The 887,951-nt window shown below is 69.2% G+C and carries 855 protein-coding genes, 11 tRNA genes, 3 rRNA genes, 3 pseudogenes, 2 CRISPR repeat arrays and 1 riboswitch (1 of these 875 cut by a window edge); of the genes and pseudogenes, 317 read left to right on the top strand and 555 right to left on the bottom strand.

The annotated features are described in order from the left end of the window. A protein-coding gene (fliF, locus tag ACQY9S_RS20670; RefSeq protein WP_428422381.1) for a flagellar basal-body MS-ring/collar protein FliF crosses the window boundary here: on the bottom strand, nt 1–665 show its beginning. 1,024 nt of this gene lie to the left of the window's left edge; 665 of the gene's 1,689 nt are visible here — the first part of the coding sequence; the start codon lies at nt 663–665; the stop codon falls past the left edge of the window. Nucleotides 666–848: 183 nt separating this feature from the next. Here fliF and fliE point away from each other — a divergent pair, with 183 nt between their 5' ends. Further along, nucleotides 849–1,181, top strand: coding sequence for a flagellar hook-basal body complex protein FliE (fliE, locus tag ACQY9S_RS20665; protein WP_428422379.1), 333 nt, complete (start codon nt 849–851; stop codon nt 1,179–1,181). A gap of 311 nt (nt 1,182–1,492) precedes the next feature. Here fliE and ACQY9S_RS20660 read toward each other — a convergent pair whose 3' ends face one another. The 3 genes from ACQY9S_RS20660 to ACQY9S_RS20650 all read right to left on the bottom strand — a co-directional run bounded on the left by ACQY9S_RS20660 (nt 1,493) and on the right by ACQY9S_RS20650 (nt 5,685). Next, the gene (locus ACQY9S_RS20660; RefSeq protein WP_428422377.1) at nt 1,493–1,855 is read right to left on the bottom strand and encodes a translation initiation factor Sui1; all 363 of its coding nucleotides are present in this window, start codon (nt 1,853–1,855) and stop codon (nt 1,493–1,495) included. Nucleotides 1,856–1,932: 77 nt separating this feature from the next. Further along, nucleotides 1,933–3,060: an alanine--glyoxylate aminotransferase family protein gene (locus ACQY9S_RS20655; protein ID WP_428422375.1), complete on the bottom strand. Its 1,128-nt coding sequence runs from the start codon at nt 3,058–3,060 to the stop codon at nt 1,933–1,935. Between the two features lie 114 nt (nt 3,061–3,174). Next, nucleotides 3,175–5,685: a DEAD/DEAH box helicase gene (locus ACQY9S_RS20650; RefSeq protein ID WP_428422373.1), complete on the bottom strand. Its 2,511-nt coding sequence runs from the start codon at nt 5,683–5,685 to the stop codon at nt 3,175–3,177. A gap of 93 nt (nt 5,686–5,778) precedes the next feature. On the opposite strand from ACQY9S_RS20650, the gene ACQY9S_RS20645 reads away from it, so the two are divergent. From ACQY9S_RS20645 to ACQY9S_RS20635, 3 genes are all read left to right on the top strand, one after another. Then, nucleotides 5,779–6,204, top strand: a complete 426-nt coding sequence (locus tag ACQY9S_RS20645) for a CopG family transcriptional regulator (RefSeq protein ID WP_428422371.1) — start codon at nt 5,779–5,781, stop codon at nt 6,202–6,204. A 31-nt stretch (nt 6,205–6,235) separates the two neighbouring features. Then, nucleotides 6,236–7,504, top strand: a complete 1,269-nt coding sequence (locus ACQY9S_RS20640) for an extracellular catalytic domain type 1 short-chain-length polyhydroxyalkanoate depolymerase (protein WP_428422370.1) — start codon at nt 6,236–6,238, stop codon at nt 7,502–7,504. Between the two features lie 525 nt (nt 7,505–8,029). Then, nucleotides 8,030–10,534, top strand: coding sequence for an HD domain-containing protein (locus tag ACQY9S_RS20635; protein ID WP_428422368.1), 2,505 nt, complete (start codon nt 8,030–8,032; stop codon nt 10,532–10,534). A gap of 401 nt (nt 10,535–10,935) precedes the next feature. On the opposite strand, the gene glmS is transcribed toward ACQY9S_RS20635, so the two are convergent. Then, complete coding sequence (gene glmS / locus ACQY9S_RS20630) at nt 10,936–12,795, bottom strand: glutamine--fructose-6-phosphate transaminase (isomerizing) (RefSeq protein WP_428422366.1); 1,860 nt, start codon at nt 12,793–12,795, stop codon at nt 10,936–10,938. A 153-nt stretch (nt 12,796–12,948) separates the two neighbouring features. Between glmS and ACQY9S_RS20625 the strand changes: the two genes are divergently transcribed. Then, entirely contained in the window at nt 12,949–13,437 is a 489-nt protein-coding gene (locus ACQY9S_RS20625; RefSeq protein ID WP_428422365.1) for an Lrp/AsnC family transcriptional regulator, read from the top strand. A 69-nt stretch (nt 13,438–13,506) separates the two neighbouring features. On the opposite strand, the gene ACQY9S_RS20620 is transcribed toward ACQY9S_RS20625, so the two are convergent. After that, entirely contained in the window at nt 13,507–14,040 is a 534-nt protein-coding gene (locus ACQY9S_RS20620) for a J domain-containing protein (RefSeq protein WP_428422363.1), read from the bottom strand. A gap of 85 nt (nt 14,041–14,125) precedes the next feature. After that, nucleotides 14,126–15,508, bottom strand: coding sequence for a bifunctional UDP-N-acetylglucosamine diphosphorylase/glucosamine-1-phosphate N-acetyltransferase GlmU (glmU, locus tag ACQY9S_RS20615; RefSeq protein WP_428422362.1), 1,383 nt, complete (start codon nt 15,506–15,508; stop codon nt 14,126–14,128). Between glmU and ACQY9S_RS20610 the strand changes: the two genes are divergently transcribed. Beyond that, complete coding sequence (locus ACQY9S_RS20610) at nt 15,498–16,382, top strand: DUF6279 family lipoprotein (protein WP_428422360.1); 885 nt, start codon at nt 15,498–15,500, stop codon at nt 16,380–16,382. The genes glmU and ACQY9S_RS20610 overlap by 11 nt on opposite strands. 43 nt (nt 16,383–16,425) lie before the next feature. Here ACQY9S_RS20610 and ACQY9S_RS20605 read toward each other — a convergent pair whose 3' ends face one another. From ACQY9S_RS20605 to ACQY9S_RS20590, 4 genes are read right to left on the bottom strand one after another with little or no spacing between them, the layout of a single operon-like run. Then, nucleotides 16,426–17,055 carry a DUF4136 domain-containing protein gene (locus ACQY9S_RS20605; protein ID WP_428422358.1) on the bottom strand — a complete coding sequence of 210 codons (630 nt, stop codon included), beginning with the start codon at nt 17,053–17,055 and terminating at the stop codon, nt 16,426–16,428. Nucleotides 17,056–17,074: 19 nt separating this feature from the next. Beyond that, entirely contained in the window at nt 17,075–18,016 is a 942-nt protein-coding gene (gene ttcA / locus ACQY9S_RS20600; RefSeq protein ID WP_428422357.1) for a tRNA 2-thiocytidine(32) synthetase TtcA, read from the bottom strand. Further along, on the bottom strand, nt 18,013–18,414 hold the full coding sequence (locus ACQY9S_RS20595; RefSeq protein WP_428422355.1) for a dihydroneopterin aldolase: 402 nt from the start codon (nt 18,412–18,414) through the stop codon (nt 18,013–18,015). The genes ttcA and ACQY9S_RS20595 overlap by 4 nt, the downstream gene beginning before the upstream one ends. Nucleotide 18,415: 1 nt before the next feature. After that, nucleotides 18,416–19,201 carry an SDR family oxidoreductase gene (locus ACQY9S_RS20590; RefSeq protein ID WP_428422353.1) on the bottom strand — a complete coding sequence of 262 codons (786 nt, stop codon included), beginning with the start codon at nt 19,199–19,201 and terminating at the stop codon, nt 18,416–18,418. A 20-nt stretch (nt 19,202–19,221) separates the two neighbouring features. Here ACQY9S_RS20590 and ACQY9S_RS20585 point away from each other — a divergent pair, with 20 nt between their 5' ends. The 5 genes from ACQY9S_RS20585 to ACQY9S_RS20565 all read left to right on the top strand — a co-directional run bounded on the left by ACQY9S_RS20585 (nt 19,222) and on the right by ACQY9S_RS20565 (nt 21,479). Beyond that, a complete protein-coding gene (locus ACQY9S_RS20585; protein ID WP_428422351.1) occupies nt 19,222–20,352 on the top strand; it encodes a class I SAM-dependent methyltransferase in 1,131 nt (376 codons plus the stop codon). A gap of 9 nt (nt 20,353–20,361) precedes the next feature. Beyond that, nucleotides 20,362–20,556 carry a DUF2905 domain-containing protein gene (locus ACQY9S_RS20580; protein WP_428422350.1) on the top strand — a complete coding sequence of 65 codons (195 nt, stop codon included), beginning with the start codon at nt 20,362–20,364 and terminating at the stop codon, nt 20,554–20,556. 102 nt (nt 20,557–20,658) lie between these two features. Then, nucleotides 20,659–20,735 (top strand) — tRNA-Met (locus ACQY9S_RS20575). A gap of 134 nt (nt 20,736–20,869) precedes the next feature. After that, nucleotides 20,870–21,118: a hypothetical protein gene (locus ACQY9S_RS20570; protein ID WP_428422348.1), complete on the top strand. Its 249-nt coding sequence runs from the start codon at nt 20,870–20,872 to the stop codon at nt 21,116–21,118. 112 nt (nt 21,119–21,230) lie between these two features. Beyond that, nucleotides 21,231–21,479 (top strand): hypothetical protein, encoded by a 249-nt coding sequence (locus ACQY9S_RS20565; protein WP_428422346.1) that lies wholly within the window; start codon nt 21,231–21,233, stop codon nt 21,477–21,479. Nucleotides 21,480–21,530: 51 nt separating this feature from the next. Here the strand turns inward: ACQY9S_RS20565 and ACQY9S_RS20560 are convergent, their stop codons facing one another. Next, nucleotides 21,531–22,022, bottom strand: coding sequence for a hypothetical protein (locus tag ACQY9S_RS20560; protein ID WP_428422345.1), 492 nt, complete (start codon nt 22,020–22,022; stop codon nt 21,531–21,533). A gap of 312 nt (nt 22,023–22,334) precedes the next feature. Here ACQY9S_RS20560 and ACQY9S_RS20555 point away from each other — a divergent pair, with 312 nt between their 5' ends. Then, nucleotides 22,335–22,709: a hypothetical protein gene (locus tag ACQY9S_RS20555; RefSeq protein WP_428422344.1), complete on the top strand. Its 375-nt coding sequence runs from the start codon at nt 22,335–22,337 to the stop codon at nt 22,707–22,709. After that, nucleotides 22,706–24,079, top strand: a complete 1,374-nt coding sequence (gene miaB / locus ACQY9S_RS20550) for a tRNA (N6-isopentenyl adenosine(37)-C2)-methylthiotransferase MiaB (RefSeq protein ID WP_428422342.1) — start codon at nt 22,706–22,708, stop codon at nt 24,077–24,079. Before ACQY9S_RS20555 ends, miaB begins: the two co-directional genes overlap by 4 nt. Nucleotides 24,080–24,114: 35 nt before the next feature. Here the strand turns inward: miaB and trhA are convergent, their stop codons facing one another. From trhA to ACQY9S_RS20515, 7 genes are all read right to left on the bottom strand, one after another. Then, nucleotides 24,115–24,759 carry a PAQR family membrane homeostasis protein TrhA gene (gene trhA, locus ACQY9S_RS20545; protein WP_428422340.1) on the bottom strand — a complete coding sequence of 215 codons (645 nt, stop codon included), beginning with the start codon at nt 24,757–24,759 and terminating at the stop codon, nt 24,115–24,117. Nucleotides 24,760–24,864: 105 nt separating this feature from the next. Further along, nucleotides 24,865–26,055 carry an 8-amino-7-oxononanoate synthase gene (gene bioF, locus ACQY9S_RS20540; RefSeq protein ID WP_428422339.1) on the bottom strand — a complete coding sequence of 397 codons (1,191 nt, stop codon included), beginning with the start codon at nt 26,053–26,055 and terminating at the stop codon, nt 24,865–24,867. A 20-nt stretch (nt 26,056–26,075) separates the two neighbouring features. Next, a complete protein-coding gene (gene bioD, locus ACQY9S_RS20535; protein ID WP_428422337.1) occupies nt 26,076–26,765 on the bottom strand; it encodes a dethiobiotin synthase in 690 nt (229 codons plus the stop codon). Next, nucleotides 26,762–28,084, bottom strand: a complete 1,323-nt coding sequence (bioA, locus tag ACQY9S_RS20530; protein WP_428422335.1) for an adenosylmethionine--8-amino-7-oxononanoate transaminase — start codon at nt 28,082–28,084, stop codon at nt 26,762–26,764. Before bioA ends, bioD begins: the two co-directional genes overlap by 4 nt. A gap of 60 nt (nt 28,085–28,144) precedes the next feature. Beyond that, on the bottom strand, nt 28,145–28,534 hold the full coding sequence (locus ACQY9S_RS20525; protein ID WP_428422333.1) for a 6-pyruvoyl trahydropterin synthase family protein: 390 nt from the start codon (nt 28,532–28,534) through the stop codon (nt 28,145–28,147). Nucleotides 28,535–28,678: 144 nt separating this feature from the next. Further along, nucleotides 28,679–29,314, bottom strand: a complete 636-nt coding sequence (gene queE / locus ACQY9S_RS20520) for a 7-carboxy-7-deazaguanine synthase (protein WP_428422331.1) — start codon at nt 29,312–29,314, stop codon at nt 28,679–28,681. A gap of 10 nt (nt 29,315–29,324) precedes the next feature. Continuing rightward, complete coding sequence (locus tag ACQY9S_RS20515; protein ID WP_428422329.1) at nt 29,325–29,600, bottom strand: hypothetical protein; 276 nt, start codon at nt 29,598–29,600, stop codon at nt 29,325–29,327. 119 nt (nt 29,601–29,719) lie between these two features. Between ACQY9S_RS20515 and hemA the strand changes: the two genes are divergently transcribed. From hemA to ACQY9S_RS20485, 6 genes are all read left to right on the top strand, one after another. After that, on the top strand, nt 29,720–31,060 hold the full coding sequence (hemA, locus tag ACQY9S_RS20510) for a glutamyl-tRNA reductase (RefSeq protein WP_428422327.1): 1,341 nt from the start codon (nt 29,720–29,722) through the stop codon (nt 31,058–31,060). Nucleotides 31,061–31,125: 65 nt separating this feature from the next. Beyond that, nucleotides 31,126–32,208, top strand: coding sequence for a peptide chain release factor 1 (gene prfA / locus ACQY9S_RS20505; RefSeq protein ID WP_428422325.1), 1,083 nt, complete (start codon nt 31,126–31,128; stop codon nt 32,206–32,208). Beyond that, a complete protein-coding gene (gene prmC / locus ACQY9S_RS20500; RefSeq protein WP_428422323.1) occupies nt 32,208–33,047 on the top strand; it encodes a peptide chain release factor N(5)-glutamine methyltransferase in 840 nt (279 codons plus the stop codon). Before prfA ends, prmC begins: the two co-directional genes overlap by 1 nt. Before the next feature lie 173 nt (nt 33,048–33,220). Beyond that, nucleotides 33,221–33,910: a hypothetical protein gene (locus ACQY9S_RS20495; protein ID WP_428422322.1), complete on the top strand. Its 690-nt coding sequence runs from the start codon at nt 33,221–33,223 to the stop codon at nt 33,908–33,910. A 102-nt stretch (nt 33,911–34,012) separates the two neighbouring features. After that, nucleotides 34,013–34,345, top strand: a complete 333-nt coding sequence (grxD, locus tag ACQY9S_RS20490) for a Grx4 family monothiol glutaredoxin (RefSeq protein ID WP_428422321.1) — start codon at nt 34,013–34,015, stop codon at nt 34,343–34,345. A gap of 74 nt (nt 34,346–34,419) precedes the next feature. Then, nucleotides 34,420–34,983 (top strand): UbiX family flavin prenyltransferase, encoded by a 564-nt coding sequence (locus ACQY9S_RS20485; RefSeq protein ID WP_428422319.1) that lies wholly within the window; start codon nt 34,420–34,422, stop codon nt 34,981–34,983. Between the two features lie 77 nt (nt 34,984–35,060). Here the strand turns inward: ACQY9S_RS20485 and ACQY9S_RS20480 are convergent, their stop codons facing one another. Beyond that, complete coding sequence (locus ACQY9S_RS20480; protein ID WP_428422317.1) at nt 35,061–35,681, bottom strand: lytic transglycosylase domain-containing protein; 621 nt, start codon at nt 35,679–35,681, stop codon at nt 35,061–35,063. After that, entirely contained in the window at nt 35,681–37,426 is a 1,746-nt protein-coding gene (locus ACQY9S_RS20475; protein WP_428422316.1) for a proline--tRNA ligase, read from the bottom strand. Before ACQY9S_RS20475 ends, ACQY9S_RS20480 begins: the two co-directional genes overlap by 1 nt. A gap of 150 nt (nt 37,427–37,576) precedes the next feature. Between ACQY9S_RS20475 and ACQY9S_RS20470 the strand changes: the two genes are divergently transcribed. Then, complete coding sequence (locus tag ACQY9S_RS20470) at nt 37,577–38,173, top strand: RNA pyrophosphohydrolase (RefSeq protein WP_428422315.1); 597 nt, start codon at nt 37,577–37,579, stop codon at nt 38,171–38,173. An 18-nt stretch (nt 38,174–38,191) separates the two neighbouring features. Here the strand turns inward: ACQY9S_RS20470 and ACQY9S_RS20465 are convergent, their stop codons facing one another. From ACQY9S_RS20465 to rplU, 5 genes are all read right to left on the bottom strand, one after another. Next, nucleotides 38,192–39,097 carry a DMT family transporter gene (locus ACQY9S_RS20465; protein WP_428422314.1) on the bottom strand — a complete coding sequence of 302 codons (906 nt, stop codon included), beginning with the start codon at nt 39,095–39,097 and terminating at the stop codon, nt 38,192–38,194. Between the two features lie 75 nt (nt 39,098–39,172). Then, nucleotides 39,173–40,291: a glutamate 5-kinase gene (proB, locus tag ACQY9S_RS20460; protein ID WP_428422313.1), complete on the bottom strand. Its 1,119-nt coding sequence runs from the start codon at nt 40,289–40,291 to the stop codon at nt 39,173–39,175. Between the two features lie 32 nt (nt 40,292–40,323). Next, entirely contained in the window at nt 40,324–41,433 is a 1,110-nt protein-coding gene (gene cgtA / locus ACQY9S_RS20455) for an Obg family GTPase CgtA (protein WP_428422311.1), read from the bottom strand. A 102-nt stretch (nt 41,434–41,535) separates the two neighbouring features. Further along, complete coding sequence (gene rpmA, locus ACQY9S_RS20450) at nt 41,536–41,793, bottom strand: 50S ribosomal protein L27 (RefSeq protein WP_428422310.1); 258 nt, start codon at nt 41,791–41,793, stop codon at nt 41,536–41,538. 27 nt (nt 41,794–41,820) lie between these two features. Then, nucleotides 41,821–42,132 carry a 50S ribosomal protein L21 gene (rplU, locus tag ACQY9S_RS20445; RefSeq protein WP_428422309.1) on the bottom strand — a complete coding sequence of 104 codons (312 nt, stop codon included), beginning with the start codon at nt 42,130–42,132 and terminating at the stop codon, nt 41,821–41,823. A gap of 271 nt (nt 42,133–42,403) precedes the next feature. Here rplU and ispB point away from each other — a divergent pair, with 271 nt between their 5' ends. Together ispB and ACQY9S_RS20435 are read left to right on the top strand one after the other, a co-directional pair. After that, the gene (ispB, locus tag ACQY9S_RS20440; protein ID WP_428425832.1) at nt 42,404–43,333 is read left to right on the top strand and encodes an octaprenyl diphosphate synthase; all 930 of its coding nucleotides are present in this window, start codon (nt 42,404–42,406) and stop codon (nt 43,331–43,333) included. Between the two features lie 37 nt (nt 43,334–43,370). Further along, nucleotides 43,371–43,447: transfer RNA gene (locus tag ACQY9S_RS20435), tRNA-Pro, on the top strand. A 106-nt stretch (nt 43,448–43,553) separates the two neighbouring features. On the opposite strand, the gene hscB is transcribed toward ACQY9S_RS20435, so the two are convergent. From hscB to nifH, 7 genes are all read right to left on the bottom strand, one after another. Further along, nucleotides 43,554–44,072 (bottom strand): Fe-S protein assembly co-chaperone HscB, encoded by a 519-nt coding sequence (gene hscB, locus ACQY9S_RS20430; RefSeq protein WP_428422307.1) that lies wholly within the window; start codon nt 44,070–44,072, stop codon nt 43,554–43,556. A 27-nt stretch (nt 44,073–44,099) separates the two neighbouring features. Continuing rightward, a complete protein-coding gene (locus tag ACQY9S_RS20425) occupies nt 44,100–44,585 on the bottom strand; it encodes a hypothetical protein (RefSeq protein ID WP_428422305.1) in 486 nt (161 codons plus the stop codon). A gap of 19 nt (nt 44,586–44,604) precedes the next feature. Continuing rightward, on the bottom strand, nt 44,605–44,841 hold the full coding sequence (locus tag ACQY9S_RS20420; protein ID WP_428422303.1) for a hypothetical protein: 237 nt from the start codon (nt 44,839–44,841) through the stop codon (nt 44,605–44,607). A 103-nt stretch (nt 44,842–44,944) separates the two neighbouring features. Further along, nucleotides 44,945–45,271, bottom strand: a complete 327-nt coding sequence (locus ACQY9S_RS20415) for a hypothetical protein (protein WP_428422302.1) — start codon at nt 45,269–45,271, stop codon at nt 44,945–44,947. A gap of 142 nt (nt 45,272–45,413) precedes the next feature. Next, nucleotides 45,414–46,973 carry a nitrogenase molybdenum-iron protein subunit beta gene (gene nifK, locus ACQY9S_RS20410; protein ID WP_428422301.1) on the bottom strand — a complete coding sequence of 520 codons (1,560 nt, stop codon included), beginning with the start codon at nt 46,971–46,973 and terminating at the stop codon, nt 45,414–45,416. Nucleotides 46,974–47,102: 129 nt separating this feature from the next. Then, nucleotides 47,103–48,566, bottom strand: a complete 1,464-nt coding sequence (gene nifD, locus ACQY9S_RS20405; protein WP_428422300.1) for a nitrogenase molybdenum-iron protein alpha chain — start codon at nt 48,564–48,566, stop codon at nt 47,103–47,105. Nucleotides 48,567–48,625: 59 nt separating this feature from the next. Continuing rightward, entirely contained in the window at nt 48,626–49,507 is an 882-nt protein-coding gene (gene nifH, locus ACQY9S_RS20400) for a nitrogenase iron protein (protein ID WP_428422298.1), read from the bottom strand. Nucleotides 49,508–49,886: 379 nt separating this feature from the next. Between nifH and ACQY9S_RS20395 the strand changes: the two genes are divergently transcribed. The 9 genes from ACQY9S_RS20395 to ACQY9S_RS20355 all read left to right on the top strand — a co-directional run bounded on the left by ACQY9S_RS20395 (nt 49,887) and on the right by ACQY9S_RS20355 (nt 55,972). Beyond that, nucleotides 49,887–50,315, top strand: a complete 429-nt coding sequence (locus ACQY9S_RS20395) for a group II truncated hemoglobin (RefSeq protein ID WP_428422296.1) — start codon at nt 49,887–49,889, stop codon at nt 50,313–50,315. 14 nt (nt 50,316–50,329) lie between these two features. After that, a complete protein-coding gene (locus ACQY9S_RS20390; RefSeq protein WP_428422294.1) occupies nt 50,330–50,920 on the top strand; it encodes a hypothetical protein in 591 nt (196 codons plus the stop codon). A gap of 2 nt (nt 50,921–50,922) precedes the next feature. Then, entirely contained in the window at nt 50,923–52,596 is a 1,674-nt protein-coding gene (locus tag ACQY9S_RS20385) for a nitroreductase (protein WP_428422293.1), read from the top strand. Beyond that, complete coding sequence (locus ACQY9S_RS20380) at nt 52,589–53,317, top strand: ankyrin repeat domain-containing protein (protein ID WP_428422292.1); 729 nt, start codon at nt 52,589–52,591, stop codon at nt 53,315–53,317. The genes ACQY9S_RS20385 and ACQY9S_RS20380 overlap by 8 nt, the downstream gene beginning before the upstream one ends. Before the next feature lie 13 nt (nt 53,318–53,330). Beyond that, the gene (locus tag ACQY9S_RS20375; protein WP_428422290.1) at nt 53,331–53,762 is read left to right on the top strand and encodes a hypothetical protein; all 432 of its coding nucleotides are present in this window, start codon (nt 53,331–53,333) and stop codon (nt 53,760–53,762) included. A gap of 21 nt (nt 53,763–53,783) precedes the next feature. Continuing rightward, nucleotides 53,784–54,020, top strand: a complete 237-nt coding sequence (locus ACQY9S_RS20370; RefSeq protein ID WP_428422288.1) for an FmdB family zinc ribbon protein — start codon at nt 53,784–53,786, stop codon at nt 54,018–54,020. 49 nt (nt 54,021–54,069) lie between these two features. Further along, complete coding sequence (locus ACQY9S_RS20365) at nt 54,070–54,507, top strand: Ohr family peroxiredoxin (protein WP_428422287.1); 438 nt, start codon at nt 54,070–54,072, stop codon at nt 54,505–54,507. A gap of 70 nt (nt 54,508–54,577) precedes the next feature. Further along, nucleotides 54,578–54,823 (top strand): hypothetical protein, encoded by a 246-nt coding sequence (locus ACQY9S_RS20360; protein WP_428422286.1) that lies wholly within the window; start codon nt 54,578–54,580, stop codon nt 54,821–54,823. Between the two features lie 66 nt (nt 54,824–54,889). After that, on the top strand, nt 54,890–55,972 hold the full coding sequence (locus ACQY9S_RS20355) for an IS630 family transposase (protein WP_428421530.1): 1,083 nt from the start codon (nt 54,890–54,892) through the stop codon (nt 55,970–55,972). A 44-nt stretch (nt 55,973–56,016) separates the two neighbouring features. On the opposite strand, the gene ACQY9S_RS20350 is transcribed toward ACQY9S_RS20355, so the two are convergent. From ACQY9S_RS20350 to ACQY9S_RS20330, 5 genes and pseudogenes are all read right to left on the bottom strand, one after another. Then, nucleotides 56,017–56,463 (bottom strand): SRPBCC family protein, encoded by a 447-nt coding sequence (locus ACQY9S_RS20350; protein WP_428422284.1) that lies wholly within the window; start codon nt 56,461–56,463, stop codon nt 56,017–56,019. A gap of 103 nt (nt 56,464–56,566) precedes the next feature. Then, on the bottom strand, nt 56,567–57,112 hold the full coding sequence (locus ACQY9S_RS20345; protein ID WP_428422282.1) for a cytochrome b: 546 nt from the start codon (nt 57,110–57,112) through the stop codon (nt 56,567–56,569). A gap of 51 nt (nt 57,113–57,163) precedes the next feature. Continuing rightward, nucleotides 57,164–57,484: a hypothetical protein gene (locus ACQY9S_RS20340; protein ID WP_428422280.1), complete on the bottom strand. Its 321-nt coding sequence runs from the start codon at nt 57,482–57,484 to the stop codon at nt 57,164–57,166. A 137-nt stretch (nt 57,485–57,621) separates the two neighbouring features. Further along, entirely contained in the window at nt 57,622–57,939 is a 318-nt protein-coding gene (locus ACQY9S_RS20335) for an addiction module antidote protein (RefSeq protein ID WP_428422279.1), read from the bottom strand. 127 nt (nt 57,940–58,066) lie between these two features. Further along, nucleotides 58,067–58,207: pseudogene (locus tag ACQY9S_RS20330) on the bottom strand (type II toxin-antitoxin system RelE/ParE family toxin); the annotation flags it as partial. Nucleotides 58,208–58,376: 169 nt separating this feature from the next. On the opposite strand from ACQY9S_RS20330, the gene ACQY9S_RS20325 reads away from it, so the two are divergent. Beyond that, nucleotides 58,377–58,598, top strand: a complete 222-nt coding sequence (locus ACQY9S_RS20325; RefSeq protein ID WP_428422277.1) for a hypothetical protein — start codon at nt 58,377–58,379, stop codon at nt 58,596–58,598. A 151-nt stretch (nt 58,599–58,749) separates the two neighbouring features. On the opposite strand, the gene ACQY9S_RS20320 is transcribed toward ACQY9S_RS20325, so the two are convergent. Continuing rightward, a complete protein-coding gene (locus ACQY9S_RS20320; protein ID WP_428422275.1) occupies nt 58,750–59,301 on the bottom strand; it encodes a hypothetical protein in 552 nt (183 codons plus the stop codon). Further along, nucleotides 59,298–59,507 (bottom strand): hypothetical protein, encoded by a 210-nt coding sequence (locus ACQY9S_RS20315; protein ID WP_428422273.1) that lies wholly within the window; start codon nt 59,505–59,507, stop codon nt 59,298–59,300. Before ACQY9S_RS20315 ends, ACQY9S_RS20320 begins: the two co-directional genes overlap by 4 nt. 313 nt (nt 59,508–59,820) lie before the next feature. Here ACQY9S_RS20315 and ACQY9S_RS20310 point away from each other — a divergent pair, with 313 nt between their 5' ends. Next, nucleotides 59,821–61,044, top strand: a complete 1,224-nt coding sequence (locus ACQY9S_RS20310; RefSeq protein WP_428422272.1) for an MFS transporter — start codon at nt 59,821–59,823, stop codon at nt 61,042–61,044. A gap of 55 nt (nt 61,045–61,099) precedes the next feature. On the opposite strand, the gene ACQY9S_RS20305 is transcribed toward ACQY9S_RS20310, so the two are convergent. The 4 genes from ACQY9S_RS20305 to ACQY9S_RS20290 form a co-directional block, all read right to left on the bottom strand. Then, the gene (locus tag ACQY9S_RS20305; protein ID WP_428422271.1) at nt 61,100–61,321 is read right to left on the bottom strand and encodes a hypothetical protein; all 222 of its coding nucleotides are present in this window, start codon (nt 61,319–61,321) and stop codon (nt 61,100–61,102) included. Between the two features lie 32 nt (nt 61,322–61,353). Next, nucleotides 61,354–63,141, bottom strand: a complete 1,788-nt coding sequence (locus tag ACQY9S_RS20300) for a thioredoxin domain-containing protein (RefSeq protein WP_428422269.1) — start codon at nt 63,139–63,141, stop codon at nt 61,354–61,356. 6 nt (nt 63,142–63,147) lie between these two features. Further along, the gene (locus tag ACQY9S_RS20295) at nt 63,148–63,861 is read right to left on the bottom strand and encodes an HD domain-containing protein (protein WP_428422268.1); all 714 of its coding nucleotides are present in this window, start codon (nt 63,859–63,861) and stop codon (nt 63,148–63,150) included. 444 nt (nt 63,862–64,305) lie between these two features. Further along, nucleotides 64,306–64,473, bottom strand: a complete 168-nt coding sequence (locus tag ACQY9S_RS20290) for a hypothetical protein (RefSeq protein ID WP_428422266.1) — start codon at nt 64,471–64,473, stop codon at nt 64,306–64,308. A gap of 42 nt (nt 64,474–64,515) precedes the next feature. On the opposite strand from ACQY9S_RS20290, the gene ACQY9S_RS20285 reads away from it, so the two are divergent. Both ACQY9S_RS20285 and ACQY9S_RS20280 read left to right on the top strand, forming a co-directional pair. Beyond that, complete coding sequence (locus ACQY9S_RS20285; protein WP_428422265.1) at nt 64,516–64,818, top strand: DUF6156 family protein; 303 nt, start codon at nt 64,516–64,518, stop codon at nt 64,816–64,818. A gap of 99 nt (nt 64,819–64,917) precedes the next feature. Beyond that, nucleotides 64,918–65,127 (top strand): hypothetical protein, encoded by a 210-nt coding sequence (locus ACQY9S_RS20280; protein ID WP_428422263.1) that lies wholly within the window; start codon nt 64,918–64,920, stop codon nt 65,125–65,127. Between the two features lie 114 nt (nt 65,128–65,241). Here the strand turns inward: ACQY9S_RS20280 and ACQY9S_RS20275 are convergent, their stop codons facing one another. Both ACQY9S_RS20275 and ACQY9S_RS20270 read right to left on the bottom strand, forming a co-directional pair. Then, a complete protein-coding gene (locus ACQY9S_RS20275; protein ID WP_428422262.1) occupies nt 65,242–65,559 on the bottom strand; it encodes a Rieske 2Fe-2S domain-containing protein in 318 nt (105 codons plus the stop codon). A gap of 11 nt (nt 65,560–65,570) precedes the next feature. Further along, the gene (locus ACQY9S_RS20270) at nt 65,571–67,136 is read right to left on the bottom strand and encodes a DUF2779 domain-containing protein (RefSeq protein WP_428422260.1); all 1,566 of its coding nucleotides are present in this window, start codon (nt 67,134–67,136) and stop codon (nt 65,571–65,573) included. A 118-nt stretch (nt 67,137–67,254) separates the two neighbouring features. On the opposite strand from ACQY9S_RS20270, the gene ACQY9S_RS20265 reads away from it, so the two are divergent. Next, nucleotides 67,255–67,899, top strand: a complete 645-nt coding sequence (locus tag ACQY9S_RS20265) for a glutathione S-transferase family protein (protein ID WP_428422258.1) — start codon at nt 67,255–67,257, stop codon at nt 67,897–67,899. A 76-nt stretch (nt 67,900–67,975) separates the two neighbouring features. Here the strand turns inward: ACQY9S_RS20265 and ACQY9S_RS20260 are convergent, their stop codons facing one another. Together ACQY9S_RS20260 and ACQY9S_RS20255 are read right to left on the bottom strand one after the other, a co-directional pair. After that, the gene (locus ACQY9S_RS20260) at nt 67,976–68,950 is read right to left on the bottom strand and encodes an AraC family transcriptional regulator (RefSeq protein ID WP_428422256.1); all 975 of its coding nucleotides are present in this window, start codon (nt 68,948–68,950) and stop codon (nt 67,976–67,978) included. A gap of 10 nt (nt 68,951–68,960) precedes the next feature. Next, the gene (locus tag ACQY9S_RS20255) at nt 68,961–69,494 is read right to left on the bottom strand and encodes an OsmC family protein (RefSeq protein ID WP_428422255.1); all 534 of its coding nucleotides are present in this window, start codon (nt 69,492–69,494) and stop codon (nt 68,961–68,963) included. Between the two features lie 305 nt (nt 69,495–69,799). On the opposite strand from ACQY9S_RS20255, the gene ACQY9S_RS20250 reads away from it, so the two are divergent. The 6 genes from ACQY9S_RS20250 (at nt 69,800) to ACQY9S_RS20225 (ending at nt 75,075) form a co-directional block, all read left to right on the top strand. Continuing rightward, nucleotides 69,800–70,144, top strand: a complete 345-nt coding sequence (locus ACQY9S_RS20250; protein WP_428422253.1) for a DUF4242 domain-containing protein — start codon at nt 69,800–69,802, stop codon at nt 70,142–70,144. A gap of 30 nt (nt 70,145–70,174) precedes the next feature. After that, nucleotides 70,175–70,987 carry a class I SAM-dependent methyltransferase gene (locus ACQY9S_RS20245; protein ID WP_428422252.1) on the top strand — a complete coding sequence of 271 codons (813 nt, stop codon included), beginning with the start codon at nt 70,175–70,177 and terminating at the stop codon, nt 70,985–70,987. Nucleotides 70,988–71,024: 37 nt separating this feature from the next. Continuing rightward, complete coding sequence (locus tag ACQY9S_RS20240; RefSeq protein ID WP_428422251.1) at nt 71,025–71,867, top strand: class I SAM-dependent methyltransferase; 843 nt, start codon at nt 71,025–71,027, stop codon at nt 71,865–71,867. A gap of 224 nt (nt 71,868–72,091) precedes the next feature. After that, entirely contained in the window at nt 72,092–73,129 is a 1,038-nt protein-coding gene (locus ACQY9S_RS20235; protein ID WP_428422250.1) for an efflux RND transporter periplasmic adaptor subunit, read from the top strand. A gap of 6 nt (nt 73,130–73,135) precedes the next feature. Next, complete coding sequence (locus ACQY9S_RS20230; protein ID WP_428422248.1) at nt 73,136–74,380, top strand: ABC transporter permease; 1,245 nt, start codon at nt 73,136–73,138, stop codon at nt 74,378–74,380. Continuing rightward, on the top strand, nt 74,377–75,075 hold the full coding sequence (locus tag ACQY9S_RS20225) for an ABC transporter ATP-binding protein (RefSeq protein ID WP_428422246.1): 699 nt from the start codon (nt 74,377–74,379) through the stop codon (nt 75,073–75,075). The genes ACQY9S_RS20230 and ACQY9S_RS20225 overlap by 4 nt, the downstream gene beginning before the upstream one ends. 25 nt (nt 75,076–75,100) lie before the next feature. Here ACQY9S_RS20225 and ACQY9S_RS20220 read toward each other — a convergent pair whose 3' ends face one another. Next, nucleotides 75,101–76,486, bottom strand: a complete 1,386-nt coding sequence (locus ACQY9S_RS20220; RefSeq protein ID WP_428422245.1) for a UDP-N-acetylglucosamine-peptide N-acetylglucosaminyltransferase — start codon at nt 76,484–76,486, stop codon at nt 75,101–75,103. Nucleotides 76,487–76,734: 248 nt separating this feature from the next. Between ACQY9S_RS20220 and ACQY9S_RS20215 the strand changes: the two genes are divergently transcribed. Further along, nucleotides 76,735–80,139 (top strand): PAS domain-containing protein, encoded by a 3,405-nt coding sequence (locus ACQY9S_RS20215; RefSeq protein ID WP_428422244.1) that lies wholly within the window; start codon nt 76,735–76,737, stop codon nt 80,137–80,139. 12 nt (nt 80,140–80,151) lie between these two features. Here ACQY9S_RS20215 and ACQY9S_RS20210 read toward each other — a convergent pair whose 3' ends face one another. The 20 genes from ACQY9S_RS20210 to nifB form a co-directional block, all read right to left on the bottom strand. Beyond that, nucleotides 80,152–81,129 (bottom strand): LLM class flavin-dependent oxidoreductase, encoded by a 978-nt coding sequence (locus tag ACQY9S_RS20210; protein ID WP_428422243.1) that lies wholly within the window; start codon nt 81,127–81,129, stop codon nt 80,152–80,154. Nucleotides 81,130–81,153: 24 nt separating this feature from the next. After that, nucleotides 81,154–81,510 carry a hypothetical protein gene (locus ACQY9S_RS20205; RefSeq protein ID WP_428422241.1) on the bottom strand — a complete coding sequence of 119 codons (357 nt, stop codon included), beginning with the start codon at nt 81,508–81,510 and terminating at the stop codon, nt 81,154–81,156. 70 nt (nt 81,511–81,580) lie between these two features. Beyond that, nucleotides 81,581–83,290: an ATP-binding protein gene (locus ACQY9S_RS20200; protein ID WP_428422239.1), complete on the bottom strand. Its 1,710-nt coding sequence runs from the start codon at nt 83,288–83,290 to the stop codon at nt 81,581–81,583. A 20-nt stretch (nt 83,291–83,310) separates the two neighbouring features. Beyond that, a complete protein-coding gene (locus ACQY9S_RS20195; RefSeq protein ID WP_428422237.1) occupies nt 83,311–84,765 on the bottom strand; it encodes a protein adenylyltransferase SelO in 1,455 nt (484 codons plus the stop codon). Then, nucleotides 84,762–86,282 (bottom strand): (Fe-S)-binding protein, encoded by a 1,521-nt coding sequence (locus tag ACQY9S_RS20190; RefSeq protein WP_428422235.1) that lies wholly within the window; start codon nt 86,280–86,282, stop codon nt 84,762–84,764. Before ACQY9S_RS20190 ends, ACQY9S_RS20195 begins: the two co-directional genes overlap by 4 nt. 109 nt (nt 86,283–86,391) lie before the next feature. Then, on the bottom strand, nt 86,392–88,089 hold the full coding sequence (locus tag ACQY9S_RS20185) for a flavin monoamine oxidase family protein (RefSeq protein ID WP_428422233.1): 1,698 nt from the start codon (nt 88,087–88,089) through the stop codon (nt 86,392–86,394). 80 nt (nt 88,090–88,169) lie between these two features. After that, nucleotides 88,170–88,475, bottom strand: coding sequence for a 2Fe-2S iron-sulfur cluster-binding protein (locus ACQY9S_RS20180; RefSeq protein ID WP_428422232.1), 306 nt, complete (start codon nt 88,473–88,475; stop codon nt 88,170–88,172). Nucleotides 88,476–88,519: 44 nt separating this feature from the next. After that, complete coding sequence (locus ACQY9S_RS20175; protein ID WP_428422231.1) at nt 88,520–89,362, bottom strand: SIR2 family NAD-dependent protein deacylase; 843 nt, start codon at nt 89,360–89,362, stop codon at nt 88,520–88,522. A gap of 13 nt (nt 89,363–89,375) precedes the next feature. Further along, entirely contained in the window at nt 89,376–90,578 is a 1,203-nt protein-coding gene (locus ACQY9S_RS20170) for a DegT/DnrJ/EryC1/StrS family aminotransferase (RefSeq protein WP_428422229.1), read from the bottom strand. 4 nt (nt 90,579–90,582) lie between these two features. After that, nucleotides 90,583–90,840, bottom strand: coding sequence for a hypothetical protein (locus ACQY9S_RS20165; protein WP_428422228.1), 258 nt, complete (start codon nt 90,838–90,840; stop codon nt 90,583–90,585). Between the two features lie 11 nt (nt 90,841–90,851). Next, entirely contained in the window at nt 90,852–91,070 is a 219-nt protein-coding gene (gene nifT / locus ACQY9S_RS20160) for a putative nitrogen fixation protein NifT (RefSeq protein ID WP_428422227.1), read from the bottom strand. A 111-nt stretch (nt 91,071–91,181) separates the two neighbouring features. Beyond that, entirely contained in the window at nt 91,182–92,357 is a 1,176-nt protein-coding gene (locus tag ACQY9S_RS20155; RefSeq protein WP_428422226.1) for a cysteine desulfurase family protein, read from the bottom strand. Next, the gene (locus ACQY9S_RS20150) at nt 92,354–92,755 is read right to left on the bottom strand and encodes a hypothetical protein (protein ID WP_428422224.1); all 402 of its coding nucleotides are present in this window, start codon (nt 92,753–92,755) and stop codon (nt 92,354–92,356) included. Before ACQY9S_RS20150 ends, ACQY9S_RS20155 begins: the two co-directional genes overlap by 4 nt. After that, nucleotides 92,752–93,036 (bottom strand): nitrogen fixation protein NifZ, encoded by a 285-nt coding sequence (locus ACQY9S_RS20145; protein ID WP_428422222.1) that lies wholly within the window; start codon nt 93,034–93,036, stop codon nt 92,752–92,754. The genes ACQY9S_RS20150 and ACQY9S_RS20145 overlap by 4 nt, the downstream gene beginning before the upstream one ends. A gap of 33 nt (nt 93,037–93,069) precedes the next feature. Continuing rightward, entirely contained in the window at nt 93,070–93,405 is a 336-nt protein-coding gene (locus ACQY9S_RS20140) for a nitrogen fixation protein NifZ (protein WP_428422221.1), read from the bottom strand. After that, nucleotides 93,398–94,183, bottom strand: a complete 786-nt coding sequence (locus ACQY9S_RS20135; RefSeq protein ID WP_428422219.1) for a 4Fe4S-binding leucine-rich repeat protein — start codon at nt 94,181–94,183, stop codon at nt 93,398–93,400. Before ACQY9S_RS20135 ends, ACQY9S_RS20140 begins: the two co-directional genes overlap by 8 nt. Further along, a complete protein-coding gene (locus ACQY9S_RS20130; RefSeq protein ID WP_428422218.1) occupies nt 94,180–94,749 on the bottom strand; it encodes a hypothetical protein in 570 nt (189 codons plus the stop codon). Before ACQY9S_RS20130 ends, ACQY9S_RS20135 begins: the two co-directional genes overlap by 4 nt. A gap of 20 nt (nt 94,750–94,769) precedes the next feature. Further along, a complete protein-coding gene (locus tag ACQY9S_RS20125; protein WP_428422216.1) occupies nt 94,770–95,174 on the bottom strand; it encodes a HesB/IscA family protein in 405 nt (134 codons plus the stop codon). Nucleotides 95,175–95,209: 35 nt separating this feature from the next. Further along, nucleotides 95,210–95,404, bottom strand: a complete 195-nt coding sequence (locus ACQY9S_RS20120; protein WP_428422214.1) for a 4Fe-4S binding protein — start codon at nt 95,402–95,404, stop codon at nt 95,210–95,212. Nucleotides 95,405–95,448: 44 nt separating this feature from the next. Next, nucleotides 95,449–97,035, bottom strand: coding sequence for a nitrogenase cofactor biosynthesis protein NifB (nifB, locus tag ACQY9S_RS20115; RefSeq protein ID WP_428422212.1), 1,587 nt, complete (start codon nt 97,033–97,035; stop codon nt 95,449–95,451). A 225-nt stretch (nt 97,036–97,260) separates the two neighbouring features. Here nifB and ACQY9S_RS20110 point away from each other — a divergent pair, with 225 nt between their 5' ends. After that, entirely contained in the window at nt 97,261–97,683 is a 423-nt protein-coding gene (locus tag ACQY9S_RS20110; RefSeq protein ID WP_428422210.1) for a response regulator, read from the top strand. Between the two features lie 44 nt (nt 97,684–97,727). On the opposite strand, the gene ACQY9S_RS20105 is transcribed toward ACQY9S_RS20110, so the two are convergent. From ACQY9S_RS20105 to ACQY9S_RS20025, 17 genes and pseudogenes are all read right to left on the bottom strand, one after another. Next, nucleotides 97,728–98,426, bottom strand: coding sequence for a hypothetical protein (locus ACQY9S_RS20105; RefSeq protein ID WP_428422208.1), 699 nt, complete (start codon nt 98,424–98,426; stop codon nt 97,728–97,730). A gap of 13 nt (nt 98,427–98,439) precedes the next feature. Then, complete coding sequence (locus ACQY9S_RS20100) at nt 98,440–99,846, bottom strand: selenium-binding protein SBP56-related protein (protein ID WP_428422206.1); 1,407 nt, start codon at nt 99,844–99,846, stop codon at nt 98,440–98,442. Nucleotides 99,847–100,251: 405 nt separating this feature from the next. Further along, complete coding sequence (nifA, locus tag ACQY9S_RS20095) at nt 100,252–102,012, bottom strand: nif-specific transcriptional activator NifA (protein WP_428422205.1); 1,761 nt, start codon at nt 102,010–102,012, stop codon at nt 100,252–100,254. Nucleotides 102,013–102,268: 256 nt separating this feature from the next. Continuing rightward, nucleotides 102,269–102,592, bottom strand: coding sequence for a (2Fe-2S) ferredoxin domain-containing protein (locus ACQY9S_RS20090; RefSeq protein WP_428422204.1), 324 nt, complete (start codon nt 102,590–102,592; stop codon nt 102,269–102,271). Nucleotides 102,593–102,727: 135 nt separating this feature from the next. Beyond that, nucleotides 102,728–103,273: pseudogene (locus ACQY9S_RS20085) on the bottom strand (Rrf2 family transcriptional regulator); the annotation flags it as partial. A gap of 93 nt (nt 103,274–103,366) precedes the next feature. Continuing rightward, entirely contained in the window at nt 103,367–103,663 is a 297-nt protein-coding gene (locus ACQY9S_RS20080) for a ferredoxin family protein (protein ID WP_428422203.1), read from the bottom strand. Further along, complete coding sequence (locus tag ACQY9S_RS20075) at nt 103,660–104,964, bottom strand: FAD-dependent oxidoreductase (RefSeq protein WP_428422201.1); 1,305 nt, start codon at nt 104,962–104,964, stop codon at nt 103,660–103,662. Before ACQY9S_RS20075 ends, ACQY9S_RS20080 begins: the two co-directional genes overlap by 4 nt. Before the next feature lie 63 nt (nt 104,965–105,027). Then, nucleotides 105,028–106,128 (bottom strand): electron transfer flavoprotein subunit alpha/FixB family protein, encoded by a 1,101-nt coding sequence (locus tag ACQY9S_RS20070; RefSeq protein ID WP_428422199.1) that lies wholly within the window; start codon nt 106,126–106,128, stop codon nt 105,028–105,030. Nucleotides 106,129–106,250: 122 nt separating this feature from the next. Then, nucleotides 106,251–107,099: an electron transfer flavoprotein subunit beta/FixA family protein gene (locus ACQY9S_RS20065; RefSeq protein ID WP_428422197.1), complete on the bottom strand. Its 849-nt coding sequence runs from the start codon at nt 107,097–107,099 to the stop codon at nt 106,251–106,253. Nucleotides 107,100–107,123: 24 nt separating this feature from the next. Then, entirely contained in the window at nt 107,124–107,462 is a 339-nt protein-coding gene (gene nifW / locus ACQY9S_RS20060) for a nitrogenase stabilizing/protective protein NifW (protein ID WP_428422195.1), read from the bottom strand. Between the two features lie 26 nt (nt 107,463–107,488). After that, entirely contained in the window at nt 107,489–108,643 is a 1,155-nt protein-coding gene (gene nifV, locus ACQY9S_RS20055; RefSeq protein ID WP_428422193.1) for a homocitrate synthase, read from the bottom strand. Between the two features lie 570 nt (nt 108,644–109,213). After that, entirely contained in the window at nt 109,214–109,600 is a 387-nt protein-coding gene (gene fdx / locus ACQY9S_RS20050; RefSeq protein ID WP_428422191.1) for an ISC system 2Fe-2S type ferredoxin, read from the bottom strand. A 17-nt stretch (nt 109,601–109,617) separates the two neighbouring features. Continuing rightward, the gene (gene hscA / locus ACQY9S_RS20045; protein ID WP_428422189.1) at nt 109,618–111,528 is read right to left on the bottom strand and encodes a Fe-S protein assembly chaperone HscA; all 1,911 of its coding nucleotides are present in this window, start codon (nt 111,526–111,528) and stop codon (nt 109,618–109,620) included. A 23-nt stretch (nt 111,529–111,551) separates the two neighbouring features. Continuing rightward, on the bottom strand, nt 111,552–111,875 hold the full coding sequence (locus ACQY9S_RS20040; RefSeq protein ID WP_428422188.1) for a HesB/IscA family protein: 324 nt from the start codon (nt 111,873–111,875) through the stop codon (nt 111,552–111,554). A gap of 111 nt (nt 111,876–111,986) precedes the next feature. Continuing rightward, entirely contained in the window at nt 111,987–112,406 is a 420-nt protein-coding gene (gene erpA, locus ACQY9S_RS20035; protein ID WP_428422186.1) for an iron-sulfur cluster insertion protein ErpA, read from the bottom strand. Between the two features lie 37 nt (nt 112,407–112,443). After that, nucleotides 112,444–112,887, bottom strand: a complete 444-nt coding sequence (gene iscU, locus ACQY9S_RS20030; RefSeq protein ID WP_428422184.1) for a Fe-S cluster assembly scaffold IscU — start codon at nt 112,885–112,887, stop codon at nt 112,444–112,446. 73 nt (nt 112,888–112,960) lie between these two features. Then, nucleotides 112,961–114,184: an IscS subfamily cysteine desulfurase gene (locus ACQY9S_RS20025; RefSeq protein ID WP_428422182.1), complete on the bottom strand. Its 1,224-nt coding sequence runs from the start codon at nt 114,182–114,184 to the stop codon at nt 112,961–112,963. A 314-nt stretch (nt 114,185–114,498) separates the two neighbouring features. On the opposite strand from ACQY9S_RS20025, the gene ACQY9S_RS20020 reads away from it, so the two are divergent. Then, nucleotides 114,499–115,005 carry a hypothetical protein gene (locus tag ACQY9S_RS20020; protein WP_428422180.1) on the top strand — a complete coding sequence of 169 codons (507 nt, stop codon included), beginning with the start codon at nt 114,499–114,501 and terminating at the stop codon, nt 115,003–115,005. Between the two features lie 34 nt (nt 115,006–115,039). On the opposite strand, the gene ACQY9S_RS20015 is transcribed toward ACQY9S_RS20020, so the two are convergent. Further along, nucleotides 115,040–115,393 (bottom strand): hypothetical protein, encoded by a 354-nt coding sequence (locus tag ACQY9S_RS20015; protein WP_428422178.1) that lies wholly within the window; start codon nt 115,391–115,393, stop codon nt 115,040–115,042. A 62-nt stretch (nt 115,394–115,455) separates the two neighbouring features. On the opposite strand from ACQY9S_RS20015, the gene ACQY9S_RS20010 reads away from it, so the two are divergent. Together ACQY9S_RS20010 and ACQY9S_RS20005 are read left to right on the top strand one after the other, a co-directional pair. Then, nucleotides 115,456–116,031, top strand: coding sequence for a GNAT family N-acetyltransferase (locus tag ACQY9S_RS20010; RefSeq protein WP_428422176.1), 576 nt, complete (start codon nt 115,456–115,458; stop codon nt 116,029–116,031). Between the two features lie 43 nt (nt 116,032–116,074). Further along, a complete protein-coding gene (locus ACQY9S_RS20005; protein WP_428422174.1) occupies nt 116,075–116,287 on the top strand; it encodes a hypothetical protein in 213 nt (70 codons plus the stop codon). Between the two features lie 48 nt (nt 116,288–116,335). Here ACQY9S_RS20005 and modD read toward each other — a convergent pair whose 3' ends face one another. From modD to ACQY9S_RS19975, 6 genes are read right to left on the bottom strand one after another with little or no spacing between them, the layout of a single operon-like run. Further along, nucleotides 116,336–117,178, bottom strand: a complete 843-nt coding sequence (gene modD / locus ACQY9S_RS20000) for a ModD protein (RefSeq protein ID WP_428422173.1) — start codon at nt 117,176–117,178, stop codon at nt 116,336–116,338. A gap of 21 nt (nt 117,179–117,199) precedes the next feature. After that, complete coding sequence (locus ACQY9S_RS19995) at nt 117,200–117,565, bottom strand: hypothetical protein (protein WP_428422172.1); 366 nt, start codon at nt 117,563–117,565, stop codon at nt 117,200–117,202. Between the two features lie 30 nt (nt 117,566–117,595). Further along, nucleotides 117,596–118,690 carry a molybdenum ABC transporter ATP-binding protein gene (modC, locus tag ACQY9S_RS19990; protein ID WP_428422170.1) on the bottom strand — a complete coding sequence of 365 codons (1,095 nt, stop codon included), beginning with the start codon at nt 118,688–118,690 and terminating at the stop codon, nt 117,596–117,598. After that, the gene (gene modB / locus ACQY9S_RS19985; protein ID WP_428422168.1) at nt 118,687–119,370 is read right to left on the bottom strand and encodes a molybdate ABC transporter permease subunit; all 684 of its coding nucleotides are present in this window, start codon (nt 119,368–119,370) and stop codon (nt 118,687–118,689) included. Before modB ends, modC begins: the two co-directional genes overlap by 4 nt. Before the next feature lie 3 nt (nt 119,371–119,373). Continuing rightward, the gene (gene modA, locus ACQY9S_RS19980; RefSeq protein ID WP_428422166.1) at nt 119,374–120,144 is read right to left on the bottom strand and encodes a molybdate ABC transporter substrate-binding protein; all 771 of its coding nucleotides are present in this window, start codon (nt 120,142–120,144) and stop codon (nt 119,374–119,376) included. Nucleotides 120,145–120,193: 49 nt separating this feature from the next. Then, the gene (locus tag ACQY9S_RS19975; protein WP_428425830.1) at nt 120,194–121,009 is read right to left on the bottom strand and encodes a TOBE domain-containing protein; all 816 of its coding nucleotides are present in this window, start codon (nt 121,007–121,009) and stop codon (nt 120,194–120,196) included. A gap of 266 nt (nt 121,010–121,275) precedes the next feature. On the opposite strand from ACQY9S_RS19975, the gene ACQY9S_RS19970 reads away from it, so the two are divergent. Further along, a complete protein-coding gene (locus tag ACQY9S_RS19970; protein ID WP_428422165.1) occupies nt 121,276–121,710 on the top strand; it encodes a TOBE domain-containing protein in 435 nt (144 codons plus the stop codon). A gap of 34 nt (nt 121,711–121,744) precedes the next feature. Here the strand turns inward: ACQY9S_RS19970 and ACQY9S_RS19965 are convergent, their stop codons facing one another. The 15 genes from ACQY9S_RS19965 to ACQY9S_RS19895 form a co-directional block, all read right to left on the bottom strand. Then, entirely contained in the window at nt 121,745–122,146 is a 402-nt protein-coding gene (locus ACQY9S_RS19965; RefSeq protein WP_428422163.1) for a hypothetical protein, read from the bottom strand. Next, nucleotides 122,143–123,030: an NRDE family protein gene (locus ACQY9S_RS19960; RefSeq protein ID WP_428422161.1), complete on the bottom strand. Its 888-nt coding sequence runs from the start codon at nt 123,028–123,030 to the stop codon at nt 122,143–122,145. Before ACQY9S_RS19960 ends, ACQY9S_RS19965 begins: the two co-directional genes overlap by 4 nt. Before the next feature lie 10 nt (nt 123,031–123,040). After that, complete coding sequence (locus ACQY9S_RS19955; protein WP_428422159.1) at nt 123,041–123,904, bottom strand: class I SAM-dependent methyltransferase; 864 nt, start codon at nt 123,902–123,904, stop codon at nt 123,041–123,043. Nucleotides 123,905–123,908: 4 nt separating this feature from the next. Further along, the gene (gene cysM, locus ACQY9S_RS19950) at nt 123,909–124,877 is read right to left on the bottom strand and encodes a cysteine synthase CysM (protein ID WP_428422157.1); all 969 of its coding nucleotides are present in this window, start codon (nt 124,875–124,877) and stop codon (nt 123,909–123,911) included. A 20-nt stretch (nt 124,878–124,897) separates the two neighbouring features. Then, nucleotides 124,898–125,587 (bottom strand): nitrogen fixation protein NifQ, encoded by a 690-nt coding sequence (locus ACQY9S_RS19945; protein WP_428422156.1) that lies wholly within the window; start codon nt 125,585–125,587, stop codon nt 124,898–124,900. 12 nt (nt 125,588–125,599) lie between these two features. After that, nucleotides 125,600–125,908 carry a ferredoxin III, nif-specific gene (fdxB, locus tag ACQY9S_RS19940; protein WP_428422155.1) on the bottom strand — a complete coding sequence of 103 codons (309 nt, stop codon included), beginning with the start codon at nt 125,906–125,908 and terminating at the stop codon, nt 125,600–125,602. 28 nt (nt 125,909–125,936) lie between these two features. Further along, nucleotides 125,937–126,137 (bottom strand): CCE_0567 family metalloprotein, encoded by a 201-nt coding sequence (locus ACQY9S_RS19935; protein WP_428422153.1) that lies wholly within the window; start codon nt 126,135–126,137, stop codon nt 125,937–125,939. Further along, on the bottom strand, nt 126,130–126,621 hold the full coding sequence (locus ACQY9S_RS19930; RefSeq protein ID WP_428422151.1) for a NifX-associated nitrogen fixation protein: 492 nt from the start codon (nt 126,619–126,621) through the stop codon (nt 126,130–126,132). The genes ACQY9S_RS19935 and ACQY9S_RS19930 overlap by 8 nt, the downstream gene beginning before the upstream one ends. Further along, nucleotides 126,618–127,037, bottom strand: a complete 420-nt coding sequence (nifX, locus tag ACQY9S_RS19925) for a nitrogen fixation protein NifX (RefSeq protein ID WP_428422149.1) — start codon at nt 127,035–127,037, stop codon at nt 126,618–126,620. Before nifX ends, ACQY9S_RS19930 begins: the two co-directional genes overlap by 4 nt. A gap of 24 nt (nt 127,038–127,061) precedes the next feature. After that, nucleotides 127,062–128,525, bottom strand: coding sequence for a nitrogenase iron-molybdenum cofactor biosynthesis protein NifN (gene nifN, locus ACQY9S_RS19920; protein WP_428422147.1), 1,464 nt, complete (start codon nt 128,523–128,525; stop codon nt 127,062–127,064). Nucleotides 128,526–128,545: 20 nt separating this feature from the next. Next, a complete protein-coding gene (nifE, locus tag ACQY9S_RS19915; RefSeq protein WP_428422145.1) occupies nt 128,546–129,991 on the bottom strand; it encodes a nitrogenase iron-molybdenum cofactor biosynthesis protein NifE in 1,446 nt (481 codons plus the stop codon). A gap of 266 nt (nt 129,992–130,257) precedes the next feature. Next, nucleotides 130,258–131,607, bottom strand: a complete 1,350-nt coding sequence (locus ACQY9S_RS19910) for a type II toxin-antitoxin system HipA family toxin (RefSeq protein WP_428422143.1) — start codon at nt 131,605–131,607, stop codon at nt 130,258–130,260. A gap of 32 nt (nt 131,608–131,639) precedes the next feature. Then, nucleotides 131,640–131,903, bottom strand: a complete 264-nt coding sequence (locus ACQY9S_RS19905) for a helix-turn-helix domain-containing protein (protein ID WP_428422141.1) — start codon at nt 131,901–131,903, stop codon at nt 131,640–131,642. 128 nt (nt 131,904–132,031) lie between these two features. After that, nucleotides 132,032–132,664: a class I SAM-dependent methyltransferase gene (locus tag ACQY9S_RS19900; RefSeq protein ID WP_428422139.1), complete on the bottom strand. Its 633-nt coding sequence runs from the start codon at nt 132,662–132,664 to the stop codon at nt 132,032–132,034. 178 nt (nt 132,665–132,842) lie between these two features. Beyond that, a tRNA-Ile gene (locus ACQY9S_RS19895) sits at nt 132,843–132,919 on the bottom strand. A 168-nt stretch (nt 132,920–133,087) separates the two neighbouring features. Here ACQY9S_RS19895 and ACQY9S_RS19890 point away from each other — a divergent pair. Together ACQY9S_RS19890 and fumC are read left to right on the top strand one after the other, a co-directional pair. Further along, nucleotides 133,088–133,663 carry a hemerythrin domain-containing protein gene (locus ACQY9S_RS19890; protein WP_428422138.1) on the top strand — a complete coding sequence of 192 codons (576 nt, stop codon included), beginning with the start codon at nt 133,088–133,090 and terminating at the stop codon, nt 133,661–133,663. Between the two features lie 122 nt (nt 133,664–133,785). Continuing rightward, nucleotides 133,786–135,180: a class II fumarate hydratase gene (gene fumC / locus ACQY9S_RS19885; RefSeq protein WP_428422137.1), complete on the top strand. Its 1,395-nt coding sequence runs from the start codon at nt 133,786–133,788 to the stop codon at nt 135,178–135,180. Nucleotides 135,181–135,236: 56 nt separating this feature from the next. Here fumC and hrcA read toward each other — a convergent pair whose 3' ends face one another. Next, entirely contained in the window at nt 135,237–136,265 is a 1,029-nt protein-coding gene (gene hrcA, locus ACQY9S_RS19880; protein WP_428422135.1) for a heat-inducible transcriptional repressor HrcA, read from the bottom strand. 86 nt (nt 136,266–136,351) lie between these two features. Between hrcA and ACQY9S_RS19875 the strand changes: the two genes are divergently transcribed. The 8 genes from ACQY9S_RS19875 to ACQY9S_RS19840 all read left to right on the top strand — a co-directional run bounded on the left by ACQY9S_RS19875 (nt 136,352) and on the right by ACQY9S_RS19840 (nt 144,144). Continuing rightward, nucleotides 136,352–137,257 (top strand): NAD kinase, encoded by a 906-nt coding sequence (locus ACQY9S_RS19875; protein WP_428422133.1) that lies wholly within the window; start codon nt 136,352–136,354, stop codon nt 137,255–137,257. 33 nt (nt 137,258–137,290) lie between these two features. After that, nucleotides 137,291–138,991, top strand: coding sequence for a DNA repair protein RecN (recN, locus tag ACQY9S_RS19870; RefSeq protein WP_428422132.1), 1,701 nt, complete (start codon nt 137,291–137,293; stop codon nt 138,989–138,991). Nucleotides 138,992–139,088: 97 nt separating this feature from the next. Then, nucleotides 139,089–140,000, top strand: a complete 912-nt coding sequence (gene rapZ, locus ACQY9S_RS19865) for an RNase adapter RapZ (protein WP_428422130.1) — start codon at nt 139,089–139,091, stop codon at nt 139,998–140,000. Nucleotides 140,001–140,042: 42 nt separating this feature from the next. Beyond that, nucleotides 140,043–140,660, top strand: a complete 618-nt coding sequence (locus ACQY9S_RS19860; RefSeq protein ID WP_428422128.1) for an LON peptidase substrate-binding domain-containing protein — start codon at nt 140,043–140,045, stop codon at nt 140,658–140,660. Nucleotides 140,661–140,662: 2 nt separating this feature from the next. Continuing rightward, nucleotides 140,663–142,141, top strand: a complete 1,479-nt coding sequence (locus tag ACQY9S_RS19855) for a pyridoxal phosphate-dependent decarboxylase family protein (protein WP_428422127.1) — start codon at nt 140,663–140,665, stop codon at nt 142,139–142,141. A 38-nt stretch (nt 142,142–142,179) separates the two neighbouring features. After that, entirely contained in the window at nt 142,180–142,806 is a 627-nt protein-coding gene (locus ACQY9S_RS19850; RefSeq protein WP_428422125.1) for a YitT family protein, read from the top strand. 357 nt (nt 142,807–143,163) lie between these two features. Beyond that, nucleotides 143,164–143,571: a hypothetical protein gene (locus tag ACQY9S_RS19845; RefSeq protein ID WP_428422123.1), complete on the top strand. Its 408-nt coding sequence runs from the start codon at nt 143,164–143,166 to the stop codon at nt 143,569–143,571. Between the two features lie 84 nt (nt 143,572–143,655). Continuing rightward, a complete protein-coding gene (locus ACQY9S_RS19840; protein WP_428422122.1) occupies nt 143,656–144,144 on the top strand; it encodes a hypothetical protein in 489 nt (162 codons plus the stop codon). An 88-nt stretch (nt 144,145–144,232) separates the two neighbouring features. Here the strand turns inward: ACQY9S_RS19840 and ACQY9S_RS19835 are convergent, their stop codons facing one another. Further along, nucleotides 144,233–145,096 (bottom strand): LysR family transcriptional regulator, encoded by an 864-nt coding sequence (locus ACQY9S_RS19835; protein WP_428422120.1) that lies wholly within the window; start codon nt 145,094–145,096, stop codon nt 144,233–144,235. An 85-nt stretch (nt 145,097–145,181) separates the two neighbouring features. Here ACQY9S_RS19835 and ACQY9S_RS19830 point away from each other — a divergent pair, with 85 nt between their 5' ends. Next, a complete protein-coding gene (locus ACQY9S_RS19830; protein WP_428422119.1) occupies nt 145,182–146,099 on the top strand; it encodes a DMT family transporter in 918 nt (305 codons plus the stop codon). A gap of 33 nt (nt 146,100–146,132) precedes the next feature. Here ACQY9S_RS19830 and ACQY9S_RS19825 read toward each other — a convergent pair whose 3' ends face one another. Continuing rightward, complete coding sequence (locus ACQY9S_RS19825; protein ID WP_428422117.1) at nt 146,133–146,813, bottom strand: septal ring lytic transglycosylase RlpA family protein; 681 nt, start codon at nt 146,811–146,813, stop codon at nt 146,133–146,135. 235 nt (nt 146,814–147,048) lie between these two features. Between ACQY9S_RS19825 and ACQY9S_RS19820 the strand changes: the two genes are divergently transcribed. After that, entirely contained in the window at nt 147,049–147,732 is a 684-nt protein-coding gene (locus tag ACQY9S_RS19820; protein ID WP_428422115.1) for a hypothetical protein, read from the top strand. A 30-nt stretch (nt 147,733–147,762) separates the two neighbouring features. On the opposite strand, the gene minE is transcribed toward ACQY9S_RS19820, so the two are convergent. The 17 genes from minE to ACQY9S_RS19735 all read right to left on the bottom strand — a co-directional run bounded on the left by minE (nt 147,763) and on the right by ACQY9S_RS19735 (nt 169,921). Further along, the gene (gene minE / locus ACQY9S_RS19815) at nt 147,763–148,026 is read right to left on the bottom strand and encodes a cell division topological specificity factor MinE (protein WP_428422113.1); all 264 of its coding nucleotides are present in this window, start codon (nt 148,024–148,026) and stop codon (nt 147,763–147,765) included. Nucleotides 148,027–148,030: 4 nt separating this feature from the next. After that, a complete protein-coding gene (gene minD, locus ACQY9S_RS19810; RefSeq protein ID WP_428422111.1) occupies nt 148,031–148,846 on the bottom strand; it encodes a septum site-determining protein MinD in 816 nt (271 codons plus the stop codon). A gap of 30 nt (nt 148,847–148,876) precedes the next feature. Beyond that, nucleotides 148,877–149,638, bottom strand: a complete 762-nt coding sequence (gene minC / locus ACQY9S_RS19805; protein WP_428422109.1) for a septum site-determining protein MinC — start codon at nt 149,636–149,638, stop codon at nt 148,877–148,879. 127 nt (nt 149,639–149,765) lie between these two features. Next, nucleotides 149,766–155,669 (bottom strand): excinuclease ABC subunit UvrA, encoded by a 5,904-nt coding sequence (uvrA, locus tag ACQY9S_RS19800; RefSeq protein WP_428422107.1) that lies wholly within the window; start codon nt 155,667–155,669, stop codon nt 149,766–149,768. Nucleotides 155,670–155,834: 165 nt separating this feature from the next. Further along, a complete protein-coding gene (locus ACQY9S_RS19795) occupies nt 155,835–155,984 on the bottom strand; it encodes a hypothetical protein (RefSeq protein WP_428422106.1) in 150 nt (49 codons plus the stop codon). A gap of 13 nt (nt 155,985–155,997) precedes the next feature. After that, nucleotides 155,998–157,674 carry an MFS transporter gene (locus ACQY9S_RS19790; protein WP_428422104.1) on the bottom strand — a complete coding sequence of 559 codons (1,677 nt, stop codon included), beginning with the start codon at nt 157,672–157,674 and terminating at the stop codon, nt 155,998–156,000. 293 nt (nt 157,675–157,967) lie between these two features. Further along, entirely contained in the window at nt 157,968–160,133 is a 2,166-nt protein-coding gene (locus ACQY9S_RS19785) for an exonuclease domain-containing protein (protein ID WP_428422102.1), read from the bottom strand. Next, a complete protein-coding gene (locus ACQY9S_RS19780) occupies nt 160,130–160,501 on the bottom strand; it encodes a response regulator transcription factor (RefSeq protein ID WP_428422100.1) in 372 nt (123 codons plus the stop codon). The genes ACQY9S_RS19785 and ACQY9S_RS19780 overlap by 4 nt, the downstream gene beginning before the upstream one ends. Next, nucleotides 160,498–163,149, bottom strand: a complete 2,652-nt coding sequence (locus ACQY9S_RS19775) for an ATP-binding protein (RefSeq protein WP_428422098.1) — start codon at nt 163,147–163,149, stop codon at nt 160,498–160,500. Before ACQY9S_RS19775 ends, ACQY9S_RS19780 begins: the two co-directional genes overlap by 4 nt. 13 nt (nt 163,150–163,162) lie before the next feature. Then, complete coding sequence (locus ACQY9S_RS19770) at nt 163,163–163,366, bottom strand: hypothetical protein (protein ID WP_428422096.1); 204 nt, start codon at nt 163,364–163,366, stop codon at nt 163,163–163,165. A gap of 24 nt (nt 163,367–163,390) precedes the next feature. After that, nucleotides 163,391–164,821, bottom strand: a complete 1,431-nt coding sequence (locus tag ACQY9S_RS19765) for a putative nucleotidyltransferase substrate binding domain-containing protein (protein WP_428422094.1) — start codon at nt 164,819–164,821, stop codon at nt 163,391–163,393. Between the two features lie 87 nt (nt 164,822–164,908). After that, entirely contained in the window at nt 164,909–166,630 is a 1,722-nt protein-coding gene (locus tag ACQY9S_RS19760; protein WP_428422092.1) for a cation acetate symporter, read from the bottom strand. Continuing rightward, on the bottom strand, nt 166,627–166,935 hold the full coding sequence (locus ACQY9S_RS19755; RefSeq protein WP_428422090.1) for a DUF485 domain-containing protein: 309 nt from the start codon (nt 166,933–166,935) through the stop codon (nt 166,627–166,629). Before ACQY9S_RS19755 ends, ACQY9S_RS19760 begins: the two co-directional genes overlap by 4 nt. A gap of 721 nt (nt 166,936–167,656) precedes the next feature. Next, entirely contained in the window at nt 167,657–168,298 is a 642-nt protein-coding gene (locus tag ACQY9S_RS19750) for a 2-hydroxychromene-2-carboxylate isomerase (RefSeq protein WP_428422088.1), read from the bottom strand. Continuing rightward, nucleotides 168,295–168,507 (bottom strand): DUF1289 domain-containing protein, encoded by a 213-nt coding sequence (locus ACQY9S_RS19745; protein WP_428422086.1) that lies wholly within the window; start codon nt 168,505–168,507, stop codon nt 168,295–168,297. Before ACQY9S_RS19745 ends, ACQY9S_RS19750 begins: the two co-directional genes overlap by 4 nt. Then, entirely contained in the window at nt 168,504–169,001 is a 498-nt protein-coding gene (locus tag ACQY9S_RS19740) for a YbaK/EbsC family protein (RefSeq protein WP_428422084.1), read from the bottom strand. The genes ACQY9S_RS19745 and ACQY9S_RS19740 overlap by 4 nt, the downstream gene beginning before the upstream one ends. Continuing rightward, nucleotides 168,998–169,921: a hydroxymethylglutaryl-CoA lyase gene (locus ACQY9S_RS19735; protein WP_428422082.1), complete on the bottom strand. Its 924-nt coding sequence runs from the start codon at nt 169,919–169,921 to the stop codon at nt 168,998–169,000. The genes ACQY9S_RS19740 and ACQY9S_RS19735 overlap by 4 nt, the downstream gene beginning before the upstream one ends. Nucleotides 169,922–170,063: 142 nt before the next feature. Between ACQY9S_RS19735 and ACQY9S_RS19730 the strand changes: the two genes are divergently transcribed. Further along, nucleotides 170,064–170,486: a hypothetical protein gene (locus ACQY9S_RS19730; protein ID WP_428422080.1), complete on the top strand. Its 423-nt coding sequence runs from the start codon at nt 170,064–170,066 to the stop codon at nt 170,484–170,486. Nucleotides 170,487–170,512: 26 nt separating this feature from the next. On the opposite strand, the gene ACQY9S_RS19725 is transcribed toward ACQY9S_RS19730, so the two are convergent. The 5 genes from ACQY9S_RS19725 to ACQY9S_RS19705 form a co-directional block, all read right to left on the bottom strand. Beyond that, entirely contained in the window at nt 170,513–172,552 is a 2,040-nt protein-coding gene (locus tag ACQY9S_RS19725; RefSeq protein ID WP_428422078.1) for an acetyl/propionyl/methylcrotonyl-CoA carboxylase subunit alpha, read from the bottom strand. 371 nt (nt 172,553–172,923) lie between these two features. Then, a complete protein-coding gene (locus tag ACQY9S_RS19720; RefSeq protein ID WP_428422077.1) occupies nt 172,924–173,583 on the bottom strand; it encodes a DUF4126 domain-containing protein in 660 nt (219 codons plus the stop codon). 4 nt (nt 173,584–173,587) lie between these two features. Then, nucleotides 173,588–174,379 carry an enoyl-CoA hydratase/isomerase family protein gene (locus tag ACQY9S_RS19715; RefSeq protein WP_428422075.1) on the bottom strand — a complete coding sequence of 264 codons (792 nt, stop codon included), beginning with the start codon at nt 174,377–174,379 and terminating at the stop codon, nt 173,588–173,590. 40 nt (nt 174,380–174,419) lie between these two features. After that, entirely contained in the window at nt 174,420–176,042 is a 1,623-nt protein-coding gene (locus ACQY9S_RS19710; protein ID WP_428422074.1) for a carboxyl transferase domain-containing protein, read from the bottom strand. 15 nt (nt 176,043–176,057) lie between these two features. Then, the gene (locus tag ACQY9S_RS19705; RefSeq protein ID WP_428422072.1) at nt 176,058–177,233 is read right to left on the bottom strand and encodes an isovaleryl-CoA dehydrogenase; all 1,176 of its coding nucleotides are present in this window, start codon (nt 177,231–177,233) and stop codon (nt 176,058–176,060) included. Between the two features lie 254 nt (nt 177,234–177,487). Here ACQY9S_RS19705 and ACQY9S_RS19700 point away from each other — a divergent pair, with 254 nt between their 5' ends. Beyond that, the gene (locus ACQY9S_RS19700; protein WP_428422070.1) at nt 177,488–178,198 is read left to right on the top strand and encodes a TetR/AcrR family transcriptional regulator; all 711 of its coding nucleotides are present in this window, start codon (nt 177,488–177,490) and stop codon (nt 178,196–178,198) included. Between the two features lie 21 nt (nt 178,199–178,219). Here the strand turns inward: ACQY9S_RS19700 and ACQY9S_RS19695 are convergent, their stop codons facing one another. The 9 genes from ACQY9S_RS19695 to can form a co-directional block, all read right to left on the bottom strand. Then, complete coding sequence (locus tag ACQY9S_RS19695) at nt 178,220–178,828, bottom strand: 2-hydroxychromene-2-carboxylate isomerase (RefSeq protein ID WP_428422068.1); 609 nt, start codon at nt 178,826–178,828, stop codon at nt 178,220–178,222. A 44-nt stretch (nt 178,829–178,872) separates the two neighbouring features. Then, entirely contained in the window at nt 178,873–180,882 is a 2,010-nt protein-coding gene (locus ACQY9S_RS19690; protein ID WP_428422066.1) for a TRAP transporter large permease subunit, read from the bottom strand. Continuing rightward, the gene (locus ACQY9S_RS19685) at nt 180,879–181,499 is read right to left on the bottom strand and encodes a TRAP transporter small permease subunit (protein WP_428422064.1); all 621 of its coding nucleotides are present in this window, start codon (nt 181,497–181,499) and stop codon (nt 180,879–180,881) included. Before ACQY9S_RS19685 ends, ACQY9S_RS19690 begins: the two co-directional genes overlap by 4 nt. 90 nt (nt 181,500–181,589) lie before the next feature. Further along, on the bottom strand, nt 181,590–182,708 hold the full coding sequence (locus ACQY9S_RS19680; protein WP_428422062.1) for a TRAP transporter substrate-binding protein: 1,119 nt from the start codon (nt 182,706–182,708) through the stop codon (nt 181,590–181,592). Nucleotides 182,709–182,880: 172 nt separating this feature from the next. After that, complete coding sequence (locus ACQY9S_RS19675; protein ID WP_428422060.1) at nt 182,881–183,531, bottom strand: LysE family translocator; 651 nt, start codon at nt 183,529–183,531, stop codon at nt 182,881–182,883. Nucleotides 183,532–183,577: 46 nt separating this feature from the next. After that, nucleotides 183,578–184,021, bottom strand: a complete 444-nt coding sequence (locus ACQY9S_RS19670; RefSeq protein WP_428422058.1) for a MaoC family dehydratase — start codon at nt 184,019–184,021, stop codon at nt 183,578–183,580. Nucleotides 184,022–184,032: 11 nt separating this feature from the next. Further along, nucleotides 184,033–185,217 (bottom strand): acetyl-CoA C-acyltransferase, encoded by a 1,185-nt coding sequence (locus ACQY9S_RS19665; RefSeq protein WP_428422057.1) that lies wholly within the window; start codon nt 185,215–185,217, stop codon nt 184,033–184,035. Nucleotides 185,218–185,364: 147 nt separating this feature from the next. Beyond that, on the bottom strand, nt 185,365–187,224 hold the full coding sequence (aceK, locus tag ACQY9S_RS19660) for a bifunctional isocitrate dehydrogenase kinase/phosphatase (RefSeq protein WP_428422055.1): 1,860 nt from the start codon (nt 187,222–187,224) through the stop codon (nt 185,365–185,367). After that, nucleotides 187,224–187,895 (bottom strand): carbonate dehydratase, encoded by a 672-nt coding sequence (gene can, locus ACQY9S_RS19655; RefSeq protein WP_428422053.1) that lies wholly within the window; start codon nt 187,893–187,895, stop codon nt 187,224–187,226. The genes aceK and can overlap by 1 nt, the downstream gene beginning before the upstream one ends. A gap of 143 nt (nt 187,896–188,038) precedes the next feature. On the opposite strand from can, the gene ACQY9S_RS19650 reads away from it, so the two are divergent. Beyond that, complete coding sequence (locus ACQY9S_RS19650; protein ID WP_428422052.1) at nt 188,039–189,127, top strand: MBL fold metallo-hydrolase; 1,089 nt, start codon at nt 188,039–188,041, stop codon at nt 189,125–189,127. Nucleotides 189,128–189,625: 498 nt separating this feature from the next. Here ACQY9S_RS19650 and ACQY9S_RS19645 read toward each other — a convergent pair whose 3' ends face one another. The 6 genes from ACQY9S_RS19645 to ACQY9S_RS19620 form a co-directional block, all read right to left on the bottom strand. After that, nucleotides 189,626–190,579 (bottom strand): M48 family metallopeptidase, encoded by a 954-nt coding sequence (locus ACQY9S_RS19645; RefSeq protein WP_428422051.1) that lies wholly within the window; start codon nt 190,577–190,579, stop codon nt 189,626–189,628. Nucleotides 190,580–190,632: 53 nt separating this feature from the next. Next, a complete protein-coding gene (locus tag ACQY9S_RS19640) occupies nt 190,633–191,400 on the bottom strand; it encodes a lysophospholipid acyltransferase family protein (protein WP_428422049.1) in 768 nt (255 codons plus the stop codon). Continuing rightward, nucleotides 191,397–192,029, bottom strand: coding sequence for a D-glycero-beta-D-manno-heptose 1,7-bisphosphate 7-phosphatase (gene gmhB / locus ACQY9S_RS19635; protein ID WP_428422047.1), 633 nt, complete (start codon nt 192,027–192,029; stop codon nt 191,397–191,399). Before gmhB ends, ACQY9S_RS19640 begins: the two co-directional genes overlap by 4 nt. Then, nucleotides 192,026–194,185: a glycine--tRNA ligase subunit beta gene (glyS, locus tag ACQY9S_RS19630; protein ID WP_428422045.1), complete on the bottom strand. Its 2,160-nt coding sequence runs from the start codon at nt 194,183–194,185 to the stop codon at nt 192,026–192,028. Before glyS ends, gmhB begins: the two co-directional genes overlap by 4 nt. Continuing rightward, nucleotides 194,182–195,138, bottom strand: a complete 957-nt coding sequence (gene glyQ / locus ACQY9S_RS19625) for a glycine--tRNA ligase subunit alpha (RefSeq protein ID WP_428422043.1) — start codon at nt 195,136–195,138, stop codon at nt 194,182–194,184. Before glyQ ends, glyS begins: the two co-directional genes overlap by 4 nt. A 126-nt stretch (nt 195,139–195,264) precedes the next feature. Continuing rightward, nucleotides 195,265–196,725, bottom strand: a complete 1,461-nt coding sequence (locus tag ACQY9S_RS19620) for a cytochrome P450 (RefSeq protein ID WP_428422041.1) — start codon at nt 196,723–196,725, stop codon at nt 195,265–195,267. Between the two features lie 226 nt (nt 196,726–196,951). Between ACQY9S_RS19620 and ACQY9S_RS19615 the strand changes: the two genes are divergently transcribed. The 3 genes from ACQY9S_RS19615 to ACQY9S_RS19605 all read left to right on the top strand — a co-directional run bounded on the left by ACQY9S_RS19615 (nt 196,952) and on the right by ACQY9S_RS19605 (nt 202,982). Beyond that, nucleotides 196,952–198,391, top strand: a complete 1,440-nt coding sequence (locus tag ACQY9S_RS19615) for a TolC family protein (protein WP_428422040.1) — start codon at nt 196,952–196,954, stop codon at nt 198,389–198,391. Continuing rightward, a complete protein-coding gene (locus tag ACQY9S_RS19610; protein ID WP_428422038.1) occupies nt 198,388–199,644 on the top strand; it encodes a hypothetical protein in 1,257 nt (418 codons plus the stop codon). The genes ACQY9S_RS19615 and ACQY9S_RS19610 overlap by 4 nt, the downstream gene beginning before the upstream one ends. A 161-nt stretch (nt 199,645–199,805) precedes the next feature. After that, nucleotides 199,806–202,982 carry an efflux RND transporter permease subunit gene (locus tag ACQY9S_RS19605; protein WP_428422037.1) on the top strand — a complete coding sequence of 1,059 codons (3,177 nt, stop codon included), beginning with the start codon at nt 199,806–199,808 and terminating at the stop codon, nt 202,980–202,982. 462 nt (nt 202,983–203,444) lie between these two features. Here the strand turns inward: ACQY9S_RS19605 and lnt are convergent, their stop codons facing one another. Together lnt and ACQY9S_RS19595 are read right to left on the bottom strand one after the other, a co-directional pair. After that, nucleotides 203,445–205,010: an apolipoprotein N-acyltransferase gene (gene lnt, locus ACQY9S_RS19600; protein ID WP_428425828.1), complete on the bottom strand. Its 1,566-nt coding sequence runs from the start codon at nt 205,008–205,010 to the stop codon at nt 203,445–203,447. 2 nt (nt 205,011–205,012) lie between these two features. After that, nucleotides 205,013–205,924, bottom strand: a complete 912-nt coding sequence (locus ACQY9S_RS19595; RefSeq protein ID WP_428422035.1) for an HlyC/CorC family transporter — start codon at nt 205,922–205,924, stop codon at nt 205,013–205,015. A gap of 181 nt (nt 205,925–206,105) precedes the next feature. Here ACQY9S_RS19595 and ACQY9S_RS19590 point away from each other — a divergent pair, with 181 nt between their 5' ends. The 5 genes from ACQY9S_RS19590 (at nt 206,106) to hslU (ending at nt 212,080) form a co-directional block, all read left to right on the top strand. Next, nucleotides 206,106–207,140: a CobW family GTP-binding protein gene (locus ACQY9S_RS19590; protein WP_428422034.1), complete on the top strand. Its 1,035-nt coding sequence runs from the start codon at nt 206,106–206,108 to the stop codon at nt 207,138–207,140. A 137-nt stretch (nt 207,141–207,277) separates the two neighbouring features. Further along, nucleotides 207,278–208,192: an RNA polymerase-binding protein DksA gene (gene dksA, locus ACQY9S_RS19585; protein WP_428422032.1), complete on the top strand. Its 915-nt coding sequence runs from the start codon at nt 207,278–207,280 to the stop codon at nt 208,190–208,192. A gap of 40 nt (nt 208,193–208,232) precedes the next feature. Next, complete coding sequence (locus ACQY9S_RS19580; RefSeq protein WP_428422031.1) at nt 208,233–210,056, top strand: hypothetical protein; 1,824 nt, start codon at nt 208,233–208,235, stop codon at nt 210,054–210,056. Nucleotides 210,057–210,161: 105 nt separating this feature from the next. Then, the gene (hslV, locus tag ACQY9S_RS19575) at nt 210,162–210,716 is read left to right on the top strand and encodes an ATP-dependent protease subunit HslV (RefSeq protein ID WP_428422029.1); all 555 of its coding nucleotides are present in this window, start codon (nt 210,162–210,164) and stop codon (nt 210,714–210,716) included. Continuing rightward, on the top strand, nt 210,713–212,080 hold the full coding sequence (gene hslU, locus ACQY9S_RS19570; protein WP_428422027.1) for an ATP-dependent protease ATPase subunit HslU: 1,368 nt from the start codon (nt 210,713–210,715) through the stop codon (nt 212,078–212,080). Before hslV ends, hslU begins: the two co-directional genes overlap by 4 nt. A 530-nt stretch (nt 212,081–212,610) precedes the next feature. On the opposite strand, the gene ACQY9S_RS19565 is transcribed toward hslU, so the two are convergent. Next, nucleotides 212,611–213,387 (bottom strand): type III pantothenate kinase, encoded by a 777-nt coding sequence (locus ACQY9S_RS19565; RefSeq protein WP_428422025.1) that lies wholly within the window; start codon nt 213,385–213,387, stop codon nt 212,611–212,613. Nucleotides 213,388–213,404: 17 nt separating this feature from the next. Then, entirely contained in the window at nt 213,405–214,355 is a 951-nt protein-coding gene (locus ACQY9S_RS19560; RefSeq protein ID WP_428422023.1) for a hypothetical protein, read from the bottom strand. Nucleotides 214,356–214,815: 460 nt separating this feature from the next. Between ACQY9S_RS19560 and xoxF the strand changes: the two genes are divergently transcribed. The 7 genes from xoxF to ACQY9S_RS19525 all read left to right on the top strand — a co-directional run bounded on the left by xoxF (nt 214,816) and on the right by ACQY9S_RS19525 (nt 221,235). Further along, nucleotides 214,816–216,636, top strand: coding sequence for a PQQ-dependent ethylene glycol dehydrogenase XoxF (gene xoxF / locus ACQY9S_RS19555; RefSeq protein ID WP_428422021.1), 1,821 nt, complete (start codon nt 214,816–214,818; stop codon nt 216,634–216,636). 129 nt (nt 216,637–216,765) lie between these two features. Beyond that, nucleotides 216,766–217,173: a c-type cytochrome gene (locus tag ACQY9S_RS19550; RefSeq protein ID WP_428422019.1), complete on the top strand. Its 408-nt coding sequence runs from the start codon at nt 216,766–216,768 to the stop codon at nt 217,171–217,173. Next, the gene (locus ACQY9S_RS19545) at nt 217,170–218,048 is read left to right on the top strand and encodes a substrate-binding domain-containing protein (protein WP_428422017.1); all 879 of its coding nucleotides are present in this window, start codon (nt 217,170–217,172) and stop codon (nt 218,046–218,048) included. The genes ACQY9S_RS19550 and ACQY9S_RS19545 overlap by 4 nt, the downstream gene beginning before the upstream one ends. A 26-nt stretch (nt 218,049–218,074) precedes the next feature. Next, on the top strand, nt 218,075–219,097 hold the full coding sequence (locus tag ACQY9S_RS19540) for a trypsin-like peptidase domain-containing protein (protein WP_428422015.1): 1,023 nt from the start codon (nt 218,075–218,077) through the stop codon (nt 219,095–219,097). Further along, on the top strand, nt 219,094–219,816 hold the full coding sequence (locus ACQY9S_RS19535) for a hypothetical protein (RefSeq protein WP_428422013.1): 723 nt from the start codon (nt 219,094–219,096) through the stop codon (nt 219,814–219,816). The genes ACQY9S_RS19540 and ACQY9S_RS19535 overlap by 4 nt, the downstream gene beginning before the upstream one ends. A 5-nt stretch (nt 219,817–219,821) precedes the next feature. Next, nucleotides 219,822–220,217, top strand: coding sequence for a hypothetical protein (locus ACQY9S_RS19530; RefSeq protein WP_428422011.1), 396 nt, complete (start codon nt 219,822–219,824; stop codon nt 220,215–220,217). Nucleotides 220,218–220,251: 34 nt separating this feature from the next. Further along, entirely contained in the window at nt 220,252–221,235 is a 984-nt protein-coding gene (locus ACQY9S_RS19525; RefSeq protein WP_428422010.1) for a quinoprotein relay system zinc metallohydrolase 2, read from the top strand. A gap of 587 nt (nt 221,236–221,822) precedes the next feature. Here ACQY9S_RS19525 and ACQY9S_RS19520 read toward each other — a convergent pair. Next, nucleotides 221,823–223,004 carry an MFS transporter gene (locus ACQY9S_RS19520; protein ID WP_428422008.1) on the bottom strand — a complete coding sequence of 394 codons (1,182 nt, stop codon included), beginning with the start codon at nt 223,002–223,004 and terminating at the stop codon, nt 221,823–221,825. A gap of 121 nt (nt 223,005–223,125) precedes the next feature. On the opposite strand from ACQY9S_RS19520, the gene ACQY9S_RS19515 reads away from it, so the two are divergent. Both ACQY9S_RS19515 and fusA (ACQY9S_RS19510) read left to right on the top strand, forming a co-directional pair. Continuing rightward, nucleotides 223,126–224,682, top strand: a complete 1,557-nt coding sequence (locus tag ACQY9S_RS19515; RefSeq protein WP_428422007.1) for an AMP nucleosidase — start codon at nt 223,126–223,128, stop codon at nt 224,680–224,682. A gap of 121 nt (nt 224,683–224,803) precedes the next feature. Then, complete coding sequence (fusA, locus tag ACQY9S_RS19510) at nt 224,804–226,870, top strand: elongation factor G (protein WP_428422006.1); 2,067 nt, start codon at nt 224,804–224,806, stop codon at nt 226,868–226,870. A gap of 187 nt (nt 226,871–227,057) precedes the next feature. Here the strand turns inward: fusA (ACQY9S_RS19510) and ACQY9S_RS19505 are convergent, their stop codons facing one another. The 6 genes from ACQY9S_RS19505 to ACQY9S_RS19480 are packed head-to-tail and all read right to left on the bottom strand — an operon-like array spanning nt 227,058 to nt 233,607. Continuing rightward, nucleotides 227,058–230,279: a pilus assembly protein gene (locus tag ACQY9S_RS19505; protein WP_428422005.1), complete on the bottom strand. Its 3,222-nt coding sequence runs from the start codon at nt 230,277–230,279 to the stop codon at nt 227,058–227,060. A 51-nt stretch (nt 230,280–230,330) separates the two neighbouring features. Continuing rightward, nucleotides 230,331–230,954, bottom strand: a complete 624-nt coding sequence (locus ACQY9S_RS19500) for a pilus assembly PilX family protein (RefSeq protein WP_428422004.1) — start codon at nt 230,952–230,954, stop codon at nt 230,331–230,333. A 1-nt stretch (nt 230,955) separates the two neighbouring features. Next, entirely contained in the window at nt 230,956–232,173 is a 1,218-nt protein-coding gene (locus ACQY9S_RS19495) for a PilW family protein (RefSeq protein WP_428422003.1), read from the bottom strand. Continuing rightward, nucleotides 232,170–232,634, bottom strand: coding sequence for a type IV pilus modification protein PilV (gene pilV / locus ACQY9S_RS19490; RefSeq protein ID WP_428422002.1), 465 nt, complete (start codon nt 232,632–232,634; stop codon nt 232,170–232,172). Before pilV ends, ACQY9S_RS19495 begins: the two co-directional genes overlap by 4 nt. Continuing rightward, nucleotides 232,634–233,161, bottom strand: a complete 528-nt coding sequence (locus ACQY9S_RS19485; protein ID WP_428422001.1) for a GspH/FimT family pseudopilin — start codon at nt 233,159–233,161, stop codon at nt 232,634–232,636. The genes pilV and ACQY9S_RS19485 overlap by 1 nt, the downstream gene beginning before the upstream one ends. Further along, on the bottom strand, nt 233,155–233,607 hold the full coding sequence (locus tag ACQY9S_RS19480; protein WP_428422000.1) for a type IV pilin protein: 453 nt from the start codon (nt 233,605–233,607) through the stop codon (nt 233,155–233,157). Before ACQY9S_RS19480 ends, ACQY9S_RS19485 begins: the two co-directional genes overlap by 7 nt. A 287-nt stretch (nt 233,608–233,894) precedes the next feature. On the opposite strand from ACQY9S_RS19480, the gene ACQY9S_RS19475 reads away from it, so the two are divergent. After that, nucleotides 233,895–234,743, top strand: coding sequence for an HDOD domain-containing protein (locus ACQY9S_RS19475; protein ID WP_428421999.1), 849 nt, complete (start codon nt 233,895–233,897; stop codon nt 234,741–234,743). Here the strand turns inward: ACQY9S_RS19475 and ACQY9S_RS19470 are convergent. Next, entirely contained in the window at nt 234,691–235,239 is a 549-nt protein-coding gene (locus ACQY9S_RS19470) for a hemerythrin domain-containing protein (protein ID WP_428421997.1), read from the bottom strand. The two genes, ACQY9S_RS19475 and ACQY9S_RS19470, sit on opposite strands and share 53 nt — an antisense overlap. Before the next feature lie 234 nt (nt 235,240–235,473). Between ACQY9S_RS19470 and ACQY9S_RS19465 the strand changes: the two genes are divergently transcribed. From ACQY9S_RS19465 to ACQY9S_RS19445, 5 genes are all read left to right on the top strand, one after another. Continuing rightward, complete coding sequence (locus ACQY9S_RS19465; RefSeq protein ID WP_428421996.1) at nt 235,474–236,085, top strand: methyltransferase domain-containing protein; 612 nt, start codon at nt 235,474–235,476, stop codon at nt 236,083–236,085. 128 nt (nt 236,086–236,213) lie between these two features. Continuing rightward, nucleotides 236,214–236,513 carry a hypothetical protein gene (locus ACQY9S_RS19460; RefSeq protein ID WP_428421994.1) on the top strand — a complete coding sequence of 100 codons (300 nt, stop codon included), beginning with the start codon at nt 236,214–236,216 and terminating at the stop codon, nt 236,511–236,513. Between the two features lie 136 nt (nt 236,514–236,649). Next, entirely contained in the window at nt 236,650–237,645 is a 996-nt protein-coding gene (locus tag ACQY9S_RS19455; RefSeq protein WP_428421992.1) for an XdhC family protein, read from the top strand. Nucleotides 237,646–237,733: 88 nt separating this feature from the next. Next, a complete protein-coding gene (locus ACQY9S_RS19450) occupies nt 237,734–238,513 on the top strand; it encodes an ABC transporter ATP-binding protein (protein ID WP_428421990.1) in 780 nt (259 codons plus the stop codon). After that, nucleotides 238,514–239,332: an ABC transporter permease gene (locus tag ACQY9S_RS19445; protein WP_428421989.1), complete on the top strand. Its 819-nt coding sequence runs from the start codon at nt 238,514–238,516 to the stop codon at nt 239,330–239,332. Between the two features lie 102 nt (nt 239,333–239,434). Here the strand turns inward: ACQY9S_RS19445 and ACQY9S_RS19440 are convergent, their stop codons facing one another. Further along, the gene (locus ACQY9S_RS19440; RefSeq protein WP_428421988.1) at nt 239,435–240,055 is read right to left on the bottom strand and encodes a c-type cytochrome; all 621 of its coding nucleotides are present in this window, start codon (nt 240,053–240,055) and stop codon (nt 239,435–239,437) included. A gap of 559 nt (nt 240,056–240,614) precedes the next feature. Between ACQY9S_RS19440 and ACQY9S_RS19435 the strand changes: the two genes are divergently transcribed. The 4 genes from ACQY9S_RS19435 to ACQY9S_RS19420 all read left to right on the top strand — a co-directional run bounded on the left by ACQY9S_RS19435 (nt 240,615) and on the right by ACQY9S_RS19420 (nt 241,507). Next, nucleotides 240,615–240,797, top strand: a complete 183-nt coding sequence (locus tag ACQY9S_RS19435; RefSeq protein WP_428421987.1) for a hypothetical protein — start codon at nt 240,615–240,617, stop codon at nt 240,795–240,797. A gap of 94 nt (nt 240,798–240,891) precedes the next feature. Next, nucleotides 240,892–241,122, top strand: coding sequence for a hypothetical protein (locus ACQY9S_RS19430; RefSeq protein WP_428421986.1), 231 nt, complete (start codon nt 240,892–240,894; stop codon nt 241,120–241,122). After that, on the top strand, nt 241,119–241,334 hold the full coding sequence (locus ACQY9S_RS19425) for a hypothetical protein (protein ID WP_428421985.1): 216 nt from the start codon (nt 241,119–241,121) through the stop codon (nt 241,332–241,334). Before ACQY9S_RS19430 ends, ACQY9S_RS19425 begins: the two co-directional genes overlap by 4 nt. Beyond that, a complete protein-coding gene (locus ACQY9S_RS19420; protein WP_428421984.1) occupies nt 241,331–241,507 on the top strand; it encodes a hypothetical protein in 177 nt (58 codons plus the stop codon). Before ACQY9S_RS19425 ends, ACQY9S_RS19420 begins: the two co-directional genes overlap by 4 nt. Nucleotides 241,508–241,510: 3 nt before the next feature. Here ACQY9S_RS19420 and ACQY9S_RS19415 read toward each other — a convergent pair whose 3' ends face one another. The 31 genes from ACQY9S_RS19415 to ACQY9S_RS19265 form a co-directional block, all read right to left on the bottom strand. Beyond that, the gene (locus tag ACQY9S_RS19415; RefSeq protein ID WP_428421983.1) at nt 241,511–242,074 is read right to left on the bottom strand and encodes a hypothetical protein; all 564 of its coding nucleotides are present in this window, start codon (nt 242,072–242,074) and stop codon (nt 241,511–241,513) included. A 2-nt stretch (nt 242,075–242,076) separates the two neighbouring features. Continuing rightward, nucleotides 242,077–242,313 (bottom strand): hypothetical protein, encoded by a 237-nt coding sequence (locus tag ACQY9S_RS19410; protein ID WP_428421982.1) that lies wholly within the window; start codon nt 242,311–242,313, stop codon nt 242,077–242,079. Nucleotides 242,314–242,390: 77 nt separating this feature from the next. Beyond that, nucleotides 242,391–242,753 carry a M15 family metallopeptidase gene (locus ACQY9S_RS19405; RefSeq protein ID WP_428421981.1) on the bottom strand — a complete coding sequence of 121 codons (363 nt, stop codon included), beginning with the start codon at nt 242,751–242,753 and terminating at the stop codon, nt 242,391–242,393. 7 nt (nt 242,754–242,760) lie between these two features. Beyond that, nucleotides 242,761–243,084: a hypothetical protein gene (locus ACQY9S_RS19400; RefSeq protein ID WP_428421980.1), complete on the bottom strand. Its 324-nt coding sequence runs from the start codon at nt 243,082–243,084 to the stop codon at nt 242,761–242,763. Then, nucleotides 243,081–243,494, bottom strand: a complete 414-nt coding sequence (locus ACQY9S_RS19395; protein WP_428421979.1) for a hypothetical protein — start codon at nt 243,492–243,494, stop codon at nt 243,081–243,083. The genes ACQY9S_RS19400 and ACQY9S_RS19395 overlap by 4 nt, the downstream gene beginning before the upstream one ends. Nucleotides 243,495–243,581: 87 nt before the next feature. Further along, complete coding sequence (locus tag ACQY9S_RS19390; RefSeq protein ID WP_428421978.1) at nt 243,582–243,947, bottom strand: tail fiber assembly protein; 366 nt, start codon at nt 243,945–243,947, stop codon at nt 243,582–243,584. A gap of 77 nt (nt 243,948–244,024) precedes the next feature. Continuing rightward, the gene (locus tag ACQY9S_RS19385) at nt 244,025–247,720 is read right to left on the bottom strand and encodes a phage tail protein (protein ID WP_428421977.1); all 3,696 of its coding nucleotides are present in this window, start codon (nt 247,718–247,720) and stop codon (nt 244,025–244,027) included. A 3-nt stretch (nt 247,721–247,723) separates the two neighbouring features. Beyond that, nucleotides 247,724–248,161 carry a hypothetical protein gene (locus ACQY9S_RS19380; protein ID WP_428421976.1) on the bottom strand — a complete coding sequence of 146 codons (438 nt, stop codon included), beginning with the start codon at nt 248,159–248,161 and terminating at the stop codon, nt 247,724–247,726. Beyond that, nucleotides 248,158–249,033, bottom strand: coding sequence for a DUF2163 domain-containing protein (locus tag ACQY9S_RS19375; protein WP_428421974.1), 876 nt, complete (start codon nt 249,031–249,033; stop codon nt 248,158–248,160). Before ACQY9S_RS19375 ends, ACQY9S_RS19380 begins: the two co-directional genes overlap by 4 nt. Nucleotides 249,034–249,050: 17 nt before the next feature. Then, nucleotides 249,051–249,644, bottom strand: a complete 594-nt coding sequence (locus ACQY9S_RS19370; RefSeq protein WP_428421972.1) for a DUF2460 domain-containing protein — start codon at nt 249,642–249,644, stop codon at nt 249,051–249,053. Nucleotides 249,645–249,662: 18 nt separating this feature from the next. Beyond that, a complete protein-coding gene (locus tag ACQY9S_RS19365) occupies nt 249,663–252,095 on the bottom strand; it encodes a hypothetical protein (protein WP_428421970.1) in 2,433 nt (810 codons plus the stop codon). Next, the gene (locus ACQY9S_RS19360) at nt 252,092–252,277 is read right to left on the bottom strand and encodes a hypothetical protein (protein WP_428421968.1); all 186 of its coding nucleotides are present in this window, start codon (nt 252,275–252,277) and stop codon (nt 252,092–252,094) included. Before ACQY9S_RS19360 ends, ACQY9S_RS19365 begins: the two co-directional genes overlap by 4 nt. A 41-nt stretch (nt 252,278–252,318) precedes the next feature. After that, on the bottom strand, nt 252,319–252,717 hold the full coding sequence (locus tag ACQY9S_RS19355) for a hypothetical protein (RefSeq protein ID WP_428421967.1): 399 nt from the start codon (nt 252,715–252,717) through the stop codon (nt 252,319–252,321). Further along, nucleotides 252,714–253,475, bottom strand: a complete 762-nt coding sequence (locus ACQY9S_RS19350; protein ID WP_428421966.1) for a hypothetical protein — start codon at nt 253,473–253,475, stop codon at nt 252,714–252,716. Before ACQY9S_RS19350 ends, ACQY9S_RS19355 begins: the two co-directional genes overlap by 4 nt. A gap of 34 nt (nt 253,476–253,509) precedes the next feature. Next, on the bottom strand, nt 253,510–253,956 hold the full coding sequence (locus tag ACQY9S_RS19345; protein ID WP_428421964.1) for a hypothetical protein: 447 nt from the start codon (nt 253,954–253,956) through the stop codon (nt 253,510–253,512). Between the two features lie 3 nt (nt 253,957–253,959). Continuing rightward, nucleotides 253,960–254,259, bottom strand: a complete 300-nt coding sequence (locus ACQY9S_RS19340) for a head-tail joining protein (RefSeq protein WP_428421962.1) — start codon at nt 254,257–254,259, stop codon at nt 253,960–253,962. Nucleotides 254,260–254,265: 6 nt separating this feature from the next. Further along, on the bottom strand, nt 254,266–254,613 hold the full coding sequence (locus ACQY9S_RS19335) for a hypothetical protein (protein WP_428421960.1): 348 nt from the start codon (nt 254,611–254,613) through the stop codon (nt 254,266–254,268). 100 nt (nt 254,614–254,713) lie between these two features. Beyond that, on the bottom strand, nt 254,714–256,726 hold the full coding sequence (locus ACQY9S_RS19330; protein ID WP_428421958.1) for a phage major capsid protein: 2,013 nt from the start codon (nt 256,724–256,726) through the stop codon (nt 254,714–254,716). Continuing rightward, nucleotides 256,719–258,323 (bottom strand): phage portal protein, encoded by a 1,605-nt coding sequence (locus tag ACQY9S_RS19325; protein ID WP_428421956.1) that lies wholly within the window; start codon nt 258,321–258,323, stop codon nt 256,719–256,721. The genes ACQY9S_RS19330 and ACQY9S_RS19325 overlap by 8 nt, the downstream gene beginning before the upstream one ends. Further along, on the bottom strand, nt 258,323–258,856 hold the full coding sequence (locus ACQY9S_RS19320) for a hypothetical protein (protein ID WP_428421954.1): 534 nt from the start codon (nt 258,854–258,856) through the stop codon (nt 258,323–258,325). The genes ACQY9S_RS19325 and ACQY9S_RS19320 overlap by 1 nt, the downstream gene beginning before the upstream one ends. A 1-nt stretch (nt 258,857) precedes the next feature. Next, nucleotides 258,858–260,492, bottom strand: a complete 1,635-nt coding sequence (locus tag ACQY9S_RS19315) for a hypothetical protein (RefSeq protein WP_428421952.1) — start codon at nt 260,490–260,492, stop codon at nt 258,858–258,860. A gap of 11 nt (nt 260,493–260,503) precedes the next feature. Continuing rightward, complete coding sequence (locus ACQY9S_RS19310; protein ID WP_428421950.1) at nt 260,504–262,075, bottom strand: right-handed parallel beta-helix repeat-containing protein; 1,572 nt, start codon at nt 262,073–262,075, stop codon at nt 260,504–260,506. A gap of 15 nt (nt 262,076–262,090) precedes the next feature. Continuing rightward, complete coding sequence (locus tag ACQY9S_RS19305) at nt 262,091–262,606, bottom strand: phage tail fiber protein (protein WP_428421948.1); 516 nt, start codon at nt 262,604–262,606, stop codon at nt 262,091–262,093. Nucleotides 262,607–262,626: 20 nt separating this feature from the next. Beyond that, nucleotides 262,627–264,699 (bottom strand): terminase gpA endonuclease subunit, encoded by a 2,073-nt coding sequence (locus ACQY9S_RS19300; RefSeq protein ID WP_428421947.1) that lies wholly within the window; start codon nt 264,697–264,699, stop codon nt 262,627–262,629. After that, nucleotides 264,686–265,309, bottom strand: a complete 624-nt coding sequence (locus tag ACQY9S_RS19295) for a hypothetical protein (protein WP_428421946.1) — start codon at nt 265,307–265,309, stop codon at nt 264,686–264,688. Before ACQY9S_RS19295 ends, ACQY9S_RS19300 begins: the two co-directional genes overlap by 14 nt. A gap of 134 nt (nt 265,310–265,443) precedes the next feature. Then, nucleotides 265,444–266,169, bottom strand: coding sequence for a hypothetical protein (locus tag ACQY9S_RS19290; protein ID WP_428421944.1), 726 nt, complete (start codon nt 266,167–266,169; stop codon nt 265,444–265,446). A gap of 131 nt (nt 266,170–266,300) precedes the next feature. Beyond that, nucleotides 266,301–266,711 carry a hypothetical protein gene (locus ACQY9S_RS19285; RefSeq protein ID WP_428421943.1) on the bottom strand — a complete coding sequence of 137 codons (411 nt, stop codon included), beginning with the start codon at nt 266,709–266,711 and terminating at the stop codon, nt 266,301–266,303. Further along, a complete protein-coding gene (locus ACQY9S_RS19280) occupies nt 266,695–266,964 on the bottom strand; it encodes a hypothetical protein (RefSeq protein WP_428421942.1) in 270 nt (89 codons plus the stop codon). Before ACQY9S_RS19280 ends, ACQY9S_RS19285 begins: the two co-directional genes overlap by 17 nt. Before the next feature lie 231 nt (nt 266,965–267,195). After that, nucleotides 267,196–269,604, bottom strand: a complete 2,409-nt coding sequence (locus ACQY9S_RS19275) for a VapE domain-containing protein (RefSeq protein ID WP_428421940.1) — start codon at nt 269,602–269,604, stop codon at nt 267,196–267,198. An 84-nt stretch (nt 269,605–269,688) separates the two neighbouring features. Beyond that, complete coding sequence (locus ACQY9S_RS19270) at nt 269,689–269,985, bottom strand: hypothetical protein (RefSeq protein ID WP_428421939.1); 297 nt, start codon at nt 269,983–269,985, stop codon at nt 269,689–269,691. Beyond that, nucleotides 269,982–270,356 (bottom strand): helix-turn-helix domain-containing protein, encoded by a 375-nt coding sequence (locus ACQY9S_RS19265; protein ID WP_428421937.1) that lies wholly within the window; start codon nt 270,354–270,356, stop codon nt 269,982–269,984. Before ACQY9S_RS19265 ends, ACQY9S_RS19270 begins: the two co-directional genes overlap by 4 nt. Nucleotides 270,357–270,509: 153 nt before the next feature. On the opposite strand from ACQY9S_RS19265, the gene ACQY9S_RS19260 reads away from it, so the two are divergent. Then, on the top strand, nt 270,510–270,704 hold the full coding sequence (locus tag ACQY9S_RS19260; RefSeq protein WP_428421935.1) for a hypothetical protein: 195 nt from the start codon (nt 270,510–270,512) through the stop codon (nt 270,702–270,704). Here ACQY9S_RS19260 and ACQY9S_RS19255 read toward each other — a convergent pair. Together ACQY9S_RS19255 and ACQY9S_RS19250 are read right to left on the bottom strand one after the other, a co-directional pair. After that, nucleotides 270,685–270,864, bottom strand: coding sequence for a hypothetical protein (locus ACQY9S_RS19255; RefSeq protein WP_428421933.1), 180 nt, complete (start codon nt 270,862–270,864; stop codon nt 270,685–270,687). The two genes, ACQY9S_RS19260 and ACQY9S_RS19255, sit on opposite strands and share 20 nt — an antisense overlap. Nucleotide 270,865: 1 nt before the next feature. Continuing rightward, entirely contained in the window at nt 270,866–271,096 is a 231-nt protein-coding gene (locus ACQY9S_RS19250; protein WP_428421931.1) for a helix-turn-helix domain-containing protein, read from the bottom strand. Between the two features lie 161 nt (nt 271,097–271,257). Between ACQY9S_RS19250 and ACQY9S_RS19245 the strand changes: the two genes are divergently transcribed. Continuing rightward, complete coding sequence (locus ACQY9S_RS19245) at nt 271,258–271,854, top strand: LexA family protein (protein ID WP_428421929.1); 597 nt, start codon at nt 271,258–271,260, stop codon at nt 271,852–271,854. Here the strand turns inward: ACQY9S_RS19245 and ACQY9S_RS19240 are convergent, their stop codons facing one another. After that, entirely contained in the window at nt 271,855–272,583 is a 729-nt protein-coding gene (locus tag ACQY9S_RS19240) for a hypothetical protein (RefSeq protein ID WP_428421928.1), read from the bottom strand. A gap of 117 nt (nt 272,584–272,700) precedes the next feature. Between ACQY9S_RS19240 and ACQY9S_RS19235 the strand changes: the two genes are divergently transcribed. The 17 genes from ACQY9S_RS19235 (at nt 272,701) to ACQY9S_RS19155 (ending at nt 283,026) form a co-directional block, all read left to right on the top strand. Then, nucleotides 272,701–272,904: a hypothetical protein gene (locus tag ACQY9S_RS19235; protein WP_428421927.1), complete on the top strand. Its 204-nt coding sequence runs from the start codon at nt 272,701–272,703 to the stop codon at nt 272,902–272,904. After that, entirely contained in the window at nt 272,901–273,275 is a 375-nt protein-coding gene (locus tag ACQY9S_RS19230; protein WP_428421925.1) for a hypothetical protein, read from the top strand. The genes ACQY9S_RS19235 and ACQY9S_RS19230 overlap by 4 nt, the downstream gene beginning before the upstream one ends. A gap of 31 nt (nt 273,276–273,306) precedes the next feature. Next, the gene (locus ACQY9S_RS19225; RefSeq protein ID WP_428421924.1) at nt 273,307–273,447 is read left to right on the top strand and encodes a hypothetical protein; all 141 of its coding nucleotides are present in this window, start codon (nt 273,307–273,309) and stop codon (nt 273,445–273,447) included. Beyond that, a complete protein-coding gene (locus tag ACQY9S_RS19220; protein ID WP_428421922.1) occupies nt 273,444–273,884 on the top strand; it encodes a hypothetical protein in 441 nt (146 codons plus the stop codon). Before ACQY9S_RS19225 ends, ACQY9S_RS19220 begins: the two co-directional genes overlap by 4 nt. Continuing rightward, nucleotides 273,881–274,315: a hypothetical protein gene (locus ACQY9S_RS19215; RefSeq protein WP_428421921.1), complete on the top strand. Its 435-nt coding sequence runs from the start codon at nt 273,881–273,883 to the stop codon at nt 274,313–274,315. The genes ACQY9S_RS19220 and ACQY9S_RS19215 overlap by 4 nt, the downstream gene beginning before the upstream one ends. Continuing rightward, a complete protein-coding gene (locus tag ACQY9S_RS19210) occupies nt 274,315–274,674 on the top strand; it encodes a hypothetical protein (RefSeq protein ID WP_428421919.1) in 360 nt (119 codons plus the stop codon). Before ACQY9S_RS19215 ends, ACQY9S_RS19210 begins: the two co-directional genes overlap by 1 nt. Then, nucleotides 274,671–275,231: a hypothetical protein gene (locus ACQY9S_RS19205; RefSeq protein ID WP_428421918.1), complete on the top strand. Its 561-nt coding sequence runs from the start codon at nt 274,671–274,673 to the stop codon at nt 275,229–275,231. The genes ACQY9S_RS19210 and ACQY9S_RS19205 overlap by 4 nt, the downstream gene beginning before the upstream one ends. Further along, complete coding sequence (locus ACQY9S_RS19200; protein WP_428421916.1) at nt 275,228–275,860, top strand: hypothetical protein; 633 nt, start codon at nt 275,228–275,230, stop codon at nt 275,858–275,860. The genes ACQY9S_RS19205 and ACQY9S_RS19200 overlap by 4 nt, the downstream gene beginning before the upstream one ends. Next, nucleotides 275,857–276,462 (top strand): hypothetical protein, encoded by a 606-nt coding sequence (locus ACQY9S_RS19195; protein ID WP_428421915.1) that lies wholly within the window; start codon nt 275,857–275,859, stop codon nt 276,460–276,462. The genes ACQY9S_RS19200 and ACQY9S_RS19195 overlap by 4 nt, the downstream gene beginning before the upstream one ends. Before the next feature lie 35 nt (nt 276,463–276,497). After that, nucleotides 276,498–276,989: a hypothetical protein gene (locus ACQY9S_RS19190; protein ID WP_428421913.1), complete on the top strand. Its 492-nt coding sequence runs from the start codon at nt 276,498–276,500 to the stop codon at nt 276,987–276,989. 19 nt (nt 276,990–277,008) lie between these two features. Beyond that, a complete protein-coding gene (locus tag ACQY9S_RS19185; RefSeq protein ID WP_428421911.1) occupies nt 277,009–277,377 on the top strand; it encodes a four helix bundle protein in 369 nt (122 codons plus the stop codon). Nucleotides 277,378–277,658: 281 nt separating this feature from the next. Then, entirely contained in the window at nt 277,659–278,750 is a 1,092-nt protein-coding gene (locus ACQY9S_RS19180) for an RNA-directed DNA polymerase (RefSeq protein ID WP_428421909.1), read from the top strand. A 15-nt stretch (nt 278,751–278,765) separates the two neighbouring features. Then, nucleotides 278,766–280,475, top strand: coding sequence for a ParB/RepB/Spo0J family partition protein (locus ACQY9S_RS19175; protein WP_428421907.1), 1,710 nt, complete (start codon nt 278,766–278,768; stop codon nt 280,473–280,475). Continuing rightward, the gene (locus ACQY9S_RS19170) at nt 280,472–280,660 is read left to right on the top strand and encodes a hypothetical protein (protein WP_428421905.1); all 189 of its coding nucleotides are present in this window, start codon (nt 280,472–280,474) and stop codon (nt 280,658–280,660) included. The genes ACQY9S_RS19175 and ACQY9S_RS19170 overlap by 4 nt, the downstream gene beginning before the upstream one ends. 1 nt (nt 280,661) lies before the next feature. Next, nucleotides 280,662–281,108, top strand: coding sequence for a hypothetical protein (locus ACQY9S_RS19165; protein ID WP_428421904.1), 447 nt, complete (start codon nt 280,662–280,664; stop codon nt 281,106–281,108). After that, on the top strand, nt 281,105–281,296 hold the full coding sequence (locus ACQY9S_RS19160) for a hypothetical protein (RefSeq protein WP_428421902.1): 192 nt from the start codon (nt 281,105–281,107) through the stop codon (nt 281,294–281,296). Before ACQY9S_RS19165 ends, ACQY9S_RS19160 begins: the two co-directional genes overlap by 4 nt. 113 nt (nt 281,297–281,409) lie before the next feature. Next, nucleotides 281,410–283,026: a recombinase family protein gene (locus ACQY9S_RS19155; RefSeq protein WP_428425826.1), complete on the top strand. Its 1,617-nt coding sequence runs from the start codon at nt 281,410–281,412 to the stop codon at nt 283,024–283,026. On the opposite strand, the gene ACQY9S_RS19150 is transcribed toward ACQY9S_RS19155, so the two are convergent. The 36 genes from ACQY9S_RS19150 to rpsL form a co-directional block, all read right to left on the bottom strand. Next, nucleotides 282,983–283,059, bottom strand: a tRNA-Met gene (locus ACQY9S_RS19150). The genes ACQY9S_RS19155 and ACQY9S_RS19150 overlap by 44 nt on opposite strands. Before the next feature lie 44 nt (nt 283,060–283,103). Next, entirely contained in the window at nt 283,104–284,966 is a 1,863-nt protein-coding gene (dsbD, locus tag ACQY9S_RS19145; RefSeq protein WP_428425824.1) for a protein-disulfide reductase DsbD, read from the bottom strand. 295 nt (nt 284,967–285,261) lie between these two features. Next, complete coding sequence (gene rplQ, locus ACQY9S_RS19140; RefSeq protein ID WP_428421900.1) at nt 285,262–285,657, bottom strand: 50S ribosomal protein L17; 396 nt, start codon at nt 285,655–285,657, stop codon at nt 285,262–285,264. 125 nt (nt 285,658–285,782) lie between these two features. Continuing rightward, nucleotides 285,783–286,784 (bottom strand): DNA-directed RNA polymerase subunit alpha, encoded by a 1,002-nt coding sequence (locus tag ACQY9S_RS19135; protein WP_428421898.1) that lies wholly within the window; start codon nt 286,782–286,784, stop codon nt 285,783–285,785. Nucleotides 286,785–286,941: 157 nt separating this feature from the next. Beyond that, on the bottom strand, nt 286,942–287,565 hold the full coding sequence (gene rpsD, locus ACQY9S_RS19130; RefSeq protein ID WP_428421896.1) for a 30S ribosomal protein S4: 624 nt from the start codon (nt 287,563–287,565) through the stop codon (nt 286,942–286,944). A 228-nt stretch (nt 287,566–287,793) separates the two neighbouring features. Then, nucleotides 287,794–288,195 carry a 30S ribosomal protein S11 gene (rpsK, locus tag ACQY9S_RS19125; protein WP_011830993.1) on the bottom strand — a complete coding sequence of 134 codons (402 nt, stop codon included), beginning with the start codon at nt 288,193–288,195 and terminating at the stop codon, nt 287,794–287,796. A 54-nt stretch (nt 288,196–288,249) separates the two neighbouring features. Then, nucleotides 288,250–288,615, bottom strand: a complete 366-nt coding sequence (rpsM, locus tag ACQY9S_RS19120; RefSeq protein WP_428421894.1) for a 30S ribosomal protein S13 — start codon at nt 288,613–288,615, stop codon at nt 288,250–288,252. Nucleotides 288,616–288,648: 33 nt separating this feature from the next. After that, the gene (rpmJ, locus tag ACQY9S_RS19115) at nt 288,649–288,762 is read right to left on the bottom strand and encodes a 50S ribosomal protein L36 (protein WP_009548427.1); all 114 of its coding nucleotides are present in this window, start codon (nt 288,760–288,762) and stop codon (nt 288,649–288,651) included. 45 nt (nt 288,763–288,807) lie between these two features. Beyond that, the gene (gene infA, locus ACQY9S_RS19110; protein ID WP_011830996.1) at nt 288,808–289,026 is read right to left on the bottom strand and encodes a translation initiation factor IF-1; all 219 of its coding nucleotides are present in this window, start codon (nt 289,024–289,026) and stop codon (nt 288,808–288,810) included. Nucleotides 289,027–289,049: 23 nt separating this feature from the next. Further along, complete coding sequence (secY, locus tag ACQY9S_RS19105; RefSeq protein ID WP_428421891.1) at nt 289,050–290,360, bottom strand: preprotein translocase subunit SecY; 1,311 nt, start codon at nt 290,358–290,360, stop codon at nt 289,050–289,052. Between the two features lie 34 nt (nt 290,361–290,394). Then, nucleotides 290,395–290,826 (bottom strand): 50S ribosomal protein L15, encoded by a 432-nt coding sequence (gene rplO / locus ACQY9S_RS19100; protein ID WP_428421890.1) that lies wholly within the window; start codon nt 290,824–290,826, stop codon nt 290,395–290,397. Nucleotides 290,827–290,851: 25 nt separating this feature from the next. After that, the gene (gene rpmD, locus ACQY9S_RS19095; protein WP_428421889.1) at nt 290,852–291,034 is read right to left on the bottom strand and encodes a 50S ribosomal protein L30; all 183 of its coding nucleotides are present in this window, start codon (nt 291,032–291,034) and stop codon (nt 290,852–290,854) included. A gap of 17 nt (nt 291,035–291,051) precedes the next feature. Then, nucleotides 291,052–291,570: a 30S ribosomal protein S5 gene (gene rpsE / locus ACQY9S_RS19090; RefSeq protein ID WP_011831000.1), complete on the bottom strand. Its 519-nt coding sequence runs from the start codon at nt 291,568–291,570 to the stop codon at nt 291,052–291,054. 46 nt (nt 291,571–291,616) lie between these two features. Next, nucleotides 291,617–291,982 (bottom strand): 50S ribosomal protein L18, encoded by a 366-nt coding sequence (rplR, locus tag ACQY9S_RS19085; protein WP_428421887.1) that lies wholly within the window; start codon nt 291,980–291,982, stop codon nt 291,617–291,619. A gap of 11 nt (nt 291,983–291,993) precedes the next feature. Beyond that, nucleotides 291,994–292,527 (bottom strand): 50S ribosomal protein L6, encoded by a 534-nt coding sequence (gene rplF, locus ACQY9S_RS19080; protein ID WP_129448836.1) that lies wholly within the window; start codon nt 292,525–292,527, stop codon nt 291,994–291,996. Nucleotides 292,528–292,544: 17 nt separating this feature from the next. Continuing rightward, nucleotides 292,545–292,940: a 30S ribosomal protein S8 gene (rpsH, locus tag ACQY9S_RS19075; protein WP_011831003.1), complete on the bottom strand. Its 396-nt coding sequence runs from the start codon at nt 292,938–292,940 to the stop codon at nt 292,545–292,547. A gap of 30 nt (nt 292,941–292,970) precedes the next feature. Continuing rightward, a complete protein-coding gene (rpsN, locus tag ACQY9S_RS19070) occupies nt 292,971–293,276 on the bottom strand; it encodes a 30S ribosomal protein S14 (protein ID WP_428421885.1) in 306 nt (101 codons plus the stop codon). A gap of 8 nt (nt 293,277–293,284) precedes the next feature. Then, entirely contained in the window at nt 293,285–293,839 is a 555-nt protein-coding gene (gene rplE, locus ACQY9S_RS19065) for a 50S ribosomal protein L5 (RefSeq protein ID WP_428421883.1), read from the bottom strand. 14 nt (nt 293,840–293,853) lie between these two features. Next, a complete protein-coding gene (gene rplX, locus ACQY9S_RS19060) occupies nt 293,854–294,171 on the bottom strand; it encodes a 50S ribosomal protein L24 (RefSeq protein ID WP_428421881.1) in 318 nt (105 codons plus the stop codon). 19 nt (nt 294,172–294,190) lie between these two features. Next, complete coding sequence (gene rplN, locus ACQY9S_RS19055) at nt 294,191–294,559, bottom strand: 50S ribosomal protein L14 (RefSeq protein ID WP_056668504.1); 369 nt, start codon at nt 294,557–294,559, stop codon at nt 294,191–294,193. Between the two features lie 272 nt (nt 294,560–294,831). Further along, nucleotides 294,832–295,341, bottom strand: a complete 510-nt coding sequence (locus ACQY9S_RS19050) for a peroxiredoxin (protein WP_428421878.1) — start codon at nt 295,339–295,341, stop codon at nt 294,832–294,834. Nucleotides 295,342–295,461: 120 nt separating this feature from the next. After that, nucleotides 295,462–295,734 carry a 30S ribosomal protein S17 gene (rpsQ, locus tag ACQY9S_RS19045; RefSeq protein WP_428421877.1) on the bottom strand — a complete coding sequence of 91 codons (273 nt, stop codon included), beginning with the start codon at nt 295,732–295,734 and terminating at the stop codon, nt 295,462–295,464. Continuing rightward, nucleotides 295,731–295,931, bottom strand: a complete 201-nt coding sequence (gene rpmC, locus ACQY9S_RS19040) for a 50S ribosomal protein L29 (RefSeq protein ID WP_428421875.1) — start codon at nt 295,929–295,931, stop codon at nt 295,731–295,733. Before rpmC ends, rpsQ begins: the two co-directional genes overlap by 4 nt. A gap of 20 nt (nt 295,932–295,951) precedes the next feature. Next, on the bottom strand, nt 295,952–296,368 hold the full coding sequence (gene rplP, locus ACQY9S_RS19035) for a 50S ribosomal protein L16 (RefSeq protein ID WP_428421873.1): 417 nt from the start codon (nt 296,366–296,368) through the stop codon (nt 295,952–295,954). Between the two features lie 2 nt (nt 296,369–296,370). Next, nucleotides 296,371–297,282 carry a 30S ribosomal protein S3 gene (rpsC, locus tag ACQY9S_RS19030; RefSeq protein WP_428421871.1) on the bottom strand — a complete coding sequence of 304 codons (912 nt, stop codon included), beginning with the start codon at nt 297,280–297,282 and terminating at the stop codon, nt 296,371–296,373. A 14-nt stretch (nt 297,283–297,296) separates the two neighbouring features. Next, complete coding sequence (rplV, locus tag ACQY9S_RS19025) at nt 297,297–297,626, bottom strand: 50S ribosomal protein L22 (RefSeq protein WP_428421869.1); 330 nt, start codon at nt 297,624–297,626, stop codon at nt 297,297–297,299. 10 nt (nt 297,627–297,636) lie between these two features. Continuing rightward, a complete protein-coding gene (rpsS, locus tag ACQY9S_RS19020) occupies nt 297,637–297,912 on the bottom strand; it encodes a 30S ribosomal protein S19 (RefSeq protein WP_428421868.1) in 276 nt (91 codons plus the stop codon). A 12-nt stretch (nt 297,913–297,924) separates the two neighbouring features. After that, on the bottom strand, nt 297,925–298,749 hold the full coding sequence (gene rplB, locus ACQY9S_RS19015) for a 50S ribosomal protein L2 (protein WP_129448840.1): 825 nt from the start codon (nt 298,747–298,749) through the stop codon (nt 297,925–297,927). Next, nucleotides 298,749–299,063, bottom strand: a complete 315-nt coding sequence (rplW, locus tag ACQY9S_RS19010; RefSeq protein WP_428421867.1) for a 50S ribosomal protein L23 — start codon at nt 299,061–299,063, stop codon at nt 298,749–298,751. The genes rplB and rplW overlap by 1 nt, the downstream gene beginning before the upstream one ends. Next, nucleotides 299,060–299,680 carry a 50S ribosomal protein L4 gene (gene rplD, locus ACQY9S_RS19005; protein ID WP_428421865.1) on the bottom strand — a complete coding sequence of 207 codons (621 nt, stop codon included), beginning with the start codon at nt 299,678–299,680 and terminating at the stop codon, nt 299,060–299,062. Before rplD ends, rplW begins: the two co-directional genes overlap by 4 nt. Beyond that, a complete protein-coding gene (rplC, locus tag ACQY9S_RS19000) occupies nt 299,680–300,360 on the bottom strand; it encodes a 50S ribosomal protein L3 (protein ID WP_428421863.1) in 681 nt (226 codons plus the stop codon). Before rplC ends, rplD begins: the two co-directional genes overlap by 1 nt. Before the next feature lie 187 nt (nt 300,361–300,547). After that, nucleotides 300,548–300,859: a small ribosomal subunit protein uS10 gene (gene rpsJ, locus ACQY9S_RS18995; protein WP_428421862.1), complete on the bottom strand. Its 312-nt coding sequence runs from the start codon at nt 300,857–300,859 to the stop codon at nt 300,548–300,550. Nucleotides 300,860–300,958: 99 nt separating this feature from the next. Beyond that, nucleotides 300,959–302,149, bottom strand: a complete 1,191-nt coding sequence (gene tuf / locus ACQY9S_RS18990; protein WP_428421841.1) for an elongation factor Tu — start codon at nt 302,147–302,149, stop codon at nt 300,959–300,961. Between the two features lie 124 nt (nt 302,150–302,273). Next, nucleotides 302,274–304,376 carry an elongation factor G gene (gene fusA, locus ACQY9S_RS18985; RefSeq protein ID WP_428421860.1) on the bottom strand — a complete coding sequence of 701 codons (2,103 nt, stop codon included), beginning with the start codon at nt 304,374–304,376 and terminating at the stop codon, nt 302,274–302,276. 75 nt (nt 304,377–304,451) lie between these two features. Next, nucleotides 304,452–304,922: a 30S ribosomal protein S7 gene (rpsG, locus tag ACQY9S_RS18980; protein WP_428421858.1), complete on the bottom strand. Its 471-nt coding sequence runs from the start codon at nt 304,920–304,922 to the stop codon at nt 304,452–304,454. A 171-nt stretch (nt 304,923–305,093) separates the two neighbouring features. Further along, nucleotides 305,094–305,471: a 30S ribosomal protein S12 gene (rpsL, locus tag ACQY9S_RS18975; protein WP_011831022.1), complete on the bottom strand. Its 378-nt coding sequence runs from the start codon at nt 305,469–305,471 to the stop codon at nt 305,094–305,096. Nucleotides 305,472–305,722: 251 nt separating this feature from the next. On the opposite strand from rpsL, the gene ACQY9S_RS18970 reads away from it, so the two are divergent. After that, complete coding sequence (locus ACQY9S_RS18970; RefSeq protein WP_428421857.1) at nt 305,723–306,190, top strand: PIN domain-containing protein; 468 nt, start codon at nt 305,723–305,725, stop codon at nt 306,188–306,190. 81 nt (nt 306,191–306,271) lie between these two features. Here ACQY9S_RS18970 and rpoC read toward each other — a convergent pair whose 3' ends face one another. The 19 genes from rpoC to gph all read right to left on the bottom strand — a co-directional run bounded on the left by rpoC (nt 306,272) and on the right by gph (nt 326,028). Continuing rightward, on the bottom strand, nt 306,272–310,495 hold the full coding sequence (gene rpoC / locus ACQY9S_RS18965; RefSeq protein WP_428421855.1) for a DNA-directed RNA polymerase subunit beta': 4,224 nt from the start codon (nt 310,493–310,495) through the stop codon (nt 306,272–306,274). A gap of 12 nt (nt 310,496–310,507) precedes the next feature. Further along, on the bottom strand, nt 310,508–314,635 hold the full coding sequence (gene rpoB, locus ACQY9S_RS18960) for a DNA-directed RNA polymerase subunit beta (RefSeq protein WP_428421853.1): 4,128 nt from the start codon (nt 314,633–314,635) through the stop codon (nt 310,508–310,510). 346 nt (nt 314,636–314,981) lie between these two features. Further along, nucleotides 314,982–315,359 (bottom strand): 50S ribosomal protein L7/L12, encoded by a 378-nt coding sequence (gene rplL / locus ACQY9S_RS18955; RefSeq protein WP_428421851.1) that lies wholly within the window; start codon nt 315,357–315,359, stop codon nt 314,982–314,984. A 42-nt stretch (nt 315,360–315,401) separates the two neighbouring features. Then, nucleotides 315,402–315,932, bottom strand: a complete 531-nt coding sequence (gene rplJ / locus ACQY9S_RS18950; protein ID WP_428421849.1) for a 50S ribosomal protein L10 — start codon at nt 315,930–315,932, stop codon at nt 315,402–315,404. A 302-nt stretch (nt 315,933–316,234) separates the two neighbouring features. Next, the gene (gene rplA, locus ACQY9S_RS18945) at nt 316,235–316,942 is read right to left on the bottom strand and encodes a 50S ribosomal protein L1 (protein WP_428421847.1); all 708 of its coding nucleotides are present in this window, start codon (nt 316,940–316,942) and stop codon (nt 316,235–316,237) included. Nucleotide 316,943: 1 nt separating this feature from the next. Beyond that, on the bottom strand, nt 316,944–317,375 hold the full coding sequence (gene rplK / locus ACQY9S_RS18940) for a 50S ribosomal protein L11 (RefSeq protein WP_428421846.1): 432 nt from the start codon (nt 317,373–317,375) through the stop codon (nt 316,944–316,946). Between the two features lie 172 nt (nt 317,376–317,547). Next, the gene (gene nusG, locus ACQY9S_RS18935; protein WP_428421844.1) at nt 317,548–318,126 is read right to left on the bottom strand and encodes a transcription termination/antitermination protein NusG; all 579 of its coding nucleotides are present in this window, start codon (nt 318,124–318,126) and stop codon (nt 317,548–317,550) included. 17 nt (nt 318,127–318,143) lie between these two features. Next, nucleotides 318,144–318,524 carry a preprotein translocase subunit SecE gene (gene secE, locus ACQY9S_RS18930; protein WP_428421842.1) on the bottom strand — a complete coding sequence of 127 codons (381 nt, stop codon included), beginning with the start codon at nt 318,522–318,524 and terminating at the stop codon, nt 318,144–318,146. A gap of 157 nt (nt 318,525–318,681) precedes the next feature. Continuing rightward, nucleotides 318,682–318,757, bottom strand: a tRNA-Trp gene (locus ACQY9S_RS18925). 19 nt (nt 318,758–318,776) lie between these two features. Continuing rightward, on the bottom strand, nt 318,777–319,967 hold the full coding sequence (tuf, locus tag ACQY9S_RS18920) for an elongation factor Tu (protein ID WP_428421841.1): 1,191 nt from the start codon (nt 319,965–319,967) through the stop codon (nt 318,777–318,779). A gap of 52 nt (nt 319,968–320,019) precedes the next feature. After that, a tRNA-Thr gene (locus ACQY9S_RS18915) sits at nt 320,020–320,094 on the bottom strand. Nucleotides 320,095–320,202: 108 nt separating this feature from the next. Beyond that, nucleotides 320,203–320,276 (bottom strand) — tRNA-Gly (locus tag ACQY9S_RS18910). A gap of 96 nt (nt 320,277–320,372) precedes the next feature. Further along, nucleotides 320,373–320,458: transfer RNA gene (locus ACQY9S_RS18905), tRNA-Tyr, on the bottom strand. Between the two features lie 59 nt (nt 320,459–320,517). Then, on the bottom strand, nt 320,518–321,228 hold the full coding sequence (locus ACQY9S_RS18900; RefSeq protein WP_428421840.1) for a uracil-DNA glycosylase: 711 nt from the start codon (nt 321,226–321,228) through the stop codon (nt 320,518–320,520). A 37-nt stretch (nt 321,229–321,265) separates the two neighbouring features. Next, the gene (gene trpC, locus ACQY9S_RS18895; protein ID WP_428421839.1) at nt 321,266–322,069 is read right to left on the bottom strand and encodes an indole-3-glycerol phosphate synthase TrpC; all 804 of its coding nucleotides are present in this window, start codon (nt 322,067–322,069) and stop codon (nt 321,266–321,268) included. Beyond that, nucleotides 322,066–323,103 (bottom strand): anthranilate phosphoribosyltransferase, encoded by a 1,038-nt coding sequence (gene trpD / locus ACQY9S_RS18890; protein ID WP_428421837.1) that lies wholly within the window; start codon nt 323,101–323,103, stop codon nt 322,066–322,068. Before trpD ends, trpC begins: the two co-directional genes overlap by 4 nt. Next, complete coding sequence (locus tag ACQY9S_RS18885; RefSeq protein ID WP_428421835.1) at nt 323,104–323,673, bottom strand: anthranilate synthase component II; 570 nt, start codon at nt 323,671–323,673, stop codon at nt 323,104–323,106. It lies immediately after the preceding gene. A gap of 2 nt (nt 323,674–323,675) precedes the next feature. Further along, nucleotides 323,676–325,151 carry an anthranilate synthase component I gene (gene trpE, locus ACQY9S_RS18880; protein WP_428421834.1) on the bottom strand — a complete coding sequence of 492 codons (1,476 nt, stop codon included), beginning with the start codon at nt 325,149–325,151 and terminating at the stop codon, nt 323,676–323,678. Between the two features lie 193 nt (nt 325,152–325,344). Continuing rightward, nucleotides 325,345–326,028 (bottom strand): phosphoglycolate phosphatase, encoded by a 684-nt coding sequence (gene gph / locus ACQY9S_RS18875; RefSeq protein WP_428421832.1) that lies wholly within the window; start codon nt 326,026–326,028, stop codon nt 325,345–325,347. A gap of 284 nt (nt 326,029–326,312) precedes the next feature. On the opposite strand from gph, the gene ACQY9S_RS18870 reads away from it, so the two are divergent. Then, nucleotides 326,313–326,627 carry a hypothetical protein gene (locus tag ACQY9S_RS18870; protein ID WP_428421831.1) on the top strand — a complete coding sequence of 105 codons (315 nt, stop codon included), beginning with the start codon at nt 326,313–326,315 and terminating at the stop codon, nt 326,625–326,627. 28 nt (nt 326,628–326,655) lie between these two features. Here ACQY9S_RS18870 and rpe read toward each other — a convergent pair whose 3' ends face one another. Beyond that, nucleotides 326,656–327,333 carry a ribulose-phosphate 3-epimerase gene (gene rpe, locus ACQY9S_RS18865; RefSeq protein WP_428425822.1) on the bottom strand — a complete coding sequence of 226 codons (678 nt, stop codon included), beginning with the start codon at nt 327,331–327,333 and terminating at the stop codon, nt 326,656–326,658. Between the two features lie 60 nt (nt 327,334–327,393). Between rpe and apaG the strand changes: the two genes are divergently transcribed. Continuing rightward, the gene (apaG, locus tag ACQY9S_RS18860) at nt 327,394–327,768 is read left to right on the top strand and encodes a Co2+/Mg2+ efflux protein ApaG (RefSeq protein ID WP_428421829.1); all 375 of its coding nucleotides are present in this window, start codon (nt 327,394–327,396) and stop codon (nt 327,766–327,768) included. Between the two features lie 101 nt (nt 327,769–327,869). Next, nucleotides 327,870–329,867 (top strand): site-specific recombinase, encoded by a 1,998-nt coding sequence (locus tag ACQY9S_RS18855; RefSeq protein ID WP_428425820.1) that lies wholly within the window; start codon nt 327,870–327,872, stop codon nt 329,865–329,867. Between the two features lie 3 nt (nt 329,868–329,870). On the opposite strand, the gene ACQY9S_RS18850 is transcribed toward ACQY9S_RS18855, so the two are convergent. After that, entirely contained in the window at nt 329,871–330,035 is a 165-nt protein-coding gene (locus ACQY9S_RS18850) for a hypothetical protein (RefSeq protein WP_428421828.1), read from the bottom strand. On the opposite strand from ACQY9S_RS18850, the gene mltA reads away from it, so the two are divergent. Then, nucleotides 329,983–331,206 carry a murein transglycosylase A gene (gene mltA / locus ACQY9S_RS18845; protein WP_428421826.1) on the top strand — a complete coding sequence of 408 codons (1,224 nt, stop codon included), beginning with the start codon at nt 329,983–329,985 and terminating at the stop codon, nt 331,204–331,206. The two genes, ACQY9S_RS18850 and mltA, sit on opposite strands and share 53 nt — an antisense overlap. On the opposite strand, the gene ACQY9S_RS18840 is transcribed toward mltA, so the two are convergent. The 9 genes from ACQY9S_RS18840 to ACQY9S_RS18800 form a co-directional block, all read right to left on the bottom strand. Further along, entirely contained in the window at nt 331,196–332,086 is an 891-nt protein-coding gene (locus ACQY9S_RS18840; protein WP_428421824.1) for a Pnap_2097 family protein, read from the bottom strand. The two genes, mltA and ACQY9S_RS18840, sit on opposite strands and share 11 nt — an antisense overlap. Then, nucleotides 332,083–333,369, bottom strand: coding sequence for an MSMEG_0569 family flavin-dependent oxidoreductase (locus ACQY9S_RS18835; protein WP_428421823.1), 1,287 nt, complete (start codon nt 333,367–333,369; stop codon nt 332,083–332,085). The genes ACQY9S_RS18840 and ACQY9S_RS18835 overlap by 4 nt, the downstream gene beginning before the upstream one ends. Nucleotides 333,370–333,392: 23 nt before the next feature. Beyond that, nucleotides 333,393–333,677: an MSMEG_0570 family nitrogen starvation response protein gene (locus ACQY9S_RS18830; protein WP_428421821.1), complete on the bottom strand. Its 285-nt coding sequence runs from the start codon at nt 333,675–333,677 to the stop codon at nt 333,393–333,395. 26 nt (nt 333,678–333,703) lie between these two features. After that, the gene (locus ACQY9S_RS18825; protein WP_428421819.1) at nt 333,704–334,969 is read right to left on the bottom strand and encodes an MSMEG_0565 family glycosyltransferase; all 1,266 of its coding nucleotides are present in this window, start codon (nt 334,967–334,969) and stop codon (nt 333,704–333,706) included. Beyond that, nucleotides 334,962–335,996, bottom strand: a complete 1,035-nt coding sequence (locus ACQY9S_RS18820) for a sll0787 family AIR synthase-like protein (protein WP_428421817.1) — start codon at nt 335,994–335,996, stop codon at nt 334,962–334,964. Before ACQY9S_RS18820 ends, ACQY9S_RS18825 begins: the two co-directional genes overlap by 8 nt. 13 nt (nt 335,997–336,009) lie before the next feature. Further along, nucleotides 336,010–336,564 carry an MSMEG_0567/Sll0786 family nitrogen starvation N-acetyltransferase gene (locus tag ACQY9S_RS18815; protein ID WP_428421816.1) on the bottom strand — a complete coding sequence of 185 codons (555 nt, stop codon included), beginning with the start codon at nt 336,562–336,564 and terminating at the stop codon, nt 336,010–336,012. 140 nt (nt 336,565–336,704) lie between these two features. Then, nucleotides 336,705–337,784 (bottom strand): MSMEG_0568 family radical SAM protein, encoded by a 1,080-nt coding sequence (locus ACQY9S_RS18810; protein ID WP_428425818.1) that lies wholly within the window; start codon nt 337,782–337,784, stop codon nt 336,705–336,707. Then, a complete protein-coding gene (locus ACQY9S_RS18805; RefSeq protein ID WP_428421814.1) occupies nt 337,747–338,823 on the bottom strand; it encodes a Nit6803 family nitrilase in 1,077 nt (358 codons plus the stop codon). Before ACQY9S_RS18805 ends, ACQY9S_RS18810 begins: the two co-directional genes overlap by 38 nt. Nucleotides 338,824–338,965: 142 nt before the next feature. After that, nucleotides 338,966–339,448, bottom strand: coding sequence for an MSMEG_0572/Sll0783 family nitrogen starvation response protein (locus tag ACQY9S_RS18800; RefSeq protein ID WP_056318373.1), 483 nt, complete (start codon nt 339,446–339,448; stop codon nt 338,966–338,968). 413 nt (nt 339,449–339,861) lie between these two features. On the opposite strand from ACQY9S_RS18800, the gene ACQY9S_RS18795 reads away from it, so the two are divergent. After that, nucleotides 339,862–341,259, top strand: coding sequence for a PLP-dependent aminotransferase family protein (locus ACQY9S_RS18795; protein WP_428421813.1), 1,398 nt, complete (start codon nt 339,862–339,864; stop codon nt 341,257–341,259). A gap of 500 nt (nt 341,260–341,759) precedes the next feature. Here ACQY9S_RS18795 and ACQY9S_RS18790 read toward each other — a convergent pair whose 3' ends face one another. The 9 genes from ACQY9S_RS18790 to ACQY9S_RS18750 form a co-directional block, all read right to left on the bottom strand. Continuing rightward, nucleotides 341,760–342,173 (bottom strand): DUF6691 family protein, encoded by a 414-nt coding sequence (locus ACQY9S_RS18790; RefSeq protein WP_428421812.1) that lies wholly within the window; start codon nt 342,171–342,173, stop codon nt 341,760–341,762. An 11-nt stretch (nt 342,174–342,184) separates the two neighbouring features. Next, on the bottom strand, nt 342,185–342,628 hold the full coding sequence (locus ACQY9S_RS18785; protein WP_428421810.1) for a YeeE/YedE family protein: 444 nt from the start codon (nt 342,626–342,628) through the stop codon (nt 342,185–342,187). A gap of 91 nt (nt 342,629–342,719) precedes the next feature. After that, on the bottom strand, nt 342,720–343,190 hold the full coding sequence (locus ACQY9S_RS18780; RefSeq protein ID WP_428421809.1) for a DUF1348 family protein: 471 nt from the start codon (nt 343,188–343,190) through the stop codon (nt 342,720–342,722). A gap of 135 nt (nt 343,191–343,325) precedes the next feature. Beyond that, the gene (gene cynS, locus ACQY9S_RS18775; protein WP_428421807.1) at nt 343,326–343,769 is read right to left on the bottom strand and encodes a cyanase; all 444 of its coding nucleotides are present in this window, start codon (nt 343,767–343,769) and stop codon (nt 343,326–343,328) included. 78 nt (nt 343,770–343,847) lie between these two features. Then, on the bottom strand, nt 343,848–344,777 hold the full coding sequence (locus tag ACQY9S_RS18770; RefSeq protein WP_428421805.1) for an ABC transporter ATP-binding protein: 930 nt from the start codon (nt 344,775–344,777) through the stop codon (nt 343,848–343,850). A gap of 414 nt (nt 344,778–345,191) precedes the next feature. Continuing rightward, nucleotides 345,192–346,079: a nitrate ABC transporter permease gene (gene ntrB / locus ACQY9S_RS18765; protein WP_428421804.1), complete on the bottom strand. Its 888-nt coding sequence runs from the start codon at nt 346,077–346,079 to the stop codon at nt 345,192–345,194. A gap of 15 nt (nt 346,080–346,094) precedes the next feature. Then, a complete protein-coding gene (locus ACQY9S_RS18760; RefSeq protein ID WP_428421802.1) occupies nt 346,095–347,489 on the bottom strand; it encodes a CmpA/NrtA family ABC transporter substrate-binding protein in 1,395 nt (464 codons plus the stop codon). Between the two features lie 133 nt (nt 347,490–347,622). Then, nucleotides 347,623–347,871 carry a PDZ domain-containing protein gene (locus ACQY9S_RS18755; protein WP_428421801.1) on the bottom strand — a complete coding sequence of 83 codons (249 nt, stop codon included), beginning with the start codon at nt 347,869–347,871 and terminating at the stop codon, nt 347,623–347,625. Next, entirely contained in the window at nt 347,868–348,383 is a 516-nt protein-coding gene (locus tag ACQY9S_RS18750; protein ID WP_428421799.1) for a trypsin-like peptidase domain-containing protein, read from the bottom strand. The genes ACQY9S_RS18755 and ACQY9S_RS18750 overlap by 4 nt, the downstream gene beginning before the upstream one ends. A gap of 505 nt (nt 348,384–348,888) precedes the next feature. On the opposite strand from ACQY9S_RS18750, the gene ACQY9S_RS18745 reads away from it, so the two are divergent. Together ACQY9S_RS18745 and ACQY9S_RS18740 are read left to right on the top strand one after the other, a co-directional pair. Further along, on the top strand, nt 348,889–349,332 hold the full coding sequence (locus ACQY9S_RS18745) for a universal stress protein (RefSeq protein WP_428421797.1): 444 nt from the start codon (nt 348,889–348,891) through the stop codon (nt 349,330–349,332). Between the two features lie 53 nt (nt 349,333–349,385). Further along, nucleotides 349,386–349,754 carry a TraR/DksA family transcriptional regulator gene (locus ACQY9S_RS18740; protein WP_428421795.1) on the top strand — a complete coding sequence of 123 codons (369 nt, stop codon included), beginning with the start codon at nt 349,386–349,388 and terminating at the stop codon, nt 349,752–349,754. A 15-nt stretch (nt 349,755–349,769) separates the two neighbouring features. Here ACQY9S_RS18740 and ACQY9S_RS18735 read toward each other — a convergent pair whose 3' ends face one another. Both ACQY9S_RS18735 and ACQY9S_RS18730 read right to left on the bottom strand, forming a co-directional pair. Further along, on the bottom strand, nt 349,770–351,026 hold the full coding sequence (locus tag ACQY9S_RS18735; protein WP_428421793.1) for an MgtC/SapB family protein: 1,257 nt from the start codon (nt 351,024–351,026) through the stop codon (nt 349,770–349,772). Beyond that, nucleotides 351,023–352,378, bottom strand: a complete 1,356-nt coding sequence (locus tag ACQY9S_RS18730) for an MBL fold metallo-hydrolase RNA specificity domain-containing protein (protein WP_428421792.1) — start codon at nt 352,376–352,378, stop codon at nt 351,023–351,025. The genes ACQY9S_RS18735 and ACQY9S_RS18730 overlap by 4 nt, the downstream gene beginning before the upstream one ends. Before the next feature lie 291 nt (nt 352,379–352,669). Here ACQY9S_RS18730 and ACQY9S_RS18725 point away from each other — a divergent pair, with 291 nt between their 5' ends. After that, nucleotides 352,670–355,375 (top strand): EAL domain-containing protein, encoded by a 2,706-nt coding sequence (locus ACQY9S_RS18725; protein WP_428421790.1) that lies wholly within the window; start codon nt 352,670–352,672, stop codon nt 355,373–355,375. Between the two features lie 34 nt (nt 355,376–355,409). On the opposite strand, the gene ACQY9S_RS18720 is transcribed toward ACQY9S_RS18725, so the two are convergent. From ACQY9S_RS18720 to ACQY9S_RS18700, 5 genes are all read right to left on the bottom strand, one after another. Then, the gene (locus ACQY9S_RS18720) at nt 355,410–356,087 is read right to left on the bottom strand and encodes a response regulator (RefSeq protein WP_428421789.1); all 678 of its coding nucleotides are present in this window, start codon (nt 356,085–356,087) and stop codon (nt 355,410–355,412) included. Then, a complete protein-coding gene (locus tag ACQY9S_RS18715; protein ID WP_428421787.1) occupies nt 356,084–357,364 on the bottom strand; it encodes a PAS domain S-box protein in 1,281 nt (426 codons plus the stop codon). Before ACQY9S_RS18715 ends, ACQY9S_RS18720 begins: the two co-directional genes overlap by 4 nt. A 127-nt stretch (nt 357,365–357,491) precedes the next feature. After that, complete coding sequence (locus tag ACQY9S_RS18710) at nt 357,492–358,178, bottom strand: hypothetical protein (RefSeq protein ID WP_428421786.1); 687 nt, start codon at nt 358,176–358,178, stop codon at nt 357,492–357,494. A 92-nt stretch (nt 358,179–358,270) separates the two neighbouring features. After that, on the bottom strand, nt 358,271–358,633 hold the full coding sequence (locus ACQY9S_RS18705) for a DUF1304 domain-containing protein (protein ID WP_428421785.1): 363 nt from the start codon (nt 358,631–358,633) through the stop codon (nt 358,271–358,273). Nucleotides 358,634–358,741: 108 nt separating this feature from the next. Then, the gene (locus ACQY9S_RS18700; protein ID WP_428421783.1) at nt 358,742–359,323 is read right to left on the bottom strand and encodes an Lrp/AsnC family transcriptional regulator; all 582 of its coding nucleotides are present in this window, start codon (nt 359,321–359,323) and stop codon (nt 358,742–358,744) included. 202 nt (nt 359,324–359,525) lie between these two features. Here ACQY9S_RS18700 and ACQY9S_RS18695 point away from each other — a divergent pair, with 202 nt between their 5' ends. Further along, entirely contained in the window at nt 359,526–363,086 is a 3,561-nt protein-coding gene (locus ACQY9S_RS18695) for an indolepyruvate ferredoxin oxidoreductase family protein (RefSeq protein WP_428421782.1), read from the top strand. 92 nt (nt 363,087–363,178) lie between these two features. On the opposite strand, the gene ACQY9S_RS18690 is transcribed toward ACQY9S_RS18695, so the two are convergent. Next, the gene (locus ACQY9S_RS18690) at nt 363,179–364,261 is read right to left on the bottom strand and encodes a phospholipase A (RefSeq protein ID WP_428421780.1); all 1,083 of its coding nucleotides are present in this window, start codon (nt 364,259–364,261) and stop codon (nt 363,179–363,181) included. A gap of 185 nt (nt 364,262–364,446) precedes the next feature. Between ACQY9S_RS18690 and ACQY9S_RS18685 the strand changes: the two genes are divergently transcribed. The 3 genes from ACQY9S_RS18685 to ACQY9S_RS18675 are packed head-to-tail and all read left to right on the top strand — an operon-like array spanning nt 364,447 to nt 366,241. Next, a complete protein-coding gene (locus ACQY9S_RS18685; RefSeq protein WP_428421778.1) occupies nt 364,447–365,007 on the top strand; it encodes a cytochrome b in 561 nt (186 codons plus the stop codon). A 17-nt stretch (nt 365,008–365,024) separates the two neighbouring features. Continuing rightward, nucleotides 365,025–365,618, top strand: coding sequence for a YceI family protein (locus ACQY9S_RS18680; RefSeq protein ID WP_428421777.1), 594 nt, complete (start codon nt 365,025–365,027; stop codon nt 365,616–365,618). 53 nt (nt 365,619–365,671) lie between these two features. Next, a complete protein-coding gene (locus tag ACQY9S_RS18675) occupies nt 365,672–366,241 on the top strand; it encodes a YceI family protein (RefSeq protein WP_428421775.1) in 570 nt (189 codons plus the stop codon). Here ACQY9S_RS18675 and ACQY9S_RS18670 read toward each other — a convergent pair. Then, nucleotides 366,231–368,060, bottom strand: a complete 1,830-nt coding sequence (locus ACQY9S_RS18670; RefSeq protein WP_428421773.1) for an ATP-binding protein — start codon at nt 368,058–368,060, stop codon at nt 366,231–366,233. The two genes, ACQY9S_RS18675 and ACQY9S_RS18670, sit on opposite strands and share 11 nt — an antisense overlap. An 82-nt stretch (nt 368,061–368,142) precedes the next feature. On the opposite strand from ACQY9S_RS18670, the gene ACQY9S_RS18665 reads away from it, so the two are divergent. From ACQY9S_RS18665 to cas2, 4 genes are all read left to right on the top strand, one after another. Then, nucleotides 368,143–368,727 (top strand): YceI family protein, encoded by a 585-nt coding sequence (locus tag ACQY9S_RS18665; protein ID WP_428421771.1) that lies wholly within the window; start codon nt 368,143–368,145, stop codon nt 368,725–368,727. 168 nt (nt 368,728–368,895) lie between these two features. Continuing rightward, nucleotides 368,896–372,072 carry a type II CRISPR RNA-guided endonuclease Cas9 gene (gene cas9 / locus ACQY9S_RS18660; RefSeq protein ID WP_428421769.1) on the top strand — a complete coding sequence of 1,059 codons (3,177 nt, stop codon included), beginning with the start codon at nt 368,896–368,898 and terminating at the stop codon, nt 372,070–372,072. A gap of 8 nt (nt 372,073–372,080) precedes the next feature. Then, nucleotides 372,081–373,007: a type II CRISPR-associated endonuclease Cas1 gene (gene cas1, locus ACQY9S_RS18655; RefSeq protein WP_428421768.1), complete on the top strand. Its 927-nt coding sequence runs from the start codon at nt 372,081–372,083 to the stop codon at nt 373,005–373,007. Nucleotides 373,008–373,017: 10 nt separating this feature from the next. After that, a complete protein-coding gene (cas2, locus tag ACQY9S_RS18650) occupies nt 373,018–373,344 on the top strand; it encodes a CRISPR-associated endonuclease Cas2 (RefSeq protein WP_428421766.1) in 327 nt (108 codons plus the stop codon). Nucleotides 373,345–373,414: 70 nt separating this feature from the next. Then, nucleotides 373,415–377,084: a CRISPR direct-repeat array (repeat unit 36 nt; unit sequence AGTCTAGATGCTCGGGATATGAGCTCTGGCCGGAAC). A gap of 62 nt (nt 377,085–377,146) precedes the next feature. Here the strand turns inward: cas2 and ACQY9S_RS18645 are convergent. Beyond that, nucleotides 377,147–378,229, bottom strand: coding sequence for an IS630 family transposase (locus ACQY9S_RS18645; protein WP_428421530.1), 1,083 nt, complete (start codon nt 378,227–378,229; stop codon nt 377,147–377,149). 62 nt (nt 378,230–378,291) lie between these two features. Then, a CRISPR array of direct repeats spans nt 378,292–378,857; the repeat unit is 36 nt; unit sequence AGTCTAGATGCTCGGGATATGAGCTCTGGCCGGAAC. 82 nt (nt 378,858–378,939) lie between these two features. Further along, nucleotides 378,940–379,164 (bottom strand): hypothetical protein, encoded by a 225-nt coding sequence (locus tag ACQY9S_RS18640; protein WP_428421764.1) that lies wholly within the window; start codon nt 379,162–379,164, stop codon nt 378,940–378,942. 35 nt (nt 379,165–379,199) lie between these two features. On the opposite strand from ACQY9S_RS18640, the gene ACQY9S_RS18635 reads away from it, so the two are divergent. Genes ACQY9S_RS18635 through ACQY9S_RS18625 form a run of 3 tightly spaced genes read left to right on the top strand, consistent with a single transcriptional unit; the run spans nt 379,200 to nt 383,419 of the window. After that, the gene (locus tag ACQY9S_RS18635; RefSeq protein WP_428421763.1) at nt 379,200–380,510 is read left to right on the top strand and encodes a hypothetical protein; all 1,311 of its coding nucleotides are present in this window, start codon (nt 379,200–379,202) and stop codon (nt 380,508–380,510) included. 22 nt (nt 380,511–380,532) lie between these two features. Next, nucleotides 380,533–381,930, top strand: a complete 1,398-nt coding sequence (locus ACQY9S_RS18630; RefSeq protein WP_428421762.1) for an AAA family ATPase — start codon at nt 380,533–380,535, stop codon at nt 381,928–381,930. Between the two features lie 7 nt (nt 381,931–381,937). Continuing rightward, nucleotides 381,938–383,419 (top strand): VWA domain-containing protein, encoded by a 1,482-nt coding sequence (locus tag ACQY9S_RS18625; protein ID WP_428421760.1) that lies wholly within the window; start codon nt 381,938–381,940, stop codon nt 383,417–383,419. Nucleotides 383,420–383,918: 499 nt separating this feature from the next. Here ACQY9S_RS18625 and ACQY9S_RS18620 read toward each other — a convergent pair whose 3' ends face one another. Beyond that, on the bottom strand, nt 383,919–384,095 hold the full coding sequence (locus ACQY9S_RS18620) for a hypothetical protein (protein WP_428421759.1): 177 nt from the start codon (nt 384,093–384,095) through the stop codon (nt 383,919–383,921). 103 nt (nt 384,096–384,198) lie between these two features. After that, the gene (locus ACQY9S_RS18615; protein WP_428421758.1) at nt 384,199–385,773 is read right to left on the bottom strand and encodes an alkaline phosphatase D family protein; all 1,575 of its coding nucleotides are present in this window, start codon (nt 385,771–385,773) and stop codon (nt 384,199–384,201) included. Between the two features lie 172 nt (nt 385,774–385,945). Here ACQY9S_RS18615 and ACQY9S_RS18610 point away from each other — a divergent pair, with 172 nt between their 5' ends. Further along, nucleotides 385,946–386,179 (top strand): hypothetical protein, encoded by a 234-nt coding sequence (locus ACQY9S_RS18610; RefSeq protein WP_428421757.1) that lies wholly within the window; start codon nt 385,946–385,948, stop codon nt 386,177–386,179. Nucleotides 386,180–386,253: 74 nt separating this feature from the next. Here the strand turns inward: ACQY9S_RS18610 and ACQY9S_RS18605 are convergent, their stop codons facing one another. Further along, nucleotides 386,254–387,192, bottom strand: coding sequence for a LysR family transcriptional regulator ArgP (locus ACQY9S_RS18605; protein WP_428421756.1), 939 nt, complete (start codon nt 387,190–387,192; stop codon nt 386,254–386,256). Nucleotides 387,193–387,287: 95 nt separating this feature from the next. Here ACQY9S_RS18605 and ACQY9S_RS18600 point away from each other — a divergent pair, with 95 nt between their 5' ends. The 4 genes from ACQY9S_RS18600 to ACQY9S_RS18585 are packed head-to-tail and all read left to right on the top strand — an operon-like array spanning nt 387,288 to nt 390,735. After that, nucleotides 387,288–387,941, top strand: a complete 654-nt coding sequence (locus ACQY9S_RS18600; protein WP_428421754.1) for a LysE/ArgO family amino acid transporter — start codon at nt 387,288–387,290, stop codon at nt 387,939–387,941. Nucleotides 387,942–387,959: 18 nt separating this feature from the next. After that, on the top strand, nt 387,960–389,291 hold the full coding sequence (locus ACQY9S_RS18595; protein WP_428421752.1) for a D-amino acid dehydrogenase: 1,332 nt from the start codon (nt 387,960–387,962) through the stop codon (nt 389,289–389,291). A gap of 44 nt (nt 389,292–389,335) precedes the next feature. Beyond that, nucleotides 389,336–389,605, top strand: a complete 270-nt coding sequence (locus ACQY9S_RS18590) for a MoaD/ThiS family protein (protein ID WP_428421750.1) — start codon at nt 389,336–389,338, stop codon at nt 389,603–389,605. Between the two features lie 38 nt (nt 389,606–389,643). Beyond that, nucleotides 389,644–390,735 carry a WD40/YVTN/BNR-like repeat-containing protein gene (locus ACQY9S_RS18585; RefSeq protein WP_428421748.1) on the top strand — a complete coding sequence of 364 codons (1,092 nt, stop codon included), beginning with the start codon at nt 389,644–389,646 and terminating at the stop codon, nt 390,733–390,735. Nucleotides 390,736–391,002: 267 nt separating this feature from the next. Here ACQY9S_RS18585 and ACQY9S_RS18580 read toward each other — a convergent pair whose 3' ends face one another. Further along, nucleotides 391,003–391,950 carry a LysR family transcriptional regulator gene (locus ACQY9S_RS18580; protein ID WP_428421747.1) on the bottom strand — a complete coding sequence of 316 codons (948 nt, stop codon included), beginning with the start codon at nt 391,948–391,950 and terminating at the stop codon, nt 391,003–391,005. A 114-nt stretch (nt 391,951–392,064) separates the two neighbouring features. Here ACQY9S_RS18580 and ACQY9S_RS18575 point away from each other — a divergent pair, with 114 nt between their 5' ends. After that, entirely contained in the window at nt 392,065–393,585 is a 1,521-nt protein-coding gene (locus ACQY9S_RS18575) for a CoA-acylating methylmalonate-semialdehyde dehydrogenase (protein WP_428421745.1), read from the top strand. Nucleotides 393,586–393,621: 36 nt separating this feature from the next. Here ACQY9S_RS18575 and ACQY9S_RS18570 read toward each other — a convergent pair whose 3' ends face one another. Both ACQY9S_RS18570 and ACQY9S_RS18565 read right to left on the bottom strand, forming a co-directional pair. Next, a complete protein-coding gene (locus ACQY9S_RS18570) occupies nt 393,622–394,050 on the bottom strand; it encodes a hypothetical protein (protein ID WP_428421743.1) in 429 nt (142 codons plus the stop codon). Nucleotides 394,051–394,318: 268 nt separating this feature from the next. Next, complete coding sequence (locus tag ACQY9S_RS18565; protein WP_428421742.1) at nt 394,319–396,226, bottom strand: PhoX family protein; 1,908 nt, start codon at nt 396,224–396,226, stop codon at nt 394,319–394,321. A 74-nt stretch (nt 396,227–396,300) separates the two neighbouring features. Here ACQY9S_RS18565 and ACQY9S_RS18560 point away from each other — a divergent pair, with 74 nt between their 5' ends. Then, nucleotides 396,301–397,053, top strand: coding sequence for an SDR family oxidoreductase (locus ACQY9S_RS18560; protein ID WP_428421741.1), 753 nt, complete (start codon nt 396,301–396,303; stop codon nt 397,051–397,053). A gap of 26 nt (nt 397,054–397,079) precedes the next feature. Here the strand turns inward: ACQY9S_RS18560 and ACQY9S_RS18555 are convergent, their stop codons facing one another. Together ACQY9S_RS18555 and ACQY9S_RS18550 are read right to left on the bottom strand one after the other, a co-directional pair. Continuing rightward, the gene (locus ACQY9S_RS18555) at nt 397,080–398,117 is read right to left on the bottom strand and encodes a septal ring lytic transglycosylase RlpA family protein (protein WP_428421740.1); all 1,038 of its coding nucleotides are present in this window, start codon (nt 398,115–398,117) and stop codon (nt 397,080–397,082) included. Between the two features lie 270 nt (nt 398,118–398,387). After that, nucleotides 398,388–399,464 (bottom strand): lipid A deacylase LpxR family protein, encoded by a 1,077-nt coding sequence (locus tag ACQY9S_RS18550; protein ID WP_428421738.1) that lies wholly within the window; start codon nt 399,462–399,464, stop codon nt 398,388–398,390. Nucleotides 399,465–399,688: 224 nt separating this feature from the next. On the opposite strand from ACQY9S_RS18550, the gene pcaD reads away from it, so the two are divergent. Together pcaD and ACQY9S_RS18540 are read left to right on the top strand one after the other, a co-directional pair. After that, nucleotides 399,689–400,966, top strand: coding sequence for a 3-oxoadipate enol-lactonase (gene pcaD, locus ACQY9S_RS18545; RefSeq protein WP_428421736.1), 1,278 nt, complete (start codon nt 399,689–399,691; stop codon nt 400,964–400,966). 112 nt (nt 400,967–401,078) lie between these two features. Beyond that, a complete protein-coding gene (locus ACQY9S_RS18540) occupies nt 401,079–401,903 on the top strand; it encodes a CsgG/HfaB family protein (RefSeq protein ID WP_428421734.1) in 825 nt (274 codons plus the stop codon). Nucleotides 401,904–402,306: 403 nt separating this feature from the next. On the opposite strand, the gene otnI is transcribed toward ACQY9S_RS18540, so the two are convergent. Genes otnI through ACQY9S_RS18525 form a run of 3 tightly spaced genes read right to left on the bottom strand, consistent with a single transcriptional unit; the run spans nt 402,307 to nt 405,762 of the window. Continuing rightward, the gene (otnI, locus tag ACQY9S_RS18535; protein ID WP_428421732.1) at nt 402,307–403,086 is read right to left on the bottom strand and encodes a 2-oxo-tetronate isomerase; all 780 of its coding nucleotides are present in this window, start codon (nt 403,084–403,086) and stop codon (nt 402,307–402,309) included. Nucleotides 403,087–403,120: 34 nt separating this feature from the next. Further along, the gene (gene cueR / locus ACQY9S_RS18530) at nt 403,121–403,567 is read right to left on the bottom strand and encodes a Cu(I)-responsive transcriptional regulator (RefSeq protein ID WP_428421730.1); all 447 of its coding nucleotides are present in this window, start codon (nt 403,565–403,567) and stop codon (nt 403,121–403,123) included. After that, nucleotides 403,564–405,762, bottom strand: a complete 2,199-nt coding sequence (locus ACQY9S_RS18525; RefSeq protein WP_428421728.1) for a heavy metal translocating P-type ATPase — start codon at nt 405,760–405,762, stop codon at nt 403,564–403,566. The genes cueR and ACQY9S_RS18525 overlap by 4 nt, the downstream gene beginning before the upstream one ends. 147 nt (nt 405,763–405,909) lie before the next feature. On the opposite strand from ACQY9S_RS18525, the gene ACQY9S_RS18520 reads away from it, so the two are divergent. Beyond that, nucleotides 405,910–406,110: a heavy-metal-associated domain-containing protein gene (locus tag ACQY9S_RS18520; RefSeq protein ID WP_428421726.1), complete on the top strand. Its 201-nt coding sequence runs from the start codon at nt 405,910–405,912 to the stop codon at nt 406,108–406,110. A 149-nt stretch (nt 406,111–406,259) separates the two neighbouring features. On the opposite strand, the gene ACQY9S_RS18515 is transcribed toward ACQY9S_RS18520, so the two are convergent. Further along, complete coding sequence (locus ACQY9S_RS18515) at nt 406,260–407,339, bottom strand: substrate-binding domain-containing protein (protein WP_428425816.1); 1,080 nt, start codon at nt 407,337–407,339, stop codon at nt 406,260–406,262. A gap of 123 nt (nt 407,340–407,462) precedes the next feature. Here ACQY9S_RS18515 and ACQY9S_RS18510 point away from each other — a divergent pair, with 123 nt between their 5' ends. From ACQY9S_RS18510 to ACQY9S_RS18495, 4 genes are all read left to right on the top strand, one after another. After that, nucleotides 407,463–409,184, top strand: coding sequence for an NADH-ubiquinone oxidoreductase-F iron-sulfur binding region domain-containing protein (locus tag ACQY9S_RS18510; RefSeq protein WP_428421725.1), 1,722 nt, complete (start codon nt 407,463–407,465; stop codon nt 409,182–409,184). Beyond that, nucleotides 409,181–412,051, top strand: coding sequence for a formate dehydrogenase subunit alpha (fdhF, locus tag ACQY9S_RS18505; RefSeq protein WP_428421723.1), 2,871 nt, complete (start codon nt 409,181–409,183; stop codon nt 412,049–412,051). Before ACQY9S_RS18510 ends, fdhF begins: the two co-directional genes overlap by 4 nt. Before the next feature lie 273 nt (nt 412,052–412,324). Continuing rightward, nucleotides 412,325–413,002, top strand: a complete 678-nt coding sequence (locus ACQY9S_RS18500; protein WP_428421722.1) for a hypothetical protein — start codon at nt 412,325–412,327, stop codon at nt 413,000–413,002. A gap of 233 nt (nt 413,003–413,235) precedes the next feature. Beyond that, entirely contained in the window at nt 413,236–414,420 is a 1,185-nt protein-coding gene (locus tag ACQY9S_RS18495; protein ID WP_428421720.1) for a methyl-accepting chemotaxis protein, read from the top strand. Nucleotides 414,421–414,472: 52 nt separating this feature from the next. On the opposite strand, the gene ACQY9S_RS18490 is transcribed toward ACQY9S_RS18495, so the two are convergent. Further along, the gene (locus ACQY9S_RS18490; RefSeq protein WP_428421719.1) at nt 414,473–415,318 is read right to left on the bottom strand and encodes a fumarylacetoacetate hydrolase family protein; all 846 of its coding nucleotides are present in this window, start codon (nt 415,316–415,318) and stop codon (nt 414,473–414,475) included. A gap of 73 nt (nt 415,319–415,391) precedes the next feature. On the opposite strand from ACQY9S_RS18490, the gene ACQY9S_RS18485 reads away from it, so the two are divergent. The 5 genes from ACQY9S_RS18485 to ACQY9S_RS18465 are packed head-to-tail and all read left to right on the top strand — an operon-like array spanning nt 415,392 to nt 419,569. Next, nucleotides 415,392–416,726 carry a class I SAM-dependent methyltransferase gene (locus ACQY9S_RS18485; RefSeq protein ID WP_428421717.1) on the top strand — a complete coding sequence of 445 codons (1,335 nt, stop codon included), beginning with the start codon at nt 415,392–415,394 and terminating at the stop codon, nt 416,724–416,726. Between the two features lie 12 nt (nt 416,727–416,738). Continuing rightward, the gene (locus tag ACQY9S_RS18480; RefSeq protein WP_428421716.1) at nt 416,739–417,062 is read left to right on the top strand and encodes a DUF1840 domain-containing protein; all 324 of its coding nucleotides are present in this window, start codon (nt 416,739–416,741) and stop codon (nt 417,060–417,062) included. A gap of 33 nt (nt 417,063–417,095) precedes the next feature. After that, nucleotides 417,096–417,734 carry a YbhB/YbcL family Raf kinase inhibitor-like protein gene (locus tag ACQY9S_RS18475; protein WP_428421714.1) on the top strand — a complete coding sequence of 213 codons (639 nt, stop codon included), beginning with the start codon at nt 417,096–417,098 and terminating at the stop codon, nt 417,732–417,734. After that, nucleotides 417,734–418,435 (top strand): histidine phosphatase family protein, encoded by a 702-nt coding sequence (locus ACQY9S_RS18470; protein WP_428421712.1) that lies wholly within the window; start codon nt 417,734–417,736, stop codon nt 418,433–418,435. Before ACQY9S_RS18475 ends, ACQY9S_RS18470 begins: the two co-directional genes overlap by 1 nt. Before the next feature lie 15 nt (nt 418,436–418,450). Further along, a complete protein-coding gene (locus ACQY9S_RS18465) occupies nt 418,451–419,569 on the top strand; it encodes a DSD1 family PLP-dependent enzyme (RefSeq protein WP_428421711.1) in 1,119 nt (372 codons plus the stop codon). Between the two features lie 21 nt (nt 419,570–419,590). On the opposite strand, the gene ACQY9S_RS18460 is transcribed toward ACQY9S_RS18465, so the two are convergent. After that, on the bottom strand, nt 419,591–420,646 hold the full coding sequence (locus ACQY9S_RS18460) for a class I SAM-dependent methyltransferase (RefSeq protein ID WP_428421709.1): 1,056 nt from the start codon (nt 420,644–420,646) through the stop codon (nt 419,591–419,593). 317 nt (nt 420,647–420,963) lie between these two features. Here ACQY9S_RS18460 and ACQY9S_RS18455 point away from each other — a divergent pair, with 317 nt between their 5' ends. Next, nucleotides 420,964–421,446 carry a copper chaperone PCu(A)C gene (locus tag ACQY9S_RS18455; RefSeq protein WP_428425814.1) on the top strand — a complete coding sequence of 161 codons (483 nt, stop codon included), beginning with the start codon at nt 420,964–420,966 and terminating at the stop codon, nt 421,444–421,446. Between the two features lie 33 nt (nt 421,447–421,479). On the opposite strand, the gene ruvB is transcribed toward ACQY9S_RS18455, so the two are convergent. From ruvB to ptsP, 7 genes are all read right to left on the bottom strand, one after another. Further along, nucleotides 421,480–422,541: a Holliday junction branch migration DNA helicase RuvB gene (ruvB, locus tag ACQY9S_RS18450; RefSeq protein WP_428421708.1), complete on the bottom strand. Its 1,062-nt coding sequence runs from the start codon at nt 422,539–422,541 to the stop codon at nt 421,480–421,482. Nucleotides 422,542–422,698: 157 nt separating this feature from the next. After that, a 5S ribosomal RNA gene (gene rrf, locus ACQY9S_RS18445) occupies nt 422,699–422,811 on the bottom strand. A gap of 118 nt (nt 422,812–422,929) precedes the next feature. Next, nucleotides 422,930–425,805, bottom strand: a 23S ribosomal RNA gene (locus ACQY9S_RS18440). A gap of 255 nt (nt 425,806–426,060) precedes the next feature. Beyond that, a tRNA-Ala gene (locus ACQY9S_RS18435) sits at nt 426,061–426,136 on the bottom strand. Between the two features lie 11 nt (nt 426,137–426,147). Then, nucleotides 426,148–426,224: transfer RNA gene (locus ACQY9S_RS18430), tRNA-Ile, on the bottom strand. Between the two features lie 143 nt (nt 426,225–426,367). Beyond that, a 16S ribosomal RNA gene (locus tag ACQY9S_RS18425) occupies nt 426,368–427,898 on the bottom strand. Together the 16S, 23S and 5S rRNA genes with 2 tRNA genes alongside form the textbook arrangement of a ribosomal RNA operon. Before the next feature lie 433 nt (nt 427,899–428,331). After that, nucleotides 428,332–430,068 (bottom strand): phosphoenolpyruvate--protein phosphotransferase, encoded by a 1,737-nt coding sequence (gene ptsP / locus ACQY9S_RS18420; protein ID WP_428421707.1) that lies wholly within the window; start codon nt 430,066–430,068, stop codon nt 428,332–428,334. Nucleotides 430,069–430,235: 167 nt separating this feature from the next. On the opposite strand from ptsP, the gene ACQY9S_RS18415 reads away from it, so the two are divergent. Then, nucleotides 430,236–431,087: a GNAT family N-acetyltransferase gene (locus tag ACQY9S_RS18415; protein ID WP_428421705.1), complete on the top strand. Its 852-nt coding sequence runs from the start codon at nt 430,236–430,238 to the stop codon at nt 431,085–431,087. A gap of 27 nt (nt 431,088–431,114) precedes the next feature. Here the strand turns inward: ACQY9S_RS18415 and ACQY9S_RS18410 are convergent, their stop codons facing one another. From ACQY9S_RS18410 to ACQY9S_RS18350, 13 genes are all read right to left on the bottom strand, one after another. Beyond that, complete coding sequence (locus tag ACQY9S_RS18410; protein WP_428421704.1) at nt 431,115–431,486, bottom strand: YidH family protein; 372 nt, start codon at nt 431,484–431,486, stop codon at nt 431,115–431,117. Between the two features lie 470 nt (nt 431,487–431,956). After that, nucleotides 431,957–432,301, bottom strand: a complete 345-nt coding sequence (locus tag ACQY9S_RS18405; protein WP_428421702.1) for a hypothetical protein — start codon at nt 432,299–432,301, stop codon at nt 431,957–431,959. Next, nucleotides 432,294–432,782 carry an N-acetyltransferase family protein gene (locus tag ACQY9S_RS18400; RefSeq protein ID WP_428421700.1) on the bottom strand — a complete coding sequence of 163 codons (489 nt, stop codon included), beginning with the start codon at nt 432,780–432,782 and terminating at the stop codon, nt 432,294–432,296. Before ACQY9S_RS18400 ends, ACQY9S_RS18405 begins: the two co-directional genes overlap by 8 nt. A gap of 21 nt (nt 432,783–432,803) precedes the next feature. Then, nucleotides 432,804–433,658, bottom strand: coding sequence for an amidohydrolase family protein (locus ACQY9S_RS18395; protein ID WP_428421699.1), 855 nt, complete (start codon nt 433,656–433,658; stop codon nt 432,804–432,806). A gap of 96 nt (nt 433,659–433,754) precedes the next feature. Beyond that, nucleotides 433,755–434,597, bottom strand: coding sequence for an ABC transporter ATP-binding protein (locus tag ACQY9S_RS18390; protein WP_428421697.1), 843 nt, complete (start codon nt 434,595–434,597; stop codon nt 433,755–433,757). Nucleotides 434,598–434,681: 84 nt separating this feature from the next. Continuing rightward, nucleotides 434,682–435,506, bottom strand: coding sequence for an ABC transporter permease (locus ACQY9S_RS18385; RefSeq protein ID WP_428421695.1), 825 nt, complete (start codon nt 435,504–435,506; stop codon nt 434,682–434,684). Between the two features lie 3 nt (nt 435,507–435,509). Next, on the bottom strand, nt 435,510–436,373 hold the full coding sequence (locus ACQY9S_RS18380; RefSeq protein WP_428421694.1) for an ABC transporter ATP-binding protein: 864 nt from the start codon (nt 436,371–436,373) through the stop codon (nt 435,510–435,512). Further along, complete coding sequence (locus ACQY9S_RS18375) at nt 436,373–437,710, bottom strand: ABC transporter permease subunit (protein WP_428421693.1); 1,338 nt, start codon at nt 437,708–437,710, stop codon at nt 436,373–436,375. Before ACQY9S_RS18375 ends, ACQY9S_RS18380 begins: the two co-directional genes overlap by 1 nt. Nucleotides 437,711–437,801: 91 nt before the next feature. After that, nucleotides 437,802–438,944, bottom strand: coding sequence for an ABC transporter substrate-binding protein (locus tag ACQY9S_RS18370; protein WP_428421692.1), 1,143 nt, complete (start codon nt 438,942–438,944; stop codon nt 437,802–437,804). A gap of 121 nt (nt 438,945–439,065) precedes the next feature. After that, nucleotides 439,066–439,794 carry a cyclic nucleotide-binding domain-containing protein gene (locus ACQY9S_RS18365; RefSeq protein ID WP_428421691.1) on the bottom strand — a complete coding sequence of 243 codons (729 nt, stop codon included), beginning with the start codon at nt 439,792–439,794 and terminating at the stop codon, nt 439,066–439,068. Between the two features lie 9 nt (nt 439,795–439,803). Further along, nucleotides 439,804–440,841 (bottom strand): 2Fe-2S iron-sulfur cluster-binding protein, encoded by a 1,038-nt coding sequence (locus ACQY9S_RS18360; protein WP_428421690.1) that lies wholly within the window; start codon nt 440,839–440,841, stop codon nt 439,804–439,806. A gap of 23 nt (nt 440,842–440,864) precedes the next feature. After that, nucleotides 440,865–441,326 carry an aromatic-ring-hydroxylating dioxygenase subunit beta gene (locus ACQY9S_RS18355; protein ID WP_428421688.1) on the bottom strand — a complete coding sequence of 154 codons (462 nt, stop codon included), beginning with the start codon at nt 441,324–441,326 and terminating at the stop codon, nt 440,865–440,867. Nucleotides 441,327–441,363: 37 nt separating this feature from the next. Continuing rightward, complete coding sequence (locus ACQY9S_RS18350; protein WP_428421686.1) at nt 441,364–442,572, bottom strand: aromatic ring-hydroxylating oxygenase subunit alpha; 1,209 nt, start codon at nt 442,570–442,572, stop codon at nt 441,364–441,366. 564 nt (nt 442,573–443,136) lie between these two features. Between ACQY9S_RS18350 and ACQY9S_RS18345 the strand changes: the two genes are divergently transcribed. From ACQY9S_RS18345 to ACQY9S_RS18325, 5 genes are read left to right on the top strand one after another with little or no spacing between them, the layout of a single operon-like run. Next, on the top strand, nt 443,137–444,963 hold the full coding sequence (locus ACQY9S_RS18345) for a SulP family inorganic anion transporter (RefSeq protein ID WP_428421684.1): 1,827 nt from the start codon (nt 443,137–443,139) through the stop codon (nt 444,961–444,963). A 35-nt stretch (nt 444,964–444,998) separates the two neighbouring features. Further along, nucleotides 444,999–447,911 (top strand): molybdopterin oxidoreductase family protein, encoded by a 2,913-nt coding sequence (locus ACQY9S_RS18340; protein WP_428421682.1) that lies wholly within the window; start codon nt 444,999–445,001, stop codon nt 447,909–447,911. Between the two features lie 36 nt (nt 447,912–447,947). Beyond that, nucleotides 447,948–448,688 (top strand): 4Fe-4S dicluster domain-containing protein, encoded by a 741-nt coding sequence (locus ACQY9S_RS18335; RefSeq protein WP_428421680.1) that lies wholly within the window; start codon nt 447,948–447,950, stop codon nt 448,686–448,688. Between the two features lie 57 nt (nt 448,689–448,745). Further along, nucleotides 448,746–449,687, top strand: a complete 942-nt coding sequence (locus ACQY9S_RS18330; protein WP_428421678.1) for a dimethyl sulfoxide reductase anchor subunit family protein — start codon at nt 448,746–448,748, stop codon at nt 449,685–449,687. Between the two features lie 43 nt (nt 449,688–449,730). Then, on the top strand, nt 449,731–450,471 hold the full coding sequence (locus ACQY9S_RS18325) for a sulfite exporter TauE/SafE family protein (protein ID WP_428421676.1): 741 nt from the start codon (nt 449,731–449,733) through the stop codon (nt 450,469–450,471). Between the two features lie 17 nt (nt 450,472–450,488). On the opposite strand, the gene ACQY9S_RS18320 is transcribed toward ACQY9S_RS18325, so the two are convergent. The 4 genes from ACQY9S_RS18320 to ACQY9S_RS18305 are packed head-to-tail and all read right to left on the bottom strand — an operon-like array spanning nt 450,489 to nt 453,673. Then, a complete protein-coding gene (locus ACQY9S_RS18320) occupies nt 450,489–450,947 on the bottom strand; it encodes a cyclic nucleotide-binding domain-containing protein (protein WP_428421674.1) in 459 nt (152 codons plus the stop codon). A 19-nt stretch (nt 450,948–450,966) separates the two neighbouring features. Further along, on the bottom strand, nt 450,967–452,427 hold the full coding sequence (locus ACQY9S_RS18315; RefSeq protein WP_428421672.1) for a sigma-54-dependent transcriptional regulator: 1,461 nt from the start codon (nt 452,425–452,427) through the stop codon (nt 450,967–450,969). Next, complete coding sequence (locus ACQY9S_RS18310) at nt 452,424–453,473, bottom strand: sensor histidine kinase (RefSeq protein WP_428421671.1); 1,050 nt, start codon at nt 453,471–453,473, stop codon at nt 452,424–452,426. The genes ACQY9S_RS18315 and ACQY9S_RS18310 overlap by 4 nt, the downstream gene beginning before the upstream one ends. Before the next feature lie 5 nt (nt 453,474–453,478). Then, a complete protein-coding gene (locus tag ACQY9S_RS18305) occupies nt 453,479–453,673 on the bottom strand; it encodes a hypothetical protein (protein WP_428421669.1) in 195 nt (64 codons plus the stop codon). Between ACQY9S_RS18305 and ACQY9S_RS18300 the strand changes: the two genes are divergently transcribed. After that, on the top strand, nt 453,660–454,247 hold the full coding sequence (locus ACQY9S_RS18300; protein WP_428421667.1) for a TetR/AcrR family transcriptional regulator: 588 nt from the start codon (nt 453,660–453,662) through the stop codon (nt 454,245–454,247). The genes ACQY9S_RS18305 and ACQY9S_RS18300 overlap by 14 nt on opposite strands. 30 nt (nt 454,248–454,277) lie before the next feature. Here the strand turns inward: ACQY9S_RS18300 and ACQY9S_RS18295 are convergent, their stop codons facing one another. From ACQY9S_RS18295 to ACQY9S_RS18275, 5 genes are all read right to left on the bottom strand, one after another. Then, complete coding sequence (locus ACQY9S_RS18295; RefSeq protein WP_428421665.1) at nt 454,278–454,883, bottom strand: c-type cytochrome; 606 nt, start codon at nt 454,881–454,883, stop codon at nt 454,278–454,280. Further along, nucleotides 454,870–456,120 (bottom strand): sulfite dehydrogenase, encoded by a 1,251-nt coding sequence (gene soxC, locus ACQY9S_RS18290; protein WP_428425812.1) that lies wholly within the window; start codon nt 456,118–456,120, stop codon nt 454,870–454,872. Before soxC ends, ACQY9S_RS18295 begins: the two co-directional genes overlap by 14 nt. 536 nt (nt 456,121–456,656) lie before the next feature. After that, nucleotides 456,657–456,926 carry an HPr family phosphocarrier protein gene (locus tag ACQY9S_RS18285; RefSeq protein WP_428421663.1) on the bottom strand — a complete coding sequence of 90 codons (270 nt, stop codon included), beginning with the start codon at nt 456,924–456,926 and terminating at the stop codon, nt 456,657–456,659. Beyond that, nucleotides 456,895–457,365, bottom strand: a complete 471-nt coding sequence (locus tag ACQY9S_RS18280; protein ID WP_428421660.1) for a PTS sugar transporter subunit IIA — start codon at nt 457,363–457,365, stop codon at nt 456,895–456,897. Before ACQY9S_RS18280 ends, ACQY9S_RS18285 begins: the two co-directional genes overlap by 32 nt. A gap of 160 nt (nt 457,366–457,525) precedes the next feature. Further along, nucleotides 457,526–458,056, bottom strand: coding sequence for a hypothetical protein (locus tag ACQY9S_RS18275; RefSeq protein ID WP_428421659.1), 531 nt, complete (start codon nt 458,054–458,056; stop codon nt 457,526–457,528). 43 nt (nt 458,057–458,099) lie between these two features. Between ACQY9S_RS18275 and ACQY9S_RS18270 the strand changes: the two genes are divergently transcribed. Further along, on the top strand, nt 458,100–459,365 hold the full coding sequence (locus tag ACQY9S_RS18270; RefSeq protein WP_428421657.1) for a CaiB/BaiF CoA transferase family protein: 1,266 nt from the start codon (nt 458,100–458,102) through the stop codon (nt 459,363–459,365). A 106-nt stretch (nt 459,366–459,471) separates the two neighbouring features. Beyond that, nucleotides 459,472–460,578, top strand: a complete 1,107-nt coding sequence (locus ACQY9S_RS18265; RefSeq protein WP_428421655.1) for a hypothetical protein — start codon at nt 459,472–459,474, stop codon at nt 460,576–460,578. A 27-nt stretch (nt 460,579–460,605) separates the two neighbouring features. Here the strand turns inward: ACQY9S_RS18265 and ACQY9S_RS18260 are convergent, their stop codons facing one another. After that, nucleotides 460,606–461,292 (bottom strand): DUF4197 domain-containing protein, encoded by a 687-nt coding sequence (locus ACQY9S_RS18260; protein WP_428421653.1) that lies wholly within the window; start codon nt 461,290–461,292, stop codon nt 460,606–460,608. An 11-nt stretch (nt 461,293–461,303) separates the two neighbouring features. Here ACQY9S_RS18260 and ACQY9S_RS18255 point away from each other — a divergent pair, with 11 nt between their 5' ends. Then, a complete protein-coding gene (locus tag ACQY9S_RS18255; RefSeq protein WP_428421652.1) occupies nt 461,304–461,804 on the top strand; it encodes a TlpA disulfide reductase family protein in 501 nt (166 codons plus the stop codon). 138 nt (nt 461,805–461,942) lie between these two features. Here ACQY9S_RS18255 and ACQY9S_RS18250 read toward each other — a convergent pair whose 3' ends face one another. From ACQY9S_RS18250 to ACQY9S_RS18195, 12 genes are all read right to left on the bottom strand, one after another. Beyond that, complete coding sequence (locus tag ACQY9S_RS18250; protein WP_428421651.1) at nt 461,943–463,067, bottom strand: HPP family protein; 1,125 nt, start codon at nt 463,065–463,067, stop codon at nt 461,943–461,945. Nucleotides 463,068–463,087: 20 nt separating this feature from the next. After that, entirely contained in the window at nt 463,088–464,104 is a 1,017-nt protein-coding gene (lipA, locus tag ACQY9S_RS18245) for a lipoyl synthase (RefSeq protein ID WP_428421649.1), read from the bottom strand. 18 nt (nt 464,105–464,122) lie between these two features. Next, a complete protein-coding gene (lipB, locus tag ACQY9S_RS18240) occupies nt 464,123–464,791 on the bottom strand; it encodes a lipoyl(octanoyl) transferase LipB (RefSeq protein ID WP_428421648.1) in 669 nt (222 codons plus the stop codon). Between the two features lie 5 nt (nt 464,792–464,796). Then, nucleotides 464,797–466,116, bottom strand: coding sequence for a hypothetical protein (locus tag ACQY9S_RS18235; RefSeq protein ID WP_428421646.1), 1,320 nt, complete (start codon nt 466,114–466,116; stop codon nt 464,797–464,799). Next, a complete protein-coding gene (locus tag ACQY9S_RS18230; protein ID WP_428421645.1) occupies nt 466,113–466,982 on the bottom strand; it encodes an ABC transporter ATP-binding protein in 870 nt (289 codons plus the stop codon). The genes ACQY9S_RS18235 and ACQY9S_RS18230 overlap by 4 nt, the downstream gene beginning before the upstream one ends. A gap of 95 nt (nt 466,983–467,077) precedes the next feature. Continuing rightward, a complete protein-coding gene (locus ACQY9S_RS18225; protein ID WP_428421643.1) occupies nt 467,078–467,353 on the bottom strand; it encodes a DUF493 family protein in 276 nt (91 codons plus the stop codon). Nucleotides 467,354–467,447: 94 nt separating this feature from the next. After that, a complete protein-coding gene (locus ACQY9S_RS18220; RefSeq protein WP_428421642.1) occupies nt 467,448–468,359 on the bottom strand; it encodes an aminotransferase class IV in 912 nt (303 codons plus the stop codon). A gap of 54 nt (nt 468,360–468,413) precedes the next feature. Then, nucleotides 468,414–469,568, bottom strand: coding sequence for a D-alanyl-D-alanine carboxypeptidase family protein (locus tag ACQY9S_RS18215; RefSeq protein ID WP_428421640.1), 1,155 nt, complete (start codon nt 469,566–469,568; stop codon nt 468,414–468,416). A 42-nt stretch (nt 469,569–469,610) separates the two neighbouring features. Then, nucleotides 469,611–470,237, bottom strand: a complete 627-nt coding sequence (locus ACQY9S_RS18210; RefSeq protein WP_428421638.1) for an alpha/beta hydrolase — start codon at nt 470,235–470,237, stop codon at nt 469,611–469,613. 36 nt (nt 470,238–470,273) lie between these two features. Then, entirely contained in the window at nt 470,274–470,597 is a 324-nt protein-coding gene (locus tag ACQY9S_RS18205; protein ID WP_428421637.1) for a (2Fe-2S) ferredoxin domain-containing protein, read from the bottom strand. A gap of 21 nt (nt 470,598–470,618) precedes the next feature. Beyond that, nucleotides 470,619–471,722: a VanZ family protein gene (locus ACQY9S_RS18200; RefSeq protein WP_428421635.1), complete on the bottom strand. Its 1,104-nt coding sequence runs from the start codon at nt 471,720–471,722 to the stop codon at nt 470,619–470,621. Between the two features lie 28 nt (nt 471,723–471,750). After that, entirely contained in the window at nt 471,751–472,179 is a 429-nt protein-coding gene (locus ACQY9S_RS18195; RefSeq protein ID WP_428421633.1) for a CopD family protein, read from the bottom strand. A gap of 335 nt (nt 472,180–472,514) precedes the next feature. Between ACQY9S_RS18195 and hemB the strand changes: the two genes are divergently transcribed. Both hemB and ACQY9S_RS18185 read left to right on the top strand, forming a co-directional pair. Continuing rightward, entirely contained in the window at nt 472,515–473,522 is a 1,008-nt protein-coding gene (gene hemB / locus ACQY9S_RS18190) for a porphobilinogen synthase (RefSeq protein WP_428421631.1), read from the top strand. 7 nt (nt 473,523–473,529) lie between these two features. After that, nucleotides 473,530–474,630: a magnesium transporter CorA family protein gene (locus ACQY9S_RS18185; protein WP_428421630.1), complete on the top strand. Its 1,101-nt coding sequence runs from the start codon at nt 473,530–473,532 to the stop codon at nt 474,628–474,630. A gap of 242 nt (nt 474,631–474,872) precedes the next feature. Here the strand turns inward: ACQY9S_RS18185 and ACQY9S_RS18180 are convergent, their stop codons facing one another. The 4 genes from ACQY9S_RS18180 to tsaB all read right to left on the bottom strand — a co-directional run bounded on the left by ACQY9S_RS18180 (nt 474,873) and on the right by tsaB (nt 479,485). Further along, the gene (locus tag ACQY9S_RS18180; RefSeq protein ID WP_428421628.1) at nt 474,873–477,296 is read right to left on the bottom strand and encodes a sensor domain-containing protein; all 2,424 of its coding nucleotides are present in this window, start codon (nt 477,294–477,296) and stop codon (nt 474,873–474,875) included. Between the two features lie 128 nt (nt 477,297–477,424). Continuing rightward, the gene (locus ACQY9S_RS18175) at nt 477,425–478,267 is read right to left on the bottom strand and encodes a uracil-DNA glycosylase (protein WP_428421626.1); all 843 of its coding nucleotides are present in this window, start codon (nt 478,265–478,267) and stop codon (nt 477,425–477,427) included. Then, complete coding sequence (rimI, locus tag ACQY9S_RS18170) at nt 478,254–478,748, bottom strand: ribosomal protein S18-alanine N-acetyltransferase (protein ID WP_428421624.1); 495 nt, start codon at nt 478,746–478,748, stop codon at nt 478,254–478,256. Before rimI ends, ACQY9S_RS18175 begins: the two co-directional genes overlap by 14 nt. Beyond that, nucleotides 478,745–479,485: a tRNA (adenosine(37)-N6)-threonylcarbamoyltransferase complex dimerization subunit type 1 TsaB gene (tsaB, locus tag ACQY9S_RS18165; protein WP_428421623.1), complete on the bottom strand. Its 741-nt coding sequence runs from the start codon at nt 479,483–479,485 to the stop codon at nt 478,745–478,747. Before tsaB ends, rimI begins: the two co-directional genes overlap by 4 nt. 280 nt (nt 479,486–479,765) lie before the next feature. Between tsaB and dacB the strand changes: the two genes are divergently transcribed. Both dacB and ACQY9S_RS18155 read left to right on the top strand, forming a co-directional pair. Beyond that, nucleotides 479,766–481,304 (top strand): D-alanyl-D-alanine carboxypeptidase/D-alanyl-D-alanine endopeptidase, encoded by a 1,539-nt coding sequence (gene dacB, locus ACQY9S_RS18160; protein WP_428421621.1) that lies wholly within the window; start codon nt 479,766–479,768, stop codon nt 481,302–481,304. Next, a complete protein-coding gene (locus ACQY9S_RS18155) occupies nt 481,301–481,588 on the top strand; it encodes a SemiSWEET family sugar transporter (RefSeq protein ID WP_428421619.1) in 288 nt (95 codons plus the stop codon). Before dacB ends, ACQY9S_RS18155 begins: the two co-directional genes overlap by 4 nt. A gap of 81 nt (nt 481,589–481,669) precedes the next feature. Here ACQY9S_RS18155 and ACQY9S_RS18150 read toward each other — a convergent pair whose 3' ends face one another. The 4 genes from ACQY9S_RS18150 to purE are packed head-to-tail and all read right to left on the bottom strand — an operon-like array spanning nt 481,670 to nt 485,495. Next, nucleotides 481,670–482,716, bottom strand: a complete 1,047-nt coding sequence (locus tag ACQY9S_RS18150; RefSeq protein WP_428421617.1) for a hypothetical protein — start codon at nt 482,714–482,716, stop codon at nt 481,670–481,672. A 49-nt stretch (nt 482,717–482,765) separates the two neighbouring features. Beyond that, a complete protein-coding gene (locus tag ACQY9S_RS18145; protein WP_428421615.1) occupies nt 482,766–483,776 on the bottom strand; it encodes an L-threonylcarbamoyladenylate synthase in 1,011 nt (336 codons plus the stop codon). 2 nt (nt 483,777–483,778) lie between these two features. After that, nucleotides 483,779–484,972 carry a 5-(carboxyamino)imidazole ribonucleotide synthase gene (locus tag ACQY9S_RS18140; protein WP_428421614.1) on the bottom strand — a complete coding sequence of 398 codons (1,194 nt, stop codon included), beginning with the start codon at nt 484,970–484,972 and terminating at the stop codon, nt 483,779–483,781. Nucleotides 484,973–485,015: 43 nt separating this feature from the next. Then, nucleotides 485,016–485,495 (bottom strand): 5-(carboxyamino)imidazole ribonucleotide mutase, encoded by a 480-nt coding sequence (gene purE / locus ACQY9S_RS18135; RefSeq protein WP_428425810.1) that lies wholly within the window; start codon nt 485,493–485,495, stop codon nt 485,016–485,018. Between the two features lie 108 nt (nt 485,496–485,603). Here purE and ACQY9S_RS18130 point away from each other — a divergent pair, with 108 nt between their 5' ends. Next, nucleotides 485,604–486,545, top strand: coding sequence for a tetratricopeptide repeat protein (locus ACQY9S_RS18130; protein ID WP_428421612.1), 942 nt, complete (start codon nt 485,604–485,606; stop codon nt 486,543–486,545). A gap of 91 nt (nt 486,546–486,636) precedes the next feature. Here the strand turns inward: ACQY9S_RS18130 and ACQY9S_RS18125 are convergent, their stop codons facing one another. The 11 genes from ACQY9S_RS18125 to def form a co-directional block, all read right to left on the bottom strand. Continuing rightward, complete coding sequence (locus ACQY9S_RS18125; protein ID WP_428421610.1) at nt 486,637–487,752, bottom strand: hypothetical protein; 1,116 nt, start codon at nt 487,750–487,752, stop codon at nt 486,637–486,639. 28 nt (nt 487,753–487,780) lie between these two features. Next, nucleotides 487,781–488,680: a phosphoribosylaminoimidazolesuccinocarboxamide synthase gene (locus ACQY9S_RS18120; RefSeq protein WP_428421609.1), complete on the bottom strand. Its 900-nt coding sequence runs from the start codon at nt 488,678–488,680 to the stop codon at nt 487,781–487,783. A gap of 92 nt (nt 488,681–488,772) precedes the next feature. Next, entirely contained in the window at nt 488,773–489,837 is a 1,065-nt protein-coding gene (gene fba, locus ACQY9S_RS18115; protein WP_428421607.1) for a class II fructose-bisphosphate aldolase, read from the bottom strand. A 106-nt stretch (nt 489,838–489,943) separates the two neighbouring features. Beyond that, complete coding sequence (pyk, locus tag ACQY9S_RS18110; RefSeq protein ID WP_428421605.1) at nt 489,944–491,374, bottom strand: pyruvate kinase; 1,431 nt, start codon at nt 491,372–491,374, stop codon at nt 489,944–489,946. A 61-nt stretch (nt 491,375–491,435) separates the two neighbouring features. Further along, complete coding sequence (locus ACQY9S_RS18105) at nt 491,436–492,629, bottom strand: phosphoglycerate kinase (protein ID WP_428421603.1); 1,194 nt, start codon at nt 492,627–492,629, stop codon at nt 491,436–491,438. Nucleotides 492,630–492,696: 67 nt separating this feature from the next. Then, on the bottom strand, nt 492,697–493,029 hold the full coding sequence (locus ACQY9S_RS18100; protein WP_428421602.1) for an AzlD domain-containing protein: 333 nt from the start codon (nt 493,027–493,029) through the stop codon (nt 492,697–492,699). Further along, on the bottom strand, nt 493,026–493,829 hold the full coding sequence (locus tag ACQY9S_RS18095; protein WP_428421600.1) for an AzlC family ABC transporter permease: 804 nt from the start codon (nt 493,827–493,829) through the stop codon (nt 493,026–493,028). The genes ACQY9S_RS18100 and ACQY9S_RS18095 overlap by 4 nt, the downstream gene beginning before the upstream one ends. 80 nt (nt 493,830–493,909) lie before the next feature. Further along, nucleotides 493,910–494,284 (bottom strand): hypothetical protein, encoded by a 375-nt coding sequence (locus ACQY9S_RS18090; protein ID WP_428421599.1) that lies wholly within the window; start codon nt 494,282–494,284, stop codon nt 493,910–493,912. Between the two features lie 113 nt (nt 494,285–494,397). Then, complete coding sequence (gene htpX, locus ACQY9S_RS18085; protein ID WP_428421597.1) at nt 494,398–495,258, bottom strand: zinc metalloprotease HtpX; 861 nt, start codon at nt 495,256–495,258, stop codon at nt 494,398–494,400. An 82-nt stretch (nt 495,259–495,340) separates the two neighbouring features. Continuing rightward, on the bottom strand, nt 495,341–496,285 hold the full coding sequence (fmt, locus tag ACQY9S_RS18080) for a methionyl-tRNA formyltransferase (protein ID WP_428421595.1): 945 nt from the start codon (nt 496,283–496,285) through the stop codon (nt 495,341–495,343). A 5-nt stretch (nt 496,286–496,290) separates the two neighbouring features. Continuing rightward, nucleotides 496,291–496,803: a peptide deformylase gene (gene def, locus ACQY9S_RS18075; protein ID WP_428421593.1), complete on the bottom strand. Its 513-nt coding sequence runs from the start codon at nt 496,801–496,803 to the stop codon at nt 496,291–496,293. Nucleotides 496,804–497,039: 236 nt separating this feature from the next. On the opposite strand from def, the gene ACQY9S_RS18070 reads away from it, so the two are divergent. The 3 genes from ACQY9S_RS18070 (at nt 497,040) to ACQY9S_RS18060 (ending at nt 499,894) form a co-directional block, all read left to right on the top strand. Then, entirely contained in the window at nt 497,040–498,206 is a 1,167-nt protein-coding gene (locus ACQY9S_RS18070) for a LysM peptidoglycan-binding domain-containing protein (protein WP_428425808.1), read from the top strand. Nucleotides 498,207–498,249: 43 nt separating this feature from the next. Beyond that, nucleotides 498,250–499,347, top strand: coding sequence for a DNA-processing protein DprA (gene dprA / locus ACQY9S_RS18065; RefSeq protein WP_428421591.1), 1,098 nt, complete (start codon nt 498,250–498,252; stop codon nt 499,345–499,347). A 94-nt stretch (nt 499,348–499,441) separates the two neighbouring features. Further along, a complete protein-coding gene (locus ACQY9S_RS18060; protein WP_428421590.1) occupies nt 499,442–499,894 on the top strand; it encodes a DUF494 family protein in 453 nt (150 codons plus the stop codon). 42 nt (nt 499,895–499,936) lie between these two features. On the opposite strand, the gene ACQY9S_RS18055 is transcribed toward ACQY9S_RS18060, so the two are convergent. The 13 genes from ACQY9S_RS18055 to ACQY9S_RS17995 form a co-directional block, all read right to left on the bottom strand. Further along, on the bottom strand, nt 499,937–502,255 hold the full coding sequence (locus ACQY9S_RS18055; protein ID WP_428421588.1) for a DUF1631 family protein: 2,319 nt from the start codon (nt 502,253–502,255) through the stop codon (nt 499,937–499,939). A 42-nt stretch (nt 502,256–502,297) separates the two neighbouring features. After that, nucleotides 502,298–503,332, bottom strand: coding sequence for a protein translocase subunit SecF (gene secF / locus ACQY9S_RS18050; RefSeq protein ID WP_428421586.1), 1,035 nt, complete (start codon nt 503,330–503,332; stop codon nt 502,298–502,300). A 15-nt stretch (nt 503,333–503,347) separates the two neighbouring features. Further along, entirely contained in the window at nt 503,348–505,228 is a 1,881-nt protein-coding gene (secD, locus tag ACQY9S_RS18045; protein WP_428421584.1) for a protein translocase subunit SecD, read from the bottom strand. Between the two features lie 134 nt (nt 505,229–505,362). Continuing rightward, nucleotides 505,363–505,689 (bottom strand): preprotein translocase subunit YajC, encoded by a 327-nt coding sequence (gene yajC / locus ACQY9S_RS18040; RefSeq protein ID WP_428421582.1) that lies wholly within the window; start codon nt 505,687–505,689, stop codon nt 505,363–505,365. A gap of 227 nt (nt 505,690–505,916) precedes the next feature. Next, nucleotides 505,917–505,992 (bottom strand) — tRNA-Phe (locus ACQY9S_RS18035). Between the two features lie 54 nt (nt 505,993–506,046). Continuing rightward, nucleotides 506,047–506,733, bottom strand: a complete 687-nt coding sequence (locus ACQY9S_RS18030; RefSeq protein ID WP_428421580.1) for a response regulator — start codon at nt 506,731–506,733, stop codon at nt 506,047–506,049. A gap of 45 nt (nt 506,734–506,778) precedes the next feature. Further along, nucleotides 506,779–509,121 (bottom strand): ATP-binding protein, encoded by a 2,343-nt coding sequence (locus ACQY9S_RS18025; RefSeq protein ID WP_428421579.1) that lies wholly within the window; start codon nt 509,119–509,121, stop codon nt 506,779–506,781. A gap of 25 nt (nt 509,122–509,146) precedes the next feature. After that, nucleotides 509,147–509,761, bottom strand: a complete 615-nt coding sequence (locus ACQY9S_RS18020) for a DUF4390 domain-containing protein (protein ID WP_428421577.1) — start codon at nt 509,759–509,761, stop codon at nt 509,147–509,149. 43 nt (nt 509,762–509,804) lie between these two features. Next, complete coding sequence (gene rsmB, locus ACQY9S_RS18015; protein WP_428421575.1) at nt 509,805–511,151, bottom strand: 16S rRNA (cytosine(967)-C(5))-methyltransferase RsmB; 1,347 nt, start codon at nt 511,149–511,151, stop codon at nt 509,805–509,807. 64 nt (nt 511,152–511,215) lie between these two features. Then, complete coding sequence (locus ACQY9S_RS18010; protein WP_428421574.1) at nt 511,216–512,040, bottom strand: hypothetical protein; 825 nt, start codon at nt 512,038–512,040, stop codon at nt 511,216–511,218. 11 nt (nt 512,041–512,051) lie between these two features. Next, nucleotides 512,052–512,693: a LemA family protein gene (locus ACQY9S_RS18005; RefSeq protein WP_428421572.1), complete on the bottom strand. Its 642-nt coding sequence runs from the start codon at nt 512,691–512,693 to the stop codon at nt 512,052–512,054. Nucleotides 512,694–512,800: 107 nt separating this feature from the next. Then, the gene (gene queC, locus ACQY9S_RS18000) at nt 512,801–513,508 is read right to left on the bottom strand and encodes a 7-cyano-7-deazaguanine synthase QueC (RefSeq protein ID WP_428421570.1); all 708 of its coding nucleotides are present in this window, start codon (nt 513,506–513,508) and stop codon (nt 512,801–512,803) included. Between the two features lie 36 nt (nt 513,509–513,544). Further along, on the bottom strand, nt 513,545–514,834 hold the full coding sequence (locus ACQY9S_RS17995) for a glutamate-5-semialdehyde dehydrogenase (RefSeq protein ID WP_428421569.1): 1,290 nt from the start codon (nt 514,832–514,834) through the stop codon (nt 513,545–513,547). A gap of 194 nt (nt 514,835–515,028) precedes the next feature. Between ACQY9S_RS17995 and ACQY9S_RS17990 the strand changes: the two genes are divergently transcribed. Then, nucleotides 515,029–515,466, top strand: a complete 438-nt coding sequence (locus ACQY9S_RS17990; RefSeq protein WP_428421567.1) for a universal stress protein — start codon at nt 515,029–515,031, stop codon at nt 515,464–515,466. 472 nt (nt 515,467–515,938) lie between these two features. Here the strand turns inward: ACQY9S_RS17990 and ACQY9S_RS17985 are convergent, their stop codons facing one another. Then, the gene (locus ACQY9S_RS17985) at nt 515,939–518,530 is read right to left on the bottom strand and encodes a DNA topoisomerase III (protein WP_428421566.1); all 2,592 of its coding nucleotides are present in this window, start codon (nt 518,528–518,530) and stop codon (nt 515,939–515,941) included. A 134-nt stretch (nt 518,531–518,664) separates the two neighbouring features. Here ACQY9S_RS17985 and ACQY9S_RS17980 point away from each other — a divergent pair, with 134 nt between their 5' ends. From ACQY9S_RS17980 to ACQY9S_RS17970, 3 genes are read left to right on the top strand one after another with little or no spacing between them, the layout of a single operon-like run. After that, nucleotides 518,665–519,186 (top strand): SET domain-containing protein, encoded by a 522-nt coding sequence (locus tag ACQY9S_RS17980; protein ID WP_428421565.1) that lies wholly within the window; start codon nt 518,665–518,667, stop codon nt 519,184–519,186. Nucleotides 519,187–519,191: 5 nt separating this feature from the next. Beyond that, a complete protein-coding gene (locus ACQY9S_RS17975) occupies nt 519,192–520,064 on the top strand; it encodes a biotin--[acetyl-CoA-carboxylase] ligase (RefSeq protein WP_428421564.1) in 873 nt (290 codons plus the stop codon). Continuing rightward, nucleotides 520,058–520,759 carry a hypothetical protein gene (locus ACQY9S_RS17970; RefSeq protein ID WP_428421563.1) on the top strand — a complete coding sequence of 234 codons (702 nt, stop codon included), beginning with the start codon at nt 520,058–520,060 and terminating at the stop codon, nt 520,757–520,759. Before ACQY9S_RS17975 ends, ACQY9S_RS17970 begins: the two co-directional genes overlap by 7 nt. A gap of 47 nt (nt 520,760–520,806) precedes the next feature. Here the strand turns inward: ACQY9S_RS17970 and ACQY9S_RS17965 are convergent, their stop codons facing one another. From ACQY9S_RS17965 to tkt, 3 genes are all read right to left on the bottom strand, one after another. After that, nucleotides 520,807–522,762: a S8 family serine peptidase gene (locus tag ACQY9S_RS17965; RefSeq protein ID WP_428421561.1), complete on the bottom strand. Its 1,956-nt coding sequence runs from the start codon at nt 522,760–522,762 to the stop codon at nt 520,807–520,809. 283 nt (nt 522,763–523,045) lie between these two features. After that, nucleotides 523,046–524,062 (bottom strand): type I glyceraldehyde-3-phosphate dehydrogenase, encoded by a 1,017-nt coding sequence (gap, locus tag ACQY9S_RS17960; RefSeq protein ID WP_428421559.1) that lies wholly within the window; start codon nt 524,060–524,062, stop codon nt 523,046–523,048. Between the two features lie 122 nt (nt 524,063–524,184). Further along, complete coding sequence (gene tkt / locus ACQY9S_RS17955; RefSeq protein WP_428421558.1) at nt 524,185–526,245, bottom strand: transketolase; 2,061 nt, start codon at nt 526,243–526,245, stop codon at nt 524,185–524,187. Between the two features lie 69 nt (nt 526,246–526,314). Here tkt and speD point away from each other — a divergent pair, with 69 nt between their 5' ends. From speD to ACQY9S_RS17940, 3 genes are read left to right on the top strand one after another with little or no spacing between them, the layout of a single operon-like run. Then, entirely contained in the window at nt 526,315–526,692 is a 378-nt protein-coding gene (speD, locus tag ACQY9S_RS17950; RefSeq protein WP_428421557.1) for an adenosylmethionine decarboxylase, read from the top strand. After that, on the top strand, nt 526,689–527,393 hold the full coding sequence (murU, locus tag ACQY9S_RS17945) for an N-acetylmuramate alpha-1-phosphate uridylyltransferase MurU (RefSeq protein WP_428421555.1): 705 nt from the start codon (nt 526,689–526,691) through the stop codon (nt 527,391–527,393). The genes speD and murU overlap by 4 nt, the downstream gene beginning before the upstream one ends. A 26-nt stretch (nt 527,394–527,419) precedes the next feature. Next, nucleotides 527,420–528,115, top strand: a complete 696-nt coding sequence (locus ACQY9S_RS17940; protein ID WP_428421553.1) for a hypothetical protein — start codon at nt 527,420–527,422, stop codon at nt 528,113–528,115. A 132-nt stretch (nt 528,116–528,247) separates the two neighbouring features. Here the strand turns inward: ACQY9S_RS17940 and ACQY9S_RS17935 are convergent, their stop codons facing one another. Beyond that, nucleotides 528,248–529,240 (bottom strand): potassium channel beta subunit family protein, encoded by a 993-nt coding sequence (locus tag ACQY9S_RS17935; RefSeq protein WP_428421551.1) that lies wholly within the window; start codon nt 529,238–529,240, stop codon nt 528,248–528,250. A gap of 108 nt (nt 529,241–529,348) precedes the next feature. Between ACQY9S_RS17935 and ACQY9S_RS17930 the strand changes: the two genes are divergently transcribed. Beyond that, complete coding sequence (locus ACQY9S_RS17930) at nt 529,349–530,713, top strand: aminopeptidase P N-terminal domain-containing protein (protein WP_428421549.1); 1,365 nt, start codon at nt 529,349–529,351, stop codon at nt 530,711–530,713. A 23-nt stretch (nt 530,714–530,736) separates the two neighbouring features. On the opposite strand, the gene ACQY9S_RS17925 is transcribed toward ACQY9S_RS17930, so the two are convergent. The 9 genes from ACQY9S_RS17925 to ACQY9S_RS17885 all read right to left on the bottom strand — a co-directional run bounded on the left by ACQY9S_RS17925 (nt 530,737) and on the right by ACQY9S_RS17885 (nt 539,959). Beyond that, nucleotides 530,737–531,045, bottom strand: a complete 309-nt coding sequence (locus ACQY9S_RS17925) for a hypothetical protein (RefSeq protein WP_428421547.1) — start codon at nt 531,043–531,045, stop codon at nt 530,737–530,739. Nucleotides 531,046–531,433: 388 nt separating this feature from the next. Next, nucleotides 531,434–531,658: a DUF2788 domain-containing protein gene (locus ACQY9S_RS17920; RefSeq protein WP_428421545.1), complete on the bottom strand. Its 225-nt coding sequence runs from the start codon at nt 531,656–531,658 to the stop codon at nt 531,434–531,436. Further along, entirely contained in the window at nt 531,655–532,401 is a 747-nt protein-coding gene (locus ACQY9S_RS17915) for a DUF2189 domain-containing protein (RefSeq protein WP_428421543.1), read from the bottom strand. Before ACQY9S_RS17915 ends, ACQY9S_RS17920 begins: the two co-directional genes overlap by 4 nt. A gap of 11 nt (nt 532,402–532,412) precedes the next feature. Then, nucleotides 532,413–533,549: a tartrate dehydrogenase gene (locus tag ACQY9S_RS17910; RefSeq protein WP_428421541.1), complete on the bottom strand. Its 1,137-nt coding sequence runs from the start codon at nt 533,547–533,549 to the stop codon at nt 532,413–532,415. Continuing rightward, entirely contained in the window at nt 533,546–535,213 is a 1,668-nt protein-coding gene (locus ACQY9S_RS17905) for an FAD-dependent oxidoreductase (protein ID WP_428421540.1), read from the bottom strand. The genes ACQY9S_RS17910 and ACQY9S_RS17905 overlap by 4 nt, the downstream gene beginning before the upstream one ends. Next, entirely contained in the window at nt 535,210–536,775 is a 1,566-nt protein-coding gene (locus tag ACQY9S_RS17900) for a polyamine aminopropyltransferase (RefSeq protein ID WP_428421538.1), read from the bottom strand. The genes ACQY9S_RS17905 and ACQY9S_RS17900 overlap by 4 nt, the downstream gene beginning before the upstream one ends. A 63-nt stretch (nt 536,776–536,838) precedes the next feature. Beyond that, nucleotides 536,839–537,063 (bottom strand): DUF350 domain-containing protein, encoded by a 225-nt coding sequence (locus ACQY9S_RS17895; RefSeq protein ID WP_428421537.1) that lies wholly within the window; start codon nt 537,061–537,063, stop codon nt 536,839–536,841. A gap of 33 nt (nt 537,064–537,096) precedes the next feature. After that, the gene (locus ACQY9S_RS17890) at nt 537,097–538,722 is read right to left on the bottom strand and encodes a DUF4178 domain-containing protein (protein WP_428421535.1); all 1,626 of its coding nucleotides are present in this window, start codon (nt 538,720–538,722) and stop codon (nt 537,097–537,099) included. A gap of 199 nt (nt 538,723–538,921) precedes the next feature. Then, on the bottom strand, nt 538,922–539,959 hold the full coding sequence (locus tag ACQY9S_RS17885; protein ID WP_428421534.1) for an SPFH domain-containing protein: 1,038 nt from the start codon (nt 539,957–539,959) through the stop codon (nt 538,922–538,924). Between the two features lie 131 nt (nt 539,960–540,090). Between ACQY9S_RS17885 and ACQY9S_RS17880 the strand changes: the two genes are divergently transcribed. The 5 genes from ACQY9S_RS17880 to ACQY9S_RS17860 all read left to right on the top strand — a co-directional run bounded on the left by ACQY9S_RS17880 (nt 540,091) and on the right by ACQY9S_RS17860 (nt 545,905). Next, nucleotides 540,091–541,356, top strand: coding sequence for an FAD-dependent monooxygenase (locus ACQY9S_RS17880; RefSeq protein WP_428421532.1), 1,266 nt, complete (start codon nt 540,091–540,093; stop codon nt 541,354–541,356). 66 nt (nt 541,357–541,422) lie between these two features. Further along, on the top strand, nt 541,423–542,505 hold the full coding sequence (locus ACQY9S_RS17875) for an IS630 family transposase (RefSeq protein ID WP_428421530.1): 1,083 nt from the start codon (nt 541,423–541,425) through the stop codon (nt 542,503–542,505). A 291-nt stretch (nt 542,506–542,796) separates the two neighbouring features. Continuing rightward, nucleotides 542,797–543,987, top strand: a complete 1,191-nt coding sequence (locus ACQY9S_RS17870) for an HD-GYP domain-containing protein (protein WP_428421528.1) — start codon at nt 542,797–542,799, stop codon at nt 543,985–543,987. Nucleotides 543,988–544,290: 303 nt separating this feature from the next. After that, nucleotides 544,291–544,656: a response regulator gene (locus ACQY9S_RS17865; protein ID WP_428421526.1), complete on the top strand. Its 366-nt coding sequence runs from the start codon at nt 544,291–544,293 to the stop codon at nt 544,654–544,656. After that, nucleotides 544,646–545,905 (top strand): EAL domain-containing protein, encoded by a 1,260-nt coding sequence (locus ACQY9S_RS17860; RefSeq protein WP_428421524.1) that lies wholly within the window; start codon nt 544,646–544,648, stop codon nt 545,903–545,905. Before ACQY9S_RS17865 ends, ACQY9S_RS17860 begins: the two co-directional genes overlap by 11 nt. Nucleotides 545,906–545,933: 28 nt before the next feature. Here the strand turns inward: ACQY9S_RS17860 and ACQY9S_RS17855 are convergent, their stop codons facing one another. After that, the gene (locus ACQY9S_RS17855; RefSeq protein WP_428421522.1) at nt 545,934–546,353 is read right to left on the bottom strand and encodes a response regulator transcription factor; all 420 of its coding nucleotides are present in this window, start codon (nt 546,351–546,353) and stop codon (nt 545,934–545,936) included. A gap of 13 nt (nt 546,354–546,366) precedes the next feature. After that, nucleotides 546,367–548,025: an ATP-binding protein gene (locus ACQY9S_RS17850; RefSeq protein ID WP_428421520.1), complete on the bottom strand. Its 1,659-nt coding sequence runs from the start codon at nt 548,023–548,025 to the stop codon at nt 546,367–546,369. Nucleotides 548,026–548,298: 273 nt separating this feature from the next. Here ACQY9S_RS17850 and ACQY9S_RS17845 point away from each other — a divergent pair, with 273 nt between their 5' ends. Further along, a complete protein-coding gene (locus tag ACQY9S_RS17845) occupies nt 548,299–548,802 on the top strand; it encodes an SRPBCC family protein (RefSeq protein WP_428421518.1) in 504 nt (167 codons plus the stop codon). 9 nt (nt 548,803–548,811) lie between these two features. On the opposite strand, the gene ACQY9S_RS17840 is transcribed toward ACQY9S_RS17845, so the two are convergent. The 6 genes from ACQY9S_RS17840 to ACQY9S_RS17815 all read right to left on the bottom strand — a co-directional run bounded on the left by ACQY9S_RS17840 (nt 548,812) and on the right by ACQY9S_RS17815 (nt 556,296). After that, entirely contained in the window at nt 548,812–549,288 is a 477-nt protein-coding gene (locus ACQY9S_RS17840) for a cupin domain-containing protein (RefSeq protein ID WP_428421517.1), read from the bottom strand. A gap of 10 nt (nt 549,289–549,298) precedes the next feature. Beyond that, complete coding sequence (locus tag ACQY9S_RS17835; RefSeq protein ID WP_428421515.1) at nt 549,299–549,946, bottom strand: RNA polymerase sigma factor; 648 nt, start codon at nt 549,944–549,946, stop codon at nt 549,299–549,301. 315 nt (nt 549,947–550,261) lie between these two features. Then, nucleotides 550,262–551,161 carry an alpha/beta hydrolase gene (locus ACQY9S_RS17830; RefSeq protein ID WP_428421513.1) on the bottom strand — a complete coding sequence of 300 codons (900 nt, stop codon included), beginning with the start codon at nt 551,159–551,161 and terminating at the stop codon, nt 550,262–550,264. Nucleotides 551,162–551,377: 216 nt separating this feature from the next. Next, entirely contained in the window at nt 551,378–552,835 is a 1,458-nt protein-coding gene (locus ACQY9S_RS17825) for a virulence factor family protein (protein WP_428421512.1), read from the bottom strand. Continuing rightward, complete coding sequence (gene mprF, locus ACQY9S_RS17820; RefSeq protein WP_428421511.1) at nt 552,832–555,432, bottom strand: bifunctional lysylphosphatidylglycerol flippase/synthetase MprF; 2,601 nt, start codon at nt 555,430–555,432, stop codon at nt 552,832–552,834. The genes ACQY9S_RS17825 and mprF overlap by 4 nt, the downstream gene beginning before the upstream one ends. Before the next feature lie 159 nt (nt 555,433–555,591). Beyond that, on the bottom strand, nt 555,592–556,296 hold the full coding sequence (locus ACQY9S_RS17815; RefSeq protein ID WP_428421510.1) for a hypothetical protein: 705 nt from the start codon (nt 556,294–556,296) through the stop codon (nt 555,592–555,594). Nucleotides 556,297–556,765: 469 nt separating this feature from the next. On the opposite strand from ACQY9S_RS17815, the gene ACQY9S_RS17810 reads away from it, so the two are divergent. Both ACQY9S_RS17810 and ACQY9S_RS17805 read left to right on the top strand, forming a co-directional pair. Continuing rightward, on the top strand, nt 556,766–558,772 hold the full coding sequence (locus ACQY9S_RS17810; RefSeq protein WP_428421509.1) for a putative bifunctional diguanylate cyclase/phosphodiesterase: 2,007 nt from the start codon (nt 556,766–556,768) through the stop codon (nt 558,770–558,772). Between the two features lie 79 nt (nt 558,773–558,851). Continuing rightward, nucleotides 558,852–559,670, top strand: coding sequence for a class I SAM-dependent methyltransferase (locus tag ACQY9S_RS17805; protein WP_428421508.1), 819 nt, complete (start codon nt 558,852–558,854; stop codon nt 559,668–559,670). Nucleotides 559,671–559,836: 166 nt separating this feature from the next. On the opposite strand, the gene ACQY9S_RS17800 is transcribed toward ACQY9S_RS17805, so the two are convergent. The 4 genes from ACQY9S_RS17800 to ACQY9S_RS17785 all read right to left on the bottom strand — a co-directional run bounded on the left by ACQY9S_RS17800 (nt 559,837) and on the right by ACQY9S_RS17785 (nt 567,548). Continuing rightward, entirely contained in the window at nt 559,837–561,480 is a 1,644-nt protein-coding gene (locus tag ACQY9S_RS17800; protein ID WP_428421507.1) for a GDYXXLXY domain-containing protein, read from the bottom strand. Between the two features lie 8 nt (nt 561,481–561,488). Beyond that, complete coding sequence (locus ACQY9S_RS17795; RefSeq protein WP_428421506.1) at nt 561,489–562,469, bottom strand: DUF2157 domain-containing protein; 981 nt, start codon at nt 562,467–562,469, stop codon at nt 561,489–561,491. Between the two features lie 91 nt (nt 562,470–562,560). Next, a complete protein-coding gene (locus ACQY9S_RS17790; protein ID WP_428421504.1) occupies nt 562,561–563,379 on the bottom strand; it encodes a carbon-nitrogen hydrolase family protein in 819 nt (272 codons plus the stop codon). Then, nucleotides 563,376–567,548 (bottom strand): YhdP family protein, encoded by a 4,173-nt coding sequence (locus ACQY9S_RS17785; RefSeq protein WP_428421502.1) that lies wholly within the window; start codon nt 567,546–567,548, stop codon nt 563,376–563,378. Before ACQY9S_RS17785 ends, ACQY9S_RS17790 begins: the two co-directional genes overlap by 4 nt. A gap of 353 nt (nt 567,549–567,901) precedes the next feature. Here ACQY9S_RS17785 and glnE point away from each other — a divergent pair, with 353 nt between their 5' ends. After that, nucleotides 567,902–570,718 (top strand): bifunctional [glutamate--ammonia ligase]-adenylyl-L-tyrosine phosphorylase/[glutamate--ammonia-ligase] adenylyltransferase, encoded by a 2,817-nt coding sequence (gene glnE / locus ACQY9S_RS17780; RefSeq protein WP_428425806.1) that lies wholly within the window; start codon nt 567,902–567,904, stop codon nt 570,716–570,718. A 12-nt stretch (nt 570,719–570,730) separates the two neighbouring features. Next, the gene (gene rrtA / locus ACQY9S_RS17775) at nt 570,731–571,309 is read left to right on the top strand and encodes a rhombosortase (protein WP_428421501.1); all 579 of its coding nucleotides are present in this window, start codon (nt 570,731–570,733) and stop codon (nt 571,307–571,309) included. 40 nt (nt 571,310–571,349) lie between these two features. Here the strand turns inward: rrtA and rfaE2 are convergent, their stop codons facing one another. Both rfaE2 and ACQY9S_RS17765 read right to left on the bottom strand, forming a co-directional pair. Continuing rightward, entirely contained in the window at nt 571,350–571,829 is a 480-nt protein-coding gene (gene rfaE2 / locus ACQY9S_RS17770) for a D-glycero-beta-D-manno-heptose 1-phosphate adenylyltransferase (protein WP_428421500.1), read from the bottom strand. 91 nt (nt 571,830–571,920) lie between these two features. Then, the gene (locus ACQY9S_RS17765; RefSeq protein WP_428421499.1) at nt 571,921–572,796 is read right to left on the bottom strand and encodes a ferritin-like domain-containing protein; all 876 of its coding nucleotides are present in this window, start codon (nt 572,794–572,796) and stop codon (nt 571,921–571,923) included. Nucleotides 572,797–573,068: 272 nt separating this feature from the next. Between ACQY9S_RS17765 and ACQY9S_RS17760 the strand changes: the two genes are divergently transcribed. The 6 genes from ACQY9S_RS17760 (at nt 573,069) to ACQY9S_RS17735 (ending at nt 578,416) form a co-directional block, all read left to right on the top strand. After that, a complete protein-coding gene (locus tag ACQY9S_RS17760) occupies nt 573,069–573,677 on the top strand; it encodes a glutathione peroxidase (protein ID WP_428421498.1) in 609 nt (202 codons plus the stop codon). A 382-nt stretch (nt 573,678–574,059) separates the two neighbouring features. Beyond that, complete coding sequence (locus tag ACQY9S_RS17755; RefSeq protein ID WP_428425804.1) at nt 574,060–575,382, top strand: NAD(P)/FAD-dependent oxidoreductase; 1,323 nt, start codon at nt 574,060–574,062, stop codon at nt 575,380–575,382. Between the two features lie 131 nt (nt 575,383–575,513). Further along, the gene (locus ACQY9S_RS17750) at nt 575,514–576,332 is read left to right on the top strand and encodes a DUF1365 domain-containing protein (protein WP_428421496.1); all 819 of its coding nucleotides are present in this window, start codon (nt 575,514–575,516) and stop codon (nt 576,330–576,332) included. Between the two features lie 7 nt (nt 576,333–576,339). After that, nucleotides 576,340–577,587 (top strand): class I SAM-dependent methyltransferase, encoded by a 1,248-nt coding sequence (locus tag ACQY9S_RS17745; RefSeq protein WP_428421494.1) that lies wholly within the window; start codon nt 576,340–576,342, stop codon nt 577,585–577,587. A gap of 11 nt (nt 577,588–577,598) precedes the next feature. Continuing rightward, nucleotides 577,599–577,901 (top strand): DUF3833 family protein, encoded by a 303-nt coding sequence (locus ACQY9S_RS17740; RefSeq protein ID WP_428421492.1) that lies wholly within the window; start codon nt 577,599–577,601, stop codon nt 577,899–577,901. A gap of 74 nt (nt 577,902–577,975) precedes the next feature. Next, nucleotides 577,976–578,416 carry a nuclear transport factor 2 family protein gene (locus ACQY9S_RS17735; RefSeq protein WP_428421491.1) on the top strand — a complete coding sequence of 147 codons (441 nt, stop codon included), beginning with the start codon at nt 577,976–577,978 and terminating at the stop codon, nt 578,414–578,416. A gap of 8 nt (nt 578,417–578,424) precedes the next feature. Here the strand turns inward: ACQY9S_RS17735 and ACQY9S_RS17730 are convergent, their stop codons facing one another. Both ACQY9S_RS17730 and corA read right to left on the bottom strand, forming a co-directional pair. After that, the gene (locus ACQY9S_RS17730) at nt 578,425–579,603 is read right to left on the bottom strand and encodes an MFS transporter (RefSeq protein ID WP_428421489.1); all 1,179 of its coding nucleotides are present in this window, start codon (nt 579,601–579,603) and stop codon (nt 578,425–578,427) included. Nucleotides 579,604–579,640: 37 nt separating this feature from the next. Beyond that, nucleotides 579,641–580,597 (bottom strand): magnesium/cobalt transporter CorA, encoded by a 957-nt coding sequence (gene corA, locus ACQY9S_RS17725; protein WP_428421488.1) that lies wholly within the window; start codon nt 580,595–580,597, stop codon nt 579,641–579,643. A gap of 368 nt (nt 580,598–580,965) precedes the next feature. On the opposite strand from corA, the gene hpf reads away from it, so the two are divergent. The 3 genes from hpf to hprK all read left to right on the top strand — a co-directional run bounded on the left by hpf (nt 580,966) and on the right by hprK (nt 583,016). Beyond that, nucleotides 580,966–581,310: a ribosome hibernation-promoting factor, HPF/YfiA family gene (gene hpf, locus ACQY9S_RS17720; RefSeq protein WP_428421486.1), complete on the top strand. Its 345-nt coding sequence runs from the start codon at nt 580,966–580,968 to the stop codon at nt 581,308–581,310. A gap of 223 nt (nt 581,311–581,533) precedes the next feature. Next, nucleotides 581,534–582,004 carry a PTS sugar transporter subunit IIA gene (locus ACQY9S_RS17715; RefSeq protein ID WP_056320386.1) on the top strand — a complete coding sequence of 157 codons (471 nt, stop codon included), beginning with the start codon at nt 581,534–581,536 and terminating at the stop codon, nt 582,002–582,004. A gap of 55 nt (nt 582,005–582,059) precedes the next feature. Next, a complete protein-coding gene (gene hprK, locus ACQY9S_RS17710; RefSeq protein ID WP_428421484.1) occupies nt 582,060–583,016 on the top strand; it encodes an HPr(Ser) kinase/phosphatase in 957 nt (318 codons plus the stop codon). A 36-nt stretch (nt 583,017–583,052) separates the two neighbouring features. On the opposite strand, the gene fur is transcribed toward hprK, so the two are convergent. Further along, on the bottom strand, nt 583,053–583,484 hold the full coding sequence (fur, locus tag ACQY9S_RS17705; RefSeq protein ID WP_428421482.1) for a ferric iron uptake transcriptional regulator: 432 nt from the start codon (nt 583,482–583,484) through the stop codon (nt 583,053–583,055). A gap of 119 nt (nt 583,485–583,603) precedes the next feature. On the opposite strand from fur, the gene ACQY9S_RS17700 reads away from it, so the two are divergent. The 7 genes from ACQY9S_RS17700 to holA all read left to right on the top strand — a co-directional run bounded on the left by ACQY9S_RS17700 (nt 583,604) and on the right by holA (nt 590,594). Further along, nucleotides 583,604–584,149: an outer membrane protein assembly factor BamE gene (locus ACQY9S_RS17700; RefSeq protein ID WP_428421481.1), complete on the top strand. Its 546-nt coding sequence runs from the start codon at nt 583,604–583,606 to the stop codon at nt 584,147–584,149. Between the two features lie 53 nt (nt 584,150–584,202). Further along, the gene (gene dapB / locus ACQY9S_RS17695; RefSeq protein WP_428425802.1) at nt 584,203–584,973 is read left to right on the top strand and encodes a 4-hydroxy-tetrahydrodipicolinate reductase; all 771 of its coding nucleotides are present in this window, start codon (nt 584,203–584,205) and stop codon (nt 584,971–584,973) included. 73 nt (nt 584,974–585,046) lie between these two features. After that, nucleotides 585,047–585,721: a MotA/TolQ/ExbB proton channel family protein gene (locus ACQY9S_RS17690; RefSeq protein ID WP_428421480.1), complete on the top strand. Its 675-nt coding sequence runs from the start codon at nt 585,047–585,049 to the stop codon at nt 585,719–585,721. Nucleotides 585,722–585,724: 3 nt separating this feature from the next. Beyond that, nucleotides 585,725–586,162: an ExbD/TolR family protein gene (locus tag ACQY9S_RS17685; RefSeq protein WP_428421478.1), complete on the top strand. Its 438-nt coding sequence runs from the start codon at nt 585,725–585,727 to the stop codon at nt 586,160–586,162. Nucleotides 586,163–586,278: 116 nt separating this feature from the next. Continuing rightward, entirely contained in the window at nt 586,279–588,972 is a 2,694-nt protein-coding gene (leuS, locus tag ACQY9S_RS17680; RefSeq protein WP_428421476.1) for a leucine--tRNA ligase, read from the top strand. Between the two features lie 11 nt (nt 588,973–588,983). Then, on the top strand, nt 588,984–589,484 hold the full coding sequence (gene lptE / locus ACQY9S_RS17675) for an LPS assembly lipoprotein LptE (RefSeq protein ID WP_428421474.1): 501 nt from the start codon (nt 588,984–588,986) through the stop codon (nt 589,482–589,484). An 18-nt stretch (nt 589,485–589,502) separates the two neighbouring features. Beyond that, nucleotides 589,503–590,594 carry a DNA polymerase III subunit delta gene (gene holA / locus ACQY9S_RS17670; RefSeq protein WP_428421472.1) on the top strand — a complete coding sequence of 364 codons (1,092 nt, stop codon included), beginning with the start codon at nt 589,503–589,505 and terminating at the stop codon, nt 590,592–590,594. Nucleotides 590,595–590,698: 104 nt separating this feature from the next. Here holA and ACQY9S_RS17665 read toward each other — a convergent pair whose 3' ends face one another. From ACQY9S_RS17665 to ACQY9S_RS17640, 6 genes are all read right to left on the bottom strand, one after another. After that, nucleotides 590,699–591,628, bottom strand: coding sequence for a 2-hydroxyacid dehydrogenase (locus ACQY9S_RS17665; protein ID WP_428421471.1), 930 nt, complete (start codon nt 591,626–591,628; stop codon nt 590,699–590,701). Then, nucleotides 591,625–592,131, bottom strand: a complete 507-nt coding sequence (locus tag ACQY9S_RS17660; protein WP_428421469.1) for a CinA family protein — start codon at nt 592,129–592,131, stop codon at nt 591,625–591,627. The genes ACQY9S_RS17665 and ACQY9S_RS17660 overlap by 4 nt, the downstream gene beginning before the upstream one ends. A 29-nt stretch (nt 592,132–592,160) precedes the next feature. After that, complete coding sequence (locus ACQY9S_RS17655) at nt 592,161–592,712, bottom strand: phosphatidylglycerophosphatase A family protein (protein WP_428421467.1); 552 nt, start codon at nt 592,710–592,712, stop codon at nt 592,161–592,163. Next, nucleotides 592,709–593,680, bottom strand: a complete 972-nt coding sequence (thiL, locus tag ACQY9S_RS17650; RefSeq protein ID WP_428421465.1) for a thiamine-phosphate kinase — start codon at nt 593,678–593,680, stop codon at nt 592,709–592,711. Before thiL ends, ACQY9S_RS17655 begins: the two co-directional genes overlap by 4 nt. Nucleotides 593,681–593,754: 74 nt before the next feature. After that, entirely contained in the window at nt 593,755–594,432 is a 678-nt protein-coding gene (locus tag ACQY9S_RS17645) for a response regulator transcription factor (protein ID WP_428421463.1), read from the bottom strand. A gap of 94 nt (nt 594,433–594,526) precedes the next feature. Next, nucleotides 594,527–596,659, bottom strand: a complete 2,133-nt coding sequence (locus tag ACQY9S_RS17640) for a PAS domain-containing sensor histidine kinase (RefSeq protein WP_428421462.1) — start codon at nt 596,657–596,659, stop codon at nt 594,527–594,529. Nucleotides 596,660–596,791: 132 nt separating this feature from the next. Between ACQY9S_RS17640 and ACQY9S_RS17635 the strand changes: the two genes are divergently transcribed. From ACQY9S_RS17635 to ACQY9S_RS17625, 3 genes are all read left to right on the top strand, one after another. Then, nucleotides 596,792–599,086 (top strand): NADP-dependent malic enzyme, encoded by a 2,295-nt coding sequence (locus ACQY9S_RS17635; protein WP_428421460.1) that lies wholly within the window; start codon nt 596,792–596,794, stop codon nt 599,084–599,086. A 312-nt stretch (nt 599,087–599,398) separates the two neighbouring features. Continuing rightward, nucleotides 599,399–599,740: a ribonuclease domain-containing protein gene (locus ACQY9S_RS17630; protein WP_428425800.1), complete on the top strand. Its 342-nt coding sequence runs from the start codon at nt 599,399–599,401 to the stop codon at nt 599,738–599,740. A 40-nt stretch (nt 599,741–599,780) separates the two neighbouring features. Then, nucleotides 599,781–600,176: a barstar family protein gene (locus ACQY9S_RS17625; RefSeq protein WP_428425798.1), complete on the top strand. Its 396-nt coding sequence runs from the start codon at nt 599,781–599,783 to the stop codon at nt 600,174–600,176. A gap of 262 nt (nt 600,177–600,438) precedes the next feature. Here ACQY9S_RS17625 and rsmA read toward each other — a convergent pair whose 3' ends face one another. The 3 genes from rsmA to ACQY9S_RS17610 all read right to left on the bottom strand — a co-directional run bounded on the left by rsmA (nt 600,439) and on the right by ACQY9S_RS17610 (nt 604,949). Continuing rightward, nucleotides 600,439–601,209, bottom strand: coding sequence for a 16S rRNA (adenine(1518)-N(6)/adenine(1519)-N(6))-dimethyltransferase RsmA (gene rsmA / locus ACQY9S_RS17620; protein ID WP_428421459.1), 771 nt, complete (start codon nt 601,207–601,209; stop codon nt 600,439–600,441). Nucleotides 601,210–601,237: 28 nt separating this feature from the next. Continuing rightward, nucleotides 601,238–602,482, bottom strand: coding sequence for a peptidylprolyl isomerase (locus ACQY9S_RS17615; RefSeq protein ID WP_428421457.1), 1,245 nt, complete (start codon nt 602,480–602,482; stop codon nt 601,238–601,240). A 76-nt stretch (nt 602,483–602,558) separates the two neighbouring features. After that, nucleotides 602,559–604,949 (bottom strand): LPS-assembly protein LptD, encoded by a 2,391-nt coding sequence (locus tag ACQY9S_RS17610; RefSeq protein ID WP_428421456.1) that lies wholly within the window; start codon nt 604,947–604,949, stop codon nt 602,559–602,561. A gap of 230 nt (nt 604,950–605,179) precedes the next feature. Here ACQY9S_RS17610 and ACQY9S_RS17605 point away from each other — a divergent pair, with 230 nt between their 5' ends. The 3 genes from ACQY9S_RS17605 (at nt 605,180) to ACQY9S_RS17595 (ending at nt 607,573) form a co-directional block, all read left to right on the top strand. Next, nucleotides 605,180–606,235, top strand: coding sequence for an aminoglycoside phosphotransferase family protein (locus tag ACQY9S_RS17605; protein ID WP_428421454.1), 1,056 nt, complete (start codon nt 605,180–605,182; stop codon nt 606,233–606,235). A 13-nt stretch (nt 606,236–606,248) separates the two neighbouring features. After that, nucleotides 606,249–606,986 carry a 16S rRNA (uracil(1498)-N(3))-methyltransferase gene (locus ACQY9S_RS17600; protein ID WP_428421452.1) on the top strand — a complete coding sequence of 246 codons (738 nt, stop codon included), beginning with the start codon at nt 606,249–606,251 and terminating at the stop codon, nt 606,984–606,986. Between the two features lie 167 nt (nt 606,987–607,153). Continuing rightward, a complete protein-coding gene (locus ACQY9S_RS17595; protein ID WP_428421450.1) occupies nt 607,154–607,573 on the top strand; it encodes a YidB family protein in 420 nt (139 codons plus the stop codon). A gap of 99 nt (nt 607,574–607,672) precedes the next feature. Here ACQY9S_RS17595 and ACQY9S_RS17590 read toward each other — a convergent pair whose 3' ends face one another. The 15 genes from ACQY9S_RS17590 to ACQY9S_RS17520 all read right to left on the bottom strand — a co-directional run bounded on the left by ACQY9S_RS17590 (nt 607,673) and on the right by ACQY9S_RS17520 (nt 620,299). Next, the gene (locus ACQY9S_RS17590) at nt 607,673–608,089 is read right to left on the bottom strand and encodes a F0F1 ATP synthase subunit epsilon (protein WP_428421449.1); all 417 of its coding nucleotides are present in this window, start codon (nt 608,087–608,089) and stop codon (nt 607,673–607,675) included. An 80-nt stretch (nt 608,090–608,169) separates the two neighbouring features. Then, on the bottom strand, nt 608,170–609,585 hold the full coding sequence (atpD, locus tag ACQY9S_RS17585) for a F0F1 ATP synthase subunit beta (RefSeq protein WP_428421447.1): 1,416 nt from the start codon (nt 609,583–609,585) through the stop codon (nt 608,170–608,172). 62 nt (nt 609,586–609,647) lie between these two features. Continuing rightward, nucleotides 609,648–610,523 carry a F0F1 ATP synthase subunit gamma gene (atpG, locus tag ACQY9S_RS17580; RefSeq protein WP_428421445.1) on the bottom strand — a complete coding sequence of 292 codons (876 nt, stop codon included), beginning with the start codon at nt 610,521–610,523 and terminating at the stop codon, nt 609,648–609,650. 53 nt (nt 610,524–610,576) lie between these two features. Then, a complete protein-coding gene (gene atpA, locus ACQY9S_RS17575; protein WP_428421443.1) occupies nt 610,577–612,130 on the bottom strand; it encodes a F0F1 ATP synthase subunit alpha in 1,554 nt (517 codons plus the stop codon). Between the two features lie 90 nt (nt 612,131–612,220). Continuing rightward, nucleotides 612,221–612,754: a F0F1 ATP synthase subunit delta gene (locus ACQY9S_RS17570; protein ID WP_428421442.1), complete on the bottom strand. Its 534-nt coding sequence runs from the start codon at nt 612,752–612,754 to the stop codon at nt 612,221–612,223. A 2-nt stretch (nt 612,755–612,756) separates the two neighbouring features. Continuing rightward, the gene (locus ACQY9S_RS17565; RefSeq protein ID WP_428421440.1) at nt 612,757–613,227 is read right to left on the bottom strand and encodes a F0F1 ATP synthase subunit B; all 471 of its coding nucleotides are present in this window, start codon (nt 613,225–613,227) and stop codon (nt 612,757–612,759) included. Between the two features lie 38 nt (nt 613,228–613,265). After that, nucleotides 613,266–613,514, bottom strand: a complete 249-nt coding sequence (gene atpE, locus ACQY9S_RS17560) for a F0F1 ATP synthase subunit C (protein WP_011827793.1) — start codon at nt 613,512–613,514, stop codon at nt 613,266–613,268. A 59-nt stretch (nt 613,515–613,573) separates the two neighbouring features. Next, nucleotides 613,574–614,446, bottom strand: a complete 873-nt coding sequence (gene atpB / locus ACQY9S_RS17555) for a F0F1 ATP synthase subunit A (RefSeq protein ID WP_428421438.1) — start codon at nt 614,444–614,446, stop codon at nt 613,574–613,576. A 3-nt stretch (nt 614,447–614,449) separates the two neighbouring features. Continuing rightward, on the bottom strand, nt 614,450–614,956 hold the full coding sequence (locus tag ACQY9S_RS17550) for an ATP synthase subunit I (protein ID WP_428421436.1): 507 nt from the start codon (nt 614,954–614,956) through the stop codon (nt 614,450–614,452). Nucleotides 614,957–615,127: 171 nt separating this feature from the next. Beyond that, nucleotides 615,128–615,967 (bottom strand): HpcH/HpaI aldolase family protein, encoded by an 840-nt coding sequence (locus ACQY9S_RS17545; RefSeq protein WP_428421434.1) that lies wholly within the window; start codon nt 615,965–615,967, stop codon nt 615,128–615,130. A gap of 138 nt (nt 615,968–616,105) precedes the next feature. Further along, complete coding sequence (locus ACQY9S_RS17540) at nt 616,106–616,615, bottom strand: GNAT family N-acetyltransferase (protein ID WP_428421432.1); 510 nt, start codon at nt 616,613–616,615, stop codon at nt 616,106–616,108. A 180-nt stretch (nt 616,616–616,795) separates the two neighbouring features. Beyond that, nucleotides 616,796–617,638, bottom strand: a complete 843-nt coding sequence (locus ACQY9S_RS17535) for a PhzF family phenazine biosynthesis protein (protein WP_428421430.1) — start codon at nt 617,636–617,638, stop codon at nt 616,796–616,798. Continuing rightward, nucleotides 617,635–618,837, bottom strand: coding sequence for a PLP-dependent aminotransferase family protein (locus ACQY9S_RS17530; protein WP_428421428.1), 1,203 nt, complete (start codon nt 618,835–618,837; stop codon nt 617,635–617,637). The genes ACQY9S_RS17535 and ACQY9S_RS17530 overlap by 4 nt, the downstream gene beginning before the upstream one ends. A 187-nt stretch (nt 618,838–619,024) precedes the next feature. Then, complete coding sequence (locus ACQY9S_RS17525) at nt 619,025–619,336, bottom strand: cupin domain-containing protein (protein ID WP_428421427.1); 312 nt, start codon at nt 619,334–619,336, stop codon at nt 619,025–619,027. A gap of 9 nt (nt 619,337–619,345) precedes the next feature. Beyond that, nucleotides 619,346–620,299, bottom strand: a complete 954-nt coding sequence (locus ACQY9S_RS17520; RefSeq protein ID WP_428421425.1) for a DMT family transporter — start codon at nt 620,297–620,299, stop codon at nt 619,346–619,348. A gap of 95 nt (nt 620,300–620,394) precedes the next feature. On the opposite strand from ACQY9S_RS17520, the gene ACQY9S_RS17515 reads away from it, so the two are divergent. Together ACQY9S_RS17515 and ACQY9S_RS17510 are read left to right on the top strand one after the other, a co-directional pair. After that, nucleotides 620,395–621,828, top strand: a complete 1,434-nt coding sequence (locus ACQY9S_RS17515) for a PLP-dependent aminotransferase family protein (protein ID WP_428421423.1) — start codon at nt 620,395–620,397, stop codon at nt 621,826–621,828. Between the two features lie 77 nt (nt 621,829–621,905). Then, complete coding sequence (locus tag ACQY9S_RS17510; protein ID WP_428421421.1) at nt 621,906–622,640, top strand: hypothetical protein; 735 nt, start codon at nt 621,906–621,908, stop codon at nt 622,638–622,640. 85 nt (nt 622,641–622,725) lie between these two features. Here ACQY9S_RS17510 and ACQY9S_RS17505 read toward each other — a convergent pair whose 3' ends face one another. The 8 genes from ACQY9S_RS17505 to ACQY9S_RS17470 form a co-directional block, all read right to left on the bottom strand. Continuing rightward, nucleotides 622,726–624,594 carry an ATP-binding cassette domain-containing protein gene (locus tag ACQY9S_RS17505; RefSeq protein ID WP_428421420.1) on the bottom strand — a complete coding sequence of 623 codons (1,869 nt, stop codon included), beginning with the start codon at nt 624,592–624,594 and terminating at the stop codon, nt 622,726–622,728. Between the two features lie 63 nt (nt 624,595–624,657). After that, nucleotides 624,658–625,608: a glutathione synthase gene (gene gshB / locus ACQY9S_RS17500; protein WP_428421418.1), complete on the bottom strand. Its 951-nt coding sequence runs from the start codon at nt 625,606–625,608 to the stop codon at nt 624,658–624,660. Between the two features lie 21 nt (nt 625,609–625,629). Next, complete coding sequence (locus ACQY9S_RS17495; protein WP_428421416.1) at nt 625,630–626,799, bottom strand: benzoate/H(+) symporter BenE family transporter; 1,170 nt, start codon at nt 626,797–626,799, stop codon at nt 625,630–625,632. Nucleotides 626,800–626,839: 40 nt separating this feature from the next. Further along, nucleotides 626,840–628,726 carry a potassium transporter Kup gene (locus ACQY9S_RS17490; RefSeq protein WP_428421415.1) on the bottom strand — a complete coding sequence of 629 codons (1,887 nt, stop codon included), beginning with the start codon at nt 628,724–628,726 and terminating at the stop codon, nt 626,840–626,842. A gap of 140 nt (nt 628,727–628,866) precedes the next feature. Continuing rightward, on the bottom strand, nt 628,867–630,162 hold the full coding sequence (gene gshA, locus ACQY9S_RS17485) for a glutamate--cysteine ligase (RefSeq protein WP_428421413.1): 1,296 nt from the start codon (nt 630,160–630,162) through the stop codon (nt 628,867–628,869). A gap of 160 nt (nt 630,163–630,322) precedes the next feature. Continuing rightward, nucleotides 630,323–631,855 carry an ammonium transporter gene (locus ACQY9S_RS17480; protein ID WP_428421411.1) on the bottom strand — a complete coding sequence of 511 codons (1,533 nt, stop codon included), beginning with the start codon at nt 631,853–631,855 and terminating at the stop codon, nt 630,323–630,325. A gap of 25 nt (nt 631,856–631,880) precedes the next feature. Continuing rightward, nucleotides 631,881–632,219 carry a P-II family nitrogen regulator gene (locus ACQY9S_RS17475; RefSeq protein WP_011827772.1) on the bottom strand — a complete coding sequence of 113 codons (339 nt, stop codon included), beginning with the start codon at nt 632,217–632,219 and terminating at the stop codon, nt 631,881–631,883. Nucleotides 632,220–632,239: 20 nt separating this feature from the next. Further along, a complete protein-coding gene (locus ACQY9S_RS17470; protein WP_428421410.1) occupies nt 632,240–632,992 on the bottom strand; it encodes a TorF family putative porin in 753 nt (250 codons plus the stop codon). A 229-nt stretch (nt 632,993–633,221) separates the two neighbouring features. On the opposite strand from ACQY9S_RS17470, the gene ACQY9S_RS17465 reads away from it, so the two are divergent. Continuing rightward, nucleotides 633,222–634,739 carry a YifB family Mg chelatase-like AAA ATPase gene (locus tag ACQY9S_RS17465; protein ID WP_428421409.1) on the top strand — a complete coding sequence of 506 codons (1,518 nt, stop codon included), beginning with the start codon at nt 633,222–633,224 and terminating at the stop codon, nt 634,737–634,739. A 116-nt stretch (nt 634,740–634,855) separates the two neighbouring features. Here ACQY9S_RS17465 and ACQY9S_RS17460 read toward each other — a convergent pair whose 3' ends face one another. Both ACQY9S_RS17460 and metH read right to left on the bottom strand, forming a co-directional pair. Then, the gene (locus tag ACQY9S_RS17460) at nt 634,856–635,449 is read right to left on the bottom strand and encodes a glycine zipper 2TM domain-containing protein (protein WP_428421408.1); all 594 of its coding nucleotides are present in this window, start codon (nt 635,447–635,449) and stop codon (nt 634,856–634,858) included. A gap of 108 nt (nt 635,450–635,557) precedes the next feature. Then, complete coding sequence (metH, locus tag ACQY9S_RS17455) at nt 635,558–638,329, bottom strand: methionine synthase (RefSeq protein ID WP_428421407.1); 2,772 nt, start codon at nt 638,327–638,329, stop codon at nt 635,558–635,560. A gap of 63 nt (nt 638,330–638,392) precedes the next feature. After that, a riboswitch (S-adenosyl-L-homocysteine riboswitch) is annotated at nt 638,393–638,493 on the bottom strand. 105 nt (nt 638,494–638,598) lie between these two features. On the opposite strand from metH, the gene ACQY9S_RS17450 reads away from it, so the two are divergent. Next, entirely contained in the window at nt 638,599–639,129 is a 531-nt protein-coding gene (locus ACQY9S_RS17450; protein WP_428421405.1) for a hypothetical protein, read from the top strand. Between the two features lie 35 nt (nt 639,130–639,164). Here the strand turns inward: ACQY9S_RS17450 and ACQY9S_RS17445 are convergent, their stop codons facing one another. The 7 genes from ACQY9S_RS17445 to ACQY9S_RS17415 form a co-directional block, all read right to left on the bottom strand. Further along, the gene (locus ACQY9S_RS17445) at nt 639,165–640,238 is read right to left on the bottom strand and encodes a homocysteine S-methyltransferase family protein (protein ID WP_428421404.1); all 1,074 of its coding nucleotides are present in this window, start codon (nt 640,236–640,238) and stop codon (nt 639,165–639,167) included. 43 nt (nt 640,239–640,281) lie between these two features. Then, a complete protein-coding gene (locus ACQY9S_RS17440) occupies nt 640,282–642,618 on the bottom strand; it encodes an AAA family ATPase (RefSeq protein WP_428421402.1) in 2,337 nt (778 codons plus the stop codon). A gap of 209 nt (nt 642,619–642,827) precedes the next feature. Further along, a complete protein-coding gene (locus ACQY9S_RS17435; protein ID WP_428421400.1) occupies nt 642,828–644,090 on the bottom strand; it encodes an NAD(P)/FAD-dependent oxidoreductase in 1,263 nt (420 codons plus the stop codon). A gap of 121 nt (nt 644,091–644,211) precedes the next feature. Further along, entirely contained in the window at nt 644,212–646,239 is a 2,028-nt protein-coding gene (locus tag ACQY9S_RS17430) for a M13 family metallopeptidase (protein WP_428421399.1), read from the bottom strand. Between the two features lie 160 nt (nt 646,240–646,399). Beyond that, nucleotides 646,400–647,728 (bottom strand): NAD(P)/FAD-dependent oxidoreductase, encoded by a 1,329-nt coding sequence (locus tag ACQY9S_RS17425; RefSeq protein WP_428421398.1) that lies wholly within the window; start codon nt 647,726–647,728, stop codon nt 646,400–646,402. Between the two features lie 117 nt (nt 647,729–647,845). Further along, nucleotides 647,846–649,432, bottom strand: coding sequence for a malate synthase A (gene aceB / locus ACQY9S_RS17420; protein ID WP_428421397.1), 1,587 nt, complete (start codon nt 649,430–649,432; stop codon nt 647,846–647,848). A gap of 25 nt (nt 649,433–649,457) precedes the next feature. Then, the gene (locus ACQY9S_RS17415) at nt 649,458–650,168 is read right to left on the bottom strand and encodes a haloacid dehalogenase type II (RefSeq protein WP_428421395.1); all 711 of its coding nucleotides are present in this window, start codon (nt 650,166–650,168) and stop codon (nt 649,458–649,460) included. Between the two features lie 109 nt (nt 650,169–650,277). Here ACQY9S_RS17415 and ACQY9S_RS17410 point away from each other — a divergent pair, with 109 nt between their 5' ends. After that, entirely contained in the window at nt 650,278–651,192 is a 915-nt protein-coding gene (locus tag ACQY9S_RS17410) for a LysR family transcriptional regulator (protein ID WP_428421393.1), read from the top strand. Between the two features lie 111 nt (nt 651,193–651,303). Here ACQY9S_RS17410 and ACQY9S_RS17405 read toward each other — a convergent pair whose 3' ends face one another. Continuing rightward, nucleotides 651,304–651,603 carry a PsiF family protein gene (locus tag ACQY9S_RS17405; protein ID WP_428421392.1) on the bottom strand — a complete coding sequence of 100 codons (300 nt, stop codon included), beginning with the start codon at nt 651,601–651,603 and terminating at the stop codon, nt 651,304–651,306. Between the two features lie 170 nt (nt 651,604–651,773). Next, complete coding sequence (locus ACQY9S_RS17400) at nt 651,774–653,117, bottom strand: serine/threonine-protein kinase (RefSeq protein ID WP_428421390.1); 1,344 nt, start codon at nt 653,115–653,117, stop codon at nt 651,774–651,776. Nucleotides 653,118–653,247: 130 nt separating this feature from the next. Between ACQY9S_RS17400 and argS the strand changes: the two genes are divergently transcribed. From argS to ACQY9S_RS17365, 7 genes are all read left to right on the top strand, one after another. Then, nucleotides 653,248–654,933: an arginine--tRNA ligase gene (argS, locus tag ACQY9S_RS17395; RefSeq protein ID WP_428421389.1), complete on the top strand. Its 1,686-nt coding sequence runs from the start codon at nt 653,248–653,250 to the stop codon at nt 654,931–654,933. 11 nt (nt 654,934–654,944) lie between these two features. Next, a complete protein-coding gene (locus ACQY9S_RS17390; protein WP_428421387.1) occupies nt 654,945–655,574 on the top strand; it encodes an SPOR domain-containing protein in 630 nt (209 codons plus the stop codon). 59 nt (nt 655,575–655,633) lie between these two features. After that, nucleotides 655,634–656,278, top strand: a complete 645-nt coding sequence (locus ACQY9S_RS17385) for a thiol:disulfide interchange protein DsbA/DsbL (RefSeq protein ID WP_428421385.1) — start codon at nt 655,634–655,636, stop codon at nt 656,276–656,278. Nucleotides 656,279–656,385: 107 nt separating this feature from the next. After that, complete coding sequence (lptA, locus tag ACQY9S_RS17380) at nt 656,386–656,997, top strand: lipopolysaccharide transport periplasmic protein LptA (protein WP_428421384.1); 612 nt, start codon at nt 656,386–656,388, stop codon at nt 656,995–656,997. Further along, nucleotides 656,994–657,749: an LPS export ABC transporter ATP-binding protein gene (lptB, locus tag ACQY9S_RS17375; RefSeq protein ID WP_428421382.1), complete on the top strand. Its 756-nt coding sequence runs from the start codon at nt 656,994–656,996 to the stop codon at nt 657,747–657,749. The genes lptA and lptB overlap by 4 nt, the downstream gene beginning before the upstream one ends. Further along, nucleotides 657,749–659,272, top strand: a complete 1,524-nt coding sequence (locus ACQY9S_RS17370; RefSeq protein ID WP_428421381.1) for an RNA polymerase factor sigma-54 — start codon at nt 657,749–657,751, stop codon at nt 659,270–659,272. Before lptB ends, ACQY9S_RS17370 begins: the two co-directional genes overlap by 1 nt. Nucleotides 659,273–659,423: 151 nt before the next feature. Next, nucleotides 659,424–660,689 (top strand): THUMP domain-containing class I SAM-dependent RNA methyltransferase, encoded by a 1,266-nt coding sequence (locus ACQY9S_RS17365; RefSeq protein WP_428421380.1) that lies wholly within the window; start codon nt 659,424–659,426, stop codon nt 660,687–660,689. 39 nt (nt 660,690–660,728) lie between these two features. On the opposite strand, the gene ACQY9S_RS17360 is transcribed toward ACQY9S_RS17365, so the two are convergent. From ACQY9S_RS17360 to ACQY9S_RS17320, 9 genes are all read right to left on the bottom strand, one after another. Then, entirely contained in the window at nt 660,729–661,499 is a 771-nt protein-coding gene (locus ACQY9S_RS17360; protein ID WP_428421379.1) for a DUF4399 domain-containing protein, read from the bottom strand. A gap of 30 nt (nt 661,500–661,529) precedes the next feature. Further along, entirely contained in the window at nt 661,530–662,036 is a 507-nt protein-coding gene (locus tag ACQY9S_RS17355) for a TPM domain-containing protein (RefSeq protein WP_428421378.1), read from the bottom strand. After that, nucleotides 662,036–662,926, bottom strand: coding sequence for a TPM domain-containing protein (locus ACQY9S_RS17350; protein ID WP_428421377.1), 891 nt, complete (start codon nt 662,924–662,926; stop codon nt 662,036–662,038). Before ACQY9S_RS17350 ends, ACQY9S_RS17355 begins: the two co-directional genes overlap by 1 nt. Before the next feature lie 39 nt (nt 662,927–662,965). Continuing rightward, entirely contained in the window at nt 662,966–663,571 is a 606-nt protein-coding gene (locus tag ACQY9S_RS17345) for a LemA family protein (RefSeq protein ID WP_011827746.1), read from the bottom strand. A gap of 297 nt (nt 663,572–663,868) precedes the next feature. Continuing rightward, on the bottom strand, nt 663,869–665,170 hold the full coding sequence (locus ACQY9S_RS17340; protein WP_428421376.1) for a biosynthetic peptidoglycan transglycosylase: 1,302 nt from the start codon (nt 665,168–665,170) through the stop codon (nt 663,869–663,871). Between the two features lie 215 nt (nt 665,171–665,385). Beyond that, nucleotides 665,386–665,994, bottom strand: a complete 609-nt coding sequence (locus ACQY9S_RS17335) for a hypothetical protein (protein WP_428421374.1) — start codon at nt 665,992–665,994, stop codon at nt 665,386–665,388. Then, complete coding sequence (gene xrtQ / locus ACQY9S_RS17330) at nt 665,978–666,832, bottom strand: exosortase Q (RefSeq protein ID WP_428421372.1); 855 nt, start codon at nt 666,830–666,832, stop codon at nt 665,978–665,980. Before xrtQ ends, ACQY9S_RS17335 begins: the two co-directional genes overlap by 17 nt. 15 nt (nt 666,833–666,847) lie before the next feature. Then, a complete protein-coding gene (locus ACQY9S_RS17325; RefSeq protein WP_428421370.1) occupies nt 666,848–668,998 on the bottom strand; it encodes a VIT and vWA domain-containing protein in 2,151 nt (716 codons plus the stop codon). 173 nt (nt 668,999–669,171) lie between these two features. Continuing rightward, nucleotides 669,172–669,816: a helix-turn-helix transcriptional regulator gene (locus ACQY9S_RS17320; RefSeq protein ID WP_428421368.1), complete on the bottom strand. Its 645-nt coding sequence runs from the start codon at nt 669,814–669,816 to the stop codon at nt 669,172–669,174. 93 nt (nt 669,817–669,909) lie between these two features. Here ACQY9S_RS17320 and ACQY9S_RS17315 point away from each other — a divergent pair, with 93 nt between their 5' ends. Further along, the gene (locus tag ACQY9S_RS17315) at nt 669,910–670,770 is read left to right on the top strand and encodes a hypothetical protein (protein ID WP_428421367.1); all 861 of its coding nucleotides are present in this window, start codon (nt 669,910–669,912) and stop codon (nt 670,768–670,770) included. Nucleotides 670,771–670,853: 83 nt separating this feature from the next. Further along, a complete protein-coding gene (locus ACQY9S_RS17310) occupies nt 670,854–671,309 on the top strand; it encodes a DUF6998 domain-containing protein (RefSeq protein ID WP_428421365.1) in 456 nt (151 codons plus the stop codon). 29 nt (nt 671,310–671,338) lie between these two features. Here ACQY9S_RS17310 and creC read toward each other — a convergent pair whose 3' ends face one another. Both creC and creB read right to left on the bottom strand, forming a co-directional pair. Then, nucleotides 671,339–672,835 (bottom strand): two-component system sensor histidine kinase CreC, encoded by a 1,497-nt coding sequence (gene creC, locus ACQY9S_RS17305; RefSeq protein ID WP_428421363.1) that lies wholly within the window; start codon nt 672,833–672,835, stop codon nt 671,339–671,341. A 154-nt stretch (nt 672,836–672,989) separates the two neighbouring features. Next, complete coding sequence (gene creB, locus ACQY9S_RS17300; protein ID WP_428421361.1) at nt 672,990–673,757, bottom strand: two-component system response regulator CreB; 768 nt, start codon at nt 673,755–673,757, stop codon at nt 672,990–672,992. 36 nt (nt 673,758–673,793) lie between these two features. Between creB and hemE the strand changes: the two genes are divergently transcribed. Both hemE and priA read left to right on the top strand, forming a co-directional pair. Continuing rightward, nucleotides 673,794–674,906, top strand: coding sequence for a uroporphyrinogen decarboxylase (gene hemE, locus ACQY9S_RS17295; protein ID WP_428421360.1), 1,113 nt, complete (start codon nt 673,794–673,796; stop codon nt 674,904–674,906). A 346-nt stretch (nt 674,907–675,252) separates the two neighbouring features. Next, nucleotides 675,253–677,400 carry a replication restart helicase PriA gene (gene priA, locus ACQY9S_RS17290; protein ID WP_428421358.1) on the top strand — a complete coding sequence of 716 codons (2,148 nt, stop codon included), beginning with the start codon at nt 675,253–675,255 and terminating at the stop codon, nt 677,398–677,400. Nucleotides 677,401–677,496: 96 nt separating this feature from the next. On the opposite strand, the gene ACQY9S_RS17285 is transcribed toward priA, so the two are convergent. From ACQY9S_RS17285 to ACQY9S_RS17275, 3 genes are all read right to left on the bottom strand, one after another. Then, complete coding sequence (locus tag ACQY9S_RS17285) at nt 677,497–678,249, bottom strand: amino acid ABC transporter permease (protein WP_428421356.1); 753 nt, start codon at nt 678,247–678,249, stop codon at nt 677,497–677,499. A gap of 33 nt (nt 678,250–678,282) precedes the next feature. Continuing rightward, entirely contained in the window at nt 678,283–679,134 is an 852-nt protein-coding gene (locus ACQY9S_RS17280; protein ID WP_428421354.1) for a basic amino acid ABC transporter substrate-binding protein, read from the bottom strand. Nucleotides 679,135–679,249: 115 nt separating this feature from the next. Continuing rightward, nucleotides 679,250–680,080 (bottom strand): porin, encoded by an 831-nt coding sequence (locus ACQY9S_RS17275; protein WP_428421352.1) that lies wholly within the window; start codon nt 680,078–680,080, stop codon nt 679,250–679,252. Between the two features lie 10 nt (nt 680,081–680,090). Between ACQY9S_RS17275 and ACQY9S_RS17270 the strand changes: the two genes are divergently transcribed. Together ACQY9S_RS17270 and ACQY9S_RS17265 are read left to right on the top strand one after the other, a co-directional pair. Beyond that, on the top strand, nt 680,091–682,163 hold the full coding sequence (locus ACQY9S_RS17270; RefSeq protein WP_428425796.1) for an ATP-dependent helicase: 2,073 nt from the start codon (nt 680,091–680,093) through the stop codon (nt 682,161–682,163). A gap of 151 nt (nt 682,164–682,314) precedes the next feature. Beyond that, nucleotides 682,315–683,253 (top strand): CysB family HTH-type transcriptional regulator, encoded by a 939-nt coding sequence (locus ACQY9S_RS17265; RefSeq protein ID WP_428421350.1) that lies wholly within the window; start codon nt 682,315–682,317, stop codon nt 683,251–683,253. Between the two features lie 442 nt (nt 683,254–683,695). On the opposite strand, the gene ACQY9S_RS17260 is transcribed toward ACQY9S_RS17265, so the two are convergent. From ACQY9S_RS17260 to ssb, 15 genes are all read right to left on the bottom strand, one after another. After that, complete coding sequence (locus ACQY9S_RS17260; RefSeq protein ID WP_428421348.1) at nt 683,696–684,754, bottom strand: sulfate/molybdate ABC transporter ATP-binding protein; 1,059 nt, start codon at nt 684,752–684,754, stop codon at nt 683,696–683,698. After that, nucleotides 684,751–685,662, bottom strand: a complete 912-nt coding sequence (gene cysW / locus ACQY9S_RS17255; protein ID WP_428421347.1) for a sulfate ABC transporter permease subunit CysW — start codon at nt 685,660–685,662, stop codon at nt 684,751–684,753. The genes ACQY9S_RS17260 and cysW overlap by 4 nt, the downstream gene beginning before the upstream one ends. 1 nt (nt 685,663) lies before the next feature. After that, nucleotides 685,664–686,500, bottom strand: coding sequence for a sulfate ABC transporter permease subunit CysT (cysT, locus tag ACQY9S_RS17250; protein ID WP_428421345.1), 837 nt, complete (start codon nt 686,498–686,500; stop codon nt 685,664–685,666). A 100-nt stretch (nt 686,501–686,600) separates the two neighbouring features. Further along, the gene (locus tag ACQY9S_RS17245) at nt 686,601–687,614 is read right to left on the bottom strand and encodes a sulfate ABC transporter substrate-binding protein (protein ID WP_428421343.1); all 1,014 of its coding nucleotides are present in this window, start codon (nt 687,612–687,614) and stop codon (nt 686,601–686,603) included. Between the two features lie 173 nt (nt 687,615–687,787). Then, nucleotides 687,788–688,801, bottom strand: coding sequence for a sulfate ABC transporter substrate-binding protein (locus ACQY9S_RS17240; RefSeq protein WP_428421342.1), 1,014 nt, complete (start codon nt 688,799–688,801; stop codon nt 687,788–687,790). A 135-nt stretch (nt 688,802–688,936) separates the two neighbouring features. Further along, nucleotides 688,937–689,542 (bottom strand): RBBP9/YdeN family alpha/beta hydrolase, encoded by a 606-nt coding sequence (locus ACQY9S_RS17235; protein ID WP_428421341.1) that lies wholly within the window; start codon nt 689,540–689,542, stop codon nt 688,937–688,939. 7 nt (nt 689,543–689,549) lie between these two features. Further along, nucleotides 689,550–689,768, bottom strand: coding sequence for a TOBE domain-containing protein (locus ACQY9S_RS17230; protein WP_428421339.1), 219 nt, complete (start codon nt 689,766–689,768; stop codon nt 689,550–689,552). Nucleotides 689,769–690,055: 287 nt separating this feature from the next. Next, nucleotides 690,056–690,424 (bottom strand): thioredoxin family protein, encoded by a 369-nt coding sequence (locus ACQY9S_RS17225; RefSeq protein ID WP_428421337.1) that lies wholly within the window; start codon nt 690,422–690,424, stop codon nt 690,056–690,058. 119 nt (nt 690,425–690,543) lie between these two features. Then, nucleotides 690,544–691,503: an ATP-binding cassette domain-containing protein gene (locus tag ACQY9S_RS17220; protein WP_428425794.1), complete on the bottom strand. Its 960-nt coding sequence runs from the start codon at nt 691,501–691,503 to the stop codon at nt 690,544–690,546. Further along, a complete protein-coding gene (ssuC, locus tag ACQY9S_RS17215) occupies nt 691,500–692,345 on the bottom strand; it encodes an aliphatic sulfonate ABC transporter permease SsuC (RefSeq protein ID WP_428421336.1) in 846 nt (281 codons plus the stop codon). Before ssuC ends, ACQY9S_RS17220 begins: the two co-directional genes overlap by 4 nt. 16 nt (nt 692,346–692,361) lie before the next feature. Then, nucleotides 692,362–693,552, bottom strand: a complete 1,191-nt coding sequence (ssuD, locus tag ACQY9S_RS17210) for an FMNH2-dependent alkanesulfonate monooxygenase (protein ID WP_428421334.1) — start codon at nt 693,550–693,552, stop codon at nt 692,362–692,364. A gap of 73 nt (nt 693,553–693,625) precedes the next feature. Beyond that, nucleotides 693,626–694,618: an aliphatic sulfonate ABC transporter substrate-binding protein gene (locus ACQY9S_RS17205; protein WP_428421332.1), complete on the bottom strand. Its 993-nt coding sequence runs from the start codon at nt 694,616–694,618 to the stop codon at nt 693,626–693,628. 9 nt (nt 694,619–694,627) lie between these two features. Next, a complete protein-coding gene (locus ACQY9S_RS17200; protein WP_428421330.1) occupies nt 694,628–695,650 on the bottom strand; it encodes a sulfonate ABC transporter substrate-binding protein in 1,023 nt (340 codons plus the stop codon). Nucleotides 695,651–695,809: 159 nt separating this feature from the next. Continuing rightward, nucleotides 695,810–696,421, bottom strand: a complete 612-nt coding sequence (ssuE, locus tag ACQY9S_RS17195) for an NADPH-dependent FMN reductase (RefSeq protein ID WP_428421329.1) — start codon at nt 696,419–696,421, stop codon at nt 695,810–695,812. A gap of 242 nt (nt 696,422–696,663) precedes the next feature. Continuing rightward, on the bottom strand, nt 696,664–697,188 hold the full coding sequence (gene ssb / locus ACQY9S_RS17190) for a single-stranded DNA-binding protein (protein WP_428421327.1): 525 nt from the start codon (nt 697,186–697,188) through the stop codon (nt 696,664–696,666). A 165-nt stretch (nt 697,189–697,353) separates the two neighbouring features. Between ssb and ACQY9S_RS17185 the strand changes: the two genes are divergently transcribed. Next, the gene (locus ACQY9S_RS17185; protein WP_428421325.1) at nt 697,354–698,742 is read left to right on the top strand and encodes a chloride channel protein; all 1,389 of its coding nucleotides are present in this window, start codon (nt 697,354–697,356) and stop codon (nt 698,740–698,742) included. A 33-nt stretch (nt 698,743–698,775) separates the two neighbouring features. On the opposite strand, the gene ACQY9S_RS17180 is transcribed toward ACQY9S_RS17185, so the two are convergent. From ACQY9S_RS17180 to ACQY9S_RS17165, 4 genes are read right to left on the bottom strand one after another with little or no spacing between them, the layout of a single operon-like run. Further along, nucleotides 698,776–699,714: a hypothetical protein gene (locus ACQY9S_RS17180; protein WP_428421323.1), complete on the bottom strand. Its 939-nt coding sequence runs from the start codon at nt 699,712–699,714 to the stop codon at nt 698,776–698,778. Next, nucleotides 699,711–700,610, bottom strand: coding sequence for a sterol desaturase family protein (locus ACQY9S_RS17175; protein WP_428421322.1), 900 nt, complete (start codon nt 700,608–700,610; stop codon nt 699,711–699,713). The genes ACQY9S_RS17180 and ACQY9S_RS17175 overlap by 4 nt, the downstream gene beginning before the upstream one ends. A gap of 14 nt (nt 700,611–700,624) precedes the next feature. Beyond that, complete coding sequence (locus ACQY9S_RS17170) at nt 700,625–700,969, bottom strand: cysteine rich repeat-containing protein (RefSeq protein WP_428421321.1); 345 nt, start codon at nt 700,967–700,969, stop codon at nt 700,625–700,627. Nucleotides 700,970–701,027: 58 nt separating this feature from the next. Next, a complete protein-coding gene (locus tag ACQY9S_RS17165) occupies nt 701,028–701,423 on the bottom strand; it encodes a hypothetical protein (RefSeq protein WP_428421319.1) in 396 nt (131 codons plus the stop codon). A 182-nt stretch (nt 701,424–701,605) separates the two neighbouring features. On the opposite strand from ACQY9S_RS17165, the gene ACQY9S_RS17160 reads away from it, so the two are divergent. From ACQY9S_RS17160 to ACQY9S_RS17145, 4 genes are all read left to right on the top strand, one after another. Beyond that, nucleotides 701,606–702,298: a response regulator transcription factor gene (locus tag ACQY9S_RS17160; protein ID WP_428421317.1), complete on the top strand. Its 693-nt coding sequence runs from the start codon at nt 701,606–701,608 to the stop codon at nt 702,296–702,298. A gap of 6 nt (nt 702,299–702,304) precedes the next feature. Continuing rightward, nucleotides 702,305–703,621 (top strand): sensor histidine kinase, encoded by a 1,317-nt coding sequence (locus ACQY9S_RS17155; RefSeq protein ID WP_428421315.1) that lies wholly within the window; start codon nt 702,305–702,307, stop codon nt 703,619–703,621. 109 nt (nt 703,622–703,730) lie between these two features. Then, nucleotides 703,731–705,683: a RecQ family ATP-dependent DNA helicase gene (locus ACQY9S_RS17150; protein ID WP_428421313.1), complete on the top strand. Its 1,953-nt coding sequence runs from the start codon at nt 703,731–703,733 to the stop codon at nt 705,681–705,683. Between the two features lie 41 nt (nt 705,684–705,724). Beyond that, nucleotides 705,725–706,387 (top strand): hypothetical protein, encoded by a 663-nt coding sequence (locus ACQY9S_RS17145; RefSeq protein ID WP_428421312.1) that lies wholly within the window; start codon nt 705,725–705,727, stop codon nt 706,385–706,387. Here the strand turns inward: ACQY9S_RS17145 and ACQY9S_RS17140 are convergent. The 4 genes from ACQY9S_RS17140 to ACQY9S_RS17125 all read right to left on the bottom strand — a co-directional run bounded on the left by ACQY9S_RS17140 (nt 706,324) and on the right by ACQY9S_RS17125 (nt 713,401). Then, on the bottom strand, nt 706,324–707,433 hold the full coding sequence (locus ACQY9S_RS17140; RefSeq protein WP_428421310.1) for a DNA-methyltransferase: 1,110 nt from the start codon (nt 707,431–707,433) through the stop codon (nt 706,324–706,326). The genes ACQY9S_RS17145 and ACQY9S_RS17140 overlap by 64 nt on opposite strands. Nucleotides 707,434–707,554: 121 nt before the next feature. Further along, nucleotides 707,555–711,094 (bottom strand): hypothetical protein, encoded by a 3,540-nt coding sequence (locus tag ACQY9S_RS17135; RefSeq protein ID WP_428421308.1) that lies wholly within the window; start codon nt 711,092–711,094, stop codon nt 707,555–707,557. 267 nt (nt 711,095–711,361) lie between these two features. Continuing rightward, nucleotides 711,362–711,754: a hypothetical protein gene (locus ACQY9S_RS17130; protein WP_428421306.1), complete on the bottom strand. Its 393-nt coding sequence runs from the start codon at nt 711,752–711,754 to the stop codon at nt 711,362–711,364. 90 nt (nt 711,755–711,844) lie between these two features. After that, a complete protein-coding gene (locus ACQY9S_RS17125) occupies nt 711,845–713,401 on the bottom strand; it encodes a VWA domain-containing protein (RefSeq protein WP_428421304.1) in 1,557 nt (518 codons plus the stop codon). Between the two features lie 179 nt (nt 713,402–713,580). On the opposite strand from ACQY9S_RS17125, the gene ACQY9S_RS17120 reads away from it, so the two are divergent. From ACQY9S_RS17120 to uvrA (ACQY9S_RS17110), 3 genes are all read left to right on the top strand, one after another. Beyond that, entirely contained in the window at nt 713,581–714,237 is a 657-nt protein-coding gene (locus ACQY9S_RS17120; RefSeq protein WP_428421302.1) for a sigma-70 family RNA polymerase sigma factor, read from the top strand. Next, nucleotides 714,234–715,442 (top strand): hypothetical protein, encoded by a 1,209-nt coding sequence (locus ACQY9S_RS17115; protein WP_428421300.1) that lies wholly within the window; start codon nt 714,234–714,236, stop codon nt 715,440–715,442. Before ACQY9S_RS17120 ends, ACQY9S_RS17115 begins: the two co-directional genes overlap by 4 nt. Before the next feature lie 70 nt (nt 715,443–715,512). Further along, nucleotides 715,513–718,569: an excinuclease ABC subunit UvrA gene (uvrA, locus tag ACQY9S_RS17110; protein ID WP_428421299.1), complete on the top strand. Its 3,057-nt coding sequence runs from the start codon at nt 715,513–715,515 to the stop codon at nt 718,567–718,569. Nucleotides 718,570–718,641: 72 nt separating this feature from the next. Here the strand turns inward: uvrA (ACQY9S_RS17110) and ACQY9S_RS17105 are convergent, their stop codons facing one another. Next, nucleotides 718,642–719,142: an OmpA family protein gene (locus ACQY9S_RS17105; protein WP_428421298.1), complete on the bottom strand. Its 501-nt coding sequence runs from the start codon at nt 719,140–719,142 to the stop codon at nt 718,642–718,644. A gap of 160 nt (nt 719,143–719,302) precedes the next feature. Here ACQY9S_RS17105 and ACQY9S_RS17100 point away from each other — a divergent pair, with 160 nt between their 5' ends. From ACQY9S_RS17100 to ACQY9S_RS17090, 3 genes are all read left to right on the top strand, one after another. Then, nucleotides 719,303–725,227 (top strand): CHAT domain-containing protein, encoded by a 5,925-nt coding sequence (locus ACQY9S_RS17100; protein WP_428421296.1) that lies wholly within the window; start codon nt 719,303–719,305, stop codon nt 725,225–725,227. Between the two features lie 170 nt (nt 725,228–725,397). Further along, nucleotides 725,398–726,003 (top strand): 2-hydroxychromene-2-carboxylate isomerase, encoded by a 606-nt coding sequence (locus tag ACQY9S_RS17095; RefSeq protein ID WP_428421294.1) that lies wholly within the window; start codon nt 725,398–725,400, stop codon nt 726,001–726,003. A 79-nt stretch (nt 726,004–726,082) separates the two neighbouring features. Then, nucleotides 726,083–728,899 (top strand): ATP-binding protein, encoded by a 2,817-nt coding sequence (locus ACQY9S_RS17090; protein WP_428421292.1) that lies wholly within the window; start codon nt 726,083–726,085, stop codon nt 728,897–728,899. A gap of 268 nt (nt 728,900–729,167) precedes the next feature. On the opposite strand, the gene ACQY9S_RS17085 is transcribed toward ACQY9S_RS17090, so the two are convergent. After that, nucleotides 729,168–729,533, bottom strand: a complete 366-nt coding sequence (locus ACQY9S_RS17085; protein ID WP_428421290.1) for an SWIB/MDM2 domain-containing protein — start codon at nt 729,531–729,533, stop codon at nt 729,168–729,170. A 129-nt stretch (nt 729,534–729,662) separates the two neighbouring features. On the opposite strand from ACQY9S_RS17085, the gene ACQY9S_RS17080 reads away from it, so the two are divergent. From ACQY9S_RS17080 to ACQY9S_RS17065, 4 genes are all read left to right on the top strand, one after another. Next, nucleotides 729,663–729,809: a hypothetical protein gene (locus tag ACQY9S_RS17080; RefSeq protein WP_428421289.1), complete on the top strand. Its 147-nt coding sequence runs from the start codon at nt 729,663–729,665 to the stop codon at nt 729,807–729,809. 54 nt (nt 729,810–729,863) lie between these two features. Further along, nucleotides 729,864–730,412 carry a MarR family winged helix-turn-helix transcriptional regulator gene (locus ACQY9S_RS17075; RefSeq protein ID WP_428421287.1) on the top strand — a complete coding sequence of 183 codons (549 nt, stop codon included), beginning with the start codon at nt 729,864–729,866 and terminating at the stop codon, nt 730,410–730,412. A gap of 39 nt (nt 730,413–730,451) precedes the next feature. Continuing rightward, nucleotides 730,452–730,880, top strand: a complete 429-nt coding sequence (locus ACQY9S_RS17070) for an organic hydroperoxide resistance protein (protein WP_428421285.1) — start codon at nt 730,452–730,454, stop codon at nt 730,878–730,880. A gap of 136 nt (nt 730,881–731,016) precedes the next feature. After that, a complete protein-coding gene (locus ACQY9S_RS17065; RefSeq protein WP_428421283.1) occupies nt 731,017–731,373 on the top strand; it encodes a phage holin family protein in 357 nt (118 codons plus the stop codon). A gap of 52 nt (nt 731,374–731,425) precedes the next feature. Here the strand turns inward: ACQY9S_RS17065 and ACQY9S_RS17060 are convergent, their stop codons facing one another. The 3 genes from ACQY9S_RS17060 to tfpZ are packed head-to-tail and all read right to left on the bottom strand — an operon-like array spanning nt 731,426 to nt 735,920. Then, nucleotides 731,426–733,495 (bottom strand): tetratricopeptide repeat protein, encoded by a 2,070-nt coding sequence (locus ACQY9S_RS17060; protein WP_428421281.1) that lies wholly within the window; start codon nt 733,493–733,495, stop codon nt 731,426–731,428. Between the two features lie 36 nt (nt 733,496–733,531). Then, nucleotides 733,532–735,112, bottom strand: coding sequence for a M48 family metalloprotease (locus tag ACQY9S_RS17055; RefSeq protein ID WP_428421279.1), 1,581 nt, complete (start codon nt 735,110–735,112; stop codon nt 733,532–733,534). Beyond that, the gene (tfpZ, locus tag ACQY9S_RS17050; RefSeq protein WP_428421278.1) at nt 735,102–735,920 is read right to left on the bottom strand and encodes a TfpX/TfpZ family type IV pilin accessory protein; all 819 of its coding nucleotides are present in this window, start codon (nt 735,918–735,920) and stop codon (nt 735,102–735,104) included. The genes ACQY9S_RS17055 and tfpZ overlap by 11 nt, the downstream gene beginning before the upstream one ends. 108 nt (nt 735,921–736,028) lie before the next feature. Here tfpZ and moaC point away from each other — a divergent pair, with 108 nt between their 5' ends. After that, nucleotides 736,029–736,544 carry a cyclic pyranopterin monophosphate synthase MoaC gene (moaC, locus tag ACQY9S_RS17045; protein ID WP_428421276.1) on the top strand — a complete coding sequence of 172 codons (516 nt, stop codon included), beginning with the start codon at nt 736,029–736,031 and terminating at the stop codon, nt 736,542–736,544. A gap of 32 nt (nt 736,545–736,576) precedes the next feature. Here moaC and ACQY9S_RS17040 read toward each other — a convergent pair whose 3' ends face one another. Then, on the bottom strand, nt 736,577–738,262 hold the full coding sequence (locus ACQY9S_RS17040; RefSeq protein ID WP_428425792.1) for a Wzy polymerase domain-containing protein: 1,686 nt from the start codon (nt 738,260–738,262) through the stop codon (nt 736,577–736,579). Between the two features lie 263 nt (nt 738,263–738,525). On the opposite strand from ACQY9S_RS17040, the gene ACQY9S_RS17035 reads away from it, so the two are divergent. From ACQY9S_RS17035 to ACQY9S_RS17015, 5 genes are all read left to right on the top strand, one after another. Further along, complete coding sequence (locus ACQY9S_RS17035; protein ID WP_428421275.1) at nt 738,526–740,772, top strand: tetratricopeptide repeat protein; 2,247 nt, start codon at nt 738,526–738,528, stop codon at nt 740,770–740,772. 112 nt (nt 740,773–740,884) lie between these two features. Next, complete coding sequence (locus ACQY9S_RS17030) at nt 740,885–741,298, top strand: pilin (protein WP_428421273.1); 414 nt, start codon at nt 740,885–740,887, stop codon at nt 741,296–741,298. 275 nt (nt 741,299–741,573) lie between these two features. After that, nucleotides 741,574–741,987, top strand: a complete 414-nt coding sequence (locus tag ACQY9S_RS17025) for a pilin (protein WP_428421272.1) — start codon at nt 741,574–741,576, stop codon at nt 741,985–741,987. A 288-nt stretch (nt 741,988–742,275) separates the two neighbouring features. Next, complete coding sequence (locus ACQY9S_RS17020; RefSeq protein ID WP_428421271.1) at nt 742,276–742,689, top strand: pilin; 414 nt, start codon at nt 742,276–742,278, stop codon at nt 742,687–742,689. Between the two features lie 89 nt (nt 742,690–742,778). Next, on the top strand, nt 742,779–743,108 hold the full coding sequence (locus ACQY9S_RS17015) for a hypothetical protein (protein ID WP_428421269.1): 330 nt from the start codon (nt 742,779–742,781) through the stop codon (nt 743,106–743,108). A 28-nt stretch (nt 743,109–743,136) separates the two neighbouring features. Here ACQY9S_RS17015 and ACQY9S_RS17010 read toward each other — a convergent pair whose 3' ends face one another. Further along, the gene (locus ACQY9S_RS17010; RefSeq protein WP_428421268.1) at nt 743,137–744,825 is read right to left on the bottom strand and encodes a glycosyltransferase 61 family protein; all 1,689 of its coding nucleotides are present in this window, start codon (nt 744,823–744,825) and stop codon (nt 743,137–743,139) included. 52 nt (nt 744,826–744,877) lie between these two features. Between ACQY9S_RS17010 and ACQY9S_RS17005 the strand changes: the two genes are divergently transcribed. The 4 genes and pseudogenes from ACQY9S_RS17005 (at nt 744,878) to ACQY9S_RS16990 (ending at nt 748,910) form a co-directional block, all read left to right on the top strand. After that, nucleotides 744,878–745,648, top strand: coding sequence for an acyltransferase (locus tag ACQY9S_RS17005; RefSeq protein WP_428421267.1), 771 nt, complete (start codon nt 744,878–744,880; stop codon nt 745,646–745,648). Next, on the top strand, nt 745,648–746,052 hold the full coding sequence (locus ACQY9S_RS17000; protein WP_428421265.1) for a sugar 3,4-ketoisomerase: 405 nt from the start codon (nt 745,648–745,650) through the stop codon (nt 746,050–746,052). Before ACQY9S_RS17005 ends, ACQY9S_RS17000 begins: the two co-directional genes overlap by 1 nt. Further along, complete coding sequence (locus ACQY9S_RS16995) at nt 746,049–747,173, top strand: DegT/DnrJ/EryC1/StrS family aminotransferase (protein ID WP_428421264.1); 1,125 nt, start codon at nt 746,049–746,051, stop codon at nt 747,171–747,173. The genes ACQY9S_RS17000 and ACQY9S_RS16995 overlap by 4 nt, the downstream gene beginning before the upstream one ends. Nucleotides 747,174–747,519: 346 nt before the next feature. After that, a pseudogene (locus tag ACQY9S_RS16990) lies at nt 747,520–748,910 on the top strand (IS701 family transposase). 184 nt (nt 748,911–749,094) lie between these two features. Here ACQY9S_RS16990 and ACQY9S_RS16985 read toward each other — a convergent pair. Beyond that, nucleotides 749,095–750,054, bottom strand: a complete 960-nt coding sequence (locus tag ACQY9S_RS16985) for an IS5 family transposase (protein WP_428425790.1) — start codon at nt 750,052–750,054, stop codon at nt 749,095–749,097. A 128-nt stretch (nt 750,055–750,182) separates the two neighbouring features. On the opposite strand from ACQY9S_RS16985, the gene tnpA reads away from it, so the two are divergent. Further along, a complete protein-coding gene (gene tnpA, locus ACQY9S_RS16980; protein WP_428421262.1) occupies nt 750,183–750,590 on the top strand; it encodes an IS66-like element accessory protein TnpA in 408 nt (135 codons plus the stop codon). A 75-nt stretch (nt 750,591–750,665) separates the two neighbouring features. Continuing rightward, nucleotides 750,666–752,207 (top strand): IS66 family transposase, encoded by a 1,542-nt coding sequence (gene tnpC / locus ACQY9S_RS16975; RefSeq protein ID WP_428421261.1) that lies wholly within the window; start codon nt 750,666–750,668, stop codon nt 752,205–752,207. Nucleotides 752,208–752,605: 398 nt separating this feature from the next. Here tnpC and ACQY9S_RS16970 read toward each other — a convergent pair whose 3' ends face one another. The 4 genes from ACQY9S_RS16970 to ACQY9S_RS16955 form a co-directional block, all read right to left on the bottom strand. Continuing rightward, nucleotides 752,606–754,333 carry a class I SAM-dependent methyltransferase gene (locus tag ACQY9S_RS16970; protein ID WP_428421259.1) on the bottom strand — a complete coding sequence of 576 codons (1,728 nt, stop codon included), beginning with the start codon at nt 754,331–754,333 and terminating at the stop codon, nt 752,606–752,608. Continuing rightward, nucleotides 754,330–755,007: a glycosyltransferase gene (locus ACQY9S_RS16965; protein WP_428421257.1), complete on the bottom strand. Its 678-nt coding sequence runs from the start codon at nt 755,005–755,007 to the stop codon at nt 754,330–754,332. The genes ACQY9S_RS16970 and ACQY9S_RS16965 overlap by 4 nt, the downstream gene beginning before the upstream one ends. Then, complete coding sequence (locus ACQY9S_RS16960) at nt 755,004–755,513, bottom strand: DUF2919 family protein (RefSeq protein WP_428421256.1); 510 nt, start codon at nt 755,511–755,513, stop codon at nt 755,004–755,006. Before ACQY9S_RS16960 ends, ACQY9S_RS16965 begins: the two co-directional genes overlap by 4 nt. Before the next feature lie 79 nt (nt 755,514–755,592). Further along, entirely contained in the window at nt 755,593–755,958 is a 366-nt protein-coding gene (locus ACQY9S_RS16955) for a hypothetical protein (RefSeq protein ID WP_428421254.1), read from the bottom strand. A gap of 63 nt (nt 755,959–756,021) precedes the next feature. On the opposite strand from ACQY9S_RS16955, the gene ACQY9S_RS16950 reads away from it, so the two are divergent. Together ACQY9S_RS16950 and ACQY9S_RS16945 are read left to right on the top strand one after the other, a co-directional pair. After that, entirely contained in the window at nt 756,022–756,270 is a 249-nt protein-coding gene (locus ACQY9S_RS16950; protein ID WP_428421252.1) for a type II toxin-antitoxin system Phd/YefM family antitoxin, read from the top strand. Nucleotides 756,271–756,273: 3 nt separating this feature from the next. Continuing rightward, nucleotides 756,274–756,660 (top strand): type II toxin-antitoxin system VapC family toxin, encoded by a 387-nt coding sequence (locus ACQY9S_RS16945; RefSeq protein ID WP_428421251.1) that lies wholly within the window; start codon nt 756,274–756,276, stop codon nt 756,658–756,660. A 37-nt stretch (nt 756,661–756,697) separates the two neighbouring features. Here the strand turns inward: ACQY9S_RS16945 and ACQY9S_RS16940 are convergent, their stop codons facing one another. The 8 genes from ACQY9S_RS16940 to sucC all read right to left on the bottom strand — a co-directional run bounded on the left by ACQY9S_RS16940 (nt 756,698) and on the right by sucC (nt 764,248). Beyond that, a complete protein-coding gene (locus ACQY9S_RS16940; RefSeq protein WP_428421249.1) occupies nt 756,698–757,501 on the bottom strand; it encodes a 3',5'-cyclic-nucleotide phosphodiesterase in 804 nt (267 codons plus the stop codon). A gap of 196 nt (nt 757,502–757,697) precedes the next feature. Then, on the bottom strand, nt 757,698–758,363 hold the full coding sequence (locus ACQY9S_RS16935) for an FHA domain-containing protein (protein ID WP_428421247.1): 666 nt from the start codon (nt 758,361–758,363) through the stop codon (nt 757,698–757,700). 84 nt (nt 758,364–758,447) lie between these two features. Next, nucleotides 758,448–759,257: a Stp1/IreP family PP2C-type Ser/Thr phosphatase gene (locus ACQY9S_RS16930; RefSeq protein ID WP_428421246.1), complete on the bottom strand. Its 810-nt coding sequence runs from the start codon at nt 759,255–759,257 to the stop codon at nt 758,448–758,450. Between the two features lie 35 nt (nt 759,258–759,292). Further along, complete coding sequence (locus tag ACQY9S_RS16925) at nt 759,293–760,510, bottom strand: serine/threonine-protein kinase (protein WP_428421244.1); 1,218 nt, start codon at nt 760,508–760,510, stop codon at nt 759,293–759,295. Between the two features lie 56 nt (nt 760,511–760,566). Next, the gene (locus ACQY9S_RS16920) at nt 760,567–761,274 is read right to left on the bottom strand and encodes a TerC family protein (RefSeq protein ID WP_428421242.1); all 708 of its coding nucleotides are present in this window, start codon (nt 761,272–761,274) and stop codon (nt 760,567–760,569) included. 41 nt (nt 761,275–761,315) lie between these two features. After that, the gene (locus ACQY9S_RS16915; protein WP_428421241.1) at nt 761,316–762,011 is read right to left on the bottom strand and encodes a TerC family protein; all 696 of its coding nucleotides are present in this window, start codon (nt 762,009–762,011) and stop codon (nt 761,316–761,318) included. Between the two features lie 157 nt (nt 762,012–762,168). Beyond that, complete coding sequence (gene sucD, locus ACQY9S_RS16910) at nt 762,169–763,062, bottom strand: succinate--CoA ligase subunit alpha (protein WP_428421240.1); 894 nt, start codon at nt 763,060–763,062, stop codon at nt 762,169–762,171. A 19-nt stretch (nt 763,063–763,081) separates the two neighbouring features. Then, nucleotides 763,082–764,248, bottom strand: coding sequence for an ADP-forming succinate--CoA ligase subunit beta (gene sucC, locus ACQY9S_RS16905; protein ID WP_428421239.1), 1,167 nt, complete (start codon nt 764,246–764,248; stop codon nt 763,082–763,084). A 210-nt stretch (nt 764,249–764,458) separates the two neighbouring features. Here sucC and argC point away from each other — a divergent pair, with 210 nt between their 5' ends. Next, nucleotides 764,459–765,382, top strand: a complete 924-nt coding sequence (argC, locus tag ACQY9S_RS16900) for an N-acetyl-gamma-glutamyl-phosphate reductase (protein ID WP_428421237.1) — start codon at nt 764,459–764,461, stop codon at nt 765,380–765,382. A 44-nt stretch (nt 765,383–765,426) separates the two neighbouring features. On the opposite strand, the gene ACQY9S_RS16895 is transcribed toward argC, so the two are convergent. Then, complete coding sequence (locus ACQY9S_RS16895; protein WP_428421235.1) at nt 765,427–765,936, bottom strand: regulatory protein RecX; 510 nt, start codon at nt 765,934–765,936, stop codon at nt 765,427–765,429. Nucleotides 765,937–766,048: 112 nt separating this feature from the next. Continuing rightward, nucleotides 766,049–767,125 (bottom strand): recombinase RecA, encoded by a 1,077-nt coding sequence (gene recA, locus ACQY9S_RS16890; protein WP_428421233.1) that lies wholly within the window; start codon nt 767,123–767,125, stop codon nt 766,049–766,051. A 140-nt stretch (nt 767,126–767,265) separates the two neighbouring features. On the opposite strand from recA, the gene ACQY9S_RS16885 reads away from it, so the two are divergent. The 3 genes from ACQY9S_RS16885 to ACQY9S_RS16875 all read left to right on the top strand — a co-directional run bounded on the left by ACQY9S_RS16885 (nt 767,266) and on the right by ACQY9S_RS16875 (nt 770,957). Beyond that, nucleotides 767,266–767,937: a response regulator gene (locus ACQY9S_RS16885; protein ID WP_428421231.1), complete on the top strand. Its 672-nt coding sequence runs from the start codon at nt 767,266–767,268 to the stop codon at nt 767,935–767,937. Nucleotides 767,938–767,970: 33 nt separating this feature from the next. Then, a complete protein-coding gene (locus tag ACQY9S_RS16880; protein WP_428421230.1) occupies nt 767,971–769,497 on the top strand; it encodes a sensor histidine kinase N-terminal domain-containing protein in 1,527 nt (508 codons plus the stop codon). Between the two features lie 86 nt (nt 769,498–769,583). After that, entirely contained in the window at nt 769,584–770,957 is a 1,374-nt protein-coding gene (locus tag ACQY9S_RS16875) for a patatin-like phospholipase family protein (protein WP_428421228.1), read from the top strand. Here the strand turns inward: ACQY9S_RS16875 and rodA are convergent. The 5 genes from rodA to ACQY9S_RS16850 form a co-directional block, all read right to left on the bottom strand. Beyond that, nucleotides 770,954–772,111 (bottom strand): rod shape-determining protein RodA, encoded by a 1,158-nt coding sequence (gene rodA, locus ACQY9S_RS16870; RefSeq protein ID WP_428421227.1) that lies wholly within the window; start codon nt 772,109–772,111, stop codon nt 770,954–770,956. The genes ACQY9S_RS16875 and rodA overlap by 4 nt on opposite strands. Further along, a complete protein-coding gene (gene mrdA, locus ACQY9S_RS16865) occupies nt 772,108–774,117 on the bottom strand; it encodes a penicillin-binding protein 2 (RefSeq protein ID WP_428421225.1) in 2,010 nt (669 codons plus the stop codon). Before mrdA ends, rodA begins: the two co-directional genes overlap by 4 nt. Nucleotides 774,118–774,142: 25 nt before the next feature. Then, nucleotides 774,143–774,664, bottom strand: a complete 522-nt coding sequence (gene mreD, locus ACQY9S_RS16860; protein ID WP_428421224.1) for a rod shape-determining protein MreD — start codon at nt 774,662–774,664, stop codon at nt 774,143–774,145. After that, complete coding sequence (gene mreC / locus ACQY9S_RS16855; protein WP_428421223.1) at nt 774,661–775,596, bottom strand: rod shape-determining protein MreC; 936 nt, start codon at nt 775,594–775,596, stop codon at nt 774,661–774,663. The genes mreD and mreC overlap by 4 nt, the downstream gene beginning before the upstream one ends. A gap of 85 nt (nt 775,597–775,681) precedes the next feature. Next, on the bottom strand, nt 775,682–776,725 hold the full coding sequence (locus ACQY9S_RS16850; protein WP_353092054.1) for a rod shape-determining protein: 1,044 nt from the start codon (nt 776,723–776,725) through the stop codon (nt 775,682–775,684). Nucleotides 776,726–777,013: 288 nt separating this feature from the next. On the opposite strand from ACQY9S_RS16850, the gene gatC reads away from it, so the two are divergent. From gatC to gatB, 3 genes are read left to right on the top strand one after another with little or no spacing between them, the layout of a single operon-like run. Continuing rightward, nucleotides 777,014–777,313, top strand: a complete 300-nt coding sequence (gene gatC, locus ACQY9S_RS16845; RefSeq protein ID WP_428421221.1) for an Asp-tRNA(Asn)/Glu-tRNA(Gln) amidotransferase subunit GatC — start codon at nt 777,014–777,016, stop codon at nt 777,311–777,313. Further along, entirely contained in the window at nt 777,310–778,812 is a 1,503-nt protein-coding gene (gatA, locus tag ACQY9S_RS16840) for an Asp-tRNA(Asn)/Glu-tRNA(Gln) amidotransferase subunit GatA (RefSeq protein ID WP_428421220.1), read from the top strand. The genes gatC and gatA overlap by 4 nt, the downstream gene beginning before the upstream one ends. Before the next feature lies 1 nt (nt 778,813). Then, nucleotides 778,814–780,286: an Asp-tRNA(Asn)/Glu-tRNA(Gln) amidotransferase subunit GatB gene (gene gatB, locus ACQY9S_RS16835; protein WP_428421219.1), complete on the top strand. Its 1,473-nt coding sequence runs from the start codon at nt 778,814–778,816 to the stop codon at nt 780,284–780,286. Between the two features lie 49 nt (nt 780,287–780,335). Here the strand turns inward: gatB and ACQY9S_RS16830 are convergent, their stop codons facing one another. Both ACQY9S_RS16830 and pyrE read right to left on the bottom strand, forming a co-directional pair. Beyond that, nucleotides 780,336–781,049, bottom strand: coding sequence for a hypothetical protein (locus ACQY9S_RS16830; RefSeq protein ID WP_428421217.1), 714 nt, complete (start codon nt 781,047–781,049; stop codon nt 780,336–780,338). A gap of 27 nt (nt 781,050–781,076) precedes the next feature. Continuing rightward, nucleotides 781,077–781,781, bottom strand: a complete 705-nt coding sequence (gene pyrE, locus ACQY9S_RS16825; protein WP_428421216.1) for an orotate phosphoribosyltransferase — start codon at nt 781,779–781,781, stop codon at nt 781,077–781,079. Nucleotides 781,782–781,801: 20 nt separating this feature from the next. On the opposite strand from pyrE, the gene ACQY9S_RS16820 reads away from it, so the two are divergent. The 7 genes from ACQY9S_RS16820 to ACQY9S_RS16790 all read left to right on the top strand — a co-directional run bounded on the left by ACQY9S_RS16820 (nt 781,802) and on the right by ACQY9S_RS16790 (nt 797,846). Further along, nucleotides 781,802–782,593, top strand: coding sequence for an exodeoxyribonuclease III (locus ACQY9S_RS16820; protein ID WP_428421214.1), 792 nt, complete (start codon nt 781,802–781,804; stop codon nt 782,591–782,593). A 148-nt stretch (nt 782,594–782,741) separates the two neighbouring features. Further along, nucleotides 782,742–786,092 carry a DUF6603 domain-containing protein gene (locus tag ACQY9S_RS16815; protein WP_428421212.1) on the top strand — a complete coding sequence of 1,117 codons (3,351 nt, stop codon included), beginning with the start codon at nt 782,742–782,744 and terminating at the stop codon, nt 786,090–786,092. Nucleotides 786,093–786,137: 45 nt separating this feature from the next. Continuing rightward, on the top strand, nt 786,138–789,785 hold the full coding sequence (locus tag ACQY9S_RS16810; RefSeq protein ID WP_428421210.1) for a hypothetical protein: 3,648 nt from the start codon (nt 786,138–786,140) through the stop codon (nt 789,783–789,785). A gap of 12 nt (nt 789,786–789,797) precedes the next feature. Then, complete coding sequence (locus tag ACQY9S_RS16805) at nt 789,798–794,828, top strand: hypothetical protein (protein ID WP_428421209.1); 5,031 nt, start codon at nt 789,798–789,800, stop codon at nt 794,826–794,828. Nucleotides 794,829–794,865: 37 nt separating this feature from the next. Beyond that, nucleotides 794,866–796,830: a hypothetical protein gene (locus tag ACQY9S_RS16800; RefSeq protein ID WP_428421207.1), complete on the top strand. Its 1,965-nt coding sequence runs from the start codon at nt 794,866–794,868 to the stop codon at nt 796,828–796,830. Between the two features lie 136 nt (nt 796,831–796,966). Further along, complete coding sequence (locus tag ACQY9S_RS16795; RefSeq protein ID WP_428421205.1) at nt 796,967–797,185, top strand: hypothetical protein; 219 nt, start codon at nt 796,967–796,969, stop codon at nt 797,183–797,185. A gap of 13 nt (nt 797,186–797,198) precedes the next feature. Beyond that, nucleotides 797,199–797,846 carry an MBL fold metallo-hydrolase gene (locus ACQY9S_RS16790; RefSeq protein ID WP_428421203.1) on the top strand — a complete coding sequence of 216 codons (648 nt, stop codon included), beginning with the start codon at nt 797,199–797,201 and terminating at the stop codon, nt 797,844–797,846. Between the two features lie 28 nt (nt 797,847–797,874). Here ACQY9S_RS16790 and ACQY9S_RS16785 read toward each other — a convergent pair whose 3' ends face one another. Both ACQY9S_RS16785 and ACQY9S_RS16780 read right to left on the bottom strand, forming a co-directional pair. Beyond that, nucleotides 797,875–798,891, bottom strand: a complete 1,017-nt coding sequence (locus tag ACQY9S_RS16785) for a M48 family metallopeptidase (protein WP_428421202.1) — start codon at nt 798,889–798,891, stop codon at nt 797,875–797,877. A 5-nt stretch (nt 798,892–798,896) separates the two neighbouring features. Then, complete coding sequence (locus ACQY9S_RS16780; RefSeq protein WP_428421200.1) at nt 798,897–800,423, bottom strand: MFS transporter; 1,527 nt, start codon at nt 800,421–800,423, stop codon at nt 798,897–798,899. A 327-nt stretch (nt 800,424–800,750) separates the two neighbouring features. Between ACQY9S_RS16780 and ACQY9S_RS16775 the strand changes: the two genes are divergently transcribed. Beyond that, the gene (locus tag ACQY9S_RS16775) at nt 800,751–801,389 is read left to right on the top strand and encodes a phosphatase PAP2 family protein (protein WP_428421198.1); all 639 of its coding nucleotides are present in this window, start codon (nt 800,751–800,753) and stop codon (nt 801,387–801,389) included. Nucleotides 801,390–801,435: 46 nt separating this feature from the next. Here ACQY9S_RS16775 and ACQY9S_RS16770 read toward each other — a convergent pair whose 3' ends face one another. The 3 genes from ACQY9S_RS16770 to ACQY9S_RS16760 form a co-directional block, all read right to left on the bottom strand. Then, a complete protein-coding gene (locus ACQY9S_RS16770) occupies nt 801,436–802,089 on the bottom strand; it encodes a DNA-3-methyladenine glycosylase I (RefSeq protein ID WP_428421196.1) in 654 nt (217 codons plus the stop codon). Between the two features lie 111 nt (nt 802,090–802,200). Continuing rightward, nucleotides 802,201–802,515, bottom strand: coding sequence for a hypothetical protein (locus tag ACQY9S_RS16765; protein WP_428421194.1), 315 nt, complete (start codon nt 802,513–802,515; stop codon nt 802,201–802,203). 110 nt (nt 802,516–802,625) lie between these two features. Next, on the bottom strand, nt 802,626–803,204 hold the full coding sequence (locus tag ACQY9S_RS16760; RefSeq protein ID WP_428421192.1) for an NnrU family protein: 579 nt from the start codon (nt 803,202–803,204) through the stop codon (nt 802,626–802,628). Between the two features lie 110 nt (nt 803,205–803,314). On the opposite strand from ACQY9S_RS16760, the gene ACQY9S_RS16755 reads away from it, so the two are divergent. Further along, nucleotides 803,315–803,977: an alpha/beta hydrolase gene (locus ACQY9S_RS16755; protein ID WP_428421190.1), complete on the top strand. Its 663-nt coding sequence runs from the start codon at nt 803,315–803,317 to the stop codon at nt 803,975–803,977. A gap of 6 nt (nt 803,978–803,983) precedes the next feature. Here the strand turns inward: ACQY9S_RS16755 and ACQY9S_RS16750 are convergent, their stop codons facing one another. From ACQY9S_RS16750 to ACQY9S_RS16740, 3 genes are all read right to left on the bottom strand, one after another. Further along, nucleotides 803,984–804,799, bottom strand: coding sequence for a transglutaminase-like domain-containing protein (locus tag ACQY9S_RS16750; RefSeq protein ID WP_428421188.1), 816 nt, complete (start codon nt 804,797–804,799; stop codon nt 803,984–803,986). Between the two features lie 148 nt (nt 804,800–804,947). Further along, a complete protein-coding gene (locus tag ACQY9S_RS16745; protein WP_428421186.1) occupies nt 804,948–805,757 on the bottom strand; it encodes an alpha/beta fold hydrolase in 810 nt (269 codons plus the stop codon). Beyond that, on the bottom strand, nt 805,754–806,788 hold the full coding sequence (locus tag ACQY9S_RS16740; protein WP_428425788.1) for a M14 family zinc carboxypeptidase: 1,035 nt from the start codon (nt 806,786–806,788) through the stop codon (nt 805,754–805,756). The genes ACQY9S_RS16745 and ACQY9S_RS16740 overlap by 4 nt, the downstream gene beginning before the upstream one ends. Before the next feature lie 161 nt (nt 806,789–806,949). On the opposite strand from ACQY9S_RS16740, the gene ACQY9S_RS16735 reads away from it, so the two are divergent. Further along, on the top strand, nt 806,950–807,081 hold the full coding sequence (locus ACQY9S_RS16735) for a hypothetical protein (protein ID WP_428421185.1): 132 nt from the start codon (nt 806,950–806,952) through the stop codon (nt 807,079–807,081). Nucleotides 807,082–807,103: 22 nt separating this feature from the next. On the opposite strand, the gene ACQY9S_RS16730 is transcribed toward ACQY9S_RS16735, so the two are convergent. Further along, on the bottom strand, nt 807,104–807,835 hold the full coding sequence (locus tag ACQY9S_RS16730; RefSeq protein ID WP_428421183.1) for a sigma-70 family RNA polymerase sigma factor: 732 nt from the start codon (nt 807,833–807,835) through the stop codon (nt 807,104–807,106). A gap of 162 nt (nt 807,836–807,997) precedes the next feature. Between ACQY9S_RS16730 and ACQY9S_RS16725 the strand changes: the two genes are divergently transcribed. Then, the gene (locus ACQY9S_RS16725) at nt 807,998–809,089 is read left to right on the top strand and encodes an IS630 family transposase (RefSeq protein WP_428421182.1); all 1,092 of its coding nucleotides are present in this window, start codon (nt 807,998–808,000) and stop codon (nt 809,087–809,089) included. Here the strand turns inward: ACQY9S_RS16725 and ACQY9S_RS16720 are convergent. Continuing rightward, a complete protein-coding gene (locus ACQY9S_RS16720) occupies nt 809,086–809,709 on the bottom strand; it encodes a 3'-5' exonuclease (RefSeq protein ID WP_428421180.1) in 624 nt (207 codons plus the stop codon). The two genes, ACQY9S_RS16725 and ACQY9S_RS16720, sit on opposite strands and share 4 nt — an antisense overlap. 122 nt (nt 809,710–809,831) lie before the next feature. Here ACQY9S_RS16720 and ACQY9S_RS16715 point away from each other — a divergent pair, with 122 nt between their 5' ends. Genes ACQY9S_RS16715 through ACQY9S_RS16705 form a run of 3 tightly spaced genes read left to right on the top strand, consistent with a single transcriptional unit; the run spans nt 809,832 to nt 812,883 of the window. Next, complete coding sequence (locus tag ACQY9S_RS16715) at nt 809,832–810,611, top strand: endonuclease/exonuclease/phosphatase family protein (protein ID WP_428421178.1); 780 nt, start codon at nt 809,832–809,834, stop codon at nt 810,609–810,611. Beyond that, entirely contained in the window at nt 810,608–811,858 is a 1,251-nt protein-coding gene (gene clsB / locus ACQY9S_RS16710; RefSeq protein ID WP_428421176.1) for a cardiolipin synthase ClsB, read from the top strand. The genes ACQY9S_RS16715 and clsB overlap by 4 nt, the downstream gene beginning before the upstream one ends. Further along, nucleotides 811,858–812,883 carry a lysylphosphatidylglycerol synthase domain-containing protein gene (locus ACQY9S_RS16705; RefSeq protein ID WP_428421174.1) on the top strand — a complete coding sequence of 342 codons (1,026 nt, stop codon included), beginning with the start codon at nt 811,858–811,860 and terminating at the stop codon, nt 812,881–812,883. The genes clsB and ACQY9S_RS16705 overlap by 1 nt, the downstream gene beginning before the upstream one ends. A 1-nt stretch (nt 812,884) precedes the next feature. On the opposite strand, the gene ACQY9S_RS16700 is transcribed toward ACQY9S_RS16705, so the two are convergent. Further along, a complete protein-coding gene (locus ACQY9S_RS16700) occupies nt 812,885–813,364 on the bottom strand; it encodes an SET domain-containing protein (RefSeq protein ID WP_428421173.1) in 480 nt (159 codons plus the stop codon). Nucleotides 813,365–813,528: 164 nt separating this feature from the next. Between ACQY9S_RS16700 and ACQY9S_RS16695 the strand changes: the two genes are divergently transcribed. Next, nucleotides 813,529–813,828 (top strand): hypothetical protein, encoded by a 300-nt coding sequence (locus ACQY9S_RS16695; RefSeq protein ID WP_428421172.1) that lies wholly within the window; start codon nt 813,529–813,531, stop codon nt 813,826–813,828. Between the two features lie 186 nt (nt 813,829–814,014). Beyond that, the gene (locus ACQY9S_RS16690; RefSeq protein ID WP_428421171.1) at nt 814,015–814,161 is read left to right on the top strand and encodes a hypothetical protein; all 147 of its coding nucleotides are present in this window, start codon (nt 814,015–814,017) and stop codon (nt 814,159–814,161) included. Between the two features lie 25 nt (nt 814,162–814,186). Here the strand turns inward: ACQY9S_RS16690 and ACQY9S_RS16685 are convergent, their stop codons facing one another. From ACQY9S_RS16685 to ACQY9S_RS16670, 4 genes are read right to left on the bottom strand one after another with little or no spacing between them, the layout of a single operon-like run. After that, nucleotides 814,187–814,831, bottom strand: a complete 645-nt coding sequence (locus tag ACQY9S_RS16685) for a PqiC family protein (RefSeq protein WP_428421169.1) — start codon at nt 814,829–814,831, stop codon at nt 814,187–814,189. Then, nucleotides 814,828–816,540 carry an intermembrane transport protein PqiB gene (locus ACQY9S_RS16680; protein WP_428421167.1) on the bottom strand — a complete coding sequence of 571 codons (1,713 nt, stop codon included), beginning with the start codon at nt 816,538–816,540 and terminating at the stop codon, nt 814,828–814,830. Before ACQY9S_RS16680 ends, ACQY9S_RS16685 begins: the two co-directional genes overlap by 4 nt. Then, on the bottom strand, nt 816,537–817,385 hold the full coding sequence (locus ACQY9S_RS16675) for a paraquat-inducible protein A (protein WP_428421166.1): 849 nt from the start codon (nt 817,383–817,385) through the stop codon (nt 816,537–816,539). The genes ACQY9S_RS16680 and ACQY9S_RS16675 overlap by 4 nt, the downstream gene beginning before the upstream one ends. Then, complete coding sequence (locus tag ACQY9S_RS16670) at nt 817,382–817,984, bottom strand: paraquat-inducible protein A (RefSeq protein ID WP_428421164.1); 603 nt, start codon at nt 817,982–817,984, stop codon at nt 817,382–817,384. The genes ACQY9S_RS16675 and ACQY9S_RS16670 overlap by 4 nt, the downstream gene beginning before the upstream one ends. 123 nt (nt 817,985–818,107) lie before the next feature. Here ACQY9S_RS16670 and ACQY9S_RS16665 point away from each other — a divergent pair, with 123 nt between their 5' ends. Then, nucleotides 818,108–818,737: a hypothetical protein gene (locus ACQY9S_RS16665; protein ID WP_428421162.1), complete on the top strand. Its 630-nt coding sequence runs from the start codon at nt 818,108–818,110 to the stop codon at nt 818,735–818,737. A 32-nt stretch (nt 818,738–818,769) separates the two neighbouring features. Here ACQY9S_RS16665 and ACQY9S_RS16660 read toward each other — a convergent pair whose 3' ends face one another. From ACQY9S_RS16660 to ACQY9S_RS16650, 3 genes are all read right to left on the bottom strand, one after another. Then, a complete protein-coding gene (locus tag ACQY9S_RS16660; protein ID WP_428421160.1) occupies nt 818,770–819,468 on the bottom strand; it encodes an SDR family oxidoreductase in 699 nt (232 codons plus the stop codon). 91 nt (nt 819,469–819,559) lie between these two features. After that, nucleotides 819,560–820,180 (bottom strand): TetR/AcrR family transcriptional regulator, encoded by a 621-nt coding sequence (locus ACQY9S_RS16655; protein WP_428421158.1) that lies wholly within the window; start codon nt 820,178–820,180, stop codon nt 819,560–819,562. Nucleotides 820,181–820,268: 88 nt separating this feature from the next. After that, nucleotides 820,269–820,649: a hypothetical protein gene (locus tag ACQY9S_RS16650; RefSeq protein ID WP_428421156.1), complete on the bottom strand. Its 381-nt coding sequence runs from the start codon at nt 820,647–820,649 to the stop codon at nt 820,269–820,271. Nucleotides 820,650–820,950: 301 nt separating this feature from the next. Here ACQY9S_RS16650 and ACQY9S_RS16645 point away from each other — a divergent pair, with 301 nt between their 5' ends. Continuing rightward, on the top strand, nt 820,951–821,619 hold the full coding sequence (locus ACQY9S_RS16645) for a ProQ/FINO family protein (RefSeq protein ID WP_428421154.1): 669 nt from the start codon (nt 820,951–820,953) through the stop codon (nt 821,617–821,619). 394 nt (nt 821,620–822,013) lie between these two features. On the opposite strand, the gene ACQY9S_RS16640 is transcribed toward ACQY9S_RS16645, so the two are convergent. After that, complete coding sequence (locus ACQY9S_RS16640; protein ID WP_428421152.1) at nt 822,014–822,238, bottom strand: DUF2805 domain-containing protein; 225 nt, start codon at nt 822,236–822,238, stop codon at nt 822,014–822,016. A 159-nt stretch (nt 822,239–822,397) separates the two neighbouring features. On the opposite strand from ACQY9S_RS16640, the gene ACQY9S_RS16635 reads away from it, so the two are divergent. Next, entirely contained in the window at nt 822,398–823,900 is a 1,503-nt protein-coding gene (locus tag ACQY9S_RS16635; protein WP_428421150.1) for a DUF3943 domain-containing protein, read from the top strand. 33 nt (nt 823,901–823,933) lie between these two features. Here ACQY9S_RS16635 and ACQY9S_RS16630 read toward each other — a convergent pair whose 3' ends face one another. The 4 genes from ACQY9S_RS16630 to ACQY9S_RS16615 all read right to left on the bottom strand — a co-directional run bounded on the left by ACQY9S_RS16630 (nt 823,934) and on the right by ACQY9S_RS16615 (nt 827,117). Then, nucleotides 823,934–824,734 carry a hypothetical protein gene (locus ACQY9S_RS16630; RefSeq protein ID WP_428421148.1) on the bottom strand — a complete coding sequence of 267 codons (801 nt, stop codon included), beginning with the start codon at nt 824,732–824,734 and terminating at the stop codon, nt 823,934–823,936. 391 nt (nt 824,735–825,125) lie between these two features. Next, nucleotides 825,126–825,917 carry a hypothetical protein gene (locus tag ACQY9S_RS16625; protein WP_428421146.1) on the bottom strand — a complete coding sequence of 264 codons (792 nt, stop codon included), beginning with the start codon at nt 825,915–825,917 and terminating at the stop codon, nt 825,126–825,128. A gap of 5 nt (nt 825,918–825,922) precedes the next feature. Next, complete coding sequence (locus tag ACQY9S_RS16620) at nt 825,923–826,414, bottom strand: TIGR02391 family protein (RefSeq protein WP_428421144.1); 492 nt, start codon at nt 826,412–826,414, stop codon at nt 825,923–825,925. Further along, on the bottom strand, nt 826,398–827,117 hold the full coding sequence (locus ACQY9S_RS16615; RefSeq protein ID WP_428421142.1) for a DUF5343 domain-containing protein: 720 nt from the start codon (nt 827,115–827,117) through the stop codon (nt 826,398–826,400). The genes ACQY9S_RS16620 and ACQY9S_RS16615 overlap by 17 nt, the downstream gene beginning before the upstream one ends. A gap of 592 nt (nt 827,118–827,709) precedes the next feature. Here ACQY9S_RS16615 and ACQY9S_RS16610 point away from each other — a divergent pair. From ACQY9S_RS16610 to ACQY9S_RS16585, 6 genes are all read left to right on the top strand, one after another. After that, nucleotides 827,710–827,961, top strand: a complete 252-nt coding sequence (locus tag ACQY9S_RS16610; protein WP_428421141.1) for a DUF3297 family protein — start codon at nt 827,710–827,712, stop codon at nt 827,959–827,961. A gap of 131 nt (nt 827,962–828,092) precedes the next feature. Further along, the gene (locus tag ACQY9S_RS16605) at nt 828,093–828,515 is read left to right on the top strand and encodes a VOC family protein (RefSeq protein ID WP_428421139.1); all 423 of its coding nucleotides are present in this window, start codon (nt 828,093–828,095) and stop codon (nt 828,513–828,515) included. A 104-nt stretch (nt 828,516–828,619) separates the two neighbouring features. Beyond that, complete coding sequence (locus tag ACQY9S_RS16600) at nt 828,620–828,976, top strand: YciI family protein (protein WP_428421138.1); 357 nt, start codon at nt 828,620–828,622, stop codon at nt 828,974–828,976. A gap of 125 nt (nt 828,977–829,101) precedes the next feature. Continuing rightward, nucleotides 829,102–829,518, top strand: coding sequence for a YciI family protein (locus ACQY9S_RS16595; RefSeq protein ID WP_428421136.1), 417 nt, complete (start codon nt 829,102–829,104; stop codon nt 829,516–829,518). A 23-nt stretch (nt 829,519–829,541) separates the two neighbouring features. Beyond that, on the top strand, nt 829,542–830,069 hold the full coding sequence (locus tag ACQY9S_RS16590) for an SRPBCC family protein (RefSeq protein ID WP_428421134.1): 528 nt from the start codon (nt 829,542–829,544) through the stop codon (nt 830,067–830,069). Between the two features lie 35 nt (nt 830,070–830,104). Then, entirely contained in the window at nt 830,105–831,403 is a 1,299-nt protein-coding gene (locus tag ACQY9S_RS16585) for an RNA polymerase sigma factor (protein ID WP_428421132.1), read from the top strand. A 33-nt stretch (nt 831,404–831,436) separates the two neighbouring features. On the opposite strand, the gene ACQY9S_RS16580 is transcribed toward ACQY9S_RS16585, so the two are convergent. Next, nucleotides 831,437–832,276, bottom strand: coding sequence for a universal stress protein (locus tag ACQY9S_RS16580; RefSeq protein WP_428421130.1), 840 nt, complete (start codon nt 832,274–832,276; stop codon nt 831,437–831,439). A gap of 208 nt (nt 832,277–832,484) precedes the next feature. Here ACQY9S_RS16580 and ACQY9S_RS16575 point away from each other — a divergent pair, with 208 nt between their 5' ends. Continuing rightward, nucleotides 832,485–833,894, top strand: a complete 1,410-nt coding sequence (locus tag ACQY9S_RS16575; protein WP_428421128.1) for a phenylacetate--CoA ligase family protein — start codon at nt 832,485–832,487, stop codon at nt 833,892–833,894. Between the two features lie 25 nt (nt 833,895–833,919). Here the strand turns inward: ACQY9S_RS16575 and ACQY9S_RS16570 are convergent, their stop codons facing one another. Continuing rightward, on the bottom strand, nt 833,920–834,243 hold the full coding sequence (locus tag ACQY9S_RS16570) for a DUF883 family protein (RefSeq protein ID WP_428421126.1): 324 nt from the start codon (nt 834,241–834,243) through the stop codon (nt 833,920–833,922). Nucleotides 834,244–834,529: 286 nt separating this feature from the next. On the opposite strand from ACQY9S_RS16570, the gene ubiM reads away from it, so the two are divergent. The 4 genes from ubiM to ACQY9S_RS16550 all read left to right on the top strand — a co-directional run bounded on the left by ubiM (nt 834,530) and on the right by ACQY9S_RS16550 (nt 838,984). Then, nucleotides 834,530–835,804 (top strand): 5-demethoxyubiquinol-8 5-hydroxylase UbiM, encoded by a 1,275-nt coding sequence (gene ubiM, locus ACQY9S_RS16565; protein WP_428421125.1) that lies wholly within the window; start codon nt 834,530–834,532, stop codon nt 835,802–835,804. Between the two features lie 194 nt (nt 835,805–835,998). Continuing rightward, nucleotides 835,999–837,048, top strand: coding sequence for an extracellular solute-binding protein (locus ACQY9S_RS16560; protein WP_428421124.1), 1,050 nt, complete (start codon nt 835,999–836,001; stop codon nt 837,046–837,048). Beyond that, nucleotides 837,045–838,772, top strand: coding sequence for a diguanylate cyclase domain-containing protein (locus tag ACQY9S_RS16555; RefSeq protein ID WP_428421123.1), 1,728 nt, complete (start codon nt 837,045–837,047; stop codon nt 838,770–838,772). The genes ACQY9S_RS16560 and ACQY9S_RS16555 overlap by 4 nt, the downstream gene beginning before the upstream one ends. A 53-nt stretch (nt 838,773–838,825) precedes the next feature. Then, nucleotides 838,826–838,984: a hypothetical protein gene (locus tag ACQY9S_RS16550; RefSeq protein ID WP_428421122.1), complete on the top strand. Its 159-nt coding sequence runs from the start codon at nt 838,826–838,828 to the stop codon at nt 838,982–838,984. Between the two features lie 19 nt (nt 838,985–839,003). Here the strand turns inward: ACQY9S_RS16550 and ACQY9S_RS16545 are convergent, their stop codons facing one another. Further along, complete coding sequence (locus ACQY9S_RS16545; protein ID WP_428421120.1) at nt 839,004–839,882, bottom strand: LysR family transcriptional regulator; 879 nt, start codon at nt 839,880–839,882, stop codon at nt 839,004–839,006. A 131-nt stretch (nt 839,883–840,013) separates the two neighbouring features. Between ACQY9S_RS16545 and ACQY9S_RS16540 the strand changes: the two genes are divergently transcribed. Beyond that, the gene (locus ACQY9S_RS16540; RefSeq protein ID WP_428421119.1) at nt 840,014–840,982 is read left to right on the top strand and encodes a DMT family transporter; all 969 of its coding nucleotides are present in this window, start codon (nt 840,014–840,016) and stop codon (nt 840,980–840,982) included. Nucleotides 840,983–841,210: 228 nt separating this feature from the next. Beyond that, nucleotides 841,211–842,329 (top strand): MBL fold metallo-hydrolase, encoded by a 1,119-nt coding sequence (locus tag ACQY9S_RS16535; protein ID WP_428421117.1) that lies wholly within the window; start codon nt 841,211–841,213, stop codon nt 842,327–842,329. A gap of 200 nt (nt 842,330–842,529) precedes the next feature. On the opposite strand, the gene ACQY9S_RS16530 is transcribed toward ACQY9S_RS16535, so the two are convergent. The 4 genes from ACQY9S_RS16530 to ACQY9S_RS16515 form a co-directional block, all read right to left on the bottom strand. Then, entirely contained in the window at nt 842,530–844,341 is a 1,812-nt protein-coding gene (locus tag ACQY9S_RS16530) for a BTAD domain-containing putative transcriptional regulator (protein WP_428421115.1), read from the bottom strand. 15 nt (nt 844,342–844,356) lie between these two features. Then, nucleotides 844,357–844,632 (bottom strand): DUF4242 domain-containing protein, encoded by a 276-nt coding sequence (locus ACQY9S_RS16525; protein ID WP_428421113.1) that lies wholly within the window; start codon nt 844,630–844,632, stop codon nt 844,357–844,359. A gap of 84 nt (nt 844,633–844,716) precedes the next feature. Next, nucleotides 844,717–845,004, bottom strand: a complete 288-nt coding sequence (locus ACQY9S_RS16520) for a DUF1127 domain-containing protein (protein WP_428421111.1) — start codon at nt 845,002–845,004, stop codon at nt 844,717–844,719. Between the two features lie 90 nt (nt 845,005–845,094). Then, complete coding sequence (locus ACQY9S_RS16515) at nt 845,095–845,517, bottom strand: DoxX family protein (RefSeq protein WP_428421110.1); 423 nt, start codon at nt 845,515–845,517, stop codon at nt 845,095–845,097. Nucleotides 845,518–845,595: 78 nt separating this feature from the next. Between ACQY9S_RS16515 and ACQY9S_RS16510 the strand changes: the two genes are divergently transcribed. Further along, the gene (locus ACQY9S_RS16510; RefSeq protein WP_428421108.1) at nt 845,596–846,480 is read left to right on the top strand and encodes a LysR family transcriptional regulator; all 885 of its coding nucleotides are present in this window, start codon (nt 845,596–845,598) and stop codon (nt 846,478–846,480) included. A gap of 51 nt (nt 846,481–846,531) precedes the next feature. Here ACQY9S_RS16510 and ACQY9S_RS16505 read toward each other — a convergent pair whose 3' ends face one another. Together ACQY9S_RS16505 and ACQY9S_RS16500 are read right to left on the bottom strand one after the other, a co-directional pair. Continuing rightward, nucleotides 846,532–848,217: an FAD-dependent oxidoreductase gene (locus tag ACQY9S_RS16505; protein WP_428421107.1), complete on the bottom strand. Its 1,686-nt coding sequence runs from the start codon at nt 848,215–848,217 to the stop codon at nt 846,532–846,534. Nucleotides 848,218–848,325: 108 nt separating this feature from the next. Beyond that, complete coding sequence (locus tag ACQY9S_RS16500) at nt 848,326–848,907, bottom strand: Fic family protein (protein WP_428421105.1); 582 nt, start codon at nt 848,905–848,907, stop codon at nt 848,326–848,328. A 121-nt stretch (nt 848,908–849,028) separates the two neighbouring features. On the opposite strand from ACQY9S_RS16500, the gene ACQY9S_RS16495 reads away from it, so the two are divergent. After that, complete coding sequence (locus ACQY9S_RS16495; protein WP_428421104.1) at nt 849,029–850,159, top strand: ImmA/IrrE family metallo-endopeptidase; 1,131 nt, start codon at nt 849,029–849,031, stop codon at nt 850,157–850,159. Beyond that, on the top strand, nt 850,156–850,749 hold the full coding sequence (locus ACQY9S_RS16490) for a hypothetical protein (RefSeq protein ID WP_428421103.1): 594 nt from the start codon (nt 850,156–850,158) through the stop codon (nt 850,747–850,749). Before ACQY9S_RS16495 ends, ACQY9S_RS16490 begins: the two co-directional genes overlap by 4 nt. 59 nt (nt 850,750–850,808) lie before the next feature. On the opposite strand, the gene ACQY9S_RS16485 is transcribed toward ACQY9S_RS16490, so the two are convergent. Next, a complete protein-coding gene (locus tag ACQY9S_RS16485; protein ID WP_428421101.1) occupies nt 850,809–851,096 on the bottom strand; it encodes a hypothetical protein in 288 nt (95 codons plus the stop codon). 64 nt (nt 851,097–851,160) lie between these two features. On the opposite strand from ACQY9S_RS16485, the gene ACQY9S_RS16480 reads away from it, so the two are divergent. Then, nucleotides 851,161–851,325 carry a hypothetical protein gene (locus tag ACQY9S_RS16480; RefSeq protein ID WP_353094699.1) on the top strand — a complete coding sequence of 55 codons (165 nt, stop codon included), beginning with the start codon at nt 851,161–851,163 and terminating at the stop codon, nt 851,323–851,325. Nucleotides 851,326–851,381: 56 nt separating this feature from the next. Here ACQY9S_RS16480 and ACQY9S_RS16475 read toward each other — a convergent pair whose 3' ends face one another. From ACQY9S_RS16475 to dnaA, 9 genes are all read right to left on the bottom strand, one after another. After that, the gene (locus tag ACQY9S_RS16475) at nt 851,382–851,690 is read right to left on the bottom strand and encodes an ATPase with chaperone activity (protein ID WP_428421099.1); all 309 of its coding nucleotides are present in this window, start codon (nt 851,688–851,690) and stop codon (nt 851,382–851,384) included. 78 nt (nt 851,691–851,768) lie between these two features. Then, on the bottom strand, nt 851,769–854,918 hold the full coding sequence (locus tag ACQY9S_RS16470) for a type I restriction endonuclease subunit R (protein ID WP_428425786.1): 3,150 nt from the start codon (nt 854,916–854,918) through the stop codon (nt 851,769–851,771). An 11-nt stretch (nt 854,919–854,929) separates the two neighbouring features. Continuing rightward, nucleotides 854,930–856,045 (bottom strand): SIR2 family NAD-dependent protein deacylase, encoded by a 1,116-nt coding sequence (locus ACQY9S_RS16465; RefSeq protein ID WP_428421097.1) that lies wholly within the window; start codon nt 856,043–856,045, stop codon nt 854,930–854,932. Beyond that, complete coding sequence (locus tag ACQY9S_RS16460) at nt 856,042–857,259, bottom strand: restriction endonuclease subunit S (protein WP_428421095.1); 1,218 nt, start codon at nt 857,257–857,259, stop codon at nt 856,042–856,044. The genes ACQY9S_RS16465 and ACQY9S_RS16460 overlap by 4 nt, the downstream gene beginning before the upstream one ends. Then, entirely contained in the window at nt 857,256–858,365 is a 1,110-nt protein-coding gene (locus tag ACQY9S_RS16455; RefSeq protein ID WP_428421093.1) for a Fic family protein, read from the bottom strand. The genes ACQY9S_RS16460 and ACQY9S_RS16455 overlap by 4 nt, the downstream gene beginning before the upstream one ends. A gap of 140 nt (nt 858,366–858,505) precedes the next feature. After that, complete coding sequence (locus tag ACQY9S_RS16450; RefSeq protein WP_428421092.1) at nt 858,506–860,185, bottom strand: type I restriction-modification system subunit M; 1,680 nt, start codon at nt 860,183–860,185, stop codon at nt 858,506–858,508. Nucleotides 860,186–860,280: 95 nt separating this feature from the next. Next, the gene (gene gyrB / locus ACQY9S_RS16445; RefSeq protein ID WP_428421091.1) at nt 860,281–862,836 is read right to left on the bottom strand and encodes a DNA topoisomerase (ATP-hydrolyzing) subunit B; all 2,556 of its coding nucleotides are present in this window, start codon (nt 862,834–862,836) and stop codon (nt 860,281–860,283) included. A gap of 123 nt (nt 862,837–862,959) precedes the next feature. Further along, entirely contained in the window at nt 862,960–864,078 is a 1,119-nt protein-coding gene (gene dnaN, locus ACQY9S_RS16440; protein WP_428421090.1) for a DNA polymerase III subunit beta, read from the bottom strand. 234 nt (nt 864,079–864,312) lie between these two features. Then, nucleotides 864,313–865,722 (bottom strand): chromosomal replication initiator protein DnaA, encoded by a 1,410-nt coding sequence (gene dnaA / locus ACQY9S_RS16435; protein ID WP_428421088.1) that lies wholly within the window; start codon nt 865,720–865,722, stop codon nt 864,313–864,315. A gap of 312 nt (nt 865,723–866,034) precedes the next feature. On the opposite strand from dnaA, the gene rpmH reads away from it, so the two are divergent. The 6 genes from rpmH to ACQY9S_RS16405 all read left to right on the top strand — a co-directional run bounded on the left by rpmH (nt 866,035) and on the right by ACQY9S_RS16405 (nt 870,702). Beyond that, complete coding sequence (gene rpmH / locus ACQY9S_RS16430) at nt 866,035–866,169, top strand: 50S ribosomal protein L34 (protein ID WP_309626229.1); 135 nt, start codon at nt 866,035–866,037, stop codon at nt 866,167–866,169. Nucleotides 866,170–866,194: 25 nt separating this feature from the next. Beyond that, a complete protein-coding gene (locus tag ACQY9S_RS16425; protein WP_428421086.1) occupies nt 866,195–866,626 on the top strand; it encodes a ribonuclease P protein component in 432 nt (143 codons plus the stop codon). After that, nucleotides 866,623–866,961: a membrane protein insertion efficiency factor YidD gene (gene yidD / locus ACQY9S_RS16420; protein WP_428421084.1), complete on the top strand. Its 339-nt coding sequence runs from the start codon at nt 866,623–866,625 to the stop codon at nt 866,959–866,961. The genes ACQY9S_RS16425 and yidD overlap by 4 nt, the downstream gene beginning before the upstream one ends. After that, nucleotides 866,958–868,625, top strand: a complete 1,668-nt coding sequence (yidC, locus tag ACQY9S_RS16415) for a membrane protein insertase YidC (protein ID WP_428421082.1) — start codon at nt 866,958–866,960, stop codon at nt 868,623–868,625. The genes yidD and yidC overlap by 4 nt, the downstream gene beginning before the upstream one ends. Before the next feature lie 97 nt (nt 868,626–868,722). Then, nucleotides 868,723–870,135 (top strand): tRNA uridine-5-carboxymethylaminomethyl(34) synthesis GTPase MnmE, encoded by a 1,413-nt coding sequence (gene mnmE / locus ACQY9S_RS16410; RefSeq protein ID WP_428421080.1) that lies wholly within the window; start codon nt 868,723–868,725, stop codon nt 870,133–870,135. Between the two features lie 108 nt (nt 870,136–870,243). Next, nucleotides 870,244–870,702 carry a cyclic nucleotide-binding domain-containing protein gene (locus ACQY9S_RS16405; protein WP_428421078.1) on the top strand — a complete coding sequence of 153 codons (459 nt, stop codon included), beginning with the start codon at nt 870,244–870,246 and terminating at the stop codon, nt 870,700–870,702. An 85-nt stretch (nt 870,703–870,787) separates the two neighbouring features. Here ACQY9S_RS16405 and ACQY9S_RS16400 read toward each other — a convergent pair whose 3' ends face one another. Continuing rightward, on the bottom strand, nt 870,788–871,327 hold the full coding sequence (locus tag ACQY9S_RS16400) for an adenine phosphoribosyltransferase (RefSeq protein ID WP_428421076.1): 540 nt from the start codon (nt 871,325–871,327) through the stop codon (nt 870,788–870,790). Between the two features lie 94 nt (nt 871,328–871,421). Then, nucleotides 871,422–873,419 carry a monovalent cation:proton antiporter-2 (CPA2) family protein gene (locus ACQY9S_RS16395; protein ID WP_428421075.1) on the bottom strand — a complete coding sequence of 666 codons (1,998 nt, stop codon included), beginning with the start codon at nt 873,417–873,419 and terminating at the stop codon, nt 871,422–871,424. A gap of 154 nt (nt 873,420–873,573) precedes the next feature. On the opposite strand from ACQY9S_RS16395, the gene ACQY9S_RS16390 reads away from it, so the two are divergent. Genes ACQY9S_RS16390 through ACQY9S_RS16375 form a run of 4 tightly spaced genes read left to right on the top strand, consistent with a single transcriptional unit; the run spans nt 873,574 to nt 876,627 of the window. Further along, on the top strand, nt 873,574–874,533 hold the full coding sequence (locus ACQY9S_RS16390; protein ID WP_428425784.1) for a KpsF/GutQ family sugar-phosphate isomerase: 960 nt from the start codon (nt 873,574–873,576) through the stop codon (nt 874,531–874,533). Next, nucleotides 874,533–875,135 (top strand): KdsC family phosphatase, encoded by a 603-nt coding sequence (locus ACQY9S_RS16385; RefSeq protein WP_428421074.1) that lies wholly within the window; start codon nt 874,533–874,535, stop codon nt 875,133–875,135. Before ACQY9S_RS16390 ends, ACQY9S_RS16385 begins: the two co-directional genes overlap by 1 nt. Continuing rightward, nucleotides 875,132–875,821, top strand: a complete 690-nt coding sequence (gene lptC / locus ACQY9S_RS16380) for an LPS export ABC transporter periplasmic protein LptC (protein WP_428421072.1) — start codon at nt 875,132–875,134, stop codon at nt 875,819–875,821. The genes ACQY9S_RS16385 and lptC overlap by 4 nt, the downstream gene beginning before the upstream one ends. Beyond that, nucleotides 875,818–876,627: an SDR family oxidoreductase gene (locus tag ACQY9S_RS16375; protein ID WP_428421070.1), complete on the top strand. Its 810-nt coding sequence runs from the start codon at nt 875,818–875,820 to the stop codon at nt 876,625–876,627. The genes lptC and ACQY9S_RS16375 overlap by 4 nt, the downstream gene beginning before the upstream one ends. A 90-nt stretch (nt 876,628–876,717) precedes the next feature. On the opposite strand, the gene ACQY9S_RS16370 is transcribed toward ACQY9S_RS16375, so the two are convergent. Continuing rightward, nucleotides 876,718–877,227 (bottom strand): RNA recognition motif domain-containing protein, encoded by a 510-nt coding sequence (locus ACQY9S_RS16370; protein ID WP_428421069.1) that lies wholly within the window; start codon nt 877,225–877,227, stop codon nt 876,718–876,720. 273 nt (nt 877,228–877,500) lie between these two features. On the opposite strand from ACQY9S_RS16370, the gene ACQY9S_RS16365 reads away from it, so the two are divergent. The 7 genes from ACQY9S_RS16365 to ACQY9S_RS16335 all read left to right on the top strand — a co-directional run bounded on the left by ACQY9S_RS16365 (nt 877,501) and on the right by ACQY9S_RS16335 (nt 884,927). Continuing rightward, nucleotides 877,501–878,139: a MarC family protein gene (locus ACQY9S_RS16365; RefSeq protein WP_428421068.1), complete on the top strand. Its 639-nt coding sequence runs from the start codon at nt 877,501–877,503 to the stop codon at nt 878,137–878,139. Continuing rightward, a complete protein-coding gene (locus ACQY9S_RS16360) occupies nt 878,136–879,776 on the top strand; it encodes a GMC family oxidoreductase (RefSeq protein WP_428421066.1) in 1,641 nt (546 codons plus the stop codon). The genes ACQY9S_RS16365 and ACQY9S_RS16360 overlap by 4 nt, the downstream gene beginning before the upstream one ends. Before the next feature lie 377 nt (nt 879,777–880,153). Beyond that, on the top strand, nt 880,154–880,915 hold the full coding sequence (locus ACQY9S_RS16355) for a sulfite exporter TauE/SafE family protein (RefSeq protein WP_428421064.1): 762 nt from the start codon (nt 880,154–880,156) through the stop codon (nt 880,913–880,915). Between the two features lie 37 nt (nt 880,916–880,952). Further along, nucleotides 880,953–882,446: an alpha/beta fold hydrolase gene (locus ACQY9S_RS16350; protein ID WP_428421062.1), complete on the top strand. Its 1,494-nt coding sequence runs from the start codon at nt 880,953–880,955 to the stop codon at nt 882,444–882,446. After that, nucleotides 882,443–883,228: an ATP-binding cassette domain-containing protein gene (locus ACQY9S_RS16345; RefSeq protein ID WP_428421060.1), complete on the top strand. Its 786-nt coding sequence runs from the start codon at nt 882,443–882,445 to the stop codon at nt 883,226–883,228. The genes ACQY9S_RS16350 and ACQY9S_RS16345 overlap by 4 nt, the downstream gene beginning before the upstream one ends. Next, nucleotides 883,225–884,418, top strand: coding sequence for an ABC transporter permease (locus ACQY9S_RS16340; protein WP_428421059.1), 1,194 nt, complete (start codon nt 883,225–883,227; stop codon nt 884,416–884,418). Before ACQY9S_RS16345 ends, ACQY9S_RS16340 begins: the two co-directional genes overlap by 4 nt. Before the next feature lie 38 nt (nt 884,419–884,456). Then, nucleotides 884,457–884,927: a GNAT family N-acetyltransferase gene (locus ACQY9S_RS16335; RefSeq protein WP_428421057.1), complete on the top strand. Its 471-nt coding sequence runs from the start codon at nt 884,457–884,459 to the stop codon at nt 884,925–884,927. A gap of 22 nt (nt 884,928–884,949) precedes the next feature. On the opposite strand, the gene ACQY9S_RS16330 is transcribed toward ACQY9S_RS16335, so the two are convergent. After that, nucleotides 884,950–885,402, bottom strand: coding sequence for a hypothetical protein (locus ACQY9S_RS16330; protein ID WP_428421055.1), 453 nt, complete (start codon nt 885,400–885,402; stop codon nt 884,950–884,952). Between the two features lie 81 nt (nt 885,403–885,483). Here ACQY9S_RS16330 and ACQY9S_RS16325 point away from each other — a divergent pair, with 81 nt between their 5' ends. The 3 genes from ACQY9S_RS16325 (at nt 885,484) to ACQY9S_RS16315 (ending at nt 887,946) form a co-directional block, all read left to right on the top strand. Then, nucleotides 885,484–886,278, top strand: coding sequence for a helix-turn-helix transcriptional regulator (locus ACQY9S_RS16325; protein ID WP_428421053.1), 795 nt, complete (start codon nt 885,484–885,486; stop codon nt 886,276–886,278). Between the two features lie 131 nt (nt 886,279–886,409). Beyond that, nucleotides 886,410–886,574 carry a hypothetical protein gene (locus tag ACQY9S_RS16320; RefSeq protein ID WP_428421052.1) on the top strand — a complete coding sequence of 55 codons (165 nt, stop codon included), beginning with the start codon at nt 886,410–886,412 and terminating at the stop codon, nt 886,572–886,574. A gap of 214 nt (nt 886,575–886,788) precedes the next feature. Further along, a complete protein-coding gene (locus tag ACQY9S_RS16315) occupies nt 886,789–887,946 on the top strand; it encodes an HlyD family efflux transporter periplasmic adaptor subunit (protein WP_428421050.1) in 1,158 nt (385 codons plus the stop codon). Nucleotides 887,947–887,951: the final 5 nt, after the last annotated feature.

Below are 887,951 nucleotides of genomic sequence, written 5' to 3'. Positions count from 1 at the left end.
TCGAGCACGGTCACCGCCTTCGGGTCCATTTCGGGCACGCTGGAAGACACCAGGTGCACGATGCCAGCCACCTGCGTGCGGTCCAGCGTGCGGCCGGGGTGCAGCGTGAGCAGCACCGAGGCGCTGGGTTTCTGCTGCTCGCGGAAGAAGCCGTTCTGGTTGGGCAGCGCCAGGTGCACGCGCGCGCTCTGCACCGCCGCCAGGGCGCCGATGGAGCGGGTCAGCTCGCCTTCGAGCCCGCGCTGGAAGGTCAGCCGCTCCTGGAACTGCGTCTGGCCGAACTTGGCGTTGTCCATCAGCTCGAAGCCGACGATCGAGCCCTTGGGCAGGCCGGCGGAGGCGAGCTTCAGGCGCACGTCGTGCACCTGGTCGGCCGGCACCAGGATCGCGGCACCGCCGTCGGCATGCTTGTAGGGCACGTTCATCTGCGACAGCTGGGCCAGGATCGCGCCGCCGTCCTTGTCGGACAGGCCGGCGTACAAGACCTTGTAGTTGCCCTGCGAGGACCACATCGACATCGCCAGCGCAATGCCGACCAGCGCCGCGAGGCCCAGGCCCAGCGTCAGCTTGCGGCCGGCCGGCAGGACGGCGAGGCGCGCGCCGAAGCCTTCAGCGTTCGCCGGGGTGAGCGGCAGGGTGTTCACGGTGGCAAGTGCGGTGTCCATCGGCTTCGTTCGGGCGTCGCGGCGTGTCCGTGTTGGATCGTGGATCGGGGCGCGACGAGACCATTCCCGTCGGCGCCTCGGCATTGTTTCGTTACCCTTGAGCCGGAAAAGCGGCGAACAGGCCGGCCAAATCCGGCCAGTTCCCACCATCGTGGCGCCGGCAGCTGGCTACGATCTGCTTCCATGGACGTGAAGCTCAAGCCCTTCGACTTTGCCCAAGCCGCAGCCCGCGCCGGGATGCCGCAGGTGGCCGAGCGCGTGCGTCTGGCCACACAGACGCAGGGCACGGAAGCCGCCAGTTTCCAGACCAGCTTCAGCCAAGCACTGAAGGCCGTGAGCGCCTCGCAGAACCAGGCCACCGAACTGCAGCAGCAGGTTCAGCTCGGCAATTCGTCGGTCTCGCTCGAAGAGACGATGGTCGCGATGCAGAAGGCGCAGATCGGCTTCCAGGCGACGCTGCAGGTGCGCAACAAGCTGGTGCAGGCCTACACCGACATCATGAACATGCAGATGTGAGGCCCGCGGCGAGGGCGCCGCCACCACCGCGGCTTGTCAGAGCTTGAATACCTTCGCAGGCGGGCAATGCCGAGTGCTGGCGAGGGCGTCGGGTGAGCGGCGTAGCGAAGTTAAGGAGGAGGGGTCGGCCTTCAGGCCGACCCCGGGGGACATGAGCGGAGCCGTTCGCCCGGCGTCCTCGCCAGCAACGCGCGGTACCTGCAAGCGGCCGGCCGGCGGACGCCTCGAACCTCGGCAACCTCACGCACACGAACGGCCGCAACGCGCCCTGGTCCCAGCTTCAATCGGATGCGCTTGAATGCAATTCCGTATCAGCCGCCGGCACGCTTGACGGTCCAGCCCTGCGCCTCGAGCTGCTCGACGATGCGGTCGCGGTGATCGCCCTGCACTTCGATCACGCCGTCCTTCGCCGTGCCGCCGGAGCCGCAGGCCGCCTTCAGTTGCTTGCCGAGTTGGGCCAATGCGGCCGGCTCCAGCGCCAGCCCCCTGATCACGGTGACGCCCTTGCCGTTGCGGCCTTTCGTTTCGCGGGACACACGCACGATGCCGTCGGACACCGGGGCGGCACTCGCCTTGCTGCAGACGCACTGCGCCAGCGCCTGGCGGCAGGCGGGACAGGTCCGCCCCAGCTCGGTGGAGTAGACCAGCCCGCCGGCGGACGGCTTGCCCTTCATGCCGGCCGACCGGCTTGTGGCGGCCGGCGGCGGGACGGCACCGCGGGCGCGGCGGACCACATGCGCATCGACATCCGCTACAGGATGCGGCTCAGCGCCTCGTCGAGGTGCCGCACCGTGCGCTCGATGTGGTGCAGCTTGTCCAGCCCGAACAGGCCGATGCGGAAGGTCTGGAAGTCCTCGCCCTCGTCGCACTGCAAGGGCACGCCGGCGGCCACCTGCAGACCCAGACCGACGAACTTCTTGCCGGACTGGACGGCCGGGTCCTCGGTGTAGCTCACCACCACGCACGGCGCCTGGAAGCCTTCGGCCGCAACGCTGCGCAGCCCCTTGCGGACCAGCAGCGCACGCACCTTGTCGCCCAGCTGCTGCTGCTCGGCGCGGACCTTCTCGAAGCCATAGGCCTCGGTCTCCTGCATCACGTCGCGCAGGCGGGCCAGGGAGTCGGTCGGCATCGTCGCGTGGTAGGCATGGCCGCCGGCCTCGTAGGCCTCCATGATCTGCAGCCACTTGCGCAGGTCGCAGGCGAAGCTGGTGCTCTGGGTGCCATCGATGCGCTGGCGCGCCAGCTCGCTCATCGCGATCAGCGCGCAGCACGGCGAGCCGCTCCAGCCCTTTTGCGGCGCGCTCACCAGCACGTCGACGCCGGTGGCGACCATGTCGACCCACAGCGTGCCGGAGGCGATGCAGTCCAGCACGAACAGGCCGCCGACCTCGTGCACCGCATCGGCCACGGCGCGCAGGTAGGCGTCGGGCAGGATCATGCCGGCCGAGGTTTCGACATGCGGCGCGAACACCACGTCGGGGCGGCCCGCGCGGATCGTGGCGACGACCTCCTCGATCGGTGCCGGCGCAAACGGCGCCTGCTTGCCCGGGCCGATGCGCCGCGCCTTGAGCACCGTCGACTCGGCGGGAATGCGGCCCATGTCGAGGATCTGCGTCCAGCGGTAGCTGAACCAGCCGTTGCGGATCACCAGCACCTTGCGGTCGGTGGCGAACTGCCGCGCCACCGCCTCCATGCCGAAAGTGCCGCTGCCGGGCACGACGACGGCCGACTTCGCGTGGTAGACACGCTTGAGCGTGCCCGAGACGTCCCGCATGACGCCCTGGAAACTCTGCGACATGTGGTTGAGCGCGCGGTCGGTGTAGACCACTGAATATTCGAGCAGACCTTCGGGGTCCACGTTCGGCAACAAGCCAGGCATAGGTCGCTCCGCTGAAGAAGGAATTCGGGCACGCAGACCTCCTGTGTACCAAAAACTCCACCCGACAACCGGTGCGGTCAACCCGAATGCCCCGGCGGCAGCGGGGCCGGCCGGTCACGCCAGGGGTGCCAGCAGCCCCTGCAGATCCGCGGCGCTGAACTTGGCCGCCGCCGCGGTGTCGTGCCCCAGCACCCCTTCGGCCAGCGCGGCCTTGCGCGCCTGCAGCGCGAGCATGCGCTCCTCGATGCCGCCCTCGACCACCAGCTTGTAGACGAACACCGGCTGGTCCTGACCGATGCGGTGCGCGCGGTCGGTGGCCTGCTGCTCGACGGCCGGGTTCCACCACGGGTCGAGGTGGATCACGGTGTCGGCGGCGGTGAGGTTCAGGCCCACGCCACCGGCCTTCAGGCTCAGCAGCATGATGGGCACCGCCCGCTCCTGGAACTGCCGCACGACGGCGCCGCGCGCGCGCACCGGCGTGTCGCCGGTGAGCACCAGGCAGGGCAGCTCGAGCGCCGCGAGCTCGGCCTCCACCAGCGCCAGCATCTCGGTGAACTGCGAGAACACCAGCACGCGCCGGCCTTCGTCGACCAGCTCGGGCAGCATGTCGCGCAGCCACTCCATCTTGGCGCGCTCCATGGTCGGCGCCATCTTCGTGCCCTTCACCAGCCACGGATCGCAGCACACCTGGCGCAACTTGAGCAGCGCGTCGAGGATCGCGATCTGCCCGCCGGCGAAGCTCTGGCGCTGCAGCACGCGGCGCACCTGTTCGTCGGCGGCCACGCGCACGCTTTCGTACAGCGCGCGCTGCTGGCCCTGCAGCTGCACGCGCCGGACCACCTCGGTCTTGGGCGGCAGCTCGGTGGCCACGTCCTGCTTGCGGCGGCGCAGGATGAACGGCCGCACGCGCTGCGCGAGCAACTGCGCGCGCAGCGTCTCGCCGTTGGTCTCGATCGGCTTGCGCCACTGGCGCACGAAGCTGCGCGCATCGCCCAGGAAGCCGGGCATCAGAAAATCGAAGTGCGCCCACAGCTCGCCGAGGTGGTTTTCCAGCGGCGTGCCGGTCACGCACAGGCGGTGGCGCGCCTGCAGGCGGCGCAAGGCGCCGGCGGCGCGGCTGCCGGCGTTCTTGACCATCTGCGCCTCGTCGAGGATCAGCACATGCCAGGGCTGCGCCTGCAGCGCCTCGCTGTCGCGCCACAGCAGCGGGTAGGTGGTGAACACCACGTCGTGCCCGGCGATGCGCGCGAAGTCGCGCGCCCGGGCCGCGCCCTGCAGGGTCAGCACGCGCAGCGCGGGCGCGATGCGCGCGGCCTCGGCCTGCCAGTTGGCGATCAGCGACGTGGGCAGCACCACCAGCGCCGGCACCTCCAGGCGGCCGGCCTGCTGCTCGATGAGCAGGTGGGCCAGCACCTGCGCGGTCTTGCCCAGCCCCATGTCGTCGGCCAGGATGCCGGCGAGGTGGTGTTCGCGCAGGTACTGCAGCCAGGCCACGCCGTGCAGCTGGTAGGGGCGCAGCTGCAGCCCCAGGCCTGCCGGCGGCGCCACCGGCGCCGGGCTGCCGGCGGTGCGCAGCCGCTGCGCCAGCGCCGCCAGGCCGGCGGCGCCCTGCAGCTGCCAGGCGCCGTGCACGCCGGCGCGCGCGCGCTGCGTGTCGAGCAGGCCCAGGCGCATCGCCTCCACGCGGTGCGCCTCCCAGGTCGACAGGCGCAGCGGCCCCGCGGCCTGCGCCTCGCGGCGCGGGTCGGTGAGCAGGTCCACCATCGCGCCGACGATGGCCTTGAGCGGCGCGGCCGGCGCCTCGATGCGCTTGCCGCCCGGCGCGCGCAGCAGGATCAGCGCGCCATCGTCGATGGCGGCGATCTCGCGGGCGTCGAGCCAGCGCGCGTCGCGTCGCAGCAGGTCGGCCAGCAGCGGCGCCAGGTCCAGCGTCTCGCCGTCCACCTCCACGCCCAGGCTCAGCAGCCACGAGCCTTCGCGCGGCGGCTGGCGCAGCGCCGCCAGGGTCTGCACGCGCGGGCCCAGCGGCGCCACCAGTTCACGGCCCTGCTCGTCGCCGGTGTCGGGGTCGATGACGAGGCGCCACGCGTCGACCGGCACGCTCTGGTGCGCAAAGCCCGGCTGCACGACGATGGACCAGCCGCGCGCCTGCAGCCGCGGCACCTGCTCGGCCCAGAAGTCGCCGAAATGCGGCTCTTCGGCCAGCGTCCACAGGCCGTCGTGCCCCTCGCCCGCTTCGCGGTTGCGCCATTGCAGCGCCTGCGGCGACAGCGGGCGCAGGCCGGTGCCCCACAGCGCGTCGCGCGCGTCGGCCTCGGCGGCCAGGTCGCGCTGCAGCAGCTCGCGCTGCTCCCAGGCGCCGCGCAGCAGCTGCGTCGGCTTGGGGCGGGTGTTCAGCACGCGGGTGGGTGCCGGCGTGTCCCAGCGCAGGCCGCCGGGCGTGGTGTAGGTCCAGTCGACGCGGGCCACGGTGAGCATCGCGCCGCGCGGACCGAAGCCGGGCACCGCGCGCATGCCGAGCAGGCCGTCGCCGCGGGTCAGCGTCTGCAGGGTCAGGCGCGGACGGAAGACACCGCTCACGGGCGCATCCGGGTTCGCAGGCGTGGCGGGGGAGGCAGCGGGCATGGGCCGATTCTCTGGCCTCGGCATGCCGACTCGCCCGGCAGGCACAGAAAACCCTCCATAAACCATCCATATGGATGGTGTTAGGATGGTCCCATGAACCAGAAGGCCACCGCCCTCCCCGCCCAGCCCAAGGCGGCGGACTCCGAGAAGATCACCATCAACCTCGGTTTCGTCGACCTGGGGCAGATCGACCTGCTGGTGGCCGAAGGCTTCTACGGCAACCGCACCGACTTCATCCGCACCGCCATTCGCAACCACCTCGGCACCCACGCCGAGGCGGTGAAGCAGGTGGCGGCGCGCAAGATGCTCGTGCTGGGCCTGCAGCACTTCAGTGCCGACGAGTTGCGCGCCGTGAAGGCAGCCCGGCAGACGCTGCAGATTCGCGTGCTCGGCCTGGCAACGATTGCGCACGACGTGAGCCCCGAGCTGGCCCGGGCCACCATCGACTCGCTCGACGTGCTGGGTGCGCTGCATGCCAGCCCGGCGGTGAAGGCCGCGCTGGCCGACCGCCACCGCTGACCCCAGCGCAACCCCTCCACACAAGGACGGCATGAACGACACCCTCCAGAACCTGATGCGCGCCGCCGCGCGCCTGACGCAGGCGGGCCGCCTGAACGAAGCCACCCAGGCCCTCCAGCGCGCACTGCGCGGCGCCGCAGGCGCCGACGCCATGCGCCCGGCGACCGCGCGCACCGGCACCCCCGGCATGCCCGCGGCCGGCACCGCGGCGCCCGAAGCGGAGCCCCTGGTCATCGACGGCTGCGTGTTCGAAATGGACGCACCCGCCGCAGCCGCCGCGAGCGCACCGCCCGCAAGCGGCAGCTCGCCGGCCGATGGCCCGCAGGCACGCACAACGCCCGCACCGCAAGGCGATGCCGAGGCCACGCCCCCCACCGGGCGCGGCGAGTTCACCGGCGGCTCCTACACGCACGGCTCGCAGACGCGCCGCTACAAGCTCTACAGCCCGCCCGGCCCGGCCGGCCGGCGCTTGCCGCTGGTGGTGATGCTGCACGGCTGCACCCAGGACCCCGACGACTTTGCCGCCGGCACCGGCATGAACGAGCGGGCCCGCGAGCAAGGCTTCTTTGTGCTGTACCCGGCGCAGTCGCAAAGCGCCAACCCGCAGCGCTGCTGGAACTGGTTCAAGCACAACCACCAGCAGCGCGACCGCGGCGAGCCGGCGCTGATTGCCACCTTGACGCAGGCGGTGATGAAGCAGCACGGCATCGACCCGCGGCGCGTGTACATCGCCGGCCTGTCGGCCGGCGGGGCCATGGCCGCCATCGTGGCGGCCGCCTACCCCGACCTCTTTGCGGCGGTGGGCGTTCACTCGGGCCTGCCGGGCGGCGCGGCGAGCGACGTGGCCGGCGCCCTGGCGGTGATGAAGACCGGCGTTGCGGGCCCCGGCCTGAAGCCCAGGGCGCGCACCCCCGGCGCAGCGCCCGCCACGGCGGCGCCGACGGGGCACGTGCCCACCATCGTGTTCCACGGCGACCAGGACCCGACGGTGCACCCCCGCAACGGCGAACAAGTGATCTCGGCCGCGCTGGACAGCGCCGCCGCCGGCGCCGGCGCCTCACCCACGGCCGCCGCGAGCAGCCCACGCGTGGAGCGCGGCGTGTCGGCCCGCGGGCGGCACTACACGCGCTCCGTACACCCGGGTGGCGAGGGCCGGGCACTGGCCGAGCACTGGCTGGTGCACGGCGCCGGACACGCCTGGTCGGGCGGCCAGGCCGAGGGCAGCTACACCGATGCCAGCGGGCCGGATGCCACGAGCGAGATGCTGCGGTTCTTCTTCGAGCATCCGCGTGGGCATTGAGGGGCAGGCGACGCTGCGGGGGCGGGCATGCGGGCGACTGGCGTTGGTGCGCAGATGCGCACGGTTGACCTGGCAGTAGACGGAACGCGGCATATCGAGGCGGACGGGGTCACGGAGACTCCAACAGCCGCGGTTCGTTGCCGTCAATGACCGAGACGCATGCCCCATGTGGACCATGACGTAAAGCGGCACGCGCGTTACTGCGCAAGGACTCCGCTTGACCAGCCGTTCCCCGCTCGTTAATTGACGGGCTGAGAACCAGTCGTTCGTAGGCACCCGCACTCGGCCAGTAGGCGTCATTCGGGTGCGTCTCCTTCGCGGTACCTCAATTGTCATGACGCGTGGCTTCGCTGGCCCGCGACGAGCTACGCGGCACCAATGCCGCCGGCACTTCACCCTATCATCGGAAGGACGAAACGAAGGACCGGTGGTTCTATGGCAATCGGAAGCGTGATGCAGACAAGCTTGTGGCGATCGACACTGGGTGCTCGCACCGATGATCCCTTTCAATCGGAAAGGGCCCGATTGAGCACGGCGTTGCTCGCGTTCCGCTCGAACATCGAACCCATTGTTCAACGAATCGCACACGTCCTGCCCGGCCTCACCGTTCATGACGTGACTCATCTTGACGCGCTTTGGGACACGGCAGGTGTCATTTCGGGTGTGGGCTATCCGCTCAACCCTTTGGAGGCATTCGTCTTCGGCGCAGCCGTACTGCTTCACGATTCAGCAATGTGCTGGGAGGCATTTGAACGCGGAATAGATGGGGTCCGAGGTTCTATCGAGTGGCGGGACGCGTATGCGGCTGAGTGCGATGCTGCACCCGATAACGAGGAGGCAGGACGGCTGGCGTCCGCGGACTTTTCTGCACTGCGCGCGCTTCACGCTCATCAGGCTGCCAAGCTGCCAGAAATGGTTTGGACGCATCCCGACACCGGCGACGCGATTCATCTCATTGAGGACGTACAACTGCGGACGGATCTGGGTCGACTAGCTGGTCGCATCGCATCGAGCCACCATTGGGACATTGATGCTCTCGCCCCCAGCCTTGGCGAACAGTTCAATGCCCCGTCACCGTTTCCCTCCGAATGGGCGATTGACCCGGTAAAGGTCGCCTGCTTATTGAGGTGCGCTGATGCGGCGCACATCAATCAAGCGAGAGCGCCGCTATTTCTGTATGCATTAGTCAAGCGGCAAGGAATCTCTCTCCAGCATTGGACTGCGCAGAGCCGGATGATGGGACCTTCTCTGGATGTCGGGGATTTGAGTGGGAGCGCGATCGTCTACACCGCCAGCCGCCCCTTCAAGGAGAGCGAGGCTTCGGCCTGGTGGATCGCCCACGATGCTGTTGTAACAGTAGACCGAGAGATTCGGCAATCTAACGCGCTACTGAGAGGTCGACAGCGCCCCGCCACGGCCCCTGAGTTTCAAGTGAGGCGAGTCACCGGCGCCGACTCCATTGAGGACCTTACTCAACATCTGCCCGTCGAAGGCTGGACGCCCTGCAAAGCAGAGCCTCACGTCAGCAATGTTGAATCGCTTGTTAGGGAGCTCGGTGGAGAAAAGCTCTATGGCGCTGGGGGAGAGAGCTTTCAGGTAGTGCTACGCGAACTTCTCCAGAACGCGCGCGATGCAATCGTTGCAAGACGCTTTGTCGAAGAGGGTTTCGCCGGCGAGTTGACGGTCCGATTCACAGAGAGCGACGACCAACTTTGGCTGTTCGTGGAAGACAACGGCGTTGGAATGTCACGTCGGGTCATGATGGGACCGTTGTTGGATTTCGGTCAGAGCTTTTGGAAGTCGTCGCTCATTCAGACTGAATTTCCTGGACTTCGTTCTTCCCGGTTTCGCTCGATCGGGCGATTCGGGATTGGCTTCTATTCGGTGTTCATGGTCGCCAGTCGGGTCGAAGTCACCAGCAAACAGTGGGACAAAGGCCTCGACGATTGCAATAGCCTGATTTTTGGAGATGGCGTTTCCTTGCGTCCGATCCTTCGCAAGGGGCGAGTACCCGGCCTCTCCTCTCAAGTTTCAACGAGAGTGGCCCTCAGGCTGAAAGATGGATGGCTGCGCCCGACTGGAGACATCGAGGTCAAGCCTGCGTTTATGGGTGCAGCGGCGATACCTGTGTCGGTGTATGAATACGTTGCGGCGTTAGTGGTGGGCCTCGACGTACGCGTAGCTGTCGACAGCCCTTGGGGTGGGAAGCGTGAGGTGCATGGCGGGGAACCGGGCACTGCGCCGGACTCGACCGAGATATTGCACCGCATTGCATTTTCCGGTCATCAGTGCAGTTCTGTAGTCGACCAAGCTATCGCACGCAACCACGCGCGTCTCCGCCCGATTCGATCAGGTGATCACACGTTCGGCGTAGCCGCAATTTCTACTGTTCAGAATTCAGCCTTCCTCCTATTGGGTCTGCAAACTATTGGTGGGCTAGCGACATCAATTCAGGCGCGGCATGCTGGATCATTTGTCGGCTACATCGACCACAAAGCCGGATCTGCCAGACGAGATGCGTCCGTATTCGAAGCGCCCACAGAGGTCATGCAGGCATGGGGAGCAGAGCAATTGCGTCTGCTAGAGGACTCGGCTCTAGATGATCTCGAGCGAAGTATTGCTGGAGTCCATGCGCTGGAGTTTGGCTGCGACCCCACCGCGTTTGGTCGCCTCCTGATATCCGTCGATGGGCTCGGCCAGAGGTTCATGACGTATGCCGAAGTCGCAACACTGGCCGCGAGCTGCCCTGTCGGCTTCTTAAAGATGCAGCATATCGACCATATTGAATCCCACACTCCGGTCCCGCAACTATCGGGGATAGCGCTATTTGTTCCGCTCGTCAACAGCAAGGCCTTGAACGTGAAGATTGTTGGGGGCCAACCGTTTGACTTGCACACCGTCGTCGGATGTCTTGATCGAGCGATTGCTGCGTCAGGTCGACTAACCAATTGGGAAGTTCGCCAGGCAGGTTTCGCTTCGACCGTGGGTGGATCGTTGGAAATTCTGAGCGTCTCTTCCAGTTCTCTGTAGATCACGGAGTACCAAAACAAAGCTAGAACTTGGCAGCCACCAACATTGATAACGATGCCAGCGGAGAAAGCGCAGGCATCGTTGCAGTCGAACATGCGGAGGAGCCCCGACAAATATGACCGCGAAATTGGTGGTGCGAGCGTCTTCCCAGCGATCCTGGTCTCGTCGGTCCGTGACGAGCGAGCTACTTGCGCCCAAGGCTTCCAGATTCTCCAAGGACCCCTGTCGGGGGGTCTATTCGCGACGCCGACCGGCAGCTCTGGGTCGAGTGCTGCCTGCAGATTCGGCGAGTTGGAACGCCAAAAGCCGTCACCGTCGGCCAGAACTGTCAGTCTCCGGCTTCAATGCGCCACCTCATCAGGCCTCAATGGCAAAAATCAGCCTCACGCACAGCGGCCGCATCACTCCACCGTAACGCTCTTCGCCAGGTTCCTCGGCTTGTCGACGTCCGTCCCGCGCGCGCACGCGGTGTGGTAAGCCAGCAGCTGCAGCGGCACCACGTGCAGCAGCGGCGACAGCGCGCCGTAGTGCTCCGGCATGCGGATCACGTGCAGGCCTTCGCCGCTTTCTATGCGCGTGTCGGCATCGGCGAACACGAACAACTCGCCGCCGCGTGCTCTCACCTCCTGCAGGTTGCTCTTGAGCTTTTCCAGCAGCGCGTCGTTGGGGGCCACGGTCACGACCGGCATCGCGCTGGTCACCAGCGCCAGCGGGCCGTGCTTCAGCTCGCCGGCCGGGTAGGCCTCGGCGTGGATGTAGCTGATCTCCTTGAGCTTGAGGGCGCCTTCCAGCGCCACCGGGTAGTGCAGGCCGCGGCCGAGAAAGAGCGCGTGCTCCTTGCGCGCGAACTCCTGCGCCCAGGCAATGACCTGGGGCTCAAGCGCCAGCACCGCCTGCAGGGCCACCGGCAGGTGGCGCAGCGCCTTCAGGTGGGCGGCCTCGGCGTCGGCGTCGAGCCGGCCGCGGGTCTTGGCCAGCATCAGCGTCAGCAGGAACAGGCCCGCAAGCTGGGTGGTGAAGGCCTTGGTCGATGCCACGCCGATTTCCACGCCGGCCCGCGTGATGTAGGCTAGTGCACACTCTCTAACCATGGCACTGGTGGCCACGTTGCACACGGTCAGCGTGTGCTTCATGCCCAGCGAGCGGGCGTGCTTGAGCGCGGCCAGGGTGTCAGCCGTTTCGCCGCTTTGCGTGATGGTGACGACCAGGGTTTTCGGGTTGGGCACGCTGTCGCGGTAGCGGTATTCGCTGGCCACCTCCACCTGCGTGGGGATCCGCGCAATCGATTCCAGCCAGTACTTGGCGGTGCAGCCGGCGTAGTAGCTGGTGCCGCAGGCCAGGATGAGCACCGAGTCGATCTCCTTGAACACGCGGTGCGCGCCGTCGCCAAACAGCTCGGGCACGATGCCCTCCACGCCTTCCAGCGTGTCGGCAATCGCGCGCGGCTGCTCGAAGATCTCTTTCTGCATGTAGTGGCGGTAGGGGCCCAGCTCGGCCGCGCCGGTGTGCGCATGCACCGTGCGCACCTCGCGCTGCACGCGCTCGTGGCGGCCGGTGGCGGGGTTGCGCGCCACGATCCAGTGCTTGCCGAGCTGGAGGTCGACCACGTCGCCCTCTTCCAGGTAGACGATCTGGTCGGTCACGCCGGCCAGCGCCATGGCGTCGGAGGCGAGGAAGCTCTCGCCCTGCCCCACGCCCAGGATCAGCGGCGAGCCTTCGCGGGCGCCCACCACGCGGTGCGGCTCGTCGCGGCAGAACACGGCAATCGCGTAGGCGCCCTTCAGGCGCTGCGTGGCCTGCTGCACGGCGTCGAACAGGTCGCCGTCGTAGAGGGAATCGACGAGGTGGGCAATGACCTCGGTGTCGGTCTGGCTGGCAAAGACGTAGCCGCGGCCTTGCAGCTCGGCGCGCAGTTCATCGTGGTTCTCGATGATGCCGTTGTGCACGAGGGCGATGCGGTCGGGCCGGTTGCCGTCGGCGCCGGGGCCGCTGGAGAAGTGCGGATGCGCGTTGTGCACCGCCGGCGCCCCGTGCGTGGCCCAGCGGGTGTGGGCGATGCCGGTGCTGCCCTGCACGGCATCGGCCACGACCTGCGTGTCGAGCTCGGCCACGCGCGAGGTGCTGCGGCTGCGGCGCAGGGCGCCGTTCTGATGCACGGCAACGCCGCAGGAGTCGTAGCCGCGGTACTCGAGCCGCTTCAGGCCTTCGACCAGGATGGGAACGATGTTGCGCGCGCCTACCGCGCCGACGATGCCGCACATGGGGTTGCCTCGGTGAGCTGCTGATGCCCGGGATCGTAGGCATGGCAATGGCAAATATGTTTCCTAAATCTCGTTCAGTTCGGTATAAAAATCCAAACCTTCAATAAATCGGATCAATAATTCTCAGAACACCAGATTCTGAAATAACTTTCCGTGAAAGACATCGCCCTCGACGCGCTGGACCTGCGGCTGCTGGCGCAGTTGCAGCGCGACGCTTCGCTGTCCAACCAGGCCCTGGCGGCCGCGGTCCACGTGGCCACGGCCACCACGCACCGCCGCGTGCGGCGGCTGCACGCGCTGGGCCTGATCGAGCGGGTGGCCGCGCAGTTGTCACCGCAGCGGCTGGCGGAGGCCGGCCTGCCGCAGCTCACCGCGCTGCTCGAGGTCACGCTCGACGTGCAGGCCAGCGAGCGGCTCGACGCCTTCGAGGCCCGCGCGGTGGCCGATGCCGACGTGCAGCAGTGCTGGCGGGTCTCGCCCGGCCCCGACTTCGTGCTGGTGGTCGCGGTGCCCGACATGGCGGGCTACCAGGCGTTCGCGGCCCGGCTGCTGAGCGCCGACGCGAACGTTCGCAACGTGCGGGCCTTCTTCAGCATCAAGCGCGCCAAGTTCGGCAGCGAGCTGCCGCTGCCGGCCCGTTGACGGCCTCGGCGCGCCGGGCCGACCGAACGCCCGGCCGCGCTGCGGGCCGCCGCAGCCACCCGCCGCCACTCAGTGCGGCCCTGAAGCGGGGTCGTCCGCGGCAGACAGGGCCTTCGGCAGCGCAGGCGGCGGTGTCAGGCCCTTGAGCACGTCGTTGCGCGGCAGCAGCAACACCACGGTCCCGCCCAGCAGGGCCGCCAGCGCCACCACCCCGACGGTGCCGAACACCAGCCGCTGCGCACCCGTGAGGTAGGCGAGCCAGGCATCGCCGAACGACAGCCCCCCCTGGCGCACGCCGGACCACAGCAGCTTGAGCCGCAGCGGCAGACCGGGCGCGTCGCGGATCACGGGCTCGCGGTAGCCGATGCGCTCTTCTTCGCTGCGGATCCACTGGTCGTGCGCCGCGCGCCGCTCGGGGTCGAGCAGCACCTCCTGCGCCTTGTTCAAGGCGGTCAGCACGAGTTCGTGGCGCACGCTGCCGCGATGGCGGTCAGGGTGGTACTTCTGCGCCAGTGCCTTGTACGCGGCACGGATCACCTCGGGCGGCGCATCGGGCGCCACCTTCAGGCGGCCGTAGTAGTGGGGAATCTTCGGGCGTTGCATCGGTTTCCGATGCTACCGGCCCGCTGTGCCGCTGCGCCGTGCAGAGTTGGCGCTGCACACACCACCGTTACCCGCGTAACAACTGCTAGCCTTTCTTCGCGGGTCGCTGCCAGCCTGCGATCACGACCTGCCGCGCCCGCGCAACACTCAGGTGGCCGGGCGGCACGTCCTTGCTGATCGTGCTGCCGCCGCCGATGGTCGCGCCTGCGCCCAGCGTCACCGGCGCGACCAGCACGCAGTTGCTGCCCACGTGCACGTCGTCGCCGATCACGGTGCGGTGCTTGTTCGCGCCGTCGTAGTTGGCGGTGATGCTGCCGGCGCCGTAGTTCACGCGCGCACCGACCGTCGCGTCCCCGAGGTAGGCCAGGTGGTTGGCCTTGGCGCCGCGCGCGAGGCTGGCGTTCTTGACCTCGACGAAGTTGCCGATGTGCACCTCGGCCCCGAGTTCGGCGCCGGGGCGCAAGCGCGCGAACGGCCCGACCACCGCGTCGGTGCCGACCACCGCGCCGTCGATGTGCGTGAACGGGTGGATCACCGCACCGGCGGCGATGCGCGCATTGCGGACCACGCAGTTCGCCCCGATGCGCACGCCATCGCCCAGCTCGACATGGCCCTCGAACACGCAGTTGACGTCGATCTCGACATCGGCGCCGCAGTCCAGCGTGCCGCGCAGGTCGAAGCGCGCCGGGTCGGCGAGGCGCACGCCGGCCTCCAGCAGCGCCTCGGCCTGTGCATGCTGGAAGCGGCGCTCCAGGTGGGCGAGCTGCAGCGGGCTGTTGATCCCCAGCACCTCCTTCTCGCTGGCTGGCTGTGCCGAGACCACCGGGACGCCGTCGGCGACCGCCATCGCGACGATGTCGGTCAGGTAGTACTCGTGCCGGGCGTTGTCGTTCGAGAGCCGGGCGAGCCAGCGCTTGAGCGCCGCGGTGGGCGCCGCCATCATGCCGGTGTAGACCTCGCGGATCGCGCGCTGCGCGGCGCTGGCGTCCTTGTGCTCGACGATGCCGAGCACCTTGTCGCCGCGCCGCTCGCCGTCGCGCAGGATGCGCCCGTAGCCCGTCGGGTCGGCCAGGTCGATGGTCAGCAGCGCGAGCCGCGTGCCGCCGCTGGCCTCGACCAGCGCACGCGCCGTGGCGGCCTCGATCAGGGGCGTGTCGCCGTTGAGGATCAGCGTGGTGCCCGCGTCGTCGAGCACCGGCACGGCCTGCTGCACCGCATGCCCGGTGCCGAGCTGAGGCTCCTGGCGCACGAAGGCGAGCGGCGCGTCGGGGAAGGCCGCACGCATCGATGCCTCCACCTGCTCGGCGCCGTGCCCCGTGACCGTGACGAGCCTTTGCGCGCCCAGTCCCGCAGCCGTGGCCAGCACGTGCTGCAATAGGGCTCGCCCGGCCAGGGTGTGCAACACCTTGGGCCGGCTCGATTTCATGCGGGTGCCTTTGCCGGCAGCCATGATCACGATGTCCAACATGCTGAGGGTCGGGGGGTTCAGGGGTTGGAGAATTATCGCGGTGAGCCTGCTGCTGGCCGTGAGCGGCTGCAGCGCGCTGCACTTCGCGTACACGCAGGCCGGCGAGCTGACCTACTGGTGGCTTGATAGTTACGTGGATTTCGATGGCGCGCAGACGCCGCGCACCCGTGAGGCCATCACGCAATGGTTCGCATGGCACCGCAAGACCCAATTGCCGGATTATGTGGCGCTGCTCGACCGCGCGGCCACCGAGGCGGAGCACGACACGACGCCCGCGCAGGCCTGCCGCTGGCTCGATGACATCCGCACGCGCGTGGACCGTGCCGTCGAGCACGCGCTGCCCGACGCGGCAGCGATCGCGGCCACCTTCAGCGCGAAACAGCTGAGCCACCTCGAGCGCAAGCAGGCGAAGAAGAACGCCGAGTTCCGCGACGAGTTCCTGCAGCCCGATCCTGCCAAGCGGCTCGCCGGCTCCGTCGACCGGGTGGTCGAGCGCGCCGAGCAGTTGTACGGGCGGCTCGACCGCTCGCAGCGCGAGCGCGTCGCGCAGGCCCTGGCCGTTTCGCCGTTCGACCCGGAGCGCTGGCTGGCCGAGCGCCAGCAAGGCCAGCGCCACCTGCTGCAGACGCTGCGGCGGCTGCAGAACGGTGCGCTGCCGCGCGCCGCCGCGGTCGAGGCCCTGCGCCTGCATTGGCAGGAGGTCCAGCATCCGCCGGACGAGGCCTATGCGCGCTACCAGCAGCGCCTGGACAGCGCGAACTGCGATCTGCTGGCGCAGATCCACAACCACACGACGCCCGGGCAGCGCCGGGAAGCGCAGCGCCGGCTCAGGGGCTGGGAGGCCGATCTGCGGCGCTTCACCGCACCCGCCTGAGCGTGCCGGTCGGCCGCCCGGCGCGCGGGGGCGGCAAGCCGGGTCAGTGCGCCTGCGGCAGCGCGACCGTCACGGTGCGCGGCGTGAGCGCCGGGAGCGGAAAGTCCTTCATCGAGGCCTCGAACATCGCCGGCAGCAGCGCGTCGGACGTCCAGCGGCTCGTGTAGGCCGCGCGCGTCTCGTAGACGATTTGCTGGCTGCGCCGGTCGCGGATCAGGACGCCGACCTCGCGCTGGTAGTCGGGGAAGTCGTAGTGGTCGTAGCCGAAGCCGGGGCCGAAGCCAAAGCCCGGGCCGTAGAAGAACGGCCGCCGGCCGCCGTAGAACCACCAGTCATTGCGCCAGGCCCAATGGCCCATGTAGGGATCGCGGCGCAGGACCTCGGACACCCGGGCACCGACCTGGATCAGCAGATCGGCCTGCTCGGTGGGCGCACGCGTGAAGCCCGCCGCCTCGATGGCGGGCAGCGCGGCGGCCTCGATGCGGTCCTGCTCGGCCGCGTTGGCCTGCTGCGAAGGCAGGCGCTCGATCGCGTAGCTGCCGGGCTTGCGGTCGGCCGGCCAGCTGCCCTGGCTGGACACGTCGACGGCCACGCTGTTGATGGCGGCGCACCCCGCGAGCACCGCCACCGCGGTGAATGCGGCGAGCGGGGCAAAAACCTGGCGTGCTTGCATGCTGCCTCCTTGCAATGCCTCAGTCCTGGCCGTGCCAGCGGATCGGAACGCCCGGCGCCTGGGAGGCGCCGGGCGGGCCGGCGGGCGCGCAGCCTTCGTCTTCGTCGAAGGCCTTGTCGCCCTGCGCGTCGGGCAGGCCAGAGGCTTGGAGCGTGGCGAACGGGTAGAGGTTCCGGTCCTGCAGGTGCGAGGGCACCACGTTGGCCAGCGCGCTGGCCATGTTGTCGAGCCGGCCCGGGTGCTGGCGCTCCCAGTCGCGCAGCATCTGCGCGATCTGCTTGCGCTGCAGGTTCTCCTGGCTGCCGCACAGCGTGCACGGGATGATCGGGAACTGGCGGTGCGCGGCCCAGGCCACGAGGTCGTGCTCGGGCACGTAGGCCAGCGGGCGGATCACGACGTGCTTGCCGTCGTCGCTGACCAGCTTGGGCGGCATGCCCTTGAGCTTGGCGCCGAAGAACATGTTCAGGAACAGCGTCTGCAGCATGTCGTCGCGGTGGTGGCCGAGCGCGATCTTGGTCGCGCCCAGCTCGCCGGCCACGCGGTACAGGATGCCGCGCCGCAGCCGCGAGCACAGGCTGCACATCGTCTTGCCCTCGGGCACCACGCGCTTGACGATCGAGTAGGTGTCCTGGTTCTCGATGTGGAAGGGCACGCCGCGGCTCGCCAGGTAGTCGGGCAGCACCTCGGCGGGGAAGCCGGGTTGCTTCTGGTCGAGGTTGACCGCGACCAGCGTGAAGTCGATCGGCGCGCGCTGCTGCAGGTTCAGCAGGATGTCGAGCAGCGCATAGCTGTCCTTGCCGCCCGACACGCAGACCATCACCTTGTCGCCCGGCTCGATCATGTTGAAGTCGCCGATCGCCTGGCCGACGAGCCGGTGCAGACGCTTGCTGAGCTTGTTGGCTTCGAACGCGGGCTTGCCGGCCTGCCGCTGGCTGAGGCCGGGGTCGATGACGGCGCTCATGCTGCGCTCTCCTTGATGTGGAACACCTCGACCCCGACCGCGGCGCAGTCGGGGTAGACGTCGGGCTTTTCGGTCGACACGCGCACCGCGCAGACCTCGGGATGGGCCAGCATGCGCGCGGCGATCTCGTCGCACAGCGTTTCCTGCAGGCCGATGTGGCCTTGCGCCACGCGCTCGGCGATGACGCCGCGGATGAAGTCGTAGTCGACCACCTCGTCGAGCCGGTCCTCGTGCGGCGTGCTGGCCGCCAGGCTCACGTACAGATCGACATCGATCAGCAGCCGCTGCGGGCCGCGCCGCTCGAAGTCGTGCACGCCGATGCGCACCGGCAGCTCGAAGGCCTTCAGGAACACGCGCCGGCACGCGGCCAGCCGCGGATGCATGGGCCAGCCCGGCATCTCAGATCCCCTCGCCGTCGCGCGCAAGGAACAGCACGTCGCGCGACTGTGCCGCCAGGTGCTGGCCGCCGTCGACCAGCAGCGTGGTGCCGGTGATCGCCGGCGACTCGATGAGGAAGCGGACCGCGCGCGCCACGTCTTCGGGGGTCGACGAGCGTCGCAGCGGCGTCATGGCGTGGGCGCGCACGAACTCGGCGTTGTCCATCGGACCCGATGGCAGCGTGACGCCCGGTGCCACGCCGACCACCCGCAAGGTGGGCGCAAAAGCCTGCGCCAGCAGGGTCGTCGCGGCCTCCAGCGCGGCCTTCGACAGCGTGTACGAGAAGTGGTCCGGGTTCGGGTTCCACAGTTTCTGGTCGAGCAGGTTGATCACGCAGCCGCGGCGCGCGGTGCCCGCGAGTTGCGCGTGCAGGGCCGCGGCCAGCAGCACCGGCGCAGCGGTGTTGACCTGCCAGTGGGCGGCCATCGACGCGTGGGAGCAATCGGCTGCGCTGTCGTAGTCGAAGCGCGAGGCGTTGTTCACGACCGCGTCGACGCGCCCCATGCGCGCCGCGACCGCCGGGAGCAAGGCGCGGCAGGCCGCTTCGTTGGCCAGGTCGGCCACGAAGGCTTCGGCCCGCGCACCCGATTCGCGCGCGGCGTGCAAGGTGTCGCCCGACTCGTCGCTCGCCTGGTGGCTGTGCACGGCGACGTCGAAACCGTGCGCGGCGAGCTCGAGCGCGATCGCACGACCGACGCGCCGGGCAGCACCGGTGACGAGCACCACGGGACGGGAATCAACACTCATGCGTGCGGGACAATGGGGGCGTGGAAGCGAGCCCTGTCAGTGTAGCCAGCCCCCCTTCGCAGAGCCCGCGCGAGGCCTTGTCGGCGCGGATCGCCGACGCAATCGGGCAGGCCGGCGGCTGGCTCGGCTTCGAGCGCTACATGGAGCTGGCGCTGTACGCGCCGGGCCTGGGCTACTACGCCCGTGGCGACCGCCAGTTCGGCCTCATGCCCGGCTCGGGCAGCGACTTCGTCACGGCGCCCGAGCTGAGCCCGCTGTTCGGCCGCGCGCTGGCGCGCCAGCTGGGCCAGGCGCTGGAGGCGACCGGCACGCGCGAGGTCTGGGAGTTCGGCGCCGGCTCGGGCGCCCTGGCGGTGCAGCTTCTGGAGGCGCTGGGCGACCGGATCGACCGCTATGTCATCGTCGATCTCTCGGGCGCGCTGCGCGCCCGGCAGCAGGCCGTCGTCGCCGAGCGCGTGCCGCGACACGCCGCCAAGGCGATGTGGCTGGACCGGCTGCCGGCGCATATCGACGGCGTGCTGGTCGGCAACGAGGTGCTCGACGCGATGCCGGTGGCGCTGCTGCACTTCGACGGCGTGCAGTGGTTCGAGCGGGGCGTGTCGGTCGATGGCGGCCGCTTCGTGTTCGCCGACCGGCCCACCGCGCTGCGGCCTCCCGTGGACGCCGGCTGCGTGCCGGGCACGACCACCGAGCTGCAGCGCCAGGGCGAGGCCTTCATCCGCACGCTGGCGGCGACGCTGCGGCGCGGCGCGGCCTTCTTCATCGACTACGGCTTCCCGGAGGCCGAGTTCCATCACCCGCAGCGCCTCGGCGGCACGCTGATGTGCCACCGCGCCCACCGCGCCGATGCCGACCCGCTGAGCGACGTGGGCGAGAAGGACATCACCGCGCACGTCAACTTCACCGGCATTGCGCTGGCCGGCCAGGAGGCCGGGCTCGCGGTGCTGGGCTACGCCACGCAGGCGCGCTTCCTGATGAACTGCGGGCTGCTGGCCGACCTGCAGGACGCCGACCTGCGCACCATTGCCGCGGCGCAGAAGCTGCTGACCGAGCACGAGATGGGCGAGCTGTTCAAGGTGATCGGCTTCGCCGCCGGCGAGCCCTTCGACGCCCTCGGCTTCGCCGAAGGCGACCGCAGCCACACGCTCTGAGAGCCGGCGATGCTGCGCTGGCTGATCGTCGTCGTCGTCACGCTGATCGTGTTCAACGGGCTGCGCCCGTGGCTGGAGAAGTTCGGCCTGGGCCGCCTGCCCGGCGACCTGAACTTCCGGCTCGGCGGTCGCGACTGGTCGCTGCCGATCGCGACCACGCTGCTGCTGAGCTTCCTGGCGATGGTGATCGGGCAGTTGATCTGAACCGCGCCTCGGTGTGCGATCGGCTGTCGATAGCGGCTGCCTTTGCGGGTTCGGCAAGCGTGCACTGCAGCGCGGAAACGGCTCGCTATAATGCCCGACTTTGGCGCTTTAGCTCAGTCGGTTAGAGCGACGGAATCATAATCCGCAGGTCCGGGGTTCGAATCCCTGAAGCGCCACCAAGACACCCGGCCCCGCACTCGCGGGGCTTCTCGTTTGCGCAAGCAACTCGCCGATCCCGCGCCCTCGGTCCGTGACCCGCATCTGCGGGGCCCGCGAGCACGGGGTACTGCTCGCACCGACGAGGGCAGACACTGTGGCCATGCGCCACGACACACATGCCTTCAGCTGGGAACAAGAGCAGGCCGATGACCGGCCGAGCGAATTCAGAACGTCGACCTCGTACACCCTGCTCCATGGCGAGGACGACACGCGGCATCAGCCTCGCCGCGTCCCGCGGCGCCACCACAAGTCCAGTTCGTCCGGCGCCTGGCGCTTGCTGACGCTGGTCCTGCTCGCCGGCAGCGCAGTCATCTTCGTGTTCGCCACCCATGTCCGTGGCTGAGCTTCGCGAAGCTCCCCCTTCCGGGCGGACGCCACAGAGGGATGGCCGCCTTCGAGCGGATCGCCGATGCTTCGATGTGCCGTCGGCAACCGCGGCCGACAAGGAGCTCTGGATGGACTTGCAAGAACGTGAGGTCGGCGATTTCCGCATCTACGCCGGCGCCCTCGACGCAGCGCGCGGCGGCTACACGGCGGCGGTCGAGGTGCATCGCATGCGCGGCTCGGATCAGCCGCCGGAGGTGGTGTTCAGCAGCGATCGTGTTTCCGGCGGACACCGCTTCGACGCACCGGCCGCGGCCCTGAGGCATGCGCTGGACATCGGCCACCAGGCGATCCGGCTGCGCGAAGCCGTGGCGTCCTGATCGGCCGGCAGCGCCGCGTGCAGCGCAGGCTTGCGGCGGCCGGCGGCTCGCTCAGAGCGAGCTCGCCGCCTTGACGAGGTAGTTGGCGTTGGCGGCCTTGCCGCGCTTGTCGGCCGCCGCCGCCATGGCCCGCTCGGTCTGCTCGACGATCTCCTTGGCCGTGGCGGCGTCGTAGACGAACAGATTGCGCTTTGCAGACGCACGCATCTGCGTGGTGGACTTGCTCATCGCTTCCAGCTCGATCTCGATGCTGCGGTCCGCGTAGCTTGCCTTGATGAGCTCTCCGCCGTCGGTCTTGTCGATCCCGGCGACGGTGATGCCCATCTTGCTCAGGGCTGCCAGCGAGGCGGCCTTCACCTGCGGGGCGGTGGCTGTGAACGTCCGGTAGCTGACGCCGCTGGCCGTGTGGGAAACGCCAGCCGAGGCGCCGACACCCAATGCCGTGATGGCCAGCGCGCCGCAGCCCGACAGCCCGGCCGCGACCGACAGCAAGGCCAGCACACGAATCCACGACACCACGGCAGGACGGGGGTTCGTTGACATTTCGCGCTCCAGCACCTGAGGACGAACTCGCTGCAGGCAACTTCCACGCCATGGACCGGCCGCCCGGCTCATCGCTGCCCCACCGCGAAAGTCGATCCCGGTTCGTGACGAATGTGGCATCTGCGCAGCCGGGCCCCGGTACGTTTGAAAACATGTCCGACAGGCTCTTGCCGCCCGGCAGCGCGTTCCGTCCGCGGCGGGCAACGGTCGATCCGCGGTGTGCGGGGCGCAGGAGCGATCACTCACCGGTGCTGCCGGCCCGGTCACTACAATTTCGGTGTTCCTGCCTCTTGCAGCCACTGGATCCACACCATGTACCGCTGTGCCTTGCTCGCGCTCGCCTTGAGCACCTCCTTTGCTGCCTCCGCCCAGGTGCAGCGTAATTTCCCGTACAACGCACTGCGCGGCGAGATCACGATGGTGAATCCGCCCGACGTGCTGCTCAACGGCAAGGAGGCCCGGCTCGCACCCGGCGCCCGGCTGCGCGGCACCGACAACCTCGTGCAGGTGTCGGGGGCCCTGATCGGCCAACGCTTCACCGCTCACTACACCGTCGACACGCTGGGGCTCGTCAAGGATGTGTGGGTGCTGCGCACCGAGGAGAAGACCGGCTTGTGGCCGAAAACCGCCGACGAGGCTGCCCGCTGGGCCTTCGACCCGGCCGCGCAGACCTGGACCAAGCCATGAGCGCCCCCGTCGTCGGCAAGAAGGTCTACATCAAGACCTTCGGCTGCCAGATGAACGAGTACGACTCGGACAAGATGGCCGACGTGCTGCGCGCCGCCGAGGGCTACGAGCCCACGACCGATGTCGAGCAGGCCGACCTGATCCTGTTCAACACCTGCTCGGTGCGCGAAAAAGCGCAGGAGAAAGTGTTCAGCGACCTCGGCCGCGTGAAGCACCTGAAGGCCAAGGGCGTGAAGATCGGCGTGGGCGGCTGCGTGGCCAGCCAGGAAGGCGCGGCGATCATCGAGCGCGCGCCCTACGTGGACATCGTGTTCGGGCCGCAGACGCTGCACCGCCTGCCCGAGATGCTGGCCCGGCGCGACGCGCAGAACCGCGCGCAGGTGGACATCAGCTTTCCCGAGATCGAGAAGTTCGACCACCTGCCGCCGGCGCGCGTCGACGGCGCGACCGCCTTTGTCTCGATCATGGAAGGCTGCTCCAAGTACTGCAGCTACTGCGTCGTGCCCTACACGCGCGGCGAGGAGGTCTCACGGCCGTTCGACGACGTGCTCGCCGAGGTGGCCGCACTCGCCGACCAGGGCGTGAAAGAGGTGACGCTGCTGGGCCAGAACGTCAACGGCTACCGCGGCCGCATGGGCGACACGGCGGAGATCGCCGACTTCGCGCTGCTGCTCGAGTACGTGGCCGAGATCCCCGGCATCGCGCGCATCCGCTACACCACCAGCCACCCGAACGAGTTCTCGCAGCGGCTGATCGATGTCTATGCCCGCGTGCCGCAGCTCGTGAACCACCTGCACCTGCCGGTGCAGCACGGCAGCGACCGCATCCTGAGCGCGATGAAGCGCGGCTACACCTCGCTCGAATACAAGTCGCGAGTCCGCAAGCTGCGCGCGATCCGGCCGGGCATCTGCCTGTCCACCGATTTCATCGTCGGCTTCCCCGGCGAGACCGACGCCGACCACGCCCGCACGATGGCGCTGATCGAGGACCTGGGCTTCGACCACAGCTTCAGCTTCATCTACAGCGCCCGCCCCGGCACGCCGGCCGCCGCGCTGCACGACGACACACCGCATGGCGTGAAGCTGGCGCGGCTGCAGCAGGTGCAGGAGGCGATCGAGACCAACGGGCGGCGCATCGGCGCGAGCCGCGTCGGCACGGTGCAGCGCATCCTGGTCGAAGGGCCGTCGCGGCGGCCGGAGCTGGGCGCGGGCAAGGAGATGATGGGCCGCACCGAGTGCAACCGCATCGTCAACTTCGCGGGCCCAGCGCGGCTGGTCGGCCAGCTGATCGACGTGACGATCACCGAGGCCTACCCGCATTCGCTGCGCGGCGAGGTGGTGGTGCGGGAGCCCAGCCCGCAGCCGGCCTGATCCCGCCTGATGCCTCTGGCCCTGGCCTGAGCCGCTCACACCGGGGGGCCCAGCGCCGCGACGAAGTGGCAGGTGCTGCCGACCAGCACGAAGAGATGCCAGACGAAGTGGCCGAAGCGCAGGTGCGAGTCGAGCACGAAGAAGACCACGCCCACCAGATAGGCGAGCCCGCCGGCCAGCAACCAGGCCAGGACGGTGAAGGGCATGTCGCGCAGCACGGGGCCGGCCGCGAACACGGCCAGCCAGCCCATCGCCACATAGAGCCCGGTCGACAGCAGCGGATTCGACAGACGCCGGTTGATCTTCAGCAGCGCGCCGATGACCGCCAGCGCCCACACCAGCCCCAGCAGGGTCCAGCCCGGACCGTCGGGCAGCCTGCCGAGCGCAACCGGTGTGTAGCTGCCTGCAATGAACAGGTAGATCGCCACGTGGTCCAGCGTGTTGCACCAGCGCTTGGCTCGCCCCCGCGGCAGCGCGTGGTACAGCGCCGACGCGAAGTACACGAGGATCATCGTGGCCGAGAACACGCTGACACCGACCAGCCTCACCAGGCTGCCGTGGCGCGCCGCGAACTCGACGACGACCGGCAGGGACGCCAGCGCCAGCAACAGACCCAGTGCATGGCTGGCCGCATTGGCCAGCTCCTCGGTGGCAGTCTGTGGGCGCTCGGGCAGGACCATGGCGCACGCTCCGGCTTCTTCGCATCGCAGCGTCGTGCTGCGATGAGCCGATTGTGCGAAGCATTGACATCGGTGGTGTGGCCGAACCCCCTCGATGCGGGCAGCTCAGACAGGGGGCGTCGTAATCCCTGCCTCGGCCAGCGCGGCGCACAGCCGGTCCACGTCGTCCAGCGTGTGCGCGGCCGACAAGGAGATGCGCAGCCGCGCCGTCCCCTCGGGCACCGTGGGCGGTCGGATCGCCGGCACCCAGATGCCGCGCGCATCGAGCGCCGCCATCACGGCGAGCGCGGTGCCGTTGTCGCCGAGCAGCAGCGGCTGGATCGCACTCTGCGAGGCCGGCGCGGGCCAGGGCAGCACGGCCAGGCCGGCCGACAGGCGAGCGCGCAGCTGCAGCAGGCGTTCGCGCCGCCAGCCTTCCGCCTCGATGACCTGCAGGCTGGCGCGCAGCGCCTCGGCGATCATCGGCGGCGCGCCGGTGGCGAAGAAGAAGGTGCGTGCCCTCTGTGTCAGCCATTCGATCAGCGCCGGCGCGCCGGCCACGAAGGCGCCGGCCACGCCGGCGGCCTTGCCCAGCGTGGCCATGTAGATCAGCCGCGACGGCATCGCACCGGCATCGAGGCCCCAGTGCGACAGGCTGCCGCGCCCGCCCTCGCCGAGCACGCCGAAGCCGTGCGCATCGTCGACATACAGCCAGGCATCGAAGCGCTCGCACAGCGCCAGCATCTCCGGCAGCGGTGCCAGGTCGCCGTCCATGCTGAACACGGCGTCGACCACCACCAGGCGGCGGCGCGCGCCACGGCTCGCGACCAGCGCGCGTTCCAGCGCCGCCAGGTCGTTGTGCGGGTAGACCGTGAGCTCGGCACGCGACAGGCGCGCGCCGTCGATCAGGCAGGCATGGTTCAGCGCATCGGAGATCAGTGCGTCGCCGCGCTCCACCAGCGCCGGGATCGCGCCGGTATTGGCCGCATAGCCGGCATAGAAGTACAGCGCGCGCGGCAGGCCCACGAAGCGCGCCAGCTCCTGCTCCAGCGCCTCGTGCGCCGGGCTGTGGCCGCAGATCAGCGGCGAGGCGGTCGCGCCGACCCCGTAGCGCGCCGCGCCGCGCTGGGCGGCCTCGATCAGCGCAGGGTGCTGCGACAGGCCCAGGTAGTCGTTGCCGGCGAAGGCCAGGCGCGGCTGCCCGTCGGCCTGCACCCTGGCGCCGTCGAGCGGCGCGACCACGCGGCGGTGGCGGCGCAGTTGCTGCGCATCGAGCGCCGCCACGGCGGCTTCGAAGACGTCGGTGATGTCGGGCATGGGGAAGGGTTCCGTCGGGCTCAGTCGGGCAATCGCAGTGCCAGCGTGCACGGGTGGGCGCCCGGCTGCCATGGCCAGTCGGCCAGCAGGGGCGCGCCGAGGCGCTGCCGCAGGTAGTCGACGTTGGCATCCTGTTCGGGCATCGCAGGGTCGAGCCGGTTGGCGACCCAGCCGGCCAGCCGCAGGCCGCGGTGGGCAATGGCCTCGTGCGTCAGCAGCGCGTGGTTCAGGCAACCGAGGCGCAGGCCGACCACCAGGATCACCGGCAGCGCCAGTGCCGCCGCGAGGTCGGCGCCTGTCGCGGTGTCGGACAGCGGCACGAGGAAGCCGCCCGCCCCTTCGACCACCACCGCGTCGGCCTGCGCCGCCAGCGCATGGTAGGCAGCCACGAGGGGGTCGACCTCGATGCGGCGGCCCGCGCGCCGCGCGGCGATGTGCGGTGACATCGCATCGGGCAGCAGCACCGGGTTGTCGAGCGCGGCGGGCACCGCAACATTGCTCGCCGCGCGCAGCGCCAGCACGTCTTCGTTGTTCCCGGCGCCGTCCTCGCCGGCTTCGGTGCCGGCCGCCACCGGCTTCATGCCGGCGCAGCGTGCATGGCGGGCGCGCAGCGCCTGCAGCAGCGCGACGCTCGCGCGGGTCTTGCCGACGCCGGTGTCGGTGCCGGTCACGAACCAGCCGCGCGCAACGCCCGCCGCCGGGGCCGTCATGCCAGCACCGCGTTCAGCGCGCGCCGCGCGCCGCCGGCGAGCTGCTCCAGGGCGTCGTCGTCGAGCACGTAGGGCGGCATGAAGTACAGCGTGCTGCCGATCGGCCGCAGCAGCAATCCCTGCTCGCGCGCCGCAAGGTGGTAGGCGCTGGAGAAGCCGGCCCTGCCGCCATCGTCGATCTCCCAGGCCCACAGCATGCCGAGCTGGCGCACCGAGCGCACGCGCGGGTGGGCGCTCAGCGGCTCGCACAGCGCCGTTAGGCGGGCCGCGGTCCGGCGGTTGTGCGCCAGCACCGGCTCGCCGCCGAGCGGCTGCTCGAACAGATCGAGCACGGTCAGCGCGGCGCGACAGGCCAGCGGGTTGCCGGTGTAGGAATGCGAGTGCAGGAAGCCGCGCGAGGCGAGGTCGTCGTAGAAGGCCTCGTAGACCGCGTCGGTCGTCAGCACCGCCGACAGCGGCAGCGTGCCGCCGGTCAGGCCCTTCGACAGGCAGATGAAGTCGGGCCGGATGCCCGCCTGCTGGTGCGCGAACAGCGTGCCGGTGCGGCCGAAGCCCACCGCGATCTCGTCGCAGATCAGGTGCACGTCGTAGCGGTCGCACAGCGCCCGCGCGCGCCGCAGGTACTCGGGGTCGTGCATGCCGAAGCCGGCGGCGCACTGCACCAGCGGCTCGACGATCAGCGCCGCCGTGCGCTCGTGATGCCGCTCGAAATAGTCCTCCAGTGCGGCCGCGCAACGCAGCGCGCAGGCCACGGCATCCTCGCCCGGCGCCGCATGCCGCGTGTCGGGCGACGGCACGGTGGCGCTCAGGCGCACGAGCGGCGCATAGGCCTCGCGGAACAGCGCGATGTCGGTCACCGACAGCGCACCGACGGTCTCGCCGTGGTAGCCGCCCGCCAGTCCGACGAACTCGCACTTCTGCGGCCGGCCCCGGTTGCGCCAGCTGTGCGCGCTCATCTTCAGCGCGATCTCGGTCGCCGATGCGCCGTCGCTGGCGTAGAAGGCATGGCCCAGGCCAGTCAGCACGCCCAGGCGCTCCGAGAGCTCGACCACCGGCTCGTGCGTCAGGCCGGCGAGCATGACGTGGTCGAGCGTGGCGAGCTGCTCGGCCAGCGCGGCCCGCAGCCGCGGGTGGCCGTGGCCGAACAGGTTGACCCACCACGAACTGACCGCGTCGAGGTAACGCCGCCCGTCGGTGTCGATCAGCCAGGGGCCCTCGGCGCGTGCGATCGCCAGCAGCGGCTCGCGCTCGTGGCGCTTCATCTGCGTGCACGGATGCCACACCGCGCGCCGGCTGCGCTCGGCCAGCGTGTCAATCATCGGAGTTCCTTGCCGAACGGGGACATCCGCCGATCCCCCACGCGGAGGCCACCAAGCCACTCATCGCCGGCGGTCCACCGGCGCCGGCCGGTAGGTGCAGCGGTCGCCGCTGCTCTGCCGACCGACGCTGACGCTGGCGATGCCCGGCACCGTCGGGAGCAGTCGGTCGTGGATGAAGCGGCACAGGCTCTCGAGCGTCGGTGGCCCGAGGCCGGACACCTCGTCGAGAAAGTGGTGGTCGAGCTGCTCGCGCACCGCGGCAATGGCGGCGCGCAAGTGGGCGAGGTCCACCACCATGCCGCTGGCCGGGTCGACTTCGCCGCACACCGTGACCTCGGCGGTGTAGGTGTGGCCGTGGACGCGGCGGCTGCCGTCGGCCTCGTTGCGCTCGACCTGGCGGCGCAGCGTGTGCGCCGACTCGAAATAGAAGGACTGGCTCAGTTCAAACATCTCAGTGGTCCATTGCGCTCCGCGCCACCCGCGCCCCATGAGCCGGCAAAAGCCGAGCAGCCGCCGCGGACCGGCTCGGCCGGGCTGCCAGCGGCTCCCCCTCGAGGGGGAGCGGCGAAGCCGCAACGGGGGTGGTTCATATCTTCAGCGGATGCCGAGGAGTTTGTGGGTCTGCAGGCTGAGCTGCCAGCGCGGGTGCGCGAGGCACCAGCGCACGGCCCAGTCGGTGTTGGCGGCGAGGTCCGGGCCGTCCATCGGCTGCACGCGGCGTTGGGCGAAATCGAGCGCGTCGAACTCGCCGAGGTCGATGCCGCGCTGCGGCACCACCACCTTCAGCTCCTGGCCCGAGCGCTGCAGCAGCGGCGCGCCGGCCTTCGGGCTGACGCACAGCCAGTCGATGCCGGCCGGCGCGGGCACCGTGCCGTTGGTCTCGACCGCGATCTCGAAGCCCTGCGCGTGCAGCGCATCGATCAAGGCTGCGTCGACCTGCAGCAAGGGCTCGCCGCCCGTGAGCACGACGAAGCGTCGGCCCGTGTCGTCGGCCGGCCAGTGCGCGGCAGCGTGCGAGGCCAATGCCTCGGCGATCGTGAACTTGCCGCCGCCAGCCCCGTCGGTGCCGACGAACTCGGTGTCGCAGAAGCGGCAGACGGCGCTGTCCCGGTCGGCCTCGCGGCCGCTCCACAGGTTGCAACCGGCGAAGCGGCAGAACACCGCCGGGCGGCCGGCATGGCTGCCTTCGCCCTGCAGGGTGTAGAAGACCTCCTTGACCGCGTAGCTCATCGCGCCGACCTCAATGTCGTCCCCAGCCGGCCCAGCCCAGCGCGGCGGCACAGGCCAGCACCATCGCGCCGTAGGTCAGCATCGCACCGTCGCGACCGGTCAGCACCAGGCCGCCCAGCAGCGCCACCGTGGCCGCGCCACAGGCCCAGCCGGCCAGCCGCCGCAGCGGAACGGCCTTCAGCGCACGGAACCAGACGAGCTTCGCCAAGGCCGCGGCAATACCCCCGAGGAGCGCGGCCGGCAGCACGAGGTTCAGCAGGTGGATGAGAGCGTCGAGCGCGGTCATGGATGGGCAGTTCAGCGTACGCGCCGGTCCGCGAGCCGCTGCGGCCCGCGCCCGGGGGGTGCCAGGGGCTGCTGGAAAGTACGGCGCTTCGAAACAACGGCCGATTTTATAATCAGCGCATGTCGGTGTTCACCCTGGGCCTGAACCACACGACCGCGCCAGTGGATTTGCGCGGTCGTTTTGCGTTCACGCTCGAGCAACTGGCGCCGACCCTGCACGCCTTGCGCGAGCGCTTGACCATGGCGCAACGGCCCGGCGCACCGGAGGCCGCGATCCTGTCGACCTGCAACCGCACCGAGTTGTACTGCGCCGCCGAGCCGCAGCTGGTGCGCCCGGCCATCGAGTGGTTGGCCAGCGTCGGTGGCGTCAATGCCGACACCCTGAGCCACCATGCCTACATGCTCGAAGGGGGCGAGGCCGCTCGCCACGCCTTCCGCGTGGCGAGCGGGCTGGACTCGATGGTGCTCGGCGAGCCCCAGATCCTGGGCCAGATGAAGCAGGCCGTGCGCGAGGCCGACGCCGCGGGCACGCTGGGCAGCACGCTGCACCAGCTGTTCCAGCGCAGCTTCGCGGTCGCGAAGGAGGTTCGCACCTCCACCGAGATCGGCGTCCATTCGATCAGCATGGCGGCCGCCTCGGTGCGCCTGGCCGCCCAGCTGTTCGAGGACCTGCGCGAAATCCGCGTGCTGTTCGTCGGGGCCGGCGAGATGATCGAGCTGGCGGCAACGCATTTCGCCGCGCGCGCGCCGGCCCGCATGGCGGTGGCCAACCGCACGCTGGAGCGCGGGGAGAAGCTGGCGTCGCGGTTCGGCGCCGAGTCGATCCGCCTGTCGGACCTGCCGCTGCGCCTGCACGAGTTCGACGCCGTCGTGTCTTGCACCGCCAGTTCGCTGCCGCTGATCGGCCTGGGGGCCGTCGAACGCGCGCTGAAGACACGGCGCCACCGCCCGATGTTCATGGTCGACCTGGCCGTGCCGCGTGACATCGAGCCCGAAGTGGCGCGGCTCGACGATGTTTACCTCTACACGGTCGATGACCTGTCGGCCATCGTGCAGAGCGGCGGCGAGAAACGCCAGGCCGCCGTGGCCCAGGCCGAAGCGATCATCGAGACCAGCGTGCAGAGCTTCGTGCACTGGCTGGACCAGCGCGGCACCGTGCCGCTGATCCAGGCGCTGAACGCGCAGGCCGACAGCTGGCGCGAGAACGAATTGCTGCGCGCGCGCAAGCTGCTCGCCCGGGGCGAAAGCATCGACGCGGTGCTCGACGCGCTGTCGCGCGGCCTGACTCAGAAGATGCTGCACGGCGCCCTGGCCGAGCTGCATGCCTCGGACCCGACCCAGCGTGCGCAGTTGGCCGCGACGGTGTCGCGCCTGTTCCTGCGCGGCACGCTGCCGCTCGCCGCAGTGCGTTCCGGCCGACCGCCCGCCGAGCGCAGCGACGACCTCGACGGGACGCTCTAGCCCACCGGCCCTGCCGGTGTCTGGTGGCCGGCCCCGGCTGCCGGTCCGGCGCCCCCCTGCCCTACATGAAAACTGCCCTGCGCCAGCAACTCGACCGCTACGCCCGTCGCCTCGCCGAACTCGACTCGCTGCTCGCCGACCCCGGGACGATGCACGACGCGGCGGGCTTCCGGTCGCTGAGCCGCGAGCACATCGAGGTGTCGGGCATCGTCGAGCGCCACCGGCGCCATGCGCAGCGCGAGAGCGACCTGGCCGCGGCCCGCGAGATGGCGGCCGACCCGGAGCTGGCCGGCCTGGCGGCCGAGGAGGTCACCAGCGCCGAAGCCGAGCTCGGGCGCCTGGAAGCCGAACTGCAACGCCTGCTCCTTCCACGCGACCCCGATGACGCCCGCCCGGCCTTCCTCGAGATTCGCGCCGGCACCGGTGGCGACGAATCGGCGCTGTTCGCCGGCGACCTGCTGCGCATGTACACCCGCTACGCCGAGCGCCAGGGCTGGCGCGTCGAGCTGATGTCGGCCAGCGACAGCGAGCTGGGCGGCTACAAGGAGGTCGTGGTCCGCATCGAGGGCGACGCGGTGTTCGGCCACCTCAAGTACGAGTCCGGCGGCCACCGCGTGCAGCGCGTGCCGGCCACCGAGACCCAGGGCCGCATCCACACCAGCGCCTGCACCGTGGCCGTGCTGCCCGAGCCCGACGAAGCCCAGGAGGTGACGCTGAACCCGGCCGAGCTGCGCATCGACACCTACCGCGCCAGCGGTGCCGGCGGCCAGCACGTCAACAAGACCGACTCGGCCGTGCGCGTCACCCACCTGCCGACCGGGCTGGTGGCCGAGTGCCAGGACGACCGCTCCCAGCACCGCAACAAGGCCAAGGCGCTGGCAGTGCTGGCCGCGCGGCTGCGCGACAAGGACCGACTCGAACGCCAGGCGAAGGAAGCGGCCACGCGCAAGAGCCTGATCGGCAGCGGCGACCGCAGCGACCGCATCCGCACCTACAACTTCCCGCAGGGGCGGCTCACCGACCACCGCATCAACCTGACGCTCTACCAGCTCGGCGCGATCATGGATGGCGACCTCGACCCGGTGGTGAAGGCGCTGGTCGCGGCGCGCGAGGCCGAGCTGCTGGCCGAACTCGAGATCGGCGACTGATGAGCCACGCGGCACCCGAGGCCGGCAGCGTCGCGGCGCTCCTGCTGGCAGCCCGCACCGCGGGCGTCGACCGCCTCGACGCGCAGGCACTGCTGAGCACCGTCACGGACCGCCCGCGCAGCTGGCTGCTCGCGCACGACGATGCGCTGCCCGACGCCGCGGCGTGCGAGCGCTACGGCGTCCTGCTCGCGCGCCGCGCCGCGGGCGAGCCGCTGGCCTACCTGCTGGGCGAGCAGGAGTTCTTCGGCTTGCCGATCGCCGTCACGCCTGACGTGCTCATCCCGCGTCCCGATACCGAGACCCTGGTCGAGTGGGCGCTCGAGCGACTGGCACCGACCGCCGACGCCGCCGTGGCCGACCTCGGCACCGGCAGTGGCGCCATCGCGCTGGCGATCGCCTCACAGCGCCCCTTGGTCCGCGTGACCGCGCTCGACGCCAGTCGGGCCGCGCTCGCAATCGCCGAGGCGAACGGCCGCGAGCTGGGTCTGGCGGTCGAATGGCTGCACAGCGACTGGTTCGACGCGCTGGCCGGGCGGCGCTTCGAGCTGATCGTGAGCAACCCGCCCTACATCGCCGAGGGCGACGCCCACCTGGCCGCACTGCACCATGAGCCGCAACAGGCGCTCACCGCGGGCCGGGACGGACTGGCCGCGCTGCGTCACATCGTGGCCCACGCTCCGGCACATCTCGGGGCGGGTGGCTGGCTGCTGCTCGAGCACGGCTACGACCAGGCTGACGCCGTGCGCGCACTGCTGGATGCCGCCGGTTTCGACGAGATCGCCACGCGCCTCGACCTCGCCGGACAACCGCGCTGCACCGGGGCACGCCGAGGCGGCTGAGCGGCAAGGCCGCGTCGAGCCGGCCGTTCGTGCGAAACCTCGCACCGCGCAGCCGCTGCCTGTTGCGCCGCGGCGACCCTCATCCCACAAGGCGGCCCAGCGGCGTAGGATCATTTTCCGGGAGGCCGAGACGAGCCGCGCGAGGCCACCCGGGTCTGCCCGAGGAGCCTGCCATGAACGTGTGCTGCACCTTGTTCCGTCCGACCCTGCCGGTGGTCTGTGCGCTGGCTGCAGCCTTCACGCCCGCGCTGTGCAGTGCGCAGAGCGCGTCCGAATCCACCCCCGGCGGCCTCGGCCTGCGCAGCAGCAACACGGCGTGGCCGCGTTGGCAGGGCCGCCTGGACCTGACCAGTGGCAGCAATGCCGCGCTGGCAGGCGGGCGCTACGACCCGGGCCTCGACCTGTCGAACCCCTACAGCGGCACCCTGCGGCAGAGCCTGAGCCTGTTCGGCGACTACTACTTTCTCCAGCACGGCGCCGCCGGGCGCGACTACAGCGGCGGACTGCGGGCGACCGGCGGGCTGATCTACGGCCCGCGCGGCGCGGCATGGTCTGCCCTGCCGGCCTCTGTGTCCACGCTGGGCAGCGGTTTCAGTGCACAGCGTCGCAACTTCAGCCTCGCCACCCCGGGGCTGGTCGCGGACGACGGCGGCAACGGCTCGGTGCCGTACGTGGGTGTCGGCTACACCGGCCTGAAGTCCTTGCGCGCCACTGGCGGCGGCTGGGGCTTCAGCGCCGATGTCGGCGTGGTGGCGCTGCAACCGCGCTCCGTGGTGCGCTTCGGTCAGCAGGGCCTGATCGACAGCCTGCGCGACCTGCAACTGAGCCCGTTGCTGCAGCTCGGCGTGTCGTATTCGTTCTGATGTTCTCGCGACTCCGGGTGGGGATTTGACGGCGATCCGGAGGGAGCGGGCCGGCTTTGCCGTATAACCGCAGCTGTTCCCGAATTTCTGCCGCGAGCCATCATGACCCAAACCACGACCACTGACGTTCAGCAACGCATCGACCAACTGGTGAAGGCGCACCGGGTGGTGCTGTTCATGAAGGGCAGTTCCCAGTTCCCGATGTGCGGTTTCTCCGGCCGCGCGGTGCAGATCCTCAAGGCCTGCGGCGTCACCGACCTGGCGACCGTGAACGTGCTCGAAGATGAAGGCATCCGCCAGGGCATCAAGGACTATGCGAAGTGGCCGACGATCCCGCAGCTGTACGTGAACGGCGAGTTCGTCGGCGGCTCGGACATCATGGCCGAGATGTACCAGTCCGGCGAGCTTCAGCCGCTGTTGAGCGCCAAGGCCTGACGGCCAGCCTCCCCCGCCCTGACCGGTGGCGCCCCGCGCCTCGCAGGGCAGCCGATCACGCGAAGGCACAGCAAATGACCCGACGGCTCGTGGTCGGCATCACCGGAGCGACCGGTGCGGTGTACGGCACACGACTGCTGGCGCGCGCCCGTGCGCTGGGTGCCGAAACCCATCTCGTCGTCACGCCGGCGGGCGTGCTGAACGTGCACCACGAACTGGGGCTGGACCGGCAGGCGCTGGAGGCGCTGGCCGACCATGCGCATGCGCCGGGAGACGTCGGCGCCTGCATCGCCAGCGGCAGCTTCGCGACCGCGGCGATGGTCGTTGCCCCCTGTTCGATGAAGTCGCTGGCGGCCATCGCCCACGGCTTTGGCGACAACCTGCTAACGCGCGCTGCCGACGTGACGCTGAAGGAGCGCCGCCGGCTGTTGCTGCTGGTGCGCGAAACACCCTTCAATCTGGCGCACCTGCGCAACATGACCGCGGTGACCGAGATGGGTGGCATCGTGTTCCCCCCGCTGCCGGCCTTCTACCACCGGCCTGCGAGCATCGACGAGATGGTGGACGACACCGTGGAGCGCGTGCTCGCGCTGCTGGGACTCGACGCCGCAGCGCCCAGGGCCTGGTCCGGTCTCTGAACCCATGGTGGCTGCGGCGTAGCGCAGCCACCCCCGCGGGAGTCCCGGCCGGCTCGGGGACGGCCCCGCGCCGCCGTTCAGTCCTGTTTGTATTCCCAGCGCTTGCGTGCGGCGAACACCGCGTTCGGATATTCGGGCCGACCCCGGCTGCCGTTGTAACGGCCGAGCGCCAGGTAGAGGTCGCCGCGCTCGCGGTCGAGGTAGTGGCGCAAGATCACGCAGCCGAAGCGCAGATTCGTCTGCAGGTGGAACAGGCGCCCGACATCGCCGTCGCCGATGGTCCGCATCCAGAACGGCATCACCTGCATGTAGCCGCGAGCACCGGCGACCGACACCGCGAACTTGCGAAAGCCGCTCTCGACCTCGACCAAGCCGAGCACCAGCCCCGGATCCAGTCCGGCCCGCCGGCTTTCATACCAGAGCGTTTCGAGGAACTCGATGCGCGTCAGGTGCTCGGTCTTGCGCTTTTGCAGACGCTGGCTCATCGCACCGAGCCAGCGCAGGTAGGCCAGCCGCGATTCGGTGCTGGCGAAGGTGGGGTGCGGCGGCGCGCCGCGGGACACCGCGGCCGACAGCGCCGTGCGCACGGCGTCCGCCAGCGGCTCCTCGATCTGCGAGCCGGCCCGCGCCGCGCCAGGCCGCAGGCCGGCGACGAGTCCCAGGCTCGCGAGCAGTGCGAGGCGGCGCGCCCTTTGCATCAAGCGCGCAAGCGTGTGCGCAGCTGCGCGACAACGTCTGCCAGCGCCAGCTTGCTCGCCTCGGCCTCCTGCCGGCCTTGCAGTTCGACCTGCCCCTCCTTGAGCCCGCGGTCGGAGATCACCACGCGCTGCGGGATGCCGATCAGCTCCCAGTCGGCGAACATCGCGCCCGGGCGCTCGCCGCGGTCGTCGAGCATCACGTCCAGGCCGAGCGCCTGCAGTTCATCGTGCAGCGCGTCGGCCGCCTGCTTGACCTCGGTGGAGCGGTCGTAGCCGATCGGACAGACGACCACCTCGAAGGGCGCAATCGAGGCCGGCCAGACGATGCCGCGCGCATCAAAGCGCTGCTCGATCGCCGCGCCGAGGATGCGCGTGACGCCGATCCCGTAGCAGCCCATCTCCATCAGGCGCGGCTTGCCGGTCTCGTCGAGGTAGGTGGCGTTCATCGCGGCGCTGTACTTGGTGCCGAGGTAGAACACATGGCCGACCTCGATGCCGCGCTGGATCGCGAGCACGCCCTTGCCGTCCGGCGACGGATCGCCTTCGACGGCGTTGCGGATGTCGGCCACGAGGTCGGGCTCGGGCAGGTCGCGGCCCCAGTTGACGCCGGTGTAGTGGAAGTCGGCATCGTTGGCACCGCAGACGAAGTCGCCCATGTGCGCGACCGTCCGGTCGGCGATCACGCGCACTGGCTGCTTCAGGCTGATCGGCCCCAGGTAGCCCGGCTTGCAGCCGAAGTGCGCGTCGATCTCGCCAGCCGTCGCGAAGCGGAAGCCCGCCGTCAGGCCGGGCAGCTTGCCGGCCTTGACCTCGTTGAGCTCGTGATCGCCCCGCACCAGCAGCAGCCAGACGGTGGTCTTGACGATGTCGCCGCCTTCGCTCTTCTCATCGGTCGCCAGCACCAGCGACTTCACGGTCTGCGCCAGCGGCAGGCCGAGCAAGGCGGCCACCTCCGCGCAGGTGGCCTTGCCGGGCGTCGGCGTCTTGTCCAGCGGCTGGGTCGGTGCCGGCCGTTGCGCCGCGAGCGGCAGGCACTCGGCCAGCTCGATGTTGGCGGCGTAGTCGCTGGTCGGGCAGTAGACGATCGCGTCCTCGCCGATGTCGGCGATGACCTGGAACTCGTGCGAGCGGTCGCCGCCGATCGCGCCGGTGTCGGCCGCCACCGCGCGGTAGTGCAGGCCGAAGCGATCGAAGATGCGGCCGTAGGCGGCGTACATCGCCTCGTAGCTCTTGCCGGCAGCGGCTTCGTCGCGGTCGAAGGAGTAGGCATCCTTCATCGTGAACTCGCGCCCGCGCATCACACCGAAGCGCGGCCGGCGCTCGTCGCGGAACTTGGTCTGGATGTGATAGAAGTTCTTCGGCAGCTGCCGGTAGCTGCGCAGTTCCTGGCGCGCGATGTCAGTGACGACCTCCTCGCTGGTCGGCTGGATGATGAAGTCGCGGTCGTGACGGTCCTTCACGCGCATCAGCTCCGGACCCATCTTCTCGAAACGCCCGGTCTCCTGCCACAGCTCGGCCGGCTGCACGACCGGCATCAGCAGCTCGATCGCACCGGCGCGATTCATCTCCTCGCGGATGATGGCCTCGACCTTGCGGATCACCCGCAGCCCCATCGGCATGTAGCTGTAGATGCCGGCGCCGAGCCGCTTGATCAGGCCGGCGCGCATCATCAGCTTGTGGCTCGTGATCTCGGCATCGGCCGGCGCTTCTTTCAGGGTGGAGACAAAGAACTGTGAGGCTTTCATGGCGGCGGCCGAAGGCGTGCGAAGAAATGCTGCGTGACGTGCTGCGGGAGCGATGCCGCCGGGCCATCCCCGCACCCTGGGGCAGGCGCGGGCTTGCATCGCAGAGGCCCGGTGCAATAATGAATTCAAGACTGAATTCGAGGTTTCATTATGCTCGACCGTGAAGGCTTCAGGCCCAACGTCGGCATCGTTCTGCTCAACCAGCGGAACCAGGTGTTCTGGGGCAAACGCATACGCACCCACTCCTGGCAGTTTCCGCAAGGCGGCATCAAGTACGGTGAGACGCCCGAGCAGGCGATGTACCGTGAGCTGCACGAAGAGGTGGGCTTGCAGCCCGAGCATGTGCGCATCCTCGCGCGCACGCGCGACTGGTTGCGCTATGAGGTTCCCGATCACTACATCCGGCGCGAGGCCCGCGGCCACTACCGCGGTCAGAAGCAGATCTGGTTCCTGTTGCAGCTCACCGGCCGCGACAACGACATGAACCTGCGCGCCTGCGACCACCCGGAGTTCGACGCTTGGCGCTGGAACGAGTACTGGGTGCCGCTCGAGGTCGTGATCGACTTCAAGCGCGACGTCTACCAGATGGCGCTGACCGAACTGGCGCGCTTCCTGCCGCGCGCCAACCACCACAACCGCTATCTCCGCTCGGGGATGCGGGCGCACCGCCGCGACGACGAAGAGCGGCCGAACGAGCAAGCCCCTGCCGACGACGCGGCTGCGCCGGAGCCCGGTCAAGGGGACTGACGCGCCGCAGTGGCGATGTCAACCGGACCGGCGATTCAGCAGGCCGAGCCCGACCGCCACGGCCCCGAGCGCCACCAGCAGGTCGGCTCCCACCGACTCCCCGAGCAAACCGGCCGCGAACACCGCGCCGAACACCGGCGTGAGGAAGACGAAAGCCTGCACTCTGGTCGCCGGGTAGCGCGTGAGCAGCCAGAACCACAGCAGGTAGCTCGCAAAGGTGACGATCACCGCCTGATAGAAGAGCGAGCCGACGGCCAACAGGCTCCAGGCGGCGGGCCAGGGTGCGCCGCTCGCCCAGGCTGCCACCGGCGACGCCAGCGCCGAAACGAGCAGCTGGTAGGCCAGCGTCTTCTCGGGGGCTGCGCTGCGCAGCACGCTGAACCGGATGATCACGGTGGTCAGGCCCCACAGCACGGCGGCAACGAGGATCAAGGCATCGCCCAGCCAGGGCCAGGCATGGCCCTGTGGCGCCGGCTCGGCAAATGCATACGCCACGCCGGCAAAGGCGACGGCCAGACCGACCGTCTGCAAGGGCCGCAGCCGCTCGGCGGGGACCAGCCAGGCCAGCGCCAGGGCCACCACGAAGGGCGAGGTGTTGATGAACACCACCGAGCGCGCTGCCGTCGTGTACTGCAGCCCGATGAAGATGCAGCCGAACTCGATCGCGAACAGGGCGCCGGCGATCAGGCCCGGCACCAGGCTGCCGTCACGCCAGTTCCAGCCGATGCCACGCCAGCGCATCCAAGCCAGTACCAGCGCCAGCGCGACGACGCTGCGAACGGACAGTTGGACCAACGAGCCCACTTCGGGCAGCGCCGCCTTGATGGCAACCTGATTGAGGCCCCACAGCGCGCAGCACAGGACCAGGGCCGCAGCGGCCCGCCCGTCGATGCGTGCGGCACGCGAACCGGCACCACCTGTCATGCGATCCGTTGCTTTTTGGAGGTGGCGCACCGGGCCAGGCGCTCGCAGCAGCAGGCAGCTCGCAAGAGGCCGCGGTCAGGCCAGCACGAGATTCGTGCGGTGAATCATCTCGGCTTCGTTGCTGTAGCCCAGCAGGCCCTCGATCTGCGAGGACGGCTTGCGCGCGATCAGCCGCGCTTCGCTGCTGGCGTAGTTGGCCAGGCCACGGGCGACCTCGACACCGCCCAGGCTGCGCACCGCGATCACGTCGCCGCGCACGAACTCGCCCTGCACCTCGACCACGCCGATCGGCAGCAGGCTCTTGCCCTCGTCCCGCAGCTTCGCCACGGCACCGTCATCGATGAGAACCGCGCCGCGGAGCTGCAGGTGGTCGGCCATCCACTGCTTGCGCGCCGCCAGCTTCGGGGTGCTGGCGACGAGCAGCGTGCCGATCGCTTCGCCGGCGGCCAGGCGCAGCAGCACATCGGGCTCGCGGCCCCAGGCGATCACGGTCGAGGCGCCGCTGCTCGCCGCGCGCTTCGCGGCGAGCACCTTGGTGATCATGCCGCCGCGGCCGATGGTGGAGCCCGCACCGCCGGCCATGCGTTCGAGTTCGGGCGCGCCGGCGTGCGCCTCGCGGATGAACCGGGCCTGCGGGTCCTTGCGCGGGTCGGCCGAATACAAGCCGGGCTGGTCGGTCAGGATCACCAGCGCGTCGGCGTCGACGAGATTGGCCACCAGGGCGCCGAGCGTGTCGTTGTCGCCGAACTTGATTTCGTCGTTGACGACCGTGTCGTTCTCGTTGATGACGGGAATCACCTTCAGCGACAGCAGCGTCAGCAGGGTCGAGCGGGCATTCAGGTAGCGCTCGCGGTCCGCGAGGTCGGCGTGCGTCAGCAGCACCTGGGCACTGCCGATGCCGTGCTCCGACAGCTTGCTTTCGTACATCTGCGCCAGGCCCATCTGGCCGACGGCGGCGGCGGCCTGCAGTTCGTTGAGCTCCTTGGGCCGGGCGCTCCAGCCCAGGCGTTTCATGCCTTCGGCAATCGCCCCGCTGGACACCATCAGCAGCTCGCGGCCCTGGCCGGCCAGCGCCGCGAGCTGCCGGCACCAGTTGCCGATCGCGGCGGCATCGACGCCCCGCCCCTCGTTGGTCACGAGGCTCGAGCCGACCTTGACGACGATGCGCCTCGCACCATGCAGCACTTCAGGCATGCAGCCTCTCTATCGAAGAAAGCGTTCGCGCCTCAGCGAAAGCGCGGGTCGTCCGCCTGCGGCGCGAAGCGGGGTTCTTCATCCGCCTCGCCCTCGGGTTCGGCGAAACGAACGTCGGGGTCGACGTAATGGGTCTGGTAGCTGGCCACGTGCTGGAAGATCGCCTTCACCAGCGGCTCGCAGCCCTCGCGCGTCAGGGCCGAGATCTCGAAGACCGGGCCCTTCCACTTGAAGCGCTTGACAAAGTCCTTCACCCGCGCGGCACGCTCCTCGGCCGGCACCACGTCGAGCTTGTTGAGCACCAGCCAGCGCGGCTTGTCGTGCAGCGCCGGGTCGTACTTCTTCAGCTCGGCCACGATGGCCTTGGCCTGCGCGACCGGATCGGTGTCGTCGAACGGCGCCATGTCGACCATGTGCAGCAGCAGCCGGGTGCGCTGCAGGTGACGCAGGAAGCGGTGCCCCAGCCCGGCTCCCTCGGCCGCACCTTCGATCAGGCCCGGGACATCGGCGACGACGAAACTCTGCTCCGGCCCGACGCGCACCACGCCGAGGTTGGGATGCAAGGTCGTGAACGGATAGTCCGCGATCTTCGGACGCGCATTCGAAATCGCGCTGATGAGCGTGGACTTGCCGGCGTTGGGCATGCCCAGCAAACCCACGTCGGCCAGCACGCGCAACTCGAGCTTGAGCTTCCTGTGCTCGCCGGGCCAGCCGGGCGTCTTCTGCCGCGGCGCGCGGTTCGTGCTGGTCTTGTAGTGCAGGTTGCCGAAGCCGCCATCGCCGCCCTTGACGATCAGGATCTTCTCGCCCGGCTCCAGGAGCTCGGCGACCGGCGCACCGGTTTCAGCGTCGCTGATGATGGTGCCCACCGGCATGCGCATCACGATGTCTTCGGCGGCGGCACCGAACTGGTCGGAGCCTCGCCCATGCTCGCCATGACGCGCTTCGTGGCGCCGTGCGTAGCGGAAATCGATCAGCGTGTTGAGGTTGCGATCGGCCTGCGCGTAGACGCTGCCTCCGCGGCCGCCATCGCCGCCGTTCGGCCCGCCGAACGGGATGAACTTCTCGCGGCGAAAGCTCACGCAACCGTTGCCGCCGTTGCCGGCGATCACGTCGATGTAAGCCTCGTCAACGAATTTCATGGGAAGTGTGCCTGCTGCTCTGGCGAGCGGCTCGATGTTATCTGGAGCACCGCAACAAAAAAGCCCCGGCTCGCCGGGGCTCCGTCGCAGCGCTGAATGCGCTCAGGCCGGCTCGACGAACACCGTCCTGCGGTTGCGCTCGCCCTTGACGGCAAAGCTCACCTTGCCGTCCACGAGCGCGAACAAGGTGTGATCCTTGCCGATGCCCACGTTGCTGCCTGCATGGAACTGGGTACCGCGCTGGCGCACGATGATCGAACCCGCCAGGATGGCCTGACCACCGAACACCTTGACACCGAGCATCTTCGGCTGGGAGTCGCGGCCGTTGCGGGTGGAACCGCCGCCTTTTTTCTGTGCCATTTCTTAGCTCCTTCTCGGTTGCAGGTCTCAGCCGTTCACCGCGCTGATTTCCAGCTCGGTGAAGTTCTGGCGGTGACCCTGCCGCTTCTGATAGTGCTTGCGGCGACGCATCTTGAAAATGCGCACCTTGTCGTGCCTGCCATGCGCCACGACCGTGGCCTTGACAGTCGCGCCGACAACCAAGGGAGTGCCAACTTTGAGGTCCGCGCCGCTGCCGACGGCGAGCACCTGGTCGATCACGATCTCTTGGCCAACGTCCGCAGCAATCTGTTCTACTTTGATTTTTTCGCCTGCGGCAACCTTGTATTGCTTGCCGCCGGTTTTTATGAGCGCGTACATATCAGCCCTTTCACTCGAATGACCTGAGCGGCTCCTGCCGGCGCCACACCAGTCTCCGCAAATTTTTGCAGAGCCCGAAATTGTAGCACCGCTTGCGCCTTGCCCGGCAAACTGCGGGCGCCCTGCGGCAGCGGTCGGATCGCACCGCGATTCCCTTCCTATAATTGGGGCGCTCGCGCTTCCGCGAGCAACCTACCTTTCCTTCAGCGTGACTGCCGTCTCGAACGCCACTGGGTCGACCCTTTCTTTCGCTGACCTGGTCGCCACGGACATGGCGGAGGTCGATGCGCTGATCCGGCGCCGGCTGGCCTCGGATGTGGTCCTGATCAACCAGATCTCGCACTACATCATCAGCGCCGGCGGCAAGCGGATCCGCCCGATGCTGGTGCTGCTCTTCGCGCAAGCACTGGGCTTTCGCGGCTCCGAACGCTTCGAGCTGGCCGCCACCGTCGAGTTCATCCACACGGCGACCCTCCTGCACGACGACGTCGTCGACGAGTCGGCGCTGCGCCGCGGACGCGACACCGCGAATGCGCGCTTCGGCAACGCCGCCAGCGTGCTGGTGGGGGATTTTCTCTACTCGCGCGCCTTCCAGATGATGGTTTCGGTGAACCGCATGAAGGTCCTGGAGGTGCTGGCCGACGCGACGAACGTGATTGCCGAAGGTGAGGTCCTGCAGTTGATGAACATGCACGACCCCGACCTGCCGATCGAAGACTACCTGCGGGTGATCAGGTTCAAGACCGCCAAGTTGTTCGAAGCCAGCGCACGACTGGGTGCCTTGCTGGCCGATGCCCCTCCCGCCGTCGAAGCGGCATGCGCCGACTATGGGCGTGCGCTCGGCACGGCGTTCCAGTTGGTCGACGACCTGCTGGACTACGAAGGTGCCACCTCGGCGCTGGGCAAGAACGTCGGAGACGACCTGCGGGAAGGCAAGCCGACCCTGCCCCTGCTGGTGGCGATGACCCGGGGCACGCCCGCGCAGCGCGACGTGATACGTGCCGCCATCGAGCATGGCGAAGTCCAGCGCCTGCCGGAAATCATCGAGATCGTCCGGGCGACCGGCGCCCTGGAGGCCACCAGGGAAGTGGCCCGCGCCGAAGTCGAGCTGGCGTGCAATGCCTTGTCCGTCTTGCCGCCGTCCGTGTACCGCGAAGCTCTGCTACACTTATGTGCTCAGTCGACAGGGCGCTCTTCGTGAATGTCTGCTGAAGCGGTCAACGTCTGCTTGACCCAATCGGGGTGTAGCTTAGCCTGGTAGAGCGCTACGTTCGGGACGTAGAGGCCGGAGGTTCGAATCCTCTCACCCCGACCAAGTTTCCCATCCGAGATCAGCCCCTGGTGGCGCACTTCGACACCGTCTTGTCGAGGACTTCGAAAGCGGTCTGTGCCAAACCTGCGACAGCTTTCGTCGCAGACGGCTACCGGCTCAGCACATCGAGGCGCTGATCAAGGTCTTGCGCCATGCGCGCGATGAACATCAAGGCCCTGATGAGTGAAGCCGCGCCCGACCAATCCTGCCGCTCGTCGATCAGGACGACGAGTTCGTCTTGCAGGCTGCGCTGGCGGTCGCTCACCTCGGCGGCCAAGGCTTCGATGCCGTCCGGCGTGCCGTCTGCCTCCAGGGCTTCGCGCCATGCCATCTGCTGCATCAGGAAGGCGGCCGGCATGGCCGTGTTGGTCTGCGCATCGAGCGCCTGGCCATGCAAGCTGCAGAGATAGGCGGCCCGCGCCAGCGGGTCTTTCAAGCGCTGGTAGGCCTCGTTTACGCGGATCGCCCACTGCATCGCCACGCGCCGCGCGGCCGGCCCCTCGGCGGCAAACCGGTCCGGGTGCACTTCCGACTGCAGCGCTTTCCAGCGTGCGTCGAGCACTGCGCGGTCCTGCACGAAGCGCGGCGCGATGGCAAAGAGCGTGAAGTCGTCGTCGTCGATCTTCATCGTGCCGCCCGCACCGCACCGAGCGGCTCACAGGTCATCGGCAAGCGCCTCGACCGCGATGAGCTGCTGGCGCAAGGCCCAGCGCGCGCGCCAGCCTCCGGCCCGGTCGAACAGGGCATCGGGCTTGTCGACGGCGATCAGCGCGTGCTGTTCACCCTCGTAGAAGCGCCACTCGCCGCCGCGCGCGCGCAGCGCGGCGCGGCAGGCATCGACCAGGCGCACGGGTTCGGGCGCATAGAGCCCGGGCTCCTGCAGGTAGTCGGCGCGGAACAGCGGGGTCTCCCAGCCGCATTCGAGTCCGAGCCTGTGGATGCCGGGATAGCGCTCCTCGACACCCTTGCCATCGGGTCGCTCGTCGAACAGATCGAGCAGCTCGCGCGCGCTGGCGCTGTCCCAGATCTCGTGCGCCGCCCTGGCGTCATCCGTGGCGACCTTGCGCAGCAGGTCGTCCTCGTCGAAGGCGAACCAGGCATGCGCCTCGCCTTGCTGTGGCACCTCGACGACGTAGATCATGGTTTCGATCGATGGCGGCTCAATTGGGGTCGTGCATCAGGGTGCTGAAGAAGCCCACCTTCTCGGGCGCGAGCAACTCGCGCTGGCCGACGGTGCCGCACTTGACGCACTTCTCGTTCACCTCGAAGCCCTGGCTGCTGCAGATGCCGGGCTTGTTCTGGGTGCAGCCGGTGGCACCGCAATGCGTGCAGCGGTACAGCGAGGCGTTGCAGCGCAGGGAAAAGCCGTTGCGGGCGCCGTCACAGCGGATGGTCATGTCGTACTCCTCGAACTGAAAAACTCGAGCGGCGCCGGGTCGCTCCAAGGCGGCCGAGTGCCCTCTCGGGCGGCGGCGGCCGGTGGGGCCCGGGGGCACTCATTCACTCGGCGCCTTCGGCGAACACCTTCTGCCAGATGGCGTTGCGCAGCCGCTCGCTCACGGCATGCGGGCTGCCATCGAAGGTGTCGTGGGCACGCCGCAGGGCCGCCTGTGCCATCGAGGCTTGCGGCATGGTCAGCGGCACGCGCCCGGCCACGTGGGTGGCCCCCGGCACGGCGCGCAGGATGGCCTGGCGATTCGGGTGCTCGTCGATGACGACGAGGTGGTCAGCCTCGGGCTGACCCTCGATGCAGACGTGGCGACCGATCACTTCGACGACACGATCGTCCGACAGGTGCTTCACGTAAACGGGCGTGGTGGCAGTCATGGCGCTGGCCTCGGCAGATGAAACGAAAGATGCCCCCCGCGGTCGTCTCGAGCGCGACGCGGCCCAGCGCCGGGCCGCTCCCAAGCGGGCCGCGACCCCCTCGGGGGGTGGTTGCGGTAAGCCGCAACCGGGGGTCCCATCCCTAGCGGATGATGTCGTAGCTGTAGTCCGTCTTGCCCGGAATGATCGTGTTGGCATCCAGGGTTTCGAAGAACTCGTCCAGGAACATGATCAGCGTGCGCAGTGCACCGTCGTAGCCCCAAATCGGGTAACGGTGGTAGTGGTGGCGATCGAAGATCGGGAACACCATGCGGATCAGCGGCACGCCGGTGTCGCGCTCCAGGTACTTGCCGTAGGTGTTGCCGATCAGGAAGTCCACCGGCTCGGTGTGCAGCAGCGAGCGCATGTGCCACAGGTCGCGCTTGGGGTAGACCTGGCAGGTCTTGCCGTAGGGCGAAGCATCGAACAACGCCTGCACCTTCTTGGCCCAGCCGTCGTTGCCATTGGTGGCCAGCACATGGGCCGGCTCGGCGCCGAGTTCGAGCAGGAACTGCGTCAGGCCCAGCATCATGTCGGGGTCGCCGTACAGCGCGTAGCGCTTGCCGTGCAGGTGAGCCTGGCTGTCGGCCATGGCGTCGACCAGCTGGCCGCGCTCCTTCTCGAGCTGCGCGGGCACCGGCTTGCCGGTCAAGCGGGCCAGCTCCATCACGAACGCGTCGGTGCCGGCCACGCCGATGGGGCTGTTGAGCACCACCACGTCGTGACCCTTTTCCTTCAGGTACTTGATGGTCTTCTCGCAGCTGTATTCCTGGAACACGATCGTCGCTTTCGCGTTCAGCGCGCGAATGACCGTTTCCTTCGTGGTGCCGCCCTCGTACATGCGGAACTCGCCGTCGGTGGGCGTGTTCCAGGTTTCCGACGGATCGCACAGCACGTTGTAGTCGCACTCGAACAGATCGAAGATCCGCTTGATCTCCTTCATGTTGCCGACGACGAAGCCGTCGAAGCCGCCGATGAAGTTGATGCTCTCGTCGGGCGTGCGCTCCAGCGCCGGCACGGTGCCGGCCTTGCCGTCCCAGAAGTGCTGCAGGATGCCGAGGATGGCGTTGTCGTAGCCGGTCACGTGGCTGCCGACGAAGGCCGGCGTGTGCGCGAAGGGCACGTCGAACTCGGCCGGCACGCTGCCTTTTTCCTTGGAGGTCTTGATGAAGGCGTTGAGGTCGTCCCCGATGACCTCGGCCATGCAGGTGGTCGACACCGCGATCATCTCGGGCTTGTACAGGTTGAAGGTGTTGGCCAGGCCGTCGATCATGTTGTTCAGGCCACCGAACACCGCGGCGTCTTCCGTCATCGACGAGGACACGCAGGACGTCGGCTCCTTGAAGTGGCGCGAGAAGTGCGAGCGGTAGTAGGCCACGCAGCCTTGCGAGCCGTGCACGAAGCTCATCGTCTTGTGGAAGCCGTTGGCCACATAGACGGCGCCGAGCGGCTGACAGGCCTTGGCCGGGTTCACGGTCAGCGCTTCGCGGGCGAAGTTCTTGTCCTTGTATTCCTTGGTCTTGGTCCAATCCTTGATCTCGGCGATCCTGTCGTCGGAGTGATTGAACTCGAACTCGTTCTTCTTGCGGGCGAAGATGTCTTGGTATTCCGGCTCGCGGAAGAGCATCTCGTGGTCAATGACCTTGTCTGCGTTTTGGGGCATGGCAGTTCTCCAGGCAGGGGATGAGGTGGCGATGGCGTGGCCCCTCACCCCGGCCCTCTCCCCGCAAGCGGGGTGAGGAAACGGGCCCCCTCGCCCGCTTGCGGGAGAGGGTTGGGGTGAGGGCCGGTATCAGGCAGCTTTCTTCCAGGGGGCCTTGGTTAGCGCCCAGACCGGCGAGCTGATCGCCATGTCCATGTCGCGCGCGAAGATCGCGAAGCCGTCGTAGCCGTGGTACGGGCCGGAGTAGTCCCAGCTGTGCATCTGGCGGAACGGCACGCCCATCTTCTGGAACACGTACTTTTCCTTGATGCCCGAGCCGACCAGATCCGGCTGGACCTTCTCGACGAACTTCTCGAACTCGTAGCCGGTCACGTCGTCATAGATCAGCGTGCCGTCCTTAACGTAGTGCGTGGTGCGCTGGTAGTCGTCGTTGTGGCCGAACTCGTAGCCGGTGCCGACCACGTCCATGCCCAGGTCCTCGTAGGCGCCGATCACGTGGCGCGGGCGCAGGCCGCCGACGAACAGCATGACCTTCTTGCCCTGCAGGCGCGGCTTGTAGCGGGCGATCACCGCGTCCATCAGCGGCTGGTACTTCTTGATGACGTTCTCGGCATTGGCCTTGATGGTGTCGTCGAAGTGCGAGGCGATCTCGCGCAGCGACTTCTCGATCATGGTCGGGCCGAAGAAGTTGTACTCGACCCAGGGCACGCCGTACTTCTCTTCCATGTGCCGGCTGATGTAGTTCATCGAGCGGTAGCAGTGCAGCACGTTGAGCTTGGCCTTGGGCGTGTTCTCGAGCTCGGCGATCGTGCCGTCGCCCGACCACTGCGCGATCACGCGCAGGCCCATTTCCTCGAGCAGGATGCGGCTGCTCCACGCATCGCCGCCGATGTTGTAGTCGCCGATGATGGCCACGTCATAGGGCGTCGAGACGAAATCGGGGCGCTTGTTCGGATCGACCTTGTCGAACACGTAGTCGCGGATCGCGTCGTTGGCGATGTGGTGGCCGAGCGACTGGCTCACGCCGCGGAAACCCTCGCAGCGCACCGGCACGATGGTGTGGCCGGCGTATTCCTTGGTCTTCTTCTTCGAGACCGCTTCGATGTCGTCGCCGATCAGGCCGATCGGGCATTCGCTCTGGATCGAAATGCCCTTGTTCAGCGGGAACAGGTCCTGGATCTCGTCGATGATCTTGTCGAGTTTCTTGTCGCCACCGAAGACGATGTCCTTCTCCTGGAAGTCGGAGGTGAACTGCATCGTCACGAAGGTGTCGATGCCGGTGGTGCCGATGTAGTAGTTGCGGCGCGCCGCCCACGAGTACTGGCCGCAACCCACCGGGCCGTGCGAGATGTGGATCATGTCCTTGATCGGACCCCAGACCACCCCCTTGGAGCCGGCGTAGGCGCAGCCACGGATCGTCATCACACCGGGCAATGACTTGATGTTGGACTTGACGCCGCAGTCCGGTTTGCCTTCCTCGAACTGGCCGAGGTGCTTGGCGCGGCGCTTGGCCATCTTTTCGGGATAGGCCTTCAGGACTTCGTCGATCAAGGCCTTGTTCGCGGCCTTGCGGTCTTCAACCGTCATGCTCATGGTGTGTGCTCCGTGGGTGCTGCGCGGGGTGGCGCTCGCGCGCCACCCTTCAGGGTTGCTTAAGCGACGAGTTCAGCGGCGGTCTTGCCGACCTGGCTTTCGTCGACCGCCTTCATGATCCCGTGCTCCATCAGCAGGTCTTCCAGCTGGTCCATGGTGATCGGGGTCGGGATGGTGCCGTTGCCGGCGTTAGCGTGGATCTTCTCGGCCAGCGTGCGGTACTCCTGTGCCTGCTTCGAGTCCGGCGCGTATTCCAGCACCGTCATGCGGCGCAGCTCGGCGTGCTGCACGATGTTGTCGCGCGGCACGAAGTGGATCAGCCTGCTGCCCAGCATCTTGGCCAGCGAGTCGGCGAGTTCGAGTTCCTTGTCGGTCTGGCGCTCGTTGCAGACCAGGCCGCCCAGGCGCACGCCGCCGCTGTTGGCGTACTTCAGGATGCCCTTGGAGATGTTGTTGGCCGCGTACATGGCCATCATCTCGCCCGACATCACGATGTAGATCTCCTGCGCCTTGTTCTCGCGGATCGGCATGGCGAAGCCGCCGCAGACCACGTCGCCCAGCACGTCGTACGAGACGTAGTCCACGCCTTCATAGGCGCCGTTTTCCTCGAGGAAGTTGATCGAGGTGATCACGCCGCGGCCGGCGCAGCCGACGCCCGGCTCCGGACCACCGGACTCGACGCAGCGGATGTCCTTGTAGCCGACCTTCATCACGTCTTCGAGCTCCAGATCCTCCACCGAGCCGGCTTCGGCGGCCAGCGACAGGATGGTGTCCTGCGCCTTGGCGTGCAGGATCAGGCGCGTCGAGTCGGCCTTGGGATCGCAGCCGACGATCAGGATCTTCTGGCCCAGGTCGCTCAGCGCGGCCAGGGTGTTTTGCGAGGTGGTCGACTTGCCGATGCCACCTTTGCCGTAGAAGGCGATTTGCCGAAGCTTTGCCATTTCAGTACTCCAGTTTCATTGAAGATAGAGGGTGACGAGACACCAACGGTGTCCGCGATCTCGATGCAGCCTTCGGTGCCTGTATGGGTCTTCTTATGAAGGTCCCTCGGGGCCTGACATGGGGTCCGCGCAGGCCATCCATCGCAATGCGCGTGCCATGCCTCCCGGTATCACCCAAGTGCTTGTTTTCACGGGGAAAACCGTGCTTTTCGAGCCTGTCGGAAGTGCCGTTGAATTTGTTCGGAACCCGACAAAGCTCGGTCGGCGGCAGCCGACACAACGGCCTCGCGCCCCGCGCGCGCGCCACGGCTTTCATGGTCAGGCACGCGTTTGCGGCCGGTGCGCACCGGCTGGTACGGCGGTTGCAGTGAGGGCAGCCATGGACCCTCACGCGCCTGCTCCCGACACCAACCCTCACTACGAGCGGCTGGGTGGCCACGCGTCGGTCGTGCGGCTGGTGGACGCCTTCTACCGCGCGATGGACACGGGGCGGGACACCGCCACTATCCGCGCGATGCACGAGCCGGATCTCGCGCACACGAAGGCCGTGCTGGTGAAGTACCTCAGCGAATGGCTGGGCGGCCCCAGGCTCTACAGCCCCGAGCGCGGCGCGCCGAGGCTGCGCCGTCGCCACCAGCCGTTCGCGATCGATGCCGCGGCCCGCGACGCGTGGATGCTGTGCATGCGCCAGGCGCTGGCCGAGGTCTGCACCGACGCGGGCCTGCGCGCCGAGCTCGACGCGGCCTTCTACAAGGTCGCCGACTTCATGCGCAACGCCGAAACCGTTTCCCCGTCTCCCCACCACTGAAGAGAACCCTCACCATGACGACCATCGACCAAACCGCACTCGGCCGCCTCGACGCCGAGGGCCGGCTGCTCAACAGCGTGTTGAAAGCCCCCACCAAGAAGGCCGGTCGCATCGGCTTTCGCGGCGACATCGCCCTGAAGTTCCAGGCCAAGATGGCCGACGAGGCCCGCCCGCCCGAGACCAGCTGCGAGCAGGTGATCGCCGCCGCGCAGGAAGGCGAGTCGCACATCTGCTTCCTCGCCGGCTTCCTGCTGAGCTTCGAGTACCTCGCGCTGCTCGCCGAGGTGCTGGGCGATGCGCTGTCGCCGCAGGGCAAGTACTTCCTGTTCTGCGACAACATCGACATCTCCAAGCGCTACCAGGTGGAGTTCGGCGGCGCGAGCTTCTACGTGCTGCCGATCGACGAGGCCACGGTCTACAACGAGACCCTGGAGCTGCTCTACCTCGAGAAGAACGACCTGAAGAAGCTCGACACCGCGGGCAAGGTCGACGCCGTGGTCGACAAGGCGCTGGGCTTCAGCCAGAGCTTCCCGAAGATCAGCTACGAGGACGGCCTCAAGCTGATGGGGCCGGTCCGCAACGTCTACGAGAACCGGCCGGTCTGATCATGCTCGGCCCGCAGGAAGACGCTGTGCGGGCGTACCACCAGCGCAGCAAGCACCGGCTGCAGCGCTACGCCGCCGGACCCGAGACGCTGGACTGGGACGCGCAGCCCGACCCTTTTCGCCGCTGGGCCGGCGCGCCGCTGGCGCTGCTGCCGCTGGTGGCCGACACGCTGCGCACGCCCTGGGCCGATCTGCCCGGCGGCGTGCCCTCGTGCCCGGTGAACCGCAGCGCGATCGGCGCGCTGTTCGAGCTGAGCTTCGCGCTCACCGCCTGGAAGCAGCACGGCCCCGACCGCTGGGCGCTGCGCGCCAACCCGTCGAGCGGCAACCTGCACCCGACCGAGGCCTATCTGCTGGCCGCCGGCGTCACCGGCCTGGACGACGGCCTGTACCACTACGCGCCGCGCGAACACGCGCTGGAACTGCGCACTCCGCTGGCCGCCGGCTGCGGGCACGGCGCGCCGCAGCTGTGGATCGGCCTGAGCTCGGTCCAGTGGCGCGAGGCCTGGAAGTACGGCGAACGCGCGTTTCGCTACTGCCAGCTCGACACCGGCCATGCCCTGGGCGCACTGCGCTATGCCGCGGCCACGCTGGGCTGGCAGGCGCGCGTGGTGAGCGGCATCGGCCGCACCGAACTGGCCGCGCTGCTGGGCCTGGACCGCGAGGCCGACTTCGGCGGCGCCGAAGCCGAGGAACCCGAGTTGCTGGTGCAGCTCGGGCCCGTCGTGCCCGAGCCTCCCGCCCTGCCCCGCGGCTGGACGACCACCGCGCAGTGGCAGGGCCGCGCCAACCGCCTCGATGCACGGCCGATGTACCGCTGGCCCGTGATCGACGAAGTGGCCGCTGCCACCCGCGAGCCGGCCCGCCGGGCCGCGGCCGAGGCGTCGCCGGAACCGGCGGGCGCCCCCTGCCTCGACACCCCGCTCGCGCCCGCCGGGCCCTCGGCCCTGCCGTCCCCGACCCTCGGCACGCTACCCGCGGCCACGCTGATCCGCCAGCGCCGCAGCGCCCAGCACTTCGACCGCCGTGCGTCCATGCCCATCGCGGCGTTCCTGCGCATCGCCGCAGCCGTGATGCCCGACGCCGGCCTGCCCTGGGATGCCTGGCCGCACCCGCCCCGCGTGCATGCGGTGCTGTACGCGCACCGCGTCGACGGCCTGGCGCCGGGTGCCTATGTGCTGCCACGCAGCGGCGCCGGCGCCAAGGTTCTGGCCGAAGCCTTGCAGGCCGGAGAACCCTGGCAGCCGGTGGCCGAAGCCCCGACCGGCGTGCCGCTGGCGCGCATCGCCGAGCACCCGGCGCTGGCCGGCACCCTGCGCACGCTGAGCTGTCATCAGGCCATTGCCAGCGACGCATGCTTTGCGATGAGCCTGCTGGCCGAGTTCGAGGCCCCGCTGGCCAGCGCGCCCTGGCGCTACCGCCAGCTCTTTCAGGAGGCCGGCCTGATCGGCCAGGTGCTGTACCTGCAGGCCGAGGCCGAGGGCTTTCGCGGCACCGGCATCGGCTGCTATTTCGACGATGCGGTGCACGAGCTGCTGGGCCTCGCCGGCGAGCGGCTGCAGGTGCTCTATCACTTCACGGTCGGCATGCCCCTGGCCGACGCGCGCCTCGGCCTCGAAGCCCCGTACGCCGACCGTGCACCGATCGCCGCACCCGATGGATCCAACCATGAATGACCCACGCCGATTCCAACGCCTGAGCGCGCAAGACCTGCCCGCCTGGCTCGCCGCCCACCCCGAGGCCCTGCTGCTCGACGCGCGCGAGGCACGGCACCACGAGCAAGGCCACCTGAGCGGCTGCCTGCGCCTGGACGGCCGCAACCACGAGCGCCTGCTGATGCGCGAGCCCAAGGACCGGCCGGTCTTCATCTACTGCTACCACGGCAACGCCAGCCGCAGCTACGCACAGATGTTCGTGGACTTCGGCTTTCACACGGTGTTCGACCTGGTCGGCGGCTGGGAGGCCTGGCAGCAGCACGCCGCCACACCGCCGAGCCACGACACGCAGGGGCCCGGCGAGCATGGCAACACGCCCCTGATGCAGGCCGCCTGGCGCGGCGACACCGCCGGTGTCGAAGCCCTGCTGGCGCAGGGCGCGAGCCTCACCGCCACCAACGGCGACGGCAACAACGCCCTGTGGCTGGCCTGTGTGGCCAACGACCCGGCGCTGGTGACGCTACTCGTGCGCGCCGGCGTGCCGATCGATCACCAGAACCTGACGGGAGCCACCTGCCTGATGTACGCCGCCTCCAGCAGCAAGCCGCAGGTCGTGCGCACCTTGCTCGAGCTGGGCGCGGACCCGCATCTGCTGACCCAGGACGACTACACCGCGCTCGACATGGCCGCGAGCGTGGAGTGCCTGCAACTGCTGCGCACGGCCACGCGCACGGCCGCCTGAACCGGAGGGCGACATGGTGCAGATCGTGTTCTACGAGAAGCCCGGCTGCGGCGGCAACGCCCGGCAGCGGGCCCTGCTCGAAGCCGCCGGCCACACACTGCAGCGGCGCAACCTGCTCACCGCGCACTGGACGGGCGAGCGGCTGCTGGCCTTTCTCGCGCCGCTGCCGGTGGCGCAGTGGTTCAACCGCGCCGCGCCGCGCGTCAAGAGCGGCGAGATCGTGCCCGAACAACTGGATGCCCCGTCGGCACTGGCCCTGCTGCTGGCCGAGCCGCTGCTGATCCGCCGCCCGCTGATGCAGCGCCTCGATGACGGCGCCTGCCTGGTCGGCTTCGGTACCGCCGAGGTCGAGCGCTTCGTCGGCATGGGCGCGGCCGCCGTGCCGGCTTCGATGGAAGGCTGCGCTGCGGCCTCGCCGCGCACCCGGTGTCAAACCCCTGACTGACCCGCCCCGAGGGACCCCACCATGCCGCTCTACGACTACCACTGCAAAACCTGCCATTCGGCGTTCGAACTGCTGGTGCGCGCGAGCACGCTGCCCACCTGCCCGCAATGCAGCTCGACCGACCTGGAACGCGCCGTCTCGCGCATCGCCCCGGCCGGCAAGATCGAAGCCATCCGGGCCTCGAACCGGCGCGCAGCCGCCCGGCAGGGCCACTTCAGCAACCTGAGCCAGGCCGAGCGCACGAAGCTGCTCAAGTAGGCCTGCGCCGGCCCACCCGACCTCGACCTTTCCTCAAGGAGTACTCACGATGGACCTCGTCTACAAAGCCGAAATGCTGACCCAGGGCGGCCGCAGCGGCACGATCCAGAGCGAAGACGGCAGCGTCAAGTTCAAGCTCGCGGTGCCCACCGCGATGGGCGGCAAGGGCGACGGCCCGAACCCCGAGCAGCTGTTCGCCGGGGCCTTCGCGGCCTGCTTCGAACACTCGGTGCGCCACATCGCGAAGAAGGGCCACGTGCCGCTGCGCGGCTGCTACGTGGAAGCCGAGCTGTCGATGTTCGTCACCGACGAAGACGCCTACCGCATGGCCCTGACGCTGACCGTGCACATGGCCGGCGCCCTGGAGCAGGCCGACGCCGACAACCTGATCGAGCGCGCCAAGGGCATCTGCCCCTACGTGGACGCGACCAAGAACAACGTCACCCTCAATCTCAAGGCCATGCTCGACACGCCGGTGGCGGCTTGAGAGGGCGGCGCACCCAGCGCCGGCCTGAGACCTGAACACCCCCTTCTCCAACCCGAATCCGCACGCTGAGATGAACATCCCCGAAGGCTATTTCGTCGACTGGAACGGCAACGTCCGCACGACCACCGACCCCGGCGGCGGCTACGTCTGCGACGTGGACACCGGGGCGCGCTACGTCGGCGTCAACACCCGCAGCGGCATCCTGATGCACGAGGCCACCTTCTACAAGGACCTGGCGGCCATCGAGCGCGCCGGGATCAAGGCCGCGCTGGTGCCCGGCAGCCACCCGTGGGGAAACAAGGACGAAGGGTTCTAGTGTGGTGCGCGTGAAGTAATAGAACTTACTTGCGCCGGCATACTCCAACCGCCCAGGAGGTGGGCGATGCGGGTTGCCAAGAAGATCGAGTTGGATGTGCAGACGGAGCGGGAGCTTCGTGCGCTGTCGCAGCGCAAGCGCATCGAGGTGCGGCTGCAGCAGCGCGCGCGCATCGTGCTGCTGGCGGCCAAGGGGATGCAGAACAAGGACATCGCCGCGGACGTCGGCCTGGACAGGCGGCAGGTGGCGCTGTGGCGAGCCCGCTTCCTCGAAGGCGGCATCGAAGCGTTGAGCAAGGACGCGCCGCGCTCCGGGCGCCCGGACAGCGTGATGGCCGAGATGGAGTCGCGCATCGTGCAGACCACGCTGCACGAGAAGCCGGCCAATGCCACGCACTGGAGCACGCGCACGCTGGCTGAGCACCTGGGTGTCGGAGCGACGACCGTGCGGACTGCGTGGCGCAACAACGGCCTGAAGCCGCATCTGAGCCGTACCTTCAAGGTCTCGCGCGACCCGCGCTTCGAGGACAAGCTACTGGACGTTGTGGGCCTGTACCTGAACCCGCCCGAGCATGCGCTGGTGCTCAGTTGCGACGAGAAGAGCCAGATCCAGGCGCTCAACCGCACGCAGCCCGGCCTGCCGATGAAGACCGGGCGAGCGGGCACCGTCACCCACGACTACAAGCGCCACGGCACGACCACGCTGTTCGCTGCGCTGAACACACTGGACGGCCGCGTGATCTCGATGTGCCAGCCGCGGCACAGGCACGAGGAGTGGCTGAAGTTCCTGCGCCTGATCGACCGCAAGACGCCCAAGGGGCTGACGTTGCATCTGGTCGTGGACAACTACGCCACGCATAGCCACCCTGAGGTTCAGGTCTGGCTGGCCAAGCACCCGCGCTTCGTCATGCACTTCACCCCGACCAGCGCGTCATGGTTGAACATGGTCGAGCGATTCTTCCGCGACATCACCGACAAGCGCATCCGCCGCGACAGTTTCACCAGCGTGCCCGAACTTGAGTTGGCTATCGACCTGTACGTCGCGCAGCACAACATCGAGCCTAAGCCCTTCATCTGGACTGCCTGCGCTTCCGACATCTTGGCCAAGGTCACGCGAGCAAAGGCAGCCCTGGCAGCAGCCTCAAGATAAGTACAGAACAGCACGGCGCACCACACTAGCCAGCTGATCAACCGCTAGTCCGGGATCACGGGCTCGACCAGGGTCGCCAGCTGCGCGAGCGATTCCTGCCAGCCGAGGTAGCACATCTCCGGTGGAATGACGTCTGGAATGCCCTGCTGCGTGATGTTCAACTCCGTTCCACACGAGACCTGCCGCAGCGACACGGTGGTCTCCAACTCGCCGGGGAGGTTGGGATCGTCGAACTTGTCGGAGTAGCGAATGCGCTCGTGCGGCACCAGTTCGCGGTACTCGCCGCCGAAGGAGTGGCCGTGGCCCGTCGTGAAATTGGTGAAGGACATCCTGAACGTGCCGCCGACCCTGACATCCATGTGATGCACCTTGCACGTGAAGCCGTAGGGCGGCAGCCACTTGGCCGTGGCGTCGGCATCGAGGAAGGCGCGGTAGACCCGCTCCGGGCTCGCCCGCAGGACGCGGTGAAATCGTACGGTGTTCGTCGCCATGATCAGCCTTGAAGCAGAGGAAGGCCCTCGGACTGTACGACGATCAAGGCGGGCCGGAATCGACACGGACAGGCGGCCAAAGGCCTGGGCCTCACCGGGAATTTCAATTCCGGTGCGGAAGCATCGACCGGAGGACACCGTCCTTGAGCGCGTAGTGGTGGAACAGCCCGGCCGCCGCGTGGGCTCCCGCGAGCCAGAGGATGGCGTCACCGAGCCACGTGTGGACTTCTGCAATCCTGGCGCCGAGCGCATGCGATTCGGCCAGTGGAGGCGCAAGCTCCACGCCCGCGAGCAGGCTGAGCGCATGCCCCTCCAGCCAGGCGCCGCCGATGGCGGTGAGCGGCACGGCGAACAGGAGCACATAGAGCGCCGTCTGGACCAGGCCGGCGGTGAGGCTCATCCAGCGTGCAACCGGTGGGGGCTCGGGGCGTTTGTCGAGCGCTCGCCACAGGATGCGGAGCACGACCAGCGCCAACACGCAAAGACCGAGCGTCTCATGCAACTGCCGCTCGAAATCACCCGCTGCCGCGTAGACGCGCTCCTCCGAGCCCCCCGGACCGTAGATGAACGCAATCAGCACGAGAACTGCGGTCAGCCAGTGCAAGACCTGGGTCGGTGCGCTGTAGTGGGTGATGGTTTCGCGTTCCATCGTTCATTGTCGCGCACGTACGCGTACGCGCGGCAATGAAGCGGAACGTATTTACTTCCTTGGAAGACCGATGACTTGCCCGCCTTCCGAAGAGGCCTCGCGCACAGGCTTGATCTTTCGCAGAAAGTTCGGAGCTACTGTCCAGTGCTGCCCCGTTTCAGTGATGACGGTGACTGACTTTCGGTTGTACTTCGTGATGACCCCGAACAGGACAGGGTGCCCGTCTGGTTGGAATGAAACACGCTCGCCGAGACTGAACTCCAGCATCGACGCATGAGCTCGCATTTGCTGAAGGAACCTCAGGCGAGCGACTATGCGGTTGTTCAGATCGACCAGTTCCGGCTCGGTCAGCCTGTCAATGTCTATTGCCACTGGGCCACTCCTTCTGCACGCAAGCCCTGCATCTTACGGACGGCTCGACCACTTTGCCGGGGTGTTTCTCTACTGACGCCCAACGAGACTGCGCAGATTGAAAGGTTGGACATCACTGGCACAGATTTTCCCCAAACCTAAGCTGCCTCTGCGTGAAGACGTACGCCGAGCGCACGTGCTACCTTCAGGATCGTCGCGAAGCTCGGGTTACCGTTTTCACCGAGCGCCTTGTAGAGACTTTCGCGACTGAGGCCCGCGTCGCGGGCAACTTGGGTCATTCCTTTGGCGCGAGCAATATCACCTAGCGCACGAGCGATTCCCGCAGCATCTTCCGGGGCTTCTACCAGCCAAGCGTCTAGGTAAGCCGCCATCTCTTCGGGTGTACGGAGTTGCTCTGCTACATCGTAGGCAAGAGTCTTCGTCTTCAGATTTGCTTTTGCTGCTGACTTGGCCATCTTGATCACTCCTAAAGATTCCTGGCCAGCTCGATGGCTGCCTTGATGTCTTGCTGCTGACTTGATCGCCACCTCTCTCGGTGTAGTAAACGCGGTACCCAGGCCCGACGTCGATCTTTAGTTCAGAGACGCCATCTGTGAGGTGACGATGCCGACCCGGATTACCGTGCGCAAGACGATCGACCCGCACTTGGATGCGCGCTCGGCTGGTGCGATCTTTGAGCCCATTGATCCAATTTCGGTAGACCTCTGTGATCTGGATGCGCATGACGAACTGTAGTCTATGGGATACGTTTTGTCAACCTCGGCGGGTCTTGAATGATGCCCAACAGGGCTGCAGGAAATCCATTCCGCTGCATGACAAGAGCCCGATCAAGAAGGCCGGCTCACTGTACGGGCCGCAGGACTTCGAGTTCGACCGGTAGGCCCACACCTGTGTGTGCCCGGCCGGGCAAGCGCTGTACGCCAATGGATGGGAGTGCCGCATCGGTGGCTACATCGCCATCAAGTACCGCGGCAGCGAAGGCGTCTGCGGTCCTTACACGCAGCGCGACCAATGCCTGCGCACGCCGGACAAGACCCTGACGTGGCAGGTTACGTTCTTCACCGGCAAGCTGCCTGGCAAGAACGCTCACACCGAACGATTGGCGCAGCGCTGACACAGATTCCATGTCGGCACGGGCACGCACAACACAGCCCACATCAGATGCCGGATATACGACTGCAGGCTCAACCCTTCGTGCACTTCACAGATCGATCAGTCACTGGCGTTGGCGGGGAAGTCCCTGTAAAGGGTTAGGCGCCACTGCGCTACGCTTCTTGAGCCCTCTTCAAGAAGACTACGAGGCCAACCAAGAACAAGAGGGATGCGCAGAACAATGCTAGGCCTACGAAGGCCAGACCTGCTCGTCGCTTCAGCAGTGCTTCTCGTTCCGCACGAATGCTCTCTATCTCGTTTGGATGAAGCGTTGCGTGCCTCGGATAGTAGCCAAGAGCAAAGAGGACAGAACTCAACAGCATTAGAAGGGCTGGAACCATTAGTAGCCAACCAGGGCCAGCAGGAATCTTTGCGTCCTTGTCGCCCCAGACAAGTATTGGCACCAGAGTGGTTATTGCAGAGCCAAATGTCGCTGAAACACCAAGCATAGTCTTGTGAAAGTCGAGCGATGTTTCGACCGACTTGAGAACAAGCTGCTTGGCGTACTCAACAAGCGCCAACTCCGTGGGGGTAGGAGCGCGGGCCTTGAGAGTCTTTGGAGCATGCGGCTCCGCGGCAGTTGGCGACGGCGGCGCAGTGGCGATCGATGGTGCGCCTTCCGTCGCATTGGCAGCCTGACCGGTTGGTGGCGTCGACTCGTTCACTTTATGGACACCAGAGTTTGGCCGGATGTCAGCAGAACCGGGACATCCACCATCAGTGTCTGTCCCTTGTCCGGGCAAGTGACCGCACAAGTCTTGACCTCGGTGCGCATGGTGAACATGTGCATGACGCCAATGGTTTCGTCAATCACAGCTTGCAGGTCAAACTGATGACTGGCTCCGCAGTGAGGGCAGTCCGTCACGGTCACGGTTTCGGTCTTTCGGCTTCGGACAGTCCGCATGTTGCCTCCTTCTGGCGAGATGAACGCAGGCTGACCTGTGGCGCCTAGATTTAGACATGCGTGACCGTACTGGCGCTGTTGATCTAACGCAACCCCCTCGTGGGGGCTGGCGCGTGCACGACGCCCCGTGGAGGGCGCCTTCTTGGCTCATCACGTCGGCGATTTGGGCGGCCTAAATTTTGCGGATGCCTGAGCCCACTGCCTCCGCCGACCAGGGTGCGTTGTGAGCGGCCCATCAAGCGGCATTCAAGAGCCCGCCCCGTCGCACAATCAGCCCCCGATGAGCCGCCACACTCCGCGCCCCCCGGCGCCTGCCGGCGCCGCGATCTACATCGCGGTGGTGCAGTTCCTGTTCGTCACCACCTGGACGATCTATGTCCTCTTCCTGCCCCGGCTGCTGGAATCGGCCGGCCTGCCGGCGGCCTGGGCGCTCTGGTTCCTGGTGCTCGACCAGCTCGTGTTCATGCTCGCCGACGTGGCCAGCGGCGTCTTCGCCGACCGGGTGCAGCGCACGCTCGGGCGCATCGGGCCCTTGATCGTCGGCGCGACGGTGGTTTCCTGCCTCGCGTTCCTGCTGTTGCCGCATGTGGTGCTGCTCGGCGGCGCGGCGCCGGTGCTGGCGCTCGGGCTGATGGCGGTCTGGACCACCACCTCGTCGGCGCTGCGCGCGCCGCCCTGGGTGCTGCTGGGCAAGTACGCCGCGCGGCCGGCGCTGCCGTGGCTGAACTCCTTGACGCTGATGGGCCTGGCCGCGGGCGGCGCGGTCGCGCCCTTCCTCGGCGTGGCGTTGAAGCACATCGATCCGCGCCTGCCGTTCGCGCTGTCCAGCCTGGCGCTGCTGGCCGCCACGGCGGGCATCGTCGGCGTCGAACGCGGCCTGGCGCGCCGGCCGGTCGAGGCGGCCCCGCCGCCGCAAGCGCCGCGGGTGCTGAACGCGCGGCATGCAGCGTGGATGCTCGGCGTGCTGCTGCTGGCCACGGCCTTCCAGACCCACTTCTCGCTCAATGCCGCCGCGCAGTACCTGCGCTTTGCGCCGCCGGCCGCGCTGGAATGGCTGGTACCGCTGTTCTGGGTCGGTTTCGGCGTGGCCATGGTGCCTGGCGGCGCGCTGTGCCGGCGCCACGGCGCCTTGCCGGTCACGGCGGTGGCCGCGCTGCTCGGCGCCGGCAGCGCGCTGGCGGCGGCCCACGCGGTGTCGCTCGGGCTGCTGATCGCGGCCCAGCTCGTTGCCGGCGGCGCCTGGGGCTGCATGCTGGTGGCCATCTACTCGTCGGCCGCCGAGCTGGGCCGCAGCGGGCGCGAGGGCCTGGCGCTCGGCACGATGTTCGCCATGCTCGCACTGGCCACGATCGTGCGCATCGGCGCGGTGCTTGCCGGGCTGCCGAACAACGCCGCGCTGGCGCCGGCGCTGGCCTGGGTGCCGGTGGCGCTGTGGGGTGCCGGTGGCGTGGTCATCGGCATGCTCGCGCTGCGTGCGCCGCCGCCCGCGCCGGCCGCGGCGTGAGGCCGACCCGAGCCGCTGACGAGTGTGTGCTACCGCCGGGGCGGGCCCTGCCGGCTCACTCCGGCTCGATCTGCAGTCGCACGCGCTCGGCCTGCTGGCGCAGGCGCTGCAGTGCCGCCTCCTGGCCGGCGTGATCGAGAAAGGTGGCCAGCCGCGCGATCGCGCGGTCGAACTCGGCCAGCAGCGGGTCGGCGGCCGGGTGCATGCGCACCAGGGCCAGCATCACGGCCTCGAGCACGTGCACGCGGGTTTCCAGGGTGTCGAGGTCGGCGGGCATGGCGCGGTGTCGTGGGCTGCCGGCGGCGGGCGTCATGCCGACAGCGCGGCCTGCAGCAGGCGGGTGTGGCTGGCCGGGTCGTGCCGCACGGTGGCGGCAAAGAGGTCCACGCAGCGCTCGGCCGCCGCGAAGTAGCGCGGCACGTCGAGGCGCCGGCCCAGGGCCTGCAGCGCCAGCGCGGCGGTGCCGTTGCCCGACGGCGTGGCCGCGTCCACGCCGGTCTTGGGCCGGTGGATCAACGGCGCGGCGTCGTGGCGGGTGTAGAAGAAGCCGCCCTCGACGGGGTCTTCGAACTGCGCCAGCAAGGCCTCGGCGATCGCCGTCGCGAACGCCAGGTCGTCGGCGTGCGGGTCGGCGTCGTGCAGCGCGAGCACCGCTTCCAGCAGGAAGGCGTGGTCGTCCAGGAAGGCGCTCTGGCCGGGCCCGGCCAGCAGCCGCCCGCCGTGCCAGCGCTCGGCCTTCAGGAAGGCCAGCGCCGCGCGCGCCGCCTGCAGCCAGTCGGCACGCTGGCACACCGCCGCGGCGCGGGCCAGGCCGGTGATCATCAGCGCGTTCCAGCCGGTCAGCTGCTTGTCGTCGCGCGCCGGGCGTTCGCGCGGGTCGCGCTTCTCGCGCTGCGCCAGCAGCTTCGCGCGGGCCGAGGCGATCAGCTCCTCCACCATCGCTTCGGGGCGGCGCAGCGTGGCGGCCAGGGCCGCGGCGGGGCGGGCCACGCGCAGCTGCCAGTAGCGGCCCTCGAAGTCGGGCGCATCGAGCAGGCCCCAGTGCGCCGCGCACACATCCCATTCGTTGGGCGACAGCGCCAGGCGCAGCGGCTCGGATTCCCAGACGTAGGCGCGCCCTTCGTGCCCCTGCGCGTCATCGGCTGCCAGCGAGGCATGGAAGCCGCCCGCGGCGGACCGCATGTCGCGCAAGGCCCAGCCCACGGTGTCTTCGACGACGCGGCGGAACAGCGGCTCGCCGGTGAGCGCGAGCGCCTGCGCATACAGCGCCAGCAGCACGCCGTTGTCGCAGAGCATCTTCTCGAAGTGCGGCACGCGCCACTGCGCATCGACGCTGTAGCGGAAGAAGCCGCCGCCGATCTGGTCGTACAGGCCGCCTTCGGCCATCTTGCGCAGCGTGAAGAGGGCCATGTGGAGCGCCTGCTCGTCGCTCTCGTCGCGGCCGCGTTGCAGCAGGAAGGCCAGGTCGGTGGGGTGCGGGAACTTCGGCGCCGCACCGAAGCCGCCCTGCTCGGCGTCGAAGGCCGCCGCGAGCTGCTGGCAGGCCGCGTCGCGCACGGAGGCATCGAGCACGGCGCGCGCGTCGGCGTGCGGCTCGCTGGCGGCCAATGCGGACCGCAGCGCGTCGTCCTGCCGCGCCAGCGCGGCGCGCTGCTCGCGCCAGACCGTGCTCACCGAGCCCAGCACATTGCGAAAGGCCGGCTGGTCCGCCTGCGCCTCCCGCGGGAAGAAGGTGCCGCTGTAGAACGGCAGGCCTTGCGGCGACAGGAAGATCGTCAGCGGCCAGCCACCGCTCGTGCGGCGCAGCAGCTGGTGCACCTGCTGGTAGACCTGATCGAGGTCGGGGCGCTCCTCGCGATCGACCAGGATGCAGACGAAGCCCTCGTTCATCAGGGCGGCGGTGGCCGCGTCGGCAAACGACTCGCGTGACATCACGTGGCACCAATGGCAGGCCGCGTAGCCGATCGACAGCAGGATGGGTTTGTCTTCGCGTTGCGCGCGCGCCAGCGCTTCCTCGCCCCAGGGGTACCAGTCGACCGGCTGGCCGGCATGCTGGCGCAGGTAGGTCGACGACTCGGCGGCGAGGTGGTTCGGCATGGCAATTCAAGACAGGCTGGCGCTGCCCCGCAGCGTGTGCGCGATCGCCTGGGCGCGCGCGTGCAGGGCCGACTCGGGCGTCAGGCCCGCGACATCGGCGCCGGCATAGGCCGCCAGCGCACGGCGCAGGCGCGGCGCCTTCGGATACTCGGCGGCGCTGTGGCCGGGATAGACCGCGTAGTCGAAGCTGCACACGCACAGCAACTGCTCGAAGCGCTCGGGCCGCGCCAGTGCCTGCACGCGCTCCAGCAGCGCGGCGATCGGCCCGGCGCGCAGGTCGCTGACACGGTGCACGCGGTCGCATTCGTCGATCGCCAGGCGGGCCAGGTCGAGTGCCGCGTCGGGCACCTCGATGCGCTGCGCCAGGCCGTCGAGCAGGGCACGGCCACGCTGCTCGTGCCGGTGGTGGCTGGGCAGCATCTCGCGCGGCGTGCCGCCCTTGCCGATCTTGTGCATCAGCGCGGCGAAGCGAACCGCCAGCGGCGCCTGGGCGCGCGCCAACTCGTTGACGAGGCGCAGCTGGTGCACGCCCACGTCCACCGGCTCGGGGCCGTCGCAGAGCTGCGGCACGCCGAACAGGGCATCGAGCTCGGGCAGCAGGCCCTTCAGCTCGGCCCGCACACGCAGCGCCTCGAAGAACAGCGCGGGGCGGGGGCCCATCAGCGCCGCGGCCAGCAGGCCCCAGCGCCCGGTGGGCGTGAGCCGCTCCAGGCCGCTCATCGGCACCGCACCGGGCCACGCGGCTTGTCGGCTTTGCGACAAACCTGCCCCCCCGGCTGTGCTCGTGTGCGCCATGCGGCACGGGGCGCAGGAAGCATGCCATCGGCCGCGGGGGCGCTGTGCCGGGTCGCTGTGTTGCGTTCATGTCCCCCGGGCCGGGCTGTCGCCCGGCCCTCCTCCTTTACTTCACTCCACACAGCAACCCGTCCCAGCGCTGCCACCACCGCGGCCTGTCGGGGTTCGACGGCCTGCGCAGGTGGCGACGGTGAGTGCTGGCGAGGGCGTCGGGTGAGCGGCGTAGCGAAGTAAAGGAGGAGGGGTCGGCCTTCAGGCCGACGCCGGGGGACATGAGCGGAGCCGCTCGCCCGGCGGCCTCGTCAGCAACGCGCGGTCGATGGCCCTTTCGGGCGGCAGGAGCGAAACGACATGGGCGCGGTCATCTCGTCAATCAGGCGTCATGTCCGGCTGCAGCAGCACCTCGTCGGGCAGGCCGCCGCCATTGCTCACCACGGCGACGCCGCCCAGCGGCGAATAGCCTGCGTCGCCTTCGAGCAGCACGGTCGCACGCGGTGGCAGGCTGCTCAAGGCCTGGATCAGTTGTTGCACGGTCATCGCAGCTCCCCTGCTGTCCTACACCATGAACCCACAAGCAACATGTTGACCACCACCGACGCACCCCACCTGCGCTACTTCCTCACCTACCGCGGCATGACGCTGCCGCTGTGCCTGGTCGAGGAGTTGGCGCCCGAGGCCCTGCGCAACCGCAACACCTATTTCCGCGCCGCCTACGACGCGGCCGGCCGCATGGTCTGGCTCGAGAAGCTGGTCTATGCCGAAGTCGAGCTGCGCCACGACTACCGCTACGGCAGCGACGGCACGCTGTGCGGCGCCACCATCAGCACGCCGGACGAAGAGCCGCAGCAGCTGCAGATCGGCTCCGCCGCGAACGAGCATTGAGCTCGCTCAATGCCCCAGCTTGCCCATTGGGTTAGGCGGCGTTGCTACTGTGGAATCACGCCTTCGCGGTGAAGGCGCAACCGCTTCAGGAGTGACGATATGGCATTGCAGACCTTCAGCTTCGCAGCCGATGCGGCCAGTGGCGCAGCAGCCGGCGAATACGTTCCCGCCGACGTGGCACAGCGACTCGAACAGACCTTGTCCAAGCTCGTGTGGACGGTGCTGTACGGCAAGGCGCACGACGCTTCCGGCCTGGCGGTGGGAGCGGAGCAGTTGCTCGGCACGCTGAAGTCGGCAAAGGCGGCCTGACGGCGCATGGCGCGCAGCGTTCGCGGCGGCGCCGGTTCCGAGAGTGAAAACTCGCCCCTTCTTCGTCATGAAGATGTGCGGGTCTTGCGCCGCGTCAATGCTGGCCCGCCCCGATCAGGCGGCGTCGAGGTCGATCTCCACCAGGCCTTGCGCCATGCGCAGCGGGAACTCGGTGAGCCGGCACCCGGCGGGGCTCAGGCCCTGGCCGTCGCGGCCGTCGAAGACCCAGCCGTGCACGGTGCACACGAGGATGCGGCCATTGAAGTCGGCGTTGTTGACCAGCGACTGGCCTTCGTGCGGACACACGCCCTCGAAGGCGCGCGGCTGCCCGCCGTCGGGCCACAGCACGATGACCTCGCGGCCGCCCAGCATGAACGGCACCGACTCGCCCTCGGCCAGGTAGCGTTGCTTGCAAAGGGTCTGGTACGTCACGGTGTTGCCTTTCAGGAACCGGCCCGGGCCGGCGATGCGGGAGCCGCGCCCTCGAACAAGGCCACCATGCGGCGCAAGGCCTCGGTCTGGCGCTGGCCGTGAGAGCGCAAGGCGTCCTGCAGCCGCTGCAGGGTCGCGGCGTCCAGGCCGCGTTGCAGCGAACGGGCGAACGCCGCCTGGGATGAAGGCTCGCCGTCGCACTCGAACCGGGCGGCGTGCAGCTCGGGGGCGATCGCGCCGAATACCGACTTGAACGACCACGAGCCGCGCATCAGCGGGTGGTAGTAGTGGGTGCGTGCGATCTGGAACAGGTCGACGATGCGCGGCAGCAGCGCCTCGAGCGCGGCGGCCAGGTCGTCGAAGCGCAGCGCCAGCTCGCGGATGCGGTTGCGCTCGAAGCCCGCGTTGTAGGCGAACACCGGCCCGCTGTCGCCCAGCGCCTGCAGCAGCGTCTGCGCAAAGGCGCGGCGCGGGTCGCCCCGGGCGTCGGCCAGAAAGGCCTTGCGCAGCAACTGGCCCGGCGCGGGTTCGACATCGCAGGTCCATTGGAAGGGCAGCACCTGGTAGGGCTGGGTGCCGGCCCACACCGGCACCGCGAAGCCGATGGTGTCGAAGCGCAGCGTGCGGCGCGGGTAGCCCTGGGCCTGCATGAGGGCCGCGACCGCCGGCTCCAGCACCGGTGCACCTTGCTGAATGGCGCGCAGCGCGCGGCGGTGGCGCGCATCGGCCAGGCGGTGTTCGGGCACGCTGCGCAGGTCGGCATGGCCCTCGTGGCGCAGCTCGGCGGCGAGTTCGCGGCCGACGATCTCCAGGCTCGCCTGCCCCGCTGCCTTGGCGTGCGCCGGGCCCTGCGCGTCGCCGTGCGCACGGCAGTGGTCGATGAAGTCGCACCCGCCGTGTTGCGTGCACTGCGCCCCGGTATCGGCCTGCGGTTGCGGCCCGCGGTCGCAGGCCTGCATCGCCGCCAGCCACGACGCCACCGGCCGCGAGCCCAGCACCGGGCCCAGGTCCACCTCGCGGAACAGCCCGGCATAGCAGCCGTGGCCGGGGTAGGTGAACTCGGTGTCCACCAGCAGCAGGCCCACGCTCTGCACGCGCAGGCCGCCACGCGCCGCGACATGGGCCCACAGCGCCACCACGTCGACATCGGCTTCGTCCGCGACCGTGGCATAGCGGACCTTGAACAGGCGCAGTCCGTGTTCGCCTTGCGTGAGCACATCGATGCACACCTGCGCCCCGTCGCTGCCGGCCAGGCAGGCGCCGAACAGGGCCCGGCCTTCCTGATGCATGCGGCGTTCGGACAGCCGGGCCGCGGTGTCCCGCACGGCGTGCGCCCACTCGGCCGGCGTGCCCGGTGCGCTGATGCCCACGGCGCCGGGGAACGTGGCGCGCAAGGCATCGCCGGGTGCCGGGCCATGGACCACCGCGGCTTCGGCGCTGGCGTCGGCAGCCGGATCGTCCCCCGCGGGCGCGGCCGGGTCGTTCGCTGCGCTGCGCCGGCGGTGCAGCCAGAAGCGGCGCGCGCAGGCGCGCCAACGGCGCAGGTCGTCGTGGTTCAGGTGAGGGTCGGCGAGCATGGGCACAAGTGGACAAACGCGACACCGGGGCAAGCCTCGCCGGCGGTGGCTGCCCCTCTCAAGCAAGCCCCGTGCAGGGCCCGGCGGGTGCTGTCACGCAACTTGCAAGGCACGGTGCATGAATCCGATGTTCTACATGACACCCGGCTCGTGCTCGACGGGCATCCACATCCTGCTCGAAACCCTGGAGCTGCCCTTCGAGGTGACGGTACTGAACCTGCCCGCGGGCGATCACCGCCGGCCCGAGTACCTGGCACTCAACCCCAAGGGCACGATCCCGGCGCTGCGGCTGTCCGACGGCCGCGTGCTCACCGAGTTCCAGGCCATCGCCTACTGGCTGGCCCGCCAGCACCCGCGCGCGCGCCTGCTGCCCGACGACCCGCTGCAGGCCGCCTCGGCCATCGAGCTGATGGAGCACGTGGTGGGCAGCGTGCACGGCCAGGGCTACACGCGCGTCTTCACCCCGGACAACTACCTGCCGCCGGGTCTGGACGCCGCCGCCCGCAGCGCAGGGCGCGACGCCATCCAGGCACGCGGCCGCGAGATGGTCGGCGAGGCCTTCGCGATCGTCGAGGCGCGCCTGCCCGAGGCGGGCTTTGCGCTGGGCGCGGATTTCTCGATCGCCGATGCGGCGCTGTTCTACGTCGAGTTCTGGGCCGACAAGATCGGCCTGGCGCTGCCGCCGCGCTGCGCCGCGCACTACCGGCGCGTGCGTGCGCGGCCGGTGGTGCAGCGCGTGCTGAGCGAGGAAGGCTACCGGTGAAAGCGACGGCGGGAATCGCCGCGCCCCGGCCTGCGTGCGGCGCCAGCCGGCCCGCGAGGTGCCCGCGCGGGCGAGTTCATTGAACCGGATCGCGAGCCGACTGGCTTCGACGCCACGCCGCCGGCGGTGCGCCGTATTCGCGCCGGAACGCCCGGCTGAAGGCGGTGTCGGTCTGGTAGCCCACGTCCTCGGCCACGCGCGCCAGCGGGGCATTGCTGCGCCGCAGGAGATTGGCGGCCAGCAGCATGCGCCATTGCGTCAGGTACTGCATCGGCGAGCTCCCCACCAGATGCGCAAAGCGCTCGGCCAGCACCGACCTCGAGGTGCCGGCCGTGCGCGCCAGTTCGTCCAGCGTCCAGGCCTGCGCGGGATTCTTGTGCAGCGCGTTCAACGCGGCACCGACGATCCGGTCGCCCACGCCCGCCAGCCAGCCGGTACGGCCCTCGCTGCGCTCGTTCATGTACAGGCGCAGCACCTCGATGAACAGCACCTCGGCCAGCTTGGCCAGCACCCCCGCGCCGCCGGGCCGCGGTGAGCGCGCCTCGGCCAGCGCATAGCGCACCGAAGCCTCCAGCCAGACGCCGGCATTCGAGCCGCGCACATTGACCTTGAGCAGCGGAGGCAGCCCCGCCAGCAGCATCCGCGCCAGGCGGGCATCGCAAGCGAGGTAGCCGCACACCAGACGGGTCGTCGAGCCGCCGCCGCCGTAGGCCAGCTGGCGCGGACGGCGCGACAGCACGGTGGCCAGGCCCGCGCCGCCGGCGGCCGGCGCCAGACCGGGCTGGGACGTCATGCGATGCGCGTGGCCCTGGGGAAAGACGACGACGTCGCCTGCGATCAGACGCACCGGCGGGTCGCTGCCGAGCTCGACATGGCATTCGCCTTCAGTGATCAGGTGGAAGATCACCACGCGATCGGCACCGGGCTCCAGCAGCGGCGCCGCCGTGTCGGCGCTGGGTGACTGGTAGCACCAGGGCGCGGTGAACCTGCCGTTGATGAAGATGGCACCGACCAGCCGCACGACGCGAAGGGTCTCCGACAAGGCATCCATCACCCGGCCCTCATTCGGTGGCGATCTCGACGCGCAATGCCACCGGCACGGCGTTCTCCAAGGCGCAAACCGTCGGTGAACAGCGATAGCTCTCCTCGACCAGCTCGCGCAGACGCTGCGCAGGGACACGGGGCGCGGAGATCCGCACGCGCATCTGCACGTCGCTCGGTCCGGCAGGCACTGGTTCGCCATCGGCGTCCGCCAGGCCCAGCAGCCCGCGCGTGTCCGATCGGCTGCTGGCCAGCACCTCGAGCGCTTGCAGCTCGATTCCCTGGGCAGCGGCGGCCATGGCAATGCGGGTGGCGGTGCAGGAGGCGAATCCCGCCCGCAGCAGCCAGCCCGGCGAGACCTGGTCGCCGCTGCCGCCCAGTTCTGCCGGCATGTCGGTCAGCACCTGTGTGCCGTTCGCGTGGCTCGCGACAACCCTCGTGCCGCCATCCCAGCGCGCCGTGGCCGGCGCATCGTCGCACAGGCCGGCCTCGGGGCGCCGCCGCAACACGGCTTCCACTCGATGCCACGCCGTCGCAATGTCTCGCGCTGTCATGCTTGCTCTCCGCGTCGGTTCCACAAGCCTTCGATTCTGGGCGCGTCGGTGCGCCGTGCCTAGGGGCGCGACGGCCCGCCGGGGCCGGCCGGACGAATGGACAGCCCTCCCGGACCTTGGGTCAGCAGCAAGGCACGCCGCAGGCGAAATGCGGACGATCGGACAAGCCTGGCCGACGCACAGGCAGGACGCCACCGCGCCGGCGCGCGACAGTTCAACCCAGGACGACGGCCGATCGACAGCCACCGTCCTTCGCCGCAAGATCACCCGTGTCGGCTTGTCGACCGGGGATCGAGCACTCAGGGGTGCATTCATCCGACCCGGCCGATGCCGACGTGAACCGTGCACCTCTCGTCAACCACGAATTGGAGATTGCCATGCCGAAGTTTGTCATCGAGCGCGAGATTCCGGGAGCTGGACAGCTCTCCGAGCGGGACCTGAAAGCGATCTCGCAGAAGTCCAACAAGGTCCTCAGCAAGTTGGGCCCGCAAGTGCAGTGGCTGCAAAGCTACGTCACCGGCGACAAGGTGTACTGCGTGTACATCGCACCGAACGAGGAGATGGTCCTGGAGCACGCCCGGCAAGGCGAATTCCCCGCGAACCGCGTTTCGCAGATCACGGCAGTCATCGATCCCACCACGGCGGAATAGCGCCGCCCGGTCAGCAAGGAGACAAGCACCATGAATGCACCGCCCGACCTCAATGCACTGAAAACCCGCCAGCAGACAGCGTGGGCCAGCGGTGACTACGCCGTCATCGGCACCACCTTGCAGCTCGTCGGAGAACAGCTCGCCGAAGCCTGCGACCTGCGCTGCGACGAACGCGTGCTCGACGTGGCGGCCGGCAACGGCAATGCCACGCTGGCCGCGGCGCGCCGCGGCTGCCAGGTGACCTCGACCGACTACGTGGCCGCCCTGCTCGACCGGGGCGCCGAGCGGGCGCGGGCGGAGCGCCTGGACGTGAAGTTCCAGGTGGCCGACGCCGAGGCACTGCCCTTCGAGGACGCCAGCTTCGATGTCGTGCTGTCGACCTTCGGCGTGATGTTCTCGCCCGACCAGGCCCGGGCGGCCGCCGAGCTGGCGCGGGTGTGCCGGCCGGGGGGCCGGATCGGCCTGGCCAACTGGACCCCGGAGGGCTTCATCGGCCAGGTGTTCAAGACGCTGGGGCGCCACATGCCGCCGCCGGCGGGTGTGCAGCCGCCTTCGCTGTGGGGCGTCGAGAAGCATCTGCAGGCGCTGTTCGGCGAATGTGCCGCGCGGGTGGCGGTGACGCCGCGGCTGTTCCACTTCCGCTACCGCTCGGCCGCGCATTTCATCGAAGTCTTCCGCACCTGGTACGGGCCGATACACAAGGCCTTCGCGGCCCTGCCCGCCGACGGCGCGCTGGCACTGGAGCGCGACCTGAGCGAGCTGCTGAACCGGACGAACCAGGCCGGCGCAGGCTCGCTGGTGGTGCCCAGCGAGTACCTCGAAGTGGTCGTCACGCGGCGCTGAGCCCGGCCTTCGAGCCAGCCACCAAGCACCGTTGACGATGGATGCGAAGCTGCAACGGCGCCTCCAGCGCTACGGCTGGGATCTGGCGGCCCGCGACTACGAACCGCTCTGGCAAGCGCAGCTGGCCGGCGCCCAGGCCGCACTGCTGGCCTCGGCGTCGCTGGCGCCGGGCGAGCGCGTGCTCGACGTGGCCTGCGGCACCGGGCTGGTCACGCTCGACGCCGCCTGCGCGGTCGGTCCGCACGGGCGGGTGCTCGGCATCGACCTGTCCGGGCAGATGGTCGATGCCGCGGCGCAGCGGGCTTCGGCACGGCAGTTGCCGAACGTCGGCTTCGCGCGCATGGACGCCGAGCGGCTGGCCCTGCCGGATGCCGGCTTCGATGTCGCGCTGTGCGCGCTCGGCCTCATGTACATGCCCGACCCCGAGCGGGCCTTGCGCGAGATGCTGCGGGTCCTGCGGCCTGGCGGTCGCCTGGTTCTCGCCGTGTGGGGAGAGCGCGCGCGGTGCGGATGGTCGGCGCTGTTCGGCATCGTGGACGCCGAGGTCGCGAGCGACGTGTGCCCGCTGTTCTTCCGCCTGGGGCAGCAGGACACGCTGGCCCGAGGGTGTGCCGAAGCCGGCTTCGAGGGCGTCGTGCACCGGCGCATCGCAACGGCACTGCGCTACGCCGATGCCGACGAGGCCTGCAGCGCGGCCTTCGTCGGTGGCCCGGTGGCGTTGGCGTGGTCGCGCTTCGGCGCCGACGCCCGAACGCGGGTCCGCGCCCGGTACCTGGCGGCGATCGAACCCTGGCGGCACGGTGCGGGCTACAGCGTCCCGGGTGAATTCGTCATCGTTGCCGCGGTCGCGCCGGCCCGGCTTCCCGAGGGGCCGGGGTGAGTTCTCGACGCGGACCCGGAGGCGGCGCTGTCACGGGCCGCTCGACGATGGACAAGGCACGGCCAGAGCGCACACTGCAGCGGTGAAACCGGGCCCGTCCTGTTGCAGGCGCGGTTCGCGCACCGGGCACGAGCAGCACGCTTGATTCAGATCACGGATCGACCGCGACCGCGCGCACGCGCCATGCGATAGTGCCCCTGCACCCAAGGGAGGCGGAGGAGCGCTTGCAGCGAAAAACGGGAGTCGTCGTCGGTCTGGCCGCGTTGGCGGCGGTGGCGACCGCCATCGTCTGGTGGCAATGGCCCGCGCGCGTGGAGACCGCATTGCCCGCGCGCGGCCCGGCGATCGAGGCGGTGTACGCCACCGGCACGGTCGAGCCCACCGTGATGGTGCCGGTGGCGCCGCGCGCTGGCGGTCGGCTGCTGACGATCGACGCCGAGGAAGGTGCGCCGGTCCGGCGCGGACAGGTGCTGGCGCGCATCGAGTCGAGCGACCTCGATCAGACCGTGCAGGAGATGCGCGCGCGCGAACAGCTGGCCCGCCTGCAGTTCGAGCGCACCAGCGACCTGGTGGAAAAGCGCTTCGTCGCGCCGGCCGAGCTCGACCGCACGCGCAGCGAGCTGCACGCCGCGCAGGCCGCCACCCGGCGGGCCGAGGCCCAGCGCGCCTACAACCAGCTGGTCGCCCCGGCCGACGGCATGGTGCTGCGCCGCGACGGCGAAGCCGGCCAGTTCGTGCCGGCCGGCCAGGCCGTGTTCACGCTGGCCTGCTGCGCCCCGCTGCGCGTGGCGGCCGAAGTCGACGAAGAGGACATTGCCCGCGTCGTGGTCGGCCAGAAGGTCACGATGCGCAGCGATGCCTTGCCCGGGCGCCTGTTCGACGGCGAGGTGGCCGATATCACGCCCAAGGGCGATCCGGTGTCGCGCAGCTACCGCGTGCGCATACGCCTGGCCGACGCGCCGGCCGTCAACGCCGGCCCGATGCGCAGCGGCATGACGATGGACGCCAACCTGATCGTGTCGCGCCGCGAAGGCGCGCTGCTGGTGCCGAACCGCGCGCTCAAGGGCGACGCGCTGTGGGTGCTGGCGCAAGGCCGGCTGCAGCGGCGCACGGTGGGCAAGGGGGTGGTCGGCGGCGAGCGCACCGAGATCGTCGCCGGGCTCGCCGACGGCGAGACGGTGGTGCTGTCGCCCGCCGAGGCCCTGCGCGACGGGCAGCGCGCGCGCAGCGTGCCCGCCGCGGCGGCCTCGGCCGCACGCTGACACAGCATGACGATCACGCTCGATGTCGCGCTGGCCCACCTGACGAGCCGCAAGCGGCAGACGCTGGTGTCGCTCACCGGCGTGGTGCTGGGGGTCGCGTTCTTCCTCGCCGTGTCGGGCCTGATGCGCGGCTCGGAGAACGACTTCCTGAAGCGCCTGGTCGACAACAGCCCGCACATCACGGTGTACGACGATGTGCGCCAGGGCCGCGCGCAGCCGGCCGCGCTGCGCTGGCCCGAGGCGGCCGTCAGCGTGCACAACGTGAGGCCGCTGCGCGAGACGCGCGGCATCCGCGGCTGGCCGCAACGCCTGGCCTTCATCGAGGGCCTGCCCGGCGTGCGCGCCGCGCCGGTGCTGGCCGACGCGGCGGTGCTCACCTTCGCGGGGCGCCAGCAGGGCGTCACGCTGTCGGGCGTGGTGCCCGAGAAGATGAAGCATGTGACGACCATCGAGGAGAAGATGACCGAGGGCTCGCTCGATGCGCTCGCCGCCGACCCCAACGGCGTGGTCGTCGGCCGCGGCCTGGTCGACAAGTTCAGCCTGCGCCTGGGCGGCACGCTCACGGTGCTGGCCGCCGACGGCAGCAGCCGGGCGCTGCGCGTGGTCGGCATCTTTCGCACCGGCAACGCCACCTACGACGAGGGCCAGGCCTTCGTGCTGCTCAAGCGCGCGCAGTCGCTGCTGGGGCGCGAGAACCGCGTCAACCGCATCATCATCCAGCTCGGCGACCCGTACGCGGCGCAGAGCGTGGCGCAGACCATCGAGGCCGCCGGCGGCTACAAGGCGGTGTCGTGGATCGAGGCGTCGGAGGACCTGCTGAGCCTGCTGCTGGTGCGCAACGTCATCATGTACAGCGTGGTCGCGGCGATCCTGGTGGTGGCCGCGTTCGGCATCTACAACACCATCTCGACCATCGTGATGGAGAAGACGCGCGACATCGCGATCATGAAGTCGATGGGTTTCCATGCGCGCGACCTGCGCCGCATCTTCCTGCTCGAAGGACTGATCGTCGGGCTGATCGGCAGCGCGCTGGGCCAGCTGCTCGGCCTGGCGCTGATGCAGCTGCTCGGGCAGATCGAGATCCGCCCGCCCGGCGTGACCGAGGTCGTGCACCTGCCGATCTTCTGGGGCGTCGGGCAGTTCGCGCAGGCGGCCGCGTTCGCGATGGCCTCGTGCGTGGCGGCCTCCTACCTGCCGGCGCGCCGCGCCGGGCGCGTGCACCCGGTGGACATCCTGCGGGGCGCGGCATGAGCGCGCCGGGCCCGGTGATTCGCGTCGAGCACGTGAGCCGCACGCTCGCCGGCGAGGTGCCGGTCACGCTGGTGAACGACGTCAGCCTCGAAATAGCACGCGGCGAGTTCGTCTGCGTGATGGGGCCCTCGGGCTCGGGCAAGTCCTCCTTGCTGTACCTGCTGGGCCTGCTCGACGTGCCCACGCAGGGGCGTGTGTGGATCGATGGCGAAGACACCAGCGGCTTCGACGACGACCGGCTCACCGACTTCCGGCTGGCCCGGCTGGGCTATGTGTTCCAGTTCCACTTCCTGCTGGCGGAGTTCAGCGCGCTCGACAACGTGGCGCTGCCGATGCGCAAGCTCGGCCGCGTGTCCGACGAGGCGGCCCGCGCGCGGGCCGCCGGGCTGCTGGACCGGTTCGGCCTGGAGGGCCAGCACCACAAGCGGCCGAGCCAGTTGTCGGGCGGCCAGCGCCAGCGCGTCGCGATCGCCCGTGCGCTGGCGAACGACCCGCTGGTGATCCTGGCCGACGAGCCGACCGGCAACCTCGATTCGGCCGCCAGCGCCAATGTGCGCGACATCCTGCGCAAGCTGACCCGCGAGTTCGGCAAGACGGTGGTCGCCGTCACGCACGACGCCGACTTCGCCTCGGCCGCAGACCGCCGCATCGGTATCGTCGACGGGCGCATCGACATGGCATGGCGGCCGGGTTGACGCCCACGGCCGGACCACCGTTCACTCAACCCCCCAGGGCCTGCGGCGGCAAACCCGCGCAGTGGCGTGACCACATCGCGGCGTACAGCGCCTCGAGGTCCAGCGTGTAGCCCGCCACATCGAACAGCGGCGCGGCGAGCCGCTGCCTGGCGAGCTTGCCGCGCAGCGCCTGCAGGCGCTGCGGGTCGCCCGCCAGCCGCAGCGCGAGCGCGCCGTAGTCGTGCAGGCTGTGCGTGACCAGCTCCGGCAAGCCCACCGCGTGCAGCAGGCTGCCCGCCACGCGCGAGGCAAAGGTGTCGCCGGCGCAGGTGACGAGCGGCACACCGGCCCACAGCGCGTCGCTGGCGGTGGTGTGGGCGTTGTACGGCAGGGTGTCCAGCATCAGGTCGGCCAGCTGCAGCCGGGCCAGGTGCTCGGCCTGCGGCAGGTCTTCGGCGAACACCAGGCGGTGCGGCGCGATGCCGCGCTGCATGGCTTCGCGGCGCAGGTTGCCTTCGGCCTGCTCGGTGCGCAGCAGCCACAGCACGCTGCCCGGCGTGTGCGCCAGCAGCATGCACCAGATGTCGAAGACTTCGGGGGTGAACTTGTAGGCCTGGTTGAAGCAGCACAGCACCAGGCCCTCGCCGGGCAGGCCGGCGGCCTGGCGAGTGGGTGCGGGGCCGACCTCGGCGAGCCGCCCGCGCGGCTGGTAGCTGTGCGGCATCCTGGCGAGCGCTTCGCTGTAGTCGGCCGAGGCGCCGGCCGGGGTGATGAAGCGGTCGCTGACGACGTAGTCGCAGAACGCGCCCCCCAGGGTGCCCGGATAGCCGAGGTAGCTCACCTGCAAGGGGGCCGGCCGGTAGGTGAGCAGCGCGGTGCGCGTGCCGGCCGTGTAGCCCTTCAGATCGACCAGGATGTCGATGCCGTCGGCGTGGATGGCACGTGCCGCCTGCAGGTCGCTCAGTGCGGTGATGTCGTTGAAACGCTCGAACGGCCCCTGCAGGCGCTGGCGCATGCCCTGCCCGTCGTCGGCACCGTAGCTGTAGGCATGCAGCTCGAAGCGGCGGCGGTCGTGGGCCTCCAGCATCTCCACGATCAGCAGCGCGGTGGCATGCTGATGAAAGTCGCCGGAGAGGTAGCCGAGGCGGATCTTCGCGTGCGGCGGCGCCGCCTGCAGGGCCCGCACGGCCGCCGCGGCGGCGAACTCTGCCGCCAGCACGGCGCGGTCGTGCGCGCTGGCGAGCAGGCGATCCGCCATCCAGCGCGTGGCAAACGCCTGCTGCTGGGCCGCGGTGATGCCGGGCAGGGACAGCAGGTGGAAAGGCGACAAAGCCGCCACATCGGGATCCGACAAAGCCTGCAGCGCATGCGGTTGCCAGGTGTTGAAGTCCTGCCACTCGCACCAGGCGCGGCTGCGGGCATAGTGCTTCATCGTAGGGCTGCTCGTGCGCAATGCGGTGGCCATGGCCAGGTGCCGCAAGTTCTGCGCCCTCGCCGCACGGGCCGAAGCCTGCGGGCGGTGTAGCCCTTGCAAACTGCGCTGAGCCGGGTCGCTGTGTTGATGCCGCTCCGTTGCGACGGGACGGATAATGCCGAGACCCCGCCGCCGGACGGATCGCTGCGTCGCCGCCGAGGCCCTGCGCGGTTGCTGCGCGGACCTCTGCAACAGTTCAGGAAGACATGCGTCCGCCTCCCCGTGCATCCGCGTTGCGTCCGGCCGACTCGAAGGGTCTCGCCGAGCGCGGGCGGACGGGGCGGCTCACCGCTTGCCTGCTGGGCGCGGCCCTGGCGCTGGTGGCGCTCGTCGCCGCGGCGGCCCCCCTGCAGGGCCGCACGCTGGTGGTGGGCAGCGAGCAGAACTACCCGCCGTTCGCGATCGGGATGACCGACGACACCGCCGACGGTTTCACCGTCGCGCTCTGGAAGGCGGTCGCCCGGGAGCAGCGGCTGGACTACACGATCCGTGTCCGCCCTTTCGACGAACTCCTGCAGGGCTTCAAGTCCGGCTCCATCGATGTCCTGATCAACCTCGCGCAGTCCGACGAGCGGCGTCGTTTTGCTGATTTCTCGGTCACGCACGTGGCGGTCGGCGGCGCCATCTTCGTGCGCCACGGCGACCGGCGTGTGCGGTCCGAGGCCGATCTGGCCGGCAAGTCCGTCATCGTGCTGAAGGCCGATCTGGCGCACGACTACGCCATCGGCAAAGGCTGGCAGGCGCAGTTGGTGCTGGCCGATACCGCCGAGCAAGGGTTGCGTCTGCTGGCCTCCGGCCGGCATGACGCGATGCTGATCAGCAAGCTGGCGGGGCTGCAGACGATCCGAAGCCAGGGCATTCCAGGGCTGGAGGCGCTCGACGTCGGGGTCGGCTTCTCGCAACGTTTCGCCTTTGCGGTCCGCAAGGGCGACGCCGAACTCCTGGCCCGCGTCAACGAGGGTCTGGCGCTTGCAAAGACCGATGGTGACTACGATCGCTTGTACGAGAAGTGGTTTGGCGTGTACGAGGTCCGGCAGCGCGGCTTGCGCGACGTCTGGCCGTGGCTGGCCGCGGCCGGCCTGATCGTTGCGGCGTCATGGGCGATCACGTTTCGCAACCGACGCCGGCGCGACCGGCGCGCGGCAGACAGCCTGCGCGAAAGCGAGGAACGCTGGAAGTTCGCGCTCGAGGGCGCCGGCGACGGCGTTTGGGACGCGGATCTGAGCACCGGCACGACCCTGTACTCGCGGCGCTGGAAGGAGATCCTCGGGTACGCGGACGGCGAAATCGGGACCGGCGCCGATGAATGGTCCAAGCGCATCCATCCCGATGACTTGCGCCGCGTGCTGGACGAGAACCAGGCCTGCCTGGCCGGCCAGACCGACGGCTTCTTCAGCGAATTCCGGATGCGGGCCAAGGACGGCGGCTGGGTGTGGATCCTCGACCGCGGCAAGGTCGTGCGCAGATCGGCCGACGGCAAGGCGCTGCGCATGATCGGTACGCACGCCGACATCAGCGAGCGCAAGGAGGCCCAGGCGCGCGAAGCGGCTCACGCCGGCGTCATGGCCCTCATCGCCACGGGCGCGTCGCTGCCGGTGATCCTGGAGTCCATCGTGCGCGGTGTCGAGTCCCTGCGCGACTGGCAGTGCAGCATCCTGCTGCTCGATGCGACCGGCGAGCGGCTGCTGACGGCTGCCGCGCCCAGCCTGCCCGACTTCTACAACCACGCCATCGATGGCCTTCGCATTGGCGCCGACGTGGGCTCCTGCGGTACGGCGGCCTACACCGGGACCCGTGTGGTCAGCGAGGATGTTCGCACCGATCCGCGGTGGGCCGGATTCCGCGAGCTTGCCGAGAAAGCCGGACTCCGTGCCTGCTGGTCGGAGCCGATCCTGGGTGAAGGCGGCATCGTCCTCGGCAGCTTTGCCACCTACCATCGCCGGCCCCGTGTGCCGTCGCGGGCGGACATGGACCACATCGCCGAGACGGCGCAGATCGCGTCGGTCGCCATCGAGCGCAAGCGCGGCGAACAGGCGCTGCGCAGCAGCGAAGAACGTCTGCAGCGTGCACTGAATGCCTCGCAGCTGGCCTTGTGGGACCTGGATCTGACGACGGGAAGTGTCTACCTGTCCAACGCCTGGTCGGAGATGCTCGGCGGCCCGGGCACCGCCGTCAGCACCACGTTCGACGCGCTGACCGTCATGGTCCCCGACGAAGACCAGCCCAGGATTGCGGCGGCCATGAGCGATGCCCTGCGCGGCCTCACCCCGGACTACTCGGTCGAACATCGCGTGCGCAGGCCGGACGGCCAGGTGATCTGGGTCCTCAGCCAGGGGCGTGTCGTCGAACGCACCGGCGATGGGCGCGCGGTGCGCGCCGTGGGAACCAACCGCGACATCACCGAACGCAAGCGCGCCGAGACGACTCAGCGCCTGCTCGAGTCGCAGCTGCGCGAAGCACAGAAACTCGAAGCCATCGGCACATTGGCCAGCGGCATCGCGCACGACTTCAACAACATCATGGCGGCGATCCTGGGCAACGTGGCGTTCGCCCGGCAGGACGTCGGCAAGAACCATCCGGCGCAGGGCTACCTGGAACAGATCAACAAGGCCGGTCTGCGCGCAAGAAGCCTGGTGCAGCAGATTCTCGCCTTCAGCCGCAAACAGGCCAACGAGTTCGTGGGTCAGTCGCCGCGGCCGATGGTGGAGGAGACCGTGATGATGTTGCGCTCGGTGGTGGGTGCATCGGTGCAGCTGAGCGCGGTGCTGCCCGAGCGCAAATTTGCCGTGATGGCCAACCTGACGCAGATGCAGCAGGTGCTGATGAACCTCGGCACCAACGCCTGGCAGGCGCTGCCGGGCGGCGCCGGTCACATCGAAATCGGCCTGGGCGAGACCGTGTTCGTCGACGATGGGTCGCCGCGGCCGGCGGGTCTGGCGCCGGGACCGTATGCCCATCTGTGGGTGCGCGACGATGGTTGCGGCATGGACGAGCACACACGGCAACACATCTTCGAGCCCTTCTTCACCACCAAGCCGGTCGGACAGGGCACCGGCCTGGGCCTGGCCGTCGTGCACGGCATCGTGGAGGCGCATGGCGGCGCCATCACGGTGACGACCGCGGTCGGGCGGGGAAGCACGTTCAGCCTGTACCTCCCGCTGATCGACTACGAGAGCCGGCCGATGCCGCTGGAGACGATCGAAGCCAAGCCCCTGCGCGGCCACGGCGAGCATGTGCTCTATGTCGACGACGACGAGGTGATGGGCCTGATGGTGCACGGTCTGCTGGAGCGCCTGGGCTACCGCGCCACCTGCACGCTGGACGCGCGCGAAGCGATCGCGCTGGTGGAACGCGACCCCCAGGGGGTCGACCTGGTCGTGACCGACTACAACATGCCCAACTGCTCCGGGCTGGATGTCGCGCGCGCACTGGCCCGCATTCGGCCCGGTTTGCCGGTGGCGATCAGTTCCGGCTACGTCTCCGACGAACTGCGCGCCAGCGCATCGGAGCTCGGCGTGCTCGGCGTGATGCAGAAGGAACACACGCTCGAAGAACTCGGCAGCCTGGTGCATTCAGCGCTGGCCGCGCGCGCGCCTGACCGTCATCGGTGAGGCCCGTCGCACTCATTCGTCGAACAGCGGCCGCACCTCGTCGACGAAGTCGGCCAGGATGTGCTTGTGGGTGTCGAACTGCGCGCTGGTGGGCACGATGGCCACGCGGCTCGCGCCGTAGGCGGTGCCCAGGGCGTGGAACTGCGCCGCCACCTCGGCATGGCTGCCCACCAGCGACTCTTCGACGAGGGCCTGCACGTCGCCGGCGATCGAGCGTTCGCGGCTCGTTCCCCAGCCGGCCGCCCGGGCCTTCGCGGCAAAGGTTTCGAAGTATGGTCGGGCAATGGTCAGCGCTTCGTCGCGCGTGGCCGCGGTGCAGGCAAAGCGCGCCAGCACCAGGGCCGGTGCGCGGCCGCCGCTGGCCTCGGTGTAGAGCTGCACCGCGCGCCGCACGCGCGCCCGGCTGTGGGTGGCGGCGGCCATCAAACCCCAGCCCTGGCTGGCAGCGTGGCGCAGGCTGGCTTCGTCGTCGCTGGCGATCCACACCCGCAACGGTCTTTGCGCCGGCATCGGCACCAGGGTCACGGGCCGGGCCGCATCGCCCCCCGGCAAGGGCTGGCCGCTGAGCAGGTCTTGCACGAGCGCCAGCGAGCTGCGCAGCCGCTGGCGCGCCTCGGCGGGGCCGAGGCCGCAGGCGCTCAGCGTGTTCGCAAAGGCCACGCCGCTGGCCGCGCCGAACTCGAAGCGGCCCTTGGAGAGCAGGTCGATCGTGGCCACGTCCTCGGCCAGCTGCACGGCGTCGCGCAGTGCCGGCGTCAGCACCATCGCGCCGATGCGCGCCTTGGAGGTGACGGCCGCCAGGTGGCCGAGCAGGGCCGTGATGGCGCCGGTCGGCCAGGCGCGGTCGAAGTGATGCTCGCCGAGCCAGATGTCGTCGTAGCCCATGCGGTCGGCCTCGCGCACCAGCACGAACTGGCGGACCAGCGCACGGCCTTCCTCGCCGCTCGGGTTCTCGCTCAGGCACAGGTAACCGAGCTTCGGTAACGCCATCGCACTGTCCTTCCCAATCCGCGATCAATAGCCGACTTCGAACCACACCGGTTGCCTGCGGCGCAGCTCTTGGAGCAGGCTCATGGTCTGCGGCACCAGGCCGTTGACGGCATACCAGATCTCTTCGCGGCGCGGCTGGACGCCGTTGCGCAGCTTGTCGTGCAGCACGGCCCAGCCGGGCCAGTCCACCTGCATCAGGCGCTGGTGCAGGGCCGGCGTGACGTTGCCCAGCGTGTGGGCCATGATGAGCAGCTGCGCCTCCACGGCACGCAGCGTGAGCGTGCTGGCGAACAGCTCGTCCTCGCCCTGCATCTCCTTCGTCAGCAGGCCGATGGAGCGGCCGGTCTCCATCACGATGTCGTAGAGCGAGCGGTGGTACATGCGGCCCCCTAGGCGCTGCGCGCCGGCCCCCCGAGGGGGCGCGGGCATCGTGGCGCGGCCCGGCGATGCATCAGCGCACCTCGACCGACGTCGCGTCGAGCGCACGGAACATCGCGCAGCGCGCGAACACGTCGAGCGTCGGCAGCGCCGCCTTGTGGCCGCAGAACTTGGCGACCAGCTTGGCCAGGCCCTTGATGTCGCGCCCGCTGGCCCGCGGGTAGCTGGCGGCCAGCGTCGTGATCAGCGCAGCGTCGAGCGCCAGGCCGAACTGCTCGGCCATCACGCGCCAGATGCGCTCGCGCGCCGCCTGGTCGGGGGCGTGGTAGCGGATCAGCGCGATGCAGCGCGAGACGATCGCTTCGTCGATGTCGTCGATGCGGTTGGTGGTGAGGAACAGCAGCCCGTCGAAGTACTCGAGCACGCGCAGGAACACGCCGACCACGGCGTTGGCGGCGATGTCGTCGCTGCGCTTCCTGATGTAGACATCGGCCTCGTCGATCAGCATCACCGCGCCCCAGCGCTGCGCGCGGGTCAGCGCTTCTTTCAGCGCGGCCTCCATCGCGCCCACGCTCAGGCCCAGCTGGCCCGAGTGCACGCGGTACAGCGGCCGGCCGGTGACCTCGGCATAGACCTCGGCGGTGAGCGTCTTGCCCACGCCCGGCGGGCCGGCGCACAGCACGGTGGTGCCGCCGCCCTTGCCCGCGACCACGTCGTCCTGCAGCACGTCCATCTCGGCGGTGAGGATGTCGATCAGCTCGGTCTGGTCGGGCGGCAGCACCAGCTTGTGCTTGAGCTCGGGCTGGTAGACGTAGGGCGCGATGTCGTCCACGTGCACCCACAGGTGCTGGTGCAGCTCGAGGTGGAACAGGAACAGGTAGGCCTGCACCGGCAGCTGCGTGAACAGCTTCGCGGGCAGGCTGGCGGCCAGCGCCTTGACCTCCTCTTCGCAGTCGTAGTCGCTGCTCTTGGCGGCGCGGCGCAGGTAGGGCGCGAGGATGTCGCCGGGCGATTCGAGCCCGGTGCTGCGCGGCGGCAGGATGCCTTCGTCGTTCACCAGCCGCGCCGCGCCGCCGCCGGCGCTGAGGATCACCTGGTCCTTGCGGGTCCAGTCGGTGTCGCGGTGGGTGGCGCTGGGGTCTTCGGCGAGGAAGGCCACGCCCTGACCGGAGAACTGGCTGCCGTAGCGGCCGCGCCAGTCGAAGTAGCGCGCGGCCGAGGCATCGTAGGCGGCCAGCAGCGCCGGCGTCTCCTTCAGGAAGCCCTTGGACGCCAGCAGCTCGGCGACTGATTTGCCCTGCAGATCGGCCTCGGTGAAGCGCAGCGACTGCGAGACCAGCACGCCGCGCGCATTGGCCTTGAGCTCCAGCATCACCTTGCCCAGCTCTTCGGAGGAGCCGATCACGAAGTCGATGCGGGTGGGCACCCAGGCCAGCGGCTTGCCCGCGACATTGGCCGCGAACAGCCAGCCGCGCTCGCTGTCCTGCGCGAGGTAGCGCACCACGGCCGGCAACACGGCCTCGAGCGCATCGCCGGGGCCGAAGCGCGGGGCGTCGCTGCGCAGCGCCGCCACCAGCCCACGCAGTTGCGCGGCGCGGCCGGCCAGGGCGGCACCGGCGTCTTCGTACAGGCGGGCCAGGAACTCCAGCGCCTCGATCGGCAGCGTGTGAGAGCGCAGTTCGATGCGGTGGCCGAAACGCAGCTGGTCCTGCAGGCCGTCGCCGAGCGCGGGAAACCGCTCGGCCAGCGCCAGCACGTGGGGGCGGTCGAGCTGCAGCTTCATGGTCGTGGCCCGTGGCGGGCTCAGGACGAGCAGGACACTTCGAGCGCCGGCTGCCCGGCCGGCGCCGGCTGCGCAAAGCGGGCGCTGGCGGCGTGCTCATCGAACGGCCGCTGCAGCACGCGCAGCAGGTCCTGCAGTGCGCTCGCATCGCCCCGTTCGGCGGCCTCGGTCGCGGTCTGGGCCAGGTGGTTGCGCAGCACGAACCGGGGGTTGACGCGGCGCATGCGTTCGCGCCTTTCGGCCTCGCCCACGCCTTCGCTGGCGGCGCGCAGCTGCCAGTCGGCCCACCAGGCGTCGAAGGCCGCGGGCTCGGAGTAGCGGGTGCGCAAGGCGCCGAGGTCCTGGTCGCCGAGGGCGCGGAAGCTCAGCGTGAAATCGCAGCGGCCTTGCTGCATCAGCGTCAGCAGGCGGTTGACCAGCGCCGCGTCGCCTTCGCGGGCCTCGTGCAGGCCCAGCTTGGCGCGCCAGCGTTGCATCACCGTGGCGTTGTAGGCCCGCTCGTAGGCCGGCAGGATGGCGCGCGCCCGTTCGCCCGCCGCCTCGGGTTCGTCGTGCAGCAGGCTCGCGCAGGCATCGAGCAGGCGCGCGCAGTTCCATTGCCCGATGGCGGGCTGGGCCCGGTAGGCATAGCGGCCTTCGGTGTCCGAGTGGTTGCACACATGGTGGGCGCGGAAGCGCTCCATGAAGCCGAACGGCCCGTAGTCCAGCGTCAGGCCGAGCACGGAGCAGTTGTCGGTGTTCATCACGCCATGGCAAAAACCCAGCGTCTGCCACATCGCGATCAGACGCGCCTGGCGCTCGACCACTTCGGTCAGCCACTGCGCGTGGCGCTCGCCGGGGGCGGCCACGTCGGCCAGGTGCGGGAAGTGCTGCGCGACCACGTGGTGGGCCAGCACCGCGAGCCGCTCGAACTGGGCGCTGTGCGCGTAGTACTCGAAATGACCGAAGCGCAGGAAGCTCGGCGCCACGCGGCACACCACGGCCGCGGTCTCGGTGCGCTCGCGCTGCACCGCAAGCTTCGACGTCACCAGCGACAGGGCCCGCGTGGTCGGCACCCCCAGTGCGTGCATCGCTTCACTGGCCAGGTATTCGCGCAGGGACGAACGCAGCACGGCACGGCCGTCGGAGCCGCGCGCATAGGGCGTGGGCCCGGCGCCCTTGAGCTGCAGTTCCCTGCGCCCCTGGCCCGTGTCGAGTTCGGCGATCAGCAGGGCGCGGCCGTCACCGAGCTGGCGCGTGTAGCGACCGAACTGGTGACCGGCATAGACCGTTGCACGCGGGGCATAGCCCGGCCAGGGCCGGTTGCCGGCGAACAGTTGGGTGGCCTCGGGCCCGTGCCACGCCTGCGGCGCGAGGCCCAGCTCGGCGGCCAGCGCGTCGTTGCCGATCAGGCGCTCGGCGCCCGGCAGCAGCGTGGCCGACGCCACGGTGGCGTAGGGCGGACCGAGCGCCGCCAGCGTCATGCGGGCGCTCATCGAAGCCCCTCTCCCGACGGGCACGCCGAATGGCCGCCAGGGGCCATGAAGGGCCAGCTCGTCGCCCTCGGCGCACTGGCCGGCGGACCGGCCGCTCGCTCGGCCCGGCGCCCGGCGCGCGCCGCCGCTTCGGCCGGCACCAGCAGGCGTTGCAGCAGCTGCGCCAGATGCAGCGGTCGGCGCCCTGCCCCGTCGCGGATCTGCTGCCGGCAACTGGTGCCGCTGGCAACGATCAGGGCCTCGGGCGGCGCGCCGCGCACCGCAGGCAGCAAGGCCAGCTCGGCCATGCGCATCGACAGGTCGTAGTGCTCCGCTTCGAAGCCGAAGCTGCCGGCCATGCCGCAGCAGCTGGCCTCGATCCAGTCGACCTGCAGGGTCGGCAGCGCCGCCAGCACCTTGCGCAAGGCCTTGAGGGTGCCGAAGGCCTTCTGGTGGCAGTGGCCGTGGACGAGGGCCCGTGCCGCCGGCCCCCCCTGCGGTGGCGTCCAGCGCCTGGCGTCGAGTTCGCGCGCGAGGAACTCCTCCAGCATCAGCGCGGCCTTCGACACGGCCTGAACGGGGATCGCATCGAGCCCGAGCTGGTGGGCTTCATCGCGCAGCATGCTCAGGCACGAGGGCTCCAGGCCGATGATGCTGCGGCCCGCCGCCGCATGCGGCGCGAGCGCCTCCAGCAGGCGCCGCGCATGGCCGCGCGCCGCCGCGATCTGCCCCGCGGAGAAGGCGCTGCGGCCGCAGCACAGCGGCGCGCTTCCCGCGGCGGGCCGCAGCAGGTGCACGCGGTAGCCGCTGGCTTGCAGCAGGTCCAGCGCGGCGTGGGCCACGTCGGGTTCGAGGTGGTTGGCGAAACAATCGACCAGCAGCACCACCTCGTGCTGCGCGCTGGCCGCCGGCGCGGGCGAGGCCGTGGCCTGCGCCAGAAAGGGCCGGGCCGCCGGCCTGGGCACCGACCGCCGCGCGGCGATGCCCAGCGCGCGCTCCATTCCACGCGCCAGCGCGGGCACTCGCTCGCGCAGTGCCAGCGCGGGCAGCAGCAGCCAGCGCCAGGCGTGCAGTCGCGGCAGCCAGTGGGGCAGCGCGGCGAACAGGCGCGTGCGCAGCGGCAGGCGCGTGCCGCCCGCCCAGCGCTGAGCCAGGGTCTCGGCGCGCAGCGCGGCCATGTCGACCCCGTTGGGGCATTCGCGCTTGCAGCCCTTGCAGGCCACGCACAGGTCCATCGCGGCGGCCAGCGCGCCGTCGACGAAGGGCTGCGCGCCGAGCGTGCCGTTCAGGGCGTCCCGCAAGGCCGCCGCGCGACCGCGCGTGCTGTGCAGCTCGTGCTGCGTGACGCGAAAGCTCGGGCACATCACGCCCTTGTCGCCGGCCTGGCCCCCGGCCTTCTGGCACTGGCGGCTGCCGATGCACAGCGCGGCGGCCTTGCCGAAGCCCTCGCCCTGCGCCGGCACCGCGGCATAGGCGTCGCCCTGGCCGTAGCTGTCGTAGGCGCTCCAGTCGAGCTGGAGTTCGAGCTTGCGCGTCATGCCCGCCCCTCGCCCGAGGCGTGCAGCGGACGATCCCCGAAGGCCACGAAGAGGCCCCTGCGGGGCCTCGCGATGCGGGTCGTCCTGGCGGGCTCGGCCACGACCTGCCTCACGCGGCGGCGACCGCGCCGGCCTTGGCCAGCAGGCGCTCGTTGGCCGCCGCGGCGAAGACCTGCCAGGCGGCTGCGAGCTCGCGCCGGATGCTGCGCAGGTAGTCGCCGCTCGGACGGTGCTCGAACGGGAAGTTGGACAGCGCACAGGAGGTGTTGTTGAAGATCACCACCTCGGCGAGCAGCTCGTCGGCGCAGTCCGTCAGGGGTTCGAGCACGCGCGATGTCAAGGCCGCGCGGCCCGGTTCGCCGGGCAGGTGCGCGCTGGCCAGCGGCAGTCGTTCGAGCTGCTCCAGGGCCGCCGCGTAGAGCGACTCCAGCGCCCCCAGCACCGCCCGCTGCGTGAGCCGGGCATCGTCTTGCCGCGACAGGGCCTGGTGCATCCGTTCGCGGTAGCGTGCCATCGCATGGCCGCGCTCGGCGCGCACCCAGGCGCCGAAGCGGTCGAGCTGCCGTTCGTTGTCGGCCGCCGCCTGCTGGAGGCGGTCCGGTGCTTCGTTGGCTGCCTCCTGAGGCCGCAGGCCCGCCGCGCTGGCCGCCAGCAGCTGGCCCCGCAGACGGCCCGCGGCGGCCAGCGCGCCCTCGAGGTAGCCGCCGCCCTGGCGCGCGGTCTCGGAGCCGCCGAAGTGCAGGCGCCCCTGCCAATACGCCTCGGCCAGCAAGGGCTCGCCGTAGTGCGGGTGGCTGCCGGCTTGCAGGCTCTCTTCGGCGAGGTCGGCCGGGCTGCAGGTGTGCGGCTCGGTGGCCCAGTCCTGCCAGAAGCGCTCAGGCTTCAGGGCCGGGTCGGCCGCGTCGGGGCCGAAGAGCATCACCACCTGGCTCTCGAGCAGCAGCTCGCGGCCGCGGCTGAAGCTCTCGCGCTGCGCGCTGCCGAGTGCGGCGAATCCGGCCAGCGCCGCACCGGGGTAGCGCGCGGGGCCCGCTTGCGGCCCGCAGGCGTCGAAGACTTCGGCCAGCATGGCCTGGGCATGGCTGACCCAGGCATTGCCGGTGTGGCCGGCTTCGCGCCAGAACGGGCGGGCGTAGGCGAAGCCGGCCTTGGCGGCGGTGGCCATCCAGGTCGGCGTGGCCTGCAGCGCCGCGTGCAGCTCGGGCGCCAGCGCGGGCGTGAACCGCACGCTGGCGGCGGCCACCCGCGGCGGCAGCGCCAGCACCACGCGCCGGGCGTTCACGGAGTACGACGCCTCGCCGAAGCGCAGGCGCAACTCGACGAAGTCGCCATGGTCGACCACGGCCTCGAGGCCATGCCCCAGGCGCAGGCGCGCGGCCGGCAGCGGCCGGGCCAGTGCCTCGATCACCGCACCGATGCCGCCGGCCACGCGCCGCGCACCGCCGTGCACCGCACCGGCCGACGCGGGGGCCGAAGGGTCGTCGGCCGGGACCAGCTGCTCGGTCAGCGCGACCGTCTGCGGCACCCGGTTCGGGTCCGAGAGGTGCAGCACGCGGCCATCGTCGTGCTGCTCGAAGCTGCTCAGGCCGAGGTCGGCCACGAGACGCGTGATCGCCGGCTGGGTGCCGGGCCAGAACCAGGTGGCGCCCAGATCGATCGGTGTGCCGTCGCTCGCCCGCACGGTCAGGGCCCGGCCGCCCAGGCGCTCGCGCGCCTCGAACAGGCGCCAGTCGCGCCCGCGCGCCTGCAGGCTGTGCGCCAGCGCCAGGCCGCACAGGCCGCCACCGATGATGGCCACGTCCAACATGAGAAGCTCCTCGAGAGTGAACCCAGCGATCAGTGGCGCGGCACGCCTCGGGAGGTGCGCCGCGGCACGGGGTCGTCGTGTCAGCCGGACATCGCACCCAGCAGCTCGACCGTCACCGGCTCGGTACCCAGCAAGGTGATCTGACAGGCCAGGCGCGACTTGCTGCCGATGCCGACGATGGTGTCGAGCTTGGCGTTCTCGGCCGGCGTCATCTTCGAGATGCCCTTGCGGCCTTCGGTGACGAACAGGTGGCAGGCGCCGCACTTGGCCTCGCCGCCGCACTTGCTGACGAGCTTTTCGCCGGCATCGAGGATGGCCTTGAGCAAGTTGGTGCCTGCCGTGAATTCGGTGGTCTTGCCGGAAGGGAGGATGGTGAGCGTGGTCATGGGAGGCTCCGTGGGTCTGCGGGGTAAAGAAGGCGAAGGGGGCGTCAGGCGGCGAGCTCGGCGCTGGCCATGAGCTGCCCGGCGGCCGCGGCCAGCGGCAGCGCGATGCGGGTGATGCCCTGCTCGTCGAGGAAGCGCGCTTCCATGCGCGTGGGCTCGTCCGGCAGCACGGCGTAGTGCGGGCCTCGGGAGCGCTTCATGATCTGGCGCGCGAAGGCACGCGGCAGCTGGTCGTTGAAGCGGCAGCCGAGGAAGACGAAGCCCAGGCTCGCGCGGCGCTCCTGGACCAGAGCCGGGATCGGTGTCTGGATGTCGATCTCGGTGAGCACCTCGACGTAGTCGGTGTCGGAGACGAGGTAGTTGCTGGCCGGCCCGCGCGCGCCCCAGGGCTTGTAGAGCACCGTGGTCGCCCCGATCGGGTCGGGGCTCAGGGTGCCTGCGGCGGTGTACCAGCCGGTCCAGGTGCCGAAGTGCTCCGACTGCGACAGGCCCTGCACTTCGGCCCAGTCGCTGCGCGCGGCCAGCGCGCCGCGCATCGTGTTGTCGTACCAGGTGTCGACGATCAGCGGCGCGGGCAGCGTGGCCAACCAGCCATGCAATGCCGAGGGCGGCGGCGTGGCCGCGAAGGCCTCGTCCATCGCCGCCACCAGCGTGCGGCGGTGCTTGAAGTTTTCGATGAACTGCGCCACCGCGGTGAGCCGGTTGCGGATCTTGCCGGGCACCGAGGTCTTGGCGTTGAGAAAGCCCGCCAGCTCCAGCGGCGCGGCCGGCACCGGCACGGCGGGACACAGGCTCAGCATGTCCGGGCCCAGGTAGGGCGCGAGCGTGCCGGCGTTCAAGGCCTGGACGAGCGAGTCGGGCAGGGATTGCAGCGTGGTGTAGGTCATGGCCTGTCCTTCTTCAGTAGATCGCGGCACCGGCGCCGACGTTGAGCGAGCTGTCCTTCATCGTCGTGACGATGAACTTCACGTGGTCGGCTTCGAGGTGGGTGTGGAAAGGCAGTGCCACGGCGCGGTCGGCAATGCGCTCGACCAGCGGAAACTGGCCGCGCTTGTAGCCCTGCTGGAGGTAGTGAAACTGCTGGTGCAGGGGCTGGCAGAACAGCACGGCCTCGATGTACTGGGACGCCATGTCTTCGATGATCTGCTCGCAGGTGCTGACCGAGAAGCGCTTGCCCAGGTGCACCGTGTAGATCATCCAGTGCACCTCGTCGACATCCGGCGCCACATAGGGCGGCTTGATGCCCTCGAAGGTCTGGATCTGGGCCAGGTAGTAACCCTCGACGCGCCGGCGCTTGGCGAGGATGTCGTCGATGCGGGCCAACTGGCCGGCGCCGAGCGCGGCCGTGAGCTCGCTGATCGAGGCCTGCAGGGGCACGCGCGAACCGACCGAGACCGAACGGCGGTCGCGGATGGAGCGCGAGCGCAGGTAGCGCAACTCCCGGGCCAGGTCGTCGTCGTCCGTGACCACCATGCCGCCCTCGCCGCAGCACAGCGCCGAGGGCTGCGAGAAGTCGAACACCGAGAGGTCGCCGAAGCTGCCGACCCTGCGGCCCTGGTAGCGCGAGGCGATCGCTTCGGTGGAGTCTTCGATCAGCTTCAGGCCGTGTTCTTCGGCGAGCGCGCGAAAGCCGTTCCATGCCGCCGGGTGGCCGTTCACGTTGCCGACCAGGATGGCCTTGGTGGCCGGCGTGATCTGGGCCGCCGCGCGCACCGGGTCCAGGCAGCCCGACCAGTAGTTGATGTCGGCGAAGACCACGCGTGCGCCGGTCAGGCCCACCGCATGCGCCACCTGGTGCCAGCCGTAGGGCGAGGCGATGACCTCGTCGCCCGGGCCGATGCCGAGCACGCGCAGCGCGAGCCAGGTGCCCAGCGTGCCGCTGGCGACCGCGACGGCGTGCTTGCGCCCCAGCCACTGGGCGAAGTTCTTCTCGAAGTGCTGGACCATCGCCCCGGCCGACAGGCTCGGCTCGCTCAGCGCGGCCTGCACCAGCTCGAGCTCGACCTCGCTGAGGTCGGGGTCGGACAGCAGGAACCACTCGTCCGGCAGGTCGAGGTCCGGCCCGGCGGCGGGCGCATCGTTCAGGGCGGGCAAGGCGCTCATGGCATCAGCTCTTGTCGGTGAGGAAGAAGCCGGCGGCCTGCGCCGGGTCGCTGGTTACCTTCCAGCAGTGGCCGTCGCTGGCGCCGTAGTACAGCGTGCGCGTGTCGCCCTGGGCGGCGGGGGTTTCGCCGCGCATGTCGAAGGCGTCGACCACCACGACGCGCAGCGGCGCATAGCGCTCGCGCAAGGCCTGGGCCGCGTCGCGCACGGTGGCGGCGGCCTCGGCCAGCGCGAGGGCTTCGGTGACGACCTGGGCGTCCATGGCAGGCCGCCTCAGTCGACGTCGCCGGACAGGCGCCGGGCCTCGACGGTGATCGGCAGGCTGGTGCCGAGCGCCATCTCGGGCAGCGACAGCACCCAGCCATTGGCCAGCGTCACGGTGCCGCCCCAGAGATCGGGCTTGTCCTGCGAGACGATGGGCTCCTCCAGGTCCTTCTTCGGCACGTAGGCGGAGAGCACCCCGGCGGAGCTTCTGCGGATCATCACTTTCATGGTCGGGTACTCCGTCAATTAATAGACCGTCAGCCGGCGCCGAGCCGCCTCAAGGCGGCTGACCGCCCCCTCGGGGGGCAGGAGCGAAGCGACGTGGGGGTTGTCATCGTTTCACGCGGCCTGCGGCTCGGCCGCCGGCCGCGCGGGTTCGAGCAGCGGGCCGATGGCCTGCACGGCCGCGGTGATGGCGCGGTCGATGTCGTCGGCGCGGGTCTCGCGGCCCAGCGAGAGGCGCACGCTGGCCTTGGCCTGCAAAGGGGTTTCACCCATCGCCAGCAGCACGTGCGAGGGCTGCGTGCCGCTGGCGGTGCAGGCGGCCCCCGAGGAGGCGACCACGCCACTGCGTTCGAGCCTGCCCAGCACCTGCTCGGCATCGAGCGTGCCGAAGCGCAGGCAGCTGGTGTTGGGCAGGCGTTCAGCCTGCGCGCCGTAGAGATGCACGTCTCCCAGGGCCGCGCGCAAGCCGCCTTCGAGCCGGGCCTGCAGGCTGCGCATGCGGGCCAGGTCGTCGGCCAGGGTGAGCCCCGCGCGCTCGGCCGCCGCGGCGAAACCGAGGATGCCCGGCATGTTCTCGGTGCCGCCGCGGCGCTGGCGCTCCTGGCGGCCGCTGAACAGCGCCGGCCAGACCAGGCCCTTGCGCACGACCAGCGCGCCGATGCCTTTGGGGCCGTGCAGCTTGTGCGCCGAGACCGACCACAGATCGGCCCCGCCGGCATCGAAGCGCGCGGTCGTCTTGCCCACCAGCTGGGTGGCGTCGACGTGCAGCGGGCTGCCGGCCGCATGGGCCAGTGCCGCCAGCTCGGCGACCGGCATCAGCACCCCGGTCTCATTGTTGGCGCCCATCACGCTGACCAGGGCCACGTCGTCGCGGATCAGCCCGCGGGCGGCCTCGAGGTCGAGCTGGCCCTGCGCGTTCACCGGGATCAGGTCCACCGGCTGGCCCTCGGCCTTCAGGCGTGCGGCCAGCGCCAGCAGGCCCGGGTGTTCCACCGCGCTCAGGACCAGGCGCGTGCGCCCGCGCTCGCGGCCCAGCGCCAGCGCGCCCAGCACGGCCATGTGGTTGGCCTCGGTGGCGCCGCTGGTGAAGACCAGCTCCGCCCCCTGGCAGCCGAGGAAGGTGGCAACGCGGGCCCGCGCGTCGGTCAGGGCGCGCCGCGCGGCCTGGCCCGGCGCATGGGTGGACGAGGGATTGGCCCAGACCGTGCGCAGGCTGTCGAGCATTTCCTCGAGCACCTCGGGGCCGGGTTGCGTCGTGGCGTTGTGGTCGAGATACACGGGCTCGTTCATTGCCAGAACTCCCGGTCGGGATCTGCGCACAGGTGCGCCAGCGCCGCGGGCAGCGAGGCCTCCCGGCGGCGCATCTGCCAGCAGTCCTGCGCGTGGTCGCGCGAGAACAGCAGCCAGCCCTCGCCGTTGTTGGGCACCAGCCAGGCGATGTCGATCTCGCCGCCCTGCGGGTCGATGTTGCGCGAGCAGTTCGGGCTCACGACCTTCCAGCCCAGGCCTTCGCGTTGCACGCGCGGGTGCACGTACTTGTAGCGCGCCCGCGCCTCCAGGGCGTTCTGGATGCGGCGGGCATCGAGCGAGAGCACCCGCCCGCCGGCTTGCGGCGAAGGCGGCTCGGTCGCGCCATCGGCCGGGCCGCGCGAGCGGCGCCGCCTGCTCGGCGCCTTCAGGGCTGTCATGGAGCGACCTCTTCGCTCGGCCGCGCCAGCGCGCCGAGGTCGGTGCCTTCGACGGCGATTTCCTCTTCCATGCAGCCGATCACGGCGACGCCGAAGTCCACCATGTAGACGGGCACGTTGGCTTCGGCGTGGTGGCCGATCTGGACGATCTCGCCCGGGCCGCCGGCCACGACAAGCAACTGGTCCTCGGGCACGTCGGGGTGGCTGCCGTCGTTGTACAGATCCACGGCAGCCACCACGGGCTGACCCCATTCGTACTTGGGCTGGCGTTGGTCGATCATGGTGGGCTCTCGGGAGGGGGGTGAGAACGGGGCCTAGCGCAGGTCCTGCAGCCCGGCGGCCTTGTCGCCCAGCTGCGCCAGCACTTCCTCGGGCAGGTGATCGATGGTGCACAGCTCCTTGGCACGCATGCCGACGCGGTGGCCGGAGTCGACGAACTCGACCGCGTAGATGTAGAACTGCTGCAGGAAGGTGCCGATCGAGGTGATGAAACCGATCTCGCCCTTGTTCACCAGCACCTCGCCGATGTCCTTGCCGTTGTAGGTGCCGTCGTTGCGGATCACGGTGCGGCTGATGACGCGCTCGCCCATGTTGAAGCGGGGCGGCGAGGCCACTTCGATGGCGTCGTCGTCGCGGTTGATGTCAGCCATGTTCGGGCTCCGTGCTGGGGTGGCTCTGCAGTTCGGCCAGGCGGGCCAGGGCGCGTTCGCGGATGTCGGCCTCCGGGTCGCGGGCCAGCCGGTCGAGCACCGGGCCCAGGGCGCGGCCCGCCGCTTCCCAGCGCACCAGCAGATCGGGGTCGTCGACGAAGGCGTCGAGCAGCGGCGCGGGCAGGCGCTCGGCCACGATGCGGCGCACTTCGGGCTCGGCGTCCTCGACCATGCGCCACAGCGCCGGCATGGGCACGCGGCGCGCCACTTCACGCTTCACCATCAGGTCGGGATCCTTGATCAGCAGCGGCAGCAGCGCCTCGGGCAGGCGGCGCGCGACCGTGGCCCGCACGTGGTAGTCCTCGTCGCGCAGCATCGAGGCCAGCTGGTCGACGGCCAGGCCCTGCGCCACGCGGATGCGGACTTCGCGGTGCGGGTCCTGGCGCATGCGCATGAGCTGGCGTTGCGGCAGGCGCAGCGCCAGCTGCAGGCGCACGGTCTCGTCGGGATCGTCCATCAGGGCGGGCAGCTGGAACACATCGGCATGGCGCGCGGCGATGGCGCGCACCTCGAAGTACGCATGGCCCAGGTGCTGGTTGGCCAGCCCGGGATGGGTGCGGAAGAAGCGGTCGATGCGCCGGGCATAGGCATCCTGCATGCACATGCGGCCCGGCTCGCAGCCGCCCTCGGCGCGCAGCAGCTCGTGGGCGCAGCCCGCGCACTCCAGCGCACCGCCTTGCCAGTGCTGCGCCGGGATGTCGTTCCAGTCGGCTGTCATGTCTGCCCCGTCGCCGTGACGCGGGCCCAGGCGGCGGCACCGAAGACCGGCAGCGCGGGACCTTCGTCTTCGTCGCCGCCCCGGTCGCGGCGCTGGCGCACGGCCTCGAGCAGGGCCGCGCCGACGCGATCGTCGGGGTCGAGCTGGCGCAGCTTGGCCAGCGCATCGCGGGCCTCGACGGGATCGTCGAGCCGCAGGCTCAGGTAGGCATAGCCCTTGAGCACCCACAGGTAGAAGCGCGTGGCCACGTCGTCCCTGGCGCCGGCCAACGGCTGCCCCGGCACCTCGCGCCAGACCAGCGGCAGGCCCAGCGACCGCGCAGCGACCACCAGGGTCTTGCGCGCCACCGCGCGGGCCAGCCGCAGACGGTGGCTGTAGAAGTAGTGCCGGTAGAAGGCGATCAGCACCGCCGGATGCTCGGGCGCGAGGGCACCGGCGCGCATCAACGCCGCCATCGCGAGGGACGGGTCGGCGCGCGCTGCGCCGGCTTCGCGCAGCGCCTGCTCGACCTCGGGTGGGAGCCCGTGGCCGAGAACCGCGTCGTCGAAGTCGGTGCCTGCATCCACGGTGACGTGCTCGCGTCTCGTCAGCGGCCGGCGGTGGCCGCGGGCTTGCGCGTGATCGAGCTGACCGACACGGTGGCCTGTGCCGGCGGCGCGGCCGACTCCCCGGAGCTCGAGCAGCCACAGGCGGCAGCGTTCGGGTTGATGAAGGTCAGCCCGCTCTTGGTGGGCGTGTCGGCGAAGTCCACCGTGACGCCGTCGAGCATCAGGCGGCTCTCGGCCGGCAGGTAGACCTTCACGTCCCCCACCAGCAACTCGCTGTCGCCGGCCGTCGGCGCGGCCTGCACCGTGAACTCGCTGTTGTAGCCCGAGCAGCCGCCCGGCGACACCGTGAGGCGAAAGCCGCCGCTCGGATGGTCCGAGAAACGCACCATGCGACGGATGAACTTTTCAGCGGCGGGGGTGACGGTCACGTTCGGTTGGATCATGGTTGTCTCGCTTGCTTTCTTTCGGACGGTGGAGGTCACGCGGCCTTGATGCAGTTGTCGACCGGGCACACGGCGACGCACTGCGGCGAATCGAACTGGCCTTCGCATTCGGTGCACTTGGCCGGGTCGATGATGAAGGTGCCGCCCTTTTCGCGGATCGCGACATTGGGGCATTCGGGCTCGCAGGCCGAGCAGCCGGTGCACATCGAGGCAATGATCTTGAGGGCCATGGGGAACTCCTTGGAGCGTGAACTGGAGGACGGGTTGAAGGGTTTCAGGCCGCCTGTTCGGCCGTGCCGGAATAGGCGCCCTGGCGGATCTGCGCATCGCCGCGCACCTGGTGCGTGACGAGGCCCTTGGCGATGCGCTCGCGGTAGCCACCGAACCACGACAGCGCCGCCTTCTCGATGAACTCGTGCGCGTATTCGTCCACCGGCTCGATGCCGGCCGCCTTGAGCTCGTCACGCGGGCAGGCGCCGATCTTGGACACCAGCACTGCGTGGCAGTCGTTGATCGCGCTGACGACCGACGGCAGCGTTTCCTCTTCGCCGTAGCCGCCCTGGCAGTACAGGTCGACGCGGCGGTGGCCGACGAACAAGGCCTGGGCCTTGCTCACCTCGAAGATCTGGAACTCGGTGGCATGGCCGAAGTGCTGGTTGACCTTGCCGTGGCCTTCGGTGGCCACCGCGATCAACACCTTCATGTCGGGGTCGACGCCGTCGTCGACGCTCGCCGCGGCCAGTGCCGCGACCTTGGCCGCATGCTGGGCCTGGCGCTCGGCCTCGACCTTGTCCTGGTAGGTCTTGCGCTTGTCGAGGTCGTAGACGACTTCCATCTCGTCGATCTTGTCGAGCGTGAACTCCTCGCTGCGGTCCTCGCCGAGCAGGCCCACCGCGTCGGCGCGGCACTGGCGGCAGTGGCGCATCAGGTTGGCGCCGCCCATGCAGGCGTCCTGCACCGCCTTGAGCTCCTGCGCCGACGGGCCGCGCTGGCCGGTCAGGCCGAACACGGTGCCGTGCTCGGGCTCGCTGATCAGCGGCATGATGTTGTGCAGGAAGGCGCCGCGCTTCTTGACCTCGCGGTTGACCTCGATCAGGTGCTCGTCGTTGATGCCGGGGATCAGCACCGAGTTGATCTTGGTCAGCACACCGCGCTCGGTGAGCATCTCCAGACCCTTCATCTGCTGCTCGTGCAGGATCGTCGCGGCCTCGATGCCGGTCACGCGCTTGTGGTTCCAGAATATCCACGGATAGATCTTCTCGCCCACCGCCGGGTCGACCATGTTGATGGTGATGGTGACGTGGTCGATGTTGTACTTGCAGATCTCGTCGGCCAGCTCGGGCAGCGCCAGGCCGTTGGTCGACAGGCACAGCTTGATGTCGGGCGCCTGCTCCTGCAGCATGCGGAAGGTGTCGAAGGTCTTCTTCGGGTTGGCCAGCGCATCGCCCGGGCCGGCGATGCCCAGCACCGTCATCTGCGGGATCTCGCTGGCGACCGCGACCACCTTCTTGACGGCCTGCTCGGGCGTGAGCTTCTGGCTCACGACGCCGGGGCGCGATTCATTGCTGCAGTCGTACTTGCGATTGCAGTAGTTGCACTGGATGTTGCAGGCCGGGGCCACCGCCACGTGCATGCGCGCATAGTGGTGGTGGGCTTCTTCCGAATAGCAGGGGTGGTTCTTGACCTTGTTCCAGATCTCTTCGGGCATGTCGTCCGGCCCGCCCGAGGTGCCACAGCTGGCCTTGCCCTCGCCGCCCGTCGTGCCGCAGCCGCCCGAGGCCGCGGTCTCGAGAATCTGACTGACCGCCTGACGCGATTTGCCAAGTTGGGAAGCGTCTACGTAAGCAGTGTTGGGCGACATCGGCAGACCTCGTGCTGTGTGGGTGGTGGATGGGCTCCCATTGCGAGACGCGTGCCAAGGCGAATCCCTTGTAAATCAGGCACTTGCATTGTTCGTCGGGTGTTCGGATGCCGACAAACACAACATGTGCCGAGGTCACACGGACAACGGCCCCCGGTGGCGCGCACGGGGGCACGGCGCTTGCTCCGGCAGCCCCATCAGCCCTCAGCCTTCAAGGAGCCTCCAATGCAGATTGGTGTCGACACCCAGCGCGCCGTGGAAACCAAGCGCGCGTTCATCATCGACAGCGACGACATCAGCGCGATGGCGCTGCAGTTCATGCTCGCCGACGAACTCGAAGTGAACGTGGTGACCTCCAGCGCGCAGGCCATCGCGCGCGCGCAGGGCATGGCGCTGGACGTGATCCTGCTCGGCGCCAGCGTGATCGAGGCCGAGGGTGCGCCGGGGGTGAGCGCGCTGCTCGCCGCGCTGCCGGGCGTGCCCGTGATCGCCTGCGGCCCGGCCGGCGACGCCGGGGTCGCGCAGGCGCTCGCGCTGGGCGCGCGCTCGACGATCACGCGCCCGTTCAAGGTCGAGGCGGTGCGCCAGAAGGTCAACGCCCAGATCGGGCGCCGGGCGGTGCTGACGATCCCGGTGGTGCTTGGCTAGGGCCAGCTCACGCGAGCGGAGGGCTCGGGACCCGGCCCGCGCGATCAGCTGCCGGGCATGGACTGCGACAGCGCCATGGCAACCGCGGCGGCGCCCGATGCGATCAGGCAGAGCGCCCACAGCTTGTCCAGGTTGAACCAGGCCGACCGCAGGGCGCGCAGGCCGAGGTATCGGTAGACGATCCACGCGGCGGCAAACCCGGCGACGATCATGGCGGCCGAGTGCAGCAGCGAGACCGCGACCGCCGTGCCCACGCCCCGGCGCATCAGCGCCATCACGGCTTCGTGATCGAAGGCGCCTGGCGAGAGGCTTGCCGCAGTCGCCGGCGCCTCGCACAAGCCCATGAGAACGGGCAGCAGCATCAGCGCGGCACCGTGCGCCGTGGCCATCAGCAGCGACCACAGCACGAGCTGCGTCGGCCGCACGCGAACGAGCCAGCGCGGATGGCGGCGCAGGAACAGCCGCGACACGCCGAACAGCACGACCAGGATCCCTGCGCCGACGCGTATCTCGCGGCTCCACGTGACCAGCCACGACAGCAGCGCGAAGGGCACGAGCACGAGCATCATCGCCAGCAGGTGGCCGGCGCCGAGCGGCACGAAGGTGCCGAGCAGCGCGGCGGCGCGCTTCTCGGCCAGGCCATTGGCCACCGCCAGCGGCCAGCCCATCGCCGGATTCAAGCCGTGATAGGCGCCGATCAGCACGACGCCCGCCCACAGCGTCGCGGTGGCGCCGGTGGTCACTGCGGCGGCGGCGTCACGCCGACGGATAGCAGAACGAATCGGTCGAGCAGTCGCCGCCCTGCAGGCGGATCTGGTGCGCGCCGTAGTTCGGCCCGAAGTCGACGACGAACCGATCGTCGAGCGTGATGCCGCCGTCCTTGCCGACATTGCACATCACCTGCCGGCCCGGCACGCCGTCCGGATAGAACTGCCTGTCCCAACTGCTGTAGAGCGAGTTCGTGAAGTACACGCGCTTGCCGTCGCGGCTGATTTCGGTCATCTGCGGCCCGCCGCCGAAGCTGCTGCCGTTCGGATGCCTGCCGCGCCGGGCGATGCCGCCGATGTGCACGCTGCCGGCCAGCCGCGGCTTCATCGGATCGGACACCTCGTACTGCCGCAACTCGCCGGTGCCCCAGCACGCCACGTAGAGAAAGCGGTCGTCCAGCGACAGGTCGATGTCGCTGATCAGCGGCGGCACCGCGCCGAAGCCCTTGAGCAAGGGCGGCAGCAGCGATGCATCGGCCGGCTCGGGCGGAATCACCGCGGTCTTCGCGGCGTGGAATTTCCCGCCTTCGCGGTACCAGGTCCAGATCGAGCCTTCGAGGTTGGTCGTGTCGACCACGACGCCCAGAAAGCCGTATTCGCGCGTCGGATCGTGCGCCGGGCGGATCTCGAGCGCCATCTGGTGGTTTGCGCCGAGGTCGATGGTCTGCGTGTGGCGCCGCGCGCGCAGATCCCAGAAATGCAGTTGATGCCCGTAGCGATTGCCGAGCAGGTCGTCGGCGACGATGCCGTTCTCGAACTGCGGCGGCAGGCCCCATTCGCTGGAGACCATGTAGTCGCGCGGCAGGTTCCACCAGAAGTCGTAGTGCAGCTTCTGCGGGCCGCGATCGATCTCCCACTTGCCGAGGATCTCGAAGCTCTCGCAGTCCATCAGGAACACGCCGGCCGGTCCGTCGGTGCCATCGACGCCACCGCCGCCGAGCGTGCTGATGTAGATGCCCTCGGGGCCGCAGTGCACGGTGTGCGGACGCGAATAGCCGGTCTTGCGCATGACCTCTTCGGGTTCGATCACGCGCGCGATCGTCGGCCGCGCCGGGTCGGGTTGCGTGTCGACGATGTACAGGCGTGACGAGCGGATGCCCGGAATGACCAGGTAGCGCCGCTTCAGGAATGCGTGGCCGGACATCGGCGACAGCGCGGAACTGCACGCATTCCAGCCAAAGTGGTGGAACTCGTCACCCCGATGGGGCATGTCGAGCCGATGCAGCAGGCTGCCGTAAGTGCTGGAAGCCGGATTGACATCGACCACGGCCAGCGCGTCGGGGCGCGAGGCATCGGGCGACAGCAGCGCGGTGTAGGCGATGCGCTCCGGTTCGGCCTCCATCGCCAGGCGCGGCGACGGGTGGAATGTGGGGTCGGGACGCAGCGATTCCAGCATGGCGGTCTCCGGTGAAATTGCGATCGAGCGGCTGTCGCCTGCGGGCCTCGGCAGCTGTCGAACTCCAGGGGGCGACCAGTGTGCGCCTCGTCATGGTCGACGTCAAAGACCGGCACGTCAGCGTGGGCGCCGGGGTTTGACTGCCGTGGCAGGCGGCGATAGTGAGTGCTGGCGAGGGCGTCGGGTGAGCGGCGTAGCGAAGTAAAGGAGGAGGGGGCGGCCTTCAGGCCGACCCCGGGGGACATGAGCGGAGCCGCTCGCCCGGTGGCCTCGCCAGCACCGCTCGGTGCCGGCAGGCGGCTGGCCAGTAGACGCTTTGAACTTCAGCGACAACCCACGCCCACGAACAGCTGCGACGAGTTGAAAGACACCGGGTGATTCGACAGGTTCTAACGCGAGTTGGCATCAGAACTTGTGCACCTCGATGCTGTACTTGCGCAGCGCGTAGCCGAGCTGGCGTGGCGTGACCCTCAGCAAGCGCGCGGCCTTGGCCTGGACCCAGGCGCACTGTTCCATGGCCCAGATCAGCCGCTCGCGCTCGCCCTCGGGCGGCTCGTTGCCGAACTGGCGCGGCGCGCCGTTCAGGTGCTCGGTCGGGCCGATGCGCAGCACTTCGTCATCCGCTCCCGGCTCGTCATCGCCCCAGTCCTCGCCGGCATCGGCGCCCGCCGGGCGCGGCGGTTCGTCTTCCACCGGGCGCGGCAGTTCCCTGCCCGTCGGCCGCACCGGGATGCGCAGCGACGTCGGCATGCGGACCGGCGACACCGCGTCATCACTCTCGAGGTGGTGCAGCGTCTGCGTCAGGCAGCGGTTGTGGCGACACGGAAACGCGACGCCGCGGATCACGTCGCCTTGCACCATGGTGGCGGTGCGCTCGATACAGTTCTCCAACTCGCGCACATTGCCCGGCCAGTAGCAATGCGTGAGCACCTCCATCGCGTCGGCGGCGATCTTGAGCTTGCGGCGGTTCTCCTTGTTGTAGCGGTCGACGAAGTGCGCCACCAGCGGCGGGATGTCCTCGCGCCGCTCGCGCAGCGGCGGCAGCGCGATCGAGACCACGTTGATGCGGTAGTAGAGGTCGGCCCGGTACTCGCCGCGCTTGACCATCTTCTCCAGGTCGCGGTTGGTGGCGCAGATCAGGCGCACGTCGACCTTGATCGTGCGGTTGCCGCCCACGCGCTCGAACTCGCGCTCCTGCAGCACGCGCAGCAGCTTGGCCTGGAACGACGGCGACACGTCGCCCACCTCGTCGAGGAACAGGGTGCCGGTGTGGGCCTGCTCGAAGCGGCCCTTGCGGTCGCCGACCGCGCCGGTGAAGGCGCCGCGCTCATGGCCGAAGAGCTCGCTCTCCAGCAGCGACTCGGTCAGTGCCGCGCAGTTGACCTTGATGAACGGTGCGTCCTTGCGCGGCGACAGGTAGTGGATGGCGCGCGCGATCGCTTCCTTGCCGGTGCCCGACTCGCCGCGCAGGAGCACCGTGGCACGCGAGGGCGCAGCCTGGTGCACCTCGCCGAAGACCTCCTGCATGGCGCGCGAGACGCCCACCACGTTGTCGAGCGCGTAGCGGCCGCGCGGCTCGGGCGCCAGCGCCTTCTGCAGGCGCGTGGTCTCCAGCTGCAGCCGCTGGTGCTCTTCGGTCACGGCACGCGACAGCACCAGGGCCTGCGCCATCAGCGAGGCGGCCATCGTGAGGATGCGCTGGTCGTCCGACAGCCGTGCATTGCCCTCGACGGTGCGCTGCGCCGCCAGCACGCCCAGCTTGATGCGCTCGGTCTTGATCGGCACGACCATGAAGGACATCATGCGGCCCTCCTGGGCACTGAAGGCGCCGGTGCGGTCGATGAACTCGGCCGACTGGGTGACATCGGGCACCGTCACCGGCACGCCGGAGCGGTAGACGCGGCCGATCACGCCCTCGCCGCTGTGCCACACGCCGCGCTTGACCTGTTCATTGTCCAGGCCCACCGCGCTGTGCACGCGCAGCGGCTCGCCGTCATCGTCGGCCAGCACGATCATCGCGCGGGGCAGGCCGATGTGGGCGGTCAGGACGTTCAGTGCCTCGCGAAAGCTGCGCTGCAGATCGAGCGATGCGCCGAGGATGCGGCAGATCTCGTAGACCGTGATCAGCTCCACATGGGAGCGTTCCTGCTGACTCGTGCGGACCATGGACGACCTCACTCACCGTTGCGCACGCGGGGGATGCATGGTGGTGCACGCCGGTGCATGTTGCGCGTCAACCCGGGGCGCTGACGGTCGCTGCACCGGGTTGCAAGGCTCGGGGTGCAAGAACCCGGCCCGACCCGGTGCCGCAGAGGGGCACCGTCGCGATTCGTTCCCTGGATTTGATCCAGGTCAAAGGTCGTTCACTTGCGCCTGCGCCCGTGCTTGCGCGCCGTCGTCGTTTGGTGCGCCGGATGCAGGCTCACCACAGCGCGGCGTCGGCACGCAGGCGCTCGACCACCTCGCCGCCTTCGAGATGCCGGTCGAAGACCTCGGCCACGTCGGCCGGCGTGACGCCGCGGTAGAGCACGCCCTCCGGGTAGACCAGCACGTTCGGGCCACCGTCGCAGGGGCCGAGGCAGCCCGAGTAGGTGATGGCGATCTGCTCGTAGGCCTGGCGCTTCTGCAGCTCGGCCCAGAAGGCCTGCAGCAGCGGCGAGGCCCCGGCTGCCGCGCAGGAGCCGCGCGGGTGGTTGGGCGGGCGCTGCTGGCTGCAGACGAAGACGTGGCGCAAGGGTTTGGTCATGGCGGATCTTGGTTGAGGCAGGGGCTCACGGGGTCATCGCGCCCACTGTGCGCGGGTCGAGCGGCGCGGCCGCGCCGCCAGCGGCGCCAGGTCGGGCCGTGCGCGGGCATCGTCATCATCATCGTCATCGCGTCGCTTCGACAGGGCCTTGCCCAGCGCGAACACCGAATTGGGTGCGGTCACCTTGATGGGCTTGACCACCGGTCGCAGCGAAATGGCGCGCTTGACCGGTGGGGCGTCATCGACCGACACGCCCTTGGCAAGCTGCTCGTCGACCAGCGTCTTCAGCGAGACGGAATCGAGGCAGGCGATCAGCTTGGCGTTCAGGCCGCTCCACAGGTCGTGCGTCATGCCGTGGCCGGCGCTGTCGCCCTTGCTGCCTGTCTTGCGGGGGCGGTCGACGCTCTCGCCGGACTTGTCGACGGCGACCGCGACGATGATGTCGGCGACGCTGATCTCTTCGGACTTGCGGCCCAGCGTGTAGCCGCCGCCCGGCCCGCGGGTGGCCCGCACCAGGGCATGGCGGCGCAGCTTGCCGAACAGCTGCTCCAGGTAGGACTGGGAGATCTCCTGGCGCCGGCCGATGACGGTCAGCGCCACCGGCCCGGAGCGCGACTGCAAGGCCAGGTCGATCATGGCCGTCACGGCGAAGCGGCCCTTGTTGGTCAGCGTCCGATGCATCCAAGCTCTCCTTCAAAAAAGAGGGGCGAGAAGGTCACCCTTCTCGTCCCCGGTGCGCGGGCTCGCGGTCCGCATCGATCTCGACTCGCGCGCTCAGCCGAACTTGAACAGGATGCCGTGCCCGCCGCGCGGGTACTCCCAGGCCACGTTGGTGTGCTCGGTGCAGATGACGCGGCAGCTGCCGCATTCGAGGCAGCCGTCGGTGATGAGGGTCACCGCGCCGTTGCCTTCGGCCTTGTAGCAGGCCGCCGGGCACACGTAGGTGCACTGCTGCGACTCGCATTCGTTGGAGCAGATCGCCGCATCCTTGATCTTGATGTGCGGCCGGCCGTGGTCGACCTTGTAGCGGTTCTGGAACAGCTTGTCCTCGACGTTCAGCACGGTGCTCATCGCGTGGCCCTCCAAAGTTTGAATGCGTCGCCCACCAGTCCGGTGAGCTTGCGGGCCGCCTTGAAGCTGCCCGTGATCTCGCGCTGCTTCGTCATCTTGTCGATGCCGTCGACGGTGAACATCGTCTTGGCCGCCCGGTTGACGAGCCCGGGGTAGGTGGTGAAGAACTGCGGGCTGGTTTCCAGCACGTCGGGCAGGTGGCGGTACTTCTTCAGGTCCTTCATCACGAAGCTGTCGTCGAGCGCGTCCTTGTAGGCCTTCAGCGTCTTCGCGCTCATCGCCTTGCCGGCAGCCCGGGCGGCGATCACGGTCTCGGCCGCCAGCCGTCCGGTGGTCATCGCCAGGTTGGAGCCTTCGCGGTGCGCGGCGTTGACGAAGCCGCCCGAGTCGCCGACGATCATCCAGCCGTCGCCGAAGATCTTCGGCACCGCGTTGAAGCCGCCTTCCGGGATCAGGTGGGCGCAGTACTCCTTCATCTCGCCGCCTTCGATCAGCGGCGCGATCGACGGGTGGCGCTTGAGCTTCTCCAGCAGCGCGTACGGCGTGGTCTTGTTCGGGTTGGACTTGAAGTCGCCGAGCATGCAGCCCACACCGATCGTCAGCGAGTCCTTGTTGGTGTAGAGGAAGCCGGTGCCGACCATGCCCTCGGTGACCGAGCCCATCATCTCGATCACCACGCCCTCTTCCTCGTTGATGTTGAAGCGGGCCTGGATCGTCTCTTCGGGCATGAAGAGGATCTCCTTGACCGCGAGCGCGACGTTCTTCGACGAGAGCTCGCCGTGGAAGCCGGCCTTGCGCGCCAGCGTCGAGTTCACGCCGTCGGCCAGGATCACCACGTCGGCGAACACGTCGCCGCCCATGCGGTCGCAGTGCACGCCGATGACCTTGTCGCCGTCCATCAGCAGGTGCTCGACGGTGGTCTCGCAGATCAGCAGCGCGCCGGCTTCACGCACCTTCGACGAGAACCACTTGTCGAACTGCGCGCGGATGATCGTGTAGCGGTTGTAGGGCGGCTTGTTGTAGTCGTCGCTGCGGTAGTGGGTGCCGACGAAGCTGTGGTCGTCGAGCAGCCACATGCGCTGCTCGATGATGTGGCGCTCCAGCGGCGCGTCGTCGCGGAAGTCGGGAATGATCTGCTCGAGCGCCTGGGAGTACAGGATCGCGCCCTGTACGTTCTTCGAGCCCGGGTACTCACCGCGCTCGATCTGCAGCACCTTCAGGCCCGCTTTGGCCAGCGTGTAGGCCGCGGCGTTGCCCGAAGGGCCTGCGCCGACCACGATCGCATCGAATTTTTCAGCCATCACAGAACTCCTTGATCGAGCGTCTTGCCAAGTGAACGCCGCAGGCGCTTCGGGGGTGGGCCATCACGCAACCTTGCGGATGCGCTTGTCGAGATAGCTGCGGAAGGTTTCCGTCAGCACCGGCAGCACCTGCATCGCGTTGCCGACGATGCCGTAGTGCGCGAACTCGAAGATCGGCGCGTTCGGGTCGGTGTTGATCGCGACGATCACGTCCGAGCTCTCCATGCCCACGCGGTGCTGGATCGCACCACTGACGCCGGCGGCGATGTAGAGCTTGGGCCGCACCGTCTTGCCGGTCTGGCCGACCTGGCGATCGGCCTCGATCCAGCCGGCCTGCACCACCGGGCGCGTGCCGCCGACCTCGGCGCCGAGCACGCGCGCCAGGTCCCAGATCAGCTTGAAGTTATCGGGCTGCTTCATGCCCTTGCCGCCGGTGACGATGACGTCGGCATAGGCCAGGTTCACGGTGTTGCGGTTGGCATCGGGGATGAATTCGAGCAGCTTGGTGACGATGTCGGTCTCGATCATGCCGAGCGGCATCTCGACGCCGTCGCCGCTGCGGCTGTCGTCGCGCCGGGGCATCTGCATCACGCGCGGCCGGATCGTCGCCATCTGCGGCCGGTAGGCCAGCGTCATGATCGTGCACAGCAGCGAGCCGCCGAAGGTCGGGCGGGTGGCGGCCAGCGCGCGGCCGTCGATGTTGAGCTCGGTGCAGTCGGCCGTCAGGCCGGTGCCGAGCGTGGTGGCCACCGAGCCGGCCAGGTCGCGGCCCATCGTCGTGGCACCGAGCAGCATGATCTCGGGCTGGTGCTTGTTGACCAGGTCGGTCAGGCCCTTGGTGAAGGGCTCGTTGCGGTAGCCCTTCAGGACCGGGTCGCGCACGAAGTAGCAGCGGTCGGCGCCAAACGCGTAGGCGTCTTTCGCGAAGGCGTCGAGCGGCTCGTCGGGGCCGCCCATCAGCACGCCGGCCACATCGACCTGCAGCTTGTCGGCCAGCTTGCGGGCCTCGCCCATCAGCTCCCAGCTGACCGGGTTGACATGGCCGCGGTCGTGCTCGATGAAGACCCACACGCCCTTGTAGGCCTTGAGCGCTTCGGACAGCTCGGTGTTTCGTCCGGCTCTGCCGGCAGGCCGGGCAGGCGCGGGTTTCGGGGCGTCGCTCATGATGACGACACCCCGCTCGCCGGGTACGTCGATCGACCCTCCGGGAGGGTCGGGCCTTGCTTGGGGCGGCCCGGCGCGGCGGCCCGCCATGAGCGTGTGGTCACAACGTTCATATCTGCTCCTTAGGCGCTGAGGCGTTCCACCAGCTCGTCTTCGAGCGTCGGGTGGGCGGTGAAGATCTTCTGCAGCAGGTTCAGCGTCACGTCCTGCACGCTGGTGTCGGCGACGGTCTGGACGTCGGCCTTGCTGCTGCGCGGCGTGGGGCCGAAGACCTTGCTGACAATGGTGGGCGAGCCTTTCAGACCGATCTTCGCGAGGTCTTCGATGCCGGCGTCTTCCTTGTTCCACTTGCGCACCGGGAAGCGCGCGGCGCGCAGCATGTCTTCCATCGACGCGAAGCGCATCTCGTTGGTGCCTTCGAGCATCGTGATCAGCGACGGCAAGGTGGAGTCCAGCACCTGCACGCCGCCTTCGGCGCGGCGCTCGACCTTGAGCCGGCGCGCGTCGAGATCGACTTCCCGGATGCCGCTCACGTAGGTCAGCAGGTTCAGGCCCAGGCGCTTGGCGATGCCGGGGCCGACCTGCGCGGTGTCGCCGTCGATCGTCTGCTTGCCGGTGAAGACCAGGTCCACCGCCTGCTCCTGGCCGATCTTGCGGATCGCGGCAGCCAGCGCGTACGACGTGGCCAGGGTGTCGGCACCGGCGAAGGCGCGGTCGGTCACGAGGATCGCATCGGTGGCGCCGAAGCTGATGCACTTGCGCAGCGCGTCCTCGGCCTGGGGCGGGCCCATGCACAGCATGGTGACGCGGCCACCGAACTGGTCCTTCAGCCGCAGCGCTTCTTCCAGCGCGAACAGGTCGTAGGGGTTGACGATGGCCGGCACACCCTGGCGCATGATGGTGTTGGTCACCGGGTGCACGCGGATCTGCGCGGAGTCCGGAACCTGCTTGATGCAGACGACGATGTGCATGACGGTGCTCCGTGCGTTGGATGCTCAGGCGGCGCGGCGCGCGCTCAGGCTCGACCGCAGCGCATCGACGGTGACGTGTTGCTTGCCGTCGGTGTCCTGGAAGACCTTGAAGACCTTCTCCTGCGCTGCGCTCGAGGCGGTGAAGTCTTGATAGGCCTGCACCAGCATCTCGCGGTAGCGGCGGAACATCTCGACCTCGTCCAGCGCGTCCAGGCCCTCGGCGCGGTGCAGGTACTGGTAGAAGCGCTTGAGGATGTGCAGGCGATTCACGTGAACGACACGCTCGTCGTAGTCGATACCGAAGAAGTCGAGGAACTCGTTGGCGCTGGAGAGGGCCTTGAGCTTTTGGATCAAACCGTCCATGGCGGGCTTTCTGCGTGGGTTGAGGATCAGGCCGCCTGCCGCATCCGCGGCAGCACGTCGAGGTACAGGCGCTTGAGTTCGGCGTCGTCCGGCGCGCGCTTGGTGCGCATCGCGTGATCGCGGATGCGCTCGATCAGCCGGGGCACCGACTCCTCGGTGAGCTGCAGGTCCAGGCGCCCGAACGCGGCCCGCACGCCGGCCGAGCCGGAGTGCTTGCCCAGCACGATGCGGTGGCTGCGGCCCAGCTCGGCGGGGTCGAAGCTTTCGTAGTTGCGTCGGTCCTTGATCAGGCCGTCGACATGGATGCCGGATTCGTGCGAAAACACGGCCTCGCCGACGATGCACTTGCCCGCGGGCACCGGGCGGCCGGCGGCGGTCCCGACCAGCTCCGACAAGCCCGGCAACGCACGGCTGTCGACGCCGCACTCGACGCCGTGCAGGTGACGCAAGCCCATCACGATCTCTTCGAGCGCCGCATTGCCGGCCCGCTCGCCGAGGCCGTTGACCGTGGTGCTCGCATGCGTTGCGCCGGCGCGGAACGCGGCCAGCGTGTTGGCCGCGGCCAGCCCCAGGTCGTCGTGCGCATGGATCTCGATGTCGATGTCGGTGGCACCGCGCAGCTCGGCGATGCGCTCGAAGGTGCCGAAGGGATCGAGGATGCCGAGCGTGTCGGCGTAGCGCACGCGCACCGCGCCGGCAAGCTGTGCGGTTTGTGCCACCTGCGCCAGGAAACCACGATCGGCGCGTGACGCGTCTTCGAGCCCGACGCTCGGCGTCAGGCCGGCATCGCGGGCCGCGCTCACGCAACGCTGCACCATGCCGAGCACCCAGCCGCGGTCGCGCGAGAGCTTGCGTTCGATCTGCTGGTCGGAGACCGGCACGGCCAGGTGAACGATGTCGGCCGCGCAGTGCGCCGCGGCGCGCAGGTCGAGTGCCGACATGCGCGCCCACACCATCGTGCGGGCCCGCAGGCCGGCCTGCGTGATGGCGCGAATCAGCTCGATCTCGGCCTCACCCATCGCGGCCGCGCCGACCTCGATCTCGGGCACGCCGGCATCGTCCAGCGCCTGCGCGATCGCGAGTTTCTCTTCGCCCGTGAAGACCACGCCCGCGGTCTGCTCGCCATCGCGCAGGGTCGTGTCGTTGAGGGTCAAGGGCCAGGAAGGGCTGGGGACGTACATCGCGGGCTCCGAAGGTCGGCAACTGCTTCTTCGCAAGCGCTGTGCCATCTCCCTGGGCGTGCTAAGTCATTGAAAAGATGCAGGTTTTTCGCTTCGAGATAGGGTGTGCCGATTGTTCGGTTGTCGACAGCCGCGCCACGCGGGACCCTCCACAACGCAGAAGATGGCCATGAGGGCCACCTGCAGGTACCGCGCGGTGCTGGCGAGGCCCCCGGGCGAGCGGCTCCGCTCATGTCCCCCGGAGTCGGCCTGAAGGCCGACCCCTCCTCCTTAACTTCGCTGCGCCGCTCACCCGACGCCCTCGCCAGCACTCACCATCGCCGCCTGCGAAGGTATTCACGTCCGAGAAGGCCGCGGTGGTGGCGGCGCTGGGGCGGGTTGCTGTGTGGAGTGAAGTAAAGGAGGAGGGGGCGGCCGTGAGGCCGGCACCGGGGGACATGAACGCAACACAGCGACCCGGCTCAGCGCCCCCGCTGACCTTGGACAGTCAGCTTTCCCGACAAGACACCGAAGACCGCAACGAGCCCTCGCCCGACATCCAATCGGATGCGTTTGAATGCAACGGCCGTATCACTTCTCGCGGGCGTGGTTCTTCGTGTAGAGCGGCAGCTCGATCACCAGGGCCGGGCCCTTGACCTTGACGCAGCACGACAGGCGCGACTGCGCATCCAGGCCCCAGGCGTCGTCGAGCTGGTCCTCTTCTTCGTCGTCGGCCGGCACCAGGAACTCGGCGCCCGAGCGCACGTGCACATGGCAGGTCGCGCAGGCACAGACCTTCTCGCAGGCATGCTCGATCGCCACGCCCTGGGCGAGCAACTCGTCGACCAGCTTGCGGCCGTTGCGCGCCTCGAAGACCAGGCCTTCGGGGCACAGGTCGGGATGCGGCAGCACCGTGACTTCGGTGCCGGGCTTGACCACGCCGTGCGGCGCCGGCGAGAGTTGGACCGAGGCAGTCATGCGAGTCTCCGGTGGATTCAGACGTCGAGCTGTTCGAGGCTGCGGCCCGACAGCGCCTCGCGCACCCGCGCGTTCATGCGCCGCGCGGCAAAGGCCGTGGTCGCGGCATTGAGCGCTTCGGTGGCGTGGCGCAAGCCTTCGCGCAAGTCCTTCTGCTCGCCCAGGTTGCCGCCTTCGTCGGTGGCACATTGCTCGAGCAGGTCGGCGACATCCTGCATCGTGCGCAGGATCTGGAACTGCTCGCGCGGCAGCAGCAAGGCCTCGTCCGCGCCGAGCGCGCCATCCACCGCATCGAGCAGCCGGCGTGCCTCGACCTCGGCCTCGCGCAGCATGCGTGCGGCGGCATCGGCTTCGGCGCTGGTCAGCGCGCTGCGCAGCATGTCGGCGACGGTGTCGTGGCCCAGGCCGTAGCTGGGCTTGACCTCGACGTGCGTCTGCACGCCGGTGGTCTGCTCGGCGGCGCTCACCGACAGCAGGCCGTCGGCGTCGATCTGGAACGTGACGCGGATGCGTGCGGCACCGGCCACCATCGGCGGGATGCCGCGCAGCGTGAAACGCGCCAATGACCGGCATTCGCTGACCAGCTCGCGTTCGCCCTGCACCACATGGATGGCCATCGCGGTCTGGCCGTCCTTGAAGGTGGTGAACTCCTGGGCGCGCGCGGTCGGCACCGTGGTGTTGCGCGGAATGATCTTCTCGACCAGACCGCCCATGGTCTCCAGGCCCAGCGACAGCGGGCACACGTCGAGCAGCAGCAGGCCCGCGTCGCCGACGGCGCGGTTGCCGGCCAGCTGGTCGGCCTGGATCGCCGCGCCCAGCGCCACCGCCTGGTCGGGGTCGATGTCGGTGTGCGGCTCGCGGCCGAAGAATTCGCTCACCGCGCGGCGCACCTGGGGCATGCGGGTGGCCCCGCCGACCAGCACGATGCCGTCGATCTCGGCCGCCTTCAGGCCGGCATCGCGCAGCGCCCGCTTGAGCGGCGCGATGCTGCGCTGGACCAGCGCGCCCGTCTGGGCCTCGAAGACCTCGCGGGTCAGCCGTGCGGTCTGTGCGACGCCGTCGCCGCGCTCGCAGTGCATCGTCACCTCGAGCTCGCTGCTCAAGGCTTCCTTGGCGCTGCGGGCCGCTGCGTTCAATGCGGCGGCATCCTGCTCGCTCCATTCGAAGCGCGGCTGCTGCTCGCAGAACCAGCGCACCAGGCAGGTGTCGAAGTCGTCGCCGCCCAGCATCGCGTCGCCGTTGGTGGACAGCACCTCGAACACGCCGCGCGCGAGGCGCAGGATGGACACGTCGAAGGTGCCGCCGCCCAGGTCGTACACCGCGTAGATGCCTTCGTTCGCGGTGTCCAGGCCGTAGGCCACCGCGGCGGCCGTGGGCTCGTTGAGCAGCCGCAGCACGTTCAGGCCGGCGCGCTGCGCGGCGTCTTTCGTGGCCTGGCGCTGCGCATCGTCGAAGTAGGCCGGCACCGTGATCACCGCACCGACCAGCGGGCCGCCCAGGGCCGCTTCGGCGCGCTGCGCCAGCGCGCGCAGGACCTCGGTGCCGACCTCGACCGGGCTCTTCACACCGGCCCGTGTGGGCACGCCCACCGCGCTCGCGCCCAGCGCGCGCACGGCGTAGGGCACGGTGCCGGGGCCGATGTCGCCGGGCGCGCGGCCGATCAGCCGCTTGGCCGAAGCGATGGTGTTCTGCGGGTCGCGCAGGGCCAGCGCGCGAGCCGCGTCACCGACGATGATCCCGCCGCCCTCGGCGTAGTGCACGACCGAGGGCAGCAGCGTGCGCCCGTGTTCATCGGCCAGCACCGTGGGCACGCCGCTGCGCAGCGTCGCGACCAGCGAGTTGGTGGTGCCGAGGTCGATGCCCACGGCCAGGCGGTGCTGGTGCGGTGCCGCCGCGCGGCCGGGTTCGGCGATTTGCAGCAGGGCCATGTCAGTCCCTCGGTGCGCTGTGTCTAGACCGCGAACGACTCGCCGCAGCCGCAGCTTGCCGTGGCGTTCGGGTTGTTGAACTTGAAGCCTTCGTTCAGGCCCTCGCGCACCCAGTCGAGCTGGGTGCCATCGACCATCGGCAGGCTCTTGGCGTCGACCAGCAGCTGCACGCCTTCGCTCTCGAAGCTCAGGTCTTCGGGCGACGGCGCTTCGGCGAACTCCAGCGCATAGGCATAGCCCGAGCAGCCGCTGGTCTTCACGGCCACGCGCAGGCCGTAGCCGCCGCCGCGTTGGTCGAGGGCCTTGCGGATCTGGCGGGCCGCCTTGGGGGTGACGCTCACGCTCATGACAGCCCCCCGTCCACCGGGTACGCCGGCCGGCCCCCCAGGGGGGTGCGGGCCGGCTTGGGAGCGGCCCGGCGCTCGACCCGCTGAATTGTCTTGTGGTTCATGTCGGCCTCACACGCTGAACGAACTGCCGCAGCCGCAGGTGCTGGCGGCGTTGGGGTTCTTGATGACGAAGCGCGAGCCTTCGAGGCTTTCCTCGTAGTCGATTTCCGCGCCCATCACGTACTGCAGGCTGGAGGCATCGACCAGCACCTTGATCGTGCCGACCTCGACGCACAGGTCGTCGTCCTTGGCCTCGTCGTCGAAGGCGAAGCCGTACTGGAAGCCGGAGCAGCCCCCGCCGGTGACGAAGATGCGCAGCTTGAGGTTGGGGTCGCCCTCCTCGCTCAGCATCGCACCGACCTTGTTGACGACGGCATCGCTGACGGTCAGCGGCGTGGCGCCTTCGGGCAGCGTGAAGGGCGCGGCCGGCGGCGCGGCGCCGGTCGAACAGGAGGAACCGGCGTTGGGTTGTGATTGGCAAGAGGACATGATTCGACGCTCCTTGGGCAGAGGGTTGTGCGTGGGTTCAGGCGTTGACCTGGGTCGGATTGCAGGCGGGTTGCTCCAGCATGCCGTCGGGGTGCTGGCCGTCCTTGCGCTGCCGGTAGTCCGCCACCGCGGCCTTGATGGCGTCTTCCGCGAGGATCGAGCAGTGGATCTTCACCGGCGGCAGGGCCAGCTCCTCGGCGATGCTGGTGTTCTTGATCGCGAGGGCCTGGTCCAGCGTCTTGCCCTTGACCCACTCGGTCACGAGGGAGCTCGACGCGATCGCCGAGCCGCAGCCGTAGGTCTTGAACCTGGCATCCTCGATCAGCCCGGTCTGCGGGTTGACCTTGATCTGCAGTTTCATCACGTCGCCGCAGGCCGGCGCGCCGACCATGCCCGTGCCGACATCGGCATCTTCGGCGGTGAAGCCGCCGACATTGCGCGGGTTCTCGTAGTGCTCGATGACTTTTTCGCTGTAGGCCATGGTGGGTCCCGTTCGGTTGTCGACGTTGATTGCACGGCCCCGGCCGCGGCATCCCGCGGCCGGGGTTCCATTCCTAGTGTTCAGCCCACTGCACGGTGCTGAGGTCGACGCCGGCGCAGTGCATGTCCCACAGCGGGCTGAGTTCGCGCAGGCGCTCGACGGTGCTCTTGACGCGCACCAGTGCAGCGTCGATGTCGGCTTCGGTGGTGAAGCGGCCGAACGAGAAGCGGATCGAGCTGTGGGCCACCTCGTCGGACAGGCCGAGCGCACGCAGCACATAGCTGGGCTCCAGGCTGGCCGAGGTACAGGCCGAGCCCGACGACACGGCGATGCCCTTCATGCCCATCAGCAGCGATTCGCCTTCGACGAAGGTGAAGCTGAGGTTGAGGTTGTGCGGCACGCGCTGCGTCAGGCTGCCATTGACGAGCACCTCGGGAATCGCCCGCGCGCCGGCCAGCAGGCGATCGCGCAGTTGGCCGATGCGTTCGTTCTCGGTGTCCATGTTGGCACGCGCCAGCCGGTAGGCCTCGCCCATGCCGACGATCTGGTGCGTGGCCAGCGTGCCCGAACGCATGCCGCGCTCGTGGCCGCCGCCGTGGATCTGCGCCTCGATGCGAACCCGCGGCTTGCGGCGCACGTACAGCGCGCCGATGCCCTTGGGCCCGTAGGTCTTGTGGGCCGACAGGCTCATCAGGTCGACCGGCAACTCGCTCAGGTCGATCGCGACCTTGCCGCTGGCCTGCGCCGCATCGACATGGAAGAGGATGCCCTTGCTGCGGCACAGCGCGCCGATCGCCGGGATGTCCTGGATGACGCCGATCTCGTTGTTCACGTACATGACCGAGACCAGGATCGTGTCGGGGCGGATGGCCGCCTTCAGCACGTCGAGATCGAGCAGGCCGTCGGACTGCACGTCGAGATACGTCACCTCAAAGCCCTGGCGTTCGAGCTCGCGCATCGTGTCCAGCACCGCCTTGTGCTCGGTCTTGACCGTGATCAGGTGCTTGCCCTTGCCGGCATGAAACTGAGCCGCACCCTTGATGGCCAGGTTGTTCGATTCGGTGGCGCCCGAGGTCCAGACGATCTCGCGCGGATCGGCACCGATCAGCGCCGCGATGTGCTCGCGGGCGATCTCCACCGCCTCTTCCGCCGCCCACCCGTAGGCGTGGCTGCGCGAGGCCGGGTTGCCGAACTGCTCGTACAGGTACGGCACCATCGCATGCACCACCCGCGGGTCCACCGGCGTGGTGGCGGCGTAGTCCAGGTAGATCGGTTTGGCATCCAGCTTCAGGTCCATCGCGTGACTCCCACTAAGGCTCGTGCCCTTCCTTCTCAAGGAACGTGCCAGTTCCCTGCGGCGCTCGGTGCGATGCGGAAAAACGGCCTCGCAGCAGGCACTTGGCGTGCTTTGCGGGCCGTGGCGTGGTTGCCCGGGCCGGCGCGGCGATGTCGCACCGTTGTCGGCTTTGTCGCAACCCCGACGAGGAACGTGGGCCTCTCGCCCACGCTGCGGCACGGCCGCCCCCCTCGCCACCCGAGCGGCCCTTTCACGGTCCTTGCCGGGCCCGTGGCTTGCGTTGGTTTCCCGCAGACCCTCGAGACCCACAGACCATGAACCTGTTCACCGGTGATTCAGCCGACGAATTCTTCGGCGGCGCCCTGCCCGAGTCCGCGCGCGACCTGCTGCACCAGGCGGCGCAGGCGCCGCGCGGCGAAGTCGGCGCGCTGCTGTGGACGGCCCAGGCGCTCGCGCCGCAAGGGCTGGGCATCTACTACGCGCTGTACAAGCACCATGCCGGCCGGCGCGAGTTCGAGCAGGCCGAGCGTGCGGCACGCCGCGGCTTGCTGGAGTCGGCGCAGCAGGCCGGCCTGGCCGAAGACTGGCGCCGGGTCACACCGGGCAGCGTGCCCGCCGGCGTGGACTTCAGCCGCACCGGCCCGGCGCGCTTCTGGCTCTTCACGCTCAAGGCGCTGGCCTTCATCGCCCTGCGCAGCGAGCGGCCCGCCGAGGCCCGCGAGCTGCTGACCCGGATCGCCGCACTCGACGGCCAGGCGCGCATCGGCGACGACGTCATCGCCACGCTGCTGGCTTCGGTGGCAGATGGCTCCGCCACCTGATGACGTGACAACAGCCCGCCGGGGCCCGAGTCCTTCAGTGCCAGGCCTGGAACAGCTCCGGATGCGATTGCCGGTACACGCGCAGCCAGCTCAAGGTGGCCGGCACCAGCGACTGCACCGCGAACCACAGCGCCTCGTCCTGCCCGGCGCCGGGCACGGGCAGCGCCAGGCGGGTGGCGCGCCAGCCGGCCCAATCGATTTCGGGCATCAGGTGACGCAGGGCATCGGGCGCGTCCGCCAGCGTGTCGGCCAGGCGCAGCAGCTGGCGCTGCACCTCGGCCCGCGTCAGGCGCGAACGCAGGAGTTCGGTCTGCTGCAGGCCCTCGGTCAGGATGAGAACGGCTTCGCCGGCGTCGTGGGTCAATTGGAGCATCGGTGCGGTGATCATGATCGGCGCGGTCTTGCAGCTTTCGCGCCAGGCCGGCGCACCGGCGCCGGCCGCCGCGCGCGATGAAGCGCGTGCTGCACACCGAGCGGCTGCGGCTGCGCGCGCCCCAGCCGGGCGACGAGCACGCCGCCTTCGCCGGCTGGGCCCAAGACCTCGACGTGCTGCGCTACCTGGGATGGCGGCCCCACGACGGGCTCGCCGAAACCCGCGCTCAGCTCGGCTGGGACCAGGCACGCTGGCTCAAGCGCAGTGCCTGGACCTGGCTGCTCGTCGAACAGCGCGGCGCCGCCGCGGGCCCGGCTCACGGCGCGCCGATCGGCCTGGTTCAACTCATTCCGCAGCGCTTCGACGGCCCGGCCCACCACCTGCGCCTGGGCTACCTGCTGGCGCGCGCCCATTGGGGCCGGGGGCTGATGCGCGAAGCCGTGGCGGCGGTGCTGGCCGAGGCCTTTGCACAGGCGCCGGTGCGGCGCGTCGACGCCTTGTGCGATGTCGACAACCACGCCTCGGCGCGCTTGCTCGAGGCCCTGCGTTTTGCGCAGGAGGGCGTGCTGCACCAGCACAGCCTGCATCCCAATGTGAGCAGCGAGCCCCGCGATGTCACCTTGTATGCCCAGCTGCGACCCGCTGGCCCGTGAATTGCATTGCCCCTGCATCGCATGTTTTTGCCAGGAGGTCCGGATGAGTCCGTCGAGCGCCAGTGTCATCGGCTACGAGCTCCGCTTCCAGTCGCTGTTCCATGCGGGACGCGCCTTCAGCTTCCCCTGCGATGCGCGCGGGCGCGTGCTGCTCGACGCGATGAGCGAGCGCGCGCGCCTGGCCTACCAGAAGGCCCACGCGCTGGTCGGCCGCGAGTACGCCATGCCGGCGGTGCTGCGCAGCCCTCTGCACTGACGAAGCGGCGGCGCGGCGCGCCCGCTTCGGGCCCAAGCGCCTGCGCTGTCAGCCCGGCGTGAAGCGCACCTGCACGTCGGCCGGCGGCGCGTGGTACGGCGCCGAGCTGACCAGGAAGTCGGCGCCGGCCTCGGCATAGGCGACGGCATTGGCAGCCGTGACCCCGCCGGCCGGCGCCAGCAGCGGCTGCAGCCCCCGGGCCTGCAGCGCACGTTTCAGTCGACGCAGCGCGTCGGGCGTGAAGCGCTCGAGCTGCAGCACCTCGGCCCCGGCGGCGGCCAGCGCCAGGGCCTCGGCCTCGTCGCCCACCTCCACCACGAGGCGCTTTTCGGGCTGCGCGACGCGCAGGCCCGCCAGGCGCGCGGGCAGGACCTCGGGCGACAGGAACAAGCGGTGCTCGGGAAACACCAGCAGCGACTCCGACAAGCCCAGGCGGTGCATCACGCCGCCGCCGGCCAGCACCGCACGCACCGCCAGCGCACGGCCGCCGGGCGGCGTCTTGCGCGTGCAGGCCAGGGGCTGCGGATGGCCGGCCGCGCGCAGCAGACCGAGAATCCGGGCCGTCTCGCCGGCGATGCCGCTGGCCACTTCCATGCCGGTCTGTGCCACCTTCCAGGCCAGCAGCAGGCCGGCGGCGGCGCCGGCCGCGCTCAGCAGCAGATCGCCGGCCTGCGCGTCGGCCCCGCTGGGCCGGTGCACCTCGGCCGAGCCGCCGCAGAGCTCGAACAGCCGCGCCGCTTCCTCGACCAGGGCCACGCGCAGGGCCTGCCGCGCCCGGAACTGCAGCTGCGCCGGCGCAGTGCCGATGCCCAGCGCACGGGTGCTGAGGTCGCCGTGCGGCGCATCCTCGCGCAGCCAGCCGTGCAGCACGTCATCGCTCAATCGTTCCATGGGTCTCTCCTGCGGGCCGGGTCACAGCCGCGGAATCTGCTGGGGCGGCACGACCTCGAAGCCGCCGTCGTGTGCGCCGCTCCCGCACTGCCCAGGCCCTTCGACGGCCTGCACGCGCCGCAGCCACTGGCCGTTCAGGCAGCGCCAGGCCTCGAAGCTCTCGCTGCGCAGCATGCGCATGCAGGGCTCGTCTTCGTCGTCGAAGCTGTAGTCCCACTGCGCATAGTGGTGGCGGTAGTAACACAGCTGGCCCAGCGCGTCGTAGCCACGCCATTTCGAGGCCGGCACGCCGTCGTCGTGGTGCGACTCCACGCGCACCGGCCAGAACACATGGGCCTGCAACTCGGCCGGCAGCCGGGCCTGCCAGGAATCGTGATCGCGTTCCATCTCTCGACAGTCCTTTCTTTTCTTGTTGACTCATCGCATCAGCGACACGCCCTTGATCTGCGCATACAGCGCGTCGCCCGGCCGCAGCTGCAGGGCCTCGAGCGAGCGGCGCGTGATGCGTGCCAGGAGTCGCGGCACCTGCGGCAGCGCGCCATTCGCCGCCGGGTGCCCCAGGCCCAGGCCCAGCAGCGCGGTGGCCGGGTCGGTGTTCAGGCCCAGCAACGTGACCGGCAGCACATTGAGGATGCTGCTGTCCGAGGGCGCGCTGCGCACGACGCTGACATCGCGCGCCAGCACCCGCGCCCTGACCGGCGTGCCCACCGGCTGCGCCACCGCCCCCACCCACAGCGCGGCGTCGTCGAAGGCCAGGCGGGTCAGGCCGTAGGGCTGGTCGTGCTCCAGCACGCGGGCCTGCAGCACCACGCCGGCCTCGTCGGCACCGGCCAGCGGCAGGTCGGTGCGCACCAGCAGCTCGGCCAGCGGCCCCGCGGCGCGCACGCGACCGGCCTCCATCAGCACCAGGTGGTCGGCCAGGCGCGCCACCTCGTCCATCGCATGGGTGACGTAGACGATGGGCATGGCCAGCTCGCCGTGCAGGCGCTCCAGGTAGGGCAGGATCTCGGCCTTGCGCGCGGCATCGAGCGCGGCCAGCGGCTCGTCCATCAGCAGCAGCCGCGGGCTGGTGAGCAGCGCGCGCGCGATGGCCACGCGCTGGCGCTCGCCGCCGGACAGCGTGGCCGGCGCGCGCTCCAGCAGGTGGCCGATGCCGAGCAGCGCCATCACCTTGTCGAAGGGAATGTGGCGCTCGCCGGACGCGATGCGTTGCAGGCCGTAGTTCAGGTTGCGCTGCACGTTCAGGTGCGGGAACAGCGCGGCCTCCTGGATCACGTACCCGATCGGCCGGCTGTGGGTGGGCAGGAACAGGGCTTGCGCATCGTCCTGCCACACCGCCTCGCCCACGGCGACGCGACCGCGCGCGCGCTCCAGGCCGGCCAGGGCCCGCAGCACCGTGGTCTTGCCGCAACCCGAGACGCCGAACAGCGCCGTGATGCCGCGCTCGGGCAGCTGCAGATCGACGTCGAGCGTGAAGTCGCGGCGCGGCAGCCGCAGGCGCGCGCTGATCATGCGGCCGGCTCCGTCTTGCGCGGCCGGTTGACCAGCTGCAGCGTCACCAGCACCACCAGCGCAAACGCGACCATCGCCGCGGCCAGGCGGTGCGCGTCGGCGAACTCGGCCGCCTCGACGTGGTCGTAGATCGCCACGCTGAGCACCTGGGTCTTGCCGGGGATGTTGCCGCCGATCATCAGCACCACGCCGAACTCGCCCACCGTGTGCGCGAAACCCAGCACGGCCGCCGTCACCAGGCCGGGCCGCGCCAGCGGCAGGGCGATCGTGAGGAAGCGGTCACCGGCCGTCGCACGCAAGGTCGCGGCGGCTTCGAGCAGGCGCGGCGGAATCGCCTCGAACGCCTGCTGCAGCGGCTGCACGACGAAGGGCATCGTGTACAGCACCGAGGCCACCACCAGGCCGGCGAAGCTGAACGGCAGCCGCCCCAGCCCGAGCGCCTGCGTGGCCTGCCCGACCCAGCCCTGCGGACCCATCAGCAGCAGCAGGTAGAAGCCCAGCACCGTGGGCGGCAGCACCAGCGGCATGGCCACCAGGGCCGACCACAGCGGCTTGAGCCGCGAGCGCGTGCGCGCCAGCCACCAGGCGATCGGTGTGCCGACCAGCAACAACAAGGCGGTGCTCAGCGCCGCCAGTTCGGCGGTCAGGCGTATCGCCACCCAGTCGGCCGCGGTGAACATCGCTCAATGCCCGTAGCCGTAGGCCTCGACCACGGCCTGGGCCGGTGCGCTCTTCAGGTAGTCGAGCAGGGCGGCGGCGGCGGCGTTCTTCTCGCCGGTCTTGAGCAGCACCGCGTCCTGGCGGATCCGGCCATACAGCGCCGACGGCACCAGCCAGTACGAGCCCTGCGCGGGCTTGCCCGGCACCGCCACCTGCGAGAGCGCGACAAAACCCAGCTCGGCATTGCCGGTGGACACGAACTGGTAAGCCTGCGCGATGCTCTCGGCCGTCACCAGCCGGGGCGCCACGGCGTCGTACAGCCCGCGCGCCTTCAGCACCTCGACACCGGCGGCGCCGTAAGGCGCGAGCTTGGGGTTCGCGATCGCCAGGTGCTCATAGGCCTTGCCGGCCAGCACCCTGCCCTCGGCATCGACGAAATCCGGCTTGGCACTCCACAGCACCAGCTTGCCGATCGCATAGGTGAAGTTGCTGCCCGCGACCGCGAGGCCTTCGGCGACGAGCTTCTTCGGCGTTTCATCGTCGGCCGCGATCAGCACCTCGAAAGGCGCGCCGGCCTGGATCTGGGTGTAGAACTTGCCGGTCGCGCCGGCCGACACGACGAGCTTGTGGCCGGTGGCCGCGGTGAAGGACTCGGCGATCCTGGCCAGCGGACCGGCGAAATTGGCGGCCACTGCCACCTGCACCTCGCCCGCGTGCGCCACACCGGCGAAACCAACCAGGCCACCCAGGATCGCGGCCAGTCCCTGCCGCAGGAAAACAGCTCGTTTCATCATTCCGCTCCGTTGAAAGCACCACACGTCAAAGCACGGCACCGGGGCCTCGTTACCCCAGCACCAGGAGAATCACGTTGGAGGCCTGGAACACCGCGGCCACGGTGCTGCCCTCGGCCAGGCCGAGGTGCTGCACCGAGTCGTGGGTGATCACCGCGATCACGGTGCGGCCGCCCCCGATGTCGATCTTGACCTCGCTGTTCACCGGCCCTTCATGCAGGCGCGCCACCGTGCCCCACAGCTGGTTGTCGGCGCTGATGCGCTGGTCCGGGTCGGTCATCAGCAGCACCGAAGACGACTTGATCAGCGCCAGCACCTGCATGCCGATGGCCAGCCCCAGGGTCTGGGCCGACTCGCGGGTGATGACGGCCTTGAGCTCGGTGCGCTCGTCCAGGCGCAGGTAGATCTCGTAGTCGACCTCGCCTTCGCGCAGGCCGCTGACGGTGCAGGCGAGCTGGTTGCGCGCGCTGGTGCGAAAGGCCATGCGCCGCAGCAGCTGCTGGAAGCTGCGCACCGAGTGGGCGCCGCCTTCGGCTTCGTGCGCCTGTGCCGCCAAACGGTCCAGCGCAGCCTGGTACTCCAGCTCGACCGCACGGTACAGCGCGACCATGCTGCGGCCATGATCGGTCAGCCGTGTGCCGCCGCCCTGGCGGCCACCGGCCACGCGCTCGACCAGCGGCTGCTCCGCGAGGTTGTTCATCGCATCCACCGCGTCCCAGGCGGTCTTGTAGGACAGCGGCACGTGCTTGGCCGCCTGCGAGATCGAGCCATGCTGCTCGATCGCCTCGAGCAGGCGAATGCGGGTGTCGCCGAGGAAGCTGCCGAGCTCGGTGTTGACTTCGAGCTTGCCGACCAGGCGCGGGGGCATCGGAACGGGCGACATGGCGGGTGAGCGGTAGGTCTTGGTCATCTATGGTGAATCTTATATAGAAAAGCCAAAACCGTGCCAGGTTCGTGCTCCAGACCGATCGCGGCAACGGATTGCACAGCGATTTTCATGGGGCGCTATGGTTGTGTCTGCACGACCTCCCCGCCTAGACTCGCGCTCAAGCCTTGCGCGACCCTGTCGCGCTTATTTGTAGCCTTGTCTACATAACGACAGCAATGTCGACCCCACCGCACAGGAGCATCGCCATGGCCACAGGACTGAGCAGCCGCAACCGGTTCGAAGGCCGCATCACGGCCTTGCAGCCCGGCGCGATCAACACGGAGGTCGAGCTCACGCTGCCGGGCGGCGACGTCATCGTGGCGGTGATCACGCAGTCCAGCGCCAGGTCACTGGGGCTGACGGTGGGCATGCCGGCGGTGGCCCTGGTCAAGGCGCCCTGGGTCATCGTGCAAGCCGGCGTGCCGACGCTGAAATTCAGCGCCCGCAACCAGCTTGCCGGCACCGTCAGCGCCGTGCAGGCCGGCGCGGTCAACAGCGAAGTCGCGATCACGCTGCCCGGCGGCAGCGTGGTGCTGGCGATCATCACCAACGACGCGGTGACCGAGCTCGACCTGAAGCCGGGGGTGGCCGCGACCGCGCTGATCAAGTCCAGCCACGTCGTGTTGGGCGTGCCCAGGTAGGGCCGCCAACGCCGCGGCCTGCGGCGCCCTGGGTTCAGATCTTGAACCGCCACAGCCACGGCAGCTGGCGGCGGTAGAGCCGCAGCTCGCGGCCGGCGGACGGCAGCCAGGCGTCGATGACAGCCCAGACCATCGTGCGCGCCGCCTCGTCGCGTGGCGGCAGCAAGGCCCCCAGCTCCTCCCAGCTCTGCCAGTCGACCTTGGGCATGCGCTCGCGCACGGCCGGCGGCAGCGCCTGGGCGGACCGGGTCATGGTGCGCAGATGCTGTTCGACCGCCGGGCGGGCCAGGCGCGAGGCCTCGTACTGCGCCCGGCTCGCATCGCCCACCAGCACCTGGATGGCCCAGCCGGCCTCGAAGAAATTGGCCAGCAGCGAGGCCACATAGAGCCCGGCCGCCGGGAACACCGCGCCGCTGTCGGTGACCGCGGCATTCATGCGGGGGCTCCGAACGCGGCCGGGTCCTGCTGCCACTGCTCGAGCACCCGGCCACAGGGCGCGCCGTCGGCGCCGAAGCTGCGCTCTTCGAAGTGCAGGCTGCCGTCGCGCCCCATGATGAAGACGGTGCTGCTGCGCGTGCCGTGCTCGCCGCCCGCGACGAACACCGCCGAGCGGCGCTGCTCCTCGGCGCCGGCGAGGCCGGTCTCGGGCCAGCCGGCGTCGGCGGTGTGGCGATCGGCCAGCATCACGAACGCGGCCGCGGCGATGTCGGCCGCGCGGAGTTCCTCGTCGGGCATCGGCAGCTCGCAGCCGTACAAGGCCTGCGCGTCGCGCAAGCGCGGATAGCCATCGAGCAAGGTGGTGAAGCCGCCGGTGGCCTTGATGTAGGCGCCGAACAAGGTGCCCAGGCGCTCGGTCTGGGGCCAGCGCTGGTCGAGCAGGCCGTTCGACAGGGTATGCAGACCCTCGGTCAGCGCCAGCGGCAGGCGTGAACGCGTCGCCGCGTAGTGGGCCTGGCGCGGGTTGCCGACGATGAGGTTGAACGGCGCATACGGCCCCTTGTCGCGCATGAAGCGCCGCGCGAACACCACCGGGTCTTCGCCCGAGGCCAGGTAGGCCAGCGGCAGCTCGCCGCGGCTGGGTGCGCCGGCGGGCGGCGCGGCCGCTTCGCGGTAACCGGTGACGAGGGCGAAGCGGCCGTCGTCGCGGCTCACCGCGAGCCAGCTGCCCTGCCCTTGCAGGTCGCGACCGGCCAGAACGTCAGCGGGGTCGGTCCACCACGCGGCCGGTGCCGTCGCGCGGGCGTGGGCTTCGCTGCGGTTGTAGAGCAGCACCAGCGGGAAATAGGGGTGGGCACGCCAGGCGATGGCCACAACGCTCATGTCGTTCTCCTCATGGGCCGGGCCCGGATCGTGGCGCCTGCGCGGGCTGCGGCAGCGGCTTGCAGGCGATGGCCACCAGGTGCATCGCATCGTGGCGGATGCCCTCGGGCCCCCGCAGGGCTTCGAGCCGCCGAACGATCTCGGCGCGCGCGCGAACGCGCAGCGCTTCGGGCAGGTGCATCAGGAAGTGGCCCCAGGCGCTTGCCTGCATGAACTCGATCGCGCCGTCGCCGCTGGCGTGCAGGATCACCTCCGGCTGCGCGTCGACGCACACCGGGGCGAACCCGGCCCGCCGCAGCAGGCCATCGAGTTCGACCGCGCCGACGGCGTACCGGCGGCCCTCCTCGGGCGGCGCGTGGCCGGCGTAGGGCGGCTCGGCCAGCAGCGCGGCCTGCACCTGCTGCGCCGGATGCGGGTGCGTGCCCGCGGGGGTCACGAGCCCGAGGCGCCCGCCCGGCACCAGCAAGCGAGCGCATTCGGCCAGCGCGCGGGCCGCATCGGGCCAGCCGTGCAGCACGCCGTTGGCGACGATGGCCTCGAAGCTGCCCGCCCCGAAGCGGGCCAGCTGGTACACATCACCGACCTGGAAGCGCAGGTTGTGGCGACTGCGCTGGTGCGCGATCTGCACGCGCAGCGGCAAGGCGTCGAGCCCCAGCACCTCGCCTTCGGCGCCGACGCGGTCGGCCAGCTGCGCGGCCAGCAAGCCGGTGCCGCAACCCAGCTCGAGCACGCGCTCGCCGCGGCGCAGGCCCATGCTCGCCGCCAACGCGCGGCCGGCCTTGAGGTGGCGGTCGAGGGCGATGCGCTCGTAGTGCGGCGCCAGCGACGGGGCCGGCGCGGCCGACGTGTTCGAGGCGGAGCCACGTTCACCCATGTGATCAACCGCAATGTGCAGTGGCCGGAAAGACGCCGGTGGACAGATAGCGGTCGCCCCGGTCGCAGACGATGAAGACGATGGTCGCGTTCTCCACCGTCCTGGCGATCTGAAGCGCCACCCAGCAGGCGCCGGCCGCCGAGATGCCGGCGAACAGGCCTTCTTCGCACGCCAGCCGGCGGGCCATGTCCTCGGCGTCGGCCTGGCCGACGAGCACCAGTTCGTCGACTCCCGCCGGGTCGTAGATCCGCGGCAGGTAGGCCTCGGGCCATTTGCGGATGCCCGGGATGCGCGCGCCTTCGGCGGGCTGCGCGCCGATGATTCTCGGCGCCGGGCTCTTTTGCTTCAGGTAGCGCGAGACGCCGGTGATGGTGCCGGTGGTGCCCATGGCGCTGACGAAGTGCGTGACGCGGCCGCCGGTGTCGTTCCAGATCTCGGGGCCGGTGGTCTCGAAGTGGACGCGCGGGTTGTCGGCGTTGGCGAACTGGTCGAGCACGCGGCCCTTGCCGTCCCTCTGCAGTTGCTCGGCCAGGTCGCGCGCCTGCTCCATGCCGCCCGCGGCCGGCGTGAGGATCAGCTCGGCACCGAAGGCCCGCATCGTCTGCGCGCGCTCGACCGACAGGCCCTCGGGCATGACCAGCAGCATGCGGTAGCCGCGGATCGCCGCGGCCATGGCCAGCGCGATGCCGGTATTGCCCGAGGTGGCTTCGATGAGCGTGTCGCCGGGCCGGATCTCGCGGCGTTCCTCGGCGCGCCGGATCATGCTGAGGGCCGGCCTGTCCTTCACCGAGCCGGCCGGGTTGTTGCCTTCGAGCTTGCCGAGGATGACGTTGCCGCGCCGCTCGTTGTCGGCGCCGGGCACGCGCTGCAGCCGCACGAGCGGCGTGGCGCCGATCACGTCTTCCAGCGTCTTGTAGGGGGGTGCTGCCGATCGGAGCACTGCCCGCTCGGCCGTGGCGTTCGGTGCATTCATGGGCGCACCACGCCGCGCCTTCAGGCCGCGGCCGCGTCCTCCGGGCCGAAGCAGTGTGCGTAGTCGCTGCACACGCTGCAGCTCGGGGCGCGGCAGATCGGGAGTTGGGCCTTGTCGCAGAGTTGCTTGTAGAGGAACTTCTTCCACTTCATGTCGCGGTCGTTGCGCGCGGCCAGCTCCGGGAACCAGCGCGTCATCAGCGCCGAGAGTTCGCGCCGCGAGGGCAGGTGCAGGTCCTGCCACAGGTGGTTGTCGCCCAGGCTGGCCTGGCCCAGCGCATGCGCCAGCCAGCGCATCTCCTCGTGCGCGCCCGCGGCCGGTGCACCGCATTCCATCAGCAGCGCGACCAGGTCCTCGATCTCGTCGTAGCGCGGCTCCGTGCGCTCGGCATGGGCCAGGGCCTGCCAGTCCAGCTCCAGCACCGGGTCGGCCCCCGGGAACCAGCGCGCGATCAGGTGCCGCGTGGCGGCGGCACCGAGTCCGGCCAGCGGCAGCAGCCGGGTGCCGTGGGTGTCGAAGGCCGTCGCCAGCACCCCGGCCACGGCCTGCACCTCGGGCGCTTCGGTGTCGGTGGCGCAGCCCATCAGCGCGCTCCAGAGCGCCAGGCGCGACCCGCCGGGCAGCGCGCCATGCACGCCGCCGGGCGTGGCCTGCAGGTACAGGCCCACGACCGTGCTGCGCGGTGCTGCTCTCCTGACCTGGGCTCGCATGGCGAATTGCCTTCAGGCTTCCACGGCGGCGTGCGTGTAGCACTTCTTCGGGCAGATCTTCGAGCACGCGGTGCAGCCGATGCACATCTCCTGGTGCGCGATCGTCATGACCTTCTTTTCGTACTCTTCTTCGTCGTCATCGTCGTCCTGCGAGACGCCGACGCGCTCGCCGTCCTCGTTGAGGCCGACCATCGCGAGCACGCCGCGCGGGCAGACCTTGAAGCAGCGGCCGCAGCCGATGCAGGTTTCTTCGTTGATGTTCTGGACGAACTTGGGCGTCCAGGTTTCGCCGCTGGGCAGCGTGACGGAAAAACTGCTCATGTCCCTTCTCCTCGCTGGTGCGTCGGGCTCAGGCCGGCGTCGCGGCGGCCAGCTGCTTGCGTACCGCCATCAGCGCGGCGTGCGCGTCGTGGGCGACCTGCGCCACTTCGAGAATCCTTTCCCAGTTGGTGGGCAGTTCCTCGGACAGGTCGTGCAGGTCCATCTTGGCTTGCGTGGCCTTGGCGTTGAGCTTCTTGGCTTGCGCCTTGAGGTCTTCGAGCTCAGCCATAGTTCGCCACCTCCTTGTAGGCCTCGACCATGCCGACGCCTTCGGCCACCAGCTTGCCGCCGGCCTCGGCCAGCTTGGCCAGGCTGGCATAGCCGAAGCGGTGCACGTCGCGCAGGTGGCGGTTCACGACGATCAGGCGGCCGGCGGTGAGCACGGCGCGACCGAAGCCTTCGTGGCTCATCTTCATCATCGGGCTGACCATGCAGCCGGTGGCGCGCTCGATCGACAGGCCGATGGCGTTGTGGAACAGCTCCAGGCGCCACAGCGTCTCGGGGTCGGGGTCGCCCATCATCGGCAGCGCGCGGCGCTGCTCGGCGCTGAGGATGTAGGGCTCGAGCAGCTTGGCGTCGCTCTTGCCTTCCCAGGTGCCGTGGGTGTCTTGCGCGCGGATCTGCTTGACCAGCTCGCGGATGAACGGGTCCTGCAGCAGCGCCTCGTCGGTGGCGGGGGTGCCGGGTGCTTCGACCGTGGTGGCTTCACTCATGACTTCACCTTTTCTTCATCGTCGTCTTCGAAATCGTGGGCCTTCGCCTGGTCTTTCAGCAGCGCCTTGCGCAACCAGGGGGGCGGTGTGCCCTTGAGCACCTCCTGCATCTTGTCGAGCAGCTCGAGGATGGGCTCGGGCTGCGTCACCTTGATGGGGTGGATCTTGGTGGCCACCACGCGCGCCGCGGCCGAGCCGCCGATCGCCGCGACGTAGACGATCGCGCAGTCCTTGATGGCCTCGAGCTTGGGGGCGAGCTTGTCCTCGTTGCCGTCTTCGGCGAGGTCATCGCCGAACGGGTAGGCCTGCACGAACCTGTAGCCGGCGGCATCGATCTCGTAGACCGCGAGGTGCTTGGCCCAGCCGAAGTGCGCATCGACGCGCTGCTGGTCCTGGGTGGCGAAGGCGATCTTCATCAGGGCTCCTTTGGGGGCTTGGATTCAGGCGGCGGCGGAGGCGGCCGCTTGGCTGCCGTGCGACAGGCGGGGGATCTCGGCGCTGACATGGGCCACGCCCGGCTCGGGCACGGTGCTGAACAGCGGCATGACCACGCCGCGCGCGGCCGCCACCGCGGCTTCGGGCAGCGGCCAGTCGCCGGGGCCGTGGTGCGGAATCTGCTCCATCAGCACATTGCCCACCTCGTAGACGAAGTTGCGCGTGCCGCGGTAGCCGACATAGCACTTGTGCGCATTGCCGATGCGGTCGAAGGTCGGGATGCCCAGGCGAAACAGCGGCCTGCCCAGGCGCTCGGCGGCCTGGCGGCCGTGCGAATGCGTCATCAGCAAGTCGCAGCCGGTGGCCTTGGCGGCCTGCTCGAAATCTTCGAGGTCGCCGATCACGACCTCGGCAGTGGGCATGCGCTCGAGCAGCGGCGACGCCGTGGTGGTGACGCAGACCGCGAGCTCGGCGCCCATCTCGGTCAGGAAGCTGCCCACGGCGAACAGCAGGTCGGGCTCGGCGCCGAGCGCGACCTTGACGTTGCCGAAGTGGAAGTGGCCATCGAGCATCGCATCGACGAGCTGGCTGCGCTGGCGGCGCAGGCGCTGCGGCACGGCGCGCCCGGAGAGCGTGCTGAGGCACCGCACGAAGGCGTCGGTCGCGGTCAGGCCGGTGAGGCGATCGAACAGCGTGAAGGGCACGCCGCAGCGCGCTTGCAGGGCCTCGGCGGCGGGCCGCATCTGCTCGCCGATGGCCAGCGTGTGGACCGCACCGCCGAGGCCCTGCAGCGCCGCCAGCGGCGTGCCGCCGATCGTGGTGCCGAGCCAGTCGTCGGGGATGTGGCCGTCGAGCGAGCCCGACACGTCGGGCACGAACACCGGCTGCAGGCCGAAGGCCTCGATCAGCTCGCGCAGCTCTTCGATGTCGCCCGGCGTCAGGTGGCTGCCGGGCAGCACGTTGACGCAGCCTTCGCGGCGCGGCGTGTCGGTCTTCGGCAGCTGCTTCACGAGCGTGGTGACCGCCTTGGCCCAGCCGTCCTGGAAGGCGCCGGCGTAGTCGGGCGTGGAGACGTAGACGATCTCGGTGTCGGCCAGCTCGGGGTGCTTCTGGCGGGCCAGGGCGATGTAGCCGTCGACGTCGTCGCCCTTGGTTTCGGTCAGGCCGGTCGAGCAGATCGCGATGAGCTGCGGCTTGGCGCGGCTGCGGATGTTGAGCAGCGCCTTCTCGATGTTGTCGTAGCCGCCCATGATGGTGGTGGCCTCGTTCATCGCGGTGGTCTGCAGCGGGATCGCCTCCTTGAAGTGGCGCACCAGCACGACCAGGCCGAACGAGGTGCAGCCCTGCGAGCCGTGCATCATCGGCATGCAGGACTCCAGCCCCATGAACGCATAGCTCGCGCCCAGCGGCTGGCTCATCTTGAGCGGATTGACCGTGCAGGCCTTCTTGGACTCGACGACGTGGGCCATGATCGTGTGCTCCTGCCGCCTCAGGCCGGCTGCGCTTCGCTGGCGAGCTGTTCGGCGCTCTGCTCGATCAGCAGCGTGTCGACGGTCTCCCAGGGCGCGGGCGTGCGCACCTCGGCCCACATCGGGTTGAAGAGCGCCTTGTCGATCTCCGCGATCATCGTGACCATGCCTTCGTAGCCGGCGAAGGCATGGTGGCGCTCCTGGTTGATGTCCATCCAGGGCATGCGCGCCTTCAGCGCCACGAACTGGCTGCGCCCGCCGCTGAGCATGATGTCGGCCTTGGCGTCGCGCAGCATCGCGTACATCTGGCGCGGCGTCATGTCGTCGATCATGTGGGCGTCGTCGCCCATGATCTCCTTGATCTTTTCCTTGTCTTCCTTGGTGCTCTTCTTGATGCTGGTGCCCACCACCTCGAGCCCGGCCTCCTGCAGCGCGGCCACCACCGACCAGCTCTTCACGCCGCCGGTGATGAGCAGCACCTTCTTGCCGGTGAGGCGCTGCTTGTAGCCGCGGATGCGCTCCCAGGCGCGTGCCTCTTCCACCGCGATCAGCGCTTCGGTGCGCTCCTTCAGCTCGGCCGGCGCGCCGCGCTCGACCAGCAGCCGCGCGATCTCGCGCAGGGTTTCGCTCATGTCGCCAATGCCGTAGAACGAGCCCTCGAAGTACGGGATGTCCCAGCGCTGCTGCATCTTGGTGGCGATGTTGATCATCGACTTCGAGCAGACCATCATGTTGGCCTTGGCGCGGTGCGCCGAAGCGACCTCCTTGTACCGCCCGTCGCCCGAGATGCAGCTGAGGATGCGCACGCCCAGGGCATCGAGCAGCGGCTTGACCTGCCACAGCTCGCCCGAGAGGTTGTACTCGCCGATGATGTTGATGTCGTAGGGCGTGGTGGTGTCGGGCTCGATGGTGCCGACCACGTAATCGAGCAGGGCCTCGGCGCCGAGCTTGTTGCCCAGGTTCTTGGGGCCGGCGAAGCCCGGCGCGTTGACCGGGATCACCGGCTTGTTGAACTTCTCGGCGGCGCGCTTGCACACCGCCTCGATGTCGTCGCCGATCAGCCCGGTGACGCAGGTCTGGTAGACGAAGATGGCCGGCGGGTCGTACTTCTCGCAGATCTCGCGGATCGACTTGAACAGGCGCTTCTCGGCGCCGTAGATCACGTCGAGTTCGTTGATGTCGGTGGTGAAGCCGGTGCGGTAGAGCGTGGAGCCCGACGAGGCGCTGTGCCGGTTGTCCCAGGAGTTGCCCTCGCAGGCGATCGGCCCGTGCACCAGGTGCGCCACGTCGACGATGGGCTGCAAGGCGATCTTGGCGCCGTCGAAGGCGCAGCCGCCGGCGGCGGCACCCGGCGTCAGTTGCTTGGTGCAGCCCTTCTTGCGCTCCTTCTCGCTCTTGCCCTGGTTCTTGTCGCAGCCAGGCTCCTCGAAGACTTCGGCAATCTTGGCTTTGAGCGACGCGGACATCCGGGGCCTCCTGTGCTGGGCTGCGACATCGAACGGTGGGGTTCGAGTGCCCTATTGCAGCTTCGATGCCAGGGGCGGAAATCCTTAGGAATCAAGCACTTGGCACTTTGGGGCCGGCCTTGCGGCGCAGCGGCGCGACAAGCCGGCTGCTGCGATTGGCGGGTTTGCGACAAAGCCCGGCCGACGGGCACGAGCCGCGGGACGGCGAGACGGACATGGAGGGCGGGCGGACCCTCAGCAGCCACTGCCTCAGGCGACAACGGCTGTCACGCTGCAGCCCGCAGGAACTGCGCCGCATGTCGCCGCAGGCCTTTGGCGACGGGCTCCCAGACACTGCCGGGAAACCCCTTCGGCAGGCGGTGCTCGACGCTTTGCAAGGCGCCGTCCGCGCTCTCGACCAGGGCCGCCATGCGCGCCCACGCATCAGGGCCACAGAGGGAGGCCAGCCGCTGCCAGTGCCGGAGGTCGATCTCGCGCAGGCGGTAGTGCGCGTTCTTGCCCCGCACGGCCATGGCCAGCTTGGCCCGCTGGTAAGGCAACCGGTTCGGGCCGCTCCCGATGATGGGCCAGGCCGACAACACGTCGTACAGCGGCGCCAGACCGAAGCGGCCACCGCGCCGGTGCTGGATCGAGAAGTTCTTCGCATGGCCGTCGGTCGCGGCCAGCAGCCAGAACGCCAGTTGCGCCAGCGCGAACGTGGTGCGGTCCGCCATCGCCTGTTCGCTGTTGGCCAGCACCGCCAGGCAGTCGGCTACCGACGGGCCGCCCTCGCTTTCGTACTTGCGCTGGGGCGCGATACCCAGTGCCTGGCAAAAGTCTTCCTGCGGCAGGCGCGCAATCCAGGCGCCCTCGGGGGGCTTGAAGCGCGGCTTGCGTTCGGCGCCTGCGGGCACGCCTTGCCAGCGGCGGTCGAACCGCGTGACGACCAGCGCCTTGGTGTCGCCGAAGCTTGCAATCGACGTCTCGGCCGTGGCGATGCCCAGCTCGTTCATGAGTTCGGCGCACAGCCACTCGTTCTCGACCGAGCCGGTCATGTCGGCGCGCAGGTTGCCGACCCGGCCGAGCGGCAGCTTCAGGATGTGCGTGGTGGGCGTGACGCCCTTTGGCCGGTACCAGCGCCCGGCCATCCGCAGCAGGGCTGTCTTTTCCTGGGCGCCGGCAATGGAGATCCGCAGGTCGTCTTCGCCTCGCTGCCCCAGCGGGGCGTCCGACGTCACCGCGGCCAGGATCCGGTCGACGTCGGCGTCCTTCAGGGGCTCGGCTTCGACGCGGTTCCAGCCTTCCGGTTCGGCGCCCGGCGGCAGCAACTGCACGGCGCCCACGCAGTCTCGACCGATGGCCCGCAGCAGGTCGAAGGGGTCGTCGGAGCGGGCCTGGAACCGCCGGCGCAAACGGCGCCGGATCTCGGTGCTGTCGGGCAGCAGGTTGTCGAAGTAGTTCGTGACCGCATCGCCGCGGTGCTCCAGCCCCACCGTGAACGGCAGCGACAGCGACAGCGCCCGCCCCTCGTCCGACTGCGCCCAGGCCTCGTGGTAGCGCAGCACGGGCGTGCCCGTGCGCAGCGTGGCCCACACGGCCACGGCCCTGCCGTTCATCCAGACCTGAAGCTCCGCCATCCGTGGCCGCTGTGGTTGGCTATGAGGGGTGGTTACCAGGGCTCGTCCGGCGGGCGGCCCCGGGCCGCAGCGGCCCGGGGCTCGCTGGGGCGCAGCACCATCTGCACCCCCAGCGCCCCCAGCAGGCCAAGCAACTGCTCGACGCTGATGGCAGTGGGATCGTGCTCGATGCGCGTGATGCGGGTCTGTCCGACGCCCAGCACCGCACCCAGCTGCGCCTGGCTCAGGCCGCGCGCCTTGCGCAGCGCGCGCAGGTGGGCCGAGAGCTGCCCGGGAGACTGGATCGGATAGTCCATGGGAATGCAGCTTATGCCTCATTCGGCATTTTTACAATAAATGCCTCAAGAGACATACTGGCACGATATGCCTTTTAAGGCATATCACCCCACCAGCGCTGCAACTTGCCGGGGCGCCAGGGCCTGCGTCACCCTTCCGGCTTGCGCCACACGCTCGCCAGCCAGGGCTGTTGCTCGATCGGCACGCCGGTCGGGCGATAGAAGTGAGCCAGTTCAGCGAAGCCGGCCGCACCGAGATGCGCCTGCCAGGCGGGCCAATCGTGGAACGCGCCGTAGCGATCGCCGGTCCAGCCCTCCTGGCCGTCGCCGCGGGGGTTCGAACTGAAGAGCACGCCGCCGGGCTTCAGGCTCCGGTGCAGTTGCCGCAGGACGCGCGGCAGTTCCTGGCCGGGAACATGGAACAGCACCGCGTTCGCGAACACGCCGTCGTAGCGGTCGTGCGGCAGGTCGAGCTGCAGGAAGCTCTGCTCCAGCACCTCGCACCCGCTGTGGGCGCGCGCCATCGCTGCGAGCTGCGGCGACCCTTCCAGACCGACGGCGCGATGTCCCAGCGCCTTGAAGGTGTGCAGGTCGCGTCCGGGCCCGCACCCGAAGTCCAGCAGATCGAACGGCGGCGGCACGCGGATGTGCGCCAGGAAGGCGCCGATGTTCTGGCTGACGTCGTGATCGCGCGTGCCTTCCCAGTAGGCCTGGGCGCGCTGGTCGTAGTGCGCCACGGTGCGGGCGGCGATCCGGTGCAGGTCTTCAAGGCTCAGCGTCATGCCGCATCATTCCACGCGGTCGCCGCTGCCCGGTGGATCGGCCTGCCGCAGCGGGTGGCAAGGCTTCGAGCGCACGTTGCCCTTGGCAGATGGTGGACCGCTATGCCAAGTTTGCAACTGAGAATCTGGTGGTCGCTGCGTCTCGGATCGAGACGGTGCGCGGCACCGTTGATCTGACTGGTAGGCCGTGTTGGACTTGAACCAACGACCAAAGGATTATGAGTCCTCTGCTCTAACCAACTGAGCTAACGGCCCCCGCGCGACGCAGTGTAGTGGCTGCTCCGCAGGGCCCCGGCCACTGCGCCGGGAACAGCGGGCCGCAACGGCCTCCGCGGCCATGGCGGCCGTTTGATCCAACGCAATGCACGGCCCCGTCGGGCGACCAGAATCGAACCGACGATCCCGCTGAGACCAGGAGTTGCCATGAACCCGATGCCGGATGCCCTGACCAAGACCGCGCGGCCTGCGCCGCGAAGCGCACCGGAGGACGGCTTCGCGGTGCTCGATGCCTGCCACCGCAGCACGCTGACCGTCGTCGGCGCGCTCGAGGAGCTTGTCGCGACGATCGACCGCGACGGCATCACCCCGGCGGCCCAGGTGTCTGCGGCGGCGATCGCCAACTTCCTTTCGACCACGGCCCGCGCCCACCACGAGGACGAGGAGTTGCATGTCTTTCCGGCGCTGCTGGGCAGCGCCGATGCGGAGCTCGTGCAGACCGTGCTGCGATTGCAGCAGGACCATGGCTGGCTCGAAGAGGACTGGCTCGAGCTCGAGCCCCATGTGCAGGCCATCGCCACCGGCTACGGCTGCTGCGACCTCGACACCCTGCGGCTGGGAACGACGGTCTTCGCTGCGCTGTACCGCGACCACATCGACCTCGAGGAATCGATCGCCTACCCGCAGGCGCGCGCGCAGATCAGCCCGGCCGTCCGGCAGGAGATGGGGCGCGAGATGGCCGCACGCCGCCGCGCCGCCGCGCGCTCGACGGCCGGGCGCTGACCGCACCGGCCGGCGCTCACCAGCGCACGGCCCCATCGCCGGGTGGCGTTCCGCGGCGTTGCCGTGCGCGCCGGGTCATGCACCGCTACCATGGCTTTGGCCTTGGCATCGGGACGCTTGCGATGACGACGACCCCGCGTATCGAACACGACAGCTTCGGCGAGATCGCCGTGCCGGGCGACCGGCTGTGGGGCGCGCAGACGCAGCGCTCGCTGCAGCACTTCGACATCTCCACCGAGCGCATGCCGCGCGAGCTGCTGCTGGCGCTGGCGCTGGTCAAGCGCAGCGCGGCACGGGTCAACCGCCAGCTCGGCGTGCTCGACGCGCGCAAGGCCGAGGCCATCGCGGCGGCGGCCGACGAGGTGATCGCCGGGCAGCATGCGCAGGAGTTTCCGCTGTCTCTGTGGCAGACCGGCTCGGGCACGCAGACCAACATGAACATGAACGAGGTGCTGGCCAACCGCGCCTCGCAGCTGCTGGGCGGCGCGGTGGGCGAGGCGCGGCTGGTGCACCCGAACGACGAGGTGAACCGCGGGCAGTCGTCGAACGACGTGTTCCCCACCGCGATGAGCGTGGCCGCCGTGCAGGCGATCGAGGACACGCTGCTGCCGGCGCTCGCCACGCTGCACGACACGCTGGCGCGCAAGGCGCGCGACTTCGCCGGCATCGTGAAGATCGGCCGCACCCATTTGCAGGACGCCACGCCGCTCAGCCTGGGGCAGGAGGTGTCGGGCTGGGTGGCGCAGCTGGCGCATGGCATCGAACATTTGCGCGCGGCGCTGCCGCACCTGCGCGAGCTGGCGCTCGGCGGCACCGCGGTGGGCACCGGGCTCAACGCCCACCCCGAGTTCGGCACGCGGGTGGCGCAGGAGTTGTCGCGGGCCGCGGGCACTGCCTTCGTGTCGGCACCGAACAAGTTCGAGGCGCTGGCCGCGCACGATGCGCTGGTGCATGCGCACGGCGCGCTGAAGACGCTGGCCGCGTCGCTGGTGAAGATCGCCAACGATGTGCGCTGGCTGGCTTCGGGCCCGCGCTCGGGCCTGGGCGAACTCCGCATCCCCGAGAACGAGCCGGGCAGCTCCATCATGCCGGGCAAGGTGAACCCGACGCAGTGCGAGGCGCTGACGATGGCGTGCTGCCAGGTGCTGGGCAACGACGTGGCGGTCAACGTCGCCGGTGCCTCGGGCAACTTCGAGCTCAACGTCTACAAGCCGGTGATCATCCACAACGTGCTGCAGAGCATCCGGCTGCTGGCCGACGGCGCGCGCAGCTTCGACGAACACTGCGCGCGCGGCATCGAGCCCGACCGCGGCCGCATCACGGAGCTGCTGCGGCGCTCGCTGATGCTGGTGACGGCGCTCAACCCGCACATCGGCTACGACAAGGCGGCGCAGATCGCGAAGAAGGCCCACGCCGAGGGCCTGACGCTGCGCGAGGCGGCCGTCGCCTCGGGCCACCTGACGGCCGAGCAATTCGATGCCTGGGTGCGCCCGGAGCAGATGATCGGCCCGGGCTGAGCGCGCGAGACCCTCACCCCGGCCCTCTCCCGCGGTGCGGGAGAGGGCGCCCGAAGCTACTTCTGGCTCAGTGCCTGCGTGACCAGTCGCGAGGTGATGTCGACGATCTGGATCATGCGGTCGTAGGGCATGCGCGTGGGGCCGATGACGCCGAGCGTGCCGACCACCTTGCCGTCGACCTCGTAGGGCGCCGACACGACCGACAGCTCCTCGAACGGCACGATCTGGCTCTCGCCGCCGATGTAGATGCGCACGCCTTCGGCGCGGCTGCTCACGTCGAGCAGGCGCATCAGCTGGGTCTTCTGCTCGAACAGGTCGAACAGCTTGCGCAGCGAGCCCATGTCGCTGGAGAAGTCGTGCATGGTCAGCAGGTTGCGCTCGCCCGACACGACCACCTGCTCGGTCTCGCCGCCCGCCGCCTCGCTGCCGAACTGCACCGCGGCCTGCATCAGCGAGGCGATCTCGCCGCGCAGCGCGTCGATCTCGGTCTTGAGCCGCTCGCGCACCGCCTCGATCGTGAGACCGCTGTAGTTGGCGTTGATGAAGTTGCTGGCCTCCACCAGCTCCGAGGGGCTGTGGTCGCGCGCGGTGAAGATCACGCGGTTCTGCACGTCGCCGTCGGGCGCCACCAGGATCACCAGCACGCGCCGCTCGCCCAGGCGCATGAACTCGATGTGGTGGAACACACCCGCCTTGCGCGGCGCCGTCACCACGCCGACGAACTGCGACAGGTTGCTCAGCACCTGTGCCGCATGCGCGATCACGCGCTGCGGCTGGTCGGGCTGCAACTGTTCGTGCGCGGCGGCCAGGCCGGGCTCGTTGCGACCCATCTCGAGCGACCGGGCGGTCAGCATGGTGTCGACGAACAGCCGGTAGCCGCGGGCCGTGGGCACGCGCCCGGCGCTGGTGTGCGGGCTGGCGATCAGGCCCAGGTCTTCCAGGTCGGCCATCACGTTGCGGATGGTGGCGGGGCTCAACTCCAGCCCCGAGGCGCGCGACAACGTGCGCGAGCCGACCGGCTGACCATCGGCGATGTAGCGCTCGACCAGCGTCTTCAACAGGGTCCTGGAACGTTCGTCGAGCATGGTGGAAATCATTGTAGGGCGCGGTTTTGCGGGCCCGTCGACGCGGTCGCGTCGCGCGCAAAGGCTGTGGTGTAATTTCTCTCACCATGACGAGCCGTTTCCGTCACGCTGCCCTCGTCGGCAAATACCAGGCGCCGGGCAGTCGCCAGGTGCTCGCGAGCGTGGCCGAGTTCCTGACGAACCAGGGGCTCGAGGTCTCGCTCGAGGCCACCACCGCGATGGCGGTCGGCCTGCCCGACCACGAAGCGCTCGACGCGGCGGCCATCGGCCGGCACTGCGACCTGGCGGTCGTGGTCGGCGGCGACGGCACCATGCTCGCCACCGCACGCCTGCTGGCGCGCTACGGCGTGCCGCTGATCGGCATCAACCAGGGGCGGCTCGGCTTCATGACCGACATCCCGATGGCCCAGTTCCAGGAAACCATCGCGCCGATGATCGCCGGCGACTACGAGGAAGAGCACCGCACCATGCTGGAGGGCTGCGTCAAGCGCCCGTCCGGCGACGGCTTCGAGGTGATCTACGAGAGCTTCGCGGTCAACGACGTGGTGGTCAGCCGCGGCGCCAGCGCCGGCATGGTGGAGCTGCGGGTCGACGTGCAGGACCAGTTCGTCACCAACTTCCGTGCCGACGGGCTGATCATCTCCTCGCCGACCGGCTCGACCGCCTATGCGCTGTCAGCCGGCGGGCCGATCCTGCACCCGGGCATTTCGGGCTGGGTGATGGTGCCGATCGCGCCGCACGCGCTGTCCAACCGCCCGATCGTGCTGCCCGACAACAGCGAGGTGCGCATCGAGATCGTCGCCGGCCGCGACGCCAGCGTGAACTTCGACCACCAGAGCCTCGCCAGCCTGCTGCACGGCGACCGCATCTGCGTGCGCCGCAGCGAGCACCGCGTGCGCGTGCTGCATCCGCGCGGCTGGAGCTTCTACGCCACGCTGCGCCGCAAGCTGCACTGGAACGAAGGCCTGCTGCCCGACGGCACGCCGTCGTGAGCAGTCTCCGGGGCGCTACAGGGTGAGGTCCTCGTGCTGAAGCGCATCGCCCTGCGCGACTTCGTGATCGTGCCCGAGCTCGAGCTCGAGCTGCACGCCGGCTTCACCGCGCTGACCGGCGAGACCGGCGCCGGCAAGTCCATCCTCGTCGATGCACTGCAGCTCGCGCTGGGCCACCGCGGCGACGCCGGCGTGGTGCGCGAAGGCGCGGCGCGCGCCGAGATCAGCGCCGAGTTCGACACCACGGCGTCGCTGCAGCCGTGGCTGGCCGAGGCCGGCTTCGATGCGCAGGACACGCTGCTGCTGCGTCGCACGCTCGACACCCAGGGCAAGAGCCGCGCGTGGGTGAACGGCAGCCCGGCCACCATCGGCCAGCTGCGCGAGCTGGGCGAGCACCTGGTCGACATCCACGGCCAGCATGCCTGGCAAAGCCTGACCCGGCCCGACGCGGTGCGCGGCCTGCTCGACGGCCATGCCGGCCTCGACGCCGCCCCGCTCGCCGCGGCCTGGGGCGCCTGGCGCGCCGCGGCCGAGCAGCTGGCCGACGCGCGCACCCGGCAGGCCGACCTGGAACGCGAGCGCGAGCGGCTGCAGTGGCAGATCGCCGAACTCGACAAGCTCGCCCCCGGCGCCGACGAATGGCCGGAGCTCAATGCCGAGCACCACCGGCTGAGCCATGCCCAGGCCATCCTGGAGGCGGTGCAGACGGCGCTCGCCGCGATCCGCGAGGACGACGACTCGGCCGACGCGCGCAGCGCGCAGGCGATCCATGCGCTCGAAGGCGTGCTCGACCACGACCCCTCACTGCGCGATCCGCTGGAGGTGCTGAAGAGCGCGCAGGCCCAGCTGCAGGACGCGGCGCACACACTGCACGCCGCGCTGCGCCACGGCGAGCTGGACCCGCAGCGGCTGCAGGCGCTCGACGAGCGGCTGGCCGCCTGGATGGGCCTGGCACGGCGCTTTCGCCGCCCGGCCGAGGAACTGCCGGCGCTGCGGGCCGGCTGGCGCGCGGAACTGGCCCGGCTCGATGCCGCGACCGACCTCGACGCGCTGGAGCGCCGGGTGCAGGCCGCGCGCAGCGCCTACGACGCGGCCGCGCAGGCCGTGAGCGCCCAGCGCAAGGCCGCCGCACCGAAGCTCGCCGCCTCGGTGACGGCGGCGATGCAGCAGCTCGGCATGGCCGGCGGGCGCTTCGAGGTCGCGCTGGAGCCGCTGGCCGAGCCGCAGCGTCACGGCCGGGAGGCGGCGGAGTTCCGCGTCGCCGGCCACGCCGGCAGCACGCCGCGCGCGCTGACCAAGGTGGCCTCGGGCGGCGAGCTGTCGCGCATTGCGCTGGCGATCGCGGTCACCACCAGCGAGCTAGGCGAGACCGGCACGCTGATCTTCGACGAGATCGACGCCGGCGTCGGCGGCAGCGTGGCCGATGCGGTGGGCCAGCTGATGCGCCGCCTGGGCCGCGATCGCCAGGTGCTGTGCGTGACCCACCTGCCGCAGGTGGCCGCTTGCGCCGACCACCACTGCGTGGTCAGCAAGGCCGCGCACCTGGGCACGACCCGCAGCGAGGTGCAGCCGGTCGGCGGCGCAGCGCGCGTGCAGGAGATCGCCCGCATGCTCGGCGGCGGCGCGGCCGGCGGCACCAGCCTGGCCCACGCGCAAGCCCTGCTCGTTGCGGCGAGCTCGGCCTCGGCGCCGGGCCCGGCGGCGGGCGGCGGTCGCAAGCGGCAGCGGGCATGAGCACGCCGGGCCGCCAAGGGCCACGGAGGGGCCCCTTCGTGGCCCTCTGCGAAGGCTCCCGCTCGGCGGGACCGCACGAAGTGCGCAGGGTGCCCGCATGACGCCCGCGACAGCCGCTGCGCAGGCCGCACCGCGCGAGGTGGTGCTGGTCACCGGCATCTCCGGTTCGGGCAAGTCGGTCGCGCTGCATGCGCTCGAAGACGCCGGTTTCTACTGCGTCGACAACCTGCCGCCCGAGCTGCTGCCCGAGTTCCTGCGCCTGGAGCAGGCGCGCACCGACGGCGCGATGCGCCGCATCGCGGTGGCGGTCGACGTGCGCAGCGCGCGCTCGCTGCCGGCGCTGCTGCCGAGCCTGTCGCAGCTCGGCAGCGAGGGCGTGAAGGTGCGCGCCATTTTTCTCGAGGCCAGCACCCACGCGCTGGTGCGGCGCTACTCCGAAACGCGCCGCCGCCACCCGCTCAGCACCGACGCCGCCGGCGAGACGCTCGACCAGCACCGCGTGCTGGTCGATGCGATCGAGCTCGAGCGCGAACTGCTCACCGAGCTGCGCGAGACCGCGACCGTCATCGACACCAGCCAGCTGCGCCCGGCCCAGCTGCGCGCCTGGGTGCGCCAGCTGGTGGAGGCGCCGGCCGGCGCGCTGACGCTGGTGTTCGAGTCCTTCGCCTTCAAGCACGGCGTGCCGCTCGATGCCGACTTCGTGTACGACGTGCGCGTGCTGCCCAACCCGCACTACATCGACGAGCTGCGGCCCTTGAGCGGCCGCGACGCGCCGGTGGCCGACTACCTGGCGCAGCAGCCCGACGTGCGCGAGATGCTGGCGCAGATCGAAGCCTTCCTCGTCCGCTGGCTGCCGGCCTTCGAGCAGGACCAGCGCGCCTATCTCACCGTGGCGATCGGCTGCACCGGCGGCCAGCACCGCTCGGTCTATTTCGTCGAGCAGCTGGCGCAGCGCCTGCGCGGGCGCGGCGCCACGCTGGTGCGCCACCGCGAACTCGATGCGCGCTGACGCGATGGCGGCTTTCGACCCGGCAAGCCTGCCGCCCGACCGATGACCGACGCCCCTGCCCCTTTCGAGCTGCCGCTGTTTCCGCTGCAGTCGGTGCTCTTTCCCGGCGGCCTGCTGAGCCTGAAGGTGTTCGAGGCGCGCTATCTCGACCTGGTGGGCGACTGCATGCGCGAGCGCAAGCCCTTCGGCGTGGTCGCGCTGAAGAAGGGCAGCGAGATCCGCAGCATGGACGATGTGGCGCTGGAGGCGATCGGCTGCCTGGCCGAGCTGATCGACGTCGACAGCCCGCGGCCCGGCATCCTGCAGGTGCGCTGCCGCGGCACGCAGCGCTTCGAGACCGGGAGCGCCTCGCAGCAGGCCAATCACCTGTGGGTCGCGCAGGCGCGTCTGCTGCCCGACGACGAAGCGCAGCCGCCCACCGAGGAGCTGCTCGGCTCCGCGCAAGGCCTCGCGAACGCGATCGCCACGCTCAAGCAGCAGGGCAACGCACCCTTCCTCGAGCCCTACCACTTCGAAGACGCGGGCTGGATCGCCAACCGCTGGTGCGAGATCCTGCCGATCTCGGTCGCCGCGAAGCAAAAGCTGATGGAACTGCCCGACCCGCTGGTGCGGCTGAAACTGGTCGACGAGTTCCTGCGCAGCAAGGGCGTGGTCGGGTAGTGATGCCGACCGATTCCCCGGCCCGCGACGCCGCGCTGGCGATGGCGCCGGCGCGCTTTCGCGAGATCGGCCATGCGCTGGTCGACCGCATCGCCGCCCTGATGGCCGAGCTGCCCGGGCGCCCGGTGACGCACGGTGAAACGCCGGCCGAGGTGCGCGCGCTGCTCGGCGACGACCCGCTGCCGCTGACCGGCGCGGACCCGGCCGCGCTGCTCGACGCCGCCGCCAGCCTGCTGTTCGACCATTCGCTGCTCAGCAGCCACCCGCGCTTTCACGGCTACATCGCCGCGTCGCCGGCACCGATCGGTGTGCTGGCCGAGCTGCTGGCGGCCGCGCTGAACACCAACGTCGCGCTGTGGCACGCCGCGCCGGTGGCCAGCGAGATCGAGGTGCAGACGGTGCGCTGGCTGGCCGAGCTGGTGGGCTACCCGGCCGGCTGCGGCGGCCTGCTGGTGAGCGGCGGCAACCTGGCCAACCTGGTGGCGCTGCTGGCCGCCCGCCGCGCCCGGCTGCCGGGCGTGCGCGAGCACGGCCTGCAGCAGGCACGGCTCGCGGTCTACGCCTCGGCGCAGACGCACGGCTGGCTCGACAAGGCGGTCGACATCGCCGGGCTCGGGCTGCAGGCGGTGCGCTGGATCCCGACCGACACCGGGCAGCGCCTCGACGTGAACGCACTCGCGGCGCGCATCGAGGCCGATGTCGCCGCCGGCGTGCAGCCGCTGATGGCCATCGGCACCGCCGGCACGGTGAGCACCGGCGCGATCGACCCGCTGCCGGCGATGGCGGCGCTGTGCCGCCAGCTGGGCCTGTGGTTCCACGTCGACGGCGCCTACGGCGCGCCGGCCGCCTGCCTGCCGGATGCGCCACCCGAACTGCTGGGCCTGCGCGAGGCCGACTCGCTGGCGCTGGACCCGCACAAGTGGCTGTACGCCCCGATCGAGGCCGGCTGCGTGCTGGTGCGCGAGCCACGCCACCTGCTCGATGCCTTCAGCCAGCGCCCGCCCTACTACGGCGCCCCCGGCGGCAACGAAGGCACGAACTTCCACGAACTCGGCCCGCAGAACACGCGCGGTTTTCGGGCGCTGAAGGTCTGGCTCGCGCTGCGCATGGCCGGACGCGACGGCTACCGGCAGATGATCGGCGACGACATCGCGCTGGCGCGGCGGCTGCATGCGCGCGTGCAAGCGACGCCGCGGCTCGAGGCCGGCCCCGGCGGCCTGAGCATTGCGACGCTGCGCTACGTGCCCGATGCGCCGCAAGCCCGCGACGAGGCCGCGCTCGATGCGCTGAACCGCCGCCTGCTCGAGCGCCTGCAGCACGACGGCCGCGCCTGGCTCAGCCCCGCGGTGGTCGACGGCCGCTTCTGGCTGCGCGCCTGCATCGTCAACTTCCGCACCGGCGCGGAGCAGGTGGACGCGCTGCCCGCGCTGGTCGTCGAACTCGGCGACGCGCTGGGCGCCGCCGGCTGCAGCGGCACCTGAAGGCGCACCCGCGGCAGCGGCCGGCACGGGGCTTGCGCATGACGCCCGCTATGGACGCGCCCGACGACGACATCACCCGCCACTCCGCGCTCGAAGACGCGATGGCCCTGCTGCTGGGCACGGCGGCCATGGCGCTCGGCATCGCGATGTTCCAGCACGCCGGACTGCTGGCCGGCGGCACCGCGGGCCTGGCCTTCCTGCTGCACTACGCGAGCGGCCTGCCCTTCGGCCCGGTGTTCTTCGCGATCAACCTGCCGTTCTACTGGCTCGCGTGGCGCCACCTGGGCCATGCCTTCACGCTGAAGACCTTCGCCGCGGTCGCGCTGCTGTCGATCGAGACCGAGACGCTGCCGCGGCTGGTCGGCTTCGCGCAGCTGCAGCCGCTGTATGCCGCGCTGATGGGCGGCACGCTGATCGGCATGGGCATGCTCGCGCTGTTCCGCCACCAGGCCAGCATCGGCGGCGTCGGCATCGTCGCCATCGTGCTGCAGGAGAAGCGCGGCTGGCGCGCCGGCACGCTGCAGATGGCGCTCGACTGCAGCATCGTCGCGCTGGCCTTCGCCGTCGTCGCGCCGACACAGGTGCTGCTGTCGGTGGCCGGCGCCGTGGCGCTCAACCTGGTGCTGGCGATCAACCACCGGCCGGGGCGCTACGTGGCGCGGTGAGTCGCAGCAAGTCGCGTTCGCTTGCGTCAAATCACCCAACGGCCCGCTGCTCTTTGCAGCTGCATGGGTTGGCGGCGTTCGAAGCGCTCACCGGCCGGCCGCCTGCCCGTACCGCGCGGTGCTAGCGAGGCCACCGGGCGAGCGGCTCCGCTCATGTCCCCCGGAGTCGGCCTGAAGGCCGACCCCTCCTCCTTCACTTCGCTGCGCCGCTCACCCGGCGCCCTCGCCAGCTCTCACCGTTGCCGCCTGCGCAGGCCGTCAAACCCAGGCAGGCAGCGGTGGTGGCAGCGCTGGGACGGGTCGTTGTGTGGAGTGAAGTAAAGGAGGAGGGCCGGGCGCCAGCCCGGGCCGGGGGACATGAACGCAACACAGCGACCCGGCGCGGCGCCCGCGCCAACGTTCGACTTCAGCGTTCTGGGCAGCACACCGAACACCGCAACAAACCCTGACCCAGGCTTCAATCGGATGCCGATGCGTTCGAATGCAATGCCGTATCAGGGCCATGCCGAAGCGCTTCGCGAAGAAGGTCTTCGTCAGCGGCATCTGCACCAGCCGCCCTTCGGCCAATGCCGCGAAGCGCCGATCGGCGTCGAGCACACGGCGGTAGAACCCGACCGCCTCTTCGCAACGACCGTTGAAGCAGAGCCCGGGTCGGACATGCTTGGTGTCTCCTCCCTGGTGGGCGGACAAACTCATTGCGGCCGCGCGCCCTGCTTGACCCCCGCAATGGGCTTCCGGATACTGGATCCGACGGCCACGTATTGAATCGGCATGGGCAGGAACTGCGATGGGCGCGGTTCTTGCGCGACAGCTTCACGCTGCAACTTCTGCACCGCAAAGGAGATCGACATGCTGGGTCTGACGACGATCGGTGTCTTCCACACGGCCATCGGCCTGGCGGCCCTCGCCAGCGGCGTGATCGCGCTGGCGCAGGACGGGCAGATCTCCCCGCGACGGCGCGCCGGGCGGATCTACCTGGTCGCCACGCTGGTCACGGCCCTCACCGGCTTCGGAATCTTCCAGCACGGCGGCTTCGGCCCGCCCCACGTGCTGAGCGTGCTGACCCTGGTGGCGCTGGCCGTCGGTACCGTCGCGGCGATGTCGTCGGCGTTCGGCCGGGCCTCGCCCTATGTGCAGGTCGTCAGCTACTCGATCACCTTCCTGTTCCACCTGATCCCCGGCGTGACCGAGACGTCCACCCGCCTGCCGCCGGGGGCGCCGCTGGTCGCCTCGGCTGAAGCACCAGAGCTGCAGGCGGTGTATGCACTGCTGTTCGTGCTGCTGGCCATCGGGCTCACGCTGCAGATCAGGCGGCTGCGCGCCTCGGCGCGGCGGTGACGCTGCCCGTGGCGCGACGCGGCCTGCCGCGTGGTGTGCCGCGCAGATCGCGCCGATGCGCCGCGGTGGCCGCTCCCGCCGCACCTCTTCAGGGTGTGCGCCGCAGCGTGCGCAGCACCTGTTCGTGCAGGGCCTCCACGGCCGCCGAGCGCAACGAAGCCTTGCTGCGCACCGCGACGACCTCGACCGGCGCCAGTGCGGGCAGACCGTGCTGGCCGTGCAGCACCTGCAGGCCCGGCGGCACGCTGCAGCGCGTCAGCACCGCGACCGCGATGCCGCTCTCGACGGCGGCCAGGTGTCCGGCGAGGCTGGAGCTGTTGTAGACGATGCGGTGGCCGCGCCGCTGCGCCGTCAAGGCGGCGAGCGCGGCGCGGCGAGCCCGGCTGCCGGGCTCGTACACCGCAATCGGCAGGGGATCGCGCCGCCACGCTTCGTGTTGCGCGGCGCCGACCCAGACCAGCGCCTCGTGGAACAGCAGCGTGCCCCGCTGCGGCCGGTCGCGGGTGACCACCGCCAGGTCGAGCTCACCGCGCTGCACCTTCGGGATCAGCGCGGTGGACTGTTCGCACACCAGCGTGATCTCGACGCCCGCATGGCGGATCGCGAAGCTGCGCAACACCGGCGTGAGGTAGGCCGCGGCGTAGTCGTCCGGCACGCCGAGGCTCACGCGCCCGGAGATCGCGCGGCCGTGCAAGGCCGCCAGCGCCTCGGCATGCAGCTCGAGCAGGCGGCGCGCATGGCCCAGCAGCTCCGTGCCGGTCACGGTGAGTTCGAGATGCCGCGGCCCGCGCGTGAGCACCGGCCGGCCCACGGCCTCTTCGAGCTTCTTCAGCTGCATGCTGAGCGCCGATTGCGAGCGGTGCAGCTGCGGCGCGGCCGCGGTCAGCGACCCGGCGTCCACCACGGTCACGAAGGCGCGCAGCCAGTCGAGCTGCAGGTCAGTGGATTGCATCGGCCGCTCCGCCATCCGAAAAACGAATGCTAACGGTCAGAACTATGCGCTTTACCGAAATGCCGGTCGCTCGCACAGTGGCGCGATGACGACCTTGCTCCAGGACCGCAGCGCCACTCCAGCGACGGCCGCCGCCGCGCGATCGCGGCACGGCACCTGGCTCATGGTCGGCGGCGGGCTGCTGCTGGGCACGCTCGGCGTGTTCGTCGAGGAGGGCGGGCAGGACCCGCTGACCACGGTTTGGTTCCGCTGTGCCTTCGGCGCGCTGGCCTTGCTGCTGTGGGGCGCGGGGTCGGGCCGCCTGGCCGAGCTGCGCCTGCGCGGCCCGGCCTTGCTGGCGGCACTCGCGGCGGGTGTGCTGATGATCGCGAACTGGGCGCTGTTCTTCGGTGCGATCGCGCGCACCTCGATCGGCGTGGCGACCGTCGTCTTTCACGTGCAGCCGCTGTGGGTCATGGCGCTCGGTGCGTGGCTGCTGCGCGAGCCGGTGTCGAAGCGGCAGGCTGCCGCTGCGCTGCTGGCCTTGCTCGGGCTCACGCTGGCCACCGGCCTGCTCGACGGGGCGAGCGCCGGCGCGGCCGACACGGCCGACTACCGATGGGGCCTGGCGATGTGCCTGGGTGGTTCGCTCAGCTATGCCGGCGTCACGCTGATCGCGAAGACCTGGCAGGGGATCGGCTCCTTCGCGCTCGCGTGGTGGCAGTGCATGGCGGGGGTGCTGCTGCTGGCCTGGTGGCCGCTGCTGCACGGTTGGCCGGCCGCAGGCCCGGCCTGGGCGTGGCTGGCCGGCCTGGGCGCCGTCCACACCGGCCTGGCCTACGTGGTTCTCTACGCGGGCATGGCACGCCTGCCGACGGCCCGCATCGCGGTGCTGCAGTTCGTCTACCCGGCCGCGGCGGTGTTGATCGACTGGGCGGTGTACGGGCGGGCGCTCGGCGCGACGCAGCTCACCGGGGTGGCGCTGATGGGGCTGGCCTTGTCGAGCGTTCGGCGCGCCGGCTGAAGCACGGCCCTTCGACGGCGAGCGGCGCAGCCGCTACCGCGCGGTATTGCGTTCGTCGCCGACCGCCACCGTCTGAGGCAGCTTCTTCCAGCTCCCTGTGCGGATCTCGCCGTGGGTCAGGCGCCGCAGCTCGACCTCGCCGACGCCCCTGATGCCCAGCTTGCGCGCCGCCGCGTGACTCAGGTCGATCACGCGTCCGTCGATGAAGGGACCGCGGTCGTTCACGCGCACGACCACCTGCTTGCCGTTGGCCCGGTTGCGCACGAGCGCATAGCTCGGCAGCGGCATGGTCTTGTGGGCGGCTGTCATGCGGTTCATGTCGTAGACCTCGCCCGTGGCGGTGCGGCGACCGTGGAAAGGCGCGCCGTACCACGACGCGATGCCGGTCTCGAACAGCGGCACGTCGCCGTTGTCCGGCAGGTAGGTCTCGCCGCGGATCTCATAGGGCTGGTTCGGCGCGCCCTGAGGAATGCGCTCGACACGGGGCACCGCATCTGCCGGTGCGGCGGGAACCGGCCGGACGGCGCGCGGCTCGGCTGCCGGCGGCGCGACCGGCGCAACTTCGACCCCGACCGCAGGCGCCGGCGGCACCGCGCCCCCGGGGAGCTTGATCGTGCCGCAGCCGACGGCCACGACCGCCACGAGCGCGACCCCGGCCAGGCGCAAGCCGCGCACGAGGGTCCGCGACGAGGAAACGAGAAAGCAGGGCGCCATGTCCGCTGTTGTCGGCGGACGGCGGGACCGGCTTGCGTTTCAAGATGTGAGGCTTGTGCGCCCGCTCACAGATCGGAGCCACATTGCGTCGAGTCCGTCACGAAGCCGCCGCCTGCCTGTACCGCGCGTTGCTGGCGAGGCCACGGGCCGCCTGACATCGTGTTGCAGCGCTTGCGCCGGGGGGTTGTACTCTTTGGGTCTTGCAACCAGCACTGACAACACGGATGTCCGCTCCATGAAGCCTGTCGTATTCGATCCCTATGGAAGAAGGCGCTCGTCCTGGCGCCTGCCCCGCTGGCTGGTGCTGCTGCTGACCGGCATCGTGCTCGGCGCCGGGGGTGTCGTGCTGGTTCAGGAGCGCTACCTGCCGCCGCGCCTGTCGGCCAGCGCATCGACGGCGCTGCGCGCCTCGTTCGAGCAGGCCGAGGCCGAGCGCCAGCGGCTCCAGGGCGAACTCGGCGACACCTCGAAGCGGCTCGAGGCCGCGCTCGCCGACAGGAAGGGCCTGGCCGACGAGCTGGCCACCAGCCGCGGGACCACCGAGCAATTGCGCAAGGACGTCGCCGCCGTGGTGGCCTCGCTGCCGCCCGACCCGCGCGGCGGGGCCGTGGAGGTGCGCGCGGGCCGCTTCACCGCCGACGGTGCGGCGCTGGCCTACGACGTGATCCTGACGCGCGAACGCGCGGCCGCGGGCAAGCCGCTGACCGGCGTGCTGCAGTTCGTCGTGGCCGGCGCCTCCGCGCGCGGCACCGAAACCACGGTCAGCCTGAAGCCGGTCGCCATTTCGCTGGGCAGCCACGAGAGCCTGCGCGGCAGCGTGCCGCTGCCCGAGGGCTTCAAGCCGCGCCAGGCCACGGTCAACGTGCTCGACCGCGTCGACGGCAAGCTGCTGGGCATGCGCGTGATGTACGTGAAGTAGCCGCGCGGCCCGCCGGGTGATCCCGCGGCCCTAGCCGCGTAGACCGTCGGGCAGTTCGAGCTTGACCTCCAGCACCTCGAGGTTGTCCTGCCGCTGCAGGTTGACCTTGATGTCTTCCGGTCGGATCGACACGTACTTCGAGATCACCGCCACCAGCTCGCGCTGCAGCGCCGGCAGGTAGTCGGGCCGGCTGCCGCGGCCGCTGCGCTCGTGGGCCAGGATGATCTGCAGCCGCTCCTTGGCGACGCTGGCAGTCTTCTTCTTTTCTCCGAGCAGGAAGGAAAGCAGGGACATCGTCTTACCTCCCTCCGAACATGCGCTTGAGGAAACCCGGGCGGTCGGCGTCGACAAAGCGCATCGGGGTGTTCTCGCCGCGGAAGCGGCGCACCACGTCCTTGTAGGCTTCCGAGACGTTGGTGCCGCGCATGTAGATCGCCGGCACCCCCTGGTTCGACGCGTCGAGCACCGTCTCCGACTCCGGGATCACGCCGATCAGCGGGATGCGCAGGATCTCCTGGATGTCGTCGAGCGACAGCATCTGCCCGCCCACCACCCGGCTCGGGTTGTAGCGCGTGATCAGCAGGTGCTCCTTGATGGGCTCCTTGCCCTCGATCGCCCGCTTGGTCTTGGACGACAGCATGCCGAGGATGCGGTCGGAGTCGCGCACCGACGAGACCTCCGGGTTCGTGACGACGAGCGCCTCGTCGGCGAAGTGCATCGCCATCAGCGCGCCGGTCTCGATGCCGGCCGGCGAGTCACAGACGATGTACTCGAAGCCCATGTCGGCCAGGTCCTTGAGCACGCGCTCCACGCCGTCCTTGGTCAGCGCTTCCTTGTCGCGCGTCTGCGAGGCGGCCAGCACGTACAGGCCGTCGCACTGCTTGTCCTTGATGAGCGCCTGGTTCAGGTTGGCTTCGTTGTGGATGACGTTGATGAGGTCGTACACCACCCGGCGCTCGCAGCCCATGATCAGGTCGAGGTTGCGCAGGCCGACGTCGAAGTCGATCACGGCCGTCTTGTGGCCCTGCAGCGCCAGGCCGGACGCGAAGCTGGCGCTGGTGGTCGTCTTGCCCACGCCTCCCTTGCCGGAGGTCACGACGATGATTCTGGCCATCGGTAGCAGATCCTTTCAGAAGATAGAGCTTCAGGCCTTCAAGGCCTCGAGCAGGAGCTTGTCGCCCTCCAGCCTCACCTGGGCCGGTTTGCCCAGCACCTCGGCGGGCAAGGGGGTTTCGGTGGTGCGGTAGGTGCCCGCGATGGAGATCAGCTGCGGCTCCATGCAGGTGGCGAAGATGCGCGCGTCGGCGTTGCCGCGGGCACCGGCGATCGCGCGCCCGCGCAGCGGCCCATAGACGTGGATGTTGCCGTCGGCGATCACCTCGGCGCCGAAGTTGACCGCCGCCAGCACCACGAGGTCGCAGCCCTTGGCATAGACCTGCTGGCCGGAGCGCAGCGGCCGGTCGATGAGCATCGTGCCGGGCGCCGCCACCTGGACCTCGCGGATGATCTCGGTCAGCGTGACCGGCGACGCGGGCACCGGCGACAGCGCCGGCGCGCGGGCCGGCGCCGGGCCGGCCCCGGCGGGTGCCTCCACGAGCCCGGCCGCCCGCGCCGCGGCCATCTGCTCGTCGCTGCCACCCCGCACGGCCAGCGGCAGCATCTGGCGCTGGCGCAACAGCTCGATCAGGTTCGGGAAATCGATGGGCGCTTGCACTTCGCGCACCTGCGACAGGTCGATCGCGACCGGATCCTGTTCGAAGAGCCCGGGCGTGTCGGCGGTGCGCTCGTCCAGCGCCCGGGCCAGCGCAGCCAGGTCGGTGGTCTTCAGGATCACCGCGACCAGCATCAGCGCGGCACTCTTCAGCTCGAAACCGGCGGAGCTGCCGGTTCTCTGATCGACGGTCATGGGGCGGGGTGGGGGTGGAACGCGACAAAGGTCACAGTGTATCGGGCGACAGGGTGCATTGCGGCGGTGCAGCGAAACAGCGGCGGTCCTGCGGCGCACCACTGGCGCGTTGCCCCGGCACCCGCCTTCACCGCTGCAGCACCGGCGCCAGCGCCACCCCGGTGTGCGTGCCCGCGGCGACCACCTGCTCCGGCGTGCCGGCCGCCACCACCCGGCCGCCGCCGGCGCCGCCTTCCGGGCCCAGGTCGAGCACCCAGTCGGCCTCGGCGATGACGTCGAGGTCGTGCTCGATCACCACCACGCTGTGGCCGCCGTCGACCAGCCGGTGCAGCACGCGGATCAGCTTCTCGACATCGGCCATGTGCAGGCCCACCGTCGGCTCGTCCAGCACATAGAGCGTGTGCGGCGGCTTCTGGCCGCGCCGCGTGACGTCGTCGCGCACCTTGCTGAGCTCGGTGACGAGCTTGATGCGCTGCGCCTCGCCGCCGCTCAGCGTGGGCGAGGGCTGGCCCAGCGTCAGGTAGCCCAGGCCCACGTCCTTCAGCAACTGCAGCGGGTGGGCGATGGCCGGCATCGACGCGAAGAAGTCGACCGCCTCGTCCACCTCCATCTGCAGCACGTCGCCGATGCTTTTTCCCCGCCAGGTGACGGCCAGCGTCTCGGGGTTGAAGCGCGCGCCGTGGCACAGGTCGCAGGGCACCTTCACGTCGGGCAGGAAGGCCATCTCGATGGTGCGCAGGCCCTGCCCCTCGCAGCCCGGGCAGCGGCCCTCGCCGGTGTTGAAGCTGAAGCGACCGGCGGCGTAGCCGCGCGCCTTGGCCTCCAGCGTCTCGGTGAAGAGGCGGCGGATCGTGTCCCAGAAACCGATGTAGGTGGCCGGGCAGGAGCGCGGCGTCTTGCCGATCGGCGTCTGGTCGACCTCGAGCACGCGGTCGATCGGCTCGAAGCCTTCGAGCTGGCTGCAACCCACCCAGGCCGGTCGCTTGCCGGCGGCCAGCGCATCGCGGCCGGCCTTGGTGGCCTTCATCGCCACCGCCGCATGCACGTTGACCAGCAGCACGTCGCGCGCGACGGTGCTCTTGCCCGAGCCGGACACGCCGGTCACCGCGACCAGCCGGCCGACCGGCACGCCGACGTCGAGACCGGCCAGGTTGTGCAGCGTGGCACCGCGCAGCGTGAGCCAGGCGTCGCCGCCACCCTCACCCCGACCCTCTCCCGCCCCGGCGAGAGAGGGAGCAACCGGCCCCCTCGCCCCGCTGGCGGGGAGAGGGTTGGGGTGAGGGGCTACCGGCCGCCGCGCCTGCAGCGGGTGACGCATCGGGTGCTCGAGCAGACGGCCGGTCAGCGACTCGGGCGCGCGCAGCAGGTCGGCGGCGGTGCCCTGCGCCACCAGCCGCCCGCCGCGCTTGCCGGCGCCAGGGCCGATGTCGATGATGTGGTCGGCGCGGCGGATGGTGTCCTCGTCGTGCTCCACCACCACCAGCGTGTTGCCCTGCGAGCCCAGGGTGTGCAGCGCGTCGAGCAGCACGCGGTTGTCGCGTGGGTGCAGCCCGATGGTGGGCTCGTCGAGCACGTAGCACACGCCCTGCAGGTTGCTGCCCAGCTGCGCCGCGAGGCGGATGCGCTGCGCCTCGCCGCCGCTCAGCGTGGGCGCGGCGCGGTCGAGCGTCAGATAGCCGAGGCCGACCTGGTCGAGGAAGCTCAGCCGCGAGCGGATCTCGGCGATCACGTCGCGTGCGATCGTCGCCTCGCGGCCGTCGAGCTTCTGCGTCTCGATCCAGCGGCGCGCGTCGTTGACCGCGCGCGCCGCCACCCGCGCAATCGACTGCTCGCCCTCCGCCCCGTGGCCGAAGCGCACGGCCAGCGAGACCGGGTTCAAGCGCGCACCATGGCAGCTGCCACAGGGCGCGTCGGCCACGTCCTCGATCTCGGGTTCGGCGAAGGTCTTCTCGCGCCCACCGGTGTCGTCGTCGCGCACCGAATCGTCGAGCGCCTTGCGCTGCTCACGGGTGAGCGTGAGGCCGGTGCCCACGCAGTCGGGGCACCAGCCGTGCTTGCTGTTGTACGAGAACATGCGCGGGTCCAGCTCCGGGTAGCTGGTGCCGCAGGCGGGGCAGGCGCGCTTGGTGGAGAACACCTTGACGCGGCCGATGCGGTGCGTCGGCGCGCCGGCCGCCATCGCCGCCCTCAGGCCGTCGAGCGGCCCCAGCAGGTGCACGACGCCCTTGCCGAGCTCCAGCGTCTTCGCGAGCAGCGCACGCAGTTCGGCCTCGTTGTCGGGCGTGACGACGATGTCCCCGACCGGCAGCTCGAGCGTGTGCTCCTTGAAGCGGTCGATGCGCGGCCACGGCGAGGTCTTCAGGAACTCGCCGTCGACCCGCAGGTGGGTGTGCCCGCGCTGCGCGGCCCACTTCGCGAGGTCGGTATAGACGCCCTTGCGGTTCACCACCAGCGGCGCGAGCAGGCCGATGTGCTGGCCCTTGTAATCGCGCAGCAGCTGCGCGGCGATCGACTCCGGCGTCTGCGGCCGCACCGCCACGCTGGCGTCTGCCGTGCACTTGGGGCAGTACTGCGTGCCGAGCTTGACGTAGAGCAGGCGCAGGAAGTGATAGACCTCGGTCGTGGTCGCGACGGTGCTCTTGCGGCCGCCGCGGCTCAGGCGCTGCTCGATCGCGACCGTGGGCGGGATGCCATACACCGCGTCGACCTCCGGCCGGCCGGCCGGCTGCACGATGCTGCGCGCGTAGGCATTGAGGCTCTCGAGATAGCGGCGCTGGCCCTCATTGAAGAGGATGTCGAAGGCCAGCGTGCTCTTGCCCGAACCGGAGACGCCGGTGACGACGCTGAACTTGCCGCGCGGGATGTCGACCGACAGGCCCTTGAGGTTGTGCTCGCGGGCGTTGACGATCTGGATCGCGTTGGCCGCGCCGCCGGCCTCGCGCTCGCGCCGAGCGCGTCGCGCCTCGGTCAGCAGCGACTGCAGCGGCAGCCCCTCCTCGACCGCGAGGCCGCCGTGCCCGAGGCTCTGCTCGTAGTCGCGCAGCGCCGCACCGGTGTGCGAGGTGGGGTGCAGCTTCACGTCGTCGGGCGTGCCGAAGCACACCAGCTCACCGCCGGCCTCGCCACCCTCGGGCCCCAGGTCGACCAGCCAGTCGGCGGCGCGGATCACGTCGAGGTTGTGCTCGATCACCAGCAGCGAATGACCGGCCTCCAGCAGCTTGCGGAAGGCACGCATCAGCTTGGCGATGTCGTCGAAGTGCAGGCCGGTGGTCGGCTCGTCGAACAGGAACAGCGTGCCCTTCTTCGCCACCGCCTGGCGCGAGGAGCTGCCGCTCTTGGCCGCCTCGGCCAGGAAGCCGGCCAGCTTCAGGCGCTGCGCCTCGCCGCCGCTGAGCGTCGGCACCGGCTGGCCGAGCTTCACGTAGTCGAGGCCCACGTCGGCCAGCGGCTGCAGCGCACGCAGCACCTCGCGGTCGTCGGCGAAGTAGCGCACCGCATCGGCGATGGTCAGGTCCAGCACCTCGCTCACGTCGAAGGACTTGCCACCGCGCTGGACCTTCACCTCCAGCAGTTCGGCGCGGAAGCGCTTGCCGTCGCAGTCGGGGCAGCGCAGGTAGACGTCGGAGAGGAACTGCATCTCCACGTGCTCGAAGCCCGAGCCGCCGCAGGTCGGGCAGCGGCCGTCGCCGGCATTGAAGCTGAACATGCCCGGGCCGTAGCCGCGCTGGCGCGCCAGCGCCGAGTCGGCAAAGATGGTGCGCAGGGTATCGAAAGCGCCGACGTAGCTGGCCGGGTTGGAGCGCGCGGTCTTGCCGATCGGGCTCTGGTCGACGAACACCGCGTCGCTGAGCCAGTCGGCGCCGAGCAGGCGGTCGTGTGCGCCCGGTGTCTCGGTGGCCTTGCCGAAGTGGCGCGCCAGCGCCGGGAACAGCAGGTCCTGGATCAGCGTGCTCTTGCCCGAGCCGGACACACCGGTCACCACCACCAGGCGCTGCAGCGGGAACTCGACCGTGATGCCGCGCAGGTTGTGCTCGCGCGCGCCCTCGACGATGAGGCGCGGCGTGCCGTCGGTCACCAGGCGCTTGAGCCCCAGGCCGATGCTGCGGCGCGCGCCGAGGTAGGCGCCGGTCATCGTGTCGGCGCGCTTGAGGTCCTCGGGCGTGCCGTCGAACACGATGCGTCCGCCCTGGGTGCCGGGGCCGGGGCCCATGTCGAGCACGCGGTCGGCGGCCAGCATCACGGCCGGGTCGTGCTCCACCACCACCAGCGTGTTGCCGGCGTCGCGCAGGCGGTGCATGGCCTGCACGATGCGGTTCATGTCGCGCGGGTGCAGGCCGATCGACGGTTCGTCCAGCACGAACAGCGTGTTGACCAGCGAGGTGCCGAGCGCGGTGGTGAGGTTGATGCGCTGCACCTCGCCGCCGCTCAGCGTGCGGCTCTGGCGGTCGAGCGTGAGGTAGCCGATGCCGACGTCGCACAAATACTTGAGCCGCGTGCGCACCTCGCCCTGCAGCAGTTCCAGCGCGTCGTCGAGCATGGTGCTCGGCAGCGTCAGGTCGTCGAAGAAGCGCCGCAGCCGCTCGATCGGCAGCAGCATCAGGTCGTGCAGGCTCAGGCCCGGCAGCGCCTCCAGCTGATCGCGCGACCAGGCCACGCCGACCGGCAGGAAACGCTGGGCCGCCGGCAGTGCCGCATCGGCGCCCTCCTTCGTGCCGATGCGCCACTGCAGCGACTCCAGCTTCAGGCGCGCGCCGCCGCAGGCCGGGCACGGCGTGTAGCTGCGGTACTTGGACAAGAGCACGCGGATGTGCATCTTGTAGGCCTTGCTCTCCAGGTACTCGAAGAAACGCTTGATGCCGTACCACTGCTTGTTCCAGCTGCCCTTCCAGTTGGGCGTGCCGTCGAGCACCCAGTCGCGCTGCGCGTCGCTGAGCTGGCTCCAGGCGGTGTCGCGCGGGATGCCGGCCTCGCCGGCGTACTTCAACAGGTCGGCCTGGATCTCCTTCCACGCCGGCGTCTGGATGGTCTTGACGGCGCCGGTGCGCAGCGTCTTGCGGTGATCCGGCATCACCAGCCCCCAGTCGACGCCGATCACGCGGCCGAAGCCGCGGCAGGTCTCGCAGGCGCCGAAGGCCGAGTTGAACGAGAACATCGACGGCTGCGGGTGGCTGTAGCGCAGCTCGCTGTCGGGGCTGTGCAGGCCCTGGCTGAAGCGCCAGAGCGCGCCTTCTCCCTCGCCCCCTCGGGGAGAGGGTTGGGGTGAGGGGTCGGTCCCACCCTCACCCCTGCCCTCTCCCGCCCCTGCGGGAGAGGGGGTCGATGCGTACACATTGACGCGCCCGCCGCCACGCTTGAGCGACACCTCCAGCGCCTCGATCACGCGCGACTTCTCGGTGCCGTCGAGCCGGAAGCGGTCGGCCACCACGTCGAGCAGCTTGCGCGGGCCGGTCGTTGTCGCGATCTCGCGTTCGGCCTGCACGCGCGTGTAGCCGCTGGCGGCGAGCCATTGCTCGACATCGGCCGCGGTCGCGCTGGCCGGCAGCTCGACCGGGAAGGTGACCACGAGGCGCTGGCCGGGCGCGGCGCGCTGCTGCAGCTCGCGGTAGATCGACTCCGGATCGTCCTCGCGCACCGGCTTCGCGGTCTGGCGATCGAACAGCTGCGCGGCGCGCGCGAACAGCAGCTTCAGGTGGTCGTTCAGCTCCGTCATCGTGCCGACCGTGGAGCGCGAGGTGCGCACCGGGTTGGTCTGGTCGATCGCGATGGCCGGCGGCACGCCCTCCACATGGTCGACCGCCGGGCGGTCCATGCGGTCGAGGAACTGGCGCGCATAGGCGCTGAAGGTCTCGACGTAGCGGCGCTGCCCCTCGGCATACAGCGTGTCGAACACCAGGCTGGACTTGCCCGAGCCGCTGGGCCCCGTGACGACCGTCAGCTCGCCGGTGTGCAAATCGAGGTCGAGGTTCTTCAGGTTGTGCTGGCGTGCGCCGCGGATGCGGATCACGCCGGGGGGGCGTTGACCGTTAGACATGAGGGTCCCGGGAGGTGAGGCCGAAGATTCTGGCAGCAGCCCCGAGACACCGCGCGGACCGCCGGCTTGCCGCAGCCCAGTCAGGGGACTTCGCGGCCCGGGCCGCCCATGAAAAACGGCGCGCTGCCGAAGCAGCGCGCCGTTGCACCGGAGCGCAGGTGCGGGTCAGTAACCGGTCGACGACGCCGGGGAAGCCGCGGGAGGCGCCTCGACGCCGTGCTTTTCACCGCCCATGTCGACGTTGCCGCCGCTCTTCGTCAGCACGTACATGACGACGGCGGCAAAGACGATGAAACCCAGCGCGATCTTCCACATGGCGGCGCGCTCCTCAGTCCTTCGCGTAGATGTCGACGTCCTTGGTTTCGCGCACGAAGATCAGGCCCACGACGAAGGTGATGCCGGCGATGATGATCGGGTACCACAGTCCGTTGTACATGTTGCCGGTCTGCGCCACGATCGCGAAGGCCGTGGTCGGCAGCAGGCCGCCGAACCAGCCGTTGCCGATGTGGTACGGCAGGCTCATCGAGGTGTAGCGGATGCGGGTCGGGAACAGCTCGACCAGCATCGCCGCGATCGGGCCGTAGACCATGGTCACATAGATCACCAGCACCACCAGGATGGCGACGATCAGGGGCTTGTTCATCTTCGCCGGATCGGCCTTGGCCGGGTAGCCGGCCGTCTTCAGGGTCTCGGCGACGGACTTCTTGAACTCGGCGTCCTTCGCCTTCGCCTCGTCGGCCGGCAGTCCCTTGGAGCTGTAGCTCTGGATCACCGTCTCGCCGATCGTGATGGTCGCCGGGGTGCCCGCAGCGACCGGCATGTTGTCATAGCTCACCGAACCGGCGGCCAGCACCTGCTTGGCGATGTCGCACGAACTCGTGAACTTGACGGTGCCGGTCGGGTTGAACTGGAACGAGCACTCGGCCGGATCGGCGTGCACCAGCACCTTGTTCTTCGCCTGCGCGGCGGCGAGGTCGGGGTTGGCCGCCTCGGTGAGCGCCTTGAACAGCGGGAAGAAGGTCAGCGCGGCGATCAGGCAACCGGCCAGGATGATGGGCTTGCGGCCGATCTTGTCCGACAGCGACCCGAACACGATGAAGAACGGCGTGCCGATCAGCAGCGAGATCGCGATCATGATGTTCGCGGTCGCGCCGTCGACCTTCAATGCCTGCGTCAGGAAGAACAGCGCATAGAACTGGCCCGTGTACCAGACGACCGCCTGGCCGGCGGTCAGGCCGATCAGGGCGATGATCACGATCTTCAGGTTCTTCCACTGACCGAAGGATTCGGTCAACGGCGCCTTGGAGGTCTTGCCTTCTTCCTTCATCTTCTTGAAGGCGGGCGATTCGTTCATCGACAACCGGATCCACACGCTGACGGCCAGCAGGGCGATCGACACGATGAACGGGATGCGCCAGCCCCACTCGGCGAACGCCGCCTCGCCCAGGCTGGTGCGGGTGCCCAGGATGACCAGCAGCGAAAGGAACAGTCCCAGCGTCGCGGTGGTCTGGATCCACGAGGTGTAGGCGCCGCGCTTGCCCTGCGGCGAATGCTCGGCCACGTAGGTGGCCGCACCGCCGTACTCGCCGCCGAGCGCCAGGCCTTGCAGCAGGCGCAGCGCGATCAGGATGACCGGCGCCGCCACGCCGATCGAGGCGTAGTTGGGCAGGATGCCGACGATGAAGGTCGACAGGCCCATGATCAGGATCGTGACCAGGAAGGTGTACTTGCGACCGATCATGTCGCCCAGGCGGCCGAAGAAGATCGCACCGAACGGCCGCACGATGAAGCCGGCCGCGAAGGCCAGCAGCGCGAAGATGAAGGCCGAGCCGGCATCCAGCCCCGCGAAGAACTGCTTGGCGATGATGGCCGCCAGCGATCCGTACAGATAGAAGTCGTACCACTCGAACACGGTACCGAGCGAGGACGCGAAGATGACCTTCTTTTCCTCGTTGGTCATCGGGCGCGGCGCGGCGGCGCCTCTGGTGGGTAGAACGGCAGCCATGGGTTTGTCTCCTCCATTGAGCTTGAACGTCCGCCGCGGGATGCGGCGCTCCAAGAAGGATCGTCGTCGGCTCTGACCGGTCTCTGACGCGAAACCAACGGCAACTGACAATCACCGTGGGAACCCGCAGTTCCGGTTTTGCAATGTGAGAGAACCACCGAAGCGCGTGTTGGTAGTTTCACTGAGAGGTCTGCGAAGCCGGCGGACGCTTCGAACCTCAGCGCCCAACGCACACGAACGGCTGCAACGAGTCGAACGAAGCCGGCTGATTTGATGCGGGCGAACGCGCCGTATCAGTAGCTGACCCGTGCGTAGTAGGTCCGCTGCGACGCCTCGCGCGCCTGCCCAAGCGTATGGATACCGCGCTCGGCGAGCAGCGGGATGAGCTTGAGGAAGATCTCGGCCGTCACCATCGCATCGCCGACCGCGGTGTGGCGCCCGAGCACCAGCACACCGAAACGCTCGGCAATGGCCTCGAGCCGGTGCGACGCCTGCTGCGGGTGCACCACCGCCGACAGCAGCAGCGTGTCGAGCACCGGCTGGTCGAACACGACACCGGTGCCGGCCTGCTTGAGTTCGAGAAAGCGCATGTCGAAAGCGGCGTTGTGCGCCACCAGCACGGTGTCCTGCGCGAAGGCGTGGAAGGCGGGCAGCACGGCGTCGATGCCGGGCGCGTCGGCCACCATCTCGGGGCGGATGCCGTGGATCGGTATCGAGGCCTCGGGAATGTCGCGCCGCGGGTTCACGAACTGCTCGAAGCAGTCCTCGCGGCGCAGCTTGCCGGCCACGATGCGCGTGGCGCCGATCTGGATGATCTCGTCGCCTTCCGACGGCTGCAGCCCGGTGGTCTCGGTGTCGAAGACGGTGTAGCTCAGCTCGGCGAGCTTTCGGTCGGCGAGCTCGCGCGACTGCTCGCTGGCGCGGAACAGGTCGAAGTCGTAGACCTCGGGCCGGCTCTCGCTGCGCACGAACTGCGCCGCGTCGAGCTGCTCGCTGCTCGCCGCCAGCGGCAGCAGCAGGCGGAAGAAGGACTCGTGGCGCACGCGCTCGCGCTCGAACCAGAACGCGCCGTCGTGGCGCTCGACCACATCGCGCACCGTCAGCGCCAGGCTGTCGTCGCCGATGCGCATCGCATCGGTCTCCCACCCCATCACCGTCTCGGTGCTCATGGCCTGGCCGCTCCACACCAGGTCGAGCCGCGCGCGGCCCGAGTCCTGGGCGAGGCGCAGCTGCACGAGCTCGATCTGGTACTCGTCGACCAAGCGGCCGGCCAGGTAGACCAGCACCTGCAGCAGCGAGAAGCTGTCCACCCTGAGCCAGAGTGCCGCGTCGACATCGGAGGTGGCCACGCGGCAGCCATGCCGTGCTTCGATGCGGCGCGCGGCGGCGGCTACCAGGTCGGAGCCCAGCATGTCTTCCAGCGGCCAGCGCGTCTTCAGGGTCTGCGCGGTGTGGCTGGCAAGCTCCCGGATGCGCCGGCTCATCGCGCCCACCTCGTCGCGGATCACGCCCTGGAAGCGCTCGCGCGTGACGGCGTCCACATCGTCGTAGTCGAGCATCTCGACCGCCGCCTGCAGGTTGCCCAGCGACGCGCGGCTGCCTTCGGTGAGGGCGTGCAGCAACCGGTCGCGCTCGGACTCGTCGGCGAAGTCGCGCGTGATGTTCTCCAGCATCAGCACGAAGCCGTTCAGCGCGGCCTCGCCGGGCGGCGCGTCGATGGCCCGCACCGGTGCCATCTGCACCCGCAGCAGCTGTCCGGCGCGCGTGCCGGTGACGAACTGCGTCGAGGGGTGCGCCGCGCCGCGCTGCAATCGCTGCTGCACGCTTTCCAGCGCATGGGCGATCAGCGCGCGGTCGAACACCGCGTAGATCGAACGGCCCAGGCCGATCAGCTCGGCGCCGCCACTGACGCCGGGCGCCGCGGACAGCGCGCGAAACTGGGTGCGGGCGCGGCTGTTGTAGAGCAGGATGCGGCCGTCGAGGTTGCACACCACCACGCTTTGCGTCAGCTCGGCCATCAGCGCGGCCAGCCGGTTGCGTTCCTGCTCGACGCCGCGGCCGGCCTCGCGCACCTGCGCGGCCATGTCGGCGCGCAGCGCCCCGCGCTGTTGCGACAGCTGGTTGATGAGCCGGGCGAGTGCGCGCGTCTCGGCGCTACCCTGCGGCTCGATCTCGCGCTGCACGTCGGCCGCGAGCAGCACACCGGCCTCTTCGGCCAGACGCGCCGCGGCCGCCACCCAGCGCAGGTAGGCGCTGCGCGAGAGCGCACCGAGCGCGCCCGACAGGACCAACCAGCCCAGCAGCAGCAGCGCAGCGCGCGGCTCGAACATCGCGCCCAGCGCGGCACGCTCGGCCGGCTCGAGCGTGGCCGCGAACAGCAGCCCGCCACCCAGCGCCGACAACGCCAGCACCGCGCCCGGCGCCAGCGTGGCGGCGAGCTCGCGCTTGTCGAACTTCATGCCGCCGCCAGCAGCTCGCGCACCTTGTCGGCCAGCTCGCGGGTCGAGAAGGGTTTGGTCATGTAGGCGTCGGCGCCGAGCGCACCGCCCTTGGCGAGATCGGTGCCGCGGCCCTTGGCGCTGAGCATCAGGATCTTCACCGCGGCGAGCGTCTCGTCGGCGCGCACCGCCTGACAGACCTCGAAGCCGCTCATGCCCGGCATCATCACGTCCAGCAGCACCAGGTCCGGCCGCGCCGTGCGGATCGCCTCGAGCGCCGACGGGCCGTCGCGGGCGATGCTCACCACGTGGCCCTCGCGCTTCATCAGGAACTCCAGCGAGATGACGATGTTCGGCTCGTCGTCGGCAATCAGCACGTGCTTGCTCATGCTTTCGTCTCCTCTTGTGCTGTCCACGGCAGCTCGAAACCGAAGCAGGCCCCCTGCCCCGGCGTGCTGCGCAACCACATGCGACCGCCGAAATGCTCGACGATCTGGCGGCTGATCGGCAGGCCCAGGCCGGTGCCCTGCGGTCGGTGGGCGGCGTCACCGCCCTGGCGGAACTTCTCGAACACCAGCTGCTGCTGCGCGGGCGGCACGCCGGGGCCGTTGTCGGCCACTTCGACGGTGGCCGCGCGTTCGTCGCAGCGCAGGCGCACCACCACCCGGCCTGCATGCCGGGGCACGAACTTGGCTGCGTTGCTCAGCAGGTTCAGCAGCACCTGCAGCAGGCGGTCGCGGTCGGCATGCAGTACCGGCACCTGCTCGGGCTGCTCCACCGTCACCTGTGCGCCGCGTTCGCGGAACACCTCGGCAGTGGTCTGCACGGCATGGGCGACCAGCTCGCGCAAGTCGATCCGGTCATTGCGCCATTCGGCATGGCCCGACTCGATCTTGGCCAGGTCGAGCACCTGGTTGACGAGCCGGCTCAGGCGCTCCGCCTCGGCCACCACCAACCCGAGGAACTGCTGGCGCTGATCGCTCGCCATCCCGGGTTCGTCGCGCATCAGCTCGGCAAAGGCACGGATCGAGGTGAGCGGTGTGCGCAGCTCGTGTGTCACCGAGGACATGAAGTCGTCCTTCAGCTTGTCCAGGCTCTCGAGCTGGCGGTTCTGCGCACGCACCTGCGAGGCCTCGTCGAGCAGGCGCAGGATGTCCTCGGGCGCGAGCGGCTCTTCTTCCACCACCGAGGCCATCACCGCCCGCGCCGACGCACTGCCGATCGCGCCGGCAAGCTGCGTCTCCACATGCTGCACCAGCTGCGCATCGGGCTCGATGCGCTCGATGCCGGCCGCGCCCGAACGACGCGCATAGTCGGCGAACAGGCGCTGGGCCGGCTCGGCGCCGAGGAAGCGCGCCGCCAGCTGCTGCAGCTCGGCCAGCCGCGCGCGGCCGCGCCAGAACACCGGCGCCGCGCTCGAACGGCGGAACACGTCGACGAACAGCAGCGCCTGGCCGGCCTCGCGGGCCGACGGCGCACGCGACAGCGACACGGCGACGTACAGGCCCGCGTTGACCAGCAGGCTCCACAGGAGTGCATGGGTCAGGCTGTCCAGTCCGGTCAGGCCGAGCAACTGCTCGGGCTGCAGCAGCTTGATGCCGAACGGGCCGTCGGTCACGAAGGCCGTCGCCAGCCAGCCCGACCTGGCGATCGACGGCAGCAGCAGCGTCCAGGCCCACAGTACGAAGCCGGCGCCCAGCCCGGCGAGCGCACCCGCCTTCGTGCCGCCCTTCCAGTACATGCCGCCCAGCAGCGCCGGCGCGAACTGCGCCACCGCCGCGAAGCTGATGAGCCCGATGCTGACCAGCGCATAGGCCTCGCCGGCGATGCGGAAGTACAGGTAGCCCAGCAGCAGCAGCGCGACGATCACGACGCGCCGCACCGCCAGCGGCAGGACACTCAGGTCGCCGGACGCGTGCTGCCGCAGGCGCAGCAGCAGCGGCATCACCAGGTCGTTGCTGACCATGGTGGACACGGCGATCGCCTCGACGATCACCATGCCGGTCGCGGCCGACAGTCCGCCGATGAACGCAACCAGCGCGAGTGCGGGCTGATCGAACGCTTGCGGCAGCGAGAGCACGAAGGTCTCGGGGTCGGCGCCCCCCCTGCCGAAGTGCAGCAGCCCGCCCAGTGCAATGGGCAGCACGAACAGGTTGATCAGCAGCAGGTAGAGCGGGAAGGCCCAGGTGGCGCGCCTGACGTGCCGCTCGTCGACGTTCTCGACCACCATCACCTGGAACTGGCGCGGCAGGAAGAGAACCGACAGCATGGCCAGCAGCGTGAGCGCAGCCCACTGCGCGCCGGCGAAGCGGCTCTCACCACCCAGGCCGAGCAGCGGCTCCAGTTCGGTGCGGGCCGCGGCCCGCGCAAAGATGTCGCCCGGGCCGTCGAACAGGCCCCAGCAGACGAAGGTGCCGACCGCGAGAAAGGCCAGCAGCTTGACCACCGACTCGAACGCGATCGCCGCGACCATGCCCTCGTGCCGTTCGCTGGCATCGAGGTGGCGTGTGCCGAAGGCGACGGTGAATCCGGCCAGCACCAAGGCGATGTAGAGCGTGCTGTCGCGCCACCACGGCCCCGTGCCGCCCGGTGTGGCGGTGAGCACGGAGAGGCCGCTGGCGATCGCCTTGAGCTGCAGCGCGATGTAGGGCAGGATGCCCACCAGCGCGATCAGCGTCACCAGCGCGGCCAGCGTGCGGCTCTTGCCGTAGCGGCTGGCGATGAAGTCGGCGATCGAGGTGATGCGGTAACTGCGCGCGATGCGGATCATCTTGCGCAGCACCGAGCCGGCCAGCAGCATCGCCAGCGTCGGGCCGAGATAGATCGGCAGGAACCACAGGCCCGACGACGCGGCGCGGCCGACGCTGCCGAAGTACGTCCACGCCGTGCAGTACACGCCCATCGAGAGCGTGTAGACCCAGGCGTTGCCGATCAGCGAGCGGCCTGCCCGCGCACGCCGATCGGCGAAATGCGCCACGCCGAACAGCAGCAGCAGGTAGGCGAACGATGCGCCCAGGACCAGCGGGGTGGACAGCATGGTTCGGGCCGAGTCAATCCGCGTCGCTGCCGGACTCGGCGATCCAGGCCGCCGCGCCGATCAACAGCGCCCAGCCGCCGAACAGCGCCGCGGGCAGCAGCGGGATGCCGGCCACGCTGAGATGGCGGTCCCACAAGGTGAGCAGCGGAAAGTTCAGCAGCAGCCAGCCGGCGGCGAACAGCGCGAGCAGCCGCTGGTTGCGCAGGGGATCGGACATTGGCCTTCTCCTTTCACGGCGCCGTCACAAGGCGTCGAGCCGCAAGCGCTGGCGCAACAGCGCTCGCAAGCGCCTGTTGATGGCCAGCGCATCCTTCAACTGGTCGCGGTCCATCGTGCTCAGATCGGAGGGCCGCACGAGGTTGCCCGCCGGCTCGCCGGCGGCGCGCTGGCGCAGCTGGTGGCGCAGTTTCAGCGCCATCAGGTAGTGCAGGGCCTCGATCAGATCGCGGCCGAGATCGGCGTCGACGATCCCGCGCTCGACGAGCCGGCGCAGGCGCTGCGCCGTGCCGGGCTCGCGCACGCCGTGCTGCAGGCTGAGCGCGCGCACGCCGTGCACGATCGGGAAGGTGCCGAGCTTCTTCAGGTCCAGCGGCTGTTCGTCGCCGCGCGCCGTCAGGCGTTGCCACCAGCTCTGCGGTTCGTCGAACTGGTCGGCCGCCGCCGCGAAGCGCGCCAGGAAGGCGTCGCCCCCGGCGAGGATGCGGTCGAGGTGTTCGCGCGCCTGCTGCAGCAGCGTGGCGTCGCCGGCCACCGCGGCAGCGTCGAAGAAGATGGCCAGGTGCAGGGTGCCGTCCGGGCCAGCGCCGTAGACCCACTCGCGCAGCGTGTCTCGAAAGCTCGCGAGCGAGCAGCGCCACAGCGGGTTGGTCAGCATGATCTGGCCCGGGCACGGCGGGTAGCCGAGCTCGGCGAGCGCGGCGTTGAAGCGCCCGGCGATCTCGGCCAGCTGCGGGTGTTCGTAGCCGTCGCGCAGCAGCAGTGCGTTGTCCTGGTCGGTCTTGAGGATCTGCTCGCCGCGGCCTTCGCTGCCCATCACGAGCAGGCAGCTGTTGGCCACCAGATCGGCGGGCGCCAACAGGTCCCACAGGCGCGCGAACAGGCGGTGGTTCAGTTCGCCCACCAGGCGGGCGATGAGTTCGATCTTGATGCCGCCGTCGTGCAGCAGGCCGATCATCGTGTCGATGCGCTGCGCTGCAGCCCGCAGGTCGGCCACCGAGGCGGCCTCGTCGATCTGCACCGCCACGATGTGCGAATGGTTGGCGACGAAGCTCACCAGGTCCAGCTGGCCGAGCACGCCCAGCACGGTGTCGCCGTCGCGCACCACCAGGCGGTGCACACGATGGCGCACCATCAGCCACAGCGCCTCGAACAGCTCGGCGTCGGGATGCACCTCGATCAGCCCGAAGCGCGACACCTCGCGCACCGCCAGCGCGGCCGGCGGCCCGTCGCGCAGCAGCGCGTCGCGCAGGTCGGTGGTGGTGAAGATGCCGAGCCGGTCGCCGTCGCGCACCAGGGCGTTCGTCAGCCCCTGCTGCGACAGCAGCCGGCACACCGACACCAGGTCGAGTGCACCGTCCACGAAGAAGGGCTTGCGCACGTAGGCGTCGCGCACGCGCGCGGTGACGAGCGAGAGCATCTCGCGCTGTGTGTCGGAGGCGCGGGTTTGCGGCATGGGCGGCGCCAATGTGAGAACGGGACTGCGGGCAGTGTGCCCGCAGTCCCGCCCGTACGGCTTGATATTGCGCTGGCTAGACGCTCATCAGTGGCCGCTCGCACCCGAGGCGCCGATACCGGTTTCCGAACGGACCTGCTGGGCCAGGAAGCCGGCACGGTCCACCTCGGCGCGCGCGCTGCGGTCGAGCATCGAGAACAGCCAGATACCGACGAAGCCGATGGTCATCGAGAACAGCGCCGGTGACGCGTACGGGAACAGCGCCGAGCCCTTCGGATTGCCGAGCGTAGCCTCCCACACCGACGGCGAAACCACCGTCAGCAGCACCGAGGAGATCAGGCCGAGGAAGCCGCCGATCACCGCACCCTTGGTGGTGCAGTCCTTCCACAGCACCGACATGAACAGCACCGGGAAGTTGGCCGAGGCCGCAATCGCGAAGGCCAGAGACACCATGAAGGCGATGTTCTGCTTCTCGAAGGCGATGCCGAGCACCACCGCGACGATGCCGAGCACGACCGTCGTGAAGCGCGACACCTTCAGCTCCGACGCGCTGTCGGCCTTGCCCTGCTTGAGCACCGTGGCGTAGATGTCGTGCGACACCGCGGAGGCACCCGACAGCGTGAGGCCGGCCACCACCGCGAGGATGGTCGCGAAGGCCACCGCCGAGATGAAGCCGAGGAACACGTTGCCGCCCACCGCGTTGGCGAGGTGGATCGCCGCCATGTTGCCGCCGCCCAGCAGGCCGCCCTTGGCGTCGAGGAACTGCGGGTTGGTCAGCACGAAGGTGATCGCGCCGAAGCCGATGATGAAGGTCAGCAGGTAGAAGTAGCCGATCCAACCGGTCGCCCACATCACCGACTTGCGCGCCTCCTTGGCGCTCGGCACGGTGAAGAAGCGCATCAGGATGTGGGGCAGGCCGGCGGTGCCGAACATCAGCGCCATGCCGAAGCTGATCGCCGAGATCGGGTCCTTCACGAAATTGCCCGGGCCCATGATCGACTGGCCGATCTTGGCCGCCTCTTCGGGCGTCTTGCCGGTGGCCAGGCTCGCCTTGATCTCCACCGCCTTGGCGAACATCGCCTCGGGGCTGAAGCCGAACTGCCACAGCACCATGAAGGCCATGAAGGACGCGCCGGCCAGCAGCAGGCAGGCCTTGATGATCTGCACCCAGGTGGTGGCGGTCATGCCGCCGAACAGCACGTAGACCATCATCAGCGCACCGACGATGACCACCGCGATCCAGTACTCCAGGCCGAACAGCAGCTTGATGAGCTGGCCCGCCCCGACCATCTGCGCGATCAGGTAGAACGCCACCACCACCAGCGTGCCGGAGGCGGCGAAGATGCGCACCGGTTTCTGCTCGAAGCGAAACGCGGCCACGTCGGCAAAGGTGAACTTGCCGAGGTTGCGCAGCCGCTCGGCCATCAGGAAGGTGATGACCGGCCAGCCGACGAGGAAGCCGATCGAGTAGATCAGGCCGTCGAAGCCGCTGGCCATCACCGCGGCCGAGATGCCGAGGAAGGACGCGGCCGACATGTAGTCGCCCGCGATCGCCAGGCCGTTCTGGAAGCCGGTGATGCCGCCGCCTGCGGTGTAGAAGTCGGCCGCCGACTTGGTCTTGGAGGCCGCCCACTTGGTGATGAACAGCGTGAACAAGACGAACACACCGAACATGCCGATGGCCGTCCAGTTGGTGGGCTGCTTCTGCGCCTGGCCGAGATCGGCGCCGGCCGCACAGGCGATCGCCGACACACCGAACAGGGCGGCCAGCGTCAGCGCCCGCCGGGTGGACTCGCGAAGGCGGCTCATTTCAGGACTCCCTTGGCGATGGCCTCGGACAGTTCGTCGAACTGGCTGTTCGCGCGCTGAACATAGAAGGCCGTGATGGCGATCGTGAACACGATGACGCCGAAGCCGATGGGAATCCCGATCGTCATGACACCGTCACCCAGTCTTTGCGAGAGAAACGGTTTGTTGAAGGCCACCAGCAGAATGAAGCCGTAGTACACGACCATCATCGCCAGCGTGAGCCACCAGCCGAAGCTGGTTCGCTTGGCCCTGAGCTCCAGGTACTTCGGGTGGGTCGAGATCCTCTTGACCAGGTCTTCTTCCATGTTGTCTCCTCGTGCAGTGTCGGCGCCGGCAGGACCGGACGTGCATATTCCACGATAGGGCTGACCACGCTCTTACGCAATCGCAACATGACCTGATCGGAACCGATGCGAACCGGACAGGCGCCGGGCCCACCGCCGGCTCGCGCAGGGGCTCATACGGCATTGCATTCAAACGCATCAGATGAAGCTTGGGCCAGGGCGCGTTGCGGTGTTCGGTGTCTTTGTTCGGAAAGCTGTCCGTCACATGTCAGCGTGGGCGCTGGGGTGGGTCGCTGTGTTGCGTTCATGCCCAGCCGCTGGTATCGCGGCTGGGCGTTCAGCAGCCGAGAGGCGCCTTCCGGCGCCTCTCGCGCGGCTTCACTCCCCCGGTCCGGGCTACCGCCCAGCCCTCCTCCTTTACTTCACTCCACACAGCGACCCACCCCAGCGCTGCCACCGCCGCGGTCTGTCGCGGTTTGACGACCTGTGCAAGCGGCGATGCCGAGTGCTGGCGAGGGCGTCGGGTGAGCGGCGCAGCGAAGTAAAGGAGGAGGGGTCGGCCCTGGGGCCGGCACCGGGGGACATGAGCGGAACCGCTCACCCGGCGTCCTCGACAGCAACGCGCGGTACTTGCAGGTGGCCCGCCGGTGGACGCTCAGAACGCAGGCACCCCACGCACACGCACGACTGCAACGAGCCAAAGGACGCCGGCCGATTTGACAGGTTGGATCGCGAGCGGGTATCAGCCGCGCCGGACACCCGGCCGAGCGGCTGCGGCCGCGTCCCAGGCCGGGCCGTCGAACCATGGATCCCCGCGCAGACAGGCGGCCACCATCTCCAGCGCGTCCAGGCCCCAGAACAGCCGGCCGTCGAGTTCGATCGTCGGCACGCCGAACACGCCACGTTCGATCGCCTGGGCGGTCAGGTCCTTGAGCGACTGCTTCACTGCCTCGTCCGCGGGATCGCGCGGCGGGGCGAGTTCGGTGTGCAGCGCCTCGAGGCGCTGCGCATCGTTGGCATCCGCGCCACCGCGCCACACATGGCGCAGCACCAGCTCGCAGGCACGTCGGTTGGGAGCGCCCCCGGCGGCCGCGCTCGCATGCAGCAGGCGCAACAGCGCGAGCGGGTTGAACGGGTGCTGCGCGGGCGTGTCGACGGCGATGCCGAACCGATGCGATGCCCAGGCGATCTGGCGGAAGGTCCAGGCGCGTTTGGGTTCGATCTCGGCCGGGCCCTTCTGGCCCCACTGCTTGAGCAGGCCGGCAAACAGCACCGGCCGGTAGTCGACGCTGTACGACAGCCCTTCGAGCGCCTGCGGCAGCTGCTCGAACGCGAGGTAGGCGTAGGGGGAGATCGGGTCGAACCAGAACTGCAGGTGCTTCATGGCGCCTTGCCCGTCATGACGGCGAGCGCCTCGCGGCGCTGCGGCAACAGCTTCCACACCGCACGCTTTCGCGCATTGTCGAGCCCCGACCAGGCGGCGATCTCGTCGAGCGTGCGCAGGCAGCCCTCGCACCAGCCGCTGGCAGCATGCATGCGGCACACGCTGATGCAGGGCGAGGGCACGGCAGCCGTCGGCAGCGGCCTCGTCATGACTGCACCACGTCGGCCACCGGCGCGGTGGTCAATTGCACAAGCACCTCCGGGCTCAGCGCGAACACGCCGTTCGGATGGCCGGCCGCCGCCCACACCTCGGCGAAGCGGAACAGCTCGCGATCGATCAGCGTGACGCAGGGTGATGCGTGCCCGATGGGCGACACGCCGCCGATCGAGTAACCGGTGCGTGCCTTCACGAAATCCGCGTCGGCGCGGCCGACCGGGCCGACCAGCGCGGCCACCTTCTTCTCGTCGACACGCCGGTCGCCGGAGGTCACGACGAGCACCGCCACATCGTCGGCGCGGCGCCGGAAGATCACGCTCTTGGCGATCTGGCCGAGCGCGATGCCCAGCGCGTCGGCTGCCTCCTGCGAGGTGCGTGCGGCCATGTCGAGCCAGCGCGGCACGTGCGCGTGGCCGCGTTCGGCCAACAGCCGCGCGACGCGACGAAAGCCTTCGGGTCGCTGATCGAGCGTATCGGTACCGCTCACGCCGACATCCCTCGCCTGGCCAGCACCGCATTCGCCACCCGCGACACCGGCTTGCGGCCGAGCACGGCGGAGATGAAGGCGGCCGTGTCGACCAGGGCATCGAGATCGATCCCCGTGTCGATGCCCAGGCCGTGGAGCAGGAAGACCACGTCCTCGGTCGCGACGTTGCCGGTCGCGCCCTTCGCGTACGGGCAACCGCCGAGACCGGCGACGCTGGCATCGAAGCGGTGCACGCCGAGCTCGAGGCAGGCGTAGATGTTCGCGAGGGCCTGGCCGTAGGTGTCGTGGAAATGGCCGCTCACTTCAGCGAGCGGGTAGTGCTTCAACGCGCGCTCCATTGCCGCCTGCACGCGCCGCGGCGTGCCGACGCCCATGGTGTCGGCCACGCCGACATGCTGCACGCCGATGCCTTTCATCAGCATCACGACCTGCTCGACACGGTCGGGCGCAATCTCGCCTTCGTAGGGGCAGGCGAGCGCGCAGGAGATCGCACCACGCACCTTGACGCCGGCTTCGCGCGCCGCCGCGACGACGGGCGCGAAACGCGCAATCGACTCGGCGATGCCGCAGTTGATGTTCTTCTGGCTGAACGCTTCGCTCGCGGCAGCGAACACGACGATCTCGTCGGGCCAGCACTCGCGCGCCGGTGCGAACGCCGCCTCGAAGCCCTTCAGGTTCGGCACCAGCACGCTGTAGCGCACGCCGCGTTGGCGCCGCAGGCCGGCCATGACCTGCGCGTTGTCGGCCATCTGCGGCACCCACTTCGGGCTGACGAAGCTGGTGACCTCGATGTCGTGCAGTCCGGCGGACTGCAGGCGATGCACCAATTCGATCTTGTCGGCGGCGGCGACCGGCTGCGTTTCGTTCTGCAACCCGTCACGCGGACCCACGTCGACCAGCGTCACCCGGCTCGGCAACATGTGTGGTTCCTCACAAACTTTCAGCGACGCATTTCGGTGCGCCACCGGGCACCCCGTGAACGAGCGTGCGCCCCTCCCCATTGTGCGGGATGGGCATGCGGCGAACGGCACCGCACCATGCAGGCAATTCCCGGAGTTCGCCGTGATACCCACCTTCACCCGCCTGCAACTCGCCACCCGCATCCACTTCACGCTGCTGCGCACGCTCGGTGAAGGCATCGATGTGGGCCGCATGCTGCGCCAGCGCGACTACGCCGACGAGGTGGCGAGCGTGTGCCGCAGCCTCAACGACTACACACTCTACGAACTGGCCGATCGTTTCGAAGACGTCAGCGCCGCCGAAGACGTGAAGATCCACATGGCCGAGGCCGCGAAGGCGACACGTGCCGCGCTGGCGCGGATTCCGAGCCGTGCGCCGCAGGACCTGGCCTGGTCGCAGGACACCAGCGGTTTCGGTCTGAGCCGCGCGCTCACCGCGCTGGACGGCGAGCCGACACCGGCGCGCAGCCGCTTCTCGCCATCGAACTGGCTCGGCATCGGGCGCGAGCGCGCGGCGCGCCACTGACACGGCGCCGGCTGGCAACCGCCGGCTCACGCGGCACCGCCGTCGGCCACGGCCTCGAAGTCCAGCAGCGCCTCGCCCTCGGCGACCTGCTCGCCGGCCGCGAAACACAGGCCCTTGACGATGCCGTCGCTCGGCGCGCTCAGCGTGTGTTCCATCTTCATCGCCTCCATCACGGCCAGCGGCTGGCCGCGCTTGACGCGCTCGCCCGGCTGCGCCAGAAAGCCCACCACCTTGCCGGGCATCGGCGCCGTCAGGCGCCCCCCTTCCGATGCGGCGTCGCCGGCATGGGCCAACACGTCGACCTCACGCACCAGGGCCGAGCCTTCGGGGACGAACACCGCAACGCTCTCGCCGATCGCATAGGCCGCGAGTGCGATCCGGCGCTCGCCAAGCACGATGTCGTAGCGGTCACTGCCGAGGGGTGTCACGGTGAACGCGTGCGCCACCTCGCCGACATGCAGTTGCATCGCACCCCCGCGGGTGCGCATCAGCGCCACGCGGTGGTGACTGTCGGCGTGGTCGATCTCGAAACGCCGCGTCGCGCCGCCGTGCAGCCGCCAGCCGTCGCGGCGTGACCACGGATCGGCATCCTCGCTCGCGCGCTCCAGGGCAACAGCGTGGGCCGCGACGCCGGCCGCGACCACGTCGATCGCAAGCGGCGGCACATCGAACAGGACCGCACGCTCGCGCTCGATCAGGCCGGTGTCGAGGTCGGCCTCGGCGAACGACGCGCTGTTCACCACGCGGCGCAGGAAAGCCACGTTGTGCTGCGGGCCGACGATGTGGGTCTGCGCCAGCGCGCGGTCCATGCGCGCCAGCGCCTGCGCGCGGTCCTCGCCCCAGACGATGAGCTTGGCCACCATCGAGTCGTAGTGAGGCGTGATGCTGTCGCCCTCGCCGACGCCGGCGTCGACCCGCACCGGCGCGGGCGCCGCATCCCGCGAGTCGCCTGCATCGGTCGTGCGCCGAAAGGCCACGTGCGCCGGCCAGCGCAGCACCTGCAGCCGGCCGGTCGACGGCAGGAAGTTCGCGTCGGGGTTCTCGGCGCACACGCGCGCCTCGATCGCGTGGCCGTGAATCCGCAGTTCGTGCTGTTGCAGCGGCAGCGGCTCGCCGGCCGCGACGCGCAGCTGCCACTCGACAAGGTCGAGCCCGGTGATCGCCTCCGTCACCGGGTGCTCGACCTGCAGCCGCGTGTTCATCTCCATGAAGTAGAAGCGACCATCGGGCTCGGCGATGAACTCCACCGTGCCGGCGCCGACGTAGCCGACCGCCTTCGCGGCCGCCACCGCGGCCTCGCCCATCGCGCGGCGGCGCTCCTCGCTCATGCCGGGGGCCGGCGCCTCCTCGAGCAGCTTCTGGTGACGACGCTGCACCGAGCAGTCGCGCTCGAACAGGTAGAGGCAGTGGCCGTGGTTGTCGCCGAACACCTGGATCTCGATGTGCCGGGGCTTGCGCAGGTAGCGCTCGACCAGCACCGCATCGTCGCCGAAGCTGTTGAGGGCCTCGCGCTGGCACGACGCGAGCGCAGCCTCGAATCCGGCCTCGCTCGTCACCACGCGCATGCCCTTGCCGCCGCCGCCCGCGCTGGCCTTGATCAGCACCGGGTAGCCGATGCGCGCGGCCTCGCGCCGCAGCAGCGCCGGGTCCTGGTCGGCGCCGTGGTAGCCGGGCACCAGCGGCACGTTCGCGGCGTCCATCAGGCGCTTCGATTCGGCCTTCAGGCCCATCGCCTGGATCGCCGCCGGTGTGGGCCCGATGAACGCGATGCCGGCATCGGCGCAGGCCTGCGCGAAGCCTTCGTTCTCGCTGAGGAAGCCGTAGCCGGGGTGCACCGCCTGCGCGCCCGTCGCGAGGGCCGCCTCGAGAATGCGCTCCGGACGCAGATAACTGTCGCGCGGTGCCGCGCCGCCGATGCGGACGGCTTCGTCGCAGGCCCGCACGTGCAGCGCGTTCGCATCGGCATCGGAGTACACGGCAACGGTCGCGATGCCGAGCCGGCGCGCAGTCGTCGCGACGCGACACGCGATCTCGCCGCGGTTGGCGATCAGGATCTTCTTGAACATCTCAGGGGCTCCGCCGCGTCGTGCGCGATCCGCGATGCATGAAAGGCTGCCGCGCCCTTGTGGTCTGCGGGTCACAATTCAGCGTCGGGTAGACGACCGCTGTGCTGCCGGTTGCATCGACTGAGCGAGCCCATCCGGCATTGGGGTGGCCGGCTCCGTTCAGCCAATTCTTATTCACTCCGCCGGCCACCCCAACACCGAATTGGCGGGCACCAGCAGAGCCCATCGACGCACCCCGAATTGCAGTGTGTCGAGCCGCACCACCCCAGCCGGAAGCAGCGACGCCGCTTCCGGCTGCGAGCGTCAAAGATGGTTTTCGCTGGGCTGCACATGCAGACCGCCAAACACCGCGGGCGTGAGCAAAGTTCACCCTATGTCCCCGCCGCCCCGTCACCACCCGCTGCAGGCGACGAAGTCACCCCGAGCAGCATCCTCAGTCGCATCCACACGCGCGCGAGAAACTTCGACAGCACCCACACGAGCACCAGCATGCCCACGAAGGCGATCGCCACGCCGGCGATCGCGAGCGCCGGGTGCGCAAACGCGAGCCACAGCATCGACGGCACCGCCAGGTCGCCGAGCAGCGACATGGCGATGTTCGAGAACGGCTCGGGCGAGGTGTTGAGCGCCGCGCGGGTGGTGGCCTTGGCCACGTGGCTGGTCGCCGCCAGCGTGCCGCCCAGCAGGGCCGCGAGCGCCGCGGCGGTGGCGTGGTCGGCACCGAACACCGCGGCGGCCAACGCGGCTCCGGCGGGGATGCGCACGGCGGTGTGGATCAGGTCCCACAGCGAATCGAGCCCGGGAATCTTGTCGGCGAAGAACTCGACGAACAGCATGAAGCCGCTGCCGGCCAGCATCGCCGGGTGCTGCAACAACTGCAGGCCGGGCGGCAGTTGCACCCATCCGGCGTAGCCCACCAGGCCGGTGATCGCCAGCACCGCATAGAGCCGCAGGCCGCTGGCCCAGCCCAATGCGGCCGCGAGCGCGATCAGCTGCGTCGTGTCGAGGGCGTCCACGGACAGCAGTTCCATCGCCTCACTCCTGCCAGCGCGGCTTGCGCTTGCCGAGAAAAGCCTGCACACCCTCCCGGCCCTCGTCCGACGCGCGCGCATCGGCGATGAACTCGACGGTGCGCGCGATCAGCGCCGCATCGAGCGGCTGCCCTGTCACCTCGTGCAGCAGGCGCTTGCAGGCGGCCAGGGCCTGCGGGCTGGCAGCGAGCAGCGCGCCGGTCAGCCCCTGCACGCCGCGGTCCAGCGATTCGGCCGGCACCACCTCGTGAACGAAGCCCAATCGCAACGCCGTCGCGGCATCGAAGCGTTCCGCCGTGAGCATGTAGCGCTGCGCCGCGCGTGCGCCCATCGCGCGAACCACGTAGGGACTGATCGTCGCCGGGACCAACCCGAGCTTCACCTCGCTGAGGCAGAACTGCACCGAATCCGCCGCCACCGCGAGATCGCAGGCTGCCACCAGGCCCACGCCGCCGGCATAGGCATCGCCCTGCACGCGCGCGATCGTCGGCTTGCGGCAGCCCGCGATGCTGCGCAGCATCTCGGCGAGGCCGGCCGCGTCGTCGAGGTTCTGCGCGCGCGTGTAATCCGCCATGCGGCGCATCCAGTGCAGGTCGGCGCCGGCGCAAAAGGCCGGGCCCTCGGCGGCCAGCACGACGACGCGCACGGCGTCGTCGATGTCGAGCGCGCGAAAGGCCTGCGTCAGCGCGGCGATCACCTCGTCGTTGAAGGCGTTGCGCAGGTCGGGGCGGCACAGCGTCACCTGCGCCACGGCAGCGGCCGGTCGGCTCACGCGGACGGTCGTGTCGGAGCTCATGCGGCGGGACCCTGGCTGTGCGGCATCGCGGCGCCCTCCATCACATGCGGAACACGCCGAACTTCGCGTCGGGAATCGGCGCGTTCAGGCTCGCACTCAGCCCGAGCGCCAGCACGCGGCGCGTGTCGGCGGGATCGATCACGCCATCGTCCCACAGCCGGGCGCTGGCGTAGTAAGGGTGACCCTGGGTCTCGTACTGTGCGAGCAGCGGCGCCTTGAAAGCCGCCTCCTCGTCGGCCGACCACTGCCCGCCGCGGGCCTCGATGCCGTCGCGCTTCACGGTGGCCAGCACGCTGGCGGCCTGCTCGCCGCCCATCACCGAGATGCGCGCGTTGGGCCACATCCACAGGAAGCGCGGCGAGTAGGCGCGGCCGCACATGCCGTAGTTGCCGGCCCCGAAGCTGCCGCCGATGATGACGGTGAACTTGGGCACGTTGGCGCAGGCCACCGCGGTGACCATCTTCGCGCCGGCGCGCGCGATGCCTTCGTTCTCGACCTTGCGGCCGACCATGAAGCCGGTGATGTTCTGCAGGAACACCAGCGGGATCTTGCGCTGGCAGCACAGCTCGATGAAGTGCGCGCCCTTGTTGGCGCTCTCGGAAAACAGGATGCCGTTGTTCGCGACGATGCCGACCGGCAGGCCCTCGATGTGCGCGAAGCCGGTCACCAGCGTGGCGCCGTAGCGCGCCTTGAACTCGTCGAACTCGCTGCCGTCGACGATGCGGGCGATGACCTCGCGCACGTCGAAGGGCTTGCGCGTGTCGGTCGGGATCACTCCATGCAGCTCGGCGGCCTCGTACTTCGGCGCCGCCGGCGCGCGCAGCACCGGCGGCGGCGGCTTGCGGCGGTTGAGGTGCCCGACGATCTGGCGCGCCAGCGCGAGCGCATGGGTGTCGTTGCGCGCCAGGTGGTCGGCCACGCCCGACAGGCGGGTGTGGACGTCGCCGCCACCCAGGTCTTCGGCCGTCACGACCTCGCCGGTCGCGGCCTTCACCAGCGGCGGACCGCCGAGGAAGATGGTGCCCTGGTTCTGAACGATGATGGTCTCGTCGCTCATCGCCGGCACGTAGGCGCCGCCGGCGGTGCACGAGCCCATCACCACCGCGATCTGCGGGATGCCGTCGGCGCTCATCGTCGCCTGGTTGTAGAAGATGCGGCCGAAGTGGTCGCGGTCCGGGAACACCTCGTCCTGGTTCGGCAGGTTGGCGCCGCCGCTGTCGACCAGGTAGAGGCAGGGCAGGCGGTTCTGCTGTGCGATCTCCTGCGCGCGCAGGTGCTTCTTCACCGTCAGCGGGTAGTAGGTGCCGCCCTTGACGGTGGCGTCGTTGCAGACGATCACGCATTCGATGCCGGCGACCCGGCCGATGCCGGCGATCACGCCGGCGCACGGCGCCGCATCGCTGCCGTCGGTGTCGCGGTAAACGCCCATCGCGGCCAGCGGGGCGATCTCGAGGAAGGGCGTGTCCGGGTCCAGCAGCAGCTCGACCCGCTCGCGCGGCAGCAGCTTGCCGCGCGCGACGTGCCGCGCGCGCGCCACCTCACCGCCACCCCGCTCGATCTGCGCGAGCTTCGCGTTCAGATCGTCGACGCTGCGGCGCATCGCGGCCGCATTGGCCTTGAATTCGTCGCTGCGCGGATCGAGGGCGGAACCCAGTGTCGGCATCGCGGGTCCCGCGGCTCAGGCCGACTCGGCGAACAGCTCGCGGCCGATCAGCATGCGCCGGATTTCCGAGGTGCCGGCGCCGATCTCGTAGAGCTTGGCGTCGCGCCACAGGCGCCCGGCCGGGTACTCGTTGATGTAGCCGTTGCCGCCCAGCACCTGGATCGCCTCGCCGGCCATCCAGGTGGCCTTCTCGGCGGCGTAGAGGATGGCGCCGGCCGCGTCCTTGCTCAGCGAGCGGCTGTGGTCGGCGCGGTCGCAGGCCTGGCCGACGGCGTAGACGTAGGCGCGGCAGGCCGAGAAGGTGGTGTACAGGTCGGCCAGCTTGCCCTGCATCAGCTGGAACTCGCCGATGCTCTGCCCGAACTGCTTGCGGTCGTGCACATAGGGCAGCACCAGGTCCATGCAGGCCGCCATGATGCCCAGCGGCCCGGCCGACAGCACCGCGCGCTCATAGTCCAGGCCGCTCATCAGCACCTTGACGCCGCCGCCCTCCCGGCCGAGCACGTTGTCGGCCGGCACCTCGCAGTCCTCGAAGAACACCGGGTAGGTGTTGGAGCCGCGCATGCCCAGCTTGTCGAGCTTGCTGCCGAAGCTCAGGCCCTTGAAACCCTTCTCGACGATCAGGGCCGTGACGCCCTTGGCGCCGGCCTCGGGCTCGGTCTTGGCATAGACCACCATCGTGTCGGCGTCGCCGCCGTTGGTGATCCACATCTTCGCACCGTTCAGCACGTAGCGGTCGCCGCGTCGCTCGGCGCGCAGCTTCATGCTGACCACGTCGGAGCCGGCATTGGGCTCGCTCATCGCCAGCGCGCCGACGTGCTCGCCGGACACCAGCTTGGGCAGGTAGCGGCACTTCTGGGCTTCGCTGCCGTTGCGGTGCAGCTGGTTGATGCAGAGGTTGGAATGCGCGCCGTACGACAGCCCCACGGACGCGGAGGCACGCGAGATCTCCTCCATCGCCACCATGTGCGCCAGGTAGCCGAGGCCAGTGCCGCCATAGGCCTCGTCGACCGTCATGCCGTGCACGCCCAGGTCGCCTAGCTTGCGCCAGAGGTCGGCCGGGAACAGGTTGTCGCGGTCGATGTCGGCCGCGCGCGGCGCGATCTCCTGCCGGGCGAAGTCGCGCACGCTGTCGCGCAGCATGCCGATCGTCTCGCCGAGATCAATGTCGAGACCGATGAAGCTGGACATGGGGCGTGTCTCCTGCAAGGCCTGCGTTCACCGCGCGGAACGACGGCCCTGCCGATTCCTAGAAATGAGCATTACTCAATATTTACGATGACCCCGACCAGCGTCGCAATGATCTGAACGACTCCTGTTGGGTTACCTGCAGTGTAGATCCGACACAGGGCGCGCGCAAGCATTATTTGAGCTTTACTCACAATAACATGCAGACGACAATCGGAACCCACCGGGGCGTCGCCCCGAGCGAGATCTCCGCGCCGATGAACCCTGCCGTCGAAATCCCGTCCCCGCGTCGCCGTGCGCCGGCCAGTGCCAAGTCCGAGCAGCGTGTGCGCGACATCCTGCGCGTCGGTCGCGAAGTCTTCTCGGAACGCGGCTATGAGCGCGCGACGACGACCGAGATCGCGCAACGCCTGGACATCTCCGAGGCCACCGTCTTCACCTATTTCCGTGGCAAGCGCGAGTTGTGCACCCGCGTGATCGGCGACTGGTACGACGAGATCATCGCGACCATCGAAGCCGGCCTGCCGCGCGAGCGCGACATCCGCACCCAACTGCAGTTCTTCGTGCAGACGCACCTGCGGCTGTTCCTCACGCAAGGCACCGGGCTGTGCGCGCTGGTGCTGTCTGAAGGACGCTCGAAGGGCCAGGAAGAACTAGGGGACGCGCTGGCGCCACTGCAGCGCCGCTACACCGCCCCCTTGATGGACCTGCTGGCACGCGGCCAGGCCAGCGGCGAGATCCGCCGCGATGTGCCACTGCGCCTGCTGCGCACGATGGTGCTCGGGCCGATGGAACACCTGCTGTGGGAGGCCGTGCTGCAGCAGCGGCCGGCCGATGTCGACGAGACGGTGCGCGGGCTGCTCGCAGTGCTCTACCCCGCGCTGCAGGCGCCGCACGCCGAACTCGCGGCGCTGCGCCGCTTCCGTGTCGATGTCGAGGCCGCGATGCACCGCGCCGACGGCGGCTGAGCGCGGCCGGCCCGCGACGCGTCAGAACGGCCCGCTCGCGAGCCAGCGTTCCAGCTGCGGCCGGCGGTCGTTGCCCCAGAACAGCTCGCCATCGACCACGAAGGACGGCGCACCGAAGATGCCGGCCGCGATCGCGGCTTCGTTCTCGGCCTTGAGACGCAGCTTCCACGCCGGATCGCTCCATGCCGCTTCGGCGGCGTCGGGGTCGATACCGGCTTCGCGGCACAGGCCGCGCAAGGGCTCCGGCTTGTCGAGCGCAACCCCGCGCGTGAAGTAGGCGCGCAGGCCCGTGTGCGCCCACACGGCGGCGCGCGCCGCATCCTGGTCGGCCAGCCACCAGAACACGCGTGCCGCGTTCTGCGTCGCGATCGGGAAGGGCTCGGGCTGCCGGTAAGGCACGCCCTCAAAACGCGCAGAGCGCTGAAAGTCGACCATCGCATACTCGCGCTTGACCGGGTACGACACCGGGCTCTTCAACTCGGCCGCCTGGAAGGTCGCGCCGAGCAGGATCGCATGCCAGCTCACCGTGCGGCCATGCCGCGCCGCGACCGCCGCGACCCACTCGCTCGCGATGTACGAGTAGGGCGAGGAGAAGTCGAAGTAGAACTCGACGGGTGCCTTGGCGGTCATTGCGTCGCCCGGCTCACGCGCTAGCGCCCCCCGCACACCCGCAATCACTTGTACAGCACCTGCGGCAGCCACAGGCCGATGCCGGGGAACACGTACAGCAAGATGATCGCGATGACCTGGATGCCCATGAAGGGCAGCATGCCGGCGAAGATCTGGTTCAGCGTCACGTGCTTCGGCGCCACGCCCTTCAGGTAGAAGGCCGCCATCGCCACCGGCGGGCTCAGGAAGGCCGTCTGCAAGTTCAGCGCGACCAGCAGGCCGAAGAACAGCGGGTCGACGCCGAAGTTGTCGAGCAACGGAATGAAGATGGGCATGAAGATCACGATGATCTCGGTCCACTCCAGCGGCCAGCCCAACACGAAGATGATGACCTGGCTCAGAATCAGGAACTGCGTCTTGGTGAGGTTCATGCCCAGCACCCACCGCTCCACCAACTCCTGGCCGCCGAGCAGCGCGAAGGCGGCCGAGAAGATGGCCGAGCCGACGAACAGCCAGCACACCATCGCGCTGGTCTTGGCTGTCAGGAACACCGACTCCTTGACGACCGAGAAGGTGAGTTGCCGGTAGGCCACCGCGAGCAGGAAGCCACCGAGCGCGCCGACCGCCGCAGCCTCGGTGGGCGTCGCCAGACCGAACACGATGGAGCCGAGCACCGCGGTGATCAGCACCAGCAGCGGGAAAAAGCTCGACAGCAGCATCTTGAAGACTTCGAGACGGTTGAAGCTCAGCAGCGCGTAGTACGCCACCAGCGCCACGGCACCCACCGTCAGACCGACCCAGTAGCCCAGAGAGGCCGGTTTGGATGCCGCCGCGGCATCCCCGGAGGTACCCGCCGGCTCAGGCGCAGCCACTGCTGCGGCAGGCTCCGACACGGCCTCGCCTATGGGCTTGCTGGCGGTCTCGCTCGGGGTCGACGGGGGTTCCATCACTCCGCCGGCCACCGCGGGCGGCTCCTGCAGCCCCCCCGGCGCCGGCGGCTCTTGAAGCCCGCCGCTTTCGCTGGGCGGTGGCTGCAAGCCACCCGTGCTCTGCGACTCTGCGGCGCTGCCGGCGCCCATTTGCTGCAGCTCGGAAAAGTCGTCGACCGGCGCGACACGGGTCACGGTCTGGTAGCTCCACAACGACATCGCGGCGAACAAGATCAACGGCAGCAAAGTGACGAACAGCTGGCGCAGCAGGTAGCTCGTGCTGACGGCCTGGTTGCGCTGGCCTTTCAGCGCGCCCAGCAGCCAGGGCAGCGCGCGACCTTCGCCGATGGCTCCCGCCTGTTTCAGCGGCAGCGGCAGCGGCACGAAGCGCTGAGCGGCCGTCAACGGCGGCATCAGACTCGGCTTGATCTTCGCAAGGAGGATCACGTACAGAATGTAGAGGCCGGCCAGCATCAGGCCCGGGAAGAAGGCACCCGCGTAGAGCTTGACCACGGACACGCCTGCGGTCGCGCCGTAAACGATCAAGAGCACCGATGGCGGGATCAGGATCCCCAAACAACCACCCGCCGTGATGGCACCGGCAGACACCCGCACGTCATAGCCGCCGCGCAGCATCTGGGGCAGCGCCAACAGACCCATCAGCGTGACCACTGCGCCGACGATGCCCGTGGCCGTGGCGAACACTGCGCAGGTCACGAGCGTCGCCACCGCCAGCGAGCCGGGGACCCGGGCCAGTGCCAGGTGCAGGCTGCGGAACAGCTTCTCGATCAGGTTGGCGCGCTCGACCAGGTAGCCCATGAAGACGAACAGCGGGATCGAGATGAGCACGTCGTTGCCCATCACCGCGAAGGCACGCTGGACCATCAGGTCGAGCGTCTGCTTCATCGCACCACCCGCCGTCTGCCCGCCCGAGTGGTAGGCGAAGAAGGCGAACAGGATGCCCATGCCCATCAGCGTGAAAGCGGTCGGAAAGCCCAGCATGATGGCCACCACCACCAGCGAGAGCATCAACAGGCCGTAGTGGCCGTTGGTCATGGTGTCGACGCTCAGCACCATGCCGACGGCGGCCGAAACGATCAGCCCCATCAGAATGAAGCCGAACCACAGTTCCTTGCGCAGCGTCATGCCTTGCCGCCTTCCTTGACGACGTACTTGTCCAACGCCTCGATGTCGGCGTCTTTCACGTGCACCATCTCCTTGAGCTTGTCGACATCGACTTCCTCGACATCCTCTTCTCGTGAAGGCCACACGCCGTCACGCAGGCAGATCACGCAGCGCACGATCTCCACCACACCCTGCAGCAGCAGCACGCCGCCGGCGAAAGGGATCACGAACTTGAACGGGTAGACCGGCAGCGGATCGGCGTTGAAAGTCTGCTCGCGGATCGCCAGCGAATCGTTGGCATAGAACCAGCCGGCCCAGGTGAGCGCCACGATCCCCGGCAGGAAGAACACGATGTACAGCAGCAGGTCGATCGAAGCCTGGGTGCGCGGCTTGAAGAAGCCGTAGAGCACGTCGCCGCGCACATGCCCGGCCTTGCTCAGCGTGTAGGCGCCGGCGCACATGAAGAGCGTGCCGTAGAGCATGATCTGGGCGTCGAGCACCCAGGCGTGCGGCTTGTTGAACACGTAGCGGGAGAACACCTCCCAACTGATCAGCACGGTCAGACCCACCACCGACCAGGCAAACAGCTTGCCGATCCAGGTGGAAAAGCGGTCCACGGTCAGAAGCAGGTTCTGCATCAGGCTTCCTATGGGAAAACTTCGGGACAAATGCGCGAGGGCGCCGCTGAACGGCGCCCCCGAAACTGCCGCCTCGATCGCAGAAAAGACCTAAGCCTTGTTGGCACCGAAGTAGTGGTTGTAGGCCATCTTGAAGTCGACCGTGTAGTCGTTCCACCATTGGCCAGCACGCCCGGCAAAGGCCTTCTGGGAATCGAGAACCTTCTGGAACAAGGCGTTCTCGCCGCCCTTCTTGGCGATGATCTTGTCCCAGGAGGCAAGCTGCGCACGCAGGATCGCGTCGGGCGTCTTGTAGAACTTGACGCCGGCCTTCTTCAGTTCGATGTAGTCGAGCGAGTTGCGGTGCGCGGCCTTCCAGCTCATGTCGGCGCTGGCGGCCTGCACGGCGTAGTCGACCACCGCCTTCAGATCGGCCGGCAGCGCCTCGAGCTTGCCCTTGTTGAACAGGATCTCGAACTGCTCGCCACTCTGGTGGAAGCTCTGCAGCATGCAGTTCTTCACCACATCGGGGAAGCCGAGCAGGCGGTCGGAGCTGGCGTTGTTGAACTCGGCGCCGTCGATCAGGCCGCGGTCCAGCGCCGGCACGATCTCGCCGCCGGGCAGCGGGTTCACCGCAGCACCCATGTCGTTGTACATATCGACTGCCAGACCGACGGTGCGGAACTTCTGACCCTTCAGGTCATCGAGCTTGCCGATCGGCTTCTTGAACCACCCGAACGGCTGCGTCGGCATCGGGCCGTACAGGTAGGACACGACGTCCATGTTCAGGCTCTTGTAGATCTCGGCCAGCAACTCCTTGCCGCCGCCGTAGTTGTGCCAGGCCAGCAGCATGTTCGGGTCCATGCCGTACGACGGGCCCGACCCCCACAGCGCCAGCGCCGAGTTCTTGCCGTAGTGGTAGGCCACCACGCCGTGCCCGCCGTCGAGCGTGCCCTTGTTCACCGCGTCGAGCAGTTGGAAGGCCGGCACCACCGAGCCCGCCGGCAGCACCTCGATCTTCAGGCGTCCGCCCGCCATGTTGTTGACCTTGGTCGCGAAGTCCAGTGCGTACTCGTGGAAGATGTCCTTCGAGGGCCAGGTGCTCTGGAAGCGCAGCGAGGTGGTCTGGGCCACCGACACCATCGGCGCGGCCATCGCGGCAGCGCCGACAGCGCCGGCAGAGGCCTTCTTGAGGAAGCGGCGGCGTTGCGAGGCGGTCTTCTGGGTCATGGATGTCTCCTGAATGGGCACGAAACGACAGGCTCCCGAAGGCAAACCTGGGTTCATTTGCAAGCTTCGCGATGGTAGTGAGCGGGCTTGCAGGGCGCCGCTGTCGTTAACCCCATACGTAGTTCCCGCAGCGGCGCCCCACCCGGCGCCGGACAGCAAAACGCAGCCGATCTCAGACGTCAGCGCGGCTGGCCGCGAGGCGCGCCGCGAGCAGCAGAAACAAGCCGCCACCGAGCGCCTGCAACACACGCCGCACAGGCGCCGCGACCTGCCCACGCACCCGGTCGGTCAGCACGGCGACCGCCAGCAGCCAGCTCACGCCGCTCAGATTGAACAGCAGGCCCAGCAGCACGAAGGCCGCCAGCGGCCGGCCTGCGTGCACGTCGACGAACTGCGGCACGAACGCCAGGAAGAACAGGCCGACCTTGGGATTGAGCAGGTTGGTCAGCAGCCCCGACACGAAGGACTGGCGCAGCGTCGGCAACAAGGCCGCCGCCGCCCGCCCGCCTGCCGCGGCCGCAGCGCCACGCCGCGCGCTGCGCAGCATCTGCAGCCCCAGCCACGCGAGGTAGGCCGCGCCGGCCCCCATGAGCAGGTCGAAGGCCCAGCGCGACGCGGCCAGCAGCGCCGCCACGCCCAGGGCCGCCGCCAGCGCATGGCCCATGCAACCCAGGCCGACGCCGAAGGCCCCGGCCACGCCGTGCCGCCAGCCACCGCGCGCGCTGCGGCTCACGACGTACAGCGTGTCGGCCCCGGGCGTGAGGTTGAGCACCAGGCTGGTCAGCATGAACAGCCCGAGATCATGGATACCGAGGCCGCTCACGATGGCACCGAGCCCGGTCGGCGCGGACCGCGCCGCCGGTGCGCCTTCACGCCGCCGCCTTGACCAGCAGGCTGGCCCGCGCCACCAGCGCGGTCCTGGCGCGCGCGGTGCTCGCCTCGCCATTGAGCAGGACCACGTGACCACCGAGCTTGCCGTTCCACGACAGCTCGGCGACCTGCCAGCGCAGCGCCACGTCTTCGTCGGCGAACACCGGGCTGCGGAACGCGAAGTTCACGTGCAGCACCAGCACTTCATTCGCCGGACCCCCGCGCGGGCGGGTGAAGTGCGACGTGGCCAGGCCCAGCATCATCGAGCTGGTGTGCTCGCCGCTGGCGATCACGCCGCCGAAGCGCGAGCCCGGGGCGTGGGTGCTGTGCAAGGGGTTGGCATCGTTGCACAGCGCCGCGAACGCCTCGATGGCGGCACGGCTGTAGCGGTCGGTGCGCGAGATCAACTCGCCGACCGTGGCCGGCGCGGCGCCGGACGGCAAGGCCCCCTCGCTCACAGCGCCTCGACCGCCAGCGCCGTGGCCTCGCCACCGCCGATGCACAGCGCCGCCACGCCGCGGCGCAGGCCACGCCGCCGCAGGGCGCCGAGCAGCGTGACGATGATGCGCGCGCCGGAGGCGCCGATCGGGTGGCCGAGCGCACAGGCGCCGCCATGCACGTTGACGCGCTCGTGCGGCAGCTCGAACTCGGCCATCGCCGCCATCGTCACGGCGGCGAAGGCCTCGTTGATTTCCCACAGGTCGACGTCCTGCACGGACCAGCCGGTGCGCTGCAGCAGCTTGCGGATGGCGCCGGCCGGCGCGGTGGAGAACCACGCCGGCGCCTGGGCATGCACCGCATGCGCCCGCACCACCGCGATCGGCGCGATGCCGTGCGAGCGGGCCGTCGACTCGCGCATCAGCACCAGCGCCGCGGCGCCGTCGGAGATGCTGGACGAGGTGGCGGCGGTGATGCTGCCGTCCTTGCCGAATGCCGGCTTGAGCGTGGCGATGCGGTCGAGCCTGGCCTTGAAGGGCTGCTCGTCGCGGTCGACCGCCACGTCGCCCGCCTTGCCGGCCAGCGTGACCGGCGCGAGCTCCCAGTCGAAGCTGCCGTCGTTGTGGGCGGCGATCGCGCGCTGCGTGGAGGCGACCGCGAACGCATCCATCGCCTCGCGCTTGAAACCGTAGTAGCTGACGCATTGCTCGGCGAACACGCCCATCGGCTTGCCGCGCTCGTAGGCGTCTTCGAGGCCGTCGAGCGCCATGTGGTCGTACAGCGCCGCCGCGCCGTACTTGATGCCCTTGCGCACGAAGCTCAGGTGCGGCGCGTTGGTCATGCTCTCCATGCCGCCGGCCACCACCACCCCGGCCGAGCCGGCGGCCAGCATGTCGTGCGCGAACATCGCCGCGCGCATGCCCGAGCCGCACATCTTCGACAGCGTCACCGCGCCGGCCGCATCGGGCAGGCCGGCCTTGCGCGCCGCCTGTCGGGCCGGCGCCTGGCCCTGCCCGGCCATCAGGCAGTTGCCCAGCAGCACCTCGTCGACCGCGCCACCCGGCAGACCGGCGCGCTCGAGCGCGGCGCGAACGGCCACCGCGCCCAGCTCCCAGGCCTGCAGCGCGGCCAGGTCGCCGAGCAGGCCGCCGATCGGCGTGCGCGCGGCCGACACGATGACGATCGGATCATTCGTGGACATGGCAAAGCTCCTTCATGAGGGCGAAAGGCGGTTGGGCATCGCACGAAGCCGGCCCCCACGAGCAGACGCCGCGGATCCGGCTCCGCCGGTCCGCCAGCGTCGCCCCCTCGAGGGGGAGCGGCGCAGCCGCAACGGGGGTGGGTGTCATCAAATGGGGTTGTGGCCGAGTTGCGTGGAGGCCGAAGCCGCCTGCAGGGAGGCCGCCTCGGCATCGAGGCTGCCGAAGCCCAGCCCGACCGGGCGACGAAAACGCTTGTGCGGATCGTACGGGAACACGTCGTGCACGTAGCCGCCGGCGATCCGGTCCTTGCGGCCCTGCCAGAACGACGCATCCAGCAACTCGGCGTGGTGCTGCATGAACACCTCGCGCACCGCCGGGTTGCCCAGCAGGAAGGGCCCGAAGGTTTCGGGGAACACGTCCTTCGGACCGACCGAATACCAGATGTCGCCCGACATCTCCTCTTCCTCGTTGCGCGGCACGGGCACCTTGCGGAAGTTGCAGTCCGTCAGGTACTCGATCTCGTCGTAGTCGTAGAACACCACCTTGCCGTGGCGCGTGACGCCGAAGTTCTTCCACAGCATGTCGCCGGGGAAGATGTTGGCCGCCACCAGGTCCTTGATGGCATTGCCGTACTCGATGACGGCGTGGCGCAACTGCTCGGGCGTGGCCTCCTGCAGGTAGATGTTGAGCGGGATCATGCGCCGCTCGATGTAGAGGTGCTTGAGGACCAGGCTGTCGCCCTCCTCCTCGAGCAGGCTCGGGCAGAAGTGCCGGATCTCCTCGATCAGCTCCTCCTCGAAGCGCTGGCGCGGGAAGGCCACGTTGCTGTACTCCAGCGAGTCGGCCATGCGGCCGACGCGGTCGTGCGTCTTGACCAGCAGGTACTTGCTCTGGATGACTTCGCGCGTGGTGTCCTTCTGCGGCGGATAGAAGTCCTTGATGACCTTGAACACGAAGGGAAAGCTCGGCAGGTCGAACACCAGCATCACCATGCCCTTGATGCCGGGCGCGATGCGGAACCTGTCCGACGAATGGCGCAGGTGGTAGAGGAAGTCGCGGTAGAACTGGTTCTTGCCCTGCTTCTGCAGCCCCAGCGCGTTGTAGAGCTCCCAGCGCGGCTTGCGCGGCATCAGCGAGCGCAGGAACTGCACGTAGGCCGACGGGATCTCCATGTCGACCAGGAAATAGGCGCGCGCGAAGCTGAACAGCAGCAGCAGCTCGTCCTCGCCGAACAGGGCCGTGTCGATCGCCAGCAGGCCGCGCGAGTTGTGCAGGATGGGCAGTGCGAAGCCGGTCTCGCGAAAGCCGTTGATCAAGCGGCCGACGATGTAGGCGCCCTTGTTGCGGAAGAACAGCGAGGACAGCACCTGGATCTGGAAGTTGGCACTCAGCTTGACGTCGCCGAACTGCGTGCGAAAGGCCTGCAGCACGTACTCCACGTCGCGCCCCACGTCTTCGAAATCACGCTTGAGCTGGTAGTTGTCGATGATGCGCAGCAGCGTCTCGCGCAGCCCCTCCGACGAGCCCGGCCGGCTCGGGTAATAGGCGCGGTAGGTCGGCTGCGAAGCCGGCTCCTCGTTCTCGATGTACTCGGTGCTGACCGCCGGGCGCACGAAGATGAAGTCGTTGCGGAAGTAGCTGCGGTGCAGGATCTTGGTCGTGACCGAGTTGAAGAAGGTCTCGGCGAGTTCGGGCTGGTGGTGGTTGATCAGCAGGCCGATGTAGTACAGCTTGACCTGCTGCCAGGTCTCGTGCGAGAGCGAGCTGGCCTGGAACTCGCGCTCCAGGCGCTCGGCGGCCTCGTCGACGCGCAGGTCGTAGTACTCGATGCGTTCGCGCTGGGCGCGCTGCTGGCCGTGCCAGTCGGCCGCCTCGAAGCGCTGCTTCGCCTCGGCGCTGGTCTGCCGGAACAGCTTGTAGTGGCGGTTGAAGCCGTCGAGCAGCGCCTGCGCGATGTCGAAGGCGCGCGGGTCGGTCAAGGTCGTGACGAACGGGCTGCCGGCCATCAGGCGCCCTCCCGGCGGTCGTAGCGGCCCTTCACGGTCGCCAGGGCCCGCTCGTATGCGCCGGCCACGTCGGCTGCGCTGTCCACCGTCATGCTCAGGTCCTCGAGGTGGCCGTTGTGCAGGCCATAGACCCAGCCGTGGATCACCACCTGCTGGCCGCGCTGCCAGGCGTCCTGCACGATGGTGGTCTGGCAGGCGTTCAGCGCCTGCTCGACGACGTTGAGCTCGCACAGCGCGTTGACGCGCCGCTCTGTCGGAACCGTGTCGAGCCACAGCTGGTGGCGGTGGCGCACGTCCTGCACGTGGCGCAGCCAGTTGTCGGCCACGCCGACGCGCCGGTCGTTCAACGCCGCCACCACGCCGCCGCAGCCGGAATGGCCGACGACGATGACGTGCTGCACCTTGAGCATGTCGACCGCGTACTGGATCACCGACAGGCAGTTGAGGTCCGAATGCACGACGACGTTGGCGACGTTGCGGTGCACGAACAGTTCGCCCGGCAGCAGGCCGACCAGCTCGTTGGCCGGCACGCGGCTGTCGCTGCAGCCGATCCACAGGTACTGCGGCACCTGCTGCGTGAGCAGGCGCGAGAAGAAACCCGGCTCGCGCGCCTCGGTGCGCTCGGCCCATTCGCGGTTCTTGTCGAAGAGTTCCTGAAGATCGGTGGTCATGCGTGAATTCCTGGATCTGCCTCAATTTTACGCAGGTGCCGCGCGGCACACCGGCGTGCCGCCCGCCGCGGCAAGCCCCTCGGGCACGGCGTTTGCGTTAACGTCCGGCTGGACCCCCGACCACGGCCTGCGCTCGCCCCGCGATGAACGAACTCGAACACCAGCTCGGCTACCCCTGCGGCGAGGCCCTTCCCGCGCTGGGCGGCACGCTCGACATCGCACCCGGCGTGAAGTGGGTGCGCATGAGGCTGCCGTTCGCGCTGGACCACATCAACCTGTGGCTGCTGCGCGACCGGCAGAACGGGCCGGACGGCCCGGTGGACGGCTGGGCCATCGTCGACTGCGGCATCGGCGACGACACCACCCGCGCCGCCTGGGAGCAGGTGTTCGCCGATCAGCTGGGCGGCCTGCCGGTGCTGCGCGTGATCGTCACGCACATGCACCCGGATCACATCGGCCTGGCCGACTGGCTGACCTCGCGCTGGAGCGTGCTGGAGCGGGACTGTCCGCTGTGGATCAGCGCCACCGACTGGAACGCGGCCCGGATCGCCTGTCGCAGCACCACCGGCGTCGGCGGCGACGAAGCGGCGAGCCACTTTGCCCGCCACGGCGTGACCGACCCCGACGCGTTGCAGAAGGTCCGCCGGCGCTCCAACTACTACGCGTCGATGGTGCCGTCGGTACCGACGCGCTTCCACCGGCTGCTCGACGGGCAGCTGCTGCAGGTCGGCGACCACGCCTGGCGCTGCCACGTCGGCTACGGGCATGCGCCGGAGCACATCGCGCTGCACTGCGAGGCGCTGGGCCTGCTGATCTCCGGCGACATGGTGCTGCCGCGCATCAGCACCAACGTCAGCGTGGTGGACCTCGAGCCCGAGGCCGACCCGCTGCGGCTCTACCTCGAGTCGATCGAGCGGCTGCGCGCGCTGCCGGCCGACACGCTGGTGCTGCCGGCTCACGGCCGCCCGTTCACCGGCCTGCACACCCGCATCGACCAGTTGCACGACCACCATGCCGCGCGCTTCGCCGAGGTGCTGGCCGCCTGCGCCGAAGCGCCCAAGACTGCCACCGAGCTGCTGCCGGTGCTGTTCAAGCGCCCGCTCGACTTGCACCAGACCACCTTCGCGCTGGGCGAGGCGATCGCGCACCTGCACGCACTGTGGTTCGACGGGCGGCTGGTGCGCCACGTCGACCGCGCGAGCGGCGTCTACCGCTTCGCCGTGGCCGGCTGAGAGCCCCTGGGCTGAACGAACGACCGCCGTGGCCAGCGCCGCCTCCGGTGGTTCATGCGGCATTGCATTCGAACGCATCGGATTGAAGGTCGGGCCAGTGCTCGTTGCGGTGTTCAGTGTGCTGCCCAGAACGCTGACTGCCGAACGTTGGCGCGGGCGCCGCGCCGGGTCGCTGTGTTGCGTTCATGCCCAGCCGCTGGTATCGCGGCTGGGCGTTCAGCAGCCGAGAGGCGCCTTCCGGCGCCTCTCGCGCGGCTCCACTCCACACAGCAACCCGTCCCAGCGCTGCCACCACCGCGGCCTGCCGCGGTTTGACGGCCTTCGCAGGCTACGGTGATCGTGCTGACCAGGGCGTCGGGTGAATGGCGCAGTGAGGTAGAGGAGGAGGGGTCGGCCGCGAGGCCGACGCCGGGGGACACGAACGGAGCCGTTCGCCCGGCGGCCTGGTCAGCAACGCTCGGTACGTGCAAGCGGCTGGCCGATGGACGCGCCTGGGTATCAGTCGAACGCCGGCACCGACTCGTGGCGCAGCGCACCACGCGCCGTGTCGAGGTCGGGGATGACCGAGCGCACCACGTCCCAGAAGCGCGGGCTGTGGTTCATCTCGCGCAGGTGGGCGAGTTCGTGGGCCACCACGTAATCGATGGTCGGCATCGCGAAATGGACCAGGCGCCAGTTCAGGCGCACCGAGCCGTCGGCGCTGGCGCTGCCCCAGCGCGTCTGGGCCGAACTCAGGCCCAGGCGGCGCACGCTCACGTTCAGGCGCGGCGCGAAGTGGGCGCAACGCTCTTCGAAGATGCGCCGGGCCTGGCGATGCAGCCAGGCCTGCACCACGTCGCGGATCTGCTCCGCCGTGGCGGTGTGCGGCAGGCCCACGTGCAGCGTCAGCCGCGGCACGCCGGGCAGGGCCGCGGCGTCGCTGTCGAGCACCGCGCCGGTGGCACGCGGGTCCAGCACGAGGATCACGGTCTCGCCGAGGAAGGGCAGGCTCGCGCCGTCGCGCCACTCGATGCGCGAGGCGGCGTGCTTGCGGGCCCGTTCATGCTGCTCGACGAGCTTGGCCTGGATCCAGGCCGCCTTCTCGAGCAGCGCCGCCTCGATCTCGCCGCGCCCGACCCAGCGCGGCGCCCGCACGCTCAGGCCTTCGGCGGACACCACCATGCCGATCGAGCGGCGCCGCGCCCGCTGGAATTCGTAGGCCACGACCGCGCGGCCCAGGTCGATCTCGCGCGAGGCGCGGGGGTGGCGGAACAGCATCGGGCTCAGCGCCTCACCGAGCCGCAGGGCCGGCGCCGGGGGGGCTGCCGGCACGGCCAGCCGTGGGGCCGGTTCGGGGATAGCCAGCGCCGCGGCCACCGGCGCCGCAGCGGCCGGCTCGTCCGGCGCGAACAGCGGCAGGTCGAGCTGGCGGAACGGGGCGTTGGGGTCGGCCACAGCGGCCCGGCGCGTCATGGGCTGCGAGTATAGGAGCCCGCCTCCCTCCGCCTCCCAGTTGCAGGCGCGGATCAGCGATCCACGCGCGCCGGCGATGCGTAGGCCTGAGGGTCGATGCGGCGCATCTCGGCCTCGATCCAGGCCTCGACCTCGCGCATCAGCTCGTCGGCCTGGCGGCCGGCCGTGGGGATGGGCCGGCCGATCACCACGTCGATCACGCCCGGCCGCAACACCAGGCTCTTGCGCGGCCAGCATTTCGCCGAACTCACCGCGATCGGCACGACCGGCGTGCCGGTGGTCACCGCCAGCCGCGTACCGCCGCTCTTGTAGACGCCCTGCTCGCCGCGCCTGGTTCGCGTGCCTTCGGGAAACATGATGACCCAGTTGCCCTTGGCCATGTACTCGCGGCCCTGCTCGGCCACCCGGTTCCAGGCCTCGGTGCGCCGGCTGCGGTCGATGTGGATCATGTCGAGCCGACCGATCGCCCAGCCGAAGAACGGGATGTAGAGCAGTTCGCGCTTGAACACGTAGCACAGCGGGTGCGTCATCAGCGTCGGGAACGCAAAGGTCTCCCAGGTGCTCTGGTGCTTGGGCAGCAGGATCACCGGCGAGAGCCGGTCGGTGGGCAACAGCTCCCCGCCCTGCACGCGGTAGCGCACGCCGCAGATCACCTTCGCGCCCCAGACCGACAGGCGCAGCCAGCTGATGCAGATCCAGTAGACCGGATCGCCCCGCACGAAGACGGACACGACCAGCGCCGCGATCGCGAACGGCACGACCGTGATCGCCATCCACACGATGAACACCGCGGAACGCAGCACCGCCAACAGAGGGCTCATGCGCCCAGCGCTCCGGGATTGCTGTCGGGCACTTCGGCGGTGCCGCGGGCGACCGCGCGCTCGTGGCGTTCGCGCTGGACGATGAACTCGGCCGCCGTCGCCAGATCGGCGTGCACCACCGTGCCGGGCACCTGCCGCGCGATGTCGGCGACCTGCGCGTCGCTGAGCCCCTCGCACTTGCCGGTGCGCACCAGGTGGGTCTCGCAGCCGACGGCCGACGCGGCCAGCAGGTCGCGCAGGCTGTCGCCGATGGCGGGCACCTTCGACAGCTCGACGCCGTAGCGCTCGCCGATCTGTTCGAACAGGCCGGGCAGCGGCTTGCGGCAGGCACAGGCTTCGTCGGGCGCATGCGGGCAGAAGAACACCGCATCGATGCGGCCGCCCACCTGGGCCAGCGCGAGGTTCATCTTCGCGTGCATCGCATTGAGCGCCGACATGTCGAACAGCCCGCGCCCCAGGCCCGACTGGTTGGTGGCGATCACCACATGCCAGCCGGCATGGTTGAGCCGCGCGATGCCCTCCAGCGCGCCGGGCAAGGGCTGCCACTCCTCGGGCGACTTGACGTACTCGTCGCTGTCGGCGTTGATGGTGCCGTCGCGGTCGAGGATGGCGAGCTTGACGGGGTTCATGTGGCCAGCCTGGAAAGGTCGGCGACGCGGTTCATCGCGGCGTGGAGGGTGGCGAGCAGGCCGAGGCGGTTGGCGCGCAGCGCCGGGTCGTCGGCGTTGACCATCACGCCGTCGAAGAAGGCGTCGACCGGCGCTTTCAGTGCCGCCAGCGCCTGCAGCGAGGCGCTGTAGTCGCCGCGCTCGAAGGCGGCGTCGGCCAGCGGCTTCACCATGGCGAGGGCCTGCGCCAGCGCCGCTTCGGCCGGCTCCTTCAGCAGCGTGGCATCGACCTTCGCCTCGACCGCGCCATCGACCTTCTTCAGGATGTTGCCGACGCGCTTGTTGGCGGCGGCCAGCGCGGGCGCTTCGGGCAGTGCCGCGAAGGCATGCACTGCCGCCACGCGCTTTGGCATCTCACCAAGACGCCAGAACCTGTCGTCAGCTAAAACTGCCTCGATCTCTTGTGCAGAGGAGCCTTGATCACGAAGTGCGGCTGCCAAGCGATCCTTGAGAAATTGCAGGAGCTGACCTCTAAGAGATGTCGCACTTCCATCTCCGGCTTCAGGGAATCTGCGCACCGCAACCGGCCAACTGGGAGCCGTCATCGCACGGTCAATCGCACTGTCCAGCGTGAGACCAGACATTTGTTCAGTCAGCATGCGAATCACGCCCAGCGCATGCCGCCGCAACGCAAACGGATCCTTGTCCCCCGTCGGCAACTGGCCGATACCGAACAGTCCCACCAGCGTCTCCAGCTTGTCGGCCAGCGCGACCACCACGCCCACCTCGTTGCGCGGCAACCCGTCGCCGGCGAAGCGCGGGCGGTAGTGGTCCTCGATCGCGTAAGCAATGTCTTCGCTGATGCCATCGTGCAGCGCGTAGTAGCGACCCATCGTGCCTTGCAGCTCGGGGAACTCACCGACCATGTCGGTCAGCAGGTCGGCCTTGGCCAGCATTGCGGCCTGGTCGGCTTTCACCGCCAGCGCCTCGCCGCCGAGCTGCTGGCCGATCACCTTCGCGATCGCTCGCACTCGCTCGACGCGCTCGCCCTGCGTGCCCAGCTTGCCGTGGTAGACCACCTTGGCGAGGCCGGCCACACGATCCTCGAGCTTCTTCCGGCGGTCCTGGTCGAAGAAGAATTTCGCGTCGGCCAGCCGCGGGCGCACCACGCGCTCGTTGCCGCCGATCACCGCGCTGGCGTCGTCCGGGCTGATGTTGCTGACGATCAGGAACTTGTTCGTGAGCCTGCCCGCCGCGTCGAGCAGCGGGAAGTACTTCTGGTTCGCCTTCATCGTGAGGATCAGGCATTCCGGCGGCACCGCGAGGAAGCTCTGCTCGAACTGCCCGAGCAGCACGTTGGGCCGCTCGACCAGCGCCGTCACCTCATTGAGCAAATCCGGGTCGTCGATCGGCGTCAGCCCTTCCTTCGACGCCGCCGCCTGCAGCTGGCGCGCGATCTCGCCATGGCGCGCCGCGAAGCTGGCGATCACCGCGCCCTGGTCCTGCAGCTGCTGCGCGTAGTGGTCGGCGTGCTGCAGCACCACCGGGTCCATCTGCGCCTCGAAGCGGTGGCCGTGCGTCTCGCGGCGCGATTCGAGCCCGAGCGCCGCGACCGGCACCACGTCGGCGCCGTGCAGTGCCACCAGGCCGTGGGCCGGGCGCACGAACTGCACGCTGGTCCAGCCTGGCAGCTCGCCGGTCTCGAGCTGGTAGCTCATCAGCTTCGGGATCGGCAGCTTCGCGATCGCTTCCAGCAAGGCCTTCTGCAGCCCGGCCGCGAGCATCGCGCCGGGCACCACGCTGTCGAAGAACAGCGCCTCGGCCTTGCCGTCCATGCGGCGCTCGAGCCGCGCCGCCGCCGAGGCGTCGGCGCCCAGGCTGGCCAGCTTCTTCAGCAGCGCCGGCGTCGGCTGGCCGTCGGGCGCCAGGCCGACGGCAACCGGCATCAGCTTGTGCGACACCGCCTTGTCGGGCGCGGCCGGCAGCACGGCACTGATGTGCGCCGCCAGCCGGCGCGGCGAGGCGAAGGGCGTGGTGGCCGAGTGCTCGGTGGCCAGGCCCTGGGCCTTCAGGCTCTCGGCCAGCGTGTGGGCGAAGGACTCGCCGAGCTTCTTCAGCGCCTTCGGCGGCAGTTCCTCGACGAACAGCTCGACGAGCAGGTTCTTGGTGTCGCTCATGCTCGGGCCGCCTCGTCCGCGCTCACGGCCTTGGCCGGCTTGCGAGCGGATTCGCCCGCCTTCTCGATCTCGGCCACCCACTCGCGCGGCGCCATCGGGTAGCCCAGCCGGGCGCGGCTGTCGTCGTAGCTCTGCGCCACGCTGCGCGCCAGGTTGCGGATGCGGCCGATGTAGGCGGCCCGCTCGGTGACGCTGATCGCGCCGCGGGCGTCGAGCAGGTTGAAGGTGTGCGCGGCCTTGAGCACCTGCTCGTAGGCCGGCAGCGCGAGCCGCTGCGCCATCAGGTCCTTGGCGTTGCCCTCATGGGCCGTGAAGGCGCTCAGCAGGAACTCGACGTTGCTGTGCTCGAAGTTGTAGGCGCTCTGCTCCTGCTCGTTCTGCAGGTAGACGTCGCCGTAGCTGAGCCCTTCGGTCCACTGCAGCTTGTAGACGTTGTCGACGCCCTGCAGGTACATCGCCAGGCGCTCGAGGCCGTAGGTGATCTCGCCGGTGATCGGCCGGCAGTCGATGCCGCCGACCTGCTGGAAGTAGGTGAACTGCGTGACCTCCATGCCGTTGAGCCAGACCTCCCAGCCCAGGCCCCAGGCGCCGAGCGTCGGGTTCTCCCAGTCGTCCTCGACGAAACGGATGTCGTTGACCTTCAGGTCGAAGCCCAGCGCCTCGAGCGAGCCGAGGTAGAGTTCCAGGATGTTGCTCGGCGCGGGCTTGAGCACCACCTGGTACTGGTAGTAGTGCTGCAGGCGGTTGGGGTTCTCGCCGTAGCGGCCGTCCTTCGGCCGGCGCGACGGTTGCACGTAGGCGGCCTTCCACGGCTCGGGGCCGAGCGCGCGCAGGAAGGTCGCGGTGTGGCTGGTGCCGGCGCCGACCTCCATGTCGTAGGGCTGCAGCAACGCGCAGCCCTGGTCGGCCCAGTACTGCTGCAGGCGCAGGATGATTTGCTGGAAGCTCAGCATCGTGGTGTGTGGGGAAGAGGGGGCCGCAGCGCGCGGGCGCCGGACCGGAGCCCGGATTCTAGGTGGCGCCTGTGCGGCCGGCGGCAGCGGGTCGCCTGTCGCGCGCGGGCTGGTCCGCCCGCTCGCTCAGCGCGGCCGGCGCTCGGCCAGCCGCATCTCCAGGCCGACCGGGAACATCGTGAAGGCCAGGCGCTCCCGCGGCGGAGCGCCGCTCGCGGTGCCGACGGAGCGCAGCTCGAAGTTGCGCGCCAGCATCGCCAGCACCATCTTCATCTCCAGCAGCGCGAGGTAGCGGCCCGGGCACAGGCGCGGCCCGGCGCCGAAGGGCATCGACGCCTTCTGGACGGCGCGCTCCGGGCCCGCCGCGCCGGCGCGCCAGCGGCCCGGCCGGAAGTCCGCCACGTCCTCGGCCAGTCGGGCGTCGAGCGCCGCGCGGCGCATCAGGCAGAACACCACGGCGCCGGGCGGCAGGTGGAAGCCGGCCAGGGCAGTCTCGCGGTTGGCTTCCAGGAAAATGAGCGGCGCCACCGGCTTGAGGCGCATCGCCTCGCTGACACCGGCCTCGATCGTGTCGAAGCCGCGCGCCGCATCGAAGCTCGGCGGCAGCAGCGCGTCGCCGAGCGCGGCGTCCACCTCGTCGACGAGCGCCTGCCAGTCGGCGGGATGCTCGTGCAGCAGCCAGATCGCCCAGCTCAGGGTGTTGGCGGTGGTGTCCTCGCCGGCGAGCAGCACGGTCAGCACGTTGCCGGCCACTTCTTCCTCGGTCAGCACGCTGCCGTCGGCGTCACGCGCGGCCAGCATCGCTTCCAGCAGGTCGGCCGGGCGCTCGCGCCGCGAGGGCTCGTCCTGCAGGCGCTGCCGGGCGGCACGGATGAAGCCGCGCACCGCTTCGTGCACGTGGACGAGGTGGCGGTCGTGCTCGCGGTCGATCGGCAACCTGACGTAGCGCCAGTAGGGAAAAGGCAGGTTGATGCGGCGGAACAGCATCGGGAACAGCTTGTCCAGGTGATCCTGCAGCGGGTAGCGCGCGTCGATGGTGTTGATGTCGGCGCCGAAGGCCAGGCCGGCGGTCACGTCGACCGTGTAGCGCATCAGCGAGGCCTGCAGGTCGACAGGCTCGCCGCGCCGCGCGGCCTCGCGCCACGACGCCATCAGCCGCTCGGTCACCCGCAGCAGCGAGGGGTAGAAGCGCTTCAGGTGGCCGGGGTCGAAGGCACTCATCACCAGCCGGCGCTGGCGCCGCCAGTCCTCGCCCTCGGCGGAGAACACGCCGTGGCCGCCGGTCTCGCGGATCACCGCCTCGATCGGCCGCATGCGCCGCCAGGTGTCGGGCCGGTCGCGCAGCGCGGCAGCGATCACCCCGGCATCGGAGACGACCAGCACGTCGCGCCGGCCGACGCGCAGGCGGTAGGTCGGGCCATAGCGATCGGCCCAGGCCTCGAACTGCTGGTGTAGGCGCGGCAGCTCGAACTGCAGCAGGTTGCCGACCAGCGGCCAGCCACGCGGCCCCGGCAGATCGGCCACCTGCCGGTGGATCGAGCCGCCGGGGCATCGGGCTCCGGCAACGGCGTCGGCATCGGTCGGCATGCGCATCTCCTGACAGCCCTCGAGCCGACAGTGTCCGCGAAACGGACCCGGTGCCGACCCCGCCGACGTGCCTCCGAAGCTCACCATGGTCGCCGGCCGCTCGCCCCTTGCCGCTGCGATCGTCGCTGCGGGTCGATGCCTTCGATGCCGCATCGCAGCATGTGCTTCTCGTGTGGCTGCTGCGCGACCCGGCTAGGATGCTGCGGCCTTGCACCGCTGCGCCATCGTGACCCCTGCCCTTCTTCGCACTCGTCTCCTGCCCTGGCTTGCCGCCGCGCTGGCAGGCTGCGCGGTGCAGACCTACGAGCCGCGGGCTGTCGATCCCGCAGGCTTTCAGGCCGCGTGGCTGGCGAGCGGGGTCGACGATGCGGCGCTGCGCGAGTCGCTGGCGCAGCAGGGCGTGGACACCGGCCGCTGGCCGCTGCCGGCCTGGGACCTGGAGGCACTGACCGCCCTGGCGATCGCGCGCCACCCCGACCTCGCCGTGGCGCGCGCCGAACTGCAGGGCGCCGAAGCCGCCCGCGGCACGGCACGGCAGCGCGCCGGCAGTGCCGTCGAGTTCGGCCTGGAGCACCACAGCGCCGACGGCGCGAGTTCGTCGCCCTGGAGCCTGGGCGTGGTCTTCGATGCCGTGGTCACCGGACAGTCGCGCCGCACCGCGCAGGCCGATGCCGCCGATGCGCTGGCGCTCGAGGCCGGGCAGCTCGCGGCCCAGACCGCGTGGCAGGTGCGCCAGCGCGTGCGCTCGGGCCACCGCGAACTGTTCTTCGCCGGCCGGCGGGCCCAGGCCAGCGACACGGCCTGGCAGCTCCGGCGCGACATCTCCGCAGCGCAGGCCGCGCGCCTGGCGCACGGCGCCGCCGACGCGCGCGAGCACCTGCTCGCAGTCGACGCCGAGGCCGAGGCGGCCCGCCAGGCGGCGCAGGCGCGAGATGCATTGGCCCGTGCACGGCTCGCGCTGGCCGCGGCCGTCGGCCTGCCCGTCGAGCAGTTCGACGCGTTGACGCTGCGCTTCGACGATCTCGAACGCGAACCGCCGTCGGCCCCCGCCGCGGCCCTGCAGCGCGAGGCCTTGGTGAACCGCCTCGACGTGCGCGCCGCGCTGGCCCGCTACGCCGCCGCCGATGCGTCGCTGCGGGCCGAGCTGGCGAAGCAGTGGCCCGAGATCGTGCTGAAGCCGGGGTATGCCTGGGACCAGGGCGACAACCGCTGGTCGCTGGGCCTGGCACTGAGCCTGCCGCCGGGCGGGCGCAACCAGGCACCGATCGAGCAGGCCCGCGCGCAACGCGAACTCGAAGCGGCGCGCTGCGGTGCGCTGCAGGTCGGCGCCATCGCCACGCTCGACGCTGCACGGCAGGCGCTCGACGCCGCCGACGCGCAGCGCCGGCAAGCGCAGGCGCGCTGGGCGGCTGCGCAGCGCTTCGCCGAACGCGCGCAGCGCCGCCTGCAGGCCGGTGATGCCGACCGGGTGGAGCTGCTGACCGCGCGCCTGGCCGAGGCCGAGTCGCAGCGCCAGGCCGTCGAGGCGCAGGCCGCGAGCTGGGCCGCGCTGGGCTCGCTCGAGGACGCGGTGCAGCGCCCGCTCGATGGCACGAACCTCGCCCCGGGCGGCGAGCGCCGCGCGCAATTCGCCGATCCGGCCCACGCCACACCCTCGCTGCCATGACCCGCCCCGCCCTCGTCAGGCTGCTGATCGCGCAGACCGTGCTGCTGGTGCTCGTCGGCTGGGCCGGCGTCTACTTCGGTCGCGACGAATACCTGCTCGCCACCGCGAAGCATCTGGGCGACGACGAAGAGTCGCTCGCCAAGGCGCCGGCCGCGATCGACGTGAACGGCGTGCCGACGGTGCGCCTGAGCGCCGCGGCGCGGCGCAACGTCGGCATCGAGGTGGCGGCGCCGGAGCCGGCCGAGTTCGGCGCCGAGACCGACGTGCCGGTGCTGGTGCTCGACGCCCAGCCGCTGGCCGAGCTGCAGGGCCGGCTGCGCGCCGCGCGCCACGAGGCCGAGGGCGCCCGCGCGCAGGCCGCCGCCAGCGCCGCCGAGCGCCAGCGCGTGCAGGCCTTGTACGACGACGACCACAACGCGTCGCAGCGCGCGCTCGAGGCCGCCACCGCGCAGGCCGCGACCGACGCCGCGCGCGCGCGGGCCGCGCAGGCCCAGCTGGCCGCGCTGCACGACAGCGCACTGGCGGCCTGGGGGCCGGCGCTCACGCGCGAACTCGACGGCGACGGCCCCGGCCCCGTTGCGCGGCTGGCGTCGGGCCGCGACGTGCTGCTGCGCGCCATGCTGCGCGGCGACGCCGCCGTGCCACCGGGCGCGCGGCTGATGCTGAGCCTGGCGGGCCGCAAGGAGCCGCTGGCCGCCGCGCCGCTGGGGGCCAGCGGCGCGGGCGCCACGGGCGAGTCCGGCGGCGGCCGCAGCCTGTTGTTCCGCACCCAGGGCAGCGGCCTGGTGCCGGGCCAGCGGCTCTCCGGGCAGCTGCACGGTGCGGGTGCGCGCCAGCAGACCGGCGTGCTGGTGCCGGCCTCGGCCGTGGTGTGGCACACCGGTCAGCCCTGGATCTACATCGACGAGACCAACGAGCCGCAGGACGTGTCACCGCCGGCGTCCGGCGGGGGGATGCCCGCGGCCGCCCCGAAGGCCACGAGGCCGCGCGACGGCGATGACGACGACCGGCCGACCGCCGCGGGTGCCGCGTCCCTGCCGGCGGCGGTTCCGGCATCGGCGCCGCCGGCCCCCGCTGCCGCGGCCGACGACACCCATTCGTTCCAGCGCCGCGCCGTGCCGCACGCCCGCCGGATCGGCGAGCAGTGGTTCCTGCCGGGCTTCGCCGAGGACGACGCGGTGGTCGTGCGCGGCGCCCAGGTGCTGCTGTCGGAGGAACTGAAGTTCCAGATCCGCAACGAGAACGACGACTAGGGATGTGCCGGCCCCCACGTCGCTTCGCTCCTGCCCCCCGGGGGTGCGCTCAGTCGCCTTGGGGCGGCCCGGCGGCTGCATGCCAGCCTCCACGTCGCTTCGCTCCTGCCCCCCCGGGGGTGCGCTCAGCCGCCTTGGGGCGGCCCGGCGGCGACTGACCGATGATCTCGTCGGTCATCCGCTTCTCGGTCCGGCATGCAGGCCTCACGGTGGCGCTGGCGCTGGCGCTGCTGGGCTACGGCGTCACCCGGATGCTGGGCGCGAGCCTCGACGTGTTCCCGGAGTTCTCGCCGACGCAGGTGGTGATCCAGACCGAGTCGCCGGGGCTCACCGCGCCGTGGGTGGAAGCGCTGGTGACGCAACCGATCGAGCGCGCGATCCAGGGCCTGGAGGGCCTGCAGTCGCTGCGCTCGCAGTCGATCCCGGGCCTGTCGGTGGTCACCGTCGTCTTCACCGACGGCACCGACATCCACCGCCACCGCCAGAACGTCGCGGAACGGCTGGCACAGGCCGCGGTGGAGCTGCCGCCGGGCATCACGCCGACCCTGACGCCGCTCACCTCGTCGGCCAGCACGGTGCTGGGCGTGGGGCTCACGTCCGACACGCTCGACGGCCCGGCGCTGCGCACCCTGGTCGACCGCACGCTGCGCCCGCACCTGCTGGCCACCACCGGCGTGGCCGACGTCAACGTGTTCGGCGGCGAGCGAGCGCAGTGGCAGATCCAGGTCGAGCCGGCCCGGCTGGCGCGCGCGGGGCTGTCGCTCGGCGAACTGGCCGCCGCCGCGCGCGAAGCCACCGGCGTGCGCGCGGCCGGCTTCGTGGAATCTGCCAACCAGCGCATCGGGCTGGGCATCGAGCCGCCGGGCCTGGCGCGTGGCAGCGACGCGGACGCGGTGGCCGAGGAACTGGGACATGCGGTGGTCCGGCCGGGCTCGAGCGGCGGCGCACCGCTGCTGCTGCGCGATGTGGCGCGCGTGGCGCCGGGTGGCGCGCCGCGCATCAACGCGGCGCTGATCGATGGCAAGCCCGGTGTCTTCCTGCTGGTGCAGGGCCAGCTCGGCGCGAACACGCGCGACACGACGATCGCGCTGGACCGCGCGCTCGACCGCATCGCGCCGGTGCTGGCGCAGTCGGACGCCACGCTGCACCGCGACCTGTTTCGACCGGCCAGCTTCATCGAGACGGCGGTCGGCAACGTGCAGCGCGACGTGATGATCGGCGCACTGCTGGTGGTGGTGGTGCTGTTCGGCTTTCTCTACAACGTGCGCACCGCGGTCGTGTCGGCGCTGGCGATCCCGCTGTCGCTGGTGGCCGCGGTGGTGGTGATGCAGGGCCTGGGCACCAGCCTGAACATCATGGTGCTGGGCGGGCTGGCGATCGCGCTCGGCGAGGTGGTCGACGACGCGATCATCGACTGCGAGAACATCTACCGCCGCCTGCGCGAGAACCGGCTGCTCGCCACGCCGCGGCCGGTGGCGCAGGTGGTGGTCGACGCGTCGATGGAGGTGCGCTCCTCGGTGGTCTATGCCACCTTCATCGTCGCGCTGGCCTTCCTGCCGCTGCTCACGCTGTCGGGCGTGGCGGGCAAGCTGTTCGCGCCGCTGGGCCTGGCCTACATCGCCGCGATCCTGGCGTCGCTGGTGGTCGCGCTGACGGTCACGCCGGCCTTGTCGCTGTTGCTGCTAGCGAGGAGCCGGCTGCCCGCGGGCGACCCGCCGCTGGTGGCCTGGCTGAAGCCGCGCTACGGCCGCCTGCTGCTGGCGGTGGAGCAGCGCGCGCGCGGCGTGCTGGTCGCGGTCGGCACGCTGATGGTGGTCGGCATCGGCGCACTGCCGCTGTTTCGCAGCGAGTTCATCCCGCCGCTGAAGGAGGGCCACTACATCGTGCACATGGCCGCGGTGCCGGGCACGTCGCTGGACGAATCGCTGCGGCTGGGCGAGAAGGTGTCCGGCGCGCTGCTGGGGGTCCCCGGTGTGCGCTCGGTCGCGCAGTGGGTGGGCCGGGCCGAGAACGGCGCCGACACCTTCGGGCCGCACTACAGCGAGCTGGAGGTCGAGGTCGGACAGGTCTCGGGCGACGAACAGCGGCGCCTGCTGGCCGCGATCCGCAGCACGCTGGCAGGCGAGACCTCGCCGGCCGGCCTGCACGATGCCGACGGCGCGCAGGCGGGCTTCGCCGGCCTGCAGTTCAGCGTCAACACCTTCCTCACCGAGCGCATCGGCGAGACGGTCAGCGGCTTCCCGGCCGACGTGGTGGTCAACCTCTACGGCCGCGACCTCGATGCGCTGGAGCGCGACAGCGAGGCCGTCGCGCGCCTGCTGGCCTCGCTGCCCGGCGCGCTCGACGTGCAGCTGCTGGCACCGCCCGGCACGCCGCAGCTCGGCCTGCGGCTGCGCGCCGACCGCCTGGCGCACCACGGGCTGAGCGCCGGCGTGGTGATGGACGCGGTGCAGATCGCCTACGAGGGCCTGGAGGTCGGGCGCCTGCACCAGGGCGACGCCGCCACGCCGCTGGTGCTGGTGCTGCCGCCTGGCGAGCGCCGCGAGGCGAGCGCGGTCGCGCGGCTGCCGCTCGCCACGCCGCTGGGAACGGCGATCGAGCTGCGCGACGTGGCCGATGTCGAGATGCTGCAGGGCCGCGCGAAGATCCTGCGCGACGGCGGGCGCCGGGTGCAGACCGTGACCGCCAACGTCGCGCGCGGCTTCGATGGCGAAACCCTGGTCACCCAGCTGGAGCAGCGCCTGGCCCAGCCCGGCCTGGTCAGCACCGGCCACCATGCCGAGGTGCTGAGCAAGGCCCAGGCCCAGCGCGCAGCGCGTGACGAGCTGCTGCGCGTCTCGCTGCTGGCCGCGCTGGGCGTGGCGGCGCTGCTGCTGCTGGCCTTCGGCTCGGTGCGCCACCTGGCGCTGGTGTTCGTGAACCTGCCGTTCGCGCTGATCGGCGGCGTGGCGGCGGTGCTGGCGACCGGCGGGCTGCTGTCGCTGGGCTCGGTGGTCGGCTTCGTCACGCTGTTCGGCATCACGCTGCGCAATTCGATCATGCTGGTGTCGCACTACCAGCACCTGGTCGAGGTCGAGGGCCGGGCCTGGAACCTGGAGACGGCGCTGCAGGGCGCGCTGGAGCGGCTGCCGTCGATCCTGATGACCGCGCTGGTCACGGGCCTGGGCCTGGCGCCGCTGGCGCTGGGCAGCGCCGAGCCGGGCCGCGAGATCGAGGGCCCGATGGCGACGATGATCGTCGGCGGCCTGGTCAGCTCGACGCTGCTGAACCTGCTGGTGCTGCCGACGGTGCTGCTGCGCTTCGGGCGCTTCGCGGCGCGCGCGCAGTCAGGCGACTGATACCGACTCGCATTCGAACCTGTCAAATCACCCGGCGTCTTTGGGCTCCTTGCAGCCGTTCGTGCGCGTGGGGTGTTGAGGTTCGAGGCGTCATCGGGCCGGCTTCCTGCACGTACCGCGCATTGCTGACGAGGCCGCCGGGCGAGCGACTCCGCTCATGTCCCCCGGTGCCGGCCTCACGGCCGCTCCCTCCTCCTTAACTTCGCTACGCCGCTCACCCGACGCCCTCGCCAGCACTCACCATCACCGCTTGCACAGGCCGTCAAGACCCGCCGGCCGCGGTGGTGGCAGCGCTGGGACGGGTTGCTGTGTGGAGTGAAGTAGAGGAGGAGGGGGCGGCCGTGAGGCCGACGCCGGGGGACATGAACGCAACACAGCGACCCGGCGCGGCGCCCGCGCCAACGTTCGACTTCAGCGTTCTGGGCAGCACACCGAACACCGCAACGCGCACTGGCCCGACCTTCAATCCGATGCGTTCGACTGCAATGCCGTGTGGGGGCGGCGGCGCGCGGTCGCCGCGAAGAGCGCCAGCGCCGCCAGCAGCAGCGGCCACAGCCCGAAGCGCCCGGCCCACCACGCGAACGGCGTCAGCCCGCTGCGGCCCTGCACCGGCCCCTCCAGCACGCCGCGGGTGTGCGGCGCGAGCCGGCGCGTGACCTGGCCGCGGTGGTCGATGATCACCGTGGCGCCGGTGTTGGTGGCGCGCAGCATCGGGCGCTGCAGCTCGAGCGAGCGCAGCCGCGAGATCTGCAGGTGCTGGTCGATCGCGACCGACTCACCGAACCAGGCGATGTTGCTGACGTTGGCCAGGATCGTCGGTGCGTCGCCGCTGCCGGCAAAGCGCGCCGCCAGCTCCTCGCCGAACAGGTCTTCGTAGCAGATGTTCGGCGCCACCCGCTCGCCCTTGACGCCGAACGAGGGCGCCACCAGCGGCCCGCGGTTGAAGTCACCGAGCGGCATGTTCATCAGGTCGACGAACCAGCGGAAACCGAGCGGAATGAATTCGCCGAACGGCACCAGGTGGTGCTTGTCGTAGCGGTAGGCGCCGCCGGGCAGCGCTGCGGCGTCGCGCGACAGGCCGGCCACCGAGTTGGTATAGCCGGCCTGCGGATCGCCCAGCGGCAGGCCGACCAGCGCCGCGCGCTCGCCCTCGGAGAAGGCGTTGCGCAAGCCGTCCCACAGACCCTCGGGCAGCTGAGAAGGCAGCAAGGGAATGGCAGTTTCGGGAGCGATCACCAGGTCGGCCCGCGCCCCGATCAGCGCGCGCAGCGTCCACGCCAGGTCCTCGGGCTGGCGCTCGGACGCGAACTTCTCGTCCTGCGCCACATTGCCCTGCAGCAGCGCGACCGACAGCGTGCCGGTGGCTTCGGTAAAGCGCTGCGGCAGCGCCAGCGGCGCCCACCAGACGGCCAACGCGACGGCCGCCAGCGTCCAGCGGACCCGCCCCGCCGTGACGAGCGCCGCCGCCGCCAGCGCGGCGATGCCGGCCGAGACCGCGCCGATGCCGTACACGCCGAGCCACGGCGCCAGGCCGGCCAGCGCGCTGTCGCTGTGCGCGTAACCGGCCGCCACCCATGGAAAGCCGGTGAAGAGGACGCCCCGCGCCAGTTCGGCCAGCAGCCACAGCGCAGCGAACAGCAGCGCCCCGCGCCAGGGGCTGCGGGGCCGCCAGCGCACCCAGGCCGCCATTGCCGCCGCGAGATAGAGCGACAGGAAGGCGCACAGCAGCGCGATCGCCGCCACCGCCAGCCAGGCCGGCAGACCACCGTAGCGGTGCAGGCTGATGAACAGCCACCACACGCCGCCCGCCAGCCAGGCCGTCGAGAACGCGCCCCCGAGCAGCGCCGCGCGCGTGGCCGAGCCCTGTGCGCCCGCGCGCCACGCCAGCAGCACCACGCCGGCCAGCTGCAGCCAGCCGGCATCCTGCGGTGCGAACGAGAAGGCGTGCAGGCCGCCGGCGGCCGCCGCGAGCAGCAGCTCGGCCCACAGCGGCCGACGCCGGCCGGCGGCACCCTTGGCGAGCGGCAGGCTCAAGCCTCGGGCGGCGACGCCGGCGACGGGCCGTCCGCGCGCGTGACCTTGAACCAGCGCACCGCGCCGCCGCGCGCCAGCATCACGGCGAAGCGCAGGCCGCCGACGTCGACCGTCTCGCCGCGGCGCAGCACGCGCCCCAGCTCGTGGGCCACCAGGCCGCCGATGGTGTCGAAGTCGTCTTCCGGCAGCGCGGTGCCGAACACGGTGTTGACCTCCGCGATGCCGGCATCGCCCGCCACGCGCTGGCTGCCGTCGGCCAGCGTGAACACGCCCGAGTCGTGGTCCTTCTCGTCGAACTCGTCCTCGATCTCGCCGACGATCTCTTCGAGCACGTCCTCGATGGTGATCAGTCCGGCGGTCTTGCCGAACTCGTCGATCACGATCGCCAGGTGGTTGCGGTTGGAGCGGAAGTCGCGCAGCAACTCGTTCAGGCCCTTGGTCTCGGGCACGAACACCGCCGGGCGCAGCAGCGCGCGCAGGTTCAGCTCGGGAGCCCGGTGCATCTTGAGCAGGTCCTTGGCCATCAGGATGCCGATGATGTTGTCGCGCTCGCCGTCATGGACCGGGAAGCGCGAGTGGCCGGTGTCGATCACGATCTCGAGCAGCTCGTCGTAGGGCGCATCGATGTCGAGCAGGTCCATCCGGGGCGCGGCGACCATCACGTCGCCGGCCGTCATGTCGGCCATGCGCAGCACGCCCTCGAGCATGATGCGCGACTCGGGTTCGATCAGCTCGCGCAACTCGGCGTCGGCCAGCGTCTCGATCAGTTCGTCCTTGGAGTCCGGGCCGGGCGAGAGGAACTCGACCATGCGCTCGAACAGGCTGCGTTTGTAGCCCGCCTTGTCGGCGTGGCGCGGTGCCTTGTCGCCTGCACGCGCAGCAGGTCGACCTGGTTGGGGCTCGGACACGGGCGGGTGCCAAGAGTGGAGACCCATGAAGAATACCCCAGCGCCATGACGGCCTCGCGGTGCAGCTACCATCTTGGTCCCTGATCGGGCCTGCGGTTTGCTTGACAGCCCCGGGTCCTTGATCGACAGTCGCCCACCCTCATGTGTGTGTGTTCCCTCACACGCGCCGAGCGTCCTCACCATGTCACTGATACCTGCAACCATCCTCACGGGCTTTCTCGGCGCCGGCAAGACCACCCTGCTCAAGCGCGTGCTCTCCGAGGCCCACGGCCAGAAGATCGCCGTGATCGAGAACGAGTTCGGCGAGGAGAACATCGACAACGACATCCTCGTGACCGACAGCCAGGAGCAGATCGTGCAGATGAGCAACGGCTGCATCTGCTGCACGATCCGCGAGGATCTGCGCGCCACGCTGACCGACCTGGCCGCGAAGCGCCGCAAGGGCGAGCTCGACTTCGACCGCATCGTGATCGAAACCACCGGCCTGGCGGACCCGGGTCCGGTCGCACAGACCTTCTTCATGGACGACGAGATTGCCGAGAGCTACCTGCTCGACTCGATCCTGACGCTGGTCGATGCCAAGCACGCCGGCCAGCAACTCGACGACCGGCAGGAGGCGCGCCGCCAGGTGGGCTTTGCCGACCAGATCTTCCTGTCCAAGACCGACCTGGTCGCCAAGGACGAGACCGACGCGCTGATCCACCGCCTCAAGCACATGAACCCGCGCGCGCCACTGAAGGCGGTGCACTTCGGCGAGGTCCCGCTGAAGGACGTGTTCGACCTGCGTGGCTTCAACCTGAACGCCAAGCTCGACATCGACCCGGACTTCCTCAAGACCGACGAGCACGATCACCCTCACGACCACGATCATGAAGATGGCGAGCATTGCGACCACCCTTCGCACCACCATGCCCATGACGACGACGTGAAGAGCTTCGTGTTCCGCTCGAACCGGCCGTTCAACCCGGCCAAGCTCGAGGACTTCCTCGGCACCATGGTCAACGTCTACGGCCCGCGGATGCTGCGCTACAAGGGCGTGCTGCGGGTGCAGGGCTTCGACAAGAAAGTGATCTTCCAGGGCGTGCACCAGCTGATGGGCAGCGACGTCGGCCCGGCCTGGGCCCCTGGTGAGACGCGCAGCAGCAAGATGGTGTTCATCGGCATCGACCTGCCGAAGGACATCTTCATCCAGGGGCTGGAGCAATGCCTGGCCTGATGCCGGCGCAGGCGCTCGCGGCAGCCCGTGGCATCGCCGCCACGTCGCTACAATCCGCGGCGCTTGACCCGGGCACGGCATCGACACAGCATGTCCGGGTAAGGCAGACGTAAAGCCGCCGTGAGGAGATCCCCGCTGTGAGCAAAACCCCGGCCAAAGCCGCTCCCCGCCCAGCCGCCAAGAAGGCGGCGGCGGCACCGCCCATCAAGGCCGCTGCGGCGAAGACGCCGAAGAAGGCGTCGGTGAAGGCGCCGGCCAAGCCCACGGCGAAGGACACCCCGAAGAAGACGCCCGCGAAGGTTGCCGCTCCCGCCACCGCCCATTCGAAGCGGGCACCCGCCCCGCCCCCACCCGCCGTGAAGGCGTCCGCCAAGCCGGCCGCCGCCCTTGACAAGAAAGCCTCAGCCCCGTCCGTGAGCCAGCCGACCCCTCCCAAAGCGCCCCCCCCTCAAGCCGCCGCGAAGCCGGCGACCCGGCTGCGCGCGTCCAAGCCTGCATCGTCGGCCCCGGTTGACATCCACCCGCCTTCGGTGCCGCTGCCGCCGCCGAACCGCCCGCCGCCCAGCAACGTCATCGACCTGCCCCGTCCGGTGCGCAAGATCGATCCGAAACTGGCCAACGTCTGGAAAACGAAGGCCGGCCGTGACCTGACCGAGGACGAGTTGCTGTCGATGCCCGACAGCGAGTACATGAACGAGAAGCAGCTGGAATTTTTCCGCACGCGGCTGATGCAGCAGCGCAACGACCTGCTCGACAACGCCGGCGAGACCACCGAACACCTGCGTGAGGACACCTCCATCGTGCCCGATCCGGCCGACCGCGCCACGATCGAGGAAGAACACGCGCTGGAGCTGCGCACACGCGACCGCGAGCGCAAGCTGCTGAAGAAGATCTCTCAGTCGATCGCCCGCATCGAGGCAGGCGACTATGGTTTCTGCGACGAAACCGGCGAGCCGATCGGCCTGGGCCGCCTGCTGGCACGTCCGACCGCCACGCTTTCGCTCGAAGCGCAACAGCGCCGCGAGATGAAGCAGAAGATGTTCGGCGACTGAGCGATCCTCGTCCTTCCCTGACCCCGAGTTCCCAGCCGCGATGGCCGACGTCGATCCCGATCCCAAAGGCGGAACCAGCTTCTTCCGCAAGGTGGTGAAGTTCGTCGCCAACCCGGCGACCGACTGGGCCGAGCTGAACACGCCGGGAGGGGTGGAAGAGCCGCTGCAGAGCGGCTACGCCAAGAGCGAGCTCAAGGCGATGATCGAACGCAAGCGGCGCAACGATTTCGTGCGCAAACGCGAGTTCGACGTGCTGCGCAAGATCCGCCGCGAGGGCCTGCCCGCCGATGGCCTGGCCGGCCTGCAGATTTCGGATCTCGACGACTCCGACCAATCGCGCTCGAACAGCGTGGCACGGCCGGACGATGCGATGGTCAAGGCCAAGATCGACGAGATCGAGCAGCAGATGGAAGGCGAGGTGATCGCGCGCCGCGCCAATCCGACGCAGCCGCCGGCCTTCTACACCGCGCCGACCGTGCAGGGGGCGCTGGACGAGCAGGCGGCTCCGATGAACGAGCCGTTCAACCTCGGCCCGGATCCTGTCGTGGCCCCGAACGGCGAGCCGCGGGTCCCGGCGCTCGACGCGGCCGTCGCTCCCCCACAAGACAATCACATTGCCTGGGATGCCGCGCCCGCCGCGTCACCCGCGCCGGCCCCGGCGGCCCCGGTTCAGGCGACGGCCGCCGCTGCACCGGTCGCACAGGCCGCCACGGCGGTGCACTTGGGACGACCGTCGGGCATGTCCGACTTCGGCAATCCCTTCGCGGTCGAGGTCAACGAGATCGCGCACGATCCCGAACTCGACGAGGCGGTGATTTCCTTCGCCAACGCCGAGTTCGAGGCCTGCGAGCGCTCGATCAACGGCCTGATCCTGAACGACGGCGAACGGGCCAACCACGCGGAGACCTGGCTCGTGCTGTTCGACCTGTACCGCGCCACGGGCCAGCAGCAGCCGTTCGAGAGCCTGGCGCTCGACTACGTGCAGCGTTTCGGCTGGTCGCCGCCGCAGTGGTTCTCCATCCCCCAGCTGGTCGCTGCAGAGGCGGCGGCGTCCGCCAGCACGGTGCAGGCGGTGCGGGTCGACGGCAGCATCGGCTGGATCGCACCGGCCCAACTCGACGGCGAGGGCGTGGCGCAGTTGCGCGCGAAGACGCTGCAGCTGCCGATGCCCTGGGTGCTCGATTGGAGCGCATTGCGGGGGATCGAGCCACAGGCCTGCAACGATCTGAGCCAGCTGATGCGCCACTGGGGCACGCAGAAGATCCAGATGCGCTGGATCGGCGCCGAGCAGCTGCTGGCCCTGCTGGCCGAAACGGCGCCGACCAGTCTGCGCGATGCCGACCCCGCCTACTGGCTGCTGCGCCTCGAGGCCCTGCGCCTGTGCAACCGGCCCGACCAGTTCGACGAGGTCGCCATCGACTACTGCGTCACCTACGAGGTCTCCCCGCCGTCCTGGGAGCGCTCGCTGTGCATCGTCAAGATGGCCGATGCCGGCGGCATGACGCTCGCATCGCGCTCCATGGTCACCGATGTGTCGACCGGCTTCGCCGAGTCCCAGGTGCTCGAGGAGACCGGCGGCGTGCGCACGGCGGCGGTCGAGTTGTCGGGGCAACTGGTCGGCGACATCGGCAGCGTGCTGCTGCGGCTGCAGAACCAGCTCGGTAGCAGCACCGTCGTCAGCGTGAACTGCGCGCGGCTGATCCGCATGGACTTCGTCGCTGCCGGCGATTTGCTGAACTGGGTGCTGCAGCGGCGCAGCGAGAACCGCCTGGTCCATTTCGAGGACGCCCACCGCCTGCTCGGCTTGTTCTTCAATGCGATGGGCATCAACGAGCACGCGCGCGTCAAAGTGCGCAACATCTGAGCGCCGCGGCCCGGCCCCGCGAACGCGTTCACGGCTCGAGCAGTCCGCACCGTTGGCTCCCCCCGGGGCTTGAAGCCCCCGTTTCGGCCTTCATCTGGTTTCATCATGGACTCCTACCACGGCACCACCATTCTCAGCGTGCGCCGCGGCCGCGAAGTCGCCCTCGGCGGTGACGGGCAGGTCACGCTCGGCAACATCGTCGTCAAGGCCTCGGCACGCAAGGTGCGCAGGCTCTACAAGGAGCAGGTGCTGGCCGGCTTCGCCGGCGCGACGGCCGACGCCTTCACGCTGTTCGAGCGCTTCGAGGCCAAGCTCGAGAAGCACCAGGGCAACCTGGTGCGCGCCGCGATCGAGTTGACCAAGGACTGGCGTACCGACCGCGTGCTGCGGCGGCTCGAGGCCATGCTCGCGGTGGCCGATCGCGACACCTCGCTGATCATCACCGGCAACGGCGACGTGCTCGAGCCCGAGCACGGCATCGTCGCGATCGGCTCCGGCGGCGCCTACGCGCAAGCCGCTGCCAGGGCCTTGCTCGACCACACCACGCTCAGCCCGCGGGAGATGGTCAAGAAGTCGCTCGAGATCGCCGGCGATCTGTGCATCTACACCAACCAGCACCACACCATCGAAGTGCTGAGCGACACGGAGCCCCCGACGTGAGTGCGATGACGCCCCAGGAGATCGTCTCCGAGCTCGACCGTCACATCGTCGGCCAGCAGGACGCCAAACGCGCCGTCGCGATCGCGCTGCGCAACCGCTGGCGCCGCCAGCAGGTCGACGAGAAGCTGCGCCCGGAGATCACACCGAAGAACATCCTGATGATCGGGCCGACCGGCGTCGGCAAGACCGAGATCGCGCGCCGGCTCGCGAAGCTGGCCGACGCACCCTTCATCAAGGTCGAGGCGACCAAGTTCACCGAGGTCGGCTACGTCGGCAAGGACGTCGACTCGATCATCCGCGACCTGGTCGACATGGCCGTCAAGCAGACGCGCGAAGCCGCGATCCGGGCCCACCGCGCCCGCGCCGAGGATGCGGCCGAGGAGCGCATCCTCGACGTGCTGCTGCCGCCGCCCGCTCATGGCGGCGCCGGCTTCGGCCTGACTGCGGCTTCGCCCGCGCCGGCGCCGGTCGACAGCACGGCCCGACAGACCTTCCGCAAGCGCCTGCGCGAGGGCGCGCTCGACGACAAGGAGATCGAGCTCGAACTCGCCGAGCCGCGCGCCGCGGTCGAACTGCTCGGCCCGCCCGGCATGGAAGACATGGCCGAGCAGCTCAAGGGCATGTTCGCGAGCCTCGGCCAGGCACGGCGCAAGACGCGCAAGCTCAAGATCGCCGAAGCGCTGAAACTGCTGGTCGACGAAGAGGCCGCCAAGCTGGTCAACGAGGACGAGATCAAGACCCAGGCGCTGGCCAGTGCCGAGCAGAACGGCATCGTCTTCATCGACGAGATCGACAAGGTGACCTCGCGCGGCGACGGCGGCGGCGGCGGCGGCGGCGGTGCCGAGGTGTCGCGCCAGGGCGTGCAGCGTGACCTGTTGCCGCTGGTCGAGGGCACCACGGTCAGCACCAAGCACGGCACGGTCAAGACCGACCACATCCTGTTCATCGCCTCCGGCGCCTTCCACCTGGCACGCCCGAGCGATCTGATCCCGGAACTGCAGGGCCGCTTCCCGATCCGCGTCGAACTCGGCTCGCTGAGCGTCGAGGATTTCGAGGCCATCCTGACGCAGACGCATGCCAGCCTGGTGCGCCAGTACCAGGCGCTGCTGGGCACCGAAGGCGTCACGCTCGACTTCCGGCCCGACGGCGTGCGCCGGCTCGCGCAGATCGCCTTCGACGTCAACGAGCGCACCGAGAACATCGGCGCGCGCCGGCTGTCGACCGTGATGGAGCGCCTGCTCGACGAAGTGAGCTTCGACGCGCCCAGGCTCGGTGGCCAGTCGATCGAGATCGACGCGGCCTATGTCGACCGCAAGCTCGGCGCGCTCGCCATCGACGAGGACCTGTCGCGCTTCATTCTGTGACGCGCCCCGGCTCGGCCTGATGCCCAGTCGCGTTCACCCGCATCAAATCAGCCGTCGACCTTTGGCTCCTTGCAGCCGTTCGTGTGCATGGGTCGCTGAGGTTCGAAGCCGCTCACCGGCCGGCCGCCTGCCCGTACCGCGCGGTGCTGACGAGGCCGCCGGGCGAGCGGCTCCGTTCATGTCCCCCGGCGGCGGCCCGAGGGCCGCCCCCTCCTCCTTTACTTCACTGCGCCGCTCACCCGACGTCCTCGCCAGCACGCACCATCGCCGTCTGTGCAGGTATTCAAGCCCAGGCGGGCCGCGGTGGTGGCAGCGCTGGGGCGGGTCGTTGTGTGGAGTGAAGTAAAGGAGGAGGGCTGGGCGCCAGCCCGGCCCGGGGAACATGAACGCAACACAGCGACCCGGCGCAGCGCCAATGCTGAGTTTGGACGGTGAGCTTTTCGGACAAAACACCGAACGGCCGCCCTGGCCCGACCTTCAATCTGATGCGTTCGAATGTGCAATGCCGTATGACACCTGCGCCGGCCAGTTCAGCCGCGCCGTGCCGCCGGACGCTGCGCCGCGATCGTCAGCAAGCCGTCGAAGATCAGCGTGTCGATCAGCTCGTGGCCGATCGTCAGCGCCGGCACCACCTTCCAACCGGCACCGCCGGTGACCATGCACAGCGGCGGCTCGCCGCAGCGCTGCTGCAGGTGGCAGTGCATGCGCTCGATCGCGCCGGCGATGGCAAAGTTGCCGCCGCTGGTCAGCGCATCGCTGGTGTTGGTGGGGAATTCGCGCACCTCGCCGGTCGGCACGCGCAGGCCGGCCGTGCCGGCCTCCAGCGCACGCAGCATGATGCCGTGGCCGGGCAGGATGAGCCCGCCGAGGAAACGGCCGTCGGCGTCCAGCGCATCGACGGTGACCGCCGTACCGGCCATCACCACCAGGACGGGCCGGCGTCGGCCCGCGGCCAGCACGCGCGCGCGCGCACCGATCAGGGCCACCCAGCGGTCGCTGCCCAGACGCATCGGATGGTCGTAGCCGTTCGTCACGCCGGCCTCGTCCACGCCCGGCACGACCCAGCGCGGCGCCACGTCCCACAGCTCGAGCTGCTCCTCGACGCGGTGGCGCACCGAATCGCTGGCCACGCAACAACCGAGCACCGCCGCCGGTGGCGCTAGCGCGGCCCATTCGGTCTCGCCGAGCTGGTCGATGGTCTCGAGGAAGCGCGCGCCATGGGCAGCGGGCTCGCTGCCCGGGACCAGCGAGGTGTACAGCGCCCACTTCAGGCGCGTGTTGCCGATGTCGATCGCGAGCAGGGTCATGGTCGTTGCCACCTTCTTCAGTGCGTGCTGGACCCGGGCTTGGTGTCTTCGTCGACCATGGTATTGCCCAATCCCAGCAACTCGCGGGCACGGCGCAACCGGCCCAGCGCCTCGCGCGGCCGGCGCGCCTCGACGAGCGCGCGTTCGATCTGCCACACGAGGCCGATCAGCTCGTGGCGATCACGCGCCCGGCCGACACGCAGCACGTTGAGCGAGCTGCTCACGGGGCCATCCACCAGCAGCGTGCCGATCAGCAGGCTGCGCACCTCGGCCAGCAGCGGCTCGTCGTCGCCAGCGCTGTCCTGCGCGAGCGGCGACCGCTCCTCGACGCGGTGACCGATCGGGGCGAGGCCCGGGGTCGGCTGGCGGCTCTCCGGGCGCAGGCTCATGGGCCGCGCCGGCAACGGCGTGCGCAGTGGCGGCTGGTAGAGGGGAGCGGCGAACTTGACCCGTGCGGGCCGAACCGGCAAGGCCTCGGTGCTGGCCGCCGGCAGCACCAGCGGAATCGGCACGCTGTTCTCGAAGCTCGGCTCCGGCATCGCGTCCTCGAGGCTCCCGGGCCCTTCGTCGGAGCCCTGCGCCTCGATGGCTTCGGCGGCGGGCGCGTCGACCACCAGCAGCATCGCTTCGATCACCGCCTCGTCGAGGTCCGCCGTATCGGCATCCGACGCCTCTGCAGGCGGCGCAGCAGCCATCGTCAGCTCCACCGGTGCCTCGGCCGCCATCGCGAGCTCCGCGAACTCCATGGCCGGCACACCCAGCTCGATCAGGCCCGCGGCCAGCAGCTCATCGAAGAAATTCGGTGCGACCCCCGCCTGCTGCGCCAGCGCCAGCACCTCGTCGTGCCGGCGTTTGCCGTCGACCAGCAGCAGCACCGTGCGGTGTCGCTGGCTGAACCTGCGCGTACGCTGGCGCAGTTCTTCGTGACCCAGCGAGGTCTTGACAGGGGGCGGTGGCGTCGAGCTCATCGATGACCAAGTTGGTTGCGAATTGTCGCCGGGTTCTCCGCCTGTTCGCCTTGCACGAACGCCGGCCGTTCAGACGCGCGCAGCGTGCAGGGCAGCGGTGCTGGCGGCGCGTGCGGCGACCAGTGATCAAACGCGGCCCCGATGGCGAGCCGCGAGGCCGAACCGGCACCTCCGCGAGCGCCTCGCTGCGGCCCCGAAACGACGGCGCAGTCCGCTTGTGCAACTGCTTGCGGTCTCTTGCAAGCGGGTCGAAGGCCGCTCGGTGCCGTATTTATTTGTCGCCGGACTCGGGCAAGCCCTAGTGTCTGCGCCATTCTGAGTCAGGCGGGGCTGCCCGAACGGGATCGGTCAGGGTCTGTCCTAGGTACTCGCTACCCCACGTCAGGACTACAAAAGCGTTGGGGAGCGCTAAGGAGCAAACCCAAAGCTGTACCCACTCATTCCAACTACGGAGACGACGATGAAAGTTTCTAAGCATTCGGGTTGGCGCCTGATGCGCCCCCTCGGATTGGCGCTGCTCGCGGTACCCGCGCTCGTGCAAGCGAATGCGGACGTCGAGAAGAACATTGCCAATTCCAAGAACTGGGCAACGCAGGCTGGCGACATGTTCAACCAGCGCTACAGCAAGCTCGACCAGATCAACAAGGGCAACGTCGGCAAGATGCAGGTCGCGTGGACCTTCTCCACCGGTGTGCTGCGCGGTCACGAGGGCTCGCCGCTGGTGATCGACGGCATGATGTACCTGCACTCGCCGTTCCCGAACAAGGTGTTCGCGATCGACCTGAACACCCAGAAGATCGTCTGGAAGTACGAGCCGAAGCAGGATCCGGCAGTCATTCCGCAGATGTGCTGCGACACGGTGAACCGGGGTCTGGCCTATGCCGAAGGCAAGGTCATCCTGCAGCAGGCCGACTCCAACCTCGTCGCGCTCGATGCCAAGTCGGGCAAGGTCGTTTGGAGCGTGAAGAACGGCGATCCGAAGCTCGGCGCCGTGAACACCAATGCCCCGCACGTCTTCAAGGACAAGGTCATCACCGGCATCTCCGGCGGTGAGTGGGGTGTGCGCGGCTTCATCGCTGCCTACAACCTCAAGGACGGCAAGCCGGCGTGGAAGGGCTACAGCGTGGGCCCCGACGCCGAGATGCTGATCGACCCGAACAAGACCACCACCTGGACCGATGGCGCCGTCAAGCCCGTGGGCCCGGACTCTTCGCTGAAGACCTGGAAGGGCGACCAGTGGAAGATCGGTGGCGGCACCACCTGGGGCTGGTACAGCTACGACAAGGCGCTCAACGCCATGTTCTACGGCACCGGCAATCCGTCGACCTGGAACCCGTCGCAGCGTCCCGGCGACAACAAGTGGTCGATGAGCATCTGGTCGCGTGATGTCGATACCGGCAAGGTGAACTGGGTCTACCAGATGACCCCGTTCGACGAGTGGGACTTCGACGGCATCAACGAGATGATCCTCGCGGACATCAACGTGAAGGGCAAGCCGACCAAGGCGCTGGTGCACTTCGACCGCAACGGCTTCGGCTACACGCTGGACCGCACCAACGGTGCGCTGCTCGTGGCCGAGAAGTACGACCCGAAGGTGAACTGGGCGACCCACGTCGACATGAAGACCGGCCGTCCGCAGGTCGTGAAGCAGTACTCGACGGCCCAGAACGGTCCTGACGTCAACTCCAAGGGCATCTGCCCGGCGGCGTTGGGCTCGAAGGACCAGCAGCCGGCCTCGTTCGACCCGAACACCAAGCTCTTCTACGTGCCGACGAACCACGTCTGCATGGACTATGAGCCGTTCAAGGTCGAGTACACCGCGGGCCAGCCGTACGTGGGCGCCACGCTGTCGATGTACCCGGCGCCGGGAAGCCACGGCGGCATGGGCAACTACATCGCCTGGGATGCGGGCACCGGCAAGATCGTGCAGAGCCATGCCGAGAAGTTCTCGGTGTGGAGCGGCGCGATGAACACCGCCGGTGGTCTGAGCTGCTACGGCACGCTGGAGGGCTATCTGAAGTGCGTCGATGCGAAGGACGTGAACAAGGAACTGTTCAAGTTCAAGACCCCGTCCGGCATCATCGGCAACGTGTTCACCTACGAGCACAAGGGCAAGCAGTACATCGGCGTGTTCTCGGGCATCGGCGGCTGGGCCGGCATCGGCATGGCGGCTGGCCTCGAGAAGGACACCGACGGCCTGGGTGCGGTGGGTGGCTACAGAGAGCTGAACCAGTACACGGAACTCGGCGGCTCGCTGACGGTCTTTGCACTGCCCAACTGATCTGCCAATGTGGTGACCGTGAGGGGCATGAGCCCCTCACGGTATACGTGTGTTGCGGGGATGGTGAACGGTCAACGCTCGCCATCCCCTTCTCGTTCAATGAGAGTCTTTTACTTCCCCGGGTTGATCATGATGTTCCGACTGAATCGCTTCTTCATTTCGATCGCCGCTGTCGCACTGGGCAGCGTGGCCACGATGGCATCCGCCCAGGACGCCGCGCCGCTCTACAAGGTTGTCGATGGCTACAAGGTCGATGCCGACACGATGAAGGGCTTCCGCACCTGGCGTGCTGCCGCCTGTGACCGCTGCCACGGCGCCAACCAGGAGGGCATGGTCGGGCCGTCGCTGGTCAACAGCCTCAAGACACTGACCAAGGCAGAGTTCGTCACGACCGTGACCAACGGCCGGCTCGACAAGGGCATGCAGAGCTTCGGCACCAACAAGCAGGTGATGGACAACATCGATCACCTCTACGCCTACCTCAAGGGCCGCTCCGACGGCGCCATCACGCGCGCCAAGGTCGAAGAAATCCAATGACGCGCATCGCACGACGCGAAGTCGCCGCCGGCATGCTGGCCCTGGCCGCACTGGCGGCCGCAGCGCTGCCGGCCGCGGCGCAGCAGGACGCCCCGCCAGTGCGCAAGTCCTTCCGCGTCTGCCAGGACCCGAACAACCTGCCCTTCTCCAGCCTGGACGGGCAAGGCTACGAAAACAAGATCGCCGAGCTGTTCGCCAAGGAACTCGGGCTGCCGGTCGAGTACTACTCGTTCCCGCAGCGCCTGGCCTTCGTGCGCAACACGCTGCGCTTCAAGCTGCCGGGCGAGGACTTCCGCTGCGACATCATCATGGGCGTGCCGGCCGGCTACGACCAAGTGTCGGCCACCAAGCCCTACTACCGCTCGACCTACGCGCTGGTGTATGCACAGGGCAAGGGCCTGGACAGCGTGAAGTCGATCGACGACTTCCTCCAGCTCGACCGCGCGAAGCTCGAAAAGCTGCGCATCGGCCTCTACGATCGCTCGCCTGCCTCGGAGTGGCTGAACAAGCACCAGCTGGTCGAGCAGGGCGTGCCTTACCAGATCATGAACGCCGACCCGAAGCAGTACCCGGGCGAGATCATCGAGAAGGATCTCGCCACCGGCAAGATCGACGCGGCGATCGTGTGGGGGCCGATCGGCGGCTACTTTGCGAAGAAGGTGCGGCAACCGCTGCTGGTGGTGGTGCCGATGCGCTCCGAGCCGGGCGTCAAGTTCGACTACCCGATGGCGATGGGCGTGCGCTACGGCGAGCGCGAGTGGAAGCAACAGATCGAGACGCTGATCGAAAAACTCCGGCCCGAGATCACGGCGATCCTGCGCGACTACGGCGTGCCGCTGCTGGACAACGAACCGACGCCGGCAGCACGGCAGTGAGCCGGCCGTCGCTGAGCGCTTTGCCCATGCGTCGGAACCTGGCCCATCGCATCGCGGCAGTCCTGCTGGGGGCCGTGGCGCCTTGGGCGGCGCAGGCCGACGTCGACCGCGCTGCGTTGATCCGGCTGGCCCCCAGCGTGCTGAAGATCGAGGCCGTCAACGCAGCCGGCAGCTTCCAGCTCGGCTCGGGTGTCATCGTCGGCCCGGGCAAGGTGGCGACCAACTGCCATGTGACCCGCCACGCCGAACGCGTGCAGGTGGTGAAGGGCGGCGTGCGCTGGGTCGCCGATCTGCAGGCGGCGGACATCCTGCACGACCTGTGTCTGCTGCACGTCCCGCGGCTCGACGGCGAGGCGGTGCCCATCGCCCGTGCCGCCGGCCTGCGCCAGGGGCAACACCTGCTGGCGATGGGCTACACCGGCGGCGCGGGCATCCAGCTGAGCGAAGGCGACGTGGTGGCGCTGCACCGCTGGTCCGGCAGCCAGATCGTCCAGAGCAGCAATTGGTTCAGCTCCGGTGCCAGCGGCGGCGGCCTGTTCGATGCCGATGGCGCGCTGGTCGGCATCCTCACGTTCCGGTTGCGTGGTGGTGCCAGGCACTACTTCGCCGCCCCGGCCGACTGGCTGCTCGGCCAGCTGAACGACGAGATGCCTTACAACGCCATTGCGCCGCTGCCGGGCAAGAGCTTCTGGGAGCAGCCGGACGCCGAGCAGCCCTACTTCCTGCAGGCGGCCGCGCTGGAGCAGGCCGAACAATGGGCGGCCCTTGCACAGCTCGCCGAACGCTGGCAGCAGGAGATCGACGACGACCCCGAGGCGCCCTACTTGCTCGGTGTTGCCTTCGACGGTCTTCAGCAGCCGGCCCCCTCGATCCGCGCCTTCCAGCTCAGCGTGCAGATCGATCCCGCCTACAACCGCAGCTGGGTCCGGCTCGCGCAGATCTACAAGCGCCAGGGTCAGCTGCGTGAAGCGCGGCAGGCCGTCGCGCACCTGGCCACGCTCGACCCTCGACAGGCCCGCGAACTGGCGGCCGAACTGGAGAAACCATGAATCCGGCGCAAGCCCTCTTCAAGCGCAGCGTGGCCGTCAGGCTGATCGTGTCGGCGATCGCCTGCATGACAACGCTCCCCGCCCCTGCGGCCGATCCGAGCGAGTTCTCGCGCGCCGAGAAGCTGGTGTTCGTCGAACACCAGCTGGCCAATGTCAAGGCGCCCGCGTCGCTGCGCTACACCTTCGTGAAATCGGGTTCGCTGGAAGCCGGGTTCGAGGACGAGGTGCGCATCGACGTGAAGCGCAAGGGCAAGGGCTGTTGCGTCGTTCAGGGCAGCTTCCTCAGCGGCGAGCACAAGATGCAGCTCCCCGAGATCGAAGATCCGCAATCCAACCCGGTCATCCTGTACTTCCTCGAGCGCGACATCCACGAGATGGAGCGCCTGACCAAAGGCAAGTCGGGCTACTTCCGCAAGCGCATCCGCATGACGATGGTCGACGAGGCGACCGTGCGCGACACCAAGATCACCTACGACGGCCGCGAGATCGACGCACAGGAGGTGAGCCTCACCCCCTACGAGAAAGACCCGCTGCGCGCCCGCTTCGAGAAGTACGCGCAAAAGCGCTACACCTTCGTGCTCGCCAGCCTCGTGCCCGGCGGCGTGTACCAGGTGCGCACGGCACTGCCCGGTGCCTTGCCGAGCGACGCACCGGTGCTCGAGGAAGTCATGACCTTTGCCGGCCGGGTCGCGGGCGGCAAACAACCCAGCAAGAAGTGATGCGAATGAACCACCCCCCTCTGTCCCGCGTGACCCGCTCGATCCGTGCGCTGTGCTCCGCGGCGTTCGGTGCGCTGCTGGCGGCCACTGCCCCGTCCGCATCGGCACACGACTACCCGACCGCCGATCGCGTGATCTACGTCCAGGACTGCATGAAGCAGCACCCCGGGCACCACTACGAGATGCTCAACAAGTGCTCGTGCGTGCTGGACAAGCTGGCGAGCGAAGTGTCGTTCGACGACTTCACGACGATGAGCACCGCGACCAATGCGAACAGCATGGGCGGCGAGCGTGGCAACAGCATCCGCGATTCCGAAGCGATGCAGGCGGAGATCAAGCGCTTTCGCAGCCTGCAGACGGCGGCCAAGAAGAGCTGTTTCATCGACGTCGACGCGAAGTAGGCGCGAGCGCGGTACAGGCCACAGCCCCTGCGCCGTGCGGCAGCCGGTCCGCTTCCGCAGCGTCTTGCGGACAGGTCTGTACGGCGCCCTTGCGCTGCTGACGGCCGCCTGCGCCGGCCCGGCCGCGGCACCGACCACCCCGCCGGCGACGATCGCCCAGATCGCCCCCGGCGTCTACCTGCACCGCGGTGCGCTGGAGGACTGGGGCCCGGCCAACCAGGGTGATGTCTCGAACAGCGGCTTCGTGGTCGGCAGCCGCTGCGTGGCGGTGATCGACACCGGCGGCAGTGCACCGGTCGGGCAGCGGCTGCTTGCAGCGGTGCGGCACACCACCTCATTGCCCGTCTGCTACGTGATCAACACGCATGCCCACCCCGACCATGTGCTCGGCAACAGCGCATTCGCCGACGCGGCCCGGCAGGCCGGCGAGCCCGCGCCGCAGTTCGTCGGCCACCGGCGCCTGCCCGCCGCGCTGGCCACGCGCGGCCCGTTCTACCTGAACGCGCTGAAGCGCGACTTCGGACCGACCTACGCCGACGGCGCCCGCATCGTGCCGCCCACCGTGCTGGTCGACGACAGGCTCGAACTCGAGCTCGGCGAGCGCCGGCTCAGCCTGCGCGTCTGGCCCACCGCCCACACCGACGCCGACCTGAGCGTGCTGGACGAGCGCAGCCGCACGCTCTTCCTCGGCGACCTGCTGTTCGTCGACCACACGCCGGTGGTCGACGGGCGCCTCAAAGGTTGGCTCGCGGCGCTGGCGCGGTTGCGTGGCTGGCAGGTCGCCACGGTCGTGCCGGGTCACGGCGCGCCCAGCCCCGACTGGCCCGCGGCGCTCGATGCCGAGCAGGCCTACCTGGCCCGGCTGCAGGCCGACGTGCGCGCGGCGATCAAGCAGGGGCTCACGCTCTCCCAGGCCGTGGCCCGCATCGCCCCCGATCGGCCGGACTGGCGCCTGCTGGAAATCTTCCACGCACGCAACGTGACGGCTGCCTACGCGGAACTCGAGTGGGAGGACTGAGGGATGTGGTGGCTCCCTCGCCACCGGTTCGGGGAGCGGGCTGGGGTGAATGGGCCGGCGCGGCTCAACCGAGCTGGTGACGCTGGCCTCTCATACGACATTGCATTCAAACGCATCAGATTGAAGCTTGGGTCGGGCCTGGTTGCAGACGCTCGTGTGCGTTGGGGGCTGAGGTTCGAAGCGTCCACCGGTCAGCCGCCTGCAGGTACCGCGCGGTGCTGGCGAGGCCGCCGGGTGAGCGGCTCCGCTCATGTCCCCCGGTGTCGGCCCGGGGGCCGACCCCTCCTCCTCTACTTCGCTGCGCCGCTCACCCGGCGCCCTCGCCAGCACTCACCATCGCCGCCTGCGCAGGCCGTCAAGCCGCGGCAGGCCTCGGCGGTGGAAGCGCTGTGACGGGTCGTTGTGTGGAGTGAAGTAAAGGAGGAGGGCCGGGCGGCAGCCCGGCCCGGGGGACATGAACGCAACACAGCGACCCGGCGCAGCGTCCGCGCTGAGGTTGGACAGTCGGCTGTCCGGACAAAGACACCGAACACCGCAACGAACCAACGGTCGCCGGATGAGTTGCTATGGTTGAACGCGACGTGATATCAAGACAGCGCGCGCCCGCGCACCAGCAGCGGCCGCAGGCCGCACAGGCCGAGCAAGGGCCCGATGCCGAGCGCCGGCAACAGGACGGCGAGATCATGCCGCTGCGCCAGGGCCGTGAAAGCCTGGATGCTGACGATCGAGATCGAGAAGCCGATGCAGTTGACCAGCGTCAGCACGCTGCCGACCGCCGCGCGCGGCGCATGCGTCGCCGTCAGCGCCGAGAACTGCGGCGAGTCGCCGGCCACGCTGATGCCCCACAGCAGCAGCCAGGCCGCAAAGACGGCGTCCGGCGCCGCCATCGCCAGCGGTGCCACCAGGCAGCACAGGCCGCTGGTCGCCAGCTGCGCCGCGGCAATGCGTGCGCTGCCATAGCGCAGCGCCAGCCAGCCGCCGACCACGCAACCGGCGGCCCCGGCACCGATGACCCCGAAGGCCGCGAACGAGACGGCGCCGCCGCTCAACCGGGTCGCGACGATTGCCGGCACCAGCACCCACAGGGTGTAGAGCTCCCACATGTGGCCGAAGTAGCCGAGCACCGGCGCACGCAGCTTGCGGTCCGTGAGCACGGCGCCAAAGGCGCCCCATTGCATCCGCGTCGCGCGCGGCAGGTGCGTGCTCTCGGGCACCCACCGCCACACCATCCAGCCACCGGCCAGCGCCAGCGCAGACACCGCGAGCATCACCTGCTGCCAGGGCCAGGCGGCACCCAGCGCCCGCAGCGCGTGCGGCGACGCCGTGCCCAGCACCAGTGCGCCGATCAGCCAGCCCAGCGCGCGGCCCAGCCCCTGCGGGTACCAGCCCGCGGCGATCTTCATGCCCACCGGATAGATGCCGGCGAGGAAGAAGCCGGTCAATGCTCGCAGCCCCCACAGTTCGGGCAGGCCCAGGGCCCCGACGGGCCAGATGACCGGCGCGGCATTGCACAGCGCGCCGGCGATCGCGCACAGCAGGAACACGAGACGCGGCGAATGGCGGTCCGCCACCGCGGCAAGCGCGAACACCAGCGTGCCGGCGATGAAACCCAGCTGCACCGCCGAAGTCAGCGAGCCGACCGCCGCCGGCGCCAGCCCGAGCGAGCGCTGCAGTTCAGGCATCACCGCGTTGACGGCGAACCACAGGGACGTGCCGGCGAACTGCGCGGCCACGATGACCGGCAGCACATGACGAGGAGCGACAGACATGGCGCGACCTTACCCGCTGCGCCGCGCCGCGAGCGCCGGCCGCCGGAATGACCGAACGCCGACCCGGGACTCCGCGACCGTTGGCACAGACGCCATGCGGCGCAGGCCGCAGAATGAGGCCATGACGACACCACCCCTCGCCGCCACCACGCCGCAGCGCTACACCGACCCGCAAGCCGCCCTCGACGCCGCGCGCGGCCTCTACGACGCCAGCCTCGCCACGCTGCGCGACCACCTGCAGCGCTTCCTGGCCGGCGAGAGCTTTTCCCAGCGCGTGCGCGCCTGCTACCCCAGCGTGGCGGTGCACACCGACACCGGCGCGCGGGCCGACACGCCGCTGGCCTACGGCTTCGTCGCCGGCGCGGGCCGCTACGAGACCACGCTGACGCGGCCCGACCTGTTCGGCGATTACTACCTCGAGCAGTTCCGCCTGCTGCTGCGCAACCACGGCGTGGCACTGGAGATCGGCCCGAGCACGCAGCCGATTCCGGTGCACTTCTCGTTCGCCGAGCACGACCACATCGAAGGCACCTTGAGCGCCGAGCGGCGCTCGCTGATGCGCGACCTGTTCGACCTGCCCGACCTCGGTGCGATGGACGACGGCATTGCCAACGGCACCCACGAGCCGCAGCCCGACGCGAACGGCCAGGTGGTGCACCCGCTGGCGCTGTTCACCGCGCCGCGCGTCGACTACTCGCTGCACCGCCTGCGCCACTACACCGGCACCGCGCCCGAGCACTTCCAGAACTTCGTGCTGTTCACGAACTACCAGTTCTACATCGACGAGTTCATCAAGCTCGGCCACGAGCTGATGCACATGCCGCGCGGCCAGGCCTCGCTGTTCGAAAGCGGCAGCACCGGTGACGGCCAGGACGACGGCTACGTGGCCTTCGTCGAGCCCGGCAACGTGGTGATGCGGCGCACCGGCTGCACGCTGGAGCCGGGCGACTTTCTGGGCGCACCGCCACCGCGGCTGCCGCAGATGCCGGCCTACCACCTGGTGCGCAACGACCGCGCCGGCATCACCATGGTCAACATCGGCGTCGGTCCCAGCAACGCCAAGACCATCACCGACCACATCGCCGTGCTGCGCCCGCACGCCTGGATCATGCTCGGCCACTGCGCCGGCCTGCGCACCACGCAACAACTGGGCGACTACGTGCTCGCCCACGGCTATGTGCGCGAGGACCATGTGCTCGACGAGGAGCTGCCGCTGTGGGTGCCGATCCCGCCGCTGGCCGAGATCCAGGTGGCGCTGGAAGCGGCGGTGGCCGACGTGACCCAGCTCGAACGCAGCGAGCTCAAGCGCGTGATGCGCACCGGCACCGTCGCCAGCACCGACAACCGCAACTGGGAACTGCTGCCCTTTCGCCACCCGCACAGCACCCCCGAGCGCCGCTTCAGCCAGAGCCGCGCCATCGCGCTCGACATGGAAAGCGCCACCATCGCCGCCAACGGCTTTCGCTTCCGCGTGCCCTACGGCACCCTGCTGTGCGTGAGCGACAAGCCGCTGCACGGCGAGATCAAGCTGCCGGGCATGGCCAACCACTTCTACCGCGAGCGGGTCAACCAGCACCTGCGCATCGGCCTGCGGGCGGTCGAGCTGCTGCGGCGCAACGGCATCGATCAGTTGCACAGCCGCAAGTTGCGCAGCTTTGCCGAGGTGGCGTTCCAGTAGCGGCGCGCGCCCACGCCCTCCGTCGCAGCCCCGCTTGTGCGCGGGCGGCCAATCTCCTACGCTCCGGCTCATCCCCCTTTGCCGCCCCGGCCGCGGCACGCCCGTGCCGAAGGAGAGCGCCATGCCCCTGCCCCCGAGCGCGCTGGAACCCGGCGCCATCCGAACGCTGGCCTTGCTCGGCGCCAGCGCCGCCGGCAAGACCACGCTGGTCGAAGCGCTGCTGCACCACGCCGGCGTGATCGGTGCGCCGGGCAGCGTGGAGCGCGGCAGCACCGTCAGCGACCACGACCCGCTGGAGCGCCAGTTCCAGCATTCGCTGAACACCACGCTCGTGCACCTGCACCACCGCGGCACGCGCATCCACCTGATCGACACACCCGGCCACCCGGACTTCGTCGGCCCGGCGCTGACCGCGCTGGAGGCGGTCGAAACGGCGGTGATCGTGGTCGACGCCGCCAACGGCATCGAGGCGGCGACGCGGCGCCTGATGGACAGTGCCGCGCGCCGCGGTCTGTGCCGGCTCGTGGTCGTCAACAAGATCGACACGCAGGGCGCGGACCTGGCGGCGCTGGTCGAGCAGCTGCGCGCTGCCTTCGGCACCGAATGCCTGCCGCTGAACCTGCCGGCCGACGGCGGGCGCGAGGTGGTCGACTGCTTCTTCAACCCCGAGGCCCCTGGCGGCCACGAGGCCGACTTTTCGTCGGTGGCGGCGGCGCACCGTGCGCTGGTCGAGCAGGTGGTCGAGGTCGACCCGGCCTTCGTCGAGCGCTACCTGGAGGCCGGCGACGTCGACCCGCGCGAGCTGCACGCGCCGCTCGAGCAGGCGCTGCGCGAGGGGCACCTGATCCCGATCTGCTTCGTCTCGGCACGGCACGGCACCGGTGTGGCCGAGCTGCTGGACATCTTCACCTTGCTGATGCCCAACCCGGCCGAAGGCAACCCGCCGCAGTTCCTGCGCGGCGAGGGTGCCCAGGCGGTGCCGATCGCCGCCCGGCCCGATCCGGCGCTGCATGTGCTGGCGCATGTGTTCAAGCTCACCGTCGACCCCTATGTCGGCAAGCTCGGCATCTTCCGCATCCACCAGGGCACGGTCAGCAGCGACAGCCAGCTCTACGTGGGCGACGGCCGCAAGCCCTTCAAGGTCGGGCACCTGTTCCTGCTGCAGGGCAAGAACCTGGTCGAAGTGCAAAAGGCCGGGCCCGGCGACTTGTGTGCGGTGGCCAAGGTCGACGAGATCCATTTCGACGCCGTGCTGCACGATGCGGCCGAGGACGAGCACATCCACCTGCTGCCGCTCGGCTTTCCGGTGCCGGTGCACGGCCTCGCGATCGAACCGCAGCGCCACGGCGACGAGCAGCGGTTGTGGGAGGTGCTGCAGAAGCTGGTGGCCGAAGACCCCTGCCTGCGCATCGAGCAGGTCGCGGCGACGCGCGAGACCGTGGTCTGGGGCCTGGGCGAGCTGCATCTGCGGGCATTGCTGATGCGCATGCGCGAACTGCACCGCTTCGACGTGAAGACCCACCCGCCGAAGATCGCCTACCGCGAGACCATCACCGCCCCCGCCGCCGGCCAGCACCGCCACAAGAAGCAGACCGGCGGCGCCGGCCAGTTCGGTGAGGTGCATCTGCGCGTCGAGCCGCTGCCGCGCGGTGCCGGCTTCGAGTTCGTCGACGCCGTCAAGGGCGGCGTGATCCCGTCCCACTTCATGCCGGCGGTCGAAAAGGGCGTGCGCCAGGCAATGGCCGAAGGCGTGATCGCCGGCTACCCGGTGCTCGACGTGCGCGTGGTGGTGCACGACGGCAAGCACCACAGCGTCGACAGCAAGGAGATCGCCTTCGTGACCGCCTCGCGCAAGGCCTTCATCAGCGCGGTGCGCGAGGCGCGACCGATCGTGCTGGAGCCGGTGGTCACAGTCGAGATCACCGCGCCCGAAGCGCACATGGGCGACCTGACCGGCGACCTGGCCTCACGCCGCGGCCAGGTGAGCGGCAGCACCTCGGCCCAGCCGGGGCAACTGGCCGTGCAGGCGCTGGTGCCGCTGTCCGAGCTGGCGAACTACCAGTCGCGGCTCAATGCGCTGACCGGCGGGCAAGGGCACTACACCTTGAGCTTCAGCCACTACGAGGCCGTGCCGCCGGGCGTGCAGCAGCAGCTGATCGCGGAGCATGGGGTCAGGGACGAGGAGTGAGGCGCGGGGCGCAGTGAGGCCGCGGGCGGAGTTGAGTTTGACGCGGATAGGCGAACGTCGGCCGATACCTGCAGCACAACGGCATCGATCAGTTGGACAGCGGCAAGTTGATGCACTTTGCAGAGGTGGCGTTTCAGGAAGCAAAAAGGCGCCTCACGGCGCCTTTTTCCATCTTGGCGTGCTCACCTCAATTGAGTGACCTCCAGTAAATGCGACGCCATGGTGCAGTCAGCGTTTCGGTTTCGTTGACCCGCTTGCTTTCCGTGGTCTTGTCGGACTCGCGGAACACCGCTCGCTTGCCCGCCGCTGTGTCCAGAATCTGTGGTCGGCTGCTCAGCGCGTTCGCGAGGAAACCGCCAGCATCGTAGTAGCTGTTCCCTCCCTGAACCCGCACGATGGCTCCACCGGTGGTGGCGTTGAGTTGGAAGAAGTAGCTGCTTCCACCGGGGTCGCACACAACGTTCGTGGGAATGTTGACCGCGAAAACCAGCGTGCCACCGGTTGTCAGCGCCGAAGCGCCGTTGATGCGCCCTCCAGCAAGCACGGTGGGCGCCAAGTCAACGTACCAGCCGCGCCTTGTCGTCGTGCTCACCGCATTGGTCGTCGCGCTGAACAGCTGTGTGGTGGTGTTGTAGGTAGTCGACTGGCACACGAGATCGCCAGTGCCACCATCGGCCGGGCAGGCCGCGCCGTTCGTGCCCCGGATGTTGGGCAAGGTCGGCGCCGCGACGGACGTGTCTTCGACGATTCCATACATCGACTGCCGCTGGCTGGACCAGATGTTGGCCCCCGCATTGCCCGGCACGTCTTCGTCCGCAAAATAGCGGCCGGTACCAACATACACGAAGACCTTGCTGCTACTACCCGAGATCGGCCCCACGGTGGGTGGCGTCGTAATCGGCTGGAAGGCACCCGTGCCGTCCGTTACGGTCGCGATTTTCACCACCGCGGAGGTGTCGAGGTCGAACCGCCACACGTTGCCCAGCAAATCCCCGCCGTACACATAGCGAACGACACTGCTGGCCGTCGAGTTGGCAAGCCTGCCAAGGTGCGCCAGACCGGAGGGGTTCGTCGCCGAGCCAACCCCCGTGGTCATGGTCGATAGAACGGTCCCGGTCGCGGGGTCGAGCACCCACACGTAGCCCTGCCCGTTGCCGCCCAGGTCGCCGGGCTTCGAGCTATTGCCATAGCCGGAGGCGAGGACGACTCGCCAGCCCGCAGCGGTATTGACAATCAGCGGCGTCCCGAATGAATAGCCCATGTTCGCGGGCTTGAACTCCCATTTCACCTTAGCGGCAACCGCAGCCTCGTCCGCGGCATTGGGACTGGTAATGTCGAGCGCGTAGTAGCCGGCCCCGCCCTTGCCCAACCCGCCCACGAGCAGGCGCATGGCACCGGCGCCAGTGACCTCGGCGGTGGCCGGTGTGCCGTCGACGAAGTACTGGTGGTTGTAGAGCGGGTCCGCAAGCAGATGCAACTTTGAATGAACGAGCCGCGGCACATAGGCCCATAGTTCCTGGCCGCGCGTGGCCGCACCGGCGGCGATCTGGCCGTCGAAGGCGTGCAGCATTCCGTCGTTCCCAGCCTGGTAGACAACCGGGTAGGCGGACGGCGGCGAACCGCTGGAGTAAGTGACGACCACGGGCTCGGCATTGATGATGTCGCCGAGCAGGTGCTGCCTGGTCCGGTAGGTTGAACCCTCGCCGATGCGTACCCCGCGGATGTAGTTGACGACGCCCGCGGTCAGCGTGGCGGGCGTACCACCAAAGTTGGTTGCGGTGAAAGGCAAGCCGACCGAACCGTTGAACGAAGCAATCTTGCGTCCGGCCTCCGTCAGCGTATTGAGCTTGTCGCGCGCCGACCATTGCGTCGCGCCAGTCTGCAGGCCTGTCGTCGTATCCATCGAATACGCCTCAACGTCGCCGTACCAGGTGCCCGAGTTGTAGCTCGATGCGTAGCCGATGTTGTTGACGGTGATCTGCGCATTCGCTACCGCAATGGCCGCCGCAGCGGCGTTTTTGGCAAACGCATCGGTCAGGGCGCTCTGGAACGCTTGTGTCAGCGTCACGTCGTTCTGCGCGGGAATGAACCTGCCTCCGCCCTGTTGTGCGGCCCTTGTCAGCAACGGATCGTTCTGCACCGCCTCGTCCGCAAAACCGATTGTGTAGGTAACGACGTTGTTCTTCTTAGTTTTCCCGTCAGGCGCAACCAAGTCGGGGCGCAGGTCGATGTCGAACAAGGCCTGAGCCACATCATCGAGATAGTCGGAGCCGTTCAAGCCTGTTTCGTAGGTCTGGTTCAACTTGCGGTCATAACTGCCGGTGCAGTTCGCTGCGTTGGCACCCGAGCAATCTCCGTCGTAGTCACGCAGATAGGTGTTGTTGGAAAAGGCTATGTCTTGCGTAGAGAGACCGTCGGTCATGAAGAACGTGAACGACCTTTGGCACCACCGTTGAATAGGCTGGTCCGCCACCGACGCCGTTCTGCAGGTCGGCGCACCGCTGAGACACGAATTGCGACTGTTCTGATGGAACACCGTGTCGATATCGACGTTCGCGCCTTTTACAGATACGTTACCGCCATAGCCGGACGACAGATAGCGCCCGATATCGGCCAAGGCCTCCGCCAAGGGCGTGTAGCCGGACGCTGCAATTCCATCGATCCCGGAATTCATCGCGGTCTTCTTGGCTGCGTTCAGATCACCGATAGCCACATTGAGTTTTCCACCGTCGTCACCGTTGTAGCTGCTGAGGCCGACGCGCAAGGCCGGCGCTGTGCTGCCACTGATATTGAGCGGCAACCCATCGAGCACCGCTTTCGCGGACGACTTGGCGACCTCCGTACGCGTGCGAACGAGGCTGCCTCCGCCAAGAGGCTTGCGTGCAGTACCCCAGCCGCTGATCGGCAAACCACCATAATTGCCAAAGTACCAGTTGAGATAGTTGCCTGAGTAGACGGCAGCCGAACCTAAATTGCCATCTGTCTCGCCGCCATTCAGGTAGGCGGAGTAGAGCACATTGCTCTGGAAGCACTTGCCTCCGGAGGACGCCACGGTGGTATGAAGGTAGTTGGTGTTGTTGTAGCGGAATCGCGGCTTGCCACTGTCTGTGCCGCTGGTCGCGATGTTGACGTCGATCTGCTGTCCCGAGGGCACCAGATCTCCTGACGGGCAGTTTGCCATGTAGGTCGTGTCCACGTCATACGGTCCGGTCGGCACGATGTGATTCATCGAACCCGAGCTGTCGATCATGAACATCAGGTTCGGGGGTACATTGTTCTTCACGGCCAGCGGTACATCGCTGATGGTCTGCCCCAGAGCCCAGCCCGACGCGAGCCCGGCCGTGAGAAGCAGCGCAGATCGGATGCCTGCTTTCAGGACGCCTGTGGGCTTTCGCATCAAGTTCGACATGTTGACTCTCCCGTATATCTCAGCTTGTCTGTTGGCTCGGACGCTGCAGGCTTAAGTCGACGCAGGGCCGGACACCATGGCTTCGAACCAGCTGTCGGTCCCACGCGGCCCGCGCACGCGGATCAGCACCCGATAGCGCAACGCAATGCTTCCCGCTGACAGCGCCGTCGAACTGGGCTCGTACTCGCACTTGGCACGGATGTCGTCGACGCTGGCCATGTCCGGATTGCTGGAGCATCTGCGCTCGATCACGTACTGGATGCGGTAGTTGCCAACATCGGAACTGCAATCGCTGATCGCGGCGCCGGCCGGATCGGCACAACTCACGTTCGCCCAGTTGATCGAACTGGGCACACCGTGCGAATCGACCGTCGCTTGTTGCAGGGCCAGATAGCGATTGTTGACATCAGCGTTTCCGCCGCCCCCGATGACCACCGTGGCGAGCGCATTCACGGCATCGGTCAGCGCCCGATCGGACGCTTGCGTAGCTGCCTGCTGGAAAGAAAAATTGCCAGAGATCACATTGCCGGTGTCGGCTGCGCGCATCACACCCAGGCCTGCCAGGAACATGAGCGACAGGACCACCAGGACCACCAGCAAGACCATGCCTTGCTGACGACGACTGGCATGATAGCCAAGCCGCCGAGCACGCAGCAGAGAGCTTGAATAGCGCATCTCAATTGCTCCAGATGACGTTGCGTAAAGGCATGATGGCCTGATGAACGCGATAGCGGAAATTGCGCCAGGTTCGCCCTGTAGGCACGCTGACGGCGCTGAGGTCGATGACCGGTGCGCCGGCGTCCGCGAAGGAACATGGACCGGTATTCACGACGCCTCCTTCGTTCGTGCACGCGGCCGCCGTCACGTTGGTGTTATCGGGCTCCTTGGAACGCGTCACGAGGACCACACGCACCGCCTTGATTCGACCAGCATCGGCAGCGCTTGGGGTAGCCCAAGTCGTTCCAGTCGCATCGACCCATCCGGTCACGATGTCGCTGGCCGAACTGCTGCTGATGCCGTATTGCGCGTGCATCAGCACGACATCCATGGCGATTGGGTTGACCGCCGCATCGAAACCGAGCGGAACGGCAGTGCACGCTGGCAATGCTGCAGTGGTGAAGGCGTTGTACTGAACCAGAGAGCCGCATTGCACCGCAAATGCATCCTGCCGAAACTCGGTGCCAAGGCGGTTCACAACCGCTGGCCCATACACACTTCCAGCAGTCGAGAAACCAAAACTCGGCTCGGTGGTAAAGGTGCCGACTCCAGGGTTGTATGTCGAGTTCACCGCGCGTGTCAGCGTCTTGCACCCTGTAGCATTACCGCCACACGCGGTACCGACTGTCGGCGTGGCTGTGATCTGAAACAAGGAACAGGGTTGGTTCGATCCTGGCGCGCCGATGACGGCCAGATCGTTTAGCTGAAGGTTGCCCGCATTGCTGACGCGAACCGATGTAGCGGTCGTGTTGTCGAGCACCGGGGTGCCGGACAGCGCACCTGCAGCGCTTGTTCCGGTGAACGTCACGGTGTCAGAGGCTGTGTTGCTTCCACCATCGGTGATTCGGGCCGGCATGAACACCGCGCCGTTGGACCGGATCGTCCCCCCGTACCACGCGTTCAATGTCGGGCACAGCGCCTGGCCATTGCTGAACATTCCCACGCCGGCTGAGCGGCCTGCCTCGTCCATCAGCGAAAGTGCGATTTGCGCACCGCCCTGTGCAGCCACATTCGCGCCTGTGATCCTGAACTGGCGCCCCATGGTCAGGACCGCGCCTGTGACTGCCAACGTGACGATCAGTCCGACGGCAATCGCCACCATCAACTCAACCATCGTGAAGCCGTGCTCACGGCCGCACGAAGACGCCGCGCATAAATTCAAACGAGATTGCTTCATTGCCACTGCACCTGGTTTCGCACGACGAGTTGGTGGGACGCGCCATTCGGGCCGTTGCTCCAGCACAGGCCCACGGTCACCTGCCCGGTCGTGGCATCGACAATGATCTGCTGAGACGCCTCGGCGGCGTTCGGCAGAATCCGGATGACCTCGTCGAGCCAGTCGAGCACCACCGCGTTCGTTGATGCGGAGCCGGTTGGCGCACACGGTGCACCCGTCGCGTAATGCGCAAAGCTTGCCGCCATGCTGGGGTCCGAAATCAGCATGCGCGCAAAAAGCTGGTCCGCCAGGAACGTCGCATCAGCACGCACCTGGGCGTCGGTCGAAAAGCTGATGGCTGAGGCTTGCAGACCCACCAGACCGAGCACACCGAAGGCGAACACCAGGAGCGCCACCAGGATTTCGATCAACGTGAAGCCACGCTGCCGGCCACGTTGCAGAAAATGCGATCGAGCTGCCATCAGCACCTCCGAGGATCGTTGGCGGTGGCAACGCCCGGGTCGCACATGCGGATCAACCCGCCACCAAAGATGTTGATGCGGCGCGTGTTGGTGCCGGTGGTGCTACTCGACACCGTGATCTGCGTCAGCTGCGTGCCGCTGCTTTGAACGAGCCCCGTGGGCAAGAAGTCCACGCTCGTGCTGGAGTTGCTGGACGCGACAGTAAGACCGGGTGAGTCGTTGTTCGACCGCGATTGCACCACCTCGCTCGGCGATATCTGGCTGACGCTCCAGCCCGAGCCACCAACCACGATCGCGAATCGGACGGGGGAATTTCGTCGCACCGCCTCGGCGCGCGCGAGATTCAGCCCGTTCAACATGCTCTCGGCACCGCTGCGAACCCGGTAGTTCGCAATCATCTGCGTAAATGATGGCGCAGCGAGCGCCGCACTGATGGCCACGATAGAGATCACCACCATCAACTCGATAAGCGTAAAGCCCGCGCTGCGGTGCCGCACGTGGGCAGGCGTTGCCAAGCCGATCAACACGTGTCACCTTGACGCTTCATCCAGCAGTTGACCGTCGCAGTCGTTCCTGCGAACTGCGTCGTCTGCTGCGCGTTGCTTTGATTGATCGTGAACTCGTAGCCGCTCATGCCGCCGGCAGCCGTGCCCGTTGCCGTGATCAGGAAAGCCTGGTTGCCTGTCCCACTGGCAGCGCAGGTGAACGTGAACGATGGCGTTGTCGGGACAGCCGCTCCGCAGGCAGTGCCGCCAGTAAGGCCGTAGTTGCGGTTGTCCTGGTAGTACTGCTCCATCCGCACCCGCATCGCACTGAGATCGCTCGTGGCCTGCGAAATCTTGCCGCGGCGGATGTAGTCGGTGTAGCTCGGATAGGCCACCGCCGCCAGGATGCCTATCACGGCCACGGTGATCATCAACTCGATCAACGTGAACCCTCGATCGCGGCAGCGCAGTGAAGAAGACAAGCTCATGGCGTGAGGCCCTTTCGTAGGCCGAATTATTGCGAGACACCTCCGATCGCATCGGACCGGTCGTCGGACACCAGCCGCCGTTGGTCGACCGTTCTTCGATCGACTCGCCGTTGGCGTGAAGGAATGCACGCGCTTGCATCACCGGGGATCGAAGGCGTCGACACGACCTTCACCTGCAAGGCTGCCGGCGGCCGTGCGTCATCACCTTCAGCTTCTTCAGCTTCTTCAGCTCTGACCGATAACAACGCATCGCCCCAAACCACCCCGCCCAGCGGGCACTTCGCGCCATGCTCACCCACCCCCTACCCGACCTGGCCGCCTGGACCGCGTGGTTCAGCGACGCGCCGATCCCGGTGCTGGCGGCGACGGCCGAAGAGCTGGAGTTGCTGGAGCGGGTCGAGGCCATGCGTGGCGATGTCGACGCGCACCAGCTGGTCGAGCCGGTTCGGCACGACCCCTTGATGAGCTTGCGGCTGCTGGCGACCGTCGCCCAGTTGCGCCGCCAGCGCGGTAGCGGCGACAGCGGTGGCCCCGAGACCGTCACCGCAGCGCTGGTGATGATGGGCATCGGCCCATTCTTTGGCGCTTTCAGCGGCCTGCCGCAGGTCGAGGTGCAGTTGGCAAGCCAGCCGGAAGCGCTCGCGGGCCTGCAGCGGGTGATCCGGCGGGCTCACCGCGCCGCCAACTTCTCGGTGGCATTCGCCGTGCACCGCATGGACGGCGACGCGGAGGTGCTGCAGCTGGTCGCACTGCTGCACGATTTCGCCGAGATGCTGCTGTGGTGCCACGCGCCCGCGCTGGCGCTCGAGATCGCCCGGCGCCAACAGGCCGACCCGAGCCTGCGCTCCGAGCTGGCGCAGCGTCAGCTGTTGAACATCGACCTGCTCACGCTGCAGCAAGCCCTGATGCATGCGTGGGCGCTGCCCGATCTGCTGGTGCGCATTGCCGACGACAGCCAGGCGGCCCAGCCCCAGGTGCAGAACGTGGTCCTGGCGATCCGGCTCGCGCGCCACACCGAGGATCCGCTGCGCGGGTGGCAGAACCCCGCGGTGCCCGACGACCTGGCGGCGATCGCCCAGTTGCTCAACCTGTCGCCCGGCGCGGCCGAAGCGCTGGTGCACTCCATCGACGGCTGACCCCCAGCTCGGCATCGCTGTAGCGCGCCCACAGCGCGGCGTTGTGCGCCGTTTCCTCGATGTGCATGTGCTGCAGGTTGTCGGCAATGAAGAGCGCCAGGTGGCGGTACAGGCGCAGCGCACGCAGCGGCCGCTCGGACGCCGGGGCACCTCGCAGCGCGCGGGCTTCGCAGCCGAGATCGTCGATCGCCTGCAGGTGGTCTTGGTGCTCGTGCGCGATGCGTTGCGCAGCGCCCGGCTCGCGGGCCTCGATCGCCGGGTGCACATGGCCGTTCTCGTGCGCGATGTGGCTGGCGCACAGGGCCAGCAGCACGTCGAGCTGCCCCAGCGTGATGGAGAACTCTTCGGCATCGTCGGTGTCGAGCCGGCCGGCGCGGGCCAGCGTGTCGCCCGTGAAGCTGCGCAGGGCCTTGTGGATCGGCGCGTACAGGTCGACGCGGGGCGCGCTCTGGGCAGTGGGAGTGGCGCGGGTCGGCGCATTCAGGATGTCTTGCATGGTGGGTCTCGCGTGGGTCTGGTGGGCCGGCAGACCCCGGTCGGGCCCGCCTTGTTGCCGATGAGGTGGTGCCCTGGGCCACGGAAAGAAGTCTAGGAAGCGGAACCCGGCCGCGTTGCTAAATCGCGCCTAGCGTGCCCTTACCGATTTGCTAAGCAATGGGGGCCTGTCGGGTGGCCGGCCGGTGCTGTCTCCCCCGCCGGGGGAAACGTTCAGGCCGCTAGACTGCGCTGCATGAGCGGCCCCGACATCGCCTTCTGGCAGCAGCGCTTCGACGCCGGGCAACTGCCCTGGGACCGCGGCGCGCCGAGTCCGCAGCTTTCCGTCTGGCTGAACGACGGCACGCTGCCTCCCGGGCGCATTGCGGTGCCGGGCTGCGGCAGCGGTCACGAGGTCGAGTTGCTCGCACGTGCCGGCTTCACGGTCACCGCGATCGACTACGCACCCGGCGCCGTGGCCCTGACGCGCGACCGGCTTGCCGCCGCCAGCCTGGTGGCCGAGGTGGTGCAGGCCGACGTGCTGACGTGGCAACCCGAAACACCGCTCGATGGGGTGTACGAGCAGACCTGCCTGTGCGCCCTGCACCCCGATCACTGGGTCATCTACGCAGCCCAGCTGCATGCCTGGCTGCGTCCGGGCGGCCGGCTCGCCCTGCTGGCGATGCAGGCGCACCGCGACGGTGCCGGCCTGGGCCTGATCGAAGGCCCGCCCTATCACGTGGATGTGAACGCGCTGCGTGCCCTGCTGCCGGCCAGTTGCTGGGAATGGCCGCCCCCACCGTATCCCCGGGTCCCGCACCCGGCCAGCGGCTGGGCGGAGTTGGCGCTGGTGTTGACCCGACGTTGATCCTCAGACGGCGCACACCGCCCCTTGCGTCGGGATCTGGCGGTCCTTCACACCTTGAAACCCGGGCTTTCGGTGCTGCGGGTTGCCCCGTGCCGACAAAATAGGCCAGAGCCTGAGACAATAGCGGTATGGCCTCACGCAAAGACACAACGACCCGCATCCAGCAGGACGGACTTCGCTACACCAGCAAGGCCCCGGGCTCGCCGTTCTCGCCGCGCCCTGGCGCGTTCTCGGGCGCGACGAACACGATGTCCTGTTTCTTCTGCGGCGCCCACCAACCGCCGAACCGCCGCACCATGCAAAAGGTGCTGGGCCGCAGCCAGCCAGTGTGCGAGCCGCTGTGCGAGAAGAACCCGCGCAGCAAGAAGCTCGCGGCAGCAGCAGCTGCCGCTGCTGCTGCGGAAACCAGCGACAGCAGCGCCGACTGACAGGCAGCCCGGCGCGGGACGACAGTTCCTGCGCAGTGCTCTTGAAGCGCTTTGTCCGTCGAGGTTCGGTGTCGGCGTCTTGCGGCCACGCCCGAGGCACTGAAAGCCGCCCCACTCTCACACCCGCGGGTTCATGATGGACAGTCTCGACCTGCAAGTGCTGACCGAGGCCCGCCGGTGGTTCGCAGCGGGCCGGCGCGTGTGGCTGGTCACGGTGCTCGAGACCTGGGGCTCGGCGCCGCGCCCGCCCGGGGCACTGCTGGCCTTGCGCGACGACGGCCGGGTGGTCGGCTCGGTCTCGGGCGGTTGCGTCGAAGACGACCTGATCGACCGCGTGCGCCACGGCGAACGCGTGACCACGCCTTCGCTCGTGAACTACGGCGTGAGCAAGGAAGAAGCCGCGCGTTTCGGCCTGCCCTGCGGTGGCAACCTGCGCTTGCTGCAGGAGCCGTTGAGCTCAGCCGCATGGATCGACGAGGTGCTGGCCCGCACCGAACGCCATGAACTGGTGGCACGCCGGCTCGATCTGGCCAGCGGCAGCGTGACGCTGGAGCCGGCGTCGCGTGGCGAGACCTTCAGCTTCGACGGCCGGACGCTGCGCGCGCTGTTCGGACCGCGCTGGCGGCTGGTGATCATCGGCGCTGGCCAGCTGTCGCGCGTGCTGGCACACATGGCGCTGGCGCTGGACTTCGAAGTGATCTGCTGCGACCCGCGCGAGGAATATCACCTGAGCTGGGACCTGCCGGGCAGCCGCTTCAGCACGGCGATGCCGGACGACCTGGTGGCGGAGCTGCGGCTCGACCCGCACAGTGCGCTGGTCGCACTCACGCACGATCCCAAGCTGGACGACCTGGCGCTGCTCGAGGCGCTGAAGTCGCCGGCCTTCTATGTCGGCGCGCTGGGTTCGCGCGGCAACACCGCCCGGCGCAAGGAAAGACTCGCGCTGTTCGATCTGTCGCCAGCCGAGATCGACCGCCTGCACGGGCCGATCGGCCTGCACCTGGGCGCCAGGACGCCGGCCGAAATCGCGGTGGCGATCCTGGCCGAGGTGATCGCGGTGCGCCACGGAGTCGATCTGGCTCAGAAGAAAACCGGTTCGGTGTCGGTGCCGGCCACCACAATGCAAGCCTGAGGCAGGCCGGGCAGGCGCGGGCTTGGCGACAACGGCCTGCCCGTCGCCGCCCCGGAGCTTGCCGCCACGCCACCAGTACCCTGACCGGATGGACACCATTGCCGCTCCCTTGCTGAGCCTGCTTCGGGTCGGCATGCGTTATCCGAACGGCAATCTCGCACTTCAGAACCTGAGCTTCGAGGTGGGCACGCGGGAGTTCGTCAGCGTGCTCGGCCCCTCGGGTTGCGGCAAGAGCACGGCCTTGCGGCTGATCGCCGGACTGGAGCGGCCGGCCACCGGCACGCTGGCGTGGCCGGCCCAGGGGCACGCGCCCGAACTGGGCTTCGTGTTCCAGGAATCGACACTGATGCCCTGGACCACCGTGGCCCACAACGTGTTCCTGCCGCTGCGCCTGCAGGGCCGGACGCTGGCCAGCGCCAACGCCACGATCGCCGGTGCACTGGAGCGCGTCGGTCTGTCGCACGCGGCGCAGGCCTACCCGCATGAGCTGTCGGGCGGCATGAAGATGCGCGCGTCGATCGCGCGGGCGCTGGTCACGCGGCCCCGGTTGCTGCTGATGGACGAGCCCTTCGCCGCACTCGACGAGATGACACGCCTGAAGCTCAACGACGATTTGCTCGCGATCCAGGCCGAGCAAGGCTTCGCCGTGGTGTTCGTGACGCACAGCGTCTACGAATCGGTCTACCTCGCGGACCGCGTCCTGGTGATGGGGCCGCCACCGGGTCGCATCCACGGCGAGATCCGCATCGACGCCGCCCGCCCGCGCGGCGAAGCCTTCCGCAACTCGGCGAGCTATGGGGAGCAGTGCGTCGCGGTCTCGCGCGCCCTGCGCCGCGCCGTCGTGGGCGTGGGTGCGGAGTCCGCCTGAGTGGCGCGCCGGCGCGTCCGGGCCCTGCCGGAGCGCTGGCTGCGCCTGGCGCTGCCGGTGGTCCTGATCGCAGCGGTGTTGCTCGCCTGGGAGCTGGTCGTCCGCGTCCGGCAGATCCCGCACTACATCCTGCCGGCACCGTCGCTGATCGTCGCGACGCTCGTCGAGCACTGGGATTCGCTCGGTCCTTCGCTGTGGTTCACGGTCAAGCTGACCCTGCTGGCGCTCGGCGCGGCGGTGCTCGGCGGCGTGTTGCTGGCGGTGGCGTTCGCGCTGTCGCGCTGGGTGGAAATCGCGCTGTTCCCGATCGCGGTGGTGCTGCAGGTCACGCCGATCATCGCGATCGCACCGCTGATCCTGATCTACGTCGAGAACACCACGCTGGCGCTGCTGCTGTGCGCATGGATCGTCGCGTTCTTCCCCATCCTGGCCAACACCGCGATCGGCCTGAAGAGTGCCGACGCCGGGCTGCGCGATCTGTTCACCCTGTACCGCGCGACGCGTTGGCAGCGGCTGCGCCTGCTGCTGGTGCCGAGCGCGCTGCCCTACTTCATGGCGGGACTCAAGGTCGCCGGCGGGCTGAGCCTGATCGGCGCGGTGGTGGCGGAGTTCACCGCCGGCACGGCCGGCCGCGAGACCGGCCTGGCTTCGCGCATTCTCGAGGCGAGCTTCCGCACCGAAACACCCCTGATGTTCGCCGCGCTGCTGCTGGTGTCGCTGCTGGGTGTGGCGATTTTCCTGGTGTTCTCGGGACTTTCGAAGTGGGTGCTCGGCCACTGGCACGAGAGCGAGATGCCGCGCCGCGACGGCTCTCGGTAAGCAGGCCTGCGCACTCGCCGGCAGCACCGGCCCGGCATCCGCATCGCCGCCGTGGAAGGCGAAGCAGCTACCAGGCGGCGCCCTTCGGACACCCGCAACAGGTCAAAGCGACTGCACGTACTCGGCCACCGCGCGCATCTCTGCCGGCGTCATCGCCTTGACCTCGCCCTGCATCACGACACCGTGCGACCGCAGCTGGGTACCGAACACCTTGAGTTGCCCATACACGTAGTCGGCACGCTGGCCCGCCAAGCGGGGAAAGCCGGCCGCCCCCTCGCCGCCGCTGCCATGGCATGAGGCGCAAGCGCGTACACCACGCGCCGGAGCACCTTCGACGAAGATCCTGCGACCCGTCTGGACCAGCGCCGGCTTGCCAGGCTTGCCTCCGGCCGGCGCTTGCGCGGCGTAGTAGTCGGCCAGGCCGACGATCATCGCGTCATCAAGGAGTGCAGACACCCCCCACATGTAGGCGCGCGTGCCCGTCTCCGCGCGCGTCTGCGAACGGAAGTCCTTCAACTGGGCAATCGTGTACTGGCGCATCTGGCCGGCCAGCGACGGTACCGACGCGGTCTGGCTGCGACCGCCGTCACCGTGGCAAGCCGCACAGACATGGATGGCGCGGCGCACGGCTTCCTGCTCGGTCGGCACATCTTGAGCCAGCGCAGCACTTGCCGTGACGACTGCGCCGACCAGCAGCGCGAACTTGCCTTGCATCGATCGCATGGGTCCACCCCCGTCAGCGGTTGAAAACTCATCTGGATTCTTGACGCAAGACATCGGCCTGCGATTGACGGCCATCAAGAAGCGGCGAACGGCGTGTGACAACGACCGACGTTCATCGATGTCGATGCCGTCGAAACGTGCTGCCGACCTGAACACAGCGAGAAGCACTTCCGCCAATGGGAGTGCCGATCGGACGCTTGACGTCGGCGGCCGAGTGTCTGCGCGGACACCTCGATCCGATTCGACCGCTGCTCGGGCCGATGGACCAATGCTCAATCTGCAGGCAAGTCGATGCGGAGCCACCAAGCAAAACGCCCACTGCAAAGTGGGCGTTTGATGTCGGCCGGAACCGGTGTTCTTTGGTTGCGGGGACTCGCAATGTTACCCGGAGACGGATACGGCTGTAGGGTGCAGCCAGCGGGCTACGATGCCCCATGCCCAACGTTGGAGGTGAGGAGCGCCTTCGCACACCACAACCGCGACGCCGCAAGGCGTCGCCTCGACCGATCAGTTAGGCCTGCCGCCGGAGCGCGACAGGTGTGGCGAACCGGAGAACGAGATGACTGAAGAAGTTCTGATCTTTGAAGAAGCCGGAAACTACCGCGGGTGCCTCGAGGCGAAGCGAGAAGGCGACGCCTACTTTTGGCGCGTGGAGTGCGACGTGCATGAGCAAGCGTGGGAGCCGATCCCGGCCTACCTATATGAGGCGCTGAAGAAGTACAGCGAAGAGAAGAAGGCCTAACTTTACATTGTCACCGTACAAAAAAGACTTGCGCCGCTTCATTAGTTGCCGTACATTAATACACATCGACACGGCAAACACGACGGAGCGCAACATGACCAAGATCACCACCCTCGAAAACGGCGCCGTCCAAGTGGAGCAGGCCTACTTCGATGGCGAGCAAGACACGACGATGGTCCGCACCTTCGTGTGTGTCGGCAGCTACGTGCATCAAGTCCACCCGAACGGCACCACGTCGCAGATCTGCCAGGGACTGCAGCCGCGCGGCCCAACGCTGATGGCCGGCGACGACTTGGCAGCGGCCATTCGCGCCACGCTGCAATGAGCACCGTATCCGAGACGATCAACATGACCACCACCATCATTCATCTTGCGCTTGACCTCGACGGCATGGTACTGGCGCACTTCCTGAAGTCCGAGGACTGCGCGCGCTTTTGCCAAGGCCCGAGCGGCGTCAGTTACACGCACCTTCCCTACAACGTCGCCAATCGTGACGGCGAGCCGGCCCCACTGGTCGGCTCCACGTATCGCGCATGAGCACACCCGACACCGACAAACGGCCCCGCGGCCGCCCGCGCATCCCCGACGATCAGCGCCAGACCGAGCGCGTGGAGGTGCGCATGACGGCGGCGCAGCGCGCCAAATACGAGCGCCTCGGCGGCGCGCCGTGGATGCGCGACCAGATCGACGAGGCGCCGGAGCCGAAGTGAAATTCACGGCGGCGCCTCAGCCGGCCCGCACGTCTCCAGCGCCGACCGCGCCCAGGCCTGCAGCCCGATCACCTGGCGCGCAAGGTCTCCAGCTGCTCGCGCCACTTCTTCGCGTCGCCCTGCGCATTGATCAAGTAGCTTTCCGGTGAGGGTGGCGGCTGCATCAGCTCGCTCGGCGGCCTGCTGATCCGTGCTCCCTGCGCGATCGCGGGCGCGCTCGGCGGCGAGGGCGGCGAGGTCGACGCGCAGGCCGTCACGCTCAGTGCGAGCAGCAGCGAGGGCAGTCGACTGCAGCGACTGAAGCCTGATCTGTTCATCCTTGATCCTTTCGTTGCGGCGCCAGTCTTCGTGCTCGATCACGCGGGCCGCCGCCTCGGCCTGGCGGGCCAGCTCGGCGCGCGTGCGCTCGGCCGCGTCCCAGCGCTGCTGCACGTCGCGCTGGCCAGCGGCGTGCGCTTCGCTGCGCACCTGGTCGAGCGCGTGGGAGGCGCCCCACCAGAGCAGGCCCAACAGCGAGAGCAGCAGCGCTGGCGGCCCGGCCACGCGGAGAAGCCAGCGCCAGGGCATGGTCAGCCCGCCGGCGTGAAGTCGACGTAGAACTCCTGGCCGATGGCGAACTGGTCACCGACCTCCTTGGGCACCACGCTGAGGTCAATGCTGCCGCCGGGAGTGGCCGCGAAGAACGCCTTGTTCTCGTCGCTACCAGAGGTGACCGGGTTGAGCTTGATCGTCTGCATTTCGCCAGGGCCGTTCCAGCTGGCGGTGCGGGTGATCGACTGGACTTTGAACTTTGCTCGGACAGTCATGGTGTTTCCTTTCGATGGAGTGGTACAGCGTCAATCGCTGCAGGTTGAGAAAACCGGAAAGCGCGGGGCCAAGGCCCTCACGCCAGCTCGAAGTGCGGCCCGTCCTTGAACGACACCCAGTCGCCGCCCCAGGCGATGCGGATGCCCAGCTCGCCGGCGGCGAGCTTCATGGCGCTGGCCAGGTGGTGGTACAGAGGCCAGTCCCAGCGCACCTCGCTGCCGACCACGGCCGCCAGGTCGACGGCGCGGCCGACGATGTGCTTGCTGTTCATCGTGCGGGTCGCGCGCGCGGCGAACAGCTCGGCCTGGCGCTCGCGGGTGCGCAGGCCCTCGGTCACCACGAAGTCGACGGTGGTGATCTCGGCGGCGCGGCGCACCACCGAGACGATATCCACGTTCACGCCCTTGAGGCGGTCTTCGCTGCGGGCGTTGAGTTGCATGGGTGCCTCACTGTTCAGGGGCTGGATCGAGCGGCGCCGGCCGGCTGCGCGCGTGTTCGGGCGGGCCGTAGCGCCAGGCCCTGCTGTTTGCCACGGTGGTGACGAGGTGGGTGCAGGCCAGCGTGAGTGCGCCCCACTGGGCCCAGTCGTGCCGCCAGAACGGGAGCGTCATCGCGCCGAACACCGCGGCGCCGACGAGGGCGTACAGGGCACGCACCCAGCGCTTCGTGGTGGCAGCGCTCATCTTGTTGACGCGGCACACCATCGACCAGAGCAGCGCCCCCGTGACGCAGACGTAGGCCAGCCTCACGAGCAGTTCGGTGTCGTTCACGGTTGCCCCCCCTTCGCGCGGGAGAACGCGTCGACCATGGCCTCGACCACCCGCTTGCCGAGACCCAGCCCCCACAGGAACACCAGCGGCCACCGCGAACCGATACCGCCGATGACCAGCGCCACCGGTGCGAGCCAGTAGTACATGTGCGTGCCGAAACGCTGCGCCGCCACCTCGGCGATCGGCACCGTGACCAGCAACGCGAGAACGAGCGTGCCGAGCAGCAGGCCCAGCACGCCCAGCCGCGTGCCGGGTGGCCGCTGCGTTGCGCTCCAGAAGCCGCCCAGCACGGCGGCGAGCGCGATCACGATGTAGGGACCGATATAGCCGGCCGTGTCGGACGTGAACAGCACCGCGGCCAGTGCGACCGCCACCGTCACGATGTCGAGCTGCGTAGGGTTCGGATTCATCGACTGTCTCGGCAAGAAAAAGCCCGCCGGTGCTGCCACGGGCGGGCGGAGGTACAGGCGCCTGTACGGCGCCGGGATGGACGCAGGCTACGGCGGCGCGGGCCACTCGGCGCTGCTCGGGAAGCCCGCCTGCAGCGGAACATCGCGCAGCGCCTGGCGGTAGGCGGCCCAGGCCGCCGGCACGGGCTCGCCCAGCTCCACGGCGCGGGCAGTGACCCAGTCGCAGGCGGCGAGGCGGCGGTCGCGCTCGGTGCGCACGTCGCGCGCGATCGCCGCCTCGGTTGGCGTGCTCAGCCAGCGGCGGGTCTTGGCGTCCCAGGCCCAGGTTTCGAACTCGGTGTCGGCCGGCGCGGGGGGCTGCCAATCGACGACGGCGCCGGTGATCAGGTCGACGCGCTGGCTAAGGTGGTCGTAAACGCCCTCCCGTGCCGCGAGGCCACTGGGGATGTTCATGGCGAGCTCGGACTCAGAGCCGGAGATCTGTCGGCCGGTGAAGTGGCCAGTACCCGGGTCGAAAATGCTGTAGATGCTCATCGTTTGATGGCCGCGATGCGGATCAATGCGTCATCGGTCCGCAAGCTGCCATGGCCGACGTTGGCTGAAAAGTAGCTGTAGCTGGTGAACAGCTGCACATACAGCGTTGCGCCTATCGGAAGTACGACCGAGGCGACAAACGCACCGTTGAACGAGTACGAACTGCCCGGCGCGACCGCGGGCGTCGTCGGGAACGCGCCGAGGTATGTGTAGCTGCTCCCACCGTCCAGTGAATAGGCCAGGTTGGTGTAGGCATCGACGGGACTCGCGGCGCCGGCATCGAGGGTCAGTTTTTGCGAGCAGCTGGCGGTGATTTCGATCGGCAGCGCAATGCCGGAGTCGTTGACATATGACAGGGTCTGGGGGGCGATCCTCACGCGCACGCCTGGATCGCTGGGGACTCCAAAAGAGTAAGTCTGCGTGGCGGTGTATGCAGACAGTGGGTCAGTCGCTCTGCCCCCCATCGGCCCGAAGCGCACACCACCGATCTGCGCGCCGGTGTGGAACAGCGACGAATCGAAATACAGCTTCAAGCCCGCCGCCACCGCGAGCGTGCGCCGCACATTGCCGTTCTGCGTCCACTTGACGGTCACGCCGTCATACAGCACCGCCAGCACATCGCCGACGGCATAGGTGGCGTTGATCAGCGTCGTCGAGCCCAGCTCGTCGGCGTACAGGCCGCCCGCTGACGATGGGTTGATGCCGTAGTCGATGCCCGTGTGGCTGACGCTGCCGGTCGGGTTCGCGCTGAGCCCGAACACCACGTTCTTGTTTGTCGCCATCACCACGCCCGAGGCATAGGCACCCCCGGTGTAGCCGTCGCGGCTGTATACGCTCGCGTCCCAGGCGCTGGTGGCCCCCGTCTTCACGGCGGTGTTGCCGGCCAGATCGGCGCCCGACGTGGCCACCAGCGCCAGGTCGGTGGTGGCATTGAGGTCGCCGGTGTAGCTGTAGTCGGCCAGCGTGCGCGGCGTGGCGCGCGAGCCGGTGACGATGAGCTGGCCCAGCGTGATTTCGAACGCCACGTCGCACCAGGCGTTCGTGTCACTGTCGACGCTGCCGCTGTAGGCCTCGAAGCCATTGCCCTCGCCGCAGCCGCCGATGCCGACGAGCACGTAGGCGGACTGCGCTTTGAACTGCGGGCTGCCGAACACGCCCTTGCTGGCGCCGCAGCGGTACATGGCCGCCTCGAGGCCCGAGGTGAGCCGGTTGAGCTTGGGCTCGTCGTACGTGGTCACGGCGACGATGTGCGCCGTGGTGCAGGCATTGAGGTCGGCCGCGAGGGTGGCCGCGGTGTAGCCGCCGACAGCACCGACGCCATACACGTCGTATGCCCTGGCGAGCAACAGCGCGCCGGTCGCACGATCAAACTTTGCCAGCGAGTAGGAGCGCGCGGCGCCTGTGTGGCGCACATAGGGCGTGAGCCGCGCGCAACCGGGCAGGCTGACCAGTGCGGTGTCGGCGGCGCCCTTGGACACGGCCTGGAACAGCACTGCGCGGCCGTTCGGCGAGAACCGGCCGGTCAGCGTGTAGGTGTAGGCCGACACGGCGGCCAGGCTCTGCTCGTTGCCGCCGTAGACGTTGTAGCTGGTGAACTTGAAGCTCAGTGTCGAGCCGATCAGGCTGCTGTCGAGCGGGCCGCTCTTGGCAATGGCGTCGTCGACGCGCACGAACGGGTCGGTGGTGGCGTGCGCGTTGGTGCCCACGGTGCTGTAGGCGCCGCGGTTCAGGCCGCTGAGCGTGTAGGCATTGGTGCCGGTGAGCGTGGCGGTCTGGTAGGCCAGCCACTCGGGGGTGGTGCCGCCGATGTAGCACAGCGTTGCCAGCGCCGCGGCGTCGGCCGCGCTGCCGCTGAGCAGTTGGCCACCGACCACGCTGACGGGCAGGTTGCCGGCGCTGATCGGGCCGGTGAGCGCGCCGTAGCGGCTACCGCCGTTGATGCGCCCCACCTCCCGGTAGTTCGTGCCGTCGCTGCTGACCCAGACACGGCAGCCGCCCCAGTTCGCGCCGGTGCCGCGCGCGGCCACGTACACCTCGAGGCCGGTGCCCGGCGTAAGCTCGCCCGGGCCCTCGAAGATGACCGGGGTGCTGACGTTGCCGGGATCTGCGTTGTAGTCGTGCGCAAAGCCGGCGCCGACCTGGCTCGCGTACAGCGCGGCGCTCGCCACGCCGGCCGGGTAGTCCTCGGCGGTGACGCTCATGTCGCCGTCGCCCTCTTCGTCGGCGGCGATCACGCGCACCGGCAGCAGGCTCAGCCCGAGGCCGGGCTCGGTGAGCGTGACCAGGTCCATCGGCTCGAGCAGGTTGTAGTTCGGCGGCAGCCGGAACCGGTACTCGGCCGGCACGTACAGGCTGCGCTGCAGCACCAGCTGCGCCACCTTGCGCGCCACGGCCGCATCGGCGATCCAGTGCGCTTCGACGATGTCCTTGGAGCGCAGGCCGTTGGCGTCGATGTCGGCCTGGTCCTTCGCCTCCGCGGTCTCCGGGTTGTACTGGTTGGCGCGGTTCAGGAACTCGATGCGGACGTGGTTGTACAGCTCGGCGCCGGTCTTGAGAGACACCTCTACCGGCGGTTCGCCTTCGTCGGGGATGAAACAGCTGTCGTCGAGGTCATAGACCGGCGTGGTGTTGGGCGTGTAGGTGCGGCCGTTGCCGCTCTCGGCCGAGTCGCCGTAGGGCAGCATCTTCAGGCGGCCGCCGCTGGTGACGGGCGCGGTGTTCGTGAGCTCGGCAATCCGGGTCACTATCTCGGCAGCCTTGACCTGCGTGGTCATCGCCGGCGAGATGAGCAGGCCGGCGGCCACGCAGTAGTCCGACCAGCTCTGCAGGCCGTCGAGTGCCGTCGCCGGGAAGCCGGCGCCGTAGCGCGAGTTCAGCAGCGTGTCGATCAGCACCGCGGCCGGGTCGACATCGGGGATGGTCGAGCCCAGGCTGTAGGCCAGCGGGCCCTGCACTTCTATGGTGTGGTTCTCGACCTGGGCACCGTCGCCCAGGTCGTAGTCCTGGCCGGTGAGGATGGCCAGGCCGCTGTAGCTGAGCGCCTCGCTCGGGTAAGTGGTGTTGAGGAAGCTCCACACGGCCTGCCCGATGGCGCCCGACTTGAAGCTGAGCCCCAGCTCCTGCAGCGCAGTCTGGCTGATGCCGCCGGTGGTGTACTGATAGCGCAGCGTGAGCTGCACGCCGGCATAGGCCGCATTGAGCAACGTGAAGACACCGCTGACGAAGGTGTAGTCGCTGCCGGGCGACAGGTATTGAGTGAAGCCATACGGCGCGCCGGACACGCCGGCCGCCGCCGTGAAAGTTGCGGCATTGGTGACCGTCACCGACGAGCCCACCGAGGGCGGCGTGTACAGCTGCGAGGTGGTGAGCAGCTGGCTGCCGGTGACGCCGCCCACGTGCATCATCTTGCCGCGCCAGATGCGCGGCACGCCGGTGATCTGCCCGTGGCACACGGCCAGGATCGCGTTGGCCGTGTACGTGAACGTGGTGTTCTGCGACTTGACGCCGCCGCCCTTGCCACCGCCCTGCGTGGTGGTGTGCGGGATGGCCTTGAAGCCGTTGTACCAGAGCAGGTTGACGGGCACGCGGGCCACGCCGTACACCAGCGGGATCGTCACGCCATAGGCGCTGCTCTGCAGTTTGAGCGCATCGATGCGCGTGGCCGAGGTGGAGATGGTGGTAGAGCCGCCCATGGGTCACCAGAGAGTCCAGAAATGCGCGGGCCGCCCTGCGAGCGGCGCCTCGCTGAGGCGCGTGAGGGTCACCGAAGCGTTGACGTAGGCATGCACCAGCGTCTCGCCGTCGACGAAGATTCCGCCGTGGCTGTAGGTGCGCCCGAACTTGAAGGTAGCGATGTCGCCGACCTGGGGCGCCACGCCCTCCGGCAGCCGGCGCGCGCCGTGCTGCTCGAGCAGCTGCTCATACAGTTCTTCGCTGCGGTGCAGGTGCCAGTCCCGCGGGTAGTTGCCGAGATCGATGTGCCCGACGCGGCCCACGGCCTCGAACACCGCGCAGAGGATCTGCGCGCAGTCGCTGCCCACGCCCTTGATGCGCGCGTGGTGGTGGTAGGGCGTGCCGAGCCACGACAGCACCTCGGTGGCCACCGCCGCGCGCTGCGCCTGCTCGGTGCTCACAGCACGGTCTCCGGCACGGGGATGTAGGGGTGACCGCGGAAGATGGTGATGCCGCGGGCGAACTTGTTGATGCAGGTGCTGCGCGTCTTGTCGCAGCCCGGCACGATGGAGAACGCATGGCCGTTCGCGACCGCGAACGGAAACGGGTTGAGCACGGTGAGGGTTCCCGAGACGTGGCGCTTGACCGTGCGCGAGATCCCGACGTTCGGGCCGCTCGTGAACTTGACGACGCCGAGGTCGAAATAGCCGTTCGCCTGGCCGAGCGCATGCGGGAACGAGGTGCGCGTTGCATCGCTGGCGCCGGTAGCACTGCCGGTGACGGTGAAGCTGGCGCGGTTGACGCCACAGGCGGAGTCGTACAGCGTGTTGAGGCAGCCGGGCTGGTAGACCTCGCGCGGCACCATCACGTCGAGCAGCTCGTTGGAGCTCTTGATGGTGAGGCGCGCCTCCGCGCGGTCGGCGGTGGTCTCGGCCACGCGGCCGGTGAACCACAGCAGCACGCCGGTGATTGCCGCGTCGTTGTCGCCCATGTAAGCGCGGTCGACCTGCAGGCGGGCATTGCGCAGGCCGCCCTTGGCGATGTACTGCAGGATCGGCGTGCCGTTGACCAGCACGGTGTCGTCGGCCACCACCTTGACATCGAGCGTGTCCACGCTGACGCCGATGGCCGAGCGAGTGCGGCTGCGCTCGACCCCCGGGCCGAGAACCCAGGTGTTGCCGTTGACCGTGACCGGCACGTCCATGGCCGACCAGCGGTACACGCTGGCGTCGGCCAGCGTGACGGTGTAGAGGTCGAACACGGTGAGCGCGGTGCGCGAGTTCAGCAGCGCCGCCAGCGCGCCGGCCGACGATTCCCAGAGCGGAGTTCTCATGACTGTGCAGGCGCCTGCTACGGTTTACGGGTGATCAGCTCGACGGTCTTCGCCTCCCAGAGGTTGAAGAGGAACTGAGAGAACTCGGTGCTGTCCTGCTTGAAGCGCACGCGCCAGTAGTAGCTGCCGGTCCAGGTGAGCGCGGCGCCGTTCGCGGGCGCGCTGCTGAACGTGACCAGGCCGCTGGCGCTGACGGTGTAGCCCGACACCTGCAGCGTGCCGTTGACGTAGATCTGCGGCGCGGCCACCAGGTCATAGACCGGCTGCACGAAGCCGCCGCGCGAGCGCACCAACTGGAAGGCGGTAGCGCTGCCGGTGCCGGTGCCGAAGCTGTGCGCGGTGACGGCGTTGTCGTCCGGGTCCGGGTACAGGAAGCTATCGAAAGCGCCGTTGCGCAGGTTGAAGAAGGATTCGAGCGAGAGCAGCTCGTTGAAGCCGTCCTTCTCGCGCAGGACCTCGTAGCTGAGCTTGTAGAGATAGCGCGGCGTGACCATGTTGCGGGTGCTGAACTCGCGCCCGCTCGGCGTGGAGCGCAGCGTGGTCCTCCACAGCGGCGCGCGCACGCCGCCCCACTTGAGGCCGATGAAGGTGGGGAAGACAGCCTGGCTCATGGTCGGTAGTAGCGATGGTCAGAACGCGAAGTCGCGGCGCGCGCCCTTGAGCACGGCGAGCAGCTCCTTGCGCGAGGCGATGAAAAACTCGCCCGCCGACACGCCACGCAGCTCGACCGGCGCGCCGCCGGAGGAGCGGCCCGCGGCCATGTCGCGCACGGCATCGGCCTGCTCTTGCGGCAGGACCATCTCGCGCTCGTGCAGCTGCGTCAGCGGGTTGATGCCGGCCGGGATGTCGTAACCGCGCTCGGCCGCCGGGATGGCGGCCATGAAGCTCAGCGCGCCGGCATAGGCCGCTGCCGCCGCACCAGGCGCCAGCGCCGGGCCGACGAATGGAATGGCTGCGGTGGCCGCGAAGGCGGCCGAGCCGGCCACCGCAGCGTTCGCTCCGATCTGCGAGGCGGCCGTGATCTTGCCGATCACGCGCTGCGTGATCTGCTCGATCAGCCAGCGGGCGGCCATCTGCGCGAGCGTGCCGATGATGGCGTTGCCGATGGCCGCGAACAGGCCGCGCACGGTTTCGGCGAGCGTCTTGGTGCGGTTGAGGAAGCCCTGAATGACCGAAGCGAAGCCCGACTGCATGGTGCCGAACATCGACGTCCAGTCGCGGGTCTGCTCCACCGTGCTGGCGGCGTTGATCTGCCCCAGGCGCTGGCGGTGCTGCTGCTCGATCTGTTCGATCTCGGCCTTGATGCGCGCGTACTCGACCGGGTTCAGCGTGGGGTCGACCAGCGTGAGGCGTTCCTCGGCCGCCTGCGCGGCGATCTGGTAGCGGCTGGCCTCGAACTGGCGCTCGAGCTGCAGCATCTGCTGCTTGTTGATGACGCCTATGTCGAGCTGCAGCTGCGCGTGCTGACGTGCCAGCTCGATGGCCGAGTCGGCGGCCAGCTGCAGCTCGGCGAGCTCGGCCTCGCGCAGTTGCCGGCGCTGCTCGCGCGCGGCGCGGTCGATCTCCTGGACCTTGCGTTGCGCGTCTTCGGCCTGCTTGCTCTCGTCGCCGAAGCGCTGGCGCACGAGCGCGAGCTCGCGCTGGGCCAGCTCGCTGCGGGCGGCGAAGTTCTGTTCGGCCGCATCCTGCTCGCGCTTGAGCGAGGCGAGGCGCTGCTCGAAGGCCTCTTTCTGGATCGCGAGCGTGGCCTGGGTGATCTTGCCCTGGATCGCATAGGCGTCCTGCGAGCCTTTGAGCACCAGCGCGGACTTGGCTTTCCAAAACTCCAGCTCGCGCTGTTCGCCGAACTCGTAGAACTCATCGTTGGCTGCGTTCTGCGCGGCGTGCGCCTGTTTCTGCGCATTGAGCTCGGCCTCGAAGCGGGCCATCAACGATTTCTTGGTGTTCGGGTCTTCGGCGATCGTCTTGCCGCCACCCTTGGGAGCGGCGGCGGCGGTCGGCTCGGCGAAGAGGTTGTAGAGCGCTTCGCGCGCCTTCACGCTGCTCTCGACCATGCTGGCGCCGGCGTCCTTCCAGCGCTGGGCGATGCGGTCCGGCCAGCTCATCATGGTCTCGGCAGCGCCCTTGAAATCGCCCTGCACGAGTCGAAACAGCGCGGTGCCCAGCGACTTCAGCGGCTCGGCCACGCTGTAGATCATCGAGTCGAGGATCTCCCAGACGATGTTGACGGCGTTGTACAGACCCCAGAACACGGCGACCAGGCCGCCGATCGCGCCCTTGATGATGGTGACCGCCGCCGGGCCGACCGAAGCAAAGAAGTTGCCGAGCTGCGTGAGAACCGGCATCAGCGCGTCGCCGATCGCTTTCTTGACGGCGAGGATCACGTCGTCCACATCGTTCATCGCGGCGCGGTAGGCCTTGGTGGCCTCGACGTTTTCCACGCCGACGATGAGCCCCAGCTCCTGCTGTTTCTTCGCGGCCTCGGCGAGCACATCGTTGTTGAGCTTGAGCAGGGCCGTGGTGTCGGCCGCACCCTTGCCGAAGAATTTCTGCGCGGCGATCGTTCGATCGGTGCCTTCCTTGTAGCTGTTGATGATGGTCAGCGAATCGACCATCAAATCCTTCATGCCGCGCAGGTTGCCGCTGGCGTCGCGCGTCTGCAGGCCCATGGCGCGCAGGCCGTCTTCGTTCGTGCGCAGCTCCTTGGCCAGCTTGGTGGCGGCGCCGGTGAAGGTCTCGGCGTCGCTGTAGATGTCGCCGAGCGCGACGTTGAGCGTGGAGGCCTCGGTGGCGTTGATGCCGAGCGCTTTCGAGAGCTTGGTGGCTTCGAGGGTGAAATCCTTGCTGGCCTCGACCGAGGCCTTGAAGATGGCCCCGCCCGCCAGCACGGTGCTGACGACGCCCAGCATGCCCATCACCTTGCCGAACGGCGACGACATGCCCGAGAACAGGCCGGTGATCTGCCCATCGGTCTGCTTGAGCGCGGCCTGTACGCGCTTCATCCCCTCCGCGAAGGGCCCGTCGTCGGCGGTGACGGTGTAGTTGATGTCCTTGTTGGTCATGATGGGTCCTTGGGTTCAGGCGCCTGCACCGGCGGCTCCAACATGCGGGCCGGTGGGCGGAATACATGGCCGCCAGGCAGGCCGCTGGCGGCTGCCAGGGCGGCCTTGCTGGGCAGCTCCGTGCTGGCGGGGGCCTGGTGGGTCTGCTCGGCCTTGATGCCAAGGTAGCGGGCGACGCTCACGTGCACCGGCGGATTGCCCCGCCAGTACCTCGTGAGCGCCTTCAGCTCGACAAGGGTGACGTGCTCGCGGCAGTGCTCGAAGGTCCATCCGAGGCTGGTGACGAGGTGGGCATAGACGGCGCCCCAGTCCCACTCGCCGTCGCCACCGCGTTTCCCTCGTCGGCCTCCGCCGTGAAGCCCGACGCACCGAGCACCGAGTTGAAGATCTGGTACATGGCGCCGAGGTCGATGCCCTCGCGCACGGCCTCGCGCGTGATGTCCGGATAGTTGCGCTTGAGACCGCGCGTGAGCAGGTCGATCACCAGGCCGACATCGGGCCGGGCACCGGCGCTGGCCAGCCGGTCCTGAAAGTCTTCGATGGCCCCGAGCGTGAGCGGCGGCACGATGTGCGGCGTGCCGTCGAGCAGGATCTCGACGCCCGCATAGCGCGGCCCGCTCACTCCGTGGTGCTCCAGGTGCCGAGGTTGCCGGCCACGTCGGCGAAGAACTCGCCGCCGAACTCGGGAATGGTGAAGTCGTCGTTCTTGAAACCGAACTTCATGCCGTCGGTGATGGCGCGGTTGAACGTGAAGATCATGCTGCCGCCGGCATAGGGCACGTACAGGTCGGCGCGGAAGGTGGGCGCGTAGCCCATCGGCAGATTGGCGATGGTGCCCTTGCGCGCGACCGCGCTGGTGGCCGTGTAGCGGTAGTTGATGTAGAAGACCTTCGCGGTGTCGGCCGCGGCGAAGGTGTACTGGCCGCCGACGGTGACGGAATACTGGCCCGTGGCCGGCGCCGACGCGACGCGGGTGAGCGGCCGGCCGGTGGTGCTGTCGATCACGCCAAGATCTGCCGCGAAGACGCCGCTGGCGGGCGGCGTGACGGTGATCTGGTAGGGCGTTGCGGGCACCGCGGTGCCGACCGTGTCGTACACCGCCGAGACGAGGCCGGCGCTGCCGGCCTGGCCGAAGACGATGGTCTCCAGGTAGCCGCCATAGATGTCGGCGGCCTTGGCCTTGAAGGTGATGGAGCCCTTGCCGCGCGTGGCCTCCACCGGGAACTGCAGCTGGCCGTGCAGCTTCTTGATTTCGAACTTGGCCTCGACCTCGCAGTCTTGCAGCGTGCCGAACAGCAGCGGCGAGGGGTTGGCAATGGCCGCGCCCGCGGCATTGGTGAGAGGCGTGCCCCAAAGCAGGCCGGAACCGAACAGTCTCATGGCGATCTCCTAGGTGGTTGACGAGACGAATGCACTACGCGGCCTGGTCCAGGGCATGTGTGCGGGTGAGGTACTTGGCTGCGTAGACCTGCGCGCAGTAGCCGAACGGCGTGTCGGCCGAGGCGGCCTTCCATTCGCAGCGATCGCGGCGCAGGTTGCGCACCAGGGCGAGCAGGGGGGCGTCAACGGCGAGCAGTGCATGCGCCTGTACTCGCAGCGCGTCGGCCTGCTGCTGCCAGTCGGCGCCGCGCACGACGGCGATGACGGCGAGGCGGAAGGTGTTCTGGTCGAGATCGCCCAGGCCGGGGCGGCCACCGCCGAGCGGTTCGGTGTCTTCGTCGACCGACTCGACCAGGTAGGCGGGCGACTCCTCGCGCGTGAAGGCGTCCTGTCGGTCGCGGTACACGCGGCCCTGCACGGCGGTGACGCCGGCGAGCAGGGTCTCGACGCGCGCGGCGATCTGTTCAGGGATGGAGGCCATGGGCTACACCTTGCTGATCAGCACCTTGCTGAAGGCGCCGTCGTCGACCTGGCGCGGCGCCTCGCGCACGGTGTAGGCCGTGAACACGCCCTTCGGGCGCTCGACGGTGCCCGCCATGTCGCGCACCAGCGCCGCGGCATCGGTGCGGAACGTGAGCTCGTACTGGCGCGAGTGCGCCTGCACGCGCTGCAGGTCCATCAACTGGTCGGGCTGGTCGAGCAGGGCGAGGAACGGCGTGCCGCCGAAGGTGCACGGCACGCCGAACTCGGCGAGGAAGGCGTCGAGGTCCTCGTCGAAGGCCATGGCCGGTCAGGCCTTGACAGCGGGCTGCAGTGCGCCCTGCACCGCCTGGGCGACGCTGGCGGCCACCAGCGCGGCCAGGCCGGTGGGGGTCTGCAGTTGCTCGGCTTCGGCGCGGGCCTCGCGTTCGGCCTTGATGCCGGCGGCCCGCTTCTTGATCTGGGCTCTGTCGTCGCTGGTCGCGACCAGTGATTCCTGGCCCTTCGGCGCGTCCTCCTTGTTGAGCAGGTAGCCGCGGCCCATGCGGGCGAGCAGCAGGGCGTCGTCCTTCGGGATGTCGACCTCTTCGTTCACCTCGGCATGGCGCGAGACCTGTTCGCCCGCGATGGTGCAGGCTTCGGCGATCAGAAATTTCATGATGAGTCCTCTCGTGTTGGAAAGAAGCAGGGCCACCCGGAGGTGGCCCTGCAAAGACGGCAACTGCGAAGAAGCCGTCGGAGACAAGCGGTGCGGTGGATCAGGTGGTCAGGGCGTCCTGCATCGAGGCAAACGACACCGGGTAGCGGACGTTCACGTCGACGTCCTGCAGGGCGATGACGCGGCGGGTGCCGGCCAGCGAGCCCGCATACGGGTCGAGCATGAGGTCGAGGCCGCCCCACAGTGCGATCAGCAGGTCGGACCAGTTGCCGTACACGATGGCGGAGCACACGCCGGAGCTGGTGCCCTTGGTCAGGTTGCTGGGCACCTGGTTGCTCACGCGCGCCGGCGCACCGTTCAGCTCGCCACCCTGCCAGATTTCCTGGCCGTTGGTGCCGCTGAACTTTTGCGTGGTCTTGAGCTTGCCGCGGACCTTGGTGTTCGTGAGGTAGCCGAGCGAGCCGGCCGGCGCATTGGCGTTCGCCACTGCGCTTTCGAGCGCCACGATGTGGTCCCAGATGGGCGCCAGTCCATTGGTGCCGCCCGCCACCGAGCCGATGCCCGAGGTGTTGAGCACGCCGCGCGGCTGGTTGCTCGCGCCGGTGCCCGCGAGGGCCGCCAGGTCGATCAGCAGGGCCATCGTGCGCGCGATGTCCATGCGCACGAAGGCCTCGACGGCGATCGACGCCTGCAGCAGCAGGCGGCGGCCGTAGTCGACGTAGGCGCCGGCGGTCTTGGGCGTCAGCGCGACCTGGTCGAAAGTTTGCTGGCTCTCGGTCGGGCCGGCGTTCTCCGCCACCCAGTAGCCGGTGCTGCCGGCGGTGGCGCGCGGGATGGCGATGTTGCCTTGCAGGTCGGACAGCATGGTGGCGCCCATCTGCATCACGGACAGCTGGTTCACCAGGATGTCGATGAAGCTCGAGGCCAGCAGCTCGGTGGCCACCAGGTTGCCGCCGGCGGTGGGCGTGCCGACCACGAGATCCCGCTGGCCGACACGGCCCGAGGACATCATGCGCTGCATGAGCATGCGGGTCACCTGCTCGGCGTCGCCGGCGCGCATGTCGAGCGGGCTGGTGAGCACGTCGACCGGGATGGTGAAGGCGCCTGCACGGTCGGCGCGCACGTCTTCGCGCTTGTCGGCCGCGGCGCGGGCGCACTCCATCTCGAAGCCGCAGGTCTTGCGCACGGCTTCATCGCCAGGGTACAGCGTGGCGAGAATGAGGTTCGTGAAGCGGAACTGCTGCACTTCCTTGCGCGACAGGCCGATCTCGCCGGGCTCGGCCAGCTTGAGCGCGCCGCTCTTCTCGAGCGTGGTGAACACGCTCTCGCGGAAGGTGTCATAGCTGGCACCGGCCTCGACGGCCTCGGCGGCCTCTTTGCGCTTGCCGAACTTCTCGCCGAGCGCGGTGATCTCGCGCATGCGCTGGCGTTCCTGGGCGGTGGCCGATTCGGAAACGCGCTTCGCCTCGGCGGCGGCCTTCTTCTCTTCGATCTTCACTTCGTCGTCGTCCATGGTTCTCTCCTTGGGGGTGGTGACAGTTTTCGGGGGGGTCTTGGCTCGGTCGATCAGGCTGCGGATCAGGCGGTCGCTGTCGTCGTCGCGCCCGACGCCGACCGTGGCGTCTGCGGGCACTGCGACGATCGATCCCTCGTGCGGCTCCCAGTCGGTGACCAGGTACTCGTCGCCGCTGTCGCTCTCCTTGGAGAGCTTCATCTCGTGGATCTGGTATCCGATCGAGACGAGGCTTCGAATGCCGTCGATCACGTCCTGGAAGATTTCCTCGGCGCGCGCGCTCTTGCCGAAGCGCGCGATGCACCGCAACCTGCGGTCATCGCCGATCCACACCCTCTCGATAACGCCCACCTGATCGCGGGTGCTGTGATCGACAAGGAGCGGGTGTCGCCCGCTGGCCAGCCTGCCAAGGCGGATAGCGGTGCGATCGTGGGAGAGCACTTCCCGACCCCACCAGCGGTCGTAAGGCTCTTCAGAACTGAGGCACAGCTCGACAGTGCGTGCCTCCACATTGATGGCCTCGCGCGTCAGCGTGGCCGACCGCTGAAACGTGCTCCCAGCAGCATCGCGCGTCAGCAGCGAAAGCTCTTCGTCATTCATCGACGGACTCCTTCTTGTCGTCAGAAGCGGAACCGCCCGCGGGTGAGGCGGGCGGTGCGGGTTTGGGCTGCATCTCGGCGAGCAGCTTTCGGATCTTCTTGGTGCGCTCCAGGTCCTTCTCCAGCTGGCGCCAGACGGTCTCCGGGTCTCGGCCGCGCTCGCGCATCACGTCGCTCGGACTGGTCAGCGTGTTCTTGAGCTCGAGCTCGATGGCCTGCATGTCCTTGTGCGGATCGACCCAGGGCCAGCGCCGGCCCTGCCACGTGGCGACGTTGTACTTGTCGTACTTGCTGACCGGCAACGGCGCGAGCTGGCCACTGACGAAAGCGCTGTCGAGCCACTCCGGGAACAGCGGCTCCAGGAAGCACTCACGGAACCACCCCTGGATGCACAGCCACTCGTCCTGCGTCTCCAGCTTGCCGCTGCGGATGGAGCTGAAGTTCACGCCCTCGAGATCGTTTGCCAACGTGTTGTAGTCGGCGCCGATGCCGCTGGCCACGCCGCGCAGCATGGCCTTCACGAAGGCATCGAAGTTCTGGTGCGGGTAGTCCGGATCGAATTTCTTGAAGTCGTATCCAGGCGGCAGCTTCTCGAAGGTGCCGGGCGTCGCATCTCTGACCAGCTCGACTGTGTCGTTGCCGTCGGCGTCCTGGCCCTGCAGTGCCTCGTCAGCCAGGCCGGAGGCGTCGTCGTTGGAGCCGTCGGGCGGGATGTAGAAGCCCATGTTGCTGGCGCCGACGCGCGCGGCGATCACCGCCGCCTGCTCGTAGCCGCCCAGGTCGTTGAGCCGGCGCATCGCGGTGTGAATCCACGGCACGCCGCGCAGCTGCGTCGGCTCTTCCTGGATGAAGAAGTGCCACACCTCCTCGGCCGGCACGCGGATGCGCCGACCGGCCCAGGCCGACTCCACGTCCTGCAGGAAGTGGTACGCGATGGGCTTGCCCCAGGTGTTCACCTCGACGCCCATGCGGATGCGCCGGCCGTCGGGGAAGTCGGCGCGGTAGCTCTCGTCGAGCAGCACCGGGTCGATCACCTGCAGTGCGTAGCCGAAGGCGTTGATCCCGCGATCGCGCACGCGACGCACGATGGCCTCGCCGTCGCGGGCGACGATCAGCATGAGCAGCCGCTCGAGCTGAATCAGGCTCAGGCGCCCCGTCACATCGCAGACGCCGCGCTTCGCCCATTTTGCGAACACCTTCTCGCACAGGGCCTTGTCGGTCTCGTCGATCGTTGCGCCGTCGTTGCGCAGGCACGGCACGCTGATCGAAAAGCCGTTCGGCCCGACAACGGCGTTCATGACCATGCGCATGAACTTCTTGACGTAGTCGTTGTTCTTGTAGAGCTGCCGCGAACGGCCGCGCATCCTGCGCAGCGTGCGCTCCAGATCCTCGTTCAACGACACGTGCTCGCCGCTGAAGCTGGCGGTGAGGTTGTCCACCGCCGCGGCATCGAAGCTGCGCCGCACCATGCGCGTGGCCGGGCGGCGTGCAGGCGCCTGGACGGCGCTGCGCTGCTGCTGACGCTCGGCGTTCCAGCGGGCGAGCACCGTCGAGCCGGACGGCGCTGCGCGCTCGGCGATGTGGGTGGGCTGGGCCATCAGATCCTCGAGTAGATGCGGCGGCCGACCTTCTCGGCGCGGCCGGCGAGCACGTCTTCGGCCTTGACCTGCTGTTCCCAGTAGGTGATGAGCTTGATGATGTCGGCCGTGGAGCTGAACTCCATCTCGCGCTCGCCGACCTTGTAGCGGCGCTGGGTGGGCTTCCACGCGGCAAGCGCCGCCTTGGCATCGTCGAGCGCCTTGTGCGCGAGGCTGCGGCCGTCGTATCCGGCGGCCAGCGTGCGCGGGTTGGGCTTGATGAGGATCTGGCCGCTGTCGACGGTGTAGACCTCGCCCGCCTTCTCGACCCAGGCCGACCAGGTGTGGCGATCGGCGGACCAGGTGGCGGTGGTGGCCGCGGCGGTGGCGATGCGGTAGGCGTCGCCCTCGGCGGTGGCCTGCAGGTCGATAGCGGTGCCGCCCGCTGTGGCCGGGGCGAGCCGGTACTTCAGTACCCAGCCGGCGCCGGCGGGGTACTCCGGCAGCGTGGTCAGGAAATTGAGGCTGTCGCCCGCGATGAGCTCTTGCTGCATATCAGCCGATCCTTCTTGGTGTGCGGCGAGCGGTTGCGCGACCAATGCGCTCTGCCTGGTCGCGCAGGACCTTGCGGCCGATGCGACTGGTGCCGCCGGCGGGCCAGGTGGGCACGATGATGGGTTGACTCAGCAAGCTGCCGGACGCGCTGGCCGATGCCGCGGCGTCGCCGGCGAGCAGCACGTTGCCCTGCACCGCCAGCTCGGCGCCGGCCAGCGCGGAGGCGATGGCAGCCGCCGTGAGGTTGACCGTGATCCCGAGCGCGCCCGACGCGATGACGCCCGCCAGCGCCTGCCCGGTGAGCGGCAGGCCGAGCGTGAGCACGCCACCGCCCTGCGCGCCACCGCTTGCCGCGCCGGAGAGCGTGACGGTGCCGAGCAGCGCGCCGCTGGCTTGTGCGCCGGCCAGGGCGGCGCCGGCGAGTTTGTCGGTCTTGCTCAGCGCGGCAGCGGCCGTTGCGGCGGCCACGGCGGCGCCGCTGAGTTGCACCTGCAGCGTCAGCGTGGCGGCTGCGGTGGCGCCGCCCGTGCCGGCCCCGGCGAGCGGCGTGCCGTGCGACATCTGCGCGGTGGCGAGCGCTGAAGTGAACGCGGCGCCGGCCAGGCCGATGCCGAGCAGCAGGCCGCCCGAGGCCGTGCCTGATGCGGTGGCATTGCCAGCAAGGTCGGCGCTACCGGCCAGGCCAGCGCTGGCGGTGCCACCGGCTGATGCCGCGCCGCTGAGCGGCACCGCGTGCGTGAGGCCGCCAGTCGCTACTGCGGCTGCCAGGGCTGCGGCAGTGAGCGGCACGCCGTGGCTGATGTCCCCGGTTGCCGTGGACGTGACAATCGCCGCGCCGAGCAGCGTGACGCCATGCGTGAGTGCAGCCGCTGCAGCTGCACCACCAGTGGCCGCCGCGGCGAGAGAGACGCCGTGTGTGAGAGCTGCGGCAGCGCTGGCCGATGCGGTGGCGTCGCCGGCGAGGGCGGCGCCGGCATCGAGCAGCTCGAGCAGGATCGACTGGCCGCGGAATTTGGCGCTCGCGCCCAGCGTGCACGAGGCGGAGATTGCACCGCTCGCGCCATTGAGCGCCAGCGAACCGCCGATCAGGAAGGTGTCGGAGCCGCTCTGCGTGGTCCCCTGCGCAGTCCAGCCGGACGGCTGGGCCATCGCTGTCGTGTTTCCCGACGTGTCGCGGTCGCCGGTGAAGAAGCCGAGGATGGTCTTCAGCGACCCGGTCGTGATACCGGTGTTCGGAATCGTCGGCGTGGTCGTGGGGCCCTGGTCGCTCGTTTGACCCTGGATCGTCGGCGTGCCGTTGACGCCGCCGCATGAGGTGCAGCGCGCCATGAGGAACGACGCGTTGCCGGAACTCGTGGCCGCTGCCCAGCTCGCCGGCTCGCCGCTCGCCTGCTTTTTGTAGATGCGCAGGGTGTTGTTGTCCACGCCGCCGGCCGACACGTCACTGACGTCGATCTGCGTCCACCCGAGGGATGCGAGAGTCGCCCCGCCGAAGGTCAGCGTCGACGAGGTCGTGCCGTCGAGCGAGGCCGCCAGAAACAGCCAGTCGCCGTCGACCGTACCGCTCGGCTTGGTGAGCGTGCCCGAGCCGCCCGTATAGGACAGCGGCGATACCGATGCGACGGCTGCGGCCATGCGCTACTCGGTCACTGGCAAGCAGCGTGCAGCGGCTCAGCCCACAGGTCGGTGGTGAAGTTGTATTGCCAGTCGTTGCCGCCGAGATCGGTGACCTTGAAGCCCGAGCCGGCCCACACCGTGGAGAACGGCGGCTGCAGGTGGCCGTCGTTGTCGAAGGCCCAGAGGTTCGCGATGCCCTTGTTGCCGCCGTAGCTCACGCTCGCGGTCTTCGTGGCGTCGAAGTTGCGCAGACCGTAGGACCAGCCGGTGTTGTCGGCGCGCGTGCCGCGGTTGTCGACCTTGTTGTTCCTCACCACCGAGCCCACGCCGCCGGCGATGGCGATGCCCTGGCCGTTCACGTTCTTGACGATGTTGTCGTGCACGTTGAAGTAGCCGGGCACGTTGGAGCCTGAGCCCCCGCCGCCGGCCGGGCTGTCGCCGAGCTGCATGGCCGTGCCGCTGATGCCGCCGCGGCCGTCGGGGTTGCCGCGCACGCGGTTGTAGGCGATCTCGACCATGTACTGCGCCGAGCCGCCGGAGTTGTAGAAGTTGATGTGGTCTTCGACCAGGCGCGCCTTGCCGCCGGCCATCTGGTACTGCTGCACCAGGGTGTCGTCAATGACGTTGCAGGTGATGCGGGTCGAGGCCGTGGCGTCGCGCGTCTCGGCGAACTGGATCGCCTGGAACGCCCAGCTATAGCCGCGGATGTTGTAGAACAGGTTCTTGCTGATCGTGATGGGATGGACCGCACCGCTGGCGCGGATCAGCGTCGAGGCGTCGTGCAGCACGTTGCCGGTGATCGTGGTGTTCGTGGCGCGGTTCGCGATGAGGATGCCGACGTTGTCCACGTTGTCGGCGTTCTGGCCACAGGGGCCGATCTCGCTGTTGCGGATGACCACGTCGCGCGCGCCGTTGATGACGATGCACGGGCCATCCGGATTGGTGACGTGGACGTTCTCGATGACCATGCCGTTCGTGTTCACGTAGATCTGCCCGACCACGGTCTTGCCGGCGATGCTGTCGGGCGTGGGCACGTTGAGCACGGGCGTGACGACCGGCGGCACGACCACCACCGGCGGGTCGACCACGGGCGGTGGCGTGACCTGCGCATCGCTGCTGTACCAGCACGATTTGGCGACGCCCGGCGCCGGGTCCTTGCCGCCGAACGTGGGCGTGTCGCAGTTGATGGTGGCGTTGGCACTCCTCTCGACATAGGCGCCGGCCAGCGTTGCGCTGGAGCCGTAGCGGACCTGTCGCGTGCCGGTGAAGTCGCAGTGCCAGCCCTCGGGGGCGCATTGCGTCCAGGTGGCGACCGGCACGGTGGGCACGACGACCGGTGCCGTGTACTTGACCACCACATTGCCGCCAGGCGCGCGGCAGGTGGCCGTGGAGTCCTTGCGGAGGTCGGCCTTCTTCGCGGCAGCCTCGACTGCGAGCAGGCAGTCGGCCGTGCTCTCGTGCGAGGACAGCAGCATGCCGGTGCCGGCACCGGCGCGGTACTCGACCGTCGAGTTCGTGATCGTCGCGGCGTACTGCGCATGCGCCGCGACCGAGGCAAGCGACAGCAGCACCGCGAGGGCGCGGATCAGGGGGTGCGTCATGTCAAGCCTCGCGCATCACTGCACGGTCAGCGTCAGCGCGGCGATCGCGAAACTGACGGAGTCGCCGCTGTTGATGGTCTTGCTGGTGGTCAGTGCGGCGCACACGAGCAAGTTCCCGCCGCTCGAGGCATCGATCAGAAACCAATGCGTCACGGTGCCCCAGCCGGCCGAGGGGGTGGCGAAGGTGATCGCGGCGTTGTTGCTGGTCTGGCCGCCGGTGCCCGAGCTGGCCGTGGTGCTGCCGGCGCTCTGGGTGCCGGCCCAGTTTGCGAGCGATGCCGTGACCGACACGCGCGCATAGCTGCCGCCGCTGACCTCGGTACCGACCGAGCTGTCACTGCAGGCCGCGGTGCTGAGGCCGACATAGATGGTGGTGGGTGCGGTGAAGGCCTGGCCGCGCAGCAGCAGGTCGACTACCTTGTTCTCGACGTAGTCGCTCAGCGCCTGGGCGCTGGCGAACTGGGGCACCAGCGCGACAAACGCGAGGGCCAGAACCGCGGCGGTCCTTTGAAGCTTCTTCATCAGGGACATTGCTCTCTCCTCATCGGGGCTCAGCCCCAGTTGCTGACAAAGCCGCCACGGCGCGGTGGCGCGTGGCGGCGGCGTTTCTGCGGTGGCGGTGGCACGCGCTGAAGCTCGCGCGCTTCGTCGTCGGTGTCGGTCTCGGTCTCGGTCTCGGTATCAGCGTCGACGGCCTCGGCCGGCTGTGAGTCGGCGGCAGGCTGTACGGGCGCCTGCACGGCAGTGGCGTCGAGCAGGTCGAGTTGCCGCACGGCGCCGAACAGCTTCTCGCGCTCGCGGTAGACGATCTCGGCATGCCGGCCCGACATGGCGTACAGGAAGGCTGCGTAGAGATAAACCTCGCAGTCCCACGTTTCATTGCGCGCGTCGGTGCCCTTGACCCACCACAGCTCCTTGTGGCCCTTGCTGTCGCGCCGCCACTCGCGCCGCTCTGTGCGCAGCTGCTTGTAGTAGTCGTCTTCGAAGCCGAGCGGGAAGTGGTAGTAGCCGCCGCCTGGCTTGCTCAGCCCGAGGCGCCCGTTGATCAGGTTCTTGATCGACTGCGTGCCGACGAAGCGCAACACCGCGCCGCCAGGCACTTCCTTGCCGCGGTAGGTGAACTCGACCGGCTTCGGCTTGCCGAGCATCGGCGCGGCGAAGGCCTTCGCGCCGGCGATCGCGAACCAGTGCTTGCCGTGCAGCTGGGCGTCACGGCAAAAGGCCTTCACGTCCTCGCCGTGGTGGCCGCCCATGTCGATCGCCGCGGCGTCGACGCGCATGATTTGCCCGGACTCGTGGCGTATCGGCGCCTCGAGCAGCTCGCGCAGCTTGGCCCACACCTCGGGCTGCGAGGGGTTGCCGTAGATCTCGCTGTGCCAGACGCCCCAGCTCTGCTCGCCGCGGCCGAAGGCGCGGATCACGATGGCCAGCCGGTTGTCCTGCGTGTCGACGCCGGCGGTGCACACCAGGCCACCGAGCGGGCAGCTCATCAGCGGGTAGTTCTCGGCGCGCTTCTTCAGATCTGCAGCGCCGATGCTGCTGCGGATCGTGTCGGTGTAGCACTCGCCGTCGTAGTTGTTGACGAAGGTTTTGAGCTTCTCTTCGTTGCCCTGCGCGGCCAGCCACTCACGCACGAACACCGGCCACGGACGCCAGCCGATCGGTGCGGCCAGGGCGCTGAAGCTGACCCAGCTGGCGACGCCCGGCTCGCCGACCGCGGTGGCCTCCCAGTACGCGAGGCCGGCGGCCTTGGCCCCGGGCTCGGTCATGCCCTTCGGCCGCGCGGCGTAGTTCCGCGCTTTCCACGCGTGCTCGGTGTTCAGCGTGCCGCACTCGAGGCAGACCAGGCGGACGCTGTCTGGGTCGCCATCGTTCCAGCGCAGCTCGGAGCGCTGCAGCACCTGCGGGTGGGCGCAGTCGGGGCAGCGCAGGTGCCACTTGCGCTGATCGCCGCGCCGGGTCTCGGCCTGGATGACGCTCTGGCCGTCGATGGTGGGCGTGCCGTCGCCGTAGATCTTGGCCTTGCGGCCGAAGTTCTCGGCGCGCTTGCGGATGATGTCGGTCACACGGCCCTGGCCACCGACCGAGGCGACGTACTCGTCAGGCTCCTCGAATTTGATGTACCGGACGGTCGACGACTTCATGCCGCCGACGCGATTGGCGCCAATGATCCGCATGACGCCGCCGGGGTACTTCTTGCGCAGCTTGGTGTTGTCGCTGCCTTTCTCGTCGGCCGGACGGATGCGGCGCCGCAGTGCGCGCGTGCTGACGCGCATGGGCTCGAAGCGCGCCAGCTCCCACTGCTTGCCGTCGTCGATGGTGGGGAACACGACGAGCGTGGAGCCGGCCGCGGTGCATATCCACGCGCCGACCATGTTTTCGCCGCTGACCGAGCCGCCCACCTGGTGGGGCTTTTGCCACCAGCCCTCGCGCCACGGCGAGCCGGGCGACATCGTTCGTTGGATGTCGATCAGGTAGGGCGTGCGGGTGTTGCGGTACGGCCCGGGCTCCGGCGTGTCGGGCGGCAGCACGCGGTTCGCTTCGGCCCACTCGTCGACGTAGACCTTTTCATCCGGCCGCAGGGCATCGGCGATGGCCCTGCGAACGGTGTCAATCGGGTTCATCGTCGTCGTCGGTGTCTTGCATCACGCCGCGCGTCAGGACCTGGCTCGCGAAGTCGGCCAGCGCGGCGGAGACCTCGCCGTCGATCAGCTGCTCGACGAGCAGCGGGTCGGTCTCGGCCGCGCAGGCATCCTTGATGCGCGTGCCGACGTTGCCGAGGCGATCGCGCAGCGAGCGGAACTCGGTGAAGCGCAGGCGGGCGACTTCGTCCTTGTCGACCAGGCGGCCGCGCAGCTGGTCGAGCTCGATCTGCGCGCGCTGCACGCGGATGCTCTCGGTCTCCGCGCGGCTGCGGCGATACGACAGCGTGTGCGGGTCGGTCGGCGCCGGAGCCGCGCCCGGTGCGGCAGCAGGCTCTTCGGCGGCGGCGTCATCGAGGTCGTCGTCGGGCTCGTCCAGCGGGAGCTCGGCGTCGGGTCCGGCCGAGTGCAGCAGAGACTGCTTGGCGGGGTCGGTGTGCAAGCGCCAGTCGCGGTCGGCCTGGTCGGAATCGATCTTCGGCTTGCCGGCGACATCGACCGTGACGATGCGGCCGGCGGCGACTGCCTTTTGCACAGCCGACAGCGCGCATTTGCGGTGCCGGGCGTACTCCCGAAACCCCATGAATGCCATCGCTGACCACCGTTTTCAATGACGACTGACCACCCCGAGCGACCACCAAGTGACCACCCTGTGCAGGCGCCTACAACAACACGAGTTACGGGCCTCGCATTACCCGCTTCGGGTCGTTCCCCGGGAAGGACCCGTCAACGTGCGGTCGCCCATGCCGACGCGACCGCCTCGGTCAGGTGGCGATCGAACACCGAGGCCGTGACGCTGGCCCCGGTTGACGGGATGTCGATGCGTTGCTGGTAGTGCGGCCGGTCAACAACGATGAGCACGGGCAGGACTGCACGGCCACGCCGCAGCCACGCGCCACGAGCGAGGTGCCCGCCACGCGACCAGAACATCTCGCCTGCCCGCTTCTGGTTGCGCTTGCTGCGGGCTGACTTCGTGGCCCAGGATGTTGGGTCCAAGCCGAGTCGCAACTGCGACATCACCTGCGCGGTCTGGCCTCTCGACATATTGCCGAACGAGTCCAAGCGAGCGCCGGCACCTGGCACGAGGTACTCGCTAGCCGAGATCAGGCCAGCCCGTTCGGCATAACGCTCTATGCCCTTGCGCATTCGATACCCGCCCTTGAACTCTTGCCCGAGGATGTCATCAGGCGTGCGGCTGGTCTTCGAAAGCTCCTGGTCCTTGAGCTGCACCACTGCAGTGAGATCGTCGCGAGTCGCAGGCTTGAGGAACAGCGACCGCAATGTGTATGACGTGGGCCTGTCGAAGACGCCACGCATCTCGCCATACAGCGCGGCCTGAACGTCCTTGCCGGTCTTCGTGAGTGCAACCGCCGTGGCGAAGCGCATCTGCTTCACGAAGCGAGCCGTGCTGCCGATCACCTCCTCGACATTGCTCGACACGCTGAATCGCATGGTGCACCCGGCAGAAACAACAGCGCCCGGCGATCACGAGGACCGTCGGGCGCTTGGTGGCTGCCTTGCCTTCACAACAACATGCAGCGTGCCGGAAATGTAGCGGTTTCCTCTAATCCGTAAAACTCCCCTCACCGCCGAACAGCAGCGCGCTGCAGGCGCTCCACACGCTCCCGCTCGGCCCGGCCCACCGCCGCCTTCTCGCTGAACCACCGCGCCAGCACACGGTGCGCCTCGTCGATGCGGGCGTAGATCGTGGCCTCGGCACAGCACAGGCGTGCGGCCTTGCGCCGCATGGTGCCGCTCGCCACATAGACCGATTCGACCGACGCCCGCAGCCGGCCGTCTAGGGCGAGCACCGCTACATCGGTCTCGGCCGCCTCATGGTCGATGGTCGGGACCTTGGCCTGTGCGTCGAAGCCCTCACCATCCACACGATCTTCCATCACGACCGATGCGAACCCCAGGCCACCACTGGTGCAGCCGATCTTCCAGCGCGCCCAATTGAGCAACCGGCGCTCGATGTCAGGCAGTCTTGCCACCGGCGGCCTCCTTCTCGTCGGACCACACGAGCCGGCCGTCGGTTGCCGCGAGACGCCGGCCGCTCTTGGTGCTACCGAACTCGCGGAACACACCGTCAGGCCCGATCTCCGCCATGTAGAAGCCGCCACGGCCGACCTTGCCTTTCAGCACGACCCTGTCGGCCGCTTCCTTGCCGATCTGAGACCGAAGCCAATCGACGACTTCCGCTGTTCCTGGCATCACTTCCCTCAATGACCCTTGCTGCTGCTTCACCGTCCTACCTCCCTTCCTTCCGTCCAACCGTCCAACCTGAAAACCGCTCTCGTGTGTGCGCGCGGGTGTGTGCGCGGGCCCACGGGGGCCCGCACGGCCGCGCCCCCGCACACGCCCACACGCGAGGAAAACCGGGACGTGGTTGGACGGTTGGACGGAGCCAACAACGGCGCGGGTTTGCGGCCGTCCAACCTTCGGCGGCGAGGTTGGACGGCGGTTGGACGGCTGCGCCTAGAACTCATGCAGCACCTCCGCTTGTCCGTCGCCCGCAGCGCCGTCGGGCGCTGCCTGGGCCTTGTTCTCCGCGGCCTTCGGGCGGTAGTAGCGCCACACCCGTGCGCCGGTGCTGTCGCGCTGCTTGTCCCACTTGAGGGCGTGCATCGCGGTGCCTACGCGCGTGGCCATCTGCCGGCCGCCGTCGATGCGATCGATCGGCACGTTGAGCGCCTTGACGAGCAGCTCGTAGCTGGTGAAGCACTTGACGTCCCGCACCATGTCGCCGCTGTCGCCGTAGGGCGCCTTCGAGTCCAGCCAGGTGGCGAGCTTCTCGAACCACGGGTCGACGATCTGGCGCTTCTCCTGCTCCGGAGCAAGCCAGGTGTCGGCCTCTTCGCGCGTGGGCCAGTAGCGGCGCACCTCCTGGTCACTGGACTTCAGCCGGTGCATCGCCTCGGCATAGAGCATGTCGCGCCACTCCGCCAGCTTCGCGAGATCGATCTCGCCGTTGCAGGCGACCGGCCAGAACCGGCGTGCTCCGGTCGGGTCCTTGAAATACTCGCTGGCGTTGGTCGAGCCGGCGAACACACCGCTGCGCCGGCGATCGGTGGGACGGCGCGCGAAGGGCTCGCGCACGCGGTCGACCCGCGAGCTCACGTACTGCTTCACGGCCGTTACCTCGGCCTTGCTGAACGACTCCAGCTCGCCGATCTCGTAGAGCCAGATCCCGGCCAGGGACAGCATCGCGTCCTTCTCGCCCACGCGGATCGGCGTGTCGGCGAACCATTCGTCGTTGCCGACCAGGATGCGCAGTGCGGTGCTTTTCTGCTTGCCCTGCAGGCCCTCGAGCACGACCATGTAGTCCATCTGGCAGCCGGGGTCGAGCACCCGCCTCACCATGCCCATGAGGAACCACGGGCCCACCAGGCGCGTGTATTCGTTGTCGTCGGCACCAAGGCACTCATGCAGCCAGAACGGCATCCGCTCGACCTCATCCCAGGGCTTGAGGCCGTGCAAGTACTTGTGCACCGGGTGGTAGCGGTTGTGGAACGCCGCCATAGCCACGCCGGCAACGATGGTCCCCTCGCCCTTGATGACGAGGCGTTCCTGCTTCGCGAGGTAGAAGCCGAGCAGGTAGTCGTCGTTCGTGGTCCATTCGCCCGGCGTGCTGTCCCACGGCGGGGGCTTGAGCTTCATCACGCGGTGGGAGAACTCGTCATAGCCCACCACGGCCTTGAGCGTCGGGTGGTTGATCAGGCACAGGTAGACGTTCTCGCGGCAGTCCTTCTTGCCACCGTTGCTGCGCAACAAGTCGTCGCGCCAGTCGGACCTATCCGCCGGAGCACTACCTTCCCCGGCGGAGCCATCGGTAGGGGTAGATCCACCTCCGTCGGATGAGCCAGCGGGCGCGGCGTCGGGCGTGTCGGCGCCCTCATCCGACTGCACGCGCGTCGACGCGCGACTGCGTGTGCGCGGGCTGCCATACACCTCGTGCCACTCGGGCGGCGGTCGCCATCGGTTGCCCCGGCGGGCGGTCTTGAATACCACCATCGCGCCGTCAGCATCGGTGCCCGGGAAGCTGCGCCAGTGGGCCAAGGCCTTGTCCTGGCCGCAGTAGCGATCGCCGCCCTTGCTCGACCAGTAGTCCCACATTCCGAACGCACCGTCTCCCAGCGCGCTGCGCAGGGCCATGCCGATGCCGATCCATTCGTCATATGACACGCCGCCCGAGTCGAGCACCGACAGCGCCTGCTCCAGCCAGGTGGTGGTCTGATCGACCGGCAACGCCGACGGCGTGTGGCCGCTGCCCGAGGCCTTGCGCTTCTCGGCCGCCGCGCGCTGCTTGCTCGTGTCGACCAGGCGCTTCAGGCGCTCGAGCGTCTCGGGGCTGATCGGGTTGACCGTGTCTGCCGCGCCGGGCCATGCGCGGCCCGTGCAGGTGAAGAACTGGCGGCCGGTGAACACCTCCACGCCGACACGGTTGTCCTTGAACGTCTTCTCGATCGTGCCGGTGCCGATGATGTGCACGCCGCGCCCCGACGGGCTGAACTCGGTGTAGCTGGCGCACGATTCGATGATGGACTGGCAGCGTTCGGAGATCTCGCCGCTCCCCGGGTCGATCGCGCCATCGATGTCGACACCGATCAGGCCATCCCCAGGCAGGAAGGCAAAGCCGACGCCGTCATACCGCCCTGCCCTCAGCTGCGACATGGCGACGTTCAACGAGACCAGGTCCTCGCGGTCCTGGACCGACCCCTGATCGCCGCGCCGGCGCCGGCCGCTGGCGTAGTACGGCACCTTGCGCGGCTTCTCGGGCCGCTTGGCGTCAGGCTCGAACCGCCACAGCAACCACTGCTTGAGCTCGCGCATAAGCGCGGGCATCGATTCCAGGCGCCTGCACAGATCGTCGATGTCAGAGGCCAAGCCGCCTCCCCCTCACGCGCCGACGAGTCTGCCGGCGCGCGTCTCCTCGTGCGCGCATCGCGAATGTCTCGGTGTTGTGGTCGGTCAGCGCAGGGCGATCCAGCTGCGCATCACGGCGTTGAGTTCGGGCCCCGTTGACCGGGCCTGTGAGTGCGCTGGCACATAGCGGTTCGCCGGCCGCCCGCGGCCGGATGCGGCGACCGTGCCGGACACCATCAACTCGCCGGCACGGGCCATGTTCTCGACCGTGCGGCGAGCAACGTCGAAACCGACGCAGGCGCGCTGGGCCAGTTCGCGCCACGTGCAGCCCTCTGCGTGCTCGCGCGCCACCTGCCACGCCGCATCGCCCAGCGCGCGGCGGATCTCGCCGCGGGGCCTCATGCCTGCCTCCGCTGGCGGTGCTCGGCCTGCATCTCCTCCAGGATGGTCAGCTTGCTCTGCTGCGCCACCCACTGGCTGATGACGGTGTTGCCGAGCACGCGCTCCACCGTGGCGATGTGCTTGGCCGGCAGCTCGCGGCGCTGGTCGTGCACGCTGAAATAGTCGGACACGTGCGACGGGTACAGGCCAGCGTGCTCGGCCAGCGTGCGCTGCGTCATGTTGCGGATGGCGCGCAGCTTCCAGGCCAGCCTGCAGGCCTGGCGGTAGGACCTGATTTTCATGACGACCTCCGGCGGCACGACAAGGCGCTGAGCCCGCACCAGGCCGCCGAGCAGCGGGAGGTCGAGCGTGTAGGGATCAAAGAATTTCATCGGCATCCACCTTGAAATACCAGTTCGCGACGAGAGACAAATGCGGCATGCGCAACGCCTCTTTCGACCCCCGCGAACCGACGAATGGGTGGGCGCTCCGCCTGGGCTACGCTGCGGTCTCTGACCACCACACCGCAACCCAGAGGAGCGCCCATGGAAATGCCAAGCGTGGTGACCACGCTGCGAGATGCCGCGGCCGACGTGACGTACAACGTCCGCGCGTATCGGAAGCTCTCGCGCCAGGAGTTGCTGCAGTCGGTCGGGCTCTTCCTCGGGCAGAGGAAGCGCAAGAAGCTCAAGCGCGGGACCGTCATCACGATCATCACGGTCATTGGCGCGTCGGACTGAGCAGCTCAGCCAGGCCGCGAGCCTGCTGCACAGACAGCGAGACGTGGCCACTGCGGCCGAACACGGTGAGCTCTACGCCCGTCGCCGTTGCAGCGACGGCAAAGAGCATTGCCCGCTGCAAACGAACGGCGGCCCGCTTCTTGGCGCGTCGGCGGTTCATCTCAGGCCACCTCCGCGCTTGCCGGGGCCGGCTGCCCACCCGCCGCAACGGCCGCATAGAAGCTGGCCAGTTCCAGGCCGTAGAAGCGCGCCAGGGCATTCGCCCTTCCGGCCGACCGCGGCATCTGCCCGCGTTCGATACGCGATACCGTGGTCAGATCGACTCCGGTGGCGGCCTGAACGTCCTGCAAGCGCTGGTTGCGCTCTTTGCGAATATCGGCGAGGGTTCTCATCGACCGCATTATTTGCATGGTACGCAAAACTGTCAACCAAGCAAATTTGCGCCATGTGCTTTGCATTGGGTGCAACATCTGCCGACCATGGCGGGACCATGAAGTCCCTCGGCGAAGTTGTTCGCGCACGCCGCAAGAGCCTCAAGCTCACGCTCGAGGACGTGGCCAACCAGATCCCGGATTACGACGCCGGCAACCTGTCGCGCTTCGAGCGCAACATCAGCAGCCTGCAGCTCGACAAGATCGACTACCTGGCGCTAGCGCTGCGCACGACCGCAGCCGGACTCTTCCAGGCGCGGGAGATTGAAGACCCGAACCACGGTGCATACAACGTCGTGCCGACGGAGCTGACTGGCACACGTATTCCAATCGTCTCCTGGGTACTTGGCGGGTTCGGGGGCGCGGCCGTCGACAACTTCCAGCCCGGCGACGCCGACGACTGGGTGACCCCTGAAGAACCCATGAGCCCACGCGCCTTCGCTCTTCGAGTCCGCGGCAACAGCATGTCCAACCCCGACGGTCTGCCGACCTTTCCGGAAGGCATCGTCGTGATGGTCGAGCCTGACATCGAGGCGAAGACCGGAGACTTCGTCATCGTGCGCTGCAACGGCGACGAAGAAGCCACGTTCAAGCAGCTCACCCGCGAGAGCGGCCGCTTCTACCTGACGCCGCTGAATCCGCGCTACCCGGTCGTGGAACTTCCGACTGACGCTGTGATCTGCGGCGTCGTGCGCGAGGCGCAGTTCAAGGTGCGTTGACTACGCGTCGAGCCGCAGTTCCTGACCCACCGGCAGCGCGCGGCCCTGCAGCTTGATCTGCACGAGGTTGCGCACCAGGGCGCCCCACAGCAAACCATTCGACACGACGAATACAACAGGTTTGCTCTGCCCCCGCGCGGCCACAGTGAAGCCGTCGCTCATCACCTCGACAGCGATGATCCGATCGAGTTGCACGATCGCTGATCGGGTCGGACCATTGAAGATGATCGATGTGGGCGTGATTCCGAGCTCACCCTCCGAAGCCTGGCGCAAGACCTCCCGGCTCTGCGCCGCCGAGCGCCCCATGTAGACGGGCAGCTTCCCGACCATCACCCTCGTGCCGAGATAGTTGCGAGCCTGCTCCTCCGACACCTCGAACAACTTCGCATTGCAGGTCGCCAGCAAGGGATCGTCGGGCGACGAGATCAGCCGGTCAGCTTGCGCCCTCGGGAACTCCCCAGCGCCGTTGACAGCACCGAAATAGCTGCGCGCCTCGCTGATCAGGCGGTCCTGGTCGGCCGCGGTCTTCACGGTGCCACTGGCGCCGCCGCTTGACCTGCGCCAGAGACACCACGCGATCAGTGAGAAAACCACCGGTCCGATGAAGATCAGCAGGCCGCCGTTTTTCTCATCCTGCAAGGACAGCACTGCCGCAAGCAGACTCATCGCGGCAACGAACGCCATCACTGCCGCGAGTATTCGAATCGCGAACCGCGCCACTTGCTCCATGCCGTCCCCTTTGTTTCCCGGCGGAGATGGTAGCCGGCGCCGGCTGAGTGCAATTTTGTGCTTGACGCAATTTCTGACGTTGCATACCATGCAACAACAAATTGCATGGAGCGCAAATTGTCTACAAGCAACCACCGCAGCTACCGCTGCTACTTCACCCCCCTCGACCGGAACGGCATTCCGGTCGCCTGTGACACCGGCGTGCTGCCCTTCGTTCAGGTCCAGGCGCCGAACGCTGAACACGCCCAGCGCGCCGCCCGGGCACTGACCGGCTGCCCCATCCACACCGCCGAGCGGCTCGAGGCCGAGGTGCTGGCATGAGCGCCCGCCAGCCGATCTACCACTTCACCAGCGGCAGCCTCAACTCTGATTCGAACTCCCGGCGCTGGTGGCCGGGCCACCTGACCGACACCGAGGGCCACACCGACGGCATCGTCGCCCAGGCCGCAACCTCCACCCTCGACACCACCGAGGGCCCGGCCTACGTCGACACCGCACGCCTGTGCCGCCACCGCGCCGAGACGCCCGAGGAAGCGGAGGCCGCCTACCAGCGCCGCCGCGCCAATGTCGAGCGTATGGCCGACGACGCCATCAGCCGCCGCCAGGTGCTGATCTGGGCCGTCGTGTTCGCGCTCTCGCTCGCCGCGTCGGCCCTCTGGAAAGCCCCCTGGGGCTACGGCTGGCACCTCTGAGCCAGCGCCCACCTCACCACTGGAGCAACCCATGAAGCACCTCGTGCTGGCGCTGCTGTGCGCCCTGCTCACCGCCTGCGGCGGTGGCGACCCCGAAGACCAGGAAGCCGACGACCGCCGCGCCACCACGCCGCCGGCGCCGGACTGCGCCGCCTCCGAGGTGTGCCGATGAGGCCGCCGCAGCCGCTCGACGACTTCCGGCCCGACGACGAGCCGGGAGCGGAAGACCTGCTGGTCAGAGACTGCCTGGCCAAGTTGCGCCGGTCCGATCTCATGCGCGATGGATGGTCCCGCATCAACCCGCCGCCGGATCGGCCGAAGCCGCCGCCGCTGGTGACCTACAACCCGCCCGCGTACCTCGACAGTCCCGTGCGCGCGGCCATGCTCGACACCGATGCGCGCGCCCTCCATGCCCGCGAGCAGGCCACCGCCGCCGCGCTGAAGCGCCTGGAGGAACGGGCCACGCAGGCGGCCGAGTCGCGCCGCCACGCCTACTACGCCGGCAAGGCCGACGCCGAGTCGCGGCTGTTCTGGGTGGGCGCGCTGTTCGGCGCCGTGCTGGGCGCCGCGCTGCTGCTCGTGTATCTGCAGCCGGGCCTGCCGTCGTGAGCGCCGCACTCGCCGCCGCTCAGGCCGCGCTCGCCGGCATGCCGCCTGTCCAGGCGCCCGCACAGCCCGACGTGCTGCCCAAGGTGGGCGCCCTCGGCGTGCTGCTGCGGGATGCGCAGGTCTACACCTGCACCAACGGCCTGCCGCGCATCAGCGCGCTGGTGCAGCAGCACGCCGCCACCCACCCCAAGGCGCCGCCCTTGCTGGTGGAGCTGGCCTACCCAGACCTCGGCTGCCCCAACGCCACGCACCAGGCCGCCAGCACCAAGGCCCACCAGCTGCGCGCCGGCGTGCAGGTGGTGGCGCTGGGCTACGGCATCGAGCCGGCCATGCAGCGCGGCGAGTCGGTGCTGCGCCTCATCAACGTGATCGACCTGTGGGCCGTCGACGCCGACGGCCGCCCGCTCACCGCAAACCACGGAGACCATTGATGTCCCCCGACCACCGCATCCTCCTCCGCCACGGCGGCATCGAGGTCCTGATGCAGGCCTACCCGATCGACTGGCCCGACGGCACCACGCTCGCGCTGCACCCGGTGCGCCCGAACGGCATAGACAGCCTGTTCAATCGCGCGCTGCGCCTCGACGACGGCTCGTGGATCGTGTTCGACCTGCGCGACGTGTGGCCGCCGCTGCAGCACGAGCTGCCCACCACCTACACGCGCGACGTGCCGGGCGTGGTGCGCTACACGCTGCGGCACCAGTTCGCGACCGCGGGCGCGGTGCTGCAGCAGGCCTGCGGGCATGCGCTGATGCAGTGGGTGCCGATGCCGCAGGCGGAGGCGGCATGACGTGCATCGCTGCCATCGTTGAAAACGGCGTGGTCCACATGGCCGCCGACTCGGCTGGCGTGGGCGGACTGGGGCTGCACGTGCGCCGCGACCGGAAGATCCACCGCATCGGCGACATGTTGATCGGATTCACATCGTCGTTCCGCATGGGCCAGCTGATCGGCTACTCGCTGGCGCCACCGCTCCACGACCCGAAGATCACGACGGACCGTTACATGGTCACCGTCTTCGTTGATGCGCTGCGCCACGTGCTCAAGGCAGGCGGATACGCGAGAGTTGAGAACAACACCGAGACCGGAGGCCGCTTCCTGGTGGGCTATCGCGGCCGGCTATTCATCGTCGACAGCGATTTCCAGGTGGGGGAGTCGGTGTGGCCCTTCGGCTCCGTCGGCTGCGGCGATGACCTCGCCAAAGGAGCCCTGTTCGCCACACGCAACCTGGGCATGACACCGGCACAACGGCTCGCCGGAGCCCTCGAAGCCGCTGAGGAGTTCAGCGCCGGCGTGCGTGGCCCCTGGGTGATGGAAACGCTGCAGGCGCACGAGGTGACGACATGACCTTCATCGTCACCGCCGGCGCCGACGAGCTCGACGTGCGCACGCCCGCGCCGGGCCACATCACCATCTGGTCGATCGCCTGGAGCCTGGCGCAGATCAACCGTTTCAACGGCCACGCGCTGCGCCCCTACAGCGTGGCCGAGCACTCGCTGCTCGTGTGCGAGATCTGCGAGCGCGAAATGGGTCTGAACGTGCACGGCCTGCTCGCCGCGCTAATGCACGACGCGCACGAGTTCGCCTCCGGCGACATGCACACCCCCGGCAAGCGCGTGATCGGCGAGGCCTGGTACCACTGGGAGACGCGCTGGTCGACGCTGGTGCAGCGCTGCTTCTCGATCGTCACCCCGACCCAGGCCTATCACGCGCAGATCCACCGCGCCGATCTGATGGCACTGGCCACCGAGCGGCGCGACCTCATGCAGCCCACGCCCACGCGGTGGGCCGTGCTGCACGCCGTCGAGCCCGTCGACTGGGTGCGCCTGGACACGCCCGAGCGCGCCGCCCACGACTGGGAGTTCTGGCGCGACCGGTTCCTTGACCGCTTTCACGAACTCGAGTTCGCCCGCGACCTGCAGGTGACCGAGCTTTCAACCCGGCGCAACAGCGCACAACCCGGAGACCCTCAATGACCTCTCACTCCATCCTGCTGCCCGAGCTGGGCGCGCCCTTCGAGGGCGGCCGTTATGGCGGCACCGTCCGCATCGGTGTGCATCTGTTCGCCTTCGCATGGGCACCGAAGGCGCTCGGCGAGTCCCGCGCAATCTGGCTGCCCGAATACACCGACGTGCCCGGCGCCACCAGCTGCGTCGACAGTGTCGCCAACACGCACGCGCTCGCCGAAGCCGGCAGCCCGCTGGCCCAGTGGGCACTGGCGCTCGACATCGACGGCAAGCGCGATTGGGTCGTCGCAGCCCGCGACCTGGTCGAGCTCGGCTATCGCCACCTCAAGCCGACCGCCCAGGAAAACTACTGCACCTTCCGCGATGGCGACAACCCGAGCAGCGTGCCGCCGGGCTATCCGTACACATCGCAGGCGCCTGCACAGACCAGCGTGGCCGATTTCCGCGCCGGCGGGCCTGAGGCCTTCGAGGCCGACCACTACTGGGCCAGCACGCAGTACTCCGAGTCCAGCGCCTGGGGTCAGGACTTCGACTACGGCGGCCAGAGCAGCGACATCGAGTGCGCCGAGGCCTGGGCCCGAGCCGTCCGCTTGATTCAGCTCACCACCTGAATCCTTCAATTCTTCAATCCACGGAGCACGCGCTCATGCACATCAATCGACTCACCATCAACCTCTACGGCGCCAGCGCCGTCGATCCCGGCGGCATCGTCAGCGACGTGCTGACCAGCGTCGGCGACTCGACACCGTCGCGCCTCGGGTTCGCCATGCCGCCCGCCATCGCCCAGGCGTGGCCCGACGTAGCCGGCGCCTACGCCGGTATCGCCCGCGCCGAGGACGACGAGCCCGACGGGCACATCGTGCTGCTCGACGAGCTGCCGCCCGGGAAACTCGACTGGGCCGACAGCGTCGCGTGGGCCCGCGGCTTGGGCAACGGCGCCAGGATGGCGAGCCCCATTGAAGGCCTGCTGCTGGCCGCGAACCTGCGCGACCGCTTCGACCCGTCCGGGTGGTACTGGCTGGGAAAGCAGTACTCCGAGTCCGGCGCCTGGGGTCAGCACTTCGGCAACGGCTACCAGGACGGCTACGTCAAGAGCGCCAAGGCCTGGGCCCGGGCCGTCCGCAGATTTCCCGTTTAGTCCTTTGATCCTTTGAGCCATGGCCCTGCACACCGAGCTCCCGATCTACAGGACGGGCATCGATCTCCTCGCGCTGGCGGTCAAAGCGCAAGAGCAGATGCCCCGCGGGCTGAAGCGGTCGCTGGGAGACCAGATCGCGTCGCACTGCATGGAAATGCTCGCGCGCATGGCCATGGCGAACGCCACGCAGCGCGAAGAGCGCGCGGCCCACATCACCGCGCTGATGTCGCACTTGCACGCCACGCAGGTCCTGCTGCGCGTCACCTTCGACGGGCAGCACCTGTCGCCGGCGCTGTGGGTCAAGGCGATCCTGCTGCTCGACAGCATCGGCAAGCAGGGCGGCGGGTGGCGCAAAAGATCCCTGAGCAACAAGGCGCCTGCAGCATGACGGTCAAGGCCCTCATGCCCGTGCGCGATCTGAATCTGGTCGAGCCGCTGCCCCACGAGGGCACCGCCATGCGCACCACGGACACCGCTGCCGGCGTGCAGGTCCGGTCCGGCGCAGTTGCCCCACTGATCGGCGCGAGCCTTCGGCAGGGCGACGTAGATAGCACGACGCAACGCAGTACTCCGAGTCCAACGCCTGGAATCAGAACTTCAACAACGGCAACCAGAACAACAACATCAAGAGCGCCAAGGCCTGGGCCCGAGCCGTCCGCAGATTCAGGCTTGTTCGAACGACTCCTGGTCGCCTATCTAGACTGCCGGCGCACCAAGAGGAACAGCGCCAGCGCGCTTGCCTTCGAGGCCCACCTCGAGCGCAACCTCTGCGCGCTATACGACGAACTGATCGACGGCTCATACCAGCCGGGCCGCTCGATCTGTTTCGTGGTGACGCGGCCCAAACCCCGCGAGGTGTGGGCCGCCGAGTTCCGCGACCGCATCGTCCACCACCTGCTCTACAACCACATCGCGCCGCGCTTCCATGCAGGGTTCATTGCCAACAGCTGCGCCTGCATCCCCGGCCGCGGCACCCTGTACGCCGCCCAGCGCCTGGAGCACGACGTGCGCGGCGTCACGCACAACTGGCAGCGCCCGGCGCACTACCTCAAGTGCGACCTGGCGAACTTCTTCGTCGCGATCGACAAGCCCACGCTGTTCGGCCAGCTGGCCGGGCGGATCTCGGCCCCGGCCGAGGCCTGGTGGCTGCAGCTCACGCACACCATCCTGTTCCACGACCCGCGCGCTGACGTGGAGGTGCGCGGCCGGCCCGAGCTGCTGCGCCGCGTGCCGCCACACAAGAGCCTGTTCAACGCGCCGGCCGACACCGGGTTGCCGATCGGCAACCTGTCATCGCAGTTTTTTGCGAACGTGCACCTCGATGCCTTGGACCAGTTTGCCAAGCACCAGCTGCACGCCCGCCGCTACGTGCGCTATGTCGATGACTTCGTGTTGCTGCACGAGAGCGCCGCCTGGCTCACCGCGGCACTGACCCGCATCAGCGCCTTCCTGCCCGACCGCCTGGGCGCGCACCTGAACCCGCGCAAGACCATCCTGCAGCCCGTGGCGCGCGGCGTCGACTTCGTGGGCCACGTCATCAAGCCCGGCCACCGCAGCACCCGCCGCGGCACCGTGGCCACCGCCCTGCGCCGCCTGGAGCAACTGACCCCGGCCGAGGTGCACGTGGTCGCCAACAGCTATTTCGGCCTGCTACGCCAGGCCACCCACAGCCACGCCGACCGCGCGCGCCTTGCCAACGCCGTGCGCCGGCGCGGGCACTGCGTGGCGGCCGATCTCACCCGGTGCTTTCGCACCACCTGACCCACCGGAGACCGTATGGACGAGACCATCACACGCATCGAGCTCGACCGCCTGCGCGAGAGCCCGACCAACCCCCGCCGCGAGTTCGACGCGGCCTACCTAGGGGAGCTGTCTCTCAGCATTGCCAGCCAGGGCGTGATTCATCCGATCATCGTGCGCCCTGCACCCGACCGGCCCCGCGACCAGCGCAATCTGCAGGTGACGCACGAGATCGTCGTCGGGCATTGCCGGTACCGCGCGTCGCTTTTGGCCAAGCTGCTTGACATCCCCTGCATCGTGCGAGATCTCGACGACGAGCAGGTGCGCGTCGCGCAGATCCATGAGAACCTGCACCGAAAAGACGTGAACCCGATCGAGGAGGCCGACGGCCTGGCCGAGCTGGCCAGCGTGCACAAGGTCAAGGTCGAGGACCTGGTCAAACGCACCGGCAAGAGCCGCAGCTACGTCTACGGCCGCATCCGCCTGGCCAGTGCGGCGCCCGAGGTGCGCGAGGCCTGCCTCACGGGCGGCCTGGGCGGCGAGATCGGCACGCGCATTGCGCGCATCCCATCGCACAAGCTGCAGAAGGCTGCGCTTGAGAAGGCGCGCGTGATGACCTACGACTTCGACCTGCAGGCAAACAAGCAATCCGGCTGGATCAGCGATCGCCAGGCCAAGCACGAGTTCTCGAGGTTCACCATCGCGCTCGAGGGCGCGCCATTCGATCCGGCCGATGCCAAGCTCGCTGCACTTGCAGGCGCCTGCACAGCGTGCCCGAAGCGCGCGGGCAACGACCCCGACCTGTCGACCGACCTGGAGCCCGACACCTGCACCGATACCGAGTGCTACAAGACCAAGGTGCAAGCGCACGCGCTGAAGGCCATCGCCGCGGCGCGCAAGGCGGGCCGCATGGTGATCGACGGCGATGCGGCCAAGGCCGTGAAGCCGCACAGGTATGACCATCTGCAGGGCTATGAGCACCTCGACCAGGATGCCTTCGATGAGGCGGGGCCCGAGGAAGAAGACTCGCGCTTCGTGACATGGCGCGAGGCGCTGGAGCGCATCGGCAAGAAGGCACCAAAACCCGCGCTGCTGGTCGACCCATACGACGAGAGCCAAACACTCGACGTGCTCACCGCCGAGCAGTGCGCCCAGGTCCTGGGCATCCTGGGCGTGAACATCGACGGGCCTACCCCGTCCACGGCTGCGCAAGCGCGAGAGGGGGCGCAACCGGGAATGGCGTGGCCGTTCCCGAGGGAGCTTGACACGCGTACGCCCGAGGAGCGCGCCGTCGCGCTGCCCGCCTGGAGCCTCGTGCAGCAATCGATCATGGAGGCCGCCGCGGCACAGGAGGAGCGCACAGCGGCCGAGCTGCTGCTCGTGGCGCGCTCCATCGTTCAGGACCGCGGAGACCTGCCTGATGACGTGATGCACGCAATGGGCTGGTCTGCCGAGCTCGAGGCGGCAGCCGAGGCCGACTCGCACGACAACGAAGAGACCTGGTGCCTGGAACGATTCGAGCGCTGCACACCGGCCGAGCTGGCGCGCTTCATGGTGTTGATGGCGATCTCGATGGCGCCGGTCGAATATAGCGGCGAGAAAGCCCGCGACGAAAAGCTCGCGCTGGCGCAGATGTACGGCGTCGACGTGGTCGCCGCTGCGCGGCTCAAAGATCAGACCGACGACGCCGGCTCCGCCGGCGGGAGCGATGCGCAGGGCGAGCTGCTCGAGGAGACCGAGCAATGACCGACTGGACCTCCGAGTACCTGCAGCTCATCGAGGACTGCGAGGCACGCGAGGCGCGCCTGTCCGAGTGGGATGCCCAGTTCCTCGACTCGATCAAGCGCCAACTCGCCGAGGGTCGCGCGCTCTCGCTGAAGCAGACCGCCAAGCTCGACGAGATCTGGGAACGCGCCACCGCGAAGGGCTGACATGCGCAAACGCTGCCACCGCCGCCCCATCGTGCCCGTGCCACCGCGCGGCCTGCGCCCCAAGCTCGGCGACGACCAGGTGCGTGACCTGGCGCTGTGCCACCTGGTCAACCTCGACGTGATCTCCCGCGGCCAGGCCGACGAGAGCACGCTGTGGCAGTGGGCCGGCGGCGTGCTCACCTGGAGCCGCGTCGCCGAGGTCCTGGGCGTAGGCCTGACCGAGATGCGCCAGCAGCTCGACCTGGCCACCGACGTGCTGCACCGCTACCAGACCACCCGCAAGATCGGTTTCAGCGGCCCGCAGTACCAACTCGCAAAGGCCGGCGTCGACGTCATGGACCAGTTGGCCCGCTTGGTCGACCGCCCCGCCGCGATCGCCGCGGCCGAGTGGTCGGAGCGCCGGGTCGAGCAGATGTCGGCCGAGTGCGCGGCCAGGGAGGCAGCATGACCGTCGCCGACCTCATCCGCGAGCTGCAGGCCATGCCGCAGGGCGTGCAGGTTCGCCTGCTGCTCGACACCGTGCACGTGCCCGGTTTCGAGGGATTTCACGAGCTGTACCACGTGCCGCTGGAGCAGGCCACCGAGGTCGACGAGGTGCGGCATATGGGCCCGTGGGTGCTGCTGCGGGCGAGATGACATGATTGCTCCCGCGCCCGATCGTCGTGCCATCGCCCGCTCGCAGCTGGTCAAGCTGCTGGCCGAGCGCCTGGTGCGCGAGGCGCTGGCCGAGACCACCGGAGACAGTACCAATGAGCCTGCGCGCATGCCTCTACGCGAGGTACAGCACCGACAAACAGCGAGAGACATCGATCGCTGACCAGCTCCGAGGCGCCCTCGAGCGCGCCGAGCGCGAGGGCTGGCCCGTTGTGGCCCGCCATGCAGACGAGGGCATCAGCGGCTCCGTACCGCCCGCCCTGCGGCCCGGAGGCAAGGCCCTGCTGGCCGACGTGCTGGCCGGCCGGTTTGACGTGCTGATCGTCGAGGGCCTGGACCGGCTCAGTCGCGAGATTGGCGAGGCCGAGCAACTGGTCAAGCGCATAGAGCACCGCGGCATCCGCATCATCGGCACTGCAGACGGCTACGACACGGCCGCGCGCGGACGCAAGGTGATGCGCATCGCGCGCGGCCTGGTCAACGAGCTGTACCTCGACGACCTGCGCGAGAAAACCCACCGCGGCCTCGCTGGCCAGGTCGACCGCGGCTTCAGCGCCGGCGGCCGAAGCTACGGCTACCGCAGCGTCGACGCCGCCGGCGGCCGGCGCCTGACCATCGACGAGACCGAGGCCGCCATCGTGCGCGAGGTGTTCGAACTGTTCGCCGATGGGCACAGCGTGCGCGCCATCGTGCACCAGCTCAACGACCGAGGCCTGGCCAGCGCGCGCGGCGGCACCTGGGCAGTGAGTGCACTGCAGGGCAGCAGCGCCAAGGGTCTGGGCATGCTCAACAACGAGCTGTACATCGGCCGCGTTGTGTGGAATCGCCGCCAATGGCTCAAAGACCCGGACACCGGCGCACGCCGCTACGTCGAGCGCCCCGCCGAAGAGTGGCAGGTGCGCGAGGAGCCCGAGCTGCGCATCGTGAGCGCAGAGCTGTGGCAGCGTGTGCGCACGCGCGTGCGATGCGGCCCGGCACGAGGCACACGCACCGGCCGCGGCGCCGTGCCGAAAACGCTGTTCGGCGGGCTGCTGCGCTGCCATGCGTGCGGCGGCCCGATGGTGGCCATCAACAGCCAGCGCTACGGCTGCAACGTGCACCGCGACCGAGGGGCCGCTGTCTGCACCAGTGCGCTCACCGTGCCGCGCAAGGTGGTCGACAAGCGTCTGGTGGCCGAGTTGCGCAGCGAGCTGCTCGCACCATCGACGCTGGCCGAGCTGCAGACGGCGGTGCGAGCGCTGATGGCCAATGCGCAGCGGCAAGCCTCGGTCGGAAGCGAGTCCGCACGCAAGCGGCTGCAGGTCCTCACTGGCGAGATCTCGCACCTGATCGATGCGGTGGCGGCCGTGGGGCTCAGCCAGGCGCTACAGCAGCGCCTGGCGGCGGCCGAGGCCGAGCGCGCACAGCTCGAGGTGCACCTGCAGACTGTGCAGGCGCCACCACAAGCCCGCGTGCTCGACGATGTGACGACGCGCTACCGCCGCCTGGTCATGCAGCTGCAGACCGTGCTCGAGGAGGACAGCGACCGCGACCGGACACGGCAGCTGCTGGCCGAGATGCTGGGCCAGGTGACGATTGGGAGGGATGCAGAGACCGGCGAGACCTTCGCCGACCTTGATGAGCCCGCCGAGCGGCTGCTACTTGCAGCTGTCGGCGAGTCTCCGGAAGTGGTTGCGGGGACAGGATTTGAACCTGCGACCTTTGGGTTATGAGCCCAACGAGCTACCAGACTGCTCCACCCCGCGACTGAGACTGAAAGTATAACACGTCGAAGCACCTTTGCAGCGGCTCACAGGCCTGCCGACTGCAGGCTCTGCTGGAAACGCTCGGCGTTCTGGAAGCCGATCACACGCGTCTCGAGTTCGCGGCCTCTGGCGTCGAAGAACACGATCCCGGGCGGTCCGAAGAGTCGAAAGCGTTTGAGCAGCGCGCGATCGGCATCACTGTTGCGCGTGACATCGGCCTGCAGCAGCAAGGCCTGGCGCAGCCGCGCGCTGATGGCCGGATCGCTGAACGTGAAGCGCTCCATTTCCTTGCAACTCACGCACCAGTCCGCATAGAAATCGAGCATCACCGGCCGGCCCGCGCTGCCGACGGCGGCATCGAGTTCCTCGACCGAAGCGATGCGTCGGAAGCTCACGCCTTCGCCGGCAGGCAAGCCCGCGCTGCGGTCGACCGGCGCAGACAGCGACGTTGCCAGCGAGGACGCGCTGCCCGCGCGCACGAAGGGTTGCAGCGGTTGCAGCGCGTCGCGCGCCCCGGCGGCGGCGCCGACGATCTGCGCTGCGCCTGCGACGGCCAGTGCGAGCCCCGCCGTCTTGCCCAGCCGCAGGGCCGCACCCGCGGTGTCGGGCAGGCGGTCGAACGCATGGAGGAAGGTGGCCGCACCGATCAACAACACGCCCCAGCCGGCGATCGCCAGCGACGCGGGCAACACCGGACCGAGCGTCCACCACGCGACCGCCAGCAGCAGCATGCCGAAGAGACGCTTGACGCCCTCCATCCACGCCCCGGCACGCGGCAGCAGCGCGCCGGCCGACGCCCCGAGCAGCAGCAGCGGCAGGCTCATGCCGGCGGCCAGGGAGAACAGCGCCGTGCCGCCGAGCAGCACGTCGCGCGTCTGGCTGATGTACAGCAGGGCGCCCGCCAGCGGCGCGGCCACGCAGGGGCTGACGATCAGCGCCGACAGCCCCCCCATCGCGAACACGCCGGCCAATTGCCCGCCGTGCAGCCGGTTCGACGAGGCGGTAAACCGCTCGCGCCACGCTGCCGGCAACTGCAACTCATAGGCACCGAACATCGAAAGTGCCAGCACCGCCAGCAGCAAAGCGAACCCGCTCAGCACCCATGCGTTCTGAAGGGCCGCCGCCAAACCTTCGCCGGCCAGCCCGGCAGCAACACCGAGCGCGGTGTAGATCAGCGCCATGCCGAGCGAATAGGTACCTGCGAGCAGCAGGCCGCGCGAGCGCGCGACAGCGTGCCCCCTCTTGCCGATGATGAGCGACGACAGGATCGGCAGCATCGGCAGCACACAGGGCGTGAACGACAGCAGCAGGCCGGCCACGAAGAACACGCCGACCACGATCCAGAAGCGGCCGCTGCGCAGCGCGCCGTCGATACCGGTGTCACCGCTGGACGCCCGCGTGGCCCCGGCTGCCGCCGTCGAGTGCGGCGCCGTCAATCCGGCGAACGTACCGCCCAGTGCCTGAACCCGCACGCTGCCGTCGCCGCCAAAACCCGCGAGCCGCACCTCGGCCACGCTTTGCATCGGCGGGTAGCACAGGCCTTGATCGGCACAGCCCTGGCTCGTGACGAGCAGCCGGAACGACGCCGGCGCGGCACTGACCGGCAAACGGATCGCCAGGCGGCCGCGGTAGGTCTCGACGTCCTTCTGGAAGGTCTCGTCGAACTTGATCTTGCCGGGAGGAATCTGTGCGGGCTCGAGCGTGACCGCGCCGTCCTCGGCGACGAACTTGAACGGCTCGCGGTAGAGGTAGTAGCCATCGGCGATGGTGAAACTGATCTCGACCGCCCGCTCGTCGAGGACGCGGGCGTCGAAGCGAAACGCCTCTTCCGGCGGCAGGAAGTCTTCGGCCGCCGCCGCGAGCGTCGGCAGGCACAGCAGCAGCGGCAGCAAGGCGCGCAGGAACAAGGCGATCACAGGCATGCGGGCACGTCGGCCAGAAAAAGCGATGGAGTGTGAGCGGACCTCACAGCGTAGCGCTTCGGCGAACCCTTGCAGCCAGCGTGAAGGCCTGTGCGTCCGATCCGCGACGGAGAAGCCAGTTCCCCCATGCGGAAAATCCCCGAGAAGCTCCGTCTGAAAACACGAAAGCCAGCACGAATGCTGGCCTTGCAAAGCAGGGGAGCAAAGTCGCCGGCACTGCAGCCGAACACCTGCTCGCGGCGCCTGCGAGGCTACCGCGCGCCATGGTGGGGGCTTGCGCTTACTCGGCCTTTTCGGCCGGCGCTTCGGTCGCAGGCTCAGGACGGTCGACGAGTTCGACGAAGGCCATCGGTGCGTTGTCGCCGACGCGAAAACCCATTTTCAGGATGCGGGTGTAGCCGCCTGGGCGCGCCTTGTAGCGCGGGCCGAGGTCGTTGAACAGCTTGGCGACGACATCGCGATCGCGCGTGCGGTCGAAGGCGAGGCGGCGGTTGGCCAGCGTCGGCTCCTTGGCCAGCGTGATCAGCGGCTCGACGACGCGGCGCAGTTCCTTGGCCTTCGGCACGGTGGTCTTGATGGCTTCGCTCTGGATCAGCGAGTTGGCCATGTTGCGCAACATCGCGAGGCGGTGCGCCGAAGTGCGGTTGAGTTTGCGAAGTCCGTGACGGTGACGCATGGTGCTTTCCTTTCCTTGCTTGCTTGTAGACCAGCAGCCGTATCAGGTACTGCCGGGTGCACCGGGTAGCCGCCGGGCGGCTCCCATACGATGACGGCGCTTGGCGCCGCCCTTCCTCGGTTGGCTTATCGCTTGTCGAGCCCTTGCGGCGGCCAGTTCTCCAGCCGCCCGCCCAGCGTCAGACCGCGCGAAGCCAGCACTTCCTTGATTTCGTTGAGCGACTTGCGACCGAGATTCGGGGTCTTCAGCAGCTCGGTCTCGGTGCGCTGGATCAGATCGCCGATGTAGTAGATGTTCTCGGCCTTCAGACAGTTGGCCGAACGCACCGTGAGCTCGAGCTCGTCGACCGGACGCAGCAGGATCGGGTCGAACTGCGTGCTGCGCTGGACCGGTTGGGGATCGAACATGCCATCGATCTGGCCTTCGAGCTGCGCGAACACGGCGAGTTGCTCGACCAGGATCTTGGCCGAGGCGCGGATCGCTTCTTCGGGCGTGATCGCCCCGTTGGTTTCGATCTCCATCACCAGCTTGTCGAGGTCGGTGCGCTGCTCGACGCGGGCGCTCTCGACCGTGTAGCTGACGCGGCGCACCGGCGAAAAGGAGGCGTCGAGGACGATGCGGCCGATCGACTTGGTCGGCTCGTCGCCAAAGCGACGCATCGTGCCCGGCACGTAGCCGCGACCCTTCTCGACCTTGATCTGCATGTCGAGCTTGCCGCCTTGCGACAAGTGCGTGATCACGTGATCGGGGTTGATGATCTCGACGTCGTGCGGGGTCTGGATGTCGCCGGCCTTCACCGGGCCTTCGCCTTCCTTGCGCAGCACCAGCGTGACTTCATCGCGGTTGTGCAGACGGAACACCACGCCCTTGAGATTCAGCATGACGTGGACCACGTCTTCCTGAACGCCGTCGATCGCGGAGTACTCGTGCAGCACGCCGGCGATCGTGACTTCGGTCGGCGCGTAACCCACCATCGACGACAGCAGCACGCGACGCAGGGCATTGCCCAGCGTGTGACCGTAGCCGCGCTCGAAGGGCTCGAGCGTGACCTTGGCACGGTGGGCGCCCTTGGCGGCGCTCAGCGGCTCGACGTTGATGGCTTTGGGCTTCAGCAGATTGGTTTGCATCAGGTCTTCCTGTCACTACCCTCGGCTCGTTACACCGATAAGGCTGATGGAGCACCGGAGACGACGCGCTTGGCAGCGACGCTGACTCCGGACCGGGAAAGCACTTGCACACTGATCGATGCGGGCCGGAGGCCGGACACCGCAGCGCGCAGGAGATTCAGCGCGAATACAGTTCGACGATCAGGGACTCGTTGATGTCCGAGCCGAACTCGTCGCGGTCGGGCGACTTCTTGAACACGCCCTCGAGCTTGGTCGCATCGACCTGCACCCAGGCCGGCAGGCCCATGGATTCGGCCAGCTTGAGCGACTCGGTCACGCGCAGCTGCTTCTTGGCCTTCTCGCGCACGGCCACCACGTCACCGGCCTTGACCAGGTAGGACGCGATATTCACAACGCCGCCGTTGACCGTGATGCCCTTGTGCGACACCAGCTGGCGCGCCTCGGCGCGCGTCGAGCCGAAACCCATGCGGTAGACCACGTTGTCCAGGCGCGATTCGAGCAGCAGCAGCAGGTTCGAACCGGTGTTGCCCCTGCGACGCTCGGCTTCGGCGAAGTAGCGGCGGAACTGGCGCTCGAGCACGCCGTACATGCGCTTGACCTTCTGCTTTTCGCGCAGCTGCAGACCGAAATCGGACGTGCGCGACCCGGAGGTGCGACCATGCTGACCCGGCTTGGTTTCGAACTTCGACTTGTCACCGATGGCGCGACGCGCGCTCTTCAGGAACAGATCGGTGCCTTCACGGCGGGCCAGTTTGGCCTTGGGACCGAGATAACGTGCCACGTTGCTTCCTTGATTCTCTGACGTGGGGAGCGGCTGGGATGCCGCACCTCACGCAAGTCTGGTCGGGATGGTTCGAGCGCTCTTGGGACGCTCTTCGATGTCAACCAGACGGTGGGCTTAACGAAGCCTTGCGGCTTCAACGAAAACCGCCGGCGTGCACTTCAGTGCCCACCGGCGAATCGGGTAACTGCGTATTGTAGTCCGGTCGCCCGGGCTACACACACCACCTCAGATACGGCGACGCTTCTGCGGACGGCAGCCGTTGTGCGGCACCGGCGTGACATCGGAGATCGACACGATGCGAATACCGAGTGCTGCCAGGGCACGCACCGAAGACTCACGACCGGGACCCGGGCCCTTGATCTCGACTTCGAGATTCTTGATGCCCTGGTCCTGCGCAGCGCGACCGGCCACTTCGGCCGCCACCTGCGCAGCGAACGGCGTCGACTTGCGCGAGCCCTTGAAACCCTGGCCGCCGCTCGACGCCCAGGCCAGCGCATTGCCCTGACGATCGGTGATCGTGATGATCGTGTTGTTGAACGACGCGTGAACGTGCGCGACGCCGTCCGACACATTCTTGCGGACCTTCTTGCGCACGCGCTGTGCGGCGGTATTAGGTGCTTTGGCCATGCTTGACTCTCTTCAATCTGAGCGGTTGTCGGACGTGCGTGCGTCGCGGCGTGCTTACTTCTTCAGCGACGCCGCCGACTTGCGCGGGCCCTTGCGGGTACGGGCGTTCGTGCGGGTGCGCTGACCGCGCACCGGCAAACCGCGGCGGTGACGGAAACCACGGTAGCAGCCCAGATCCATCAGACGCTTGATGTTGATCGTGGTCTCGCGGCGCAGATCGCCTTCGATCGTCATGCGACCCACTTCCTCGCGGATCTTCTCGAGATCGCTGTCCGTCAGATCCTTGATCTTCTTGTCACGGGCGATGCCGCAGCTGTCGCAGATCTTCTGTGCGGTCGTGCGTCCGATGCCATAGATCGCGGTCAAGCCGATCTCGGAATGCTTCTGCGGGGGAATGTTGATACCAGCAATACGTGCCATGTTCGTCCTCTAACTAGTCGCGTCGCCGAGCGATCAGCCTTGGCGCTGCTTGTGGCGCGGGTCGGTGCAAATCACGCGCACCACGCCCTTGCGACGAATGATCTTGCAATTGCGGCACATCTTCTTGACGGATGCGGCTACTTTCATGATCTCTCCTTGACCTCTTGCGCTCTTCCGGGGTTTTCTCTGGTCTCACTTCGCCCGGAAGACGATGCGAGCACGACTCAAATCGTAGGGCGTCAGCTCCACGGTCACCTTGTCGCCAGGCAGGATGCGGATGTAATGCATGCGCATCTTGCCGGAGATGTGACCGAGCACAACGTGCCCATTCTCCAGCTTCACGCGGAAGGTAGCGTTGGGCAAGTTCTCGAGGATCTCGCCCTGCATCTGGATGACGTCATCTTTCGACATGTGTTCTCGTCAACCGTTCCTGTTCAGCTGGCCTTGAAATTGGCCTTCTTCAGCAGCGACTCGTACTGCTGAGACATCACATAGGACTGGACCTGGGCCCAGAAGTCCATCGTCACGACGACGATGATCAACAGCGATGTGCCGCCGAAATAGAACGGCACGTTGTACTTGAGCACCAGGAATTCCGGCAGCAGGCAGACCGCGGTGATGTACACCGCACCGCCCAAGGTCAGCCGGCCGAGGATGCGATCGATGTGCTTCGCAGTCTGCTCGCCCGGTCGGATGCCGGGAATGAAGGCACCACTCTTCTTCAGGTTGTCGGCCGTCTCGCGGCTGTTGAAGACAAGCGCGGTATAGAAAAAGCAGAAGAAGACGATCGCCGCGGCGTAGAGCATCACGTAGATCGGCTGGCCCGGCGACAGCAACGCCGCGATGTCCTTCAACCAGCGCAGCCCGTCGCCGGTGGCGAACCAACCCACGGCGGTGGCCGGCAGCAGAATGATCGACGACGCGAAGATCGGTGGAATGACGCCCGACATGTTGATCTTCAACGGCAAGTGCGAGGACTGGCCGCCGTACACCCGGTTGCCGACCTGGCGCTTGGCATAGTTCACGAGTATCTTGCGCTGGCCGCGCTCGACAAACACGACCACGTAAGTGACGGCGATGACGATCGCGATGATGAAGAGCGCCGCCACGATGCTCATGGCGCCGGTCCGCACCAGCTCGAACAGGCCGCCGATCGCACTCGGCAACCCAGCGGCGATGCCGGCGAAGATGATGATCGAAATGCCGTTGCCGAGACCCCGCTCGGTGATCTGTTCACCAAGCCACATCAGGAACATCGTGCCGGCCACAAGGCTCACCACAGCCGTCAGGCGAAATCCCATCCCTGGTGAAATCACCAGCCCCGCAGAACTCTCCAGGGCAACGGCGATGCCCAGCGACTGGAAGATCGCCAGGCCCAGGGTGCCATAGCGCGTGTACTGCGTGATCTTGCGACGCCCGGCCTCGCCTTCCTTCTTCAAGGCCTCGAGGCTCGGCACCACATAGGTCATCAGCTGCATGATGATCGACGCCGAGATGTACGGCATGATCCCCAGCGCGAAGACCGTGAAGCGCGACAGGGCGCCGCCCGAGAACATGTTGAACAGGCTCAGGATCCCGCCCTGCTGACCCTTGAACAGCTGCTGCAGCTGGTTCGGATCGATGCCTGGAACGGGAATGTGCGCACCGATGCGGTAGACGACGAGCGCCAGCACCAAGAAGACGAGCCGGCGACGCAGGTCACCGAACTTGCCACTCTTTGCCAGTTGATTCGCGTTGGTTGCCACGCCGCAGTCCTTGGAAAACCCGTTCGCCCAGGCCTCAGGCCACCGAGCCGCCGGCCGCTTCGATGGCTGCCTTGGCACCTGCCGTCGCACCGACACCCTTGAGCGAGACTTTCTTGCTCAACTCGCCCGACTTGATGACCTTGACCACCTTGGCGCGCTCGCCGACCAGCCCGGCCTGCTTGAGCGTGGGCACGTCGACTTCGTCGGCGGCCAGCGCCTGCAGGTCGGCCAGCGTGACTTCGGCGTTGTACTTCAGCGTCAGCGACTTGAAGCCGCGCTTGGGCAGGCGACGCTGCAGCGGCATCTGACCGCCCTCGAAGCCCACCTTGTGGTAGCCGCCGGCTCGCGACTTCTGACCCTTGTGGCCGCGACCCGCGGTCTTGCCCAGGCCGGAGCCGATGCCGCGGCCGACACGGCGCTTGGCATGCTTGGCGCCCGAGGCGGGCTTGATCGTGTTGAGTTCCATCGTCTTCTCCGAGTCCGTCCGTGCCTTACAGCACCTGGACCAGGTAGCTCACCTTGTTGATCATTCCGCGCACCGCGGCCGTATCTTCGAGCACCCGCTCGCTGCCGATCTGGCGCAGGCCGAGGCCACGCACCGTGGCACGGTGCGATTCCTTGGTGCCGATCGGGCTGCGCACCAGTTTCACCTTGAGCGTCTTCTTGTCCGTCATGTCGTTCCCCTGCCGGCTCAGTTGAAGATCTCTTCGACCGACTTGCCGCGCTTGGACGCGACTTCCGACGGCGTGGTCGAACGGCGCAGCGCATTGAAGGTCGCGCGCACCATGTTGTACGGGTTGGACGACCCGAGACTCTTGGCCACGATGTCGGTCACGCCCATCACCTCGAACACTGCGCGCATCGGACCGCCGGCGATGATGCCGGTCCCCGGCGCCGCCGGCGCCAGCAGCACCTTGGCCGCGCCATGTTCGCCGGTGACGTTGTGGTGCACGGTGCCGTTCTTCAGGCTGACCTTGACCATGTCGCGGCGGGCCGCGTCCATCGCCTTGGTCACGGCAACCGGCACTTCCTTGGCCTTGCCCTTGCCCATGCCGACACGGCCATCGCCGTCACCGACCACGGTCAGTGCCGCAAAACTCATGGTCCGACCGCCCTTGACCACCTTGGTCACGCGGTTCACCTGGATCATCTTCTCTTTCAGACCGTCGTCGCGACCGTCATCAGCGATCCGGGGTTGAAACTTTGCCATGTCAGATTCCTTCGATGTGCAGTGCAGTCTTGAGGCTCACCCGAGCTCAGAACTGCAGGCCGGCTTCGCGCGCCGCTTCGGCCAGGGCCTTCACGCGACCGTGGTAGGCGAAGCCGCCGCGGTCGAACGCGACCGACTCGATACCCGCCGCCTTGGCGCGCTCTGCGATGCGCTTGCCGATCAGGGCTGCGGCTTCGGTGTTGCCACCCTTGCCGGCGCCACCGAGTTGGGCACGCACTTCCTTCTCGGCGGTCGAAGCACTCGCCAGGACCTTCGAGCCGTCGTCGGAGATGACGCTGGCGTAGATGTGCAGGTTGGAGCGGAACACCGTCAGGCGCGCCACCTTCTGCAAGGCGATGCGCACACGGGTCTGCTTGGAGCGACGCAGGCGCTGATCTTTGCGGTTCAACATCGAGCTGCTCCTTACTTCTTCTTGGTCTCTTTGAGAGAGACCTTTTCTTCAGCGTAGCGAATGCCCTTGCCTTTGTAGGGCTCGGGCGGACGGATCGCACGCACTTCGGCGGCGATCTGACCAACCACCTGGCGATCGGACCCCTTGATCACGATCTCGGTCTGAGTCGGACATTCGACCTTGATGCCGGCCGGCATGTCCTTCACCACCGGGTGGGAGAACCCCACCTGCAGGTTCAGCTTGGCGCCTTGCGCCTGGGCCCGGAAGCCCACACCGACCAGCGTCAGCTTGCGCTCGAAGCCCTTGCTGACGCCGTTGACCATGTTGGCCACCAGCGCGCGCATCGTGCCGCTCATCGCATTCGCCGCGGCCGACTCGTCGGCCGGCGCGAAGCTCAGCTTGCCGTCTTCGTTCTTGACCGAGACCAGCTGATTCACCGGACGCACCAGCGTGCCGAGCGAGCCCTTGACGCTGATCTGTTCGGCATTGATCGCCACGTCCACACCCTTGGGGACGGCAATCGGCATTTTTCCAACGCGAGACATTCTTCAGCTCCTTCGCGTCAGGCGACGTAGCACAGCACCTCGCCGCCGATACCGGCAGCGCGGGCCTTGCGGTCCGTCATCACGCCCTTGGGCGTCGTGACGATTGCCACGCCCAGGCCGTTCATGACCTGGGGAATCTCGTGGCGTCCCTTGTAGACGCGCAGACCGGGACGGCTCACGCGCTCGATGCGCTCGATCACCGGACGACCGGCGTAGTACTTCAGGCCGATCTCGAGCTGCGGCTTCTCGGCCTCGCCCTTGACGGCGTAGGCGTCGATGTAGCCCTCGTCCTTCAGGACCTGGGCGATCGCCACCTTCAGCTTCGACGACGGCATCACCACAACAGCCTTCTCCACCATCTGCGCGTTGCGGATGCGGGTCAGCATGTCGGCGATGGGATCACTCATGCTCATGGGTTTTCTCCTGTACGTTCGCGTGCCGGCTTACCAGCTGGCCTTGACGACGCCGGGGATGTCCCCCTTGAACGCCAGTTCACGGATCTTGTTGCGCCCCAGACCGAAGGTGCGGAAGGTGCCGCGGGGACGCCCCGTCAGCTCGCAGCGGTTGCGCAGGCGCGACGGGTAAGCGTTGCGCGGCAGCTTCTGCAGTTGCAGACGTGCGGCATAACGCTCTTCATCGGACTTGTTCGCATCATTGATGACGGCCTTCAGCTCCGCGTACTTCTTCGCGAACTTGGCGACCAGCTGCTCACGCTTGAGCTCACGCTGCTTGATCGAAGTTTTTGCCACAGGCCACCTCAGTTCTTGAACGGGAACTTGAATGCGGCGAGCAGCGCCTTGCATTCGTCGTCGGTCTTCGCGGTCGTCGTCAAGCTGATGTTCATCCCGCGCAGCGCGTCGATCTTGTCGTACTCGATCTCGGGGAAGATGATCTGCTCTTTGACGCCGATGTTGTAGTTGCCGCGGCCATCGAACGAGCGTCCCGAGATGCCGCGGAAGTCGCGCACACGCGGCAACGAGATCGTCACGAAACGATCGAGAAACTCGTACATCCGCACGCCACGCAACGTGACCATGCAGCCGATGGGCACGCCGTCACGGATCTTGAAGCCGGCGATCGCCTTCTTCGACTTCGTGACGACGGGCCTCTGACCGGCGATCTTGGTCAGGTCGCCGACGGCGTGATCCATGACCTTCTTGTCCGACACCGCCTCGCTCACGCCCATGTTGAGCGTGATCTTGGTCAGGCGCGGCACCTGCATCACCGACTTGTAGCCGAACTTGGCCACCAGGTCAGCGACGACCTTGTCGCGGTAGTACTGTTGAAGACGAGCTGTCTGTTGTTGAGCCATTGCTTACCTCGGCCTCAAGCCTTGATCTCGTCGCCGCTGGACTTGTAGACGCGCACTTTCTTGCCGTCGGCCAGGAGCTTGATGCCCACGCGATCGGCCTTGCCGCTCACGGGGTTGTAGATCGCCACGTTGGACTGGTGGATCGGCATGGTCTTGTCGACGATGCCGCCGGTCGAACCCTTCAGCGGATTCGGCTTCACGTGCTTCTTCACCGTGTTGACGCCATCGACCAGCAGGTGGTCGGCATCGACGCGCGAAGCGACGGCGCCGCGCTTGCCCTTGTCTCGCCCGGTCAGCACGACGACCTGGTCGCCTTTGCGAATCTTGTTCATAGTGTGTTCTCTCTGCCGCTCAGAGGACCTCGGGGGCCAGCGACACGATCTTCATGAAACGCTCGGTCCGCAGCTCGCGGGTCACCGGGCCGAAGATGCGCGTGCCGATCGGCTCGAGCTTGGCGTTCAGCAACACAGCCGCGTTGCCGTCGAACTTGACCAGCGAGCCATCCTGACGGCGCACGCCCTTGGCCGTGCGCACGACCACGGCGCTGTAGATCTCGCCCTTCTTGACGCGACCACGCGGCGCAGCCTCCTTGATGGAGACCTTGATGACGTCGCCGATGCCCGCATAGCGGCGCTTGGAGCCACCGAGCACCTTGATGCACATGACGCTTTTCGCGCCCGTGTTGTCCGCGACATCGAGTCGCGATTGCATTTGAATCATTGTCTGTCCCCAACTTGTCCCACGCACAACCCACCACGGGTCGCCTGCAGGCAGTCTTGGGCCCGTCATCGGGCGCCAGCGTTGCCGCGGCACCCTCTGCTTAGGGCGAGACCGAAGCCGTCTCGAGCGCTCCAGCAATCAGGTCAGGGCAAATACCTGACTGAAAACCAGCCGTCTCAAACCAACATTCGGCGAAGCTTTGTAGTATCTGCGAGCAGCTTGACTGTGTCAAGCACCTTCTTGAGAACCGAGCGCACAGGACCGGCGGCGCTTCACAACCCCCTGGCTTGCGCCAGGAGCGTCTCCGCATTGCTGACCTCGAACTTGCCGGGCGCCTCGACATTGAGCGTGCGGACCACCCCGTCGACCACCAGCATCGAGTAGCGCTGCGACCGCAGCCCCATGCCGCGCGCAGTCAAGTCGAGCGTCAACCCGGTCGCCTGCGCAAAGGCGGCGCTGCCATCGGCCATCATGCGGACCTTGCCGCTCGTTTTCTGGTCCCGGCCCCAGGCTCCCATCACGAAGGCGTCGTTGACCGACAGGCACCAGATTTCATCGACACCGGCCGCCCTGAAATCCTCGGCGTGCTTGACGAAACCCGGCACGTGCTGGGCCGAGCACGTCGGCGTGAACGCCCCAGGCAGAGCGAACACCGCGATCTTCTTGCCCGCAGCGAGCTTGCCGATCTCGAAGCTGTTGGGGCCGAGCGAGCACCCGTTGCCTTCGACCTCGATGAACTCCTGAAGCGTGCCCGCAGGCAGCTTGTCGCCAACTTTCAGCATCGCGTGTCTCCTGGTGAAAGACGGTATGGAGCGCCCATGAAAAACGACCGGTCGCCAGCATGCCAGCGTACCGGTCGCTCGGGTCGCGAGCTTCGCAAAGCCCTCGACGGCGAGTCAGTCTCAGACCACGCGAGCCTTCTCGACCAGCCGGGTCACGACCCAGGCCTTGGTCTTCGAGATCGGGCGGCCTTCAGAGATTTCGACCATGTCGCCGAGCTTGTACTCGTTGTTCTCGTCGTGCGCATGGTACTTGCGCGAACGGGCCACGATCTTGCCGTACAGCTCATGCTTGACGCGACGCTCGACCAGCACGGTGATGGTCTTGGAACGCTGGTCACTGACCACACGACCGACCAGGGTGCGCGTGTTCTTGACGGTCTCTTGAGTCGTCATTGGGCGGCTCCCTTCTTCTTCTCGGCCAGGACGGTCTTGGCACGAGCAATATCACGGCGGGTCAGGCGCAGGCTGGCCGTGTTGTTCAGCTGCTGCGTGCCCTTTTGCATGCGCAGGCCGAAGTGGGCCTTCAGCAGGTCTTTGACCTCCTGCTCGAGGGCCACCACGTCCTTGGCGCGAAGTTCAGATGCTTTCATGTCGATTACTCCGGATCGGCTCAGGTGCCGATCTGACGTGCAACGAAGGTGCAACGCAGCGGCAGCTTGGCCGCAGCCAGCGTGAACGCTTCGCGCGCGAGCTCTTCCGGCACACCGTTGATCTCGTAGAGCACCTTGCCGGGCTGGATCTCGGCCACGTAGTACTCCGGGTTGCCCTTGCCGTTGCCCATCCGGACTTCGGCAGGCTTTTGCGAAATGGGCTTGTCCGGGAAGATGCGAATCCAGATCCGGCCACCACGCTTGACGTGACGGGAGATCGCGCGACGTGCGGCCTCGATCTGGCGCGCCGTCAAGCGGCCACGCTCGGTGGCCTTCAAGCCGAAATCGCCGAACGACACATTGGCACCGCGGGTGGCGATGCCCGTGTTACGACCCTTCTGTTCCTTGCGGAATTTGCGACGAGCGGGTTGCAGCATGATTATTCTCCTTTGGTCTCGCCAGTGGCGGGACCCGGCACAACTGCCTTGCGCACACGCTTCACGGCGGCCTTCGGCCCGTCGGCCGGTGCAGCCACCGCACCTTCGGCCGGCTTGTCCGCACCAGCGGCAGCGGTCGCATCGGTGCGCGGGCCACGCGGCCCCGGGCGCGCGCCATCACGCGACGGCGGACGGCGGTCGCCCGACGGACGATCGCTGCGCGGACCCCGACGATTGCGTCGGTCATCCTCGCGCTCGTCGGTCTTTATGACAGGCGCGTCGCCATTGGCGAGACGGTCACCGCGATAGACCCAGACCTTCACACCGATGATGCCGTAGGTCGTCTTCGCTTCCGAGAAGCCGTAATCGATGTCGGCGCGCAGCGTGTGCAAGGGCACCCGACCTTCGCGATACCACTCGGTACGCGCGATTTCGATGCCGTTCAGGCGGCCCGCCGACATGATCTTGATGCCCTGGGCGCCCAGGCGCATGGCGTTCTGCATCGCGCGCTTCATCGCGCGGCGGAACATGATGCGCTTCTCGAGCTGCTGGGTGATCGAATCGGCGATCAGCTGCGCATCGATCTCCGGCTTGCGGATCTCTTCGATGTTCACGGCAACCGGCACGCCGAGACGGCGGGTCAGTTCGGCCTTCAGGTTCTCGATGTCCTCACCCTTCTTGCCGATCACCACACCGGGACGCGCCGAATAAATCGTGATGCGCGCATTCTTGGCGGGGCGTTCGATCAGGATGCGCGACACAGCAGCGCTCTTGAGCCTGGCTTTCAGGAACTCGCGGACCCGCAGGTCTTCGGCCAGCATCGTCGCGAAGTTGCGATTCGACGCGTACCAGCGCGACGACCAGTTGCGGGTAACGGGCAGGCGGAAGCCGACCGGATGAATCTTCTGTCCCATGGTCTTCTTTGCCTTTAGTTGCCGACGGTGACGAAGATGTGGCAGGTGGGTTTGCTGATGCGATTGCCGCGGCCCTTGGCGCGCGCGGAAAAACGCTTCAGCGTCGCGCCCTGCTCGACGTAGATCGTCTTGACCTTCAGTTCGTCGATGTCGGCACCGTCGTTGTGCTCGGCATTGGCGATCGCCGATTCCAGCGCCTTCTTGATGATGAAGGCCGCCTTCTTCTGAGTGAATTCCAGGATGTTGAGCGCCTGGTCCACCTTCTTGCCGCGGACCAGATCAGCCACCAGCCGACCCTTGTCGACCGACAGGCGCACGCCGCGAACGATTGCTCGGGTTTCCATGGTCATCCCCTTACCTTTTCGCCTTCTTGTCCGCCGGATGACCCTTGAACGTGCGGGTCAGGGCGAACTCGCCGAGCTTGTGACCGACCATCTGGTCGGTCACATACACGGGGACATGCTGCTTGCCGTTGTGCACGGCGATCGTCAGGCCGATGAAGTCAGGCAGGATCGTCGAGCGGCGCGACCAGGTCTTGATCGGTTTCTTGTCCTTGATCGCCACGGCCTTCTCGACCTTGGCAACCAGGTGATGGTCCACGAACGGACCTTTTTTCAGTGAGCGTGCCATTGAGCGTGCCCCTTACTTCTTGCGACGCGAGACGATGAACGTCTGCGTGCGCTTGTTGCTGCGAGTGCGGTAGCCCTTGGTCATCGTGTTCCAAGGCGACACCGGCACCTGGCCCTCGCCGGTGCGGCCTTCGCCGCCGCCGTGCGGGTGGTCCACCGGGTTCATGGCCACGCCACGAACGGTCGGGCGGATGCCCTTCCAGCGGATCGCACCGGCCTTGCCGTACTGGCGCAGGTTGTGCTCTTCGTTGCTCACCTCGCCGATCGTGGCGCGGCACTCGATGTGGATACGGCGCACCTCACCGGAGCGCAGGCGGACCTGGGCGTAGGTGCTTTCGCGCGCCAGCAGCGTCACCGACGTACCGGCCGAGCGCGCGATCTGCGCGCCCTTGCCGGCCAGCAGTTCGACGCAGTGCATCGTCGAGCCCACCGGGATGTTGCGGATCGGCAGCGTGTTGCCCGCCTTGATCGGTGCTTCCGAGCCGCTCAGGATGGTGGCGCCGACTTCCAGGCCGCGCGGGGCGATGATGTAGCGGCGCTCGCCATCCGCGTAGCACACCAGCGCGATGTGGGCGGTGCGGTTCGGGTCGTACTCGATGCGCTCGACCTTCGCCGGGATGCCGTCCTTGTTGCGCTTGAAGTCCACCACGCGGTAGTGGTGCTTGTGACCACCGCCCTTGTGGCGGATCGTGATGTGGCCGTTGTTGTTGCGGCCCGCATTCTGGATCTGCGGCTCGAGCAGCGACGCTTCGGGCTTGCCCTTGTGCAGGTGCGAATGCACCACCTTCACCACGGCACGGCGGCCAGGCGAGGTCGGTTTGACTTTGACGACTGCCATTACGCGGCCTCCCCGGAGAAGTTGAGCTCCTGACCCGGCTTCAGGCAGACATAGGCCTTGCGAACGTTGTCGCGGCGACCGACGCCACGGCTGGAGCGCTTGGTCTTGCCTTTGGTGTTCACGACCGACACCTTGTCGACCTCGACCTTGAACAGCAGTTCGACCGCTGCCTTGATTTCGGGCTTGGTCGCGTCCTGCAGGACCTTGAACAGCACCTGGTTGTGCGCCTCGGCCACAGCCGTGGCCTTCTCGGACACGATCGGCGCGACCAGCACCTGCATCAGGCGGTCTTCCTTGAACTTGAGAGCGCTCATGCCAGCATCTCCTTGAGCTTCTCGATCGCGCCCTTCGTCACCAGGACCTTCTTGTAGAAGACCAGCGACAGCGGATCGGCGTAACGCGGCTCGATCACCAGCACATTGGCAAGGTTGCGCGAGGCGAGGAACAGGTTCTCGTCGACTTCGTCGGCGATCACCAGCACCGACTCCAGGCCCATGGCCTTGAACTTGGCCGCCAACGCCTTGGTCTTGGGGCTCTCGACCTTGATCGAGTCGACCACCGCAAGACGCCCTTCACGGGCCAACTGCGACAAGATCGCCGCCATGCCGGCGCGGTACATCTTCTTGTTGACCTTGTGGCTGAAGTTCTCTTCCGGGCTGTTCGGGAAGATCCGACCGCCTCCGCGCCACAGCGGTGACGAGGTCATGCCGGCGCGGGCACGGCCGGTGCCCTTCTGGCGCCACGGCTTCTTGGTCGAGTGCTTGACCGTCTGGCGGTCCTTCTGGGCGCGCGTACCTTGGCGAGCATTCGCCTGGTAGGCCACCACCACCTGGTGCACCAGCGCTTCGTTGTAGTCGCGGCCGAACACGGTGTCCGGCGCGTCGACCTTCGAAGCGGCCTGGCCTTGTTCGTTCAGGAGCTCGAGTTCCATCAGTTCGCTCCCTTCTTGGCCTTGACCTTGACGGCCGGGCGCACCGTGACGAAACCGTTCTTCGCGCCGGGAACCGCACCACGCACCAGCAGGAGCTGACGGGCCTCGTCGACACGCACGATGTCGAGGTTCTGCGTCGTCTTGGTCACATCGCCGCGGTGGCCGGACATCTTCTTGCCCGGAAACACGCGACCCGGGTCCTGCGCCATCGAGATCGAGCCCGGCACGTTGTGCGAACGGCTGTTGCCGTGCGACGCGCGCTGCGAGCTGAAGTTGTGGCGCTTGATGGTGCCGGTGAAGCCCTTGCCGATCGAGGTGCCCTGCACGTCGACCTTCTGGCCGGCAGCGAACAGGCCCACCGGCAGCGTGCCGCCCGGCTTGTACTCGGCCGCCACCTCGGCACTGACGGGGAATTCCTTCAGGATCTCACCCGCCTCGACACCCGCCTTGGCAAGGTGCCCGGCTTCGGGCTTGCTGACGCGCGACGCCTTGCGCGCACCGAAAGCCACCTGGATGGCGCTGTAGCCGTCGGTTTCGACGGTCTTGACCTGGGTCACGCGGTTGTTCGACACGTCGAGCACCGTCACAGGCACGGCGTCGCCGTCGTCCGTGAAGATGCGCATCATGCCCACCTTGCGGCCCAGCAAACCGAGGCGGTCGCCCGGATTGGCTGTAGTCATGGTTGTTCTCCAATGCCCGACATCGATTGGCCGGGCTGACTTCACTGAGGCGCCCGGGAACCCTTCGGCCCCGAGTCACCACGATGTCTTGCCCGCAGCATCGAGATGCCGCGGGTAGAAAAGCCTGCGATTGTAGCAGCAGCGAACAAAGCCGCAACTGCCAGGGCCCGCAGCGAGCCCGCTCAGATCACTGCAGCTTGATCTCGACGTCCACGCCCGCCGGCAAGTCGAGCTTCATCAGCGCGTCCACGGTCTTGTCGGTGGGATCGATGATGTCCATCAGGCGCTGGTGCGTGCGGATCTCGAACTGGTCGCGCGAGCTCTTGTTGACGTGCGGCGAGCGCAGGATGTCGAAGCGCTGCATGCGGGTCGGCAGCGGCACGGGACCCTTGACGATGGCGCCGGTGCGCTTGGCGGTGTCGACGATCTCCAGGGCCGACTGGTCGATCAGCTTGTAATCGAACGCCTTCAGGCGGATGCGGATCTTTTGCTTTTGCATGACGGTTCCTTCAAAGAGCGGTACAGCGGCGGCAACGCCTGCTGCGGGGTTTCGAACGCGGGGCGGCGGGTAGCGGGCGCGCCACCCCACCGTCATGCATCACTCGAGAATTTTCGCGACGACGCCTGCGCCGACGGTGCGACCGCCCTCACGGATGGCGAAGCGCAGGCCTTCTTCCATGGCGATCGGGTTGATCAGCTTGACGGTGATGCTGACGTTGTCGCCCGGCATCACCATCTCCTTGTCCTTGGGCAACTCCACCGCGCCGGTCACGTCCGTCGTGCGGAAGTAGAACTGCGGGCGGTAGTTGTTGAAGAACGGCGTGTGGCGCCCGCCCTCTTCCTTGCTCAGCACGTAGATTTCGGCCGTGAAGTGGGTGTGCGGCTTGACCGACCCGGGCTTGCACAGCACCTGGCCGCGCTGCACGTCTTCGCGCTTGGTGCCGCGCAGCAAAATGCCCACGTTGTCGCCCGCCTGGCCCTGGTCGAGCAGCTTGCGGAACATCTCCACGCCGGTGCAGGTGGTCTTCTGGGTGGCGCTGATGCCGACGATTTCGATTTCTTCGCCAACTTTGACGATGCCGCGCTCGACGCGCCCGGTCACGACGGTGCCGCGCCCGGAGATGCTGAACACGTCTTCGACGGGCATCAGGAAGGCGCCGTCAACGGCTCGCTCGGGCGTGGGGATGTAGCTGTCCAGCGCGTCAGCGAGCTTGAGGATGGCCTGCTCGCCGAGTTCGCCCTTGTCGCCTTCCATGGCGAGCTTGGCCGACCCGTGGATGATGGGGGTGGTGTCGCCGGGGAAGTCGTACTTGTCGAGCAGCTCACGCACTTCCATCTCCACCAGCTCGAGGAGCTCGGCGTCGTCCACCATGTCGCACTTGTTCAGGAAGACGATGATGTAGGGTACGCCGACCTGGCGCGCCAGCAGGATGTGCTCGCGCGTTTGCGGCATCGGGCCGTCGGCCGCCGAGCACACCAGGATGGCGCCGTCCATCTGGGCGGCTCCGGTGATCATGTTCTTGACGTAGTCGGCGTGCCCGGGGCAGTCAACGTGCGCGTAGTGCCGGTTCTTGGTCTCGTATTCGACGTGCGCGGTGTTGATGGTGATGCCGCGCGCCTTCTCCTCCGGCGCCGCGTCGATCTGGTCGTACGCCTTCGCCTCCCCACCGAACAGCTTGCTCAGCACGGTCGTGATCGCCGCCGTCAGCGTCGTCTTCCCGTGGTCCACGTGACCAATCGTCCCAACGTTCACGTGCGGCTTGGTCCGCTCAAATTTGCTTTTCGCCATTTCAATATCTCCGGATAAAGAGCAGTGCCAGTGCTCGGTTTAAGGTCTCCGGCAGGGAGCGGATTCGCTCGCCACTGGCAGCGGGCGGCGCCCCGCCGAAGACCGGCTGGTGCTTGGTGCTTGCTTACTTGGCGCGCGACGTGATGATCGCGTCGGCGACGTTCTTCGGCGCTTCGCTGTAGTGCTTGAACTCCATCGTGTACGTGGCGCGGCCCTGCGACATCGAACGCAGCGTGGTCGAGTAGCCGAACATCTCCGACAGCGGCACCTCGGCCTTGATGACCTTGCCGCCGCCGGGCATGTCGTCCATGCCCTGGACCATGCCGCGACGCGATGACAGATCGCCCATCACGTTGCCGGCGTAGTCCTCGGGCGTTTCGACTTCCACCGCCATCATCGGCTCGAGGATGACCGGCGAAGCCTTGCGGCAGCCGTCCTTGAAGCCCAGCGAGGCAGCCATCTTGAAGGCGTTCTCGTTCGAGTCGACCTCGTGGTACGAGCCGAAGGTCAGCGTGACCTTCACGTCGACCACCGGAAAGCCCGCCAGTACGCCAGCGGGCAAGGAGTCTTCCACGCCCTTCTTGACCGCCGGGATGAACTCGCGCGGCACCACGCCGCCCTTGATCGCGTCGACGAACTCGAAGCCCTTGCCCGGCTCCTGCGGCTCGATCTTCAGCACGACGTGGCCGTACTGGCCCTTGCCGCCCGACTGGCGCACGAACTTGCCTTCGACGTCCGACACGGCCTTGCGGATGGTTTCGCGGTAGGCCACCTGCGGCTTGCCGACGTTGGCTTCCACGCCGAACTCGCGCTTCATGCGGTCGACGATGATTTCCAGGTGCAGTTCGCCCATGCCGGAGATGATGGTCTGGCCCGATTCTTCATCGGTCTTGACGCGGAACGACGGATCCTCCTGAGCCAGACGGCCCAGCGCGATACCCATCTTCTCCTGGTCGGCCTTGGTCTTGGGCTCGACAGCCTGCGAGATCACCGGCTCCGGGAAAATCATCTTCTCGAGCGTGATGATCGCGGTCGGGTCGCACAGGGTTTCGCCCGTGGTCACCTCCTTCAGACCCACGCAGGCGGCGATGTCGCCGGCCAGGATTTCCTTGATCTCCTCACGCTGGTTGGCGTGCATCTGCAGGATCCGGCCGATGCGCTCCTTCTTGCCACGGATCGGGTTGTAGACCGAGTCGCCCGACTTCAGCACACCCGAGTACACGCGCACGAAGGTCAGCTGACCGACATAGGGGTCGGTCATCAGCTTGAAGGCGAGCGCGGCGAACTTCTCGTCGTCGGCAGCGCGACGCACCACTTCCTTGTCGTCATCGTCATGGCCCGGCACCGGCGGAATGTCGATCGGCGAAGGCATGAAGTCGATCACGCCGTCGAGCATGCGCTGCACACCCTTGTTCTTGAACGCCGTGCCGCAGAACATCGGCTGGATCTCGGCGGCGATCGTGCGCGTGCGGATGCCGAACTTGATCTCCGCTTCGGACAGTTCGCCCGACTCGAGGTACTTGTTCATCAGTTCTTCGCTGGCCTCGGCCGCGGCCTCGACCATGTTCTCGCGCCACTTCTGGGCCTCGGCCTGCAGCGCCGCGGGAATCTCCTCGTAGCTGAACTTCATGCCTTGCGAAGCCTCGTCCCAGATGATCGCCTTCATCTTGATGAGGTCGATCACGCCGGTGAAGTTTTCTTCGGCGCCGATCGGCAGCACGATGGGCACCGGGTTCGCCTTCAGGCGCACCTTCATCTGGTCATAGACCTTGAAGAAGTTCGCACCGGTGCGGTCCATCTTGTTGACGAACGCGAGGCGCGGCACCTTGTACTTGTTGGCCTGGCGCCAGACGGTCTCCGACTGCGGCTGCACGCCGCCCACGGCGCAGTACACCATGCAGGCGCCATCGAGCACGCGCATCGAGCGCTCCACTTCGATCGTGAAGTCGACGTGCCCCGGGGTGTCGATGATGTTGATACGGTGCTCCGGGAAGGACAACTCCATGCCCTTCCAGAAACAGGTGGTCGCGGCCGACGTGATCGTGATGCCGCGCTCCTGCTCCTGCTCCATCCAATCCATGGTCGCAGCACCATCGTGCACCTCACCGATCTTGTGATTCACACCGGTGTAGAACAGGATGCGCTCGGTGGTGGTGGTCTTGCCGGCATCGATGTGCGCGGAGATACCGATGTTGCGGTAGCGCTCGATGGGGGTCTTGCGGGCCATGGTGTGACTCCAAATACAGGGGCCGCTCGCGGGTTCGTGGAAACCCGAAGAGCGGCCGGGGCCAAAAAGGAATGCTTAGAAGCGGAAGTGCGAGAACGCCTTGTTGGCCTCTGCCATGCGATGCACTTCGTCACGCTTCTTCATCGCGCCGCCGCGGCCCTCCGAAGCCTCGAGCAGCTCGTTGGCGAGGCGCAGGGCCATCGACTTCTCGCTGCGCTTGCGAGCCGACTCCTTGAGCCAGCGCATCGCCAGCGCCATGCGGCGCACGGGGCGAACTTCCACGGGAACTTGGTAGTTCGCACCGCCGACGCGGCGGGACTTCACTTCGACCATCGGCTTCACGTTGTTCAGCGCGGTGATGAACACCTCGAGCGGATCACGGCTGGCCTTCTTCTCGACCGTCTCCAGCGCGCCGTAAATGATGCGCTCGGCCACGGCCTTCTTACCGGACTCCATGATCACGTTCATGAACTTCGAGAGATCGACATTGCCGTACTTGGGATCGGGCAGGATCTCGCGCTTGGGTACTTCGCGACGACGGGGCATTTCTCTTCCTTCTGTGCTTCAGTCGGCCCGGGCCGAGGCCCTGACCACAGACACCCCACGGGCATCCACTTACTCGGCGGCGCATGCCATGTGCTGCGCTTGCCGCTGATGATGCACACCTTGTGTGCACCGCTGGTGACGCGCCGGCAAACCGGGCGCCGCTTTGGCCTCTCAGGCCTTCTTCGGGCGCTTCGCGCCGTACTTGGAACGCGACTGCTTGCGGTCTTTCACGCCCTGCAGGTCGAGCGAACCGCGCACGATGTGGTAGCGCACACCCGGCAAGTCCTTGACCCGGCCGCCGCGCACCAGCACCACGCTGTGCTCCTGCAGATTGTGGCCTTCACCGCCGATGTACGAGATGACCTCGAAACCGTTGGTCAGGCGCACCTTGGCCACCTTGCGAAGCGCCGAGTTCGGCTTCTTCGGCGTGGTGGTGTAGACGCGGGTGCAGACGCCCCGACGCTGCGGGCCGCCCTGCATCGCAGGCGACTTCGACTTCGTGACCTCGGTCTGGCGACCGTGGCGCACGAGCTGGTTGATGGTTGGCATGGGTAACTTGTTCCCGTTTGAAGTTACTGGTTCAGGTCTTCCGGGGTCATGCGCGACGCCTCCAGACGAACCAACCCGGGATGCACGCCTGACGCCTCGAGCGAGGACTGTTCAGGAAGTGCGACGCAGGTCGCCCAGCAAAGAGCGCAGCAGAATCTGCCGAAAAGCCTGACAGTATATTCGTGTCGGCCACCTCCCGCAAGCCGGGGCCGGGTGCGCCTGCGCCCTTGCCACGACACCCACCCCCGTTCATGACACCTGTCCCCCATGGCAACCCTGCCAGCGCCGTCATCGACACCAACGCCATCCTCGACTGGCTGGTCTTTCGCGAGTCGACCGCCATTTTCGGCCGGGCGATCGAGACCGGCGCCCTGCGCTGGATGGCCACCCCGCCCATGCTGCTCGAATGCCAGCGGCTGTTCGCCAGCAGCAGCCTGGCGCACTGGAGGCCGGATGCCGCTCGGCTAGAGGCCGCCTGGACGCGCTGGGCCCATGTCGAGACCAGCGCCATTCCCTGCGGCCCGCTGCGCTGCACCGACACCGACGATCAGATGTTCATCGACCTTGCGCTGGCACGCCGCACGCCCTGGCTGCTCACGCGTGACCGGGCGCTGCTGAAGCTCGCGAAACGGGCGGAGCGGCTGGGCGTGCGGATACGCACGCCCAGCGCATGGGCCCGCGAAGCGCAGACGATCCCGGCAGATACCCACCCCGGCTGAGGCAAGGCACGGCCGGCAGGGCATGGAGCGCCCAGAAAAAAGGGCGGCCGAAGGCCGCCCCTGAGCAAACAGCCGCCGCGCTTACTGCGGGGGCAGTTCCTCACCGGCCACTTCGGCACCCGACGGGGCCAGCGAAGCCAGTTCCTCGGCCTCCTGCAAGGCGATCGAGCGGCGCTCGGCGTCGTCCATCTCCTCCTTGGCCTTGCGCGCCCGGTGGAAAGCCAGACCGGTACCGGCCGGGATCAGGCGGCCCACGATGACGTTCTCCTTCAGACCGCGGAGTTCGTCGCGCTTGCCCATGATCGCCGCCTCGGTCAGCACGCGCGTGGTTTCCTGGAACGACGCCGCCGAGATGAACGAATCGGTCGACAGCGAGGCCTTGGTGATGCCCAGCAACACGTCGGCATGCGTGGCGATCATCTTGCCTTCGGCACGCATGCGGTCGTTGGTGTCCAGCATCGACGCACGCTCGACCTGCTCGCCGAGGATGTAGTGCGTGTCGCCCGGGTTGACGATCTGCACGCGGCGCAGCATCTGGCGAACGATCACCTCGATGTGCTTGTCGTTGATCTTCACCCCCTGCAGGCGGTACACGTCCTGCACCTCGTCGACGATGTAACGCGCCAGCTCCTCGATCCCCAGCAAGCGCAGGATGTCCTGCGGGTCCGCCGGACCGTCGACGATCGACTCGCCCTTGTTGACCACCTGGCCTTCGTGGACCACGATGTTCTTTTCCTTGGGCACCAGCTCTTCGTAGACCTTGCCTTCGGGGTCGGTGATCTGCAGACGCACCTTGCCCTTGGTTTCCTTGCCGAACGACACGGTGCCGGTCATCTCGGCGAGCGCACCCTTGTCCTTGGGCGTGCGGGCCTCGAACAGCTCGGCCACCCGCGGCAGACCCCCGGTGATGTCGCGCGTCTTCTGGCCTTCCACCGGAATGCGCGCCAGCACTTCGCCCGGAGCGAGGTCCTGACCGTCGCGGATCTGCACCAGCGAGCCGATCGGGAAGCCGATCGTCACCGAGTGATCGGTGCCGGGGATCTTCACCTCGTTGCCGGCGGCGTCCAGCAGCTTGACCTGCGGGCGCACCACCTTCGCCGCGCCGCGGCGCTTCGGGTCGATCACCACCAGCGTCGACAGGCCGGTCACTTCGTCCACCTGCTTGGCGACGGTGACGCCCTCCTCGACGTTCTCGAACCTCGCCTTGCCGGCGAACTCGGTGATGATCGGACGGGTCAGCGGGTCCCAGTTGGCCAGCACGGTGCCGGCCTTGACCTGCTGGTCGGCCTTGATGTTGAGCGTCGCGCCGTAGGGCAGCTTGTGTCGCTCGCGCTCGCGGCCATGCTGATCGGAGATGATGATTTCGCCGGAGCGCGAGATCACCACCAGCTCCCCCTTGCCGTTGGTCACGTAGCGCATCGTCGCGTTGAAGCCGATGTGGCCATCGGACTTCGCTTCGACGCTGGACGCCACCGCCGCCCGCGAAGCCGCACCACCGATGTGGAAGGTGCGCATCGTCAGCTGCGTGCCGGGCTCACCGATCGACTGTGCGGCGATCACGCCGACCGCTTCGCCGGAGTTCACCAGACCGCCACGGCCCAGGTCGCGGCCATAGCACTTGGCGCACAGGCCGAAGCGCGTGTGGCAGGTCAGCGGCGTGCGGACCTTCACCTCGTCGACAGCGGCCGCCTCGACGATGTCGAGCGTGTCCTCGTCGAGCATCAGGCCGGCCGGCACCACCACCTGCTGGCTCTCGGGGTGCAGCACGTCGATGGCCGTCACACGTCCGAGAATGCGGTCGCGCAGCGACTCGATGACCTCGCCGCCTTCGACCAGCGCGCGCATCGCGATGCCGGCGTCGGTACCGCAATCGTCTTCGATGACCACCAGATCCTGGGTCACGTCGACGAGCCGGCGCGTCAGGTAGCCGGAGTTCGCGGTCTTCAGCGCCGTGTCCGCCAGACCCTTGCGGGCGCCGTGGGTCGAGATGAAGTACTGCAGCACGTTCAGGCCTTCACGGAAGTTCGCCGTGATGGGCGTCTCGATGATCGAGCCGTCCGGCTTGGCCATCAGGCCGCGCATGCCGGCGAGCTGGCGGATCTGCGCGGCGGAACCGCGCGCACCCGAGTCGGCCATCATGTAGATGGAGTTGAACGACTCCTGGTCGACTTCCTTGCCATGGCGGTCGATGACCTTCTGCTTGGCCAGCTGGCTCATCATGACCTTGCCGACTTCGTCGCCGGTCTTGCCCCAGATGTCGACCACCTTGTTGTAGCGCTCGCCGGCCGTCACGAGACCCGAGACGTACTGCTGCTCGATCTCCTTGACTTCCTTCTCGGCGCGCTCGATCAGGCCCGGCTTCTCCTTCGGCACCAGCATGTCGTCGATCGAGATCGAGATGCCGGCGCGCGTGGCCAGACGGAAGCCGCTCTGCAGCAGCTTGTCGGCCAGGACCACCGTTTCCTTCAGGCCGCACTTGCGGAACGAGGTGTTGATCAGGCGCGAGATCTCCTTCTTCTTCAGCGCCTTGTTGATGTTCGAGAACGGCAGCCCCTTGGGCAGGATCTCGGACAGCAGCGCGCGGCCGACCGTCGTGTCCACGAGTTGGGTCGAGGCCGTGAACTCGCCCGTTTCCTTGTCCTTGGTCCACTCGGTCAGGCGCACGGCGATCTTGGCGGTGATCTCCACCTGGGCGTTGTCGAGCGCACGCTGCACCTCGACCACGTCGGAGAAGATCAGGCCCTCGCCCTTGGCATTGATGCGGTCGCGGGTCGCGTAGTACAGACCCAGCACCACGTCCTGCGAGGGCACGATCGACGGCTCGCCGTTGGCCGGGAACAGCACGTTGTTGGAGGCCAGCATCAGCGTGCGGGCTTCCATCTGCGCCTCGATCGACAGCGGCACGTGGACGGCCATCTGGTCACCGTCGAAGTCGGCGTTGAACGCCGCGCAGACGAGCGGATGCAGCTGGATCGCCTTGCCTTCGATCAGCACCGGCTCGAAGGCCTGGATGCCCAGGCGGTGCAGCGTCGGTGCACGATTCAGCATCACCGGGTGTTCCTTGATGACCTCTTCAAGGATGTCCCAGACCACCGGCGTGCCCGATTCCACTTCCTTCTTCGCCGCCTTGATGGTGGTGGCGATGCCCATCGCTTCGAGGCGCGAGAAGATGAAGGGCTTGAACAGCTCGAGCGCCATCAGCTTGGGCAGGCCGCACTGGTGCAGCTTGAGCGTCGGGCCGACCACGATGACCGAACGGCCCGAGTAGTCGACGCGCTTGCCCAGCAGGTTCTGGCGGAAGCGGCCGCTCTTGCCCTTGATCATGTCGGCCAGCGACTTCAGCGCGCGCTTGTTGGCGCCCGTCATGGCCTTGCCACGGCGGCCGTTGTCCAGCAGCGAGTCCACCGCTTCCTGCAGCATGCGCTTTTCGTTGCGCACGATGATTTCCGGCGCCTTCAACTCCAGCAGCCGCGCAAGGCGGTTGTTGCGGTTGATGACACGGCGGTACAGGTCGTTCAGGTCGGAGGTGGCGAAGCGCCCGCCGTCCAGGGGAACGAGCGGACGCAGGTCCGGCGGCAGCACCGGCAGCACGTTCATCACCATCCACTGCGGCTTGATGCCCGACTTCTTGAAGGCCTCCATGACCTTCAGGCGACGCGAGTTCTTCTTGACCTTCAGTTCGGAGCCGGTCATGTCGCCGCGCAGGCGCTCGATCTCGACATCGAGATCGATCTCGGCCAGCAGCTTCTGGATGCCCTCGGCGCCCATCAGCGCGACGAACTCGTCGCCGTGCTGCTGCTTCTTCGCGTCGTAGTCGTCCTCGGTCATGATCGAGAACTTCTTGAGTTCCGTCATGCCCGGGTCGACCACCACGTAGGCTTCGAAGTACAGCACGCGCTCGATGTCGCGCAGCGTCATGTCGAGCACCAGACCCAGACGGCTCGGCAGGCTCTTCAGGAACCAGATGTGCGCGCACGGCGCCGCCAGGTCGATGTGACCCATGCGGTCGCGGCGCACCTTGGTCTGCGTCACTTCGACGCCGCACTTCTCGCAAATCACGCCGCGGTGCTTCAGGCGCTTGTACTTCCCGCACAGGCACTCGTAGTCCTTGATCGGGCCGAAGATCTTGGCGCAGAACAGGCCGTCGCGTTCCGGCTTGAAGGTCCGGTAGTTGATGGTTTCTGGCTTCTTCACCTCACCGAACGACCAGCTGCGGATCTTCTCCGGCGAAGCCAGGCCGATCTTGATGGCATCGAAATGCTCATCAGGGGTGAACTGCTTGAAAAGGTCGAGTAGTCCCTTCATGCATCTTCTCCTTTAGTTGCGCTCGAGCTCGATGTCGATCCCGAGCGAACGAATTTCCTTCACCAGCACGTTGAACGATTCCGGCATGCCGGCCTCGATCGCGTGCTCGCCCTTGACGATGCTTTCGTACACCTTGGTGCGGCCGTTCACGTCATCCGACTTCACGGTCAGCATTTCCTGCAGCACGTAGCTCGCGCCATAGGCTTCCAGGGCCCAGACTTCCATCTCACCGAAGCGCTGGCCACCGAACTGCGCCTTGCCGCCCAGCGGCTGCTGGGTAACGAGCGAGTACGGTCCCGTGGAGCGGGCGTGCATCTTGTCGTCGACCAGGTGGTGCAGCTTGAGCACGTGCATGTAGCCTACGGTCACCGGGCGCTCGAAGGCGTCTCCGGTGCGTCCGTCGTGCAGCGTCGCCTGCGTGCGGGTCGCGTTCAAGCCCTTCACCGCGGCGATCTCCGGCGGATAGGCCAGGTGCATCATGGCGCGGATCTCTTCCTCGGCGGCGCCGTCGAACACCGGCGTCGCGAACGGCACGCCCTGTGCGAGATTGGTCGCCATCTCGGTGATCTCGGCATCGCTGAGTGCGCTCAGGCTCTCGGTCTTGCCGCCCGACTTGTTGTACAACTCATCGAGGAACTTGCGCACTTCGGCGATCTTCGCCTCGTGCTGCAGCATGTCGCCGATGCGCTGACCGATGCCCTTGGCGGCCCAGCCGAGGTGAACCTCGAGCACCTGCCCGACGTTCATCCGCGAAGGCACGCCGAGCGGGTTCAGCACGATGTCGCAGGGGGTGCCGTCGGCCATGTAGGGCATGTCCTCGACCGGAACGATCTTGGAGACCACGCCCTTGTTGCCGTGGCGGCCGGCCATCTTGTCGCCCGGCTGCAGGCGGCGCTTGACGGCCAGGTAGACCTTGACCATCTTCAGCACGCCCGCCGGCAGCTCGTCGCCCTGCGTGAGCTTCTTGCGCTTCTCCTCGAAGGCGAGGTCGAAGCTGTGGCGCGTCTGCTCGAGCGAGTTCTTGATCGACTCGAGCTGGTTGGCGATGTCGTCGTCCGCCGGGCGGATGTCGAACCAGTGGTACTTGTCGACGCTGCCCAGGTAGGCCTTGTCGATCACGGTGCCCTTGAGGAGCTTGTTCGGGCCACCGTTCGCGGTCTTGCCGGCCAGCAGCTTCTCGATCCGGTCGAAGGCGTCGGCCTCGACGATGCGCAGCTGGTCGTTCAGGTCCAGGCGGAAGCGCTTGAGCTCGTCGTCGATGATCTGCTGGGCGCGCTTGTCGCGCTGGATGCCTTCGCGGGTGAACACCTGCACGTCGATCACGGTGCCGTTGGTGCCCTGGTCCACGCGCAGCGAGGTGTCCTTCACGTCGGAGGCCTTCTCGCCGAAGATCGCGCGCAGCAGCTTCTCTTCCGGCGTCAGCGTGGTCTCGCCCTTGGGCGTGACCTTGCCGACCAGCACGTCGCCCGGGTTCACCTCGGCACCGATGTAGACGATGCCCGACTCGTCGAGCCGGCCGAGCTGCTGCTCGGACAGGTTCGGGATGTCGCGGGTGATTTCCTCCGAGCCCAGCTTGGTGTCGCGCGCCATCACCACCAGTTCCTCGATGTGGATCGAGGTGTAGCGGTCCTCGGCGACCACGCGTTCGGAGATCAGGATCGAGTCTTCGAAGTTGTAGCCGTTCCAGGGCATGAACGCGACCAGCATGTTCTGGCCGAGCGCCAGTTCGCCGATGTCGGTCGATGCGCCGTCGGCGATCACGTCGCCGGCGCCCACCTGGTCACCGCGCTGGACGATGGGGCGCTGGTGGATGTTGGTGTTCTGGTTCGAGCGCTGGTACTTGATCAGGTTGTAGATGTCGACGCCGACCTCGCCCGCCACCGTTTCCGCGTCGTTGACGCGGATCACGATGCGGTTGGTGTCGATGTAGTCGACCACGCCGCCGCGCTTGGCGGTGACGACCGTGCCCGAGTCGACCGCCGAGACGCGCTCGACGCCGGTGCCGACGAAGGCCTTCTCGGGGCGCAGCACCGGCACCGCCTGGCGCTGCATGTTCGCGCCCATCAGCGCGCGGTTCGCATCGTCGTGCTCGAGGAAGGGCACCAGCGAGGCCGCGACCGACACGATCTGCGTCGGCGCCACATCCATGTACTGGATGCGCTCCGGCGAGGTCAGCACCGACTCGCCGCTCTCGCGGGCCGACACCAGCTCGTCGATCAGCTTGCCGTCCTTGTCGAGACCGGCGTTGGCCTGCGCGATGACGTACTTGCCTTCCTCGATGGCCGACAGGTAGTCGATCTGGTCGGTGACCTTGCTGTCGATCACACGGCGGTACGGCGTCTCGAGGAAGCCGTATTCGTTCAGCTGCGCGTACAGCGCCAGCGAGTTGATCAGGCCGATGTTCGGGCCTTCCGGCGTCTCGATCGGGCAGACGCGGCCGTAGTGGGTCGGGTGCACGTCGCGCACCTCGAAGCCGGCGCGCTCGCGGGTCAGGCCGCCCGGGCCCAGGGCCGAGACGCGCCGCTTGTGCGTGATCTCGGACAGCGGGTTGGTCTGGTCCATGAACTGCGACAGCTGGCTCGCCCCGAAGAACTCCTTCAGCGCCGCGGAGATCGGCTTGGAGTTGATCAGGTCGTGCGGCATCAGCGCCTCGGTCTCGGCCTGGCCCAGACGCTCCTTCACGGCCTTCTCGATGCGCGCCAGGCCCGAGCGGTACTGGTTCTCGGCCAGTTCGCCGACGCAGCGCACGCGGCGGTTGCCGAGGTGGTCGATGTCGTCGACCTCGCCGCGGCCGTTGCGCAGCTCGACCAGGATCTTGACCACGTCGAGGATGTCGTCGTTGGCCAGCACCATGCGGCCTTCGGCCGTGTCACGCCCGACACGGGCGTTGAACTTCATGCGGCCGACACGCGACAGGTCGTAGGTGTCCTCGCTGTAGAACAGGCGGTTGAACAGCGCCTGCACCGCGTCCTCGGTCGGCGGCTCGCCGGGGCGCATCATGCGGTAGATGGCCACGCGGGCGGCCAGCTCGTCGGCGGTCTCGTCGCTGGCCAGCGTCTGCGAGATGTACGCGCCCATGTCGAGCTCGTTCGTGTACAGGCACTGGATGTCCTTGATACCCGCGACGCGCAGCTTCTTCAGCAGCGCGTCGGTCAGCTCTTCATTGGCCTTGGCGATGATCTCGCCGGTGTCGGCGTCGACCATGTTCTTCGCCAGCACGCGGCCGACGAGAAAGTCTTCCGGCACGCTGATGAAGGTGGTGCCCGAGGCCTCCAGCGCGCGCGTGTGACGCGCCGTGATGCGCTTGTCTTTTTCGACGATCACGGCACCCGACTTGTCGGTGATGTCGAAGCGCGCCACTTCACCGCGCAGCCGGTCGGCCACGAACTCCATCTGCGCGCCCGAGTCCATCAGGCGGAAGTTGTCGAACACGAAGAAGTTCGCGAGGATCTGCTCCGGATTCAGGCCGATGGCCTTCAGCAGGATCGTCACCGGCATCTTGCGGCGGCGGTCGACGCGGAAGTACAGGATGTCCTTCGGGTCGAACTCGAAGTCCAGCCACGAGCCGCGGTAGGGAATGATGCGCGCGCTGAACAGCAGCTTGCCCGAGCTGTGGGTCTTGCCCTTGTCGTGCTCGAAGAACACGCCCGGCGAGCGGTGCAGCTGCGACACGATCACGCGCTCGGTGCCGTTGACGATGAAGGAGCCGTAGTCGGTCATCAGGGGCACTTCGCCCATGTAGACCTCCTGCTCCTTGATCTCCTTGACCACCTTCGACTGCGAGGTCGAGGTTTCGCGGTCATAGATGATCATCTGCAGCTTCGCGCGCACCGCGGCGGCGTAGGTCAGGCCGCGCTGCTGGCATTCCCGCGTGTCGAACGCGGGCTTGGCCATGTTGAACTCGATGTACTTCATCTCCACGAACCCGTTGTGCGAGACGATCGGGAAGGCGGAGAGGAAGGCGGCTTGCAAGCCCTCCGGTTTGCGCTTTTGGGGCGGCACGTCCTTCTGAAGGAAGGCGACGTAGGAATCCTTCTGCATCGTCAGCAGATAGGGCACGCCCAAGACGTTTTCGCGCTTTCCGAAACTCTTCCGGATGCGCTTGCGCTCGGTGTAGCTGTAGGGGGTTGCTTGCGCCATTGATCACTCCGTGTCGAATGAACACCGCCCGGCCTAGGCGATACTCTTTCGGCGACTGGCGACGCAGACCTTGCGTCTGCTGCTTGGTGGCTGGCCACTACCAGCCGCTGGCGGACAACCGGGGCATTGCACCCCAGCCCGACCAAACCGGTTCCCTGCAGTCGTTTCAGAGAACACTTGGAAACCCCCGCGAGAGGCTTTCAAGTGCTCACAGCCCAGCTGGAAAACCCTCGATTATCAACTCGAGAGCCTTTCAGCGATCCGCGAAGGGCTATCCGGCGGGATAACCCTGGAGCGCAAAAGGCTGGGAGCCGAATCGGCGCCCAGCCCCGCGCTGCGGACCGAATTACTTGATCTCGGCCTTGGCGCCAGCATCCACCAGCTTCTTCAGGGCAGCCTCGGCATCGGCCTTGGCAATGGCTTCCTTGACGGCCTTCGGAGCGCCGTCGACCAGATCCTTGGCTTCCTTCAGGCCCAGGCCCGTCAGTTCGCGCACGGCCTTGATGACCGACACCTTGTTGGCACCGGCCTCGAGCAACACCACGTTGAACTCGGTCTTCTCTTCCACCGCAGCGGCGGCAGCGCCGCCACCACCGGCGGCCGGAGCGGCCACGGCCGCGGCGGACACGCCGAACTTCTCTTCGATGGCCTTGACCAGGTCATTGAGTTCCAGCACGGAGATGGTGTCCAGTGCGGTCAGGAAAGCGTCTTTATCGAATGCCATTTTGGATTCCTCGAAACAGATAGGTTTGCGTTGATGCGATCGTCAGGCGGCCGGTGCGGCCTCGGCGGTCACCGTCGGTGCGGCGCCTTCGCCCTTCTTGTCGGCCACGGCCACCAGTGCCCGCGCAAAGCGCGAGATCGGCGACTGCAGCAGGCCGGCGAGCTGGGTCAGCAGCACCTCCCTGCTCGGCACCGCCGCCAGGGCCTTGACCCCGGCAGCATCCAGTGCCTTGCCATTCAGGGCACCGCCCTTGACGACCAGCTTTTCGTTGGTCTTGGCGAAGTCCGCGATGACTTTGGCTGCTGCCACGGCGTCTTCGGAGAAGCCGTAGATCAGCGGTCCGGCCATGCTCCCGGCGGCCACTTCGAACGGCGTGCCGGCGACGGCGCGGCGAGCGAGCGTGTTCTTCAGCACGTGAAGATAGACGCCCTTCTCGCGCGCCTGCTTGCGCAGCGCGTTCAAGTGTTCCACCGTGAGTCCGCGGTACTCGGCCAGCGCCAGCGTCTGTGCCTTGGCCACCTGGGCCGACACCTGCGCCACGACGGCTTCTTTCTCGTTGCGATTCAGACTCAAGGTCCACTCCTTTGCTTATGCACCGGCAGCCTTGCAGCCCCCGGCACCCACGTCAGCGACCTTCTGTCCAGGAACCCCGCCGATCACGAAGCGATTCGTCATCGGCGGCCTTGCCCGTTCAGCGGGATCGCCATCTGCGTTGGCTTCGTCACCGGCCTCACGACCGGCTCCTCAATTAGGCGGCTCGCACCGCACCAACGGTCTTTGACGGCCCGCGCCGGATCGCCCCGAGAGGTTCACCGACACGGCCCACCAATTCAGCCGAACCTCGCGTCAGACACTCGCGAGGCCCTTGTTCAATGTCAGCCCTGCGCGGAGGCGTTGATCGACGCCACATCGACGCGCACACCCACGCCCATGGTCGACGACACCGCCACCTTGCGCAGGTAGATGCCCTTGCTGGTCGCCGGCTTGGCCTTGTTCAGTGCCTCGATCAGCGCCTGCAGGTTGCCCTTGAGCTTGTCGCCGTCGAACGAGCGACGGCCCAGCGTCGTGTGGATGATGCCGGCCTTGTCGACACGGAACTGCACCTGACCGGCCTTGGCATTCTTCACCGCCGTGGCCACATCGGGTGTCACGGTGCCGACCTTCGGGTTCGGCATCAGGCCGCGCGGGCCGAGGATCTGCCCCAGCGTTCCGACGACGCGCATCGTGTCCGGCGAAGCGATCACGACGTCGAAGTTCATGACGCCGGCCTTGATCTGCTCGGCCAGGTCTTCCATGCCGACCAGATCGGCACCAGCGGCCTTGGCCTCTTCGGCCTTGGCGCCCTGGGCGAACACGGCCACGCGTTTGGTCTTGCCGGTGCCGTTGGGCAGCACGACGGCGCCACGCACGACCTGGTCTGACTTCTTCGCGTCGATGCCGAGTTGCACCGAGACATCGATCGATTCGTCGAACTTCGCAGTCGCGCAGTCACGCACGATCTTGAACGCGTCGTCGATCGGGTACAGCTTCAGGCTGTCGACCTTGGACTCGAAGGCCTTTTGGCGTTTGCTGAGCTTTGCCATGTCAGACGCCCTCCGCCGTAACGCCCATCGAACGGGCCGTGCCTGCAATGGTGCGAACCGCAGCGTCCAGATCGGCCGCCGTCAGGTCCTTGGTCTTCATCTTGGCGATTTCCTCGAGCTGGGCCCGGGTGATCTTGCCGACCTTGTCGGTGTGCGGCTTGGCCGAGCCCTTGTCGAGCTTGATGGCCTTCTTGATCAACACCGTCGCGGGCGGTGACTTCAGCTGGAAGGTGAAGCTCTTGTCCGCGAAGGCCGTGATCACGACCGGCAGCACGAGGCCGGGCTCCATCGACTGGGTCTGCGCGTTGAACGCCTTGCAGAACTCCATGATGTTGAGACCGCGCTGACCCAGCGCGGGACCGATCGGGGGCGATGGATTCGCCTTGCCCGCGGGAATCTGCAGCTTGATGAAGCCGACAATCTTCTTGGCCATGTATCTCTCCTAGGACCCCCGTCGCGGCCTGCGATGAGGGTTGAGTGCAAACGCCAGGGGCTGGTTACCCGGGCTCCTCACACCGATGTCACGTCACCGGCAGCAACGGATGGCGTTCGGCAGGCCTTGCGACGCACCACCCCGCCATCGGGGCTGTTGATCCAGAACCGCGTCAAACCTTCTCGACCTCGTGGAAGTCCAGTTCGACCGGTGTCGAACGGCCGAAGATCGTGACCGAGACGCGCACCTTGGACTTGTCGTAGTTGACTTCCTCGATCGCGCCGTTGAAGTCGGTGAACGGGCCTTCCTTGACACGCACCAGTTCGCCGACTTCCCACTCGACCTTGGGACGCGGCTTCTCGATGCCTTCTTGCATCTGGTGCACGATCTTCATCACCTCGGCTTCCGAGATCGGCGCCGGGCGGTTCTTCGCGCCCCCGACGAAACCGGTGACCTTGGAGGTGTGCTTCACCAGGTGCCAGGACTCGTCGTCCATCAGCATCTCGACCAGCACGTAACCAGGGAAAAAACGGCGCTGGGTGACGGCCTTCTTGCCGTTCTTCATCTCGACCACCTCTTCGGTGGGAACGAGAATGCGGCCGAACTTCGACTGCATGGCGGCGCGATCGATGCGCTCGCGCAGGTTGCGTTCCACCGCCTTCTCCATGCCGGAATAGGCGTGCACAACGTACCAGCGCAGCGGATTCGCGGGCGCCGCATCGGTGGTTGCCGGGGTCTGGACTTCGCTCATGTTCAACCTCGCGCCTCTCAGCGCCAACCCAGGATCAAGTCGTACAAGGCCCACTCCAGGGTCTTGTCGGTGAGCCACAGAAAGAGCGCCATCACGAACACGAAGGCGAACACGTAACCCGTCATCTGCATCGCTTCCTTGCGGCTCGGCCACACGACCTTGCGCAATTCGCGCACCGAGTCGCGCCCGAAGCCTGCCAGCGCCTTGCCCGGCTCGGCCGTGAAGAACACGGCGACGCCCGCCGCCGCCAGCAACAGCAAGGCGACCACGCGCAGCCACAAGTCCTGCTTGCCGAGCAAGTAGAACGCAGCGACCGCGCCGACGACGAGCAGGCCAGCAACGGCGAGCTTGGCCTTGTCAGCGCCGGTGGAAACGGTTTCGACGGTTGGGTTGTTCATCTTGCTTCTTGTTCGATCGCGACTGCGGCCGAGGCCTTTTCGTGCCGCGGGCCTTTCAGCAGCAAGGCCCGCGGGGTCGATTGACTCCCTGCGGGCCGCTGCGCCGGTGGTTGCGCTCGATTCGATCAGTGCCTGTTGAACTCCGACGGGTGGTGCGTGGCAGGGGCAGAGGGAATCGAACCCCCAACCTTCGGTTTTGGAGACCGACGCTCTGCCAATTGAGCTATACCCCTACGCAAACCCTTGAAACAATCACTCGAGAATTTTCGCGACGACGCCTGCGCCGACGGTGCGACCGCCCTCACGGATGGCGAAGCGCAGGCCTTCTTCCATGGCGATCGGGTTGATCAGCTTGACGGTGATGCTGACGTTGTCGCCCGGCATCACCATCTCCTTGTCCTTGGGCAACTCCACCGCGCCGGTCACGTCCGTCGTGCGGAAGTAGAACTGCGGGCGGTAGTTGTTGAAGAACGGCGTGTGGCGCCCGCCCTCTTCCTTGCTCAGCACGTAGATTTCGGCCGTGAAGTGGGTGTGCGGCTTGACCGACCCGGGCTTGCACAGCACCTGGCCGCGCTGCACGTCTTCGCGCTTGGTGCCGCGCAGCAAAATGCCCACGTTGTCGCCCGCCTGGCCCTGGTCGAGCAGCTTGCGGAACATCTCCACGCCGGTGCAGGTGGTCTTCTGGGTGGCGCTGATGCCGACGATTTCGATTTCTTCGCCAACTTTGACGATGCCGCGCTCGACGCGCCCGGTCACGACGGTGCCGCGCCCGGAGATGCTGAACACGTCTTCGACGGGCATCAGGAAGGCGCCGTCAACGGCTCGCTCGGGCGTGGGGATGTAGCTGTCCAGCGCGTCAGCGAGCTTGAGGATGGCCTGCTCGCCGAGTTCGCCCTTGTCGCCTTCCATGGCGAGCTTGGCCGACCCGTGGATGATGGGGGTGGTGTCGCCGGGGAAGTCGTACTTGTCGAGCAGCTCACGCACTTCCATCTCCACCAGCTCGAGGAGCTCGGCGTCGTCCACCATGTCGCACTTGTTCAGGAAGACGATGATGTAGGGTACGCCGACCTGGCGCGCCAGCAGGATGTGCTCGCGCGTTTGCGGCATCGGGCCGTCGGCCGCCGAGCACACCAGGATGGCGCCGTCCATCTGGGCGGCTCCGGTGATCATGTTCTTGACGTAGTCGGCGTGCCCGGGGCAGTCAACGTGCGCGTAGTGCCGGTTCTTGGTCTCGTATTCGACGTGCGCGGTGTTGATGGTGATGCCGCGCGCCTTCTCCTCCGGCGCCGCGTCGATCTGGTCGTACGCCTTCGCCTCCCCACCGAACAGCTTGCTCAGCACGGTCGTGATCGCCGCCGTCAGCGTCGTCTTCCCATGGTCCACGTGACCAATCGTCCCAACGTTCACGTGCGGCTTGGTCCGCTCAAATTTGCTTTTCGCCATCTCGATCTCCTGAAGGTCGCTGGTGACAGTTGCTTGAGAGTGCCTGCGAAGGTGGTGCCCATGGCGCGGATCGAACGCGCGACCTCTCCCTTACCAAGGGAGTGCTCTACCACTGAGCCACATGGGCATCGATACTGGTCTGCACCCGGCTCGACCGAGCCTCGGGCACACATCACTATCGACCCACCGAACCAACCACCACCGCCCGAAGGCCCGCAAACCCATGAACACCAACTGGAGCGGGAGACGGGAATCGAACCCGCGTCATTAGCTTGGAAGGCTAGGGTTCTACCATTGAACTACTCCCGCCCTGGGAGTCGCCGCCCTGACCGGCGCAGCCAGCATCACTCACTCGGTTTGCGGCCCCTGCGAGCCACGGCACACACAACTTCTCGACAGTCGCCCTGGTGGAGGAGGCTGGATTCGAACCAGCGTAGGCGTAAGCCAACAGATTTACAGTCTGCCCCCTTTAGCCACTCGGGCACCCCTCCGGGACGAGCCCGCGACTATATCACGCTGGCCGAGGCCTACAAGCTTGCCCCACTGCCGATCAGGCCCGGGAATCCGCCCCCAGCGACCAGTCGACCGGCCGTCCGGCGGCGGCCAGAAAATCCGCCGCCGCTGAGAAATGCCCGCAGCCGATGAACGGCACCGGTGGGCGACGGGCCGACAGCGGCGACGGATGGTTGGCCCTCCAGAGGCGATGCGGCCCGCCCGCCGCCGCGATCAGGCCGGCTTTGGCCTGCGCGTGCGCCCCCCAGAGCAGGAAGGCCACCGGCAAGGGCTGGGTCGCCACTGCGGAAATCAGCCTGTCAGTAAGCACTTCCCACCCGAATTTCGCATGACTGGCGGGCATCCCCTCTTCGACCGTCAGGCAGGTGTTGAGCAGCAGCACGCCGCGCCGCGCCCACGGCACCAGGCTGCCGGAGGCCGGTGGCGGCTGGCCGAGGTCGCGCTGCAATTCCTTGAAGAGATTGCCCAGACTCGGCGGCGGCCTGACCCCGGCCGGCACCGAGAACGCCAGGCCCTCGGCCTGGCCCGGTCCGTGGTAGGGATCCTGGCCGAGGATGACGGCGCGCACCGCCTCCAGCGGCGTCAGCGCCAGCGCCCGCAGCGGCTCGGGCGGATAGACGGGCACGCCCGCGCGCACCCGCGCGTCGACTCGCTCGATCAGCGCGTGGCCGGCCGGGCTGCAGCGAAAAGCTTCGGTGACAGGCCGCCACGCGCCGCTGACCGCATCGAAGGCACAGGCCAGCGGCACCGCAAGGTGCCCGGCATTCGGTGCCGGCAAGCGCGCCTCAGCCGAACAGCGCGGCCAGCGCGGCGCCCGGATCGGGTGCGCGCATGAAGGCCTCGCCGACCAGGAAGGCGTGGACGTTCGCGTCGCGCATGCGCAGCACGTCGGCCGGCGCGAGGATGCCGCTCTCGGTGACCAGCAGCCGCTCGGGCGGCACCCGCGGCAGCAAACCCAGCGTGGTGTCGAGCGTGACCTCGAAGGTCCGCAGGTTGCGGTTGTTGATGCCGACCAGCGGCGTCTTCAGGCACAAGGCGCGATCGAGCTCGGCGCCGTCGTGCACCTCGACCAGCACCGCCATGCCGAGCGACTGCGCCATGGCTTCCAGGTCGGCCATCTGCCCGTCGGCCAGGCAGGCGGCGATCAACAGGATGCAGTCGGCGCCCATCGCGCGCGCCTCGAACACCTGGTACTCGTCGACCATGAAGTCCTTGCGCAGCACCGGCAGCGGGCAGGCGGCCCGGGCCTGCTGCAGGCAGGCGGCGGCCCCCTGGAAGAAGCGCTCGTCGGTCAGCACCGACAGGCAGGCGGCGCCGTGCTGCGCGTAGCTCGCGGCGATCTCGGCCGGCACGAAGTGCTCGCGCAGCACGCCCTTGCTCGGGCTGGCCTTCTTGACCTCGGCGATCACCGCGGCCCGGCCCGCCGCGATCCGGCCTCGCAGGCCGCCGGCGAAGTCGCGCAAGTCCGCCCGTCGTTCGGCGGACTCGGCATCGGCGCGCAGCGACGCCAGCGAGCGCCGGCCCTTCGCGGCCGCGATCTCCTCGCGCTTGACCGCGACGATCTTCTCCAGGATGTCGCCGCCGCTCACGCCACCGCCCCCTTGAGCCGGCGCGTCGTCGCGACGAAGAGCTCCAGCGTCTTCGCGGCGGCACCCGAGGCCACCGCCTCGCGTGCCCTCAGCACACCGTCGGCCACCGAGTTCGCGACATCGGCCGCATACAGCGCCGCGCCGGCATTGAGCAGCACGATGTCGCGCACCGGGCCGTCCTCGTTGGCCAGCGCGCGGCGGATGCAGCCGACCGACTCGTCCTTGCTCGCGACCTTCAGCACGCGGGTGTCGTAGACCGGCAGGCCGAAGTCGCTGGGGTGCACGGTGTACTCGCGCACCTCGCCGTCCTTCAGCTCGCCGATCAGCGTCTCGCCCGACAGCGAGATCTCGTCCATGCCGTTCATGCCGTAGACCACCAGCACGTGGCGCGAGCCCAGGCGCTGCAGCACGCGCACCTGGATGCCGACCAGGTCGGGGTGGAACACGCCCATCAGTTGGTTCGGCGCGCCGGCCGGGTTGGTCAGCGGCCCGAGGATGTTGAAGATCGTGCGCACGCCGAGCTCCTTGCGCACCGGGCCGGCGTGCTTCATCGCCGGGTGGTGGTTGGGCGCGAACATGAAGCCGATGCCGGTCGCGGCCAGGCAGTCGGCCACCTGCGCCGGCGTGAGGTCGATGCTCGCGCCCAGCGCCTCCAGCACGTCGGCGCTGCCCGAGGTCGACGAGACGCTGCGCCCGCCGTGCTTGGCGACGCGCGCGCCGGCCGCCGCAGCGACGAACATCGCCGTGGTCGAGATGTTGAAGGTGTGCGCGGCATCGCCGCCGGTGCCGCACAGGTCGACCAGGTTCGCGGTGTCGGCCACCTGCACCGGGGTCGCGAACTCGCGCATCACGGTGGCCGCGGCGGCGATCTCGCCGATGGTTTCCTTCTTGACGCGCAGGCCGACCGCGAGGGCCGCGATCATCACCGGCGACATCTCGCCAGTCATGATGCGCCGCATCAGGTGCAGCATCTCGTCGTGGAAGATCTCGCGGTGCTCGATCGTCCGTTGCAGGGCGGCGGTGTCGGAAATCATTCAGCGCGCTCCGTCCAGGAAATTCTTCAGCATCGCATGGCCATGCTCGGTCAGGATCGACTCGGGGTGGAACTGCACCCCTTCGATCGGCAGCGTGCGGTGGCGCACGCCCATGATCTCGCCGTCGGCGGTGGTCGCGCTGACCGCCAGCTCAGCCGGCAGCGTCTCGCGCTCGATCGCCAGCGAGTGGTAGCGGATGACGTTGAAGCGCTCGGGCAGGTTCGTGAACACGCCATGCCGGTCGGTCGCGATCTCGCTCGCCTTGCCGTGCATCTGCACCTGCGCGCGCACGATGCGCCCGCCCAGCGCCGCGCCGATCGCCTGATGCCCCAGGCACACGCCGAGGATCGGCAGCTTGCCGGCGAAATGGCGGATCGCGTCGACGCAGATGCCGGCCTCGGCCGGCGAGCACGGCCCCGGCGACAGCACCAGCCGCTCGGGGCGCAGCGCCTCGATCCCGGCGAGCGTGATCTCGTCGTTGCGGAACACCTTGACCTCCTCGCCGAGCTCGGCGAAGTACTGCACCAGGTTGAAGGTGAAGGAATCGTAGTTGTCAATCATCAGCAACATGATCAGAACCCTTCTTCCACGAGTTCCGCCGCCCGCAGCACCGCTCGGGCCTTCGCCTCGGTTTCCTTCCACTCCAGCTCCGGCACCGAGTCGGCCACGATGCCCGCCGCGGCCTGCACATAGAGCACCTTGTCCTTGACGATGCCGGTGCGGATCGCGATCGCCACGTCCATGTCGCCCGCGAAGCTGAGGTAGCCGCAGGCGCCGCCGTAGATGCCGCGCTGCACCGGCTCGAGCTCGTCGATGATCTCCATCGCGCGGATCTTCGGCGCGCCGCTCAGCGTGCCGGCGGGGAAGGTGGCGCGCAGCACGTCCATGTTGGTCGTGCCCGGCTTCAGCAGGCCCTCGACGTTGCTGACGATGTGCATCACGTGCGAGTAACGCTCGACCGCGAAGGCCTCGGTCACCTTCACCGTGCCGGTCTGTGCGATGCGGCCGATGTCGTTGCGCGCCAGGTCGATCAGCATCAGGTGCTCGGCGCGCTCCTTCGGATCGGCCAGCAGCTCGGCCTCGACCTCGCGATCGCGCTCCGGCGTGGCGCCGCGCGGACGCGTGCCGGCCAGCGGGCGGATCGTGAGCTTCTGGCCTTCGGGCACCTGCTCGTGACGCACCAGGATCTCCGGCGAGGCGCCGACGATCTGGAAGTCACCCATGTCGTAGAAGTACATGTAGGGCGAGGGGTTCATCGAGCGCAGCGCGCGGTACAGCGACAGCGGACTCTCGGTGTAGCGCTTGCGCAGCCGCTGGCCGAACACGATCTGCATGCAGTCGCCCGCGGCGATGTATTCCTTGCAGCGCAACACCGCGGCCTCGTAGTCGGCCCGCGCGAACTCGCGCTCCACCGCGTGCGAGGCGCCGCGTTTCACGGCCGGGGCGGTGACGCTGTAGCGCAGCTGGTCGTTCAGCTCGGCCAGCCGCTTCTTGCCGCGGAAATAGGCCTCGGGCTGCGACGGGTCGGCATAGACGATCAGGTAGAGCCGGCCCGAGAGGTTGTCAATGACCGCCAGCTCCTCGCATTGCAGCAGCAGGATGTCGGGCGTGCCGATGCCGCCCTCGCGCCGGGCACCGGCCAGCTTGGGCTCCATGAAGCGCACCGCCTCGTAACCGAAGTAGCCGGCCAAGCCGCCGCAGAAGCGCGGGAGGCCAGGCCGCAGCGCGACCTTGAAGCGGCGCTGGTAGGCCTCGATGAAGTCCAGCGGGTTGCCGTGGTGCGTCTCGACCACCCGGCCGTCGGTCACCACCTCGCAGTGCTGGCCGGTGGCGCGCAGCAGCGTGCGCGCCGGCAGGCCGATGAAGGAGTAGCGCCCGAAGCGCTCGCCACCCACCACCGACTCGAGCAGGAAGCTCAAGGGCCGGCCACCGGCCAGCTTCAGGTACAGCGACAGCGGGGTTTCCAGGTCGGCGAGCGCCTCGCCGATCAGCGGAATGCGGTTGTGGCCCTGCTCGGCCAGGCTCTTGAATTCGAGTTCGGTGATCACGTCGGGGCCCTCCGTGGCCCAGGCCCACCCGGGAGCGGGCGGCCGCGCAAACAAGACATCGGGTGGCTGCGAGGACCGGCGTGAGGCCGGCCAGGTGCAGCGTCGCGGGTCAGCTGGCCCGGCGACGCCAGGGCCAGGCTCCCCGGTCGTGAGACCCCGTGATGTGCTTGCGCGACATGAACATGATTCGAGTCTAGCAGGCGTCAGGCGCCGGCATCAGGGCGTCGATCCGGTCGACGTAGCCGTCCGCGTCCGCATCACCCACCGGCTCGCCGTGGTTGTAGCCATAGGTCACCAGCACCACCGGGCAGCCGGCCGCGCGCGCCGCCTGCGCATCGTTGATCGAATCACCGACCATCAGCGTGCGCCCCGGCACCGTGCCGAGCGCCGCACAGGTCCGGATCAGCGGCAGCGGATCGGGCTTCTTGCGCTCGAAGGCGTCGCCACCGAACACGAAGGCGAAATACCGCGCCAGGCCCTTGCGCTCGAGCAGCGCCTGCGCGAAGGCCTGCGGCTTGTTCGTCAGGCAAGCCAGGCGCAGGCCCGCGTCGGCCAGGCGCCGCAGGCCCTCGGCGGCACCGGGAAAGACCGCGGCATGCTCGCCGTTGACCGCGGCGTAGTGGTGCTGGTAGCGGCCCCAGGCGTGTTCGTACCGCGCAACGGCACCGCCCACGTGGGCCAGCGTGCGGGCGATCAGATGCTCCGAGCCCTTGCCGACGGTACGCTCCACGAAAGCGCGGTCGACCGCCGGCAGCGCCAGGTCGGCCAGCGTGCGATTCAGCGCGACGACGAAGTCGCCGAGCGTGTCGACCAGGGTGCCGTCGAGATCGATGATCGCGGCTTGGAGGCCATCCGGCCCGGTTCGCAAAGGCGGCAAGAGACAGGTCCCGCACGGGTGAAGACAAGCGGCCATTGTGCGGGTCCGGTGGCTCGGGCGGGCATTCGGCACCGCCGACCCGTCCGGTCCGGCATGCACCTCGGCGGTGCCTGCAGCGGCGCTCCTGCGCGGCGGCACCGGCCACCGCGCCCGGGAGTGTTTCATTGCAGCGCAACATGGAGCAACCTGCCCGCTGTCCTACAGGGTCTTCTCCAGCATGAGTAACCGCCCGGAACGCGGCACATTGGATCTCGAAATCATTCAGTTCCGATGGTGGTGCCGTCATGAGCGCAGAAACCGCCCTGCAATTCCCTCCGATCGAGAAGCCCTACCTGGTGCTGCTGGAACCCGCGTCCGGCCGGGCCGCTGCGTATGACGCCCAGAACCGGCTGCTGACCGACCGTGCCAGTGAGCGGCTCGTGGCCTTCGCCCTCGAACGCCATGTGCACAGCGAGTACTGGGACGACCTGAAGGATCTGGCCGCGCCGCGCCAGCCGCCGAGCTGGGCACCGGGCGAGAACCTGAGCGGCTGCACGCTCTACTGGCTGCGCAACGGCTGGTCCAAGTTCCGCGACCTGCTCGACACGCCGGACGCGTGAGGCGGCCGGCGCCAGCCGCAAGTCCGCGTCAGGCCGCGAGCTGCACGCGCATCGCGTCGATCACCGCCTTGTAGTCCGGCTGCCCGAAGATCGCGCTGCCCGCGACGAAGGTGTCGGCACCGGCATCGGCCGCGGCGCGGATGTTGTCGGTCTTGATGCCGCCGTCCACTTCCAGGCGGATGTCGCGCCCGCTGGCGTCGATCAGCTTCCTCACGCGCTCCAGCTTCTTCAGCGTCGACGGGATGAAGCTCTGGCCGCCGAAGCCGGGGTTCACGCTCATCAGCAGCACCAAGTCGACCTTGTCGAGCACCCACTCCAGCACGTCGAGCGAGGCCGCCGGGTTGAACACCAGCCCGGCCTGGCAACCGGCATTCTTGATCAGCTGCAGCGTCCGGTCCACGTGGGTGCTGGCGTCGGGATGGAAACTGACGAGGTCGGCGCCGGCCTTCGCGAAGGCCTGCGCCAGCGCGTCGACCGGCTGCACCATCAGGTGCACGTCGATCGGCACGCGCGCGCCGGCCGCGGTGACCGCGTGCTGGCGCAGCGCTTCGCAGACCATCGGCCCGAAGGTCAGGTTGGGCACGTAGTGATTGTCCATCACGTCGAAATGGATCCAGTCGGCGCCGGCGGCGACGACGCTCTTCACCTCCTCGCCCAGGCGCGCGAAGTCGGCCGAGAGCAGGCTGGGGGCGATGCGGTAGGTCATGGCGAAGGACATGCAGCGGACATGGCCGGGATTCTAGGCAGCGTCCCTAGAATCCAGTGCATGGCACGCCCCGAGTTCACCGTCAGCGTCATCGCGCGCTACCTGCCCGAGCAATCGGCCCCCGAGCAGCAGGCCTACGCCTTCTCCTACTCGGTGACCATCGTCAACAGCGGCGACATCGCCGCGCAGCTGATCGGCCGCCACTGGCTGATCACCGACGCCAGCGGCGCGACCCAGGAGGTGCGCGGACTGGGCGTCGTCGGCCACCAGCCGCTGCTGCAGCCGGGCGAGCAGTTCGAGTACCAGAGCTGGGCCCGCATCGCCGCGCCGCGCGGGCAGATGCGGGGCAGCTATTTCTGCATGAGTGCCGAGGCGCAGGCCTTCGAAGCCGTGATCCCGGCGTTCGAGCTGTCGCAGCACTCGGCGCTGCATTGAGCCCACCGCGCTTGGACAAGCCCGGCTGGTGGCGCAGGTTCTCCGGCCGGCGCGGCTGGGACCTCACCGCGCTGCTCAACGCCGCCGACCCGCGTGCCTCGATGCCAGAGCGCCATCTGTGGCTGGTGCGGCTGCTCGAGTGGCTGCGTCACGCCGCACGCGCGCGCGAAGAGTTGGCGGGCGACGGCGCCGAGGCCAGCCCGGAAGGCAGCTTGCTGCCGCTGCGGCGCCTCAGGCACCTGCTCAACGTGCTCGAACGCCACCCCGAGCACCGCGCCAATGTGGTCGGCCTGCTGCGTGCCTTTCGCAGCGAGATCGACACCGCCGCGCTGCTGGCCGACTTCGGCTTCGCCCAGCGCGTCGCGGTGTTCAGCGAGTTCGGCGACCGGCTGCGCTCGCGCTTCCTGCCGGCCACGCCGGCCACCGACGACCTGGCCAAGCTGTTCGGGCTGCTGTTCAGCGAAGCGCGCGACGCCGAATGGCTGGCCGCGATCGACGACGCCACGCTGGCGCGCATCGCCGCGCTGTTCTCCGAGGCCCGGCCCGTGGCCGAGCCGCCGCTCGGCTGGCGGGCGCCGTTCTTCGACGCGCTGCTGATCCTGGCCTCGCAGGTCGGCGCCACCGGCGCCACCGGCGCGGTGCGCCAGCGCATGAGCGCCGAGCTGCTGGTCGACAAGCCCTTTCGCCAGCTGCTGCGTGCGGCCGAGCGGCTGTGCGACGCGGCCGAGACCGGCGACGATGCCGCACTGCTGCGCGAGTCGCAGTACCTGCGCGCGCTGCTCGACGCCTGCCGGCGCGCCGCCGCCAGCGTGAGCGGCCACCTCGAAGAGCACGGCGTGTCGGTCGACCTGGTGTTCCAGGTCGACCAGTTGCGCGCCCGCACCGTGCGCATCGAGGCGCTGCTCGCCTGTGCGCTGGCACCGGCCGGCTCGCGCGAGCGCGAGATCGTGCACCTGCTCGCCGGCCTGGCGCGCGTGTCGTGCGAGCGCAGCAGCGTCCGCGCGCTGTTCGCGCGCCAGTACTCGATGCTGGCGCGCAAGGTGGCCGAGCGCAGCGCCGAGACCGGCGAGCACTACATCACCCGCACCCGCGGCGAATGGTGGGCGATGCTGCGCAAGGCGCTGGGTGGCGGCGCGGTGCTGGCCGGCACCACCTTCATGAAGTTCTTCGTGCTCGCGCTCGGGCTGTCGGCGTTCTGGGCCGGCTTCGGCGCCGGCCTCAACTACGCGGCGAGCTTCGTGCTGATCTACCTGCTGCACTGGACCGTGGCCACCAAGCAGCCGGCGATGACCGCGCCGGCCATGGCCGCGAAGCTCGGCGACGTCGGCAACGATGCGGCGGTCGAGGACTTCGTCGACGAGGTCGCGCACCTGATCCGCTCGCAGACCGCCGGCATCGTCGGCAACCTGGCGATGGTCGCGCCGGTGGTGCTGGGCGTGCAGTGGCTGGCGAAGCAGGCCTTCGGCGCGCCGCTGGTCGGCCCGGTCGATGCGGCCCATGTGCTGCACAGCCTCACGCTGCTCGGGCCGACGCCGTTCTACGCGGCCTTCACCGGCGTGCTGCTGTTCGCCTCCAGCCTGTTCGGCGGCTGGGCCGAGAACTGGTTCGTGCTGCACCAGCTCGACAGCGCGATCCGCTGGAACCCGCGCATCCTGGCGCGCCTGGGCGCGCCGCGCGCCGAGCGCTGGTCGCGCTGGTGGCGCGCCCACATCTCGGGCCTGGTGGCCAACGTCTCGCTCGGCCTGATGCTGGGCATCGTGCCGGTGCTCGCGACCTTCTTCGCGCTGCCGCTGGACGTGCGGCACGTGACGCTGTCGACCGGGCAGCTCGCTGCGGCGCTCGGCGCGCTCGGGATGCAGGCGCTGCGGGAGCCGGCGTTCTGGTGGTGCGTCGCGGCGATCCCGCTGACCGGTGCGCTGAACCTCGGCGTGAGCTTCTGGCTGGCCTTCAAGGTGGCGATGCGCTCGCGTGGCATCCGCGTCGCCGACCGCTCGCGCATCTACGCGGCGCTGCGGCAACGCCTGCGCACGCGCTTCCTCAGCTTCCTGCTGCCACCGCGCAGCGCAGCGCGCGCCGGCGGCGCGCCGGATGCTGCGTGATCGTCAGGCCGGTGGTGGAACGGGTGGGTCACCGGGCGCGTGCTGCGACGCGTCGTCCGGCGCACGTGCGGCGCGCTCGCCGCCGCGGCGGCCCGAGAACATCGTCCACCAGACGATGAAGACCAGGCAGGCCAATGCGGCCAATGCCTCCAGCAGAAGGAGTCCCATGTTCGTGAAGAAGATCCTGGCGCCACGGTGGCTGTTGGTCGGGATGGTAGGCGTCCTCGCCGCCTGCAGCACGCCCATGCCGCCCGGCCCGCTCCCGGCCCCGGCGAGGTCGGGGCCGGGAGCCCCTGCGGGTCCCGCCGGCCCTTCCATCGTGCGCGAGAGCGCCCGCTGGCAGCCCGTGCCCTGGAGCGACCTGCCCGGCTGGGAAGCCGACGCCACGGCGCGCGCCTGGCCCGCGCTGCTGGCCGGCTGCGGCAAGCCCGCCGCGGGCTGGGCCGCGGCGTGCGCCAGCGCTCGTGCGCTGCAAGCGCCGGACGATGCCCGCGTGCGCGCCTGGCTGCAGCGCACGCTGCAGCCCTACCGCGTCACTGCACTCGACGGCAGCGCCGAAGGCCTGGCGACCGGCTACTTCGAGCCGCTGGTTGCCGCCTCGCGCCAGCGCAGCAGGACCCACGGCGTGCCGCTCTACGCCGCGCCGCCCGGGCTGGCGCAGCGCAAGCCCTGGTACACCCGCAGCGAGATCGAGACCCTGCCCGCGGCACGCGCGGCGCTCAAGGGCCGCGAGATCGCCTGGGTCGCCGACCCGCTGGACGCGCTGCTGCTGCAGGTGCAGGGCTCCGGCCGCCTCGCGATCACCGAGGCCGACGGCCGCAAGCAGACCGTGCGCCTGGCCTACGGCGGCCACAACGACCAGCCCTACCAATCGGTCGGCCGCTGGCTGGTCGAACGCGGCGCGTTCACGCTGGAGCAGGCCTCGTGGCCGGCGATCAAGGCATGGGCGCGCGCCAACCCGGGCCGGGTGCCCGAGATGCTGGCCGCGAACCCGCGCTATGTGTTCTTCCGCGAGGAGCCGCTGCCCGACCCGACCATCGGCGCGGTCGGCGCCCAGGGCGTGCCGCTGACGCCGGGCCGCTCGATCGCTGTCGATCCGCGCGCCGTGCCCTACGGCACGCCGGTGTGGCTGGACACCACCGAGCCGCAGCCCTGGAGCCCCACCCCGCCGCCGCCGCGGCCCCTGCAGCGGCTGGTGCTCGCACAGGACACCGGCAGCGCCATCAGCGGTGCCGTGCGCGCCGACTACTACTGGGGCTGGGCCGAAGGCGCCGAGGACCGCGCCGGCCGCATGAAGCAGCCACTGCGGATGTGGGTGCTGTGGCCCGTCACGCGCTGAGGCCGCCGTCGGCGACCGGTGCACGCCGCTTGCGCGTCAGCACGTCGGCCAGGCGGGCGCCGTCGCCGGCACGGCGCACTTCGCACCAGTGCGACAGCTCGTCGCGCGACTCCTGCACGCCGCGCAGCAGCACCGTCAGCGATTCGCCGACATTGACGTTGCCGTAGAACGCCAGTTCGCGCTCCGCCAGCACCGGCAGCGCCGCCGTGCCGAACCACGCCCATTCGGCCCGGTCGACGATGGCCTGGAAGCTCGCGAAGTACAGCAGATCGGCGCCGTTGAAGTCGTTGTGCGGGCAGGGCGTGAACCGGAACTCGCGCAGCGCCGCGCCGCGCTGCGCCTCCAGGCCGAAGCCCGGTTGCCATTGCCCGCTGCGCAGGGCCCGGCCCCGCTCGGCCAGCTGCAGGGCGCAGGCGGCCAGCGCGGCCTGGTCGTCGTCGGTCTCGGCCTCGGCGCCCGGCGCCAGCGCGGCGCGGACCACGCTGCGGTTGTCGCCGGCGCGCTCGCGCCGCACGAAGGTCGACAGCATCTCGACCCGCGCATGCCTGCCGCCGCGCCCCCGCAGTTCGTGCAAGCCGAAATGCTGCGAGCGCCCGACCGGCAGGCAGCGCGAGACGACGCGCAGGCTGTCGTTCTCTGCCACCCGGTCCAGCCGCGCATGGCGGATGCGCACGGTGGTGAACGCCGCGTAGGCCTTGTTGCCCGCAGCGTCGCGGAAGTCGGGCCGCTCGCGGCCCTGCCGCCGGGCCAGCGCGAGCCAGTGCTGATGGCCGCATTCCTTCAGCAGCCAGTTCTCCGACAGGCCCGTCGGGCACAGCTGCGGCATGCCAGCGACGAAGCGCCCGGACTGCAGCGCGCGCTGCGGCGCGGTCGTCGTCACGACAGCAAGGGCTCGGCCATCTCGCGTGCAGCGATCGCCGCCGCGACCGGCGAGCGCGCCTCGATCTGCTCGGCCAGGTAGAGCGCGTCGCGCGCCACGCCCGAGAAGCGGCCCGAGCCCCAGGTGTGCAGCCAGGGCAGGCCGATGAAGTAGAGCCCCGGCAGCGCGGTCACGCCGCGCACGTGGCCGGGCTGCCCGCGACCGTTGAACACCGGCGCGTCGAGCCAGCTGAAGTCGGGCGAGAAGCCGATGCACCAGATGACCGCGCCGATGCCGGACTCGCGCAGCGACAGCCGCGTGCGCTCGGCCGCCGGCTCCCACACCGGCCGGTAGGCCGACGGCGGCGGCGCGGCGAGGCCGGCCTTCTCGATGTGCTTGTCGATCGCGGCGTTGATGCCGTTGTAGATGCGGTCGGCGTGGTCGAGGTTGGCGCGCAGGTCGGGGTTGAAGTGCAGCGTGTCGCCCTCCAGGCCGGTCAGCAGCCCGTAGAGCTCCATGCCCTCGCTGGCGAACTTGCGCAGGTCGATGTCGCGCCCGCCGTCGCGGCCGGTGACGTAGTGGTTGGTGTTGTCGCGCACGCCCTCGCGCAGCGGGTGCTCGTGCACCGGCATGTCGTAGTAGCCCATGTCGGCCAGCCAGTCCACCACGTCCTTGCCGCGGTAGAAGCGCGCGCAGCGCGGCGCGTCGCCGGTCGCCATCACCACCTCGCGGCCGGCGAGGTGCAGGTCCTCGGCGATCTGCGCCCCCGACTGGCCGTTGCCCACCACCAGCACCTTGCCGGGCGGCAGGGCCTGCGCATTGCGGTACTGCTCGGAGTGGATCTGCAGCAGCTCGCGCGGCAGCCGCTCGGCCAGCCGCGGGATGATGGGCTGGTGGTAGCCGCCCGAGGCCACCACCACCTGGTCGGCGCTGTAGTGGCCCTGCGAGGTGGCGATCTCGAAACCGCCGCCGGCGCGCGGCGCGGCGCGCTGCACCGTCAGGCCGCTGCGCACCGGCGCGTCCACATGCTTCACGAAGCCGTCGAGGTACTCGATGATCTCGTCCTTCTTCATGAAACCGTGCGGGTCGGGCCCGGCGTACTCCCAGCCCGGCAGCTTGCATTGCCAGTTGGGCGTGACGAGGCAGAAGCTGTCCCAGCGCTGCGTGCGCCAGGCGTGCAGCGGCGAGCGCTTCTCGAGCACGACGTGGTCGATGCCGCGCTGCTTCAGGTAATAGCTCAGCGACAGGCCGGCCTGGCCGCCGCCGACGATGGCGACGCTGTGGTGTTCTGCGGTGGGGTTCATGGCGTAGGTCCTTCTTGCTCGGATCAGGCTTCGTCGAAGCGCAGCACTTCCACCTCGGCCTGCGCGTCGAAGCGCTCGGCGGTGGCCTCGATCTGCGCCAGCTGGTCCATCGCCATCGAGCAGGCGTAGCCGAACTTGGCGCGCACACGCTCGGAAGCGATGTGCAGCGCCTCGCGGCTGCGGGCCAGGAAGTCCGGCAGCGGGTAGGTGCTGCCGGGGACGAGGTAGTCCTTGATCACCAGCGACGGCGAGTAGCAGCGCGTCTCGCTGCGGTCGGGCCAGCGCAGGTGGAAATGCATCGCGGGCATGGGGCAAATCTCCAGGAAACGTGAGGTCAGGAAACGACAGGGGCGGCGTCCATCGCGGCCGGTTCGGTGGGCACCGCCGCGGCGAGCGGTAAGCCGTGGCCGACCAGCGCCTGCATCGCGCGGTACAGCGCGACGTGGCGTCTGGCGCTGGCCGTCCAGCTGTAGCGCCGGCAGACCTCGGGCACGGCCCGGGCCAGCGCCTCGGCACGCCCCGGTTCGCAGGCGCGCGCCATCGCGTCGGCGATCGACGGCGGGTTCAGCGGGTCGGCCCAGCAGGCCTCGCCGTGCTGTTCGTCCGCCGGCAGGTATTCGGTGAACGGTGCCTGGCGCGACACCACGACCGGCGTGCCGCAGGCCAGCGCCTCCAGCACCACCAGGCCGAAGCCTTCGCGCAGCGAGGCCATCACCAGCACGTCGGCGGCGCGGAACAGCGCCGGCATCTCGTCGTCGGCCACGGTGCCGGTGATCACCACGTCGGCCCCCGGCCCGACGCGCAGGCCGCTGGCGGCCAGCGCCTCGGTGAACTCGCGCGCGCAGCGGCCATGGTCGAGCAGGCTGGCACCGCCGGCGATGACCAGCTGCGCCTGTGGTTGCCGCGCACGCAGAGCCGCGAAGGCCTGCAGCACGCGCACCGTGTTCTTGCGCGCTTCGATGCCGCCCACCGCCAGATAGACCGGCGCGCCGTGGGCGGCGCCGGCGCGCAGCCCGTAGCGGCGCCGGACGCGCGCATCGGCAGCGCCGGGCTGGCGGCCATAGCGCCGCAGGTCGACGCCGTTGTGCACCAGCGCCGCCGCGACGCCGTGCTCGCGCTGCAGGATGTCGCACCAGGTCTGGCTGACGCACAGCACCTGGCGCGCGCGCAGGAAGGCGCGCTGCTGCCAGGCCATCACGCGCGCGTCGTCGAAGTGGTCGAGGTGGTGCACGGTGCGCACGAAGCCGTCGATCAGCCCGCGCTCCTGCAGCGTCGCCAGCGCATTGCCGCCGATGCCGTCCTGCGCGTGCAGCACGTCGTAGCCGCGCGGCTTCAGCCGCGGCGCGAGATGGTCGATGTAGGCATCGCGGCGCGACGCGGCCATGCTCGCCAGGTCGGCCGGCGCCGGCGCCACCGGCACCAGTTCGACCGCGCAGCGCGGCGTGCGGAACAGCGCCTGCCCGGGCAGCGCCGGCGCCATCACCGTCACGTCGTGGCCGGCCTCGTGCAGCGCATCGGCCAGCTCCAGCGTGTGGACCACCCCGCCGCGCGGGTGCACCGAATGGGTCAGCAGGCCGATGCGCAGGCGGCGGCTAGACATGGGCCGGCTCCCGCGGCGCGGCGGGCCGCGCGCCGATGAAGGGCTGCACCGCCAGGTCCCACAACAGCGCGCTCGCTTCGCCGTCGCGCAGATGCAGCTGCGGGTTCGCGGTGACCTCGCCGACCGCGGCACAGGCGATGCCCTGCGACTCGAAATGCCGCGCCACCGCGGACGCCTGCGCCGGCCGCACGCTGAACACGAAACCGAAGCTCGGGAAGGACTGCAGCCAGCGCAGCAACGGCACGCCGGGCGGGCGCGGGATCGCCTGCACGTCAATCACGCCGCCGACCCGCGAGCACTCCAGCAGCATCAGCGCCGTGCCCACGGCGCCGGCCATGCTGATGTCCTTGGCCGCGTCGCACAGGCCGCTCTCGGCCAGCGCCGGCAACAGCTCGATGTCGGCGCGCAGGCGCTCGGCCGGCGCGCCGGTCGACGCGTCCCAGTAGGGATTGGGTTCCTGGTAGGCGCCGCGCAGGTCGATCGCCATCATCAGCGTGTCGCCGGCGCGGGCGTTGAAGCTCGTCAGCAGCGTCTTCGCGCGGCCCAGGATCGCCACGGCGAGCTGGCCGCCGGCCGCCTGGTTGTTGCTGTGACCGCCGACGATCGGGACGCCGTAGCGCTGCGAGGCGGCCGCCAGGCCCTCGAGCACCTGCCGGCCCGGCGCCATGCCGCGGCTCCACAGCGCGTCGACCACGGCGATCGGCCGGCCGCCCATCGCGCAGATGTCGCTGAGGTTCACCATCACGCCGCAATAGCCGGCGAACCAGGGCATGCGCTGCACGAAGTCGTCGACGAAGCCCTCGATCGCGAACAGCAGGTAGCCGCCGTCGCCGTCGGGAATCGCCGCGCAGTCGTCGCCGACGCCCACCGCCTGGCCCAGCGCCGCGGTGCCGCCGGGCAGCGCGGCCGCCAGCGCCGACACCACGTCGCTGATGTCGCGCTTGTGCGCAAAGCCGCGCCCGCGCAGCAGCGCCGAGGCGAGCCCGTCGAGCCCGTCCTGGCCCAGCCCTTCCGATGCTTCTTCCACGCCGGCGTCCTCGTCAGGCGCGGGCCCGGCTCTGCGTCACGTAGCCGGTCAGCGGATCGTGGCAGGGCGGGTAGTGAGACAGGTCGGCCTGCATCAGGCAGTGCGGGCGGCCATGCAGCGTCTCGTCCTTCAGCCACTGCCAATGCAGCCGCTCGAACAGCGGGCGGTTCTGCGCCTGCACGTGCGCCAGGAAGAGCCGCGCGCCACGCGCGTGCGCGCTGCTCACCGCCAGCCGGATCAGCGTCGCGCCGAGCCGGCCGTGGCTGCGGAAGGCCGGGTGCACCGCGAGGCGCGAGCCCCACCACAGGCCGTCGTCGCCGTCGTTCAGGCCGGGGTGGATGCGCACCGTGCCGACCACCCGGTCGCTCATGCCGCCGACGCAGGACAGCGCCACCAGCGGCTGCGCATGCGCATCGATCGCATCGATGTCGTCGCCGCCGCCGAACAGGCCCTGCTCGATGCAGAACACCAGGCGGCGCAGGCGCCGCGCCTCGTTGATCTCCCAGGCGCCGTCGGCCCACTTGACGCGGAACTCGCAGGGGGTGAAGGCGGTGGGCAGGTCGCACATCAGCGCGGTCGTGGTGGGGGCGACACCCTCACCCCCACCCTCTCCCGCTTGCGGGAGAGGGAGTGAACTGCGCCGGCCGGCCCCCTCGCCCGCAAGCGGGAGAGGGTGGGGGTGAGGGCCCCTGCGACTCGCAACACCGCTCATGATTCGTACACGGACAGCGACGAACACGCCCCGCACTTGCCGCAACCCGCCTTGATGTCGGCCGAGCGCAGGCGCCCGGCGCTCACCATCGCGCCCAGCGGCTCCAGCACCGACTTCATGAACTCGGGGCTCGGCGCCGGGTGGTCCTCGAGCGGCGTGCCGCTGATCGGCACGAAGGGCACGACGAAGGGGTAGACACCCAGCGCCACCAGCTTCTCGGCGATCGAGAGGATGGCCTCGCGCGTGTCGCCCAGGCCGGCCAGGATGTAGGTCGACACCTGGCCGCGGCCGAACACGCCGACCGCCGCCTCGAAGCTCTCCAGGTAGCGCTCGACCGGCACCGTGGCCTTGCCCGGCATGATGCGTTCGCGCAGCTCGGGCGTCACCACCTCGAGGTGCATGCCCAGCGTGTCGATGCCGGCGGCCTTCATGCGCACGAACCACTGGTCGGTGTCCGGCGGCTCGCACTGCGCCTGGATCGGCAGGTCGACCGCCGCACGGATCGCGAAAGCGCTGTCGCACAGCACCTGCGCGCCGCGGTCGGGCGTGGGCGGGGTGCCGGTGGTCATGACCATGTGCTTCACGCCGTCGAGCAGCACCGCGGCGCGCGCCACCTCGGCGAGCTGCTCGGGCGTCTTGTGCGCCACCGTGCGGCCGGCCGCGAGGCTCTGGCCGATCGCGCAGAACTTGCAGGTCTTGCGGCGGCTCTCGTAGCGGATGCAGGTCTGCAGCACCGTGGTCGCCAGCACGTCCGAGCCGTGCAACGTGGCGATGTGCGAATAGGGCACGCCGTCGAAGGTCTGCAGCGCATAGAAGCGCGGCGCCTTCGGGAAGGCGATGCGCGCGATCGGGATGCTGCCGCGCGTCAGCCGGCTCGTGCCGCTGGCGTCGGGCGCCTCGGCGACGAACGGGGAAGCCCAGGCGCCCTGGGTGTGCACCGGCACCATGATCGTGTGGCCATCGACCATGACCGCCTTGTGGTCCGACGGCCCCGCGCCGCCGCGACGGCTGGCCACGCCGGCATTCGGCGAGCCCGGATCAGCCAGCCGCAACCCGAAGGACTGCAGCTCGGTCATCAACTGGCGGCTCTCCGGCGACAAGGTCGGTGCGGGGCCGAGGGTCGTGGTGCTCATGGGCGGAACTCCGGAGGGCCGCGGTAACGGCGGGAATAGCGGGGGTGGCCGGCATCGGCATCGAGGTCGTGGCCGGACGGTCGTTGATCAGCAGGCTCAGCAGCTCGGGGCGCGCGTAGTGGCCCACCGAATCCATCATGCGTTTGCGCTTGGCGATCAGCGCCATGTCGAGGTCGGCATAGACGATGCCCTCGCCCTCGGTCAGCGGGGTGCACAGGTCCTTGCCCTCGGGCGAGACGATCGCGGTGTGGCAGCCGCCGCGCAGTGCCTTCTGCAGGCCCGGGTCGGGCGTGATGGCCGCGATCTGCGCGTCGGTCAGCCAGCCGGTGGCGTTGACGACGAAGCAGCCCGACTCCAGCGCGTGGTGGCGGATCGTCACCGCCATCTGATCGGCGAAGATCTGCCCCACCATCGAGCCGGGGAACTGCGCGCAGTGGATCTCCTCGTGCTGTGTCATCAGCGCGTAGCGCGCCAGCGGGTTGTAGTGCTCCCAGCAGGCCAGCGCACCGAGGCGGCCGACCGCGCTGTCGACCACCTTCAGGCCGGCGCCGTCGCCCTGGCCCCAGACCATGCGCTCGTGGTAGGTCGGGGTGATCTTGCGGCGCTTCAGGATCAGCGCGCCGTCGGCATCGAAGACCAGCTGGGTGTTGTAGAGGCTCCCAAAGTCGCGCTCGTTGACGCCGAGCACGACGACGATGCCGCGTGCGCGGGCCCGCTCGGCGACCGCCTGCGTGACCGGGCCGGGCACCACCACCGCGTGCTCCATCAGCCGCAGGTGCGGCGCGCCCTGCAGCACCGGCGGCAACACGAACGAGAAGTAGGGGTAGTAAGGGACGAAGGTCTCGGGGAACACCACCAGCCGCGCGCCCTGCGCGGCCGCCTCGTCGACGGCCGCGAGCACGCGCTCGAGCGTGCCCGCGGGCCGCTCGAGGTCGGGCGCGATCTGGACCGCTGCGGCGCGGACGGTGCGAGGGGAACTCATCTCAGGATCTCCATGACGGCTCGAAGAGAAGCTGGGCGCAGGCCGAACCACGATCCACCGAGTGGACGCCGCGGGTCCGGCTCCGCCGGCCCGCCAGCGTCGCCCCCTTCGAGGGGGAGCGGCGCAGCCGCAACGGGGGTGGTCAAAGTGTCCAGGTGTCCAGGATGAAGGCGTTGGACTTGCGGTGCAGCAGGATGATGTCCAGCACGTCCAGCGGGCTGATCGGGCGGATGCCTTCGATCAGCGCGCCTTCGCCATGGCCGTACAGCGCCTGCAGCGCGAAGCGGCAGGCGTAGACCTTGCCGCCCTCGCTCATGAACTTGGCGATCTGGTTGTTGAAGTTCTGGTGGCCGGGGAAGGCCTCGTCGCCCAGCGTCGGGAAGCCGCGCTTGACGCCCAGCGTGACGCCGGGGCCGTAGAGCAGCACCGAGGTCTCGAAGCCCTTGCGCTGCAGCCGCGTGGCCTGCAGCAGGTTGACGAAGCCGATCGAGCCTTCGAAGGCGACGGTGTGGAAGGTGACGAGCGCCTTCTCGCCAGGCTCGGCCTTCACGTCCTCGAAAACCTTCTCTTCGTAATCGACGAGGAACTCGCCTTTCTCGTTGGCCGGTCGGGTGACTTTGGGCATGGCTTACTCCTTGAGGGGGTGGTGCGGATGGGGAGGCAACAGCGGCGGCGCGCCCTTTCTTTTCGCATGCGGTGTGCCAGCACGGCGGCGGCGCGGCGGCGCCGGATGCAATCAATGGACGATCAATGCGCAGGCAAGCCATCGGTCGCGTCCTCACTTTTTTGTGACCGCACGCCGGCGGTCTCGCAGGCCTCGGCCACACCGCGCGAGGCGCACCGAATCGAGGCGCTGCGGTGCGATCAATGCTCGCGATCAATGGCCCCGAGCGCACCGCGATGGCGCGGCTCGCGTGTCCCACCGTGCCCTGGGACGCGGCACGAAGCGTGCAATCAGTTGATGCATTCGCCCACCGAGAAATGCGATCAATCCATGCAATCAAGTCGCCCGCTTGCACCCCTTGCCCGCTCGCTGCGATGAGCGGCTCGAAAGCCACCGCGCACTGGCAGCGCCGCCTCGAGGCCGGCGATCGCCCGGCCTACCTGTTGATCGCCGACCTGATCGCCGAGGACGTGCGCACCGGCCGGCTCACCTCGCGCGACCGCCTGCCGACGCTGCGCGAGCTGTCCGACCAGTTGCACCTCAACTACACGACGGTGGCGCGCGCCTACGCCGAAGCGCGCAAGCGCGGCCTGATCGACTCGCGGCCCGGCACGGGCAGCTTCGTGCGCGGCGGCAGCCCGGCACTGCCGCTGCGCGGCGGCAGCGGTGCGGAGATGACGATGAACCTGCCGCCGGAGCCGGCGGACCCGGCGCTGCTCGAACGCCTGCGCGAGAGTGCCCGCGACCTGATGACGCGCGCCGACCTGTACACGCTGATGCGCTACCAGGACTTCGGCGGCTCGCCCGAGGACAAGGACGCCGCCGTCCACTGGCTGCGGCACCGGCTGCCCAGCTGCAGCGCCGAGCGCGTACTCGTGTGTCCCGGCATCCACAGCGCGCTGGCGGCGCTGGTGTCGCAGCTCGCGCGGCCGGGCGAGCTGATCTGCGTCGAGTCGCTGACCTACCCGGGCATCAAGGCCATCGCCACACAGCTCGGCGTGCAGCTGCATGCGCTGGCACTCGACGACGAGGGCCCGAGCGCGGCCGATTTCGAGCAGGCCTGCAAGACCCTCAAGCCCAAGGCGCTGTACTGCAACCCGACCCTGCTCAACCCCACCACCCTCACCACCTCGCGGCGGCGGCGCGAGGCACTGGCCGACGTCGCGCTGCGCTACAGCGTGCCGATCATCGAGGACGACGCCTACTCGATGCTGCCGCGCGAAGTGCCGTCACCGCTGGCGCTGTTGGCACCGGAGCTGACCTACTACATCACCGGCCTGAGCAAATGCCTGGGTGCCGGCCTGCGCACCGCCTACGTGAGCGCCCCGAGCGAGCGCCAGGCGCAGCGGCTGGCCGGCGCGCTGCGCGCCACCACGGTGATGGCCTCGCCGGTCACCAATGCGCTGGCCACGCGCTGGGTGGTCGACGGCAGCGCGCAGGCGATGCTGCAGGCGATCCGCAACGAGTCGATGGCGCGGCAGGCGCTGGCGGCACGCCACCTGGCGCAGCACGCCGTGCAGGCCCAGCCGGAGGGCTTTCACCTGTGGCTGCCGCTGGCGTCGTCGTGGAGCATGGTGGAGTTCGCCTCCTACCTGCGCACCCAGGGCGTCGGCGTGGTGGCCAGCGCGGCCTTCTCGACCGATGGCGACCCGCCCGACGCGGTGCGCATCTGCCTGGGCGGCCCGCTCAGCCGCAGCGAGTGCGACGACGCGCTGCGGCTGATCGCCGGCACGCTGGAGCATCCGCTGCACCCGCACGCCACGGTGGTGTAGGGCCGGCGCGAACGCGCAGGCAGCCCGATGCGCGGGCCGGCTCATACGGCATTGCATTCAAACGCATCAGATTGAAGCTCGGGGCTGGGCTTGTTGCAGGTTTCGGAGCCTTTGTTCGGAAAGCCAACCGTCGCATGTCAGCGGGAGCGCTGCGCCGGGACTTGACGGCCTGCGCGGGCAGCAATGGTGAGTGCTGGCGAGGGCGTCGGGTGAGCGGCGTAGCGAAGTAAAGGAGGAGGGGACGGCCGTGAGGCCGGCACCGGGGGAGTGAAGCCGCGCGGGGGGCGCCGGAAGGCGCCTCTCGGCTGCTGAACGCCCGGCCGCGATACAAGCGGCCGGGCATGAGCGAAGTCGCTCGCCCGGCGGCCTCGACAGTAACGCGCGGTCCTCGCAGGAGGCCGGCCGGTGGACGCTTCGAACCTCAACACCCCCCGCACACGAACGGCGGCAACGAGCCGAAAGACACCGGCCGATTTGACAGGTTTGATTGCGAGTTGGTTTCAGGCGCCGGCCAGCCAGCGGTCATGCACGACCATGCCGAGCAGCATCGCGATGACGAACACCCAGGCCGCTCCCAGGCCCGAGCCCAGCGCGACGACGGCCGGGCCGGGGCAGAAGCCGCCGAGCCCCCAGCCCGCGCCGAACAGCAGGCCGCCGCCGACGAGCCGCCGGTCGATGGTGGTGTTGGTCGGCAAGTCGATGGCGTCGCCGGTCCACGACCGGCGCCGGCGCCTGGCCAGCGCAAAGGCCACCACGCCGACCGCGATGGCGCCGCCCATCACCAGCGCCAGGCTCGGGTCCCAGGCGCCGAAGAGGTCCAGAAAGCCCTTGACCTTGGCCGGGTCGGTCATGCCGCCCCGGATCAGGCCGAAACCGAACACCAGACCGCTCAGCAAGGCGATGGCAGCACGCATGGCAGCTTCCTTCACAGCACGTGGCGCAGCACGAACACGGCCACGAAGCCGCTGCCCATGAAGGCCAGCACGTTGACCAGCGAGCGCAGCGACAGGCGGCTCAGCCCGCACACGCCGTGGCCACTGGTGCAGCCATTGCCCATGCGCACCCCCACGCCGACCAGCAAACCGGCGACGACCAGCGCGCCGTAGCCGACGTCGACCGTCATCGCCGGCAGCGGCGCGAAGGCACGCCAGACCAGCGGCGCGAGCACCAGCCCGGCCAGGAACGCCAGCGGCGTGCCCTGGCCGGCGAGGCCGCGGCCGGCCACCAGCGCGCGCAAGGGCGTGGACACGATGCCGGCAATGCCGGCGATGCGGCCCAGGCCGAGGACGTAGAGCGCGGTCGCGAGACCGATCAGCAGCCCGCCGGTCAGGGCGTGCCAGGGCGTGAACAGCTGCCAGGCGATGTGCATGGGGAAGGTCTCCGGTGATCAGGTCTTCGTCCGGGCGCCGGCAGGGCGGGCTTCGCCGGTGCGGCAACCGGGCCAATACAAATTGGAGCGATCAGAGCCCCAGCTCGCTCAGGCCCGCGTGCTCGTCCGGCCGCCGCCCGAGCGGCCAGAGAAACAGACGCTGGCCCTCGGTGATCGGCAGGTCGTTGATGCTCGCGTAGCGGCGCGCCATCAGGCCCTGCGGCGTGAACTCCCAGTTCTCGTTGCCGTAGCTGCGGAACCACTGGCCCGACTCGTCGTGCCACTCATAGGCGAAGCGCACCGCGATGCGCGGGCCGTCGCAGGCCCACAACTCCTTGATCAGCCGGTAGTCCAGCTCCTTCGCCCACTTGCGCTGCAGGAAGGCGCGCACCTGCTCGCGGCCGAACGGGAACTCGCTGCGGTTGCGCCAGCGGGTGTCGTCGGTGTAGACGCGCACCACCACGTCGGGATCGCGGGTGTTCCAGGCGTCCTCGGCCAGGCGCACCTTCTGGCGCGCGGTCTCGGGTATGAAGGGCGGGACGGGAGGGCGGCTTTCGGTCATGTCGTGGGTCCGGTTTCTCGCAGCGGCGGAGCGCCCCATCGCTTCGAGCAGACGCCGCGGATCCGGCTCTGCCGGTCCGCCAGCGTCGCCCCCTCGAGGGGGAGTGGCGCAGCCGCAACGGGGGTGGTCGTTCGATCAATAGGTCTTGTAAGGCAGGAACTTGCCGCTCATCGTGATGCTGACCCGGTCGCCGGCCGGGTTGGGCTCGCGCTGCAGGTTCATCTTGAAGTCGATCGCGCTCATGATGCCATCGCCGAACTCCTCGTGGATCAGCTCCTTGAAGGTCGTGCCGTACACGCTGACCAGCTCGTAGAAGCGGTAGATCAGCGGATCGGTCGGCACGCTGGTCGGCAGCGAGCCCTTGCAGGGCACCACCGTCAGCCACTGCTGCTCGGCGTTGCTGAGGCCGAAGATCTCGCCAACGATGCCGGCCTGCTCCTTCGTCAGCGTCATCTGACCGAGGCAGGCCGCCGTCGTCCATTCCTTGCTGAGGCCGACCCGGGCGGCGACATCGGACCATTTCAGGCCCTTGGCCACCTTGGTGGCGACGATCTTTTCGGTGACTTCGAGACGGCTCATGACGTGCTCCGGTGGGGTGGGACGAAGGGGCTTGGTTGAGCGAGCAAGTGCGCAGGCCAGCCAGCGAACGGTCGACGGTCAGACCACGCGCTGTAGCGGCGTGCGGGTCGGCGCGGCATCGCCAGTGGTAACCAGCGCGGCGGGTTCGGTGTCGGCCTCCGGCGAGGCGTCGACACCCGGATGCACCTCGGGGGGCAACGCCTGCGCCCGGCCATGTGCCAGGTCCTTCGAGCGCACCACCAGGAAGTCGACCAGGTGGTTGCGGATGCGGTAGTACTGCGGGTCGTGGTGCAGCGTGGCGCGCCGGCGGTCGCGCGGCATGGTGTTGCGCACGATCTCCGCCACGCGCGCCTGCGGGCCGTTGCTCATCAGCAGGACCTTGTCGGCCAGCAGGATGGCCTCGTCGACATCGTGCGTGATCATGAAGACGGTCTGGTGTGTCTCGGCGCAGATCTTCAGCAGTTCGTCCTGGATGCTGCCGCGCGTCAGCGCATCCAGCGCGCCGAAGGGTTCGTCGAGCAGCAGCATCTTGGGCTCGATCGCGAAGGCGCGCGCGATGCCCACGCGCTGCTTCATGCCGCCCGACAGCGCCGACGGCTTCTTGTCGATGGCATGCCCCAGGCCAACCATGGTCACGTACTTCTCGACCTGCGCATCGACCTGGGGCGCGCTCCAGCCGGGCCACTTGCTGCGCACCGCGAAGGCGATGTTGCGGCGCACGCTGAGCCAGGGCATCAGCGCATGGCCCTGGAACACCACGCCACGCTCGAGGCTGGGGCCGGCGACCTCGCGGCCGTCCATGAACACGTGGCCGGCGCCGGCCTGCTCCAGGCCAGCGAGCACGTTGAGGATGGTGGTCTTGCCGCAGCCGCTGTGGCCGATGATGCAGACGAACTCGCCCTTCGCGATGCCGAAATTCACGCCGTCGAACACCGGTTCGGTCGAGCCGGGATAGGTCTTGGCCAGGCCCTCGATCTTGAGGAAGGGCGTAGGCGAGTTCATGGGCATGGGCCAGTCTTTGGCGCCGGGCTTGCCGATACCGAGCCGGCAAGGGCGTGGGCAGGGCCGCTGTCGCTTCGCTGGCGTACCAGAGGCGCGCCATCGGCCCTGCCCACGCCCTTGCCAGACGCACCGTTGATTTCGACGGCCGCCGCCCCGAACCGATGCATGAAGGCCCGAGGGCGGTGGGCTGTGCGGGCGCCTCTGCGCCAGCGAGCAGCGCAGCGCAGCGGGGGGCAGTCCGCCGCTGTGCGGCGGACCGGCGAGAAGGCTCTATGCCGTACCGCGTCCAGCGGCGCGGCGGAGTCATCGCAGCCGCCCTCGCGGAGCGAGCAGCGCAGCAGACCTTCGCCGGCAGGCGAAGGTGGCGCAGTGAAGCCCGCGCAGCCCACCGCCCTCGGGCCTCGCACCGACGCAGCCGAATCAGTCCACATACGTCACCGCCTTCTGCGCCTGCGCGAACAGCAGGTCCAGCAGCATGCCGACCACGCCGATCACCAGGATCGCGAAGATCACGTTGGTGAGCGACAGGTTGTTCCACTCGTTCCACACGAAGTAGCCGATGCCGGTGCCGCCCACCAGCATCTCGGCGGCCACGATCACCAGCCAGGCGATGCCCATGCTGATGCGCATGCCCGTCAGGATGGTGGGCGCCGCGGCCGGGAGGATCACCTCGAAGGCACGGCGCAGGGCCGTGACTTCCAGCGTCTTGGCCACGTCGAGCCATTCGCGCCGCACGCCGGCCACGCCGAAGGCAGTGTTGATCAGCATCGGCCAGACCGAGCAGATGAAGATCACGAAGATGCCGCTGATCGACGAGTCCTTGATCGTGTAGAGCGCCAGCGGCATCCAGGCCAGCGGCGAGATCGGCTTGAGCACCTGGATGAAGGGATCGAGCGCACGATAGACCAGCGGGCTCATGCCGATCAGGAAGCCCAGCGGGATCGCGACCAGCGCCGCCAGCGCGAAGCCCAGCCCCACACGCCCCAGCGAATAGGCGAGCTGCAGGCCGATGCCCTTGTCGTTCGGGCCGTTGTCGTAGAACGGGCGCGACAGGTGCTCGATCACCTTGCTGCCCAGCTGGGCCGGCGTCGGGAAACCCGAGCGGCCGGCGGTCGAGCCGGCCTCGGCGCCCGGGTCCTTGCCGAGCAGGCGGGCGTACTCGATCTGCTCCGGCGTCATCGTCGCGGCCGGCGCCGCCGCGCTGCCCGCCGCCGGCCGCGTGGCGAGCTGCCACACGATCAACAGCAGCGCGAGGATCAGCGCCGACAGCAGGCCGGCGCGCAGGTTGAGCGAACGGGCTCCGTTCATGGCCGTCCGGTCCGCTCAGGTGCGCTTGATCGCGAAGCTGCCGATGTAGGGTTCGGGCTGTTCGGGGTCGAACACCTTGCCCATGATGGTGAACTTCGGGTACGCGCCGTCGGGCACCTTCTGGTCGAGCTGCTTCATCGTCTTCTTGGCGTCGGTCAGCAGGAACACCTTCTCGGCGATCTGCCTGTAGTTCACGTCGCCCTTCACGTAGCCCCAGCGCTTCATCTGCGTGAGCATCCACACCGCCATGCTCTGCCAGGGGATGGGGTCGAAGTCGGCGCGGTCGGGCACGTTCCTCACGTTGCCCAGGCCGTCGGCGAACTTGCCGGTCAGCACCTGCGTCACCACCGTCTCGGGCTGGTTCAGGTAGGCCTGCGGCGAGATCACCTTGGCGATCAGCTCGCGGTTCCCGGGCTTGCGCGCCATGGCCGCGGCGGTGAGCACCGCGCGGTACAGCGCCGCGAAGGTGTTGGGGTTCTGCTGGATGAACTCGGTGCTGGTGCCGAAGGCGCAGCAGGGGTGGCCGTTCCACAGCTCCTTGGTCAGCAGGTGCAGGAAGCCCACCTCCTCGAACACCGCGCGCTGGTTGAAGGGGTCTGGGCCGAGGTAGCCGTCGATGTTGCCGGCGCGCAGGTTGGCCACCATCTCGGGCGGCGGCACCACGCGGATCTGGATGTCGCGGTCCGGGTCCAGCCCGGCCTCGGCCACGTAGTAGCGCAACAGGAAGTTGTGCATCGAGTACTCGAACGGCACCGCGAGCTTGAAGCCCTTCCACTGCTTCGGGTCGCGCTTGTCCTTGTGCTTGTTCGCCAGCGTGATGGCCTGGCCGTTGGTGTTCTGGATCGTCGCCACGTTCATCGGCGTGGCGTTGGAGCCCACGCCCATGCTGATGGCCAGCGGCATCGGGCTCAGGAAGTGCGTGGCGTCGTACTCCTTGTTGAGCATCTTGTCGCGGATCAGCGCCCAGCCGGCCGTCTTGACCACCTGCACGTTGAGGCCCTGCTTCGAATAGAAGCCCAGCGGGTGAGCCATGATCAGCGGCGTGGCGCAGGTGATCGGGATGAAGCCGATCTTCAGGTCCTTCTTCTCCGGCGCGCCGGCCGCCTGGGCCAGGGCCTGCAGCGGCGCGATCGGCAGCACGCTGGCGATCGCCGCCATGGCCGTGCCCTTGCCCACCGCGCGCAGGAAGCGCCGGCGCACCGCGTCCTGCGGGAACAGCGCCTTCACCAGCGTGGCCTCGACGAAGGCATTCGAATAGGCCTCGAATTCGGCCGTCTCGCTGCGGCGGCGCAGCTCGGCGGTGGCGGCGTCGGCCGCGTGCTCGGCGGCAGACCCGTGGCGGCCACAGCTGCAACGCATCAGCAGCGGGCGGTCGGCGTCGTACGGGTCGAAATTGCGCTCGTTGCTCATCGGGCATCCCTTCGGCTTGGATCAGGATCGATGCTAGGGACGCGGCACGGCTCGCGCGATCGTGCGCGGCGGGGATGTTTTGTAGGGGTGGCACTACACGGCGGGTCCCGCCCCGTCGGGCACCGCAGCGGACCTACTGCAGGCGCAGTTCCAGGTAGGCCTGCTCGCGGAACACGGTCAGCGTCGTGCCGCTGACCGAGCGCCAGGCCAGCAGCGCCCGTGCGAGGTCGCCGCTGTGCCCGATGGGTCGGCCATTCATGCCGACGATGATGTCGCCCGCCTGCAGTCCGATGCGCTCGGCCAGCGAATCGATGCCGACCGCGCCGACCCGCGCCCCGGACGCATACGGTCGGCGTGCGTCCAGCGCCGTGAAGGGCGTCACGTCGTCGAACTCGGCGCCCAGCCGCGGCCGGGGCGCAGCGAGGCGGAGCGGCCATGCGGCGGCGGCTCGGGCAGCACGAGCGGCACGCGCAGCAGCGCGATGTCGGCCTCCTCGTCCTCGCCCACCAGCGTGGCGGCGACGACGCGCTGGTCGGGCAGCTTGACCGCGATGCGCTGGCTGCCGGCCACCGCGTGCGAGGCCGTGACGATCAGGCCGTCGGCACCGGAGATGATGAACCCGGCCCCGATGCGGTCGGCCACCCGCTCGTCGCCGACACGGCGCGGCGCCCCAGGCTTCGGCGCCTCGGCCGCCGAATAGGACATGCCCACGCCGAACACCCCCACCGCGGCCGACAGGCCGCGCTGCAGCGCCGGCGCAAAGCTCATCGGCAGCACACGTGGCTCCGGCGCGGCGGATCCTTGCTGCAGGCCCGCGCAGGCCGCGAGCAGCCCCGCGCCGGCCGCCATGACGCCGGTTCGCGCGAAACGCCGCCACCACGCAGCGCGTTTCATCGAACAGCGTGAGTCTGGGTCGGCCGCATGGCGGCATGCCTCCGGGAACCTGCCCGCGCGCCGTGCGCAGGGTCCGGATCACTCTAGGGCCTGTTCACGCTACCGGAGGGCACACGTGACCCATGAAACGAAGGCCATCAAGGCGCAAAGCGCAGCCGGGGTCGGGCCCCGGCGAGCCTTTGCAACGCCGAGGGCGTTTGTTTCATGGGTCACCCTTCGGGCCCGGGTTGCACAGGTCGCAGGGCGGCGTTGCTCAGTCGTTGCGTGCAACAGCACGCCGCCTCCTTCGCGCCTACCCCTGCGGCCTGTGCAACCCGGGCGTGTGCCCTCCGGTAGCGTGAACAGGCCCTAGCCAGACGACCCCCAACGCGGCTTGCGCTGCATCAAGGCCGCGGGCCCGCCGGCGCCGCGCCGCGCCGCGGCCTGTTTGATCCTGGACAAGCCTGTTCGCACCGGCGCCACCTAGACTGAATCGACCGCAGCGCTGCAGGCACAGGCATTCACCATGTTCAAGCACATCCTGGTTCCCGTCGACGGCGGCGCCCTGGCCGACCGCGCGATGCAGGCGAGCATCGACTTTGCGCTCCAGCTCGGCGCGTCGATCACTGCCTTCATCGCCGAGCCGCCGGTGCCGCCCGCGGGCTCGACCCGCAGCGCCGCGCACTACCTGCGGGATCTCGAAGCGCATGCGCGGGCCACGGCCGAGCACGCGAAGGGCGTGCTGTCGGCGTTCGAGCGGCGCGCCACCGACGCCGGCGTTCCCTTCGAGGGCTTCTTCGCCCAGGCCCACGAGATCGATGCGGCGATCGCCGATGTCGCCCGCCAGCGCGGCTGCGACCTGATCGTGATGGTGACGCACGGGCGCGGCCTGTTCGGCGAGTGGCTGTTCGGTTCGCAGACGCGGGGCGTGATGGTGCGCAGCGAGTTGCCCCTGTTGATGCTGCACTAGAAGTCGCCGGATGGTCCGGCGGCAATCCCTGATCCACCCCGAAGGCAACCCGCATGAACACCCGGCCCTACGCAGACATCCGCGACGACCTGCTCGCCCGCGAGGCGCGGTTGCGCGACGAGGTTCGCGCACACCGCGCGCAACTCGTCGAGCCCGGCGCCGCCACCGGCAACACCTTCATCGCCGGCAGCGAAGGCGCCGCCGCCGATGCGGAAGACGAACTCGAGATCACGCTGATCAGCCACTGGCAGCGCGAACTCGACGAAGTGAGCGCGGCGCTGCAGCGCCTGAATGTCGGCGGCTACGGCGACTGCGAACGCTGCGGCAAGCCGATCGGCCTGCCGCGGCTGCGTGCACTGCCCGAGGCGCGCCTGTGCCTGACCTGCCAGGAGCAGGCCGACCGGGCTCCCCACCGCAGCTGACCGACGCAACGGCCCTCAAGGCCGCAACAGCCACCACGCCGCAGCCCACGCGAGCGCGAGGCTGACCGCCAACGCCGCCCCGACGCGCAGCGCGTAGGCCCGCCCGCCGGCCACGGCCGCCACACCGCAACGCGTCAGCGTGTTCGCGCTGACGGCCAGCAGCACGCCGCGCAGCATCTGCTCGGTCGACAGCTCGCCGGCCGCGTGCAGTGAAGCGAGCGACGCCACCGGCGCGTGCGCGTCGAGCAGCGCGGCGAGCGCGACGCTCAGGCCGAGCCCGGCGTCTCCGTAGTGGCGCTGCGCATTGCCGACCCCCAGCGCGACGACACCCAGCGTCAGCGCCACCACGATCGCCTCGCGCGGCCGCAGCGCGCTGCGTGGCGGGCCCGCCGGCGCCGCAGCGAGCGCACCGCGCGAGCGCAGCGACAGCAGGCCGATGGCCAATGCGCCTGCCGCGCCGGCCAGCGCCACCGGGAACAGCGCGACGGCGGCAGGCGGCGACAGCACCGCGCTCATCACCAGCACCTGCAGCCAGGTGGCCACCGCCGAGAGCGCGGCGGCGCCGGCCAGCACCGCCGTCTGCGCCGGCTGCGCGCGCGAGCGGCTGCCGAACGATGCGACGGTCGCGGTGCTCGAGACGAATCCCGATACGAAGCCCGACACGAGCACGCCGCCGCGCACACCGAGCCAGCGCAGCGCCACCTGACCGCCGGCCTGCATGGCCATGATCAACAGCACCAGCGCAACGAGCGGCCTCAGACTGATGCCACCGAATGCCTCGAGCGGCCGCGACGGGACCAGCGGCAGCACGATCAGCGCCAACGCGGCCAGCAGCAGTCCGTCATGCAACTCCTGGTCGCTCAGCAGCTGGGTCGCGAAACGGTGCAGCCGCTCACGCGCCGCCAGCAGCGCCGCGAGGCCGGCGCCGCAGGCCGCCCCGAGCGCGGGCGAGAGCACCGACTGCACGCCGATCAGGTAGGTGGTGAACAGCGCCAGTTCGGTGGTCAGCCCCGGATCGCGCGAGCGACTTCTCCCGTACGACAGCGCGGCCAGTGCCGCCACCAGCACCGCCCCGGCCACCACCAGCCCCGGCACCGGCAGCCATTGGGCAAGGCCGCCGGTGGCCGCCGCGACCGCAAAGCTGCGCAGGCCCGCGGCCTCGCGGTCGTCGCCGCGGCCCTTGCGGCGTTCGCGCTCGATGCCGATCAGCAGGCCCGCGCCCAGCGCGACCGCCAGCCCGAGGACCCCGTCCGGCAGCGCGTCCAAGCTCACACCTCCAGCGTCGCCCCGTGCTCCGGCACCGACACGCGCCAGCCCAGCTCGTCCTGGATGCGCAGCCGCAGCGTGTCGGCCGCCGCGGGCTCGCCGTGGACGACGAAGGTCCGCTCCGGCGGCGACGCGAAGCCGCGCAGCCAGTCCATCAGCCCGTCGGCATCGGCATGGCCGGAGAAGCCTTCGAGGTGGCTGACCTCGGCCTTCACCGCGATGTACTCGCCGTGGATCTTGACCTCGCGCGCGCCGCCGATCAGCGCCGCACCGCGCGTGCCGCCGACCTGGAAGCCGGGAAAGACGATGTGGTTGCGCGGGTTGGGCGCCAGCGCCTTCAGGTGGTACAGCACGCGCCCGCCGGTGGCCATGCCGCTGGCCGAGATGACGACCTTGGGCCAGCGCTGGCGTGTCAGGCGCTCGGACTCCTTGGGCCCCGCGACCAGCGTCACGCCGTCGGTCAGCGTGCCGGCCTCGCGCGGTGCGATGCGCAACAGCTTGCGATGGTGCTGGTAGAGCGCGGTCGCGGTGCTCGCCATCGGGCTGTCCAGGAAGACCGGCAGGTCGGCCGGGATCTCGCCGGCCGCCTTCAACCGCTGCAGCACCAGCAGCAGCGCCTGCGCACGGCCGACCGCGAACGACGGCAGCAGCACGCTGCCGCCGCGCCGCACCGTGGCGCGGACGATCTCGCCCAGCTGCGCCTGCACGTCGTCGCGCGGATGCCGGCGGTTGCCGTAGGTCGACTCGATCAGCAGCACGTCGGCCTGCGCCACGCGGCCAGGCGCCGGCATCAGCAGGTCGTCGCTGCGCCCCAGGTCGCCCGAGAACACCAGCGTGCGGCCGTTCGCGCGCACGCCCACCGACATCGCACCCAGCAGGTGGCCGGCAGGCGTGAGCTCGATTCGCGCGTCGCCGATGCGCACACTGCGGCCGGCCGGCAGCGCCACGATCCTCGAGATGGCGCGCTTGGCGTCAGCGACGCTGTACAGCGGCAGCGCCGGCTGGTGGCGCGACCAACCGCCCCGGTTGGCGCGCCGTGCGTCCTCTTCCTGCAGGTGCGCGCTGTCGAGCAGCAGCACCTCGGCCAGGTCGCGTGTGGCGGCAGAGGCGTGCACCGTGCCCTTGAAGCCCTGCTTCACCAGCACCGGCAGCCAGCCGCAGTGGTCGAGGTGGGCGTGGCTCAGCACCACCGCGTCGATCAGCGCCGGCGGCACCGCCAGCGGCGCCCAGTTGCGCTCGCGCAGCGTCTTGTAGCCCTGGAACAGGCCGCAGTCGAGCAGCACGCGCGCACCGCCGAGCTCGACGAGATGCCTGGAGCCGGTGACCGTATCGGCGGCGCCGAGGAAGGTGATCTTCATGCGGGACGTGCGGATCGCGAACCGCGCTGTGACGACGCCGGACTCTCGCACAGACGACACGCCGCCGCGACGGGGCTCGCCGCCCGTTGACCTCGATCAATGCTGCGCGTGTGGCCCCGCGGGGCAGGAAACCGCCCGCCCCGCCTCGACGGCGGGGCACCGAGCGCCGTGTAACGAGTCAGCAAGGCGTTGGGCGGCGCAGCCGCGCTCAATCGCGCCGGGCACTTGCCGATATAGCGACGGTGGGCGGTCGCCGCGCCCAGCCAGACTCCCCTTTGCCGCTGAACCCGAATGTCCATCGCCGCCCCCGTTCTCGCCAGCAACGCTGGCGCCTCGCCACGTGACTCGCTGGCGTGGGCAACGGTCGACGCGCTGTCCGAGCATGCCTGCGTCGTCGACCGCCACGGCATCGTGTGCGCGGTCAATCGCGCATGGCGCCTGCGCGCGGCGGCCGACAGCGGGCGCCCGCGGCAGGCGGTGGAAGGAAGCGACTATCTCGGCACCTGCGACAGTGCCACCGGGCCGGAGGTGGACTGGACGCATGCGTTCGCGGCGGGGGTTCGCCAGGTGCTGGCCGGCCGGCGCGAGCGTTTCTCGATGGAGTATCCAGGCCCTTCGCCGGCGGACGAACGCTGGTTCGAAGCCGCCGTCACGCGCTTTGGGAGCGAATGCGACCTGTTCGTGATCGCGCACCAGGACATCACGGAGCGCCGTCGCCGCGATCAGGGCCTGCGGCGATTCGGCGCCGCGATGGAAGCGACGGCCGACGCGATCTTCCTGATCGACGTCAGTCGCATGGCGCTGGTCGACGTCAATGGCGCCGCATGCCAGATGTATGGCCACTCGCGGGCAGACCTGCTGGCGATAGCCCCCGAAACCCTGTTCTCGACCACTCGCCACGAGCTCGAGACCTCGTGGCAGGCGCTGATTGCCGGCGACGTGAGCGGCGACACCTTCGAGACGCGCCTGCAGCGCGCCGACGGCACCCGGGTGCCGGTCGAGGTGCGCCGCCGCGCCGTGCGCGTGGGAAGCGCCTGGCTGATCGCCAAGGTGGCGCGCGACATCACGACGCGCAAGGATGTCGAGCGCGCGCTGCAAAGACAGACGGTGAAGCATGGCTTGTTGGCGCGCTTCGGCCAGTTCGCGCTGGAGAACCCGCCGCTGCCCGAACTGATGTCGCAGGCGATCGAGATCGTGCAGCAAGGATTGAAGGTCGATCTTTGCCGGCTGCTGGAGGCAGGATCCGATGACCGCACGCTGGTCCAGGTGGCCGGTACAGGCTGGTCCGAAACGTGGCTGCGCGAGCCGTGCTTCGATGCCGCGGCCGAGACGCAGGACCGCTTCATCCTCGGTGCGCGCGAGTCGATCGTCATTGGCGATTTCGAGTCCCAGACGCGCTTCCAGCGCTCCGCCATCCTGCAGGCACACGGCGTGCGCAGCGCCGTGGAGGTGCTGGTCTGCGGCGGCGGCGGCGCCTACGGCGTCATCGGCGCCTATTCGCGCGAGCCTGGCTGCTTCAGTGCCGAGAACGCCGACTTCGTGCAGAGCGTGTCGAACACGCTGGCCGCGACCATCGAGCGCAAGAACACCGAAGACCGGTTGACCTACCTGGCCCAGTTCGATCCGCTGACCGAGTTGCCCAATCGCAGCATGTACCTGGACCGGCTCGGTCACACGCTGATCGTCGCGGAGCGGGACAAGCTGCCGGTGGGCGTGCTGTTCGTCGACATCGATCGGTTCAAGAACGTCAACGACACCCTCGGCCATGCCGTCGGCGACCTGCTGCTGGTCGAGATCGCCGAGCGCCTGCGGTGCGCGGTGCGCCCGGGCGACACCGTCGGTCGACTCGGCGGCGACGAGTTTGCCGTCGCGCTGGCGCACCTGGCGCGCCCCGATGACGCCGCCCTGGTCGCGCAGAAGATCGTCGCCTCGCTTGCCGCACCGTTCCAGCTCGGCGTGCACGAGGTCTATGTGTCGGCCAGCATCGGCATCGGCGTGTACCCGATCGACGGACGCGAACCCGACACGCTCCTGAAGAACGCCGACACCGCGATGTACCGGGCCAAGGAGTCCGGCCGCAACGCCTACCAGTTCTACATGCCGCAGATGAACGAGCTCGCCCTCGCGCGCATGCGCGCCGAGTCCCAGCTGCGCGGCGCGCTCGACCGCGGCGAGTATCTCTTGCACTATCAGCCCAAGGTCAGGCTCGCAACCGGCGAGATCAGCGGCATGGAGGCGCTGCTGAGGTGGCAGCCGGCGGGGCGCGGCCTGGTGCCGCCCGGCGACTTCATTCCGATCCTCGAGGACACCGGTCTGATCCTCCCGGTCGGTGAATGGGTCGTCGCGACGGTGTGCGCACAGATCGCCCGGTGGCGGGCTGAAGGCTTGTCACCGCCGCCGGTCGCGGTCAATCTGTCGGCGCGCCAGTTCCGGCAGAAGAATCTCGCCGCCGTGATCGGCGACATCCTGGCATCGAGCAAGGTCGACCCGGGCCTGCTCGAACTCGAGTTGACCGAGTCGAGCCTGATGAGCGACTCGGAAGCGGCCGTGCAAGCACTGCGGGACATGAAGGCCCGCGGTATCCGGCTGTCGGTCGACGACTTCGGCACCGGCTATTCGAGCCTCGCCTACCTGAAGCGCTTCCCGCTCGATGCGCTGAAGATCGACCGTGAGTTCATCCGCGACGTCACCACCGATGCCGACGGTGCGACCATCGCGCTGGCGATCATCAACCTGGCGCGAAGCCTGAAGCTCAAGGTCGTGGCCGAAGGCGTCGAGACCGAGGAGCAGCTCAACTTCCTGCGTGCCCACGGCTGTGACGAGATGCAGGGCTACTACTTCTCGCGGCCACTGCCCGTCGAGGAGATCACCCGCGCACTGCGCGAAGGGCGACGCCTGACGTTGCCGACGTTCATGCCCCCTGCCCGCCGTTCCGGGCGCTTTCCGAATGGCGAATCCTCGGCAACCGCCGATGTCGATCAGGGCCTGGGTGTCTGACCGCCGATAGGGCGGCCGGTGAACGCCTCGAACCTCAGGCCGGCATCAACTCCTGCCTCACCGCGTACAGCGCCAGTTCGACGTCGTTGCGCACGCTGGTCTTCTCCAGGATGCGCGCGCGGTAGGTGCTCACGGTGTTGGGCGACAGCACCAGCTGCTCGGCGATCTCGCCGACGCTCTTGCCCGCGGCCAGCAGGCGGAACACCTGGTACTCGCGGTGCGACAGGCGCTCGTGCAGTGGGGCATCGTCGTCGCCCCGGCCCTTCTTCGTGCCGCTGCCGGCGCGCACCGCGCCGGCCAGCTGCTCGGCAACGCTGGGCGTGATGAAGAGCCTGCCCTTCGCCACCTTGCGGATCGCGTCGATCATCTGCTCGCTGTCGGCGCTCTTGTTCAGGTAGCCGGCCGCGCCGAGCTTGAGGCTGCGCACCGCGTACTGGCGGTCGGGGTAGGTGCTGAGCATCAGCACCGGCAGCTTCGGGAACTCGGCCTTCAGCGCCTTCAGCACGTCGAGGCCGTCGCGTTGCGGCATCGCGATGTCGAGCAGCACCACGTCGGGCAGCCTGCCGGCCGCGGCACCGGAGCGCACCAGTGCCATCGCGTCGGGGCCGTTGCCGGCCTCGCCGGCCAGCGCGATGTCGCCGGCGTCGGCCAGGATCTGCTTGATGCCCTGGCGCACGATCACATGGTCGTCGCAGATGATCACCTTGATCATGCCGCCCCCTCCTCTTGCGCCAGCGGCATCATCAGCCTGACTTGCGTGCCCTGTCCCGGCGCGCTGTCGATGGTGAGGCGCCCGCCGAAGTGGGCCGCGCGCTCGCGCATGCCCATCACGCCGTAGCTGCGCGGGCCGTTCAGCGCTTCGGGCGTGGTGCCGACGCCATCGTCGCGCACGTCGAGGTAGAGCACCGGCTCGGGCGGCGCGTCGACCGCGATGCGGATGCTCACGCGCCGCGCCCGCGCATGGCGTGCGATGTTGGACAGCAGCTCCTGGAAGATGCGGAACACCGCGATCGCCAGACCGCCCTCGGGCGGCGCGACGCCGGCGGCCACGTGCACCTGGAGGTCGGCCTGCAGCTCGGCGCTCTCCAGCCATTCCTGCGCCTGCCACTCGAGCGCGGCCCACAGGCCCTGGTGGTCGAGGATGCTGGGGCGCAGGTCGGTGATGATGCGGCCGACCTTGTCGACCGCGGTGTCGATCAGCGCCCCCATGCCCCCGCACTTGGCGGCCAGCGGCGCGCGATCGGCGACGCGCTTGTCGAGCCAGTTGACGTCCATCTTCAGCGCCACCAGCAACGAGCCGAGTTCGTCGTGGATCTCGCGCGCGATGCGGGTGCGCTCCTGCTCGCGCACCGTCTCGAGGTAGGCCGAGAGCTGGCGCCGCTGCGCGAGCGCATCGCTCAGCGCGCGGGTGCGCTCGGCGACGCGCTGCTCCAGCCGGTCGTTGGTGCGCTCGAGCTCGCGCTTGGCGCGCACCAGTTGCTCTTCGGCCTGTTTGCGCGCGGTGATGTCGACGAAAGTAACCACCGCACCCAGCACCTCGCCGGCCTCGACGATGGGGTGAGACGAGTACTCCGCCTGGAAGGGGTTGCCGTCGGCGCGCCACAGCACTTCATGATCGATGCGGCAGGGCAGGCCCCGGCGGAAGGCGTTGAAGATCGGGCAGTCGGCCTCGGGGTAATGCGTGCCGTCACCGTGCGAGTGGTGGATCAGCGCGTGCATGTTGCGCCCGAGCACCTCTTCGGTGCGGTAGCCCAGGGCCTGGGCGGCGGCGCGGTTCACAAAGGTGCAGCAGCCATCGACGTCGATGCCGAAGATGCCGTCGCCGGTCGACTCCAGCAGCAGCGTGAGCCGGTCCTGCCACGGCGCGCCGTCGTGGCGCCGGGCCGGCGCCGGCGCGGCCGGGCCGGCGGGCAGCAGACGCCCACCGGGGGACCTGTCGGCGGCCCCCCGGGTGAGCGTGTCGCCGGCATGGGCGTGGGAGCATTCCATGCACGAAGCGGCGCAAGGCGTGTGCCACCACGGGCCGGTCTCGCCACAGCGTATGCGCCGGCCCTGACTTCCATCCGGGCCGACCCCGTGCGTGCGCACCGACAGCAGCGGCTCGCACCGCAGCGCGTCAGGGCACGCTGACGCGCATCTGCACGACGTAGCGGCGCTCGCGTGCGATCTCGGCGCTGGACAGCACGCCTCGCTCGCTGCGGCGCTCGCTGCCGCCGTCGCTGGCGACGGTCATCCATTCGCCGAGCGGCAGCTGCACCGTGGTCAGCAGACCGGCACGCTCGACGCTGCCCTCGGGCTGCGGCTGGCCTCGAAAGTCGTAGCGCGAGGGCAGGCCGCCGCCGGCCAGCGCGCTCGCCTCGGTACGCACCTCCACCGTGACCGGCGAATTGCCACCGGGCCAGCTCGGCCGCACCGCGACGCTGCGGCCGGTGTCGACGTAGCTGCTGCCGGCGATCGCACCGGGGCCGCTGGGCGTCCACACCACCTGCAGCCAGGTGAGCGGCACCGACGCGCCGAGGTTCAGCATGCCCTGCCCGCCGTTGAGCACGAGCAGCCGCTGCTGCGCGTCGCGCGCGGTGTCGCTGCTGCGCGATTCGAGCGTGACGCCGGCGCGGCCGGACACCTGGCCGTTCGGGCCGACCGTCACCGCGCCGGAGCGCAAGCCGCCACCGCTGGCGCTGAAGCTCGATTCATCGCCCTGGCGCACCTCGACCAGCAGGTTGCGCTGCGGCAGCGTGCGCGCCGGCTGGGCGGACGCGGCCGAGACGGCGAGTGCCGCAACGACGCCTCCGACAGCGCGCAAAAAGGGAGACCGGGAACACGGCATGCGCGAAGCTTACGCCGCAGCGACTGCCCGGCCCGGCGCCAGGTGCTGCGGCCCTCGGTTCAACGCGATCACGCGGCCGACAGCCACAGCAGCGCCAGGCCGATGGCCGCCGGCAGCGCCTGGACGTAGAGGATCTTGCGGCTGGCCGTCGCGGCGCCGTACAGGCCGGCCACCAGCACGCAAACGAGGAAGAAGACCTTCACGCCGCTGCCGGTTGCACCCAGGCTCAGGCCCCAGAACAGGCCGGCCGCGAGGAAACCGTTGTAGAGCCCCTGGTTCGCCGCCAGCACCTTGGAGGCTGCCGCCGCCTGCGGCGTCTGTCCGAAGGCACGCAGCCCGGCCGGCTTGTCCCACAGGAACATCTCGAGCACGAGGATGTAGACGTGCAACAGCGCGACGAGGGCGACGACGAGGTTCGCGAGCAGGGCCATGGACACTTCTCCGCAGGGTGGTGGCTGGCGTGGGCGGCATGTGGCGCCCGCCCCCGATGATGCCGCGTGCCAGGCAGCCCCGACCAGGGAAGCGGCGCGCGCGCCGCCTCAGTCCCGCGCGCGCTCCAGGTGCCCGAGCGGCAGCGCCGCGCCCGCCTTCACCTCGCCGAGCGAGAAGCTGGTGTGCAGGTCCTTCACATTGGGCAGGTTCAGCAGGGTCTCCAGCGCCAGCGCCGAGAAGGCGTCGAGGTCGGTGGTCATGACCTGCAGCTCGAAGGTGCCCGAGCCGCTGATGTAGTGGCAGGCGATCACCTGTGGAATGCGGCGGATCGCCTCTTCCAGGACGCGCGTGGCCTCGCCGGTGTTGCGCTCGGCGTCCACGCGCACGAAGGCCAGCACGCCCAGGCCGATCTTGTGGCGGTCGATCTCGGCGCGGTAGCCGCGGATGTAGCCCTGGGTCTCCAGCCACTTCACGCGCCGCCAGGTCGGCGCCGGCGACAGGCCGATGCGGGCCGCGAGCTCGGCGTTCGACAGCCGCGCGTCCTGCTGCAGCGCGCCGAGGATGGCGATGTCGTAGCGGTCGAGCGCGCCTTGCTGCACGCCGTCGGCCGGAGCCGCCGCCGCAGAGGCTGCGCGCGCCGCCGGGCGATCGATTCGGGTTTGCCCTGAAATCGGCTTTCTCGATGACATTTCTTTCCTTTAGTACCTATCCGAGCAACAACCTTGCTGCAAGCATGCACCGGCGGGCACACAAAGAAAAGACATGAATACGCGCTTTGCCTACACTGGCTGCAATCCCGCCGACGACCCCGCCGGTGGCAGCGCGCGGTCCCTGCGTCACGAGCACAGGGGCCGCCGCAACTTTCCCGCTGACAGCAGGAGTCCTGACGCCATGAACGCGCCCCTCCCCGAGTCGATCCGCCGCGCTCTCGAAACGGTGACGCTCGACGACAAGTACGCCCTCGAGACCGGGCAGGCGTTCATGAGCGGCGTGCAGGCCCTGGTGCGGCTGCCGATGCTGCAGCGCCAGCGCGATGCGGCGGCGGGGCTGAACACCGCCGGCTTCGTGAGCGGCTACCGCGGCTCGCCGCTGGGCGGCTACGACCAGGCGCTGTGGGCGGCGAAGAAGCACCTCGCGGCCCACCAGGTGGTGTTCCAGCCCGGCGTGAACGAAGAACTCGCCGCCACCGCCGTGTGGGGCACCCAGCAGCTCGACCTGTACCCGCAGAGCAAGAAGCACGACGGCGTGTTCGGCATCTGGTACGGCAAGGGCCCGGGCGTGGACCGCTGCTCCGATGTCTTCAAGCACGCCAACATGGCGGGCACCGCGAAGCACGGCGGCGTGATCGCGGTCGCCGGCGACGACCACATCGCCAAGAGCAGCACCGCGGCGCACCAGAGCGACCACATCTTCAAGGCCTGCGGGCTGCCGGTGTTCTTCCCCGCCAGCGTGCAGGAGATCCTCGACCTGGGCCTGCATGCCTTCGCGATGAGCCGCTTCTCGGGCGTGTGGGCGGGCATGAAGACGATCCAGGAGATCGTCGAGTCGTCCACGTCGATCTCGGTCGACCCCGACCGCGTGAACATCGTGCTGCCCGAGGACTTCCCCATGCCCGCCGGCGGCCTGCACATCCGCTGGCCCGACGCGCCGCTGGAGCAGGAAGCGCGGCTGATGAACCACAAGTGGTACGCGGCGCTGGCCTATGTGCGCGCGAACCGGCTCAACCGCACGGTGATCGATTCGCCCAACGCACGGCTCGGGCTGATCGCCAGCGGCAAGGCCTACAACGACACGCGCCAGGCGCTGCACGACCTGGGCCTGGACGACGCGGCCTGCCGCCGCCTCGGCATCCGGCTGCACAAGGTGGGCGTGGTGTGGCCGCTGGAGGCCACGATCACGCGCGAGTTCGCGACCGGGCTGCAGGAGATCCTGGTGATCGAGGAGAAGCGCCAGGTCATCGAGTACCAGCTGAAGGAAGAGCTCTACAACTGGCGCGCCGACGTGCGGCCCAACGTGCTGGGCAAGTTCGACGAGCCCGAGGGCGACACCTCGGGCGGCGAGTGGAGCCAGCCCGACCCGAGCGGCAACTGGCTGCTGCGCGCCCAGGCCGACCTGACGCCGGCGATCATCGCCCGCGCGATCGGCAAGCGGCTGCTCAAGCTCGGCGGCCTGGGCGGCGACACGCGCGGGCACGTCGAGGCGCGGCTGGCGCTGATCGACGCCAAGGAACGCGCGTTGGCCGCGAGCACGCAGGACACCGGCGAGCGCGCACCGTGGTTCTGCAGCGGCTGCCCGCACAACACCAGCACGCGCGTGCCCGAGGGCTCGCGTGCGGTGGCCGGCATCGGCTGCCACTACATGACGGTGTGGATGGACCGCAGCACCACCACCTTCTCGCAGATGGGCGGCGAAGGCGTGAGCTGGGTCGGCCAGGCACCCTTCACCACCGACCGGCACGTGTTCGCCAACCTCGGCGACGGCACCTACTACCACTCGGGCCTGCTGGCGGTGCGCCAGAGCATCGCGGCGGGCGTGAACATCACCTACAAGATCCTGTTCAACGACGCGGTCGCGATGACCGGCGGCCAACCGGTCGACGGCACGCTGCGCGTGCCCGAGATGACGCGCGAGCTCGACGCCGAAGGCGCGAAGAAGATCGTCGTCGTGACCGACGAGCCGCAGAAGTACACCGGCGCCACCGGCCTCGCGCCGGGCGTGACGGTGAAGCACCGCGACGAGCTCGACGCGGTGCAGCGCGAACTGCGCGAACTGCCCAGCTGCACCATCCTCATCTACGACCAGACCTGCGCGACCGAGAAGCGGCGGCGCCGCAAGCGCGGCACGCTGGCCACGCCGGCCGAGACGGTGGTGATCAACGAGCTGGTGTGCGAGGGCTGCGGCGACTGCTCGGTGCAGAGCAACTGCCTGTCGGTCGAGCCGGTCGAGACGCCGTTCGGCCGCAAGCGCCGCATCAACCAGAGCAGTTGCAACAAGGACTATTCCTGCCTGAAGGGCTTCTGTCCGAGCTTCGTGACGGTGACCGGCGGCACGCTGAAGAAGCCGCAGCGCGATGCCTCGCACGACCCGCATCGCGGGCCGCCGCTGCCGGAGCCGGTGCTGCCGGTGGCCGAGTCCGCCTGGGGCATCGTGGTCGCCGGCGTCGGCGGCACCGGCGTCATCACGATCGGCCAGCTGCTGGGCATGGCGGCCCACCTCGAGGGCAAGGGCGTTGTCACGCAGGACGCGGCCGGACTGGCACAGAAGGGTGGTGCGACCTGGAGCCATGTCCAGATCGCCAACCGGCCCGAGGCCCTCTACTGCACCAAGGTCGGCACCGCCGAGGCCGACCTCGTGATCGCCTGCGACCCGATCGTCGCCGCGAAGAACGACACGCTGGCGGTGATGCGCGAGGGCCGCACGCACGTGGCGCTGAACACCCACGGCGCGCCGACCGCGGCCTTCGTCGGCAACCCGGACTGGCAGTTCCCCGGCGGGCGCTGCGAGACGGTGATCGAGCAGGCCTGCGGCGGCGCTGCGCAGGTGGGCAGGTTCGACGCCGACCGGCTGGCGACCGCGCTGCTCGGCGACGCGATCTACACCAACCCGCTGATGCTGGGCTATGCGTGGCAGCGCGGCTGGGTGCCGCTGAGCCAGGCCGCGCTGCTGCGCGCGATCGAGCTCAACGGCGTGCAGGTCGAGCTGAACCAGGCCGCGTTCGCCTGGGGCCGGCGCGTGGCGCACGACCCGGCGGCGGTGCAGGCCCTCACCGCCACGGCGCAGGTGATCGCCTTCGTGAAGAAGCCCGCGCTGGACGAGCTGCTGGCCACGCGCGTCGACTTCCTCACCGGCTACCAGAACGCGGCCTATGCGCAGACCTACCGCGCCTTCGTCGACAAGGTGCGCGCCGCCGAGGCGCCGCTGAAGTCGACCCGGCTCAGCGAGACCGTGGCCCGCTACCTGTTCAAGCTGATGGCCTACAAGGACGAGTACGAGGTGGCGCGACTGCACGCCGACCCGGCCTTCCACGCGAAGATCGCCGCGCAGTTCGACGGCGCGGTGAAGCTGGGCTACCACCTGGCGCCGCCGGGGCTGGCGAAGAAGAATGCGCGCGGCGAGCTGGTGAAGCAGCCGTTCGGCGCGTGGATGCTCGTCGCCTTCCGGCTGCTCGCGCGGCTCAAGGGCTTGCGCGGCACCGCCCTCGATCCCTTTGGCCGGAGCGCGGAGCGCTGCACCGAGCGCGCGCTGGTCGGCGAGTACCGCGCCTGCATCGAGGAGTTGCTGGCGACGCTGGAGGCGCCGCGGCTGGCGCTGGCGGTCGAGATCGCGGCGATCCCGGAGGACATCCGCGGCTACGGCCACGTGAAGGCGCGGCAGCTGGGCGCCGCGCGCGCGAAATGGGCGGGCCTGATGGCGCAGTGGCGCGCCGGGCTCTCGCGGCGTGCGGCGGCCTGAGCGCGGGCCACGCGACGACGGCATGCCGCAGCGGCCGGCCTTTGCGGCAATCGACGCAGCCCGGCGCCACGTCGATACCGCGCGCCGGCGCGTCAGAACTCGAACAGCGTCAACCCCAGCCCCAGGCTGGTCTGCCGGAAGTTGTAGTCGAGCAGCGTCTCGCCGTAGCCGCTGAACAGCTGCACATACCAGCGCAGCGCGCGCGGGCTGTCGGGCTCGACCGGGTAGGTCCAGTCGAACTGGACCGCGCCGCGCTTGAGGTCCCGAAAGTTCGTGCGCCATGACAGCGCGGCGGTGGCGCGGCCCGGTGTCCAGTTCAGCGTCACGTCGCCGCGGCCGCGGTAGTCGGTCAGGTCGGGGTTGTCGTCGGTGGCGGGGTTCTCGTGCACGCGGCGATTCAGGCGCAGCATGACCGACGTGTCGTTCCGCTCGAAACCGGCGCCCGCGTACACCCGATTCCAGCTGCGCGACAGCGGCACGGTCTGGCCGTTCGACTGGTGGGCGAAGGCGACCATGCCGTAGCGCCACTGCCAGCCCCAGGGCAGCGCGCGCAGCCCTTCGGGCACCGGCACCACGTACATCATCTCGGGCTCGTAGTCGCTGCTGCGAAACGGCGCCGAATCGCCGGGGTTGTAGAGCTGCCAGAGCGACTGCTGCGTGTAGCCGAACCACAGGTCGGCGCCCGGCAACAGCACGCTCTGCGCCACCTTGGTCCGCAACGAGAGCTGCAGCTTGCCCTCGACCTTCTTGTAGTCGCCGAGCTGGCCGCTGCGTCCCGGCGTCGGGCTGGTCGGGCGGGTGTTGATGCGCGTGGTCGCGTGCACCGGCAGCAGGAAATTGGGACGGTAGCCGGTGAAGTTGAAGGTGCCGCGCTTGTCGGCCTCGTCGAGCTCCCAGTACTTGGACAGGAAGCTCGGCGCCGGTGTCGGGGGGCCCTGCAGTCCGGTGCCGGCGATCGGCGGCGTCGGTCGTGCCATCACGTCGGGCGTGCGACCCGCCGGCACGGTGGGCACGGCCGGTGCCTCGCGGCCGGCCAGGTGGTCATAGCAAGCCAGGCGCAGGCCGTCGTCGCTGAGCGCAGCGCAGTCGGCCAACGTCGGCAGCGCATCCTGCTGCGCCAGGGCGGCCCCGAACGGCAAGGCCAGCAGCAGGGCGCTCAGGGCGGTGGGGCTCATCGGGCAAAGGCTCGGGTCGTCATCGGGGCCGGCCCATTCTGCGGGACAGCGCCCGGGCCGGCGCCGCGGCGGGGCTTGCCGCAGCAAACACTTGCATTTTTTTGAAGCGTTGCGACAAGCCCTGTGAACTCGCGGGCCCAAAACACTCACTACAGTGCGTCCACCTTGCCGCCACCGACCCCTGCATGAACACGCCCACCGTGAGCCCCCGCTACACCGGCACCGCGATCGCGCTGCACTGGCTGCTGGCGCTGGCTATCCTGGGCAGCATGGGCTTCGGCTGGTACATGAGCGACCTGCCGTTCTCGCCGCAGCGCCTGAAGCTCTACAACTGGCACAAGTGGGCGGGGGTCACGATCCTGGCGCTGTCGCTGCTGCGCCTGCTGTGGCGCCTGACGCACCGCCCGCCCGCCCTGCCCGAGCCCGTCGCCGCGGCGATGCCGCCCTGGCAACTCCAGGCCTACCACGCAACCCACCACCTGATGTACCTGCTGTTCTTCGCGGTGCCGCTGGTCGGCTGGGCCTACAGCTCGATGGCCGGCTTCCCGATCGTGTGGTTCGGCGTGCTGCCGCTGCCCGACTTCGTGCCGGTCGACAAGGACCTGGCCAAGCTGGTCAAGCCCGTCCACGCGATCCTGGCCTACGCGCTGCTGGCGCTGGTGGTGCTGCACGTGGCGGCTGCCCTGAAGCACCAGTTCATCGACCGCGACGGCCTGCTGGCCCGCATGCGGCCCGGTCGCCCCTGAACCCCGGAGGATCCCGTATGAAAACCCTGTCCGCCCCGCTGATCTCCCTCGCCGTGCTCGCCGCGGCCGGCCTCGTGGCCGCATCGGGCGCAGCCCATGCGCAGGCAGCCGTCGCCAAGCTGGTGCCGGCGCAAAGCGAGATCGGCTTCGTCAGCAAGCAGATGGGCGTGCCGGTGCAGGGCAAGTTCAAGAAGTTCGACGCCCAGGTGGCGTTCGACCCGAAAAAGCCCGAGACCGGCAAGATCGCCTTCGCGATCGACACCGGCAGCGCCACGATCGGCGACCGCGAGACCGATGCCGAGATGGTCAAGCCGGAGTGGTTCGATGTCGCCAAGTTCCCGCAGGCCACTTTCCAGTCGACCACCATCAAGGCGTTGGGAGGCGGCAGGTTCGAGGTGGCCGGCAAGCTGGGCATCAAGGGCAACAGCCGCGACGTGCTGGTGCCGGTGACGCTGACCCAGGCCGGCGGCAGCAGCACCGCCACCGGCGCCTTCGCCATCAAGCGCCTCGAATTCAAGATCGGCGCCGGCGAATGGGGCGACACCTCGATGGTCGCCGACGAAGTGCAAGTGAAGTTCAAGCTCACGCTGACCGGCGTGGGCGCCCTGTGATCACCGCCCGATTCCGTCCACCCCTTCCCACCCTCACCCTCTCAGGATCCCCGATGAAGAAACTCCTCGTTGCCGCCGCTGCCTTCGCCTGCCTCGCGACGGCCCAGGCCCAGAGTGCGACCTATGCGATCGATCCCAGCCACACCTTCGTGACCTTCGAGGTCGTGCACTTCGGTACCTCGACCGTGCGCGGACGCTTCGACAAGAAGGAAGGCACGGTGCAGTTCGACCGTGCCGGCAAGACCGGCAAGGTCGAACTCACCATCGACACCGGCTCGATCAACACCGGCACCGCGACCTTCAACACCCACCTGTCCAGCAAGGACTTCTTCAACACCGCCGAATTCCCGACCGCCAAATTCTCGGCCGACAAGTTCAGCTTCAGCGGCGACAAGGTGGCCGAAGTGAGCGGCACGCTGACGCTGCTGGGCAAGACCAACCCGGTCACGCTGAAGGCCGGCAACTTCAACTGCTACGAGAACCCGCGCTTGAAGCGCGAGGTCTGCGGCGGCGACTTCGAGACCACCCTGCTGCGCAGCCAGTACGGCATGAGCTATGGCGTGACGGGGGGGATCCCGGACAGCGTGCACCTGGTGGTGCAGATCGAAGCCGTCAAACAATGATGTCCGGCGGGGGCGGCAAGCGGCCCCCGCCCGCATCGGCCGCCGGCAGGTAGCGCAGCAGCAGCGCGTGCAGCTCCTGCGCACGGAAGGGCTTGGCAAGGTGCTCGTCCATGCCGGCCGCGAGGCAGCGCTCGCGGTCGCGCTCGTAGGCGTTGGCGGTCAGCGCGATGATGGGCACGCGCAGCCGTTGCTGCCGGGCTTCGCGCGCACGGATGTGCCGGGTCGCGGCGAAGCCGTCGAGCTCGGGCATCTGGCAGTCCATCAGCACCAGCTCGGGCGGCGAGCGCTCCCAGTGCTGCACCGCCTGGGCGCCGTTCTCGACCAGTTCGACCGCCAGGCCGAGCTCGCGCAGCATCGCCTCGACCACCAGCGCATTGACCGGGTTGTCCTCGGCCACCAGCACGCGGCCGAGCAGGCGCTGCACCGGCCGCGGTGCGTCGCTCGGTGGTGGCTGGGTGTCCGGCAGCGCCGGCGGCAGCGCCGCTTCGAACACGAAGCTCGAGCCGTGGTCGAGCTCGCTGCGCGCCGTGAGGTCACCGCCCATCGCGCGGGCGAGTTCGCGCGCGATGGCCAGCCCGAGACCGGTGCCGCCGTAGCGGCGGTCGAAGGCCCCGTAGGCCTGGTGGAAGGCGTCGAAGATGCTTTCGATCTGGGCGGCCGGGATGCCGCGCCCGCTGTCCTCGACCTCGATGCGCACGCACCCCGTCGCCGCATCGCGCGCCGCCAGCACGCGCACGCTGCCGCGCTCGGTGAACTTCACGGCGTTGCCGAGCAGGTTGTGCAGCACCTGGCGCACCCGCGCCGCATCGCCGCGCATCCAGCCGCCGGCGGCGCCGAGCCCACCGGTCTCGACCTCGACCGACAGGCCCTTCTCGCCGGCGCCGCTGCCGGCCAGCGCCGCAACCTCCTCGATCACCGCCACCATGTCGAACGGCAGGTCGGCGAGCTGCAGCCGGCCGGCCTCGATGCGCGCGAAATCGAGCACGTCGCTGATCAAGCCGAGCAGGTGCTCGCCGGAGCGCTCGATCAGCTCCAGGCTGCGTTCGCGCGCCTCGGGCTCGACGGCCGCACCACGCAGCTGGCGCGTCAGACCGAGGATGCCGTGCAGCGGCGTGCGCATCTCGTGGCTCATGGTCGCGAGGAACTGGCTCTTGACCGCGCTGTGGTGCTCGGCCTGCGCCTGGGCCTGGGCCAGCGCGACGGCCTCCTGCTCGAGCCGCAGCCGCAGGCGCAGCAGCTCGTGGGTGTGGCGCGCGACCGTGCGCCCCTCGAACAGCAGGAAGACCTGGAACAGCAGCAAGCCCAGGCCGCCGTAAGTGCCCAGCAGCCCGCCGGTCATCAACTGCAGGGCCGCCACCGGCAGCAAGGCGCAGGCGCTGAAGCCCAGGTGGACCGGCAGGTACAGCGGCAGCACCATGCTGGCGATCGCCACGACGGCGATCAGCGTGGACAACAACAGGATCGCCACCACCGCGTCGACCGACGGCGAGAAACCGGCGACGGCCACCCCCCAGGTCAGGCCGTCGACGATGATCACCGTGCTGAACCAGCGGCGCCACAGCGTGTCGCTCCAGCCGCCGCGGTGGGTGTAGCGCCAGCGCACCCACAGCCGCACCGCGGTCAGACCCAGTTTCAGCGCCAGCCAGCCCAGCAGCAGATCGACCGGCACCTGCTTCCACAGCAGGCCCACGACCAGCAGCGCGGCGGCCAGGTTGGTCCAGGCCGAAACGCGCGTGCGCTCGAACAGCAGCTGCACCTGCGCGGACAGCAGGCGTTCCGCGAACTGGGGTGAGGCGGCAGCGGGGACGGGTTGCGGCACGGGTCGGGGCAAGCGTTGCAAGGCTGGCGGCAATTTACGCGATCGGGGTGGAAACGCCTGCGCAGTTGCGCACAATCGGCGCATGCGCGTTCTGTCCATTTCACTGCTGCTGGGGCTGAGCGCCGTGGCGCAGGCCGAACCCGTGCGCTACACGCTCGACCCGGCGCACAGCTGGGTGCAGTTCGAGCTGTCGCACTTCGGCACGTCGACGATCCGCGGGCGCTTCGGCCCGGCCGAAGGCAGCGTGAGCCTGGACCGGACCGCCGGGCAGGGCGAGGTCGGCGTGACGGTGCCGACCGGCTCGGTGAGCACCGGCTCGGCGATGTTCGACAGCCACCTGCGCCAGGCCGAGCTGCTGTCGACCGGCGAGCACCCGACCGCCTGGTTCGTCTCGCGCCAGCTGCGCTTCGATGGCGACCGGCTCGGCGAGCTGCGCGGCGAATTCACGCTGCGCGGCGTGAGCCGTGGACTGACGCTGACCGCCACGCGCTTCGCCTGCTACCGCCACCCGGTGTGGCAGCGCGAGGTCTGCGGCGGCGACTTCGAAGGCCGCTTCAAGCGCAGCGACTTCGGCATCGACTACGGCCTGCCCTTCGTGCGGGACGAGGTGACGCTGCGGGTGCAGGTCGAGGGCGTGCGGACCGATGATGGCCCCCCAACGCACTGAGTTCCCAATCCAAAAAGACGAAAGGCCGCATATAGCGGCCTTTCCATTTGGTGCATCTATCTGCTTTCGCAGCATCAGCTTGTTAGCGGACAGAGCTCATATCCCGAGCATCGAACGACAATCACGTTATTCTCTCGCCAACAAGATGTCAATACACAGGGAGAAAACATGCTGCGGCGCATGCGCTATCGGCTTGCACTTGATATTGGTACGACGTCGATCGGGTGGTGCCTGATCCGATTGGACAAAGAGTCGAGCCCTTGTGCGGTCATCCGCATGGGCTCCAGAATCTTCTCGGATGGGCGCAGTCCGAAAGACGGTAGCTCCCTTGCAGTCACCCGGCGGCTGGCTCGCCAAATGCGAAGACGCCGTGATCGACTGCTCAAGCGCAAGGCCCGGTTGCAGAACGCGCTCGTCCGCCTCGGCTTCTGGCCGCAGGACATCAAGGAGCGCAAGGCGTTCGAATCCCTGAACCCCTATGCCTTGCGTCGAGAAGGGCTCGACAAGCCTTTGACACCGGCGCAGTTCGGCCGCGCACTCTTTCATCTGAACCAGCGCCGCGGTTTCCTGAGCAATCGCAAGACCGACAAGAAGGACAACGAGAGCGGCTTGCTCAAGTCGGCCATACGCAAGCTGCGAGACGAGTTGTCGACCAAGGACGCGCGTACGGTCGGCGAGTGGCTCGCCGACCGTCATGGTCGGCGCGAAAGTGTGCGAGCTCGGCTGCGCGGCAAGACCGTCAAGGATCGAGCTTATGACCTCTACATCGATCGTGCGATGGTCGCAGAGGAATTTGATCGCCTCTGGGCCGCGCAAGCTCAATTCCAGCCCGAGTTCTTCACGAGCGGTAAACGCGACGAACTCCGCGACATCCTGCTGCACCAGCGCCCACTGCGACCGGTGCGCCCGGGGCGCTGCACCTTGATCCCGACCGAGGAACGAGCCCCACTGGCACTGCCGAGCACGCAGCGCTTTCGGATATACCAGGAGTTGAACAACTTGCGCCTGCTGACGCCCCAGTTGCAGGAACAGGTCTTGACGCTGGACCAGCGCGACACGCTGGCAGCTCTGCTGGAGAGCGGCGATGTGACTTTCACCAAGATGCGGAGGGCACTGAAGCTGCCTGGCAGCACGAAGTTCAATCTCGAGGACGTGAAACGCGACCGCCTCACGGGAAATGCCACGACCAGGAACCTTGCATCTGAAGACTGCTTTGGAGATCGCTGGCGGCAGTTACGTCCGGAACTGCAAGACGAGATCGTGAGTCGCCTGCTCGATGAGGCCAGTGAAAGCGCACTCGTAACTTGGCTGGTCGAAGGCGTCGAGATGGACGAAGCCGCAGCCGAGCGCATCGCCAGCATCAATCTTCCGGAAGGCTATGGCAACCTAAGCCGTGCAGCGCTCGAACGGGTGCTGCCGGAACTTCAGCGTGAAGTAATCACCTATGCAGAGGCCGTCAAACGCGCCGGCTTCGACAGCCACAGCGCCCTGTCTCGCGCCGAACAGACCGGCGAAGTGCTGGACGCCCTGCCTTACTACGGCGAGGCGCTACAGCGCCACGTCGGTTTCGCCGATCCCCGCGCCACCGCCGAGGATTTGCCAGAGAAGCGCTTTGGTCGCATTGCCAACCCCACTGTCCACATCGGGCTGAACGAGTTGCGCAAGGTAGTCAACACCTTGATCAAACGCTACGGACACCCGTCCGAGGTGATTGTCGAGGTAGCGCGTGAACTCAAGCAGGGCGAGAAGCAACGCAAGCTGGAGAATGAGCGCCAAGCCGAGCGGCAGAAGCAGAACGAACACTTCCGCGAGACGATCCGCACGCTACCCGGCCTGTCAGGGCGCGAGCCTACGCGTGACGACCTACAGCGCATGCGCCTGTGGGTCGAACTGAATCCGCAGGACGCCGCCAACCGCTGCTGCCCCTACACAGGCGAGCACATCGGCATGGCGATGCTGTTCTCCGGGGAAGTGGAGATCGAACACATCCTGCCGTTCTCGATGACGCTGGACGACAGCCTCAACAACAAGACGGTGGCCCTGCGCCGGGCCAACCGCGACAAAGGCAACCGCACGCCGCACGATGCCTTCGGCAGTTCGCCAACGGGCTACGACTACAGCGCGATCCTGCAGCGTGCGGCATGGATGTCGAAGGACAAGGCCAAGCGCTTCGCACCCGACGGCTACCAGCGCTGGCTGCGCGACGACCAGGACTTCCTCGCGCGCGCCTTGACCGACACCGCCTACCTGTCGCGAATCGCCAAGGAGTATCTGTCGCTGATCTGCCCGCCCAACCGGGTCCGCGTGATCCCGGGCCGGATGACCGCGATGCTGCGCGGGCTGTTCGGCCTGAGCAAGCTGCTGTCCCCCACCGGCGAGAAGAACCGCGACGATCATCGTCACCACGCCATCGACGCCGCGGTGATCGGCGTGACCGACCAGGGCATGTTGCAGCGCTTCGCAAAGGCCAGTGCAGACGCGCGCGAGATGCAACTCCACCGACTCGTTGCCGACATGCCCGACCCCTGGCCGAGCTACCGCGAGCATGTCGCGCGGGCCGTTCGCGGCGTCATCGTCAGCCACAAGCCAGACCACGGCCACGAGGGCGCGCTGCACAACGACACTGCGTATGGCTTCCGTGGCGACGGTGAGGTCGTGCATCGCGTCATGGTCGACAGTTTCAAGAGCGCTGACGAGATCACCAAGAAGGACTTCGCCGACGAGCAAGGCCGGCAGTGGCTGCTGGAACAGACGGCCGGATTGAGCGGCAAGGAGTTCGGCGCGCGGATCGAGAGCCTCACGGCCGAGGGCGGCCCGCGGCGCGTGCGAGTGGTCGAGAAGCTCTCCGTCATCGGCATGCGGTCGGAACGGGCGGCGGACCGGCACGGCCGCGGCGACGACGGCGCTCCGCTGCATTACAAGGGCTACAAGGGCGACAGCAACTACTGCATCGAGATCTGGCGCAATGAGAAGGGGAAGTGGGAAAGCACCGTGATCTCGACTTTCGAGGCGCATCGCATCGTCCGGGAGCATGACTTGCAAAGGCTTCGGCATTCGACACTCGCCCAGAATGGCCGGCCACTGGTGATGCGCCTGATGCTCGATGATCTTGTCAGACTGACGATTGACGGGGGCATTCGAACCATGCGCGTTGCCACGCTGAGCGCCAACGGACAGGTCTTCATGGCCGACCACAACGAAGCGAACGTTGACGCGAGGAATCGGGACAAGTCCAGCGGCTTCAAGTACGTCTCCAAGTACGCCGGCTCATTGCAGAGTGCGAAGGCACGACGTGTCACCGTTTCCGAGATCGGCGACCTCCGCGACCCCAGCTTCAAGCCCTGAGACTCATCATGATCGGCCGCATCGTCGAAGTGGCCGATGACCGCAGGCACTTGTCGCTGTCGCGCGGCTTCATGGTCGTGCAGGACACCGAGGGCGAACGCAAGGAGTTGGGCCAGGTACCGCTCGACGACATCGCCGCCGTGATCGCCAATGCGCATGGCCTGAGCTACACCAACAACCTGCTGGTGGCGCTGGCCGAGCGCGGCGCGCCTTTCGTACTGTGCGCCGCGAACCACAATGCCGTCGGCATGCTGCTGCCGGTCGACGGCAATTACCAGCAGGCCAAGCGCTACGACGCGCAGATCGCCGCCAGCAAACCGACGCACAAGCGCCTGTGGGCCGAGGTCGTTCGCGCCAAGCTGCAGCAGCAGGCCGCGGCTCTGGAGGCGGCCGGTGCGCCGACACCGCCGCTGACCGCTTTGGTGTCCAAGGTCCGTTCCGGCGACCCCGACAACATCGAGGCCCAGGGCGCGCGCCGCTACTGGACCCTGCTGTTCGGCGATGGATTTCGACGCGATCAGGATGCCGGCAGCATCAACGGCCTACTTAACTACGGCTACACCGTGCTGCGCGCCTGCACCGCACGCGCAATCGTTGCCGCGGGCCTGCACCCAACGCTGGGACTGCACCACAGCAACGAAGGCAATGCGATGCGCCTGGTCGACGATCTGATGGAACCCTTCCGTCCGGTGATTGACCTCAAGGTCTGGCTGCTGGCGCGCAACGGCGAGCGTGAGGTTCGGCCCGAAACCAAGCGCGCGCTGGTGCGCACGCTCTACGACGACATGGAAACCGCTGTGGGCGCTACACCGGTGATGGTGTGCGCGCAGCGCCTAGCAACATCGCTGGCGCAGGTCTACCTCGGCGAGCGCGAGAAACTCGACCTACCGCTGCCTGGCCTGCCGCTTGCGCTGGCGGCCAGCCTCGACGAATGAAAGCGCCGCGATGCTCAGCGGCTACCGCTTGATGTGGATGGTCGTGATGTTCGACCTGCCGGTGGTCGAAAAGGCCGAGCGCAAGGCCGCGACCGATTTCCGCAAGACCCTGCTCGACCAGGGCTTCGAGATGGCGCAGTTCTCCGTGTACATGCGCTTCTGCACCAGCCAGTCGCAGGCCGACACCTACAGCAAGCGAGTGGAAGAGGCCTTGCCCGAAGGCGGCAAGGTCAACATACTCACCTTCACCGACAAACAGTACGAGCGCATCGTGACCTTCCTCGGAAAAACCAAGCAGCCGGCCAACAAAACGCCGGACCAGTTCGACTTGTTCTGAACGCGGCCATGCTTTCTTCGACCCCGGAAGTGAAAAACCCCTTGACGAATCAAGGGGTTATCACGATCGGAGTCTAGATGCTCGGGATATGAGCTCTGGCCGGAACGTGCACCCTAAGCTGCAGGACACGCTCGATAGTCTAGATGCTCGGGATATGAGCTCTGGCCGGAACGCGCAGCTGCCACCAAACGAGCCCTGAGAGAGTCTAGATGCTCGGGATATGAGCTCTGGCCGGAACTGCTCATATCCGTTGCCGTGGTCGGCGTATAGTCTAGATGCTCGGGATATGAGCTCTGGCCGGAACAGGCCGGATTGGCCCATGACGAGGCCGGCGAGTCTAGATGCTCGGGATATGAGCTCTGGCCGGAACTTCCTGAACCCACTGGACGCCGCCGCGTGTAGTCTAGATGCTCGGGATATGAGCTCTGGCCGGAACCACGTCGGCCATCTGGACGCACGCCGCGGGAGTCTAGATGCTCGGGATATGAGCTCTGGCCGGAACGGCCGTCGCCAGCTCGGCCGGAGACGAGGTAGTCTAGATGCTCGGGATATGAGCTCTGGCCGGAACCGCTGCTCCTAAAGCCGCTCGTTCCTCTGCAGTCTAGATGCTCGGGATATGAGCTCTGGCCGGAACGAGAACTTCAATAAAGCCGAGAACCGCGCAAGTCTAGATGCTCGGGATATGAGCTCTGGCCGGAACGGCGCCGAACTTGGCTTGCTTCCACGCTGAAGTCTAGATGCTCGGGATATGAGCTCTGGCCGGAACGCGCAGGATGTATTCCTCCTGCACGGTCGGAGTCTAGATGCTCGGGATATGAGCTCTGGCCGGAACAGGCTGGGCCATCACCTCCGCAGAGGTTGGAGTCTAGATGCTCGGGATATGAGCTCTGGCCGGAACTGGAGCGCCGGAGGCCTCTGCTCGACTTGGAGTCTAGATGCTCGGGATATGAGCTCTGGCCGGAACTGAAGTGGTCGCGCATGTCAGGGGCTGGATAGTCTAGATGCTCGGGATATGAGCTCTGGCCGGAACAGTTGCCGATTGCGCGCCTTTTGCGCCTTGAGTCTAGATGCTCGGGATATGAGCTCTGGCCGGAACGGAGGGACTGGCATTACAGCGCGCGGCATCAGTCTAGATGCTCGGGATATGAGCTCTGGCCGGAACGATCTCGTCTCGGTGGTGCGCCGCGCCGCCAGTCTAGATGCTCGGGATATGAGCTCTGGCCGGAACGCGGCCGAGTGGTCGGAGCGCCGGGTCGAGAGTCTAGATGCTCGGGATATGAGCTCTGGCCGGAACTATGTCGCGATTGCGGCAGATGACGGCGGCAGTCTAGATGCTCGGGATATGAGCTCTGGCCGGAACTCCGCAGCCCTTGCCACCAATCAGGATACTAGTCTAGATGCTCGGGATATGAGCTCTGGCCGGAACTTGCCGATGGCCGCGAACAGGCCGCGCACGAGTCTAGATGCTCGGGATATGAGCTCTGGCCGGAACGATGGCCCGCTTCGAGGCCGAGCTCAATGCAGTCTAGATGCTCGGGATATGAGCTCTGGCCGGAACGGCTGCTTGCTGAGCTTGTCGGTCACGTACAGTCTAGATGCTCGGGATATGAGCTCTGGCCGGAACCCAACCAGTACAACCCCGAGACCGCGGAAGAGTCTAGATGCTCGGGATATGAGCTCTGGCCGGAACAAGGCCTCGCTGGTGCTCAAAGGCTCGCAGAGTCTAGATGCTCGGGATATGAGCTCTGGCCGGAACAAGAGCGGCCCGCTCGACAGCAGCCTGATCAGTCTAGATGCTCGGGATATGAGCTCTGGCCGGAACCTTGGTGCCGACGACACCGAATACACGCGCCAGTCTAGATGCTCGGGATATGAGCTCTGGCCGGAACTCGCTGCGCCGCTTGATGTCCGCCTCGGCGGAGTCTAGATGCTCGGGATATGAGCTCTGGCCGGAACGTAGCGCAGTTGTCGGCCCAGGCTGGCATGAGTCTAGATGCTCGGGATATGAGCTCTGGCCGGAACAGGGGCCTGCTCTCCCGCGGCGTCTTCACCAGTCTAGATGCTCGGGATATGAGCTCTGGCCGGAACCCGGCGTCACCGCGGGGCGCATCACCGAGCAGTCTAGATGCTCGGGATATGAGCTCTGGCCGGAACTTGAGATCCGCGAGGGCTGCTCGCTCGATCAGTCTAGATGCTCGGGATATGAGCTCTGGCCGGAACCGCATGGGCGGGTTCCTGTTGAGGGGTTGAGAGTCTAGATGCTCGGGATATGAGCTCTGGCCGGAACTTGCTGGAGCTTTCGTGCAGCGCCTCTAGTAGTCTAGATGCTCGGGATATGAGCTCTGGCCGGAACTGCCAGCAACAGGTGATGCGTCCACTGATCAGTCTAGATGCTCGGGATATGAGCTCTGGCCGGAACAGACGATCGAGGCCGACTACATCGAGGCGTAGTCTAGATGCTCGGGATATGAGCTCTGGCCGGAACTTGAGCTTCGGCGTGATGTACTGCATCAGCAGTCTAGATGCTCGGGATATGAGCTCTGGCCGGAACAGGCAGCGACTCCACGCTGCGCACCTTGTTAGTCTAGATGCTCGGGATATGAGCTCTGGCCGGAACAGCTTCGAGGGCGCTGCGGCTACGCTGGTGAGTCTAGATGCTCGGGATATGAGCTCTGGCCGGAACCTCGCCGATCAGTGTGCTGCCGAAGGCGAGCAGTCTAGATGCTCGGGATATGAGCTCTGGCCGGAACCTTACCAGCGGATTGACGAAGCCTCTGACGAGTCTAGATGCTCGGGATATGAGCTCTGGCCGGAACTCACGGTCTGCGCGATGGCGCCGTTCGTGAAGTCTAGATGCTCGGGATATGAGCTCTGGCCGGAACCTCCACCATCACATACACCTCTCCCTTCGGAGTCTAGATGCTCGGGATATGAGCTCTGGCCGGAACCCATTGCTCCCGCGGGCCAACGCGCCAGACAGTCTAGATGCTCGGGATATGAGCTCTGGCCGGAACAGCGGCATGCGGGTCGGTGGGCTGACAGGCAGTCTAGATGCTCGGGATATGAGCTCTGGCCGGAACCTGCCACGTCCACGGTCAGTGGATATTCGCAGTCTAGATGCTCGGGATATGAGCTCTGGCCGGAACGTGCGATGTTCGTGGCCGCTGGCTCGATGAAGTCTAGATGCTCGGGATATGAGCTCTGGCCGGAACTCGAGCGGTTTGCTGTTGACCAATCTGTCTAGTCTAGATGCTCGGGATATGAGCTCTGGCCGGAACCGGTTCCGGCTTGTGCTTCTGGTCGTAGTCAGTCTAGATGCTCGGGATATGAGCTCTGGCCGGAACAGATTGGACCCTGCGGCCCTGATGGCAGTGAGTCTAGATGCTCGGGATATGAGCTCTGGCCGGAACTCATCGGCCAGGCGCTCGACATTGGCGCGGAGTCTAGATGCTCGGGATATGAGCTCTGGCCGGAACTGGGCGTTGGCGATGCTGTTGTTGTCGGCCAGTCTAGATGCTCGGGATATGAGCTCTGGCCGGAACATGAACGACACCGAACTGCTCGTGAGACTCAGTCTAGATGCTCGGGATATGAGCTCTGGCCGGAACGCAGTGCGGGAGCAGCAGCGTTGCTGATTAAGTCTAGATGCTCGGGATATGAGCTCTGGCCGGAACATGGCCGACGCCAACAAGACGCTGACCCAGAGTCTAGATGCTCGGGATATGAGCTCTGGCCGGAACTGCAGCTTGAGCAGCACGTTGCTGCTGTGCAGTCTAGTGTGGTGCGCCGTGCTGTTCTGTACTTATCTTGAGGCTGCTGCCAGGGCTGCCTTTGCTCGCGTGACCTTGGCCAAGATGTCGGAAGCGCAGGCAGTCCAGATGAAGGGCTTAGGCTCGATGTTGTGCTGCGCGACGTACAGGTCGATAGCCAACTCAAGTTCGGGCACGCTGGTGAAACTGTCGCGGCGGATGCGCTTGTCGGTGATGTCGCGGAAGAATCGCTCGACCATGTTCAACCATGACGCGCTGGTCGGGGTGAAGTGCATGACGAAGCGCGGGTGCTTGGCCAGCCAGACCTGAACCTCAGGGTGGCTATGCGTGGCGTAGTTGTCCACGACCAGATGCAACGTCAGCCCCTTGGGCGTCTTGCGGTCGATCAGGCGCAGGAACTTCAGCCACTCCTCGTGCCTGTGCCGCGGCTGGCACATCGAGATCACGCGGCCGTCCAGTGTGTTCAGCGCAGCGAACAGCGTGGTCGTGCCGTGGCGCTTGTAGTCGTGGGTGACGGTGCCCGCTCGCCCGGTCTTCATCGGCAGGCCGGGCTGCGTGCGGTTGAGCGCCTGGATCTGGCTCTTCTCGTCGCAACTGAGCACCAGCGCATGCTCGGGCGGGTTCAGGTACAGGCCCACAACGTCCAGTAGCTTGTCCTCGAAGCGCGGGTCGCGCGAGACCTTGAAGGTACGGCTCAGATGCGGCTTCAGGCCGTTGTTGCGCCACGCAGTCCGCACGGTCGTCGCTCCGACACCCAGGTGCTCAGCCAGCGTGCGCGTGCTCCAGTGCGTGGCATTGGCCGGCTTCTCGTGCAGCGTGGTCTGCACGATGCGCGACTCCATCTCGGCCATCACGCTGTCCGGGCGCCCGGAGCGCGGCGCGTCCTTGCTCAACGCTTCGATGCCGCCTTCGAGGAAGCGGGCTCGCCACAGCGCCACCTGCCGCCTGTCCAGGCCGACGTCCGCGGCGATGTCCTTGTTCTGCATCCCCTTGGCCGCCAGCAGCACGATGCGCGCGCGCTGCTGCAGCCGCACCTCGATGCGCTTGCGCTGCGACAGCGCACGAAGCTCCCGCTCCGTCTGCACATCCAACTCGATCTTCTTGGCAACCCGCATCGCCCACCTCCTGGGCGGTTGGAGTATGCCGGCGCAAGTAAGTTCTATTACTTCACGCGCACCACACTAGATGCTCGGGATATGAGCTCTGGCCGGAACCCAAAACCCGCGCTGCTGGTCGACCCATACAGTCTAGATGCTCGGGATATGAGCTCTGGCCGGAACAGAAGCGACTCGCTGTACATGCTGAGCGGCAGTCTAGATGCTCGGGATATGAGCTCTGGCCGGAACCGCAGTGAGCGTGACAAAAGCGAGACCAGAAGTCTAGATGCTCGGGATATGAGCTCTGGCCGGAACTGGTACCTCGGCGGGCTGCTGCTCGCCTGGGAGTCTAGATGCTCGGGATATGAGCTCTGGCCGGAACTAGGTGGACAGTGCGGTGGAGCGCGCGGCGAGTCTAGATGCTCGGGATATGAGCTCTGGCCGGAACGGCGACGCGGTCCAGGTCAAGCCGTCCCAGAGTCTAGATGCTCGGGATATGAGCTCTGGCCGGAACAAGGGCGCTTTCCGCAACACCATCCGCGAGAGTCTAGATGCTCGGGATATGAGCTCTGGCCGGAACTGCACCGACGCACTGAAGCCGCGCCAGCCGAGTCTAGATGCTCGGGATATGAGCTCTGTCCGCTAACAAGCTGATGCTGCGAAAGCAGATAGATGCACCAAATGGAAAGGCCGCTATATGCGGCCTTTCGTCTTTCTGGGTTCGGAACTCAGCGTGCAGCAGGAGTTTCGTCGGCGCGCACGCCCTCGACCTGCACGCGCAGCGTCACCTCGTCACGCACGAAGGGCAGGCCGTAGTCGAGGCCGAAGTCGCTGCGCTTGAAGCGGCCTTCGAAGTCACCGCCGCAGACCCCGCGCCCTGACCGAGTCGACCCTGCTACGGTGCGATCCCCCTCGACGGTGGGAGGGCCAAAGTCGCACACTCGCGAGAACATCGCCGCCGCCTCGCAAGAACCGAAGGACCCCCACCATGTCGACCCCGACCACCTCCCTCCATGCGCCGCGCCGGCGGTCCGTCCCGATCGCTGCCGCGCTGGCGCTGTGCGCCGCCGCGGCCGGCGCCCAGCAACCGCCTGCCAAGGCGCCGTCGAAGCCGCCGGTCGCGCAGGCGTGGATCGACGTGGCTACGTTCAGCGGCCTGGGGGGCGGTATGGGCGGCATGGGCGCCGGCGCCGGCAACAACCCGCTGTCGGCACTCGGCGGCCTGTTCGGCGTGGGCGGCGGCAGCAGCGTGCCCTTCCTGTCGACGCAGAGCGGCGGCGGTGGTCGCTACCTGGACGTCACGCTCGCGACGCGCGACAACCCGCAGCTCGCCGAGGGCACGCAGGCGGTCCCGGCCGGGCTGCAGCTCGGCCCGTCGCTCAAGCTGCTGTCGCCGAAGGACGCCAAGCCGGTGCCCGGCGACGATGGCGACGAGCGCGTCGAGGAACCGTCCGAGAAGCCCAAGGGCCGGCTGCTGCTCTACTGGGGCTGCGGCGACACCGTGCGCAGCGGCCAGCCGCGCGTGCTCGACGTGGCCAAGATCAAGCCCGAGGACGCGGCCAAGTTCTTCATCTCGCGCCGCGCCACGCAGCGCGGTGCGCACAGCGCCCAGGGCCGGCCGCACTGGCCCAACCCGAGCGAGGGCAAGCGCATCGCCGACGGCGCCTCGCTGGTGGGCGAACACGAGTTCAAGGGACAGGGTGTGCCCGAGGGCTTCAAGTTCGCCATCCCGGCCGCCAACGAACTGATGCCGGCGCTATCGCTGAGCACCGCCGACAAGGCCGGCGCCACCGCGCTGGAGTGGAATGCTCTGCCGACGGCGCGCGGCTACTTCGCCGGCGCCTTTGCCGGCAAGGGTGAGTCGACCGACGGAGCCAGCGAGATGGTGATCTGGACCTCGAGCGAGCTGCCCGACACCGGCTTCGGCCTGTTCGACTACCAGACCGATCCGGCGGTCGAGCGCTGGGTCAAGGAACGCGTGCTGCTCGCGTCGTCGACCACTCGTTGCACCGTGCCCAAGGGCGTGCTGCCGGCGCAGGGCGCCTTCCTGCGGCTGATCGCCTACGGGCCGGAGCTGAACCTCGTGCACCCTCCGCGCCCGGCCGACCCGAAGGCGGTGTGGGAACCGCAGTGGGCGGTGAAGCTGCGCGTCAAGTCGATGACCACCGCGATGCCCGGCATGCCCTCGATGGGCGACATGATGAAGGGCGAGGGCGGCGCAGCGCCCGCCTCGCCGCCGCCGGCCGAGGAAAAGAAGCCCGGCGCGCTCGATCTGCTGCGCGGCGTGCTCGGCCGCTGAGCACTGCCGTCAGAATGGGGCCATGGATGCCAACGCCCCTGCTCTGGACCCAGCGCGGCTGCGCGCGCTGATCACCTGGCTCGAACACGGCCTGCTCGAGCGCGAGGACGCGGTACGGCTCGCGCTGCTGGCCGCACTGGCCGGCGAGCACGTGCTGCTGATCGGCCCGCCGGGCACCGCGAAGAGCGCGCTGGCGCGGCGGCTGCAGCACGCCTTCGATGGTGCGCGCTATTTCGAACGGCTGCTGACGCGCTTCTCGGTGCCGGAAGAACTGTTCGGGCCGCTGTCGCTGAAGGCGCTCGAGGACGACCGCTACGAGCGCCTGACCGACGGCTACCTGCCGACCGCCGGCATCGCCTTCCTCGACGAGGTGTTCAAGGCCAACTCCGCGATCCTGAATGCGCTGCTGACGCTGCTCAACGAGCGCGAGTTCGACAACGGCTGCGAGCGCCTGCACACGCCGCTGGTGTGCGTCGTCGGTGCGACCAACGAGGTGCCGGCCGACGAATCGCTGCAGGCCTTCTACGACCGCTTCCTGTTGCGCGTGCCGGTGCTGCCGGTCAGCGACGCCGGCTTCGCGGCGCTGCTCACGCTCGACGGCGCGGCACCCGACGCCGCCGAGCCGATCACCCCGGGCGAGCGCGAGTGCCTGGCCGCGGCGCGCGATGCGGTGACCCTCGACCCGGCACTCATCGCGGCACTGGCCGACGCGCGCCGCTACACCCGCGAACAGTCGATCACGGTGTCGGACCGCCGCTGGCGCCAGACCGTCGGGCTGCTGAAGACGGCCGCGGCGAGCAGCGGCCGCAGCGCGGTGTCGCGCGTCGACCTGTGGCTGCTGCCCTATTGCCTGGCCGAGCAGCCGGCGCAGCTGGCGGCACTGGCCGACTGGGTGCACGACACGCTGCTCGGCGCCCGGCCGCTGGAAGCGCCCTGGCTCACGCGGGCGGTCGAGGCCTTCGAGCAGCAGTTCGGCATCGAATGCCAGCCGCGCCAGGACGACGGCGAGAGCGGCAAGATGGCGCTGGCGCACGCGATCGGCGGGCTCGAGGAAGGCCCGGGCGTGACCCGGCTGGTGACGGCCACGCTGGAAGCGCGCATGCAGCCACGCTACGGCGCGCGCCACATCGCCGCGCGCGTGGCCCAGCTCGACGAGCTGCTGGCCCGCGCCACCGCCCACCTGCAGCCGCTGCGCAGCCGCGCTGCGGCGATGGACGAGGCGTTGCGCGATGCGCTGTGGCTGCCGCCCGCGCTGGCGGCGCGGATTGCCGCGGCCCACGCCGCCTCGGTGCAGGTGGTGGAGGCGCTGCTCGCGCGGCTGCAGACGGTGCGGGCCGACTTCGCGGCGCTGCCGGTCGATGCCGCCGCAGCCGGCGTGGCGCCGGCGCCGGTGCGCTGGGGCGAAGCAGCCGCGGCCTGAGGCCCGCATGGACGCATGCCTCGCGGCCGTCGACCGGCCCTACGACCGGCTCGCGGCCTTGCCGCGCGAGCTGTGGCTGCCGGCACTGGTCAGCGCGGTTGGCGGCAGCGAAGCGCGGCTCGATCACACCCGCGGCTGGCTGGCGGCGCTGGAGGCTGGCGAGCTGCCCGCGGCGACGCTCGACTTCGCCGATCCACGGGCGCTGCTGCCGCTGCGGCAAGCGATCGGCGAGCTCGGACTGCATGAGTTCGCGCGCGGCGTGCCGGCCGCGGCGCAGCAGGTGTTGCGCACTGCGCTGTGGCACCTCGACCGCCTGATCGATCGCCCGGCCGGCGAGCCGCGCGAGGCGGCGATCACCGCGATGGTCGAGGCCTTTCGCGCCGAATGGACGCTGCTGCGGGCCGACTGGGAGCACCTGCTCGCGCTGCTGCAGGACCTGGGCGAGCTGGCTTCGCTGCGCTGGGACGCGCTGCACGGCCGGCTCGCGCGGCGCGAGTGGCGCGAGGCGCAGCAGCTCGCCGCGCTGCTGACGCGCAACCCGGCGCTCGCCGCGCTGATCGCCGCGCTCGGGCGCGGCCTGCCGCGCGAGGCGCCGCCGCAGCCGGCAGCGGCAGCACCAGGACGCGAGCGCGTGCTCGGCCACGTGGTCGAGACGCGGCTGCCCGACGCGCCGGGCGAGATCCGCGGCGTGCGCCCCGGCCGCAACCTGGCGCGCATGCTGCCGTCGGAAGCCGCGCAGTTGCGCCACCCGCTGCTGCACAAGCTGTGGCGCGCGCGGCTGGCCGAGGCGCGGCTGATGGTGTGGGACGAGGAGGCGGTGCTGCTCGACCAGCGCCCCGGTGGCGCGATGCCGCTGCGCACCGCACCGCAGGCCGAGCAACCACCGGTCGAGCGCGGTCCGATGCTGCTGTGCATCGACACCTCGGGCTCGATGCGCGGCGCGCCCGAACAACTGGCCAAGGCCGTGGTGCTGCAGGCCGCGCGCACCGCGCACCGCGAGCAGCGCCGCTGCCAGCTGATCGCCTTCGGCGGCGCGGGCGAGGTGCTGACGCACGAGCTGGCGCTCACGCCGGCCGGGCTGGACGCGCTGCTCGACTTCATCGGCCAGGCCTTCGACGGCGGCACCGATCTGGCCGCGCCGCTCGCGCACGCGGTCGCGGCCGTCAACCAGGCGCAGTGGCGGCAGGCCGATCTGCTGCTGGTGAGCGACGGCGAGTTCGGCTGCACGCCGGCCACGCTGGAGCAGCTCGACACGGCCCGGCTGCGCCACGGCCTGCGCGTGCAGGGCGTGCTGGTCGGCGACCGCGAGACGATGGGCCTGCTCGAGGTCTGCGACCAGATCCACTGGGTGCGCGACTGGCGCCGCTACGCGCTCGATCCGCAGGCCGCCTATGCCGACGGCCACTCCCCGGTGCACAGCAAAAGCCTGACGGCGCTCTACTTCCCCAATGCCTTGAGCGAGCGCGCCAGGCGCAACCTGCAAGCCTGATACGGCATTGCATTCAAGCGCATCGGATTGAAGCTTGGGCCAGTGCTGGTTGCGGTGTTCGGAGTCTTTGTCCGGAACGCCGAAGTCAAACGTTGGCGCGGGCGCTGCGCCGGGTCGCTGTGTTGCGTTCATGTCCCCCGGCGTCGGCCTCACGGCCGCCCCCTCCTCCTTGACTTCACTCCACACAGCAACCCGTCCCAGCGCTGCCACCACCGCGGCCTGCCGCGGTTTGACGGCCTGCGCAGGCGGCGACGGTGAGTGCTGGCGAGGGCGTCGGGTGAGCGGCGCAGCGAAGTAGAGGGGGAGGGCCGGGCGAAGCCCGGCCCGGAGGACATGAGCGGAGCCGCTCGCCCGGCGGCCTCGCCAGCAACGCTCGGTACCCGCAGACGGCTGGCCGGCGGACGCTTCGAACCTCAACACACGCACACGAACGGCGCCAACGAGCCGAAGGGCGCCGGACGATTTGATAGGTTTGATTGCGAGTTGGTATGAGGGCTGGCTAGGGCTGACGGGGTGAGCGCGAGCGGTCGAAGGCCTTCGGCGGCAGCGTCAGATCGAGTCCCCAGGCCGTGCCGCAATCGGCAGGGTCCTCATGCGTCGGGCGGACGGCCTGATGCTCGCTGCGTGGCAGATGCCAGCGCTGCAACCATCGCTTCCAGATCCGGGCCAGGTTCATGCGGGCAGTCTGCGCGGACGCCGGCCGCACAAGCATTGGAGTAGCGGGCGATTGATCGGTCATTTGCCGTGCTGCGGCGCGACCGGCAGCCTCGGCGATGGCCTCAGGCGTCGCTTTGCGGCGCGGGGTGCCCCTGCTCGACGACGAAGCGCGCCTGGGTGTGCACCTGGGCGTCGGCCGCCACCGGGAAGGCGGTGGCACGCAGCTCGGCACGCAGTCGCTGCGGCGTGAGGTCGAGCAGCACGTAGCCGCGCTCGTCGCTGCGCGCGTGCAGCAGGTCGGGGTTGCTGCTGCGCATCAGCGCGGTCGCGGTGTCGGACAGGCCGCGCGAGGTCAGCGAGCTCGTCGCGAATTCGCTGGCGACCACGGCCGAGCGCGGGTCGGACGGGTCGGCGCGCAAGCGCGCGACGACATGGCGGTGCACGTCGCCGCCGAGGCAGACCACGTTGCCCTGCGGCTGCTCGGCGATGGCGCGCAGGAGCCGCGCACGCGCCTTCGGGTAGCCGTCCCAGCCGTCGCTGAAGATGCTGCGCCCCAGCGGCGTGTCGATGCCGCCGGGCGCGATCTGCGTGCCCTGGGCCAGCAGGCGCCAGCCGCGTTGGCTGGCGGCGAGCTGCTCGCCGATCCAGCGCTCCTGCACCGCGCCGAAGACGGTGGCCGCGTCGTCCTCGAGCGTCGCGCACTGCGTCAGCAGGCGCCCGCCGGCGATGCCCTCCGGGTTGCAGGGCTGCAGCGAGCGGTACTGGCGGTTGTCCAGGGTCCACAGGTCGGCCAGCCGGCCCCAGGGATAGTGCTCGTGGATGCGCATGTCGGCCCCCACCGGCGCACTGCGCGGCGACACCGGCATGTGTTCGAAGTAGGCTTTGTACGCAGCGGCACGCAGTTGCAGGAAGTCGGCCGCGGTGCGCGACGGGTCGCGCGAGGCGGCGCCGGCGTAGTCGTTCTCGACCTCGTGGTCGTCCCAGGTCAATACCCAGGGGTGAGCGGCATGGGCGGCGCGCAGCGCCGCGTCGAGCTTGTAGGTGACATGGCGCTGGCGGAAGCCCTCCAGCGTGGTCGGTTGCAGCGCTTCGTGCGGGCGCACGCGCAAGCGCGCATTGCTCGACTCGTAGACGTAGTCGCCGACGAACAGCACGAAATCGAGGTCGCGCGAAGCGATCTCGCGGTGCAGGGTGAACTCGCCCTGCTCGTAGTGCTGGCAGGAGGCGAGCGCGATGCGCAGGCGGTTGACCACAGCGTCGGGTGCCGGCGCGGTGCGGGTGCGGCCGACAGGGCTGGTCGCCTCGCCGGCGTGGAAGCGGTAGAAGTAGCGGCGGTCGCTCGGCAGGCCGTCCACGTCGACATGCACGCTGTGCGCATGTTCCGGCCGGGCCCAGGCCACACCGGTGTGCCGGCCGATCGAGAAGCGCTCGTCCTCGGCCAGCTCCCAGCGCACCGCGATGGCCGCGTCGGGCAGGCCGCCGAGCGGCTCGCGCGGACGCGGCGCCAGCCGGGTCCACAGCACCACGCCGTCGGGCGCGGGCATGCCGCTGGCGACGCCGAGCGTGAAGGGATCGTCGCCGCCAGGCAGGCGCTCCACGCGCTCGCCGCTGCGGCCGGCGCCGGGCGTGAACAGCGTACCGAGCGCCAGCGTGGCGGCGCTGCGGCCAAGGTGAGCGAGGAGGTCACGGCGCTGCATCAGGCGCCCGATTGTGCCCACCGTTGATGAAGTTCCTGCGGCAGCGTCCGGCTGCGTTTCGTCACGACTTCCCTACTTCGACGGATTGGACACAGCCGCGCTATCGCCTACGCTCCAAGATCGGGTTCGGCCCGCTTCATGCTTCCCAGTTCTTGAACGCCAGCACATCGCCATGACCCGCACCTCGCTGCAAGCCATCACCTGGGGCACCGTCAGCGCCGCCGTGGTCAGCGCAATGCTGCTCGCCGCCGCAGGCGACGAAACGGCGGACTGGCGTTTCGAGCCACCGGGCGCCGGCGTGCGGCAGGCACCGGCGCTGCGCCCCGCCGCAGGCCCCGAGCACGCACCGCGCCGCCACGCGGCGCCCCCGCACGATCGCTCGTCGCACGAGACGACGCGCCGCTGAGTCGCCATCGCGCCGGCACGCGGCGCTGGTGTGCGGCAGAAGTCCTGCACAGGAGCGCGCGGGACGCGCGGCACTCAGCGATCCAGCGCGGCGGCCGCGCCGCGGGCCAGCGCCGCGCCCACCTCGTCGAGCCGCGCCGCGCGGGCCGGCAGGCCACTGTCGCCGCCAAGCTTCCACTGGTGCCAGTACAGCGCCACCTCGACGCCGATGTCGGGTCGCAGGCACAGCAGTTCGCCCTGAGCGAGCCGCTCGCGCACCTGCAACTCGGGCACGACGCCGATGCCCCAGCCCAGTGCGGCCGCACGCACATAGGCCTCGGAAGACGGCACGAAGCGCTCCTCGAGCCGGGGCGAGCGCACGCCGAAGGCCTGCGACACCCACTGCGTCTGCATGTCGTCCTTGCGGTTGAACACGAGGAAGGGAGCGCGTGCGAAGTTGCCGCGGTTCAGGCCGCCTTCGGCGTCGCCGCCCAGTTCGCGCGCCACGAAGGCGGGGCTGGCCACTGCGATGTAGCGCATCGTGCCGAGCGGCTCGACGCGGCAGCCGCGCAGCGCCTGCGGCACGGTCGACACGCAGCCCAGCACCTGCCCCTGGCGCAGCCATTCGTGGGTGAAGTCCTGATCGTCGACGATCAGTTCCAGCCCGAAGCCGTCCCTCATGCCCTGCTGCACCAGGTCGTCCAGCGCCGGCAGCACCCAGGTCGCCAGGCTGTCGGCGTTGACGGCGATCGGCAGCCGGGCCTGTGATTGCATGCGCTCGCCGAGCTCGCGCGCGACATCGGCGCGCATGGCCTGCAACTGACGGGCGAAGCGCAGCAGCACCTTGCCCGGCTCGGTGAGCCGCAGCGGCCGCGCGCGCACCACCAGCAGCTGCCCGACCTGGGATTCCAGCGCCCTCAAGCGCTGCGACACCGCCGACTGGGTGATCGAAAGACGTTGCGCGGCGCGCTCGAAGCTGCCGTCGTCGGCAAGCGCGGCCAGGCAATCGAGCGCCGCAGGGTCGAGGTTTTGCATGGCGTGCACCCGGCCTGAAAATCAGTCACTCTAATGTAATGTCAATAACTTGAATTTGGCTTCACTGCAGACAGGGTGCTGAGCACAATCTCGCGATGATCCCGCTCGTCAGTCCGCTCGATCCTGCCGTCCCGGCCGCCGCGTTGCAGGGCGCCTTGATGATGGCCGGCCTGATCGTCGCGATCGGTGCGCAGAACGCGCTGGTGCTGCGCCAGGGCGTGATGCGGGCGCACGTGCTGCCGGTGGTGGTGACGTGTGCGCTGTCCGACGGGTTGCTCGTCGCGCTGGGCGTGTTCGGACTGGGTGCGCTGATCGCTGCGCAGCCGCTGCTGCTGGAGGCCTTCCGCTACGGCGGTGCGGCCTTCCTGGCGGTGTACGGCTGGCGCGCCGCGCATCAGGCCTGGCGCGGCGGGAGTGCCGGACTGCAACTTGCCGGCGTCGGCGGCTCGCTTGGCGGCACGCTGACGACCACGCTCGCGCTCACCTATCTGAACCCGCACGTCTACCTCGACACCGTGGTGCTGGTGGGCGGGGTCGGTGCACAGCACGTCGGCGCCGCGCGGCTGGGCTTCGTGGCCGGGGCCTGGGCGGCGTCGGCGGCATGGTTCGCGCTGCTCGGTTTCGGCGCGGCCGGCGCGGCGCGCTTCTTGCGCCAACCGTCGGCATGGCGGGCGATCGACGCGCTCGTCGCGGTGGTGATGTGGGCGGTTGCGGCGCAGTTGCTGCTGACGCCCCTGACGCAGGCCTGAGTGGCCAAGGAGTTCGGCATGAAAGTCATCGTCCTGGGCGCCGGCATCATCGGCGTCAGCACCGCGTGGTACCTGCTCGAACAGGGGCATGAAGTCACCGTGATCGACCGCCAGCCCGATGCGGCGCTCGAGACCAGCTTCGCCAATGGGGCGCAGATCTCGGTCAGTTTCTGCGAGCCCTGGGCCAATGCCGAGGCGCCGCTGAAAGTGCTGAAGTGGCTGGCGCGCGACGACTCGCCTCTGCTGTTCCGCCCCAAGCTCGACCCGTGGCAATGGCGCTGGGGTCTGAGCTTCCTCACACAGTGCACCGACGGCGCCTTCGAGCGCAACGTGCAGCAGTTGGTCGCGCTCGGGCGCTACAGCCATGAATCGCTGAAGGGCCTGGTGGCGCAGACCGGCATCGAGTACGACCGGCTCGAGCGCGGCATCCTGCACTTCTTCAGCAGCCAGAAGGACTTCGAGGCCGGCGCGGCCGGCGCCGAGCTGATGCGCCGCCATGGCGTGGACCGCCGCGTGCTGTCGCGCGAGGAGGTGCTGCGCGTCGAGCCGGCGCTGGCCAGCTACGGTGCGCACATTGCCGGCGGCACCTACACGCCGAGCGACGAGTCCGGCGATGCGCGCGTGTTCACGCAGGAGCTGGCGAAGCGCTGTGCGGCACGCGGGGCGGTTTTCCTGTTCGGCCACGCGATCGACGGCCTGGACCGCGCAGGCGGACGGATCAGTGCGGTGCGCGTGCGCGACATCGCCTCGCGCCAGCCGCGCACGCTGCAGGCCGAGGCCTTCGTCGCGGCGCTCGGCTCCTACACCGCACCGCTGCTGCGTCCGCTGGGCGTGCACCTGAACATCTATCCGGCCAAGGGTTACTCGGCAACGCTGCAGCTCAGAGCCCCCGAACGCGCGAGTGTCGTCAGCATGATCGACGATGCCCGCAAGATCGCGGTCTCGCGGCTCGGTGACCACGTCCGCATCGCCGGCACCGCCGAACTCGCCGGCTACGACACCGGGCTCGACAGCGCCACAGCGCGCGTGCGCTGCCAGGCACTGGTGCGGCGTTACGAAGAGCTGTTTCCCGGTGTCGCCGATCTGTCCGAGCCCAATTTCTGGACCGGCCTGCGGCCCAGCACCCCGACCAACATCCCCTACATCGGCCGCAGCCGCATCGAGAACCTGTGGATCAACGCCGGCCACGGCACGCTGGGCTGGACGCATGGCGCCGGTTCGGGCCGCGCGCTGGCCGAGCTGATCAGCGGCAAGCGCCCGGCGCTCGAATTCGGCTTCTGCGGCGAGCGCGTCGCCACGACCTGGGTCGGCACGCACCGCCGCGCGGCGGCGGCGGCTTCCAACACCTGAGTCGATCACCGCGACGCCCTGCGGGAGGCGCAGAATCGCCGGTGATGGTCACGGTCACGTTCACCGCCCACCTGCAGCGCCACGTCGACTGCCCGCGACACGCGCTGCAGGCTGCCACGCTGGCCGAAGCACTTGAACAGGTGTTCCGGACGAACCCGCAGGCGCGCGGCTACCTCCTCGACGACCAGGGCGCGCTGCGCGCCCACGTCGCGGTGTTCATCGACGGGCAACGCGCGCGCGACCGCCAGCGCTTGAGCGATACGCTGCGCCCCGATGCCGAAGTGCATGTGCTGCAGGCCCTGACCGGCGGCTGAGCACCGTGCCGAGCTTCCCGACGACGAGGAGACACGCCATGTCGAACCGACTCTGGATCGCGACCCGCAAGGGCCTGCTGGGCTGGCACCGCGACACAGCCGGCTGGGTACCGGACACCGCCGCGCACTTCCTCGGCGACCCGGTCAGCCAGGTCCTGCACGATGCACGCGACGGCGCGCTGTATGCCGCGCTGAACCTCGGTCACTTCGGCTGCAAGCTGCGCCGCAGCGACGACGGCGGCGCGAACTGGCACGAGCTCCCCGCACCGGCCTACCCGAAAAAGCCCGAGGACAGCGACGATCCGACGCCCTGGGACCTGAAGCTGATCTGGAGCCTGGCCGCTGGCGGCGCCGACCAGCCCGGCGTGCTGTGGGCGGGCACCCTGCCCGGCGGCCTGTTTCGTTCGGCCGACCGCGGCGCGAGCTGGGCGCTCGTCGAGTCGCTGTGGCAGCGCCCGGAGCGCCGCGAGTGGTTCGGAGGCGGCTACGACCACCCGGGCATCCACAGCATCCTCGTCGATCCGCGCGACAGCCGCCGGCTGCTGCTCGGCATCTCGTGCGGCGGCGTGTGGCGCAGTGAGGACGGCGGCGCAAGCTGGGCACTGTCGGCCCAGGGCATGCGCGCCGCCTTCATGCCGCCCGAGCGAGCCTACGAGCAGAACATCCAGGATCCGCACCGCGTCGTGCAATGTGCGGCAGCCCCGGACACGCTGTGGGCCCAGCATCACAACGGCATCTTCGTCAGCCACGACGGCGCCCGAAGCTGGCAGGAGCTCGAGCGCGCCGGGCCTTCGGTCTTCGGCTTCGCGGTCGCGGTGCATCCGCGCGAGCCCGGGATGGCGTGGTTCGTGCCGGCAGTGAAGGACGAATGCCGCGTGCCGGTCGACGGCCGGCTGGTGGTGACGCGCACCCGCGACGGCGGCATGTGCTTCGAGACCCTGGCACGTGGTCTGCCGCCAGCGCCCGCCTACGACCTGGTCTACCGTCATGCGTTGGTGGTCGACGCCAGCGGCGAACGCCTCGCGATGGCCTCGACCAGCGGCAACCTGTGGCTCAGCGAGAACGGCGGCGAGGACTGGCGCTGCCTTTCCACTCACCTGCCACCGGTCAGCGCCCTCGCGTTCGGCTGAACGCGGCACGAGCCGTCGGGCGTGCCGTTCGTTCCTTGATCCGCGTCAAACACGGGAGCTTCTCCCCCCAGAACTCCTACGTTATGGGGATGGGTGCGCAACGGGCCGACTTCTACAGTGCCATCAACCGCTGTCACACGGAAACACGACCCGCAAGCGCGGCCGCATTGCGACACAGTTCGCCGGCCTCCTCGGTCATACAGTCCCAACGATGTCCTTCCTGAAGGACTTGCCAGCCTGCCCTTCACCGGGTGGGCTGCTTTTTTTTCAAGCGTCGAAGCCCTGCGCCAGCGCGGCCCGCAGGTGCTCGACCAGCGAGCGCACCGCACGCGGTACCTGGGGGCTGAACGGACGCAGCGCGTAGACCGCGTCGCCGAAGAATCCGACCGGCCGCCAGTCGGACAGCACTTCGCGCAGACGGCCCGACTTCAGAGCCGCCGCGGCGCTGAAGTCCGGCAGCAAGGCGAGGCCCAGTCCGGCCAGCACCGCATCGCGCAGCACCTCGGAGTTGTTGGCGCGCAAGGAGCCGGTCACCGTCACGCCCACGCGCTGCGGCTCGCCGCCGCGGCTGCCCTTGGTCGGCAGCTTCTCGAACGCCCAGACCGACGGCCCGCTGCGCAGGTAGGGCAGGCAGTCGTGGCCCGCCAGTTCGTCGGGGTGGCCCGGCGTGCCGCGTCGTCGCAGGTAGGCCGGCGAAGCCAGCAGCAGCGTGCGCGACGGGCACAGCTTCCAGGCCACGTGGCTGTCGGGCGGCGCGCTGGTGTGACGCACCGCGAGGTCGAAGCCCTCGTGCGCGAGGTTGACCAGCCGGTCCGACAGGTCGAGCTCCACGCGAATGCCCGGCCAGGCGCGCAGAAAACCTTCGAGCTGCGGCGCGACATGCTGGCGACCCAGCGCGACCGGCGCGGTCACCCGCACCAGGCCCTGGGGCTGGGAGGCCAGGTCGCGCACGCCGAGCAGGCTCTGCTCGATCTGCGCGAAGCTCGCCGCGGTTTCGTCGACCAGCTGCTTGCCGGCTTCGGTGAGCCGCACGCTGCGCGTCGTGCGCTGCAGCAGCGGCACGCCGACCGCGCGCTCGAGCTCGGCGATGCGCTGGCTGACCGCGGCCTTCGACAGGCCGAGCCGCTGGGCCGCGAGCGTGAAGCTGCCGCACTGGGCGATCACGCCCAGCGCATGCACATGCGGCCACAACGGTGTGTTCGGTGTCGTGCTCATGACGCCCATTGTTCACTCAAACGAACAATGAAGTCACGGCGCATGGCTGGTCAGGCGGCCTGCCGGCACCTAAGCTGAGGGGATCGCATCTCGAGAATTTCAAGGAATCCGACCATGGGCGCTCCCGAAGCTTTCACCGCCGCTGCCGAAATCGGCCACCACATCGGCGGCCGTGCAGTGCCGAGCACGAGCGGTCGGCGCCAGGCGGTCTACAACCCGGCCACCGGCGCGGTCGCGCGCCAGGTCGCGCTGGCCTCGGCCGACGAGGTGAACGCCGCGGTCGCCGCCGCGCAGGCCGCCTTCCCGGCCTGGGCCGACACGCCGCCGCTGCGCCGCGCGCGGGTGCTGAACAAGTTCCTGCAACTGCTGGGCGAGCAGCGCGACACGCTGGCCGCGATGATCACCGCCGAGCACGGCAAGGTGTTCACCGACGCGCAGGGCGAGGTCACGCGCGGCATCGAGATCGTCGAGTTCGCCTGCGGCGCGCCGCAGCTGCTGAAGACGGATTTCACCGACCAGGTCGGCACCGGCATCGACAACTGGGTGCTGCGCCAGCCGCTGGGCGTGGTGGCCGGCATCACGCCGTTCAACTTCCCGGTGATGGTGCCGATGTGGATGTTCCCGATGGCCATCGCCACCGGCAATACTTTCGTGCTCAAGCCCAGCGAGCGCGACCCCAGCCCCAGCCTCTTCCTCGCCGAGCTGCTGAAGCAGGCCGGCCTGCCCGACGGCGTGTTCAATGTCGTGCAGGGCGACAAGCTGGCGGTCGACACGCTGCTGACCCACCCCGATGTGAAGGCGGTGAGCTTCGTCGGCTCGACGCCGATCGCGCAGTACATCTACGAGACCGGCGCGAAGCACGGCAAGCGCGTGCAGGCGCTGGGCGGCGCGAAGAACCACATGGTGGTGATGCCCGACGCCGACCTGGAGCAGAGCGTCGACGCGCTGATCGGTGCGGCCTATGGCTCGGCCGGCGAGCGCTGCATGGCGATCTCGGTTGCGGTGCTGGTGGGTGACGTGGCCGACCAGATCGTGCCCAAGGTGGCCGAGCGCGCCAGGGCGCTGAAGGTCAAGAACGGCATGGAACTCGATGCCGAGATGGGTCCGGTCGTCACGCGGCAGGCGCTCGAGCGCATCGAGGGCTACATCGCCCACGGTGTCGGCGAAGGCGCGACGCTCGTCGTCGACGGCCGCGGCTGCAAGGTGCCCGGTCATGAAGCCGGCTTCTTCACCGGCGGCACGCTGTTCGACCACGTGACGCCCGAGATGAAGATCTACAAGGAAGAGATCTTCGGCCCGGTGCTGGTATGCGTGCGTGTGCCCGACTTCGCCAGCGCGGTGGCGCTCGTCAACGCGCACGAGTTCGGCAACGGCGTGGCCTGCTTCACGCGCGACGGCCATGTGGCACGCGAGTTCTCGCGCCGCGTCCAGGTCGGCATGGTCGGCATCAACGTGCCGATCCCGGTACCGATGGCCTGGCACGGCTTCGGCGGCTGGAAGAAGAGCCTGTTCGGCGACCTGCATGCCTACGGCGAAGAGGGCGTGCGCTTCTATACGAAGCAGAAGTCGATCATGCAGCGCTGGCCCGAAAGCACGGCCAAGGGCGCCGAGTTCGCGATGCCGACGGCGAAGTGACTTGGGACAGCACGCGGGCGCCGTGCGCGACGCCCGTCAGCCGCCCGGCCAGCGCCAGCTGAGCTGCTGCGGCGCGCTCCCGATCTGCACGGTCTTGCGCTGCACCTGACCGCCGACATCGGCTTCCAAGGTGTAGCTGCCCGGTGGCAAGCTCATCATCAGGATCGGCCCGGCATTGCGGATCTCGAGCGGCTCGCCGGTCGCGCCGCGCACCGTCACCCGATCGGCCACGACGTACTGTCCGCCCTGTCCGCTGAACACGTTACGCAGTGCAAAGTCCGGCCGCATCCGCTCGATTGCCGCGCGGGCCTCTTCCCCCGCGCCACCGTTCACGTAGGCGATACCGCCGGCGTGTTCGACACGCGGCAGCGGCGGGCCATCGGGCGCGGTCTGCGCGGCAGCGCCCGCCACCAGCGCGGCGGCAAAGGTCAACGCGCCCAGCGCGGTCTGCAGTGTGGTCTTCATGGTCGGGCCCCTCATCGGCTTCGGTGTCCTTCAGCGTAGAAGGACCGGACCGCGACCGCTGTCGGTGCGAGACGCGCCGGTCTGTCGGACGCAGTCGACAGCGCGCCTCATGCCAAGTCGCGTGCACCCGTATCAAATCAGCCGGCGTCTTTCGGCCGGTTGCGGTGTTCGGTGTCTTGTCCGGCAAGCTGACCGCCAAACGTCAGCGCGAGCACTGCGCCGGGTCGCTGTGTTGCGTTCATGCCCAGCCGCTTGTATCGCGGCTGGATCAGGTCCCCACGACACCGCCGTCGAGCCGCCGGATCGCGATGGTGGCCGAGCGCGGCCGCCCGCCGCCGGGCCAGGTCGACACCTTCCTGGCCGCCGCCGGGTCGCCGTGGTCGTTGCCGCCTTCTCCCGGGTGCTGGATGTTGACGAACAGCGTTCGCATGTCGGCGGTGCCCACGGTGCCGGTGATCTCGCAGCCCACCGGCCCGGTGAGGAAGCGCCGCACCTCGCCGCTGCGCGGGTCGGCGGCCAGCAGCATGTTGTTGCCCAGGCGCGCATAGTCGCCACGGCCCAGCGACGAGCCCGAGGCGTCGGTCTGTATCCACAGCACGCCGCGCGGATCGAACCACAGCCCGTCGGGGCTGCCGAAGGCATCGCCCTTCACGTTGCCGCGCGCCTCGGCGCGCTCGTTGGCCGGATCGCCGGCCAGCATGAAGTGATCCCACAGGAAGCGCGTCGCGGCATGGCCGCCCACCTCGGTCCAGCGGATCACCTCGCCCATGGTGTTGTTGGCACGCGGGTTGGCGGCGTCGACCCCCGGCTGTCCTTCGGTCCCGCGGTCGCTGTTGTTGGTGAGCGAGCAGTACAGCGTGGCGGTGCGCGGATCGCCCGCGATCCATTCCGGGCGGTCCATCTTGGTCGCGCCGACCCGGTCGCTCGCCTGGCGCGACTTGATCAGCAGCTCGCCCTGGTCCGCGAAGCCGGCGGATGCGTCGAGCCCGTTCTGCCCATGCACCAGCGCAATCCATTCGCCCGAGCCGCCGGCGTCGAAGCGGGCCACGTAGAGCGTGCCGTGGTCCAGCACCTCGCGGTTGTTGGCGTAGCCGCCGGTGCGCACCGGATCGCGCGACACGAACTTGTAGAGGTACTCGAAGCGCGCGTCCTCGCCCATGTAAACCACCGCACGGCCGTCGGCCGCCTGCGTGACGAAGGCCCCCTCGTGCGCGGCGCGGCCGAGCGCGGTGCGCTTGACCGGCGTGCTGCGCGGATCGAAGGGGTCGATCTCCACCACCCAGCCAAAGCGGTTGAACTCGTTGGGGTGCAGCGTCGCGTCGAAGCGCGCGTCGTGCTCGTGCCAGCGCAGGCCATAGCCGCCCGGCACCATGCCCCAGCGCTTGGCGTGTGCATCGGGCTGCGGCGGGCCGCTGAAGTAGCCGACGAAGTTTTCCTCGCAGCTCAGGTAGGTGCCCCAGGGTGTCACGCCATGGGCGCAATTGTTGAAGGTGCCGATCACCTGCCGGCCGCCGGGGTCGAACTCGGTCCTCATCAGCGTGTGGCCGGCGGCCGGGCCACCGATCCACATCGGTGTTCGGGCGCTGATGCGCCGCGCGTAGGACGAGGGTCGCTGCACCGCCCAGCGGCCGTCCGCCGCGCGCGCCAGCTCGACCACCGACACGCCCAGCGCCGCCTGCGACTTGCGCACCTTCTCGGCGCTCCAGGTCTTCATGCCGTCGGCGTGCAGCAGGCCTTCGTCGGTGTACTCGTGGTTCACCACCAGCAGGCCGCGGTCGCTGCCGGCGGCGAAGAAGTGCATGCCGTCGTGGTGCATGCCGGCCTGCAGCAGCTGCTCGTCGGCGCTGTTGCCGGCATCGGGCTGAAAGGCGGGCTGACCGGCCGCCAGGCCCGGCACACCGATCGGGTCGCCCCAGGCATAGAGCAGCTCGGCCACATAGCCGGGCGGCACCACGACGGCGTCGGCGCTCGACACCGGCACCGAGCGAAAGCCCAGCAACGCACCGCCACGCGCCAAAGCCGCCTGACCGCAACCGGCCAGCGGCGCGAGCAGGCCGCCGACGGTGGCCGCCAGCCCGCCGCGCAACAGCACGCGCCGCGCCGGATCGCTGAGCGCGTGGAGGTCGGGGTTGGCGCAGGCATTGGAGTCCTCCATCATCGAAAAGTCCTTGGGCATGTCCTGCGGTCCGGTTCGGGTGCGTTCTCTCGGCGGGCGGTGCGGCGGGCAGCAGCCTGCGCTAACCTGCCCCCATGAAACCCCTGTTGCTCGTTACCGGCGCCAGCCGCGGCATCGGCGCCGCCACCGCGACGCTCGCTGCCGCGCAAGGCTGGGCCGTGGCCCTCAACTATGCCCGTGACGCGGCCGCTGCGCGCGCCGTGGTCGAGTGCCTCCGTGCCGCCGGCGGAGAAGCCGAGGCCTTCCGCGCCGACGTGGCCGACAGCACGCAGGTGCAGGCGATGTTCGGCGCGGTCGACGATCACTTCGGCGCCGGCCGCCTGCGCGGGCTGGTCAACAACGCGGGCGTGGTCGACATCGCCGCGAGGGTCGACGCGATGACGCCCGAGCGCGTGCAGCGCATGTTCGCGGTCAACGTGTTCGGCAGCTTCTGGTGCGCCCGCGAGGCGCTGCGGCGCATGAGCCGCGTGCACGGCGGCGCGGGCGGCGCGATCGTCAACCTGTCGTCGGCCGCCACGCGCATCGGCTCGCCCGGCCAGTACGTCGACTACGCCGCGGCCAAGGGCGCGATCGACACCTTCACGCTCGGCCTGGCGCGCGAGGTGGCGGGCGAAGGCGTGCGCGTCAACGCGGTGCGCCCGGGCATCATCGACACCGAGATCCACGCCTCCGGCGGTCAACCGGACCGCGCCCGGCGCGCCGCGCCGCAGCTGCCGATGCAGCGCGCCGGCACCGCCGACGAAGTGGCGCAGAGCATCGTGTGGTTGCTGTCCGACGCGGCGAGCTATGTCACCGGTGCGCTGCTCGACGTGTCGGGCGGCCGCTGACTGGCGCACCCGGAGCGCCGCGGCCCTCAGCGCCGCTCGATGATCACCGGCACCAGCTGCAAGGCCTCGCGCACCCGCTGCGCAGCGCCCTGGGCCTCGTCACGCGTGGCGTAGGGCCCCGCCTGGAGGCGGTACAGCGGCGCCTCCCTGAAGACCGCCACCAGCGGCGCGAGCCACTCCAGCTCGCTCGCGACGCGCTGGCGGAAAGCGACGGCCCCGTCCCGGTCGCGGAATGCACCCAGTTGCACCCAGAAGCCGCGCGCCGCGCTCGTGTCCGCACGGGCCGGGCTGCCGCTGGCGACCGGCGCCTCGGTGTCGGGCAAGTCGGCCAGCGCCACGCTCTGCGGTGTCGGCACAACGGGAGCTGTCGCCGTTGCCGGCCCCGGCGGGGGCGCCGGCAACGGGGCGGGCGGGGCAGCCGCCACCTGCGCGGCCTCTTCTGCCAGCGACGCCGCCGGGGCCGGGGTGCTGCGCCGCCAGGCCCCGGTGCGGATGTCCTCGGAGGTGATGCGCTCCACTTCCACCGGCGCGACCCCGCGCAGCAGGTCGAGCTTGAGCGCCGCGGTGTAGCTCAGGTCGATGATGCGCCCGGCCGCGAAGGGACCACGGTCGTTGACACGCACCACCACCTCGCGGCCGTTGGCCGGGTTGCGCACGCGGGCATAGCTCGGCAGCGGCATGGTCTTGTGCGCGGCCGTCATCGCGTGCATGTCGTAGATCTCGCCGCTCGCCGTCTTACGGCCGTGGAACTTGCGGCCGTACCAGGACGCGAGGCCCTTTTCCCGGAGCGGCAGGTCGCGGGTCTCGGGCGTGTAGCTGCGGCCCAGCACGTCGTAGGGCTTGTTCGGCCCGCCCGGGCGGATGGCCTCGACCTTCGGCTCGGCGTCGGGCACACGCGCCAGGTCGGCGGGGATCTCGGTGGCCGGCCCGTCGCGGCCGCTCGCGGGGCCTTGCTTCGGCGCCGATCCGCACGCTGCCAGCAGCAGGGCCAGCACGCCCGCCAGCCCTGCGCGCCACCACGGCAGCACGGCAGCGCAGGTCGTGAAGGAGGAGCGGGCGGGCATGGCGCGAACCATAACCGAGCCAAGACCCTGGGCGAAAGCCGCCTTGTCACACTGCTCGCCGGCGCAGCCCGCACGGGCGTGGCCGTTCCCGGGGCCTTGCGACGGGCGATCGAAGGCCTGGTCGGCGTCTTCATGGGGGTTGTGTGCGCGGCCGCCTGCGCCGGGTCGATCAGCCGAGGGCGTGTGGCCTTGTAGAACGATCACCGAACCACCGCCGTTTCGCAGCCGAAGCCGCGTCCTGCACTGCGCAGGAGGCCGTCTCGCGCACCCTCACAACTCGCGGCTCAGCGTGATGCTGCCGAACGAAGGCCGCTGCTGCTGGCCGTTGAACTCGCGCGTGCCGAAGTTGCGGGCGAACGCGAGCTTCCAGTCACCGGCCAGCACTGCCACGCCGAGTGCCACGTCGCCAACCAGCAGACGCTTGTGGACGTGGTGGCTGTGGCGAAAGCTGTTGCCGTCGAGCGTGATGTCGTGCAGCACCAGGCGCGTGTCGGCGTTCAGGAAGGCATGCCATGACCAGCCGACGAAGGAGCGCTCGAAACGCAGCGGCGCGGTGTTCTCGCCGGCCGGCCGCAGCGGGCTGGAGCCGAAGTCGTCGGGCAGCCGGTAGCCCGCACGCACTTCGAAGCCGACGTTGGCACCGGTCAGTAGATTGCCCAAGGTCCCGCCCCAGTGCGTGATCGCGTCCCAGCGCAGGCCGTCGCTCGCAGGCGTCAGCGCATAGCTGCCCCAGCGCTGCGAGCGCTCGTGCAGCAGCAGCACGACCGGCTCGTTCTCGAGCTGGTTGTCCCAGCCCTTGAAGTGGGCGGAGCCGAACACGCGGTGGAAGAACTTCTGCGTCTGCTCCGCATAGGAGGCCGGCCCGACCACACCGAGGGCGAGTTGCGTGGCCCACAGCTGGTTGCCGAGGCGGGCGTTGTAGCCCGCGCTCAGCAGCAGCACGCCGGCGTAGGGACGGTCGTCCTCGATCAGGTCGCTGCGTTCGGGGTCCTTCGGCGTGTAGATGGCCTGGCCAAGGCCGAACACGAGGTTGCGCTGTTCATAGTTCTCGGGGCTCAGCCACTCGAGCCGGCGGTTCAGCCAGCGCGCCCAGGGCGGCAGGCAGGCGTCGTTGGCATGACGATCGAGGTTGGGCGTGACGGCCTTGATCTGCAGGCCGCTGGTATAGCCCTGGTCCTGGCGCGCGAGCACGTCGTTCTCGAGGCGGAACACCAGCAGTTCCGGATTGAACTCGCCCTTCACGAGGCGGTTGCAGTCTTCTTCGGCAGACACCGCGGGCGCCGCGAGCGCGAGCCACGCGGCCACGGCGCAGCAGCGCGCGATCCAGGGACCTGCCCCGAAGGCCATGCCGGCCCCCCTCTGCTGCGGTCGCATCATGCAGCGCTGACGAGGCTGTACCGGTGGGCGCGATCGGCTGCAGCGGGTCGATATTTCATGGGCGCGAAGAGTAACAGCGCCGGGGTTGCACCGGAAGTGGCGGGTTTCGAAAGTGCCTGCTCTACGATGCACACCAGCCAGCCGCTCCATCGGACAGCGCAGCCGGCCTCCACCGCAGCCCACACGACACCCACATGGACCCCTACGACCACGACCTCGAACGCGGCATGCGCAACCGCCGCGCCCTCCTCGGCGACGCCTGGGTGAACAAATCGATCGCGAGCGCCAACGCCTTCACCGCCGATTTCCAGAACTTCATCACCCGCTACGCCTGGCACGAGATCTGGGGCCGGCCCGGGCTGGACGCGAAGACGCGCCGCATCATCGTGCTGGCCATCACCTGCGCGCTGGGCCGCTGGGAGGAGTTCGAGCTGCACCTGCGCGCGGCGCTGGTCGGCGGCTCGGGCGCGAGCCTGGGGGCCGGCGACGACGGCCCCACCGGCCTGACGCCAGAGGAGGTGAAGGAGGTGCTGATGCAGGCCGCCATCTATGCCGGCGTGCCGGCAGCGAACACCGGCGTGTCGATCGCGGTGAAGCTGCTGCGCGAGCTGGGCCGCGAGCTGCCGCCGCAGCCGGCCACCGAAGTCGCCCACACCGGCAGCGGCCGGTCCTTCCGTACCGCCAGCACGCCGGCACTGCACTACACGGTGCGCGAGCCGCGCTCGAAAGCGGTGCCCCGCCACACCATCGTGCTCGGCCACGCGCTGGGCTGCGACGCGAGCCTGTGGGATGCGCTGGCCAACGGGCTCGCCGCCGAGCACCGCGTGATCTGCCACGACCACCGCGGCCACGGCGGCTCCGACGCGCCGGCCGGCCCGTACACGATGGCCGAGCTGGCCGACGACGCCGAGCGCCTGCTCGCCGAACTCGATGCCGGCCCGGTGGTGTGGATCGGGCTGTCGCTGGGCGGCATGGTCGGCCAGGAGCTGACGCTGCGCCATCCGCAGCGCGTGAAGGCGCTGGTGATCGCGAATTCGACCTCGGGCTTCGACGCGGCGGGCCGCAACGCCTGGAGCGAGCGCATCGCGACGATCGAGCGCGACGGCCTGGAGGCGATCGCCGATGCCACGATGCAGCGCTGGTTCAGCGCGCCTTTCCACGCGGCGCAACCGGCGACGGTGGCGCGCTGGCGCCGCCGCGTGGTCAGCACCTCGGTGCAGGGCTACCTGGGCGCATGCCACGCGGTGATGCAGCACGACTGCACAGCGCGGTTGCCGCGGATCGGCGTGCCCACGCTGGTGCTCGCCGGCGCACTGGATCAGGGCACGCCGGTGGCGATGTCGCAAACCATCGCGCAGGCAGTACCCGGAGCGCGGCTGGTGGTGATCGGGGACACCGCCCACCTGAGCGCCCTGGAGCAGCCGGGCCCGTTCACGGCAGCGGTGCACGATTTCATCGCCGGGCTCGCGTGAGCACGGGAACCTCGCCGTGACTTCGCCCACCAACCGATCTTTCAAGCAGCATGGCGCCGGGCCGGCTTACGTTTTGTAGCCCGGCCGGCGCCGAGGATGGGAGGATAGGCGCGTGATCCATTCCTTGCGCAGTCTCGCCGTGGTGCTGTCGCTCGCCATCGGTGCCGGTGGCTGCAGCACCTCGAGCACCCAGATCGGCGGCGCGTCCGACATGGCGATCGCCGACCAGGCACTGCCCCAGCAGGGCGGCGTGGCGCGCTGCGAGAAGCGGCTGGGCACGGTGGCGATCACCGAGGCCGAGATCAACAGCCAGGCCCTGCTGTCGGCCGGCCTGCCGCGCTCGATGGCGCCCCTGGTGCGTCACCTGCTGATCCGCAGCGGCTGCTTCAACGTGGTGGACCGCGGCGCGGCCTACTCGCTGCTCGAGGCGGAGCGCAAGCTGCGCGAGCAGCTCGGCACCGACGCCAACGCCACGACCTCCAGACACCTGCAGCCGCTCGACTACATCATGCGCGCCGAGATCGTGTTCGCCGAACAGATCGGCCAGACCAAGGGCGTGCTCGGCGGCGTGTTCGGTGACGTGATCGGCGGCATCGGCGGGCAGTACAACAAGAAGGAAGCGGTGGTGCTGCTGAGCGTGGTGGATGCGCGCACCAGCGAGATCACCAGCTCGGTGTTCGGCCGCGGCACCAGCGACTCGGCCGGCCTCGGCAGCCTGGTGCTGAGCAGCGGCGTGTTCGCGATCGACGGCGGCTGGGCCGATACACCGCAGGCCAAGACAGTTGCAGCTGCACTGGTCGATGCGTGGAACCGCACGCTGCCCAAGCTACCGAGTGCGGAGGTCGCCCCGCCGCTGAAACCAACACCTGCGCCCGCGCCCACACCGGCGCCTGCCGAAGCGCCGGCCTCCGCGCCCGAAGCCGGCGCGGCGCACTGACGCGCCGGCCGGCCGCCTGCGGAGACCGAGCGGTGTTGACGAGGCCGCCGGGCGAGCGGCTCCGCTCATGTCCCCCGGCGCCGGCCCGAGGGCCGACCCCTCCTCCTCTACTTCGCTGCGCCGCTCACCCGACGCCCTCGCCAGCACTCATGGTTTCCGCATACGAGGGTGTTCAAGCGCCGGCAGGCCACGGTGGTGGCAGCGCTGGGGCGGGTCGTTGTGTGGAGTGAAGTAAAGGAGGAGGACCGGGCGTCAGCCCGGGCCGGGGGACATGAACGCAACACAGCGACCCGGCGCAGCGCCCTCGCCGACGTTTGGCGGTCAGCTTTCCCGACAAGACTCCGAACACCGCAACAAGCCCCGGCCCGATCTTCAACCCGATGCGCTTGAATGCAATGCCGTATCAGCGGCCCGGCCGCCAGCCCAGCCCGGCACTCGTGCCGCCGCGCGGCCGGTATTCGCAACCGACCCAACCCTGGTAGCCCAGCCCGTCGATCACACCGAACAGGTAGGGGGCATTCAGTTCGCCGACATCGGGCTCCTGGCGCTCGGGCACACCGGCAATCTGCAGGTGGCCGACGCGGCCGGTGGGCAGGTAGCGGCGCAGCTTCATCGCCACGTCGCCCTCGACCACCTGGCAGTGGTAAAGGTCCATCTGCACCTTCAGGTTCGGCGCGCTGACGAGTTCCACGATCTCGTGCGCGTGGTCCTGCCGGTTCAGGAAGTAGCCCGGCATGTCGCGCAGGTTGATCGGCTCGATCAACAGCTCGATGCCGCTGCCGGCGGCCTGGCGCGCGGCCCAGGCGAGGTTCTCGACGAAGGTCGGCTGCAGCGCGGCGCGCTCGCTGCCGGCCGGCAGGCGGCCCGCCATCACGTGCACGCGCGGGCAGCGCACCGCCTGCGCATAGGCAATCGCCTCGTCGATCGAAAGTCGGAATTCGCTCTCGCGGCCCGGCAGCGCCGCGAGGCCGCGCTCGCCGCCCGCCCAGTCGCCGGGCGGCGCGTTCATCAGCACCAGCGGCAGCCCGCTGTCGGCGAGCCGCGCTGCGAAGCCGGCTGCCGGGTGCTCGTAGGGGAACTGGCATTCGACGGCCTCGAAGCCGTCGCGCGCGGCGGCCGCGGCGCGGTCGAGAAAGGGGTGCTCGGTGTAGAGCAGCGTCAGGTTGGCGGCGAAACGGGGCATGTGCGCATGCTGCCAGCTTCCGCCGGCCTCGGCATCAAGGCCGGCGCTTCGGCCCGGCCTGCAGGTCGTCGAGGATGGGGCAGTCGGCGCGGTCGTCACCGTGGCAGTGCCGTGCCAGGTCTTCGAGCGTGCGCTGCATGGCCTGCATCTCGTCGATGCGCCGCTGCAGGTCGGCGGCGTGCTTCTGCGCCACCTGCTTGACCTCGCGGCTGGCGCGCCCGCGGTCCTGCCACAGCGACAGCAGCACGCGGATCTCTTCCATGCCGAAGCCCAGCTCGCGCGCGCGGCGGATGAAGCGCAGCGTGTGCACCTCACGCATCGAGTAGCGCCGGTAGCCCGCCTCGCTGCGCGCCACCGGAGGCAACAGGCCGAGGCTTTCGTAGTGGCGAACCATCTTCGCGGACACACCGCTGCGCTGCGCCGCTTCGCCGATGAGCCAGGCCGCGGGCGTTGCCGTGGCCGGCGCTGCCACGCGCTTCATGAGCGCGCCTGCGGCTTCCAGCGCTTGAGCAGCAGCGCATTGCCCAGCACGCTGACGCTGCTGAGCGCCATCGCCGCGCCGGCGAACACCGGGTTCAGCAGCCCGAAGGCGGCGAGCGGCAGGCCGACCGCGTTGTAGACGAAGGCCCAGAACAGGTTCTGCCGGATCTTGCGGGTGGTGAGGCGCGAGATCGAGATCGCCTCGGCCACCAGCGCCGGATCGCCGCGCATCAGCGTGATGCCGGCGGCGTGCATCGCCACGTCGGTGCCACCGCCATCGGGGTTCGCCATCGCGATGCCGACATCGGCCGCGGCCAGCGCCGGCGCATCGTTGATGCCGTCGCCGACCATCGCCACCGGCCCGCTTTCATGGCGCAGGCCGGCGATCACCGCCGCCTTGTCGGCCGGCAGCACCTCGGCGCGCACGTCATCGATGCCCAGCGCCTGCGCGACCGCCTGCGCGGCGCCCGGCTGGTCGCCGGTGACGAGCACGGTGCGCAGGCCGAGCGCCTGCAGCTGCTTCACCGCGGCCTCGGCACCGGGCTTGAGCGTGTCGCCGAAGGCGAGCAGCGCCAGCAGCGTCGGTGCGGCGCTCAGGTCGGCGAGCCACGACACGGTGCGGCCCTGGCGCTGGTGCCCGGCCGCCAGCGCTTCCAGCGGCGCGAGGTCGACGCCGAGCTCGCGCATCCAGCGCGTGCTGCCGAGCCTGAGCGCGCGCCCGTCAATGCTCGCGGCCACGCCGCGGCCGGCGACCGCCTGCACGCCCTGCGCCGCCGGCACCGCCAGCGCGCAGGCCGCGGCGGTGACCGCACGCGCCAGCGGGTGCTCGCTGCCGGCCTGCACCGCCGCGGCCAGCGCCAGCGCCGCGTCGTGCGCACCGGTCGCCTTCAGCTCGACCAGCGTGGGCCGCCCGACCGTCAGCGTGCCGGTCTTGTCGAACGCGACCACGCGCAGGCCCTGCGCGGCCTCCAGTGCCGCAGCGTCCTTGACGAGGATGCCGTGCTGCGCCGCCACGCCGGTGCCGGCCATCAGCGCGGCCGGTGTGGCCAGGCCCAGCGCGCAGGGGCAGGCGATCACCAGCACCGCCACCGCGTTCAGCGTCGCGCGCGACCAGTCGCCGCCGCCCAGGCCCCAGCCCAGCAGCGTGACCGCCGCCAGCACCAGCACCACCGGCACGAACACCGCGCTGACGCGGTCGACCAGTTGCTGGATCGGCGCCTTGGCGGCCTGCGCCGTTTCCACCAGCCGCACGATGCGCGCCAATGTCGACTCGGCGCCGAGCGCGGTGGCGCGCACACGCAGCAGGCCCTCGCCGTTGAGCGAGCCGCCGATCACGCGGTCGCCCGCGCCGCGCGCCACCGGCAGGCTCTCGCCGGTGAGCAGGGCTTCGTCGAGGTGGCTCTCGCCGGCGTCGATGAGCCCGTCGACCGGCACCCGCTCGCCGGGGCGGATCACGACGACATCGCCGCGCACCAGCGCCGCGACCGGCCGTTCGGTCTCGACGCCGTCGTGCAGCACCCGCGCCGTCTCCGGCCGCAGCGCCTGCAGCGCGCGGATCGCTTCGGTGGTCTGGCGCTTCGCACGCGCTTCCAGCCATTTGCCCAGCAGCACCAGCGTGATCACCACCGCCGAGGCCTCGAAGTACAGGTGCGCCGCACCGTGCCCCGCCTGCCCGGACAGCAGATGCCACAGGCTCAGGCCGTAGGCCGCCGAAGTGCCGAGCGCGACCAGCAGGTCCATGTTGCCGCTGCCCGCGCGCACCGCGTGCCAGCCGTTGCGGTAGAAGCGCGCGCCGAGCCAGAACTGCACCGGCGTCGCCAGCGCCCACTGCCACGCGCCGGGCAGCATGCGGTGCTCGCCCCACAGCAGCGCCAGCATCGGCAGCACCAGCGGCAGCGACAGCAATGCGGCCAGCGCGACGCGCCAACCCTGGGAGGCCTCGCCCGGTGCCGCCACCGGCGCGGGGCCGTCCTCGGGCGCGAAGTGCGCCTCGTAGCCGGCCGCTTGCACGGCGGCCTCGAGCACGCTGGGCAAGGTGCCGGGCGCGGCCCGCACCTGCGCGGTCTCGGTCGCCAGGTTCACCGTGGCCTCGGCGACGCCGGGCACCTTCTTCAGCGCCTTCTCGACGCGCATCACGCACGAGGCGCAGCTCATGCCATCGATGCTCAGGGTCAGCGGGGGGGCGGTGGTACTCATGGCGAGGGCACAGTGTCGACCTTCCCATCATGGCAAAGTCAAACGCCTCCGACATTGACCTCACGCAAGGCGGGGTGCGGACGGGCGCTTGACCTTCCCACCGAGGCAAGGCCCAAGATCGGCAATATCAACCCACCGGAGATCGCGATGATCGAGTTCGAAGTCAAGGACATGACCTGCGGCCACTGCGTCGGCGCCATCACCCGGGCCATCACGGCGCTGGATCCGGACGCCAAGGTGCACACCGAGTTGCCGACGCACCGCGTGCGCGTCGGCACCAGCGTGCCGCGCGCACAGGTGGCACATGCCCTCAAGGAGGCCGGCTACACGCCGACGCCGGTGTTGTGAGGCGCGGCGGCGAGTGGGCAAGACCCGGCGATGCGGCCGGGCAGTCGCCGCAAAGGCCGCCGAGTCGCTCCGGCGGGGACGCCTGCTGGCGGGATATGTCCACAGCCCGTGCTTCCATCAGACTTGCACGAACGCAGCGCCGAGAGCGTCTAGCGCTCGAACGCCTCGGCGACGCCCAGCACCCGGCCGGTCTCGCCGGCCTCGTAGCCCACCAGTGACGACACCGAGGAACGGTAGGCCGGCGACTGCATCAGGTCCAGCACGGTACGCATCGCCGGCCGGTTGAGCGCAGCGGTGGGCAGCGCGAAGAAGTAGCGCTCGCGCACCAGCGGGATGAAGGGCAACCCGAAGCGCTGGGCCGCCGTCTGCACGCCGATGCCCACGTCGGCCATGCCGCTGGCGATGTAGGCGGCCACCGCCGCGTGGGTGAACTCGGTGCTCTCGTAACCGCTGATTTCGGCCGGCACCACGCCGGCCTGGTTCAGCAGCAGTTCGGTCAGCATGCGCGTGCCCGAGCCCTCGGGCCGGTTGACGAAGCGCACGCCGGGCCGTTGCAGGTCGGCCAGGGTGCGGATGCGCTTGGGGTTGCCCGGTGCGACGAACAGGCCCTGGGTGCGCACCGCCAGGTGCACCAGGCTGTGCATCTGCGGTTTCAACCACTTCATGTAGCGCTTGACCGCCGGGGCCTCGAACTCGCCGATCGGCACGTGGAAGCCGGCCAGATCGCACTCGCCGCGCGCCAGCGCCGACACCGACTCGAAGCTGTTGCGGTAGCGCAGCTCGACCGACAGTGAGGCGGCTTCGAGCTTCTCGACCAGCGCCGCGACCGCGAAGCCGTGGCTGGCGTGCAGCCGCAGCGCGGCCGAGCCGTCGGCGCGCGGCGGGAGGGTGCGCACCAGTTCGTTCTCCAGTTCGGACGCCAGTGACGACAGCAGCGGCGACAGCCGCGCCGCGATGCGGCGGTCGGCCCAGATCAGCTTCTCGGCCAGCGGCGTCAGCGTCGAGCCCCGACCCCGGCCTGCATTGACGAGCGGGTAGCCGAACAGTTCTTCGGCCCGCTTCACCTGACCCCAGGCATGGCGGTAGGACAGGCCGACGCTGCGCGCCGCCTGCGCGATGGCGCCGGTCTCCTGGATCGCGGCCAGCAGGGTCAGCAGCGCCGTGGTGTCGACGAGGTGATCGACGTCCTGGGCGACGCCCCAGTGAGGGGTGATCTGGATCCGCATGATTAGGCGGCCTTGTGCATATCAGAGTGAGGCATTGTCGCTATCGTCCGTGGACAAGACAGCGGCCGGGCATATGCTCATTGAAACATAAGCGAACGCCGCCAATACCCAAGGAATTCCCGAGCTATGAATGCGCCCGTGATCCCGATCCAGGTTCTGCGCGACCCGGCCGTCAAACCGCGCCGAGCCTCGGGTGACCGCCCGGTCGATGCCCTGGCGTTGAGTACCGTGCAGGCCCTGCTGGCGGCACGGCCGCAGACACCGCTGCGGCGCGATCTGCTGATCGAACACCTGCACACGCTGAACGAGCATTTCGGCCAGTTGCGCACCGATCGCCTGGCCGCGCTGGCACAGTTGCTGCGGCTGTCGCAGGCCGAAGTTTATGAAGTGGCGAGCTTTTATCACCACTTCGAAATCGCGCAACCCAGGGCCGACGGCAGCTACGACGAACCGGCGCCGCTGACCGTGCGGGTGTGCGACGGCATCGCCTGCGAGCTGGCCGGCGCCCAGGCCCTGCTGACCCGCCTGCCCGCGCTGCTGGGGACCGAGGTGCGCGTAATCGCCGCCCCGTGCATCGGCCGCTGCGAGCAGGCGCCGGCCGCCGTCGTGCACCAGTGCCCGGTGCCGAACGCGACGCCCGAGGCCGTGCAGGCCGTGGTCGCCGCCGGCCGGACGCGCGACGAACCCGCGTCCTACACCACGCTCGCGCCCTATCACGACGCCGGCGGCTACCGCACGCTGCGGCAGTGCCTGAGCGGCGAACGGCCACTGGAGACCGTGCTGGCGACGATGGAAGCCTCGGGCCTGCGCGGCCTGGGCGGCGCCGGTTTCCCGGCCGGGCGCAAGTGGCGCATCGTGCGCGGCCAGGCGGCGCCGCGCCTGATGGCGGTGAACATCGACGAGGGCGAGCCCGGCACCTTCAAGGACCGCCACTACCTCGAGCGCGACCCGCACCGCTTCCTCGAAGGCCTGCTGATCGCGGCCTGGGCGGTCGGCGTCGACGCGATCTACATCTACCTGCGCGACGAGTACCACGGCTGCCGCGCGATCCTCGAGCGCGAGCTCGCGGCGCTGCGCGCCGACCCGCCGATGCGCGACATGCCGGCGATCGAGCTGCGCCGCGGCGCCGGCGCCTACATCTGTGGCGAGGAGTCCGCGATGATCGAGTCGATCGAAGGCAAGCGCGGCATGCCGCGGCTGCGCCCGCCCTACCTGGCGCAGGTCGGCCTGTTCGGGCGTCCGACGCTGGAGCACAACTTCGAGACGCTGTACTGGGTGCGCGACATTCTCGAGAAGGGCGGCGACTGGTTCGCCGGCCATGGCCGCCACGAGCGCAAGGGGCTGCGCTCGTTCTCGGTGAGCGGGCGCGTGAAGAAGCCGGGCGTGCACCTCGCGCCGGCCGGCATCACGCTGCGTGAGCTGGTCGATGAATATTGCGGCGGCATGCTGGACGGCCACCGGCTGCACGCCTACCTGCCGGGCGGCGCCTCCGGCGGCATCCTGCCCGAACGGCTGGCCGACGTGCCGCTGGACTTCGACACGCTGCAGCCGCACGGCTGCTTCATCGGCTCGGCGGCGGTGGTGGTGCTGTCGGACCAGGACCGCGTGACCGACGTGGCGCGCAACCTGATGCGATTCTTCGAGCACGAGAGCTGCGGCCAGTGCACGCCCTGCCGTTCTGGCACCGCCAAGGTCAACGAGTTGATCGCCGGCGACCGCTGGGACCTGCCGCTGCTCGCCGAGCTGTCGCAGGTGATGCGCGACGCGTCCATCTGCGGCCTGGGCCAGGCGGCGCCGAACCCGGTGGACTGCGTGATCAAGTACTTTGCGGAAGAGCTGACGGCATGAACGCACCGCTGACCTCGAAGCTGCTCGCGCCACAGGCCGCGACGCTGGAGTTCTCGCTCGACGGCCGCACGGTCACCGCCGGCGCCGACGAGACGATCTGGGCCGTCGCGAAGCGCGAGGGCACGACCCTCCCGCACCTGTGCCACAAGGAGGGCCTGACGCCGGCCGGCAACTGCCGCGCCTGCGTGGTCGAGGTCGAGGGCGAACGGGCGCTGGCCGCCTCGTGCTGCCGCAACGTCAGCGCCGGCATGAAGGTGCAGACGCAGAGCCCGCGCGCCGCGTCGGCCCGCAGGATGGTGGTCGAGCTGCTGGTCAGCGACGCCGGTGCCACCACCGACACCTACACCAAGGCCTCGGAACTCAGCCAATGGGCCGAACAGCTGGCCGTGCCGCGCGGGCGCCTGCCGCAGCGCGACGCGCCGCATTACGCCGTGGCCGACCCCTCTCACCCGGCGATCGCGGTGAACCTGGACGCCTGCATCCAGTGCACGCGCTGCCTGCGCGCCTGCCGCGACGAGCAGGGCAACGACGTGATCGGCCTGGCCTTCCGCGGCGCGCACGCGCAGATCACCTTCGACGCCGGCGCGACGCTGGGCGAATCGAGCTGCGTGGCCTGCGGCGAATGCGTGCAGGCCTGCCCGACCGGGGCGCTGATGCCGGCCAAGGGCGCCGGCCTGCTGGACGTGACGAAGCAGGTGGACTCGGTCTGCCCCTACTGCGGCGTGGGCTGCCAGCTCACCTGGAACGTCGGCCCGAACGCGCAAGGCGAGGAACGCATCCATTTCGTCACCGGCCGCGACGGCCCGGCCAACCACGGGCGGCTGTGCGTGAAGGGCCGCTACGGCAGCGACTACATCCACAACCCGCGCCGCCTGACCCGTCCGCTGATCCGGCGCACCGGCGTGAAGAAGGACGCGGCCGACATCGAGCGCGTCAAGCTCGGCGAACTGCCGCTCGACGCGCTATTCCGCGAGGCGAGCTGGGACGAGGCGCTGGAGCTCGCCGCTGGTGGCCTGGCGAAGATCCGCGATGGCGCCCCCGCCCTGGCCGGCTCTTCGTCCCTGGGCTTCGGCTCGGCGCTGGCCGGCTTCGGCTCGGCCAAGGGCAGCAACGAGGAGGCTTACCTGTTCCAGAAGCTGGTGCGCACGGCGATGGGCAGCGCCCACGTCGACCACTGCACGCGGCTGTGCCACGCGAGCTCGGTCGCCGCGCTGCTCGAGGGGATCGGCTCCGGCGCGGTCAGCAACCCGGTGGCCGACGTGGCCCAGGCCGGACTCATCTTCCTGATCGGCGCCAACCCAACCGTCAACCACCCGGTTGCCGCGAGCTGGATCAAGAACGCGGTCGACCGCGGCACCAAGCTGGTGATCTGCGATCCGCGCCAGACCTCGCTGACGCGCCGCGCCACCTGGCACCTGCAGTTCCGCCCCGACACCGACGTGGCGCTGCTCAACGGCCTGCTGCACGTGATCGTGGCCGAGGGGCTGGTCGACGAGGCCTTCGTGAAGGCCCGCGTCAACGGCTACGAGGCGCTGAAGGCCTCGGTCGCCGAGGCCACGCCGGAGCGCATGAGCGAGATCTGCGGCATCCCGGCCGACACGCTGCGCGACGTGGCGCGCGCCTTCGCCACCAGCAAGGGCTCGATGATCCTGTGGGGCATGGGCGTGAGCCAGCATGTGCACGGCACCGACAACGCGCGCGGCCTGATCGCGCTGGCGCTGCTGACCGGCCAGATCGGTCGCCCCGGCACCGGACTGCATCCGCTGCGCGGCCAGAACAATGTGCAAGGCGCGAGCGATGCCGGGTTGATCCCGATGATGCTGCCCAACTACCAGCGCGTCTCGGACGCCGCGGTGCGCACGCACTTCGAGGCGCTGTGGCATTCGCCGATCGATGCGAAGGCCGGCCTCACCGTGGTGGAGATCATGCATGCCGTGACCGAGGGCCGCATCCGCGGCCTCTACGTCGAGGGCGAGAACCCGGCGATGAGCGACCCCGACCTCGCCCACGCCCGCAAGGCGCTGGCAAGCCTGGAGCACCTGGTGGTGCAGGACATCTTTGCCACCGAGACGGCGATCCTGGCCGACGTGATCCTGCCGGCCTCGGCGCAGCCCGAGAAATGGGGCAGCTACACCAACACCGACCGGCTGATCCAGATCGGCCGCCCGGCCCTGACGCCGCCCGGCGAAGCGCGGCAGGACCTGTGGGTGATCGAGCAGGTCGCACGCCGGCTCGGCGCCGACTGGAACTACTGGCAGCCCGAGGACGGCAATGGCCAGGCGGCGGCCGAAGCGCCGGTCGCACGCGCCTACGAAGAGATGCGCAGCGTGATGGAGCCGCTGGCCGGCGTGCCGTGGACACGGCTGGTGCGCGAGGAAGCCGTCGTCACGCCGGCCTCCCGCGAGGACCGACCCGGCGAGGACGTGGTCTTCATCGACCACTTCCCCACCGCCGACGGCCGCGCCACCCTGGTGCCGACCCGCTTTCGCCCGGGTGCCGAGCAGGTCGATGCCGAATACCCCTTCGTGCTCACCACCGGCCGCGTGCTCGAGCATTGGCACACCGGCGCGATGACGCGCCATGCCAGCATGCTCGACGCGATCGCGCCCGAGGCGCTGATGTCGCTGCATCCCGCGGACGCCCTGACGGTCGGCGTGCGTGATGGCCAAGCGGTGCTGATGTCGACACGCCATGGCGCGGTGCAGGCCCGCGTTCGCATCAGCACCGAGGTCCAACCGGGCCAGGTGTTCCTGCCCTTCGCCTTCTGGGAAGCGGCCGCCAACAAGCTCACCGGCGATGCGCTCGACGCGGTGGCGAAGATCCCCGGATTCAAGGTCACGGCGGTGAAGCTCAGCGCGCTGGCCTAGGGCTTGTCGACGCTGCGGGACGGCGCGTGCGCGGCGTTGGCCGGGTCCGGCGAATCGGAGAGCGCGCCTGAGTCCCTCGATCAGGCGCCGTCCTACAAGAAGAACCGGGGCCGTCCGACGGACCTCGACGGGGCCATGGTGAGACAGTGCGGCTGTCGGCCCTGTCGCCGACCCATCACCCCCTCAGGCTCGCACCATGCCACCCCCCTCAAGCCGGTGTCGTGAGTTGTCGATGGGCCCCCGGAGCCGGGTCTGCGGCATACGATGCTTTGCATGGACGGAGTTTCGAGCAGGTTCTGCCTCGAGTGCACCCGCCGAGTCGCTGCCACAGCGCTGCTGACGCCCGCGCTGCTGGCTGCCCAGGCGGCGGATCCGCTGCATGCCGAAATGAAGCCGATGGCGGCCGATATGCAGGACAGCGATGTCGTGACGTCCGCTGACATGAAGCATGGCACGCTCCATCTCTCCGGCGGTTTCGAAGCGCGCCGCGACCCGGTGCTGGACCGGCAGACGCTGACCGCCCTGGGCGCCACGCAGCTCGCAGGCCGCGCCGAGATGGCAAGCATCGGCTACCGCTGGTGGGCCTCGAACGGCCGCGTCGCGCTGGGGCTGGGCGTCGGTAGCGTCACCCGCAGCGTCGTGGCCCCCGCGGTCGGCGGTGAGCCCGAGCGGCTCGCCGGACAGACGGGCGGACCTGCGGTGACCGTCGGCTGGCGGCTGCGGCTCTCCGACCAATCGACGCTCTACGCCGACACGTCGGCACTGCGCGGGCTCGGCCCGGACAGCGCGGCGGCCCTCTACACCACCAAGGGCGGCATCGAGTGGAAGACCAGCAAGTCACGCCTGGGCTTCGAGCGCGGCAGCGTGGCGATGCAGCTCGACTCGGGCTATCGGCTGTCGCTGCGCACGCGTGGTGGTGGCGTCGCCATCGTGTTGCGCGGCAGCTTCTGAGGCACCGGTTCCACCGGAAGTGCGGCAGACAGCGCAGCGCGAGTCGCTGCCCGACCGCGCCGGCCGCCCAGGCCCGTGAAAACCCGGGGAATTCAGCCCTTGATCGGCGCTTCAGTCGGCGCCGGTCGGACCGATATTCCACGGAGACACCAACGATGCCGGAGTGCTGCGAGCACGCCGGGACCGACCGGGACCCCTGACGACACGGGCCCGATGACCTGGAGACCGCTACGATGAACCTGCTGAATTACCGACTGACCACCCGCATTGCTGCAGGCTTTGCCGTGATGGTGGTGCTGACGCTCGCGCTGGGCGCGATCAGCGTATGGACCACCCGTTCGGCGACTGCCGAGGCGCATGCCTTGCTGGTGACCGTGGCCGACCCGGCCGTGGCCGCAAAGGTGGACGCCATGCAGAAGAGCGCACAGCGCACGCTGTGGATGATCGGCGGCATGGTGGTCGCCGCCGCGCTGTTCGGCGCCTGGCTGGGCTGGGCCATCCGGCGCAGCGTGCGCGGCCCGGTCGAGGATGTGGTGGCCTCGGTCACGCGCATCGCCGCCGGCGATCTGGTGACCAAGATCTCGTCCAGTGGCCGCGACGAGATCGCCTGGCTCAACCACGAGCTCAACCAGATGCGCAAGAAGCTGCAAAGCACGATCACCCAGGTGCGCGAGTCGGCCGAGCAGGTGTCGGTGGCCTCGAGCGAGATCGCCTCCGGCAACACCGACCTGAGCACCCGCACCGAGAACCAGGCCAGCGGACTGCAGCAGACCGCCAGCTCGATGGAGCAGCTCACCTCGACGGTGCGCCAGAACGCCGACAACGCACACCAGGCCAACCAGCTGGTCGTCAGTGCCAGCGACGTGGCCAGCCGCGGCGGCGAGGTGATGACGCAGGTGGTTGCCACCATGAACGACATCAACAGCAGCGCCCGCAAGATCGCCGACATCATCGGCGTGATCGATGGCATTGCTTTCCAGACCAACATCCTGGCGCTCAACGCCGCCGTGGAAGCGGCGCGCGCCGGCGAACAGGGCCGCGGCTTCGCGGTGGTGGCCGGCGAGGTGCGCAACCTGGCGCAGCGCAGCGCCGCCGCCGCCAAGGAAATCAAGACGCTGATCGGCGACTCGGTCGACAAGGTGGCCACCGGCGCCCGCTTGGTCGACCAGGCCGGCGCCACGATGGACGAGATCCTTGCCAGCGTGCGCCAGGTGACGCACATCATGAGCGAGATCAGCGTCGCGAGCCGTGAGCAAAGCGCCGGCATCGAACAGGTCAATCGATCGATCGAGCAGATGGACAGCTCGACCCAGCAGAACGCCGCGCTGGTGGAGCAGGCGGCCGCCGCGTCGCACTCGCTGCGCGATCAGTCGCACAAGCTGAGCGAAGCGGTGAAGGTGTTCAAGCTGGCGGCCTGAAACACTCCCGCTTCGAGCGAGGGCGCCTGCGGGCGCCCTTTCGCTTGGGGCCCTAACCGGCCACGACCCGCTGCCGCTGCGCGCCCAGCCCGTCGATACCCAGCGTCACGACATCGCCGGCCTTCAGGAACTGCGGTACCGGCTTGATGCCCATGCCCACGCCCGGCGGCGTGCCGGTGGCGATCACGTCACCGGGCAGCAGCGTCATGCACTGGCTGACGTAGCTGACCAGCTGGGCCACGGAGAAGACCATGGTCGCGGTGTTGCCGCGCTGGCGCGGTTCGCCGTTGACGTCCAGCCACATCGCCAGCGCCTGTGGATCCGGCAACTCGTCGCGCGTCACCAGCCACGGACCGATCGGGCCGAAGCTGTCGAAGCCCTTGCCCTTGTCCCAGGTGCCACCGCGCTCGGTCTGCCAGGCGCGCTCGCTCACGTCGTTGACGACGCAGTAGCCGGCCACGTGATCGAGCGCCTGCGACTCGCCGACGCGCTTGGCGGTCTGGCCGATCACGACGCCCAGCTCGACCTCCCAGTCGGTCTTCAGCGAGCCGGGCGGCAGTTCGATCGCGTCGCTCGGGCCGGTGATGCAGGTGGTCGCCTTCATGAACACGATCGGTTCGGTCGGCACGCGCATGCCGGCCTCGGCGGCGTGGTCCCGGTAGTTCAGGCCGATCGCAACGAACTTGCTGATGCCGGTGAACGGCACGCCCAGGCGCGGCGTGCCGCGCACGCGAGGCAAGCCCCCCGCCTCGACCTCGCACAGGCGCCGCAAGCCGGCGAGGCCCAGACTCGGCAGGTCGAGGTGCGGCGTGACCCCCGAGAGGTCGCGCAGCACGCCCTCGCTGTCGATCAGGCCCGGTTTTTCGCGCCCCGGGGCGCCGTAGCGAATCAGCTTCATGGACACAGGCCGTGCGGGCTCGCCGCAATATGGGTAAATTGGCGCTGAGCATAGCTGCAGGAGTTCATCACCCATGAGCACGCTGAAGCCGATGACCGGACCGTCGATCGACGCCATCCCAGCCCATCGACCGAACGCCCCCTCGCGCTGGATCACGGCGGTGTCTGCCCGCTTGCAGACCTTGCCGGTCCGGACGCGGCTGGAGCTGCCGGGCGGCATTGCAGTGGGCGCCGAGCACGCCGCGGTGGTGCTGCGCCTGCTGGATGCGCGCCTGATGCCGCTGCTGGCGCTCGGCCAGGTCGGCCGCCTGGCGCAGGCCTATGTCGAAGGCCAGCTGCAGATCGACGGCACGATGCGCGACTTGGCCGAGGTAGCCGCCGCCCTGATCCCAGGTGACCCGACGCTGCTGGACGATGCCGCCGGGCCGGCGCGCTGGTGGTCGCGCCTGCGGCGCACCAGCCGCTCGCTGGCGAAGCACCGTCCGCGGCGCGACCGCGAGCAGATCGAGTTCCACTACGATGTTTCGAACGACTTTTACGCGCTCTGGCTGGACCCGCGGCGCGTGTACTCGTGCGCCTACTGGCCCGAGGGTGTGTCCACCCTCGCGGCCGCTCAGGAGGCCAAGCTGGAGCTGCTGTGCCGCAAGCTGATGCTGCGCCCTGGCGAGCGCTTGCTCGATGTTGGTGCCGGCTGGGGTGCGCTGCTGCTGTGGGCGGCCGAGCGCCACGGCGTGCGCGCTCACGGCATCACGCTCTCCAGGCAGCAGCATGCACACGTCAGGCGCCTGATTGCCGAGCGCGGCCTGGCGAACCGCGTCAGCATCGCGTTGTGCGACTACCGCGACGTGCCCGAGCAGAGCGACGGCGGCGGACCCTATGACAAGATCGCCTCGATCGGCATGTTCGAGCATGTCGGCCGGGCCCAGCTGCTGCCCTATTTCCGCAAGCTGCGGCGGCTGCTGAAACCGGGCGGGCTGCTGCTGAACCACGGCATCACCGCCGGCGGCCTGCACAACGAGCAGCTCGGCGCCGGCATCGGCGACTTCGTCGAGCGCTACATCTTCCCGGGCGGCGAACTGGTGCACGTGTCGCACGTGATGGCCGCCATGGCCGAGGCAGGGCTGGAAACGCTCGACGTCGAGAACCTGCGCCCGCACTACGCCCGCACACTGTGGGCCTGGAGCGACGCCCTCGAAGCGCAGCTCGACACCGCACGTGGGTTGACCAGCGAACGCGTGGTGCACGCCTACCGGCTCTATCTGGCAGGCAGCGCGATGGGCTTCGAGCGCGGCTGGATGTCGCTGAACCAGCTGCTCGCGAGCCGACCGACCGGCGCGGTCGAGTCGACGCTGGTGCGGGGGGCACAATCGGTCTACCCGTTCCAGCGCGACCACCTCTACCGGTCCTGAAAGGCAAGTCCGATGCTGTACAAGTTCAAGTCCAAGGCGGCCGGCGACGTGATCATGACCGGCCCGGTCGGCGACGCCGTGCTGCGCACCATGGGCAAGGAGCCCGGCGCCAAGGGCATCGTGCTGGCGGCCGACATGCCCGGCGCGATCGCTGCGCTCGAAGCCGCGGTCGCCGCTGACGAGCAGGCCCGCAGCCAGGCCGAGGCCGATGCGCGCGCCGAGGGCAAGACCCTGCCGGCGCGGGAGGGCGTGAGCCTGCGCCAACGCGCCTGGCCGCTGGTCGAGATGATGAAACGCGCGCATGCCGCAGATGAAGAGATCGTCTGGGGCGTCTGAGCCCCGCGCGCACACGGCACAGGAGCGCCGCCGATGAAGCTGACGAGCACGAGTTGGGCCGATGGGGCCCGCATCCCTGCGAAATACGCTGCCGGCAAGCCCGATGCCGCCAGCATCGTGAGCTTCTCCGAGAACGTGTCCCCGCAACTGGCGTGGGAGGGAGCCCCTGTCGGTACGAAGAGCTTCGCGCTGATCTGCCACGATCCCGACGTGCCGAGCCGCGGCGACGACGTGAATCAGCCCGACCGCGAGGTGCCGGCCAGCCTGCCGCGGGTGGACTTCTTCCACTGGGTGCTGGTCGATCTGCCGCCTGCGTTGGGGGCGATCGCCGAAGGCGAGTTCAGCCGGGGCTTCACGCCGCACGGCAAACCCGGCCCCGCGACGCTGCACGGCGCGCGCCACGGCCTCAACGACTACACCGGCTGGTTCGCCGGCAACGCCGACATGGGCGGCCTCTACCACGGCTATGACGGCCCCTTCCCGCCGTTCAACGACGCGCTGGTGCATCGCTACGTCTTCACGCTCCATGCACTCGACGTCGAACGGCTCGCGGTCGAGGGCAGCTTCACCGGCGCCAAAGCGCGCGCCGCGATGCGCGGTCACGTGCTCGCCGAGGCGGCGTTCAGCGGCAGCTACAGCCTCAACGCGCGACTGATCGCGAGCGGCGCCTGATGCCGCAGTCGCAACTCACCCGCATCGTCGCGGTGCGCCACGGCGAGACCGCATGGAACGTGGACACGCGCATCCAGGGCCAGCTCGACGTCGGCCTGAACGACAAGGGCCGCTGGCAGGCCCGGCGCGTGGCACAGGCGCTGGCCGGCGAAGGCCTCGACGTCGTCTATTCGAGCGACCTGGCGCGGGCGCATGACACCGCGCTCGCGATCGGCGCGGCCAGCGGCATCGCGGTGCAGTCCGACCGCGGGCTGCGCGAGCGTGCCTTCGGCCGCTTCGAGGGCCACACCTGGGCCGAGATCGAGACCCGCTGGCCCGTCGAGAGCGCGCGCTGGCGTGCGCGCGACCTCGACTTCGGACCAGAAGGCGGTGAGACGCTGCATGCCTTCTATGCGCGCGTGGTCGATGCCGCCGAGCGGCTGGCGAGCCGGCACCCCGGTCAGGCGATCGCGCTGATCGCGCACGGTGGGGTGATGGACTGCCTCTACCGTGCCGCATCGCGCGTCGGTCTCGACGCGCCGCGCACCTGGCAGCTCGGCAACACCGCGGTCAACCGCCTGCTCTACACGCCCGAGGGCTTCGCGCTGGTCGGCTGGAGCGACACCTCGCACCTCGACGGTCTGCAGCACGACGAGTTCAGCGACGGCGCCCGCGACAGCTGCGCCGCCGCCGCGGGCGACCGGGTCGGCCACGCGGCCTGATAGGCCGTCCCCTTCATGCGCGCTGCGCCTGCCCGCATCGGCGACCCGGTCGGGGCGATCGACAGCCCGGCGCTGGTGATCGAGCTGGACGCTTTCGAGCGCAACCTGCAAGCGATGGCGGTCTTCGCCCGCACCTGCGGCATGCATTTGCGCCCCCATGCCAAGACCCACAAGTGCGCAACGATCGCGTTGCAGCAGATGGCGCGCGGTGCGGTGGGGGTGTGCGTGCAGAAGGTCGGCGAAGCGCTGGCACTCGCGGCCGGTGGCGTGCGCGACGTGTTCGTCAGCAACGAAGTGATCGCCGCACCCAAGCTGGCACGGCTCGCGGCGCTGCCCATCGACGTGAGGCTGGCGATCGCGGTCGACAGCGTGGTCGGGATCGAGCGCCTGGCAGCGGCGGTGCAGACCGCGGGGCGGCAGATCGATGTGTTCGTCGAGATCGATGCCGGGCAGGGCCGCTGCGGCGTGGCGCCCGCCGAGGCCGGCGCGCTGGCGCGCCAGGTCGTCGCACACGCAGGGCTGCGTTTCGCGGGGCTTCAGGCGTATCACGGCGGCGCCCAGCACCTGCGCGGCGTGGCCGAGCGGGAGGCGGCGATCCACCATGCCGTCGCGCTCGCAGTGGCGGCCCGCGCGGCCGTCACGTCGGCCGGCATGGCCTGCCCGTTGATCACCGGCGCCGGCAGCGGCAGCTTCATGCTCAAGGCCGCGAGCGGCGTCTATGGCGAGATCCAGCCCGGCAGCTATGTGTTCATGGACGCCGACTACGCGCGCAATGCAGCGGCACCTCACGCACCGCGCTTCGCGCATGCGCTGTTCGTCAAGAGCCAGGTCGTCGCCCGCCACCTCGCGCACGCGGTGGTCGATGCCGGCCACAAGTCGCATGCGATCGACTCCGGCCTGCCGACGGTCTGGGGCCGAGAACTCGATTTCATCAACGGCGGCGACGAGCACGGCGTGCTGCGCCCGCGTGGCAGCGAGGCGCTGCCGGCACTCGGCGAAACGGTGTGGCTCGTGCCCGGCCACTGCGACCCGACCGTGAACCTGCACGACCACCTGGTGGCGGTGCGCGGTGGGCTCGACGGCGGCGTGGTCGAAGCGGTGTGGCCGGTCGATGCACGCGGGCGGCTCGACTAGGCGCTCCCGCCGCTCATGCAGCTAGGGGCGCGCCTCGAACACCAGGTTGAACGGTGTTTCGGTGGCGCGCCGGAAATGCCGGAAGCCCCCGTCACCCACGACACCCCGCAGGCGCTGCTCGCCAGCCTGTGCCCCCAGCGCCAGCCCAACCTCCTGTGACCGCGAGGCCGGCGTGCAGATCAGCGTCGAGGCCGCGTAGTAGATCCGCCCGACCGGGTTCAGGTTGTCCTCCAGCGCATCGTGCGCATAGGGCTCGACAATCATCCAGTTGCCGCCCGGCTTGAGCACCTCCCGCACATGGCGCGCTACACCGACCGGGTCGCCCATGTCGTGCAGGCTGTCGAAGAAGGCCACGAGGTCGTAGTCCCTGCCGGGGAATTCCTTGGCCGACGCCACCTCGAAACTCACACGGTCGGAGACACCAGCCTCCGTCGCCGCGTTGCGGGCCCAATCGATCGACGGCGCGTGGTAGTCGAAACCGACAAATCGGCTTTCGGGATAGGCCTGCGCCATCAGCACCGTCGAGGCGCCGTGGCCGCAGCCGACATCGGCGACCTTCGCGCCGGCCTTCAGCCTGGCCTCCATGCCGTCGAGGGACGGGATCCAGCTCGACACCAGATTGGCTGCATAGCCGGGCCGGAAGAAGCGCTCGGTTCCCTGGAAGAGCCAGGGGTCGTGCTGGTGCCAGCCGAAGCCCAGACCGGTGCGGAACACGCCGGCGAGCTTGGGCACCGCCTTCAGCGCCCCCAGCGCGACCTGGAACGCGCCCGGGATGAAGGCCGGGCTGCCCTCGGTGGCCAGCGCGAACACCTGCTCCTCGGTCATGTGGAAGTCGTGCGTCGCGGCGTCGTACTCGACGTAGCCGGCGGCGGCCTGCGCGCTGAGCCACTCGCGCACGTAGCGCTCGTCGGTCTGGGTCTTGCCCGCCAGATCTGCCGGACTCATCGGCCCTTCGGCCAGTGCCTTGTACAGGCCCAACTGGTCGCCGAGCACCACGGTGCCGGCATGCATCGCCGCACCGATGTCGCTCACGAAGCGACCCATGAATTCGTTGAGCTTGTCCATGTCAATGGCCATGACGGACTCCCTTCACGCAGCAATGGCACTCTTCAGGCCGGACTCGCGGTCGATGGTTGGTCTTCCACGAGAATTCGCGCCAGCAACCCACCACCCATCCTAGTCAGTGAAGACCGGCAAGCAAGCCGTGTTTGCGAGCGTCACCCGCCGACGCGAACGGGGCCACCCGACACAGGCGCGCGCAAGCCCCCAGGGTTCAACGTCCCGCTGGCTCAGCAGAAGGCAATTGCGGGGACCCAGCGCGGTTTCGGCACAATGCGGCAGCCGATTTCACCGCTTGTGCCGGCCCATGCTGCGCGGCTGTCTCTGCTGAAAGGATTCGCTTGAAGCTGCTTTCCCTCCCGCTTGCCGTCGCCCTGTCGATAGGCTTGCTGGCATCCACCGCCGCCTCCGCACAGGACTCCGCCACCGTCGGCGTCGAGAACGCTTGGGCACGCTCCACCGTCACCGGCCAGCGCGCGGGGGGCGGTTTCCTCACGTTGCAAGGTCGTGACAACACCGACCGTCTGCTCGGTGCGAGCGCACCCGTCGCGGATCGCGTCGAACTGCACAGCATGACGATGGACGGCGACGTGATGCGCATGCGCGAGGTCGATGCCATCGACGTGCCGGCCGGCCAGAAGGTCGAACTCAAGCCAGGCGGCTACCACCTGATGCTCATGGGACTGAAGCGGCCGCTGCAAGCGGGCACCCATTTCCCGCTGAAGCTCAGGTTCGAGCGCGGCGGCGAGGTGACGATCGAGATGAAGGTCGAGGCTGCAGGCTCGATGCCTGCCCACGGCTCCGATCAGCATCGGTAGATTCAACGGGCACATGCGCCTGCGGCACGCCGCTCACATCTCGAACAAGCGGCCCTCGGGAGGCAGCGTCACGCCGAGGTGCCGGTAAGCGGCCGCGGTGGCGATGCGGCCACGCGGGGTTCGCTGCAGGTAGCCCTGCTGGATCAGATAGGGCTCGATCACGTCTTCAATCGTGCCCGGCTCCTCACCGATCGCGGCGGCAACGTTGTCGAGCCCGACCGGGCCGCCATCGAAGCGGTGGATCACTGCCTCGAGGAGCTTGCGGTCCATCACATCGAAGCCTTGGGGGTCGACGTCGAGCATCGCGAGCGCTTTGTCGGCGATCACCGCGTCGATACTGCCGTCGCCCTTGACCTGCGCGTAATCGCGCACGCGACGCAGCAGCCGGTTCGCGATGCGGGGCGTGCCACGCGAACGCCGCGCGATCTCGAGACCGCCGGCTGCATCGGCCGGTACCTGCAGAAGGCCGGCCGAGCGCATCACGATGCGCGCCAGTTCTTCGACGGTGTAGAACTCCAGTCGGGCCACGATGCCGAAGCGGTCCCGCAAGGGGTTGGTCAGCATGCCGGCACGGGTGGTGGCACCGATCAAGGTAAAAGGCTGAAGCTCGAGCTTGATCGAGCGTGCTGCAGGACCTTCGCCGATCATGATGTCGATCTGATAGTCCTCGAGCGCCGGGTACAGGATCTCCTCGACCACCGGCGAGAGTCGATGGATCTCGTCGATGAACAGCACATCGTTGCGCTCGAGGTTGGTCAGGATCGCCGCCAGGTCTTTGGGCTTCTCGAGGACCGGGCCCGAGGTCTGGCGCAGGTTGACGCCGAGCTCCGCCGCGATGATGTGCGACAGCGTGGTCTTGCCCAGGCCGGGCGGACCGAAGAGCAGCACGTGATCGAGCGCTTCGGCACGCTTTTTGGCGGCACCGATGAAAATCTCCAGTTGCTCGCGCGCCTTGACCTGCCCCACGTAGTCGGCCAGGCCCTTGGGTCGCAGCGCACGCTCGACCGCCTCCTCGTTGGGCGATGCCGGTGCGGCGCTGACCATCCTGCGCGCCGCGGGAGTTGACGAGGCGAAGTCGTCGGTCTGGATGCTCATGGCGTCATTGTGCGGGAGTTGCGCAGAAGGCAGCATGAGCCGTTGAAGACGGCGAAGATTCGCCGATGTTCAAGCGCCAGTAGCAATCGACTCACCATGATCGCTCCGAGAAAAGCAAAAAGCCCAACCGATATGGTTGGGCTTTTGCTTAATATTAGCCTGACAATGTCCTACTTTCACACGGGAACCCGCACTATCATCGGCGCTGAGGCGTTTCACTGTCCTGTTCGGGATGGGAAGGAGTGGGACCACCTCGCTATGGTCATCAGGCTTAACCAGTCACCGTGCTGCTCAGCGAGCAACACAGCCAATTCGTAGAGTCTTATCAGATTTTGATTGCGCCATCACGGCATAACATTTCAACAACTCAAACCGTCGTCAAAATTATAGGGTCAAGCCTCACGAGCAATTAGTACCGGTTAGCTTAACGCATTACTGCGCTTCCACACCCGGCCTATCAACGTCCTGGTCTCGAACGACTCTTCAGGGGGCTCAAGGCCCCGGCAGATCTCATCTTGAAACGAGTTTCCCGCTTAGATGCTTTCAGCGGTTATCTCTTCCGCACTTAGCTACTCGGCAATGCCACTGGCGTGACAACCGATACACCAGAGGTGCGTCCACTCCGGTCCTCTCGTACTAGGAGCAGGCTTCCTCAAATCTGCAGCGCCCACGGAAGATAGGGACCAAACTGTCTCACGACGTTTTAAACCCAGCTCACGTACCTCTTTAAATGGCGAACAGCCATACCCTTGGGACCGGCTACAGCCCCAGGATGAGATGAGCCGACATCGAGGTGCCAAACACCGCCGTCGATATGAACTCTTGGGCGGTATCAGCCTGTTATCCCCAGAGTACCTTTTATCCGTTGAGCGATGGCCCTTCCATACAGAACCACCGGATCACTTAGTCCTACTTTCGTACCTGCTCGACTTGTCAGTCTCGCAGTCAAGCACGCTTATGCCTATGCACTATCAGCACGATTTCCGACCGTGCCTAGCGTACCTTCGAACTCCTCCGTTACGCTTTGGGAGGAGACCGCCCCAGTCAAACTGCCTACCATGCACTGTCCCCAACCCGGATAACGGGTCAAGGTTAGAACCTCAAACACACCAGGGTGGTATTTCAACGTTGGCTCCACGACACCTAGCGGCACCGCTTCAAAGCCTCCCACCTATCCTACACAGATCTGTTCAAAGTCCAATACAAAGCTACAGTAAAGGTTCATGGGGTCTTTCCGTCTTTCCGCGGGGAGATTGCATCATCACAAACATTTCAACTTCGCTGAGTCTCTGGAGGAGACAGTGTGGCCATCGTTACGCCATTCGTGCAGGTCGGAACTTACCCGACAAGGAATTTCGCTACCTTAGGACCGTTATAGTTACGGCCGCCGTTTACTGGGACTTCAATCAAGAGCTTGCACCCCATCATTTAATCTTCCAGCACCGGGCAGGCGTCACACCCTATACGTCGACTTTCGTCTTTGCAGAGTGCTGTGTTTTTAATAAACAGTCGCAGCCACCGATTCTCTGCGGCCTCATTGGGCTCCCCTTGTACAGGTTCACCTACTAAAGGCACACCTTCTTCCGAAGTTACGGTGTCAATTTGCCGAGTTCCTTCTCCAGAGTTCTCTCAAGCGCCTTAGAATACTCATCTCGCGCACCAGTGTCGGTTTGCGGTACGGTCGTGTGCAGCTGAAGCTTAGTGGCTTTTCCTGGAAGCAGGGTATCACTCACTTCGGCGGCAAGCCGCCTCGTTATCACGCCTCATCTAAGATCTCCGGATTTTCCTAGAGACCACGACTACACGCTTGAACCGGGACATCCAACACCCGGCTGAGCTAACCTTCTCCGTCCCCACATCGCACTACACATCGGTACAGGAATATTGACCTGTTTCCCATCAGCTACGCATCTCTGCCTCGCCTTAGGGGCCGACTCACTCTACGTCGATGAACGTTGCGTAGAAAACCTTGCGCTTTCGGCGAGGGGGCTTTTCACCCCCTTTAACGCTACTCATGTCAGCATTCGCACTTCCGATACCTCCAGCAGGCTTCACAACCCACCTTCACAGGCTTACGGAACGCTCTCCTACCACGTACGCTTGCGCGCACATCCGCAGCTTCGGTTACTGGCTTAGCCCCGTTACATCTTCCGCGCAGGACGACTCGATCAGTGAGCTATTACGCTTTCTTTAAATGATGGCTGCTTCTAAGCCAACATCCTGACTGTTTTAGCCTTCCCACTTCGTTTCCCACTTAGCCAATATTAGGGACCTTAGCTGGCGGTCTGGGTTGTTTCCCTCTTGTGTCCGGACGTTAGCACCCGGTGCACTGTCTCCCAAGCTGTACTCATCGGTATTCGGAGTTTGCAATGGTTTGGTAAGTCGCCATGACCCCCTAGCCATAACAGTGCTCTACCCCCGATGGTAATACTTGAGGCACTACCTAAATAGTTTTCGGAGAGAACCAGCTATTTCCAAGTTTGTTTAGCCTTTCACCCCTATCCACAGCTCATCCGCTAGTTTTGCAACACTAGTCGGTTCGGACCTCCAGTGCGTGTTACCGCACCTTCATCCTGGCCATGGATAGATCACTTGGTTTCGGGTCTACACCCAGCGACTGAACGCCCTATTCGGACTCGATTTCTCTACGCCTTCCCTATTCGGTTAAGCTTGCCACTGAATGTAAGTCGCTGACCCATTATACAAAAGGTACGCCGTCACCCTTGCGGGCTCCGACTTTTTGTATGCATGCGGTTTCAGGATCTATTTCACTCCCCTCCCGGGGTTCTTTTCGCCTTTCCCTCACGGTACTAGTTCACTATCGGTCGATTACGAGTATTTAGCCTTGGAGGATGGTCCCCCCATCTTCAGACAGGATTTCTCGTGTCCCGCCCTACTTGTCGCACGCCCAGTTCCACAATCGACTTTTTTCATACGGGGCTATCACCCGCTATGGCCAGCCTTTCCAGACTGTTCTGATAAATCAACTGCTAAAACGTGCAGGCTGGTCCGATTTCGCTCGCCACTACTTTCGGAATCTCGGTTGATGTCTGTTCCTCGAGCTACTGAGATGTTTCAGTTCACCCGGTTCGCCTCACATGACTATGTATTCATCATGCGATACCCCTAAGGGTGGGTTTCCCCATTCGGAAATCTCCGGATCAAAGCTAATTTGCCAGCTCCCCGAAGCTTATCGCAGGCTATCACGTCCTTCATCGCCTGTAATCGCCAAGGCATCCACCACATGCACTTAGTCACTTGACCCTATAACTTTGACGCCTCGCTGAGGAAGCATCGTCAAGGACTGATTTGAGTATTTGCGTTATGCCGTTTCTTCAAATTCTTGCAAATTGAAGTTTGTTGACGCAATCAAAATGTCATCGGTGGCACGGTCCGCCATGAAGCGGTTTCCACCGACAACTCTGATTTGACTCTACGAATTGTTAAAGAACGACAGACGATCTGACGATCGCATGCGTCAGAAGCCAATCGGCTACTGACGCTTGAGATCAAATTTATTGGTGGAGGTGAACGGGATCGAACCGATGACCCCCTGCTTGCAAAGCAGGTGCTCTCCCAGCTGAGCTACACCCCCACGGAATGGATTGGTGGGTCTGGTTGGATTCGAACCAACGACCCCCGCCTTATCAAGACGGTGCTCTAACCAACTGAGCTACAGACCCAAGCATTCGTGAAACGCTGCGGTCCGCTCGTCACGTCAACCAGGGCGTTGGCCTTGCGGTTACGTCAAGCCGGTCACGTTTCAATTTCTGTCGTCAAAAACAGCCGATAAGTGTGGGCGCGAGAAATTGAGTGCTATTTCCAGAAAGGAGGTGATCCAGCCGCACCTTCCGATACGGCTACCTTGTTACGACTTCACCCCAGTCACGAACCCTGCCGTGGTAATCGCCCCCCTTGCGGTTAGGCTAACTACTTCTGGCAGAACCCGCTCCCATGGTGTGACGGGCGGTGTGTACAAGACCCGGGAACGTATTCACCGCGGCAAGCTGATCCGCGATTACTAGCGATTCCGACTTCACGCAGTCGAGTTGCAGACTGCGATCCGGACTACGACCGGTTTTCTGGGATTGGCTCCCCCTCGCGGGTTGGCAGCCCTCTGTACCGGCCATTGTATGACGTGTGTAGCCCTACCCATAAGGGCCATGATGACCTGACGTCATCCCCACCTTCCTCCGGTTTGTCACCGGCAGTCTCATTAGAGTGCCCTTACGTAGCAACTAATGACAAGGGTTGCGCTCGTTGCGGGACTTAACCCAACATCTCACGACACGAGCTGACGACGGCCATGCAGCACCTGTGTCCAGGTTCTCTTTCGAGCACCAAACCATCTCTGGTAAGTTCCTGGCATGTCAAGGGTAGGTAAGGTTTTTCGCGTTGCATCGAATTAAACCACATCATCCACCGCTTGTGCGGGTCCCCGTCAATTCCTTTGAGTTTCAACCTTGCGGCCGTACTCCCCAGGCGGTCAACTTCACGCGTTAGCTTCGTTACTGAACAGCAAGCCGTCCAACAACCAGTTGACATCGTTTAGGGCGTGGACTACCAGGGTATCTAATCCTGTTTGCTCCCCACGCTTTCGTGCATGAGCGTCAGTGCAGGCCCAGGGGATTGCCTTCGCCATCGGTGTTCCTCCGCATATCTACGCATTTCACTGCTACACGCGGAATTCCATCCCCCTCTGCCGCACTCCAGCCTTGCAGTCACAAATGCAGTTCCCAGGTTGAGCCCGGGGATTTCACATCTGTCTTGCAAAGCCGCCTGCGCACGCTTTACGCCCAGTAATTCCGATTAACGCTTGCACCCTACGTATTACCGCGGCTGCTGGCACGTAGTTAGCCGGTGCTTATTCTTCAGGTACCGTCATTAGTCCGGGGTATTAGCCCAAACCGTTTCTTCCCTGACAAAAGCGGTTTACAACCCGAAGGCCTTCTTCCCGCACGCGGCATGGCTGGATCAGGCTTGCGCCCATTGTCCAAAATTCCCCACTGCTGCCTCCCGTAGGAGTCTGGGCCGTGTCTCAGTCCCAGTGTGGCTGGTCGTCCTCTCAGACCAGCTACGGATCGTAGCCTTGGTAGGCTTTTACCCCACCAACTAGCTAATCCGACATCGGCCGCTCCAATAGCGCGAGGTCTTGCGATCCCCCGCTTTCACCCTTAGGTCGTATGCGGTATTAATCCGGCTTTCGCCGGGCTATCCCCCACAACTGGGCACGTTCCGATGTATTACTCACCCGTTCGCCACTCGCCACCAGGATTGCTCCCGTGCTGCCGTTCGACTTGCATGTGTAAGGCATGCCGCCAGCGTTCAATCTGAGCCAGGATCAAACTCTTCAGTTCGATCTTGATAAATTACTCAAAGAATTGAAGTGAACTTCACTTGCATGAATTTCAATTCAGTGAGCGTTTAAGGTCCATGAGACCTTGTGTCTTGCGACACTTGGCACTCGCCTTCAAACGCCCACGCTTATCGGCTGTTATTTGTTAAAGAGCGTCGCCTTTCGGCGTTGCCGACTTGTTGTCAGCAGAGAGATGAGATTTTGACTTGTTTTTAAAACCTTGTCAACCACTCAACCTCTTTATTTTCTCCACTTACCGCTATTTTGCCTGCCGTTGCCGGCGGTTTGTTGCGATCAGCGAAGACAGCTACTGTAGCACGGAAGTTTTCAGGAGTGCAACAGCACCCAGAAAATATTCGTTGCCGTGCGCTCGGTCCTGCCTCGGACGTTCGCTCCCAGCCACAGAACCGCGCGGCCTGAACCCACCACGCTGATCAGACCGCTGGAACGAGTGGGGGCCCTTCGCCAGTGGCCGCGTGCTCGGCCAGCCTTCTCGTGTCGATGCGCAAGATCTGCTGCTTGATCGCCGCGATCTGGGACGGGTGCATGGAGAAGCTGCGCAAGCCCATTGCCAGCAGCGCCGAAGTGAAGCTCGCGTCTCCGGCCATTTCTCCACAGACGCTGACCGGCTTGGCGCGCACACGCGCTGCACGAATGGTTCGCCCGATGAGCTCCAGCACCGCGGGGTGCCACGGGTCGTAGAGATGCGACACCGACTCGTCGGCGCGGTCGATCGCCAGCGTGTACTGGATCAGATCGTTCGTCCCGAGTGACACGAAGTCGAACGCATCGAGGAACCTGTCCACCATCAAGGCAGCGGCGGGCACCTCGATCATCGCGCCGACCTGCACGTCACCAAACGCACGCCCGGACTCCGTCAGTTGCTGCTTCGCTCGCGCCAATGCATCGAAGGTGCCGCGTATCTCGGACGCATGCGCCAACATCGGCACCAGCAATCGCACCGGCCCCAGTGCGCTCGCGCGCAGGATGGCGCGCAGCTGCTGTCGGAACATGCTGGGTTCCGACAGACTCCACCGAATTGCACGCAGGCCCAGGGCAGGATTGAGCGCATGCTCGTGCCGCAACTCGTGCGCAGACATGCGGTCGAGCGGCTTGTCGGCGCCGATGTCGACCGTGCGTATCGTGACCGGCAGCCCCTTCATCGCTTCGACCACGGCCCGGTAGGCCTCGTACTGCTCGTCCTCGCCGGGGAGGTCGTCGCCGCGGTTCATGAAGAGGAACTCGCTTCGGAACAAGCCGACGCCAACGGCTCCAGCCTCCAGAGCGGCCGCCGCGTCCCCGGGGAGTTCGATGTTGGCGAGCAGTTCGACCCGTTCGCCGTCGAGCGTGACGGCGGGCGTGTGCCGCAGGCGCGTGAGACGCACGCGCTCCAGCTCGCTCTGGCGCTGCCGGAAGCGGTACTCTTCCAGCACGATCGCCGACGGATCCACGATCACGACACCGACGTCACCGTCGATCACCACCCAGTCGTCCTGGCGGATGATGCGACTGGCCTCGCGCGCGCCCACGACGGCGGGGATGTCGAGGCTGCGCGCAACGATCGCCGTGTGTGACGTCTTGCCGCCCACGTCGGTGATGAAGCCAGTGAATACGCTGCGCTTGAATTGCAGCATGTCAGCCGGGGCGATGTCGTTGGCGACCAGCACCAACGGGTCCTCTCCACCAAAATCTCGCGGATCGACGCCGATGGCCTGTGGTCCACCGCTGCTGTCGTGCATGAGCGCGCGCAGCAGACGCTCGACCACCTGCTCGAGATCGGCCTTGCGCTCGCGCAGGTAGTCGTTCTCCATCTCGTCGAACTGCCGCGCCAGGACCTCCAGTTGGGCGGACAAGGCCCACTCGGCGTTGTAGTGACGCTCGCGTATCCACTGCGCGGTGGCCCCCGTCAGCGCCTCGTCGTGCAGCAGCATCAGGTGCACGTCGAGCAAGGCCGACAGCTCCGAAGGCGCGTCGGACGGCAGATCCCGCTGCAGGCCGCCGAGCTCCGTCGCAACGGCGTCACGCGCCTGCAGCAGCCGCGCCACCTCACGCTCAACTTGGGCCGGCTCGATGAAGTAGTGGGCCACGTCGACACGGCTCGACGCGACCAGCACCGCGCGACCGATGGCCACGCCACGCGAGACCGGAATTCCGAACATCTGCAGGCTCATGAATCGATCGTAGCAGCGGTCCAACCCGCGCCCGACTGGGGTTACCACGGCGCTTGCAGCCGGCAACACCCAGCCCACCCGCCTGTCATCGCAACGTCATCGGCCCTACATCGCCGCGTCACGCCGCTGTCTCAAGCTCGTCGCCATTGCTGAACAAGGAGCGAAACATGAGGGAGTTGCCGCTGCCGACGCTGCCGCTGCAGGAAATCACGAGCCTGGAGTTGCGCCCCCCCCGGAGGTCACTTCGACGCCGCGACGCCGAAGCAATTCCCATGGCCGAACGGAGTGGACTGGATGTGGTTTGGGCGCGCGATGAAAGCGAGATTCGTGAAGCGCAGCGTCTGAGATACCAGGTTTTCGTCGAGGAAATGGGAGCGCGGCTGTCGCCCCCGGCCGGCACGCCGGCGGGCCTCGACATCGACGTCTACGATGCCTACTGCGAGCACCTGCTCGTGCGCACCTTCGGTGCCGATGGCGAACCCGGCAAGGTGATCGGCACCTACCGTGTCCTGACACCGGCTGCCGCGCAACGCGTCGGCGGGCTGTACAGCGAGACCGAGTTCGACCTGACGCGCCTGCGCTCCCTTCGCAGCAAGATGGTCGAGCTCGGCCGCTCCTGCGTGCATCCCGACCATCGCTCGGGTGGTGCGATCCTTGCCCTGTGGGGCGCTCTGGCCGAGTTCATGGTGCGCAACGAACTCGACACGATGATCGGCTGCGCCAGCATCAGCATGCGCGACGGCGGCCACATGGCTGCCAGCCTCTGGGAGCAGCTGCGGCGCACGCATCTCGCGCCGATCGAATGGCAGGTGCGCCCGCGGCTGCCGCTGCCGGTCGACGAACTCGACCGCCACCTCGCGGTCGATCCGCCGCCACTGATCAAGGGCTATCTGCGTTGCGGCGCCAAGGTGCTGGGCGCGCCCGCCTGGGATCCTGACTTCAACACGGCCGATCTGCCGCTGCTGATGCGCATCGACGATCTGCCGCTCAAGTACCGCCGCCACTTCCTGGGCAGTTGATCCCGCGCGTTCCTCTCGAGCCAGCAGCTAGACGGCGGACAACACAAAGTGGATCGCCAGGGATAGCGAAACCATCGCCAAAGCGAAATTGAGCCACACACCGAAGTTCGTCCAGTAGCCACGCGGAATCTCCGCCTCGCCCAGGCCTCTGACCACTGCGCTGAACTGAAGTGCCGCAATGACACACACCGCGGCACCCATCGACAGCATGCCGACGCCCAGCCCCAACGAGAACAAGCGCTGCGGCAACGACAAGGGCTGGCCGGTGACCATGCGCAGGAAAAGACCAAAGCGCTCAACGACAAAGCCGAACCCCATCAGCGCAATGGCCGTACGCTGCCACGCGAGCAAGGTCCGTTCAGCAGCGAAGAACACACGAGGGTCATCGAGATACGACACCGGTAGAACTCCTGACAAGGGGCATGGCGTGGGTTCTGCACGGGAGCAGCCTCATTGGATTGCGGCCGTACGCGCATCGTTCAATCGAGCAACGACAGGCCGCCGACGAACCGCGCTGGCCGTGGAACCCACGTTGACACGGCCCGCTCATGCGGCTGCAGCCCGAACGGGCTGCGCAAGTGCACCGATTCCATCGCCCTGCCGCTGGTCAAGCCGCTTCCGAATCCCATCGAATGGGCCGCGCGCATCGTCTCGGGTCGGATTCGGTGCGATCGGACGCTGCGGCGACGCGTTCTGCCGCGCCGCCATCATGGCACGCAGTTCGCCACCGTACCGGGTTGCGGCTGCGGCTGCGGCTGCGGCTGCGGCTGCGGCTGCGGCAGCCGAGCCTGCAACGGCGCCCCGGCGTACGGCACCGAGTGCTTCTCCGCTGTGAACGGCTCCGTTGGTTGCCACCAGCTCCATGCCGGTCACCGCCCTGCGCCGCGCTCGCCCACCGGCTGGAACCCAGCGACCATCGCTTCATCGGAGTCGGGCGCCGACTGTCGCTCACCCGGCTCCCCTCCAGCGTCGTCGAGGACAGGCCGGCGCAACTCAAAGCGCACGAACTGCTGGCCTCGCGCCAGTGCAGCGGCCAACGCGCTCTGAGGTTGCGGCCACGTCTGGCCGCAGGTAAGCACCTCGTCTCGAAACACTTCGAGCATCGCGGGCAGCTTCTTGACCACGACCCTTGCCAGATAGCCCGAGCGCTTCGCGTCCACCACGGCGCTTACCTGGATGGAATACTCGGCTCCGCAATCGTCAGGCTCACGCATGGCGGATTCCGTGTGGCGACGCTCCGGCGGAATCGCCGCCGGTGTCGATCAGGTAGCTATAGCCGTGCTTGCGAAAGCCCAGGCCCTCGTAGAAGCGATGGGCTTTCTCTCGATTGACGTGGCTCGACAGCACCAACTTGTAGCAGTCGCGAGCGGCGCACACGTCCATTGCGAATCGCATCATCTGCCCGCCGATCCCGGCGCCCTGGAGTTCCGGGGAAACGACCACGTCTTCTACGATGCAAGAGTCGCGCGCGCCGTGGGATATCCCACCAACGAAGACCATCGAAACCGTGCCCACGACTTTCTCCTGCACCTCGGCAACGTAGATGCAGTGCAACGGATTCGATGCCAGATCGAGAAAGCGTGCCCACGCATGCTCGATCGGCATCTCCGTCTCGGACGCGATGTCAAGCTGCTTGTAGAGTTCGAGCAGACGCGGCACATCGGACAGTCGTGCCACGCGTATCGTGAGGTCCACGGCCGCGCTCCGTTCGATCGGCTAGATGCTGAGTTTCAACACGCGCCGCGCGTTGCCGTACATCACGTCGTCGATCACACCGTCCTTGAAGCCGAGCGAGCGGTAGTCGTTGATCGACTGCCCCATCGGGCGAAACGGGTACGAGCTGCCGTACAGGATCTGCTGACGCATGCAACTGTTCGCTGCCTCGACATACAAGCCGCCGCCGGGGGCGAAGATGTACATGTCGGGCACGATAAAGACGTTCTCCCAGCGAAACGCCACGCCGATGATCTCGTTCACATAGGGATAGAAGCCGTGATAGCAGATGATCGGCAGCTTGGGAAATGCCTTGGCGACGTGCCCCACCGCAGACGGGTTGACCATCTCCAGACTTGCCGCCGTAGGCCCGGACATGATGCACACCGGTACGCCGAGCTGATCGCAGGCGTCGTAGATGGGAAACAACATCGGATCGTCGGCCTGGCGTGGCGGGCTGCCAAAGCCGGGCTCGACGTTGATGGCCTTGAGACCAAGCTGGTTGATCGCGCGCTCGACCTCCTGGACCGCCGCCTTGACACCCCAGCGGTGGGGATCGATGGAGCCCACCCCCACCAACTCCTTCTGTCCCTTCACGAGATCGTGGATCTCGTCGTTCGCATGCTTGATCCCGGGCGTGTCGCGACCGACGATCACGGACGCGGTAATGCGTGTCTCCTTGATCTCCTTGACGAACGACTCCAGATTCTTGGAATGCGTGAAGTGCTCGATGTCCTTGGAGCCGACGCGCCCGTTGAGCCATTTGACGACCTCGAACTCCGGCGTCCCACGCGTCTTGCCGTAGAAGTCATGCAGGAACGCAGGGCGACTGCGCATATCGATCACTTTCTTGGCCACGTCCGGTTCTCCTAGGGGGTTGTGTTTACCGTGATGGGAATGTCGTCACGCATCGGAGCGGTCTCACGCCGCTTCGCGTGACGGGTCTGTGCGCTGTCAGTGCGGGTCGTCGATTGCAGGCCCGCTCGCAGTTCGCTTCGAATAGGCCTCGACGAAGTCGGCGGCGGCCCGGCTGCCGCCGGAGAAGGACTTCATCGCCTCCTCGTGCAGCAGCGAGAGTGCCTTCATCTTCACCTGGTTCGCATGGTCGTTGTCGAAGATGTTCGCGAGACGACGCGGGCGTGGGATGTTGACTTCCAGCGTCGCCCGCACCTTCGTCGGGATGTTGGTCATGACAATCAACCGATCGGCGAGGAAGATTGCCTCGTCGATGTCGGTCGTCACGAAGAAGTTGGTGCGGTGCGACTCTTCGAACAGCCCCGCGTAGTACTCCCACATCAACTCCTTCGACATGGCATCCAGACCCCGAAACGGCTCGTCCAGGATCATCACGTCGGGGTTGTTGATCATTGCCCTCGCGAGTTCGGCGCGGCGCTGCATCCCGCCTGACAGTTGTGGCGGGTATTTCTTGCGGAAGGCCTTCAGCCCCACCTTGTCCAGCAGGAAATCGGCCTGGGCCCGGGACGCCGGCGTATCTTCTCCGCGAGCGCGCGGCCCGTACATGATGTTGTCGTAGGTCGTCATCCACGGGAACAGTGCCGATTCCTGGAACACCACCAGCCTGTCCTTGCCCGGCCCGGTGATCGACTTGCCGTCGATCCGGATGCTGCCGCTGGTGGGTTTTTCGAAACCTGCCAACAGACGAATCAACGTACTCTTGCCGCAGCCGGAAGGCCCGATCATCACGGTGAGCTTGTTTCGCTCGATGACGAACGAGCAGTCCTTTACGACCGCCTTGGTGAACAAGCCACTGCCGTAGGACTTGGTGACGTTCTCCACGCGGATCTCGCCAGCCGTGGCAGGCATCTTGCCGACGTGCACGGTGCCGGCACGGACTGAATTGGTAATCGCCATGAGTGACCTTTACCGTTTTTGCAACCAAGGGGTCGACAGCCCGCCGACTGCGCGCAGGATCTCGCTGCAGGCGAAGCCTGCGATACCGATGCTGATCATGCCGACGACGATCTGCTCGTAGGACCCACCGACATACGAGTTCCAGATAAAGAAGCCGAGTCCACCGCCGGAGCCGCTGTTGCCACCGCCGGAGATCATCTCCGCGGCGACCACGACGTTCCAAGTGATACCCATTCCGACCGACGAGCCGACCACGATCGACGGCAGGGTGGCCGGCAACACGACGCGCCGGAAGATGTCCCACTGCGATGCCCCCATGGCTTGCGCGGCTTGAAAGTAGCGGCTGTCGATGGACTTCGCTCCGCCCACCACGTTGATGACGACCGTGAAGAACGCCCCCAGGAAGGTCACGAAGGCGATCGACAGCTCCTGCGTGGGCCAGAAGATGATCGACACCGGCACCCAGGCCAACGGCGGTATCGGCCGCAGCACCTCGAAGCTCGGGAACGACAGACCGTTGAAGGTCTTGCTGACCGCCATCAGCAGGCCGAGCGGAATGCCGATCACCATCGCGGCGATGAATCCGGCCAGCACCCGAACCAGACTGAGATACCAGCTCTCCCAGTAGCCCTGATTGGTGAGCAGCCCGGCCCACACGCGCAACACGGCGCTCGGCGCGGGCACCTGTCCGATCCACGGCAGCGAGTAACCCAGCCACTCCTTCGAGCGCGAGCCGATCTCCCACAACACCAGGAACGTGACCAGAGAAATGAAAGCGCGCAGGCTGGCGCGACTCACCAGCTTCTTGCGCAGTCGGGTCATGGACTTCTGCATGGCTCAGCCCTCCTTCTCGCCGGCCGCGAAGGACTTCTTCGCTTCCTCGTGCACGACGGCACTGGTCTCTTCCATCAATTCGCGGAAGCGCCGACTGGTCAACACGCTGTAGTCACGCGGATGCGGAATATCGACCTCGAGGATCTTCTTGGGCTTGCAAGGCCGCGACGTCATGATGACCAGGCGATGGCCCAGGAAAATTGCCTCTTCGAGGTCGTGCGTGATGAAGAAGATCGTGACCTTGTTCTTGTAGTAGATCTCCAGCAGCGCCTCGTGCATGACCGATTTGGTCAGCGAGTCGAGCGCCCGGTAGGGTTCGTCGAACAACAGCACCTTCGGATCGTTCATCAGCGCACGAACGATCTCCACCCGGCGACGCAAGCCCGACGACACCTCGCCCGGAAAATTGTTCTCCGTGCCGCTCAGGCCCGCGTCGGCCATCATGCTGCGGGCCTTCTCGTAGATCTCCTTCTTGCCCATCTTTCCTTGCATCAGCGGGCCGAAGGCGACGTTCTCGAGATTCGACTTCCAGGGAAACAACGCCCCGTTCTGGAATACGACGATGCGGTCCGAGCCCGGATCCGCCATCGGCTTCCCGGGCCCGCAGAGCAACTGCCCGTCGAGGAAAATCTTGCCGGACGTGATGCTGTGAAAGCCGGCGATGGCATTCAGCAGCGTCGTCTTGCCGCAGCCGGACGGGCCGACGATCATGCAGATTTCACCTGCGGGGATGTCCAGAGAGCAGTGATCGACCGCCATCACCGCCGCGCCGTCGGGGTCGTAGATCTTGACGACGTCCTCGATGCGGATGGCGCCTTGAGAGGCGATCTTCTGCGAACGCCTGTTCGCGTCGAGCAAGGCACTCATCATCGACCCCCCAAAGCAAGTTCACGAACACGCCACTGCATCATGTAGTCCCCCACCATGCGGACCAGTGCACTCGTGACATACCCGACCGCACCGAGCGTGATCATTCCAATGACGATCGTCGGGTACCGCACCATCGTGTACGAGGTGTTGATCACGTAGCCGAGACCGAACTCTCCCGACACCATCTCACCAGCGACCAGCGAGAACCACGCGACGCCGACCGAGATCTGCAAGCCCGTGAAGATGAACGGCATGGCGCCCGGCACGATCACTTCCCGAAACACCTGCCATTTGCTGGCGCCGAGGCAGTAAGCCGCCCGGCTGTAGGACTCGTCGATCGATTCGACACCAAGCATGGTGTTCAGCGCGGTGGCGAAGAACGACGCCAGAAATGTCAGGAAGATCACCGGTGTTTCGGTGCCCGTGAACATCAGGATGGCAAGAGGAACCCAGGCCAGGATCGGGATCGGCCGCAAGGTTTCGAAGATCGGGAACACGTACTCGCGGAAGATCTTCGACCAGCCCATGAACAGGCCCAGCGGCACCCCCAGCGCGGTGGCCAGGAAGAACGCGATCGAGACCCGCCGGATGCTGACCCAGATGTGCTGGTAGTACTCGGGCGTGTAGACCGAAAGCCCATAGGTCGGATTCGGATTGAACAGCTCCCGCACCACCACCGTCAGGCCCGGCATGTCAGCGAAGCGGGGCAACTTCCAGACCTCGACGGTCAGGTACCACAGGCCCAGCAAGATCGCGAAGCCGAGCAGCATCAAATAAGGCTTCGGGCTCTTGATCCACTGCGCCAGCCGAAAGAACGTGAGCGCCCATCCGCTGCCCACGCCATCGCCCTGTTGAGCAGTGGAGATTTCGGCCACGGGGAAATGGGGCACTCGCGCGGCGACGGAGTCCGGCGCCGAGAACTCCTTGGTGATCATGGTCGCGAAGCGGCTCATGATGACATCGCCCGTCACCGGCGACTGCTTGATGAGCGCCATCAGCTCCTCGCCGTCGATCTGGACCACCTCGGTCCGCTCCAGGCAGACCGTCTTTGCCATCCGGCCGCGCTGGCCATCGAGCACCGCGGCCCAGCCGAAGACGTCGCCGCTGCGCATGATCTTGTTCAGATCGGCCTGGTCTTCCTCCGTGCGCAGTGCGTGGCTCACGCTTCCGGAAGCAACGATGTAGATGTCGTCGGCTTCGTCGCCGCGGTCGTAAATCATGTCGCCGCGAGCAAAGGACCGCGACTTGGCCAGCTTCACGATGCCGCGAAGCATGTCGTCCGACACCATCTGAAACGGCATCGCGCGCTTCAATACGGCGCTGATCTGATCCATGCAGTCTCCTCTGAGCAAAGGTGCGCCGATCGGCCCAAGACGACTTGGCGGTCGTCTCGGCCGGTCACCGTGAGGCGCAAGAGAATGATGCCTACTGCTTGAACTCGCTCTCCGGCAAGGCCACGACCTTGCCGATCGGCGATGACAGACCGCGCTCCTTGAGGATCGTCTGCGTGAACTCGGGCATCAGCGCTTCGGCACGCAGCTTGTCCGCGTTGATGCTCTTGATCGAAAACAGGAAGCTGGCAGCGCTCGTGATCTGCGCAACGACTTCAGGCGTGATGGTGTAAGGCAGCGTCAAGCGAACGGGCGCGCCACCGGACTCCTCCGGGTACTTCGCGTACATCGAAGCCCACAGCATCTTCTGCGTAAAGCCCGTGGCCTGCTGTGCCGCCATGCCGGCCACCTCCATCGCGTTCTTGGAGTCGGCCAGGTAGAGCTGGGCATCGAGCTCGGCGTTGAGCCATGCTTTCACGATATCGGGCCGCTGTTTGATCAGGTCGGCGCGCATGGTCAGGAAGGCACCGTCCTTCTCGTTGACCGTGGCGCCAGACGCGATCCGCTTGGCCAGGCCCTCCTGCACCAGCCGCGACGCGGTCGGCTCCCAGATCACTGCCGCATCCAGCTTGCCGGCTCTGAAGCCGCTGGTGATGACCTCGATGTTCTGATTCAGCACCGCCGCCGGCGTGACGGCTTCCTTCTTGAAGGCCTCCTGGGCAAAGCGGTCGGCGCAGCTGCCCAGCGGCACCGCGATGCGCTTGCCATCCAGCCACTTGATGCCTTCCTTGGCGTTGTTGAACTTCGGGGCATCGGGCCGCGCGAGCAGCACGTTGCACTGGTCGGTGCCGATGCCGAGTGTCGCGACGATGCGAATGTCGGCCACTTGCTCTTTGGTGGTCGACACGATGCCCGGCATGTCACCCACATACCCGATGTGCTGTTTGCCGGCGAGCATGGCGTTCACGATCACGGCCCCTTGAAGTCCGATCGAGAACTCGACGGTGGACCCCTTCGGCAGGTACTTTTCGTACAGCTTCTTGCCGCGCATCACGACACCAGACCACGACTCCGTGTAGTAGGGCTGGTAGCCGATGACGAGATTGACCGGTTCACCCGGTTTCCCGTACTCGATATCGCCGGCGACGGCGATCGAGGGAGCAGCAACAATGAGGCCGAATGCGGCGGCGAAGCCCGCTACCGCCGCCCGCACACGATGGTTCATGCAGAACGCCATGCTTGTCTCCTTTTATATGTGCGTCTGAAAATCCAGAACGCTGATCTCTGGAACATCTCGATCACTCCGTCCATTTGCTTTGCCGGACGGCCCTTTCACGCAGTCCGCTTGTCTTGTCGCTTCACTTGCCGCCTTGCGACCTGAGGTGCTTCGTGATCAGCGTCGAAAGCTGCCGCATCACCAGATAGCCGGATGCCGGCTCGTCGGCCAGCACCTTCAAGACCTCTTCTCCGTTCAGGCGCAGCAAGGTCGACTTCTCGACGCACGCCGCCTTCGCGATACGGCGCGGGTGGTCTTCCAGCAGGGCCGCCCAGCCGAACACCTCGCCCTTGCGCAGCATGAACCCGGCCAAGCTGGTTCGATCCTCGCGGCCAATGACGAATTCGACCCGTCCGGACTCGAGGATGTACAGGTCGTCGGCCGGATCGCCCACGCCGTAAAGCGTGCTCAGACTTTCGTACTCCTCGCGACGCGCCAGTGCATCGAGTCTCGCGATTGCCGCATCCGAGACTCCCTTGAACAACTCGGACACCTTCAAGGCGCTGGACTGCAGCACGAAGATCTCGCCGTCGTCGTGCACGAGCTCGTAGCGCTCCAGCGGCGCCTCCGCCAGCCCGACCGGCGCACCGGTGGCGATGTCCCATTGCCACAGATGCTGGTGACAGGTGAGCGTCGCGCCGTCGAAAAATCCCTCGTCCAGGCAGACATCCTGGTGCGGACACAGCCCCTGGTAGGCGTAATAGGATTCACCGGCGTTCGCGATCAGGACCTTCACTCCGATCGACGTGTCATAACTCTTCATCCCGTTGACCGGGATCTCGCTGGCGCTGCAGATGCGGATTCTCTTCATGCTCGGCTTTCAGCTGAACTTGTCGTATCGAATGTTGTCGGTCGATACGCGTGACATCAGCAGCATGCGCACGCAGGCATCCACGGCGGGCGGTGGGCCGGCCAGATAGGCTCGCACGCCCTCGTAGCGACCCTTCATCCGTCGCTCCGCCACGTCGTGCACGAAGCCGGTGTCGAACTCGAGCTGGGGATGGTCTGCCTGGGCGCAAGCGGGGGGGCCCTCTTCCGACAGCGCGATCGTGACCCGCAGCTTCTCGCCGCACTGCTCGCGCAAGCGGGAGAACACGTCGAGGAAGAATGCGTCCTTCATCGACCGCACCCCGAAGAAGACATCCCCGCGGTACTCGGTGAAGTAGTTCTCGCGGGCCGCTCGCGCCAGGATGGACATCATCCCGGCGATGCCGCTGCCGCCGGCAATGCACAGGATGTTCCTGGCGACCGATGGGTAGAAGGTCGCCCTGCCGAGCGGACCGAAGACCTCGACGTCGGTGCCCGCTCTCGGCTGCGAGAACAACCAATCCGACAGTTGGCCGCCGGGCTTTTTCTTGACGACGAACACCAGCGTCAGGGCGTTGCGTTCGTAGTTGACCATCGACCAGCCGCGAAAGCCCACGATCCCCGGCACCTGGACCAGCACGAACTGCCCGGCGTCGAACTCCAGCGGCGTGGCGAGGTCGATGTGCAACTGCATGACGTCGTGCGTGAGCAGCGTCGCGTCGCGGATGCGCCCCTCGACGGCTGCGGGCACGCACACGCCGGGCTCGAACTCCTGCACGAAACTGGCGACCTCGACCGACACGTCGCCGCGGGCGGTGCATTGGCACATCAGGAACTCGTCCGGGCTCTTGAGGTATTTGCGGCCCGGCGCCTCGGGCCAGCCGTCCTCGATGTCACCCGACAGCCGCCTCGCCTTGCAGGTGCCGCAGGTGCCGCTGCCGCATTCATACGGCAGCGCGATCGCTTGGCTCAGGCCCGCATAGAGGATCTTGTCGGCCGGGGCAGCATCGAACTGATGCGCCCGGTTTCTTGCATTCACCTGGATCTTCATGAGGCTGTCCGTCCGATGCCGGGTCAAAACGGAATGTGGTAGCCGAAGCCCAGCAGGCGCGTATCGAGCCGGACGTTGCGATCGAGCAGCTTGGGTGTTCCGCCAGCCAGACTGATCCGGTCGTGGAGCTTGCCGACCGCAAACAACTCCGTCGCACCACCGTCGAGCGTGGTCCTGAACACCTGCAGTGCGCTGGTGACGTGGTATCGGCTGGCATCTTCGCCCTGCTTGACGGTGTAGACCGTGACGTGCCGGGTCAGCGGGGAGTGGTCGCTGTTGTGCTTCGGCAGGTTCGCGAACAGCGTCTGCATGCCGGTCTTGTCATGCTCCAGCCAGATCATGTCCTTGCGGATCTCGGGGCTGTAGGCCGTGATGGCGTAGTGGTAGGCCGGATCGCACAGTTCGAGATAGGCACTGAAGTCCTTGTCGTCCAGGGTCATGCAGGACTGGTAGACGAGTTCTGAAATGATGTGTCGTGAATCCACGGATGTCCTCGTGTCGGTTCGGTATGACGAGACAGCGCTAGGCGACCGCCGAGGACTCGACTTCGACCTTCGGGTCGTAGGCCTTGCGACCCATGCGCCGGCCCCATTCCGCGTAGAAGTGGCGCATGCCTCCCTCGTCGTGGATCGTCATGTTCTCCTCTCGACCGTGCAGCACCCACTTGCTGTCGGTCCGCTCGCGCATCGCCAGGCCCTGGCCGTGCACGCCCAGCAGGTCTTCGTGCAGGTTGCGGCCGAACGGACCCCAGATCTGGTTGTGGTCGCGGATGCGTTCTGCACGCTGCTCTGGCGTGTCGCTCTTCAGGCCCAGGCCACGGAATTCGATCAACAGCTTGTTCGGTCCCAGCGGGATGGCCGTGTCCATGCGCAGCACCGAGGTTCGCAGGTTGTAGGTCATGCCCGGGAAGATGTCGATCAGCACCCACCCGCCGGGTGCCAGGCCGGGCCAGCCGACACCCCGCGCCTTGCTGCCCTCGTAGGCGTCGTACTTGATGGCCATCGAGCCGACCGCCGCGTGCCCATTGGGATACCCGGTGTACTTCCGATCGAAGTAGCCGGGCTGGATCATCCCGGTGATTCGATTGAAGTAGTGCATGTAGTCGTGATAGAACTCGCTGTTCGTGTCGTGCCACAGCTTGTAGTTCGTGTTCACGATGGCCTTGTGGTAATGGAAAACCTCGAGGGGCATGTCGAGGTGTTCGTCCAGCGAACTCATCGCATCACCGATGTATTCGGAAAGCGAGCAGCAGTTGTCATCGATGTTGACCCACACGAAGCCGCCGTAGCCGACCGCGGTCTTGACTTCGCGCAGCCCGGCCTGCTCGCAGCCGTAGCGCTCCTGATAGCCCTGCTTGCCGCGCGAGATATCGATGCAGTCGCCTTTGGCGTCGAACGACCATGCGTGGAAGATGCAGGTGATGCGCTTCGCATTGCCGACCGGGTCGTACAGCAAGGTGTTGCCGCGATGCGGACAGATGTTGTAGAAGCTGCGAACGGCGTTGTCCTCGCCGCGGATCACGATCAGCGGCGCGCCACCCGGGTGGTTGAAGGTTCGATAGTCGTAGGCACCGGGCAGTTCCGATTCGTGGCAGGCAATGACCCAGACCTTGTTGAAGATCCGCTCCTGCTCCTGCCGGAAGATTTCTTCATCGGTATAGATCTCGGTGCTGACGAAGTGCGTTTCGGGAAACTGGGGACGCTCTTTCCACTCGACTGAATTGCGCGACATAGGACTCTCCGTGGGTTGCGAAGAACAGACTGCTGGGCAGGGATGGGGCCCCGCCGTGAACTGCTTCTCTCGAGCTGTCTATTGCACGCACCGTGCCTGGGCCCCGCCTTCACCGATCGAGGCCATTTGAAAGGCCCGGACGGCCCCCATCGCCGCATTTCCTAGGGTTTGTATCGACCCGCGAAGGACGCTGACGTTTCGATTCGAAACCTGGCCGCGTTTCCAATCGAAACGTCGATGCCTGCGACACGCGAAGAACCCTGCAACACAGCGCTTTGCGCGGTTCGCCGCGTGCTGCTTCGGTGCGTCGCTCGACGCACCGCGACATCGGTCGTCGGGCGTCTCGTCCACCGCCATCGGCCCCATGCAAACGGCACCGTCGCCGCATCACGGCACGCTGCCCATTTCCCTTCCGCACGGGTTGCGTGGTCATGAGACGGCACCGAGTGGCACCAAGCTTGCTGATCGGTCCTCGTTGCAGCCCGGCAGGCAATGCACCTGGCAAGGGACACGGCCGGCTCTACGTCGCGCCGCTGCACGCCCAAGGGTCACGCAAGAAGAACGATGTCCACAACCGAACGTTGGCTTTTCAAGCTCCTGCCGATGTTGCGCTGGTGGCCGATGGTCGACCGCAGCAGCACGAGGGCGGACCTGATTGCCGGGTTGACCGGCACCATCATCCTGGTACCGCAGGCCGTCGCCTACGCGAGCATCGCGGGGCTGCCTCCCGAGTACGGGCTCTACACCGCGATCGTGCCGGTGATCGTGTCGGCTTTGTTCGGCTCGTCGTGGCATCTGGTCTCCGGGCCGACCGCCGCGCTCTCGATCGTGATCTTCGCGACCCTCAGCCCCCTCGCAGAGCCCGGTAGCGCCGCCTACATCCAGCTTGTCTTCAGCCTGACCTTCATGACCGGCATCCTGATGCTCGCGATGGGGCTGGCCCGCCTGGGCTTTCTGGTCAACTTCATCTCGCACAGCGTCGTGATCGGCTTCACCGCCGGCGCGGCCGTGCTGATCGCGGTCAGTCAGCTGAAGAACTTCTTCGGCGTCTCGGCGGCCGCCAGTGCGTCCTTCGTGGAGACGCTGACGCTCTTCGTGCGCGAGTTGCCGCACACCAACCCCTTCACGCTCAGCGTGGGCGTCGTCACGCTGCTGACCGGTGTGGCCACGCGCAAGTACCTGCCGAGGATCCCGCACATGATCAGCGCGATGCTGGTGGGCAGCCTGTACGCGGCGCTGCTCCAGCGCCTGTTCGGCAGCGGTACCGCGATCGCGACGGTTGCAGCGATACCGCGCAGCCTCCCGCCGCTGTCGATGCCCGAACTCTCGGTGCAGACACTGCGCGAGCTCGGCGCGATCGCCCTGGCGCTGACGATGCTGTCGCTGACCGAAGCGATCGCCATTGCCCGCGCGGTGACACTGAAGTCGGGTCAACGCATCGACAGCAGCCAGGAGTTCATCGGCCAGGGCCTGGCCAACCTCTGCGGCAGCTTCGCGTCGGGCTATGTGTCCAGCGGCTCGTTCACGCGCAGCGGTGTCAACTACGCGGCCGGCGCGAAGACGCCGTTGGCACCGGTGTTCTCGGCGCTGTTCCTGCTGATGACGCTGATCGCACTGGCCCCGCTGGTGCGCTTCCTGCCCATCGCCTCGATGGCCGCCATCCTGCTGTTGGTGGCGTATTCACTGGTCGACGTGCACCACATCCGGACGATCGTGAAGACCGGCCACGCGGAGAGCGGCATCCTGTTCGCGACGATGCTCGCCACGCTGTTCCTGCATCTGGAATTCGCCATCTACGTGGGCGTGCTGCTGTCGCTGATGGTGTTCCTGGAGCGCACTGCGCGACCGGGGATACGCAACGCCATTCCGGCCCCCGGCGACAACAGCTACCACTTCGTCATGCAGACGTCGGAGCCCGACTGCTGCCAGCTCAAGATGGTTTTCATCGACGGCGCGATCTACTTCGGCGCCGTCGACCACGTGCAACGCCACCTGCGCGACGTGGACGCCTCGCACCCGGGCCACAAGCACCTGCTGGTGCTCGCGCCCGGCATCAACTTCATCGACAGCTCGGGTGCCGAGCTGCTGGCGCAGGAGGCGCGCCGGCGCAGGCGGATCGGCGGTGGCCTCTACTTTCACCGCCTGCCCGAGCCAGCCGTCGACATGCTGGAGCGCGCCGGTCACCTGCAGGACATCGGGCGCGAGAACCTGTTCGCGATCGGCCAGAACGTCATCGAGGCGATCTACCCGAAGCTCGACCCGGAGGTCTGCCGCCGCTGCCAGACACGCATCTTCAAGCAGTGCCAGAGCGCGCTGCCGAACGGCGAGCCGCGCGCCCCGGGCGTCGTGATTGTCGAACGCGGCCCCCGACCCGCCCACTCAACGCGCTGAGCAAGCCGCCACCTTACCGAACCCCTGGGCCCGCCATGCAAAGCAACGAACGTGTGTCCGATTTCCAGTCCGAGGACATCGCCAGCCTGGAAGTCAAGAAGACGACCTGCTACATGTGCGCCTGCCGCTGCGGCATCCGCGTGCACCTGCGCAACGGCGAGGTCCGCTACATCGACGGCAACCCCGAGCATCCGCTGAATCAGGGCGTGATCTGCGCCAAGGGGGCCTCCGGCGTGATGAAGCAGAATTCGCCGGCGCGGCTGTCGATGCCCCTGCTGCGCCGGCCTGGCACCGAGCGCGGCGACGGCGAGTTCGACGAGATCGGCTGGGACGAGGTGTTCGCCCTGCTCGAAAAGCGGCTGGCCCACATCCGATCGACCGACCCGAAGAAGTTCGCGCTCTTCACCGGCCGCGACCAGATGCAGGCGCTCACCGGCCTGTTCGCCAAGCAGTTCGGCACCCCCAACTACGCGGCGCACGGCGGCTTCTGTTCGGTGAACATGGCCGCCGGGATGATCTACACGATCGGTGGCTCGTTCTGGGAGTTCGGCGGACCGGACCTCGACCGCGCCAAGCTGTTCGTGATGATCGGCACTGCCGAGGACCACCACTCGAACCCGTTGAAGATCGCCATCTCGAAGTTCAAGCGCGCCGGCGGGCGCTTCGTGTCGATCAATCCCATCCGCACCGGCTACTCGGCGATCGCCGACGAGTGGGTGCCGATCAAGCCCGGCAGCGACGGCGCGCTGCTGCTGGCCCTGATCCACGTCATCATCGACAAGGGCCTGTACGACCGCGAGTTCCTGACGCGCTACTCGAACGCCGGGCAGCTGGTCAACCAGACGGAGGGCGACGACGACTTCGGCCTGTTCGCGATGGACCCCGAAGGCGACGTGGTCAACCCCGACTACCCGCACAACAAATTCTGGTGGGACCGGCACAGCGACTCGCTCGTGCCGACCCACACGCCCGGCGCCGATCCGCGGCTGAGCGGCGAGTACGCGCTGCCGGACGGCAAGCGCGTGAAGCCGGCCTTCCAGCTGCTGGTGGAGCGCGTCGCCGACTACACGCCCGAGTGGGCGGCCGAGCTGACCGGCATCCCGGCCGAGACGATCTACCGGCTCGCTCACGAGATGGGCGTGACGGCGCGCGACCACAAGATCCACCTGCCGATCGCCTGGACCGACTCGTGGGGCGTCGAGCACCAGACCGTCACCGGCAACCCGGTGGCCTTCCACGCGATGCGCGGCCTGGCGGCGCATTCGAACGGCTTCCAGACCATCCGTGCGCTGGCCATCCTGATGTCGCTGCTCGGCACGATCGACCGGCCCGGCGGCTTTCGCCACAAGGCGCCCTTCCCGCGCGCGATCCCGCCGATCGCGAAGCCGCCGCGCGGGCCGCAGGACATCAAGCCGGACAGCCCGCTCGAAGGCATGCCGCTGGGCTTTCCGGCCGACCCGAACGACCTGTGCGTCGACGACGCCGGCCAGCCGGTGCGCATCGACAAGGCTTTTTCGTGGGAGCACCCGCTGTCGGTCCACGGGCTGATGCACAACGTGATCACGAACGCGTGGCGCGGCGACCCCTACCGCATCGACACCTTGCTGATTTTCATGGCCAACATGGCCTGGAACTCGAGCATGAACACGTCCGACGTCCGCAAGATGCTCAACGACAAGGACGAGACCGGCGAGTACAAGATTCCCTTCCTGGTCGTGTGCGATGCCTTCCAGTCCGAGATGACCGCGTTCGCGGACCTGGTGCTGCCCGACACCACCTACCTCGAGCGCCACGACGTGATGTCGATCCTCGACCGGCCGATCTCGGAATTCGACGGACCGGTGGACGCGGTGCGCATTCCGGTGGTCGAGCCGAAGGGGCAGTGCAAGCCGTTCCAGGAGGTCATCATCGAACTGGCGAGCCGGCTTCGGCTGCCGGCGTTCACAACGCCGGAAGGCGGGCGCAAGTTCAAGGACTACCCGCACTTCATCGTCAACTACGAAACCGCGCCCGGGTCGGGCATCGGCTTCCTCGCCGGCTGGCGCGGCGTCGACGGCAGCAAGTCCATCTGCGGCGAACCCAACCCGAACCAGTGGGAGATGTACGCCAAGAACAACTGCGTCTTCCACCACGAACTGCCGCCGTCCTACCAGTACATGCGCAACTGGAATCAGGGCTACATGGCGTGGTCGAAGAGCGTGCGCATGCGCCGCGATGCCGACCCGATCCTGATCCATATCTACTCGGACGTGCTGCAGAAATTCCGCCTCGCCGCACAGGGCAAGCGCACCGGCAAGCAACCGCCCGAGCACCTGCGCGAGCGCATCGAAACCTACTTCGATCCGCTGCCGTTCTTCCACGAGCCGCTGGAACTGCAGGTCACGGACCGCGTGACCTATCCGCTCAATGCGGTCACCCAGCGGCCGATGGCCATGTACCACTCCTGGGATTCGCAGAACGCGTGGCTGCGGCAGATCCACAGCCACAACTACCTGTTCGTCAATCCGACGACGGCGCACGCCCAGGGCATCGCCGACGACGACTGGATCTGGGTCGAATCGACCTGGGGCAAGGTGCGCTGCATGTGCCGCTACAGCGAAGCGGTCGAACCCGGCACCGTGTGGACCTGGAACGCGATCGGCAAGGCCGCCGGCGCCTGGAACCTGGGCCCGCAGGCCAACGAATCCAAGAAGGGCTTCCTGCTCAACCACCTGATCAGCGAAGAACTGGCGCTCGGAGGCGGTGGAGCACCGATGTCCAACTCCGACCCTGTGACCGGCCAGGCCGGCTGGTACGACGTGCGCGTTCGCATCTACAAGGCCGGCCCCGCCGAGCCGGCTGAAACCTCGCCGCAGTTCCCGCCGCTGCGCCCCTACCCCGGTACCGGCGGTGTCCGCCGGATCTGGCAGGCGTATTTCGCCGGGCGCACGCCATCGTCCACCGACTGACCGATTCGATCGCCTTCTACGCTACGGAGCGCCCGCATGACTCAACTGGCACTTGTCATCGATCTGAACGTCTGCGTGGGCTGCCAGGCCTGCGTGACGAGCTGCAAATCGTGGAACACCTCGGGCAGCGCCGGCTCGCTGGCGGACTTCCGGCCCTACGACGAGGACCCGGCCGGCACCTTTTTCAATCGGGTTCAGACCTTCGAGGTCGGCGAGTTCCCGGACACGCAGACCGTGCACTTCCCCAAGTCGTGCCTGCACTGCGAGGACCCGCCGTGCGTGCCGGTGTGCCCCACCGGCGCGAGCTACAAGCGCAAGGAAGACGGCATCGTGCTGATCGACTACGACAAGTGCATCGGCTGTGGCTACTGTGCATGGGCCTGCCCCTACGGCGTGCGCGAACTCGACGAGAAGCGCCAGGAAATGACGAAGTGCACGCTGTGCGTCGACCGCATCTACAGCGAGGCCCTGCCTCCGCAGGACCGGCGACCTGCCTGCGTGATGGCCTGTCCGACCAGCGCGCGGCTGTTCGGCGACGTGCATGACCCCGACTCAGAAGTGTCGACGGCGATCCGCGAGCGCGGCGGCTACCAGTTGATGCCGGAATGGGGCACGCAGCCGTCCAACCACTACCTGCCGCGTCGCAAGACCGTCATCAACATCAGCGAAGACCAGCTGGTGCGTGCCGACAGTCCGCAGAAGATCGATATCGCCACGCCGAAGCCGGGCGCGAGGCCGCGGTCGACGCTCGACGACGCCGCCAACTTCTCCGGCTAGCCGGCCACGGCCGGCGCCCACGCCTCGAGACTCGGCCTCAGCCCTACGGAATCAGCCATGCATCCTGGATTTTCAGTCATCTTCCTGACCACCCTCATCGGCGCCGGACAGGGGCTGTTCTTCGGCCTCTACGCAGCCGAGGTCGCCGGGGCGCTGCGCGTCGTCGCGCTGCCGCAGGGGACGAGCTTCTTCGTGCTCGGCAGCGTGCTCTCGCTGGCTTTCACGGGGCTCGGCGCCATCGCATCCCTGTTCCACCTCGGTCACCCGGAGCGGGCGTGGCGCGCGATGGCGATGTGGCGCACGTCGTGGCTCTCGCGCGAGGGCATTGCGATGTTGTCGTTCATGGCCACGGTGTTCCTGTACGGACTGGGGCACCTGCTCGGCTGGCGCTCGACGCTCGCCCTCGGTGCGGTGGCGGCCGTGCTGAGCCTGAGCCTGTTCGTCTGCACCGGCATGATCTACGCCTGCATCAAGTTCCTGCAGGAATGGGCGAGTCCGCTGACGGTCATCAACTACACCGTGCTCGGCTGCGCCTCCGGCTTCACGCTGGCGAGCGCCTTCGCCGCCTTCACGGCGGGCCCCCTGGTCGCCGCCTACGCCACCGCGGCGATCGCCTTCACGCTGCTGGGCCTGGCCACCCGCTCGGCCGCGCTGGTGCGCAACGGGCGGATCAAACGAAAGTCGTCGCTGCAGTCGGCCACCGGCATCCACCATCCGCGCATCGTTCAGAAGTCGCAGGGCTTCATGGGCGGGTCCTACAACACCCGCGAGTTCTTCCACGGCCGCAGCCGCGGCTTCCTGCGCAGCATCAAGTGGGTCTTTCTCGTGCTGGCCTTCGCGCTACCGCTGCTCCTGCTGGGTGTCAGCCTGCAGCACGCGTCGGCCTTCGTGCTGTGCGTCGCGTTCGTGGTGCAGTACACGGGGCTGATCGCGGAGCGATGGTTCTTCTTCGCACAGTCCAGCCACCCGCAAAACCTGTACTACCAGACGATCTCGTAGAGGCCTGGATGCACCGGCGCAGCCGACACGAACGCAGCCGACCATGATCTGGCTCGCTGCCGTGGCCCTGGTGGTCGGCGTCCTCATCGGCGCGGTGGGTGTCGGCGGCATCCTGCTGATTCCGGCGCTCAACCTGCTGACCACGCTGTCGATCCAGGCGTCGATGGCAACCGCGCTCTTCACCTTCATCTTTACCGGGATCGTCGGCAGCTTCTTCTTCCAGCGGCGCGGCAGCATCGACTGGTCGGTCACCATACCCTTGTGCGTGGGCGGGGCCCTGTTCGGCGTGGTCGGTGCCTGGGCCAACGCAACGCTCGACGCGAAGCTCCTCGCGCTGATCCTCGCCGCGCTGATCGTGCTGGCCGGCGTGTACACGCTGTTCACCGGCGGCACAGGCCGCGTGGCCTGGTTCCATGACCGGCCGCGCCTGCGGCTGGCGCTGCTGTTCGGCATCGGCGCGCTGACCGGCTTCGGCTCCGGCCTCACGGGTGTGGGCGGACCAGCGCTGTCGGTGCCCATGATGGTGCTGTGCGGGTTCGCACCGCTGACGGCCATCGGCGCGAGCCAGGTGATCCAGATCCTGGCCGCCGTCTCGGGCAGCGCCGGCCACCTGGCGCACGGCGCCGTCGACATCGAACTTGCTTCGCTGCTGACGGTGTTCGAGGTCGCCGGCGTTTGGATCGGCGTTCATCTTGCGCACGCCATCGACGCCGGCCTGCTGCGCCGCGCCGTGGGCGTGCTGTGCGTCCTGGTGGGTGCCGGCTTGCTGTTGCGGTCGATCTAGGCGCTCGGACCGCAAGCTCAACCGCCGGCGAAGGCCGTCAGGGTCCCGGTGATGATCTGGTTGAGCTGCGTCATCAGGCGATAGCCGAGCGTGTGGTCCTGCTCCATCAGGCCGAGCAGCCCTGCACCGTCGATCGCCAGAAAGCTGCAAGGCGTCAGGCAGGTCGCGGTGGCGATGCGCAGGTTGCAACTCGGCGTGAGCGCCGCCCAGCCGAACACCTCGCCGCGCCGCAGCACGTTGCCTGCGCTGGCGTTGCGCTCGCCGTAGCCGACGGCCAGCCGCACCATGCCGCGCACCAGCACGTAGACCGAGTACGCCGGCTCGCCGACGCGGTAGACCTGCTGCCCTTCGTCGCAGTGCTGCATCTCGCTGAGCTCGGCGACGCGCTCGAGCTGGTGCGCCGTCAAGTCCCGGAAGAAACCGGTCTGCACCAGGATCGAGACCGGTGTCAACGTTTCGGCAGATTCGTTCGTCATGGACTGCTTTCGGTGTGGTTCACTGAACGCGGTGGGCGTGGTCTTCGTCGTTGGCAGGTGCTGGCTCGCCGCCCAGGGCAGCGCGGTCCCGCTGCCGGTACAGGCCCCAGCTGCGGCGCCGCATCCACAGGGCTTTGCGGCCGATGCCGAGCATGGCAGCCAGCTCGGCTTCACCGTGACGGTCCTGGTAGAGCATGACGACTTCCCTGATGTAGTCCTCGACCGACAGCGGGAGCCCGCCGCCCAGCGGCGGGGTTGCCTCCTTGGCCGGCGGCGCGATCATTTCCTCGAGGTCGGCGGAGCTCAGGATGTCGGCGTCGGCCAGGATCACCGCGCGCTCGATGACGTTCTGCAGTTCGCGCACGTTGCCTGGCCAGCCGTGCCGGTGCAGGAATTCCACGAAATCCCTGTCCATGCCGCTGACCTGGCTGCCGAACTTGCGACTGAACTGCTGCATGAAGTGCTTTGCCAGCAGCTCGATATCGCCGCCGCGTTCGCGCAACGGCGGCACATGGATCGTGATGACGTTCAGGCGGTAGTAGAGGTCGGGCCGGAAGCTGCCGCTCTCCGCGCTCTCCTTCAGGTTGCGGTTGCTCGCCGCGAGGAAGCGCGTGTCGGTGATGTAGCTCTGCCCCGAACCAAGCGGGCGCACCTGCCGCTCCTGCAGCACCCGCAGGAGCTTCACCTGGATGTTGAGCGGCATCTCCGATATCTCATCGAGGAACAGCGTGCCGCCGCTGGCCTCGCGGATCAGGCCTTCGCTCGCGGATGCGGCGCCGGTGTAGGCGCCCTTGGCGTGCCCGAACAGTTCGGATTCGATGAGGTCGGCCGGAATGGCGCCGCAGTTCACCGCGACGAACGGCCGGTGCGCACGGTTGCCGCCAAAGTGAATGGCCTGGGCCACCAGTTCCTTGCCGGTGCCGCTCTCGCCCTGGATCAGCACGTTGGCCTCGGTGGCGGCGACGCGCTGGATCATCCCCAGCAGGCGCTTGATGCTATCGCTCTCTCCGATGATCGTGTTCTGGGTGAAGGCCTTGCGAAGGCTCCGCTTGAGCGCCACGTTCTCCATGCGCGTGCGACGCTCGCCCAGCGCCCGCTCGACGGAGAACAAGAAGTCGTCGTTGTCGAAGGGTTTGATGACGTAGTCGTTGGCGCCCAGGCGCAGCGCCTCGATCGCGCTCTCGACGGAGGAGAAGCTGGTCATCAGGATCACCTGCGTCTCCGGGTGGGCCGCCTTGCTGGCGGCCACGATGTCGAGCCCGCTGGCGTCGGGCAGCCGCAGGTCCGTGATCACCATGTCGAACTCGCGGCTCTCGAGCTGCGCCAGGCCTTCGCGGCCCGTGCGCGTGATCACGCACGCATAGCCGGCACGCTGCAGCAGCATCTCGACGCAGTCGCCGATGCCATGGTCGTCGTCGATCACGAGAACCTGCTCCGACGCGAGCCGGGACTCGGCGTCCGCCGCCTTGCGGCGGTTCATGCGCGCTCCTTGGGCAGCGCGACGCAGAACGAGGCGCCCCGGCTGTCGGTGTGGCGCAGCTCGATGCTGCCGCCATGTTCGTGGGCGATCTCCGTGCTGATGGCGAGCCCGAGGCCGGTGCCATGCGTCCTGGACTTGGTGGTGAAGAACGGCTCGAAGATCCGTCCCACGGCCTCGGTGGGTACGCCCGGACCGGTGTCGCTGATCAACACCTCGACCATGCGGTCGGCGCTGCGCGTCTGGATGCTCAGCGTTCCACGGCCAGACATCGCTTGCGCCGCATTCACGAACAGATTCAGGAAGATCTCCCGGATCTGCCCGGTGTTGCCGAACACCGTCATCGTCGCATCGGGCCGGTATTGCAGCTCGACGTGGCACAGCAGATCGTCCTGGCGCAGCACGTACAGGGCCTCCTCGATGGCTTCGTCGACCGCGAAGCGAAAGCGTGGCTCGTCGCCGACGCGCGAGAACTTCACCAGGCGGCGCGAGATATCGAGGATGCGCTTGACATTGACCGCGATGTTGTCGAAACCCTTGTCCAGCAGCTCGCGGCTCGGCTGCTTCTCCGCGCGCAGGATCTGCACGATCGAGTGCAGCGAGGTCAGCGGGTTCGTGACTTCATGACACACACCGGCGACCATGAAGCCCAGCGCGGCGAGCCGGGCGGTCTGGATGTCGGAGGTCTGCAGCTGGCGCAGGTCGGTCTGGTCGACAACGACGAGGCTGGCACCCCAGGGCGTGCGACGCACGTGGAGCCGTTCGTAAACCAGCGCGCCCGACGGCAAGGTACGCACACTGTCGGCTTCCTGCGGCGTCAGCCACGGCACGCGACCGCGCAGCGCAGCGACGTAATGGGCGGCACGCGACCGGAGTGGCGCGTCGCCCCGGGAATCGCCGCGGGCCGTACCCTCGGCGCCGGGGCCGAATTCGTCGCTGGCGCCGAGCACCGCACCGTCTTCACCCAGCATCAGCATCGGCCATGGCGCGGCCAAGAAGATCTGTTCGAACACATCGGTGAACTCGTAAAAATCGCGCTGGGCTCTCATCGGTATCAGTCAATCGAACGGATGATGGCGAGGCTCGCCGCAGCATAGGAGTGCGGTGCCCACGCAGCAATAGAGAACGACCCCACGCCGCGCGTGATACAGCGCACCGGCGCCGTATCGAAGAGTGGAACGACCGCCGCATCGACACCTAGAATCCTTGTGTCGACGCCGCCCGCAGGATGACCGATGAACAAGAACAAGGCGCCCTCCGAAGCAACTCAACGCGAGAGGATTCTCAAGACCGCCGCGCAGCTGTTCGCGGCGCGCGGCTTCCACGCCGTCGGCATTGCGGAGCTGGGCGACGCGGTCGCACTGGGGCGCGGCGCGCTCTACCACCACATCCGCAGCAAGGAAGACTTGCTGTACGACATCAGCCGCGAGTACATCGTCGATCTGGTCGCGCATGCCGCCGAGGTGACCCGCGGCGACCTGCCACCGACGGAGCGGCTCGCGCTGCTGGGCGACTACCTGATGCTCAAGATCGCGTCACACCAGGCCGAGCTGACGGTGTGCTTCCGAGAAGTGCAGTCGCTCACCGGCGATCGGCACCGCGACGTCATGGCACTGCACGCCAAGTATGAAGGCGCGTGGAAGGGCATCCTGGTCGACGGCGAGCGTCAGGGCGTGTTCCGGCCGTTCGACCCCATCGTGCTCAAAGGGCTGCTGGGCATGTACTTCTACAGCTACCTGTGGCTGAAGCCCTCGGGGCGCATCGGTCCCCGGCAGATCGCCGAGCGCTTCAACTCGATGGCGCTGAAGGCCCTTGCCGTCTAGCGTGCCGCTCGGAGCCCGATCAGCACTCGCTCACGACTTGCCGGAGATCGGCGCGCAGTTGTTCATGCACCGCGTGGCCTTGGTGTCGGGCCGGTCGTCGATGATGAAGCCGTCGCGATTGGGCATGCGCACCGCCGGCAGCGTCTGCGGCGTCATCACCGCATCGGCCGGCACCAGCCCGTTGAGGTGCAGCAGGTAGGCACTGAGGGCATAGGCCTCGTCGTTCGACAGTGACTGCGGGGCGTTCATCGGCATCGCGCGGCGAATGTAGTCGAACAGGATCGGCGCGTAGGGGTACATGCTGCCCGGCGTCAACACGCGGCGATCCGTCTTGAACGACCCGATGCCGCCCACCATGGTGCCGAACACCGGGCCGCCCGCCGCTGCAGCACCGTGGCAAGCCGCGCATTTGCCGTCAAAGACGGCCTTGCCCGCGGCGACCGAACCCGACCCGGACGGCAAGCCCAGGCCGTCCGTCGTGCGCACATCGATATTCCACGCCGCGAGGTCCTGCTCCGATGTGGGCCGGCCGAAGGCGGCCTGCTTGTCCAGGTCGGAGGTCTTCACCGGGGCCGCACAGCCGGCGATCACCCCCGCCACCACGACACCGATCAATGACGACTTAGGCGATCGCATTCTTCACCTCACCGGCCGCATCGATGGACCACGGAAAGACACCGTTGTGGTGCTGCACGAATCCGGTGATGGCACGCACTTTCCTGATTTCCTCGACGCTCGGCTGCACGTAGCCCGTGGAGTCCACCGCTCGGCTGGCGATTGAAGTGGGCGTGCCGTCCCATTTCCAGCGCAGCCGGAATCGCGTCAGGCATTTGTCGAGCACCGGCTCCTCGAGCGCGGCTTCACGCCACGTTCGTCCGCCGTCGAGCGTGACGTCGACCGCTCGGATCTTGCCCTGGCCTGACCAGGCGAAACCCAGGATCTCCACTTCGCCGGGACGCACGCTCATGCCGCCCGACGGCGAGGTGACGACGGATTTGGCCTCCATCGCGAAGCTGAACTGCCGCCATTTGCCGTCGGGCATCGGGTCGGTGTATCGCGCGGTCTCGCTGCGCAGGTTCCACGGCTGATCGCCGAGCTTGATCCGGCGCAGCCATTTGATGCTCACGTTGCCCTCCCACCCCGGAATGAACAGACGCAGCGGGTAGCCGTTCTCGGGGCGCAGCATCTCGCCGTTCGCCGCATACACGATCATTGCGTCGTCGAGCATCTTCTGCATCGGGATGCTGCGCGCATGCGCCGATCCGTCGGCCCCCTCCGCGAGCGCCCACGTGGCGCTCGGCAGCACGCCGGCCTCCTGCAGGAGCGTGGACACGGGGACACCCGTCCACTGAGCGCAAGAGAGCATGCCGTGGGTCTGCTGCACGGTCTTCGATGCCGCCTTCAGCCAGTCGGTCAGGCCGTTGCCCGAGCATTCCATGAAGTAGAAGCGCGACACCGACGGGTACTTCATCAGGTCGGACATCGTGAAGATCAGCGGCTGCTTCACGAGACCGTGAATCGCGAACCGATGCTCGTCCGGGTCGATGTCCGGCACGCCGTTGTGATGGCGCTCGTAGATCAATCCGTTCGGTGTGACCGTTCCGTGCTGCTGGTGCAGCGGCGTCATGCTCCAGTCCGAGTAGTTCTGACGGTTCACCAGCACGTCAGTGCGGCGCCGCTTCACGTGCGCCTCGAATTTGGACGGCATCCCGTACTCGCTCTCCGGCAAAGGACGGCCCATGGCGAGGTTGGACGACGGCACGGCGAGCGCCGCCGCCTCGCCGCGACCGCTTGCCAGCGCCGCGACGCCAGCCGTCGCCAAGGCGGCGGCAGACCGGCCGAGCAGCGCCCTTCGCCCCGCATCGTGAGTCATCGAACCGGCTGCCTGCAGTTCCGTTCTGGCGGCACGAACCACGCGGGACGCGTTGAAATCACTCATGCTCATGCTTCCTGTTCAAGCTCGACGACGGAGGTGCGATCTCCGACTGATCAATGAAATGTACCGATCGGTCGGTTTGTAGGTTACTAACGATGCAATCGCCGTGTCAAGGCAGGCAAGGGCCAGGTTTACCCGGCCGCCAGTGCGCACCCGTGAATGCGGCGTGCTGACCGATGTCGTGGTTCAACCGATGAACGCGCAAGGGCCGATGGCACGGCGCGTGGCCGATGTGCGCGTGGCGTTGCAGGCCGTCATTTCGGCGACTTCGCGCCGGCAACGCCGCAGCCGATAGCCATGATGGGAGACCGCGGGCAGCTTGTCTGTCGATACCGCAAACCGTCGTGCCGCCTTTTGCGAACACCGCAGCGCAGTCGAAACGGTTCGTGAACCGCGAGGCATCGCCGGGCCCGATCGCAGTTCAGGGCCCAGCCCCCCGCTGGTATGCGCCCCCAGGGAAGGAGCCGGCCGGTCTACTCGCCCTCGCCGAACTTGTCGGCGATCAGCGTCAGCAGCGCGTCCATCGCCTCGCGCTCCCGCTCGCCCGAGGTTTCGACCTCGATCTCGGTCCCGATGCCGGCCGCCAGCATCATCACGCCCATGATGCTCTTCGCATTGACGCGCCGCTGGCCGCGGCTCAGGAAGACTTCGCAGGGGTAGCTGCCGGCGAGCTTGGTGAGCTTGGCCGAGGCCCGGGCATGCAGTCCGAGCTTATTGCTGATGCTGATGCGCGTTGAAATCATCGCCGGGTCGGGCTCCCACGTTCTGTGCCTGGTTCTGGGGTCGGGCCGGTGCCACCTGAAGCACGCCCTGGGTCGCACCGGCCAGCGCGCGCGCCACGAGCATGTCGAGCGGCTGGTCCGCGTAGTTCATCGTGCGCCACAGCATCGGCACGTTGACGCCGGTGACGATCTTCACCCGCACGCCATCGGCGAGCCGTTGCGCGACATTGCACGGCGTGGCACCGAACACGTCCGTCAGGATCAGCGCCTCGCGGCGGCCGGGCACCGACAGCGCGCGCTCCAGCAGGATCGCTGCCTGCGCCTCGATCTCCTCGGGCGTGAGTTGCGGCGTCACGTCGAGCGCCTCGACCAGGGACATGGCCTCGGGAAACGCGTGCCCGGCCGCCACCTTGAGGGCCGAGGCCAAGGGTGCGTGCGCAATGATGAACAGTCCGGCCATGGAGAGCGATTATGGGTTCAGGCTTCGCGCCGGCACAGGATCACCGGGCAGTCAACGTGGCGAGGCGGGCTCGCGCACCCGCGGCGCACGAAAGACGAACCACCGCCCGCCCCGGCCGGACCGACGGATCCGCGCCCGTCCGCCCCTCGCCTCGATCCCTTCACGGCTGCACCTTCAGCCCGCCAAAGAAGGTCTCGAGCGTCTGGGCGGAGGGCTGCCCGCCCAGCGCCGCGGCGTGAAACACCCGGGTGCCCAGTGCGAACAGCACCGACTGATCGGCGATCGGCGTACCGTCGGGCTTGCGGCCGGCAACGCTGAAGCGCACCGCCCTGGGCTGCGGCGTCATGCCGGCGATCTGCGCGGCCTGTGAGGCAGTCTCGGCGCCATCGAGGTTGCGCACGCGCGACACCCGCAACTCGGCCAGCGCGGTGCCGACGATCCCGGGGTCGGCCATGTCGGCGGTGCTCAGGCCCCAGGTCGTGCCTTCGGCCGTGCATGCCAGCACCTGCATCTGCACCGTGGCCCCCGCCAGCGCCAGCTGGCGTGTCAGGCGCTCGGGCTTGCAGGGAAACAGCGCCACCAGCCCGCCGCCATCGGGACGCACTTCGCGCCAGTCGAGCGCGGGCGCGCAGGCCGCCGCAAGGATCAGGAGGCTCGCGACGCTGGCACACAGGGTAAGCCGTGACGACATCGGCTCATTATCCCCAGGCGCACCGCAGCGTCAGAATCGCTGCATGCACAGTGCCGCTGCCGCCTCCTCGCTCGCCGGTCTGCGCGTGCTCGACCTGTCGCGCGTGCTCGCCGGCCCCTGGTGCACGCAGGTGCTCGGCGACCTCGGGGCCGACGTGGTGAAGGTGGAGCGTCCCGGCACCGGCGACGACACCCGCGCCTGGGGCCCCCCGTTCCTGCACGACGGCCTCGGGGCCGAGAGCGACGAGTCGGCCTACTACCTCGGCGCCAACCGCAACAAGCGCTCGATCACGATCGATCTCGCCCACGCCGAGGGCCAGGCGCTGGTGCGCGCGCTGGCGCAGCAGGCGGACGTGCTGGTCGAGAACTACAAGGTCGGCGACATGGCCCGCTACGGGCTCGACTTCGCAACGCTGCACGCACTGAACCCGCAGCTCGTGTACTGCTCGATCACCGGCTATGGCCAGACCGGCCCCTACCGCGAGCGTGCCGGCTACGACTACGCCGTGCAGGGCCTGGGCGGGCTGATGAGCGTGACCGGCGAGCGCGACGACCTGCCCGGCGGCGGGCCCCAGAAGGTGGGTGTCGCGGTGGCCGACCTGTTCACCGGCCTGTACGCGGCCATCGGCATCCTCGCGGCCTTGCGCCATCGCGATGCCGACGGCCTGCGGCGCGGCCTGGGTCAGCACATCGACATGGCGCTGCTCGACACCCAGGTCGCGATGCTCGCCAACCTCGGCGCCAACTACCTGGTGAGCGGTCAGGTGCCGGGCCGCGCCGGCAACGCTCACCAGAACATCGTGCCCTACCAGGTGTTCGAGGTGGCCGACGGGCACGTGATCCTGGCGGTCGGCAACGACGGACAGTTCGCGAAGTTCTGCGAGGTCGCCGGCCGCCCGGAACTGGCCACCGATCCGCGCTTCGCGACGAACGCCGACCGCGTGCGCCACCGCGCGGCGCTGGTGCCGCAGCTGGCAACCCTGATGCACCAGCGTCGCCGCGACGACTGGCTCACCGCGCTGGAGGCCGTGAAGGTGCCTTGCGGGCCGATCAACCCGCTCGACCAGGTGTTTGCCGACCCCCAGGTGCTGGCGCGCGGCATGGTCGAGCCCGTGCCGCACCCACTGACCGAGACCCTGAAGCTGGTCGCCAGCCCGCTCAAGCTGTCGGCCACACCGGCCCGCACGCGCCGCCCGCCGCCGCTGCTCGGCCAGCACAGCGCCGAGGTGCTGGCCGACTGGCTGGGCTGGGATGCGCAGCGCGTCGCGGCGGCGCGCCTCCAGGGCGCGCTGGGCACGATGCACCCCTGAATCGGGAGACCGGGTCCGGCCCGCGCCACAAAGTGCTGGGCCGCGCGACGAAACGCTCGGACAATGCGCCCAGGGTGGTCTCGGACCGCCCGGCCAAGGCACCCCCATGACCGCTCGCCCCTCCCTGACCCGCGCCACCGCCGAAGCCGAGCCGCTGGATGCGTGGCGCGACATCGTCGCGCAGATCGGCCGCGAAGTCGCCGAGCCGCTGAGCGCGGCGCTCGAGCGCGTGATCCAGCTCACCACCACCGGCCGGATCGACCGCGAAGGGCTGCGCGCCTTGCGCGCCGAGATCGAGCGGGCCCGGCGCGTCGGCATGGTCGGACAGCAACTCTCGCGCTTCGCGTCCAGGCGCTTGCGCCAGTCTCATGAGCGGCTCGATCTCGCCCAGACGCTGCAGTCCGTGCTGACACACCGTGCACGCGAGGTCAGCGCGCGCGGCATCCAGGTGCGGCAAAGCACGCGCGCGATCGAGGTGCTCGTCGACCCGGCACTGCTGTTCAGCCTGCTCAATGCCGTGCTCGACTGGGCGGCCGAAGGAGCGCGGTCGAGCATCGATTTCCGGGTCGACCGGAAGGACTGGCCCGCGCACGGCCGCATCCACTGCAGCTTCACCCACGCACCGCCGGACGCAAGCCCCGGCGACGAACCGGCACTGACCTCGCTGAACTGGCAGCTGATCGGGCAGATCGCACACACGATGGGCCTGTCGCTGCACTGCGACACCGATGCAACGCAGGTGACGCTGACGCTGGAGTTTGCGCGCACCGTCAACGAGGCCCTCGAAGGCATGAGCGCCATCGAACTCGACCACGGCGACTCCTCGACGCTGAACTCCAAGCCGCTGGCCGGCAGCCAGGTGCTGGTGGTGGCCGCGCGCCGCCAGACGCGCCAGCAAGTGCGCGATGCCATCTCCAACATGGGACTGATGATCGACTTCGTCGCGTCGGTGGACGAGGCCGTCGACTTCTGCCGCGAAGGGCTGCCGCACGCGATCGTCTTCGAAGCGGCGCTGCGCGGCGAGCGGCTCGAGCAGCTGGCCGAGGAGATCCGCACCGAGTTGCCAGGCTTCTCGTTCATCGAGATTGCCGAAGAAGGCAACGCCTTCGAGATCTCGGGCTTCAACGGCATGAACCACTGTCGTGTGGGTCGCGACGGCCTGCAGCAGGCGCTGCCGTCCGCACTGGTGTTCGAGCTGTCGAAGCAGTTTTGAGCGATGGGGCGGGTCCGGCCCGCGGGTCTACAGGGAACCGAACACCTTCTTGAGGATCGCGCTGCCCGTGCCCACCGGGTCCTGGCGGATCTTCTTCTCTTCTTCGCCGATCATCAAGTACAGGCCGTCGAGCGCCTTGCCCGTCACGTACTGCTGCACGTTGGCGTCTTCCTTCTTCACCAGGCCGAAACCCGAGGCCTTGGAAGCCACGGCGTTGTACTTGTCGGCCAGCGCCACCTTCTCGGTCTGCTTGGTGACGATCGGCAGGAACTTCTCGCCGAGCGGCACGCGCGTCTTCTCCGCGAAGAAGCTCGTCACCGAGGTGTCGCCGCCGGTCAGGATCTTCTTCGCGTCGGAGACCGACATCTGCTTCACCGCAGTGCTGAGGAGCTGCTTGGACTCGGGCACGGCCGCCTCGGCAGCGCGGTTCATCGCGGTCACCAGTTCATCGACCTTCTTGCCCTGGCCCAGCCCTTTCAACAGCTTGGCGGCACTCTCCAGCCCAGACGGCAGCGGGATGCGAACTTTCGGGTTGCCGAGGAATCCATCGGTCTTGCCGAGCAGACTGACAGCCACCTCGGCGCCCCGTTCCAGCGCCGCCTTCAGCCCGGCGCTGGCGTCGGCCTCGCTGAGGGACAGTGCGCGCGCCTGCGCGGCCCAAACCCACAGTGCCATGCCGGCGGCGAGCTGGCCCGTAAACTCACGACGATCCATCGGACACCTCCATGAAATTGATGCGTTATGTTGCGGCCGGGGCCGCGGTCTTGGCAATCGGCATTGCCGCCACGCTGGCGTTCACCGGCAAGCAGGCGGCGCCCAGCGTGGCTTACACGCTGCTCGACGGCACTCAGCATCGCACCGATCAGTTGCGCGGCAAGGTCGTGCTGGTGAACTTCTGGGCCACCAGCTGCGCCACCTGCGTGAAGGAAATGCCGGACATCGCAGCGACCTACGAGAAGTTCAAGGCACGCGGCTACGAGACGCTGGCTGTGGCGATGAGCTATGACCCGCCGGCCTACGTGGTGAACTTCACCGAGACCCGCAAACTGCCGTTCCGCGTGGCGATCGACCACGACGGCGCCATCGCCCGCAGCTTCGGTGACGTCCAGCTGACACCGACCAGCGTGCTCATCAACAAGCGCGGCGAAGTCGTCAAGCGCTACATCGGCGAGCCCGATTTCGCCGAGCTGCACAAGTTGCTGGACCAACTGCTCGCCGAAGCCTGATCTTGCCGCGGCCCGGCCCGCAGCAAGGTCGGGCCGGGGCCCGTTGCGGTGTTCGGTGTCTTGTCCGAAACGCTGAGCGCCCGACCTCAACGCGGGCGCCGAGCCGGGTCATTTGATGCGGGTGAGCGCAACCGGGTATCAGGCCACGCGGGACAGGGCCGACACCACGTCGGACTGCGTCAGCATGCCAACCAGGCGCGCCTCGGGCCCGACGATCGGGATGTGGTGGTGCCCGCCCTGCGCGAACAGCGGCACCAGCTCGGCGACCGGCCGGTCGGCGCTGGCGACGCGCACCTGGCGCGTCATGATCTGGCCGACCACTTCGGGCTTGCTGCTGTGGGTGGCGGGTGTGCGGCGGATGAAGCTGCGCAGCCGCTGGGACCAGCCGTCGTGCACGTCCAGATCGGCATGGCGCAGGAAGTCGGCCAGCGTCACGATGCCGATCACGCGCTGCACGCGGTCGACCACCGGCAAGGCCTTGATGCGGTGCCGGTGCAGCAGTGCCCAGGCCTCCTGCAGCTCGGTGCCGAACGAGACGGTCACGACCTCGCGCGTCATGATGTCCTCGCACAACGTCGCCCCGAAGCGCCGCCGGTAGGCCTCGCCCTCGGCCGCATGCAGCAGCGCGACCAGATCGTCGCGGCTCACGTCGATCACCTGGCCGTAACGCTCGAGCACCGCGTCGAGGTCGGCGTCGCTGAAGCGGTGCGCCTCGTCGCCGCCCTGCCCCGGAGCCGCAGCCTGCTGGGCGTGCGGATAGGGCCTTCGCGTCGCACTGTTGTAGACCGCGCCGGCCAGCACCAGCAGCACCGAATTGACGCCGGCCGGGAACCACGCGAAGCCGAACGAGCCGACGCCGGCCAGGGCGGTGAGCAGCGCCATCGCGCCGCCCGGCGGGTGCAGGCAGCGCAGCGCGAACATCGCGCCGATGGCCACGCCCACCGCGACCGCGCCGGCCCAGGCCGGGTCGGGAATCAGGTGCGCGCAGGCGATGCCGATCAACGCCGAGATCGTGTTGCCGCCGACCACCGACCAGGGCTGCGCGAGCGGGCTCGCAGGCACCGCGAACACCAGCACGGCGCTGGCGCCGAGCGGCGCCACCAGCCAGGGCACCGCGGCAGCGGGCCATTGCGCCGCAACCCAGCGGCTCAGCAGGCCCGTGAGCAGCAGGCCCAGCACGGCGCCGAGCGCGGCGCGCGTCCGCTCGGTCGGTCCGACCGGCAGGCGCGCCGGCAGCCAGGCGCGCAGCGGCGGCCAGCTCATCGAGCAGTGCTGCAGCGCCGTCAGCCCGCGACGCCCACGCCGGCGGCCTGCGCCTGCTGGTCGGCGTGGTAGCTCGATCTCACCATGGCGCCGACGGCGGCGTGGCTGAAGCCCATCGCATAGGCCTCGGCCTCGAAGCGCTTGAAGGTCTGCGGCGTCACATAGCGCCGCACCGGCAGGTGGTGCCCGCTGGGCGCCAGGTACTGCCCGATGGTGATCATGTCGATGTCGTGCGCGCGCATGTCGCGCATGACCTGCAGGATCTCCTCGTCGCTCTCGCCCAGCCCGACCATGATGCCGCTCTTGGTCGGCACGCCGGGGGCGAAGGCCTTGAAGCGCTGGAGCAGCTCCAGGCTGAACTGGTAGTCCGAGCCGGGCCGAGCCTCCTTGTACAGGCGCGGGGCGGTCTCGAGGTTGTGGTTCATCACGTCCGGCGGGGCGGCTTTCAGGATCTCCAGCGCGCGGTCGGCGCGGCCGCGGAAGTCGGGCGTGAGGATCTCGATGCGGGTGGCCGGGGAGAGGGCCCGCACCTGGCGGATGCACTCGACGAAGTGGGCCGCGCCGCCATCGCGCAGGTCGTCGCGGTCGACGCTGGTGATGACGACGTAGCCGAGCCCGAGCGCGGCGATGGTCTTGGCCAGGTTCAGCGGCTCGTCGGGGTCGAGCGGGTCGGGGCGGCCGTGGCCGACGTCGCAGAACGGGCAGCGCCGGGTGCACTTGTCGCCCATGATCATGAAGGTGGCGGTGCCCTTGCCGAAGCATTCGCCGATGTTGGGGCAGCTGGCCTCCTCGCAGACGGTGTGGAGCTTGTGCTCGCGCAGGATCTGCTTGATCTCGTAGAAGCGGGTGCTGGGGCTGCCGGCCTTGACGCGGATCCAGTCGGGCTTCTTCAGCACCTCGGCGGCCACCACCTTGATCGGGATGCGCGCGGTCTTGGCTTGGGCCTTCTGCTTGGTCAGCGGGTCGTAGGACGCTTCGCCTGCAACCGGCGAAGAAGCGACAGGGGCCGAGGCCGGCGCAGAGGGAAGCGTGTTCATGGGTGTGGGCGCGCGATGTCAGGGGCTGAGATAGCTCTCGAGCCGGTCACCGAGGTCGGCGGCGGCGCGTTCCGGATCGACAGGGACTCCGATTGTAGAAAGGTCGACCGTGCGCAGCCCGGCGTAGCCGCAAGGGTTGATGCGCTCGTAGGGGCTCAGGTCCATCGCCACGTTCAGCGCCAACCCGTGGTAGCTGCAGTGGCGCGACACCTTGATCCCCAGCGCGGCGATCTTGCCGATGCCGCGCCACGGGTCGCGCGGGTCGGGCGGCCCCGGCAGCGCGCCGTGGCCGAAGGGGTCGCCGAGGTTCACGTAGATGCCCGGCGCGCCGGCGACCCGGTGACCGGTGACGCCATGGCCCTCCAGCGTCTTGATCAGGGCCTGCTCGAGCCGGAACACGTATTCCTTGACGAAGATGCCCAGGCGCTGCAGGTCGACCAGCGGATAGGCCACCACCTGGCCGGGGCCGTGGTAGGTCACCTGCCCGCCGCGGTTGCTGGCCACCACCGGGATGTCGCCGGCGTCGAGCACGTGCTCGGCCTTGCCGGCCAGGCCCTGGGTGAACACCGGCGGGTGCTCGCACAGCCACAGCTCGTCCGGCGTGCCCGGCGTGCGCGTCTCGGTGAAGGCGCGCATCGCCGCGAAGGTCGCCGCGTAATCCACGCAGCCCAAGGACTTTCGCAGCATCGCCCTCACACCCGATCGGCCGGCCGCCAGCGCGTGCGCGCGACGAACACCGCACCGGCCGCCTGCAGCGCGGCGATGGCAGCGCCCAGCCAGCCGCCGCCCTCGGCGCCCAGCGGCTGCAGCAGGCCGGCCAGCGCGTGCAGGCCGGCCGCGTGCAGCAACCACGGCAGCACGAGGTTCAGCACCACCAGCACCACCAGCGTCGTGCTCTCGGCCCGCCGCGCGCGCGGACCCCAATGGATCGCACAGGCCAGCGCCAGATCGCGCAGCGCCAGCAGTGCCCAGGTCAGCGGCAGCCCGGCGAGCGCCAGCGCGCGGCCGATCCCCGTCGGCGGCAGCACCGGCGCCAGCAGGCTCGCCACCAGCCCCCCCCCCAGTGCCAGCGCCAGCGACGCCAGCATCAGCGGCAGCCGCTCCAGCGTTGCGGTGTCCAGCGCGCCACCGGCGCGCCAGCGGGCAGCGAAGCGCTGCCACAGGCCGAGCTGCGGCGGCTCGATGAAGAGGCTCAGGTAGGCCGTGGTCGTGGCGCAGGCCGTCACGGCGAAGGCCACGCGCCACACCGCGCTCTCGTCCGGCCAGAAGCCGGCAGCGAACACCGCCAGCCAGGCCTGGAAGCCCAGCCAGGCGAACGGCCGCAGCGGCAGCTGCAGCACACCCGCCATCAGCCGCTGGGCGCCGAGCACCGCCCAGGCCGCGAACACCACCGCCGTCGCCGCGTAGAAAGTCGCCGCGCCGAAGCTCAGGCCCCACCAGCTCAGCACGCCGGCGGCCTCGTGCCGCGGCAGCGCGCCGAACCACGGGAAGACGACCAGCAGCACGATCCACCACGCGCCGCCCCGCCGCGCTGCCGTGCCGCCGCGTCGCAACGCCGCCAGCGCAACGATCAGGCTCACCGCCTGCAGGCCCACGCCGGCGGCCACCATGCCGACCAGCAGCGCCCACGACAGCCCCACGCCCTGCGCACCACTCGACGCCAGCCACACCGCGAGGCAGAGGGCGCCGCCATACCACGCGAACAGCGTGCCGCCGAACAGCTTGCCCCAGGTCAGCTGCCACGGCGTCAGCGACGACAGGCGCTGGGCATCCCAGGTCGCCTCGCTGACCTCGTCGAGCAGCGCGGCGCTGGCCAGCCGCGCGCCGTAGAAGCCGACCAGCAGCACGAAGCCGGTCTGCGCGATCGTGGGCAGTGCCGCCGGGCTGGCCAGGCCGACCGCGGCGAACACCAGCGCCAGCACGGCCGGCATGCCGAGCAGCCGCGCGGGCGAGAACTCGAGCCACAGCTGACGCTGGAACTCCGGATTGCCGGCCGCGAGCGCGCGCATCATGCAACACCCCCCGCGTTGGCAGGCACCCCGGCCACGCTGCGCAGGTAGCTCTGCTGCAGGTTCTCGCGCTGTTCGGCGAAAGCGCTGACCGCGAAGCCGGCGCCGATCAGCCGCGCCAGCAACGCCGCCTGGTCGGCATCGGTGCCGCTGAACGCGAGTTCCAGGTTGTGGGCATCGGCCAGGCCCGCCCGCAACCCGGCCTCGTGCGCCAGCCAGGCCTGCGCCTGTGCGGCCGCCGTCAGCAGACCGATGCGCAGCCGACGCACCGCACGCTCACCAACCGCCGGCACCGCGACGGCGGCCAGGGCGCGGTGCTCGACCACGCGGCCATCGCGCAGCATCAGCATGTGGGTCGAGTACTCGTCGAGCTCGGCCAGGATGTGAGACGACACCAGCAGGGTCATGCCCTCGTCGCGCAGGCTGCGGAACAGCGCCGCCAGCCCGGCCCGCGCCTCCGGGTCCAGGCCCGAGGCCGGCTCGTCGAGGATCAGCAGCTGCGGCCGGTGGATCAGCGCCTGACCGATCGCCACGCGCTGGCGCTGGCCGCGCGACAGCGCGCCGCACGGGCGGTCGAGCAGGTCGGTGAGCCCCAGGCGTTTGGCGACCCGCGGCACGGCGGCAGCGGCGGCCTCAGGCGTGGCGCCGTGCGCGAGCGCGGCGTAACTCAGGGTCTGGCGCACGCTCAGCGCCATCGAAACGCCGAAGCTGTCGGCCAGGAAACCGAGCTGGCGGTGGCTCTCGCGGGGCTGTGCGATCACGTCGATGCCGGCGACGGTGATCGCGCCCGACAGCGGCGTTTCCAGGCCGGCAATGCAGCGCATCAGCGTCGTCTTGCCGGCGCCGTTCGGCCCCACCAGCGCGGTCACGCTGCCATGCTCGATGCGGCAGCCGAGCGCATGCAGCGCACGCTGGGTGCCGTAGTCGTGGACGAGGTCGGCGACCTCGACGAGCGCGCCGGCGCTCAGAGCACCACCTTGACCATCGGGTGCGTGCTCAGCGTGCGGTAGAGCTCGTCGAGCTGCTCGCGGCTGGTGGCGGTGACGGTGAGGGTCAGGCCGAGGTAGTTGTTGCCCTTGCTCGGCCGCGCCTCGACCGTCTGCACGTCGAATGCCGGATCGAACCGCAGCGCGATGTCGACCATCGCATCGAGGAAGCCCTCGGCGTTGGACCCCATCACCTTGATCGGGAAGGCGCTCGGGTACTCGATCAGCGATTGCTCGGGAGGGATGGCCTTCATGGTCTGCTGCCGCTGCGTCTGGCGGGCACGCCGTTGCGGCGCCCGCGATGGACGGATTGTCCCGCAGCCGTGAAACCCCCTCAGGCGCTGCGGCTCAGATCGACTGGACCGGCTTGGCCCTTTGATAGGCCTCGTGGAGCCGGGCGTACACCGGCCCGGGCTTGCCGCGCAGCGTGCCGTGCCCGACCAGCTCGCCGTCGAGCCGGGTGACCGCCAGCACTTCCTTCATCGCCGAACTCAGCAGCAACTCGTCGGCCGAGAAAACCTCGCCCTCGCCAACCGGCCGCAGGCTGTAGCCGATGCCGCACTCCTCGCACAACTCCGCCAGCAGGTCGACCCGCACGCCCTCGAGCAGCAGCTCGCTCTTCGGCGGGCCGATCAGCGCGCCCTCCTTCACCAGCCACACGTTGGACGCCGCGGCCTCGGTCAGGAAGCCGTCGCGAAACAGGATGGTCTCGGCGGCTCCCTTGTCGGCCGACATCTGCCGTGCCAGCACGTTGCCGAGCAGTGAAATGCTCTTGATGTCGCCGCGCTCCCAGCGGAAGTCGCGCGCGCTGATGCAGGCCACGCCGGCATGGCGCTGCTCGGGCGTCGGCGGCTTCGCCGGGCTGCTCATCATGAAGACCGTGGGCGCGATGTCGGCCGGCATCGTGTGCTCGCGCAGCGCCACGCCGCGCGTGACCTGCAGGTAGACGAGCTGGTCTGCCGCGCCGCTGTGCTCGTGCTGGGCGGCCACCAGCCTGCGCATGCGCACCAGCCACTCCTCGCGGGTGTGCGGCGCGGCGATGCGCAGCTTGGCCAGGCTGCGCTCCAGCCGCGCCATGTGCTCGTCGAAACGGAACAGCCGCTGCGCATAGACCGGCAGCACTTCGTAGACGCCGTCGCCGAACATGAAGCCGCGGTCGAGCACGCTGACCTTGGCGTCCGCCAGCCGCGTGTAGTCGCCGTTCAGGTAGCACAGCGACTCGGCAACGCCCGCGGGCACGGAACTGGGCAGCAGGTTCATGGCCGCAGCGTAGGCCGGTCGGCGGCAATCGACAAGCGTTTCATCCGGCCCGCGTCATTTGATCCAGAGCCGCAGCGAATCCCAGGCGCGCCCCAGCAGGCCGGCGCTGTCGACGTTCTCCAGCACCGTCAGCGGCAGCTCGGCGACTGGCGCCCCGCCGGCCGTCACCTTGATGCTGCCGACCACCTGGCCCCGGGCAAGCGGCGCCACCAGCGGATCGGTGCGCGAGATGTCGGTCTTGAGCTTGTCGCCCTCGCCCTTGGGCACGCTGACATAGACGGCGTTCGCGCTGCCGAGCTTGGCGGTGTTGGAGACCCCCTTCCAGATCGGCGGGCTGACGACGGCCTGGTTGGCGTCGAACAGCTTGATGGCGTCGAAGGCGGTGTAGCCCCAGTTGAGCAGTTTCTGGCTTTCATTGGCACGCCCCTCCATCGACGCGGCGCCCAGCACCACGCTGATCAGCCGGCGCGGGCCGTTCGGGAAGTCGCGCTTGGCGGTGGTGATCATGCAGTAGCCGGCGGCGTCGGTGTAGCCGGTCTTCAGGCCGTCGACCGAGGGGTCGCGGTAGAGCAGCAGGTTGCGGTTGGGCTGCTTGATCTTGTTGAACGTGAACTCGCGCATCACCGAGTAGCGCAGGTAATCGGGGAAGTCCTGCACCAGCCGGGTCGCGATCACCGCCAGGTCGCGCGCCGTGCTGGTGTGCCCGGCAGCGGGCAGGCCTTCGGGGTTCTTGAAGGTGGTGGCCTTGAGGCCGAAGGCCTGGGCCTGGCGGTTCATCATCGCCACGAACTGCTCCAGCGAGCCGCCCACGCCCTCGGCCAGCACCACGGTGGCGTCGTTGCCGCTCTGCACGATCTCGCCCTTGAGCAGGTCGTCGACCGTGATCTGGCTGTTGAGCGGCAGGAAGCTGCGCGACGCACCGGTCATGCCGGTGCGCCAGGCGCGCTCGGACACCGGCAGCGTCTGCGTCAGCGTGATCTTCTTTTCCTTCAGGGCCTGGAACACCAGGTAGGCGCTCATCAGCTTGGTCAGCGAGGCCGGCTCGATCGGGCTGTCGGGGTCCTTCGCGGCGAGCACCTGGTTGGTGGTCACGTCGAACAGCAGGTAGGAGCGGGCCGCGATCTCGGGCGGCTGCACGGCCTGGGCCTGGGCCGCGACGCCCGTGAGAGCGCTGGCAGCAGCGAACAGAAGAGCGAACAGTCTTTTCATCGGGGTCTCTGCAACGGGAAACGGGAGCGGACAGCGCGCCGGTCAGGAGGACCAGCCGCGCACCACCAGCGACTTGAGCAGCGCGAGCTGCCCATGGAAGAAGTGGCCGACACCGGGGATCACCGTGACCGGCAGGCCCTGCGGGCGCGCCCAGTCGAAGGTGGCCGACAGCGGCACCACGTCGTCGGCCTCGCCGTGGAGGATCAGCGTGTCGGCCTTGAGTTCCTCGGGGACGGCGGGCACCTGCTGCTTCAGCGTCGACGGGGCGACGAGCGCGAGCCGGCGCGGCCGCGCCTCACCGACGAGCTGCGCCGCGGCACTGGCCGCGACGAAGCCGCCGAACGAGAAGCCGGCCAGCCACAGCGGCAGCGCCGGATCGCGTTGCGCCGCAATGACCGCCAGCGCGTCGTCGAGTTCGCCGCGCCCCTCGTCCCAGGCGCCGGCCGACGCGCCGACGCCGCGGAAGTTGAAGCGCACGCTGCGCGCGCCCAGCTGCAGGCCGGCGCGCGCGAGCGTCTGCACCACCTTGTTGTCCATCGTGCCGCCATGCAAGGGATGCGGGTGGCAGATCACCAGCACCGCGCGCGCCGGGCCGGCCGGCGCATCGAGCGCGCATTCGATGGCGCCGGCGGAGCCGCTCAGCGTCAGGCGCTGGGTCTGGACATTCATCGGGGCATCGACCGATCGGGGCGGTGCGCCGTGGCGTCAGCGGCCCACATCGGGCGGCAGCAGCAGCCGCTCGACGATGCGGCCGTGCTTCAGGTGGGATTCGACGATCTCGTCGATGTCGTGCGCATCCACATAGGTGTACCAGGTGCCTTCGGGGTAGACCACCGCCACCGGCCCGCCGGCGCAGCGGTCCAGGCAACCGGCCTTGTTGACGCGCAGCTTGCCGGGCCCCATCAGGCCGGCGGCCTTCGCCTGCGACTTGCAGCGGGCGAAGCCGGCCTCGGCATCGTGGTCTGCGCAGGCCGCCTCGCCGTCGCGCTTGTTGAGGCAGAAGAAGATGTGGCGCTCGTAGTAGCTCATCGGCGAATTGTAGGTTTGAGGCTATTCACCCCGCGCCGCGACACGACCGAGCAGGTAGGCGAGTGTCGCCCACGGCCACAGCCAGCCCACCCACTGCGACAGGCCGTGGAAGCGGATGAAGCGGCCCTGCTCCCACGACTGCAGGCTGGCGGCGTAGTAGGCATCGCCGGGCGCCATGTTGACCAGCGCGACGCCGAAGCTGATGACCAGCAGCGCCACGGCGGCGACGACGCGCGCCGGCAGCCACGCCAACAGCACCGCCACGATGCCGGCCACGCCGATGGCCGGCAGCACGGGCGGCGTCAGCCACGTCAGTGCGTGCTCGGGCCCGAAGTTCAGCGCCGTCGACAGCGTGGTGGCGGCGGCGCCCAGCAACAGGGCCCCGGCCAGCAGCACCAGCCGGCGCGGGCCAGGCCGCGTCAGCGTGTAAGCAAGCAGGCAGGGCGCCAGCAGACCCGCCGCCACACCCAGCAGTTCGAGGCCCGGCGCCAGGGGCTCGCTGGCCGAGGCCGCCGCATCGAGCCAGCCCTCCCAGGGCGTGCCTTCCAGCCCTTCGGCAAGCAGATCGCGGGCACGGTCCAGCACGTGACCGAGGCCGAAGGGCAAGGGCGGCGGGAACAGCAGGCCGAAGGGCCACAGCAGCAGCAACGTCAGCCCCGCGCCGCGGTCGCGCAGCAACCAGCGCTCGCGCCAGCGCTGCCAGTGGCCGAGCACCCCGAGCGCATGCAGCGCGAGCATCAGCACCGCGCCGATCGCCGCGCCCGCGGTGTTCAGGCTCCAGTCGATGATCGATGGCACCCGCCGCGGCAACAGGTGCTGCAGTGTCTCGAGCGTGTAGCTCAGGCCGCTGGACACCACGACCGCGGTGACCCAGGCCAGCCAGACCCGGCAACCGCCACGCAGCAAGCCGGCCACCAGCAGGGCGCCGAGCGGCACATAGGCCATCAGGTTGCTGACCAGGTCGAACTGGCTCACGCCGCGCGGCTTGGGCAGCGGCAGCAGCCACCAGCTTTCCACGTTCGTCGGCCATTCCCAGCCGATGAACGGATGCAGGCTGGCATAGACCATCAGGCAGGCACAGGCCGCCGCCAGGGGCCAGGCCGAGCTGCTGCGGTGACCCGCCATGCACCCTCTCCCGTAGCGTTGACAGGCCCTAGAACGGCTTGACGACGACCAGCACGACGATCGCGGCAAAGACCAGCACGGACGCTTCGTTGAAGAAGCGGAACCAGCGGTGACTGCGGCGGTTGGTGTGCAGCTCGAAGGTGCGCAGCAGCCGTTTGCAGGCGTGGTGGTAGCCGACCGCGCCGACCACCAGCGCGAGCTTCGCATGCAGCCAGCCGTTGCCCGGCCCGCGACCGATGCCATAGCCGAGCCACAGCCACAGGCCGAGGCCGAGCGCCGGGACCATCAGCAGCGTGCTGAAGCGGTAGAGCTTGTGCGCCATCAGCAGCAGCCGCTCGCGCTCGGCATGGCTGTCGGCCGGCACCATCGCGAGGTTGACCAGCAGCCGCGGCAGGTAGAACAGCCCCGCAAACCAGCACGCGACGAAGACGATGTGAAAGGCTTTGATCCAGAGCATCGGCCGCATTATGGGCGGCAGTCCCGCTGCCGAACACCCGCCGACAGCGGCCGAAGGCCGCTGCGGCGCAGGCCGCTCGCAACGCGAAGCGCCCGCGGAGGCCATAAAAAAGCCCCGGCGCAAGCCGGGGCTGGAAAGCCTGGCGCTGTCACACGTTCAGGCTCCTGCTCAGGGAGGTGAAGCAGGGAATGAACGCCTTGCGACGTATCATTCGGCGGCAATTTTAGCAGCGCAGGGCCTGCGATTTCCTGTCAGATGCGCGGCGCAGACTGGCGGTTCGGGGTCTCTTCGTCCCGCCTCCCTTTCAGCGCCTCGCGCCCCCACCGGTCACGCCCGTGAGTTCATTCCCCCAACGCTTCCCCGCCACGCGCGCGCGCCGCCTGCGCCGCGACGATTTCACCCGCGCGCTGGTGCGCGAACACGCGCTCACCGCATCGGACCTGATCCTGCCGGTGTTCGTGCTCGAAGGCAGCAACCAGGCCCAGGACGTGGCCTCGATGCCCGGCGTGCAGCGCCTGAGCCTGGACCGCCTGCTGCCGGTGGCCGAGGCCTGCGTGCGTGAGCGCATCCCGGTGATGGCGCTGTTCCCGGTGATCGACCCGGCGCGCAAGACCGAGGACGGCCGCGAGGCGATGAACCCCGAAGGCCTGGTGCCGACCGTCGTGCGCGAGTTGAAGCGCCGCTTCCCCGAACTGGGCCTGCTGACCGACGTGGCGCTCGACCCTTTCACCACCCACGGCCAGGACGGCCTGCTCGACGCCACCGGCTACATCCTCAACGACGAGACGGTCGCGGTGCTGACGCAGCAGGCGCTGGTGCAGGCCGAGGCGGGTGTGGACATCGTGGCGCCGAGCGACATGATGGACGGGCGCATCGGCGCGATCCGCGACGCGCTGGAGGCCCGGCGCCTGATCCACACCCGCATCATGGCCTACAGCGCCAAGTACGCGAGCGCCTTCTACGGCCCCTTCCGCGACGCGGTCGGCTCGGCCGGGAACCTGGGCAAGAGCAACAAGAAGGTCTACCAGATGGACCCGGGCAATACCGACGAAGCCTTGCGCGAGGTGGCGATGGACCTCGCCGAAGGCGCCGACATGGTGATGGTCAAGCCCGGCATGCCCTACCTCGACATCGTGCGGCGCGTGAAGGACGAGTTCCGCGTGCCGACCTTCGCCTACCAGGTGAGCGGCGAGTACGCGATGCTCAAGGCCGCCGCCGCCAATGGCTGGCTCGACGGCGACGCGGTGATGATGGAGTCGCTGCTGGCCTTCAAGCGCGCCGGGGCCGATGGCGTGCTGAGCTATTTCGCGCTCGAGGCCGCACGGACGCTGAACGCACGGTGACGACGGGATGCGGATCTTCCACATCAGCGCGGACCAGTTCACCGAGCTGACCGCGTTGCCCGACACGCTGCCGCCCACCGGCTACCTGTGGATCGGCAGTGCGCGGCGCGAGTTCGAGGTCGGCGTGGCGGTGCTGCAGGCCGCGCTGCAACGCTGGACCGGCGGGCAGCTGGTCGACCTGCACGTCTCCGACCTGCTGAACAACCAGCTGCCCTCGCACTTCGACTACACCTCCTGGTACGACGTGATGGTGTTCCGCCGCCTCGCCGCCGGCAGCGGCAGCAGCGGCCTGTTCCTCGACGATCAGCAGGGCACGCTGGCGAGCGCCAGGCGCGCGCTGGAAGCCATCGACACCAGCCCCGTGGGCTTCGCGCTGTTCGACCGCGTGCTGCTCAGCGTGCACCCGACCGACTGCCAGGTGCGCGAGTTCTTCGCGAACCGCTTGGCGCAGGCGGGCCAGGGCAGCGATGCGCGCGCCGCGGGCGTGCGCATGCCGGCCGGTCCGGCCGACCTGATGCTGCGCATGGTCAACCACATGGTCGACAGCTACCTGGAGCTGCGCCGCCTGCTGACCCGCCAGCTCGGCTACCTGCAGCAGGAGCTGTTCCGCCCGCGCAGCCACTTCAGCGACTGGCAGGTGCTGCTGGACTCGCGCAACGCGCTGCACCTGCTGGAGGACACCTGCGAAGACCAGCGCAGCGCGGTCTCCGAGTGGATCGACGCGCTGGACGAATGGCCCGACGAAACCGAGCCGGCCGCCAAACGCGAGCGCGAGCTGCTGCGCGTGCGCTCGCGCGACGTGCTCGAACACATCGAGCGCGTGCTCAGCCACGTGCGCCGCCTCGAGAGCTCGGCGGAGGGCGCGGTGCAGATGCATTTCTCGGCGCAGAGCAACCGCACCAACGAGATCATGCGCACGCTGACCGTGCTGACCGCGGTGTTCATGCCGCTGAACCTGATCACCGGCTTCTTCGGCATGAACTTCGATTTCCTGCCGCTGGTGCACAGCGGCACCGGCATCTGGATCACGACCGTGCTGATGGCCGTGCTGGCGATCGGGCTGGTCGTCTACTTCCGGCGCAAGCGCTACCTCGAACGCGGTCGCTGAGGCGAGCGCCCCGTTCCCGAGCGCGACCGGGGCCGCGTCGGCATTCATACCCGGTCGCGTTCGCCCGTATCAATCATCCGGCGCCCGAAGCGTCCACCGGCCAGCCGCCTGCAGGTACCGCGCAGTGCTGTGACGGGTCGTTGTGTGGAGTGAAGTAAGGAGGCGAGCCGGGCAGGACACCGAAGGCCGCAAGGAGCCCTGGCCCTGGGGCTTCAAGCCGATGCGTTTGGATGCATGCCGGATCAGCCCGCGGCGGCGCGGCCGGCCCAGATATCGAAGGCCCGCAGCGACAGCGCAGGGCTGATCGCCTCGCCCTGCAGCTCGTCGCACAGCTCGTGCGCGAGGAAAATGCGCTGGGACTCGTTCTCCACGCCCTCGGCGATGACGGTGATGTCGAGGCTGCGCGCCATCTGGATGATGGCGCGCGCGATCGCGACCGAGCCGCGTGCCTCGGGCAGATCGACGACGAAGGAGCGGTCGATCTTCATCTTGTCGATCGGCAGCGACTTCAGGTGACCGAGCGACGAGTAGCCGGTGCCGAAATCATCGACCGACAGACGGATGCCCAGCGCCTTGAGCTGTGCCAGCTTGCCGCCGACCTCGGGCAGTTCGTCCATCAGCATGCGCTCGGTCAGCTCGAGCTCGAGCAGCCGTCCGGGCAGGCCGACGTCCTGCAGCGCGCGCGCCACCGTCGCGACGAAATCGGGCGCCTGGAACTGCATCGCCGACAGGTTCACCGCCACCGGCACCGAGCACACGCCCTCGTCGTGCCAGCGCCGCGCGGCACGCGCCGCCTCGCGCATCACCCAGTCGCCGATCGGCAGCATCAGGCGCTGCTGCTCGGCGAGCGGGATGAACTGGTCGGGCAACAGCAAGCCGCGCTCGGGGTGCTGCCAGCGGATCAGCGCCTCGGCGCCGACCAGCACGCCGTCACCGGCGCGCACCTGCGGCTGGAAGTGCAGCACGAACTCGCCGCGCTCCAGCGCCTGGGCCAGCTCGCCCTCCATCACCAGCGCCGCATAGGCGTTGCTGGCGAGCGCGGGGTCGAAGAACTGGTAGGTGGCGCGACCGCGGGCCTTGGCGCGGTACATCGCGGTGTCGGCGTGCTTGATCAGCTCGGCCGGCGTCTGGCCGTCGCCCGGGAACATTGCGATGCCGATCGAGGGCGTGACCGAGATCGGCCGCCCTTCCTCGGCGTGCAGCGGCACCTCGATCGCCGCCAGCAGCTTGCGTGCGACGTCGATCACGTCCTCCTGCCGCGGGCCGCCGCCGAGCAGCACCATGAATTCGTCGCCACCGAAGCGCGCGACCACGTCGCTGGCGCGCAGCACGGCGCCGATGCGCTGCGCCACCGTCTGCAGCAGCGCGTCGCCCGCCGGGTGGCCGAGCGAGTCGTTGACGCGCTTGAAGTGGTCGAGGTCGATGAACAGCAGCGCGAGCGGCTCGCACGCCTCGCGGGCACGCGCCATCAGCTGGTCGATCTCGGACATGAAGGCCAGGCGGTTCGGCAGGCCGGTCAGGGCGTCGTGGTGCGCCAGGTGATGGATGTGCGCCTGCGCGGCGTGGCGGTCGCGGATGTCGCGCACGATGGTCATGCGCAGCCGCTCGCCGCCGCGCACCATGGTGCGCACGATGAATTCGACCGGGATGCGCTGGCCCGACTTGTCGATCAGCGCACTCTCGTAGGCCGTTTCCTGCCCGGAAACGATCACGGCGGCCACCTTGCCCGCCTGGTCGGGGGCGACGAAGTCCAGCGTCTTGCGCCCCAGCAGCTCGTCGAGGCCGTAGCCGACCAGCGCGCTGACCGGTGCGTTGGCGTCGGTGATGAAACCGTCCTTGTGAAAGACGATGCCCTCGGCGCTCGCCTGCATGAACTTGCCCAGCCGCTCCTCCGATTCGCGCACCGCCTGTTCGGCGAGCCGGTGGCGGGTGATGTCGGAGATCAGCACGAAGAAGGCGATCACGCGGCCATCGGCCGCGAGCTGTGGCAACAGGTGCACCTCGAGCCACTGCGTGTCGCCATCGGCCCGCGCGAGCCGCCGCTCGTAGACGACGGCCCGGCGCTGCTGCAGGACGGCGTCGAGCTGCGGCTGGATCTGGCGCACCGCGGCCTCGCCGATGACCTGGGCGATCTGCAGGCCGATGATCGATTGCTCGTCCTGCCCGAAGGTCTGGGCATAGGGCTGGTTCGCGAACAGGCAGCGTTGCTCGCGCGCGTCGTAGCAGGCGATCAGGGCCGGCACGCTGTTGGCCAGCAGCCGGAACTGCTCGGCCTGCGAGCAGGCCGCGAGTTCGGCGCGCTTGGCCTGCGAGGTGTCGTGGAGGACGCAGATCCACAGCTCGAGCGGTGCGTGCCACTGTGCGGCGCAGTCGATCCAGGCCTCGCGCGGCAGGTCGGATGCCGCCCCGACCGCACGCAGCAGGCTCAGCTGCAGTGAAAACCCGTCGCCGTGCTTCAGGGCCGCGAGCAGGCCGCCGCGCGAGCCGTCGGGGAACACCCGCTGCCAGCCCGCACCCTGCGCCGCCACCGCGGACAAGCCGGTGAGCGCGCTGAAGGCCCGATTGACCCGGCGCGTCAGGCCGTCCCGTGTGAGCAGCAGCACCGGACTCGGCAAAGCGTCCCAGAGGGACAGCTCGTCGGTGTGCGCAAGCGGGAGGGCGGACATTGGTTCGGGAGGCGCGGCGAACCATCATAGGGGGTGCTGCTCGGCGGGTCGATGCGGCCGAACCCTGCGGCGGCGCACTGGCGCCTGGCGACTCGACGGACCGGCTCACGCCGGCGCCGGACAGGCACCTAGGCGCGACCCATCACCTCGCGCGCCAGGCACAGGTCGTCCCACGCACGCGCCTTGTCGGCCGGGTTGCGCAGCAGATACGCCGGGTGATAGGTCACGATGGTCGGCACGCCCTGGTAGTGATGGACACGACCGCGCAGGCGGCCGATCGGCTCGCTGGTGCGCAGCAGCGACTGCACCGCGAAGCGCCCCATCGCCAGGATCAGCCGGGGCTGCACCAGGGCCACCTGGCGGGCGAGGTAGGGCGCGCATTGCGCCACCTCGTCCGGCAGGGGGTTGCGGTTCATCGGCGGGCGGCACTTCAGCACGTTGGCAATGAAGACCTGCTGCTCGGGCCGGGCGTCGGCGTTGTCGACCCGGCGCGTCAGGCCGAGCGCACGCAGCATGTTGTCGAGCAGCTGGCCGGCCTTGCCGACGAAGGGCTCGCCCAGGCGGTCTTCCTGTTCGCCCGGCGCTTCGCCGACCACCATCCAGTGCGCCTGCTCGTGGCCGACGCCGAACACGGTGTTCGTGCGGCCTCGGCTCAGCGCGCAGGCAGTGCAGTCGGCGACCGCGGCGCGCAGCGCGGTCCAGTCCATCGTCTGGACCCCCACCGGCCGAGCGCCCCGATCGGCCGCAACGGCCTCCCGTGCCGGCACATCGCTGCCAGATGCCCGGGCCACCGGGCCGGCCGTCGGGTCCTGCGAGGCGGGCGCCTCGCCGCCCACCCGCTCGGCGGGGCGGGTAGAGGGGGGCGCCACGTCAGCCGGAACGGCAGCGCGGTGCTCGCCGGAGTGGGGAGACGGCCACAGCCGTATCCCCATCTCCGCGAGCATCCGCGTCTGCCGCTCATCCCAGGCCATGCACCACCTCCGGAATCTGCAGGCTCATCACCACGGCGTCTTCGCGCTGCCGTCCACGCGCCGGGTAGTAGCCGCGGCGCAGGCCGATGTTGCGAAAGCCGTAGCGCTCGTACAGCGAGCGGGCGCGCAGGTTCGAGATCCTCACCTCGAGCCACAGTTGCGAGGCGCGGTGTGTCCGCGCGATCGCGCGCAACTCGTCGAGCATGTAGCGTGCGTGACCGCGTCCCTGCATCGCCGGCGCGACACTCAGGTTGAGCAGATGCAGTTCGTCGACGCCGAGCATCGCGACGAAGTAGCCGACCATCCCGTCCTGCGGCGTGCGCAGCACCTGCGCCGGATAGCCGGCCCGCAGGGAGTCCAGGAAATTGCCGTGCGACCACGGGAAATCGAAGATCGCCTGCTCGATCGCCATCACGGCATCGAAATCCCGCTCGACCAAGGCGCTCAGCGTGCGCGGCTGCGGCTGCAGGACGGCGTTCAAGACGGCTCCCTGCCGCGGGCCTGTGCCGTGACTTGCGCCTGGCGCAGGGCCATCCGCTCGGCCGTGGTCTGCGCCACCCGGTCGCGCACATAGAGCGGCAGCGCGCAGGCGGCGTCGACCTGCTCGCCGCGGGCCCAGGCCGCGCGGGCGAGCGCCAGCAGGGCGGCCGCGCGCGGTGCGCTGTCGGGCCAGGATGCGCCCGGCAGCCCTGCCCAGGCCCCGGCATGGGCGAGCAGCGAACTGCCTGCGATCTGCTGCGGCCGGGCCTCGCCGGCGATGCGTGCGGCCAGCGAAGCCGGCTCCCGCAGCGCTGGCGGCTCCAGCACGGTCCAGCCCGTATCGGCCCAGCGGTAGCGCGCTGCGTACGCCTCGCCCATGCGCGCATCGACCGCCACCCAGAGCTCGTCGGCCGCGCCCTGGCGGCGCGCGTCCTCGGCCACCGCCATCAGCGTGTCGAGCATCAGGACCGGCCGACCGGCGCCAAAGGCCAGCCCCTGGGTCACGGCGCAGGCGGCGCGCACGCCGGTGAAGGCGCCGGGGCCGCGCCCGCAGCCGATGGCGTCGAGATCGCGCAAGCCGAGCCGCGCCTCGGCCAGCAGCGCCATCAGCGCCGGCAGCAGGGCGCTCGAGGCCAGCGCCCCGCCCGGCAGCGCACGCACCCAGGCCCGATCGCCGCGGCACAGACCGAGGTGCAGCGTCTCGGTGGCGGCGTCGAGCACCAGCAGGCGGGGCGTCATGCACGGGCTCCGGTTGACGACACAGGGTCCGCCACGCCCAGAGCGCACGGCAGGCCGACGACGCGGCACTGCAGGGTCGTGACGAGCGGGGCGTGGGCCGGGCGGGCCGACGCGTGGGCCGCGGCGAGCCATGACGGCCTGGCGCGCGGTGGGGCCGCGCGGACCCGGTCAACTCCGGTGGCCCGCGGGCCAGACAGCGGGCTGGGTCGGGAGTCCATGCCTCAGTGTAGCGGCGGCGCGGCCGCCGGCCACGACGCACCCGCCCGCTACCATCGCGCCCATGACCCGATGCCCGAGCCGCTTGTGGCGCTGCCTCATGGGGGCTGCGGCCCTGGCCTGGGGCGCGGCGGTGGCGGCCGGCCCTGCGCCATCGGCGCCGCGGGGCGAGTTGCCGGCGGCCGTGCAGGCCGCGCTCAGGCGCGCGCAGCTGCCCGCCGATGCGCTGGTCGCCTACGTCGCCGAGCTGGGCCCGCAAGGCGCGGCGCGCACCGTGCCGCGCCTCGCGCACCGCGCGCAGCAGCCGGTCAACCCGGCCTCGCTGATGAAGCTGTACACGACCGGCGCCGCGCTCGACGTGCTGGGGCCGGCCTGGACGTGGGCCACGCCGGTGCTGACCACCGGCCCGGTGGTCGACGGTGTGCTGCAGGGCGATCTGCTGATCCAGGGCCGCGGCGATCCGACGCTGGTGATCGAGCGGCTGTGGCTGCTGCTGCGGGAGGTGCAGCAGCGCGGCATCCACGAGATCCGCGGCGACATCGTGCTCGACAGCAGCGCCTTCGTGCTGGACAGCGCCGACGCCGGCGATCCGGCCGACTTCGACGGCGAACGCCTGCGGCCCTACAACGTGCGGCCCGACGCCCTGCTGCTGAACCTCAAGTCGATCACGCTGCGCCTCGTTCCCGATCCGCTGCACGGCGTGGCCCGCGTCAGCGCCGACGTCGCGCTCGCCGGGGTGCAGATCGACACGGCGGTGCCGCTCGTGTCCGGCGAATGCGGTGACTGGCGTGCAAGCCTGAGACTGGACTTCAGCGATCCGGCGCGGTTGCGCCTGACGGGCCTCTATCCGGCAAGTTGCGGCGAGAAAACCTGGCCGGTGGCCTACGCCGAGCCCGGCAGCTACAACGTGCGGCTGGTCGCCGGCGTGTGGCACGAGCTCGGGGGACAGCTCGCCGGCGGCGTGCGCAACGGCGTCACGCCGCCGAGCGCGCTGCCCCTTTTCGAAGTCAACTCGCCGCCGCTGGCGGCCGTGGTGCGCGACATCAACAAGTTCAGCAACAACGTGATGGCACAGCAGCTCTTCCTCAGTCTCGGGCTGGAGCAGGCAGCGCGCACCGGGCCGGTCATCTCCGCATCGGCGCAGCTGCCGGCGTCGGCACCGGTGGCAGCCAGCACCGCCGAAGCGGCGCGGGAACTTCTGCGCTCGCAGGTGCGCACGCGCGCCGCCTGCTCCGATGCGGAATTCTCGATCGACAACGGCTCCGGTCTGTCACGCCGCTCGCGCAGCAGCGCGCGCTGCCTGGGCGCCTGGCTGCAGGCACTGTGGGCCAGCCCGGCGATGCCGGAACTGATGAGTTCGCTGCCGCTGACCGGCGTCGACGGCACGACCCGCCGCCCGGGCCGCGACTGGGGCGCCGCGCTCGGCCGCGCGCACCTCAAGACCGGCTCGCTGCGCGACGCCATCGGCCTGGCCGGCTATGTGCTGGGCAGCTCGGGCCGGCGCTACGCCTTCGTCGCGATCGTCAACCACCCGAACGCCGGGACGGCGCGGCCGGTGCTCGACGCCCTGGTGCAGTGGACCGCGGACGACACCGAGCGATGAGCCCGGTCGTGCAGGACCTCATCGGCTATGCCGCCGCCGCGCTGACGACGGCCGCCTTCGTGCCGCAGGTCTGGCTGAGCTGGCGCACGCGCGACCTGGGCGGTGTGTCGCTGGCCATGTACGGCGTGTTCACGCTCGGCATCGCGCTGTGGCTGCTGTACGGGCTGGTGCTCGGCTCGGGGCCGATGGTGATCGCCAACACGGTCACGCTGGTGCTGTCGCTGGCGATGCTGGGCCTGAAGCTGCGACACCGGCGCGGGCCCCGACCTCCCGAAGCCGACTGAGCGCCCCCCCCCCCCGGCCGGCACCGGGGCCGGCAAACTCAGTGCCAGCCGGCGAGGCAGGCGGTTGGCGCTGAACCCCCGTCAGAACGGGTTGTTGGTTGCGCGCGTGACGGCGAGAGTGCCGAGGGAGGCGTGCCCGTTCACACCGAAATGGCGGTCATCGGCCCACAGGTAGTTCAGGGCCGTGGCACCCGTCACCAGCGTGCCCGGCGTTGCCGGCACGCTCGTCGTCCCGGCGGTGGGGCCGGTGCAGGAAATGGCGCTCAGCGTGGTGCAGGCGGCCGTGGACACGCTGACGTAGCCATAAGCCGAAGGGTTGTTGATCAGCAGTTGCAGTTGCTCGTCAGCCTGCACCAGACCGATCAGGCGACCGTCGTTGATCAACGCGGCACGCATGCCCGCATTGAAGCGATCCGTGATCCGCGTGAGCAGCGCGGCTCGCTCGGCGCTGACGAGGTTCTGCGCGATACCGAACGGCGTGGCCCCCAGGTTCGGCACCGTGGCGACCAGCACCCGTGCGCCCGACTGCGCCAGTGCGTTGACCTGCGTGCCCAGCACGCCACCCGCCGCTTCGGCAAGCGCCACGACGGCATCGGCACTTTGCGCCGGGTACTGCGCATAAGCGTCGAGAATGTCCTTCTGCCCCACCAGCACCGTCGCGAGATCGGTGCTCACGAAGCCCCCGACGTCGGTTCGTGCCTGAATGACCTGGGCCTGGAGCTCGGTGATCCCCGCACCGACCTGCGCGTAGATCTTTCCTCGCGGCACGGCCTCCGAGAAGGTGTTGCACTGCGCAAAGCCCATCCCGTACTGGGAGCCCAGCACCTGTATCCAGAGCGGGTAAGTGTTGCAGTCGAGCGCACCGGTCGGTGCGCCGGTCGCATCCACGGCCTGCGCATTGACCGAGTACTTGGCCCCTGCCAGGGCCGTGATCGTGCCGCCGTTGACGTCGGTCAGGTTGCCGCCGGCGATGACGCTGGATTCGTCGCCGAACACGATCAGGCGCTGCGGCACGTAGGTGCTGACACGGTCACCGCCGCCACAGCCGGCCAAGGCCAGCAGGCCGGCCAGCAGCGGCGCACACAACGCACGCGGCAGACCGCGAACGCAAGCTATCCCAACAGTCATGCTCACTCCAGATGCAAATGCAAAGGCAAGGGTGTGGGGGTCGGCGCCCTCACGGCGCGGCGGCACGCTGCAGACGGTCCCGAACGCCCTCCCAGGCAGGACCATCGGGCGGCTCTTCAACCCAGATCAACTGCACGCCTTCGTCGTCGAACTCGCGCAGCACGGAAAACAATTCATGCGCCGCCGCGGCCGGATCGTCCGGCATGCGGCGCGCATGCAGGCGCGGTGGCGGCGCCACGCTGCGGGAATATACCGCCAGCCGGCTGCTGCCCTGCTTCGCCAGGGCATCGGCCGGCAGCACCTCGAGCGCCGTGCGCAGGGCGGTGGCCGGCATCAGCCTCAGGGTGGCGCGCGGCGCGTAGTGCGATACCAGGCTGCCCGGCGCGCGTGGGGTGCTGCCGGCGAGGCCGGCCGCGGCGACATCGCGCAGCGGTTCGCCGGCCGCCGCCTCGATGCGCTCGCGCGCCAGCACGCCGGGGCGCAGCAGCACCGGGTGGCCGCGCGAGCAGTCGACGATGCTCGATTCGATGCCGACCTCGCAGTCGCCACCATCGAGCACGGCCAGGTCCGCATCGAACTCGCCGACGACATGCGCGGCGCGCGTCGGGCTGACCCGGCCGAAGCGGTTGGCACTCGGCCCGGCGACGCCCGGCACGCCGAGCGTCGCGGCCGAGCGCAGCAGCGCTTGCGCCACCGGGTGCGCGGGGCAGCGCAGGCCGATCGTGCCCTGCCCGCCCGCGGCCGCTGCGGCAATGCCCTCACGGCGCGCCACGATCACGGTCAGTGGGCCGGGCCAGAAGGCGGCCATCAGGCGCCGTGCCAGCGGCGGCAGCTCGGCCGCGAACGCCTGCGCACCGTCGGCATCGGCCACGTGCACGATCAGCGGGTGGTCGGCCGGGCGGCCCTTCGCAGCGAAGATTCTCGCGACGGCCGCATCGTCGTCGGCGCGCGCGCCGAGGCCGTAGACGGTCTCGGTGGGAAAGGCCACCAGGCCGCCGGCCGCGAGCAGCCGTGCCGCTTCGGCAACCGCCTGCGGCGCGTGGCCATCGAGCAGCGCCATCGTCAGAACGCCGGCAGGCCCAGCAACCCGGCCGCGCGCAGCGCGGTGTCACGCGCCGCCTCGGCGGTGGCCGCGGTCAGCGTCAGGTGGCCCATCTTGCGGCCGCGCTGCGCGCTGCTCTTGCCGTAGAGATGCAGGTGCGCGCCGGGCAGCCTCATCACGGCGGCCCAGTCGGGCGTGCGCTCCTCGCCGGAGGCATCGAACCACAGGTCGCCGAGCAGATTGAGCATCACCGCCGGCGAGTGCAGCCGGGGCGCGACCAGCGGCAGGCCGGTCATGCAGCGCACCTGCAACTCGAACTGGGAGACGTCGCAGGCGTCGATGCTGTAGTGGCCGGAGTTGTGCGGCCGCGGCGCCATTTCGTTGACGACGAGTGAGCCGTCCTGCAGCACGAAGAACTCGACGCACAGCACGCCGACGTAGTTCATGCCTTCGGCGATGCGTTCGGCCGCGCCACGCGCTGCACTGGCCAGTGCGGCCGGGATGTCCGGTGCCGGGGCCTGCGTCACCGCCAGGATGCCGTCGCGATGCAGGTTCTGCTGCACCGGCAGCGAGACGACCTCGCCCTCGGCGTTGCGCGCCAGGATCACGCTGATCTCGAGCGCCAACGGCAGCAGCTTCTCGAGCACGCAGGGCGCACGCCCGAGCTCGTCCCAGGCCTGTGCGAGCGCCTCGCGCGTGGCGACGCGCCGCTGGCCCTTGCCGTCGTAGCCGAGGCGCGCGGTCTTCAGGATGCCCGGCAGCAGTGCGGCGTCGACCTCGGCGAGCTGCTCCGGTGTCGCGATCACCGCGTGCGGCGCGCAGGGCACGCCGCACTGCTCGAAATGCCGCTTCTCCCGCGCGCGGTCCTGGCAGATCGCCACCGCCTCGGCGTCCGGTGCGGCCGGCAGGTGCGCGCCCAGCGTGTAGAGCGCACCGGCCGGTACGTTCTCGAACTCGGTGGTGATCGCGGCGCAGCGCTGCAGCATCTGCGCGAGGCCCTGCTCGTCGAGGTAGTCGGTCTGCACGTGCACATGCGACACCAGGCCCGCCGGGCTCGCCACGTCGGGGTCCAGCACCGCGGTGAAATAGCCCAGGCGCTGCGCGGCGTGGACGAACATGCGGCCGAGCTGGCCGCCCCCCATCACGCCGAGCGTGGTGGCCTGGGCGCCTGCGGCGACTGCTGCAGGCAGGATGGTCTTGTGGTGGCTCGACATCGGCATTCCAGCGGGGACCGGCCCGTGCAGGGCGGTCTGTGCATCAAGGGGTGGGGCGCGTCGAGAGCGTGGCGGTCTGGGCGCGGGCGGCCTCGGTCTGGCGCGCACGCCAGGCATCGAGCTGCTCGCGCAGGCGCACGTCGTCATGCGCCAGCAAAGCCACCGCGAACAGCGCCGCGTTGGCCGCGCCGGCCGCACCGATCGCGAAGGTGGCCACCGGCACGCCCTTGGGCATCTGCACGATCGAGTGCAGCGAATCGACCCCTTGCAAATGCTTGCTCGGCACCGGCACGCCGAGCACCGGCACGGGGGTCTTGGCCGCGAGCATGCCGGGCAAGTGGGCCGCGCCGCCGGCGCCGGCGATGATCGCGCGCAGCCCGCGACCGCGCGCCGCCCCGGCGTAGGCGAACATCTCGTCGGGCATGCGATGCGCCGAGATGACCTGCGCCTCGAAGGACACACCGAACTCGGTCAGAATGTCTGCCGCATGGTGCATGACGTCCCAGTCGCTGCTGGAACCCATCACCACGCCGATCAGGGGAATCGCTGCGCTCACGGCCGCTCCGGTTCCGGAAAACTTCAAATTGTAGGCGGCGCTTGGCTTTCGGGCCGGTGCCCCCAGCTGACGCAGATGATCGACATCACCCTCCAGAACTTCGAAGCCGAGCTGATCAACGCGTCGATGCAGACCCCCGTGCTGCTCGACATCTGGGCGCCCTGGTGCGGCCCGTGCAAGTCGCTCGGCCCGGTGCTCGAGAAGCTGGAGGCGGACTACGCCGGCCGCTTCACGCTTGCCAAGCTCGACAGCGACGACCAGCCCGACATCGCCGGCCAGCTGAGCCAGGCCTTCGGCGTGCGCTCGATCCCTTTTTGCGTGATGTTCGTCGGCGGCCAGCCGATCGACGGCTTCGTCGGCGCGCTGCCGGAGTCGCAGATCCGCAGCTTCCTTGACAAGCACGTGCCGAGCGCGGATGCGCTGGCCGCGGTGGAAGAAGCGCAGGAGGCCGAGCTGCTTGCCGCCGAGGGCGACAGCGACGCCGCGCTCGCCAAGCTCTCGGAGGCACTGGCCATCGCGCCGGGCGACGACGCCATCCGGGCCGACTACGTCAAGCGCCTGCTCGAAGCCGGCCGCACCGCCGACGCCCGTCGCGTGTACGAGCCGCTGGGGCCGAAGGCGATCGTCGACGCGCGCGCCAGCGCCCTGGCGCTGTGGCTCGAGGCCTGCGAGGTCGCCGCGAAGGCCCGCGCGCCCGAGGCGCTGGCGGCCGCGATCGGCGCCGACAAACGTGACTTCGCCGCGCGCTTCGAGCTGGCGCAGACGCACATGGCCGCACAGCGCCACACCGAGGCCATGGACGAACTGCTCGAGATCCTGATGCGCGACAAAGCCTGGTCCGACGAGCGGGCGCGCAAGCTCTACGTCGCCATCCTCGAGCTGCTGAGCAAGCCGCAACCGAAGGCGGCCCCGACCGAAGCCAAGGGCACGCTAGAGATCGCCGGCAAGGCCGCCGCCGTGGCCAGCGACCCCGTGGTCGACGGCTACCGGCGCAAACTCAGCATGGTGCTGTTCTGAACTGAACGAGCGGCCCCGGGGCTGGGCGCGCCGTGCGCCAGTCGGTCCGTGAAACACGCCGGGGTGACCCGGAGGTTTCGCTGCCCGCCGATCAGCCCGGACCCGACACCTTTGCGAACGTCGCATCCATCACGGAGACGATCCGCGCTTGCTCCACGGTGTGGCGTTGCCAGTGCTCTTGCGCTTTGCGTCCGTGCTGCTCGGCGCTCTCGGCGTCGCCGAGCAGCCGGTACACCTGCGCCAGCCGTCCGTGCGTCAGCGCAACATCGTCGAGATCGCATTCGGGCCGCAGTGCCGCCACCGCGGCCTTCGCCTGCTCCTGGGCCAGCGCCGACTGCCTCAGCTGCGCCCGGCACCACGCGACATCGGCACGCAGGCTGCATTCAAGGCGCCCCAGCCCCGTCGCCAGCGCGTCGCCGAAGTGCGCCTCGAACAGCACCAGGGCCTCGGCATACCGCGACTGGGTCACCAGCGTCTGGGCGCGCAGGATCGGCCGGAGCACGGCCAGCGCGGTTCCACCGACGCGGTCGTCGAAATGCCCGGAGGACTCGGCAGCCGTCAGCGCTTGAAGCGCCACGTCCTGGTGCTTCGCGTCGTCGGCGAACACCGCTGCGGTGCGGGCCTGGTCGCTGCGCAGCGCCGCCATGTTGTGCATCAACGCACTGATCGTCGCCGCGTCGCCTTCGGCGCTGGCGTGCTGGCGTGCCTGGGCGTACCAGGCTTGCGCCCGGTCCAGCCGCCCGGCGTGGTGGTAGCTCATCGCCACCACCAGGCAGGCGCGCGAACGGGCTGAATGGTGGTCGGGTGCGGCCAGGCGCAGCGCCTGCGACGCATGCTGCGCAACGCCTTCCATCTCGCCGTGTACGTAGTCCAGGTGCGCCAGCCAGGCCAGGCACACGGCCTGCAGCGGTACCCGGTTTGCCGACAGGCTCAGCGAAAGTGCCTGCTGCAGCTTGGCGCGCGCCTGACCGCTGAGGTCGCTGAAATAGTCGACCATCGCGTCGGCCAGCGCAACGGCCGTGGCGGTGGCGGCGTTAGGGCGCAGGTGGAGCCGCCGTTGCAGCGGCGCGAGCGCGCTGCGTGCTTCGGCAACCCGCCCTTCGCGCGCCAGCAGGCTCACGCGCTCGGCCCGCAGCACGTCCGCCTCGACGGCATCGACCGCCTGCGCGATCGCGGCGTCGAGGCAGGCGAGCAGGCGCGAGTTCATGCAGGGCCTGCTTCGCTCGCGGAACGGCTCAGGCCGTCAGCCGTTCGAGCGCTTCGCGGTACTTGGCCGCGGTGCGCTCCACCACGTCGGCTGGCAAGGCCGGCGCTGGCGCCTGCTTGTTCCAGGGTCGACCGTTGACCACCGCCTGCTCCAGCCAGTCGCGCACGAACTGCTTGTCGTAGCTCGGCGGGTTACCACCCTCGGCATAGCCCTCGACCGGCCAGAAGCGCGAAGAGTCGGGCGTGAGCACCTCGTCCATCAGCGTCAGCGTGCCGGCGTCGTCGAGGCCGAACTCGAACTTGGTGTCGGCGATGATGATGCCTTTGCAGAGGGCGAAGGCCGCCGCGGTTTCATAGAGCGTGATCGCGACGCGCCGCACCTGCTCGGCGAGCGGTGCGCCGATGATCTCGGCCATGCGCTCGAAAGAAATGTTCTCGTCGTGCTCGCCCATCTCGGCCTTGGTGGCCGGCGTGAAGATCGGCGCCGGCAGCTTGCTGGCGGACTGGAGCCCCGGCGGCAGCTTCACCCCGCAGACCTCGCCGGTGTGCTGGTACTCCTTCCAGCCCGAGCCGGCCAGGTAGCCGCGCACCACCGCCTCCACCGGCAAGGGCCTGAGCCGCTTGACGAGCATCGAACGGCCCACGACCTGCGCGCGTTCCGCTTCGGTGACCACGCTCTGCGGCGCCTCGCCGGTCAGGTGATTGGGCACCAGGTGCCCGAGCTTGGCGAACCAGAACAAGGCCATGCGCGTGAGCAGCTCGCCCTTGCCGGGGATGGGCTCGCCCATCACCACGTCGAAGGCGCTGAGCCGGTCGCTCGCCACCATCAACAGACGGTCGCTGCCGACCGCGTAGTTGTCACGCACCTTGCCCCGCGCCAGCAGGGGCAGCGATTGCAGGTGGCTTTCGAGCAGCGGGGGGGCAGGCATCGGAGGCAAGGCGGCAGTCACATCGGGTCCGGGGAGGGGGCAAGCCCGCGCCGGAGCGCGGACCGGGAAGCCTGGCGGCGGGCGCGGCCGGCTTACTGCACGACCTGGGCCAGCTCGCCCTTGGCGTACTTCGAGGCCACCACCGCCAGGGTCTCACCCTTGATCTTCGGCGCCTGGCCTTCGCAGCCGAACTCGATGTAGCGCTGCTTGCAGATCGCCTTGGCCGCCGCCGTGGCGGGTTTCAGGTACTCGCGGGGATCGAACTTGCTCGGGTTCTCGGCGAAGAACTTGCGGATCGCCGCCGTCATCGCGAGCCGGATGTCGGTGTCGATGTTGATCTTGCGCACGCCGTGCTTGATGGCTTCCTGGATCTCGGAAACCGGCACACCGTAGGTTTCCTTCATGTCACCACCGTACTGGCGGATCTCGGCCAGCAAGTCCTGCGGCACGCTGGAGCTGCCGTGCATCACCAGGTGGGTGTTGGGAATGCGCTTGTGGATTTCCTTGATGCGGCCGATCGCGAGGATGTCGCCGGTCGGCTTGCGGGTGAACTTGTAGGCACCGTGGCTGGTACCGATGGCGATCGCCAGCGCGTCGAGCTGGGTGCGCTTGACGAAGTCGGCGGCCTCTTCCGGGTCGGTGAGGAGCTGTTCCATCGTCATGGTGGCCTCGGTGCCGTGGCCGTCTTCCTTGTCGCCCTTCATGGTTTCCAGCGAGCCCAGGCAGCCGAGTTCGCCTTCGACCGTGACACCGAGCCTGTGAGCCAGGTCGACCACCTTCCTCGTCACGTCGACGTTGTAGTCGTAGCTGGCGATGGTCTTGCCGTCGGCCTGCAGCGAGCCGTCCATCATGACCGAGCTGAAACCGAGGTCGATGGCGCCCTTGCAGACATCGGGGCTCTGTCCGTGATCCTGGTGCATCACCAGTGGAATGTGCGGCCAGGTCTCGATCGCCGCCTGGATCAGGTGCTTGACGAAGTTCTCGCCGGCGTACTTGCGCGCGCCGGCGCTGGCCTGCAGGATCACTGGCGCGCCAGCCTCGTGGGCGGCGCTCATCACCGCCTGCACCTGCTCGAGGTTGTTGACGTTGAAGGCCGGGATGCCATAGCCCTGCTCGGCGGCATGATCGAGCAGCTGACGCATGGAAACGAGAGGCATGGGAATCTCCGAAAGTCGACAACAGGGCGGTGGCCCGATGGGCCCCGCCGCGAAACGGGGATTTTAGGCGTCCGATCGGCACCGGAACAGGCCGAGACCCCCTTGCTCAGGCGACGCGGCAGACCTTGAGCATGTTGGTGCCCCCCGGGTGCCCCATGGGCTCGCCGCAGGTGATGGCATAGGTATCCCCCGGCTTGAGCACGCCGCCGCCCACGAGCAGGGCCTCGGCCTTGGCCAGCGCCTCGTCACGATCGGTGTACGACGGCATCAGCATCGGACGCACATTGCGGTACAGCGTCATCTTGCGCAGACTCTGCTGCTGCGAAGTCAGGGCGAAGATCGGCACGTGGATCTTGTGGCGGCTCATCCACAGCGCCGTCGAACCGGACTCGGTGAGCGCCACGATCGCCTTGCAGCCCAGGTGGTGGGCGGTGAACAGCGCGCCCATCGCGATGCTCTGGTCGATCCGTCCGAAGTGCTTGTTCGTGAAGTCGGCGTCGAGCGCCACGTCCTCGGCGCGCTCGGCGGCGAACGCGATGGCGGCCATCTGCTCGATGGTCTCGACCGGGTACTTGCCGGCCGCCGTCTCCGCGCTGAGCATCACCGCATCGGTGCCGTCGAGCACCGCATTGGCCACGTCGCTCACCTCCGCGCGCGTGGGCACGGGGTTGACGATCATCGACTCCATCATCTGCGTCGCGGTGATCACCACCTTGTCGAGCTCGCGCGCCAGCTTGATCATGCGCTTCTGCAGCGCGGGCACCGCGGCGTTGCCGACCTCGACCGCCAGATCGCCGCGCGCGACCATGATGCCGTCGCTGGCCTTGAGGATCTGCTCGAGCACGGGGATGGCCTCGCTGCGCTCGATCTTCGCGATCAGCGCCGGCTTGTGGCGCCAGGGTTCGCCGGCCACGTTGGCCAGCTGGCGCGCCATCTCCATGTCGGTCGCATTCTTCGGGAAGCTGACCGCGAGGTACTCGCACTGGAAGCTCATCGCCGTCTTGATGTCCTCCATGTCCTTCGCGGTCAGCGCCGGCGCGGTGAGGCCGCCGCCCTGCTTGTTGATGCCCTTGTTGTTGGACAGCTCGCCACCGACCTTGACGATGGTGTGCACGGCCTCGCCAACCACCTTGTCGACCGTCAGCACGATCAGGCCGTCGTTGAGCAGCAGCGTGTCGCCGGGCTTCACGTCGCGCGGCAGCGACTTGTAGTCCAGGCCGACGGCCTGCAGGTCGCCCGGCTCGCTGCGTGCGGCGTCCAGCACGAACGCGGCACCGGGCTCCAGCATCACCTTGCCCTGCGCGAACTTGCCGACCCGGATCTTCGGCCCCTGCAGGTCGGCCATGATCGCGACCTCCCTGCCGGCCCGCTGCGCGACCTCGCGCACCAGCGCCGCGCGCGCGATGTGGTCCTGCGCGCTGCCGTGCGAGAAGTTCAGCCGCACCACGTCGACACCGGCCGTGATCATGCGTTCGAGCACTTCGGGCGTGGAGGAGGCGGGGCCGAGGGTGGCGACGATCTTGGTGGCGCGGTTCATGGTCATGTGTGAGGGTTCCAAAGAAGCGAGGGGCGCCGCAGCGCCCCGTTCGATCTGTCGTTCAGCCGGCGGCGCGCTGCTCGAGGATCTTGAAGGCCGGCAGCGTCTTGCCTTCGAGCACCTCCAGGAAGGCCCCGCCGCCGGTGGAGATGTAGCCGATGTCCTTCTCGATGCCGTACTTGGCGATCGCCGCCAGCGTGTCGCCGCCGCCCGCGATGCTGAACGCGGGCGAATGGGCGATCGCCGCGGCCAGCGTGCGGGTGCCGCCGGCGAACTGGTCGTACTCGAACACGCCCATCGGACCGTTCCAGACCACCGTGCCGGCCCGCGCGATGATGCCGGCCAGCTCGGCCGCGGTGCGCGGGCCGATGTCCAGGACCAGGTCGTCGGGCTGCACCTCGGTCGCGGCCACCTTGTTGGCCCGCGCGATGGCCGAGAACTCGTTGGCCACGACCACGTCGCTGGGGATGGGCACGGCGGCGCCACGCGCCTTCATCATCTCGATGACGGCCTTGGCTTCACCGACCAGATCGGGCTCGGCCAGCGACTTGCCGATCGGCAGCCCGCTGGCGAGCATGAAGGTGTTGGCGATGCCGCCGCCGACGATCAACTGGTCGACATTGGCTGCCAGCGATTTCAGGATCGACAGCTTGGTGCTGACCTTCGAGCCGGCGACGATGGCCACCAGCGGGCGCTTCGGGTTCTTCAGCGCCTTCGTGATCGCGTCGATCTCGGCCGCCAGCAGCGGGCCGGCGCAGGCGATCTTGGCGTACTGCGCGATGCCATAGGTCGAGGCCTCGGCGCGGTGGGCGGTGCCGAAGGCGTCGTGCACGAAGATGTCGCAGAGCGCGGCCATCTTGCGGGCCAGCGCTTCGTCGTTCTTCTTCTCGCCCTGGTTGACGCGACAGTTCTCGAGCAGCACCAGCTCGCCCGGCGCGACCTCGACGCCGTCGGTCCAGTTCTGCAGCAGCGGCACCTTGCGGCCCAGCAACTCGGCCAGCCGCCGCGCCACCGGCGCCAGCGAATCCTCGGGCTTGAATTCGCCCTCGGTCGGGCGGCCGAGGTGCGAGGTCACCATCACCGCCGCGCCGGCAGCGAGCGCCATCTCGATGCAGGGGATCGAGGCGCGGATGCGGGTGTCCTCGGTGATGCGCCCGGCGTCATCCTGAGGAACGTTCAGGTCGGCCCGGATGAAGACGCGCTGACCGGCGACGCGGCCTTGCTGGATGAGATCGGAGAACCGCAGAACCTTCAAAGACTGACTCCTCGGACGGTATGGATTGCAGGTTGGGTGTCGTGACGGCGCCGGCCCCGATGCCGGGCTACCAGCCCAGCCCCAGGCGCAGCGGCAGCAGCACCGCCATGCCGGTGACGATGGTGCCCAGGATGCCGCGACGCCAGAAGAAATAGGCCGTCGCCACGGCCGCGGCGTAGAAGCGGGCGTCGTACCAGGGCTGCGCCACCACGTGGCCCTGGCTCATCACGACCTCTGGCACCACCACCGCGGCCAGCGCCGCGAGCGGCGCATAGCGCAGACCGCGCTTCACCCAGTCGGGCAAGGCCAGCTCGCGCTCGGACAGGAAGAAGAAGGAGCGTGTGACGACGGTGATGACCGTCAACCCGGCGATCGTCAGCAGGAGCTCGCCGGTGTTCACGCCGTGCATTCCTTGTCGCGCGAGTGCGCATCGATGCGGCGCGATGCGCCGCGCTCCAGCCAGCTGCGCAGGCGACGGCCGGCATCGTCGCCGCCGTCGATCATCAGACCGACGCACACGGCCGCGGCGATCGCCACCACGATGTAGAGCTTGAATGGCAACGCGAAAGCGGCGACCGCGGCGGCGCCCGCCACCACGGCCGCGAACAGCGTCGCGCGGTCCGAGACCAGCGAGTAGGTCAGGCCGAGCAGCGCCAGGGTGCCGGCGAAACCCAGGCCCCACTGCGTCGGCACGACGTCGGCCAGCAGGATGCCGACCACCGAGGGAATCTGCCACGCCAGGTAGTTGGCGGTGACCGAGCCCCAGAAGTACTCGATCTGCCCTTGCGGGGCCTCGCCCTCGGCCGGCGGTTCGGCATAGCGCCGCATGAACAGCACGTAGTTGATGTCGCCCGAGAAATACCCGAGCGCCAGGCGCAGCCTCAGCGGGAAGCGCATGAAGAAAGGCCGCCATTGGGCGCTGAAGATCACGAACCTCAGGTTGACGCAGAAGGCGGTGGCCCAGATCACCCAGACCGGCGCACTCAGGGCGATCAGCGGGACGGTCGCGAGTTGCGCGCTGCCGGCGAACACCGTGAAGGTCATCAGCAGCGCCAGCGGGACCGACAGGCCGCTCTTGACCATCGCCACGCCCGTCACCAGCCCCCAGGCCGCGATGCCCAGCGACACGCCGGCCATCTCGCTCACGCCGCTGCGGTAGGCGGGGTGACTGACGACGGAGCGCAAGGAAGGCATCGACATGCGCCGGATTGTCCCACCGGTCGGCTGGGTTCAGTGCGGGGCCGCAGCCACCGCCTCCGTGACGCGACGGGCGACCGTCTTCAGGACGCGTGGGATTTGCGCTTGTCCGGCTTCGACTCGGCGGGCGTCGGCACTGCGACCTCGCTCTTCGCCACTTCGGGTTCCGCCGCCCGCACACCCGGCCTCGGTACCTGGGGTGCCACGATGTCGAGCTTGTTCTCGCGCATGTACTCGTCCATCTCCCGCCAGCCGGCGAACATCGCCGCACGCTGCGCCTTGGCGTTGAGCGCGTAGCAGTCCTCGATCGCGCGGCCCGCCTGGCGGCAGGCACTGCCGATCGCCTTGCCATCGGCCTCTCTCAGGGCGGCCGTCTTCTCGGCGGCCTCGGTGCCAAGCAGATCGCAGCCGGCGAGCAGTGCCACGGCAAGCAGGGAGAGTAGGCGGAAGGAGAACATGGTCGGTGCAAACAGGCTTCGCTGGCTTATCGGCAATGCCCACCGCCACTTGAGCCCCCCGCCAACAGAAAGGCCCCGCCGCAGCGGGACCGCAGGCCGGACCGGCTCCTGACTCAGGCCCGCAGGCCCTGCGGCGGGACCATGGCCATCAGCCTGGCCACGCGCTCCTCGGTGGCCGGATGAGTGCTGAACAGGCCGCGCAGCCCGCCGCCGGACAGCGGGTTCATGATCATCATCTGCGCCGTCTCCGGGTGACGCTCGGCGGCCTCCAGCGCAATGCCCTGGGCATAGCGCTGGATCTTCTGCAAGGCGCTGGCCAGGGCCTGCGGATCACCGGAGATCTCCGCACCGCCCCGGTCGGCCTCGAACTCACGGGCCCGGCTGATCGCCATCTGGATCAGGCCTGCGGCCAGCGGCGCGAGCAGCATCACCAGGATGCCGGCGATCGGGTTGGCCGGGCGGCCTTCGCTGTCGCGCCCACCGAAGAACATCGCAAAATTGGCCAGCATCGAGATCGCACCGGCCATCGTCGCGCTGACGGTGCTGATCAGGATGTCGCGGTGCTTCACGTGCGCCAGCTCGTGGGCCATCACACCGCGCAGTTCACGCTCGGACAGCACGCGCAGGATGCCGGTGGTGGCGGCCACCGCGGCGTGCTGCGGGTTGCGGCCCGTCGCAAAGGCGTTCGGCGCATCTTCGTTGATCAGGTAGACCTTGGGCATCGGCAGCTCGGCGCAGGCCGCGAGTTCGCGCACCATGCGGTGGAATTGCGGCGCCGAGGACTCATCGACCTCCTGCGCGTTGTACATCTTCAGCACCATCTTGTCGCTGAACCAGTAGCTGAAGAAGTTCATGCCCAGCGCAACGACGAGCGCGATCGCCATGCCCTGCCGGCCGCCCAGCACCGAACCGATGGCCATGAAGAGCGCCGTGATGGCGGCCATCAGCACGGCGGTTTTCATCAGATTGAACATGCTTCGTCCTCCTGCGCCGTTGGCGGCGCCAACGCGTAGATGCGGGATGACCCGGGGAGTTCAATGCCCGGCTGCGCGGCGGTCAAAGTTTCGTGCCCGCGGTCAGCGCCGGCCGTGATGCCAGAAACTCTCGCGCGCCGATGCGGCGCCCGCCGGGGCGCTGCAGCTGCAGTAAGTCCAGCGAGCCCTCACCACAGGCAATCCGCAGGCCTTCGCCGCCTTCGAGCACCGTCCCCGGCGCACCTTGCGCCGGGGACGGCACCGCACGCCACACCTTCACCATCTCACCGGCGTGCTGGAAGCTGGCGCCGGGGAAGGGATCGAAGGCGCGCAGGCGGCGTTCGATCACCGCCGCCGGCTGCGCCCAGTTGATCGCGGCCTCGGCCTTCTCGATCTTGTGGGCATAGGTCACGCCCTCGGCCGGCTGCGGACGGCGGGCCAGCCCGCCGCGGCGGACGGCTTCGAGCGCTTCGACGATCAGGCGACCTCCGAGCACGGCCAGCCGGTCGTGGAGCGTCGCGGTACTGTCGTCGGCACGGATCGTTTCGTGCTCGACCAGCAACATGTCGCCGGTGTCCAGCCCCTCGTCCATTTGCATGATGGTGATGCCGGTATCCGCATCACCCGCCTCGATGGCGCGATGGATCGGTGCCGCGCCGCGCCAGCGCGGCAGCAGCGACGCGTGAATGTTCAGGCAGCCGCGCGCGGGCAATCGCAGCACCCAGGCCGGCAGGATCAAGCCATAGGCGGCCACCACCATCGCGTCGACCCGTGCTGTCTCGAGCGCGGCCCGCGCTCCGAGCGCTTCGTCCGGGTACTTTCCATCGAGGCGCAGGCTGCGCGGCTGCCCGACGGACAGGCCGCGCTCCAGCGCGAGGGTCTTGACGGCCGAGGCCTGCAACTTCATGCCCCGACCGGCAGGCCGGTCGGGCTGGGTCAGGACCAGCGCAACGTCGAGTCCGGCGTCCAGCAGCCGCTGCAAAGCGACGCGCGCGAATTCCGGCGTGCCGGCAAAGGCGATACGCACAGGCCTCAGTCCCCGGCCTCGTCGCGCGTCTTCTTGAGCATCTTGCTCCTGATGCGGTTGCGCTTCAGCGACGACAGGTATTCGACGAACACCTTGCCCATCAGATGATCCATCTCGTGCTGGACACAGACCGCGAGCAGTTCCTCGGCATCGAACTGATAGGGCCGGCCGTCGCGCCCCAGCGCCCTGACGGTGACGCGGGCATGGCGCGGCACCTTGTCGTAAATCTGCGGGACCGACAGGCAGCCCTCGTCACCGACCACCACCTCGTCGCTGACGCTCAGCAGTTCGGGGTTGATCAGAACCCGCGGTTCGTTGCGCTCGTCGGACACGTCGAGAACGATCACCCGCTCATGGACGTCGACCTGTGTGGCGGCCAGACCGACGCCCTGGGCCTCGTACATGGTCTCGAGCATGTCGTCGACCAGCTTGCGAATGCGCTCGTCGACTTCGCGCACTGGCTTGGCCACGGTGTGCAGACGGGGGTCGGGATAGTGCAGGATGTCGAGCAGTGGCATGGCAGAGTAACGAAATGCTTCGGCAAGCGTGTGGATCAGAAGCAACGAGCGGGCGTGAAGGGCTACCGATGGTCGCGGCCCCGGCCGACCGGTTTCATTGCGGCATCAAGGGTTTATGGGCAGAATCTTCGAAACGAAGTGAGGATTTTCGCCCAAGCTGCAAGCTGGGGCGCAAGCCTCGCAAAGACCACAGGGCGCCGGGTAGGTTGGAGCCGGCCGTCCACGGAGAGAGCTCGATGACACGAATTGCCCCCGCTGCACGCCGGCCCCTCGGTGTGGTTGCAACTGCTCTCTGGTCGGCCCTCGCGGCAGGCGTTTCGATGTCGGCAGCCGCCGCAGAACCCAATTTCCCCATCACGAGCCAGCAGCGCAGCACGGCCCAGCAAGTGGCCCAAGCGGGTGTACCGCTCTCCGAACTGGCGCCCAATGCGCCCGATACCTACACGGTGAAGCGCGGCGACACGCTGTGGGACATCTCCGGCGTGTTCCTGAAGCGGCAATGGCGCTGGCCCGAACTCTGGGGCATGAACCTCGACCAGATCCGCAATCCGCACCTGATCTACCCAGGGCAGCAGTTGGTGCTCGAGAAGAATGGCGACCGAGCGCGCCTGCGGATGGCCGGCGACCAGCCCGGCGGCACGGTCAGGCTGTCGCCGCAGGTGCGCGACACCGGCCCTTCGGACGGCCCGATCGCCGCCGTACCGCTGAAGTTCATCGAGGGTTTCCTCAATGACGCGGTGATCTTCGACAGCGATGAACTCGATCGCGCGCCGCGCATCGTCGCAGCGCAGGAAGGCCGAGTGCTGCTGGGCAAGGGTGATGCCGCCTACGTCCGCGGCGACCTCACCAATGTGCGCGAATGGCGCGTTTTTCAGCAACCCAAGGCACTGCGCGATCCCGACACGAACGCCATCCTTGGCTATGAGGGCACCTACGTCGCCACCGCCCAGTACGAGAAGGAAGGCGGGACCAACAGCCAGGGTGAGATCGTGCCCGCCACGTTCCGCATCACATCGGCCAAGCTGGAGGCCAATGTCTCCAACCGCCTGGCGCCAGCACAGGCGAAGGACTACGCGCCTTACGTCCCCCGCCCGCCCGCGGCTCCGATCAGCGGCCGCATCGTGTCGGTCTATGGCGAGGCCTTGAATGCAGGCCAGAACCAGATCGTCTCCCTGAACAAGGGTGCTCGCGACGGTGTGGAGCGTGGCCACGTGCTCGCCCTGTGGCGCGCTGGCGCCCTGGAGCGCGACCTGACACAAGCGGGCCCGGGTCAGGCGATCCGCTTGCCGGACGAACGCCACGGTCTGCTGTTCGTGTTCCGCGTGTTCGAGCGCATGTCCTATGCGCTGATCCTCAACGTCAGCGACCCGGTCACCCGCGGCGACCGCTTCACCGAGCCCTGAGTCGCCGAGCGAAGGCTTCTGCGGTCGCTGTCCCTCAGCCGAGATGATCGAACGCGATGAACTCGCGGCTTGGCTGCGGCTGGTCGACACCCCGTCGATCGGAAGACAGACCGCGCGCCGCCTGCTGGCGGCCTTCGGTTCCCCGCAGGCGATCTTCGACGCACCGGCCGGTGCCCGCCGCGAGCTGCTGACACCTGCCCAAGCCGAAGCACTGGGCGCGACGCCCCCCTCGCTCGATGCACTGGCGTCGGCAACTTGGCAATGGCTGAAGGCTGACGAAGCGCAGCGGCACGTGATCACGCTGGGAGACCCCGCCTACCCACGCGCATTGTTCGAAACCGCCGATCCGCCTTTGTTTCTTTATGCCGTAGGCCGCGTCAGTCTGTTGAACGCGGCGGCGGTGGCTGTGGTCGGCAGCCGCAACCCTAGCCCCCAGGGCGCCGAGAACGCGCACAACTTCGCTTCGGCCTTGAGCCGTGCCGGCCTGACGATCGTGTCCGGCCTGGCGCTCGGGATCGACGGCGCCGCCCACAAAGGCGCGCTCGGCAACGCCGGGTCGACGATCGCCGTGGTCGGCACCGGACTCGATCGCGTCTATCCGAAGCGCCACCTGACGCTGGCCCACCGCATTGCCGAAGAAGGTCTGATCGTCAGCGAGTACGCACTCGGCACACCGCCGCTGTCGCCGCATTTCCCCCAGCGCAACCGCCTGATCGCCGGCCTGACCCGGGGCACCTTGGTGGTCGAGGCCGCGTTGCAATCGGGCTCCTTGATCACCGCTCGGCTGGCGCTCGAAGCCGGCCGGGAGGTGTTTGCGATCCCGGGGTCGATTCACGCACCGCAATCGCGTGGCTGTCACGCGCTGATCAAGCAGGGAGCCAAGCTGGTTGACAGCGCTGCAGACATCCTCGAAGAATTGCGGCTCGAGCCGATCGCGGCAGCCGCCACGTCGACCGCGGCCTCACCCGATGGCGACCCGGTGCTGGCCGCCATCGGCTTCGATCCCGTGACCCTCGATGCCCTGAGTGCCCGCCTGGGTTGGCCTCCCGCCGAACTGAGTGCTCGCTTGCTCGAGCTCGAGCTGGCGGGTGAAGTGGCGCGGCTGCCCGGACAGCTGTTCCAACGTCTGGTGCGCGCCTGAAGATCCGGCGGACCCCTTTCCTACACCCCTCAGGACACGCGCCGCACAAAGCTGCAGTCGGCTCGTGTTCAAAGACCCTGTGGTATCTTGTCGCATGTTCGACGTGCTCGTGTATCTCTACGAAAACTACTGGCAGCCCGATGCGTGCCCCGATCACCGTCAACTGTCTCGCAAGCTCTCCGCAATGGGCTTCGAGAACGAGGAAATCGAGGATGCGCTGAGCTGGCTGGCCGGCCTGACGCTGGCGGCCGAGTCGCACAGCGGCGAGCAGAGCGCCGATGCCTTGCGCGTGTACTCTCCCGCAGAGCTGGAGCATCTGGGCGAGGCCTCGATCGGTTTCGTCAGCTTCCTCGAATCGGCCGGCGTGCTGCGTGCGCCGATGCGCGAGATGGTGATCGACCGCGCCATGGCCATTCCCGCCAGCCCGCTGGCGGTCGAAGACCTGAAGATCATCGTGCTGATGGTGTTCTGGAGCCTCGGCGAGGAGCCGGACGCCCTGATTCTGGACGAGTTGTTTGTCGACGACGTGGACCGCCTGATCCACTGACAACGACGACTGGCGCGAGCTGCCCCGACCCGGAGCCTGCGCTCAGTTCAGTAGCCGCTGCGGGTCCGCATCGAGCTTGGCCAAGGCGCTGCGGGTCGCGCGCACCGTGAGCGCCTCGTCCTGCGCGGGCACCAACAGCCCTGCCTGAAGGAAGGACGCCAGCCGGTGCTGCTGGAACAGCGTGCCACGCCCCTGCTGCGAGACGAAGAGGCTGAGTTGCTTGCGCATGCCGTGCCAAGCCAGTTGCACCGATTCGATCCGGCCGCGGTGCTCGAGCATGTACCAGCCTCCGACCTGCAGTTCACGGGCCCAGGCGATCATGGCCGGAGTCGGCATCGAGCCCCCATCAGTGACGATCTGCAGTTCGGTGCTTTCGTGGCCCGACAGGTCCATCACGATCGACTCGTCGATGTGCATGTCCTCGGCGTCGGGCAGCATCTCTTCGAGGTCCTCGAGCCGCGCCATCAGCTCCTCGAGCCGTTCCGCGGGAATGGCCGCCGCCTTGGCGGTGAAAGCCGCCGCCAGCGAGTCGTTCAGCGCCTGGATGTGCTCGTCCTGCTTCTCCGGCGCCAGCCCGGCCTCGGCCATGCCTTCGCGCAGCGTCTTCAGCAGCGGCGGCAGGCGGCGGATCACGTCGGCGCGCTCCTCGCGCGAGACCTTCGCGCCGGCCGACCAGATCAGGTCGGCGGCGGCGCGCTTCATGATCTTCGTGGCCTCGCTGGCAGCGCCCGACTTCAGCGCCATCGTCGCCAGCACATCGGCCCAGACGTGGAACAGGAAGTTGCGCACGCCCTCCTGCACCGGCACTTCGTTGAGCATCTTGCGCAGCTCGATGGTGTACTGGATGGCCATCGTCTCGCGCTGCTCGACCTGCTGGGCCAGCGACACGCCCTTGCGCGTGGCCTCGTTCTCGGTCTTGAAATAGTGCTCCAGGAAGCGCTCGAACTCGGTCAGCACCGTCTGGAACACGCGGCGCCCGGTGTCGGGATAGGCCTCGACCACCTGCACCACGCGCTTGATTTCCTTGTCGAGCGCGTCACCAGCGGCACGCGAGCTGACGTCGAAGCCCATCACGCAGGCCCCCATGCGGTCGATCAGCTTGCGCGCCGGGTGGTCGGTGGTGGCGAAGAAATCAGGCTCGCTGACCGCCACGCGCAGCACCGGCATCTGCAGCCGCGCGAACCACACGCGCACGACGGCGGGGATCTTCTCCTCGGTCAGGATGCTCTGGAACAGCAGCGCCACGATCTCGATCGTGGCGCGCTCGACCGGGGTGCTGGCGGCCTCCTTGAGCGCCTGCTTGCGCTGCTGCAGCTCTTGCAGCAGCGCCGGCGTGCTGATCGCGACGCGGTCGTCGCGCCCGGTGGTTGCGAGCTGCCGCTGGATGCCGCTCTGGGCCTCCGCGATCGCGCGCTTGAAGCTCGGCGACGGCTGCATCTCCGCGGTATCGGCAAAGGACGGCACCTGCCGGCCGACCAGCTTGTTCAGACGGCCCAGCACCGCCTCGGCATGCCCTGCGGTGCGCGCCAGATTGCTCATGCGCGTCATCAGCCGGGTTTCCTCGCCGACGCCGGCACCGCGGGTCGACGTCGTCGTGCCGCCGATGACGACGTTGGCGCGCCGCAAGCCCCCCTGAGCCTCGGCCATGTCGCCGAAGCCGGTGGTCACCGGAATCGACGCGACATGCGCGCCGGTGGAACGGCGAATCATCGGGCGCAGGTCGATTTCGGGGCGCACGCCCTCGCCGAGCAGCCAACGGTTCGTTTCGTGATACGACTCTTCGACCAGTTCGCCGAAAACCTCGTGCAGCACCTTCTGCATCGTGCGCCAGTGCTCGAGCGACAGGCCAGCGCTGCGCCAGCTGTCGATCACGATCCGCGCCACCACATGCGGTCGCAGCGTGTCGCCACTGTCGAGTTCATCGCGCCGCTCGAGGCTGGACATGCGAGCGCGCAGGTCCGTGAACTCCCACGACGCCTTGTCCATCATGGCCAGGGCAAGCCGCGAACTCAGGATCTCGACCTCGATCGTGTCGTCGTCGACCAGCTGCAGCGTGTCGCGGCCCGCACCCATGCTCGACGACGGCGCGGCGCCAAGGGAGGTTCGTCCGCCCGAGGTGGTGCGCGGCATCGCACTCAGGCTGTCGAGCATGGCCTGCTGCCACTGCGGAGCCGGCCGGGTCAGGTCGATCGCCGCATTCATGCGCTTGTGCGCCAGTTGCGGCTCGGCCTTCTCGTTCGCCAGCCGGTTGGCACCGCCCAGCACCGCCTGCACGGCGGCCGGTACCGCGAGCAGCAGCGACTCCATGTACACCCGCCGCGCTAGTACGGCCAGGGCGGACGGGGCAGCTGGGGTGGCCATGGAGGATGGGGGCTGGCGAGGGTTAGACAGACTGTTTCAACTCTACACCACGGCCCCTGCGTTCGGGTCGTCGGGATCGTTGCCTTTGACGCCTCCCGACTTCATCAGGTCCTCGCGCTTGACGCCGAGCCACATCGCGATCGCCGCGGCGACGAACACCGAGGAGTAGATGCCGAACAGGATGCCGATCGTCAGCGCGATCGCGAAGAAGTGCAGCGTCGCGCCGCCGAACAGCAGCATCGACAGCACCATCATCTGTGTCGATCCGTGGGTGATGATCGTGCGGCTCATCGTCGAGGTGATCGCGTGATCGATCACCTGGGGCGTGTTCATCTTGCGGAAACGCCGGAAGGCTTCGCGGATCCGGTCGAAGATCACCACCGACTCGTTGACCGAGTAGCCCAGCACCGCCAGCACCGCCGCCAGCACCGAGAGCGAGAACTCCCACTGGAAGAAGGCGAAGAAGCCCAGGATGATGACCACGTCGTGCAGGTTGGCGACGATCGCCGCGACCGCGAACTTCCATTCGAAGCGGATCGCGAGGTAGATCATGATGCCGGCCACAACGAAGCCCAGCGCCATCGCGCCGTCGGTTGCCAGCTCCTTGCCGACCTGCGGTCCGACGAACTCGCTGCGCTTGAGCGTCACCGGCTGCGCGCCGCCGGCATCGCAAGCCTGCACGCTCGCCGGAGCGCCCGGCTCGGTGGCCGACCGGGATGCAGCGACCTGCCCGCCCTCGGCCGCGCACAGCGCCCCGAACACGCGACCCACGACCTCCTGCTGCTTGATGTCGCCGCGCAGCGGCAGGCGCACCAGCACATCGCGCGAGGTGCCGAAGTTCTGCACCTGCACTTCGCCGAAGCCGAGCGCCTCGACCGCGGCACGCACCCGCGGCACGTCGGCCGACTTCGCATACTCGACTTCGAGCACCGTGCCGCCGGTGAACTCGATCGAGAGATGCAGGCCGCGCGTGACGAGGAAGAACACGGCGGCGGCGAACGTCAGAAAAGACACCACGTTGAAGACCAACGCGTGCTTCATGAACGGAATGTCGCGCCTGATGCGGAAGAACTCCATGACCCTCTCTCCTTCTCAAGCCTGTGCGGTGGGCGGTGTGCCGCCGTCGGGGCGCCACACCTGCCCGATCGACACGCTCTTGAGCTTCTTCTGACGGCCGTACCAGAGGTTCACGAGCCCGCGCGAGAACAGCACCGCGGAGAACATCGAGGTCAGGATGCCCAGACAGTGCACCACCGCGAAGCCGCGCACCGGACCGGAACCGAACGCCAGCAGGGCGAGGCCGGCGATCAGCGTCGTGATGTTGGAGTCGAGGATGGTCGCCCAGGCGCGCTCGTAACCGGTGTGGATCGCGGTCTGCGGCGACGCGCCGCCCCGCAGCTCTTCGCGCACCCGCTCGTTGATCAGCACGTTGGCGTCGATCGCCATGCCCAGCGTCAGCGCGATCGCGGCGATGCCGGGCAGCGTCAGCGTGGCCTGCAGCATGGACAGCACGGCCACCAGCAGCAGCAGGTTCACGGCCAGAGCAATCGTCGAGAACACGCCGAACAGCAGGTAGTAGGCGCACATGAACACGGCGATCGCGCTGAATCCGTAGATCACGCTGTTGAAGCCCTTGTCGATGTTCTCGGCGCCGAGGCTCGGGCCGATGGTGCGCTCCTCGACGATCTCCATCGGCGCGGCCAACGAACCGGCACGCAGCAGCAGCGCGGTGTCGCTCGCCTCCTGCGTCGTCATGCGGCCCGAGATCTGGAAGCGCGAGCCGAGCTCGCCGCGAATGACCGGTGCGGTCACGACCTCGCCCTTGCCCCGCTCGAACAGCAGGATCGCCATGCGCTTGCCGACGTTGTCGCGCGAGACGTCGCGCATGATGCGCGCACCCTTCGCGTCGACCGTCAGGTGCACCGCCGGCTCGTGGGTCTGGCCGTCGAAGCCGGGCTGGGCGTCGGTCAGGCTGTCGCCGGTGAGGATGACCTGGCGCTTGACGATGAGCGCCGCGCCGCCGCGCTCGACGTAGCGCTCGGTGCCGAAAGGCACCGGCCCGGCGCCGGTGGCCGCCGCAGCCGCTTCGGCGCTGTCGTCCACCATGCGCAGCTCCAGCGTCGCGGTGCGGCCGATGATGTCCTTCGCCTTCGCCGTGTCCTGCACGCCCGGCAGCTGCACCACCACGCGGTCGGCGCCCTGCTGCTGGATCACGGGTTCGGCCACGCCGAGTTCGTTGATGCGGTTGTGCAGGGTCGTGATGTTCTGCTTGATCGCCTGGTCCTGCACGCGCCGCGCCGCCTCGGGCTTGAGGTTGCCGGTCAGCGTGAAATCGCTGCCGCTGGCGGACTCGGCCCACTGCAGGTCCGGCAGCGGCTCGGCCAGCGCCGTGCGTGCCGCCGCCAGCGTGGCCTGGTCACGGAAGGTGATCGTCACCGCGTTGCCCTCGCGCGCGATGCCGGCGTGGCGGATGTTCTTGTCGCGCAGCAGGCTGCGGATGTCGCCGGTCAGGGCGTCGGCACGCTTGGTCAACGCCGCCTTCATGTCGACCTGCATCAGGAAGTGCACGCCGCCGCGCAGGTCGAGGCCGAGGTACATCGGCAGCGCATGCAGCGAGCGCAGCCAGGTCGGCGAACGCGACAGCAGGTTCAGCGCGACGATGTAGCCCGGGTCGGCGGGGTCCGGATTCAGCGCCTTGGCGATCGCGTCCTTGGCCTTGATCTGCGCGTCGGTGTCGCGAAAGCGCGCCTTGATCGAGGTGCCGTCGAGCTGCACGAAGTCGGCCTGCAGGCCCGCGGCCTGCAGGGCCTGCTCGACGCGCGGCAGCACCGCAGCGTCGATCTTCAGTGTGGCCTTGCCGCTCGACACCTGCACGGCCGGCGCCTCACCGAACAGGTTGGGCAGCGTGTAGACCAGCCCGACCAGCAGCGCGATCGCCAGGATCACGTACTTCCACCATGGGTAGCGGTTCATCGCAACATCCTCGGGAGCGTCGCCCCCGTCCTGGCACCGTGGGACACGGCGCCCTTGTTTGCACGAAAGGCCGCGACACCCAGCGGTGAGCGCGGCCTTCGGACACCGCGCCGCGCGCGGCGCGATCGCCTGGCTTACTTCAGCGTGCCCTTGGGCAGCACCTGGACCACCGCCGAGCGCTGCACCTGCAGCTCCACGCCGCTGGCAACTTCGACGCTCAGGTAACTGTCACCGACCTTGGTCACCTTGCCGAGCACCCCGCCGGAGGTGGCGACCTCGTCGCCCTTGGCGAGCGCGTCGACCATCGCCTTGTGCTCCTTCTGGCGCTTCATCTGCGGGCGGATCATCACGAAATACAGCACCACGAACATCAGCACCAGCGGCAGCATCGTGAGCAGACTCGACTCCCCACCGGCGGCTGCGGCCGGCGCGGCCTGGGCAAAAGCTTCGGAAATGAACACTGTCTCGTCCTTGAATTGGTTGCACCAACGACAGCGCGCATTGTAGTGCGCGCTCCCTCTCGCGGCGGTTGGAGCGGGTGGGGGCGGGAAGGTTCGGTGCGGGCCGAGCGCTGGCGGCTGCGCAACCGTGGTATGCGGAATGTGCCGGCGAGCAAACCGCGGCCGCAACCCCTGTCACCGCGGGGTTCGCCAATGCAAACGGCCCCACGCGGGGGCCGTTTCGGATCTGGTGGCTCGGGGCGGAATCGAACCACCGACACGCGGATTTTCAATCCGCTGCTCTACCAACTGAGCTACCGAGCCAAGGGGCGCCAGTGTAGCAGCACCCCGCCGGGCCTTGCCTTGGGCGCCTGGCGGTCAGGCCACCGCACCCTTCTTGCCCCGGCTGAGATCGACGCCGAGCTGCTTGAGCTTGCGGTACAGGTGGGTGCGCTCGAGGCCGGTCTTCTCGGCCACACGCGTCATGCTGCCGTTCTCGCGCGCGAGGTGGAACTCGAAATAGGCCTTCTCGAAAGCATCGCGCGCTTCGCGCAGCGGCCGGTCGAGCTCGAAGCTCTGCTCGGGCTGCAGTCCCACTGCAATCGGCAGCGAACCGGACATCCCGCCGAGTTGCGCGTCCAGCGCGAAGCCATCGCGCTCACCGGGTCGCAGCGGCGTGACGGTGGCCACCGTCCGCGCAGCCGGCTTGGCCAGCCCCTGCTCGACGGCACGCAGCAGCTTCTGCAGCGTGATCGGCTTTTCGAGGAAGGCCATCGCACCGAACTTGATCGCCTCGACGGCCGTGTCGATCGTGCCGTGGCCCGACATCATGATCACCGGCATCGTCAGTAGGTTGCAGCTGCCCCACTCTTTGAGCAGCGTGACGCCATCGACATCGGGCATCCAGATGTCGAGCAGCACCAGGTCGGGCCGCGCACGGTCCCTGAACGCCCGGGCCTCGGCGGCGTTCTCGGCCAACTCGACACTGTGGCCTTCGTCGCTCAGGATGTCCGACAGCAGTGCGCGGATGCCGAGCTCGTCGTCTACAACAAGAATGGTGGCCATGGGGTCCTGATGCGTGGCTCACGCCGTGCCGGCGCGGCCTGAAGGCTAGCCCTGCCCGGGCAGCCACTTCGAAAATGATAGCGAAACTTGAGCCCCCCCGACAGTCGGCACGCCGGCGTCGGCCGGTCCCTCGCCGGCGAGGTTGGTCAGCCGCACGCGCGCGCCGTGTTCGTCGGCGATCTTCTTGACCACCGCGAGCCCCAGGCCGGTGCCCTTGGTCTTGGTCGTCACGTAGGGCTCGAAAGCGCGCTTGAGCATGCGCTCGCCGAAGCCCGGCCCATTGTCGGCGACCACCAGGCGCACCGCGCGCCATTGCCCCTGCTCGTTGCGCGCACCTTCGGTGCGCACGCGCACCTGGCCGTCGGTGCGCTCGGCCACCGCGTCGAGTGCGTTCTGCACCAGATTGTGGACCACCTGCCGCAGCTGGGTGGCGTCGCCCTGGATCCGCGGCAGGCCCTCGGCCAGCTCGGTGCGCAGGCGGCCCGACTCCTGCACCTCCGCGTACAGGCCCAGCACCTCGAGCACCAGCGCGTTGAGGTCGAGCGGTGCCAGCTGCGCGGCCGGCAGGCGGGCGTAGTCGCGAAACTCGTTGACCAGCTGCTTCATCGCCTGCACCTGGTTGACGATGGTGGCGACCGACTTGGCGAGCATCTGCTGGTCCGGCGCATCGAGCTTGGCCTCGAGCCGGTGCTGGATGCGCTCGGCCGACAGCTGGATGGGCGTGAGCGGGTTCTTGATCTCGTGCGCGAGCCGGCGCGCCACCTCGCCCCAGGCCTCGGCGCGCTGGGCCGAGACGAGTTCGGTGATGTCGTCGAACACGACCAGCCGCGCCGCGCCGCCCGCCAGCCCGCCCGAGGGCAGCGGCGCACCACGCAGCAACAGCGTCACGGCCTCGCGATCAGGCGTCGTGGTGAGCTCGAAGGAGTCCTGCCAGTGGTCGCGGTCACCCTGCTCGGAGCCGTTCTCGATCTGGTCGAAACGCCGGCGCAGCGCGGCGTCGAAGCCCTCCAGCCCCGGCACGTCGCCGAGCGCACGGCCGAGGTAGGCCGACAGTGGCGCCCGCAGGATGCGGGTCGCGCCAGCGTTCACGCTGTCGATGCGCCGGTCGCGGTCGAACACGATCACGCCGGCGCTCATGTTGTCGAGGATGGCCTGCAGCTTGCCGCGCGCCGTCTCGAGCTCGGCAACGCTTTGCTCCACCAGCCCGCGGGCATCGGCGAGCTGCTGGGTCATGTCGGCGAAGGAGCGGGTCAGCCCCCCGAGCTCGTCGCCGGAAGCGAACACCGGTTTCGGACTCAGGTCGCCGCGCGCGACCTCGCGCACGCCGTCGGCCAGCAGCAGCAGCGGGCGGGCCAGCCGGTTGGCGAAGGTCACCGCCAGCAGCATCGCACCGAACACCGCGAGGATCAGCGTCAGCGTCAGCGTGCCGATGTACATCTTGCGCAGCCCTTCGCGCGCCAGCGAGCGCTGCTGGTACTCGCGGTAGGCACTCTGCACCGCGAGCGCGTTCGCCGCCAGCGTGGCCGGCAGCAGCTGGCTCACCACCAGGTAGCGGTCTTCGCGGCTGAGCGAAAAACCCTCGGCCGGCACCAGCGCGATCACCCGCACGCGCGGCTGCTGGGGCGGCAGGTCGGCGCCCGGTGCGCCGGGCGTGCGCGTGGCGGCGCCGTCGTCGTCCAGGCCGTCGATCTGCGTCGTCACGCGCGCGGCGCGCGCCTGGCGCAGCTGCGCGAGGCTGGGACGCTCGGGCGCCAGCACGGCCGCGGCACCGGCACTCGACAGCACCTGCCCATTGGCACCGAGCACCGCCACGTCCTGGGCCGTGAGCTGCTCGCGCAAGCGCTCCAGCGCCAGCGGCTGCTGGCGCTCGGGCGCCTCGCCCAGCCGCTCCGCGGCGACACGTGTCTTGCCGGCGAAGTCGTTGACCAGCGCGTCGAGCGTGCCGCGGCCGAGGTTGAGCCCGGCCTCCAGCGCCCCCTCGACGCGCACGTCGAACCAGCTCTCGATGCTGCGTGACACGAACTGGTAGCTCACCGTGTAGACCAGCGCCCCGGGGAGCACCGCCACCACGCCGAAGATCGCCGCCAGTCGCAGCAGCAGCCGCGAACCGAAGCGCCCCCGCAACACCCGCGCCACCAGCCGCACCGCACCGACGCCGATCACGCCGACCAGCAGGGTCGCGATCACGACGTTGACCCACAGCAGCCAGGTGTAGTGGCGCTCGTAGAACTCGCGGTTGTTGGTGGCGATCGCGAGCAGGAAGGTCAGCACCAGCGCGGCGGCGATCGTGGCCGCCAGCGACACGATCCACACGCCGCGCGAAACCCGCCGGTCCGGATGGCGCGCCACCAGCAGCGCCAGACGCCGGCGCAAACGCTTGAATTCCATCCCCGCCGCCGTGTCCGTGCCGGGATCAGCGCGGCTGCGCCTCGGGCACGGAAACCCTGCGCTCGACCGCCAGCTCCCAGTCGGCCTGACCGCCGAAGCTGATCTGCAAGGGCCGCGGCAGCTGCGAGGTATCGAGGCGCAGGCTGAATTCGAGGTACTGGCCCGCGCCGTCCTCGAGGTCACCGGGCTCGGCCAGCTTCCAGCGGTTGGCGCGCTGCACCGCGCCCAGGGCATCGGACAGCGTGTCGTAGCTCTGGCTCAGGCTGCCGAAGTTGACGCGGTAGCGCCGCGTCAGCGGCTGCCAGGTGAGCCGCCAGTTGCGGGTGGCACGGGCCACGCGCTTGTCGCGCCAGTACCAGCGCGAGCGGAACACCTCGGCCTGGGCCACGAAGTGCAGCGGCACGCCCTTCTGCAGCGCATCCTCGACGGCACGCGGCAGCTCGACGCTGGCGGTGTAGCCGAGCAGCAGGCCGTCCTCGCTGCGACTCAGGTCCAGCGCGCCGAGATCGATGCCTTCGGCCCGCGCGAGCGAGGCGCCGAGCACCAGCCACAACGCCAGGGCCAGCCAGAGCCCGGACAGGCACCATGCGGACCGGCCCGCGGCAGGCTGCAACCAGCGTCGAACCGAGGCGGTGAACACGTCGACAAGTCGGAGAGTTGGGATGGTTGGGTGGCGGTGTGACTCAGGGCCGACGCTTGTCGAGCAGCGCGTAGTAGAAGCCGTCCGTCGAGGGCTGCGGCAGCCCCTCGTCCCCTGATACGGGATTGTCGGCCACCGGCAGGAGGTAGCCGGGCGAAGGCCGTCTGCCCGCATCGGGTGCGCGTTGCAAAAAAGCGTCGATCTGGCGTGCGCCTTCCGCCAGGAAGACCGAGCAGGTCGCGTAAAGCAGCCGTCCACCGGGCTTGAGCAGCGGCCACAGGGCGTCGAGCAGCCCCGCCTGGGTCGACGCCAGCGTGTCGACGTCGGACGGCCGGCGCAGCCAGCGCACGTCGGGATGGCGGCGCACGATGCCGGAGGCGCTGCACGGCGCATCGAGCAGGATGGCGTCGAACGGCCGGCCGTCCCACCAGGCCGCGACATCGCGCGCGTCGGTCGCCTGCAGCTGCGCCTGCAGGCCCAGGCGCTGCAGCGTCTCCCGCACTTTCACGAGCCGCTGCGGGTCGGCGTCGAGCGCCAGCAGGTCCAGTTCGGCGAGCTCGAGCAGGTGGGCCGTCTTGCCGCCCGGCGCTGCGCAGGCATCGAGCACCCGTGCGCCCGGCGGCAGGCCGGCCCCGAGCAGCAACGGCGCGGCCTGCTGGGCCGCGAGATCCTGCACCGACACGGCCCCGTCGGCGAAGCCGGGCAGCTGCTGCACGGCGCACGGCACGGCCAGCTCGATGGCGTGACCGTCGGCGGTGCCCGGCAGCGTCACGGCGCGCGCGGCGATGCCGGCCTCGCCCAGGCGCTGCAGGTACGCGGCGCGGCTGTGGCGTCGCGCATTGACGCGCAGGGTCATCGGCGCGCGCCGCTGGTTGGCGCGCAGCAGGTCGGCCCACTGCTGCGGCCAGTCCCGCTGCAGGGTCTCGATCCACCAGCGCGGATGGTTCCACACAGCGACGGGATCGCGCAGCGCCGCTGCGAGCAAGGCCTCGCGCTCGCGCAGGAAGCGGCGCAGCACCGCGTTGACAAAGCCCGACTGCGCCCGGGCACGCTGCTTGGCCGCCTCGACCGCCTGGCTCACCAGGGTGTGCGGCGCGTAGGCGGGCGCATCGACGGCCTGCGCATCGTGGTGCGCCAGCGCCAGCGCGCTGAGCAGCAGCGCATCGACCCAGGCCGGCGGCGGCTTCGGTGCGAGTTGACGGCGCAGCGCCTGCGCGAGGCCCAGGCCGCGCAGCACGCCAAACACCAGCGCCTGCGTGCCCGGCCGCGCACCGGCCGGCGTGGCCGCGAGCGCGTCGTTCAGCGAACGCCCGGCGCACACCGCCGCCACGGCGTCGGCGGTGTGGGCCAGCAGCGCGGCCAGGGGCAATGAGGCGGCAGGAGCGTTCACGGCCGCGCAGTGTAGGCGGCGGGGTCACCGGGGCAAGCGGCAACGCCGCCGCCCGATGCCGCGGTCAAGCCCAGCCCGGCTCGGTGTAGCGCGCGGCGAGGCTCGGCGGCAAGGGCGCGTCGAGCAGGGTAGCCGCCAACCGCAGGGCATCGCAGGCCTCCTGGCCGAGGACCGCGGGACCGGGCGCGGGCAGCGCATCGATCCAGGCGCGCAGCAGCACCGGACGCTGCATCCATGACAGGCCCTGCACGCTGCGCAAGGCCCGCCGCAGCTGCTCGCCGTCGGGCACGCGGCACAGCGCCGCCGCACCGCCGCGCGGTGCCAGCACGCTGTCCCAAGGCGCGAGCGCCCGACCGTGCCAGGCTTGCCCGGCGGCGCCGATGCCTCCGTCGTCGGCAGCCTCCGGAACGATGCGGGCCAGGAAGGCACTCAGGATCGCGAATTCGGCCGCCGCAGTGCCCATCATGTCGCCCGCCCGGCGCCCCAGCGCGGCCCCCGGCGGCGCCAGCGGCGCCTCGCCGAGCCGGTGGCGCAGTGTCAGCCAGCGCAGCCGGTCGAGCGGGCTGACCTGCCCGTCGGCGGCCATCACGCCGCGTGCCGTCTCGACCAGCGTTTGGCGCTCGGGCAGCGCAGCGGATCGCGAGCGCTCCAGCAAGGCCTCGAAAACCGGCAGGCGGGCCGACGGCGTGAGCCGCTCCACGTCGGCGGCCAGCCGAGCTGCCACGGCCACGCCGGCCGTGGCCTCGGCCCAGGCGCGCCGCTCGGGCTCGCTGCCGGGCGTGAGCAGCAAGGCCAGCAGCGCGGCCAGCCGTTCGCCCGGCCCGTTGACGAACGACAAACGCGACAGCGCGTCACGCTGCTCGATCAGGGCGTCCTGCAGATCCGTCATGGGGATGGGGCTCACGCGCGGTCGCCGAACGAGGAGGCGATCTGCGAGTCCGGCCCGCGGTCGGGCGACGCGGTCTGCAGGGCCGCCGCCGGCCGGAAGCCGAACAGGCTCGCGATCAGGCGCGTCGGCAGCTCGTGCACCGCCTCGTTGAAACCGGACACCGCCTCCTTGAAGACGCGCCGCGTGAACGCGATCTGCGCGTCGGTTTCCTGCAGGTTGCGCAGCAGGGCCTGCACACGCTCGCCGATCGCGGGCGGGTCGAACCGGTCGGCACGCGCCTCGATCAGCACCCGCAGCGGCCTCAGTGCGCCCTCGAGCACCTGCTCGGCCAGGCCCAGGCTCTGGATCGCGCCGGCGCTGGTCGGCCGCCCCTGCGCGTGGTCGGCCGCCGCCCGGGCCTGGCGTGTGGCCGCCATCGTCGTCTGCAGCATGGCCGACCCGACCGCGTCGCCCATCGCCAAGCGAACTTCGGCGCCGGCCAGCAGCGCGGAGAGCTCGAAGGCGAGCGCATGGCGGCGGCGCAGCTGCGCATCGACCGGGACCCAGCTCGCGCCGATGGCGCTGCGCAGGCGCACGAGCCGGTTGTAGGCCCCCAGGCCCCAGAACAGCAGCAGCGCCGCCAGCGCGATGAGGACCGCGCGCGTCGTGATCATCGGAAATATGGTGACGCCAGCATGACAGCGGACTCTACGCCGGCCGGCCGGCGCCGCGCGCGGGCTGCGGCTGCGCGATGCCGCTCGCCAGCGCTCGATCCTGCGGTTCAGCCGCCCGCGCGCCAGTCCTCGTAGCCGCGGCGCCGCAACTCGCAGGCCGGGCAGCTGCCGCAGCCGTAGCCCCAGGCGTGGCGCTGGCACCGGTCGCCGAGGTAGCAGCTGTGGGTGTGCTCGAGGATCAGCTCGTTCAGCGCCTCGCCACCGAGCTGCCGTGTGAGCGACCAGGTCTGCGCCTTGCTCAGCCACATCAGCGGCGTCTCGATCGTCATCGGCGTGGCCATGCCGAGGCTGAGCGCGACCTGCAGGGCCTTGAGGGTGTTGTCGCGGCAGTCGGGGTAGCCGGAGTAGTCGGTCTCGCACATGCCGCCGACCAGCACGCTCAGGTTGCGGCGGTAGGCCACGGTGGCCGCGAAGCCCAGGAACAGCAGATTGCGCCCCGGCACGAAGCTGCTCGGCAGGCCGTTGGCCTGCATCTCGATCGCGCGCGCCGAGGTCAGCGCGGTGTCGGAGATCTGGCCGAGCAGCCCCAGGTCGAGCAGGTGGTCGTTGGCCAGCCGGCCGGCCCACAGCGGGAAGGCGCGCGCCAGGGCCTCGCGCACGCGCGGTCGGCATTCGAGCTCGACGGCATGCCGCTGGCCGTAGTCGAAGCCGATGGTCTCGACATGGGCATAACGCTCCAGCGCCCAGACCAGGCAGGCGGTCGAGTCCTGGCCGCCGGAGAACAGGACGAGCGCGCCGCGCGGATCGAGGCTCATGCCCCCCGGGCTCCCGCAGGTCGCCGACACAGGGCATCAGCCACGCACTTCCCCGTTGCCCAACACCACCCACTTCATCGAGGTCAGGCCCTCCAGCCCCACCGGCCCGCGGGCGTGGAACTTGTCGGTGCTGATGCCGATCTCGGCGCCGAGACCGAACTCGAAGCCGTCGGCGAAGCGGGTGCTGGCGTTGACCATCACGCTGGCCGAATCGACCTCGCGCAGGAAGCGCATCGCGTTCGGGTGGTCGCGGGTCAGGATCGCATCGGTGTGGTGCGAGCCGTAGCGGTTGATGCGGGCGATCGCCTCGTCCAGCGAGTCGACCAGCTTGATGCTGATGACCGGCGCGAGGTACTCCTCGGCCCAGTCGGCCTCGGTCGCGTCGGCCAGCCTGGCGCCCGGCACCGCCGCCAGCAGCGCCTTGGCGCGCGGGCCGCAGCGCATCTCCACGCCCTTGGCGGCGAACACCGCACCGATGCGCGGCAGGAAGGTCGCCGCGATGTCGCGGTGCACCAGCAGCGATTCGGCGGCATTGCAAGGGCTGTACTTCTGCGTCTTGGCGTTGTCGGTCACGCGCACCGCAAGCTCGAGTTCAGCGCTGGCATCGACGAAGACATGGCAGTTGCCGTCGAGGTGCTTGATGACCGGCACCGTGGCCTCGGCGGCGATGCGCTCGATCAGGCCCTTGCCGCCGCGCGGAATGATCACGTCCACGTACTGCGGCATCGCGATCAGCCGGCCCACCGCAGCGCGGTCGGTGGTCGGCACGAGTTGCACCGCGTCGGCAGGCAGGCCGGCCACGGCCAGCGCGCGCGCCACCAGCGTCATCAGCGCGGTGTTCGAGTGCAACGCCTCGGAGCCGCCGCGCAGGATCGCCGCATTGCCGCTCTTGATGGCCAGCGAGGCCGCATCGATCGTCACGTTGGGCCGGCTCTCGAAGACCATGCCGAACACGCCCAGCGGCACCCGCATCTGGCCGACCGTGATGCCGCTCGGGCGGCGCCGCAGATTCGTCATCTCGCCGATCGGGTCGGGCAGCGCGGCGACCTGCTCGCAGCCTTCGGCCATCTGCGCGATCACTGCGTCGGTGAGGCGCAGGCGGTCGACCATCGGCGCGGCCAGGCCGGCGCGGGTGGCGGCGTCGAGATCACGAGCGTTCTCGACGACCAGCAGCGCGGCCCCGGCGCGGATCTCGCGGGCCAGCGCCAGCAGCGCGGCGTTCTTCGCCGCCGTCGAGGCCGCCGCCATCGCCGTCGACGCCGCGCGGGCGGCAGCGCCCAAGCGGTCCATCAGCGCGATCACAGGCGTGGCGTCGGGAGCGTTCATGGCCGGATTGTCGCAAAGCGGCGCCGGCCCTGCTGCGCCGCAGAGGTTGATCTCACCAGTTGAGAGCACAGCAGCCACGGTGGCGCAGCGCGGCAAAAAGGATGACACCGATCGAGCATCGGGGCGCTGCGGAACAGCTCGCGCTTTGGAGCGGCATGGACTAAGCTTTCTTTACCACTGCGAAGGAGGTCGCCATGTTCAAGCACCTGCTATTGCCCACCGATGGTTCCGGCACCTCCGAGGCAGCGGTCCGCAAAGGCCTGCAGTTCGCCAAGGAGCAGCAGGCCCGCGTCACCGCGGTTCATGTCGTGCCCGAGTTCCACACGCTGACCTACCGCACCACGATGCTCGAAGACACCCGCGAGGAGTTCATCGCCGAGTGCAAGGCACAGGCGCAGAAGTTCCTGTCCGAGGTGGAGCGGGCCGCCAAGGAGGAAGGGGTGGCCTGCCGCACCGTGATGATCACGCACGACCATCCGCACGAGGCGATCAACGACACGGCCGCGCAATCCGGCTGCGACCTGATCGTGATGGCTTCGCACGGCCGCCGCGGCATCAAGGGCCTGCTGCTGGGCAGCGAAACCCAGAAAGTGCTGACCCACGCCACGTTGCCGGTGCTGGTACTGCGCTGATACCAAGTTGCGTTCACCCGTATAAATCAGCCAGCGTCCTTCGGCTCGTTGCAGTCACCGGTGTCCTGTCCGGAAAGCTGCCTGTCAAACCTCAGCGCTGCCACCACCGCGGCCTGCAAAGGCAGTGACGGTGAGTGCTGGCGAGGGCGTCGGGTGAGCGGCGCAGCGAAGTAAAGGAGGAGGCGTCGGCCTTCAGGCCGACGCCGGGGGACATGAGCGGAGTCGCTCGCCCGGCGTCCTCGTCAGCACCGCGCGGTACAGGCAGGCGGCCGGCCGGCGAACCTTTCGAGCCTCAGCGACCCCACGCACACGAGCAGTGCCAACGAGCCCTGGCCCAAGCATCCAATCCGATGCGTCTGAATGCAATTCCGCATGAGTCGAAGGAGCGGCCCGTCGGGCTGCGAGGGTTCGGTGCACTCCAGGCCGCTCCGGCGCACCGAAGCCCCGCGCGCAGTGGGGGTGAAGCCCAGCTTCAGCCGGCGGCGGCCTTCTTCGCCGCCGCCTTCTTGGCCGGCACCTTGGCGGCCCGCGGCTCGAACTCGAAGCCGACCTTGCCTTCCTTGGCATCCCAGGCGAGGCGCGCCTTGAACTTGCGTCGCGTCTTGTTCGACACGAAGTTCTCGAGCAGTTCGGTCTTGCCGTCCTGCAGCAGCCGCGCCATCTGCTCGCGTGCCACCGGCTGCTGCAGGATGATCTTGCCGCTCTTGAAGTCGCAGGTGACGTGCGCGCCCACCGCGTGCTCGCACACGTAGCTCGTGCCGTGCTCGTACACATGTCCCTTGCACTTGGGGCAGGCGCCCAGGCTCTGCTGCTCCGAAAAGTCGACCGGGGTGCCGTCCTCGGCCTTCTTGGCGTCCTCGCCGAAATCGAACTCGAGCTTCCAGTTCGCGATCTCGTCGTCGTAGGCGAGCTTCAGTTCGGCCGTGAAGGGCCAGCCGGCCTTGGAGCGGAAGCCTTCGAGCGGGCCGATCTTCTTGTGGGAGAGGAAATGCTCGACCTCGTCGAGCTCGAAGCTGCGCCCGCCGGGGATCTTGCTGATGGAAAAGCCGCAGCCCTCCAAGGCCCCGTTCACGCCGCTGCAGGTGAAGCGGCGGTAGTTTTCCTTGACGACGCCGCCGCATTTCGGGCACGGCGTCTTCAGCGTCGCATAGTCGCCCGGGATCGTGTCGCGGTCGTACTCCTTGGCCTTGGCGACGATGCGCTGCGTCATCGCGGCGATCTCGCCCATGAAGTCGGCACGGCTGAGCCGGCCCTTCTCCATCTCCGACAGCTGGTACTCCCAGTTGCCGGTGAGTTCGGGCCGGGTCAGCTCCTCGACCGCGAGGCCGCGCAGCAGCGTCATCAGCTGGAAGGCCTTGGCCGTGGGGATCAGCTCGCGGCCCTCACGGTGCATGTACTTCTCGAAGAGCAGGCCTTCGATGGTCTGCGCGCGCGTGGCCGGCGTGCCCAGGCCCTTCTCCTGCATCGCCTCGCGCAGCTCGTCGTCGTCGATCAGCTTGCCGGCGCTCTCCATTGCCGACAGCAACGTGGCCTCGGTGTAGCGCGCCGGCGGCTTGGTCTTCAGCGCGTTGACGTCGACGCTCTCGGTGCGCACCACCTCGCCGGGCTCGACCGGCACCAGCGTTGCGTCCTCGTCCTCCACGTCACGGCCGTAGACCGCCAGCCAGCCCGGCTTGACCATCACCTTGCCGTTGGTCTGGAACCTGTGTTCGGCGGCGTCGGCCTTGACGGTCGAGATGCGCGTCGTGACAAGGAATTCGGCCGGCGGGTAGAACACCGCGAGAAAGCGCTTGACCACCAGGTCGTAGAGCTTGGCCTCGATCTCGCTCAGGCTCTTCGGGGCCTGCAGGGTCGGGATGATCGCAAAGTGGTCCGAGACCTTGGCGTTGTCGAAGATGCGCTTGTTCGGCTTGACATAGCCCTCCTTCACCGCCTTGCGCGCATGCGCCGACAAGGCCTTCAGCGGGCCCGGCAGGTCTTCACCGGCCAGCATCTCCATCGTCTGCTTCACGACCGCGACGTAGTCCTCGGGCAGGGCCTTGCTGTCGGTCCGCGGATAGGTCAGCACCTTGTGCTTCTCGTACAGCGCCTGCGCGATCGACAGCGTGGTCTTGGCCGAGAAGCCGAAGCGCGAGTTGGCTTCGCGCTGCAGCAGCGTCAGGTCGTAGAGCTGGGGGCTGCTCTGGCTGCTGGGCTTGGACTCCTCCGTCACGCTGGCCGGCTGGCCGCGCACCGCCTGCGCGATGGCCTGCGCATCGGCCTCGCTCCAGAGCCGGTCGGCACGCCGCTCGGCGTCATCGTTCTTCTTCCATGCCGGGTCGAACCACTTGCCGGCGTACTGCCCGGCCTTCGCGTCGAACGTCGCCTTCAGTTCCCAGTAGTCGCGCGCGACATGCTTGCGGATCTTCTCCTCGCGCTCGACCACGATCGACAGCGTGGGCGTCTGCACCCGCCCGACGGTGGTGAGGAAGAAGCCGCCGTCGCGCGAATTGAAGGCCGTCATCGCACGCGTGCCGTTGATGCCGACCAGCCAGTCGGCCTCGCTGCGGCTGCGCGCCGCATCTGCCAGGCCTTGCAGATCGGCGTCCGCGCGCAGGCGCTCGAAGCCGTCGCGGATTGCCTGCGGCGTCATGCTCTGCAGCCACAGCCGGCGCACCGGCTTGGTCGTGGGCTTCTTCGTGCTGCCTTCCGAGTACTGCACGATCAGGCGGAAGATCAGCTCGCCCTCGCGCCCGGCATCACAGGCATTGATGAGCTCCGTGACGTCCTTGCGCTTGACCTGCTTGACCACCGCGCTCAGGCGGCTCTTGGCCTTGTCGATCGGTGCGAGGTCGAAATGCGGCGGGATCACCGGCAGGTGGGCGAAGCTCCACTTGCCGCGCTTCACGTCGTACTCCTCCGGCGCCTTGATCTCGACCAGGTGGCCGACCGCGGAGGTGACGACGTAATGCTCGTTCTCGAAGTGGTCGTCGTGCTTTTCGAACTTGCCGCTCGTGGGCGTCAAGGCCCGCACGATGTCTTGTGCGACGGACGGTTTCTCGGCGATGACCAGTGCTTTGCTCATGTTCTCGATGTCGTTGTCACCCGATCGCAGCGGCGCCCCGCGCACCAAGGCGTCGGGCCGTCCCTACAATCCGGGCTCTCGCGCGCACGCGCTCACGCGCGCGCACCCATGATTCAATGTAGCCAAACTCGAACATGACGCAATCGCCGCGCCGCAAGACCGCCACTGCCACCCGGACTGCCCGACCGACGGCGCCCCCCGCGACCCGCGACGGCCGGCGCATCCAGGTGCGACGCTCCGGCGTGCACGGCAAGGGGGTGTTCGCGCTGCGGCCGCTGGCCAAGGGCGAGACACTGATCGAATACACCGGCGAGGTGATCGACTGGCCCGAGGCCTTGCGCCGCCATCCGCACGACCCGAACGATCCCCACCACACGTTTTACTTCAGCATCGACGAAGACCATGTGATCGATGCCAAGGTCGGCGGCAATGCGGCGCGCTGGATCAACCATGCCTGCTCGCCCAACTGCGAGGCCGACGAAACGCAGGGCCGCGTGTTCATCAAGACGCTACGTGCCGTCAAGCCCGGCGAGGAGCTGTTCTACGACTACGGCCTGGTGATCGACGAGCGCTACACGCCGAAGCTGAAGAAGCAGTACGAGTGCCGCTGCGGCAGCAGGGCCTGTCGCGGCACCCTGCTCGCGCCCAAGCGCTGATCCCCGTGCCTCACGCTGCCGTGCCGCTGCAACGCCGCGCCGTCGACGCGCAGGGGGCCCGCATCGCTGCGCTGCGCTGGCCTGTCGAAGCCCTGTGGGCGCAACTCGAGCCCTTGCGTCCCGGCCTCGGCGTCGAGGCCCTGGTCGAGACGGACTCCACCAGCACCCGGCTGCTGGAACGCGCCCGCGGCGGCGACAGCGCGCCCTGCCTGCTGGTCGCCGAGCGCCAGACCGCCGGCCGCGGCCGGCTCGGCCGCTCGTGGATCTCCGACACCGCGCCCGCCGCCACCGCCGACGGCCCTGGCTCGCTGACCTTCTCGCTGGGCCTGACGCTGGCCCCGGCCGACTGGTCGGGCCTGTCGCTCGCCGTCGGCGTCGCCCTGGCCGAGGCGCTGCACCCGAGCGTCAAGCTCAAGTGGCCGAACGACCTCTGGCTCGTCGACGACAGCCCCCCCGGTGCGCCGGGCCGCAAGTTCGGCGGCGTGCTGATCGAGACGCTCGCGCTGGCCGGCGGTGGCCGCTATGCCGTGATCGGCGTCGGTCTGAACCTCGATGCTCCCGCGGCGCAGGCGGCGTTCACCCAGCCCGCAGCCGGCTGGCGGGAGATCGAGCCGCTGGCCCGTGCGCCCGAGTTGCTGGCGCGGCTGGCGGCACCGCTGCTGGGCGCGCTGATCGTCTTCGAGCAACAGGGCTTCGCCGCCTTCGCGAAGCGATTCGCGGCGCGCGACGCACTCGCCGGCAAGCCGGTCCAGACCAGCCAGCCCGGCGCCGAGAGCGGGCGCGCCGATGGCGTCGACGAGCGCGGCGCGCTGCGACTCCAAACCCCCCAGGGCGAACGCCTGATCGGCAGCGGCGAAGTGAGCGTGCGACCATGTTGAGAGCCCTCGTGTTGCTGCTGCTGCTGGCCAACGCGGGCTTCTGGGCCTGGCGGCACAGCTGGCTCGAACCGCTGCACGGCGTGATCGGTGCCCGACCCGAGGGCGAGCGCGAGCCCGAGCGGCTGTCCTTGCAGGTCGATCCCGACCGCATCCGCCTGATCCCGGCCGAAGCCGCGTCCATGCCGGCATCCGCCCCGGCGAGCGCCGAGCCGGCCGCCGCCGCCAGCGCCCCGGCGGCGACCGCCTGCCTGGAGGTGGGGCCCTACAGCGTGGCCGAACTCGCGGTGGCCGAAGCCGCCGTCAAGGCGGCCCTCCCTGACGCCGGCTGGTCGGAGCGCGAGCTCACGACGACCTGGTGGGTGGCGATGGGCCCGTTCGCCGAGACGGAGCAACTGCAGAAGAAGCGCGAGGAACTGAAGCGGCGCAGCATCGCCCCCGAGCTGGCGAGCGCCGCGCCCGGCAGCGCACCGCTGCTGGTGATCAGCCGCCACGACAGCCGCGCCGCGGCCGACACCGAACTCGCGACGCTGCTCGAGCGCGGCGTGCGCACCGCACGCGTGGTCAGTGCCACCGTGCCGCAGCGCGCGCTGCGCGTGGCGCAGGCCAGTGAAGCCCAGCAAGCCACGCTGGCCGCCCTGCCCGCCGACAAGCTGCGCGGCAAGGCCTTCACGCCTTGCCCGGCCGATACGCTCTAACGCCGGTCAACGCTGCGGGCGGGCAGGCGTGAGCCAGGAGACGGGCATCACGCCGCCGGATCGCTGCGCCCGCGCAGGCGCCAGGCGGCCCCCACCGCAAGCAGCAGAGCCAGCAGGTAGCCGGGGCTGAGGGCACCGCCGCCACCACCGCCGCCACCCGTGGACGGCGCTGCCGCCACGGTCACGCGCCGGGAGGTGGTGGACTGCGCACCGGTGTTGTCCGTCACCGTGACCGCGACCGTGAAACTGCCGGCAGCGCTCGGTGTCACGCTGGCGTTGGCGCCGCTGACCCCGCTGAGGCTGCTCACGATGCCGCCACCGTCGACGAGGGACCAGGTGATGCCGCTCAAGCTGCGCCCGTTGATCAACACGGACACGCTGGCATTCAGCGCCACGGCCTGTTCGGCCTGCGGGCTCGCGGGGCTCACGCCGATCGCCGAGATCAGACCGGCCGCGGCCGACCGGACCGCCGTGCGCGCGTCGAGCATACCGGCGCCACAGGTGGCGGTGGTGCAGTAGCACTCATCTTGGTCGATGGGCGTGCCGGCCGACGTGGACTGCGGCGCCGTGCACTGCGGCGTGCCGGGATCCGCACCGGTCGTTGGAAAGGCCCGCGCGCCCCCCTGGATCAGCGCACGGACTTGCGCCGGCGTCAGCGACGGCTGCGCCGCGAACATCAGCGCGGCCACGCCCGACACCAGCGGTGCCGAGAAGCTGGTACCGATGGTGAGATTCGTCGTCCCGTCGGTGTAGGTCGACGATGTCGGGCCCTGCGTCCCGGCATTCGTCGTGGTCAACAGCGGATAGAGACACGGGCCGAAATCATTGACGCAGTTGCCCGCCGGCGCGCTGATCGAGACGGCCGAGCCGAGATCGGAGAAGCCGACCTTGGTGCCGGTGTGGCGCAGGCCGCCAACGGCGATGACGCCGCTGCAGTTGGCCGGTGCACCGACAGCGTGACCGTTGGTGTTGCCGGCGGCTGCGACGACCACCGCGCCGGCAGCGATCACGTCGTCCACCGCGTCCTGGTACTCGGCACAGGCGCCGGTGGTCCCGAGGCTGAGGTTGAGCACTTTCGCCGGCGTCGAATTGACCGCCGAGACTCCCGGCACCGTCAGCCCGGCCGCCCAGCGCATGCCGGCCACGACGTCCGACACGAAGCCGCCGCACTTGCCGAGCACGCGGACCGGCAGCACCCGGGTGTTCCATCCGGTACCGGCCATGCCCACGCCGTTGTTCGTCAACGCGCCGACGATGCCCGCGACCTGCGTGCCATGCCAGGAGCTGTCCTCACCGTCATAGACACCCGAAGCACTGGGCGTGCTGCAGTGGAAGTACTGTCCACCGACCGAGTTGTCCTCTTGCGAGGTGATCCAGTCGCCCGGATCGCTGGCGTCGCTGTCGCGCCCGGTGCCGTCGTTCGCGTCGTTGGGGTCGGTTACGAAGTCGAAGCCGGAAAGCAGCTTGCCGGCCAGATCCGGGTGATCGAAACGCACACCGGTGTCGATGACGGCCACCACGACGTTGGCGCTGCCCTGCGTCGTATCCCAGGCGGTCGTCGCATCGATCGCCGAGCGCGCGGTGCTGTTGGGTGCGCGCAGGTACCACTGGCCCACGACTGGGCCAGCACCGCCGCCAGTGAGGTACAGCGGATCGCTCGGCACCGCGGCCCGGCGCACCCAGCGATCGGGCACCGCGTACTCCACTTCCGGGTCGGCAGCGAGGCGTTGCGCCAGCGTCGCCGAATCGATGCCCTGCGCCAGCACGACCTGGGTGCGCTCCGTGATGGCGCGATGAGCCCGCAGCGCGAGTCCCTGGCGCTGCGCCATCCCGCCCAGGCGCGCATCGAGCCGCTGCACCGTCGCGCGCCCCTCGCCGGCCCCCTGCACGCGAACGACGCTGTCGCCCGAACCGGCCTTGTACTTCACGATGACCCGGGCCATCGGCCCCGAGGCCGCGGCGGTGCCGGCCTGTGCCGCCGCGCCTTCCGAAGCGAGCGGCAAGATGGCAGCCGTCAGCGTGACAAGGGCCGCGAAAGCGCGGAGAACGGCGTGCAAAGTCGGCATCGAGGGCTTTGAAGAAGAACAGCGGGGTGAAGTGTAGGGGGCACCGCAAGGCGAAACATGACGTATGACGCCTTCATGTCAGCCGCCGCCGACACAAGTCCACGGCCGGCAGCGACAACTTTGTATCCAGTTGCCACAGCCACAGTCCGGTGACGTGCGCCGGCAACGAAAAAGGCCCCGCAGGGCCTTCTTCCGATCGGCAGGCGTCACGGAAAAGCGATCACTTCGCCGCCATCAGCGCGACCGTGGTGTCCAGCATGCGGTTGCTGAAGCCCCATTCGTTGTCGTACCAGCTCAGCACCTTGACCAGCTTGCCGTCCGGCGAGACGCGGGTCTGCGTCGCGTCGAAGGTGCTGGAGGCCGGATCGTGGTTGAAGTCCACGCTGACCAGCGGTGCGGTGTTGTAGGCGAGGATGCCCTTGAGTGCTCCTTCGGCGGCGGCCTTCAACACGCCGTTGACCTCGTCGACCGTGGTCGCGCGCTTGGCGGTGAAGGTCAGGTCGACCACCGACACGTTGATCGTCGGCACGCGGATCGCGAAGCCGTCGAGCTTGCCGTTGAGTTCCGGCAGCACCAGGCCGACCGCCGCGGCCGCGCCGGTCTTGGTGGGGATCATGCTCATCGTCGCGCTGCGGGCGCGGCGCAGGTCTTCGTGGTACACGTCGGTCAGCACTTGGTCGTTCGTGTACGAATGGATCGTGGTCATCAGGCCAGACTCGAGACCGATCTTGTCGTGCAGCGGCTTGACCAGCGGCGCGAGGCAGTTGGTGGTGCAGCTGGCATTGCTGATGACGGTGTCGCTGGCCTTGAGCACGCCGTGGTTGACGCCGAAGACGATGGTCGCGTCCACGTCCTTGCCGCCCGGCGCCGAGATGATGACCTTCTTGGCGCCGCCCTTCAGGTGCGCCGAGGCCTTCTCCTTGGTGGTGAAGAAGCCGGTGCACTCCATCACCACGTCGACGCCCAGCTCGCCCCAGGGCAGCTCGGCCGGGTTGCGGTTGGCGAGCACGCGGATCTTGTCGCCGTTGATCACCATGTAGTCGCCATCGACGCTGACCGTGCCGGGGAACTTGCCGTGCGCGGTGTCGTATTGCGTCAGGTGGGCGTTGGTCTTCGGATCGCCCAGGTCGTTGATCGCGACGATCTGGATGTCGTGCTTCTTGCCGCCCTCGTAGTGGGCGCGGAGCACGTTGCGGCCGATGCGGCCATAGCCATTGATGGCGACTTTGATGGTCATGTACTTTTCCTCAGCTTCAGATCACTTCGATGACAAAACTCGGCGGACGGTGGCGGCCACGTTGTGGCTGCGGCTGACATGCCTGCGGCAGATGCCGGCCTGCGCCGAAACGCGGCCGTGCGTCATTTCTGCAGCACCCGGCGGACGGTCGCTGCCACGTTTTCGGCCGTGAAGCCGAAATGCTTGAACAGCGCGCCGGCCGGGGCCGATTCGCCGTAGCTGTCGATGCCGACCACCGCCGCGCAGCCATACTTCCACCAGCCGTCGGTGACGCCGGCCTCCACCGCGATGCGCGGCAGCCCGTCGGGCAGCACGCTGCGCTTGTAGGCCGCGTCCTGGCGGTCGAAGGTGGTCGCGCTGGGCACCGACACCACGCGCACCGCGATGCCGGCGGCCGCGAGCTGCTGCTGTGCATGCAGCGCGAGCTGCACCTCCGAGCCGGTGGCGACGATGACCGCCTGCGCCTTCCTCTTCAGCCCGACCTCGGCCGGCTCGGCCAGCACGTAGGCACCGCGCGCGATCTCGTCGAGCCCGGACTTCGGCAGGTAGGACAGGTTCTGGCGCGACAGCAGCAGCGCCGTCGGACGGTCGGTGTTGAGCAGCGCCTTGGTCCAGGCGATGGTGGTTTCGGCGGTGTCGGCCGGGCGCCAGACGTCCAGATTGGGGATCAGCCGCAGGCTGGCCGCGTGCTCGATGCTCTGGTGCGTGGGCCCGTCCTCGCCGAGGCCGATGCTGTCGTGCGTGAACACATGGATCACGCGCTGCTTCATCAGCGCGGCCATGCGGATGGCGTTGCGCGAGTAGTCGCTGAAGGTCAGGAAGGTGCCGCCGTAGGGGATGAAGCCGCCGTGCAGCGCGATGCCGTTCATCACCGCGGCCATGCCGAACTCGCGCACGCCGTAGTTGATGTGGCGCCCGCCCTGGCCGTCCTCACCGCGCTTGACGGCACCGCCCTCGCCGAAGCGCAGGGCCGGTGTGCTCTTCGTGTTGGTGAGGTTCGAGCCGGTCAGGTCGGCGCTCCCGCCCAGCAGTTCGGGCAGCGCGGCGGTGAAGGCTTCCAGCGCGAGCTGGCTGGCCTTGCGGCTGGCGACCGTCTCGGCCTTGGTGTGCGCCGCGATCGCGGCGTCCACCGCGATCTGCGCGAAGTTCGCCGGCAGCGCGCCCCGCATCCGGCGCTCGAACTCGCTCGCGAGCGCGGGATGCTCGGCGCGGTAGGCGTCGAAGCGCGCGTCCCAATCGGCCTGCAGGTTCGCGCCGTCGTCCTTGGCATCCCACTCGTTGTAGGCCTCGGCCGGAATCTCGAAGGGTGCATGCGGCCAGCCGAGCGCGGCGCGCGTCAGCGCGATCTCGTCGGCACCGAGCGGCTCGCCATGCGCCTTGGCGGTGTCCACGCGGTTCGGCGAGCCTTTGCCGATGTGCGTCTTGCAGACGATGAAGCTCGGCTTGTCGGTGCTGCGACGGGCCTGTGCGATCGCCGCGTCGACCGCCTCGACATCGTGGCCGTCGACCGGACCGATCACGTTCCAGCCGTAGGCCGCGAAGCGCTTCGCGCTGTCGTCCACGAACCAGGGCGCCACCTGGCCGTCGATGCTGATGCCGTTGTCGTCGTACAGCGCGATCAGCTTGTTCAGCTTCCAGGCGCCGGCCAGTGCGCTGGCCTCGTGGCTGATGCCCTCCATCAGGCAGCCATCGCCGAGGAAGACATAGGTGCGGTGGTCCACGACCGTGTGGCCGTCGCGGTTGAACTCGGCCGCCAGCAGCTTCTCGGCCAATGCCATGCCGACCGCGTTGCCGAGGCCCTGGCCGAGCGGACCGGTCGTCGTCTCCACACCGGGAGTGATACCGACCTCGGGGTGGCCCGGCGTTTGGCTGTGCAGCTGCCGGAAGTGGCGCAACTCCTCCATCGGCAGCGCGTAGCCGCTGAGGTGCAGCAGCGCGTAGACCAGCATCGAGCCGTGACCGTTGCTCAGCACGAAACGGTCGCGGTTCGCCCAGGCCGGATCCGCCGGGTTGTGGCGCAGGTGGCGGCCCCACAGCGCCACCGCGATGTCGGCCATGCCCATCGGCGCGCCGGGGTGGCCGGAATTGGCCTGCTGCACGGCGTCCATGGCCAGCGCGCGGATGGCGTTGGCCATCAGCGTGGTGTCGGGGACGAGGGGGGTGCGGGTTTCGAGGGCGGCCATGGTGTGCGAGGGAAAAGGACGCCACGGAAGCGGCAGAATGGGCGATTTTACGAGCCCGTCGCGTCACCCATGCAGGGTCTGCACCTCACCGCCGATTTGAGTGGCTGCCGCCGCGGCACGCCCGCACTGATCGACGTGGCGGCGCTGCGCACGCTGTGCCTGCGTGCCGTCAGCGACGCCGGCTTGCAGGCGGTGGGCGAGTGCTTCCACCCCTTCCCGAGCGAGCAGGGCGAGCCGCGTGGCGTGACCGGCGTGTTGCTGCTCGCCGAGTCGCACCTGGCGGTGCACACCTGGCCCGAGCTCGACGCCGTGACGCTCGACATCTACGTCTGCCACCGCCACGCCGACAATTCGGCGCGCGCCGAGGCGGTGATCGCGCAGCTGCTCGATGCCTTCGCACCCCGACACACCGAGCGCCAGGCGCTGCACCGCGGAGCCCCGCCGTGAACGTCCCCGCATTGATCCTCGCTGCCGGACGGGGCGAGCGCATGCGCCCGCTGACCGACCGCACGCCCAAGCCGCTGCTGCCGGTGCGCGGCAGGCCGTTGATCGAGTGGCAGCTCGAAGCCCTGGCGCGCGACGGCGTGCGCCGGGTCGTGATCAACACCGCCTGGCTCGAAGAACAGTTCCCGGCCTCGCTGGGCGACGGCGCACGCTTTGGCCTGGCCATCCGCTACTCGACGGAGGGCCGCGACCACGGCGGTGCGCTCGAGACCGCAGGCGGCATCGCAACCGCGCTGCCGCTGTTGCAAACCGACACGTTTTGGGTGCTGGCCGGCGACGCCTACCTGCCCGACTTCCACTTCGACCCGCGCCACGTGAAGGACTTCATGGCCGGCGACGATCTGGGCCACCTGTGGCTGGTTCCGAACCCGCCCCAGCACCCGCAAGGCGACTTCGGACTGAGCGGGCGAGGCCGTGTTTTGGCACGCGACGACCCCTCCGTCATCACTCGTTACACGTACTCCACCGTGGGCTTGTTCCAATCGAAACTGGTCGAGGGCGTGCAGGCGGGCCAGAAGGCGCCGCTGAAGCCCCGTCTGGATGCGGCGATCGCCCGCGACCGGCTCGGTGGCAGCCTGTACACGGGCACCTGGGCCGACGTGGGCACGCCACAACGCTGGCAGGCTTTGCAAGATGGGGGCTGAGAACGATGGATGGGGCGGGATCGCCGTTGACGTGGCTGCTGTGCATGGCGGCGGCCGTGCTGCTGCAGCGCGGCGCCCTCCTGGGCCTGCGGGCGGCGTGGCTGGCTCACGAGCCGGTGTCCGGTGAACACACCGACTCGGTCGTCTACCACCGCAGCCTGTGGACACCGGGCGAGGCCGAGGTGCTCGGCACCGCAGGCCTGCTGCTGCTGAGCGGCCTGGGCGCCGCGGCCGGGTTGCAGTTCAAGGGCTGGCCGCTGTGGCCGGCCGGGCTGCTGTGGCTCGGGGCCGTGGCCTGGGACCTGTGGACCTGGGAGCGCGTGGCAGCGAGCGTGAAGTTCGTCTCCTGGCGGCGCGGCTGGCGCCACTCGGCGCGCCGCGTGGCGGTGTCGGACTTGAAGGAGGTCAATGTCGTCGAGCGCCGCTCGCGCGGGTCGCGGTTGCCCGCCTGGGCCCGGCCCACGGCCTGCTACCTGGCACTGGTGATGCGTGACGGCAAGGCGGTGAAGCTGCCGCGCACCGGCGCGCTGTTCGGCGGCGAGGCCGAGGTCGAGCGCCTTGCGAACTTCGTGCGCATGCAGATGGACGTGGTGGCCGACAACCGCCGGCGCGCCGCCGCCGACAAGCGTTCGGAAGCCCGCCGCGCCCTGCTGCCGCAGATGCCGATGCACCCGGCCAGCAAGCTGGACCCGCTGGCGCTGAACCGCGGCGGACCGGGCTGACATACCGGATCGCGTTCGCCCGGCGACCTCGCCAGCGATGCGCGGTATTTGCAGAGCAGCTCGCCGGCGGACGCTTCGAACCAGCCCCCCAAAAACGCACACGAACGGCTGCAACGAGCCCGTGCCGGTCCTTCAATCCGCGAGCGGCTTCGTCACCGCATCGATCCGCGCCAGCACCTCCGGGGTGAGCTTCGGCGTCAAGGCCAGCGCCTTCAGGTTGTCCTGCAGCTGCGTGAGCTTGCTGGCCCCGAGGATCACCGTGCTGACGCGCGGGTTGTGGTTGATCCAGGCGATCGCGAGCTGCGCCACCGTGCCGCCCAGCTCGGCGGCAAGGACCTCGAGCTGGCCGACCGCGGCGTTCTTCGCCGGATCGAGCAGGCCATCGCGCAGGAAGCCCATGCTCTCCAGCGCACCGCGGCTGCCCGCGGGGACACCGTGGCGGTACTTCCCGGTCAGCAGGCCCGAGGCCAACGGGCTCCACGTGGTCAGGCCCAGGCCGATGTCCTCGTACAGCCGCGCGTACTCTTCCTCCACTTTCCTGCGGTGGAACAGGTGGTACTGCGGCTGCTCCATCACCGGCTTGTGCAGGTGGTGCCGCTCGGCGATCTCCCAGGCGGCGCGGATCTCCTGGGCGCTCCACTCGCTGGTGCCCCAGTACAGGATCTTGCCCTTCGTGATCAGGTCGTGGAAGGCCCAGACCGTCTCCTCGATCGGCGTGTGCGGGTCGGGGCGGTGGCAGAACACCAGGTCGACGAAATCGAGTTGCAGGCGCTGCAGCGCGCCGTCGATGGCCTGGTGCAGGTACTTGCGGTTCAGCGTGTCCTGGCCGTTGATGCGCGGCCGTTCGCCCGGCCTGGCGCGGTCCAGGCCCCAGAAGAACTTGGTGGACACGACGACGTCGAGCCGCGGCAGCTTCAGCTGCCGGAAGGCCTCGCCCATGATGGACTCGCTGCGGCCGTTGGCATAGACCTCGGCGTTGTCGAAGAAGTTGATGCCGGCGTCGAACGCAACGGCGAGCATGTCCTTCGCGGCGCTCACATCGACCTGGTTGTGGTAGGTCACCCATGAGCCGAGCGAGAGCTCGCTGACTCGCAGGCCGGATCGGCCGAGACGGCGGTATTGCATGCGAAGACTCCCTTTCGTGTCATTCACCGGTCGCGGGCTTGTCGTGCAGGGGTGCTGCACGGCGCGCCGCTCACTACACTGCAAGCGTACCCAGAACTGCATCGCCCCATGCCCACCCACGTCTATGCCGAACGCCGCGCACGCGTTTGCGCCGCGCTGCGCGAGGCCGGTGGCGGCATTGCCGTGCTGCCGACGGCGCCGGAGCGCACACGCAATGCCGACAGCGAGCACCCCTACCGCCATGACAGCGCGTTCTACTACCTGACCGGTTTCTCGGAGCCCGGCGCCTGGCTGGTCCTCGACGCGACCGGCCGCAGCCTGCTGCTGTGCCGCCCCAAGGACGAGGAGCGCGAGATCTGGGACGGCTACCGGCTCGGCCCCGAGGCCGCCCCCGGCGAGCTGGGCGTCGACGAGGCCTTGCCGCTCGACGCGCTGGACACGGTGCTGCCGCAGCGGCTGGCCGATCGGCCCGCGGTGTGGTTCCCGTTCGGCGGCTGCGAGGGCCTGGGCTCGCGGGTCGAGGGCTGGCTCGCCGCGGTGCGCGCGCGCTCGCACGCCGGCGTCGAGGCGCCGACGCAGCAGCGCGACCTGGCGCTGCTGCTCGACGAGCAGCGGCTGTTCAAGGACGCGCACGAAATCGCCCTGATGCGCCGGGCCGGCGAGATCGGCGCGGCCGGCCATGTGCGCGCGATGCGGGCCAGCCGGCCCGGCCTGCGCGAGTACCAGCTCGAGGCCGAGCTGCTGCACGAGTTCCGCCGCAGCGGCGGCAGCGGTCCGGCCTACAACAGCATCGTTGCGGCCGGCCGCAACGCCTGCATCCTGCACTACGCGGCCGGCAACGCCGAGCTGAAGGCCGGCGAGCTGTGCCTGATCGACGCCGGCTGCGAGTACGGCAGCTATGCGAGCGACATCACGCGCAGCTTTCCGGTCGACGGCCGCTACACCGCGCCGCAGCGCGCGCTCTACGAGCTGGTGCTCGCCGCGCAGGAAGCCGCGATCGCCCACACCCGCCCGGGGGCGCGCAAGATGGACAGCCACTGGGCCGCGGTGCGCACGCTGAGCGCCGGCCTGCTGGACCTGGGGCTGCTCGATCGCAACACACAGGGCGGCGTCGACGACGTCGTCGCCAGCGCCGCCTACCGGCGCTTCTACATGCACGGCACCGGCCACTGGCTCGGGCTCGACGTGCACGATGCCGGCGAGTACCTCGCGCTCGACGAGGCCCCCGTCGAGCAGCCCGACGGCCTGGGCGGCATCGCGATCAAGAAGCCCTCGCGCCGGCTGCAGCCCGGCATGGTGGTCACGATCGAGCCCGGGCTCTATGTGCGCCCGGCACCCGACGTGCCCGAGCGCTACTGGCACATCGGCATCCGCATCGAGGACGATGCGCTCGTCACGCCCGACGGCTGCGAGTTGCTGAGCCGTGGCGTGCCGGTGCAGCCCGACGAGATCGAGGCGCTGATGCGCGGCTGAGCCCGGCCCTCGGCCGGGTGCCGTTACTGCACTTGCTCAGGCGCGCGATGCCAGAGCTGCCGGGGCGGCGCGGCCACTGCAGGCGCCGGGTCTGCGGCGGCCGGGCCGGTCAATCGCTCCCAATGCATGCGCAAGCGGGCGAGCGTGGCCCGAAAGCCGTCGCTGAGCTGGGGATGCCGGCTCAAGAAGAACAGCTGCGAGCGCACCTTCGCCGCCATCAGCACGCTCTGCCCGTGGGTGTTCAGCGGCTGCGCCAGCGCGGCCCGCTCGACCACGCCGGTCATCAGCGCCAGGGTCCCCGCCAGCAGCGCCTCGGCGCTGGGCAGCGACATGTCGTCGATGTCTTCATCGCATGCCACGGGCGGAAGAGCGCAGCCGGCACCAATGGGTTTGTTCGGGTTCATCACGTGCCTCCATCGCGCAGAGCGCGGCAATCGTCGATCGTCGGGATGGCTGGGAGCGCGTGCCCCTTGGCTGCATTGGCATGGTCGCCGGTCAAACCACTTTAATGCGAACCATTCTCATCTGCAAGGTAAACCCGCCGAGGCGGGTGGTGATCTGCTGGTCAGCCGCCTGCAGGTACCGCACGCTGCTGGCGAGGCCGCCGGGCGAGCGGCTTCGCCAACGTTCGACGGTCGGCTTTCCGGACAAGACACCGAACCCCACCGCAACGAGCCCTGGCCCGAGCTTCAATCGGATGCGCTCGAATGCAATGCCGTATCAGCCGATCCCGAGCAGCCAGCCGATCAAGCCCTTGGCGACGAAGCCGAGCATGCCGAAGGCCAGCACGACGAACAGCACGAAGGTGCCGAAGCGGCCGGCCTTCGACTCGCGCGCCAGGCTCGCGATGATGAACAGCATGTAGACGATGAAGGCGCCGACGCCGAATGTCAGGCCGAAGCGCGCAATCTCTTCCTCGCCGAAGCCGCCGAGCCCGCCACTCATGGGACAACCCTCGCGTCCGCGCCGGCGAGCGCCCGGTAGGCATGCCAGCTGGCATGGCCGAGCAGCGGCACCACCGCCAGCAAACCCAGCATGGCCGCGACCATGCCGGCGGCCGACAGCGTCATCACCAGCGCAGCCCACAGCGCCAGCGGCAGCGGCTGCGCGAGCACGGCGCGCCAACTGGCCAGCACCGCGGCGCGAACCGTCGCCGACGGCCGATCCAGCAGCAGCGGAATCGCGATCACGCTGGACGCGAACACCGGTGCCGCGAGCAGGCCGCCGAGCAGCAGCCAGCCCTCGAACAACCAGCCGCTGCGGGCGACGACGACGTGGCGCAGGAAGTCCAGCGGTGTCGCGATCGGCGCCGGCGCGAACAGCGTGATCAGCGCCGCCGAGGTGAGCACCCAGCCGGTGCCGGCCGCGGCGAGCCCGACGCCGAAGGCGACCAGCCGGCGGTCCAGCGAGCGCCACACGCGCAGCACGCAGGCGGCGTCCGGCGTTTCACCGCGCTCGATCGCGCGGCTCACCGCATAGAGCCCTGTCGCGACGACCGGTGCGACCAGCAGGAAGCCCGACACCGCGCCGGCCAGCACCCAGAAGCGCTGGTGCGCAAAGGCGAACAGCGCGATGCCGAAGGCGGCGCACAGCGCGCCATGTGCCACGCCCACCGCCGGCGCGGTGCGGAAGTCGCGCCAGCCCCGTGCGAGCCAGTCGAAAGGCGCGCCGAGCCCGATCCCGCTCACCTCGCGACGCCTCATCGCGCCGCCCGGTCCGGCGCAGTCACCGCCGCCGCGATGGCCGCGCCGGCCTCGGTCGTCGACGCCAGGCCCCCGAGGTCGCGCGTGCGCGGGCCCGCCACCAGCACCCGCTCGATGGCCGCGACGATCGCGTCGTGCGCCGCGACGTGACGCTCCAGCTGCTCCGGCGCGAGGCCCGGTGCGCGCCCCAGGAAGTCGAGCATCAGCGCACCGGACCAGATCATCGCCACCGGGTTGGCGATGCCCTGCCCGTGGATGTCGGGCGCCGAGCCGTGCACCGGCTCGAACAGCGAGGGAAGGCCGCGCTGCGGGTTCAGGTTGGCCGAAGGCGCCAGGCCGATGGTGCCGGTGCAGGCCGGACCGAGGTCGCTGAGGATGTCGCCGAACAGGTTGCTCGCCACCACGACGTCGAAGCGTGTGGGCTCCAGCACGAAGCGGGCGGTGAGGATGTCGATGTGCTGCTTGTCGACGGCGACCTCCGGGTAGCCCTGCGCCATCGCGTCGGCGCGTTCGTCCCACCACGGCATGCTGATGGCGATGCCGTTGGACTTGGTGGCGACGGTGAGGTGCTTGCGCGGCCTCGATTGCGCCAGCTCGAAGGCGAACTTCATCACGCGGTCGGTACCGTGGCGCGAGAACACCGACTCCTGGATCACGATCTCGCGTTCCGTGCCTTCGAAGAGGCGCCCGCCGAGGTTGGTGTATTCGCCCTCGGTGTTCTCGCGCACGACGAAGAAGTCGATGTCGCCCGGCCTGCGCGGCTTGCCGTCGCGGTCGACCAGCGGGCAGGGCACGCCCTCGAACAGGCGCACCGGGCGCAGGTTGATGTACTGGTCGAATTCGCGGCGGAACTTCAGCAGCGAGCCCCACAGCGACACATGGTCGGGCACCACCGCCGGCCAGCCGACGGCACCGAAGTAGAGGGCGTCGAAGCCCCGCAGCGTGGCGAACCAGTCATCGGGCAGCATCTGCCCGGTGCGCTGCCAGTGGTCGGCGCAGGCCCAGTCGAAGTGCTCGAACTGCAGCGCCAGATCGAAGCGCCGGGCCGCCGCCTGCAGCACGCGCAGCCCTTCGGGCATGACCTCCTGGCCGATGCCGTCGCCGGGAATCACCGCGATGCGATGGGGCTTCATGTGGGTCTCCTCGAATTCGTGGCGCCGCCGAACGCCCGCGCGACGGCCCGCCCCGCCAGTGTGCCGCGCGTGAAGGCTTCCTCGAACACCGAGCCAGCGGACAGGTCGGCGTGCGCGAAGTGCAGCCGGCCCTGCGCGCCGCCCAGCGCCGCCAGCGCCGGGTCGCCGCGCAGTCCGGGCGTGGGAACGATCATCGCGTGACCGTAACGCATCGCATCGATGCGCACCAGCTTGCGCGGCAGGTCCAGGTGGGCGGGCAGCAGATCGGCCAGCACCGCGTCGCGCCACGCGGTCCAGGGCGCCTTCAGCAGCCGCGCGCGAGCGGCCTGCAGTTCGGCGAGCGACTGGCCGCCGAGCGCCCAGTAGTGCGTCAGCACCGTCGGCCCGGGCACCGGGCGCAGGCTCTGGTGCATCGCATCCACATAGCCGAGCGCCGGGCTGCCGGCGATCACGTTGTCCCAGGCCGGCGCCGGACCGGGCCGGTCGAACAGCGGCTCGCGCAGTTGCAGGTTCGTGACCAGCCACGGCGCGTAGGCGAGTCGCGGCGCGATCTCGGCCAGCGGCGCGGGCACCGCATCGAGCAGGCGCGCCGCGATGAACAGCGGCACGCAGACGACGACCTGCTGCGCGATCCAGCGCTGCGGCTGCTGCGCGCGCACGTTCCAGACCTCCAGCGCGGTCTCGTGGCGCGTGGGGGCGATGCGCGTCAGCACGGCGCCGGTCTGCAGCCGCTCGCCCAGGCCTTGCGCGAGCCTCTCGGTCAGCCGGGCGTTGCCTTCGGGCCAGGTCAGCACGGCGTCGGCCGGCTCGGCCGCTTCGTCGCCCGGCACGTGGAAGCCGTGGCGGCTCGCGAAGTAGTGCAGCCCGGCCCAGGCCGACACCAGGCCGAGGCCGGCGCCGTAGTCGTCGCGGCAGCAGTAGTCGAGATAGGCGCGCAGTGTGGCGTCGTCGTAGCCGCTCGCCGTCAGCCAGGCGCCGAAGGTCTGCGCATCCAGCGCGCCGAGCCCGGGGCTCCAGCGGCTGCGCAGCGTGGGCATCGCGAAGCTCAGCGCGCGCTGCAGGGCCTGCACGTTGCCGGCGAAGCGGCGCAGTTGTGCCAGCGTGCCGGCCCCTGCGCCGGCCAGCGGCAGCAGGCCCTCGTGCCAGCCCCCTGCGGCGTTCACGCCGTGTTCGGCCGCCACGAAAATGCGCTCCTGCGGCGCATGGCAGAGCTGGCGCTCGTCGAACACCGTGCGCCCTGCCTCGATGCGCGCGATGCCGATCTCGTGCAGCCATTCGGCGACCTCGTGCGCCTCGGGCCCGGGCAGCGGCAGGTAGTGCGCTCCGAGCGGACAGCGCATGCCGTCCATCGTGTGGCCGCGCGCATTGCCGCCGGCCCCGTCCTCGAGTTCGAACACGCGGAAGTCGTCGATGCCGGCCTGGCGCAGCGCCCGCGCCGCCGCGAGCCCGGCGACGCCGGCACCGACGATGGCGACGCTGCAGCGGCGGGCAGCGCCGGCCCCGGCACGCGGCAGCCGCCCATCGCGCAGCGCGTGGCCGCGCTCGGCGTCGGCGCCGACCCAGCCGCCGGCGATCTCGGCCGGTGCGCGGTCGCAGCCCGCCAGCCACGGCCACGTGGCCAGCGCGCCCGCACCGGCCAGCAGCGTGCGGCGCGGGCGGCTCACTGGTGGACGCGGCCCCATTCCTCTTCGAAGGTCTGCACCAGCCCCTGGGTGCTGAGCCGGTTTGGCTCGGCCGGCACGCGCGCCATGTCGGGCGCAAAGTCGAACAAGGCCGGCAAGCCGGCGACGCTGAGAAAACGCAGCCCGGCCGGCAGCTCGCGCGGCATCGCGAACGGCCTGCGGCCCGCCAGCACGAAACCCCATTCGCCGAAGCTCGGCACGTGCGCGTGGTAGGGCGTGGTCTGCAGGCCCACCGCCTCGAGCGTGCTCACCACCGTCCAGAAGCTCTTGCGTGCGATCAGCGGCGAGGTGGTCTGGATCACCGCGTAGCCGGAAGCCGCCAGGTGCCGTGCCATCAGCGCATAGAAGCTGGTCGAGTAGAGCTTGCCGATCGCGTGATTGCTGGGGTCGGGGAAGTCGACCACGATCACGTCGAACAGCGCGTCGTTGCGATCCAGCCAGCCGAAGGCGTCGTCGTTGACGATCGTGAGCTTCGGCGATTGCAGCGCGTGGCCGTTCAGCGCCGTCAGCAGCGGCTCGGTCGAGAACAGGCGCGTCATCGCAGGGTCCAGCTCGACCAGCGTGACCTGCTCGACGCCGGCGTGCCTGAGCACTTCGCGCACCGCCATGCCGTCGCCGCCGCCGAGCACCAGCACGCGCCTGGGCGCGCCGTGTGCGGCCATCGCCGGGTGGACCAGCGCCTCGTGGTAGCGGTACTCGTCGCGCGAATGGAACTGCAGGTTGCCATTGAGGAACAGGCGCACGCCGGCAGGGCCCGAGGTCACGACGACGCGCTGGTAGGGCGAGCTCAGGCTGAACACGATGCGATCGCCATAGAAGCGGTCCTCGGCCCAGGTGGTGAGCCGGTCGGCGCCGAGCAGCGCGATGCCCAGCGCCGCTGCCACCGCGGCGCAGGCCAGCGCATGCGCGCGCCAGGCGCGCAGCTCGGCGCGGAACAGCCACAGCGCCCACACCGCGACCGTCGCATTCAGCAGCCCGAACACCACCCCGGTGCGCACCAGCCCGAGCTGCGGCACCAGCAGCAGCGGGAAGGCCACCGAGACGGCGAGCGCGCCGAGGTAGTCGAAGGTCAGCACCTGCGAGACCAGGTCCTTCAGCGCGTAACGCGCGCTGAAGTGGCGCTTGAGGATGCGCATCACCAGCGGAATCTCCAGCCCCACCAGGATGCCCACCGCCAGCACCAGCCCGTACAGCAGCACCCGGAACGGCGCTGCCGCGCTGACCGGCAGCAGGCTGTGCACGGCGAACAGCGCCGCCGGCATCAGCCCGCCGATCAGGCCCACCAGCAGCTCGATGCGCAGGAAGTGCGCGACCAGCTGGCGCTCGATGTGGCGCGACAGCCAGGAGCCGATGCCCATCGCGAACAGGTAGGCTCCGATGACGGTGCTGAACTGCAGCACCGAGTCGCCGAGCAGGTAGCTGGCCAGCGCACCGGCCGCCAGCTCGTAGACCAGGCCGCAGGCCGCGACGACGAAGACCGACGCGAGCAGCGCCACCTCGGCCGGGCGCACCCGCGCCGCGCCGCCGGCGGCGGGGTCGGGCACGGCCGGCTCGCTCACCGTGCGGCGGACCGCAGGCGGACGATGCGCCCGGCCGGCCGCGCCACGCTAGCCATGGATCGCCGCCGCGACGATCAGGCCAATGGCCAGGCACATCGCCGCCACGACGATCGCCAGCGCCAGGTTCTGCTTCTCGACGATCTCGGCCCACAGGTCGTAGGGCGTGAGCTTGTCGATGATCACGAAGCAGATCCAGAACACCAGCACGCCGATCAGCGCGAACAGGATCGAGCCGAAGAAGACCCCCGGCCGCAGCCACTCCAAAGCCATCATGATGTATCGCTCCTGTCGATGAACACAGGCGGGCTACTTGTGCCCGCCACCGCCGGTGCTGAAGCCACCGTAAGACCCGCCATAGCCGCGCGCGCCGCCGGTGTTGCGCGCGCACTGCTGGTACTCGTTGCTGGCCTCGCCATAGAGGCTGCGCAGCTCGGCGCAGTCGTCCCGGCCGCAGCGCACCAGCGAGAACACGATCACGACGAACAGCAGGAAGAGGAACAGCCCGGCCAGGCCGCCGATGCCCCTGGACGACAGCGGCTTCACGTCGCGCTGCAGGGCGGCGTGCTGGCCGGCGTCGAGCTTGAAAGCCTTGAGCAGCACGTCGGCGTCGAGCGCCGCGCCGGCCGACCAGGTGACTTCCGCGTCGCCGCCTTCGCCGGTCTGTTCGCGGTTCAGGCGCTTGCCGCCCGGGCCCTGGTAGTCGGTGTTGACGGTGCGCTGGCCGCGTTCGAGCCGCCAGTAGAACTCGCCGAGCACATAGGTGATCTGGCCGGTGTAGCGGTAGAGCTCGCGGTAGCTGTCGCCTTGCCAGCGCGCGGTCGAGCCGCCGAGCTGCGGCGCGCCGGTCAGCGGGCGCACCCAGCTCCAGCCGTCCTCGGCATCGACGAGAAAAGCGAAGCCGGCCTTCTGGTTGTAGAGCAGGTACTCGCGCCAGAAGCTTTGCTCGTCGTCGCCGGGTTCGGGCAGCGTGCAGCGCTCGACATAGCCGACCACCTGCCACGACCGGGTGCCGCCGGCCCCGAGCGCGAGAGCGCCGCTGCGGCCCAGCGGCAGCAGGGGTTCGCCGCCGCCTCGACCCTCGGCGCCCGGGGTGTCTTGCGCGTAGTGCTGCAGGTCGGCGCCCACGCCCTTGGAGACATCGACCACCGCATGGCACTGGTGGCAGGCGATCGATTGCGTCGTCGCGAGCTGCACGGCCAGCGCGGCGCCGCAGCTCGGGCATTCGACGCTGCGGCCCTTCAGCTCGCGGGTGCTGTCCTCGCGCAGGCCGCCGAGGCCGAGCGCCGCGAGTTGCAGGCCGCGGCCCACGTACCAGCGCGGCGGCCTGCCTTCGCTCGCGGGCCCGTAGTCGATGCTGGCGACCTCGTCCTGCGCATTGCGCAGCTCGGCGACGACATAGGCGCGCTCCAGCACCGGCACGAAGGGCAGCTCGCCTTCGGCCGCGCCGAGCTTCGCGGTCGTGACGCTGGCGACCGACCAGGTCTCGCGGCCCAGGACCTGCGCCGCGCCGACACGCAGCGCCTCGGGCGGCGGCAGCGCTTCGGGCGGCGGCGCCTCGAAGCTGAAGACATAGCCGCCGTTGTCCTCGCTCAGCCAGCCGGAGCGCAGTGCCGCGCCTGTCGCGTCTGCCGTGTCGAACAGCGCATGCCATTCGTTCCAGCTGCCGCCGGCGTAGCGCAGCTGCAGCCGGCCAACCAGCGTGAAGGCCGCCCCCTGCCAGCGCCCCGAGGCGCCGAGCTGCAGCGGGCTGTGGTCCTCGAACAGCTCCGCGCTCTGGCCGATGCGGCGCAGCGCCTCGCCCTCGCGCAGCAGCGTGCTGCGGCAGTAGCTGCAGACGGCGAGCGCCGACGCGGCCGAGCGGAACTCGACGGCCGCGCCGCAGTTCGGGCAGGCGGCGCGGTAGGCGCGTTGGGGGGAGGGCTCGGTGGCCAAGGTTCAGGGAGGTGGAGGCACCCTCACCCCTGCCCTCTCCCGCGAGCGGGAGAGGGGGAATACCTGACGTTCGCGGGAGAGCAGAAATACCCGCCGCTTGCGGGAGAGCAGGAACACCCGCTGCTCGCGGGAGAGGATGAGCTGCGCCCTCTCCCCCGGCCACGGGGGAGAGGGCGGGGGTGAGGGGGAGGCGCCGCACTCACACCAGTTTCTTCAGCAGCTCGGCCTTCTTGGCCGCAAACTCCTCGTCGGTGAGGATGCCCTTGCCCTTCAGGTCGGCCAGCTTCTCGATCGTCGCCATCACCTGGTCGGGGGCGATGGCGGCCGGCGCGGTTGGAGCCGCAGTCGCGGCGGCCCCGCCCTGCAGGCCCTGCTGCAGGTTCTGCGCGAGCACCTGGCCGAGCGCGACACCGGCGCCCAGGCCCATCGCGTCGCCGGCGATGCCGCCGCCCGCGCCGCCGCCCTCGGCGAACTTCGGGATCGCCTGCGCCGTCTGGTACTGCATGAACTTGCCCATGTCGCCGCCGACCATGCCCATGCCGATCTTCTGGTCGAGCACCTTCTGCAGTTCCTCGGGCAGCGAGACGTTCTGCACCGTCACGCCCTCGAGCTTCAGGCCGATCTTCTCGAAGGCCGGCGCGGTGACCGTGGCGAGCTGCTGCGCGAACTCGACCTGGTTGGCCGCCAGGTCGAGGAAGGGCACGCCGCTGGACGCCACCGCGTCCGAGATGTGCTGCAGCATCAGCGCGCGCAGCTGGCCGTCGAGGTCGGCGACGGTGTAGCGATCGCGCGTGCCGGAGATCTCGGTGTGGAACAGCTTGGGATCGGCCACGCGGTAGGCGTAGTTGCCGAAGGCGCGCAGCCGCACGGCGCCGAAGTCCTTGTCGCGGATCGTCACCGGCTGGGTCGTGCCCCAGCGCTGGTCGATCTGCTGGCGGGTGCTGAAGAAGTACACGTCGCTCTTGAACGGCGACTGGAACAGCTTGTCCCAGTTCTTCAGGTAGGTCAGCACCGGCAGCGTCTGCGTGGTGAGCTTGTACATGCCGGGGCCGAACACGTCGGCCACCTTGCCCTCGTTGACGAACACCGCCATCTGCGATTCACGCACCGTCAGCGAGCCGCCGTACTGGATCTCGTTGCCGGCCATGGGGTAGCGCCAGGCCAGCGTGCCGTCGCCGCCCTCGGTCCATTCGAGGATGTCGATGAACTGCTTCTTGATGAAATCCATCAGCGCCATGGGAAACCTCCGGTGTAGCGGGTTGCAGCGTGGGCAAGCGAACACAATAGCGGCGGCATCATAGACCGCGGCCTGCGCGGCACCGCCCCGCTTCGGGGTGCGTCGCGCACGGCCGCCAGCAGGGCCTTGCCATGAGTTCAGAACTTTCCCTCGCGGTGGTGGGCGCCGGCCCGGTGGGCCTGGCGCTGGCGCTGCATGCCGCCCGCGCGCTGCCCGATGCCCACGTGCATGTGTTCGACGCGCGGCCGGCCGACCTGGATGTGTCGCGCGATCCGCGCACGCTGGCGCTGTCGCTCGGCAGCGTGCAGGAGTTCGAGCGCCTGGGCGTGTGGCCCGCCATCGCACCGGCCAGCACCGCCATCACCGCGGTCCATGTGTCGCAGCAGCAGCCCGCGCTGCTGCTCGCCGGCCTGGCCGCGAGGCTGCGATTGCCGCCGCCCGAGCTGCTGCTGACCGCCGCCGAGTGCGGCGTCGACCAGCTCGGTGCCGTGGCCAGCTACGGCGCGATCGTGGCGCCGCTGCAGGCGGCGTGGTTCGAGGCGGTGGCGAAGGAGCCCCGGCGCCTGTCGGCGCGCTTCGGCACACCCGTCGCCGCGCTGAAGGCGACGCCCGCCGGGGTGGAGGTCGACGCCGGCATTGCCGAGCACCATGACCTGGCGGTGGTGGCCGAAGGCGGCGTGTTCTCGGCGCAGGCGCGCAAGGCGCTGGTGCACGACTACCGCCAGACCGCCTGGGTCGGGCAGGTCACGCTGGCCGAGCCCGCCGACCCGGCCCGCGCCGGCACCGCCTACGAGCGCTTCACGCCGCACGGCCCGGCCGCGCTGCTGCCGCTGTCGCCGCAGGGCGGCGCCGCGCGCGCGGCGCTGGTGTGGTGCGTCGATGCGGCCGACGACCCGGTGCTGGGCCTCGACGATGCACAGCGCCTCGCGGTGCTGAACCAGGTGTTCCCTCCGCGCGTCGGCCGGCTCGCGGCGATCACGCCGCTCAAGCGCTTCGCGCTGGGGCTCAACGCGGAGCGCACGCTGGTCGGAGGCCGCGGGAACGAAGGCGGCGCCGGCCAGGGCCGGATCGTGCGCATCGGCAACGCCGCCCAGACGCTGCATCCGGTGGCCGGCCAGGGCCTGAACCTGGGGCTGCGCGATGCACACGCCCTGGTCGCCGCGCTGCAGTCGGCGCAGGGCAGGGGCGCCGACCTCGGGGCCGCACTGAAGCAGGTCGAGTGGCAGCGCGCACCCGACCGCTGGACGCTGATCGCCGCGACCGATTTCCTCGCCCGCAGCTTCACCTGGCAGTTGCCCGGTCTCGCGAGCGCGCGCGGGCTGGGCCTGGCGGCACTGCAGGCGCTGTCGCCGGCGAAGCGCCTGCTGGCGCGGCAGATGATGTTCGGCTGGCGCTAGTGTGGTGCGCGTGAAGTAATAGAACTTACTTGCGCCGGCATACTCCAACCGCCCAGGAGGTGGGCGATGCGGGTTGCCAAGAAGATCGAGTTGGATGTGCAGACGGAGCGGGAGCTTCGTGCGCTGTCGCAGCGCAAGCGCATCGAGGTGCGGCTGCAGCAGCGCGCGCGCATCGTGCTGCTGGCGGCCAAGGGGATGCAGAACAAGGACATCGCCGCGGACGTCGGCCTGGACAGGCGGCAGGTGGCGCTGTGGCGAGCCCGCTTCCTCGAAGGCGGCATCGAAGCGTTGAGCAAGGACGCGCCGCGCTCCGGGCGCCCGGACAGCGTGATGGCCGAGATGGAGTCGCGCATCGTGCAGACCACGCTGCACGAGAAGCCGGCCAATGCCACGCACTGGAGCACGCGCACGCTGGCTGAGCACCTGGGTGTCGGAGCGACGACCGTGCGGACTGCGTGGCGCAACAACGGCCTGAAGCCGCATCTGAGCCGTACCTTCAAGGTCTCGCGCGACCCGCGCTTCGAGGACAAGCTACTGGACGTTGTGGGCCTGTACCTGAACCCGCCCGAGCATGCGCTGGTGCTCAGTTGCGACGAGAAGAGCCAGATCCAGGCGCTCAACCGCACGCAGCCCGGCCTGCCGATGAAGACCGGGCGAGCGGGCACCGTCACCCACGACTACAAGCGCCACGGCACGACCACGCTGTTCGCTGCGCTGAACACACTGGACGGCCGCGTGATCTCGATGTGCCAGCCGCGGCACAGGCACGAGGAGTGGCTGAAGTTCCTGCGCCTGATCGACCGCAAGACGCCCAAGGGGCTGACGTTGCATCTGGTCGTGGACAACTACGCCACGCATAGCCACCCTGAGGTTCAGGTCTGGCTGGCCAAGCACCCGCGCTTCGTCATGCACTTCACCCCGACCAGCGCGTCATGGTTGAACATGGTCGAGCGATTCTTCCGCGACATCACCGACAAGCGCATCCGCCGCGACAGTTTCACCAGCGTGCCCGAACTTGAGTTGGCTATCGACCTGTACGTCGCGCAGCACAACATCGAGCCTAAGCCCTTCATCTGGACTGCCTGCGCTTCCGACATCTTGGCCAAGGTCACGCGAGCAAAGGCAGCCCTGGCAGCAGCCTCAAGATAAGTACAGAACAGCACGGCGCACCACACTAGCGGGGCCAGGACCTCCCGCCATACCAACTCGCGGCCGGTGAATGGCCAGGTCACTGGCACAGTCGAAACAGCGGGCTTGCGAAGGGTCAACCCGATCGGTTGCGCCTGGGCAGAACGACCCTGCGCTCAAGTGGGGGACCGCCGGCGCCGATATCCCTCCACGGCCTGTCGGTCAGCGACAGCTCTTCCACCTGTCATCGACGTGTCCTGCCCCATGCCTATCCAATTGATCGATGTCCGAGACTTGCGCATCGGCATGCATGTGCAGCTCGACACCGGGTGGCTCCACCATCCGTTTGCAACCTCAAGCTTTCGCATCGGCTCCGAGGACGACCTCGCCGTGCTGCGCCGACTCGGACCGCAACGGCTTCACTGGTTGCCCGAACTCAGCGACATGCAGCCGAGCCCGCAGATACCGGGCGGCGAGGCAGCGAAGCCGGAACCGGCGCCGTCTTCGGGCCCCGGCGGTGCACTGCCGGAGCGCGTTGCGGCCGCCGCGTGCCAGCGGCAGTTCGAAGCCGTGGCCGAAGAATTGCGCGCGGTCTACCGCGTTGCCAACGGCGACCCCGCTTCGGCGGGTGACCGAACCCGGGCGCTGGTCGCCACGCTGGTGGACGCCGTTCAGTCGCAGGGCGGTCTGTACATCCGCTCGGTTCCACGGACCGCAGGCGACATTGCGGTCCATGGCGCCAACGTGGCCGTGCTGTCGCTGCTGCTCGGTCGCGCCTTCGATTGGCCCGCGGCAGACCTCGCGGACATCGGCGCCGGAGCGCTGCTGCATGACATCGGCAAGCTCGCCGAGGCGCGTCGGCACGTCCGGGCACGCACATCGCAGGTGCGCCAGGGCATCGAAGGTGACGACGCCCATGTCACCAAGGGCGTCGCCCTTGTCAATGCCATGGGGCTGTCCGCCGCCGCCGCCGGCGTCGTCGCGGACCACCACGAGCGGGCGGACGGCACCGGCTATCCGCGCGGTCTGCGCAGCGATCGCATGTCGGCCGCTGCCCGCCTCGTTGCCCTGGTGAACCATTTCGACAATCTGTGCAGCCCGGTCTCGGGTGAAGCAGGCTTGTTGCCCCACGAAGCCATGGCCTGTCTGCTGCAGGGCTCGGGTCGACACGACCGCGGGCTGCTGAGCGCGTTCGTCGACGCGATGGGCATCTACCCGGCCGGCTCGGTGGTTCAGCTGACCGATGGCCGCTACGCGCTGGTCACCCGGCTGCGCAGGGGGCGCCGGGAAGCGGTACGCGTGCAGCTCCTCGAGCGGCTGGCGCCTGGCGACGACCCGCGCTGTCTCGACCTGGTGGAGCCGGCTGTCCTGGGCATCGCGCGCGGCGTGGGCTTGTGCGACTTGCCCGTCGACGCGCGGGCCGCCTTGGACCCCGACCGGCGGCCGGCGTACTTCTGGGAGCCCGTGACGCCGAAGGTCGACGAGGCCGATCGGCCACGCTGAGGCGCCCATCGAGGCCCGGCACCCGATCGACCGCGCCCTCACCGGCCGGTCAGCCCTCGGTATGCCCCGGGGCAAGGCCGCTGCGGCTCAAGTCCGCGGCAAGGCAGCCGATACCGAGGGAGCCCCTTGCCAACTCCGGCGACGGGACCGATCGCCGGCCGATCGCCCGCTGGACAACCGGCACGCTCATGCAGACCGTGATGACCTTGGAACCGACACCTCGCAAGCCGCGCGCGAACAGCGCACCGCAGCCGTGTCGAGCCGCTCGCCTGCCAACCCGTCCCAACCTCGAGGCGACTTCCCATGAATGAAACCCGGCACGCACTGGTGGTCGACGACAACCAGCTCAACAGCCGGCTCGTCGCGGTCTTCCTCAAGCGGCTGGGCTGGACCACCGAAGTGGCCGACAGCGGCGCAGCGGCGCTCGCGCTGCTGCGCGATCGCCGCTTCGACATGATGCTGCTCGACCTTCGCATGCCGAAGATGAGCGGCGAGCAGGTGTGCCGCAGCGTGCGCGAGGAACTGGGGCTTGCCGGCCTGCCGATCGTCGCCTACACCGCGCACAGCATGCCCGAGGAGAAGGCACGCATCCTGGCGGCCGGGTTCACCGGGCTGCTGATCAAGCCGATCTCGTTCCACGACGTGAAGGAGCTCTGCGATGCCTTCTGATGCCGTCCTTGCGGTGCCGCGGCCCGCGGCGCACACCGGCGTGCCGGCCGCGCGCCGCGCCTGGATCGTGGTGGGCGACCGTGCCGAAGCGCATTCGATCGCCGCCGCGATGCAGGCCGAGGGCTGGCAGATCGGCGCCGTCGTGCACGACCTGACGAGCGCGCAACGGCTGTTGACCCTGCGCGGCGAAGCCCCCGAACTGGTCGTCACCGCACTGCGCTTCGATGACGGCGACGGCTTCCAGCTGATGCGCGCCCTGGCCCGCAGCGCCCGTCCGCCGGCCATGTTCATCGCGAGCCGTCAGCAACGCGCCGTCATCCGGGCCGCGGCGGCCTTGGCCAGCGCCTGCGGCTTGCCGATGGCCGGGGTCGCGGAGCAGCCGGTCGACGCCGCGAGCATCGCGCGCAGCGTGTCGAGCTACCGGCGGCCCGCGGCCCGTGCACCGCGGCAGGTCGCACCCGAACTCGGGCGTGACGAGCTGCTGTCGCTTTTCGATCGGGGCGCGCTGTTCCCCTGGATGCAGCCGAAGCTGCGCGTCAGCAGCCGCGAGATCGTGGGCTTCGAAGCCCTGATGCGCGCGCACGATGCCGACGGCGCGCTGATCATGCCGGACCGGCTGGTATCGGCGCTCGCCCGCCACAACCTGCTGGACCAGGCGACGCTGCGCATGGCCAAGCAGACGGTCGACTTCGTCGCTGCCTGCCTGGCCGACGGCATGGCGATCAGCGCGTCGATCAACGTGTCGATGCAGTCGCTGTCCAACCTGGACTTCTGCCAGGAGCTGGCGGCGGCGGTGGAGCACGTGCAGCTCGATCCGAGCTGGATCACGATCGAGATCACCGAGACCGACGCGATGGCGGACCTGTCCTCGGTGATCGAGAACACCGGTCGCATCCGCATGCTCGGCTTCAACCTGGCGATCGACGACTTCGGCACTGCGTACTCCAGCCTGTTCCAGCTCTCGCGCATTCCCTTCTCCGAGCTCAAGATCGAACGTGCCTTCGTCACCGACATCGAGAACGACAGCGGCAAGCAGGCCATCGTTCATGCCTGCGCCCAACTGGGCGCGGCACTCGGCCTGCACGTGGTCGCCGAGGGGGTCGAGACGGCGCGCGAGCTCGAATTCGTCACGCGCGCCGGTTGCACGCTGATTCAGGGCTATCTGGTGTCGCGCCCGATGCCGGCCGATCAGGCCCTCGGCTGGCTGCGCCAGCTCGACGAGCTGCGCTTCGAGCTTCCTGCCGGCTAGCACCAGGCCCGGGGCCGCGGTGCCGGGCTCACTCGCCGCGCAGCAGCAGCTCCGCGTCCCCGGTCTCGGCCACGTACTTGCGCAGCACGTCGAGGATGCGCTGCGCACTGTAGGGCTTGACCACGAAGCCACCCACGCCGAGCGCGATCGCCTCCTGCACCTTCTCGACGGCGCTGAAGCCCGTCACCATCACGACGAAGGCCTTGGGATCCTCCTGGCGGATCTCCTTGAGCACCTCCATGCCGTCGCGCTCCGGCATGTCGATGTCGAGAAAGACCAGCTGCGGCCGCGTCATCCGGTACTCCTGGCTGGCCATCAAGCCGTTGCGCGCCTCGTGAATGTCGGCGTCCACGAACTGCCGCAGCAGGCGCGACAGCAACTGGCGGCTGTCGAAGGCGTCGTCGGCGATCAGGATCTTGCGTCGCGCCTGCCCGGTCTCGCTGCTCATGTTCATCCCTTGCTCAATGTGCCCGGCGGTGCGCACCGACCGCCTCGAGCAGCAGACCTTCGCACATCACGGCCGCCCGGACCGTCCGCGTGGCGCGCAGTTCCGTCTCGACCTCGGCGGCCAGGTCGGTCAAGCGGCCGAAACCGTAGGAGCCAGCCGTCCCCTTGAGCGTGTGCATCAGTGACGTCAGGGCCGGCCAGTCCGCGCTCCGAAGCGCGGCGCGGATCGCATCGATCTGGCCCGGCAGGCCGGCAACGAACGCCGCCTTCAGCTCGGCCATCTCGCGCAGGAAGTCCGGATCGTCCGGCTCGCCCGTCGCGGCGTCGGCGGCCAGCAGGTGCCGGGCCACGACCTCGTAGAACACCTCGCGGTCCACCGGCTTGGCCAGCACCTGGTCACAACCCGCCTCGCGGTAACGCTGGATGTCCGACTTCATGACGTTGGCGGTGAGCGCAATGATCGGCCGGCGGTAACCCGCGGCACGCAGCATCTGGGTTGCGGCAATGCCGTCCATCACCGGCATCTGGACGTCCATCAGGATCAGATCGAAGTCCTGCCGCAATGCGGTCTCCACCGCTTCGCGGCCGTTGCCGACCACCGTCACCGTGATGCCGGCCTGACGCAGGAAAGCGGTCAGCAAGCGCTGGTTGTCGACCCCGTCCTCGGCCAGCAGCACGCGGCCCGCCAGGTCGGGAATCGAGATCGACGTGACCGCGAAGTCGGCGCGCCCGTAGTCGACCAGGTCGCCCTCCATCGTCAGGAGCTCGGCGGGCGGCACCGCAGCGGCCAGCGGCAGCTCCAGATGGAAGCGGCTGCCATGGCCCGGTTCGCTCTGGACGCTCAGTGTTCCGCCGAGCAGGGTCGCGAGCTGGCTCGAGATGTACAGGCCGAGCCCGGTGCCACCGAACTTGCGTGTCGTCGAGATGTCGGCCTGCACGAACGGCTGGAACAGCCGTTCGATCTGAGCCGGCGTCATGCCGATGCCGGTATCGACCACGCTGAAGCGCAGCGCGGGCCGCTCGGGCAGGTAGCGCAGCTCCAGGGTCACGCTGCCGCGCGGCGTGAACTTGATCGCGTTGCTGCAGAAGTTGAGGAGGATCTGCTTGAGCCGCACGGGGTCCGTGCACAGGCCGGGCGGCAGCGGAAAGTGGGGCAGCACGCGGAACTCGAGAGCGCGCTCCTCGGCGCGGCTCGACACCAGCGCCGTCAGGTCCCGCAGCAGCACCGGCAGCGGCAGGTCGATATGTTCCAGGTCGACCTGCTGCGTCTCGATCTTCGCCAGGTCCAGGATGTCGCTGATGACCTCGAGCAGATGCCGGCCGTTGCGGATGATGGTCTGCAGCGACTCGCGCGGATCCACCGCGCCGTCTCCCGGCTGCAGCAGCAGCTCGGCAAACCCGATGATCGAGGTCAGCGGCGTGCGAATCTCGTGGCTCATGTTGGCGAGGAAAGCGCTCTTGGCACTGCTCGCCGCCACCGCCTCGTCGCGCGCGCGCCGGAGTTCCTCGGTCCGCAGCCGGATCGTCTGATCCTGCTCGACGAGTATCGCCTGCACGCGCTCGGCGGCCTCCGCCAGCTGCGCTTCGCGTTGCCCCAGCAGCACCTCCGACGCCTTGCGCGCGGCACGCTCGAGCGCGAGCCGCCGCTCCAGCGCTTCGACCAGCGGCTTCATGGGCAGGGCTTCCCGCGAGCGCACGCCTGGACTCGAGGTTCGGGTTGGTTCATTCAGGCTCCTGTGGGCCGGCCGGATTGCGCGCCGCCTCGACTTCGAGGCTTCCGCGGCCCAACGTTCTATCGACACGCCGCGCCGCTTCTTGATACCACGTCGCGCTCCCCCGCATCAAATCGGCCGGCGTCCTTCGGCTCGCTGTGTTGCGCTAGCCGGCAGCGCATCCAGATCGCCCCGCGCCCCGTAGACAGGCCTGTGTCACGAGCGGAGAACCCCATGAACCCGATGACGATGCCCCACCCCGCCGCGCAACGCTTCGAACTGCTCAGCCACTGGCACCTCGATGCGCCGGTGGCCGCCGTGTGGCAGGCCTTGTCCGAGCCGCAGTCGTGGCCGCAGTGGTGGCCCTACGCCAGGCGCGTCGAACTGCGCCGGGCGGGTGACGCGCAAGGGCTCGGCGCGGTGCGCCGCTTCGTCTGGGTCAGCCGGTTTCGCTACGCGATGGAGATCGATGTCGAGATCGTCGAACTCGTCCCGCAGCGGCGCCTGCGCGGACGCGTCGACGGCCAGCTGCAAGGCGAAGGGCTGTGGGAGCTGCAGCCCGTGGGCGACACCACGCGGGTCGACTACACCTGGCGCGTGGACGTCACCCGGCCCTGGATGCGCTGGCTCGCACCGCTGCTCGCGCCGGTGTTCGCCTGGAGCCACGAGAGCGTGATGCGGGCCGGCGAGCGCGGGCTGGCGCAGCGTCTCGGGGTGCGGCGCATTGCGCCGCGATGACGCCCGGTCTCACACCAGGCAGCCGGGGTGAGGCGAGGCGCCGCGCAGGTAGATCGTGGCGCCGGTGTCGGTCGTGATCGCGGCGTGCAAGGCATCCTGCCGCGCAAGGTGGAACCCGCCGGCGTGCAGCACCAGCGCGTTGCCGATGCGCAGCGAGCCTTCGAGCACCACGCACTCTTCGTCGGTCGGGTGGCGGTGCGCCGGCAGCACGGCCCCGGCGCGAAGCCGCAGCAGGTAGGACATGACGCCATCGGCCTCGTGCAACACCTTGATCTGCACCCCCTCCTGGAAAGCCTGCCAGGCGCCGTCTGCCGCCTGCACGGTGACGTGCCGGGCCTCGCCCTGGGCCATGCGCCCGAGCAGGCGGTGCTTGATCCGCGCCGCCACGCCGCCCGGCACCGGCTCGGCCGCCGCGGCCGCGGTGAGGGCGTCCAGCGTGTCGCTGTCCAGCGGCTGGTCGTCGAAGGGGCGGGGGGTGTCGCTCATCGGGATGACTTCATGCTTCGGGAACGAAATGCTTGCGGAGCTTTTCCTGCGCCCGCCGGATGGACGATTTCACCGTGCCCAGCGCCATGCCCGTCACGGCCGAGATCTCGCTGTGCGACAGGTCGCGGTAGTAGGCCAGGCCAAGCACCCAGCGCTCACCGGGCGAGAGCTCGGCCAGTGCGGCATGCAGCTGCGTGCCGGCTTGCGTGCCGGACAGCAGTTCGTCGGGGCCGGGCGCGGTGCCGGCCAGCTCGTCCGCGTCCGTGACCGACTCGACTTCGCGCGCCGCTCGCTGGCGGCGCAGCAGGTCGAGCGCGCGGCTGCGCACGATGACCAGCAGCCAGGTCACCGCGCTGGCGCGCTGGCCGTCGAAGCGGCTCGCCTCTCGCCAGGCCTGGAAGAACGCGTCGGCCAGCAGGTCGTCCAGATCGGCCGGGCGGACCATGCGGCGCGCCAGGGCACGGGCATGGCCGAAAGTGGCGTCGTAGAAAGCCTCGAAGGCGCTGGCGCTTCCGGCTGCCGACTGGCACAGCAGTTCCGCCAACCTGGCGTCGCGCTCGCAGCGTGCTGCGGCGCCGGCCTCGTTGCCGGGGGCGACAGCGGCAGGCGCGACACGCCCGGACGCCGTGCCTGCGATCGGTGGGGACGATGGATTCAACCGAACTCCGCCTTGTTGTTGACCGTTCCCTGCGCGTTCAGGCCGCGGCAGATCGTGCCGGCAGGGCGCTGCGTCGGCCGCGACGGCGTCTGCGGCCGGCCGGGAAAGTAGCAGGTCTTTCACTGCAAGGCCGGCCGCCACGATGCCGCTCGCGCAGGCGAGGCTGGACATGGCGGCGGTGCGCACCGCGGGGCTGAACGAGGCCGGACTCATGGCTGGAGTACGGAGTGCGCGATCGACTGGATGCAGGCGGACCGTGGTCGTGCTTTCTCGTCGTGGCGCGGACGGGGGCGCCGTGAACCCATCCGGGCTGCTTCACGGGTCTTGCAATGCCGTGCGCAGCGCCTGCCGGTAGCTGTCGGAGGCCTGCAGGTCGGCATGTCCGGCCCCAGGAACGACGACGAGCCGCGCCCGGGGCGCGAGGGGCAGCAAGGCCTGGCTGTGGGCCAGCGGAATCAGTTCGTCGCGGTCGCCATGGAGCAGCAGCACCGGGGTGCGTATGCGCGGCAGCTGCTCGTCCGTGCGCAACGGGTAGCGCAGCACCGGCGCCGGCACCCAGGGGTAGTGCTGCCTGGCCAGCGCGACCATGCTGAGGTAGGGCGAGACCAGGATCGTCAGGTCCGGCTGGACCTTCGCCGCCAGCCCCGCGGCGAGGCCCGTTCCCAGCGAACGTCCGTAGAAGACCACGCGGCGCCCCTGGTAGCGGGGCGCCACCTGCTCCCAGACCGCCTGCATGTCGGCCTGCAACTGCGATTCCCCGTCGATGCGGCCGGTGCTCTTGCCGTAGCCGCGGTAGTCCGGCATCACCAGGTCGTAGTTCGCCTGCCGGTAGAAGGCCGTGTTCACGAACCAGCTCTCGAGATTGCCGCCGTTGCCGTGCAGGAAGAACACCACGCCCTTCGGATCGGGAAGCCGCAGTTCGAGCACCGACAGGCGCGCGCCGGGAACGTCGACCACGCGTTCGTGGACGTCGGGCTCGGTCGACAAGGGCCGCGCCGGATCCAGCACGACCGGCTGGAACAGCAGCCGCTCCTGCCCCAGCCACAGCGCCGCCAATGCAGCGGTATAGAGCACGCCCGCCAGCAGCACCAGGCCGGCCACGAAGCGGACGGCAGCCCGCGGGCGCGCGGCGCGGCGGCCCCGCGCCACCGGCAGCGACACCGCCCCCGCGGTGCGGTCGGCCGGAACCTCGGTCGGGGCGGTGGAGGAGGGCATGGGGTTGCGATGGAGTCGGTAAGGTGCCGGTCACGGCGGTCAGGTCGCGGCAAGGACGCCGCCCGCCGCGGCGTACGGCCGGGGCCCTCGACGGTATACGTGTACGCGGCCCGCAGCGGCCTGGATGCATCCGCGGTCCACTTTTGCATGCCGATCGAAACGCTGGCGGCCTTGTACCGCTGATATCAACGCGTGAAGTGAAGGCGTCGGACCCACTCAGCGCGGCACCGACTCCAGGATGCGCGCCGCCAGCGCGTCGTAGTCGCCGCCGAAGTGGTGGCCGCCGGGCAGCGCCAGCGTGCGGGCGTGCCGGGGCGCCAGTTGCGGGCACAGCGAATCGCGCTCGTCGGTGCCGTAAATGCACAGCGTGGCCGAGGCCGACAGCCGCTGGGCCTCGGGGGCGATCGGACGCTCGCCGCTCGCGCCGATCCAGTTGGTGACATGGAACTCGAACGAGGCCTTCTGCCCGGGGCCGAGCAGCGCCGTCAGGCGCACGCCGGCGCGCGTGCGGGCCGGCAGGCGGTTGACGGCAAACGGCAGCACGTCGGCGCCCTGCGAGTAGCCGATGAGGAGGACCTCGCTGCGCTGCCAGCGCGCGGCGTAGTAGCGGATCAGCCGGTCCAGGTCGGCCGCCAGGCCCTCCGGCGTGCGCGCGGTCCAGAAGTAGCGCAAGGAGTCGAAGCCGGCCACCGGCACGCCCTGCTTCACCAGCGCCGCGGCAATGCCCTTGTCGATGCCGGCCCAGCCGCCGTCGCCCGACAGCAGCACCGCGAAGCGCGTGCCGGCGGCGCTGGAAGGCAGCTCGACGATGGGCAGGTCGGCCAGTTGCGCCGGCGGTGCGCCGAGCGACGCGCGGTGGGCGGCCAGGCGCGCATAGGCCGCCTCGAAGCCCGGCGGCATGCCGCCCTCGGCGGCGGCGGCCGTGCCCTGCGGCAGCGGTGTCCAGGTGGCCTGCGGCGTGCGCGCCACGAAGGCCTGCGCCGCCGCGGCAGTGCAGGCCGTCTCGCCGCCGGTCTGCAGCACGGTCCACGGCGCTGCGGCCTGCGCGGCGGGTTGCAGCTCGACGCTCCGGCCGTCGGCGGCGGCTTGCCAGCGCAGCGCGTTGGTGGCGCACAGCGGCGTCCGGTCGTCCAGGCGCGGGCAGAAGTCCAGCGACAGCGCCGACGTGAACGTGCCGGCCGGCGCCTGCGCCAGCACCCCGTAGGCGAAGGCCGCGCGCGGACCCGCGCCGACCAGCAGGGGCTCGAGGTAGCTCGGCAGCTTGTCGATCGCCTGCACCTGGTGGGCCAGGTTCTCGAAGGCGCCCGCTGCGTAGAGGCAGGCCCCGCCCTGCGCTTCGAGCCGGCGGTAGAACGGTGCCAGCGGCACGGCCGCCACCATGGCACCGGCCCGCGCCATCGCCTGCGCCAGCTGCCGCTCGCCGGCATTCGGGCCGTCGTCACCCGACAGCAGCAGCACGAACTGCGTCACCTCGCCGGCCGGCCGGAACACCTGCACGTTGGTGAACAGGCCGTGCGATACCGTCTGCGGCGCGGCGCCCGGTTTATGCGCCGGCGTCGGGGCCTGCGGTCGGGGCTGTGCCGGTGCCGGGACGGCCCAGGCCGCCAGCACGAACGCGAGCAGCAGCGCCGGCCCGCAGCAGCGTCGAAGGGAGCGGCCCGGGCGCGCGCTCATTTCGAGATCACGCCCTTGACCCCGCCGCCGATCAGCGCCGCCACGTCGACCAGCACGAACAGCGGCGCCACGCCGCTGGGCGCAGCGAGGTAGCGCGCCTCCCAGACCGGCTCGAACTTGTCCTTGAAGCTGTGCAGGCCGCGGAAGTTGTAGAAGCGCTCGCCGTGCTCGAACAGCAGCCTGCCCAGCCGCTGCCAGCGCGGCGCGCGGCGCCGCTCCGCCATGCCCGCCATCGGCGACATGCCCAGGCCGAAGCGCTGGTAGCCCTGGGCCTGCAGGTGCAGCATGATCTTCGCGAACAGGAAGTCCATGGTGCCGGGCGGCGCTTCGGGCGAGTAGCGCATCAGGTCGACGCTGGCCTCCTCCCTGGCATCGGTGGTCAGCAGGTTGGCGAAGGCGATCACCCGGCCTGCGCGCCGCACCACCGCGACCGGCAGCCGCAGCAGGTAGCGCTCGTCGAAGCGGCCGACCGAGAAGCCCTTTTCACGCGTGCGCTGCTGGCCGAGCCAGGCGTCCGAGACCTCGCGCAGGGCCGGTAGCAGCGCGCCCACCTCGGCCGGCGCCAGCACCTCGAAGCTCAGGCCTTCGCGTTCGCCCCGGTTCACGCCCGAGCGCAGGTTGGCGCGCTTGGCGCCCTTGAGGTCGAAGTCGGGCAGGCTCACGTGCGCATGCTCGCCGAGCTTGAAGGCGTGCAGGCCGCAGTCCAGGTAGAGCGGCAGCGACACCGGGCGCACCTGGTAGAAGGCCGCCCGGCCCCCGTGCGCGGCGGCCAGCTCGACGAAGCGCCACACCAGCTCGGGCCACTCGCGGGGGTCGCCCATCGGGCCGAACAGCGACACCCAGGAGCGGCCCTGCTTGCCGAACATCAGGAAGCTCCTGCCCGAGGGCGAGAACAGCAGGTGCTTGTCGCCCACCAGCGCGTAGCAGCCGTCGGACGAGGGGCTGGCGCGCACCACGGCGGCGGCGCGCTCGATCTCCTCGGCCGACGGCTGGGCCACGCCACCCGCCGGCGGGCGCAGCAGCTGCCACAGGCCGAATGCCAGGCCGATGAGTGCCACGCCCATCAGCGCGCGCAGCGAGCGCGGCGCCTGCGCGTCGAGCTCGAACTGCCACCACAGGCGGTGGCTGTAGCCGACCTCCTGGTAGGCAAAGAACAGCACCCACACGCAGGCCGCGATCACACCGCCCAGCGCCAGCAGCCACTCGGGCTCGAGCCGCTGCGCGAACAGCGACGAGCGCCGGTCGAACTGGCGGCGCGAGATCACGAGCAGGAGCGCCAGCGTGGACAACAGCGCCGCCTCGTGGAGCGCGATGCCCTTGGGCAGCGCCAGGACCGCCGCGACGACCGACAGGCCCAGGGCCGCCCACCAGGCCGCGTCGAGCCGGTGCAGGAGCCCGCGCGCCACCAGCAGCAGGCCCAGGCCGGCCACGCTGCCGAGAAAGTGCGAGGCCTCGATCAGCGGCAGCGGCACGCGCAGGGTGGCGAGCATCTCCCGCGCGTCCTCGGTCACCGGCGTGACGCCCGAGACCAGCAGCCACAGCCCCGCCACCAGGGCCAGCGCGGCCATCAGCCGCGGGCTCAGGCGCACCGCGAGGCGGCCGACCGGCGCCGCCACGCCGGAGCGCAATTCGTAGGCGGCGAGCAGCCCGGTCGCCAGCACCAGCGGCAGCACGTAGTAGAGGCCGCGGTAGAGCAGCAAGGCGCCCAGCATGGCTTCGGTCGGCACCTGCGGGCCGCTGGCCAGCAGCATCACCGCTTCGAACACGCCGACCCCGCCCGGCACGTGGCTCAGGATGCCGGCGGTGACCGCGATGGCATAGAAGGCCACGAAGGTCGGCAGGGCGATGCGGTCGTCGGGCAGCAGGAACCACAGTGCCGCGGCCGACGCGCTGAGTTCGAGCGCCGAGATCGCCAGCTGGCGCAGCGCCAGGCCGGGCGCCGGCAGGCGCAGCGTCCAGCGCGGGCCCAGGCTCAGCGTGCGCCGCCGCGTGCACAGCCACAAGAAGGCGGCCAGCACGAGCAGCACTGCCGCGGCGCCGGCGCGCAGCACGGCCGGCCGGGTGTGCAACAGCGGCGCCACCTCGCCCGCGCCCCACAGCAGGCCGAGCGCGCCGAAGGCCGTCATGCCCAGCATGAAGGCCGCGGCATTGAAGGCGATCACCCGCGCGATCTGCGGCGGCGCCAGGCCGGCCGCGGCGTACAGGCGCATGCGCACCGCACCGCCCGTCAAGGGGCCCAGGCCGATGGTGTTGGACAGCGCATAGGCCACGAACGAGGTCAGCAGCACCGTGGCGCGCCCGAGCCTGGCGCCGGCATAGGCGAGCGACGAGGCGTCGTAGCCAGTCAGCGCCAGGTAGCTGGCCGCCGTGGCCAGCAGCGCGAGCGCGATGTCCGAGGCCGGCGTGGCCCGCATCGCCGCCATGACGCTGGCGTAGCGCACCTCGTGCAGCAGACCGCGCAGCGCCACGAAGATGACGCCGGCCAGCAGCACGCCCAGCGTCGCCAGCATCCAGGGCTGCAGGCGCGGCCACCACTCGCCCAGCCAGGGGGCCGGCGGCCGGGGGCCCAGGTGGGCGGCGGGGGTGGGTTCGGACACGGCGCGACGGGTTTCCTGAGCGGGGTGAGCGTGCCGATTATTCGCCCTGTCCCGCAAAGCGGGTCCGCCGCGCGGGGCCTGCCTTGCCGGGAGCGGCTGTCAGGTGCGTGCCCGCGCGGCACCGGAGGTCGGTCCGGGGCCGCTTTCAGGCCCTGGCGGTCACTCGCCGGCGGCGAGCCCGGCGGCCCACAGCGCGGCAGAGCCCGCGAAGATCGAGGCAGGGCCCGATGCGTCTGCGTGCGCCGCCAGGCGGACCCACGCCAGCGTGTCGTGGTGACTGCCCGGGATCAACTCCCGGGACCGCTCCGCCACCAGCCATGCATGCAGCCGTGCGTAGAGCTGCGGGTGCTGCTGCCGGGCCCAGGCGAGGCCGACGAGGTCGGCGTAGCCCTCCTCCCGGCGCAGCGCCTGCATGTCGGCATAGGCGGCCTGCAACTCGGGGTCGAGCTCGCCGGGTACGCTTGCGGCGCCGAAGCCCGCGGGCAGCCGCTGCCAGGCGCCGTCGAGGTAGCGCCGGCAGTGGCCCAGTTCGTGCGCGGCCATGAGTTCGAGCGTCGCGTCCAGGAGATCGGGTTCGGTGCGTTCGAGCGTGTCCTGCGCCTCGGCATTGCCCCGCATCGAGAGCACCAGCTTGCAGCGACCGTCGACGAAGGCCAGCGCCAGCGGCGCGGCACCGGGCGCCGGCTGGGGCTGCACGACGATGTCCAGCGGCAGCCTGGCCTCCCTTGCGAACGCCACGACCGGCCAGGCCCCCTTCAGCCAACGCTGCTCGGTCGGCGTCAGCTCGGTCGCGAGGCAGGCAGACGAGGCCAGCGCCGCAGTGAGCAGCGAGCCGATGGCGTTCCAGACGAGAAGGCGCTTCACAGGGCTGTCTTCGGCGTGCCGTGAAAGGATCTTGAGCCGCGCTGCGCGACGTGAGCGGCAAGTGTGCTTTGTTGTACGAAGGGGGCCGGCATGGCCGCCGGCACGAGCCGGTGCGCCGCTCAATGCGGCCGGCGCCTCGACAGCGACAGCGCATCGAGTTCTGCAGTGGGGTAACCCATGCCGTGCAAACGGATTTCGGCCCTGCGGCCTCTTCGAATCCAATGCCCTGCGCGCGGGAAGTAGGGGCAATGGTGGCTTGCCGAACGGCACGGGCGACCCTGATCGCGATTGAGGGATGCGCCTTTGCCTTCATGCAACGTCTGTCAAGACCGGACTCCTCGGATATGTCCGGCTCGACGAGGGATGAACGGCGATGCCGTGTGAACGGCGAGCGTGCACACTCCCATGTACATCGAGGTGGGCGAGTGGTATCTGTGCGTACTCGGACAACTCCTGAAAGGACTCCATCATGCCCACTCCAGCAACCACAGGCATTCGCCGGAGAATCATGATGGCGTTCGCGGCCGCCTGCGCGGCCATCGCCGCGTTCACCGTGATCGTGATTCAGTTTCAATTGGGCGCGGTGGATCGCGGCGCTCAGGTGGAAGCACGCAACCTGGCGAGGTCGGTCGCATACAGCGCCGCATTGGGCAGCGAGCATCTGCAGCAGTACGTCGAAGGGCTTCATCACCTGTACGGACGCGATATCGTCATCGTGGATGCTCAAAAGCGAGGCCTCGCCGACGCGGATCCGACGGAGCTTGGCCATGTCTTCGACCACGACTCGGCCAACGAAGTCGGCGGAACGATCAAGGACGGCCAAGTCAGGTCGTTTGTCGAGCGCAACAGCAATCATCCCGACGGCGCAAAGCAAATCACCGTCCCGCTCTACCAGGGCGGGGATGTACATGCGCCGATCGTCGGTGCGGTGATTCTCGAATACACCCAGATCTACGCGGAGCTGTTGGACGCGACAGTCTGGCAGATCTACTCGGTCGGTGGCGTAGGGTTGCTTTGCGTACTGCTGGTCGGCCTGTTGGGCGTCAAACTCGGCAATTCGCTCTTGCACCGACTGCAGGAGCAAAAGGCGGCAGCGCAGCAGATCGAGTATCTCGCCTTCCACGACAAGCTCACGGGACTCTCCAATCGCGGCATGTTCTCAAGGATGCTCGAGCAAGGTCTGCAGGAAGCGAAGCGCTACAACCGGCAGCTTGGGGTGTTTTTTGTAGACCTTGACCGCTTCAAGAACATCAACGACACACTCGGCCACCAGGCCGGCGATCTGTTGCTTCAGGAAATGGCGACAAGATTGAAGTCGTGTCTGCGAGAGAGCGACTGCATTGCGCGACTGGGCGGCGACGAATTCGTCATCATGGTGCCGAGTTTGAATGGAGCGGAGCCGCTGGCGGTCATCGCCCAGAAGATCTTGGCCTCGATTTCCAGGGCCTTTACCTTGCGCGATCATGAATTCCACGTTACGGCCAGCATCGGCATCAGCGTCTATCCGACCGATGGCGACGACGAGCGCGTCTTGATGAAGAACGCCGATATCGCGATGTACCGGTCCAAGGAGGACGGGAAGAACACCTTCACGTTCTATTCCGCCGCACTCAACACGCACTCGGTCGAACGGCTCGCCTTCGAGTCGAGCCTGCGGCGAGCGCTGGACGCGCAGCAGTTTCAGGTGCACTACCAGCCAAAGGTCGACGGCCATACCAGCCAGATGACCGGCGTGGAAGCGCTCCTGCGCTGGAACCATCCGGACCTCGGGCTGGTGTCCCCGGCAAAGTTCATTCCGGTGGCGGAGGAAAACGGCTTGATCGTCTCCATCGGTCGTTGGGTGCTGACCACTGCTTGTCAACAGCACGTGGCGTGGAGGGATCTCGGCTATTCACCGCTGAGCATGTCGGTCAATCTTTCCGCGCGTCAGTTCTACGACGAGCATCTGCTCTCGGACGTGCGTTCAATCCTGGCTCAGACAGGAATGGAAGCCACGTTTCTGGAACTCGAGATCACCGAGAGCATGCTGATGCGCGACGTCAACAAGGCGACAAAGGTGCTGGTCGAGTTCAAGAAATTGGGCATCCGGCTGTCGCTCGACGACTTCGGTACGGGCTATTCTTCATTGTCAAACCTGAGGCGGTTCCCGATCGACACGATCAAGGTCGACCGCTCATTTGTTCGCGAATTGCCGGCCAACGAGGAAGACAGAGCCATCACCGACGCGATCATCGCAATGGGCAAGTCGCTGAAGATGACCATCGTGGCCGAAGGGGTCGAAACTCAGGGTCAGATCGAGTTCCTGAGAAGCCATGAATGCGACGAGTTTCAGGGGTTCTATTTCAGCAAGGCCGTGCCGGCAGCTGCCATTGCCGACCTGTTGAGGGTGCAGCCGTGGGTCAATTTGAACGACGGGGCGCAGGTCTGGGGCGTCGAAGGCGTGTTCCCCGATTCCACACCCATGCCTATCGTCTAGGGAGGCACTTGTCCGCGATACGCAGCAAAGCTGTCGCCCGATAACTCGTTATGGCGCACAAAAGCGCCGGGAGAGATTGATGGTTGCGCCCGATGTTGATCGACTCTTCGCAGGCTCGATACCCCAGCTCTACGAACGGTACCTGGTACCGTTGATCTTCGAGCCGTATGCTGCTGACCTCGCTGCTCGCGCAGCGCTGCGAACGCCGTCTTCGGTGCTCGAAATCGCCGCCGGAACCGGAGTCGTCACCCGTCGGCTTGCGAGCACACTGGCGCCTTCGGTCGCGATTGTCGCGACCGACCTCAATCAGGCGATGCTCGATCATGCCGCCTCCGTGGGCACGAGCCGTCCCGTCGAATGGCGCCAAGCAGACGCAACGCAACTGCCTTTCCCGGACGAAACTTTCGACGTGGTCGTCTGCCAGTTCGGCGCCATGTTCTTCCCGGACAAAGCCCGGGCCTTCTCCGAAGCCAGGCGCGTCCTGCGCCCAGGGGGAGCGTTCATGTTCAACGTGTGGGACAGGATCGACCAGAACGAATTTGCCCACGCCGTCACTCTCGCGCTGGAACCCGTGTTCCCGCTGGATCCGCCGCGATTCCTGGCCCGCACCCCACACGGTTACAGCGACACCGAGGTTGTCGCAAGGCAACTGTCCGAAGGGGGCTTCGTTCGCGATCCCGACGTGACAACGCTGGCGGCAAGAAGCCGTGCAAGCTCCCCGGACACCGTTGCGATCGCGTATTGCCAAGGAACGCCGCTGCGAAACGAAATCGAGGCCCGGGGTCCCTCGCGTTTGCTCGATGCCACCGATGCCGCGGCCGCTGCGATCAGGAACCGGTTCGGTCGCGGCGCAGTGGATGGCAAGATTCAGGCGCACATCGTCGTCATCGAGCGGTAGCGGGCTTACCCAGCATGGGTCAACGAAAGCGGTGCCAGTTCCGGGCGCAATACCGCGCCGCGCATCCGTAACGGAACCGCGCCCGGGGACGATCGGGTCGGGCGGCGAACGCCGCTCGGTCCCTCTGCACGGCGTTTGCACGGCAACCGAGCCGCACCGCCCGCATTCACAGCGATTCGAGGTTCCCCCCGCGCAGCCCGACCAGCAGCGCGCGGCCGCTCGGGTCGACGCGGAATTCGCCGTACTTCGCCGTGGTCCAGCGGGCGGCCTCGCCTTCCTTGAAGAACCAGGCGTCGCTCACGAGGGTCCAGCGCCCGTTCCTGGGCGTCAGCTCGAAGCGCAGTTCGTCGGCGGCGAGCGCGGCGCCCTCGTCCAGGTGCAGCAGGGTGGCCACGCCGCGCGCGTCGCGTCGCGCCACCACGCGCGGCCGGCTGGCGCTCAGCACCCGGTCGGCCTTGGCCTGCACCTCGTCGGGCACGCGAAAGTTCAGCCGCATGAAGTCGCCCTGCATCAGCGAGCGCGGGTCCACCGGCGCCAGCTCCACGTACACCGGCTGGCCGTGCACGATGAGGTCTTCCTTCTGCCCGATGCCGAAGTTGGCCACGGCCAGCACCGCCAGCGCGCTGAGCGCGATGCCCCAGCGCGCGCCGGGCGCGCGGGGGTCGGGGGCGGCCGCGCGCGGCGGCCCGTCGGCCGGCGCGGCCGCGCGCAGGGCCCGCCAGGCCAGCGCGGCCAGCACGGCACCGGCGGCCATGAGCAGCACGGACTTGGTGGCCAAGGGCCAGTCCAGCCGGTAGTAGAAGGCGCCGACGATCCACGCCGCGGCCACCGCCGCCGTGGTGGCGAGACGCCAGCGCGCCGTGGTGACGCACAGCGCCAGCGCCAGCAGCACGGCGCCCAGCGCGGGCATGAACCAGGCCAGGGCCAGCGGCACCAGCGCCACGCCGGCATGCCAGGGCGTGCGCAGCGTCGGCCACCGGCGCGCCGCCCACAGCGCGGCCGCGGCGGCCAGCGCGAGCGAGGCCGCCTGCTGCAGGGGCATCGCCCAGCCGGCGCTCGACCGCGCGCTCAGCTCGCGCGCCACCTCGCCGGCGAACCCGCCGCCCAGGCTGCCGCCGACCAGGAAGCTCATGCCCGACCACCACGCCAGGCCGCCCAGGCTGGCCAGCAGCCAGCCCGCCGACAGCGACTCCAGCGCGGCGGCCCGGCGCGTGCGCGCGCCGTCGTGCAGCGCTGTGCGCTGAACCCAGCCGGCCACCAGCCAGACCGCCAGGCTCAGGTGCCAGGCGCACCAGAAGCGCGTGAGCAGCGACGGCTGCGAGGCCTGCCAACGGCCGGACGCACAGGCCGTCACCAGCAGCAGGGCCGCGGCCGCGCCGAGCAGCACCCGCAGCCAGGGCCCGGACACGGCCAGTGCGACGCCCACCGCCGCCAGGGCCAGCACGGCCGCGCCGGCCGGCACGGGCAGGTCGCGAAAGAGGCCGAAGCCGAGCGCGCCGCCGCCCACCAGCAGCGCCGGCACGGCGAGCTGCTCCCAGAACAGCGGCAGGTCGCGCGAGCGCAGCACGACGATGGCCGCGGCCAGCAGCAGCACGCCCACGAAGTACGGCCCGGCGCTGCGGCTGATCAGGTCGCCGAGCAACAGGCCCACCACGCCGAGCAGCGGGATCGTCGCGAGCCAGGCGCCCAGCGCGGTGAGCAGCACGACGGGCCAGGGCCGGCTGTCCTGCGCCGGCAGCGTGGCCGCAGGCGGCAGCAGGCCTTCGGCCACGGCGGCGCGCAGCAGGCCGTCGGCGCGTGCGCCACTCATGCTGCCGCTCATGCCGCAACTCCGGGCCGGGCCGGGTCGCGTGCCAGGCGCAGCACGCCCGTCACGGTGGCGGCCAGCAGGCCGGCGGCCACCAGGCCGAGCAGCAGCAGCGGCCCGATCGGGTCGCCGCCGCGGTGGTGGTCGAACAGCAGGCGCGCCAGGCCCGCCACCAGCAGGGCGTTGAGGCCGAGCGCGACGGCACTCAGGCCATAGACGTCGAACATGCCCGGCCGCGCGAGCGCGGCCGCCATGGCGGCCAGCACCGCCAGGCCCAGCGCGTAGTGCGCGGCAACGTGCTCGGAGAACAGGCCGCCGAGCGCCGTCAGCGTGACGATCACAACCGCCAGCGTCACCGCCGTTCGCAGCGCCCAGGGGCCGGCGCCGGTGTGGCGGCGCAGCGCCGCGCTCAGAGCGGCCACCACCGCCAGCGCCGCCAGCCACCCCAGCAGATGCACGCGCAGGTCGTCCGGCTCGACGCGCCAGCGGTGGCCGGTGTGGGCCTGCACCCACAGCGAGAGGGCGGTCATCGCCACCAACGCCATCGGCGCCCACAGCACGTCGCTGCGCACGCCCAGGCACAGCGGCAGCGCCAGCGCGGCCCACAGCGCGAACAGCTGCCAGGGGTCGGCGCCGGTCTGGTAGGTCTGGCCGAAGTAGGCGAACAGGCCGCCGATGGCCAGCAGCGCCAGCAGCCCCAGGGGCACGCGGGCGGCCGGGCGCCACAGCGCCCCCAGGCACGGGACGAGCACGCCGCCTTCGAGCACCGCGAACTGCCCGAAGCGGCCCAGCGTGCCCCAGTTCGCGGCGATCCAGCAGACGAGGCCCAGGCCGGCGAGCCCGGCCGCCAGCACGGCGACGCCGAGCGGCAGCCGGCGTGCGAGCGCGGCCGGTTCATCGTGCAGGCCTGCCAGGCGTTCGAGCCGGTCGGTGGCCCGCGCGTCGAGCCGGTGCTCGGCCGCGAGTTCGTACAACGCAAGACGCAGATCCATCGCTCCCCCGCTGCTGCCGATGTGGCGGCTGGCATGGTAGCCGCGGGCCGCGCCGGCGCCGGTGGCGGGCGTCAGCCCGACTATCGCCGGCTCACAACACGCGGTGCTGCAGCGCCGGCAGCTGGGCGCGCACCTGGGCCATGCGTGCGGCGTCGAGGCTCGCCATCACCACCCCTTCGTCCTCGGCCTGCACCGCCAGCACCTCGCCCCAGGGGCCGACCGCCATCGTGTGGCCCCAGGTGCGCCGGCCGTTCTCGTGGCGGCCGCCCTGCGCGGGCGCCAGCACCATGCACTGGTTCTCCACGGCGCGCGCGCGCAGCAGCAGTTCCCAGTGCGCCTGGCCGGTCGGGTAGGTGAAGGCGGCCGGCACCAGCAGCAGGTCGCAGGGTGGCGTGCAGAGCGCACGGTAGAGCTCGGGGAAGCGCAGGTCGTAGCAGACGCTCAGGCCGACGCGCCAGGCGTGGCCCGCGCGATCGGTGAGCGCAAAGGCCACCGGCGCGCTGCCGGGCGCCAGCGTGGCGGCCTCGTCGTAGCGGCGCTCGCCGTCGTCGAAGCGGAACAGGTGGATCTTGTCGTAGCGCGCCACGCGCACGCCGTCGGGGCCGAACACCAGCGTGGTGTTGTGCACCCGGTCGTCGCGGCCGGCGATGCGCAGCGGCAGCGTGCCGCCGGCCAGCCACACGCCGCAGTCGCGGGCGGTGGCGGCGAGCAGGTCCTGGATCGGCCCGGCGCCGTCGGCCTCGGCGGCGTCCAGCTTGTCGGCGTCGCGCAGGCCCATGAGGCAGAAGTACTCGGGCAAGGCGACCAGTTCGGCGCCGGCGGCGGCGGCCTGCGCGATCAATGCGCGGGCGCGTTCGAGGTTCTCGGCCACGCGCGGCGTGGACACCATCTGCACGGCAGCGATCTTCATGGCGACTCCTTGGGCGGCGCCGAGGCCGCCTCGTCGGTCGTCGGTACCGCGTCGCCGAGTTTGCGCTCGATCCGGTCGACCTTGGGTGCCGCCCAGGGCCCGGTGACGTGGAATTCGCGCGTGCCGGCGTACATGATGGGTCGGCGCAGCAGCCACTGCGCGACGAAGGTGCCCAGGCCGATCGCCGGGTTGATGGCCGCCACCGCGAGCGAGGCGGCGCCGGCGTTGATCTCGGGCACGACCCACACGCGCAGGTCCTGGGTTTCGCGCTCGACGTCGGCGCTGCCTTCCATCAGCACCACGGCCTGCAGGCCGCGCATGCGCAGGTTGCGCGTGCTCGCCACGCCCTGGGCGATGCTGACGTCGCCGGTGATGTTGTCGAACGCGAAGCCGCGTTCGAACACGTCGCGAAAGTCGAGCAGCAGCCGGCGCGGCAGCGACTGCAGGCTGAGCACGCCGAGCAGCTTGGTCACGCCCGGGTCGGCCTGCAGGAACTGGCCGCCGTCGACCGCCACATGGACCTGGCCGCCCAGGCTCGCGTAGTCGATCGCCAGCGGCGAACCCAGCCAGCTCACCTGCCCGGCCAGCTGGCCCTTCGCGCCGCGCAGCACTTCGCCCTGTCCGAGCCGCGCGAGCAGCGCGCCGCCGTCGGTGATGTCGAGCTTGAAGTCCATCACGGCCCGGCGGCGCGACGCGGCCCCCGGCGCGGCCTCAGCCCACTGGCCGGTGGCGCTCAGCTGGGCCTCCGGCGTGACGAGGTGGAACTTGCCCAGCCGCCATTCGCGCACGGGCTCGCCCGCGCCCTCGGCCACGCGGTTCTGCGCCTCGATCTCGACGCGACCGAGCCGCTTGCCGCGCAGCTCGAAGTCGTCGACCACGATGTCGAGTGCCGGCACGCTGGCCGGCGAGGCCTGCTCGAGCAGCGAGCTGACGGCCTCGGCCTCGCTCTTGGGCAGCGACAGGCGCGACAGGCGCGCATAGATGCGCCCCGCGCCCTCGCCCGCCGCGCGCGCGCCGCCGCCGGGCGGGCGGTACTCGGCATAGCCGTTGAATTCGGTGGCGTCGAGGTTGGCGCGCCAGACCCCGCCGTCGGACAGGCTGCCGCGCGACAAGCCGGCCACCACGCCGTGCAACTGCCGCCCGCCGGTGAGGAGCTCCTGCGCCCGCAGTGCCACGGTCGTCGGTGCATAGCCCGGACCTGCGGCCGCCGCGGCGCCGGCCGCGCCGGCCGCGCCGCCGCCCCAGCCGTCGGCCACGCGCTGCCAGGCGTCGAGGTCGAGCCGGGCCATGTTGATGCTGGCGGCGACGCCCTCGGCGGGCTGCGGCGCCGGGTCCTGCACGCCGATGCCGCCGCGCAGCACGCGTGCGCCGTCCGGCCCGAGCTCGCGCCACCAGCCGGCCTGCAGCACGCGGTTGCCCTCGGCACCGAGCTCCACGCGCAGCTGGTCGCGCGGCAGGGCGCTGCTGCCGGGCGCCTCCGGCAGCAGGCTGGCCTGGACGCGCAGCGGCAGGGCCTGCTCGGCCGGCTTGCGCAGCGGCGCCGGCAGGTCGATCGACAGGCCGAGCAGGTTGCTGCTGAGCTGCCACTCGGCCTGGCCGTGATGGAAGCCGAGCGCGAGCCGGTAGGCGGCCTGGCCGCCGAGCGGCGCAGCCGCCTGGGACAGCGCGCCCAGCTCGGTCGCGCGCTTGAGGCCTTCGGCGCTGGCCATGCCCTGCACATTGAAGCGCAGGCTGCCGTCGGCCTGCTGCGCGCCGTCGAAGCTGGCGTCGCCGCCCAGCACGCGCGCGCTGCCGCCGGCGAGCGAGAAGCTGGTGTCGGTGAAGGCCACGCGCGCCTTGGCATTGCCCAGCAGGGGCAGGTCCGGACGCAGCCGCAGGTCGTTGCCGGGCAGGCGCAGGCTGCCGCGCACGCTGCTGCGCTCGCTGTGCAGCAGCGGGATGTCGAGCGCGAGCTGCAGCTCGACCGGCGCCTGCGTGGCCCCGGTGCTCGCCTGCGCCAGCGCCCCCCCGGTCCAGCCGCCGACCGGCGTGGCGTTGACGAAGCGCAGCGCGTCCGCCAGCGGGCCGCTGCCCTTGCCCTCGATGACCAGCGTCGCCTCGTGGGCGAGGTTGCGGATGCCGCCCTGGATGCCCGCGAACTCGAAGCTGCCGCTGCCCACCGTTCCGAGCCGGGCCCGCAGGTCGCGCAGCTCCATCGAGTTGCGATCGAACACGAGCTCGCCCTTGATGTCGGTGAAGGCGGGCCAGGGCGGGCGCAGGGCCGCGCCCCCGGCGGCAGGCGGCTCCCCGGTCCATGCCGGATCGCCCGGCAGGTAGGCGAAACGCACGCCCTCGAGCCGGGCGGCGATGCGGAAGTCGCCGGCCTTGCCGCCGGACTTGGCGCCCGTGCGGGCGGCCGCTCCGAACGGGAACTCGCGCAGATCGCCGCTGACCTTGAAGTTCACCGCGCTCGCCCGGCCCGCCTGCACCGCGCGCTCGACGTACTGCCGCACAGGGGCCGGGATGCCGAGCGGCAGGTAGCGCGCCACGCGCGTGGCCTGGGCATCGTTCAGGCGCCCGCCGAGCTCGAGGACGCCGGGAAAGCGGCCCGGGTCGGCGGGCGTCGCCGCGCCGGTGTGCCAGGTCGCTTCGAGCTCGCCCTGCGCATCGGCGTTGGCGAAGCGCACGTCGCGGGCGCGCACTTCGATGCGCGGTGCAGCCCCCCCGGGTGCGGCGTCGAGCCGCCAGCTCACGCTGCTGCTGAGCCGCTGCAGGGCGATGCGCGGCAGCTCGAACACGCCCGGGAACTCGAGCGCACCGTCGCTCAGCGTGAGGCTGGCCTCGCCGCCGGTTTCGCTCGCGGTGAGCTCGATGTCGGCGCCCTGCAGGCCCGGACGACCCGGCAGCCAGGCCGTGACAGTGGCCGAGGCGGCGATCGCGAGAGCCGAGGCCGCGTCGCCCGGCACGGAGCCCGGCACCGAAGCCGGCTGCGCCGCGAGGCCCAGCCCGCGCAGGCTGGCCTTCAGCCGGTAACGCTGCGGCGCGGCCAGCGGGCCGTCCCAGCGCGCTTCGACCTGGCTGGCGATGCCGGTCGGCGCCAGGCTCGCCAGGCGCGCGTGCAGCTCGCTGCCGATCCATGCGGCCGGCAGCTTGTCGAGGGTCTGGGTCAGCAAGGCGAGGTCGAGCCGCTGCGCGCGCAGCTCGCCGCCGGCGAGTACGCCGTGGTCGTCGAGCCGCCAGCGCAGGCTGGCATCGGCCGCCGGCCAGCTCAGGCCGTCGGCGGTGACGAAGCCGAACTGCCGGGCCTGCAGTTCGCCGTCGCGCTCGCCGGCGGCGATCCGCCCGCTGAGGCGGCCGTCGATGCGCGCGAAGGCCAGCGCCTGGGCGTCGGGCGCCGGTCGCAGCGACACGTTGCGCAAGGCCAGGTCGACCGTCGCCGCGACCGGCTCGGCCTCCTTGACGTCGACCCAGGCCCGCAGCGCTCCCGAGCCCTGGCTGAGGTCGAAAGGCAGGTCGATCTGCCGGCGCAGCGGCACGATGTCGGCGGCCGGCAGGTCGGCGTACAAGGTGCCGTCCCAGCGCCGCCAGTTGCCCGGTCGCGCCAGCAGGCGGGCACCCCGCCCCTCCTGCGCGCGCGCCAGCAGGGGCTGCGTGAAATGCCCGCGCAGTGAAAAGCGCTCGCCCCATTCGGCCGGCGGCGTGGCATCGAGCCGCAACTCATGGTGGCGCACGCCGTTGCGCACCACCAGGTCGACGGCATCCAGCGCCAGCGGGGAGGCGCCGCGCAGCTCGTCGGTCCAGACCAGCGTGGCACCGCGGATCACGAACTCCTTCTGGCTGAAGAACCAGTCGGCAGCGCCGCCCTCGTCGGCCTGCTCGCCCGCCGCGAGCCCGGCGACCAGGATGCGGCCTGCGGTGTCGCGCCGCACCTCGAGCCGGGCACCCTCGATCAGCAACTGCTCGAAGCGCAGCCGCCAGTGCCCGTCCGAGCCGGGCAGCAGCGAGGCGGGCGACAGCGCGGCCCGCACGCTGGGCAGGCGCAGCGCCTCGCGCGGGGCTTCCCCCTGGCGCGGCGCCTCGTACAGCACCACGTCGCGCAGCTCGATGGCACGCACCCAGCGCCAGACCGAGCCGCCGTCCGTGACTTCGATCGCACCGATGCGCACCGGCACGCCCAGGGCGTGGCTCACGCGCATCTCCATATCGGGACGCCAGTGTTCGATACGCGGCAGAATCGCCCACTGAAGAACGAGCCACGCCGTGATCACGAGGCTCGACAAGAGCAGCAAACCCACCATCGACCAGCGCACGGCCCTGGCCCAGCCGGCACGCCGGCGCGGTAGGCCATCGGCGGGAAACGGCGACGGGGCGGCGGCAGGGACAGAGGGCGGAATGGACGGCATCAGGACGCAAGAGGGTCAGCGGGGCGCGCAGCACGCCTTGCGCACCGTACCGCATGCGCGGCATGCCGCGCGGCGCGAATGCCGCGCCATGGCACGCCGTCAACGGGCAGCACGCTAGCACAAGACCCACCCGCACCATGATGCGTTCCCTGCCTGAAACAAGTGCCAACAATGCCGGCCCGCCGAAAGCCTGCCTGCCGCTCGGTGCCAAGGCCGAGCATTCGCGTTTCGTGCAGCGCATCCGCCGCCGCTACGCCGACGAGCTGGCGCTGCTGCCACCGGGTCTGCCCGGGCGTGACGGCATCCGTGCGCTGATCGACACGCTGCGCGGCGGCGGCCGGGCGCTGCCGGCGGCACTGCGCGTCGCGCGCCAGCTGGTGGTCGAGCGCCTGGCGGTGCTCGACGTCGAGGCGCAGGCGCCGCTGGACGCCGTCACCCTGACGATGAGCACGCTGGCCGAGGTCACGCTGGACCGCGCACTGGCCCAGGCCTGCGCCGACCAGGACGCGCGGCACGGCGTGCCGCAGCGACCCGACGGCCGCCGGGCGGCCTTCTGGGTGCTGGGCATGGGCAAGCTCGGCGCCCTCGAACTCAATGTGTCCTCGGACATCGACCTGATCTATGTCTACGACGAGGACGGCCAGACGGCCGGGAACAGCGACGGCCGCGGGTCGATCAGCAACCACGAGTACTTCAGCCAGGTGGCGCGCACGCTGTACGCGCTGATCGGCGAGACCACCGAGGACGGCAACGTGTTCCGCGTCGACCTCGCGCTGCGCCCGAACGGCAATTCCGGCCCGCCAGTGGTGAGCCTGGCGATGCTGGAGGAGTACTTCCTGGTGCAGGGCCGCGAATGGGAGCGCTTCGCCTGGATGAAGAGCCGCGTGGTCGCGCCCGCCAGCGCAATGACCAATGGCGAGGCGCTGCCGCTGCGCGACGTGGTGATCCCCTTCGTGTTCCGCCGCTACCTCGACTACGGGGTGTTCGAAGGTCTGCGCCAGCTGCACCGCAAGATCCGCGACGAGGCGGCCCGGCGCGCCGCCGGCCGCCCCGAGCGCGCCAACGACGTGAAGCTGTCGCGCGGCGGCATCCGCGAGATCGAGTTCACCGTGCAACTGCTGCAGGTGGTGCGCGGCGGGCATTTCCCGGAGCTGCGCACGCGCTCGACGCTGACCGCGCTGGAGCGGCTGGTGGCCGTCGGCGTGATGAAGCCCGAGACGGCGCGCAAGCTCGACGAGGCCTACCGCTTCCTGCGCCGGCTCGAACACCGCATCCAGTACCTCGACGACCAGCAGACGCACATGCTGCCGACCGACGACGCCGACCTCGGCTGGATCGCGCGCTCGATGGGGCTGGTCTGCACCGCCGATACCTGCGAGCTGCTCGACACGCTGTGCACGCACCGCGAGTTCGTCGCCACCGAGTTCGACGCCCTGCTGCACGACGGCCGCACGGTGGGCGCCGGCAGCAGCGGCTGCAAGAGCTGCGGCGGCCCGCCGCCGCAGCTCGACGGCGAGGCCTTTCTGGAGCGCCTGCCGGCGGCGATCGCGGCGCGCGTCAGGACGTTCTGCGCGACACCGAAGGTGGCGATGCTGCGCGACGAGACCAAGCTGCGCCTCGCCAAGCTGATCGGCCGCGCGGCGCTGGCCATCGATCAACTGCAGATCCGCGAGGACGCGGTGCTGCGCTTCATCGACTGGCTCGAGCCGCTGCTGCGCCGCGAGAGCTACCTGGCGCTGCTGGCCGAGCGGCCCGAAGTCCTGAACCGCCTGCTGCGGCTGCTGGGCCTGGCACGCTGGCCGATGCGCTACCTGATGCGCCACCCGGGCGTGATCGACGAGCTCGCGGACGCCCGCGCGCTGCAGGGCCGCTTCGAGCGCGCGGCCTACCTGCGCGACCTGAACGAGCGCCACAGCGCCTGGACGCGCGGCGGCCAGGCCGACGAGGAGTCGCTGCTCGACACGCTGCGCCGCGCCCACCACGCCGAGGTGTTCCGCACGCTGGTGCGCGACGTCGACGGCGCACTGAGCGTCGAGCAGGTGGCCGACGACCTGTCGGCCCTGGCCGACGCCACGCTCGACTGCACGATCCGCTGGGCCTGGCAGCACCTGCGCCAGCGCCACCGCGACGACCCTCGCTTCGCGGTCGTCGCCTACGGCAAGCTCGGCGGCAAGGAGCTCGGCTACGGCTCGGACCTCGATGTGGTGTTCCTGTTCGACGATGCCGACGAAGCCGACGCCGACAAGGCCGCCGAGGTCTACGCGGCCTTCGTGCGCAAGCTGATCACCTGGCTGACGCTGCGCACCGCGGCCGGCGAGCTGTTCGACATCGACACCGCCTTGCGGCCGAACGGCAACTCGGGGCTGCTGGTGACCTCGGTCGCGACCTTCGAGCGCTACCAGGCCGGGCGCGGCAGCAACACCGCGTGGACCTGGGAACACCAGGCCATCACGCGGGCGCGCTGGTGCGCCGGCGACACCAGCCTCGCGCCGCGCGTCGAAGCGGTGCGGCGTGCCGTGCTGGCGGCACCGCGCGACGCCGCGGCGTTGCGCGACGAGGTCCGGGCGATGCGCGAGCGCGTGCGCGCGGCCCATCCGGTGCCGGCGCGCGACGGCCAACCGGTCTTCGATGTGAAGCACAGCGAAGGCGGCATGATGGATGTGGAGTTCGCGGTGCAGACGCTGGTGCTGGCGCACAGTGCCGCGCACCCGGCGCTGCGCGACGATGTCGGCAACATCGCGCTGCTGCAGCTTGCCGAAGCCGCCGGGCTGCTGCCTCCCGGCGTGGGCCAGGCCGCGGCCGACGCCTACCGCGAGCTGCGCCGCGCCCAGCACCGCGCGCGCCTCGACGAGGCGCCGACCCAGTTCGATGGCGACGCCTTCGCGGCCGAACAGGCCGCGGTGCGGGCGCTGACCCGCGCCGTCTTCGACCAGGGCGCGGGCCCTCCGGCAGCGTGAGCAGGCCCTGAGGTGACGCTCCTGCGGCACGGTGCCGCGGCCTGGGGCCTCGTGGGCGCGCTACTGCTGCTGCCCAGCGTGGCGGTCTTCCAGAGTGCCGGCGCCGCGCAGGTGCTGGCCTGGCAGCCTGGCCTGTGGGCCAGCGAACCCTGGCGGGCCTGGAGCGCGGTGTGGGTGCACCTGAGCCGGCTGCACCTGCTGGTCAACCTGGCCGGGGGGCTGCTGGTCGTTGCGCTCGGCATCGCGGCCCGCGTGCCGCCACGCGCCGCCGTGGCATGGGCGATGGCCTGGCCGCTGACCCAGCTCGGCCTGCTGCTGATGCCGGAACTGCTGCGCTACGGCGGCCTGTCCGGTGTGTTGCACGCCGGCGTGAGCATCGTGGCGGTCGTGCTGCTGCGGGCCGACGCCGCGTCCCGGCGGCTGGGCCTCGCGATCGCCGCCGTGCTGGCTTTCAAGCTGCTGAGCGAGACGCCCTGGCGCGGGCCGCTCGCGCACCCCGCGGGCTGGGACATCGCGGTGGCACCGCTGGCGCACAGCACCGGCGCGCTGGCCGGTGCGGTGCTGGCCTGGGCGATGCTGCGCCGCCGCTGAGCACCGCCGGGCTGCGGCAGGCCGCAGCCGGGAACGCCACTCAGCCGCGGATGCGGTGCACCAGCGAGGTGGTCGAGTAGCCCTCGACGAAGGGGATCGCCAGCGAGCGCCCGCCCCAACCGCGCACCAGCGCGGTCTCGGCCAAGGTTTCCATGTCGTAGTCGCCGCCCTTCACGTAGACATCGGGTCGCACGAGCCGCAGCAGCTCGACGGGCGTCGGCTCATCGAACAGCGTCACCAGGCTGACGCTCTCCAGCGCCGCCAGCACCGCGGCGCGGTCGGCTTCGCCGTTCACGGGCCGGTCCGGCCCCTTGCCGAGGCCGCGCGCCGACGCATCGCTGTTCAGGCCGATGACGAGGCTCGCGCCCAGCGCGCGCGCCTGTGCGAGGTAGCTCACGTGGCCGCGGTGCAGGATGTCGAACACACCGTTGGTGAAGACCATCGGCCGCGGCAACTCGCTCAGGCGTTGCGCCAGCGCTTCGCGAGCACAGAGCTTGTCGTAGAAGGCGGGCAGTTCCATGCGGGCATTGTCGCGTGCGCATCACGTCCCGCTCAACGAAAGAGGCCCGCGAGAAGCGGGCCTCCGGATTCTCCAGCGCGCCTCGGGACACTCAGGCGTGCTGGACGCCGGACGGGCTGGACGCCAGTGCCGCGGCGGCCAGCTTCTGGACCATTTCCTTGCGGAAGCGGTTGAGTTCCTGAACGCTCACGAAGCTGCGCTCCATCAGCAGGCTGAGGTTGTGCAGGATGCGCTCGACGACCTTGCTCTCCCACACGGCGTCGAACTGGATCTGCTTATCGAGCCACTGCTCCAGCCACTCGGGGTTCGGCAGGCGCGACTGGACGGTGTCGCGCGGGAAGAGCTTCTCGTTGACGTGCAGGTTGGTCGGGTGCAGCGCCTGGGCGGTGCGGCGCGCGCTGGCCATCAGCACGCCGACCTTGGCGAACGCGGCCTTGGCTTCGTCGCCGAACTTCTGCATTGCGCGCTTCATGTAGCGCAGGTAGGCACCGCCATGGCGCGCCTCGTCGCGGGCCAGGGTTTCGTAGATCACCTTGATGACCGGCTCGGTGTGCCATTCGGCGGCACGGCGGTACCAGTGGTTCAGGCGGATCTCGCCGCAGAAATGCAGCATCAGGGTCTCGAGCGCCGGTGCCGGATCGAATTCGAAGCGCACCTCGTGCAGTTCGGCTTCGGTCGGCACGAGGTCGGGGCGAAAGCGGCGCAGGTACTCCATCAGCACCAGCGAGTGCTTCTGTTCCTCGAAGAACCAGACGCTCATGAACGCGGAGAAGTCGCTGTCGTCGCGGTTGTCGCGCAGGAACATTTCAGTGGCCGGCAGCGCCGCCCACTCGGTGATCGCATTCATCTTGACCGTCTGTGCCTGCTCTTCGGAGAGACGGCTGGCGTCGAACTGGTCCCAGGGAATGTCCGTGTCCATGTTCCAGCGAACGGATTCGAGCTGCTTGAATAGTTCGGGGTAAAGCATGAAGCCCCCTTGTTGAGCTGGGACGATTGTAGGTGCCACGCGTGACACGATGGCGTCACAGGACGTGGGTGCGCCCTGCCGCATCCGCGCGTGGCCGATCTGCGTATGCAAGGCAAGGACACCGGGGCGCCGGAACGAGACGGGCTCGGCCGTGAAGCACCGGAACCCGCCCCGCCGTCCTGCCTACCCCCCCAATTTCAACTGCGCGGGCGGCGGCGCGCTTCATATAGATTTCTTGCAGCCGCCCGTCCAGGGCCGACGAGGAGACGAGCATGCGCGCTGTTTCGACCCCCATGACCTCATCGCGCCGCGGCAAGGTCCAGAGCCGACTGCCGAGGCTGCTGAGCGCGGCGGCCCTGCTCTTTGCCTGCCACGGCGCCCACGCGGCCTGCCCGCCCTTGCTGGACCGCAGTGTCCCCCGGCTGCAGGACGAGAAACCCCAGAACCTCTGCCAGTACGCCGGCAAGGTGGTGGTGGTGGTCAACACCGCCAGCTACTGCGGCTTCACGTCGCAGTACAAGGGGCTCGAGGCCCTGCACGCCCGCTACCAATCGCGTGGCCTGGTGGTGCTCGGCTTCCCGTCCAACGACTTCGGGTCGCAGGAGCCTGGCAGCAACAAGGACATCGCCGCGTTTTGCGAGAACACCTACGGAGTCAAGTTCCCGATGTTCGCCAAGACCAGCGTGAAGGGCAGCGCCCGCAACCCGCTGTTTGCCGATCTGGCGCAGCGTACCGGCAAGACACCGGGCTGGAATTTCCACAAGTACCTGATCGGCCGCGATGGCCAGACCGTGCTCAGCTTTCCCAGCCAGACGGACCCGCAAGACCCCGGCTTCGTCCAAGAGATCGAAAAACTGGTCGATTCCGAAATGAACCGATGAGTAATATACAGACCATGCAGTTCAACAAACCGAGGGTCGCAACATGCAATGCCCTTGCGCCGGGGGTCGCGTCCCGGTCTCGCTTGCAAGCAGTTTCAGTCGTACACGGAACATTTGGCGTGGCCGCAGATCGCAGCTGGAGTGGCCTTGCCTCGACGGGGTACGGGCACTTTCATTGCACGGGAGTCGATCACCCTTTTCTGCCGCGAAGCCACCCCCAGTGGGTTGAAATCCCTGAGCGTCTCTCCTCCTCCCTCCCTCCCTCCTTGGCTCAGGGGCGCTTCGCGGCATTTGTTTTTCCGATCGTCGCCGCCACCGGCACGATCCTGAAGCCAGCTGCCGGCGCCCGGTCGGGCGCTGCGCCGGCGGGGCGGTGAAGCCGGTGCGTCGCATTGCCGTCGTCGGCTCCGGCATCTCGGGCCTGGCTGCGGCCTACGCGCTCGCCCGAGCGCGGCCCGCGCGGCCGTTCGACGTGACGCTGTTCGAGGCCGGAGACTACCTCGGCGGCCACACGCACACGGTGGACATCACGCTGCCGGGCACCGAGGGGCTGGTGAGCCACGGCGTGGACACCGGCTTCCTCGTCTTCAACCACCGCAGCTATCCGAAGCTGGTGGCCTTGTTCGGCGCACTGGACGTGGCGACTGCGCCCTCGGAGATGTCCTTCTCGGTCCAGGTGCCGCAGGGGCGCGCGGCCGGCCTCGAGTGGAGCGGCTGCGATCTCAACACGGTGTTCGCGCAACGCCGCAATCTCGTGCGCCCGGGCTTCTGGCGCATGCTCAAGGACATCCTGCGCTTCAATCGCATCACCACCGCGATGGCGCAGCGGAATGCGGACGCGCAACGGTCGCAGTCGATCGGCGACTTCCTCGCCGCGCAGCGTTTCAGCAGCGAGTTCCGCGACTGGTATTTCCTGCCGATGATCGCTTGCATCTGGTCCTGCCCGGCCGACCAGATGCTGCGCTTTCCGGTCGCCACGATGATCCGCTTCTGCCACAACCACGGCCTGATCCAGGTGGTGGGCCGACCGCAGTGGCACACGGTGCGCGGCGGTGCGAGGCACTATGTGCAGAAGATGGTCGAGCATCTGCCCGACGTCCGGCTCGCCACGCCGGTGCGGCAGGTCAGGTGCACACCGGGCGGAACGCTGGTCGCCACCGATGCCGGCAGCACCCACTTCGACGAGGTCGTGTTCGCCTGTCACAGCGACCAGGCACTCGCGCTGCTGGCCGATCCGACGCCGCAGGAACGCTCGGTGCTCGGTGCAATCCGCTACCACGCCAACCGCGCCGTGCTGCACACCGACGGCTCGGTGCTGCCTCGCCGCCGCCTGGCCTGGGCCGCCTGGAACTACGAGCGCGCCGCAAGCGACTCGCACGAACGGGCGGCGGTGTGCCTGCACTACCTGATGAACCGCCTGCAGCCGCTGCCTTTCCGGCAGCCGGTGGTGGTGTCGCTGAACCCGACCCGCGAACCGGCACCGGGCACCGTGCTCGGCGACTACGACTACGCCCATCCCGTCTTCGACCTGGCCGCGATCGAAGCCCAGCGCCACTTGCCCGAGATCCAGGGTGTGCAGCATCGCTGGTTCTGTGGCGCCTGGACCGGCTACGGCTTTCACGAGGACGGCCTCACGTCCGGCCTCGCGGTGGCGCAGGCGCTGCACGAGCGGCACGACGCGGCGATCGGGCGCTGCGCCGCATGAGCACGCCGGGCCGTCCCAAGGGCGAATACCGGAGTGCGCAGCACGAAGGTTCTCCCAATGAGCACGCCGGGCCGCCCCAAGGGCGAACGCTCCCGCTCGGCGGGACCGCACGAAGTGCGAAAGGTGCACCGATGAGCACGCTGCCGGCCGCGACCGACACGGCGCGACCGCTGATCGCCTTCGGTTCGGTGCGCCACGTGCGCCTGCGGCCATCGCCTCACGCTTTCGCCTACCCGACCTATTTCCTAATGCTGCCGATGCGCAGCCTGCGTCGCCAGGCACACGCGGTGCTGGTGCGCAACCGCTTCGGTCTGATCGGCTTTCACGATGCCGACCATGGCGACGGGCGCTGCGACGCGCTGGCCTGGCTCGACGAGCTGCTGGCCGGTGAGGGCGTCGCCGATGGGCGCGGCGAAGTCTGGCTGCAGACCTATCCGCGCGTGCTGGGCTATGTGTTCAAGCCGGTGAGCTTCTGGTATGCCCACCGCGAGGACGGCACGCTCGCGGCGATCGTCGCGGAGGTCAACAACACCTTCGGCGAGCGTCACTGCTACCTGCTGCACGGCGACCGCCTGGGCTGGGGCCGCGAGCTGAGCGCGGCGAAGGTCTTTCACGTGTCGCCGTTCTGCGCGATCGAAGGGCGCTACCGCTTTCGCTTCCTGCGCGCGGCGCATCCGGCCGCCGCCATGGCGTGCAAGCACCCGGGGGCGATCGAGCACATCGTCGCGCGCATCGATCACGACGACGCGCAAGGACCGCTGCTGCAGACCAGCGTCAGTGGGGCGCTCGTGCCGCTGACCGCGGCGAGCCTGCGGCGCGCTTTCTGGAGCATGCCGCTGATGAGCTTCGGCGTGATCGCGCGCATCCACTGGCAGGCGCTGCTGCTCGGGCTCAAGCGCGTGCCCTTCTTCGGCAAACCGCGTCCGCCCCGGGCCTTCGTCAGCCGCTGAACGACCGATGAACACCACCCTCCACACCGGCCCCGCCCCGGGCTTCGAGCTTGCAGGGCTGCCGCCGTCGGCACCGGCTGCCGCCCGGGTCGTCTTCAAGCTGTTGACACGCCTACGTCACGGCCAGCTCGACGTGCAGCTGCCCGACGGCGGGATGGCGCGCTTCGGCAGGCTCCACGAGCGCGGCGACGTGCGCGCCGCGCTGCGGCTGCACGACTGGAGCGTCTGCGGTGCGGTGCTCCGCAGCGGCGACATCGGCTTCGCGGAGAGCTACATCGCCGGCGACTGGACGACGCCCGACGTGGCCGCGCTGCTCAGGCTGTTCGTCGCCAACCGCAACGAGATCGAATCGATGGTCTACGGCAGCTGGTGGGGCTCGCTGCTGTACCGCGTGAAGCATGTTCTCCACCGCAATTCGCGCAGCGGCAGCAGGAAGAACGTCCACGCCCACTACGACCTCGGCAACGCCTTCTACCAGCTGTGGCTCGACGAGACGATGAGCTATTCGAGCGCCTGGTTCGACGGCGACACCCATCGCTCCACGGTCGACGCCCAGCACGCCAAGATACGGCGTGCGCTGACCGAGGCCGGCGTCACGCCCGGGTCGCGCGTGCTCGAGATCGGCTGCGGCTGGGGTGGTGTGGCCGAGGTCGCGGCGCGCGACTTCGAGGCCCATGTCACCGGCGTCACACTGTCGTCGAAGCAGCTCGACTACGCCCAGGCGCGACTGCAGCGCGCAGGCCTGGCCGGACTGGGCGACCTGCGTTTGCAGGACTACCGCGACATTCCCGACGGCCCTTTCGACGCGATCGTGTCGATCGAGATGTTCGAAGCCGTCGGCCACGCGTACTGGAGGCGCTTCTTCCGCACCCTGTCGGACAAGCTCAAGCCGGGCGGCCGCGCCTGCATACAGAGCATCACGATCCGCGACGACCTGTTCGATCGCTACGTGAAGAGCACGGATTTCATCCAGCAGTACATCTTCCCCGGCGGCCTGCTGCCCAGCGTCAGTGCCTTCGAGGCCGAGGCGCGCCGGGCGGGCTTCGCGGTGGAGGAGAGCTTCCGCTTCGGGCCCGACTACGCCGAGACGCTGCGGCGCTGGCGTGAGTGCTTCATCGGCGGCGAAGACCGCGTGCGCGAGCTTGGCTTCGACGCCCGTTTCGTGCGCATCTGGGAGTTCTATCTCGCCTACTGCGAGGCGGCGTTCGCGGCCGGCAACACCGACATCGTGCAGTTCACGCTACGCAAACCCTGAGGAGCCGCACGATGGACCGCCGCACCCGCCTGCACACACTGAGCACGGCCACGCTGTGGGTGCCGGCCGCACGGCCCGGAGCACGCCTGCAGGGCAGCGGGCGGCCGCACCACTTGCAGGCGGCTGGCTGCGACGGCGTGCTCGACGAGGACTTCACCGCCAGCGACGGCACGAAGCCGCAGCGCGCGTGGCCCCTGAAGAAGTTCGACGACTGGATGTCTCTGATGGACGATCGCGTGATGTCGAACAAGGCCGTGATGAGCGAGTTCGGCATCCGCCTCAGCGAAGTGACGCTGGCCTTTCACCGGCGCTGACGTGTCATGGCGCTGAACCCTCCCCTGACCGACCGGTCCGGCCACTGCAAGCCGCAACGCGCGACGGGTCTGTGATGCCAATTCTCACCGACGATGCCCGGGTGGCGCGCGTGGTCGCGCGCTTCGAGGCCCTGACGCGCGCCGACCTGCCACGCCTGGGCGAGATCTACGCCGACGAGGTGCTGTTCAAGGACCCGTTCAACGAGGTGCAGGGCCTGGCCGCCGTTCAAACGGTGTTCGCGCACATGTTCGAGGCACTCGACGAGCCGCGCTTCGTCGTCCACGAAGCCATCGTCCAGGGCAACCAATGCATGCTGACCTGGGACTTCCTGTTCCGCTTCAAACGCTACCGCTACGAGCTGCAGACGGTGCGCGGCGCCTCGCACCTGCGCTTTGCCGGCGACGGCCGGATCGCGCTGCACCGCGACTACTGGGACACGGCCGAGGAGCTGTACGAGAAGCTGCCGGCACTGGGCGCGCTGATGCGCTGGCTCAAGCGCCGCGCAAACCGCTGAGCCCCGGTTCAGGGCCGGCCGGGGCCGGCCGGCATGCGCAGCGCGACGACGACCACGCTCACGGCGAGCAGGCCGAGCCACATCGCCTGCCCCGGCACGCCGAATCGCTCGAGCATCAAGCCGCTGACCGCCGGCCCGGTCGCCCCGCCGGCGGTGTAGCCGGTGATCATCGCGGCGGTGCCGGCGATCGTCGAGCGACCGGTGAAGTCGTGCGCGACGCGGATCATCGTCAGGGTGTACAGCGCGCCGCCCACCGCGCCCCACAGAAACGCCGCAATCCAGAACAGCGCGGCAAAGCGCGGGGCCAGACCGAAGGCCAGCACCGACACCAGCAGCAGCACGCCCGCGACCGTGAAGACCCGCCGCACCGGCGCATGGTCCGCAAGCCAGCCCGCCGGGTATTGCAGCGCGAAACTGCCGATGCCGAGCGCGCCGGCGATCGATGTCGCCACCCCGAGCGACATGCCGAGTTGCGAGCCGAAGGCGGCGGTGATGCCGCCGAGTCCCGCCTCGAAGACGCCACCGGAAAAGGCGATCCACACCAGCGCCGGACGCGCCCGCAGCGCGGCTCTCAGGCTGTCCTTGACGGCACCGACCTGCGACGCCCGCAGCCGGCCGACCGCCGGCTGCGCGGTGACCACGAGCGCCAGCCCGTAGACGAGCGCAGCCCCCCACAGCAGCCAGACCGTGCTCACCGCCCGCCCGGGCGCGAGCAGCCATTGCGCGGCACCCGGCACGAGCGGCCCGAGCGCGAGCGCCGCGCCCAGACCCGTCTGGTACAGGCCGGTGAAGCGGCCGCGCTGATCCGGCGGCGCATTGAAGGCGATCAGCGCTTCGGTGCCGTTCCATTCGGCGGCGGCACCGAGTGCACCGACCACCGACCACAGACACCAGGCTCCGTAGCTGTCGGTGAGCGCGTAGCCGACCAGGGAGAGCAGCCCGAGCACCAGCCCGCCGCGGTAGGCCCGGATCACGCCGACTCGAGCGAACACCCGGGGCATGGCAGGAATCATCAGCGCCACCGTCAGGAACGGCAGCATCGCGAACAGGCCGATCGCGCCCGTACTGACGCCGCGCCGCTGCAAGGCGACAGCGAGGACCGGATTGACGACGCTGAGAGCGAGCACCACCAGCGTCGTGCCGGCCCCGACGCGCCAAAGCGAGCGCGCATCGGGCCAGGCGGTCACGGCGTGTCGCGGATCACGTGGCCGGCCCGCGCCGGCCTCACAACCAGCCCTTGCGGCGGAAGTACCAGAACGGCGCGATCACCGACGCGACCATCAGGCCGAGCGCGTACGGATAGCCCAGACTCCAGTCGAGTTCGGGCATCGCCTTGAAGTTCATGCCGTAGATGCTGGCGATCAGCGTCGGCGGCAGCAACGCGACGCTGGCCACCGAGAACAGCTTGATGATCTTGTTCTGGTTGATGTTGATGAAGCCGACGATGGCGTCCATCAGGAAGTTGATCTTGTCGAACAGGAAAGCGGTGTGCGAATCCAGCGAGTCGATGTCGCGCAGGATCTGCCGCGCCTCCTCGAACTGCTCTGCGTTGAGCAGCCGGCTGCGCATCATGAAGCTGACCGCGCGCCGCGTGTCCATCACGTTGCGGCGGATGCGGCCGTTCAAGTCTTCCTGGCGCGCGATGGCGGCCAGCACCTCGGCGGCGGTCTGGTCGTTCACCTCCGACTGCAGCACGCGCGAGGACACCTTCTCCAGTTCGTCGTAGATGCCTTCCAGCGAGTCCGCAGAGTACTCGGCGTCGGCGTCGTAGAGCTTGAGCAGGACGTCCTTCGCGTCCTCGATCAGTGCCGGCGTGCGGCGCGCCCTCAGACGCAGCAGGCGAAAGACCGGCAGGTCCTCGGCATGCACCGAAAACAGCACCTTGTCGTGCAGGATGAACGCGACGCGGACATTTCGCGTGGCTTCGTCGTGGATCAGGAAGTCGGAGCGGATGTGCAGCTCGCCGTTGTCTTCCTCGTAGAAGCGGGCGGACTCTTCCAGGTCGTCGTCGACGATGTCCTCGGGAATGACGAGGCCGAAGCGGCCCGCCAGCCAGCCCTTCTCCTCGGACGTCGGGCTCTCCAGATCGACCCACACCGGCTGCACATCGGCCAGTGCCGCGGCACTCTCGATTTCTTCCTGGAACAGCCGCCCATTGGCGAGCGTGAAGACATTCAGCATGCGAACTCCGACAACCGGGCGGGCCAAGGCGCCGCGCAGGCAACCCCGGAAGCTGAGTTCGGGGCCGGCTTGGGAAGTGAGATCAGTGCCCGTCTCACTCCCGGCGGTACCGCGCCGAGAAGGCGCAGAAGCGGTTGGAGTGGACGGTCACCGAGAGGGGGTGCAGTCCAACGGATGCTCCGATACCAGAACCCGCGAATTATGGCATCCGACTCCGGCCTTCGAGGCGGCCTCAGTCTGCGTTCGGGCTTGGTCATCGGCTTGTCATGCGGCCCCTGCGGGCGCACACTGGCCCGGACGTTCGAGCAATGCCCTGCGCGCTCGCCGTCGTCGGCTTGCTTCCCAACCCCCCAGCGAAAGGCGGACTTATGAACCTGACGATCAGCGGACACCACCTTGAAGTGACGCCTTCCCTGCGAGAGTATGTGCTCACAAAACTGGATCGGGTCACTCGACACTTTGATCAGGTCGTCGACATCAATGTCTTGCTGAGCGTCGAGAAGCAGAAGGAAAAGGAGCGGCGACAAAAGGCCGAGGTCAACGTGCACGTGAAGGGCAAGGACATCTTCGTCGAGTCCGCCCACGAGGATCTCTATGCGGCGATCGACGAATTGATGGACAAGCTCGACCGGCAGGTCTGCCGTCACAAGGACAGGCTGCAGGATCACCACCATGCCTCGGCCAAGCGCCTCGACGCACCCGACCTCCAGTAAGCCGACTGCAAGATTTGCGGACCATAAACGAGCGGCCTGCAGGCCGCTTTGTTTTGGACCCCTAGGACGTGAAGCCGTTGCCGGACTGCAACCTGACCACCTCAACGCGGGGACCGGAGGCCCTGCTTCAACCCTGCGCCCTGCCTGGTTCTTATAATTTGTCACTCGTTTGTAGCGAAGCGCTGGCCAAGGCCTACTCCGTTGAAACCGGCGCTGCCCTTAGATGAACCGTCTCTCCGCCATCCTGCCTGCCAGCAACGTGCTGGTGGATGTGGACGCCACCAGCAAGAAGCGCGTGTTCGAACAGGCGGGCCTGCTGTTCGAGAACCGACACGCGATCGCGCGGGCGACGGTCACCGACAACCTGTTCGCCCGCGAGCGGCTCGGGTCGACCGGCCTGGGCCATGGTGTGGCGATCCCGCACGGTCGCATCAAGGGCCTGAAGAATCCACTCGCCGCGGTAATCCGCATGCAGCAGCCGATCGGCTTCGACGCGCCGGACGACGAGCCGGTGTCCCTGCTGATCTTCCTGCTGGTGCCGGAAGCTGCCACGCAGCGACATCTCGAGATCCTCTCGGAGATTGCCGAGCTGCTGTCCGATCGCGCGCTGCGCGACAAGCTCAAGACCGAGCCCGACGCCGCCAAGCTCCACGAGCTGATCGCCAACTGGGAACCGCTGAAGTCGGTCGCGTGAGCGACCTGCCGGTCCCGGCTCGAGCGACGCAGCCAGCCTGCGTCGGGTCGATGCGATGAAACCCACCGTCATCAGCGCGGAGGCGCTGTTCGAGGCTCACCGGACCGCACTGCGCTGGGAATGGCTGGCCGGGCACGCCCACCCGGAGCGCCGCTTCGACGAAGTGGCGGTGCGCGATGCGCAGTCGGCCGCCGACCTGGTCGGCTACCTGAACTACATCCACCCCTACCGAGTGCAGATCGTCGGGCGACGCGAGGTGCGCTACCTGCTCGACGCCAGCCCCGAGGATCAGGAGCGCCGCATCTCTCGCATCGTGACGCTGGAGCCGCCGGTGGTGATCGTGGCCGACCAGCAGACGCCACCGGACCGGCTGATCGCGATGTGCGAACGCGCCGACATCCCGTTGTTCGTCACCGAAGAATCCGCCGGCCACGTGATCGACGTGCTGCGCGCGCACCTGAGCCAGCACTTCGCCGACCGCACCACACGCCACGGCGTGTTCATGGACATCCTCGGCCTGGGCGTGCTGCTGACCGGCGAGTCGGGCCTGGGCAAGAGTGAACTCGGCCTGGAACTGATCTCGCGCGGCCACGGGCTGGTGGCCGACGACGCGGTGGACCTGTACCGCGTCTCGCAGACGGCCCTCGAAGGCCGTTGCCCCGATTTGCTGCTCAACCTGCTGGAGGTGCGCGGCATCGGCCTGCTCGACATCAAGGCCATCTTCGGCGAGACCGCGGTACGCCGCAAGATGCGGCTCAAGCTGATCGTGCACCTGGTGCGCAAGGAAACCATGGAGCGCGACTTCGAGCGCCTGCCCTACGAGCCGCTCTACGAGGACGTGCTCGACGTGCCGGTGCTCAAAGCGGTGATCGCGGTCGACGCCGGGCGCAACCTGGCGGTGCTGGTCGAGGCCGCCGTGCGCAACACCATCCTCAAGCTGCGCGGCATCGACACCTACCAGGAATTCATCGCGCGCCATCGCATCGCGATGGAAGGCGACGACCCCGTCTGAAAGCCCAGCAGCCGAGGACGCCGTGCCGGCGCCGGCTCAGCGCGGATTGGTCCCCTTGCAACCCTCGCGGCCGCAGATGACGTAGAGCGCGAGCGCGTGATCCTGGAGCTCGTAGCCACGCTCCCTGGCGATCTGCACCTGACGCCTCTCGATCTCGGCGTCATAGAACTCCTCGACGCGCCCGCAGACCACGCACACGAGGTGGTCGTGGTGTTTGCCCTCGTTGAGCTCGAACACCGACTTGCCCGACTCGAAGTGGTTGCGCGACAGGATGCCGGCCTGCTCGAACTGCATCAGCACCCGGTAGACCGTGGCCAGGCCGATGTCCGAGCCGTCGGTCAGCAGGTGCTTGTAGACGTCTTCGGCCGTGAGGTGGCGCACCGTGGAGGTCTGGAACACCTCGAGGATCTTGAGGCGTGGCAAGGTGGCTTTGAGGCCGCTGCTCTTGAGGTCTTCGGCGTGCGTCATCGTCATGTCCTCGGGGCAGGTGCGTTCCACTAGAATTCACCGATGATATCGAGCCTGCGGCCTTCGTCGCCGCGGGCGCCCGCCGTGCTTGCTGCGGCCCGTGTCGAAGCCCCGATCCGATGCACTCTCCGTCCTCCTTCCGCGCCGTCTGCCTGCTGGTGGCGCCCCTTGTGCTCGGTGGCTGCACCGCGATGCGGTCGTCGACGGACAGTCTGTTCGGGCTGATCACCCCTTATCGCGTCGAGGTTGTTCAGGGCAACGTGGTGACGCAGGAAATGGCCGCCGCCGTCAAGCCCGGCATGACGCGCGCGCAGGTGCGCGACGTGCTCGGCTCGCCGCTGCTGGCCGACATCTTCCACGCCGACCGCTGGGACTACGTGTTCACGATCCGGCGCCAGGGCACGGCTTACCAACAGCGCCGCGTCACGGTGCTGTTCGACGGCGACACCATGAAGTCCTTCGAGGCCGACGAGTTGCCGAGCGAACGCGAGTTCGTCGCGTCGATCGACACCAAGAGCACGAAGGGCGCCAAGCTGCCGACGCTGGCGCTGAACGACGAACAGCTCAAGGCGCTGCCGGTCCCGGCCAAGGGCAGCGTCGCGGAAAGTGCCAGTGCGCCGCAGGGCCCGGCCCGCGACTACCCGCCGCTGGAGCCCGTGCAGTGAGCGCGGCCGTTGCCGAACGGCGCCGCATCGCGATCGCCGGTGCATCGGGCCGCATGGGCCACATGCTGATCGAAGCGGTGCTGGCCTCTGGCGACTGTGCGCTGGCGGGCGCGCTCGACCGCGCCGGCAGCCCGCAGCTGGGGCAAGATGCCGCCGGCTTCCTCGGCCAGCGCAGCGGCGTGGCGATCACCGACGACCTGCGTGCCGGGCTTGCGAACGCCCAGGTGCTGATCGACTTCACGCGCCCCGAGGGCACGCTGGCCCACCTGCAGGCCTGCCGCGAACTCGGCGTGCAGCTGGTGATCGGCACCACCGGGTTCGACGAGGCCGGCAAGGCGGCGATCGCCACCGCCGCGCAGGACATCGCGATCGTGATGGCGCCGAACATGAGCGTGGGCGTCAATGTCGTGCTGCAGCTGCTCGCCACCGCGGCCAGGGCGCTGAGCGAGGGCTACGACATCGAGATCATCGAGGCCCACCACCGTCACAAGGTCGACGCGCCCAGCGGCACCGCATTGAAGATGGGCGAAGTGGTGGCCGAAGCGCTCGGGCGTGACCTGAAGGCCTGTGCGGTCTATGGCCGTGAAGGCGTCACCGGCGAGCGCGACCCGTCGACCATCGGTTTCGCCACGGTGCGCGGCGGCGACATCGTCGGCGACCACACCGTGCTGTTCGCCGGCACCGGCGAGCGCATCGAGATCACCCACAAGTCGAGCAGCCGCGCCACCTACGCCCAGGGCAGCCTGCGCGCGGCACGCTTCCTCGCCGGACAGCAACGCGGGCTGTATGGCATGGAGGCCGTGCTGGGCCTCGGGGCGAAGTGAGCCGCGGCGCGCGGTGCACGACGGGCTCGCCTGCTGCGGCAGCGCGGGTGCCGCAGGCCGGCCCGGGGACGCAGTGAGCGGCCTCGCACACTTCTGGGCCGAGGGCGACGCGATCACCCGCCTCGTCGCCACCCTGCTGCTGCTGATGTCGGTCAGCGCCTGGGTGCTGATCTTCTGGAAATCCTGGCTGCTGCGCCGCGTTCGCCGCGACCTCGCGCGCGCCGTGCCGGCGTTCTGGGCGGCGCCCGACCTCGCCGTGGCGCGCACCCAGCTGCAGGCCTTCGACCGCGAGGCGGTGCTGACGCCGTTGCTCGATGCCGGGCTGCAGACAGCGCGCGGCGGCACGCTGGAAGCGACCGGCGCCCGCGCCTCGCAGCTGACGCGCCGGCTGCGCGACGCCCTGCACGGCGTGCTGATGCAGCTGCAATTCGGCCAGGTGCTGCTGGCCTCGATCGGCGCGACCGCACCCTTCATCGGCCTGTTCGGCACCGTCTGGGGCATCTACCACGCGCTGCTCGGCATCGCCGCGGCCGGCAACCTGAGCATCGACCGCATCTCGGGCCCGGTCGGCGAGGCGCTGGTCATGACCGCCGCAGGGCTGGCGGTCGCGATCCCGGCCGTGCTGGCCTACAACGTGTTCGGCAAGCTGGTCGGCGCCTGCGAGGCCGAGCTCGAGGGCTTTGCCCACGACCTGCGCGAGATGCTGCTCGACGTGCCCGCAGCGCGGGCCGGCGCGGCCGAGGACTGAGCCATGGCCTTCGGTCGCCTCGAGCGCACCGCACTGCCGCAGCCGATGAGCGACATCAACATGACGCCGCTGATCGACGTGATGCTGGTGCTGCTGGTGATCTTCATGATCAGCGCGCCGCTGATGACCTCCAGCCTGCACCTCGATCTTCCCAAGACCGACGCCGCCACGCCGAGCGACACCCCGGGCTTCGTCAGCGTCGCCCTCATGCCGGACGGCGCGCTCTACCTCGGCGAAGAGCCGCTGGCCGACGCCGCCTTCGACACGCGCATCAAGGAGGCCGCGCAACATCAGCCGGGCCTGGAGGTGCAGCTGCGCGCCGACCAGTCGGTGCCCTACGGCCGGGTGGCCGCGCTGATCGGCCGCCTGCAGAACGCCGGCTTGAACCGCATCGCCTTCGTCGCGCAGCCGGGCGAAACGTCGACCGGGCCACGCCGCTGACCGAGCGTTGATGCCCCCGGCTCCCGGCGCAGCACCGCGTCCCGCGGCCCCGCAGGCGGCGCCCTAGAATCCGTCGACTTTTCCGAGACGGCGCCGCCTTGGCGCCCGTGCCCTGCATGAGCGCCCCGAACCCAGCCCCCGCCCCCCTCTACGAACCCGGCGCGATCGAAGCCGCCGCGCATGCGCACTGGACCGCGCGCGACGCGCACCGCGTCGTCGAGGACGCGAGCCGCCCGAAGTTCTACGCCTGCTCGATGCTGCCCTACCCCAGCGGCAAGCTGCACATGGGCCACGTGCGCAACTACACCATCAACGACATGATGGCGCGCTACCTGCGCATGAAGGGCTACAACGTCCTGATGCCGATGGGCTGGGACGCCTTCGGCCTGCCGGCGGAGAACGCGGCGATCGACAAGAAGGTGGCGCCGGCGCAGTGGACGCGCGACAACATCGCCGACATGAAGTCGCAGATGCAGCCGCTCGGGCTGGCGTTCGACTGGTCGCGCGAGGTCGCCACCTGCGATCCGGGCTACTACAAGTGGAACCAATGGTTCTTCCTGAAGCTGCTCGAGAAGGGCATCGCCTACAAGAAGACCCAGGTCGTGAACTGGGATCCGATCGACCAGACCGTGCTCGCCAACGAGCAGGTGATCGACGGCCGGGGCTGGCGCAGCGGCGCGCCGGTCGAACGCCGCGAGATCCCGGGCTACTACCTCGCGATCACGCAGTACGCCGACGAACTGCTCGCCAATGTCGCCGACCCGGCCACCCCCGGCTTCCTGCACGGCTGGCCCGAGCGCGTGCGGTTGATGCAGGAGCACTGGATCGGCAAGAGCGCCGGTGTGCGCTTCGCCTTCCCGCACGAGATCCGCGGCGCCGACGGCACGCTGATCGGCGACGGCCTGATGCACGTCTTCACGACCCGTGCCGATACCATCATGGGCGTGACCTTCTGCGCGGTGGCGCCCGAGCATCCGCTCGCGACGCATGCCGCCGCCTCGGACCCGGAGCTGGCGGCGTTTATCGAGACCTGCCAAGCCGGCGGCACGACCGAGGCCGAACTCGCCACCAAGGACAAGGAAGGCCGGCCGACCGGCCTGTTCGTGAAGCACCCGCTGAGCGGCGCGCCGGTCGCGGTGTGGGTCGGCAACTACGTGCTGATGGGCTACGGCGACGGCGCCGTGATGGGCGTGCCGGCGCACGACGAGCGCGACTTCGCATTCGCCAAGAAATACGGCATCGACATCCTGCAGGTGGTGCACGTCGACGGCGAGCACTACAGCTACGACCACTGGCAGGACTGGTACGCCGACAAGCAGCGCGGCGTGACGATCAACTCCGGCAACCTGAGCGGCCTGAGCTACCCGGTCGCGGTCGACGCGGTGGCCGCGGCGCTGGCGGCCCAGGGCCTGGGCGACAAGAAGACCACCTGGCGCCTGCGCGACTGGGGCATCAGCCGTCAGCGCTACTGGGGCACGCCGATCCCGATCATCCACTGCGCCCACTGTGGCGACGTGCCGGTGCCCGAGCGGGACCTGCCGGTGCTGCTGCCCGAGGACCTGATCCCGGACGGCTCGGGCAACCCGCTGAACAAGAGCACCGCCTTCCTGAACGTGGCCTGCCCGAAGTGCGGCGCGCCGGCCAAGCGCGAGACGGACACGATGGACACCTTCGTCGATTCGTCGTGGTACTACATGCGCTACTGCTGCCCCGACAGCGACGACGCGATGGTCGACGCCCGCAACGACTACTGGATGCCGATGGACCAGTACATCGGCGGCATCGAGCACGCGGTGCTGCACCTGCTGTACGCGCGCTTCTGGACCAAGGCGATGCGCGACTGCGGGCTGGTCAAGTTCGACGAGCCGTTCACGAAGCTCTTCACCCAGGGCATGCTGCTCAACGAGTCCTACTACCGCGAGGAGGCCTCGGGCAAGAAGCGCTGGTTCTACCCGAGCGAAGTGGACGTGCGGTTCGACGACAAGGGCCACCCGGTCGGCGCCACCGCGCGCGAGGACGGCCAGCCGGTGCAGCTGGGCGGCATCGAGAAGATGTCGAAGTCGAAGAACAACGTGGTCGAGCCGCGCGACATCATCGCGAAGTTCGGCGCCGACACCGCGCGCCTGTTCACGATGTTCGCCGGCCCGCCGGACCAGAGCGCGGCGTGGTCCGACAGCGGCGCCGAGGGCAGCTTCCGCTACCTCCGGCGACTGTGGCTCTACGCTGAGACGCACAGCGGCACTTTGAGCGCAGCGCTGAAAGAACTCTATGTAGCACCTCCCTGGTCTGAAGCTCCCTCTGACGTGAGGAGTTTTCGCTTTGAGGTCTACAAGACGCTGCAGCAAGCTGCGCACGACTACGAGCGGTTGCAGTACAACACGGTCGTATCGGGTTGCATGAAATTGCTGAACGCCATTGAGCGTTTCTCTGCGACCAGCACGTCGATCGGCGGCTCCAAAGAAAGCGCCCTATCCGAAGCCTTCGGCATTCTCCTGCGCGTTCTCTATCCTGCGGCACCTCACATCGCCCACGCGCTGTGGACCAAGCACGGCTACGCCGCGAGATATGGTGATCTGCTCGACGCGACCTGGCCGCCCGTTGACGAGGCTGCGCTGGTACAGGACGAGATCGAGTACGTGCTGCAGGTCAACGGCAAGCTGCGCGGCGCGCTGACGGTGCCCGCGTCGGCCGACAGGGCCGCGATCGAGGCCGCGGCGCTGGCCAGCCCCGAGCTCGCGAAGTTCGCCGAGGGCCGCACGCCGAAGAAGGTGGTCGTGGTGCCGGGTCGCCTCGTCAACGTGGTGGTGTGAGGACGCCGCCCGTGAATCGCCGCAACACGCTGAGCCTTGTCCTCGCCCTGCCCGTGCTGGCGCTGGCCGGCTGCGGCTTCCAGCTGCGCCGCCCGCCGAAGCTGAGCTTCTCGACGGTGCAGCTGGTCGGCTTCCCGCAGCGCTCGCCGTTCACCGAACAATTGCGCCGCAGCATCGAGGCCAGCGGCACGACCCGCGTGGTCGAGTCGCCCGCCCAGGCCCAGGTGGTGCTCGAAGCGCTGGAGGACGTGCGCGACAAGTCGATTGCCGCGCAGACGGCTGCCGGCCAGGTGCGCGAGTTCACGCTGCGCACGCGGCTGCGGTTCCGGCTGCGCACGCCGCAGGGCCGGCTGCTGATCCGCGACACCGAGTTGCTGCTGAGCCGCGACATGACGTACAACGAGACCAACGCACTCGCCAAGGAACAGGAAGAGGCCATGCTCTACCGCGGCATGCAAAGCGACATCGTCGACCAGGTGATGCGCCAGCTCGCCGCCGTGCCGGCTCCCTGAACGACCGCCTCACCCCGCATGCAGCTCAAGCCCGACCAGCTCGACGCGCATCTGAAGAAGGGCCTGCGCCCGCTGTACACGCTGCACGGCGACGAGCCGCTGCTGGCCCTGGAGTCGGCCGACGCGATCCGTGCCGCGGCGCGCGCCGCGGGCCACACCGAGCGCGAAGTCCACCACGTGGCCGGTGCGCACTTCGACTGGAGCTCGCTGCTCGGTGCCGCCAGCTCGATGAGCCTGTTCGCCGAGGCGAAGATCGTCGAGATCCGCATCCCTTCGGGCAAGCCCGGCAAGGACGGCTCGCAGGCGCTGCAGTACTACTGCGAGCACCTGCCCGAGGGCGTGGTCACGCTGGTCACGCTGCCGCGGCTGGACCGCCAGCAGTCGGGCAGCGCGTGGTTCGGTGCTCTCGAAGCCGCCGGCATCACGCTGCGGCTCGACCCCGTGGAGCGCAGCGCGCTGCCGCAGTGGATCGCCCAGCGGCTGGCTGCGCAGCAGCAACGCGTCGCCGCCGGCGAGGAGGGGCAGCGCACGCTGGCCTTCTTCGCCGACCGCGTGGAGGGCAATCTGCTCGCCGCCCAGCAGGAGTTCACCAAGCTCGGCCTGCTGTACCCGGCTGGTGAATTGAGCTTCGAGCAGGTCGAGGCCGCCGTGCTGAACGTGGCACGCTACAGCGTCTTCAAGCTGGGCGAGGCGGTGCTGGCCGGCCAGGTGCCGCGCGTGCTGCGCATGCTCGACGGCCTGCGTGCCGAGGGCGAGGCGGCCGTGCTGGTGCACTGGACGCTGGCCGAGGACATCCGCGCGCTGCGGCGCTGCAAGGACGCCATGGCCGCAGGCAAGCCGCTGCCGATGGCGCTGCGCGAAAACCGCATCTGGGGCCTGAAGGAGCGGCTGTTCGAGCGCGCGCTGCCGCGGCTCGGCGACGCCGCGATCGAGCAGCTGATGGTGTCCGCCCACGTCTGCGACGGCCTGGTGAAGGGCCTGAAGCACCCCCTGTGGCCCCAGGATCCCTGGGCCGGCCTGCAGCGGCTGGCGCTGCAGCTGGCGGCATCGATGCAGAACGCCAACCTGCCGCGCGGCAGCGCACCGCAGCGGCTCGTGCTGCAGGCCTGATTGCCAGTCGCGTTCAGCGGCGTCGAATCGCGCGGCGTCGTTCGGGCTCGTTGCCGTTGATCGTGTGCGGGGGTGGCGACCCGGCGCAGCACCCGCGCCGCCGCTCAATAGCCGCGCGCGCGGTCGACCAGATGCGCGAGCGGCCGCCCCTCGCGCAGCGCGCGCAGGTTGTCGGCCACGATCCCGGCGGCGCTGCGCGGATCGGTCTGTGCTGCCGCGTGCGGCAGCACGGTGACGCGGGGGTGCGACCAGAAGCGGTGGTCGGCGGGCAGCGGTTCGGTCTGGAACACGTCGAGCACCGCGTGGTGCAGCAGCCCGCCGTCGAGGGCCGCCAGCAGGTCCGCCTCGACCACGTGCGCGCCGCGCGCGAGGTTCACGAAGCCGGCGCCCTGCTTCATCCGCCCGAAGCGTGCGGCGTCGAACAGCCCCCGCGTCGCCGCGGTCAGCGGCAGCAGGTTCAGCACCACGTCGGCGCGCGCCAGCAGCGCATCGAGCGCCGTGTCGCCGGCTTGCGTCTCGATGCCACCTGCCGCCGCCGGGCGGGTGCTCCAGCCCAGCACGCGGTAGCCCTGCGCGGCCAGCCGCAGCGCCACGGCGCGCCCCATCTGACCCAGACCGAGCACCGCCACGGTGACTTCTTGGGCGCGGCGCTGGCCGTGCGGTGCCCAGCGCGCCTCGCGCTGCCACCGGGCATAGCGGAAGAAGCCGCGGTGCAGCGCCAGCACCGCCCACAGCGCGGTCTCGGCCATCGCCGCGTTCATCAGAGGATCGACCATGCGCACGATCGGCACCTGGGCGGGCACCGTCGGGTCGGCCAGCAGCCGGTCGACCCCGGCCCACAGCGACTGGATCAGCCGCAGCCGCGGCAGGCCGGTCAAGGCGCCCGGCGGCGGGTTGGCAACGATCGCGACATCGATGTCGTCGGCACCTTCCCGCGTGCCGACGAGGCGCTCGCCGGGCAACGCGGCACCGAGCGCGGCGCGCCACTGCGCCGCTTCGTCGGCGCCGACGTCACAGGCGAGCAGGACGCTCACGCGCCGGCGACCTCGGCCAGCCGCTGCAGCGCATGCCGCACCGCCTGCACGCGGATCGCGGCGCGATCGCCGTCGAGCTGCAGCAGCTCCGCACGCGGCGGTTGCCCAGAGGCCGCGAAGCCCAGCCAGACCGTGCCGACCGGCTTGCCGGGCACCGCGCCGCCGGGACCGGCGATGCCGGTCACGCCGAGCGCCAGCTGCGCGTGTGCATGCCGCAGTGCGCCCTCGGCCATCGCCAGCGCGACTTCGCAGCTCACCGCGCCGTGCTGCGCGATCAGCGCGGGCGGCACACCGAGTGACTCGGCCTTGGCCTCGTTGCTGTAGGTGACGAAGCCGCGCTCGAACCAGTCGCTGGAACCGGCCACCGTGGTGCAAGCGGCGGCGACCAGCCCGCCGGTGCAACTTTCGGCCGTGACCAGGCGCCAGTGCCGCGCACGCAGGGCCTCAGCCAGCCGCTGCACCAGCGGCTCCAGGTCGGCGAGCGCCAGCAGGTCCCCGTTCATCGGCAGCGCTCCGGTGGCGTGAACAGGCCCTAGGCCACGAAGCGCCACAGCGCGATCACCAGCAGCGTGCACAGGGCCGCCACGCCGTCGTCGAACAGGATGCCGAAGCCCTGCGCCCAGCCGATGTCGGAGCCGGCCCGGCGCCGCTTGAAGCGCGCGTCGGCCCAGGCCACCGGGCCGGGCTTGGCCGCGTCGAAAAAGCGGAACAGCGCAAAGGCCGCCAGCTGACCGAGAAAGCCGCTCGGCAGCACCAGCCACAGCACGGCCCAGAAGGCGAGCACCTCGTCCCAGACGATCGCGCCCGGATCGGCGGTGTGCAGGTGGCGCGCGGTCACGGTGCAGGCCCACCAGCCGACCGCGGTGCCGGCCAGCAGCAGCACCGCCCATTGCGCGTCATCGAGCCAGCGGTCGAGCACCAGGAAACTGAGCCAGGCCCACAGCGTGCCGACGGTGCCCGGCGCGACGGGACTGAGGCCGGCGCCGAAGCCGAGCGCGATGGCATGCGCCGGATGCGCAAGCAGGAAGCCCACGCTCGCACGACGCGGTGGCGCGGTGGCCGGCTCGTCCAGGACGGCGGTCATGCGCGGAAGTGATCGAAGGACGACCACACCGGCTCGACTGCACGACCGTCGCCGTCGACGAGCCGCAGGCCCGGCCCGGCCTCGATGCGGCCGATGCGGCTCACCGCCACGCCGGCGCCACGCGCCGCCTCGAGCACGTGGGCGCTCGCTGCCTCGGGGGCGGTGAACACCAGCTCGTAGTCGTCACCGCCGGCCAGCGTGCACAGGCGCTGCAGCGCCAGCGACTGCGCCGCGAGATCGGCGCTGCGCGGAACGCGGCCGACATCGACGGTGGCGCCGACGGCGCTGCGGCGCAGCAGGTGGGACAGGTCGCCGAGCAGGCCGTCCGAGACGTCGATCGCCGCGCTGGCCAGGCCGCGCAGCGCCAGGCCCAGTGCGACGCGCGGCTGCGGCTGTTCCATCGCAAGGCGCACCCGCTCGAACACCGCGCCGGGCAGCGACACCTGGCCGCGGAAAGCCTCGAGCGCGAGCCGCGCATCGCCGAGGCCGCCGCCGATGGCATGGCTGACCCAGATCTCGTCGCCGGCCCGGGCCGTGCTGCGCAGCAGGGCCGCACCGACCGGCAGCTCGCCGAACACCGTGATGCAAAGGGTGAGCGGCCCGGCGGTGGTGTCACCGCCGACCAGCTCGCAGCCGTGCGCCTCGGCCAGCGCATACAGCCCGGCCGAGAAGCCTTCCAGCCAGGCCTCGTCGACGCGCGGCAGCGCGATGGCCAGTGTGCAGGCCAGCGGCCGTGCGCCGCAGGCCGCCAGATCGCTGAGGTTGACCGCCAGCGCCTTGTGGCCGAGCCGCCGCGGCTCGACCGTGGGCAGGAAGTGGCGGCCTTCGACCAGCATGTCGCAGGACACCGCGAGCTGCATGCCGGGCCGCAGCGCCAGCACCGCGCAGTCGTCGCCCGGCCCAAGCGCCGCGCGGCAGGTCGGACGGGCGAAGTAGCGCGCGATCAGATCGAACTCGCCGAGGCTCATGGCGCCATTGTCGCTTCGCGCTTGGGGCGGTTGCGCGCCGCCGTGCGGATCACGCGACAGACAGGGCACGCACCTCAGAGCGGCCGCTGCCCGCCGTGCTCGCGCAGCGCGTTAGACAACTCCACGGCCGACTTCACGCCCATCTTCTCGAACACGCGCGCGCGGTGCACTTCGACGGTGCGCACGCTGATGTCCAGCGCGTGGGCGATCAACTTGTTCGGGCGACCGTCGATCACGAGCACCATCACCTCGCGTTCGCGCTCGGTCAGCTCGGCCAGCCGCAAGCGCAGCAGCGCGCCGGCACGTCGGGCCTCGAGCGTGGCGCGGCTGGCGGCGAGGGCCCTTTCGATGCGGTCGACCAGGCTGTTGTCGGAGAACGGCTTCTCGACGAAGTCGAAGGCGCCGCGCTGGATCGCCGCGACCGCGGTGGCCACGTCACCGTGGCCGGTGAGGAAAATGACCGGCATCACCTCGAGCAGGCCCCGCTCGATCAGCCGCTCGAACAGCTGCAGCCCGCTCATGCCGCCGGGCATGCGCATGTCGAGCAGCACGCAGGCCGGCGCGCCGAGGATCGCATCGCCGCGTGTGGTGAGCATGACCTCGAAGGCTTCGGCCGAGTCGTGCGGCTCGGCCAGCAGGCGGCGCGTGCGCAGCAGCCAGGCAATCGCATTGCGCACCACCGCTTCGTCGTCGACGAGATGCACCACCGGCAAACCCAGCGGCGCAGTGGCCGGCGGCACGATAGTGCTCATGAGTCCGCCCTTGCGCTTCGCACCGGACCAGGCAGAGCGAACTCGCCCCCGGAGGGGCAGGGGTCCTTTCGTGGTCCTTGGCGGCCGTGCGCGCTCATGCAGACACTCCGTCGACGACACCGACGCTCGCGGCTGCCGACATGCCGGCGGCCCCGGCGGCCCCGGCGGCCGGCAATGTGAACTCGAAACAGGTGCCGAGCACCGTCCCGCGGCCATCGCGCAGCGTCGTGAAGTCGAGTGCACCACCATGCTGTTCGACCACGGTGCGACACAGGCTCAGGCCCAGGCCCAGGCCCTCGGCCTTGGTGGTGAAGAAGGGCGTGAACAGCCGGGCCGCCACCTCGGGTGCAATGCCGGGACCGTGGTCGGTCACGCTCAGGCGCACCCACGCGCCGTGCGCCCGCGCACCGATCTTCACGACGCGGCGCTCCGGCGGTTCGACCGCCATGGCCTGGATCGCGTTGCGGGTCAGGTTGAGCAACACCTGCTCGATCATCGTGCGGTCGCAGGTGACCCGGGGCGCCGGACTGCCGAACTCGAGCTCGATGCGCGCCGCGCTCTTGCGGGCCTGCAGGCGCAGCAGGGGCAGCAGCGTCTCGACGAGCTGGTCGCAAGCCACCTGCTCGCGGCTCTGCTCGCGGCGGCGCACGAAGTCGTGCACGCTGCGGATGACGCGGCCGGCCCGCTCGGCCTGCTCGGCGATGCGCTGGGTGGCTTCGCGGATCAGCGCCACGCTGGGCGCGTCCGGCCGTGCGCCAGCATCGTCGATCAGGTTCAGCGAGCCGCTCGCATAGCTCGCGATCGCCGCCAGCGGCTGGTTGAGTTCGTGGCTCAGCAGCGACGCCATCTCGCCGACGCTGGCGAGGCGGGCCGTGGCCTGCAGCTGCTCCTGCTGCTGGCGCGACAGATCCTCCACGCGGCGCTGCGCACTGAGGTCGAGCACGGCGCTCATCCAGCCGCTCTGGCGGCCATCAGGGCCCAGCAGCGGCGCCTCGAAGATGAGCACCGGGAAACGCTCTCCGCCCGCGCGCATGAAGGTGGTCTCGAAACCGTCGCGCGACTCCTGCGGCGGCACGCCCTGGGCCATGCGCTGGGCCTGGCGCGCTTCATACGCAGCGCGCATCTCGGGCGGCCAGTACGGCGGCGCGGTCTGCCCGACGAGCTGCTCGGCGCTGAAACCCACCATCGTGCAGAAGGCCGGGTTGACGTAGGTGACGCGGCCTTGCAGGTCGCGTGCACGCAGGCCGGTGACCAGCGAGTCTTCCATCGCCCGGCGCAGCGTGAGCTCCTCGCCGAGGCGCAGCTCGGCCGCGGCACGACGGCGCACATCCCGCACCAGCAAGGCCACCACGGCGGCCAGGGCGAGCGACAGGCCCAGCACCAGCGAGGTCGCGACATTGGGGATCAGCCGCGGCGCGCCGGCCGCGCTGTCGAGCCGCAGCGCGAGCGTGAGGCTGGACAGGTTGACGAGACGCTCGGCGACATAGACGCCGGCCCCGCGCGTCAGCCCGCCGCGTGCCAGACGCGTGCCGTCACCCTCGACGAAGGACAGCTCGTGCCCCCGCGCCAGCTCCGGGGCGATGGCCTCGTCGATCACCGCGCCGAGCGCCAGCGTCGCCACCATCGCGCCCCGCCCGCCGTCCGGACCGATCGGCAGGCAGGCGTCGATCACCTCGACGCCCAGCCCACCGGGCTGGGGCACGAAGTAGCTGCGCGACCAGGCCGGCGCGGCCACGCGCTGGGCGTCCGCGCAGGCAGCCTGCGTGTCGAGGTCGAGGGCGCTGCGCGACAGGCTGACGAACAGCGGGCCGCCGTAGGGCGAGTCGGCCGCGGTCTCGATCACGTTGGCGCCGCTGCGCCACTCGATGCGCAGCATCTCGCGGCGCGCCCGCAGCAGGTCGGCGGCATCGGCGCGCCACTGGGCCGGCTGCGGATCGTTCCACAGCAGCGCCTGCAGGCTCTGGACATCGCGCATCAGCAGCTGGCGCACGTTGGCCGCCGCGGCAATCGCCGCCAGTTCGACGCGTTCCTGTTCGCGGTTGTGCTCGTACTGCACCGTCAACGCGAGCAGCAGGGTCTGGGCCACACCCAGCAGCAGCACCAGCAGCGCCCACGGCAGCACGCGCCGCCAGCGTGAAGCAGGCAGCGCGGGCACGGGGGCATCGGCATCGACCATGGCCGCAGTATCGAGAGCTCTCGAGACGAGCAGGTAAGCAGTTTCTCGCATGGCCGTGGCGGTCGGGATTTGCAACACTGCTGCTACGCAAGCCGCTCTGGCCGCAACCGGGTCTTCTTACAATCGACGACCCGGCCTGTTGCACCTCCCCGCGGTGCGCGCCCCAACACGGAAAGCCAGACCATGCTGACCAACGAAGAAAAGAGCGCTGAACTGCGCCAGGCCGCACTCGAGTACCACGAGTTCCCGACGCCCGGCAAGGTGGCGATCGCCGCGACCAAGCAGTTGGTGAACCAGCATGACCTCGCGCTGGCCTATTCGCCCGGGGTGGCGGCGGCCTGCGAGGAGATCGTCGCCGACCCGGCCAACGCTTACCGCTACACCTCGCGCGGCAACCTGGTGGCGGTGGTCACCAACGGCACCGCGGTGCTGGGCCTGGGCGACATCGGCCCGCTGGCGTCCAAGCCGGTGATGGAAGGCAAGGCCGTCCTGTTCAAGAAATTCGCCGGCATCGACGTGTTCGACCTCGAGCTCAACGAGAGAAACCTCGACAAGCTGGTGGATTGCATCGCTGCGCTGGAGCCGACCTTCGGCGGCATCAACCTCGAGGACATCAAGGCCCCGGACTGCTTCTACGTCGAGCGCAAGCTGCGCGAGCGCATGAAGATTCCGGTTTTCCACGACGACCAGCACGGCACCGCGATCGTCGTCGGCGCGGCGCTGATCAACGGCCTCAAGGTCGTCGGCAAGGACATCAAGCAGGTCAAGCTGGTCACCTCCGGCGCCGGCGCGGCCGCACTGGCCTGCCTGAACCTGCTGCTCAAGCTCGGCCTGCCGCGCGCGAACATCTGGGTCACCGATCTGGCCGGTGTCGTCTACAGCGGCCGCACCGAATTGATGGACCCCGACAAGGCGGAGTTCGCCCAGCCCACCAGCCAGCGCTCGCTGTCGGAAGCGATCGCGGGTGCCGACATCTTCCTGGGCCTGTCGGCCGGCGGCGTGCTGAAGAAGGACATGGTCGCGAAGATGGCCGCGCGACCGCTGATCTTCGCGCTCGCAAATCCCAATCCCGAGATCGCGCCCGCGGACGTCAAGGCGGTGCGCGACGACGCGATCATGGCCACCGGCCGCACCGACTATCCGAACCAGGTCAACAACGTCCTGTGCTTCCCCTACATCTTCCGAGGGGCGCTGGACTCGGGCGCGACGACGATCACCGACGAGATGGAAATCGCCGCCGTCCGCGCGATCGCCGACCTGGCCCAGGCCGAGCAGAGCGAGGTGGTGGCCGCGGCCTATGCCGGCGCGACGCTGAGCTTCGGGCCGGAGTACCTGATTCCCAAGCCCTTCGACCCGCGCCTGATGATGAGGATCGCGCCGGCCGTTGCGCTGGCCGCGGCGGCGTCCGGCGTGGCCACGCGCCCGGTGAAGGACGTCGACGCCTACCGCGAGAAGCTGCAGGCCTTCGTCTATGCCTCGGGCACGGTGATGAAGCCGATCTTCAACGTCGCCAAGCGCGCCAAATCCAAGCGCGTGGTGTTCTGCGAGGGCGAGGAAGAGCGCGTGCTGCGTGCAGTGCAGGTGATCATCGACGAGGGCCTGGCGAGGCCGACACTGGTCGGCCGGCCCCAGGTCATTGCCCAGCGCTGCGAACGTTTCGGGCTGCGCCTGCAGGCCGGCAGCGACTACGACGTGGTCAACACCGAGAACGACGAGCGCTACCGCGACTACTGGCAGACCTACCACCGCATCATGGCGCGCCGGGGCGTGACGCAGCAGTTCGCGAAGATCGAGATGCGCCGCCGGCTGACGCTGATCGGCGCGATGCTGCTGCACAAGGGCGAGGTCGACGGCATGCTGTGCGGCACCTGGGGCACGACGGCGATTCACCTGAAGCACATCGACGAGCTGATCGGCCTGCGACCGGGCGCGAAGACCTACGCCTGCATGAACGGTCTGATCCTGCCGGGCAGGCAGGTGATGCTGGTCGACACCCACGTCAACTACGACCCGACAGCGGCGCAGTTGGCCGAAATCACCGTCATGGCCGCCGAAGAGATGAAGCGCTTCGGGCTGGTGCCCAAGGCCGCGCTGTTGAGCCACTCCAATTTCGGCTCCAGCAACCAGCCTTCCGCACTGAAGATGCGCGAGGCCCTGGCGTTGGTGCGGCAGCAAGCACCGTGGCTGGAAGTCGATGGCGAGATGCACGGCGACACCGCGCTCGACCCCTCCCAGCGCAGTGCCCAGATCCCCGACAGCACGCTGCACGGAGAAGCGAACCTGCTGGTGCTGCCGAACATCGATGCCGCCAACATCGCGTACAACCTGTTGAAAACTGCTGCGGGCGGCGGCATCGCGATCGGCCCCGTGTTGCTCGGCGCCGCCAAGCCGGTGCACATCCTGACGCCCTCTGCGACGGTGCGACGCATCGTCAACCTGACAGCGCTGACGGTGGCGGACATCAACGCGGTTCGCTGAGCCCGGTCGATCGGCGCGGCAAGCACGGCAGGCGCCGGGAAGGCGTCGCTTGGGGCTACCGCGTCGGGTTCAGGCGATGAAGGTCGCATGGATGTTGATCTGCAAATGAAAATTTGGTAGTTTGCGCATACTTACATTGCATCAATTCCCCCTGGAGTCTGCTGAAATTTGAGGCAGACTCTTGAGGTATCGGCCCCATTTCGGTACCATTGGCGCTTCGAATTTCAGGGATAACCCGTGGTTTTCACCGGTCGGTCACACCGGGGGTCTGCTTGGCGTCTCGTCGCCGCTGCTGCGCTGGCGGTGGCGACCATCGGTGCAGTGTCCGTCGGCTCCGTGACACTGGCAAAGGACGGGGCGCCTTCGGCTGTCGTGGCCTTGTCCTCGCTGCCGGCCGAGGCACAGACTGCTCAGCGGACGATCCACCAAGGCGGTCCTTTCCCGTACTCGAAAGACGGCATCGTGTTTGGCAATCGGGAGCGCCTGCTGCCGCGCTACCCGCGCGGCTACTACCGCGAGTACACCGTGCGAACACCAGGGTCCCGCGATCGGGGGGCCCGCAGGATCGTTTGCGGTGGGCAAAAGCCCACTGCGCCGGACGCCTGCTACTACACCGACGATCACTACGCGAGCTTCCGCCTCATCGCGCAGTGAGCCCTACCACCAACAAGGAACGAGGGGGATTCTGACCATGATGCCGTTGCAGACCGTCCGTCCCAACATCGTGCAGGCCATCCGCGCGTTCCGCGTGGAGGATCTGCAACTCGCCGCGCAAGACCTCGGCCAGCATTTCCTGTACGCGAACCTGGCGCTGGCCCAATCGAAGCAGGAAGTGCTCGAGGGCATCGCCGACGCCTTCCTGTTTCCCACCCATTTCGGCAAGAACCTCGATGCGCTGTTCGACTGCATGACCGACCTGGTACACAAGTCGGGCAACCAGCCGGGATTCGTGGTGGTGCTGGAGCAGTTGCCCGACAACGCCAAGTTCGATCGCGAAGCCCGCGAGCAGTTGCTCGACGTCTTCCGAGACGCGGCCGACTTCTGGGGGGAACGCAAGATACCCTTCAGGTGCTTCTATTCTTTTCAGTAGCCCGCTCCCCGGACATCGGGCAGGGAGAGCGGGCGATGGAAGCCCAGAACGACGCGAAGCCGGCCAAGACGCCGGCCGGCGTCATCAGCGTGCAGCTGCCCTTCATGAGCAGCGCCTTCGACACGGCGGGGTGGCTGGTAGCGGCCTAGTCGAAGCGCCCGGTCACGGCGGCCGTTGCGAAGCAAGGCAACGGCGGCTCTCGGGCGAGTTTGCACCGCTGCGCGGTCGCCGTCGGAGATCATGGGCCCTGCGGGGCCCATTTTCATTGGGGCCCGGCACTCAGCGCCGCGGCCAGTCCGACATAGTCCACCACCGGCACCTCCTCGGCACGGCGCTGGGTGTCGAACCGCCCGTCGAAACTGCGCGCCTCCAGCCAGCGCCCCAGCGTGTGACGCAAGAGCTTGCGGCGCTGCGAGAAGGCCGTGGCGACGATTTCACCGAGCAGCGTCGCATCGACCGCCGGTGGCGCGGGGAACGGCAGCATACGGACCACGGCCGACTCCACGCGCGGCGGCGGCTCGAAGGCCCCGGGCGGCACGTCGAGCACCGACTCGATGTCGTAGCGCCACTGCAGCATCACGGTGAGTCGCCCGTAGTCCTTGCTGCACGGGGCGGCCGCCATGCGCTCGACGACTTCCTTTTGCAGCATGAAGTGCTGATCCTCCACCAGCGCCGCGACCGGCAGCAGGTGGAAGAGGATGGGCGTCGAGATGTTGTAGGGCAGGTTGCCGACGATCCGCAGCTTCGCACCCGCACTCTCAGCCAGCGCGGGGAAATCCACCTGCAGCACGTCGGACTCGATCACCTGCAACTGGGGCCGCTTGCGCAGCCGCGCGGCCAGATCGCGGTCCAGCTCGATGACGGTCAGGCGCTCGCAGCGCGCCACCAAGGGGTCGGTCATGGCGCCGAGGCCGGGGCCGATCTCGACCAGCGCCTGCCCCACCCGGGGTTCGATCAGCGCAATGATTGCATCGATCACGGCCGCATCGGCCAGGAAGTGCTGGCCGAAGCGCTTGCGCGCGATGTGCTTCACGGCTGCCGCGACGAAGCCGTTCTGGCGCTCACTGCGGCGGCTCCCTCATCTCCACATAGGCACGCGCGCGCACGTCGCGCGCCCACTCCTGGTAGGCGCTCTCGAACTTCTGCTCGCGCAGCACGTTGCGCGCGATCTCACGCTGCTGTTTGCGATCGACCGGCACGCTGCGACGCTCCAGAACCTGGATCAGGTGCACGCCGAAGCGCGAGACCAAGGGCTCCGAAATCTGGTTGATCTCCAGCGTCTTCATCACCGCTTCGAACTCGGGGACGAACTGCCCGGGCGAGGCCCACCCCAGCTCGCCGCCCTGCGCCGCACTGCCGTCCTCGGAGTTCTCGCGCGCCAGCTGCGCGAAGCTGGCTTTGCCGCCGTCGACCTGCTGCTTGAACTCGGCCAGGCGGGCCACGGCCTTTTGCTGGCTCAACTGCGCAGAAGTCCGCAGCAGGATGTGGCGCGCGCGCGTCTGGGTGACCATCATGCCGCCGTCACGACGGTCGAGCACCTTGAGCACGTGAAAGCCAGCCCCCGACTGAAGCACCTGTGGCACGACGGCGCCGGCGCGCAAATCCCGCACCGCATCGGAGAACAGGTCGGGCAGCCGGTCGAGCGAGCGCAGGCCGAGTGCTCCGCCCTGCTCTTTCGAGCCGGTCGACAGTTCAGTGACGAGGCGCGTGAAATCTTCGCCGCCGCGGGCGCGCTCGAGCGCCTTGTCCGCGATCGCGCGGCGCTGCGCGACCTCGGCTTCGCTGGCGCCCTCGGGCACGCCGATCAGCACCTGCGCGACGTTGAACTCGGGCGGCGCGACGCCGCTGGCGCGGCTCGCCATCAGTGTCTCGACCTCGCTGTCGCTGATCTTGATGCGGTTCTGGACCTCGCGCTCGCGCACACGCTCGAGGAGCAGCTGGTCACGCAGGTTGCTGCGAAAACGCGCGAAATCGATGCCGTCGCGCTGCAGCCGCTCTCGCAGCTGCGCGAGCGTGATGCGATTTTGCGCGGCCACGTTCGCCACGGTCCGGTCGAGCTCGGGCTCGTCGATGCGCACGCCGCTCTCGCGCGCGGCACTGAGTTGCGCGCGCTCGTCGATCAAGGTGTCGAGCAGCTGGCGGCGCAGCTCGTCGTCGGGGGGCAATCGCGTGCCGCCTTGCGCCGCTTCGCGCCGCAAGGCGGCCAGGCGCAGCTGGACCTCGCTGTTGGTGACCAGCTCGCGGTCCACGATCGCGACGATGTAGTCGGCCGACCGGGCGGGTATCGATTGCGCCGCAGCACTCACCAGGAGACTGCAAAGCAGGGCGAGCAGCGCCCCTCTGACGCACGGGGAAGAAGGCTTCGGCAACATCGGTGACAGCTCAGGGAGTCGAGAGGGCTGGCGCGACCACCGGACTGTCGTCGCGCAGCAAACGGTAACCGGGCACATTCTCCCTCAGCACCTTCAGCGGGTTCGAACCGAGCCGCGACAGGCCGATCAGCTCGAGCTGGAACAACAGGCGGGTCGTCGCCTGGCTGAGTCCGGTGGACAGGCGCTCGGCAACGATGCGCCCGATCCAGCAGCCCGAGTCGTACTCGAAGCCGACGATCGAATCGGTGATGCGCGAATCGCGCCGGCTGTAGTTGACGCGGCCCACCGTGTACCAGGCGCCCGGGCAGCCGGCCACCGGGGCCGGCCGCGAACCTGCACCGAGACCGTCGAGCGCCTGGGCGTCACGCGCCTGCACGGCGGCAGCGTGTTCGCGTGCCGGTGCATTGAGCGGCCATTGCCAGCCCAGCTCGACCTGCTCGCTGGCATTGCGCGTATAGCGGTAAGTGAGGCTGACGGTGCGCAGCGGGCTGGGCGAGTAGCGCACGCTCGAAATCGAGCGCACCGCGCGGCTGATGTCGGCGTTGTACTGCAGCGTGCCATCGAGCCACCAGTGCGGCACCAGGTTGCTGGAGCCGAGCAGCAGCAGATCGGACCAGCGCTGCGTGATCGGCTCGCCGTCGGCCGTGATGCGCTGTGTGCGCAGCAGCATGCGCTGAGCGATGCCCAGCCGCAAGGCCTCGGCTCCGGTCGTCCGATCGAGGAAGCGCGTGGTCACGCCAGCGGTCATCTGGTTCGCGTCGGACACGCGGTCGACGCCGGAGAACACGTTGTCGGAGTAGATCGACGTGAAATTGAAGTCGTTCGCGGCGCTGTCGAAATTCGGCAGGCCGGTCTGGTCGCGAAAGGGCGTGTTGACGTAGAGCAGCCGCGGCTCCAGCGTCTGGGTCAGGTCGCGACCGAAGGCGCTGCTGTCGCGCTCGAAGATCCAGGCGCTGTCGAGCGAGACCGTGGGAATGATGCGCGAGGCATGCCGGCGCCCATCGGCCAGCGGCTGGTCGAGGTCGTAGCTGGCGGCGTTGAACGACACGCGTGGCGTCAGCGTCCAGCCCGGCGCGCCGATCGGCGACCAGGGGCGCGCGAGCGAGCCGAGCGCATGCAGACGCGAACCGGTCTGCAGGCTGGCGTCGTCGTTCGAGAAGCGGTTGGCCTCGGTTTCCCATTGCCACTCGAGGCCCGCGGCCGCGCCGCGCTGGCGCACACCAATCTGCGGCTCGCGCTGGTAGGGCGAAACGATGCGACTGGCCGGGTCGATGTCCTGCAGCACCTGCCAGGTCTGCACCCGGGCATAGGCGACGGTATCTCCCCAGCCGTAGTCGAAGCGGCGGCGCGCATAGGCGTCGGTGGGCAACAGCCGCGGCGTCGGACTGGGCAAGGTGCCCGCGAAGTCCTTCCAGAAGTCATTGTCGGAAGCACGCTGCAGCGCGAGGCCGTAGTCGACCTCGCCGACCGCCGCCCCCTCCCAGCGCGCTTCGTGACCGACGTTCAGCGACCAGCGCGAACGGTTCGCCACCTGGTCGTCGGGCAGCATGTAGGCCTGTACGGTGCCGAGGTAACCCGGCTCGAGGTAGCGGAACTCGGTGCCGAGCGCCGCGCCGCGGCGCGTCAGCAGGGCCGGTGTCAGGGTGGCATCACGGTTCGGTGCAATGTCCCAGTAGTAGGGCGCGCCGACCTCGAAGCCGCTTTTGTTGTCGAGCTTGATGATGGGCGGCAACCAGCCGGACTTGCGCTTGTCGGTCAGCGGGAAGCTCAGCGTCGGAGCGGCGAGGATCGGCACGCCGTAGAAGTGCAGCACCGCCCCTTCGGCCGTGCCCTCTTCAGCTGCGGTGTCGAGCAGCAAGCGGTCGGTGCTGAGCAGCCAGGCCGGATCGGGCGCAGGACAGCTCGTGTAGGTGGCACCGTAGGCGACGCCGCGGTTTTCATCGAGAAAGTCGAAACGGTCCGCTTGGCCGCCGGCGTTGGTGCGTCCGAAGTGGTAACTCGGTGACAGGAAGTAGCCTTCGAAGCGGCCGACCTTCAGCTGCAGCTCGGGGCCACGATAGACGTCGCCGTTGCGGGAGATCTCCACGTTGCCGCTGGCGCGCGCCAGATCGGTCTGCTGCTGATACTCGACCCGATCGGCCTTCAGCGTCAGCGACCCACGGCGGAATTCCACCGCGCCTTCGGCCACGGTCTCGAGGTCCGGCCGTCCCGACAGACGATCGGCCTCGATCACCAGTGGCCCTTCGCCGCTGTCGGCCTTGATGACCGGACCGAAGCGGGCACCGGTCTCGGCGGTCGGCCGCAAGCCCGGGCCTTCGATGCCGCTCTGTGCCCTGGCGACTCCCGTCAGTACGGCAGTCCCCGTCGTCACCGCGAACACCGCCGCCGCGACCGGCTTCAAGGGCCACGAACGCGGCAGGGACGGAGCGGATGCGGCGCGGTCGGCAGTCGACAAGGGTGTGGCGGACAAGAGAGAAGGGGCCGCCGATCGCGGCGCGCAGCGACCGCCGAGAAAGCGCCACCACGGCGCCAGCCTGCATGCGGTTTGTAGAATCGATTATTCCATGCGCTTGCGCATCGACCACCACGGCGCAGCGCCGCAGTCCCACGGTGACCCACAGCCCACCTACCTTGAGCGCACACGATCCGATCCGCTGGGGCGATGCCTCCAGGCAGCAGGCGTTCGCGCACTGGCTGGACACGCAAGCCGCCCTGCATGGCCTCGATGTCGCGAGCCTGCGCCCGGCCAGCGCCGACGCGAGCTTTCGTCGCTATTTCCGCATCGATGGCCCGCGCGGCCCGCGCATCGTGATGGACGCGCCCCCGGAGCACGAGGATTGCCGCCCGTTCCTGCGCGTGGCCGGCTTGCTGCGCGGCGGTGGCCTGAATGCGCCCGAGGTGCTCGACTGGGACCAGGCGCACGGCTTCATGCTGCTCGACGACCTGGGCACGACCACCTACCTCGAGGCGCTGACGCGGAGCAACGCGGCGCAGACGAACGCGCTCTATCTGGCCGCGCTGGATGCGCTGGTGCAGCTGCAGCGCATCGACGCCCGGGCGCAGGTGCCGGCCTATGACCGCGCCTTGCTGCAGCGCGAACTCGATCTCTTCCCCGCGTGGTACATCGAGCGCCACTGCGGCCACGCACTCGATGCCGAAGAGCGCGCAAAGCTGCAGCGCTGCTTCGCGCTGGTCCTCGACGCGTGCACTGCCCAGCCGTGCGTGCTCGTGCACCGCGACTACCACTCGCGCAACTTGATGCTGCCGCGCGAAGGCAGCGGCGGCGCGCCCGGCATCCTCGACTTCCAGGATGCGGTGTGGGGCCCGATCAGCTACGACCTCGCATCGCTGCTGCGCGACGCGTATGTCGAGTGGGACGAGGAAACCCAGCTCGACTGGGGCGTGCGCTACTGGGAGCGCGCCCGCAAGGCCGGGCTGCCGGTCGATGCGGACTTCGGCAGCTTCTGGCGCGGCTTCGAATGGATGGGCCTGCAGCGCCACCTCAAGGTGCTCGGCATCTTCGCGCGGCTCCACCATCGCGACGGCAAGGACGGCTATATCAAGGACCTGCCATTGGTGTGGCGCTACGCGCACCGTGTGGCGAGCCGCTACAACGGGCTCGGTCCGCTGGCCCATCTGCTGGAGCGCCTCGCCGGCACCCAGCGCGAGACAGGCTATACGTTTTGAACCCTCACCGACCGTGCCTCGCTTCCACGTCGACCTGATGCTGGCCGACGGCCTGGACGCCGCATTGCCGGCCGCCGCGGCACGCCACGTGCAGGTGCTGCGCCTTCAGCCGGGCGACGTCATCACCCTGTTCGACGGCCGCGGCGACGAATGGGACGCGCAGGTGCTGCACATCGGCCGCAGCGAGGTCCGGGTCCGGGTCGGCGGCGCGCGGGCGGTAGACCGGGAGCTGCCACTGCCGGTGACGCTGGCGGTCGGCATGCCGGCCAACGAGCGCATGGACTGGCTGATCGAGAAGGCCACCGAGCTCGGCGTGGCGGCCATCCAACCGCTCGTCTGCGAGCGTTCGGTGCTGCGCATGAGCGGCGAGCGCGCCGACAGGAAGCTCGCCCACTGGCAAGGCGTGGCCGCCGCCGCGGCCGAGCAATGCGGTCGAGCCACGCTGCCGCGCCTGCAGGCGGTGCGCTCCTTCGCCGAGTGGCGGCGCCTGCTGGCACCGACCCCTGCCGAGGCACGCTTCGTCCTGAGCCTGGCCGACGACGCCCTGCCTTTCGCGGAGGCGTTGCCGTCCGCGCTGCGAGCCGGGCGAGGCCTGCTGTTCCTCAGCGGACCCGAAGGGGGTCTCAGCGACGCCGAGGACGCGCTGGCTCGCGCCGCAGGCCTGCAGGCGATCTCCCTGGGGCCGCGGGTGCTGCGCGCCGAGACGGCCGCATTGACCGTATTGGCGGCGCTGGCAGCGCTGCTCGCCTGAAGGCACGCGCCCCCCGGCTGCGACGCACCGCGCCAGCCTTCACGCGGTGCTCGGCCGGCGTGAAACAGCGGCACCCGGCGGCGCAGTGCCCGCATCAGGGGTTCTGGGCGATCGTCACGCCCGGGCCGCACAATCAAGCCCGGGGACGGTCCCCGCGGGAGCACATGATGGGTTTGCTGAACTCGGTGATCGGAGCCCTCGGCGGCTCCCAGAGCGGCGGGCAAGGCGACGCGCTGCAGGCGGTGATCGCGATGCTGGCTCGTGGCGGACAAGGCGGCGGTGGCGGTCTGGACGGGCTGGTGCAGCAGTTCCAGCAGGGCGGGCTGGGCGACCTGGTCGCCTCGTGGATAGGCACGGGCCAGAACCTGCCCGTCTCCGCGAACCAGCTGCAGGATGTGCTGGGCAGCGACATGCTGGCGCAGTTCGCACAGCAGCTCGGCCTGTCTGCGGGTGATGCCGCCGGCCAGCTGTCGCAATTGCTGCCGCAGGTGGTGGACAAGCTCACGCCGAACGGCCAACTGTCCGATGTCGGCAGCTCCGGACTGGGCGACCTGGGCAGCGTGCTCGATCGTTTCAGCAGGCCTTGACGGACCACCCCCGCTGCGGCTGCGCCGCTCCCCCTCCAGGGGGCGCCGCCGGCGGACCGGCGAAGCCGGATCCGCGACGGCCACGCGCCTGATCCGCCCCTACTTCTTGCGGAACTTGCGCAGCGCGGCGATCTGCGCCGCCATGGCGGCGAACTCGCCCTGGGCCTTCGCGAAGTCGATGTCGCTCTTCGCATTCTTCATCGCTTCTTCGGCGATCTTCTTGGCCGCTTCGGCCTTGGCTTCGTCGAGATCGCGCCCGCGGATCGCCGTGTCGGCCAGCACCGTCACGCGATCCGGTTGCACCTCGAGAATGCCGCCGGCCACGAACACGAATTCTTCCTCGCCGGTGTCGGCGCGCTCGACCCGCACCGCCCCCGGCTTGATGCGCGTGATCAGCGGCGTGTGGCGGGGATAGATGCCAAGCTCGCCCATTTCGCCGGGCAGTGCGACGAACTTCGCCTCGCCCGAGAAGATCGAGGCTTCGGCGGAGACGATATCAACGTGAATCGTTGCCATGCTGAATGGTCCTTAGCGTGCAAGAAGCTTCTGGAAGCAAGCCCTCGGCGCAGACGACGCCGGAGCGTCGAATGCCCGGCTTACTGAATCTTCTTGGCCTTCTCGAAAGCTTCATCGATGGTGCCGACCATGTAGAAGGCCTGCTCGGGCAGCGAGTCGCACTCGCCGGCCACGATCATCTTGAAGCCGCGGATGGTTTCCTTCAGCGGCACATACTTGCCCGGCGAGCCAGTGAACACCTCGGCGACGTGGAAGGGCTGCGACAGGAAGCGCTGGATCTTGCGCGCGCGCGACACGGCCAGCTTGTCTTCCGGCGCGAGTTCGTCCATGCCCAGAATCGCGATGATGTCGCGCAGCTCCTTGTAGCGCTGCAGAACGGCCTGGACGTCGCGGGTGGTCTTGTAGTGCTCTTCGCCGACGACGTTGGGGTCGATCTGGCGGCTGGTCGAGTCCAGCGGGTCCACCGCCGGATAGATGCCCAGCGAGGCGATATCGCGCGACAGCACCACGGTGGCATCCAAGTGGGCGAAGGTCGTCGCAGGCGACGGGTCGGTCAGGTCATCCGCCGGCACGTAGACGGCCTGGATCGAGGTGATCGAGCCGACCTTGGTGGAGGTGATGCGCTCCTGCAGGCGGCCCATTTCCTCGGCCAGCGTCGGCTGGTAGCCCACTGCCGATGGCATGCGGCCCAGCAGCGCGGACACTTCCGTGCCGGCCAGTGTGTAGCGGTAGATGTTGTCGACGAAGAACAGCACGTCGCGGCCTTCGTCGCGGAAGGACTCGGCGATCGTCAGGCCGGTCAGCGCGACGCGCAGACGGTTGCCCGGGGGCTCGTTCATCTGGCCGTAGACCATCGCGACCTTCGACTGCGTCAGGTCCTCCTGCACCACGACCTTCGAGTCCGACATCTCGTGATAGAAGTCGTTGCCCTCGCGGGTGCGCTCGCCGACACCGGCGAACACCGACAGGCCGGAGTGGGCCTTCGCGATGTTGTTGATCAGCTCCATCATGTTGACGGTCTTGCCGACGCCGGCGCCGCCGAACAGGCCGACCTTGCCGCCCTTGGCGAACGGGCAGATCAGATCGATCACCTTGATGCCGGTCTCGAGCAGCTCCTGCGAGGGGCTCAGCTCGTCGTAGGCCGGCGCCTTGCGGTGGATGGGCATGCTCAGCTCGGCGCTGACCGGGCCGCGCTCGTCGATCGGGTTGCCCAGCACATCCATGATGCGGCCGAGCGTGGCCTTGCCGACCGGCACCGTGATCGCATTGCCGGTGTTGCTGACCATCAGGCCGCGGCGCAGACCGTCGGACGAGCCGAGGGCGATGGTGCGCACCACGCCGTCGCCGAGCTGCTGCTGCACTTCGAGGGTCAGTGCCGAGCCCTCCATCTTCAGCGCGTCGTACACGCGCGGCATGCGGTCGCGCGGGAACTCCACGTCCACCACGGCGCCAATGCACTGGACGATCTTGCCCACGGCTGCTTGAGTGTTCGACATGCTTGTGTCCTTGTGTCTAACTTTTGAAGGGGTTGCGTCGGAAATCGTGGGGCCGATCGGGCTCAGCCCACGGCGGCCGCGCCGCTCACGATCTCGGAGAGTTCTTTGGTGATCGCCGCCTGGCGGGTCTTGTTGTAGACCAGCTTCAGCTCGCCGATCAGCGTGCCGGCGTTGTCGGTGGCGGCCTTCATCGCGACCATGCGCGCCGACTGCTCGGAAGCCATGTTCTCGGCCACGGCCTGGTAGATCAGCGCCTCGACATAGCGCAGCAGCAGGTCGTCGATCACCGTCTTGGCATCGGGCTCGTAGATGTAGTCCCAGCCATGCTCGCCGGCGTCGGCCTCGAGCTTGTCCGAGGCCAGCGGCAGCAACTGCTCGACCACCGGCTCCTGCTTCATCGTGTTGATGAACCTCGTGTAGCAGAGGTACACGGCGTTGAGCTTGCCCTGCGCGTACGCGTCGAGCAGCACCTTGACGGGGCCGATGAGCTTTTCCAGATGCGGCGCGTCGCCGAGATGGGTGGCGTGCGACACGACCTTGGCACCGATGCGGTTCAGGAAGCCCAGGCCCTTGTTGCCGATCGCCACGGCCTCGGCCTTCTGCCCCGAAGCCTCCAGCTCGCGCAGCTTGGCCGTCACGGCGCGCAGCACGTTGGTGTTCAGCCCGCCGCACAGGCCCTTGTCGGTGGTCACGACCACGAAGCCCGCGACCTGGGCCGCACCGGAGCCCACCACCATAAAGGGATGGGTGTACTCCGGATTGGCATGCGCGAGGTTGGCCGCGACGTTGCGGATCTTGTCGGCGTAAGGACGCGCCGCGCGCATGCGCTCCTGCGCCTTGCGCATCTTCGACGCCGCGACCATTTCCATGGCCTTGGTGATCTTCTTGGTGTTCTCAACGCTCTTGATCTTGCCGCGTATCTCTTTGCCGGCTGCCATTACTCGCTCCTATGCAGTGGCACACATCCGTTCGCCGTGAACCTGTCGAGGGGTCAGGCGAACGACTGCTTGAACGCGCCGATGGCAGCGGCCAACTCGGCCTCGCTGTCCTTGTCGAGCGCCTTGGTGTCTTCGAGCTTCTTCAGCAGCGCGGCATGGCTGGTCTTGAGGAACTGGTGCAGGCCCGACTCGAAAGCCAGCACCTTCTTCACCTCGACGTTGTCGAGGTAGCCCTTGTTCACCGCGAACAGCGTGGCAGCCATCAGGCTGATCGGCTGCGGCTGATACTGCTGCTGCTTGAGCAACTCGGTCACGCGGGCGCCGCGGTCGAGTTGCTTGCGGGTGGCTTCGTCGAGGTCGGAGGCGAACTGCGCGAAGGCCGCCAGCTCGCGGTACTGCGCGAGGTCGGTCCGGATGCCGCCCGACAGGCCCTTGATCAGCTTGGTCTGCGCCGCGCCGCCGACGCGCGACACCGAGATACCGGCGTTGATCGCGGGGCGGATGCCGGCGTTGAACAGGTTGGTCTCGAGGAAGATCTGGCCGTCGGTGATCGAGATCACGTTGGTCGGCACGAAGGCCGACACGTCGCCGGCTTGCGTTTCGATGATCGGCAATGCGGTCAGCGAGCCGGTCTTGCCCTTCACTGCGCCCTTGGTGAACTTCTCGACGTAGTCGGCGTTCACGCGCGCGGCGCGCTCGAGCAGGCGGCTGTGGAGATAGAACACGTCGCCGGGGTAGGCTTCGCGGCCCGGCGGGCGGCGCAGCAGCAGCGAGACCTGGCGGTAGGCGACGGCCTGCTTGCTCAGGTCGTCATAGATGATCAGCGCGTCCTGGCCGCGGTCGCGGAAGTATTCGCCCATCGTGCAGCCCGAATAGGCCGACACGTACTGCATCGCCGCCGATTCCGAGGCCGAGGCCGCGACGACGATGGTGTATTCCATCGCCCCATGGGCTTCGAGCGCGCGCACCACGTTCTTGATCGACGACGCCTTCTGGCCGATCGCGACGTAGACGCAGGTCATGTTCTGACCCTTCTGATTGATGATCGCGTCGATCGCCACCGCCGTCTTGCCGGTCTGGCGGTCGCCGATGATCAGTTCGCGCTGTCCACGGCCGATCGGCACCATCGAGTCGATCGACTTGAGACCGGTCTGCACCGGCTGGTCAACCGACTTCCGTGCGATCACGCCCGGTGCGACCTTCTCGATCACGTCGGTCATCTTGGCGTTGATCGGGCCCTTGCCGTCGATCGGCTGGCCGAGCGCATTGACCACGCGGCCGATCAACTCCGGGCCGACCGGCACTTCCAGAATGCGACCCGTGCACTTGACGGTGTCACCTTCGGAGATGTGCTCGTACTCGCCCAGGATCACGGCACCGACCGAGTCGCGCTCGAGGTTGAGCGCCAGACCGTAGGTCGGCTGTCCATCCTTGGTGGCCGGAAATTCGAGCATTTCGCCGGCCATCACGTCCGACAAGCCGTGCACGCGCACGATGCCGTCGCTCACCGACACCACGGTGCCTTGGTTGCGGATGTCCGACGCCGCCCCGAGTCCCTCGATGCGGCTCTTGATCAGTTCGGAAATTTCAGCGGGATTCAGTTGCATGGCTAGCTCCCAGTCTCTTCACGCGCCCTGCGGCGTCGACGACCAAACCCGACGGCTCGCGGCCTGCGGGCGGATTGATTCAAATACGGCTCAGGCAATCAGCGCGACCTTCATGCGCTCGAGGCGGGCCTTGACCGAGGTGTCCAGCACCTCGTCACCGACCACCACCCGCACCCCCCCGATCAGCTCGGGCTCGAGCTGCACCGTGGCAGCCAGCTTGCGCCCGAAGCGCTTCTCCAGTGTCGCGACCAGATCGGTCAGAACCGCCGGCTCGATGGGATAGGCGCTGTAGACCGTGGCGTCGGACACCCCCGAACTCGCGTTGACCAGCGCGTGAAACTGCGCCGCGACCTCGGGCAGCGCCGACAGGCGCCCGTTCTCGATCATGGTGCGCAGCAGGTTCTGCACGCCCGGCACCAGCGCTTGCTTGACCACACCGACGACGAGATCGAACACCTGCTGGGGCGCCACCTTCGGGCTGTCGGCGAACCGCAGCAGCCCGGGATCGGCGGCGACGCCACCGAGCGCGGCCACCTGATCGGCCCAGCCCGCCGCCTCACCCTGCGGCACGGCCCTGAACAGCGCCTCGGCATAGGGTCGCGCGATGGTTGCGAGTTCAGCCATCGTCAGAGCTCCGTCTTCAGCCGCGACAGCAACTCGGCGTGAACGCCGGCGTTGACTTCGCGCTTGAGGATCTGCTCTGCGCCCTTGACGGCCAGCGCCGCGACCTGCTCGCGCAGGGCCTCGCGGGCCTGCACCAGCTGCTGCTCGGCTTCCGACTTGGCGGCGGCAACGATCTTGCCGCCTTCCTCGGTGGCGCGCTTCTTGGCGTCCTCGACGATCGCGAGGGCGCGCTTCTCGGCATCGGCCAGGCGGCGCGCGTTCTCGTCGCGCACGGTGGCGAGCTGTTCCTCGACCCGCTTGTTGGCCGAGGCGAGCTCGGTCTTGGCACGGTCGGCCGCGGCCAGGCCGTCGGCGATCTTGCTCGCGCGCTCGTCCAGCGCCTTCGTGATGGGCGGCCACACGAATTTCATCGTGAACCACGCCAGGATGAAGAACACCGCCAGCTGCGCGAAGAGCGTTGCGTTCAGACTCACGGCAACACCTTTCTAGTGCGGTTGGATGGAGGGCTGGATTACTTCAACACGAACGGGTTGGCGAAGGCAAACATCATCGCGATACCGACGCCGATCAGGAAGGCTGCGTCGATCAGGCCGGCCAGCAGGAACATCTTGGTCTGCAGCTCGTTCATCAGCTCCGGCTGACGGGCGGCCGATTCCAGGTACTTGCTGCCCATGATGCCGATGCCGATGCAAGCACCGATGGCGCCCAGGCCGATGATCAGGCCGGCGGCGAGGGCAACAAAACCGAGAACGTGTTCCATGGTGACTCCTTCAGAGGGGTGGTTGTAGTGAGAGAAAAAACGAAATCGAGCGCGAGCGGTCAGTGAGCGTCGTGCGCCTGACCGACATAGACCAGGGTCAGCATCATGAAGATGAAGGCCTGCAGGGCGACGATCAGGATGTGGAAGATCGCCCAGGCGGTGCCGGCCAGGATGTGGCCGATCCACATCGCGATGCCGGTGCCGGAGGCGAAGCCGACGCCCCCCATCAGCGCGATCAGCATGAACAGCAGTTCGCCGGCATACATGTTGCCGAACAACCGCATGCCATGCGACACCGTCTTCGCGAGGAACTCGATGATCTGCATCGCGAAATTGAACGGATACAGGAACCATTTGTCGCCGAACGGCGCCGCGAAGAGCTCGTGCACCCAGCCGCCGAGCCCTTTGATCTTGATGTTGTAGTAGATACAGACCAGTAGCACGCCGGACGACAGCCCCAGCGTGGTCGAGAGGTCGGCGGTCGGCACGACGCGCAGGTAGGCGTGGTGCGGATCATGGCCGGCCGCACCATAGATCGCCTCCCAGATGCGCGGGATCAGGTCGACCGGCAGGAAGTCCATCGAGTTCATCAGGAAGATCCAGATGAACACCGTGAGCGCCAGCGGACCGACGAACTTGCGCGACGTGGCGTTGTGGATGATGGACTTGGCCTGGTTGTCCACCATCTCGAGCAGTAGCTCGACGGCGGCCTGGGTGCGGCCCGGCACGCCGGCGGTCACGCCCTTGGCAACCCGCCACATGAAGAACAGCCCGACGACGCCGAGCAGGATCGACCAGAACAGCGAATCGACGTTGAACACCGAGAAGTCCACGATGCCGGTCTGCTCGTGGCTCTGCAGGTGCCTCAGGTGGTGCCCGATGTACTCGCCGGCGGTGGGGCCGTGTTCCGCAAGGTTTCCTTCGGCTGCCATTTGTCAGTCTCGTCCCGCTTTGTTCTTCGCCCGGCCCTGCCAGAGCAGCGCCAACCAGTTGACCTTCATGCACACGAGCATCGCGACCAGCAGCGCTGGCCAGCTCAAACCCGGCACGACCTTCGCGGCAGCCGCCAGCAGGGCCACCGCCAAACCCACCTTCACCGCCTCCCAGAGCATGAAGCTGAACGCCGCAGCGCCCACCCCTGCCCCCGTGAGGCGGGTGATGCCACGCGCCAGCAGGGCGCCGGGCACCACCACGGCCGCGGCGCCGTAAAGCGCCGACCAGGCCAGCTCGCTGCGCTGGGTGACGAGCCCGATCAGGGCTGCCACCACCAAGCCGACCGCAGCCTGCACCGCGATCACCCGCCAGGGTGAAACCGGCGGGTGCTTGGCCCTCAAGGCCTGGGCTTCTTCACGGCTCAGGGTCTTGAAGGGCGCTTCGTCATCCTCACCTGAACCAGATCCGGGCCGGGCGCTGCGCACATCGGCTGAAGTGCGCTCGCGCATGCTCGGGATGGTCAGATTCGGCAAAACCCCGGGAGTGTACGTGATAACCCGGAGGTTTCAAACCTTGCCGGGTCCGCCTGAGTGCGGGCGCTCCGCCCTCTCGACGGCCCTGCATGGCCGTGCTAGGGCGGGCCCGAGCGGTCCGCGTCCTGGTGTGTGGCGCTGTCGTCGTCAATAGGCGTGCGTACCGCCGCTCAGTGAGTGCACCGCGGCGGCGTCCGGCGTGCGCAGCGCCTGCAGCGAGGTCTGCGCCGCGTGCACCAGCAGGCCGAGGTCCGACCCCAGGCCGACGAAATCGAAGCCGGCTGCACGGACTTGCGTGGCCATTTCAGGCGTGCCGGCCAGCGTCCCGATCGGGATGCCGGCCGCCCGCGCCCGTGCCGCGGCCTGCGCCATCGCCTTCAACACCGCTGGGTGCTTGGCATCGCCGCCATGGCCCATGGCCGCGGACAGGTCGGCCGGCCCGACAAACAGCGCATCGACACCGTCGACCGCCGCGATCGCCTCGAGCGCGTCCAGAGCTTGCGGTGTTTCGAGCTGCAGGATCAGCGCCACGCCGGCGTTGGCGGCGTGTGTGTCGAGCCGCTGCGTCCCGTAGCGCGTGGCGCGACTCATGGTGGCCACGCCGCGCACCCCCAGCGGCGGATAGCACGTGGCCGCCACGGCCAGCCGCGCCTCGTCGGCACTCTGGACGAAGGGCACCATCAAGGTGTTCGCCCCGGCGTCGAGCAGGCGCTTGAAGAGCACGGCGTCATTCCACGGCAGCCGCACGATCGGCACCAGCTTGGTCGCGGCCACCGCCTGGAGCATCTGCACGACGCCCGGCAGTTCGAGTGGCGAGTGCTCCATGTCGAGTACCGCCCAGTCGAAGCCGGCATGGCCGATGGCCTCGGCCACCAGCGGACTGGCCGACATGATCCAAGTGCCGAGCGGCACCCGCTGATGGCTGGCACGCGGGTGCGCATCGATGCCGCGTGCCGGGTTCTGCAAGAGCTGCTTGAAGGCGTTCATCGCGGGCTCCCAGGCGGGTCGGCGTGGCACTGCGCCGCGTCGCCGCCTCTCAAGGAAACGAAGGACCGCCCCGAGGTTCCTCGACCCCCCGGGGTGGGCAGACCTGGTTGGCCAAGTCCTGGGGGTGCTCAGTCGTCGTCAGTAGTGCGAGCCGGGCCCTTCGAGCCCGACACGCAGATAGTGTGCGCCGGGAATCGGGTTGTAGTAGTAGGGCGGCACCTCCTCGAAGCCGAGCGAGGCGTAGAGTTCGCGCGCGGTCTCCATGTCGTCGAGCGTGTCAAGCAGCATTGCCGAATAGCCACCGCTGCGCGCGCGATCGATCAGGGCCTCGGCGAGCTGGCGCCCCAGGCCGAAGCGGCGGAAGGCGCGGCGCACGTAGAGGCGCTTCATCTCGCAGACATTGGCTTCGTCGGCCTCGGGCAGCGGACGCAGCGCGCCGCAGCCGGCCAGTTCCCCATCGCAGTAGGCCAGCAGCAGCGCCCCCCCGGGCTCGGCATAGTCGCCGGGCAGGCCGGCCAACTCCGCTTCGAAGTTCTGGAAGCACAGGTCGATGCCGAGCGCTTCGGCGTACTCGCGAAAGATCCGGCGCGCGGCATCCAGTTGCTCCGGCGATGCCGGCGAGACCAGTTCGATGCCGGGGCCGGTCATCTCGCGCCGTGATTCAGCAGCGGCGCGGTGGCACCCCCGCGAGACCGCGCCGGCGCGTCGATCGCGGCAGGCAGGTTCCGGACAGCGAGGGGGTGGCTGGGACGCATCGCCCGGTGAATTTACACCGGCGTGCCCCGCTCGGCTCGTCGGGACCTGCGAAGCCGACCCTCGACGCCGCGGTCACAGACGCAGGCTGCCCACGATGCAAGTCACCGAGTCGCCCCCGACCCAGAGGTCCGCGCCGAGCAGCTCGACATGCACCCGCCCGGCGCGCCCCATCCGCGCGCCCTGGCTCGCGACATAGTGCTCGGGCGCGAGCCCGGCACCGATGAGCCACTGCGCCAGGCCGGCATTCAGACTGCCCGTGACCGGGTCCTCGGGAACGCCCAGCGACGGCACGAAGGCACGCACCTCGAAGGCTGTTGCGTGGCCCGGCGCCTGGGCGCCGATCACGCCCAGGTTGAGCGGCTGCATCGCCGCGTAGTCGGGCTCGAGCGCCAGCACGGCGTCGGCGCTGGCGAGCATTGCGGCGACCCAGCCGGGGCCGTTGTCGACCCATTGCGTCGCCAGCAGCTCGGTCGGTGCGACGCGCAGGGCGCGCGCGATCTGCGCCCGCGTGCCTTCATCGACCTCGCCGCTGCGGCGCAGCGGCGGCGCGGCGAACGCGAGCCGCGTGCCATCGCGGCGGATGCGCACGAGACCGACTCCGCACTCCTGCACCACCTCGCCCGACCGCGGCGCGCCGCCTGCTTCGAGCCAGGCATGGCAACTGCCAAGCGTGGGGTGGCCGGCGAACGGCAGCTCCTCGGCCGGCGTGAAGATGCGCAACCGGTAGTCGGCGGCCGGTGTCGTCGGCGGCAGCAGGAACGTGGTCTCGCTGAGCTGGGTCCAGCGCGCGAAGTCCTGCATCTGCGCATCGCTCAGGCCCGCGGCGTCGAACACCACCGCGACCGCGTTGCCGCGCAGCGGCTCGGCGGTGAACACGTCGACCTGGGCGAAGCGCCGCTCGAGGGGCCGGCTCATGCCACCCTCCGCAACGGCGGCAGCTCCGCCAGCGCCTCGCGCACGACGCGCCCCAGCGCAGCAACCGCGGTGGCGAGCTGCGCCGGCGCCAGCGTGACGAAGCTCAGGCGCAGCGTGCGCCGGTCGGGCTCGCCGGCGTAGAACGGCGCGCCCGGCACATAGGCCACGCCGGCGGCGACGGCGCGCGGCAACAGCGCCGTCGCGTCGAGCCCGCTCGGCAGCCGCAGCCAGAAGAACATGCCGCCGCGCGGCGCCTGCCATTCGGTGGCGTCCGACAGGTGCTCGCGCAGCGCCGCGGCCATCGCGTCGCGCTGAGCCGCATAGCGCGCGCGGATGGTCGGCACGTGGCGGTCGAGCAGGCCGTCGCGCACGACTTCGTGGACGACGCGCTGGTTGAAGCCCGCGGTGTGCAGATCGGCAGCCTGCTTGGCTTGCAGCAGTTTTGGCACCAGCGCCGGCGGCGCCACCACGTAGCCAAGCCGCAGACCCGGCGCAAGCACCTTCGAGAACGAGCCGAGGTAGACCGTGCCTTCTGGCCAGCGCGCGGCCAGCGGCGCGGGCGGCGGCTCGTCGAACCACAGCTCGCCATAGGGGTTGTCTTCGACCAGCGGCACGCCGGCAGCCTGCGCCGCGCTCACCAGCGCGTCGCGGCGGGCGCAGGACATCACGCGACCGGTCGGGTTCTGGAAGTTGGGCAACAGGTAGGCGCAGCGCGCACCGGCGGCGGCGGCAAGCGCCTCGGGCCGCGGCCCCTCGTCGTCGGACGCGAGCGCCGCGAACTGCGGTTCACAGGTCGCGAAGGCCTGCAGGGCGCCCAGGTAGGTCGGGGTCTCGACCGCGACGGTGCTGCCGGCATCGATCAACAGCTTGCCCACCAGATCGAGCCCTTGCTGCGAACCAGTGGTGATCAGCACCTGACCGGGCCCGACCTCGATGCCGTCGCGTCGCAGCCGCGCCGCGACCCAATCGCGCAGCGGACCGAAACCCTCGCTGGCGGCGTACTGCAGGGCTTCGTTCGGCGTGTCGCGCAGCACCTTGGCGGTCGCCTCGCGTACCGCCTCGACCGGGAAGCTGTCCGGCGACGGCAGGCCGCCGGCGAGCGAGAGCACGCCAGGCCGCTCGGTGAGCTTCAGGATCTCGCGGATCGCCGAGGGGTTCATCCGCTGCGTGCGTTGCGCGAATCGGAAGGGCGTGCTCATCGGGACCCCCTTGGCGCTGTGCGCCGCCCCCCGAGGGGGAATTCGCCCTCGGGGCGGCCCAGCGTGCTCATTGGAGCACCTTCGTGCTGCGCACTCCGGTATTCGCACTTGGGGCGGCCCGGCGTGCTCATTGGAGCACCTTCGTGCTGCGCACTCCGGTATTCGCACTTGGGGCGGCCCGGCGTGCTCATGCCCGCACCTTGAACCAGAACTCGATCTCGGCGCTGTCGGCCTCGAAGCGTGCAGCATGCGCGGCGCGCGCCGGAACGTGGTACCACTGCCCCGGGGCGAATCGTTGCTCGCGGCCGTCCATCGTCAGGACCAGCTCACCCTGGGTGACGACGCCGATGTTGTCGGTGTCGTGCTCGTGCGTCGGGATCTGCGTGCCCGCGGGATAGGACGCAAACAGCACGTCGCAAGCCTGCGCAGCCAGCCTGAAGGCGTCGAACGCACCGTCGAACTTCGGCAACTCACGAATCTGTGGCGGGAAATGCGTCATGCGTGCTCCTCATTGTGAATGCTCCTTGCCTGCAGCCCCGACGGGCATGCGCTTGCCGATGAAGACCGTCGCGATCACGCCGAGCGCAAAGGCGACCGTCGGCACGTCGAGCCGTTCGCCCAGCAAGGGCACCGCCGCCAGCATCGACACGAAAGGCTGCAGCAGCTGGACCTGGCTCACGCGCACCGTGCCGCCGAGCGCCAGGCCGCGGTACCAGGCGAAGAAGCCCAGCCACATCGAGAACAGCGCGACGTAGCCGAAACCCAGCCACGCACCGGAGCGCACGGCGCCGAAGTCGATGCCAGCGGCAGCCCACGAGGTCAGCGGCAGCGTGATCGGCAGCGCACCGAGCAGCACCCAGCAGATCACCTGCTCGGGCCGCATCGCGCTCGACAGCCGCGCGCCGTAGACGTAGCCGACCGCGGCGCTCAGCACCGCGATCAGCAACAGGCCGTCGGCCGCGCTCAGCCGTCCGCCACCCTGCAGCGCCGCGTAGCCGAGCACCAGCGCACAGCCGGCGACCGCACAGGCCCAGAAGCCGCGCGAGGGCCGCTGGCGCAGCACCAGCGCCGCGACCGCGGCGGTCGCAAGCGGCAACACGCCGGTGACCACCGCGGCGTGGATCGCCGGCACCTCGCGCAATGCCAAGGCCAGGAACAGCGGGAAGCCGATCACGACGCCCGACGCGGTGATCGCGAGCTCGCGCAGCTGGTGGCGCTGCGGCCGCGGCGCGCGGGTGGCCCACAACCACATGGCCGACAGCAGCCCGGCCAGCGCCGCCCGCCCGGCAGTGACGAACAGCGGCGTGAGCTGCGGCGCCGTGGCGTCACCGACCGCAAGCCGCGTCATCGGCGTCGTGATCGCGAAGATCGCGACACCCAGCACACCCAGCCACAGGCCGCGCACCTCGTCTCGATGGCGTACGGCGCCGCGGGTGGGTGCGTAGAGCGCTTGTGTCGGCATGCGAAAGCACTGTACGCTTCGAACCAATACACAAGCAGTACAGATAAGCGTTGCAAGCACCGATCTGTATTGGCCTGCAAGACGACACACCCACGATGCTGACCCGCGACGCCACCACCACCCTGACCGAGCAGCTGGCCGAGCGCTACGCCGAGCGCATCCGCGCACGCCTGCTCGCGCCGGGCGCGCGACTGCCGTCGGTGCGCGACTGCGCGCAGCGCCATGGCGTGAGCCCGCACACCGTCGTGGCCGCCTACGACCAGTTGCTCGCGCAGGGCCTGATCGAGGCGCGCCGCCAGCGCGGCTTCTTCGTGCGCGCCGCCGCGCCGCCTGCCGCCCCCGCACGTCCTGCGCACACGGCCACCGGCGGCGAAAGCCGCCCGATCGCGCCGGTCGACGCGACCGCGTTGATCCGCAGCATGTTCCACCACCCCGGCGCGCGCGCCTCGCCGGGTCTCGGGACGCTGCCGCCCGAGTGGCTGGATCTGCCACTGCTCGGCAGCGCGCTGCGCCGCGTGATCCAGGGCGAGCGCCTCGCGGGCCACGCGCTGCACTACGGCGACCCGGCCGGTGATGGCCGGCTGCGCGCAGCGCTCTCGCATCGGCTGGCCGACCTCGGCATCGCCGCCGGGCCGGCGCAGATCGTCACCACGCTCGGCGCGACGCAGGCGCTCGACATCGTCTCGCGCACCTTGCTCGCACCGGGCGACGCGGTGCTGGTCGACGAGCCGGGCTGGGCCGTCGAGTTCGCCCGCCTGGCGCAGCTGGGCATGCGGGTGCTGCCGGTGCCGCGCGGCGCCGACGGCCCCGACCTCGACGTCATGCGCCGGCTGATCGAAGCACACCGGCCGCGCCTGTACGTCACCGTGTCGGTGCTGCACAACCCGACCGGCTCGACACTCTCGCTGGCCCAGGCCCACCGGGTGCTGACGCTGGCCCAGGCCCACGACTTCCATGTCGTCGAGGACGACACCTACGCCTGGCTGGCACCGCTGAACGCGCCGCGCCTGAGCACGCTGGACGGCCTGCAGCGCAGCATCTACATCTCGGGCTTCTCGAAGATCCTCACGCCGGGCTGGCGGGTCGGTTTCATCGCCGCGCCGCCGACCCTGGTACAGCGCCTGGTCGACGTGAAGCTGCTGAGCTCGCTCACGACGCCGGCCCTGACCGAGCAGGCGGTCGCCGTCTGTCTGGAGCAGGGCGCGCTGCGCCGCCACGCCGAGCGCGTGGCAGCACGCCTGGGCACCGCGCGCGTGCGCAGCATCGACCTGGCGCAGCAGCACGGCTGCACGCTGGCCACGCCGCCGCAAGGCCTGTTCGCCTGGGTCGACACCGGGGTCGACACCGACCGGTTGGCACTGGCCCTGCTCGATGATGGCTGGCTGATTGCCCCCGGGTCCTTGTTCCACGCCACGCGCCGCCCCAGCATGCTGATGCGCATCAACGTCGCGACCTCGCAGGATGTGGCGTTCTGGCGCGCACTGGCGCACCGCCGTGCCGAGTTGCAGCGGCGTGGCCCGCGCTCCTGACTGCTCGCGGGCTCCTATCACGCCCGGATGCCGGCGTGAAATGGAAAGGTTGATGTACAACCGCTTACAGTTACGCCATGGACGAACCCACCATCCCCTTCGGCGAACCGGAACTCTGGCGGGTCAGCACGTTCCAGCGCGCCGTGGGTGGTGGCAACAACGACGGCGGCTCGCGCTACAGCGCGCTGAGCCCCTCGTTGATGGCCGATCTGCAACGTTTCGAGAATGGCGATGCCGGCGCCGAGGTGCTGGAAGTGCTGGCCGCCTGCCTGCGCCATGCGCAGGACATGGCCCTGCACCTCGACCGAGACGGCCATGTGCTGCCGCTGACGGTGTTTCCGCGCGAGCGACTGTTCCACACGCCGCTGCCACTCGAAGCGCTGTACGCGACGCGTTTCGACACGGTGCAGCTGCTGCAGGTCGAGCAGGCACTGCTGCATGCACCGAGCCACGGCCGCGACGACATGGCCGCACCGGCCGAGATGTGCCATCCGCTGGGCCCGCTGCTGTGGCACATGGCGCTGCACGGCCCCCGCCACGAACTGCTGCCGGAACTGGCGGGGCCCGCCGTCTACCGCGTCGCGCCGGACCTGGCCGTGCCGACCGCGCTGAGCGGCGCGCTGGCCGCCGCCGTCGGCCGGCTGCGACAGGAGCCGATCTCGCTGCGGGCATTGGCCGCGTGGCCCGGCTTCGACCGGGAGCGCGCGTCGCGCCTGCTCAACGGCCTGTACCTGCAAGCCGGGCTGATCGTCAGCCGGACCCATCCAGGCGCCAACGGCGACTCGTGGTTCAGCAACCTGGGCAAGTGGTAGCGCGGGCGCGGCGCAGGTTCCCTCGTTTTCGTCAAGCGTTCAGCTGCAGCTTTGCCGGATCGAACGGCTGTGCGGTACGCCGCGCTCAGCGGCTGCCCAGCGTTTCCCAACGCTCCAGCGCGACCATCAACTCCTCTTCGATGCGGGCATAGCGCGCCTGCACGTCGGCCACACGCTGCGGCGTCTCGGCATAGAGCGCCGTGCCGCCGAGTTGCTCACCCAGCGTGCGCTGCTCGGCTTCGAGTGCCTCGATGCGCTGCGGCAGCGCGTCGAGTTCGCGTTGTTCCTTGAAACTGAGCTTGGCCCGCTTCGCCGGCGCAGGAGGCGCCACGGCGGCCACCGGCGCTGCCCCCGCGCGCTTGGCAGCGGCCGCCTGCAAGGTCCGAGCGCGCTCGGCCTGCAGCAACCAGTCTTCGACGCTGCCTTCGTATTCGCGCCAGCGGCCCTCGCCCTCGTTCACGATCGTGCTGGTGACCACGTTGTCGAGGAAGCGCCGGTCGTGGCTGACGAGGAATACCGTGCCGGGGTAGGTCTGCAGCAGTTCTTCGAGCAGCTCCAGCGTGTCGATGTCGAGGTCGTTGGTCGGCTCGTCGAGCACCAGCACGTTGGCCGGCTTGGCGAACAGGCGCGCGAGCAGCAGGCGGTTGCGCTCGCCGCCGCTCAGGCTGCGCACCGGCGAGTTGGCGCGCGCCGGGGCGAACAGGAAGTCGCCCAGGTAGCTCATCACGTGCTTGCGCTGGCCGGCAATCTCGACCCATTCGCTGCCGGGGCTGATGGTGTCGGCCAGCGTCGCGTCGAGGTTCAGCACCTCGCGCATCTGGTCGAAGTAGGCCACCTGCAGGTTGCTGCCGGTGCGCACCGTGCCGCTGTCGGGCGCGAGCGTGCCGAGGATGAGCTTGAGCAGCGTGGTCTTGCCGGCGCCGTTGGCGCCGATCAGGCCGACCTTGTCGCCGCGCAGGAGGGTCGCGCTGAAGTCGCGCACGATGACCTTGTCGCCAAAGGACTTGCCGACCGCTTCGAGCTCCGCGACGATCTTGCCGCTGCGCGAGCCGGCATCGACTTCGAGCGAGACGCGGCCGACCGAGTCGCGCCGCGCCGCGCGCTGCGAGCGCAGCACCTCGAGCCGTTTGATGCGTGCGACGCTGCGCGTGCGCCGCGCCTCGACGCCCTGGCGCACCCACACCTCCTCCTGCGCGAGCAGCTTCTCCTGGCGCGCGTTGTAGAGCGCTTCGTCGGCCAGCTCGCGCTGCTTGGTGGCCTCGTAGGCGGCGAAGTTGCCGGGGTAGCTGCGCAGCACACCGCGGTCGAGCTCGACGATGCGTGTCGACACCGCGTCGAGGAAGGCGCGGTCGTGGGTGATCAGCAGCACGCTGCCTCGGTACGCCTTCAGCAGCTCCTCCAGCCAGCGGATCGCGTCGAGGTCGAGGTGGTTGGTCGGCTCGTCGAGCAGCAGCACGTCGGGCGCGGCGACCAGCGCCTGCGCCAGCGCCACGCGCTTCCTGGTGCCGCCCGACAGCGGGCCGACCTGGGCGTCGGGCGCGAGCTGCAACCGCTCCAGCGTCTCGGTGACGCTCTGCTCCCAGGTCCAGCCGTCCATCGCCTCGATGCGGGTCTGGATGGCGTCGAGATCGTCGCTCGCGTCGTGCGCCTCGTAGCGCGCGCGCAGCGCCTTCACTTCGGCAAGGCCTTCGCTCACCGCGTCGAACACCGTGGCGTCAGGGTCGAGCACCGGCTCCTGGGCCACCAGCGCGAGCCGCAGGCCCTGCTGCAGCTGCAGCGTGCCGTCGTCGGGCTTTTCGAGCCCGGCGATGATCTTCAGCAGCGAGGATTTGCCGGTGCCGTTGCGGCCGATCAGGCCGACGCGCTCACCGGCCTCCAGCGAGAAGCCGGTGTGGTCGAGCAGGGCGACGTGGCCATAGGCCAGGTGGGCATTGGAGAGGGTCAGCAGGGCCATGAATGAAAGGCGGCGCCCGACCGCAATGTCGGGCGCCGCGGGGCGAATGGTACGCGCTGGCGATCAGGCGCCGAGCGCGGCCTCCAGCGCGTCGACGAAGTGCCGGGCCACATCGAAGCCGGTCTGCTGCGTGATCTCCTGGAAGCCGGTCGGGCTGGTGACGTTGATCTCGGTCAGGCAGTCGCCGATCACGTCCAGCCCCACCAGCAGCAGGCCGCGGCGAACGAGCAGCGGCGCGAGCGTCTCGGCGATCTCGCGGTCGCGCGCACCGAGCGGCAGCGCCACCCCCTTGCCGCCCGCCGCCAGGTTGCCGCGCACCTCGGAGCCCTGCGGGATGCGCGCCAGGCTGTAGGGCACCGGCTCGCCGCCGATCAGCAGGATGCGCTTGTCGCCCTGCGCGATCTCGGGCAGGAAGCGCTGCACCATCACGGTCTGGCTGCCGAACTTGTTCAGCGTCTCGGTGATGCTGCCGAGGTTCATTCCGTCTTCCCGGACCCTGAAGATGCCCATGCCGCCCATGCCGTCGAGCGGCTTCAGGATGATGTCGCGGTGCTCGGCGTGGAAGGCCCGGATGTCGGCGGCGTCGCGCGTCACCAGCGTCGGGCCGATCAGCTCGGGGAACTCGAGGATCGCCAGCTTCTCCGGGTGGTCGCGCAGGGCGCGCGGCGCGTTGAACACGCGGGCGCCTTCGCGCTCGGCCTGCTCCAGCAGGTGGGTGGCGTAGAAGTACTCGCTGTCGAAGGGCGGATCCTTGCGCATCAGCACCGCGTCGACGTCCTTCAGCGGCCGCACCTGGGCCGCACCGCCTTCGCGGTACCAGTCCTTGGCCTCGCCGGTGAGCGTGAACTCGCGCATGCGCGCGCTCACCACGCCGCCGCGCACCCACATCACGTGCCGGGGCTCGCAGGCCAGCAGTGTGTGGCCGCGCGCCGCGGCCTCGCGCATCATCGAGAAGGTGGTGTCCTTGTAGGTCTTGAAGCTGTCCAGCGGGTCGGCGACGAAGAGCAGTTGCATCGGAGGCGTCCTTCGAAAGGATCAGGTCTTGCGCCACTGTTGCACAACGAGCGCGATCGTGCCGGCGACCACGCCCCAGAAGGCCGCGCCGACGCCGGCGATCGTGACGCCGGACAGCGTGACCAGGAAGGTGATCAGCGCAGCCTCGCGGTGCGATTCGCTCTTGAACGCCTGCGCCAGTGCACTGGCGATCGTGCCGAGCAGCGCAAGGCCGGCGATCGCGACCACCAGCTCGCGTGGAAAGGCCGTCAGCACGCCGGTGACCGCGGCGCCGAACAGGCCGATCGCGCAGTACAGCAGGCCGCAGACGGCGGCCGCGACGTAGCGGCGCGCCGGGTCCTCGTGCGCCTCGCGGCCCATGCAGATCGCCGCGGTGATGGCCGCCAGGTTCAGGGCGAAGGCGCCGAACGGCGCCAGCAGCAGCGTCGCCACGCCGGTGATCGTGATGAGCCGGGAGACCGGCATCGCATAGCCGGCGGCACGGATCGTCGCGACGCCGGGCAGGTTCTGCGAGGCCATGGTCACGATGAACAGCGGCAGCGCGATGCTCACCGTGGCCGCGAGGCTGAAACGCGGCAGGGTGAAGACCGGCCGTGCGAGCGACCACGACACGGCCTCGGTGTGCAGCTGGCCCTGGAAGGCCGCGAAGCCGGTCGCCACCGCCAACACCCCCACCACGGCATAGCGCGGCCAGCAGCGCCGGCCGACGAGGTAGCTGGCCAGCATCAGCAGCACCAGCGGCAAGGCCGTGCGGGCCGCCGCGAAGGCCTCGATGCCGAAGCGCGCCAGCACGCCCGCCAGCAGCGCCGACGCCAGCGCGATTGGGATGCGGTTCATCACCCGCTCGAACCAGCCGGTCACGCCGGCCAGCGTGATGAGCGCGGCGCACACGATGAAAGCGCCGACCGCATCGGCCATCGTGTAGCCGGCGCCCGCGGTGGCCAGCACCGCTGCGCCGGGCGTGGACCACGCCACCATCACCGGCTGGCGCCACCACAGCGAAGGCAGCAGGGTGGTGAAGCCCATGCCCAGGCCGAGCGCCCACATCCACGAACTGATCTCGGTGGACGTGGCACCGAAGGCCTGCGCGGCCTGGAACACGATGGCCACCGAGCTCGTGAAGCCGACCAGCACGGCGACGAAACCGGCGGTGGCGGCGGACAGCGAAAAATCGTTCAGGAAGCGGCGCATGGGCCGAGTATCCGGGCAGCGCGCGCCCCCGAGCGCACGGTCAGATCTCGACCTTCGAGCCCAGTTCCACCACGCGATTCGTCGGCAGGTTCAGGAAATCGGCCGCCGCGGCCGCATTGCGGTGCATGCTGCAGAACAGCTTCTCACGCCAGATGGCCATGCCGCTGCCGATCGTCGGGATCACGATGTCGCGCGACAGGAAATAGCTGGTCTCCATGTCGTCGAGCTGCACGCCGCGGTGCTTCAGCAGGCCCAGGGCCTCGGGCACGTCGGGCTCGTTCTTGAAGCCGAAATTGAGCGTCACCTGCCAGCAGCAGCGGCCGAGCGACTCGATCTCGCAGCGCTTGCTGAAGGGGACCCACGGCACCTCGTGGTGCTTGACGGTGACGAACAGGTTCTGCGCATGCAGCACCTTGTTGTGCTTGAGGTTGTGCAGCAGCGCGTTGGGCGTGCTGCCCTGCTCCGCGGAAAGGAAAACGGCCGTGCCTTCCACGCGCGTCGGCGGGCTGATGAAGACCGACTCCAGGAAGCTCTTCAGGTCGATCGCCTCCTCTCGCACGCGCTCACTCACCAGGCGGCGGCCCTGCTTCCAGGTCATCATCAGCGTGAACATCGCGGCGCCGATGACCAGCGGGAACCAGCCGCCTTCGAAAACCTTGATCGCGTTGGCCGCGAAGAACAGCGAATCGACCACGAAGAAGAAACCGGTCGCGGCGATGCACAGCGCCCAGGGGTATTTCCAGCTGTAGCGGATCACGAAGAACGTCATCACCGTCGTGATCAGCATGTCGGTCGTGACGGCAATGCCGTAGGCCGATGCCAGCTTGCTGCTGGAGCCGAAGGTCACGACCGCCAGCACGATGCAGGCGTACAGCCCCCAGTTCACGAAGGGCACGTAGATCTGGCCGGTTTCCTTCACCGAGGTGTGGGTAATGCGCAGCCGCGGGAAGTAGCCGAGCTGGATGGCCTGCTTGGTGACCGAGAAGGCCGCGGTGATCAGCGCCTGCGAGGCGATCACCGTGGCCAGCGTGGCCAGCACGATCAGCGGATACAGCGCCCACTCGGGTGCCATTTCGTAGAACGGGTTCGTCACCGTTTGTGGTCGCTGCAGCAGCATCGCACCCTGGCCGAAGTAGTTGACGATGAGCGCCGGCATCACGAGGCTGAACCAGGCCAGGCGGATCGGTCGTTTGCCGAAGTGGCCCATGTCGGCATACAGCGCCTCGGCCCCGGTCACGCACAGCACCACGGCACCGAGCGACACGAAGGCCGTACCCGGATGCCGCCACATGAAGCCCAGCGCATGGTGAGGACTCAGCGCGACCAGCACCGAGGGGTTGTCGGCGATGTGGACGACCCCGAGCAAGGTCAGCACGGCGAACCAGACCGCGGTCACCGGGCCGAAGAACTTGCCGATGCCACCGGTGCCGAAACGCTGCGCGGCGAACAGCAAGGTCAGCACGACCAGCGTCAGGGGCATCACATAGCGGTGCAGGCCGGGCGCGGCCACCTCGAGACCCTCGACCGCGGACAGCACCGAAATCGCCGGCGTGATGACACCGTCGCCGAAGAAGATGGCGGTGCCGAACACGCCGAGGATCAACAGCCGGCGCCGCAGCGCCGGGCGCTCCTTCACCGCCGTGGACGCCAGGGCCAGCATCGCGATCAGGCCGCCCTCGCCGTTGTTGTCGGCGCGCAGGATCAGCAGCACGTACTTCAGCGAGACGATGACCGTCAGCGTCCACACCACCAGCGACAGGATGCCGTAGATGTTCTCGGGGGAGATGTCGATGCGCCCGTGGGCGAACACCTCCTTGAGAGCGTACAGCGGGCTGGTGCCGATATCGCCGTAAACGACGCCGACGGCGCCGAGCGTCAAGGCCGCCAGCTTGGAGCCGGTCGGCGGTTCGGAAAGTCGTGATTGCACGAAACAGGCGCGGGGACGGCGAAAAGGATCATTGTGCGCCGGCCGATCGAGCTTGACGCAGCGCCCATGTTGCAATGCAGCAACGACCCGGAGACGCGCCCCGACAGGCTGCAGGCCTGTCCCGCGCGCCGTCCGGGCGGCTACTCGTAGACCTCGGCGTCGGGATCGGTCGCTTCGAGTTCGTAGCTGGCGCCCAGCATCGCCAGCCGCCCGATCACACCGTACATGTAGAAGCGGTTCGGCGCGCTCGCGCCCGGCTTCTCGCCGGGCCGGGGCAGGTGGTGACTCTGGGCAAAGGCCAGCGGCACGAAGCTCGCCCCGGGGGAGTTGAGGTTCTCGTCGATGCCGCGTTCGGCGTGCACGCGGTAGAAGCCGCCGACCACGTAGCGGTCGATCATGTAGACCACCGGTTCGGCCACGGCATCGTTCACGCGCTCGTAGGTCGGCACGCCCTCCTGGATGATCACTTCGGAGACCTCCTGGCCGTCCTTGATGACGCTCATCTTGTTGCGCGCCTTGCGGTTGAGCTCGTCGAGGTCCTTGGCGTCGCGCACCGTCATGATGCCCATGCCGTAGGTGCCGGCGTCGGCCTTGACGATCACGAACGGCTTCTCCTGGATGCCGTACTCCTTGTACTTGCGGCGGATCTTGCCGAGCAGCGCATCGGCATGGCTCTGCACGCATTCCTGGCCGGTGCCGTCCTGGAAGTTGACCTTGCCGCACTTGGCGAACATCGGATTGATCAGCCAGGGATCCATGCCCAGCAGCTTGGCGAACTTCTTCGCGACGTCCTCGTAGGCCTGGAAGTGCAGGCTCTTGCGCCGCACCGCCCAGCCGGCATGCAGCGGCGGCAGCAGGTACTGCTCGTGCAGACCTTCCAGCACCTTCGGAATGCCGGCCGACAGGTCGTTGTTGAGCAGGATCGTGCAGGGATCGAAGTCCTTCAGTCCCAGGCGACGCTTGCTGCGCAGCAGGGGTTCGACCGTCAGCTCCGAACCATCGGGCAGGGCGAGCCGGGTCGGCTCGGTGACGGTGTCGTCCAAGGTGCCCAGACGCACGTTCAGGCCGGCGGAGCCGAAGATCTGCATGAGCCGCTGCACGTTCTGCAGGTAGAAACTGTTGCGCGTGTGCTTTTCGGGGATCAGCAACAGGTTCTTGGCCTCGGGACAGATCTTCTCGATCGCTGCCATCGCTGCCTGCACCGCCAGCGGCAGCATCTCGGGCGTGAGGTTGTTGAAGCCGCCCGGGTAGAGATTGGTGTCGACCGGCGCCAGCTTGAAACCGGCGTTGCGCACGTCGACCGAGCAATAGAACGGCGGCGTGTGCTCCATCCACTCGAGGCGGAACCAGCGCTCGATCGCCGGCATCGACTCCAGGATGCGCTGCTCGAGCTCGTTGATCGGCCCGTTGAGCGCCGTGATGAGGTGAGGGACCATGGGAGCAGCCTTTGCCGGAACGGAAGACGAATTCTAGGCAGGTGGAGTTCCGAGTGCCGCTTGCAAGCCCGCAAAGAAAAAGGCCGCCCGAAGGCGGCCTCTGTCGTGACGACCCGGGCAGATCCTGCCCGCCCGGGCCCTTCACACCCTCATCCAGTCATCACTGGTGGTAGGCCGTCTCGCCGTGCGAGGTGATGTCCAGGCCTTCGCGTTCGGCATCTTCGCTGACGCGCAGACCAATCACCAGATCGACGATCTTGTAGGCGATCAGCGAGACCACGCCCGACCAGACGATGGTCAGCAGCACGGCCTTGGCCTGGATCCACACTTGCGATGCGATCGAGTAGTCGGCCGCCGAGATCACGCTGGCCGTGACCCAGTCGGTCACGTAGCCCGGGCCGCCCAGGGCGGGTGAGTTGAACACGCCCGTCAGCAGCGCACCGACGATGCCGCCGACGCCGTGGACGCCGAACACGTCGAGCGAGTCGTCCGCGCCCAGGATCTTCTTCAGGCCGCTGACACCCCACAGGCAGGCGAAGCCGGCGATGACGCCGACCACCATGGCACCGACGATGCCGACGTTGCCGGCCGCCGGCGTGATGGCCACCAGACCGGCCACCGCACCCGACGCCGCACCCAGCATCGAGGCCTTGCCCTTGAGCAGGGACTCACCGACGCACCAGGCCAGCACCGCGCAAGCCGTCGCCGAGAAGGTGTTCAGGAAAGCCAGCGCGGCGCTGTTGCCGGCTTCGAGCGCGGAGCCCGCGTTGAAGCCGAACCAGCCCACCCACAGCAGCGAGGCACCCACCATGGTCAGCGTCAGCGAGTGCGGCGTGAAGGCTTCCTTGCCGTAGCCGATGCGCTTGCCCACCATGTAGGCCCCCACCAGGCCCGCGACCGCGGCGTTGATGTGCACCACGGTACCGCCGGCGAAGTCGAGTGCGCCCCACTGCCAGATCAGGCCGGCCTTGCCGGTCATCGCGTCGACCACTTCCTTGCTCGCGTAGGCGTCCGGACCCATCCAGAACCACACCATGTGGGCGATCGGCGCGTAGCTGAAGGTGAACCAGATCGTGACGAACAGCAGCACGGCCGAGAACTTCATGCGCTCGGCGAAGGCGCCGACGATCAGGCAGCAGGTGATGGCCGCGAACGTGGCCTGGAAGACCACGAACACGATCTCGGGGATCACGACGCCCTTGCTGAAGGTCGCTCCCATAGCGAACGCCCCGGTGGCCGGATCGAAGGTGCCCTTCAGGAACAGCCGGTCGAAGCCGCCGATGAAGGAGTTGCCCTCGGTGAACGCGAGGCTGTAGCCGTAGACGAACCACAGCACGCTGATCAGCGAGAACACGACGAAGACCTGCATCAGCACCGACAGCATGTTCTTGCTGCGCACCAGGCCGCCGTAGAACAGCGCGAGGCCCGGGATCGACATCATGATCACCAGCAGCGTGGACACCAGCATCCACGCGACATCGCCCTTGTTGGGAACCGGCGCGGGAGCTGCCGAGGCGGCATCGGCAGGCGCCGCGGCGGCGGCAGGAGCCGCAGCGGCGGATGCAGCTTCGACGACTGCGGCTGCCGCGGCGGGCGCGGAGGCAGCTTCTTGGGCGAAGGCCGTGTCGGCAAAACCGACAACCGCCAGGCCGACCGCCAACGAGGCGGCGAGTGAGGCAATGAGTTTTCTCATGTTTGTCTCGTTCAGTTGTGGTCGCTCAGAGCGCGTCTTTGCCGGTCTCGCCGGTGCGGATGCGGATCACCTGCTCGAGGTTGGTGACGAACACCTTGCCGTCACCGATCTTGCCGGTGCGCGCCGAGGCCTCGATCGCCTCGATCACGCGATCGACGATGGCATCGTCGACCGCCGCTTCGATCTTCACCTTGGGCAGGAAGTCGACGACGTACTCCGCACCGCGGTACAGCTCGGTGTGGCCTTTCTGGCGGCCGAAGCCCTTGACTTCGGTCACGGTGATGCCCTGCACGCCGATGGCGCTCAGAGCCTCACGAACTTCATCAAGCTTGAAGGGCTTGACAATGGCGGTCACCATCTTCATGGCGTTCTCCTTGGTAGGGGTTAGAAGGTCTTGCCGATCGACAGCACGACGGTGTCGCCGCTGATGTTGCGGCCAGCCACCGAGCCGGCGAGGTCCCGGTTCGTGCCGATGTAGCTGGCGCTGAGGGCCCAGCCGCTCAGGTCGTAGACCACGCCGAGCTTCCAGTCGACGACCGAGTCATGCGGGCCGCTGCCGTCGATCTCGAGGACCTTGGCGTTGCCCTTCAGGCCCTGGTAGCCGATGTGCGCAACGGCCGTGAGGCTCGTCGCGACGGGATAGCTGAAACCGGCGTCCAGGTAGTAGGCGTTCTTCGAATCGGGAATGCCGAAGAAGTCGCTGACCGCGTGCGAATACTTCAGCGAGAACGGGCCATAGCTGGCGCCGACATAGAGCTCGGTGTTGTCGATCTTGATGCCGCCGTTGTCGCCGCTACCGGGGTAGTAGTAGTACAGCACGCCGAAATCGAGCGTGAGATCACCCACCGGCAGCTTGTAGCCGCCGTAGAAGTCCATCTCGAGGTTGGCCCCGCTGAAGAAGTCCGAATCGATGTTCGAATTCCAGTTGCCGACATAGAAGCCCGAGGAATGGCCGATGTCGAAGCCGCCCTGGAAGGCCGGCTTCTTGTTCGTTTGCGAGATGCCGCGGAAACGATAGTCGCTGAACAACCCGGCATTGCCGCTGATCGTCCAGTCGGATTTCGGCTCATCGGCGGCGAACGCCGACGCCGTACACGCAACCATCAGGGCTGCGAGAGCCACCTTCGTCTTCTTCATGGGTTCTCCTGTATCAGGGGTTCGGGCAGAAAGCACGGACGAGGGCTCAGCAGGTTCTGTGCCACTGCGCCATAACGGGGAGCCGCGAGCCGATCCGGGGAGCCTTGTATCCAGAACGCCCTGATTAGGGGCGATCTGCAACTTTTGGCACCTGTACGGTGCAAAACAGGTGCCTTCCCCCTTCGGTGGGCTCGTGGGACTCGGGGCGGGATGCCATGATCGATGAACCATGTCGCTCGCCGTCGTCCACAGCCGTGCCCTCAATGGGCTCGAAGCACCCGAAGTCACCGTCGAGGTGCATCTGGCCAACGGCTTGCCGAGCTTCACGCTGGTCGGCTTGGCCGACACCGAAGTCAAGGAGGCGCGCGAGCGGGTGCGTGCCGCGCTGCTGAACAGCGGTCTCGAGTTCCCCATCAACAAGCGCATCACGGTCAACCTGGCGCCGGCCGATCTGCCCAAGGAGTCCGGCCGCTTCGACCTGCCGATCGCGCTGGGCATCCTGGCGGCCAGCGGCCAGATCGACAGCACCCGGCTGGCCTCGTTCGAGTTCGCCGGGGAACTGTCGCTCGCCGGCGATCTACGACCGGTGCGCGGCGCGCTGGCAATGGCCCTGGCGGCGCGGCGCCACGGGCTGGCCCGTCGGCTGGTGCTGCCGGAATCGAGCGCACGCGAAGCCGCCTTGATCGACGGCCTGCAGGCGCACGCGGCCCGACACCTGCTCGATGTGGTGAGCGCCCTGCTGCCCGGAGACGCTGCGCAGGCGCTGCCGGTCGCCACGCCTGCACCGCGGCCGGTCGCCCTGACGCGCCGACCGGAACTGCGTGACGTGAAGGGGCAGGCCGCCGCCAAGCGCGCGCTGGAGGTCGCCGCGGCCGGCAACCACAGCGTGCTGCTCGTCGGCCCGCCGGGGACCGGCAAGTCGATGCTGGCGCAGCGCTTCGCGGCCTTGCTGCCGCCGCTCAGCGATGAGCAGGCCCTCGAGTCTGCCGCCGTGCTCAGCCTGGCCGGCCACTTCGATGCGAGCCGCTGGCGCGAACGCACGCTGCGCTCGCCTCACCACAGCGCCTCGGCGATCGCACTGGTCGGTGGCGGCTCCCCGCCACGACCGGGTGAGATCTCGCTGGCCCACCATGGGGTGCTGTTCCTCGACGAGTGGCCGGAATTCCCCCGCGCTGCGCTCGAGGCGCTGCGCGAGCCGCTGGAGACCGGTCGCATCACGATCTCACGCGCGTCTCGGCAGGCCGAGTTCCCGGCACGTTTTCAGCTGATTGCGGCGATGAACCCCTGCCCCTGCGGCCATGCCGGCTCGCTCATCAAGGCGTGCCGCTGCTCGAGCGAGGCCGTGGCGCGCTACCAGCGCAGGATCAGCGGCCCGCTGCTGGACCGTATCGACCTGCAGGTCGAGGTGCCCGCGGTCGCACCCGAGGTGCTGGCCGCCCTGCCCGACGGCGACGCGAGCGAGGCCGTGGCCGAACGCGCCGCCCGGGCCCGCGCCCGACAGCAGCAGCGTCAGGGCTGCAGCAATGCGCTGCTCGACAGCACCGGCATCGACACGCACGCCAGCGTCGAAGACGGTGCATCAACGTTCATGCAGGCCACCTCCTGCCGGCTGGGTTGGTCGGCACGCAGCCAGCACCGCCTGCTGCGAGTGGCCCGCACGATCGCCGACCTGGCGGGCGCCGATCGTATCGGCGTCGGGCACATGGCCGAGGCGATCCAGTACCGGCGCGTGCTCGTCACGGCCTGACACCCGGTCGCGTTCACCCGCATCAGATCACCCGACTCAGCGCCCGCGCTCACGCTGGACGGTCAGCGTTCCTGACAAAGATGCCGAAAACCGCAACGAACCCCGGCCCGCGTGGCTCACGCGGCGCGCAGTGTCGAGCCCTCGACCTTCACCCGCGCGCCGATCCCCGGTGCCTGCGACTGCTGCAAGGTGCGCACGCTGCCGTCGTCCATGCGCACGCGCACGTTGTAGACAGTCTTGGCCTTGACGTTCTTCTCGATCTCGTGGCCTGCGAAGCCGCCGCCCACCGCGCCGAGCACGGTCATCGCGGCGCGGCCGTTGCCCTTGCCGAACTGGTTGCCCACCACGCCGCCGAGCACGCCGCCCGCCACCGCGCCCACGCCGTGCGCCTCACCCTTGACCTTGACCGACTGCACCGACTCGACGACGCCGCACTGGGCGCACACCGCCGCCTGCGCCTCGGTAGCCGGCTCCTGGGTGGCGCTGCGTGGCGTGGCGGCGGCAGCTGCCGCCTTCGCCACCGGCCTGGGCGCCGCCGGCGCGGGCTGCTCGACCGGCTCGGCAGTGGTCGCGGGCCCGGTGGTCTGCGCGCGCTGCAGCGCCAGGGCACTGGCCACCCCGGCGATGGTCAGCGCGACGGCGCCACCCGCCACCCACATCCAGCGCGGCGCGCCGCCGCTCGTCGCATTCGATGCCTGTGCCGTGTCCATGATCTGTCCTCCATTGCCCGTCGAATTGGAACCGAGACGCGCCGCAAAGTTGCCGCGGCGAGTGCATCAGATGTAAGGCCCGGTGAGCGCAACGCGCCGGCGCCGGCCTCAGCCGAGCGACGCGAGCGCGCGCTCCACCTGTGCCAGGTCCTGCTGCGTGCGGCCGGCCCAGTCGCGCAGCTGGTCGTCGCCGATCTTGCCGACATTGAAATAGGCGGCATCGGGGTGCGCCAGGTAGAAGCCGCTGACGCTGGCCGCCGGCGTCATGGCCAGACTCTCGGTCAGGGCCATGCCGATGTCCTCGCAGTGCAGCACGCGGAACATGTCGCGCTTGACCGTGTGGTCGGGGCAGGCCGGGTAGCCCGGCGCCGGGCGGATGCCGCGGTACTGTTCCTTCACCAGTTGCTCGATGCCGAGCGCCTCGTCGGCCGCGTAGCCCCAGAAGTCGGTGCGCACACGCTGGTGCATGCGTTCGGCGAAGGCCTCGGCCAGGCGGTCGGCCAGCGCCTTCAGCATGATGGCCGAGTAGTCGTCGTGGTCGGCCAGGAAGGCGGCCTCCTTCTTGTCGACGCCATGGCCGGCGGTCATCGCGAACAGGCCGACGTGGTCGGCCTTGCCGCTGTCCTTCGGCGCGACGAAATCGGCCAGGCAGCGGTTCGGGCGCTTCACGCCGTCGACCACCGGCCGCTCCGTCTGCATGCGCAGGCCGTGCCAGGTCATCAGCACCTCGCTGCGGGTTTCGTCGGTGTAGATCTCGATGTCGTCGTCGTTCACCGTGTTGGCCGGGTAGAGGCCGATCACGCCGTGCGCCTGCAGCCAGCGACCCTCGATCAGCCGCTGCAGCATGCGCTTGCCGTCGCTCATCACGCGCTGCGCCTCGGCGCCGACCACCTCGTCGCGCAGGATCTGCGGGAAGGCGCCCGCCAGGTCCCAGGTCTGGAAGAACGGGCCCCAGTCGATGCACTGGGCCAATTCGGCCAGGTCGTAGTTCTTGAACACACGCCGACCGATGAACTTCGGTATCGGCGGCGTGTAGCCGGCCCAGTCGATCGGCGCCTTGTTGGCCCGCGCGGCCGCCAGCGAGACCATCGGCGTGGCCTTCTTGTTCGCGTGCTGCTGGCGCACCTTGTCGTAGTCGACCTTCAGGTCCTCGATGTACTTCGCGGCGCGGTCGTCGCTCAGCAGCTCGCTGCACACGCCCACGCTGCGCGAGGCGTCGGGCACGTAGACCACCGGGCCTTCGTACTTCGGTGCGATCTTGACCGCGGTGTGCACCCGGCTGCAGGTCGCGCCGCCGATCAGCAGCGGGATCTTCTTGATGCGGAAGTAGTCGTCGCGCTGCATCTCGGCGGCCACGTGCTGCATCTCCTCGAGGCTGGGCGTGATCAGGCCCGACAGGCCGATGATGTCGGCGCCCTCGACCTTGGCCTTCGCGAGGATGTCCTGGCACGCGACCATCACGCCCATGTTGACGACCTCGAAGTTGTTGCACTGGAGCACGACGGTGACGATGTTCTTGCCGATGTCGTGCACGTCGCCCTTCACCGTCGCGATCACCACCTTGCCCTTGGCCCTGGCCTCGCCGCCGGCGTCGACCAGCGCCTTCTTCTCTTCCTCGATGTAGGGCAGCAGATGGGCCACCGCCTGCTTCATCACGCGCGCGCTCTTCACCACCTGCGGCAGGAACATCTTGCCCTGGCCGAACAGGTCGCCGACCACGTTCATGCCGGCCATCAGCGGCCCCTCGATCACGTGCAGCGGCCGTCCGCCACCGGCCCGGATCGCCTGCCAGGCTTCCTCGGTGTCGACGACGATGAAGTCGGTGATGCCGTGGATCAGCGCGTGCGACAGCCGCTCGTCCACCGTGCCGGCGCGCCACGCGAGGCGGGCGCTGTCGTCCTTGGCCGCGCCCTTGGCGCGCTCGGCGATCTCGATCAGCCGCTCGCCCGGCGACAGCGTCGCTTCGCCCGGCTTGTAGGCCGGCTTGCGGTTCAGCACCACGTCCTCGACGCGCTCGCGCAACTCGGCGTCCAGGTCGTCGTACACGCCCACCATGCCGGCGTTGACGATGCCCATGTCCATGCCGGCCTGGATGGCGTGGTACAGGAAGACCGTGTGGATGGCCTCGCGCACCGGCTCGTTGCCGCGGAAGCTGAAGCTCACGTTGGACACGCCGCCCGACACCTTGGCGCCCGGCAGGTGCTGCTTGATCCAGCGCGTGGCCTCGATGAAGTCGACCGCGTAGTTGTCGTGCTCCTCGATGCCGGTGGCGATGGCGAAGATGTTGGGGTCGAAGATGATGTCCTCGGGCGCGAATCCCACCTCGTCGACCAGGATGCGGTAGGCCCGCTCGCAGATCTCGGTCTTGCGCGCGAAGGTGTCGGCCTGGCCCTTCTCGTCGAAGGCCATCACCACGGCGGCCGCGCCGTAGCGGCGCACCAGGTTCGCCTGGTGGCGGAACGCGTCCTCGCCTTCCTTCATCGAGATCGAGTTGACGATGCCCTTGCCCTGGATGCACTTCAGCCCGGCCTCGATCACCTCCCACTTCGAGCTGTCGATCATGATCGGCACGCGCGCGATCTCGGGCTCGGAGGCGATGAGCTTCAGGAAGCGCTCCATCGCGGCCTTGCTGTCGAGCATGGCCTCGTCCATGTTGATGTCGATCACCTGCGCGCCGTTCTCGACCTGCTGGCGCGCCACGGCCAGCGCCTCCTCGAACTGACCGGCCAGGATCATCCGCGCGAAGGCCTTGGAGCCCGTGACGTTGGTGCGCTCGCCGATGTTGACGAACAGCGAGCGCTCGCCGATGGCCACCGGCTCCAGGCCGGACAGGCGCATCGGCGGCACGTTCGAGAAATCAGGGGCAACAGCTGTCGACATGGCAGTTCACCGTAAGACGCGCCGCGCCGGTGCTGCGGCCCACCCGCAGCCCGCCGGTCGGCGGAGGGGTGAGCGCCGTTGCAGGGCGGCCCTCGCGGTGCCGCCGGCCCGAGCCTGGCGGCCGACCCAGAGCCTGGGCAACCGTCGCAACGCTCCTCGAGCACGGCAGATTTTACGCGCGGCGGCGTTTACAAAGCCTCACCCAATACCCCTGCACGGCCTGGCCGTCCCCCTTGTGCGGCAAGCGGGGCCCGGTTGCAATGCCCGGCATGACACGCTTCTCCCCCACTTTTGCGGCCGGGCTGTTCTGTCTGGCCCTCGCTCTGGCCGGCTGCGCCGGCCGGCCGGGCGCTCCCGGCACGCCCGGCTCCGGCGGCCCGAGCTTCGGCGGCCTGTTCGGCTCCGGCCTGTCGCCGGCACTGGAGGCCCAGCGTGTGCGCCTCAAGGAGGCGCTCAAAGGCACGCCGGTCGTGATCGACAGCACCGGCGACCACCGCCTGCGCGTCGAGGTGCCGACCAAGCACGCCTTCGACCCCCAGCGCACTGCCGTCAAGCCGGCGTTGGCCGCGGTACTCGACCAGTTCGCGACCGGCTTCAAGCCGCATGCGGCGACCACCGAGCTGCAGATCGGCGCCGCGGCCGACGACAAGGCCTCGGGGCGGATCGTCCAGGACCGCGCCGCCAGCGTGCGCGACTACCTCGTGGGCCGCGGCGTGCCGATCTCGCGCATCGTCGGCCTGGGCCGGGCCGAAGGCGCTGGGCTGGAGCTCGTGGTCAACGACCGTCCGGCCGGCAAGTGACGCGGCGATGAGCATGGCGCGACGGCCGCGCGCCTTCAGGCCGTCTGCAGGTCACCGTCGGCCTCTTCGCTCAACTGGCTGATCCAGCGCTCCTGCCGCGCCCGCGGCCGGTAGGCGCTGACACGCCGGGCGATCTCGGCGATGTGCTCGGGTGTGGTGCCGCAGCAGCCGCCGGCGATGTTCAGGAAGCCGGCGCGCGCGAACTCCTCGACCAGGCCGCCGGTGATCGCCGGCGTCTCGTCGAAGCCGGTGTCACTCATCGGATTGGGCAGGCCGGCGTTCGGGTAGCAGGAAATGAAGGTGTCGGGCGCGGCCTTGCACAGCTCCTCGATGTAGGGCCGCATCAGCGTCGCGCCGAGTGCGCAGTTCAGCCCCACGGCCACCGGATGCGCGTGGCGCACCGAATGCCAGAAGGCGCTGACGGTCTGCCCGCTGAGGATGCGGCCCGAGGCGTCAGTGACGGTGCCGGAGATGATGACCGGCAGGCGCTCGCCGGTCGCCTCGAACAGCTCGTCGATCGCGAAGATCGCCGCCTTGGCGTTCAGCGTGTCGAAGATGGTCTCGACCAGGAAGAGATCGGCACCGCCCTCGAGCAGACCCTCGCCCTGCTCGTAGTACGCGGCGCGCAGCTCGTCGAAGCTGACGTTGCGCGCCGCCGGGTCGTTGACGTCCGGGCTGATGCTCGCGGTGCGCGGCGTCGGGCCGAAGGCGCCGGCCACGAAACGCGGCTTGTCGGGCGTGCTGAACTTGTCGCAGGCGGCACGCGCGAGCTGCGCCGCCACCACATTCATCTCGCGCGCCACGTGCGCGAGACCGTAGTCCTCCTGCGCGATGCTGGTGGCGCCGAAGGTGTTGGTCTCGATCAGGTCGGCTCCCGCGGCCAGATAGCCTTCGTGGATCTCGGTGATGACGTCGGGCCGCGTGAACTGCAGCAGCTCATTGTTGCCCTTCAGGTCCTTGCCGTGGTCCTTGAAGCGCTCGCCGCGGTAGTCGGCCTCGCCGAGCTTGTAGCGCTGGATCATCGTGCCCATCGCGCCGTCGAGGATCAGGATGCGCTGCTTCAGCAGCTCGGGCAACTGGGCGGCACGGGTGTAGGGCAGGGCACTCATGCCCCGATTGTAGGAAGGCTGACCGATGCCCCTACTGACGAACCTAGCGCACGAAGCCGATGCCGCGGCGCTCGCGCACCCCCGGCTTCACGCGGTGCTCGGCCTCCAGCTGCGACAGGAAGCCGTCGGGCTCGAACACGTCGCCCAGCAGCTCGACCTGCCGCTGCACCGCTGCGAAGTCGCCCGGCGTCAGCACGTCCAGCGCGGCCAGCCGGGCGCGCTGCTCGGCCGTCAGCGCCGCGGCGTCGCCGCCCAGCGCCTCGGCGATGAACATGCGCTCGCGTTGCGGCGCTTCCAGCGGCTTGAAGCGGATCTTGAAGGAAAAGCGTCGCAGCGCCGCCTCGTCGAGCTCGTCGAACAAGTTGGTGGTGCAGACGAACACGCCGCCGAAGCGCTCCATGCCCTGCAGCATCTCGTTGACCTCGGTGACTTCGTAGTTGCGTTCGGCGCGCTGGCGGCTGCGCAGGTAGCTGTCGGCCTCGTCGAGCAGCAGCACCGCGCCCTCGCGCTGCGCTTCTTCGAACATGCGCGCGAGGTTCTGCTCGGTCTCGCCGACGTACTTGCTCACCAGGTCGGAGGCGCGCCGCGCGGCCAACGGCCGCTGCAGCTCGGCGGCAATGTGCTCGGCCAACGCCGTCTTGCCGGTCCCCGGCGGGCCGTACAGGCACAGCGTGCCGCAGCTGCGGCGCTTGAGCGCCTCGACGATGCGCGGCAGCTCGAAACGGGTGTCGACATTCAGCAGGCCCAGGTCGTACTGCGTGACCGCCGGCCGCGCCGCGGTGTCGCGCAGGCGCAGGCCCAGCGCCTTGTCGGCGTTGCCGAGCTGGCGCTCGATCAGCGCCTGCGCCGGCACCGCTTCGCCGGCCACGCCATCTGCCGCAGCACCTGCAGCGTCGCCGCCCGCCAACCGCGCGAAGCGCACCGCGGTGCGGATCTGCGCCGGCGTCAGCCCGGCCCGCCCGGCCAGCTTGGCGACGAACTCCGGCGCCGCCTGCACGCCTTCGAGCGCACGCTGCACGATCGCCTCGCGCGCGCCCGGCGGCGGCGAGTTCAGCTCCAGGTGGTACTGGAAGCGGCGGCGGAACGCCGGGTCGATCTGCTCGATGCGGTTGGTGACCCACACCACCGGCACCGGGTTGGTCTCGAGGATCTGGTTGACCCAGGCCTTGCCGCCCACCGAGCTCGAGGTGCCGCTGTCGCTCTGCTCCAGCCGCGCCATCAGCTGCGCGGCGTCGTTCGACAGCGGCGGGAACACGTCCTCGACCTCGTCGAACAGCAGCGCCACGCTCGGGCTGCCTTTGAGGAACACCTGGCTCATCTGCAGCGAGCGGTAGCGGTCGCGGCCCGACAGCGAGTTGCCGTCGCGGTCGGCCGACTCCACCTCGTACAGCTCCAGCGCGGCGGCCTGCGCCGCCACCTTCGCCAGCTCGGTCTTGCCGGTGCCGGGCGGGCCGTAGAGCAGCACGTTGACGCCCGGCTCCTTGCGTGCGACGGCGTTCTTCAGCAACGCCACCAGCATCTGCGCGTCGGCCGCGACGAATTCGAAGTCGCCCAGGCTCAGCTCGGTCGGCGTGGCCGGCTTGGTGAACACCGCCATCAGGTCGCTGGGGCCCTGGTACTCGCGCATCAGCACCGGTGGCAACTGCTCGCTGACCTTCATCAGGTCGGCCAGGTCGGTGATGTTGTGCTCGGAGATCAGGTTCTCGACCATGCCGATGCGCTCAAGCCGCGAGCCGGTGCGCAGCGCCTCGGCGAGTTCGCGCTCGTCGACCCCCGCCACCTCGGCGATCGCCGCATAGGCCTCCTGAGCGCTCGACACCTTGAACTCCACCAGCAGGCCGCGCAGGTCGCGCTGGTAACGCGCGAGCGTCCCGTACAGCAGCAGCGCACGCTCGGCCGGGTTGAGCTGCAGCAGGCCGGCCAGCGCATCGATGTTCTTCTGCACCAGCGTCGACTCCTTCTTGACGCTGCGCTGCAGCCACTCGGCGGTGGCACCGAGCACGGCCAGCAGGTCCTTGGGCGCGTCCTTCACGTACTCGTCGATGTAGAAGAACAGCGTGCCCTCCTCGTAGGGCCCGCGCCAGGCGCCATGCCGCGCGACGAAGGCGGCATCGCTCAAGGCGGCGTGGCCTTGCCACGCGTCGTGCAGCTTGACGCGCTGGCCGAGGTAGTCACGCAAGCGCTTGAGCACGCTCGGCGGCCACACCAGATGGCGGCCCGTCAGCGACAGCAGGGCGCTCCAGTCACGCCGCAGGTTGAACCGTCCCAGATGCCGCAACGCCAGCGTGAGCACGAACTGCGAGCACAGCCGGTCGAGCACGGGCGCGTCCGCCAAGCCGGGCGACAGCACATAACGGGCATCAGCAGCGCTTCTTGCCATGGCCCCTCTCCACAACCAGGAAACCGGTGCGGGCCATCTTGGCCCAGCGCGCCCGCACGAGCAAGCCCCGGCGCCGACACCGCGGCAAATGCAAAGGACTTCCGCCCCCGAGCCCGGGGGTGACCTCGGCCGGGCGCCGGGCGCCCCAAGCCGGCTGAGACCCTCGCGGGGAGTAGCCGCAGTACGCCGCGGCCGGGGGCTCCATGACCTCAGCGCTCGAACACCATCTTCAGGAAGCTGCGCGCCGTCACCAGGTTGCCCGGCGTGTGGGTCTCCTCGAGCACACCGCTCATGCGCTGCAGGCGGCGCGGGCTGCGCTTGGCGCTCCATACCAGCAGGTCGACGAGCCAGGGCCGCTCGTTGACGCTGTTGGCCTTTTCGTAGATCTCGAAGCGCGGCTTCAGTGCGGCGAGGTCGGCTTCATAGCGGGCCCGCACCGCGGCGTCGCCGAGCGTCAGGCGCTGGCCGTCGAGCACCGCCTCGGCGGCCAGGATGCCGGTTTCGAGCGCCTTGCCGATGCCTTCACCGGTGAGCGCGTAGGTGCTCCCGGCGGCTTCGCCGGCCACCAGCAGGCCGGGGCGCGAATAAGCCGCGCCCTCGAGCGAACAGCGCAGCGGGGCCCCCTTGAGCTCGCCGAGCAGCGTGCCGCCTGCCATCAGCGCGCGGGCCGGCGCATGCACCTCGGTGAAGGCGGCGAACACCTCGCGCAGGTTCACGTCCTGCATGGTGTTGCGACCGCCGGCGTCGCTGCGGTGGCTTTGCGCCACGCCCACGCCGATGTTGAACACGCCGCCGGGGCACGGGAAGATCCAGCCGTAGCCGGGCTTGAGCCGTTTGTGCCACAGCACTTCGAGCTCGGTGATGCGGCCGACCATCGCCTCGTTCTTCACGTAGCCGCGCAGTGCCACCGCGCTGGGCGTGCGGCGCTCGCACACGCCGGCAGCGATGCTGGCCTGCGGCACCGCGCCGCTGGCCAGCAGCACCCAGCGGGCACGAATCTCGCGCGTTTCGCGACCTTCGTCATGCGCCTGCAGGCACGCGCCGACCACCCGGCCGTCTTCTTCGAGCGGCGCGGTGAAGCGCACCGGTGCGTGCATGCGCGCGCCCGCCTCGGCGGCGGCGCGGCACAGCACCAGGTCGAGCTGCTTGCGCGGCAGCACGGCCAGCGTGCCCGGTACGTCGATGTGGCCGCTGCGCGGCGCGATGCAGCGCAGGTGCCTGGCCGCCTGCGCGAGCGACATCACTTCGTCCAGCACACCCAGCCGGGCCATCGCACGGTGCGCGTCGGGGATGAGGCCATCGCCGCAGACCTTGTCGCGCGGGAAGGCGTGCTGGTCGACCAGCACCACGTCGACCCCGGCCCGTGCCAATGTGCGGGCCGCCGCGCTGCCGGCCGGGCCGGCACCGACCACGAGCACCTCGCAGGCGGCGGGCAGATCGGTGAGGCGGCGGTTGAGCGGGTCGGTGGTCATGCGGAGCTGGCGGACGCAGGTGCGGCCTGCATTCTAGGAAGGTCGGGACGGCTGGCTCGCCGCGCCGAGACGCCACCAGGCAGCGGGCCACCCGCCCGCGGCGCGACCGGGTGGCCCTGCCTCACCAGATCGACACGCGCGCCTCGGGCGCAAGGTACATCGCATCGCCCGGCTGCACGCCGAAGCTGACGTAGAAGCCGGGGTGGTTGCGCGCCGTCCCGTTGGCGCGGAACTCGCTGGGCGCGTGCGGGCCGGCCTTGATCTGCTCGATCAGTGCGGCTTCACGCTGCTTGCCGCGCCAAACCTGCGCGAAACCGTAGAAAAAGCGCTGCTCACCCGTCAGGCCGTCGATGACCGGCGCCGCCTCGCCGCCGAGTGAGCGCTGGTAGGCCTTGAAAGCGATCGCCAGCCCGGAGTTGTCGGCGATGTTCTCGCCCAGCGACAGCGCACCGTCCACGGGATAGCCGGGCAGCGGCTCGTAAGCGCCGTACTGCGCGACCAGCACACCGGTCTTCGCGGCGAAGCGGGCCCGGTCTTCGGCGGTCCACCAGTCGCGCAGGTTGCCCTCGCTGTCGTACTGGCTGCCCACGTCGTCGAAGCCGTGGCTGATCTCGTGGCCGATGACCGCGCCGATGGCGCCGTAGTTCACCGCGTCGTCGGCCGCCGCGTCGAAGAAGGGCGGCTGCAGGATGGACGCCGGGAACACGATCTCGTTCATCGACGGGTGGTAGTAGGCGTTGACGGTCTGCGGCGTCATACCCCACTCGTCGCGATCGATCGGCCGGCCGAGCTTGGCGAGCTGGCGCGCCCGCTCGAACTCGCGCGCGCGCCGCACATTGCCGACCAGGTCGTCGCGCCGGATCTCGAGCGCGCCGTGGTCGCGCCAGCGCGCGGGGTAGCCGATCTTCGTCGTGAGCCGGGCGAGCTTGGCCTGGGCCTGCGCACGCGTCGCCGGGCCCATCCACTCGAGGGAGTCGATGCTGTGCCGGTAGGCCTCGATCAGCTGCGCGACCAGGGCCTCCATGCGCGCCTTGTGGTCGGGCGGGAAGTGCTGCGCGACATAGAGCCTGCCCAGGCCTTCGCCGAGGCAGCCTTCGACCAGTGCCACACCGCGCTTCCAGCGCGCCAGGTTCTCGGGCGTGCCGCGCAGCACCGTGCCGGCAAAGGCGAAGTGCGCGTCGGCAAAGGCGCGGCCGAGGAAAGGTGCGTAGGCGTTGAGCACGCGCAGCTTCGCATAGGCCTTCCACGCCGCCAGCGGGGCACTCGCCAGCAGCGCCGACAGGCCGCCCAGGTAGCTCGGTTGGCCGACCACCAACCACTCGGCCTTGCCAGCCAGGCCGGTGCGGGCCGCGAACACGTCCCAGTCGATCGCCGGCGCGAGCGCGCGCAGCGCAGCGACATCGCAGCGGTTGTAGGTTTTCACCGGATCGCGGTTGTCGACGCGTGTCCACTGGGCCCGCGCGAGTTCGGTCTCGAGCGCGAGCACGGCATGTGCCGCCGCGTCGGCCTCGGCGTCGCCGGCCAGCGCGAGCATTGCGGCCATGTGCGCGACGTACCGCATGCGCACCTCGGCGAAACGCGCGTCGTCCGCCTTCAGGTAGTAGTCGCGGTCGGGCAGGCCCAGCCCGCCTTGAGAGACGAAGGGCACATAGCGCGTCGAGTCGCGGTCGTCCTGGCCGATCGAGAGCGTCAGCGGCGCGCCTACGCCGCTGCGGTGGGCGTCGGCAAGCCAAGCGCTCAACTGGGCACGCTCGACGAGCCCATCGACCGCGTCCAGCGCGGCGCGCAGCGGCGCGAGACCGCGCGCCTCGATCGTGGCCTCGTCCATGAAGCTGGCGTACAGATCGGCGATCTGGCGGGCTTCGGGGTCGCCGCCGGACGCGGCAGCTTCGATCAGGCGCAACAACTGGTCCTGGATGCGGTCGTGGATCTGCACGAAGGCGCCGGTGGAGGCGCGGTCGGACGGGATCTGCGTGCGCTCGAGCCAGCGTCCGTTGACATGACGGAACAGGTCGTCCTGCGGTCGCACCGCGGGATCGAAGTGGCGCAGGTCGAGGCCCGAGGCAGGCCCGCCGGGCTCGGCCTGGCCCGAGCTCGCCTCGGGACCGAACAGCGCGCGGTGCAGGCCGCAGGCATGAACGGGGCGCAACGGAGAAACGAAGGGATACAAGGAGTGCACTCCGAGCGGCCGGGGCCGCGCTCACTGCGGGGCGCGCCGTCGGCGCGTTGCCGCCACTCTAGTGCGCCGCCAAAGCCCCCGTGCCCGCACCGGCATGCGGCGGCGTGCCGCGCAGGGCGGCCGAGGTCCGTCAGACGGTGGTGGCGGCCGTTTCGCGCTGGCGGCGGGCCTCGTCGCCGCACAGCTCGGCGCTGCGGGTGAAGCGCAGGTGGGTGATGTCGGGTGGGTAGAACATGCCCCAGAACCACTCGAAGAAGATGCGCAAGCGCCGCCCGGACGACGGCATCTGCGACAGGTAGTAGGCGCGCCACACCAGCCAGGCCGGCCAGCCGGTGAGCGGCACGCCGGCGACCTCGGCGACGCCCTTCAGGTGGCCGATCGAGGCCATCATGCCGCGCGAGCGGTAGCGAAAGGGCGTGGTCGGCGCACCCGTGACCACCGCTTCGAGGTTGTGCGCGAGGTGCTTCGCCTCGCGCACCGCGAACTGGGCCGTCGGTGGCGCCGTGCTGCCGTCCAGGGCGTTCGGCACGCAGGCGCAGTCGCCCAGGGCCCACAGGCCCGGGTAGCCCGGCACCGACAGGTCGGGGGCGACGACGACGCGGCCGCCGCTGGTCGGCAGGCCCAGCCGCGCCAGCAGCGGATTGGCGGCGCTGCCGATCGTGCCGATGACCGTGCGGCCCGCGATGAACTCACCGTCGGCCAGCTGCACACCACTGGCCGCGATGCGCGTTGCACGGACGTCCAGCCGCACGTCCACGCCGCGCTCGCGCAGCGAGGCCAGCGCGGCGACGCCGAGGCGCGGCGACAGCTCGGGCAGCAGCCGGTCCAGACCCTGCAACACCGTGACGCGCAGCTCGTCGGCCGCGACGCGCGGGTAGTAGCGGCGGATGCTCGCCAGGCAGTCGACCAGTTCGCCCGCCACTTCGACGCCGGAAAAGCCGCCGCCCACGACGATGAAGTGCCCGAGCGCGCGGCGCAGCACGGCATCTGCCTCGAGTTCGATGCAGGCCAGGCGGCGCAGCACGGTGTTGCGGATGTGCATCGCGTCGCCGACGGTCTTCAGCGGCAGCGCGTGCTCGGCCATGCCGGGCATCAGGTCGAGCCGGGCGCGGTTGCCGACTGCGAGCACCAGATGGTCGTAGTCCAGCTCCCGGTCCCCCGCCAGGGTGCGGCAGCTCAGGCGACCCGCGGCGAGATCGACATCGGTCACCGAGCCCATGATGAAGCGACAGGCACCACCCTGGCGCGTCATCTCGCGCACCGGCACGACAACCTGCTCGGGAAAGACCGAGGCGCCCACCGCCTCGGGCAGCATCGGGTTGAAGGTGGTGTAGCTCTCGTCCGACAGCAGCATCAGCGCCACGCCGGCCGGCAGCCGGCGGTGCAGCGAACGCACGAGTTGGGTGCCTGCAAAGCCGGCGCCGACGATCAGGATCCGGGTGCAGGGGTCGTCGGGCATGGTCGGTTCGGCGCGAACCGGGACTCATGCAGGAACCGTGCGCACCGGCGGGCGCATCGTCTGCGGCCGCACCACGGCGCGTGCACCGTCCTCACGGGCGGGCACGCGCCCGGGGGATCAGATCTCCTCGTACAGCGGCAAGGTCAGAAACTCCGCGAACGCGTCCTGCGTGCTCATCTGCTGGAAGATCTCCGCCGCGCGGTCGATCGTGGTGCCTTCGTAGCCGGCCGACTTGATGCCGTCGAGCTCCTGCGCGACCATGCCCTTGACCATCTCGGCCGTGATCTTGCGACCGTCCTCCAGCACGCCCTTCGTCGAGCGGATCCACTGCCACACCTGCGAACGGCTGATCTCGGCGGTGGCGGCGTCTTCCATCAGGTTGTAGATCGGCACGCAGCCGTTGCCGGCCAGCCAGGAGCCGAGGTAGTAGATGCCGACGTTGATGTTCATGCGCAGGCCCGCCTCGGTGATCGGCGTCTCGGGCGCGAACTCCAGCAGCTGCGCGGCGGTGATGTGGGTGTAAGGCTTCTGGCGGTCGATCTGGTTCGGGCGGTCGCCGAGCACATCGACGAACTCCTTCATCGCCGACTCGACCAGGCCCGGATGCGCGACCCAGCCGCCGTCGTAGCCGTCGTTCGCGTCGCGGCGCTTGTCCTTGATGATGCCGGCCATCGCGATGGCGTTCTTCTCCGGATCGTTCTTGATCGGGATCAGCGCGCTCATGCCGCCGATCGCCGGCGCGCCGCGCTTGTGGCAGGTCTTGAGCAGCAGCAGCGCGTAGGCGCGCATGAAGGGCGCCGTCATCGTGACCTTGGCGCGGTCGGCCAGGCAGAAGTCGCGGTCGTTCTTGAACTTCTTGATGCACGAGAAGATGTAGTCCCAGCGGCCGGCGTTCAGGCCCGCGCTGTGCTCGCGCAGCTCATAGAGGATCTCGTCCATCTCGAAGGCGGCGAGGATGGTCTCGATCAGCACCGTGGCCTTGATCGTGCCCTGCGGCAGGCCGATCTCCTTTTGCGCCGCGACGAACACGTCGTTCCACAGCCGCGCCTCGAGGTGCGATTCCATCTTCGGCAGGTAGAAGAACGGGCCGGCGCCGCGCTCGATCTGCTCCCTGGCGTTGTGGAACAGGAACAGCGCGAAATCGAAGATGCCGCCCGAGACGCGCTGGCCATCGACCAGCACGTGCTTCTCGTCGAGGTGCCAGCCGCGCGGGCGCACCTGCAGCGTGGCGATCTTGTCGTTGAGCTTGTAGGTCTTGCCGGCCTGGCCGAGCGTGAGCGTGCGGCGGATCGCCTTGTACAGGTTGATCTGGCCCTGGATCTGGTTCGTCCAGACCGGCGAGTTGCTGTCCTCGAAGTCGGTCATGTACGAGTCGGCGCCCGAGTTGAAGGCGTTGATGACCATCTTGGCCTCGACCGGGCCGGTGATCTCGACGCGGCGGCATTCCAGCGCCTTCGGGATCGGCGCGATCTTCCAGTCGCCTTCGCGGACGGCCTTGGTCTCGGGCAGGAAGTCCGGGCGCTCGCCGGCGTCGAGCCGCTTGGCGCGTTCCGCGCGGGCGGCGAGCAGTTCCTGGCGGCGCGGCTCGAAGGCGCGGTGCAGCTTGGCGACAAGTTCGAGCGCGTCCTTCGTCAGGATGCTCTCGAACCCGGGCAGGATGGCGGCGTTGATCTGCATGCCCGCGGGCAACTGGAGGGTCGTCATGGTCGGCTCCTAAGGACAGGGAGGTTCAGGTTTTGGGAAAGAAATCGAGCACGTCGCGCAGGCTGCTGCCGGTGCGCGTGGGTTCGGTGTCGAGCGCCTCGAGCGGCAGTTTGAAACGGTTGACCCACAGCGTGCAGTAACCGTACCAAGTGGCGCCGATCGCGTCCCAGCCGTTGCTGGAAACGAACAGGATCTGCTTCGCCGGCAGGCCGAGGGCCTGCGGTCCGAGCGCGTAGGCGGCGGGGTCCGTCTTGAAGCGCTGCACGCTTTCGACGCTGAGCACATGGTCGAGCAGGCCCTGGCCCTTGTCGTCCACGTAGCCGGCGCTGCGCACAGCGATGCCCAGCATTTCGGGGTCGCCGTTGCTCAGGATGCCGGTGGTCACGCCGCGCGCCTTGAGCGCCGTCAGCACCGCCTTGTTCTCGGGAAAGGCGCCGAGGTGGCGGTACTGGTTCAGCAACTGGGTCTCGCGCTCGGGCGTCAGGTCGAGCTGCAGCCGGGCGCAGGCGTAGCGCAGCCCGGCGCGCGTGAGCTCCCAGAAGGGCCGGTAGCGCTGGCTCATCGAGACCAGTCGGGTGTAGTCGATCTGCTTGTCGCGCCACAGCACGGCGAGCGCCTCGCCACGGCCGGGGAACAGCTGCTCGGCCAGCGTGCCGACGCTGTAGACGTCGAACAGCGTGCCGTAGGCGTCGAACAGCACGGCGAGGACGGGCGCGGGCGGCTTGGGCGGCTTCATCGTGCCGGCACTTTATTACGAACCTGCGGGCCTATTTATCGGCTGATTCGGGCTTGATCTTTTACTTATACAACCATAATCTGAACGCGAAACGGATGATCAGAACCCCATGGATCGCCTCAAGCAGATCGAATCCTTTGCCGCCGTCGCCGCCAAGGGCAGCCTGACCGCCGCGGCCGGCGCCGAGGGGGTGGCACCAGCGGTGATCGGCCGCCGCATCGATGCACTGGAAGAGCGCCTGGGCGTCAAGCTGCTGGTGCGCACCACCCGGCGCATCACGCTGACCCACGAGGGCAGCGCCTTCCTCGAGGATGCCCAGCGCCTGCTGACCGACCTGGCCAATGCCGAGGCCAGCGTCAGTGCCGGCGGCGTCAAGGCCAGCGGTCACTTGCGCCTGACGGCCCCGGCCGGCTTCGGTCGCCGCCATGTGGCACCGCTGGTGCCGCGTTTCGCCGAGGCGCACCGCGATGTGTCGGTGTCGCTGAACCTCAGCGACCGCGTGGTCGACATCGTCAACGAGGGCTACGACTGCGCGGTGCGCGTCGGCGACCTGCCGGATTCGAGCCTGGTCAGCCTGCGCTTGGCCGACAACCGGCGGCTGTGCGTGGCCGCGCCCGCCTACCTGCAGCGTGCGGGCACGCCGCAGCATCCGGGCGAACTGGCGCGCCACCAGTGCCTGACGCTGAGTTCGAACGCCAGCCAGGCACGCGGCTGGGCCTTCAGCATCGATGGCGAGCTGACGCACCTGCGGCCGAACGGCCGTTACGACTGCTCCGACGGCCAGGTGCTGCACGACTGGTGCCTCGCCGGCCATGGCATCGCCTGGCGCAGCACCTGGGAGGTCGAGCAGGAGGTGGCCGGCGGCGCGCTGGTCACGCTGCTGGACAGCTTCGCGGCGCCGCCCAACGGCATCTATGCAGTGTTCCCGCAGCGCAAGCATCTGCCGCTGCGCGTGCGGCTGTGGATCGATTTCCTGAAACACACCTACGGCGACTCGGCCTATTGGTCAGCCGAGCCGCGCTGACCGCTGCCGACCCGGAGGGGCCGCGAGACCCACGCGGTCGCGCGCACAGGCAGTGCGCAAGTGAATGAGCCCGGCCGTGGCCGGGCTCATGGTGCTAGGGTCACCCCCGAGTCACTTGCCGCTGAGGCACTCCTTCATGAAGGCCTTGCGTTCGTCGCCCTTCTTGCCGGAGGCGTCCTTGTTGCAGGTCTTCATCTTGTCCTGCTGGGTGGATTTCTTCGCCGACAGGCACTCCTTCATGAAGGCCTTGCGCTCGTCACCCTTCTTGTCGGCGGCGTCCTTGTTGCAGGTTCCCATCTTGCTTTGCTGCGCCGTCGGCTTGCCGGGGGCCGAAGCCGCGCCATCGGCGGCAAGGACAGGCGCGGTGAGAACGGCCGCACACAAGGCCGCTGCGGTGAGCAGGTGTTTCATCGGATCTCCTTCGCTTGGGGAACGGGGGTTGTGCGGCGAACACCGCCGCGGCCATTGAAGCACGAGGCCCGCGTGCGCCACAAGCGATTCAACGTGACGCGCAACGCGACGTTGACCTGCCGAAGGCCGGCTGTCAGCTGCGACCGTCGCTCCGCTAGCGTGAACAGGTCCTAAGCGATGCGCCGCGGATGCGCCAGCGTCTCGTGCGCCACATGCAGGCGGCGCACCAGCACGCGGATGAAGGCCTCGTCGAACAGGTGGCGGCAGCCGGGGCTCAGCCGCGCCATCGAGTCGGGGGTGAAGGAGATCATCGTCGCCGGCGCGACCACCGTCACGTCGGTGCTGTGACGGCGCAGCTCGGGGTTCGGCGCGAGGTAGACCATTTCGCCGACCGAGGTGCCGGCGCCCAGGTGCGCCACGCGCTGGCTGTCGCGGTACACGTCGACCGCACCGTCCGCGATGATGTGAAAGGTGTTGCCCTCCTCACCGCGGCGGTAGATCAGGTGGCCGAGCGGGTAGCGCTGCCAGCTGGCGCGGTGCACCACCTCCCACAGCTCCACGTCGCCGAACTGGCTGAAGAACTCGAGCGAGCGCAGCAGCGTGAAGCGCTCGGAGTCGAGCACGCCCTGGACCTGGCCGCGCGGCACCTGGCGGTTGGCGACCAGCGACGACAGCGCCTGGGCGAACTCGTCCCAGTCGGCATAGCGGTCGTCGGCCCGCTTGGCGAGCGCGCGCTGGATCACCGCGTCGAGCGCCGGCCCGACCCCGCCGCGCAGGCCGGACAGCGGTGCCGGCTGGGCGCTGTAGATCTGGGCCATCAGCACCGACTGCGCGACCGCGTCGAACGGCGGCCGCCCGGCGATCAGGTGGTAGAGCACCGCGCCGAGCGAGTAGACGTCGGCGCGCGCATCGAGCGTGCCGCCGTCGAGCTGCTCGGGCGACATGTAGGCCAGCGATCCGACGCGAAACACCTGGGTCGTGTCGGACGTCAGGTTCAGCACGCTGCCGAAGTCGCTGACCTTGACGTCGACGATGTCGCCCGCCGCGTTGGTACTGGCCAGCAGGTTGGCCGGCTTCACGTCGCGGTGGATCAGGCCTTGGCGCGACACGTAGCCCAGCGCCATCGCGCACTTGAAGCCGATTTCCACCACCTGGTCCAGCGGCAGCAGCTGGTCGGCGCGGCAAAACGGCCGCAGCGTGGTGCCGGCGACGTACTCCATCACCACGTAGGGCTCTGCGGGATCGGGCACCGCATCGAAGATCTGCACGACGTTGGGGTGCTGCAGCCGCCCGACGAGCGCCGCTTCGGCGGCGAAGAAGCGAGCATTCAGCATGCCTTCGCTCACATCGGCCAGCGCGCTGGCACGCACGCGCTTGACGGCAACGTCGCGTTCGTTGAAGTCGTCGCGGCACAGGAAGACCTCGCTGGTCGCGCCTTCGCCGAGCTTGCGCAGCACGCGGTACTTGCCGATGCGCGCGGGCAGGGCGTCGGAGGAGGCAGCGGGAGGACTCATGGCAGGCGCAAGTGTGGCGGCATCTTTCCATCACCCTGATGTCGGGGACAAGCGCGCCACGCTCGCCGTCCCGTCCGGCGTGAAGGACTGCCCACCGATCGTGCGCCGACCCGGCCCCTAGAATCCGCCGATGATCCGTGCCCAGCAAGAGCTCCTGGCGGCCCTCGGCGATGCGCTCACCGAGCTGGCCCCCGAGCAGCCCCCCGTCGCCGCTTTCGAAAGTCCGAAACAGGCCGCCCACGGCGACCTCGCCATCACCTCGGCGATGCAGCTCGCCAAGCCGCTCAAGCGCAACCCGCGCGAGCTGGCCCAGGCCCTGATCGACGCGCTGCAGCGGCGCGAGGCGGTGCAGCGCTGGGTCGCGGCGCTCGAGATCGCCGGTCCCGGCTTCATCAACCTGCGGCTCAAGGACAGCACCAAGCAGCAGATCGTCGCCGAGGTGCTGGCGGCCGGCACCGAATTCGGCCGCCAGCCGGCCACCACCGAGCGCGCGCTGGTCGAGTTCGTCTCGGCCAACCCGACCGGCCCGCTGCACGTCGGCCACGGCCGCCAGGCGGCGCTCGGCGACGCGATCTGCAAGCTGTTCGAGACCCAGGGCTGGCAGGTCACGCGCGAGTTCTATTACAACGACGCCGGCGTGCAGATCGGCACGCTCGCCGCATCGACCCAGGCGCGCCTCCAGGGCCTGAAGCCGGGCGACGCGGGCTGGCCCGAGAGCGCCTACAACGGCGACTACATCGCCGACATCGCCGCCGACTTCGTGGCGAAGAAGACCGTCAAGGCCGACGACCGCGAGTTCACCGCCTCCGGCGACCCGGCCGACCTGGACGGCATCCGCCAGTTCGCCGTGGCCTACCTGCGCCACGAGCAGGACCTCGACCTGCAGGCCTTCGGCGTCCGGTTCGACCACTACTTCCTGGAATCCAGCCTGTACGCGACCGGGCGGGTCGAAGCCACGGTGGGCAAGCTGGTCGCGGCCGGCAAGACCTTCGAGGACGGCGGTGCGCTGTGGCTGCGCACCACCGACTATGGCGACGACAAGGATCGCGTCATGAAGAAGTCCGACGGCAGCTACACCTACTTCGTGCCCGACGTGGCCTACCACGTCAACAAGTGGGAGCGCGGCTACCACAAGGTGATCAACATCCAGGGCAGCGACCACCACGGCACGATCGCGCGGGTGCGCGCCGGGCTGCAGGCCGCGAACGTGGGCATCCCGGCCGGCTACCCCGACTACGTGCTGCACAAGATGGTCACCGTGATGCGCGGCGGCGAGGAGGTCAAGATCTCCAAGCGCGCCGGCAGCTACGTGACGCTGCGCGACCTGATCGACTGGACCGGCAAGGACGCGGTGCGCTTCTTCCTGATCAGCCGCAAGGCCGACACCGAGTTCGTGTTCGACGTCGACCTGGCGCTGAAGAAGAACGACGAGAACCCGGTCTACTACGTGCAGTACGCGCACGCGCGCATCTGCTCGGTCATCGTGCAGTGGCGCGAGCAGCAGGCCGGCGACCCGGCCACGCTGCCCCAGGCCGACCTGGCGCGGCTGGTCGCGCCGACCGAGGCCGCGCTGATGCTCAAGCTGGCCGCCTACCCGGTGATGCTGAGCGGCGCCGCCGACAGCCTGGCGCCGCACGACGTGGCCTTCTACCTGCGCGACCTGGCCGGCGCCTTCCACAGCTACTACGCGGCCGAGCGCTTTCTCACCGACGACGCGGCGCTCAGCCGCGCCCGGCTGGCCTTGCTTGCCGCCACCGCGCAGGTGCTGCGCAACGGCCTGGCGGTGCTCGGCGTCAGCGCCCCCGACAGGATGTGACCGGAGCTGCCATGCCCTTCTTCCCCTTCCCACGCCGCTCGTCGCAGCGCGGCGGCTTCATCGTCGGCCTGATCGTCGGCCTGCTGGTCGGCCTGGCGCTCGCGCTCGGCGTCGCGCTGTACGTCACCAAGGTGCCGATCCCGTTCATCAACAAGGTCCCGCAGCGCACTGTCGAGCAGGACGCCGCCGAGGCCGAACGCAACCGCAACTGGGATCCCAACACGCCGCTGTACGGCAAGAAGCCGGCGGCGGGCGCGGCCTCCAGCGCCGGTGCGCCCGCGGCCTCGGGGCCGACCGCCGCCCTCCCCAAGCCGGCGCCCGACGCACGCGACCCGGCCGCCATCCTCGGCGGCGGTGGCCCGGCCAAGCCCGGCCCCGACCTGTCCACCACCGGCAGCTCCGAAGCGTTTGTCTATTTCGTGCAGGTCGGCGCCTATGCCCGTACCGAGGAAGCCGAGGCGCAACGTGCCAAGCTGGCGATCCAGGGTTTCGAGTCCAAGATCACCGAGCGCGAGCAATCGGGGCGCACGATGTACCGTGTGCGAGTCGGTCCGTTCACTCAGCGTACCGACGCCGAAAAGGTGAAGGAGACGCTGGACGGCGCGGGCGCGGTGTCGGCGCTGGTGCGGGTGCAAAAATGAACTTCGCGGCCGAGGGATGACTCCACCGCTGCGTCTGTCCGATCGCTGAAAGGATGCTCATGAACCGTCGTGACTTCACGACCTTGTCGGTGGCTGCCACCTTCGCGGGTCTGTTGCCCGCCACCACGCACGCGCAGGGCGGCCCGGCCGAGGGCAGGGACTACGTGAAGCTGTCGCAACGCCAGCCGACGCAGGACCCGAAGAAGATCGAGGTGGTCGAGTTCTTCTGGTATGGCTGCCCGCACTGCCATGTCTTCGAGCCGATGCTCGAGGCCTGGGTCAAGAAGCTGCCGCCGGACCTCAATTTCAGGCGCCTGCCGGTGGCCTTTCGCGAAGTGCCGTTCGTGTTGCACCAAAAGCTGTACTTCGCGATCGAGGTCCTGGGGCTGGTCGACTCGCTGCACCGCAAGGTCTTCAACGCGATGCACGTCGAGCGCCTGCCGTTGAACACCATCGAGTCGATCGGCGATTTCGTCGCCAGGAACGGCGTGGACAAGGCCAAGTTCCTCGACGTGATGAACTCGTTCTCGGTCCAGACCAAGGCACGCCAAGCTGCGGCGCTGTCGGCCGGCTACAAGATCGACGGCACGCCGGCACTCGGCATCAACGGGTCCTACTACACCTCGGGCTCGCTCGCCGGCAGCAATGACCGCGCGCTGGCTGTCACGGATTACCTGATTGCGCAGATCCGCAAGGGCGGCTGACCCTCGATTGGCATCGACGCCACAGTAGCGGCCGAGGCCGCTGCGGCCCGTGGCAAGCAGCTGAACACGCCCTAGAATCGGCAGCAAGATTCATGCCGATTCCATTCATGCCTGCTCCGACCCCCTATCCTGCGTTGCGGCGCACCAGCGTGACGCATTGCGGGCGACTCAGTGCCCTGGCCTTGCTGGGCGCCGCGCTTGTGGCCCCGGCGTGGGCCGAGAAGACCGATCGCAACCAGCCGCTGGCGTTCGCCGCCGACTCGGCCCGGGTCGACGAAATCAAGCAGGTCAACATTCTTTCCGGCAACGTGGAGATCACCAAGGGCACGATCGTGATCCGGGCAGACCGGGTCGAGGTGCGACAGAGCCCCGAGGGCTACCAATCGGCCGTGGCGACTGGCTGGCCCAACAAGCGCGCCTACTTCCGCCAGCGGCGTGACAACAGCGACGAATCCATCGAAGGCGAGGCCGAGCGGCTCGAATACGACGGCCGCGGCGACACCGTGCGGCTCGTGAACCAGGCGGTGCTGCGGCGTTTTCGCGGCAGCATCCTGGCCGACGAGGTGGCCGGCAATACCATCTCCTACGACAACGTGACCGAGGTGTTCCAGGTGCTCGGCGGCCCGGAGTCGGCGGCCGCCCCGGGCCGGGTGCGGGGCGTACTGACGCCGCGCGAGAACCCCGCATCAGCTCCCGCGTCGGGCAAGGGGCGGCCATGAACCTGGAGACCTCGAGCCGGCTCGAGGCCCGCGGCCTGCAGAAGAGCTACGGCGCGCGCAAGGTCGTGAAGGACGTGCATGTCGCGGTCGCTGCCGGCGAGGTGGTGGGACTGCTCGGACCCAACGGCGCCGGCAAGACCACCAGCTTCTACATGATCGTCGGCCTGGTGCGCGCCGATGCCGGCGAAATCCGCATCGACGGCGCACCGATCGAGCGGCTGCCGATCCACCAGCGCTCTCGCCTCGGGTTGTCCTACCTGCCGCAGGAAGCCTCGATCTTCCGCAAGCTCACCGTCGAGGAGAACATCCGTGCGGTGCTGGAGCTGCAGTTCGACGAGCGCGGCAAGGCCTTCACCAAGGCCCGCATCGACGAGTTGCTCGACGGCCTGCTGCACGACCTGTCGATCGACAAGCTGCGCGACAGCCCGGCACCGGCGCTGTCGGGCGGTGAGCGCCGGCGCGTCGAGATCGCCCGCGCGCTGGCGACGCAACCGCGCTTCATCCTGCTCGACGAGCCGTTCGCCGGTGTCGACCCGATCGCGGTGATCGAGATCCAGCGAATCATCGGCTTCCTCAAGAGCCGCGGCATCGGCGTGCTGATCACCGACCACAACGTGCGCGAGACCCTGGGCATCTGCCACCGCGCCTACATCATCAGTGAAGGACGCGTGCTGGCCGAAGGCACCCCCGAGCAGATCGTCGAGAACCCCGACGTGCGCAAGGTCTACCTCGGCGAACACTTCAGGATGTGATGAAGCCTTCCCTGCAGGTCCGTTTTTCGCAGCATCTGGCGCTGACGCCGCAGCTGCAGCAGTCGATCCGGCTGCTGCAGCTCTCCACGCTCGAACTCCATCAGGAAGTCGAGCAGATGCTAGAGCAGAACCCCTTCCTCGAAGTCGAGGAGGACGCACCGACGCCGTTCGACGCGCCGGTGGAGCGCGCCACGGTCACCGAGCGGCAGGCCGACGAGGCCTGGGAAGGCTCGGGGTCCGAGGTCGCCGCCGACCCCGAGCCGGTCGCGGTGGACGCGGCCGAGTTCGGCGCCACCGAGCGCGAGGACTGGGAGAACGGCACCGAGCGCGAGGACTTCGACGGCATCCGCGAGACGCCCGGCAAGGCCAGCAACAACGACAGCGACGACTTCGACCCGATGGAGCGCAGCAGCGCCGGGGTGAGCCTGCAGGACCACCTGCGCGAGCAGCTGCGCGGCATGCGCCTGAGCGACGACGACCGCGGCGCGGTGATGGTGCTGATCGAATCGCTCGACGAGGACGGCTACCTCGCCGATCCGCTGGAAGAGATCGCGCAGCGCCTGGCCGGCGACGAGGACGACGTCGCGGCCGAGGAGCTGCTCGACCGCCTGCGCTGCGCCCTGAAGTGGCTGCACAACCTGGAGCCGCTGGGCGTCGGCGCGCGCGACCTGTCGGAGTGCCTGACGCTGCAGCTGCGGGCCGGACCGCGCTGCGAGGCGCAGATGATCGCGATCCTGATCTGCAAGTACCACCTCGAGCTGCTGGCCCGGCGCGACGGCAAGAAGCTGATGGCCGCCACCGGTGCCGACGAGGAGCTGCTGAAGGCCGCGCAGGCCCTGATCGTGCACTGCGAGCCCAAGCCCGGCCGCCCGTTCACCAAGGCCGAGGCCAACATCATCGTGCCCGACGTGATCGTGCAGAAGGCCGGCCGCGGCTGGCGCGTCGTGCTCAATCCCGACGTGATGCCCAAGCTGCGCATCAACGACCTCTACGCGCAGGCGATCAAGCAGCAGCGCGGCGCGCGCACCGAATCGGGCGCCGGCCTGAGTTCGCGGCTGCAGGAAGCGCGCTGGTTCATGAAGAACATCCTGCAGCGCTTCGACACCATCCAGCGCGTCTCGCAGGCCATCGTCGAGCGGCAGAAGTCCTTCTTCAGCCATGGCGCGATCGCGATGAAGCCGCTGGTGCTGCGCGAGATCGCCGACGAGCTGGGCCTGCACGAGTCGACCATCTCGCGCGTGACCACGGCCAAGTACATGTCCACGCCCTACGGCACCTTCGAGTTGAAGTACTTCTTCGGCTCCTCGCTCAACACCGAGGCCGGCGGCAACGCGTCGAGCACCGCGGTGCGCGCGCTGATCAAGCAGCTGGTCAGCGCCGAGGACGCCAAGAAACCGCTGTCGGACAGCCAGCTCAGCAGCATGCTCGAAGAACAGGGCATCCAGGTGGCACGCCGCACGGTGGCGAAGTACCGTGAAGCGCTGAAGATCGCGCCGGCGAACCTGCGGCGCACGATGATGTGAGGCGCCGGGCGATCACTGCCCGGGCGGTCCGCACGCGATCGGGGCAAACCGGGCACGCCGGCACTCGCTGACCAGCGGCCCGTCGCCCGTCGAAATGACGGCCCACGGGAGCCTGCGCGAACGGGCGCACCAGTACAAGAAACGGACACGCATGAACGCCGCTTTACCGCACGACGGACCCTCGTCTTCGCTGTTTCTCCCCTGCGCTGCCGGCGTCGAGGCCTTGCTGGCCGACGAGGTGGCCCGGCTGCTGCCGGATGCGCCGGCGCAGCTGCAGCGTGGCGGCGTGCTGGTGCAGGGCGGCCCGCGCGAAGCGATGGCGCTGAACCTCGGCAGCCGGCTCGCGCAGCGCGTGCTGTGGCAGGTGGCGCAAGCACCCTACCGCAGCGAGGACGACCTGTATGCGCTGGCACGCAGCCCGCACTGGCCGGACTGGATCACCCCGACGCAGACCCTGAAGGTGGACGTGACCGCCCAGCGCGCACCGCTGAAGAGCCTGAACTTCGCCGCGCTGCGCATCAAGGACGGCGTCTGCGACGCGATGCGCGACGCCCTCGGCGCGCGCCCCAGTGTCGACACGCGCCGCCCCGACCTGCCCCTGCAGCTGCACCTGGCACCCGAGCAGGCGACGCTCTATGTCGACACCTCGGGCGAGGCCCTCTTCAAGCGCGGTTGGCGCGAAGACCAGGGCGAGGCGCCGCTGAAGGAGACGCTGGCCGCCGCACTGCTGGCTGCCGCCGACTGGCAGGGCCGCGAATCGGACGGGCCGCTGCTCGACCCGGTGTGCGGCTCCGGCACGATCGCGATCGAGGCGGCGCAGATCGCCTGCGGCATCGCACCCGGCTCGCTGCGCCGCTTCGCCTTCGAGCGCCTCGGCCCGTTCCGCGACGCCGGCCCGCAGCGCGCGTGGCGCGAACTCCGCGAGGCGGCCCGGGCCCGGGTGCACGCGAGCGCGGTGCCGATCTTCGCGGGCGACGTGGCGTTTCGCATGACCGACTTCGCGGCCCGCAACGCCGAGCGCGCGGGCGTCAGCGCCGCGATCGAGCTCAAGACGGTCGACGCGCTGCAGCGCACCGCACCCGCAGCGCGCGGCACCTTGATGCTGAACCCGCCGTACGGCGAGCGCATCGACCCGAAGGGGTCGCGCGGCGAGGCGGGGCGGCGCGCTCCGCCGCCCCCGCCGGCGCGCGAAGGCTTCGAGGGCGGCGCCTCGGCAAGCGAGTTCTTCTCCCGTCTCGCCGCGCACTGGAAGCGCGCCTATCCGGGCTGGACCGCGTGGGTGCTCAGCCCCGACATGAAGCTGCCGCAGGCGATGCGCCTGAAGGAGAGCCGGCGCGTGCCGATGTGGAATGGCCCGATCGAATGCCGCCTGTTCCGCTTCGATCTGGTCGCCGGCTCGATGCGCGAACCCGCTTGAGCGCGCCGGGCCGTCGCCCGGCACCCGTTCGCTAGCGGCTCAGCGCCGCACGTCCAGATCGATGGGGGCGGACGTGGCCATCACCTGCTGGTCGACGTTCTGGACCAGTTCGACCCGCAGCTTGTAGCTCCCCGGCGGCGGCGCGAGCCAGACCTCGGTCAGGCCCTTGACGAGGTCGATGCGCTCGGCCGGCGCGCCGGCCCGCTCGGCGATCAGGCGGAAGTGACCGACGCCCTGGTCCTGGATGTCCACATGGCCCACGCTCAGGCCCGAGGCATGCAGCCGCACCCGCAAGGGCGTGTGCTGCGGCTCGCCGCCGCGCGGCTCGAGGATCGCGACGCCGGGCTGGATCAGGCTCTTCGGGTCGACGTCCTCGTTCTTCTTCGTCACCGTGATCGTCATCGGCTTGCTGTAGATGAAGTAGGGGATGTGCTTGTGGTCCGCCAGCAGCAGCCGCAGCGTGTAGGTGCCGGGCACGAAACTCAGCACCGTTTCCATCTGGCCCTTGCCGAAGTGGATGTACTGGTCGTTGAAGGGCAGCGGCTTCTTGAAGTCCAGCGGCAGGTCGCGGTTCACCAGCAGGTGGTGGTGGCCGGCCCCTTCGACCGGCTTGACGATGGGCGCGAGCCCATAGCGCGACAGGCCGAACTTCAGCACGAAGGGCGTCTCGATCCGGTCGCCGTCGCGCAGGTTGGTGAAGTAGGTCTCCGGCTGCTGCGTGCGCAGCGGCGAACTGAGCCACGGGTGATCGGCCGCCAGGGCCGGTGCGGCCAGCAAGGCCGCCGCAATCCAGGCAAGACAAGGGCGCATCGTGTCGGTCTTTCGGTTGGAGGTTGGAAGTCAGCGCAAGACCGGTGCGTCCGGCAGTTCGTTGGGGTTGTCGGCCCCTGGCGCCAGCGGGAAATGCTCGCGCAGCAGCGCGTCGACGGCGTCGATCGCGGCATTGAGCCCGTCCTCGAAGCGCCGCTCGCGGAAGGCTGCACCCATGCCGTCCACGATGGCCTGCCAGTGCGCCGCGTCGACCTGCCGTGTGAGGCCGCGATCGGCCACGATCTCGATGCGGTGCTCGGCCAGCAGCAGGTAGATCAGCACGCCGTTGTTGTGCTCGGTGTCCCACACGCGCAGCTTGCCGAACAGCGTCAGCGCGCGCTGCCGTGCACTCAGGTCGCGCCACAGGTAGCCCAGCGGCAGGCCGGCCTCGACGCAGACGCGGATCTCGCCGCTGTGAGCCGCCTCGCTGGCGCGCACGCGCTGCTCGATGCGATCGAGCGCGACCGGGCCCAGCGCGCGGCGCACGTCGTCCTCGTCGAGCCAGCGGTGGCGCAGCAGCCGGATCAGCCTGTTCATCACCAGTCCCCCGAGGCACCACCGCCGCCGAAGTCGCCGCCGCCGCCCGACGAGAAACCGCCGCCGCCGCCGCCACCACCGCCGCCACCCCAGCCGCCGCCGATGAAAGGCGGCACCCCGTGCCCCCCGGCGTCGAGACCGCGCCGCCGCGCCGCGCCCAGGCCCAGAACGCCCACCAGCACCAGCGCCACGAGCGCCGCGGCGCCGCCCACCAGCAGGCTCGCGGTCACGGCCCAGGCCAGGCCGCCGGCACCGGCGCCGGTGGCCAGCGTGCCGAGCTTGCGGCCGAGCACGCCGGTGAGCACGGCGCCGGCGATCGGCACCGCCAGCAGGAAGAAGAGCGCGAAGTCCTGCCACTGCGCGCCGGGCTTGGCCGCCCGCGGCCCCGGCGCCGGCAGGCCTTCGCCGCGGATGCGCGCGGCGAGCTGGTCGATCGCGGCGTTGAGTCCGCCCGCAAAGTCGCCGGCGCGAAAAGCCGGCGTCAGCGCACGGTCGATGATCTGCCTGGCGGCCAGGTCGGGCACGGCGCCTTCGAGCGCCTTCGCGACTTCGATGCGGACCTTGCGGTCGTCCTTGGCGACCAGGATGATCAGGCCGTCACCGACCTCGCGCCGCCCGAGCTTCCAGGCGTCACCGACCCGCTGGGCGTAGCTGGCGATGTCCTCGGGCTGCGTGCTGGCGACCACCAGCACCACCAGCTGCGAGCCGGCATCGCGCTCGAACGCGGCGAGCTTGGCCTCCAGTGCGCTGATCTGCGCGCGGGTCAGCGTGCCGGTCTGGTCGATCACGCTGGCGCTGAGCACCGGCACCGGCCGCAGGTCCTGCGCGCCGACGCCGCCACCCGCCAACAGCAGCGCGAGGCACGCGGCGAGCAGGCGCCAGGCGCGCATCCCGGCCTCAGCGCACGCGGTGGGTCGGACGGGTGCCGCTCACTTCGACGCCGGCTTCTCGAAACTCACCGCCGGCGGCGCCGAGATCTGCGCCTCGTTCTGCACCGTGAAGTTGGGCTTGGCCGCGTAGCCGAACACCATCGCGGTCAGGTTGCTCGGGAAGCTGCGGGCGAGCACGTTGTAGTCCTGCACCGCCTTGATGTAGCGGTTGCGCGCCACGGTGATGCGGTTCTCGGTGCCCTCGAGCTGCACCCGCAGGTCCTGGAAGCCCTGGTTGGCCTTCAGGTTCGGGTAGTTCTCGGTCACCACCAGCAGCCGCGACAGCGCGCCGCTCAGCTCGCCCTGCGCGGCCTGGAACTTCTGGAAGGCCTCGGGGTTGTTGATCAGCTCCGGCGTCGCCTGGATGCTGGTGGCCTTGGCGCGCGCCTCGACCACCTTGGTCAGCGTCTCCTGCTCGAAGTTGGCCTCGCCCTTGACGGTGGCCACCACGTTGGGGATCAGGTCGGCTCGGCGCTGGTACTGGTTCAGCACCTCGGCCCAGGCGCTCTTGGTGGCCTCGTCAAGGCGCTGGAAGTCGTTGTAGCCGCAGCCGCCGAGCGCCAGCGTGGCGAGCAGCATCAGGGCAGCGAGAAGGCGTCGGAGCATGGGGTGGGTCCTTTCTGGGCGAACTCGGGGCGGCGCGAAAAAGCCGGGGCACCGACATGCAGATGCCGCCGGCTGCGCCGGGTTCAAGCGGCGCTTAGCATCCTAACCACTGTGGACGCCTCTTTCGCACTCGATCCGACCACCGCCTTGCAGGCCGCGGCCCGCCCGCAGGCGCTGCAGGGCGACGCGATGCCCCCTCTCCCGCAGGGCGGAAGAGGGCTGGGGTGAGGGTGGGATCGAGGTGCACGACGGCCCCTCGCCCCGGCCCTATCCCCTCCCGCGGTGAGAGGGAGTTGTTCAGCGCCGTGCCGGCGGCTGCCAGCCGCTGCGCAGCACCTCCAGCTGCTCGGCCCTGCGCTCCGCCGGCAGCGGGCCACGCAGGCTGGTCAGCACCCAGCCCACGCGCTCGGTGTCGACGGCCGTCGGTGCGCCCGGCGCCGGCGCGGCGCGCAGCAGGCTCGCGAGCCAGGCGGCCTCCAGCGGCGTGAGCCGCGCGCTGCTCTTGCGCAGGTAGTGGCGCGCGGCCGCCTCGGCGCCGCACACCCCCTCGCCCCAGGGCGCGATCGCCAGGTAGAGCTGCAGGATGCGGCCCTTGCCGAGCGTGCGCTCCATCTCCACCGCGTAGAGCAGCTCGCGCAGCTTGCGCACCGCCGAGCGCTGGTCGCCGGTGTAGACCAGCTTGGCGAGCTGCTGCGTCAGCGTGCTCGCACCCTGCGGCCGCCTGCCGCCCGCTGCCAACGGCGGCTGCTTCTGATTGGCGGACCACGCGGCCAGCAGTTGCGGCAGGTCGTAGCCGGCGTGCTCGGCGAAGCGCTGGTCCTCGGCCGCCACCACCGCGCGCGGCAGCCAGCCGATCACGCGCGTGCCCGCATCGCCGGCCGTCTGGCGCAGTGGGTTGGCCGTGCAGGCCATCGCCGGCTCGGCATCGAGCAGGGCCTCGGTGCCCAGGCCGCTCACTTCGAAACCGTCGATGCGCGGCTGCACCGCCAGGCGCCGCTCGGGCAGGCGCAGGTTCAGCTTGGCAGCCACGCGGCCGTCGATGTGCGCACGTTGCAGTTCGGGGATCGCGTCGGAGCCGAAGGCCGCGTAGACATCGGCCAGTGCGGTGTCGGCCAGTTCGGCGTCGATCACCAGCCCGGTGCTCGCGAGCTGGGCGCGGCCCTTCAGCACCACCGCCTGCTCGCCCTCGCCGAGCGTCAGTGTGCCGCGGTAGCGCTCCTGCGCCACGCGCTGCAGCTGCAGCTCGGCATGAGGCAGCACCAGCGGCTGCGGCCCGAGCGCGTCGAACGGCAGACGGCACGGCGCACAGCGGCCGGCCAGGCGGTCGGGCGCCACACGCTGCCAGGTCCAGCGGCCGAGCGGCGTGTCGGTGCTGCGGCCGTCGAGCAGCGCCAGCCCGAGCGGATGCGTCGCCACGCGCAACAGCGCCGGCACGCTGACCGGGCGCTCGAACTGCCAGCCGCGCGGGCCGATGCGCAGCGTGTGCGACCACTCGCCCGGCTGCGGCGCGAGCACGTGGCAGGCCACGGCGAAGAGTGCCGTCATCAGGCCGAGCAGCGTGGCGAGCAGGGCGAAGGTGATGAGGGTGCAGCGGCGCACCACCCCCTCACCCCAGCCCTCTCCCCCGCGGACGGGGGCGAGGGAGCCCGGCCCCACTCTCACGCCCTCTCCGGATTGCAGATGAGGGCCGTCGTCGTCAGCCTCCGTCCCTTCCCTGCGTGCAGGGATAGCGGGGCCCGGACTGGCTCCCTCGCCCGCTTGCGGGAGAGGGTTGGGGTGAGGGCCGGAGTGCATACCAGCCCCGCCGAATATCTTCATCGCATCTCTCCACTGTCGACCACCGCCACCGTCGTCACCGCCTGCCAGGGCCCGGTGGAGCGGCCCAGCGCCGCGGCCCAGAACCAGGCCGAGGTGTCGGTGTAGGCCTGGCCTTCCGCATCGGCGATGCGCTCGCACACGCGCAGCCGCTGCGCGCCGCGCTCGGCCTCGAAGCAGCGCCACAGCCGCTGCTGCGCGTCGTGCTCCAGGCGCGCGGCGGCGATGGTGTAGCCGAGGCCGCGGTAGCAGTCGGCCGCCGGATGCAGCATGCGCGTGGGGCGCTGCACGTCGCGCAGCACCAGCAGCCGCTCGCCGTCGCTGAAGCGACCGATCGCGCCGGGGAAGGCGTTGGCGAAGCGCTGCTCCACCGGGCTCAGCGCCAGCGGGCGCAGCGTGCGGCCGTCGAACTGCCGCGGCCATTCGACGGCGCGCAGCGCGCCTTCGGCCGGCGCCGCATCGCGCGCCAGCGGCGCGAGCGCGCAGGCCGCGAGCAGCGCCGCGGCACCCAGCCGCACCAGGCCGCCGAGCGGCGCGGCCCGGCGCCGCAGCGCCGCACTCCAGCGCGCCAGCGGCTCGTCGTGCCGGCACTCAATGACGGTCTGCATGGCGCAGCTCCTTCTCCTGTTCACGCGTGGTCCACGCCAGCACGGCGGCGCACACCGCGGCCGTGACCCCCAGGCCGATCGCCTGGTGCACCGCCTCGCCCAGACCCTGGGACCGCGCCTCCAGCGCCACCAGCAGCGTGTTGCGCAGCACGTTGCCGCCCAGCACCAGCAGGCCGACCACCGGCAGCCGGCGCAGCAGCGCCGCATCGCGCAGCCCGGTCCACGCCGCCGCTGCGCAGGCGCAGAAGTAGCCCAGCCACACCAGTTGCACGCCGGAGCATGGCGCGTCGACGATCACCAGCTGGCCCTGCACCGTCATCGCGGCGCCGCTGCGCGCGGCTTCCAGGCCGGCGAGCTGCAGCGCCCAGGTGCTGAGCTGCGCCGTCAGCAGCCGCAGCGGGTAGCCGGCATAGAACTGCAGCGACGCCACCAGCGGCAGCGCCAGCAGCGCCAGGCCGGCGAACGGCAGCCACGGCGCGCCATCCGGGCGCCAGGCGGCGAACGCCAGGCTCAGCGCCGCGACCGCCAGCACCGCGGCCGCGAGCGGCGGCAGCGCCCACAGCGAGATCGTCGCCGCTGCCGTCACCACAGCGCTCGCGGCGAACCAGCCCGGCCGCGGCGCCGCGCGCAGCCGCGGCGCCAGGCGAACGAGCACGAGGCCCAGCATGGCCAGCGCGGCCAGGCCGAGCGGATCGTCCGAGCCGTCGAGCAGCCGGCCGGCCGCCCAGCGTCCGTGCGGCCAGAGCGCGGCGGCCTGCAGTGCCAGCCAGGCCCCGGCGGGCAGCGCGGCCAGCCCGGGCGCGCCGGTGAGACGCAGTCGATAAGGTTGCGAATGCATGGTGCAGGCCCCCGCTCAACGCACCAGGCGCCGCGGCCTGCGCCACAGGCGCTTGGCGCTCGAGCCGCCGCGGTGCCAGGCCGCCGCGCCCAGCAGCACCAGCACCACGCCCAGCGCGATCCAGGCCGAAGGCTCCGGCGTGCTGGGCACCTCGGCGCCGATGGCCAGGTTGCTCACGCCCTGCGGCAGGGGCGAGGGCTGGTCCACCGGCGTGCTGCCGCCGGCCGGGTTGCGCACCACGCGGTCCACCGCGATGAAGCTGGTGTACTGCGTGAGCAGGCTGTAGCGCAGGCCCAGCGCGGTGATGGCCTCGCGCTGCGTGTCGCCGCCCTGCAGCGCCTCCTGGTCCGACAGCGACTGGATGCGGTGGCGCGCCCACAGGTGGCGCAGCGCCACGGCCTGCGCATCGGGCGTGCCGACCGACAGCATCGCCTGCCACGCACCGTTGGCCGCCTGGCCTTCGACGACGAGCTGGCCGCGCGGCTCGCCGCGCCACTTGCCGAACACCAGCACCGGGCGGCCGCCCAGCACGTCGGGCAGGCGCTCGGGTTCCACGTCGTAGGTGTCCAGGCCTTCGAAGCGCGCCTTCACCTGCGTGAGCACCGGCGCGTCGATCATGCGGCGCAGGCGCTCGGCCTGCGCGGCGGCCTGCCCCGGCCGGGTGACAATGAAGGGCTCGCCCTGGCCAGCGCGCGCGATGCCTTCGATGAGATGGCGGTTGACCGAGCTGCCGATGCCGAACGCGAACACGTTGGTCTGGCCGAGGTTTTTGCGGATGAGCTGGAACACCTCGCTCTCCACCGTGACGTAGCCGTCGGTCACCACGATCACGCTGCGCGAGACATCAGGCGCCTTGGGCAGCGCGGCCACGCGCTTCAAGGCCGGCACGATCTCCGTGCTGCCGCTGCCGCCCATCTGCGCAATGGTGCGCAGCGCCTGCTCGATGTTGGCCTGCGTGGCTGGCACCGAGGTCTCGTTGAGCATGCGGTTGCTGCCCGAGAACAGCAGCACATTGAAGGTGTCGCTGGGGCGCAGCCCGCCGATCAGGTGGTGCAGCAGCGTCTTGGCGGTGTCCAGCGGGTAGCCGTGCATCGAACCCGAGATGTCGACCACGAACACGTAGTCGCGCGGGTTGATCTGCGTGGTGGCGATGGCCTGGGGCGGCTCCACCATCGCGAGGAAGAAGTTTTCCTCGCCGGGCGCGCCGGGGAAGAGCGTGAGGCCCGAAGCGATGCCTTCGCCGGCGAGGCGGTAGTCGAGGATGAAGTCGCGGTTGCCGTTGTGCCGGCTGGCCTCCGCATCGCCGCCCAGCGCGACGCGCGCGCCGTTGCTGCCTTCGCCTTCCACCTCGATCTCGTGCGAGCTGGAGCGCAGGCCGCTCACCGGCAGCGGCGAGGCGAAGGCCACGCGCAGCTCGAACCGAGTATCCGAAGCCTCGCCGGCCGGCAGGTAGGGCACGGCAGGGAAGCTGCCGGACGGCGCCGTTGTGCCGTTGTCTCCTTCAGTAGCAGCAGCAGCAGAAACAGCAGCGGCCTTGTTGGCGGGGGAGCGATAACGCGGGCCCACCACGGTGGGGAACACGAACTGGTAGCGGCCCTCGGTGGGCGGCAGCAGCTCGGTGTAGCGCAGCTCCACCGCCACCTCGTCGCCCGGCAGGATGTTGGCCACATTCATCGAGAACACGTTCGGGCGCTCCTGCTCCAGCAGCGCGGCGGTCTTGCCTTCGCGCTTGGCGGCCTCGAACTCGATGCGGGCGCGCTGCTTCTCGCGGATGTCGGCGACGATCACACGGTGGCCGATGCGCACCGTCATCGCGTGCACCGCGGCCTGTGTGGAGCCGGGGAAGACATAGCGCGCCTCGATGGGCCGCTGGCCCTCGTTGCGGTAGCGCTGGGTCACCGTGACGTCGGCGATCGGGCCGGCGATGCGCGCGTCGACCTCGGTGGCCTTCAGCGGCAGGCGGTCGACGCTCGGGTCGTCGCTCTTGACGAAGAAGTACGGGCTCTCGGCGCGCCGCGCGTCGGCGTCATCAGCCTGCGCCGGCAGCGCGACGAGCAGCAGGCTCGCCAGGCAGGCGAGCGCCAGGACCACGGCCCACAGCCGGCCCGCGCGCGACAGGGGGCGCAGCGGGATGACGGCGCGCGGACGCAGGGAGGGGAAGAACATGGCGGGCTCCTGAGGCGACGTGCCGCGAGGTGGGCACGAGTTCAGGATGCGCGGCGTGCAAGAAGGGATGAGGAAGACAGCAGTGGCTTGTGTGAAGTTGGCGTGAAGCCTGAACACGATCGGCTTTCGATCACCCGGCCCCAAGCCTTCATTTAAACGAGTGCTTTGAGTCGCTAATCAGTACCTCGACAGTCGACGATGTCGATCAACGGCACGTTGATCGCTATGCCATCACTTGGAGTCATGGTCGCTATCCAACCCCGCTGAGTCAGTGTCAACCGATTCACATGACAAACGAAATCTCGCAATGACGCTTGATTCACTTGCCAGCTCAAGCGAACCTGCTCGCCCCGAACTAGCGCTTCAAATAGCGGACGGAGATCTCGGCGATGGCTCGGCGCGAACTCCGGGAGATCAATCGCGACTTTCTCGTCGAGACTCCACGTCGTGAATTCCTGCGCCGACAGCAGCCGCTTTAACAGTGATCGAATCGGAAGCAGGAAGTACATCAAAAAACCAGGGTCTATCGCCTTGAGCACATTGAACATCGTGAGAAAGGCGTAGCCTTCCTTGGCAGTCAGCCAGAAACCCGGCAAGACATCAACACGTTCACCCGTCCGGGCGTTCGGATTCAACCTGTAGCCCTTCGCGGTTGCATCGTAGACAACCGGCGCTCCGAGTCGATCCCGCATCAGTTCGATGTCGCGCATCAGCGTGGCGCGCGATACCTCGAACGTCTCCGTCATCTCCCGGAGACTGACGACATCCTTGGCTTTGAGCAAGAAATGGATGCGGGAAATGCGCTCGGCTTGGCTCATGCTGAAGTCTCCTCGGACCATGCTACGGCGTCAGCGTCTCATCCCGTGAGACACCTGCACAGGCATGCTACCGATGAAAGGAGGTAACGAAGGATGGACCAAGTTCCGGTGTTCTTCACGGGCCGTATGGTGGCCAATGCATGTAGTTTTTCACCGTCGGCAGGGAAGCCGGCCGAGGTGGTTAATTCGTGGTTGAAGTTGGAGGGCATGATCAAGTTATCAGAGCCGCATCCGGTGACGGTTGATCAGTTCTGCATGTCCCACGATCGCAGCTATGTCGAGGACGTCTTAAATTGTCGTGTCGATAATGGCTTTCGCAACCGCATACCTGCCGTGGCCGAGTCCTTACCCTTCACAACCGGCGCGATGCTGGCCGCGAGCCGCGCCGCGATCGTGAACCGACGAGTTGCTGTTGCGCCGTGTTCTGGTTTTCATCATGCCCACTGGAGTTTGGGAGCCGGGTACTGCACGTTCAATGGTCTGATGGTGACTGCCGCTGTGCTGCGCCATGAAGGTCTGGTGCAAAAGATCGGCATCCTCGACTTCGATCAGCATTGGGGGGACGGCACTGAAGACATCATCAATCAACTCGGAGCAAGCGCCTGGGTGCACCATTACAGCCCGGTGTATGAGTTCGGCACTACTGAGTCGGCAGAGAGCTTCCTGGGTGCTATCCCTGGCATCACCGCTGGCTTCGCAGACTGTGATCTCGTCCTGTACCAAGCGGGCGCCGATCCGCATGTTCTAGATCCGCTGGGCGGCTGGCTAACCACCGAGCAGTTGTTTCGACGTGACGAGGCGGTGTTTCGGGGCCTGTGTGCCCTAGGACTCCCCGTGGCTTGGAATCTTGCGGGCGGTTACCAGCAACCCTTGCGCAAGGTGCTGGACATCCACGACAACACAATGAGGGCCTGTCATGCGACCTACTGCAGGGCGCAGGCACTTGATGCTTGACGTTGGGGCGCCGGCGTCGATTCGATGCGCTGACATCGGGCGGCATCTGACAATGACACTGATGTAGCCAATTCAGAGGCGATATGGATCGAATTGCTGAAGCGCTTGACATTGTTCGTCGGGCAACACTCCTCGGTGACTACGACAGCAACGTCGTCGGGATGGCTGCCGAGATCATTGCCGAGGAACGCTTCGGGATGGAGCGACAAGCGCGCGGAGCTCAGCACATCGATGGACATTGGACTCGCGATGGTCGCAACCGCTCCGTTCAGGTCAAGGGATGGTCTTCAAGCCGAATCGTCCGTTATGGAAAGTATGCGTTCGCCGAAGTCCGCGCTGCGGCTCGTGCAGATGACGTCTTGGTGGTTCTCATCTACTGTTACACGTCGGAGTACGACGTTCTGTACTGCGGTCCAACAGAAAAGGCGGGGATCGCGAAGAAGAATGGACTGCATCGCTACGTGCGACTGGATCACTTGGTACATGGCGAGGAACTGGCGCGAATAGTTGCCAAGTGCGCCGCACAGAACATTCGATGATGCAGGGCGTCGGTGAGTCACTTGAAGCACTACGTATCGGCCTCCACGCTCCGGCCACTCCCGACTGCCCGAGGCAACCCCAACGTCGCCACTGCCCCCACCCCACCTCCCGCATTCCGCAGACTCACCCGCCCCCGGTGCAGCTCCGCAATCTCCTTCACGAACGCCAGTCCCAGCCCCGTGCTCTTCTTCTGCGAGTGCGGCCGCGCCAGCGAGTAGAAGCGCTCGAACACCTTGTCGTCGGCGTAGTCGGGGATGCCGGGGCCCTGGTCGCGCACGATGATGTCGACGCTGCCGCCGCGTTGGCCGTGGGTCGCGAGTTGCAGCGTCACGCGGCCGCCGGTGGGTGAGAAGTCGATGGCGTTGTCGAGCAGGTTGCCGATGGCACGGCGCAGCAGCAGCGCGTCGCCTTCCACGACGGCCTCCGTCTCATCGCCATCGCCGCTCACGGGCAGCACCACCACCTCGATGCGCCGCGCCGCGGCCACCGGCTGCGCGCTGGCGGCCAGCTCGTCCAGCAGGGGGCGCAGGGCCACGGCCTCGGGGTGCTCGATCTGGCGGCGTGATTCCAGCGCGGCCAGCTCCATCATGCGGTCCACCAGCTCCTGGATGCGCAGCGTCTCGCGCTGGATGTTGCCCAGGAAGCGCTGGCGGTCGGCCTCGGGCATCGCGGGCTCGTCGTTCAGCAGTTCGGCCGCGCCGCGGATGGCCGACAGCGGGCTCTTCAGCTCGTGCGTGAGCGTCTGCACGTAGTCGGCCACGTAGTTGCGGCCGGCCAGCGCGTCGCGCATCTCGTCGAAGGCGGCGCCCAGCGCGCCCAGGGTGCGGCGGCCCAGCCGCCGCAGGCTCAGGCTGCGCTGCGTGCGCACGTAGCGCCACAGGTCGCTCACCAGCCCGAAGGGCCGCACCAGCCACACCGAGACGATCAACACCAGCAGCAGCACCGCGGCCACCGAGGTGGCGCCCACCAGCAGCGTGCGGCGGCGCGCCTTCTCCACGAACTGGCCGAAGCTCTGCACCGGCTTGCCCACCGACACGGCGCCCACGATCTCGCCGCCGATGACGATGGGCGCGGCCACGTACATCACCGAGGTGTGCGGGTCGCCGTCCACGTCGGCCGAGGTGCGGGCGCCGTACTCGCCGGCCAGCGCCAGCCGCACGTCGCGCCACTGCGAGTGGTCGGCCCCCTCGTACCGGCCCATGGAATCGAACAGCACGCGCCCCTCGCGGTCGACCACCGTCGCGCGCAGTTCGACGCGGGTCTTCTCGAAACCGAAGATGTCGGCCTTGAACTCGCGCGCGTAGAGCGCGCGGAACACCGGGCGCAGCGCGTCGATCGCGAGGCCCTCCTCGCTGGAGCGCGACTCGATCCAGCTCGCCATCAGGTGCGCCGTTTCCACCAGCGATTCCTCGGCCGACTCGCGGTAGCGCGGGTCGATGTCGCCCACCAGCCGCCACAGCAGCAGCACCACGCCCAGCGCATAGGCGAGCAGGATGCCGATGAAGATGCGGTTGCGCTTGGTCAATGGGGCCCCCACGGCCCTGCGGGCCTGCCCCCCAGGGGGGCGCTCGCCGGCTTGGGAGCGGCCCGGCGCCGGCTCATTTGGGCCCCCACGGCCCTGCGGGCCTGCCCCCCCACGGGGGCGCTCGCCGGCTTGGGGGCGGCCCGGCGCCGGCTCATCACGCGGCAGGCAATGAAGCCGGCAGGTCTTCGGCCAGCGCGTAGCCGCTGCCGCGGTGCGTGCGGATGGGCTCCAGCGTGGGCGCCACCGCCTTGAGCTTGGCGCGCAGCGTCTTCACGTGGGCGTCCACGGTGCGGTCGAAGCTGTCGCCGGGGTCGTCCCACACCCTCTCGAGCAGCACGTCGCGGGTGTAGACGTGGCCCGGCCGCTCGGCCAGGGTCTTCAGCAGGCCGTACTCGTAGCGCGACAGCTCCAGCGGCCGGCCGTAGTAGCGGATGCGGCGGCGGCCGTCGTCGACCTCGATCGGCGAAGGCACGGCGGGGGCCGATGTCGGCGGGACCGCGGCGGCCGTGGTGAGCAGCAACGGCGGCGGTGATGCCGCGGCGGCGCGCGCCGTCCGGCGCAGCACGGTGCGCACGCGCGCCACCAGCTCGCGCGGCGAGAAGGGCTTGGCCACGTAGTCGTCGGCGCCGAGTTCGAGGCCCACCACGCGGTCGATCTCGTCGCTGCGCGCGGTGAGAAACACCACGGGCAGATCCGCCGCGCGCTCGCGGATGCGCTTGAAGAGCTCGAAGCCGTTCAGGTCGGGCAGGCCCACGTCCAGGATCACCAGCGCCGGGGCCGGCGCCTGCGGCGGCAGGTGCTGCAAGGCCGCCTCGCCGGTGGCGCACCACAGCGGCTCGAAGCCTTCGGTGCGCAGGGCGTAGCTCAGCGTGTCGGCGATGCCGGGTTCGTCTTCGACGATCAGGATCTGCGCGCGGGCCATGGTCGGCGCCGATGATAGGGCCGCGATAATCGCCCGATGACTGCCGCCCCCTCCTTGCCGCCGCTGGCCAACGACCGCTTCCTGCGCGCCTGCCTGCGCCTGCCGACCGACGCGACGCCGGTGTGGCTGATGCGCCAGGCCGGCCGCTACCTGAGCGAGTACCGCGACACGCGCGCCAAGGCCGGCAGCTTCATGGGCCTGGCCACCAACCCGCAGTACGCCACCGAGGTGACGCTGCAGCCGCTGGACCGCTACCCGCTCGACGCGGCCATCCTGTTCAGCGACATCCTGACCGTGCCCGACGCGATGGGCCTGGGCCTGAGCTTCGCGCAGGGCGAGGGCCCGCGCTTCGCGCACCCGCTGCGCGACGAGGCCGACGTGGCCAAGCTGCAGGTGCCCGACATGGCCAAGCTGCGCTACGTGTTCGATGCCGTGGCGTCGATCCGGCGCGCGCTGGCGCCGGGCGGCGTGCCGGGCCGCGTGCCGCTGATCGGCTTCTCGGGCAGCCCGTGGACGCTGGCCTGCTACATGGTCGAAGGCGCGGGCAGCGACGACTACCGGCTGGTCAAGACCCTGCTGTACCGGCGGCCCGACCTGATGCACCGCATCCTCGAAGTCAACGCCGATGCGGTGGCCGCTTATCTCAATGCGCAGATCGAGGCCGGCGCGCAGGCGGTGATGATCTTCGACAGCTGGGGTGGCGTGCTGGCCGACGGCGCCTTCCAGCGCTTCAGCCTGGCCTACACCGAGCGCGTGCTGCGCCGGCTGAAGAAGGAGCACGACGGTTTTCGCGTGCCGCAGATCGTGTTCACCAAGGGCGGCGGGCTGTGGCTGGAGGCCATTGCGGCCAGTGGCTGCGACGTGGTGGGCCTGGACTGGACGGTGAACCTCGGCGCGGCACGCGCGCGCGTCGGCGACCGCGTGGCGCTGCAGGGCAACCTGGACCCGAACGTGCTGTTCGCCGAACCCGAGCAGATCCGCGCCGAGGTGGCGCGCACGCTGGAGAGCTTCGGTCCGCCGGCCGCAGGCGCGGGGCACGTCTTCAACCTCGGGCACGGCATCAGCCAGCACACGCCGCCCGAGAGCGTGAGCGTGCTGGTCGATGCCGTGCACGCGCATTCGCGGCAGCAACGCGAGGCCGGGGTCTGAGCCAGGTTTCCAGGTGTCGCCTGCCGCTGCCGGCAAGCCGGGTTTACCCGCGAACGATGCCCGGGAGGCCCGACTTATCCCCAGAAGCGTGTCAAGCCCTGCACCGCGATGAGGCTGTTGCAGCGCAGCAGTCTTTCGAACGGTGCGTGCGCTAAGTCATTGATTCATATAAAGACATTTTTCTGCCTTCGAAAGCGTCAGCGCAAGCGACGGCCTGTGCTATCAAGCAGTTAGCGTGCATGTGCGCAGGTTTCCCACAAAGTTTTCCACAGGCCAGGTGGATAGCTCCAAAACCCCTGCTGAATCAACAGCTTGGCCGCTTTCCTTGATAAGAGTTTGAGATTCCTTGGGCAAGTCGACTCCATCCAGGGCCTCGGTTGCGTCGACAGCCGTTCCCGCCATCGAGCTCAGCGCCAGCACGATCGCGCCGACGCGGGTGCCGGTGGTCGTCGACACGCCGGCGCACAGCGGCCTGCAGGCAGCGCTCGACTATCTGAGCGAGCGCCCGCTCGCTCCAGGCAGCTTGCTGAGGGTGCCCTTGGGGCGCCGCGAAGTGCTGGGCGTGGTCTGGGACGCCGCCGCGGACGCTGCCGGCACCCTGCCCGAGGGCGTGGTCCTGCGCGAGGTGGCCGCGGTGCTGGACGTGCTGCCGCCGCTGCCGGCCGCCTGGCGGGAACTGGTTGCCTTTGCCGCCAGCTACTACCAGCGCAGCCCGGGCGAGGTCGCGCTCGCGGTGCTGCCGCCCGAGCTGCGCCATCTGAGCAGCGCCCAGCTGGGCCGGCGGCTCAAGCGCCTGCACGCCCGGCTCGTGCCGCCCAGCGGCGAAAGCGCCCCGTTGCCGGAGCCCAGCGCCGAACAGGCGCTGGTGCTGCAGACGCTGAGCGCCGCCACCGACGCGCCGGGCGTGACGCTGCTGCACGGCAGCACCGGCAGCGGCAAGACCGAGGTCTACCTGCGCGAGGCGCAGCGCGTCGTCGAGGCCGGCCGCCAGGCCCTGGTGCTGGTGCCCGAGATCAACCTGACACCGCAACTGGAGGCGCGCTTCATGGAGCGCTTTCCGGGCCGGCGCGTGGTGTCGCTGCACAGCGGCCTGACGCCGGCACGCCGCCTGAAGCACTGGCTGATGGTGCTGCTCGGCGAAGCCGACCTGGTGCTCGGCACGCGGCTGGCGGTGTTCGCGCCGCTGCCGCGGCTGGGCCTGCTGATCGTCGACGAGGAGCACGACCCTTCCTACAAGCAGCAGGAGGGCGCGCGCTACTCGGCGCGCGACCTGGCGGTGGTGCGCGGGCGCATCGAGCAGGTGCCGGTGCTGCTGGGCTCGGCAACGCCCTCGCTGGAAAGCTGGCACAACGCGCTGCCGGCGGCGGACGGCGGCGCCGGCCGCTACCGCCGGCTGACGATGGCCGCGCGCATCGGCGGCGGCGCGCTGCCGGCGCTGCGGCTGGTCGACATGGGCCGGCTGCCCAAGGAAGTGCTGCGCGCCAGCCCGCTCTCGCCCGCGCTGCTGGGTGCGCTCGGCGAGCGGCTCGAACGCGGCGAGCAGAGCCTGGTGCTGCTCAACCGCCGTGGCTACGCGCCCGTGCTGCATTGCACCGAGTGCGGCTGGAAGAGCGCCTGCCCGCACTGCAGCGCCTGGCGCGTGTTCCACAAGCTCGACCGCACGCTGCGCTGCCACCACTGCGGCCTCAGCGAACGCGTGCCCCGCGCCTGCCCGGACTGCGGCAACGCCGACATCCAGCCGCTGGGCCGCGGCACCGAACGGCTCGAGGAGCAACTCGCACAGGCCCTGCCCGGCGCCCGGATCGCCCGCATCGACGCCGACACCACGCGGCGCAGCGGCGCGCTCGAGGCCGAACTGGCGCGCGTGCATGCCGGCGAGGTGGACGTGCTGGTCGGCACGCAGATGATCGCCAAGGGCCATGACTTCCGGCACATGACGCTGGTCGCGGCGATCAACCCCGACGCGGCGCTGTTCAGCAGCGACTTCCGCGCGCCGGAACGCCTGTTCGCCCTGCTGCTGCAGGCGGCCGGGCGCGCCGGCCGCGACGCCCGGCAGGCTGCGCGCGCCGAGATGTGGGTGCAGACCTGGCATCCGCAGCATGCGCTGTATGCGGCGCTGCGGTCGCACGACTACGCCGCCTTCGCGCAGGCCCAGCTCGCCGAGCGCCGCTCCGCCGGCCTGCCGCCGTACTCCCACCTGGCGCTGCTGCGGGCCGACGCGCGCAGCCAGGCGGTGGCGCAGGCCTGGCTGCAGGCCGTGAGCGAGGAGGCCGGCGCGCTCGCCGCGCAGCAGCAGATCGCGCTCTACCCGCCGGTGCCGCTGACGGTGCAGCGCGTGGCCGACGTGGAGCGGGCGCAGATGCTGGTCGAGTCGGCCTCGCGGCCGGCGCTGCAGCGCTTTCTCGCGTCGTGGACCGGCCTGCTGCAGGCCCGGCGGCCCGAACACAAGGGCCTGTTGCGCTGGGCGGTGGACGTGGACCCGCTGGCGATCTGAGGCCGGCTCGCATCCGAGCCCGTCAAATCACGCTGCGTCGTTCGGCTCGCTGTGGCCGCTCGTGTAGGGGCGTGGCTGGCGCAGCGCCCGGCCGCTTCACCGCCCGCGCAGATGCTCGGGCGATTCGAGCCGCTTGGCCAGCGTCGACAGCAGCCAGGTGAGCAGCAGGTAGACGGCCGAGATCGCGAGGTAGGGCTCCCAGTAGCGCGAGTACGCGCCGGCCACGGTGCGCGCCGCCAGCGCCAGCTCGGCCAGGCCGATGGCGGACACCAGCGACGAATCCTTGATCAGCGTGACCGCCTCGTTGACCAGCGGCGGCACCATGCGCCGCACCGCCTGCGGCAGGATCACGTGGCGCATGCTCTGCGCGTGCGTCAGGCCCAGGCTGTAGGCCGCCTGCGTCTGCCCGCCGTGGATGCTCTGGATGCCGGCGCGGAAGATCTCGGAGATGTAGGCGCCGGCGTTCAGCGTGAGCGCCAGCGCACCGGAGAAGAAGGCGCCGTAGTTCTGGCGAAAATCACGTGCGGCCTCGCCGGCGAGCAGCAGGCCGTTGTCCGGATGGATGAGCGCCGGCATCAGCGCGAAGTGCACCAGCAGGATCTGCACGAACAGCGGCGTGCCGCGGAAGAAGGTGACGTAGGCGATGGTCAGCCACTGCGCGGGCTTCAGCAGCGCCGCCGCCAGCGGCGACCTCGGCCGGGGCGCATAACGCGTGCTGCTGATCAGGCCGAGCACCAGCCCGAGCGCGAGGCCGGCGACGATCGCGACGATCGTCAGCTTGATCGTCATCAGGATGCCGGCCAGGAACAGCGGTCCGTAGCCGGCCAGGATCTCCCAGCGAAAGTCCATGGGAGATCCTCGAGGTCCTGATGAGGCTGCCGCTTACTTGGAAGCCGCCGCCGCGGGAGCGGCTGCACCGAAGGTCTTGGCGTAGACCTGCTCGTAACTGCCGTCGGCCTTGATCGCCGCGATGCCCTTGTTCACCTTCTCCAGCAGTTCGGCGTTGCCCTTCTTCACGGCGATGCCGTACTGCTCGGGTGCGAAGGCGCTGTCGCTGACGGTCTTGAAGTTGGCGGCCGAGTTGTTGGTGACGTAGTTGATGATCACGCCGTTGTCGGCCACGACGGCATCGACGCCACCGGCCTCGAGCTCCTTCAGCGCCAGCGGCGTGGACTCGAAGCGCTTGACGTTGGCGCTGTTCTTGCCCTGCAGCTTGGTGACGACCTCGTCGCCGGTGGTGCCGGTCTGCACGCCGACCTTGAGCTTCTTCAGGTCGTCGAACTTCGCGACCTTGGAGGTGGCCTTCACTGCGATCAGCTGGTAGGCGTCGAAGTAGGGCGTGGAGAAGTCCATCGTCTGCTTGCGCTCGTCGGTGATCGTGATCGACGAGATCAGCAGGTCGCGGTCGCCCTGTTGCAGCGCGTTGAAGATGCCTTCCCACGGCGTGTTGACGAACTTGACCTCGAAGCCGCCCTTGGCCGCCACGGCCTGCAGCAGGTCGATGCTGAAGCCGACGATCTCGCCCTTCTCGTTCTGGAATTCGAACGGCGCGTAGGCGGCATCGGTGCCGACCACGTAGACCTTGGCGGGAGCCGGTGCGGAGGCGACCGGGGTCGGCGCCGAGGCGGGCACGGCAACGGGGGCCGGCTCTTCCTTCTTGCCACAGGCGGCGAGCAACAGGCCGACACCGAGCAGGCCGGCGGTTTTCAGAAACTGGCGGGTCGTGAACTTCATGCGGTTGTCCTCGTGGGTTCCGGGTCGGTGGCGACGGATCGTCCGTGATCGATTGTCGCCGTGCTTGATGCAAAAAAGCGGCCCGCAGGCCGCTTTTCAAACTGGGTCGCGAGACTCAGAAGTTGTGGCGGATGCCGAGGCCGATCGACGAGAAGGTCTGGTCAGCCAAACCAGGACCGTAGGCAAACTTGTTGTTGTCGATCGAGTAATAGAACGCGTACACCTTGGTGCGCTTGGACAGGTTGTAGTTGTAGCCGAGCGTGTACTGGATGGCATCCGAATCGGGCACGTTGTCCCACTTGCCAGCGTAGCCGACGGACACGTGGAACTCGCTGGCACCAAGGGTGTACTGGGCGGTTGCGGTCACCGAGTCACGCTTACCAAGGTTCAGCGCAGGCGCCTTGTCGTTCTCATAGGCCAAGCCCACCAGCAACGTGACCATCATCGGGCCGGCCGCGGCGGCGCCGAACAAGGCGGTCATCATCGGCATGCCCATGAAGCCGGTGTTCGGGAAAGCGGCGACCAGGGCACCGAAGGCCGCATCCTTCAGGTGCACGCGTGCACCGTGCGTGAGCAGAATCGTCAGCGCCACGATGCACAGACCGGCTGCGGCATACACCGCCAGCATCGTCGGGTTCAACAGGTTGCCGATCGGCGTCGCCGCACCGAAGCGGAACAGCATGCAGGGCAGTGCGAAGAACAGCACGAAGGCATTCAGGCCGGGGATCGCCGCCTCCGGCATCGCGCGCGTGCGCGCCGCGAGGTAGCCGCACAGCACGAGCGCGAAGAACGGCACCGTGACCGAAAGGATCGCTTGCATCGGGGCGGCAGTATCCCAGGACATGCGGCGCGGCGTCGGGCATGACCGCTTGGCTATCATCGCGCGCCCCCTTGCCACCCCGGTTTTGTCTTCCTCGTCTGCCTTGTCCGCGCCCGCCTCGCTCAACGCTGCCCAGATGCAGGCGGTCCATCACCTGGCCGGTCCCTGCCTGGTGCTGGCCGGCGCCGGCTCGGGCAAGACGCGCGTGATCACGCACAAGATCGCACGCCTGCTGCAGGCCGGGCTGGCGCCGTCGCAGATCGCCGCCATCACCTTCACCAACAAGGCCGCGGCCGAGATGCGCGAGCGCGCGAAGGCGCTCGTCGGCGCGCGCGCGGCCAAGGGGCTGGTGATCAGCACCTTCCATGCACTGGGCGTGCGGCTGCTGCGCGCGGACGGTGCGGCGCTCGGCCTCAAGCCCAGCTTCTCGATCCTCGACAGCGACGACGTGCTGGGCATCCTGCGCGACGCCGGCGGCACCACCGACGCCAAGACCGCGCGGCGCTGGCAGTGGACGATCAGCCTGTGGAAGAACCAGGGCCTGACGCCCGCGCAGGCCGAGGCCGAGGCGAAGAACCCCGACGAAGTGCAGGCCGCGCGCGTGATGGCGCGCTACCAGGAGCGGCTCTCGGCCTACCAGGCGGTCGACTTCGACGACCTGATCGGCCTGCCGGTCGCGCTGCTGCAACGGCACGACGAGGTGCGCGCGAAATGGCAGGACACGCTGCGCCACGTGCTGGTCGACGAGTACCAGGACACCAACGCCCAGCAGTACGAGTTGCTGAAGCTGCTGGTCGGGGACGGGCAGGGTGGCCGCGATCGGCCGGCGATGTTCACCGCCGTCGGGGACGACGACCAGTCGATCTACGGCTGGCGCGGCGCGACGATCGACAACCTCAAGCGCCTGCCGCAGGACTACCCGGCGCTGCAGGTGATTGCGCTCGAACAGAACTACCGCTCCACCGGCAACATCCTGCGCGCGGCGAACCACGTGATCGCGGCCAACCCGAAGATCTTCGACAAGAAGCTCTGGAGCGAATACGGCGACGGCGAGCCGGTGCGCGTGGTGGAGAGCGACAGCGAGGAGCACGAAGCGGAGCGTGCGGTGACCCAGATCCAGGCGCTGCGCACCCAGGGGGGCACCGCTCAGGGCGCGGTTGGAGGCCAAGGCGTGGAGTGGAAGGACTTCGCCATCCTCTACCGCGCAAACCACCAGGCGCGCGTGTTCGAACAGGCGCTGCGCAAGGCACAAATCCCGTACAAGGTGTCCGGCGGCCAGAGTTACTTCGAGCGCGCCGAGATCAAGGACCTGTGCGCCTGGCTGCGCCTGCTGGTGAACCAGGACGACGACCCGGCTTTCCTGCGCGCCGTGACCACGCCCAAGCGCGGCATCGGCCACCAGACGCTGGCGAGCCTGGGCGAGTTCGCGGGCCAATGGAAGGTGTCGCTCTACGAGGCGCTGTTCGCCGAGTCGCTGGGCACGGTACTGAACGCCAAGGCGGTCGGTTCGCTGCACGAATTCGGCCGCTGCGTCAGCGATCTCGAGTACCGCGCCCGCCAGACCTCCGGCGCCGAGGACGCGCGCGCGCTGCTGATGGGCTGGCTGAAGGACATCGGCTACGAGCAGCACCTGCACGATGGCGAGGACAGCGAGAAGCTCGCCGCCGCCCGCTGGTCCAATGTGCTCGACTTCGTCGACTGGATCGCCAAGCGCTGCGGCGGCGAGATCACGCAGGAGGCCGGCACGTTCGAGACCGCGCGCAAGAGCGTGCTGGAAGTGGCGCAGACCATCGCGGTGATCATCAGCCTGGCCGAGCGCGGCAACGACCAGAACGTGCTGACGCTCTCGACGCTGCACGCCGCCAAGGGCCTGGAGTGGCCGCACGTGGTGCTGGCCGGCGTCAACGAAGGCCTGCTGCCCTTCAGGACCGACGACGACTCACTGGCCGCCGAGTCGCTGGCGCAGCGGCTCGAGGAAGAGCGGCGCCTGATGTACGTGGGCATCACCCGCGCGCGCAGCACGCTGGCGGTGAGCTGGCTCAAGCGCCGCAAGCGCGGCCGCGAGACCGTGGCCGGTGTCCCGAGCCGCTTCATCGCCGAGATGAAGCTCGACGAAGGCAAGGCCAGGGAAGACCCGCGCGAGAAGCTCAAGGCGCTGCGCGCCACGCTCGCCGCACGCACTGCGACGCTCGCCCCGGCGCCGGACTGAAGGAACGGAGCCCCGGCTGAGCGGGTGCGTGTCCCGGCCCGCCTTATGCCCCCGGCGCTCATGCAAACAACCAAAGCATCGTTCCCTCGGCGAGCCGGCGCAGGGAGAATTGCCGGTCCCGTCCTCGCACCTCCTCTGCAGCCACCGACCGATGAACTTCCAGCAATTGCGTTCGGTGCGCGAGGCCGTGCGGCTCGGCTTCAACCTGACCGAAGTGGCCCAGGCATTGCATACCTCGCAGCCCGGCGTGAGCCGGCAGATCCGCGAGCTCGAAGACGAACTCGGTGTCGACATCTTCGTGCGCGCCGGCAAGCGCCTCACCGGCCTCACCGCGCCGGGCGAGGCCGTGCTGCCGATCGTCGAGCGGCTGCTGCACGACGCCGAGAACCTGAGACGCGCCGGCGCCGACTACGCCCAGCAGGACCATGGCCCGCTGTCGATCGCGGCCACGCACTCGCAGGCGCGCTACGCGCTGCCGCCGGCGGTGCGCGACTTCCGCAGCAGCCACCCGGGCGTGCAGCTGCAGTTGCACCAGGGCTCACCGAAGCAGGTGGCGCAGATGCTGCTCGACGGCGAGGCCGACATCGGCATCGCCACCGAGGCCCTGGCCCAGTACCCGGACCTGGTGGCGCTGCCCTGCTACCGCTGGACGCACGCGGTGCTGCTGCCGCCCGGGCATCCGCTGCTCGACGGCGAGCCGCTGACGCTGCGGCGTCTGGCCGAGCACCCGCTGATCACCTACGACGCCGGCTACACCGGCCGCTCCCACATCGACGAGGCCTTCTCGCGCGAGGGCCTGACGCCGACGCTGGCGCTGACCGCGATGGACGCCGACGTGATCAAGACCTACGTGGAGCTGGGCCTGGGGGTCGGCATCGTCGCCTCGATCGCCTACGACGAGGAGCGCGACCGCCACCTGCGCGCGCTCGATGCACGCCACCTGTTCGCCGTCAACATGACGCGCCTCGCGCTCAAGCGCGGCAGCTACCTGCGCGCCTACGTCTACGACTTCATCGAGAGCTTCGCACCGACGCTCACGCGCAAGGTGGTGCAGCGCGCGCTCGACGGTGGGAAGATCGACGAGCTGTGACGCGGGCATTGCATTCAAGCGCATCGGATTGAAGCTTGGGTCAGGGCTGGTTGCGGAGTTCGGTGTCTTTGTCCGGAAAGCTGACCGTCAAACGTCAGCGGGGGCGCTGCGCCGGGTCGCGGTTTGACGGCCTGCGCAGGCGGCGATGGTGAGTGCTGGCGAGGGCGTCGGGTGAGCGGCGCAGCGAAGTAAAGGAGGAGGGGTCGGCCCTGGGGCCGGCACCGGGGGACATGAGCGGAGTCGCTCGCCCGGCGTCCTCGTCAGCGCCGCGCGGTACCTGCAGGCAGCCGGCCGGTGGCCGCTTCAAACCTCAGCCACCACCCCCCGCACACGAACGGCTGCAACGACCCGAGGTCGCCGGCCGATTTGACGGGTTTGAATGCGAGTCCGTATGAGCAGTCTTTGACGCACCACCGAGGGCGCGAGCCCCGGTGCGGCCCGATCAGATCATCGCCGCCGGATCGGCCGCCGTTTCCTGCGCGAAGCGCGTCACCCGACGCGGCAGCAGATGCACCGTGGCACCCGGGTCGAGCGGGAAACGTTCGCGCAGCGCATGGAACTCCGAACGCGGCAACTCGACGTCGATGTAGCTGCCGTCGTCGAGGCGCTTGAATTCGACGCGCGTGTTCGGGCCGACGGTCAGCGCCTGCGACAGCGTCACCGGCAGCGAGCCTTCGGTCGGCGCGGCCAGGATCGCCAGCTCATGCGGCCGCACATAGCTGACCTCGCCGCCACCCTTGGCATCGCCCCGGCCCGCGCCGAAGCGGCCGTGGAACAGGTTCACGTCGCCGAGGAACTGCAGCACGAAGGGCGAGGCCGGGTGGTCGTACACCTCGTCGGGCGGGCCGTCCTGCTCGACCCGGCCCTGGTTCATCACGACGATGCGGTCGGCGACTTCCATCGCCTCTTCCTGGTCGTGCGTGACGAACACGCTGGTCACGTGCACCTCGTCGTGCAGGCGGCGCAGCCAGCGGCGCAGTTCCTTGCGCACCTTGGCGTCGAGCGCGCCAAAGGGCTCGTCGAGCAGCAGCACCTTCGGCTCGACCGCCAGCGCGCGCGCGAGCGCGATGCGCTGGCGCTGCCCCCCCGACAGCTGGTGCGGGAAGCGATCGGCGATCCAGTCGAGCTGCACCAGCTTCAGCAGCGCCGTAACCTTGCTCCTGATCTCGGCCTCGCTCGGCCGGACGGCCTTGGGCCGCACGCGCAGGCCGAAGGCCACGTTCTCGAAGATCGTCATGTGCGCGAACAGCGCGTAGTGCTGGAACACGAAACCGACCTGGCGCTCGCGCACGTCGGTGCGGGTGGCGTCCTCGCCATGGAACAGCACGCTGCCGCTGTCGGGCACTTCCAGCCCCGCGATGATGCGCAGCAGCGTGGTCTTGCCCGAGCCCGAGGGCCCGAGCAGCGCCACCAGCTCGCCGGACGGGATGTCGATCGAGACGTTGTCGCAGACGACGGTCTTGCCGAAGCGCTTGTTCAACTGACGGACTTCAATGCTCATGCGGACTCCTGCGCGCTCGCGCCCTTGATCTCGTTCCTTACGCGCCGCTCGACCACGTACTTCAGCACCAGCGTCACCAGAGCCAGGCCGGCCAGCAGCGAAGCCACCGCGAACGAGGCCGCGAACTGGTATTCGTTGTAGAGAATCTCGATGTGCAGCGGCATCGTGTTGGTCTGGCCGCGAATGTGGCCCGAGACGACCGACACCGCGCCGAACTCGCCCATCGCCCGCGCATTGCACAGGATCACGCCGTACAGCAGCGCCCACTTGATGTTGGGCAGCGTGACGCGCCGGAAGATCTGCCAGCCCGAGGCCCCGAGCACGCGCGCGGCCTCTTCCTGCTCGACGCCCTGCGCCTGCATCAGCGGGATCAGCTCGCGCGCGATGAACGGGAAGGTGATGAACACGGTGGCCAGCACGATGCCGGGCAGCGCGAAGATGATCCTCAGGTCGTGCTCGCGCAGCCAGCCGCCCAGCCAGCCCTGCAGGCCGAACACCAGCACGAAGATCAGGCCGGCGATCACCGGGCTCACCGAGAACGGCAGGTCGATCAGCGTCAGCAGCACGTTCTTGCCGCGGAAGTCGAACTTGGCGATGCACCAGGCCGCCGCCACGCCGAACACCAGGTTCAGCGGCAGCGACACGGCCGCCGCGAGCAGCGTGAGCTTGATGGCCGACAGCGCATCGGGCTCGACGATCGCCGCCAGGTAGACGCCCCAGCCCTTCTTCAGCGCCTCGACGAACACCGTCACCAGCGGCACGAACAGGAACACGGTCAGGAACAGCAGCGCGATGCCGATCAATGTGCGGCGCACCCAAGGCGCCTCGGTCGTCGCGTTGCGCAGGTCGCGCGGCGTGATGGCCACTGCGGTGGGCCTGCCCTCGAGGGCCAGTGTGGCGCCGGTCATGTCAGTTCCCTCCCTGCCGCCGGCGCGACCAGGCCTGCAGCAGGTTGATGCCCAGCAGCAGCACGAAGCTCGCGACCAGCATCACCACGGCGATCGCGGTGGCGCCGGCGTAGTCGTACTGCTCGAGCTTGGTGATGATGAGCAGCGGCGTGATCTCGCTGACCAGGGGCAGGTTGCCGGCGATGAAGATCACCGAGCCGTACTCGCCCAGCGCGCGCGCGAAGGCGAGCGCGAAGCCGGTCAGCAGCGCCGGAATCAGGATCGGGAAGATCACGATGCGAAAGGTCTGCGCCCGGCTTGCGCCCAGCGTGGCGGCGGCCTCCTCGATTTCCTTGCTCAGGTCCTCGAGCACCGGCTGCAGCGTGCGCACGACGAAGGGCAGGCCGATGAAGGTGAGCGCGACGAACACACCTACCGGCGTGAAGCTCACCTTGAACGGCAGGTACTGGCCGATCCAGCCGTTCTGCGCGTAGATCGCGGAGAGTGCGATGCCGGCCACCGCCGTCGGCAGCGCGAACGGCAGGTCCACCAGCGCGTCGACGATGCGCTTGGCCGGGAAGTCGTAGCGCACCAGCACCCAGGCGATCACGAGTCCGAACACCGCATTGAGCAGCGCACCGGCCAGCGACGCGCCGAAGGTCAGCCGGTACGACGCCACGACGCGCGGCGACGTGACGGCGTCCCAGAACGCCGGCCAGGTGAGCGTGAAGGTCTTCAGGAAGGCAGCGCTCAGCGGCACGAGCACGATCAGGCTCAGGTAGAGCAGCGTGAAGCCGAGCGCGAGATCGAAGCCCGGCAGCACGCTGTGCCGCCGCAGCAGGGTGCGGGACAGGAACATGACTACCCCTCGCCGAACGAGTGCGGTCGTCGATCCCCCGAGGGGATGCGGGCCGGCTTGGGGCGGCCCGGCGCTCGGCCCGCGCGCGTCTGCGTAGCGCTCATTTGCGCGCCGCGAGGATCTGGTCGTAGATGCCGCCGTCGTCGAAATGCTCCTTCTGGGCCTTGCTCCAGCCACCGAAGATCTCGTCGATCGTGAAGGTGTTGACCTTCGGGAAATCCTTCGCGTACTTGGCCAGCAGCGCGGTCGAGCGCGGGCGCAGCTGGTGCTTCGCCGCGATCTCCTGCGCTTCGTCGGACCACAGGAACTTCAGGTAGGCCTCGGCCTGCTTGCGCGTGCCTCGTCTGTCGACCACCTTGTCGATCACCGAGACCGGGTTCTCGGCCAGGATCGTCGACGTGGGGTAGACGACGTCGAAGTTGTCGCCGAACTCGGCCTTGATCAGGTTCACCTCGGACTCGAAGGTCGCCAGCGCGTCGCCGATGTTGCGCTGGGCGAAGGTGGTCGTCGCGGCCCGTCCGCCGCCGTCGAACACCGGCACGTTGGCGAAGATCTTCTGCACCAGTTCGCGCGCCCGGGCCGGCGTGCCGCCGGCCTTGATGGCCGAGCCCCAGGCGGCGACATAGCTGTAGCGGCCGTTGCCCGTGATCTTGGGGTTGGGAATCACGACGCTGACGCCGGGTTTCGCGAGATCGGTCCAGTCGGCGATCTTCTTCGGGTTGCCCTTGCGCACCAGGATCACCGTGACCGAGGTGGTCGGCGCGGCGTTGTTCGGCAGGCGCTTGGCCCAGTCCGCGGGGATCAGCTTGCCGAGGCTGGCGATGGCGTCGATGTCGCTGGACTGGTTCATCGTCACCACGTCGGCTTCGAGACCGTCGATCACCGCGCGGGCCTGCTTGCTCGAGCCGCCGTGCGACTGGTTGATCGTCAGCTCCTCGCCGGTCGCCTGCTGCCACTGCTTCTGGAAGGCCGGGTTGATGGCCTTGTAGAACTCGCGCGACACGTCGTAGCTGACGTTCAGCAGGCTCGGGCCGGCCGCGGCGGCCCAGCCGGCCGCAACGAGGAGGGGAGACGCGATCAGCGCGCGGCGCAGCAGCAAGGGGGTGCGGGACATGGTCGGGCGGGTGCTGAAACACCGGCAGGAGGATCGAAGTGACCGGATGCTACGGAGGCCGGCTTAAAACAGGAACGACAGTTTCGTCCGATGCTTATGAGAAAAATGGCGATATCAAACGCCGACAGGCGCCCTCGATGTGGGCGCCCGTTCTCTTGAAGAACCTGATCCGATCAGCGTTTGGTATAGATCTGGTCGAACACCCCGCCGTCGGCGAAGTGTGTCTTCTGCGCCTTGGCCCAGCCGCCGAACAGCGCATCGATGGTGAACAGGTTCAGCTTCGGGAAGTTCTTCGCGTACCTGGCGGCCACTTTGTCGTCGGTCGGGCGATAGAAGTTGCGCGCGGCGATCTCCTGGCCTTCGGGCGTGTAGAGGTACTCGAGGTAGGCCTGGGCCACGTCGCGCGTGCCCTTCTTGTCGACCACCTTGTCGACCACCGCCACCGGCGGCTCGGCCAGGATGCTCAGCGGCGGGTAGACGATGTCGAACTTGTCGGCGCCGAACTCCTTCAGCGACAGGTGGGCCTCGTTCTCCCAGGCCAGCAGCACGTCGCCGATGCCGCGCTCGGCGAAGGTCACGGTGGAGCCGCGCGCGCCGGAGTCGAGCACCGGCACGTTCTTGAACAGGCTGGCGACGAACTCGGTGGCCTTGGCGTCGTTGCCGCCCGGCTGCTTCAGCGCCCAGCCGTAGGCCGCCAGGTAGCCCCAGCGTGCGCCCCCGGAGGTCTTGGGGTTGGCGGTGATGACCGACACGCCCGGCTTGACCAGGTCGCCCCAGTCCTTGATGCCCTTCGGGTTGCCCTTGCGCACCAGGAAAATGTAGGTCGAGGTGTAGGGCGCGCTGTTGTGCTTCAGGCGCTTTTGCCAATCGGGCGGCAGCAGCTTGGCCTTCTCGGCGATCTCGTCGATGTCGTAGGCCAGCGCGAGCGTGACCACGTCGGAGTCGATGCCGTCGATCACCGACCGGGCCTGCTTGCCCGACCCGCCATGCGATTGCTTGACGGTCACGTTGTCGCCGGTCTTGGCCTTCCAGTACTTGGCGAACGCGGCGTTGTAGTCGACATAGAGCTCGCGTGTCGGGTCGTAGGAGACGTTGAGCAGGGTCACGTCCTTGGCGGCGGCAGCGCCGGCGGCCAGGACAAGAATCGAGGCGGCGAGCGCGCCACGAACGGAAGCGAAACGGGTCATGAAGGTCCTCGGAATCACGGAATCAGGGCGGGAAGGAACGAATGGAGAGATGCTAGAAAGCGCCGCTTCAACGCGGAACGAATGAAAGCAAGGACGCTTATGCGTTTCGCAACCAAGCAGCCGCGGCGGCGCGCCTCAGACCGCGAACGACCACTCGGCCAGCGTGGCGCGCTCGGGCCGCTGTTCGCGCGCGAGCCGCGCAGCCATCGCGGTGACCCAGCGCCGCGCCAGCGGCAGCGGCCCGAAGCCGGCTTCGGTGTTGATGTGCCCGGCGTCGCCGAGCGTGAGCCAGGCACTGCCCCAGCGCTGCGCCCAGCGGCGGCTGGCGGCGGCGCTCATCCACGGGTCGGTGTCGCTCGCCACCACGGTGCTCGGCAGCGCGAGGCGCTGCTGGGGCAGCAGCCCGGCGACGCCGAACTTGTCGGGATCCGCCGGGGCAACGAACAGCGCGGCGCGCACCGGCGAATCGGCGCGCAGCGCCAGATGACGGGCCAGCGCCAGGCAGCCGAAGCTGTGCGCGACGGCGATGCACGGGCCGGCGTTGCCGCGCTCGGCCGCACGCTCCAGCGTCGTGCCGATGCGCGCGGCCCAGCGCTCGAGGTCGGGCTCGGCCCAGTCGCGCTGCACCACCCGATCGGCATCGCGGTACTGCGATTGCAGCCAGGTCTGCCAATGCGCGGCCCCGCTGTCGTGCAGACCGGGGATCACCAGCAGGCGCGGCGCTCGGGATGCGAGGACCATGAGCGGCTCACAAGGTGGCGATCGAGACTTCGGTCGACTTGACCAGCGCGATCACCTCCTTGCCGACAGCGAGCTGCAGCTCCTTCACCGAGCGGGTCGTGATGACCGAGGTCACGATCAGGCCGGCCGGCGTCTCGACCTCGATCTCCGAGACCACCGGGCCTTCGATGATTTCCCTGACCCTGCCGCGGAACTGGTTGCGGACGTTGATGGCGGTGATGCTCATGCGGCGGACTCTCTTCAGTGCAAAACCTGAAGGTAGACCCCGGCGAGTCATCGGGGAACGAAGGACTTCGCGTTCCGACATGCGCAAACCGCATGTGCGAGCGTCTCGGCCTCCAGCCTCTCCGTCAAGCCCCCGGGTGCCTTGTCCAAAGGACTGAACGGCAAAGGTCGGCATGGGCGCTGAGCCGGGTCGCGGTTTGACGGCCTGCGCAGGCGGTGACGGTGAGTGCTGGCAAGGGCGTCGGGTGATTCGACGCGGGTCGCGCGACTTGGTCTCAGGCGAGCCGCTCAGATCACCGGCCGCCCCACCGTGCGCACCGTGGCCACCAGCGCAGCCGACTGCGCCGCGGGCAGCGCGACCAGCGCCGCGCCCCGGGCCGCCTCGAGCGTGCGCACCAGGGTCGCCGCATGCGGCAGCAGCGTGCCGAAGAAGCGCAGCTCGGCGCCCCGCGCCACCAGCACGGTCGGGAAGTTCTCGATGTCCAGGTCGAGCGGCGCCAGCGCGTCGCTGTCGTCCTCGATGTCGACCCACACGAAGCGCCAGGCCGGGTGCTCGCGCGCCAGCGCCTCGAAAGCGGTGCGGTAGTCGCGGCAGGTGCCGCACCACTGCGCACACAGGCAGGCCACCAGCCAGTCGTCCGTTTGCTCGCTCGTCATGCCGACAGTGTGCCTGCGGTATGCGGCGCTCGCCGCGGCGGGGTGAACCGGGGCCTTCCCCTCACCCGGCCCTCTCTCCTGTCGGGGGAGAGGACTGGGGTGACGGGTTCCGAGCTATCTCAAACCGCCCAGCGCAGCCGATGCGCCGGATGGCGATCAGGCGCGACCTCCAAGGCCGGCTCGGCCGCGGGCTGCTGCAGCACGCGCTGCAGGATGGCCTCTTCGCGGGCGGCGAAGCCGGCGTCGCCGCGCGAGCGCGGCCGCGCCAGCGCGACGCCTTCGTCCAGCACCACGGTGCCGTCCTCGATCAGCAGCACGCGGTCGGCCAGCGCCACCGCCTCGGCCACGTCGTGCGTGACCAGCAGCGCGGTGAAGCCGTGGCGGCGCCACAGGCTCTCGATCAGGCGCTGCATCTCGATGCGCGTGAGCGCGTCCAGCGCGCCCAGCGGCTCGTCGAGCAGCAGCAGCCGCGGCGCATGCACCAGCGCGCGCGCCAACGCGACCCGCTGGCGCTGCCCGCCCGACAGCACCGCCGGCCACTCGTCGGCGCGCTCGGCCAGGCCGACCTGGGCCAGCGCCTCGCGCGCCCGCTGCTGCGCGTCGCGGCCCTCGAGGCCGAGCGCCACGTTGTCCAGCACGCGCTTCCAGGGCAGCAGGCGAGCGTCCTGGAACATCACGCGCAGGTCCCGGCGCTGCGCGGCGACGTCGCTCGCACCGTCGAGGGCGATCGTGCCGCCGCTCGCCGCCTCGAGCCCGGCGACGAGCCGCAGCAGCGTGCTCTTGCCGCAACCGCTGCGCCCGACGATGGCGACGAACTCACCGGGCGCCACACACAGGTCGACTCGGTCGAGCACCACGCGATCACCGAAGCGCTTGGCGACGCGATCGAGGGCGAGCGCGGTCCCGCGCGGCGCGGCGGTGCGCTCGGTGGCCGTCACCGCAGCAGCCTGGCGTGGGAACCGGGCGTCCTGGCGGCGGACGCCGGCGTCGCGCCAGCGCTCGCGCAGCGGCGCGACCGAGAGTTCGTTCATTTCGAGTTCGAGGGGGTGCATGGTCGCAGCGGAAGAAGCTCGCCTCAGGGGGCCGGCTGGTAGCCCGGGTGCCAGCGCAGCCACCAGCGCTCCAGCGCCTTGGCGCCCAGGTCGGCCAGCTTGCCGAGCAGCGCATAGAGCAGGATGCCGATCAGCACCACGTCGGTCTGCAGGAACTCGCGCGCGTTCATCGTCATGTAGCCGATGCCGGACTGCGCCGAGATGGTCTCGGCGACGATCAGCAGCACCCACATCAGGCCCAGAGCGAAGCGCAGGCCGACCAGGATGCTGGGCAGCGCGCCGGGCAGGATCACCTGCCGGTAGAGCGCGAAGCCGGACAGGCCGTAGCTGCGCGCCATCTCGATCAGCGCCGGGTCCACGGCGCGGATGCCGTGGAAGGTGTTCAGGTAGACCGGGAAGAACACGCCGAAGGCCACCAGGAAGAGCTTGGCCCCCTCGTCGATGCCGAACCACAGGATCACCAGCGGGATCATCGCCAGCGGCGGGATGTTGCGCACCATCTGCAAGCTGGAGTCGAGCGCGATCTCCAGCGCGCGGAAGCTGCCGGTCGCGAGGCCGAGCAGCAGGCCCAGGCCGCCGCCGATCGCGAGGCCTGCGAAGGCGCGCCAGGTGCTCGTCGCCACGTGCTGCCACAGCTCGCCGGAGGCTGCCAGCACCCGGAAGGCCTTCAGCACCGCCCATGGCTCGGGCAGGATGCGGGTCGACAGCCAGCCCAGCTGCGAGGCCAGTTGCCAACCGCCCAGCAGCGCCAGCGGCAGCAGCCAGGGCAGCACGCGGCGCGTCCAGACCTCGGGCAAACGGCCGACGCTCGCGCGAGGGCCGACAGAGAGAACTGGCTGCGAGGGCTCGACGGCTTCGACGGCGGACATGACGGATTCCGGGCGATCAACTGGCACCCACGCGCACCGGCGCGGCGGCCGGTGGCGCGAAGCTGTTGGCGACGATCTCGCCGAACGGACCACTGAGCACGTTGACCGGCCGGGGACCCGCGTCGCGCTGCAGCGGCAACAGCGGGAACACCAGCTCGGCGACGCGGTGCGCTTCCTCCAGGTGCGGGTAGCCGGACAGGATGAAGTGGTCGAGCCCGATGGCCGCGTACTCCTTGAGGCGCGCCGCCACCTGCTCGGGGTTGCCGACCAGCGCCGTGCCGGCCCCGCCGCGCACCAGGCCCACGCCGGCCCACAGGTTGGGCGCGATCTCCAGGCCCTCACGGATGTTGGCCCGATTGAACTTGCCCTTGTTGAGCTCTGCCATGCGGCGCTGGCCCACCGAGTCCATCTGGCCGAAGCGCTGCTGCGCGGCGGTGATGGTGGCGTCGTCCAGGTGCGAGAGCAGCGCGCCGGCGGCGCGCCAGGCCTCGTCTTCCGTCTCGCGCACGATGACGTGCAGGCGGATGCCGAAGCTCAGCGTGCGGCCGTGCTTCGCGGCGCGGCGCCGGATGTCGGCCACCTTCTCGGCCACCGCGGCCGGCGGTTCGCCCCAGGTGAGGTAGGTGTCGAACTGCTCGGCCGCCAGCTCGTGCGCGGCTTCCGACGAGCCGCCGAAAAACAGCGGCGGGTAGGGCCGCGTGACGGGCGGGTAGAGCAGCTTCGCGCCCTGCACGCGCAGGTGCTTGCCGTCGAAGTCGAAGTCCTGCTGCGCGTGCGAGCGCGCGATCACCTCGCGCCAGATCTTCATGAACTCGACCGACTGCTCGTAGCGCTCGGCGTGGCTCAGGAACTGCCCGTCGCCGGCCAGCTCCTCGGCGTCGCCGCCGGTCACCAGGTTCACCAGCAGGCGCCCGCCCGACAGCCGGTCGAAGCTCGCCGCCATGCGCGCCGACTGCGACGGTGCCACCAGCCCGGGCCGCAGCGCGACCAGGAACTTCAAACGCCGCGTCTCGCCGATCAGGCTGGCCGCGACGACCCACGGGTCTTCGCAGGAGCGACCGGTCGGGATCAGCACGCCCTCGTAGCCCAGGCTGTCGGCGGCGATCGCGACCTGGCGGAAGTAGTCGAAGCTCGCGCTGCGCGCACCGTGTGCGCTGCCGAGGTAGCGCGAGTCGCCATGGGTGGGAATGAACCAGAGCAGTTTCATCGAGCGTTTCTCCTTCGGGGGCCCGTCGTGGACGGATCGTTCGTTGTTGTGCGGGTGTCGCGCCAGCCGAAGCTCAGCGCGCCTGCTGGGCCAGCCGCGCGCCGGCCGCGGCGCCCGGCTGCCAGACGATCTCGGCCACCGTCACGCGCTTCGGGATCAGGCCGAGCTGCTGGAAGGCATCGGCCACGCGCTGCTGGTCGGCCACCAGCGAGGGCGGCAGCGGCTTCACCGGCGACGGCGGGCGGCGCGAGAGGAACAGGTGCACGGTCGCGAGGCTCAGGCCACTGAAGTCGGCGATGAACTGTGCCGCTTCCTTGCGGTTGGACTGCACGTAGGCATCGGCCCGCGTCAGCTCGTCGAGGAGGGCCTGCACGGCCTGCGGGTGGTCCTGCGTGAACGCGGTCGACGCGAGGTAGAAGGAGTTGTTGCCCGACAGGCCGACACCGTTGCTCAGCACGCGCGGCTTGATGTCGAGCTCGGTCGCCGCGTAGTACGGGTCCCAGATCGCCCAGGCATCGACGCTGCCGCGCTCGAAGGCGGCGCGCGCGTCCGACGGCGGCAGGTAGATCGGTGTGATGTCGCTCCACTGCAGCTCGGCCTTCGCCAGCGCGCGCACCACGAGGTAGTGCGCGCTGGAGCCTTTCTGGAAGGCGATCTTCCTGCCCTTCAGGTCGGCCAGCGTGCGAATGGCCGACTCGGGTTTGACCAGGATGGCCGAACTCTGCGGCTTCGGCGGCTCGGCCCCGACGTAGCGCAGGTCCTTGCCGGCGGCCTGCGCGAACACCGGCGGCGAGTCGCCGGTCAGCCCGATCTCCAGGCTGCCGACCGCCAGCGCCTCCAGCAGCTGCGGCCCGGCCGGAAACTCGATCCACGACACCTTGCTGGCCGGGAAGCGCCGCTCCAGCGCGCCCTGCTGCTTCAGGATCACCAGATTGACGGCGCTCTTCTGGAAGCCGATGCGGATCTCTTTCGGTGCGGTCGGCTGACCGCGCCCTTCGGACACGAAGAACAGTCCGGTCGCCAGCGCCAGAACCCCTGAGAGCAACTCGCGTCGATGAAAGCCCATCACGTCACCTCAGGGCTTCTGCGCGACGCGCACGGCAGGCAGCGCATCGGCCACGCGGATGGGTTTGGGAATCAGCTTGAGCTCGTGGAACACGTCGGCGATCTGCTGCTGCTGCGCCGCGACCTGCTCGCTGAGCGGCGTGACGTTGAAGTTGTAGCGGCTCAGCGCGCGCTCGACGATCTCCGGGTCCAGCCCCTGCAGCGGCGCGACGATGGCGGCGGCGCGCTTCAGGTCGGCCTTGAGCCAGCGGCCCTGCTCCACCGAATCGGCGAACAGGGCCTGGATCACGTCGGGGTTCTTCTGGATGAACTTGCGCTCCGCCAGGTAGAACAGGTAGTTGTTGGCGACGCCGTTGCGGCCGTCGACCAGCACGCGCGCGCCGGTCTGCTTTTCGACGGCGGCGAGGAAAGGGTCCCAGATCGCCCAGGCATCGACGGCGCCCTTCTCGAAGGCGGCACGGGCATCGGCCGGCGGCAGGAAGACCGGCTGGATCTCGCTGTACTTGACGCCCGCCTTCTCGAGCGCGCGCACCAGCAGGTAGTGCACGTTCGAACCCTTGTTCAGCGCGACCTTCTTGCCCTTCAGATCGGCCACGCTCCTGATCGCCGAGCCCTGCGGCACCACGATCGCCTCGGCCTGCGGTGCCGCCGGGTCGTGGCCGATGTAGACGAAGTCGGCGCCGGCGGCCTGCGCGAAGATCGGCGGCGCCTCGCCGACATGGCCGATGTCGACCGAGCCGACGTTCAGGCCCTCCAGCAACTGCGGCCCGGCCGGGAACTCCACCCACTTCACGCCGACGCCCAGCGGTGCCAGCCGCTTCTCGAGCGAGCCCTGGGCTTTCTGCAGCACGAACAGGCTGGCCGACTTCTGATAGCCGATGCGCAGCGGCTCGCGCGCCACGCCCTGGGCCTGCGCCCGGGTCAGCGGCCAGGTGCCGAGTGCGGCGGCGCTGGCCGCGGCGCCGAAGGCCTGGAGCAGGCGGCGGCGCGCCGCCAGCGGCAGGCGGCTCAGACGGGAGGATCGAGTGGTCATTGCAGACTCCTGTTCAAGGCGCCCAGCGGGCGCCGCATCGAGAAAAGACGGGGACGGCCGATGGATCAGGCCCAAAGGCAGAGACAAGCGAAGGAGACGCGGCCTGCAACCGCCCCCGCGCAAAGCAGTGGAAACATGGCATCGGACGGCGCCGGCCGCTCAGGCCGGACATCGCAAGGCGGCAAGCTCGACCGCACTCGCACGGGGGCCGGGCGGTGCACGGCGGCCCGGCAGCAGCTCGGCGCGCGGCGCCAGCAGGTCGGCCAGCACGCGGTCGAGCCGCTCGTTCAGCTCGTGCACCGGCGCGTAGCTCGCGCCGTCGGGCGGCAGTTGGGCGTCGCTGGCGTAGACCGCGTCGCGGATGTCGCGCGCGCCCAGCGCCGCGAGCACCGGCTTGAGCGCGTAGTCGAGCGCCAGCAGGTGGGCCGAACTGCCGCCCGTGGCCAGCGGCACGATGGTCTTGCCGCGCAGCGCATCGAGCGGCAGCAGGTCGAGAAAGGTCTTCAGCAGGCCGCTGTAGGCGGCCTTGTAGATCGGCGTCGCGATCAGCAGCAGCCGCGCGTCGCGCACCGCCGCCACGGCGCCGGCGATCGCACGGTCCGACCCGTCGCCGCGCAGCAGCGCTTCGGCCGGCAGCTCGCGCAAGGCGAGCCGCACGACCGCATGCCCGTCGTCGAGCGCGAGCGCGAGGCGCGCTTCGAGCTGGGCCAGCAGCGTACCGGAGCGCGAGCGCGCCGACGGGCTGCCGAGCAGGCTGAGGATGGTGGACAAGGCGGCTCCCGTCGCGGATGCAGAGCCTGCACGATAGGCAGGCGCCACTGCGCCGCCAACGAAGCTTTCCGGTGTTCGATAGCGGCGCAGCGCATAAGGGCCGCCGGCCGGCCATCACCGCCGCTCCGACCGGTCTATGGCGAACACCGGACGCGCAAAGCGCGAAGCCCGACCGAGGCCGGGCTTCGAGGGGTCGCGACCGAAACGCGGCCAGCGGGATCGCGGGCCGCCCCGGAGGAACGTTAGAACGGAATGTCGTCGTCCATGTCGTCGAAGCCGGTCGCCGACTTCTGCGGGGCCGCGGCCGGCGCCTGGCGCGACGTCGCCGGACGCTGCGGGGGGCGCGCCGCGCGCTGCGGCGCCTCGCCGCCTTCGTCGCCACCGCCACGCGAGTAGCCGCCACCGCCGCCCTCGTCGCCGCCGCCCATGCCTTCACGGCCACCGAGCAGCTGCATCTGTTCGGCGATGATCTCGGTGGTGTATTTCTCGACACCGTCCTTGTCCTGCCACTTGCGGGTCTTCAGGCGGCCTTCGACATAGACCGGGCGGCCCTTCTTCAGGTACTCGCCGGCGATCTCGGCCAGGCGGTCGTAGAACACCACACGGTGCCACTCGGTCTCCTCGACCTTGTCGCCGCTGTCCTTGTTCTTCCAGTTGCGGGTGGTCGCGAGGCTGATGTTGCACACGGCCGAGCCGCTGGGCGTGTAGCGCACCTCGGGGTCGCGGCCCAGGTTGCCGATCAGGATGACTTTGTTGATGGAGGCCATGCCGCTGCTCCCGCGCAGAAGATAGAGAGGAATTGGAGGTCCGCGTCCCGCAGAGCCCGGGGCGGCCGATGATTATGCCCGCCGCCCCGGCGGCCCCGCGCCCGCTTCTTGCATGCACTAAAAAGGGCATCATCGCGCCCGCAAACCGGCGCACCCCCTGAAGCCTTGAACAAGCAACCCGACTTCACCCAGGCCGTCCGCCAGGAACTGGTCGACTGGCGCGCCTGGCGCGACCGGGCCGTGGTGCTGGCCTACGCCGCCGCTGCCGGCCTCGCGGTGGTGGGCTTCACGATGCTCAGCGAGCTGGCGCTGGACGGCTTCGCGTGGCTGCGCAGCGTGCACGCGCTGCTGCCGCTGCTGTGGCTGCCGGCTTGTACCGCGGCGCTGGTGTGGGTCACCTTGCGCTGGGTGCCGGGTGCGGCCGGCTCGGGCATTCCGCAGGTGCTGGCGGCGCTGGACACGCGCACCTCGCCGTCGCAGCGCGGCCTGTTCGTGTCGCTGCGCCTGAGCGTGGCCAAGCTGATGCTGGCCTCGGGCGCGCTGTTCGCCGGCCTGTCGGCGGGGCGCGAAGGACCTTCCGTGCAGGTGGCCGCCGGGGTGATGCTGCACGCACGGCGCTGGCTGCCGGCGCGCTCCACGGTCACCGACCACGGCCTGCTGGTCGCTGGCGGCGCGGCCGGCATCGCGGCGGCCTTCAATGCGCCGCTGGCCGGCGTGGTGTTCGCGATCGAGGAGCTGTCGCGCAAGATCGAGAACCGCAACAGCGGGCTGATCATCACCGCGATCGTGCTGGCCGGCCTGGTGGCGGTGTCGGCCTTCGGCAACTCGACCTATTTCGGCGTCATCCGGGTCGGCAGGCTGGACACCGGCGTGCTGGGGCCCGGCGTGCTGGTGGTGCTGTGCGCCGGGCTGCTGGGCGGCCTGTTCTCGCGGCTGCTGATCGTCTCGCTGGTCGGCGCGCCCGACCGCTTCTGCGCGCTGCGGCGGCGCCACCCGGTGCGCTTCGCGGCCGGCTGCGGCTTCGTGGTGGCGCTGATCGGCGTGGTCAGCGGCGGCCTCACCTACGGCAGCGGCTACGAAGAAACCAAGGGCATGCTGAGCGGCGAGCCCGGTCTGCCGGTGCTGTTCGTGCTGCTGAAGTTCATCAGCACCTGGCTGTCGACCTGGAGCGGCGTGCCGGGCGGCATCTTCGCGCCCTCGCTATCGATCGGCGCCGGCATCGGTGCCGACATCGCGCAGCTCACCGGCTCGCCGGCCGGCGCGGCGCTGATCGCCATCGGCATGGCCGGCTTCCTGGCCGCGGTGACCCAGGCACCGATCACCGCCTTCATCATCGTGATGGAAATGGTCGACGGCCATGCGATGGTGCTGAGCCTGATGGCCGCGGCGCTGGGCGCCAGCGGCCTCTCGCGGCTGCTGAGCCGGCCGCTTTATGCCGAGCTGGCCGAGCTGCAGCTGCGCCGCCTGCCGGTCGTGCCGACCACGATGCCGCCCCCGGACACGATCGCCGCCACCACGGTGTTCGAGGATTCGGACCCACCGAAAATCCGATAGGGCCAGGGCCGGTTGCGGCGCAGAAGTCTCATTTCAGACCGCCTGCGACGACAGCGTGCTCACGCTGAAGGTGTAGGTGTGGTCGATCGTGCCGTCCGGCCCGTGGTCGACGGTGACCGTGGCCGTGCCGGCGCCGACCTGCAGGCCGATGAGGTTGTGGGGCAACGTGATCTGCCAGCTGCCCGCCGTCGGCACGCCGCTGGCGTCGTAGCTCACCGTGCCCTGCGTGGCGATGTCGGCGGTCCAGCTGCCGTTGGGCAGCGTGGCTGCGAGGGTGAGCGTGCCCTGGCCGGCGCTGCCGCTGACCACCCCACCGGTCGTGGTGACGCTGCGCGTGAAGTCCACGCCGCTCAGCGTGAGGCTGCTCGTGCGCGCGTTGCGCAGGCTGGTGAGCGTGATCTGCGGCGAGGTCCAGCGGTTCGTCGTCACGCTCGTCGCGCCGTTCGTGACGACGGTCTGCGCGAGCGTCGAGCTGCCGTTCAGCGTCAGCGTGCGCCGCGGCAGCGCGACAACGACGCCCTGCGTGCTCGTCTGCACCGTGACCGCGCCGGCCGAGGCCGCCGTGACCTCCAGCGTCATCGTGCCGTCGATGCTGGCCGCACCGGCGCTGCCGACGCAGCTGTGGAACTGCAGGCTGTAAACCTCACCGGCGTCGAGCTGGCCGTTCGTCGCACCGCCCAGACTGCCGCCGCTGACGGAGTAGACCGCCGTGCCGCCGCCGGCGCAGGCATGGGTCTGGCTGGCCTGCACGCCGGCGACGACGGCCTGGGCGGTCGCCAGCGTCGCCGACGCGGCGTTCGCACTGTCCTCGGTCATTGACAGGCTGTTGGCGCTGACCGCTTCGGTGGTCTCGGCCGAGACGGTGGTGTCGCTGGCCGTGTCGCCACCGCCGCCGCAGGCGGACAGCAGCGCAAGGAGCGCGGCGGCAGGCAGCAGGGCCAGCCGGGGCGGGGTCGGGGAGGAAGCAGTCATCGTGTCGAACTCCTGGGGGTGGGTGGGACGAGCAGGGCGGGGTGGGTCGGCGGCGGGCCGAACAGGACGTGCAGCCGGCGGCGCCAGCCGCGCGCGGCGGCCAGGTCGCGCGCCAGGTTCAGCCACTCGTGCAGCGCGATGCGCAGCGGGTTGCAGGAGTACAGCGGCGTCGTCAGGCCGTAGCGCGGCGGCAGCTCGTCGCGCTCGGCGACGAAGCTGCCGAACAGGCGGTCGAACACGATCAGCACGCCGCCGTAGTTGCAGTCGAGGTATTCGGGGTTGCTGCCGTGGTGCACGCGGTGGTGCGAGGGCGTGTTCAGCACCCACTCCAGCGGGCCGAGCTTCGGGATCCAGGTGGCGTGCAGCCAGAACTGGTACAGCAGGTTCAGCGCCACGGTCGCGAGCACCGCGGCCGGAGGGAAGCCCAGCCACACCAGCGGCACGAAGAACAGCGCCGTGCCGGTGAGCTTGCCGGTCCAGCCCAGCCGCAGCGCCGAGGCCAGCGTCAGCTCGTTGGGCGAGTGGTGCACCGCGTGCGTGGCCCAGAACCAGCGCACGCGGTGGGCCGCGCGGTGGTACCCGTAGTAGAAGAACTCCTGGCCGATGAACAGCAGTGCGAACGCCACCCAGCCGTCCAGTGCGAGGTCGGTGAGGCGGTGCTCGTGCGCCCAGCGCAGCGCCGGCAGCGCGATCGACAGGCCGAGTGCGTCGATGGCGCGGCGCCCGAGCGCGTCGCCGAGCGTCGCGGCGTAGGCGCGCCAGTCGTAGCGCTGCGCGCCGCGCCGGCCGAGCACCACGCCTTCGAGCGTCGCCGCGGCCAGCACGGCGAGCGTCGCCGCGCCCAGCCAGGGCAGCCATTCGGCCTGGATCGCGGCCTGCAGCGGGGCGCTCGCCATGGCCGTGCTGCGCGTCAGCGCGCTCCCGCCGCGCCGCGGCATTCGGCACTCAGGCGTGCGGTTTCCTGGCGCATGCAGGCGCGCAGTTCGCGCGGCGCGGCGGCCTCGCCGCACACCGACCTGATCTCCGCGCTGCAGCGCGCCAGCACCGGCAGCGCGGCCTGGCAGCTGCCGGACAGCTCGGCCTGGTGCTGCTGCAGGCAGGCGACGGCGCGGCCGCCGCCGGGGCGCACGTCGCCGCAATGGCGGCGCAGGTCGTCCCCGCAGGCGCGCTGCCCGGGGCCGTCGGCCGCGGCCAGCGGAGCGGCGGCCAGCCACAGGGCTGCGGCGAGCATGGCGATGGATTGCGAAGCTTTCATGAGGGTCCTCGTGGGAGGCGGGCTCGCCCTGGACGGGTGCAGGGGGCTGGCCGTGGCGTCAGGGCTGGCGGGTCACGGTGCGGTTGACCGTCTGGCCGTTCGGGCCGGTCACAGTGCTCGACGAGCTGCCGTCGCCGCGCGTGGTGCTGCGTGTCGCGGTCTGGCCCTCGGGGCCGGTGACGGTCGCCTGTGCGCCGCCGGCGTGGCGGTCGACGCTGCGCGACGATGTCTTGCCGTTCGGCCCGGTGGTGCTGGAGCTCACATCGCCGCGCTGGCGCACGACCTGGCGCGTCGCCGTCTTGCCATTCGCCCCGGTGACGGTGGCCTTGCGTTCGCGGGCCTGGGCGTCGCTGCTCGTCGCGAGCAGTGCGACGGTGCCAGCCACGGCGACCAGCAGAGCCGTCAGGGTCGACAGGGCACGGAAGGCGTTGCGGTTCGGGGTATTCATGACCATGACGGGGATCCTTTCGAGTGTCGCGGGGCAGGCGCTTGGGGGTGGATTGCTGCCGGGCAGGTCCGGCGTGGTGTTCATTGAACGGCCCGGCGGTCCCCGGCGCGGCCACGTTGCGCGACGAATTGCGACAGGCCTGAAATGTTCGTGTCGCAGCCCGGGGGCGGCCCCTAGACTCGCGCCTCATGAGCAAACCGCTGGTCCTGGTGGTCGACGACGATGCCGAGCTGTCCGGCATGGTCGGCGAGCTGCTGATGCGCGAAGGCTGGGCCGTGCACGCGGTGCTCACCGCCGGCGATGGCGAGCGCGCCCTGCAGCAATGGCGGCCCGACGCGGTGTTGCTCGACGTGATGCTGCCCGACGCCAGCGGCTACGACGTCTGCCGCCGCTGGCGCGCGGCGCACCCCGCGCTGGGCATCGTCATGCTGACGGCGCGCGGCGATCCGATGGACCGCGTGCTGGGGCTGGAGATCGGCGCCGACGACTACCTCGCCAAGCCCTTCGAGCCGCGCGAGCTGGTGGCCCGCGTGCGCGCCCTGCTGCGCCGCCAGGCGCCCGGCCGGACCGAGCTGCCGCAACTGCGCTTCGACGGGCTGACGATCGACCTGCTCAAGCGCGAGGTGCTGGCCGGTGGGCGCAGCGTGCCGCTGACGAGCGTCGAGTACAAGCTGCTGGTCGCGCTGGCCCGCACGCCCGGCCAGGCGCACACGCGCGGGCAGCTCAGCGACGCGGTGCAGAGCGGCGGCTACAAGCCGCAGGACCGCACGGTCGATGTGCAGGTGGCGCGCTTGCGCCGCAAGCTGTCCGAGGCCGTGCCGGGCTGCGACTGGATCGACACGGTGCGCGGCGAAGGCTATGTGTTCGTTCCCCGCGGCTGACTGCCCATGAGCCTGCCGAGCCGCGGTTTCCTGCGCCGGTTCGACAGCCTGTTCGCGCGCCTGCTGCTGGCGCAGACCGCGCTGGCGCTGGGTCTGGCGCTGGTGTTCGGCGCGCTGTTCTACGTGGAGCGCAACCGGACGGTGGCGGTGCTCTATGCGGAGCGCTGGGCTCCGGTGCTGGCGAGCGCTGCCGGGCTGGCGGCTGAGCCATCGGCCCCGCCCGCGGTGCTGCGTGCGGCCGACGGGCCGCCGGCCGGCCACCGCCGCCTGGGCCTGCACGCGCCGCGCATGACAGCACTGCGCGAGGCCTTGGCAGCGCGTGGCGTGCCGGTCGACGAGGTGGCGCTCGGCCTGCGCGAGGTGCAGCCCATCGTCTGGCTGCACGTCGTGCCGCCCGGCCGGCCGGCGCAGTGGCTGGGCGTGCGCGGCGACCTGGTGATCCCGCGGTGGTCGCAGCGCGCCGTGCTCGGGCTCGTGCTGGCCAGCCTGCTGCTGGTGGCGGTGAGCTGGGCCTTCACGCGCTGGCTGACACGGCCGCTGGAGCAGCTGCGCTCGCGCATGCGCGCGCATGCGCCAGGCACGCCGCCCGCGGCGCCCTCCCGGCCGCTCGCCGGCGCGCGCGTGGCACCGGAAATCAGCCAGATCGACACGGCCTTCGCCGACCTCCAGGCCCGTCTCGCGCAGCACGAGCGCGAGCGTGCCGTGCTGCTGGCCGGCGTGTCGCACGACCTGCGCAGCCCGCTGGGGCGCATCCGCATGGCGGCCGAGCTGCTGCCCGACGCGCCGGGCGTCGCGCCGCGGCGCGAGGCCATCGTGCGCAATGTGCAGGCGGCCGATCGCCTGGTCGAGAGCTTCCTGGACTTCGTGCGCTCGGGCGAGCTGGCCTTCGACCAGCGCGTCGACCTCGCGGCGGCGGCCCGCAGCGTGACAGCGAGCTTCGAGCGGCCGGCTCACGAACTGAGCGTCGAGGCGCCGCCGTCGCTGGCGCTCGCCGGCGCCAACCGGCTGATGGTCGAGCGCCTGCTGGCCAACCTGATCGACAACGCGCTGAAGCACGGCCACCCCCCGGTGCGCGTGCGTGCCGCGTCGACCGCGGGCGAGGTGAGTCTGGAGGTCGAGGATGCCGGCGACGGCATCGCGCCGGCGCTGCGCGAACAGGTGCTGGACGCCTTCGTTCGCGGCGACGGCAGCCGCGCCGCACCCGGCACCGGGCTCGGCCTTGCCATCGTGCGTCAGGTCGCCGCACGGCTCGGGGGCACCGTGACGATCGGCGGCGAGGCCGGCCGACACCGGGTGCGCGTCACGGTGCCGCGCCGCGGCTGAAGCTGCAGGCCATCAAGCCGCGGCAGGCCGCGGTGGTGGAAGCACGGCAACCCGGCTCGGAGCCCCCGCGGCCCCGTAACATCGCGCCTTCGCTCCCACCTGCCTCGCCGTGCCCGCTGCCGCCCACACCCCGCCCGAGATCCTCAACGAGGTGTTCGGCTACACCGCGTTCCGCGGTCACCAGGCCGAGATCGTCGACCACGTGACCGCCGGCGGCGACGCGCTGGTGCTGATGCCCACCGGCGGCGGCAAGAGCCTGTGCTACCAGGTGCCGGCGATCGCGCGCCACCGCGCCGGCCGCGGCGTGACCGTGGTGGTGAGCCCGCTGATCGCGCTGATGCACGACCAGGTCGGTGCGCTCGAGGAAGCCGGCGTGCACGCGGCCTTCCTGAACTCCTCGCTCGAACTGGCCGACGTGCAGCGCATCGAGCGCGAGATGATGAGCGGCCGGCTGGTGCTGCTCTACGCCGCGCCGGAGCGGCTGACCACGCCGCGCATGCTGGGGCAGCTGGACTCGCTGCACGAGCGCGGCCTGCTGAGCCTGTTCGCGATCGACGAGGCGCACTGCGTGAGCCAGTGGGGCCACGACTTCCGCGAGGACTACCTCGGCCTCAACGTGCTGCACGAGCGCTACGCGGACGTGCCGCGCATCGCACTCACCGCCACCGCCGACGAGCACACGCGCGCCGACATCGTGTCGCGCCTGCAGCTCGAGGACGCCCGCGTCTTCATCAGCAGCTTCGACCGGCCGAACATCCGCTACCGCGTGGTCGAGAAGGACGAGCCGCGCAAGCAGCTGCTGCGCTTCATCGGCGACGAGCACGAGGGCGAGGCCGGCATCGTGTACTGCCAATCGCGCAAGAAGGTCGACGAGACCGCGGCCTGGCTCAACACCGAAGGCATCGCCGCCCTGCCCTACCACGCCGGGCTCGACGCGGCGATGCGGCAGCAGCACCAGAACCGCTTCCTGCGCGAGGACGGCATCGTGATGGTCGCGACCATCGCCTTCGGCATGGGCATCGACAAGCCCGACGTGCGCTTCGTCGCCCACCTCGACCTGCCGAAGAACATCGAGAGCTACTACCAGGAGACCGGCCGCGCCGGCCGCGACGGCGAACCGGCCGACGCCTGGATGGCCTACGGCCTGGCCGACGTCGTGAACCAGCGCCGCATGATCGACGACAGCCCGGCCGGCGAGGAATTCAAGCGCGCGCAGCGCGGCAAGCTCGACGCGCTGCTGGCGCTGGCCGAGGCGCACGACTGCCGCCGCGTGCGGCTGCTCGAGTATTTCGGTGAGGTGTATCGCGAGCCCGGAGCGGATCCGGGTTTCCCGGTCCGCGGAGCGCCCCCCGGGGGGGCAGCGAACGACGTGAGCGTGGGGGCCCGTTGCGGGAATTGCGACAACTGCCTGAACCCACCGGCGGTGTGGGACGCCACCGAGGCGGCGCGCAAGCTGCTGTCCTGCGTCTACCGTTTCGGGCAGCACGGCCGCGGCCCGCGCAGCTTCGGTGCCGGCCACCTGATCGACGTGCTGCGCGGCAAGGCCACCGACAAGGTCGCGCAGTACGGCCACGACGGCCTGTCGACCTTCGGCGTCGGTGCCGACCTGTCCGAGCAGCAATGGCGCGGCGTGCTGCGCCAGCTGGTCGCGCTGGGCCACGTGGTGTCCGAGGGCGAATACAACACGCTCGCGCTGACCGACGGCGCGCGCGCGGTGCTCAAGGGCGAGGTGCAGCTGCTGCTGCGCGTGCCGAGCGACACCCCGAAGCGCGGCCGCATCGCGCGCAGCGGCGGCGCGGGCAAGACGGCGAAGGCCGGCGCACCAGCCGACCTGGACACTGCAGCCCAGACCCGCTTCGAGGCGCTGCGCGCCTGGCGCGGCGAGGTCGCGCGCGAGCACAACCTGCCCACCTACATCATCTTCTCGAACGCGACCCTGGCCGAGATGGCGCGCCGCGCCCCGGCCTCGCTGGGCGAGCTCGGCGAGGTCAGCGGCGTCGGTGCGAAGAAGCTCGAGGCCTACGGGCGCGAGATCCTGCGCGTGCTGGAAGCGGGGAGCTGAGCCCTACGACCGGCCGGAAGGGCATGACAGAATCTCGCGCCATGCCTGTCATCCGCAACATCACCGACCCCGCGAAATTCAATGGTGCGACGGAGTTGCCGTTCCAACTGCGCATCGAAGACTTCCGGGCGGCGATGCAGGACGTCTACGACTTCTTCTTCGACGTGAACACCAGCCTCGCGGCCAAGGGCCTGGAGCGACTCGATGACATGTTGCGCCCGGCCAGCATGTCGGGCGTGGTGTCGGACATGCTCACGGCGAGCCTTGCCAAGCACAGCCGAAGCTTGGTGGTGAACGGCTATTTCAATGGTCATCCCGATCTCTTGCTGAAAGGCCACTACCCCGACAATCGAGAGAAGGCCGGGGAGCTCGGTATCGAGATCAAGAGCACACGCAAGCCCGGAGGTGCCGTCGACACCCACGGCGCTCGAGACCAGTGGATGTGCGTCTTCGTCTACACGGTGGACAACCGGACAGAGCCCGCTGTCGAGCGCAAACCCATGGCCTTCACCGAGCTCTATCTCGGCCACGTCAGCGTCGACGACTTCCGGCGCAATGCGCGTGGCGAACTCGGAACGCGCACAGCCACGCTGGACGCAGCCGGCATCGCCAAGCTGCGCAGCAGCTGGATCTACCTCGATCAACCCGCGTCGACGCGCAAGCCCGCCAACCGCGGCAAGGATTCGCACGCCAGGTTGAAATAGGCTCGGTCGCGTTCGACACCGAAGCTGTCGTATCCGACAGCTTCGGCCGCAGCCAGCGTCGACGCAGAGCCAGCGAAGGGATCGAGCACGACGCCTCGCCCCAGCGGCAGAACACCCCGGACCAGCCTGCGCAGGAAGGCTTGCGGCTTGAGGCTCGGATGAGGCGCCAGCGCCCGCTCCGCCGGGCGGGTCGGCGACGATTCGATCACGTCACCGAACGGCTTGTCGGCAGAGATGCGCCGGAATCCACCCGTCCCCCAGTGGCGAAGGTTGTCCTGCACCCGGCCGTCGAGCGGCTTGCGGAACACCAGCCACGGCTCCCACATCGAGCGGGGCATGACGCTCACATCGCTGAACTCCACATGCGCCGCCTTCGGCCGGTCGCCGCCGCGCATCGTCATCGTGAGCCGAACGATCTCGCCACGTCGCTCCAGCCCGGCGCGCGAAAGCGCACCGGACACCAGGTACGACAACAGTGGATTGCTTGCGACCAGCACATTCGCGCCGGGAACCAGAATGCGCTGGAGGTTGCGCCCCCACGCAAGAAAAAACTTCTCGAGGGCTTCGAGGTCGTTCGGCTTCAACACGGTGAAGCGCGGCAGCGGAGACCGTTTCGAACCGTCGAAACTCGGCGGGATGCGCCAAATGCCCCCTTGCCCACCGTGTCGCAGCTTGCCGAGTTCCTCGTCCGAATACTCGATGAGGCCGTACGGCGGATCGGTCACGACCGCATGAAACGTGTTCGCCGGCTGGCGTTCAAGCCAGCGATTGCAGTCGTCGTGCACCAGTGACGCACGACCGAAGCTGAATGTCCGCGCATCATCCGCTGGCGCGCTGCGCGCTTGCAGCTCGGAATCCTCCATGCCCTTGAGAACATACTGAGCCCGGTCCATGCGAATGAACAACTCCGGCGTGTTCAGTTGGAGGTAGGAACGCACTGATGACGCTGGCACGTTGCCAATCAGTCCGATCACCTCATTGGTGATTTCCTGAACCGTCGCGCCGGACTGCCGTTCTTCGAGCACTCGCACAATGGCGTCACGCACTTCACCAGGTCGTCTGCGCACAGGAAGAGCCTTTCGTGGGTTCCCGCAGTATAGACGTCCAGACGTCTATTGGGTTCTCTTCCTTGTCAAAGATCAGCCCGACGCCTCGCTCTCGCAGCGCTCACCAGAACTCCGCGTTGCGGTTCGCGTCCTCGCGCGGCGGCAGCCAGAGTTCGAGCACGCGCTCCTGCTTCGTCTGGTCGGCTGGCAACTGGCGGATCCACACCTGCGTCGGGGTGACGCCGGGCACCGACCAGCTGCGCTGGATCAGCGGGCTCAGCACCTCTGCGCAGGTGCGCTCGTGGCTGTCGTGCAGCAAGAGGGTGGGCTGTGGCCAGGGCACCGGGCGGCGGGTGCCGCGCAAGGCCGCGGTGCGGGCCACATCCTCGACCGGCGCGACCTGCACATGGTCGCCGGCCAGGGCCTGCAGGTCGCGGCGCAGGGCGCGCGCCTGTTGGCGCGAGGCCTCGTCGTAGACCTGAATGTAGAGCTGCAGCGGCCGGCCGCTGCCGTCGCAGGCCGCAGCGGCACCGAGCGCGTTCTCGCCAGCCCCCGTGTCGCCGGGCTGCCCGAGCGGCACCGGCTGCGGCGAGCTTGCACCAGGCGGCTCCTGCACGGGCAAGGGCGGGGCCGTCGCGGCCGAGGTCGTCGCCCGCCCGCCCGCACGCCAGTCCGAGAACAGCTGCGCGATGCTGCGCCCGGCCGGCACCGGCGCCCAGTAGCTCAGGGCACGGTCGCCGACGTTCTGCTTGGCGATCGTCGCGCACACGCCGTTGTGGGCGCGCTCGGCCGCCGCCGTGCAGTCGGCGGACGCCTGCGGCGGCTTCGCACATTCGTCGCGCACGCGGCCGAGCAGGGACTTCACGCCGTCGCGCTCGATCGACAGCAGCACCGGGCTGTCGCGCAGGTCGTGCAGCAGCAGCAGTTGCGTGGCCGTGTGGTCGGCGAGTCGGGGGCAGCTGCCGTCGAACGTCTTGAGTTCGCTCGACACCTCGGTGAACAGGCGCCGCACCTCGGTGCGCTCGTTGTTGCGGTTGGTGTTGAGCTGTTCCTGCAGTTGCCACAGCGACAGCAGCAGCGTGCCGCCGGCGCCCAGGCCGATCGACGCACCGATGGCGGTGGCGCGCGCGGAGCGCCGCCACCACGGCAACTGCTCGGGCGCGTCCTTGACGACGCCGCCGCGCAACCGCGCCGCGACGGTGAGCGGATGCCGCTCGCGGCGGCGCCAGCCCGGCAGCTGGCTCATCCACGGCTCGTGCAGTTGGCACCCGAAGTCCTCGCCGAGGCGGTGGTAGCTCTCCCACTGCGCCTCGTCGAAGTTCTGGTCGCCGGTGCTCTCGTGCGGGAAGGCGGCCTTGCGCTGCGCGTAGGCGAGCAGGTCGACGTCGAGCGCGTCGTGCAGGTTGGGTTTGATGAGCAGCAGCGTCGCCTCGTGCCGCGCCGCGCCGCCGGTGCCCGGCTCGATGCGGTAGCGGATGCGTGCGAGCAGCACGCCGCGCGAGGAGTGGTTGTCGTCCATGTCCTCGGGCGACAGCACGGTCAGCTCGGTGCCGGCCAGCGTGAACAGCCGCGCGGCCTCGTCGCGCGTGTAGAACTCGATCTCGGCGCCGAGGTCGATGCGCGCCTTGCGCACCAGGTTCTCGATGTCGCCGAAGTCGTAGTCCTTGTCGGCGCCGCAGTCGGCGCAGACGATGAAGTCGACGCGGCGCTTGAGCAGCGCGTAGACGCCGGTGTTCTCGAAGTGGCCGCCGTCGGACAGGTACCACCAGGGCCGCGCCGAGCCGAAGAAGGTGGCCATGCCCTCGCTCCACAGCATGACCGGCTTGATCGCGAACCGCCACAGCCAGCGCCGCAGCGCGCTGAGCGGCGGTGGCGGCAGCGGTGCATGCATCCAGTGGCCCAGGCGCACGCCGAGGAAATAGAGCATCAGCGCCCAGCCGCGCGAGGTGTAGGCACCGGCGCCGGGTGCGGCCGCGGCGCCCGAGACGGCGATCCAGCGGCCCAGCGTGCCCGAGTCGCTGTCCTCGCGCATCGGCGACCAGCCGTGCGCCCCGATCTCGAAGCCGCGCGCGCTGGCCGTGACCAGCGTGCCCTTGCGGTCGGCGTTGTACAGGCCCGAGGCGTCGTCGCGGGTCTGGTTCAGGCAGGTGTTGATCAGGTGGATCGGACCGCCGGCGAGTTCGGGCTGGTAGCTGCACAGGCCGGTGTCGTCGCCCGGCACGACGGTGGTCACGTCGTAGACGCCATCGGGTGCGGGATCGGCGAGCTTGCGTGCCGGGTTGCCGACGGCGAGGTAGGCGCGCGTGAGGCGGGCGCGGTAGAAGCTGTGCAGCGACGAGGCATTGGCCATCGGCGCATTGCCGGCCGTCAGCAGCAGCCACACGATGCTCAGGGCCAGCAGGAAGGCTGCGCGCGCCCCCGGCGTGAGCTGGTCGAAGCCGCCCACCGGCTCTGGCGTGAACACCAGCCACTGCACGCCGACCACCCAGGCCGTCACCAGTGCCGCGAAGCCGAACAGCCCGGCCGCGTTCAGCAGCTTCGGCCCGATCGCGCTGACCGAGCCGGGCTGCGTGCGCTGCGACAACTGCAGCAGCGGCTGCGCGAAGCTGCGCAGCACCAGCACGCCCAGGCCGCCGAGGCCGATGCCGCCGAGCACCCAGCGCTCGCCGCTCTGGAGCTCGACCAGCAGCCACCAGCTCAGCAGGTCGAGCGCCCCGAGCCACACACAGCCCGCCGCCACCAGCGTGACGAGGCGCAGCGCGAAGGTGGTGCGGTGGCGCAGCCGGGCCACCGCCAGCGAGCGCGTCTCACGCGTCGTGACCAGCCGCGCGTGCGCCCACACCAGCCCCGCGGCAGACGACGAGAACGCCAGCAACGCCAGCACCGAGGCCTTCAGCGAGGCGGTCAGGCCCGGCAGCGGCGGGCGCGCCACCGCCCACATCGCGGCGACGGCGACGCACAGCAGCGCGACGAAGGCGACGTCGCGCCAGGGCACCGGCACGCGCTTCTCGCCGGGGTCGGCGCTTTCGCGCGCGACCCAGTAGCCGGTCATCAGGCCGGGCGCCGCGGCCGCCCACCACGCGGCCCCCAGCGGCCACCACAGCGTGCCCCAGGGCCGCCAGGCGGTCGCGCTGGCGGCGGCGGCGCTGCCGGCCGACAGGGTGCTGACCGTGTGCCACAGGTGCGGCCCGATCACCAGCAGCGCAAACGGCAGGCTCACCGCCATGAACTCGCCATGGATCGCGATGAAGGCGCGCAGGTAGGTCACCACCGCGATACCGATGTCGCGCGAACCCGAGGGCGTGAGGTAGCGGCCGTTGCGGCGCAGCCAGGCCAGCACCGGCGAATCGTTGGCACTCAGCAGCGCCTGCGCCCGCAGGATGCCGACCATCGCCACCAGCCGCCCGAACATCGCGCCCGTGTAGCCCCCGCCCGAGACGGTGGACAGGTAGTCGATCCGCGGCAGCTGCCCGCGCTGCGCCAGGCCGCGCAGCAGTCCGAGCCCGAAGGTCGCACTGCGCACGCCGCCGCCCGACAGAGCCAGGCCCACGGTGGGCGCGTCGGCCGGCACGCCGGCCAGCCTGCGGCGTTGCTGCAACAGCGAGCGCTCGGTATCGGCCAGGGGCCGGGGCTCCTGCGGAGCCGGTGCGGGGTCGGGCATGCGGTGGGTCTCCCTGCGGCGGGGCCGCGTGACGATCGTGCGCCGAACCGGGTCGCCGCCCCATCCCACGTCCCGCGGGAGCGCCTTGCACGTGCGCGCGCAACCGCAGACTGGCACCGACGCTCGAGGCGCGACCCCCTCACCCCCGCCCTCTCCCCCGTGGCCGGTGGAGAGGGAGCAAGCCCATCGACCCCGCGCTGCGCCTTCCCCCTCTCCCGCCTGCGGGAGAGGACCGGGGTGAGGGCCTCTCGACGGCCTGGTCCCCGCTCAGGGACCGACGCTGACCGTCACCACGGCGCTGTCGCCGCGCTGCCCGGCACCGTCGATGGCACGGGCGAAGAACTGCACGCTGCCGGCCGCGTTGGCGGGCACCGTGGTGTCGAGCTGATAGGGCGGCAGGCCGTCGAAACCCAGCAGCGTGGAGCCGCTGCTGTCGACGCGGTAGAACTCGACGAAGTCGACGCCGAAGTCGTCGCTCGCCGCCGCGACGAGCCGCAGCGCCTGGCCCGGTGACGCGCTGGTGGGCGACACCGCCAGCGACGCGCTCGGCCGGTCGTCACCGAAGCCGAAGCCGAGCGACACGCTGCCGCCGCAGCCGGCCACCACGGCGGCACAGCACAGCGCGGCGACGAGCTGCCTCGAACAGGAAGAGGAGTGCATGCCGCAGCCTAGCGCGCGGGCAGGAGCCGATCAACCTGCAGGGTCGAAGCGGCCGCTGGCCCGCAGGGCCGGACGGGCCACGGCCGGGCGTCACCCTCGAGCCGCGGGCCGCCGCGCCAGTTCCTCGCGCACCAGCCGCACCACCAGCCGGTCGAGCGACTCGACCGAGTAGTTGCCCACGTCGTGCGCCGTCTCGCGGCCCGGGCCGCTGGACGGGTCGTCGGCCTTCGCGTAGGTCAGGAACACGAAGCGGCCGCCGGTGTACTGCGCCGCTTGGCGGAACACGTACTCGCCGGTCGGGTCGAGGCCGCTGGCGCCGACCGCGAACAGCTTGATGCCGCGCGCCAGCGCGCCCTGCATGTCGTCGTCGTAGTACGGTGCGCCGTAGTCCAGGTGCGGCGGCGCATCGGCCACCAACACCACCAGCCGGGTGGCGCCGTCGCCGCGCCAGGACAGGCGGTGCACGGCGGTGTGCAAGGCCTCGTTCAGCGCCTCGGGATAGTCGCCCCCGCCGCCGGCCTGCAAGGCACCGAGGCTGCGCTGGAAGGCATCGAGGTCCTTGCTGAAATCGTGCGCGCGCACGAAGAACTCGTCGCCGCGGTCGCGGTAGGCCACCAGCGCGAAGCAGGTGTCGGGCCGGCTCGGCAGGCGGGCGATCTGGTCGGCCATCGCGCGCATCGAGCGCTTGAGCTTGTCGATCTCGTCGGCCATCGAGCCGGTGGCGTCGACCAGGAACACGAGGTCGAGCCTAGCGCGCTCGACCGGCAGCCTGCTGTCCAGCCGGACCTGCAAGGCGTCGCGCTGGCCGCGTTGCAGCAGGGCATGGCCCACCGTGCCGCCCTTGCGCACCTGCACCTCCATCAGCGACGGCGCGCCGCCCTGCATCACGCCCGGATGCAACCACACCTGCCCGCCGGCATCGGTGCGGGCCCACAGCGGCAGCGCGCGGCCGTCGGCGTGCAGGCTGACCTGCGCATCGCCCACCGGCCGGCCGGCGGCGTCGTGTACGGTGAGCCGGTAGCGCTCCTGCACATCGCGGCGGCGCACCGGCAGCTGCTCGTTGCGGGCGCGGTAGGCGAGGTAGGCGCCGAAGTCGGCGTTGTCGTCGACGACGCCGGCCGAGACCGGTTCGTCGCTCGGGCGACGCGGCGACGGCGGGGCTGGCGCTCGCTCGTCGGTCTGCAGCCCCGGCAGCGCGGCCGGCGCGCTGTTGCGCACCGCGGCCACGCTCTCCGAAGGCGCGCCGCCGGCTGCCGCCGACTCGGCCGCGGCCTTGGCAGCGCCATGGCGGTCGGCGCGACGGTCGCCGTCCTCGCGCTCCGCATCGCCGCGGTAGCGCTCGCGCCGCTCGCGGCGCGCGGCCTGGCCGTCGCCCGGGCCGTCGAGCTCGATCGCCTGCCGCGAGCGATCGCAGTCGCGCGCGTCCGGGCTCGCCGGTGGCCCGGACTGCGGGCCGGCCCACAGCGCAGAGGCCCAGCCCGGGCCGGTCGGGCGGGGCAGCGGGCGCACGGCCTCGGAACGCGACGGCACGGGCGACACCCAGTCGTGCGCCGCGCTCCAGCCGACGCTGCAGGCGCTCAGCAGGCTGACGGCGGCCAGACCGGCCGGCCGCAGCCAGCGCGGGGACAAAGTGGAAAGCAGGGACATCGACGACTCCAGTCGGTGAACAGAACAGAGGCCCGCGATCCGTCGCGCACCCAGGCTGGCTGATACGGCCGGGCCGCGCGAACGGGGTCAACAAAAGGGATCGAGCCCACCGTTCAACCCCGTTCGAGGGCGTCGCACGTAGAAGCCCCACCCGCCGCGATGGCAGACTGAGCAGGCCCATGTCCGACCCCACGCCCGAGCCCTCCGACGACACGCTGATGCAGGCCTTCGCCGGCGGCGATGCGCGCGCCTTCGAGCGGCTCTACGCGCGCCACCATGTCGCGCTCTACCGCTTCGTGCGCCGGCTGCTCGGCAGCGCCTGCGCGGCGCAGACCGACGAGGTGTTCCAGGACACCTGGCTGCGCGTGATCGACGCACGCAAGCGCTGGGCACCGCAGGGCGCGAGCTTTCGCACCTGGTTGTTCACGCTGGGCCACCACCGCGCGGTCGACTGCCTGCGCAAGAGCGGCCGCGAGGTGTCGGTCGATGCGCCGGGGCCCGACCCGTGGGAACCCGAAGGCGAGCCCTGGGCCCGCTGGCCGGCCGCCACCCACGGCGCCGACGGGCAGGGCGTCGACGACCAGGCCTTCTGGCGCGCCGCGGGCCAGCGCCTGCTGGACTGCCTGGACGGCCTGCCGGCCGCGCAGAAGGCGGTGTTCCTGCTGCACCACGAGGACGGCCTGTCGTTGGCCGAACTCGCCGCGGCGCTGGAACTCGGCTTCGAGACCGCCAAGAGCCGGCTGCGCTATGCGATGAGCAAGCTGCGCACCTGCATGGGCGCCTACCTGCCCGGTGCCGGCGCCGACGCACTGGCCGCGCGCGAGGGGAGCGCATGACCTCGCACCCGACCGGCGGCGACGACGATCCGGCGCGCGACGCCCACCTGCGGGCCGCGCTGCGGCATGCACCGGACCGCGATGCCCGCCCGCCGGCCGAGCTGAGCCGGCGCATCCTCGACGCCGCGCGGGCTGCCGCGCTGTCCTCGGCGAAGACGACGGCGCGACCGGCCACCGGCTCCTGGGCGCGTGTGCGCGCCTGGCTGGCCTCCAGCATCGAAGGACTGCGCCATCCGGGCGCGACGGCGGCGTTCGCGAGCCTGATGCTCGCCACCGTGATCGGCGTGATGTGGCGCGACGGCCCGCCGCCTGGGACCGAACCGGTCCACGAAAGCGCAGCCCCTGCGGCGCCGTCGACCGCACCGTCTGCATCGGCCGCAGCCCCAGCCCCCGCAGCGGACCGACCGCCGGCACGCCGCGACGAACCGGCCGAGGCCGCCGCGGCCGTGGCCGCGCGCGACGCTGCGGCCACCACGGCCCGGCGTGCCGACGACGACGGCGCACGACGCGAGGCCGCCGCCCCGCGACCCCGTACGACGGCCCCTGCACCATCGGATCCGCCCGCCCAGAAGGCCGCGGCCCAGGAGAAGAGAAACGCAGCGCCCGAGGCGGCGGCCCCGCCGGCCGCTTCGCCACCGCCGCCCGCGACGACGGCCACCACACCTGCGCCGTCCGTCGCACCGCCAGACCGGGCCCGCGCCGCGGCGCAGACGCACAACCAGGCCCCGGCGCCGCTCGGCGCCGCAGCCGAGCACGGCGGGCTCGACGAACGGCAGTCGACCCAGACCACGCCACCCGACGACCCGTTGGCCGCGCCGATCGCGGCCCTGCGCGGCAGCGGTGGCGGTGCACTGGCACGGCTGGCGCGCCGCGCCGAGGCCGACGCGGCGGCGCCGTCGTCCGCGGCAGCGATGCTGCCGAGCGCGCTGGCGTGGTTCGGCGACGCGCAGACGCTGACGCGCGGGCAGTGGCGGCCGGTGGCCGCCACTGCGGCGGCGGTGGTGCCGGCGGCCTGGACCGAGGCGCTGTCGGCCGACGGCCGCGCGCTGGGCCGCGTGGCGATCCTGGACGGCGCGCTGTGGTGGCAACCCGCCGGCGAGGACGGCCGCGCCTGGCGGGCGCCGCTGCCGGCCGGCAGCGCGGCGCAGCGCCTGGGCGAGGCGCTGGCGTCCGGCGCGCTGGACCGGCCGCCGTCCCGACCCTGAGCGCCTGCGCGCGAACGGTCGGCCCCGCATAATGGCGGGTTGCCCTGCACGCCTGCGGGGCTCGCCGACCATGCTGGACACGCCGCCCCCACCCGATCGCGCTGCCGCAGCCTCAGCCGCCGACGAGCACGAGGCCGCGCCGCGCCGCCTGCCGGCCGCCGAGCCCGCCGCGATGATCCGCGTGCGCGGCGCGCGCACGCACAACCTGAAGAACATCGACCTCGACATCCCGCGGCTGAAGCTGGTGGTGATCACCGGCCTGTCCGGCTCGGGCAAGTCGAGCCTGGCGTTCGACACGCTCTACGCCGAGGGCCAGCGCCGCTACGTCGAGAGCCTCAGTGCCTACGCGCGGCAGTTCCTGCAGCTGATGGACAAGCCCGATGTCGACGTGATCGAGGGCCTGTCGCCGGCCATCAGCATCGAGCAGAAGGCCACCTCGCACAACCCGCGCTCCACCGTCGGCACCGTCACCGAGATCCACGACTACCTGCGCCTGCTGTACGCCCGCGCCGGCACGCCGTTCTGCCCCGACCACGAGCTGCCGCTGCAGGCCCAGAGCGTGAGCCAGATGGTCGACGCGGTGCTCGCGCTGCCCGAGGACACGCGGCTGATGATCCTGGCGCCGGTGCTGCGCGAGCGCAAGGGTGAGCACGGCGAGCTGTTCGAGGACATGCAGGCGCGCGGCTACGTGCGCTTCCGCATCGACGGCACGGTGCACGAGATCACCGACCTGCCCAAGCTGAAGAAGAACGAGAAGCACGACATCGACGTGGTGATCGACCGGCTCAAGGTGCGGCCCGGGATGGGGCAGCGCCTGGCCGAGAGCTTCGAGGCCGCACTGCGCTTCGCCGACGGGCGGGCGATCGCGTGGGAGATGGACTCTGGCCAGGAGCATCTGTTCTCCGCCAAGTTCGCCTGCCCGGTCTGCAGCTACTCGCTGGCCGAGTTGGAGCCGCGGCTGTTCTCGTTCAACTCGCCGGTCGGCGCCTGCCCGAGCTGCGACGGCCTGGGCGAGGTGACGGTGTTCGACCCGGAGCGCGTGGTCGCCTTCCCGTCGCTCAGCCTCGCCAGCGGCGCGATCAAGGGCTGGGACCGGCGCAACGCCTACACCCACTCGATGCTGGAGAGCGTGGCGCGGCACTACGGCTTCGACACCGACACGCCGTTCGAGCAGCTGTCGGCCGAGCACCGGCAGGTGCTGCTGCACGGCTCGGGCGAGACCGAGATCGCCTTCGTCTACGCCAGCGAGGCCGCGAGCGGCAAGAAGCGCAGCGTGAAGCGCTCGCATCCCTTCGAAGGCATCATCCCGAGCTTCGAGCGGCGCTACCGCGAGACCGACTCGGTCGCGGTGCGCGAGGACCTGGCGCGCTACCAGGCTGCCAAGCCCTGCCCCGACTGCCACGGCACGCGGCTGCGGCGCGAGGCGCGCCACGTGAAGCTGGTCGACGTGGCGAGCGGCACGGCGCGGCCGATCTACGAGATCGCGCACGCGACGCTGCGCGAGGCGCAGCAGGTGTTCGACGGCCTGCGGCTGCAGGGCGCCAAGGCCGAGATCGCCGACAAGGTGGTACGAGAGATCTCGTCGCGGCTCAAGTTCCTGAACGACGTGGGGCTCAACTACCTGAGCCTGGACCGCAGCGCCGATACGCTGTCGGGCGGCGAAGCGCAGCGCATCCGCCTGGCCAGCCAGATCGGCTCCGGCCTGACCGGCGTGATGTACGTGCTCGACGAGCCCAGCATCGGCCTGCACCAGCGCGACAACGACCGGCTGATCGCGACGCTGAAGCACCTGCGCGACATCGGCAACAGCGTGCTGGTGGTCGAGCACGACGAGGACATGATCCGCGCCGCCGACCACGTGATCGACATGGGCCCCGGCGCCGGCGTGCACGGCGGGCGCGTGATCGCGCAGGGCCGCTTCGCCGACGTGTGCGCCACGCCCGAATCGCTGACCGGCCAGTACCTCGGGCGGGCGCTGCGCATCGCGGTGCCGCGCCATCGCACGCCGTGGCGCAGCGACGCGGCACCGCGCACCGATGGCGACACCGCCGCCGCCGGCCTGCCGCCGCGCAAGGCCGGCAAGAACGAACCCACGCCGGGCCAGCGCGCCTGGGCCGAGCGCGGCGCGATCACCGCGCTGCGCATCGCCGGTGCGCGCGGCAACAACCTCCAGGGCGTGAGTGTCGAGATCCCGGTCGGCCTGCTGACCTGCGTGACCGGCGTGTCGGGCTCCGGCAAGAGCACGCTGGTCAACGACACGCTGTACGCCGCGGTCGCACGCAAGCTCTACCAGAGCCACCTCGACCCGGCACCGCACGACGAGATCGACGGCATCGAGCACTTCGACAAGGTGATCAACGTCGACCAGAGCCCGATCGGCCGCACGCCGCGCTCCAACCCGGCCACCTACACCGGCCTGTTCACGCCGATCCGCGAGCTGTTCGCCGAGGTGCCGGCGGCACGCGAGCGCGGCTACGGGCCGGGCCGCTTTTCCTTCAACGTGGCCGGCGGGCGCTGCGAGGCCTGCCAGGGCGACGGCGTGCTGAAGGTCGAGATGCACTTCCTGCCCGACGTCTACGTGCCCTGCGATGTCTGCCATGGCAAGCGCTACAACCGCGAGACGCTCGAGGTGCTCTACAAGGGCAAGAACATCACCGAGGTGCTGAACCTCACGGTGGAGGATGCGCACGCCTACTTCAGCGCCGTGCCGAGCATCGCGCGCAAGCTGCAGACGCTGCTCGACGTGGGCCTGGGCTACATCACGCTGGGCCAGAGTGCCACCACGCTGTCGGGCGGCGAGGCGCAGCGGGTGAAGCTCGCGCTCGAGCTGAGCAAGCGCGACACCGGCCGCACGCTCTACATCCTCGACGAGCCGACCACCGGCCTGCACTTCGCCGACATCGACCTGCTGCTCAAGGTGCTGCACCAGCTGCGCGACGCCGGCAACACCATCGTCGTGATCGAGCACAACCTCGACGTCATCAAGACCGCCGACTGGCTGATCGACATGGGCCCCGAAGGCGGCGCCGGCGGCGGCCAGGTGGTGGCGGTGGGCACGCCCGAGGACGTGGCCGCCAACCCGGCGAGCCACACCGGGCGCTACCTGCGACCGCTGCTGGACGATTAAGCGCACCAGCGCTCGATCTGCGGCGCCCTCTCCCGCGCGCGGGAGAGGGGTGGGGTGAGGGACCCCCCGGAATCAATTCACCAGCCGGATCTCCACGCGCCGCGCCTCCGGCGCTTCGCCGTCGCCCAGCGTCACGTCGGGCTTGCGCAGCGTGATGCGCGCGGCATCGATACCCTCGGCCACCAGCGCCGCACGCACGGTCTTCGCGCGCGCCTTGGCGAGCTCGGCGTTCAGCGCTGCGGCACCGCTGGCGTCGTGGAAGCCCGACAACACCACATGGCGCTGCGGCTCGTCCTTCACGGCCTGGATCGCCTTGTCCAGCGCGACGAGGGCGCCGTCCGGCAGCCTGGACTGGCCGACCGCGAAGTAGACCGTTCCGACCACATCGCCTTCGAGCGGGCCGTCGACGAAGGCGATCGCTTCGGCGCCCGCGCCGGCCTGCGGCACGGCATCGCCGGCGGCGTTCATCGCGCGGATCGCCAAGCCGCCGATCAGGCCGGCCACCACCAGGAACACCACGGCCAAGGCCGTCCAGACACCGATGCGCGTGCCTTCGTCTTCTTGATCGAACATTGATCTGCCTTTGCGAGAGGGGTTGAGCGACATGCGATTCTAAGAAGCACGGGTGACGCGCCGGCCCGCCGGCCACCAGGCTCCGCAGGATTGACGGGCACCGCGCCCGCGGCTACATCGGACGCCTGAGGTGCGGTTCACGCGCCCCCCTGGAGACAGCATGGCCCGCAAGTCCAGCGCCAAGAGCGATCGCAGCGAGACCGCGGACGCGAACCCGGTTGCGCCAAACGGCGACCGCGCCTTCGACCTGTGGTGCGACGCGCACCTCGCCGAGGGCTCGAGCGTGCAGCGCCAGCAACGCAGCGCGCCCGACGCCTCGCGCGGGCTCGATCCGGCGCAGCTCGGCCGGGACGGTGCGGTGCTCGAGGTGCGTTTCGCCGATGGCTCGGTGTTCTACACCGACCCGGTCGAGTTCGTTTCCCGCCATGCCCGTCCGCAGGCGGCACGGCGCGGCGCGGCAGGCGGCGCGGCCGCCATCGAGCTGCCTTTCGACCTGGCCCCCAGCACGCAGACACGTTCGCGGGGCGGGGCACCGAGCGCGCCGGTCGAGCGCTACACGGTGAGCGAGCTGACCGACCCGACCAGCCTCGACAAGCTCTACGACTTCGCGTCCATCCTCGGCCACGCGGTCGGCCGCTGGTTCCCGGGCGGCGCGCCGCAGGGCTTTCCGCTCGCGGCCAAGCTGTGCGCGTCGTTCGAGAACGCGAACCTGCACGAGGCGCTCGGCAACGAGGGCGGCGTGCTGCTGCGCTGGACCGACGGCGCCTGGCAGGCTGCCGGCAGCCTGCCGCTGGCCGACGCGAAGGAGCGCGTGCTGGTCTTCCTGCACGGTACCGCGTCGTCCACCGAGGGCAGCTTCGGCAAGCTGTGGGCGGGCGAGTCGGGCGGGCTGCCGGGCGACTTCAAGGCGCTCGCCGAGCGCTGCACGCTGCTGGCCTGGGAGCACCGCAGCCTCACGCGCAGCCCGGTCGACAACACACTCGGCCTCGTCGAGGCCCTGCTCGCCACGCTGCCGGCCGAGCGTCAGTTCGCGGTGGACGTGGTCTCGCATTCGCGCGGCGGCCTGGTCGGCGAGCTGTTCGCGCTGCGCAGCGCGGCGACACTGACCGAGGCGCAGCGCTTCTTCGCGAGCCGCTTCGCGGCCGTGGGCGAACGGGCGCAGCACCCCGACGCACCGCTGCTGCGCCCGCTGTTCGCCGCACTGGGCAACGCGGCGCAGCGCCTGCAGCCGGGCTGCTTCGTCCGCGTGGCCTGCCCGGCGCGCGGCACCTTGCTGGCCGACGGCCGCACCGACCTGTTCCTGTCGCTGCTGCTGCGTGCCATCGGGCTGGCCGTCGGCAGCGGCACCGGCGGCCTGGGCAGCCTGGTGTTCGACCGCGCCACGCGCCTGGTGCGCTCGCTGGTCGCGGCCCGCGCCGATGCCAGGGCGGTACCGGGGCTCGAAGCCATGATCCCCGGCTCGCCGCTGACGCTGGCGCTGGCCGGCTGCGGTGCCCAACCCAGGGACCGGCTGCGCGTGATCGCCGGCGACTCGCGCGGCAAGGGCTGGGGCGGCATCGTCACCCTGCTCGGCGATGTGTTCTACGGCCTGCACGACCACGACTTCGTGGTCCACACGCGCTCGATGTTCGGCGGCCTGCAGCGCAGCGCGCAGCCGCCGCGCAGCCTGCGCTGCGAAGGACCGACGGTCACGCACTTCGCCTACTTCGGCGCCGGCAGCCTGTCGCGCAGCGGCCTGCTGAACACGCTGGCCGGCCGCGACGACGGCTTCGCGTCGCTGGCCGACGACGAGCGCCGCACGCGCGGCCTGCCGCAGGCGCTGAAGCCCGACCCGCTGAGCCGGCGCCCCTTCGACGACTGGCTGGCCGACTTCGGGCTGCGCGAGAACGCGCGCAAGCCGGTGCTGCTGGTGCTGCCCGGCATCATGGGCAGCGAACTGCAGCGCCGCGACGGCGACGAGCGCGTGTGGCTCGCACTCGACGCGATGCTCGACGGCTCGCTGGAGCGGCTGGCGCTCGAAGACCCCGATGCGCGCGCCGACGGCAGCCTGCTGCGCGCCAGCGGGCTGCTGGCGGTCAGCTACGAGCGCCTGCTCGACGAGGCGCGCGCACGCTTTCGCGTCGTCGCCGTGCCCTTCGACTGGCGGCTGTCGATCGAGCACAGCGGCGCGGGCCTGCGCGAGCAGCTGCTCGCGGTCGTGAACAGGTTGAACGACCCGACCGTGCCGGTGCACCTGCTGGTGCATTCGATGGGCGGCCTGATCGCGCGCCAGGCGCTGTACGTCGACGCCGCTGGCAAGGCGCTGTGGCAGGCGCTCAAGCAGCGCGGCAGCCGCCTGGTGATGCTCGGCACGCCGAACAAGGGCTCCTACGCGCCGGCCATGCTGCTGCTGCGCCAGTACCCGTTGGCGACGATGCTCGCGGTGCTGGCGCGCAAGGTGTCGGACCGCGACATGGCGCGCTTCGGTGCCGGCTTCCCCGGCCTGCTGCAGATGCTGCCGCAGGACAGCGACGCCGCCTACGGCGACCTGTTCGATCCGGCAAGCTGGCAGCGCGTGGCCGAAGACGAGCACGGTGCGCAGCTGCCGGACCCCGGCGTGCTGAAGACCGCACGCGACTTCGTGCGCGGCCCGTTCAAGGACAGCTTGCAGGTGCTGTGCGAGGACCCGTCGGTGTTCTATGTGGCCGGCACCGGCAGCACGGTGCTGGCGATGCGCAAGCCGCAGAACGCATGGGAAACCGTGTTCGGCGAAGGCGAAACGGTGATTGCAACGCGGCGCGGCGTGGACTTCCTCGCCGGCCCCGGCGGCGACGGCACGGTGCCTTGGAATTCGACGCTGGCGCCCGAGCGCACCTGGTATGCACCCTGCGAGCACGGCACGCTGCCCGACCACCGCGAGAGCTTCGAGGCCTATTTCGAGCTGCTGAGCGCGGGCCGCACACACCGCCTGCCGCAGCAGGCGCCGCAAAGCCGTGGCGCCCCTGCCGGTGACGCGGCGCTGGCCGTCGTGCCGCCGACGCCGCGCCCGGGCCTGCTGCCGGCCGACGACGAGGAACTGGCCGCCTACATCCTGGCGCGCGGCAGCGACGCGCCCCCCGAGGTGCCGACCCCCGAGCCCATCGAGGTGCGGGTCGTGCACGGCGGGCTGGACTTCGCGCGCTACCCGCTGATGGTCGGCCACTACGAGAACGACGGAGTGTTCGGCGCGGCGAAGCGGGTCGACGAGAAGCTCGGCGGGCAGCTGCAGCAGGTGCTCGACCTCAAGCTCTTCGTCGGTGCCAGCCGCACCGGCCACTACCTGCGGCCCAACAACCACACCGCAAAGCCGCCCGCCTACCCGGGGGCCTTGATGCTCGGCCTGGGCTCGGTCGGTGAGTTGACGCCCGGCCTGCTGTCGGAAACGGTGACGCGCGGCGTGCTGCGCTTCGCGTTCGAGCATGTGCACCGCGACCCCTATTCGCCCGCCGGCAGCGAGCCGGTCGACCTGCGGCTGTCCACGGTGCTGGTCGGCACCCACGTGCAGGCCGTCACCGCGCGCGACAGCCTGGCCGGCCTGCTGTACGGCGTCTGGCGCGCGGCCCAGCTGCTGCTGCAGCTGCCCGGCCAGACCCAGCCGGTGCGCATCCGCGAGGTCGAGGTGATCGAGATCGACGAGCACATCGCGCTCGACGCCGCCTACGAGCTCAAGCGCCTGCTGGCGCGCGACGAGTGGCGCGAGCGGCTGCGCTGGGACCACCCGGTGCTGGAGGTGCGCGAGGGCGGCATCCGCGGCTACCGGCCGCGCGCCACCGGCTCGGTGTGGCAGCGCCTGATCATCGAGCACGATGCGCTGGGCGGCCTGAAGTTCGCGCTGATCGGCGAGCGCGCGCGCGTCGAATCGACCCAGGTCTACTCCGACGTCGCCAGCCTGCGCCGCTTCATCGACCGCGTCAGCGACCACCAGACCACCGCCGCCGACCGCATCGCCAGCCCGACCGATCCGCGCTTCGGCGGCGTGCTGTTCCAGATGCTGCTGCCCTACGACCTGAAGGAGCGGCTGGCGAACCTCGACAACACGGTGCTGGTGGTCGACGACGAATCGGCGCGCTACCCCTGGGAGCTGCTGAGCCCGCCGCTGTCCAGTGCGGCCGATGGTGAAACGCCACGGCCCTTCGTCGTGCACGCCGGCCTGGTGCGACAGCGCGTCACCAAGGAGTTCCGCCGACTGCTGCCGCAGGCCATCGGCGGCTACGACGCGCTGATCGTCGGCGCACCGAGCACGGCCAAGTGGCAGGACGCTCAGGGCGCAGCGCTGCAGTTCAGCACGCTCGACGGCGCGCAGGCCGAGGCCCAGGCCGTCAACGAGCTGCTGCAGCACGACCACCGCGAGTGGCTGCCGGCAGCGCTGATCGGCCCCGCGGTCAGCTTCGACCAGGTGCGCATCGCGCTGCTCGAGAAGCCCTACCGGCTGCTGCACCTGTGCGGCCACGGCGTCGTCGACCAGTGGGTGCGCACGCTGGGCAGCGGCCTGGACGCGCGCGAGATCCGCAAGACCGGCATGGTGCTGAGCAACCAGGAGGTCCTGACCGCGGCCGATGTCGAGCAGATGAGCCCGGCGCCGGAGTTCGTGTTCATCAACTGCTGCTACTCGGGCCGCGACAGCGAGGGCCTGACGAACCCGGGTCCGGACCCGCGCAAGCACCCGATCCTGGCTGCCAGCCTGGCGCTGCAGTTCATCAAGATGGGCTCGAAGGCCGTGGTCGCGGCGGGCTGGCAGGTCGACGACGCGGCGGCGCTGCTGTTCGCACGGACGCTCTACCGCGGGCTGCTCGACGGCGACCCGTTCGGCGAGGCGGTGCGCGTTGCGCGCGAGGCGGTGCATGCTGAAAGCGGCGCGCAAAACAACACCTGGGGCGCCTACCAATGCTATGGCGACCCGCAATGGCGGCTGCGCGCGCCGGCCCGCTCCGGCGGCGCTGCCGCCGGCACCTCGCTGCTGCGCGACGCCGACGGCTGCATGAGCGCACACGAGCTGGCCGACCGCATCGTGCAGGTCGTGGCGGTGGCCGGCGACAAGCCCCCGGCGGCGGTGCTGGGCCAGATCGACAAGCTGCTCGCCACGCTCGAAGCGGACGACGCACGCTGCGCCTGGCTGACCGACTCGCGGGTGCGCTCGGCGCTGGGCTGCGCCTACCGTGAGCTGGGCGACCACGACAGCGCGGCGCGCGCGCTGCAGCTGGGCGCGCGCAGCGCCTATTCGCAGGTGCAGATCGGCCAGCTCGAGCTGCTGGTGAATTCGCTGTCGCGTTCGGCATCGCCCGATGCGCAGGGAGCCGCGGAGCGCCTGCTCGACCGGCTCGACGACGTGTCGAACGACACGCTCGGCCGCTGGCCGCTCGGCGACCAGGACGTGGCACCGACCTCGGCGGCCTCCGAGCGCCAGTGCCTGCGCGGCGGCTTCGTGCTGCGCCAGGCCGCGCGGCTGCTCGACGAGGACAAGGCGCTCGGCGCGGTGGCCGGCGCGCTGGCCGAGGCAGCGCGGCGCTTCGCGAGCGCCTACCGCAGCAAGCGCCATTTCAAGGACAGCGCCGACCGGCGCGCCTACGCGCTGTCGAACGCGCTGCTCGCGGCGGCGCTGGCCGCGCTCGCGCAGCGCGAGCTCGGTGTCGCCGAGGCGGCGCTGGCCGAGGAGGGCCCGCCGCGCGACGGCGAGCTCGCGCTGGGCCCGGTCGCGCTGTGGCTGGCCGAGGCCCGCGCACTGCTCGACGAGCTGGCGGCGCTGGACGACCTGGCGAGCTTCTGGCACCAGACGACCAAGCTGGAGCTGCTGGTCGCGCGCACGCTGCTCGCCCATCTGCAGGACGACAGCTACCCGCTCGACGACCTCGGCCTCGCGCTCGACCTGCTGGACCGGGCGCTGGTGCGCTGGCCCTCGCCGATCCAGCTCGAGAGCCTGCAGCACCGCTTCCTGCTGGCCGGCAACCTGTCTCATGCGCTGCTGCACCTGCCCGGACCGCACCCCTGGGAGGACCTGCGGCAGGCCTTGCCGGTGCTCACCGGCGAGGCGCTCGCGCGGCTGGCCGCACGCAGCAACGGCTCGCACTGACAGCCGGCACCGACGGCTCGCCGACCGTCGCACCGCGCCGCAGCCCACGGCCCGCTCGCGGGCGACCGGGCCGCCGCTCAGCGGGCCGAGGGGTTGCTCGCGCACCGGCCCGCGGCGCGGCGCATGCCCGCTCTAGACTCGGCGCACAACGAGACCGGAGCGCAGACACCATGGGCCTGACCATCGACTACTACCTGGCACCGCAGTCGCCCTACACCTACCTCGGCCACCTGCGCTTCTGGGACATCGCCCGCAAGGCCGGCGCGACGATCCGCGTGCTGCCGGTCGACCTGGGCGGCAAGGTGTTTCCGGTGTCGGGCGGGCTGCCGCTGGGCAAGCGCGCGCCGCAGCGCCAGGCCTACCGGCTGGTGGAGCTGAAACGCTTCAGCGAGTGGCTGCATGCCCCTTTGAACCTGGAGCCGAAGTACTTCCCGGTCCACGGCGATGACGCCGCGCGGCTGATCATCGCCGTGGACCTGCACGACGGCACCGACGCAGCGATGGCCCTGGCCGACAGCATCCTGCGGGCCGTCTGGGTGCAGGACCGCAACATCGCCGACGAGGCGGTGCTCGCGACGCTGCTGGCCGAGCGCGAGTTGCCGGCCGCGCGGCTCGAAGCCGCGCACTCGCAGGCGGTGCAGGAGCGCTACGAGGCCGACTCGCAGGCCGCGGTTGAGGCCGGCGTGTTCGGCGCGCCGAGCTACGTGGTCCAGGGCGAGATCTTCTGGGGCCAGGACCGGCTCGACTTCCTGGAACGCCGGCTCGGAGCCGCTTGAACCGGCGCGCGATGGCGGCCCGACGCGCGGCACGGCCGGCGACGACGCCACAATACGCACGCCCGTCCGCAGCGACATCATGTCCATCCCCTTCCACCCCCGAGAGGCGCAGCGCCTGGCCGTGCTGCGCGAACTCGGTGTGCTCGACGCACCGGCCGGTGCCGGCCTCGATGCCCTGAGCGCCTGCGCTGCGCGGCTCACCGGCACCCCGATGGCCGCGATCACGCTGATCGACGAGGACGTGCAGTGGTTCCTGTCGCGCAGCGGCTTCGATCTGACGCAGATCCCCCGCGGACAGGCCTTCTGCTCGCACGCGATCCTCGGCGACGGCCTGTTCGAGGTGCCGGACCTGGCCCGCGACCCGCGTTTTCGCGACAGCACGCTCGTCACCGACGGGCCGCGCGTGCGCTTCTACGCCGGGCAGCCGCTCTCGATCGACGGCCTGGCCGTGGGCACGCTGTGCGTGTTCGACCGGCAGCCGCGCACCTTGAGCGCGTCCGACCGCGACGCGCTGCAGCAGCTGGGCCGTGCAGCGGTCGAACTGCTGCAGTCGCGGCAGCGGCTGCGCGAAGCCTCGCGCCTGCGCGAGCGGCTGTTCGATTTCGCCCGCGCCGGCGGCGACTGGATGTGGGAGAGCGACGCCCGGCACCGCTACCGCTGGCTCTCCGATGCCTACCAGCCGATGACGGGCCTCGACCCGAACCAGCAGCTCGGCGAGCCGATCACCGATGCCCAGCTGCTCGACACGGCCGGCAGCCCGCGGGTGCCGGCCCAGTACTACCGGGCGCTGCTCGACCGGCAGGAGCCCTTCGCACGCGTGATCACCACCAAGCGCACGCCGCGCGGGCTGCTGTACCTGTCGCGCAGCGCGGTGCCGGTGTTCGATGCCGCGGGCCACTTCGAAGGCTACCGGGGCACGGTGCGCGACGTCACGGCCTCGCTGGCTTCGGCCACCGAGGCGCGGCACGGCGAGGTCACGCTGCGCGAACTGGCCGCCCAGGTGCCGGGCATGCTGTTCACCTTCGAAGAGCACCCGGACGGCCGCGCCGGCTACCCCTTCGTCAGCGACGGCGCACAGCGCGTTCTCGGCATGCCGGCCGCGGCGCTGCAGGCCGATGCGCTGATGTTCTTCCGCCAGGTCCACCCGCCGGACCTGGCCGCGCTTGGCAAGGCCCTGGCCGAGGGCGCGGCCCGGCTGACGCGGCTGGAGCACAGCTTTCGCATGGCCCTGCCCGACGGCTCGCTGCGCTGGTTCGAGATGCGCGCCGCACCGACGCGCCTGAGCGACGGCGGAACGCTGTGGCACGGCTTCACCGCCGACGTGACCGGACGCAAGGCGATCGAGGAAGCGCTGCGCGCGCACGAGGACCGTTGGCAGATCGCCGCCAACGCGGCGCGCATCGGCATCGCGGAGTTCACGCTGGCCGACGGCCTGCTGAGCCTCGACCGTCGCGCCTGCATCAACCACGGCTTCGAGTACCCGCACGGCCGCCTGACGCTCGACGACTGGGTGGCACAGATCGACCCGGCCGACCGCGATGCCGTGGTGGCCGGCATCGGCCAGGCGCTGGCCGGCGAGGTGCCGTTCGAGGGCCGCTACCGCATTCGGCGGCCCGACGGCAGCATGCGCTGGCTCGAGTTCGTGGTGCGCGCCACGCGCGACCAGGCCGGCGCAGCGATCGGCGCCATCGGCACCTGCCGCGATGTGCACGAGCAACAGCTCGCCGACGAGATGTCGCGTGGCATGCAGGAGGCCGAGCGCTCGAGCCGGGCGAAGAACGAGTTTCTCTCGCGGGTGAGCCACGAGCTGCGCACGCCGCTGAACGGCATCCTCGGCTTCACCCAGCTGATGGCGCTGGACGAGGAGCATCCGCTCGCCGCGCCCCAGGCCCAGCGGCTCGCCAGTGTGCAGCGCGCGGGGCGCCGCCTGCTCGACCTGATCAACGACGTGCTGGAGCTCAGCCGCATCGAAAGCGCCGACCTGCCGGTGCGCGCTCTGGCGGTCGATCTCGACGCCGCGCTGCACGCCAGCCTGAGCCTGGTGCAGCCGCTCGCGCGCGGACGCACCATCGCGATCGAGCCGCCGCCGCCCAGCGGCCTGTGGGTTCGCGGCGACGAGCGCGCGATCGAGCAGGTGCTGATGAACCTGCTGTCGAACGCCATCAAGTACAGCACCGAAAGCAGCCCGGTGCTCGTGAGTCTGCGCCGCGAGGGCGGCCAGGTCTCGGTGGCCGTGCGCGACCGCGGCGTCGGCCTGAGCGCCGAGCAGCAGGCGCGGCTGTTCCAGCCTTTCGACCGGCTCGGCGCCGAACGACACCGCATCGAGGGCAGCGGCCTCGGCCTGGTGATCGCGCGCCAGCTTGCCGAGGCGATGGGCGGCAGCATCGGCGTCGTCAGCGCGCCGGGGGCCGGCTCGACCTTCACGCTGCGGCTCTGCGAGGCCGAGGCGCCGAGCGGTGACGCCTACCTCGCCACCCAGCCCGGCGCTCTGCTGCACGAACCGCCGCTGCCTCGTCGCGCGCTGCGGCAGGTGGTCTACATCGAGGACGAGCTGCTCAACCAGGTGCTGCTGCAGGAGGTGTTCCGCGCCCGACCGAACTGGCAGCTGCACATTGCCGACGACGGCGCCACCGGCCTGCGCCTGGCGCGCAAGATCGCACCGCACCTGATGCTGATCGACATGAACCTGCCCGACACCAACGGCCTGGCGCTGGTGCAGACGCTGCGCGCCGACCCGTCGACGCGGCAACTGCGCTGCATCGCGCTGTCGGCCGACGCGATGAACGAGCAGATCGTCGCGGCGCGCCGCGCCGGCTTCGACGACTACTGGACCAAGCCGATCGACGTGGCCCGCGTGCTGGCGGGGCTGGACGCGCTGCTCGACGCACCGGATTGAATGGAGCCCCCGGCTGCGGACTTACCGCAGCCACCCCCCGCGGGGGTCTCGGCCGGCTTGGGAGCGGCCCGGCGCTCGGCCGAGTTGATGGAGCCCCCGGCTGCGGACTTACCGCAGCCACCCCCCGCGGGGGTCTCGGCCGGCTTGGGAGCGGCCCGGCGCTCGGCCGAGTTGATGGAGCCCCCGGCTGCGGACCTGCCCACGCTGCGCGCCCACAAAAAAGCCCGGCCGGAGCCGGGCTTGCGATGCGGTCACGGGGACCGGCAGCTCACTTGAGGTGGCTGTTGACGAGCTTGGTCATCTCGAACATGTCGGCCTTGGCCTTGCCGAAGACTTCCTTCAGCTTGGCGTCGGCGACGATCACGCGCTTTTGCACGGCGTCCTGCAGCTTGTGCTTCTTGATGTATTCCCAGATCTTCTTGGTCACATCGGTGCGCGGCAGCGGCTTGTCGCCGACGATCGCGGCCAGCGCGGCGCTGGGCGTCAGGGCCTTCATGAAGGCGGCGTTCGGCGTGCGCTTCTTGGCCGGAGCGGCCTTCTTCGCAGGAGCCTTCTTCGCCGGTGCCGCCTTCTTGGCCGGAGCGGCCTTCTTTGCCGGCGCCTTCTTGGCGGCGGCCTTTTTCGCAGTTGCCATTTGAATCACTCCATCAAAAGTTGTTGATGTGCTGGGCCCCGGGCGATAGCCGCATGAGCTCTCATTCTCACAGCGACCCTGCGGCGCGAATGGTACTGCGCGTGTGCTGCATTGAGAAGCAGTTTGTCCATGGAAAACGCGCATTGCTGCAGGCTCACAGCCCGTTCTGTCGCTGCAGGGCATCAGTTGCGCGGCGCATCGGCCATGACGCAGCGCCGCATCGGACGTGCAAACGGCCCGCGCAACGCCTTCGCCGCAATTCCCTTTTCCAATTGATGGCAATTGCATTGTGTGCAATTTAATTGGGCGATCGAGGCTAAAGTGCGGCGCATGGCAAGCCCGCAAACCGCATCGAAGCCCCTCGTCGCTGCGCCGCCGCGCGCCACGGCCCGGGTGCCGGCACGCCGGGCTCGGCCGACGGCCGGGGTGCCCGGGGCGGCGCTGGCGCTCGACGCGCAGCTGTGCTTCGCGCTGCACTCCAGCTCGCTGGCAATGACCCGGCGCTACCGGCCCGTGCTCGACGCGCTGGGGCTGACCTATCCGCAGTACCTGGTGATGCTCGCGCTCTGGGAGCGCGACGGCCTGAGCGTGTCGCGGCTCGGCGAGCGCCTGTTCCTCGACTCCGGCACGCTGACGCCGCTGCTCAAGCGGCTGCAAGCCGCCGGGCTGCTGACCCGCGAGCGCGCCGCCGCCGACGAGCGCCGGGTTGTCGTCACGCTGACACCGGCCGGTCGCACGCTGCGCCGGCGTGCGCTGGGCATCCCGGCGACGCTGGCCGGTGCCACCGGTTGCGCACCGGACGAACTCGCGTCCCTGACCACGACGCTGCAGCGCCTGCGCACGGTGCTGGGCGCACCCGAAGTTTCCGCCGCGGCCTGAGGGCCGCACCCTCCCCACCTGATCCCGAAAGGACTGACCATGAACAAGATCGAGAACGTGCTCTACCGCGCCCAGGCCACCGCCACCGGCGGCCGCGAAGGCCACGCGGTGTCGTCGGACAAGGTGCTCGACATCCAGCTGTCCACCCCGAAGGAACTCGGCGGCGGCGGCGGCCCGGGCACCAACCCCGAGCAGCTGTTCGCCGCGGGCTATTCGGCCTGCTTCCTCGGCGCGATGAAGTTCGTCGCCGGTCAGAAGAAGACCACGCTGCCGGCCGACACCACCGTGACCGGCAAGGTCGGCATCGGCCTGATCCCGCAGGGCTTCGGCATCGAAGTCGACCTGGCGATCAGCATCCCCGGCATGGCCAAGGCCGACGCCGAGGCGCTGGTCGAAGCGGCGCACGGCGTGTGCCCGTACTCGAACGCGACGCGCGGCAACATCGAGGTGCGCCTGAGCGTGGTCTGACAGCAGACCGCGACCGCGCCACGAGGGGCGGCCGGTGGCCGCCCTTTTTTCTTGCCGCACCGCGGGCAGGAAGCCGCGCTCGCACCGGGCGCACGGGGCCTGTCTGCACGGCGGCTCGCCGTGTATCCTGCACGCCATGAAGATCCTCGCCCGATGGCTGCTGCTCGCGGCGGCGCTGCTGCTGGTGGCTCACCTCTATCCCGGCGTCGTGGTGCAGAGCTTCGGCGCCGCGATGATCGCGGCCTTCGTGCTCGGCCTGTTCAACGCCGTGCTGCGCCCGTTGCTGGTGCTGCTGACCTTGCCGGTCACGCTGCTGACGCTGGGGCTGTTCCTGTTCGTGATCAACGCGCTGATGTTCTATTTCGCCGCAAGCGTGCTCGACGGCTTCAGCGTGCGCGGCTTCGGCGCCGCGCTGATCGGCTCGCTGATCTACAGCGTGTGCGGGTTGGTGATCGATGCGGCGCTGGAGCGGCTGTTCAGTCGGTCCGACTGATGGCGCAGCCCGGATCGACCGGGCTCAATCGCAAAGCCAAGGCCGAACTGGTTCAGCTCGGTGGCACGGAGAAACCCTGCGGGGCCTCACCACGTCGGTGCCTGACCCACATGGTTTCGTATGCGGTTTCAATATGGCGTGTGAGCCGCGGGGTATCGAACGGGGCGTGCGTCCTGCGGTGCTCTGCCAACCGGACCCTGAGGCCCTGCAGTGCATCCGGCGACCGCACCAGCGCCAGCGCTTGGGCCTCGTAGGCCTCCAGGCTGTATGTCACCAGCTCAGGCAAGCCCAGCGCATGCAGCAGGCTGCCTGCCACGCGGCCCGGGAAAGTGGGGCCCATGCACGTCAGCACCGGCAGGCCGGCCCATAGCGCGTCGCTTGCGGTCGTGTGTGCATTGCAGGGTAGCGTGTCCAGGAACAGATCGGCCTGCTCGTGTCGGGCGAGGTGCTGCTCCAGCGGCAGCCTTCCGGCGAAGACGATCCGGTGAGGATCCATGGCGCGATGCTGCGCCTCGCGCCGGAGGTTCTCGACGGCCGCAGCGTTGTCCTCCAGCAGCCACAGCACGCTGCCATCCACCGCACCCAAGAGCCGCATCCAGACATCGAAGACGTCGGGCGTGATCTTGAAACTGTTGTTGAAGCAGCAGAAAACGAAGCCCTGTTCGGGCAAGCCAAGATCGGCGCGGCTCCGCACGATATTCGGAACGGTTCGCGTCGTGTCGTTGGCCTGGTAGGAATCCGGCAGATAGACGACCTGCTCCGTGTGCTGCGTTCGGTGCTCCGGCGGGACGACATGCACGTCCGCAAGCAGGTAGTCCACCCAGGGGCTGCCAAGCGTTCCGGGAAAGCCCAGGTAGTTGACCTGGATCGGTGCCGGCCTGAGAGCCAGCACGCCAGGCCGGGCAAAGCCAAAGTACCCGCTGAGATCGACGAGGATGTCGACCCCGCGGCGTCGGATCGCTACCGCGGCATCGGCGTCCGTCAGGCGGGAGATATCGACGATCTCGTCGAACACGGCCGAGAGTCGCCGGCGGATCGCGCTGCCGTCGTCGAAACCGTTGTCGAAAGCGAACTGCCGGAAGCGATTGCGGTCGCTGAGCTCGAAGAACTGTGCCATCAGCAGTGATGTCGCCTGGTGGCGGAATTCGCCGGAGAGGTAGCCAATCCGGATCCTGCCGTCCGTCACCGGTGCGGTGGGTGGTAACGAGACGGGTCTCGTTGGCCGGTAGTCCGCACTGTAGGTTTCGGCGCAGCGCCGCAGGTCGTCAGCAGAACGCGCAAGGCTCAGGTAACCGAAGGGCTCGATCGCCTTCTTGCCGTGGCGCACGTCGGCGTCGACGACGTCCCGGAGTGCGGCCAGCCCGCGCCAGTCGCAGCTCAGCATCTTCGCGTGGAGCAACTTGCCCTTCGCGAACGGGTAGTCGGGCGCCAGAGCGACCAGCCTCTCGAACGAGCGGACCGCGTCCGCCGGCCGCTTCAAGTCCTGCAGGGCAACGCCCTGGTTGTGCAGCCCGTCCGCAAGATCGGGGCGCAACTCGACGGCGCGGTTGTAGCTGGCCAGTGCGCGCTCGGGTCGCCTCAGGTCCGACCATGCGTTGCCACGGTTGTTCAGCGCCTCGGCATCGTCCGGGTTGATCTCGAGCACGCGGTCGTAGCTGGCGACCGCTTCCTTCGTGCGTTTGAGGCCCTGGAGCGCCAGCCCCTGGTTGTAGAGAGCATCGACAAAATCCGGCTTCAGCCGCAACGCACACTCGTAGCACGCCAGTGCCTCGGCAGCCCGACCGAGCTGCAACAGTGCATTGCCGCGTCGGTAGTGCGCCTCGCCATGATTCGGCTCTCGTTCCAGCACACGGTCGAAGCTGAACAGAGCCTCTTCGAACCGCTTCAAGCTCAGCAGCGCAAGGCCTCGCTCGAAGTTCAGAGCGAACCTGCCCGGCTCGAGCACCAAGGCACGGTCGAAGCTCTCGAGCGCGCCCTGAGGCTCGCTGTTCGCGAGTTGTCGCTTGCCCTCCTGGGCCAAGCGCCTCACCTGCGAACCCGTCGCCAAGGTGCGAAGCAGCGCCAAGAGGATCGCCGTGCTGGCGACACCCGCAGCCCAGAAAAGCGCGGCCCGATCGGTCATCGGCGTGCCAGCACGCTCGGCTCGCCCGGCCGAGCACTAGAGCTCACCGCGCTCCTCGGCAATGATCTGCCGGCGCTGCAGGTCGAGTTCGCGCAGCCGCGCTTCGAGCACCGAGGCTTCGATGAAGTCACTGCCGGTCGCCGTGCGCGCGAGCTTCTGCGCGGCGCGCAGCCGCTCCACCGCCCCCTGCACGTCGCCGAGTGCGGCGCGGGATTCGGCTTCGGCGCGCACCGCGCGCAGCCGCTGACCCTGGCGTTCCCACAGTTGCGCGGCACTGCTCCAGGCCAGCGCGTCCTGGCGGTGCACCGCCACCCAGGTCTGCAGGCGCTCGACCGCGGCGCGCTGCGCATCGGCTGCGCTGCCGGGCAGCAGCGCGCGCTGGGCCTGCGCCAGCAGCAGCGTGCGTGACTGCTGGCCGCCCGGCGCGGCCAGCAGCGTGTCGAGCAGGGCGCTGGCGCGCACCACGTCGCCGCGCACCAGCAGGCCTTGCAGTGTGAGCTGCGCCACGGCATTCGAGGCGTCCCGGTCGGCTTCGGCCAGTGGCCGTGCGGCCGCCAGCGCGGCATCGGCGCGCGCGAAGTCGCGCCGCAGCACCGAGGCCAGCGCGCTGCCGTACAGCGCGCCGAGCCTGTCGGCCGGCGTGGCGGCGGCGAGGGCGCGCTCGCTGTCGAAGTCCTGCACGCGCTGCAGCGCGGCATCGCGCGGGTCCATCAGCACGCGCGCGCGCGCCTGCATCAGGACGTGCAGCAGCGGCCGCGGCGGCAGCGCGGCGGCCGACACGCCGAGGCGTGAGCGTGCCTCGCCGATGCGCTCGGTGGTCAGCGGGTGGCTGCGCAGGTAGGGGTAGTTCTGGTTGTCGTTGAGGCGCGAGGCCTGCAACAGCTTCTCGAACATCGCGGGCATGCCGGCCGGCGAGTAGCCGGCGCCGGTGAGCACGTTGAAGCCCACGCGGTCGGCTTCGCGCTCGGCTTCGCGCGAATAGTTCAGCTGCCCCTGCACCGCCACGGCCTGGCCGCCGGTGATCAGGGCATTCGCCGCCTCGGGGCTGCGGCTCGCCGCGATGATGCCGAGGATCAGCCCGGCAATGCCGATCATCGAGGTGGTCTTGCTGGCACCCACGCTGCGCGCGATGTGGCGCTGCGTCACGTGCGACAGCTCGTGCGCCAGCACCGACGCCAGCTCGTCGGGCGTTGCCGTGATGGCGATCAGCCCCAGGTGCACACCGACATAGCCCCCCGGCAGCGCGAACGCGTTCACCGTGCGGTCGCGCACGAGGAACATCTCCCACGCGAAACGCTCGTCGAGCTCGACGGGAATGTTGCCGTGCTCGCGCGACGACAGGAGCAGCGCGGCCCACATCGTCTGCATGTACTCGAGCAACACCGGGTCGTCGAGGTAGTCCGCGTCGCGCCGGATGTCGCGCATGATGCGGTCGCCGATGCGCCGCTCGTTGGCCACCGAGATGTCGTCGGACGCGCTGTCGCCGAGGGCGGGCAGGTTGTTGCGGGAGCCGGGATTCCCCTGCGCCAGTGCCGCCGGCGCGAGGCTCTGCGCTGCCAGCGCGAGACTCAGCGCCAGCGACAACGCGCGGGACGGGCGCCAGCGGCTAGAAGCCATCGAATGGGGCATAACCCACCAGCCCACCGCTGTCCGCGTCGAACAACGCCACCCAATCGGTCCGGCGCGCCAGCACCGGCAGGTATTTCAGGCGCTCGGCACTGCGGCCCGTCGCGTCCACGTACTGCTGCAGTTCGGCCAAGCGTGCGGTGTGATGCTTCTGCAGTTCGGACAGCGGTTTGGCGCCCTGGAGCAAGGCGGCTTTCGCCTCGGATGCCGGCTGCCAGAATTCCGGGCGCTTGCCCACGTCTTCGCCCTGCAAGGCGCGATCGATCGCCTCCAGCTTCTCATCGGCACGCGGCGCCCGCGTGGTCACGATCTGCACGCCCCACAGTGGCAGTCGCTGCCATTCGGCCGGCGCTTTCGCGAGATCGGCGGCGTCCAGATCGATCGCGCGGACGACGCGCAGGCGATTCTTCTCCAGCGCCAGCACGACCGGCCGCGCCTCGTAGACGGTGTGCAGGCCGTACAGCAAACCACCCAGCTGCAGCAGCGCCACGACGGCCAAGTCACGCCGCAGTTCGCGCCAGGGCTTGCGCCGGTCGAACACCGCGAAGGTGATCAGCGGGCCCAGCACGACGTCGACCGAAACGACGAGGAAGAACAACTCGCGTCCGCCCGAGATCTCGCGGAACGGCGTCGGGTACCAGAGCCCGAACACCAGTGCCGCGGCCAGCGCCGCGACCAGCGCGCTCAAGCCAAGGTGGATGCCGGCGGCGCGCAGCCGGGGGCCGAGCGCGAAGCCCCGTGCCGGCGCGGGCGGCGGTGAGGCGGGGTCGGGTGGGGTGGCGGGGAGGGTCTGTTCCATCGGGGCGGATCGGCGGCGGGCCATGACTGTGACATCGGCATGGCGGCGCAGTTCAGCAAAGCGTGCGTCTATGATGCCGCAGCCTTGTTTCCCATTGTTGCTGCAGCCATGAGCGTCACCCCCAAGTCATCTTCGCCGTCCGACGGGCTCACCCACTTCGACGCGCAAGGCCAGGCCCACATGGTCGACGTGTCCGCCAAGGCGGCGACACACCGGGTGGCGGTGGCCGAGGGCTGGATCCGCATGCAAGCGGCCACGCTGCAAGTCATCGCCCAGGGCAGCGCCAAGAAGGGCGACGTGATCGGCATTGCGCGCATCGCCGCCATCCAGGCCGCCAAGCGCACGGCCGAACTGATACCGCTGTGCCACCCGCTGCCGCTGACGCGCGTGGCGGCCGCGTTCGAGATCGACGCTGCCGGCTCGCGCATTGCCTGCCGCGTGACAGCCGAGACGCTGGGGGCCACCGGCGTGGAGATGGAAGCACTGACCGCGGTGCAGATCGGCCTGCTGACCATCTACGACATGTGCAAGGCCATCGACCGCGGCATGGTGATCGAGGGCGTGCGGTTGCTCGAGAAGCATGGCGGGAAGTCGGGCTCGTTCATCGCTGACACCGCGACGTGAACCCAGCCGCCTGAGACGCCGGTTCACGCCGCTCAGGGCTCCAGATCGCGCCATGTCAGCGCCACCGGCGCGGCCTCGCATTGGAACGGCGGCGCCGGGTTGTCCGCCGTGCAGTCCTTGAAATACTCTTGCGCGTCCTCGCGCCGGAACTCGCGCAGGCGCTGAGCCGCGTACAGCGCTTCGGCCTGGCGTCCGTTGACTCGCAAGGCCTCGATGTAGGCGATCAGCAAGCGCACGTCGACCAGCTGGTGCAGCGGCCGGCGAAAGCTGGCGAGGGTCTGGTCTTTGGGCTCGTTGGTCACGGCGGCATAGTCGGCGTGGTGGCCGAACAGCAGGCTCTCGCGACCCTCGGCGATGCGCTGCGCCAGCGGGCTGGCGCCGGCCGGCGGCGCGAAGATGACCTCGACACGGTGATGGTCCCAGGCGGCATAGGCGGCACCGACGATCATCAGGGCACCGGCGCCGCGCAAAAGGCGGGCCGACCATCGCGCCACAGCGGCGGCCCGGCTCGGTGGGGCGGCGAGGGGAGCGGCCGGCCCGCCCGCCGGCGCCGACCCGAGAAACACGCCCAGCGCCCAGGCCGCCGGCAGCAGGAAGTAGGCGTACCACAGCGGGTATTCGAGCAGGCTGTGCACACCCAGCACCGCCAGCATCACGAAGGCCGCGCGCGCCGGATGGCCCGGCTGTTCGCCCGCCGCCCGCCAGGCGCCACGCGCGCGCCACAGCGCCCAGCCGAACAGGCCCAGCACCAAAGCCGTGGCCGGCAGGCCGATCTCGACCGCCAGTTGCAGCGGCAGGTTGTGCGTGTGGTCGAAGAAGGCGACCGGCCGGTCCGGAAAGGGCGTGAAGGTCCATGCGAAATTGAAGTTGCCCCAGCCCACGCCCGTCCATGGGTTCTGCGCCACCAGCACCAGCGCATTGCACCAGATGGCGAAGCGCGAGCTGCTGATGTCACTGTGCGACTGCAGCCGCTCGACCGCATAGAAGTGTGCGTGCTGCCATTCGGCGTACTCCGCCAGACCGGCCCAGCAGACGAGGTAGACCAGCGGCGTCAGCGCGAGCGCCCAGCGCGCGGCGCGCGGCAGCGAGCGGTCGACCACCGCCCACAGCAGCAGCACGCCGAGCGACAGCGCGCCGGTGCGCGAGGCGCTCAGCGCCACCGCCAGCACCATCGCGAAGAGCGACGCGGCGGCCCACGGCGCGCGCAGGCGACCGGCCTGCCACAGCCAAGCGGTCATGACCATCGCGCACAACAGCGCGGTGGCCAAATGGTTGGGTTGGCGCATGTTGCCGATGGCGCGGCCGGCCGCACCCGTGGCCGCCACGAGCCAGCCGTCGGCCAGCGACGGCGCGAAATACTGCACCAGTGCCACGACCACGCACGCGAGCCCGGCGATCAGCCAACTCCAAGCCAAGCTTGACACGGTGCCCACGCCGTTGCGGAACGTCGCGGCAAGGACAGCGAGGCAAGCACCGAACTCCAGCGCTGCGGCGCCCTGGCCACGGCCTAACTGCAGCGCGGCACAGGCTTCGCACAGTGTGAGTGCCGACGCAGCAGCCAACAGCGAGGACCGTTCGCCGAGCCACAGCCCACGGCCGGCACGAACCGCAACAATTTCCGACAGCAGCCACAAACCCCAGCCGAACACCGCCACCGCCTGGTTGTAGAACACCGAGTCCGGCACCGCCGCTCGGGCCAGCAGTAGCGGCAGGCACACGGCCAGCAAGGCGCACAGAGTTGAACCGAGAGTCGGCGGAGCAGGAACCGTGGGCTTCATAGAGAGGATGGGAACTGGGAACAGCAGCGTCGCGTCGGATTAGACGCGATGCGGCGGCTGCCGTGATCGACCCGGCTTCAGCACGCCGACAGGCCGGCGCGAGCGGTAGTTTGGCGCGCAATCGCCAGCCAGCGAGCTGTGGCGAGCCGCTATGCTGCACGCGCAGCGTGGATTGCCGCGCAGTGTGAGAGGCGAGGAGACGCATGGGATTGATCGGAAGTGTGCTGCGCAGCCTGAAGCGTGGCCCAAGTGCCCGGCGGCGCTGGGCACCGGCCGGGGTCCGCGAACTGATCGCGCGGGGTCAGATTGCGGCGGCGGCGGCGGCTGTCGACACGCTGCTCGAAACGACGCCTCAGCGCGAGCTGATCGCACTGTGCCTCAAGGGCGAGGTCGCCTTCCACGAACGACGGGACGCCGAGGCCGAGGCCCTGTTCCGCGAGGTACTGGCACAGGCACCTGGGCTGCCCGACGCGCACTATGGCCTGTCCCTGGTGATGGCGGAACAGGGCAAGGACGATCTGGCCGTGAGGCACGCACAGTTTGCGGCGAACAACGGCACCGAAGCCTGCTTCAGCGCCCAGCTCGGCCTGTGCCATGTGCGTCGTGGCAGCCATGTGCTGGCCACTGCAGAGTTGGAACGTGCCACGCGGCTCGATCCGCATGACAAGGCCTCATGGAACAACCTTGGCATCGCTTCGCGTGCGCGGCGAGACGTCATCGGCGCGCGCGCGGCCTTCCGCCGTGCGCTCGAACTCGACCCGAACTTCATGAGCGCGCGCAGTAACCTGGAGTTGCTGGAGGAAGATGCCGCCGAGCACGCTGCCTCAGGGACCAATCAACCCGGCGACGAAGTCGAGGCAGCGGACGCGCTCGACGAGCGGCTTACAGGGGTCCGCGCCCTTCGCGAGCAGGGCGAACTCTTGAAGGCGGCCGATGCGCTCGAACGCATCAGCCTCGAACATCCAGACGATGGCTCGCTAGCGATCGAGTTGTTCCGTCTGTACCGCGACCAAGGGGACGCGCAGAGCGGCATCGACGCACTGCGGGCTTTCACGGCACACCATCCCGAAGACTGGAACGTCGTGTCCGCGTTGGGACAAGCCCTGGTCAAGGAGCGTGAATTCAAGCAAGCCAAGCCGCTGGTGGAGGCAGCGCTGGAGCGATTTCCCGACGATGTCGCAGTGTTACTGGCCATGGCCGACATCCGTGAAGAGCAGGACCGCTACATCGACGCGGGCGCGTTGGTCGACCGCGTCTACGAACTCGATCCCAGCCTGAACAACAAAGGGCGGCTGATTGCGAGCCTGACCGCACGCTGCAAGTACGAGCGGGCCCTCGAGCTTATGAACGAAATGCTGCAGGAGCAGCCTGGCACCGAGGAGGAGCTGCTGTCGCTGCGCGTCTACGCCCTCACGCAGACTGGTCGCCACGATGAGGCCCTGCCCATCCTCGACCGCGCGATCACCGAACAGCCACAAGAGCCGCTGCGGCGCTGGCCGCGGGCGACCATCCACTTGCTGCACGAGCGCTATGCCGAAGGCTGGGACGACTATGCATTTCGCACGCTCAGTTCGAGCAAGCACCTGCGCATGCTGCCGTTCCCGCTGTGGCAGGGCGAATCCCTGGAGGGCAAGACCATCTTGCTGATGGCCGAGCAGGGTCTGGGCGACCAAGTGATGTTCGCCTCCTGCCTGCCAGACCTGCTGGCGCTGAAGCCGAAGCGTGTGATCGTCGAAGTCATCGACCGCGTTGCACCCACCGTGGTGCGCTCCTTCCCCCAATGCGAGATCGTGTCGACAGGCCAGGACGCCGGATTCGACTGGGTCACCGGGCTAGGGGTGGTGGATTGCTTCTTGCCAATGGGCGATCTGCCTCGGCGCTTCAGGCGCAGCCATGCGGACTTCCCAGCGCACAGCGGTTACTTGCGGGCCGACCCCGAGCGCGTGGCGTACTGGCGCGGCAAACTGGCCGAACTCGGGCCGGGGCCGCACATCGGTCTGTCCTGGCGCGGTGGAAGCGAGGCGACGCGACGCGTGGTGCGCACGATGGATATCGGGCAGCTCGCGCCCCTCACCCGCGCGCGTGCGGCCAATTGGGTCTGTCTGCAATACGGTGATGTCAGCGCAGACCTGGCGAAAGCCCGGGCCGCCGGGATAACCCTGCACTATTGGCCCGAGTCGATCAAGGTGCTGGACGACTTCGCAGCCCTGATCACAGCGCTGGATCTCGTGATCACCGTTTGCAACACCACCGTGCATTACGCTGGCGCGCTGGCGCGGCCCGTCTGGATCATGGCGCCGAAGATCCCCGAGTGGCGCTACGGCATGCATTCAAAGATATTGCCCTGGTACCCCAGTTCGCGCATCTACCGCCAACCCGAGGCCGAGAACTGGCAGGGCGTGCTCGACACGTTACAACGCCGGCTCGTCGATTGGCAGCCACAGGCGTGACGCATTGCGCGAGTTCCGCTCGCACAACCGTCATGCACTGACGAATCCCGTCACTCCAGTCAAGGCATGGCCTTTGCGCCGACGGGCCATCGGAACTGCGACGGACCACGGCATGAAGAGATCGCTGCAACAGGGCTTCACACTCATCGAACTGATGATCGTCGTCGCCATCATCGGCATCCTGGCCGCAGTTGCGCTACCGGCTTATCAGGACTACACCGTACGCGCCCGCGTGACGGAACTGATCCTCGGTGCCTCGGGGGCCCGCGCTGTGATCACCGAGCATTGCCAGCAGGCCAACACGTGCGCAGGCCTGAGCACGGCGACCATCGTGATCGCCTCGACGAAATACATCTCGGCTGCAGACATTGCGGACGCGGGTGTCATCTCGGTGTCCGGCAAGGATGCGATTGGAACGACCGGCGCGGTGACCGTAACGCTCACGCCCAGTTGGAACGGCAACACGGCCGACTGGAGCTGTACCGGTGGCCCGCTGCGCTTCATGCCTGCGACCTGTCGCGGCTGAAGCCCGCGGCCAGATTGCAAAGCGAGTGGCGTTTCGGCGCCGCACTCCCTGTATCGCTCCTGCTCAACGTGCTGGGGTATAAAGCTGGCATATAGCACGCTGCCGAGACCTGACAAGTTCGTCGTGCTGCGGCACATTTCCGAGAGAATCGCCGTGAAGCCGTGAAGCACTGCACACCAGGTTCGCGAGTTGTGACAGTTCCTGTCAACCGGTCGACGGCATGGCGCTTGCGTCGGCGACTGACAAATACGCATGCTGCACAGAGGAGCAATTGAATGAAGAAATCTCTACAACAAGGCTTCACGCTCATCGAACTGATGATCGTGGTCGCCATCATCGGCATCCTGGCTGCGGTCGCGCTGCCGGCCTACCAAGACTACACGGTGCGCGCCCGCGTGTCGGAACTGATTCTCGGCGCCTCGTCTGCGCGCACGTCGATCACCGAGCATTGCCAGAACAGCAATAGCTGCGGTGGCCTGAACACAGCAGCGATCGTCATCCCCGCGACCAAGTACATCTCCGCGTCAGCCGTCACGGGTGGTGGTGTCGTCTCGATTCACTCGAAGGCCGCTGTCGGCACGACCGGCGATGTGTCGGTGGTCCTGACCCCGAGCTGGACCGGCACGACAGCCGACTGGAGCTGCACCGGTGGCCCGCTGCGCTTCATGCCCGCGACCTGTCGCGGCTGATCAGCAGCGCTCCAGGGCAAACCTCAAGAGGCGCTCCGGCACCTCTTATTTTTTTATGAACCCTAGCGCGAAGCGAACGGCGGTGGAGGCGACCTTGCCGCGGTACTCCGTCCCGGGTTGGCACCATGTGTCGTACTGTGGCGCCATTCGTGGCGGGTACCAATCGCTGCCCGTGACGCTATGCACAACCGGCTTTCAAGTTGTGACGAAACTTGTCAGAAGCAGCACGGCATGCGGTTTGCAGTAGTGAACTCGCGAATCCGCCCCCCTTTGCAAAGGAGCAATTGAATGAAGAAATCTCTACAACAAGGCTTCACGCTCATCGAACTGATGATCGTGGTCGCCATCATCGGCATCCTGGCTGCGGTCGCACTGCCGGCCTACCAGGACTACACGGTGCGCGCCCGCGTGTCGGAACTGATTCTCGGCGCCTCGTCGGCGCGCACGTCGATCACCGAGCATTGCCAGAACAACAACAGCTGCGGTGGCCTGAACACGGCAGCGATCGTCATCCCCGTGACCAAGTACATCTCCGCGTCAGCCGTCACGGGCGGTGGTGTCGTCTCGATTCACTCGACGCCGGCTGTCGGCACGACCGGCGATGTGTCGGTGGTCCTGACCCCGAGCTGGACCGGCACGACAGCCGACTGGAGCTGCACCGGTGGCCCGCTGCGCTTCATGCCCGCGACCTGTCGCGGCTGATCAGCAGCGCTCCAGGGCAAACCTCAAGAGGCGCTTCGGCGCCTCTTGTTTTTTGGGCACACTCCCACTGTCGAACAAACGCTGACCTTATGGGACTGTTCTCCACCTTCACTTCAGATTCGCCAGTGGCAGTTTTCGCCAAATCGTTGGCGCACGACATCGGCAAGCGTTATCCCCCTGCACTGGATCAGCAGCCGGGCAAACGGCCTTCAGTCAACCGATTAACCCGGATTATGGAAGACGCCTGCAAGAAGGCCGTAACTTACCAAACCGAGCATCACCTGGGCTGGCTGGGCAAAGCCAAGTTCGGCAACAGCTTCCGCTGGGAGCTGGCCGAGATGGGGTACCAGAAGGATTTCGTGGACTTTGCGACCGAGGCCGTGGTCGTGCACATGAGCCGCAAGTCCATCAATGCTTGAGAACCACGACATCGATAAAGCGTGGCCTTCAAACCAGTGCAACGCGGAGTTCTTCGAGGTCAATGGCAATGTCGGCATCAATCACGCGTTGCCCCTGCTGAGTGCCGGTCGGTGTCCCTTCAAGGCGGACAAACCGATGCTCGCACGCGGCAGCGAGTGCATCAAAGTACAGATCACCGCCGCCGGCAACGAGGTGACGACTGTAGAACACCACTATCAGCGCTCCCGCAGGTGCGTAGACCATGTTTGTTAAGGCAGCTCCGGTCGGGCCGACAATGTGGCTAGCGCTGGAAAACAAGTTGATCTGCTCCCGCACACCCAAGCGCTCTGGATGCACAATTTCAAAACCTAGCGATTCCAGCAGCGCCTGTACCGCCTCTTCGTTAACGACACGGCGGCGAACTGCCCCTTGACGCGAAAGATAGAGTTTGCGGCCCGCGATCGACGGCACTCCTGCCACCGCCCTCCGCAAGCGCTCGCGATGCCAGCGAGGCAGGATCGGGTCGATCCAGCGACCACCCAAAACAAGGCGCGACGGTACGATCGCCTGTCGCAACAACACCGGCTGCTCAGGCTTAACGCGAATCAGACGATCGAGCGAATAGCCAAGCAACGCAAACTGTTCGAGCTGAAAAGGTGCGAGGTCGTCGTTGACAACGAGGCGTAAGCCCCTCCCCTGGCCAAGCGTATCGGCCACGGCCAGCGACCCCAGGAAGTCGACGGTCTGGTGGTAGTACTGCGCCATGCCACCGATCAGTAACGCGGGTTCATCGATCACGGGCAGTTGCTTCGGCAAGCGCAACTCAGCATATCGCTTACTGCCCATAAGGATCGGAGACAGAGGCTCTTCGGCTTGCAAGCGCAGTCGATGCATCATAAATCCGTCGAGCGCCGCCGCGCCGCCGGCGAGCACTGGGATCCACTGGAAGGATGGAAATACGGAGACGTCGGTCAATTCGGCCACCATCGGACGATGGCCTGGCCGGCCGTCCTGCCCCAAGCGATGCAAGCTCGCACCTGAGCGCTCACACCAATCTAGCATACGAACCCAGGGCACGGCAACGTCGCGCGCCTCTCGCGGGCAGGGATTTGCGCCCTGGTAGTGCGCCCGCGCCTCCACCGCCAGCGCATCGACCTGATAGAGCGCGCACGCGAACTCCATCTTGTCAGCCGATGTCACGTCGGGGATTGCAGAGAGCTTGGCCGACGCGATCTTCAGTTCGGCCGCCGGCGCAGTGCGGTTGCCGTAGTGCGCGCGAATGAAGGCATTGACGAGTGCCGTGTAAGCAGTAGCCGGCGCACCACCATCAAGGTAGACCAGCTTGCGCCGGTACTCCAGCTCCTGAGCAGGCTGTTGTCGCAGTTGGTGGACGTCAGCCAGCGCGCGCCAGATGCGTCGGTCCATTGAGTGCTGAGCTTCGGCCTGTACCAGAAGCGCCAGAGCATGCTCGAAGTCACCCTGCACAAGGGCCACGCGCGCTAGCAGCAGGCGGGTCTCGACCAACACTGCAGCCCCGATAAACGGGCGGAGGCATTCTTCGGCGGCATAGATCTGACCGCCCTTGAGCAAGACTACCGCCTCGTCGACAGCGTGTTGCTCTGCAGCCAGCGTCACATCGGCTCGCGGAGCCACTATCTGTGGCGGAAGTGGCACGGGGTCCAGTTCGTCGGCCAAACCCAGCAATCGACACAGTATGCTTTTGATCTGTAGAACCATAGGAAGTCCGCCCTGAGCGCGTTCAGAAGAATCAGTTGTCAGAGGAGCCGAAGTGATTGTCAGCGCGAACGCCCGGGTGAGTCCTGGCGCGATTGTTCATGAAGATGCCCGTCTTGCCGAGAACGTAGAGATCGGACCGTTCTCTATCGTGCACGCTGGCGTCGATATCGGCGCAGGCTCGCGTATTGACGCCTACTGTGAACTTGGCGTTCCGAGTCCTCTGGCCTGCGGCGCTACGCTCAAGATCGGCGCGGGCTCTACGATCAGGTCGCATTCGGTGTTCTACGCGGGTTCCCAGTTCGGAGACGAGTTGGAGACCGGGCACCATGTCACAGTTCGTGAACATACACAGGCCGGCCCGGGCCTACGGCTCGGTACCCTGGCAGACGTTCAGGGCGACTGCACATTCGGCGAATATGTACGGCTGCATTCTGGTGTGTTTGTGGCCAAGGGTTCGCGCATTGGCCACTTCGTCTGGCTGATGCCCTACGTGATGCTCACCAACGACCCGACACCGCCCAGCAACGTTCGTATTGGTTGCGTGATCGACGACTATGCGGTTGTCGCGGCGCGCGCGGTGATCATGCCCGGCGTTCGCATCGGAACTCATGCACTAGTTGCGGCCGGAGCCTGCGTAACGCACGACGTTGCGGAAGGCATGCTGGTCGCTGGCGTGCCAGCCCGCTTGATTGGTCGCGCCGATCGCGTCCGCCTTCGGGACGCACCGGACCATGCGGCCTATCCGTGGACCAATCATTTCACCCGCGGTTACCCAGCCGAAGCACGTAGCCGCTGGCCACATCCGCCGCAACGGGAGTACTAATGCCGCTCGACGATTGCCGCCTCCTGCAACTGCCGAAGGTCGAAGACCGTCGCGGCAACCTTACGTTCATCGAGGGAAATCGCCACGTGCCGTTCGCGATCGAGCGGGTGTACTACCTATACGACGTACCTGGCGGGGCGGAACGCGGGGGCCACGCCCACAAAAATCTGCATCAGTTCCTTGTGGCGATGTCTGGCTCCTTTGATGTCAAGCTCGACGATGGCCACCGCAAGGCAACCTTCCACCTCAACCGCAGCTACTCTGGTCTCTACCTGAGCCCGATGATCTGGCGAGAGATCGACAATTTTTCATCGGCATCGGTATGCATGGTTCTTGCCTCGGCTCGGTATGCCGAGGACGAATACGTGCGCGAGTATGACGAGTTCCTGCGCCTGACACGATGAGCGCGCCGTATGTACCATTTCTCGATCTGCAGGCTATCAATGCACGATTCGCTGAGGGTTTTGCCCAGGCGCTGACGCGCGTACAGGCGCGCGGACTTTGGGTGCTAGGGCCAGAGACCCAGTCCTTTGAGGACGAATTCGCTCAGTACTGCGGCTGCGCCAAGGCCGTCAGTGTGGCCAACGGACTGGACGCCCTGGAGCTCGTGCTCAGAGCCTGGGGTATCGGTCCTGGCGACGAAGTGATCGTGCCTAGGCACACCTTTATCGCCACTTGGCTGGCAGTTAGCCTAGTTGGGGCAACAGTGGTACCGGTGCGATGCGACGATCGAACCCACACAATTGACGTCGAAGCCATTGAAGCCGCAATCACCCGGCGCACGCGGGCGGTGGTGCCGGTTCACCTTTATGGCCGGCCCGCGCCGATGCATCGGATACTCGGCCTAGGCCGTCGGTACGGCCTCAAGGTCTTGGAGGACGCTGCACAGGCTCACGGTGCACGTCTGAACGGAGTACGAGTTGGAAGCCTGGGAGACGCTGCCGCCTTTAGCTTCTACCCGGCCAAGAACCTCGGCGCACTTGGGGATGGCGGTGCAGTGACTACAAACGACGACGCACTCGCAGCGGAGTTGAGACTGCTGCGCAACTATGGTTCCAGTCAACGCTACGTTCACGAGCGCGTAGGTCGCAATAGCAGGCTCGACGAGTTGCAGGCTGCCTTTTTGAGCGTCAAACTGCCGCAATTGGATGCCGACAACGAGCGCCGTGCGCGAATCGCAGCGTGCTATTCGCGTCAACTATCGGACTTGCCCGCACTCCAACTCCCCGCCGACGTGCCAGCCGGCATGGAAGCCGTTTGGCATTTGTATGTTGTAAGGCACCCGCAGCGCGACCGTCTGGCAGATCAACTGAGGGCAGTGGGAATAGATACCCACGTTCACTACCCCAGGCCACCCGATCTGCAAGCTGCATACGCTGGACAATCATGGCCGTCTAAAGGATCTGATCAAAAGACGGATACCCACAACGAGGTCTTGAGTCTACCGATAGGCCCCACGCTAACGGATGCCACCGTTTCACGGGTGATCAACGAAGTCCGTGCTGCCGTTCTGGCGCTTGCATGAAAGCTTCCGTACTCAAAGCGCAGCGCGTATTTGTACAGTAGAGATTGGGCGAAGCTTTCGGCTGAATTCGTTGAATCGACTGAAGGTTTGGCGATCTCCAGTCTCTCAAACTCAGTCCAGATGGCAGGATGCGCCGTGAAGAACATCGAGACGTTGATCGACGATGGCGGAGACATCACGGTCGGTGCGCTTGTGCCGTTCGGCTGCGTGGCAACTGCGACAGATGGCAACACATGCCTCGCCATGCTCGTGTAACGAGACGGCGAAACGTAAGCGTCCGGCTAATCTTACTGTGTCACTAAAATCATGGCACTATATGCCCTCTTCATTCTTCACATGAGGACCGATGGGTGCAAGCGAACGGTTTGACCAGTACATGGAGCACTTGTCCGCGGGGCTGGGGCATCTGGACCGTCACGCAGGACTCAAGGGCTACTGCACAGGGTTGATGCTGCCACTGGCCCGCAAGAGCGTCGAGCCGATGGCTGCGAGGGTTGATCCGATGCACGCCAGCGCGCGCCATCAAGCCCTGCATCACTTCGTGGCCAAGGCCGAATGGTCCGATTCGGAGATGCTGCGCCGGGTCTGTCAGTGGGTCGTGCCGCAGATGGACTTCAGCCGGGGCGGCTGGTGGATCATCGACGACACGGGCTTCCCGAAGAAGGGCAAGCACTCCGTGGGCGTGGCCCGGCAATACTGCGGAATGCTGGGCAAGCAGGACAACTGCCAGGTCGCGGTGAGCGTGTCGCTGGCATGCGCCCAAGGCAGCGTTCCAGTGGCCTGGCAACTCTACCTGCCCGAGGAGTGGGCCGCAGACCCGGTGCGACGGCAAGGGGCTGGCGTGCCCGAGGAGTTGCGCTTCGCCACGAAGACGCAGATCGCGCTGGCGCAGCTGCGCGCCTTGCTGGCCGAGGGAGCACCGCACCACTGTGTGTTGGCCGACGCCGGTTATGGCGTGGACACCGCCTTCCGCCAGGCGCTGAGCGCCATGGGGCTGCCGTACGCCGTGGGCGCGTGACCTCGGCGGTCGTGGTCTGGCCCCCCGGGGTCGAGCCGCTGGCGCCCAAGCCCTACAGCGGCACGGGCCGCCCACCGGTGATGCCGCGGCGCACCGCCCGGCTCCAACCGATGAGTGTCAAGGCGCTGGCCCTGTCGTTGCCGGCGCAGGCGTTCCATGCGATCAGTTGGCGCGAGGGCACCAATGAGACGCTCAGCGGACGTTTTGCGGCGCTGCGCGTGCGGCACGCCGGCGGCAATGCCGGCAAGGCGCGGCTGCGCCCCCTGGAGTGGCTGCTCATCGAGTGGTCCGCGCATGAGCAAGAGCCGAGCAAGTACGTCTTGTCCACGCTCCCCGAAGACACGCCGATCAACGAACTGGTCGCCGCCGCCCATCAGCGCTGGCGCATCGAGCGCGACTACCAGGATCTGAAGCAGGACTTCGGGCTGGGGCACTACGAGGGCCGCGGCTGGCGTGGGTTCCACCACCATGCCACCCTCAGCATCGCGGCCTACGGGTTCCTGATGGCCGAGCGACTCATCGCCGACAAGCCGGTCGGCGGCAAAAAAAACTTCATCGCACGCCAAGTGCCTGCCCTTCCCGAGGATTACCTCCCCCGCGGCAGTCCTGCGCGCGCAGCGGCACGTAGCTCATTCGATCACGACACTGCGCCAGCGGCTCAGCTACGCACTGATCGCCCGCCTCGGGCAGTGCCCTTGCTGCGGCCGAGCAAGCGCTAAGCTACTCTTGTGACACAGTAAGACTAAGGAAGGTCTGCACAACGCGACGCGCTGCGCAGTTTGAAGTGACGTGACGACGATGCCGCATCGAAGCCCTCGATCTGCTGCTTTCGGCGGCTCGTTTGAGCCTCCCTGCAGGCGCTTTCGGCGCCTCGCGTGCCCGCTGCGGGCCTCGCAGCCGCACTCATCCCTGCGCTCCCATCAGTTGGCGTCGCGCCATCCACAGGTTGCTCAGCGCGAACAGCGTGACGATCTGCGCGGTGTTCTTCTTCAGCCCTCGGTAGCGCACCTTGGTGTAGCCGAACTGGCGCTTCAGAACCCGGAACGGATGCTCGACCTTGGCCCGGATGCTGGCCTTCATCTTCTCCACCCGCTCGACCACGAAGTCGGCCTGGATGAAGTGGTTGAGCAACTTGCGTTTGCCCGGGCGCATGGCCACATGCCAGGTCGGACCGGCCGCCTCGGGCCGCTTGTGCACGCCCTGGTAGCCAGCGTCGCCGAACGCCGCTTCCTCGTCTCCGTGCAGCAGCGCGCCAGCCATGTTCAGGTCGTTGACGTTGGCCGGCGTCGTGGCCACCGTGTGCACCAGCCCAGAGTGGGCATCGACTCCGATGTGCGCCTTCATGCCGAAGTACCAGTTGTTGCCCTTCTGGGTCGACTTCATCTCCGGGTCGCGCTCGCCCTCGGCGTTCTTGGTCGAGCTGGGTGCCGAGATCAGCGTGGCGTCCACCGCCGTGCCGCTGCGCAGCATCAGGCCACGGTGCTGCAGCAGGTCGTTGACGACGCGCAGCATGTCCACCGCCAGGTCGTGCTTCTCCAGCAGGTGGTGGAACCGCAGGATGGTGGTCTCGTCGGGCAGCCGGGCGGTGGCGCCGTCGAGCTTGGCGAACTCGCGGTACAGCGGCACGTCGTGCAACGCTTCTTCCATCGCCGGATCACTCAGGCCGAACCACTGCTGCAGGTAGTGGATGCGCAGCATGGTCTCGATGCCGAACGGCGGGCGCCCGGTCTTGGCCTTGGGGTAGTGGGGTGCGACGATCTGCACCAGCACCGCCCACGGCACGACTCGCTCCATGTCCTCCAGGAACTCGCGCTTGCGCGTCTTCTTGGTCGACAGATTCAGACCCAATCCAAGCTGCTTCATGCTCGCTCCGCGCTTGCTGTTCATGCCTTCACGTCATGCAAGATTCGGGCAAGTTATGCAGACGTTCCCTAACCCATCTTGAATAGGGCCGGCGCTCCGGCAAGGATGGTGTCCACCAAGGAGGTTAGGTGGACACCAATGAAGACGCCAAGCGGCGGCCCCGCCGTCGACACGATGCGGAGCTGAAGCGACGGGTGCTTGCCGAGTGCGCGGTGCCCGGTGCGTCGGTCGCCCAGGTCGCGCTGAGCCACGGGCTCAACGCCAACCTCGTGCACAAGTGGAGACGCACCGCGGGTGCTCGCCCCATGCCGGCGGCGGCCTTCGTGCCGGTGGCCGTAGCGGCCACAGCGACGCTCGAGCCCGAAGCGTTCGCCGAGATCGAATTGCAGCGCGGCGCGCTCACCGTTCGAGTGCGTTGGCCGATGCGATCGGCAAGCTCATGTGCGGTCTGGCTGCGCGCGAGGCTCCTATGGCAGCGGCGCCAGATCAAGATGGGATGGCTGGTCGCTTACAGCGCATCGGCGACGCTGGCGTGATCACGCTGCTGTAGCGCGTCCATTGCGGCATCTGCCAATAGTGCAGGTGAGCGCCTGCCGGCACGATCACGCTCCGTGATCACCGACGACCTCGAAACGCTGGAACCCGAGCAACTGCGCGAGAAGCTGCGGGCCTCGCGCGCCGAGGTCGCGTTCAAGCAGGCCGTCATCGACAAGCTCACGCACGAGAACGCGGTCCTTAAGCGACTGAAGTTCGCCGCCACGAGCGAGGCCTACAGCGCCGAGCAGAAGAGCCTGCTGGAGGAGACGCTCGACAGCGACTTGGCGGCGGTGGCCGCAGAGGTCGAGGCCCTGCAAACGGCGGGCAGGGCCGCCGGCGAGAAGCACGTTCCCAAGCGCGAGAAGCTGCCGGCGAACCTGCCGCGCCGCGAGATCCGCCACGAGCCCGAGGAGACGACCTGCGGCTGCGGCACACCGATGCGGCGCATCGGCGAGGACGTCGCCGAGAAGCTGGACTACCAGCCCGGCGTGTTCACGGTGGAGCGTCACATCCGCGGCAAGTGGGTGTGCAAGTGCTGCGAGAAGATCGTGCAGGCACCCGTCGCGCCGCACGTCATCGACAAGGGGCTGCCGACCACAGGCTTGCTCGCACAGGTGCTGGTGGCCAAGTACCTCGACCACCTGCCGCTGTACCGCCAGGAAGCGATCTTCGAGCGCGCCGGGCATCTGATCGCCCGCTCGACGCTGGCGCAGTGGGTCGGCGAGTGCGGCGTGCAGTTGCAGCCGCTGGTGGATGCGCTGGCCGCAGAGCTGCTGCGCCAGCCGGTACTGCATGCCGACGAGACACCAGTGGCCATGCTCAAGCCCGCGAACCTGAGGGATGGCAAGACGCACCGCGCGTACCTGTGGAGCTACTGCACCACGCCGTTCAACCCGCTCCAGGCCGTCGTCTTCGACTTCGCCGACAGCCGAGGTGACCAGCATGTACGCGCCTTCCTCGGGCTGCCAGGAACGCCGGACCAGCGCGGCTGGCAGGGCAAGCTCGTCACCGACGACTTCAGCGGCTACAAGGCCTGCTTCGAGCTCGGCGTGACCGAGGTCGGCTGCATGGCGCATGCGCGGCGCAAGTTCCACGAGCTGTGGGCCAACCACGGCAGTCAGGTCGGCGAGCAGGCGCTGAAGTTCTTCGGCGAGTTGTACGACGTCGAGAGGGATGTGGCAGACGCCGATAGCCGCACGAGACTCGACGCACGACGACGATCACGGCCCGTGGCCGATGCGTTGCATCAGTGGATGCTGCAGCAGCGCCAGAAGATCCCGGACGGCTCGGCCACCGCCCGGGCGATCGACTACAGCCTCAAGCGTTGGGTGGCGCTCACGCGCTACCTGAACGACGGCGATCTGCCGATCGACAACAATTGGGTGGAGAACCGCATCCGGCCGATCGCGCTCGGACGGCAGAACTGGTTGTTCGCCGGATCACTGCGCGCGGGCAAGCGGGCCGCTGCCGTGATGAGCCTGATCCAGTCGGCCAAGCTCAACGGGCACGACCCGTATGCCTACATGCGCGACGTGCTCGAGCGGCTGCCGACGCAGCCCGCCAGCCGGATCGCCGAACTCCTGCCGCATCGCTGGCGGCCGACCGCGTCGGTCTGACCTCCTCGCCCATCGTCAAGATGGGTTGGCCGGACGCTTACGGCGAAACGCTCGGTGCGCTTCTGAAACGCCTGGACAGGGCCATCGCCCTTGCCTGGTCCAACGAGGTCTACACCGACGAGGTCAAGGGGCCTGCCTAACCGCCTTGACATCGATCGGCGAGCTGACAAGGTGGCGTGACCAGACGCTTACGACCACGCCGAGGGCGAGTGTCGACGTTCAACACTTGAACGACACACTGCAGCGGCGCAGCGCGCTTGCAGAACCGCCATCAGCTCGCCGCGGACCGCCCGTGCACGATTGGCAGGGGAGCCATTCCAGGGCTCTTGTTTCCACTGCCCACGTGTCGCTCCAGCGTTCATCGGGTGCTACGGCAAACCACCAGTTCAGGCCAACGCTCAGGCTAACGGCTTCTCCCCTACAACACGCATGTCTCTGGGTTCGCGCAGCTTGAACTGCGCCGGCTCTTGGCGAACGTTGATGAAGCCAACGCTTTCCATCAGCCGCTTGAGACTTTCAGGCGTGTATCCCCAGCGGTGGATCATGTACGGATCCTTCCAAGCCGGATCCCCGTAGAAAACCCACATCGTCCGTTGCCCCTCCTTCGTCGGCAGCGCTGCGCGCTCTGGGTCTTTGAGGAACGCCTCGCAAGCGCTGATGAGGTTCGGACACTCCAGAATCATTTGCCCTCCTGGCTTGAGCACCCTAAGCCATTCGCAAAGAATGGCTTCAATCTCCCATCTCCAGAAGTGCTCGACGACATGCACCGCAAGTATCTCGTCGGCGAAGCTCGATTCAAAGACACTCAAATCGTGGAGATCGCATAGAACATCAGGTGTCTGGCCAGCGCGCGCTGCAACGACATCGACGTTCAGATAGCCCGCGAGGATTTTGTCTCCACAGCCAAGGTTCAACCTTACAGGCGCCCGCTGCGGTAGCGGAATCTCGGTGTGCGGCACTGGAAGGTACTGACTGGTCCGTCCTCCAGTCGCTGGCTTATCTCCGATCGCGACTGCTTCAGTTAACGCGGCCTGCCATGCGTGGCCTATCGTACCGAGGCTGCAACTGGCGATCGCTGCACCCTGTCCCAATGTCAACGCCCGCAACGCGGCCTCCGGACGCTGCAGATGACCTCGCAGCGCCGAAAGCGGCGTGTCGGTCAGCATGACGAACTCTGCAAACGGCTTGTAAGCGACAAGAGGCGAAGCAATTACGTAACGCCCTGCATGCAGGGCGTCAGTCAGTCGATTGCTGGTCTTCACCGCCTTCGTTGGATCGGTCAGGTCAGCTGGAATTAGCACCACATCGGCATCCCGAACCACCGACCATTGCGTTTCCTCGTCCCATGGCACCAACTCCATCGAAGCCCTGGGACCATACTGGCGATTGAATTTGATCACCTGAGCCTCGATGGCCTCCTGAGGCCGCGTGACCACCCACAGAATAAAGGGGAACTCCTCAGAGATGGACACGATCTGCTCGGCCCAATCGCGCATGGCGGGCCAATTTTGACCATCGCCGTACCAAACGAGTTGGAGCCGCTTAGCACCCCTGCTAGATAGCAGTCCGCCAATAATCCGCGAGAGCCCGGTGGGACTGCGAAAGACGCGGGGCTCTCCACGCGGCGAACCGATTGGGTCACCGATCACACGGACAGGCCGATCAGTATGTCGCCGCACGGCGGCACCCATGGCATCGGAACCGACGACGCAAATATCTACCCCGCTCGCGAGGCACCGCCAGTAGAGCCCAAGTGTCGGGTGATCGAAATGATCGTCGTTGAAGTCGGCCAGGACGGCAACGCCCTGGCGCCGAGCCGCGTCGATTTGGCCGAGAACATGCTCGCCGATTCGCTTACGCATCTGCGCATCACCGCCGAAAGGCGGCAACTTCGCAACGACAACGGCGTCGGGTAGATCACCGGCATCGACCATCCACCGGTGCTGATCAATGAAGTGAACACGGTGCCCGTTACTGGACAACCATCCTGCGGGCAGCGCAGCGCGATAGCGATTGGATGCCAAATTGGAGCGGTAAACGCCTTCGTCAGAACCCCTGACCCCTTCAGCGATCCAGTGAATATGCATTCCGCTCGAGGGCGATTGAACTGGCAGCGGCTCACTCATCGCCGTTGATCCACCTTCAGCATCGCTTCCCGTACCGCGAACCATTCACCTGCATACTCACAGGAGGCATACTCATTAAAGTACGGGCCGCCAATCGTGAAATGCGCGTTGCTCGCCGTCGGGTCCGGCGCGTCATAGCCCACCAGATGGTTCCATCCGTGCGGCAGCTCGCCGATCAGGTCGTCATTCGCCAGCCATTTGAACTGGTGCAGCTCAAGGCCGGTCGCGGTGTTCACGAACTCGGGTGTCAGTGCCTTGCACTTCGCGTTGTTGAAGAGCATCACGCTCGACCAGTTCTTCTTGCCGTAGGCCGTTTGCGGCTGGTCGAGGAACTTGGTGGTTTCGGCCGGCCGGTGGTCGTGCTTGACGCACATCACCGCGTAGCGGTCGTCGCGAAGCGCCCAGAGCTTGGCGATGTCGTCGCGCATGAGCATGTCGCAGTCCATGAACAGCGACCAGCCCTCATAGGCACTCAGGTAGGGCGTGAGGAAGCGCGTGAACGAGAAGTCGGTGGACTGCAGGGCGGTGGGTTCGCGCCAGAACACGCTCTTCAGGTTACCCAGGGCCAACGGCGTGATGCTTACCGGCTGCGAAGCACGGGCCAGGATGCTGTGCGAGAGCACATGCCACGCGGCAGTTTCGCGCGCGTCAAAGCCGATGAATACTCGAATCATGCTTGCGGTGGTGTCGCGCCGGGCCGGGCCGGAAACTCATTGAATAGCTGGCGATAGTACGGCGTCGTGTACATGCTCAATGCGATGGCCACGTCCAGCACTCCGCAGCTGATGAGAAACAATTCCGGCCACGGAAGCCAGTAATCCGACTTTAGCAGCAGGTCCACGGTCCAACCGACGTTGAGCGCGGCCGTCACCGCCACGATCTCACGCCCGCGACGCCACAGCAGGCGAGCCCAGGCGCCCGCAGTGGGCTGCCGGTAGAAGGCTGCGAAGGCCAGCAGCACGACGGGCACTTCCATGCCCAGGGCGACCCACGGAACGCCCCCATCGCCGAGCAGCAGGACGGACGACCCTTCGCGCCGAGCCGACACGACGATCAACAGCAGCAGCACCCAGTGCCGCGCCAGCAGCGCCAGCGCGACCCACAGCAGGCTCGGGATGCGCAGCACGCCGTGATGGTCGATCTGAAACGCAGCGTCGTGAGGTGAAGAGTTGTCGGCCATGAAGGTCGCCCGCTTTGAAATGGCTTCGACAGAGAGCCCTGGTTCAGCAAAGATGCATTGCGCCTTGCAGTGCGCGATGCTACAGCTGGAACACCAGCCCCTTCACCAGCGGCTCCACCCGGTGCGCCGTGTCGATGGCGCGGATCTGCGCCACCACGGCCGCCACTTCGCCGGGCTTGGGGTGGGTGATGTGCACCGGCACGCTGCCGTCGAGCTGGGCCAGCTCGGCGGCCAGGCTGCTGGGCGCGAGGTGGCCGCTCAGGTCGGCGAGCCAGCGCTCGTCGTCGCCGAAGGCGGTCTCGATGATGAGGTGGGCGATGCGCCGGCCTTTCAGCGCGGCCCACAGCGCTGGGTTGGGGCCAATGTCGCCGCTGTAGACCCACCAGCCTTCGTCGCTGTCGACTGCAAAGCCGCAGGCCGGCACGGTGTGCGACGCGGGCAGCACCTCGATGTGCCGAGCGACAAGTCTGGCTAGAATGGCCTATATTTTCGCCCCACCGGAGCCACCATGACGACCGTCAACATGTTGGAAGCAAAGAACACGCTGTCGAAGCTGGTCGAGCAGGTGGCCTCGGGGCAGGAACTCGAGATCACCATCGCCCGGCACGGGCGCCCGGCCGCGCGGCTGGTGCCGGTGCGGCCGGGTGGCGGCGCCGGGGTTCGGCTGGGTGTGGCGCGCGGCCGTTTCGTGGTGCCCGACAGCATCGATGCATCGGCCGCCGAGGCCGCGGCGCTTTTCCACGGCGTGGTGCGCTGACGGATGCGCCTGCTGCTCGACACCCACGTGCTGCTGTGGGCGCTGGCCGACGACCGGCGCCTGCCGCAGCGCGCCCGCAAACTGATCGCGGACCCGGACAACGAGGTGTGGGTCAGCGCGGTCAGCATCTGGGAGGTGTCGATCAAGCACGCTCTGGGGCGCGGCGACATGCCGATCTCCGGTGCGGCGGCATTGCAGTATTGCCAGGCGGCCGGCTACACCTTGCTGTCGATCACGCCGGCTCATGCCGCCGCCACCGAAACGCTGCCGGCACTGCACGCCGACCCGTTCGACCGCCTGCTGGTGGCGCAGGCGCTGTGCGAGCCGCTGCGCCTGATCACGCACGACGAGACCGTGGCGCACTACAGCGACACGGTGATCCGGGTCTGACGGCGGACCACTGACGCGCGTCGCGCAGCGTCCGCGCCTACAGCTCGAACACCAGCCCCTTCACCAGCGGCTCCACCCGGTGCGCCGTGTCGATGGCGCGGATCTGCGCCACCACGGCTGCCACTTCACCGGGCTTGGGGTGGGTGATGTGCACCGGCACGCTGCCGTCGAGCTGGGCCAGCTCGGCGGCCAGGCTGCTGGGCGCGAGGTGGCCGCTCAGGTCGGCGAGCCAGCGCTCGTCGTCGCCGAAGGCGGTCTCGATGATGAGGTGGGCGATGCGCCGGCCTTTCAGCGCGGCCCACAGCGCCGGGTTGGGGCCGGTGTCGCCGCTGTAGACCCACCAGCCTTCGTCGCTGTCGACTGCGAAGCCGCAGGCCGGCACGGTGTGCGACGCGGGCAGCACCTCGATGCGCCGCTGCGCGGCGCCTCGGCCGAACAGGAGGGTGTCGCCGATGGCAAAGGGTTGCAGCCGCAGGATCGGGTAAGCGGCGCTCGGGATGCTGGTGAAGTCGGGCCAGATCTGGCCGTTGAAGAGGTGGGCGCGCAGCGCCGCCAAGGTTTCGGGCAGGCCGTGCACGCGGATCGGGCCACGCTCGGGCTGGGTGAGCCGCAGCTTCATCACGCTGTCGGCCAGCAGCGGGATGGCGAGCACGTGGTCGAGGTGAGAGTGCGAGACGAGGATGTCGTCGATGCCGGCCATCGCGTCGAGCGCGAGGTCGCCCACGCCGGTGCCGGCGTCGATGAGCACGTTGTCGTCGAGCAGGAAGGCGGTGGTGCGGCTCCCCGACGCGATGGAGCCGGAGCAGCCGAGCACCTGCAGGCGCACGGGGCACCGGCTCATGGCGATGGCACCGTCGACGCGGAAGCGGCGGCGCCCTGAAGCACGAAAAACGTCACCGCTCGATGGTGCCGCCGCAGCGGGGAGCGGGCAAGCTCCAGGCCGTGCGATGCCTCACGGCGTGGCAGCTTGCGCGTGGTGCAGTGCTGAAAATGTGCTGCGCCGCGGCACTAATGCCCGTGGCCGAGCAGGCAGGCGTTCAGTTCTGCACGAACTGCATCTGCGTGCCCGCGAGTTCGATCACGTCGCCGTTCTTCAGATGCACCGGGTCGCCGCCGACCTCGCTGCCGTTGACCGTGGGGCGGCTGCCGCCCTCGACGTGGGCGAACACGTAGCCGCCGGGGCGCTTGGTGATCGATGCAACCTGCACGCCGGGCTTGCCGACGGTGGTGACCACCTTGGTCAGCGCCACCTCGCGGCCAACGGCCGCGCCGTTGAGCACCTTGATCGATGCCGAACTCGTGCCGGTGAGCGTCGCGAAATTGGAGTTGCTCAGCGGCGCGGTGTGCTGGAAGCTCGGTGCGGCAGCCGCGGCGGCCCCCGGCTTGAGGATCATGGTCTTCTCGTAGTCCGAGCTTTCAACGCTCAGGTACTTGATCTTGTACTTGCCGATCTCGACGGTGTCGTTGTGCTGCAGCAGCTGCTTCTTGACGGCCTTGCCGTTGATGTAGGTGCCGTTGGTGCTGTTGAGGTCTTCGATGAAGACGTCCTGGCCCACCATCTGCAGCACGGCGTGCTCGCCGCTGACGGCGAGGTTGTCGATCACGATGTCGTTGTACGGGCGGCGACCGAGCGTCGTCTTGTCCTTGGTGAGCTGGACCTCCTTGATGACGACTCCGTCCAGCGATACGACCAACTTGCCCATGCGTGACCCCGTGCGTCTGACTTCTGATGTGGTGGAACCGACGACCTGCTGCGCGCCTGCTCGACCGCGTGTCTGGGCGCCGCTTCAGCGGCGGAACGGCCACCAGGCCCGCGACACCGGCACAGCACCCGAGGCGCGCACCAGAATGACCGAGATGTTATCCCGTCCGCCAGCATCGTTGGCAGCCTGCACCAGCGCCTGCGAGGCCTGCGGCAAAGAGTCGTGCTGACGCAACACGGCAGCGATCTGCTCGTCGTCGATCATGTCCGACAGGCCGTCGGAGCACAGCAGGATCCAGTCGCCCGGCTGGCTCTGGTGCAAGTGGGTCTCGAGCAGCACGGTGTCTTCGACGCCCACCGCCCGGGTCACCAGGTTCTTGTTGTTGGATGCGGCGGCCTGCTCGGGCGTGATGAGCCCGGCGTCGAGCTGCTCCTGGAGCAAGGAATGGTCGCGCGTGATCTGCGACAGTTCGCCGTCACGCCAGCGGTAGCCCCGCGAGTCGCCGATGTGCCCGAGCAGCAGCCGCGAATCGCGCAGCACCGCGACCACCAGCGTCGTGCCCATGCCGGCGTACTGCGGGTTGGAGTTGGCGGCGTTGAAGATCGCGCGGTTGGCGTTGTCAACGCAGATGTCCATCGCGCGCCGCACGTCGGTGTCGGTGGCCTGGGCGCTGGCTTCGCTGAGCCAGCGGCCGAGCTCGGCCTTGATGAAGCTGGTGAGCATGCTGCTGGCCACTTCGCCGGCGTTGTAGCCGCCCATGCCGTCGGCCAGCACGGCCAACGCGGCCACCTCGTCGACGACCACCGAGTCTTCGTTGTTGTTGCGCGATCGGCCGGTGTCCGTGGCACTGACGAACTCGAAACGCAGGGCAGAGGGGGTCGGGAGCGTTGGCATCGGAAAGCGACTGAGCGCGCCAGTGCGCGCGAACACTAGGGATTGTGCCCGGCTTCCGGCGCGGCGGGAGCCGTCGCCGGGGCTGCGGCCTCGGCGGCCGGGCCGGCAGCGGCGTTCGTCGGGGCCCGGAGCTGCACGAGCACGGCATGCAGGTCGGCGGCCAGCGCTTCGCCGTCGGCGTAGCGGACCTCGGGGCGTTTCTCGAGCGCGAGGGCCACGATGTCGGCCAGCGCAGCCGGCAGTTCGGGGCGCAGGGTGCGCACGTCGGGGGCCACGTCGTTGGCGATCGAGCGGATCAGCTCGGCCATCGAATCCGGGCTGTGAGGCAGCGCGCCGGTCAGCAGCTGGAACAGCGTGACGCCGAGCGCGTACAGGTCGCTGCGGCCGTCGACGCGCGCACCGGCCATCTGCTCCGGCGACATGAACGACGGCGTGCCGAGCACGAGACCGGTGCGCGTCTGGGTCGAGTCGATGATGCGGGCGATGCCGAAATCGGTGACCTTGACCATGCCGCTCTTCAACTCGACCATGATGTTGGCCGGCTTGATGTCGCGGTGCGTCACGCCTTGCCGGTGGGCGTAGGCCAGGGCCTTCGCCACGCGCGCGACGATGCCCAGCACCGCCGGCACCGGCAGCAGCCGCGTGGGCTGGGTGAATTCGCTGAGGTCGGACCCGCTCAGCAGCTCCATCGCGATGTAGGCCGTGCCGTCCTGTTCGCCGGCCTCGCGCACGACCACGATGTCGGGGTGTTGCAACCGGCCGGCCATCTCGGCCTCGCGGAAGAAGCGCTCGCGGGCCTCGGTGAGGGCTTCGCCGTGGAATTCGCGGCCGAGCGCCATGGTCTTGAGCGCCACCACCTCGCCGGTGCGCTCGTCGCGGCACAGCAGCACGGCACCCATCGCACCGCGGCCGATGTCGCGTTCGATCAGGTAGGAGCCGATGCGGCGCTGCGGCTCCAGGGTACGCGGGTCGAGCACGGTGTCCTGCACCGAGTCGAGCTGCGTGCTGAGGAAACCGGAGCCCGGTGCGCGGTCGGTGCGGCGGCGCCGGATCGACGGTGGGGATGCGGCGCGCCGACGCCACCAGACCAGCCCCGCGAACAAGGCCAGCCCGAGGCCGATCCACAGGCCAATGGAGTCGGTGGCCGCGACGTCGGTGGCGGCCGACGCCGACGACACGGCCACGCCCATCCAGGTGCCGAGACAGACCCAGCGCCGTGGTGCCGACAGAACACGGTCAGGAGGAAGGCTCATGGCGAAACGGTAGCATGGCACCGTCGACGCCGTGGCCGAGACGCCGCCCCGGGATGTCAGGTGGCGGACTCGCTGTCGCGTGAGCGCGCCGCGGCCCACTTGCCGAGTGCGAGCACCACCAGTGCGCCTGCGATCCCGCAGGTGTATTTCATCGCATCGGTCTGCGCGATCAGGCCTTGCACCGCCGGGTCACCGAGCGCCATCGTGCCGGCAATCCAACCCAGCAGCATGGCGCCGATGGTGATGATCACGGGAAAGCGATCCATCATCTTCAGCACCAGCTGGCTGCCCCAGACGATGATCGGGATGCTGACGAGCAGGCCGAAGATCACGAGCGGCATCTCGTTGTCGCCGCCGGCGGCCTCGGCCGCGCCGGCGATCGCGATCACGTTGTCCACGCTCATCACCAGATCGGCCACGATCACCGTCTTGACGGCCGCCCACAGCTTGTCGCTGCCTTCGATATGGGCGTGTCCGCCGTCTTCGTCCGGCATCAGCAGCTTCACGCCGATCCACACCAGCAGCGCGGCCCCGACGAGCTTGAGATAGGGAATCGCCAGCAAGGTCAGCGCGAAGAAGATCAGCACGATGCGCAGCACGATCGCGCCCGCCGTGCCCCACAGGATGCCCTTCGTGCGCTGCGCATCGGGCAGCTTGCGGCACGCCAGCGCAATGACGACGGCGTTGTCGCCGCCGAGCACGATGTCGATCATGATGATCTGCCCGACGGCGATCCAGAATTCGGCGGTCAGAAACTGCTCCATGGCTCAGGACTTCGACGTTGAGGGTTGCGAATTCAGATGGCTCAAATGGCGCTGGCCGGCTTTTGCTTGGACAACGCCAGGCCCGCCGCGACCACGGCGACCGCACAGCTGATGCTGACGGCGTAGTCGAGCCCGTGCATGTGGGCCTCGAACCAGTCGTGAATCGCCGGGTCGGTCGTGGCCATTTCGCCGGCCACGAAGCCCAGCAGCGCCGCCCCTGCCGTGATGATGAGCGGGAAGCGCTCCATGAGCTTGAGCAGCAGGGTGCTGCCGAAGATGATCAGCGGGATCGACAGACCCAGGCCGAGCACCAGCAGCAGCGTGCGCATGTCGTCAGGGGCGCTGTTGGCGGCGGCGGCCACCGCGATCACGTTGTCCAGGCTCATGACCAGATCGGCCACCAGGATGGTGCGGATCGCCTTCCACAGCGAGTCGCCGGCCTCGACATGGCCCTCGTCGCCCTCGTCGACCATCAACTGCACGCCGATCCACAGCAGCAGCAGCGAGCCGATGAGCTTCAGATAGGGGAACTGCAGCAGCCGGACCGCAAACAGCGTCAGCAAGACCCGCAGCACGATCGCAGCGGCGCTGCCACCGAGGATCGAGAGCTTCTGCTGTCTCGGCGGCAGTTTGCGGGCCGCGAGCGCGATCACCACGGCGTTGTCACCGGACAGCAGGATGTTGACCCACACGATCTTGAGCAGCGCGATCCAGAACGCGGCGGTGAGAAAGTCCATGATCACGATCCTCGGGGCGTGGAGCGGCGGCAAAGAAAAGGGGGCCGAGGCCCCCGTATCCGGCGGTAGTGAGCACTGATGCTAGTGTCGCGCCGTCATCTCCCTGCAAGCTTCGTGATACTACGCATCGGCGCGGATACCGCGCCGATGCCTTGCGTCAAAGCAGCGCCTTGAGCAGCTTGCCCATTTCCGAGGGGTTGCGCGTCACGGTGAAGCCGCACTCCTCCATGATCGCGAGCTTGGCGTCGGCGGTGTCGGCACCGCCCGAGATCAGCGCGCCGGCATGGCCCATGCGCTTGCCCGCAGGGGCGGTGACGCCGGCGATGAAGCCGACGATGGGCTTCTTCATGTGGGCCTTGCACCAGCGGGCCGCTTCGGCCTCGTCGGGGCCGCCGATCTCGCCGATCATGATCACCGCGTCGGTGTCCGGATCGTCGTTGAAGGCCTTCATGATGTCGATGTGCTTCAGGCCGTTGATCGGGTCGCCGCCGATGCCGACCGCGCTCGACTGGCCGAGACCCAGCTCGGTGAGCTGGGCGACCGCTTCATAGGTCAGCGTGCCAGAGCGGCTGACCACGCCGATGCGACCCTTCTTGTGGATGTGGCCCGGCATGATGCCGATCTTGATCTCGTCCGGCGTGATCAAACCCGGGCAGTTGGGGCCGAGCAGCAGCGTCTGCTTGCCGCCGGCGGCCTCCTTGGCCTTCATCTTGTTGCGCACCTCGAGCATGTCCCTGACCGGAATGCCCTCGGTGATCGCGATCACCAGGTCGAGGTCGGCCTCGACCGCTTCCCAGATGGCCGCAGCGGCACCGGCCGGCGGCACGTAGATCACGCTGACGGTGGCGCCGGTGTTCTTCGCCGCGTCCTTGACGCTGGCGAAGATCGGAATGCCTTCGAAATCCTCGCCGGCCTTCTTCGGGTTCACGCCGGCGACGAAGCAGTTCTTGCCGTTCGCGTAGTCGCGGCAGCCGCGCGTGTGGAACTGGCCCGTCTTGCCGGTGATGCCCTGCGTGATGACCTTGGTGTCCTTGTTGATCAGGATGCTCATGATGCGGTTCTTCCTCGGCTCACTGCTTCTTGATGGCGGCGACCACGGCCGTCGCGGCCTCGGCCATGGTGTCGGCGGCGATGATGGGCAGGCCGCTGTCGGCCAGCATCTTCTTGCCGATCTGCTCGTTGGTGCCCTTCATCCGCACCACCAGCGGCACGCTCAGGTTGACCGCCTTGCAGGCCGTGATCACGCCTTCGGCGATGGTGTCGCAGCGCATGATGCCGCCGAAGATGTTGACCAGGATGGCCTTCACCTCGGGGTTCTTCAGCATGATCTTGAAGGCCTCGGTCACCTTCTCGGCGGTGGCGCCACCGCCGACATCGAGGAAGTTCGCCGGCTCGCCGCCGAACAGCTTGATGGTGTCCATGGTCGCCATCGCCAGGCCCGCGCCATTGACGAGGCAGCCGATGTTGCCGTCGAGCTGGATGTAGGCGAGGTCGAACTTGCTGGCTTCGATCTCGGCCGGATCTTCCTCGTCGAGGTCGCGGTAGGCGACGATCTCGGGGTGGCGGAACAGGGCGTTGGCGTCGAAGTTGAACTTCGCGTCCAGCGCCTTGATGTTGCCGTTGCCCTCGAGGATCAACGGGTTGATCTCGGCCAGCGAGGCGTCGGTCGCCATGTAGCACTGGTAGAGCTTCTTGAGCACGTCGATGGCCTGGGCCTGGCTGGCCGCCGGCACGCCAATGCCCTGGGCCAGCTCGGCACCCTGCGCATCGGTCAGGCCGGTGGCCGGGTCGACGAAGACCTTGAGGATCTTCTCGGGCGTCGCGTGTGCGACTTCCTCGATGTCCATGCCGCCTTCGGAGCTGGCCATCAGGGCGACGCGCTGCGTCGCGCGGTCGGTGACCGCGGCGACGTAGTACTCCTTCTTGATGTCGGCGCCTTCCTCGATCAGCAGGCGACGCACCTTCTGGCCCTCGGGGCCGGTCTGGTGGGTCTTGAGCTGCATGCCCAGGATCTCGCCGGACAGCGCCTTCACGTCGTCCAGGCTCCTGCCGAGCTTGACGCCGCCGCCCTTGCCGCGGCCGCCCGCGTGAATCTGCGCCTTGACGACCCATACCGGGCCGCCGAGTTTCTGGGCGGCCTCGACGGCCTCCTGCACGGTGAAGGCCGGGTAGCCGCGTGGCACCGGCACGCCGAATTGGCGCAGGATCTCTTTGCCTTGATATTCGTGGATCTTCATGGTCGCGCTTGGTTCGAGGGTGGGTGGTCGGATCGAAGAAGTCGGACAGGACAGGATCAGTCGCCACGGCGCGGGTGGCACGCCGGGAAAAACCGAACGACTTTAGCATGCTGCATTGCACCAAGAAAATCGCGTGAACCCTTGATGACACCACGCTGAAGCATCGCATTGCTACCATCGACTCTCCCTCCTCACCTTCTACGCAACGCCATGAGCACCCGTCCCGCTCGCATCTTCATCGACGGCGAGGCCGGCACAACCGGTCTGGGGATTCGCGAGCGCCTGGCCGGGATGGCCGGCATGGAACTGGTCAGCATCGATCCGGCGCGCCGCAAGGATGCCGACGCGAAGCGCGACCTGATGGCCGGTGTGGACCTGGTGGTGCTGTGCCTGCACGACGACGCGGCGCGCGAGTCGGTCGCGCTCGCGGACAGCCTGCCGAACGGTGGACCGAAGATCGTCGATGCCAGCACCGCGCACCGCGTGGCCGCGGGCTGGGTCTACGGCTTTCCCGAACTCGCGCCGGAGCAAACGGCGGCCGTGGCCGCATCACGCCGCGTCGCCAACCCCGGCTGTTACCCGACCGGAGGCATTGCCTTGCTGCGTCCGTTGGTGGATGCAGGCTTGCTGCTGCCGGATTATCCCGTAGCTGTACACGCTGTGAGTGGTTACTCCGGTGGTGGAAGAACGATGATCGAAGCGTACGAGGCGGGCGGTGCTTTGGCCTTCGAGCTGTATGGCCTCGGCCTCGAACACAAGCACTTGCCTGAGTTGCAGCAGTACAGCCGGCTCGCCCGCCGACCGATCTTCGTGCCCAGCGTCGGCAACTTCCGCCAGGGCATGCTGGTGCAGGTGGCGTTGCACCTGGACCTGCTCAACGGCCGACCGAAGCCCGCCGACCTCGAGGCGGTGCTGCGGACGCGCTACGCCGGCCGGGAGTGGGTCAAGGTGGCAACGGTGGAACCAGGCGGCAAGATCGAAGCCGAAGCGCTCAACGACAGCAACCTGTTGGAGCTGCGCGTCTACGGCAACGAAGCGCGCGGACAGGCCGTGCTGGTGGCGCGGCTCGACAACCTGGGCAAGGGGGCCTCGGGTGCCGCGGTGCAGAACATCCGACTGATGCTGGGCCTGTGAGGTGCGGGCGCAAGCTCCCCGCCTCGCGGGTCGAAACGGCTCCCTCAGTCCTCGTCGCCCCCGCCTCTCACCACACGGCGCACGGTTTCGGCGCTGAAGCCACGGGCGCTGAGAAAGCGAATCTGCCTGGCCCGGTCGGCCGCGCCGGTGGCCGGCGTGCCGAAACGCTTGGCCCACACGGTGCGTGCGCGTGACAACTCGCCGTCCTTGAGACGCTGCGCAGTCTCTACATCGAGTTCCACACCATGCTGCGCCAGCTCCTGGCGAATGCGCAGGTTGCCGAATCTCGCCACGCGGGCGTTCACGCGGGTCTCGACGAAGCGGTCGACGCTGAGCAGGTCTTTCGCGGTCAACCAGTCGAGCAGTTCGTCGACTTCACGTTCGGCGGCCAGCATCTGAACCGGCACATCAAGCGCGAGCGGGGAAGACGCGGCCGCTTTGAGCTGACGACCGATGTGGGACAGAAGCTTGCGCCGCAGTTCGACGCGACTGTGCTCGCGCTGGGCGATGCAGGCCAGCGCCTTGGCCTTGAGCGACGGCGCGGGACGGGCCATGGAGTGCAACCGTCAGGCGGCCGACCCCGACAGAACAGCTCGGTGATGCCAAGCCGTGTCGTGAGCCGGTTGCCGACGACAGCGGCCCCGCTCGCTCACACGCATCCCTGCGTCACGCGCCACCTGCCGCCGCCTGCTTGCTGCCCTTGGGCACTTCGACCTCGATGCTGGGCAGCAGCGCCACGCCGAGCGATTCTCGGATCTTGTTCTCGATCTCGTGGGCGAGTTCGGGGTTCTCGCGCAGGAACTCGCGGCTGTTGTCCTTGCCCTGGCCGATCTTCTCGCCGTTGTAGGCGTACCAGGCGCCCGACTTGTCGATCACCTTGGCGACAACGCCCAGGTCGATGATCTCGCCTTCGCGCGACACGCCCTCGCCGAACAGGATGTCGAACTCGGCCGTCTTGAACGGCGGGGCGACCTTGTTCTTGACGACCTTGACCTTGGTCTCGTTGCCGATGACCTCTTCGCCCCGCTTGATGCTGCCGATGCGGCGGATGTCGAGCCGCACCGAGGCGTAGAACTTCAGCGCGTTGCCGCCGGTCGTCGTTTCGGGCGAACCGAACATCACGCCGATCTTCATGCGGATCTGGTTGATGAAGATCACCATGCAGTTCGACTTCTTGATCGTCGCGGTGAGCTTGCGCAGCGCCTGGCTCATCAGGCGCGCCTGCAGGCCGGGCAGAGAGTCGCCCATCTCGCCTTCGAGTTCGGCCTTGGGCGTGAGCGCGGCCACCGAGTCGATGACGACCAGGTCGACCGAGCCGGAGCGCACCAGTGCGTCGACGATCTCGAGCGCCTGCTCACCGGTGTCGGGCTGGGAGATCAGCAGCTCCTGCAGGTTGACGCCGAGCTTCTGGGCGTACTGCGAGTCGAGTGCGTGCTCGGCATCGATGAAGGCACAGGTGCCGGCGAGCTTCTGCATCTCGGCGATGACCTGCAGCGTGAGGGTGGTCTTGCCGCTCGACTCGGGACCGTAGATCTCGACCACACGACCGCGCGGCAGGCCGCCGACGCCGAGCGCGATGTCCAGGCCCAGCGAGCCGGTGGACACCACCTCGATGTCGTCGATCACCTCGCCTTCGCCGAGGCGCATGATCGTGCCCTTGCCGAACTGCTTTTCGATCTGCGCGAGCGCAGCCTGCAAGGCCTTGGCCTTTTCGGTGTTCAATGTCTTGACGCTTGCATCCATGCTGGGCCTCCGGTTGGGTTGGATTATGGTCGAAACTGGTTATTTGTACAGTGGTTTTTGGCCCTTCGGGAGTGCCTCCCTACAATGAAGCCGGCGCCAACGACAACAAGAGCCATGGCGCCGCAGAGGGAGACAAGTCCATGAGGATCCTCATTGCCGAAGACGACCAGGTGCTGGCCGACGGCCTGCTGCGCACCTTGCGCAAGGGCGGCTACGCGGTCGACCAGGTCGGCAGCGGCAGCGAGGCCGACGCGGCGCTCGCCGACCACGAGTTCGACCTGGTGATCCTCGACCTCGGCCTGCCCAAGCTGCACGGCCTGGAAGTGCTGCGCAAGATGCGCGCGCGCGGCACGACCACGCCGGTGCTGATCCTGACCGCGGCCGACAGCGTGGAGCAGCGTGTCAAGGGCCTGGACCTCGGGGCCGACGACTACATGGCCAAGCCCTTCGCGCTGCAGGAGCTGGAAGCGCGGGTGCGGGCGCTGACGCGGCGCGGGCTGGGCACCGCCTCGGCCATCATCAAGCACGGACCGCTGTCGTTCGACGCCACCGGGCGTGTGGCCTACCTGAACGACCAGATGATCGAGCTGTCGGCGCGCGAGCTCTCGCTGCTCGAGGTGCTGCTGCAGCGCGCCGGGCGGCTGGTCAGCAAGGACCAGCTGGTCGAGCGGCTGTGCGAGTGGGGCGACGAAGTTAGCAACAACGCGATCGAGGTCTACATCCACCGCCTGCGCAAGAAGATCGAGCAGGGCCCGGTGCGCATCGCCACCGTGCGTGGCCTGGGCTACTGCCTCGAGAAGATCGCGGGCTGACGCCGGCATGCTGCGCGGCGCGCGCCCCCGGGCATGAACACGCTGCGCGGCCAGCGCTCGCTGTTCGGCGAGATCCTCGACTGGATGCTCGCGCCGCTGCTGCTGCTGTGGCCCATGAGCGTGGCGCTGACCTGGCTGGTGGCCCAGAACATCGCCAACCGTCCCTACGACCGGGCGCTCGGCGAGATGGCCCGCGTGCTGTCGCAGCAGATCAGCGTCGACCAGGACCGCGTCGCCTTCTCGCTGCCTCCCGGGGCCGACCAGTTGCTGCGCGCCGACGAGACCGACGAGATCTACTTCCAGGTGTTGGGTGCGCGCAGCGAGCATCTGGGCGGCGATCAAGCGCTGCCGGTGCCGAGCGACGAGGAAATCCCGGCGGTCGGGGAACTCCGCTACCGAGACGACGAAGTGCACAACGAGGCCGTGCGCGTGGCCTACCTGTGGGTCGCGATGCCCGGCGTGCCGCCCATCCCCGGCAGCACCTCGCCGGCCCTGGTGCAAGTGGCCGAAACGCTCGGCAAGCGCTCGCAACTGGCCACCGAGATCATCAAGGGCGTGATCCTGCCGCAGTTCGTGATCCTGCCCGTCGCGGTGCTGCTCGTGTGGCTGGCGCTGGCGCGCGGCATCGCGCCGCTCAACGAGTTGCAGCAGCGCATCCGCCGCCGTGCCGCCGACGACCTCAGCCCGATCGACGAGCGGGAGGCCCCTGAAGAGGTCTCGCCGCTGGTGCGCGCCATCAACGACTTGCTGGAGCGGCTGGACCGCTCGCTGGCGACGCAGCGACGCTTCCTGGCCGATGCCGCGCACCAGCTCAAGACGCCGCTGGCCGGCCTGCGCACCCAGGCCGAGATCGCCCAGCGCGAGATCGACGCGGGCGAGCGTGAGCCGGAGGCACTGAAGCGCTCGCTGCAGCAGATCGCCCTGTCGAGCCAGCGCGCAGCCCACATGGTCAACCAGCTGCTGGCGATGGCGCGGGCCGAGGACCGTGAATTCGCCGCCCGCGTCGCGGAGGTCAAGCTCGCACGCCTGGCGACCGAGACGGTGCGCGACTTCGTGCCGCGCGCGCTGGAGCAGCGCATCGACCTCGGCTACGAAGGGCCCGGCGCCGACGGCGACACGGCCGAACCGCAGCGCAGCAGCGTGCGCGGCCACGCCCTGCTGCTGCGCGAACTGATCCGCAACCTGGTCGACAACGCCTTGCACTACACGCCGGCCGGCGGCACGGTGACGGTGCGCGTGGTCGGCGATCCGTTCGGCCAGGTGGTGGTCCTGCAGGTCGAAGACTCGGGGCCCGGCATCCCACCGGCCGAGCGCGAACTGGTGTTCCAGCCCTTCTACCGCGCGCTCGGCACCAATGTCGACGGCTCCGGCCTGGGTCTGGCCATCGTGGCCGAGATCGCACGCCAGCACGGCGCCACGCTCACCCTCGACGACACCCGCGACAGCCCGCTGCCCGATGGCAGTGGACCCGGCGCGCGCTTCACGCTGCGCTTCGCGGCCTGGCCGGGCGAACACCTGCCGCTCGCCCGATCGGCGGGCCTCGGCGGTGAACGCACCTAGGGCCTGACCACCGCGGCAGGGCCGTTTGCTGCGGCGCAGCAAACGACGGCCGCGACGCGTAGACTGCGTCGCAGCAAGGAGGTGCCATGCCTGAAATCACGCGACCCCCCCGACCGCAGCCACCTACTGCCGCCGCGCCGCGCCGTGTCGACCTCGCCCTGCAAGGCGGCGGCTCGCACGGCGCCTTCACCTGGGGCGTGCTCGACCGGCTGCTCGAAGACGACACGGTCGAGATCTCGGCGATCTCCGGCACCAGCGCGGGCGCGCTCAACGCCGCCGTGCTGGCGACCGGTTACGCCCGCGGCGCACGCTCGGGAGCGCGCGACGCACTCGCCGCCTTCTGGCACGACGTCAGCACCAGCGGCCAGGCCTTCTCGCCGTTCTCGCTGAACCCGACCAATGGGGGGGGCAGCAACTTCAACTTCGACAAGCTGCCGAGCTACCAGTGGCTCAACAGCTTCTTTCGCGCTTTCAGCCCTTACGAATTCAACCCACTGAACCTGAACCCGCTGCGCGACGTGGCACGCCGGCACGTCGACGAAGAGGCACTGCGCAGCTGCGACATCCCCCTGTTCATCACCGCCACCAGTGTGCGCAGCGGCCAGGCGCGGGTGTTCACCGGCAAGGAGCTGTCGATCGACGCCCTGCTCGCCTCGGCCTGCCTGCCCTTGATCTTCCAGGCCGTCACGATCGACGGCGAGGCCTACTGGGACGGCGGCTACACCGGCAACCCGGCGATCTACCCGCTGATCTACAACACCGAGACGCTGGACATCCTGCTGGTGAAGATCAACCCGCTGCAGCACGAAGGCACGCCGACGCGCAGCGTCGAGATCATGGACCGCCTGTCCGAGATCACCTTCAATGCCAGCCTGGTGGCCGAGATGCGCGCCATCGCCTTCGTGTCGCGACTGGTGCGCGAAGGCAAGCTGGAGCCCGGGCGCTACAAGGACTTGCGCCTGCACATGATCGCCGACGACGACGGCCTCGCCCCGTTCAACGCGAGCAGCAAGTTCAACACCGATCGGGTCTTTCTCGACGGACTGTTCGACCTGGGGCGCCGGGCAGCCGACCAGTGGTTGAAGCAACACCGCAACGACATCGGCGTGCGGTCGACGCTCGATCTGGAGCGCTCCTTCCTCGACAAACAGTCCTCCGGCGACACCCGGCGATCGGCGCGGGCACGACCGCCGCGGCCCCCGGCCGCGGCGCCTGCAGCGCAGGCTGCGCCGGCACTGCTGCCGGCACCGAGGGCCGCGTCCCTGGCCGAATCCGAACCGGCAGGCCGACCGCCCCGCGGCGAGGCGACCGCAGCGTCCACCGCCGTTGCGCCGCCGACGCCCTCCTCGCCGAAAGTGGCACCCGTGCCGCCGCCAACGGCCCCCACACCAGCAGCTGCGGCCCCGCGCTCCGGGCTGCAGACCCTGCTCTCGCGGTGGATGAGGCGGCCGCGTCGCTAACTCTGCATCAGCCGCTTGCTGCGCGCCACCGACATCAGGATGCCGAGCGCAAGGCCGAGCGTGACCATCGCCGTGCCGCCGTAGCTGATGAAGGGCAGCGGAATCCCCACCACCGGCAACATGCCGGTGACCATGCCCATGTTCACCATGGCGTAGGTGAAGAAGCTCAGCGTGATCGCACCGGCCAGCAGCCGCGAGAACAGCGTCGGCGCGTCGGAAGCGATCATCAGGCCGCGGAAGATCAGGAAGGTGAAGCCGAGCAGCAGCGCCACGCAGCCTGCCATGCCGAACTCCTCGGAGAAGGCCGCGAAGATGAAGTCGGTGGTGCGCTCGGGAATGAACTCCAGGTGCGTCTGCGTCCCGTTCATGAAGCCCTTGCCGGTGATGCCGCCGGAGCCGATGGCGATCATGCCCTGGATGATGTGGAAGCCCTTGCCCAGCGGGTCCTGGGTCGGGTCGAGCAGGGTGCAGACGCGGTGCTTCTGGTAGTCGCGCATCAGCGGCCACTGCACGTCGGGCTGGCAGATCGCGACCTGGAACCACACCACCGCCGTCACCGCCACGGCGGCCACCAGCAGCACCGGCACGATGAGCTTCCAGCTCAGGCCGGCGAAGAACATCACGTACAGGCCGGCGGCGAGCACCAGGATCGCGGTGCCCAGATCGGGCTGCTTGACGATCAGCCCCACCGGCGCCGCGAGCAGCAGGAAGGCCACGGCGAAGTCGAGCGCCTGCACCTGGCCCTCGCGGCGCTGGAACCACCAGGCCAGCATCAGCGGCATCGCGATCTTGAGGATCTCGCTGGGCTGGATATCGATCACGCCGACATGCAGCCAGCGCGTCGCGCCCTTCTTGGTGACGCCGAACACCGCGGTGGCGATCAGCAGCGCCACGCCCACCACATACAGCGGCACCGCCAGTTGCGCCAGGCGCTGCGGCGGCAGCTGCGCGACGATGAACATCACGCCGGCGGCCAGCAGCATGTTGCGGCCGTGATCGACGAAGCGCGTGCCGTGGTCGTAGCCGGCCGAGTACATCGTCATCAGACCGGCAGCGCCGAGCACCACCACTACCAGTGCGAGCGGTCCGTCGAAACCCGTGAAGACCCGCAAGGCGCGCTGCCACAGCGGCTGCCGGTCGAACATGCCGCTCATGGCGGCGGCTCCGCGGCCGCTGCACTGGCCGGGCTGATCGCTGGCACCAAAGGCGGCGCCAGCGGCGCGCCCGGCAAGGGGCCGACTTCGTCCAACGGGCGCGGCGTTCCGGTCGGCGCCGGCGCCTGGCCGAGCTGCACCAGCGCGATGTCCTGGTCGCTCGGGTAGAGGTTGGCAATCCAGTAGTCGAACACGCGGCGCACGATCGGCGCGGCCGACTGCGCGCCGAAGCCGGCGTTCTCGACCACCAGCGCGACCGCGATGCGCGGCGCGTCGGCCGGTGCGAAGGCGATGAAGAGCGCATGGTCGCGCAGGTGCTCGGCGGTCTTGGAGGCGCTGTACTTCTCGTTCTGCTTGATCGCGACCACCTGCGCGGTGCCGGTCTTGCCGGCGGCCACGTAGCTCGCGCCGCGGAATGCGGTCGCCGACGTGCCTTCGCGGTTCACGCCGACCATCGCGTGCTGGATGAACTCCAGGTGTTCGGGCTTGATGTCGATCTTGGCCAGGGTCTCGCTGGGCAGCTCGCGCAGCTCGTGCGTGGCCGCGTCCTCGATCTGGTGCACCAGCCGCGGCCGGTAGTGCACGCCGCCGTTGGCCAGCGTCGCGCTCGCCTGCGCCATCTGCAGCACGGTGAAGTTGTTGTAGCCCTGGCCGATGCCCAGCGAGATGGTCTCGCCGGCATACCAGCGCTGCAGATCGGGCCGCTTGTAGGCCTTGCGCTTCCACTCCGTGGACGGCAGCGTGCCGCGCACCTCGCCTTCGAGGTCGATGCCGGTGAGCGCACCGAAGCCGAAGGGCTGGAGCTGGTCGTGGATCAGGTCCACGCCCATGTCGGCGGCGAGCATGTAGTAGTAGGTGTCGCAGGACTGCACGATCGAGCGGTACATGTCGACCGACCCATGGCCGCCCTCCTTGTCGTCGCGGAACTTGTGGTTGCCGAACCAGAAGTAGCCGGGGTCGAAGATCGTCTGCTGCGGCGTGCGCTTGCCGCTGGCCAGCGCGGCCAGCGCCATGAAGGGCTTGAAGGTCGAGCCCGGCGGGTAGGTGCCGCGCAGCGCGCGGTTCAGCAGCGGCTTGTCGAGCGACTCGTTGAGTTCCTTCCAGCTTTCGCTGTCGATGCCGTCGACGAACAGGTTGGGATCGAAGGTCGGCTTGCTGACGAAGGCCAGCACCTCGCCGTTGCGCGGATCGATCGCCACCAGTGCGCCGCGCCGGTCGCCATAGAGGCGCTCGATCAGTTGCTGCAACCGGATGTCGATCGACAGCCGCACCGTGTTGCCCGGCGTCGGCGGGCTGGCGCGCAGGCGCCGCACGGCGCGGCCGGCGGCGCTGGTCTCGACCTCCTCGAAGCCGGTCGCGCCATGCAGCTCGGCCTCGTACTTCTGCTCGATGCCGAGCTTGCCGATGTAGTCGGTGCCCTTGTAGTTGGCGGCGTCGTCGGTGTCGTCGATCGCCTCCTTCTCGACCTGGTTGATGCGCCCGATGTAGCCGAGCACATGGCTGGCCAGCTCGCCGTAGGGATAGTTGCGGAACAGCCGCGCCTTGATGTCCACGCCCGGGAAGCGGAAGCGCTGCGCCGTGAAACGCGCCACCTCTTCGTCGCTGAGCTTGGTGCGGATCGGCAGCGACTCGAAGCTCTTGGCGTCGTCCATCAGCCGCTTGAAGCGCTTGCGGTCGCGCGCCGTGATGTCGATCAAGGGCGCGAGCTGCTCGATCGTCGCGTCCAGGTCGTCGATCTTCGAGGGCGTGAGTTCGAGCGTGTAGGCCGAGTAGTTGTTGGCCAGCACCACGCCGTTGCGGTCGAGGATGAGGCCGCGGTTGGGCGGGATCGGCAGCACCGTGATGCGGTTGTTCTCTGCCTGGGTCGACAGCTCGTCGTGCCGCAGCACCTGCAGGACCACCAGGCGCACCACCAGCAGCCCGAAGCCGAACAGCACCAGCAGCGCGGCCGCGAACAGACGCAGCCGAAAGCTCCCCAGTTCGCGGTCGAGGTCTCTGAGTTCCATGCGGATCGTGGCGGGTGGCCGGTGCTCAGAGGGGCCGGTTCTCGTCCCGATCGGGAGCACGGCGCTGCGGCGCAAGCAGCAGCAGCGAGACCAGCGGCCACAGCAGCGCTTCGATCAGCGGCGCGAGCAGCAGGTTCCAGCCGGGGAAGACGCTGCCGGTGGCGAGCCTCACCAGCAGCGAGACCAGGTGCGCGGCCGCCAGCAGCGGCAGCACCTGCAGCGCCTGGCTCCACACGCTGAACCAGCGCAGACGTCGGTGGATCGTGATCGCGAAGAAGCTCAGCAGCGTGTACGCCAGCGCATGCTGGCCGAGCAGGGCGCCCTGGTGCACGTCCATCACGAGGCCGAACAGGAAGGCCGCACCGATGCCCACGCGGCGCGGTTGCTGCACATTCCAGAACACCAGCGCCAGCGCCAGCAGGTCGGGCATGCCGGCCGCGCGGCCGAAGGGGATCAGGTTGAAGGTCAGCGCGAGCAGCAGCGAGCCCCACATGAACACCGGGTTGACCGGCAGCAGCAACTGGTCGGAACGGCCGGCCATGATCATCGCCGCCCCCCACCGCGTCGGCGCGTTCCAGGCTCGCTGGCCGCCGGATCGACCGGCCGCGGCGGCAGCTGCAGGTTCAAGGGTTCGAGCACCAGCACATGGCGCACGCTGTCGGGCCGGGCGGCCGGCACCAGCGTGACCTTGGCGAACGTGCTGCCGGCACGCCGATCGACCGTCACGACCTTCGCGACCGACAGGCCAGGCGGGTAGATGCCGTCGACACCGGAGGTGTTCAGCACATCGCCCGGCTCGATGTCGGCATTGCTGGCGAGGAAGCGCAACTCCATGCCGGCACCGGCCGCCACGCTGGCCGGGTCGCCGTAGGCCGCGGCACGGGCCTGCGTGCGCACATTGAGCACGGGGATCGCCGCATCCTTGTCGGTCAGCAGCGTCACCTCGGACGCGAGCGGGTAGACGCGCGTGACCTGTCCCAGCACACCGGCGGCGTCGATCACCGGCGAGGCGGCGACCACGCCGTGGGTCGCGCCGCGGTCGATGACGATCTTGCGCGTGTAGGGATCGGCTGCCTCGTAGAGCACCTCGGCCGCTTCGGTGCGCGCCGTGAACTGCGGGCGCAACGCCAGCAATTCGCGCAAGTGCTGGTTCTCCTCGGTCAGCGGCCCGACGCGCGCCGCCAGCTCCGCCTGGGCGGCGAGGCGGATCAAGGCCGCCGTCTCGCGTTCGCGCGCCTGCGCGATGCCGGCGAAATAGTCGTGCACCGTCTCCCAGGCACGCACCGGCACCAGCAGCACGCGCTCGATCGGGTGCAGCGCGGTGGCCAGGGCCGCGCGCAGCGGCAGCGTCAGCCTGAAGCGCGTGTCGGCCACCATCAGGAACAGCGCGAAGGCGGAGAAGAACACCAGCTTCGTCAGAGCCGACATGCCCTGCTTGAAGAACGGCGGTGGAGTTCGATCGAGGGTGCCTAGAGGCATGGCGCTCGGCGGTGAACGAAGAAGCCGGCCACGTGGGGCACGCGCCGGCTTCGGGACTGCATCGGGGACGCGAGCCGGGGCGGGATCACTCGGAGGTGAAGATGCTGCCCAGGCGCTCCATGCGCTCCAGCGCCATGCCGCAACCGCGCACCACGCAGGTGAGCGGATCCTCGGCCACCAGCACGGGCAGGCCGGTCTCTTCGGCCAGCAGGCGGTCCAGGTCGCGCAGCAGCGCGCCGCCACCGGTCAGCATCATGCCGCGCTCGGAGATGTCGGCGCCGAGTTCGGGCGGCGTCTGCTCGAGCGCGTTCTTGACGCTGGAGACGATGTTGTTCAGCGGGTCGGTCAGCGCCTCGAGGATCTCGTTGCTGCTGATCGTGAAGCTGCGCGGCACGCCCTCGCTGAGGTTGCGGCCCTTGACCTCCATCTCGCGCACCTCGGAGCCGGGAAAGGCGGAGCCGATCTGCTTCTTGATCGCCTCGGCCGTCGGCTCGCCGATCAGCATGCCGTAGTTGCGGCGGATGTAGTTGATGATGGACTCGTCGAATTTGTCGCCACCGACGCGGATGCTGCCCTTGTAGACCATGCCGCCGAGCGAGATGACGCCAACCTCGGTGGTGCCGCCGCCGATGTCCACCACCATCGAGCCGGTCGCTTCACTGACGGGCAGGCCGGCACCGATGGCCGCGGCCATCGGCTCCTCGATCAGGTAGACCTCGCTGGCGCCGGCGCCGAGCGCCGACTCGCGGATCGCGCGCCGCTCGACCTGGGTGGAGCCGCAGGGCACGCAGATGATGATGCGCGGGCTGGGCTTGAGCACCGAGCGCGGATGCACCATCTTGATGAACTGCTTGAGCATCTGCTCGGTGACGGTGAAGTCGGCGATCACGCCGTCCTTCATCGGCCGGATGGCCTCGATGTTGCCCGGCACCTTGCCGAGCATGGCCTTGGCCTCGGCGCCGACGGCCTGGATGGTCTTCTTGCCGTTCGGCCCGCCTTCGTGGCGGATCGCGACGACCGAGGGCTCGTCGAGCACGATGCCCTTGCCGCGCACGTAGATCAGCGTGTTGGCGGTGCCGAGGTCGATCGCGAGGTCGGTGGAGAAATAGCGTCGCAGGGAGGCGAACATGTCTTGGTGTTTCTGCAGGGCGCCGCAGCGAGGGAGCCGAGGGCTACGAAGGCTGCGCCGCCTGGGTATGGGAAAGGGCGGTGTTCGAGGCGATCAGGGCCAGCAGGCCGGTCGCGATGTCTGCGCCCACGCTGCTGCTGCCGCGCAGTGAACGCCTCCATCCCGTCCGGGTGAGGAACTCCGAAGATAATACCGCACGGTCCCCGCGCGACACCTGTGAAAAGCGGCGCCGAATCACGGCAGTTCTCGGGCGCGGGCCCGTTCCTTCCCTTCCCTTTCGCCCCTCCCATGGCCCTGACCTCCACCGACGTGAGCCGCATCGCCCTGCTGGCCCGGCTCGAACTCAGCGAGGCCGAGCAAACCGCGATGCTGACCCAGCTCAATGGTTTCTTCGCCATCGTCGAGCGCATGCGCGCGGTCGACACCACCGGCGTCGCCCCGCTGTACACACCGCTGTCCGCGGTGCAGGACGTCGCACTGCGGCTGCGCGAGGACGTGGTCACGGAGACCGACCAGCGCGAGGCGAACCAGCGCAGCGCGCCGGCCGTCGAGGCCGGCATGTTCCTCGTCCCCAGGGTAATCGAATGAGCGCCGACCTGCACCAACTCGGCGTGGCCGGGCTGTCGGCGCAACTGGCCACCAAGGCGGTTTCGAGCGCCGAGCTCACGACACACCTGCTCGCACGCGTTGCGGCTCACGAACAACTTGGTGCTTTCTTGTGCACCGACGGCGACCTCGCGCTGCAGCACGCCCGCGCGGCCGACGCGCGCCGCGCCCGCGGCGAGGCGCTCGGCGCACTCGACGGCGTGCCGTTGGCCCACAAGGACATCTTCGTCACCACCGACTTCCCGAGCACGGCCGCCTCGAAGATGCTGGCCGGCTACCGCTCGCCGTTCGACGCGACCGTGGTCGCGAAGCTGAAGGCCGCCGGCACCGTCACCCTGGGCAAGCTCAACTGCGACGAGTTCGCGATGGGCGGCAGCAACGAGAACTCCGCGGTGCGTCCGGCCCGCAACCCCTGGGATCCGGGCCGCATCCCTGGCGGCTCGTCGGGCGGCTCGGCGGTCGCCGTCGCGGCGCGCCTGGTGCCGGCGGCGACCGGCACCGACACCGGCGGCTCGGTGCGCCAGCCGGCCTCGCTGTCGGGTGTGACCGGCATCAAGCCGACCTACGGCCGCTGCTCGCGCTACGGGATGATCGCGTTCGCGTCCAGCCTCGACCAGGCCGGCCCGATCGCCCGGAGCGCCGAGGACTGCGCGCTGCTGCTCGGCGCGATGAGCGGCTTCGACGAGCGCGATGCCACCTCGGCACAGCAGCCGGTGCCCGACTTTGCCGCGGCGCTGCGCACACTGCGCGAGGGGGCCAGCGCCGCGCAGCCGCTGCGCGGCCTGCGCATCGGCCTGCCGAAGGAATTCTTCGGCGCCGGCGTCGCGGGCGACGTGACACAGGCAGTGCGCAGCGCACTGGCCGAGTACGAGCGGCTCGGCGCGACGCTGGTCGACGTGAGCCTGCCGCGCACCGAACTGTCGATCCCGGTCTACTACATCATCGCCCCGGCCGAGGCGAGCTCGAACCTGGGCCGCTTCGACGGCGTGCGCTACGGGCACCGTGCCGCCCGGTACGGCGACCTGCAGGACATGTACTGCAAGAGCCGCAGCGAGGGCTTCGGGGCCGAGGTCAAGCGCCGCATCATGATCGGCACCTACGTGCTGAGCCACGGCTATTACGACGCCTACTACCTGCAGGCGCAGAAGCTGCGCCGCATGATCGCCGACGACTTCCAGGCCGCCTTCGAGCACTGCGACCTGATCGCCGGTCCGGTGGCGCCGACGGTCGCGCGCGCGCTCGGCTCGCAGACCGATCCGGTGGCCGAGTACCTGGCCGACATCTTCACGCTGCCGGCCAGCCTGGCCGGCCTGCCGGGCATGAGCGTACCGGCCGGCTTCGCGTACTCCGACAACGCGGGTGGCCTGCCGGTCGGCCTGCAACTGATCGGCAACTACTGGCGGGAGGCGCAGCTACTGCACGCCGCCCACGCCTTCCAGCAGGCCACCGATTTCCATCTCCGCGCGCCGGAGGGCTACTGACATGAACGTCGCCCCCGCGCTGATCCGCGGTTACGAGGTGGTCATCGGCCTCGAGACCCACACCCAACTTTCCACCGCATCGAAGATCTTCTCCGGCGCCTCCACCGCCTTCGGTGCAGCGCCGAACACCCAGGCCTGCGCGGTCGACCTGGCGCTGCCCGGCAGCCTGCCGGTGATGAACCGCGGCGCGGTCGAGCGCGCGATCCGCTTCGGCCTGGCCGTCGGTGGCCAGATCGCGCCGCTGTCGATCTTCGCGCGCAAGAACTACTTTTACCCCGACCTGCCCAAGGGCTACCAGATCAGCCAGTACGAACTGCCGGTGGTGCAGGGCGGGACGGTCGAGTTCTACCTCGGCGACGCACCGCACAAGGTGCGGCTGACGCGGGCCCACCTCGAAGAGGACGCCGGCAAGTCGCTGCACGAGGCCTTCGACGGCATGAGCGGCATCGACCTGAACCGCGCCGGCACGCCGCTGCTGGAGATCGTCTCCGAGCCCGACATGCGCTCGAGCAAGGAGGCGGTGGAGTACGCGAAGGCGCTGCACGCGCTGGTGGTGTGGCTGGGCATCTGCGACGGCAACATGCAGGAGGGCAGCTTCCGCTGCGACGCCAACGTGTCGGTGCGCCGCCCCGGCGCGCCGTTCGGCACGCGGCGCGAGGTCAAGAACCTCAACAGCTTTCGCTTCCTGCAGCAGGCGATCGACTTCGAGATCCAGTGGCAGATCGACCAGCTCGAGGACGGCCTGCGGATCCAGCAGGCCACCGTGCTGTTCGACCCCGACAGCGGCGAGACGCGCACGATGCGCAGCAAGGAAGACGCGCACGACTACCGCTACTTCCCCGACCCCGACCTGCCGCCGCTGGTGATCGCGCCGGAGTGGGTCGAGCGCGTGAAGGGCGAGATGCCCGAGCTGCCCAGCGTGATGGCCGCGCGCTTCGAGCGCGACGACGGCCTCGCCGCCGCCGACGCGACGATGATGACGCAAAGCCTGGCGTTCGCGCGCTTCTACGAAGCCACCAAGGCGGCCGGTGCGGCACCCAAGCTCGCGGCGAACTGGCTGATGGGGGAGATGTCGCGGCGGCTCAACGCCGAGGACAAGGCTTTAGAAGCAGCGCCGGTCGATGCGCCTACGCTCGCCGCCATGATCAATCGCATCCAAGACGGCACCATCTCCAACAGTGGTGCCAAGCAGGTGTTTGATTGGCTTTGGGGGCTCTCTGATGCGATCGGAGACAAGGGGCCTGCGATGGTTGACGAGATCATCGACGGCAAAGGCCTACGCCAGCTGTCCGACAGCGGCGAGCTCGAACGCATCGTCGATGAGGTGCTCGCCGCGAATCCGAAATCGGTCGACGAGTACCGCGCCGGCAAGGACAAGGCCTTCAACGCGTTGGTCGGCCAGGCGATGAAGGCGAGCAAGGGCAAGGCGAACCCGTCGCAGCTCAACGAGCTGCTGAAGAAGAAACTGGGCTGAGCGCAAGGCATGCCTTGCAGCCGTGGATGCGGCCGAATGCAATGCCTTGTCAGGGCTTGCTCGGCGGCGCCGGCTGTCCGGCCAGGGCCGACTGCGGCAGCGGCCCGAGCGAGCCGGGGTCGGCGCCGGCCCAGAGTCGCTTCAACCGCGCCAGCTCGGCATCGAACAGCGCGGTCACGCGCCCCACTTCGACCTGCTGGTTGATGATCAGCGCACGCTGTGCCTCGATGCTCACGTCGACCGATTCGATCTGGGCCTTGAGCTTGCCCGGCATCGTCTTGCCCTTGTAGAACTCGGCCTCGTCGAGCAGCGGCTTGCGCTCCTTCTGCAGGTCCACCAGACGCTGCTCCGAGGTCTGGATGCCGGTGCGCGTCGCGTTCAGCGCCGCGTCACGCGCCTTGTTGTGGGCGGCTTCGTTGGGAAACCTGGCCAGCAGGTTGCGGTCGCGGCGGATGGCATCCTGCTTGTTGGCCCGCTCCTGGGCCTTGCGGCGATCCGCTTCCTCCTGGGCCGCGCGTTCGTCGGAGGTCAGGCTGGGTTGCAGAACGGTGCGCAGCGAGCCGTCGCTGTTGAGGACGCGCTGCTCGCGGTCCAGGCATTCGGTGATCGGCCGGTCGCGCGTGATGGTGCGACCGGCGGCGGTGGTGCAGGTGTAGATGGCACTGCCCTGCTTGACCTCCTGGGCCGAGGCGCTCGTCGACAGCGCCGACAGCGCGCCGAACAGCAACGCGCCGCCCAGGCCATGCACACGACAGATCCTCATCCCGCCCGCTCCCCGTTCTTTCATGTCTCAGACGCCGTAGCGATCCCGGTAGGCCTGCACTCGCGGCAGATGCTGCGCCAGCGCCGGGTCGGCCTGGCGCGCCAGATACTGAAGCAAGTCCGACAGCGTCGCAATCGCACAAACCTCCAGGGCGAGTTCGCGCTGCACGAACTGCACCGCGGAATGATCGGCATCGCGCACGCCGCCTTGAGTGGTTTCAGTGGCCCGCTCCTGGCGGTCGAGCGCGATGGCCACGCCGCACGGCACGGCGCCGGCGGCACGGATCATCGCGACCGACTCGCGCACCGAGGTGCCGGCCGAAATCACGTCGTCGATGATCACAACGCGCCCGTGCAGCTTCGCGCCGACAAGGCTTCCGCCCTCGCCGTGCTCCTTGGCTTCCTTGCGGTTGTAGGCGTAGGGCAGGTTGCGGCCGAGGCGGGCCAGCTCGATCGCCACCGCCGCGGCCAGCGTGATGCCCTTGTAGGCGGGGCCGAAGATCATGTCGAACGCCAGGCCCGAGGCCTGCAGCCGGCGTGCATAGAATTCGGCGAGGCGGCCGAGCTTGGCGCCGTCGTCGAACAGGCCGGCGTTGAAGAAATAGGGCGACAGCCGCCCGGCCTTGGTCTTGAATTCCCCGAACCGCAGCACGCCCGCCTCGACCGCGAAAGCCACGAAATTTTGTGCGAGGTCGTCTCGCGCCGCAGTGTCCGGGCCGCCGATCGTGCTCATCTGGAAGAGGAAGGTGCGTCGTGTTGCGTCTGGTGTCGCTCAATCTCAACGGCATTCGTTCGGCCGCCAACAAGGGCTGGGTCGAATGGGCTGAGCAAAACGTAATTGATTGTATGGGGGTGCAGGAGCTCAAGGCCCAGGCCGCCGACCTGGGCGGGCGCTTCGACCGCGTGGCCGGGATGCAGGGCCACTTCCACTACGCCGACAAGAAGGGCTACTCCGGCGTGGGCCTGTACACCCGCCAGGCACCGAGCGACGTGATCACCGGCATCGGCGAGCCCGAGTTCGACGCGGAGGGCCGCTACGTCGAAGCGCGCTTCGACACGCCGCAGCGCAAGCTCTCGGTCATCAGCTGCTATTTCCCCAGCGGCTCGAGCTCCGACGAGCGGCAGCAGGCCAAGTTCCGCTTCCTCGCGCTGTTCCACCCCTACCTGGAGCTGCTGAAGGCCACGCGCGAGTTCATCCTGGTCGGCGACGTCAACATCGCCCACAAGGAAATCGACCTGAAGAACTGGAAGAGCAACCAGAAGAACAGCGGCTTCCTGCCCGAGGAGCGCGCATGGATGAGCCGTGCGCTCGGCGAGCTGGGCCTGGTCGACGTGCACCGCACGCTGCGGCCCGAGGACACCGGCGAGGCCTACACCTGGTGGAGCAACCGCGGGCAGGCCTGGGCCAACAACGTGGGCTGGCGCATCGACTACCACCTCGCCACGCCGGCCCTCGCCGCGCAGGCGCGCAGCGTGTCCGTCTACAAGGCGCAGCGTTTCTCCGACCATGCGCCGCTGACCGTGGACTACGAGCTGACGCTGTGATTCATCTTGCACGGCAGCAAGCACCTGCCGCGCTGCGCCTCCCGCGGTCGAACGTAACCTAGGGGTGCTTGTGCTGCCGGCCCCGACCTAGAGTGCCCCTCCGGCCCGGACCGCAAGGTCACGCGGCGTCTCGCACCCGGGAGGCCAGATGGCAGACAAGGCGTTCGAACGCGTGCACGGCTGGTTCGCGCAGGCGGTCGAGGAGGCGATCAAGGGCGTCGCGAACGCCGGCGAGCGCGACGCGCTGCGCAAGGTGCTGTGGAGCCTGGTCGATCCGGTCGACCGCAACGTCGCGCCGCCCGCGGCCGACCCGGCGGCCTTCAGGCAACCCAACATCGCCGGCAGTTCGCTGTCGGTGGCCGCGATCGTGGTCGGCGAGACCCTCGTCGCCATCGACCCGCTGAAGAAGATCATCGACGCGCTCGGTGGCGGCAACCTCGGCGATGCCAAGGACGCGGTGAGGGTGCTGGTCGACCAGATCAAGCGCGCCGTCAGCGGGGCCCGTGTCCATCCCAGCGGCTTCGGCATCGGCAAGCTGCTGCTCACACTGTCGGGCGACATCGCCACCACCGCGCCGGCCGACCCGGCGCAGCCCCAGGCCAAGAGGCTGGCCGAGGCCCTGACCAGCACGGCGACGCAGCAACTCGGCGCTTCCACCGCGATGGGCGTGCAGACGATGTTCGTCGGCGCCGTGCTCGACACCGCCTTCGACAAGGACCCCGCGCAGTCGCTGAAGGACTGGGCCGGCTTCTCGGCCGGCACGCTGGCGGGCGCCGTCCAGCCGCCGGACCTGAAGCTGCCGTTCCCGAAGTCCGGCGGCGTGCCGGGCGCCGACGGCGACGTGCAGATCCTCAAGTTCGACATCGCCGAGGGCGTGCGCGCCCGGCTCAGCGGCGGCTTCAGCCGCGAGAAGGACGACGGTCCGACGCGCAAGCTCGTGCTGGCGCTCAAGGCTGCGGGCGAGCTGGAGCTGCGCTGGGCCCCGGCCGTGAAGCTCGAAGCCCAGAACCTCGGCATCGACCTCGACGTCGCGCTGAAGAAGAAGTCGGGCAACAACGGTGCCGTCTCCATTCCCGAGCCGGCCGGCGACCCGGCGGTGCGCCTGCAGATCGACGAACTCGGCGCCGGCCTCACGCTGTCGACGCCGCCCGGCGGCAGCCAGCTCGCGCCGGCCATCCGGCTGCGCGCCAAGGACGGCAAGATCATCGTCAAGGTCGGCGACTCGCTGCTCAAGCAGGTGCTGGGCGAACAGATCGAGGTCGAGTTCTCGATCGAGGCCATGGCCGACGCCGCCGGCGGCTTCCGCCTGAAGGACGGCACCGCGCTGCGCGTCAACCTGCCGATCCAGAAGCTGCCCACCGGGCCGTTCAAGCTGCAGCTGATCACGCTGGCGGTCGAACCGAAGGACAACTTCGCGCAGATCGAGACCGAGCTGTCGGTCTCGGCCGGGGTCGACCTGGGGCCGTTCAAGGGCAGCGTCGAGCGCATCGGCGCCAAGCTCCTCATCACCACCGCCAACGGCGAGATCGCGTTCGAGTTCAAGCCGCCGACCGGGCTGGGCCTGTCGCTCGACGCCGGCGTGGTGAAGGGTGGCGGCTACCTCTCGCTCGACCCGGAACTGGGCGAGTACAAGGGCGCGCTCGAACTCAAGATCGCGGCGATCGGCGTCAAGGCGCTCGGCATGCTCAACACCAAGCGGCCGCCGGGCAACAACTGGTCGCTGCTGCTGCTGATCTTCGGCAACTTCCCGCCGATCCAGCTGTCGTGGGGCTTCACGCTCACCGGCGTCGGCGGCCTGATCGGCGTACAGCACACCGCCGACACCACGGCGATGGCGCAGCAGCTCGGCAGCGGCGGGCTCGACGCGGTGCTGTTCCCGAAGGACGTGGCCGGCAATGCGCCGCAGATCTTCGAGACGCTGAAGACACTGTTCCCGTTCAAGGCCGGCGGCTTCATCATCGGCCCGATGCTCGAGGTCGGCTGGGGCACGCCCAACCTCGTGGCGATCCGGCTGGGCGTGCTGATCGAGGCGAGCCAGATCGCCATCCTCGGCCAGCTGGTGGTGCAGGTGCCGCCGCTGGTCGACAAGTCGCTGGCGATCCTGCGGCTGCAGATCGACTTCGTCGGCGTGATCGTGTTCGACCCGTTCAAGATCGCCTTCGACGGCAAGCTGCGCGACTCGCGCGTCGGCTTCATCACGCTGACCGGGCAGTTCGCCTTCCGCGCCGCCTTCGGCAGCAAGCCGACCTTCCTGCTGTCGGCGGGCGGCTTCCACCCGCGCTTCGCCGACATCCCGCCCGACATCCCGATGCCCTTCGACCGCATCGGCGCGGGCTTCTCGATCGGCATCGTCGGTGTCTCGGTGAAGGGCTACTTCGCCGTCACCGCCGCCACGGTGCAGGCCGGCTGCGAACTCAAGGTGTGGGGCGATGTCGGCGTGGCCTCGTTCGACGCCGGCCTGGGCTTCGATGCGATCTGCTACCTGCAGCCCAAGTTCTACTTCGAGGTCGACTTCCGCGCCTGGGCCCACGCCGAGGCCTTCGGCATCGGCTTCGGCGTGCGGCTCGAAGGCCTGCTGAAGGGCCCGGGGCGCTGGCGCATCCGCGGCGTCGGCGAGATCGACCTCGGCTTCTTCGGCAGCGTGTCGGTCGAGTTCGACGAATCCTGGGGCGACGACCGCGACACGCCGCGCATCCGCCGCAGCGCCTTCGCACTGCTGAAGGACGAGGTCGACAAGCGCGACAACTGGAACGTGCAGCTCACCGGCGACGGCGAGCACCTGGTGACGGTGGCCAGGCGCGAGGGCGAGAAGGACGCGCTGGCCCACCCGATGGCCGCGCTGGTCTTCACGCAGCGCAGCGCGCCGCTGCGCCGCCGGCTCGACAAGCTCGGCGAGGCCGACATCGACGGCCCGCGCACGCTCGACATCGGCGGCCTGACCTTCAACGGCGCGGTGGTGCCCAACGTGCGCCGCGAGACCCAGCGCGAGAACTTCGCCGCCTCGCAGTTCCTCGAGATGTCGGACGACGACAAGCTCACGCACCCCTCGTTCGAGGCGATGGACGCCGGCGAGAAGCTCAGCGCCGACGAATTCGAGTTCGACCCCGCCGCGCTGGTGAGCTGTCCGGTCGACTGGGAGTCGCGCGAGCTGAGCCCGGCGCCGAAGCACCGCGAATGGCGCATCGATGCGCTGGTGCTCGGCGCGATCCACACCGAGCATGTCTACGCCCGCGCACCGCAGATCGCCGGATGGATGGTGGCGACCGGCGCGGTGGCGCGCAGCAGCCTGCGCGCGGCCGAGCGGCTGCGCCCGCCCGATGCGCAGCCGCTGTCGGTGAAGGAGCAGCCGGTCGCCGCGGTGGCCGACAAGCTGCACCAGGGCGCGGTGTCGGCGGCCGCCACGGGGGCCTGGGCCGCGCGCGAGACGGTCCAGCGCCTGGCCGGCGGCAGCGTGCGCGCCAGCGAGCTGCAGGTCGTCGAGTCCTACGAGCTGGCCTGAAGCGGCCACGGCACGACGCACGGCAACACCGAACGGGAGCCGACCATGGCCGACCAGCTGAGCTACGACTTCCTGCCCTGGGCGCGGCGCGGCCTCGCGCGCGCCCACGCCGCGCAGCAGGCGCTCGGCCAGCCGGTGCTGCCGAAGATCCGCGTCGGCCTGCAGATCACCGGCGACGGCGCGCAGACCGACCAGGGCGGGGTGGATCTCAAGGTCCTCGGGCCGGCCGACATCGTCGGCATCGACCCGCGCACCGTCGTGCGCACCGAGCCGCGCGCCAACCTGCGCAACTTCGAACCCAACTACCTGGCCGCGATCGACTTCGACCCGCCGGACCTGCCGTGGCTGATGACGCCGGCCCATGCCGACGCGCAGCAGCGCCTGAGCCCCTGGCTCGCGCTGATCGTGCTGCGCCGCGACGAGGTCGAAGGCCGGCCGCTGCTGCGCCCCGGCCGGCTGCTGGCCTCGGTGCTGCTGCGTGCCGCCCCCGCGGTACCGCTGCCGAACCTGGCCGAGGGCTGGATGTGGGCCCACGCGCAGCTGCTGCGCTCGTCCGCCGCCCAGACGGTGCAGGACGGCCTGCGCAACAACCCCGCGCACAACCTGTCGCGGCTGGTGTGCCCGCGCCGGCTCGAGCCCGGGGTCGACTATTTCGCCTGCGTGGTGCCGGCCTTCGACGCCGGCGTCAAGGCCGGCCTCGGCCAGCCGGTGGCCAGCGATGCGCTGCTCGGCCCGGCCTGGGCCGGCAGCGAGGCCGCCGGCATCGAGCTGCCGATCTACTACCACTGGGAGTTCTCCACCGGCCCGGCCGGCGATTTCGAGACGCTGGCGCGGCGGCTCAAGACCAAGAACGAGCTGCCGGCCGAGGTCCAGCAGAAGATCGGCGAACTCGGTCGCGTGCCGGTCGAGGTCGACGCCGACCGGTTGCTGCAGCGCGGCGCCGTCACGCCGCAAATCGTGCAGCAGCAGTACGTCGCGCGCTACGAAGGCGCGCTGCTGTCCCTGAGCCCCAACCCGGCGCCCGAGCCGGGCCGGGTCGACGACATCGCCGAGCTGCTGCGCACCGTGCTGACCACCGGCGACCGGCGTGCGCTCGGCAATCTGGCGCAGCTCGACAGCCACCCCGAGGTGCCGCTGGTCGGCCCGCCGGCCTACGGCGTCTGGCACGCGCGCCGCCACGACCTCGAAGTGGCGCACCGCAAGGACCGCTGGCTCGAAGGCCTGAACCTGTCGGTGCCCAACCGCATGGCCGGCGGTGTCGGCACGCGGCTGGTGCAGACCAACCAGGAGGAGTTCATGCAATCGGCCTGGTCGCAGGTCGGCGACGTGCTCAAGGCCGAGCGCCTGCTGAGCCGGCTGCATCTGTCGGCCAAGGCCCTGGCGCAGCTGGTGCTGCGCATCGACAAGCTGCCGCCGCTGCGCCAGCTGCAGCTGCTGGCGCCGGCGGCCGGCCGCATGAAATTCGATGCGCTGGCACCCGGCCTGACGATGTGGGGCTACCGGCGCGGCACCAGCCTGCCCGACGCCGCGCTGGACGGCGCGCTGCGGCGCGGCTTCAGCGCCGTGCGCGGCATGGTGCGGCACGCGCCCTCGCGCGTGGCGTCGGGCATCGCCACGCAGCTGGTCGCGGCCTTTGCCGAGCCGCGCTCCGCACGGTCGCTGGTCGAGTTCGAGCGCTTTCGCGTCGACGGCATCGCGTCGCTGCGCGCACTCGACGCCTTGCAGCTGCCGAGCGATCCCGGTGCGCTGGTGGCAGTGCCCGGTTTCGTCGAGCCGCTGCGGGTGGACCAGGTGCGCGTGCTGCAAGGCCTGCAAGGGCAGGTGAGCGAGGTGCTCCAGCCCGGTGCCTGGCACACGCCGAGCGTGACGCAGAAGCTGCGCGGCGGCGTGCTGCTCGACAGCCACTGGGAACGCATCGGCGAGTTCGCCTCCGCGCTGTCGCAGGACCAGATCGCGCAGCCGCAGGCTGCGGGCGGTGGCGTGACGGCGGGTGCAACCGTCCTCGCCACGCCGCAGACGGCGATGGCCCACACCGTGTTCGAAGCCTCGCCGACGCGCCCCGAGGGCGTGCTGCTCAGCGCCGTGCGCGGCGAAGCCGGCTTCCAGCTCGCGGCCGCCCAGGGCCTGCGCGTGGACGCGCGCAACGGCAACCTCGCCGTCGGCAAGGCGCTGACGCGCAGCCGCCGCGGCGCGGCGCCGGTCGAGCGCGCGGCAGCGATGCGTCCGGGGCAGGTCGCAGCGGTCGACATCACCGCGATCCGCCGGCTCGGCAACACCGCGCTGTTCAACTCGCTGCCGCCGAGCGCGGTGCAGCCGGCCGGCCCCGGCGCCGTGCCGGCGGTCGCGCTGCAGGCCACCCCGGGCGGGCTGTTCAAGCCGGTGCGTCCGAACGAGGAGGCGCCGGCCCGGCCCGGCCAGCTCGGCGATCGCCACAGCATCACCCTGCTGCCGCCGGAGCGCAGCCAGGCGGTGCTCGACATCTACCGCGTCGCCTGGCAGGACAAGATCCAGCGCGACGCGCCGACCCTGCTGCCGCCGCGCGTCACCGTCGCGGTCGTGCCGTTCGAGGCGACGCGCGCCGCGCAGACCGCGCGCGCCGCGCTCGACATCGCGACGCTGGTGCCGCAGCGCGTGTCCAGCCTGATCGACCTCGGCGACAGCCGCCTCGACCTGCTGCACCCGAGCCCCGGCCTCGTGAGCGCCGTGCACGCCGGCCTCGAGAAATACGTGGTGACCGCACTGCTCGACCGCGTGATGGCCTACCCCAGGCTCGACGAGGCGCTCTACAAACGCCTCGTCGACATGGACCGCGACGCCTTCATGCCCGGCGTCGAGGACATCCCGAACGACACCATCCTGCTGGTCGCCACCAACCCGCGCTTCGTCGAGTCCTTCCTGGTCGGCAGCAACCACGAGATGAACCGCGAACTGCTGTGGCGCGGCTTCCCGACCGACCAGCGCGGCACGCCGTTCCAGAAGTTCTGGCCCTACTTCGACCCGGGCTGGGTCGACGTGCAGCCGATTCACCAGTGGAGCCAGGGCAAGGCCATCGGCAGTGCCGGTGGCGGCCAGGGGCAGAAGGCGCGGCTCGCGCTGCTGGTGCGCGGCGCGCTGTTGCAGCGCTTCCCGAACACCAACATCTACGCGGTCGAGAAGGGCAACGACAGCGCACCGGCCTTCAGCGGCCTGTCGACCCCGCCGCCGCCGGCGCCGCCGGTGCTGCGCAAGACGCTGCACCCGATCGGCGGCGGCGCGCTGCCGCCGGACATCACCTTCTTCCTGTTCGACATCGCCCCCGACGACGCGGCCAAGTACTGGTGGGTGCTGGAAGAGCCGATGACCGAGCCCCGCTTCGGCTTCGACGACCAGGAGCAGCCGCGCGAGGTGCCACGGCTGCGCGCGCGCGGCAGCGGCAACACGCGCCGGCTGGAGCACGCCACACGCTTCGGCGGCATCAACCTGCTGGCGGGGCCGCAGGCCCTGGCCGGCGAGACCTGGCTCGATGTCGACTGGTCGGAGCTGCAGCCGCCGGTCGCCGCGGGCCGGCACCTGAGCCTGGCGCAGCTGCGCTCGGTGCAGCTCGCCACCGCCGGACTCGCGGTCGGTGCCGATGCGCATGCCGCGCAGGTGGCACGCGCGCTGCTGCAGCGGCCCTTCCGCGGCTATTTCGCCGGCGAGCGGCTCGAAAGCTGATCGGAGCGCACCATGCCCAGACCTTCACAAGCGGCCGAACTGAGTGCACTGCGCGCGCGCCGCGTCGCGGCCGATGCCGCGCTCACGGCGGCCATTGCCGACGTCGAGCGCGTCAAGCGCGCACGCGACGCCGAGCGCCTGCGCCCCGGGGGCGACCTGCCGGCCCACCAGGCCGCGCTCGCCCGCGCCCGCGCCCGCTACGACAGGCTGCGCGCCGACCGCAACGGCCTGCTGGCCGCCTTCACCGGCCTCTCGGCGGCGGCGGCGAGGGCCGATGACGACGCCGCCAGCGCCGCGCTGTTCGGCGGGCTGGAGGGCGACACGCCGATCGCGCTGTTCCCGGTGCGCCTGGAAACGCGCTACCAGCCCGGCGCCGCGGCCGGTGTGCCGGAGCTGCGCATCCGCATCTACCCGGACGATGTCAACGTGCAGCGCCACGTCGCCGCCCTGACCGAGGCCGAGCAGCAGGCGGCACGCGCCTACTGGGAGGCGCGCTTCCTCGCACGCGCACCCCAGGCGGTGGACGAGGCGCAAGACGCATTCGATGCGCGCAGCCAGCGCCCGCAGGCCCTGTGGGCCGAGATGGTGAGGGCCTTGCGGGCACCGCGCGCGGCGTTCGTGGTGCAGGCGCTGCGACCGGTCAACGCGGGCGCCGTGCTCGACGCGCCGGGCCCGCCGCCGCTGCCCTTGCCGGCCCCCGACTTCCCGCCGACCGGCGAGGCCGGCTCGCGCCTGGCGGCCCAGCCGGTGGCGGTGATGCTGCCCGACCGCTTCTGCGCGGTCGGCCTCGCGGCCGGCGGGGCGGTGGTGTTCCGCCGCTTCGGCGCGCCGGTGCCCGACGTGCAGGCCGCCGCGCCGGTGATCCACCCCGGCGACGCACCGCCCGCCGGCACACCGCCGCAGGACCCGTTCGAAGGCGAGGCCGCCTGGCTGGCGCACTACGACGCCGCGCTGGCCCAGGGCATGGCCATCACGGTGACCCAGGCCGACGTCGACGCCTTCCGCCGCCGCAACCCGCGCGGCCCGGCCTTCAACCTGGGCCAGCCGCTGGAGCGGCTGATCGTGCTGGGCGTCGACTGGACGCTGACGCCCGACGAGGCCGCCGGCGGCGTGAGCGCCCTGCTCGAAGCGCACGCCGCCTCGGGCGGCATGGCCTTCGTGCCGATCGGCACCGCCACCAACAACACCGGCGCCGAGTCCTCGGGCCACGCGCCGGGCGACGACCGCGACCCGGGCACGCCGCAGCCGCCGGCGCCCACCCCCGGCACGAGCGCGGTGGAGGCGCTGCGCTTCGCGCTCGGCCTGCCGGACGCGGCGCTGGCCGCCAGCGGCCTGCCGCACGAGCAGCGCGACGACGCGCAGTTGTCGAGCCACATGCTCAACGCGCTGTACCGCGCGCTGGCCGGTCACTACCTGGAGGAGTTCTGGGCCGACCCGAAGGACAGCTCACGCGGCACGCGGCTGCGCCAGCAGCGCACGCTCGACGCGCTGCGCGACCACGTCACCGGCCACCTGCGGCCGGCCGGCCCGCTGCAGCCGCTGCGCATCGCGATGCAGCCCTACGGCATGCTGCCGGTGGTGGCCAGCGGCCGCTTTGTCGCCGAGGGCGCGTTCGAGGCCGGGCTCAAGAGCGTGCTCGACCTGCTGCGCCCGAGCTGGCGCGACGCCCTCGGCAAGGTCCCGCGCTTCGACGGCCAGGCGGCCACCACGCACCGCCTGCTGCAGCACGGCCCGTGGGCACAGAGCGTCAGCTACCGCGAGACCGAGCGCGACCCGGTCGGCGATGCCGTGAAGGAGAAGATCGAGGCGCTGCAGAACGCGCAGCGCTTCCACAGCGCCGGCCTCTTCATGCACATGCTGGGCGCGACCTGGGGCGCGCCGATGGCGCAATCGTCGACGCTGGCGACCTTCCAGATCGCCGGGCTGGTGCTCAAGCCCGAGCCGTCGAAGCTGCCCAGCGCCATGCCCTGGGTGCAGGCCGACGCGCAGGTGAAATCGCGCGAGGCGCCGACCGAGGCGATGCTCGCGCCGAACTACATCGCGAGCATCGCCAATGCGATCGCGCCGGCGGCCTCGACCAAGACCGTGCTCGCCGGCATGCGCAAGGCCGGCTCGCTGCTGCAGGGCTTGCTGGCGTACTCGGCCGACCTCGAGGCCGATGCCGCGAACCGCCGTGTGGTCGAGCCCTTCGCCATCGCGGTCGACGGCATCAAGACCGTGCAGGGGCTGGCGCAGACGCCGCGCACGGTGGGCATCGAGAAGCCCGAACCCAACGCGGCCGTGACGACGTTGAGCCATGTCGGCGAACTCGCCTTCACGCGTGCGCCCGCCCTGACCGGCGCCGATTCGGTGGGCCAGTACACCGCGCGTGCGGCGCACGAGATCGCGACATCGGCGCTCGCCACGGGCACACCGCTGGTGCTGAGCTGGTTCCAGGAGACCCGGCGCGCGCAGTTCGACGCGACCACCGCGAAGCTGCCGCGCGACACGCGCGACCTCGCCGGCGTGAAGGCCAGCCTGCTCGCCCTGCAGGGGCGCAGCGTGGGCGAACTCAACTGGGCACTGCGCACCACGCTCGACAGCTTCGACCACCGGCTCGACACCTGGTACACCTCGCTCGCGACGCGCCGGCTGGCGCGGCTGCGCCAGGGCGCGGCGGGCCAGCGCCGCACCGGCGTGCACGTGGGGGCCTTCGGCGTCGTCGAGGGCCTGCAGCCCGACGGCGCGGGCCACCGCGAAAGCCTCGGGCATGTGCTCGCCCCGTCGCTGCGCCATGCCGCGGCCGCGGCCGTGCTGCGCAGCGGCTACCTCGCCAACGATGCGCAGGCCCGCGCGGCCTTCACGCTCGACCTGTCGTCCCGGCGCGTGCGCAATGCGCGCGACATCTTCGAAGGCCTCGCGCAAGGCCAGCCGCTGGCGGTGCTGATCGGCTACCGCTTCGAGCGCGGGCTGCGCGACGCGCTGCTCGCGCAGTTCGTGCTCGACTACCGGCGCACCTTCCCGCTGCGCCCGCCCGCCGCACCGGCGGCCACGGCGCAGGAAGAAGCCATCGTCGCGCGCGACGTGACCGACGGCGTCAAGCTGCTCAACGCCGGCGCGGCCGCCGCCAACGTCGTGCCGGCCGGCGACGCGCGCAACAAAGTGCAGGCCCTGCTCGACCAGATGGCGACGCTGTGGGACGCGGTGTGCGATGTCGCGGTGAGCGAGGGGGTCTACCAGCTCGCGCAGGGCAACATGGAGCGGGCCGCCGCCGCGCTGGCAACGCTCGACAAGCAGGCCATGCCGATCGAGCCGCAGTCGGTGCTGAGCCCGCGCGACGGCATCAGCTACACGCAGCGGCTCGTGCTGCTGCTCGATCCGCAGGCGCCGGCCCCGGCCGGCTGGCCGGCCGATGCAGCCGCGGCCGCCGAGCCGCGCCTGAACGCCTGGCTGGCCGACCTGATCGGCCCGCCGGGCGGCTTCGCACTGACCGGCCGCGTCATCACCGACGACGACCGCCTGCAGGAACTGAGCGTCGACCCGTCGCAGCTCGGCCTGTCGCCGCTGGCATTGTCGATGGCGCTCGACGCCCCCGGCGGCGCGCGCGGCGACACGCAGGTGATGGCGCCCGACGAGGCGGCCCCAGGCGCGAAGAACGCCTTGCCGGAGGACCTGAGTCGCCTGCGGCTGGCGCTGGTCGAAGCCTTGTTCGCGCAGGGTGCGGCGGCCTTCCCGGGCCGCGCGCTGCGGCTGCAGGTCGACGAGCAGGGGCAGCAGCCCGGCCTGGTGCAGCTCGAGGCGCTGCTCGGCCTCGCGCGGCGGCTGGTCGGCGGCGCGCGGGCGGCGCTGCGCAGCGATCTCGCGGTGATCGAAGGCCGCTTCGATGCCGGTGCGACCGACGGCGACTTTCCCGGCGCCGACGCGGCCGAGTTCGACCAGCGCGCGGCAGCGGCGGTCGAAGCGCTGCAGTCGGCGTTGAAGGCCTTGCAGCTCGCGCTGGCCGCCAAGGACGCCGACGCCACGACCGCCGCGCTGCGCGGCTGCCGCGTGTTCGGTGTGCCCGGCACCGAGGACGGCCGGGCCGTGTCGCTGAACGGCGACGCCGCCCTGCAGGCCCTGCTCGAACGCGGCGACGGCGTGCGGCGGCAGCTCGAAGCACGCCTGCGCCAGGCGGGCGAGCTGCGCGCCGACGTGGCCGCTGCCGACACGGTCGGCAAGCTCGCACCGATTGCCCGCGCAACGCTGGAGGCCGTGTTCGGCCGCGGCTTCCCGGTGCTGCCGCTGTTCACGATGGGCGCGGCGGCGCCCGGCGTGCAGGCCTGTCTGGACGCGCAGGCCACGCTCGGCGCCGGCCGCGCCGCCGTGGTGCCGGGCTGGCTGCCCAAGCTCGCCAAGGTGCGGCGCAGCGTCGACCATTTGCAGAGCCTGCTGCTCGCGCGCGAATCGCTGGTGGCGCCCTACCCGAGCGAGCGCTTCGCGGTGCTGCAGTCCACCGGCCGCAGCGGCGGCGCCGACGCCAAGGCGCCCTGGGAACAGCCCTGGGTCGCGCTGCCCGAAGCCTGGCCGGATGTGCCGGACATCGCGACCGACCCGCTGCTGGGCCTCGCCCATCAGCGGCCCGACCTCGCCGTGGCGCTGCACGCGCCGCAGGGCCTGCCCGCGGTGCAGGCCGGCACACCGCTGGCCGCGCTGGTGTGCGACGACTGGAACGAGACCGTGCCGCTGCACACCACCACCGCCGGGGTCGCCTTCCACTACGACGCGCCCGGCGCCCGTGCGCCGCAGACGCTGCTGCTGGCCGTGCCGCCGGCGCTGGACATGGCGTGGTGGAGCTTCGACGACGTGCTGGCCACGGTACTGGAAGCACTGGAACTCAGCCGCCTGCGGCTGGTGCGCCCGGCGCAGCTCGATGGCGCGGTGAACCTCGCGCTGCCGATGAACCTGATCAACGACCTGCAGGCGCCGACGGTCGCCGGACTGGACTTCAAGCACCTCGCCGACCAGGCCGTGCTGAGCACCGCGCTGTCGTCGACGGGCCAGCTGTGGGCCAGCGGCAAGGTATGAGGCGCCACCACGGCCAGCGGCGCGAAGGACCCCGACCATGATGCAATTCGACAAGACGGTGCTGGCGGCTGCGGCGGCCGAGCAACTGCAGGCGGTCGTCGCCGCGATCACCACGCTGTACCGGCTGGAGGTCGACCCGGCGGCCGACGGCTACGACGAGGCGCTCGCCGCGCGCGTGGCCGATCCGCTGTGGATGCTGGGCCGTCAATGGCAGTTCGGCGAGCTCGCGGGCGAGGACGCCGGCTCGCCGCTGGAGGTCAGCTACCGGATCGAAGGCACGGCGGTGCTCGGCTGGGCGCCGGGGCGCGACCCGGCGGCCGACAGCTTTCGCGCCCTCGGCGATCCGGCGCTCGGCCATCCACCGCTCGAGACCCTGGTCGAGGCCGAGCCGGTGTTCGCCGCGCGACAACCGCACCGCCGCGCGCTGGCCGAAGCCGGCCGCATGCTGGCGCGCCTGGCCACCGACGCCGGCCAGCCGGCGCTCGCCGAGTCGGTGCGCGGCGTCTTCCCGCTGGCCGTGCCGGAGCCCGCCGATCCGCTGAGCGACCCGGCCGGCATGCTGTGGCATCTGCTGCTGCGCGACGGCAGCATCGATGCCGCAGCGCTGGCCGCGGCCCTGCGCCCGCTGCGCCAGGCCGACGGCACGCTTGCCGGGTTGCCGGCCGAACTGGCCGCCGCCGGGCTCGGCGCCGCCGCGCAGCCGGTGCTCGCGCAGTGGCTGGCGTGGGTCGAGGACTTCGTGTTCGAAGGCGACACCGCCGCCTGGCTGCCCGAGCACCAGGAGTACGCCTTCGAGCTCGCCGCCGGCCGCGGCGCAGGCGGCACCGCGCAGCGCTGGCGGCTCGATGCGCAGGAGTACGTCGACGGCCGCATCGACTGGCACGACTTCGACCTCGCCGCCGACAGCCCGCGCACGCTGATGCCGGGCGAGGTGCCGCTGCTCGACGACGCCGCGCCGCGCCGCTCCTTCGCGACGCCGGTGCAGTACCCCGGCATGCCGGCCTCGCGCTACTGGGAGTTCGAGGACGCGCGCGTCAACTTCGCGCGCATCGACGCGGCCAAGCTGGACCTGGTGCGCATGATGGTGGCCGAGTACGCGCTGGTGCACGGCAACGACTGGTTCATGGTGCCCGCGCGCCTGCTGGCCGGCGGGCTGTACCGCGTGAGCGCGATGAGCGTGACCGACACCTTCGGCATCGTCACCGAGATCGCGCCGGTGGCCGCCGATGACGGCGTGCCCTGGCGTCTGCAGGGCTTGAGCCCCGCGAGCGGCGCGAACGACAGCGCCGACGGCGGCTGGCTGTTCCTGCCGCCACCGCTGTCGGACACGCTGGAGGGCGATCCGCTCGAAGAAGTGGCCTTCGCGCGCGACGAGATGGCCAACCTGGTGTGGGCGATCGAGAAGCGCGTGCAGGGCACGAGCGGCGAGCCGCTGGACCGCGCGCTCGAAGACCAGCGCTACTCGATCCGCCAGCAGCCCAGCGTGGCCAGCAGCAATGCGCCGCTGCTGTACCGGCTGATGACCTCGGTGCCCAGCCACTGGCTGCCGCTGCTGCCGGCGCGCGAGGCCGGCAACCTGTCGCTCGACATCCACCTGCTGCGCGGCGGCATGAAGCGCTTCTACCGCCAGGACGCCGAGGCACTGGCCGCGACACCGGGGCTCGAGGCGTTTCTCGAACGGCTCGCCGCCGCGGGCGAGTTCGTCGAGCCGCTGACGCCGATCGACCCGGGCCGCGCCGCGGACCTGGCCGTGTTCGCCTTCCACCCGCGCGGCCAGCTGCTGCGCACCGACACCAGCGTGCTGCCCTGGCAGGAAGCGCCGCTGCGCATCGCCGAAGAGGAGGTCGGCCGCAGCGGCGTGGTGGTGGAGCGGCGCTTCCAGTACGCCCGCACCGCCGACGGCCGCGCGCTGCTGTGGGTCGGGCGGCGCAAGCGCGTCGGTCGCGGCGAGGCCAACAGCGGCCTGCGCTTCGACCTCCAGCTGCGACCGGGGCAGCTGTAGGCGCGAGCGCGCCACGCCGAACGCACGCGGCGTGTTCGGCTGCCTCGGCGCCGGCGTGCGCAGGAGCACGTCGAGGCGGCGGGCGGCGGGTCGTGCAGACTACGGGCCTGCACAGACCTTCCACCGGAGACACACCATGCGCACCCCCGCCCTCATCGTCGGCATCCTGCTGCTCATCGTCGGCGGCCTGATCTCGACCGGCGTCCTGAGCTTCGACAGGCAGGAGACCGTCGCCAAGCTCGGGCCGCTGGAGATCACGACGACCGACCAGAAGAAGCCCGCGCCGGTGGTCGGCTACCTGCTGCTCGGCGTCGGCGCGCTGGTGCTGATCGTCGGGCTGGCCGGCAAGAAGTAAGGCCCGCCGCCGCATGCTCCGGTACCTCACCGTCCCGGTCACCGCTTTCCAGCAGAACTGCTCCATCGTCTGGTGCGAGGCCACCCGCCGGGCGGCCGTCATCGACCCCGGCGGCGAACTGCCGCGGCTGCGCGCCGAAGCCGCGCGCCTGGGCCTGGCGCTCGAAGCGATCTGGCTGACCCACGCGCACATCGACCACGCCGGCGGCACGGCGCAGCTCGCCCGCGAAGACGGCCTGCCGATCATCGGCCCGCACGCGGGCGACCAGTTCTGGATCGACGCCATGGCGCAGCAGAGCCGGATGTTCGGCTTCCCGCCCAGCGAGCCCTTCACGCCGACGCGCTGGCTCTGCGAGGGCGGCGCCGACGACCGCGTGACGCTGGGCGAGTGCGCGCTCGAAGTGCGGCACTGCCCGGGCCACACGCCGGGCCACGTGGTGTTCGTGTCGCGCGAGGCGGGGCGGGCCTTCGTCGGTGACGTGCTGTTCGCCGGCGGCATCGGCCGCACCGACTTCCCGCAGGGCGACTTCGACACGCTGGTCCGCTCGATCCGCACCCAGCTCTGGCCCTTCGGCGACGACACCGTGTTCATCCCCGGCCACGGGCCGCAGAGCAGCTTCGGCCACGAGCGGCGTCACAACCCCTACGTGCGCGACGCCTGATCCTCCAATCGCACCGGCGGGGCGACCTTCAGCGCGCCTGCTCGCGGCCCGGCGTCGCCGGCTTGTTGGCCTTGCGGTCACCGCTGTCGCCGAGGCCGGCATCCCAGCGTTGCGTGGGCTTGGGCGCGCGCTCGTACAAGGGCATCACCTTGGGCAGGTTGGCTTCGATGTCGTGGATGCGCGTCGGCCCCTGCGGGTGGGTCGAGCCGTACTCGGCCAGCTTGCTGCCGCTGCCCCCGCCAGCGCCGCCGGTCGCCTGGCCCATCTTGGTCCACAGGCTCACGCCGGAGCGCGGGTCGTAGCCGGCGCGCGCGGCCAGCTCCATGCCGACCAGGTCGGCCTCGGACTCGTCGTCGCGGCTGAACTTGAGCTGCAGCAGCTGCGCGCCCATGCCGGCGATCGTGCGGCTGGCATTGCCCAGGCCGAGCAGTGCGGCGCCCAGCTCGAGGCCGATGTTGGTCGCGGCCGACTTGCCCATGCGCTCGCGTGCATGCTCGCGCAGCGCATGCGCGACCTCGTGGCCCATCACCATCGAGACCTCGTCGTCGGTCAGCTTGAGCTGCTCGATCAGGCCGGTGTAAAAGGCGATCTTGCCGCCCGGCATGCAGAAGGCGTTGATCTGCTTGCTGGCCAGCAGGTTGACCTCCCACTTCCAGCCCGGCGCGCGCGCGTTCCATTCCGGCGTGAACGGGATGATGCGTTGCGCGACGAAGCGCAGCCGCACCGTCTGCGTGTTGTCGCCGGACACCAGCGCGTTCTTGCCGCGCGCCTCCTGCAGCAACTGCGCGTACTGCTGGGTCGCCGCCTGCTCCACCTGTTCGGCCGACACCAGTTTCGAGAAGCCCGACTGCTTGCCGACGTCGACGCCCTCGCGCGCGGCCGCCGGCAGTGCCAGACCGGCACCGGCGCCGAGCAGCGCGGCCGCGAAGCGGCGGCGCTGCGGCTGCGGTGGCGCGCACTGCGCCGCGGCATGCTGCGCACCGAGCCGCGACAAAGCCGCGCACAGGCTGCAGTGGTAACGGGACGAGGGGGTCGACAGGCTCATGGTTTTCAGACTCCGGGAGCAGCTTCGCGTTCCAGCATCCGGCGCACCGCCGGCAGCAACAGATAGGCCGGGAACGACAGCCAGAAGGTGAGGAAGAAGTAGCTCGCGTAGCCCAGTTCCTGCGCACCGATGCCGCCGGCCCAGCCGGCCACCGCGCGGCTGAAGGCGAAGATGCTGGACAGGATCGCGTACTCGGTGGTCGCGCGCGCCTTGCTGGTGATGCCCATCAGGAAGGCGAGGAAGGCGCCGGTGCCCAGCCCGCCGGTGAAGCTCTCCAGCGCGCTGGCTGCGTAGACCATCGCCTGGTGCAGCGGCTCGACGCCGATCGTCGCCGCGGCACCGGGCGTCAGCAGCGGCACCAGGTGCGCCGCACCGGCATAGCCGAGGTTGGACAGCGCCTGCCACAGCCCCAGCACCCACAGGCCGCGGAAGATGCCGCGCCGGTCGACGTACCAGCCGCCGACCAGGCCGCCGGCGATCGACAGCGCGAGCCCGAGGTTGACGCTGACGAAGCCGATCTGCGCCGCGCTGAAGCCCGCATCGACCCAGAACGGCTTGACCATGAAGCCCATGGCGGCGTCGCCGAGCTTGAACAGCAGGATGAAGGCCAGCACCGCCACCATGCCGGGCCGCAACAGCAGCTCGACCCAGGCGCCGAACACCGGCCCGTCGCGCAGCGCCAGGGCCTGCGGTGCCCGCGCCGCCCGCACCAGCAGCGCCGCACCGGCGAACATCAGGCCGACCGGCAGCGCGCCGCGGAACCACCACGTGGCGCTCACCGCCTCCACGGCACTCCAGTGCGTCGCCCGCGCCAGCGGCCCCAGCACCGGCCACAGCAGGCCGGCCAGCACCAGGCCGAGCGCCACCAGGAAGCCGGGTTGCCCGCGCAGCAGGCCGAATTCCTTGGCGACGGTGCTGGGCGGCGCGCCGACGCGCGGCTTCTCCGGCGGCGCGAGCAGCGCCATGCCGGCGTTGAGGCCGAACACCAGCGCGCCCAGCGTGTAGGCCGCGCCCCAGCCGAGCGCGCCCGAGACCATCAGCAACACGCCTGCGGTCAGCATGCCGGCGCGGTAGAAGCCGATGCGCAGGCCGTTCGCCATGCCGTACTCGCGCTGGTCGAGCAGCTCGATCGTGTAGCCGTCGGTGGCGATGTCGTTGGTGGCCGACAGCACCGTGAAGCCGCCGATCGCGACCCACACCCAGGGCCCGAGCGCCAGCCCGGCGATCGCGAACGCGACCATCACCGCCGCCATGCCGAGGTTGGCGGCGGCGACCCACCAGCGGTGGTGCCGCGCCCAGTCGACCGCCGGCGCCCACAGGAACTTCACCGTCCAGGCCAGGCCCAGCAGCGACAACAGGCCGATGTCGGCCAGGTTCACGCCCTGCTGGCGGAAGTAGACCGGGAACAGGTCGAAGAACACGCCCAGCGGCAGGCCCTCGCTGAAGTACAGCAGCGCCACCCAGAACAGCTTGCGCCGGTGGGCGGGACGGGCCGTGGTCGAAACGGGCACAACAGGGGGCACGGCGGTCATCCGGGGCATTCTAGGGAGGGCTCTCGGCACCAGCGCCCCTCGCCCGCGAGGAAACCGCCCTCGGACCCTTGCCCGCCGGCTGCCGGACGTGGCCTATTTCTCGCTTGTGAAAGACCCGGCGATGAGGACGCCGCTCCCCCTGGTGTTGGTGATCGCGACGGAGGTCCTCATGGCAGACAATGCTTCGAGCGAGAGGGAGGCCCTGGGCGAAACGAAAAGACCCTCGGCCTTCGAGCGTGGCACCAGCGCTGCGCTGTCCCGTTCACGGGCCGCGCCTGGCAGTGCGGCCCGTTTCCTTTTCTTGCGTTTTCGAGAATCGACTACCTGATGACGTTCGTCATGCTTCTCTGGCACTGGTTCACGCGCTTCGGCGAATCCGGCATCGTGATCCCGATGGCGCTGAGCACCGCGCTGTGGTGGTGGTGGGCGACGCCGAGCCGGCGTCCGCTGCTCGCCTGGCTGGCCCTGCTGGGCTCGGCCGCCTTCCTCACGCTGGTGACCAAGGTCGCCTTCATGGGCTGGGGCCTGGGCAGCGTGTCGCTCGATTTCACCGGCCTCTCGGGGCACGCCATGCTGGCGGCCGCGATCTACCCGGTGCTGCTGCGCACGCTGTGCAGCCCGGTGGCCGTGCCGCCGCGCTGGGCGATCGGGGCCGGTTATGCACTGGCGGCGCTGGTCTCGCTGTCGCGGGTCATCATCGGCGCGCATTCGGGTTCGGAGGTCGTGCTGGGCTTCGCCGTGGGTGCGGCGGCCAGCGCGACCGCGCTGGCGCTGGAGACCCGCCAGCCGCCGCCGATTCCGCGGCACTGGCTCTGGCTGGGTCTGGCCGCGTGGTTGACGCTGATGCCGGTGGTCGCCGCACCGTCCGGCACGCACGGCATGGTGCAGCGGCTGGCCAAGAAGCTGTCGGACCGCGATCAGCTCTACACCCGTGCCGATCTGCACCGGGCACGGTTGCCGGGCTAGCGGTACCCCCGGCTGCGGGCCCGCCGCGGCCGCCCCATGCCGGGGCTCAGCCGGCCCGCAATGAAGCCCGCTGGCGCCGCCGTGCCGCAAGCGCCTGCTCGCGCACGTGGCAGCCGTCGAGGTGGTCGTTGACCAGGCCCATCGCCTGCATGAAGGCATAGACGGTGGTCGGGCCGACGAAGCTCCAGCCGCGCTTCTTCAGGTCCTTGCTCATCGCCACCGATTCGGCCGAGGTCGTCTGCGCCTTCAGCGCCTCGAGCGTCATGCGCTTCGGGCGCGAGGCCGGCGCGGGCTCGCGGTCCCAGGCGTAGGCGGCCAGCGAACCGAACTCGGCGCGCAGTTCGAGCACGCGCCGTGCGTTGTTGAGGGTCGACTCGATCTTGCCGCGGTGGCGCACGATGCCGGCGTCGCCCAGCAGCCGTTCGACGTCGCGCGCGGTGTAGCGCACCAGCCGCTCGGCATCGAAATCGGCGAAGGCGGCGCGGAAGTTCTCGCGCTTGTTCAGGATCGTGAGCCAGCTCAGGCCGGCTTGGAAGCCTTCGAGGCAGAGCTTCTCGAACAGGCGCCGGTCGTCGGTGACGGGGAAACCCCACTCGTGATCGTGGTAGTGCTGATACGCCGGGCTGGCCGCGCACCAGGCGCAGCGCGGCGCGCCGTCGGCGGCCGTGTCGAACAGGCCCGGGGGCAAGATCTTGCTCATGCGGCGAACTCCTCGGCGCGCATCATGCCTGGGTGCGCCGCGGATCTGCCTGGCTGCCGCTGGAGCGGGAGCAAGACCCCCTCCAAGGGAGGCGGCAGCCGGTGGCACCCGTCAATGCAGCCAGATCGACACCGCCAGCGCCACCGCGGCATCGTCCTCCAGGCCGCCGTGCTCGGTGACCGCGAGGCCACGGTGCAGCTCGTAGCTCGAGTCGAACCAGCCGCAAGCGGGCAGGCCTTCCTCGAGTTCGGCAAGGTCGGTCTCGTCGCGTGCGGCGCGGCGCGCCCGCACCGCGTCCAGGGCCGACGGCGAGCGGGAGAACAGGCGGGTGCTGAAGTTGAAGCTGAGCATGAAGGCCTCCGTGAGCGGTGTGCCTTCAATGTCGCCGCGACCGCGCACCGCCACCATCGCCCCGAGGGCGGGCACGAGGGGGCCCCTCGGCGGGGGCCCCCAGGAGGCGGAACAGCCGCCCGCTGCCGACCGAGATCCCCCCGAGGGGTGGCTGCAGTGCCGCGCAGCCGGGGCCTGCGCTTCCGTCAACCGAACGGCCGCACCCCGATCAATGCGGCGTGGCCCCAGAAGGCGAACACCGCCCATGCGACCACGCCGACGACCAGCGTGAGCACCGTCGCGCCGCTGCGGCCGGGCGGGTACTGCACCCCCGCCGCGCGGTCGCGCCCGCGGGCAGCACGAAAGCTCAGGGCCGCCCACACCAGAAAGGCGCCGAACAGCAGCACATCGGCCAGGTTGCCGTTGGCCAGCAGGTGCGCGAAGGCCCAGGTCTTGACACCGATCACCATCGGGTGGTGCAGCTTCGCCTTGAGGCCGTTGCCCGGCACATAGGCCGCCGCGACCAGCACGAAGGCCAGCAGCGTCAGCAGCGCCGCGATGTGGCGCATCGCGACCGGCGGCGTCCACAACTCCACCGGCTGCTGCCGCGCCAGGCCGTAGCCCCACACCATCAGCACGAAGCCGACGATCGAGACGAGCGCGTACACGCCCTTCCAGCGCGCCTCGCCGACACGCGCCAGCGTGCGCGTGCGCCAGGGCTCCGCGACGATGCGCACCGAGTGCGGGGCGAGGAACAGAACAAGGCCGAGGATCAGGACCAGCATGGCAGGCTCCGGTTGCTGCGCGCGAGCGTACCGCAGGCGACGGCACTCGCATGCCACGGTTAGCATCACCGTGAATCCGCCCTCCTTACCGAACCCTCCGAGAGCCCACGATGCCGCTCGACTCCCTCGAGATCCAGACCACCGACCAGCCGAAGGCCAGCGTCATCGTGCTGCACGGACTGGGCGCCGACGGCAACGACTTCGTGCCGATCTGCGAAGAGCTCGACCTCGACGCGGTCGGTGGCGCGCGCTTCGTGTTCCCGCACGCACCGACGCGCCCGGTCACGATCAACGGCGGCTACGTGATGCGCGCCTGGTACGACATCCTCGGCACCGACCTGGCACGCCACGAAGACGAGGCGGGCCTGCGCGCCTCGCTGCTGCAAGTGCGGGCCCTGATCGAGCGCGAGAACGCGCGCGGCATGCCGAGCTCGCGCATCGTGCTCGCCGGCTTCTCGCAGGGCGGCGCGATGACCCTGCTGACCGGCCTGCGCCACGGCGAGCGGCTGGCCGGGCTGGCAGGGCTGTCCGGCTACCTGCCGCTGGCCGCGACGACCGCCGCCGAGCGCAGTGCCGCGAATGCCGACGTGCCGATCTTCCTGGCCCACGGCCGCGACGACCCGGTGATCCAGTTGCCGCGCGCCACCGCGTCGCGCGATGCGCTGCAGGCGCTGGGCTGTGCGGTCGAGTGGCACGAGTACCCGATGCAGCACTCGGTGTGCCCGCAGGAGATCGTGGACCTCAATCGCTGGTTGCTGCGCGTGCTGGCCTGAGCCGGATCACCACACCTCTTCGGTCGTCACCTCGAAGCGCACCAGCTGGTTCTGCCCAAAGGCCATGGTGAGGGGAACGTCGCCCGCATCGCGGCCGCGGCCCATCACGATGCGGCCGATGCGCGGCTTGTTGTGGCGCGCATCGAAGGTGTACCACTGCTCGCCGAGGTAGACCTCGAACCACGCGCTGAAGTCCATCGGGTAGGGCACCGGCGGGATGCCGATGTCGCCGAGGTAGCCGGTGACGTAGCGCGCCGGGATGTTCATGCAGCGGCACAGCGTGACGGCCAGGTGCGCGAAGTCGCGGCACACGCCGGTGCGCTCGCGAAAGCCTTCGAGCGCGGTGCGGTTCGCGCGTGCCGCCTGGTAGTCGAAGCGGATGTGCCCGTGCACGAAGTCGCAGATCGCCTGCACCCGGGCCCAGCCCAGCGGGGTGTTGCCGAACTGGTTCCAGGCGAAGTTCAGCAGCTCGCTGTCGACTTCGCAGTAGCGACTGGGCAGCAGGAACTGCAGCGTCGCCACCGGCAGCTCGCGCGGGTCGTGCTGGTAGGCCCCGTAGGCGGTCTGGTCGGGCAGGCCGGAGTCGCGCACGACCGCTTCGTTCGTGAAGCGCACCGAGCCGACCCCCGGCGGCACGTTGACGCGCCCGCATTGGTTGCCGAAGGCGTCGACGTACTCGTCGTTGCCGAAGTACGGCGTGATCCAGAGATTCTCCGGCGCCACCAGATCGTGGCTGCGCGACGGGTGCACATGCAGCAGGTGGATGAGCGTCATCGGCGATGCGACGGACAGCTCGATGTCGAATCCGATCTTGATCAGCACGGCGTGGCTCCTGAGGAAGGGACGCCGGGAGATCGAGCGCCTGTCGGTCGAGTGTGCGCCGCATGCACCGCGCTCACTGCAGTAAATGACGCAAGGCGTTGTGAGACAGCACGCCGCGTGGCTGTCGGACGCGCACCAAACCGCGACGCTAGGGCGCCTTCAAGGTGCACACGAAACGCTCGACCTGCCGTGCAACCCACGGGCCGTCGTCGAGCGGCAGGTCGTGGCCCGCGGTCGGATGCTCGGCGATCGGCAGTGCCCACGCTTGCGCCAGCCGGCGCGAGCAGCGCGGATCGACCAGCGCATCGTGTGTGCTCGCGAGCACCAGGAAGGGCACCGCGGGGCGGGACTGCGACGCACGATAGCGTGCAGCGGCGAGCAGCTGTCGCAGCGCATTGGCGCCAGACACCGGAGATTCACGCCGCCACGCCGTCCACGCGCCCAGCAGCGCGTCGCGTTCCGCCGTGCCGAGGCGGCGCTGGCTGGTCAGTCCCAGGATGCTGCGCTCCCATTCGGCGGCGTCGGCGCCGGTCAGCGCCAGCCGCAGCAGCGTCGCGTATTGCGACGGCCGCAGCCGCTGATGAAAGGCGCCGAAGGGCCGCAGGCTGGTGTTGATCAGCACCGCCGCGGCCAGCTCCCGCGGCTGAGCATGCGCCCAGGCCACCGCCACCATCGCGCCGAGCGACATCGCCAGCACGCGGTAGGGCGGCGCCACGCCCATCGCCTGCAGCGCGGCGCGGCAGTGCGCCGCCATCGCCGGCACGCTGGCCGGGCTGCGCTGCGCATGCAGCCCGCCGTTGCCCGGCAGGTCGAGCGCGATGACCGGCGCACCGGGCTGCACGGCGCGCAACAGCGCAGCGAATTCGCCCCAGTGCCGTGCCTCGCGCGTCAGTCCGCGCAGCAGCACCCACGGAGCGGTATGCGTCGCCGGGACCGCGGCCTGCGCGGACGTGCTCACCGCCGCGCGCTCCGGTACCAGCGCTCCAGCGCCTGCTCCTGGTGCCGGGCGCGCGCCGCGCCCCGCGGCAGCCAGCCGGCGTGGCCGCAGGCGGCGCGGGCGATGAAGTCCAGCCACGCCACGTGGCGCCGCAGCACGCGCTGCTGACGGTGCTCGATCAGCGGGTTGAACAGGCCTTGGCGCGTGAACAGCTGGCGCGGGTTCTTCTTGACCCACAGCCACGAGCCCATCTCCAGCGTCAGCGGCAGGAACACGCGACCGGGCGGCTCGCAGGCGCGCAGGTAGAGGTGGTCCCACAGGTCGCCGTGCGCCAGGTACTGGCGGCTCTGCGGCTCGAACACATAGCGGTGGTGGGTGTGGGTCTGGTCGAGCAGGCGGTTGAGCGCGTGCATCTCCGGCAGGTGCGGGATCGGCCGCGCGGTGTGCGCGTACGGGAACCAGATGCGGTCGCGCAGGCCGAAGCCCGAATGGCAGTCGACCGCGATGCTGAAGCGCCGCGTCAGCAACTCCTCCTCCACCACGCGGCACAGCGCCTGGCTCTCGGCCTGCATCGCCGCGCCGAGCGCGCCGCGGTACCACGGCAGGCCGGCGCTGAGCCGCTGACCGCCGATCAGGAAGGGCGCGCGGTCGTCGGCGTCGACCGGCGCGTTGCGCATCAGGTCCACGCCCTGCGGGTTGGCGCGCGTGCCGCGCCACAGCCCGCCGGGGTTCACCAGCGGCATGAAGACCAGACGCATCACCTCGAGCTGGCGGTGCAGCAGCACGTCCCAGGGCAGGCGGTTCACGACGCTGCGCAGGCAGGCCAGCACCACCTCGGCGCCGATGCGCTCGAGCCCGTGCACGCCGCCGAAGAAACCGACCGCCGGCACGTCCGGGTCCGGGTTGCCCAGCGTGATGGCATGGACCGGAAAGCGGCGCCCGCCGACATCCACCTCGCACACCACGCGCTGCTGCAGCTGCGCGCCGCCCTGTTGGACGATGCGCTGCAGTTCGGCGAGTTCGGCCAGCTCGGGAGGGATCACGCAGCGCAGTCCGGCAACAAGTGCCGCAGGATAGCGGCGCGCCGCCGCCGGCACGGCCTTCTTCACGCGCGGCGGCGGGCTTCACCGCACTGCCATCAAGGCGTCACACAGCGCCGCTAGGGTCAGCCGACATCGGCCCGCTCCGGGCCCACCCAGGCAAGGGAGTTTCCATGGCCGGCCTCATCCGACAGACCCTCACCCACCCTGCGCTGGCCTTGGGCAGCACCCTGCTGTGGGGCGCGATCGAGTTCGTGGCGCTGTGCCGTTCGCGCTGGGCGCAGCGTGGCTCGCGCGAGGCCTGACGGGCAACAGCGCGACGGCGCGCTACCAGTCCTTCAAGCGCCGCTTGAGCTTCTGCACCACGGTCGCGTGCATCTGCGACACGCGCGAGGGGCTCACGCCCAGGGTCTGAGCGGCGTCCTGGTGGTCGAGGCCGCGCTCGTAGATCATCGTCATCATCAGCCGCTCACGCTCTTCCAGCGTGTCGAAGGCGGCCGCAAGGGCGCTGGTGCGCTGGCGGCGCTGCAGGGCGGCCAGCGGGTCGGCGTGCTCGTCGGCCGCCGCGTGCAGGTCGTCGTCGGCGCCGTGGGCCGAGGCCTCGTCGCCCAGCGGGGCGTCGCCGGCGCGCTGGCCCGCGGCACCGGCGTCGACCAGGCGCTCGTGCAGGCGGGCGAGCGACCAGCCGAGTTCGCTGGCGACTTCCATCGCGCGCGGGGCGCGCAGCAGGCGGTGTTCGAGCGCCTGCACCGCGGCGCGGATGGCGCGCTGGTGGGCGCGGGCGTCGCGCGACAGGGTGTCGGTGGCGCGCAGGCTGTCGAGCATGGCGCCTTCGATGCGGCGCGAGGCGTAGGTGTCGAAGCTGGCGCCGAAGCTTTCCTCGAAGCGGGTGATGGCTTCGTTGAGGCCGATCAGGCCGGCCTGCAGCAACTCGTCCATCTCCACGTTCGCCGGCAGCCGCGCGCGCATGCGCTTGGCAATGCGGCGCACCAGCGCGCTGTGCTCGTGCAACTTGTCGTTGCGCACGGCGGCCGGGGTCTCGGCGAGGGCGGGAGTCATGGCGTGTTGTCGGCCCCGCGCCGGCGAACTTGAGGCCGCGTCCCGGGGGTGCGCACCAGGGCGTGTGCCTCCGGTCGCGTGAACAGGCCCTAGTGTTCTGTCCCAATAGTTTGTAGGCACGCCCCGTGCATGGTTTGAGGCATTCTGCGAAGGGATGCTGCCATGCCGAACGTTGCTGTGAAGGACAAGCTCGTACTGACGGAGGAAGAGCGCGCCGAACTCGTCTCGATTGCGCGTTCGCGGTCGCTGCCGGCAGCGCTGGCGCTGCGAGCGCGCATCGTTTTGGCATGTGAAGGTGGTGCCGCGGCGCTGCGTGTGTCGAGTGATCTGGGCATCAACCGCAGCACCGTCACGAAGTGGCGCGATCGGTATGCGGCGCATCGGCTGTCGGGCCTGTACGATGAACTTCGCCCGGGTCGCCCGCGCACGGTTGATGATGAACGCGTCGCCGAATTGATCTCGACTACGCTGCACACCAAGCCCGCCGACGGCGACACGCACTGGAGCACGCGCGGCTTGGCCAGTGCCACGGGCATCAGCAAGAGCTCGGTTCAACGCTACTTGCAAGCGTTCAATCTCAAGCCCCATCGTGTCGAGTCGTTCAAGTTGTCGACAGACCCGTTCTTCATCGAAAAGCTGCGCGATGTGGTCGGGCTGTACCTGAATCCGCCCGATAACGCCCTGGTGCTGTGCGTCGACGAGAAGAGCCAATGCCAAGCGCTGGAGCGCACGCAGCCGATGCTGCCGCTCGGCTTCGGGTATGTCGAAGGCGTCACGCACGACTACGTTCGCCATGGCACGACGACGCTGTTCGCGGCGTTGGACGTGATGAGCGGACAGGTGCTGGCTCAATGCCGGCCGCGGCATCGACATCAAGAGTTCCTGGCATTCCTGCGCGCTATCGACAAGGCCGCGCCCACCGAACTCGATGTCCATTGCATCGCCGACAACTACGCCAGCCACAAGCATCCGAAGGTGCGCGCCTGGCTCGCCGAGCGCCCGCGCTGGCACATGCACTTCGTGCCGACCTACTCGAGTTGGCTCAACCAAGTCGAACACTTCTTCTCGATCATCACGACCCGCGCGATCCGCCGCGGCTCGTTCACCAGCGTCAAGGACTTGGTCGACAAGATCGATCGCTTCGTCCAGAACTACAACCAGTCCTGCAAACCGTTCACATGGACAGCGACTGCCGAATCCATCCTAGACAAGCTCGCCCGCCTGTGCGGGCGAATTAACGGGACAGGACACTAGCCTGACCCCGCCAGGCAGTGCCGCAGCCCGGTGCGCTGCGCGCGCTGCAGCCGCGCCAGCAGCGCATGCGTGACCGCGCGCTCGGCGAGCTCGGTGGCGTAGCGCTGGCGCAGGTCGCTCTGCATGCGCAGCAGCAGGTGGGCGGTGGTCTCGGCGTCGGCCAGCGCGCGGTGAGCACGGCCGCTGTCGGGCAGCGCGTGCAGCCGCGCCAGCGTGCCGAGCCGGTGGTTGAGCGCATCGGGGTAGAGGCGGCGCGCCAGCAGCAGGGTGCAGGCGAAGGCATGCGCCGCGTCTTCGTCACAGCCCGCGCGCTCGCGCTCGGCCTGCCAGAAGCCGCGGTCGAAGGCGGCGTTGTGCGCCACCAGCGGGCAGCCGGCGGTGAAGGCAAGCACCTCGCGCATCACCCGCTCGGCCGGCGGCGCGCGCTCGAGCATGCGGTTGCTGATGCCGGTGAGCTGCTCGATGAAGGGCGGCACCCAGGCGCCGCTGTTCATCAGGCTCTGGTAGCGCCCGACGATCTGCCCGCCCCGCACCAGCACCGCGGCGATCTCGGTGGCGCGCGCGCCCTGGCCCGGCGAGATGCCGGTGGTTTCGAAGTCGATGACGGCGATGGTTTCCATGGCGGGGCAGCGCGGAGTGTCGCCCGAGCCGCGGGCGGCCGCGCCAGCGCGGCTGTCCGTCGGCCGCACGCGCCATCTTCCTACAGCGCCGGCGCCGGGCGGTCTGTACAACCGAACTTCCAATGCCTGTCCTCGCCATGAGTCCCGCCGCGCCCGCTTTCTCGTTCAAGGTCATGACCGTGAACACGCACAAGGGCTTCACCTTCTTCAACCGCAAGTTCATCCTGCACGAGCTGCGCGACGCCGTGCGCACGGTGGGCGCCGACGTGGTGTTCCTGCAGGAAGTGCAGGGCACGCACGAGCGGCACCCGGCGCGCTTCGCCAACTGGCCGGCGCAGTCGCACTACGAGTTCCTGGCCGATTCGATCTGGCCGCAGTTCGCCTACGGCCGCAACGCGGTCTATCCGCACGGCCACCACGGCAACGCGCTGCTGTCGAAGTTTCCGATCCTGCGCCACCAGAACCTCGATGTGTCGATCAGCGGGCCCGAGAAGCGCGGCCTGCTGCACTGCGTGCTGCAGCTGCCGGGCCGCGCGCTCAACGTGCACGCCGTCTGCGTACACCTGGGCCTGAAGGAGTCGCACCGGCGCCGCCAGCTCGCGCTGCTGTGCGAGCTGGTCGAGCGCGAGGTGCCGCCCGACGCGCCGCTGGTGGTGGCCGGCGACTTCAACGACTGGCGCCGCAGCGCCCACCGCGTGCTGGAGCGCTGCGCCGGGCTGCGCGAGGTGTTCGTGCGGGCCGACGGCGCGTCGGCCCGGACCTTCCCGGCGCGCTGGCCGCTGCTGCAGCTCGACCGCATCTATGTGCGCAACGCCGCGGTGCACGCGCCGATGGTGCTGCCGCGCCGGCCGTGGTCGCACCTGTCGGACCACGCGCCGCTGGCCGCGGAGATCTCGCTGTGAACGGGCGCTGGGTCGGCGGCAACCGCTTCGGCCTGCTGGAGAACGGCGAGGCCTACTTCCCGCGCGTGTTCGAAGCCATCGCCGCGGCCCGGCACGAGGTGCTGCTGGAGACCTTCATCCTGTTCGAGGACAAGGTGGGGCTCGAACTCCACGCCGCACTGCTGCAGGCGGCGCAGCGCGGTGCCCAGGTCGACGTGACGGTCGACGGCTACGGCTCGCCCGACCTGTCGCCCGGCTTCGTCGGCGCGCTCACCGCCGCCGGCGTGCGCGTGCACGTGTTCGACCCCGGCACGCGGCTGTTCGGCTGGCGCACCAACCTGTTCCGGCGCATGCACCGCAAGCTGGTGGTGGTGGACGGCATGCGCGCCTTCGTCGGCGGCATCAACTACGCGGCCGACCACCTGGCCGACTTCGGGCCCGAGGCCAAGCAGGACTACGCGGTGGAGATCGAAGGCCCGCTGGTGGCGCACATCCAGCGCTTCGCGCGGCAGGCCATCGCGCAAGGTCGGCAAGGCCAGCCGGCGCGGCGCTGGTTCCGGCGCCGCGCGCCCGAGGCAGCGCTGCCTTCGCTGGCCGTGGCGGGCGACGCGCAGGCGATGTTCGTCACGCGCGACAACCGCGAGCACCCGCAGGACATCGAGCGCCACTATCGCGTCGCGATCCGCACGGCGCGCCACCGGCTCGTGATCGCCAATGCCTATTTCTTCCCCGGCTACCGGCTGCTGAAGGAGCTGCGCCGCGCCGCGCGGCGCGGCGTCGAGGTCTCGCTGATCCTGCAGGGCGAGCCCGACATGGCGATCGTGAAGACGGCCGCCGAGATGCTCTACCACCACCTGCTGCGCGCCGGCGTGCACATCTACGAGTACTGCGAGCGCCCGCTGCATGGCAAGGTCGCGGTGGCCGACGACGAATGGGCCACGGTCGGCTCCAGCAACCTCGATCCGCTGAGCCTGTCGCTGAACCTCGAGGCCAACGTGATGATCCGCGACCGCGCGTTCAACCGGCAGCTCGGCGAGCGGCTCGAGCACCTGATGGCGCAGCGCTGCAAGCGCATCGCGGCCGCCGACCTGCAAGAGCCCGGCCTGTGGCGGCTGGTGCGCAGCTACTTCGTCTTCCACTTCCTGCGCCACTACCCGGCCTGGGCCGGCTGGCTGCCGGCGCACACGCCGCGGCTGGCCTCGGCGCCGCATGCCGCCACCGCCGGCACCGCCGGCACCGACCGCCTCACCGAGCCGGCGAGCAGCTGATGCGCGTCGGCCCCGCCTCCCTCCGGCTGGCGCGGGCCGCGACCGCGCGCCGTGCGCCGCGCCCACCGGCCGCGAGCCGGCAGGGCCTCGCGTCGCGGCCCTGGTGGCCGTGGGCCCGGCGCATCGCCACGCTGGCGTTCTTCGCGCTGGTGGGCGGCCTGCTGCTGACGCAGGCGCGCACGGTGCAGTGGGCCGAGGTGCTGAGTTCGGTGCGCGCGCTGCCGGCCGCGAACCTGCTGGTCGCCGGCGCCCTGGCGGTGGCGAGCCACGCGCTCTACAGCTGCTTCGACCTGCTGGGCCGCCACGGCACCGGCCACCGGCTGGCCCGACGCACGGTGATGGGCATCACCTTCGTCAGCTACGCGTTCAACCTGAACCTGGGCTCGCTGGTCGGCGGCGTGGCCTTCCGCTACCGGCTCTATGCGCGCCTGGGCCTGGACAACGCAGTGATCACGCGCGTGCTGTCGATGAGCATGCTCACCAACTGGCTCGGCTACCTGCTGCTCGCCGGCACGGTGTTCATGCTGTGGCCGCTGACGCCGCCGCCGGACTGGAAGCTCGACGGTCGTGCATTGCAGGGACTGGGCGCGCTGCTGTTCGCGGTGGCGATCGGCTACGTGGCGCTGTGCACCTTCTCGCGCCGGCGCGGGTGGACGCTGCGCGGCCACCGCCTCGAACTGCCGTCGGGCCACTTCGCACTGCTGCAGCTGGCGATATCGTCGGCCAACTGGCTGCTGATGGTCACGCTGGTGTTCGTGCTGCTGCAGCAGCGCATCGATTTCCAGACGGTGCTCGGCGTGCTGCTGGTGGCGGCGGTCGCCGGCGTGATCACGCACGTGCCGGCCGGCCTGGGCGTGCTGGAGGCGGTGTTCGTCGCGCTGCTGTCGCACGCGCTGCCGACGAGCGAGCTGCTCGGCGCGCTGCTGGCCTACCGGGCGCTCTATTACCTGGGTCCGCTGGCGGTGGCGACGCTGGCCTACCTGGCGATGGAGCTGAAGGCGCGCCGACTGGGAGCCAAGCGCTGAGTCAGAGTCGCCCCGTGCAGTTCGGCGCCCCGCAGCGGCAGCGCAGCCGGCCTTCGTGGTGGCTCTCGCCGTAATCGACGCAGAGTTCTTCGCCCACCGCGATGTCGCGCATCGCATAGAACTCCACCCGCCCCTGGCGGATGCGCAGCGAGGCGTTCGGCGCGCACGAGTGGTTGGTGAAACGCAGCGGATCCTGCGACTGCGAGGCGTCGATGGCGCGCTGCGCCGACACCTCGACGATCATGATGCGCGCCAGGCCCCTGGCACGCCGGCGCGCCTCGCGCACGCTGATCGACTCGCCGCGGATCTCGCCGATCTTGCGGCGCGCCGGGATGGCCTCGGCCGCGAAGGCTCCCTGGCCGTCGATGCGGCTGGGCTGCACGCTGACCGCGAACTTCTGCGGGTCGGCGGGGACGCCCTTGACACGCGGTGCCGCGGCGCGGGCTTCGACGAGGGGGACGGCAGGGCGCAGGCTTGGCATGGATCGATTGTCGCGTCAAGTCGGCAGCCTTCCAAAGCACGCGTCGGATGTCACGTCTGCTCACGCCGATGCGCGAACTGGGCCGACGAAACCCTGCTTTTCCCCTTCATGTCGGGGGGGCGCTGCCGATAAGCTGCGCATCAACCTATCGACGTGAGCACCGCATGAGCTACGCACACCACACCCCGAGCCCCCGTACCTCGCATCACGCGCTGCGCGGCCGCGACGCGATCGAATGGGAGGAGCTGCCCTCGTTCGCCGACTCGTTGACCCAGCGGCTCACCGTGCTCGGTCAGCGTCCGCTGGGCGAGCGCATCGACGCCGCCTCGTCGGCCTGGGTCGAGACCATGGCCGCCAGCCTCGACCTGCTGCCGCCGTCGGAACCGTTCCGCGAAACCGTCAAGGGCCTGCACATCCGCGAGGTCCACGAGCCCGAGGTGTTCCGCCTGTTCTTCGGCAACTGATCACCAGGCACGGCCCCGCGCCGTGCAGCAGATCGCCGGCCGACACCGCGTGTCGGACGACGCCGACACGCGCTCGCGCCAACGCCCGACGGACCCCGCGCGAGCCCCCTCCTATCCTTGCCGCATGACCCGCGCACGCGCGGCCCGCGCACTCCGCGCCGTGGCCCGGTGCGCAAGGAGAGGCTCATGTTGCGCAAGATCCTCCTGTTTGCCCTGACTTCGGGCCTCGCCGCCCAGCTGGTCGTGAGCCTGTCGCGCCGCGCGGCGCGCCGGGACGGCTCGCTTGACCGGCAGGCGGTGCAGGCCTGGGAAGAAGAAGGCGGCTCGCTCTGACACCGCGGCCGAGGCGACGCCGCGCTCAGCGCGCCGACAGCTCGCCGATCGCCTGCGCGATCTCGCGTGACACGGACGCCAGCGCCGCCACGTGGGCGGCGGCCAGCGCGTCGTAGCTCGCGTCGGCCGGCACCGCCCGGCCGCTGCTGCGGCCGGAGCGCAGTTGGCCGTCGGCGACGCGCCGCACGGTCCACAGCAGCTCGTCGTCGACCGCCACGCCGCGCTCGGCATCGAAGCGCTGCACGTTCAGCGTGACGCGAAAGGCCGCGTCGGCCACCGCGGTCTGCGGATAGGCATAGACGAACGGCGTGCCGAGCGCCTCGGCCAGCTGCCCGGCGACGACGCGGCCGAGCGCGAACCGCAGCGGCTCGGCCCAGCGGTTCGCCTCCGACACGTCCACGCGGCTGCCGGCGCCGAGCGTGACGATCTGCGGGCGGTCGACCAGGTCGGGCAGCGTCACCGCGCCCACGACGACGACCGGGCCCTCGCCCGTCGTTGCGGCCCGTGCCGGCACCGGGGCTGTCGCCAGGCGGTAGAAGCGCTCGGGCGGCGCGCTGGCGCAGCCCGCGAGCAGCGCCAGCCCCGCAGCACCGAGCGCCAGGGCACGCCGCCGCGGCAGGGCGGTCGGTGCGGAGGACGGGATCGCCCCGGTGCGCTGCAAGGCTTTCATCGTTTGCCGCCCTCCCCGGGCTCACCGGGTTTGCCGCGCAGCAGGGATTCCGGGCGGCGTTGCACGTAGTCGGTCAGCTCGCGCATCGACTGCGCAGCGCGCGCCACTTCGCGCAGCGCCTCGCGCAGATCCTGCTGCGTCGGCGTGTCGGTGGCCAGCAGGTTGTTGGCCGACCTCATGGTCTGGCGCGTGTCGGCGATCGCCGCCTTCAGCTCGGGCACGAGCTCGCCGAGCTGGCCGTCGAGCCGGCCGATCAGCCCGTCGGCGCGCCGAAGCGTGCGGTCGAGCGACTGCAGCGCGGTGCGCAGGTCGCGCGCGATGTCGTCGAACGGCACGTTCTCGATGCGCTTGGCGATGCTGGTCAGGCTCGCCTGCAGATCCTCGAGGCTGCCGGAGACGGTGGGGATCTCCAGCGCCGGCACGTCGCCGGCCGCGCCCGGGCCGACGGCCGGCGCACCCTGCTTCACCGGCCGCGCCTGCGGGAAGAAATCGAGCGCCACGTAGCGCTGGCCGCTCAGCAGGTTGGCGGTGCGCAACTGGGCGCGCAGGCCGCGCTCGATCGAGCGACGCATCAGCACCACCGGGTCGACCTGCGCGCGCGCGATCGCGGCGCTGACCTTGGAGCCGAGCCGGTCGCGGTACAGCACCATCTGCACCGGGAAGCGGAACTCCTTCGCGTCGCGGTCGTAGCTCACGTCGATGGCCGTGACCTCGCCGACCACCACGCCACGGAAGTCGACCTGCGCGCCCGGCGCGAGGCCGCGCAGCGACTCGGCGAAATGGGCCACCATCGGCGTCACCTCGGTGCTGGCACGTTTCATCGCCAGCGCCTGGTTCTCGAACAGCGTGAAGCCATGCTCGGCCTCGGCGACCGCCCCGGGCTCGGCCGACTCCGGCAGGCCGAAGGCGATGCCGCCGAGCACGATGGACAGGAGCGACTGCGTCTGCAGCTTGATGCCGCCGGCATCGAGCGCGACGTCGAGGCCGCTGGCATGCCAGAAGCGCGTGTTGCCGGTCACGTGCTTCTCGTGCGGCGAGGACACGAAGACGCGCAGCGTGACGCCGTTGCCATCGGCGTCGAGGCGGGTCGCGGTGACCTTGCCGACCTGCACGCGCCGGAAGTACACCGGCGAGCCGATGTCCACCGAGCCGAGGTCGGCGCTGTGCAGGACGAACTCGCGACCCGGCTCGTCGGCGGTGACACTGGGCGGGACGTCGAGGCCGACGAAGTCGCGGCGCGACTCGTCGGAGGTGCCGATGTCGATGCCAAGGTAGGCCCCTGACAGCAGCGTCGACAGGCCGGTGATGCCGCTGCCCGCGAAGCGGGCGCGCACCACCCAGAAGCGCGTGTCGTCGCGCAGCAGCTTCTGCGCGCCCTGCGCCATCTCGGCCGTGACGATCACGCCCTTGCCGTCGGGCGCCAGCGCGATCGACTTGACGTCGCCGATGTCGACGTTCTTGTACTTGATCTTGGTCTTGCCGGGCTCGATGTCCTCGGCGGTCTGGAAGGTGATCGTGATCGTCGGGCCGGTCGCGAGCCAGGCGCGCACGCCCAGCGTCAGGCCGATCAGCGCGGCCAGGATAGGGATCAACCAGACCGCATAACTGTGGCTGCGGCGGCGCGGCACGGCCACCGCCGCGGGGAGGTCGGCGGCCGGCGGCACGGGCGAGGGCGCGGGGGACGACGGAGAGGGCGGCGTGTCGCTCATGCGCCCCATTCTCGGTCGAGATGCGCTCGCGGCGCCACCGCGGGCGCAGGCCGGTCCACCGCATCCCAGATCAGTCGCGGGTCGAAGCTCAGCGAGGCGAGCATCGTCAGCACCACCACCGCGCCGAACGCCACCGCGCCGGGGCCGGCGTGGATCGCCGCGACCGACTGCAGCTGCACCAGGCCCACGAGCAGCGTGACCACGTAGATGTCGAGCATCGACCAGCGGCCGACGAACTCGATGGCGCGGTACAGGCGCGTGCGCAGCCGCGGCTGCGCGGCCACGCCGAGCTGCACCGAGATCGCCAGGCAGCTCAGCACCAGCAGCTTGGCCAGCGGCACGACGATGCTGGCCACGAACACCAGCACCGCGAGGAACCACGAGCCATCGAGCCACAGGAACACGATGCCGGACCAGATGGTGTCCTGCTGCGCGCCGAACAGCGAACTCGAGCGCATGACCGGCAGCGTGTTGGCCGGGATGTAGAGGATGGAGGCCGCGATCAGGAAGGCCCAGGTGCGCGCCAGGCTGGCCGGCTTGCGGGCATGCAGCTCGCTGCCGCAGCGCGGGCAGATCGACTGCAGGCGCGCCGGCGCCGGACGGCTGATCTGGCCGCAGGTCTGGCACACCAGCAGCCCGGCCCACGCCGCCGTGAGGACTGACGGCCCCTCGCTCGACGGGTACGCCGATCGATCCCCCGAGGGGACTGAGTGCCGCGGCTCCGAGTCCGCCGGCGCGGACTCGGACGGCCCGAAGGCCAGCCCCGTCCCGGGGCTGGCGCGGGCCGGCTCGGGAGCGGCCCAGCGCTCGTCCCGCGACGGCCCCTCGCCCGACGCCGGAGTCATGCCGGCGCCCCCGTCTCGCCCAGCCGCTCCCAGGTCTGCTCGGCATCGAAGTTCGCGGCGGCGGCGGCGAACACGCAGATCAGGCCGCCGAAGGACCACAGCGCGATGCCCGGGATCACGCTGGCGATGTGCGTCAGCTTGACCAGCGCCACCAGCACGCCGAGCACGAAGACCTCGACCATGCCCCAGGGCCGCACCAGCAGCAGCGCGCGCAGCACCCAGGTGCCGCCCGGCGGCCGCTGCCGCAGCGCCAGCGGCAGCAGCAGCCACAGCATCGCGCCGAGTTCGAGCGTGGGCATCAGCACGGTGGTCACCGCGACCAGCGTGGCGACCAGCGCCACGTCCTGGCGCCACAGCGTGGTGACCGCGCCCCACAGCGTGGTGCTGTGATGCTTGCCCTGCATGTCGAGCTCCACCAGCGGGAAGGACAGCGCGAGCAGGAACAGCGCCGTGGCCGCCAGCGTCAGCGCCAGCGTGCGGTCGATCGCGTGGTCACGGCCGCGGTAGAGCAGCGCGTCGCAGCGCCAGCAGCGGGCCACGCCGCCGGGCTCCAGCAGCACCTCGTGCTGCAGGGCATCGCAGTCGTGACAGGCCTTCATGGCGCCAGCCTAACAAACCGCCGCGGCGAGCGCCCGCAAGCCCTGCCGGCCCAGGGGTCCGCTGCGCACGACGGCGCGGGCGGCGGAGTAAGCTGGCTCGTCGCTTCAGCAGGATCCCCGCCCATGTCGCATGCCGCATCAGGATGGCGCACCGTGCGCCGCGCGCTGGCCGCGCTGGCGGCCGGCCTCGTCGCGGCCGGCTGCGCGTCGACGCCGGTCGATGCGCAGTGGGTCGAGCCGCAGTTCGCCGGCCAGTCGCTGCGCGGCAGCAAGCTGCTGGTGGTGTGCGAGGCCACCGACCTGGCCCTGCAACGCGGCTGCCAGGACCACGTGATGGCCGAGCTGGTGGCCTACGGCGCCTCGCCGGTGGTCCAGGCGGCGGTGGCGGCCGGCACCGTGCGCAGCGCGGCCGCCGAGCCCTACCTCGCCGCCGCGCGCGCCGCCGGCGCGAAGGCGATCTGGCTCACTTCGGTGGCGCCCGACGCCACGGTGGTGCAGCCCGGCCCGTCGATCGGGCTGGGCGTCGGCGGCTTCGGCCGCTCGGTGGGCGGGGGCGTCGGCATCTCGCTGCCGATCGGCGGCGCGAAGACCAGCACCGCCTACGGCGCCAACAGCCAGCTCACCGACGTGACCAGCGCCCGCCTGATGTGGACGGCCAAGACCCGTGCGTCGACCACCGACGACGTGAACGCGCAGGTGTCGGAGCTGGTGAAGTCCGCGGTGGCGGCGGCCGGCAAGGCCGGCTTCTTCTAGCGAGCCCGACCCGTCCACCCGCACGCGAAGGATCAGCCGCCCGCGTAGACCGCCGGCTCGGCCGACAGGCCCTGGCGCACCTGGCGGCTCAGCTCGTCGGCCAGCACCTCGTAGCCGCCGGCCTCGAGCACCGCGAGGGCCTGGCGCACCACGTCTTCCGGCGCGGTCTTCGCGGCGTCCACGCCCTTGACCATGTCGGTGTCCATGTAGCCCACGTGCAGGCCGACGACCTGCGTGCCCTGCGCGCGCAGCTCGTTGCGCAGGCCGTTGGTCAGCGACCACTCGGCCGCCTTCGACGCACAGTAGGTGCCGGCACCCGGCAGACTGAGCCAGCTCAGCACCGACAGCACATTGAGGATCGCACCGCCGCCGTGGCGCGCCAGCGTGGGCGCGAAGGCCTGGCTCAGCATCAGCGGGCCGAAGAAGTGGGTCTCCATCTCGGCGCGCGCGGCCTCGATCGTGCCGGCCTGCAGCAGCCCGCTGTTGCGCAGGATGCCGGCGTTGTTGATCAGCAGCGTGACGTCGCCCAGCTCGCGCCCGAGCGCGGCCACCTGCTGCGCATTCGTCACGTCCAGCGCGACCGGCACGACGCCGGCGAGCGTGACGCTGGCCGGGTCGCGCGCGGCCGCGTAGACCTTGCGGGCCCCGCCGGCCAGCAGCGCGGCGGCGAAGGCGCGGCCGAGGCCGCGGTTGGCGCCGGTGACCAGCGCGACGGAGTCTTTGATCTTCATGGGGTGTCCTTTCGGTGGATGGAGCAAGCGATGTCGTATGACGACCGTCATACGTCGGACGAAAACCGGGGCCGGGCCTTGCGGTTGCGGCTCAGCCCAGGCGTTGTTGCAGGGACTGCCGGCACGCCCGGCGCAGCGCGCGCGACAGCTTCGGATCATCGGCCGCGCGGGCCAGCGCCATCGCGCCGACCAGGCAGCTCAGCACCGCCATCGCCTGCGTGCGCGCGTCGGCCTTGCTGCGGCCCGGCAGCAGTTGCGCCACCAGGTCGAGGGTCTCGTTCAGGCGCTGCGTCACGGCGGCCCGCACCTCGGGCGCCTGGCGCGGTGTGTCGCAGGCCAGCGCGGCGAGCGGGCAGCCCAGCTCGGTGGCCTTCAGGTGGGCATCGGACAGGTAGTGGTCGACGAGGGCATCGAGCGCCTTGGCCGCCGGCAAGCCCTCGACGACCCGGCGCAGCCGCTCGGTGCTGTCGGCCCCCGCGCGGTCGGCCGCCTCGGCCAGCAGCGCGGTGCGTGACGGGAAGTGCGCATAGAAGCCGCCGTGGGTGAGCCCGGCCTCCTTCATGATGTCGGCCACGCCGGTGCCGTCGTAGCCGCTGCGGCAGATCGCGCGCGCGGCGGTGCCGACGATGCGGTCGTGGGTGAGGTCCTTGCGGGACGGACCGTCGGCGGGGGGGCCGTTGCCGCGGCCGGCCGCATTGCGCTGCGCTTTCATATGACGAGCATCATATGAAGTTTCCAACCCCCCGCCGTGCGTGAGGTCAATGCGCCGGGACGGGCGGCGGCGACCGGCGGCGCGCGGATCAGGTCGGCGCGGGAGTCCCGGCCATCTGGTCGTGCCGCAGGAAGTACTTGCGCGCGAGCGCGATCAGCTGGTTCTCGCTCGGATGGTCTGCCACTTCATAGGCGACGATGCGGGCCGCGGTCTGCGGCCGGTGCTTGTCGGCGTAGTGGCGAAAGTCGGCGAGCGCGGTGTGCGAGCCGGTCACCAGCACCTCGTTGATGCCGTCGAGCGCATCGCAGACCTCGCCGAAGAACTCATGCTCCGACCGCACGGCGCTGCCATGCTGCGCGGTGTGGTGCGTGTGCGCGCGGACCTTCTGTGCCAGCACATGCTCGGCGTCGAACTGCAGCACCTGGGCGGTCTGGTGATCGGTCCAGACCACGGCGTGGAAGAGGCTCATGTCAAAGGTTCCTTTGGTGAACGGGGATTCGCGGGCCGCGCGGCACGCGCCTGCGTCCCTGGCCACGATGATCGGCGCGGGGCCGCTCGGCAGGCCTGATGCAGATCAAGCGCCCCGGCCGGGAGGGAAACCTGCGCACGCTGCCGAAGCCACGTCCGGAGCGGTTCGTCGTCTGTTCGGCAAGCAACACAGGTCGGCGCCTGCGTCAGGGGCCGCCGCGACCGACTGGCGCGGCGCGGCGTGGAACAGCCCATGACTGCAGCGACAATTCGGCACCGCCCCCTTTCGCTGCCGCCGAACCGTGCCCGATCACCCCTCGCCCTCCTCCGACAGCACTGCTCCTGCGGCCCCCGAAGATGCAGCGCCTGCCGCGGCCGAGCGTTCGCCCGCCGCGACGGCCGCGCAGCTGGCGCCGTTGTTTCCTGCCGCGTTCGGCGCGGGCGTCTTCCTGCCGCTGAAGCTGGGTGTGCAGGCTGACATACAGCAGCGTGCGCCGGGCCTCTTCACGAAGAAGGCGCTGTCGGGCTTCCTGCACCGGCACACCACGAGCACGGCCTACCTGAAGGCCCTGGTAGGCGCGACCCATCGCGTGGACCTCGACGGCCAGCCGGCCGGCGAAGTGACCGATGTCCACCGCCAGGCCGCGACCGGCGAGCTGGAGCGCCGCCGCAGCCTGCACGACGCGCGCCGCGCGGCCGAACGCAGCGCGCAACGCGCAGCGCAGGACGAAGCCCGGCGCGCGCGCACGGCGGACGACGAGGCTCAGCGCGGGCGCGCCGCGCTGCTGCGCGCCCACGAGACCACCACGCTCACGCAAGCCAACTTCTGCGCGCTCAAGGGGCTGTCGGCGCCGGAACTCGAGGCCCGTCTTGCGCAAGCGCGGGAAGAGCGGGAACGGCGCACGTCGATACCGCCGCCGCCGCCCGAAGCCCGGCGCGGCGAACGCAGGCCGGGCAAGCCGGGTCGCTGACTGCCAAACGTCGGCGGGGGCGCCGCGCCGGGTCGCTGTGTTGCGTTCATGCCCAGCCGCTTGTATCGCGGCTGGGCGTTCAGCAGCCGAGAGGCGCCTTCCGGCGCCTCTCGCGCGGCTTCACTCCCCCGGTGTCGGCCTCACGGCCGCCCCCTCCTCCTTGACTTCACTCCACACAACGACCCGTCCCAGCGCTACCACCACCGCGGCCCGCCGGGGTTTGACTGCCGTGGCAGGCGGCGATGGTGAGTGCTGGCAAGGGTGTCGGGTGAGCGGCGCAGCGAAGTAGAGGGGGAGGGCCGGGCGAAGCCGGGCCCGGAGGACATGAGCGGAGCCGCTCGCCCGGCGGCCTCGCCAGCACCGCTCGGTACGAGCAGACGGAGCGGTCAGCCCGTCAGCGCCGCCCCGGTCGGGCGGGCCGCAGTGGTGCGGCCTTCGTCCGCGCGGTCCAGACTTTGAACGCGCTCGGCGTGAGTTCGCGCTTGAGCAGTTGAACCAGCTCGCCGGGCGACAGCCCGTGATGCCGCAGCACCGCACTGAACGGCGGCCGGTCGTCCCACGCGGTGTCGATCACGCGTCGGATCTCTTCGGCCGTCAGACGGGGAATGGGTTTCGCCATGGCCCCGATTGTCGGCCCGCGACTGCGTTGCCGCCGGACGAGACGCGGCCGGGCGCGACCGCTCGCCGTGTGGGAACCGACTGACAGCGTGTCGAGCCTTCGTCCGGGTGGCAGGAGCAGCGCCATCGAAGACCATGTGGCGAACCACCGGAGTTCGACATGCCACACACGTCGTTCCTCGCGCCGCGTGCCCGCGCGTTGCTGAGCGGCATTGCCGGGCTCGCGCTGCTGCTCGCCGCGCCGTGCGCCGCCGCGCAGGCGGAGCCGAAGGTGGCCGCCGCCGAGCTGCCCGATCCGGCCGCCGAACAGACGCCGGCCGACCCGACCGCGACCGCGACCGCGACCGCGACCGCGAAGACGCCCGACAAGAGCTACGCCATCCCGGCGCTGGAGATCATCGGCTTCGACTTCCTGCTGAACCGCTACAACCGGCGCTTCAGCGGCACGCGGGACTACGACGTCAGCGGGGCCTCGATACGGCGCAACCTGCGCGGGCCCTGGGTGATCGACAACGATCCGTTCGACGTCAACCAGTTCGCCCACCCCTACCAGGGCTCGCTGTACCACGGCGCCGCGCGCTCGACCGGCCTGAGCTACTGGGAAGCCGCCGGCTACACCTTTGCCGGCAGTGCGGGGTGGGAGATCGCCGGCGAGCAGACCCCGCCGTCACGCAATGACCAGATCGCGAGCGGCATTGCCGGCAGCTTTCTCGGCGAACCGCTGTTCCGCATGGCCCACCTCGTGCTGACCGGCAAGAGCGACCTGCCGCAAGCCTGGCGCGAGGTGATCGCCGCGGGCATCTCGCCGTCTGTGGGCTTCACCCGGCTCACCTTCGGTTCGCGCTTCGACGGCGCCTTCGTCGACAACGACCCGGTCTACTACAGCCGCCTGCGCATCGGCGCCACGCGCGCGGCGCAGGACGACATCGGCACCTCGAGGGACCTGCAGCGCAACGAGGCGGTGGTGGACTTTGCGCTCGACTACGGCCTGCCCGGCAAGGACGGCTACACCTACCGGCGCCCGTTCGACTACTTCGCCTTCCACGGCGTGGTGTCCAGCGCCAACGGCGTGGAGACCCTCGCCACCCGCGGCCTGCTGTTCGGCACCGACTACGCCGCCGGCGCCACCGTTCGCGGCCTGTGGGGCCTGTACGGCAGCTACGACTACGTGGCGCCGCAGATCTTCAACGTCTCGACCACCGCGCTCTCGCTCGGCACGACCGGGCAGTGGTGGGCCTCCGAGCAGGTGGCTCTGCAGGGCACGGTGCTCGCGGGCCTGGGCTACTCCGCGGCCAGCACCTCGCGCCGCACGACCGACGACCGCGACTACCACTACGGCGTGGCGCCGCGCCTGAGCCTGGCGCTGCGTTTGATCAGCGGAGCGAGCAGCTCCATCGACGTATCGGCCCAGAAGTACTTCCTGGGCAGCATTGCCAACCGCTCGGCCGGGCGCGACAACATCTCGCGCGTGGACACCGCCTTCACCTGGCGGCTCTACAAGCGGCACGCGGTGAGCGTCAAGTACGTCTGGTCGCACCGCGACGCGGACTACCCGGTGATCGGCAGCCGCACGCAGACGCTGGGCACCGTGGGGGTGTACTACACGCTGCTCGGGGCGGATGGGTTTGGGGCGGTGGAGTGGCGGGATGCGGCTGCGCGCTGACGGCGGCCCAGTTCCTTGCGCTCTACCGCCGGACTAGGCCTTCGTTCGCCACACTGCGCGAAAACGAAGACCGTCCGGATCCAGCACTTCAAGCATCTCAATCAACTTGTGCTGAACGGCGAGCAGACGATCGTGAAGCACTCCTTGCTTCGTTGCGCTGGCCAGCACGGCTTGCGTCAGGCGATCCACCAGTTGCTCCTGAGCGGCACCGAACGATTTAAGAAACGTTGCATAGCCTTTGCAGGTCAACTGGTCACCCCGGATTTCGATCATCAGCTCACCGATGCCCCGCTGCTCCCCCGCCCAGATCATCAGTGGATCACCGAAGCGATCCGTCTGCCACAGGCCGTAAATTTCGTCTCGAATATCCGAAAAACGGCGAGTCTTATCGTCTTCGGCGAACTCGATGAACTGCACTTCCTGACGGATGATTTCTATCCATCCGAAAAACTGGGCGATGAGAAATGAAGTGTTGTACGCAGCGTATTGCTTCTGAGTCGGCGAGCCGCCGACTAGATAGACGTCGAAGAAACGATTGACAAGGATGTTATAGAGGCGGCTTTGTAAGTCGTACACCGCATGCAGTAGTGGGCCTTGGTAGCGGCGCATTACCTGTGCAAGCGCAAACTGCCTGTCGTCTAGGCGGGCATCCTGCTGCAACCGTGCTTTCAGCGACTCCACCAGCGTGTCGCCTTCGACCTTCAAGCGGCTGCGCAGCCCCTCCATCTCGCGCGCCAGCAGTTGCGAGATCAGCGCCTTTCCAAGGAAGGCAGTAACAGCCAGCGCGGCAACACTGCCTCCGAACGCCACGATTAAAACTTGGACGAGTTCCATGAGAAGTCCTTGGAGGCACACACGGACGCGATGTTTGCCGTGATCGTTTCATTGTCGTGCAAGTCGGTAGCGCGCAATATCCGGCGCCACAGGTTCAAACGTGGCGTTCGAGATTCAAAAGCAACATCTGACCGCACTAACAACGAGGATCGCACCCCCTGACGTGGCGCCTTACAAGACAACACCTTGAGCGTCTGTAGTCGGCCAGTAGCGGTCAATCGCGCTCTCGCCCGAAAGCAGTCACTCAGACGGAGACTTTGCCGAGGGCAATGCCAAGCGTGTCTGCGGACGACTGCTCAAGATTGGCCATAGCCGCTGCGATCCGGGTGCCGCAAGTCGGCCTCTGCTAGATCTGGCGTTGAATCTCACGGGACGCGGCGCCAAGGCCGCGTTAAAACAACGCTGGGGCGGTCTCGCCTCCGTCCGGGTGCTGCTGCAGAACTTCGATGATCAGCGCGCCGAGCTTCAGAGCCTCTGCTGCCTGATCTTTGGTCACGATCTGTCCATGAATGGCGGCGTTGCACACGCGGTTCACGTAGTTGAACGACTCATACAGTGATTCGTACTGAGAGTCGGATTTCACCAACTCGTTGAAGAGCTGCCGCAGACTCGCCATTCGAATTATGTTGGCACTAGAGGAAAGTGTCTTCACGCGTCGACCCAGAATCGCGCGAAGAAGACGTTCAATATCTATCCGCACCTTCGCCAAGATATACGCCACGTCCTCGTCTTCTTGAGCCTTGGTCTCTACGGCGTACTTCTCTGCTCTGGCTTCCCACTGAGGGGTTTGAAATGTTTCCTCAATCTTTTGCTGCTGTTCCCGAAGCGTTGCCGGCTCAGGTGCAGAGTTGTTGACAATGACATGCGTTTGCTGACGTTGGTTGTTCAGCGTGGTCGATACGACGGACAGCGAATTGCGCACCTCTGCCTTGAACTCCCGCAGCTCCTCCTTTGCAGCCGAAGCTTCCTTCTTGGCCTCCTTGACCTCACGCTCAAGCTCAAGCCAAGATCCAAGCTTGATCTTGTTGAAGAAGGGCAAGAACAGGAAGAACAGGAAGAGCGCTACAAAGAACGCGTCAGCGATCAATAGATCGGGCCTTGGTGGGAAGCCAGCCTTCGCGACAAAACCAACGCCAAAATACGCTGCAACGAGCCACGAAATGGCATACAGAGCCTTGTTCATGGTTGTCATTTGTAGCCAGCCCGCTCAAGGCGTCGGAGAAGTAGCGACGCAAAGGCGAGGTGATCGAGACACACATCGGGGTCATCGCTCAGCGTGATCTCGTGCCCGCCCGGGTTGCGTATTGCCACGATTGCACCAGCAAAGATAAACCGGTAGCCCCGTTGCTCGTCTTGCTCGCTTACGTTTGCGAGCCCATTCAGCTTCACAGTAGGGCTCGCCTCGTTGAAGACGGCCATCATGAGCTTCTCACCATTCAGTGCGCTGCCAGTGTGCTTCTGCACTACCTTCTCAACGTACTTGAACGCATGAAACGTGGCTTCAGCGCCATGCCCGTCGTCGAACAGCTTCCGAACCTTCGCCGGAAATCCTACGTGCACATTGCGCAACTCGAACGGGTGGACGGGCTTGCCATCGGCAGTAGGTGCAGCTTCCTCTACGGGCTCCTGCGCAGGCGTGCGCCGAACAATCTGCTCGAACAGATCAAGTGCCGTTGCCATTCAGCAAGTTCTCGCGGATGCTCTTGAAGATCGCGTCGTACGTTGCTTGATCACCGCCAGGAGGGAGGTTGATCTCGATGCGAACTGTCAGACCAACGCTCCCAGCCCCAGCCGCGCCGGAGTTGGCTTGCACCGGCGATTGCACGTGCACGGGCGCTGGGGTCAGGGACGGAGCCGGGGCTACCGGCGCTGCCTTTTTGACCGGGGACACCTTCTTGACGATCTTCGCCCCACCCCCGCTGGATGCAGACTTCACCGTCGCGGCGACGCCCTCCGTCAGCTTGCCGCTGATTCGAGCCAACGTCTGGAACGTCGTCGCTTGGCGCTTCCCGACCACGTCGCTTGTGCCGTCGTGATTGCGGAAGAACGAGATCAACTTGTCCAATGGCAGCGTCCACGCGTCCTCGCCATGAAGGTCGAACAGCTCGCGGTACGGGCCAGTGACCAGCTTGGCGAACTCCTGCTGGAACTCGGTGTTGTCGTGCTTGTTGAATACCGGCCCGGCCGCAGGCGTCTTCTTGTTCTCAGCGTCCAGAACTCCGATGAACTTCATGATGTTCAGAACGAAAGATTCGTTCTGCGGCGCGATGCCCAACTTCTTCAGCGTATCCGCCGTAACCGTCGCAGGGAATGCCTTTCGAAGCTGACCCACCAGCTGCGTCACACCACCGGAGCCGGACATGTAGGGATGCTTGTCTGCCACTTGGAACTCTCCTCCGTTTGTGAGCGCAATTGTCGCAGCGACTGCCCGCTTGTAACAAATGTCGGCGTGCACGCATCGGACATCACCCGCGAAGGGTCGCGCTCCCAGTAGACCGGTATCCGCTTGATTGAGGAGACGGCCTCTCTGAACCCACCCTGCACTGTCGTCATCGGCGTGGACTTAGGCGACCACTAAAAGGGGAACGCTGACGCCGGGCATCCGCCTTGACTGTCGAACGCATTCGAGCGACCGCTTCCTTGAGGGGCGACCGGTTAGATAGGGTCGATCGCGGTCATCTCACTCCCGCGCGAGCACCACATCCCGGCACTGCGCTCCCCGCCAGCAACGCGCGGTACTTGCGGGCGGCCGCCGGTGGCAGCTTCGAACGACGGCTACGAGGCGAAGGTCGCCCGCCGATTCGATGCGGCCGAGCGCGACTGGGAATGAAGGCGCCTCCCGACGCCTCCGCCCGAGCCGCCGTGGCCGCAGCGACCGGTGCGACTCCCGCTCCGGCATCTGGCAGGCGATCGCTGCAGCCCGAGCGTCCTCGACAATCGGGGGCTCTCCATCGCCACCCGACAAGAGGTCGCCCATGAAAGAAGAAGGCCAAGCCGCTCCCCCGTTGCCCGACCGGTTGTCCGTCGACCCGGCCAGCCCGCATCACCTGGCCGCCGTGTTCGAACACGAGATCGGCATTCGCTTCAACGACAAGGAGCGCTCCGACGTGGAGGAGTACTGCGTCAGCGAGGGCTGGGTGAAGGTGGCCGCCGGCAAGACGCTGGACCGCAAGGGCAAGCCGCTGCTGATCAAGCTCAAGGGCAAGGTGGAGGCGTTCTACCGCTGAGCCGCGCGGGGCCCGTGCTAAAAAATGCCGGGCAGCGTGTCGATCCGCACCCCGCTCGTTCGTCGTCAGCATGCAGGCCCCGGAACCCGACCCGACGGCCCGCCCTTGCCACCCACCCAGGAGCCCACGCCATGACCCAAGCCATCGCCTACCTCGGATTCAACGGCAACTGCGCCGACGCCATGCGCTTCTACGAGCGCGCGCTGAAGGCCAAGCTCGAAGTGCTGATGAGCGGCGCCGAGTCGCCCATGGCCGAGCAGATGCCCAAGGAGTTTCTGCACCGCATCCTGCACGCGCGCCTGGTGCTGCCCGGCGGCGGCATGCTCTACGCGGGCGATTGCCCGGGGGGCGCGCCGTACGAAGGCATCAAGGGCGTGTCGATCGCGCTCGACTACCCGACCACCGCCGAGGCCGAAGCCGTCTTCGCGGCGCTGGCCGACGGCGGCCAGGTGACCATGCCCATGCAGGCGGCCTTCTGGGCCAAGCGCTGGGGCATGCTGATCGACAAGTTCGGCACGCCGTGGATCGTGAATGGGGAGTTGCAGCCGTTCTGATACGGTCGCCCGGCGCTTCGCAAGTCACGCGGCGGACGCAGAATCGGCACCGGTCACGCCGTCGCGCCCCGTCGGGCGCGGGGGGCGGGTGACGTGGAGCCGAAATGTCCTACATGTTGCTGATCGTCGAACCCACCGGCCAGCGCCGCGAGCGCGGCGTCGAGGCCGGGCAGCAGGTCTATGAGCGCATGCTGCAGTTCACCGCCGGCCTGCAGGCACGCGGGGTGCTCGAGGCGAGCAACTCGCTCGCCTCCCGGGGCGTGCGCCTGCAGGTGCGCGAGGGCCGCACCCAGCTGACCGACGGGCCTTTCGCCGAAGCGAAGGAAATGGTCGGCGGCTTCTTCCTGCTGAATGTGGCCACGCGCGAGGAAGCGCTGGCGATCGCCGCCACCTGCCCGGCCGCCGAGTGGTGCACGGTCGAGGTGCGGCAGGTCGGGCCCTGCTACGAGCCGGACCCCTGAGTCCGCGCGTCGGGAAGTTTTTTCCGCGATCCGGAGCCGCGGCTGTCGATCCGGCCGCGCGCCGCTCGTCGTACCGACAAGGGCCCCGAAAGGCTCTCTTCTCCACCACGACCAGGAGCACTGCGATGCGATTCATGATCATGGTGCGGGCCACGCCCGACACCGAAGCGGGCGTGATGCCCGAAGACGACCGCCTGATGGCCGCGATGGCGACCTACCACGAGGAGCTCGCCCGGGCCGGCGTGCTGCTCGACGGCGCCGGCCTGCAACCCAGCAGCAAGGGCTGGCGCATCCGCTACGCCGGCGGCACGCGCACGGTCATCGACGGCCCGTTCGCCGAGGCCAAGGAGTTGGTCGCCGGCTACACGCTGATCCAGACCCGCTCGAGGGAAGAGGCGATGGAATGGGCGCGGCGCTTTCCGGCGCCGATGGGCGAACTGGCCGACGGCGAGATCGACGTGCGCCCGCTCTACGAGCTGGACGACTTCCCGCCCGGCGAGTCGGTCGAGCGCTTGCGCGAACTGCTGGCCCCGCAAGGCTGAGCCCACCCCCTTAGGAGACCGACATGTTCAAGACCCTCGCCCTCGCCGTGCTGGCCGCGCTGGCGCTGCTGCTCCTCTACGCGGCGACGCGGCCCGACCAGTTCCGCGTCGAGCGCAGCCTGCGCATCGAGGCGCCGCCCGAGCGCGTGTTCGCGCTGATCGAGGACCTGAAAGGCTTCAACACCTGGAACCCCTACGCGCGCAAGGACCCGGCGATCAAGCAGCGCTATGGCGATGTGACACGCGGCCCCGGCGCCTTCTACGCCTGGGAGAGCAAGGAGGTCGGTGTCGGCAGCATGAAGATCACCGACACCGCGGCGCCGACGCACGTGACGATCGCGCTCGACTTCGAGCAGCCCTTCACGGCCCACAACACCGCCGAGTTCGCGCTGCGCCCGGACGGCGGCGGCACCACCGTCACCTGGGCGATGCACGGCCCCGCCACCTTCGTGTCGAAGCTGATGGGCGTGTTCTTCAGCATGGACCGCATGGTCGGCCGCGACTTCGAGGCCGGCCTCGTGAACCTGAAGGCCGCGGCCGAGGCGCGCTGAGCATCCCGCGAGCGCGGCTTGAGCGGCGGCGACCGGTGGCGACGACCGACACGCACCGCGCGATCGACGCCGTCTGGCGCATCGAATCGGCCAAGATCATCGGCGCGGTCGCGCGCATGGTGCGCGACGTCGGCCTGGCCGAGGAGCTGGCGCAGGACGCGTTGGTCGCCGCGCTCGAACACTGGCCCACCGACGGCCTGCCCGACAAGCCCGGTGCCTGGCTGATGACCACCGCCAAGCACCGCGCGCTCGACCGGCTGCGCCAGGACGCGCTGCATGCGCGCAAGCACGAGGAGCTGGGCCACGACCTCGATGCGCTGCAGGCCGGCGTGGTGCCGGACTTCGTCGATGCGCTCGACGCGGCGCGCCAGGACGACATCGGCGACGACCTGCTGCGGCTGATCTTCACCGCTTGCCACCCGGTGCTCAGCACCGAGGCACGCGTGGCGCTCACGCTGAAACTGCTGGGCGGCTTGAGCACGCCCGAGATCGCGCGCGCCTTCCTCACACCGGAAGCCACGATCGCGCAGCGCATCGTGCGCGCCAAGCGCACGCTGAGCGCGGCCCGCGTGCCCTTCGAGGTGCCGCAGGCCCAGGAGCGCGCGCCGCGCCTGGCCTCGGTGCTGGAGGTCGTCTACCTCGTCTTCAACGAGGGTTATTCGGCCACCGCCGGCGACGACTGGATGCGCCCGGCGCTGTGCGAGGAGGCGCTGCGCCTGGGCCGCGTGCTGGCCGGGCTGGCGCCCGACGAGCCCGAGGTGCATGGCCTGGTGGCGCTGATGGAGATCCAGGCCTCGCGCACCCATGCCCGCGTCGACGCGCAGGGCCGGCCGGTGCTGCTGCTCGACCAGGACCGCTCGCGCTGGGACCCGCTGCTGATCCGCCGCGGCCTCGCCGCGCTGGCGCGTGCCACGGCGCTGGGCGGCATGCGCGGTCCCTATGCGCTGCAGGCCGCACTGGCCGCCTGTCATGCGCGCGCCGCGCGCGCTGCCGACACCGACTGGGCGCTGATCGTCGCGCTCTACGACGCGCTGGCGCAGGTGGCGCCGTCGCCGGTGATCGAGCTCAACCGCGCGGTGGCGGTCGGCATGGCCTTCGGGCCCGCGGCCGGGCTGGAGGTCGTCGACGCCGTGGCATCGAGTCCGGCGCTGGCCGGCTACCACTGGCTGCCGAGCGTGCGCGGCGACCTGCTGGCCAAGCTGGGCCGCCATGACGAAGCGCGCACGGAGTTCGAGCGCGCCGCAGCGCTGACGCGCAATGTGCGCGAACGCGAGCTGCTGCTGGAGCGGGCGCGCGCCGCTCATGCGGCATTGCATTCGAACGCATCGAATTGAAGGGCGGGCCGGCGGCTTGCGAGGCGCCTGCGGTCAGTGGGCCATCAGCACCGGCAGCGTCATCGAGCGCAGCACGGTGCGCGTTACGCCGCCCAGCACCCATTCGCGCGCACGACCGTGGCCGTAGCAGCCCATCACCAGCAGGTCGGCCAGCAGGTCGGCCGCCTGCGACAGCAGCAGCTCGCCCAGCCCACCGGTCGGCGGCGCGTCGCGGTGCACCGTGGCCGTGACGTCGTGGCGCTGCAGGAAGGACTCGATCTCCAGCGGCGTGCGCTGGTCGGCGTCCGGCGTTTCGTCCCAGGCCATCACGTGCACGCTCAGCGCCCGCTGCAGCAGCGGCAGCGCCGCGGTGACGGCGCGCGCCGACTCGCGCGTGGACTTCCACGCCACGATCACGGTATCGCCGAGCGTCGGGCCGGTGTCGACATAGGGCAGCACCAGGGCGGGCTTGCCGCTGTCGATCAGCACCGACGCGGTGAAGTCCGGCGGCACGCCGGCATAGACCGTGTGGTCGGGGTCGTGCTGGCCCAGCACCAGCAGGTCGGCCCCCCAGGCACGGCGCACGAAGGCACTGACGGGCTCGCCGCGCGTCTCGCTCCATTTCACGCCCGGCATGCCGCCCGCGGCGCGGCGCTCCTGCTCGAAGGCCGCACGGGCGCGCTCGCGCTGCTCGTTCTCGGCCTCGATCAGCAGCGAGGCTGCGCCCGCTTCGATGGTGAAGGCATAGGGGTTCTGCAGCATCGACGGCATCACCGCGTACAGCGTGTCGATCTGCGCCGCGTGGGCCGCGGCCAGGCGCTGCGCCGCTTGCAAGCGCCGCGCGCTGCCGCTCGAATCGTCCAGATGAACCAGGATCGACTTCAGGTCGCTCATCGTCTTGCTCCTCATGCGAGGCTTCAACGCTAGTCCCGATCGGCGGGCATGGCTTGACGTGGATCAACCGGGCCCCAGGCGGCCGGCGCCGTGCAGCAACGGGCCGGCGCGTCCCTCCTTGCCAGCGCTGCCGCCTCGGGCGCATGCTCGTGCCTCGCGCCGCCCGGCGCCGAAGCGCTTCCCGCTCTCACCCAGGCACCACCCCCGCATGACCACGCACCCCCCACCCCCCTTCAACGCCTGGCAGTGGATGCGGGCCTGGAGCGAGACCTGGTGCGCGGGGCTGGACCCGGCGGGCGCCGGCCGGCGGCTGCGCGAGCAGCGACTGCAAAGCCTGATCGACACCGCGCTGCGCGACTCGCCGTTCTACCGTGGGCGTCAGCCGCACGCCCGGCAGCTCGCCGACTTCGAGCCGGTGTGCAAGGCCGAGCTGATGCAGCACTTCGACGACTGGGCCACCGACCGGCGCATCACCCACGCCGCCGCGAAGGCCTTCGTGGCCGACCCGGGCCGCATTGCCGACGCCTGGCTCGGCGACTACCTGCTGTGGACCAGCTCCGGCACCAGCGGCGAGCCGGGGCTGTTCGTGCAGGACGCGCGGAGCCTGGCCGCCTACGACGCGATCGACGCGCTGCGCCTGCGCGGTGCCAGCCCGGCGCAGCCGTCGCTCGGCAGCTGGGGCGCGCGCCAGCGCTTCGCCTTCGTCGGCGCGACCGGCGGCCATTTCGCCGGCCTGGTGAGCATGGAGCGCCTGCGGCGCCTGGTGCCTGCCGCACTGGCGCCGCAGATCCGCGTGTTCTCGGTGCTCGACCCGCTGCGCGACGTGGCCTGCGACCTGCAGGCGCTGCAGCCCACGGTGCTGATCACCTACCCGAGCTGCGCCGCGGCGCTGGCGCGGATGCAGCAGGACGGCGCGCTGCAGCTGACGCTGAAGGAGGTGTGGATGGGCGGCGAGCAGCTGTCGGACGAGCAGCGCGAGCTGGTCCGCGAGGCCTTCGGCTGCAGTGTGCGCAACAACTACGGTGCTTCCGAGTTCTTCACGATCGCCTGGGAGTGCGCGCACGGCCACCTGCACCTGAACGACGACTGGGTGGTCCTGGAGCCGGTCGACGAGCGCCTGCAGCCGGTCCCGGCGGGCTGCATGTCGCACACCACGCTGCTCACCAACCTGGCCAACCACACGCAGCCGCTGCTGCGCTACCAGCTGGGCGACCGCGTGCGCCGGCTGGCCGGGCGCTGCGACTGCGGCAGCGCCTTCCCGCTGATCGAGGTGCAGGGCCGTGCCGACGACACGCTGCGGCTGCGGGACGCGCGGCGCCGTCCGGTCACGATCCTGCCGCTGGCGCTGGAAACCGCCATCGAGGAGGGCGCGCACGTCACCCAGTTCCAGGTGCTGTGCGCAGCGGACGGCTCGATCGAACTGCGCTTCGAGGCGGCGGTGACCGATGCGCGGACCGCCTTCGAGAGTTCGCGGCGCGCGCTGGCGGCGTTCCTCGCGCACCACGGCGTCACCGGAACGCAGATTTCGCTCGGCCGCGCGGCCCCCCTGCACCAGCGCGCCAGCGGCAAGCTGCGCCGCGTGGTCGTGCTGCCGGCCGGCGTGCCCGCCCGACGCTGAGGGGCGGCAGCGAGACCCCGCGCGCTCAGCGGCGCGCGATCAGCATGCCGACCAGCAGCCCCACCCCGGCGGCGACCGCCATCGCGGCGTAGGGATGTTCGTGCACCGCGTGGTCGGTGTTGCGCGCGGCGCGCCTAGCCTTGTACATCGCCTCGTCCTCGAGCCGGCCCAGCTCGGCCCGGGCGCGGCGCAGTTGCGTCTCGAACTTGTCGCGCGTCGCGTTGAGCTGGTCGCCGCCGGCGCGCTGCGCGTCCTTGAGCAGGTGGCTGGCCTCGTCGACCATTTGCTGCAGCCCGTGGGCGAGGCGTTCGCGGGCGGCGAGCTCGGGGGGTGTGGCTGTCGGGTCCATGGTGCATTCCTTGCCGTTGGAACGCAGCGCTGGCCGCCGCGGCGTTCGGGTTGTGGATCGGGCCATGCTAGGCAGATGGCGGGGGCGACGTTTGACCAGGGTCAATCGGAGGCGGAGCCTGGGCATCGAAGGCCAGCCGCCCGGCCGGACACGCAGTTGCCCTCGGCATGCAGAAAGTGCGCCGGCAAGGCCCACAGGTCGTGGCGCCCGATCTCTAGGCAGCAACGGGCGCAGGACGCTTGACTTGCGTCAAGGGCCGGCCCCCGCGGCAGGGCACCATCCGCTGGTGGTTCTGCCTGACTCCTCCCGGGGCGCCGATGCGGACGTGCTCATCATCGGCGCCGGCCCGGCCGGCCTGGCGCTGGCCTGCGCGGTGGCCGACGCCGGCCTGTCGGTGCAGCTGCTCGAACAGGGCTCCCTCGCCGCGCTCGAGGCCCCGGCACCCGACGGCCGCGAGATCGCGCTGACGCAGCGTGGCCGGCGCGTGATGCAGGCGCTGGGCCTGTGGCAGCACCTGTCGCCGGCCGAGGTCGCGCCGCTGTGCGAAGCCCGCGTGCTCGACGGCAACAGCCCTTCGTTGCTGCGCTTCGCCGTGCAGGAGGACGGGGGCCCGCCATCGCCGCTGGGCTGGCTGGTGCCCAACCACCGGATCCGCAGCGCGGCGCTGGCCGCGGCGCGCAGCCGCCCCGGCGTGCAACTGGCCTGCGAGGCCCGCGTCGCTGCGCTGGCGCTGGGCCCCGACCGCGCCCGGGTCACGCTCGCCGACGGCCGGCGCCTGAGCGCCCCGCTGGTCGTCGCCGCCGACAGCCGCCTGTCGCAGACGCGGCGCATGGCCGGCATCGGCGCGTCGGTGCACGATTTCGGTCGCAGCATGATCGTCGGCCGCGTGGCCCATGAGCAGCCCCACGACGGCATCGCATGGGAGTGCTTCCGCTACGGCAACTCGCTGGCGCTGCTGCCGTTGAACGAGCGCCAGGCATCGGCCATCGTGACGGTGAGCAGCGACCTCGCAGCGCAGTGGCTGGCCTTGCCGGACGAGGAGTTCGCGGCCCGCATCGAGCTGCAGTCGGGCGGGCGGCTGGGCGCGATGCGCGCGGTCGGCGCGCGCCACCACTATCCGCTGGTCGGCGTCTATGCGCATCGCTTCGCCGCACCGCGCTTCGCGCTGATCGGCGACGCCGCGGTCGGCATGCACCCGGTCACGGCGCACGGCTGGAACTTCGGGCTCTACGGCGTGGAGGTGTTGGCGCGGGAGCTGGCGGCGGCGCACTCGGCCGGGCGCGACATCGGTGCGCTGTCCACGCTGCAGGCCTTCGAGCACGAACACCGCCGGGCCACGCTGCCGATGTACCTGGGCACCAACGCGCTCGTGTCCTTGTTCACCGACGAGCGCGCACTGCCCAAGCTGGTCCGCCGCACCGTGCTGGCGCTGGCCGGGCGCGTGCCGCCGTTCAGCGGCCTGATCAGGTCGGCGCTCACGCGCCAGTTGACCGAGGCCCGCGACGCGGCGCGGACGCTGTCGCCCTGGCACCGCCGGCGCGGCCCGGGCTTCGGGCCGTAGGCTGCCGCCCGCGGCAGATCGACAACGATCGGGCCGCACCGGCCCTCGGGATGCCACCGCCAGCCGGGGTGGCGCGCGCAGTGCCCCTGCGAGGCGCGACCGCTTTGCGCACAGGCGTACGCTGGCGCGGTGGCGTGCCTGCCGTCGGGCTCGCCGCGGACCGGGATCGACACGCCCACGGGCCTGACCCACGCATGAACCGAGCACACCTCAACCGCCGACAGTTTTGCCTGGCGCTTTCAGCGATCGCGCCGGCGACGGCCCGCGCCGCGCAAGCACTGCGCGTGCTGGCCTGGCCGGGCTATGCCGACCCGGACATCGTCAAGACCTTCGAGCAACGAACCCGCAGCAGGGCCGAGGTCACCATCGTCGACTCCGACGTCGACCTGTGGCAGAAGATCAGCCGGAACGGCGCGCAGGACTTCGATGTCTTCGCGGTCAACACCGCCGAGCTGCAACGCTACATCCGGCAGGGGCTGGTGGTCGGGATCGCGACGCCCTCGATGCCCCACCTCGCCCGGCAACTGCCGCGCTTTCGCGACCTGGCGGCCATCCCCGGCCTGGTGCACGGCGGAACGGCCTATGCCATTCCCTACACCTATGCCGAGATGGGCCTGATCTACGACCGCCAGCAGGTCGGCCGCGCGCCCGACTCCATCGCCGCCCTGTGGGACGAGCGCTACCGCGGCAAGGTGGTCGCCTACAACGGCGGCACGCACAACTTCTCGCTGGCGGCACAGCTGCTGGGCCTGAAATCGCCCTTCAGGCTGGACGACGAGAGCTGGCCGCGGGCCGTGGACCGGCTGATCGCCCTGCGACGCAACGCGGCCGGCTTCTACACCCAGCCGGACGAATCGGTGGCCCTGTTCAAGCGCCGCCACGCGGCGCTGCTGTTTGCCAACTACGGCACCCAGCAACTGCAGGCGATCAAGGCGGCCGGCATCGATGCCGGCTATGCCATTCCCAGGGAAGGGGCGCTGGCCTGGCTGGACTGCTGGGCGATCACGCGCGGTGCCAGGGATCCGGCGCTGGCCACCGCCTGGATCGACTACCTGCTCGAAAGCGAGCCCGGTCAGGTGCTCGTGACCCGGCAGGGGCTGGCCAACACGACATCGGCCTCCACCGACTACCAGGCCGGCGCCAACCTGACCTGGCTGGAGCCCGTCGAAAGCGAGGAACGCCGCAACCTGTTGTGGGGCCGGATCATGTCGGGCGATCGCGCCAGCAAGGTGCTGGCGCCATGAGACTGGGCATCGCCGCCAAGCTGGCCCTGCTGCTGGCGCTGGTCGGCGCCCTGGCGGCGGGGCTGACGGGCTTCTATGCCTACGCGGCCAGCCGCGACTTGCTGGTGGAGTCGGCCAAGAACAAGCTGCTGACCTCGACCCAGGTGCTGGCGCGGCGCATCACGCTCACGCGCGAGGAGATCTCGCGCAACCTGCAGGTGCTCGCCGGCCACCCGGCCGCCCTGTCGACCCTGCAGCGGGCCGACGCGGCCCGGGACGAGCAGCTCGCCACGCTGTTCAGCCTGGTGATGCGCGCCAACCCGGCCTATTCCCAGCTGCGCCTCATTTCCGCCGCCGACTTCGGGCTGGAGCGCGTGCGGGTGGACCGGCGCGACGAGCTGCCGCTGCGCGTGCAGGGCGATGACCTGCAGGAGAAAGGCCACTACGCCTACGTGGCCGAGACCCTGAAGCTGCCCGCGGGCGCGACCTACCTGTCGCGCATCACGGTCAATCACGAGGGCGGCAACCATGCCGGCCTGGACCAGCCGGTGCTGCAACTGGCGATGCCGGTGACGGATGCCACCGGCCTGGCGGTCGGCGTCGTGGTGGTCAACGTCGACCTCGACGACCTGTTCGCGCTGCTGGCAGCCGACCTGCCCGGCAGCTTCAAGCTGTTCATGGCCAACGGCGCCGGCGACATCCTGATCCACCCCGACAGCAGCCGGACCTTCGGTTTCGACAAGGGCCGGCGCGTGCTGATCCAGGACGAGTTCGCGCCGACGGGCGCCGTGGTCGAAGGGCGGCAGGACCAGGTCGTCTTCGAGGCCCGCGACGGCGATCACGCCGGCGTCCCGGTGGTGGCGGCGTTCATCGAGCACTGGGTCAAGGTGCCGTCCGACGAGAACCGGCTCCTCCTCGGCCTGGCCCAGCCGCTGGCGGATGTGCTGGCGCAGTCCCGCCAGCTCGGGACCGCCATCCTGCAGATCGTGGTGGGCCTGTGTCTGGCCTGCTTGCTGCTGGCCGTGCTGCTGGCGCGCGCCTTCACCCGCCCGATCGACGCCGTGAGCGCGGCCGCGCAGCGCTTCGCCGCGGGACAGCCGCCGGGCAAGCTGCCCCTCGCGCGGCAGGACGAGATCGGCACGCTGGCGCGCAGCTTCCAGCAGATGCACCAGCAGATCACCCGGCAGCTCGCCAACCTGCAGGTCAACCAGGTGCAACTCGAGCACCTGGCGCAGCACGACACGCTGACCGGCCTGCCCAACCGGCGCCTGTTCCAGGACCGGCTGGAGCAGGCCCTGGCCCATGCCCACCGCTATGGCGCCGAGGTCAGTGTCCTGTTCATCGACCTCGACGAGTTCAAGACCATCAACGACGAACTCGGCCACGACGCGGGCGATGCAGCGCTGAAGGCCGTGGCCGAACGGCTGCTGGCCATGGTGCGCGAGGCCGATACCGTTGCGCGGCTGGGCGGTGACGAGTTCGTGGTGCTGCTCAGCACGCCCACGCCACCGACCTCCCTGGGCGCGATTGCCGAGAAGCTGCTGAGCGGGATCAGGGCCCCCGTCGACTTCCAGGGCAGCGCGCTGCAGGTCAGCGCCAGCATCGGCATCAGCTGCTACCCGCACGACGGGCAGACCGCGGGCGAGATCCTGGCCAACGCCGATCAGGCCATGTACGAAGCCAAGGCGGCCGGTCGCGCCAACTTCCAGTTCTTCTCGGCCCCGCCTGCGGCCGAAACCTCCTGACGGCGCCGGGGAATACCATCGGCGATGATCGGCCCGACCACAGGAGTCCACCCATGCCGACCCATGCGCCGGGCAAATCGCACCGCCCCCACACCGAAGGTCCGGAACACCCCGAGCCCGCCCCCATGCCGGTCGATCCGGACGAAGGGCCGGTGCCGCCGGTGATTCCGGAGGACCCGGAACACGACGGCGGCGTCGACCCGGAGGTCTGACGCGCCGCGCCGGCGCGGCTCACGCCCACGCCTCCAGCACCGTGGCCCGCACGGCCTCCACCGCCACCGATCGCGGGCGGTCGGCCGGCGCCAGCCAGCACAGCCAGGTGTGGGCCTGCCAGCCCTTCCAGATCGTCAGCTCGCCGTTGCGTTCGGCCTGCAAGGCCTGGTCGAGCCGCAGCAGCCCGGCACCCAGGCCGCTCGCGACCATGCTGCGCATGGCGCTCTCGCTGTCGGCCGTCTGGCCCTGCCGGTATTCGCGCCCGGCCGCGGCGAACAGGCTGTCCAGGTGCGCGCGCAGCACGCACGAGGGCGGCGTGCCCACCCACGGCAGTTGGGTCAGCGCGTCGATGGTCAGGTCGGGGTGCGCCTGCGCCAGCGGCGGCGGCAGGGTCACGACCAGGTCCACGGCGCCGAGGCGGCGCAGCTCCAGGCCGTCCACCGCTTCGCGATCGCTCAGTGCGTAGGCGCAGTCCAGTTCGCCGCGCTGCACCGCCGCCAGCGTCTCGTACGACAGCCCCTGCCGCAGCTGCAGCGTGACCTGCGGGTGGCGCTCCGAGAGCTTGACCAGCACATCGCCGAGCCGCAGCGCGACCGGGTCCACGACGGTGCCGAAGCGCACCACGCCCTGCGCCGCACCGCGCAGCTGTTCGGCCGCCGAGCGCATGCGCATCGCGGAGGCCAGGGTGCGCTGCGCCTCGTCGAGCAGCCGCTGGCCGGCCTCGGTCAGCGCCATGCCGCGCGGCGTGCGCTCGAAGAGCTTGACGCCGAGTTCGTCTTCCAGCGCCTTGAGCTGCGCGCTCACGGCCGGTGCGCTGGTGAACACGCGCTCGGCCGCCCGCGTGAGGCTGCCCTCCTGTGCGATCGCCACGAAGGTCTTCAGCTGGTAGAGCTCCATGGGCTGGATTCTGGGCGCTGCGTCGGGGCCTGTCCGTTCGCAAAAACCGAGACCCGCCTCCAAAGAAGCGAATGGCCCCGGCCCGCGCGAGCGCCGATGCTTGCGGCATCCCATGCGTCACGAGGTCGGCCATGTTCTCGACTCCCCGCCCGCTCGGCATCGCCGCGCTGCTGCTCGCCACCTCCGGCTGGGGCGGCATGTTCCTCGTCAGCAAGGGCGTCCTCCAGCATGTCGATCCGGTCTGGTTCACGCTGATCCGCTACAGCCTGTCCGGACTCGTGTTCGTTGCGCTGCTGGCGCCGCGCGGCGCTTCGGCGTGGGGCCGGCTGCGCAGGCACGCGGTGCCGCTGGCGCTGCGGGGCCTGGCCGGCTTCGGCGTGTTCAGTGTGATGCTGCTGGTCGGCCTGTCGCATTCCGTTCCCTCGCATGGCGCCATCATCATGGCCACGGTGCCGATGACGACGCAGTTGCTGCGCTGGGCGCTCGACGGCGTGCGCCCGGCCCGCTCGGCACTGCTGACGGCCGCGCTGGCGCTGGCGGGCGTGGTGGTGGTCTCGGGCGTGCTGTTCACCGAGGGCGACGCGGCCGGGTCGACGGCGTTCGGCGACGCGGTGGCGCTGGTCGGTACCGTCGGCTGGATCGTCTACACGCGCGGCGCCGCGCGGTTCACCGAGCTGGACGTGATCGAGTACACCGCGCTGACGGTGCTGGCCTCCTGGCCCCTGCTGCTGCTCGGCGCCGTGATCGCGACCGCCCTGGGCCTGGCGAGCGTGCCGAGCGGCCCCGCGGTGGCCTTGTCGTGGCATGCGCTGCTCTACGTCGGCCTGGTGTCGTCGGCGATTTCGATCCTGGCCTTCAACTACGGCGTGCGCGCGCTGGGCAGCGTGGCGGCGACGGCCTTCCTGAACTTCGTCCCGGTGTCGGCGCTGTTGATGAGCATCGCACTCGGCAAGCCGCCGGCGGCGAACGAGCTCGCGGGCATGGCGATGGTGGTCGGCGCCCTGCTGATCCACACCGCAGCGGGCCGCCCCGCTGCTGCGCCCGTGCGCAAGGCCGTCGACGTTCGCCAGCGCTGTGGTACATGCAGCGCCACGCCCTGAAATGAGTTCGGGCTCGCCACGGCCGTGACCCGCGAGTTCCCGCACGACCGGGTTGAACGCCGACGCACCGGTGACGCCTGCGCCGACGAGCGCCTCGGTCAGCCTCGCGTCAAGTTGTCCTCGTCGATGGAGGGTGTTCCATCTCTTGCTTCGAGTCGAAGCGCGGCGTTGAATCAATCGGCCGACGGCATGACCTGGCGGCTCAACACAACGACAAGGAGAGCCATCATGAAGCGCCGAGACCTGATCGCCACCGCGCTCACGGCACCCCACCTGCTGCTTACCGGCTGCGCCGGCCCGGCATCGCCCGGTGCCAGCGCGGGTCAAGGCCCCGCGAAGGCACAGATCACGGTGCTCTACGACGCCTTCGGGCGCGATCCGGCGCTGCAGAAGGACTGGGGCTACGCCGCGTTCGTGGAGGTCGGCGGCAAACGCATCCTGTTCGACACCGGCAACAATGCCGAGGTGCTGGCGAAGAACGCCGCCGCCAGGAACGTCGATCTCTCCAGGCTCGACTTCGTGGTGATGTCGCACCGCCACGGCGACCACATGGGCGGCATGAGCCACCTGCTCAGCGTCAACCCGAAGGTGAAGATCTACGCGCCCAAGGAGGGCTTCGGCGTCTACGGCTTCGACCTGCCGAGCAGCTTCTATCGCAAGGACGAGAGCCTGCCGCCCGAGCAGCGCTACTACGACGGCGCGCCTCCGACGGTGATGCGCTTCGGCACCGCCTGGCCGCAGGCCCATATCACGCTGATCGACAAGACCACCGAGATCGCCCCCGGGGTCCACCTGGTCGCGCTGGTCTCCGACAAGCCCGGCACGCTCGAGCTGCGCGAACTGTCGCTGGCCCTCGACACGCCCGACGGCATGGTGGTGATCGTGGGGTGCTCGCATCCGGGCATCGACAAGATCGTGCAGGCTGCGGCCGCCATCAACCCGAAGCTCAGCTTCGTCGCGGGCGGCTTCCACCTCGTCGTCGCCAAGGACGCCGACATCGACGGCATCGTCAGCGTGCTGCGCGACACCTACAAGGTGGGCCATGTCGCCCCCGGCCACTGCACCGGCGAGCCGACCTTCACGGCGCTGAAGAAGGCCTTCGGCGAACGCTATCTTTACGCCGGGCTGGGCAGCACCTTCCTGCTGGGCGACACCCCACGGGCGCTCGGCGAGAGTGGGCCGGCAGCGCTGTCGGCGCCGAGTGCCGGCGACCTGCAGGGCTACCGGGCGCTGCTCGCGTCCAGCAGCGAACGCCGACGTGGACTGTTCGCCAACCCGCAAGCCACGGCCGTGCCGGGCGGCGCTTATCTCGCGCAATGGCGGCGCAGCATGGTGGGCTGCTGCTGAGGCCTTCCCGGGTGCGGCGGCATGCGCCGCGCGGCAGTTCCTGCACTTCGCGGTCGACCCGCTTGAAGACGGTGCCGGCATGTTCCGGCGCCTCGAAGACGAGCCTGCGCGCAGGCTGCCGCGACGCGCCACGAAAGCCGTGCACCCCACAGCCTGGCTGAAAGCGGCCGTGGCACCCCACAAGCGACCTCGAGTCGCCTTCAGCGCAAGGATCGTGTTCCCTGCTCGGCGAGGGCACGCAGCGCCGGGTTGTCGATCTCGCAGGCGAGCAGCCGCGCCGCGGCGCCGCTCGCGCGGTCGCCGAGCGCGGCGCGGTGCAGATGCGCGCGCACGGTGAGTTCGCGCATGCCGCTGCGCGCGGCGAGACCCTGCAGCTCGTCGATCCAGGCCGATGCCTGCGGCATGCGGCGCGCGGCCGCCAGAGCGCACAGCACGTCCAGCGCATGGCCCTTGCCCCAGAGGTAGGCGTCGGGCAGGCGAACGCAACGCACGAGCGAGTCGAGGAGGATCTCGACGGCGCGCTGCGGTTCGCCGCGCGCGATGGCAACACGCCCGAGGCCGCGGCCGGCGATGCCCTCCCAGCAGGGGTCGCCGAGCTGACAGCCGAGCGCGAAGGCATGCTCGAAGCGCTCTGCCGCGGCGTCCACGTCACCGCGCAGCAGATCGACTTCGGCACGCAGCGATTGCGGCCAGGGCACGAATGCGGTCCAGCCCTGCTGCGCCAGGGCGACCGATCGATCGAGCGCTTCGGTCGCTGCCTGCGCGTCGCCGCACAGCAGCAAGGCCCGCCCCGACATCGACAGCGCGTACGCCAGCTGCTTCATGTCGCCGACGCTGCCGGCCAGCGCCTCGGCGTCGCGCAGCAGCGCGATCGCCTCGGCATAGCGGGCGGTGTCGCTCAGCACCGCGCCGTGCACGGTGGCGATGCGGGCCTGCTCTGCGCGGTCGTCGCCGGCCAGCGGCGCCGCGCGCCGCAGCCACACCAGCGCACGCTCGTAGCGGCCGCGCAGGAACTCGACATGGCCGAGTTCACGACAGGCCGCCGCGGCAAGTGGCGACGAGGCGTCCTGGCCGATCGCGAAGGCCTCGTGCAGCGCCGTGGCGCCCTCTTCGTCGCGGCCGCGCGCGGCATGCACCAGCGCACCGCCCAGCGCGACGCGTGCGCGCGTGCGCAGTGCCGCGTCGCCGGTGGCGTCGGCCTCGACGATCGCGCGCCGCAGGCATTGCAGTCCGGCCTCGAGCGCACCGGCGCCGATCGCGGCCTCTCCGGCGTCGAGCTGCGCAAGGGCCGCGGCGCGGCCGGTCGCGGGCCGCGCCGTCGGCGTGGCGGTCGCCGTGCGCAGCGCGGCTTCGAGCGTGGCGCCCGGCGGCACGCCGAGTTCGCGCTGGAACAGCTCGCGGCACGCGGCGGCCTGGCGCGCCGCGCCGACGCCGTCGCCCGCCGCGGCGAGGCTGCGCACCAGCAGCGCCTGGTGGTTCTCGTCCAGCGGGTTCTGGCGCACGAGGCGAGCCGCCAGGTCGGCCGCATCGGTCGCGGCACCGGTGGCCAGGCGCGCCAACGCGGCCTCGCGCAACACCGCCTCGGCGCTCGCCTGCAGGTGCCGACGCTCGGTGGCGAGCCACACGTCGAACGACGGGCTGCCCGAAAAGCCCATCCCTTCGAGCAATTCGCGGTCGAGGCCCGGCACGCACGAGGCCTGGGCCCAGGTTCCCCGGGTCACCACCTCGACATCGACGCAGGCTCCCGGCTCCAGCGACAGTTGCAGCACGTCGCCGCGCAGGCCCGCGGTGCCGAGCAGGCGCCGCAGTTCGCTGAGGTTCCAGCGCAACGCGGCCAGCGGGTCCTCGGCCTCCTCGAACAGCAGCCCCGCCAGGTGCTTGCGGCTCACCCCCGCCTCGCTGCGGACCAGGTAGGCCAGCAGGCCCCACACCTTGTGGCCGCGCGGCGCCGGCAGGGCGTGGCCGTCGCGCTCGACGCGCGGCACACCGAGGAGGTGGATCGTCAGGCCCACGAGGCGATCGGGGCCTCAGGCTTCGGCCGTCGTCGGATCGATGGTCGCCATGACCCGCGCGACGCTGTTGGCCGCAAAGCCTCCCCGCCTTGCGTGCTCCCTGACCAGTTCCTCGCTCGCGGCGTTGTAGACGCAGTAGACCTTGTCGCCCGTCACGTAGCTGTGCACCCACTGGACCTCCGGGCCGAGCTCCTGCAGCACGCTGCACGACTTCTGGGAGATGGCCTGCAGCTCGGCTGCCTTCGCGGCCCCGATTCCGGGAATGGCGCGTTCGATCACGAATTTGGGCATGGCGGTCTCCGTTGAGATGAAAGGAGCCCCGAGGCTGGGCCGTGGGCGTGTGAGCCAGCGTGTGAGGGCACTCGTGCAGACATCTCATCCGACCTCGACATTGAACACCCGCCGGCGGGTGCAGTCCACGGCACCGGCGGCTTCGGCATCGTAGGAGCCCAGCTCCGAGCGGTCGAGCCCCAGATCGCGAAGGGCGTGCGGGTCGAGCAGTTGCTGCTCATGCCGTTGCTGCCGCCTTCGCTGCAGGCGTGCCAGGGCCCGCGCCAACCCATGCCAGGGCATTGCCAACGCGGCAAGGCCGCGCCCCAGCCCTGCGCGGCCTGTCGCCGGGGCATCGGCCCTTCGGGCTCGTTCGATTGCAAGCTTCGGCACAGCGGTCTCCGTTGAAGTGAAGAAGAGCGCCGAAGCTAGGCTGCATTCGTGTGAGCCGGCGTGTGAGGGTGGCCGCGGCAGCAAGCCGTCTCAGCCGCCGGGCACCAGAAGGCGGCTGCGGCGCAGCGCCGCCGCGCCGTCGCCCATCAGCCACAGCGCGACCGACGCCACGCTCAGGAACAGCGGGTACTCCCAGCCGCCGCCCGGGCTGGTGTGCAGCCAGCCGTTGGGCACATGGACCCATGCGGCCGCGGCCATGACCGGCAGCAGCGCCAGCGACACCTGGCGCGCGTAGAGGCCGAACACCAGCGCCAAACCGCCCAGCAGCTCGGCGGCGAACACCGGGTAGGCCAGGAAGCCCGGAAAGCCCACGCTGGCGAAGAACTGCGCGGTTCCCGGCAACGTGAAGACGAACCACTTGAGCAGCGCATGGGCGATCCACATCACGCCCAGGCTCACGCGCAGCAGCGCCACGCCATAGGGCGCCGCACCGCTGTCTTCGAATCGAGTCATGGCATCTCTCCATTGAGTGAACGACGGGGAGAATCTAGGATTGCCGAGACGCAATGAAAATAGGCAGCCATACACACCATGATTGCGTCCACGCAATACAAGCTGAGTGCACCCGACCTGGAAACGGTGCTGGCGATGGTGCGGTCCGGCACCCTGGCCGAAGCCGGCGAGCGGCTGGGGGTGGACGCCTCCACCGTGTTTCGTGGCCTCCAGCGCATCGAGCGCGGCCTGGGGCAGGCGCTGTTCGAGCGGTCCCGGGCCGGGTACCGCGCGTCCGAGCTGGCGCAGGCCCTGGCCGAGCACGCCGAGCAGCTGGAGGTGGCGCTGGAGTCGGCCCGCTCCGCAGCCCAGCTGCGCCCCGACCAGGTGGCGGGCACCGTGCGCATCACCACGACGGACACCGTGCTTCACGGCCTGGTGGCACCCGCGCTGAAGGCGCTGCAGGCCCTGCATCCGCTGCTGAGCTACGAGCTGCACACCGGCAACGAGCTGGCCAGCCTGACACGGCGCGACGCCGACATCGCCGTGCGCGCCACCAGGCGCCCGCCGCAGCACCTGGTGGGCAAGCATGTGGGGCCGATTCGCGTGGCCCTGTTCGCGGCAAAGAAAGGGCCGGTCAGGCGCTTCGCCGACGTGGAGGCCGGCAAGGCGCAGTGGGTGGCGCCGGACGACGCGCTGCCCGAGCATCCCTCGGTGGTGTGGCGCAAGCGGCACTTTCCCAAGGCGGTGCCGAGCTTGCGCGTCAACAGCATCCTGACGGTGCTGGAGCTGGTGGCGCTGGGGCTCGGCGTCGGCGTGTTGCCGATCTTCCTGGCGAGAACGCACCCCGGCCTGACGCAACTGACCGAGGTGCTCGACGACTGCCAGACCGAACTCTGGCTGCTGACCCACCCCGAGTCGAGGCACCTGCGGCGGGTGTCGACGGTCTACGGGCATCTGGCCCGACAACTCGCGCTGGACTGACGCGGCCGACCCCGCGCCCGCACGCGAGGCCCGGCGCGGCGAGCCGGTGGGCTACGCGGTCGCCGGCACGCGCGCCGCCAGGTGCTGGTGGATCATCGCCACCGCCGCGGCGCCTTCGCCGATGGCGCCGCCCACGCGCTTGACGGAGCCCGAGCGCACGTCGCCCACCGCGAACACGCCCGGCACGTTCGACTCCAGCGCGGCCGGCTGGTAGGCGCTGCCCTCGGCCGCCTGGCCGGTGCGCACGAAGCCGTGCGCGTCGACCACCACGCCGCAGCCCTGCAGCCAGGCGGCCTCCGGCTCGGCGCCGACGAACAGGAAGAGGTGGCGGATGCGGTGCCGCTCCTCGGCGCCGCTGCGGTGGTCGCGCCAGCACAGGCCTTCCAGGCCCTCGGCGGTGCAGCCGTCCAGCCGCGACAGCTCGGTGTGCGGGCGCAGGTGGATGTTGGGCGTGGCCTCGATGCGGTCGATGAGGTAGCGCGACATGCTGGCCGCGAGGCCCGGGCTGCGCACCAGCATGTGCACGGCCACGGCGTGCTGGGCCAGGAACACCGCGGCCTGCCCGGCCGAGTTGCCGCCGCCGATCAAGGCCACCTCGGCCTGCGAGCACAGGCGCGCCTCGACGGCCGAGGCCCAGTACCAGACGCCCCGGCCTTCGAACTCGGCCAGGCGCGGCACCGCCGGCCGGCGGTAGCGGGCACCGCTCGCGACGACGACGCAGCGCGAGCGCAGCCGCCGGCCGTCGGCGAGCTTCACCTGCAGCTCGCCCGACTGGCCGGCGCGGCTGCAGTCGAGCGCGACGGCCTGGGCCGGAATGAGCATCTCGGCGCCGAACTTCTGCGCCTGCACGTAGGCGCGCCCGGCCAGCGCCTGGCCGGAGATGCCGGTGGGAAAGCCCAGGTAGTTCTCGATGCGCGCGCTGGCGCCGGCCTGGCCGCCATACGAGCGGCAGTCCAGCACCAGCACGCTCAGGCCTTCGGACGCCGCATAGACCGCCGTGGCCAGGCCCGCCGGGCCGGCGCCGACGACGACCACGTCGAACAGCTCGTTGCGCTCGGCCGTGTCGACCATGCCGATGCAGCGCGCCAGCGCTTCCTCGGTGGGGTTGAGCAGCACCGAGCCGTCGGGGCAGACCACCACCACCTCGTTCGCGGCCGCGCCGTACTGCGCGATGAGCGCCGCCGCGTCGGCGTCCTGCCGCGCGCAGACGATCTGGTGCGGCTGGCCGTTGCGGCGCAGGAAGGCCTGCAGGCGCAGCATGTCGGGCGCGCTCGACGGGCCGATCAGCACCGGGCCGCTGGCGCCGGACTCGATGAGCGACACGCGCCGCAGGATCAGCGCGCGGGTGATGCGCTCGCCCAGCTCGGCTTCGGCGATGAGCAGCGCGCGCAGCTGGCCGGGCGGCACGAGTAGCGCCTCGACGTCTTCCTCGGCCGTGCCGTCGACCAGCGCCGGGCGGCCCGAGAGCTGCCCCACCTCGGCCAGGAACTCACCCGGCCCCTGGCGCGCGATGGGCAGCACGCGGCCAAGCCCGTCGCGCTGCGTGATCGACACCACCCCCGCCAGCAGCACGAACATGCCCGGGCCCACCTCGCCGGCCGCGAACAGGCGCTCGCCGCGCGCATAGCGGCGCACGCTACCGAAGCGACTGACGCGCGCGATCTCGGTGTCGCTGAGCACCGGGAACATCTGGTGGCGGCGGCTGGGGGCGCCGTCGGTCGGCAGGTCTGCGGCCATCTTCACCTCCGGGCGCGCTTCAGGGGTGGCGGCCGGAGCGGGCCTGGCCTTGGCAAGAGCGCGGCTTGATTCTGGCGCGGAGTCGAATCTCCGCGCGCGCGCTTTCCGTCAGGTGTCCCCGGCCAGCAGCTCCACGTAGGCCGCATAGCTGAAGCAGCGGTTCTTCTTCTGCCCGGTCAGCTCGGTCACGATGCCCAGTTCCTCCAGCAGCTTCACCGCCGCCGTTGCCGTGGGGAAGGTGGTCTCCAGCTTCCGGCGCACCTGCTCGATGGTGAAGCGCGGCATCAAGGGCAGCAGCTCGAACAGGCGCAAGCCCACGGCGCCGACACGCGGTGCCGCCAGCAGGCGGCGGCGGTCGGCGGCCACCAGCGTGGCGATGGCCACGATGCTGCGCTCTGCATTGGAGGCAGCGGTTTCCACGCCGTCGAGGAAGGGGTGGATGGTCTCGAACTGCGCATGCACCAGCGCAATCCGCACCAGCGGCGGCAAGCCTGGCCGGGCGTCGTGAATGAAGCGTTCCAGGTCGCTCAGCAGGGCCGGCACGCGGTCGGGCGGCGGCGGCACGACCACGGCCCGGCCCGACCGCGCGCCGCCGATCCAGTTCTGCGAGCGGCGCAGTTCGCCCGGCTGCTTGCCCGCGCCGCGGACGCCGGCCAGCAGCAGCCGGTGTGCATCGCACAGCAGCCGCACGGTAAAGCAATCTTTAATTTGTGACGCGGCATTGAAAGAACGCTTTCAGACGCGTCCCTCCCCGCTGTTGAACTTGATTGCGCTTGATTTTCAACTCTCTCGCCACCACAATCCACCGCCTATGCACAAAGTTGTCCACAGAGAGTCCATAAAAGCGGCGCTTGCCGCCAAGGGCTGGGACCAAAAGCAACTGGCAGAAGAACTGGGCGTGAGCGGCCAGGCCGTCACGAACTGGATGAAGGGCGTGGACTTCCCCCGCCCCGCCACGCTGCTGAAACTGGCATCCACGTTGGCGCTGGGCTTCGACCAACTCGTGCTGGCCGATGAGGCCCATCAACCCGTGATCGCCTTCCGGAAGAAGGGCGGCACCAAGACCACAGAAGATCACGTTTCGCGCGCTCGCGCCATGGGCGCGCTGCTCAAGCCGCTGGTAGCTTACCTGCCGACGCGACAGTCGCTGCGAACTCAGATTTCGGATACCTCGCTGGCCTATGAGAGCCTCCAGGCCACGGCAGCAGCCGTACGCGCCAAGCTGGGCATCGGCCAGGAGGCCGTGCTCTCGTACGAGCACCTCATCGGCCAGTTTGCCGAGAACGACGCGGTCATCGTTCCCGTCATGTGGGGTGCCCGGAAAACGCACGAGAACGCGCTGCACATCCTGCTGCCCGCAGAAAAGGTCACCTTCATCTATCTGAACCTCGACACCCATCTAGAGGACTTCAAGTTCTGGATGGCGCACGAGCTGGCGCACGTCTTCACGCCGACATTGGCAGGCAAGGACGAAGGCGAGGACTTCGCCGATGCGTTTGCCGGTGCGTTGCTGTTTCCGCGGGAGCTGGCCCACCACGCCTATGTCAGCGCGAGCCAAAGGCGCACGTCCGGCAGCAGCATCGGTGCACTGCACGGCTTTGCTCAGCAGCACATGATCTCGCTCTACAGCGTATACAACGAGGTCAGCAAGTACGCCCACGCACTGGGCTTGCCGCCGTTGAAGACGACACCTCAGCAGGTGCACGCAACTCGCAATAGCGACAGCGTGCGAGGCGAACTGGTCAGCGCGACGCTCTTCCAGCCGCTACCGCCTGAACCCGCGACGTACATCGCGGCAGCGCACGGTGTCTTCAAGTCGGTCTTCTTTCCGGCCCTGCAGGCGATGCTGCGCGAACGCGGCACCGGCATCGGGTACGTGCAACAGGTGATGAGCATCGCGTTGCCGGATGCCCAGGCCATCCACGACGAGCTGACGCGTTGACTCTGGTTCTGCTCGACACCAACACCTATCTCCGGCTGGCCAAACGCATCAGACCGTTGCTCGGTGTGAAGTTCGGGCAGAAGGACTATGTGCTCACGGTGCTGAAGGACGTTGAAGACGAGGTTCGACGCAACCGGACGCTTCGCTCCAGGTTTCCGTGGTTCGACGACGAGGCGTTCGGCGCCGAGCGGGACGCCGCCCAGATTCGGCTGAATGCCGCCGAGAAGACCGCGCTGGGCAACGCCCACAGCGTGCTACGCGGCCATGTGCTGACCGATGTGGACCGGTACACCACCGGCAGGCGCGACCCGCCGTCCGACACGGACTGCCGTGTCCTGGCGTTTGGCCAGGTGCGCGACGCCATCGTGGTGACCGACGATCTGGGCATGCACCTGCTGGCAGCCGACTTCGAGCTGCCCATCTGGCACGGCTGGGAGTTGCTGGCCAAGATGAAGGCTGCCAAGAAGGTCGACAACGATCTCATCCGCGACATCTACGACGCGCTGGAGTGCAATGGCGACCTGACCGTCACGTGGTTGCAGGCCAAGCACACCGAGTTCGCCCGGATCTTCGGCCCGCGACGCGGGTAGTCGGTCGTTATGCCGAAGCGGCTTCGACGGTCGCAGAGGCCCTCCGGCGCAAGGCGGAATCAACGCTTGGTGACCACGATCTCCAGGTACTCGCTGGGCGCGACCATCGTGCCGTCCTCGGCGCGGTTGTAGCGGGCCATCAGCGCCATCAGGTCGGCCTCCAGCCGGGCCTGCGCGGCGAACAGCTCGTGGATGCGCGCGGCCGTGCCCCACAGCGCCGGCGACTCGATGCCCGCCGGCGGCGGCACGTGCTTGCCGATGGTCTTGAAGAGCTGGCCGGTGAAGCCGTCGGGCGTCCGGTTGGCCAGGCCGATGCGGCCCCCGGCCGGCTGTGTGGGACAGCGCACGGACAGACCGGCGCATAGCGCGTAGACACGGCTTTCTCACAACCACGACGAAAGCGACCGACCCGTGTCCAAAGCCACTGCAGCCCACAAGCACCGTACCAAGCTCCACGTACTCCGCGATCGACTCAAGCGCGCCACACGCGATGCCAAGCGCGGCCTCGCGGGCGCCGCCGAACGGGTGGCCGCGCACAGCGCGAAGCGCGCGGCCTACCGCGCTGCCAACCCCTGACCTCAGCCGCAACACAGCACGGGGGGACGACCGGCCAGCGGCTGAGCCGTTGTCCCCTACGGCGCGAGCGCCGGCCAGTCCAGCAGCTCCGTCAGCCGACTCACCACCCAATGCGCCTCTCCGGGCGTGACGACCGAATCGGCCGTCTGCAGGCCGCGAAGCAACTGCCCCAGCACGTCGAGTTCGGTGACGCCCAGGTCGGCGCGCGTCGCCACGGCGTGCTCGGTCAGCATCTGCGCCAGGTCTTCACACAGCTCGTAGCGCGCCGCGATGACCTCGCGGCTCTCGCTGGGCCGCGTGGCGCCACGGGGGATGAAGAGGTCGATGAACGAAGAGGGGACTTCGTTCTGGTTGATTTCGTACATCGTGTTTGATTCGTGTGGACCCGCCCGTTATGCATCAACCGTGTCGACTGACATCGGTGAGGCACCGGGTTGGCAAGGTCACGTATTCGACCAGTCGTCTGCAAGCCGCTCGGCCTGCTGCAACACTAGGCGGATCGCTTCTTCTTGCATGTCCGGCGGGTACTTGTGCCGCCGCAGCGTGATGCGCACTAGGTTGCGCAGTCGCGCGCGGATGCTGTCGCGTTTCTGCCAGTCCACCGTAGCGCTACCACGCAGCTTCTGCGTCAGCTCTTGCGCGATGAGCTTCAACACCGGGTCGCCCAGGTCGCGCACTGCGCTTTCGTTGTTGGCCAGCGCATCGTAGAAGGCCAGTTCCGACGGGTTCAGGCCCAGTTGGTCGCCGCGCTTGGCGGCTTCGCGGAACTCCTTGGCCATGGCGATCAGCTCTTCGATCACCTGCGCGCTTTCCACCGCGCGGCTGCGGTAGCGGTTCAGCGCGTCCTGCAGCCTGTCGCCGAACTTCTTCTCCAGCACCACGTTGGTCCGCGACCGTGAGCGCACCTCTTCGTTTAGCAGCTTGCGCAGCAGCTCCACGGCAAAGTTCTTCTGCGGCAGCTGGCGCACCTCTTCGAGGAAGGCGTCAGACAGGATTCCGATGTCCGGCCGGTCCAGGCCCGCCAGCTTGAAGATGTCGGCCACACCCTCGGCCACCACGGCGTTGTCGAGGATCTGCTTCAGCACCGCGTTGCGCTGGTCTTCCGAGAGCTTCTTGTCCGACTCGGTGGCCTTGGCGATCACGGTCTTGATGGCTTGGAAGAACGCGATCTCTTCGCGCAGCGCCACCGCCTCGTCCAGCGTGCCGCACAACGAGAAGGCCTTGGTGATGCCCAGCACCACGTCGGCCCAGCGCTTCTTGCCCTCGTCCTGGCTCAGCACGTGGTTGGCAGCCGGAATCAACAGCGTCACGGCCTTCGTGAGGTAGGCGCTGTAGTCGAAGCCGTGCAACCGGCCCCGCGCCACGTCCATCAGCTCTTTCAGCTTGGCCAGGGCCTCGGCGGCCTGCAGTGTGGGCTGGCCCTTGCCGCGGCTTTCGGTGTAGGTCTTCAGCGCGCTGCGCAGCTCGGCCGCGATGCCGATGTAGTCCACCACCAGGCCGCCCTGCTTGTCGCGAAACACGCGGTTCACGCGGGCGATGGCCTGCATGAGGTTGTGATCACGCATCGGCTTGTCCACGTACAGCGTGTGCAGGCAGGGCACGTCGAAGCCGGTGAGCCACATGTCGCGCACGATCACCAGCTGCAGCGGGTCGGCCGCGTCCTTGAAGCGCTTCTCCAGCAACTTCTTGGTGCTGCTGTTGGTGATGTGCGGCTGTAGCGCCGCGGGGTCAGCGGCGCTGCCCGTCATCACCACCTTCATGGCACCCTGCGCCGGGTCTGCGTTATGCCACGCTGGGCGCAACAAGCGGATCTCTTCGTACAGCTGCGCGCAGATGGCGCGGCTCATGCACACCACCATGGCCTTGCCGCTGAGCGCGGCGCTGCGCGCCTCGTAGTGCGCCACCAGGTCGGCGGCCACCTGCTTCAGCCGCGGCTCGGCGCCCACCAGCTTTTCCAGCTGCGCCCACTTGCCCTTCTCCGCTTCGCGCTGGGCCACGTCTTCTTCGTCTTCGAAGACCTCTTCCACCTCGGCGTTGAGCTGCTCGATCTGGGCCTGGTTGATGTCCAGCTTGGCGAGCCGGCTTTCGTAGTAGATCGGCACCGTGGCGCCGTCGTCCACCGCGTCCTGGATGTCGTAGACGCTCACGTAGTCGCCGAACACGGCGCGGGTGTCCTTGTCGGCACTCTCCACCGGCGTGCCGGTGAAGCCCACGAAGGTGGCACCCGGCAGCGCGTCGCGCAGGTGCTTGGCGAAGCCGTACTTGTAGGCGCCGGTCTTGCGGTCGAGCACGGCGCGCAGGCCGTACTGCGAACGGTGGGCCTCGTCGGCGATCACCACCACGTTGGTCCGGCTGGTCAGTTTCGGAAACTGCTCTTCGCCCGGCGCGGGTGCGAACTTCTGCACCGTGCTGAAGATGATGCCGCCGGCAGGCCGGCCCGCGAGCAGCGCGCGCAGTTCGTCGCGGTCATTGGCCTGCTGCGGCTGCTCTTTCAGCAGCGACCTGGCGCCAACGAAGGTCTGGAACAGCTGCCCGTCCAGGTCGTTGCGGTCGGTCACGATCACCAGCGTGGGGTTGCCCATGGCCGGCTCGCGCATCAACTTGGCGGCAAAGCACAGCATCGAGATGCTCTTGCCCGAGCCCTGCGTGTGCCACACGATGCCGCCCTTGCGCGAGCCCGGCTGCACCTCTTGCCCGTAGGTGGCACGCGGCTCCTGCGCCTGGCCGGCCGGCGGCGTGCTGGCGGCAATGACGGTGGCGCGCACCGCCTCGCGCACGGCGTGGAACTGGTGGTAGCCGGCGATCTTCTTGACGATGTGACCGTCGGCCTGCTCGAACAGGATGAAGGTGCGGATGTAGTCCAGCAGCAGCGCTGGCGCGAAAAAGCCGCGCACCACGGTTTCCAACTCGAACTGCAGCAGCGGCCGGTCGTTTTCGTTCTTCACCGTGCGCCAGGGCAGGTAGCGCTCGCGGCTGGCGGTGAGCGAGCCGATGCGCGCATGCAGCCCGTCGCTGATGACCAGCGCCTGGTTGAAGACGAACAGGTCGGGGATCTCGTCCTTGTAGGTCTGCAGCTGGTTGAAGGCGCTCCAGATGTCGGCGGTTTCACTGGCGGTGTTCTTCAGCTCCAGCACCGCGATGGGCAGGCCGTTGATGAAACACACCAGGTCGGGCCGGCGCGGTTTGCCTTTGCTGCCCTGCACGGTGAACTGGTTCACCACCAGGAAGCGGTTGCGTTCGGGGTTGTCGAAGTCGATCAGGCGCACGCGGTCGCCGCGCTTGAGGCCTTGGGCGTCGGTGATCTCGACCGGCACGCCGTCGCACAGCAGTTCGTGAAGGCGGCGATTGTTTTGCAGCAGCGATGGCTGATCCGGCCGTGAGACCAATGCGGCCGCCTCTTGCAGCACAACCGGCGGGGTTTGTGGGTTCAGCTGCGTGAGCGCCGTCTCCAACTCGCTGCTCAACACGACCTCGCGCCAGTCCTTTCGCACCGGGCTCTGAGCGTCCGGGGCAATGTCGGGTCCATGCCGGAACGTCCAACCCACATCCTGGAACCAGGTGAGGCACAAGCGCTCCAGCTCGTCTTCGCTGATCATGCGTGCCCCTAGACCGCGAACGACACGCGCCGCTGGGTGACGTCAACAGCCAACTCCAGCAACTGCTGGACAGCGCCATGCTCGCCGGCCGGGTACCAAAGCGGCTGAATGTTGAGGCGGATCAGGCGCGCCTCCTTCTGGCGCCGCGCGGCGTCGTCCGCCGGCATGGCCAGCACGGCATAGTGAACCGGCACCTCAAACCCACCGCCGTGAACAGCTGCGGCAAAGAGGTCCATCGTCCAGTCCTGTTCCAGGCTGCACCCCAGGAACAGGAGCGACTGCGAAACGAAGATCTGTCGCAGCGCCTTGGGCAAGGGCTTGGAGAAGTCGAACGGCTGCCCATAGGCAGCTTCGTACTGCTCCCGCGTCAGAACATGCGTGGCGCGGTTCTCGGCATCACCATGCAATTTGAGGATGCAGCGGTCCCCGCGCAGCATGCGGCCGAAGAAGTTGTGATCCTGAGCGCCGTGCATGTAGTGCTCGAAGCGCTGCTCGGCAAGCTCGTAGGTCTTTTCGATGGCATCGTCGAAGTTGGTGGTGACCACGCAGCCGCTGGCTAGCTTCGGCAAGAGCGTTACCGGGCCAGCCAATCGCAGTTCCCGAAGCCGATACATGGTGCTGATGAAGTTCGCCGTTTGCGCCGCGTCGTGTGCTGCCAATGCCTGCGCGGCCCGAAGGTACTCGCCGGCTGCGATGGTTTCCCTGATCTCCTCTTCGTTTGGAGGTACAAGCCTCCCGAGGAGTAGTCGAAGGGCGTCGCCCCACAAGGGCATGCCGCACGAAGCGGACAGACCCGCGCCAACGAAGGGAACCAATCGACCTCGGCCGATGGCCTGAATCAGATCGGCAAAGCGGTTCTCGTACGCATTGTTGGCGATCAACGCCCGCGCCGATTCATGCTTGGTGTCGTAGAGCTCGTTCTCCCACGCAGCGCGCTCGTTGGCGTAGGCGTCGCGGTCCACCCAGTAGAGCACTTTGCTCCGGGGATAACTCAGTTCCCCGATCTGGATCGAGTCTTCGCTATCAAAGTGCTCGTTGAACTCGGTCTGGCGTTCGTAGTCCGCAGCAAGGATGTCGAGTGCACGCTCGATGAGTGCTCGGTCGCTTTCACCGGGTTCCGTCATGGTGTGGCGGCCTCCAATTTGGGGACCAATTGGCCCGACATCAGTTTCGGCAACAGCTCGTCGCGAAGCTCAGCCAGCGTCTTTGCTTCCAGCCTGCGCTGGATCAGTTCCGCGACGATGGGTTTCATCACGGCGTCCATTGCCTCGAGGATTGGCGGCGGAGGCAGCAGAACCTGGGCGGCGGTCAGGTGTTTGCGCTGGATGTGCCCCATCGTGGTCGCCTTGTTGGCGGCGATCGCCCTGAACTCCGGCAGGTGGTGTTTGGTCCACAGGTAGGCGTACCAGCTCGGCACCATCGATGACGTGACCTTGAACAGGTGCTGATTGAGCGCGCCCTTGCCGCCACACCAGAACGCGACCTCCAGGCTGCCTGACCAGGAGAACAACAGGTCGCCGTCGTTGATGACGTAAGGGGCTGGCACGTTCTGGTTCGCTCGATCAGCAGACTTGATGTGACCCGCGCGTAGTTGGGTGATCTTGATCACGGGCAGCGACGCTTCGCCGTCGATCGGAGGGTACTTCTGTAGTGCCAATCCATTGAGATAGTCAGCCACGCTGTCCAGCGGACGCGTATCCCATTCGGTTGTCGGCCATTCGTGTTCAAAGTCCACGAACCAAGACTTGAAGATCGCCTGTGCGATGGTCTCCAGCGTCTGGCTTATGCGGCGGTTCAGTTCGATCCTGTCGTCGAACAAGATGAGCGGCCGAGAGACCGCTCGCTGCTGACGCACGCCGCGTGGCGCCACGACGTCCAGCCGCTCAAGCATCGCTTTGGTTAAGGCGTTTCGCGTTGCACCCGCGCTGGCTAGACTGAGTAGCTCCTCTTGCACGGCGGGCTGGATAAGGTAATAGCGAAGGAACGAAGGATCCAATCGTTCGGGGTCTGGTCGGACTATCGCTACGTGCTGATTCACCCTCGCAGGTAATACGCCTGCGGGGGCTTGACATACACGAGCGACGGAGTCGCCTGTGATGTTGACCAGTACATCTCCCTCCGCCACCGCGACATTTCGAAGTTCGAACGCGAGCTCTTCGCTGAGATAGGTCAGGCCTTCCCTGCTAAACCCGCTATTGAGCACGTTTTGACTCCGGATAAATGCCACGCCACTTGCTGCATAGACACTGCCGCCCCCACGCGGTGTTGCGCCACTGCCGATCTTTTGGCACACCTCACCGAGTCGCAAGGTAGTCCACGCGGCTGAGTCATTAGTCATTGACCGCTCCCTTCCGCCGTCAAGATGGAATTGAGCTTGACATTGATGTAGTAGTTCGACCTCCCCACCTTCACCTTCTGCACAAACCCCGCCCCCGCCAACGCATCCAGGTACTTGGTCGCCGTCAACCGCGACACCTTCAGGTCGCGCTCCACGAATTCGATCTTGGTGTAGGGGTGCATGAACAGGTTGTTGATGAGGTCCTGGCTGTAGAACTTGAAGTCAGCGCGGATGCGGTGCTTGTAGTCGAACAGCGCGGCCTTGATGTCGGTGACGGTGCGGATGGTCTGCTGTGCGGTGGTTTCCACCGCGGCCAGCAGGTACAGCACCCACTCCTGCCACAGCGCTGGCGCGTCGGCCTCTTCGCGCACCGCCTGCAGCAGGCGGTAGTAGTCGGGCTTGCTGCGCACGATGGCGCTGCTGAGGTAAAGCACCGGGATGTCCAGCAGCCCCTTGTTGACGAGGTACAGCACGTTGACGATGCGGCCGGTGCGGCCATTGCCGTCATAGAAGGGGTGGACGCTCTCGAACTGGTGGTGGGCGATGGCCATCTTGATCAACGGGTCAGCATCGAAGGCGCCGTCGTCGTTGATGAAGCGTTCCAGGTCGCTCATCAGCGCCACCACCTGCGCCGGGTCTTGCGGCGGGGTGTAGACCACGGTGCCGTGCTGGTCCTTCAGTGTGGTGCCGGGCAGCTTGCGAAAGCCGGCGTTGTTCTGCTCGAGCTCGGCCTGGATGGCCAGCATGTGGTTGGCGGTGAGCAGCCCCGTCTGCTGCACCAGGCCGTAGCCCACGCGCAGCGCCTGCACGTAGTGGCGTACCTCCTTGGCGGCGGGGGAGGCAAACAGGTCCGGGTAGGTGGCGCTGCGGAACAGTTCGTCGTGCGTGGTGACGATGTTCTCGATGGCCGAGCTGTCCTTGGCCTCTTGCAGCGCCAGCGTGTTGATGAGGATGGCCTGGTTGGGCATAGACGCCGCCAGGCCCTTCAGCTCGGCCAGCTTGCGGCCGGCGGTGACGGCCTTCTTCAGCACCGCCGGGGTTTCGAAGGTGGCGGGCTGCAGCCGGGTCAGCGGCTGCAGGGGCGGCAGGGCTGGCGCCGGCGTCACCACGGGCACTGGACCTTCAGGCCACCGGCCGGGCCGGCGTACATGGGAAATGTCGATGCGCTATGCATGTCGGCCACGATGTGTATAGGAATTTAGCTTTTTCTATACAAGTTGGCCAGCATCTGCATAGGTCAGGCGCTTCAGGCGGGGGTTTTGAGCGGGTAGCCCAGGCCCGCCAAGTTCTGGCGGATGGCCGCTTCCAGGCGGGCGCTTTCGGCGAACTGGTCGCTCAGGGTGGCGGTGAGGCGGGCCATCTTGTCTTCGAAAGGCTCGCCGTCCTCTTCTTGCGCCGCGGCGCCCACGTAGCGGCCGGGGGTGAGCACGTGGTCATGCGCGCGGATGTCGTCCAGCGTCACGGCTTTGGCGTAGCCGGGTTCGTCCACCGCCTCGCCGCGCTTCCAGGAGTGAAAGGTGTGGGCCACCTTAGCCACGTCTTCGGGCCTGAAGTCGCGCAACACGCGGTCTTTCATATAGCCCAGGTTGCGGGCGTCGATGAAGAGCACCTGGCCCTTGCGGTCTCGCCAGGCGGTGCTGCCTGATCCACGGGCGGCCTTGCTCTTGGTCAGGAACCAGATGCACGCAGGGATCTGGGTGTTGGTGAACAGCTGGCCGGGCAGGGCCACCATGCATTCGACCAGGTCGCCGGGCGCGTTGGCGCCGTTGCCCTCGATCAAGGCCCGGCGGATCTCGCCTTCGTTGTTGGTGTTGCTGCTCATGGAGCCGTTGGCCAACAGCAGCGCCATGCTGCCGTGGGGCGCCAGGTGGTGCACCATGTGCTGCAGCCACGCGAAGTTGGCGTTGCCGTCGGGCGGTATGCCGTACTTCCAGCGCACGTCGTCGTCTTTCACGCCCTCTTTCCACGCCTTCATGTTGAACGGCGGGTTGGCCATGATGAAGTCGGCGCGCAGGTCCGGGTGCATGGGGCGCGTGTAGGTACTGGCCGACTCTTTGCCGAAGTCGTAGTCCAGGCCCCGGATGGCCATGTTCATGCTGGCCAGGCGCCAGGTGGTGGGGTTGGCCTCCTGGCCGTAGATGCTGATCTGGCCCACCTTGCCGCCGTGCTCTTCCACAAAGCGCTCGCTCTGCACGAAGAAGCCACCGCTGCCGCAACAGGGGTCATACACGCGGCCCTGGTAGGGCTGCAGCATCTCCACGATGAGCGCGACGATGCTTTTGGGCGTGTAGAACTCGCCGCCACGCTTGCCGGCGGCGATGCTGAATTCGCCCAGGAAGTACTCGTAGACGTGGCCCAGGATGTCCTTGGCCTTGAGCGAGCTGCCGTTCAGCGGCTGGATAGTGGAGAACGCGTCGATCAGGCCGGGCAGCGCGTCGTCCACCCGCCAGCGGGCGTAGCTCTTGTCGAGCACGCCTTTCAGCTTGGGGTTGTCTTTCTCGATGGCTTCCAGCGCGTCGTCCAGCAGGCGGCCGATGCCTCTGAATTCGTACTCGAAGACCTTGCCGTTCCTGACCTGCAGCTTGGTGCCGGTGTCGACCTTGGCGTTGTCCTTGATGAAGTCCCAACGTGCCAACGCCGGCACCCAGAAGACGTTCTTCTCCAGGTAGTAGTCGCGGGCTTCGAGCTCTTGTTCGAGCATCTCACCGGCGTCTGCGCCCAGGTAGTAGTCGTGTTCGGGGTTGGTGAAAGCCGCTTGCAGTTCGGTGCGGCGTTCCTTGAAGGCGTCGGACACGTACTTCAGGAACACTAACCCCAGCACCACATGCATGTAGTCGCTGGGGTTGACATTGGACCGCAGCCGATCGGCAGCATTCCAAAGACGCTTGTCCAGGTCGCTGAGGAACTGTTGTTCTTCGATGTTCATCGGTGTCGGCTCCCACTTCTTGCCGCTGGCGACTGACCCGATCGCGTTAGTTGATGCCCGTCTATCACCATTGTTCTACCGGCCGATCCGCCGACTCAAACGTCGATGTTCGCCGCCCTCAAGGCATTCGCCTCGATGAACTCGCGCCGCGGCTCCACCTCGTCGCCCATCAGCATCGTGAACACGCGGTCGGCTTCGATGGCGTCGTCGATCTGCACGCGCAGCAGGCGGCGCACCGTGGGGTCCATGGTGGTTTCCCACAGCTGCGAAGGGTTCATTTCGCCCAGGCCCTTGTAGCGCTGGCGGCCCACGCTGTTCTCGGCCTGCAGCATCAGCCAGGCCATGGCCTGGCGGAAGTCGGCGACCTTGGCTTCCTTCTGCTTCTCGCCTTCGCCCTTCTTCACCACGGCGTCACCCGCCACCAGACCCTTGAAGGCGAGGCCGGCGGTGCTGAGGGCTTCGTAGTCGGCACCGTGCACGAAGTCGGCGGTGATGACGCTGCTCTTGGTGTTGCCGTGGTGGCGGCGGCTGATGCGCAGCAGGTGCTTGTCGGTGCGGGCGTCGAATTCGGCGCTCACGTCGGCGTCGTGCAGCGCAGCCTTCAGCGCGGCGGCCGAGGTCTCGGCCTCGGCCAGGGTGTCGAGCTTCAACACCAGGCCGTCGGCAATGGCGCGCAGAGCCTCCACGTCCATCCAGTTGGTGAGGCGGGAGGTCACGTTGTTGGCCAGCACGTACTGGCGCGCCAGCGCTTCCAGCGCTTCGCCCAGCAGTACCGTGCCGCCCACGCCGGTTTCGAGTTGCGCGTCGCGCAGCGCCACGCGCAGCAGGTAGGCGTCGAGTTCGTGGCCGTCCTTCAGGTACTGCTCTTCCTTGCCGAGCTTCACCTTGTAGAGCGGCGGCTGCGCGATGTAGATGTGGCCGCGCTCCACGATCTCGGGCATCTGGCGGTAGAAGAAGGTGAGCAACAGGGTGCGGATGTGGGCACCGTCCACGTCGGCATCGGTCATGATGATGATGCGGTGGTAGCGCAGCTTGTCGGGGTTGTATTCGTCCTTGCCGATGCTGGTGCCCAGCGCCGTGATGAGCGTCAGGATTTCATTGCTCGTTAGGAGCTTCTCGAAGCGGGCTCTTTCCACGTTCAGGATCTTGCCGCGCAGCGGCAGGATCGCCTGGAACTTGCGGTCGCGGCCCTGCTTGGCGGAGCCGCCGGCGGAGTCGCCCTCCACGATGTAGATCTCGCAGAGCGCGGGGTCCTTCTCCTGGCAGTCGGCCAGCTTGCCAGGCAGGCCCATGCCGTCGAGCACGCCCTTGCGGCGCGTCATCTCTCTCGCCTTGCGGGCGGCCTCGCGGGCCCGCGCGGCCTCGACGATCTTGCCGCAGATGATCTTGGCGTCGATCGGGTTCTCGAGCAGGTAGTCGTTGAGCAGCTTGCCGACGATCTCCTCCACCGGGCCGCGCACTTCGCTGGACACCAGCTTGTCCTTGGTCTGGCTGCTGAACTTGGGCTCTGGCACCTTCACGCTGACCACGCAGGCGAGGCCTTCGCGCATGTCGTCGCCGGCAATCTCGACCTTGGCCTTCTTGGCGAGTTCGTTGTCCTCGATGTACTTGTTGATCACGCGCGTCATCGCCGCGCGCAGGCCGGTGAGGTGGGTGCCGCCGTCGCGCTGCGGGATGTTGTTGGTGAAGCACAGCACCTGCTCGCTGTAGCCGTCGTTCCACTGCATCGCGACCTCGACACCGATGTTGGTGTTGAACTCGCTCATCTTGTCGCCCAGCGCGTGGAAGATGTTGCCGTGCAGCACCTTCTTGCCGGTGTTGATGAACTCGACGAAGCCCTTCACGCCGCCCGCGTAGGCGAAGTTGTCTTCCTTGGCGTTGCGCTCGTCGACCAGGCGGATCTTCACGCCGTTGTTCAGGAAGCTCAGCTCGCGCAGGCGCTTGGCCAGCACGTCGTAGTGGAAATCGATGTTGGTGAAGATCTCTTCGTCGGGCAGGAAGTGCACCTCGGTGCCGCGCTTCTCGGTCTCGCCGGTGACGGCCATCGGCGACACCTCGAAGCCGCCCCGCATCTCGAGCATGCGGTCCTGCGGGAAGCCGCGGCGGAACTCCATGAAGTTGACCTTGCCCTCGCGGCGCACCGTGAGGCGCAGCCACTTGGAGAGCGCGTTGACGCAGCTCACGCCCACGCCGTGCAGGCCGCCCGAGACTTTGTAGCTGTTCTGGTTGAACTTGCCGCCGGCGTGCAGCTCGGTCAGCGCGATCTCGGCCGCACTGCGCTTGGGCTCATGCTTGTCGTCCATCTTCACGCCGGTGGGGATGCCGCGGCCGTTGTCGATGACGCTGATGGAGTTGTCGGAGTGGATGGTGACGACGATGTCGTCGCAGTGTCCAGCCAGGGCCTCGTCGATGGAGTTGTCGACCACCTCGAACACCAGGTGGTGCAGGCCGGTGCCGTCGGAGGTATCGCCGATGTACATGCCGGGGCGCTTGCGCACCGCCTCCAGGCCTTCCAGGATCTGGATCGAGCCTTCCCCATAGGCCACCGACGCTTCCGAACCGACCGAGATCGCATGCCCTTCGGCCGACGGCACAGGCTGTTGCGTGACGCCGCTCTTCGGGTCGTGCTGAGGGGTGGTGGGTTCGGTCATGGCTTCAAGCAAGAGGGCCGCTGCGCGGCCCGGGTGTCCATCAAACTAGAACCCCCGCCTGGCGGGGGCAGGGGGTGCAAACATGGTCGGCATGCAATGCCGATGAGGAAATGACGCAAGGCGTCAGATCCTCATCGGCATCACCACGTACTTGAAGCCGCTCTGTTCGGGCACCGTGAAGAGGGCCGAGCTGTTGGAGTCCTGCAGCGACAGCGTGACCATCTCCTGGCCCATGTTGGCCAGCACGTCCATCAGGTAGGTAACGTTGAAGCCGATCTCGATGGCGTCGCCGCCGTAGTCGACCTCGAGCTCTTCCTTGGCCTCTTCCTGCTCGGCATTGCTCGACGCGATGCGCAGGCTGCCGGGCTCGAAGTTCAGGCGCACGCCCTTGAACTTCTCGCTCGTCAGGATGGCCGCGCGCTGCAGGCTCGACAGCAGCGGTGCGCGGCCCAGCGTGACATGGTTCTTGTGGTTCTTGGGGATCACGCGGTTGTAGTCGGGGAACTTGCCCTCGACCAGCTTGGTGACGAATTCCATGCCGGAGAAGACGAACTTGGCCTGGTTGCCGGCGAAGCGCATTTCGATCGGCGCGTTCTCGGCTTCCTTGTCGTCGCGCAGCAGGCGCTGCAGCTCGAGCACGGTCTTGCGCGGCAGGATGACTTCCTGCTTGGGCATTTCGACATCGAGCGTGGCCTGGGCCAGCGCGAGACGGTGGCCGTCGGTGGCCACCAGCGTGAGGCTCTTGCCTTCGGCGACGAACAGGATGCCGTTGAGGTAGTAGCGGATGTCGTGCACCGCCATCGCGAAGTGCACCTGGGCGATCAGGGCCTTCAGCGACTTCTGCGGCACGCTGAAGGCCGGGCCGAAGTCGGCCGCCTCCTGCACCAGCGGAAAGTCCTCGGCAGGCAGCGTCTGCAGCGTGAAGCGGCTCTTGCCGCCGGTGAGCGTGAGCTTGTTCTGCGCGCTGCTGAGCGTGACGTTCTGGTCGGCCGGCAGGGTGCGCAGGATGTCGATCAGCTTGCGGGCCCCGACGGTGGTGCTGAAGTTGCCGGCGTCGCCATCGAACTCGGCCTGCGTTCGGACCTGGATCTCGAGGTCACTGGTCGTGAACTCGATTGCGTTGCCGGTCTTGCGCAGCAGCACGTTGGCCAGCACCGGCAAGGTGTGGCGTCGCTCCACGATGCCCGACACGGCTTGCAGTGCACCCAGAAATTTTTCCTGCGGGCTCTTCAAGACAATCATTTAAACCTCTTGAGGTAGTCGTTTTAGTAGGGGCTGGCACTTCATGTGGACAAGGCCATTTTCGCTTGTTCCGGCAGTCACTTAGCCGGGTTTCAACCCTGTGGGCGGTGGCTCGGTTTGCGCGGGACTCACAGACAACAAGTCGGGCGCGGCTCGGCAGGCTGTGGATGACTCCCTGTTTGTGCGGAACTTGTCCCCAGCCTTGTCACTTGACGGCGTGTACTTCGGCATGCTTCAGCCCTTGAGCGTCTGTTCCAGCACGTGCAGCTGCTGGTTCAACTCGGTGTTCTTGCCGCGCTCGCCGCCGATCTTGCGCACGGCATGCAGCACGGTCGTGTGGTCGCGGCCACCGAACAGCTCGCCGATCTCGGGCAGGCTCTTCTGCGTCAGCTCCTTGGCCAGGTACATCGCGATCTGGCGCGGCCGGGCGATGCTGGCCGGGCGCTTCTTGGAGTACATGTCGGCCACCTTGATCTTGTAGAAGTCGGCCACGGTCTTCTGGATGTTCTCGACGCCGACCTGGCGGTTCTGGATCGACAGCAGGTCCTTCAGGGCCTCGCGGGCGAGCGCGATGCTGATGTCCTTCTGGCTGAAGCGCGCATAGGCCAGCACCTTGCGCAGCGCGCCTTCGAGCTCGCGCACGTTGGCGCGCACGTTCTTCGCGACGAAGAAGGCCACGTCCTCGGGCATAGGCGTGCCTTCGACGTCGGACTTCTTCATCAGGATCGCCACGCGCATCTCCAGCTCGGGCGGCTCGATCGCCACCGTCAGCCCGGCGTCGAAGCGCGAGGTCAGGCGCTCGTCGATGTCGGCCAGCCCCTTGGGGTAGGTGTCGCTGGTCATGATGATGTGCGCGCGCTTGGCCAGCAGCGCCTCGAAGGCGTTGAAGAACTCCTCCTGGGTGCGCTCCTTGCCGGCGAAGAACTGCACATCGTCGATCAGCAGCAGGTCGAGCGAGTGGTACTTGGCCTTGAGCTCGTCGAAGGTCTTGCGCTGGTAGTTCTTCACCACGTCGGTGATGAACTGCTCGGCGTGCAGGTAGAGGATGCGGGCGTCGGGCTTGTCGCGCAGCAGCGCGTTGCCCACCGCGTGGATCAGGTGCGTCTTGCCCAGGCCGACGCCGCCGTAGATGAACAGCGGGTTGTACATGACGCCGGGCGCGCCGGCCACGTGCAGTGCGGCGGTGCGGGCCATCTGGTTGGCGCGGCCCGGCACCAGGGTGTCGAAGGTCAGCGCGGTGTTGAGGCGGTGCTTGGGCAGCTGCGCCGCGGCCGGTGCGGCAGGCGGGTGGTTCGCGGAGACCGAGGGCGCGCCGAGCCATTGACCGGCGGCCTGCGGGTGGCCGTTGACGCGGGGTGCCTCGGCCGGCGACAAGCGCAGCGGGGCTTCGCGGGCTGCGAGCTGCAGGTCCAGGCGGACCGGTTTGCCGGCGAGATCGCTCAGCACGGACTCGATGCGCGCCGCGTACTGCGTGCGGATCCAGTCGAGCTTGAAGCGGTTGGGTACGCGCAGCGTGGCCACGGCCGTCTCGCCGCGGTCGACGAGTTCGGCCGCGGGCAGGGGACGGATCCAGGTGTTGAACTGCTGCTCGGGCAGCTCGGTCGCCAGGCGTTCGCAGCCCCGTGACCAGACGTCAGCGCTCATCTTTCTTGTGGACAATTCTTTCTTCAGCCGGGCGATTCTAGCGGTCGCCAGCGGCTGAAAACGTGGTTATCCACAGTCTTTGCGACGGCGCTTGCCGGTCCGCAGGCCCAGGCTTCTCGGTGCAAGTCGTTGACCGAAAAGGGGATTTTTGATGTAATCACTGGTTTCCCGCATCGGGTTCGCGGCTGGTCCGGGCTGTCGCCCGCGCCGCTGCAGGCTCACTGCAGCACCGCCCCCGGGTCTTGATCCTGCCCGGAGGCACGCTGCGCACCCCATGCCCCCGCATCGCCCGTCCAGGGGCCAGAGGCTCACATGAAACGCACTTACCAACCTTCGAAGATCCGCCGCGCCCGCACCCATGGTTTCCTCGTGCGCATGAAGACGCGCGGTGGCCGCCACGTGCTCAACGCACGCCGCGCCAAGGGCCGCAAGCGCCTGGGCCTCTGATCCAGACGTTTCCCGCTCCCGAGGCGTGAGCCGCACCACCGCCGCAGCGGGGTTGCGCGCTGCCGACTTCGAGCGGGTACTCGCCAAGCGTCCCTGTGCCCGGTCCGAGCACTTCGTGTTGCACCACCTGGCCGTCGCCGAAGACGGGGTTGCTGGAGAGTTGTCAACACCGCCCGGTGTGCCGCCCACGGTCCTTGTGGATGAGCGACTCCGGTTCGGTCTCGTGATCCCCAAGCGCCATGCACGCCGCGCCGTGACGCGCAGCCTGATCAAGCGGCAGGGGCGCGGCGCATTCCAGCGCTGTGCGGGCGGGCTGTCGGCCGGCGATTGGGTCCTGCGCCTACGCAGCCCGTTCTCGCCGGCACAGTTTCCGAGCGCGGCATCGAATGCCTTGCGCGCCGCCGTGCACGGTGAACTGGCCGCCTTGTTCCAGATCGCGGCCGGGGGCCGCCGATGAGCCCGCGCCTGTCGTGCCTCCCGCAGCGCTTGCTGATGGGTGCGGTACGGGCCTATCGCCTGCTGCTCAGCCCCTGGCTGGGCAGCAGCTGCCGCTTCACACCCAGTTGCTCGGCCTATGCGCTCGAGGCGCTGGAACGTCACGGTGCCCTGGGCGGCAGCTATCTCGCCACGCGGCGCCTGTTGCGCTGTCATCCGGCCTGCTCCGGTGGCCACGACCCGGTTCCCGCCCAGCCGCCCGGCTGGCTGGGCGGTCGCGAGGCCTCCGGTCGGTCCCCTTCCTCCCATGAGGTCGCCGCGTCGGCGCCTCGTCCTCCCTGCGAGATCTCGTCATGACCGATATGCGCCGCACCCTGCTGTGGGTGGTGTTCACGATGTCGCTCGTCCTGCTGTGGGACGCGTGGAACAAGCACAACGGCCAGCCGTCGCTGTTCGGCCCCTCGTCGCGGCCGGTGGCGGCGAGCGCGGCGCCGGCCTCCGGCACGCTGCCCGAGGCCACCCCGGGGACGCCCGCCGCGGCCGCGGCGGGCACGCCGCCGGTGGTGGCTGCAGCGGCATCTGCCGCCACGCCGACGGTGACCGTGAGCACCGACGTGCTGAAGCTGACCCTCGATGCGCGCGGCGGCGACGTGGTGCGCGCCGAGCTGCTGACCCAGATCGACCAGAACGACCGCACCAGGAACGTGGTGCTGTTCGACCGTTCGAAGGACCATGTCTATCTGGCGCAGACTGGCCTGATCGGTGCGCCCGACCTGCCCACGCACCTGACGGCGCTGCAGTTGCAGCCGGGCGAGACGGCGCTGGCCGCCGGGCGCGACGCGCTCAGCGTGGTGTTCGAGTCGCCCGAGCAGGGCGGTGTGAAGCTGAGGAAGACCCTCACCCTCGAGCGCGGCAGCTATGCGGTCGACGTGAAGCATGAGGTCGTCAACACCTCGACCGCGCCGGTGTCACCGGTGCTCTACCTGCAGCTGGTGCGTGACGCCAGCGTCGAGGGCCACAGCAGCTTCCTGAGCGCGCCACAGTCGTTCACCGGGCCGGTGGTGTACACCGACGCCAGCAAGTTCCAGAAGGTCGATTTCAAGGCGATCGAGAAGGGCAACGCCGACTACAACAAGAGCGCCGACAACGGTTGGGTCGCGATGGTGCAGCACTATTTCTTCTCGGCCTGGCTGCACAACGACAAGGCGCCGCGGGAGTTCTACACGCTGAGGCACACGGACTTCGGCCTACCCGTCTATGCCGTCGGTGAGAAGCTCCCGCTGGGCGAGATCGCACCGGGCACGAGCAAGAGCATCGACAGCGTGCTGTTCATCGGCCCGCAGGAAGAAAAGAAGCTCGAAGCGCTGGCGCCCGGGCTCGAGCTGGTCAAGGACTACGGCTGGTTCACGATCATCGCCAAGCCGCTGTTCTGGCTGCTCGACCAACTGCACAAGCTGATCGGCAACTGGGGCTGGGCGATCGTCGCGCTGGTGGTGCTGCTGAAGGCGGCGTTCTACTGGCTCAATGCGAAGGCCTATTCGTCGATGGCGAAGATGAAGGCCATCAACCCGAAGATCACCGAGATGCGCGAGCGGCTGAAGGACAAGCCGCAGCAGATGCAGCAGGAGATGATGCGCATCTACAAGGAGGAGAAGGTCAACCCGCTGGGCGGCTGCCTGCCGATCCTGGTCCAGATGCCGGTGTTCATCGCGCTGTACTGGGTGCTGCTGTCGAGCGTGGAGATGCGCAACGCGCCCTGGCTGGGCTGGATCACGGACCTGTCGGTCAAGGACCCGCTGTTCATCCTGCCGCTCGTGATGACCGGCACCACGATGCTGCAGACCTGGCTGAACCCGACGCCGCCGGACCCGATGCAGGCCAAGATGATGTGGATCATGCCGCTGATGTTCTCGGTGATGTTCTTCGTGTTCCCGGCCGGCCTGGTGCTGTACTGGATCACCAACAACCTGCTGTCGATCGTGCAGCAGTGGGTGATCAACCGGCGGCTGGGCGTGAACTGAGCGGCGCCCCCGGCGCCGGACCGAGCCCGCCGCGCGCCGAGTGATGCAACGCCCCGCCTCGCGGGGCGTTGTGCCTTGCGGGCCGACAATCGCGCGCATGCTGCCCCGCCACCACGACCCCATCGTTGCCATCGCCACCGCACCGGGACGCGGCGCGGTCGGCATCGTGCGGGTGTCGGGCCGCGGGCTCGGTGCGCTGATCGAGGCCCTGTGCGGCCGCGCGCTGGAGCCGCGTCATGCGCACTACGGTCCGTTCCTGGATGCCCAGGGCGAGGCCATCGACCAGGGCCTGGCGCTGCATTTCCCGGCGCCGCACAGCTACACCGGCGAGGACGTGCTGGAGCTGCAGGCCCACGGCGGGCCGGTGCTGCTGCAGCTGCTGCTGGCGCGCTGCCTGGAGGCCGCCGCGCAGCCCGACGCGCGCAGCGGCCGGCCGCGGCTGGGCGGCTTGCGGGTGGCCGAGCCGGGCGAGTTCACCGAGCGCGCCTTCCTCAACGACAAGCTCGACCTGGCCCAGGCCGAGGCGGTGGCCGACCTGATCGACGCCAGCACCGAGGCGGCGGCCCGTTCGGCCGGCCGTGCGCTGGCCGGCGCGTTCTCGCAGCAGGTCGACCTGCTGCGCGACCGGCTGATCGAGCTGCGCATGCTGGTCGAGGCCACGCTCGATTTTCCCGAGGAGGAGATCGACTTCCTGGAAAAGGCCGACGCGCGGGGCCGCCTGTCGCGCATCGCCGAGGCGCTGGACGCGGTGCGTGCGCGTGCGCGCCAGGGCGCGCTGCTGCGCGAGGGTCTGCGGGTCGTGCTGGCCGGCCAGCCCAACGTCGGCAAGAGCTCGCTGCTGAACGCGCTGGCCGGCGCCGAGCTGGCGATCGTCACGCCGATCGCCGGCACCACGCGCGACAAGGTCGCCGAAACGATCCAGATCGAAGGTGTGCCGCTGCACGTGATCGACACCGCCGGCCTGCGCGCCGAGGGCGAAGCGCGTGACGAGGTCGAGCGCATCGGCATGCAGCGCAGCTGGGGCGCGATCGGCGAAGCCGATGCGGTGATCTTCCTGCACGACCTCACGCGTGCCGGCGAGCCGGGCTACGACGCGGCCGAGCGCGACATCGCCGCACGCCTGCCGGCCGGCGTGAGCGTGCTCGACGTGCACAACAAGGCCGATGCCGCCGCCGCGCAGGCGGCGGCGCTGCCGAGGGATGCGCTGCGGCTGTCGGCGCGCACCGGCGAAGGCCTCGAGGCGCTGCGCCACCGGCTGCTGCAACTGGCCGGCTGGCAAGCCGGCAGCGAAGGCGTGTTCATTGCACGCACACGGCACCTGCAGGCCCTGCAGGCGACCGCCGAACACCTGGCCCGGGCGCAGCAACTCGCGGCACGCGCCGACGCCGCGCTCGACCTGCTGGCCGAGGAGCTGCGGCTGGCGCACGATGCGCTCGGCCTGATCACCGGCCGCTACACGCCGGACGACCTGCTGGGCGAGATCTTCGGCAGGTTCTGCATCGGAAAGTGACGCAAGTCACGCTCGGCACCGCCGACCTCCCCGAAGCGCGCGTTTGGCTTGTGCGGCCGACCTGCCGATAATCGATGCAAGCAACAGCCCACCGAAGAAGACCCAGCCATGACGACCGACGAACTGCTCCAGGCGATCCAATCGCTGAACGCCGAAGACGCGTTCCGCCCGCGCCTGGACCCGCAGCAATGGCGCACCTTCCTGCAGTACCTGACGCGCCACGAAATCCGCTCGGGAGAGCTGCTGCTGAAACAGGGCGAACAGGACCGCACGCTGTACTTCCTGGGCCAGGGCTCGCTGCAGGTCTATGCGACCGGCGGCACGAACAAGATCGCGATCCTGCGGCCCGGCGCGATGTGCGGCGAGCCCGGCCTGTTCGCAGACGGCGAGCGCACGGCCTCGGTCGAGGCCATGACACCGAGCGTGGTATGGGCACTGCGCCTGCCGCGCTTCGAGGAGCTGTGCGCGCGCGTGCCGGTGATCGCGCTGGAAGTCCTGCGTGCGGCGGGCTCGGTCATGGCGCTGCGCATGCGGGCGAATATCTCCCGTCAGACGCCGATCACATAGCGGGATCGCTGCGCGCGGAAACTTCGACAAGGGCCGCTTTCGCGGCCCTTGTTCTTGCTGCACGGCGATGGCCGCTTGCAGGCGCTCAGTGCCCCTCGAACGAAACCAGGGTGAACAGTTTCAGGCCCGCGGCGCGCAGCTTCGCGGCGCCGCCCAGCTCGGGCAGGTCGACGATGGCCGCGCCTTCGATCACCGTCGCGCCGAGTCGCTCGAGCAGGCGCTTGCCGGCCATCATGGTGCCGCCGGTGGCGATCAGGTCGTCGATCAGCAGCACGCGGTCGCCGGGCTGTACCGCGTCGGTGTGGATCTCGACCGCGGCCGAGCCGTACTCGAGCTCGTAGCTTTCCGCGACGGTGGTGTAGGGCAGCTTGCCCTTCTTGCGGATCGGCACGAAGCCGATGCCCAGTTCGTAGGCCAGTACCGAGCCGATGATGAAGCCGCGCGCGTCCAGCCCGGCCACGGCCCCTGGGCGCTGGTCGAAGTAGCGGTGCACGAACTGGTCGATCAGCACGCGAAACACTCTTGGGTTCTGCAGCAGCGGCGTGATGTCGCGGAACTGCACGCCCGGCTCCGGCCAGTCGGGCACGGTGCGGATGGTCTGGCGGATCAGGGCGCGGTCGTCCATGGCGGCGGGCGCGCTCGGCGGCGCGGTTCTCGGCGGAGCAGGGGTCATTATCGGCAGCACGGCGCGGGCGGCGGTGCCGTGGCGCATCGCCCGGTCAGCCTCTGAGCAGTCGCGCCTCGGCGCGGGCCAGCGTCTCGGGCCGGCCCGACAGCACCAGCGTGTCGCCGGCGGCGAGCATGAGCGCGTCGTCCGGGTGCACGACGTTCCCGCGGGCGCGGCGCAGCGACACGAGTTGCACCTCCAGCTCGGCGAGCGCCTGCTGGCCGACGGTCTGACCGAGGCTGGCGCTGCTCTCGGACAGCGTGAAGCTCTGCAGCCGCCGCTGCTGCAGTTCCTCGACGGTGTCGTCGTCGGCGCCGTGGAAGTAGCCGCGCAGCAGGCCGTAGCGCGCATCGCGCTGGTCCTGCACCACGCGGATCACGCGCCGCATCGGCACGCCGACCAGCGCCAGCACGTGTGAGGCCATCATCAGGGAGCCCTCGATGGCCTCCGGCACGACCTCGGTCGCGCCGGCGGCCTGCAGCGGTTCGAGGTCGCTGTCGTCGAGGGTGCGCACGATCACGGGCACGGTGGGCGCGTGTTCGCGAACCAGGCGCAGGATCCTCAGCGCGGACGGCGTGTCGTGGTAGCTGATGACCACCGCCGTCGCGCGTGCCAGGCCGGCGGCCATCAGGCTCTGCAGCCGCGCGGCGTCGCCGAACACCACGTTCTGGCCGGCGGCGGCGGCCTGGCGCACCCGGTCGGGGTCGAGGTCGAGCGCCATGTAGGGGATGTGCTCGGAACTCAGCAGCTGCGCGAGGTTCTGGCCGCTGCGGCCGTAGCCGCAGATGATCACGTGCGCTTCGGCATGGATCGCGCGCGTGGCGATGCTGGTCAGCGCGACCGACTGCAGCAGCCAGTCGCTGGCCGCGAGCCGCATCACGATGCGGTTGCTGTAGAGGATCAGCAGCGGCGTGGCCAGCATCGACAGCACCATCGATGCCAGCACCGGGCTTTGCAGGCGGACAGGCAGCAGGTTGTTCTGCGTGGCCAGCGCCAGCAGCACGAAGCCGAACTCGCCGGCCTGCGCCAGGTAGAGGCCGGTGCGCAGCGCGACCCCCGCGGGCGCGCCGAAGACGCGCGCCAGCAGCGTGACGAGGCCGAACTTGAACAGCACCGGCAGCACCGTCAGCGCGGCCACCACCGCCCACTGGTCCGAGATCGCGCGCCAGTCGAGCTTCATGCCGATGGTGACGAAGAACAGGCCGAGCAGCACGTCGTGGAAGGGCCGGATGTCGGTCTCGACCTGGTGCTTGTATTCGGTCTCGGCGATCAGCATGCCGGCGATGAAGGCGCCGAGTGCCAGCGACAGCCCGGCGTGCTCGGTGAGCCAGGCCAGGCCCAGCGTGACGAGCAGCAGGTTCAGGATGAACAGCTCCTCGCTGCGCCCGCGCGCCACCAGCGTGAGCCACCAGCGCATCACCCGCTGCCCACCGACCAGCAGCAGCGTGAGCAGGACGGCGGCCTTGAGTGCGGCGAACAGCAGCGCCCGGGTCATGTCGCCAGCCGAGTCGCCGAGGGCCGGGATCAGCACCAGCAGCGGCACGACGGCCAGATCCTGGAACAGCAGCACGCCCATGACGCGGCGCCCGTGCGGCGACTCGAGCTCGATGCGCTCGGCCATCAGCTTGACGACGATCGCCGTGCTGCTCATCGCGAGCGCCGCACCCAGCGCCACCGCGTTCTGCCAGCCCAGGCCCCAGGGCTTGCCGGCGAGCGCAAGGCACCAGGCGAGCAGCGCGTTGCCGGCCACCGCGGCGAGCATGGTCAGCGAGACCTGCGAGAAGCCCAGTCCGAACACCAGCGTGCGCATGCTGCGCAGCTTGGGCAGGTTGAACTCCAGCCCGATCACGAACATCAGGAAGACGACACCGAACTCGGCCAGGTACTGCACACCGGCCGAGTCGCGCGCGAACGCCAGCGCGTTCGGACCGATCAGCACGCCGGCAGCCAGGTAGCCGAGCATCGGCGGCAGTTTCAGCGACCGGCAGGTCGCCACGCTGAGGACCGCGGCAACGAGGTAGAGCAGGGCGAGTTCGAGGGAAGTGGCCATCCGGTGGGGGCTTGCAGGATCGGTGCCGCGGCCGAATGCCGGAGCAGGAGGCGGCGCCTAGAATCGTCCGATGCTACCCAAGGCCCCGTGGCGCGAGCCCGGGGCACACCCTGTGACCCAGACCCCGTCCTATTCCCCGCAACGCAGTGTCGAGATGGGCGCGCAGGCGCTGGCGGTCGAGGCCCAGGCGCTGAGCGCACTGCAGCAGCGCATCGCCGGCACGATGGCCGATGCGTTCGCGAAAGCTGTTGCTTCGATGCTGGACTGCCGCGGCCGCGTGGTCGTGATGGGCATGGGCAAGAGCGGACACGTGGGGCGCAAGATCGCCGCGACCCTGGCCTCGACCGGCACGCCGGCGATGTTCGTGCACCCGGGCGAAGCCAGCCATGGCGACCTGGGCATGGTGACCGCGGCCGATGTCGTGCTGGCGATCTCGAACTCCGGTGAAAGCGACGAGCTCGCCGCGATCCTGCCGGTGCTCAAGCGCCTGGGCGTGATGCTGATCGCGATCACCGGCCGGGCCGACTCCAACCTCGCGCGCCATGCCGAGCTGGTGCTCGACAGCGCCGTCGAGCAGGAGGCCTGCCCGCTGAACCTGGCGCCGACCGCCAGCACCACCGCACAGATGGCACTGGGTGACGCGCTCGCGGTCGCGCTGCTCGATGCGCGCGGCTTCAAGGAAGAAGATTTCGCCCGCTCGCACCCGGGCGGCTCGCTGGGCCGCAAGCTGCTGACCCATGTGCGCGACGTGATGCGCGGCGGCGAGGCGGTGCCGTGCGTGGCGCCCGGCACCGCGTTCACCGAACTGATGCGCGAGATGAGTGCCAAGGGACTGGGCGCCACCGCGATCGTCGACGGCGCCGACCGGGTGCTGGGCATCTTCACCGATGGCGACCTGCGCCGGCTGGTCGAGAAGGGCGGCGACCTGCGCGCGCTGACGGCCGCCGACGTGATGCACCCGGCGCCGCGCACGGTGCGCGATGACGCCCTGGCGGTCGATGCGGCCGACCTGATGGAGGCGCACCGCATCACCAGCGTGCTGGTGGTCGATGCGCAGGGCATGCTGGTCGGTGCGCTGAACATCAACGACCTGCTGCGCGCGAAGGTCATCTGATGCGCGACGAGGGCCTGCGCGAACTCCGGGCAACGCTGCGCTTCGCGCCGGCCCTGCTGCTGAAGGCGCAGGGCATGCGGGCCGCCCTCTTCGACGTGGACGGCGTGCTGACCGATGGCCGGCTCTACATCGGCGAGCACGGCGAGACCGTCAAGGCCTTCAACTCGCTCGACGGCCACGGCCTGAAGCTGCTGGCGCAAGGCGGCATCGCGCCACTGGTGATCACGGGACGCGATTCGCCGGCGGTGCGCCGGCGCGTGGCCGACCTCGGCATCGCGCACGCGGTCTACGGGGCACGCGACAAGCTCGCTGCCGCGACGGCACTGCTCGGTGCGCTCGGCCTCGACTGGCCGCAGGTCGCCGCGATCGGCGACGACTGGCCTGACCTGCCGCTGCTGGTGCGCGCCGGCTTCGCGGCAGCCCCGGCCAACGCGCACGGCGAGGTGCGTGCGCTGGTCGATCACGTCACGGCGGCGGCGGGCGGCCACGGTGCGGCGCGCGAGTTCTGCGATGTGCTGCTCGTTGCCAGTGGCCGCTACGCCGACCTGCTGCAGGGGCATCTGACCACGCTGGACGGTGGCACCCCGGCTGCGCCGCCATGACCGATCGTGGCGACAGCCCCGAGCCGCCATTCAGCGAACTGTTGCCGCTCGTGCCGCAGGGCGGGGCCGGTGGCAGGATCCAGGGCCCCTGGACCGCGCGGCTGCTGGACCAGTTGCTGCGCTACCTGCCGGTGCTGCTGATGAGCGTGCTCGCGGCCCTGAGCTGGTGGCTGGTGAAGAACACGCCGGTCCCGGGCGGCGCACAGGCCGTGGCGCCGCTGCGCCACGAGCCGGACTACACGATGCGGGGCTTTGCGGTCGTGAGCTACGGGGCGGGTGGGCAGCTGCGGTCGCGGCTCGAAGGCGACGTGATGCAGCACTTTCCGGACACCGACACGATCGAAGTCGAGGGCGTGCGCCTGCGCGCGGTCGACGAAACGGGTCGCGTCACGCTGGGCAGCGCGCGGCAGGCGCTGAGCAATGGCGATGCCACACAGGTGCGGCTCACCGGCGGCGCCCGCGTGGTCCGCGAGCCGGGCCCGGGCGAGGGGCCGGGTGCGCGCATCGAGATCCGCGGCGAGTTTCTGGAGCTCTTCACCGAGACCGAGCGCGTGCGCTCGCACCTCCCGGTCACCATGCTCACCGGTCGCGGCGAGCTGCGCGCCGGCAGCCTCGACTACAACCATCTCGACCGCATCGGTCAGCTGAGCGGCCGTGTGACCGGCGAGCTGCGGCCGACGCCGTGAGCCCGCCGCTGGTCTTCATCACCGGCGCCTCCAGCGGCATCGGCCGGGCGCTGGCCGCGCGTTTCGCACGTGCCGGCTACCGCCTGGCACTGGTGGCGCGCCGCGCCGGCGAGATCGAGGACTGGTGCCGTGCCCAGGGCTGGCCGGCGCAGCGGTGGGTCGCCTACGCGGCCGACGTGCGCGACGTGGCGAGCATCACGGCCGCGGGCCGCGATTGTCTGCAGCGCCTGGGCCTGCCCGACGTCGTGGTCGCCAACGCGGGCATCAGCATCGGCGTCGATACCGCGGAGTACGAGGATCTGGAAGTGATCCGCGCCACGTTCGAGACCAACAACCTTGGCATGGCCGCGACTTTCCAGCCTTTCCTGAAGGCCCTGCGCGAACGCGGTGAACGCGGTGAACGCGCGGGGCCGGCTGCACGGGTGGGAACGCTGGTCGGCATCGCCAGCGTTGCCGCGATCCGCGGCTTGCCCGGCCATGGTGCCTACTGTGCGAGCAAGGCCGGCGTGGTGAGCTACTGCGAGAGCCTGCGCGGCGAATGCCGGCCGTTCGGCGTGAAGGTCGTGACCTTGCTGCCCGGCTATGTGGCGACGCCGCTCACCGCAAGCAACCGCTACGGCATGCCCTTCCTGATGACACCCGAAGCATTCGCCGAGCGCGCCTTCGCGGCGATCCAGTCCGGGGTCAGCTACCGGGTGATCCCCTGGCAGATGGGTGTGGCCGCCAAGCTGCTGCGCCTGCTGCCGAACGCGCTGCTGGACCGGTTGCTCGCCGGTCGCGCACGCAAGAAGCGCCGAGGCGAATAGACCGCACGTCGCCAAAAACAAAGGCGGTGGGCCGAAGCGCCACCGCCTTGTGCGATCACGAGCCAGCGTCAACCGGCTCGCGAGCTTGCTTCAGTAGCCGCCGCGGCCACCACCGCCACCGCCGTAGCCACCACCACCGCCGCTGCGGCCACCACCGCCGCCGCCGTAGCCGCCACCACCGCCGCTGCGGCCACCACCGCCACCGCCGTAGCCACCACCACCGCCGCTGCGGCCACCGCCGCCACCGCCGTAGCCACCACCACCAGCTCCGCCGGCGCCACCACCACCGCCGTAGCCGCCACCACCACCGCCGCCGCCGCCATAGGGGCCGCGGAAGCCGCCCGGCCGCTCTTCACGGGGACGGGCCTCGTTCACGACGATGGCGCGGCCGGCCAGGGACTGGCCGTTCATGCCTTCGACGGCAGCCTGGGCTTCGGCATCGGTGCCCATCTCGACGAAGCCGAAGCCCTTCGAGCGGCCGGTATCGCGGTCCATCATGACCTTGGCCGAAGTGACGCTGCCAAATTCGCCAAACGCCTGTTGAAGGTCGTCGTCACGCACACTGTAGGCAAGGTTGCCTACATACAGCTTGTTGCCCATGGGAGAGCGCCTTTCTTCCTCTGAAAACCGGTACAGCGGTACCGAACAATATGTGGAGCCTCAACCCGCCGGAACCGATCCAGAGAAGGCGCCGCATCCAAACACGAAATCCCATTATGGGTGAAGAGGGGACTTTCGGTGAAATGGGCCTCTGGAGTGTTGTATCGGAGTCGATCGGTCGCGGTGCTGTCTGCAGGTCTCCAACGGTCCCTCACCGAGGGGTGCCACGGGCGGCGATCGACAAGCGATTGATCGCGGCCTGAGAATCCCGCGATGGACCTGAAACCTTTGATCGCGCTCCTGGCAATCGTGAATCCGATCGGCGCGATCCCCTTCTTCATCAGTTTCACCACCGGATTCAACCGTCAGCAGCGTCAGCACACGATTCGCGTCAGTGCGTTCAGCGCGTTCGTCGTGATTGCGGTCAGTGCGCTGGCGGGACTGAAGATCATCGAGTTCTTCGGCATCAGCATCGCCTCCTTCCAGGTGGGCGGCGGCACGCTGCTGCTGATCAGCTCGCTGCAGATGCTCAACGCCCAGCCGGCCGATACCAGCAAGGAAGACGTGAGCGAAGGCACCGAGAAGGCCGATGCCGGCGCCAGCATCGCGGTCGTGCCGCTGACGATCCCGCTGCTGACCGGCCCGGCGACCATCTCGACGATGGTCATCTACGCGGAGCGCACGCGCCACTGGTGGCAGCTGGGTACGCTGGTGCTCTACGGCGTCGTGATCGGCGCCGCGGTCTACCTGGCCTTCATGGCTTCGAGCCGCATCGCCCGGGTGCTGGGCAAGACCGGCATCAACGTGATGACGCGGCTGATGGGCCTGATCCTGGCGGCGATGGCGGTGGAGATCATGGCCGAGGGACTGGCCAAGCTGTTTCCGGTGCTGGCCTCGGCGATCCCGCGATGAGCGCGGCGCCGTGTTTCGATTACGTCGTCATCGGCGCCGGGACCGCCGGCTGTCTGCTGGCCAACCGGCTGAGCGCCGACCCGACCAAGCGCGTGCTGCTGCTGGAGGCCGGCGGTAGCGACGACTACCACTGGATCCACATCCCGGTCGGCTACTTGCGCTGCATCGGCAACCCGCGCACCGACTGGCTCTACGAGACCGAGCCCGATCCGGGCCTGAACGGCCGCTCGTTGCGCTATCCGCGCGGCAAGGTCCTGGGGGGCTGTTCCAGCATCAACGGCATGATCTACATGCGCGGGCAGTCGCGCGACTACGACCATTGGGCGGACCTCTGCCAGGACGAGAGCTGGCGCTGGAACGAGTGCCTGCCGGTGTTCAAGCGGCACGAAGACCATCACGCCGGCGCCGACGAGATGCACGGCGCGGGCGGCGAATGGCGTGTGGAGAAGCAGCGCCTGCGCTGGGAGGTGCTCGAGGCCTTTGCGCAGGCTGCGCAGCAGGCCGGCATCCCGGCGAGCGCCGACTTCAACCGGGGCAACAACGAGGGCGTCGGGTACTTCGAGGTCAATCAGCGCGCCGGCTTGCGCTGGAACACGGCCAAGGCTTTCCTGCGGCCGACCTGCTACGGGCGGCCGAACTTCGAAATGTGGACCGGCGTGCAAGTCACCCGGTTGCTGCTCGAGCGCGCAGCCGGCGGCGCCTTGCGCTGCACCGGCTGCGAGGTGCAGACGCCGCACGGCATCGAGATCGTGAAGGCGAGCGCGGAGGTGCTGCTCAGTGCCGGGGCGGTGGGTTCGCCGCAGATCCTTCAACTCTCCGGTCTCGGGCCGCCGGCACTGCTGAAGCAGTTCGGCCTCGACGTGCAGCACGAACTGCCCGGCGTCGGCGAGAACCTGCAAGACCACCTGCAGATCCGCGCCGTGTTCAGCCTGCAGGGCGTACCCACCTTGAACACCCTGTCCGCGTCCTGGTGGGGCAAGGCGCGCATCGCGCTCGAATATGCGCTCCGGCGCACCGGGCCGATGAGCATGGCGCCGTCGCAGCTCGGTGCCTTCACGCGTTCGTCGCCCGAGCAAGTCTGGCCGAACCTCGAATACCACGTGCAGCCGCTGAGCCTAGAGGCCTTCGGTGAGCCGCTGCACCGCTACGACGCGTTCACGGCCAGTGTCTGCAACCTGAACCCGACCAGCCGCGGCTCGGTCCGCATCGCCAGCCCGCGCTTCGAGGACGCTCCGGCCATTGCGCCGCGCTACCTGTCGACGCCTGCGGACCGCCAGGTCGCGGCCGACAGCCTGCGCGTGACGCGGCGCATCGCCGCGCAGCCGGCGCTGGCCAGGTACCGGCCCGAGGAGATCAAGCCCGGCGCGCAGTTCCAGAGCGATGCCGAGCTGGCGCGGCTGGCCGGCGATATCGGCACGACGATCTTTCACCCGGTCGGCACCTGCAGGATGGGGCGCGCTGATGACCCCGACGCCGTGGTCGACGCGCGACTGCGGGTGCGCGGGGTGGCCGGTCTGAGGGTGGTCGACGCGAGTGTGATGCCGACCATCACGAGCGGCAACACGAACAGTCCGACGTTGATGATCGCGGAGAAGGCGGCACAGTGGATCTGCGCCGACCACGCTCATCGGGGCTGAAAGGCCAGACACGAGGCCGGCGTCGACGACCCAGCGGGCCGGTCTTCAAGCTGTGCCGCCGCACCAACATGCTGCGGTAAACCCCGATGCGGTGCGCTTGGACGCTACCTATAGTGCGCTCACTCGCGGCGGGCTTTGCCCGTCAGGCGGGGGATCGAGGAGACAAGCGAAGACAGTGGCGGAGTGGACGACCGCCAGCATGCAAGAAACGAAGAACGCGGGCCCATCCGCTTCGCGTCAAGAGCGCCGGTACCCCCGGCGCTCTTTTATTTGTGCTTCGCTCGCGTCGGTCCGGCGGCCGGGTACCCGGTTGCGGGGCATGATCCGCGGCGGCCGTTCCCGCCCGCCCCAGCCGGCCGCATGCCCTCCGGTTCTTCATGATCGACCTTGTCGCCGTCACCCTCGCCTCGTTGTTCGCCGGCTTTGTCGATGCCATCGTCGGGGGCGGCGGGTTGATCCTGGTGCCGGCGCTGTTCGGTGTGTTCCCGAGCGCGGCGCCGGCCACGCTGTTCGGTACCAACAAGGGCGCCGCGATCTGGGGGACGGCCTGGGCCTCGGTCCAGTACGCAAAGCGGGTTGCGCTGGCCTGGCATGCCTTGCTGCCCGCCGCAGCGGCGGCGCTGGCCGGCAGCCTCGCCGGCGCCTGGACGGTGACGCTGGTGCCGGCCGACGGCTTGCGGCGTGCCCTGCCCTTCGTGCTGCTCGGGGTGCTGCTGTACACGCTGGCCCGAAAGGACCTGGGCCGCGTGCACCGGCCGCGGCACAGCGGCCGCCGCGAAGCGGTCTGGGCGTCGGGGATCGGCGCCGTGATCGGTGTCTACGACGGCTTCTTCGGTCCGGGCACCGGCAGCTTCTTCGTGTTCCTGTTCGTGCGCCTGCTCGGCTACGACTTCCTGCATGCCAGCGCCAGCGCCAAGCTGCTGAATACGGCGACCAATCTCGCCGCGCTCGCGGCCTTTGCGTGGACCGGGCATGTGTGGTGGCACATCGCCGCCGTGATGGCGGTCGCCAATGTGATGGGCAGCCTGCTCGGCACGCGGCTCGCCCTGCGGCACGGTGCCGGCTTCGTGCGCGGCGTCTTCATCCTCGTGGTCGCGGGCCTCATTGCGAAGACGGCCTACGACGCGTTCCTGCGCTGAGCACGGTGCGCCGGTGCCTCACGCAGAATCGCGGCGCATGAGATGCCGATTCATCCGCGTGGTGGTGTGCCTTTGCGCCCTGTGGCTCGCCGGGGCGGCGGGCGCGGCCGGCAGGCCTGGCGACGCCGGCGATGCCGCGCCCGCGCCTTGCCGCGTCAAGGGCTTGAAGCACGAGGTGCTGTGCGGCAGCGTGACGCGGGCCTTGAACCCCGCGCAGGCGGCGGGACCCACGATCGCGGTGCACTACGTCCTCGTGCCGGCCGCGGCGCGCTACAAGTTGGCCGACCCGGTCTTCTTCTTTGCCGGCGGACCCGGACAGAGCGCGATCGCACTGGCCGGTACCGTGCTGCCGCTGTTCCAGCGACTGAACAACCGGCGCGATCTGGTGTTCATCGATCAGCGCGGGACCGGCCGCTCCGCGCCGCTGGCATGCGACAGCGACGACGGGCTGCCGCTGGTGCAGCGGGTCGACGCCGAGCGGGCCATCCAGCGGCTTTCGGCCTGTCTGGCCACGCTGCGCGCGCTGCCGCATGGCGACCTGCGCCAGTACACGACGAGCATTGCCATGGCCGATGCCGACGCGGTGCGTGCGGCGCTGGGTGCCCCGCAGGTCAACCTCGTGGGCGGCTCGTACGGCACGCGAGCGGCGCTCGACTATCTGCGGCAGTTTCCGAACCGCGTACGCCGGATGGTGATCGATGGGGTCGTGCCACCGGACATGGACCTGCCCGTGAGCATGGGGCAGGATGTCCAGGCCGCTCTCGACCAGTTGTTCGCCGATTGCGAGCGGGAGCCAGCCTGCCAGGCGCGCCATCCGCAGCTGCGCGCGCACTGGCGCGGCCTGCTGGCCGCGCTACCACAGGCCGCGAGCGTGATCGACCCCCTGGACGGCCGGCCGGCCGGCGTGACGATCACGCCCGACCTGCTGGCCTCTGCCGTGCGCGGGCCCTTGTACGCACCGGGGCTCGCGGCGGCGCTGCCGTTCGCAATCGATGAGGCCGCCGCGGGCCGCTACTCGGCGCTGGTCGGCCTGGCCGGGGGGCCGGGAGGCGGCACGCGGGCGACGCGACTCTTCGAAGGCATGCACTTCTCGGTGGTCTGCGCGGAAGACCGGAGGGGCCTTTCCGGCGAGTCCCCACCGGCCGGACTGGCCGCCGTCTACCTCAGGCCCTACGTGACGCTGTGCCGGGACTGGCCGCGCGGCAACGTGCCGCCGGCGTTCTACAGCCTGCCGGTGAGTCCGGCGCCGGTGCTGGCTTTCAGCGGCACGCTCGATCCCGTGACGCCGCCCCGTCACGGCGAGCGCGTCGTGAAGGCCCTGGGGGCCAAGGCGCGCCACGTCGTCGTGCCGAATGCCGGCCACGGCGTGATGGCGATCGGCTGCGCGCGCGAGGTGGTGCACCGCTTCATCGACGCCGAGACCGAAGCACAGGCACTGGCCGCGGATGCCACTTGCCTGGTGCGGCTGCCGCGGCCGCCGGCCTTCGAGCCGCCACGGCCCGAACTCGCCTCCCCCGGGGTTGCACGGTGATTCGCGTCGAGTCGCTGCAGAAACGGTTCGCGGCACCGCCCGGCAGGTGGTTCTCGGGCGCCGGGGCGGCACCGGTGGTCGCGGTAGAGCAGGTCGGTTTCGCCGCCGCCAACGGCCGTATCACCGGGCTGCTGGGCCCCAACGGCGCCGGCAAGACGACGACGCTGCGCATGGTGGCCGGGCTGATCGCACCCGACGCCGGCACGATCGACGTCGATGGCATCGATGTGCTGCGCGAGCCTCGGCGGGCGCTGCGCCGCATGGGCGTGCTGAGCGATGCGCGTGGACTCTACCCGCGTCTGACGGCGCGCGAGAACATCGTCTACTACGCGGCCTTGCACGGCCTGGGGCGCGACGCTGCGCAGGCACGTGCCGAAGCCCTCGCCGAGACGCTGGACATGGCGCCGCTGCTGGACCGCCGCACCGAGGGCTTCAGCCAGGGCGAGCGGATGAAGACGGCGCTGGCGCGCGCGCTGGTTCACGACCCGGCCAACATCATCCTCGACGAGCCGACCAACGGGCTCGACGTGCTGGCCACCCGCGCGCTGCGCGAGGCGCTCAAGCACTTGTGCGGCGCCGCCGGAGGCGGCAAGTGCATCGTGCTGTCGAGCCACATCATGCAGGAGGTGGAGCGCTTGTGCGACGAGGTGGTCATCGTCGCCCACGGGTGCACCGTGGCGGCGGGCACGGTGGCGCAGCTCTGCGAGCAAACCGGTGAGCGCGACTTCGAAGAGGCCTTCGTGAAGCTGGCGTTCGCGCAAGAGCATGGGGTTCGTGCATGAAGCGCCGTCGTCGCGGGCCCGCGCCCCTGGCCGGTGCCAGTGCGGTGTTCTTCAAGGAGATCGTCGACGCCTTGCGCGACCGGCGCACGCTGGCGACGGTGCTGCTCAGTTCGGTGCTGATGGGTCCGCTGGTGCTGGTGTTGCTGTCGGGCCTGGTCGCGTCGCTGGAGTCGCGGGCCGAGCAGCGCCTGGTGGTGGCGCAGGGGATCGACCACGCGCCGACGCTGCGCAACTTCTTCGAGCGACAGACCTTTCGCGTCGAGCCGGCGCCGCCTGACTACGAGGCGCGACTGCGCGATGCGCGGCTGGGCGAACCGGTGCTGGTGATCGGCGAGGATTTCGAGCGCCGACTGGCGGCCGGCGAGGCACCCGAGGTGCTGCTGGTCAGTGACAGCAGCAACCGGCAGGCCGAGACCGGCACCGGCCGGCTGGTGCGGCTGCTCGATGCATTCAACCGCGAGCGCGGCGCGCTCGTGCTGGCCGTGCGCGGCGTGCCCGGCGCACTGCTGCAGCCGCTCGACGTCGAGGAGCGCGACCTGGCGAGCTCGCGCAGCCGCGCCGCGCAGTTCACGGGCTTGTTGCCCTTCTTCGTGATCATGGCAGTGCTCTATGGTGCGCTGAACGCGGCGCTCGACACGACGGCCGGCGAGCGCGAGCGCGGCTCGCTCGAGCCCTTGCTGACCAACCCGGCAGCGCCGCTGGCGCTGGTGATCGGCAAGTGGGGTGCCGTTGCTGCAGTGAGCATGCTGATCGCACTGCTCAGTGTGCTGAGTTTCCTGCCCGCGCAGTGGCTGATCCGCAGCGAGACGCTGCGCTCCCTGTTCCTGTTCGGTCCGCGCGAGGCGCTGGGTTTCCTCGTTGTGCTGTTGCCGCTGGCGGCGTCGCTGTCGGCCGTGATGATGGCCGTGGCGATCCGTTGCAGGAGCTTCAAGGAGGCGCAGGCCAACAACACCGTGGTCATCCTGGCGGTGTCGCTGCTGCCGTTGCTGGCGCTCTTCAACCAGGGCGGGGAGAAGCCCTGGTTCGTGTGGTTGCCGGCACTGGCGCAGCACACGCTGATGAACCGGGTGTTGCGCGGCCAGACCTTGTCCATCATGGACGTGGCCGCGCCGCTGGCGGTGAGCGCGCTGTTGACGGGCCTGTGCCTGGGTTTCATCGCGCGCCGGCTGCGGGTGGCGGCGGTCCGCTGAAGTTCGTGCGCCGGGCTGGTGCGGCATCATCGGTCGCGATGGAAAAGCCTCTTGCCCCCTCGATCATCTGGCGCTGTGCGCGTCTGAACGAACTGTCGCCACTCGAACTGCAGCGCATCCATATCGCACGCCAGCAGGTGTTCGCGGTCGAGCAGAACTGCGTGTTCCAGGATGCCGACGAAGTCGACGAGCGCTCGGCCCACCTCGCCGCCTGGCGCGAGGGCGGTGTGTTGCTCGGCTATGCGCGCATCGTCGATCCCGGCGTGAAGTACGGCGAGCCGTCGATCGGCCGGGTGCTGACGACGGCCGGCGCACGTGGAACCGGTGTGGGCCGGGCCCTGGTGCAGCGAGCCGTGGCGTACGCGGCGCTGTCGTTCCCCGGGCAGGGCCTTCGCATTTCGGCCCAGCTGCGGCTGGAGCCGTTCTATGCGGAGGTCGGCTTCGGCCGTGTCGGCGAGCCCTACCTCGAAGACGACATGCCGCACATCGAGATGCTGCGCGGCGGCTGAGCGGAGCCCCTGGCCGTGAGCGTCACGTGCGCCAAGTGACCGCGCCCACGGACAGCGACTTCGAAGTGAAGCCGGTGAACGGGATTTGCGGTCGCTGCGGTTGATGCAGCATTTGCTCGAGCACGCGACCCACCTCGACTTGCCAGGGCAGGCGGTGCACGAGCCTGTTCAGATGCGGCGCCACTTCATACGCAGTCAGCACCTCGCCTTCGGAGCCGAGCAGGCGCAGGTTGGTGGTCATCATCATCGGGTCTGCGATGGCGACGATGCCTTCGGCAACCTCGATCCAATCCCACGAAATGCCGGCGGCGCTGTCGCCTGCGCGACCGCCCCACACCGTCTGACCCATGCTGGGCCAATCCGTGCTCAGTCGAGTCGACACATGCGTGCCAAGGTGCACAAAGTGCAGCGGCGCATCGCGGCCGGGCTGCCACAATGCAGGCGGCCACGCGCTAACGGTCCATGCAGGAATCATGATAAGAACGGGCTCTCGCCCGGCAACGGCTTCAGAGAGGGGAAGTGTGTGGATCGTGGCGGTGATTGGCAGCTGTAAACCTTGTCAGGGACGTCCGTACGGAACGACGGAACATCGATTCCTTCACGGAGCGGGATTGACAACACAGGAATAGACAACGGGATGCTGCAAGGCAGCTATCAATCGGTGCTCGAGGCGCGCAACCGCGATGAATTTCGCGGGGAGGTCGTTCGTTTTGCGAAGCTGCTGGGCTTCGAGACGGTCTCGGCCATCACGGTGGTGGACCATCCTGTGGGCGGGACGGAGTTCGTTGCCATCGACAACGCGCCGGATGCATTCCGTGATGAGATAGAAAGTCCGCAAAGCATGCGCTTGGATCCGGTGATGCAGCACTGCAAGCGCCAAAGCGTGCCGATCATCTGGGATCAGAACACCTACGTTTCCGCCGGCCAAGGGGCGATGTGGGAAGCGCAGGCCCGTTTCGGCTTCCGCACCGGCATCTGTCTGGCCTTGCACATGCCCGAAGGGCGTCACTTCGTGATCGGCGTGGACCGTGACCAGGCCTTGCCCAAGGACCGTGGCGAGGTGACGCGCGTCGTTGCCGACCTGCAGCTGTTCGCCGTGCATGCGCAAGACACGGCGATGCGAGTGCTGGTGCCGGAGCGTCTGCAACTCGAGCGGCCGAAGTTGACGCCACGGGAGCTGGACGGCCTGCGCTGGACGATGGACGGCAAGACGGCCTGGGAGGTGGGCGCGATCATGGGCATTTCCGAACGCACGGCGGTGCTGCACATCAGCAATGCCATGCACAAACTGGCATGCACGAACAAGCATCAGGCGGTGCTGAAGGCGCTGCGGCTGGGCCTGCTTCGCTGAGGGTGAGGTTTCTGCGCCTGGGGTTTTCCCTCCACCCTGTAAGAGTTGCCAGTACCCCTTGATCGTGGGGGCTGTTTCAATCTGGTCAGCCCGCCGCTTCGGCGGCGTCTCTAGGCCAGTCAGGAGCAGTCATGCACGTCGTCCGCCAATTCACCGAACGTTTCAGCAATGTCAAGGCAGCCAAGCGCGCCGAGCAGAAGGTGGCGCCCCAGCCCGCTCCGCAACCGCTGGACGCGAGCCAGTTGCGCCAGGTCGGTGGTGGCCTCAAGGTGCCTGCGCCGAAGAACGGTTGGTGATGGCTGTCGCTGGCGGCGCCCCGACGCCGTCGCCAGCGCACGAGAAGTAACCGTCGGGTCCGCTCTGGCAGCAGACCGCTGAGCCATGCCGTCGCCTCTCTTTCGTTCTGAAGCGGTCGAGGCTCACCGGCAAGCGTGGTTGGGCGGCATCCAGCTGATCCGCCCCTTGTCCTTGTCGTTGCTCACGGCTTGTGCAGTGGTTGCTGCAGCGATGGTGATCGCTTACTTGTGTCTTGGCGAGTACACGCGCAAGGCACGGGTTTCCGGTGTGCTGGTGCCCGATCAGGGCGTGATCCGGCTGCTGCCGCCGGAGGCGGCGATCGTGCTCAAGCGCCATGCGCTCGAGGGCCAGTCCGTCCGGCGCGGCGACGTTCTGTTTGTCTTGTCCGTCGACCGTTCGATCACCGGTGGCGACGCTCAGGCGTCGGTGCAGCGCAGCCTTGCCGTCAAGGAGCGCAGTTTGCAGGGGGCAGTGCAGCAGCAGGCGGCCTTGCTCGACGCGCAGCGGGTGGCGCTGGAGCGCCAGATCGCCGACCGGCGCACCGAGTTGGCGCAGTTGCAGGTCGAAACCCAGCTGCACCGGCAGAGGTTGAACCTGGCCGAACAGGCCATGGCCCGACTCGAATCCCTGCGCGCGGAAAACTTCATCTCCTCGGCCCAGGTTCAGGCCAAGTCCGAAGAGGTGCTGGCTGTGCAGGCGCAGTTGCAAGGACTGGAGCGGCAAAGAGCCACTCAGCTGCGCGAGATCGGGGCACTCGAGGTTCAGCGCCGCGAATTGCCTCTGCGGGCGCAGGTCGCAACAGGTGAACTCGAGCGCGACCTCGCCACTGTGGCCAAGGAGGCGGCAGAGACCGAGGCGCGTCAGCGCATCGTCGTGCGCGCTCCGTCGGATGGCGTGCTCGGTGCGGTCCTGGCCGACCCGGGGCAGGCGGTTTCGCCCGCAGCGGCGCTTGCCAGCCTGGTCCCGGCCGACGCACGGCTGCAGGCCCACCTGTATGCACCGTCGAGTGCGCTCGGTTTCGTAAGACCGGAGCAGGCGGTGCTGCTGCGCTACGAGGCCTACCCGTACCAGAAGTTCGGCCATCAAACGGGCCAGGTGCTGCAGGTGTCGCGCACGCCACTGCAGGCCGCCGAGTTGGCCGGCGTGCCGCTGGCCGGTGTGGCCAACTACTCCACCGTCAGCGGCGAGCCGCTGTATCGCATCACCGTGGCACTGGACCGGCAGAGCGTGCCGGCCTACGGACAGCTCCAGGCGCTGTCGGCCGGCATGCAGCTGGAAGCCGACGTGCAACTCGACCGCCGCCGGCTGATCGAGTGGCTGTTCGAGCCCCTGCTCGGGCTCACCGGCCGCGTGGCGGCCGGTCGCAGCTGAGGGTG

Source organism: Methylibium sp., from assembly GCF_965279545.1.
In the GTDB taxonomy this organism is placed as follows: domain Bacteria; phylum Pseudomonadota; class Gammaproteobacteria; order Burkholderiales; family Burkholderiaceae_C; genus Methylibium.
Note: the sequence above shows the minus strand (reverse complement) of the source record. Positions and strands in the feature narration are given on the sequence as shown.

Bases quoted from the DNA above. Each gene is read 5' to 3' on its own strand.
- ACQY9S_RS20605 (WP_428422358.1), bottom strand. From the start codon at position 17,055: ATGCAAGCACGCCAGGTTTTTGCCCCGCTCGCCGCATTCACCGCGGTG.
- ACQY9S_RS19960 (WP_428422161.1), bottom strand. From the start codon at position 123,030: ATGAGCGTTGTGGCCATCGCCTGGCGTGCCCACCCCTATTTCCCGCTG.
- ACQY9S_RS17325 (WP_428421370.1), bottom strand. From the start codon at position 668,998: ATGTTCTTCCCCTCCCTGCGTCCGCGCGCCGTCATCCCGCTGCGCCCC.
- ACQY9S_RS20465 (WP_428422314.1), bottom strand. From the start codon at position 39,097: ATGACAGGTGGTGCCGGTTCGCGTGCCGCACGCATCGACGGGCGGGCC.
- ACQY9S_RS20135 (WP_428422219.1), bottom strand. From the start codon at position 94,183: ATGACAGCCGACTGGAACGACATCCCGGCGCAGCACTGGCAAGGCGGT.
- ACQY9S_RS17885 (WP_428421534.1), bottom strand. From the start codon at position 539,959: ATGGCGCTGATGGATTTCATCAAGAAGCAGTTCATCGACATCCTCGAA.
- ACQY9S_RS18380 (WP_428421694.1), bottom strand. From the start codon at position 436,373: ATGAGTGCCTTGCTCGACGCGAACAGGCGTTCGCAGAAGATCGCCTCT.
- ACQY9S_RS20220 (WP_428422245.1), bottom strand. From the start codon at position 76,486: ATGAAGCACTATGCCCGCAGCCGCGCCTGGTGCGAGTGGCAGGACTTC.
- uvrA (WP_428421299.1), top strand. From the start codon at position 715,513: ATGCTGGACACGCCGCCCCCACCCGATCGCGCTGCCGCAGCCTCAGCC.
- ACQY9S_RS20080 (WP_428422203.1), bottom strand. From the start codon at position 103,663: ATGAGCACCGTGCTGAACGTCGAGGACAAGCTGTTCCAGAACCGCTAC.
- rplB (WP_129448840.1), bottom strand. From the start codon at position 298,749: ATGGCAGTCGTCAAAGTCAAACCGACCTCGCCTGGCCGCCGTGCCGTG.
- ACQY9S_RS19685 (WP_428422064.1), bottom strand. From the start codon at position 181,499: ATGCAGAACCTGCTTCTGACCGTGGACCGCTTTTCCACCTGGATCGGC.
- ACQY9S_RS16715 (WP_428421178.1), top strand. From the start codon at position 809,832: ATGCCTGTCCTCGCCATGAGTCCCGCCGCGCCCGCTTTCTCGTTCAAG.
- ACQY9S_RS19295 (WP_428421946.1), bottom strand. From the start codon at position 265,309: ATGGCATTCATGGGGTTTCGGGAGTACGCCCGGCACCGCAAATGCGCG.
- ACQY9S_RS16665 (WP_428421162.1), top strand. From the start codon at position 818,108: ATGTCGCATGCCGCATCAGGATGGCGCACCGTGCGCCGCGCGCTGGCC.
- ACQY9S_RS17060 (WP_428421281.1), bottom strand. From the start codon at position 733,495: ATGACCGATCGGGCCGCGCTTTTCTGGGCTGCGGGTGTCGCCAGCACG.
- ACQY9S_RS19965 (WP_428422163.1), bottom strand. From the start codon at position 122,146: ATGAATGCCGCGGTCACCGACAGCGGCGCGGTGTTCCCGGCGGCCGGG.
- ACQY9S_RS18645 (WP_428421530.1), bottom strand. From the start codon at position 378,229: ATGCGGGTTGCCAAGAAGATCGAGTTGGATGTGCAGACGGAGCGGGAG.
- fdx (WP_428422191.1), bottom strand. From the start codon at position 109,600: ATGACTGCCTCGGTCCAACTCTCGCCGGCGCCGCACGGCGTGGTCAAG.
- ACQY9S_RS19540 (WP_428422015.1), top strand. From the start codon at position 218,075: ATGCGTCGGAACCTGGCCCATCGCATCGCGGCAGTCCTGCTGGGGGCC.
- cas2 (WP_428421766.1), top strand. From the start codon at position 373,018: ATGCTCAGCGGCTACCGCTTGATGTGGATGGTCGTGATGTTCGACCTG.
- ACQY9S_RS18300 (WP_428421667.1), top strand. From the start codon at position 453,660: ATGAACAAGAACAAGGCGCCCTCCGAAGCAACTCAACGCGAGAGGATT.
- ACQY9S_RS17390 (WP_428421387.1), top strand. From the start codon at position 654,945: ATGCCCTTCTTCCCCTTCCCACGCCGCTCGTCGCAGCGCGGCGGCTTC.
- ACQY9S_RS18610 (WP_428421757.1), top strand. From the start codon at position 385,946: ATGACCCGCACCTCGCTGCAAGCCATCACCTGGGGCACCGTCAGCGCC.
- ACQY9S_RS17760 (WP_428421498.1), top strand. From the start codon at position 573,069: ATGCGCGCTGTTTCGACCCCCATGACCTCATCGCGCCGCGGCAAGGTC.
- ACQY9S_RS20155 (WP_428422226.1), bottom strand. From the start codon at position 92,357: ATGAACGAGCCCGTGTATCTCGACCACAACGCCACGACGCAACCCGGC.
- ACQY9S_RS18745 (WP_428421797.1), top strand. From the start codon at position 348,889: ATGTTCAAGCACATCCTGGTTCCCGTCGACGGCGGCGCCCTGGCCGAC.
- ACQY9S_RS16495 (WP_428421104.1), top strand. From the start codon at position 849,029: ATGCACAAAGTTGTCCACAGAGAGTCCATAAAAGCGGCGCTTGCCGCC.
- ACQY9S_RS17205 (WP_428421332.1), bottom strand. From the start codon at position 694,618: ATGGGCTTTCATCGACGCGAGTTGCTCTCAGGGGTTCTGGCGCTGGCG.
- ACQY9S_RS18885 (WP_428421835.1), bottom strand. From the start codon at position 323,673: ATGTTGCTGATGATTGACAACTACGATTCCTTCACCTTCAACCTGGTG.
- ACQY9S_RS17115 (WP_428421300.1), top strand. From the start codon at position 714,234: ATGACCTCGCACCCGACCGGCGGCGACGACGATCCGGCGCGCGACGCC.
- rpmH (WP_309626229.1), top strand. From the start codon at position 866,035: ATGAAACGCACTTACCAACCTTCGAAGATCCGCCGCGCCCGCACCCAT.
- ACQY9S_RS18485 (WP_428421717.1), top strand. From the start codon at position 415,392: ATGAGCACGCTGAAGCCGATGACCGGACCGTCGATCGACGCCATCCCA.
- rpoB (WP_428421853.1), bottom strand. From the start codon at position 314,635: ATGGCGCAAGCAACCCCCTACAGCTACACCGAGCGCAAGCGCATCCGG.
- ACQY9S_RS18550 (WP_428421738.1), bottom strand. From the start codon at position 399,464: ATGGCCTTCGGGGCAGGTCCCTGGATCGCGCGCTGCTGCGCCGTGGCC.
- ACQY9S_RS17550 (WP_428421436.1), bottom strand. From the start codon at position 614,956: ATGCGCGAGCGCACTTCAGCCGATGTGCGCAGCGCCCGGCCCGGATCT.
- trhA (WP_428422340.1), bottom strand. From the start codon at position 24,759: ATGGTCCTGCCCGAGCGCCCACAGACTGCCACCGAGGAGCTGGCCAAT.
- glmU (WP_428422362.1), bottom strand. From the start codon at position 15,508: ATGTTGGACATCGTGATCATGGCTGCCGGCAAAGGCACCCGCATGAAA.
- ACQY9S_RS20310 (WP_428422272.1), top strand. From the start codon at position 59,821: ATGAGCCGCCACACTCCGCGCCCCCCGGCGCCTGCCGGCGCCGCGATC.
- ACQY9S_RS18615 (WP_428421758.1), bottom strand. From the start codon at position 385,773: ATGCAGCGCCGTGACCTCCTCGCTCACCTTGGCCGCAGCGCCGCCACG.
- ACQY9S_RS18500 (WP_428421722.1), top strand. From the start codon at position 412,325: ATGGACGGAGTTTCGAGCAGGTTCTGCCTCGAGTGCACCCGCCGAGTC.
- ACQY9S_RS20120 (WP_428422214.1), bottom strand. From the start codon at position 95,404: ATGGCCCTCAAGATCATTGCCTCGATGTGCACCGGCTGCTCGGCCTGC.
- ACQY9S_RS19305 (WP_428421948.1), bottom strand. From the start codon at position 262,606: ATGTCCCTGATGAAGAAGCTTCAAAGGACCGCCGCGGTTCTGGCCCTC.
- ACQY9S_RS16365 (WP_428421068.1), top strand. From the start codon at position 877,501: ATGGACCTGAAACCTTTGATCGCGCTCCTGGCAATCGTGAATCCGATC.
- ACQY9S_RS16720 (WP_428421180.1), bottom strand. From the start codon at position 809,709: ATGGAAACCATCGCCGTCATCGACTTCGAAACCACCGGCATCTCGCCG.
- ACQY9S_RS19335 (WP_428421960.1), bottom strand. From the start codon at position 254,613: ATGAAATTTCTGATCGCCGAAGCCTGCACCATCGCGGGCGAACAGGTC.
- ACQY9S_RS19695 (WP_428422068.1), bottom strand. From the start codon at position 178,828: ATGACCGCCAAGGCACCCGTCGAGTTCTACTTCGACTTCTCCTCGCCC.
- ACQY9S_RS20420 (WP_428422303.1), bottom strand. From the start codon at position 44,841: ATGACCATCCGCTGTGACGGCGCCCGCAACGGCTTTTCCCTGCGCTGC.
- ACQY9S_RS20580 (WP_428422350.1), top strand. From the start codon at position 20,362: ATGCTGCGCTGGCTGATCGTCGTCGTCGTCACGCTGATCGTGTTCAAC.
- ACQY9S_RS20245 (WP_428422252.1), top strand. From the start codon at position 70,175: ATGAATGCACCGCCCGACCTCAATGCACTGAAAACCCGCCAGCAGACA.
- ACQY9S_RS18250 (WP_428421651.1), bottom strand. From the start codon at position 463,067: ATGAGCTGGCCGCCGCTGCGCGCCTGGCTGCCGGCGCGCCTGCCGGTC.
- ACQY9S_RS19530 (WP_428422011.1), top strand. From the start codon at position 219,822: ATGAACCACCCCCCTCTGTCCCGCGTGACCCGCTCGATCCGTGCGCTG.
- ACQY9S_RS19780 (WP_428422100.1), bottom strand. From the start codon at position 160,501: ATGAGCAAGCACGTGCTGATTGCCGACGACGAGCCGAACATCGTCATC.
- ACQY9S_RS19970 (WP_428422165.1), top strand. From the start codon at position 121,276: ATGGCCACAGGACTGAGCAGCCGCAACCGGTTCGAAGGCCGCATCACG.
- modC (WP_428422170.1), bottom strand. From the start codon at position 118,690: ATGATCAGCGCGCGCCTGCGGCTGCCGCGCCGCGACTTCACGCTCGAC.
- ACQY9S_RS19300 (WP_428421947.1), bottom strand. From the start codon at position 264,699: ATGAACCCGATTGACACCGTTCGCAGGGCCATCGCCGATGCCCTGCGG.
- ACQY9S_RS16630 (WP_428421148.1), bottom strand. From the start codon at position 824,734: ATGGAACTCGTCCAAGTTTTAATCGTGGCGTTCGGAGGCAGTGTTGCC.
- ACQY9S_RS16465 (WP_428421097.1), bottom strand. From the start codon at position 856,045: ATGACGGAACCCGGTGAAAGCGACCGAGCACTCATCGAGCGTGCACTC.
- ssuD (WP_428421334.1), bottom strand. From the start codon at position 693,552: ATGAAACTGCTCTGGTTCATTCCCACCCATGGCGACTCGCGCTACCTC.
- ACQY9S_RS19620 (WP_428422041.1), bottom strand. From the start codon at position 196,725: ATGCCGACCGATGCCGACGCCGTTGCCGGAGCCCGATGCCCCGGCGGC.
- ACQY9S_RS19320 (WP_428421954.1), bottom strand. From the start codon at position 258,856: ATGCAGCAAGAGCTCATCGCGGGCGACAGCCTCAATTTCCTGACCACG.
- glyQ (WP_428422043.1), bottom strand. From the start codon at position 195,138: ATGCTGAGCTTCCAGCAAATCATCCTGCGCCTGCAGCAGTACTGGGCC.
- rodA (WP_428421227.1), bottom strand. From the start codon at position 772,111: ATGAGCGGCATGTTCGACCGGCAGCCGCTGTGGCAGCGCGCCTTGCGG.
- ACQY9S_RS17590 (WP_428421449.1), bottom strand. From the start codon at position 608,089: ATGGCAACGATTCACGTTGATATCGTCTCCGCCGAAGCCTCGATCTTC.
- ACQY9S_RS17470 (WP_428421410.1), bottom strand. From the start codon at position 632,992: ATGAAGAAGACGAAGGTGGCTCTCGCAGCCCTGATGGTTGCGTGTACG.
- ACQY9S_RS17450 (WP_428421405.1), top strand. From the start codon at position 638,599: ATGACACGCTTCTCCCCCACTTTTGCGGCCGGGCTGTTCTGTCTGGCC.
- ACQY9S_RS19395 (WP_428421979.1), bottom strand. From the start codon at position 243,494: ATGAATCCGAACCCTACGCAGCTCGACATCGTGACGGTGGCGGTCGCA.
- ACQY9S_RS17410 (WP_428421393.1), top strand. From the start codon at position 650,278: ATGGATCGCCTCAAGCAGATCGAATCCTTTGCCGCCGTCGCCGCCAAG.
- ACQY9S_RS18055 (WP_428421588.1), bottom strand. From the start codon at position 502,255: ATGGCCACCCCAGCTGCCCCGTCCGCCCTGGCCGTACTAGCGCGGCGG.
- ACQY9S_RS19890 (WP_428422138.1), top strand. From the start codon at position 133,088: ATGAACCCGATGCCGGATGCCCTGACCAAGACCGCGCGGCCTGCGCCG.
- xoxF (WP_428422021.1), top strand. From the start codon at position 214,816: ATGAAAGTTTCTAAGCATTCGGGTTGGCGCCTGATGCGCCCCCTCGGA.
- ACQY9S_RS17405 (WP_428421392.1), bottom strand. From the start codon at position 651,603: ATGAAACACCTGCTCACCGCAGCGGCCTTGTGTGCGGCCGTTCTCACC.
- ACQY9S_RS18725 (WP_428421790.1), top strand. From the start codon at position 352,670: ATGTCCATCGCCGCCCCCGTTCTCGCCAGCAACGCTGGCGCCTCGCCA.
- rplD (WP_428421865.1), bottom strand. From the start codon at position 299,680: ATGGAACTCGAGCTCCTGAACGAACAAGGCCAGGCCGCTTCGAAGGTC.
- ACQY9S_RS16830 (WP_428421217.1), bottom strand. From the start codon at position 781,049: ATGAGGATCTGTCGTGTGCATGGCCTGGGCGGCGCGTTGCTGTTCGGC.
- ACQY9S_RS19185 (WP_428421911.1), top strand. From the start codon at position 277,009: ATGGCCCTGCACACCGAGCTCCCGATCTACAGGACGGGCATCGATCTC.
- modD (WP_428422173.1), bottom strand. From the start codon at position 117,178: ATGGAACGATTGAGCGATGACGTGCTGCACGGCTGGCTGCGCGAGGAT.
- ACQY9S_RS20660 (WP_428422377.1), bottom strand. From the start codon at position 1,855: ATGAAGGGCAAGCCGTCCGCCGGCGGGCTGGTCTACTCCACCGAGCTG.
- gap (WP_428421559.1), bottom strand. From the start codon at position 524,062: ATGACCATCAAAGTCGCCATCAATGGCTATGGCCGCATCGGCCGCAAC.
- ACQY9S_RS16370 (WP_428421069.1), bottom strand. From the start codon at position 877,227: ATGGGCAACAAGCTGTATGTAGGCAACCTTGCCTACAGTGTGCGTGAC.
- ACQY9S_RS18130 (WP_428421612.1), top strand. From the start codon at position 485,604: ATGATCGACATCACCCTCCAGAACTTCGAAGCCGAGCTGATCAACGCG.
- ACQY9S_RS18565 (WP_428421742.1), bottom strand. From the start codon at position 396,226: ATGCCCAAGGACTTTTCGATGATGGAGGACTCCAATGCCTGCGCCAAC.
- ntrB (WP_428421804.1), bottom strand. From the start codon at position 346,079: ATGAACGGAGCCCGTTCGCTCAACCTGCGCGCCGGCCTGCTGTCGGCG.
- hprK (WP_428421484.1), top strand. From the start codon at position 582,060: ATGAAACCCACCGTCATCAGCGCGGAGGCGCTGTTCGAGGCTCACCGG.
- ACQY9S_RS16580 (WP_428421130.1), bottom strand. From the start codon at position 832,276: ATGAGCGACCTGAAGTCGATCCTGGTTCATCTGGACGATTCGAGCGGC.
- nifD (WP_428422300.1), bottom strand. From the start codon at position 48,566: ATGAGCATGACGGTTGAAGACCGCAAGGCCGCGAACAAGGCCTTGATC.
- ACQY9S_RS16770 (WP_428421196.1), bottom strand. From the start codon at position 802,089: ATGAGCAAGATCTTGCCCCCGGGCCTGTTCGACACGGCCGCCGACGGC.
- ACQY9S_RS20300 (WP_428422269.1), bottom strand. From the start codon at position 63,141: ATGCCGAACCACCTCGCCGCCGAGTCGTCGACCTACCTGCGCCAGCAT.
- atpB (WP_428421438.1), bottom strand. From the start codon at position 614,446: ATGGCAGCCGAAGGAAACCTTGCGGAACACGGCCCCACCGCCGGCGAG.
- ACQY9S_RS16590 (WP_428421134.1), top strand. From the start codon at position 829,542: ATGTTCAAGACCCTCGCCCTCGCCGTGCTGGCCGCGCTGGCGCTGCTG.
- ACQY9S_RS20265 (WP_428422258.1), top strand. From the start codon at position 67,255: ATGAATCCGATGTTCTACATGACACCCGGCTCGTGCTCGACGGGCATC.
- ACQY9S_RS18855 (WP_428425820.1), top strand. From the start codon at position 327,870: ATGCCAGAGCGCCATCTGTGGCTGGTGCGGCTGCTCGAGTGGCTGCGT.
- ACQY9S_RS19325 (WP_428421956.1), bottom strand. From the start codon at position 258,323: ATGGCCCAGCCCACCCACATCGCCGAGCGCGCAGCGCCGTCCGGCTCG.
- ACQY9S_RS18260 (WP_428421653.1), bottom strand. From the start codon at position 461,292: ATGGATCGTCGTGAGTTTACGGGCCAGCTCGCCGCCGGCATGGCACTG.
- ACQY9S_RS20170 (WP_428422229.1), bottom strand. From the start codon at position 90,578: ATGAGCGCCTTGCCCGCCCTGAACGATGCGCCCGCCGCCGGGCCGGAC.
- ACQY9S_RS20200 (WP_428422239.1), bottom strand. From the start codon at position 83,290: ATGAAGCTGCAGCTCGACCGCCCCCACGTGCTGGCGCTGGCCGAGCGG.
- ACQY9S_RS18215 (WP_428421640.1), bottom strand. From the start codon at position 469,568: ATGAAAAGACTGTTCGCTCTTCTGTTCGCTGCTGCCAGCGCTCTCACG.
- ACQY9S_RS17510 (WP_428421421.1), top strand. From the start codon at position 621,906: ATGGACGAACCCACCATCCCCTTCGGCGAACCGGAACTCTGGCGGGTC.
- hpf (WP_428421486.1), top strand. From the start codon at position 580,966: ATGAACCTGACGATCAGCGGACACCACCTTGAAGTGACGCCTTCCCTG.
- ACQY9S_RS16675 (WP_428421166.1), bottom strand. From the start codon at position 817,385: ATGACTCCGGCGTCGGGCGAGGGGCCGTCGCGGGACGAGCGCTGGGCC.
- cas1 (WP_428421768.1), top strand. From the start codon at position 372,081: ATGATCGGCCGCATCGTCGAAGTGGCCGATGACCGCAGGCACTTGTCG.
- ACQY9S_RS18555 (WP_428421740.1), bottom strand. From the start codon at position 398,117: ATGCCCGCCCGCTCCTCCTTCACGACCTGCGCTGCCGTGCTGCCGTGG.
- ACQY9S_RS19390 (WP_428421978.1), bottom strand. From the start codon at position 243,947: ATGAACATCCCCAGTGGCCTCGCGGCACGGGAGGGCGTTTACGACCAC.
- ACQY9S_RS19340 (WP_428421962.1), bottom strand. From the start codon at position 254,259: ATGGCCTTCGACGAGGACCTCGACGCCTTCCTCGCCGAGTTCGGCGTG.
- can (WP_428422053.1), bottom strand. From the start codon at position 187,895: ATGACCACCGATCTTCAGGAACTCTTCGACAAGAACCGCGAATGGGCC.
- ACQY9S_RS17260 (WP_428421348.1), bottom strand. From the start codon at position 684,754: ATGAGCATTGAAGTCCGTCAGTTGAACAAGCGCTTCGGCAAGACCGTC.
- ACQY9S_RS19470 (WP_428421997.1), bottom strand. From the start codon at position 235,239: ATGCAAGACATCCTGAATGCGCCGACCCGCGCCACTCCCACTGCCCAG.
- ACQY9S_RS19135 (WP_428421898.1), bottom strand. From the start codon at position 286,784: ATGCAAACCAATCTGCTGAAGCCCAAAGCCATCAACGTCGAGCCGCTG.
- ACQY9S_RS16660 (WP_428421160.1), bottom strand. From the start codon at position 819,468: ATGAAGATCAAAGACTCCGTCGCGCTGGTCACCGGCGCCAACCGCGGC.
- ACQY9S_RS20140 (WP_428422221.1), bottom strand. From the start codon at position 93,405: ATGGCTGACATCAACCGCGACGACGACGCCATCGAAGTGGCCTCGCCG.
- ACQY9S_RS17035 (WP_428421275.1), top strand. From the start codon at position 738,526: ATGGGATTGATCGGAAGTGTGCTGCGCAGCCTGAAGCGTGGCCCAAGT.
- def (WP_428421593.1), bottom strand. From the start codon at position 496,803: ATGCCACTGCTCGACATCCTGCACTATCCCGACCCCCGTCTGCACACC.
- rpsQ (WP_428421877.1), bottom strand. From the start codon at position 295,734: ATGACGACTCAAGAGACCGTCAAGAACACGCGCACCCTGGTCGGTCGT.
- rplV (WP_428421869.1), bottom strand. From the start codon at position 297,626: ATGGAAACCCGAGCAATCGTTCGCGGCGTGCGCCTGTCGGTCGACAAG.
- ACQY9S_RS16965 (WP_428421257.1), bottom strand. From the start codon at position 755,007: ATGATTCGAGTATTCATCGGCTTTGACGCGCGCGAAACTGCCGCGTGG.
- ACQY9S_RS18345 (WP_428421684.1), top strand. From the start codon at position 443,137: ATGTCCACAACCGAACGTTGGCTTTTCAAGCTCCTGCCGATGTTGCGC.
- ACQY9S_RS20560 (WP_428422345.1), bottom strand. From the start codon at position 22,022: ATGTCAACGAACCCCCGTCCTGCCGTGGTGTCGTGGATTCGTGTGCTG.
- hscA (WP_428422189.1), bottom strand. From the start codon at position 111,528: ATGGCCCTGCTGCAAATCGCCGAACCCGGCCGCGCGGCGGCACCGCAC.
- aceB (WP_428421397.1), bottom strand. From the start codon at position 649,432: ATGACGACCCTCCAGTTGCCCGCGGGCATGCAGATCAACGCCGCCATC.
- ACQY9S_RS19715 (WP_428422075.1), bottom strand. From the start codon at position 174,379: ATGAGCTCCGACACGACCGTCCGCGTGAGCCGACCGGCCGCTGCCGTG.
- ACQY9S_RS18195 (WP_428421633.1), bottom strand. From the start codon at position 472,179: ATGCTCTGGATCAAAGCCTTTCACATCGTCTTCGTCGCGTGCTGGTTT.
- ACQY9S_RS17335 (WP_428421374.1), bottom strand. From the start codon at position 665,994: ATGCAGACCGTCATTGAGTGCCGGCACGACGAGCCGCTGGCGCGCTGG.
- ACQY9S_RS17465 (WP_428421409.1), top strand. From the start codon at position 633,222: ATGTCGCTCGCCGTCGTCCACAGCCGTGCCCTCAATGGGCTCGAAGCA.
- ACQY9S_RS19455 (WP_428421992.1), top strand. From the start codon at position 236,650: ATGGACAGTCTCGACCTGCAAGTGCTGACCGAGGCCCGCCGGTGGTTC.
- rplC (WP_428421863.1), bottom strand. From the start codon at position 300,360: ATGACTACAGCCAATCCGGGCGACCGCCTCGGTTTGCTGGGCCGCAAG.
- ACQY9S_RS19645 (WP_428422051.1), bottom strand. From the start codon at position 190,579: ATGACGCGCCGGGCCGCTGTGGCCGACCCCAACGCCCCGTTCCGCCAG.
- bioF (WP_428422339.1), bottom strand. From the start codon at position 26,055: ATGCCCGACATCACCGACGTCTTCGAAGCCGCCGTGGCGGCGCTCGAT.
- rpsS (WP_428421868.1), bottom strand. From the start codon at position 297,912: ATGGCACGCTCACTGAAAAAAGGTCCGTTCGTGGACCATCACCTGGTT.
- ACQY9S_RS16810 (WP_428421210.1), top strand. From the start codon at position 786,138: ATGGCCGACCAGCTGAGCTACGACTTCCTGCCCTGGGCGCGGCGCGGC.
- ACQY9S_RS19195 (WP_428421915.1), top strand. From the start codon at position 275,857: ATGACCTCTCACTCCATCCTGCTGCCCGAGCTGGGCGCGCCCTTCGAG.
- lipA (WP_428421649.1), bottom strand. From the start codon at position 464,104: ATGAACACGCTTCCCTCTGCGCCGGCCTCGGCCCCTGTCGCTTCTTCG.
- ACQY9S_RS18795 (WP_428421813.1), top strand. From the start codon at position 339,862: ATGAGCGGCTCGAAAGCCACCGCGCACTGGCAGCGCCGCCTCGAGGCC.
- ACQY9S_RS20285 (WP_428422265.1), top strand. From the start codon at position 64,516: ATGTTGACCACCACCGACGCACCCCACCTGCGCTACTTCCTCACCTAC.
- ACQY9S_RS17345 (WP_011827746.1), bottom strand. From the start codon at position 663,571: ATGCTCCGACGCCTTCTCGCTGCCCTGATGCTGCTCGCCACGCTGGCG.
- ACQY9S_RS19505 (WP_428422005.1), bottom strand. From the start codon at position 230,279: ATGTCGAACTTGATGCGAAAGCCCACAGGCGTCCTGAAAGCAGGCATC.
- ACQY9S_RS20645 (WP_428422371.1), top strand. From the start codon at position 5,779: ATGAACCAGAAGGCCACCGCCCTCCCCGCCCAGCCCAAGGCGGCGGAC.
- ACQY9S_RS20020 (WP_428422180.1), top strand. From the start codon at position 114,499: ATGAACCTGTTCACCGGTGATTCAGCCGACGAATTCTTCGGCGGCGCC.
- ACQY9S_RS19835 (WP_428422120.1), bottom strand. From the start codon at position 145,096: ATGCAATCCACTGACCTGCAGCTCGACTGGCTGCGCGCCTTCGTGACC.
- rpsK (WP_011830993.1), bottom strand. From the start codon at position 288,195: ATGGCCAAAGCACCTAATACCGCCGCACAGCGCGTGCGCAAGAAGGTC.
- ACQY9S_RS17985 (WP_428421566.1), bottom strand. From the start codon at position 518,530: ATGAGCAAAGCACTGGTCATCGCCGAGAAACCGTCCGTCGCACAAGAC.
- rpmC (WP_428421875.1), bottom strand. From the start codon at position 295,931: ATGAAAGCATCTGAACTTCGCGCCAAGGACGTGGTGGCCCTCGAGCAG.
- ACQY9S_RS19230 (WP_428421925.1), top strand. From the start codon at position 272,901: ATGAGCGCCCGCCAGCCGATCTACCACTTCACCAGCGGCAGCCTCAAC.
- ACQY9S_RS17230 (WP_428421339.1), bottom strand. From the start codon at position 689,768: ATGAGCATCACCGCCATCAACGTCCGCAACCAGTTCCGCGGCAGGGTC.
- ACQY9S_RS17070 (WP_428421285.1), top strand. From the start codon at position 730,452: ATGAACAAGATCGAGAACGTGCTCTACCGCGCCCAGGCCACCGCCACC.
- ACQY9S_RS19785 (WP_428422102.1), bottom strand. From the start codon at position 160,133: ATGAAGTTCGACAAGCGCGAGCTCGCCGCCACGCTGGCGCCGGGCGCG.
- ACQY9S_RS17460 (WP_428421408.1), bottom strand. From the start codon at position 635,449: ATGGACACGGCACAGGCATCGAATGCGACGAGCGGCGGCGCGCCGCGC.
- creB (WP_428421361.1), bottom strand. From the start codon at position 673,757: ATGGCCCGCGCGCAGATCCTGATCGTCGAAGACGAACCCGGCATCGCC.
- ACQY9S_RS18275 (WP_428421659.1), bottom strand. From the start codon at position 458,056: ATGTCGTCACGGCTTACCCTGTGTGCCAGCGTCGCGAGCCTCCTGATC.
- ACQY9S_RS19190 (WP_428421913.1), top strand. From the start codon at position 276,498: ATGCACATCAATCGACTCACCATCAACCTCTACGGCGCCAGCGCCGTC.
- ACQY9S_RS20525 (WP_428422333.1), bottom strand. From the start codon at position 28,534: ATGTTTGAACTGAGCCAGTCCTTCTATTTCGAGTCGGCGCACACGCTG.
- rplL (WP_428421851.1), bottom strand. From the start codon at position 315,359: ATGGCATTCGATAAAGACGCTTTCCTGACCGCACTGGACACCATCTCC.
- mreD (WP_428421224.1), bottom strand. From the start codon at position 774,664: ATGATCATGGCCGGCCGTTCCGACCAGTTGCTGCTGCCGGTCAACCCG.
- ACQY9S_RS16535 (WP_428421117.1), top strand. From the start codon at position 841,211: ATGAAGCGCCGAGACCTGATCGCCACCGCGCTCACGGCACCCCACCTG.
- ACQY9S_RS19725 (WP_428422078.1), bottom strand. From the start codon at position 172,552: ATGTTCAAGAAGATCCTGATCGCCAACCGCGGCGAGATCGCGTGTCGC.
- leuS (WP_428421476.1), top strand. From the start codon at position 586,279: ATGAGCGCCCCGAACCCAGCCCCCGCCCCCCTCTACGAACCCGGCGCG.
- ACQY9S_RS18835 (WP_428421823.1), bottom strand. From the start codon at position 333,369: ATGAACCCCACCGCAGAACACCACAGCGTCGCCATCGTCGGCGGCGGC.
- gmhB (WP_428422047.1), bottom strand. From the start codon at position 192,029: ATGAACCCCGTCAAGCTCGCCATCCTCGACCGCGACGGCACCATCAAC.
- minE (WP_428422113.1), bottom strand. From the start codon at position 148,026: ATGTCCCTGCTTTCCTTCCTGCTCGGAGAAAAGAAGAAGACTGCCAGC.
- rpsM (WP_428421894.1), bottom strand. From the start codon at position 288,615: ATGGCACGTATTGCTGGTATCAACATTCCCCCGCAGAAGCATTCCGAG.
- ACQY9S_RS16880 (WP_428421230.1), top strand. From the start codon at position 767,971: ATGAACACGCTGCGCGGCCAGCGCTCGCTGTTCGGCGAGATCCTCGAC.
- ACQY9S_RS19830 (WP_428422119.1), top strand. From the start codon at position 145,182: ATGACGACCTTGCTCCAGGACCGCAGCGCCACTCCAGCGACGGCCGCC.
- ACQY9S_RS18705 (WP_428421785.1), bottom strand. From the start codon at position 358,633: ATGGCCCTGCTCGCGAACCTCGTCGTCGCCCTCGTCGCGCTGTTGCAC.
- ACQY9S_RS19745 (WP_428422086.1), bottom strand. From the start codon at position 168,507: ATGACGAGGCCGCTGCCGACGGCTGCCGTGCCCTCGCCCTGCATCAGC.
- ACQY9S_RS16395 (WP_428421075.1), bottom strand. From the start codon at position 873,419: ATGGCCACTTCCCTCGAACTCGCCCTGCTCTACCTCGTTGCCGCGGTC.
- prfA (WP_428422325.1), top strand. From the start codon at position 31,126: ATGAAAACTGCCCTGCGCCAGCAACTCGACCGCTACGCCCGTCGCCTC.
- nusG (WP_428421844.1), bottom strand. From the start codon at position 318,126: ATGAGCGAAGTCCAGACCCCGGCAACCACCGATGCGGCGCCCGCGAAT.
- ACQY9S_RS20620 (WP_428422363.1), bottom strand. From the start codon at position 14,040: ATGCAACGCCCGAAGATTCCCCACTACTACGGCCGCCTGAAGGTGGCG.
- ACQY9S_RS16705 (WP_428421174.1), top strand. From the start codon at position 811,858: ATGCGCGTCGGCCCCGCCTCCCTCCGGCTGGCGCGGGCCGCGACCGCG.
- ACQY9S_RS16620 (WP_428421144.1), bottom strand. From the start codon at position 826,414: ATGGCAACGGCACTTGATCTGTTCGAGCAGATTGTTCGGCGCACGCCT.
- ACQY9S_RS18415 (WP_428421705.1), top strand. From the start codon at position 430,236: ATGAGGGAGTTGCCGCTGCCGACGCTGCCGCTGCAGGAAATCACGAGC.
- ACQY9S_RS16920 (WP_428421242.1), bottom strand. From the start codon at position 761,274: ATGGAGCAGTTTCTGACCGCCGAATTCTGGATCGCCGTCGGGCAGATC.
- ACQY9S_RS16460 (WP_428421095.1), bottom strand. From the start codon at position 857,259: ATGACTAATGACTCAGCCGCGTGGACTACCTTGCGACTCGGTGAGGTG.
- ACQY9S_RS20495 (WP_428422322.1), top strand. From the start codon at position 33,221: ATGAACGTGTGCTGCACCTTGTTCCGTCCGACCCTGCCGGTGGTCTGT.
- ACQY9S_RS17520 (WP_428421425.1), bottom strand. From the start codon at position 620,299: ATGCCGACACAAGCGCTCTACGCACCCACCCGCGGCGCCGTACGCCAT.
- ACQY9S_RS17625 (WP_428425798.1), top strand. From the start codon at position 599,781: ATGCCGTTGCAGACCGTCCGTCCCAACATCGTGCAGGCCATCCGCGCG.
- ACQY9S_RS19775 (WP_428422098.1), bottom strand. From the start codon at position 163,149: ATGCTGTCCACCCCGCTGGTCCTGGGCGCATCGTTCGCCTACCTGCTG.
- ACQY9S_RS20350 (WP_428422284.1), bottom strand. From the start codon at position 56,463: ATGGCGACGAACACCGTACGATTTCACCGCGTCCTGCGGGCGAGCCCG.
- ACQY9S_RS16360 (WP_428421066.1), top strand. From the start codon at position 878,136: ATGAGCGCGGCGCCGTGTTTCGATTACGTCGTCATCGGCGCCGGGACC.
- ACQY9S_RS19945 (WP_428422156.1), bottom strand. From the start codon at position 125,587: ATGCGAGCCCAGGTCAGGAGAGCAGCACCGCGCAGCACGGTCGTGGGC.
- ACQY9S_RS19520 (WP_428422008.1), bottom strand. From the start codon at position 223,004: ATGTCTGTCGCTCCTCGTCATGTGCTGCCGGTCATCGTGGCCGCGCAG.
- ACQY9S_RS18370 (WP_428421692.1), bottom strand. From the start codon at position 438,944: ATGGCGTTCTGCATGAACCATCGTGTGCGGGCGGCGGTAGCGGGCTTC.
- ACQY9S_RS18790 (WP_428421812.1), bottom strand. From the start codon at position 342,173: ATGCGTGCTGCCATCGCCTTGCTGAGCGGTCTGGTGTTCGGTTTCGGC.
- ACQY9S_RS17385 (WP_428421385.1), top strand. From the start codon at position 655,634: ATGAACCGTCGTGACTTCACGACCTTGTCGGTGGCTGCCACCTTCGCG.
- gyrB (WP_428421091.1), bottom strand. From the start codon at position 862,836: ATGACCGAACCCACCACCCCTCAGCACGACCCGAAGAGCGGCGTCACG.
- aceK (WP_428422055.1), bottom strand. From the start codon at position 187,224: ATGGCCGGCAGCCCGTTCGTCACGACCTTGACCGACCCGCGCGCCTTC.
- ACQY9S_RS18185 (WP_428421630.1), top strand. From the start codon at position 473,530: ATGCGGATCTTCCACATCAGCGCGGACCAGTTCACCGAGCTGACCGCG.
- argC (WP_428421237.1), top strand. From the start codon at position 764,459: ATGAGCACCCGTCCCGCTCGCATCTTCATCGACGGCGAGGCCGGCACA.
- tkt (WP_428421558.1), bottom strand. From the start codon at position 526,245: ATGGCCGCCCTCGAAACCCGCACCCCCCTCGTCCCCGACACCACGCTG.
- ACQY9S_RS20475 (WP_428422316.1), bottom strand. From the start codon at position 37,426: ATGAAAGCCTCACAGTTCTTTGTCTCCACCCTGAAAGAAGCGCCGGCC.
- lptA (WP_428421384.1), top strand. From the start codon at position 656,386: ATGCCTGCTCCGACCCCCTATCCTGCGTTGCGGCGCACCAGCGTGACG.
- ACQY9S_RS20070 (WP_428422199.1), bottom strand. From the start codon at position 106,128: ATGAGCGACGCCCCGAAACCCGCGCCTGCCCGGCCTGCCGGCAGAGCC.
- ACQY9S_RS18145 (WP_428421615.1), bottom strand. From the start codon at position 483,776: ATGGCGCTGCTCGATGGCCACGCGCCGCAGGCGGTTGCCGAAGCGGCA.
- speD (WP_428421557.1), top strand. From the start codon at position 526,315: ATGCAGGGTCTGCACCTCACCGCCGATTTGAGTGGCTGCCGCCGCGGC.
- ACQY9S_RS20355 (WP_428421530.1), top strand. From the start codon at position 54,890: ATGCGGGTTGCCAAGAAGATCGAGTTGGATGTGCAGACGGAGCGGGAG.
- pilV (WP_428422002.1), bottom strand. From the start codon at position 232,634: ATGGCAGCTCGATCGCATTTTCTGCAACGTGGCCGGCAGCGTGGCTTC.
- ACQY9S_RS17740 (WP_428421492.1), top strand. From the start codon at position 577,599: ATGGACCGCCGCACCCGCCTGCACACACTGAGCACGGCCACGCTGTGG.
- tsaB (WP_428421623.1), bottom strand. From the start codon at position 479,485: ATGACGCCCCGCCTGCTGGTGCTCGACGCCGCCACCGAGACGCTGCAC.
- ACQY9S_RS20225 (WP_428422246.1), top strand. From the start codon at position 74,377: ATGAGCGCGCCGGGCCCGGTGATTCGCGTCGAGCACGTGAGCCGCACG.
- ACQY9S_RS19755 (WP_428422090.1), bottom strand. From the start codon at position 166,935: ATGGAAGAAGACCTGGTCAAGAGGATCTCGACCCACCCGAAGTACCTG.
- ACQY9S_RS20280 (WP_428422263.1), top strand. From the start codon at position 64,918: ATGGCATTGCAGACCTTCAGCTTCGCAGCCGATGCGGCCAGTGGCGCA.
- ACQY9S_RS19995 (WP_428422172.1), bottom strand. From the start codon at position 117,565: ATGGAACGCGATCACGATTCCTGGCAGGCCCGGCTGCCGGCCGAGTTG.
- ACQY9S_RS16475 (WP_428421099.1), bottom strand. From the start codon at position 851,690: ATGTACGAAATCAACCAGAACGAAGTCCCCTCTTCGTTCATCGACCTC.
- ACQY9S_RS18350 (WP_428421686.1), bottom strand. From the start codon at position 442,572: ATGTCGCGCAATTCAGTCGAGTGGAAAGAGCGTCCCCAGTTTCCCGAA.
- ACQY9S_RS17880 (WP_428421532.1), top strand. From the start codon at position 540,091: ATGAGTTCAGAACTTTCCCTCGCGGTGGTGGGCGCCGGCCCGGTGGGC.
- ACQY9S_RS17075 (WP_428421287.1), top strand. From the start codon at position 729,864: ATGGCAAGCCCGCAAACCGCATCGAAGCCCCTCGTCGCTGCGCCGCCG.
- ACQY9S_RS20555 (WP_428422344.1), top strand. From the start codon at position 22,335: ATGTACCGCTGTGCCTTGCTCGCGCTCGCCTTGAGCACCTCCTTTGCT.
- ACQY9S_RS19690 (WP_428422066.1), bottom strand. From the start codon at position 180,882: ATGACGCTGCGCAAGGAACTGTGGTTCGGCTTCATTCTGATGGGGCTG.
- fusA (WP_428421860.1), bottom strand. From the start codon at position 304,376: ATGGCCCGCAAGACCCCCATCGAGCGCTACCGCAACATCGGTATCTCC.
- ACQY9S_RS17155 (WP_428421315.1), top strand. From the start codon at position 702,305: ATGAGCCTGCCGAGCCGCGGTTTCCTGCGCCGGTTCGACAGCCTGTTC.
- ACQY9S_RS17265 (WP_428421350.1), top strand. From the start codon at position 682,315: ATGAACTTCCAGCAATTGCGTTCGGTGCGCGAGGCCGTGCGGCTCGGC.
- ACQY9S_RS17655 (WP_428421467.1), bottom strand. From the start codon at position 592,712: ATGACCGCCGTCCTGGACGAGCCGGCCACCGCGCCACCGCGTCGTGCG.
- ACQY9S_RS18715 (WP_428421787.1), bottom strand. From the start codon at position 357,364: ATGGAATGCTCCCACGCCCATGCCGGCGACACGCTCACCCGGGGGGCC.
- rplQ (WP_428421900.1), bottom strand. From the start codon at position 285,657: ATGCGTCACCGTCACGGACTTCGCAAACTCAACCGCACTTCGGCGCAC.
- fdxB (WP_428422155.1), bottom strand. From the start codon at position 125,908: ATGAGCAGTTTTTCCGTCACGCTGCCCAGCGGCGAAACCTGGACGCCC.
- ACQY9S_RS18570 (WP_428421743.1), bottom strand. From the start codon at position 394,050: ATGAAGACCACACTGCAGACCGCGCTGGGCGCGTTGACCTTTGCCGCC.
- metH (WP_428421407.1), bottom strand. From the start codon at position 638,329: ATGTCGACAGCTGTTGCCCCTGATTTCTCGAACGTGCCGCCGATGCGC.
- dnaN (WP_428421090.1), bottom strand. From the start codon at position 864,078: ATGATTGTCTTGAAGAGCCCGCAGGAAAAATTTCTGGGTGCACTGCAA.
- ACQY9S_RS18295 (WP_428421665.1), bottom strand. From the start codon at position 454,883: ATGCGATCGCCTAAGTCGTCATTGATCGGTGTCGTGGTGGCGGGGGTG.
- ACQY9S_RS18695 (WP_428421782.1), top strand. From the start codon at position 359,526: ATGAACGCGCCCCTCCCCGAGTCGATCCGCCGCGCTCTCGAAACGGTG.
- dprA (WP_428421591.1), top strand. From the start codon at position 498,250: ATGATCGAACGCGATGAACTCGCGGCTTGGCTGCGGCTGGTCGACACC.
- ACQY9S_RS17790 (WP_428421504.1), bottom strand. From the start codon at position 563,379: ATGAAGATCGCTGCCGTGCAGATGGTGTCCACGCCGCGCGTGGCCGAG.
- ACQY9S_RS18310 (WP_428421671.1), bottom strand. From the start codon at position 453,473: ATGAGAGCCCAGCGCGATTTTTACGAGTTCACCGATGTGTTCGAACAG.
- bioA (WP_428422335.1), bottom strand. From the start codon at position 28,084: ATGATTGACACGCTGGCCGAGCGCAGCCGGCGCGCGGTGTGGCATCCG.
- ACQY9S_RS17640 (WP_428421462.1), bottom strand. From the start codon at position 596,659: ATGCGAGAAACTGCTTACCTGCTCGTCTCGAGAGCTCTCGATACTGCG.
- ACQY9S_RS20565 (WP_428422346.1), top strand. From the start codon at position 21,231: ATGGACTTGCAAGAACGTGAGGTCGGCGATTTCCGCATCTACGCCGGC.
- ACQY9S_RS19790 (WP_428422104.1), bottom strand. From the start codon at position 157,674: ATGGCTGCCGTTCTACCCACCAGAGGCGCCGCCGCGCCGCGCCCGATG.
- ACQY9S_RS17445 (WP_428421404.1), bottom strand. From the start codon at position 640,238: ATGAGTGCCCTGCCCTACACCCGTGCCGCCCAGTTGCCCGAGCTGCTG.
- ACQY9S_RS17990 (WP_428421567.1), top strand. From the start codon at position 515,029: ATGTTCAAGCACCTGCTATTGCCCACCGATGGTTCCGGCACCTCCGAG.
- ACQY9S_RS20180 (WP_428422232.1), bottom strand. From the start codon at position 88,475: ATGACCACGCTCACCATCCTCCCTTCCGGCAAGACCACCGAATTCACG.
- ACQY9S_RS16605 (WP_428421139.1), top strand. From the start codon at position 828,093: ATGACCCAAGCCATCGCCTACCTCGGATTCAACGGCAACTGCGCCGAC.
- ACQY9S_RS19760 (WP_428422092.1), bottom strand. From the start codon at position 166,630: ATGAGCCGCCTTCGCGAGTCCACCCGGCGGGCGCTGACGCTGGCCGCC.
- rplX (WP_428421881.1), bottom strand. From the start codon at position 294,171: ATGAACAAGATTCGCAAAGGCGACCAGGTCGTCGTGCTGACCGGGCGA.
- ACQY9S_RS17805 (WP_428421508.1), top strand. From the start codon at position 558,852: ATGGTTGCGCCCGATGTTGATCGACTCTTCGCAGGCTCGATACCCCAG.
- ACQY9S_RS19545 (WP_428422017.1), top strand. From the start codon at position 217,170: ATGACGCGCATCGCACGACGCGAAGTCGCCGCCGGCATGCTGGCCCTG.
- ACQY9S_RS18780 (WP_428421809.1), bottom strand. From the start codon at position 343,190: ATGACCGAAAGCCGCCCTCCCGTCCCGCCCTTCATACCCGAGACCGCG.
- ACQY9S_RS20650 (WP_428422373.1), bottom strand. From the start codon at position 5,685: ATGCCCGCTGCCTCCCCCGCCACGCCTGCGAACCCGGATGCGCCCGTG.
- ACQY9S_RS17920 (WP_428421545.1), bottom strand. From the start codon at position 531,658: ATGAGTGGCGGGCTCGGCGGCTTCGGCGAGGAAGAGATTGCGCGCTTC.
- ACQY9S_RS17085 (WP_428421290.1), bottom strand. From the start codon at position 729,533: ATGGCAACTGCGAAAAAGGCCGCCGCCAAGAAGGCGCCGGCAAAGAAG.
- nifH (WP_428422298.1), bottom strand. From the start codon at position 49,507: ATGGCAAAGCTTCGGCAAATCGCCTTCTACGGCAAAGGTGGCATCGGC.
- ACQY9S_RS17370 (WP_428421381.1), top strand. From the start codon at position 657,749: ATGAAGCCTTCCCTGCAGGTCCGTTTTTCGCAGCATCTGGCGCTGACG.
- yidC (WP_428421082.1), top strand. From the start codon at position 866,958: ATGACCGATATGCGCCGCACCCTGCTGTGGGTGGTGTTCACGATGTCG.
- cysW (WP_428421347.1), bottom strand. From the start codon at position 685,662: ATGACCGGCGCCACACTGGCCCTCGAGGGCAGGCCCACCGCAGTGGCC.
- ACQY9S_RS17030 (WP_428421273.1), top strand. From the start codon at position 740,885: ATGAAGAGATCGCTGCAACAGGGCTTCACACTCATCGAACTGATGATC.
- ACQY9S_RS17095 (WP_428421294.1), top strand. From the start codon at position 725,398: ATGGGCCTGACCATCGACTACTACCTGGCACCGCAGTCGCCCTACACC.
- rplW (WP_428421867.1), bottom strand. From the start codon at position 299,063: ATGAGCGCTCTCAAGTTCAAGGAAGACCGCCTGATGCAGGTGCTGGTC.
- ACQY9S_RS16625 (WP_428421146.1), bottom strand. From the start codon at position 825,917: ATGAACAAGGCTCTGTATGCCATTTCGTGGCTCGTTGCAGCGTATTTT.
- ACQY9S_RS17020 (WP_428421271.1), top strand. From the start codon at position 742,276: ATGAAGAAATCTCTACAACAAGGCTTCACGCTCATCGAACTGATGATC.
- ACQY9S_RS16595 (WP_428421136.1), top strand. From the start codon at position 829,102: ATGCGATTCATGATCATGGTGCGGGCCACGCCCGACACCGAAGCGGGC.
- ACQY9S_RS19770 (WP_428422096.1), bottom strand. From the start codon at position 163,366: ATGTCCGATCCCCTGCGCAACCAGCGGCTGCTCGCGCTGTTCGCCGCC.
- queC (WP_428421570.1), bottom strand. From the start codon at position 513,508: ATGAGCCTCGATCCGCGCGGCGCGCTCGTCCTGTTCTCCGGCGGCCAG.
- ACQY9S_RS18235 (WP_428421646.1), bottom strand. From the start codon at position 466,116: ATGATGCGCGCGCTCGCGGCCGGCAATCCGGAGTTCCAGCGTCAGCTG.
- ACQY9S_RS18495 (WP_428421720.1), top strand. From the start codon at position 413,236: ATGAACCTGCTGAATTACCGACTGACCACCCGCATTGCTGCAGGCTTT.
- ACQY9S_RS16560 (WP_428421124.1), top strand. From the start codon at position 835,999: ATGAACCGAGCACACCTCAACCGCCGACAGTTTTGCCTGGCGCTTTCA.
- rpmA (WP_428422310.1), bottom strand. From the start codon at position 41,793: ATGGCACAGAAAAAAGGCGGCGGTTCCACCCGCAACGGCCGCGACTCC.
- ptsP (WP_428421707.1), bottom strand. From the start codon at position 430,068: ATGAGCCTGCAGATGTTCGGAATTCCGGTCTCGCGTGGCGTGGCCATC.
- ACQY9S_RS18120 (WP_428421609.1), bottom strand. From the start codon at position 488,680: ATGCCTGCCCCCCCGCTGCTCGAAAGCCACCTGCAATCGCTGCCCCTG.
- ACQY9S_RS18630 (WP_428421762.1), top strand. From the start codon at position 380,533: ATGGATGCCAACGCCCCTGCTCTGGACCCAGCGCGGCTGCGCGCGCTG.
- ACQY9S_RS20365 (WP_428422287.1), top strand. From the start codon at position 54,070: ATGGACCTCGTCTACAAAGCCGAAATGCTGACCCAGGGCGGCCGCAGC.
- fur (WP_428421482.1), bottom strand. From the start codon at position 583,484: ATGACGCACGCCGAAGACCTCAAGAGCAGCGGCCTCAAAGCCACCTTG.
- ACQY9S_RS19255 (WP_428421933.1), bottom strand. From the start codon at position 270,864: ATGAACCGCCGACGCGCCAAGAAGCGGGCCGCCGTTCGTTTGCAGCGG.
- ACQY9S_RS19315 (WP_428421952.1), bottom strand. From the start codon at position 260,492: ATGGCCGCAGCCGTCGCATCGGTATCGCCGCTGTCCTATACGGGCGGC.
- ACQY9S_RS19565 (WP_428422025.1), bottom strand. From the start codon at position 213,387: ATGACCCTGCTCGCGATCGACATCGGCAACACGCGCCTGAAGTGGGCG.
- ACQY9S_RS19640 (WP_428422049.1), bottom strand. From the start codon at position 191,400: ATGAGCCCTCTGTTGGCGGTGCTGCGTTCCGCGGTGTTCATCGTGTGG.
- ACQY9S_RS18810 (WP_428425818.1), bottom strand. From the start codon at position 337,784: ATGACCGAGCTGCAGTCCTTCGGGTTGCGGCTGGCTGATCCGGGCTCG.
- ACQY9S_RS17145 (WP_428421312.1), top strand. From the start codon at position 705,725: ATGCCTGTCATCCGCAACATCACCGACCCCGCGAAATTCAATGGTGCG.
- ACQY9S_RS18585 (WP_428421748.1), top strand. From the start codon at position 389,644: ATGTCGAACCGACTCTGGATCGCGACCCGCAAGGGCCTGCTGGGCTGG.
- ACQY9S_RS18335 (WP_428421680.1), top strand. From the start codon at position 447,948: ATGACTCAACTGGCACTTGTCATCGATCTGAACGTCTGCGTGGGCTGC.
- ACQY9S_RS19840 (WP_428422122.1), top strand. From the start codon at position 143,656: ATGCTGGGTCTGACGACGATCGGTGTCTTCCACACGGCCATCGGCCTG.
- rplK (WP_428421846.1), bottom strand. From the start codon at position 317,375: ATGGCCAAGAAGATTGTCGGCTTCATCAAGCTGCAGATTCCCGCGGGC.
- ACQY9S_RS16680 (WP_428421167.1), bottom strand. From the start codon at position 816,540: ATGAGCGACACGCCGCCCTCTCCGTCGTCCCCCGCGCCCTCGCCCGTG.
- ACQY9S_RS19910 (WP_428422143.1), bottom strand. From the start codon at position 131,607: ATGGCGGAGCTTCAGGTCTGGATGAACGGCAGGGCCGTGGCCGTGTGG.
- ACQY9S_RS18060 (WP_428421590.1), top strand. From the start codon at position 499,442: ATGTTCGACGTGCTCGTGTATCTCTACGAAAACTACTGGCAGCCCGAT.
- ACQY9S_RS16695 (WP_428421172.1), top strand. From the start codon at position 813,529: ATGAGCTACGCACACCACACCCCGAGCCCCCGTACCTCGCATCACGCG.
- ACQY9S_RS17365 (WP_428421380.1), top strand. From the start codon at position 659,424: ATGAACGCCGCTTTACCGCACGACGGACCCTCGTCTTCGCTGTTTCTC.
- pyrE (WP_428421216.1), bottom strand. From the start codon at position 781,781: ATGAGCACGATCGGCGGCCCGGACACTGCGGCGCGAGACGACCTCGCA.
- ACQY9S_RS16650 (WP_428421156.1), bottom strand. From the start codon at position 820,649: ATGAGCCTCTTCCACGCCGTGGTCTGGACCGATCACCAGACCGCCCAG.
- ACQY9S_RS20165 (WP_428422228.1), bottom strand. From the start codon at position 90,840: ATGGACGCCCAGGTCGTCACCGAAGCCCTCGCGCTGGCCGAGGCCGCC.
- ACQY9S_RS18640 (WP_428421764.1), bottom strand. From the start codon at position 379,164: ATGTTCTCGCGAGTGTGCGACTTTGGCCCTCCCACCGTCGAGGGGGAT.
- prmC (WP_428422323.1), top strand. From the start codon at position 32,208: ATGAGCCACGCGGCACCCGAGGCCGGCAGCGTCGCGGCGCTCCTGCTG.
- ACQY9S_RS17015 (WP_428421269.1), top strand. From the start codon at position 742,779: ATGGGACTGTTCTCCACCTTCACTTCAGATTCGCCAGTGGCAGTTTTC.
- ACQY9S_RS19240 (WP_428421928.1), bottom strand. From the start codon at position 272,583: ATGGAGCAAGTGGCGCGGTTCGCGATTCGAATACTCGCGGCAGTGATG.
- ACQY9S_RS18605 (WP_428421756.1), bottom strand. From the start codon at position 387,192: ATGCAAAACCTCGACCCTGCGGCGCTCGATTGCCTGGCCGCGCTTGCC.
- apaG (WP_428421829.1), top strand. From the start codon at position 327,394: ATGGCACGCCCCGAGTTCACCGTCAGCGTCATCGCGCGCTACCTGCCC.
- ACQY9S_RS18815 (WP_428421816.1), bottom strand. From the start codon at position 336,564: ATGTGCGACCTGCCCACCGCCTTCACCCCCTGCGAGTTCCGCGTCAAG.
- ACQY9S_RS20005 (WP_428422174.1), top strand. From the start codon at position 116,075: ATGAGTCCGTCGAGCGCCAGTGTCATCGGCTACGAGCTCCGCTTCCAG.
- ACQY9S_RS18750 (WP_428421799.1), bottom strand. From the start codon at position 348,383: ATGAAACGCGCTGCGTGGTGGCGGCGTTTCGCGCGAACCGGCGTCATG.
- ACQY9S_RS17315 (WP_428421367.1), top strand. From the start codon at position 669,910: ATGGACCAAGTTCCGGTGTTCTTCACGGGCCGTATGGTGGCCAATGCA.
- ACQY9S_RS20015 (WP_428422178.1), bottom strand. From the start codon at position 115,393: ATGATCACCGCACCGATGCTCCAATTGACCCACGACGCCGGCGAAGCC.
- rplN (WP_056668504.1), bottom strand. From the start codon at position 294,559: ATGATTCAAATGCAATCGCGACTCGATGTCGCGGACAACACGGGCGCG.
- ACQY9S_RS17270 (WP_428425796.1), top strand. From the start codon at position 680,091: ATGCAGGCGGTCCATCACCTGGCCGGTCCCTGCCTGGTGCTGGCCGGC.
- ACQY9S_RS19220 (WP_428421922.1), top strand. From the start codon at position 273,444: ATGAGGCCGCCGCAGCCGCTCGACGACTTCCGGCCCGACGACGAGCCG.
- ACQY9S_RS20345 (WP_428422282.1), bottom strand. From the start codon at position 57,112: ATGGAACGCGAAACCATCACCCACTACAGCGCACCGACCCAGGTCTTG.
- ACQY9S_RS18330 (WP_428421678.1), top strand. From the start codon at position 448,746: ATGCATCCTGGATTTTCAGTCATCTTCCTGACCACCCTCATCGGCGCC.
- ACQY9S_RS16335 (WP_428421057.1), top strand. From the start codon at position 884,457: ATGGAAAAGCCTCTTGCCCCCTCGATCATCTGGCGCTGTGCGCGTCTG.
- ttcA (WP_428422357.1), bottom strand. From the start codon at position 18,016: ATGAGCGCCGTCATCGACCCCGGCCTCAGCCAGCGGCAGGCCGGCAAG.
- rapZ (WP_428422130.1), top strand. From the start codon at position 139,089: ATGACGCCCGCGACAGCCGCTGCGCAGGCCGCACCGCGCGAGGTGGTG.
- hslV (WP_428422029.1), top strand. From the start codon at position 210,162: ATGGACTCCTACCACGGCACCACCATTCTCAGCGTGCGCCGCGGCCGC.
- ACQY9S_RS17995 (WP_428421569.1), bottom strand. From the start codon at position 514,834: ATGAACGCTCCCGACGCCACGCCTGTGATCGCGCTGATGGACCGCTTG.
- ACQY9S_RS16930 (WP_428421246.1), bottom strand. From the start codon at position 759,257: ATGCCAACGCTCCCGACCCCCTCTGCCCTGCGTTTCGAGTTCGTCAGT.
- tuf (WP_428421841.1), bottom strand. From the start codon at position 302,149: ATGGCGAAAAGCAAATTTGAGCGGACCAAGCCGCACGTGAACGTTGGG.
- ACQY9S_RS19845 (WP_428422123.1), top strand. From the start codon at position 143,164: ATGAACGCAACACAGCGACCCGGCGCGGCGCCCGCGCCAACGTTCGAC.
- ACQY9S_RS17845 (WP_428421518.1), top strand. From the start codon at position 548,299: ATGAACCCGATGACGATGCCCCACCCCGCCGCGCAACGCTTCGAACTG.
- ACQY9S_RS17440 (WP_428421402.1), bottom strand. From the start codon at position 642,618: ATGGCAAGAAGCGCTGCTGATGCCCGTTATGTGCTGTCGCCCGGCTTG.
- ACQY9S_RS18470 (WP_428421712.1), top strand. From the start codon at position 417,734: ATGCCGCAGTCGCAACTCACCCGCATCGTCGCGGTGCGCCACGGCGAG.
- ACQY9S_RS19930 (WP_428422151.1), bottom strand. From the start codon at position 126,621: ATGAGTGAAGCCACCACGGTCGAAGCACCCGGCACCCCCGCCACCGAC.
- ACQY9S_RS18225 (WP_428421643.1), bottom strand. From the start codon at position 467,353: ATGAAGGCCATCCCTCCCGAGCAATCGCTGATCGAGTACCCGAGCGCC.
- ACQY9S_RS19375 (WP_428421974.1), bottom strand. From the start codon at position 249,033: ATGAGAACTCCGCTCTGGGAATCGTCGGCCGGCGCGCTGGCGGCGCTG.
- ACQY9S_RS17925 (WP_428421547.1), bottom strand. From the start codon at position 531,045: ATGTCGCTGCCCAGCGCCGAGGCGCTGCTGGCGGGGACCCTGGCGCTG.
- ACQY9S_RS17825 (WP_428421512.1), bottom strand. From the start codon at position 552,835: ATGAGCGCGCGCCCGGGCCGCTCCCTTCGACGCTGCTGCGGGCCGGCG.
- ACQY9S_RS20655 (WP_428422375.1), bottom strand. From the start codon at position 3,060: ATGCCTGGCTTGTTGCCGAACGTGGACCCCGAAGGTCTGCTCGAATAT.
- ACQY9S_RS17540 (WP_428421432.1), bottom strand. From the start codon at position 616,615: ATGACCGGCCCCGGCATCGAACTGGTCTCGCCGGCATCGCCGGAGCAA.
- ACQY9S_RS20395 (WP_428422296.1), top strand. From the start codon at position 49,887: ATGGACCCTCACGCGCCTGCTCCCGACACCAACCCTCACTACGAGCGG.
- ACQY9S_RS16340 (WP_428421059.1), top strand. From the start codon at position 883,225: ATGAAGCGCCGTCGTCGCGGGCCCGCGCCCCTGGCCGGTGCCAGTGCG.
- ACQY9S_RS16550 (WP_428421122.1), top strand. From the start codon at position 838,826: ATGCCGACCCATGCGCCGGGCAAATCGCACCGCCCCCACACCGAAGGT.
- ssuC (WP_428421336.1), bottom strand. From the start codon at position 692,345: ATGTCCGCCGTCGAAGCCGTCGAGCCCTCGCAGCCAGTTCTCTCTGTC.
- rpmJ (WP_009548427.1), bottom strand. From the start codon at position 288,762: ATGAAAGTAGCCGCATCCGTCAAGAAGATGTGCCGCAATTGCAAGATC.
- ACQY9S_RS20425 (WP_428422305.1), bottom strand. From the start codon at position 44,585: ATGATCTACGTCGTCGAGGTGCCACAGCAAGGCGAGGCGCATGCCTGG.
- moaC (WP_428421276.1), top strand. From the start codon at position 736,029: ATGAGCGTCACCCCCAAGTCATCTTCGCCGTCCGACGGGCTCACCCAC.
- ACQY9S_RS18205 (WP_428421637.1), bottom strand. From the start codon at position 470,597: ATGAGCTACTACGAGCGCCACATCTTCTTCTGCCTCAACAAGCGCGAC.
- ACQY9S_RS18690 (WP_428421780.1), bottom strand. From the start codon at position 364,261: ATGAGCCCCACCGCCCTGAGCGCCCTGCTGCTGGCCTTGCCGTTCGGG.
- ACQY9S_RS16685 (WP_428421169.1), bottom strand. From the start codon at position 814,831: ATGAAAGCCTTGCAGCGCACCGGGGCGATCCCGTCCTCCGCACCGACC.
- ACQY9S_RS17105 (WP_428421298.1), bottom strand. From the start codon at position 719,142: ATGTTCGATCAAGAAGACGAAGGCACGCGCATCGGTGTCTGGACGGCC.
- ACQY9S_RS16790 (WP_428421203.1), top strand. From the start codon at position 797,199: ATGCTCCGGTACCTCACCGTCCCGGTCACCGCTTTCCAGCAGAACTGC.
- ACQY9S_RS18280 (WP_428421660.1), bottom strand. From the start codon at position 457,365: ATGGCCGGACTGTTCATCATTGCGCACGCACCCTTGGCCTCGGCCCTC.
- ACQY9S_RS19160 (WP_428421902.1), top strand. From the start codon at position 281,105: ATGACCGTCGCCGACCTCATCCGCGAGCTGCAGGCCATGCCGCAGGGC.
- ACQY9S_RS19270 (WP_428421939.1), bottom strand. From the start codon at position 269,985: ATGAGGCCCCGCGGCGAGATCCGCCGCGCGCTGGGCGATGCGGCGTGG.
- ACQY9S_RS20305 (WP_428422271.1), bottom strand. From the start codon at position 61,321: ATGCCCGCCGACCTCGACACCCTGGAAACCCGCGTGCACGTGCTCGAG.
- ACQY9S_RS16450 (WP_428421092.1), bottom strand. From the start codon at position 860,185: ATGAACATCGAAGAACAACAGTTCCTCAGCGACCTGGACAAGCGTCTT.
- ACQY9S_RS18785 (WP_428421810.1), bottom strand. From the start codon at position 342,628: ATGCACATCGCCTGGCAGCTGTTCACGCCCTGGCACGCCCTGACCGGC.
- otnI (WP_428421732.1), bottom strand. From the start codon at position 403,086: ATGCCCCGTTTCGCCGCCAACCTGACGCTGCTCTACACCGAGCACCCC.
- ACQY9S_RS16805 (WP_428421209.1), top strand. From the start codon at position 789,798: ATGCCCAGACCTTCACAAGCGGCCGAACTGAGTGCACTGCGCGCGCGC.
- pcaD (WP_428421736.1), top strand. From the start codon at position 399,689: ATGGACCCCTACGACCACGACCTCGAACGCGGCATGCGCAACCGCCGC.
- ACQY9S_RS17170 (WP_428421321.1), bottom strand. From the start codon at position 700,969: ATGAAAGCTTCGCAATCCATCGCCATGCTCGCCGCAGCCCTGTGGCTG.
- ACQY9S_RS17750 (WP_428421496.1), top strand. From the start codon at position 575,514: ATGAGCACGCTGCCGGCCGCGACCGACACGGCGCGACCGCTGATCGCC.
- modA (WP_428422166.1), bottom strand. From the start codon at position 120,144: ATGATGAAACGAGCTGTTTTCCTGCGGCAGGGACTGGCCGCGATCCTG.
- ACQY9S_RS17970 (WP_428421563.1), top strand. From the start codon at position 520,058: ATGTTGAGAGCCCTCGTGTTGCTGCTGCTGCTGGCCAACGCGGGCTTC.
- rplE (WP_428421883.1), bottom strand. From the start codon at position 293,839: ATGGCTCAACAACAGACAGCTCGTCTTCAACAGTACTACCGCGACAAG.
- ACQY9S_RS17685 (WP_428421478.1), top strand. From the start codon at position 585,725: ATGGCCTTCGGTCGCCTCGAGCGCACCGCACTGCCGCAGCCGATGAGC.
- ACQY9S_RS16875 (WP_428421228.1), top strand. From the start codon at position 769,584: ATGCCTGAAATCACGCGACCCCCCCGACCGCAGCCACCTACTGCCGCC.
- ACQY9S_RS17480 (WP_428421411.1), bottom strand. From the start codon at position 631,855: ATGAGAAAACTCATTGCCTCACTCGCCGCCTCGTTGGCGGTCGGCCTG.
- ACQY9S_RS19155 (WP_428425826.1), top strand. From the start codon at position 281,410: ATGAGCCTGCGCGCATGCCTCTACGCGAGGTACAGCACCGACAAACAG.
- ACQY9S_RS16635 (WP_428421150.1), top strand. From the start codon at position 822,398: ATGCCACACACGTCGTTCCTCGCGCCGCGTGCCCGCGCGTTGCTGAGC.
- ACQY9S_RS19425 (WP_428421985.1), top strand. From the start codon at position 241,119: ATGAGCACCGTATCCGAGACGATCAACATGACCACCACCATCATTCAT.
- ACQY9S_RS19225 (WP_428421924.1), top strand. From the start codon at position 273,307: ATGAAGCACCTCGTGCTGGCGCTGCTGTGCGCCCTGCTCACCGCCTGC.
- ACQY9S_RS20010 (WP_428422176.1), top strand. From the start codon at position 115,456: ATGAAGCGCGTGCTGCACACCGAGCGGCTGCGGCTGCGCGCGCCCCAG.
- ACQY9S_RS17525 (WP_428421427.1), bottom strand. From the start codon at position 619,336: ATGACGCATTTCCCGCCACAGATTCGTGAGTTGCCGAAGTTCGACGGT.
- ACQY9S_RS19550 (WP_428422019.1), top strand. From the start codon at position 216,766: ATGATGTTCCGACTGAATCGCTTCTTCATTTCGATCGCCGCTGTCGCA.
- ACQY9S_RS18870 (WP_428421831.1), top strand. From the start codon at position 326,313: ATGAGCGCAGAAACCGCCCTGCAATTCCCTCCGATCGAGAAGCCCTAC.
- ACQY9S_RS17245 (WP_428421343.1), bottom strand. From the start codon at position 687,614: ATGTCCCGCACCCCCTTGCTGCTGCGCCGCGCGCTGATCGCGTCTCCC.
- nifA (WP_428422205.1), bottom strand. From the start codon at position 102,012: ATGGTCCGCACGAGTCAGCAGGAACGCTCCCATGTGGAGCTGATCACG.
- ACQY9S_RS17000 (WP_428421265.1), top strand. From the start codon at position 745,648: ATGCCGCTCGACGATTGCCGCCTCCTGCAACTGCCGAAGGTCGAAGAC.
- ACQY9S_RS18665 (WP_428421771.1), top strand. From the start codon at position 368,143: ATGCGCGTTCTGTCCATTTCACTGCTGCTGGGGCTGAGCGCCGTGGCG.
- ACQY9S_RS16515 (WP_428421110.1), bottom strand. From the start codon at position 845,517: ATGACTCGATTCGAAGACAGCGGTGCGGCGCCCTATGGCGTGGCGCTG.
- ACQY9S_RS20385 (WP_428422293.1), top strand. From the start codon at position 50,923: ATGCTCGGCCCGCAGGAAGACGCTGTGCGGGCGTACCACCAGCGCAGC.
- ACQY9S_RS19825 (WP_428422117.1), bottom strand. From the start codon at position 146,813: ATGGCGCCCTGCTTTCTCGTTTCCTCGTCGCGGACCCTCGTGCGCGGC.
- ACQY9S_RS16600 (WP_428421138.1), top strand. From the start codon at position 828,620: ATGTCCTACATGTTGCTGATCGTCGAACCCACCGGCCAGCGCCGCGAG.
- ACQY9S_RS20195 (WP_428422237.1), bottom strand. From the start codon at position 84,765: ATGAGCGCCCGCATGACGCTGGCGGCGCTCGGTCCGCCCTACGCCACC.
- ACQY9S_RS16925 (WP_428421244.1), bottom strand. From the start codon at position 760,510: ATGAGCCTTCCTCCTGACCGTGTTCTGTCGGCACCACGGCGCTGGGTC.
- ACQY9S_RS19330 (WP_428421958.1), bottom strand. From the start codon at position 256,726: ATGAATGACGAAGAGCTTTCGCTGCTGACGCGCGATGCTGCTGGGAGC.
- ACQY9S_RS16935 (WP_428421247.1), bottom strand. From the start codon at position 758,363: ATGGGCAAGTTGGTCGTATCGCTGGACGGAGTCGTCATCAAGGAGGTC.
- nifN (WP_428422147.1), bottom strand. From the start codon at position 128,525: ATGGCCCACGTCGTCGAGTCCAAGAAGGCCTGCACGGTCAATCCGCTC.
- ACQY9S_RS18700 (WP_428421783.1), bottom strand. From the start codon at position 359,323: ATGTCATCGAGAAAGCCGATTTCAGGGCAAACCCGAATCGATCGCCCG.
- ACQY9S_RS17100 (WP_428421296.1), top strand. From the start codon at position 719,303: ATGGCCCGCAAGTCCAGCGCCAAGAGCGATCGCAGCGAGACCGCGGAC.
- ACQY9S_RS20215 (WP_428422244.1), top strand. From the start codon at position 76,735: ATGCGTCCGCCTCCCCGTGCATCCGCGTTGCGTCCGGCCGACTCGAAG.
- hscB (WP_428422307.1), bottom strand. From the start codon at position 44,072: ATGAAGATCGACGACGACGACTTCACGCTCTTTGCCATCGCGCCGCGC.
- ACQY9S_RS19860 (WP_428422128.1), top strand. From the start codon at position 140,043: ATGACCGACGCCCCTGCCCCTTTCGAGCTGCCGCTGTTTCCGCTGCAG.
- ACQY9S_RS18360 (WP_428421690.1), bottom strand. From the start codon at position 440,841: ATGAAGATCCAGGTGAATGCAAGAAACCGGGCGCATCAGTTCGATGCT.
- rpsL (WP_011831022.1), bottom strand. From the start codon at position 305,471: ATGCCAACCATCAACCAGCTCGTGCGCCACGGTCGCCAGACCGAGGTC.
- ACQY9S_RS17505 (WP_428421420.1), bottom strand. From the start codon at position 624,594: ATGGCCCTGCTGACCCTCTCCAATGCCCACCTGGCCTATGGCCACGTC.
- holA (WP_428421472.1), top strand. From the start codon at position 589,503: ATGCAGCTCAAGCCCGACCAGCTCGACGCGCATCTGAAGAAGGGCCTG.
- ACQY9S_RS17090 (WP_428421292.1), top strand. From the start codon at position 726,083: ATGTCCATCCCCTTCCACCCCCGAGAGGCGCAGCGCCTGGCCGTGCTG.
- ACQY9S_RS19720 (WP_428422077.1), bottom strand. From the start codon at position 173,583: ATGGAACTGCTGTCCGTGGACGCCCTCGACACGACGCAGCTGATCGCG.
- ACQY9S_RS16995 (WP_428421264.1), top strand. From the start codon at position 746,049: ATGAGCGCGCCGTATGTACCATTTCTCGATCTGCAGGCTATCAATGCA.
- ACQY9S_RS18680 (WP_428421777.1), top strand. From the start codon at position 365,025: ATGAAAACCCTGTCCGCCCCGCTGATCTCCCTCGCCGTGCTCGCCGCG.
- ACQY9S_RS18825 (WP_428421819.1), bottom strand. From the start codon at position 334,969: ATGTCTAGCCGCCGCCTGCGCATCGGCCTGCTGACCCATTCGGTGCAC.
- ACQY9S_RS18315 (WP_428421672.1), bottom strand. From the start codon at position 452,427: ATGAACCGCCGCAAGGCGGCGGACGCCGAGTCCCGGCTCGCGTCGGAG.
- hrcA (WP_428422135.1), bottom strand. From the start codon at position 136,265: ATGCTCGACGAACGTTCCAGGACCCTGTTGAAGACGCTGGTCGAGCGC.
- cysT (WP_428421345.1), bottom strand. From the start codon at position 686,500: ATGTTCCTGTCCCGCACCCTGCTGCGGCGGCACAGCGTGCTGCCGGGC.
- ACQY9S_RS16330 (WP_428421055.1), bottom strand. From the start codon at position 885,402: ATGATTCCTGCATGGACCGTTAGCGCGTGGCCGCCTGCATTGTGGCAG.
- ACQY9S_RS19420 (WP_428421984.1), top strand. From the start codon at position 241,331: ATGAGCACACCCGACACCGACAAACGGCCCCGCGGCCGCCCGCGCATC.
- ACQY9S_RS19415 (WP_428421983.1), bottom strand. From the start codon at position 242,074: ATGCCCTGGCGCTGGCTTCTCCGCGTGGCCGGGCCGCCAGCGCTGCTG.
- ACQY9S_RS20415 (WP_428422302.1), bottom strand. From the start codon at position 45,271: ATGACTGCCACCACGCCCGTTTACGTGAAGCACCTGTCGGACGATCGT.
- ACQY9S_RS18030 (WP_428421580.1), bottom strand. From the start codon at position 506,733: ATGGCCACCATTCTTGTTGTAGACGACGAGCTCGGCATCCGCGCACTG.
- ACQY9S_RS18405 (WP_428421702.1), bottom strand. From the start codon at position 432,301: ATGCGTGAGCCTGACGATTGCGGAGCCGAGTATTCCATCCAGGTAAGC.
- ACQY9S_RS19475 (WP_428421999.1), top strand. From the start codon at position 233,895: ATGCTCACCCACCCCCTACCCGACCTGGCCGCCTGGACCGCGTGGTTC.
- ACQY9S_RS19705 (WP_428422072.1), bottom strand. From the start codon at position 177,233: ATGTCCAGCTTCATCGGTCTCGACATTGATCTCGGCGAGACGATCGGC.
- dacB (WP_428421621.1), top strand. From the start codon at position 479,766: ATGACCCGATGCCCGAGCCGCTTGTGGCGCTGCCTCATGGGGGCTGCG.
- ACQY9S_RS16755 (WP_428421190.1), top strand. From the start codon at position 803,315: ATGCCGCTCGACTCCCTCGAGATCCAGACCACCGACCAGCCGAAGGCC.
- ACQY9S_RS20065 (WP_428422197.1), bottom strand. From the start codon at position 107,099: ATGCACATCGTCGTCTGCATCAAGCAGGTTCCGGACTCCGCGCAGATC.
- ACQY9S_RS19875 (WP_428422133.1), top strand. From the start codon at position 136,352: ATGACGAGCCGTTTCCGTCACGCTGCCCTCGTCGGCAAATACCAGGCG.
- ACQY9S_RS17360 (WP_428421379.1), bottom strand. From the start codon at position 661,499: ATGCGCCCTTGTCTTGCCTGGATTGCGGCGGCCTTGCTGGCCGCACCG.
- ACQY9S_RS19665 (WP_428422057.1), bottom strand. From the start codon at position 185,217: ATGTCCACGAATGATCCGATCGTCATCGTGTCGGCCGCGCGCACGCCG.
- ACQY9S_RS19765 (WP_428422094.1), bottom strand. From the start codon at position 164,821: ATGCCGCAAACCCGCGCCTCCGACACACAGCGCGAGATGCTCTCGCTC.
- mltA (WP_428421826.1), top strand. From the start codon at position 329,983: ATGAAGACCAGGCAGGCCAATGCGGCCAATGCCTCCAGCAGAAGGAGT.
- ACQY9S_RS20335 (WP_428422279.1), bottom strand. From the start codon at position 57,939: ATGGCCAAGTCAGCAGCAAAAGCAAATCTGAAGACGAAGACTCTTGCC.
- ACQY9S_RS16525 (WP_428421113.1), bottom strand. From the start codon at position 844,632: ATGCCCAAATTCGTGATCGAACGCGCCATTCCCGGAATCGGGGCCGCG.
- soxC (WP_428425812.1), bottom strand. From the start codon at position 456,120: ATGACTCACGATGCGGGGCGAAGGGCGCTGCTCGGCCGGTCTGCCGCC.
- ACQY9S_RS19465 (WP_428421996.1), top strand. From the start codon at position 235,474: ATGAGCGGCCCCGACATCGCCTTCTGGCAGCAGCGCTTCGACGCCGGG.
- ACQY9S_RS18385 (WP_428421695.1), bottom strand. From the start codon at position 435,506: ATGCAGAAGTCCATGACCCGACTGCGCAAGAAGCTGGTGAGTCGCGCC.
- ACQY9S_RS19460 (WP_428421994.1), top strand. From the start codon at position 236,214: ATGGCCTCACGCAAAGACACAACGACCCGCATCCAGCAGGACGGACTT.
- ACQY9S_RS20090 (WP_428422204.1), bottom strand. From the start codon at position 102,592: ATGACCAAACCCTTGCGCCACGTCTTCGTCTGCAGCCAGCAGCGCCCG.
- ACQY9S_RS17530 (WP_428421428.1), bottom strand. From the start codon at position 618,837: ATGAGCACGCCCTTCCGATTCGCGCAACGCACGCAGCGGATGAACCCC.
- ACQY9S_RS18270 (WP_428421657.1), top strand. From the start codon at position 458,100: ATGCACAGTGCCGCTGCCGCCTCCTCGCTCGCCGGTCTGCGCGTGCTC.
- ACQY9S_RS17235 (WP_428421341.1), bottom strand. From the start codon at position 689,542: ATGGTCCTCGCATCCCGAGCGCCGCGCCTGCTGGTGATCCCCGGTCTG.
- ACQY9S_RS19200 (WP_428421916.1), top strand. From the start codon at position 275,228: ATGACCTTCATCGTCACCGCCGGCGCCGACGAGCTCGACGTGCGCACG.
- ACQY9S_RS17240 (WP_428421342.1), bottom strand. From the start codon at position 688,801: ATGACCCGTTTCGCTTCCGTTCGTGGCGCGCTCGCCGCCTCGATTCTT.
- ACQY9S_RS17935 (WP_428421551.1), bottom strand. From the start codon at position 529,240: ATGCAATACCGCCGTCTCGGCCGATCCGGCCTGCGAGTCAGCGAGCTC.
- ACQY9S_RS18095 (WP_428421600.1), bottom strand. From the start codon at position 493,829: ATGTCGATGCCTTCCTTGCGCTCCGTCGTCAGTCACCCCGCCTACCGC.
- ACQY9S_RS19820 (WP_428422115.1), top strand. From the start codon at position 147,049: ATGAAGCCTGTCGTATTCGATCCCTATGGAAGAAGGCGCTCGTCCTGG.
- ACQY9S_RS19250 (WP_428421931.1), bottom strand. From the start codon at position 271,096: ATGAGAACCCTCGCCGATATTCGCAAAGAGCGCAACCAGCGCTTGCAG.
- ACQY9S_RS17200 (WP_428421330.1), bottom strand. From the start codon at position 695,650: ATGACCACTCGATCCTCCCGTCTGAGCCGCCTGCCGCTGGCGGCGCGC.
- ACQY9S_RS16510 (WP_428421108.1), top strand. From the start codon at position 845,596: ATGATTGCGTCCACGCAATACAAGCTGAGTGCACCCGACCTGGAAACG.
- ACQY9S_RS17875 (WP_428421530.1), top strand. From the start codon at position 541,423: ATGCGGGTTGCCAAGAAGATCGAGTTGGATGTGCAGACGGAGCGGGAG.
- ACQY9S_RS20270 (WP_428422260.1), bottom strand. From the start codon at position 67,136: ATGCTCGCCGACCCTCACCTGAACCACGACGACCTGCGCCGTTGGCGC.
- ACQY9S_RS18070 (WP_428425808.1), top strand. From the start codon at position 497,040: ATGACACGAATTGCCCCCGCTGCACGCCGGCCCCTCGGTGTGGTTGCA.
- gatC (WP_428421221.1), top strand. From the start codon at position 777,014: ATGGCCCTGACCTCCACCGACGTGAGCCGCATCGCCCTGCTGGCCCGG.
- ACQY9S_RS18620 (WP_428421759.1), bottom strand. From the start codon at position 384,095: ATGAACCTGGCCCGGATCTGGAAGCGATGGTTGCAGCGCTGGCATCTG.
- ACQY9S_RS17130 (WP_428421306.1), bottom strand. From the start codon at position 711,754: ATGCACTCCTCTTCCTGTTCGAGGCAGCTCGTCGCCGCGCTGTGCTGT.
- ACQY9S_RS17280 (WP_428421354.1), bottom strand. From the start codon at position 679,134: ATGAAGTTCACGACCCGCCAGTTTCTGAAAACCGCCGGCCTGCTCGGT.
- queE (WP_428422331.1), bottom strand. From the start codon at position 29,314: ATGAGCTACGCGGTCAAGGAGGTCTTCTACACCCTGCAGGGCGAAGGC.
- ACQY9S_RS19735 (WP_428422082.1), bottom strand. From the start codon at position 169,921: ATGTTGCCGAGCCGGGTGACGCTGGTCGACGTGGGTCCGCGTGACGGG.
- rplO (WP_428421890.1), bottom strand. From the start codon at position 290,826: ATGGAACTCAACACGATCAAGCCCGCCTCGGGCGCCAAGCATGCCAAG.
- rplR (WP_428421887.1), bottom strand. From the start codon at position 291,982: ATGTTGAACCGCAAAGATCAGCGCCTGCGTCGCTCCAAGCAGACCCGT.
- ispB (WP_428425832.1), top strand. From the start codon at position 42,404: ATGGCGGAGGTCGATGCGCTGATCCGGCGCCGGCTGGCCTCGGATGTG.
- ACQY9S_RS17895 (WP_428421537.1), bottom strand. From the start codon at position 537,063: ATGATGGCTTTGGAGTGGCTGCGGCCGGGGGTCTTCTTCGGCTCGATC.
- ACQY9S_RS17795 (WP_428421506.1), bottom strand. From the start codon at position 562,469: ATGGATCTGCGTCTTGCGTTGTACGAACTCGCGGCCGAGCACCGGCTC.
- proB (WP_428422313.1), bottom strand. From the start codon at position 40,291: ATGCCTGAAGTGCTGCATGGTGCGAGGCGCATCGTCGTCAAGGTCGGC.
- rpsJ (WP_428421862.1), bottom strand. From the start codon at position 300,859: ATGCAAAAGCAAAAGATCCGCATCCGCCTGAAGGCGTTCGATTACAAG.
- nifX (WP_428422149.1), bottom strand. From the start codon at position 127,037: ATGAAGATCGCCTTCGCCACCCAGGACCAGCAGCGCGTCGATGCGCAC.
- glyS (WP_428422045.1), bottom strand. From the start codon at position 194,185: ATGAGCGACACCAAGAACCTGCTCGTCGAGCTGTTCGTCGAGGAACTG.
- rplP (WP_428421873.1), bottom strand. From the start codon at position 296,368: ATGCTGCAACCCGCTCGTCGCAAATTCCGCAAGGAACAGAAGGGTCGT.
- rfaE2 (WP_428421500.1), bottom strand. From the start codon at position 571,829: ATGGAACTGCCCGCCTTCTACGACAAGCTCTGTGCTCGCGAAGCGCTG.
- ACQY9S_RS17495 (WP_428421416.1), bottom strand. From the start codon at position 626,799: ATGCGCCGCTTCCTGAACGATTTTTCGCTGTCCGCCGCCACCGCCGGT.
- ACQY9S_RS20470 (WP_428422315.1), top strand. From the start codon at position 37,577: ATGCTCGACCGTGAAGGCTTCAGGCCCAACGTCGGCATCGTTCTGCTC.
- secD (WP_428421584.1), bottom strand. From the start codon at position 505,228: ATGAACCGCTACCCATGGTGGAAGTACGTGATCCTGGCGATCGCGCTG.
- argS (WP_428421389.1), top strand. From the start codon at position 653,248: ATGATCCGTGCCCAGCAAGAGCTCCTGGCGGCCCTCGGCGATGCGCTC.
- ACQY9S_RS16610 (WP_428421141.1), top strand. From the start codon at position 827,710: ATGAAAGAAGAAGGCCAAGCCGCTCCCCCGTTGCCCGACCGGTTGTCC.
- ACQY9S_RS18220 (WP_428421642.1), bottom strand. From the start codon at position 468,359: ATGAACCTGCTGCCCAGTTCCGTGCCCGCGGGCGTTGCCGAGTCGCTG.
- ACQY9S_RS17910 (WP_428421541.1), bottom strand. From the start codon at position 533,549: ATGAAGCCCCATCGCATCGCGGTGATTCCCGGCGACGGCATCGGCCAG.
- ACQY9S_RS19290 (WP_428421944.1), bottom strand. From the start codon at position 266,169: ATGCGATTCAGCGTGTCGAGCAATGTCGAGGAGGTGATCGGCAGCACG.
- ACQY9S_RS19605 (WP_428422037.1), top strand. From the start codon at position 199,806: ATGATCTCGTCGGTCATCCGCTTCTCGGTCCGGCATGCAGGCCTCACG.
- minD (WP_428422111.1), bottom strand. From the start codon at position 148,846: ATGGCCAGAATCATCGTCGTGACCTCCGGCAAGGGAGGCGTGGGCAAG.
- ACQY9S_RS20025 (WP_428422182.1), bottom strand. From the start codon at position 114,184: ATGGACCTGAAGCTGGATGCCAAACCGATCTACCTGGACTACGCCGCC.
- ACQY9S_RS18560 (WP_428421741.1), top strand. From the start codon at position 396,301: ATGAAACCCCTGTTGCTCGTTACCGGCGCCAGCCGCGGCATCGGCGCC.
- ACQY9S_RS17025 (WP_428421272.1), top strand. From the start codon at position 741,574: ATGAAGAAATCTCTACAACAAGGCTTCACGCTCATCGAACTGATGATC.
- ACQY9S_RS19515 (WP_428422007.1), top strand. From the start codon at position 223,126: ATGACGACACCACCCCTCGCCGCCACCACGCCGCAGCGCTACACCGAC.
- ACQY9S_RS17840 (WP_428421517.1), bottom strand. From the start codon at position 549,288: ATGAGCGACACCCCCCGCCCCTTCGACGACCAGCCGCTGGACAGCGAC.
- ACQY9S_RS17595 (WP_428421450.1), top strand. From the start codon at position 607,154: ATGGGTTTGCTGAACTCGGTGATCGGAGCCCTCGGCGGCTCCCAGAGC.
- ACQY9S_RS19855 (WP_428422127.1), top strand. From the start codon at position 140,663: ATGCCGACCGATTCCCCGGCCCGCGACGCCGCGCTGGCGATGGCGCCG.
- ACQY9S_RS19205 (WP_428421918.1), top strand. From the start codon at position 274,671: ATGACGTGCATCGCTGCCATCGTTGAAAACGGCGTGGTCCACATGGCC.
- mrdA (WP_428421225.1), bottom strand. From the start codon at position 774,117: ATGGAACTCAGAGACCTCGACCGCGAACTGGGGAGCTTTCGGCTGCGT.
- nifT (WP_428422227.1), bottom strand. From the start codon at position 91,070: ATGAAAGTGATGATCCGCAGAAGCTCCGCCGGGGTGCTCTCCGCCTAC.
- ACQY9S_RS18800 (WP_056318373.1), bottom strand. From the start codon at position 339,448: ATGCCCAAAGTCACCCGACCGGCCAACGAGAAAGGCGAGTTCCTCGTC.
- ACQY9S_RS18600 (WP_428421754.1), top strand. From the start codon at position 387,288: ATGATCCCGCTCGTCAGTCCGCTCGATCCTGCCGTCCCGGCCGCCGCG.
- ACQY9S_RS18180 (WP_428421628.1), bottom strand. From the start codon at position 477,296: ATGTCCGCCCTCCCGCTTGCGCACACCGACGAGCTGTCCCTCTGGGAC.
- ACQY9S_RS17400 (WP_428421390.1), bottom strand. From the start codon at position 653,117: ATGAGTCCTCCCGCTGCCTCCTCCGACGCCCTGCCCGCGCGCATCGGC.
- ACQY9S_RS19560 (WP_428422023.1), bottom strand. From the start codon at position 214,355: ATGAGCTCGACGCCACCGCCCCCTGTCAAGACCTCGCTGGGTCACGAA.
- ACQY9S_RS19580 (WP_428422031.1), top strand. From the start codon at position 208,233: ATGGCCGACGTCGATCCCGATCCCAAAGGCGGAACCAGCTTCTTCCGC.
- ACQY9S_RS18830 (WP_428421821.1), bottom strand. From the start codon at position 333,677: ATGCCCGCGATGCATTTCCACCTGCGCTGGCCCGACCGCAGCGAGACG.
- cas9 (WP_428421769.1), top strand. From the start codon at position 368,896: ATGCTGCGGCGCATGCGCTATCGGCTTGCACTTGATATTGGTACGACG.
- rpoC (WP_428421855.1), bottom strand. From the start codon at position 310,495: ATGAAGGGACTACTCGACCTTTTCAAGCAGTTCACCCCTGATGAGCAT.
- rpsH (WP_011831003.1), bottom strand. From the start codon at position 292,940: ATGAGCATGAGTGATCCCATCGCCGACATGCTGACCCGCATCCGCAAC.
- ACQY9S_RS16775 (WP_428421198.1), top strand. From the start codon at position 800,751: ATGACGTTCGTCATGCTTCTCTGGCACTGGTTCACGCGCTTCGGCGAA.
- ACQY9S_RS16400 (WP_428421076.1), bottom strand. From the start codon at position 871,327: ATGGACGACCGCGCCCTGATCCGCCAGACCATCCGCACCGTGCCCGAC.
- ACQY9S_RS17165 (WP_428421319.1), bottom strand. From the start codon at position 701,423: ATGGTCATGAATACCCCGAACCGCAACGCCTTCCGTGCCCTGTCGACC.
- ACQY9S_RS18805 (WP_428421814.1), bottom strand. From the start codon at position 338,823: ATGAGTTCCCCTCGCACCGTCCGCGCCGCAGCGGTCCAGATCGCGCCC.
- rpsC (WP_428421871.1), bottom strand. From the start codon at position 297,282: ATGGGACAGAAGATTCATCCGGTCGGCTTCCGCCTGCCCGTTACCCGC.
- ACQY9S_RS18510 (WP_428421725.1), top strand. From the start codon at position 407,463: ATGAATGCGCCCGTGATCCCGATCCAGGTTCTGCGCGACCCGGCCGTC.
- ACQY9S_RS17055 (WP_428421279.1), bottom strand. From the start codon at position 735,112: ATGGCTTCTAGCCGCTGGCGCCCGTCCCGCGCGTTGTCGCTGGCGCTG.
- ACQY9S_RS17980 (WP_428421565.1), top strand. From the start codon at position 518,665: ATGACGCAATCGCCGCGCCGCAAGACCGCCACTGCCACCCGGACTGCC.
- ACQY9S_RS20370 (WP_428422288.1), top strand. From the start codon at position 53,784: ATGCCGCTCTACGACTACCACTGCAAAACCTGCCATTCGGCGTTCGAA.
- secF (WP_428421586.1), bottom strand. From the start codon at position 503,332: ATGGAGTTCTTCCGCATCAGGCGCGACATTCCGTTCATGAAGCACGCG.
- ACQY9S_RS17010 (WP_428421268.1), bottom strand. From the start codon at position 744,825: ATGGTTCTACAGATCAAAAGCATACTGTGTCGATTGCTGGGTTTGGCC.
- rplU (WP_428422309.1), bottom strand. From the start codon at position 42,132: ATGTACGCGCTCATAAAAACCGGCGGCAAGCAATACAAGGTTGCCGCA.
- ACQY9S_RS19345 (WP_428421964.1), bottom strand. From the start codon at position 253,956: ATGGCCTCCATCCCTGAACAGATCGCCGCGCGCGTCGAGACCCTGCTC.
- ACQY9S_RS19175 (WP_428421907.1), top strand. From the start codon at position 278,766: ATGGACGAGACCATCACACGCATCGAGCTCGACCGCCTGCGCGAGAGC.
- ACQY9S_RS18635 (WP_428421763.1), top strand. From the start codon at position 379,200: ATGTCGACCCCGACCACCTCCCTCCATGCGCCGCGCCGGCGGTCCGTC.
- mnmE (WP_428421080.1), top strand. From the start codon at position 868,723: ATGCTGCCCCGCCACCACGACCCCATCGTTGCCATCGCCACCGCACCG.
- ACQY9S_RS19680 (WP_428422062.1), bottom strand. From the start codon at position 182,708: ATGACCCAGAAGACCGCCTCGCAACGCCGCCGCTTCCTCAAGAAGGCC.
- cgtA (WP_428422311.1), bottom strand. From the start codon at position 41,433: ATGAAATTCGTTGACGAGGCTTACATCGACGTGATCGCCGGCAACGGC.
- ACQY9S_RS16640 (WP_428421152.1), bottom strand. From the start codon at position 822,238: ATGGCGAAACCCATTCCCCGTCTGACGGCCGAAGAGATCCGACGCGTG.
- ACQY9S_RS16725 (WP_428421182.1), top strand. From the start codon at position 807,998: ATGCCGAACGTTGCTGTGAAGGACAAGCTCGTACTGACGGAGGAAGAG.
- ACQY9S_RS18265 (WP_428421655.1), top strand. From the start codon at position 459,472: ATGACCGCTCGCCCCTCCCTGACCCGCGCCACCGCCGAAGCCGAGCCG.
- lipB (WP_428421648.1), bottom strand. From the start codon at position 464,791: ATGCTGCGAAAGTCCTTGGGCTGCGTGGATTACGCGGCGACCTTCGCG.
- htpX (WP_428421597.1), bottom strand. From the start codon at position 495,258: ATGTTCAATCTGATGAAAACCGCCGTGCTGATGGCCGCCATCACGGCG.
- ACQY9S_RS17850 (WP_428421520.1), bottom strand. From the start codon at position 548,025: ATGAAGCCGCTGGTCGAAGCGCTGGAGCGGCGGCTCGCGCTCGAGCGT.
- ACQY9S_RS20110 (WP_428422210.1), top strand. From the start codon at position 97,261: ATGCAGATTGGTGTCGACACCCAGCGCGCCGTGGAAACCAAGCGCGCG.
- fliE (WP_428422379.1), top strand. From the start codon at position 849: ATGGACGTGAAGCTCAAGCCCTTCGACTTTGCCCAAGCCGCAGCCCGC.
- ACQY9S_RS19700 (WP_428422070.1), top strand. From the start codon at position 177,488: ATGAACCCTGCCGTCGAAATCCCGTCCCCGCGTCGCCGTGCGCCGGCC.
- ACQY9S_RS16700 (WP_428421173.1), bottom strand. From the start codon at position 813,364: ATGCCAAGCCTGCGCCCTGCCGTCCCCCTCGTCGAAGCCCGCGCCGCG.
- nifV (WP_428422193.1), bottom strand. From the start codon at position 108,643: ATGTACGTCCCCAGCCCTTCCTGGCCCTTGACCCTCAACGACACGACC.
- ACQY9S_RS17435 (WP_428421400.1), bottom strand. From the start codon at position 644,090: ATGACCACCGACCCGCTCAACCGCCGCCTCACCGATCTGCCCGCCGCC.
- ACQY9S_RS19535 (WP_428422013.1), top strand. From the start codon at position 219,094: ATGAATCCGGCGCAAGCCCTCTTCAAGCGCAGCGTGGCCGTCAGGCTG.
- rpsG (WP_428421858.1), bottom strand. From the start codon at position 304,922: ATGCCCCGTCGTCGCGAAGTACCCAAGCGCGAGATCCTGCCCGATCCC.
- atpG (WP_428421445.1), bottom strand. From the start codon at position 610,523: ATGGCAGCCGGCAAAGAGATACGCGGCAAGATCAAGAGCGTTGAGAAC.
- nifE (WP_428422145.1), bottom strand. From the start codon at position 129,991: ATGTCCGCGTCGCTCAAAGCCAAGATTGCCGAAGTCTTCGAGGAGCCT.
- ACQY9S_RS16655 (WP_428421158.1), bottom strand. From the start codon at position 820,180: ATGAAAGCGCAGCGCAATGCGGCCGGCCGCGGCAACGGCCCCCCCGCC.
- ACQY9S_RS18375 (WP_428421693.1), bottom strand. From the start codon at position 437,710: ATGGATCAGATCAGCGCCGTATTGAAGCGCGCGATGCCGTTTCAGATG.
- ACQY9S_RS20595 (WP_428422355.1), bottom strand. From the start codon at position 18,414: ATGCCGGGCTGGCCCATGCATCCGCGGCTGGCCGCGTGCCGGCGCGTG.
- ACQY9S_RS20075 (WP_428422201.1), bottom strand. From the start codon at position 104,964: ATGGCTGAAAAATTCGATGCGATCGTGGTCGGCGCAGGCCCTTCGGGC.
- ACQY9S_RS19430 (WP_428421986.1), top strand. From the start codon at position 240,892: ATGACCAAGATCACCACCCTCGAAAACGGCGCCGTCCAAGTGGAGCAG.
- ACQY9S_RS18590 (WP_428421750.1), top strand. From the start codon at position 389,336: ATGGTCACGGTCACGTTCACCGCCCACCTGCAGCGCCACGTCGACTGC.
- atpA (WP_428421443.1), bottom strand. From the start codon at position 612,130: ATGCAACTGAATCCCGCTGAAATTTCCGAACTGATCAAGAGCCGCATC.
- ACQY9S_RS18730 (WP_428421792.1), bottom strand. From the start codon at position 352,378: ATGAAGATCACCTTCCTCGGCGCCGCCGATACGGTCACCGGCTCCAGG.
- ACQY9S_RS18460 (WP_428421709.1), bottom strand. From the start codon at position 420,646: ATGGCCATTGACATGGACAAGCTCAACGAATTCATGGGTCGCTTCGTG.
- ACQY9S_RS18175 (WP_428421626.1), bottom strand. From the start codon at position 478,267: ATGGCCTGGGATGAGCGGCAGACGCGGATGCTCGCGGAGATGGGGATA.
- ACQY9S_RS18480 (WP_428421716.1), top strand. From the start codon at position 416,739: ATGCTGTACAAGTTCAAGTCCAAGGCGGCCGGCGACGTGATCATGACC.
- cueR (WP_428421730.1), bottom strand. From the start codon at position 403,567: ATGAAGCGCGTGGCAGCGCCGGCCACGGCAACGCCCGCGGCCTGGCTC.
- ACQY9S_RS18320 (WP_428421674.1), bottom strand. From the start codon at position 450,947: ATGACGAACGAATCTGCCGAAACGTTGACACCGGTCTCGATCCTGGTG.
- ACQY9S_RS20040 (WP_428422188.1), bottom strand. From the start codon at position 111,875: ATGAGCGTGAGCGTCACCCCCAAGGCGGCCCGCCAGATCCGCAAGGCC.
- ACQY9S_RS18025 (WP_428421579.1), bottom strand. From the start codon at position 509,121: ATGGAATTCAAGCGTTTGCGCCGGCGTCTGGCGCTGCTGGTGGCGCGC.
- lptC (WP_428421072.1), top strand. From the start codon at position 875,132: ATGACCGATCGTGGCGACAGCCCCGAGCCGCCATTCAGCGAACTGTTG.
- ACQY9S_RS19500 (WP_428422004.1), bottom strand. From the start codon at position 230,954: ATGCGCTATTCAAGCTCTCTGCTGCGTGCTCGGCGGCTTGGCTATCAT.
- dapB (WP_428425802.1), top strand. From the start codon at position 584,203: ATGGGCCACATGCTGATCGAAGCGGTGCTGGCCTCTGGCGACTGTGCG.
- ACQY9S_RS17225 (WP_428421337.1), bottom strand. From the start codon at position 690,424: ATGACGAGCGAGCAAACGGACGACTGGCTGGTGGCCTGCCTGTGTGCG.
- ACQY9S_RS18575 (WP_428421745.1), top strand. From the start codon at position 392,065: ATGGGCGCTCCCGAAGCTTTCACCGCCGCTGCCGAAATCGGCCACCAC.
- iscU (WP_428422184.1), bottom strand. From the start codon at position 112,887: ATGGCCTACAGCGAAAAAGTCATCGAGCACTACGAGAACCCGCGCAAT.
- ACQY9S_RS18255 (WP_428421652.1), top strand. From the start codon at position 461,304: ATGAAATTGATGCGTTATGTTGCGGCCGGGGCCGCGGTCTTGGCAATC.
- ACQY9S_RS17660 (WP_428421469.1), bottom strand. From the start codon at position 592,131: ATGAACGGGGACCTGCTGGCGCTCGCCGACCTGGAGCCGCTGGTGCAG.
- ACQY9S_RS18685 (WP_428421778.1), top strand. From the start codon at position 364,447: ATGAACACGCCCACCGTGAGCCCCCGCTACACCGGCACCGCGATCGCG.
- ACQY9S_RS16320 (WP_428421052.1), top strand. From the start codon at position 886,410: ATGCACGTCGTCCGCCAATTCACCGAACGTTTCAGCAATGTCAAGGCA.
- ruvB (WP_428421708.1), bottom strand. From the start codon at position 422,541: ATGAGCATCCAGACCGACGACTTCGCCTCGTCAACTCCCGCGGCGCGC.
- ACQY9S_RS17635 (WP_428421460.1), top strand. From the start codon at position 596,792: ATGCTGACCAACGAAGAAAAGAGCGCTGAACTGCGCCAGGCCGCACTC.
- ACQY9S_RS17355 (WP_428421378.1), bottom strand. From the start codon at position 662,036: ATGAACAGGCTGATCCGGCTGCTGCGCCACCGCTGGCTCGACGAGGAC.
- ACQY9S_RS18010 (WP_428421574.1), bottom strand. From the start codon at position 512,040: ATGACGGATCTGCAGGACGCCCTGATCGAGCAGCGTGACGCGCTGTCG.
- purE (WP_428425810.1), bottom strand. From the start codon at position 485,495: ATGGGTTCCAGCAGCGACTGGGACGTCATGCACCATGCGGCAGACATT.
- ACQY9S_RS18580 (WP_428421747.1), bottom strand. From the start codon at position 391,950: ATGAGCACGACACCGAACACACCGTTGTGGCCGCATGTGCATGCGCTG.
- ACQY9S_RS17310 (WP_428421365.1), top strand. From the start codon at position 670,854: ATGGATCGAATTGCTGAAGCGCTTGACATTGTTCGTCGGGCAACACTC.
- gshB (WP_428421418.1), bottom strand. From the start codon at position 625,608: ATGCAACTGCTCTTCGTCGCCGACCCGCTGGACAGCTTCAAGACCTAC.
- ACQY9S_RS16670 (WP_428421164.1), bottom strand. From the start codon at position 817,984: ATGAAGGCCTGTCACGACTGCGATGCCCTGCAGCACGAGGTGCTGCTG.
- ACQY9S_RS18125 (WP_428421610.1), bottom strand. From the start codon at position 487,752: ATGAACTCGCGCCTGCTCGCCTGCCTCGACGCCGCGATCGCGCAGGCG.
- ACQY9S_RS16800 (WP_428421207.1), top strand. From the start codon at position 794,866: ATGATGCAATTCGACAAGACGGTGCTGGCGGCTGCGGCGGCCGAGCAA.
- rpe (WP_428425822.1), bottom strand. From the start codon at position 327,333: ATGACCTACCGCATCGCCCCCAGCCTGCTCTCGGCCGACTTCGCGCGC.
- ACQY9S_RS16815 (WP_428421212.1), top strand. From the start codon at position 782,742: ATGGCAGACAAGGCGTTCGAACGCGTGCACGGCTGGTTCGCGCAGGCG.
- ACQY9S_RS18285 (WP_428421663.1), bottom strand. From the start codon at position 456,926: ATGATTTCAACGCGCATCAGCATCAGCAATAAGCTCGGACTGCATGCC.
- glnE (WP_428425806.1), top strand. From the start codon at position 567,902: ATGCGTTCCCTGCCTGAAACAAGTGCCAACAATGCCGGCCCGCCGAAA.
- ACQY9S_RS19165 (WP_428421904.1), top strand. From the start codon at position 280,662: ATGCGCAAACGCTGCCACCGCCGCCCCATCGTGCCCGTGCCACCGCGC.
- ACQY9S_RS16545 (WP_428421120.1), bottom strand. From the start codon at position 839,882: ATGGAGCTCTACCAGCTGAAGACCTTCGTGGCGATCGCACAGGAGGGC.
- ACQY9S_RS20150 (WP_428422224.1), bottom strand. From the start codon at position 92,755: ATGACAGCCCTGAAGGCGCCGAGCAGGCGGCGCCGCTCGCGCGGCCCG.
- gshA (WP_428421413.1), bottom strand. From the start codon at position 630,162: ATGGTCCCTCACCTCATCACGGCGCTCAACGGGCCGATCAACGAGCTC.
- ACQY9S_RS19905 (WP_428422141.1), bottom strand. From the start codon at position 131,903: ATGGACTATCCGATCCAGTCTCCCGGGCAGCTCTCGGCCCACCTGCGC.
- ACQY9S_RS17735 (WP_428421491.1), top strand. From the start codon at position 577,976: ATGCCAATTCTCACCGACGATGCCCGGGTGGCGCGCGTGGTCGCGCGC.
- ACQY9S_RS18970 (WP_428421857.1), top strand. From the start codon at position 305,723: ATGACACCTGTCCCCCATGGCAACCCTGCCAGCGCCGTCATCGACACC.
- ACQY9S_RS17865 (WP_428421526.1), top strand. From the start codon at position 544,291: ATGAATGAAACCCGGCACGCACTGGTGGTCGACGACAACCAGCTCAAC.
- ACQY9S_RS17350 (WP_428421377.1), bottom strand. From the start codon at position 662,926: ATGCGCGCCTGGCGCCTGCTCGCCGCGTGCCTCGCGCTGCTGTTGGCG.
- minC (WP_428422109.1), bottom strand. From the start codon at position 149,638: ATGACCGTCGATCAGAGAACCGGCAGCTCCGCCGGTTTCGAGCTGAAG.
- ACQY9S_RS18595 (WP_428421752.1), top strand. From the start codon at position 387,960: ATGAAAGTCATCGTCCTGGGCGCCGGCATCATCGGCGTCAGCACCGCG.
- ACQY9S_RS18675 (WP_428421775.1), top strand. From the start codon at position 365,672: ATGAAGAAACTCCTCGTTGCCGCCGCTGCCTTCGCCTGCCTCGCGACG.
- ACQY9S_RS19975 (WP_428425830.1), bottom strand. From the start codon at position 121,009: ATGCCCCCGCGCCTGGTCGGCAAGCTCGAAGTCAACACCGAGCTCGGC.
- ACQY9S_RS20125 (WP_428422216.1), bottom strand. From the start codon at position 95,174: ATGATCCAACCGAACGTGACCGTCACCCCCGCCGCTGAAAAGTTCATC.
- rplA (WP_428421847.1), bottom strand. From the start codon at position 316,942: ATGGCAAAGCTCAGCAAACGCCAAAAGGCCTTCGAGTCCAAGGTCGAC.
- ACQY9S_RS18005 (WP_428421572.1), bottom strand. From the start codon at position 512,693: ATGATCACGACGCGCGCGGTCCTCATCGCGCTGGCGGCGCTGCTGCTG.
- secE (WP_428421842.1), bottom strand. From the start codon at position 318,524: ATGAACAACCCAACCGTCGAAACCGTTTCCACCGGCGCTGACAAGGCC.
- sucD (WP_428421240.1), bottom strand. From the start codon at position 763,062: ATGAGCATCCTGATCAACAAGGACACCAAGGTCATCACGCAGGGCATC.
- ACQY9S_RS18525 (WP_428421728.1), bottom strand. From the start codon at position 405,762: ATGAGTACCACCGCCCCCCCGCTGACCCTGAGCATCGATGGCATGAGC.
- ACQY9S_RS17855 (WP_428421522.1), bottom strand. From the start codon at position 546,353: ATGAGCAGCGAGACCGGGCAGGCGCGACGCAAGATCCTGATCGCCGAC.
- ACQY9S_RS16915 (WP_428421241.1), bottom strand. From the start codon at position 762,011: ATGGACTTTCTCACCGCCGCGTTCTGGATCGCGCTGCTCAAGATCGTG.
- ACQY9S_RS17830 (WP_428421513.1), bottom strand. From the start codon at position 551,161: ATGCCCTCCTCCACCGCCCCGACCGAGGTTCCGGCCGACCGCACCGCG.
- rpsE (WP_011831000.1), bottom strand. From the start codon at position 291,570: ATGGCAAAGTTTCAACCCCGGATCGCTGATGACGGTCGCGACGACGGT.
- ACQY9S_RS18465 (WP_428421711.1), top strand. From the start codon at position 418,451: ATGCGCGCTGCGCCTGCCCGCATCGGCGACCCGGTCGGGGCGATCGAC.
- ACQY9S_RS19410 (WP_428421982.1), bottom strand. From the start codon at position 242,313: ATGACTGTCCGAGCAAAGTTCAAAGTCCAGTCGATCACCCGCACCGCC.
- ACQY9S_RS17715 (WP_056320386.1), top strand. From the start codon at position 581,534: ATGAACCGTCTCTCCGCCATCCTGCCTGCCAGCAACGTGCTGGTGGAT.
- ACQY9S_RS16690 (WP_428421171.1), top strand. From the start codon at position 814,015: ATGTTGCGCAAGATCCTCCTGTTTGCCCTGACTTCGGGCCTCGCCGCC.
- ACQY9S_RS19370 (WP_428421972.1), bottom strand. From the start codon at position 249,644: ATGAGCCAGGCTGTCTTCCCCACCTTCATCGGCCTCAAGTGGGGCGGC.
- ACQY9S_RS16385 (WP_428421074.1), top strand. From the start codon at position 874,533: ATGCGCGACGAGGGCCTGCGCGAACTCCGGGCAACGCTGCGCTTCGCG.
- ACQY9S_RS17645 (WP_428421463.1), bottom strand. From the start codon at position 594,432: ATGAGCACTATCGTGCCGCCGGCCACTGCGCCGCTGGGTTTGCCGGTG.
- ACQY9S_RS20185 (WP_428422233.1), bottom strand. From the start codon at position 88,089: ATGTTGGACGTGGCCATCATCGGTGGCGGCCTGTGCGGCCTGGCGCTG.
- ACQY9S_RS20360 (WP_428422286.1), top strand. From the start codon at position 54,578: ATGAACATCCCCGAAGGCTATTTCGTCGACTGGAACGGCAACGTCCGC.
- ACQY9S_RS20175 (WP_428422231.1), bottom strand. From the start codon at position 89,362: ATGACCTACACCACGCTGCAATCCCTGCCCGACTCGCTCGTCCAGGCC.
- ACQY9S_RS17930 (WP_428421549.1), top strand. From the start codon at position 529,349: ATGCCCACCCACGTCTATGCCGAACGCCGCGCACGCGTTTGCGCCGCG.
- ACQY9S_RS17800 (WP_428421507.1), bottom strand. From the start codon at position 561,480: ATGAGTGGCGCACGCGCCGACGGCCTGCTGCGCGCCGCCGTGGCCGAA.
- ACQY9S_RS20515 (WP_428422329.1), bottom strand. From the start codon at position 29,600: ATGACCGCGCTCGACGCTCTCATCCACCTGCTGAACCTCGTGCTGCCG.
- ACQY9S_RS18365 (WP_428421691.1), bottom strand. From the start codon at position 439,794: ATGAAGAGAATCCGCATCTGCAGCGCCAGCGAGATCCCGGTCAACGGG.
- tuf (WP_428421841.1), bottom strand. From the start codon at position 319,967: ATGGCGAAAAGCAAATTTGAGCGGACCAAGCCGCACGTGAACGTTGGG.
- ACQY9S_RS19265 (WP_428421937.1), bottom strand. From the start codon at position 270,356: ATGAAATTCTTTGATCCCTACACGCTCGACCTCCCGCTGCTCGGCGGC.
- ACQY9S_RS16970 (WP_428421259.1), bottom strand. From the start codon at position 754,333: ATGAGTGAGCCGCTGCCAGTTCAATCGCCCTCGAGCGGAATGCATATT.
- gatB (WP_428421219.1), top strand. From the start codon at position 778,814: ATGAACGTCGCCCCCGCGCTGATCCGCGGTTACGAGGTGGTCATCGGC.
- ACQY9S_RS18150 (WP_428421617.1), bottom strand. From the start codon at position 482,716: ATGACTGTTGGGATAGCTTGCGTTCGCGGTCTGCCGCGTGCGTTGTGT.
- cynS (WP_428421807.1), bottom strand. From the start codon at position 343,769: ATGAGCCGTCTCGAAGTCACCGAAAAGATCGTCGCCACCAAGGTGGCC.
- ACQY9S_RS20255 (WP_428422255.1), bottom strand. From the start codon at position 69,494: ATGACAGCGCGAGACATTGCGACGGCGTGGCATCGAGTGGAAGCCGTG.
- recA (WP_428421233.1), bottom strand. From the start codon at position 767,125: ATGGATGCAAGCGTCAAGACATTGAACACCGAAAAGGCCAAGGCCTTG.
- ACQY9S_RS16785 (WP_428421202.1), bottom strand. From the start codon at position 798,891: ATGAGCCTGTCGACCCCCTCGTCCCGTTACCACTGCAGCCTGTGCGCG.
- ACQY9S_RS19050 (WP_428421878.1), bottom strand. From the start codon at position 295,341: ATGCTGAAAGTTGGCGACAAGCTGCCTGCGGGCACGCTTCAGGAGTTC.
- sucC (WP_428421239.1), bottom strand. From the start codon at position 764,248: ATGAAGATCCACGAATATCAAGGCAAAGAGATCCTGCGCCAATTCGGC.
- yidD (WP_428421084.1), top strand. From the start codon at position 866,623: ATGAGCCCGCGCCTGTCGTGCCTCCCGCAGCGCTTGCTGATGGGTGCG.
- ACQY9S_RS16355 (WP_428421064.1), top strand. From the start codon at position 880,154: ATGATCGACCTTGTCGCCGTCACCCTCGCCTCGTTGTTCGCCGGCTTT.
- gatA (WP_428421220.1), top strand. From the start codon at position 777,310: ATGAGCGCCGACCTGCACCAACTCGGCGTGGCCGGGCTGTCGGCGCAA.
- ACQY9S_RS19935 (WP_428422153.1), bottom strand. From the start codon at position 126,137: ATGGCTGAGCTCGAAGACCTCAAGGCGCAAGCCAAGAAGCTCAACGCC.
- ACQY9S_RS18340 (WP_428421682.1), top strand. From the start codon at position 444,999: ATGCAAAGCAACGAACGTGTGTCCGATTTCCAGTCCGAGGACATCGCC.
- ACQY9S_RS18210 (WP_428421638.1), bottom strand. From the start codon at position 470,237: ATGAATGTCCAGACCCAGCGCCTGACGCTGAGCGGCTCCGCCGGCGCC.
- nifW (WP_428422195.1), bottom strand. From the start codon at position 107,462: ATGGACGGTTTGATCCAAAAGCTCAAGGCCCTCTCCAGCGCCAACGAG.
- nifK (WP_428422301.1), bottom strand. From the start codon at position 46,973: ATGCCCCAAAACGCAGACAAGGTCATTGACCACGAGATGCTCTTCCGC.
- ACQY9S_RS17860 (WP_428421524.1), top strand. From the start codon at position 544,646: ATGCCTTCTGATGCCGTCCTTGCGGTGCCGCGGCCCGCGGCGCACACC.
- ACQY9S_RS19350 (WP_428421966.1), bottom strand. From the start codon at position 253,475: ATGAGACTGTTCGGTTCCGGCCTGCTTTGGGGCACGCCTCTCACCAAT.
- ACQY9S_RS18490 (WP_428421719.1), bottom strand. From the start codon at position 415,318: ATGAAGCTGATTCGCTACGGCGCCCCGGGGCGCGAAAAACCGGGCCTG.
- ACQY9S_RS19365 (WP_428421970.1), bottom strand. From the start codon at position 252,095: ATGACCAACAAGGACATCAACTACACCGTCACCGCCGACGACGGGCCC.
- ACQY9S_RS19900 (WP_428422139.1), bottom strand. From the start codon at position 132,664: ATGACGCTGAGCCTTGAAGACCTGCACCGGATCGCCGCCCGCACCGTG.
- ACQY9S_RS20640 (WP_428422370.1), top strand. From the start codon at position 6,236: ATGAACGACACCCTCCAGAACCTGATGCGCGCCGCCGCGCGCCTGACG.
- pyk (WP_428421605.1), bottom strand. From the start codon at position 491,374: ATGAACCGCGCCACCAAGATCGTCGCCACCCTCGGCCCCGCCTCCTCC.
- ACQY9S_RS20295 (WP_428422268.1), bottom strand. From the start codon at position 63,861: ATGAGCGGCCTGGAGCGGCTCACGCCCACCGGGCGCTGGGGCCTGCTG.
- ACQY9S_RS20260 (WP_428422256.1), bottom strand. From the start codon at position 68,950: ATGGATGCCTTGTCGGAGACCCTTCGCGTCGTGCGGCTGGTCGGTGCC.
- ACQY9S_RS17285 (WP_428421356.1), bottom strand. From the start codon at position 678,249: ATGGACTTTCGCTGGGAGATCCTGGCCGGCTACGGACCGCTGTTCCTG.
- thiL (WP_428421465.1), bottom strand. From the start codon at position 593,680: ATGAGCCTCGGCGAGTTCGATCTGATCGCGCGCTACTTCGCCCGTCCG.
- ACQY9S_RS16575 (WP_428421128.1), top strand. From the start codon at position 832,485: ATGACCACGCACCCCCCACCCCCCTTCAACGCCTGGCAGTGGATGCGG.
- ACQY9S_RS20190 (WP_428422235.1), bottom strand. From the start codon at position 86,282: ATGACGCGCAAGCTCGAACTCCAGCTCGACTGGAGCGCCTACGACAGC.
- ACQY9S_RS20210 (WP_428422243.1), bottom strand. From the start codon at position 81,129: ATGGCGTTACCGAAGCTCGGTTACCTGTGCCTGAGCGAGAACCCGAGC.
- ACQY9S_RS18155 (WP_428421619.1), top strand. From the start codon at position 481,301: ATGAGCCCGGTCGTGCAGGACCTCATCGGCTATGCCGCCGCCGCGCTG.
- ACQY9S_RS20290 (WP_428422266.1), bottom strand. From the start codon at position 64,473: ATGACCGTGCAACAACTGATCCAGGCCTTGAGCAGCCTGCCACCGCGT.
- ACQY9S_RS19210 (WP_428421919.1), top strand. From the start codon at position 274,315: ATGTCCCCCGACCACCGCATCCTCCTCCGCCACGGCGGCATCGAGGTC.
- ACQY9S_RS19440 (WP_428421988.1), bottom strand. From the start codon at position 240,055: ATGCGATCGATGCAAGGCAAGTTCGCGCTGCTGGTCGGCGCAGTCGTC.
- ACQY9S_RS17120 (WP_428421302.1), top strand. From the start codon at position 713,581: ATGTCCGACCCCACGCCCGAGCCCTCCGACGACACGCTGATGCAGGCC.
- mreC (WP_428421223.1), bottom strand. From the start codon at position 775,596: ATGCCTCTAGGCACCCTCGATCGAACTCCACCGCCGTTCTTCAAGCAG.
- atpE (WP_011827793.1), bottom strand. From the start codon at position 613,514: ATGGAACACGTTCTCGGTTTTGTTGCCCTCGCCGCCGGCCTGATCATC.
- ACQY9S_RS19310 (WP_428421950.1), bottom strand. From the start codon at position 262,075: ATGACGCACCCCCTGATCCGCGCCCTCGCGGTGCTGCTGTCGCTTGCC.
- ACQY9S_RS18740 (WP_428421795.1), top strand. From the start codon at position 349,386: ATGAACACCCGGCCCTACGCAGACATCCGCGACGACCTGCTCGCCCGC.
- ACQY9S_RS16850 (WP_353092054.1), bottom strand. From the start codon at position 776,725: ATGTTCGCCTCCCTGCGACGCTATTTCTCCACCGACCTCGCGATCGAC.
- ACQY9S_RS19385 (WP_428421977.1), bottom strand. From the start codon at position 247,720: ATGGGCGGCTCTACCACCATCTCCACCTCGGCCACGCGCATCGATGCG.
- ACQY9S_RS19850 (WP_428422125.1), top strand. From the start codon at position 142,180: ATGACGCCCGCTATGGACGCGCCCGACGACGACATCACCCGCCACTCC.
- ACQY9S_RS17320 (WP_428421368.1), bottom strand. From the start codon at position 669,816: ATGAGCCAAGCCGAGCGCATTTCCCGCATCCATTTCTTGCTCAAAGCC.
- ACQY9S_RS18770 (WP_428421805.1), bottom strand. From the start codon at position 344,777: ATGCCCATGAACTCGCCTACGCCCTTCCTCAAGATCGAGGGCCTGGCC.
- glmS (WP_428422366.1), bottom strand. From the start codon at position 12,795: ATGTGCGGCATCGTCGGCGCGGTAGGCGCGCGCAACATCGTTCCCATC.
- rplF (WP_129448836.1), bottom strand. From the start codon at position 292,527: ATGTCTCGCGTTGGAAAAATGCCGATTGCCGTCCCCAAGGGTGTGGAC.
- ACQY9S_RS19590 (WP_428422034.1), top strand. From the start codon at position 206,106: ATGTCACTGATACCTGCAACCATCCTCACGGGCTTTCTCGGCGCCGGC.
- ACQY9S_RS17125 (WP_428421304.1), bottom strand. From the start codon at position 713,401: ATGTCCCTGCTTTCCACTTTGTCCCCGCGCTGGCTGCGGCCGGCCGGT.
- ACQY9S_RS16885 (WP_428421231.1), top strand. From the start codon at position 767,266: ATGAGGATCCTCATTGCCGAAGACGACCAGGTGCTGGCCGACGGCCTG.
- ACQY9S_RS17425 (WP_428421398.1), bottom strand. From the start codon at position 647,728: ATGCCCGACGACCCCTGCACCCGGATCCTGATCGTCGGCGCCGGCTTT.
- ACQY9S_RS17415 (WP_428421395.1), bottom strand. From the start codon at position 650,168: ATGAAGCCGCCCAAGCCGCCCGCGCCCGTCCTCGCCGTGCTGTTCGAC.
- ACQY9S_RS16570 (WP_428421126.1), bottom strand. From the start codon at position 834,243: ATGGACCCGACAGCCACACCCCCCGAGCTCGCCGCCCGCGAACGCCTC.
- ACQY9S_RS17700 (WP_428421481.1), top strand. From the start codon at position 583,604: ATGCACTCTCCGTCCTCCTTCCGCGCCGTCTGCCTGCTGGTGGCGCCC.
- ssb (WP_428421327.1), bottom strand. From the start codon at position 697,188: ATGGCCTCCATCAACAAAGTCATCCTGATCGGCAACCTGGGCCGCGAC.
- ACQY9S_RS17745 (WP_428421494.1), top strand. From the start codon at position 576,340: ATGAACACCACCCTCCACACCGGCCCCGCCCCGGGCTTCGAGCTTGCA.
- hemE (WP_428421360.1), top strand. From the start codon at position 673,794: ATGACTGCCGCCCCCTCCTTGCCGCCGCTGGCCAACGACCGCTTCCTG.
- ACQY9S_RS17160 (WP_428421317.1), top strand. From the start codon at position 701,606: ATGAGCAAACCGCTGGTCCTGGTGGTCGACGACGATGCCGAGCTGTCC.
- ACQY9S_RS17475 (WP_011827772.1), bottom strand. From the start codon at position 632,219: ATGAAGATGGTGACCGCCATTGTCAAGCCCTTCAAGCTTGATGAAGTT.
- ACQY9S_RS20240 (WP_428422251.1), top strand. From the start codon at position 71,025: ATGGATGCGAAGCTGCAACGGCGCCTCCAGCGCTACGGCTGGGATCTG.
- dnaA (WP_428421088.1), bottom strand. From the start codon at position 865,722: ATGAGCGCTGACGTCTGGTCACGGGGCTGCGAACGCCTGGCGACCGAG.
- ACQY9S_RS20590 (WP_428422353.1), bottom strand. From the start codon at position 19,201: ATGAGTGTTGATTCCCGTCCCGTGGTGCTCGTCACCGGTGCTGCCCGG.
- nifB (WP_428422212.1), bottom strand. From the start codon at position 97,035: ATGTCGCCCAACACTGCTTACGTAGACGCTTCCCAACTTGGCAAATCG.
- ACQY9S_RS19495 (WP_428422003.1), bottom strand. From the start codon at position 232,173: ATGAAGCAATCTCGTTTGAATTTATGCGCGGCGTCTTCGTGCGGCCGT.
- ACQY9S_RS16960 (WP_428421256.1), bottom strand. From the start codon at position 755,513: ATGGCCGACAACTCTTCACCTCACGACGCTGCGTTTCAGATCGACCAT.
- ACQY9S_RS16505 (WP_428421107.1), bottom strand. From the start codon at position 848,217: ATGGCCGCAGACCTGCCGACCGACGGCGCCCCCAGCCGCCGCCACCAG.
- ACQY9S_RS19450 (WP_428421990.1), top strand. From the start codon at position 237,734: ATGGACACCATTGCCGCTCCCTTGCTGAGCCTGCTTCGGGTCGGCATG.
- ACQY9S_RS20390 (WP_428422294.1), top strand. From the start codon at position 50,330: ATGACGACCATCGACCAAACCGCACTCGGCCGCCTCGACGCCGAGGGC.
- ACQY9S_RS17065 (WP_428421283.1), top strand. From the start codon at position 731,017: ATGAAGATCCTCGCCCGATGGCTGCTGCTCGCGGCGGCGCTGCTGCTG.
- fdhF (WP_428421723.1), top strand. From the start codon at position 409,181: ATGAACGCACCGCTGACCTCGAAGCTGCTCGCGCCACAGGCCGCGACG.
- ACQY9S_RS19435 (WP_428421987.1), top strand. From the start codon at position 240,615: ATGACTGAAGAAGTTCTGATCTTTGAAGAAGCCGGAAACTACCGCGGG.
- corA (WP_428421488.1), bottom strand. From the start codon at position 580,597: ATGCTGAATGTCTTCACGCTCGCCAATGGGCGGCTGTTCCAGGAAGAA.
- ACQY9S_RS16945 (WP_428421251.1), top strand. From the start codon at position 756,274: ATGCGCCTGCTGCTCGACACCCACGTGCTGCTGTGGGCGCTGGCCGAC.
- cysM (WP_428422157.1), bottom strand. From the start codon at position 124,877: ATGAATGCACCGAACGCCACGGCCGAGCGGGCAGTGCTCCGATCGGCA.
- lptB (WP_428421382.1), top strand. From the start codon at position 656,994: ATGAACCTGGAGACCTCGAGCCGGCTCGAGGCCCGCGGCCTGCAGAAG.
- ACQY9S_RS16780 (WP_428421200.1), bottom strand. From the start codon at position 800,423: ATGACCGCCGTGCCCCCTGTTGTGCCCGTTTCGACCACGGCCCGTCCC.
- ACQY9S_RS16950 (WP_428421252.1), top strand. From the start codon at position 756,022: ATGACGACCGTCAACATGTTGGAAGCAAAGAACACGCTGTCGAAGCTG.
- ACQY9S_RS16405 (WP_428421078.1), top strand. From the start codon at position 870,244: ATGACGACCGACGAACTGCTCCAGGCGATCCAATCGCTGAACGCCGAA.
- ACQY9S_RS17765 (WP_428421499.1), bottom strand. From the start codon at position 572,796: ATGCTTTACCCCGAACTATTCAAGCAGCTCGAATCCGTTCGCTGGAAC.
- ACQY9S_RS16940 (WP_428421249.1), bottom strand. From the start codon at position 757,501: ATGAGCCGGTGCCCCGTGCGCCTGCAGGTGCTCGGCTGCTCCGGCTCC.
- ACQY9S_RS17810 (WP_428421509.1), top strand. From the start codon at position 556,766: ATGCCCACTCCAGCAACCACAGGCATTCGCCGGAGAATCATGATGGCG.
- ACQY9S_RS18200 (WP_428421635.1), bottom strand. From the start codon at position 471,722: ATGGCGGGTCACCGCAGCAGCTCGGCCTGGCCCCTGGCGGCGGCCTGT.
- ACQY9S_RS17080 (WP_428421289.1), top strand. From the start codon at position 729,663: ATGGAAAACGCGCATTGCTGCAGGCTCACAGCCCGTTCTGTCGCTGCA.
- ACQY9S_RS18625 (WP_428421760.1), top strand. From the start codon at position 381,938: ATGGACGCATGCCTCGCGGCCGTCGACCGGCCCTACGACCGGCTCGCG.
- fba (WP_428421607.1), bottom strand. From the start codon at position 489,837: ATGCCTCTCGTTTCCATGCGTCAGCTGCTCGATCATGCCGCCGAGCAG.
- ACQY9S_RS20480 (WP_428422317.1), bottom strand. From the start codon at position 35,681: ATGCAAAGGGCGCGCCGCCTCGCACTGCTCGCGAGCCTGGGACTCGTC.
- ACQY9S_RS19955 (WP_428422159.1), bottom strand. From the start codon at position 123,904: ATGGGTGAACGTGGCTCCGCCTCGAACACGTCGGCCGCGCCGGCCCCG.
- ACQY9S_RS19610 (WP_428422038.1), top strand. From the start codon at position 198,388: ATGACCCGCCCCGCCCTCGTCAGGCTGCTGATCGCGCAGACCGTGCTG.
- ACQY9S_RS19650 (WP_428422052.1), top strand. From the start codon at position 188,039: ATGAACGAACTCGAACACCAGCTCGGCTACCCCTGCGGCGAGGCCCTT.
- ACQY9S_RS18140 (WP_428421614.1), bottom strand. From the start codon at position 484,972: ATGTCGAGCCACCACAAGACCATCCTGCCTGCAGCAGTCGCCGCAGGC.
- ACQY9S_RS19405 (WP_428421981.1), bottom strand. From the start codon at position 242,753: ATGCAACTCAACGCCCGCAGCGAAGACCGCCTCAAGGGCGTGAACGTG.
- ACQY9S_RS18850 (WP_428421828.1), bottom strand. From the start codon at position 330,035: ATGGGACTCCTTCTGCTGGAGGCATTGGCCGCATTGGCCTGCCTGGTC.
- ACQY9S_RS19260 (WP_428421935.1), top strand. From the start codon at position 270,510: ATGGAAATGCCAAGCGTGGTGACCACGCTGCGAGATGCCGCGGCCGAC.
- ACQY9S_RS18475 (WP_428421714.1), top strand. From the start codon at position 417,096: ATGAAGCTGACGAGCACGAGTTGGGCCGATGGGGCCCGCATCCCTGCG.
- ACQY9S_RS16730 (WP_428421183.1), bottom strand. From the start codon at position 807,835: ATGACTCCCGCCCTCGCCGAGACCCCGGCCGCCGTGCGCAACGACAAG.
- ACQY9S_RS18520 (WP_428421726.1), top strand. From the start codon at position 405,910: ATGATCGAGTTCGAAGTCAAGGACATGACCTGCGGCCACTGCGTCGGC.
- erpA (WP_428422186.1), bottom strand. From the start codon at position 112,406: ATGTCCTCTTGCCAATCACAACCCAACGCCGGTTCCTCCTGTTCGACC.
- ACQY9S_RS20375 (WP_428422290.1), top strand. From the start codon at position 53,331: ATGGTGCAGATCGTGTTCTACGAGAAGCCCGGCTGCGGCGGCAACGCC.
- ACQY9S_RS20100 (WP_428422206.1), bottom strand. From the start codon at position 99,846: ATGCTGGAATCGCTGCGTCCCGACCCCACATTCCACCCGTCGCCGCGC.
- ACQY9S_RS16390 (WP_428425784.1), top strand. From the start codon at position 873,574: ATGGGCGCGCAGGCGCTGGCGGTCGAGGCCCAGGCGCTGAGCGCACTG.
- ACQY9S_RS19750 (WP_428422088.1), bottom strand. From the start codon at position 168,298: ATGAAGCACCTGCAGTTCTGGTTCGACCCGATCTCCCCCTACGCCTAC.
- ACQY9S_RS17545 (WP_428421434.1), bottom strand. From the start codon at position 615,967: ATGAACGCCTTCAAGCAGCTCTTGCAGAACCCGGCACGCGGCATCGAT.
- ACQY9S_RS20485 (WP_428422319.1), top strand. From the start codon at position 34,420: ATGACCCGACGGCTCGTGGTCGGCATCACCGGAGCGACCGGTGCGGTG.
- ACQY9S_RS16350 (WP_428421062.1), top strand. From the start codon at position 880,953: ATGAGATGCCGATTCATCCGCGTGGTGGTGTGCCTTTGCGCCCTGTGG.
- miaB (WP_428422342.1), top strand. From the start codon at position 22,706: ATGAGCGCCCCCGTCGTCGGCAAGAAGGTCTACATCAAGACCTTCGGC.
- infA (WP_011830996.1), bottom strand. From the start codon at position 289,026: ATGTCGAAAGATGACGTCATCCAGATGCAGGGCGAGATCCTCGAGAAC.
- ACQY9S_RS19710 (WP_428422074.1), bottom strand. From the start codon at position 176,042: ATGCCGACACTGGGTTCCGCCCTCGATCCGCGCAGCGACGAATTCAAG.
- ACQY9S_RS16795 (WP_428421205.1), top strand. From the start codon at position 796,967: ATGCGCACCCCCGCCCTCATCGTCGGCATCCTGCTGCTCATCGTCGGC.
- ACQY9S_RS19795 (WP_428422106.1), bottom strand. From the start codon at position 155,984: ATGTGGAAGATCGCGCTGGGTTTCATCGTCTTTGCCGCCGTCGTCATG.
- ACQY9S_RS20380 (WP_428422292.1), top strand. From the start codon at position 52,589: ATGAATGACCCACGCCGATTCCAACGCCTGAGCGCGCAAGACCTGCCC.
- tfpZ (WP_428421278.1), bottom strand. From the start codon at position 735,920: ATGGAACAGACCCTCCCCGCCACCCCACCCGACCCCGCCTCACCGCCG.
- ACQY9S_RS18760 (WP_428421802.1), bottom strand. From the start codon at position 347,489: ATGAGCAACGAGCGCAATTTCGACCCGTACGACGCCGACCGCCCGCTG.
- ACQY9S_RS19480 (WP_428422000.1), bottom strand. From the start codon at position 233,607: ATGAGCTTGTCTTCTTCACTGCGCTGCCGCGATCGAGGGTTCACGTTG.
- ACQY9S_RS16555 (WP_428421123.1), top strand. From the start codon at position 837,045: ATGAGACTGGGCATCGCCGCCAAGCTGGCCCTGCTGCTGGCGCTGGTC.
- ACQY9S_RS16985 (WP_428425790.1), bottom strand. From the start codon at position 750,054: ATGAAGCAGCTTGGATTGGGTCTGAATCTGTCGACCAAGAAGACGCGC.
- modB (WP_428422168.1), bottom strand. From the start codon at position 119,370: ATGTTCACCGCGGCCGACTGGGTGGCGATACGCCTGACCGCCGAACTG.
- ACQY9S_RS17135 (WP_428421308.1), bottom strand. From the start codon at position 711,094: ATGCCCGACCCCGCACCGGCTCCGCAGGAGCCCCGGCCCCTGGCCGAT.
- uvrA (WP_428422107.1), bottom strand. From the start codon at position 155,669: ATGTCTAACGGTCAACGCCCCCCCGGCGTGATCCGCATCCGCGGCGCA.
- ACQY9S_RS17175 (WP_428421322.1), bottom strand. From the start codon at position 700,610: ATGGCGAGCGCCCCGCTGCAGGCCGCGATCCAGGCCGAATGGCTGCCC.
- ACQY9S_RS18325 (WP_428421676.1), top strand. From the start codon at position 449,731: ATGATCTGGCTCGCTGCCGTGGCCCTGGTGGTCGGCGTCCTCATCGGC.
- ACQY9S_RS18720 (WP_428421789.1), bottom strand. From the start codon at position 356,087: ATGATCAAGGTGATCATCTGCGACGACCATGTGATCGTGCGCCAGGGC.
- ACQY9S_RS18090 (WP_428421599.1), bottom strand. From the start codon at position 494,284: ATGTTCTCCTTCCGCCTACTCTCCCTGCTTGCCGTGGCACTGCTCGCC.
- fumC (WP_428422137.1), top strand. From the start codon at position 133,786: ATGACGACGACCCCGCGTATCGAACACGACAGCTTCGGCGAGATCGCC.
- ACQY9S_RS16735 (WP_428421185.1), top strand. From the start codon at position 806,950: ATGGCCGGCCTCATCCGACAGACCCTCACCCACCCTGCGCTGGCCTTG.
- ACQY9S_RS20230 (WP_428422248.1), top strand. From the start codon at position 73,136: ATGACGATCACGCTCGATGTCGCGCTGGCCCACCTGACGAGCCGCAAG.
- ACQY9S_RS16540 (WP_428421119.1), top strand. From the start codon at position 840,014: ATGTTCTCGACTCCCCGCCCGCTCGGCATCGCCGCGCTGCTGCTCGCC.
- hemA (WP_428422327.1), top strand. From the start codon at position 29,720: ATGTCGGTGTTCACCCTGGGCCTGAACCACACGACCGCGCCAGTGGAT.
- ACQY9S_RS16760 (WP_428421192.1), bottom strand. From the start codon at position 803,204: ATGCTGGTCCTGATCCTCGGCCTTGTTCTGTTCCTCGCCCCGCACTCG.
- ACQY9S_RS17515 (WP_428421423.1), top strand. From the start codon at position 620,395: ATGCTGACCCGCGACGCCACCACCACCCTGACCGAGCAGCTGGCCGAG.
- grxD (WP_428422321.1), top strand. From the start codon at position 34,013: ATGACCCAAACCACGACCACTGACGTTCAGCAACGCATCGACCAACTG.
- fusA (WP_428422006.1), top strand. From the start codon at position 224,804: ATGCCCCTGCCCCCGAGCGCGCTGGAACCCGGCGCCATCCGAACGCTG.
- xrtQ (WP_428421372.1), bottom strand. From the start codon at position 666,832: ATGCATTCGCAACCTTATCGACTGCGTCTCACCGGCGCGCCCGGGCTG.
- rpmD (WP_428421889.1), bottom strand. From the start codon at position 291,034: ATGACGGACAAGAAGACGCTCAAGGTGAAACTGGTGCGCAGCCCGATC.
- ACQY9S_RS17570 (WP_428421442.1), bottom strand. From the start codon at position 612,754: ATGGCTGAACTCGCAACCATCGCGCGACCCTATGCCGAGGCGCTGTTC.
- trpD (WP_428421837.1), bottom strand. From the start codon at position 323,103: ATGATTTCCGACACCGCCGCCCTGCAACGGACGATCGAGCACCGCGAG.
- ACQY9S_RS17180 (WP_428421323.1), bottom strand. From the start codon at position 699,714: ATGACTGCTTCCTCCCCGACCCCGCCCCGGCTGGCCCTGCTGCCTGCC.
- ACQY9S_RS17535 (WP_428421430.1), bottom strand. From the start codon at position 617,638: ATGAGCCGGCCCCTCGAGCGGCGCTTCGCCCAGGTCGACGTGTTCACC.
- atpD (WP_428421447.1), bottom strand. From the start codon at position 609,585: ATGTCGAACACTCAAGCAGCCGTGGGCAAGATCGTCCAGTGCATTGGC.
- ACQY9S_RS20205 (WP_428422241.1), bottom strand. From the start codon at position 81,510: ATGTACCACCGCTCGCTCTACGACATCGTGATGGAGACCGGCCGCTCC.
- ACQY9S_RS16895 (WP_428421235.1), bottom strand. From the start codon at position 765,936: ATGGCCCGTCCCGCGCCGTCGCTCAAGGCCAAGGCGCTGGCCTGCATC.
- ACQY9S_RS19170 (WP_428421905.1), top strand. From the start codon at position 280,472: ATGACCGACTGGACCTCCGAGTACCTGCAGCTCATCGAGGACTGCGAG.
- ACQY9S_RS20145 (WP_428422222.1), bottom strand. From the start codon at position 93,036: ATGATCGACCAACGCCAGCCCAAGTACGAATGGGGTCAGCCCGTGGTG.
- ACQY9S_RS20610 (WP_428422360.1), top strand. From the start codon at position 15,498: ATGTCCAACATGCTGAGGGTCGGGGGGTTCAGGGGTTGGAGAATTATC.
- bioD (WP_428422337.1), bottom strand. From the start codon at position 26,765: ATGACGGCCCCGGCGGCGGGCGTTGCGCGCGGCTGGTTCGTGACCGGC.